This window comes from Nitrosomonas sp. H1_AOB3 (genome assembly GCF_015709435.1).
Classification (GTDB): domain Bacteria; phylum Pseudomonadota; class Gammaproteobacteria; order Burkholderiales; family Nitrosomonadaceae; genus Nitrosomonas; species Nitrosomonas europaea.
The window spans coordinates 2,187,816-2,841,742 of record NZ_CP054389.1 but is presented as its reverse complement, the minus strand read 5'-3'; the positions used below and the strand labels follow the sequence as shown (position 1 = coordinate 2,841,742).

The window sequence follows — 653,927 nt, the reverse complement described above, 5'->3', positions numbered from 1 at the left end:
CCTTATGAGATGAGAAATTATCCGCGATGATGATATCGCCTGGCTTAAGGGTGGGAGCCAACTGCGTCTCAATGTAAGTTTTAAACGCTTCGCCCATCATGGTGCTATCCAGACACCAGGGCGCGATTAAACCATCTGCTCGTAACCCAGCAATAAATGTCATGGTTTGTCAGTGACCGCCAGGTGTATGGCCAAAACATCGTGCACTGCTTTTGGCATGTCCGTATTGCCGAATCATATTTGTCGTTGCGCCTGATTTCATCCAGGAACACAAGCTTCGAAGGATCACAGTGCTTCTGCCATGCCCGCCAAAGCATCCTGGCTTCTTTTATTTCTTCACGATCTCGCCCGCTGGCGAATACTGTTTTTTTATAGCGCCAGCCCTCTGCGTGGATAAAACGCCCCACAGTCGTGTCATGAACCTCTATGCCACATTCCTGGCACAAATGAGCATTTGCTCTTCTGCTTCACTCCAGTCGCCATGTTCGCTCACCATCTGTTCGATGAACGTGGCTTCTTTCTCCAGTACCGAGCGACGCCATCCCCCGGTCGGGGGCGGCTCATAACTGTCCTGGTCTTACCAATCTTTTACTATTCCAGTTGCTGTGCTCTGTGCAATATCCAACTTTCTGCCTGCTGCACGCGCAGACAAGCCACTTTCAACCGCCTTGATCAGGCGTTTCCTCAGATCATTCGATATGGGATTTGGGCATAGGTCACCTCCTGATAGCAGGATCAACTATATCTCACCCTTTGAGGGTCCTTTATAGACTCTATTTAAATGCAGAATGCTCTAGCCGAGCCCATTGCCCAACAATAATTGCCGCTGTTCAATGCCTTTGCCGAACACATGGAAGCCTTGCACCATGACAATAACAGTTGATGCCATCGCCATGGGTCTAAATCCTGGTGTGCTCAATGCATTACAAAGCAAATTCATCCGAATCCCCCAAGTGCAACAAGCGCGAATTTATGGTTCGTGTGCCAAAGGTACTATCGGCCTGGTTCAGATATAGATATTACTTTATTTGGCTCCGCACTGACTCCACAACACCTGCTGACACTGGAGAATCACCTGGATGATCTGCTTTTACCTTACCAGATCGATTTTTGCCACTTTGATCCCTGCAAAACCCGGTATTAATTGATCATATTCAGCACGTAGGTATCATCATTTATACGCGCTGATAAATAGCGTTGCCAACGGTCTCGCGTATAATTTCGCAAACCATCTCGTCAATTAATCCACGGTATTCTTCTCAACATTCATGCATATTCATATTCTTGGCATTTGCGGCACTTTTATGGGCGGTCTGGCAGTATTGGCACGTGCAGCCGGCCACACCGTCACCGGCTGTGACGCCAATGTCTATCCACCGATGAGCACGCAGCTTCGCGATCAGCAAATCGAGCTGATCGAAGGTTATGATGCTGATCAGATCAAACTGAAACCGGATCTGTTCGTCATCGGTAATGTCGTCTCGCGCGGTAATCCGCTGATGGAAGCGATTCTCGATGCCCACCTGTCCTACCTGTCCGGCCCGCAATGGCTGGCACAGCACCTGCTGCACAACCGGTGGGTATTGGCAGTTGCGGGCACGCACGGCAAAACCACCACCAGTTCGATGCTTGCCTGGATACTGGAATACGCCGGGCTCTCTCCCGGATTTCTGATCGGTGGTGTTCCGGAGAATTTCGGTCTGTCTGCCCGTCTGGGGATCATCGAAGCAGAGCAGACACTTTCTCCTTTCTTTGTCATCGAAGCAGATGAATACGATACTGCTTTTTTTGACAAGCGCTCCAAGTTCATACACTACCAACCAAGAACAGTGGTACTCAACAATCTCGAATACGATCATGCAGATATTTTCCCCGATCTGGCTGCGATCGAACGTCAGTTTCATCATCTTGTCCGCATCGTTCCCCGCAATGGGCTGCTCATCGTCAACGGGCAGGATATTGCGTTACAGCGGGTATTAAGCCAAGGCTGCTGGACGCCGGTAGAACAATTTGGCGTGAACGATGGCTGGCAGATCCTCCTGGAGCAGAATGAAAGTCTGTCAGTCCGTTTTCAGAAAGTGTCGCAAGGCATACTGCATTGGGAACTGCTGGGAGAACATAATCGCATGAATGCCCTGGCTGCCCTGGCTGCAGCCCGGCATGCCGGCGTACCGGCGCAACTCGGGATCGAAGCCTTATCCCGCTTCAGGAACGTGAAACGACGCATGGAACTGCGCGGTATCATTAACGACATTCATGTTTACGATGACTTCGCGCACCACCCCACCGCCATCCGCACAACACTGGCCGGATTGCGCGCCAAAGTTGGGCCGGCACGTATCATTGCTGTACTGGAACCACGTTCCAACACTATGAAACTCGGTATCTGGCAAAATGCTCTCGCGGCCAGTCTGAATCAGGCAGACCAGATTTTCTGCTATGCCTGTCAGATTGGCTGGGATGTGGACTCAGCCCTTGTATCTCTCAATAATAGAGCTGAAATTCATAATGACCTGACCACCATGATCAGCGCCATTACAGCCACCGTGCACCCCGGAGATCATATCCTGATCATGAGCAATGGCAGCTTCAACGGTCTATACGACAAATTACTCGATAAGCTTCGCACCTGATCAATCTATCTTTTGAATGGGCTGTCACCAACACCCGCAAAAAAACCGAGGTCAAGCTTTGCATGAAAATCATGCGGCGTTGTAGGTTGGGAGCCACACAAGAGCATCGGGAAAGAAAAAAAGTGGGGGAAATCACTGCGCAGTACTGGGGAACGGGAAGCGAAACGGGAGGCAAGCATTATCTTTCTCCTGATGAAAAGGGCTTGCTGTTCAAACCGCATACCGGATTCCAGGATTCGGAGCCCAGCCTTTCGGCTTTTCGGTACGGTTGGTATGAGGAACCCGGTTGTCCCTGTCGCCACCGTCTTTCCTGAGCTCATCGCCCGCGACAAGATGGAAGCTCGACAGGAGCAAAACGCCGCAGCAAAGCACGATAGCACGACTGACCATGCTTCTTAGTGCCGGGACGCACGAGTTTGATCGAACAGAAATTTGGCCAGATTGATCTATTCAGCGATTCCCTATAGAATTTCGCTCGGGTGTTAGCTGCATGTCGCAGCGGGACAGGTTCATGCGTTGGTCGGGCCGCCACGCGGAGTTCTTATGACCACGCACCGCCACACCTCGCGGCAGGATCTGCCGCGCGCGCATCTATTAGCCGAACGCGCCTTCGCCACCCTTGAACGCTTCCTGCACATTGAGGCTGCGAGCGGCATCGTGCTGTTACTCACTGCGGCCGCCGCACTTATCTGGGCCAATTCATCTTATGCGCATAGCTACAATACACTTTGGTACCTGCCGCTGTCCATCAGCATTGGGGATTGGACATTCTCTCAACCCCTGCACTTCTGGATCAACGATGCCCTGATGACGATCTTCTTCCTGGTCGTCGGCATGGAAATCCGCCGCGAAATCCACGAAGGGGCGTTGAGCGATCTGCGACAAGCCAGCCTGCCAGTCATGGCCGCATTGGGCGGTGTGGCCGTACCAGCGCTGATCTACCTGGGCCTGAACACCGATCCAGTACGTCAACACGGATGGGCCGTACCAACAGCCACGGACATTGCCTTCGCCATCGGGGTGCTGGCGCTGCTCGGTCGGACTATCCCAACCAATGTGCGAGTGTTCCTGCTGGCACTGGCAATCATCGACGACATCATCGCCGTGCTCATCATTGCGCTGTTCTACTCCAACGGACTTGATTACCACGGCTTCCTCATCGCGAGCCTGGGTATTGCACTAGTGCTTGGCTTCCAACAGATAGGCATTGGCTCGGCCTATGCCTATCTGCTGCCTGGCACGATTACCTGGATCGGCCTCCTGATGACCGGCGCACACCCGACGCTATCCGGCGTCGTGCTAGGCATGTTGACACCAGTGGTACCACTGCGCACTCGCGAAAACCCACTCGACATGGTGACGCACGCTACCGAGAAGCTGCGCGAGCATGGCAATCGCACTGCACACAACGCGCACCATTTGGCCATACCACTAAAGCAACTTCGGCTAGCTCAACGCGAACTGCTGCCGCCGGTGGTGCGAGTGCAGATGGCATTGCACCCATGGGTAGCCTTTGGCATCATGCCCCTATTCGCCCTCGCTAATGCCGGCGTCAGCCTGGACGGCATCGACCTGTCCGCCACTGACCCGCAACGGATCATGGTCGGCATCACGCTGGCATTGGTGGCAGGCAAACCTCTGGGCGTAATCGGGGTGAGCTGGATGATGGTTCGGTTAGGCCTGTGCCGCCTGCCAACCGGTATGACTTGGGGAGGCATATGCCTGATCGGCCTGCTGGCTGGCATCGGCTTCACCATGTCCACCTTCATCGCCATGCTTGCATTCAACGACGAAACCCTGCTGGGCGCTGCCAAACTTGGCGTACTGCTGGGATCGCTGATCGCCGCCGTACTGGGAATTACCTGGGGCATGATTTACCGGCGCACCAGCAAGGTCTCGTGAATCGATCCAACATACTGACCTGATCAAGCCGCAAGGGAGCGGATCGCATGGGATGTACCTCCATCAAACCCGGCCACACAGCGCGACCGGATGGAGGCAGTCTCAAGAAAGCCAGAGCTCTTGCTCAGAGACGTTCTGCTGGGGATGCAAAACGCCCTCCTCATGCAGCGGAATAGGCGGAAGCTGTGCCAGACGGCGATAACCGCCGCACATCGGAGCATCAAGACAGCGAGGCATCCAGCGCTGTTTCGAAGGCAGATGCATTGCCCCTCAGAACGTGATCCAGATTTCCGAATACATTACTAAGCTCCTGACGGTAGGCGACCTTTGTCTTCAAATCCGCACCGACGATCACAGCGTTCAGGAATGACGCGGCAACATCAGCCGTCTTCGGATCGTTCTGGAGCTTTACATGGCTGCGAATGACAACTTCCAGAAGATCTGATTTGGAAGACGCCGACAGCTTCTCACTCGGAATGATGTCTTGCAGCATCGCCCCCAGTACCTTGGTGGCTTCCTTGGAGATGTAGTGGCGATCGAAATGATCAGCACAACGGGTTTCCTTGGGGATTTCGGAATCATCCACGCGCACGCACTGCTCAGCCCAATCTGTGGCAACGCTGACCAAACGGTAGAGAAGATAGTGAAAAGGTGTCGGCCACTCTTGATAGCTTTCCTCATCCGGCGGCAAATTCATCTGCTTGAGGATCTTTTCGGCGAAGTGCCCGAAGTAGTGCAGCCACATATGGTCTTGCAGCCCCTGGTGGATACCTTCATGGACCATGATCTCAAAGAGTGTGATGCCTGAATTGATCGGGCAACGAAACCGCCCGTTCTCCGCGTAGGAACCCAACGGCTTGTTAAGTTTCTCGGCCAAATCGCTGTCTTCATCCAATCGGCGGCGCACGGACTCGCCGACGGCAGCATCCAGGCCATTTTTCACCGCCTTCGCTGCATCGGCAAAGAAGAAGCGAAGCAGCCGATTATTTTCCGGCAGGTACAGACGGCTTCCTACATCTAGGTTCTGATTGTTTTTCAGCTCGACGTAGAGCCGGCTTCCCGTGGCGTCCAGCAGTGCGTCGATGTAATGCGCAATGAAATCCGAGCGTATCGCTTCGTCCGCTTCCAGCAACTTGAGGCAGAAATGTGGGTGCGCCTGCGCCAGGTGAACGGTCAACTCAGGTGAGGTGACGAGGTTCAACAGGATCTCCCGGGCTTCCAGGCTGGCCTTGTCACACTTTGCACACCTGGATTTCAATCCATGCAACAAGCGGCGCCATTGCTTGCACCAGAATGAAGGGGGCTTGGGCGCTTCCCCGCGCAGTAGCGCGGCCAGTTCGTCCTGGGAATTGCCCCAGCGTTCGATCCAGCGTACCAGCCAGGACTGTTGCCGGGTCAGGGAAATGAGTGTGGGCAGTTGGGGTTCGACCAGCAGCACCAACTCGTCGTAGCGTCTGGTGAGGTGCAGGTTTTCGATCAACTCGCGAAAGACATGGACTCGGCCTCGGGCCAGTGTCGGAAAGCGTGTTCGCCAAAAGAAGTAGAGTGCCACCGAAAGCAGCAGCAGATACACCGCGCTGGAACTGTCGAGCCCCCATTTCCAAGGCCCCAGGCTGTAGTACAGTCCAAGTTGCTCCAAAGCCGGAGCGAACACCAGGTAGTGGACAAGAAGAAACACCGATCCGCCCACGGCCCAATCCACCCAAGTCGTGCAGAAGCGAAGCCGGAGTCGGTTAGTGGGAGAAATGAGCGCCCACACGGCGGCGATGACGCCTAAGATGGTGAGCAAGCTAGTAGTGTCAATTTGGGTAGGCGATGTCATAAGCGATTCGTACTTGCATCTGTTCTTTTACTGACAAGATTACATGCGTTATCCTCAAGTTTGTAAGAAATTGCCTGGGTAAAATGACGTGGTTTAATGAAACCAGGCACACGGTATCCCGCAGTTCAATGGCCTTGTCTTGAGGTTGTGCCGCATCGACTGCGGACTTGGTGAGCTTGATCTTCTCCATGATGACTCCTCGGAAAGCACTGGCACATGCTTAACTCTCATAAGCGATTGATAAACCTGATGTATCTAGCCTTTTCGTGGTCCAGCGAATTGCGGTATTGGAGTCATCGTGAGACAAAAAAACACCCCACTGAAACTCCAGCGGGGTGTAAAGGCTTCGTCACAAAATCGTTACTGCATGGGCTTTGACTTTGCCCGAAGCAAGAAGAGAGAAATACTCATTACTACAGAGAAAAACACACTACGATTACAACGACTTCCCCATCAACCATCTACTTCAAAATAATAACCAGGTAGCTTTAGAATCCGATTCCGAGATAACCGCCAACGGTAAACCCGTTGACATTCACTCCATCAATCTTACCGCCTGCCAGCTGATATCTGGCATCGGCCCCAACATAAATTGCTTTCCAGATGTTGTAATCAGCACCCACCCCGAACATGACACCCGGCTGCAGCACCGTAATGGATTCAGACGGCGGGCTGATGACATGCAAAGCCAGTCCGGCCGGGATGATCCATGGTCTGAACCGGTTTCCTTCCAGAAACTTGATTTTTGGTGCTGCGGTGAGCGTAAACTGGCTGACTGTCACTTTACGCGGATTAAGCGCCCCGCCTGCCAGCTGAGTTGGATTATTAGCCAGTGCTGCATTCCCCGAAACACTATTGCTGAACTGTTTGTATTCAAACATCAGCTCGGCAAACACACTGGTCCCCGGCAGAAAACCCCACACATCATTGGTCAGATTGAAATCAAAACCAGCGCCGATATACCAGGCATCTTTTCCGGCCTGATCCTGCGCTCCGACAGGAGCAACATCACTCTGGATGGAAACGCCATTACGAGTATGGTTGCTATGTGCAAAACCACCCCGGAAAAACACCATGTGCTTGCCGCTCTCCCCTGCACTTTTTTGCGCCCCGACAGAAGCAACCGATTGCTCGTTTTCCCGGATTTTCTGTTCATTTCTTACAGTATCCGTCTTGACCCTGTCCAACTCACCCCGGATAGACTGCAGTTGCTCTTCCAACAATTTGATTTGTGCTTCCAGAGCCTGTGTCGATGTACTGTCAGCAAGTACCTGAGGTGCGCTCAACAATGTTGAAATACTCAGCATGCCGGCTGTAACACTTAAAACTGCACGCTTTCCGATAACATAACGATTCACTCGTTTCTCCTTTTTTTATGTGCTTGGATATGTTGTATGGCAAATACTAAATAGTTAACGATCCGGATACTTTGATCTAAGTCAAAACAAAGCTGTTTTCCGTCATTCCTTTCGATAAATGCCAGCCGGGATCGTTACCTTCCCGTTTAACTCACGCTTTTCACCATTCAGGAAATCCGGATCAGGCTGAAACGCCACTCCCCTCACGGTCGTTTTGCTAATAAATCCAGCCAAACAGGGCATAAATGTTGCAGGCACTGGTACATTTACCAATGGATGTTAGATAATTACCAGCACAATCATCCTGACCCACATCAAGAAAACCTGCTTTCCACTTGCTGCCCGGAGACATTATTTCGGCCATGATTCGTACACTCTATTCCGATACGCCTTTTCCCCCGCTGGAACAGGCACTGATCGAACCCAATGGTCTGCTGGCTGCGGGCGGAGATCTGTCACCGGAACGCCTGATCTCCGCTTACCGCCAGGGAATCTTTCCCTGGTTCAATCCAGGGGAAATCATCCTGTGGTGGAGTCCAGATCCAAGAATGGTACTGTTTCCCCGAGAATTAAAAATTTCACGTTCACTGCACAAAACCCTGAAGAAGAATGACTACCAGATCCGCACGGACAGCGCCTTCACCGAAGTCATGCAAGACTGTGCCGCGCCGCGTGAGGACCAGGCAGGTACATGGATACACGAGGAAATGATCGCGGCTTACACCGCGCTGCATCAGATGGGGGTGGCACACTCGGTCGAAACCTGGATAGAGGGCGAACTGGCCGGTGGACTATACGGCGTAGCCATTGGCAGGGCTTTTTTTGGAGAATCGATGTTTTCCCGAGCGACCGATGCATCCAAGATTGCACTGGTTCATCTGGCCAGACAACTGGAAAATTGGGGCTATGGCCTGATCGACTGCCAGATGAAAACTGCACATTTGATGTCGATGGGTGCACGGGAAATCCCAAGATCACAATTCTCCAAACGGCTGAATCAACTGACCGCTCTACCCGGCCAAAACAGAAAATGGCATTTCGACTTTACCTATCCCGGGCGATCGGAGCAGTGACTATGGATTTCCAGATCACCAGACGTTATCCCTGCAGCTATCTGCCGGGGGAGCTCGCTCGCTCGCGTATCGTGATCACTGACGATACTCTGTCGGACAGCAATACCTATGCCCAACTGATTCGGCAGGGCTATCGCCGCAGTGGTAGCCTTATCTACCGTCCGGACTGCGATTACTGTCACGCCTGTATTCCGGTGCGCATCCCGGTGGAGCTGTTTGATCCCAATCGCACCCAGCGCAGAATATGGAAACGACATCAGCACTTGCAGATCGCCTGGCATCCCCTGCATTTCGATCCTGTACACTTTGATCTCTACCAGCGCTACCAGAAATCCCGTCACACAAATGGCAGCATGGATCAGGACGATGAAAACGGACGCAAACAGTACCGTGATTTTCTGCTGAAAAGTACAGTGGATTCCTTTCTGGTAACATTTCACGAAAATGAACAGCTGCGCATGGTCAGCATCATCGACCGGCTGCCGGATGGACTGTCACCGGTTTATACCTTCTTCGAGCCGGATGTACCCGGATCGAGTTACGGCACCTTCAACATCCTGTGGCAGACAGCTCAATGCCGTGCTGACCGGCTGCCTTACCTTTATCTCGGCTACTGGATTGCAAACAGCCGGAAAATGCACTACAAAGCCAATTTCCAGCCGCTGCAGTATCTGATCGACAACCAGTGGCAATACCGCACAACGAACCGATAAATATGATGTACAACCTGCTGCGCCCGCTACTGTTTCTGCTTGACCCCGAAACTGCTCACACCCTTACACTGGATACACTCAACCTGCTGAAGAGAGCCGGGTTGCTGCCCGATCGCACCATCGACTGCACCCCTGTTCGCGTCATGGGGCTGGATTTTCCCAATCCAGTCGGGCTGGCAGCCGGCCTCGACAAGAATGGGACCTGCATCAGCGCACTGGCCTCTCTGGGATTTGGCTTTATCGAAGTGGGAACCATCACCCCGCGCCCGCAGGTCGGTAATCCCCGGCCACGACTGTTTCGCATTCCACAGGCTGAAGCAATCATCAATCGGATGGGATTCAATAACGTTGGTGTGGATAAGCTGATAGAAAATGTCCAGCAATCCGGCTACCGCGGCATACTGGGTATCAATATCGGTAAAAATGCGGATACCCCTCTGCAGAATGCAGTCGATGATTACCTGATCTGTTTACGCAAGGTGTACCTGCATGCCAGTTACGTCACTGTCAATATTTCCTCTCCCAATACCCAGCAGCTCAGACAACTGCAAAATGAAACCGAGCTGGAACATTTACTGGGCGCACTTAAGGCGGAACAAACCCGTCTGAGTGATCTCCACGGTCGCTACACGCCATTAGCCATCAAGATTGCCCCTGATCTGGAATCCGAACAAATTACCGTAATTGCATCGCTGTTAATGAAACACCGCATGGATGCGGTGATTGCGACCAACACCACCACTGCAAGAGAGGGTGTCGAACATTTGCCACGCGGCAATGAAAAAGGTGGGTTGAGTGGCGCACCATTAACGGAACGCAGTACCACAGTCATCCGTCAGCTTGCCAACCATCTCCAGCATGCCATTCCCATCATCGGAGCGGGTGGCATCATGTCAGCCCGGGATGCGCAACTCAAAATCGAAGCAGGCGCCAGTCTGGTACAGATTTATTCCGGGCTGATTTATCGCGGCCCGGATCTGGTTACAGAAACCGTCTCACTGCTTTGCTCCCGCACTACCCATGCTGGATAAAAATTCACTGACCGAACAGATCGACGCCGTGCTGCCGCAAACCCAATGCGGGCAGTGCGGATTCGATGGATGTAAACCCTATGCGACAGCCATTGTTGAAGGCCATGCGGATATCGACCAGTGTCCACCCGGCGGTGACGCTGGTGTGGCTCAAATTGCAGCGATCCTGAATATTGCCCCGAAGCCACTGAACACGACTTATGGCCATCCCAAACCGCCTGCCATCGCCGTCATCGATGAATCTCAATGTATCGGCTGCACATTCTGCCTGCGCGCCTGCCCGGTGGATGCCATCATTGGCGCAGCCAAACATATGCATACCGTTCTGACCGAGTTATGTACCGGTTGCGAACGTTGTATCGCCCCATGCCCGATGGATTGCATCAGCATGGTATCCGTACCCGCCCCGGCCACACCCGAAATCCGGCAACAGATCGCGGACGGTGCACGGGAGCGATATCACTTGAGACTGCTCAGGCTGGCACGCCAGCAGCAACGTACCAGGAAACCAGAGCAGAACAAGCTGAAAGAAGCCCCAATCCCCACGGTACAACAAGCAACCGATACGAAACAGGCAGCCATCCAGGCCGCCATGGAACGTGCACGAGCTGCACTTGCCCGCTCAAACATCCCCAACAAGGACTGAATGAACACGACCAAACGCCGGGAGATATTCACCCGATTCAGGGCAGCCAATCCCCGTCCGACAACCGAACTCGAATACCAGACACCGTTTCAATTACTGATTGCCGTCATTCTCTCGGCACAAGCCACTGATAAAAGTGTCAATCTGGCCACACGAAAACTGTTCCCGATTGCGGACACCCCCGAAAAAATCCTGCAATTGGGAGAAACTGGCCTCAGCCCGTTCATTCAGCGCATCGGGCTATTTCGCACCAAAACCAGGAATATTCTTGCCACCTGCCAGTTGTTGATCGAACAACACAACAGTGAAGTCCCGCGCACTCGCACGGAACTGGAAAAGCTGCCGGGGGTCGGCCGGAAAACCGCCAGCGTGATTCTGAATACCGCCTTTGGCGAACCCACCATTGCAGTAGATACGCATATTTTCCGCGTAGCCAACCGTATCGGTATCGCACCAGGTAAAAATGTCCTGGAAGTGGAACGCAAACTGCTCAAGGTGGTACCGAATGAATTCCGTCACGATGCCCACCACTGGCTGATCCTGCACGGGCGTTACATCTGCAAAGCCAGAAAACCCTTATGTCGCCAGTGCCTGATCATGGATTTATGCGAATTCAAGGAAAAAAATCTGGAAGAAACTGCATCCTCACTCGATATGAAACAGTTGACATGAAGCGTGATGCTCTCATCCATTCTCTGCAAACCCGCATACCGGATCTACTGGCAATTTATGCTTTCGGCAGCCGTATTCAGGGTACAGCCAGATCGGATAGCGATCTGGATCTGGCCGTACTGGTAGCGGGCTATGCTGATCCGTTGATTCTGTTCGAAGTCGCGAACGAACTGGCCGATGTGGCAGGCTATGCGGTTGATCTGCTCGACCTGCGAGCTGCCTCCACTGTGATGCAATACCAGATCATTACCACCGGGGAACGCTGGTGGACACTGGATATGCAGGCAGCCTTATTTGAGGCATCCATCCTGAGTGAGAAAACTGCTCTCGATGAAGCACGTGCCGGGTTACTGACCGACATTCGACAAAGAGGAACAGTTTATGGCCGATGATGTACTGATCAACAAGGCAGCAACGATTGAACGCTGTGTAACGCGGGCGCGTGAGGAATACGCCGCCAATCCGGCAGGTTTTGCCACCGACTACACTCGCCAGGATGCAGCCATCCTCAACATTCAGCGAGCCTGCGAAGCAGCGTTGGACATGGGCCAACATTTGATTCGCCGTGAAAAACTGGGAATTCCACAAAGTACCCGCGATGTATTTTCCTTACTGGCACGCGGTGGCTGGATCAATATTGAACTGGCTGACAGCCTCAAACGCATGGTGAGCTTTCGGAATATCGCTGTGCATGATTACATTGCCCTGCAACTACCTATTACCGTAAGAATCATAGAAAAGCATCTGGATGAATTTTTACAGTACAGCCAGACTCTGTTGCTGCATGACGCGGCGTTAGACGAAAAACTAAGTTGACTTATATCCCACAAGGTGGGGCAGCCTCACTGTCCTGATACGGCAGAAGCAAAGATGAAGGAAGTTCTATTGACGACACCAGGCTGGTACGGGTGAGAGGTTTTGTCGTAACGTGCCATAATTTTGTCGACATACTTTACAGTTTCAGGATAAGGCGGAATACCGCGGTATTTCTCAACGGCACCCTCACCCGCATTGTAGGCGGCAGCCACCAGTGCCACATCTCCCTTGAAGAAAGCGAGCAGCCATCTCAGATAAGCCATTCCCCCTCTGATATTCTCTTCCGGATCAAAAACATCCCTGACCTGAAATCTTTCAGCAGTCGCAGGAATAAGCTGCATCAACCCCTGTGCATTCTTGGAAGAAACAGCCTGTGTGTTGAAACCAGATTCAACCGCAATGACTGCAAGTACAAGACCCGGATCAATCTCGTATTGCGGAGCCAGTTTTTCCACGAGCGCAGAAATGGATTGATCGATATAGTATTTACCAGGCGTAATGTTTGTCCGAACGTAAATATTTCTGCTCAGACAATTTGGTAGCTGTGTTTTCCGTTTATCCGATACAGGCATGAACTGCAATAATTTTTGTGCATCTGCATGATTTCTGGCAGCAGCCATCTCGAACAATCTGGCAGCAATCCCATCATTACGCTCGACACCACGCCCGTTGGCATACATCCATCCCAGTGCATACTGCCCTTCGGCCGAACCCCGCCGAGCCGCCTGACAATAAAGTTCCACTGCTTTTTCCCTGTCCTGCAGCACGCCTTCACCATGCTCATACTGTCGAGCCTGTGCCACCAGCACGTCAGCCCCCCTCTTAACACCAACGGAACGCGACTGAGCATTCCCCCCACCGTAAACAACAGCAGTATGTAACGCCAGAAAACTCAGTACAGTCCACTGCCATTTGAGGGGGATATGCATATTTTTCTTTTGTCCGTAATAGTTAAAGTATTGTTTTATTGATAACTAATGGAGCAACAATCATGCCAGAACACTGAAATATTCCGGCTTTAGTGATAACCGCTTGCTTACGGACAGAAATTTTTCAAACACTTCCCGGCAAATTCACCAAGACAAACTGATCTTACAAACAATGTAAAAAATTCCGACAAATATGGATCTGACGATACAACACTATTATCAGCAAACCGCCTCACAAAACCTCTATTCATTCTCAGGCTGCGTACGATGCACGCGCACTCTGCCGATATTATGCTTATTGACCGAAACAATCTCAAAAACCAGATCATCAACTGTAATCTGTTCCCCCGCTGCAGGAATATAGCCGAACTGCCAGAGCAGATAACCGCCGAGCGTGGAATAACGTTCAGCTTCATCCACCAGATCATGCTCCAGCAGGTTGGATGCCTTGCGAATACTGATCCATCCATCCATCAGCCAGGTGCCGTCAGCATGTTGCTCCGCCATTACTTTTTCTTCACCCGCATCCAGAAATTCGCCGGCAATCGCCTCCAGAATATCCGCTGGGGTAACGATTCCCTCGACTGATCCATATTCATCCACGATCACTGCCAACTGTAACGGCTGGTTACGCAGCTGTTCCATCAGTTTGATCACCGGAACCCGTTCAAGCACCACGATCGGATGGCGCAATGATCTTTCCAGATTGATCTTTCCTTCTTCCAGCATGTCACGCAGTAAATCTTTGGCAAATGCAGCGCCCACAAACTCATCCACGTTACCGTGTGACAACAGAAAACGCGAGTGGCCGCTATCGATTATTTTTGCCCTGATCATCTCACTGGTATCTCCCAGATCCAGCCAGTCGATATCAGTGCGTGGTGTCATGATGGACATGGCAGGACGCCCGGCCAGCGTCAGCACGCCTTCAATCATTTCTTTTTCTTCCCGGGCAAACAGGTCATTTTCGGCCACCTGTTGTGCGATCACTTCCGATGTCTCCCCCAGCCCGACTTCACCACCACGCCCGCCGAGCAACCGCAATACGGCTTCAGCAGTACGATCACGCAGATCCCCGGTTGTAATGAGCTTTTCCTTGTTATGCCTGGCAATCTGATTGAATGATTCGATCAGGATGGAGAAACTGATTGCGGCATAGAGATATCCTTTTGGCACATGAAAGTTGAAACCTTCGATCACAAGCGAAAAGCCGATCATCATCAGGAAACCCAAACAGAGAATCACAACGGTAGGATGCCTGGAAATGAAAGCCATCAGCGGTCCGGAAGAAATCATCATGACAACGACTGCAATAATTACGGCAATCATCATCACCGAGAGATGCTCCACCATCCCCACCGCAGTAATCATACTGTCAAGTGAAAAAACCGCATCCAGCACGATGATCTGTACGATAACCTGCCAGAAAACTGCATGTACGCTTTTACCTTCTTTTTGTCTATCCTGCCCCTCCAGTCGCTCGTGCAGCTCCATCGTTCCCTTGAAAAGCAGGAATATACCCCCGAACAGAAGGATGAGATTTCGCCAGGACAGCTCGACATCGAACAGTGTCAGCAACGGTGTGGTCAGCGTTATGACCCAGGAAATAGAAGCAAGCAAGATAAGGCGCATGATCAGCGCCAGAGAAAGACCAACGATGCGCGCTTTTCCGCGCTGATGTGGCGGCAGTTTATCTGCCAGGATTGCAATAAATACCAGGTTATCGATCCCCAGTACGATTTCCAGAATAACCAGCGTTGCCAGCCCCGCCCATGCAGCGGGATCGACCACCCATTCAAAAAACACTTTTTCTGATACCTGAGAGAAATTGAAAGACTGTAATCAAGAATCTGAAATATCCAAATCCAGACAAAAAGAAATTACACCGTGGGCAAGTACAAATTATCAATATAGTACAAGTTTTTTCAGACAAGCAAACACTGAAAAACAGGATGAAGGATCTTGGAGACAGTTTAACCCTCCTCCCCTAACTACATGGCGGCGCAGCGATCCAGAAATCTCTTAATTGGCTTGCGAAGTTCCCTTTCGCACAAAACTATATGTAAGGGTGCTCCAGTGACCTCCAGAAATATGACTGGGCAAAAACCTACCGCAAAAAACGCACTGTCTCCAAAAACAGACAAATAATACTCAATAAATACAAACGATTATCAATATTTGTGGTTTTTACCACAGATTACACGACAATTTTCCCCACAAAAATACAGAAAAAATTTCAACCCATTGATTAATCTAAATTATTAATTCTGGCATGAATTGTGCTTTTGCTAAATAACATTTTAATAGAATAGTTTACTGTTTTTATCGAGCCAGCTATTTTCGGGCAATACCTAGTCAGTCCAGAAAAATAACTTATGAGGAATACCACTCATGCAAATTGCGAATCATCTTCAATCAGGGACCGCAGCAAAAAATATCCAGCCAGTGCACATTCCATTCAACTCTTATCAACCCGATTCCACCTCATCTGACGATACCAACTCGGAATCTCTCCGCTCTCGAAAATACCGGATCTCCAGACACCCGGACAACAATCCGAATCACGCAACTGAAACAGACTGCCTTCTGCAACGAAATGGCTACAGCATTCACTTGGTCAATTCACTCAAGCAGCGCATCAAGGCCAGCACGCTCATCAAGCGAATGTATGCCTCGCGTGGCTACAACACCGAAAGCACATCCGTTTTTTCGCATAATCCAAATGAATTTACGTTTCTGGCAACAATTGGAGATATCACTGCTGGAACAGTCACGCTGAGAACGGATTCCGAGACAGGGTTGCTGGCAGACAAACTTTATTACGCGGAGATTGATCATTTTAGAAAAAAAGGAGGAAGGGTATGCGAGATATCAAAATTCGCAATAAACCCGGAATTCAGCTCAAAAGAGATGACAGCATCACTTTTTCAAATTATGTATGTCTTTGCTTGCCATATTAACCAAACAACAGATTTTTTTTGCGAGGTTAATCCACGCCATGCGATTCCACAGAAACGCATGTTCGGATTCAGACAAATCGGAGAAGCGAAAACCTGCTCCCGCGTCAATGCGCCTGCGGTATTGCTACACTTGAATGCGCAATATATCGAAGAGCAAATTGCCGGTATTGAGAAGCACGCTGACCAAAGTAGAAGAAGCTTATATCCCTATTTTTTCTCCCCACACAAGGAAAAAAAGATCATTCAATTTATTGAGGCCAGTAAAACAACCTTCGCTTCCGATGAGGATAAAAACAATTCTCTTACCGGCACTCAAAAATATCTTCAGTCTGTAAATCACTGATAGCACTCCATCAACCAGATAGATTAGGAAATTAATTGTCTACTTAACAGATATCTGAAACTTGACACACAGGGAAGCCATCATCGAGAAAGCAGTTTAATTTTCAAAGAAGTGGCTCAAATGAGATTAACATGCTGGTTGCAATATCAAAAAACCCTGCTTAAGCAGGGTTTTTTGTACATATTGAGGTAATAAAAAACTATCTGGTTTTAGATTCTTCGACGATACGCAGCACCAAAGCCCAAGAGCCCCAAACTCATTAAAGCGAGAGAAGTTGGTTCTGGCACCACATTGGTATCACCCTTAAGCTGACCAGTCGAGGTAGCAGCCCACACGCCAGTATTGTTACCTATTTCTTCGAATATAGCAGAAGAAGATGTACTCAGATCCCATACAAGCGCACCATCATTAAAATAGTTGGTATCGAAGTATTCTGCAGCAGGGCCGCCCTGAACAGATAGCCTAAGAGCCAAACTACCCGATAGATACTGATTACCAGCACCACCTGTAGCGGCAAAATCAATATCATCCACCTTCAAACTTAAAAACAAGGCACCATCTGTTGCGTATGTTGCATAATCAACAAGAGAAGTTGACGCCGGGCTAAAGTTAGGATTGTGGTCAACATAAAGGTTAATAACAGCATCATCAAATGTAAAAGACCCCGCTCCATCCGCCTTTAATCCAGAAAACCCAAAAGTAACCTCACAACTAGGGCAAAATTCTCCTACAAGACCCCCAAGGACGCTACCTGGATTAGTCTCCACACCATTCCATGCAGTAAATTCTCCATATATGGCAAGCTCGTCTCCAGCCACAACGTTTGCTGGATTTATAAATTGAGAAGCGGAGTTCTGGAAATATTGGCCGTATGAGAAACGTCCCGTAAAGTCTTGATCAATCCCCGTTGCATCTGTATCCCAAATAACACCCATAACGTTAACCACACCCGCTTGCGCAGTTCCTGTCATAGCGGCCCCCAAAACAGCAGCTGCCATTATTTTTTTAAAGCTATTCATGTTAACTCCTCTAAATTCTTAAGAAATCCGACCGATATCTTTCAGGCATTTGCCTGCTTATATATATGCAATATTTATGCCATTCTTTAGAATTAAATTCAACCCATTGATTTATAATCAATCTGTATCCATTGCATCAAAACAAAAAAATCATTTTGCCACATATGTAAAATTTACCGACATATCAGATATAACGGCCAGGAGAAATAATCATAGATGGATCGAGCGAGCGCTTGATTTTTCGAACAGTCTGCCAGTATGACGAGTTATTCTCTGACAACCAGCTCATCGCCTGTATGCCAACTCGGTAGGGCAAGAATCCATATTCCTTTCCCTTTTCCATCAGTTCCCAATAGCAGCTTTCTGCCTTTCTACGCTCCGGCTCAGAATTCAAGTCAAACAATATGGGTACAGTACTATCAAAACACCTTGCTGAAAGGCTGGTTAAAGTCATTAGCGGCTCCAGCCTGTATTTCGCCATGATGTCATAGACCATTTGTACGTAGGAAACTACGGACGCTTGTTTCATTGGAATCAGCGGTGCATACCAGATCAACCCACAACCATCGCGTGCGGGATCCAGCATGGCATCTTGTTGGGGTTTACCTTTAAGCCAATAACAAAGTGGTAATGCTGTCTGATTCGGGTAGCCTGATATTAGTTGAAGTGAACGTTCAAGCATTTCCAATTTGCAAGTCAATCTGGAACGTAAAGTATTTGGCAAGAATTTCCCTAATCTAGTTAGAATCTGAATACGCTCATCAGTCACAAATAAAAGCCTATCTGCCACAGGGGATAACATCAGCTTTAATTCCTGTTTAACAGCATTTACTACCCTTTTTGAACCATACAGTGTTCCAAGACCCATCCAAGGCAACACCATATTTTTTTGCATCAATTCTTGCAAGATTTCAAGAGAGATAGCTTCTCCGGGTACCACCCTCTCTCGCGGATAGGTAGTTGTCATAGCCAATACACGGTGAGCATTCATTAAATTGATTCCTCCAACTACGCCAGGGTAGCGCGCGATCACATCCCGGACACGGGAAACAAGATTTCCCAATTTCTCTGGTTGCTTCAGACCGAATAAAAAAGACTGCACTACTTCTGGGCGCCTTGCCAAAGCTATAGTCATCTGGGTTACAACTCCGACGCTCCCTTGAGAAAATATTCCATCAATATAAGGACCAACGCCCCATTTAAAGGAGCGATCCAGTTGTTCTCCTCCCAGATCTGTTAGGGCAGATCTATAAAAGCTACCATCCGGCAACACAGCATGTATTGCCATTACCGCTCCAAAATGATCCGTATAAGGAGTAATGCCATAACCGCGTTCCAGTGCATTGCCCAATATGCTTGCAGCTTTTCCAGCACCTGTTGTTGGTGTCATATAAGGGTATTCACCCTGATCAAGGAAATCTGCAAGCTGTCCTTGAGTAACACCTGGTTCGACTGTTACCACACCTGTTTCTGCATCAAAATCAATAATCCGATTTAATTCGGAGAGATCAAGGATTACACAATTATCAACAGGTGGTAGGGCTGTCCCGTACCCCCAATTGTGGCCCGTACTTATAGGGTAAAGTGGAACTTGATGCTTCACAGCAGTTTTTATAATTGGTGCAATATCCTCAGGTTTAAGTAGCTTTAGAACACCGGAAAGTCTCCGATTTTCCCCTGTAGTACAACGCCCGTAATTCAACTCAGCAAGCTTGCCATTCAAAACTCGATCCTGACCAATCAATATTGCCCACTCTTCAAACGCGCAGTTTAAATTCATAATTTGTTAAATATCAAAAAAACAAAGCCGATAACATCTTTAGTTTCATGATTTGATAATTCGATCAAGTCTTCTGGCCCAGTAAAAACATCTATCTTAAATCTATCCAAAATATTATGACAACTGATAAGAATACACTCGCTCAAAATGAGTAAATCTAAAAAACAAGCAAAAATTTCCTTAGTTTTAGTTGTTTATCAAAACATTTTCAATGTTACAGCCATGTTTGCACAAAAGACTACTCACCTAGGAACAGCCTTCAAGCAATATTTTAAAATCGTACCCGCTCTTACTAAAGAGCTGAAACACGAGGCTCACTATATCCGCCACTCTGTCTATTGTGAGGATCTGGGGTATGAACCAACGCAACCAGACAAGTTTGAGCTGGATGAGTATGACGCATACGCATTACATCTATTAATTCACAGTATTAAACAAAATACATTTATCGGGTGTGTCCGCATCATTACCCCACCTACGGACGATCCAAACTGGCTTTTACCCTTTGAGAAAGCTTGCGGGAATACGCTTAATCGCTCGATTATCGATCCAGAAAAACTACCCAGGAAACAAATTGCGGAAGTTTCCCGCCTTGCAGTCCTTTCATCATTTCGCCGAAGAAAAGGGGAAGCAAACAGTCCGATTAATCTTTCCGAAAATGATTTAGATCCTGCTCTAACCCCACGTTTTCCTTATATCCCGCTTGGGCTTTATTACGGAACTGTCGAGTTGGCACATCTATACAATATTAAAGTACTTTTTCTGCTAACCGAGGAGCGATTGGCCACCCACTTTAATAAACTGGGTATTCAAATTAAATTTATTGGCTCTCCCGTTAATCATCGCGGACTTCGTTTTCCATCAATGGTTGATGTTAATAAAACTATCGATAATATACGGCCTCTCTTTCGCCCACTTTATCGGGCTATCGCAGAAGATATCCAAGCCGGGCTGGAAGAGAAAAGCCAGCAGGATGCAGGTACACCTCAATCGTAGCTGTTGAGAACAAATCGGCTGCACCATTAATCCGGCGCATTGCCGGATATAAAACCCTTTACCTTAACCACGATCTCCAATCCCACTTTTTTCAAAACGCCCCTTCTTTCTGATCCGGTCAACCCGGTATCTGTCATGTAATAAGAGTGTCATAAGCAATTGAAATAATGCCTCCCGTTTCAACTGATTTATTCCAGTCAACGGATTTCCAAAAAGGGAGGCAGGTAACAATGATAAAAAGATTCAACGTAACAATATGTGGCTTGGGATTGATTCTCGTTACATCCCATTTCTCTCCAGCCGGTGCACAAGAATTAGATCTGTATGTAGATACAGTTACCAAACAGGTTTATACGGAACCTGGTGAAAACAGGGTCAAAATGGGTACTTTCCAGCAGGTACAGAAAGATTCAGGCCAAACCGTCGCACAAAACAATGAACCCCCAGCTGAAAAGCCCAAGGAAGAAAAAAAATGGTACGACAAAATCGGTATTCGAGGCTATACACAATTCCGCTATAGCAGCACCGTGAGCGGAGATAAGGATGCCGTATCCTACTGGCCTGACAAGTCGGTAGGTGAGGATAGCTCTTTTCTGATCAGACGGGCACGCCTGGTTATTTTCGGCGATATCAACGATCATCTCTCTTTATATATACAGCCCGACTTCGCCAGTACTCCGTCCGGCTCCAGTACAGGCCATTTCGCCCAATTAAGGGATGCCTACGCCGATATTTACTTCGATAAGAACAAGGAATTTCGTGTCAGGATCGGGCAATCAAAAATCCCTTACAGTTTCGAGAATCTGCAATCCAGCCAGAATCGCCTTGCACTTGATCGTAATGATGCAATGAACAGTTGCTGCCGGGATGAGCGTGACATCGGTGCATTCTTCTACTGGGCCCCGGCTCATATACGTGACCGATTCAAAGAAGTCATGGCGAAAAATCTGAAAGGATCCGGTGATTATGGCATGTTCGCCTTTGGTATCTACAATGGACAGGGTGCCAACCGCCTCGAAGGAAATAATGGTGTGCACATGGTCACCCGCTTCACCTACCCGCATCAATTCAGCAACGGCCAAATTCTTGAAGCAGGTGTACAGGCTTTACATGGGCGCTTCGTTCCATCAACCGGCCCTGCAGGCGGAATTACTCCGATCATGGATGCACCGGAGAAAGGATTCAAAGATGAGCGTGTCGGGGTACATGCTGTACTTTATCCGCAACCCTTCGGGCTGCAGGCAGAATGGAACTGGGGGCGGGGGCCTCAGTTAAATGACGGCCAGACGATGCTCACTGAATCCTCGCTCAACGGCGGTTATGTTCTGGCAACCTACAAAATCGATGGGTTACGCTGGGGGACGCTGTTCCCGTTCGTTAAATGGCAACACTTCAAGGGCGGTCAGAAATTCGAGCGCAACACTCCCAAAAATCACGTTAATGATTGGGAATTTGGACTGGAATGGCAGGTTATGAAGGAAATTGAGCTTACAGCGGTTTATCACATGATGAATCGTACCAATCTGGCGAGTGCTCCTTACGAACGATACAAGGCTGATGTCCTGAGATTCCAGCTACAGTGGAATTACTGATACTCTTGAAATAAGCTACTGATCATTCAGACACCACTCGAGCATAACTGCAGTATCAGGTATTAATTTACTGATTACTGCGGGGTTGCTCGGAATCGCACCTGAAATTATTTTGATAGTGTCCTGTTCAATCAATCTCGAAAGTTGCGAAACTGCAGCGGCAGTTCGGTAATACTGCCCTTCACCAATTGAATGACTTCCTGCAGGACATCACGCTTGGCACCAGTCACCCGCACCACCTCACCCTGAATACTCGCCTGGACTTTAAGTTTACTGTCCTTGACCAGTTTGATGATCTTTTTAGCAAGATCACTTTCCACCCCGGTTTTAACCGTTACCTTCTGCTTCACCTTATTGCCACTGATTTTTTCGGTCTGACCCTTTTCCAGGCAGCGAACATCAATCTCGCGTTTAGTAAATTTAGTCATCAGAATATCCATGACCTGGCCAAGTTTGAATTCATCATCAGCGTAAAGATAAAGTTCATAATCAGTTTGTTCGGCACGGGCATCCGAGCCCTTGAAATCAAATCGAGTGGAAACTTCCTTGTTCAATTGATCAACCGCATTGCGAATTTCCTGTTTATCCACTTCAGAGACGATATCGAATGAAGGCATGATTTCTCCTGATCAGATGTAGAATCGAATGCGGTCATTATAAGCCCTGTAACCTGCTTCGGTAACACTCAGAAATTTGATGAAGCGGACAAGCCCTGATTGATCGCCTCTGCCCACCTTTAACTCCATTTGCATAAACAGGCGGGAAAAACCCATGTTTTCCTGCCGGCAGCATACTCTGGATGGTTTACAATCCTGCTCATTGTTTCGTTAGGGAAGATTATGCAGAAAAAGGTCTATCTCATTGCCGGTGCCCGACCTAATTTCATGAAAATTGCACCCATCGTCCGTGCTTTGCAGCAACAGGACAGGCTGATCTATAAAATAGTCCACACCGGTCAGCATTATGATCGGAAAATGAATGATGTTTTCTTCGAGGAACTGGGGATTCCGCAGCCGGACATTTTCATGGCGGCTGGAGGGGGCAGTCATTCGCAGCAGACTGCCAAAATCATGGTTGCCTTCGAAGAATACTGTCAAACGGAACCACCAGATGCGGTACTGGTCGTGGGCGATGTCAACTCAACGCTGGCCTGTTCCATCGTGGCCAAGAAACTGCATATCCCGGTTGCCCATGTTGAAGCGGGGCTACGCAGTGGCGATATGTGCATGCCGGAAGAAATCAACCGCCTGGTGACAGACAGTATCACCGACTGGTTTTTCGTAACTGAACCGAGTGGACAACAGCATCTGCTGCAGGAAGGCAAGCTGGCATCAGCCATTCACTACGTCGGTCATGTCATGGTAGACAACCTGCTTTATCAGGTAGAACAGCTTGCGCGAGCAGATACCTCCGACTTTGAAACCAGTCAGCTCAAAACCTCGCTGAATAATCAACCGTATGGTGTAGTCACACTGCACCGGCCAAGCAACGTGGATAATCCTGAAGCTTTGGAACGTATCAGCCTGGCACTGAAACAGATTGCCAAACGCCTGCCACTTGTTTTCCCGGCTCACCCGCGCACGCAGAACAACCTGAAGAAATTCAATATCGATCTTGGGCCAAATATCATCCTGATGGGCCCGCAGGCTTATATGCCATTTCTTCATCTGTGGAAAGATGCCACGCTCGTTCTGACCGACAGCGGTGGTCTGCAGGAAGAAACCACTGCCTTGGGAGTTCCCTGCGTCACCATCCGGGAAAATACCGAACGACCAGTCACAGTGGAGGAAGGCACGAACACACTGGCAGGCACCCGCCCTGAACGAATACTGGCTGCAGTCGATGATATTCTGGGAGGACGCGGTAAGCAAGGACGCCGGCCGCATTTATGGGATGGCAACGCTGCACGCCGCATCGTGGAGATACTGATCAGAGAACTGCATCCCTGAAATCTGGCGAAAGACTGCCATTTTCCCTGTGATCAAACCAATGTACACATGAAACACACGCTCATTCCTGTCATTCTCTCCGGTGGCTCGGGTACACGCCTATGGCCACTCTCACGCCAGCAGTACCCAAAACAGTTACTGCCATTGGTCAACCGGTATTCCCTGCTGCAGGAAACCGTACGTCGCCTGGATGGGCTGGAAGATATTGCTGTCCAGCCTTCCATCATTGTCAGCAATGAAGAATATCGTTTTGTAATTGCAGAGCAACTACGAGTTTTGGGCAAAACCGGCAAGATCATTCTCGAACCTTACGGACGCAACACCGCTCCTGCCCTGACGATAGCTGCACTGGCTGCCATGCAGGACAGTGATGATCCGGTTCTGCTGGTCATGCCATCCGACCATGTCATAACGGATATTTCAGCTTTTCAGGCAATCATTCACAAAGGAATGACACTCGCTGAAAGTGGCATGCTGGTCACTTTCGGCATCACACCGAACGCTCCGGAAACCGGCTACGGCTATATCCAGTACGGTACGGCACTGCATGAACCGGGCACTTTCCGGATTGCCCGTTTTGTCGAGAAACCGGATCTGGCCACTGCACAAAATTATCTGGAAGAAGGCTCCTACCTGTGGAATAGCGGCATGTTCATGATGCGTGCATCGATCTGGCTTACCGCCATTGACACCTGCCGCCGGGATATTCTGGAAGCCTGTCGCGCTGCCTGGCAGTCAGGCTCGATCGATGGTGATTTTCACCGTATCGACAAGACCGCGTTTGCCGCTTGTCCGAGTGATTCGATCGATTATGCAGTCATGGAAACGCTTTCCGCACGCCCGGACATGCTGCCGCCGGGCGCCATCATCCCGCTTTCTGCCGGATGGTCGGATATTGGCGCATGGGATGCGTTGTGGCGCACGTTACAGAAGGATGAATCAGGCAACGTGGTGCGCGGCGATGTGCTGCTGCACGCATGTCACGACACTCTGGCGTTTTCCGAGCATCGGCTGGTTGCCTGTATCGGAGTGGAAAATGTAGTGATCGTGGAAACATCCGATGCAGTTCTGGTAGCACATCAGGACAAAACACAGGAAGTCAAACACATCGTCGACATACTGAAACAACGGAATCGCCCGGAAATCCGCTCACACCGCAAAATATACCGTCCATGGGGCTGGTACGATTCAGTCGACAGAGGTGAGCGTTTTCAGGTCAAACGGATTGTCGTCAACCCCGGCGCAGCGCTGTCATTGCAAATGCACCACCACCGCGCCGAGCACTGGATCGTAGTACGGGGAACGGCACAGGTTACCCGGGCAGACAAAACCTTTCTGGTCAGCGAAAACGAATCCACCTTCATCCCGCTGGGAACGCCACATCGGCTGGAAAACCCGGGGCGTGTGCCACTGGAAATGATTGAAGTTCAGTCCGGTTCCTATCTGGGAGAGGATGATATCGTCCGGTTCGAGGATAAATACGGCAGAAAGGAAAATTAGCCAGAAGATCGTTTCTTAAACCAAAGCTCAGAACTGCATCCGGGAAATTACCCCTGTAGTCAAGTATAATGCGGGTTTTCAAGATTTTATTCCAAGGAGGAAAACATGCCGATCTATGAGTATGCCTGCCATGCATGTGGATTGGAGAAAGAGCATCTGCAGAAAATGAGTGATGCCCCGATCGCAAATTGCCCTGCCTGCGGTAGCAGTGATTATGTCAAGAAGGTATCCGCTGCGGGTTTCCAGCTGAAGGGGACCGGCTGGTATGTAACAGATTTCAGAAATAAAAATACCCGATCCGATTCGAAACCCAAAGAAGAATCCGGCAAGGAGGCGGCCGACACTGATAAAGCAGCTGCAACCACGACGACTGACAGCACGACTGCGACCGCGACGACAGCATCGACATCAACCACTGCTCCCACTGTTTCCTCTGTGGATTAGTACAAACATGCCCTGGCAGCATTTTTACAGGGCGAAATAACCGAACAATCGACTTTCTCATTCAATCAACATCAACGTCACTTATGCGTACTGACTATTGCGGCGCCATCAACACACGCCATCTGGATAAAACGATTACATTATGCGGCTGGGTACATCGCCGGCGTGATCACGGTGGAGTCATTTTTATCGATCTGCGTGACCGTGAGGGGATTGTCCAGATCGTTTGTGATCCTGATAATGTTGCCGCCTTCCAGATTGCAGAAAAAATCCGCAGCGAGTTCGTGCTCGCAATCACCGGCACAGTACGCCACCGCCCGGAAGGAACGGTCAATCACGGAATTCTCAGTGGAGAAATAGAGGTGCTGGTCAACGCCATCGAAATTCTGAATCCTTCGCTCACTCCTCCTTTCCAGATGGATGATGACAATCTGAGCGAGGCAATACGACTGGAATATCGCTATCTGGACTTACGCCGTCCGGTGATGCAGCGCAACATTCGTCTGCGACACCAGGTCACCATGGCAGTACGCATTTTTCTCGATCAGCATGGCTTCATCGATGTAGAAACGCCGATGCTGACCAAATCCACTCCGGAAGGTGCGCGTGATTACCTGGTACCTTCACGCGTCAATGCCGGTCATTTCTTTGCGCTGCCGCAATCTCCGCAATTATTCAAACAACTGCTGATGGTATCCGGTTTCGACCGGTACTATCAGATTACCCGCTGTTTCCGGGACGAAGATTTGCGTGCCGACCGCCAACCGGAATTTACTCAGATCGACATCGAAACCTCTTTTCTCCCGGAAAACGAAATCATGGGCATGATGGAGGACATGATCCGCCGTCTGTTCGCAAGTGTGCTCGATATCAGCCTGCCCGATCCCTTCCCCCGGCTCAGCTATGCTGATGCCATGTTCCTTTACGGATCGGATAAACCTGATTTACGTGTACCACTAGTTCTGACGGAACTGACCGATCTGATGCAGGACGTACCTTTCCAGGTATTCCGCGACGCTGCGCAGAAAGCAGGAGGACGGGTGGCTGCTCTGCGTGTTCCTGGTGGTGGAGAACTGTCTCGCAAGGAAATCGACGAATACACCCAGTTTGTTGGCATTTACGGAGCAAAGGGTCTGGCCTATATCAAGATCAATGACCTGACCAAGGGAATAGAAGGTTTGCAATCCCCCATTCTGAAATTCCTGCCTGAATCTGTCGTACAGTCGATACTCGAGCGCACCCAGGCACAAAATGGCGATCTGGTATTCTTCGGTGCCGACAAAGCCAAAGTCGTCAATGATGCACTGGGCGCATTACGGGTCAAGATCGGGCATGAACGCAATCTGGCCACAGACTCCTGGCAACCTTTATGGGTTGTGGATTTTCCGATGTTCGAATGGGATGAAGAAGAAAAACGCTGGCAGGCCCTGCACCATCCCTTTACCTCTCCCAGTCAGGGACATGAGGATTTTCTGACGAGCGATCCTGGCAAAGCGCTTTCCAGAGCGTATGACATGGTTCTGAATGGTATGGAAATCGGTGGCGGTTCGATTCGTATTCACCGGCAGGATATACAAAGCAAGGTGTTTCAGGCACTGAACATATCGGATGATGAAGCAAAACTGAAATTTGGCTTTCTACTAGATGCGCTGCAATACGGTGCGCCACCACACGGAGGCATCGCTTTTGGCCTCGACCGTATCGTTGCCATGATGACCGGAGCAGACTCCATTCGCGATGTAATTGCCTTCCCCAAGACACAACGTGCTCAATGTCTACTGACACAAGCACCCGGCGCAGTCGAGGAAAAACAGTTGCGAGAGCTGCATATCCGGCTACGCCGGACCGAAAACACGAACAATTGACCGGATTGTCTGTTGCAACGCTATAAATTGCCCGTATCCGTTCTGGTGGTGATCTACACGGCCGATCTCCAGGTGCTGCTGCTGGAACGTGCCGACCACCCCGGTTACTGGCAGTCTGTTACAGGCAGTCAGGATCCCGGGGAAACACTGCTGCAGACGGCAGTCCGTGAGGTTAGAGAAGAAACCGGTCTGAATACCGACGATTACGTGCTATCTGACTGGCAAATACAAAACCGCTACGAAATCTTTGAGGAATGGAACTGGCGCTACCCGCCGGGCACTACTCACAACACCGAACATGTGTTTGGTTTGGAATTACCCAAAACGATACCGGCCGTAGTCTCATCCCGTGAGCATCTCGGGTATGTCTGGCTGCCATGGCGGGAAGCAGCAGAAAAAGTATTTTCCTCCAGCAATGCATGCGCTATTCGTATGCTCGCAAGTAAACGAAAATCAGAAAATTCCCGATAAGCGGGAAACAAGACAAAATATAGAAAAGATATGACTGAAGCCGGAATGGTGGTGACAGATACCAGAACCTGCCTGTTGTCTTCTGGTAGGCGCGATTGGACTCGAACCAACGACCCCCACCATGTCAAGGTGGTGCTCTAACCAGCTGAGCTACGCGCCTGAAGAAGACGGAATTCTAACCGAAACGACGATCCGCTTCAAATTTATTCATGAGTCCTCGTCATCTACGATAATCCCGGGCGTTTTCCGGTATTTCCCTGTTAAAATACGCCACGATTTCAATAGAATGAAACATTATGAGTTGTCTGTTCGTAATCAGTGCACCCTCCGGTGCCGGTAAAACCAGTGTGATCCGTACTCTGCTGCAGACGGATATCAATCTGACTCTCTCGATTTCCTATACCACGCGTCCACCCAGACGAGACGAAAAAAATGGTCATGATTATTTTTTCGTTGATCATGCAACGTTCAAAGACATGCAGGCACGTGGCGAGTTTCTGGAAAGCGCCGAGGTGCACGGCAATCTCTACGGCACATCGCGCAAATGGATAGAAGAAACCATGGCAGCAGAACAGGATGTTTTGCTGGAAATAGACTGTCAGGGTGCACAGCAGGTACGCACGCTCTATCCGCAAGCAGCCTCCATTTTTATTCTGCCTCCATCCATGGAAGCATTGAAACAGCGTCTGGAACAACGCGGTCAGGATGAAAATAAAGTCATCGAACGCCGGCTGGCTGCTGCTCGCAGTGAAATCAGCCATGTGAACAGATTCGATTACGTGGTGGTCAATCACGAACTGGAAACAGCAGCACGAGATGTTGCCTCCATCGTTCAGGCTGAACGATTGAAAACGATACGTCAGCTCGTCAGGCAGCGTTCCCTGATTGCTGAATTCTCCTGATTTTTTACAGATTTTTATTACAAATTCTTACTGGAGTTACCCTGTATGGCACGTATTACGGTAGAAGATTGTCTGGAAGTAATCCCGAATCGTTTCGACATGACCCTGGCAGCCACTGTGCGGGCAAGGCAAGTCTCAGTCGGTTCCACACCGATGATCGATTCCGAGCGCGATAAACCGATCGTCATCGCTTTGCGCGAACTGGCACAAAAGAAATACGGCGAAGAAATACTCAATACACTTCGCTGATCAGACAGTGCACCATCCTGATGCGGGTATCGCCCTACCCGCATCATCCTTCCAACCATCATACCCAAACCGGTAAAACCGGCCTTTTTCAGTTTTCTACATCCGTTTACAAGTGCTTTTCGCACCATAATTTACAACCAGAGCTGCGCAGCTTCTTGTATTAGCTCAATGTAACAACAGATTTATGTCGCGTTGCGCATCGATACTACCGACATCGGCCGCTCGGGTACACGAAAACCTCTGTCAAGAAAAAACTTTTCTGTGCCCTGAAACGGGGTGGCATACACCGGCACACCGCGACACTTCTCAATAATCATAGCTAACAGGGCAGAACCTATTCCTCGCTGCTGATATGTCGGCCGAACGACAAGCTCTCCCACAAAGGTTGAAAACGCACCGTCTGTGAACGCACTGATATATCCGACAAGCAGCCCGTCAGAATCTCGGCAATAGGCAATCATCGGATAAGCTGACAGCGACCTTTCAATGACTGTAGCATCATAATCCCCTTCCGTACCCCAGCCTGCAGAGGCCATTAGGTTTGCAAGCTCCCCGGCTGCAATATTTTTATCAGCAAACATTTCGAAACTGGACATATCAATCTCCTGTGTGAATCTACTAAATTTTTTCCACGACAATTGCGTATCGGCCCTTATCTCTTCCCCCATCCGGCAAATTCATATATTCGCCAATTACCATACGACAAGATAATCGCTGGAGGAACGTCTCTGTTTCTTGTGGCGTATTGGAATCATAATAAAATTCCTCTCCATACATGAAATCTGTAAATTCCGGGTGAGCAGATCCACCAACAGTCAACATAAACCTGCCTCCTGACGGAAGTCCGCGTACCACCTTACTTACGATGAGTTCATGTTCTGTACGCCGAATATGGAAAAGCGAATCCCAGAGCAGAGCGCCGTGATACCCTTCTACTGGTTCATACGACTCTATCGAAGACAGAACCCATTGCTCGTGCGGAAGCTTCTGGCGGGCAAGCCGCAGCATCTCCTCTGACTGATCTACTCCGAGAACACAACGCCCTCTGGAAACGATATATTCAGCCATCGGACGGCCGGTGCCGCACCCCAGATCCAGAATCGTTGAGCCTATGGGTACAACCGAAAGAACCGCATCGAGATATTCGCGCTCGTATCCAAAGAACCCGTTACGAGCGACATTCCATAAATGCGCAATCTTGTTGTATGAATTACGGTTCATAAGAAATCTAACCGACAGATTGGCAAGATACTGACTCAAGATAAGGCGCACCGTTCTTATTTCATCAGGTAATGTAATTGCCATTACGAGAAACAGCATCGACCTGAATGAACAATTAGCCTTCGTCCCATTGAGCCAGATGCAGCAGAACGCCCGATGGATCCCAGACATAAGTAACCAATGCACCATAAGATTCCCGCTTCGGCGGAGCCACACGGACAGAAGGAAAACGGCCAGATTCTATGAGCCCCGTAATGTCAGTAAAACAATTGGCCGCATCCTGCACCGATATGTGAAACATGCTGTTTTCAGCCCATTCTTTTACATAGTAACGCTGCAGGTAAAATCTTGACTCTGCAAGGTTGAACAGCGCCAGATTGTCATCTGACCATTCCAACTCACAACCCAATGCCGAGTAAAAATTCCTGGATAACACAAAATCCTGAGATGGAATAAAGGGACGAAGATCACTTGCGTGAAGGTTAATCACCGAATTCTCCCGCACAAGAACCTGATGTTTGAATAAACCATGCCGCGAATTGGCATTACCTGAGTAAATGCCGGGGCTCATTCTTGAGAGCCTTTATCAGCAAATCAGCGACAGCCCCACCAGAAGCCGGATTCTGCCCAGTGATAAGTCTGTTATCTTCAACGGCAAAGGAGACCCACGGCTCATCAGCTTTTTTATAGATAGCGCCACGCGCAAGTAACTCTGTTTCAGTCAGAAAAGGCACAAATTTATCCAGCTCAGCAAGTTTTTCTTCCTCATTGGAAAAACCGGTTAGTTCCTTGCCTTTCACCAGCAGGCTGCCATTCGAAAGCTTTATGTTCAGCAGGCCGGCTGCGCCATGACAAACTGAAGAGACAATCCCTCCATTTTCGTAGATCTTCCGGCTGATAGATTGCAATTCTTCATTGTCGGGAAAATCCCAGATAACACCATGGCCACCAGCATAGTAGATTGCAATATAGTCATCTGGATTGACTTCACTTGCCTTCATAGTCTTGCCAAGGCGATTCATGAATTCCTTCTTCTGGTACCACTCCCAGTCAATTGGCTCAGCCATTGCCAGGCTGTGCGGATCAATCGGTGTATAGCCGCCTTGAGGGCTGACATAGTCGACTTCATACCCGGCTGCTTCGACTTTCCTGACAAAATGAACAGCCTCTCCCAGCCACAAACCTGTGGCACGATCCATCTCCGGATATTTTTCAACACTGGTTAAGACAACAAGTATCTTCTTACTCATAACGTTTCTCCATGATTAAGACGGATTACAGGTTTCACTGAAATACGAGAACGGCTAACGATTAAGCTAACAAGCAGCGTTGAGCTCATTGTGAAGGGATCAGCCATCACTGCCTCACTCACCCTTGCATTCCATCCGCAAAACACAGTGTGCGGGCCATATGAGACTTAATCAGAGGTTCCTTAAGTTCAGCGGATAAGCAAAAGTGCCACACGGGTTCGGTGTCATGTCTGATCCCTGGGAACACGATCTCCTTCTGCTATATATGCCCAACGAGCTGCAGATGTTTTCCACGCGCTTTGTATTATGGTTATAGATATATTCCCCTGGTTTCATGATAAACGCCACCTAAAAACTGCGGATATCTGAAAGTGTAAAATCGTAGTACGTAAAGAAAAACAGAAGATGTCAGTCGGCCAACCCGTCACCTGAATCCTATTGCAAAACGGCGCTATAATCAGGGTTTTCGTTGTAAATACAAAATATGACCACGATAGTATCAGTCCGACGCGGACGACAGGTAGCATTGGGCGGTGATGGCCAGGTAACACTCGGCGCTGTCGTCGCCAAGGCCAGCGCACGCAAAGTACGCAGGCTTTATCACGACAAGGTGCTGGCTGGATTTGCGGGCGGCACGGCGGATGCCTTCACACTGTTTGAGCGCTTCGAAGCCAAACTGGAAAAACATCAGGGACATCTCATGCGATCCGCGGTTGAACTTGCCAAAGACTGGCGCACCGATCGTATCCTGCGCCGTCTGGAAGCCATGCTGGTGGTAGCCGATCATGAAGCCACGCTGATCATCACGGGCGCAGGAGATGTGATCGAGCCGGAACAGGGAATTGCAGCCATCGGTAGCGGTGGAGCCTATGCTCAGGCGGCGGCACGTGCCCTGCTGGAAAATACCGATCTGAACCCCAAGGAGATCGTTACCAAGGCGCTTACGATCGCCGGGGATATCTGCATCTATACCAATCAGGTGCATGTCATCGAACAGCTCGATTAAACAGAAATCATTCCATATCAGGAAAACCCCATCATGTCGTATATGACCCCGCAGGAAATTGTCCACGAACTGGACAAACACATCATCGGACAGGACACAGCCAAACGCGCTGTCGCAATCGCACTGAGAAACCGCTGGCGCCGGCAGCAAGTGGATGAGCCTCTGCGCCATGAAATCACTCCCAAGAATATTCTGATGATCGGCCCGACGGGCGTGGGCAAGACTGAAATCGCCAGGCGACTGGCCAGGCTGGCCAATGCTCCCTTCATCAAGATCGAGGCAACCAAATTTACCGAAGTAGGCTATGTCGGACGGGATGTCGATTCCATTATCCGTGATCTGGTGGAATCGGCCATCAAGCAGGCACGCGAGCGTGAAATCAGAAAAAATCAACCACTGGCTGAAGACCGTGCAGAGGAACGGATACTCGACGCATTGCTGCCACCTGCCCGCGACCTGGGTTTTGAGGCCAGCCCCAGCGAAGAAAGCAACGCGACCCGCCAGAAGTTCCGCAAAAAATTACGTGAGGGTGAACTGGACGACAAGGAAATCGAAATCGAAGTCGCCATGGCACAAACCAGCATGGAAATTTTCGCCCCTCCTGGAATGGAAGAGCTGACTTCCCAGATTCAGGGTATGTTCCAGAACATGGGTTCTGGTAAAAGAAAGATGCGCAAGCTGCGTATCCGTGAAGCCAGAAAACTGTTGACCGAAGAAGAAGCCGCCCGCCTGGTCAACGATGAAGAATTGAAGCTGGGTGCGGTGCAGAATGTCGAACAAAATGGCATCGTGTTTCTCGATGAAATCGACAAAATCACCAGCCGTTCAGAAGTCTCTGGCTCCGATGTTTCCCGCCAGGGCGTTCAGCGGGATTTGCTGCCACTGGTGGAAGGAACAACAATATCTACAAAATACGGCATGATCCGCACTGATCATATCCTGTTCATCGCCAGTGGCGCTTTTCACCTGGCCAAGCCGTCGGATCTGATTCCCGAACTGCAAGGCCGCTTTCCCATCCGAGTGGAGCTGGAAAGTCTCAGTGCCGAAGATTTCAAACAGATACTCACCAACACGGATGCCTGCCTCATCCGCCAATATCAGGCATTACTGAAAACAGAGGGTATCGAACTGAATTTTTCAGAAGATGCCATCGGACGGCTGGCTGAAATTGCCTTCTCAGTCAATGAAAGAACCGAGAATATCGGTGCCAGAAGGCTGCACACCGTGATGGAAAAATTGCTGGAAGACATTTCATTCAATGCCACCCGCTACAGCGGAAGCACGCATGTCATCGATGCTGTGTATGTCGACGAACGCCTTGGCAAGCTTTCACAAAGCGAAGATCTGGCTCGCTACGTGCTGTAACCGCATCTGAATGAGAAATGTCGTCGTTCTCAGTGGCGCAAGAACCGCGATCGGTGATTACGGCGGCGCGCTGAAGGATCTGGCGCCTGCCACGCTGGCAGCCATAGCGATCAGGGAAGCAATCACTCGCGCCAGTGTCGATTCTGACAAGATTGGGCACCTCGTCGCCGGGCACGTTATCCCCACTGAAGCGCAGGATATGTATCTGGCGCGCGTGGCGGCGCTGGAAGCCGGCCTGCCGCAGAGTGTAGCGGCGCTTACCCTGAATCGTGTTTGCGGCAGTGGATTGCAGGCCATCATTTCAGCTGCGCAGGCCGTGATGCTGGGAGATACGGAAGTGGCTATCGCTGCTGGAGCCGAGTCGATGAGTCGAGGAGGATATCTTCTTCCCGCACTGCGCTGGGGACAACGTATGCAAGACAGTACCGCAGTCGATATGATGGTGGGCGCACTGACCGATCCGTTTGACCGGGTACACATGGGAATCACTGCAGAAAACATTGCTGAAAGATGGAGCATTACCCGCGAGCAGCAGGATCGATTCGCACTGGAAAGTCATCGGCGCGCCATTCACGCTGTTCACAACGGCTATTTCCGCGAGCAGATCGTACCGGTTGAAGTTTCCACCCGCGAAGGTGTAGCGATGTTCGATACAGACCAGCACCCGCGCGACAACATCAGTATGGAAACGCTGGGTAAACTGCGCCCTGTTTTCCGGGAAGACGGCACAGTCACGGCCGGTAACGCATCCGGCATCAATGATGGTGCTGCCGCACTGGTGCTGATGGAGGAACGCGCAGCCGAACGGAATCATCATCAACCGATGGCACGTCTGGTCGCTTATGGCCACGCCGGAGTCAATCCGCGCTACATGGGAATCGGCCCCGTGCCCGCAGTCAAACAGGCACTGAACCGGGCCAGGCTCGATCTGGCTGAGATGGATGTCATCGAATCCAATGAGGCGTTTGCTGTCCAGGCGTATGCAGTCGCCCGGGAACTGAATTTCGACCCGGACAAAGTCAATCCAAACGGGGGCGCCGTGGCACTGGGGCATCCCATTGGTGCATCCGGTTGTATACTGACAATCAAAGCCATTTACGAGCTGCAGCGTATAAACGGCCGCTATGCACTGGTCACTTTGTGCATCGGTGGCGGACAGGGAATCGCCGCAATTTTTGAAAAACTCTGATCCGGCTGCCTACCCTATGGAGAACAGATATGTCCACACTGACCCGATCCCCTGCCTGGCTGGCTCTGAGTGCACATCAGACGGAAATTGCCAACCGCCCTCTGCGCACGCTGTTTGATGAAGATCCGCAACGATTCGACAAATTCTCACTGCAATTCAAAGATCTGCTGCTCGACTACAGCAAGCAACCTGTCGATGCAACGACCATCCGTCTTCTGCTGGCACTGGCGGAACAGCAAAAGCTGGTAGACTGGCTTGGCCGCATGGCTAATGGTGAAAAAATCAATTTCACCGAGAGCCGGGCGGCACTGCACATTGCCTTGCGTGCCAATTCACCGGTTTTCATGGATGGCGTGGATGTCACTCAGGAGGTCAGACGGGTATTGCGGCAAATCGAACAGTTTGTCCAGAAAATCCACAACCAGTCGCACCGGGGTTACTCCGGCCTGCCGATTACCGATGTCGTCAATATCGGGATAGGAGGCTCTGATCTGGGGCCGGTCATGGTGACCGAAGCACTCAAGCCGTACCACTTGCCGCAGCTCCGGACTCATTTCGTTTCCAACCTCGACGGCGCTCATCTTTCTGACACGCTGCAGCACATCAATCCTGCCACCACTCTGTTCGTCATCGCTTCCAAAACATTCACTACCCAGGAAACCCTGGCCAATGCCCATTCCGCCCGGAAATGGTTTCTGGCAGGAGGAGGCAGTAAACAGGATATTGCAGCACACTTCGTCGCCGTTTCTACCAACCGTGAGGCAGTCAGCCAGTTCGGGATCGATCCGGACAATATGTTTGAATTCTGGGATTGGGTAGGCGGGCGCTATTCGTTATGGTCAGCCATCGGCCTGCCGATTGCGCTGGCAGTGGGAATGGAACATTTCCACTCACTGCTGGCTGGTGCGCAAGCAATGGATGATCATTTTCTGACTGCTCCCTTCGAGCAGAATCTGCCAGTCATATTGGGCCTGATTGGTATCTGGCAGATCAATTTCTTTCATATCACCAGCCAGGCCATCCTGCCTTACGATCAGTCCATGCATCGTTTTCCGGCTTATCTGCAACAACTGGAGATGGAAAGCAACGGCAAGCGTGTCACCCGGAACGGAGAAGCTGTCGATTACAGTACAGGCATAATCATCTGGGGCGAGCCCGGCACCAATGGCCAGCATGCCTTTTATCAACTGCTGCATCAGGGTACACAAAAGTTCACTGCCGATTTTCTGGCACCGTGCCGCTGCCATCACCCGTTATCCGAGCATCATCCCATGCTGCTGGCGAATTTTTTCGCACAAACCGAAGCACTCATGCGCGGAAAAACTGAACAGGAAGTCCGGTCCGAGCTGGCAAACCAGAATTTATCCGCTGATCTTGTGGAACACCTGCTTCCTCACCGTGTTTTCCCGGGCAACCACGCCACGACCTCGATCCTGTTCAAAAAACTCGATCCGGCAACGCTGGGTATGCTGATCGCACTGTACGAACACAAAGTATTTGTACAAAGTGTCATCTGGGAAATCAATCCGTTCGATCAGTGGGGAGTAGAGCTCGGCAAACAACTGGCCGGCAAGATTCTGGCTGAATTGGCCCTGGATAAACCGGTAACCGGACACGATGCGTCCACCAACGGCCTGATCAATTTTTACAGAGCACAGCAATAAAGAAACGGGACCAATCTGAAAACCATGTCTTCATCTCCTTCCCGCAAAAATCCACGGGTGTTGTTTGTCACTTCCGAAGTATTTCCGTTATGCAAAACCGGAGGGCTGGGTGATGTCAGTGCCGCATTACCTGCCGCGCTGCGTGAACTGAAGGCAGATGTACGCTTACTCGTACCCGGCTACCCGTCAGTACTATCCGGGCTCAAATACAAACGTAAGCTGGCAGAATTCGATCTCCTGCCGCACTTCCCTCCAACCACATTATTTTCCTCCCGGTTACAGATCAATGAATCCGTCAGTCTGCCCTTATATGTGATCCACTGCCCGGAACTCTATCAGCGACCAGGCGGCATCTATCTGGATGACGACGGGCAGGACTGGCCGGATAACGCACAACGCTTCGGCCTGCTGTCAAAAATGGGTGCACTCCTCGCCAGTGATGCCAGCCCGCTCTCCTGGATACCGGATATCATCCATTGCAATGACTGGCAAAGCGGGCTCACACCTGCTTATCTCCACTACCACTCCGGGAAGAAAGCAGCCAGCCTGATGACACTGCACAACCTTGCTTTTCAGGGCTGCTTTCCACCCGATGAAGTAGCCAGGCTGGGATTGCCACCCGAAAGCTTCAGCGTGCATGGCGTCGAATACTACGGCAATCTATCGTTCCTCAAGGCGGGAATCTACTATGCAACCCGGATTACTACGGTCAGCCCTACTTACGCCCGGGAAATCCAGCATGAGCCGCTGGGATTCGGTTTACAGGGATTACTGGCCGAACGCAGCAACGCCATCACCGGAATCATCAACGGGATCGATAACACCGTCTGGAATCCGGCAACCGATCCGCACATCGTAAAAAAATATTCAAGCCGCAACCTGGCAGCAAAAAAAATTAACAAGCTCGCTCTGCAACGGGAGATGGGGCTGGAAGAAAACGAAACGATTCCGCTGTTTGCCGGAATCAGCCGTCTCAGTTACCAGAAAGGCTACGATATTCTGTTGCAGGTCGCACCCATGCTGGCAGATCTCCCTGCTCAACTGGTATTGCTGGGAAAGGGAGATCAATCTCTGGAAAAACAACTCGTTATGCTTGCACAAACCAACCCTGCCAGAATTGCCGTCCGCATCGACTACGACGAAGCGCTCTCGCATCGGATCAATGCCAGTGCGGACTGCTTTCTGATGCCTTCCCGCTTTGAACCGTGCGGATTGAACCAGATGTACAGCCAGCGCTACGGTACTCCGCCCATCGTCCATACAACCGGCGGACTGATCGATACAGTGACTGATCTGGCCCCTGATACTCCAGCCGGCGAATCTGCAAGCGGATTCCATTTTCACGAAATGACCGCAGATGCATTCATGAACGGAATCGGACGGGCAATTGATGCCTATTACAACACTAGGTTATGGAAAACCCTGCAGCACAATGGCATGCGCAAGGATTTCAGCTGGCGATCCAGTGCTTTGGCATATCTGTCCATTTACTCGCTATTGATGCAGCGATAAGTATTTTCCAGGCAACCGGAACTCTGACTGCAACCCAAGAGCCGGCACAAGGTGTCCATAAAATTTACTTTATGGTATAAAGCATTAGCTACATTCCCTGAAAGTATATTGTCATATACTCCATGCAATTATCATCCAAGTATGGAGAAAAGGCCGAGTGTAGCCACCTATCATCAGAAACGGTCATTCATCATTCAGGAGACTACAAGAGATGGACTTTAAATCCGGGATCAAATATGGTGTTACGATAACAGGGATCATTTTAGGACTGTCAATAACACCCGCCCAGGCTGGTGTAGCTGGCTCGATGGTACTGGACATAACTGGTGGTTGTTTTTCCTATAGCACCAGTGGTGTGACAGATTGTGGAATAAGCGAAGGCTCACTAGATGCTGTCGGAGCTAAAGAATATGCCACCGGGTCTTTTACATTTAACAACACCCTTTCCGGGATCAGTAACCCGGCAACCTATGCTTATCAAGCGTCCGTTTCCTTGCGTGCAGTGGATCCCAACAATATAGCTGCTCCATTTAACGATACACGATCACAAACATTTGCCACGCTGGCTGATTTAACATCTGATCCGTTATGGAAAACAGCCAGCGATTTCGTAAACGCGGTACTGGCCAATACAAAGGGTTCCTTCACAGCAACAATACCAACGCCACCAGGAACAACGGTTGAAGCTTCATGGAATTACACACTGAGCAATCTTACGCTTGGCCCCGGATCTACACCCGCCTATGCTACCGGCACATTCGAAGCCTGGTCCGGAGATGACTTAAACGGGATCTCGCAACTTTTATTCGGACAAAATCTTCCCGCCATACCCGTCAATTTTTCACTCAAAGTAGCGCTCAGTGCGATACCAGAGCCAGCAACGATTGCGTTGATCGGTCTGGGGATTTTAGGGATGGGCGCAGCACAAAGGCGCAAAACCCCTGCAGCCTTGCCTGCCTGAATCACAAACTGGACAGGTATATAAAAAGGAATTTATCGTAATGGCTTTTCAGTGCAAAGTGACTTGGCCTGAAAAGCCATACTAACCCCCAGCTGCTTAAAATCAGGATTGCTCTGATGGCAGCGATGCCGGACGGTTTAGTATTGCCTCGATCGCCCGCAGATATTTATCGATCACGATCCGCTCATCAAATTCTCGCTCCATCTTTTCTCTGCCGTGCAATCCCATAGCTGTACGCTCAATATAAGATAACGCAACTATTCTGGAAATTTTATCAGCAAGATCAGTAGCATCCCGCGGTCTGCACAAATAACCATTGATACTGTCATCGACGACATCATGGCAACCGACAGCATCCGCTGCTACGATGGGACGCGCCATCGCTGCTGCTTCGAGCAGAGTACGGGGAATACCCTCCCGATAGGAAGGCAAGACAACACAATCAGCCAGCGCAATTTCTTCCGCCACGTTATCACTCACTCCCAGATAGCGAATGACTCCCTCTGCTATCCATTCATCCATCTGCTGGCGTGAAATGGCTGTCGGGTTTTGTACATCCAGAAAACCCAGCAGGCAAAATTCCGCATTCACCCCCTGTTTTTTCAGAATACGCGCTGCCTCAACAAATTCACCCACCCCCTTATCCCACAACATGCGCGCAATCAGCAGAAAGCGTAAAGGGGTCTTATCGGGCAGAGGTACGGGTACAAAACGGTTGAGATCGATACCTGAACCCGGCAAGCGATCAGTAACTACATCCGATACCAGATTTTTTGAAACAAACAGGGCTCTGTCCACATTATTCTGAAAAAATACCTTTGCTGAGCGTGATAAAGCCACACGATACAATCTTTGTACCAGACGGGTCAGCCACCCTTCCTGGATAAATACCGCCCCCAGCCCGGCAATGTTGTTGATTACCGGTACACCCAGCAAATGAGCTGCCAGTGAACCATAAATATTCGGTTTGACCGTATACCCCAGATAGACTGCCGGTTTTTCTTTACGCAACAGTTGCAGAAAACGCCAGAAAAGCAGTAGATCCCGCCCTGGGTGCGTCCCCTTATTATCCATCGATAGCGGTACATAGCGGCAGCCCAACTCCGCCAATCGTGGCGCATACTCATCCGGCGGCGCAATTGCCACCACCTCATATCCCGCAGCGGCCAAACCACGAATCAGATTCGCACGAAAATTCACCAGATTCCATGCAGCATTGAGTGCGATGATGACTTTTTTATCCAAGCTACAATTTATTTTGCCAGACAAGATGATAATTTTCGACCATGCGCTCCAGACTGAAATGATCTTCCACCCGCTGCCGCACAGCAGTACAGCGCACCTGCCAGGCCGCCTCATCATGCATGGCTACATACGCCTGCAACAGAGCATCAGCAAGCATTCCCGGATTTCTGGCTGGGACTACCCAACCGGTCTCACCAACAATCAGAGCAGCATCACCTACATTCGTCGTTACTACTGGTGTTCCACAGGCCATGGCTTCAGCTACTACATTGGGAAATGCTTCACTGGAACTGGATAGCACATGCACATCCAGCGCATTCATCACATCAGGTATATCCATGCGCTGCCCCAATAGCTTCACTTCACCAGCCAGATCCAGCTCTGTCAGCCAGGCCATCAACTGCGCATTATTCTGATCCAGGCCACGGCCAGCCAACACACAGCAAAAATCCACGCCACGGTACTTAACAATCGCCAATGCATCCAGCAGATTTTTATGGTCTTTCAGTGGATCAAACCGCCCTACCATACCGATCAGCCAGCGGCTACCTGTATTCCATTCTGTACGCAACCGTACACGCGCATCTTCATCGACACGAAAACGAACCAGATCGTAACCATTGGGAATCACTCGTAATTTTTCTGCTGCATAACCCAGCTCACGATGTGCTTCCAGGGCTTTCTGCGCGCAGCAGATGATGGCTGAAGGCAGGCAGGAACTGATACGAGCACATAATCTGGCGACCCAAATTGTAGAACGTCTGGATTGCCCAGCATGCAGCGTGGTATGGTGGATTCCCCAAAACACTTGTTTTACTCCAGCCAGACGGGCAATCACTCCACCAACCAGATCAGCGTGATACATCCACGTCTGCACTGCTTGCGGACGAATCTGACGCAGCAATCGCCACAGTCGCCACAGGCCACCTAACGTGACCCTGCCCCGTGGCATGCTCAGACAAGATACCTGCACCCCGGCCTCACGCAACAAAGCACCATATTTACCCTCATCCATCAATGAAATGACATAATGTTCTGCTGCTTTATCACTGCTGCACAAACGGTACAGAACCGCCTCCGCACCGCCGTCGTTGAGGCCAGAGATAACGTGAAAAATGCCACTCATCTGATACCCTGCCTCAATACCAACATTAAACTCTTGTAAAATAGGATTGATAGTATTAATAATAAAATCGGAAAAACAGAGGCGACAAAATTAGATGGGTTTGCATAAAAAATAGAAATAAAACTAATTTTTACAGCAGCATAAGCCAGAAAGACACAACGCAATGAATCAGATTCTATGGTGCTGAAAAAAACCTGCAGTAATTTTATAAATCCGCCAAATACTATACTTGTTATAAAAACTCCGGGAACATGTATCTGCATAAGCCCCAATGTTATCAAATCAACGGGAATCGTCCCGGTTACACCATAATCTCCTTTCTTTGCACCTGAGATAACCAGGGTATTAATCTGTTCCACACCTTCCATCAAACCGGTAGTCCAGGAAGAAGGAAGTAGATACAGTGGTGAATACAGTAAATCAGTAAAACCTCGATATAAATAATCCCCTCGTTCCAACTGAGAAAAAAATCCCACGAAAGGGAAAGAAATTTCTTTCACCACGTAGTATGAAAAGTTATCAGCTCCCTTTATTTCAAAGACATTGCTGATGATATATAGCAAATATAAAGTAGCCAGACTGCCGACCATTCCGCCAATCACAACTGTCTTGGCTGAAAAGTGCTTAAGGTAAATAAAAGCCAGTAAAAACACACACAAATAAATAACGAAGCCAGCCCTGCCAGACCACGAATACAAGACATAAACTGAAAATAGAAATGCCAGCCAGAATCCTGCAAAATTGAAAAATGTTTTATTGCCATCTCTTCTGACAGCCCAAAAAATATAGGATGAAAAAAGAGTCAGGTGGCCAAAAGGCTGCAAGAAACTCCAAGGATTATTTATCTCAAAAATTCCCGACCTGATAGCCCTGGAATATTCAAGATAAGAAAAAAAACCTCCAAAAGCACTGACATACAAATATCTCAATACAAAAGCGGTAATAAGCATAAACCATGCAATAAATACCAGCTCTTTGTAACTAAGAAAAAAAACCCGTGATGATATCCTGGCAGTAAGAGAAGCAACCGGCCTTAAAATGTTCCATCCTAGAAATATGCCGAAAATAGAAAATAAAACAGATAAGTTATAGAGTACCCAGTAGTCTTTATCAGAAGTTATCCTTTCCGCTCCAAGAAAATCAGTCCCGGATATGGCAGCATGTACGACAGTAACCCACCCCAGCCCATATACCAAGCCTGTTGCCAATAACGACCAAGACACCAGTGGCGGATATTCCTTTCTCTGTGCACACATAACAGCCAATGCCAGTGAAACAAAAAAAATCAGAATACCTGCAACACTTGTTATAACAATCATTCGACAGTAGAAAATTATTAAGACTGATTTCAGTTAAGCCAATGTAATCTTTAAATGCTATCTTGGCATCAACAGTCTTAAATATGCATTAATCGCATTCTCAACATTAAAAAACATTGCGCGCTCTATACTGTTAACCACATCCAGTACTTGCAGGTTTTCTGATAATGCTTCTGCCAGTGCCTCCACATCTCCTACCGGAACCAGCTTCCCCCACTTCCCCCCCTCCAGAATCTCATCCGGTCCACTCGGGCAATCAGTACTCACTACAGCAGCGCCACAAGCCATTGCCTGAATCAGTACATTTGGCAACCCCTCCCATCTGGAAGACAGCACAAACAACCGCACACGGCTCATCCATGCGAAAGGGTTATCAGCAAACCCCGGAAGCTGGACGCTATCCTGTACTCCAAGGGACGCTACCAGCTGTTCCAGCTCCGCACGCAACTCTCCTTCTCCCAGGATTACAAGACGGCAGTCACGCACAGTACGTACTTGGGCAAAAGCATGGATCAGAGTAGAAAAATCTTTTTGTGGTGTAAGCCTTCCTACGCCCAGAATAACAGGGGGTTTACCCTCTCCCAGCCAAGGATGTTCCAGCGGCATCCTGGATTTTTCGATCAATTCTGGTGTTACCACCGGGTTGAAAATTACAGATATCCGATCACGCGGCAGGTTGATGGCATTTGCCAGATCATCCGCTACACCTCCGGATACTGCCGTCACCCCATCTGTTTTACGATAGGCCCATCGCATCATGTGTAACACCACACGCGAACGCAAATTTTTTGAAGAGCTGCCGGATAATGAAACATTGTTACGTTCGCTCACTACCAGACGGACAGGCACTCCAGCCAGCATTCTCGCCACGACAGCAATCACATTGGCATGATTGAGCGCGGATAGCATCGCTTGAGGTCGCTCCCGACGCAGGTATCGTACCAAGCCAGGCAAACTGGTCAGTACCCGATTGGATTGCAAATCCACGATACACACGCCGGGTGAAACTTCAGAAAGATAAGGACCCTCAGCACGGACCAGAACCAGATCCACCTTCAACCCTCGATCGGCAAAACCATTGGCCAGTGTAGCCATAGCCCGCTCAGCACCACCACCACGCAGAGATGGAAGGTATATGGCGATATGCATCAGCTCCTCTCTACCGAAGACACGATCAGATCATCCACCATGAAATCTTCAGGATGGAAACTTCCCTCTACCCACGTCATGTCATTTCTCCAGTAACCGGGACAGGATAGATAACCGTGAGATGCAAATGCATAACTCATCTCTACAACCAACGGGCTACCATCAGAAAAAATAAAGTCCAGAACAAGAGATTGCGATCTGGTTTTTTTTGCCAGATCAAATGTCATCCTGATACAAGCTTCGGGAATCAATTCCGGGTCATACAGAATTTTTCCACTTCCGGATGCTCTGAAATCCCCTTCACGTACCATCCTTTTGATACCAAATGCCCTTTTTCCTATGGCTATTACACGAATATCGGAATCGTTATCAGGAACAAAATCCTGGAAATAGGCATAATTTCTTTGAACTGGCAAACGTTCAAGGGTAGGGTTCTTAATCAGTGCACGAAAGATCCCTCTGGAGATATTGAAAAAAGAAATAAAAGTCTTGTCTCTTTTAAACTGCCACCAGCGCTCACTCAGGGCATTCCAGCGTGAAACCGGTGGAAAACCGGTTGAAAAAGCTTTATTAATAAGCCTTTCTGCTTTGTTTATATCGTTCACCAGAAAAACATTGCTGCTTCCAGCCCCCCCTCTCAATTTAAAAACCTTTGGATATTCCGTTTTCCTGGCCCACTCCAGCGCCCTGGCTCGATCAAGAAAAACATAACTCTTAACCATGGGAACCCCTAAAGCTTCCATCAGGTATTTCTGTGCTACCTTGTCGTCAAAATGCCAACAGGTTTCAGAATTCGGGAAAACCCGGATTCCCATCGACTCCACAGCTTTGATCAAACCGCGTGCGATCAACATGTCTTCGGCATAGGTCTGGTTCCAGTTCCACATCAGAAACGAACAATCACCCAGTTCTTCAATGATATCGGACGAATGACAATCAACTGTTTTGTAGGGAATATTCTTTTGTTGGCAATACTCGATCCAACGGTCACTGAAACTTCCCGGGCGTGCATGTATAGCTATTTTTCCTTTCATACCAAATCTCCAGGGCTAGAAAGTATCTGCAGCATACTTTTTGTAAAAAAACAAACCCCACACAGCCATCATTATCCGTGCTCCTACCAGCATAATCATCGCGCCATAAATTCCAAAAACTGGAACAATACCCAGCCCTATTAAAAAAAAGAGAACAGACACCCATACAGAAATCAATCGGACATACCTGTCTTTCCCAGCCAGTACCAATCCGTTATGATGAAACGATAAAGTCATGAAATAAGCTAAAATCCCGCAGCTCATGAGCTTAATATAATAAGCAATGCCAGTACCCTTATCAGCAAACAAAATTGTTGTAATAAAATCAGAAAAAATAAAACAAAGGATCATGAGTAATAAACCCATAAGCAGCATCAGTTTATGAAACTTCGGAATCACATTTCTATTTCTGGCCAAATAGGGAAAAAATGCATTCGAAACTATCATCCCGGCAGAATTGAATACATCGATTACTTTTGACGCCGCACTGAAAAAGCCGACTGCTGTCGGTCCTGCAAAAACTCCTAAGAGAAAAAAAGCAGAGTTGTTATACAAATTGGGTGCCAGCTGAGAAATAAAAATATCCCATCCTTCTCTGTACACATCTTTTATTTTTTTCAGAGAGGGGATTTTGTACGAAACTTTATACTGGCTGGATATCCAGAAAGCAGAAAAAATTGCACATCCAGCCATCGCCGCGGCATTTAATGCCGGAACCAAATAATAATCTGACTCATCCTTGATAAGGATAAACATACCAGACAACATCAACAGTTTCGATGTGATGCTAATAATGGCACTCTGCCGCATTCGCTCTATGCCTCGAAAAAACCAGAGGGGAAACAAAGCCTGTGCAAAGATAAAAATAAACGAAAATACGTACAGCCAAAAATGCTGATAAAAATCGCTTACGAACAACACCATCGGGAAATAGACCAGCGCACTTGCCACAATAAGTAACATCGTAGCCGTGATAGTTTCGCTGTAAATAACAGCGATCTCTTCAGGATTATCACGATTTTGCGCAATTTTTCTAACTGCCGTTATCGTGAAACCATATTGCATCACTGCAGAAAAATACAAAGCAAAAGACAATGCATAGTTGACCAGCCCGAAACCCTCTATGCCCAACACACGCACCAGATATGGCAGGGTTATTAATGGCACCAGATAATCCAGGCCTCGCACTATTGCAAGTGATACCAGGTTATCCAGCAACCTGCGTCGATCGTTATTTTTTCTGGAAATATCAGCCAACGCAGCACATAAAAATTCTACTGGTCAAAAAAATTGGGGAGTGTCAAATTATTTATACGTCTTTGTAGTTTTTGAATCCCAAGTACGGTATTACAGCCTCAGATCCACCCCCTGCGGGTCAAGCACATACTTGAGGTCATACAGAACGGCATCGGGTTTACCCAGTGCGCGAATGGCAGAAGCACCCATGTCTTTGAATTGGTGATGTGCCACAGCCAGAATGATGGCATCATAACTGTCGGGCTTGGGAGTTCCGATTGGTGTAATGCCATATTCGTGCTGTGCTTCCTGGAGGGATACCCAGGGATCGTATACATCTACTACACAATTGTAGTCCTTGAGTTCAGCCACAATGTCCACGATGCGGGTGTTGCGCAGATCCGGGCAGTTCTCCTTGAAAGCGAGGCCCATGACCAGTACCCGGGCACCTTCCACCTGAATACGTTTTTTGGTCATGGCCTTGACCAGCTGGGCAACGACGTAAGTCCCCATGCTGTCATTCAGCCGCCGACCGGCAAGGATGATTTCCGGGTGATAGCCGATCGCCTGGGCTTTATGAGTCAGGTAATACGGATCAACCCCGATGCAATGGCCACCCACCAGACCGGGGCGGAACGGCAGGAAATTCCATTTGCTGCCTGCTGCCTTGAGTACGGCTTCGGTATCAATTCCCATCTTGTTGAAAATCAACGCCAGTTCGTTAATGAGGGCAATGTTCAGATCACGCTGGGTGTTTTCAATCACTTTGGCAGCTTCAGCCACCTTGATGCTTTCCGCTTTATGCGTGCCGACGGTAATGATTTCGTTATACAACCCGTCCACCAGATCAGCGACTTCCGGAGTGGAACCGGATGTCACTTTCCTGATGGTGGTGACGCGGTGCTCCTTGTCACCAGGATTAATACGCTCCGGACTGTAGCCACAGTAAAAGTCCTGGTTGAATTTCAGGCCGGATACACGTTCCAGTACCGGCACACAATCTTCCTCGGTACAGCCGGGGTAAACCGTGGATTCATAGATGACAATGTCACCTTTCTTCAATACCTTGCCAACCGTTTCAGAAGCTTTGATAAGTGGAGTGAGATCAGGACGTTTGTGTTCGTCAATCGGTGTGGGAACAGTAACAATATAGCAATTGCAGTCACGCAGATCATCGATGTTCGTAGTGTACGTCAGGTACTTTGCTGCTGCCAGCTCCTCCCGGGTGGTTTCCAGCGTAAAGTCGTTTCCGTTTTTGAGTTCATCAATGCGGCGCTGATTAATATCGAACCCGACCACAGAGCGCTTGCGGCCAAATTCGACAGCCAGTGGAAGGCCCACATAGCCAAGCCCGACAACGGCAAGCCTGATGTCCTGAAATTGCATTTCGTCTCCTACAGATTGAAGTAATTGCGATACCACGTCACAAAGTTGGCTATCCCTTGCTCAACCGGAGTAGCAGGTTTGTAATCAAATTGTTCGACGAGATCGGAAACATCGGCATAAGTATCCGGTACATCCCCGGGCTGCAAAGGCAGCATTTCCATCTCGGCTTTTTTGCCAAGCGCTTTTTCCAGTGCAGCAATGTAATCCATCAGCTCCACCGGGCTGTTGTTACCTATGTTATAGACACGCCAGGGGGCCAGGCTGGTGCCGGCATCCGGGTTTGCTCCACTCCAGGCTGGATTGGATCGAGCGGGCTGATCCAGCACACGAATGACCCCTTCCACAATGTCATCGACATAAGTGAAATCTCTGCGATGTTTGCCATAGTTGAAGACTGGAATTTTCTCTCCGGCCAGCATCGCTCTGGTAAATTTGAACAACGCCATATCCGGGCGTCCCCAGGGGCCATAGACAGTGAAAAAGCGCAAGCCGGTAGTCGGCAGATTATATAAATGGCTGTAGGTATGTGCCATCAGCTCGTTCGATTTCTTGCTGGCTGCATAGAGACTGAGTGGATGATCGATGTTGTGATGTACCGAGAATGGCATCATCGTGTTGGCACCATAGACACTGGAGCTGCTGGCATACACCAGGTGCTCGACATCGTTATGGCGGCAACCTTCGAGAATATGAGCAAAACCAACGATGTTGCTGTCGATATAGGCAAGCGGGTTTTCAATGGAATAGCGCACCCCGGCCTGGGCTGCCAGATTCACCACCCGTTGCGGCTTGTAAGTTTCAAAACAGGTTTTGATACCTTCACGATCCGCCAGATCCAGGCGCAAATGAGTGTAATCGGGGTGATCAGCAAATCGGGCAAGGCGATCTTCCTTTAATTTGGGATCATAATAATCGTTATGGTTATCGATACCGATAACGGTGTCACCACGCTCAAGCAGCCGCAGCGCCAGTGTAGATCCAATAAAGCCGGCTGAACCGGTAATAAGTACTTTCAATCAATCACTCCCAAACAAAATCATTGGGACAAAACTCGCCGGTAAAATCAACCGAAACCTCGGCCTTCCGGCCAATAGCAACAGCGCTGATACCGGATATTACCGCTATGTCCCAAATGCTACCAAATGCAGTCCACGGGCATATAAAGTCAAGATTACTGCCGGATTCGCTGCATTCAACCAAAGGATAAAACAATAAAGCAGGCTCTTCTCAAGGCTATGCAAATCCATCAAAGGATGGTAAAACATATCATAATATTTTCAATGGCATAGCAATTACACCGTCATACCTGCTTTGTATTTCTGATACTATAATGCATACTTGACATGGTCGGAGAAAGATCCTGCTAAATTTTATAGTTTCGACTTAACATGGGAAATCAGGGTTGTTCCGCAATATATTAATTGTTTGTGTAGGTAATATATGTAGAAGCCCTATGGCAGAAGCGGTTCTAAAACATACACTGGTGCAAGCGGGAAAAACGGATCATTTCGTCAGTTCTGCCGGTTTAGGCGCATTGATAGACTATGAAGCTGATCCTACAGCCTGCCGACTGATGGCCGAAAAAGGACTCGATATTTCCACCCATCGCGCCCGGCAATTGACTGACGACATGATACGCAGGGCCGATCTCATATTGGTCATGGAAACATGGCAAAAAGCTGCGATAGAAGCACGTACACCCAGTGCAAAAGGAAAAGTATTCCGCCTCGGAGAATGGGAAAAAATCGATATCAGCGACCCGTACCGGAAAGACTCATCAGAATTCATACGCTCGCTGATACTCATTGAACAAGGCGCAGCACAGTGGGCAACGAAATTATGAAAGCTTGCCATTTATCTGAAATGCGTACCTGACCCCGTAAATACTTTGACTCCCAGAGTTGATGTGCACCTTAACCAAGGCCAGCAGACCCCTCCAAGTATGATCATCGCATTTACCAGATTCGGTCTTATTCTGCTGGTATTTTGCCAGCTTGCAGCCTGTACCATAATACCGGGCCAGCATATGAGCCCGTTCTCGCGTCAATCCAGTGTGGAAATGCCAACACGAGAAAATGACGAAGCCATTCTGGAAAAGCTCAACATTCAGACGATCAATGCTGAACTGATCATCGAGCTCGAGAAAAATTACAAAAACTTCAGCCTCGCCCCTGATAACGTTGCCAATCACTACTTCGATTATCGTATCGGCTCCAGCGCCATCAAGGGTACTCCCATGAAAAATGAGCCCTATACCCAATACCGGGTGGGGCCGAGAGATATTCTCAATATCACTGTCTGGGATCATCCTGAACTCACCATCCCAGCCGGAGAATTCCGCTCTGCCGAGGCTGCCGGAAATGTCGTCGGTGAAGATGGCACATTTTTCTATCCTTATGTCGGCATCGTGCAGGCTGCCGGGCGAACAGTCGAGGACATTCGCGAGGAACTGACCAGGAGACTTTCAAAATACATCGAATTTGTACAACTCGATGTGCGGGTAGCGTCCTACCGCAGCCAGCGGGTCTACGTAGTAGGCGAAGTTGCTCAACCTGGCGTTCAACTGGTCAGAGATATTCCCCTGACGGTACTGGAGGCCATCAACAATGCCGGTGGCGTAAACTCTGACGCGGATTTGCGCAATATCATCCTGACCCGGGATGACAAAACCTACAGTATCAACCTGCTTAGCCTGTATGAAGGGGGAGATGTTACCCAAAATGTTCTCCTCCGGCACGGCGATGTACTGAATGTGCCTGACAGCTCACTGAACAAAGTTTTCGTACTGGGAGAAACCAATCATTTCGTTGCTGGCGGTGCTATCGGCCGGTCACGCAGTCTGGTAATGAATAAGGCACGCATGACACTGACTGAAGCACTCAGTGAAGCCGGTGGCTTTGATCAGGAAACCTCCGATCCTGCCAGAATCTTCGTCTTCCGCGGAGGACTGGGTAAACCGGAAATCTATCATCTGAACGCAAAATCACCTGATGCCCTGCTTCTGGCTGACCGTTTCCCACTGCAACCCCGTGATGTCATCTATGTCGACCGGGCCGAAGGAATACGCTGGAACCAGATCATCGGACAAATTCAACCGACGATCAATCTGTTGAATGCATTCGATGGTGCACTGAGAGTTCAACCATTTCTGAGACGTTAGCACCAGTATCATTTCATCTTGTATCACTACACCGCTGTCAGGCCGACAGCATAAAGACATACAAAATTGAGGCATGGCTGTAACTGCACCACTGCTTCAACAAGAAGCTACCCTCCCCGAATCCTATAACTTATTTGTCATCTGATATGCCATCCGACTCATCGAGAAACCTTATGGAGCCCGTAACCAGCCAGGCCAATGACGAAATTGATCTGGGTGAATTGCTGGATGTACTGGCCGATAACAAAAAGCTGATTCTTGTCATCACATTCATCACCTGCCTTATCGGTGCTGCCATATCGTTTCTGAGCCGTCCGATCTATAAAGCAGACAGCTTGTTACAGATCAAGGAAAACAGCCAATCCATGGTGCAACAACTGGATTCGCTGTCAAATTTCTTCGAGACCAAAACTCCGGTACAAACCGAAATTGAGCTGATCAAATCCAGAATGATCTTAGGGAAAACGATCAGAAATCTGCACCTCGACATTGTTGCAATGCCTAAATTTTTCCCTCTTATAGGAAATGCAGTAGCCAGATGGCTTCAACGGTTCAATGGCAGCGACGTCCTGTCCAGCCCGCCATTTGGGTTATCGCATTATGCATGGGGGGGTGAAGCCATTCAGGTGGATACACTCGAAGTGCCTGAAAGCTGGAAAAATGAAGAAATCATTTTACAGGCGATCAATGAAAGCCAGTTCAAACTCATCTATCAGGACGAAGTCTTTCTTGAAGGTGAAGTCGGCAAGCTGGCTGTCAAGCAGCCGGAAGGCTATCTGCAGCCCGTCAAAATTTTTGTCACTTATCTGCAATCTCGCCCGGATACCATGTTCACTCTGACACGTCGCTCCAAAGGTGAAGCAATTCGGCGATTGAAGGAAGCTCTTTCCATTACAGAAATTGGCAAGGGTACCGGTATCCTTGAATTAGCCATTGAATCAGACGATCGGAAAGAAGCCGTTCGTATCGTCAATGAAATTGCCAACACCTATCTTCAGCAGAATGTCGAGCAGAAATCGGCAGAATCCCAGAAAACACTCGAATTCCTGGAGAAACAATTACCAGCACTCAAAGAACAATTGGAAACGGCCACCAGTGCACTAAACGATTACAGAATCCGCAAGGGCTCGATCAATCTTGACCTCGAAACGCAGAACATACTGACGGGAACAGTCGAACTGAATACTCAGGTTACGCTCCTGCAGCAAAAGCGGGATGAATTACGTCAGAAATTCACGGAATCTCATCCTAATGTCATTGCAATCGACAAGCAGATCAGCAGACTGCAGGCACAGATCAATGCTTTTGATAAGAAAATCGGAGGGTTACCAGAAACCCAGCAAATCATTCTGAGACTGTCACGAGATGTGGAAGTCAATGCTGAACTTTACACCACGCTGCTGAATCATGCCCAGACCATACGTGTTGCTAAAGCGGGCACAGTAGGTAATGTAAGAATCATTGATTACGCCATGCTGCCTGATCTTCCAATCAAACCCAGAAAAGTTCTGATCATGGGTGTTGCATTGATGGCAGGGCTTATGATGGGAATAATAATTACTTTTATTCGCAAATCACTCAGTTATGGTATAAAAGATCCCGGCATAATCGAAAAATCTTTAGGTATACCAGTTTATGCAACGGTCCAGTACAGCAAATATCAGAAACTAATCGAAAAGAAACTAAAAAGTGAACCAATATCGGGCAATCACCCTCCACTTTTATTGGCACTGGAAAACAAAGAAGATCTTGCGATGGAAAGTCTGCGCAGTTTGCGTACCACCCTGCACTTTGCGTTTCTGGAGGCACACAACAATATCGTCATGATTACCGGACCGAGCCCAGGGATCGGCAAAACGTTTGTTTCAGCGAATCTGGCCGTCACAATGGCAGATGCCGGCAAAAAGGTATTACTGATAGATGGAGATTTACGCCGGGGTAATATTCATAAACACATGCGCCTGAGCAGAGAAAATGGTCTCTCCGAACTGATCAGCCGATCAATCGATCTGAACGATGCGATCAAATCGATTCCACTGGCAGCTATCGATTTTATTCCGACCGGTAAAGTCCCGCCCAATCCGTCGGAATTATTGCTGCATGAACGCTTTGGTCAATTGTTGGAGACTGTCAGTAATCAATATGATCTGGTCATCATTGATTCGCCACCCATCCTGGCTGCCACCGATGCCGCCATCATCGGCCGTCTGGCCAGTGTCACCCTAATGGCAGTCAGAGCCGGAACTCACCCCCTACGGGAACTTGAACAGAGTGTAAAGAAACTTGTACAGGCGGGCGTGAATCTGAAAGGAGTGATATTCAATGGCATCCCTGAAACCTTGTCACGCCACAGATATGGTCAGTATGTATACCAGTACGATTACCGGAGTAAAAAACGATGAATGAACTCACCTCTACATTTTTCAGTATTTCTACAGACATAAGCCAACCAGTCAGGCCTGATCTTTCAGAACAAATTACTCTATTTACCATCAGTACAATACTGGCCGGCCTTATCATCCGGCTGGCAATTTCTCTGGCACATACTTACGGCATTCTGGATCGCCCGGGGCAGCACAAACAGCACAAGCACCTCACACCATTCGTAGGAGGGACCGGAATCTTCGCTGCCCTGCTCATCGCCCTCTGTTTTTTAATCGGCTATTATCCGGAACAATCAGTGAAGTGGCTGGGACTGGGGATCAGTTCCGCTATTATCTTTATCATGGGTTTTGCCGATGACATCCTTCAACTTCATTACAAAACACGTCTGATCGTACAAACTGTCGCCGTCCTGATCATGAATCTGGTAAGCGGGGTTGTATTGACTGATCTTGGTAGTATTTTCCCTGGCGGAATTCTGGCACTGGGAATTTTCGCCATACCTTTCACGCTCTTTGCCACTATTGGAGGCATCAACGCACTGAACATGATCGATGGAATAGATGGATTATCCGGTTCCTTAACATTAATGAGCCTGATACTACTCGGTTCAGCAGCGCTGATTGCCGACAATCAGCCCAACCTCATCATCATCATTGCGCTCACCGGTGGTACCATGGGATTTCTGTTTTTCAATCTCCGCTACAGGCTGCAACCCCGAGCAAGAGTATTTCTTGGTGATAACGGCAGTATGCTGTTGGGATTCGTGATTACCTGGCTTTTGATAGATCTTTCTCAAGGCAGCAATCGTGCCATGACACCCGTCACTGCTCTCTGGCTGTTCTCGGTCCCCCTGATGGATACCATTAGTATCATGCTGCGCCGAATCTGGCAGCACAAGTCACCATTTGAACCGGATCATAATCATTTACACCATATCCTTCTCAATGCTGGCTATCGTGTCAGCGATGTCATATTTGCCATTGTCTCAATACATTTGCTGTTTGGTCTGATCGGGCTCACCGGCCTGTATCTGGGAGTCAATGAGCTCACAATGCTCACGGGTTTTCTGCTGTTTTTTTCCGGGTATTTCTACCTGTCTCTCCATCCCTGGTACTTTATTACGGCCTTGCGCCAATTTCATACACTTTGGGGACTTACCCCGACACAAAGTCATGGTTTCTTCCTGGGCAGCTATACTCCCAAGGAAGCGGAAAACCTGGTCCGTATGCTTTCACAGGAACTGAGGCCCAGCATGGACTCACTGGTACATGTAATCAAAAATAAAGCCCCGTCATCAAGCGACGAAGACCAATACGCCGTCGTCGTCAATATACGTTTACTGGATGCAGATGTCAGAACAATAAAAGATAAAATCGAGAATTTCGTAATTTCAGCTCAGAAGCGCATAAACGAACGCTGCGGCATCCAGTTGCGTCCTTTTGTAGAACATAACCCGCGGAATGACAGAAGGATACAGAATCAAAGCAATCCTTCAGGAAATAAACGTGTGGCAGATCGGCGCAAACCCAACCAGAAACTGCTGGTATTTGAAGCAATGTTTGATCAGACTTCGATATCTAAGCGGAATTATCATCAGGAATCGGTAGAACCACCAATCAACCACAGTAATTCCTAAAGTTCCAATCTTCTTGATTCAGTCAGTACGGAAACAATCACAAAAAGGGATATTTTTTGTTTCCTTACAGACACAGAGCCAGACTGGACTGGTTTCTCTGACGACAAATACTACAGGATTCATCCCGGTCCCCCGGTGAGCACCATCACAAAATGGCTGTGACTGGCTGAGTCCACATCGGCACCAGTAATACCGTTTATTGGCTTCCAATTGAACCCGGATCGGAAATCTGGATTTCGTCCCGGATTCATCCACGGTTCGACTCCGACTGACGAGTTACGGGTGGTACTGTCAGTCAAACAGATTCAACGCTGTCTCACTACCCGCAGCAATATTACGCACTGCCATGTTGGACTGGATATCGGCCAATCGCTGCCGGCTTCTTTTCACACCGTTCTCGCTTAACGGCACCCTGTTGTCATCAACCAGAATACCGTTCAGTGTCGATGAAAAAAGTCTGGCAATATGCGCCATCTGGTCAAATACTCTTTCACCATTTGCGACTCTGGGAACATCCAGCAGAAAAGTGATGCCGTGGGTAGTCAGTGTTCGCATGTTGGCAGGCAAAAATGGGGCCGACTCAAAATTGCCCAGTGAAAACATTACCTCATTAGTTTCACTGTCACGATATTTGAACACACCGTCGGATTCCAGCCGGAAGCCGGAAGCTTCTGCCAGCGCGCGAATCTTGGTCCCGACAAAGGCACCACCATCCTTGCTGATGATATTGATCCCCATGATCACATCGACATCGGCACAGAATTTATCCAGATCAATTGCTCTGGCATGTGCTTCTGAAATATCGGGACATTCGACTTCCGCCTGAACCTGTGCGGAAAAATCTTCAGCCATATCACGAAATCTCGACAGATTGATTTCAGTGACCGGTCCGGAACGATCCGCAAGCTGCAAACATCCTTTTAACTGGATATAAGTATTCCTGGGGCTGAGCGTATCGAGCGAGATTTCCTCCCACGACTGCCCTTCTTGCAGACCGAACCAGCGTACTGGCTTGCCGTAGTCAAACTTCTGCTGCAGCAGATCAATCAGCTTCTCGTGGGGGATGGGTGAACTGGCGCGGATATCAGCAATGTAATTGATCATGCTGTCGATACCGGCCGTTTTCCTCTGCACACCAGGCTCTTTTGCTGGCTGATCATCCGCGATTTGCCGATCAACCGGGGTATTGGCAGAACCCACAGCAGCATCCGGTATTGATGGCGCTTCATCACCAAATTGCGGCTCGATCCGCCCACTGCCGAACACTGGTTTACGCTCATCATTCAGCAGAACATCATCGTGCTCGTGCCTGAATACATTCTGGACCTTGCGATGATAGCGTGCCAGCTGAATTCTGTTGAATATGACGACACCGACAATAATGACTGCACCGATAATAACCAGACTGATCTGCAAATCACTCATAAACTGTTATCCCCCTTTGGCACGATTATAATCGTTCTGCACGCACTCAAGTAGTTCATCAACGAATATCAGACACTTGCGGGCAAATCCCCGGCGGCCATGATTTTACCGATATCCACCGTCACCACCCGGGAAACTCCCTGCTCGCGCATGGTTACACCGATCAACTGCTGCGCCATCTGCATGGTAATTTTGTTGTGGCTGATGAAAAGAAACTGAGTCTCTCCGGACATACGCTTGACAAGCTCACAAAAACGTACCGAATTACTGTCATCCAGCGGCGCATCCACCTCGTCCAGCAGACAGAACGGTGCAGGATTCAGCCGGAACAATGAAAATACCAGCGCCAGTGCCGTCAATGCTTTTTCCCCGCCAGAAAGCAGATGGATGGAACTATTCCGCTTACCCGGCGGATGAGCATTCAATTGCACACCTGCATCCAGAATATCCTCACCACTCAACACCAGCTCCGCAACCCCTCCACCAAAAATGGAAGCAAATAACCCGGCAAGATTCTGATTGACCTGATCGAATGTTTCCTGCAAACGCTCCCGGGTTTCACGGTCGATCTGACGAATGGCCTGCTCCAGTGTCGTAATGGCTTCACGTAAATCATGAAATTGTTCTTCGAGATGAATCCGGCGTGATTTCAATGCCTCCAGCTCCTGTAACGCTGCCAGGTTGACCGGCCCGAGAGCAGTGACCTCCCCGGTAAGCCGGTTGATACGTGTTTGCAGTTTTGCTGGCGATTCATTGACGAACTGCGGCACCATTTCCAGCATAGTTTCACCTGATTCCGCCAGCTTGTCTGCAAACCGGGCTTCGGTCATTTCCGCTTCCTGCTCACGGAGCCGCGCCTGACCAACCGCCTCACCACATTCTTGCAGCCGTTGTTCAGCATACATCCGGGCCTGTTCCATTTCCCGCAATGTATCGTCCATATTTTCCAGCTCGTGCCGAACTGCCATCAGCGCCTGTTCATGCTGATCGCGCTGTATCTGCCAATGTACTGTATCTGCCGTCAGTGTCGATTCATCCAGATCAGCGCGAGCGTGCTGCAACTTTTGCATGTTTTCAGTCAGGACGACGCTGTTCCGGGTAATCATACCGATACGCCGTTCACAATCGATGACTCGGTTCTGACAATCCTGCTCACCGAAAGCCATTTCATGTAACCTGTCCGATAAACGCTGCACCAGTGATCGCTGTGATGCCAGTGCCTGCCCGGATGTCTGGCAGGCAGATTCTGCCTGATTTACCTGAGCTTCCAGCTCTACTCTTTCCGCCTCACACACAACGAGCTCTGTTTCCGCCTGCTGTTTCTGTGATGATTCTTCTTCGATCTGCACTGCCAGATCAGCCAGTTCGATTTCAAGTTGAGCCTGCTGTTGCGCCACACGCTCGATTTGCTGTGTCAACCGTACGATCTGTATTTGCCGGTCGTGCTGCTGCGTTCTGATTTCTTCGATCACCTTACGAAGTTGTACGATATCCGCCGCGATCTGCCGATCATCCTGCTCCACCGCAGCCAGCGCCTGCTGCCGGGATAAAACAGACTGCCCGATTTGTTCGCATTCTTCCCTGATTTGAGCAATTTCGCGCTGACGCTGCAAGATACCATGCACTGCAGAATCAGGCGCAAAGTAGCTTACTCCGCAACTGGTTATACTGTGTCCTTCCGCTGTTACCAGCATCTCTCCGCTGGTAAGCAGCGATCTGTCAGCCAGCGCAGCTGTCAGGCTGTCGGTGACGAATACACCGTGCAGCCAGTTTCCCAGCACGGCCTGCACCGCCGGGCTGCGGCAACTCAGTAATGTACTGAGTGGCTTCCATGTTCGTTGATCCGTGTCATTGCTCACTGGTCGATCCGGCACGAGTTCGCACACGGCCCATTTTGCCGATGGCCGCTGTGCTTCCCACTCCAGCATCTGTTCCAACCGGTCCACGGTAACTGCCTGGATACGCTCGCGCAGCACGGCTTCCAGCGCCGTTTCCCAGCCTGATTCAATCGAAATCTGCTGCCACAGCCTCGGCAACAGATTCAACTGAAGTCTGGCCATCCACGCATTCAACTCCTGGTTATCTTCGATCTGATCCTGCAAGCGTTGCAGAACATCACACCGGGCATTTGCCCGAGCCATATCCCGCTCGAGCGACTGAATGATTTGCAGGATCGCGTCACGTTCCTGCTGTACGGTATACGCCTGCGTTTCCAGTGTGCTGAATGAATGCTGCTTCTGCTCCAGCATGGCAGCAAACTCCGCAGATTCCATCTGCAACTCATCCAGTTGCACCGGATCGATCTCCGGCTGGCTCGACTGCTCTTCCAGCAGGCGTTCGCGACGCGCCATCAGCTGATGCAACGTTTTTTCGGCATACGCCTGCTGGTTTTGCAGCAATTTCTCATTCTGTCTGGCCAGCGCCAGCTTTTCCCGCAACCCGATCAACCGCACCTGGTCCACTTGCGCAGCCGATTCCATTTGCGGCAGCTTCCCGGCTTCCACGATATGTTCCTCTTTGCAGGACAAGTGACAATTTTTCGCCTGCTCCAGTTTATCCTGCCAGGACGTCAGGTTTTCGTTGACTTCATTCAGTTGCTGCTCGTGGTTCTGCAGTTGCAGTTCAGCTTCAGCAAGCTGACGATCGAGCTGCTCTCTGTTTGCACGAATATGCCGGATGTTTTGTTCGATACGCGCAATTTCACCATTGGCAGCATACAACGCTCCCTGAATCTGATGCTGACGATCATTCACCACCCGGTGGTACAGGCGCAACTCATCCAGCTTTTCGCCTGTTTCTTGCATACCGGATCGGATGGTTTCCATTTCCTGCACCAAGCGTTCAACCTCTACCTGTGCCTGGTGTCGTGATTCGGCGGCCTGCTGCTTATGCAACGTCCAGAGTGTATGTTGCGCGGCAGTCAACTGCCTATGCAAATCCTGATAACGGACCGCACATTCCGCCTGTGCTTCAAGATGCTGCTGCTGTTTGTCCAGCTCTTCGAGAATATCGTCCACACGCTGCAGGTTGCCACGTGCATCAGCCAGGCGCAGCCCGGTTTCATGGCGCTTTTCGTGGTATCGGGTAATGCCGGCCGCTTCTTCGAGAAAAATGCGCAGCTCCTGCGGCCTGGCCTCGATAATGCGGGAAATCATCCCCTGTTCGATGATGGCGTAACCGCGCCCGCTGACACCCGTTCCCAGGAACATGTCGGTGATATCCCGCCGGCGCACATGAATATTATTGATGTAATAGGATGATTCCCCATCGCGCTGAATCACGCGCCTGATGGCTATTTCACTGTAGGATTTCCACTGGCCCGCCGCTTTGCCCGAGCTGTTATCGAATACCAGTTCGACACTGGCCCGGCCGATCGGCTTGCGCGTGGCGGATCCGTTGAAAATCACATCCTGCAGTGACTCTCCCCGTAATGCTGAGGCGCGTGATTCCCCCAGCACCCAGCGTACCGCATCGATGACATTGGATTTGCCGCAACCATTCGGCCCAACGATTCCGACCAGATTCCCCGGTACAGGCACCACCGCAGGATCGACGAATGTTTTGAAACCGGCCAGTTTGATTTCGGTCAGACGCAATTTGGAAGGTAACAGGTTATAATTTTGAGCTAACTGGTTATTCTAAATGATTTAGAAAAACCAGGAACTGAAAGAACCAAGGAAACCATGACCACACAGCCTTCAAAACAACTGGAAACCTTCGAAAATCCCGTCCAGACACGTGATTACCGGATTCACATGGAAATACCGGAATTTACCTGCCTCTGCCCCAAAACTGGACAGCCGGATTTTGCACGACTGACGCTGGATTATATTCCCGACAAAAAATGTATCGAACTCAAGAGTCTCAAGCTCTACATCTGGTCATACCGTGATGAAGGCGCTTTCCACGAAGCAGTGACCAACCGGATTCTGGATGATCTGGTGGCCGCCATGAAACCCCGTTTTATCCGGCTGACTTCGAAATTCTATGTGCGCGGGGGTATTTTCACCAATGTCGTCGCGGAACATCGTAAGAAAGGATGGCAGCCCCAGCCACCAGTATTACTCGAAGCATTTGAACAGCAATTCAATACCCACGGCTGATCATTCTTTTCCACAAAACCCGCTAACTTTTTCTGGAAAACTACCATGGACCAGTATCGCGAAGAACATGATGCAATAGGCACAGTACAGGTGCCTGCCAGCGCCCTTTGGGGTGCGCAGACACAGCGATCGCTCAACAACTTCAATATCTCGGGCGAACGCATGCCGTCAGCTCTGATCCACGCACTGGCGCTGGTCAAACGCGCCGCTGCCAGTATCAATCATGATCTGGGATTACTGGACGAGAACATCGCCCGGGCAATCATCACCGCTGCCGATGAAGTGCTGGCAGGAGAACACGCCGGCGAATTTCCGTTGGTAGTTTGGCAAACCGGTTCCGGCACACAAACCAATATGAACATGAACGAGGTGCTGGCCAACCGCGCTTCGGAAATTCTGGGCGGTACACGGGGCAAAGGTCGCAAGGTGCACCCTAACGACCATGTCAACAAAGGACAATCTTCCAATGACGTTTTTCCCACTGCCATGCACATTGCTGCCGTGGAAGCCATCCGCAACCGGTTGATTCCGGCACTGGAAGCACTACGTAAAACATTATCTTCCAAATCGGCAGCATTTTCGGATATCGTCAAGATCGGCCGCACACATTTGCAGGATGCCACCCCGCTTACACTGGGGCAGGAATTTTCAGGCTATGTTTCACAGCTCGATCATGGCCTGGCTCATCTCGAATCTGCGCTGCCGCATCTGCTCGAACTGGCGCTGGGGGGGACAGCCGTAGGTACCGGTCTCAACACCCATCCGGAATTTGCACGCCGTGTCGCGGCAGAAATTGCACGCCTCAGCGGCTATCCTTTTATAACAGCTGCCAATAAATTTGAGGCACTGGCCGCGCATGATGCACTGGTCCATGCGCATGGGGTGCTGAAAACACTGGCAGCTATACTGATCAAAATTGCCAATGACGTCCGCTGGCTGGCATCCGGCCCGCGTTGCGGTATTGGTGAAATCCTTATCCCGGAGAACGAACCCGGCAGTTCGATCATGCCCGGAAAAGTCAATCCTACCCAATCGGAAGCAGTTGTCATGCTTGCCTGTCAGGTCATGGGCAATGATGTTGCAATCAATCTGGGAGGCGCCATGGGAAATTTCGAACTCAATACCATGAAACCACTGATCATTCACAATTTTTTACAAAGTACACGTTTGCTCGCAGATGGTGCAGAAAGCTTCAACACCCATTGCGCAGCCGGTATTACGGCCAATACAGTACGAATCAAGCAGCATTTACAGGAGTCTCTGATGCTGGTAACCGCGCTCAACCCTCACATTGGTTACGACAAAGCAGCAGAAATAGCCAAAAAAGCCCATCATGAAATGCTGACATTAAAAGAAGCCGCAATCAGGCTGGGTTATGTCACCGCAGAACAATTCGATGTATGGGTTGACCCACAAAAAATGACAAAGGTGTGAAAAAGAAGAATTGCTTAAGAAGGAGGAAGAGGAAAACTTACTGAGAGTTACTGAGCCCGTACGGATAAGGCAGCAATTTTAACAAAATCGGCTTCCCAAAAAACAAGGCAACCTGGACCCAACGGGACCCAGATTGCCTGAATATGGTACAAGGGGTAAATATTAGTATTTGCCGCCGATTCCACCGAACCAGATTATAGCTCCGATTACAATAAAAGCCGCTGTACTAACCAAAATTACTTTCCATGCTCCACTATTTTTTTCGATTTCTCTCTGGGTTGTCGCTGCATCACTGTATCCCATGCTTTATCCTCCTAATATAGTTAAACTCTTTATCCTGCCTCGGATAAACTCCCATTCGCGCGGGAAACGGACGGTGACTTTTTAGTCCAAGTACCCGGCATTACTCACTTTATGTACCTTCTTACCTCTACAAACCCATAAAGCTGAAGATGATTCTAACCCAGATTTTTTTACAATGGAAGTAACTATTTTAGTAACAACACGACCTAACCGGGCCTGAGGATTGTGCTCCACGTACATGGCTATCATGCAGGAAGAACTCAACAGACAAACCCGCATCGATCAGGATGAGGCCAGCCGATTGATATGGTTGGCCCAATCCAGAGCATCGAGCTCTGCTTTTACCAGATCAGGCTGATCAAGAAATTCGAGTTCCGCCATGGCTTTCTCGACCTGTTCTGCATTTCCTTTTTCTCTGGCTTCGATCAGCCGCAGCTTACAACCAAGCCGACCTTCACGATGCACCAGGGCACGAATCACTTCATCCGGCATTTCCAGCTTATCCACGATCTGCTGAATTTCCATACTAAACAGCGTGTCCAGCAAAGACATTATCCCGGTCATGAAAGCTCGATCCTGGTAATTTTTGTCATGCGGGCGATCAATGGTTGCAATCAGTTCCATCAGTCTTCCACGGATAGCTGCGGTTTGCATCAGCGCATTGGCCTCGTTCAGTTCTCCGGAAGGATCCGCAGCATACAGCAGTAACTGAACCCACCTTTTCAAAGGCCGGTAACCCATCGCGATGATAGCCTGCCGTATGGAACCGATTTTCTGCGGCAATGCTGCCGCTACCGAATTGACCATCCGCAAAAGACTGTAACTCAAACCCGGTTCATGCTTGAGCAGCTGTTCTATTTCCTCGATCTCCGCATCGCGCATCACCAGCGACAGCAATCGCAGAAGAGATAATCTTCCGGATTCGATCTTGCCACCGGAAACAATTACCGGCCTGGCAAAAAAATAACCTTGAAACATCTCGAACCCCAAGTCCATGCACATTCTGGCACGTTCTGGGCTATCCACTTTCTCTGCCAGCGGGATGACCGGCCATGCTCTCAGTTTCTGGATCAAGTCGCTGATTTCATTATCAGTCAGCGCCAGCACATCAACCTTGACCACATTGATGATCGGAAGCAATGGTCCGATTCTGTCATCAATCCGGATCACATCATCCAGCGCAAGCTGGTATCCCATCTGTTTCAGCTCGATACAACGCTGCACTACTTCAGGTGTGGCAGAAATCGTTTCCAGCAGTTCCAGCACCACATGTTTACTGGGCAGCAACAAAACTGCATCATCCAGAAGCAGCTCATGGTTGACGTTGATGAATCCGCGCAGATTACCCAGCACCTGCTGAATCCCGAGGTGACCGTACACATTCACCACTACATTGGCAGAAGCACGGAAACCATCCGAAACATTTGCCTGATTATCCTCTGTTGTCCGGAACAGGAGCTCATAGGCAACCAGATTCTGATTACGATCCAGAATCGGCTGCTTGCCCAGAAAAATATTCTCCATTAAATGTCACTCATTAACAGGTGTAATCATTACGCGGCTCTTACCGGATTGCTTAGCCTGATAAAGTGCCTCATCCGCACGTTTGAGCAAAGACTTCTGACCTTCGCGAAACTGCCGGGAAACAACGCCCCCGCTAAAGGTCACCGGAACGGAATTACCCTCCATATCCGATAATACTTTCCTGGAAAAGTTATTCTGCAGACGCTGCATCACCCAGACTGCCGATTCCAGCGTGGTATCCGGCAGCAGTACGACAAATTCTTCGCCGCCATAACGAGCGACCACATCACTTGGCCGTAATGATTTCTTTGCAACCGTCACAAAATGAACCAGAACATCATCACCAAACTGATGACCATAGGTATCATTGATCTGCTTGAAGTCATCCAAATCAAGCATAACCGCACACAGTGTGTTCTCGTTTCGGTCAGCACGCGCCGCCTCTCGCACATAAACAGCATCCAGGCCACGCCGATTGAATGCGCCAGTCATGGGATCGTAATGTATCAGCTCCCGCAGTTGCTCCAGCTCCAGTTTGAGTGATTCGATCTGCTTTTCTGCAAGCCGTACCTGTTCCTGCGCACTATATACCTCATTGCTGTAACGCAGATTCCGGGTTTCTCCCAGCACGGTATCCAGAATATTGATAATCTCGTTTACATCACTGGTCTCCCGGATACGACGCGCGTACTGCTCGACCTGTTGACCGTACTCATCTGCACCGGCCACCGGATTCCGGCCTTTTACCGTCCCCCTCGCCCTCTTCTTACTGGCAGTCGAAGATTTGACCAGCTGTAATATCTTTTTGTCATCTGAAATCTGCATGATTATCCTCCTGAAACTTCACTGCAATCGTCGTAATCACCCGGAAATATCCGGAAGGCTGCCTGGGGAGCACCATTGTGAGCCTGGAAGAACATCATCCCGAAGCATGCATTCTGCATCAGCAAGACTAGCAGAATCTATTCAAAGCAAAAGAAGGAATTAGGGGAAAACCACGCCGGTTATCCAGCCATGCTGCAGGCCAGACATTCATGGCTACCAGCAGGACAAGAGCAGGAACCGGTTGTACTGAAATTGCCAGATCAGGGTATGTTCACACTAACAAAACACTATTGTCACGACATCATTTGATACACACCGCCCGCACCTGATGAATGTCGGTAATTCCCTGCAACACTTTTTCTATCCCGTCCTGTTTCAGGGTACGCATACCGTCATGCAATGCGGTTACCAGCATTTCAGCAACACGTGCGTGTTCCTGTATATTTTTCTTGAGTGCGTCAGTGGCAGTCAGCAATTCATGCAAACCCACCCGGCCGGCATAGCCCGTTTGTGTACAGTGCTCACAACCAACTGGCTCATACAGGGTAATCTGCCCGTTTTCATCGCCATACTGCTGAACCCAGCGAGATTCGATTTCACGGCAGGCTGCATCAGGATCGGCCTTGAAGCTCCCGATATTCTTCAGTTCTTCACAATACTCTACCAGCAGCGCGCGAATTTCCTCCCGACTGGCCACGTGAGGTTTTTTACATTTGCACAGTCGCTTGGCCAGACGTTGCGCCAGAATCCCGAGCAACGCATCAGCAAAATTGAACGGATCCATGCCCATATCCAGCAAACGGATGATGGATTCGGGTGCACTGTTGGTGTGCAGGGTTGCGAAAACCAGATGTCCGGTAAGCGAAGCCTCGATGCCGATACTGGTTGTTTCCTTGTCACGCATTTCACCCACCATGATGATATCGGGGTCTGCCCGCAGAAAGGATTTCATGATCGTGGCGAATGTCAGGCCGGCTTTCGGGTTGATCTGCACCTGACGCAACCCTTTCTGCGTAATTTCAACCGGATCCTCCGCCGTCCAGATCTTGGTTTCCGGCCGGTTCAGATATTTGAGAATGAAATGCAGCGTCGTCGTTTTACCGGAACCCGTCGGGCCGCAGACGAAGAACAGCCCGTAAGGCTTACTGATGATCGATTTCAGCCGTTCCAGGTTGAAGGAGGTAAATCCCATTTTCTCCAGTGGAATCGGCTCACCAGCCGCCAGAATACGCATCACTACGTCTTCCACACCGCCAGCCGAAGGAATCGTCGCGACCCGAAGCTCGATATCAAGAGGCGCAAACTTGCGAAACTTGATCTTGCCATCCTGCGGTTTACGCTTTTCTGAAATATCGAGATCACACATGATCTTGATACGGGTCACCAGCGGATTGCGATAACTGGCAGGAATTTCGATATAGGGCATCAGTGAACCATCCTTGCGGAAGCGAATACTGGTTTTCCCCTTACCCGGCAAGGGTTCGACATGAATATCCGAAGCACCTGTTTTATAGGCATCCATGATGATGCGGTTGACCAGTTTGACCAGTTCGTTATCCGCCGCAGCGGAAGCTTCATCCGTATCAGTCTCTCTGGTTTCTTCCCCGCCATCGCCCTCACCCAGATTGGAAAGCATTTCATCGATGCTGCCACCCAGATTCTCGGTTTCATTACCGCCATAAAACAGATCCAGCATGGCCTGAAATTCACGCCGGGTACAAACTGCGTAGATGATCTTACGCTTTGGAAAAATCTGGTTGACGATACGTAATGCTCTGATACGTTCGGGATCCAGGGTTAGCACCATCAACCCTTCAGTTCCATCATCAATCGGCAGCCAACTGTTGCTCTCGACAAATTCACGTTTGAGATTCTTGAGCAGGTCCATCGGCTTGATCCGATCCGGCCGGTATCGTTCATATCTCACGCCAAAGAAGACAGCCAGTGCCTCGCCCACCTGCGTCACACTGATGCCGAATTCATCGATCAGCACATCTTCCAGATCGCGGCCTGTTTCACGCGCCTGCCTGGTTGCCAGCTCAAACTCACTGGCACTGATCAAGGCATTGACGATCAACTGATCATAACGGGTTCTGCCCAGTAACTGCTGCATCTGGCGCTGCCTGATGGCGACTGCCAACGCCTGGCAGATTTCACTCAATTCATCCACAACCCTTTGCGAGAAAGGTTCATCGGCCTTGTTGTTGATGAGCTGCACCACACCCAGCAGATCGTTATCACCGGCATTCAGAATCGGTACCACAAGCATCTGTTTGGTCCGGTAGCCGGTCCGCTTGTCCACTTCCTGCAAGAAACGCAGATATTCACTCTGTTCCCTGAGCTCACACCGATCATAAACATCTCTGAAATTGACGGCTTGTTTGTGCAGCCCCACAAAGCCGGCAATACTGTGTTCGTTGATGGGCAGTTTCAGATTCTGCCAGGAATCCAGTCCGGTTTTAACACGTGACGTAAGACTGGTTTTATCGTCACCGAGGGTATAGACCGTCAGGCGATCCGCGTTGAAAATCTCGCAGATATCCCGGCTCGTTTCGAATATGATTTCATCAACATTTCCCGCCGCCTGAATCCTGTCAATCACAGATTGCAAACGCCCGGCAGAATCCGACGGAATCCCATTGCCTGGGATGATGCCGGAACCGGCTTCAGAAGCCAGAGATATGCTCATATTCACTCTATCCTAGAATTCAAATATCTGATTACTCATCAATCTGCGCAGATCAAAACGGCTGATTCTGGCAAGAATTTCCTGCATGGTCAGCTCTGCTTCCCCCTGACGCAGATGGGTAATGTATATTTCGGCATCATGCTGCAGTTTATTCAGTTCATCTGCGAGCAAGGCAGGATAGAAATGTCCGGAACGCCTCGCGATGTCATGTTTGACATCACTGAAGGCAGATTCGATGATCAGATAGCGTAGGTTGGTAATCCGGTTGATAGCTTCCCATAATCCATCATTGGCAGTGGTATCACCGGTAAATACCAGACTGGCCTGACCGGAATCAAGCTGAAAGCCCACAGCCGGAACAGCATGGCAAGCCGGCAGCGGTGTAATTCTGCGCGAACCCAGCACTATAGTCTCACCCACCGCAAATGGCTGGTAACGCATATAGGGGCGGACGGCATCAGGGATACGGGAAAAATCCGGCCAGACATGCCAGTTGAAAATGTGCTTCTGCAGACATTCCAATGTTGCAGGCAGAGCATGCACGATCAGCGGACGATCACGCAGACTGCCAGTCGTGTCGACCAGAAAAGGAATGAATGCAATATGATCCAGGTGGGAATGCGTGACGAATACATGATCGATTTTCAGCAGATCATCCAACGCGAGCGTGCCGACTCCGGTGCCGGCATCGATCAGAATATCCTCGTCCAGCAGCATTGCGGTGGTATGAGAATTACTCCCTATTCCACCGCCACAGCCCAATACTTTTAATTTCAAATTGATGAACCCTCCACCCCGGATTTAACGGCAACCGCCGGCAGATCATTTGCTTTAACAGATGGAGGATTACGATGGATTTCCTGCTATTTGAGCAACAAAACCGGAACAGTCGAAAGCTGGATCAGTTTGCTGGCAACCGAGCCAAGCAACAAACCCTTGACCGCACCCAATCCGCGCGGACCGATAACGACCTGGTCACACTGTATTTCCTCGGCAAATTGCAGGATCATGGTCACCACTTCCCCCACGACGATATGGTGCCGGTAGGCAACCCCCTTTTCTTCCAGATAGCCGCGAGCCTGCTGCAGATTTCTAAGACCTTCCTCGCGGTAATAATCACCAATCTCTTCCTTGCTGACAAACATGGAAACATTACCGGTCAGCGGCATCCGCACGTTCAGCAGGTGAATCTCCGGTTTTTCACGATACCAGTCGAGCCTTTTCACAAACTCCTCGATCGCCCGTCCGGAAGCTTCAGAACCATCGACCGGCAGTAACATTTTTAACATAAGGCACCTCTCTTTCACGTGTGTTTCATCACAGACTATGTTTTAGCGGGATCAACCCGTTGCCTCACTGCGCATCCAACTGCACAGTTTCCAGGTTCAATCTTTCCCCAGTAAATCCATGGATGCCCGCGCTTTTTTTTGTATCCGGGCTGTCAGCCATTTTCCGGTCCCGATCACCAGCAGCGAACAGGCTGCCGGCACCAGCCATTGCAGGTAGGCAGCCTGTGTTGCAACCCATTCCTGACTGATCGTATCACCTGTGAGCAAATCACCGGCAATCCAGCCGAGCAAACCGGCACCGATAACGACGATGACAGGAAAACGCTCGATCCATTTCATCACCAGCTTGCTGCCCCAGACGATGATGGGAACACTGAACAGCAGGCCGAATATCACCAGCGCAAGACTGTCCCTGGCTGCACCGGCAATTCCCATGACATTATCCAGACTCATCACCGTATCGGCGATGATGATGATCCTGATCACGCCCGGTAGAGTGGTCGCTCCCCCTTTCACAACCGGCCCGCTTTCACTAGCGGGCTCCGGCAACAGCAGTTTAACGCCGATCCACAACAACAACAAACCACCGGTAATTTTCAAATAAGGCAACGCCAACAGCTGAAGTGCAAAAAAGACCAGCAGGATTCGTATCCCGATCGCCCCTGCCGTTCCCCAGAATATTCCCTGATTACGCTTATTCTCCGGCAGATTCCGGCATGCCAGCGCAATCACCACGGCATTGTCTGCACCCAGAGCGATATCGATGGCAATGATCTGAAAAACGGCAATCCAGAACTGTGGATCGGTCACATCCATATTTTCTACTCCCGTCGCTCGGAAATAAATGCAAATACCTCATCCTGCCGGCGCAAGGTATCCCGGTAACCCAAATCGATCAGTGCCTGGCAAAAAGGAGCCTCAAACAATACATAACTGAGCATGGCAGAACCCTTCGGACCCATTGCCCCGGCAGCACGAAAAAAGTAGCGGATCGGACGCGGCAAACTGTTGGCATACGCTTGTGTCAGTTCATCGATCCTTTCGCTGGGTGTAATCACCATGCAGTCCACCATGCGCAGCGCAGGACCGTTTCCTGCTTGCATCCCCGGAATCAGGCTCAATGTCTGGTTGATACGCTGCAAACGCTCGAGATCGACATCCAGACTGTCGACGAAAATACTGTTCATCACATGCCCGGCAATCTGCGCCAGCGGCGGATATCCGGTTACCTTGGTACGTTCGCAATCAGTCTCCTTTTTCTCGTTCACACCAATCACCAGCAAGCGGTCTGCGCCGAGATGCAATGCGGGGCTGAGCGGCGCAAGCTGCCGCATGGAGCCATCACCAAAATACTCACGATTGACCCGGATTGCCGGAAAAATGAACGGAATCGAAGCAGATGCCACCAGATGCTGGATACCAATGCGCGAAGGAACACCAATGCGTTGCGCACGCTTCCAGGGAATGACGCTGGGACTGGCCTGATAAAAAGTAACCGACTGCCCGGACGCATACCCCCAGGCCGTTATGCCGAGCGCGTGCAGCGCCCCTGCATGAATACTCCTGCGTATCCCTCTGAAGGGCAAATGACAGGCCAATAGCTGCCTGAGTGGTGTATTATCCAGCAGCGAAACGGGTTTACCCGCCATTCTGCTCGACACGATCGAGCCAAAATAACGCAGCGCATTATGCAGTACCCCGATCAGATCAGAACGATAGATCTGGCCAGTATGCAGATTGCCCCATACTGCTTCCAGCCGTTTGATTCCGGTAGAAAAATGGGTTGCAGCCATGGCGAGACCAGCAGCATTGATTGCTCCGGCGGAAGTCCCACAGACAACCGGAAAAGGACTGCGAGCGTGCGGGGGCAGCATTTCGGCAATTGCCCGCAGCACACCTATCTGATAAGCGGCCCGTGCACCGCCCCCGGTCAAAACCAGGCCCAGTCTCGACGGTTGGGAACCCTGTGAAGCCATTTCGTCCACAGGCAATTTACCTTATCCCGGTTTTTACCAGCATCAATCCTTCTGCTCCTGTTTTATCTTTTCAAGTTTCTGTCCAGCAGACAACACACGCAGTACGAAATTCCTGCAAACTACCTGGCCTGATCACTGCCGATTACATCGGCATCGCGCTACCCGCGCGACTATACAGTATTCTCACCTCTGCGAGCCCATTTTCATTCGACTGGCAGCATCAGACCTGGTTAACAGCAATCATCCAGCCAAACTACCGGATACAATCCTGACATACCACAGTGCTAAAATGCCATTACACAACCATAGTCTGTGCTTCCTTTATAACAAACCTGTACAACATACCATGACACATACCGGGCTTTTTCCCCCAGTCGAACCTCATGATCACGGCATGCTTCCGCTGGATGACACTCACACCATGTACTGGGAACAATCAGGCAATCAGAACGGCATCCCCGTCTTATTCCTGCACGGCGGGCCGGGGGCGGGTGCCACACTTGCCCATCGGCGTTTCTTTGATCCTACCCGTTACCGGATCGTCATTTTCGATCAGCGTGGCGCCGGACGTTCGCTACCGCTGGGTGAAACCAGAGACAACACTACTCCGCTGCTCATCGAAGATATCGAAACCTTGCGGCAGCACCTCGGTATCGAACAATGGCTGATCTTTGGCGGCTCCTGGGGCAGCACACTGGCACTTGCCTATGGCGAAGCTCATCCTGATCGCTGTCTGGGATTCATCCTGCGCGGCATCTTTCTTTGTCGGCCCGGTGAAATCAACTGGTTCCTGTACGGCTTGCGCAATTTTTTTCCCGAAGTCTGGCGCGAATTTGTCGCACGACTCTCACCGATCGAACAATGCGACATTCTTTCTTCTTACTACCGTTTACTGATGGATCCCGATCCCGCTGTTCACATGCCAGCAGCGAAAGCGTGGGGGCGCTACGAAGGAAGTTGCTCAACCCTGCTGCCCAATCCTGACACAGTCGATTATTTCACCAGTGACACAGTTGCGCTCGGCTTGGCAAAGATAGAAGCCCATTACTTCAGAAATAATATCTTTCTGCCGGAAAACAGCCTGCTCGAAAATGTACATAAGATCCACCATCTGCCTGGTATCATCGTACAAGGGCGTTACGATGCCGTTTGTCCGATCGTCAGCGCACATGATCTGCACCTGGCCTGGCCGCAGGCCGACTATATCGTAGTCAATGACGCCGGCCATTCGGCCTGGGAACCCGGCATCCTGATCGAACTCGTCAAGGCCACCGAGAAACTCAAACTGATACTGTAAATCAGGCCACGCTTCAGATCCTGTTTCGATACCGGCTTCATTCCAGTCGGGACAGATCGATCAGCCCGGCAAGCTGCTGCACGTCGAGCTGTTCCTGAAACGGCAGAACACCCAGCAACGGGCAGTCGAGCCATTCAGTCAGTGTCTGCAGATTTGCCGCCGGTTGCAGCATTTCCGGGTCGATGGTGTTCGCTACCCAACCCGCCAGTTTCAATCCGGCTGATTCAACCGCACGGGCTGTCAGCAATGCATGATTGAGACAACCCAGCCGCATACCCACCACCAGAATTACCGGCAACCCCAGCACTCTGGCGAGATCGCTGGTGTCGTAGTGGTCATTCGACGTACCTGATGATGACAGCGGCACCCGAAAACCTCCGATACCTTCGACTATCGTTACCTCTGCTGCCGCCTGCAGCTGTTCACAGGCCTGCCGAATCACCCCCAGGTCGATAACGATGCCTGCCTGTCGAGCAGCGATATGCGGCGCAACCGGTTCCACAAAGGCATAGGGATTGATCAGTGATTGCGGCATGCTGACATTGCTGGCTTTCTTCAGATTTTCCACATCCTGCCATTGCCCGTTTTCACAGCCTGCCGCCACTGGTTTCATTCCGATCACCGTATGGCCTTCAGCCGAGAAAGCGTGCAGCAGGGCACAGCCCACTACAGTTTTACCGATTCCGGTATCGGTGCCGGTGACAAACAATCCGGCGGGTGCCATTATGGCTCCAGACCAAGCTTGCGCCGTGTCTCCGGCTTCAACTGAACCTGGCGCGATTCCGGTTTCCAGGCATGGCCATACACCACTTCATACGTGGCCGGCAGCCTTCCATCCTGACGCAGCGCCTCATACCGCTCGATTACTTGCTGCCATGCCGCTTTGCCGGTCAATCCGCGCCTGCGCCCTTGTGTCACGTTGCGAGCACCGATTGCCTTGAGATCCTGCATCACCCCCCTGACATCCTCATAAGTCAGCGTGATGTATTCCATATCCATGACTGGTAATGAAAAGCCACAATTCACCAGCATGTCACCGATATCGTGCATATCCGTAAACCGATTGACGTGGCTAAACGAATCCGCTGACTTGAAAGCCTGCCGCAATTCCTTCAATGTATCTGGTCCGAATGTGCTGAACATCAGCAGGCCGCCGTTCTCCAGCACACGATAGGCTTCCGCGAATGTCTGCCTGAGATCATTACACCACTGGATCGCCAGATTGGACCAGATCATCCCGATACTGGCTTCGCCCAGAGGTAACTGTTCGATATCCGCACAAATATAATCTCTGGGCCAGTGGCGCCTGAATGGCAGCCAGCGCTGCCATCCTGGTATTTGCTCCGAGATCGCCATGCGCGCACAGCGATGCATCGTCAGCGCAATATCCATCGGCATGATTTCTGCCGCAGGATAGCGTTCGATCAGCTTGCGCGTGCCATAACCGGTTCCGCTGCCCGCATCGAGTATTCTGGCGGGAACATATTTGATGTATTCCAGACGGGACAGCATGCGGTCACATATTTCCCGCTGCAACACAGCAGACTGGTCATAACCGGCTGCCGCCTGTTCGAACGATCGACGCAGCATACGCTTGTCGAGTACATGATCATAATGCATCGAAACAACTCACGAATTGCTCAGGAAAAGAAAGAAACGGCGCATGGCCGCAATGGGGAAACAGCACCAGCCGCGCCCGGGGTAAATGTTGCTGCATCCAGTCTGCTGCGCCGGCCGGGGTGATAACATCGTTCCGGCCGTGGATCAGCAGTACAGGCTGACTGACCTGATTCAATTCAGCCCTCAAATCACTGGTCTGCAAAATTTTCAATCCTGCCTGAAGTGTTGCCGGCGTTGGCGGCTGGCCACGCAGAATACTCTTACGCAACCATGCCAGTACCCGGGCTTGATCCTCACTGCCGCTGACTTGCAGAGTCAGAAAACGGTTGAGCGTCTGGGTATAATCGCGCGCCAGATTTTCCATGAACAGCGTCAGGGTGGAATCTTCCATTCCCCATGGCCAGTCCGCGCGCCTGACAAAACAGGGGGTACTGGCAACCAGTACCAGTTGCTGGACACGTTCCGGCGCCTGCAATGCCAGCCTGATCGCTACCTGACCGCCGAGCGACCAGCCACACACGCTATAACGACCGGGCAAACGGTCCGCAATCACTTCGGTCATCTGATCCAGTGAATCCAGCGCACAATCACGGCTGGCACCATGCCCGGGCAGATCGACCTGATGCAGCCGGAAACGCTGCGATAACGATTCCACCACGCCATCCCATACACCGCTGTGCATGGCCCAGCCATGCAACATCACCAGATCAGGACCATTTCCAGTCGTCTCGATATGTATCGAGGCCATGTCAACACTGGGCCAGATCACGCAAAGCTGCACCCAATCGATCGACATCCGCCTCAGTATGCACAGCAGACAAACTGATGCGTAATCGTGCCATGCCTTGTGGTACGGTCGGCGGACGAATAGCTGGCACCCAGATACCACGCTCACGCAACGCCAGATCCAGCCGAACGGCTTCCTGACTTTCGCCCACCAGCAATGGCTGTATCGGGGTTTCAGACAGCAGCAATGGCCAGGGAAGGGAGTGCAACCTCTGCCGCAATCGCTCGATCAGCAAAGCAAGTCGTTCCCGCCGCCAACTCTCCTGACTGATCAGTTGCAGGCTGGTCAGTAAGGTGTGCGCCAGCAAAGGTGGTGCTGCCGTAGTATAGCCATAGGTGCGGCCATGCTGGATGAGTGTTTCAACGACAGGTGCTTGTGCCGCTACGAAAGCACCGGATACCCCCGCCGCCTTGCCCAACGTTGCCATGTAAATCAGATGGGGTGTATCCCGTTCTATTCTTTGCGAATGATACAGACTGCCCTTACCCCGTTCCCCGAGCACACCGAATCCATGCGCATCATCCAGCAGCAGCCAGGCATCAAAGCGCTGACACAATGTCAGCAGCTCGGCAACCGGTGCCATATCACCATCCATACTGAATACCGCATCGGTGACGACCAGCCGGCGCCGGGCTTTCGTCGTTTCCAGCTGCCGTGCCAGGGTATCGAGATCGAGATGCGGGTAACGAATGAAACGAGCACGAGAAAGCAAAGCAGCATCATTGAGTGAAGCATGATTGAGGCGATCTGCAAAGATCGCATCTCCCCGGCCTGCCAGCGCAGTCACCACTGCCATATTGGCCATGTATCCGGTGGAAAACAGCAAGGTGCGCGGTAGCCCGACAAATGCCGCCAGCGCTTCCTCCAGTTCATGATGTGCACGAAAATGACCGCTGATCAGGTGAGAAGCGCCCGAGCCGACGCCATAACACCGCGCACCTTCCGCTGCAGCTTCGATCAAGGCCGGGTGATTGGCCAACCCCAGATAATCGTTACTGCAAAAAGCCAGAAAATCCCTGCCATCGATAGTGACATGTGGAGATTGTGGCCCTTCCAGCACCGGACGCGAACGGTACAGCCCCTCCTGCTGACGCTCCCGTAACGCTTCGCTCAGATCCGCCAGCATCCGACTACCCTGCACACCGACTACAATGCATGCAGCCCCAGTTTTTCAAACAACGCCAGATCTTTTTCCGTATCCGGGTTACCCGTCGTCAGCAGTTTATCGCCGTAGAAGATGGAATTGGCACCCGCCAGAAAACACAGTGCCTGGATGGCTTCCGGCATTTGCCGGCGACCGGCGGAAAGTCTGACCATCGCTTTGGGCATGGTAATACGCGCTGCCGCAATGGTACGGACGAATTCGAATGGATCGAGCTCAGGCGTGCCGTACAAGGGTGTACCCTCTACCTGAACCAGATAATTGATCGGCACCGATTCAGGATAAGGATCGAGATTGGCCAGTTGTGCAATCAATCCTGCCCGGGCCATGCGAGATTCCCCCAGGCCGACGATACCGCCACAACACACGTTGATATTGGCGCCACGCACCTCCTCCAGCGTATCCAGCCGATCCTGATAGTCACGCGTGGTAATGATTTCACCGTAAAACTCGGGGGCAGTATCGAGATTGTGATTGTAGTAATCCAGTCCAGCCTGTTTGAGCTGAGTGGCCTGGCCCGGCTTGAGGATACCCAGTGTGGCACAAGTCTCCATCCCCAATGCCTTGACTGCACTGATGACTTCGGTCATGTACTCGATATCGCGCTGCTTCGGTCCGCGCCATGCCGCCCCCATACAGAAACGGGTAGCACCACTTTCCTTGGCCTGAGTGGCTGCCGCCACGACTTCCTCACACGACAGAATCGCCTGATTCTCCACCCCGGTATGGTAACGCGCCGCCTGCGGACAATAGGCACAATCCTCTGAACATCCACCAGTTTTTACGGAAATCAGCGTGGACAGTTGCACGGCATTAGCATCGTGATACTGGCGATGCACCGTCTGCGCCTGAAAAATCAGATCAGAAAATGGCAGATCCAGCAGCGATTCGATCGCTGCGATCGACCAGCGCAATGATGACCCCTGTACTGCCGAATCAGAGTTGGGATGTGCACATTCGCACTGTTTCTCAGAAATCAAACCGGTTGCGGATTCCATGATCATTCTCGGCGAGAGCCTGCTCCAAGTTATAATGAATAGTGCGAAATCATTACGGATAACACCCGAATTGTCAATTTCTTCCTCTTTAATATTAAACAGGCGATTAAATATTGCGCAACTGTTCAGCCATAAACACTGTGTATTGTGCCAGGCACCCAATCATCAGGATATTTGCAATGCCTGCCTGCAGGATCTTCCCGGATTGCCACCCGTGCACTGTCCGTCCTGCCTGTTACCAATGACTTCACCGGAAATTTGTGGCACCTGCCTGCGCAATCCGCCGGCCTGGAGCCATGTTCGAGCCGCTTTGCGCTACACTTTTCCGGTAGATGCTCTGGTGCAGGCATTGAAATATCGCTCCGATCTGCCACTGGCACCGATACTGGCCAGCTTGCTGCTGGGCAGATTCCAAGATGATCCTCTGCCTGATTACCTCATCCCGGTGCCACTCCACCCGGCCAGACTGCGAGAAAGAGGATTCAACCAGGCACTCGAAATCAGCCGTCATCTATGCAGACAAACAGGAGTCGAGTTGCTGTCCGTCGCCTGTACACGCATCCGCAGCACACCCTCGCAAACTGAGCTGCCGTGGAAAAACCGTCCACAGAATGTTCGCAATGCCTTTACCTGCAACCGGAATTTTTCCGGAAAACGGGTCGCCATCGTGGATGATGTCATGACCAGCGGCGCCACCCTGAATGAACTGGCTAAGGTCATACGCCGCCACGGAGCAACCGATGTCCGCGCCTGGGTGATCGCTAGAGCATTTCCGGGTGCCCCGGCCGCAAGAAGAGCAACCGATCTCCCTGGGAACGACGAAACCAGGCGACCGATCAAGCCTTAAAATCAATCCCGTATGCTCCAGATCATTCTCCACCAGCCGGAAATTCCCCCCAATACCGGCAACATCATCCGTCTGTGCGCCAACACCGGCGCACAACTGCATCTGATCCGGCCACTGGGGTTCGATCTGAGTGACCGACAACTGCGGCGCGCCGGGCTGGATTACCATGAATGGGCCCGCCTCACCGTGCATGAAGATCTGGCATCCTGCCTGAAACTCATGGATGGATGTCGCATCTTTGCTGTCACCACCCGTGCAACTCATCACCATGGCAAGGTGGCTTATACAGGCAATGATGTGTTCCTGTTCGGCTCCGAAACGCGCGGATTACCCGCCGAAGTGCTGGAAAACTTCCCGCAGGATCAGCGCATCCGCATTCCCATGCTTTCCGCCTCCCGCAGCCTGAATCTCTCCAATGCGGCAGCAGTCATCATTTATGAAGCCTGGCGGCAAATCGGTTTCGAGGGTGGCATCTAACTGACAACCCGCCAGTCACTGCCACCCGCTCATCATAAATCCGCCGTCAAATCTGTTCTGCTGCGAGACTGATTCTCCCCGGAAATACGATGGTGATACCCCGCGGATGAAATGATCTCGTGCTATGCTATGAATAGCTGTGCAGTAGTTGTGGTCTTTCAGGCATTCGCATATGAACCACAGCTGTCCACGCCGGCCGGTTACAGGTAGTGCTATCGGTAACCGCTTTCAAGAAGGAGGATCGCAATGACTTCATACTTATCTGAAGAAGCAGGCCCCGACCTGACACAAGGTATTTCCCTCTCGGATTTTGGCAATCAGCCGCTGCTGCGCGGGCATGTAGGAGACGAACCAGTCATTCTTGCCCGCATAGGTGATGAAATAACGGCCGTGGGCGCAACCTGCACACACTATGGTGCTCCTCTGACAGAGGGATTGATCGTCGGCGAAACGGTACGCTGTCCCTGGCACCATGCCTGTTTCTCGCTACGCAGCGGTGAAGCCCTCGGTGCCCCCGCATTCGATCCCTTACCGTGCTGGCAGGTTGAGCGTGATGGAGATCGGATCATGGTGCGGGATAAAATCACGCCAAAACCCAGATCCATACCCGTCACGGCAGCAAACCAGCCGGCTAATGTCGTCATCATCGGTGGCGGTGCTGCGGGTTTTGCTTGTGCAGAAATGTTACGCCGGCGCGGCTATCAGGGACAACTCACCATGCTGAGCGAAGATTCCGATGCGCCCTGCGACCGCCCCAATCTGTCAAAAGATTATCTTGCCGGTAATGCACCGGAAGAATGGATTCCCCTGAAATCTGATGATTTCTATGTGCGCAACCGTATCGACCTTCAGCTTCACACGACGGTCACAAAGATCAATACCACCGGACACACTGTCACGACTGCTGATGGCCGCATCTTCCCGTTTGATCGCCTGCTGCTGGCAACCGGCGCCGAACCGGTACGGTTACCGATTCCGGGGGCAGATCAAAGTCATGTCTTCACCCTGCGTACATTGGCCGACAGCCGCGCCATCATCGAACGGGCAAAGCATGCCAAAGCCGCGGTTATACTGGGATCCGGATTCATCGGTCTGGAAGCGGCTGCAGCCTTGCGTGCACGGGAACTGGATGTGCACGTGGTTTCGCTGGACAAACACCCGCTGGAAAAAATACTTGGCTCTGAACCGGGTGATTTCGTTCGCAATCTCCATGAACAGCATGGTGTACAGTTCCACATGGATACCTCTCTTGCTCGTATCGAGCCACACAAGGTCGTACTGAGCAACGGCAGCGAACTGATGGCCGATCTTGTCATCATCGGAGTCGGTGTCAGACCATGTATATCGCTAGCGGAAGAAGCTGGTATCACCGTCGATAACGGTATCCTGGTGAATGAGTACCTCGAAACCAGCATACCCAGCATCTTTGCAGCAGGCGATGTCGCACGCTGGCGTGATGAAGCCAGTGGCAAAACACAACGAATCGAACACTGGGTACTTGCCGAACGGCATGGACAGGTAGCGGCAGAAAACATACTCGGAACACGTACTGCTTTTCGGGATATCCCTTTCTTCTGGAGTGCCCATTACGATATTTCGATCCGTTACGTCGGCTATGCAGGACCATGGGATACACTTGAAATCGAAGGTGATATGGCTGCGTATGACTGCCTGATCAGTTACAAAACAGGAGGTAAAACAGTCGCCGTTGCAGCTATCGGGCGCGACAAACAGGCGCTCGAATACCGGGCCTTGATTGCCCAGCAACAACACTGATCTGCCAGGCTAGATATTGCCCTGGTGTTGGAATCAGAATTAACTCATTTCGGACCATCAACTACGGAGAAATTTAATCATGAGCAAACCATTCAAATACAGCCGCCTTTCCAAAGATGACGCAGCACTGTTACTGGTAGACCACCAGGCAGGTCTGATCTCATTAGTCCAGGACTTTGGACCGAGCGAGTTCAAGAACAACGTTCTGGCTGTCGGTGCATGTGGCAAGTATTTCAAATTACCCACTATCCTTACTACCAGCTTCGAAGAAGGTCCGAACGGGCCACTCGTACCAGAGCTGAAAGAAATGTTCCCGAACGCTCCCTACATTGCCCGGCCCGGCAATATTAACGCCTGGGATAATGAAGATTTCGTCAATGCGGTGAAGAACACCGGACGTAAGCAACTTATCATCGCCGGCGTCGTTACCGAAGTCTGTGTAGCTTTTCCAGCCCTGTCAGCATTGGAGCAGGGTTATGAAGTATTCGTCATTACCGACGCTTCGGGTACTTTCAACGAAGTAACCCGCCATACTGCCTGGTTACGGATGCAGGCAGCCGGTGTACAGTTGATCAACTGGTTTGCCATGGCCTGTGAACTGCATCGTGACTGGCGTAACGATATCGAAGGACTTGGGGAGCTCTTTTCCAACCACATTCCCAACTACCGGAACCTCATGACGAGTTACTTCACGATTACAGGTAAGAAATAACTGTTTTCAACAAACACTCCCCGGTTGACTGGGAAATGAATCCGCCCTTTTACACCATCGGGCACTCTACCCGCACGCTGGAAGAGTTCATCGGCTTACTGCATGCAGCAGAAGTGGAACAGGTTGTGGATGTACGTACCGTTCCGCGGTCACGAACCAATCCACAATACAACCTGGAGATATTTCCCGACAGCCTGGCTGCGTTCCAAATCAGTTACGAGCATATCCCGCAGCTGGGTGGCTTACGCGCCAGATCCAAAACGGTACCGTCCGATGTAAATGGTTTCTGGGAAAATCAGAGCTTCCACAATTTTGCTGATTACGCACTGAGTGATACTTTTCACGAGGGTCTTGCCAAACTGATCGCCCTGGGACGAAAACGCAGATGTGCAATCATGTGTTCCGAGGCTGTCTGGTGGCGCTGCCATCGTCGCATCATTTCTGATTACCTGCTGATGCACGGTGAAACCGTTTTTCACCTGATGGGGCACGACAGAATAGAAATCGCCCGTTTAACGGAAAGTGCCTGCCCCCAACCGTCAGGTGCAGTGACCTATCCATCACGCAATTCCCTGGTTAACTAAGACTTTTTCTGTCAACAAGTCAGACAATCATCCGGACTGATTCTGAAGCCGGCACCTTCATTCATTCTGTTCACAGAAAAACATCATCATCCCTTCACCGCAAAGCGAAGGAAGTCGGTAAGCTGTCTCGATTCATTGATCTCGTTGTGGGGTACCAGCAGATACTTCCACGGCTTGCCACCGACGCTCACCGTGAAGTCCGAAGCATGCCTGCACCATTGCACGGCGGCAGCTACCTTGGCTTCCACCTCTCCCGTTTTCAGATCATCCCGCTTCTTGGTCTCGGCCATCAGAATGACCGACTCCGTTTCGACTACGAAATCAGGGATGTATTCCGGCTGCTCGGTGCCGAGCTTGTAGTAAATCTGGAACTGCCCTTTCGCGGGCTTGAACCACTTGTCAGCATCGCGTTCGAGGATGACGATGAAGCGCCGCTCCGTATCCGAATCGAACTTCTGCAGCGGGTACAGACACTTGGTGAATCCGCCGAACAGCATCGTCTTGATGCGCCCCACGTCTTCCACTGTTTCTCGGAAATGGCGCGGAGCCTGACCTGCACCTCGAAGTCCGTAGCTTCCTCAAAGAAGTGCGCCATCATCTGCGAATGGATTTCTTTGGCAATGGTCTTGCGCTGCCCGTCCAGCACATTGAGCGCATCGGCTTCCGAGAGATAGCTGTTCAAGTGCTGCACCATCTGTACCCATCCTCCTCTTTTTTCACAGATTCAAATTCAGTAATGATAAAGGGGGCTATATCAAGCCCCCTTCTTTCTTACAAAACACTGTATCAGGAATTCAATTTAATGCAGATCGAATATTGTTGCTAAGATTTTCGTTCAGGATGCGCGGTGTGACGAAGATCAGCAACTCACGTTTGTCATCCCGTTTCGCAGTGTTCTTGAACAGATTCCCCAGTACGGGTATGTCTCCCAGAAGTGGTACCTGATTACGATCCTGCTTTTCGACCTGTTCGAAAATACCGCCGATGACGACTGTGCCACCATTTTCCACCAGCACTTCGGTAACGATCTGCTTGGTGTCGATCGCCGGTCCGGCGGGTGTATTTTCTCCCCGGGTATCCTGATTGACCTGCAGTTTCATGATGATGTTGTCATCAGGGGTGATTTGCGGTGTCACTTTGAGGCCAAGCACGGCCTTTTTGAACTGGATCTGCGGCCGTGTCACGCTGATGGTCTGGAACGGAATTTCAGTACCCTGTTCGATACTTGCCTCCACGCGATTGGCTGTCACCAGGCGCGGGCTGGCAATCACCCGACCCTTGCTGTCCGACTCCAGTGCGGAGAGTTCGAGATTGATCAGTGTGCCGTTGTTGATCTTGATCAGGCTCAGGCCCAGTGCGGCTGGTCCACCCGCAACACCGGCCAGTGCAGCTGCCGGCAGATTGACGTTGAGATTATCCCCGCCAGAAGGGGATACTGTACCGGCAGCCAGTCCGCTGGAGTTGCCCAGATTGCCGGAAATCCCCAGCCGCCGCCCGTTGGTCTCGCTGCCGATCCGGGTGGCGTTCTGTACCCCGAAACGAGCTCCCAGATTACGGCTGAATGTATCGGTTGCTTCGACGATCCGGGTTTCGATCATGACCTGCCGTACCTGGGTATCGAGGTTGGCGACGTGTCTTGCCACTTCTGCCAGCCGCGTGGGAATATCGGTAACGGTCAGCGTATTGCTGATGTCATCCACTTCCACCGAACCGCGCTGGCTCAGGATGCCTTTGAGCGGAATCGAGCTGGCGGTTCTGTAATTCAGTTTGAAAGCCTCAGTTTGCAGTACTTCCAGCTCGGTGATCTGCTGGTTCTGTTCCAGTTGCAGCTTTTCACGAGCGGCCATTTCTTCCCGTGGCGCAATGAAAATCACATTGCCTGCCCTGCGTTTATCGAGATCATTCGTTTGCAGTACGATATCCAGCGCCTGATCCCAGGGAACATCCCTCAACCGTAAAGTCAGATTACCTTTGACGGAGTCACTGGCGATGATATTCAGGTCAGTAAAGTCTGCAATCACCTGCAGAATCGAACGAATCTCGACATCCTGGAAATTGAGTGAGAGTTTTTCACCGGTATAGCCCCCATCGATCAGTTTCTTGTGAATGGGTATGTCTTCGGCTTCAGCCATCGGTCTGATTTCCACTACAAAACTGGTACCGGTTTGCCAGGAAGTATGTTCCCAGCGCCCTTTCGGCTCGATGATCATCTGCACGTTGCCATCCCGGGCAACTGTTTCGACTGACTGCACTGGTGTGGCAAAATCCAGTACATTCAACCGCCGTTCGAGATTAGGAGGCAGATAGGCTTTCATGAATTCAACCAGCAATCTGCTGCCGTGACTATGGACATTGACCACTGCACCCGGCTGCGAAAGTTCTACTTCCACCCTGCCTTCACCCTGGGTACCCCGGTGAAAGTCGATATCGCGCAAACTCATCGTTTCACTTCTAGCCGGACTGGAAGTCGAAACAGACGGACGGGCGGGAGTTCCGCCAGAGACTTCATTGCTCCTGAGCGATATCAATAAATGATTGCCTTCGACATCGGTTTCATAGGCCGCCGTGTTTGACAGATTCATCACCAGACGAATGCGGCCCTCGGCAGGTACGACATCGATATTTTTGATGACACCCCGGCCGGAAATTCTGCCGGACTTTCCCAGTACGCTGTCCATCTGCTCCAGATCGAAATAAAGGCGATCAGGATCATTCAGCAGCACTCCGGCAGGTGGCACTTCAACCGGTTTATCCAGAGTCACCCTGACAACCGTCCTGCCATCCGTTTGTGACGAGACATCCACTGCACGCAGTGTATTGACTGATGCGGTTGCAGTCTGAACATAGCCCCATGCAAGCAGCAAAATACAGGCTGGCAGGCATTGCCAGATCCGGTGAATAACCCCGATGACGCGATTCTCGTACTCTTTGTTTCCCGTTATCCAGTTCATTGCTTCTGCTCCTGAGTTTGCAGCATGAGTACACTGGCCCGTTCGCTCCATTCGTCCCCGCTATCCCGTGTAATCTCTCTCAATTTGATCTCCACTTCGGAAACGCCTGTAATCAGGCCGAAATTCTGGCCCAGATAATTACCGGTCCTGACGCGGTGAACCGAGTTATCCGGCGCTCTGACCAGACCAAACACATTATTTCCGCGCCGCAGCGAACCCACCATGACGAGGTTCTCCAGCGGAAAACTCTCCAGGGCTTCCTTCGGTCGCTTCAGATCAGGTTCCAGTTCGTTGCGATCCGGTTTCCCCGGCTTGTTTTTGCGATTGCTGAAGGGATCAGGGATGTCAAACGCCTGATAAACGAAATGCTCCAGCGGCCTGATTTCAGGCAGGGGATCCACTTTTCCCTTCAATCCAGCGCCTGATTCCCTGACAAAAGACTCCAGATCTTCATAACCTTCCTGGCTGCATGCGCCCACCAATGACAACATCATTACAGCTATCCACCAGCTGAACCGGCTGCTCATGACGCCCCCTTGGGATTCTTCTGTTTATCTTTCTCCGACATTTCTCTTTTATGTGCTGCGATTTCCTCATCGTCGAGGTAACGAAAGGTTTTCGCCGTCGCATTGAATATCAGCTGATGATCTTTCCCGGGAGTGATCTCGATATTGTGCAGCGTGACGATACGCGGCAACTGAGCCACATCGCTGGCAAAAGCACCAATATCGTGATAATTGCCCGTTACTCTGACGGTAACCGGCAGTTCGGCATAGAACTCCCGCACCGTCTCCCTGGCATCAGGTTTGAACAGCTCGAACTGCAACCCCCGTCCCAGCCCGGCCCGGTTGATATCCACCAGCAGCGCATCCAGTTCAGATTTGTTGGGCAATTGCTTGAGCAAGGTGCCCAGCGTTTGCTGCACTTCTGCCAGTTGCTGGCGCAGAACATCGAGATTGACTGCACTGGTCTTTTTGGCAAGAAAAGTACTTCTGAGTGTATTTTCTTCTTCCCGCACCTGCTCCAGCGTCGTCCACTGTTCTTCCCAGTCCAGAAAATAACCGGCCACCATCAGGGTCGCCAGCAACAGTGCAAGCGCACCCGCCTTAATTACAGCCGGCCAGTTTCCCGGCTCATTGGGATTGACATGACGCAACTCTTCCAACAGGTTCATGGTTGTCCCGCCGCTGCGGTAATTTTTGATGTCATTTCCTCTCCTCCGGTATGACTGCCTTCTTCCGGTAACTCGGTCAACCTGACATTCAGATCAAATTCACTGAGCCTGATACCATTTGCGGTAGCCGCCTTGATTTCGATCAGCAATGGCGATTCCATCCAGGATGAAGCATCCAGATTGCGCATCAGTGTTGATACCCAGGCATTGGACTGGGCATAGCCGGCAAGACGGAGATGCTCGTTCGTCTGTTTGAAGCTCTTCAGATAAACGCCTTCCGGTACTCGCCTGGCTACCTCGTCCAGCATATGCACCACTTTGGCACGATTGCCTTGCAGTGATTCGACGATCCCTTTGCGTGCCAGCATTTCCTGAATTTTTTCCCTGATCGATCTGATCTCGGCAATCTGCCGGTCGAGCACGGCGATCTCATCCTTCAGATACTGATTGCGCCCGTTCTGATAATCGATTTTATCCAGCACCATTTCATGTACTCCCCAGATAATCAGCATACCCAGTACCACAGTGAGGCCCGCCAATACGGCAAACTGCTGCTGACGCGCTTTACGTTTGAGTTCACGGTGTGGAAGCAGATTGATGCGTATCATGACGGGTCAAATCCTCTCATGGCCAGGCCGCAGGCCGTCAACAGAACGGGAGCATCCATTTTCAGTTGTCTCGGTGCGATCCGGCCGGACAGTTCCATATCAGCAAATGGATTGATGATCTGGGTAATCACTTTGGTACGTTCAGAGATGATCTCTTCCAGGCCGGGGATAGCTGCGCACCCTCCTGACAGAAAAATGTAGTCCACCTGGGTATACTGGGTAGAAGTAAAAAAGAACTGAAGTGCCCGGGACACTTCCAGTGCCACCGTTTCACAAAAGGGTTGCAACACATCATTCCGGTAATTTTCCGGCAATGTTCCGTTGCGCTTGGCAATCTCGGCTTCTTCGGGGGAAAGATTGAACTGGTTCTGGATTTCCTGTGTCAGCTGATCTCCACCAAAAGACAGATCACGCATATAAACGGATTCGCCGTTCAACAGCACATTGACCCGGGTAACGCTCGCACCAATGTCTATCAGTGCAATCACTTTGTCCTTGCCATCATCCGGCAGTTGCTGTCTGATCGCTCTGGCAGATACGGCCTGCGCAGCAAACTGCTCGACATCCATCACCATCACTTTCAGTCCGGCAGATACTGCCGTTGCCACCCGATCTTCCACCTTATCCTTGCGGGCGGCTGCCAGCAGTACTTCCACTTCTTCCGGATGACCGGGAACCGGCCCGATCACCTGAAAATCGAGATTGACCTCATCCAGCGCAAATGGCACATACTGATTGGCTTCTGTTTCAACCTGAAATTCCAGATCATCCTCACGCAAACCGGCGGGAACGTTGATTTTCTTGGTAATGACAGAAGTCAGCGGCAATGCCATGACAATTTTTTTCTGCCGTGCCCCCATCCGTTTCACAGCACGCCGGAGACATTCGCTTACCTGTTCGATCTGGTTGATTCCGCCATCCTGTAGTGCATCCACCGGCATGGGCTCGATCACATAACGCTCCAGGCGGTATGAATGAGGCAACCTGCCTTTCCTGGAAAGTTCCACCACCTTGATCGACGAGGCGCTGATATCCACCCCCAGCATGCGAGCGGTGCCTGCCAGCAGGCTGAAGTCGATATCAAACTTGATATCGAGATGTTTTTTCAGGATGGATGGACTCAAGGCCATGTCTGCTCTCACTTGCATAACGTGTTGACCGGAATATTTTCATCCGGACGGGGTACTGCAACTGAGGCCGATTCTGACAGCTTAGTGAATGAGTTAATTCATGCAATAACGATTGATATACCCTTTATAATTTCGTTCTGGATCATCTTCACCCTACACGACACATACACTGCCTCTGAATGTTATTCCGCTGGTTTTACCGTTTTTTCCTGGTTGCTCTGGCCACTGGTTTGCTTGCCGCATTGCTGGTGGTGTTTGCTGCCCTGGTTACGCTGCCCTCTCTGCCCAGTCTTGAAACACTGACTGATTACCGTCCCAAAATCCCGCTGAGAATTTACAGTGCCGACAATTTGCTGATTGGTGAATTCGGTGAGGAACGCAGGGATTTCGTCAAAATCGAGGAAGTGCCCAAATCACTCAAACAAGCGATTCTGGCAGCCGAGGACGATCGTTTTTATCAGCATTACGGGGTGGATTACATTGGTGTTTTACGTGCCATCTATTCCAATTTCAAGGCGGGCGGCGCGCATCAGGGGGCAAGCACCATTACCATGCAGGTGGCACGCAATTTCTTTCTGACCAAGGAAAAAACGCTTACCAGAAAATTCAGTGAAGCCTTGCTGGCTTTCAAAATCGAGCACAGTTTAGAGAAAGATCAGATCCTCGAGCTGTATATCAATCAGATTTATCTCGGACAGCGCAGTTACGGCTTTTCTTCCGCAGCACAATCTTATTTCGGTAAACAGCTCACCGACATCAATCTGGCGGAAGCAGCCATGCTGGCCGGACTTCCCAAGGCTCCTTCCCGGTTCAATCCGATCGTTAACCTGGAACGGGCAAAAACCCGGCAGCAGTATGTGCTGAAACGGATGCACGAACTCGGATATATCTCTGCTGAACAGTTTGCACGGGCAAAAGAGACTGCGATTGCCATTCATCGCCGGGTGAAAGTCTTCGCCATGCCTGCTGATTACGTCGCAGAAATGGTGCGGCAGATCGTTTACGACCGCTACCGTGAAGAAGCCTACACTCGCGGAATCAAGGTCTATACCACGCTGAGAAAAACGGATCAGGAAGCAGCCTACCGGGCGTTGCGCAAAGGCGTCATGGAGTATGACGCCCGGCATGGTTACCGCGGCCCGGAAGCATTCCTGAAACTGCCAAAAGATCTCAAGGACCGCGAAGCATTGCAGGACATCATGCAGGATATCGGCAACAGCGATGACATCCTGGCAGCAGTCGTTCTGTCTACTACGCCCGGTACCGTCGAAGCCTTCCGCAAAAATGGCGAAACCATCCGGATCACAGGGGATGGTCTGAAAGCAGCTCACCGATTTCTCAGTAACGATCCCAAAATCGGCGAGAAGCGGATACGCCCTGGTGCGTTGATCCGGGTAAAGAAAACGGAAAAAGGTAGCTGGCAGATCGTTCAGCTGCCAGAAATCGAAGCTGCACTGGTTGCCATGGACCCGAACAATGGCGCCATTCGTGCACTGGTAGGCGGGTTTGACTACCACCTCAACAAATTCAATCATGCCACGCAAGCCTGGCGCCAGCCGGGATCGAGCTTCAAACCGTTCGTTTATTCTGCCGCACTTGAAAAAGGCTTTACCCCGGCTACGATCATCAATGACGCACCGTTGTATCTGGGGCCGGAGCAAACTGGCGGCAAAGCCTGGGAACCCAGGAATTATGATGGCAAGTTCAGCGGCCCGATCAGAATGCGCACCGCACTGACACATTCCAAAAACCTGGCATCGGTCCGTATTCTTCAGGCGATTGGCCCGGCTTACGCGCAGGATTACGCCACCCGTTTCGGTTTCGATAAGAAACACCACCCGGCAGTCCTTCCCATGGCACTCGGTGCCGGCTCGGCCACACCGATGCAGATGGCCATCGGCTATGCCACTTTTGCCAATGGGGGCTACCATATTCATCCCTATTTCATTGAGCGGATCGAGGATGAACACGGAAACATCATCGAACAGGCCCGCTTTGCCACTGCCGGCCGAAATGCCAAACAGGTCATCGACCCGCGCAATGCATTTCTGATGACCAGCATGATGCAGGATGTCGTCCAGAGAGGAACCGCTGCCCGGGCCAGAGCGCTCAAACGTAATGATATTGCAGGAAAAACGGGGACGACCAGTAACGCGGTCGATGCCTGGTTCTGCGGTTATCAGAAAGATCTGGTGGCGGTTACCTGGATGGGATTCGATGAACCCAGATCCATGGGAAACAGAGAAACCGGAGGGCAGGCCGCTTTACCCATCTGGATCGACTACATGGCCACGGCACTCAAATCGATACCGGTTGCAAAAACTTCATCTCCCAAAGGCATCATCGTAGCGAAAATCAATCCTGAGACAGGCATGAGAGATATATTCGGAACACTCAATGAATACTTCTTTCAGGAGCAGCTTCCGCCTGAAATGGATTACTCTTTCCAAGATCCCGAGTTCACTGATCAGACGGAAAATCCGATGTTTTGAATCAGGATCCGTTTTTCAGGAACCGGATCTGCATAAACGCGGGTTGTGAAGAAGATCGACGATACCCGTTCCGCATCAGCAATCACTTCTTCACCTATGTCAGCAGGGAACGGGTGAAATAGGTACCAGTCTATCCGATCATTTTTTCGGCTCTGCTGAAACATCCTGGCCCGGTTTCAGCCCGTTCAACTGTTCGATCAGTGCCCGTCTTTCGTTTTCTGTTTCCTGATAGCGCATGTAGAGTTCATCCAGCTCGTCCGTATAGCGATGGACCCTTTCAGCACGTTCCTTGCGCTGTCTGGCTGTATCTTCATACTTGGGCGCTTCGCCATTGATAATGATGTCACTCCCGATCGGCAGTGCCTGCTCAACCTGCGTGATTTCGTGACGTCGCAGTTCCTGCAGCATTTGAAACCGCTGAAACAGGATCTGCTGTTCCTGTTGCTGCTGCATGATGGCCGCCTCCAGCTCGAAAATCTGTTTTTCATTACCCGCCACCGCCGGTACAGACATTGAAACCAGCAACAAACAGAAAAACAGCAGTTTCATACAGTTTTCCTCCCGAACGATCCAGGCCGAAATCTTACAAGAATCAGATATGAATGGCCCGCTTATCCACGCCCAATGCAGCTTCATGCAGTGATTCGGAAAGTGAGGGGTGGGCGTGTACGATACGCGCCAGATCTTCACTACTGGCGGAAAATTCCATGGCAACTACGGCTTCTGCAATCATCTCGGAAACATAAGGGCCCACCATGTGTACGCCCAGGATACGATCACTTTCTGCATCCGCCAGAATTTTGACGAACCCGGTCGTTTCTCCCAGCGCACGGGCGCGCCCATTGGCCATGAACGGGAACTGTCCCACTTTGTAGGCAACTCCTTCTGCTTTCAGCATTTGTTCGGTTTTGCCCACCCAGGCAATCTCCGGCGCGGTATAGATCACCCATGGCATCATTCCAAGATCCACATGGGCAGATGAATCAGTTGCTCCCTGCCGGCCTGATGCTATCCGTTCGGCAACGGCAACACCTTCCTCGGAAGCCTTGTGTGCCAGCATCGGCCCTCTTACGACATCTCCAATTGCGTATACATTCTGCAGACTGGTTTGGCAGAATTCATCCACGCTGATATATCCGCGCTCATCGAGCTTCAATCCCGCTGCTTCAGCCCCCAGACCGGAAGTATTAGGAACTCGTCCCACGGCTACGATGAGTTTATCCACCTTCAGGTTCTGTGCATTCTTGTCACGATCGACGTAGTCGATCTCCACACCGTTTTCACTTGCTCGGGTCGATTTGATCTCGACTCCGGTATGAATGGTGAGTCCTGTCTCGCGTGTCAATGCTTTATAGGCCTCTTTGGCCACCTGTTCATCCGCTGCCGGCAAAAAATCAGCCTGGGCTTCCAGCAGGGTCACTTCCGCACCCAGCCTGCGCCAGACGCTTCCCAATTCCAGGCCGATCACCCCCGCGCCGATGATGGCGAGTTTCCCGGGAGTCTGTTGCAAAGCCAGGGCGCCCGCATTGTCGAGCACGTTGTTCCCGTCGACCGGTGCCACTTTCAGAGTACGGGGCGTAGAACCTGTCGCGATGATGACATGCCTGGCATGTACCGACTGCTCTTTTCCATCGGCACTCACCTGGATTTCCCAGCTGTCATCACCGCCATCACGTGCTTGATCACGCTTTTGCAACGTTCCGCGACCATGCAAGGCAGTCACTTTATTTTTCTTGAACAGCATGCCGATGCCGCTGGTAAAGGCTTTGACGATCTTGTTCTTGCGAGCGATCATGGCCGGGACATCTATCGATAGTCCATCCACCTTGATGCCGTGTTCGGCAAATTTATGTCCGGCCCGTTCGAAATTCTCGGAAGATTCGAGCAATGCCTTGGAAGGAATACAGCCGACATTCAGACAGGTGCCACCCAGACTGGGTTTGCCCTGCTCATTTTTCCAGTCATCGATACATACGGTGTTGAGCCCGAGCTGCGCACAGCGGATAGCCGCCACATAGCCACCAGGGCCTGCACCGATGACTGCCACATCGAATAAATTATCCATATCAATTAAGGGTAAAAATAACTTGTTGTAAAATTAAACACTTACAAAAATACGCTGATACCGGCCGGATCGATTTTACTGATCTCGTCTGCTGCCTGGAGGAATCGTTCCATTTCATGCAACTGCGCCATGGAATGAATCATGTGTTGTCCGCGCATGCATTCCACTCTGGCCATACTGGCAGCAGAAAATTCCCAGTGCAGAGATCCCAGCAGTTCATCTGCCGCATCAGCATCATTGCATACCAGCACCATATCACAGCCCGCCTGCAGAGCCTGCTCTGCCCGACGAGTGATGCTGCCATAATTCCTGGCAGCCTGCATACCCAGGTCATCACTGAAAATACAGCCTTCGAAACCCAGATCGTGCCGCAGAATGCACTGCAGCCATCTGCCGGAAAAACCTGCCGAATGTTGGTCGATGGCCGGATAAATGACATGCGCTGCCATAATGCCGGAAAGTCCCGCGTCGATCATCCGGCGGAAAGGAATCAGATCTTCCTTCTCAATATCGGTGTAGCTGCGTGTATCAATGGCGGTTTCAACATGAGTATCCGCTTGAATCGCACCGTGACCGGGAAAATGTTTACCAACTGCTGCCATTCCCGCTGATTGCAAACCATTCATCAGGGCGCAAGCCAGATCGGCAACGACCTGCGGCTCTCGGTGAAAAGCACGATCACCGATTACGCAGCTCTGTCCGTAATCGAGATCGAGCACGGGTGTAAAGCTCAGATCGACACCACAGGCTTTGAGCTCTGCAGCCAGCACATAACCAGCCTGGCTCGCCAGGTGATGCGCCCGATCCGGGTTCCTGTCGTGGATTTCTCCCAGCACACGCATTGGGGGCAAACGAGCGAAACCATCCCGAAAACGCTGCACCCTGCCGCCTTCCTGATCGACTGCAATGAGCAGAGACGGGTATCGCAGCGCATGAATCTCCGCTGTCAGTCCGGCCAGCTGGGCCGGAGATGCGTAGTTCCGTGCAAACAGGATAACGCCTCCCACCAGGGGATGACTTAGTCGGACACGATCCGTTTCAGTCAGTTCTGTGCCCGCTATATCGAGCATCAGCGGGCCGAGGGACATCTCTATTTTTCCAGTACGACAAAGGCGCTTACCATGGTCAGCTCATCACTGATGGAAAGATGATGGCGAGTGATACCACGCTGTCCTATCCATTCAGCCAGCTCCTGCTGAAACTCAAAATAGGGCTTTCCCTGCGAATCATGCTGAACAGCCATATTTCCGAACATGACCGGGGCACGCAAGCCTGTGCCCGTTGCTTTGGAGAATGCTTCCTTGGCAGCGAAGCGCTTTGCCAGGAACAGTGCGGGTTTGATGTGCTCCAGGTAATCCGGCCATTCAGAATCTGCCAGCACACGTCTGGCAAATTGTTCACCGTAACGCTCCAGCGAGCCGGCAATCCGGGCAGGATCGACCAGGTCGGTCCCGATGCCGTATATCATGCACGCGCCTGCTGGAGCAGGGCTTTCATTTCGCGAACTGCTTCAGCAAAACCGACGAACAATGCCCGGGCAACGATGGCATGACCGATATTCAACTCGGATAGCTCCGGTATGGTGGCGATCTGTACAGTATTCTCGTAATGCAGCCCATGCCCGGCGTTGACCTGCAATCCCCGGCCAAAAGCATAGGCTGCCATGGTACGAATTGTTTCCAGCTCGACCTGCTGCATTTCGGGTGTTGCAGCATCCGCATAACGGCCAGTATGCAGTTCAATTACGGGAGCACCTGCCTCGACTGCGGCATCGATTTGACCGGCCTGCGCATCGACGAACAGTGAAACGCGGATTCCCGCTTCTGCCAGGCGCTTGCACGCCACACTCACCTGCTGGAAATGGCGAATGACATCCAGCCCGCCTTCCGTCGTCAGTTCTTCACGTCGCTCTGGCACCAGGCAGATATCGTGCGGTTTGATCCGGCAGGCAAAAGCAATCATTTCTTCTGTTACGGCACTTTCCAGATTCATTCTGGTTTTAAGCCGATCACGCAGAATTACGACATCATTTTCCTGTATATGACGACGATCTTCGCGCAAATGCAGCGTAATCGCATCTGCACCAGCCACCTCGGCAACCAGTGCGGCTTCGACCGGGCTGGGATAAGTCGTGCCGCGTGCCTGGCGCACCGTTGCCACATGGTCGATATTGACACCCAGAGCTATCATGATTATTCAGTTTTCCCGCTTGTTTCCAATGAGTGATTTCTAAAACTTTCCCTTTTACTCATAACCCAGACTCTTTAGTGCAGTGATATCATCCGCCCAGCCGGATTTCACTTTGACCCATACTTCCAGATAGACTTTGCTGCCGAACAGCATTTCCATATCCTTGCGCGCCTGTGTAGCCATATCCTTCAGTTTCTTCCCCTGCTTGCCAATGATGATAGCCTTCTGGTTTTCCCTTTCCACCAGGATACAGGCATGGATGCGTCGCAAATTACCCTCCACGGTAAACTGCTCTATCACCACGCTGACCGAATAAGGTACTTCTTCTCCGATCTGCCTGAACACTTTTTCACGCAGCAGTTCTGCTGCCAGAAACCGCTCACTGCGATCGGTGATCTCATCTTCGGCAAATAAAAAGGGATTTTCCGGCAAATGCTGACGAATTGCTTCGATCAGGGCAGATAACTGTCTGTTCTGCAAAGCACTGACCGGAACGATAGCAGAAAACTCGAACACATCTGCCATTTTTTGCATGAACGGAAGCAACTGCAATTTATCCGGCAGCAAATCAATTTTGTTGATCACCAGGACCACGGGCAGATTCCGCGGCAGTTGTTCCAGAACCTGTTCGTCCTCCCGGCCAAATCGACCTGCTTCAACCACGAATACAACGACATCCACATCCTGCATGCTTTGCAGAACGACCCGATTCATTACCTGATTGAGCTGGCTGCGATGGCGCGTCTGGAAACCGGGCGTATCCACAAAAATAAACTGCGACTGTGCATCGGTCAATATCCCGTGAATGCGATGGCGAGTAGTTTGCGCTTTTCTGGAAGTAATACTGATCTTCTGTTTGATCAGATGATTCAACAGTGTTGATTTACCGACATTGGGCCGTCCCACGATGGATATATAACCAGTTTTGTAACCGGGTGCGTTCATGGCCAATGTCTTTTTCAGGTAAATTCAGGTAAAAACTGAGATTGATCGAGAAAATATAGCTTGTTACTTATGAAGTGATGTCGACTCAATGCCTTACGATGGCAAGTTCGTAGGCTTGGCGTGCAGCTTCCTGTTCGGCCCGGCGGCGGCTGGTTCCCTCACCTCTCGTGCGAATGCCGAATCCGGGAATGACACATTCCACATGAAAAACCTGTGCGTGTGGATCACCCTGTGCCAACAGCACGCTGTACTCAGGCAGAGCGATTTTACGACTCTGCAGATATTCCTGCAGCAGGGTTTTGGAATCCTTGCCGGAAGTATCCGGATCCAACTGCCTGATCAGGGGTTCATACAATGCAACAATGACCTGCTCCACCACTGCAAACCCGCTTTCGAGATAAATCGCGCCAATGATGGCTTCCACTGCATTTGCCAGAATCGAAGGTCGATGATGCCCACCACTTTTACGCTCACCCTCGCCGAGTAAAATCAGCTCTCCGATACCCAGGGCGGATGCCAGTCGATGCAATGCCTGCTGATTGACGAAATTGGCACGTAATCGGGTCAGGTCTCCTTCCGGCAATGATGGAAAACGTTTGAACAGCAATGTTGATACTGCACAGTTCAGCACACTGTCACCGAGAAATTCAAAACGTTCATTGTTCGGAAAACCGAGACTGCGATGAGTAAGTGCTTCCCGGAGTAAATCGGGCTGTTTGAAGGTATAACCCAGTTTCTGCAAAAAAACTGCGTAATCTCGCCCTTTCAGCGTTTTTGTCTGTTTGTTTTTCGTATTGTGTGCAATAGGCCGGGAACTGGTCATCGATCACTGGCCGCATCGAAGTCGATCAGTAAAGAAAGGTTTGCAAACAGAGGTTTCGTAACTGTGTAGTTGATATCCAGCACGAGTTGCCCATCCTGCTTTCTAATGACGATATCATTTCCGTTTACGGATTTTATGGCATCCACGGCAGCGCGCTTGTTAAACGCCTGGCGAATTTCATGGACACCGGCATTATGCAACTCGGAATCACTGGCAATTGTCACCAGTGCCCGCTTGATTGCAGCAAACTCGATGTAAACAGGAACAAGTCTCATCCCCAGGATCGCCACCAGGATAATGATTACCGACCATGTCAGCAGACCCGGCAAACTCACTCCCTGCTGCCTTCTGTTCATCGAGGAATAAATCGGATTCATAGATACCTCCGCGACATACTGAAGATTCAAATCATTATTTGATCAACGTGCCTATTCTGCTCAGATCATTAAAATTCCACCAGATCAGGAAGGCTTTACCGACGATATGATTTTCCGGCACGAACCCCCAGTAACGGCTGTCACTGCTGCCATCACGATTATCACCCAGAGTAAAATAATTCCCTTCGGGGACCTTGCAGGAAAAACCTGTCCGGTCAAAGGTGCAATTCTCCCGATTAGGGAAGTGGTGAATAGCAGATAGCTGAATATCCGGCATATCTTCATTGATCAGGATGTCATGTTCGCTGCCATCCATATTCTCTTTGAACCGTTGAGTATAAATGTATGCCGGACCATCGATATATTTATAGTCCCCCCCCTGCTCCAGCTGAACGGGAACATCATTGATACTCAACTGTTTATTCCGGTAGGTAACCATATCTCCGGGCACACCGATCACTCGCTTGATGTAGTCGATAGAGGGATCCTCGGGAAAACGAAATACCATGACCTCGCCACGCTGGGGTTCATTCATATCAATGATTTTCAGGTTTGCTACCGGCAGTCTGATCCCGTAGGTGTATTTATTGACCAGTATAAAATCCCCGATCAGCAAAGTTGGAATCATCGAACCGGAAGGAATTTTGAAAGGTTCTACCAGAAACGATCTCAGGCTGAATACAATCAGGATGATCGGAAAAAAGCTTTTAGGATATTCGACCCACCATGGCTCTTCGGTATTTCCGGAAACACGTTTGTGCCTCAGCACAAAATAATCAAGCAGCCAGATCCCGCCCGTTACTACTAATAAAATAAGCAACACCAAAGGAAAGTTCATAATACCCCATGACCTAGAAATATACCGATCAACACCTTACTCATCCCGTTTGCCGGCACTTTTACTTGTTACTTGCCATCCACCTGCAGGATGGCAAGAAACGCTGCCTGGGGAATTTCAACATTACCGACTCGTTTCATACGCTTTTTCCCCGCTTTCTGCTTTTCCAGCAGCTTGCGTTTACGTGTAATGTCTCCACCGTAGCACTTCGCCAATACATTCTTGCGCAATGCCTTGACATTCTCACGCGCCACAATGTGAGCACCTATTGCCGCCTGTACCGCAATGTCAAACATTTGTCGCGGGATGAGTTCACGCATTTTCTGTGCCAATTCCCGCCCGCGGTGCTGGCTGCTGGCACGATGCACAATCAGAGACAAAGCATCCACCCGGTCGCTATTGATCAATATGTCGAGCTTAACCAGATCTGCCGCTCTGAATTCCTTGAATTCATAATCAAGTGAAGCATAACCGCGGCTTACAGATTTCAATCTGTCAAAGAAATCCATAACTACCTCGTTCAAAGGCATTTCATAGACCAGCATTACCTGCCTGCCCATGTATTGCATGTTTTTCTGGATACCACGTTTGCCGGTACATAATGTCATCACTGTGCCAACGTATTCTTCTGGAACCAGAATCGTCGCAGTAATAATCGGTTCCCTGATCTCTTCTATGCTGGACAGGTCGGGCAGTCTGGATGGATTCTCGATTTCCGTGATTTTGCCATCACGCAGAACAACCTGATAAACCACCGTGGGCGCAGTGGTAATGAGATCCATGTCATATTCCCGCTCCAGCCGTTCCTGCACAATATCCAGATGCAGTAACCCCAGGAACCCGCAACGAAACCCGAAACCCAGCGCCTGGGAAGTTTCCGGCTCAAAATGCAGAGAAGCATCGTTCAACTGCAGTTTTTCCAGTGCCGCACGCAATGCATCATATTGATTGGATTCGACCGGGTATAACCCGGCAAAAACCTGCGGCTTGATTTCCTTGAACCCGGCCAGGGGCTCACCGGCGGGGCGATCAGCAAGTGTCACCGTATCTCCCACTTTGGCAGATTTCAAATCCTTGATTCCTGAAATAATAAAACCTACCTCGCCAGCACTCAGAGATTCATGGCTTACCGCTTTCGGTTGGAAAACGCCCACTTCTTCACATAAATAATTTGCTTTGCTGGACATCAACAAAATCTTGTTGCCCGGTCTCAGTACACCATCCACGACTCGAACCAGCATCACGACACCCACATAGCTGTCAAACCAGGAATCTATGATCAGCGCCTTGAGTGGTGCATCGACATCTCCCTCAGGCGGCGGAATCTGCGCCACAATCATTTCCAGGACCTGATCCACTCCCTCACCGGTCTTTGCACTGATACGCAAAGCACCTTTGGCTTCAATTCCGATGATATCTTCCACTTCGGCTATCACCCTGTCAGGATCCGCGGCAGGTAAGTCGATCTTGTTGAGCACCGGGATCACCTCGACACCTTGCTCAATCGCGGTATAACAGTTTGCCACCGTCTGCGCTTCAACACCCTGAGAGGCATCAACAACCAGCAAAGCGCCTTCACAAGCAGAGAGTGAGCGGGATACTTCATAAGAAAAGTCAACGTGGCCCGGGGTATCAATTAGATTCAGCAGATAATTTTTACCGTCCTTGGCCTGATAGTGTAACGCTGCAGTTTGTGCCTTTATCGTAATACCGCGCTCACGCTCCAAATCCATCGAATCAAGTACCTGATCCTCCATTTCCCGGTCGGAAAGACCACCACAAAACTGGATGATGCGATCGGCAAGTGTGGATTTGCCATGATCGATATGCGCGATGATGGAAAAATTACGAATATGCTGTATCAAAAGAAATCACCGCTCGGGAGAAAAATCGACAAAAGCTAGAGACAAAAGGAGCGATTGTATACAAATCGACAGAGGGAAGATAGATTCGGCTGATTTCGCCAAAATAGCCTGACAGCCAAGTATACCCGTGATGATCACGGAAGCAGCGAGAGTCTGTTAAATGCGTCAGCCTATCAACGATTGCTCTACCTCGATTTCTTATACCAAGCAGAATAGGAAAATATGAAAGCCGCGTCTTCCGGAATGGAAAATCCGACCTGTTCAACGAATCAGCCGTGAGATGAAATTAGGAGAGGTAAGCGCCAATTACATCTGAATCAAGGAAATAGTGACACAGCTCCTTATCCTCGTTGACAGCAAAAAGAACAGGAACACGATCATTGTACAATCGGGTCAAATGTTCATTCCCGTCAATATTGATTACTTCCAGCTCAAACCAGGATTTTTTTTGTAATACCCGCAGGGAAGCAATCATCTCTTCACACAGATGACAACCTTCCCTTCCATATACGACCAATTTCCTGGGTTCTACCTGATTATTCATTGCACCAGCAGCAAATCTTACCCATTTATCTTTATAGTAATAAAGGTCGTAATATCTCCCCTTTTTATCAGCAGAGCGATATTCCGACCTTTTTTGGCATCATCCAATAGTTTATTGAACTGCTGGATAGATTTTATATCCTGGTTATTGAACCCCAGAATGACATCTCCGGGACGAATGCCTGCACTGCTGGCAATTCCGTCATAGACCTCTTCGACCAGCAGACCGCTATCAATTCCAAGCTCATTCTTCTGGCTTGCAGAAAGTTCTCTCAGAGCAAGCCCTAACCTGCTGGTGGCATCTCCTGATTTACTTTGTTTCTGGACAGTAGTGCTGCTGTCATCTCCAGGCATTTCCCCTACTGTAACAGTCAGTTTCTTGACTGAGCCATTACGCCATACTTCAACAGATACCCTGGCATCCGGTTTCGTATTTCCGACTATGCGGGGTAAATCACTTGAAGTATCGATACCTTTACCATCGAATCTCAGAATCACATCCCTTATCTTGATGCCTGCCTTGTCAGCCGGCCCGTCTTTCTCCACAGAAACAACCAGCGCGCCACGTGACTTATCCAGATTGAAAGATTCCGCCAGCTCATCTGTCATTTCCTGGATCATGACACCGATTTTTCCTCGCGAGACTTTGCCGTAAGCCTTGAGCTGACTGGTAATTTCCATTGCCACATCGATCGGAATAGCAAAAGAAAGCCCCATAAAGCCACCCGTACGGCTGTAAATCTGGGAGTTAATCCCTACGACTTCTCCTTTCATATTGAACAGTGGCCCACCAGAGTTGCCTGGATTGATTGCCACGTCAGTCTGAATAAAAGGAACATAATTTTCCTGGGCAAGCGATCGCCCTTTCGCACTCACGATCCCTGCTGTAACTGTATTCTCAAAACCAAAAGGGGCACCAATGGCGATCACCCATTCGCCAACTTTAAGCTGATCAGGGCTACCCTGGGTGACTACCGGCAAATCATCCGCATCAATTTTTAACAGAGCTATATCTGTTTTTCGATCGGTCCCTATCACTTTCGCACCAAACTCACGCTTATCGGTCAGTCTGACCGTGATTTCATTGGCTGATTCGACTACATGTGCATTGGTCAGAATATAACCATCCTTACTGATGATGAAACCTGAGCCCAGTGAACGGGATTCATATTTTCTCGGGCCGGAAAAAGGTTGCATATGCCGGCGAAAAAACTCGTAAAAAGGAGAATCTTCGGGGATGTTGGGAATTCCCGGAAAGAAATGGTTCGCATCTATCTGCTGCGTTTGTACGGTACTAATATTGACAACTGCTTGCCCATGCTTTTCCACCAGGTCAGTAAAATCCGGTAAATCCTTCGCATGCAATGAGGCAGACAACATAAACGCTGCTACCAAAAGACAAATCGCAAAAATACCCTTGCGCCATATATCCGCAACTGTAACCGTATTTATCAAAAACCTGGATCCTATACCTGAATGGAAATTATTCCGGGAGATTATGTCAGCCATGCAATCACCAGTTAAGAGATAGTGTTTATTTTCTTATATAGTTGGGCCGGTGCGCTATTCAGCAGATGCAGCAGACTGTTCCCCGACTACCTCAGCAGGGGAAGACATTCCGGTGGTTGGATAACGAACTGATCTTTCATAGGTAAGATCCCTGTAAATCAGAGGATCATTATTGTAGTGGGTGTTTACAGGCATAGAAGGAGATGAATACGCAGATACCGGCTGAAAAGTCATTAATGAACGAGACCCTCCGACAGGCACAGTCTTTCCGTTATTTTTTTCAGCCACATATATTTCTTTAAGTGTCGTTTCATGCTGTTCCATTGATTGAGATATCAGCCATCCAATCGATAATGCAGCAACCGAAGCGGCAACCGACAGACCCAGCAGCTTTTGTTTACGATTTTGGTGGGTTTTGTGTGGATAAGGTGATAATAAAAGTGGCTCATCAGCCAGTTGATTTCTGACCTGTTCCGATATATCTATATTAACGGCCGACTGACGCAACGAATCACCGATTGCATGATAAATTTTCCAGTCAGAAAACAAATCGTTGTCGGTTTTGACTGCGTTAATAATCTTGGCAGCATGAGTGCCATCAAGTTCACCATCCATCAACTCAGAAACTTTATTTCTCACAATTTCACCTCTTGTCACCATCTTTTACTTTTATCAGTACCCAATAAAGGCCTTAATTTGTCGGCCACAGCTTCACGTGCCCTGAATATCCGGGACCGCACCGTACCAATAGGACAATTCATGATATCAGCAATCTCTTCATAACTAAGCCCTTCGATTTCCCTGAGAATAATCGCCGTGCGCAACTCCTCGGGCAGAGCTTCAAGCGCCTGATTTACGGTTTGGGCAACCTGTTTGCCCATAAGTTCACTTTCCGGAGTGTTTACTTCCCGAAGCTGATCAGCTCCTTCAAAATTTTCCGCCTCCTCGGTACCGAACCCATTTACAGTTGCAGGAAGCTTACGACCTTGTGATACCAGAAAATTCTTGGCCGTATTGACCCCGATCCGATATAACCAGGTATAAAAGGCACTATCACCGCGAAAAGAAGGTAATGCCCGGTAGGCCTTGATAAAAGTCTCTTGAGTAATATCCTCCACTTCAGCAGGATCACGGATGAATCGCGATAATAAACGCGCCAGTCGTCTCTGATACTTGATAACCAGCAGGTCAAACGCACGCTTGTCACCTCGTTGTACCTGTTCTACCAACTGCTGATCGATTTCACGATCACTCATCTCTCAGATTCCCGGGATAAGGAAGATATAAGCGGGCTTTATTTAACAATTTGCAACCTTCTGTCTCAATCACAAACAACCATTCATCATTAATTCAGCAACGCAGCATATTGTTGAAACACAATAAAACACCTCGCTGCAAGCAGCTGGGTATTAACTGCGCCTTCCAAGCCCGCTGGCTTTCAGCCAGCCTTCGCGCCCCAAGGGGCGGGGAATTGAACCCGCAGAGATTAAACCGAGTCATGAGAATCTGCATCTTCAACCACCCCGGGCTCGATACGCTCTACTTTCAACAAATGCAAACGACGGCTGTCCGCTCTCGTGACAGTGAAATTGAAACCCTCAATAGTAATGGATTCTCCATTTTTAGGAAGCCGGCCAAATTTATTGATAACGAGACCGCCAATCGTATCAAATTCCTTGTCACTGAACGTTGCGCCTAATGTCTCATTGAAGCTGGATATTTCTGTAATTGCCCTGACACGATAGTGACCATCCGTATCTGCAACAATGTAAGCATCATCTTCATCAAAATCAAATTCGTCCTCAATATCTCCGACAATCTGTTCCAGGACATCTTCGATCGTGACGAGCCCGGCTACGCCACCATACTCATCAACGACGATAGCAATATGGCTACGGTTACTGCGAAAATCTTTAAGCAGAATATTCAATTTCTTGGACTCGGGTATATAGATCACCGGGCGCAGCATATCCCTGATATTGAATTCTTCCCTGCTCGCGTAATAACGTAATAAATCCTTTGCCAGCAATACACCGATAATCTGATCTTTGCTGCCATCCGTAACCGGGAAACGCGAATGAGCAGTCTCCATTACAAATGGAATAAACCCTTCCGGTTTCTCACTGATATCAATGGTGTCCATTTGCGAACGAGGGATCATGACATCACGTACCTGCATTTCAGAAACCTGCATCACTCCCTCAATCATAGCCAATGCATCTGCATCAAGCAGGTTGCGCTCATAAGCAGAATGCAACAGAGCCAGCAATTGCTCACGATCTTCCGGTTTGCGCGAAAGTAATGTACTGATATGCTCAAACCAACCGATTTTAGGGGAGGTTTCGTTCATGAAATGTATATAACATCGGGAATAAAAAAGACTGTCTCACGCGTGCTTATATCATCTCAATGTTGAATGACATAAGGATCGGGGTAACCGAGTCTGGTGATAATCTCTGTTTCGAGTGATTCCATCACCACTGCATCTTCATCGCGGATGTGATCATAGCCCTGCAAATGCAAAATACCATGGATAGTAAGGTGAGCATAATGAGCAGTCAGATCTTTGCCTTGCTGCTGTGCCTCGTTGCAAATCACTGGCGCACACAACACAATATCACCCAAAAGCGGAACATCGTCGTCATACACAAACGTCAACACATTGGTTGCCGAACTTTTGCCACGAAAGTCGCGATTGAGTATTTCACCTTCCTGCCTGTCAACAATACGAATAACCACCTCTGCAGGTTTACTTAGTGCTGCTTTAACCCACTTACGAAACAATCGTCTATTCGGAATATCCGTCTTATCAGCCACGTACTGCACTGTCAGTACAAGTTCCTGCTCATGATCTGGCAACTCAACCGGATTCTTTGTCAGGGGCATATTTCTCGTAGGCATCTACTATACGTTGAACCAACGGATGACGGACTACATCTTCCGTCCTGAAGCGGGTAAATGCGATCCCGTTTACATTCTTTAATACTCGTTCTGCCTCAACCAGACCGCTTTTCTGATGCTTAGGCAGATCTATCTGCGTTATATCTCCGGTGATAACGGCTTTAGAGCCAAAACCGATACGTGTCAGAAACATCTTCATCTGTTCAGCCGTTGTATTTTGTGCTTCATCCAGAATGATGAATGACTGATTAAGAGTACGGCCACGCATGAAAGCCAATGGCGCAATCTCGATGATCCCTCTTTCAAAATGCTTGCTGACTTTTTCAAATCCCATCAAATCATACAAGGCATCATAAAGCGGTCTTAAGTAGGGGTCCACTTTCTGCACCATATCTCCCGGCAAAAACCCCAGCCTTTCTCCAGCTTCCACAGCTGGACGCACCAAAATAACACGACTGACCAGTTCACGCTCCAGCGCATCCACTGCACAGGCAACGGCAAGATAAGTCTTACCGGTACCTGCCGGGCCAATACCAAAAGTAATATCATGTTTCTTGATCTGAAAAAGGTAATCAGTCTGCCGGGCAGTACGGCCCTGAATATTGCCGCGACGGGTAACAAGCTGCAAGGAAGTTGCATTGGAACCGGCAATAGCCCTATCCGAGTCCCCAAGAGGAGGTGAAGGATTATTTCGAATTTCAATCAGGCCCAGCTGTATTTGTTCCACACTGAGGTGATGGTACGAATCATCATAAAATTTTTTTAGCGCCTGAATTGCCAGATGAGTATGTTCTACAGAGCCATAAAGCTTAAAATGCCCCCCTCTGCGTGAAATCATCACATTGAAAGCATACTCAACCTGTTTGAGGTTTTCATCCAGTGCGCCACAAAGGTTGGCCAGGCGTTCATTGTCCGTGGGAGAGAACGTCAGTTCAACCGGCTTGGATTTTGTTGCCGTATCAAGTGTCATTGTCGTGCTTGGACTTTGGCAGTAATCAGATAAAACCGCAAGCCAATGGCAACACTATGATCATTGCATATCAGAAATTTCACCACGCAATGTATGAGAGGAAACTGCTGTTATTCTGATATCAATAAAACTTCCTGTCAGCCCTGCATGCCCGGCAAAATTGACTACCCGATTATTGTCTGTCCTGCCACAAAATTCGCCAGGATCTTTTCTCGACGGACCTTCTACCAAAATACGCTGGACAGTGTCGACCATGCCCTGACTGATTGCTTGTGCATTAAGCTGAATTTTTTCCTGCAAACGATACAGTCTTGTCAATTTTATCTGATGTGACGTGTTATCCGGCAAATCAGCAGCCGGTGTTCCTGGACGCGGACTGTAAATAAAACTGAAAGATTCATCGAAATGTACATCATCAATCAGTTTCATCGTTGCTTCGAAATCATCCTCTGTTTCTCCAGGAAATCCGATAATGAAATCGGATGATATTGATATATCCGGACGAACGAGACGCAATTTGCGAACAATGGATTTGTACTCAACGGTAGTATAACCGCGCTTCATTGCAGCTAATATTCTATCTGATCCGGATTGCACGGGCAGATGTACATGACCAACCAGCTTCGGTAAGCGTTGATATGCTTCAATCAATCGAGCTGTAAATTCCCTCGGATGAGAGGTGGTATATCGGATGCGTTCTATACCGGGAATTTCATGAATATAGTCCAGTAGTGTAGCAAAATCGGCAATCTCACCATTGATCATTTTGCCTAAGTAGGCGTTTACATTCTGTCCGAGCAGCGTAACCTCTTTGACGCCCTGTATTGCAAGTCCTGCTACCTCGGTAAGAACATCATCCAGCGGTCTCGAAACTTCTTCTCCCCGGGTATAAGGCACGACACAGAAACTGCAGTATTTACTGCACCCTTCCATAATCGATACAAAAGCAGTGGCTCCTTCTGTACGTGCAGGCGGCAAGCGATCAAACTTCTCTATCTCAGGAAAGCTGATATCTACCTGGGGACGACCTGTACGCCTGCGAGCATCGATCAGATCAGGCAATCTGTGCAATGTTTGAGGCCCAAATACCAAATCCACAAACGGAGCACGTTTGACTATCTCAGGACCTTCCTGACTGGCTACGCACCCACCCACACCAATCAGAAGATCAGGTTTGCTGTTCTTAAGATGCCGTACGCGTCCCAAGTCATGAAAAACTTTTTCCTGTGCTTTTTCACGAACCGAACAGGTATTAAACAGGATCAGATCGGCTTCTTCAGGTGTTTCGGTCAACTCCATACCCTTTTCAGACAACAGGATATCAGCCATTTTGGCCGAATCATACTCGTTCATCTGGCAGCCGAACGTCCTAATATAAAGTTTGCTGCCCATCGTACCTCTTGTCAGAATTCAAATTAACCAATCCACCTGTACACATTTGTTTAACTGAAAACTACGAATCTGCTGATAAAAAAGCAAGCTACAATCCGGAAGCCAATCTGACCTCAAAAGACTGCAACTTGCTGTTTGATGTATCTTCGATACTCAACAACTACATACTCAAAACTTACTCATCGTTGTTATCGTCTTCGTCGTCGCTGTTGTCACTGGAGGAAGCGGATTCGCTGTCGCTGCTGTCGTCAGCTTCTTCGGTTTCTTCATCTTCGTCCTCATCAGCTTCTTCATCATCCCCATCATCTTCCGGTTTCAATACCAGCTTGCCTTGAGCAATACTTGCATTCAAATCCGTCATCGGAACTTCTTCATGCACCAGATTCTGATGACAATCTATACAGGTCGCCCCTTCTGTTTCCATCTTTTTATGTTCAGCCTGAGCGCTCTCTCCAGGAGGTGCCGGCTTCTTATGACAGGTGCGGCAGGTGATGCTGTCCCATTTCTTGAGATTCATTCTCGCATCATGAGCCATCTCCAGTCTTCTTTCATTAAACTTCTCCAGGGTGGAGTAGTCGTTGACCAGCTCCAGATACAGTTCTCTGGCACCATCTATCGCGTGTGTCGCTACCGCAAGATGGAAATTCTCTATTCCCTGAGGAATATGACAGTCCTTGCATCCCGGGTTAACACCCAGCGCACCATAGTGAGTGGATTGCTTCAACTCGGCTTGCGGATAAGTCATGGAATGACAGCTGGTGCAGAATTCTTCGGTCGATAATGCCGCTTCTCCACCAAAGACAACAGCCACCAAGACTATACCCAGCAGTGCTCCTGTCAACAGAGTACCAATCGATCCTTTTTGCAGTCTGGTCATCACTATTTTCCTTTTTTGGCGGGTTTGGCACTGGCCTGGAATTCATCATGGAATTTGAATTTCGGCTCTCCTTCAAATACGCCTTCCAGTTTGTAATGTTCATGCATGGCTTTGACTTCCTTGACCATTTCATCAAACTTGAAGGTGTATTTCGCATCCACTTCCGGTGTAAACGGGGTGTAAGGCGCTTTGGCTCCTTTCCACGGTGAACCTTCGTAGTTCAGATGGCACGCACTGCAGCGTTCTTCAAAGTGAAAGTCCTGGCCTTTCTTTGCCAGATCTTTGCGAGGCGTTTTCTTGCCCGATTTCTCAAAGGCCTGTCCGCTCTTACGATGATCTCCCCGGAAGTTACGTCCAGGTCCATGGCAGGATTCACAGCCTACACCCGTCAGCATCGGTTTGGGCGATTCGATCGTATAGCCCCCTTTCTGACCAAATCCATCCACGTGACAACCTACGCAGTCTTTGTCCTGGGTGTAGTCCTTGGCCGGATCCAGTTTGGCTTTCTGTTTGGCTTCTTTCTTGACATTGGGCTTGAGCGATTCCATCGCTTTGGCATGCGCTGTGTCTTTCCACGATTGCGCCTGGGCTTTGTGACAGGAACTGCATTTCTTGCGGCCTTCAAACGGGGCGTCTGCTGCCAGACTTTGTCCACTCGTCAGTGTGAACAAAGCTGCAGCAACCAGCCCGCAGGCTATCATTATTTTCATGGTCTCTCCTCTCATTGATGTTTGAACACGGGTTACATTTCGTTTTCCCAGTTCGTCATTGTACCTGATCGACCGAAACGGTTGAATCCGTCGTTTCATTAGAGTCTTTTCCCGACTGCAAAGTATTGTGCGCCGGTGCTTTTGCTGTCAGATGATATACCCAGTATCCGCCTTGCTGGTAGATCAGTCGCGGTGAGGTGCGTTCCACCGGCGATGGCTGGCTGGTAAACGGCAGCAGTTTCGCCAGCAGGGTGTCATAGCTTGCTTCGTCGATCAGGAAGAAAGCACGGATGAGTTCGTCCGACAGTGATTGCAGGGTGTAGGTGTAGTAACCGCGGGTACGCATTTCGGTCTTCAGGTGGCTGATCATGCCATGCAGGTTGCCGGTCATGCGGTAGTGCTTGTAGGCAATGCCGAATTTGTCCGGGTACATCAGGCCGAGTTTGTACAGGTCGCTGACGTGTACGATGAGGTAGGTGTCCCGCGTGCCGGCAAGTTGTCGCAGGTCGTCCAGTCCGTTTGCCGGCGGATTCACCAGGCTTTGTGCAAAGCGCATGAACAATTCCTGTTCCTGTGGGTCAGCCGGGGTGCCAGCCTGCTGGTTTTCATACGCGCGAATGGCTTGTTCATGGGGCTGCCATTCCAGCGGGATGATCAGGGGTTCGTGTAACGGGGTATGAAACAGTACATCCCGTCCGGTGAGCAGGGCCAGTTGGCGTGAGGTGTCCCACCAGCCCAGCAGCAGGGCATCACGGGAGGCGTGTTTGTCGATCGCAGCTGCAAGAGCACTCAGTTCGGATGCTTTCTGGTCCAGTGCCAGGAGGGGTTCTCTCGTCTGGTTCTTCCAGTTGAGCAGTACTTGCGGTTGATTTGCGCGCTGGCCAAACCAGGCTTGTGCAACCGGTTGTTCAGTACCTTCGACATGGATGTCGTACTGGCTGATAGTGAGATCAGGCCAGGTGTCCAGTTCCAGTTCGGGAAATTCACTGACATTGCCAGTGGTTACCTGTTGATAACGATACGGCGCTGTGTCCGGAGTCAGTACCAGCCAGGTATACCAGGTCAGTAAAACCAAACCTCCCGTCACCAGTAATATCCCCAGTGACGGGAGGAGTCGGCCGGACCAGCGTGTCTGTGCACGCCGGTCGGTTGTCAGTGCGGTCAAGCTCGGGTCTGCTTACGCTTGCGCCAGCCGATCAGAGCAAGGGCTCCTGCCAGCAACATACCACCACCCAGGCCTCCCAGGGAGATTTTCTCTCCGGTTCCCTTGAGGTCGAGCAGACTGGTCTGCTTGCCTTCCAGTTTGTTTACACGGGCCTGCAGGGCTGACAGTTCCTGCATTTTGGTGTATTCGTCCTGGATTTCAACATAGGCACGGTTCATCGGACCCCAGCCTTCAGTGTAGGTCCAGCCACCCGGATTGACGTGAGCCAGTCCAACGTGCATCTTGGCCAGGTTGTTTTCTGCCATTTCCAGAACTTTCAGTTCGAGTGAGGCAGGGTTGTTGCCTTTCGACCAGAACAGCTGGGTGAAGATACCAAATCCAGGTTTCTCCGGTTCCGGCGGATTCGGACGGTTGGTCTTCTGTCCGGTCAGGGTGCCGTCTTCATACATTTTGTGTACGATTGCGTTCGCTTCCTGGTATTTGGCCAGCCCTTCCAGGGTGCCTTTGTCCATCAGATCCAGGTAGGAGCGGGCAAACCGTTCCGAGTGACACTGGGTGCAGGTCAGTACCCAGGAGTCCAGACGGGCTTCCGACCAGTCGCTGGTGATATTCTCTGCAATGCCCGGAACGAACGGGTAGTTCGCCCAGCGAGTCTTGCGGGTGATGTTGTGGGTGTATTCTCCTTCGTATTCCATGTGGCAGGCTGCACAGGTCGGTGCATTCTGTCCACCTTTGGAGAAGGCGTCCTTGAGACGGACTTCCCAGTTCCATTTGTCACGGTTCATTTCGGCAAGTTTGCCATGCTTGGACATGGTGTACGCTTCCCAGTTGTTGTGATCCACCCCGCTGTGGCAGGTGGCACAGGCTTCCGGTTTGCGCGATTCCGCCGCCGAGAATTCATGACGGGTATGACAGTTGTCACATTTGTTCTGGTTGGTGTGACACATGGTGCAACCTTCGGCAACTTCACGTTGCGGCATCGCTGCCCAGACAGTGGTCTCGATGTTGGCTGTGTAGTCCAGTGCGTGGGAGGGGCGTCCGGCAGGCCATTGTCCGTTCGGCCAGACCATGGTGTCCCGTTCCGATTCACGTTCGGCAAATTCTCTTAAGTGACAGGTTCCGCAAGTGTCCGCCGTCGGCATGCGGATGTCCTTGGTATGATCCGCTTTGTCTTTTTTGTTGACGTCAACGTGACAGTCGATACAGCCTACTTCCTTGAGGGTTTCTTTTTCCCCAAGCTTGCCCATCGAGCGCAGGTTGTTTTCAACTTCTTCCAGCTTCCCTTTCTTGTAATACAGGGGATCGTCCGACTTGAGGTTGCGAATCTTGTCAAGATTGGCGTGGGTGCTGCGCTTCCAGGCTCTTACCCATACCGGGGTCTCGTCCGAGTGGCATTCCACGCAGTCTTTGCGTTCCGCAACTTCTTTGGGAGATACCGGTGGTTTGTAAAAAGTATTGGGATCCATGTATATACTGATCGCTATCGGCTCCCAGTAATCTCCCATCGTCCCTTTCCCCGCTCCATGCGCCGGGTCCTTGTAACGCTTGACCAGCGCTTCATACGTCTCTTTCGGGGTCGCCTTACCTCGATCCAGCTTCAACGCATCATACGTCTCGTCCGGTACCGTCGATATGTCCGCATGAACCACCCCGCACATCATCAACCCCGCACAGAGCAATAAACCCCTCATCCACTCCCCTATTCTCATCTCTCTCCTCCGTAAATATGCGGGTCAGAATCAACCCATTGCTTTAACTGCACCGGAAAGACGGCTTTTATGCCTCGATGCCTTATTTTTGTGAATTATCCCTTTGCTTGCGATTGAGTCGATAACACTCACCGCTTTTCTGAACACGACTTCTGCTACATTCTTGTCACCCGCCGCTACTGCTTTTCGGACACCTTTAATCGCGGTACGCAGCTTGGATCGCAATCCAAAGTTCCGCTCACGCCGTGTGGCGGTTTGTCTTACCCGCTTTTTAGCTTGTGCCGTATTTGCCATATTTCTCTAGTTCTCCGTTAAAAATTTATATGCTGCTCATCAATATTTCGAACCGCGCGATTTTACTTTCATTTCGTGCTTAATGCAAAAATCGATAATACGGCCTTGCCGGCTGCTCCCCGATCAACCCGCTTCACCAGGGAGATTACACACGTTGAATCAAATACAAACTGCTTTGATTCCGTACAGTTAACCTTCAAATCGGTGTTTGCATCGCTGGCTTCTTTTGCTGAATGATACAATTGTGAACCAACCAAAGCACTAATCCAGCCGAACGGGAGCAGCATGGCCACGATCGAATCAATTTTGCACGAAAACCGGATATTCCCCCCTGCCAGTGAATTTGTCAGGAACGCCAATCTATCCGGAAGGGAAGCCTATGAAACTCTGCGCCAGGAAGCCGAGCATGACTATACCGGCTTCTGGGCGAAACTCGCACAACAGTACATTGCCTGGCACAAACCTTTCACACGGGTTCTCAATGACGCCAACCCACCCTTTTATAAATGGTTCGACGATGGCGAACTGAATATCTCGTGGAATTGTCTGGATCGACACCTGGCAACCCAGGCTGACAAAACTGCCATTATTTTTGAATCTGATGAAGGAGAAGTGAATCATTGCAGTTACCGTGAATTACACCGCCAGGTCTGTCATTTTGCCAATGGACTGAAATCACTTGGAATCCACCAAGGTGACCGTGTCGTCATCTATATGCCCATGCGGATTGAAGCTGTAGTTGCGATGCAGGCATGTGCACGCATTGGTGCCATCCATTCGGTAGTGTTCGGCGGTTTTTCAGCAAAAAGTGTATACGAGCGCATCATCGATGCCGGTGCATCCGCTGTAATCACTGCAGATGAACAGATCCGCGGAGGCAGGTACCATCCACTGAAAGCAACCGTAGACGAAGCACTGGCGATGGGTGACACAGCCACGGTCCACAGTGTCATCGTTTTCCGGCACACCGGTACCGGGATTACCTGGCAGCCGGAACGAGACCACTGGTGGCATGATCTCATTGCCGGACAACCGGATGAATGCGAGCCAGCATGGATCAATGCTGAACACCCCCTGTTTACACTGTATACCTCGGGCTCTACCGGGAAACCGAAAGGCGTGCAGCATTCCTCGGCCGGTTATCTGCTCGGGGCAGTGACCAGCATGCAGTGGGTATTCGACTATCATGCAGACGATGTATTCTGGTGTACTGCGGATGTAGGCTGGGTTACCGGACACAGCTATGTCGCCTATGGCCCGCTTGCCATCGGTGCAACTCAGGTGATTTTTGAAGGAACTCCGACTCATCCGCATGCCGGGCGATTCTGGGAAATCATCCAGAAACACAGGATCACGACTTTTTATACTGCCCCCACTGCCATCCGCTCACTGATCAAACTGGGATCCGATCTGCCCGCAAAATATGATCTTTCTTCATTGCGCCTGCTTGGATCAGTAGGCGAGCCGATCAACCCGGAAGCATGGATGTGGTATTACACGGTCGTCGGCCAGTCACGCTGCCCGGTGGTCGATACCTGGTGGCAAACCGAAACCGGTTGTCACATGATCGCTCCTGCTCCCGGTGCCATATCGACCAAACCCGGTTCCTGCACTCTCCCGCTACCCGGTATCGATGCCGCAGTGGTAGATGAAACCGGCCACCCGGTGGAACAGGGAAAAGGTGGATTTCTGGTGATCAAGCGTCCCTTCCCTTCGATGTTACGCACCTTGTGGAATGATCCTGAACGATTCAGAAAAACTTACTTTCCAACAGATATTGCCGGTGGTCGTTACTATCTTGCCGGCGATTCGGCGCATCGGGATCAGGATGGCTACTTCTGGATCATGGGACGGGTTGACGACGTTCTGAATGTCTCCGGCCATCGTCTGGGTACCATGGAAATCGAATCTGCACTGGTGGCGCATCCTCTGGTTGCCGAAGCAGCTGTTGTAGGGAAACCGCACGAGATCAAGGGAGAAGTGGTCGTGGCCTTTGTCACACTGAGAGAAAAACTGCCTGATGACCAACGGGCTGCTGAAATTGCTGCAACTTTACGTGAATGGGTTGCCAGCGAGATTGGTGCAATTGCTCGCCCCGAAGAAATCCGGTTTGGTGAAAACCTGCCCAAAACGCGTTCCGGCAAAATTATGCGACGCCTCCTGCGCGCCCTGGCAAGAGGTGAGACCATTACTCAAGATGTCTCAACACTGGAAAATCCGGTGATCCTCGAACAACTCAGCCAGACGGTATGACCGAAACCTGCCAGCTCATGGAACAACTTCCTGCCATCATCGACTACCCGAACGGGATCAGCGTCATCGATGCCCGCTACCACCGCCCCGGGCGTGCAGCCATTCACCTGATCACGGAAGGAGATAAAGCTGCTCTGGTAGATACCGGTACCCGTTTCTCGGTTCCGGGCACCATGGCGGCACTGGCACATAAACAGATCACTCCCGAACAGATCGACTACATTTTTCTTACCCATATCCATCTCGACCATGCCGGTGGCGCCAGCGAATTCATGAAATGGCTGCCCAATGCCAGGCTGGTGGTACATCCACGTGGCGCATCGCACATGGCTAACCCCATCAAGCTGATCGCCGGTGTCATGGCCGTGTATGGTGAATCCGAGTTCCGGCGGATCTATGGTGAGATTCATCCGATCGCGGCTGAACGTATCATCGAAGCGCCCGATAATACACTTGTCGAACTGAACGGCCGGCCACTGCGGCTACTGGACACACCGGGGCATGCACGACATCACTACTGCATACACGATGCACGCAGCAAATCCATCTTCACTGGTGATACCTTCGGCGTCTCCTATCGTGAATTCGATATGGACGGGCTGGAATTCGTTTTTCCGACAACGTCACCCGTGCAGTTCGACCCTGAAGCTGCTCATGCTTCCATCGACCGGCTCATGGCATTGCACCCCGAGCAGGCATTTCTCACACATTACGGGCGCATTCGCAATCTTTCGTACCATGCATCGCAGATGCATGCACTCATCGATGCTTTCGTCAGCATCGTACAGCAAGCTGCAAAAATTCAGGACCGGCAGCCCATCATCACAAAAGCGCTGCAGGATCTGCTCCTGGAGCGACTTGCTGCCCATCGGTGTACCCTCACCCGGGATGCCGTCCTCTCACTATTGCAGACCGACATCAAGCTCAATGCACAGGGGCTTGAGATCTGGCTGGAGCAGACCATCAGGTAATCAATCCAGGCAGCAAGCTCAAGCTAAACACCCTCGCAGACTATCATTCGTTGCTGCCTGCATCATCAGGAGGCAATCTTCCTTCATCAGACATAGTACGGATGACGGTCACGCACACATCCGAAGGCATGTTACGGCAATGGGCTGAAATGATTGACGACGATGTGTCCACCGGAAATCACAAGATCAGGATACTCCAGCCGCTTCAGCTGCTGCTCGGGGTTGCCGCGAATTGCGATCAGATCAGCCGGAGCACCGGATTGTATCGTCCCCAGCATAGGAATACCCAGATATCGGCCAGCTTTGGCTGTTGCAGCCCCTAATGCATCCAATAGTTTCATCTTCCCCAAGTGCATCAGATACATCAGCTCTTGCGCATCGATCCCCCAGGGAATATCGGGATGGGCAATTTCCGTACCGTACAGTAATTCACCGCCAAGTTCTGTCCAGACCATTGTATTGTGTGCAATCCCGCTGCATTTCGAGAGCGTATCGAGCGTACCGATGATCGTGACATTCTGTGCTCTGGCCTGTTTCAGCAACGGCTCAGGAATCGGGTTACAAGGCATGTGCGCCCATTCATCGACCCCCGCATTCAATGCCACCTGTACGCCCGATGGCTCCGCCACATGGGCCGATACCTTACGCTGATGCCGGTGTGCTTCATCGACAACAGCCTTGACAATGGGCTCCGGCAACATGGGCCATGCCGACTGGTCATGTGGAGCAACATGGGCATGATGGCGAGCACCGGCTGGTGCGGTATGCGCAGCATCATGGTGCGCGTGATCATGGTGTGAAGACCAGGGGGCACCTGCTTCGCTGCCGGGTTCGAGCGCAATCTTGATGATCACTGCACCCTCACCAACCAGATGACGCACGGCTTCCCGCGCTTCTGCTTCGCTGGCAACGGGAATCGCCAGATCCCGGGCACCCATGGTAACGATCGGGTACCCGTGCGGTGCGGTGATGATCCGGCCGGAAGTGAGCACACGTAAACTGCCCTCTCCCCCATAAGGCGGATGAACAGGCCCGCCCACATCCCGCAGGGTAGTCACCCCATGCCTCAGCACGATATCTGCCGGTACTTTCTGGAAGGCCAAATGGGCATGTAATTCGATAAACCCCGGCAATAAGGTTGCCTCACCCAGATCAATGTCAGCGGATGCATCCCCCGTCCTGAATGAATGACGCGGCCCGACTCTCGCAATACGCCCGTCTTTCACCAGTACCGATAGACCACTGCGCATTTCGTTTCCGTCGAAAACCCGCGCAGCATGCAGCAATAAAGACGAAGGTCCGGTTTTTCCAGTTTCCTGTGCATAAACCTGCGCAGAGAAACACAGTCCCGTTATCACCGCGACACAGAAACAGCACATATGCCGCATGCGATTGGAAAGAGTATCAGTAAAGTTTTGTATCCTCATTTTCTATCCTTGGTTGATAACAAGTATTTTTCAACAGTCATAGGGGTCAATAAGGCCCGCCAGTACCGCAAGCGCAGCCACCAGAAAAAAATTTCCCCATACCGACTCGACCATCTCCTCCCGGTTTTGCCGGGTGCGATAACAACACCCCTGGAACAGGCCGATTGATCCGGAGGCTGAATCCGGATCGATCACAGTGAAATAAGGGCTGTGGAGAACGGTACTGATCTGCTGGTGCGCATATTTGCACCAGGATGTTTCATCAGGCAGTAAACGTGCCAGAGATAACATCGCAAGCGATGCAATCACCACTGCGGAAGGATCTTTGACATCTTCTGTCTGATCCGGACGATTGCGCGGCAAATTCCCCTTGTGCACATCACGCCAATACGTACAGGCAGCCCTGGCCTGACTCAAATAAGGTTCTCCCCATTGGGCCGCCGCTCTGCTTAACCCCAGCATGGCCCAGGCCTGGCCGCGTGACCAGACTCCTGCCCGGTCTTTCACCTGAAATTCATGGCCATCGAAACTGGCTTCTGCATGAAATGCTCCCTTGTCTCCCCGGCATGCAGCCAGCAGCGTTTCTGCATGGCACTGTGCAATGCGGTGATACTGTTTTTCCCGGCTGAAGCAAAGCAGTTGAATCAGGGAAGCAAAATTATCCACGGAAATCGCGCAGCTTCCCGTGGCCAATCCTCCCATCGCCGTTCCTAAAGGGATGCAATTCAACCGGGGATCAAAACTGTGCGCCAGCGCAGCAATGGATGAGTGAGTCAACTCGCGCGCCGGTGCATTCTGCAGCCAGATTTCTCCAAGCGCAGCGCCGTACCAGAAAATCAGGCTGCGATATCCGGAGTCCGCAGTTAGTTTCCGGAACAGCCGCTGGCTGATCTCGCCAGCCTTTTGCCGGTCTCCGGCCGATCCAGTCATCTTTGCCCGCAACCACCAGCATGCCGCCCAGAAACCGCCCATCCAGGATCCTCCCGGAGAAACAGACCAATCGCTGTTTTCCCCGGAAGAATAAAGCGGGAAATTCTGCCCGCAAAGCACATCCATCATTTCCATGCGGCGAAACATCTGCTCCAGCGTATTCACGATTTCATCGGTGCTTAAAAGCCGATCTTCCACAATAAGTACTGGGGATGTCATTGCTTCCTCAGAAAACCAGATTGAAATTGACCAGAAAAATGCTGGCATCACTTTTACTCGGGTAAATACTTTTCATCGCACTGCCACCAAAGGCATGCGCAAAATAAAGTTGTGACGTGAGATATTTGTTAAAACCGTGCGTGAGGGTAACATCGATCAGTTGCCCTATCTCCCTGTGCCCATGTGTGGTACTGCCGGAATAACCAAAGGCACCTGACTTAAGCGATGCACCAAGCCCGGTATAAAGCAGATCGTTCACGTTAGCCAGAGACAACTGATGCAGATTGACGTTGATCTGTGTTTTCCCGGTGGGGAAGGCGATGAATTCAAAAAAGATATCCTGAATATTCATCTGATTGTAAAACGGAAATTTGGCATACAAACGCCCGCTGGGTACGGCCGAAAAGAATGTCTGATGTCGGCCGTCATGCGCATTACCATCACCGGAACTGCGGTAATACACAGCGCGTACCCAGGGCTTAAATGGCAGCTTGTGCCATTGATAACCCACTTCTGCATCGAAGGCCCAGGCCCGGTGCGATAAATTGGTCCAGCTGCCAAACTGGTATGCTCCCATCAATAAAGCATCAAAACTGCCGGAACCCAACGGCTGCAGCGACAACAGATGGACACCAATGGTATGAATATTCAGTTTTTCATCGCTCAACTGCGGCCTTGCTGACAATGGACGATTATCGGTCACCTGCGATACACGTTGATCATCGTAATTCAGGTAATACAGACGGCCTTCGATTCCCGGTAGTACAGCATCTTTTTTGCTGGTCAGCGCCGCATACAATATGCTGATATCGCTGATTTGCTTCTGACCCTGAACGGTAAGATTGCCCTGCACTGGATGTACCCCACTGACCGTGGCATTGAATCCCGGCCCGTCATACACCACCGAAAATCCGTCGAAAGCACGCCCGACATAAATTGCGTTGAATCCGCCAACCAGCCGTTCCGCAATCCGCTTTTTTTTAAGTGCATCGAATTTCTCGACACCCGAGCGGTATTCCATCCCGTCGGCCAGTTCAAAACGGCCAATTTTTACAGCTACCCCCGGTAACCCCAGTTTATTGAACTTGAAATTCAGATAACCCTGCTTCAGAAAAACATTACTCGCACCAGTAGTACGATTCGCCAGAAAGTAACCTGCACCCAGCCCCAATGCACCTCCCGAGGGTAGAGCCGCATCATCCGGCAATCCGTAGAGGCCACTATATTGGCCCTGCACAAGGCCATCCGCATAATCGCTGGAGAACATCAAACCCAACCGGGAACGCACCACCCACAAATCGTAGCTGTTGTTGACTGCTGATGCCGGGCGAAAGTAATTCCAGTTTTCATAACTGCCAAGAAACTCGCCATTGATACGCAGATACTGATTTATCTGTCCCGGCGGCTGCCCGGCACGAGTAGCAGCAATACTGCTCACGAACAAACATACCGCCGGAAAACAGTAAAAAAACAGGATTCTCAGAACGGTATTCGGCAACGATGCGCCAAACAGCAAACGGTCTGACTGCTTCTGGAAAATCACCCGGTTTAGTAACATGATCCTGCTCAAATCATTTTTGGTATAACTGACTTCTCAATTTCAAAATACACATCATGATGGAACGTATTACATCCCGGGATGGCACGCCCATTGCCTGCTGGCGGCAAGGCAGCGGGCCACCCCTGCTGCTGGTACATGGCACCACCGGTGACCACTCCACCTGGGGATCGGTACTTGCCGGTCTGCAACAGCATCACACCGTGTGGACCCTCGACCGGCGCGGTCGTGGTCACAGCGGAGATGCTGCCAACTATTCGCTGGAGCATGAAAGCGAAGATATCGCTGCCGTCATCGATGCCATCGGCAGCAGCGTCAACCTGCTCGGTCATTCTTTTGGCGGGCTTTGTGCGCTGGAAGCTTCACTTCTGACTGCAAACATCGACAAGGTTGTTTTATATGAACCGGCCATTTCATTGGCTGGCAGCGACTGGTCGGCAACATTTGAAGCTCGCATGCAGGCTTTGCTGGAGAAAAATGCGCGTGAAGAAACACTGCTGCTGTTTTTTCGTGATCTGCTGAACACCCCCAATCCGGAGCTGGTTGCACTACAAGCCGGATCAAACTGGGCGATACGGCTTGCTGCCGCCCACACCATCCTGCGGGAACTGCAAGGTATCGATCGTTATCAATTCGCACCACAACGATTCCAGACCCTGAAATCCCCGGTACTCCTGCTGGTGGGTGGGAATAGCCACCCGCGCCGCTTCATGACCGCAGAAAGACTGCAACAGGGCTTGCCTGATTGTCGTGTTGGTATTATTGCCGGTCAGCAACACAGTGCCATGCGAACCGCACCCGATCTGTTTGTTCACCATGTCCTCGAATTTCTCCAAAGTGCAGATTAACCCGGGCTATCGGCTTTTCGTACTCAAACCGATACATGCGAGCGACGCTTGCGCACTGCGGTCAACCGCAATGTCATGATGCAGGCCAGGCACAACACACCGGTCAACAGACTCCACGCAAACGATACGCTGCCGGTTTGACTGAACAACTGTCCATAAAGCGGTGGACCCAGCGCAAACCCGGAGAAGAATGCAAAAGAAACATAGCCGGAAGTTTCGGTCACCCGCCCGAATGCAGAATCTCTGATCAGCATACTCATTGCAATCGCATTGGTTGCAACTGCAGACATACCCATTCCGATCGCCCCGGCCCACAGGTACCCGTGGCTGCCAGGCCCAGCCTGCATCGTCAGCATGATCGCGCCAGCAGCAATGGCAATCAGCGCAAACAGCAAATGGGATTCATCACTGAACTTATCGCCCAGCGGCGTCAATATGATTCGCGACAGCATTCCGGTAATGCCGAATACAGCGATCAGCGTACCTGCCTGTGCAAGCGGCATCTCCTGTAATGTGGCAAAAGTCGGCAGAAATGTCACAAATGCGGACAAGGCCAGACCAACACTGAACTGGATCGCCATCAGCCACGACAGCAACATATTCGGGCGCGTAAAAATCAGTTGCCTATTTTTCCTGACGTGCTGTGCGGGCGTCACAAGCCATGCCGCAAGGCTGAACAGCACAGCGACCGGCACGATAACACCAAACGCGATACGCCAGCCGTATTGGAATGCAATGGCAGGTAATACCAATCCGGCGAAAAGCGCAGCCAGCTGGACACCGGACTGTTTCAATCCCACTATCCATGCCCTTTGTTCCGGCCGGATCTGGTGTGCAATCAGCAAATTGGTCGCCGGATTTGCCAGTGCCTGTGCGATACCGCAAATGGCTGTTGCCATGATCAGGCTGAAAAATGCTTGTGTTATTGCAATCAGTGCAAAAGCGGCAGCAACAGCACAAAAAAGAACGATCAATGCAGCACGTACACCGATGTAATCGACAATTGCGCCAGCTCGAAGCGACAGGATGGCCGCCAGACCAAATGAGCTCATGATCAGATAGCCAATGGCAACCGGTTCGAAACCGAGATCGCGGCTGAGTAACGGCCCCAGCGTACTGGTGGTATACAAAACAAGCATCGGTAGTGTCATGGCGAACACCAGGACTGCTTGCAACAAAACATCGGTCAGCGCGGATCGCGGTAATTGCCTGTAATCGACCGACATGAAATATCCTCTGGAAAGTGTTCGATTTCGTGAAAGATCAGAACTCAATCAAACGGATAAACCGTGTGATGTTCATAATGACTGATCAGGCGGCGCCCCACCGAGCTGATCAGTGATTCATCATTGCCATCCAGAATGCGGGAAGTCCGTGCAATGCGATGAATACCGTAAAATGGTGTCAAGTCACTCAGCCCTTCTGCACCATACAGCTGCATTGCACTATCAGAAGCAATGCATAAAGCCCTTGAAGCGGCCATTTTGGCAACGTTGATCGCGATTTCATCAGGGCACTGGGCATCAACGCCGCGCGCAGCGATGCGAACAAGCTCACGTGCACCGGCAATCGCCTGATAGGTGTTGAAGAAATGCTGGCGTACAAGCTGTTTTTCTACCAGAAGCCCGAGTTTTCCCCGGGTTGAATGAACACGCCCGCCCATCAAATCCATACACCGCCGGGCAAGGCCAATCCAGTTCATCGCGCGCAGCAGCCGGCCAAGGCCAAGCCGTTTGTTCATCAGCTCCAGACCGCCACCACACACCCCTATCAAATAATGTTCGGGAACTTGTACATCAGCCAGGGAAACTTCTCCCTGGCCGCAGGCATGTCCCATCATCATCAGTTGGCGCTCGACTCTGAAACCCGGCGTGTCGGCAGGTACTATGATCATCGACAAGGCATGATCGAGGGCCGTTTCTTTGCCGGCTGTCCGCGCGAGAATTGTCATGAACGTGGCACGATCCGCATTGGAAATAAACCATTTCCTGCCATTGACATGCCAGCGACCATTGGACAGATGCGCCGTGGTTGTGATCAGTCCTGGAATCGAACCGCTCTGGCCAGGCTCGGTCATGCCATAGCAGGGTAATGCCTCCCCGTTTGCCATCGGTTGCAGAAACTGCTGCCGGATGATTGCGTTTCCGAATCGCGACAACATATGCGCATCGAGGGCGGTATGACTGGCAAAGATCGCCTGGGAAAATTCTGTGCGTCCCTCCTGTTCCGCAACCAGCAAATAATCTTCCAGAGAGGCAATTTTTCCACCATGCGATAGCGGATAGAACAAACCGTACAAACCGGCCTGTCTGGCTTCAAGTGCCAGATCGGATTGCAACTGCAACGCCTGTGCACCCGGCCGGGAAAGTTGCGGCTCGTTCGGAATGATGATCTCGTCGACAAATTCCCTGACTTTCTGCGCCAATACCCTGGCTGTTTCTCTGTGACCACTGCTGAATGCCGGTAACATCAGTGCATCCTTGCTGAAAAATCCACTCTACTGACCACCGCAGCATTACTCTTGAATTGCGTATTTTCCAGTTCGGCAATCAACTGCTTTTTATCGACTTTTCCTGCCGGACTGAGCGGCAGTTGTCTCAAATAGCGCAAATACTCGGGTAGTTTGTTTTGCTCCAGACCGCGATCGAGCAAAAAACGGGCAAATTGCGCCAGCGATGGCCGCTCGGCACCTTCGCTCATCACTAGGCACAGGCAGACACGGTGTCCCAGATCTTCATCCTCTACCGGGATGCAGGCTGCGCTGACGACAGCGGGATGGGATGCGGCAATATCTTCAATCTGCGCCGGGCTGATGTTGATACCACCACGAATGATGATTTCCTTTTTCCTGCCGGTCAGTACCAGATTACCCTGTTCATCGATAAATCCGAGATCTCCGGTATACACCCAACCCTCGGCATCGCGGTACAACGCATCCAGCTCGGGATTATTGACATATTGCATAGGCGTGATGGGGCCGCGCGCAGCAATTTCACCAGTTTGGCCCTGCGCCAGTTCATTCTTCCGATCATCGACAATTCTGATCGAGCATACCTCGGGATTAGGACGGCCAGTTGTATACAGAACGGTAGTCATATTATCGTCCAGCATCGTATGGCAATTCACGCCGTCAGCTGAACCATACAGATTGATGAAACTGCACCCGAATGCACCACAGCAACGCAGGATCGAGGTTTCATCGATTTTTGCACCGCCACTGACGATTGCAACCAGGCTGGAAATATCGGTCTGCGCCAGGTCCGGATCAGCTGCAATGCGCTGAAACATGGTCGGAACACCAAAAACATGCGTTGGTCTGAGTTGCCCAATCGCCCGAATCGTTGCCACAACATCAAACCGCGGCAACATAATCAGGGTTCCCCCCAGCCAGGACAACACACCGAATGTCGCTGACGAGCCGAAAGCCGTTCCCAGTGGCACCAGATAAAGCGCACGGAAATCTTTGTCCCGCGTGTGAATATGCTGCAGAAAACGTCCACGCCCGCCCGCCAGTGCGTTATGGGAATAAGCAATCCATTTGGGATCTGCTTCAGTTCCGGAAGAAATCAGGAAACGTGCGGGTGAATCAGGATCGACATCAGGCAGTTCTTCGGTAGCAATCGGCCGGGATTGAAACAGATCGTTCAGCGTGTGCCAGCCTGTTCGTGCCACACCATCCACCACCAGTATCCGCAGCGACAGTAACGCAGGCCGCAGTGATTCGATCAGTTCACATAAATCCTGTTGCAGGAACAAGGGTTCAACCACGATTACACGCGCATCACATCGCTGCAATAGCGATTGAATGTCAAGGCGTCCGCGCCCTGGCGGGAAAGGTGCAACGATGGCACCCAATGCTGCCGCAGCCAGATCAATTGCGCAGTGATGCGCGCTATTGGCCAGCTGATAAGCAATGACATCGCCGGCAACCACCCCCAGATGCCGTAAACTGTTCGCCAGACAGGTAACTTTGTGCAGCAACTGCCGATAGGTTAGGGTGTGGTCCAGCGTGACCACAGCCGGTTTTTCAGGATTTTTCCGCGCATGCTCACAAAACAGGTCAAATAAGGATTTATCAGGATAAATCCCATCATTTGTCCACTGTTGGCGAACCTCGGCAGGAACCAGATCGATAATGCCGGCGTGATTCATTGAAACCTCCAGGGTGAAGTGACTCTGGTATACGAACCGATCTCAAGATACGGTTTCAGACGGGGATCACCATGCAGGTCATTAAGATCTTCGATAACGATGGCTGCCGGTACAGCAGCCTGCTGCAGAACAACCAGCCATTCTGCAGCAGTCTTGCCCAGAAAGGATCTACCCAGCCGTTGCCATAATTCACTCTTATCTCCAGCAGACAAATCCAATGTCTGCATCAGCCGTAGTAATGTGTCATCATCGAGACATTCGATCGCAATTTTTCCCTTTCCCGTCTCGAAAACCCGATTGAGCACACTTTGCGCGGGCGGAACACAGTCGAAGAAATCGTGCCGGTTCTGAAAATCATCACTACACAACAATATTGCCGCACCCAGCAGCGAGGAAGTCACCTTAGCCCCTGCACAATTCAATTGGCGATTGAGCAAGGCAGCAGTAATGCCTTGCGCCGCAATGACTCCACCGAGCACATCCAGCGCCGTGAACAATGTTCCACCCTGTGTGCCGCAAGTTCGGGAAATTTTCTGTGCAACGCCGGAATACGCCTGCACCATGAAATCTGTTCCCGGCAGCGACGGGGATCGTAATGATATTTCCCCGCCATCGGTAAACCAGCCAGATGCGTGTGCATAAATCAGGGCAGGATTTACACGACTCAGATCAGCGTAATCGAGATCCAGCTCAAGCGCCTTGCCAGGTGCCCAATTGTGCAGGAACACATCGGCATGTCTTGCCATTTCAGTGATTTCCTCCTGCCCGCAGGGAGATTTGATATCAATTTCACGGATGACCTTGAGCCGATTCAATGCATCAAACCGTACCGAGCATCCTTCTGATACCGGCGGCATCCCGCGCAACGGATCTCCCCCGGGAGGTTCGATACGAATCACCCGGGCACCGAGCAGTGCCAGCAAATGCCCGGCCAGCGGCCCCTGAATACGCCGACAGGATTCGATTACAGTAAGTCCGCTCAGCGGCAGTAAACCACTGGCGGATGTTAACGGCAATTCTGGTTGAGGTACCGCACAATCGAATACCCACGGTCCTTTCAGCCAGTTTGATTTGAAATGTTCGTCATCCATCCTTTCATCAAGCGTGCGGACACGACATATCGCCATACCGGCATCCGCGCAAAGCCTGGAAATATCTGCATATCCCAGCTTCGATACCGCACGGGTAAGTTCACCCGGAATGGGTGCGATGGCTTTTGCGTAGCGCAGCAGAAAAGCGGTCCAGCCCTTGCCAGCCAGCGTTCTGCTGATATCCAGTTGCGTCCAGAACCTTAGCCAGGGATCCGGATTGAGGGTTTCGAGTTCGAAAACGATGCCATCCGCTGATATGAATGGAGGGGCCGGGGAATGATCGGCATCAGCGGATGACAGATTTTCCGATGAGGATGTGCTCGTTGCATCGGCAATGTATTGCGAAGTACTGAGCAAGGCTGCAGCCGCCATGGAAATATGGCTATCTGAAACAGCCAGGCCACGTAAATTACCGAGTGCTACGGCCATGCCACCTTGCAATGCCAGCGCAGTCGTAACGGTTGAAACATACTGAAGTCCGAACGGCTGAATTGCCCCGGTTGAACGCCCATGCACCGACATCAAACCACAGGCCGCCTGCATCATGCTTTCGGTGATGGCGCCCGGTTGATCGCAATCACTCCACCCGGTTATGACACAATTAACGAGCCTGGCCTGCGGTGCCCTGAAAACAAAAGAGAATGTCCCCTGATCAGCGTAATCATCAGCCTCGACCACTTTCAACCCCAGCCGGCCGGACTGGTAATTCAGGGAAAATCCCACTGCGGCAAAAGGAGACGGGGGCGTTCTGAAAGGCCCCGAAACCGTACAATCTTTCAGTGATTTGATCATGATCATCACTCTGGTGCTCAACAGCAAACAGATAAGTTCAACCTCCCGCTACCGCAGGCAGAATCGTCAACACATCACCATCACGCAGGCTGGTTGCCAGACCATCCTGGAAGCGGATGTCGTTATCATTGACGTATATATTGATGAAGCGATGGGCATTGCCATTGGCAACAAGTTTTTCCTTGATTCCAGGATATTGCTGATCCATGTGATCGATGATTTCGGAAACTCTGCTGCCTTCCATATCAATGTGTTTCTGTTGATGGGTGAGTGGCCTCAATATGGTTGGAATAATGACTGTGATGGACATAAGCGCAATACCCTTTCAGTAAATGGTTTTGTAACGAGGAGGCTGTTTTAAGAGGAGTAACGTAGCCATACCCCTGAAAAACCGTGCAATCCAGCATGTAACGTTCTCATTCGACGCGTAATCAAAAAAGTAAAAATTTTTTGAACGATACGTACCATCGATCCGGAGCGATCAACTGAGGTTTTCAGGTTTAAAGACGGTGTTGATCAAGCCACCATCATCTGGAATTCCAGTTCAGGCTGATATTGCCGGACGATCTGCACCCTTTCTTCGATCACCATCTGATCAACGATGCGGAAACTGCGGATTTCTTCCTTATGCGGAGAACAGGTTGGAATAATGACGTAATGGGCCTGCGGCTCGGCAGCCAGCTCAACGTCACTACGGCTCGGGTATGCCTCGCTGCCAGTATGGGAATGATAAATAACAACCGGCTCTTCATGACGTGCACTCATTTCTTTCCAGACCTGCAACTGCTGCTGGGGATCAAACATAAAAAAATTCTCTGACTGTGCGACATTACGCATTGGAATCAGGCGTAGAGGCAGATTGGAGCCAGCAAGACCGGCAATAATGCCGCAGGTTTCAATGGGGTGATCTTTTAATGACTGTGTAATCATGGCACTGATCAGCTTGGTATGAATCGTCAGCATAATTTTTGTCTCCCGCTTAGTTTGTTGGTCGTTGTTACCGCTTTCCCTGTAACCTGGAGAAATTCGATTTGACTGGTTGAAACTAGCTCTGTGATCCGTTGCTAATAGATCGGCAGCGATTGGTCGACTTCCCTGATCCACGCGAGAATCCCGCCATCCAGGCTTTTGACGTTGGTGAAACCTTGCTTCTGCATTTCGAGCAGCACATCACGTGAACGCATCCCCATCTTGCAGTGCAACACGATGAAATCCTCCTTGTTCATCGCGGCCAGAACCTCTTCTGACATGATGCGGCTCTTGGGAATATGTTTTGCGCCTTCAATGTGCACGATGTCCCACTCTTCGATTCCACGAACGTCGATAAGCTGGACATCCGTACCGTTCTCTTTAATTGCTTTCAGTTCACGTGCGCTGATTACCGGAATCGTATCCGCGTAAGTAGCTGAAACAGGATTGACGCTGCAAAACCTCTGGTAATCGATCAGCCCATCGATCGCAGTCCTGTTCGGAGCACGATGCAATGGGATGAAGCGGTAACTCATTTCCAGCGCATCGTAAACAGCCAATCGTCCGAGCATGGTCTCACCAATGCCGGTGATGAGCTTGATGGCCTCGGTTGCCATCATTGCCCCGATGGAAGCACACAAAATCCCCAGTACGCCTCCTTCGGCACACGAGGGCGCCATTTCAGGCGGTGGTGGTTCAGGGTATAAATCCCGATAATTCAGGCCCTTTCCGCCTGGAGCGTTTTCCCAGAATACGGAAACCTGGCCTTCGAACCGGAAAATGGATCCCCACACATAGGGTTTATCAGCCAGCACACAGGCATCGTTCACCAGATAGCGTGTTGCAAAATTATCGGTGCCATCGACTATCAGGTCATACCCCGATATAACCGCATGTGCATTGACTACCTCAAGCCGTTCACGATGAAGATTAACCTTGACGTACGGATTCAATTCATTAATTGCATCACATGCACTTTCCGATTTTGGCCGACCGATATCGGATTGTCCGTGAATGATTTGGCGCTGCAGATTGGATTCATCGACGACATCAAAATCAATAATCCCGATCGTACCCACACCCGCAGCAGCCAGGTATAACAACACTGGAGAACCCAGTCCTCCCGCTCCAATCACCAGCACTTTACTGCTTTTGAGCCGACGCTGACCTATGAGACCTACTTCAGGAATCAGCAGATGGCGGCTGTAACGTGAAATCTCATCCTTACTCAGTTCTGCTGCGGGATTAACTAACGGTGGCAAACGCATATAAACTCCCTGTTGTTTATTCCACGTGTTTGTTCCGATTATTCGTATCACTGGTCACCCTTTTGATAAACGAAGGGAAATAGCTCACGCTTTTAATTTGTATTCCGATTACATAAAAAATCAGTATTCGCAAAATTTAAACTAAAAAATCGGAATTGAGAATGTGACAAATTGTCGCGCGTCAATTTGTCGCAGGCATGATCTGCCTGAACAGAAATGTAGCCAACAGACAGGAAATGCAGAATTTTTTCCTGATGACCGGAAGCGTATTTGAACGAGAACAGGGGGGTAAAACTGATTGAGGCTGTGTCTGGATACTCCGGATGTCTGACTCCACTTTTTCAGATATCTCCCGGATCTTATCCAGTTGAAACGAAGGATAAAATTTATTGGAGGCGCTTACCTGCCCGGCCTGTGCTGATCAGATTCAGGCATAACACAATCAGCTTTCTCCAGAAAACCGGAGTGACCAAGCCTGACAGTTTCTCCTGTCTGGAATTGAGGGGGAGTTCGCTGCGTCATGACATGGTAATGGCCATCATCCGCCAGCAAGCCGATTTTGAAATAAACCGGCTCCACGATATTCTTGTGAGGTGGAAAATATCCACTGCTTCCGGCCACCGCCACATCAGCATAAAATAATTTTTCTCCATGCTGACCATACGGTATGGCTGCCATCCCCGGAATAAACGTATCGACACGACCAGGATCGCCATAATATGGCTGCATCACGAATTCGATACGATCAACAATTCCACAACGGCCTGGTGCAAGTAACTGCGGTGGAATAAATGCTGCTGCCGCATCTGTGCTTCTGGTACGGCGATAGGGAGGTTTTTTCAACTCGCTGTTATCCTGCCCGGCTTCTGTAGAAGAAAGTACGGCTGCCGGCCTGGATTTTCTTCGATCCCTGATTTCCTGATACCCGGCGAATGTATCCGCGCCAATTGCCTCTGCAACCTGCCGGGCATCCGAAACCGGAATATGTCCGGCTATGCCTGTTCCAGTCAGCAATAGCAAAAGCATTGCCTTTTTACAAAAAATGCGTGCCATGTAGCCAGACATACAGACTCCAGAATGATCAGAGATGTAATGCAGCAGTATATCGGCGCTGATTCCCGCTATCTGAAGCTTCCCCGGAAATTGATGTAAAGCAGTTTTCAACCTGCCGGTCAATCTTCCTTACGCAACTGCGGGAACAGAATCACATCACGAATGCTGGGGGAATCAGTCAGCAACATCACCAGTCGATCGATCCCGATTCCTTCTCCCGCGGTTGGCGGCAGCCCATATTCCAATGCCTGAATATAATCAGCATCATAGTGCATGGCTTCCAGATCACCAGCCTCTTTCGCTCTGGCCTGCTCAAGGAAGCGGTTGGCCTGATCTTCAGGGTCATTCAACTCGGAAAACCCGTTCGCAATTTCCCGCCCGGCGATATAAAGCTCGAAACGATCGGTAATTTCCGGATTGGCATCGTTACAACGTGCCAGCGGAGAAACCTCAGCCGGATAATCAACGATAAATACCGGCTCAAACAGCAGATGTTCGGTCGTTTCATCGAAAAGAGCCAGTTGCAGCCCGCCAATTCCACTATCGGGGTTTACAGTAACCCCTTTTGCCTGTAATGCTTTAGTAAGAAAATCCCGATCATTGAGCTGTGCATCAGAATATTCGGGATGATATTTCAGGATCGCCTGCGCAATGGTCAGCCGGGCGAAAGGTTGTGCCAAGTCCATTTCGCGCTGCTGATAAACGATGCGGGTCGTTCCCGATACTTTCAACGCGACTTCACGCAGCATGGATTCCGTCAGATCCATCAGATAATTGTGATCCTGATAAGCTTCATAAAACTCCAGCATGGTAAATTCAGGGTTGTGGCGGGTAGATATCCCTTCATTCCTGAAATTCCGGTTGATTTCAAAAACCTTTTCCATACCACCCACCACCAGCCGCTTCAGGTAAAGTTCCGGGGCAATGCGCAGATACAGGGACATATCCAGCGCATTATGATGAGTTACAAAAGGACGCGCAGTGGCACCGCCGGGAATGGAATGCATCATCGGTGTTTCAACTTCGAGATAATCCCGATCGACGAGGAACTCACGGATCGCCTGAATGATCTTCGAACGAATCGCAAACACCCTGCGTGTATCTTCATTCGTGATCAGATCGAGATACCGGCGCCGGTATTTCTGTTCCTGATCGGCCAGCCCGTGGAATTTTTCCGGTAAGGGCCGCAAAGATTTGGTCAGAAGATGAAGCTGTGTCACTCGTAACGACAATTCATCCGTCCTGGTTTTGAACAAAACCCCTTCCGCCCCGAGAATGTCACCCAGATCATAATGTCTGAATGCTTCATGAGCGGTTTCACCAGTATGATCATTAGAGATATAGAGCTGTATCCGCCCGCTCATATCCTGAATCGTTGCAAAACTCGCCTTCCCCATTACGCGCTTGAACAACATGCGTCCGGCAACTTTTACCGTTACCTGGCTGCTTTCCAGCTCCTCTCTGGAGCAGCTGTCATATTTTTCGTGCAGGATACGAGCCAGGTTATCCCGGCGATAATCGTTCGGGAACGCATTGCCGGTCTGGCGCAATGCAGTCAGTTTCGAACGACGTTCTGCAATGAGGTTGTTTTCATCCTGGGAAATACCGGATATCTCTTCCTGGGTCATGTCTATTCCACGTTTCTCGTAATTTTTATTGGTATAAAATTTTTTGTTATTGTATTGGGCAGCAGGCTATCTTTGAGTCGCTGCCGCCTGCCCGATCAACGTGTATTATATAGTCACTTTGACCAACCCATTCTAACGGGCCAACGAAAAACCATCTGGTGGAAGGTCTGTGGCGTATGTAACAGGGCCCTCCGCCCAAGTGCACGTTCCCGCTTCATGTACAGCCAGCCGTTCTATCGCATCGATCATCATCTCATTGAAATCAACTGAAAAATATTTGTGAATACACCTTCATCCCCAGCTCATTTCATCCGCAACATCATCGAGGAAGACAACCGTACCGGTAAATGGAATGGACGGGTGGAAACACGTTTTCCGCCCGAACCGAACGGTTATCTGCATATCGGTCATGCAAAGAGCATTTGCCTGAATTTTGGACTTGCCCTTGAATATGGCGGCGTCTGCCATCTGCGATTCGATGATACAAACCCTGAAAAAGAAGCCCAGGAATATGTCGATGCCATTATCGAATCAGTCCGCTGGCTGGGTTTCGACTGGAAGAAACATCTTTATTACGCTTCTGATTACTTTGATCAGTTATATGAATTTGCAGAATATCTGATCACACAGGGTAAAGCATACGTGGACAGCCTGCCGGCTGACGAAATCCGCAGATTGCGCGGAACCCTGACTGAGGCAGGTACCAACAGTCCTTATCGTGACCGCTCTGCAGAAGAAAATCTCGATTTGTTCCGCCGTATGCGCGCAGGAGAATTCCCGGACGGAGTGCATGTGTTACGTGCCAGAATCGATATGGCTTCACCCAATATCAATCTGCGCGACCCGGTCATTTATCGTATCCGCCATATCCACCACCAGCGCACAGGTGACAAATGGTGCATCTACCCGATGTACGATTACACCCATTGCATTTCCGATGCGCTGGAACGTATTACCCACTCACTCTGTACGCTGGAGTTCGAAGATCATCGACCGCTGTACGACTGGGTACTGGATCAGCTGGCAGAAAAAATTCCCTGCCATCCGCAGCAAATAGAATTTGCACGGCTGAACCTGACCTACAGCGTGATGAGCAAACGCAAGCTGATCGATCTGGTAGAAAACAAACTGGTAGATGGCTGGAACGATCCACGTATGAATACACTGGCTGGTTTGCGTCGCCGTGGTTATACACCGGAATCGATCCGCCTGTTCGCGGAACGCATTGGCATCAGCAAGGCGGATTCCTGGATCGATATGACTATCCTGGAAGATTGCCTGCGTGAAGATCTCAATGAGCGCGCCCTGCGCCGCATTGCCGTGCTCGATCCGGTATCGCTGATCATCGATAATTTCCCGGATGGCCATGAAGAAACCTGCTACGCACCCAATCATCCCCAGAAACCCGAGCTTGGCACACGCGAGCTGCGCCTGACGAAACAACTTTATATCGATCGTGAAGATTTCATGGAGATACCGAACAAAGGCTTTTTCCGCCTGGCTCCTGGGACAGAAGTACGGCTACGATATGCGTTTATCATAAAGTGCACCCATGTCGTCAAGGATGATCAGGGGAAAATCCTGGAAATCCACTGTGTTTATGATCCGGACACCAAAAGTGGCACTGCCGGAGCTGAAACCCGCAAGGTGCGCGGCAATATTCACTGGTTGTCGGCCACGTATGCCAAGGCTGTTGAAATCAGGTTGTATGACCGCCTGTTCATCGACTCACACCCCGATACAGAAGGCAAGGATTTCAAAATTTCGCTGAATCCGAATTCCAAAGAAGTCATTACCGGGTATGTCGAACCTTCGTTATGCGAAGCACAGCCGGAACAGCGATTCCAGTTCGAGCGCCACGGCTATTTCGTGGCAGATCTGGCAGATACCGGACCGGGGAAACCGATATTCAACCGTACTGTATCCCTGCGTAATACCTGGAAAAAATGACAAAAAAATCAATTACAAATGGATGATCAGCAGCAGAATAAAGCACATCAGCATATTAGTGATATTTTTATATATCTCCTGAAAATGGCTTTACTTCTCCCACAGCCTGATTATTTTCTTGTTATACTCGACTCCTGTTTTAACAACACGAATTGAAAATATGTCCTTAAAACACATTGTCATTCTGTTGCTCGGCACTGGCATGGTGGTGGGATGCAGTTCTGTCCCGAAAGATTCAAATCAGGAAAAAGTTTCACGTCATTGGCATAAACCCGCGTTTGTTACTCCCGATAAAACAACGGAAAACAATCCGTATTCGTACTTCGTGCGAGATCGTCTGTACAGCCAATATGAGGAGTGGCGTGGTGTTCGCTATCGACTGGGTGGGTCGGATCATTCAGGAATAGATTGTTCAGCATTTGTCAAAATTATCTATGAAGCAGAGTTCGGCCTCTCATTACCCAGAACTGCACTTTCGCAGGCAAACCTTGGCAGTGAAATCAACCAGAACAAACTGATGCCGGGCGATCTGGTATTTTTCAAAACAGGCAGATATTCACAGCACGTGGGAATTTATCTCGACAGCAGACAATTCCTCCACGTCTCGACCCGTAAAGGCGTGACCATATCCCAACTGGATAATACTTACTGGAAATCCAGATACTGGAAGGCCGTCAGGATCTAAAACCGGGTACGGTCGTCAGCAGTCAGAATCGGGCTTCATATCAGGTTCCATGCTGGCGCCGTTCCAAATGAGCTCTGTTGACAATCGATGCACTGATTTCCTCTATGGACACATCGGTTGTGTTGATAGAAGGAATGTCGAACTGTCTGTATAGTTCGTTCTGCCACTGCAGTTCGCGCTGGCATTCTGCAAACGAAGCATAATGACTGCCAGGATAACGTTCCTCGCGTATGGATTGGAGCCGTGAGGTGTTCAGGGTCAATCCAAACAGTTTTTTACGGAGAGGCTGCAATAATGGCGGAAGCTGTATCGCGCCCATGTCTTCCGGTGTAAACGGATAATTGGCGGCAAGCACCCCGTACTGCAAAGCCAGATAGACACACACCGGGGTTTTACCCGTGCGTGAGATGCCCACCACTATCACATCGGCATCCGCAAGTATTTTGGCATTGGCGCCGTCGTCACTGTTGAGCGCATACTGAATCGCGGCGATGCGGCGAAAATAGGAGGCATCCTGTCTGAGAACGTGAGAGCGTCCGGGTATACGTGCAGGGGGTTGTTGCAACACCGCTTCCAGCGTGCCCAGACAAGTCTCGAAAAAGTCGAAAAGAACGCAATCTGCCCGCCGGATGGAAGCAAGCATGACCGGGTCAAGTAATGTACTGAATACCAGTGCAGGCTGCCCTTCCTGCTCTGCAATGGTATTGATCTGTTCAATGACCGCCTGTGCCTTGGCGGCACTATCCAGAAAAGAAGCATAATGCTTCTTCCACTCTATTCCATCGAATTGGGTCAGCAGACTGTGGCCAAGGGTTTCAGCAGTGATACCCGTACGATCGGACAAGAAAAAAACGCTCCGTTGCAACATTACTGCTTCTCACCAGCAAGGTACAACCAGGTATCCACTACCGTATCCTGGTTGAGTGACAGGCTGCTGATTCTCTGTTCAACCAGCCATCGGGCAAAATCCGGATAATCGGAAGGTGCCTGGCCACAGATACCGATGTATTTCCCTTGCCGGTGGCAGGCGTCGATCGCCATTTTCAACAGTCGCTTGACGGCCGGATTACGTTCATCGAACAAATGAGCAACCAGCCCCGAATCACGATCCAGCCCGAGCGTCAGTTGAGTCATATCATTCGATCCGATCGAAAACCCGTCGAAGTATTCAAGGAATTCCTCAGCCAGTACAGCATTGGAAGGAATCTCACACATCATGATCAGGCGCAGCCCGTTGCTTCCGCGCTTCAACCCGTTAGCTGCCAGCAATTCTGTAATTTGCTGTGCTTCTTCCAGCGTGCGACAAAAGGGAATCATCACTTCGACATTGGCAAACCCCATATCATCACGTACCTTGCGCAAAGCCCGGCATTCCAGTTCAAAACAGGCACGGAAAGAATCAGCAAGATAACGCGAGGCACCTCGAAACCCGATCATCGGGTTTTCTTCATGGGGCTCGAAACGATCTCCGGCAATCAGATTGGCATATTCATTGGATTTGAAATCGGACAAACGCACGATCACAGGGTGCGGATGAAAAGCCGCCGCCAGCGTAGCAATCCCCTCCACCAGTTTCTCAACATAAAAAGACACCGGATCGGGGTAACCAGCCATTCGCTTCCAGATCGATGCCTGCAGATCGTCGGGCAACGTATCGAATTCCAGCAGTGCCCTGGGATGAATACCGATAGCGTTATTGATGATGAATTCCAGACGCGCCAGCCCTACCCCTTGATTGGGCAAACGCGAAAACGCAAATGCCTGTGCCGGATTTCCAATATTCAGCATCATCCTGACCGGCAACTCGGGCAGTGTGCCGATCTCTGAACTCATACGCTGGAAAGGAAGCAACCCTTCATAAACGAAACCGGTATCCCCTTCGGCGCAGGAGACGGTCACCGCATGGCCATTACTGATTTTCGCGGTTGCCTGCTCACACCCGACCACCGCAGGAATGCCCAGCTCCCGTGCAATGATCGCCGCATGACAGGTACGCCCACCGCGATTGGTCACGATCGCTGCAGCACGTTTCATGATCGGTTCCCAGTCGGGGTCCGTCATATCCGTTACCAGAACGTCACCCGGCTGAACTTCCGACATCTGCCCGGCATTAAGAATGACCCGTGCTCTGCCCTGTCCGATCTTCTGGCCGATGGCACGTCCTTGTACCAGCACCTGCCCGCGTTCATCCAGGCGAAACTGCTCGATCGATTGTTCAGCACGGCTTTTCACTGTTTCAGGGCGCGCCTGGACAATATAAATCTGCCCATCGATTCCATCGAGCGCCCACTCGATATCCATCGGGCGGTTATAGTGCCGTTCGATGATCACCGCCTGCCGCGCCAGTGATTCAATCTGTTCGTCTGACAGGCTGAAACGCTGACTCCGATCGGGTGGTACCGGCCGGATTTCGGTCGCCTGCCCCGTCTGCCCATCGCTGTAAATCATCTCGATAACCTTGGTTCCCGACCGGCGTGATAGGATCGCAGGCAACCTCGCTTCAAGATTAGGTTTATAAACGATGAATTCATCCGGATTGACTATTCCCTGTACGACAGTTTCACCCAGACCATAGGCGGAAGTAACGAACACCACTTCCCGAAAACCGGATTCGGTATCGAGCGTAAACATTACACCACTGGCTCCCCGGTCGCTGCGTACCATCTTTTGTACGCCTGCAGACAAAAATACCTGATCATGGTGAAATCCGTGATGAACCCGGTAAGCAATGGCCCGATCGTTATAAAGAGAGGCAAATACTTCTCTGATGGCAGAGATCAGGTTTTCGAGTCCATGCACGTTCAGCAATGTCTCCTGCTGACCAGCGAAGGATGCATCTGCCAGATCCTCGGCCGTTGCTGATGAGCGCACGGCGAAAGACACCTCTTCTCCCATATCGGAAACCAGCTTTTGATAAGCTCCAGCCACTGCTTTCAGCAAATTATCCGGCAACGGGGCAGCAAGCAGCCAGGAACGGATCGATTTACCCGTATCAGCCAGTGCTGTCACATCACCCACATCCAGACCCGATAATTTCTGACTGATACGATCACCCAGACCATCGATTTCGAGAAATTCCCGATAAGCACGCGTCGTCGTGGCAAATCCACCCGGTACTTTCACACCGGCTCGGGCAAGATTTCCGATCATCTCTCCCAGTGAGGCATTTTTACCGCCCACGCTTGCGATATCATTCATACCCACCTGATTCAACCATAGAATATAGTCAGGATGATCCGTCATAACTTACTCTCCTCCATTGAAGAACAGGGTCGACACCACATCACCCGCATCTCTTCCCTGTTTTATTTATTGTCAAAGAAATACACAGACCCCGGGTCGCTACCCGTCTGTGGATCGAACCAGTATCGCAGCCGCCACACGTCTGCCTTCCGATGACAGGATATTGTAGGTTCTGCAAGTAGCCTGTGTATCCATCACCTCGAACCCGATATCACGAGAAAGTATCATTCTCATCAGCGAAGCATCGGGAAACTGCAATGATGTCCCCGTCCCGAGCAAAATGATCTCCGGCTGCATGGCCAGCAACGCATCAAAATGTTCCATACCCAATTGGCTGATACTGCTTGCCTGCCAGTGCTCGATGATCCGGTTCGGCAACACGATCATATTATCTGTGTACCGCACCTGATTGACGGCAACATAACCCTCTCCATAGCCGGAAAACACATTCAAACCGGAAGAATCCGAAAGATGCAGCTTCATGGAAACTCCTCATCACAAAATAGTCAGTTTTGATCAAAACCGGGTAATCCGGGCAGTTTGGCCGGCCATTTTCACCCGAACGAAGACTAGCGTAACATGGTATGCTTTTTTCGTATCGAACATCTCGTGACCCCCATGCAACCCATCAAGAAATCCAGCAAACTCGATAATGTCTGCTACGACATACGCGGCCCGGTTCTCGATCGCGCCAGACAAATGGAGGATGAAGGCCAGCGTGTTATCAAGCTCAACATCGGCAATCCTGCTTCCTTCGGGTTCGAGGCGCCGGACGAGATTCTGCAGGATGTCATCCGCAATCTTTCTGCTGCATCCGGTTATTGCGATTCCAAAGGGTTGTTTGCTGCCCGCAAAGCCATCATGCACTACACGCAGGAAAAAAATATCGCCAACGTGCAGATGGATGACATTTATATCGGGAATGGCGTATCGGAACTGATCATGCTGGCCACGCAGGCGCTGCTGGAAAATGGTGATGAAATACTGGTTCCCTCGCCGGATTACCCGCTGTGGACGGCAGCCATCTCGCTTGCCGGCGGAGTTGCACGTCATTACACCTGTGACGAACAATCCAGCTGGCTGCCCGATCCGGAAAACATAAAAGCCCAGATCAGCAGCAGAACCCGGGCCATCGTAATCATCAACCCCAACAACCCGACCGGTGCGCTGTATCCGGATGATCTGTTGCGCGAAATCATTGAAATTGCCCGGCGTAACAATCTGATCATTTTTGCGGATGAAATCTACGACAAAATTCTTTACGACTCTGCCAGCCACACTTCGGTTGCCTCGCTGGCTGATGATGTTTTATTCGTTACATTCAACGGTTTATCCAAGAATTACCGTGCAGCCGGCTTTCGCTCCGGCTGGGCCGTCGTTTCCGGTAACAAGACTCATGCACGGGATTACATTACCGGGCTCAACATGCTGGCATCGATGCGCCTGTGCGCCAATGTTCCGGCACAATTCGGCATCCAGACTGCATTAGGCGGTTATCAGAGCATACATGATCTCACCATGCCTACCGGCCGGCTGAAACGGCAGCGTGATCTGGCCTGGAAACTGCTGACCGACATCCCGGGCGTGACCTGCTTCAAACCGCAGAGTGCACTGTACCTGTTCCCACGACTCGATCCCGACTACTATCCAGTTAAAGATGATGAACAGTTTGCACTGGATCTGCTGCTGGAAGAGAAGGTGCTGGTGGTACAGGGAACCGGGTTCAACTGGTCGCAACCCGATCATTTCCGGATCGTGTTTCTACCCAACAGTGATGATTTGACAGAAGCAATCGGCCGGATCGCGAAGTTTCTCGACCGTTATCGCACCCGCCACGGCAGTTGATCCTGTCACCTGCAAACATGGGTAACTGAACGGGCAACCGACTTGCCCCGCTTTATTCCGTATATAATCCGCAGTTTACTTTCATCGATGTACACACAAATTCTGTTATGAAGCCAATTTATGTAGGACTGCTCGGTGTCGGCACCGTTGGCGGCGGCACTTATACCGTTCTGAAACGCAACCAGCAGGAAATCACTCGCAGAACCGGTCGCAATATCGTCATCCGCATGATTGCCGATCTGGATCAGGAAAAAGTGCGTCGTCTGACAGCGGGTGATGATGTCATCGTGACCTCCGATGCGCTTGAAGTTGCCCGACACCCTGAAATCGATATCGTCATCGAACTGATGGGGGGACAAACCATTGCCAAGCAAGCGATTCTTGAAGCCATCGCTCACGGCAAGCATGTCATTACCGCCAACAAGGCACTGCTGGCAATCCATGGCAATGAAATCTTCGCGGCAGCACAACAGCGCAATGTCATCGTTGCGTTCGAAGCTGCCGTGGCAGGTGGCATTCCCATCATCAAGGCCTTGCGTGAAGGTCTGGCAGCCAACCATATCGAATGGATCGCCGGCATCATCAACGGAACCAGCAATTTCATTCTGTCTGAAATGCGTTCCAAAGGACTGGATTTCACTACCGTTCTGGCTGAAGCACAGCAACTGGGCTATGCCGAAGCCGATCCGACCTATGACATCGAAGGCATCGATGCAGCGCATAAAATTACCATCATGTCTGCCCTTGCCTTCGGTATCCCGGTCCGGTTCGATCAAACCTACATCGAGGGAATTACGAAACTGGCCAATGACGATATCCGCTATGCTGAAGAACTGGGGTATCGCATCAAGCTGCTGGGTATCACCAGACGCACCGCCAACGGGATCGAGCTGCGTGTCCATCCGGCACTGATCCCGGTCAAACGGCTAATCGCCAACGTTGAAGGCGTGATGAATGCGATCATCGTCAAGGGAGATGCTGTCGGACCGACACTGTACTACGGTGCCGGAGCCGGAGCAGAACCTACTGCCAGTGCAGTCATTGCTGATCTGGTCGATGTGACCCGTCTGCTCACTTCCGGCCCGGAACACCGGGTACCGGTGCTGGCATTCCTGCCGGAACTGCTGTCCGATACTCCCATTGTGCCGATGGAAGCAGTCGAAACGGCTTATTATCTGCGGCTCCAGGTTCTGGATAAACCCGGTGTGCTGGCTGACATCACCCGTATCCTGGCAGACAACCATATCTCCATCAACGCCATGATCCAGAAAGAACATGCAGACAAGGAGGACAAGGTCAACATCATCATGCTGCTGCACAAAACACGGGAAAAGAACGTCAACACCGCCATTGAAAAAATTCAGAACCTCCCGGCCATGACTGATAAAATCATCCGGATCCGGCTTGAAGAGCTCGGCAGTTAAGCTACACGGGCTTTTCAGGTTCGTTTTACCCGGGCCTGATCCATTCCCTGCATTTTCACGGAATTGACACACTTCCACCGGGACATACCCGATATTCGTATCCCGCTTATCACAGGCTAATATGCGTTATCTTTCGACTCGCGGCGGCATGTCGCCCAGAACATTTACTGAAATACTGTTGACCGGCCTGGCACCCGATGGCGGGCTGGCCATGCCGGAAGCCTATCCGGAAATCAGCCCGGCAACGCTTGAATCCTGGCGACCACTCGACTACCCGTCACTTGCGTTCGAAATTCTGTCGCGTTTCATGGATGACATCCCTGCCGACGACTTGCGCACACTGATCGCACGCACTTATACCCCTGAGGTATTTGGCAGTAAAGACATTACACCCGTCCAGATGCTCGAACCCGGTCTGCATCTGCTGCACCTGTCCAATGGACCCACGCTGGCATTCAAGGATATTGCCATGCAGTTCATGGGTAACCTGTTCGAATACGTTCTGGCAAAAAATAACGATGAACTGAATATTCTGGGTGCAACGTCCGGCGATACCGGCTCCAGTGCGGAATATGCCATGCGCGGGAAACAGGGGATCCGCGTATTCATGCTGTCACCCTACGGCAAAATGAGTGCTTTTCAGACAGCACAGATGTTTTCACTCCAGGATGAAAACATCTTCAACATTGCGATCGAAGGGGTATTCGACGACTGCCAGGATATCGTCAAAACAGTCAGTAACGATCAGGCGTTCAAACAGCAATATCGGATCGGCGCTGTCAATTCGATCAACTGGGCCCGCATTGCCGCACAGGTGGTTTACTACTTCAAGGCCTATTTTGCAGTCACCCGTTCCAGCGGCGAGGTGGTTTCGTTTTCCGTCCCTTCCGGCAACTTCGGCAACATTTTTGCCGGCCATGTCGCCCGTATGATGGGTCTGCCAATTCGGAAACTGATTCTGGCAACCAATGAAAACGATGTACTGGATGAATTTTTCCGCACCGGTTTGTACCGTCCGCGCTCAACGGCTGAAACCAGGCAAACCAGCAGCCCCTCGATGGATATTTCCAAGGCATCGAATTTCGAGCGATTCATCTTCGATCTGACCGGCCGGGATGCTGAACGAGTCAAAGAACTCTGGAAATCGGTCGATCAGGGAGGATCATTCGATCTCTCCGGTACCGATTTGTGGGCAAAAATCAGAGATTTTGGCATTACATCAGGGACCAGCTGCCACGCTGAACGCATCAATACCATTCGCGAGATATACCGCAAATTCAACGTCCTGATCGACACACACACTGCAGATGGGCTGAAAACAGGGATGGCATTGCGCGAACCTGGCATTCCACTGATCTGCCTGGAAACGGCACTACCCGTCAAATTTGCGGACAGCATCCGGGAAGCGGTCGGATTTGAACCGGAACAGCCGGCCGGGTACGATAATCTGGAAAGTCTGCCCCAACGTTTTGAACGCATGGCGGCAGATGCCGCACAGGTCAAACAGTTCATGGCCAGCCGGATCGATTCATCAGACAAAATAAACAAGTCATAAAAAACCGGGGGAAATCCTGATATATTGAACCTTTTCCCTGAGCAACATCGCCCAAATACCGTTTTCCCTCCCCGATTCGGGTGTTTTTCTCACTAAATCGCAACAAACGGAGAAAGGAGTGCACCATGCTGTTTTCGATTAGCCGTTATGATCCGGACAAGGATGAAAAGCCGTACATGCAGGATTATGACGTTGAGCTCGAGCCTACGGATAAAATGCTTCTGGATGCGCTGATACGCATCAAAACCATTGATGACAGTCTCAGCCTGAGGCGCTCCTGCCGGGAAGGTGTCTGCGGTTCCGACGCCATGAATATCAACGGTAGAAATGGACTTGCCTGCATCACGCCGCTGGCCGGCCTGCGTGAACCGGTGGAGATCCGTCCTTTACCGGGGTTACCGATCATCCGGGACCTGATTGTCGATATGAGCCAGTTTTTCAAACAGTATCACTCGATCAAACCCTATCTGGTCAACAATGATCCACCGCCGGAGACAGAGCGATTACAATCCCCGGAGGAGCGCGCCCGGCTGGATGGACTCTATGAGTGTATTCTGTGTGCCTGCTGTACAACTTCCTGCCCTTCATTCTGGTGGAATCCCGATAAATTTGTTGGCCCGGCCGGATTACTGCAAGCCTATCGCTTTCTGGCCGACAGCCGGGATCAGGCCACCTCGGAACGACTGGATGATCTGGAAGATCCCTACCGTTTATTCCGTTGTCACTCCATCATGAACTGTGTCGATGCCTGCCCCAAGGGATTAAATCCCACTGCCGCAATAGAAAGCATAAAAATCATGATGCTGAATAAAACGGTATGAATCATCAGGCCCGCATGCGCTGGCGTTGTCGTCGCGGCATGCTGGAACTGGACATCGTCCTGCAACGTTTCATAGACAATCATTATGAACAGCTGGATGAACACCAGCTTGAGCTGTTTGAAATGCTACTGTCGCTTTCCGATCACGACCTGTGGAACATAATTATTGGCAACACTAAAGAGCCCGATAATCAGTTTCAACCTGTATTGAAACTTTTACAGGAAAATTGACCCGAAATTCGGGCATCTGCAGAAACAATTTAAATTACAGGATAAATGGAGAAAACTATGCCCCCACAAAACGTAGCCACTTTGTCACCGGGTAAAGGCAAACAAGAGATTGAACTGCCCATTGTGTCCGGTAATGAAGGCCCGGATGTCGTCGATATTCGTTCGCTGTATGCCCAGAGCGGCATGTTTACCTACGACCCCGGTTTTGTGTCGACGGCCAGCTGCAAATCGGCTATTACGTTCATCGACGGTGACAAAGGTGTTCTGTTGTACCGTGGCTATCCGATCGAGCAACTGGCCACCCGCTGTGATTTCATGGAAGTCAGTTATCTTCTGCTGAATGGCGAGCTGCCGACACCCGACCAGAAAGCGAAATTTGTCGACAACATCAAAAACCACACGATGCTGCACGAGCAGCTGATCAAGTTTCTCAGCGGATTCCGCCGTGATGCGCACCCCATGGCAGTCATGGTCGGCGTAGTAGGCGCATTGTCTGCCTTTTATCATGACGCCATGGACGTCTCTGACGCACAACATCGCGAACAGTCTGCATTCCGCCTGATTGCCAAGCTGCCGACGATCACGGCCATTGCCTATAAATACAATATTGGCCAGCCGTTCATCTATCCGCACAACGATCTGGGATTCACGGAAAATTTCCTGCACATGATGTTTGCCACACCGGCCGAGCAATATACCCCCAATCCGGTCATCGTCAGGGCACTGGATCGCATCCTGATTCTGCATGCAGACCATGAACAGAATGCCTCCACTTCGACTGTCCGCCTGGCCGGTTCGAGCGGAGCCAACCCGTTTGCCTGTATCTCAGCCGGAATTACCTGCTTATGGGGTCCGGCACATGGGGGCGCGAATGAAGCCTGCCTCAACATGCTTGAACAAATCGGAGATGTTTCACGTATCAACGAATACATTGCGCGAGCCAAAGACAAGAACGATCCTTTCCGGCTGATGGGCTTTGGCCACCGGGTCTACAAAAATTTTGATCCGCGCGCCACATTGATGCGTGAAACCTGCCATGAGGTCCTGGATGAACTGGGGTTACATAACGACCGGTTGTTCAAGCTGGCGCTAGAGCTGGAAAAAATCGCGTTGGAGGATGACTACTTCATTACCAAGAAGCTTTACCCCAATGTCGATTTCTATTCGGGCATCGTACAACGCGCACTGGGTATTCCGACGTCGATGTTCACCGCCATTTTTGCCACAGCCCGCACCGTTGGCTGGGTTGCTCAGTGGAACGAAATGATTTCCGATCCGGAACAAAAAATAGGCCGGCCACGTCAACTGTACGTGGGCGCACCTCGCAGAGATGTGCCATGACGACCGCAACCCTGCCAGGTAAAGACCAGACTTGCAAACGAGTCTGCTGCGGCTGACGGGAATCGGAACGGTCGAGGTCATGCACGCCCATCGCCTGTTCTCTCCCCCAGTACTCCAGAAAAAATGTTGCAGTGACTTCACAGGCTCCAGGTGGTTATCGTGACAAAACAACTTTTAGAAGATTCGAAACTGTTCGGCAACAATGCGGCATTCATCGAAATGCTCTACGAACGCTATCTGGAAGATCCATTTGCGGTATCGGATCAATGGCGCCAGTATTTTGATTCACTGCAGCCGACAGAAACCATCTCTGTACGAGACATCCCCCATACTCCTGTCGTTGAGTCACTGGTACGATCTGCCACCCTGCACAAACCACCTCTGTCCGGGACTCCATCAAAACAGGCGATTGAACAACCGTCTGATACTGAAACACAGGAACGCAAGCAGGTTGCTGTTCTGCAATTGATCAACGCCTACCGGTTCCTGGGGGTACGCAGAGCCAACCTCGATCCGCTCGATCTGCAGCAGAAACAGGATATTCTCGAACTCGATCCGGGATTTCACGGGCTTACCGACACTGACATGGATAAGGTGTTCAATACCGGCTCCCTGGTCGGTCCCGAGCACGCCACTCTGCAGGAGATTCTGCACCGTCTGCAGCAAACCTACTGCGGCAGCATTGGTGCCGAGTACATGTATATTGCAGACACCAAACAGAAACGCTGGATACAGAACCGGCTGGAATCCATCAACGCCCAGCCCGGTTTTACGCCAGAGTACAAACGTCATATTCTCGAGCGATTAACTGCTGCAGAAGGACTGGAAAAATATCTGCACAATCGTTATGTCGGCCAGAAACGCTTTTCCGGAGAAGGTAATGAAAGCCTCATTCCAATGCTGGACAAGCTGCTGCAACACGCCGGGACATCCGGTGTACAGGAAATCGTCATGGGAATGGCTCATCGCGGCCGCCTGAATGTACTGGTCAACACGTTGGGAAAAATGCCTTCCGAGCTGTTTCAGGAATTTGAAGGCAAGCACCCACAAGCGCTGACTTCAGGGGATGTCAAATATCACCAGGGATTTTCTTCTGCAGTCATGACTTCGGGCGGCATCATGCGTCTGGCGCTTGCATTCAATCCGTCACACCTCGAGATCGTCAACCCGGTAGTGGAAGGTTCGGTACGCGCTCGTCAGCACCGCTTCGGCGACAAAAACGGAGATCATGTCATCCCGGTGCTGATTCATGGTGATGCTGCCTTTGCCGGACAGGGTGTCGTGATGGAAACGCTGAATCTGTCACAAACACGCGGTTATGGCACGGGTGGAACGATTCATATCATCATCAACAACCAGATTGGTTTCACCACATCGGATCCGCGCGACAGCCGCTCCACGTTATATTGCACCGATGTCGTCAAGATGATCGACGCACCGGTTTTCCATGTCAACGGAGACGATCCTGAGACAGTAGTACTGGCTACAGAAATCGCATTTGATTTTCGTATGCAGTTCCATAGAGATGTCGTGATCGATCTGGTCTGTTTCCGCAAGCAGGGGCATAACGAGCAGGATGAGCCGATGGTGACCCAGCCTTCCATGTACCGCGTCATCCACCAGCATCCAGGCACCCGTAAACTATATGCCGATGGGCTCATCCGCCAGGGTGTAGTCGATGAGGCCGAAGTGGAGCGCATGGTGCAGTCCTATCAGGACGCCATGGATGAAGGACGTAACCCCAATACGACTATCTGCTATGACTACAAATCTCCCAATGCGGCCAACTGGGCACCCTTTCAGGCTTCTGAGAAATGGAATCAGCCGGTAGCAACCGGAGTGCCGGTTGAAGATCTGAAATATCTGTCGGAACGCCTGACTACCATTCCAGCCACATTCAAGTTGCAACCCAGGGTTGAAAAAATTATCCAGGATCGCCGGAAAATGGGGGAAGGCAGCTTACCGCTGGATTGGGGAATGGCTGAGAACCTCGCCTACGCTGCTCTGCTGAAAGAAGGTTACCCCGTTCGTATTTCCGGGCAGGATTGCGGGCGTGGCACTTTTTTTCATCGTCATGCCGTCCTGCACGACCAGAATCGTGAGCAGGATCAGTGGGAAGATGGAACGTATATCCCTTTGCGCCATATCACACCCAGGCAGCCTGATTTTGTCGTCATAGACTCGATACTGTCAGAAGAAGCCGTACTAGGTTTCGAATACGGTTATGCCACCGCCCAGCCAAATGAGCTCGTCATCTGGGAGGCACAATTTGGCGATTTTGCCAACGGCGCTCAAGTAGTCATCGATCAGTTCATTGCTTCCGGGGAAGCCAAGTGGGGGCGCCTGTGCGGACTGGTTCTGCTGCTGCCGCACGGTTATGAAGGCCAGGGTCCGGAACATTCATCGGCCCGTCTGGAGCGATATCTGCAGCTATGCGCCGAATACAACATTCAGGTATGTGTTCCTTCCACTCCAGCACAGATATTCCATCTTCTGCGGCGTCAGATCATCCGGCCGATACGTAAACCGCTGATCGTCATGTCACCCAAAAGCATGCTGCGCCACAAGGAAGCAGTTTCATCTCTGGAAGAACTGGCAAATGGTCGTTTCCATCCCATCCTCCCTGAAACGGAAGCATTCGAAATCGAGAAGGTAAAACGGTTGATCGTCTGCAGCGGAAAAATATACTACGAGCTGACAGCCTATCGGCGCGAACACCATATCACCAATATGGCAATCATCAGGCTGGAACAGCTTTACCCGTTTCCTCACGAAGATTTTCAGGCAGAAATCAACCGGTACGACCATGCTACGGAAGTCCTCTGGTGTCAGGAAGAGCCAGGCAACCAGGGTGCATGGCACCGTATCCAGCACTATCTGTTGCGACATATGCGGCCTGATCAGATACTCGGGTACGCACTTCGCCCCTCATCTGCTTCCCCCTCAGTCGGTTATCTGGCGATGGACAGATTCAGACAGAAAGAATTGATCGAGGCAGCGTTCCGCGACACAATCTGACAAAATCATGGAGAGTTCATCATGCTGATCGAAGTCAAAGTCCCCGCATTATCAGAATCGGTAGCGGAAGCCACATTGATCAACTGGCATAAACAGCCAGGCGAGTATGTTGAACGGGGTGAGAACCTGATCGACATCGAAACTGATAAGGTCGTACTGGAACTCCCTGCTCCGCAGTCCGGAATCCTGGCTGAAATTATCCGGAACGATGGCGCTACCGTCACCAGTGGAGAAATCATTGCCCGTATCGATACCGCTGCCAAAGAGACAAAAACTGCAGCACAGCAGCCTGCTCCGATTGATTCCGGACACCTGGAAATCACAGAATCTACGGTAGCATCCATGCATCCGGCTCAGCCGCTCATGCCGTCAGCCAAAAAAGCTGCCGAGGAAAATGGTCTTACCATGGAAGAAATTGCAGCCATTCACGGTACAGGCCGTGGCGGACGCATCACCCGGCAGGATGTGCTGGCCCATGTCAGAAACAAAAACAGTGCCGTTACCGATCAGCAGTCTGATTCCCGCACCGATCAATCTGCTGCTGGTATACCCCAGGCAGACACTTCCCCGATACCAGTCGATCAGACAGAAAAACCAGATCGGCTGGAAAAACGCGTACCCATGACGCGTTTACGCATGCGCATTGCTGAACGGCTGGTACAGTCCCAATCTACAGCAGCCATTCTGACTACGTTCAACGAAGTCAACATGCAAGCAATCATGGATTTGCGCGCCCGTTACAAGGACAGCTTTGAGAAAGAACATGGCATCAAACTCGGTTTTACTTCATTTTTTGTCAAAGCTGTGGTTGCCGCCCTCAAGAAATTTCCTATCATCAACGCATCGGTAGATGGAAATGACATCATCTATCACGACTATTACGATATCGGCATAGCAGTGGCCAGTCCACGTGGTCTGGTCGTGCCGATCATCCGTGATGCCGATAAGCTCACCTTCGCCGGGATCGAAAAACAGATTGCTGATCTGGCCAGACGGGCACAGGAGGGGAAACTCACACTGGAAGAACTGACAGGAGGTACGTTCTCCATTACCAATGGAGGCGTATTTGGATCGATGCTCTCGACACCGATCATCAACCCGCCCCAAAGCGCAATTCTTGGCATTCATGCCACCAAGCAACGCCCGATCGTCGAGAATGGGCAGATTGTAATCCGGCCGATCAACTATCTGGCACTTTCCTATGATCACCGCATCATCGACGGGCGCGAAGCTGTCCTGTCGCTGGTCGCGATCAAGGAAGCACTGGAATATCCGGTCAGCCCGTTATTCGAGGGTTGAGAACCGACAGGAATGGAAGAATCGAAAAGGATGAAAGGATATAACTCGGCAACGACTGGTAAGAAAGATCATTCACAGACTCTGCTCAGAGCCATTTACTCACCCTGCACTACCTGCTGATCAGGTGACCTTCAATGCTGTAAATGTAAAACAGCCTGAGCAGAAGACGCGATCTCTCGTACTTTTATTTCAATTTCAGTGAGTGTTTTTTCCCTGTTTTGCTGGGCCAGATCTGCTTGCGCTCGTAGACGATAGGCATGTCGCGGTTGATTTGTGCTGCAGAAGGCTTCACCGTTACATCCACACCCTGACCACATGATTCGGGTAGTGGATTGGCAGTCAGGTTACGCGTGATCTTCAATGGAGCAGGGCCATTATCTATGTTGCTGTCAAAAATTGTTCCCAGGTCATTATGCGTCCACAGTTCTACTACACCCTCTGTTTGCAATCCGCCTGGACCTGTGATCTGGCAGATGTCAACAATAGACACCTGAAAAGTTACACTTTTTGCACAAGAGCCGGGTACGATGTTCACTGCATTTAACCGGAAGGGGACATAAGCCACCATTCCTTCCGGCATCCCCGGGCCACCGGCTGCCCAGAACCCAACCACGTTTCCTGCAGCACCTTGCTTGGGTTGTATATGATCAAAGGCTGCCCGGCTCAGCAAAGGGCGAACGTTGTCACCCCAGTTTGATACGAAATCGGTCAGTGGACTGCCTTGAGGCTGGCCATCAACCAGAACGGTCGAATCAGCACCATCGGGAAATACGACAGATGTTCCAATTATAGGATTGGTTCCACAAGGATGCCCGATCACCACATTATTCGTGACTCTGACTCCCTCACCAACCGTACCGGTCTCGAAACGGGTATGCGCTGATACCTCCAGCCCCGTTCCCAACAGCACGGCTACTGTCAATGAAAATAATGACCATTCCAGTTTAATTTTTTTCATGCAATCTACCCCTTTGTTCTGTTTATACGCATAAAGCAAGACGAAACTCATCTGCAGCCATACCGGCATCCATCTCATCCTTTCAGTCATCCATAAATGATGAAAATGGCAACCTCGCTGCGACCATTTATTCCTCTTAAAAATGGCTGGCAGCCGGAAAACATTATCTGATCCGCATAAGTAAATAACAATGCGACAAATTGTCGCGCCCGTTGCAAAGATGAGCGCTCACGGTCGTGGCAGGACACGCTAACCACATGACAAATAGATGAAATTCGTTTACAGCAGGAGGGATTGCTCTGCGGCAGTCACCACGCAAATGCGACAATTTGTCGCACTTGCGAAATGGCTGCCATTCCGGGAATCTGCGACTGCGGACAGCCGCGTAAAAGTGGAAAAAGAAATGAACGAAATCGCAGACTGATCGATCCGGACTGTCTCCATCGATCAGGGGAAGGTGGGTATTGTTTTTCTAACCGGTAAGATTACTGAATGATAATCGCTGCACATGATTGCCGGACTCCATGGCTAGTTTACTGCTTTAGCCAATAGTCGTCCTGACCGGCATATCAGGTCGGATATCAATTCGAGGTTCCGGCCGCTTCCCACTGTTCGGGAGTATAAGTTTTCATTGATAGGGCATGAATTTCCTCACGCATCCGCTCGCCAAGTGCCTGGTAAACCAGTTGATGCTGCCCGACGATACTTTTTCCCTGAAACGACTCACTGACGATCACAGCACTGAAATGATGACCGTCATCTCCCTCTACCCTGATCCAGGTGCAGGGTAAAGTGGCTTTAATCGAATGCTCGATTGATTCTGCAGTAACCATGTCTTCTCCTTTATTTCTCAGATATAAAAATAAACTTGCTCATGAGCGGATTTTGTAACCGCTTTTCAGCATCCACAATGCCCATCCCGAAATAGCTGCGAGACAGCACGATACAACAATCATGCTGATATAAGGTGAGATGTCGGAAACACCAAAGAAACCATAGCGGAAACCATCGATCATGTAAAAAAAGGGATTCAGATGAGATAAAAACTGCCATACCGGTGGCAGAGAATGGATGGAATAGAACACCCCGGAAAGGAATGTCAGCGGGAGGATAATAAAATTCTGGAATGCTGCCAGTTGATCGAACTTATCCGATATGATCCCGGCAATGACACCCATCACCCCCAGCAGAGCACTGCCAAGCAATGCAAACAGCACGACCCAGAACAGTGATTGCAGTGGCAGCGGATAAAACCAGGCAGCGACCGCATAGACACCCAGGCCGACCATCAATCCGCGTAATGTGGAAGCACTGACATAGGCCAGAAAAATTTCCAGATAAGAAAGTGGCGACAGCAGAATGAATACCAGATTTCCGGTTATTTTCGACTGGATCAGGCTGGAAGATGAATTGGCGAAAGCATTCTGCAAGACGGCCATTATCACCAGCCCGGGAATCAGGAAAACGGTATAGGGAATACTGCCATACACTTCTACCCGTGCCGCAAGAACATGCGAGAAAATCAGCAGATAAAGCAGGCTGGATAATACTGGCGCGAGAATCGTCTGGAGACTGACTTTCCAGAAACGTAACAGCTCCTTGTGAAACAGGGTATAAAAACCGGTCATGATATCCCCGCTGCGTCCGTTTCCATAATCTTCATGAATACAGTCTCCAAATCAGGCTGGAGTAACCGCATATCGAGCACCTCGATTCCGGATTGGCGCAATACCGACAATATTTTCTCGATCTCGGTGTAATTCTTTATTTTCAGGTTGTGCAGGCAGCCGTCATGCCCGCCTGGCCACGTACCCAGCCCGGATGGCAGTGTGTCGGTGGATAAACGCAACTCCAGCGTATAGTCCCGGGTACTGCGTACGAGATTATGCATACTGTCGAGCGCTGCGATTCTGCCCTGCTTGAGCACTGCCACACGGTTACACAAAGCTTCGGCTTCTTCCAGATAATGCGTGGTCAGCACGACCGTATGACCTTCGAAATTGAGCTGCCGGATGAACTGCCACAAACTCTGGCGCAAATCCACATCCACCCCCGCCGTAGGTTCGTCAAGAATGATCACCGGCGGTTTATGCACCAGAGCCTGCGCGATCAGCAAACGTCGTTTCATACCGCCTGACAGCGCACGTACATTCGTATGTGCCTTATCAGCGAGATCGAGATGCTGCAAAATTTCATCGATCCAGGCATCGTTGCGCCTGATTCCGAAATAGCCAGACTGGATGACCAGCATCTCACGCACCGTGAAAAAGGGGTCGTACACCAGCTCCTGCGGAACCACCCCCAGCCTTTTCCGGGCTTCACGATATCCGGACAGCACATCGTACCCCATTACTCTGGCAGATCCCTGGCTTGCCCGGGTCAGACCCGCCAGAATACTGATCAGCGTGGTTTTACCGGCTCCGTTGGGCCCCAGCAACGCGAAGAATTCCCCCGGTTGAACGACCAGATCGATATTATCCAGTGCAACCAGCTTACCGTAGCGTTTGCTCAGTTGCCGTACCTCGATCGCCGGGGTCATCTGGTAATGGAAAACATCAGCGTATTACTGAAATAAAAGCAGGGAAATGGCAGAATCCGTCAGATCAGACGGATTCTGCCGGTTTATCAGTTGGAATCAGGCTGCCTACATCATACAGTTCTATGAGGTCAGCCAGATTTGACGGCAGATTGATGAATTCGATTCTCCGGTCGTATGTCTGTGCGGCACGCATCCACTCAAGCAGCATGCTGACAGCCGAGGAATCCACCCAGGTAACCCCCGCCAGGTCGATCAGCATATCATCTGCTTTGATCGCTGCATCACCTGTGCGGATCACCTCAACTACGTTGTCATAAGTTACCGGGCCACCGACAAAGAGACGGTTTCCCTCCAGGCGAATACGTGCATCCGTTCCGGCCACACTACTTTCCCCGCATCGATGCATTCTTCTCTGCAAGCGCCGTGATCAACCCATCCACGCCACCATCTCTGACCTGGCTGTTGAAGGTACCCCGATAATTGGTAACCAGGCTGACTCCGGCAACCGTCACATCATATACTTTCCAAGTGCTATCGCTCTTTTCCATGGCATAGTCGATCGGCACGGGCTGTTTCCCGCTACCCTGAATCACCAGCGTCTTGACTGTTGCTTTGGTATCCTGCGAACCGACATTTGTCGGACTGACCTTGATGACTTCATCGCGGTAAGTGGTCAGTGAATTGGAGTAGGTTCGTACCAGCAGTGTACGAAACTCCTTCACCAGGGATTTCTTTTGCTCCGGACCGGCCAGAGACCAGTTCTTACCCATCGCCAGCTGGGTCATACGCGTGAAGTTGAAATGGGGCAATATCTTTTCCCGGATGAGACTTAATACCTTGTCCTGATTGCCCGCTCTGATTCCGTCGTCCTGTTTCAGCACGGCGACTACCTCATCGACCGTATTTCTGATCAGCGCATCCGGTGAGCTGTTCTGCGCCGACACAGGCAATACAACAGCGAGTAATGCCAATAAAAGAACGTTACCAATGCGTATTTTCATGTTTTATCACCTATTTCAAATTTCCGGATCCGAATTCTTTTTCTCTGAGGCCTTATCGAACAGGAATCGCCCGATCATCTCCTCAAGCACAATAGCCGAGTTGGTTTTCATGATCTTTTCACCATCCTTGAGCATCTCCTCATCACCTCCCGGTAACAGTCCGATATATTGTTCGCCCAGCAATCCCGACGTCAGAATGCTGGCAAAAGTATCTTTCGGAAACTGATAACGCGTATCCACTTTCATGGTGACTACTGCATCATATGTCTGCACACTGAACTGTATATCCGTCACACGCCCCACCACTACACCTGCACTCTTTACCGGTGCTCTGACCTTCAAACCACCAATGTTCTCGAAATTCCCCACCAGTACATAACTTCCTTCCGGCTGAAAATCGGTCAGATTACCCACTTTCAATCCAAGAACCAGCAGTGCGCCAATACCCGCCATGACGAACAGACCCACCCAGAAATCCATCATGGTACGTTGCATCAGCTTACTCCTCTGAACATGAATGCAGTCAAAACGAAATCCAGCCCCAGAATCGCGAGCGAAGAGGTTACCACCGTACGGGTGGTCGCCCCCGATACCCCTTCAGCCGTCGGCGGCGCATCAAACCCTTCAAATACAGCAATCGCCGTTACGACCACCCCGAAGAAACAACTTTTGATGACACCGTTCACAATGTCATAACGAAAATCAACCGAATTCTGCATCTGTGACCAGAAAGATCCTTCATCTACGCCAATGAAAACCACTGTCACCAGATATCCGCCAAACACGCCCATAACTGAAAACATCGCCGCCAGCAACGGCATGGAAAAGACGCCTCCCCAGAATCTGGGTGCAACGATACGTGCGATCGGATCCACCGCCATCATTCCCATGGCAGCCAGTTGTTCAGTTGCTTTCATCAAACCAATTTCGGCCGTCATGGCTGAACCAGCACGGCTGGCAAACAGCAATGCCGCAATGACGGGGCCCAGCTCTCGCACGAGAGATAACGCCACCAGCGTTCCTACGGCTGATTCAGAACCGAATTTCTGTAATGTTTCGTACCCTTGCAGACCCAGCACCATACCGACGAACAATCCGGATACCAGAATGATAATCAGTGACAGAACACCGGCGAAATATATTTCGCGTGTAATCAAGTGGAAACGCAGAAAACTAGGTAGGGATTTCAACAGTACCAGCAATACGAAACGGGTTGCACATCCCAATCGCCAGATACTGTCGGCCACTCTGTGCCCGATCGATTCAATAATGGTCCTGATACGTTTAGCCAAACTGATCATTCCTATCATTCATGCCGTCAGTGTCCGGTCACCTCTCCATGACGCCTATGCCCAGATCCTGCGAATAAGCTTGTGCCTGGTAATGAAATGGCACCGGGCCATCTGTTTCACCATGGATGAACTGATGGACGAACGGTACTTTCGATTCGCGCACTTCGTCAGGCGTTCCATGAGCAGCAATCACGCCATCTGCCAGGAAATAAATGTAATCGACTATCCGTAATGATTCCTGAACATCGTGCGTCACCAGAATGGAAGTCATGCCAAGCGTATCCGTCAGACGACGGATCAAACCGCCGATCACACTCAATGAAATCGGATCCAGTCCGGTAAACGGTTCATCAAACATCATCAGCATGGGATCGAGTGCGATAGAGCGTGCCAGCGCCACACGTCGTGCCATCCCTCCGGAAAGCTGTGCCGGCATCAGATGATATGCGCCGCGCAAACCCACCGCATGCAGTTTCATCAGTACCAGATCCCGAATCATCGACTCAGGCAGATTCGTGTGTTCACGCATTTGAAAGGCAACGTTATCGAATACCGACAAATCCGTAAACAGAGCACCAAACTGGAACAACATGCCCATTTTGCGCCGCAGCCTGAATAATTCATTCCGGCCAAGTTCATGTACGACCTGTCCCGCTACGGTGACGGAACCTGCCGAAGGCCTGACTTCACCGCCGATCAGGCGCAGCAGTGTGGTTTTCCCTGATCCGCTGCCGCCCATGATGGCAATCACCTGCCCCCGCGACATGCGCATATCGACCCCTTTCAGGATCGGCCGGAGACCGTAGGAAAAATTGACTTTACTGAACTCGATCAACGCATCGTCAGCCATCAGCCGATTCGCCTCCCGCCTTCCAAAATTTCAGTGGCATGCGTAATATCCCTGGTTTTGTGTCTTGTCGCCGCTATTGGCTGTACAGACCATTCAATCTGAATAATTCCGACTGGATTCAAAGTTATGCATTTTACCAGAGCACTCCGGATACAGCTCATCCCATCATTCTTTTTCGGGGCGATTTATCCCCTTGCAGTTCTGCTGATTCTTCTGCATGCCCGGTCCGGTCTGGCCGAGACCATCTATCGCTCTACAGACTCTCATGGCCGCACGCTTTATTCAGATATACCCACACCAGCAGCCAAACCCTTGCAGCCAGCCACTCCACCGGCCCGCAGCAAATATCGGATTACCCGGGTCATCGATGGCGACACCATCGTACTCGAGAACAACAAGCGGGTAAGGTTGCTGGGTATAAATGCACCTGAAACCGGAAATCGGTATCACCCGGGTGAACCGGGCGGGGCAGATGCAAAAAAGTGGCTGCAAGGAAAATTACAGGGGCGCAGCGTATATCTGGAACATGACCGGCAAACACATGATCACTATAAAAGAATGCTGGCTCACTTGTATCTTCCGGATGGAGAACATATCAATCTTTCCCTGGTGGAGAAGGGATTGGCCATAGCCAACCTGATCCCGCCCAACCTGCTCCATGCCAATACGCTCATCAGGGGACAACAACGGGCAGAAACCAGGAAACTCGGAATCTGGTCAATGCAACACTATCAGCCGCGCCCGCTGATCAAATTGACCGAGAAGCCATTCGGCTGGCAGCGCTACCGGGTAAAGGCCAAAGCACTCAAACGAAATCACCGATTCAGCCGGCTCATTATCAGTGACAACCTCGATCTGTCTTTTGCCAACCGGGATCTGGCCTTGTTCCCTCCGCTTGAAACCTATTTAAACAGACCACTTGAAGTACGTGGCTGGGTATCACGCCGGAAAAACCATTTTTCAATACGTATCCAGCACCCAAGTGCGTTGATCCTGTATTGATCGATTGTCGGTTGTTTAGAAGTCGTTGTAACGTGACCGCTTGCGCCGTTGAATACGCGGAATGACCAGCCCCAGAAACAAACCGGCAAACAGCACCAGTGCCCCGGCATAAAACCATTCGCGTTCAATCTGTCCGCTGAGCGCATGATTCTCCTGTTCAAGTTCACCGAGTTTCATCTTCAGATCAGCTACCTGTTGCCGCATTTCCTGATTTTCACCATTCAATTGCACTGCGTTGGCAGACAATTGCCTGATTTTGGACAATTCGGCTTCCAGTCGTTTATTGTCTTTCTCAAGGGTTTCTGCCTGCTTCTTCTGCATCCCCAATTCATGTCTGACGAGATCAGCCTGTGCACGAATGCTATCCGGCCGGCTGTCCGATCCGGAAAAATCACTGCTCAATTTTTCAAGCAATTCACGCGCCGCGGGTTCAGCCATCAAATATCGGGACAGCACCCAACCTTCTGTACCTCCGGTAGTCCTGACTCTGGAATATCCCTTGTTCTGGTCACGCTCCAATACTTCCAGCGCCACACCACTTTTCAGCATCCTTACGATCGCATGCTGCTGACTGGGACCAGTTCGCATCAACACTTCCACCTGGTCACTGGCGTAACTTTTTTCTGCCCGGGCGGTCAATGGCACCCCCCATAAGAAAACAAAAAACATGGATGCAGCAAGAAAATAAGTAATTTTGTTCATTTGCGGTAGTGGTATCCGGCTCCAGAAACAAGGTTATACCATCGATATTGACGTAAGTCCGAAATGCCGGATTCTCATATCGACTGAAAACACTACTTGTTCTCGAACCCGGATATGAAATATTTGATCAGCAGAACCATGAAGAAAGGGAAAGCGCTCAGTGCTGTAACCAGATAATGTTCGTAGGTAAACTGATCACCTTCATCCATAATGATGTAAGTAAAGAAAATACTGACAGGAAAAATAGCTGTAATAGACTGGAGTAACACAAACAGATTTTTCATCATATCGTTTCACACCATCTTCTTGTTGATTGCCACGGGAAATCGCATTCACTACAATAGAATATCATAGAAATTCAGATCACCTGCCGGGACGACTATTCTCAGAACTCCATGAAATGACCGGATCATCACAAATTCTGCTCGTTCTGACCAACTTCCCGAATGACACAAGCGCCAGGGAGCTGGCAGAAATGCTGGTTGACCGCCGGCTGGCTGCCTGCATCAACATTCTGCAGGGGTGTACTTCTGTTTATCGGTGGCAGGGCCTGACTGAAACAGCCAGTGAAGTTCCGGTGCTGATCAAAACCACCCGGCAGCGTTATGAAGCAGTGGAACAGGCAATCAAATCACTGCACCCCTATGAACTCCCCGAGATTATTGCTGTCCCTGTCGATAACGGATTGTCTGCTTATTTACAGTGGATTGCTCACGAAACAACCGAAACAGATACTTAACCGAGATAGCCAATGCGCTGGATAAAAACCATTTTACTGTTACTGTGCCTGGTAAGCACTCACACCATGGCCGAAGAAGGTTCATCAGGGGGATTGATGAGTATTCTGCAACGGCTCGGTGTCGGTTCCGAACAGACCGAGCAGGAACTGCTGCCACCGGATGAAGCTTTCAAGCTGTCGCTCGAGGTTCGGGATGATCGCACACTGATTGCTCGCCTGACACCCGCCAAAGACTACTACCTCTATCGGGATAAAATCAACTTCGAATCGAAAAGTGCAGGTATCCATGTCGACCAGGTAGCCCTCCCGCCGGGTAAAATGAAGCAGGACCCCGCCTTTGGTCAGACGGAAGTTTACTACCAGCCCCTGGAAGCCATTATTTCGCTACGTCGGGATGCATCTGCACCGGAGCAACTTTCCCTGTCTGCCACTTACCAGGGCTGCAACGAGCCTATCGGTGTGTGCTATGCACCGATCAACAAGGTAAATGACATTCTGCTGCCGGCTGTCAAAGCTGCAATCGACACGGTTGCCGGCACGATCAGTGGAAATGCTCAGGCAGCCGGAGCTACCACCGATGCTACAGCCGAATTGTTTCAGACAGATAATGCACCATTGTTTGAAACGGAATCCTACAAAATAGAGCGCTTGTTCGCCAGTGGCAATTTCTGGCTGATTCTGAGCGGGTTCTTTGGTATTGGCTTGCTGCTCGCCTTTACTCCCTGCGTATTTCCCATGTTTCCGATTCTGTCCGGAATCATCGCCAGTAAAGGGCAGCAAATGTCGAAACTGCGCGGGTTCATGCTGGCGCTGGCTTATGTACTGGGCATGGCGATCACTTATGCCATCGCCGGCGCAGCAGCGGGTCTGTCTGGCACCATGCTGTCTGCTGCACTGCAAAATGCCTGGGTACTGGGAACATTTGCGCTGATCTTCGTGGCGCTGGCTTTCTCGATGTTTGGTTTCTACGAACTGCGGATGCCATCTTTTATACAAAACAAGCTGGTCGAAGAAACAGGTCATTTCAAGGGAGGCCAGCTTACCGGTGTATTTGGAATGGGAGCATTGTCTGCTCTGATCGTCAGTCCCTGTGTCGCTGCCCCGCTGGCTGGTGCACTGATTTATATCAGCCAGACGCGCGATGTCGTACTGGGCGGTTCCGCACTGTTCATCATGGCACTGGGAATGGGTATGCCATTGCTGCTGTTGGGCGTCTCGGCCGGCGCATTATTGCCCAGATCCGGTGCCTGGATGAAAGCTGTCCAGCAGTTTTTCGGCGTCCTGCTGCTGGCCGTAGCAATCTGGCTGGTCTCGCCCGTCATCACGGAAGTTGTGCACATGCTGCTTTGGGCGGCACTGCTGATCATTTCGGCAATCTACCTGCATGCACTCGATCCACTGCCCGGCCATGCATCAGGTTTCAACAAATTTCTCAAGGGAATCGGTGTCATCGCGCTGCTGGTAGGTGTTGCCTTGCTCATTGGCGTACTTTCCGGAAGTCGGGATATTCTGCAACCTCTATCCAAACTCAGCCTGGCTGCTGCCACACCTTCCGGTCAGCTTGCCGAACCCTCTGTAAACACAAATGAATCTCTGCCATTCAAGCGGGTTAAAACGACTGCCGAGCTGGATGAACTCATTCGACAGTCGAAGGGACGTTATGTCATGATCGACTTTTATGCAGACTGGTGTATTTCCTGCAAAGAAATGGAGCGCTTTACCTTCACTGACCCGCAGGTTCAGGCACGCTTGAAAAATGTCGAACTGGTGCAGATCAATGTCACAGACGGCACGCCGGATGATGCTGCTTTACTCAAACGTTTCAAGCTCTTTGGCCCGCCCGGAATTCTGTTTTTTGACCGGCAGGGAGTTGAGATTCCAAACATCAAAATCATTGGCTACCTCGATAAAAGAGACTTCATCACGGTACTGGACGCAATCCTGCTCTGATTACCGGTCTGCCAGTGTAGAAAACTCCTTCCGGTACCGGTATATCTGATATAAACCCGGTTTCCGCATTTCACATAAACTTTCTTTCAGAATTCTCTATGTCCAAGCCTAACAGGTTCTCGTTCTACGTCATCGTTGCAATTCTTTCACTGGCTGCTGGTTTCGCTTACAAATCCAGAGAAATGGGCATCACAGTCTCCCTGTCGAGTGCTGACAGAAAGGCCGGAGCTGATAAATTCTTCGATGCAACCTTGTCCGCTCTGGATGGCACCCCTCAAGCTCTGTCACAATGGCGGGGAAAAATCGTCATCGCCAATTTCTGGGCAACCTGGTGTCTGCCTTGCCGCGATGAAATTCCGGAATTGATCGATACCTATACGGCATACCATCAGAAAGATCTGGTCATTCTCGGTATCGCCATAGACGATACCGATAAAGTAGCCGCGTTCAGTAAGGAATTCAATATCAACTACCCTGTGCTGGTCGGGGAATTCGATGCCTTTTCACTTGCAGAAGCCATGGGCAACCTGCAGGGTGCTCTGCCTTTTACCGTCACGATCGACCGCAGCGGCATGATCGTCGATACCCACTTGGGAAGAATCAAGAAAAAACAGATCGAAGAAATTATCAAACCAATGCTGCAATAAACCTGCAAAACCCGTTAACCACTACTCATGGTCTGATACGTCTTGGCACTCTGCATGATTGCCTAGGAATACAACATTACCTTTCCATTCCTGCATCTCGCGTAGTATTGCGTTATGTCGCTCCTTCTCTCTGATCTTCCAGCACGTCTCGCTAAAATACGTTGACTCATGCGCGTCCACTCATGCGAAAAAACTTTGCCTCAAAACCCGAGATCAGGCATTTTTAGTGCACGCTATTTTTACCATCGTGTTTTGCGCAAGACTGATCACAACCGGCTTCACATCCCAGTCCCATGCGACCCAGCCCACCACAACTGCCGGCAAGAGGCTGACGTCCGCCGATGACCCCGATCGCCATGGCGATAAGCGCAAGCCCCATTACCAGGAAGGTTGCAATAAAAATCTGAGTAAAATCGGATGCACGCTCCGCCGGGAAATGACTGCTCGTATATCCTTTGATAACACCTTCCTGGTTGACAATGAAGAGAACCGCGATGCCTTGATCTTCAGCAATAGTCAGGCCACGCTCGTGCCCGAGCACCAACAATGCCGTTGCCCATGCATCTGCAACCATGCAACTTTCCGCCAGTACGGTAACCGAAGACGCTCCATTTTCCACCGGCCAGCCGGTAGTGGGATCGATAAGGTGGCTGTAACGACGGCCTTCAATTTCGAAGAAATTTTGATAATCTCCTGAAGTTGCCAACCCTGTATCCTGCAAGGACAGTATCTTATATGGAGCGGAACGACCATATTGGTGATGTGGTTTCTCGATTCCGATTTGCCAGGGAGTATTCTGCGCATTGGTACCACGTGCTCGAATCTCACCGCCGATTTCGACCAGGTAATGTTCAATGCCCCGTGCATCGAATATTTCCGCTACCCGGTCGACCGCATATCCTTTGGCAATAGCAGATAAATCTATATAGATATCAGAGTGTAGCTTGCGGATAGCATGCGTTTCTCGATCGAGCACGAGCTTATCCTGACCGATTGCCGGAAGTACCGCAGCAATTTCACTTTTATCAGGAATTCGTTCGGAATGGAACTCGGGCCCGAACCCCCAGAGATTTACCGCCGGTCCGACCGTAATATCGAAAGCTTTTTCACTCCGCGCACCTATCTCCAGCGCCGCTTCAAGTACGGTAAATAATGAGTCGGAAACCGGGATCCAATCAGATGTAGTTGCTCGATTCAAGCGTGAAAGTTCCGATTCGGGATCGTAGGTAGACATAGCCCGGTTAATTTCGTCGAGAACCGACTCTATCTGTTTTTGTGCTGTATCAGGTGTAAAACCACCCTCCGGATGACGGTATTTCACACTGTACTTCGTCCCCATGGTATAGCCATGCACGTGTGACTGGGTAAGAGAAGAAGCAAAAAAAATCCGTCCAAGCAGTGCCATCATAATCAGGAAAGCTGCAATGATGATCATAATCGACCGGGGAGACATGGATAGTGAAGCTTTCATCATAATGATTGTCATCCTCCAAAGTCGTCGAACAATATATTTTCCTGTTCGACACCCAGACCAATCAGCATATCGATAACTGCCTTACTCATCATGGGCGGGCCACACAGATAATATTCGCAATCCTCCGGAGCGGGGTGATCTTTCAAATAGTTATCGAACAATACCTGATGGATGAAACCAGTATACCCCTGCCAGTTATCCTCAGGCAATGCATCAGACAAAGCAACGTACCACTTAAAATTGTCATATTCCTTCGATAGCCTGTCAAAATCCTCGACATAGAACATTTCATTCCTGGAGCGAGCACCATACCAGAAGGAAATTTTGCGCCGGGATTTGAGCCGGCATAACTGATCGAGAATATGGGAGCGCAGGGGTGCCATGCCTGCACCACCACCAATGAAAATCATTTCATTTTCGGTATCGCGCGCGAAAAAATCGCCGAATGGCCCCGTGACCGTAACCGAATCGTCAGGCTTGAGCGAAAAAATATAGGATGAAGCCTGGCCTGGTGGTACATCTTCACGCTGAGGTGGAGGCGTTGCAATGCGTACATTCAACATGATGATGCCCCGCTCTTCGGGATAATTGGCCATCGAATAGGCGCGCATGACAGGTTCCTGTGTTTTCGAAACATAGCGCCAAAAATCATAATGATCCCAATCTTTGCGGAAACGTTCTTCTATATCGAAATCCTTGAATGCACTAACATAGGGCGGACACTCGATCTGGATATAACCGCCGGCACGAAAATCGAACTGTTCACTTTCGGGAAGCTCCAGTACCAGCTCTTTGATAAACGTAGCGACGTTATGATTGGAACGGACCTTACAAGACCATTTTCTTACCCCAAATGCCTCATCGGGTACAACGATCTTCATGTCCTGTTTGACGGAAACCTGGCAGGACAAACGGTAGCCGGCCCGCGCGTCATGTTTGTTGATGTGGGAAGTCTCGGTGGGCAGAATATCTCCGCCACCTTCGAATACCTTGACACGACATTGACCACATGTACCGCTTCCACCACAGGGAGAGCTGACAAAAATACCAGCAGTGGCCAGCGTACCGAGCAGCTTCCCTCCGGTCAATGCTTCGATAGTGCGCTCATCATTCACATTGATTGTGACACGACCATGCGTTACCAATTTGGCACGCGCACCAAGGATGACAAATACCAGGACGATAATTATCGCAGTAAAGAAAAAAACACCGAGAAAGATTTCCAGCATACGCGATTTCGGATTAGGGCCTGTAACGTAATCGCGACAAATAGCCTGGAAATAAAGTATTCAACATACAATGACGAAGCATGTCGGATAGATGAGTCGCAAATATCGCGTCTGCTATGCCATGAAAACAGGGAGGGGATATAACGATTTTATTCACAAATGTTAAAGCCGAATGCCGGAGAAGGCCATGAATCCCATAGCCATCAATCCCGCACTGATAAAAGTAATGCCCAGTCCCTGCAAGCCGTCTGGCACATCCGAATATTTGAGTCTTTCACGTACACCAGCCAGCGCAACAATTGCCAACGCCCAACCAAAACCGGAGCCGAGGCCATATACAAGGCTCTCAGTAAAATTATAGTCACGTTCCACCATGAACAATGAACCACCCAGAATGGCGCAATTCACGGCAATCAGTGGCAGATAGATGCCCAATGCACTGTGCAGAGCCGGCATGAAACGATCCAGAAACATTTCCAGAATCTGTACTATCGCGGCGATAACCCCAAGATAACTGACGAGCCCGAGGAAAGTTAAATCAATCTCCGCCAGACCTGCCCAGACCAGAGCACCGTCACGAAGCAGATACTGATAAACCAGATTATTGATGGGAACCGTCAATGTCTGGACGACGATCACGGCAATTCCCATGCCGAACGCCACCTCTATTTTTTTGGAAATGGCCAGAAAAGTGCACATGCCAAGAAAAAAAGTAAGCGCAAGATTCTCGACGAAAACTGCGGTAATAAATAAACCGGTCAGACTGTTCATCTTATGATCTCAGTAGGACTATGGGTCTGCTGGATGCGGAACTCGGGTTGCTCGACTTGATTCGTTTTCCAGGAACGTACCCCCCAGATGATCAATCCGATCAGAAAGAAAGCGCTGGGCGGCAATAATAACAATCCATTGGGTTCATACCAACCACCATCCCGAATGAGTGGCAGAATCGTAACTCCCAGCAGGGAGCCCGAACCGAACAGTTCACGTATTATCCCGACTATCAGCAAAATCGCGCTGTACCCGAGACCATTACCCAATCCATCAAGGAAACTCGGCCAAGGCGGATTTTTCATGGCAAATGCCTCTGCCCGCCCCATGACGATACAATTGGTAACGATCAGACTGACGAATACCGAGAGCTCCCGACTGACCTCATAAGCAAATGCCCGCAGGAACTGGTCAACCACGATCACCAGCGAGGCGGCAATCGTCATTTGTATGATAATACGAATATTCGTAGGGATGTAATGACGAATCAGACTGATCAGCATGCTGGAACAGGCTACGACCAGCGTCAAAGCAATACACATAGTCAAAGCTGTAGATACTTTGCTGGTAACCGCCAGCGCTGAACAGATCCCCAGTACTTGCAGTGTAATCGGATTTTCGTTAACAACGGGTGTAAATAAAATTTTGCGGACGGATTGTGCCATCATTCAACTCCTTTCTTCACGTAAACGAAGCAGGAAAGGGCCAAAACCATTCTCTCCAAACCAGAATTTCAATAAATTATCGACGCCTCGCGTAGTCATGGTCGCACCGGATAAACCATCCACTTTATGCTGGCTGTCAGGTGTAGCGCTTCCAACTGACCCTCTGATCAATTCGATACGCGGTTGCCAAGCTTCGTCAAAAATGACTTTACCTTCCCACGAGGTAAGCCAGCGCGGATTGTCCACTTCTCCTCCTAATCCCGGTGTTTCCGCATGCTGATAAAACCGGAGCCCTTTGACTGTGCGCAAATCCCCTTCCAAGGCAATAAAACCGTAAAGCGTAGACCATAATCCGTGGCCGTATATGGGCAGGATCAATGTTTCCAGTTTTCCAGCTTCGTTATGAATTAGATAAACTGGCAGATATTTAGGTTTCCGCTGGATCTGCGCGATATCCTCTTCACGAGTCAGCGCAGTGGATTGAGTCTCATCCTTCGCCGCTTTGGTAATATCGAATCGTTCCGTGTCCTGATCATCCACGAAGTTGCCACTCGCAAGCTCAACCATACGCACGTCGAACAGACGATAAGCGCTCTCGATAGATAATCCCGATGCAGTCAGACCGGCAAGCTCCACCAGCACACGTTGACGTTCCTTAACTTGATTGGCTATCTGTATCGGCCTGAGCGTCACTGCAGCACTGGTCACGAACAGGGAGCAAACCAGACACACGGCCAGCGCTACACCCACCGTTCTCCGGGCACTATGCTGAACGGGAGCTGAATTCGGCTCAGCCATGACGACGCAGCCTCCGACGAATATTAAGCTGGATGACAACATAATCGATCAGCGGTGCAAATACATTGGCAAATAAGATAGCCAGCATAATCCCTTCCGGAAAAGCCGGATTCACCACCCGAATCAAGACCGTCATAAAACCGATCAATAAACCGAACACCCAGCGCCCGGCGTTGGTCATGGCAGCAGAAACCGGATCAGTCGCCATGAATACCATACCGAAAGCGAAACCACCCAGCACCAGATGCCAGTGCCAGGGCATGGCCATCATCGGATTATCGCTTTCTAATATATTAAACAAAAAACTGGTTGCCACCATCCCAAAGAACACACCAAAAATGATACGCCAGGATGCGACCTTGGTATAAATCAGAAATATTGCACCCAGCAGACAAGCCAGCGTCGAAGTTTCTCCCAGGGAACCAGGCATCAAACCGATGAAGGCATTCCACCAGGTGTAGCCACCTGCCGTCACCGCTTCCATACCGCCAATCGCACCCAATCCCAATGGTGTCGCACTCGTGTAACCGTCAACCGCTACCCAGACCAGATCACCCGAAATATCCGCAGGGTAGGCAAAATAGAGAAACGCGCGCCCCACCAATGCAGGATTGAGAAAATTCTTACCGGTTCCGCCAAAAACTTCCTTGCCGATCACCACTCCGAAACTGATTCCCAGTGCAACCATCCACAGCGGCATATTAGGTGGCAAGGTCAATGCGAACAACATGGAAGTAACCAGGAATCCTTCATTTACCTCATGTTTACGTACCAACGCGAACAACACTTCCCAGAATCCACCTACCGCCAGTGTCGTCAGGTAAATAGGCAGGAAATACAGTAAACCATGTATTGTGCTGGCCAGGACACTGCCGGGATCGAATCCGACATTCAGTGTCAGCAGCAGATTGTTACGCCAGTTCTGGCCGATCTCTCCCAGTTCCTGCAGCGCAAGATTCGCCTGATAACCAGTGTTATACCAACTCCATAGAATACAGGGCAGCAATGCGATGACCACATAACTCATCAGGCGCTTAAGATCAATCGCATCGCGCACATGCGGTGCAGAGCGGGTCGAGTCGTCTGGCGTATATAAAAAAGTATCCACCATTTCATATAAGGCGTAATATTTTTCGAATCTTCCGCCTCGATCGAAATGTGGTTTTATATTATTAAACAGACGACGCATGGAGTGCTTATCCTTCTTTCTCGATTTGTCGTAAATTCTCTCGCAGGATTACACCATAGTCATGCTTACCCACACATATGAATGAACATAACGCCAGATCTTCTTCATCCAGTTCGAGACAACCCAGCTTTTGCGCCATATCGGTATCCATCACCAGCAACGCGCGTAAGAGTTGTGCAGGCAATATATCGAGTGGCATGACTTCTTCAAAAGTGTCGATCGGAATCATGGCACGCGGGCTGCCTTGCTGGCTGGCCGTAAATTCGAACTTTCTCCTTTTGCGAAAGAAACTGGAAAACAGTACATTCAACTTGGAATATTTATTTCCCCCGGGGTTAAGCCAACCCAGGAATTCCCGCTCACTCTTCTCTCCAATTACAGTGACCTGCAAATGATGCCGCCCCAGAAAAGCCAGTTCATCCACCGCCTTGCGACCGGACCAGACTGAACCGGAAATAACACGCTTATCCATCGATTCAACCAGTTCACCAGCCAATAACTCCTCTAGTGAAGCTCCCAACCGGGTACGTAACAGACGCGGCTTCTTGACCCCGGGCCCGCCAAGCGCCACGATACGCTCAATCCAGAGGCGCCCGGTTACGAACAGCTTACCGATGGCAATTACCTCCTGATAATTCAGATACCAGACTGTTTTATATGCACTGACTGGCTGAAGAAAATGGATATGCGTACCGGGAAGACCGGCAGGGTGCGGCCCGGCAAACCGGGCTTGCTGCAATTGTGGCAAATCTTCAGGTAACGATAATTTCGCCTGGGGACTCTGACAGACCCATAATGGCCCATCAGTCAAACGCGACAGAATTCTCAGACCATGATTAAAGGATTCCATCTCTGCCGTGATAATAGGTACGGGATCCGCAGCCAGGGGATTGCTGTCTATAGCGGTAATGAAAATTGCGGCGGGCCGTGTGGCAGGATCAGGCACCTTACTATAGGGACGAGTACGTAATGCCATCCACAAGCCGGAGATCAGCAGATTCTCTTTGACCTGCTCATCTGTCAGATTGGATAGTTCATCCGGAGCATATTTGATGAAAGTCTCTTCATCCTCCTGTTCATCCAGTTGAAGGACAACCGATAACAGTATGCGCCTTGTCCCCCGGTTAATTGCCACGATTCGCCCGGCACCGGGAGCAGTGAATACGACACCAGGCAGTTTTTTATATTCGAATAAGGGTTGCCCAAGCCTGACCCTGTCACCTTCTGCTACCTTCATGGTCGGTTTGAGATCGATGTAATCCACTCCCGTCACAGCGATATGGCGTACTGCAGTCGCAGCATATACACACTGCTCCGGCTCGCCACTGATAGGCAGATCCAATCCCTTGTTTAGTTTGATAAACATGATCGAAGAAAAGAGATCTTTGTTCGTCCTGTGTTTTTATCCAACGTGGTCCCCGCAGAACTGTAACAATCCAGAATTGAATCGGCTCACTCAATCATTAATATACCTGTACCGCTTCAGGCGTAACGATAATCCTCCGTCATGACAAACGCTGAGGGAGTGAAGCCATCCGAGATGGAACTGACAGGACGCACAGGATAACCATCACACCTACCGGTATTTTCTGGATTGCCACACCACTCACGCGACTAGCAACGACCAGGGTGGCCAGGGACAACGATTGCGATAATTTCTCTACTCGCCATTACTGATTCGATGCGTGGTATTTCATTTCAGATCTGCCTGTCTGCACAGGCAGATCTGTACAAGCAGATAAACAGACTAAACTGAAAATGGTTTAGTGACGTAATCATTCCTGGCATCTCGCCAGATACATGGAATATTCCATGCATCATATTAGCTTAATAACCACCCCTTTTAATGACGCGGGAAGATTTTTCCTGTCAAATTTCCCGCGTATCGTAAATGTAGCGTTCAAGCTGATTAATGACGAACTGGTGCTGCGAAATAGCATCCTTCACTAAATCCCCTATTGAAAGCAGACCGATAACCTTGCCATCATCCAGAACAGGTAAATGCCGGACACGCATTTCTGTTATCAGGGCCATGCAATCCTCATTGGTATTGTTCAGATCGACGTAAGCCACCTGACGGGTCATGATTTCCTTCACCTGTGTATCCTTCACCGGCTTATCCAGCAGATACGATTTTCTGGAAAAATCACGCTCTGTAAGAATACCGACGAGTTTCTCATCTTTCATGACCAGCAATGCACCGATATTATCGGCTGCCATTTTCTGCATGGCGTTAAATACTGAATCATCCGGACCAATGGCAACTACAGTATGCCCCTTTTCCTGTAGCAAATGTTTGACAGTTTTCATGGTGATTTCCTTTCTTGTTAACAAATCAGTTTGCTCAACTATGGTAGCGCTTTACCGGCGCAAAGCAAACCAGGACGCTACAGATAGCTTTATGAAACTAAACAACCACCGGCTTTAGCCGGTGGTTGTTTAGTTTGGTCTCATTATTGAAAAATCAAATTTGCCGTCCCGGCATTTGAGGTATGCCCGGATGGGTGTTCAGCGCTTACGTCGGCGGGGAGGTGGCGCAGAAAAACTGCTCAGTAAATCACCCAACATCTGCAACCCATCATCAAACTCGTCAAACCCATCATTCACCTGATAGTGCTTAATAAAGGTCGCGAGCTGTTTGGCATCCTGGAAAGCGATGAGATCAATATCAGCTTGCCGCAGATCCATTTCCAGCCGCGTGATTTCAGCATCCATTGCCTTGTCAACATGAGTCGGCCTGATCTTTTGTGTATAAGGCACCAGCTTCCAGTAGGGCATCAATAACGACGCAAGCTCCGCCTTGAGTTCCGCCAGTTGCTCACGCAGTACCTGAATGTAATGTTCAATACGTTCATCAGGCAGGTTGGTGAGGTAATTGGTATCAATCTGTTCGATTTCGAGCTGGATATTCAGCAGCTCAAGCAAATCGCTCCGATCATAAGCCTGGTTGACGCGCTGCATCAGGGTGGTTTTCTCATCCGCCGTCAGATCGGTGCTTGCGCGATCAGGATGCAGGCTACTGGCCAGTTTGCGATAAATTTCACGCACGGACTGGCTGATTTCTTTTTTTGCTGCCGCACGTTTCTCCTCAGCGGCCGCCTGTTTGGCTGATTTACGGCGGCGTGAGCCTGATCCGGCTTTATTTTTGGCTTCTTCTTCCTGCCGTTGGCGCATGGCTTTTGCCAGCATTTCCTCCATGCTGACATCTGCATTGTCATCGTCCAGACGCACACCAAACAGCTCTTCAACCATGTCCTGCGAGATTGCCTTATCAATCTCAGCCTGGTCGTCATAACTGAGATCGCTATATTTGTCATACAGCGCCACGATTTCCTCATCGCGCTGCTCAAGCAACAACTCATGCGCCAGGTTGAGAATGATGTCGCACAACTTTGCGCGCTGTTGCTTGCCACGAATGACATTGCTCTGATGAAATTGCGTGTCAAGCAGATGCAGCATGGCGATGCGTTTTTCGCGCAGTTGTGCAAACAGGGGCATCAATTCGCTGCCCACGCGCTGACCGTAGCGTTCGCTATAAGTGTGCCACTCCACAACCTGAGCTCGTTGCTCGTCAATTTGCCGGATCAGGCGCTGGAAAGTTGCCTGTTGCTTGGTTTGTGGTTTTGCGTGCGTCAGAACATCAGTAATGGTGAGTTCACTGCTATTGACGGGATCGGATAGTGATTCTTGCCGAGGGCTACGAGACATAGCGTAAATTCCAGAATGTGAAAAACAGAAAAACTCGCAGTTACAATCGTATTCATCTATTTACCAGCATTTTCCTGAAAAATAAATCAACCTTTTTTAGGAAATGCTGTTTCTTCTTCGTTCAAGTGCACTGCGAATGCTCTCCAGCGCCTGCCTGATCCGGTGTCGGGGCGCACCGATGTTCATACGCATGAAACCGCTGCCTTCCTTGCCAAACGAGATGCCGGGGTTCATACCGATCCCCGCCTCGAAAATGAAAAAATGTTTGAGTTCATCATCGCTCATGCCAAGCCTGCGGCAATCCAACCACAGCAGATAGGTACCCTGTGAAGAGATCAGGCTGATTTGCGGCAGATATTCAGCCAGATATTGTCGTACCATTTCCCGCGTATCCGCGAGATAGGTCATCAGCGCTTCCAGCCATTCACCTCCGGCACGGTAAGCTGCTTCAAACGCCACTACGCTGAACGGATTGGCGGCACTGACGTGCATCATTTCCAGCCGGTCACGAATAGCTGCCCGATACGCCGGATCGGGAACAATCAAAGCAGATAAATTAAGTCCGGGGATGTTGAACGTTTTACTTGGTGCCACAGCAGTAATAATTGATTCTGGAGAACCGGCCAGGCTGGCGAGGATATGATGCTTGTTACCGGGGTAAATCAGGTCAGCGTGAATTTCGTCAGATACGATGATGAGTCGATGTTGTCTGGCAATATCCAGCAACCTCTCCAGTTCCGACATACTCCACACCCGGCCAACCGGATTATGTGGTGAACAGAACAGCAGCATGCGCGCAGAAACCGCCTGCTGTGAAAGATCAGCAAAATCCATCCGATAGCTTCCTTCCACCAGTTGCAATGCACTGGTCAGAAGTTTTCTACCTGTCTTTTTGATCACCGAGAAGAACGGATAATATACCGGCGGCTGAACGATGACAGATTCATCTGGCCCACTCAGCGCAAGAATTACCGTGCTCAGTGAAGGGACTACCCCGGGACAAAGGACGATCCACTCCCGCTCTACTTTCCAGCCATGACGCAATTTCAGCCAGTTGATCAACGCTTCATACAGACTGTCAGGAAAAAGCGTATAGCCGTAAACCGGGTGGGCAGCGCGTGCGACCAGTGCTTCAGTCACTGCTGCCGGAGCAGCAAAATCCATATCCGCCACCCACAACGGCATGACATCCGGATGACCGAACGTTGCCTGACGGCCGTCATATTTCGTACTGCATGTCCCGGTACGATCGATTTCGCGGTCGAAATCGACGCTCAAACAACTCTCTCCCAGATTGTCACTTCCGACAAGGTATGTTGAAATTTATGCCGGGTTTCACGAATCACGAAAGGCACTTCACATGGCGCTCCAATCAGCCGGAAATGTTTACCCAGTATTTCTTTCAAGCCGTCCAGCGTAGTAAAATTTTCACCATCCCGTTTGAAACCGCCAATCCAGTGTTCCCGTTTGGTATGTTCTTCCAGCCATGTATAAGGCGATGCAATCAGCAGCATCCCCCCCGGATTCAGCCGCTCATGCACCATGGTCAGGAATTTGGCAGGTTCATACAAACGGTCGATCAGGTTGACTGCCAGAATCAGATCGTAACCTGTCAGTATCGGTTTGAGATTACAGGCATCCCCCTGGAAAAACTCGACCTTGTGCCTGACACTCTCCAGATTCAGTCCGGCAAGTGTACGTTCCCGGTAGGAAACCAGCTCTCCCTCATCCACGAGGGTATAACGCAGGATGCCATGTTCCGCCAGTGCCACGCCCTGGTTGATGAAACGCGCAGAAAAATCGACACCGGTGACATGATCGAAATGTCGTGCCAGTTCGAACGTTGCACGCCCGGAAGCACACCCCAGATCGAGCGCCCTGCGTGCCGGACGGCCGCTCATCGCAGCAATGGCCAACTCGGCCAGTGCCACCGAGAAATTGGGCACCCCGAAATAGGTATCACCATAGTGAAATTCGGCATACTCCGACAACAGTTTGTCAGTTTCATAATGTGAACTGTGGTGGGTGGCAGGCATATCGGAAATCACATAACGGAATCCGGCATGCTGAAAAAAATGCCTGCGGAAAGCGTAGCGTGACACCCAGATGGATTCATTGCCGCACGCGACCCACGATCCTCCTTTGAGGAGATTGTGCCGATCGTCAAAAGTGGGGGTCGTAAAATCATCGTACAACGGATGCACTTCAAAACCGGTAAAAGGATAGGTGGGTGTTTCCGTCCACTGCCAGACGTTACCCACGATGTCGAAAAATTCACCCTGCTGAAATTCATCCACCGGACAACTGGAAGCATAGTGATCGAGATGAATGTTACCTTTTGCCGGTTCCGTATGCGGTACCTCGGTCAGCCCTGCGACATCATACAAACGGTACCACTCGTCTTCGGTCAGCAAACGCACCGGCTGCCCGGTTGTTTTCTGCTTCCAGTTACAGAATGCCTTGGCCTCATGGTAATTGACTTCCACCGGCCAGTTCCAGGGCATGGGTACTTCCTCTGTCATCAGGCGCAAGCGCCACTGGTCACCTTCCCGTATCCAGAAAGTCGGACACGCAGCCCCACTGAACTGCCGCCACGCCAGCCCTTCTTCTTCCCAGTAATCATTCGTTTCGTACCCTCGTGCTTCCACGAAACCAAGAAATTCCTGATTGCTTACCAGATAACGGCTGGCCTGGAAGGCAGAAAGCTCAGCCTCATGGTGACCATATTCGTTATCCCATCCGTAAACAGGATCTGCCTTGTCTTTACCCAGAACCACTTTCCCCGCCGGAACCAGGATCATCTCGTTCTCCGGTGCATTTCCGCTGTTACGACAGGGTTGCCAGGCGGGATGAGACTGTACATATTTGAGTTTATGCTGGCGGATCAATACGGAAGAAGTTTCAAGATGGATACGTTCGTGTTCCACACCCATCACGATCGCCCACCACGGACTTTCCCATGAAATGGGCAAAGTCAGCGGCAAGGAGCTGATCAGCGCATCCACCTTGTCACGCATGGCGCGGCGGTAAGCCATCACCTCCTCAACCGTCGGCCAGTCATAGTGAGCTGTATTCAGATCATCCCAACTCATTTCATCCACACCCACCGCAAATATGGATTCCAGCCTCGGGTTGATACGCTCTGCCAGTACTCCGGCCAACACCAGTTTGTTGACAAAAAAAGTAGCGGTATGTCCCAGATAAAAAATCAGGGGATGACGCAATGAAATCGGCCTGTCGTAATAGGCCTCGTCACCGCGCAAAGTCTCGAACAGCTGCTCGTACTTGTCCAGGGTAGTGTGAAAATAGGCCCGCAACTCTGTACGTTTGGCTTCGATATCTTCGCCATTCAACCATGGCGTCCTTTGGAAAAGTTCAGGTTTGGAAGACATAAAACGACTCAAGACAATAATCTTGCTGTATTTGGAAAGGGCCGATTATACCGCCACTCACCGACTGGATCATTCTGTTAGACAAAACACATTATGCGGAACAAGATATTTTTGATTACAAAATCAAATCCTGCAGCCAGCTTGAAATTTCACGGTTACATCATATAGTAGGGGCATTCCAACCTATTTTATTTTCAGGAGATGATATGCGGTTTGACAAATTCACCACCAAGTTTCAACAGGCACTCGCCGATGCGCAAAGCATGGCGCTGGGTCAGGATCATCCCTATATCGAACCGCAGCATCTGCTGCTCGCCCTGATGCAGCAGGATGACGGCAGCATCACTTCTCTGCTGCAGCGCGCCGGTGTGAATGCCCAACCATTGCGCCAAGCACTGACGCAAAGCCTCAAACTTCTGCCTAAAGTGGAAGGTACGGGCGGAGAAATCAATGTTTCCCGCGATCTGGCCAATCTGCTCAATCTGACGGACAAGGAAGCGCAGAAAAGAGGAGATCAGTACATCGCCTCGGAAATGTTCCTGCTGGCAGCGCTGGAAGACAAAGGAGAAACCGGACGATTGCTGAAACAATATGGAGCGACACGTGCTGCGCTGGAACAGGCGGTCGATTCCGTGCGTGGCGGAGAAAAGGTGACCGATGCCGAAGCAGAAGGCAGTCGTGAAGCATTGAAGAAATACACATTGGATCTGACTGAGCGTGCTCGGTCAGGCAAGCTCGATCCCGTGATCGGACGCGATGATGAAATCCGGCGCACGATTCAGGTGCTGCAGCGGCGCACCAAAAATAACCCGGTCCTGATTGGCGAGCCCGGGGTCGGGAAAACGGCAATCGTGGAAGGATTGGCACAGCGCATCGTCAACGGGGAAGTACCTGAAACACTGAAAAACAAGCGGGTGCTGTCACTGGATATGGCAGCGCTGCTGGCAGGTGCCAAATACCGCGGAGAATTCGAGGAACGATTGAAAGCCGTGCTGAAAGAATTGGCGCAGGATGAAGGCCGCACCATCGTGTTCATCGATGAACTGCATACGATGGTGGGAGCCGGCAAGGCGGAAGGTGCCATGGATGCGGGCAACATGCTCAAACCGGCGCTGGCACGCGGAGAACTGCACTGCGTAGGCGCAACCACACTGGATGAATATCGCAAATATGTTGAAAAGGACGCCGCACTGGAACGCCGTTTCCAGAAAGTGCTGGTGGATGAGCCCGGCGTTGAAGCAACGATTGCCATTCTGCGCGGTCTGCAGGAGAAATATGAATTGCACCACGGCGTGGAAATCACCGATCCGGCTATCGTGGCAGCAGCCGAACTCTCCCATCGCTATATCACTGACCGCTTTCTGCCGGACAAAGCCATCGATCTGATTGACGAAGCTGCAGCACGCATTCGCATGGAGCAGGATTCCAAACCGGAAGTCATGGATAAGCTCGACCGGCGTCTGATCCAGCTGAAAATCGAACGTGAGGCTGTCAGGAAAGAAAAGGATGATGCTTCTAAAAAACGCCTGGCATTGCTTGAAGAAGAAATCAGCAAACTGGAACGGGAATATGCTGATCTGGATGAAATACTGAAAGCAGAGAAGTCCCGTGCAAAAGGCTCACAGGAAATCAAGGAAGAACTGGATAAACTACGCCGTGAAGAGGAAGCTGCCCGACGCAAGGGAGATCTGCAGAGAGCTTCTGAATTACTGTATGGCCGTATTCCGCAATTGGAAGCACAGCTTGCCGAACAGCTCCATCACGCCGAATCGGCCGAGGAAGCTGTACAACCAAAGTTATTCCGTACCCAGGTAGGTGCCGAAGAAATCGCCGAAGTCGTTTCGCGTGCAACCGGCATTCCGGTTTCCAAGATGATGCAGGGTGAGCGTGAGAAATTGCTGTTCATGGAAGACAAGTTGCATGAACGTGTCATCGGCCAGGATGAAGCCGTCCGCCTGGTTTCCGATGCAATCCGCCGCTCACGCTCCGGGCTTGCTGATCCCAATCGCCCGTATGGGTCTTTCCTGTTTCTGGGGCCGACCGGGGTGGGCAAGACCGAGCTGTGCAAAGCACTGGCAGGATTTCTGTTCGATTCCGAGGAACACCTGATCCGGGTAGATATGTCCGAATTCATGGAGAAACATTCGGTCGCACGCCTGATCGGTGCGCCACCGGGATATGTCGGCTATGAGGAGGGCGGTTATCTGACTGAACAGGTGCGGCGCAAACCCTATTCCGTCATTTTGCTCGATGAAGTGGAAAAAGCGCATCCGGATGTATTCAATGTCCTGCTGCAGGTGCTGGATGACGGACGGATGACGGATGGTCAGGGCCGTACCGTGGATTTCAAGAATACGGTTATCGTCATGACTTCCAACCTGGGTTCACAAATGATCCAGCAAATGAGCGGAGACGATTACCAGGTCATCAAACTGGCAGTGATGGGAGAGGTTAAAACCTATTTCCGGCCTGAATTCATCAATCGTATCGACGAAGTAGTCGTTTTCCATGCACTGGGTGAAGCGCATATCAAATCGATTGCCCGGATTCAGCTGAGCAACCTGGGCAAAAGACTGGCACAAATGGAAATGAAACTGGTAGTTTCAGAACCGGCACTGACCAAACTGGCCGAAGTCGGGTTCGATCCGGTATTCGGTGCACGGCCGCTGAAACGAGCCATTCAGGCTCAGATCGAAAATCCGTTGGCGAAAGAGCTGCTGGAAGGCCATTTTTCTGCCGGAGATACTATTCTGGTGGAATACAGTAACGGCCACATGCAATTTACCGCACAACGTTAAACTGCCTCATGACCCATCGCTGAAGTTGGATGAAGGCAGGTGGTTTCGGGTAGAATAACGATCATTGTTTTCAGATGGATAATATGCCATGTTCACAGGTAGCCTGGTAGCTATCGTTACACCCATGCTCGAAGACGGGGCGCTGGATCTCGACAGATTCTGCGCCCTGATCGACTTTCATATCGAACAGAAAACGGATGGTATCGTCGTGGTTGGTACCACAGGCGAATCTCCTACCGTGGATTTCGATGAACACCATCTGCTGATCCGCACGGCTGTCACCCACGCAGCCGGACGCATTCCGGTCATTGCCGGCACAGGCGCCAATTCGACGCGCGAAGCAATCGAGCTGACGGTATTTTCGAAGAATGCCGGCGCAGACGCCTGCTTATCCGTAGCCCCCTATTACAACAAACCCACCCAGGAAGGGTTGTACCAACACTTCAAAGCAATTGCCGAAGCAGTCGATATCCCGATGATTCTGTACAACGTACCGGGACGAACCGTAGTAGATATCAGCAACGACACTGCGTTGCGGCTGGCGCAGATTCCCGGTATCGTCGGTATCAAAGATGCCACTGGCAACATTGCGCGGGGATGTGATTTATTGCAGCGTGTGCCCGATAATTTCGCGGTCTACAGCGGAGATGATGCTACTGCACTGGCACTGCTGCTACTCGGCGGTCATGGCACTATCTCGGTAACAGCCAATGTCGCACCCCGGCTGATGCACGAGATGTGCACCGCTGCCTTTGCCGGTGACTTGGCCCGGGCACGGGAAATCAATACCCGGCTGTTCAGGCTGCATATTGATCTGTTCGTCGAAGCCAATCCGATTCCGGTCAAATGGGCCGTCGCAAGGATGGGATTGATCAACGATAGTCTGCGCCTGCCATTGACAGCTTTATCCAGTCAATATCACGAACTAATCAGAAAAGCCATGCTCCAGGCTGGCATCACGGTTTAAAGGTTTACCATGCGCAACAAGCATCTGGCAACGCTTCTGATTGCAAATATCATACTTGCGGCTCTTATTCCGGGTTGCAGTCTGTTGCCCGAAAACAAAAAGATTGATTACAAGTCGGCTGGCAAACTTCCGCCGCTTGAAGTTCCGCCAGATCTGACCAGCCCTGAAACAAACGACCGGTTTGCCGTACCGGATGTAGATGCATCCGGCAGTGCAACATTCTCAACCTACAGCAACGCACGTAATGGGCAATTGAGAGATCGATCAGGATCACCCGTACTCTCTGCCACCGCGGCACAGGATGGAATTCATATCGAACGATCCGGCACACAACGCTGGCTGGTCATACCCCGTGAACCTGCTACAGTATGGCCTGTTATCAAGGAATTCTGGCAAGACATGGGGTTTCTGCTCAAAATGGAAGCACCTGATGTGGGAATCATGGAAACCGACTGGGCGGAAAATCGCGCCAAGATTCCTCAGGATATTATCCGAAGCGCACTATCAACTTTCCTGGATGGCCTTTATTCCACCGCTGAGCGCGATAAGTTCCGCACTCGCCTGGAACAGGAGCAACCTGGTATAACCGAGGTTTATATCAGCCACCGCGGCATGATCGAGGTACTGGCAGATCGCAACACCAATCGTACCATCTGGCAACCACGCAAATCCGACCCTGAGCTGGAAGCGGAAATGCTCAGCCGCCTGATGCAACGCTTTGGTGTGGATGAGGAACGTGCAACTGCCGAAGTTGCTGCCAGCAGCACAGTCGAGGAACGTGCCTTCCTGGACAAGACCCGTAAAGGCGTATTGATCATAAAGGAGCCGTTTGATCGCGCATGGCGACGGGTGGGCAATGAGCTCGACCGGATCGGCTTTACCGTAGAAGACCGGGATCGCTCGAGTGGAATCTATTTTGTCCGATATATCAGCCCTGATGAAGAAACTCGCAGAGCGGCTGAAGGTAAAGGTTTACTCTCCAAGCTGGCTTTCTGGTCAAGTGATACTGATGATAATAATAAGGATGCTTCAGCGGAGAAATACCAGATCAAAATAAGCGAGGTTGGGTTGAACAGTGAAGTCAGCGTGCTCAATGCGAATGGTGTTGCGGAAGGTTCAGAAACTGCTCAACGCATACTTGACTTGTTGCGCGAACAACTCAAGTAAGTATTCAGAACAGTACGTGCATACCGCCTCCCTGAAGATATGGGCAATCTGGCGGCTCATCTGTATATAACTCAACCCAGTTTCTACGTCGAGCTATACTCCTCAAACAATGCTGCGACTGGTTCATCCATAATAAAAAAACCGCCTGAAAGGCGGTTTTATTTTGAAGCTGTATAGTTTAGTGCCCTTCCGGGATACCAGTTTCACCTTCTTTCAAACACTTGCCATTTCCGTCAATACCGTGCGGACATTCAATTTTTTGACCGGATATGATTTTCTCGTAATTCTCTCTTTCAGTTTCTGGAAGAGCCTGCGACGGACGTCCACATGCTACCAGCAGAAATGCGGTGGCGATAACAGCTGCGTAAGCAAATTTCATTATAAAAGTTCCTTTAAAAAATTTCATAAAATCTTGCTGCGGCCGGCAGTATATAACAAAAATATCTCTCGGCTCAAGCTCGGGGAAGCAATCTTAATTTGATTCACGTCGGAAAAATAAAACCAGCATCCAGTACACTGAGACATCTCCTGACGCAGGATCGGATAAATATGCAGAATGAATCTGTCGGTGCACATCGAGAAAGGCTATTGCCGCGCAAAATCACGCAATCGGAACCCCAGCATCCACAGGCACGCAAAATAGCCAATCCCTCCCAGTATTACTACCAGCCCCAGTTTTATCGCACGCTCGGTCGCCGTCAGCACAAACCATTCAGCACTATTTCCGGTTGCCAGCCACAATCCGGCACCCATTACGATCAATGCAACCAGAATCTTGAATATGAAAATTCCCCAGCCAGGCAAGGGTTGATAAATTCCCTGCGAACGCAACTTGGAGTAAAGTACCCCTGCATTGAGACAAGCGCCCAGGCTGATGGCCAGTGCCAGACCGGCATGTTTCAGGGGAATTATGAATGCGAGATTCATGAGTTGAGTCGCCGCCAGCGTCAGAATTGCAACCTTGACCGGAGTTTTGATGTTCTGCCGGGCGTAAAAGCCTGGTGCCAGCACTTTCACCAGTATCAACCCAAGCAACCCGACACTGTAGGCAATCAGTGCTTCACGGGTCATCCACACGTCTTCCACGGTAAAAGCACCATAATAAAACAGCGTCGTAATGAGAGGAGTGGCCAACAATGCCAGGGCTACAGCAGCTGGCAGTGTCAGCAGAAAAGTCAGACGCAATCCCCAATCCAGCAGACGTGAAAATTCCTCTGTACTGTTCTGCGTATAGTGGCGTGACAGTGACGGCAGAATTACGGTACCCAGCGCCACCCCCAGCATACCTGCCGGAAATTCCATCAGCCGGTCAGCATAGTACAGCCAGGAAACACTGCCAGTGATCAGCAGTGATGCAAAAATAGTATTGATCAGCAGACTGATCTGCCCGATCGAAACTCCGAATACTGCTGGCCCCATGAGCTTGAGTACACGCCATGCCCCGCTGTCACGGAATCCAAAACGTAAACGCGGCATTCTTTTCAGGCGCAATAGAAAAGGTATCTGAAAAGCCAGCTGCAACATACCGCCAATGAATACAGCCCAGGCCAGTGCAAGAACAGGCGGATCCATCAATGGTGCCAGCCATAATGCACAACCGATAAAGGAGAGATTCAGTAAAACCGGAGTCAGGGCAGGCACTGAGAAATGGCTGTAAGTATTCAATATTCCACCCGCAAGCGCCACCAATGAAATGAAAAAAATATAAGGGAAAGTGATTCGAAGCAGCGCGATGGTCAGTTCGAATTTATCCGGCACACCGGCAAAACCCGGCGCGCTGATATAAATAATCAATGGTGCTGCCAGGATACCCACCAGTGTAACGATGAATAATGCGCTACCCAGTAAGGTTGCCACGTGATCGATGAGCTCCCGGGTCTGTTCCTCCGTACGGTTGTTTTTATACTCCGCCAGAACAGGAACGAATGCCTGGGAAAAAGCACCTTCCGCGAACAGGCGCCTCAACAGGTTTGGAATACGGAATGCTACGAAAAAGGCGTCGGTCGCTACCCCTGCACCAAATATCCTTGCAATGATCAGATCTCGTACAAAACCAAGGATACGTGAAACCAGTGTCATACTGCTGACAGTGGCCAGTGCTTTGAGCAGATTCAATTGTCAGAATATTTTCGGGATGGGTAATGCTGACAAGCCTGGGGATTCTCAGGAAATGACCCCCATCGGCCGGAAAGAGTTAATTATGGCCGATTATCCTGGATTTCAGGATCAAGCACCAGAATTTGCTGATATCGTGCGTGAGGTATATTTACAACGTCCTGTCAGTTTTCCGGGAAATTGGAGCAAAGCACCCGGCAGTCATTTATGAGCCAGGTGCTTGTTATCGGGAATAAATCAGTGAAAACAAAACAGAATAGATATTATTCAACATCAGATCACACACAGTTCTCCAGCTCCAGCTTCTTGTGCTGCCCTGGCTTCCTGTGCCACCCGTTTGGTTTTACCGGCGCGTGAAGGAACATGGCAAAGTCCGCAGACATGATTGGATTGAATATCCAGGCTGTGCACCAGAAAATTACCGGTACATTTGACACAGGATGTGACGGATAACACTTTGCTCTCTACGAAACGCACCAGCGTCCAGGCACGAGTGAAGCTCAGGATACGCTGCAGGCGATTGGCTTCGATATGTTCCAGATACAGTTGATAGCTCTTGATAATCGCATCGATATCGCGCACTTTCGTGTATCGGGTAATGTAGTTGTAGATATTGATGAACAATGATGAATGCATATTAGGCTGCCATCCTGTAAACCAGTCCTCCGAATAGGGAAGCATACCTTTGGGAGGAGAAGCACCTTTGACTTCCTTATACAGCTTCACAAGTCGTTCCCGGCTGAGCGTGGTGGATGCTTCGAGCACTTGCAGTCTTGCACCCAGACGAACCAGTTCCGTAGCAAGCTGAATCTGTTTACCTTCGGATAAAATACTTTTCCCTTTCATGATTTTTCCTCCTTTATGCGGGAACTCAGGAAATTTTCTCAGCAGGCAGACCTGCCATGAGTATTGCGGCGTGGGATTGTGTCAGTGCACGATCCTGTTTATGACTGGTAAGTATTTCTGCAATCAGGCTGTCATCAAAACGGAACCGGCACAACAACATGTTGGATCCGGCCATTTTGAGCAACTGACTATTGGTCAGTTTGACCAGGATATCGGCTATATCCTCATCGATACCCAAACGGTACATGGCAGCAATCCTGTCTTCACGCAGCATTTGTTGAGCCAGCAGCAAATAACTGAGATTGACTTCCCTGATTTCATCCAGAATCTGATTTGTCCCCATTTCCACTGCTCCTTTTGATATGTACAAATTGAACCGGGTTACTCCAAAAATGATGTGTGCATTTTTAACCCGGGAGCAGATACCGTAAAGCAGGCTACCACTATATCTTCAGTAGGAATTTGACTGGAAAGCTTGTAGGAATTTTTCCTACAGACCGGAAGGGGATGTTTCCAGCTGCTATTGCAACATCGATGCATACGACATATATATATCGGGCATATCAGTGAAAAGTCTGCCACACTGGGAATCCGGGAAAATATTCAATCCTCCCTGTCTGCTGAAGGCCATTCATCATGCCAGAAACGGCGATTGAGCCTTCTCCACGTATCAGCTGTGATATTACCGCTGACAAAGCGTAACAGTACTGCACCGTCATGATCACTGCGGTACAAGCGGCTGCCGTGCTCAAGATACCGTTCGACTATTTCTGCATGCGGATGCCCGAACCGGCTGCGATACCCCACTGTAAAGATGGCATGATCAGGATCAACCTGTCGCACGAATACCTCTGATGACGATGATCGGCTGCCATGATGCGGCACGATCAGCACACTGGACGCAAGCTCACGAGCATAACGTTGCAACAAATCTTCTTCCGTTACCCGACCGATGTCTCCCGGCAGCAATACACTGCCATGCGAGGTTGTCACTTTGAGTACACAACTTGATTCATTGGTTTTACGTTTACGAATCAAAGTATCTGGTTTGACCGGGTGCAGGATTTCGAAATAAACTCCGTCCCACCACCACGCATCGCCTGCAAGACAATGGCGATTATCGGGAACAGCCTGACGAATCGGATGATTATCTTCAATTGAAGTCAGCAGTACATCTGTCTTTATTCTCTTCAGTACCGACAATGCCCCACCGCTATGATCCGAGTCGACATGGGAGACAATCATCATATCGAGCGCCTGTACGCCCTCCCCTCGCAAAAACGGCAGAACCACATACTTCCCGCTGTCATTTTCACCATACCCCGGCCCGGTATCGTAAAGCAAAGTATGGTTGCGGGTACGTACCACCACTGATAACCCCTGCCCCACATCCAGCACTGTCAGCCAGAGTTCTCCCTCGGCCGGTTTTTCTGGGGAAATCAGAAATAATGGTACCCCTGCCAGGATTCCCAGCCAGCGTGCAGGAAAACCCGCTGATACACCCAGCCCCGGCCCACCTGGCAGTAACAACCATACCACGCCGAGAGTGGCCGCAATCACAGCCCACAAAGGCGGCGCCTGCTGCTGCCATGTTGCCAAAGGAAGCTCTCCCAGCCATTGCAACACCGCCATCGTAATCTGAAGAACGGGATGAGCAATCAGCAACAGGAATTCCAGCCCCGGGATAGTCGCCAGCAGTGTCAGCGGTACGATGATGAAGGTAATCACTGGAATCGCCACAGCATTGGCGATGGGCGATATCAGTGAAATCTGCTGAAACAGAATCAATAGCAGCGGAAACAAACCGAGCGTAATAGCCCACTGGATACGCATCCAGCCAGCTACCACCCCCGGCCGACCAATCCGGCCTGATATAACCAGACAAATCAGCGCAACCGCCGCAAAAGACAGCCAGAAACCCGGCGCAATCACCGACCAGGGATCCAGCACCACAACCAGTAACAACACCCATCCCAACACTGGCAACGTGCGCACACGCTGATTTCTCCAGAATGCCACCACGATAATCGCCATCATGAACAGTGCGCGCCTCACAGGCACAGCAAAACCAGCCAGCAGCGCATAGCCGATTGCGACAATCAACCCGCATACCAGCGCAAACTTGCGGGCAGGCAGCCATAATGCCAGACCAGCATATCGCCAGGCCCGGTACGCCAGTAGAAATACCATCCCGGCCAGCAACGTAATGTGCGAACCGGAAATCGCCATGAGGTGGCTAGTACCGGTACGGGTAAAAGTTTCCCACTGTTCCGATGGAATAGCCTGCTGATCACCCACTGTCAGTGCAATCAGCACCCCTGCATACGGATAACCTGCCAGATAATGTTGAAACTGACTGCGAATTTCATCCCGTTTGCGCTCGAACAAATAAACCGGATGAATCTCCTGAACCTCGAGCCGTTTGTTGCTCCCCCCTGCCCGCACATATCCTGTTGCACGCACATTCCGTTCAAGCAACCGGGCTTCATAATCCGGAACATGCGGATTGGCACTGCCATGCGGACGCTTCAACCGGACAGTCAACTGCCAGCGTTCACCTGCCGTGATTCGAGGCAAATTTCCTTCGTCACGCCTGCCATCGCGATACCAGGAAAGCTGAACATGGGCTGGCACCGCAGCATCTGGCGTCAACACTCGCTCGACCTCGAACCGGAAACGCATACTTTGCCGGGTAAGTTGCGGCATTTCCGTAACCACCCCGATCACCGTAATATCCTGCCCTTCCCAAGCAGAAGGAAGATCATCCGCCAGCCTGACCTGCGCCCATAACGCTGCCCAGAAAAAACCGGCACCCAGCATGACAGCAAGCAAAAGACCTCTACCTGCCAGTATAGAAAAGCGAGTCTGAAATCGAAGAAGAACCAGCACCCCCAACGCTACTGGTATCAGCCCGATTGCCCAATAAAATTCCGGCAGAACCGACTGCTGTTGCAACCAGAGCGCGCCGAATACAAATGCAAGACTGTAAATCCCGATTAACACTGATTCACCGTCAGAAATCCCCTGAGAAACTATAGATCCGACTATACAATGTTTCAGAAATCAGCCGGGTTGGGAAATGGGGACAATGGGGTACTGCTGGCAACGCTCGAGTGAACGACCATCCTGAGTTGCCCAACGGACACGATTCTTCCGGTACGGGGCAATCAGCTCGATTCCCTGGGCTGTCAACTTACTGATCAAGCGGATAATTGCCGCAGGCACGATCCTCCATAATTCATCAGGGCCATCCCACGTAATGGTCTCAGCAAGCGTCGCTTCACAAGGGTAACTTCATGTGGCGAAGCAGAAGCTGTGCGCACGGTAAGTGGAAGACAGCAACATCTGCAATAACCATGAGCTTCGTATCTTTGTCTCGCTTAATCTTCCTGATTTTGGAGCTCTTTTTTATCACCGTGAAGGTACCGTCGATAAAGTATTCCGTGAAATCGATTCCACCTTACTCCTCCAGATCTCTCACATCTTGCATAGTTCGCCTGCTTTCAACCAGCGGCTGAACATTCGGAAACAGGTCGAGGGAGAGGCCAGAGTCATTGAGGTGCCAATCAGCAGCAGCGATTAAGCCTGCCTTTGCTACCATAACGTGCTTCCAGACGCTCACGAAAGAATTCTTCTTGCGACATGATCGTCTGTTCAGGATGTGCACTTCTCATGTGCTCGACATAAACTCTATATTCCGGCACACCTACCATCAGGCGAAAACTTTGCGAAAACCGTTGCCAGACGTGCTTTATTTGATTATTGATCATTGCAATTCCTCCCGATTATTTCTCAATAGATGCATAAGCAGGTAACAGTTCGAACGGTGCTTCCCGAGTCGTCGGATGATGAATAATGCGTGCCTGCAGAATAGTTCGAATACCGAACATCAGTATGCTGATGAGCACCGCCATGAACAATGCTGTCAGTGTAACGTTGATATAATCATTAAATATAACCTGTTGCATTTGCCCGATCGACTTGGCAGGTGCCAGCACGATATCTTGTGTCACTGCCTCCTGATATTTTTCCGCATGGGCGAGAAAACCGATACGCGGATTATCATGAAATATTTTTTGCCAGGCGGCAGTCAGCGTACAAATGCAAACCCATACTGCCGGAATCACTGTAATCCAGGCAAAGCGATCGAGCTTCATCCTGAACAGCACACACGTGCACAGGATCAGTGCGATACCGGCAAGCATCTGGTTGGCGATTCCGAACAGCGGCCACAGGGTATTGATACCCCCCAATGGATCGATCACGCCCTGATACAGAAAATACCCCCAGCCGGATACACAGATACCCGTAGCTATCAGGCTTGCTGTCAGCGAATCAGTCCGTTTCATCGCCGGAATGAATGAACCGAGCAGATCCTGCAACATAAAACGCCCGGCACGCGTCCCGGCATCAACCGCCGTCAGAATAAATAATGCTTCAAATAAAATAGCAAAGTGATACCAGAACGCCATCATCGCAGTATCACCGATCACTCCCGACAAAATCTGCGCCATACCCACCGCCAGCGTTGGCGCACCGCCCGTTCGCGAGATGATGCTGTGTTCACCGACGTTCTGTGTAGTTTGTGTGATCATTTCCGGAGTGATATGGAACCCCCACTGGGAAATCGTTTGTACAGCCGATTCCACCGTAGTGCCGATGATCGCCGCCGGACTATTCATGGCAAAATAAATACCGGGCTCAAGTGCTGCTGCGGCAACCAGCGCCATGATCGCGACAAACGATTCCATCAACATTGCGCCGTAACCAATGAAACGTGCATCAGTTTCATTCTGGATCATTTTGGGTGTAGTGCCGGATGCGATCAACGAATGGAAACCGGAAACCGCACCACAGGCTACTGTCACGAACAGGAACGGAAACAGATCACCCGACCAGACCGGGCCTGAACCATCAATGAATTGTGTCAGCGCAGGCATTTTCAATTCCGGTGAAAGAATAATGACACCGATTGCCAAACCAACGATTGTGCCAATTTTAAGAAAAGTCGACAGATAATCGCGTGGCGCCAGCAATAACCATACTGGTAATACTGAAGCAACAAAGCCATAGCCGATCAATACCCAGGTCAGTTGTTCGCCGGTTGCCGAGAATACCGCTGCCCATGCGGGATCTTCCTGAACGTACTGGCCGGCTACGATCGACAGAATCAGCAACGTAAATCCGATCAGCGATATCTCAGCAATCGCACACGGCCGGAAATAACGCGAATAAATCCCCATGAACATTGCGATAGGGATCGTCGCTGCAACGGTGAATGTCCCCCATGGTGATTCAGCCAATGCCTTGACGACAATCAGCGACAATACGGCAAGTAAAATCAGCATGATGAAGAACGCACCGAACAATGCGATCATACCGGGAACATGCCCCAGTTCGGATTTGATCAGATCACCGAGTGACCGGGCATTACGCCTCATCGATATGAACAGTACGATGAAATCCTGCACTGCACCGGCGAATACGACTCCAGCAAGCAGCCACAACATACTCGGCAAATACCCCATTTGTGCTGCCAAAATCGGCCCAACCAGTGGCCCGGCTCCGGCAATCGCAGCAAAATGATGCCCGAACAATACATATTTATTGGTTGGAACATGATCCAGTCCATCATTGTGCTTATATGCTGGAGTCATACGCGTTGTATCCAGCTTCAATACCCGATTGGCAATGAACTGACTATAGAAACGAAAGGCGATCAAATACACACACACTGCCGCAATAATAATCCAGATTGCACTAATCGATTCACCCCGGTTAAGGGCAATGACACCGAAAGCTGCCGCACCCAGCAGGGAAAACAGTGACCAACCTACCCACTTGCTTAACTGATTCATGACTACCTCTGATAAAAAACCCGACGCTCATTAAATTTCTGAAAACTTTATATGCAGATTCACAACACTATCAATCAATGTAAAGTTTTGACTTCTTTACCGCGCAAATCCAGCAGCATATTTCGCAACATACCAGCCACCCGCTTCGGTATCGACAATAACATTTGCCTGTCATATTGCTCTTCCCACATCTGATTTTATATTTCTTGCTACTGAAGAAACTTTTCTTTTCCTCTAAAGATAACGCTGTTGATAGTGAACCTTCAAAAATTTTCGTACTGGATTCATCAGTAACGAGCCTCTCGCCTAAATCAAGTGTGCTGCAACATTCAGCATTTAAGGAGTATAAGAATCGACACAGGGATATGAATTAAAAGACTAACCCGATCAAGATGTCATCAATACGATTCATCGAATTATGCGGGGTAAGCAGATATGTTGATACAGACTGGCGGGTATCCATGCAACTGTAATGACCCAGTATTTTTTGCTCAGTATTATTCCCCAAGGATGTACGCGAACAGTACGAGCACGAGATCAAGAAGTTGCAGGAAGCCTATGGCGAGGTGAGGCAATACTGGAATCACGCGCCCGAAAAAGCTGGATACCTTGCTGGGTAATTCTCCCATTTTTAACGGTTGTTAGAAGTAGAGGCTAAGCGGCCAATGCCATTTTTTGAATGGGTGTGATGCCGCCTAAGGCCATATTTGGCCGTTCGTGATTGTAAGTCCAGAGCCAGCGCGTGGCGAAGTCCTGGACATTCGCAACCGAATCGAACAAATGATGTGCGAGCCAGTCATAGCGCACTGTACGGTTATAGCGTTCGATATATGCGTTCTGCTGCGGCTTGCCGGGCTGAATAAATTGCAATTTAATGTGGCGCTTTTCAGCCCAGCTCATCAGCAACGAACTGGCGTATTCCGGGCCATTGTCACAGCGAATTATTTTGGGCTTTCCACGCCACTCCATAATTTGTTCAAGCGAGCGAATCACCCGTAATGCGGGCAGTGAGAAGTCGACGTCAATACAGAAGCCTTCGCGATTGTAGTCGTCGATGACATTGAACAATCGGATGCTGCGACCGTCGACCAACTGGTCATGCATAAAGTCCATAGACCAGATTTCATTGGGCGCGTACGGCACCGCCAAGGGCTCAGGCTGCTCACGTACCAAGCGTTTGCGAGGCTTAATGCGCAATGTTCAGCTCCAGTTCTCGGTAAATACGATATATCCGCTTGTGGTTCCATTTAAAACCTTTGACGTTACGCAGGTACAAATAGCACAGGCCGAATCCCCAGTTCCGTTGGTCGTGTGTCAACCGAAGCAGCCAGTCGGCAATTTGCTGATTGGTACTGCTTAACTTGGCCTGATAGCGATAGCATTTCTCACTGATGCCAAACGCATCGCAGGCCAGGCGAATACTGGCTGCGTACTGCTTGACCGTCCGTTGTGCCATCTCACGGCGGTGAGATGGCTTCACCACTTTTTTTCAATGGCTTCCTTCAGGATTTCGGCCTTGAGTCGTTCCTCTGCGTACATCTTCTTCAAGCGAGCGTTCTCCGCTTCCAGCTCCTTCATCCGTGACATCAAGCCCGCATCCATCCCGCCGTATTTGGCACGCCATTTATAAAACGTAGCACTGCTCATGTCGTGCTCTCGGCACAGCTCCGGCACTGGCGTACCAGCTTCGGCCTGCTTGAGGATGGCAATAATTTCACTATCGGTAAAGCGCGAGATCTTCATGCAAAATTCCCTAAATACTGTTGTTAGAAAATTCTACCTTTAAGACCGTTCTTTTTTCGGGAGGATTACCGCTGCGCAAGAATAAAAGCTGATCAACCGAGTGCAACAGGGCTTAAGAAAAGGAGGAATCCCGAGTGTCAGCCAGCTGTGCTGCTAGGTGTTTAGTCCCACTTTGTGATGGTGTATTGTATGATTTGCTACCGACACAGGAGGAATTATGGGACAGATATTACACGGGAGCGCCCGCACGACAGCGGCGGTGCGTCGAGCGATACAACATAGTCAAGAGAGCCTGATCACACTGGCAGAGCGCTACGCCATCAACCCCAAGACGGTGGCGAAATGGAAGAAACGCAACTTTACGCATGATGCCAGGATGGGTCCGAAAGAACCGCGTTCCACGGTTCTGACACTAGAACAGGAAGCCGCTTGTGTAGCCTTTCGCAAACACACGCTGCTGCCGTTGGATGACTGCCTTTACGCCTTGCAAAGCAGCATTCCCACCCTGACCCGATCATCACTGCATCGCCTGTTCCAGCGCCACAACATCAGCCGCTTACCGGAGGTGGAAGGCGAGAAACCTGCCAGAAAAAGTTCGCCCAATATCCCATCGGCTATTTCCATATCGACATTGCCGAAGTACGGACAGAAGAAGGCAAACTGTATCTATTCGTCGCCATCGACCGAACCAGCAAGTTCGCTTATGCTGAATTACTGCCCAAGTACGGCAAGATGGAAGCAGCGCAGTTCCTGCGCAATCTCATCGCCGCCGTACCCTATAAAATCCATACTATCCTCACAGACAACGGCATCCAGTTCACCCACCGCAAAACAGACAGGCATGCTTTCTTGCATATCTTCGACCGTGTCTGCCTGGAAAATGGTACGGAACATCGCCTGACCCAGCCAAATCACCCCTGGACCAATGGTCAAGTCGAACGCATGAACCGCACCCTCAAGGAAGCAACCGTCAAACGCTATCATTATGAAAATCATCAACAGTTGCGAGAGCATCTTTACAGCTTCCTGAATGCCTACAACTTCGCCAGGCGACTCAAAACCTTACGAGGACTCACACCTTACGAATACATCATCAAATGCTGGCAAAACGAACCTGAACGTTTTATCATCAATCCATACCATCACAAAGTGGGACTAAACAGCTAGGGCCTGTTAACACTAATTAGGTGATCTACAATCAGAGCGAAATGGATGAAGAATCGGAAAACTGAATCCAACTTGTCAAAGCGAGAGAAGATTCTTCTGAATCTCTTCAGGCGACGAAACAGCCGTTCCACCTCATTACGCTTTTTGTACATTTCAACGTTGTACTCCCAGGGCGACACACGATTTGCTTTTGGCGGCACCACTGGAATCATCCCCAGATCAAGTACCAACTGTCGGGTTTCATCCCCTTCGTACGCTTTATCCATGATCACGTGAGTGTCAGAGAATCCCTTATTCTCCAGGGTTTTCAGCAATTTTCGCCCTTCTGGCGCATCACCGGCCTGGCCGGGGGATAACGAAAACACTACCGCGGTTCTGGCATCTGCCGCGACCAGATGAATTTTGGTAGTCCAGCCCCCTCGTGATTGACCGATAGCTTGAACACCGTTTTTTTTAGTGCACCAGTACCATCAGGATGGACTTTGACTATCGTACTATCCAGCGACATGTGATCCACTTCCAGCTGTATCAGCTTGTTTTGCTGGAGTGCGAGGAAAACCCGATCCAGGACGCCATTCTTGGCCCAACGGTTGGCGCGCGTGTAAATGCTGTGCCAATTGCCGAATTTCACAGGCAGACCACGCCACTTACAGCCGTGCTCTGCAACATACAAAATCGCGTTGAGCACTTCCAAATTCGAGAGTGTGACGTTACCCCGTTGTATCGGCAGTAGATTTTCAATAAGCTTGAATTGCAATGCAGATATTTCCATTCGGTAATTCTAACAAAAATAGTGTTAACATGTCCTAGTTTGATGTGCTTCGGTGTATAACCCTCTATTATCGCCGCCCCATCAAGGCACTACCGTCAGTAGCGAGCCGGTCTGATCAGCGCTGAGCGACCGATCTGTGCCGCATATTGGGGAAGCGTCACTCCGAAATAGAAGTCGGCCATAGTAACCTGATCTCTACTTTTGGAACCCGTTATAAATGGGGGATTACACTTGATCTGCCGGTATGGCACGCTTGGACGTGTCAGGAAGCCCTCTCTACGCTCAGACAACAGTTTGGTGTTCGGTCAGGCCTACACCCGGCTGGATAAGGAGTTACGGGCTGAAGTAGGAGTTCATCACACAGTACTACCCACAGCAGAACAGAATGGTGAAGTGGATAACTGGACATTGAAGGCGCAATATGTGTACGAATACCACTTCGAAAGTGCAGCACATCAGTCGAGTAATTGGTAACTAGAATCTGCCTTTACAACAACACCCGACATCCTCACCAAACGTTGGGTACAAAGGCACTCATTGGGGTATTACACTAAGGCAAATCGACATTTACGGATTTCCAACATCTATAATTTTTGCTTTACTGAAAGAGGTTTAACATTTTCAGTGAGGAATGTATGAAACGCTATGAATTGAACAGGGAGCAATGGCGTCGAATAGAGCCGTTTATACCGGGTAAAATTGGGGATCGTGGCCGACATGGCGCGGATAATCTATTGTTTATAAATGGTGTTTTATGGGTTTTACGCTCTGGTGCGCACTGGCATGACCTGCCGGAGCGGTATGGCAAATGGAAAACTGCTCACAAACGCTTTACGCGGTGGGCACAGGCCGGTATTTGGGAAAAGATATTCGATGTTTTGACCGAAGACCCGGACAATCAATATATTATGATCGACAGCACGATCGTGCGCGCTCATCAGCAGGCCGCCTGCGGAAAAGGGGGGCGCGGCGTGAGGCTTTGGGGCGTTCCCGAGGCGGTCTGAGTACCAAAATCCATATGTGCGTCGATGCCTCTGGCCGACCCTTACGTTTTATACTGACGGGTGGACAGTGCAACGATTGCACGCAAGCTCTTGATCTGATCAGCGGGTTCAGGCCTTCGCATGTTCTGGCGGATAAAGGCTACGACAGCGATAATATTCTCGACGCCATTGCCTCCATGAAGGCCGTGCCTGTCATTCCACCACGATCAAACCGCAAAATACGAAGAACGTATGATCGCGAAATCTATAAATGTAGAAATATCATTGAGCGCACATTCAACAAACTCAAGCATTGGCGCAGACTTTCAACCAGATATGACCGTAAAGCTATTTACTTCTCCGCCTTCATACATCTGGCTGCAGCAACTTTATGGCTTTAAATGTCGATTCGACCTAGAGTACAAGATTTATCGGACAATTTTTGATCAGGAGTGCTGGCTGCCCGATAAATCATAATAATCAGAAAAAAGCAGTTTCTATAAATGCTGAATTTGATCAGTCTGCTTTCGTTCCGGTCAAAACGGCCCCCTCTTGAACACTTACTTGATCACCCAGTTGTTTAAGTATTCCAGCTCCTATACCTTTTACGTTAGCCAGTTCTTCCACCGACTTGAACATCCCATATTTGTTTCGATATTCAATTATTGCTTTTGCTTTAACCGGACCTAACCCTTTTATCGATTCAAGATCAGCCTGACTTGCTGTATTGATATCTACCCCAGCTAATACTGACAAATTAAATCCAAAAAATATAACAAGAATCAGAAAAATCTTTTTCATTTCAAAATCCCCTCAAAAATTTAAAAATAAAACTTCCCGATTTCTCAACTTGAGCCTTTTTGGCCAGATGTAATACACGCTAACCAGAAAACTGGCATCGGCATTTTTTCTACTGACTTTAGCCTGACGTATAAAAATTATCGGTAAGAGAGAATTATAAAATGAGAAAGAAGTAGGCAAAAAAATTCACCCCGCAAACTGGAAAGAATGATTTGAGGCGAATAATATCCGTATGATCAGTAATCATTCGAACACCAATAACCGGAAGGGTCTATTTTGCCTGCGATACAACCACAACTGCGACCGCTTTATTGATGGGCAGATATATGCACGAGAGTCAGTTACGGCTAACTGATACGATCTTCACTGTCAGTAAACTACCTCTCAAAATGGTTCTTGGTATCTGCTTGATCCTGATAACTTCTGGTAAGTAAGAGGAGACATTGCTCAGGTTCAAGAAGTTTTGCAACACTGACTTCTTAGTACTACAGTCGTAGATAATGATGAGAGAATATAGCCTGAATCAACGATGAGGTGGGTTTGGGTATGATGTCACAACTACATGATTGGGCGAAGGAGCTGGAGGTAGTGCACGAGCGGCTTGGGAGTTTATTCAAGCGCAGCGAGCCACGCCAACGCAGTCTTGCGTACCTGAAGGGCCTGTTGAGCACGGTAGAGCGCAAGAACGGCTGGCAACTGGCCGAATGGATGGGCGAGACAACACCCGATGGGGTGCAACATTTGCTGGAACGCGCACAGTGGGATGCTGATGCGGCGCGTGACGTGCTGCGCGATTACGTTGTCGAGCAGGTGGGTGATCCAGACGGCGTGCTGATCGTTGATGAGACAGGTTTTGTCAAGAAAGGAACCCACTCGGTTGGTGTGCAGCGCCAGTACAGCGGTACGGCCGGGCGTATCGAGAACAGCCAGATCGGCGTGTTTTGTGCTATGCCGGCGCGGGTGGCAGTGCTTTCATCGACCGTGAACTTTATATTCCGCGCCAGTGGACGGATGATCGTTCACGCTGCGAGGCTGCAGGCATTGCACAGGAGGTGGAATTTGCGACCAAACCCCAGCTGGCACGCAAGATGATCGAGCGAGCGCTGGATGTGGGCGTGCCCTGTGGGTGGATCACAGGCGATGAGGTTTACGGTAGAGACCGGCATCTGCGGGTATGGCTGGAGTCACGCGAGCAGGCCTTCGTACTGGCTGTAGCCGGGTGAACCGCTGTGGTGGCAGGGGCCACAGCACGTGAAAGCCGAGGAGATTGCACAAGCGCTACCAGCACGTGCATGGCGTCATCTGTCGGCAGGCGCTGGAGCCAAAGGTGAACGTCTGTACGACTGGGCGCTGGTACCGCTGTGGCGGCTGCAATTGACACAGAAGGAGCGTCGCTTCGGACACTATCTGCTGGTGCGGCGCAGTCTGGATGAGCATCAGGAGTTGGCCTATTATGTGGTGCATACCAGGCGCTCGCAGGCTCAGCTCAAGCGTTTGGTGCAGATCGCTGGCAGACGTTGGGAGATTGAGATCGGCTTTGAGGCCACCAAAGGCGAGTGCGGACTTGATCATTACGAGGTGCGCCGCTGGCAGGGCTGGTATCGCCACATCACACTGGCGCTACTGGCCCATGCGGTGCTGGTGGCCCTGCGGGTGCGGGAGAAAAAAACACACACCCGGCCTGATTGCCCTGAGCGTGCTCGAGTTGCGTAAGCTGTTATCGCATCTGCTGTGGCACACCAGCCAGGCTATCGAACATGTGCTGCACTGGTCCGTGTGGCGTAGAAAACATCAACACAGAGCCCGACAAGCTCACTACCAACGCAGAGGGTTCTCTCCTCCCGAATAAAATATATACGGCTGTAGTATTAGAACCTGTTTACGATCTTTTAAGTAGTAATGCCAGGAAAGCCAGATGAATGAACTGCAGACTGGTGTTGAGCTTACGCTCGCAGTTTTTCCATAATCTTCTGCTCTTCTCCAGCCAGGCGAAACTACGCTCGACGATCCAGCGTTTGGGCATAACTTTGAAGGTATGCAGTTCACTGCGCCTGGCAATCTGCACCGTGACAGCTTCGCCCAGAATTTCTCGCACGCCTTCAGCGAATGGTTCTCCAGTATAGCCACTATCGCACAGCAAACTTTGTACTTGCCCCAAGCCCAGCCTGCAGCGCTCCAGAGCTTGCAATGCACCTTTACGGTCAGTCACTTCCGCCGTCGTCACCGCAATAGCATGCGGCAAACCCTGGGTATCGACAGCGATATGGCGCTTGATACCCGATACCTTCTTGCCAGCGTCATAACCTTTCTGGTCGGCCGTGTCTGTGTTTTCACGCTCTGCGCGTCCATGATCAAGAGCGCGCTGCAAACGTTGCGCCCTGTTTCTCTCGGACCGCGCCAACCTGATTTTTTGAGTGCCCGCTCCAATACGCTCACGCCGTACTGGTCGGGCTCACTCCACTTGCTCCAATAAGCATATACACTCTGCCACTTGGGAAACTCTCCGGGTAGGAATCTCCATTGGCAACCAGTGCGCAGCAGGTACAGCACCGCGCAGAACACCTCGTACAGATCCACCTTCGTGGGCTTGGTCCTGCGTCGTACGCTGCGCAATAGCAGCTCTATCTCGGCAAACTTCTCTCTACTGATATCGCTGGCATACTCGATTCTTTTCATCCATGCATTATCAGGGATAACAAAAAGATCGTAAACAGGTTCTTAAGCATCTAATACTAGCTTAGTAAGTATCTCAACCTTCTATCCGAAATTTTTTAGGCCTGTCTAAGCGCGATGAAATAGCCCAAAGCAGCAACAGTATCTGTTAGCCAGCCATATCAATACCAAGGAAACACTAAGCCACAACTAACGTAACAACAAACAGATATATAACCGGGGCACCATATAGTCAGAGAAAGATATACAAGTGCAACAGGATCCCATATATCCCTCCTATTTTTGGTCTATCAGAAAGAAAAATACGGTAGCAACATGTATGGGGAATTATCCTCAAGGATTTTGTTTCTTTTTGAAGAAGAAGATGCCGGCACCTGCTGCAAGGGCTAATGCTCCGAGGATATACAGCATATCAGGCTTACCTCCAGTGCCTACAGCAAATGGAAAACGGGAAATATGCTCGGTACCATTATCTCTGATCGTCACCAGTCCCACGAACTTCCCTTCCGCAGGAAAATCGTGTTCAAAAGTTACCGATCCATTCATATATACCTTCGGTGGTGAATGAAAAACAGTAAGCTCATCAAGATTTCCTTCTGAACCCGGTTCAGCTCCTGTATCACGAATAATCCGCACTTCTGTCGTCATCGTACGTAACGCTTCATCTATGTAGTCCAGCGCTACAATTGTCCGGCCAATATTCGGTATGTCTTCACAGAATTCTTTTTCCTGTGTGCTTTCAGGCTGATAACCCGTAAAGTGCATGGTATAAGGACCAATGGTCAGCTTACACATATCTTCCGCCAATGATAACCCACCATGTGCTTGCACCGGATTGAACAGACCATTCCCAGCAGTACCCCTCCAAGCCACTTGATACTTGTCATTGTCCACCCTTTTACCATTTAACCATCCTCCTCTCCTTGATTTTCTTGTTGTGAATCACATCGCTGACGCAGGATGATCCAGTTTAATCATCCTGAGATTTGAACCAGCTTCTCAATCGACCAGATTGCACCAGTTTATACATCAACCAGCCCAAAACAGTATTGCGACTGCCGGACCTGCCCGGTACGTACCAGCTTGCCATAATCAACCATTTCAACCCGAAGCTGGTAATAATAATTCAGTGGGGAACACCTTCTGCGGTCACCATTACCGAATATAACCCCTTGTCCAGTTTACCTATTCCATTGATGACACCATCAGGGTGATAATCGGCTTTTACCTGAACAATTGCTTCCCTCCCTTTTCTTCACCCCTGAATACTTTCATGCTCACTGGCATGTTGCGTAAGGCTGGATCAATCAGATCTACCACGGTGTAAGTATCTCCCGCCGCCGGAATCTCTGTACAATAATGCCCCGCCTGATCATATTGGGGCTGATAGGTATTCAAGTGCACCATATTCTCGCCTACCTGACGCACACAGTTATCTTCTTCCAAAGATACACGACCATGTCCCCTGGCTGTACTTGTGGAACACAGGATTACAAAACAAATGCTGTAACAATCAAGCACAGGGATTGCTTCAACACGACACCCCCAGTACTTTTTACAACACCTTCATGCTTTTCAGCAAACTCTCTCTTCTCATTTTACAATCCCTTTCAATTCAGTATCCGCAATACTAAATTCGACAGGCTAATTGATGCTTCGTTCAAAACCAAGACTGTGTAATAAAACCGGTACACCTCTGCCTTACGACAGTGATGTACCGGTATCTTTCAACTGATACTCAGTACTCAGTACTGTTTATCAGAGTTTGGTGAAGACAGGAATCACCGGACCAGCAATACTGTTGATATGGCGATTACCTTCTGCATCCCAAGACATCAATAATCCACCAAAACGGCTTTCCGGGTCACCCAGCAACGCCATCAGACGTTGGATTTCCCACAATGCATCTTTGGCTTCCATTTTCAGTTCCTTGGTCTGACCGGGTTGAATTGCGCTTTCATCGTCGAAATTCAAACCGACAGCGATCAGTTCACGAGGATACTGAGGATCCAAGTATTTACGGCCGGTAGAGTTGATGAAACGTATGCCTGCCGTGGTGAACTCACCAAATGTGACAGGTATGTCGCCATTATTGGTTACTTCCATGGTGACACGCAGTGCACGTCCCGGTACGTCATAGTTAGCATCTGTAATGACAATCGATACTGGGTTGGGTGCTACTGGTAATGCTGCCACTTTGGATTGACCTGCCCGGATAGGTACCGTGTAGGGATGTTTATTTTCCGTATAACGGTATCCACCCCATACCAGCGCCAGCGTCAGAATGGCAAGTACCAGGGTGATTTTTTGTCCATCGGATCCATCAACAGATCATCACCGTAGGCCAGCAATACACGACTACGTGGCAGGAACATCGGCCGTGCTGTAAAACACCAATCCAGAAAATACCGATGGACATCCAGACAACGTGCCAGAATATACCGTTCGATAAGTTGAAGGTTTCTGAATCAATTGTCTCACCCGTCAATAATTTCAGTGGGTTGGTAAAATCATCCCAGCTTCCGGTAATGTTCATCCATGCACTGGCCCAGCAATCGGACCTGCATCTTTGACGTTCAGCATGGCATGCATGTGATGACGTCCCGGAATACGTGCACGCAGATTGACTTCAAACTCATAGTCACGGCCAATTTGCAGAGGACCTGAAATGAACCATGGATGGCCATTGATCTTGGTACTCAAACGTACAAATACCGGGCTTGGGCTTCCTACGTTAAAGAAGGAAAATCAGGGCTTGCAGCTGCACGTGGCCAATCCTCAGCCAAGTGGAACTTACCGGTGATTTTTGCGTTCTCATTAACTTTGGTTACCTCAGGACCCCACTTGATGTCATACCATTGAACTGTACGCATCCGAAGGAATGGCTCTCGGATCGCTCCCCATGAGCTGCTACCGTCGAGACATCCAATGTTACTGTCATGGCTAATGCGGCTACTGCATAAGCAACACCGTAAAGCCCCATCACTCCCCGTTTATAAAGGTTTTGATACCCATTTTATTTGATCCCTCTGAAAGCCTTCTTCACCGAATGCGGTAACATCATTGCGATGTACGATACGACCTCTTTACCTTTAACGTAGAAAAGGCTGTACAGTAAACTTTTCCAAGATACCACCATACGGTGAACATCAACATTGATACGAACGCAGAGAAGAATGCTGCAATAACTGTGGTATGACCACCAAAGGTACGCAGTGAACCTTGCTCAATATGACGAACATACTCGGGTGTACCTGTACGAACATACATATGGCCCATGTAGTCAGCCATCGACAACAGTGTTCCTTCTACAACGATTGGCAGATGCGTTGGACCAAAGATCGGCCAGTTACCCGGATAGAACAGCAGACCGAAGAATCCGCCTCCAACCAGAGCCGTCACCAGCCAGTTGCGTGTCAGATACAGCGTGAAGTCCAGCATCAGCGCACCCGGAAGCATAATGCCCGGTGTTACGAAGTTGATGGGGTAGTGTGACCACCAGTAGAATCCCCAGTAACGTGTCAGCCACTCACCAATCAGCAGACACACCACACACAACGTTGCACCAAACGGTTGGCGGTAGTTGACCCACAAGTAATACATGATTGCCGAACAGTAGGTGATCCCCACGATTGGCGTTACAACCGGCCACCATTGACGATCTTTCCAGTCCATCCAGAAATCCCAGTCACCTGCCAGCAGCATGAAGTGCATATGGTAGGTACCTACCAGCAAAACAATCAGAATTGGAAAATAAACCGCGTCAATCAGACGTGACATATGGACCGCTTCTGGCGGCATCTTAGCCGCTTTCAGAATTTCTTCCGTTCTAAATATACTCACCCTGCCCTCCTTCTTATAATTTAAAAGTAACATACGATTCCTCTTTTCCTCTAAGGTACCGCACTCTGGTTCTGACTGACCGGGCGCTACTTTCAGCACCCGGCCAGACTTCCTCTTTAATGTACCCCAAGCGCAACTTCTGCCCGGAGTACATACCAGATTAAGCTACAACCCGGTTGTTCAGGATTTCTTTGCTCTGGTTATTCCAAATCACGTCAGTCAGATTGGAGTAACGGGTAATGATCTGAGCTGCAACACCACCTGGAACAGACCTGCCCAACCCAGCACTACAAATCCCCAGTGCAGCGGTGCGCTAAACAACTCTTCCATGAACCAGAAAGCATGACCCCATTCGTTCAGACCAACATTAGGCAGAATCATCAGCGGGCCTGCAATTGCCATTACCAGCGGGAAGGAAATTCCACGGCTGAACAGTGGCAGACGGGTCATTGCATACAGGTAGGTTGCAACACACACACACGATGTACATCGGGAATGATCCGTAGAACACTACTACGTGGCTTGGCGTGAAACTGGTGTCACGAATAATCACCGGTGCCGGGAAGCATCTTGCTCCGTGAAGAAGCTACCGCCCCAGTAAACACCAAAATGTATACACCCAGCCACATCATGTAGTAGAAGTAGCGTTTGACTTCCAGTTTCGGATCCGGGTTGTCCAGCTGCTCTTTCGTATCACGGGTTTTCATAATCCAACCCGGTAACCAGCGCAAACAGCGGCATAATCGCCATGTGTACACGCCACAGCCCCATCCACACACGATCAAACTCTGGCTCCATCGAGTCCATTCCGTGTGAATAAGCAAAGTAACGCTGATACCATACCCAGAAAATCGCCACCAGAAGCATGGTAATCATGCCAAATTTGTAAAATTTGGAGTCATACCACAGTGACATGTCATAGCCTCTCGACGAGACTGATGAGGCACTGCTCGTTCCTAACGTAGTTGCCATCTCTTTATCCTCCTATTCACCACATTTTGTTAAAACCAGTGATGAAAACTAAACTTTTCATCACTCACTATCGCAAAGAAACCACAATAACATCATGGTCTCCGCTTGATTTTCGACTCCGTATTTCTCGTTTTGTTCCGGCAAAGCTCCAATACCTCCGCCAGATACATCTGAAAGGCTAGTCACCTTGACCTTTTTAGTCAAGCCCTTTTTTATCCAAACAACCAGCAGCATCAGTAGAATATCAAAAAATCAATCAGTTAAAATAATCAACCCATCCCACAACCATCACAAAAATTACTCACATCCCTCAAGAGAAATTAACCATAACATTAAAATGGTTAATTGTTTTCCAATATATTGTTATTGTTGATAATTTAAACTTACTGAGAAATACAGAAAAATTGATGCTTGTGTACAAATTTCCATTCTCCAGCCCTAATGTTGCAGACTGATAATCTAATTCCAGATTTTATAAACAAGCAGATTACGCAGGCCGTTATGAGCTTGCGCAGTGGTAATGTGGTTGCTTTTCCAACTGAAACCGTTTATGGACTTGGCGCTGACATTTCTCAGCCTCAAGCAATCCAAAAAATATTTGAAATCAAGGGTAGGCCTTCCAGCCATCCGCTCATCGTTCATTTTGCCAATTTATCCGAACTCGAATTCTGGGCTGAAAATATACCTGCAACTGCATGGATACTGGCCCAACATTTCTGGCCCGGTCCATTAACGTTAATTTTGACAAAAAGCAACCATATTCCCCTTAGCGTTACAGGGGGACAAGAAACCGTAGGATTGCGCATTCCCCGACATCCCATTGCCCTGAAGCTGCTTGAACAGCTTGGCAGTTGCAAAGCACTTGCCGCACCATCTGCCAATCGCTTTGGGTTTGTCAGCCCCACAATCGCTGATCATGTAAAGAATGCATTTAATGACAAAATTGAAGTAATTCTTGATGGCGGCCCTTGTGAAGTAGGTCTGGAAAGTACTATCGTCAGTTGTATTGACAAAGATGTCACGATATTGCGCCCTGGCGGTATCTCAGTTTTATCCATTGAAAACTTACTGCAACAGAAAGTCTCAGTTAAATCACAAAACAAAATACGTACACCCGGGTCTTTATCATCACATTACGCGACAGCAACCCCTCTTGAAATCTGCCAAAGTAGCGAATCCCTCTTCTCCCGCTCTTTCGACCTTCTGCAACAAGGGATACGTACAGCTGTAATCATTCGCAGCATACACCTGATCCCCATGTTGAATTCGGACGATAAATTCCACTATATTCTTATGCCCAACGACCCGGTAGCATTTGGTAAGGATTTATACGCTACATTGCGTAAACTCGATGATGCGAATTTCGAGCGGATTCTGGTTGAAGCACCGCCTGATGATTTAGAATGGCTGGCTGTTGCTGATCGGTTAAGTCGGGCCAGCTATTCATTCACAAGTAAATAACTTCAATAAAAAACTATGGCTCTTTCTGCAGTTCTTTTTGATGTAGACGGTACGCTCGCGGATACCGAACGAGATGGACACCGAATTGCTTTCAATCAAGCTTTCAATGAATTTCAACTGGATTGGGAGTGGGACGTAGACCTGTATGGCGTTTTACTTCAAATTACGGGTGGCAAGGAACGCATCCGTTTCTATATAGAAAATTATGCACCTTCTTTACTTAGTAAAAATAATCTTGATGAATGGATTGCACAGATTCATAAAACCAAAACCAACTATTTTCTGAATCTGCTGAAAGAAGGGAAGATACCACTACGGCCAGGCATCAAACGGTTGTTGGACGAGTTACGAAAAAACAATATAAAAATTGCAATCGCCACTACAACAACCTATGAAAATGTAAGCACTTTACTTCAGTGCACACTGGGAGACAGCGCTCTCGAGTGGTTTGATGTAATCGGCGCAGGAGATATCGTTTCAAAAAAGAAGCCCGCACCAGATATTTATGAATGGGTACTTAACCAACTTAATCTTCCTGCTGAAGCTTGTATCGCTATTGAAGATTCAGAAAACGGACTGAAATCGGCTACGGCAGCCGGCATAAAAACAATCATCACTGTCAGCGAATATACTCGGGAGCAAAATTTCAGTTATGCAGCCCTTGTTTTAGAGGATTTAGAAAGTACAAACCATACCCATCAAATAGCAGCACAATCATTTGATAAGCCGTTAAGTGTGCAAACACTATCTGATCTCCTGAATTAAGGCCCCGGCGAATCCAGTAGAGCAGAAAACAACCAATAGTTATCTGGTAGGCAAATAGCCAAGCGGATCTACCGGTTTGCCTTTTTCTCGTATCTCAAAATGCAGCTTTACCACTCCACCATCGGTATTGCCCATCTCAGCAATCTTTTGTCCTTTAGACACACTGTCACCTTCATGTACAAAGATCTTGCTATTGTGGCCATAAGCACTCAGATAACTATCATTATGTTTAATAATGATTAAATTACCATATCCGCGCAAACCACTCCCACTATAGACAACAGTACCTGAGGCTGATGCCAGGACAGCCTGTTTAAGTTGGCCACCTATTCCCACACCTTTAGATTTCTCAGAAAACTGGCTAATAATTTGACCACTTGTCGGCCATCCCCAGTTGATACTGCTATTGTTCGTTCTTACATTCGCTGACTGATCAGATTTATTTTTGGATGGCTCCTTGATACTACCGACTTGATAAGGTTCGGAATCAACTTGAGCAGCGCCGGATTGATTATTCAGTTGATCACGCGCTGTATCGGAATAAGGCAGTAAAACTCCTTTTGGCTCTGTTTTGAAAGATTCAGTCGTTTCATAGTTACTCCTATCAGATAAGGTGCCAGGCTGATAACCGGCGACACCGACATCTCCCGGTTGAGAAATTGAGAAAAGTGTGGGCTGCGAAGAAAGATCTTCCTGATCAGGAATCTGTCCTTGTCCTGCAAGGGTCCGTAAATAAAGCTTCTGACCAACTCGCAGCTCTCTCGGATCTGCAATATCGTTCATTTCAGCCAGTTGATTGACATCTAAACCATTTTTCAGAGCAATACCATACAAAGTATCGCCACTTTGCACAACATAGACCTCTTTTCTCTCATAATCCTTTACATTATCTCCAGATATCCCCGAATAACTGCCTGGCAACCGCTCAACAACTGGTGCCGGATCCGGTTTTGAAACACAGGCGCCCAAGGATAAGGTAAGAAGAAAAAAAGAAAATAGACGCATGAACATTGAGTATTTGGCTCAATACCACGAATATGATCGGGTAAAGCCCTTGTAAAAATTATCCGGATGCTAAAAGAAACCGGTGATAAGCTTTTATTCTTTGAAGACCCTTGCTATCTATTGATAGTTCCGGGAAGTATCGGTACAAACATCACCTCATCCAGGATAGTTTCAACAAAACCTTCGGTCGTGTGATCGATCACACAAAGATATTGCTTCCTGTTTCCCTTTGGGAATACCATTCTGCCACCCATAGCCAATTGTTCCAGAAGTGTCTCCGGTATTTCCGGTATAACTGCTGTCATCATAATTCCATCGAACGGCCCTGCTTCCGGTAAGCCCCGCATACCATCAGCATGCTTCAGATGAATATTGAGAATACCCAATTCACGTAATCGAATACGTGTACGTGTCAACAAAGGACCTATCCGCTCAATCGAATAGACTTCACTTGCTATTTTTGCCAGAACTGCAGTCTGATAACCACACCCTGTACCAATTTCCAGGATTTTTCTAAGTGAATTACTGCCACCATTTCGCAGCAATTCAGTCATACGGCCGACAATCCAGGGACTGGAGATGGTTTGTCCGTAATTGATCGGTAACGCAACATCTTCATATGCCCGAGATGCCAAGGCTGCCTCAACAAAAAGATGGCGCGGGATAAAACCCATTGCTGCCAATACCACTTCATCTTTAATACCCTGTTCCCGCAAGCGTTCGACCATACGAACCCGCGTCCGCAGCGATGTCATGCCGATACCAGAATGGCGTACACTCACGTACCAATTCTCCTATTTCTACCTAACACTAATGAAATAACGAGAGCGAACAACCTCAACAAACCTCGACTTCATTACCAGCGAATAAACTTGTCAGTTAGCGCCGGGGGATTACTAAAGTGTAAGCCAGTTCTTGACATAACCAATCTGGTCGTAACGTGTCAGATCTATTTGTAGTGGTGTTATTGATACCCGGTTATTTTGAAGAGCAAAGAAATCAGTTCCCTCACCTGCATCCTGGGCTGCACCTGCGGCACCCACCCAATATACTGTCTCTCCTCGAGGAGTTTGATATTTAATCACAGATTCCGCTTTATGACGACGACCTAACCGCGTAACTTCCACTCCCTGCAACTCATCGTACGGCACATCCGGGACATTCACATTGAGCAGAATCGGAATATGGAATCTGTTTTCTGTGAACCGCTTGACAAGATCAACAACGATCCTGGCTGCTGTTGGAAAATTGCCGCGCGACATACTCACCAGGGATACAGCAATTGAAGGCAATCCTAACAGAAAGCCCTCGGTTGCAGCTGCTACAGTCCCTGAATAAACCGTATCATCCCCCATATTAGCGCCATCGTTGATCCCTGAGATCACCATATCCGGCAATTCATCCAGCATGCCGGTTACAGCGAGATGGACACAATCTGTCGGTGTACCATTTACGTAATAAAAACCATTATGTGACTTATGCAAGCTGAGCGGGCGATCCAGCGTAAGCGAATTGCTTGCCCCGCTACGATCACGCTCTGGCGCAACAACCGTCACATCTGCAATCTCAAGGAGCACTTTTGCGAGATTGGCAATACCTGGCGCAAAATACCCATCATCATTACTGAGCAAAATGCGCATTCAAATACATCCCCGAAAGTTGAGTAATGTGGCCAACTACCGTGAAAGCCCACCTTAAAACGATTAAATCGTTTATGGTAAGAATAAATACACAGTCGCCAAAGATTAGAGATAATTAAATTCTTTCCAGATTTAATCTAAAACTTGAAAGACAAATGACTTTTTAAAAACTGGTCGGGGCGAGAGGATTTGAACCTCCGACCACTTGCACCCCATGCAAGTACGCTACCAGGCTGCGCTACGCCCCGTTTCTTTTACTTTGATTATAACAAAACTGCACCAGGCAATTACCAGCCTTGTACCAATAATACTCATGCCTCACTTACCTGAAGAAACAATATGACTTGCTCAATTTCTCTTTTTAATCCGGCCAGACTGAAATCTGAACCGGACTGACAAGATTGACTACCTACTACATTATTTTTAACCTGATTCTGCAACCCTAATACCAGGTGATTGCGTGCTCCGTTTATGGTAAAACCATAGTCGTACAATAACTCACGTATCCGTCTGATGAGTATTACCTCCTGGTGCTGATAGTAACGCCGGTTTCCATGACGCCTGATTGATCTCAGTTGGGTAAACTCCTGCTCCCAGTAACGCAAAACATGTGGCTTAACGCCACATAATTCACTCACCTCTCCGATTGTGAAATATCTCTTTACCGGTATGGGAGGCAATACATTAATTTGTGCCTGATTCTCCACGATAGTTGGCTTCCACCATAGATTTAAGCTTCTGGCTTGCGTGAAAAGTAACCACTCTTCGTGCCGAAATCGGAATTTCCTCACCAGTTTTGGGATTCCGCCCCGGACGTTGTGGCTTTGTTCTCAGCTGAAAATTACCAAAACCTGAAAGCTTTACACCATCACCATTCTGAAGTGCTGCCCGCATTTCCTCGTAAAAACACTCTACAATCTCTTTTGCTTCACGCTTATTCAATCCGATATTCTCGAATAACAAGTCAGTAAGCTCTGCTTTGGTTAAAGCCATAATCCACCCTTAAGATAGAAAATAGAGTAATTGCCCTGAACCAACACTAATTAGCTACGTAGCGTTGCACCAAATTTTCGTTCAAGAATACCGACCAACTGACTGACTGCCCGATCGATTTCCTGATCTGTAAGGGTTTTTTCGCTATCTTGCAATAAAATACGGAAAGCAAGACTCTTTTTCCCTTGCACTAATTTTTCACCACTATATAAATCAAATAAAGATATCTCACTAATGCTGCGGTCTTTTTCCAGATGCATTGTCTCCAGCAAACTGGCTACACTTACATCACTTTCCACGACAACCGCAATGTCGCGCCTTACCGGTGGAAATTTCGAAAGCGGATACATGGCTGGCAATAACTCAGCAGCCAACGCTTCCGTTCGTAATTCAAACAGTATGGCAGATTGAGATAAATGATACTTGCTCTGCCAACGAGGATGAAGTTCTCCTATCCAACCAACCGGCTTCTTGTCTATCAAGATTCTGGCTGATTTACCCGGGTGTAACGCCGGATGTAGCGCAAGCTCAAAATAAACGCTTCTCGGCCAGAATAAAGACTCAATGTCCATTTTTACATCATAAAAATCGATATCCCGATCCGGCACACCCCATTGCTCCGGATATGCACTTCCTGAGCAAAGAGCCGCCAGATTTTCTACCTCTTTTTCCTCATCGCCCTCTTTACTGAAACACGAGCCTAACTCAAAAATTCTGACTCTGCTTTGCTTGCGGTTCAGATTGAATTGCAGATTATCGATCAATCCGCCAAAAAGACTGCTGCGCATTACATCCATATGACTGGCAATTGGATTCTTTAATCTGATTGGTATGTCATTTCCAGAAAAATCTGCTTCCCATTGAATATCGACAAACGTGTAATTTATAACTTCCTGATAATCTTTCGCAGTCAGAATCTGACGCAATCGTTTAACTGGTGATACACCCGTTTCTGGTTCTGCCAGCATATGCACCGGTGCTTTGGGCAACCGGGCAGGAATCAGATCATACCCGTGCACCCGCGCAATTTCTTCAATGAAATCTTCTTCGATCACCAGGTCAAAGCGCGCTGCAGGTGGCACGACATAAAACATCTCACCCACCATAGTGTAACTAAATTGCAAGCGTTGAAAATACTCCGATATCAGTTCAACACTGAAATCTACTCCCAGAATCTTTGCAATGCGTTTTTGACGCACCCTGACTGCCTCTCGCCGCGGTAGATCACTCCCGATTTCTGTAACCGGCCCCGCTTTACCTCCGCATATACTCAGAATCAGTGCCGTAGCTCGTTCGAGCACACTACGTGTCATGGAGAAATCCACACCTCGCTCGAATCGATGTGCAGAATCCGAGGTAAAACCCAACTTAAACGACTTTCCGCTGATCACAACGGGTGAAAAGAAAGCACTTTCAAGAAAAACATCTGTTGTAGTATTTGTCACCCCACTTTCACTGCCGCCCATGATACCGGCCAACGCCAATGGTTTACTGCTGTCAGCTATAACCAACATATCTCTCTGTAAAGTTAGCCTCTCGCCATTCAGTAGCAGCAAGTGCTCATTCTCACCAGCAAAACGTACACAAATCTCCTGGTTTACCTGATTAAGATCAAAGGCATGCATTGGCTGGCCTGTTTCCAGCATAGCATAGTTGATAATATCAACCACCGGATTAATCATGCGCAAGCCGGCACGCTCCAGACGCTGACTCATCCATAGAGGAATGGCAGTATCTGTTGCTACACCCTTGATGACCCGGCCACAGTAAAGTGGACAGGATTCAGGTTCCTCTACCCGGATTTGTAATACATCTTCAATTACCGGATTAACAAATACAATTTCCGGCAAATCAAGCTCGCTAGCGGTAATTGCAGCAACCTCACGCGCAATACCAAACATACCCAAGCAGTCGGCCCGGTTAGGTGTCAGCTTCAAAGTAAAAATACAATCATCAAGCGAGTAGTATTTTCTGAAATCTACTCCCACAGGCGTATCACCCGGAAGCTCAAGTAACCCATCGGCATCACTTGCCAATCCGAGTTCCTTGGCAGAGCACAACATACCTAAGGATTCTACACCGCGTATTTTACCCTGCCGTATATCCAACTCAGGCAGCCGGGCTCCCACCAGAGCGCACACGGTTTTCATACCTTCTTTTACGTTTTGTGCTCCGCAAACGATTTGCAAAAACCCGTCTGACTGAGTTCCCACATCAACCTTGCATACATTAAGCCGGTCAGCATTAGCATGCTTTTGAACAGAAACTACTTGTACAACGACTACCTTATCGAAAAACGGGGCAACAGGAGCTACGCTCTCCACCTCCAATCCTGCCATCGTTAATTTGTGCGCCAACTCCTCATCAGAATACTGGAGATCAACCAACTTTCGAAGCCAGTTCCCGGAAAATTTCATAACTGCAAGTTTCGTGTATTAATTAAACTGTTTCAGAAAACGCAGATCGTTTTCGAAGAACAAACGCAAATCATTAACGCCGTAACGCAACATGGCCAAGCGTTCGACGCCCAGACCAAAAGCGAACCCGATATGTTCTTCACTATCCAGACCAACATGATTCATGACATTCGGATGCACCATACCGCACCCGAGTACTTCTAACCAGCCAGTTTCACCACAAACCCGACAACCCTTGCCATTACACATTACACATGCAATATCCATTTCAGCAGAAGGTTCTGTAAACGGAAAAAAAGAAGGGCGGAATCTGACTGACAAATTATCTTTCTCAAAGAAATTCCTCATAAACTCCACCAATACACCTTTCAACGCGGAGAAACTGACATTCTCATCTATCCACAATCCTTCAACCTGATGAAACATTGGCGTATGTGTTACATCGGAGTCACAACGATACACCCGCCCAGGTGCAATAATTTTTATGGGTGGCCGATGGTTCTGCATGTAATGAATCTGCACTGGCGATGTATGTGTTCGTAACAATTTTCCACCATCAACATAGAAGGTATCGTGCATAGCACGTGCAGGATGATTCTCAGCAATATTTAACGCGGTAAAATTATAGAAGTCAGTTTCGATTTCGGGGCCAGTTGCAACACTAAAACCAATCGAGTGAAACAATGATTCGATGCGTATCAAAGTTCGTGTGACGGGGTGCACCCCTCCCATTCCCAACCCACGCCCCGGCAAGGATACATCCAGACTCTCCTCGGCCAGACGAGCCGACATATTTTTTTCCTGAATAAGGTTTCGACGTTCAATCAAAGCATCTTCCAACAGTTTCTTTGCCTGATTGATTCGCTCTCCCATTACCGGTCGTTCTTCAGGAGTCAGTTCCCTCAACCCCTTTAGCAGAATAGTAATCTCACCTGTTTTTCCCAGGTATTGCGCCTTGATCTGCTCTAGATCAACGATACTTTCGGCATTATCGAACAATTTTATTGCAGCATTGACCAAGTCTTCCAGATTACCCATAGCAATGGAATGATTCATTCATAAAAAAGGGAGGTCGAGCCAATAATTGCTGACCTCCCTTGGTAAACTTGTACACCAACTACTTTTTAATTTGCCAACCCGGCTTTTACCTGGTTAGTTATTTTCTCAAAGGCAACTTTATCAAATACAGCCAAATCAGCCAGTATTTTCCTGTCAAGACTAATACCTGCCTTTCTGATACCGTTCATAAATGTACTGTAAGTCATTCCCAACTCACGTGCTGCTGCGTTGATACGCGCAATCCATAAAGTCCGAAACTGTCGTTTTCTTTGACGACGATCACGATATGCATATTGTCCAGCCTTCATTACAGCCTGTTTTGCAATACGGTATACATTTTTTCGTCTACCGCGATACCCCTTCGCCAGCTTAAGAATCTTTTTATGGCGGGCCTTTGCCGTTACACCACGCTTTACTCTTGGCATTATCTATCTCCTCAGGCGTAAGGCAACATCACACGTACAGATACCATGTCACTTGCATGAACAGCAGCCACACCTCTTAACTGCCGCTTATTTTTGGTTGTTTTCTTGGTAAGAATATGGCGCTTGAAGGCTTGTGAACGTTTTATACTTCCCCCCGCCCTTACTTTAAAGCGCTTAGCAGCACTCTTTTTCGTTTTCATCTTAGGCATAAATTTTTCCTCTTTTAATATGAATCAAGGTGTTTCAGATCAGAAAACTTTTGGGACCCTGATATCACTCGTAATAAACAAACAACATTGCAAACAATCTTGTACCAAAACAATAAAAACACTGCTACTGAGTTATAGCCTCACTTTTTGCATCAGTTTCAGACTGTTTAGCAGATTTACCTACCTTAACTTCTTTCTTTTTGGGAGATAAAACCATTACCATTTGCCTCCCCTCTAATTTTGGGAATTGTTCCACCACAGCATGGTCAGCAAGGTCCCCCCGCACTCTTTCCAGCAATCTGACACCAAATTCCTGATGTGCCATCTCCCTGCCCCGAAAACGGAGTGTAATCTTTACTTTGTCGCCATCATTTAAGAAATGAATCAGATTTCGTAGCTTGATACCGTAGTCACCCTCATCTGTATTGGGTCTAAACTTGATCTCTTTGACTTGTATTTGTTTTTGTCTCAGCTTGGCATCATGCTTTTTTTTGCTTTCCTGATAAAGATATTTACCGTAATCCATCAGTCTGCAAACTGGCGGCTCCGCTCCGGGTGCTATCTCCACGAGATCTACACCCGCTTCCTCAGCCATTTCTTTTGCTTCAGCTATCGACACAATCCCAGCCTGCTCACCATCAATACCAATTAACCTGATCTGTGATGCCGAGATCTCGTCATTAACCTTTACAGTCTTTTCTTGAGCTATGGTACCCTCCTCCGCAAATTCATTAAAATCAATTACTATAATCTTTTAGCTATTTCTTCCTGAGCACGAACAACGAAACTTTCAACAGACATCGCTCCGTAATCCTGACCTGCTCGCCCTCGTACGGTAACTGTCCTGTTTTCCATTTCCTTATCCCCGACTACCATCAAATAAGGAATTTTCTGCATGCTATGCTCGCGAATTTTATAGCTTATTTTCTCATTTCTCAAGTCTGAGCTGGCACGTATACCACTTTGCTTGAGTTCATCTGTAATCAACTGAGCATATTCAGCTTGATTTCTTGAAATATTCAGTATGATAACTTGCTCTGGAGAAAGCCATAAAGGTAGAGCACCTGCGTGATGCTCAATGAGAATACCGATGAAACGCTCCATAGATCCCAGAATGGCTCTATGCAACATTACAGGGATCTTTCTTGTATTGTCTTCTGCAATATACCCTGCACCAAGCCTTGCTGGCATAGAAAAATCCAGTTGCAAAGTGCCACATTGCCACTTGCGTCCAAGACTATCCTTCAATGTAAATTCGATCTTTGGGCCGTAAAAAGCTCCTTCGCCTGGTTGTACCTCCCAATTCAACTCTTTCTGATTCAAAGCGGTTGCCAGAGCAGTCTCGGCTTTATCCCATTGATCTTCCGTTCCGACTCTTTTGAGTGGACGTGTTGAAAGCTTTATCAGCGTTTCACTGAAACCGAAATTTATATACACCTGATTCAGCAGATCTATAAATTTTGTTACTTCTCCCAGAATCTGATCCTCTGTACAAAAAATATGAGCATCATCTTGTGTGAATGAACGGACACGCATAAGACCATGTAAAGCTCCAGATGCTTCATTCCGATGACAAGAACCAAACTCTGCCAGTCGAAGTGGCAAATCACGGTAACTTCTCAATCCATGATTGAACACCTGAACATGACCCGGACAATTCATCGGTTTAATAGCATAATGTCGATTCTCTGATTCCGTGATAAACATATTTTCACGAAAATTTTCCCAGTGACCAGAGCTCTCCCACAAAGATCTATCCAACACTTGAGGAGTACGAATTTCCACATACCCGTTCCCGGCAAGAGTCTGGCGCATATATTGTTCAATCTGCTGCCAGACAACCCATCCCTTAGGATGCCAATAAACCATTCCAGGAGCCTCTTCTTGTGTATGAAAAAGATCCAGCTGCTTACCAAGTTTGCGGTGATCACGTTTCTCGGCTTCCTCCAGACACCGCAGATAATTATTCTGCTCTTCATTACTTACCCACGCTGTTCCATATATCCTTTGCAGCATCTCATTTTTGGAGTCTCCACGCCAATAAGCGCCCGCTATCTTCATCAGCTTAAAGACTTTGATTTTTGATGTATAGGGCACATGCGGCCCACGACATAAATCCGTGAAATCACCTTGTGAATACAAGGAAACAGGCTCGTTATCTGGAATCGATTCAATTATCTGAGCTTTATAGTGTTCTCCAATATCTTTAAAAAAATTAATTGCCCTGGATCGATCCCATACTTTTCGCTCAATTTTCAATGCTCTCTTGCTAATCTCTTGCATTCTTTTTTCTATAGCTACCAGATCTTCAGGTGTAAATGGCCGCTCATAAGAAAAATCATAATAAAATCCATTCTCGATGACTGGCCCGATAGTAACTTGTGTTCCCGGAAATAATTCCTTAACAGCATGTGCCAATAGATGCGCACAAGAATGACGAATGATCTCCAGACCCTCAGAATCCTTATCTGTTATCAGCACCAAATCGCTGTCTGTCTCTATCTGTTCTGACAGATCCACCAGCTTGCCGTTTAACTTGCCAGCCAGTGCAGCACGTGCTAATCCTGGGCTGATAGATTCAGCAACCTCCCTCACAGTTACGGAATTATCAAACACCCTGTCTGTACCATCCGGCAAACGAACAACTGTCACTTATTTACCCCACAACTTGAACAAATCTTAAACAAACATAGATATACGGAAGCTGGTTATAGATTTAAACAGCAAAATACTCAATCTAACCTTACATACTCATGTGCCGGTCGCTATAAATCAGTATATCGACCAGTAGCAGCTATGATTTGCTTACAAATAACCTAAATACTATTTACGGAATTGGTTACCCCAAATTGAATTTTTTACTAGCCGCCATACTAATATAAAACCCGCGAAGCCTAAAAATAGAACCTCCGCGGGTCTCAGTGTACATCAAGCAAGCAATAGCTACTACATTGCAACTTACTTACTCATCGTTGTTATCGTCTTCGTCGTCGCTGTTGTCACTGGAGGAAGCGGATTCGCTGTCGCTGCTGTCGTCAGCTTCTTCGGTTTCTTCATCTTCGTCCTCATCAGCTTCTTCATCATCCCCATCATCTTCCGGTTTCAATACCAGCTTGCCTTGAGCAATACTTGCATTCAAATCCGTCATCGGAACTTCTTCATGCACCAGATTCTGATGACAATCTATACAGGTCGCCCCTTCTGTTTCCATCTTTTTATGTTCAGCCTGAGCGCTCTCTCCAGGAGGTGCCGGCTTCTTATGACAGGTGCGGCAGGTGATACTGTCCCATTTCTTGAGATTCATTCTCGCATCATGAGCCATCTCCAGTCTTCTTTCATTAAACTTCTCCAGGGTGGAGTAGTCGTTGACCAGCTCCAGATACAGTTCTCTGGCACCATCTATCGCGTGTGTCGCTACCGCAAGATGGAAATTCTCTATTCCCTGAGGAATATGACAGTCCTTGCATCCCGGGTTAACACCCAGCGCACCATAGTGAGTGGATTGCTTCAACTCGGCTTGCGGATAAGTCATGGAATGACAGCTGGTGCAGAATTCTTCGGTCGATAATGCCGCTTCTCCACCAAAGACAACAGCCACCAAGACTATACCCAGCAGTGCTCCTGTCAACAGAGTACCAATCGATCCTTTTTGCAGTCTGGTCATCACTATTTTCCTTTTTTGGCGGGTTTGGCACTGGCCTGGAATTCATCATGGAATTTGAATTTCGGCTCTCCTTCAAATACGCCTTCCAGTTTGTAATGTTCATGCATGGCTTTGACTTCCTTGACCATTTCATCAAACTTGAAGGTGTATTTCGCATCCACTTCCGGTGTAAACGGGGTGTAAGGCGCTTTGGCTCCTTTCCACGGTGAACCTTCGTAGTTCAGATGGCACGCACTGCAGCGTTCTTCAAAGTGAAAGTCCTGGCCTTTCTTTGCCAGATCTTTGCGAGGCGTTTTCTTGCCCGATTTCTCAAAGGCCTGTCCGCTCTTACGATGATCTCCCCGGAAGTTACGTCCAGGTCCATGGCAGGATTCACAGCCTACACCCGTCAGCATCGGTTTGGGCGATTCGATCGTATAGCCCCCTTTCTGACCAAATCCATCCACGTGACAACCTACGCAGTCTTTGTCCTGGGTGTAGTCCTTGGCCGGATCCAGTTTGGCTTTCTGTTTGGCTTCTTTCTTGACATTGGGCTTGAGCGATTCCATCGCTTTGGCATGCGCTGTGTCTTTCCACGATTGCGCCTGGGCTTTGTGACAGGAACTGCATTTCTTGCGGCCTTCAAACGGGGCGTCTGCTGCCAGACTTTGTCCACTCGTCAGTGTGAACAAAGCTGCAGCAACCAGCCCGCAGGCTATCATTATTTTCATGGTCTCTCCTCTCATTGATGTTTGAACACGGGTTACATTTCGTTTTCCCAGTTCGTCATTGTACCTGATCGACCGAAACGGTTGAATCCGTCGTTTCATTAGAGTCTTTTCCCGACTGCAAAGTATTGTGCGCCGGTGCTTTTGCTGTCAGATGATATACCCAGTATCCGCCTTGCTGGTAGATCAGTCGCGGTGAGGTGCGTTCCACCGGCGATGGCTGGCTGGTAAACGGCAGCAGTTTCGCCAGCAGGGTGTCATAGCTTGCTTCGTCGATCAGGAAGAAAGCACGGATGAGTTCGTCCGACAGTGATTGCAGGGTGTAGGTGTAGTAACCGCGGGTACGCATTTCGGTCTTCAGGTGGCTGATCATGCCATGCAGGTTGCCGGTCATGCGGTAGTGCTTGTAGGCAATGCCGAATTTGTCCGGGTACATCAGGCCGAGTTTGTACAGGTCGCTGACGTGTACGATGAGGTAGGTGTCCCGCGTGCCGGCAAGTTGTCGCAGGTCGTCCAGTCCGTTTGCCGGCGGATTCACCAGGCTTTGTGCAAAGCGCATGAACAATTCCTGTTCCTGTGGGTCAGCCGGGGTGCCAGCCTGCTGGTTTTCATACGCGCGAATGGCTTGTTCATGGGGCTGCCATTCCAGCGGGATGATCAGGGGTTCGTGTAACGGGGTATGAAACAGTACATCCCGTCCGGTGAGCAGGGCCAGTTGGCGTGAGGTGTCCCACCAGCCCAGCAGCAGGGCATCACGGGAGGCGTGTTTGTCGATCGCAGCTGCAAGAGCACTCAGTTCGGATGCTTTCTGGTCCAGTGCCAGGAGGGGTTCTCTCGTCTGGTTCTTCCAGTTGAGCAGTACTTGCGGTTGATTTGCGCGCTGGCCAAACCAGGCTTGTGCAACCGGTTGTTCAGTACCTTCGACATGGATGTCGTACTGGCTGATAGTGAGATCAGGCCAGGTGTCCAGTTCCAGTTCGGGAAATTCACTGACATTGCCAGTGGTTACCTGTTGATAACGATACGGCGCTGTGTCCGGAGTCAGTACCAGCCAGGTATACCAGGTCAGTAAAACCAAACCTCCCGTCACCAGTAATATCCCCAGTGACGGGAGGAGTCGGCCGGACCAGCGTGTCTGTGCACGCCGGTCGGTTGTCAGTGCGGTCAAGCTCGGGTCTGCTTACGCTTGCGCCAGCCGATCAGAGCAAGGGCTCCTGCCAGCAACATACCACCACCCAGGCCTCCCAGGGAGATTTTCTCTCCGGTTCCCTTGAGGTCGAGCAGACTGGTCTGCTTGCCTTCCAGTTTGTTTACACGGGCCTGCAGGGCTGACAGTTCCTGCATTTTGGTGTATTCGTCCTGGATTTCAACATAGGCACGGTTCATCGGACCCCAGCCTTCAGTGTAGGTCCAGCCACCCGGATTGACGTGAGCCAGTCCAACGTGCATCTTGGCCAGGTTGTTTTCTGCCATTTCCAGAACTTTCAGTTCGAGTGAGGCAGGGTTGTTGCCTTTCGACCAGAACAGCTGGGTGAAGATACCAAATCCAGGTTTCTCCGGTTCCGGCGGATTCGGACGGTTGGTCTTCTGTCCGGTCAGGGTGCCGTCTTCATACATTTTGTGTACGATTGCGTTCGCTTCCTGGTATTTGGCCAGCCCTTCCAGGGTGCCTTTGTCCATCAGATCCAGGTAGGAGCGGGCAAACCGTTCCGAGTGACACTGGGTGCAGGTCAGTACCCAGGAGTCCAGACGGGCTTCCGACCAGTCGCTGGTGATATTCTCTGCAATGCCCGGAACGAACGGGTAGTTCGCCCAGCGAGTCTTGCGGGTGATGTTGTGGGTGTATTCTCCTTCGTATTCCATGTGGCAGGCTGCACAGGTCGGTGCATTCTGTCCACCTTTGGAGAAGGCGTCCTTGAGACGGACTTCCCAGTTCCATTTGTCACGGTTCATTTCGGCAAGTTTGCCATGCTTGGACATGGTGTACGCTTCCCAGTTGTTGTGATCCACCCCGCTGTGGCAGGTGGCACAGGCTTCCGGTTTGCGCGATTCTGCCGCCGAGAATTCATGACGGGTATGACAGTTGTCACATTTGTTCTGGTTGGTGTGACACATGGTGCAGCCTTCGGCAACTTCACGTTGCGGCATCGCCGCCCAGACAGTGGTCTCGATGTTGGCGGTGTAGTCCAGTGCGTGGGAGGGGCGTCCGGCAGGCCATTGGTCGTTCGGCCAGACCATGGTGTCCCGTTCCGATTCACGTTCGGCAAATTCTCTTAAGTGACAAGTTCCGCAGGTGTCCGCCGTCGGCATGCGGATGTCTTTGGTGTGATCTACCTTGTCTTTTTTGTTGATGTCAGCGTGACAGTCAATACAGCCTACTTCCTTGAGGGTTTCTTTTTCACCAAGCTTGCCCATCGAGCGCAGGTTGTTTTCAACTTCTTCCAGCTTCCCTTTCTTGTAATACAGCGGGTCATCCGATTTGAGATTGCGGATCTTGTCAAGATTGGCGTGGGTGCTGCGCTTCCAGGCTCTTACCCATACCGGGGTCTCGTCCGAGTGACATTCCACACAGTCTTTGCGTTCCGCAACTTCTTTGGGTGATACCGGTGGTTTATAAAAAGTATTGGGATCCATGTATATACTGATCGCTATCGGCTCCCAGTAATCTCCCATCGTCCCTTTCCCCGCTCCATGCGCCGGGTCCTTGTAACGCTTGACCAGCGCTTCATACGTCTCTTTCGGGGTCGCCTTACCTCGATCCAGCTTCAACGCATCATACGTCTCGTCCGGTACCGTCGATATGTCCGCATGAACCACCCCGCACATCATCAACCCCGCACAGAGCAATAACCCCCTCATCCACTCCCCTATTCTCATCTCTCTCCTCCGTAATCTACCTGTTCGTCGGCTTTTACCAGATACAAAACAATAACCGGTTACCCGATCCCTCTCAGGTAACCAGCTTTATCTACTCCTAATCACTTACTACTCATCTTCTCAAGACTACTTCCTCAGCAGGGCTAAGTCAAGATTTTAAAATTACGTATAAAGCAAAAACTTTACCCGTCTTTATTAATGATCAGCCGAAATCACCGGACAAAAAGCAGCAATTTCAGCATCAGATGATTAGTGTTATGCCTGAAGCAAGGTAAAATTACCAGATATGTTTTTTCGGTCGATGAGATGAATAAATCACGTGTAGTTGTTGGTATGTCCGGCGGAGTAGATTCATCCGTTGCCGCTTTGTTACTCAAGCAGCAAGGTTACGATGTAACAGGGCTCTTCATGAAAAACTGGGAAGAAGATGACACTGATGAATACTGCTCTTCTCGTCAGGATTTTCTTGACGCCGCCTCTGTAGCAGACATTCTTGACATACCACTGGAAGTGGTAAATTTTTCAGCTGAATACCGGGAACGAGTTTTCAATCTGTTTCTGGATGAATATCAGGCGGGGCGCACACCCAATCCGGATGTGCTGTGTAATAGCGAGATCAAGTTCAGAGCATTTCTCGATCATGCACTCAATCTGGGCGCCGATTGGATTGCAACTGGCCATTATGCACAGGTGCATGAAACAGATGGCTTGTTTCAGTTACTTAAGGGTGAAGATGGCAACAAGGACCAGAGTTATTTTCTCTACCGTCTGAATCAGCAACAGCTGTCACACACAATTTTTCCCATTGGCCATCTCTACAAGCGAGAGGTTCGCAAAATCGCGCGTGAACATCGGTTACCCAATTCCACCAAAAAGGACAGCACTGGAATTTGTTTCATTGGTGAACGTCCTTTTCGTGAATTTCTCAACCGATATCTACCTGCCAATCCAGGTGAAATCCATACCCTGGATGACCAAGTCGTGGGAGAACATCAGGGAGTAATGTACTACACCATCGGGCAAAGGCAGGGACTGGGGATTGGTGGCACCCGCCAGGGCAGTGAACAGCCGTGGTTTGTATCAGGAAAGGATATTAAAAAAAATGTGTTATACGTAGTACAAGGACACGACCACCCTGCACTACTGCGTTCTTCGCTGACTGCCGCGGATCTTTCCTGGATCAGCGGTACCTCTCCTCATCAGAACTGGGTTTATGCAGCTAAAATCCGTTATCGTCAAACAGATGCACCCTGCGCAATTACCCACTTTGAACATGACTCCTGTCAGATTGGTTTTGCAGCGCCACAATGGGGAATCACACCCGGACAATCGGTAGTAGTCTACGAAAGCAAGGTTTGTCTGGGTGGCGGCGTAATTATCGGCAGCAATGACTAATATCAGGTAATCGTCAGATGTTCGATATTCGTCTCTGCACTGATTTTCCGGGCTTCTGATCCGTGCAATTTGATTTGCAGCCTCAATTCATTCATGGAATCAGCATTACGAAGTGCATCTTCATAGGAAATCGTGCCATTCTCATAGAGTTCAAACAGCGCCATATCAAAAGTTTGCATCCCCAGTTCACTTGATTTTTTCATGATTTCCTTGATTTCATGCACATTTCCCTTGAATATCAGATCAGAAATCAGTGGAGAATTGAGCATTACTTCGATTGCCGCAGCACGCCCGCTGCCTGATTTTTTGGGAATCAGCCTTTGCGCGACCAATGCCCGCATATTCAGTGACAGGTCCATCAGCAACTGAGCACGCCGTTCTTCCGGGAAGAAATTAATAATGCGATCAAGCGCCTGATTGGCGCTGTTTGCATGCAGGGTACCCATACACAAATGCCCGGTCTCAGCAAAAGCAATGGCGTGCTCCATTGTTTCTCGATCCCGGATTTCACCAATCAGAATGACATCGGGCGCCTGCCGCAATGTATTCTTCAATGCAGCTTCCCACGATTCCGTATCAACTCCGACTTCCCGCTGGGTAACGACACAATTGATATGTTCATGTACAAATTCAACCGGATCTTCAATAGTGATGATATGGCCATGGCTATTCTGGTTGCGATGGCCAATCAGTGCCGCCATCGAGGTGGATTTTCCCGAGCCGGTTCCACCGACAAAAATCACCAGACCACGTTTGCTCATGACGACTTCTTTCAGAACCTGCGGCAGCCCAAGATCATCGAAATTTGGAATCTTCGTGGTGATCGTCCGCAAAACGATTCCTGTTCGTTGCTGTTGTACGAAAGTATTGACGCGAAAACGGCCGATTCCTTCTGGATGAATTGCAAAATTACATTCCTTGCTGGACTCGAACTCCACCGCCTGTTTATCGTTCATGATGGCACGCGCCAGCGCTGCAGTATGGGCAGAAGAAAGTGGCTGCTGTGTGACAGGTGTCATTTTGCCGTCTATCTTCATTGCCGGAGGATAACCGGCCGTAATGAACAAATCTGAAGCCTTTTTACTAAGCATCAGCCGCAGTAAATCGTGCATAAATTTGAGTGCCTGTTCTTTTTCCATAATAAATTCTGTCCGCTCAACCACGGAAATTATCTTTGTTCATAGCTTTGGTACGCGCTTCTGCCGCTGAAATGACGCCACGCTTCACCAGATCTGTCAGATTCTGATCGAGTGTTTGCATCCCGACTCCCTGACCAGTCTGGATAGCCGAATACATCTGCGCTACTTTTCCTTCCCGGATAAGGTTACGGATAGCCGGTGTACCGATCATGATTTCATGAGCAGCCACCCGACCCTTACCATCCTTTGTTTTCAGCAGTGCCTGAGAAATAACGGCACGCAGTGATTCGGACAGCATCGCACGCACCATTTCCTTCTCCTCCGCCGGAAACACGTCAATAATCCTGTCGATGGTCTTGGCAGCCGAACTGGTATGCAGCGTACCAAAAACCAGATGACCGGTTTCCGCCGCAGTCATGGCCAGACGAATTGTCTCCAGATCCCGCATTTCGCCCACCAGAATGATGTCCGGATCTTCCCTCAAAGCCGCACGCAGAGCATTGCTGAAACTGTGTGTATCTCGCCCGACCTCCCGCTGATTGATCAGACATTTCTTGCTTTCGTGTACAAATTCGATCGGATCCTCCAAAGTCAGTATGTGGCCATACTGGTTCTCATTGATGTCATTGATCATGGCTGCAAGCGTGGTGGATTTACCGGATCCGGTCGGTCCCGTAACAAGCACCACACCGCGTGGTTGTTGCGCAATTTCAGCAAATATTTTTGGCGCCTTCAGTTCTTCGAGTGTCAGCACTCTGGACGGAATGGTACGCAGCACCGAAGCTGCTCCCCGCTGAGTATTGAAAGCGTTGACACGAAAACGTGCCAGATCGGGGATAGCAAACGAAAAATCGCACTCCAGATGTTCTTCATAATGCTTGCGCTGACTATCGTTCATAATGTCATACACCATGTCATGCACGTCTTTGTGCTCCAGCGCAGGGAGATTGATGCGCCGGATTTCCCCGTGCACCCGGATCATAGGCGGCATACCGGCAGACAAATGAAGGTCGGAAGCGTTATTCTTGACCACAAATGAGAGTAACTCTACTATATTCATCCGGTGTGTTCCTTTTACCACGTTGAACGTTGATCGGTTGATACCGGCTGCTGGTAATGTTTTCTGACCCCAGACAGTCGGCTGATCTAACTAGAACGGAAAAAACAGGCCGGGATTAAATATATTTCCGGAATACCGGTAAATTTTCTGGCAGTAATACCGGATCACCCGTTTCTTCAATTTCACTTATCCAACCATGACCACAATCGCCTCACGCCTGCAGAATGTCAAAAACCGTATCATTGAAGCCGCAAAAAAAGCGGGGCGTGATCCGGAAAGCGTTCAGCTGCTGGCAGCCAGCAAAACCAATACGCCGGATAAACTGCGTGAAGCCTGGGAAGCAGGGCAAACCGTATTCGGTGAAAATTACCTGCAGGAAGGTCTGGTCAAAATCCGCGCACTGTCAGACCTGCCAATCGAATGGCATTTCATCGGTCCGATTCAAAGCAACAAAACCAAACTGATTGCCGAGAATTTTTCCTGGGTACACGGAATCGATCGGGAAAAAATCGCAACCCGCCTTTCAGCAGCACGGCCGGAATCGTTACCACCGCTGCAAGTCTGTGTGCAGGTAAATGTAAGTGGAGAAATCACCAAGAGTGGAGTGGATCCGGAAAAAGCTGCGGAATTGGCCGCCTTCGTCAGCGAGCAGCCACGCCTTCAGTTACGCGGAATCATGGCGGTTCCGGAACTCACTGCCGTAACCGCACTGCAACGTGAACAGTTTCAGATGATGCGGGAAGTTTACGAACAATTGCAGCAGCAAGGTTTCAATCTGGATACGTTGTCAATGGGAATGTCGGAAGATCTGGAAAATGCCATCGCAGAAGGCGCCACGATGGTAAGAATAGGCACCGCGATTTTTGGTCCGCGGCGTTACGCTATCCCTGAGGAACTCGGTTCGCGCCAGTAGTCAGAAACTGGTATTTCTCCATCAGTTGCTCGCGATTCTCAACCCTGTCCGGATCACCCACGATGCAACTGACCGGACAAACTTCCACGCATTGTGGCGTATTGTAATGTCCCACACACTCTGTACACAGATCCGGGTCGATTTCGTAAATTTCCTCACCCTGTGAAATTGCCCGGTTAGGACATTCGGGTTCACACACGTCACAATTGATACACTCATCGGTAATAATCAGCGCCATTTCTTTCACTCTCCAGTATTCATTTTTTTCGCTTTTCATAAAGCCGTTCAGCTACGAGCGGGTGCACAAACTTGCTTGCGTCCCCGCCGAGACGTGCGATTTCACGCACGATAGTGGCTGAAATAAACATATATTGCTCCGATGGCGTCAGAAAAATGGTTTCCACATCAGGATACAAACTGCGATTCATCCCGGCCAGCTGAAACTCGTACTCGAAATCGGATACTGCCCGCAAACCGCGCACAATGACATGCGCCTGCTGCTGCCGGGTAAATTCCATCAGCAGACCGGAAAATCCCGTTACTTCAACGTTGGCATATCCGGCCAGAACTGCTCTGGCCATTTCCACTCGCTCTTCCAGTGAAAAACAGGGAGATTTTCCGCTGTTGGCAGCAACCGCGACAACTACCTGATCAAATAATCTCGACGCACGCTGGATCAGATCTTCATGTCCCCGTGTAATCGGATCAAAAGTACCAGGGTAAATAACTTTATCCATCAGAATTAAGATTCAACAAACAGTAATGAACATGACTTGCCCGGCCCTGTTTCCAGATCGACCAGGTATCATCTGGCAGCAGCTTGTCGCTGCTTTCAACATAAACCACACCCTCTTCCTCCAACTTTGCTGGCAATAATGGCAATACTTCAGCCAGCAACCCGGATTTAAACGGAGGATCAACAAAAATGACATCATAGCGCTCTGAATCAGCAGTAAGAAACATCCGGGCATCAACGTGCTCAAGCTTTACCTGTGAAGCGCCCAGCTTCTCGATCGAGCAGTGGAGATTGCGAACAGCTTTCATGTTCTGCTCGATCATGGTCACCTGTTTCGCGCCTCGCGAAGCAGCTTCAAATCCCAGTGCACCACTGCCGGCAAACAGATCCAGGCAGATTTTTCCTGTCAGATCCTGCCCCAGCCAGTTGAACAATGTTTCCCGAACACGATCAGGTGTCGGCCGGAGCAGCTCATCATCGGCAAACTGAATCAACCTGCTGCGCCACTGGCCACCAATAATACGGATTCTGTCTGCCTTCACTATGCAAAAGCGTTAGTCTGCCGCACCCACGACTACCGTTACCATACCGGTCGGATCAATCCGGCGTTTAAATGCGTCCCTGATCTGCGCGACAGTCACCTTTTCCACCGCCTTGACATAATCTTCCAGATAAATCAGTGGCAAATCATAAAAACCGATAACCCCAAGATATCCGAGAATTTTCTGATTACTGTCGATACGCAAAGGAAACCCTCCCACGATATTCTGCCTGGCAGCCTGCAACTCTTCTTCGGTCGGTCCCTGTTCAACAAAATCCCTGAGCGTTTTCTGTGTCAACTGCAAGGCCTGTTCCGCCTGTTCCTTTTTTGTCTGCAAACCGATTTCAAATGGCCCTTTTTCCTGGTATGGCGCAAACGTACTGTAAACACTATATGCCAGCCCGCGCGTTTCACGAATTTCATTCATCAATCGGGAAACGAACCCACCCCCTCCCAGAATGTAATTACCCACCAGTAGAGGAAAATAATCAGGATCCTTACGACTCAACCCGGGGTAGGCAATCTGGATATGACTTTGCGTGGCCGGATGAGCAATCTTCTGGATGATCGGAACAGGGTTTTCAACAGGTGGCAAAGTTTTATACGTTTTCCCAGTCGGAAGATTTCTGGTCAGCATCTCTGCGATACGGGCAGCTTCATCCCGTTTGATATCCCCTATCATTGCAATGATTGCATTGCCAGCTGTGTAATGCGCACGGTAAAAATCAACCAGATCCTGTCGCCGCAACGCTGCAAGCGCATCCGGTTCTCCCGACTCACGCAAACCATAAGGATGCTTGCCATACAGCAATTTCATCAGTGTCCGGTCAGCAATGACCTCTGGTTTGGTATCCGCTTCCTTGAGGGCTGCGATAATACGAGCACGTTCCCGTTCCAGAATCTTTTCAAGAAATTCAGGGCGTTGAACGATCTGCGCCAAAACATCCAGCGCACGCACGCGCTCCTGCTGATGGCTCAATGTCCGCAGTGACAGTCCTGCCCGATCCAGATCAAATGTTCCACCCAGCCTCGCTCCGACATCCGCCAGTGTCTCGGCAATCTGATCTTCTGACAGACCACCTGCCCCCATACTCATCAGCCGTTGCACCAGTCCGGCGCGGCCGGAAGTTTCTGCCGTATCGGTACTGCTGCCTGCCGGAAATTCAATACTGAGATCGAGTATTGGCAAATCATGATTCTCGACGAAATAGACCTGCGCCCCGTTGGCTGTCTGCCAGTGCTGAATCGGCAAGAACGCCAGCGCCCACTGCGCATATAACCCCACCCAGAACATGATCAAAAACTGTAGAAATCGCATATACCCTCTTACCGTAAATTAAGCATCCAATGCATGAAACATTGTATGCCAATGCAGGATAAATCAAAGATCCCTTAACAATCAAACTGCCAGATTCATCGAAAAAGGTTTACGATAAGCAAACCAGATTGATACCAGCTGAAAGGAGAACACAATGACTACCCCATATGTTCAACCTTACCTGTTTTTCGGCGGTCGCTGTGAAGAGGCACTCGAATTCTACCGTACCACCCTCGGCGCACAGGTGGATATGCTCATGCGCCACAAAGAAAGCCCGGAGTCGCCACCGCCCGGAATGCTTGCACCCGGCTTTGAAAACAAAATCATGCACGCCTCTTTTCACATCGGTGCCACCACGCTGATGGCTTCCGACGGATGCGGAGAAGACAGTCATTTCGATGGCTTCTCACTTTCTCTGACTGTACCGACGGAGGCTGAGGCCGATCGCACATTTGCCGCTCTCGCCGAGGGCGGTCAGGTACGTATGCCACTCACGAAGACTTTCTGGTCATCACGTTTTGGTATGCTTACCGACCGCTTCGGTATCAGCTGGATGATCACTGTCCAGGAATGACGGTTTTATTTCAGGCACCCAAAATACGCCATGCTGTCCATCAAGCCAGCCGCTGAAGACCTTGCTGCCCGCCAGCCTGTATGGGAAGCACTGTCAGACATGTTCCTCGATACGGATACCTCTCTCTCACGGCAGTGGCGTGCCGATCAGCTTGCCAGATCACCTTACTCGATCGATCAGCTCGAGTTCATCCTCATAAACGAGGTATACCCGATATGCAAATACAACCTCCTGTCAGTGGCAGGTGAGTGGGCCGGGTTCGATCCAGAGTGGCTGAAGGAAAAAATCCTTCGTCACCTGGGTTCCCGGTTCCGGTTCTTGCATACGCTGAACCTGGGGTGCTTCACCGTGCATGCTTCAGTTGAATGGCATGCGACCAGGCATGCCATCCTCGCGGCTCGCAGTATTGGCACAAAGAATACAACCTGACACCCTTCACTCAACCAGATGCACATCTGTCAGGTACTGAAATTCATTTTGTGTATCCGATATCCATCTATGCCGTAAACAAATAAACCACCCAAAACGCAGAACTAAACAAAGATTTCACTTCGTTTTATTACCCGTTGAATCAAGCCTGGTGTTAAATATTAAGGAAGTTTTATGAAAAACATCGTAGCGCTACTAACCGTTTTTATCTTGTTTATGACTCAGTCAGCCAGCGCCGAGCTATACGATCCAGACGAAGTCCAGGTATATATCGTTCCAATGATTGACTTTCCCGAACCAGCCGCAGCACAGTTATCGAAAATTCTGTCTGATGATATGAAAATATGGGTAAAAAGCAGTGTCCGGCTGGGCGATTTAGAAGCTGCTACCTTACCCGGAACAAGACAACTGTCTGGAGACAGCGTCATTGAAAAATCTTATCCAATAGTCACAAGATTACCAGGATCATCTAAAAACACTGTTTATGTTCTTCTTACAACAAGGGATATCAACTCGGAAACCGGTGCTTTCCGATTTCAATTCTCAATGCATCACTCGGAAATGAGGGTTTCAGTTGTATCAATGGCCAGAATGATTGAATTTGCAGACGGTAAACCGGTAGTTAATCACCTTGTACTTAACAGGCTTTATAAGATGTGCAAGCGTGCAATTGGTGAGCAGTATTTTGGATGGAAACGGTCAACCGATATAAACGACATTATGTATTCACCGATAATGGGAATGCCTGATTTAGACAGAATAGGGATACACCATAAGGAAAACGATGATGAGAATGAAGTAGAACCAGTTGATAAAAACAGGATATCAATATAATAAATATAAATATTTACTGGCAAAAACAGAGTTGAATGAACAAATACAAATGGCCGACAGAACCAATCCTGCTGGCACATTGAGAAAGACGCTGGGAAACAGTAGTTCAGCACATTAACTGCGCTTATCAACGCAGGATTACGCCAGGCGAAAACCCAAGTACAGTTTGCTGAATAAAATAGGGGCTTTCGCCTGTTTTCGGGGGGGTCTATTCAAACAGAATAGCCTCTACCCTGGCCAGGACTTCATCAAGAATATGCTGCGGTACACTTTCCTTGAAACGCACATTCCGCACTTGCCAATCCAAAGACTTCAACTGGTGGCAATGTACCGCACCTTGAGTGTCAGTTCCTGCTCCCATCAAGGTGACCACAGTCCCGTAGGTACGGGCAGCAGCGGCAGCACCCTGAGAAATCGGGCAGATCATTGCCAGTCCTCGCTGGTTAAAAAGCTTACCGCTTAAAATAAGGCCAAAGTGAGGGCCTTTTATCTCCCGGCCGGAGGATGGATCAAAATCAAGATGTACGATGTCGCCACGGTTCGGCAGGTATGTCATCAGCTGTCTTCCAGTCCGACGGGAGACATTTCATCCCAGCCTTCAACACGCGGCAATCCCTTCGGCATTTCCGCCATCAGGTCAGCCAGCTTGTAACGCGGTCGGGCCGGTGCTTCGACGGTCATCTTCTTCCCGTGAAGATGAAGCTCAACCTGAGAACCTTCACTCAGCCCGTTCTGTTCGATAAAAGACTTGGGCACTGTCATGACAAGCGAACCACCGGCCTTGCGTAAAGTTTGAAGCATAGCAACCTCCTGTTTATCATAAAGTCCTATTTTAGTATAACTTAATGTTTTATTAAAGTAGGATTATTCAGTGTAATAGGAAAGAGATTACTATTCACCACGATCAGAAACTCCTCAAGGAACCTCTGATCAAGTTCTCCATGAGCCGCATTGCAGGCAAAATCGTGATGATCACAAGAAGCACGTATTCTACGATACCGAGGAGTGCGACACAGTGAGCGCATGATTTTGCCGCAACCCTTTGGGGCACTGGTTTTACAGACGAACTGCAGCGTTGAGTTCGTTGTGAAGGGGCCAACCATTCACTGCCTCACTCGCCTTGCATTTCATCCGCAAAACGCAGTGTGCAGCCATGTGGGACTTGATCAGAGGTTCTTTAAGGATTATCCAGACTGAAAACCTGTTTCTCATCGTCGTATGAAAAAATCTCTGCGTAGCGCCCCAGGGCAATAATGGTACGCAAGGTCTGCACGGCCGCAGCAGGCGGCATATAGTCCTCCAGTTCATCTGCGAACCGGCTCCACGGCGCCTGGTGTACTGGCCGTTCATCGAGTACCCGTCGGATATGAGCTGCCAGCGCAACATAGGTCAGCAGATGGCGGGCAAAGAGGTGCTTGCGCCGGTCAGTATCGAAATCGGCAAACTGTCGTCCTTCCGTGGTCAGCCTGATATCGCCCCCTGCCACTTCGGCAAAGCGCAGCATCTGCAGCGTCTCGGCTACTGGAAATAACTCATCGATCTCCATATGCAAAGACGAGGCAATCACAGGAAGATCTGCTTCCCCATTGTAAGGAGCGGCTGCTACCGCTTCGAGCAGGCCGGACAATGAATTCGAGGATACATGAGGCAGAATTGTCCCGATACCCGTTCCTGGAAAATATTCTGTTCGTCTACCAGCGGGAACCGAAGCTGACCGGGTTGTCATTTCTACATAGATACGCTCGACCAGATCGCGGAATGCCGGATCGAGACGCGCGCGCGGGTGCGGCAGTTCAACTTTGATCTCATTGAGAATACGGCCAGGATTACTGCCGAAAATAAGAATACGATCGCACATCAGCACAGCTTCCTCAATATTGTGCGTGACAAGGATCACCCCCTTGATGGGAAGCTGGCCTTCTGACCAGAGATCGAGAAAGTCAGTACGCAGCGTCTCCGCCGTCAACACATCGAGTGCCGAGAACGGCTCATCCATGAGCAGGATATTGGGATGAACAACCAATGCGCGTGCAAAACCCACACGCTGGCGCATGCCACCCGATAATTCACGCGGATAGGCTGATTCGAAGCCATCGAGCCCGATCAGATCGATCGCCTCGATTGCGCGCCGGTGTAACTCGCCGGTTGAAAGTCCCAGTGCTTCCAGACCCAGTTGCACGTTCTCCAGCACGGTCAACCAGGGAAACAGAGCAAACCCCTGAAATACCATGGCAATACCCGGTGGTGGCGCTGTTACTTCATTACCGTGATAAATAACGGAGCCGGTCGATGGCGGCGTAAGCCCGGCAATCGACCTCAACAATGTGGATTTACCCGAACCCGAACGACCCAGCAAACCGATGATTTCGCCTTCACCCAGCGTGAAATCGATTCCATCGAGCACGAGTAACTCGCTGCCATCCGGTTTGCGAAATGACTTGCGAACACCACGGATATCCAGCAATGGGGAAATGTCGATGTGAATCTCCTTTCAGCCCAGGCGGAATTTGCGTTCGGCCAGTATATAGAGCGGGCGCCAGAACAGACGATTGATAAGGACAACGAACGCACTCATGACCGCAATCCCGAGAACGATACGATGAAAATCGCCGGCTGCAGTCGCCTCTGCGATATAGGCACCGAGGCCATTCGCCTTCAGGGTAGTGTCTCCCCAGTTGGCAAGTTCCGCGACGATGCTGGCATTCCATGATCCACCGGAAGCAGTGACAGCACCTGTCATGTAAAAGGGAAATACCGCTGGTAACGCGATACGCCGCCACCACAACCAGCCCCGGACGCCAAGATTAATCCCGATATCCCGCAGCTCACCCGGAATGGTCGATGCGCCTGCAATGACGTTAAACAGGATATACCACTGCGTACCAAGAATCATCAATGGGCTTAGCCAGATATCCGGATCGAGCCGCAACACCACTATCCCCGACACTGCCAGCGGAAACAACAGATTGGCAGGAAATGCCGCCATAAACTGGGTGACCGGCTGGATGATACGCGCAGCCTCCGGATGCAATCCGATCCAGACCCCGACTGGTACCCAAATGACACTGGCGACCGCAATCAGGACAAAGACTCGCACCATGGTCACACAACCCAAAAAAACAGTCGTTCCGACCTCATCCGGTGTTACACCCTGCAAGACAAAAACTGTAATTTTCCACATGCTAAAAGCACAAATAACAGCAATTGCACCGTACCATAGCCAGTCGAGCCACGAAATCACGCCCGACCCCATAGTGTTCCGGGCAGTCCGGGCCAGTTCCCGAGAAGCTCCATCATTCCCTGCCCGATAAGTCCATCGCCACATCCTGACCAGTGGCACAACAGCCATTGCCACCCAGCGTGACCGGCGCAGCGCCATCAACACCCAGGAACGCGGCGAATTTCTATCTGCTTCCTGTTCGAAGCGAAAGCGATCCACCCAGGCCACAAGCGGTCTGAACAGAAGCTGGTCGTAAATCAGAATCACGATGAGCATGACTGCGATCGCCCGGCCGACCGCCCCAAGATCACGCTGGTCAATAGCCAGCGCGATATATGAACCAATGCCCGGCAGTGTGACAACCGTGTTCCCCACGCTGATTGCTTCAGAAGCAACGACGAAAAACCAGCCGGCCGACATCGACATCATCATATTCCACACGAGTGCCGGCATCGCAAAAGGTACTTCAAGCTTCCAGAAGCGCATCCATGGACTGAGCCGGAAAGAACGTGATACTTCGACAAGTTCAGTCGGAACTGTGCGCAGCGACTGGTAGAAACTGAACGCCATGTTCCAGGCCTGACTGGTAAAAATGGCAAAGATGGCAGCCAGCTCGGCACCCAGCATTTTTCCAGGAGCAAACGACATGAAAAAAACCACCGTAACCGAAATAAAGCCAAGTACCGGTACAGACTGGAGGATATCGAGCAGCGGGATAAGAACCTGCCCGGCACGCCGGCTCTTGGCAGCCCAAGTGGCATAGGTGAACGTAAAAATCAGCGACAGTATCATCGCTGCAAGCATCCTGAGCGACGTACGTAGCGCATATTCCGGCAAAACTGATGATTCGAGGCTGATGACAGCCCCTCCCGACCCGGCCAGAGGCTGCATGAGATCGCGGCTTGTCTGGGCGAGAAAAACCACCATGCCAAGCACCAGAAGTGCAGCAACGAGATCCCAGAATATCGCTGAAAAACGATGAGATAATCTGGCTGACTCGTGCTGTGTCTTCATTTTCACCCTCTCACGACTGCTACTCCGGTATATTCCGTTTACACTGAATGACAACAGGGTAACACCCCGGACCAGCCTCACCGGTTGATTATTACGGGAACAGTTTTAACAACTGATGCAGTGAGATATACGTGGACTGACGAACTGAGGCAGGAGTGTTCCGAGCTGTTATGGGCTGATACCAGAGATCAGAATCCGGTTTCAGGATGGTCCGCCATACTTCCAGGAACCTGTTCCGGCCTGCCTGCGTGTATTCGCCACACAACAGGCAAGCCGGTTTGAAACAGAACACATACCTGTTGGTATATGCCGGGATAACGCTAAAACATCATACTGGCAGAAAACGCAATCATTCTTGGAACGCCTAAACTATCAGAAGCCAGCCAGTAATTTTTGCCCGTTATATTAGTGGCATTCAGACGTACTACCAGTGATTTATTAAACATTCGAGTCATATATCTCGCTCCAAGGTCATATAGGGTGTAGCCGGGCATTTTGTCAGTATTGGCTGCATCAGCATACCTCTCTCCAGTATAGTAAATACCACCGGTCAGGCTAAACCCTGGGATCCATGGCAGCGCATATTCTGCGTAAATTTTGCCCATTCTGGATGCAGCATTGACTGGTTTTTTACCTTCGAGAGCAGGGTTATTGGATTTTTCTACACCGATATCCATCAAGGTACCGCCCCCCATGATGGTTAGGTTATCTGTAATCTTTCCGGTTAGAACCAACTCTACTCCATTATGTACTTGCAAACCATCTTGGACATAAGTTGGGATTGGCGTAGCAAGATCTGAATATCCATTGGCTTTTTCGATCCGGAATAGTGCAGTGCTCAACAAAAAATTTGGGTTGATATCATACTTCATACCGATTTCATACTGTTTACTGACTAACGGAGGTAGTATTTCTCCACGATTGGTATAAGTACCACCCACTACAGCGCCAGATTCAAGAGATTCCATATAAGTAGTGTAAGTAGTCAGCGCAACAACTGGTTTATAGATTAGTGAAACTGTTGGAGTAAGCTTGGATTTTTCATACTCACCTGCACCCGTATAATGAGCAGCAGTTCTTTTGCCTATTATAGTTGCATAGTTGAGCCCAAGCATTGCTGATCATTGATCATTGATCATTGATCATTGATCATTGATCATTGAAAGTAATTGTGTCACCTATTTGGATATTGTTCTGTTGATTATCTAACTGAGGAAGCCGGGGGGCTGTTCTAAAAATACCCCAATCCGGTTCCGGTACATGCTTGAGTGCGCTTAGTGGAAGGCTATCTGTACTTTCATAGTACGCAGTATTATCAGCACGCGCATAAAATCTATAGAAATTAGATGAGTAACATATGTCTATAAACTCAGATGTATAGGACGTTATTAAATAGCGTATCCATCACATCGGATTATTCAGGGGCCTGAATCATCATTGCAAAGCCCTGTAGAAACGAATGAATTATTTGTACCGGAAAGAAACAGAATCCAGCAATCAATCCAATACTGATTGTGGAATAACGACCAGGCAACTCAACCAGGCGATACTGGCTTTAATCAATAGATGACCGGAATCGGATCGAGGCTTCGCCACAGGTACCAGGTGGCGACTGATCGCCAGGGTTGCCAGCTTTCAGCTATGGTCCGAATCGCCTGTTTGGCGATCGGTTGACTGGCGTTGTAATGCAGGCTGACAGCGCGCTGCAGACCAATGTCATCCAGCGGCAGGACATCCGGGCGATGTAGATGAAAAATCAGGAACATTTCTGCCGTCCACCGGCCAATGCCTTTTACCTCGACAAGTTTGCGGATCAGGGTTTCATCATCCAGATCGTGCCAGTTGACCGTTACCAGCATTCCTTCCAGAAAATGGCGCGATAAATCCCGCAAATAATCGACTTTCCGCGCCGATAGCCCGCATGTCCTCAATAAATCGACTTCTGTCGCAATCAATGCTTCCGGTGTGATTTCCGGAATCAAAGTCGTTACCTTCTGCCAGACACTGGCCGCCGCCTTGACGGATATCTGCTGTCCGACGATCGCACGCGCCAGTGTGGCGAAAGCATTTCCCCGTTCTTCAGGCATCGAATTGCTGTAACACTGAATGATCCGGTGCATCACCGGATCACGCGCCGATAAATCATTGACAGCCTGTTCCCAAAATACCAAAGCCATATTGATCAGAGGTTCCTAAAATATTTTCAGGTTTATACCACGCCCTGTCCCGATCCCGAAACCAGCCCTCTTTATCGAGCTGTTTTATTCGAAAAGATTATCTGCAAATCCCATTAAGTCATTGTTACAACAATATAAAAATTCTTTCTTGCTCAATCATGCAAATTTTTATTGAGTAAAGTGGGTTAAAGTGGTGAAATATGCATAATTGTGGGTGTTAGTGGGGTAAATATGATTCAATCATCAAACAGGCACCTCCATTGAAATCAAAAGGGACGAAATGTTTCGTGGCTCCACCCAGTTAAGTCTCGATAGCAAGGGAAGACTTGCGATTCCCGCGAAATATCGTGATGAATTGTTTGCCAGTTGTGAAGGCAATATCGTCGTGACTGCTGATCCTTCCCGATGCCTGTTGATTTACCCTCAGCCCGTCTGGGAGCCGATTGAAAAAAAATTGAACAGCTTTCCCAGCCTCAGCCCGCAGATTCGAAGTTTGCAAAGACTCATCATCGGTAATGCCAGTGACGTTGAAATGGACAGTTCCGGCCGTATTCTGATCAGCGCCCCTCTGAGACAGTTTGCCGGTTTGCAGAAAGAAGTCGTGCTCGCGGGGCAGGGTGAGAAATTTGAACTCTGGGATATGGCGAAATGGGATCTGGAAATCGATACAGCAACGACCTACAAGGACGGAGATATTCCTCCCGAGCTGGAAGGATTCTCGCTGTAGTGCGCCGATAGTGCCGTGCATGTACCCGTTTTGCTGGAAGAAGCCGCAGATGCACTGAATATCAGAGCTGATGGTATTTATGTAGATGCAACCTTCGGCAGAGGTGGTCATAGCCGCCTGATTCTGTCCAGATTGGGAGAATCAGGACGATTGATTGCATTCGATAAGGATCCGGCGGCCATTTCCGCAGCCCGATCCATTCGGGATGAAAGGTTTCAGGCAGTACACGGCAGTTATGCACAAATACGCACAGCACTGGAGTCGCTGGGTGTAAGCCGGGTTAACGGCATCCTGCTGGATCTGGGCGTGTCATCGATCCAGCTGGATGAGGCTTCACGCGGATTCAGCTTCCGCCATGATGGCCCGCTGGATATGCGCATGGACTCCAGCCGGGGAAAAACAGCAGCGGAGTGGCTGGCCACTGTGACAGAAACAGAATTGAAGGAGGTGATCAGAACCTATGGCGAAGAACGGTATGCTGGACAGATTGCAGGCGCAATTGTTATGGCACAGACACGCCAGCCCATTGTTACCACGTTTCAGCTTGCCGAGATCGTGGCAGCGGTCGTGCGCAAGTTCGGCCACCGGGACGGTCGGCAGCATCCGGCGACGCGCACCTTCCAGGCGATACGGATTCATCTCAATCAGGAACTTGAAGAATTATCGGTGACACTGCCGCAATGCGTGGAACTGCTGAATGCAAACGGCCGGCTGGTAGTAATCAGCTTTCATTCACTGGAAGATCGTATCGTCAAGCGTTTCATGCGCATGCAGGCAGGCACGGACACTTTGCCGCGAAAACTGCCTGTACGGGATGAGGAGAGTCGCATGCACAGCAGACAGACATTGCAGATCATTGGTAAAAAAATTCGCCCCGGCGAGAATGAAGTGGCTGCCAATCCGCGAGCGCGCAGTGCTGTCATGCGGGTGGCAGAGAAGCTGGAAACCGGCAGCAAGGTGGATCGATGATCAAACTGAACATTTTCCTGTTTATGGTGCTGGTTATTTGTGGTCTGGGCATCGTAACCGCCCGGTACGAATCACGCAAACTGTTCATGGAACAGGAAGAAGCTCAGCAATTGACTGAACAACTGGAAACCGAATGGAACCAACTGCGGCTGGAACAAACCACGTTGGCCATGCCTGCGCGTGTGGAAAAGATCGCGCGAAAAGAACTCGGCATGACTATGCCCCCGCCTGCCGCTGGAAATATTCTGGCGATTCATCCCGATCATTCGTCAGGTGCGACTGAATGAAAATCCTGTTCAATCCCTCTCGCAAATCCGCTGCTGTGGATCTTCCAGAATGGCGCTCTCGCCTCATACAAGGATTTTTGCTGATATCCCTGATCATACTGGTTGCCCGGGCTGTTTATTTACAAGCACTGAACAAGGATTTTCTGCAGCAGCAGGGACAGTCGCGCCATCTCCGGGTCATTGAACAAAATTCCCAGCGCGGCAGCATCAAAGACCGCAATGGTGAAATCCTTGCCATCAGCGCGCCCGTCAAATCCGTATGGGTCGATCCCCAAAGAGTGAGTGCCACATCGGAACAGATCGGGCAGCTGGCCGATCTGCTGGATATGAATAAGGCCACTGTTCAGGAACGTCTCAGCAGCGATAAGCGATTTGTGTATCTGAAACGGCAACTGCCACCGGAAAGAGCAAATAAGATCGCTGAACTCAACATCAAGGGTTTGTACCTCAAGCACGAGTTTTATCGTTACTATCCATCACGCGAGCTGGCTGCCCATATTCTGGGTTTTACCGATGTAGACGGACGCGGACAGGAAGGTGTAGAACTGGCATGGCAGGATGTGCTCACGGGTGAAGACGGCAAACGGCGTGTCATCAAGGATCGGATCGGGCGTGTCGTGGAAGACGTCGGACAGATCCGATCTCCCAAATCCGGCCAGGATGTGGTGCTGTCGATCGACAGCAAGATACAGTATCTCGCTTACCGGGAACTGGCGCGTGCAGTAAAAGAGCAGCACGCCAAAGCCGGCAGTATCGTGGCCCTGGATGTCAAAACAGGTGAAGTGCTGGCAATGGCCAATTACCCGGCTTTCAACCCCAACCAGCGCGCGAGCATGAATAACGAAGTCATCCGCAATCGTGTGCTGGTCGATACTTTCGAGCCAGGTTCGACATTGAAGCCTTTTGCCATCGCCGTGGCGCTGGAAACGGGTCGCGTCAAGGCAAACACACTGATGGAAACCTCCGGCGGAATGATGAGAATAGGTAGAGCCGTCATTCGCGATGTGCGTGACAAGGGCAATCTGACTGTCTCCCAGGTCATTCAGACCTCGAGTAACGTGGGTGCAGCAAAAATTGCCCTGTTACTGCCACCCAAAACATTCTGGGAAATGCTCAACCGTTCCGGTTTCGGCACTGAAACCGGTATTGGCTTTCCCGGAGAAGCAAGCGGCCAGTTACGCGCATATAATAAATGGCGCCCGATCGAACAAGCCACCATGTCCTACGGGCATGGTATTTCAGTCAGCCTGATGCAACTGGTACGGGCTTATACATTGTTTGCCACGGATGGAGAACTGAAACCCATCACACTGCTGAAACGCGATACGCCGGCTGTCGGCCAGAAAGTCATTTCACGTGAAACCGCACAATCCGTACGTAAAATGCTGGAACTTGCGGTGCAACCGGAAGGCACCGGCAGCGGTGCACGCATCAACGGTTACCGTGTGGCGGGAAAAACCGGTACCGCGCACAAACGTCTGGAAAAACGGAAAGGGTACGCCAGCGATCGCTATATTTCTTCGTTCGTCGGCTTTGCACCAGCATCCGATCCGCGTGTCATCATGGCAATCATGATCGATGAGCCTTCCAGCGGGCGTTATTATGGTGGCACGGTAGCGGCACCGGCATTCAGCCGGGTAATGGAAGGTACATTGCGGATACTGAATGTGCCATTTGATGATTCACTTGGCAATCTGGTGACGTCCCCCGTTCCCGCCGGATTGGAAGACAAAGGATGATGAGCACCTCGTCGGATTCGAGATCAGATGAAGGTCATGCAGCCTGGCTGCTGAATCAGCTGGATGTCAAAGTACGACATTTGGTGGCAGATAGCCGGAAACTCAAGCCGGGTGATACTTTCCTGGCGTGTGCCGGTGAACGTCATGATGCGCGCAACGATATTCCGCAGGCCATTGCACGAGGTGTCAACGCGATCATCTGGGAAAAGCAGGGATTTTCCTGGAAACCCGAGTGGAAGATACCCAATCTGGGTGTGGCCGGGCTGCGTCACGAAGCCGGGAAAATCGCCAGTGAAGCGTACGGTCATCCTTCCAGACATTTATGGCTGGTTGGAATCACCGGCACCAATGGCAAAACCACCTGCAGTCAATGGTATGCGCAAGCCATGGCTGCTCTGGGGAAAAAAACTGCCGTAATCGGAACGCTCGGGCATGGATTCCCGGGCGCATTATACCCTTCCGAACACACGACTCCCGATGCCGTTTATCTGCAGCAGCTGATGGCTGAATATCTGCATCAAGGAGCATCCTCACTGGTGATAGAAGCTTCCTCACATGGTCTTTCTCAAGACAGACTGATCGGATCAGAATTTGCTGTCGCCGTACTGACCAATCTGACGCGCGACCATCTGGACTATCACGACAGTATGGATGCCTATGCTGCTGCCAAGGCAAAACTGTTCTTCTGGGAAGGTTTGCAATACGCCGTCCTCAATCTGGATGAAGTACTGGGTGTAGAGCTGTCGCAACAACTGGCCGGAAAAGATCTGTCGATCATTGGTTATGGTTTCAAGCAACCTCGCCAAACTGCACAAACAACTGGTAATCAGAAAATACTCTACGGCAGCAATCTGCAATTCACCACACAGCAGATCGGCTTCGATGTCGAATTCTGCAACCGGTACGCCAGCCTGCAGTGCAATGTGACTGGCCGCTACAATGCCTATAATCTGCTGGCTGTTCTGGCCGCCCTGCTCGCCAGCAATATCGATCTCGATGATGCAATCACCGCGTTACGACAGGTTCAGCCGATTCCCGGAAGAATGGAAAAACTGGGAGGAGGCAATCAACCCGTCGTCATTGTCGATTATGCGCATACTCCCGATGCGCTGAACGAAGTGTTGACCGGTTTGCGCGAAACACTGGCCGGCACCCGCATCAAAAAACGAATTCGGAAAAATCAGGCAAAACTGATCTGTGTCATCGGTTGCGGCGGAGACAGAGATCGTGGCAAGCGCCCGCTGATCGGAGAAATTGCCTCACGCCTGGCCGATGAAGTCATTATCACCAGCGATAATCCGCGTAATGAAAACCCTGCAGACATCATCAGCGAAGTCATGCTCGGTGCCAGTGGCAAACACTGCACATCCGAAGTGGATCGCACAGCCGCTATTTACCGGGCCATTCACGGTGCACGCAAAGACGATATCGTACTGATCGCCGGCAAGGGTGCAGAAACCAGCCAGGAAATACAGGGAAAGAAATATCCGTATGACGATCGCGAAGTAGTACGGCAAGTATTGCATGACCTGGCCGGCCCGGAATTACAGGTGCAAGGATGATGAGCACACAGGAAGCTGCATTGGCCCTGCACGCAGACTGGTCTGGTGACAACGCCGTATTCACCGGAGTCAGCACCGACAGCCGTACCCTGAAACCGGGTGATCTCTTCATTGCACTGTCCGGTGAGCAGTTTGACGGCCATCGTTTCATTTCCGCAGCCATCGGAAACGGTGCCGTTGCAGCCATGGTTTCGGCTGACACAGCTATCCTCCCGACTCAACCTGATTTTGGCTGGATCAAAGTGAAGGATACCCGGCTGGGCCTTGGACAACTGGCGGCATCCTGGCGTCGGCGCTTCACCCTTCCATTGGTAGCCGTGACAGGCAGTAATGGCAAAACCACCGTCAAGGAAATGATTGCAGCCATTTTCAGATGTGAATTCGGATTGGAGAACGTTCTTGCGACAACCGGCAATCTGAATAACGACATCGGTGTACCGCAGATGCTGTTGCAACTCGATTCCCGTCATGTTGGCGCAGTCATCGAAATGGGGATGAACCACGCGGGTGAAATCGCCTGGCTGAGCCGGCTTGCTGCACCTACGGTTGCCGTGATCACCAATGCAGGCACGGCTCATATCGAACATCTGGGGACCACCGAAGCCGTCGCCCGTGCCAAAGGAGAAATCTTCGAGGGGCTGGAAGAACAGGGAGTTGCCATCATCAATGCGGATGACCCCCATGCCCGGCTTTGGCGGCAGCTTGCCGGAAACAGGCCGGTTGTGGATTTCAGCATGAATGGCACTGCCGCAGTCAGCGCACGCCAGCCGGCACATCCGTCAGGCGATCGATGGCTGCTGCAATTGCCTGATGACACAGTCGAAATAACGCTACAGGTGCCAGGTCGTCATAATGTTTACAACGCGCTGGCAGCGGCGGCAGCCGCCACGGCTGCTGGTATCAGCACAAGCTCGATTGCTGAGGGTTTGCACAGTTTCAGGGGTGTCCCCGGGCGTTTGCAGAAAAAAACCGGGTTGAACCGGTCAGTTCTGATCGATGACACCTATAACGCCAATCCGGATTCCATGCAGGCTGCACTGAATGTCCTGGCAGAAATGCCCGGCAAAAAAATTCTGATCATGGGCGATATGGGTGAACTTGGTGCTGATACGGCAACGTTCCATCACAGAATCGGTCAACAGGCCGCAAGCGCAGGTGTAGATATATTGCTGGCACTGGGAGAATCGAGCCGGCAGGCTGTTGCAGGGTTTGGCCGAGGGGCACAGCATTTTGCCGATCTGGACACGTTGCTGGAAAAAGCGAAAAGCTGTCTGGACGAACATGTTTTCATCCTGGTCAAGGGATCGCGTTTCATGCAAATGGAACGCGTGATAGAACAATTGCAGGCGTAAACGTATTTCGAAATGAAAGGCAATGAATAGCCGGACAAAAACAGTTTTCCGGATTCGCAACCGGACATTACAACGGAAACCATAGAATGCTGCTGGCACTTTCTCAATGGATTGCAGAAGATATCCGCGCTTTCAATGTATTCAGTTACATTACGCTGCGTACCATGCTGGCGGCACTGACTGCGTTGAGCATTTCGTTTCTGATTGGCCCGGCCATGATACGCAGCCTGACCGCACGTAAAGTCGGCCAGTCCGTGCGCAATGACGGCCCTCAGTCTCACCTGATCAAAGCAGGCACACCGACGATGGGCGGCACACTGATCCTGACAGCCGTGATCGTGACCACACTTTTATGGGCGGACCTGAGCAATCGCTACATCTGGGTGGTATCACTGACGACACTGGGATTCGGCGCAATCGGCTGGGTAGATGATTATCGCAAGGTAATACAGCGCAATTCCAAAGGACTTTCAGCTTCATCCAAATTTTTCTGGCAATCGATCATTGCCTTGCTGGTCGCAGTGTATCTTGCCATGACAGCCGATCTTCCCCAGCACACCGAAATGATCGTTCCATTCTTCAAGGAAGTGGCCATTCCGCTGGGAACATTCCTGTTTATCGTGCTGACCTATCTGGTGATCGTTGGTACCAGCAATGCCGTCAACCTGACAGATGGGCTGGATGGTCTGGCCATCATGCCTACCGTCATGATCAGTGGTGCTCTGGCCATCTTCGCCTACGTTGCCGGCCATGCCGTGTTTGCCAAATATCTCGGTATTCCACACATTCCCAATGCGGGTGAACTCGCGGTATTCTGCGGCGCGCTGACAGGAGCAGGTCTGGCATTTTTATGGTTCAACACCTACCCGGCGGAAGTATTCATGGGCGATGTTGGCGCTCTGGCATTAGGCGCAGCACTGGGGGTGATCACCGTCATTGTCCGGCAGGAAATCGTACTGGTCATCATGGGAGGCGTATTCGTCATGGAAGCACTGTCAGTCATGATTCAGGTGGCTTCCTTCAAATTGTTTGGTCAGCGCGTTTTTCGCATGGCACCCCTGCATCATCATTATGAACTCAAAGGATGGAAGGAAAATCAGGTCGTGGTGAGGTTCTGGATCATTACCCTCATTCTGGTATTGATCGGCTTATCGACTCTGAAATTGCGATGAACTATACCGGCAAAAAAATACTGGTTCTGGGTATGGGGAAAACCGGGATTTCCATGGTCAAGTGGCTTTCCCGGCTCGGTGCACAGCTGTCAGTGGCTGATACACGCACCAGCCCGCCCAATCTCGAACTGATAAACCGGATCGTGCCGGATGAGGCCATATTCTGCGGCCCGTTGAAGGAAGAATTGTTCCAGGGGATCGATGCAATTGCCATCAGTCCGGGTGTGGCAGTAGCCGAACCACTGGTACAGGCAGCATTGCAGCAGGGTGTGCCCGTAATCGGTGATATCGAGCTGTTTGCCGTTGCACTCGATCAGTACGCACCACCGGGTACAAAAATTCTTGCGATCACCGGTTCCAATGGGAAAACCACGGTCACCAGCATGGTCGGTGAAATGGTAAAAAATGCCGGATGGGATGTGGAGGTAGCAGGCAATATCGGCCCGGCAGCGCTGGATGCACTGATGCAACGGATGGATGCAAATAAATGGCCCCATTTGTGGGCGCTGGAACTTTCCAGCTTTCAACTGGAGACCACCAGCAGCCTGCGGCCGGATGCAGCAACGGTATTGAACCTGAGCGAAGATCATCTGGACCGGTACGACAGTATCGAAGAATATGCCGCCGCAAAAGCACGGATATTTTCCCGCCCGCATAATAATGGTTGCGTGCAGATACTCAATCGTGATGATGCCAGGGTGTATGCCATGGCGGATAAAAACAGTAAACAGGTGACTTTTGGTCTATCCGCACCCGTGTCGGACGAAGAATTTGGTTTGCTCCCCGGCGGATCGGATGTATGGCTGGCACAAGGCAGTACCCATTTGCTGAAAACCAGTGAGCTTGCCGTCGCGGGACTGCATAACGCCGCCAATGCGCTGGCTGCACTGGCGTTGTGCCGGGCGGTTGATCTGCCTTTCGAGCCGTTGTTGCATGCTTTGCGTACTTTCAGGGGATTGCCGCACCGTATGCAGAAAGTTGCCGAGTTCAATGGCGTAACGTTTTACGACGATTCTAAAAGCACCAACATAGGTTCAGCTGTTGCCGCACTGAACGGGTTTCGCAAAAACGTGATTCTGATTGCAGGTGGAGATGGCAAAGGGCAGGATTTTTCCCCTCTGGAACAGCCAGTCAGCAAGCATGTGCGCAGTGTCGTACTGCTGGGAAGGGATGCAGACAAAGTTGCACAGGCCATCCAGGCCAGCAATGTACCGATACACCGGGTAACCACCATGGATGAGGCGGTACAGGTAAGCTTTCTGCTGGCAGAGCACGGAGATGTCGTTCTGCTCTCTCCCGCTTGTGCCAGTCTCGATATGTTCAACAATTACATTCACCGCGCTGAGGTTTTCACGGCTGCCGTCCGCCTGATCGAGCGCAAGTTCGTACTGACAGCACAGACATGTCATTAAACCCATGATGAGTCCATCCACTTCCGCTCCGCACAATCAGCCCATTCAGCCCGAACTGGATGTGCTGCTGGTTTCAACCGTGCTGCTTTTACTAGGGCTGGGGCTGGTCATGGTGTACTCCGCCTCGATTGCAATCGCCGAAGCGAAATTTGGTGAAGGAAGCAGTTACTATTTTCTTGCCCGGCAGGCTTCATACATACTGGCGGGAATAGCTGTCGGAATCGGTTGCTTCCGGATACCGCTGCGCTGGTGGCAGGCTTATTCTCACTATCTGCTGGGATTGGGCATCCTGCTACTGCTTGTGGTCCTGATTCCGGGAATCAGCCATGAGATCAATGGCAGCCGTCGCTGGATCCCTCTGGGAATCACCAGCTTCCAGCCTTCCGAACTGATGAAGCTGATCATTCTGATTTTTACAGCAGATTATGTCGTACGCAAAGCGGCTTTCAAGGATCATTTTTTCAAGGGTTTCCTGCCTATCCTCGCATTGCTGACCATCGTCTCCCTGTTATTACTGATGGAACCGGATCTGGGCGCCACAGTCGTTATCGCGGCCATCGTCCTGTCCATCATGTTCATGAACGGAATGAGCCTGAAAATGTTTTTCGGATTGATATGCCTGGTACCGGTACTGCTGGCGCTGCTGATCATCATCGAGCCTTACCGCATGGATCGTATCAATGCTATTTTTGATCCGTGGAACGATCCCTTCGATAAGGGTTATCAGCTCACGCATGCATTGATCGCGTTCGGACTTGGTGAATGGTGGGGAGTCGGTCTGGGAAGCAGTGTGGAAAAATTGAATTATCTGCCTGAAGCACATACCGATTTCATGTTTGCCGTACTGGCCGAAGAACTTGGTTTTGCAGGGGTCGTCACCGTGATTTCACTGTTTTTCTTTTTGCTGGTGCGTATTTTCAAAGTCGGCCGCACAGCAGCCAGACTGGGAGATCAATTCGGTTCACTGGTTGCACAGGGTATCGGTGTCTGGCTGGGTTTACAGGCTTTCATCAACATGGGCGTCAATATGGGATTACTCCCCACCAAGGGGCTGACATTGCCCTTCATGAGCTATGGCGGCAGCAGTATCGTCATCAACAGTATCGCCATCGCCATACTGCTGCGAATCGACTGGGAAAACAGACTGAAACGCAGAGGATTGAACGCATGAGAGAAGACAGCTCTGATCAGCAATATGCACCGCACATGGAGTTCATACCTTGTCTCGCACGATCATGATCATGGCAGGCGGGACCGGAGGGCATGTATTTCCAGGGCTGGCAGTCGCTCGTTCCATGCAGGCGAACGGCTGGCGAATCGTCTGGCTGGGTACCCGTAACGGTATGGAAGCCGCACTGGTGCCACAGCACGGTTTTTCCATCGAATTGATCAATTTTTCCGGGTTGCGCGGCAAAAAACTGAGCAGCTATCTGTTACTGCCATGGAAGCTGGCACAAGCCTGCTGGCAAAGTTTCCGGATATTGCGCCGTCAGCAACCGCAGGTGGTATTGGGGATGGGGGGCTACCCGGCACTGCCCGGAGGAATCATGGCCGTTTTACTTGGAAAACCTCTGCTGATTCACGAGCAAAACAGAATCGCCGGCCTGACCAACAAGATACTGGCAAAAATTGCCGATCGTATCCTGCTGGCATTCCCGGGTGCCCTCACAAGCCCGGAAAATAAAACCCGGGTTACCGGCAACCCGGTACGCACAGAAATCGCCCGACTCCCGTCACCAGAAACACGCTATGCACACCGGACGGGCAATTTGCACATCCTGGTGGTTGGTGGCAGCCTCGGCGCACAAGTTCTGAACACCGTGCTGCCGCAGGCTCTGAGTATGATTCCTGAAGATCGGCGACCATACGTGACTCACCAGTCCGGGAAAGCTCACCTCGACGCTCTGCAGCAGGCTTACGCCGACCATGGCGTCACAGGAAATCTGGTGGCATTCATCGAGAATATGGCTGCACATTATCAGGATTGCGACCTGGTGATCTGCCGTGCCGGTGCCCTGACCATTTCTGAACTGGCAGCCGCAGGTGTTGCCAGTATTCTGATACCGTATCCTTACGCGGTGGATGATCACCAGACAGCCAATGCCCGGTTTTTGAGCGACTACCAGGCGGCTGTTTTATGGCCGCAATCAGAGTTGACAGCCACTTCACTTGCACAATGGCTGATGACCTGTTCACGCGCACAATTACAGTCCATGGCAACCCGTGCACGTGCACTGGCCATGCCTGAGGCTGCACAAACGGTGGCTGAAGCCTGTCAGCAATTATCGGGACAAACCAATGAAGCATAAAATCAGACATATCCATTTCGTAGGAATCGGCGGCTCCGGTATGGGCGGCATCGCCGAAGTACTGATCAACCTGGGTTTCCAGATCAGCGGTTCAGATATGCACAGCAATTCCACCACCAGGCGCCTGCAGTGCCTGGGTGCTGTCATTCATCACACCCATGCAGCCGAAAATATTCAATCTGCTGATGCCGTCGTTATCTCGACCGCTATCCATTCTGATAACCCGGAGGTGATTGCAGCACGCGAACGGCGTATCCCTGTAGTACCTCGCGCCATGATGCTGGCAGAGCTGTTGCGCCTGCGCCGCGGTATTGCCATCGCCGGCACTCATGGCAAAACCACCACCACGAGTCTGGTTGCCAGTATCCTGGCGGAAGCAGGCCAGGATCCGACATTTGTCATTGGTGGCAAGCTCAAGACGGTCGACAGTCATGCCAGATTGGGCAAGGGTGAATTCATCGTGGTCGAGGCGGATGAATCCGATGCTTCATTCCTCTACCTGCAGCCGGTTCTGACGGTGGTAACCAATATCGATGCCGATCACATGAGCACCTACGAGCATGATTTCAACCGGCTCAAACAGACCTTTGTCGAATTTATCGAACACCTGCCCTTTTACGGTATGGCAGTACTGTGCGTGGACGATCCCCACGTGCGTGAAATCATTTCCATGATTACCCGGCCAGTAACCACGTATGGCATCGCATCGGAAGATGCGCAGATATGCGCCACCAACATCCGGCACGATCGCTGCAGAATGCATTTTCTCGCCCATATTGGAGTCAATGGCTCACCGCGAACATTGGAAGTCACACTCAACCTCCCGGGTAAACATAATGTCCTGAATGCACTGGCAGCCATCGCTGTCAGTAACGAGCTGGGCGTGCCGGATGAAGCAATCGTAAAAGCATTGGCCACCTTTGGCGGAGTAGACAGGCGGTTTCAGCAATATGGCGAGATCCCCTTGCCGGATCGGGGATCTTTCGCCCTGATCGACGATTACGGACATCATCCTGCAGAAATTGCCGCCACGATGGCAGCTGCCCGCAATGCTTTTCCCGGCCGACGTCTGGTTCTGGCATTTCAGCCACACCGCTACAGCCGCACCCGGGATTTATTCGAGGATTTCGTCCGGGTATTATCCGGTGCTGATGTATTGCTGCTGACCGAAGTTTATCCTGCCGGTGAAGAGCCTATCATTGCGGCTGACAGCAAATCTCTGGCACGAGCAATCAGAGTGCAGGGAAAGATCGAGCCTATTTATATCGAGCAGATCGATGAATTGAAAGCAACCATTCATACCATTGCACAAGATGGAGATGTAATACTCATCATGGGAGCCGGATCCATCGGAAAATCCGCTCCTGATCTGGCAGAACCGGCGATGAAACTGACATTGATAACAGGCTGATCAGGAAAGCATGCAGACAGAAATTCAACTGCCAATCATGGATACCCCAGATCTGCAATCCCGCACATCCGGTATCGACACACGCCTGCTGCGGGGTGAGCTGCGTCAGCATGAACCCATGAAACGGCATGTTTCCTGGCGTGCCGGCGGGCATGCCGCCTGTTTCTACCAGCCGGCCGATCTGGAAGATCTGGCCCTGTTTTTACGCCACTGGCCGAAAGATGAGCCGGTTGTCATGATCGGACTGGGCAGCAATCTGCTGGTCCGGGATGGTGGATTGCCCGGGGTAGTCATTACATTGCATGCAAAACTCAATGATCTGTCATTGGTCGAGCAGAACGAAAGCGGTGGTCTGATTTATGCCGGAGCGGGCGTCCCCTGTGCCAAACTGGCCAGATTTGCTGCCTCACATAACCTGACAGGTGCAGAATTTCTGGCAGGCATTCCCGGCACCGTTGGTGGTGCACTGGCAATGAACGCTGGTTGTTACGGCGCTGAAACCTGGGATCGGGTAGAGCGCGTCACAACGATCGATCGCAGCGGGATTGTGCGCGAACGTACACCGGAGGACTACCAGGTTGGTTATCGTCATGTCGAGTTGCAGAGAACGCCCTCGTCCGACACACCCGATGTCTGGTTTACCGGCGGCTGGTTCCGACTTCGTCCAGGTAAAATGGAAAGTTCGCGTCAGGCTGTCAGAACGCTGCTGACTGCACGCATCAAGACTCAACCCCTGGGGTTTCCCAGTGCAGGATCGGTTTTCCGGAATCCGCCAGGAGATCATGCTGCCAGGTTGATCGAACAGTGTGGTCTGAAAGGTTTCCGTATCGGTGACGCAATGGTTTCCACGTTACATGCCAATTTCATCGTCAACTGCGGTCACGCCACTGCTTCTGAAATCGAGGCAATCATCGATACCGTGCAAAATGCTGTTCACCAGGCTACCGGAATCAGACTGATCACCGAAGTTCGCATCATCGGACAGCGCGGAGGAAGTACACAGTGAACACCCGTGACGTTGGAAAAGTAGCCGTATTGCTGGGAGGACGTTCCGCTGAACGTGAAATCTCGCTGAGAAGCGGTCAAGCCGTTCTGGCAGCATTGCAGCGGAGCAGGGTGAATGCCCATGCATTCGATCCGGCCGGGCAACCTCTGGAAAACCTTCTGCAGCAAGGTTTCGATCGAGTATTTATCGCATTGCATGGCCGTTACGGAGAAGACGGTTCGGTTCAGGGTGCACTGGAACTGATGGAACTGCCTTATACCGGCAGTGGAATACTCGCCAGTGCACTGGCAATGGATAAGTGGCGCACAAAAATGATCTGGCAGGCAGCGGGTATCAATACGCCTGATTACGTCATGCTCGATGCCAGCAGCCGTTTCCGGGATGTGGCAGACAGGCTGGGATTGCCGCTGATCATCAAACCCGCCCGGGAGGGTTCGACCCTCGGATTGAACAAAGTGGACAATGAACAGGATTTTCGATCCGCTTATCAGGCAGCTGCAGAATACGATTCACTGGTACTGGCCGAACAGTTCATCCAGGGAATCGAACTGACTGCCGCCATTCTGGATGATATGCCCCTTCCCCTGGTGCGCATCGATGTGGCAGAAGGATTGTATGACTACCAGGCCAAGTATTTTTCCGAGAACACACGCTATACCTGCCCCAGCGGGTTATCGGCAGCGTTAACCACCCGTATCCAGGAACAGGCCTTGTATGCTCACCGGATATTGGGATGTACCGGATGGAGCAGAGTGGATCTGATTCTGGATGAAAATGAACAACCTTTTTTCCTTGAAACCAATACTTCGCCAGGAATGACCGACCACAGTCTCGTGCCAATGGCGGCAAAGGCGGCAGGCATTTCCTTCGATGAACTCGTTGTTCAGATTCTGGAGCTGAGCTGTGAGCATTGAAAAGGATCTGATTGTCATGTTTCACACCCTGCTATCCGCAGAGAACCATTCATCCGGATTCCGGGCAATCGGGCAACTGTAAACGTATGTGGAACGATCATCAATCCCTGAACTTTCTGGCAAATATCCTGTTGACGGGTGTTCTGCTGGCTACGATCTATGTAGTAGGAACCAGAATATTGGCATTGCCGTTTTTTTCATTGAGGGAAGTCCGGGTGGAAGCCATGGATAAGAATCGGACGGGTAATGTCAGTCTGGTACATATCACCCGTGATCAGATCGAACAAGTCGTACGCAATTCGGCAAACGGTAATTTCATCATGATCGATCTGAAAACATTGCAGAACGCTTTTATGGAATTGCCATGGGTCAGATCGGTTAAAATTCTGCGTGAATGGCCGCCTGCATTGAACATATTATTGGAAGAGCATAAGCCACTTGCATACTGGGAAGAAACGGCCCTGGTCAATACAAATGGAGAAATATTTCACGCAATAATGGATAATGTGCGTCTTCCGGTGTTTGCTGGTCCCGATAACAGCAGTCGTTTGATTACTCAACAATATCGCATCTTCAATAAATTACTGCAGCCAACCGGACAAACTGCCATAGAGATCGTGCTGACTCCACGGCATGCCTGGCATGTTCGATTGAACACGGGAACCTGGCTCAAGCTGGGAAGAGAGCAGATCGAACAGCGTTTGAAACGTTATGTAGCGGTGCGTACACAATATAATGAAAGTCTGGATCGGTACGGAAGTTCCGCTTATGTGGATCTGCGCTATGCCAGCGGGTTTGCAATACGCATACCCTGATATTGCATTGAATCTCAGGGCAGACAAACACTATGACTATGAAATCGGGGGGATTTTCAAATGAGTAAAGTCAAGGAAGGCAAAGATCTGATTGTCGGTCTTGATATCGGCACATCGAAAATCGTGGCCATTGTCGCTGAAATGAAGCCCGAAGGTGGATTCGAGATCATCGGTCTGGGCAGCCACCTCTCACGTGGCCTGAAAAAGGGTGTGGTCGTCAACATCGAAGCGACCGTCAATGCCATTCAGCGTGCCCTCGAGGAAGTCGAGCTCATGGCGGGCTGTCGGATCAGTGAAGTGTATGCCGGGATCGCCGGTAACCATATCCGCGGTTTCAACTCACATGGCATGGTGGCGATCAAGGACAAGGAAGTCACTCAGGCAGATGTCGAGAAAGTGATGGAAACTGCCAAGGCGGTGAATATTCCGGCCGATCAGCAGATCCTGCATATCCTGAACCAGGAATTCATTATCGATGGCCAGGAAGACGTGCGCGAACCTGTCGGAATGAGCGGTATCCGGCTGGAAGTCAAAGTGCATATCGTAACCGGAGCAGTATCCGCTGCCCAGAATATCGCCAAATGCATCCATCGCTGCGGACTGGATGTACGGGATCTGGTGCTCCAGCCACTGGCCTCGGCCAAAGCAGTGCTTTCCGAAGATGAAAAGGATCTGGGTGTATGTCTGGTCGATATCGGCGGAGGAACCACCGATATCGCTGTTTTTACGGATGGTGCAATCAGACATACTGCGGTGATCCCGGTGGCAGGTGACCAGATCACCAATGACATCGCCATGGCGCTGCGCACCCCCACGAAAGATGCGGAGGATATCAAGTGTCGTTATGGCATTGCCTTACGCACGCTGGCTGATATCCGCGAAATGGTCGAGGTTCCGGATGTTGGAAATCGCGGTGCCCGCCCGTTGTCGCGGCAAACCCTGGCTGAAGTCATCGAACCACGCGTGGAAGAGCTCTACCTGCTGATTCAGGCAGAACTGAGACGCAGTGGTTTCGAACAGCTGCTCTCGTCAGGGATCGTCATCACCGGCGGCAGCAGTTCCATGCTGGGAATGGTCGAGCTGGGGGAAGAGATTTTTCACATGCCTGTGCGTCTGGGATTGCCGGTCTATAACGGCAGCCTGGAGGAAGTGGTACGGACACCGAGATACTCAACTGCCATCGGTCTGGTGATGGTCGGCATGGAAGATCGTCTCCATCACCATCAGGCAAAACTGAAAAGCAGCTCTACCAGGCAGATTCTGGCAAAAATGAAAGGATGGTTTCAGGAAAATTTTTAAATCGGGTTTTAATGAAGTTTTATCTGCGGAATATTGTTTGAAAACTCACCATGCAATAGGAGAAACATAATGTTTGAGATCACGAATACCGAACCACTTGAAGCCGTCATCAAAGTCATAGGTATTGGCGGATGTGGCGGAAACGCCGTGGATCATATGATTCGCAATGAAGTAAAAGGTGTCGAATTCATTTGCATGAACACCGATGCGCAGGCACTCCAGGGAAATCGTGCACAGACCCTGTTGCAGTTGGGTACCAGTGTTACCCGCGGACTGGGAGCAGGCGCCAATCCGGATATTGGCAAGGAAGCCGCTCTGGAAGATCGGGATCATATTGCTGAAATCGTCCAGGGCGCTGATATGTTATTCATTACCGCCGGGATGGGGGGAGGTACGGGTACGGGTGCTGCTCCGGTCGTGGCCCAGATTGCCAAGGAAATGGGTATCCTGACCGTTGCCGTTGTCAGCAAACCATTCTCTTTCGAGGGTAAACGCCTGAAAGCAGCACAAGCTGGAATGGAAGCACTGGCAGAACATGTCGATTCACTGATTGTCATCCCGAATGACAAACTGATGAAAGTGCTGGGCAATGATATCAGCATGCTGGACGCCTTCAAGGCAGCAAACGACGTACTGTATGGTGCCGTAGCAGGTATCGCGGAAGTCATCAATTGTCCGGGGCTGGTAAACGTGGATTTTGCTGACGTCAAAACGGTCATGTCTGAAATGGGCATGGCCATGATGGGCTCTGCAGCCGCCAGCGGTGTCGATCGTTCACGTATGGCTGCGGAAGAAGCCGTTGCAAGCCCGCTGCTCGAAGAAATCACGCTGACAGGCGCACGGGGTGTACTGGTAAACATCACCGCCAGCTCAGCCATGAAAATGCGTGAAGTACAGGAAGTGATGGACATCGTGAAAAAAATGACGGCTGAAGACGCAACTGTCATCGTCGGTACAGTCATCGATGAAAATATGGGTGACAGTCTGCGTGTAACACTGGTCGCAACGGGGCTTGGCAATATCAATCAACAATCCCAGAGACCCATGACCGTTATCCATACCCGAACAGGTACCGATGACAGAATTTCCTCTCACCAGGTGGATGAACCTGCAGTCATGAGAACAGGAAGAAGGAGCAATGCTGCGGTCACAGCCATGCAGCAGGCTGGCATGGATCCGATGGATATTCCTGCTTTCCTCAGAAGACAGGCTGACTAAGATCTATCCGCTGAAAATCATTCCGCTCCGGATAATTTGCATCTCTGCATTTTAACGTCATACAAAAACCGCCCTTTCAAGGGCGGTTTCTGCAGCATCTCCCCAAAATGCGGGTGATATCACCAGTTTATTTGCTTTATCTGTACGCTGGTTCAATTCGTTCACGGATACAGTCGTTCGTGGATTTCTTTCAGTTTATCGAGCTCCAGAACTGCTTCAAATGGAAAACCGGAACGATCCCGCCCTTTTTCTGTAATCAGCAGTTTTTCCAGGTAACGATAAAATTCCACATATCCCCACAATAACTCTATCTGACCGGCAACTCTCGGATAATCCCTGTCAAGAATCGATTCCCGGTCACCCAGATAAGTGGCGAATTCTTTTATGGTGCGTTTCAGCGTCATGAAATTTACTCCAGCCCGACTTCGACAAAATAATCATTCTGCAATATCGACCTGAATTTATGACGGGTTTAATTGTTTTCAGTTGAATGCTCCTGTATTTCAGCTGACTTTGTTTCTCAACCTTCCATTTTCATCAAACTGTAATAATTGATTTCTAGAATGACTCGTCCCCACATATCCGGATTGCTACCCAGACGATCAGAATGCCTATCCCGAACAACACCGATCATTCACCCGGAAGTCTACGTCGCAGCTATAAACGATACCTCAAAGAACGAATAATAGAATTGCTGCTGTTCCTGGCCGCTTTTCTTTCCGTTTTCATTACTTTTGCCATCATTTACCTGCTGATTTCAGAATCACTGGTATTTTTTGAGCATGTTTCTGTATGGGATTTTCTAACAGACACACAATGGACACCATTGTTTGACGACGCCCATTACGGAATACTTCCGCTTGTTTCAGGAACAGCCATCAGCTCGCTGGTTGCACTCGTCATAGCGCTTCCCTTTGGTACGATCATTGCCATCTATCTTTCGGAGTTTGCACCCTTCACGGTGAGAGAGATAGCCAAACCATTCCTTGAATTGCTTGGAGGCATTCCGACAGTCGTCTATGGATATTTTGCGTTACTGTTCGTCACCCCCCTGCTGCAGACCATTCTTCCAGATCTGCCTGGTTTCAGTCTGCTGTCTGCAGGGCTGGTGATGGGAATCATGATCATTCCCTACGTCAGCTCGATGACAGAAGATGCCATGCGTTCTGTACCAATGCACTTGCGGGAGGGGTCGTACGCCATCGGTGCCACACGATTCCAAACGGCAATCAAAGTAGTGATGCCCGCCTCTTTGTCCGGTATTGCAGCCGCCTATATTCTCGGCATTTCCCGTGCTGTCGGAGAAACCATGGTAGTTGCAATTGCAGCAGGCATGCAGCCCAATCTGGTATGGAACCCGATGGAACCGGCAGCAACCATTACCACCTATATCGTCCAGGTCAGCCTGGGAGATTTGCCGCATGGCAGTGTCGGGTACCAGACGATCTTTGCTGCGGGACTGACACTCCTCCTGCTGACCCTGGTTTTCAATATCCTGGGGCATTTACTGCGCAAGCGATACCGTGAGGTTTACTGATACCCATGCTACCTATGAATCACCCTGACAATCTGAATGAAATACGTACCATCATTGCTTATCACAAGCGCTGGGACTTACTGGCGCTGGTAGCAGGTATTACCGCACTGATGATCGCGATTCTGACGTTCATCGCACTGTTCGGGAGTATGGTCATCGACGGAATGCCACGCCTGACCTGGGAATTTTTCACTTCCTTTCCCTCTCGCAAACCGGAAGCAGCCGGGATTCTCTCCGCATGGGTCGGCACGACATTGATCATGCTGGTGACAGCGGCAGCGGCCGTTCCTCTCGGTGTGGCGGCCGGTGTTTATCTTGAAGAATACGCACCGAAAAACCTCATCACCGAAATCATCGAAATCAATGTCACCAATCTGGCGGGCGTACCCTCCATTATTTATGGTCTGCTGGCACTGGGGCTGTTCGTCTATCAACTCGGACTGGGCCAGAGTATCCTCTCAGCCGGGCTGACACTGGCGCTGCTGATTCTGCCAATCGTCATCGTTGCAACCCGTGAAGCGATCAGATCCATTCCCGTTTCCATCCGTGAAGGGGCTTATGCCCTGGGGGCAACCAAATGGCAAACAGTATCAGATCATGTCCTGCCTTATTCCGCAGCCGGTATTCTGACGGGAGTCATTATCGGACTGGCGCGTGCGATTGGAGAAACAGCACCAATCATCACGATCGGTGCACTGACATTCATTGCTTTTCTGCCTCCATCCCCCATTCAGGATCAGTTCCCGTTCGTATCGTTCCAATGGCTGATGGAGCCATTTACAGTTATGCCAATTCAGATGTTCAACTGGATATCGAGACCGCAAGAAGCCTTTCAGCATAATGCAGCGGCTGCCGGCCTGGTACTGGTCGTCATGACGTTACTGATGAACGGACTCGCCATTTATCTGCGCTATCGTCTGCGTAAAAATATCAAGTGGTAAATCAAAATCATGCAAATATTCAAACCTGCCAGCGGCCACACTCATTCTACTGTCCAGAAATCAGTGGTCAATAAACTGAACTTCTATTACGGGGGTTATCAGGCACTTAAAAATATCGATATGATGGTCTATGAAAAACAGGTAACTGCCCTGATCGGGCCGTCAGGCTGCGGTAAATCGACCTTCCTCCGATGTTTCAACCGCATGCATGATCTGTATCCGCGTAACCATTACGAGGGAGAGATCATCCTCCACCCGGATAATGCAAACATTCTCTCACCCGAAGTGGATCCGATCGAAGTCAGGATGCGGATTAGTATGGTATTTCAAAAACCCAATCCCTTTCCCAAGTCAATTTTTGAGAATGTGGCCTATGGCCTCAGGATACGAGGTGTCAAACGCCGTTCCATTCTCGAGGAACGGGTAGAAAATGCACTGCGTAATGCTGCATTATGGGAAGAAGTCAAAGATCGGCTTGGAGATCTTGCCTTCAATCTCTCGGGTGGCCAGCAGCAACGACTGTGTATCGCCCGTGCTCTGGCGACGGATCCTGAAATCCTTTTATTCGATGAACCCACCTCTGCGCTGGATCCAATCGCAACCGCAAGTATCGAAGAACTGATCTCGGATCTCAGGAACAAGGTTACGATCCTGATCGTGACCCACAATATGCAACAGGCTGCCAGGGTATCGGACTACACCGCCTATATGTATATGGGTGAGCTGATCGAATTTGGCGCTACCGACACCATCTTCATCAAACCAAAAAACAAACAGACTGAAGATTACATTACCGGCCGATTCGGCTAAGGTAATTCCTGCCTTTTACACCATCATATTTATTCCAAGCCGGTCATACGGTGTGATACGCGACATTGTTACCTATAGCCCCGGCTCTGAATGATCTCTTTTATGGACCATTCAGAGCTTGCAGCGCTTCACGATAATTCTGATATCAACTCGCGGACGACTAAAACCAAGGTAACTCACGCATACGCTTTTCTCAGGACATAAGGCAGAATACCGCCATGGTAATAATAGTCGACCTCGATAGCAGTATCGATGCGGCAACGCAGCCTGATTTCCCGGCGGGAGCCGTCCTGCCCGTGAATGATCAGTGTCACTTCCTGCTGTGGCTGAATATTGCCCAGATCAGGAAGCTCGAATGTCTCATTGCCCTGAATACCCAGTGAACTGACGCTATCACCCTCCTTGAACTGCAGAGGCAACACACCCATGCCGACCAGATTGCTGCGATGGATACGTTCGTAACTCTCTGCGACAACTGCTTTGACGCCCAGCAGTTGCGTGCCTTTAGCAGCCCAGTCACGACTTGATCCGGTACCGTATTCCTTGCCGGCGAATACGATCACAGATGTTCCATCTTCGATATACCGCATGGCTGCATCGAAGATACTCATTTGCCTGCCATTGGGATCATCCTTGCTGCGATACAGCGTAACACCTCCCTCGCTGCCGGGTATCATCAGATTTCTGATACGCACATTGGCAAAAGTACCACGCATCATGACATGGTGATTGCCCCGGCGTGAGCCGTAACTGTTGAAATCCATCCGGGCAACGCCATGTGCCAGCAGATATTGTCCTGCCGGTGAAGATTCCTTGATGGCTCCCGCCGGGCTGATATGGTCAGTAGTCACCGAGTCACCAAAAATCGCCAGCGCACGCGCACCATGAATGGCATCCGGTGTTCTGGTTCGGTCGATCTCCAGAGAAAAATCCTCGAAAAACGGTGGCTCGGCAATATAGGTGGAATCCGGCCAGTCATACAGCCTGCCTGTCACCGCAGTAATGCCATTCCAGAGCGGGTGGTCCCGGGTGAAATCACTGTACAAGCGGCGGAAAGTTTCTGCCTGGGTCGCAAATTTCATCATCGATTCGATTTCGGCACTGTCCGGCCAGATATCCTGCAACCACACGGGCTTGCCATCCTTACCCTCTCCCAGCGGCTCACGGGTAAGATCTTTCAGCACCGTTCCAGCAATTGCATAGGCCACCACAAGCGGCGGAGAAGCCAGAAAATTGGCACGAATGCTGGGATGAACGCGTGCCTCAAAATTACGGTTTCCTGACAGCACAGCCGCACATACCAGATCATCCTTTACAATGGTTTCTTCAATGACTTCCAGCAGAGGCCCGGAATTTCCGATACAGGTGGTGCAGCCGTAACCGGCCAGACTGAAACCAAGCTGCTCCAGATAGGGCAGTAAACCGGCAGCACCGAGATATTCCGTAACGACACGGGAACCGGGTGCCAATGAAGTCTTGATATGTTTCCTGACTGACAGACCTTTCTCCACCGCCTTCTTAGCCAGTAAACCTGCCGCAATCAGTACACTCGGATTGGATGTGTTGGTACAGGAAGTGATCGCGGCAATCAATATATCGCCATGATGCAACTTAATCGGTCGTGCCGGCGATACAGGGACAGCAGTCTGCTGTGTGGGATGATTATTGACCATTTCAACCGCATTGCGCGCACTGCCCGGTGGTAACGTCAACTCGCTCTGACTGGTGTCAGGGGCGATGCAAAGCTTGGATTCCACGTGACGGCTGTCGCGGGTGGAATAAGTATCATCCAACACTTCTGCCGGTTTGCCATAACCATTTTCCTTGACAGATTTGCTGAAAAGTTCAGTAAAGCTGTATTTCAGATCTTTGAGTGCTATCCGGTCCTGCGGGCGCTTCGGCCCGGCCAGAGAAGGCACGATCGTATTCAGATCGAGCGTCAGCTCCTGGCTGTAGTCGATCTCTCCCGGGTGCGGCATGCCGAATAATTCTTGTACCTTAAAATAGCGCTCAAACGCATCGATTTCTTCATCAGTACGGCCGGTATGACGGAAGTAGGTCAGTGTTACATCATCCACTGGAAAAAAACCCATAGTGGCGCCGTACTCGGGTGCCATGTTGGCAATCGTGGCACGATCCGGCAAACTGAGCGAAGCAGCACCCTCACCAAAAAACTCGACAAATTTGCCCACGACATTGGCCCGGCGTAGCATTTCCGTTACTGTCAGCACCAGATCGGTTGCAGTGACTCCTTCCCGCAGCCGCCCGGTCAGATTGACACCCACCACATCCGGTGTCAGAAAATAGACCGGTTGTCCCAGCATACCGGCTTCGGCCTCGATCCCTCCTACTCCCCAGCCCACCACACCGATACTGTTGATCATCGTGGTATGCGAGTCGGTTCCTACCAGTGTATCCGGGTACATCAGTCCATCCTTCTGATGCACGCCGCGCGCGAGATATTCCAGATTGACCTGATGCACGATACCGATTCCCGGTGGCACCACGCCAAATGTATCGAATGCCTGCATCCCCCATTTGATGAACTGGTAGCGTTCCTGATTGCGCTGGAATTCCACTTCCATATTGCGTGCCAGTGCCTGGCTGTCACCGTAGTAATCCACCTGAATCGAATGGTCGACTACCAGGTCAACCGGCACCAGTGGTTCGATCAATTCAGGATTTTTTCCCAATCTCCTGGCTGCACTGCGCATTGCGGCCAGATCAACCAGCAGCGGCACGCCGGTAAAATCCTGCAGTACGATGCGCGCCACCACAAACGGAATTTCCTGGGTACGTTCTGCTCTCGGCTGCCAACCGGCAAGCTGCCTGACATGAGTTTCGGTGATCTTTTTTTCATCATAATTTCGCAATATCGATTCCAGCACAATACGAATTGAAACCGGCAGGCGCGAAATTGCTCCCAAACCAGCCGCACCCAGCGCAGGCAGTGAATAAAACTGAACGGTTTTACCGCTGGCAAGTGATAGCGTGCTTAAACTGTTGAATAAATTATGGGCCATGTTGATTCCTCGAATAAAAGACTTTGAGCATTTTGTGTTTATGCAGTAACCGATTGAGTTTATCATTCAGCATAGACTGCGGCCAGATACTTGACCTGATGCCAGTGGTTACAGGATTTTTTGCATTTCTAAACGGGAAAATGATGAATATTGAACAATTAAACAAAAATTACAAAATTGGGGAACAGGTAGTTTTTGCAGAGGGTGAAGGAGGTTTGCCCTTTATTCATGTCAGGAATGACAAAGCCAGCGCGCTGATCTCGGTTTATGCCGGGCAGGTACTTGCATACCGGCCTCAGAGTATTCAGGACGATCTTCTGTTCCTGAGCAAGCGCGCCTATTATCAGGCGGGCAAGGCAATCAAGGGAGGCGTGCCAATCTGCTGGCCGTGGTTCGGTCCGGACCCGGAAGGCAGAGGGCGTCCCGCACATGGCTTCATGCGTAACCGCATGTGGGATATCGTCGAAGTATCCGCAACACCGGAAGGCAATACTCGCATCGTACTGGGATCGACAGATACCGAAGAAACACAATCCATCTGGTCCCGCTCATTCGTACTGCGGCTGGAAATCACTATCGGCGATACGCTCAATCTTGAACTGGTAACCCGCAATTCCGGTTCACAGGCGTGCACCGTCACCCAGGCTTTTCATACCTATTTCAGCGTGGGAGATATTCGCCAGACCCATGTATCCGGTCTGGAAAATACCCGCTATATCGACAAAGTGGACGATAACCTGGAAAAAAACCAAACTGGATCGGTGACTATCGATGCGGAAGTGGATCGAATCTACCAGTCGGTTGGCAGCAATCTCGTCATTCATGATACTGCCCGCAAGCGCCGTATCCACATTACTTCCAAAGGTAACCGAACAGCAGTAGTATGGAACCCCTGGGCAAAAATTTCGGCTGAAATGGCAGATCTGGAAGACGATGATTACCTGCGTTTCATTTGTGTGGAGACCACCAACGCTGCAACAGACCGGGTACATATCCAGCCCGGCAGCGAATTCCGGCTGATTGCCAATTACCGGATCGAGCAGGATTGACAGAATATTTCTAAATTTCTCGAAAAGGAAAATGATAGCCATGAAACTTCATATCATTACCTGCAGTACCCGCCCCGGGCGTATTGGCCCTTATGTCACAAAATGGTTTAGCGAGGTCGCCGTACAACACGGCAAATTTGAAGTCGTGCCAGTCGATCTGGCCGAATTCAATCTGCCGGTATACGACGAGCCGGAACATCCCATACGCCAGCACTATCAACATGCGCATACAAAAAACTGGGCAGCCAGCGTCAGCGCAGCAGACGCTTACGTATTCGTTACGCCGGAATATAATTTTGGCCCGCCGCCTTCGCTGCTCAATGCGCTCAACTATGTCTACAAAGAGTGGAATTACAAACCTGCCGGGATAGTAAGTTACGGTGGAGTATCAGGTGGATTACGCTCGGCACAGATTCTGAAGCAGACCCTGACCACCCTGAAAATCATGCCTATGATGGAAGCTGTGGCTATTCAGAATGTTTCCACACTCATCGGTGAACACAAACAGTTTATGCCCAGTGAACATCACACCAGCTCTGCAGTAACGATGCTGAATGAACTGTATAAATGGGCACAGGCACTCAAAACACTGCGATAGTGATCTACGTCAAGTTGCAGCTAACAACTCGTGTTACTTATTCAGATTAAACGCAAAGTCGACAAGGCACCCCGGCTGACTGCCAAAAAATTGTACTTTTTACCATTAGCTGAGTTTTCCCGTCAGACGGCTCACATCGCGTCGATAATGATGCGGCAAAAATACGGAACAAAGAATCGCTACACCATCCCATGACATAAACGGTTCCTGCTCCGGCTGGGTTTATCAGCCATCACCCTTGATCAGGGTTCCCACTCCTTCGTCCGTCAGTATTTCGAGCAGGAGGGCATGCTGTACTCGCCCATCGATGATATGGCAGGATTTGACGCCATTCTTGACCGCATCCAGCGCAGATTTTATTTTGGGTAGCATGCCACCGGAAATCGTGCCATCTGCAAATAGTTCATCCACCCGACCGGCAGTCAAACCGGTGAGCAGGTTACCATTCTTATCCAGCACACCAGGTGTGTTGGTCATCAGAATCAATTTTTCGGCTTTGAGCGTTTCTGCCAGACAGCCTGCTACAAGATCAGCATTGATATTGTAGGATTCTCCATCTTCGCCAACACCGATGGGTGCGATCACGGGAATGAAATCGCGGGTATCGAGCAATGCGATTAGTGAAGGGTCGATATACTCGATTTCACCGACCTGGCCAATGTTGATCCATTCCCCGGCTTTTTCCTTATCCTGGATCAGCATTCTTTTGGCGCGAATGAACATTCCGTCTTTTCCGGTCAACCCTACTGCCTGTCCACCGTGGCGGTTGATGAGATTGACGATCTCCTTGTTAATGAGGCCGCCAAGTACCATTTCGACGATGTCCATAGTTTCGGCATCTGTAACCCTCATACCTTGTATGAATACGCCTTCCTTACCGACCCGTTTCAGCATGTGATCAATTTGCGGGCCACCGCCGTGGATGATGACCGGGTTCATTCCAACCAGTTTCAGCAATACCACATCTCTGGCAAAACCCTGCTTGAGCGCTTCCTCAGTCATGGCATTGCCGCCATATTTGATGACAATGGTTTTATCGTGAAAACGCCGGATATAGGGTAATGCTTCAGCCAGGATGTTGACTTTTTCGTTTATGGCAGAGGGAGACGGCATGTCTGAGAAATTAAAAAAATTGAAGAAAAATTGTCAGATTACATTCATAAAATCAGGCAGCACAGCCGAGACTGGAGGTAATTCAGCTGCCCGCCCGCTGGAAAGACTCGAGTTGTAGCAGTGCCGGTAAATTCAGCATGCGCCAAAGTCTGTCCTGACGGTCTTTGTATATGCCGGCCACGACAGGTCGTTTGTCCTCATGATCTGACTGGGGAACAAACTCCATCAGATTCCGGATACCGAGAACACTGCCTGCCAGCATGGCATAACTTACACCCAGGCGAGGGATGGTCAGAAAGACCCGGGTTTTTGCGCTGATGCAGGTGGATGTGTTGTCAAGATAATGGCTCAGGTCACACAAACCGTAAACATTACCACGCACATTGATGACACCGAGGAACCATGGCTGTGTCAGAAAAACCGGGGTTATTTTGGGTACCGGCAATATTTCACTGATGTTACTCATTGGTATCAGCCACCGGTCTTCACTAATGGTGATTCCCAGTACCGGAATGGTGGCTGAAGTTTCCTGAACCCTTTTATTGATTTGCTCAGTGAGTGATGACTGGCGTTCCGACATGGCATTAATTGTCATTGAAATCAGTTCAGTCCGGCAATCTTTTGCAATAACTCGGCAGCTACGACCGGCTTGGTAATATAATCCCGCGCACCTTGTCGCAATCCCCAGATTTTATCGGTTTGCTGATCTTTGGTTGTGCAGAGAATGACAGGGATATGGCGAGTTGCGCCATCTCGGGCAAGTATACGTGTTGCCTGATAACCATTGATTCCAGGCATGACCACATCCATCAGCACCAAATCCGGCCAGATTTCCCTGGCTTTGATGACACCCTCCTCACCACTCTCGGCCACTCCCACCTGATAGCCACTCCTGATCAATATATTGGAAATAATATGGCGATCTGTCGGCGAATCATCGACTACCAATATCGTCCTGACTGTCATACGTGATTCTCTATAAAAAGCTTCATTTTCACCTGCACAATATGCGGTATTCTGTGAAATACCTGAAACAGCTTAAATTCAGTGAAAGTAACAGATTCATATTCTAAAGTTTAGTCTCCAGACAATAAAGGATGACGGTTAGTAATCAGTACAGATTGATCCGGTGTTAGACTACGCACTTTATGTTTGCAGGATTACTCTGCTGCGAGCCTCGTGTTGCGGAAAACCCCGATATTGGTATATCACTGTTTCTTTCAGGCAAATAAATAAAGTCTATTGTACGTTTAAATCATTATGCAAAATACTTTCATCAAGCTGATATTGGGAGTACAAATTTTATTCCTTCTAACGGGCTGTGTGCCGATGGTATTGACAGGTGTGGGAGTCGGTGCGGGAACCGGAGCATTAATGGTTGAAGACCGCCGCAGCAGCGGGATGTATATTGAAGATGAGAGGATCGAGCTCAAAACCAGCCGCAGAATCGGTGAACGCCTTGGTGACAAAGTACACGTGAATGTCACCAGTTTTAACCGTAACGTTTTGCTGACAGGTGAAGCCCCTGATGAATCTACCAGGAAAGAAGTGGAAAAGCTGGCTATGAGTGTGGAAAACGTACTGAATGTTTCCAACGAAATCATCGTTGCACCGAAGAGTTCATTGGCTTCACGCAGCAATGACACGCTGATTACTTCCAAGGTTAAAGCTCGTTTTATCAATAACCGGGTATTCCAGGTCAATCACATCAAAGTCGTTACTGAGAATGGCGTGGTGTACTTGCTGGGATTGGTAAAACGTAATGAAGGCGAAAAGGCTACACACATTGCCAGTACCACGGAAAGCGTGACAAAAGTTGTAAAAGTATTTGAGTATCTGGATTAAACAATACCTTTTTGATCTTTCCGAGCCGTCCTCGGCATCAGTAAATGCTGCCTGCGGAGTTTATCAAATCACTACAGAATCTGATTCCTTCCGATCGACTCTATTTCGATCCGGTGGATTGTTACGCTTACGCCTACGATAACAGCAGGAAGTTTTTTCCTCCCGAGTGTGTCATATTTCCTCTGACGACTGGTGAAGCCGCAAGAACTGTCCAGTTATGTAACCAGTTCAAAATACCTCTGACACCACGCGGACGAGGCACCGGTACGGCTGGCGGCAGCTTGGCCGAGCAAGGCGGAGCTACGCTCTCACTGGAACGGATGGCACAAATCATCTCGATCGACCCCCCCAACCGGGTACTCGTCACCGAGCCCGGTGTTTTAAACGAAACCATTCAAGCTGCTGCCAAACCTCATGGCTTTTTTTGGCCACCCGACCCTTCCAGTGCGGCATTCTCAACTATTGGCGGGAATCTTGCCACCAGCGCAGGAGGACCACATGCGGTCAAATATGGAACAACCCGCGATCATGTGCTTGGATTGACCGCAGTAACAGGGAAAGGGGACATTATTAAAACCGGGTGCTATACCACCAAAGGTGTCGTTGGCTATGATCTGACCCGTTTGCTGATTGGTTCAGAAGGTACGCTTGCTGTCATAACGGAAATGACACTTAAGCTGACTCCGCTACCTGCTGCCAAAAGTGGACTTGTTGCGCATTATCAGAATGCTGACAGTTGTGCGTCAGCAATCGTATCTATCATGAAAGAGCCACAAGGACCGAGTGCTCTTGAGTTCTTGGATTCGGGCTCACTTAATCTCATTCGTGCCAGAAATCCTGAGTTATTACCAAGCGACTCTCAGGCCATGCTGATGATCGAGGTCGATGGTACAGAACATGAAATCCCGGAAACAACAGCAAAACTTTTAGCTGCTTGCAAGAACTCCGGGTTATTGAAAGCAGTATCCGTTCAGAATACGGCAGATTTATGGAAGGTCAGGAAAACATTGTCGCCCTTGCTGCGGGATATTGCACCCAAGAAAATCAACGAGGATATCGTAGTTCCAGTCGATAAAATTCCCCGGTTATTGGCCGGATTATCCGCACTATGCAAGCAATATCAGATTGCCAACGTAAATTTCGGACATGCTGGAAATGGGAATATTCACGTTAACCTGCTCATCGACCCGGACAACCCCAGCGAAAGTGAACGTGCATATAAATGCCTGGATCAGATATTTGATCTGGTCATCAGCCTCAATGGCACACTCTCGGGTGAGCACGGTATAGGCTCCGAAAAGCGCCCCTATATTGGTAAGGAACTCAATGACGCTACTCTGACTTTGATGAAGCAGATCAAACTGACTTTTGATCCTAATAATATTCTGAATCCTGGAAAGCTGTTTCCCTGATCATCCTATCAAAAGCGACCCCAGTATTACTCTCTCTGGAGCCGCTTATATGTCAATCCAGATTTCTCTGTATCAGAAATAAAAGTAGTGATCTACCAGCAATGCTGTAAACAGCAGCGCGAGATAAGCTATAGAGTAACGGAAAGCTTCTCTGGCAATCTGGTCAGTGTAATGCAGGTAGATTCTGATTGCGTAATAGAAAAATATCGCATCAAGAATCAACACACTCCCCAAATAGATCAGACCGCTCATCTGAGTAAGATAGGGTAGTACGGTTACTACACAAAGAATAATTGTATAAAGTAATACATGCAGACGCGTAAACTCATCACCATGAGTCACTGGAAGCATCGGCATACCAATTTTTGCATAATCTGTTTTGCGATAAAGGGCCAATGCCCAGAAATGTGGTGGTGTCCATGCGAAAATAATGAGAAACAGCAATAGAGCATCTGCAGAAATTTCTCCTGTAACTGCTGCCCACCCCAGTACTGGTGGCATTGCACCAGATGCACCTCCGATTACAATATTTTGAGGTGTAAGAGGTTTAAGTATCACAGTGTATATGATCGCATAACCGACAAAAGTACCGAGAGTCAGCCACATTGTTAACGGATTGACCCATTGGTGAAGCATGAACAGACCAAAGCCACCAATCAATACAAGAAAGAAAAGTGTTTCAGGAACACTTACCTTTCCTTGAGGCAAAGGCCTTCCCTTCGTGCGAGCCATGATTGCATCGAACTTGTATTCAACCAGGCAGTTAAGGGCAGCTGCTGCACCAGCAACAAGCGAGATTCCAACTGTTCCAAAGATTAGTTTATCTAAAGGTACTGCACCAGGAACTGATAAAAACATACCAATCACGGCAGTAAATACAATGAGTGAAACAACGCGTGGCTTAGTAAGTCGATAAAACTGCTGAACACGTGCCGTTGCCTGTTGCCAGGCTAATGAACTTGTAGTCATTACTTACTCCTCACAATCTTTTCTAATGACAGGCAAGTCTGCCTGTTTTTATATTACGTTTTAGATAAAGCCAGATCCAACCTGATTTTCGTCACTTTGCTCACCTGTTAATGTTCCAGATGAGAAAGTTTCAGTAATCTTTTCAAATCACCGACCATCTTCCGCGGATCTGCATTCCTGGGATATCTCATCATTAAGTTACCCATAGGATCAACAACATAAATATGATCTTCCCGCTTGTTCTCAGCAGGAAACTCTTTCAATAAATCCTTACCATTCGCCAATACCAATCTAGTTCCTTTGAATTTATCGATTGTCTCCTGATCAGGTCTAATATCGTCATTAATTAACCACACTCGCTGAACCTTGTCCTTGTCGACATGCTGTGCGAGACGAACCTGTCTGAGCGTATAAAGCTTTTCCTGGCAATATTCTTCACATTTTCCGGAGTCAATGATTAATAAATTCCAGGTACCTTTCAACTGCCGTATACGAAAAATTGTATTATCCGTCAGATTTGTTGCTTCTCCCTGTAATGGCCTGACTTCAAGCAACTCACCATAATTGACAGTATGATCCGGCCGGAAATTAGATCGGTGTAAAAAAGACGAAATGACAATTGGAGATAATATCACCAGCATCATCAGGATTAGCTTCAGCCGGCTACGCGATACTTTTTCGTTTGACATTTAACACGATGTAAATAATCAAAGTCATGACAGCCAGTGAGAACCACTGAAAAGCATAACCTATGTTTTTTGAAGATCCGGAATCAGGCTTTTCCCATTGCCTTATCAAACCATCACCCTGTGTCTCATTCTGCTGTAATAGCAGAAAAGGCTGAAAAGTAAGTTCGGTCAGATTCTGATAGCTATCCAGGCTAAAACTTTGCCAGACTTTACCAGTAAATTGTTTATCCGATAGTGACAACGTCCTGATTGACGGCGATACAACAACTCCTGTCAGGTAAACCAGTCCATCCGGAGTATAGATATCTGGTAAAAGTGATCGATCGTTACCTCCAGAAACCCAGCCCCTATTAACCAACACATAAGTTGTACTGTTCACTTGACGTAGTGGTGTAAGCACGTGGTAGCCAACAACCCCTTGATGTGTTTTGTTATCAAGAAATATGGTATGTTCAGCTTCGAAATACCCGTGAACTTCTACCCGGCGATATAAATAATCATCCAGTTTTATTAGTGGCTCAGGAACTGTAACTGGTGGTTGCTGAGCATAACGTTCCAGGAGGGCAAAACTGGCCTCTTTTTCTTCCGCTCTGGATAATTGCCAGAATCCTAACTTTAAAAAAAGTGCAATCGCTAAAATAGTAACTGCTGTTGACCATAACGCCGGTTTAAATTGCTGTTTGAACATCAGCACAGATTAATAACTATACATGTTTCAGAGGCCCACCTTCTGTAAAGAGCTGGGCCTCTGTCTCCAATAACAATTAAGTTTATAGCCTAGCTGATTTACTTTTACCCTGGTTACACCAAATAGACAAAAATAAACAATCCCAACCAGACAACATCCACGAAGTGCCAGTACCATGCTACCCCTTCAAACCCGAAATGGTGTTCCGGTTTAAAATGGCCTGACAGACATCTGAAGAAAATTGCAATCAACATGATTGTACCAACTGTCACGTGAAACCCGTGAAAACCAGTCAGCATGAAGAAAGTCGATCCGTATGCACCACTGGTCATTTTTAGATTGAGATCTGAATAAGCATGGGCATACTCATATATCTGAAAGCCAAGAAATGTTACTCCCAGTGCTATCGTTGCAAACAACCACAGTTTTAAAGCACCACGATCATTTTTTTTCAGCGCCCAATGTGCCAGAGTAATTGTCACTCCAGAGGTCAGAAGCAACATAGTGTTAATTGCTGGAATTCCCCATGCCCCCATTGGAGTAAATTTCTCATCAAATCCAGGACCTGCTGTCGGCCAGTCTGCAGAAAAACCCGACCAAAGCAATTCCTGATCAGCTCCAGCTAACCAAGGTACTGAAAGCACACGCATATAAAACAAAGCACCAAAAAATGATGCAAAAAACATAACCTCAGAAAAAATAAACCAACCCATACTCCATCTAAAAGATTTATCTTCCTGGGCTTTATACTTACCTGCTTCACTCTCAAGTGAAACTTCACGAAACCAGCCATAAATCAGAAAGGCCAAAATAACCAGCCCAGTGATCAGCATGCCATAGCCAAGTGGCAGTTTGTTCATCGTAAACGCCGCCCCAAACCCCATAAAAAACAGGGCAGTAGAGCCTATAATTGGCCACTTGGATGGGGAAGGCACATAATAACCCGTTCCTTGACTCATTTAATCTTCCTCCTCGTTATTAACTTAACCTGTTACAAGCTTGACTACTGACAAAATACTTAAAATAAAAATAACGCCACCAACCAGACCACCAATTATTATTTGAACAGGTTTAATCTTGGCTGCATCGTGTTCCAGATCGCTCTTTTTTCTAATACCAATAAATGAAAATAAAACTGCTTCAGCCACCTGATACATAGATGCTTTTTCCATATCAGAATTTTGTAAAGCTGATGTTACCTTTTCATTTTCTTTTCCCATTTGCAACTTAATCAGTTTTTTACGTTGAAAAAAGTATATGAAATCGTAGCGGTGTGAATATCACCAGGTATTTCCGGATCTATTAAGAATCTGACAGGCAACTGCTTAACTTCTTTGCCTTGTAACTCTTGTTTTGAAAAACAAAAGCACTCTATTTTCTTCAGATATCTCTCCAGGTTTTTAGGACTGTAACTGGGAATTGCCTGTCCAACCTGCACCTCTTCAGACTCATTACTAATCTCATACATAACTTCCGTAAGCTTACCCGGATGCAAATGGATACTGGCTTGTAATGACTTAAACTTCCAAGGAAGTCCGCGTACATTTGCGTCTAGCAGCAGGCTGATTGATCTTGTGTTATCTACTTCGGTATGTTTCGTCAGTGTATCTGGACGCTCCAGCTCGTATATACCAGTTACTTCACAGAATTTTTTATACAGCGGTACAAGTGCGTAACCAAAACCAAACATAACCACGCTAAAAACAAGTAACTTTTTTAGTATATCTACGTTGGTTTTGGCTACATCTTGTTTCATTGCTGTTTAAATATGACTGTTAGGATATAAACGGCTATCACCATGATAACCAGAATCAATGCAGTTCTTAACTTTCTGCGTTTTAACTCTGCATCCTCATCTTGAGACATTGAATTTCATCCTGTTTATTTAACGACAGGCGGTGTTTCAAAGCTATGATAAGGAGCTGGCGAAGGCAGGTGTGTCCACTCAAGAGTGGTTGCACCTTCCCATGTTTTATCCGCAGCCTTTTCCCCACCCCGTACACACTTAATCACAATGTATACAAACAGAAGCTGAGTCAACCCGAACCCAAATGCACCAATACTTGAAATCATGTTGAAATCAGCAAACTGCAGTGCGTAATCTGGAATTCTGCGAGGCATACCAGCCAAACCGAGGAAATGCTGTACAAAGAACGCCACGTTGAAGAAAACCATTGACAACCAGAAATGCCATTTACCTAATGACTCGTCATACATATGACCGGTCCATTTTGGCAACCAGTAGTAGGCACCGGCAAACAATGCAAACAATGCTCCCGAGACCAGTACATAATGGAAATGGGCGATAACGTAGTATGTATCCTGCACCTGAATATCTACTGGCACAATTGCGCACACAACACCACTAAAACCACCAATGACAAACAAGAAGATGAACCCGATTGAAAACAGCATCGGAACTTCAAATGTCATTGAACCTCGCCACATGGTTGCAGTCCAGTTAAACACTTTCACTCCTGTCGGAACAGCGATCAGCATGGTTGCATACATGAAGAACAGCTGACCTGCTACAGGCATACCAGCTGTAAACATGTGGTGTGCCCATACGAAACATGACAGCAAAGCAATCGAGGCTGTTGCATAGACCATTGATGAATAACCGAACAAGGGCTTACGTGAGAAAGTTGGAATGATCTCTGAAACGACACCAAATGCTGGAAGAATCATGATGTAAACTTCTGGATGTCCAAAGAACCAGAAGATATGCTGGAACATCACAGGATCACCACCGCCAGCAGCATTAAAGAAACTTGTACCAAAATTACGATCGGTCAGTACCATCGTCACCGCACCAGCAAGCACGGGCATTACCAGCACAAGGAGATATGCAGTAATCAGCCATGTCCATACAAACATTGGCATCTTCATCAATGTCATGCCTGGTGCACGCATATTCAATATGGTTGTAATGATATTGATTGAACCCATAATTGACGACATTCCCAGGATATGGACTGCAAACAACATCATATCTGTACCCATACCACCCTGTGTTGAAAGAGGGGGATAGAATGTCCAGCCACCTGCTGCGGCACCACCCGGTACAAAAAATGAAGTAATCAGCAACAATGCTGCGACGGGTAACAACCAGAAACTCCAGTTATTCAGGCGGGCAAATGCCATATCCGGAGCCCCGATCATTAATGGCACCTGCCAGTTTGCAAACCCTACCCATGCCGGCATGACAGCACCAAACACCATGATCAATCCATGCAGTGTAGTAAATGAATTAAACACTTCCGGTTCAAGTATCTGAATACCAGGCATAAAGAGCTCAGCCCTGATACCCATTGCCAGAAAACCACCCACAAACAACATAACAAGACTAAAACACAAATAAAGCGTCCCAATATCCTTGTGATTGGTTGTGGTCAACCAGCGCATTATACCGGTCGGATGGTCATGTCCATGACCATGCACGTCTTGTATTACTGCCATTATTTTCTCCTCTAATCTAACGTAATCTAAATCTCAACCAGCAATCGGAATAAATCAGTTCTTACCTGAGCTCTGCTCAACAAGAGCTGTATTAACAACCCCGGCAGATGCACTCTTTTGCATCTCTGCAACCCATTGGGTATATTTTTCTTGCTCCATGACTTCAACAACTATTGGCATGAAACCATGCTCTTTACCACACAGCTCAGCACACTGACCACGATATACCCCAGGTTTTTCAACCTTGAACCATGCATCACGAATATATCCGGGTATGGCATCCTGCTTTACACCGAGAGCGGGTACCCACCAGGCGTGAATCACATCATTTGCCGTCATAAGAATTCTAATTTTTTTCCCGGTCGGAACCACTACACGATTGTTTACTTCCAGTAAATAATCCTGCCCTTTGGTTGCCTCGTTACGAATCTGATCCTGAGGTGTAGATAACTGACTGTAGAAACTGATTCCCTCACCCTCACCCTGGATATAGTCATAGCCCCACATCCATTGATAGCCCGTAGCTTTGATGGTGACATCCGCCTCACTCGTATCCTTCATTTCGATTACAGTTTTGGTAGCGGGCCATGACATTGCAACCAGAATCAATATTGGAATAGTCGTCCATATAAACTCAATAGCCGTACTATGATGAAAATTAGCTGCTTTATAACCTACTGATTTACGATGTTTAATAATGGAATAACCCATTACGCCAAAAACACCTATAAAAATTACCAGACAGATCCATAACGCCATCATATGCTGATCATAGATTTGTTGCGCAATAGGTGTCTGCGGCTCAGGCAAGTTGTACTTACTTGACATTGCCATGCCCGAATATAAACCAAGAACTGTAAAACCTGATAGTGCCGCCATCAACTTACTACCACTCATATCTTACCCCCCCACATTAATTACTAAATCAATATCTACATTCCATCTGTGACCATAGAATGTTTTCTACACTTATCCTTCGCCCTTACCGGCTTTTATTTGATCTTTCACCCGAGCATAAATAGATATAAAAACCGGGTGGCAGTTTTTCGGGGAATCTTAGCATTCGAATGCTACCAGCACAAGGAGGAAAATCATGATTCTTATAGAAAAATTACCACGCTGCTGCCATGGGAATTAATTACTTTTTCACATCGTGGAAAATTTTTTGTGCCGGCAATTTCTGCATACCACGCCCGCTCGGGTGGATTTAGCTTGCCCTTGGATATTGCACACAAACCCATAAAAACTATTTCCATATCATGGTTATTGGTTTGTGTATTTGGTTCGAACCAAATTGCAACTTTAACGTTCTCAAGGTAGTCTAGTTTGTCCTGTTTCTTAAATTTCAGAAGGAAATAAAAAACATGCAATTTAACCCCAAATATGCAACTCCTGTATCAAACACCGTTAATTCGGGCGTACGCAACAAAGTATTGAAAAATACTTACCTGATGCTTAGTTTAACCATGATTCCGACTATAGTCGGGTCAGTCATTGGCACCGGTACCAATTTCTCATTCCTGGCACAATCCCCAATTGTGGGTTCACTCGTAATGCTGGCGGTAATGATAGGTTTAATGTTTGCCGTCAGCGCTACACGCAACAGTATGTGGGGAATCATTCTGCTTTTCCTGTTTACCTTTGTTGCCGGCTGGTGGTTAGGTCCCTTGCTTCAGTACGCACTCCATTTCAAAAATGGCTCACAACTGATTGGCCTGGCTGCTGCAGGAACAGGTATCATTTTTTTCACGCTTGCCGGTATAGCCACAACCACACGTAAAGACTTTAGTTTTCTTGGCAATTTTTTGCTGGCTGGGATAATTCTGGTAATTTTGGCTTCTCTGGTCAATTTGTTCCTGGCCATTCCGGTAATTTCACTGGCAATTTCTGCCGTAGCAGTATTGGTTTTCTCCGGATTCATCCTGTTTGATGTGAACCGTATCGTAAATGGCGGTGAAACCAATTACGTCATGGCAACATTGGGTATTTATCTCAGCCTGTATAATTTGTTCATCAGCCTGATACAGTTGCTGCTGGCCTTTTTAGGTGAAAAAGACTGAAGTTGACCACCTGGATGGGAAATTGAATACACCCTCATCACCAACAACAATTGAATTACCCATCGAGGGAATGACATGCGCTGCATGCGCTGCCCGGATCGAGAAAAATCTCAACAAACTGCCGGGCGTGCATGCAGCTGTCAATTTTGCCAATGAGAAAGCCCTCATAAAGTTCGATCACGATTCCACCCACCCTGAAGAGCTGGTTCAATCCATCGAAAAGGCAGGATTCCAGGTCCCGGAACAGACCGTACAGCTGCAAATCAGCGGCATGACTTGTGCCGCATGCGCAAATCGTATCGAAACTGTCCTGAATGAAATACCCGGAGTCAGAGCCATATTGAATCCGGCTGCAGAAATTGCTTATATCAGCTTCAATCCCGCCATTACTTCGGTCGAGCAACTGGTTTCTGCTGTAGAAAAGGCAGGTTATGGCGCTAATCAGATCAGTGATGACAATTACGTTAAAGAACAATCCCGCAATCAAGCTGCCTACCGGAAAGAACTCCATATATTCTGGATCTCTGCCGCCCTGACTGTACCCTTCATGCTGGAAATGATCATGATGCTGACGGGTAATCACAACAACCTGCTCCCTTACTGGCTGCAATGGCTGCTTGCAACGCTGATTCAGTTTTGGCCCGGCAGGCGTTTCTATATCAGCGCCTGGCGCACACTGCGTGGTGGAGGAGCCAATATGGATGTACTCATCGCACTGGGTACCAGCATGGCCTATCTCTTCAGCACCGCCGTCATCATTTTGCAACTGGACCAGCATGTTTACTTTGAGGCCAGCGCGATGATCATCACGCTCGTGCTTCTGGGCAAGCTGATGGAAACCAGAGCAAAAAGAAAAACTTCAGCAGCCATTGAAACACTCATCAAACTTCAGCCCAAAACGGCCAGAGTCGAACGTGATGGGGAAATTATCGAGATCGATATCAATAGCCTTAAGAATGAGGATATTTTTCTTGTCCGCTCGGGCGAAAGCCTGCCCGCCGATGGCATCGTCATTGAAGGATCTTCCAGCATAAACGAAGCCATGTTGACAGGTGAAAGCCAGCCGGTTACCAAGCAGGTGGGCGCAAAGGTTTATGCCGCTACCCAGAATCAGCATGGTTTACTCAAATGCCGTGTAACGGGTGTCGGTAAAAATACCCAGCTTGCAGCCATCATTCGTCTGGTTGAGATTGCACAGGGCTCTAAAGCACCTATCCAGCGTATGGCAGATACTGTCTCTGGTATTTTTGTACCAATTGTAATTGGTATCAGCATTCTGACATTGGGACTAACCTGGTGGCTTACAGGCCATTTCGTCATAGCACTCATCAATGCAGTAGCAGTACTGGTTATTGCTTGCCCTTGCGCACTGGGTCTGGCCACTCCTACTGCAATCATGGTTGGCACAGGAAGAGGAGCACAGGAAGGAATTCTGGTAAAAAACGCGACCGCACTGGAACTCGCAGAAAAAATCCAGATGCTTGTTGTAGATAAAACAGGGACGCTGACCGAAGGCCATCCATCAGTCACAGATATTATCGTGGCCGATGAGGTGAATGAGCACGATTTATTACAGATTGCAGCTTCACTGGAACAAGGCTCTGAACACCCCCTGGCAAAGGCGGTATCGCAATATGCTTCTTCATCAAAAATCAGACTACTGGCGATAACCAATTTTACCTCTGTGACCGGCAGCGGAATCAAAGCGGATATCGACAATGCATCTTACATTCTTGGTTCACCCAAATTTTTGGCAGAAAAAGGCGCTGTGCTCGATCAGCAGCGTATCACTGCACTCCAGACAGAAGGTAAAACCGTCGTGGGTGTCGCTATCCAAATTAATGAATCAGTCCGGGTAATCGGCTATCTTGCCATTGCGGATTCACTACGCGAAACTTCCATAAAAGCAATTCAGCGTATCCAGGATATGGGCATTGAAGTCATGATGCTGACAGGTGACAACCCGACTACGGCTGCCGCCATCGCAAAAGAGGCGGGAATAAAAATTTTTCATGCAGAAGTTTCGCCTCAGAATAAAGCAGCCGAAATCGGAAAAATCAAGGCAGATGGTCAGTTTGTCGGAATGGTAGGAGATGGGATCAATGATGCACCTGCACTGGCAGCTGCGAATGTAAGTTTTGCGATTGGTGCTGGGTCAGATATAGCAATTGAAGCCGCTGACATTACATTGATGCGCAATGATTTGATGAGTGTTGCGGATGCCATCTCACTATCGCGCAGCACACTGCACAAAATCCGGCAGAATCTGTTTTTTGCATTCTTTTATAATATTTTAGGTATTCCACTGGCAGCAGCAGGTATGCTAAGCCCCGTAATTGCAGGTGCCGCAATGGCAATGAGTTCGGTATCAGTCATTACCAATTCATTACTGTTGAAACGCTGGCGTGCAGGCGTTTAATACACTCTTCTCTTTTTTACAAGGAATTTTTATGCCGACGACCATTGTTCATATCAAAGGAATGTCCTGCGGAGGTTGTGTCAGCAGCATCAAGACCGTATTGGGAAAAATACCAGGAGTCAACAGTGTCGAAGTATCTCTCAATGATGGGCAGGCAGTGATTCAACACGATGAGTCTCTCAAAGAGGAAGTTGTCAACCAGGCAATAGAAGGTGCCGGGTTCGAGGTAGTCAAACAGTAAATTCCCTTACAGGTATTTATTGACCTCCCTGTACCCCGTTGCATGCAGCGGAGGTGCTGCAATATTCTGCTTATAAATAGTTCTCTGTCCGTCTCAAGCATGAACGATACGGGCCAAATCCTGTATCATCGCGCTTTTAACCAAATCCGCTGGCATGAAAATCGTCTTTCTGGACTTTGAAAAAGGTATTGAAGAATTTGAGGCAAAAATAGAGCAGTTACGCTTTGCCCAGGATAATTCCGCGCTGGATATCTCAGCCGAAATTGCCCGTCTGCAGACAAAAAGCCTGGGGTTGACCAAAAGTGTCTATGCAAAACTCACACCCTGGCAGATTTCACAAGTGGCACGTCATCCGCAACGCCCATATACACTTGATTACATACAACATCTGTTTACGGACTTCGAGGAGCTGCATGGTGACAGAAATTTTGCAGATGATCAGGCTATCGTAGGCGGATTGGCACGATTCAACGGGCAGACCGTCATGATTATCGGGCACCAGAAAGGCCGGGATACTAAGGAAAAAATTCACCGTAATTTTGGTATGCCCAAACCCGAGGGATATCGAAAAGCACTCCGGCTGATGCGTTTGGCTGAAAAATTCTCAATCCCGCTGATCACGTTTATTGACACTCCAGGTGCTTACCCAGGAATAGATGCCGAAGAACGCGGGCAATCGGAGGCTATCGGCAAAAATCTGTATGTCATGGCGGGACTGAGAATCCCCATTATCTGCGTTATCATCGGTGAAGGCGGGTCGGGAGGTGCATTGGCAATTGCCGTAGGTGATACCAGTCTAATGTTGCAATATTCGACCTATTCAGTCATCTCACCCGAGGGATGTGCTTCCATTTTATGGAAAAGCGCAGATAAAGCATCCGATGCAGCCGAGATACTGGGTATCACCGCAGATCGGCTCAAAGAAATGGGTTTGATCGATAGCATCATTCCAGAACCCATTGGTGGTGCGCACCGCGACTACCCGGTAGTAATGCAGTCTGTCAAACAGACCTTACAGGAATCACTGCGAAAACTGCAGGATATTCCTTTGGAGACATTGCTGCAGAAACGCCTTGATCGGCTGTTGGGATATGGCAGATTCAAAATCAATCAGCCCGACTGATATAACCGACTGCTTCTTCCACAATCTGCGCGCACAAGTCCGGCCTGGTGATCGCCTTACAGTTGCCCTCAGTGGCGGCGTGGATTCAGTAGTATTACTCCACCTGCTCACAACGTTTTCAGAATCAATGCAGCTGGAGGTATCAGCAGTCCACGTCGAACATGGCATCAGTACATACTCGGGTGAATGGAGTGCTTTTTGCCAGTCGCTTTGTGACAGCCTCGCCATACCGCTATCCATACACCGTTTAAAGATCCGCAGACGGCCACAGGAAAGTCTGGAAGCCATTGCCAGAGAAGCTCGCTATCAGATCTTCAAGCATATCCAGGCAGACTATGTCATGCTGGCCCAGCATCAGGATGATCAGGTCGAGACGCTGATACTGCAACTGCTGCGGGGTGCCGGCGTCAAGGGGCTTAGTGCTATGCCAACAGTCAGATTACTTGAACCGGGCAAAACAATCAGGCTATTCAGGCCTTTACTCAATATTCCGCGCTCGGAAATTCTGAATTATGCCAGGTTGCATGGTTTGTCATGGGTTACCGACGAAAGCAACCTGGATACATCCTATGATCGTAATTTTTTACGACACCAGATTCTACCTTTACTGGAACAGCGCTCCCCCGCTTACCGCAAGACACTGTTCCGATCCACCCAACACCTTGGTGAAGCCGCTCATTTACTGGATGAGCTGGCGGAAATCGATGCTGAAAATACGCTGGTTACCAACAGATTAAGCCTGCAAGGGTTGCGCGAACTCCAGCCTGCCCGTGCCAGAAATTTACTGCGTTATCTGCTGGCACAGCGCTTGATTCGATTACCAAATTCAACAAAACTCGAAGAAATTCTGCGTCAGTTGAATAACATCCAGCCCGACAACCACTTCCGGTTTATAGTGGATACCCTCGAAATTCGCTGCCACCGCGGGTTGATCGAATTTTTGCCTGCTGATTCATTGCCGGAACCAATCGCACCCGTAGTCTGGCAAGGTGAACAGCATCTGGTTATAGAATCATTGCAAGGCGTGCTCAAGTTTACACGGCAAAACAATATGGGAATCGATCCAGCCAGGTTGAACGGGCAGATCGTGACGATCCGATCGAGATCCGGGGGAGAACGATTTCAGCCGGATTGTAAACGCCCCCGCCGCAGCCTGAAGAAAATTCTGCAGGAAGCTGCGCTTGCTCCATGGGTGCGCAATACTTTGCCACTACTGTTCTGCGAAGATCAGCTCGTCTGGGTAGCCGGAATCGGTATCGACTGTAACTTCCAGATCTCGGAAGGAAGCACCGGACTGGTTGTAGCCTGGCACCCCAGCCAGATCAACCAGGTCTCGACTCACTGATATGGCAACGACCCCGATGATTGGTAGTACCAGCTTTATAGGAGGAACAGAACGTATGCCAGATCGGGCGACCCCAATAAAAATTCTGCTCTTTGGCAAGAACGGTCAGGTTGGCTGGGAGCTGCAGCGCAGTCTGGCTCCGCTAGGGGAGTTGATTGCTCCGGACAAACAGGACTTGCGCTATTGCGGTGATCTGGCAGACCTGGCAGGGATTACTCATACACTGCAAACCATCCGTCCTGACATCATTGTCAATGCAGCAGCATATACCGCAGTTGACCAGGCAGAAAGTGAACCGGAGCTGGCCTTTCGTATCAATGCCGAGGCACCCGAATTACTGGCGCAGCAGGCTGAACAAATTGGAGCCTGGTTGATTCATTACTCTACCGATTACGTATTCAACGGCAGTGGTAATTGTCCCTGGCAGGAAACAGACCTTACTTCACCTATCAATATTTATGGCCTGAGTAAATTACGGGGAGAAGAACAGATCCGAAAATCAAACTGCAAATATATGATCCTGCGTACCAGTTGGGTCTATGCCGCTCGCGGAAAGAATTTCATCAAAACTATTTTGCGACTTGCCCGGGAAAAAGAACAACTGACGATCATCGATGATCAGATCGGGGCGCCTACCGGAGCAGAACTACTGGCTGATATAACAGCTCAGGCCATTCCACAACTATTGGAATACCCTGATAAATCAGGCGTTTATCATGTTGCTGCCAGCGAGGAAGTCTCCTGGTACAGCTATGCCCGGTTTTTACTGGACTTTGCCCGTGAACACGATATTCCGATCAAGGTCCACCCGGATGCAGTCATCCCGGTTCACAGCGAAGCTTTTGTCACGGCAGCCAGGCGTCCCTTGAACTCACGTCTGAATACAGAGAAATTCTGTAATACGTTCCAGCTTTGTCTTCCTCACTGGCAAACCGGAGTAACTCGGGTGCTCGAAGAAATTTACCTGTGAAATGCGTGCTGATATAACGTTATCGCATAAACCATGTGAATCTGGTTTCAGACAGGAAATCTGTTGCCACCCGGCCGATCCGCCTGGCAAAGCGCTCTGCAATCCCCTGCTGGACGGTAAAATCGACGATACGTTCAGCCTGAATGACTTCACGAGCAACATAATCCGCATTACCCAATGCATCCGCCAAGCCAAGCTCCACACTTTTAGCTCCCGTCCACACCATACCGCTGAAAACTTCAGGATTGTCTTTCAAGCGATCCCCTCTGCCGTCCTGAACCACCTGAATAAACTGCTGATGGATTTCAGCCAGTATTTTCTTTGCATGCTCTCTTTGTGCCGGATCGGAGGGTGAAAAAGGATCGAGAAATCCCTTGTTTTCCCCTGCTGTCAGGAGACGACGTTCCACACCCAGTTTTTCAAGCGTACCGGTAAATCCGAATCCATCCATCAGCACACCGATCGATCCCATGACACTGGCCTTATCCACAAAGATTTTATCTGCTGCAACAGCAACATAATAGCCACCCGAAGCACAGATATCCTCGACTACGGCGTATAAGGGAATATCTGGATACCGGATACGCAGCCGACGAATTTCATCATTGATGGAGCCTGCCTGAACCGGGCTCCCTCCGGGACTGTTAATCCGCAATATCACTCCAGCTGTATTCCGGTCTTCAAATGCTTTTTTCAGCCCGTTATTGATATTTTCTGCATTATTCAAACCATCTGGGGCGATCTCGCCGCGTAAATCAACCAATGCAGTATGCTTTCCAGTCCCTCCTGCCACTTCAGTATCCAGCCAGCCCAATCCCCAGAAAAGCAGCACAAACAAGTAGGAGAACATCAGCAAACGAAAAAAAATACCCCAGTTACGAGCTTTTCTCTGTTCTTTCAGAGAAGTGAACACTAACTCCCGCAGCGTTTCATGTTCCCATTTTTCCTTATTGATATTTTCTGTATCAGCCATGAATATCGATCATCCTTTCCCTGTTAGTTCATTGAACTGTTTCATCACGGGTTTCTGAAACATAAATCTCCACTCTGCGATTTTTGGCACGGCCTGCAGCAGTATTATTCGAAGCAACCGGTTGATACGAACCGCGGCCGTCGATCTGGATTCGCTGGAAAGGCACACCGCGACTGGCCAGATATTCGCGCGTACTGGCTGCACGATTAACCGATAACGGATTATTGACGGCATCACTACCGGTACTGTCGGTATGTCCGACAATCGTTACCCTAGTACCTGGATTATTCAGCAAACTGGTTGCAAAGCTGTCGAGAATTGGACGGAAATCGGGCTTTATTTGTGCACTTCCCGTGTCAAAAGAAATATCGCTGGGAATATTCAGCATCAGCTGGTTATCCGGTGTTTGTGATACCACTACGCCGGTACCGGCAGTGGCATTCTCCATCTGTATCTTTTGTTCCTCCATTTTTTTCGACCACAGGTAACCGGCCCCGGCCCCTAACGCGGCACCGGCACCAGCGCCAATCGCAGCTCCTTTACCGCCCCCGGCCAATGCACCGATTGCTGCACCTGTTCCCGCACCAATCAGTGCACCTGTTCCTGCACCTTTCTGGGTACCACTCATATCGGCACACCCGGAAATAATGAACCCCGCTACCAATGTTGTTATGACTCTGGTTTTATACATAAACTCACCTTTTATGTTGACAGAATATCAGGGAATACTGTAGCAGAAGAAACCGAGAAAAAGCCAATAATCATCTTTTCTCTCGAACTGCTGGCCAAAAAAGTTTTGTTGGCCATCGTCAATCGCCGCTGCGCCTTGGAAATTCGATCGTCTGCTATTTTTGAAAATTCTGGCTATCAACCCGAACATCTACCGATTGGCTTTGAATCCAGCCAGACAGATCATCCCTGGTCTGTACACGCAGCCAGTTGCCGCTGTACGCAGTAGCAGTCAAGGGAGTATCTTTTTCCAGTGAACCGATTACCCTGGAATGATCGGTCGGGTCCGCCCGCAGACTGATGGTTCGGGTAACAAGCAATGGAATCGAAATACGAAAAATCAGTGTGGCATCCTGAGATTCCAGCGCTTTTCTGGCCGGGTTGGCTATCGCATCAATCAGCTCACCGGATTGCGCAGCATGATTCATTGCACCGCTGTAATCCTTTTGTCTGTAGGCAACCATCGCCGCATCCAGTAAACGCTGTGCCAAAAGTTGGAAAACAGCATCTGATTCATCAAATACCGCCTGTCTGGCTGCATTGATGGCAATTTCCACTTCGGCTATTTTCGAGGCAGCTTCCGGCTGTGTGGCCAAACGGTGCAATTTGTTCTTGGTACGACTGATCTCACTTGTAGTTTCCTGCAAAACCTGTGCCTGATCCTGCTCTCGAGCATTCAGGTTGCGAATGAGCTCATCCTTTTCTGCGAGTTTCTGTTTCAGCGCTATGATTTCATCCCGGCATGTTCTTTGGCATGGCAATTTTTCCGGAATCGGGATAACCTCGATATTTCTTGTTTTTCCTGCGTTCGTTGCTTTAAGGCCGGCAGATTGTTTCGGTACCATGGATCTGGATTGTTGGGTTGTGCACCCCCCCAGACTTACTCCCGAGAATATCAGGACTAACATGATCAGAGACGGTTTATCCGGGAGATGACAAAATCCTGACATCTTTACTTGATCTCTTAAAATAGGTTTTCTGCAAAAACGCGAGCGAGCCCAAGCTCCCTGAATCGACTGTCTGCAATTAAACTTTATTTTTAGCGCAAAAACAGGAAATATTTCCAGTGGCCGCTGCCATCATCCTTCTGATTCTTGACAATTACAACTCGAAATGCATAACCGGGTAATTCGCTGGATATTGCTTCAGCTTGTTACAGCACTGCTGATTATCAGTGCTGTAACCATCATACTGGGTGAAATCGTAACAGGATCAGCCCCCACTGCTGTAGAAACTTTGCTGCCGGACTTCCCGGTAGAAACGGTTCAGATCCCTGTCAACGATGAGTATGCCGTACATGGCTGGCTGGCGCACGGAATGAGCGGACATGGCGCAGTTCTGCTCGTACATTCCATGCGCAGCAACCGCCTTGAAATGCTTGGCCGTGCGAGATTTCTCAATAACCAGGGCTACCACGTGCTGATGATCGATTTACAAGCGCATGGAGAAACACCTGGAGACCGCATTACCTTCGGTGCGCGTGAATCAGCCGATGTCGCAGCCGCAGTCGGCTATCTCCGGAGTACTTTTCCACATGATCGCATCGCTGCCATTGGCGCAACGCTTGGTGCCGCCGCAATAGTACTGGCCAATCCTCCGCTCAAACTCGATGCCATGATACTTGAATCTCTACATCCCACCTTTGCTGAAGCAGTTGCAAACAGACTTAAACTGCATCTGGGGAATACAGGAGAATATCTGCAGTTTCTGCTGCTCCCTTATTTCTCCTTCCTTCTCGATTTATTGGTCAATCAACTGAATCCTGTCGATCGGATCGGTAATATTGCCATTCCCGTCCTATTTATCGCAGGCACGCTCGACAGACATACGACTCAATCTGAAGTAAAACGGTTGTATGATGCAGCACTACCTCCCAAGGAACTCTGGATTGTCGAAGGTGCCGGTCACTACAATATGCATACCTTTGCAGGAAAAAGTTACGAAATGCAGATCGCTGATTTTCTGTCGACCTACCTGCAAAGACAATAATCATCGATTCCGTTTCATCAACCCGTCAGGAAAAACCATGTCTGTTTATCATCACATTCTGCTTGCCGTGGATTTCTCGTCTGAGGATAGTCAAGTAGTGCAGAAAGTCAGAAATCTGGCATCACAAATCGGGGCAAGACTCAGCCTCATCCATGTGCTGGACAATATCCCCATGCCTGATACACCTTACGGCACGGCCATTCCCCTGGATACGGAAACGACCTATGATGCTATGCTAGATGTAGAAAAGCAGAAATTGAGCCAGATAGGCAACACATTAGGCATCGATCCTGCTCACCGCTGGCTGGTGTGGGGAGAACCCAGAGAGGAAATCATTCGTATTGCCGAACAGGAAAATGTTGATTTGATCGTGGTCGGATCACATGGCAGGCACGGGCTCGCATTGCTGCTGGGCTCCACGGCCAACAGTGTACTGCATTACGCAAAATGTGACGTTCTTGCAGTCCGTCTGCGGGACGATTAAGCAGGCCATCACTCGGCGATCTGCTATTTTGCCTTGACAAAAATCCTGATTGATAACTATTCTTGTTGAAGCTATACAGTCCCGGTCAGGCAATGTTTTCAAGACAGAATATAGCGTTTCCTGAACTTTCCCTCCTCGTCTTCACTGGCAGGATTCGAATGTCGCTTGTTCAACCCCGGAGTTAAAATTATGTCCCGTTCTTTCATTTTTTCCGGTCATGTTGGCCGCTGGTGCAGCAGTTTTCTGCTCATTGGTTTTTTGTTTGCAGTCCCGATATCATCACAGGCGGAAGAAATTGTCGTTTATTCGTCAAGAATCGAGCAACTGATCAAACCTTTATTTGACGTCTTCACCAAAGAAACCGGCATCACTGTCAAATTCACCACGGACAAGGAAGGTGCATTACTGACCCGCCTGCTCGCAGAAGGTAAAAGAACACCTGCTGATGTACTCATCACGACGGATGCGGGAAACTTATGGGAAGCTGCTCGCAACGGGTTGCTGAAACCGGTTACTTCTCCTGTTCTGCAAGCCAACATTCCTGAAAATTTGCGAGATCCGCAAGGGCAATGGTTTGGATTGACAGTTCGCGCCCGTACCATTGTCTACAATACCCGGAAAGTCAAACCTGAAGAATTGTCCACCTATGCAGATCTGGCTGATCCGAAATGGAAGCATCGGTTATGTCTGCGCACTTCCAAAAAAGTGTATAACCAGTCGCTGGTCGCGATGATGATTGCAGAGCTGGGCGAGACTGAAACTGAACGCATCGTCAAAGGATGGGTAGATAATCTCGCAACCGACCCAGTTGCAGATGATACGCTTGCACTGGAATTTGTCGCAGCAGGACGCTGTGACGTGACTTTGGTCAATACCTATTACTACGGCCGGTTGATGCGTGAAAATCCGACACTCCCCCTGGCAATTTTCTGGCCAAATCAGGCCACGACTGGCGTACATGTCAATGTTTCCGGTGCGGGTGTTATCCAGTACAGCAAACATGGAGCTGCTGCCGTGCGGTTACTGGAATTCCTTTCTTCCGAACAGGCACAAAAACTGTTTGTTGAACTCAATATGGAATATCCCGCCAATCCAAAAGTTGAATATGGTGAGCTGCTCAATAGTTGGGGCAGTTTCAGGGGAGATCCGAGAAGTATCGTGCAGGCGGGTGAATTACAAGCCGATGCAGTCCGGCTGATGGATCGTGCAGGATACCGCTAGAGTGCGATTCATTTGAAAAACGATTTTTCTTCCGTCAATCCGGCTGCAATATCTGACATCCAGCAGCATTCCAGTTGCGAAGCCGGATATGGAATTCGACGCGCCTGGCGCGTCTTTCCATTTCTGGTGGCCGGTGTGGTGCTTGTACCGGTATGCGTGGTATTTGCCTCATTTCTCTCGCCGGATGATGAGATCTGGCAACATCTGATCTCTACCACGCTACCGAGTCTGCTGACGAACACCCTATGGCTTTCACTGGGGGTCATAGTGGGAACCTCTCTCCTGGGAGTCAGTCTCGCCTGGTTTACTTCGGTTTACAGGTTTCCCGGGTATCGTTTTTTTTCCTGGGCATTATTCCTGCCACTGGCAATTCCTGCCTATGTAATCGCCTTTGTAGCGCTGGGTACGTTTGACTATACCGGGCCGGTACAAACCAGTTTGCGTCATTGGTTCAACTCTGATCTGCTCTGGTTTCCCGATATACGTAGCGGGCCGGGTGTGGCAATCGTAATGACACTCGCTTTTTACCCCTATGTCTATTTGCTCTCACGCGATGCCTTTCTGACACAGGGAAAACGTTTGCTGGAAGTTGCCCAATCTCTGGGCTTCACTCGTCAGCAAGGTTTTTTCAGAGTAGTACTGCCGATGGCACGTCCCTGGATCGTTGCCGGCATCATGCTGGCTCTGATGGAAACGCTGGCTGATTTTGGTACAGTCTCCATTTTCAACTACGATACATTCACCACCGCGATTTATAAAACCTGGTTCGGCATGTTTTCCCTGTCAACTGCTTCGCAGCTTGCTTCACTGCTTATTCTGATCGTACTTGTCATCATCATGACAGAACAACGGTTCCGCCTGCGGATGCGTTTTTCTGAAAGCAGGAAAAGTGCACGGGTTGAACGTATTCCGCTCACCGGCTGGCAGGCAATGGCAGTAACCGGTTTTGCCGGTACAGTACTGTTTTTTGCTTTTGCATTACCCGTTATACAGTTGAGTATATGGGCCATGGATGCGCTGACCATCGGCCTGGATCAGCGTTATCTCGAGTTCGCCTGGCATTCTATTCTGCTTTCGGTACTGGCTGCCTTGATAACCTGTCTGGTAGCGGCCATGCTGGCATATGCCGCACGCCTCCATTCAGATGGTTATACGCGTTTTGCCATTCGTCTCGCCACAGTTGGCTATGCTTTACCGGGTGCAGTACTGGCAGTGGGAATATTCATTCCGATGGCGTGGCTGGATAATCTGCTGAGTGACTGGATCGAAAATATTTCCGGGGTTGAAACCGGATTACTGATCCAGGGAACGCTCACGGTCATGCTGGTTGCGTATATGACCCGTTTTCTCGCAGTCAGTTACTTTCCTCTGGAAAGCGCGCTGCAGCGCGTAACACGCAGCATCGACGAGGCTGCCGCCGGTTTTGGTGTTACCGGCTGGTCAATGTTGAGAATGATCTATTTTCCAATGTTGAAAAGCAGCCTGTTTACGGCAGCAACACTGGTATTCGTGGATGTCATGAAGGAAATGCCCATTACGCTGATGACCCGGCCTTTCGACTGGGATACCCTGGCGGTGCGCATTTTCTCATTAACCTCTGAAGGACAATGGGATCAGGCGGCATTGCCTGCATTGACACTGATTCTGACCGGACTGATTCCAATCATTCTTCTGATACGCCATTCCGAAACCTGACTCAAAAATGAGTACATTGCTGGAACTTGACAGAATCAGCCACGCCTATGGCGCACAGGTTATCGTGAATGAACTGTCATTCGAGCTGGAAAAAGGCGAGATCGGTTGCCTGCTTGGTCCAAGCGGTTGCGGCAAAACGACTGTTTTGCGCTGTATCGCCGGGTTCGAGCCGATTGTATCCGGTGAAATACGGTTGAATGAAATTTCTGTCAGCCGTGCCGGATTCGTTCTGCCACCCGAGCAACGGCGGGTAGGTATGGTATTTCAGGAATATGCGCTGTTCCCGCACCTGACTGTAACCGCCAATGTCGGGTTTGGTCTGCACCGCAGCACCAAAGCAGAACGGGCTCATCGGGTTGCCGAATTGCTGCAGATCACCGGTTTGATGGAAGTAGCCAATCGTTACCCGCATGAATTATCTGGCGGTCAGCAGCAGCGTGTGGCATTGGTGCGGGCACTGGCCCCCTATCCTGACCTGATATTGCTGGATGAACCGTTCTCCAATCTCGATGTAAGTTTGCGTGAGTACCTGGGCCAGGAAATACGCGAGCTGCTCAAGAAACTGAACATTACTGCGATTCTGGTTACGCACGACCAAGCGGAGGCTTTTGCCGTTGCAGACAAAATAGGTGTGATGCATGCTGGAAAAATGATGCAGTGGGGCAACGCACATGCGCTCTACCATTGTCCCGAAAATCGTTTCATCGCGGATTTCATCGGGCAGGGCACACTGATTCCTGGAAAAGTCACACACTCCGATAAAGTGGAAACCGAGTTGGGTACCCTGGCCGGAAACATTTATCACCCGGGCCATTCATCCCGTGAAATTGCGGGCAGCCAAGTGGATGTACTGATACGCCCTGATGATGTTATTCATGATAACGATAGTTCGCTGCGGGCTGTCGTAGTACACAAAGCGTTCCGCGGTGCACAATTTCTTTATACGTTACGCCTTGCCAGCGGACAGAGTGTGCTGTCACTGATTTCCAGCCACTACGATCATGCCATTGGTGAGAAAATTGGCATCAGGCCACAAACTGACCATATTGTGGTATTTGACCGGGTTAACAGTCAGTAACGAAATTTCAGTGAGGAAAAACATGCTGCTTACCACGACCCCTGTCATAGAAGGCAAACGCATCACACATTATTACGGCATCGTCGCCGGCGAAGCTGTCCTGGGTGCGAATGTCTTGAAAGATCTTTTTGCGGGCATTCGTGATTTTGTCGGCGGACGTTCAGGAACTTATGAAAAAGAACTGCAGCATGCCCGTGAAATCGCCCTGGAAGAGCTACAGGAGAATGCTCACAGGCTGGGTGCCAATGCAGTAATCGGAATCGATATCGATTATGAAGTGCTTGGCAAGGAAAATGGCATGCTGATGGTGTCAGTAAGTGGAACAGCTGTTTTTGTCGAGTAATCGAATCGATACACCCATACTGTTACCGGTCAGCCGAATAGGATGATCTGGCAGTATGGATCGCTCTAGCCAACTCAAAAACAGACATGGCGTAGAAGGTACTGCGGTTATAGCGCGTGATCACATAAAAATTTTTGAATCCCAACCATAACTGACGCTTGCCCTGGCTGTTCAATTCCAGCAAGGCAGAGAGGGTATCATCTGCAACAGGATCAAGTGGAGTGATACCGGCCTGGCGCAGTTTCCAGACGGAATGTAACGGTTCGATATCTGTGTCCAGGAATTCCTGCAGATTCTGTGATCCGGCTCGTGCGCGAATAGCAACCGGTTTGCCCGCCTCCCATCCGTATTCCTTCAGATAATTGCCTATACTGCCTATTGCATCGACGGCACTCCTGGAAAGATCGATCTTTCCATCATTGTTGAAGTCGACTGCGTAGCGCCGGTAGCTTCCGGGCATAAACTGAGGGACACCAATTGCGCCGGCGTAAGAGCCTTTGATGTCCAGCAAACCAAATTTCTGTTCCCTGGCCAGCAATAAATAGTTTTCCAGCTCTTCCCGAAAATAATCTGCTCTTCTGGGAAAATCAAAGGCGAGTGTCGTCAGTGCATCCATGACGCGATAATTTCCGGTCGATGAACCATAGGAAGTCTCAATACCGATAATCGCCACGATGATTTCTTCAGGTACGCCGTAAATTTTCCTTGCACGCTCCAGATCAGCGGCATATTTGTTCCAGAAATCGACTCCGCCTTTGATACGCTGCATGTTGACGAATCGCTTCCGATATTCATCCCAGGAAATTGCTGAAGCCGGGGTGGAAATCAGTTTGAGAATCTCCGGCCGGAAATTCGTTTGAATAAAAGCATCTTCCAGTTCATGCGCATCATATCCATGACGGCTCACCATATCTGTTACAAAACTTCTGATTTCCAGACGCAAACCAGAAACAGGTTGTTCCGCCATGCACGAAGTATGATGTATGACCAAAGATGTCAAAATAAATAAAGTCAGGCGGTTACGAGAATGCCCAAAAGTGTTGTGCTTGATAGGATTCGTTACAGCAGGTCGCAGAAACATCGGATAAACCCGGCAGAAATCCTGCTTAATCCATAGAATAAGCCTGTACAGATACCTTAAGATATTAGGGCATCTACTTTGATCGAACAGAGAAAAGTATTTCATTGATGGAAGCCTGAAATCAGATAGTTGTATTAATTTAAGTATCCGATAATAAAGAATAAATCAGTAATCTACCGTATTACTATGTCAGTTTCAAAATCAGCTTTTACTGATATTCCGGGACATCTTTGATAAAGATCCGTAGAATCTCCAAAAAATATTGCCGGATTTATTGATTCAAACGTTATTGTAAGTATAATAAATAAAATAGGTCTTCTCGTTTTGTCTCATGGTCGTGGTAAAGGCGGTATTGTTGGAAATAAAGGCAACAGTGCTGTGTAGTTTACTTTAATCACCCGCCTGATCTTTCAGTAGTATACAAACATAGAATCATTCCCGTGTTTAGGTTGCCTCCAGCAGCTCATCTAAGCAGGTGGTTCGAATTCTGTTAATGGCCCCAGGTGCGATAGGTTTTGGCTGTCACCAGGCGTCCATTTTGCTCCAACAAACATTAAAAGAGGATTTCATGAGCCAACACATTCATTATGTTACGGATGCAAGTTTTGAATCAGAAGTGTTGCAATGTCCTGTCCCGGTACTTGTTGATTACTGGGCAGAATGGTGTGGGCCATGCAGGATGATTGCACCTCTTCTGGATGAGATTGCCAGTGAGTATGGTGACCGCCTCAAGATAGCCAAACTCAACATAGATGAAAACCAGTCGACTCCTCAGAAGTACGGTATTCGCGGAATTCCCACCCTGATGATATTCAAGAATGGAAATATCGAGGCGACCAAGGTTGGAGCTTTATCAAAATCACAGTTGACAGCATTTGTCGACAGTCATTTATAAGAAATTCTCTGGATCTAAACACTGATATAAGCCGAATGAATCACAAACAATCTTCGTTCGGCTCATTCTGTTTTGTCAGGACGCGTTATAACATGTTACCAGTCGCGATCTTCGTTATCCCGACATCGTGTAAATCAGCAGTCATTTTATAAATCGCATAGCCCGTCCTGAAACACCCTCTTCATTTACCCGCACTTTTTTTGATCTTCAAGAGTCACTTTCATGCGTTTATCCGACTTAAAAAGCATTCATGTTTCCGAATTGGTAAAAATGGCCGTCGCCAACGATATCGAGGGTGCCAACCGAATGCGCAAGCAGGATCTGGTTTTTGCACTCCTGAAGAATCAGGCACGTAAAGGCGAAAGTATATTCGGAGAGGGCACACTGGAAATTCTGCAAGATGGTTTCGGGTTTTTACGTTCCCCCGATACCTCCTATCTTGCCGGTCCGGATGATATCTATATTTCTCCCAGCCAGATCCGGCGATTCAACCTGCATACTGGTGATTCAGTAGACGGTGAAATACGCCCTCCCAAGGAAGGAGAGCGTTATTTTGCCCTGGTCAAGATAGATAAGGTCAATAATGAACCACCTGAAAATTCCAAGCGCAAGATACTGTTTGAAAATCTGACACCTCTTTTTCCGACCGAACGCCTGACACTGGAACGAGACATCAAATCTGAAGAAAACATTACCGGCCGAATCATTGATTTGATCGCGCCTATCGGCAAAGGTCAGCGCGGGTTGCTGGTCGCCAGCCCAAAATCCGGAAAAACGGTGATGCTTCAGCATATTGCACATTCCATTGCGGCCAACCACCCGGATGTCGTATTAATGGTGCTGCTGATCGATGAACGCCCGGAGGAAGTAACAGAAATGGTACGTTCCGTGAAAGGGGAAGTCATATCGTCTACTTTCGACGAGTCGGCTGCTCGCCACGTTCAGGTAGCAGACATGGTCATTGAAAAGGCAAAACGACTGGTGGAACACAAAAAAGATGTCGTCATTCTGCTCGATTCGATTACTCGCCTTGCTCGTGCCTATAACACGATCGTACCCGCATCGGGCAAGGTACTGACCGGCGGTGTGGATGCCAATGCCCTGCAACGCCCCAAGCGCTTCTTTGGTGCTGCCCGTAATATTGAGGAAGGAGGATCACTTACCATCATCGCCACCGCTCTGGTAGATACCGGTTCGCGCATGGATGATGTGATCTACGAAGAATTCAAGGGAACCGGCAACATGGAAATTCATCTCGATCGTCGCATGGCAGAAAAACGTATTTATCCTGCCATCAATGTGAACCGATCGGGAACCCGTCGTGAAGAACTGCTGATCCCCTCCGAAATTCTGCAAAAAATATGGATTCTTCGTAAATTGCTTTATCCAATGGATGAAATGGATGCAATGTCATTTCTGCTGGATAAAATCAAGGCTACAAAAAATAATGCTGACTTTTTCGATTCCATGCGGCGTGTGTAATGATGGAAAGCATATCGTAGCCTCCGACCAAACCGTTTAATTTGGCCAACACAGAGTCGGGTTGCAGCCACACATATCTTAAGTGATAATAGCTGCCCTTTTATTTAGTATTTAGCTTTGGAGATAAGGACATCAAATGAAGGAAGGTATTCATCCGGAGTATCACGAGATCACCGTAACATGCAGTTGCGGCAATGAGTTCAAAACCCGCTCCGTTTTGAGCAAACCTCTGCATATCGAAGTATGCTCATCCTGTCATCCGTTTTATACAGGTAAACAGAAAATTGTGGATACCGCAGGAAGGGTGGAGAAATTCAACCAAAAATATGGCAGACATCTCCAGAAACAAGCCCAGACTTAATTCTGTCACAGCAGGCACTTATTATGCCTGTGAATCCTTTCAGTACGTCCCGGGCACAACAACACGATGTAATGATTTCCATCGTCGCGGGTTCAGGGGGGAGCAGAAGAGTTTCCGTATACACTCATCCAGCCCCCATCATCTTGCAAACCTTACGTAGCAATCCAGCAAGTCCGTGATGACCAGATGCCGAGAATCCGGGACTGTTTTCTTACTGGTTTAATCAACTATTCCGCTCAAGCATATCCTTGATGCAGTTTTCCAGTCGGGGCAAATGATGTGCCACTACTGCGGCAACGGTTTTTGCATCGATATCGCCAAGGTAGTTATGCACCAGAATTGCTGTTTGAGTTCGACAGGCAACAATTGTGTCGCTTCCGACAATGTCTGCAGATTTCGTAATGCCGCATCATAAAGAATATCATCTTGCGTTATATCGCCTCGCGCCTCAATACACCGCACTTTGGCAATCGTATCCAGAATATGGCGAGCATAAGGTTGCCAGGATTTACTCACAAATCTATTGCTTCGCTTAACACCTGCTGGCGAATATGCCGGTTCAACTCATGTTCCAGTATCACCTCCACTTTGCGATCCAGCAGCTTCGACAACGCTTCAGCAAGCAGTAAGCGCTGAGCGAACAAATCATAGCCATGTGGGAAATCTACCAGAAAATCCACATCGCTTTTCGGCAGCTCCTCGCCCCGTGCCACGGAACCAAATACCCCGATCCAGCAGGCACCATACCGGCGTGCTGTCTCGGTGATTACTGTTTTCCGTTGGTAAAGCTGCTCAAGTAACATATTGTTTCTTATATAGTGTAGTCACAAGATATCAGCCCAGAGGGCGATACATCTAATTTGCACGACAGCAAGGAAAGAAGAGGTGTTTTTGGCGTATCTTGTAGCGATGCCACGCCATCTTTTGAGATGAAGAAAAGCATTTTCGACGAGATGCCTCAGCTTATACAGTTATTTATCGTAAGGTCTTTGTATTTTTCGATTCTTTTTTGGCGGGATAACAGCTTCCATTCCCTGTTTTTCCGCCTGTTCAACAATGGCATTACTGTCATAGCCACGATCTGCCAGCAGATGATCTGCATCAATCCCTTCGATCAGGCGGCCAGCCTGCGTGCAATCAGCAGTGGTACCTTGTGTAACAAGGATTCTGACCGGCATACCATGCGCATCCACGGCCAGATGTATCTTGGTGTTGAGCCCCCTTTGTCCGATTCATATCCTGATTACCTCCTCTGGCTCCACTGGCGTGTGGATGAACTTTACAGTGACTGGCATCCATTATCAGCCATTCATAATCTGGATCATCAATCAGGATTTCCATCAATTTTTCCCAGATACCTTTGTCACGCCAGCGAATGAAACGGCGATGAGTATTGCTCCAACCCCCGTAGTCCGGCGGTAAATCCCTCCATGGGGCTCCTGTCCGTATAATCCAGAAAACAGCATTGATAAACTGACGATTATCTGTGGCTACCCCTCCCCATGCCCCTTCTCGGCCTGGTAAATGCCCCTCAAGTAGCGACCATATCCTATCTGAAATATCATGCCTGCGATGTGAATGTGTCATGCGAGTCCCTTTAATTTCTTAAAAGGATCTCATATTTCTTATCTCATGACTACACTATCTAGGTGTTTAGTCCCACTTTGTGATGGTGTATTGTATGATTTGCTACCGACACAGGAGGAATTATGGGACAGATATTACACGGGAGCGCCCGCACGACAGCGGCGGTGCGTCGAGCGATACAACATAGTCAAGAGAGCCTGATCACATTGGCAGAGCGCTACGCCATCAACCCCAAGACGGTGGCGAAATGGAAGAAACGCAACTTTACGCATGATGCCAGGATGGGTCCGAAAGAACCGCGTTCCACGGTTCTGACACTAGAACAGGAAGCCGCTTGTGTAGCCTTTCGCAAACACACGCTGCTGCCGTTGGATGACTGCCTTTACGCCTTGCAAAGCAGCATTCCCACCCTGACCCGATCATCACTGCATCGCCTGTTCCAGCGCCACAACATCAGCCGCTTACCGGAGGTGGAAGGCGAGAAACCTGCCAGAAAAAAGTTCGCCCAATATCCCATCGGCTATTTCCATATCGACATTGCCGAAGTACGGACAGAAGAAGGCAAACTGTATCTATTCGTCGCCATCGACCGAACCAGCAAGTTCGCTTATGCTGAATTACTGCCCAAGTACGGCAAGATGGAAGCAGCGCAGTTCCTGCGCAATCTCATCGCCGCCGTACCCTATAAAATCCATACTATCCTCACAGACAACGGCATCCAGTTCACCCACCGCAAAACAGACAGGCATGCTTTCTTGCATATCTTCGACCGTGTCTGCCTGGAAAATGGTACGGAACATCGCCTGACCCAGCCAAATCACCCCTGGACCAATGGTCAAGTCGAACGCATGAACCGCACCCTCAAGGAAGCAACCGTCAAACGCTATCATTATGAAAATCATCAACAGTTGCGAGAGCATCTTTACAGCTTCCTGAATGCCTACAACTTCGCCAGGCGACTCAAAACCTTACGAGGACTCACACCTTACGAATACATCATCAAATGCTGGCAAAACGAACCTGAACGTTTTATCATCAATCCATACCATCACAAAGTGGGACTAAACATCTAGGAGCCTCTGAAAAACGTTATAGCTTTTCTCGTTTAGTTAGACACATAGCCGGAGTTGGCGAAGTAGTTGCGGCATTCCTGGGGCCGGATGGTTTCAATGATGCGCCCGATGGCGGTCCAGAGAGCATCAAAGGATCGTTCGGCGGCTTTACGCAGGAGGGTTTTGATTTTGGAGAAGACCTGTTCAATGGGGTTGAGGTCGGGAGAATAAGGTGGCAGATAAAGGATTTCTGCACCTTTGTCCTTGATCATGTCCCGGACGCCGGTAACCTTGTGGCTGCTCAGGTTGTCGCAGATGACGATATCACCTGGCTTGAGTGCAGGGCAAAGCTGGGTTTCCACATAAGCCAGGAAAGCTGCGCCGTTCATGGGAGCATCCAGACACCACGGCGCAAGCAGACCATCAAGATGCAGTCCGGCAACGAAAGTCATGGTTTTCCAGTGACCGCCGGGAGCATGGTCATAGCATCGCTCTCCCACAGGGCAGCGGCCATGCCGCCTCGTCATGTCTGTGCTTGCTCCCGTTTCATCAAGAAAGATCAGGCGCGCGCAGTCGCAGGTCTTTTGCCAGTCCTGCCAGACGAGCTTTGCCGCTGCCACGTCAGCACGTTCTTGTTCGCTGGCCCGCAGTGTTTTTTTTATAACTGTATCCCAGCGAGCGGATAAACCGATCAACCGAGGAAACGTGAACACGAACCCCCAAAACCTCTTCAATCCAATCGCGTAACTGCGCAAGCGTTATGCCCTTGTCCTCCAGAAGCTTGCCTCTGACCTCAGCAGTATGGGCTTCCAGCGCATGACGCCGATAGCCCCCGATCCTGCGCGGGGAAACGCTCCCTTCCTGTTTCCACAGGCAGGTTATCTTCGATACAAATGACGGGCTGACTGAATATTTATCAGCAACAGCCCTGATACTCAGACCTTTGTCCGTGTCCGCTACAACTCGGCGGCGCAAATCCTCTGAATAAGCTTTCGGCATCTCTCACCTCCATCCCTATCCTCTCTTATTTTAACTCACAGGGGAATCCCCACGATTCCAACTAGAAGAAAAACGCTCTAGTGAGGCAGTCAGTTCAAGGTAAAAGCCGGCGACGTAAGCAAAGCGCAGCGAACAGCCATGAGATTGGCCCGCAGGGCAAAGCGCTAGAGCGGTTTTGGTACAAATATAAACAAATCGCTACTTTTTCATGTAGAAAAATGGGTGCTACTGAGAAAGTAGGTGTAAACACTTGATATAAAAATGCTCTAGCGCCGAGTAAAAAGTGGAGTTTATGCATTTTGAGTCGACTTCTAACGCAAAAATGGCAACACAGGTAGTTTCTCAGAAACTCCCTTATGTTTTATATATTCCAAGCTGTTCAGTTCTGCCTTGCACTGCATCCCTTGATTAAGACCTTGAACAGGTTCTCAGGAATGTATCAACACCCGATATGGCTGGCAAACGTCTAACTCAAGACAAATATATTACAAAATAGTAAATTTTGTGGTGTATGGTCAAGTCGGAAACGAGTAAGTTTCCAGCACGGATACGCAGGCGGGAATACCGTTTATTAACGGTACGTGACATAAATGATAGACGATTATCAACCAGGAATCCTGAAGCAGGTCTCATTTATCGTCGGGTCGGGATTGTGAATATAACTGCCGGTGCTTTACGCAGCAGAAGTATTGGCCACGTTCAACGATGCTTTCACTTTTTGGTAAATGCACATCACAATAGGCACAACGGACCATATCCTCGATTACTTTCCGGGTGGTATCAGGTGACTTTCTCTGTATTTTCCGGAATTGCTTAAAAAACCAAAAAACCAGGAAAACCAGCGTGATCAGTAGTATCCACTTGATTACCATATCCCTCCGCTTGCTGCATTTACCCGGAAAGAATCTGCGAAATGCGTCATATCATGACACACAGCACAGTGCTATTTATTTTCATATTCCACTACGCGAAAAAACAGCTCATTCTTGCGTATCATTCCCAGCTCACTCCTCGCAAGCTCCTCGATCGCATCGAACCCTTTTTTCAGATTATTGACTTCCGCTTCCAGAACAGTATTCCTGTTCTGAAGGCGCTGGTTGGCCTCCTGCAATGCAGCAATCTGTTCATGCATTTCCAGGATTGCCAGCCAGCTTCCCTTGCCGAACCACAACGGGTATTGCGCCAGCCCGATCAGGAGAACCAGCAGTCCGGCTACGGTTTTCATGGCTTCAACTGGTAGAATGCCGATCTTCCGGCATATTGCGCCATCTCGCCCAGATCTTCCTCGATACGCAACAATTGGTTGTACTTGGCCAGTCGATCCGAACGCGAGAGTGAACCTGTTTTGATCTGCAAGGCATTGGTGGCAACTGCTATGTCAGCAATGGTCGTATCCTCAGTTTCGCCGGAACGATGGGAAACTATGGCGGTATAGCCCGCACACTTTGCCATTTCGATTGCGTTCAGTGTCTCGGTAAGTGTACCAATCTGATTGATCTTGATCAGAATGGAATTGGCAATATTGCGACTGATACCCTCTTTAAGAATTCGGGTATTGGTGACAAACACATCATCACCAACCAGCTGAACTGTTTTACCCAGCCTTTCCGTCAACAGTCCCCAGCCCTCCCAATCTTGTTCACTCATGCCATCTTCGATACTGATGATCGGATATTTCTCCACCCAGGTGGCAAGATAATCTACAAACTGAGCCGAGGTAAGACTGAGTCCGTCTACATCGAGATGATATTTTCCCTCCCGGAAAAATTCGGAACTGGCGCAATCCACTCCGATCGCCACCTCGGAGCCGGGTTGATAACCTGCTTCATCTATGGCCTGCACGATCAGAGCCAGTGCCTCTTCGTTGCGAGCAAAGCTGGGAGCAAACCCGCCTTCATCACCCACTGTCGTGGGCAGATTTCTTTTGTTGAGCAACGTTCTGAGTGTGCTGAATACCTCTGCGCCACAACGCACGGCCTCACGCAGGTTTGGCAAGCCCAGCGGTATAATCATGAATTCCTGCATATCCAGACGGTTGTTTGCGTGCACGCCGCCATTAACCAGATTCATCATCGGTACAGGCAACCACTTGGCATTGATTCCTCCCAGATAGCGATAAAGGGGGAGACCGGATTCTTCTGCTGCTGCTTTGGCCACTGCAAGCGAAACGGCGAGTATGGCATTGGCACCCAATCTGGATTTGTTTTCACTGCCGTCAAGCTCGATCAGGGTCTTATCAATGAAACACTGCTCCATGGCATCCAGCCCCATGATCGTTTCAGAAATTTCACCATTGACGCTTTCAACTGCCTTCAATACCCCTTTTCCATAGTAGCGCTGTGCATCTCCATCGCGCAGCTCAACGGCTTCGCGTGTGCCGACAGATGCGCCAGATGGCACTGAAGCGCGCCCAAGCACGCCCGATTCCAGCAATACATCGGCTTCTATGGTTGGGTTACCACGAGAGTCGATAATTTCACGGGCGATTACATCTACGATTGCACTCATGCTGCTTTCCTTGTGTTATTTGGGGTGATGGAAAAAAAACTGTAAAACCTGCTGACTGACCGTACTGCTGCTCTATGATCACTTCACTTATCAGATACTTTTATTATGTACGCTTCACAGTTATCGAAAATTTCACAAAATAGCGAAATAACTGTGTTTATTTAACTCATCCTGCTTTTACCAGAGATGGGCTGTCTCATTCGATCGAGGAATAAAGCTGATCGGTTGATACTGACCCTCTGCCAGAAACGATATGGTGCACCTAAGAAACCTCTGAAAAACTACCTGCGTTGCCATTTCTGCGTTAAAAATAGGCTTAAAATGCTCATTTATTACGTATAAACTCCGCTTTTTCGCAGATTTTTGCCTTGAACTGACTGCCTCGTCGACGTCTTTCATAGGTTTCCTAAACATCTGCATAAAAACCATTCCTTTCGACAATCAGTTCGAGCTGTCTGTTGTAACACTTTCCTGTACATTGCGACTGTGCAACTTTGTACGATCGGACTGACCGGCAAAGCTGATAGCGGCCTGTATGTAGCTTTTGAAGAGAGGATGACCATTTCGGGGAGTGGAGGTAAACTCCGGATGGAATTGGCAAGCGACGAACCACGGATGTTCAGATTGAGGCAGCTCAATCATCTCACAGAGATCACCTTCAGCAGATAAACCGCTTATATGCATACCGGCCTGTTCCAGTTGAGGAATAAACTCGGCGTTGACTTCATAACGGTGCCGGTGGCGCTCGATGACCTTGTCCGCCCCATAGATTTTGTGTGCCAGGGTATGTGGTTTCAGCAAGCACTCCTGCCCTCCCAGCCGCATGGTCCCTCCCAGATCCGTCTGAGCGGAGCGTTTCTCGACACGACCGCAGCGATCACGCCATTCAGTAATCAGCCCCAAAACCGGGTAAGGTGTATCCGGATCGAATTCCGTGCTGTGCGCGTTTTCAAGTTGCAGACGATTACGGGAAAATTCAATGACTGCGAGTTGCATTCCCAGGCATATACCGAGATAAGGGATGCGATGGCTACGGGCATAGCTGATTGCCATGATTTTACCTTCCACCCCACGTTTGCCAAATCCCCCGGGTACCAGAATGGCATCCATGTTTATCAGGCAGCCAGTTCCATGCTGCTCGATATTTTCTGAATCGATATAGTGGATATTGATTTTGCAGCATGTGTGAATACCGGCATGGATCAATGCCTCTGACAGCGATTTGTAAGATTCCGTCAGATCGACGTATTTCCCTACCAGCGCGATGGAAACTTCATGTTCGGGGTGTTCGAGCGCGTGAACCAGTTTTTTCCAGACTGTCAGATTGGCCGGCCTGGCCAGGATATCCAGCCTGTGGCACACGATTTCATCCAGCATTTGTTCATGTAACAACGCCGGGATTTTGTAGATATTGTCTACATCGATCGCAGAAATGACAGATTCTTCACGAACGTTGGTAAATAATGCGATCTTTCGCCGCTCTTCCAACGGAAGCGGACGATCGGAACGACAAAGCAGTACATCCGGCTGAATACCGATTTCACGAAGTTCCTTGACCGAATGTTGAGTAGGTTTGGTTTTCAGCTCGCCAGCCGAGCTGATGTAAGGCAACAGTGTCAAATGGATGAAACAGGTATCATGATGAGGAAGCTGGACTGACATTTGCCGGATTGCTTCCAGAAACGGCAAGGATTCGATATCACCCACCGTACCGCCGATTTCCACGATTGCAACTTGTGCATCGGAAACGCCATTACGGATGAACAGCTTGATTTCATCAGTAATATGCGGAATCACCTGTACAGTTCCCCCCAGATAATCCCCGCGACGCTCCTTGCGAATTACACTTTCATAAATCTGCCCGGTGGTGAAATTGTTTTGCCGGGTCATTTTGGTGCTGATGAAACGCTCATAATGACCCAGATCCAGGTCAGTTTCAGCACCATCGTCTGTTACGAACACTTCACCATGCTGAAACGGATTCATGGTCCCCGGATCGACATTGATATAAGGATCCAGTTTGAGTATGGTTACCCTGATGCCACGTGTTTCCAACAATGCTGCCAGAGAGGCCGCAGCAATCCCCTTACCCAGGGAAGATACTACGCCGCCAGTCACAAAGACAAATTTAGTCATGGGGGGCTATATTAACGTAATTGATATATCGAAACAATGTAGACACCGGCGTACTGGCAAAGAATGATCGCTTAGTGGCAGGTCAAGTTGTCTGCCGGCATAGAACGGATTAAACTAGAAAATTGAAGTGACTGTTGGGTTATCCACCCATCGATAAACTTATCCGGTCTGATTGGTTATTTTATGGAAGCGCGGTATCCGGCGAAACGACGCCCTAAATATCTGAATCTGCTGAAAATCAGGCAACCTCTCCCTGCTATCGTTTCCATCCTGCATCGCATCAGCGGTGTGCTACTTTTTCTTCCAGGAATCCCGTTATTCCTCTACGGGCTGCAAATACTGCTGCAATCCCCTGAAACCTTCGCCAGCCTGCAGTCCAATCTGGCCCATCCGTTATGTAAACTGTTTTTGCTGCTGGCAACATGGTTTTTTATACATCATCTGCTTGCCGGTATCCGTCATTTAATGCTCGACCTGCATTACGGCATGCAATTGGAGCAGGCTCGCCTGAGCAGCAAACTGGTACTGGTTTTCGGCGCAATTTTAACAGCACTGACAGGAATATGGTTATGGTAAAACCGGTTCATCGTGTCGTAACCGGAGCGCATTACGGTCTGAAAGACTGGTTGGTGCAGCGTATCACTGCTGTTCTGATGGCAGCCTATACCGGGTTGCTGATCATACTCATAACAGTTTATCAACCGGAAAGCCATGAAGAGTTCAAAGCATTATTCTCCATTCAGTGGATGAAAATTGCTTCGTTACTTTTTTTTGCCAGTTTATGCTGGCATGCTTGGGTAGGTGTACGTAATGTCCTGATGGATTATGTCCATCCGATGCCTGTCCGCCTGACACTGCAAATAACATGTATCGTTGCATTACTGGGTTACCTGATATGGTTCCTGGATATTCTGTGGGGCTGACGTGAAAGTTAAGCAAAGGAAATTTGATGTAGTCATCGTCGGTGCAGGCGGGGCAGGTATGCGTGCTGCACTGCAGTTGTCCGAAGCCGGGTTCAAGGTTGCCGTTCTATCCAAAGTATTTCCCACCCGCTCACATACCGTAGCGGCACAGGGAGGGATTGCAGCCTCGCTGGGTAATGTAACCGAAGATGACTGGCGCTGGCATATGTATGATACCGTCAAGGGTTCGGACTACCTTGGCGATCAGGATGCAATCGAATTCATGTGCCGCCATGCTGCTGAAGTCGTGTATGAACTGGAGCATTTCGGCATGCCATTCGACCGGCTGGAAAACGGCAAGATTTATCAACGTCCGTTTGGCGGGCAATCCCTGAATTTTGGCGGAGAGCAGGCCAGTCGTTCCTGCGCTGTCGCCGATCGTACTGGCCATGCGATGCTGCATACCCTGTATCAGCGTAATGTCAGTGCCAATACCCAGTTTTTTGTGGAATGGCTGGGACTCGACCTGATTCGTGATCATGAAGGTGAAGTACTGGGGATCACCGCCCTGGAAATGGAAACCGGTGAAATCATGATTCTGCAGGCGCGTGCAACACTATTGGCAACAGGCGGTGCCGGTCGTATTTTTGAAGCGAGTACCAACGCTTTCATCAATACGGGCGATGGCCTGGGTATGGTTGCGCGTGCAGGTATTCCGCTGGAAGACATGGAATTCTGGCAGTTTCATCCGACAGGCGTGTATGGTGCTGGCATACTCATCAGCGAAGCAGTGCGGGGAGAAGGAGGTTATCTGGTAAATGCTGAAGGCGAACGTTTCATGGAACGTTATGCACCCCATGCCAGAGATCTCGCCAGCCGTGATGTCGTCTCCCGTGCCTTGATCACGGAGATCAGGCAAGGGCGGGGATGCGGACCGAAAGAAGATCACCTGCTGCTGAAGCTGGATCATCTGAGTGCAGAAACGATTACGTCGAAACTGCCCGGCATCCGGGAAATCGCGCTCAAGTTTGCGCATGTCGATCCCCTCGTAGATCCCATTCCGGTTGTCCCGACTGCCCATTACATGATGGGTGGCATTCCTGCCAATTATCACGGGCAGGTGGTCGCGCCTTATAAGACCAGTCCCGACGAAGTCGTACCGGGGCTTTACGCCGTTGGAGAATGCGCCTGTGTCTCTGTGCATGGCGCCAATCGCCTTGGCACAAATTCACTGCTGGATATCGTCGTATTCGGACGTGCTGCCGGTAACCAGATCATCGAGGATCTGACCAGAAACAATCACCACAAACCACTGCCACCGGATGCAGCCGAACAGACGCTGACACGGCTTGACCGCCTGGAAACCCAGAAGGATGGAGAAAATGTTGCTGCAACCAGCGAAGCTTTACGTAAAACCATGCAGACACATTGCGGCGTCTTCCGCTTTCCGGATGTGCTGAAAGAAGGGGTGGAAAAAATTGGCGAAGTTGCTGAACGGGTCAGGCATACTGAAATTTGCGACAAAAGCAGAGTATTCAATACCGCTAGAGTCGAAGCGCTGGAACTGGACAATCTGATTGAAGTGGCAATCGCCACCATGATTGCAGCAGAAGCACGCCATGAAAGCCGGGGGGCACATACTCGCGACGATTTTCCCGAACGGGACGATCAGAAATGGCTCAGGCATTCCCTGTTTTTCAGCAAAGACCAGCGCCTGGATTACAAGCCCGTACGTCTGAAACCACTGACCGTGGAATCATTCCCTCCCAAAGCGAGAACCTATTGAGCAATCCGGTATCTGGCGCAGCTCTTGGATTTATCCATCGATGAAACGAAACTCTGATTTCTTATAAAACTTTATTTTTAAATGAAACTAACGGAAAACATGTCATTCCCTGTCCGATTGAAACAATCCTGCCTGGCAGGTGTTACCGCTTTATTTTTTCTGCTGCAAATCCCGTTCGCTCATGCTGATGCCGACAAGGATGCAGATTTTCTCAAGGCTGCTTTGACGGGGGATACCTCGGGAGTAGAGAACATGCTGAATGAAGGGATCCAAACGGATCTGCAGTCCCCTGAAGGTTTTACTGCTTTATCGGTAGCAGCACAAACCGGCCACAAGGAAGTCGTCAAGCTGCTGCTGAATCGAAAAGCTACCGTCGATCTGGCGAATGTCCAGGGGGGGACGCCTTTGCTGCTGGCCAGTAAAAACGGCCATCAGGAAATTGTCGATTTGCTGCTGGCAAAGGGAGCAAATCCGAACCTGCAGGATAAAAATGGACTGGCACCCCTCATGCTAGCTGCGGCTAAAGGTAATACCGGTATAGTCAGGTCATTGCTTGAACATCAGGCCCAGCCGGATCTGCAGAACAATGCCAAGGCCACAGCCTTACACATGGCAGCAACGAACGACTATGCTGATATCATCGATATGCTGCTGGCAAAAGGTGCCAGCGTCGATCTGCAGGATGCCAATGGTGCTTCTGCACTGATTCTGGCATCCCTGTCCGGCCATTTGTCGATCGTCCGGAAATTACTGGCACATGGCGCTCAGCCGGATCTGAAAGCCACCAACGATTTTACCGCACTGATTCTGTCAGCACAGAATGGCCAGAATCCGGTTATCGAAGTACTGCTGGAAAAAGGGGTTCACATCGATTTTCAAAACAAGGATGGGATGACTGCGCTCATGTCAGCGGTATTGAACGAAAATATCGATACAGTCAAATTGCTGCTGGAAAAAGGGGCTGACACCAAGCTCAAAAATACTAGTGGTAAAACCGCGCTGGATATTGCCAAGCTTCCTGCCATCATTGAATTACTCAAAGCCGCAAAAAGTTGAATTTGCAACTTTCCCGGAATCGAAAAGAAACCTGCTCCGGTTTCCGGGATCAGGTGAAATACCGGGAAATGACAAAATAAAAGCATCACCTACACTGGCGCCGCTGTCGAAACATTCAGCAAATCGTTTTCACAGTGGCGTGATTCTTTTTTCCGCGCGTAAAATGAAAAATATGGCGACATTCTATGCACCAGCCATTATTTTGAAGCTGAAGATGTACACATGAGTTTTGCCGATAAACCCATGGCGAAGAAAGTCGCCAGTAATCCCCTTCCTCCCAGAACCAGCCGATTATTGCGTGAAGCGGTTTCCCTGGTTCTGAGCGGAATAGCGCTGTATCTTGCACTGATTCTGATCAGCTTCGATCGTACCGATCCAGGCTGGTCGCATAGTGGAACGTTACGGCAGGTCAGCAATGCGGGAGGTAGTGCAGGAGCGTGGCTGGCAGATCTGATGCTGTATTTTTTCGGCATCTCAGCATGGTGGTGGGTCGTATTTTTCTTTGCAACCGTTTGGTGGGGCTATCGCCGCATCGATATTGCCAGCGTATTCGACCCGCGTGTACTCATGCTGTCTTTTACCGGGTTTATCACTTTGCTGGTGGCCAGCAGCGGAATCGAAGCACTGCGTTTTCATACACTGCGCATCTCACTTCCGCTTGCACCCGGTGGCCTGCTGGGTGAGATACTCAGCAAACAACTCTCCTCTCTGCTCGGTTTTACCGGCGCAACACTGGCCATGGTCATTATTTTCGCCATCGGATTCAGCTTGTTCTCCGGATTATCCTGGGTACGTCTGTCTGAAAAAATCGGGGGGGGCATCGAGGAAATCTGTTTCGCTGTCAGGGATATATGCATGGGGTGGCTGAATCGTCGCAATGGCACAATACCATCCTCTGAACGGGAAGTTCGTATTGAAGAAATCGGAAAGCAACCTTTTCCACTGGTTCCGCTGCATATCGAAATGCCCGAAACCACCCCTCCCAGATCCACGCGCAGCAACAGAGAAAAACAGACACCACAGTTTTCCAATTCGCCTGACGGGATTATTCCCCCTCTTCATTTGCTGGATGAACCGCAGAATAATGTCGAAATGTTGTCCAGCGATACACTGGAATTTACTTCCCGGCTGATCGAACGCAAACTGCTGGAATTTGGAGTGGAAGTGAAGGTCGTGGCAGCCTATCCCGGGCCTGTCATCACCCGTTATGAAATCGAGCCCGCGGTTGGCGTCAAAGGTAATCAGATCGTCAACCTGGTCAGGGATCTGGCCCGTGCTTTGACAGTCGCCAGTATCCGTGTAGTGGAAACGATACCGGGTAAAACGGTAATGGGGCTGGAAATTCCCAATCCGAATCGCCAGACTGTTCGCCTGCATGAAATTCTTGCATCCGGAGTGTATGCGAATCATCCCTCTCCCCTGACAATCGCGCTCGGCAAGGATATCAGCGGCCGCCCCGTAGTATCCGATCTTGCCAAAATGCCGCATGCCCTGGTTGCCGGCACGACCGGTTCCGGTAAGTCCGTGGCAATCAACGCCATCATTCTGAGCCTGGTCTACAAAGCATCTCCAGATAATGTTCGCCTGATTCTGATCGATCCGAAAATGCTGGAATTATCGGTCTATGATGGCATTCCCCATTTACTGACCCCCGTCGTCACCGACATGCGCGATGCCGCCAGTGCCCTCAACTGGTGCGTAGCGGAAATGGAGCGACGCTACAAGCTGATGTCGGCACTGGGTGTACGCAATCTGGCTGGCTATAATCAGAAAGTACGCGAAGCGGCAAAAAATGAAGAGCCCTTGACCAACCCGCTCAATCCGGTGCCCGGCTCTCCTGAATTGCTGGAGGAAATGCCGCTGATTGTAGTAGTGATCGATGAACTGGCCGATCTGATGATGATCGTGGGCAAGAAAGTCGAGAAACTGATTGCACGGCTTGCCCAGAAAGCGCGGGCTGCCGGTATTCATCTGCTGCTTGCCACACAACGTCCGTCGGTGGATGTGATTACCGGGCTGATCAAAGCCAATATTCCGACACGGATCGCCTTCCAGGTTTCCAGCAAGATCGATTCACGTACAATTCTCGATCAGATGGGTGCGGAAGCCCTGCTTGGTCAGGGTGACATGCTGTATCTCCCGCCTGGCAGCGGCTATCCCCAGCGTGTACATGGTGCATTCGTGGCGGATCACGAAGTTCATAAAGTGGTGGAATATCTCAAACAGCATGGTGAAGCACATTACATCGAGGAAATACTTCAGGCGGGTGAAGAAGGCGCCCTGTCTGATGAAAATGGTGGTGAATCCGGCAAACCTGCTGGCGGAGAATCAGATCCACTCTATGATGAAGCAGTCAGCATTGTGATCAAATCCCGCCGTGCCTCGATTTCGCTGGTACAGCGCCAGTTACGTATCGGCTATAACCGCGCTGCCCGGCTGATCGAAGAAATGGAACGCGCCGGTCTCGTTTCCAGTATGCAAAGCAATGGCAACCGGGAAGTATTGACTCCCGACCGGAACGAATGAACCGTATCCGGCTTTATGCCGCTCGTACCCGATCAATCAACTCAATCAGATAATTCATCATGACCCGTTTACTGTTCGTTCTCGTGTTGTCAGTCTGCCTGTTACCTGTACCGGTCAAGGCAAGTGCCGTTAAAAGTCTTAAAACCTTTGTCAATAAGGCACTGACTTTCCAGGCCAATTTTTCCCAAACGTTGCTGGATAAGAACTTCCAGGTCGTCAGAAAAGCCAGTGGCAGCATGATGTTCGAACGCCCTGGCAAATTCCGCTGGACATACGATCAGCCTTATCAACAGCTGATCGTCGGCGATGGTAAACAGGTATGGTTTTATGATCAGGATCTTGCCCAGGTCACGGTACATCGGCTCGATCAGGCTTTGGGCAGCACTCCGGCAGCGCTGCTCGCAGGGGGCAATACCATTGAACGCGACTTTAACCTGCAGGAAATCGACGTACAGGGAGAAACAGAATGGCTGGAAGCGATTCCCAAGAATCAGGAAAACTCGTTTGAGCTGATCCGGCTGGGATTTTCAAAAACAGGCATTTTACGTGAGATGGTTTTGCGCGACAGCTTCGATCAGGTAACGTGGCTGATTTTTTCCGAAATCGAACAAAACCCGACACTCACACCCGATCTGTTCCAGTTTACGCCACCGGAAGGAGTGGATGTGATTCGTGACTGATTCTCCTCATACGATCCGGAATCCGGCTGCTCCGCTGGCAGAACGTTTACGCCCGCGGACGCTGGATGATGTCGTCGGCCAATCTCACCTGCTGGGCCCGGGCAAACCTTTACGGCTGGCCTTCGAGTCCGGCAAACCCCATTCCATGATTCTCTGGGGGCCGCCGGGCAGTGGCAAGACCACACTGGCACGGCTCATGGCACATGCATTCGATGCCGAATTCATCGCTATTTCCGCCGTATTGTCGGGCGTGAAGGATATCCGGGAAGCAATCGAGCGTGCCCAGATTACACTGCAGCGCACGGGCAGGGCGACACTGCTGTTCGTAGATGAAGTCCACCGTTTCAACAAGGCACAACAGGATGCCTTTCTGCCTCATGTGGAACAGGGATTGATCACCTTTATTGGCGCCACTACCGAAAATCCTTCATTTGAAGTCAACGGTGCGCTGCTGTCCCGCGCTCAGGTATATGCACTGAAAGCCCTGACTGATCAGGAGCTGCATCAGTTGTTCGAGCGTGCCCGCAACATTGCGATGCCGGATTTGGAATTTGAAAATACTGCCATTGAATTACTGATCGGATTTGCAGACGGAGATGCACGTCGCCTGCTGAATCTGCTGGAACAGGTGCAAAATGCTGCCGAAACCGAAGAAATCATAAAGATCGATGCCGATTATTTGAGCAGAGTGCTGGCACGTAACGTGCGCCGGTTTGACAAAGGTGGCGATGCCTTTTATGACCAGATTTCAGCTCTGCACAAATCCATTCGCGGCTCTTCTCCCGATGCAGCTCTTTACTGGCTGTGCCGCATGCTCGATGGCGGCGCCGACCCACGTTACATTGGCAGAAGACTGGTTCGCACCGCTACTGAGGATATCGGGCTGGCCGATCCACGTGCACTGACACTCGCGCTGAATGCCTGTGAGGTATTTGAACGGCTGGGCAGCCCTGAAGGCGAACTGGCACTGGCCCAAGCTACGCTTTATCTGGCCTGCGCACCGAAAAGCAATGCTGCCTATGTTGCCTACAAACAGGCACGAGCCTTCATAAAGGAAGATATCTCCCGTCCGGTCCCTATCCATCTGCGCAATGCACCCACCAGACTGATGCGCGAAATGGGGCATGGTGCCGCTTATCGTTACGCGCATGACGAATCGGAATCCTACGCTGCCGGGGAAAATTATTTTCCGGATAACATCCTTGCCGTTCAGTTCTACCGACCTACCACCCACGGCCTGGAAGCCAAAATAGGGGAGAAACTTGCCTATTTACGCTCACTTGACGAGAAAACAGGAAAAAAACGGAACTGACACAACAGTATTTCCAGAAGATCTGTAGTAAACCTATTTGTTCAATCCCTGATGATGGTGAGAGTGAAAATATGACGTGCCTCTTTTCATAAATTATAAAATAGCTCCATTTTTTGATCAGCTTGACCACAAATGATTTTTAGCTCATGGCAATTTATTCTTGTTTTTTTGCCGTTTTCTTTTTTCGTCTATTTCTGGCTTAATTACAAGCGCTTGGTTATTGCCGGAAAAGTCTGGTTAGTTGTTGCGAGCCTGTTTTTCTATGCTTATTGGAATATTAAGTATTTACCTTTAATTCTGGTATCGATTTTTCTAAATTTTGCGATCGGGACAGGTCTTGCTCAAGCGCATGAGCAATCTCTACATCGGGAGCAAAAAATACGCCATAGGATCAATAGGAAAGTTGTGCTTGCTACGGGAATAACTGCCAACCTCCTATTACTTGGGTATTACAAATATACTGATTTCTTGCTTGGTAACGTTAATTTAATTTTTGGAACAGATTTAGAGCTGCCACAAATCACTCTTCCTTTAGCGATTAGCTTCTTTACATTTACGCAAATTGTTTATTTGGTAGATAGTTATAAAGGTGAGACAGCCGAGTATGATTTGCTGAATTACTCACTATTTGTAACCTTTTTCCCACATCTTATCGCCGGGCCAATTGTCCATCACCGGCAAATCATGCCGCAATTTTCTTCACAGTGGACTTTAATACGTAGATATTCGAATATTTTGAAAGGTTTATTCATTTTTTCAATTGGACTTTTCAAAAAGGTTGTTATTGCAGATAGCTTTGCTATCTGGGCGACTGCAGGGTTTGATGGTGGTCAGCCACTCGATTTTTTTACTGCATGGGCAACGAGCTTATCCTACACTTTCCAGCTTTATTTTGATTTTAGCGGGTATTGTGACATGGCGATTGGCGCCTCGTTACTATTCAATATATGGCTGCCGATAAACTTTAATTCTCCTTATAAAGCCTTAGATATACAGGATTTCTGGCGACGTTGGCATATTACACTCAGTAATTTTCTTCGAGATTATCTATATATTCCTTTGGGTGGAAATCGATGCGGGAAATATCGCACTTATCTTAATATTTTCATTACATTCGTTCTGGGAGGTTTATGGCACGGTGCGACCTGGATGTTTGTAATATGGGGTGCTATGCATGGTTGTGCTCTTGTTATTCATCGATTCTGGAAACTACTTAAATATCCATTACATTCCGCTCTGGCGTGGATTTTGACTTTTACATTTGTAAATGTTGCTTGGGTATTTTTTCGTGCCAAGACTTTAGATGATGCATTTCGTGTACTGCGTGGAATGGTTGATTTTTCTTCCGTGTTAGGCCATACCGCAGTTGTAATTCCAGTAGCAGACTTGGCTTGGGGAGGTTGGTTATCTGACATTTTATTGAAGTTTATGCCCGCAAGCTTTATCGGACAATTTCCCATTTATCTGGCAATCTTCGCCACATTCATGCTGATTCCTCAAAAGAATTCGGTGGAAATGGTGAGCGAAACCATTGGAATGAGGGAGCTTGCTTTTAGTATTGTTCTTTCTGTAACAGCGATGTACTTCATGCTGGCCGCGACTAGCTCGGTATTTCTTTACTTCAATTTTTGATTGTACGGATCGTGAAACGTAATACATTTATTTTTTTGTCTGTAGTTTTATTAAGTCTTCTGGCTGTTCCCGCAACCAACATTTTTACTGCCCCAAGTCGCGAAACCATCAAATGGGGAGAGAAATCCTTCCTGTATAACATGGATTTCATATCAAGATGGGCAGCACTACTTCTTTATCCGGTTGGTATAAGTACAGATTCAAATCAAGTAATAATTGGTCGCGATGATTGGCTTTTCTTGGGAGATCTATATGAAGAAACTCGAACAATAGATCGCCGTCCTCCATCTGCAGCAGACTATGTTTCCGGTCAGGAAATCGGAAGCGCTATAGAATCTTGGAACAGATATCTTTCGAGTAAAGGGGTAAAACTTTTTAGAATTATGATCGGCCCCAATAAAGGGACTATTTATCCTGAGAATTTGCCAATTTGGGCCAAGCCATCCATACCTAATGCTACTGATGCCTTACTTGTCGGAGCAAATACAATTCATTATGTTGACTTTAGAAGTATTTTATTGAAGAGCAAAGCAAGCCACTCCGTGGCTTTATATTATAAGACGGATACACACTGGAATGCTTTGGGGGCAGGAATTGCTTTTCAGGCCTTTGCGCAGCAGGTGGGTAAGGTTGTTCCAGAGATTCAATGGCCGCCACAAAAAATCTATAAACTCAATCGAGTTGATTCTCGTGTTGGAGGCGATTTGGCAAATTTTCTCAGGCTTACAACTTATCTTCCTGATTTAGAGCCTGTAACTTACATATCAAGTTTAGCAGTGGAAACTACGCAATTGGACTATGACACTGGGTTTATACTTCGACAAGGAGGAAACCCCCAAGTTAATGCCCCAAATAAGCCGCTTCTGGTTCAATCTTGTGGTGCTCTTAATCAGAAAAAGGTACTTTGGCTAAGAGATTCTTTTGGTACTGTAATGTCGCCTTTTATGGCTGCAACATTTAGTGAAGTACTTCAATTGCATTGGGCTGAAGCGATGAAGCCGGGTGGAAAGTTTGTCCAGTTAGTCGAGGAATGGGAGCCAGACTATGTTTTTTTTACAGTGGTTGAACGTGCCTCAAGAAGTCCGTGGTTTGCCTCGTACCCTCCTCCAGTTCTTGTTCCGTTAGGAAGTAAATTTAAACCAATTCAGACTACGACAGCTGTTGGATTAAATCATTTATTACAGGGTACAACGACTAATGAGTTCCAGATTATTGGAAATGACCCTTTCTTTGATTTTACGGTATCAGAAATAATTAAGCCTAAAGAGGTAGATTATCTCAGTATTAGTTTGAGCTGTGCTGATGGGTCACAATCAGTGCCCTTACAGCTTTTCTGGCTGGTTGATAAGCAACCTTATTTTGATGAGGAACATAGTGCAAGGTTTTTATTTCGGACTGGAGAAAATTTAATTGATCTTCACACACTGCCAAAATGGGATTCTGCCAAGTCCATCACCAGAGTTCGAGTTGATATTGATACTCAGGACTCTTGTGTTCATTTTAAACTGGGCAACCCGATTTTTGGGGTGGAATGAGTTAATGATCAAAGGGGATGTGACACCTACTGAAGCATACCATCCACCAAATGTAATACCCGATCTGCACGGCTGGCCAGTTGAGTATCGTGGGTAACGATTACCAGCCCCGCATTGGCCTCGTGATTGAGTTCCAGCATGAGATCGAATACCGCTTCGGCAGTATGCCGGTCGAGATTACCGGTCGGCTCGTCGGCTAGTACACAGGCTGGCCGGGTCACCAGTGCGCGCGCAACCGCAGCCCGCTGACGTTCACCTCCGGATAATTCACCGGGAGTATGCGTAAGCCGGTGCCCCAGGCCCACCCGTTGCAGCATGGCAGCTGCCTGTTCCATTGCGGCTTTTTTATTCATACGGCGAATGAACAGCGGCATAGCAACATTTTCCTGGGCACTGAATTCAGGCAACAAATGATGAAACTGGTAGACGAAACCCAATGCATGATTGCGCAATGAGCCACGCTCCGCTTCACTAATGGTGGACAACTCCCTGTCCAGCAGCGTAACTTCCCCGCGCGTCGGCTTATCCAGTCCCCCCAGCACATGCAGCAATGTACTCTTGCCCGAACCGGAAGCACCGACAATCGCGACCATTTCACCTTCATTCACTTGCAGATCGATACCGTGCAGCACCGGAACTTCGAGATTACCCTGGAAATAACTCTTATACAGATCCCGACAGGCAATGATGATTTTACTCATAGCGTAATGCCTCGGCCGGATTGACTTTCGACGCACGGTAGCTGGGATAGAGTGTGGCCAGCAATGTCAGAATCAGAGACACGACCGCAACCGTCACAATATCGGCCAATTGCGGATCGGAAGGAATCTTGCTGATGTAGTAAACCTCCTGCGACAAAAACTGGGTACTGAGCAGATGCTCGATGAATGCAATGACATCACCGACGTTATAGGCCAGCAGCACACCGCCCAGCAACCCCAGCAGCGTCCCCAGTATGCCGATCAATGCCCCCTGTATGATAAAAATTTTCATGATGCTGCCGGAACTTGCCCCCAGCGTGCGCAAAATCGCGATATCCGACTGTTTATCGGTCACTGCCATCACCAGTGTGGAAACGATGTTGAATGCTGCAACCGCGATGATCAATGCAAGAATCAGCGAAAGCATGCGTTTCTCGATCTGGATAGCCCGAAAATAATTAGCGTGCTGCTGTGTCCAGTCGGTGAAATACAGGTCAGCAGGCAATACCCTGGCCAGATCCTGGATCACCTGCGGTGCTTCGAACATATCGTGCAATTTGAGCCGGATGCCGGAAACCTGATTGGGCGCCATGCGGTAAAGTTTTTGTGCATCTGCCAGATGGATCAACGCCAGCCCGGAGTCGTATTCAAAGTGCCCGACATCGAAAATACCCGTGACCGTAAATTGCTTCAGACGGGGCAGTATTCCGGCCGGTGTAATCTGTCCCTGCGGGGAAATCAACACGATTTTGTTGCCTGGAAATGCATTCAGATTGCGTGCTAGTTCCTGGCCGATGACGATACCGAATTCTCCCGGTGCGAGTCGATCCAGACTCCCCTCCACCATTTTTCCAGCAAAATCAGCTACTCTGTTTTCATCTGCCGGCAAAATACCCCGCACCATTACCCCGCGCACCATATTGTCGTGTGAAAGCATCCCCTGGGCATCGATGTAAGGAGCAGCTGCCGCAATCTGCGGATTCTGGATGGCCGCTTCCCTGATCTGCTCCCAATCGTACAGACTCCCCTGATAACTGCTGATCTGTGCATGTGAAGCCACACCGAGAATGCGTGCACGCACTTCCTTGTGGAAACCGTTCATGACCGACATGACCGTAATCAGCGCCGTCATGCCCAACGTCATCCCCAGCAACGAAATCAGCGAAATAAAGGAAATAAAATGATTGCGACGCTTGGCGCGCGTGTAACGCAACCCGATCAGGAACTCATAGCTGGCCACGAAAAAACATCTCCCCGGAATAGAGCAAAGGATGGAGTATGCCACATCTTCCGGACTGGTTTATGCCATTGACCGGAGCAGATATGCCTGATACATATCTGCCGTTATCTGGGTTCTGGTACGTTGCTGATAATCAGCTGCGACTGCCCCGACGTCGTGACCATAGCAGCATCACACTGCCTAACCCGATCAGCAGACTGCTGACGGGCTCGGGAATAGCTCTGGCTCCAGGATCTCCAGATGCTCCTGCTCCTTCTCCTGCTTCTTCATAATCCCGGCCACCGACTTCTTCAGCGGGAATCGGCGGCTGGAAGGGATCATTCAGTTCTTTACCGGGAGGAGCATCAAAATATTCCGGCGGAATTCCCTTATCGGGTGGATTGCCTGCAGGACCGGCCGCCTTATCATTATCAGGATCATCTCCATCGGGCTTACCGCCGCGATCTGGATCACTTTTATCTTCGTCAGCACGGGTCTCTTCCCGATCCGGGTTTGCACCAGTATTCATGCCAGGAGAATTGTCAGCAGGGTCTTTATCAGTATTGTCATCTTTACCTCTCGCGCCATTACCGCCCCCACCACCTCCTCCACCAAGACCGCCTATACTATTACCCCTTGCACCGTTTCCATTTCCATCCGCATACGAACGACCGGTATTTCCTGGAGTTGAACCTGCCGGACGGTTAACAGTACCGCTGCCCGAGCCGGTATGAATAGGATTATTGCCGTTGCGACCATGACTGCCTGTAATCTTTTCACTGTCTCCAGCGCTATGGGTAGCATTACCGTAACCACCCTCGCCGGATTGATCTTCATATTCGTAGACGGAATCTTCACTGGTAAAAAGGATGCTATCGCCATCGACAGAAAAATCACCAATGCCGCCATGGATGCCGGCAATTTTTACACTGTCTTCAACACTCGACATATTCCTGCCGTGACCACCAGTGATGACGCTGCCCGCAGAACCAGCGCGGGTATGAACCCGGCCGTCATCGACAACTCGATTCTCCATGAACATTTTCTGTCCGAGGACCAGTGCGGCAGTCAGAAACATTCCTGCATACACTATTCTGGTTGTCGTTTTCTTCATGTCAGAGCTTCCGTAAAAATATAATGAGCGAAGATAAACACGAATGGAGCATTTTCGTGTCAATGTCGTGCCTGGATTTACCTTTGCTGCCATCTCGGCAATATGGAAAAGCCATTAACTCCCCATTAGTTAAGCAACTCTTATGCCACTACCTATATCCATATGATTTGTAACGAATAACAATCAGACGATATCTATCAATACAGGCATTCTGTAAAAGAAGCTGACAATGATTCAGGCAGATTCAAATTGCTGATTTGAAACAATTGGCGCCGATATATGCGTTATGTGATAAGCGTGACTGAAACAAGCCGCCGCAAGATTAGTTTCCTCAATCAATGTTTGCAGCTCGGCTAAACACATCTGAATGTCAGATATTTAATTGCGGCATGATCTGGGTATTTTCGGTAGATAGTCCCAAACCAATTTCTGAAGAACCCAGAGTACAAACAGGCGAAACCAGATGAATCAGCCTGAATACAGGTTTATAGATAGTGTAAAAAAATCAGAAATCCAGAAATCTGGAAGGTAACTTCATTGATAATGCAAAATTTATCCGAATAGATAATTTTATAAAATCTCAACGGTGGTTATCATAGACTGGTCTTTATCTGTCGACAGGACAATACCCAAACCGCTTCGTATTATTCTGAGAGGAGTGGGGCAGGTATTCTTTTGCTGTAATGCAGTAACCGGCCTGATTTTTTTAATGGCCCTGTATATTGGAGGAGTGACTGCCGGGCTGGCTGCAACTGCAGGTGTCTTCAGCAGTACGATTGCTGCTCATTTGCTCGGATTTCCGGAAAAGGATATTGATGCGGGGCTGTATGGTTTCAACGGAACGCTGGTAGGCCCCTGCCTGTTTCTGTTCCTGGAAAACTCCCCTCAGCTCTGGTTATATGTCGTACTTGCCTCGATATTGTCAACTATCGTACTGGCAGCATTGATGAGAATCCTGCAACCCTGCGACATTCCTGCCTCAACTGCGCCATTCATCCTGACCTGCTGGATGTTCATGGCAGCAGTGTATGCTTTTGACAGCTTTTCACGGGGACCACTTTTGCCGACAGCTGGTATTCCGGTAGAAGCTGCGAATATTTCCATGATACCGGTAGAAATAGGGTATATGGCTGCTGCCAAAGGAATCAGTGAAGTCATGTTTGCGGACAGTGTTGTCGTGGGCATCCTGTTTCTGGCCGGTATCGCCATCCATTCGTTGCGGGGCGCAGCTATGGCATTGGCTGGTGCTATTGTCGGTATCGTGATACCCGTTCTTCTGGGCATGGACAAAAGTCTTATTGAAATGGGACTATATGCGTTCAATCCTGTACTGGCTATGATGGCAGTAGGGTGGGCGTTTCTCAAACCTTCCGGCAGAAGTATGGGACTGGCTTTTCTGGCAGGTATTTTTACGGTCATATGTCAGGCCGGCCTGACTGGTTTTCTGACACCACTCGGCCTGCCTGTACTTACTTTTCCTTTCGTACTGGTAATGTGGGTATTTCTGCTCGCTGCAAGCAGATCAAAATATTGGGAATATCTCAATCAGGGAAAGTGAGGAGTTACACTTCAGAAATAATCCGGCTGAGCCTGTAACTCCCTTTACTAGGACCTGTTAACACTAATTAGGTGATCTACAATCAGAGCGAAATGGATGAAGAATCGGAAAACTGAATCCAACTTGTCAAAGCGAGAGAAGATTCTTCTGAATCTCTTCAGGCGACGAAACAGCCGTTCCACCTCATTACGCTTTTTGTACATTTCAACGTTGTACTCCCAGGGCGACACACGATTTGCTTTTGGCGGCACCACTGGAATCATCCCCAGATCAAGTACCAACTGTCGGGTTTCATCCCCTTCGTACGCTTTATCCATGATCACGTGAGTGTCAGAGAATCCCTTATTCTCCAGGGTTTTCAGCAATTTTCGCCCTTCTGGCGCATCACCGGCCTGGCCGGGGGATAACGAAAACACTACCGCGGTTCTGGCATCTGCCGCGACCAGATGAATTTTGGTAGTCCAGCCCCTCGTGATTGACCGATAGCTTGAACACCGTTTTTTTTAGTGCACCAGTACCATCAGGATGGACTTTGACTATCGTACTATCCAGCGACATGTGATCCACTTCCAGCTGTATCAGCTTGTTTTGCTGGAGTGCGAGGAAAACCCGATCCAGGACGCCATTCTTGGCCCAACGGTTGGCGCGCGTGTAAATGCTGTGCCAATTGCCGAATTTCACAGGCAGACCACGCCACTTACAGCCGTGCTCTGCAACATACAAAATCGCGTTGAGCACTTCCAAATTCGAGAGTGTGACGTTACCCCGTTGTATCGGCAGTAGATTTTCAATAAGCTTGAATTGCAATGCAGATATTTCCATTCGGTAATTTTAATACAAATAGTGTTAACAGGCCCTAGGTCGAATCGACATTTAAAGCCATAAAGTTGCTGCAGCCAGATGTATGAAGGCGGAGAAGTAAATAACTTTACGGTCATATCTGGTTGAAAGTCTGCGCCAATGCTTGAGTTTGTTGAATGTGCGCTCAATGATATTTCTACATTTATAGATTTCGCGATCATACGTTCTTCGTATTTTGCGGTTTGATCGTGGTGGAATGACAGGCACGGCCTTCATGGAGGCAATGGCGTCGAGAATATTATCGCTGTCGTAGCCTTTATCCGCCAGAACATGCGAAGGCCTGAACCCGCTGATCAGATCAAGAGCTTGCGTGCAATCGTTGCACTGTCCACCCGTCAGTATAAAACGTAAGGGTCGGCCAGAGGCATCGACGCACATATGGATTTTGGTACTCAGACCGCCTCGGGAACGCCCCAAAGCCTCACGCCGCGCCCCCCTTTTCCGCAGGCGGCCTGCTGATGAGCGCGCACGATCGTGCTGTCGATCATAATATATTGATTGTCCGGGTCTTCGGTCAAAACATCGAATATCTTTTCCCAAATACCGGCCTGTGCCCACCGCGTAAAGCGTTTGTGAGCAGTTTTCCATTTGCCATACCGCTCCGGCAGGTCATGCCAGTGCGCACCAGAGCGTAAAACCCATAAAACACCATTTATAAACAATAGATTATCCGCGCCATGTCGGCCACGATCCCCAATTTTACCCGGTATAAACGGCTCTATTCGACGCCATTGCTCCCTGTTCAATTCATAGCGTTTCATACATTCCTCACTGAAAATGTTAAACCTCTTTCAGTAAAGCAAAAATTATAGATGTTGGAAATCCGTAAATGTCGATTTGCCTTAGTGGTGTGCGACCGGCAAGGGTTGATTGGCCGGGAATTGTTTGCGATAGATGGTGTGAAGTTACCTTCCAACGCCAGTAAGGCCAAGAGTGGCACACGTGCAGACTACCAGCGCCAGGCTGAAAAGATGGAAAAGGCCGCGAAGCAGATGCTGGCACGTCACCGGGAGACAGATATGACCCCTGTGGATGAGCGTCAGGCCCAACGAGAAGCCTGCATGCTGGAACGATTCAAAAGGAAGCGAAACAACTCAAAGACTGGCTGGCGGCTAACCCGGAAGATCGCAAGGGGCCAAAGGGGGGTGTACGCCAATCCAACCTCACTGACAATGAATCGGCCAAAATGGCTACGGGCAAGGGTGTCATCCAGGGATACACAGGCGTAGCGGCGGTGGATGAGAAACACCAGATCATTCTGGATGCGCAGGCTCATGGCACCGGTTCAGAACAAGAATTGCTTGTTCCAGTGACCCAGGCCATCAAGCCACAAATGAGCAATCAAACTATTGTTACTGCCGACGCTGGCTATCATTCTGAAAACGGCCTCAAGATGCTGGCAGCAGAGGGCATCGACACCTACATTCCCGATAACGGCTACCGCAAGCGTGACGAACGCTACCATGGGCAAGAGGCACATAAGACCAAGCCCGATCCACTCTGGGATAAGCGTGGACAACCTTCGATCTCGAAACGGTTTGGTCCAGGTGACTTCCAGCTCGCCGAGGATGGCTCGCACTGTCTCTGCCCGGCTGGCAAACGACTCTATTCGAACGGTTCGAACTGCACCTTCAACGGCTATGCAGCGATGAAGTTTCGAGGTGCCGAGCGGGATTGCCTGCCTTGCACCCTCCGGACTCAGTGTTTACGTACACCGGAGAAAACCAAGACCCGGCAGGTTGCATTTTTCCAAGGCAAACGCGACGGCTATGAAACCCATACTGACCGGATGAAGCGGAAGATCGACTCTGATCAGGGCCGACAGATGATCACCCGCCGCTTCGCGACGGTCGAACCAGTATTCGGTAACCTCCGCAATAACAAACGCCTTGATCGATTTACCCTGCGGGGTCGGAACAAAGTAGACGGACAATGGAAACTATACTGTCTTGTTCACAACATTGAGAAGCTTGCCCATTATGGGGTGGGCCAATGAAAACAGTGGATCAAAGACAAACACGCTGTGCAAATACCTGCGCGCATCAGGCCAAGTATAAACAATACGTTGGCACTATGAATATAGTTCTGAAAAACCCAATTTCCTGCTTGTCAAAGTATTTCAAAAATTTAAAGCTTGGATAACGCCTGAAAAACGAGTTTTTCTACATCCTCGTTAGGTGTTCAGAGAGTGTCAGTCGTTCCTCCAGAATGGGTTACGAACGAGGCGTCTTGGCGGAAGACCCGAAGGAAAGTCGTGGCTCGTGCGCGCGATCTCGTCGAGGGCCGAATAGGGGTAATTGTTTGCGCCCGTGAGATGAGCAAACTGGCCTTCTGGCTTCGAGAACAGAACGATCCGAGTTTTGCCACTTTTCGGGGAATCGATTCTGAGTCAGATACGCTTCCTGCCGGGCCGGAGCGGCAGTACTGGTCTGAATCTGCTCTGCGCGAAGAGGATGAAAAGATACGTGTTGCTGAAGATCTCTGGCGTACAGTGGCAATGGAAGCAGCCCGGGCACTTATGGAAAAATATCGAGCCAGTGCAGATGAACACACCTAACAAGCGAATCAAGTTCGCAAGCACTGCTTGCCCGACTCACAATGTGCTATGCACCTTGTTCGTGGCTCATTCGCGGCATTAGTATTACAGCCGTATATATTTTATTCGGGAGGAGAGAACCCTCTGCGTTGGTAGTGAGCTTGTCGGGCTCTGTGTTGATGTTTTCTACGCCACACGGACCAGTGCAGCACATGTTCGATAGCCTGGCTGGTGTGCCACAGCAGATGCGATAACAGCTTACGCAACTCGAGCACGCTCAGGGCAATCAGGCCGGGTGTGTGTTTTTTTCTCCCGCACCCGCAGGGCCACCAGCACCGCATGGGCCAGTAGCGCCAGTGTGATGTGGCGATACCAGCCCTGCCAGCGGCGCACCTCGTAATGATCAAGTCCGCACTCGCCTTTGGTGGCCTCAAAGCCGATCTCAATCTCCCAACGTCTGCCAGCGATCTGCACCAAACGCTTGAGCTGAGCCTGCGAGCGCCTGGCATGCACCACATAATAGGCCAACTCCTGATGCTCATCCAGGCTGCGCCGCACCAGCAGATAGTGTCCGAAGCGACGTTCCTTCTGTGTCAATTGCAGTCGCCACAGCGGTACCAGCGCCCAGTCGTACAGACGTTCACCTTTGGCTCCAGCGCCTGCCGACAGATGACGCCATGCACGTGCTGGTAGCGCTTGTGCAATCTCCTCGGCTTTCACGTGCTGTGGCCCCTGCCACCACAGCGGTTCACTCCTGGCTACAGCCAGTACGAAGGCCTGCTCGCGTGACTCCAGCCATACCCGCAGATGCCGGTCTCTACCGTAAACCTCATCGCCTGTGATCCACCCACAGGGCACGCCCACATCCAGCGCTCGCTCGATCATCTTGCGTGCCAGCTGGGGTTTGGTCGCAAATTCCACCTCCTGTGCAATGCCTGCAGCCTCGCAGCGTGAACGATCATCCGTCCACTGGCGCGGAATATAAAGTTCACGGTCGATGAAAGCACTGCCACCGGCGCCGGCATAGCACAAAAACACGCCGATCTGGCTGTTCTCGATACGCCCAGCCGTACCGCTGTACTGGCGCTGCACACCAACCGAGTGGGTTCCTTTCTTGACAAAACCTGTCTCATCAACGATCAGCACGCCGTCTGGATCACCCACCTGCTCGACAACGTAATCGCGCAGCACGTCACGCGCCGCATCAGCATCCCACTGTGCGCGTTCCAGCAAATGTTGCACCCCATCGGGTGTTGTCTCGCCCATCCATTCGGCCAGTTGCCAGCCGTTCTTGCGCTCTACCGTGCTCAACAGGCCCTTCAGGTACGCAAGACTGCGTTGGCGTGGCTCGCTGCGCTTGAATAAACTCCCAAGCCGCTCGTGCACTACCTCCAGCTCCTTCGCCCAATCATGTAGTTGTGACATCATACCCAAACCCACCTCATGTTTAGTCCCACTTTGTGATGGTATGGATTGATGATAAAACGTTCAGGTTCGTTTTGCCAGCATTTGATGATGTATTCGTAAGGTGTGAGTCCTCGTAAGGTTTTGAGTCGCCTGGCGAAGTTGTAGGCATTCAGGAAGCTGTAAAGATGCTCTCGCAACTGTTGATGATTTTCATAATGATAGCGTTTGACGGTTGCTTCCTTGAGGGTGCGGTTCATGCGTTCGACTTGACCATTGGTCCAGGGGTGATTTGGCTGGGTCAGGCGATGTTCCGTACCATTTTCCAGGCAGACACGGTCGAAGATATGCAAGAAAGCATGCCTGTCTGTTTTGCGGTGGGTGAACTGGATGCCGTTGTCTGTGAGGATAGTATGGATTTTATAGGGTACGGCGGCGATGAGATTGCGCAGGAACTGCGCTGCTTCCATCTTGCCGTACTTGGGCAGTAATTCAGCATAAGCGAACTTGCTGGTTCGGTCGATGGCGACGAATAGATACAGTTTGCCTTCTTCTGTCCGTACTTCGGCAATGTCGATATGGAAATAGCCGATGGGATATTGGGCGAACTTTTTCTGGCAGGTTTCTCGCCTTCCACCTCCGGTAAGCGGCTGATGTTGTGGCGCTGGAACAGGCGATGCAGTGATGATCGGGTCAGGGTGGGAATGCTGCTTTGCAAGGCGTAAAGGCAGTCATCCAACGGCAGCAGCGTGTGTTTGCGAAAGGCTACACAAGCGGCTTCCTGTTCTAGTGTCAGAACCGTGGAACGCGGTTCTTTCGGACCCATCCTGGCATCATGCGTAAAGTTGCGTTTCTTCCATTTCGCCACCGTCTTGGGGTTGATGGCGTAGCGCTCTGCCAGTGTGATCAGGCTCTCTTGACTATGTTGTATCGCTCGACGCACCGCCGCTGTCGTGCGGGCGCTCCCGTGTAATATCTGTCCCATAATTCCTCCTGTGTCGGTAGCAAATCATACAATACACCATCACAAAGTGGGACTAAACAATTAGAACCTGTTTACGATCTTTTGAGCAGTAATGCCAGGAAGGCCAGATGAATGAACTGTAAGCTGGTGTTGAGCTTACGCTCGCAGTTTTTCCATAATCTTCTGCTCTTCTCCAGCCAGGCGAAACTACGCTCGACGATCCAGCGTTTGGGCATAACTTTGAAGGTATGCAGTTCACTGCGCCTGGCAATCTGCACCGTGACAGCTTCGCCCAGAATTTCTCGCACGCCTTCAGCGAATGGTTCTCCAGTATAGCCACTATCGCACAGCAAACTTTGTACTTGCCCCAAGCCCAGCCTGCAGCGCTCCAGAGCTTGCAATGCACCTTTACGGTCAGTCACTTCCGCCGTCGTCACCGCAATAGCATGCGGCAAACCACGGTATCGACAGCGATATGGCGCTTGATACCCGATACCTTCTTGCCAGCGTCATAACCTTTCTGGTCGGCCGTGTCTGTGTTTTTCACGCTCTGCGCGTCCATGATCAAGAGCGCGCTGCAAACGTTGCGCCCTGTTTCTCTCGGACCGCGCCAACCTGATTTTTTGAGTGCCCGCTCCAATACGCTCACGCCGTACTGGTCGGGCTCACTCCACTTGCTCCAATAAGCATATACACTCTGCCACTTGGGAAACTCTCCGGGTAGGAATCTCCATTGGCAACCAGTGCGCAGCAGGTACAGCACCGCGCAGAACACCTCGTACAGATCCACCTTCGTGGGCTTGGTCCTGCGTCGTACGCTGCGCAATAGCAGCTCTATCTCGGCAAACTTCTCTCTACTGATATCGCTGGCATACTCGATTCTTTTCATCCATGCATTATCAGGGATAACAAAAAGATCGTAAACAGGTTCTTAGACATTACGAATGGAACGCGACACAATCTCCGAGATTGGCATTGATGGCGAAGGTCGGCTTTACGTTGCGCCTGAAACAAAGGCATTTCCGTACATCTATCGTGAAGCTATGGAAATTCATTGGGATGAAACAGGTCATTATCTTTTCGCGCCGCCCCCGCCGCGCGCGCAACTAGCAACGCCTGTTTGGTGGTTCCAAAGAATACTTTCTGCCGCGAAAGAGCAAAGCTGTGAATTATGCTTTTCGTCAAATACAAAATGGAACAATGTTCCAGCCGAACTACAAAGTAAAATTGTTACTTTTCTGGAGAGTGCAAATGTCTAACCCCGCGCTCAAGTTCGCGCCCTTTGGGCGCTGGGACGCACCTTCGGCGCACCCCTTAGCTTTACGTTATGCCTAAATATTCACACGCCATCTACTACGACACACACGGGGATCAACAGAAAGTCTTGTACACCGGCCTTCTTCCGAGAAAAGTAGTAGAGCACATATAGCGAAGCTCAGATAGATTGATTATAATTTACAGATGACTTATCCCATTTCATTTCGCCGCAAAGTTTTATCAGTTCGAGAGAAGGAAGGACTCACCATTGTGCAAACGGCAGCCCGTTTTTGTGTAGGAATTGCCAGCGTGACACGCTGGATAAAAAATCCTGTTCCTCAGGAGACCCGTAACAAACCGGCAACGAAGATCGACATGGCTGCGCTGGCTCGTGATGTACGGGAATTTCCAGACGCCTATCAGGCCGAACGGGCTCGTCGACTGGGTGTGAGCGAAAAAGGTATCGGCCACGCACTAAGGCGTATGAACATCAGCTATAAAAAAAACACTGCAGCATCCCAAAGCGGACGAAGACGAACGGCGCATCTTCCAGGAGACGATTAAAGCGTATCAAGCTCAAAACCGTGTCATCGTCTATATTGATGAAAGTGGTTTTGCTCACGATATGCCACGAACACACGGGTACGCGCCCATTGGCAAGCGATGTCATGGAGTGTGTGATTGGCACGCAAGAGGCCGTGTCAATGTCATCGGCGCATTAATCGATAAATGTCTGCTGACGGTGGGATTGTTCGAAAGCAATATCGATGCAGATACTTTTTTCGGCTGGACGATACACGATCTGTTGCCAAAACTCCCGCCAGCGTCAGTCGTGGTCATGGATAACGCGACCTTTCACAAGAGGCTGGATATTCAAAATGCAATCACACAAGCCGGACATACGCTTGAATATCTGCCAGTGTATTCACCTGACCTTAATCCTATTGAGCACAAATGGGCTCAAACCAAAGCAATCAGAAAACAACAAAACAAAACCGTCGAGCAACTCTTTAAAATCGAATCATTTTATGTGACGTAGGCTATACAGCAAGTCCATGCGAAGCGCACGGAGATATAACCCTGCAGTCGAGCGAATCTGCACGAAAAGCCGCGCAGGCCGATTAGCTTCACGTTAAACACCGATATGCGTCTTTGGTCACTTCACCCCAAATATCTCGATCCTCAAGGTCTTGTCGCCTTGTGGCGTGAATCACTGCTTGCAAAAGCAGTTCTTCGCGGAGAAACCCGTGGTTACACAAATCATCCGCAACTGGAACGATTCAAAGCGCACCCTCAGCCCCACTTCGCAATCAATTTCTATCTCGCAGCAATTCATGCAGAAGCCACGGAGCGCGGCTATACTTTTGATTCATCCAAAATCGGGCCGGTTTGCTCAGTGCAACTCATATTAGTCAATAGCGGACAACTTTCACATGAATGGAACCACTTGCAGCACAAACTGGCTACTCGCAGCCCAATCGTGCATGCCCGTTGGAGTAATCTTGCCTTACCGATCTGCCATCCATTGTTCCATCCGCAGCCAGGGCCTGTCGCTTCATGGGAGCGAGTGTAGGGTGGCGCCTAACTTTCGGCGTTAGGGCCCATGACCAGGCCTCTCGACCGCCTCATTGATTTGACAAAAAGACAGCGCTCTCAATTTACCCAAGGTAGCAAGGCGGATAGCGCACCTGTATGCCGCTTCTTAAATGCAATCACAGATCGGGTTGTTGCAGCACCCATTCGTGCAGTGATACGTAGTCGGTTTTTCCGGTAGCGAGCAGCGGTAGCTTGTCGATGTACAGGATGCTCTTCGGTATTCCCAGTTCTCCCAGGCCATTCTGGTTGAAATAAGCAACGATTTCGCTGCGGTCCGCCGGTTGGCGGGTTGTGATCAGAACGAGCTGTTCGCCTTTTCTGGCATCGGGAATCTGAATGACAGCATGGCTGTAGTCTGGCCACAGCTGATGGATCGATTCTTCTATGGCCGGCAGTGAAATCATTTCCCCGCCTATTTTGGCAAACCGCTTGGCGCGCCCTTTGATGAAAACGTAGCCTTCTTCGTTGATTTCAACAATGTCGCCAGTATCATGCCAGCCCTCGACAGGGGGTATGACCATCCCGGGGTTGGCTGCCAGATAGTAGCCCAGCATTACATTCGGGCCGGATACCAGTAGTTTGCCCCCTTGCGTGATTCCCGGAACAGGTTCCAGTTTGCTGGAAATGCCGGGTAGCAGGCGGCCGACTGATCCGGGATGGTTGTGCATGGGGGTGTTCAAACTGAGGATCGGAGCAGTTTCAGTTGTGCCATAACCTTCGAAGATGCGCACACCAAAATTCTCCGACCACAGTCTGCGTGTGCTTTCCCGCAATTTTTCGGCGCCGGCAAATGCGTAACGAACGCTGTAAAAATCGTAGGCGTTGGCATGGCGTGCATAACCGGCGAGGAAAGTATCAGTACCGAACAGCAAGGTTGCATTGGTGTCGTAGATCAGTTCGGGAATGACGCGGTAATGCAGGGGAGACGGGTACAGAAAGACCCGCATACCGGACAGTACCGGCAGCAGCATGCCGCCTGTCAATCCAAAGGAATGGAAGAGGGGCAGTGCATTGAATACCAGGTCAGTCGGGCCGAAATCGATCCGGGCGGATACCTGGAAACGATTGGCCTGCAGGTTGGTATGGCTGAGCACCACGCCTTTGGGTACGTCTTCCGATCCGGAAGTAAACAGGACGACTGCCGGTGCATCCGGATTACGCCGGGAATGGGTATAGCGATAACTGATTCCCGGCAGCAGGCTTGCTACCAGCCCTGCCAGTTTGTGCCACCAGTGCACCTGATGTTTCAGATCTTCCAGATAGATCAGTGTAATCTGCTGTGCTTTCAGACTGTCGGCCAGTCCGGTCAGTTTGGCGGCTTCGATGAATCTGCGTGCAGTGATGATGGTCCGGATCTGTGCTACCTGGCAGGCTGTCATGAGATTTCTGGGGCTGACCGAAAAATTCAGGAGGGCAGGTACACGTCCGAAAGCCTGCAAGGCAAAAAAACTGATCACGCTGTTCACCATGTTGGGCAGCATGATTCCCACGTTTTCCTGCGTGTGGGTATGGCGGCGCAGAACAATACCCAGGATGAAGCTGCGTGTGATCAGTTGAGAATAATTCAGTGGATTGCGTTCGACATCTTCCGCGATGGCGTGCTTTCTGCCGTGTGTGGCCGCAGCATCGAGCAGTGACTGAAACAGAGTTTGCCGCAGGACATTGCTCTGAAAAATCGTTGTGGTCATGATGTCGTACAGTTTCAGGCCGGCAGCGCGGCGACGGCGTTTGCCACGGATCGAATCCGGCAGATCGAAGCTTTCCGGCGGCATGACGGTTACGGTGATCCGCGGGAACCAGTGTATCCTCACCTTCCCTTTCAGTCTGGAGAAGAGCGTGTGTTGCGGGCCTGAAAGGCTTACCGGCAACAGTTTTGCTCCGGCCTTATCCGCGATCATGGCCGGGCCTTCGTAGATTTTCATGAGTGACCCGGTCAATGTCAGCCGGCCTTCAGGGAAAATCACCACCCTGTCACCGTTTCTGACGCGATCGATCAGCAGACGGGTGGACAGAGGATTGGTCGGGTCAAGCGCAATGGTATCCGCCAGAAACAGGAAGGGCCGCACCCACCATTTGCGGGCAATACTGGTGTTGATGGCGAAGCACAGGCGTTCGGGGAAGCATACGCTCAGCAGTGCGGCATCCAGGAATGACAGGTGATTGGCGACGATCAGCACTTTTTCTCCTGCCTGCCGATAATGTTCCAGCCCTTTGATTTTCAGGCGATAGAACGTATGGAATCCCCACTGCAGAATGGATCTGGCCAGTTCATACGGCAACAGTCCCGCGATATACACTGCAACCAGGCCATTTAACAGAGCGAGGGTGAGAAAAACTTCGGAAACGGTGAAATCCAATGCCAGCATTACGCTGATACCCGCTGCGGAAACCACCATGAACAGGGCATTCATGATGTTGTTGGCGGCAATGGCGCGCGAACGGTGGGAAGGTTTCGTATAGTTTTGCACGATGGCATAGAGCGGCACGATGTAGAGGCCGCCGCAGATCGAGATGGCCAGCAGATCCAGCAAAATGCGCCAGTGGGCGAATGATTCCAGGAAATTCAGCACGCCGATGAGCGCCCCCCCTGCTGCAGGGTCGAGTGACGTACTGGCAAAATACAGATCGACGGTGAAGATAGTCATGCCCAGTACGCCTAAAGGAACATAAGTTGCAGCCACTTCACCCTTGAGCAGTTTGTCGCACAGCAGCGCACCAATACCGATTCCCACCGAAAAGAGCGTCAGGAACAGCGTAACCACCTGTTCATTTCCACCGATGATCTCTTTGGCGAAGGTGGGAAATTGCGACAGAAATGTGGCGCCAAACAGCCAGAACCACGATACCCCGAGAATGGCGTGAAACACCGTGATGTTCTCACGTGCCTGATGGACGATGGCGCGTGTTTCTTCAAGCACATGCCAGTTCACGATCGTATCTGCCGCCGCTGGGCGGACCGGGGGAATGAACAGACTGGATAGCCAGCCGGCCAGCGCTATTCCGATCGTTATGCCGGATACGATCACCCCTCCCTGCTCGGCCAGAATGAGCAACCCGCCTATGATCGTCCCCAGCAGAATGGCAATGAATGTTCCGGCACTGACCAGTGCATTGCCGCCGATCAGCTCATCTTCACGCAACTGGTCCGGCAGGATGCTGTATTTCAATGGCCCGAAGAAAGCGGACTGGGCGCCCATCAGAAACAGAATCATCATGAGCAGTATGACGCTATCCAGATAAAACCCCGCCGCCGCGCCTCCCATCAGAATGATTTCGACGAATTTGACGTGGCGGATCAGCCGTGCCTTATCCCATTTATCCGCCAGTTGGCCGGCAGTAGCGGAAAAGATGAAAAACGGCAGGATGAAAATACCGGCCGCCAGCGTGACCATGATCTGCGGGCTCAGGCCCGCGTTGTCCATGGTGGTGTAGGTAATCAGAATGACCAGCGCATTCTTGAAAACATTGTCATTGAATGCACCCAGAAACTGGGTAACGAAAAAGGGTAAAAAGCGTCTGCTCGAAAGCAGCTTCCATTGACTTGGGTGCATAACGAACCTTCCCGGATAGCGATATTCTGATTATAGGGAACTCCTTCCGGAAACCCTAGCATCATGACAAAATTCTGTCTGCTGTTGACAACAGCATTTCACAACAGGTACCATTGTTCCATCCTGTCAGACACAATATATTGTGTTATAGGGTATCCAGCAGTGTTCAGCCATTTCCTTTCCAGCTACTTGATTTTCGACCATTTTTCGATCAGCAGTACCGTCAGATCGCACAGGAGAATTTGACCATGCAGCTTGCCACAGACCTTCCTTCCTCTTCCTCCGCCCACCAGAAAAATTTTCTGGAAGAGATGACCGATTTGCCGGCAACCCGGCAGAATTATTCCCAGTATAAGATCATTCGCCGCAATGGTGCCGTGGTGGCATTTGAGCCGGGCAAGATTTCCATCGCGCTGACCAAGGCGTTCATTGCCGTAAGAGGCGGGCAGAGTGCTGCTTCTTCCAGCATGCGTGAGATCGTGGCGCAACTGACCGGAGAAGTCGTGCATGCTCTGACTCGCCGCCGGCCGGAAGGTGGTACGTTTCACATCGAGGATATTCAGGATCAGGTCGAGCTGGCACTGATGCGCTCGGGTGACCATGATATCGCTCGTGCGTATGTGCTGTACCGGGAAGAGCGGGCGCGTGAACGGGCCAGGCAGCAATCAGCCCAGCCGGCTTCCGTTCAGGTGGCTGTGTTGCACGTCGTGGAAAACGGGCAAAGGATTCCGCTCGATCCGGCTCGGCTGATGGCTCGTATCGAATCAGCCTGCCAGAATCTGGGGAATACGGTCGATGCCGGGCTGATCGTCAAATCGATGCTCAAGGATTTGTACGATGGTGTGCCTGCCGAGGAAGTCAGAAAATCTGCCATCCTGTCTGCCCGTGCGCTGATCGAGAAAGAGCCGGCTTACAGTTTTGTGACAGCACGGCTTTTGCTGGATAACATCCGTTATGAAGTCCTGGGTGAAGAAGTTGCCCATGAGGCCATGCAATCGCGTTATGCCGAATATTTCCCGGAGTTTGTCCGGAAAGGGATCGAGGCCGGGTTGCTGGATGAACGTTTGGGACAGTTTGACCTGGCACGGTTATCAGAAGCGCTGGCTGCTGATCGTGATCTGCAGTTTGGTTACCTTGGCCTGCAGACCTTGTATGACCGCTATTTCTTGCATGTTTCCGAACGGCGTATCGAACTGCCGCAAATATTCTTCATGCGTGTTGCCATGGGATTGGCGCTGAACGAAATCGATCGTGAGGCCCGCGCCATCGAGTTTTATCACCTGCTGTCCAAGTTCGATTTCATGAGCTCGACACCCACCCTGTTCAATTCGGGTACACGGCGCTCGCAATTGTCCTCATGCTATCTGAGCACTGTGCCAGACAGTCTCGATGGTATCTATGAAGCCATCAAGGAAAACGCGCTGCTATCGAAGTTTGCGGGCGGACTGGGTAACGATTGGACGCCGGTCAGAGCAATGGGCGCACGTATCAAGGGAACCAATGGCAAGTCGCAAGGGGTGGTGCCTTTTCTCAAAGTGGTATCGGATACAGCAGTGGCAGTCAATCAGGGCGGCAAGCGCAAGGGAGCGGTTTGTGCCTATCTGGAAACCTGGCATCTCGATATCGAGGAATTTCTGGAATTGCGTAAAAACACCGGGGATGACCGGAGGCGAACGCATGACATGAATACTGCCGTCTGGGTGCCGGATCTGTTCATGAAGCGTATGCAGGAAGATCAGGAATGGACGCTGTTTTCACCTTCCGATACGCCGGATCTGCATGACAAATTCGGCAGAGCATTTGAAGAAGCCTATATCGCCTATGAAGAGCAGGCGGCACAAGGCAGGCTGACCCTGTTCAAGCGTATCCCGGCCCGGCAATTGTGGCGCAAGATGCTGACCATGCTGTTTGAAACCGGGCATCCGTGGATTACGTTCAAGGATCCCTGCAATATACGTTCACCGCAGAATCATGTCGGCGTCGTGCACAGCTCCAATTTGTGTACTGAGATTACGCTGAATACCAGCGAAAAGGAAATTGCCGTATGCAATCTGGGGTCGGTCAACCTGCTGGCTCATATCGTCGATGGCAAACTGGATCAGGCCAGGCTCAAACAGACGGTTACGACAGCGATGCGCATGCTGGATAATGTGATCGACATCAATTTTTACGCGGTGGCAAAAGCGCGCAATGCCAATTTCCGGCATCGCCCGGTCGGGCTGGGGATCATGGGTTTCCAGGATTGTCTGCATAAGCTGGGCATTTCCTATGCCTCCCCGGAAGCAGTCGAATTTGCCGACAGGTCGATGGAAGCAGTTGCATACCATACCTACTGGGCTTCCACTGAACTGGCTGAAGAGCGTGGCACCTATGCCACTTACCGGGGTAGTTTGTGGGATCGTGGCATTCTGCCGCAGGATACGCTGGAGTTGTTGCGTGAGGAGCGCGGCGGCCATGTGGAAATCGATACCTCATCCACGCAGGACTGGGATGCTCTGCGTGACCGGATCAGACAGTACGGCATGCGTAATTCCAACTGCCTGGCGATTGCACCGACTGCGACGATCTCCAACATCATCGGTGTTTCCGCCAGTATCGAACCCACTTATCAGAATCTGTATGTCAAATCCAATCTTTCCGGAGAGTTTACGGTCGTCAACCAGTGGCTGGTAAATGATCTGAAAAAGCAGGATTTGTGGGATGAAGTCATGATCGCCGATCTCAAGCATTACGATGGAGCGGTCAGCAAGATTGACCGGGTGCCGGAGAATTTGCGCAACCTGTACGCTACGGCGTTCGAAGTTGATCCTCGATGGCTGGTCGAAGCAGCATCCAGAAGGCAGAAATGGATCGACCAGGCGCAATCGCTCAATCTTTACATGGCAGGTGCTTCCGGCAAAAAAATGGATGAGCTGTACCGGCTTGCCTGGTTGCGCGGACTCAAGACGACCTATTATCTGCGCGCGCTGGGGGCAACCACTGCCGAAAAATCGACGGTTCATACCGGTACCTTGAATGCAGTTCCCGCGCAGCACGAAGCGCATGCGGGCAATCTGGCTCATTCAGCCCCGCAGCAGTGTGCAATCGACAATCCGGAATGTGAAGCATGCCAGTAAGTATCGAACAATCCACCACCAGAACCCAAGGAGCAACATCATGCTGACTTTTGAAGATGAAGTATTTCAGCCGGGCAATATCCTGGCAGGCACGAGCGCACAAGCAGGGATGGCCAACAAAATGATTGCTGAGCGGCAGGTGCCGGACGAGGAAATACCGGCAGAGGATCATCGTCGGGTATCCGTGGAAGACAAGCGCATCATCAACTGCAAGGCGGATGTCAATCAGCTGGTGCCGTTCAAGTACAAATGGGCGTGGGAAAAATATTTATCTGCCTGTGCCAATCACTGGATGCCGCAGGAAATCAACATGACGCGGGATATCGCTCTCTGGAAAGATCCCAATGGGTTGACCGAGGATGAACGCCGTATCGTCAAACGCAACCTCGGCTTTTTCGTCACGGCCGATTCACTGGCAGCCAACAATATCGTGCTGGGGACCTATCGGCACATTACCAACCCTGAATGCCGCCAGTATTTGTTGCGACAGGCGTTCGAGGAAGCCATCCACACGCACGCCTATCAGTACATCGTCGAATCAATCGGCCTGGATGAAGGTGAAATTTTTAATGCCTATCATGAAATCGGGTCGATACGTGACAAAGATGAGTTCCTGATTCCTTTTATCGACACACTCACCGATCCTTCATTCCGGACAGGCACACTGGAAACCGACCAGCAATTGCTGAAAAGCCTGATCGTGTTTGCCTGCATCATGGAAGGGCTGTTTTTCTATGTCGGTTTTGTACAGATTCTGGCACTCGGCCGGCAGAACAAGATGACCGGGGCGGCCGAGCAATACCAGTACATCCTGCGTGATGAATCCATGCATTGCAACTTCGGCATCGATGTCATCAACCAGATAAAACTTGAAAACCCGCATCTGTGGACCCGGGAATTCCGCGAGGAAATCAGTACCCTGATGCGCAAGGCAGTCGAGCTGGAATATCGTTATGCGGAAGACACCATGCCGCGCGGCGTGCTCGGTTTGAATGCGCCGATGTTCAAGGAATATCTGCGTTTCATTATCAATCGTCGCAGCCATCAGATCGGCCTCGATCCATTGTTCCCCGAAGCGGGTAACCCTTTCCCATGGATGTCGGAAATGATCGATCTGAAGAAAGAAAAGAATTTCTTTGAAACGCGTGTGATCGAGTATCAGACGGGAGGCGTATTGAGCTGGGATTGAGGGAGCCTCTGATCAGGTGTCGCGGCCGCCACGGGCTTTTACCTGCAGAGCGACACGAGCGTATCTTCCTTGAAGATGGGTAACTGATGTCCATCGACTTTGCCACCCTCGAGGTTCTGCGCATTCACCATCCGGCATGGCGGTTGCTGCGTTCCGACCATGCTCCGCTGGTGGCGAGTTTTCTCCACCGGGTTTTCGTGGTGCCCAATGTACGAGTCATGGCGGCCTCGGATTTGTCCGAGGCGCTGGAAGATGAGTTGTATGCCCTGCGGCTGCAAATGGGTGAGAAAGGTGAAACCGCTTTTCCTAAGCCAGCGTTGGATTATCTGAACGATTGGGCTGCGCCGGACAAGGGTTGGCTGCGTAAGTTCTACCGCCCCGGTACGGACGAGGCGCAGTTCGATTTAACTCCGGCCACCGAGAAAGCTATCGCCTGGCTGGCGCAACTCTCCGAGCGGCAATTCGTTGGTACCGAGTCACGCCTGCTCATGCTGTTTGACCTTCTCAAACAGATGAGCGAGGGCAGCGAGGCGGACCCGGCCAGGCGCATTGCCGAGCTGCACAAGAAACGTGACGATATCGATGCAGAGATTGCACGTGTACTGTCTGGCGATTGCCGTTGCTGGATGACACGGCATTAAAGGACCGTTTCCAGCAGTTCATGCAGGGGGCGCGCGAACTGCTTACCGACTTCCGCGAGGTAGAGCACAATTTCCGCCAGCTCGACCGGCGTGTACGCGAGCGTATTGCACTTTGGGAAGGCAGCAAAGGCACACTGCTCGAGGACATCATGGGCGAGCGCGATGCGATTGCTGATTCTGATCAGGGGAAGAGTTTCCGGGCCTTCTGGGATTTCCTGCTTTCGAGTCGCCGTCAGGAAGAACTGACCGAATCGCTTGATCGTGTGCTGGCTCTGCCCGCCGTGAACGACCTGCAGCCAGATAGCCGGATGCGCCGCGTGCACTATGACTGGATGGAGGCTGGCGAGCACACTCAACGCACAATCGCTGCCTTGTCGCAGCAGCTGCGACGCTTTCTCGACGACCAAGCCTGGCTGGAAAACCGGCGCATCATGGACATCCTGCATGGCATCGAAAGCAAGGCGCTTGCCCTGCGCGAGTCACCGCCAATAGGCAATGTCATCGAAATGGCTGAGGCGCAAGCCGACATCGAGCTGGCGATGGAACGCCCCTTGTTCACGCCGGTGGTGAAGCCGGTCATTGCCGATCTGGCATTACAAGCAGGCGAAGAGGACATTGATGCGCAAGCGCTGTTTGATCAGGTGGTGGTAGACAAGACCCACCTGATCCGGCACATCCGCCACGCTTTGCAGGACAAAGCGCAGGTCACGTTGAGTGAGCTGGTGACAGCCCGGCCGTTACAACACGGTTTGGCGGAATTGGTGGTCTACCTGCAACTGGGCAGTGAAGCCTTCAGTACCGTGGTGGATGAGAACACTGTTGAATCCATCTGTTGGCAGGTATCGGCAACCGATGGACAGGAAGTCGTCCGAAGCGCGCGACTGCCGCGTGTGATCTTCATGCACTGAGCACAACAGCCTGGAGTAAGGAATGGAAGAGCGACTTTCAAGTGCCGAAGAATCGCATATTGCTGCACCTGCTGCTGATTTGTCAGTGTTGCTGATTAACTTGCTCAAGAGCGTACTGTACCGTGACGACGATGAACGCCAGTGGGCGGCGCTACTGAATCTGCAAGCGCGGGTGCGTGACTATGTGGCGGTACTGAATCTGGATCTGGTACTCGATGAGGCAGAAGGTTATGCCTTTCTCAAAAGTCGGCCGGAGCCGGCGGATGATGATCCCGCACCTCGTTTGCCGCGTCTGGTGGCACGTCGGCCGTTGTCTTATCCCGTAAGTTTGCTGCTGGCGCTACTGCGCAAGAAACTGGCTGAGTTCGATGCTGGCGGTAGCGATACCCGACTGGTGCTCAGCCGCGATGATATCGTGGAACTGGCGCGAGTCTTTCTGCCTGATGGACCGAATGAAGCAAAGTTGATCGACCAGATTGAGGGTACGATCAACAAGGTGGTGGAGCTGGGGTTTCTGCATAAGCTCAAGCCGGCCGGCAGTACTGCGGCAGGCCCGTTTAGTTACGAGGTACGGCGCATTCTGAAGACTTTTGTCGATGCACAATGGCTGGCCGAATTCGATGCGAGACTGGCCACATACCAGTTACAACTGGCGGGTGTTAAGCATGCCAGGGAGGAATCAGGCAATGAATGATATGCAAACCCTGGGCCTGAACTTCTGCGCTGACGATACATTGTCGGGTTTTCGCCTGACACGGCTGGAAGTCTTCAACTGGGGTACTTTCGACAGCCGGGTGTGGACGCTGCAATTAGATGGCAAGAACGGTCTGCTTACAGGCGACATTGGCTCAGGTAAATCTACCCTGGTCGATGCCATTACCACCTTACTGGTGCCCGCCAACCGTATTGCCTACAACAAGGCTGCGGGCGCGGACACCAAGGAACGGACACTGCGATCCTACGTGCTTGGCCATTATAAATCCGAGCGGAACGAAGTCACGGGAGCGGCCAGACCGGTAAGTTTGCGTGACCAGAATAGTTATTCGGTGATTCTGGGTATATTCCATAACGCTGGTTACGACCAGACCGTATCGCTGGCCCAGGTTTTCTGGATGAAGGAAGCACAGGGGCAACCGGCACGCTTCTTTTTGGGTGCTGAACGCGGGTTGTCGATCGTCTCGGATTTTGCCAGCTTCGGCTCAGATATCAATCAGTTGAAGAAGCGGTTGCGGACACTGGGCGCGGAGATGCATGACACGTTTCCGCCTTATGCGGCATGGTTCCGCCGCCGCTTTGGCATCGAGAACGATCAGGCGCTGGAGCTGTTTCATCAGACGGTGTCGATGAAGTCGGTAGGCAACCTGACCGATTTCGTGCGCAGCCATATGCTGGAACCTTTCGAGGTAGCACCACGTATTCAGGCATTGATTGGGCATTTTGACGATCTCAACCGGGCTCATCAGACCGTGCTGAAAGCCCGGCAGCAGGTTGAATTACTGACCCCTTTGGTTGCCGATTGCAGTCGCCATAGCGCCCTGATGACTGAAGTCGAAGGTTTGCGCAGGTGCAGGGAAAGCCTTCGAGCTCATTTCGCCGGTTTGAAGTTGGGCCTAATCGACAAGCGGCTGGGTTTGCTGGCCGAAGAGCTGGAGCGCTTGGATGCTCAGGTACAACGGTTCGACGCCGTTTGTGAGGAACAGAGTTATCAGATCGATGAGCTGAAACAGGCCATCAATGACAACGGTGGTAACCGTCTGGAACGCCTTGCCACAGAAATCCGCAAAAAAGAACAGCTTCGCGATACACGCAAGGCCAAGGCCGGGCGCTACGCAGAGTTGGCCACGGTGTTGGGCGAGTCAGCGGCGGTGGATGTTGCCAGCTTTGCTGCACAGCGGGGCAAGTATCAAATATGGCGTGAGGAAACGCGCAATCGTGATAGTGAGCTGGAGAATCAGAAGTCTGAATACGAATTCATGTTTCGTCAGGGCAGGCTGGAACACGAGCAGCAAAGCGTAGAAATCGACAGTCTCAAGCGCCGCCGCAGCAATATCGACGATCAGCAGATCCAGATACGTGCCGCGATGTGCACTGCACTGGGTTTGAACGTGGATGATATGTCGTTCGCCGGTGAGTTGATCCAGGTTCGCGATGATGAGCGTGATTGGGAAGGTGCGGCCGAACGCCTGTTGCGCGGCTTCGGCCTGGCCTTGCTGGTGCCCGATGCACATTACAAGGCCGTGGCAGAGTGGGTAGACAGCGCCCATCTGCGTGGTCGCCTGGTGTACTTTCATGTGAGGGCGCGCCGGACCAACGATTTGCCGGACCTTCACCGCGATTCACTGGTCCGCAAGCTGGCGATCAAGCCTGATTCTCCGAACTATGACTAGTTGAGCGTACGTTTCGACGTGGCCTGCTGCGCCACGCAAGAGCAGTTCCGCCGGGAGACACGTGCTATCACCCACGCAGGCCAGATCAAGGATCCCAGTGGTCGGCACGAAAAGGATGATCGTCACCGTATCGATGATCGCAGCCGCTATGTGCTGGGTTGGAGCAACAGTGCCAAGATCGCCGCGCTGGAGGTCAAACGTCGCCAGCTGGAAACACGGCTGGCTGAGGTTGCCAGCCAGATTGGGGACATTCAGAAGGAGCGCGATGGGCTCGCGAATCGTCTCGATGCATTGACGCGCCTCGAAGAATTCACCTCTTTCGATGAATTAGATTGGGCCAGCATCACCACCGAAATCGCGCAACTTACTGACGAGAGGATCCGGCTGGAGTCGGCGTCGGATGTCCTCAAGCAGTTGAACGAAAGCCTTCGCACACTGCAAAAGACACACAAGGAAACGAGTGAAAAACTGCAGGATGTGCGTGACAGGCGTGCCAGGGAGGAGCAAAAGCATTCAGATGCGCGGGAACTCCGCCAGCAAACAGAAGCATTGCTGGCTGGCGTTGTCGTGGATGAGGCATTGGCAGAGAAGCTGGAAGCCATGCGTGCCGAGGCGCTTGGCGAACATCAACTGACCGTGGAGTCCTGCGACAACCGTGAGCAGGATGTGCGCGCCTGGTTGCAGCACAAGATTGATGGTGTGGATGACAAAATCCGCAATCTGGCAGCCAGAATCATAAAAGCCATGGTCTCCTTCAAAGAGACATACAAGCTGGAAACTGCCGAGATGGATGCCAGCCTCGAAGCCGCCTTCGAGTACGAGAACCTGCTGGCGCAGTTGAATCGGGATGACTTGCCGCGTTTCGTCACCCGCTTCAAGGAACTGCTGAACGTCAACACTATCAACGAGATCGCCAACTTCAGCGCCCAACTGGCGCGCGAACGCGAAACCATCAGGGAACGCATTGCGCACATCAACAAATCGCTGGGAGGGATCGATTACAACCAGGGACGCTACATTGTGCTGGAATCTCAGCCCAGCCCGGATGCGGAGATCAGAGACTTTCAGATGGAGCTGCGCGCGTGTACCGCAGGCGCTGTAACTGGCTCGGAGGATGCCCAGTATTCCGAGACGAAGTTTCTGCAGGTCAAAGCCATCATTGACCGCTTTCGTGGACGTGAAGGATTGTCGGAGCAGGATCGTCGCTGGACTGCCAAGGTCACTGATGTGCGTAACTGGTTTCTTTTCGCTGCCAGTGAGCGTTGGCGCGAGGACAATAGTGAGCACGAGCACTATTCTGATTCTGGCGGCAAGTCGGGCGGGCAGAAAGAAAAGCTGGCCTACACCATCCTGGCTGCCAGTTTGGCGTATCAGTTCGGGCTGGAATGGGGTGCGGTACGCTCGCGCTCTTTTCGCTTCGTTGTGATCGACGAGGCATTTGGCCGCGGGTCTGATGAGTCAGCACAGTATGGGTTGAAGCTGTTCCGGCAACTCAATCTGCAATTGCTTATTGTGACGCCGCTGCAAAAGATCCACATCATCGAACCTTTTGTTTCCAGCGTTGGCTTCGTACACAACGAAGGAGGCAGGGCTTCCAAACTACGTAACCTTTCCATCGAAGAATATCGAACCCAAAAAGCTGCCCTGATTCAGCCATCCGCAGAAAGTGGGAATCACTAGAGCATTTCTCGTTTAGTTAGACACATAGCCGGAGTTAGCGAAGTAGTTGCGGCATTCCTGGGGCTGGATGGTTTCAATGATGCGCCCGATGGCGGCCCAGAGAGCATCAAAGGATCGTTCGGCGGCTTTACGCAGGAGGGTTTTGATTTTGGAGAAGACCTGCTCAATGGGGTTGAGGTCGGGAGAATAAGGCGGCAGATAAAGGATTTCTGCGCCTTTGTCCTTGATCATCTCCCGGACGCCGGCAACCTTGTGGCTGCTCAGGTTGTCGCAGATGACGATATCACCTGGCTTGAGTGCAGGGCAAAGCTGGGTTTCCACATAAGCCAGGAAAGCTGCGCCGTTCATGGGAGCATCCAGACACCACGGCGCAAGCAGACCATCAAGATGCAGTCCGGCAACGAAAGTCATGGTTTTCCAGTGACCGCCGGGAGCATGGTCATAGCATCGCTCTCCCACAGGGCAGCGGCCATGCCGCCTCGTCATGTCTGTGCTTACTCCCGTTTCATCGAGAAAGATCAGGCGCGCGCAGTCGCAGGTCTTTTGCCAGTCCTGTTAGACGAGCCTTGCCGCTGCCACGTCAGCACGTTCTTGTTCGCTGGCCCGCAGTGTTTTTTTTATAACTGTATCCCAGCGAGCGGATAAACCGGTCAACCGAGGAAACGTGAACACGAACCCCCAAAGCCTCTTCAATCCAATCGCGCAACTGCGCAAGCGTTATGCCCTTGTCCTCCAGAAGCTTGCCTCTGACTTCAGCAGCATGGGCTTCCAGCGCATGACGCCGATAGCCCCCGATCCTACGCGGGGAAACGCTCCCTTCCTGTTTCCACAGGCAGGTTATCTTCGATACAAATGACGGGCTGACTGAATATTTATCGGCCACAGCCCTGATACTCAGACCCTTGTCCGTGTCCGCCACAACCCGGCGGCGCAAATCCTCAGAATAAGCTTTCGGCATCTCTCACCTCCACCCCTATCCTCTCTTATTTTAACTCACAGGAGAATCCCCACGATTCCAACTAGAAGAAAAACGCTCTAATGTGGACTACGCCCAGGGACCTGAAGAGACAGCTGGAAAGATTCTGGGAGCGAGCCGAACTGCTCCGCGAAGCAGTCAACAGTCAATTGTTATTTCCCTTGAAACTGACGATCAAGGGTCCTGGTTCAGCCGATATTACTGACCGTTTCGAGGTCGTGCGCGCTTGGGTATCGGAACTGGTCGCAGGCTTTCCTTTCCGTATCGAATGGCAAGAGGTACGTCACCGCGTACAAGGAATGCAGCGTTTACCTGTCAGTGCCTGGATTGATTCGCGAGATGACGCTATTCGCTGGATTGGAAAGCGGCGAGATTGGGAACGGTTTTCAGCCATGCTGGAGGTAACCCGACGCGAACACCCTGCGCTTTTACCCTGGTTCAATAAGCGTCCATTCCAGGCCCTTGGGCTGGCGGAAGAATGGCCAAAGCTATTGTCTGTAGTGGAATGGCTTAAGGTGCATCCACGTCCTGGTATTTATCTGCGCCAGGTTGATATACCCGGTGTTCATAGCAAATTCCTTGAATCACATCGCTCAGTATTAGCTGAGTTGCTTGATTTGAGTTTGCCCGCTGACTGTGTTGATTTGACAAAAACCGGGATGAGTCGATTTTCTGTTCGATATGGTTTTCTGGAGAAACCGGTACGCATTCGTTTTCGGATTCTGGATTCGGACATCCAGGTGTTGCAGGGTATCTCTTACCCGGATATCACGTTGGATGCTGATAGCTTTAGTCATTTGAAGCTGGATGTTCGAAGGGTGTTCATCACGGAGAATGAAACCAATTTTCTGGCTTTCCCGCATGTTCCCGATTCAATCATTGTTTTTGGATCAGGATATGGTTGGGAGGCTCTGGCTAAGGTACATTGGCTTCTTGAGCGATGCGAAGTCTACTACTGGGGGGATATCGATACTCACGGCTTTGCCATCCTGGATCAGCTGCGAAAGTACTTTCCTCACGTCACATCACTATTGATGGATCGAGCCACCTTGCATGCCTATTCTAAACTGTGGGGTGTCGAGGATAAGCCGCAGCGTATCGATCTACACAGGCTTACCCGGGAAGAACATGATTTGTATAACGATCTGCGGGATAATCGTATCCGCGAAAGCCTGCGCTTAGAGCAAGAACATATTGGTTTCGATTGGGTACGTGCCAGGCTTGACTCGCTGCATTAAGGAATCAGAACACTCAAGTAGTTATAGGCACAAGCGATCACTGGTAAACCAGTGAGTTGATGCGTCGTGTTCTGCACAAAGCGAAAGATTATGCGTCGCCACGGTACGTGGCTATGTGTCGTTCTTGATCGTGAGTTATTGATTCAATTTGTAGCAAATGAAAAATTATCTGTCGTCCGGCAGTTTTATCAATCGATTGCCGATCGATAAAATCATGTAGAATAACAACGGGCCGGCTGGTTCACTTTAAAATTAAAAATACAGGTGACCAGCCTTTTTTATTTTCAGAAAATCAATTATGCGAGCGAACCGTTCATTTTATTCAGGATGAAGACAAAATCGAATACCTCACTAGTATTGATTGCCGCAGTAGTATTGGCTTCTCTCTCTGTTACGGTGCAAGCCGGCAGAACTTTAGAAAAAAATATAAGTATCACTGTACTGGATACGAGACAGTATCAGGTACCACCACACAAGCAGCAGGATGATCTATGGATGCGCGTACGAGCCGGATTTTCCCTGGCGAACATTCAAAGCCAGGAAGTACGGCAGCACGAAAGCAATTTCAGTAAAAATCAGCGATTCATAGATCATATTGTTGGACGTAGTCAGCGTTATCTGTTTTACATCATTGAAGAAGTGGAACGTCGGCGCATGCCGGCTGAGATTGCGCTGCTGCCGATCATCGAGAGCGAGTTTGATCCGGATGCTTACTCTCACAGGCATGCTGCGGGGTTGTGGCAGTTTGTTCCCTCGACGGCAAAAGCGTTCGGGCTGGAGCAGAACTGGTGGCATGACGAACGGCGCGATATCATCGCGGCTACCCAGGCGGCGCTGGATTATCTGCAGATGCTCTACAAAATGTTTGGAAACTGGAAGCTGGCACTGGCTGCTTACAACTGGGGACAGGGATCACTGAAGAAAGTGATCGACGAAGGTCATGGAGGTAATAAATCTGTCAACTACCAGGAAATCGGGCTTCCGGCTGAAACCAGAAACTATATTTCCAAGCTGATCGCCATCAGAAATATCATTGCCAATCCTCGCCGCTATGGCATCAAGCTGAAGCCCATTCCAAACCGGCCTTATTTCGAACAGATCACGATCACCCAGCAGATCGATGTACAACTGGCCGCTCGGCTTGCCGGAATTTCAGAAAGCGAATTCAATGCGTTGAATCCGGCCTATCACAGACCCCTCATCAAGGCCGAAGATTCTCCACGGACACTGTTGCTGCCCGTTACCAAAGTCAAAACTTTCGTGGACAACCTCGAAAATTATGACAAGTCACTGGTGTCGTGGCGGATTTACCAGATTGAGCAAACGGAAACCTTGCGCGACTTATCCAGCCGGTATCGTATCCCGGTTGCCCGGCTGGCTGAGATCAATGGCATTTCTGAACGTGCTACTCTGAAAAAAGGCCAGATATTGCTGGTGCCACGTGACGGCAGCAGTGCAAGAGAAATGACCTATCTTGCACACTATCAGCTCACACAACCGGCACGACCGGCTACGAGGCGCTCTCAATCATCGGAAGAACGCATCGTTTATACCGTCAAAAAGGGTGATACGCTCCACGCTATCGCCAAACGCTACGGTATCGATATCAAAACGATCCGTTTATGGAACAAGGGAAGTGATCAGCTTTCCATCGGGCAAAAGCTTACACTCAAGCTGACATCACCCGCCTTCAGCAGCCCTTATTCTTCCTGAACGATTAGCAGCATCTGGCCGGAAAATACATAATCACCCTGTCTGCAGCTGATCTGTTTCACGATCCCGTTGACCGGCGCACTCAGGGTGATTTCCATTTTCATGGATTCGATGATGATGACCGGATCTCCGGCATTGACCGGTTGTCTGGTTTCGATCAGCAGTTTCCATACGGTACCGGTCACATCTGAACTGATGGCGTATGCTCCGTCGGGTAAATCAGGTGCATTTTGCATACCGGGTTTATCAAGCACACCTTCACCTTCATCGCTGATACTGTTTTCTTCCTGTACGTTCCCGATCTTCCAGCGCTCGCGTTCAGCTTCAAAAGCCTTTTGCTGACGGGTTTTGAATGCTTGAATACTGTCTGCATGCTGACGCAGGAATGCATGATAGTTGCGCAGACTGAAAACGGTATCTTCGGTATGAAGTGTAAAACGCCCGGTGATAAAGTCGTGGCGTAACTCAAGCAGCTCCTGTTCAGAAACAGGATAAAACCTGATCTGGTCAAAAAAGCGCAGCAGCCAGGGTTTACCGGCGGTAAAGTCCCGGGTCTGACGGTAACGATTCCACATCTGCACTGTTCTTCCGACAAACTGATATCCTCCGGGACCTTCCATACCATAAATACAGAGATAGGCTCCTCCTATTCCGACTGCATTTTCGGGTGTCCAGGTGCGTGCCGGGTTGTATTTGGTGGTGACCAGCCGATGGCGCGGATCGATCGGCGTGGCAACCGGGGCGCCCAGGTAGACATCTCCCAGCCCCATGACCAGATAGCTGGCATCGAAAACGATACGTTTGACCTCATCGATATTGTCCAGCCCGTTGATACGCCGGATGAATTCGATGTTGCTCGGGCACCAGGGTGCATCCGGCCGGACTGACTGCATATATTTTTCGATGGCAAGTTTTGTGGCAGCGTCATCCCAGGAAAGGGGTAAATGCACGATACGCGAAGGCATTTTCATATCGTCGCTTGCCGGTAAATCCTTCTCGGCGGTAATGAGTTTATTCAGGAGATGATCACGATCCAGAAGCCGCGAATCGAAATGTATCTGCAAAGAGCGAATGCCCGGTGTCATGTCGAGAATTCCGGGCAGATCGCCTTTCTCAACACAGTGCTGCAGCCAGGCCATCAGGGCATGTGCGCGAAAATGCAGTGCGATATCGAGTACCGCTTCGCCATACTCGATCAGCAGATATTTATCCCCGGATTGTCGGTAAATCACCTGTACCTGCCCGTTATTTGCCGGAATCCGATGCAGTACAGGATGACCTGGCTCAACCGGGAAGGCAGAAATATCGGGTGGTACGCGAGTGAAGGAATCCGGCTGCTGGATCATCTTGTCTTGTTGCTTTTCCAGCTTTAGCGCCTGTTCCGCTGTAAGCGGGTGAAAACGCACGCTGTCACCGGGTTTGAGCTGCCCGGTTTTCCACAACTCCGCTTGCACAATTACGGCGGGACAGACAAATCCTCCCAGACTGGGGCCATCCGGCCCCAGGATAATGGGCATATCACCGGTAAAATCGATCGCACCGACTGCATAGGGGTTGTCATGGATGTTGGAGGGGTGCAGGCCGGCTTCACCTCCATCCTTGCGTGCCCATTGTGGTTTGGGGCCGATCAAACGTATACCGGTACGACTGGAATTGTGGTGCACCTTCCAGTCGGTGGTAAAGAATTCATCGATGTCAGCCTCGGTAAAGAAATCCGGTGCACCATGCGGACCATACAGGACTCCGATTTCCCACCGGCTGGTGTAATGGGGAATATTTTCGGGGAGCAGTGCTTTTGGCTCAGCATCTTCTGTAGGCAGGATATGTAGCACATCCCCGGTGCACAGCGCCCGTCCGGCATGCCCGCCGAACTGCCCCAGTGTAAAAGTGGAGCGGCTGCCCAAATAATCCGGTACCTGAATCCCACCCTTGATGGCCAGGCAGGATCGGCTGCCAAACTGACGGATTTTACCGAATCGTAACAGCGAACCTGCTTTGATGAAGTGAGATCGCCACTGTTCCAGGGGGGCACCATCCAGCCAGACATCAATGGGTGCTCCACATACTGCAATCAGACTGTTGCAGTTGAATCTCAACGTTGGCCCGGCCAGAGTGATCTCCAGTCCCGCCGAATCATCGGGGTTTCCAACCAGATGATTGGCCAGACGAAAAGCCAAACTGTCCATCGGACCGGATGGAGGTACTCCTACGTTCCAATAGCCTGTTCTGCCCGGGTAATCTTGCACTGTCGTCTGTACACCGGCGTTGAGTACATCCAGGGTATGCGGCTGGTAGTGAAACCCGGAAAGGAATTGGGTGCTGACCTGCCCGCTGCGGAATACCGTTCCGGATAATACCTGCCTGAGATAATCCAGATTGGTTTCAATGCCGTAGAGCGTGGTTTTGTCTAATGCAGCGATCAAACGGTCGATGGCCTGATCACGATTGCTGGCGTGAACGATGATTTTGGCGAGCATTGGGTCATAGAAGGCCGATACTTCACAACCTGCATCTACCCAGGTTTCAATCCGTGCAGTTTCCGGAAATTCGACAGCGCTCAGCAAACCACTGGCCGGCTGAAAATTCTTGGCTGGATTTTCCGCATACACACGAGCCTGTATGGAAGCTCCCTGCGGTTGAATGGTAAATGATTCCAGTGGCGGTAAAGCATCGGCACCCAGCAGCACCATCCATTCGACCAGATCAATGTCGGTCACCATCTCGGTAACACCGTGTTCCACTTGCAGGCGAGTATTGACTTCCAGAAAATAAAACCGATCGACCGAGGGGTCGTAGACATATTCCACTGTGCCGGCAGATCGGTATTGAACTGATTCTCCCAGGCGTATGGCTGTTTCCTGTAACGCGTTACGGGTTGCTGGCGACAGACCCGGTGCTGGTGTTTCCTCGATCACTTTCTGGTTGCGCCGCTGCATGGAACAATCACGTTCTCCCAATGCAATCACTTTTCCACGGCCGTCGCCGAAAATCTGTACTTCGATATGGCGAGCCTGGTCGATGTATTTTTCCAGGAACAAGCCGGCATTACTGAAATTACTTTGTGCCAGATTTTTGACAGACTCATAGGCATCAATCAACTCTTGCTGGTTGCGGCACAAGCGCATACCGATCCCCCCCCCTCCTGCCGTACTTTTGAGCATGACTGGGTAACCGATCCGGTGTGCTTCCTCGCAGGCGGTTTCGAGGTATTCCAATAATCCGGTACCCGGCAGCATCGGCGCGTCGAGTTGCTGTGCGAGCGCACGGGCGGTATGTTTCAGGCCGAAAGTACGTATCTGTTCAGGAGTGGGGCCCAGAAAACAAATCCCTTCTGCGGCACATTGCTCGGCAAATGAAGCATTTTCACTGAGGAATCCGTACCCCGGGTGGATTGCCTGAGCACCGGTGCGGTGTGCAACTTCCAGTATTTTATCGGCACGCAAATAACTTTCGCTGGCAAGTCCATCGCCGATACAAATACTGTCATCAGCATCCAGCACATGCCGTGATAGCGCGTCAGCTTTCGTAAAAACAGCCACACTCCCGATGCCCATCCGATGCAAAGTACGGATAACACGGCAGGCAATGGCGCCCCGATTGGCGATCAGAACTTTTGTAAACATAAATTCCCCTTACTGTGCTACCTGATCAAGCAGGCCATATTGTGATACATGCTGACTGTGCCAGCGGAAACGAATACAGATTTTTTAAAGTCGATGAAAAATACAGATCTTCGCTGCCCGTAGAGGGTGGGCCGTGGGCGGAGAATACAGGAAACGTGGTGTAAAGCCGGAAATAGAAGCAGGTAAGCAGATAGTACATATAACGAATCTCCAGGAGTCAGGAAATGACAGAAATCAATAATGCATTGGCATTATGTAACCTCCCGGGCTTTTATCCCTCCGTGGAGCTTCGTATGACGAAGCCTCAAGCTCTCGGACCAGTCACTTTCCCTGGGAAAGCCGGAACCCTAGCCTGAAGTAATTTCAATCAGCCACCAGTACAGTCGATGCCGATGATGTCGGTGCTGCTGGCCGTAATCAAAACATATGTGCCATTTTATAGGCAGCTGATCTTTTCTGAAACAATAATATTTTCTTGTCTTTCAAAAATTCCGGTGTATATAATTACCACCATGTTTTATCTGTGATGGTTGAAGCTAGGCCATGTCTCTAGGCAGATAAGGCATCAGAAGCACAGTCGTTTCACGAAACTAGGGTTCCGGCTTTCCCAGGGAAAGTGACTGGTCCGAGAGTTTCGGGCCCTGCCAGCAGGGTTCCACGGAGGGATAAAAGCCCGGGAGGTTATGTTCAATACATTAACTACCGGGAGCCAGAGTGGAAAAACTATCGCGTGTGTGCGCTGCAGTTCAGAATCCAGATTTTCCTCATGTTTTTCCTTTTTCATCGATAGCCGGTTGCCATTTGCCTGTTGGCATTCGGTTACATATCCATTTTTCCAGTAGCAGCACTTTCGAGCTGATATCTCTTGCTGTCAGGTATTGTTTTCCGGCAGCAGATTCCATTGCCTCCTGTTGGCATATAGCGCCCTTAATTTTCAAGGAGGAACCAGTATGCCGGTAGACGAAAAGAAAGGTCCTTTTTCTGCGATCAATAACAGATCGGCTGGTGAAGCCGAAGCAGGGGGCGAGATCATTCACGAAACAGGCCAGCTTCGTCGCAGCATGAGCGTATGGAACTGTTTCACGCTGGGGTTCTCGGTCGTGTCACCGGTAGTAGGGTTATACGCTATTTTCGGAGTCCAGAATCTGGTGACGGGAGGGGGGTGGATTGCCGCACTCATCTTGAGTTTGTTCATGCAACTCATGGTAGCAACCGTCTATGCCGAGCTTTCCTCACAATTTCCCATTGCAGGCGGGGCTTATAAATGGTCCCGGCATCTGATCGGGCCCAGAACAGGGCAGTATGCCGGGGCCATTTATGTCAGTTCGACGATCGCCATGCTGACTACGACTGCGTATACGGGTGGAATGTGGCTTTCCGCGGTGATTGTGGGAGGAGATATACAGGGAGCCTCGGCAGTCCTGTGGGGAGTTGTATTCCTGTTGATTTGCACCACAGTCAACATAGTAAATCAGAAAGTTTACAAGGTAATCAATCTGCTGGGTGTTAGTGCCGAAGTCTTGGGTTCGATATGTGTGGCACTGGTCCTGTTTTTCTTCTTTCGAATCTATCCGGTTTCGGAGTTATTTCAACATCTGGGAACGGGACTTGCACCCACCAGCCTGACTGCCTTCCTGGCAGCATTGGCCATCGCAGGCTGGGCATTCATCGGTTTTGATTCCTGCTCGACTATTGCTGAGGAAGCACACAATCCCGAAAGAATGATTCCACGTGCAATCTTCTTGTCTCTGCTGGCAGTAGGTAGTGTAGTGCTCTTCAATTCCTCTGCCCTAACGTTGTCGATCAGTCACGATACGCTGGTCGAGGCCAGCGCTACATCCGACCCTATCTCGCCGATCATTACCAGCACGATCGGAGCCTGGGCCGCAAAACCGTTTCTGGTGATTGTCATGACAGCCTTTCTTTCCTGCGGATCCTCAGTGGTCAATTACGTTTCACGCATCGTTTTTTCGATGGCGCGTGAAGGTAATTTGCCCGCTTTCTTTTCACAGGTAACAAGAAAAACGCAACTGCCGCGCAATGCAATCGGCGGGACCGTGCTCATGGCAGGTCTCGGGTTGCTTTTCGGACTGAATGACGGGGCCGTTGCAACCATTATCGCTTTCGGTACCGGTGGCCTGTACGCCATGTTTTCCATGACCACGGGCGTTGGTCTATACGCACGCCTGATGGGGCGGTGGAATCCTGCATTGGGCGCGTTCAGGCTGGGAAGATGGGGGTTGGTGATCAACACCGTGGCTTTTGTCTGGGCATTATTCGAACTGATCAATATCGGCTGGCCGCGGGAATATGTGGCAGCCCCCGGAGCGCCATGGTGGCAGCTCTGGGCGGTACCTCTGGTGCTGGGCACCATACTGGCTCTGACGACGCTGCACGTGCAGATGGGCCACAAGCGTCGGATGAAGAGGGCTCTGAGCGGTACTGTTGCGGACGATCTGCAGAAGTAGATTGGCAGAAACTCTGTTTACAGCGGTTGGCTTGTACGGTTATCAACTGAAGTCCAATGATGATGAGGAGGTAAAACATGAATCAGGTAACGACCTATCTTTGGGAAACACATCTCCCCGGTGGCAGCCACTGGTCTGGTGTCGTGCGCCGGGGAACGACCTTGCGCCTGACAGATGTATCAGGCGAGGCCAACGCCGCAGTGTTATTTTACAACCTGGAAGAGAAGCTGGAGCGTTACAACATGGCTGATACGCTCAAGACCCAACATACTTTCTGTTTAACCAAGGGGCACGCCTGCCATTCCGATATGGGACGGATTTTCTGCTGTATCACCGAAGATACTGCCGGTTGGCACGATACCGTATGTGGCCTGAGCGATGCTGAGCTGATACAGCAGAAATACGGTACGGGCCGGTATCAGGAGCTTCGTAATGATATGTACCGTAACGGGCTCGACGGGATGCTGGTCGAGTTGGGGAAATGGGGCCTGGGCAGACGTGACGTGGTTTCCAACATCAATTTTTTCAGCAAAGTGACTGCCGATTCTTCCGGGGAGCTGCAGTTTCATGTCAGTCACAGCAAAGCGGGTGACCACGTGGATCTGGCGTTTGCAATGGATACACTGGTGGTGCTGTCCGCTGCACCACATCCGCTCGATCCGGCAGCAACCTATCGTCCCGGTGCAGTTAACCTGGCAGTGTTTCCGTCGACACCTGCAGTGACAGGAGCCTGTGCACATATCGCGGAGAATGCACGTGGTTTGGAAAATACCCGACGTCTTTATGCTTATGGAGGTGCTAAATGAGCGCACAAAACCTGGTTGAAAGTACACTGAATCCTGATCATGCAGTCATAAACGAGATCTGTGACGCAGGCGAACCCTGGGTCAAGGAAATAAAGAAGGGGCAGATATTTCGTATCGTCGATCTCGAAGGTAATCAGGCGGTGGATACGCTGTTTTACAACGCACATGATGCAACGGAACGTTACAGTGCCACTGATACGGTACGTCGACAGCACAGTCTGTATCTGACGACCGGCAGCAAACTGTATTCCAATTTCGGCAATGTCATGCTCGTCATCACGGCGGATACCTGCGGGCGGCATGATACGGTGGGCGGCGCTTGTGCAGCAGAAAGCAATACTACGCGCTATGCCCTCGATAAATATCCGATGCACAGTTGCCGGGACAGCTTTCTATATGCCCTGGCACATGACCCGGTGTGTGAGCGGCTCGGCATGAGCAAGCGAGATGTTCCAGCCAACATCAATTTCTTCATGAATGTCCCGGTAACAGAAGCAGGCAAGCTGGAATTTGCAGATGGGGTATCAGCCCCGGGCAAATATGTGGAAATGCGGGCTGAGATGGATGTGGTGGTACTGATTTCGAATTGCCCGCAGCTGAATAATCCGTGCAATGCCTATAACCCTACGCCTGTTCGCTTACTGGTCTGGAATTGATCACCCGTATATCGAACACAGGTATTTCTGAATTTGAACGTAACGCTGGACATGGAGATAACGATGTCTGAAAAAACGTTGGATACGAACAAGATAGCTGCGCCCACCATCGATGTGCTCGTTCCGGGAATACAAACCACCATACAGGACTATCCGGGAAGACGGGGTTACTGGAATATCGGTGTACCACCCTCGGGACCGATGGACAATCTGGCGTTCAGACTGGCCAATCGTCTGGCAGGTAATGAAGAAGGGCAGGCTGCGATCGAGATCACTTTTGCCGGGCCAACCTTGCGCATCAACTGTGACACTGTCATCGCGGTGACAGGTGCGCCTGTTGAGGTAAATCTGAACGGGAAACCACTGGCTCAGTGGAAATCGCACAAGGTTGCAGCAGGCGCACTACTCGCGTTCGGTGATGTACTGGATCAGGGCAGCCGGGCTTATCTGGCGATTCAAGGCGGCATCCAGATTCCGGACTACCTCGGCAGCAAGGCTACGTTCATGCTGGGTCAATTCGGCGGGCATGAAGGCCGCATACTGCAAACAGGCGATGTACTGAATATCGTCGCAGATAATCATGGCAGTTATGTAGCGCGTGAATTACCGCAGGCATCCATTCCGCACTATACCCATCACTGGGAAATTGCCGTACTGTACGGCCCGCATGGCGCGCCGGACTTTTTTACGGAAGAAGGTGTCGCTGATTTCTTTGCTGCCGATTGGACGGTACACCATAATTCCGACCGTACCGGGGTGCGTCTGATTGGCCCGAAACCCAAATGGGCACGTACTGATGGCGGCGAAGCTGGATTGCATCCTTCTAACGTTCACGATGTTGCCTACTCTATTGGCGCAGTGGATTTCACCGGGGATCTGCCGGTGATACTCGGTCCGGATGGTCCCAGTCTGGGGGGCTTTGTCTGCCTGGTAACGCTTGTTCATGCTGAACTGTGGAAAATGGGACAACTGCGCCCGGGTGACCGTATCACTTTCCGTCGGATATCGGCTGGCGAAGCTGCAACACTGGAAGCAGTTCAAGATGCGCTCATCAGTGACTTGCGTTTGCCAGAGGCAGCATCGGTATCGACCAGCGCGAAAGTGGCAGCAACTACTGACAGCCCGATTTTGCACACTATTCCTGAGAGCAGCGGGCAAGTGCAGGTGGTTTACCGGCAAGGCGGGGACAGAAATTTGCTGGTGGAATACGGGCCGATGATGCTTGATTTCAACCTGCGCTTCCGTGTCCATGTTTTGATGGAATGGTTGCAGCAGGCTGTAGAAAGTGGTGATCTGCCGGGAATTATAGATTTGACTCCCGGCATTCGCTCACTGCATATCCGTTTCGACGCAAAATTATTGCCACGTAAACGGTTGCTGGATACGCTGATCACTGCAGAAAAACAGTTGCCTGCCATCGAAAATGTGGAGGTGCCGACACGTATCGTTCATCTGCCGCTATCCTGGAACGATTCATCCGTCCAGCTGGCGATGAAGAAATACATGCAATCGGTGCGCAAGGATGCGCCCTGGAATCCGGATAACATCGAGTTTATCCGCCGTATCAACGGACTGGACAGCATCGATGAGGTCAGGCGTATTGTTTTCGATGCCAGCTATCTGGTCATGGGACTGGGGGATGTCTATCTGGGTGCGCCACTTGGCACCCCGGTCGATCCGCGCCATCGTCTGGTAACCACCAAGTACAATCCGGCGCGCACCTGGACACCGGAAAATGCGGTGGGTATCGGCGGCGCTTATATGTGCGTGTATGGTATGGAAAGCCCCGGGGGTTATCAGTTAGTCGGGCGTACTGTACAGATGTGGAACACGCATGTTCAGACAAAAGATTTCAGGGAAGGCAAACCCTGGCTCCTGCGTTTCTTTGACCAGGTAAGATTCTATCCCGTGACTGAAGCTGAACTGGCCGAGATGCGCAAAGATTTTCCGAGCGGAAAATTCACGTTGCGTATCGAGGAAGATCATTTCAGTCTGAAACAGTACAACGATTTTCTGAAGGAGAATGCTGCCTCCATTGACACATTCAGAACGAAGCAGAAGGCCGCTTACATCGCCGAACGCGAACGCTGGAAAGCAGAAGGTCAGGAAAATTACACCACCAGTGAAATTCTGGAAGATGGTTCTACTCCGGCTGATATTACTATCCCGGCAGGAGCGCATGCTGTACACACGCATGTAACCGGCATCGTGTGGAAATTGCTGGTAAGTGAAGGACAGCGTGTGAATGTCGGTGATGATCTGGCCGTACTGGAATCGATGAAAATGGAATTTACCATTAGTGCACCTGTCAGCGGAGTATTGCGGCGTGTACTTTGTAAGGCCGGAAGTAAAGTCTCTGCCAGGCAGGTTCTTTTCGTGATCGAGGGGGGGTGAAATCATTACTACCCGTGATTATGAGAATCAGCTGGGTACTCTGGAAAAAGTCCATAATGCCGGTGTCAATGTATGCTGCGGGGTATCGCCGGAGTGGAGGAATCCCGGCGGACTCGCGCTGGCTTAGTGGAACCAGTTTTAATAAAAGCTCAATATTGCCTTTGTTCCTTTGCCGGCAACCGATTCGAAATTAAGTTTCCAGCCAAAGTGGGTACAGATACGCATGATCAGATCAATGCCAATTCCTCCTGGTATGTATTGCCCAGACTTAGCCATTTGGGTATAGATCCTGCTTATCTCCACTGGGGACATACCGTACCCTGGATCATCAATCGTAATTGTTCCAGGGTGTTCTGAATAAATACGGATAACACCACGGTCACAGTTCTCGATTGCATTGCGCACCAGGTTATCAATTGCGACACGAACGATATGAAGTGGTCAACGACTGGTATTGGAGATTCGATTTCCACAGCTAGAAGCAGGTCTTTTCCCCGACAAAGATATTCGTGATCCGCCACAATGGCCGGTATTTCTGCCCGGACGTCAATGTTTTCATTATTGTTGATGAGCGTATCCGGAGCACGTGCAAGCGCGAGAAGAATTTCCACCAGATCTTCCATCTGACTGATGATGCGCCTGGACCGAAGCAGATGAGGCTTAATGGCTGACGTGGTATCGGGGTGATCTAATACTACTTCGGTCACTCCGGACATGGCTGCAATAGGTGTGCGCAACTCATGACTGGCTGTGTTGATGAAATTACGTTCACGCTCGACATATTCCTGGATTCGATCGGTAAAACGGTTAATGGCGTCAGCGATAATATAGGTTTCATAAGCATCCTTATCGCCAATAGGAATCTTTGGTCCTTCGCCATCAGGGCTGAGGTTCGATATTTCATCTGCCATGCGTGTCAATGGCCGCAGCAGCCGATCGACGCTATAGAAAGAAAGCAGAGTAAGAACTGTAATCAGCAATACGGTAGAGACGACAATGGCAAAAGCAATCATGAGTTCCCTGTTCTCAAGATCGGTGATATCAAGTGCCAATATTTTGCGCCCTTCCGGGCCATCTTCTATCAATATCGCAAACTCACTACCATCAATTCTGACCTCGTCATGCATACCGGCTGGCAATGCCTGGAATTGCGGTGGTATGGACGAGTCTCGATGCTCGTCATACCAGTGGAACCGATCAAGGCCCGACCAATCATATTCTGGATCCTGGGCAATTTTCCGCTTGATATAGGCCATCTCACTCTCCAGCATCGACTCCCATATCAGCTCTTCGATATACTCGTTGACTAAGTACCCATGTAGCGAAACCGTCAGCGACAGCACGACCGTATAGCTGACCAGGCTGATAACGATCAGTCTTCTCAGGCGCGAACGATTAATCATGGACCAAGCTCTGGATCGACAATCCGATAGCCAACCTTGGGAACAGTTTGCACGAACTTCAATGGATAATCACCGTCGATGCTTTTGCGTAACTCGTAGATGTGTGTACGTAAAAGGTCTCTATCGGGTCGATCCTCACCCCAGAGTAGACTTTCCAGGCGATCCTTCGTTACCACGTTCGGGCTCTCCCTCATCAAGACCTGTAATAATTTCCGAGAACCGTTGCGAAGGTGGATGGTACTACCATCTCGTATCACCTTCTGTGATGTGAGATAGTAGACAAGGGAGCCTACTTGTAAGATCTTTGCACGCCCTATCCTTCTCATATGCAAAGCTAGATAGTGTAGTCATGAGATAAGAAATATGAGATTCTTTTAAGAAATTAAAGGGGCTCGCATGACACATTCACATCGCAGGCATGATATTTCAGATAGGATATGGTCGCTACTTGAGGGGCATTTACCAGGCCGAGAAGGGGCATGGGGAGGGGTAGCCACAGATAATCGTCAGTTTATCAATGCTGTTTTCTGGATTATACGGACAGGAGCCCCATGGAGGGATTTACCGCCGGACTACGGGGGTTGGAGCAATACTCATCGCCGTTTCATTCGCTGGCGTGACAAAGGTATCTGGGAAAAATTGCTGGAAATCCTGATTGATGATCCAGATTATGAATGGCTGATAATGGATGCCAGTCACTGTAAAGTTCATCCACACGCCAGTGGAGCCAGAGGAGGTAATCAGGATATGAATCGGACAAAAGGGGGCTCAACACCAAGATACATCTGGCCGTGGATGCGCATGGTATGCCGGTCAGAATCCTTGTTACACAAGGTACCACTGCTGATTGCACGCAGGCTGGCCGCCTGATCGAAGGGATTGATGCAGATCATCTGCTGGCAGATCGTGGCTATGACAGTAATGCCATTGTTGAACAGGCGGAAAAACAGGGAATGGAAGCTGTTATCCCGCCAAAAAAGAATCGAAAAATACAAAGACCTTACGATAAATAACTGTATAAGCTGAGGCATCTCGTCGAAAATGCTTTTCTTCATCTCAAAAGATGGCGTGGCATCGCTACAAGATACGCCAAAAACACCTCTTCTTTCCTTGCTGTCGTGCAAATTAGATGTATCGCCCTCTGGGCTGATATCTTGTGACTACACTATATAGTGGCTATCTCGGCTGGCTCATCATCGGCACGACAGATGGTCTCTGTCGATTCGGTGGCTTCCGATTGCCTCAGCAGACTGAATATCAGCGAGATCAGGGAGAGACCTGGCCGTTTCTCTGTCTGATGTCGGAACCTGAAACCATGCTCGCAGACACGATTGGGATCAATCATGTCATTGATAATGAAACCCAGGCTATTACGGGGCGCGCTGCGGAAGATGAAGTGCTGGATATTGGTGAACTTCCGCAGATGGCGTAACAAAGGTTGCTTGTCGGCGATCCAGTTCGACACGAACACCAAGTCGCAATCGCTGAAATCGTACTTGCTGCCATCGACACAAATCACACGGGCCAGATCGACGCCAACGGCCTGGCGGAATTTGTGCTCGTCGTACAGCTTGCGCAGAAATCCACCTTGGTTGCAACCAAAATCCAGCAGGATTTTGTCTGTAAGGCTAACGTCAAAGGTCTGCGAGGCAACTCGCTCCCAGAACTCGCCATGCTCGTCCTCCATCGACTGGTCACCAACATCGGGTTCAGTCCACCACTGTTCAATCATTTTCATGAGTTACGTCTCCTTTGGCAGTTTTTGTGTACTTACCTGCTCTACTGAAATCCGAATCAAGGGACCGACTTTGATTGAATCCACCATGCTATTCGCACCCCGAGATGAATGTGGAAGCAGAGCGGTGCCGGTTTCATTCAGATCGTAATCGAGTAAACACCAGCGCCCGACTCATAAGCGGTAAGACAGCGTTAGTAAAAATGTGCGCGGCGGATTGGGGATTAGGGTGTAGTTGTAGACACCGCTCGCGCCGCTGTAGTAGTACTTGGTGTCGAACAGATTGTTGACGTTAAACTGGGCGCGCCAGTTACCAGTGTCGTAGTAGGCGGTGGTATCCATGCGTACGTAGGCACCCAGTTTGTGGGAATTCGGCAGAGTTGCCTGGCGCGATGAGGCAGCATAGATGCCACCGCCCACACCGAGGCCTTGCAGAACACCACCGGGTTCGTAGGTCGTCCACAGATTGCCGCTGTGCCGAGGTACATCGGGCAGCTTATCGCCGACCGGGAAGAAGCCATCCGCTTTCACTTCGGCGTGGGTATAGGCATAGCTGGCAATTACCTTCCAGCGCCGTGTCAACTCACCATTGACATCGAGTTCGAAGCCGTGGCTGGATTGACTTCCCGCAAGAATGCTTCGTTGAGGGTCGTTCGGATCGCTGGTCAGAACGTTACTGCGGGTTAGCTTATAGGCTGCTAGCGTAGCGTTCAGTCGTCGTTCGAAAAAGTTAAATTTGACACCGATTTCTTTCTGAGTACCAACTTCAGCGTCAAACACGCTGGCATCGATGCTGCGTGTAATATTCGGGGAGTGCGACCGACCCACACGGGTGAACAACGCAGCTGTCGGATTTAACTCCCACACCGCACCGACCTGCCAAGACAGCGTCATCTGGTTCGCGCTATTCGTATAACCGCTGCTCTCGGCTTCGTTATGGAAACGATCCAGTCGAAGACCGGCTAACAGCTTCACCGCAGATGTCAGTGTCAATAGGTCCTGTGCATAAATTCCAATATCGTCTCCCCGGCCCTCATTATAACCTTCACCCAGAATGATGGGCTCGTGATGAGCAGGGCGCATGCCAGGATCAAACAGGTCGAGGACAAAACCCGTTTGGTCGGTATTATTAAACCCGTTTGTGACATTTCTGTATTCCGTGCCGAACAGCAAATTGTGTTCAAATCCCCAGGTATGGGCCTGTCCGCGCAACTCAGCTTGTACGGTGTGTCCGCGAGACCACTCATGGCCATTGCTGTAGTTCGTGAAGTGTAGCTTATTGTCGCCGGTGTACAGGTAATTGTCAGGAAAGGACTGGGTCGAATCTTGAGTGGCTCTGTGGTACTGTGCGGCGATCCGAAGATTCCAGGCTTGGCTCAGCTGGTGATGGAGGATAGCGGTACCCACGTAAGTCTCGTTGAGTCCGTAATCGCCTGGAAGGCCAGGGTGGTCCCCATTGCGCAGCCCGAAGTAACGGGTACGGGAGAGGTGACGGTAGTTCGTCAGATTAGGTAGGCCGAAGTCGAATAGATCCTGCTCGAGGCGATTGTATTCCGTTAGTAACGTGACGCTGGTTCTTTCTCCTTGCCAGGATATTGCCGGGGCCAGGGAATATGATTCGAATCCGCCACCATCACGAAAGGTGCGGTTGTTCTCATACGCACCGTTCAATCTTACGGAAAAACCTTTACCCAAGACGCGGTTGATGTCAAAGGTCGGTCGCCATTGTTGGTAATTCCCCCACAGCAGATTGATTGCACCATAATTGTAGTAAAGTGGTCGTTTTGAAACTGTGTTAACCTGGCCACCTAGCGAACCAATACCGCCGTAGATCGCGCCAGACGGCCCCTTCATCACCTCAATTTGTTCGATGTTCTGCACATCGCGGGTAACCAGGTTGCCGTTGTATTGGAATCCATCGCGACTGCTGCTGTGGGTAGTGAAGCCGCGTATATTGAAAAACATTCCGCGATTCCCACCATAGCTGGCTTCGGCTCGCACACCGCTGACATTTTCGAGCAATTGGTTAGGCTGGGTCACAGCGCGATCGCGCAACACTTCATGTGGTACCACCTGGATTGAAGCGGGGATATCGCTCAGGGGCAGATCCGTCCTAATGAGGCTGTCAGCACGGTTGGTGGTGTAGCCTCTCGTTTCTGGATAAACAGAGGTACTCCTGACTGCCACCGCCGGCAACTGCGTGACAGGCCCTGTTGATACTGCTGTTTCTACATCACGAGCAGCCTGCCCTTCCTCTATCCTCACATCTCGCTTCTTTTTCACTACGCGGTCTTCTTCAGCCCCAAACAGTGGATTGCTTAGAGCTATTCCTAATAGAATCCACAGTAGGGTGATAGAGGATTCTTTCACTCTTTTTTTCTCCTAATCATGAGCTGTATGCTCAATATGGAGAAGTTATACAGAACAGAAGCAGGATTTGGAACGTGACATAATGTCGCACAAGACTCAATCCGAGCCATCGCAAGCTGATTTTGTCAATTTGGCCGATGTATCAGCCAGAAAAGCTTACGGGATTGAACAAGGTCACTATCACCAGACGATACAGTCATGTTGGGTTTCGTATGATCATATTCCCCGTAGAAGCAGGGCATTTTTCCGAGCGAGGGATCTGATGCGTGGGAAATGGGAAGAATTCAGTTTGGATATGCTCATCACACTGGCGATACGCGCGGATAACGTCTTCAACGAGCAGAAGATTACCCACCGCGGAGCCGACGGCGCACGTGGAAATGCGCCACGTTGGTTTAGTGCTGGTTTGAAACTGAAATTTTGATCAGCTTAAGCGTACTAGATCATTTCTCGTTTAGTTAGACACATAGCCGGAGTTAGCGAAGTAGTTGCGGCATTCCTGGGGCCGGATGGTTTCAATAATGCGCCCGATGGCGGCCCAGAGAGCATCAAAGGATCGTTCGGCGGCTTTACGCAGGAGGGTTTTGATTTTGGAGAAGACCTGTTCAATGGGGTTGAGGTCGGGAGAATAAGGTGGCAGATAAAGGATTTCTGCACCTTTGTCCTTGATCATGTCCCGGACGCCGGTAACCTTGTGGCTGCTCAGGTTGTCGCAGATGACGATATCACCTGGCTTGAGTGCAGGGCAAAGCTGGGTTTCCACATAAGCCAGGAAAGCTGCGCCGTTCATGGGAGCATCCAGACACCACGGCGCAAGCAGACCATCAAGATGCAGTCCGGCAACGAAAGTCATGGTTTTCCAGTGACCGCCGGGAGCATGGTCATAGCATCGCTCTCCCACAGGGCAGCGGCCATGCCGCCTCGTCATGTCTGTGCTTGCTCCCGTTTCATCAAGAAAGATCAGGCGCGCGCAGTCGCAGGTCTTTTGCCAGTCCTGCCAGACGAGCTTTGCCGCTGCCACGTCAGCACGTTCTTGTTCGCTGGCCCGCAGTGTTTTTTTTATAACTGTATCCCAGCGAGCGGATAAACCGATCAACCGAGGAAACGTGAACACGAACCCCCAAAACCTCTTCAATCCAATCGCGTAACTGCGCAAGCGTTATGCCCTTGTCCTCCAGAAGCTTGCCTCTGACCTCAGCAGTATGGGCTTCCAGCGCATGACGCCGATAGCCCCCGATCCTGCGCGGGGAAACGCTCCCTTCCTGTTTCCACAGGCAGGTTATCTTCGATACAAATGACGGGCTGACTGAATATTTATCAGCCACAGCCCTGATACTCAGACCCTTGTCCGTGTCCGCTACAACTCGGCGGCGCAAATCCTCAGAATAAGCTTTCGGCATCTCTCACCTCCATCCCTATCCTCTCTTATTTTAACCCACAGGGGAATCCCCTCGATTCCAACTAGAAGAAAAACGCTCTAATCGTTATGTGCCGCTCTTCGGTACATACTTGACGTTTAACAAACCTTCAAAGTCATTATCCTGAGTCCAAAGCGTGGCACCGTACTTATGCGCAGTGGCAAATATGATGCTGTTCGCTAATGGCAACTTATACAGAACGCCAAACTTTGCAGCGTCCATTGCCAGCTCAGAATCCAGCGGCACCACTCGCCCTTGCTCCATGTGAGCCACCACAATCAAAGCGGCCTCCTCGCCACGTTGGCGTAACACATTTTTGAAAACTTCCGTTATGGTGATGCCTGGCACCAGCAACTGCGAGATTTGCTCAACAGGCCCTGCAAATACCGGCGCATTTGCATCACCCGCAAAATAGGACAACCAGGCGGAAGAATCAACTACATTCATACCTCATACCCGATCTTCGTCTCTGGTAACGGTAGTATCAATACCCTTGAGAAAACCTCTCATCTCCTTCATGGGTTTGAGGGGAATCAATTCAATTCGCCCCTGATAGGACATAACCTGGATTTTCTGCCCCGACACAATACCCATTGATTCGCGAATTTCTTTCGGTATTACAATCTGGTACTTCGGTGAAACGGTAACCGCTGTCATAGCCAAGCCTCCATCGATCTCAATATAGTATTACGATACATCTATCGATCAAGGATGGTCAAGCGCGACAGGATGCGGCGAGGTACGAGCCATATCGCTCGGATTATTCTCCAGCCATTGCCGGAAATGATTCGATCGCATTACCCCGATTTTCGGGATAAACCCTGCGCGACCTATCTGTGAAAACTGGAACAAGGCCATTCTTATATCCATACTTCACCGGAGCGGCAATCCAACACTGCCGTAGCGATGAAGGAAATTCACCTTGTCGGTATTGTTACTGGATTGCTTCACACCTGACGGCATTCGTAAGGACGAGAAAAGTAAGAGGTGCCTCATCTTGGGCACCCCGATCAATGAATATCAAGCATCTTACGATCTCACTTCGCTACCCGGCATCTTTGAGCCACTTTCAGCAAGGCATCTTGACCAGTCATGTCGGTGATAATGCACAATATGTATAAATATTACAAAGGAAGTAAATATGCAAACTGTAACAGTTAATGAAGCCAGGCAGAGGTTGTTGGAAATCATCGAGGCAGCCCGGCGCGAGCCTGTCATCATCCAGCGCCAGAAACGGGACGTGGCAGTGATGATGTCGATGGACGAATACGAACGACTGGTCAATCTAAACGTGGCTGAGTTTCAGCGCTTCAGCGATCGTGTCGGCGCCAAGGCGCAGGAAGCCGGTATGACAGAAGAGGTACTGCAAGAATTGCTAAGGAACGTCTGATAAAACCCTCCATGAGCCGCATTGCAGGCAAAATCATGATGGTCGCAAGGAGCACGACATAGCGAGCACATGATTTTGTCACAACCCTTTGTGGGGCACTGGACTGTAGCGTTGAGCTCGTTGTGAAGGGGCCAAAACCATTCATTGCCTCACTCGCCTTGTATTCCATCCGCAAAACACAGTGTGCAGCCCTGTGGGATTTGATCAGAGATTCCTTAGCCCCGACGCCACCAGGCCAGGATCACCACCACAACAGGTGCCAGAATGGTCAGCCACGATACTACGTCCCAGATACCGTCACCGATGAGGGCGGAAACCAGGCCGATCAGGACTGCCACGCTTAATAGTGTCGGTATGAAAAACACTTCTCGAACCGATTGTCGGTGCTTTGTATACATCGTGCGCGATTCCAGCCGATTCGTCATGTCATCTATCCTTATTCTCATTGATATAGACCATCGCGTTGTTCGGTGCTGTATGGTCGTCATCGAGAGGCAGTACAGCATCGTCCGCTTTGGAAACCGATGCTGCCGTCGTCTTGGGTTTGCGCAACCAGAGATACAGACCGCTGGCCAACACGACGATGGCGATGAGGTCGAGCACTGCCCACAGAATTTTCAGCGGCAGGCCGCCGTAGTCACCAAAGTGCAATGGTTGTGACAAAAACAATGTCTTCACATACCAGGGCATATCGCGTGAATCGGTCAGCTCACCGTTGCTGGCATCGACCAGCGCCGGCTTCAGCAGCCGCGATGTGATCGGCGTGTTGCCCCTCAGGAAAAAGGTATAGTGATGCGGGCTGGAAAACATCGTACCCGGAAAAGCGATCAGTCGTACCTCCATGTCCGGCGCCACCGCGCGAGCAGCACGCAGCGATGCTTCAAGATGTGCAGACTGTGTGACGGGTGGCAGATCTTTAAAGGGTGCGGTCATTTCAGCCATCTGGTCCATTTGCCACAGGCTCAGGATAATGCGGTCCAGCGTGTTGATGGAGCCGGTCAGACCCACTACTGTCAGCCAGACCACGGTCACGATACCCAGCAGATTATGTATATCCAGCCATTTGATTCGTGCACTGCGCTGCATGCGCAGCACGCCGAATTTCAGCCGCTGCATGAACGGATAGTACAGCACGACGCCCGATACAATGGCCACCACCATCAGCACGCCCATGAAGCCCAGAAACAGTGTGCCGGGCAGATCGGCAAACATGTCTACATGCAGCCTGAGCATCACATACATGAAGCCTTCATTGGTCTTGGGCTCGTCCAGCACTTTGGCAGTACGGGAATCGATCACCACTGAATTACTTTCCTCCGGCGGGGCATCGACCCGACTGGCCATCGATACAAAGGTCAGATCCGGATGCTCCTCCTGATCCCAGAACATGAAGCGGATGACTTCGCCAGGACGGCGTGCGAGCGCCACCTGTGCGATACGATCCATACTGGCATCCGGCGTGCCCTTGGGCATGGGCGGTGCTTCCACCACCCCGCTAAGATGCTCGATTTCTTCATGAAAAATCAGCGGCAGACCGGTCAGACACAACAGCAGCATGAACAAGGTGCAAACAATACTGCTCCATTTGTGAATCCAGGCCCAGGACTGTAATGACATCAGTATCTCCTTACAGATCGATGGAAGCAGAGAAATTTATGGTACGCGGCGTACCGATGAAGAGATAGCCTGCCGTGGCCGCACCGAAGTAATCCTTGTCCAACAGGTTTTCGACATTCAAGCGGAACATAACCGGCCTGGAGACGATACGCGCAGCGTAGCGCACGCCTGCATCGACGCGCACCCAATCCGGAATCTTCAGGGTGTTGGTCGCATCGACGAAAGTCTTGGCGGTGTAGACCATTCTGCCTGTCAGCGTTAGCCCCGGCAGGAAGCCAACATCCCACTCTGCTCCCAGATTGGCCTGCCATTCGGGTACCCCGATGGCTTTATTGCCCTTCAGCATTGCCGACACCGATTTGGACAACACCGCATCTATATAGCTGGCGCCACCCAATACGCGGACACCGCGCACAACTTCGCCGGCAATGGTTGCCTCCACACCGCGATTGCGCTGTTCACCAAATACGCCGAATGTCGTGCCGGATATACCCGCGCTGGGCCGGGTCAATTCGAACAGGCTGAGCGTGGTCATGAAATTGCCCTGATCGAACTTGACACCGATTTCCTTTTGCTTGGATTTATACGGGGACAGAATCTCTCCCGGATTAGTGATCGCCGCACTGATCGGCGCGGTATCGCCTTTCGACAACCCCTCGATATAGCTCGCATACAGCGACAGTGACGGGCGCAGTTTGAACACGATACCAACGACAGGCGTTATTGCACTCTTGTCGTAGCGCGGGCCACTGGCAACACCGGTAGCGAAGTTGTAGCTTTGCCCCTCGACCTTCTGGTAACGCAGGCCAAATGATGCTAACAGCCTCTCATTCAGGAATGACATCGTATCGGCCAGCACCACACTGGTCAGCTGGGTATCGAGGTAGGGACGTGTCGGGTTATTGATACCCGCAATGGAGGGGGTCGAAAACAATTGACCGGTATACAAGTTGGAAATACCGGGAGGAAGGCCGGTATAAAAGCCCAGCTCTTGCGACTGATCAAGCCAGGTAAAGCCGAGTGCAGTACTATGGCTGACAGGCCCGGTAGCAAATACGCTGCGCACGCCTGCTTCCAGTGACTGGGTGCGGACAGGCATACGCTGCCAGCCTCCGGCGTAGGAATAGTCACCCGCTGTATTCAGAAGGACCGGATTGGCAGCGATGGCGCCCCAGTTAAGTTTACGCATGCCGTAGCTCGCGTATGCGGTAACAGCCTGGCTGATGTCATACTCCGCTTTGAACAGCCACGAGATATTACGCCCATCGGTCCAGCCGAAACCGGGATAAGCCGTGGTGTTGTCCGGCACACGCGGAACCGCTGTCAACCCGGGACTCAGCTGAAACTGACGTACCACGTTATTGATGCGTTCCTGCTGCCACAACAGATCGAGAGAAGCCCGCAGTGAACGCTGACGAAAATCCAGTCCCAGCGATCCCAGGCTCTGATAGGTGGACTGACCATCGATCGTCGTGTTGCCACCGCGATGCATGACATTCAGGCGTGCACCGAATACGTTGTCCGGCCCGAAACGACCACCGATATCGGCGTGGCCACCAAACAGGGAATTTGAAGTGATGCCGGCCGTAATTCTCATCAAGGGGGCATCACCAGCACGCTTGGGCACCAGATTGATGACTCCACCCACACTGCTGCCAGGCGCCATACCAAACAATGCGGCAGATGGACCCTTGATCACTTCCACCCGTTCTATCGACTCCAGCGGTGCCCGCCAGTAAGGTGTCAGGCCAAACAGCCCGTTCAGCGCGAAATCTGCACTGGAAACCGCAAAACCGCGCATCGTGAGGTCTTCGTTGATGTTGGAGCGAGCACTGCTCATACGTACCGATGGATCCATCGCCGCAATATCTGCCACCGAGCGTGCCTGGTTATTCTCGATCACTTGCGCCGAGTAACTGGTAACGCTGAAAGGGGTATCCATCACTGCGGTATTACCAAGCACACCCATACGTGCACCACTGCCTACCTGGCCACCCTTGTAAAGCGGGGGTGCCTCATCAATAGCGGCTCGGTGGCCTGCCACCGTTACCGTTGGCAGCACGGTCCCGCTTGTCGTTATCGTGGCAGCGGTCGCCGGACGTATCACGTAACCGCTATCAAGGGTGGCGACTGCCTCCAGTCCGGTTCCCGCCAACAGTGCTTTTAGCCCGTCCGGTACGCTATAGCTGCCTGACAGGCCGGAACTGTGCTTATCCGCAGTCAGTGCGCCGTCAATGGAGAGTGTAATGCCAGCATCCGCCGCAAAATGGTTCAACGCCTGATCCAGCGTGCCGGCCGGGATATCGTAGCGGAGGCTTGCTTGTGGTTGAACGGGTGCTGTCGTACTTTGCGCCCGCACCGGTACAAATGCTGCTGCCATCGACAGGCAAGCCAGCAGCATGATTTGGCGCAATAGAGCTGAAGCCGGGTGCGAACAACAGATACCCGTGACACACGGGTTGACAGGAAGATCGGTGTTTCTCGTTGGCATAGATTTTTCCCTTCAGTGGCAGGTTATCCTGGCTGTTTGCCAGGGTCTTACCTGTATTCCGAACGAGATGGGAAAAGTGCTACGGTTAACGCGAAATTTTTTTCGTGGGATGGTTGGACGATCGTTTTATTTCATCGGATGGGGTCCGATAGTGATCCACCAGCGCGTGACTGTCTGCACCTGTACCGGCAGTGCCTGGGCAAGCAGGCGCAGACTCTGGTCGGTATCATCCAGTGAATAAACACCGGAGACGATCAGATCCCTGACGGCCGGGTCACAACGCAACACACCGCTGCGGTAGCGGCCCAGCTCGGCCAGGAAATCTTCCAGCCGCATGCGTTCAGCCACCAGCAGACCGCGCGTCCAGACAGTTGCACTGATTTGCAGTGCCTCAGGTGCTTCGACTTTGGTGTGATCGAAACACGTCTGCTGACCGGCATCAAGCCGTACGACATCGCCCGGATTCATTCCGGCCGGACGGATAGCGACTGCGCCATCCTGTACTGCCACCTGGATTTGCTCACCCGATTCACGCACATTGAAGCGTGTACCCAGCGCCTGCACGCTGCCCCGGGTGGTTTGCACCAGAAACGGGCGGCCGGCACTATCCGGCGCCGTGACGATAAAAATCTCACCCGTGCGCAACAGCAATTGACGTGCCTGCGCGCTGTAGCACACATCAATGGCAGTGGCACTGCCGAGCGTCACCTGCGTGCCGTCGGCAAGTTCGACATGACGCCGCTCGCCATAGCCGGTGTGGTCATCAGCCATCATCATCTGCCATTGCGCTGTTTGCCGCAATCCATAGCCCACGATACCCGCGCCTGCCAGCAGTCCCGCCATACCAAGCACCGTACGACGCGCTTTACATCGCCTGGCATCAGCACTGCGCAGCACTTCAGCGGCGGGCGAAGCCAGTGTTTGCAGTTGTTCATCGGTACGTTGCACCTGCGCCCAGGCGCGGGCATGTGCCGGATCAGCCGCCAGCCAGCTCTGCCAGCGCATACGATCTCTATCGGTAGCCTCCCCCGACCAGAAGATGACCTGCCATTGCAGTGCCTGCTGCAGGACAGCAACTGCAGGTGCGGCATCAGGCTCGAGCTGAGCTGCACGGGGTAACGAAGATGTATTGCTGTCGCTCATGCACGTGTCAATGTCATGGAGCGGTGCCAGTCGGTGAATTCAAGACACAATGGCAAGCCTGCGCGGCGCGCAGCATATACTTGCGCACTGTCGCGACAGAAATACCCCGGCGCTGCGCAATGTCAGAATAGGTCAATCCGTCGAGCCGCGACAGCAGGAACACTTCACGCACCCGAGATGGAAGGCTGCCCAGCGCAGTATCGAGCAACAACAGCACTTGCAGCGCCAGCACACGCTCCTCAGCCGAGGGCGCAAGATTTTCCGGCAGTTGCGCCAGCGCTGCCAGATAAGCCTCTTCGATGGCACGACGACGGTACAGATCCACCACCAGACCCTTGGCGATCTGAGTAAGGAAAGCGCGCGATTGCTCGGCATTGGGCATGCGGCCCGAAACCAGAACGCGCACGAAGGTGTCATGCGCCAGATCGGATGCATCAACAGCACTGCTCAGTCTGCGGCGCAGCCAAACCTGCAGCCAGTCGTGGTGATTGCAATACAGGGTCTCAATGTCCGTGGACACGGTAGCACCAGACACCAGACATGAATCGGTAGGAATGCTGTTATCCAACATGACAAACAACAAGAATGAGAATGCTTATTATTTTATCAGGCTGATAAAAACGAATCTACTCGTGGTTTTGTACGTAGGAAAAATATATTCAGGAAATAAAACAGGTGGAGTTCTTTCAGGCGTTTAGAGCATTTCTCGTTTAGTTAGATGCATAGCCGGAGTTAGCGAAGTAGTTACGGCATTCCTGGGGCTGGATGGTCTCAATGATGCGTCCGATGGCGGCCCAGAGAGCATCAAAGGATCGTTCGGCGGCTTTACGCAGAAGGATTTTGATTTTGGAGAAGACCTGTTCAATGGGGTTGAGATCGGGAGAATAAGGTGGCAGATAAAGGATTTCTGCACCTTTGTCCTTGATCATGTCCCGGACGCCGGCAACCTTGTGGCTGCTCAGGTTGTCGCAGATGACGATATCACCTGGCTTGAGTGCAGGGCAGAGCTGGGTTTCCACATAAGCCAGGAAAGCTGCGCCGTTCATGGGAGCATCCAGACACCACGGCGCAAGCAGACCGTCAAGATGCAGTCCGGCAACGAAAGTCATGGTTTTCCAGTGACCGCCGGGAGCATGGTCATAGCATCGCTCTCCCACAGGGCAGCGGCCATGCCGCCTCGTCATGTCTGTGCTTGCTCCTGTTTCATCAAGAAAGATCAGGCGCGCGCAGTCGCGGGTCTTTTGCCAGTCCTGTCAGACGAGCCTTGCCACTGCCACGTCAGCACGTTCTTGTTCGCTGGCCCGCAGTGTTTTTTTTATAACTGTATCCCAGCGAGCGGATAAACCGGTCAACCGAGGAAACGTGAACACGAACCCCCAAAGCCTCTTCAATCCAATCGCGTAACTGCGCAAGCGTTATGCCCTTGTCCTCCAGAAGCTTACCCCTGACCTCAGCAGCATGGGCTTCCAGCGCATGACACCGATAGCCCCCGATCCTGCGCGAGGAAACGCTCCCTTCCTGTTTCCACAGGCAGGTTATCTTCGATACAAATGACGGGCTGACTGAATATTTATCAGCAACAGCCCTGATACTCAGACCTTTGTCCGTGTCCGCTACAACTCGGCGGCGCAAATCCTCTGAATAAGCTTTCGGCATCTCTCACCTCCATCCCTATCCTCTCTTATTTTAACTCACAGGGGAATACCCTCGATTCCAACTAGAAGAAAAACGCTCTAGTTGCATTCATTCATATCCGGATGCATTTAGTTCTGACATTTGCTGGATTGGAAAATATAGCGAAGCTCAGATAGATTGATTATAATTTACAGATGACTTATCCCATTTCATTTCGCCGCAAAGTTTTATCTGTTCGAGAGAAGGAAGGACTCACCATAGTGCAAACGGCAGCCCGTTTTTGTGTAGGAATTGCCAGCGTGACACGCTGGATAAAAAATCCTGTTCCTCAGGAGACCCGTAACAAACCGGCAACGAAGATCGACATGGCTGCGCTGGCTCGTGATGTACGGGAATTTCCAGACGCCTATCAGGCCGAACGGGCTCGTCGACTGGGTGTGAGCGAAAAAGGTATCGGCCACGCACTAAGGCGTATGAACATCAGCTATAAAAACACTGCAGCATCCCAAAGCGGACGAAGACGAACGGCGCATCTTCCGGGGAGACGATTAAAGCGTATCAAGCTCAAAACCGTGTCATCGTCTATATTGATGAAAGTGGTTTTGCTCACGATATGCCACGAACACACGGGTACGCGCCCATTGGCAAGCGATGTCATGGGTGTGTGATTGGCACGCAAGAGGCCGTGTCAATGTCATCGGCGCATTAATCGATAAATGTCTGCTGACGGTGGGATTGTTCGAAAGCAATATCGATGCAGATACTTTTTTCGGCTGGACGATACACGATCTGTTGCCAAAACTCCCGCCAGCGTCAGTCGTGGTCATGGATAACGCGACCTTTCACAAGAGGCTGGATATTCAAAATGCAATCACACAAGCCGGACATACGCTTGAATATCTGCCAGTGTATTCACCTGACCTTAATCCTATTGAGCACAAATGGGCTCAAACCAAAGCAATCAGAAAACAACAAAACCAAACCGTCGAGCAACTCTTTAAAATCGAATCATTTTATGTGACGTAGGCTATATTGAGAGCCTGCCGATCTCATCCCACAATGTCTGCCTGGTACGCCTGGCAGCCTTCCGCAGTATGGCTTTGAATTTGGAAAATAGCTTCTCGACGAAATTGAAGTCAGGGGAATGAAGCGGCAGATCGCAGATCATTGCTCCCTCTGCTCATCGTTCTCGCCCTGCCTCATGCCAGGCTTTTTGCACCGGCGAGAGCAGGTATTCCGCCACTGTGCGGCCGCCCAGCAGAATTTCTGCTGTGGCCTGCATACCTACGCTCAACGGGTATTTCATACCGTCCATTTCCAGAGAGTTTACAGCGAGCGCCACCAGCGCCTTGTAGCGCAGCGGACGTTGCCTGTCGCCCGCCAAACCCTTGTCGCGGGCTTCCTCCTCACTCTGGGCATCAGCACTGACATGCTCGACCAGACCATGCCCCATGCCGTACTTCTGAAAGGTATAAGCTGCGAACTTGAGCTTGACCGGTTGTCCCGGTCGAACAAAGCCGATATCTTCATTGGAAATCCACACCTCAGCCTTGAGCTTCTCATCACGCGGCACCAGACTCGCCAGCACGGTGCCAGGCTGCACCACGGTACCTGCCGTATGGGTGGCCAGATCTTTAATCACACCATTATAAGGGGCCTTAAGTTCCAGGAGCTCACGCCGATGCTGCTGCTTCTCCAGTTCCTTGGTCAGTTTGTCGAGCTGTGACTGCACCTCGCTACGTTCGGCATGCAACTGGCGCAGATAGTCTGCTTCGATCTGGCGCAATTTCCTGTGGGACTGCTCAATACTGGCTTGAGCAGAAGCGATCAGATGGATTTGGGTAGCCAGCTCCTGTTCCTTCTCGATACGCTCGCGCCGTTTGTCACTACCCATCAAAGCCCCGGCAAAGCCATCCTTGACAAGTCGCTCGTAAGCCTTGTCCTGTCCGCGATAATGCGGCAATACAGCTTCGAGTCGCTCTCTTTGCTGGCGTGCAGCTGCCCGTTCCTGTTGTGCTTTGACCAGACGACTGCGCTCTTCGGCCAGAGCCGCAGCCAGAGCATCGCGGTTGGCTTGGTATTGAGCGCTGGTTTCCCGCATGAGTACCACTGGAGCCTGAACATCCAGCTGGAAAGGCTTGCCGGCAAGTTCCGCATCGATACGGACAAGTTGAAGCTGTTTGCGCATGTGCTCAGCTGTGATGGCCTCCAGATCAGCGTTGGTGATGAGAGCATCCATACGCATCAAAACCTGTCCGGCACGCACCGCCTCGCCTTCATGCACCAGGATTTCCTTGACGATACCAGCCTCCGAAGGCTGCACGATTTTGAGATAATTGGCCGGCACCAGCTTGCCGTCCGCGACGGCTACGATATCCAGACGCCCGACAAGCGCCCAGATGAGCAGGAAAACGAGTAGGGCAAAAAGCGCCCACAACACGCGCCGTCCCTGTGGATGAGGTGCAGTTTGCTGCAAGCGGATGAGCGGCGGATGAAATGCCTGATAGTCAGTGCTGGTATGCTGCACAAAGAATTTCAGTAAAGACATGCAGAAGAATTCTCCTGAGTTTTATAGATGTGCCAAGTACGGCTTATAAGCTTTCGGCTAACCACAGGCACCGGACGAGGCACCCGAAAGCTTCGCCCGATTTTCACGCGATCAGCAGGATCAATCTCTTACCATGACAGCTTGTCGACACCTTCCTTGATACCACTGAAAGTCTTGAACCGAGTGCCGCTACCACCAGCCAGTGAGATAGTATCGACACCACCTCGCGCACTGTGCGTACCGCCCTGCACCCAGCCGGCCAATCCGGCGAGATCAACCCCCTGGTTCGCATGACTCCAGGCAGGTGCACTCTGGCGTTCTGCATCGAGCCGATTCAAGGCACGAGTCATCTCCGCCCAGTGGTGCTCGACATCATGGTTTGCCCGGCCATGGCCGATTTCCTCAGAAAACTGCTGCCACTCACCCCATTGTTCGAACCACCGGCGATCCAGAGCAGGTATTGCCGAATAGGCAGACTTGGCATCAGTCTTGAATCCATCAAGGAATCGGCCCAGTAGATCGTCACGAGGTTCAGATTCCTGCCGGCGACCAGAGGGATTCGAAGATGTGCCGGAACCATCATTGAAATTGGAGCCATATCCGGACAGCGGTATATCCGAACCGTTACCCACTTCTTCATTACTCATCTGCACGGTGGGTACAACAGTCTTGTTGCCGAAGCTGATTTTGAAGACATCCGCAGCAGTTGAGTATGCGCCATGGCCATCACTGGCCATCACCTTGACATCTATGGTGGCTGTCGTACCGGCCGGTGCCATGCCACTGAAAGTCTGCGTCCCTGTATCGAATTCGAGCCAGGAAGGCAGCGCTTTACCGTTGGATAATATCGCCGTGTAGGTAAGCGCATCGTTGCGGTCGGGATCGATGAAGCTGCCTGCCGGCACCCGCCAGGTAAAAGCCTTGCCCCTCGCCAGTTGCACATCCTGCAGAGGACGTTTCAATTGGGGTACATCGTTGATACCCTGCACACTGACCAGCAACTCACCACCCGCCCGGTTCGTGCCATCACTGGCCAGATAAGCAAACCGATCCAGCACTGTTTCACCCGCACCCAACCCCTGTACTCTAGATGAAAAATCATCGAGTACGTAAGCGTAACTGCCATTGGGCAACAAGGTAAATATGCCGTATTCGCCCCATCGGATACCTGGATCTGCCACCTTCAACACGCTGCCTTCCGGATCACGGTCATTGGTCAGCACATTGCCCCAGGCCAGCAGCTTGCGATCCTCGATCACACTGGCCGCATCGGGTGCGGTGACCGGTGCCTGATTGCCGCCGCCGGAAACGATATCGAGCACGAAGGTCTGGCTGACTGCTGCACCGGCGAGATCGGTCGCCGTGACTTGCACGGCATAGTTTCCGGCGATCGTCGGCGTGCCGCTGAAGGTACCGGTGGCGGCATCGAACATGAGCCACCCGGGCAACACGCTACCGTCAGACAAGGTGGCCGAGTAGGCCAGCACATCCCCCGCATCGACATCGATGAAGGCCGTGCCGGGCAGTTGCCAGCTCAGCGCCGTGTCCGTGCGTCCGCTCTGGTTCGTCAGTAACGTGCCGATCTCGGGAGCGTCGTTGACGTTGGCCACCTCCACGTTGAAGAGCTGGCTTGCCTGTGCGCCAGCCAAGTCAGATGCGGTCAAGCGCACGGAGACACTTCCCACATCACCATTGGCCGGAGTACCGCTGAAGGTACGCGTCACGGCGTTAAAGTACAACCACGCAGGCAACGCCGAGCCATCAGACAGAGTGGCTGAGAGTGTCAGTGTGTCACCTGCATCCACATCGCGGAAGGTATCTTCCGGTACGGTAAAGATAAATGATGCATCTTCAGTGGCCTGCTGGTCGGCCAGCGCAACAGCTGCTTCCGGGGCATCGTTAGTGTTCTGCACGGTGAGATGGAAACTGTGGAATACCGAAGCACCCAAACTGTCCATACCCTGGATGACAACATCGAATTCGCCTACATCATGATTGAGCGGTGTGCCGTACAAGGTGCGCGTGGCTGCGTCGTATTGCAGCCAACCCGGTAGAGTCGCGTAACCCAATATCGTCACCCGAGTCATAATATCGCTGTCATCAGCATCGACGAACAAGTCGTCAGGCAGCATCAAGCTGAAGGAGGCATCTTCCAGTGCTACCTGATTCCCGATGGGATTAGCCACCTCCGGCACCCGATTCAGGAATTCTCGCAGGGTGACCGCCGTGCCATTGGCAAACTCAAAGGTATCGATCACCGTACCACCGCCCGTACCGTCCGGAGCATAATTGCTCACACGCACCACGTCACCGCCGGTGCTGTAATGAATCAACAGATCGCCACCCTCCATTTCGATGTACACATCCTCGCGGACGATACCTGCGCCAAAGGTCAGCACATTCCCGATACCCGCCTCCACCCCGTCCTCAATGATATCTTCGCCATCACCCAGATTGACCACATAAGCATCGCGCCCGGAGCCACCACGCAAAACATCGTTACCCAGACCGCCGGTGAGCACATCCTCACCATCGCCGGAGGCCATGACATCGTCTCCGTCGTAACCGTACAGGCGGTCGCCGACGTTGGTGCCGGCAAGTGCATTACCCGAGTTGTCGCCTTCGACCACGAAAGCCCAGGACACGAGCGTGGCGTAATCTACCGCCGTACCGTCAGCGAACTCGAAGCGCTCGACGGCATGGTTGCCGAGCACATCCTCCGGATTGAAACCAGTCAGACGTACCACATCGCCATCATTTCCATAGGAAATGAGCAGCACATGGCTGCCGTTGCCGTCCGCCTCGAAGCGCAGGTTGTTACGCAGCACGTTGGGGTCAATGCCGAGGCCAAAGCGCAGCACATTGCCCGCATCCTGCTCGGCCACATCGTTGATGGTGACGATGCCGTCGCCCAACTTGACGACATAGGTATCGTTGCCGGCTTCGCCCGCCAGCCAATCGTCGCCGGGAGTGGCTTCAATCAGGTCATTGCCCTCATCACCCCAGATGCGATCGGTCAATGCCGTACCCTTGAGGACATCGCCTTCATCCGTGCCGACGATATCGAAACCGCGTGCGAGTAATTCCTCGTAACCGATTTCATCGCCCTCAATGCCAAAGCGGAAACGCTCCACGGCACGCGATCTCAGCGGATCCTCCGGATCGAAGCCCGAAAGACGCACGCGGTTGCCGGTGTTGTAGAGGTCTAGGATCAGGAAGCCTTCGCTGTCGTAGGACAGGTGCACGTCATCGAGCGTCGTGCCTTCAGGCAGTACCAGTGTGTTGGGCGCGTCACCCTCCTCATTATCGATGATGGTGTCTGTATCACTATCAGCATTGATGAGATAGAGATCACCGCCCGCGCCGCCACTCATCGTATCGTCGGACTCACGACCCTCGATCCAGTCGGCCAGCGCCGTACCGGTCAATACGTCATTCTCAGGGGTGCCGATGATACGCACACCTCGTGCCAGCAAATCATCAAAGGAGAGATAAACACCCCCCCAAGGCAGGCTGATTTCAGCCACTGGCGCCTGCATACCCGATGCGCGCGGATCAAAACCGGCAAAGCGGATCACATCGCCTTCCTCGGTCAAGCGCAGCAGCAAGTCGTGTCCATCAAACTCCAGGTGCAGGTCGTCGGCACTGATTTCGCCAGTGATCTCGATATGGTTCGTATCCTGTTCGCGCCAGGTTTCAGCAATGAGTGTCTCAGTGGGGCGGCTGCCCCATTCCTTGTGGACGCGGTAGGTATCGGAGCCCACACCACCCACCAGGCGATCCGCACCGCCTTGACCATTGAGTGTGTCATCGCCATCTCCGCCGATCAGGGTGTCGGCAAATGACGTGCCATCAAGCCAACCGCCTTCGTTACCGGCCATTTCGGTCTTGCCCGTGGGTTCGATATTCTCGGCCACGATCTCGGTACCGTCGGCAAAGCGAATGATGTCCACTGAACGGGTCTGCGTTGCCCGGCCCGGCTCATAACCGCGCAGGATCACTTTATCACCGGGATGGTCTGCAAATTCTATTATCAGATCGCCATTCTGCTCCGAGTAACGCAGATCTTCCTGTCGAATCCCGGGGCCGAAACTGAGGATATTAGGAGCATCATCAACGAGCGCGCCGCCGTAACTGCCATCACCCCAAGCCGGTAATCGCTCCTGCGTGGCATAGACTGACGGGACTGATGGCTCATTCCAGCTGAGCACGCGATGATCATCGTCGATGATCGTCACACCATCTCCAGCCTGGTAGAGATAAGTATCCCCGTCCCATTCGCCAAAGAGGGTATCGTGCCCGGTACCGCCGGAAAGCGTATCCACCCCCCATCCGCCATAAAGGAAGTCATCACCTGCGCCACCGTCGAGCACATCGTCACCCTCGCCACCGTGGATCAGGTCATTGCCATCACCTCCCAAGATAGTGTCATCCCTGGACAGGCCCAGCACGATGTCGTTGCCCGCGCCCGCATCCAGCGAGTCGTCGGCGTTTGTGCCGTAGAGTACATCATTGCCATCGGTTGGGGTGTTGTTGGCAAGATTCGCCGAGGCAAACAGGTCACCGCTCTGAGCATAAGCCACTACTTCCAGGCCGCCTGCCGGCGCTACCGTACTGGTCAGTTCGAAATCCGCACCATCGAAGACAAGTGGTATCTCAGTCGTTGCAGACAGCAAGGCAGCTGTGTTGGCCTGCAGCCAGCCGGCCAAGTCGAAGATGTGCGCTCTGCCATCGGCAGCGATGAACTGGATGTGCTCCAGATCGCCCGGCAAGTTGTCGACGTGTGCACCGTCAAGGGTAATCAATCCACCCGCACCGCCATCAATAAGCAGCGTCACGTAACCCTCGCGATCCAGTGTTGCCGAAAGCATGACCGGCGTAACGGATGCCCCGAAGGAGAGCGTATCCATTCCATCTCCCGCCCGGAATATGTCATGGCCGTCGCCGTAGTTGAAAACGACGACATCATCACCGTCGCCGGTTTCGATCCAATCATCCCCGGTTTCGCCGGCGATCAGATCATCACCCGAGCCGGTATGAATGCTGTCGTTACCCGTACCGGCGGAGATGCGGTTGTTACCCGCGGCAAGATAAACGTAATCATCATTGCCGCGCGCCTGTACCGTCACTGGCTGACCGGTGTAGTCATAGATGTCATCGTCTGCCTGGCTGCCCAGAATCGTCGTGGGATCATCCTGGTTACGGTACTGCCGCCCCATTATGCCGCCATCGGCACGGCTGATCACATCAGCCAATGTCCACTCGATACCATCATCGAAATGGAAACGCTGGATTGCGCCACGTCCGAGATCGTCCTCATTCTCACTACGCACGATCAGGGCATCATTGCCGCCAATACCGATAACCAGATTGGTATAACCCACATCACCCGGCCGGCTGCTCCAGCTCTCGTCACCCAATTGCACCGACACATCTTCCGGCCGGATACCCGGCGCGAACACCACGGTGTCATTGGCTACCGCGAGACTCGCGCCCAAGGCATTATCCAGATCCATCCCCGGCGCCATAATATAGGTGTTGTTGCCCGCATCGCCATACAGCCAGTCCCGATCGGCGCCGCCATCCAACACATCATCACCACTTTCGCCGTAGAGATCATCCTGCCCCGCACCACCTGTGAGTACATCGTTGCCTTCGCGACCGTAGAGAGTGCTGTCCTTCTCCGTGCCCGTCAGCACATCGTTTCCGGGTGAACCATGGAGAATCTCCGCGCCTTCGCTCACGTTGAGCCTGGCCAGTACATCATTCACATTCAAATGCGCACCATTGGCAAACTCGAAGTGGTCGATGCGCCGCCAGTTACCCAGCCACCCCTTAATGCGTATCGCATCACCTGATGCACTGACGGTGGCAATCAGATCTCTGTCATCACGACTAAAGGCGACATCGTTCTGGCCGATACCCGGCTTGAATACGACGCGCCCGTAACTGACCTCAATAACGTCCTGCCCATCACCGATGCCAAAGCGGTAGGTATCGTAACCACCCAAATCCTGAAAATAATCATCACCTGCACCACCGTCGAGAGTGTCGTCCTGGTAGCTACCGACGATGGCATCGTCCCCGGCAGTCGTCGCCAGTGCCCGCGAGGCCAGTTCGGTGCGATCCCATACCATGCCATCGACGAAGCGTAATTGCTCGATACCTCGCTCGGTTGACCAGGTTTCTGCCTGGCCGCGCACGATCAGGCGGCTGCCATCGGGAAGGGTGATGGCCATATCTCCTTGCCGCGTCCAGCGCACGGTGACATCTTCCGGGTTGATACCCACGTCCAGCTCCACCACGTCCTCGCCAACAGAATAATCCTCGATAATCACATCCTGGCCGCCACCGAGGCCAAAGCGGTAGGTGTCGGAGCCCGCTCCGCCTTCCAGTATGTCATCACCTGCACCACCAATGATCAGATCATCGCGCCCCGAGAAGCCACGTAACTCATCGTTACCGGCCTCACCCAGCAACACGCGCGACTTGATCGCTTCCGCATCCCACAGCGTGCCGTCGGCAAAGACGATCTCTTCCACCGCGTAGCGATTACTTTCGTTGAAATGGTTCTTGACAGTGAGCGTCTCGCTGGTATCGCGAATGGTGATCTTCAAGTCGTCGCTGATCTGCCAGCCGTTCACAGTGCGTACTCGCTCCAGCCGCACATCGGAGGGTGTCACGCCCGTCTTGAACTCGATGCGGTCGACTTCACCCTGTTGCCAGGAATCTTCGATGATGAGGTCGTGGCTGTCGCCTCGGCCAAAGCGGTAGATATCGCCCTCGCCGTTCCCATCGTAGATCTGATTGCCCCGGCTAATGGCACCTCCGCCACGCAGTACATCATTGCCCGCACTACCGTCCAGGATGTCCCGGCCAGCACCGCCCAACAGCACGTCATTGCCGCCCTGGCCGCTCAGAACATCATCTGCACGTGAACCGATGATGGTTTCCGCCTCCTCACTGCCGGCGAACAGGATCGCTTGTACGTCGACAACGCCGAGCACCGTGCCGTCGGCAAAGGCAATGCGCTCGATCAGGTAAGAGCCATTCTCCCCATTCCACGCTTCATCAAAATACTGCTTGAGCGTCACCTGATCGCTGCTGCCGTGAACCGCCAGCACCAGATCATTGCCGCTGCGGATGAACTTCACGTCAGCAGGCGCCACACCTTCCTTGAAGCGCAGCGTGTCACTGTTGCCGGCGGTGGTATCGCCATCAATCACCGTGTCCTGGCCGTCACCGCGGCCGAAGAGGTAGGTGTCGTTGCCGTTGGCGGAAATCTGTGGCGTGGTGTTGCGTTCTTGCCGCCACTGGCCGTTATCATTGACCCAGTTCCAGCCTGTACTACCGATCAGGAGGTCATTGCCCGCACCGCCGTCGATAATATCGTTACCGCCGTTACCGATCAGCGTGTCGTTACCCACCTGGCCGGTGATTGTGTCGCTTACACTGGAGCCGTGGATGATGTCGTCGTTCTCGGTGGTCGCGGCAACAGTGGCGTGCAGCGCATCGTCGTGGCTCCACACCGCGCCATCGTCGAACACGTACTGGCCGACGCCGTTTTGCCCCCACCAGTAGCCGCTGCGCGGCACGGACAGCATCTCCCCGGTATCGATGATGGTGAAGATGAGGTTGTCAGCGTAGTCGGCGGTAACCCGGATATCCGTTGGACTCAGGCCCAAGAGGCGCACGGTGTCGCGTTGCACGCCGTTTTCTGCATAGTCGCTAATAGTGTCATGGCCGTAGCCTCGCCCAAAGACGTAGGTGTCGGCGCCGGCTTCGCCATAAAGCATATCGTTGCCCGCGCCACCGGAAATCAGATCATCGTCGTTACCACCGTAGATGCGGTCGTCACCCCCCTGGCCGAACAGGCGGTCGGCGCCGGCGTAGCCATAGAGGCGGTCGTTGCCTTCGTCTGCCAGCACGATGTCGGCTTTGTCGGTGAGCCCGATGTTATCGTCGTCCGCAGTGAGTCGGCGCACCTTGAATTCGTTAAGCAGCACCGTGATGCCTGCCGTCTGCGGCAGAGTGTCGATCGCCTGGTCGAAATCCGCCAGCCCGTTCCAGTTGGTGCCGGAGAGGAAACCGTTGGCGTAGCGGTCGAGATCGAGCAGGTCGGCCAGATAGTTCTCCGGGTCGGCAGCTTTCTTGTCCGCCTGCATCTGGTTGAGTTGTGTGGCGTCCAGTCGCAGGCCGCTGTCATCGATGATGAGTTCGATCTGGTCGAGATAGGGCTTGAGACGCGTCTGCATCACTAGGCTGGCGTAGACGCTCTCCTTCAGGCTGTCGTAGGCCTGCTGTAGCAGGTCGAGTTGTGCCTGGGAAAAATTCATACGCAGGGTGGGCAAGGCTTCAACTGCCGTTGCACCAGGCTTTTTTGAACCTGCCACCACGGAAAAACCCCAGTTAGCGCTGTCGGTCTGGCTCTTTTGCGAGGGCAGATTGAAGAAATACTGGCCGTTGAAGGCCTCCAATACGTGCAGCTTGCGGCTCCACTCGTCGATGAGAGCGCGGTAGTATTCGGAGAGGTAGAGGCTGCCCGCGTCGGTCATCAGTGCTGCGCCGGATGTGATAGTGCCGCCAGCCACGGTGACAATGTTACTGGAGCGGCTGACATTGCCGAAGGCTTCGTATTCGATACGGTATTGGCCTTGGGCACGTTCTTCGAGGCTTGCCGCCATGCCGGAGGTGTCGGCCCAGGCGGTGAGCAGTTGATCGAGCAGCGCCTTCTGCCCGGTGCGTGTCCCGGCGGACTGGAACTGGGCAAGCAGGCTGGCAACATTGCCGGACTGAGCGGCGGCCTGTTGCAGTTCGCGCACGTTACCGGTACCGCTCATGTTGGGAAGAACCTTGAGGGCTTCCTGCACTTCGATCTGCTCGGCGAATTTCGTATTGAAAGTGTCGGTAGCAAGTTTGAATTCGCCCATCGCCGACGTGCTGCCGTCGGCGCGCGTAAAGCTGCCTTCACGGGAAAGCATGTTGCCGTTACTGAGGCGCTGGTTCTTGAGGGTATTGGCGAGGTTGAGCGAAACAATGCCTGCTTCAGCCAGGGTGATGAATTCGCCGCCTTGGGAAACGCCATCTTGCGACACATCACGCCAGAGTTTCAACTCTGTGAAAGCGGGGTCGGAAGCATCGAGGATACCGTCGCCGTTGGCGTCGAGTGAAGCCAAGGCAGCAAAGCCGTTAGGGGCCAGGGTGCCGTTGGGCAGTGGGGTGAAGTCGCCGAACAGTTCGGCGCCAGTGTCGATCACACCGTCGGCGTTTCTGTCCCAGACCAGCAGCGCATCGTTTTTGCCCACCCAGCCGGTTCTGGTCAATACGCCGTCACCGTCATGATCGAAGTAAACATTCGAGGCAAGACCAACAGTTTCGAGACCGTCGCCATCCAGGTCGAGAATAATGGGGTCGCGGGGGGGTTGCCAGTTTTTAGCACGATCAAACAAATCACGCAGCGTGAGATTCAGCCACTGGGTATATGGGTTCCAAACTATGGTTTCAAATAAATCCCTCAAAAAATTGTCAGGGAATATATTTGGTGAGGCCAGAGCTTGGATACCAGCTTCGGTAAATGCCTTAAATGCCCAGTTTGCGCACTGAGAGCCATATGGCAGGTAGTACGGTGGAGGATTTTCAGTCGACTTTTGTATGTAATCCATCAGCCTCCCGTACGAATCGACATCCAGAGATATTTTTCCTGTTGTTCGGTTATATTCATGGTTTGTGTCGTCATAAATTTTCCCGTCCCCAGTGAAGGTACCTGGTTGACGAGGAGCAAATCCGTATCCTCTCTCGATGCCATCTGGACCAGTCACAATGATAAATGTATGTGGAATCCCATCTTTTCCACCAATATCTACTCGCATTTCAATACTGTACATTTTTATCTCTCCAGTTTAATGGTGACAAAAGGCTTTCCCTGCTTAAAGAACGACCTTAATTCGTCTTCTTTTGTGAATAAAAAATGTTCGACTTCAATTGACATTTTGTCAGTTGCGTAGAAGACCTTAATTACTTCTTCAGAAATTTGACGCAGAATGTTATTGTCATTTACGCTATATGTTGAAATTGCAAGCCCCTTCTTGGCCGGACTAACAAAAAGAAGCTTTCGCTCTCGACAGTCTTTAAGTGACGAGCATGCTCCGCCAGTAGTCAATACCTTTTCAATCCTTTCTGCCAAAAGCAGTCGTTCTTTTTCATACGCCCTATTTTCTCCGGAGTTTGCCATTGGGATATATTGAATCATTAAAAGAAAAGCGAAAATGGTTATAGACGCATATCTGCGTAAATTGGATATGTAATTGCATAATTTCATGCGGACATCCTCCACACCTCCTCATTCGCATATCCACCTCCCCGCCAGTGCTGACTTCCATACATGCCCGCCAGCACGTTGCCGGTACCACCCATGTTGGGAAGTTGTTTGAGCAGCTCGGGAACCTCGATCTGCTCGGCGAATTTCGTATTGAAAGTGTCGGTAGCAAGTTTGAATTCGCCCATCGCCGACGTGCTGCCGTCGGCACGCGTAAAGCTGCCTTCACGGGAAAGCATGTTGCCGTTACTGAGGCGCTGGTTCTTGAGGGTATTGGCGAGGTTGAGCGAAACAATGCCTGCTTCAGCCAGGGTGATGAATTCGCCGCCTTGGGAAACGCCATCTTGCGACACATCACGCCAGAGTTTCAACTCTGTGAAAGCGGGGTCGGAAGCATCGAGGATACCGTCGCCGTTGGCGTCGAGTAAAGCCAAGGCAGCAAAGCCGTTAGGGGCCAGGGTGCCGTTGGGCAGTGGGGTGAAGTCGCCGAACAGTTCGGCGCCAGTGTCGATCACACCGTCGGCGTTTCTGTCCCAGACCAGCAGCGCATCGTTTTTGCCCACCCAGCCGGTTCTGGTCAATACGCCGTCACCGTCATGATCGAAGTAAACATTCGAGGCAAGACCAACAGTTTCGAGACCGTCGCCATCCAGGTCGAGAATAATGGGGTCGCGGGGCCAAACCCAGGATTTGGCACGATCCCAGAATTTTTTGAGGTTATCAAAAAGTGAGTCGTTATTCGGAGTGCGCTTTTCGATCTCATTGTCATTTATATAGATATCCCGTAGCTGGTCGAGTATTTTTTGCTGCTCAGAAGAAGCTGGATCGGACCATTGATACCAACCGAGATCTGGTGCAGGGGGTGCACCGTACCACTTGCCGTCCTGAGGGTTATACGTATAACCATAAATATTATTAATAGCCACCAAGTTCTCCAGACGTAAACAGCGCTCCAATACCGACGACTTTTTCACCAATCAGAGCGTTGATACCACTTGCTGCAACAAACTTTTTCAGAACACCACTTAAACTGGGCATTTTTTATCCTTTCATGAGAAAAACAATGGTTGCAATCAGTGCCAATAACTCAATCAGCCCAAGCATGGCAGTTGCAAATGGATATTTCGTTGTGATTAGCGAATAGCGTCCCCAAGTTATTAACCTTATTGAAATAGCACCTACCTTGAAACAAATAACATTGAGTAGAAAATCAAAAACAATATCAAACACTGTTACTCCCTTCTAATAAGTATCCTTGCAAATTGCGCGGATTTTCCCCGTTATTTTTTCTTGCAATCCTTTCAGGGCTTGGTTGATGCTGAAAACTATCTGATAGGTCTGAGTGAAGTATTCGGTGCTCACATCGCCACCCTCCACAGTTCCCTATTCGCGCCGCCGATGCCGTTCCGCCAGCACCGGCTTCGCACATTCCCGCTGGCACACTGTCGGCATGGTCGCCCCGGCTCTTTTGCGAGGGCAGGTTGAAGAAATACTGGCCGTTGAAGGCCTCCAATACGTGCAGCTTGCGACTCCACTCGTCGATGAGTGGTGCGATAGTGTTCGGAAAGAGGTAGAGGCCGCCCGCGCCGGATGTGATAGTGCCGCCAGCCACGGTGGCAATGTTGCTGGAGCGGCTGATATTGCCGAAGGCTTCGTATTCGATACGGTATTGGCCTTGGGCACGTTCTTCAAGGCTTGCCGCCATGCCGGAGGTGTCGGCCCAGGCGGTGAGCAGTTGATCGAGCAGCGCCTTCTGCCCGGTACGTGTCCCGGCGGACTGGAACTAGGCAAGCAGGCTGGCAACATTGCCGGACTGGGCAGCGGCCTGTTGCAGTTCGCGCACATTGCCTGTACTGCCCAAGCTAGACAAGATATTGAATTCTGCCTGTACATCATTTTGCAGAATGCTCACTGCGATTCCCTCAGAAATTAAAAATTACTTAGAGCCAAATCGGCTTCCCGGACAAAAACTTTCATCTATGCTGAAACAGGCTCCATTCATCCATCACATCTCTTCTTCATCAAACTCATCTGCACGGTCTACTACCCCATATTTACTACTTCATCTACCTGCAAGCCCTTGGGCACCTGATGGGTGACGAAAACCATCGTCACCTTGCCTTTCAAACGGTTGATGGTCTGAGCGAAATGTTCGGCAGTCTGTTGATCCAGGTTGGAAATCGCCTCGTCGAAAATCAGTACCTTGGGCCGCTTCAAGAGCGCACGGGCAATCGCGATGCGCTGGCGTTGTCCGCCGGATAGCCCAGTACCGCGCTCACCGATTTCGGTTTGATAACCTTGCGGCAGTTTTTCGATCACCTCATGGATTTCTGCCACACGACAGGCGGCGATCACATCTTCGAAGCTGGCGTGCGGGTGGGCCATGACCAGGTTGTCATACACTGTGCCGGAGAACAGCACCGTCTCCTGTGGCACCACGCCGAAGGTGGCGCGCAGCTCATTGGCGGCGAGTTGGCGGATATCGCGCCCGTCCAGCATGATTTGCCCTTCCTGCGGCCAGTAGAAACCCTGCATGAGTTTAGCCAACGTGCTCTTCCCACAGCCGGAGGGGCCCATCAACACGGTAAGCTTACCGGTAGGGATAGTGAGATTCAGATTGCGATAAAGCCAGGGATGCTGCTCTGAATAGCGGAAACCCATATCCCGAATGACGATCTGTCCGGCACCACCAGCGGCACGCTGTGGCGTGAGGGTGAAAGGCTCCTGCGGCATGTCGAGGATGTCACCCAGCCGCTCAACAGAAACGCTGGCCTGCTGGAATTCCTGCCACAAGCCCACCAGCCGCATTACGGGTTGACTCATGCGACTGGCGAACATCTGAAAAGCAACCAGCATACCCACCGTCATACCGGTGTTCTGCATTACCAGCCAGGCGCCAATGATCAGAATGGACAGAGTCATCATCTGCTCCAGCCCGCTGGCCACCACGTTGTAAGTATTGCCGACCTGCCGGGCGGAGAAACTCGCCGCGAGGTACTGAGCCAGGTAGGTGCCGTAGCGCTTATCCACATCCGATTCCAGTTGCAGGGACTTGACTGTGGCCATGCCGGCGAGATATTCGGTAAGAAAAGCCTGATTCCGGGCACCGAGCAGGAACTGCTTGTCCAGCCGCGCGCGGAAGATGGGTACCATGACGAGGCTGACGATGACGATCAGTACCAGGATGCCCAGTGCGATCAGCGTAAGCTGCCAACTGTAGATGAACATTACGGCAAGAAAAATGAACAGGAAAGGTAGATCCAGCACCAGGCTCACCGCTGCGCCGGAGATAAATTCACGTAATTGTTCCACCCCGTGCAGACGGGCGACCAAAGTGCCGGTGGGCCGTTGCTCGAAATACGGCAGCGGCAGTCGCAACAAATGACGCAGTACCTTCTCGCCCAGCACTGCGTCGATACGGCTGCCGGTGTGCAGTACCAAATACTGACGCAGCCAGCTCATACCACTGGTAAAGAACATGAACACCACCAATGCCACACCCAACACAACGAGAGTGCTCTCTGAATGGTGGGCAATGACCTTGTCGATGATAACCTGGGTAAATAATGGTGTAGCCAGCCCCACGAGCTGAATGGCAAGACTGGCGAGCAATACATCGCGCCAGATATTCTTGTGGCGCAGCAGTTCAGGAATGAACCAGGAAAAACCAAAAGGTTTTTGCACAGATGCGGCTTCAGCAGCTTTACCAACAGTTTCTGTCATGGGTGGCTCAGTTTCAGTTACCAGCAACATGAACGGCAGGCACCGGGTACAGGCAATTTCTGCTGAAAGGGGTTCAGGACTGGTCTGGCCGGGGCGTACCCAAGCCAGCTTATAGTCGCCGTGTTTAACGACCAGCGCCGGGGAAAGTGTGGAATTTGTATCGCCCGAAGCAATTTCGGGAACAGTGCAGGAATTGGTGGATGGTAAATCGGTTCTCTCTTCCGGCAGGAATACCACCGCGGGAACCGGCAGATTCGACCAGTCGTTCTCCGGCCAGTCGGCCAGACCGGCTTTGAGGCCCAGAGCTTCCAGTGCCTCAATCAGGGAAGGGATATCAAATGGTGGTGCAAAGCGCTGTAACACCAGCGCGGCATCGAAAGGTCGGCGGTAAAAGCTGGCCAGGCTGCCCAGCAGCCACAGAGCCGAGGGTGTATCGAGCTGTCCCGGTGAACGGGCAGCCGTGTCCTGCTGTGCTCTCTGCATATCTCTTATTCTTATATGTCATCGTATGACGACAAATGCGTCATTGCGCCAAAGAACATACAGTATGTCAAGAGCAACCCCCGCGACAAAATGTCGCACCAGCATACCGTCGCTTGAGCATCAGCGTCCGGATCCAGGACAAGTGATGAATCGAAAAATTACGTGTACCTGTCAACTACCCTTCCGCTTCTTCGATCAGAAGCCCTTGGACGAGATATCGTCTTAACCCTTACCGCTTCTCATCAGGTTCGTTCGGCTGAAAGTAATCTGTGCCGATGACCATGCTATCTGATTACGGTCTATTGAAGATAGACAGCTTGATGGAACTTATAACGTGCATTTCGTAGAATTTACAGCCGAATACCAGCTGAGAGTAGTATCAGCTTGAATAAATAGTTAGCCTGTACGCTCACGCAGATGAACGATATTACCTTCCGGATCACAGACATTGCGCACTCGTAAACCAGGCCCGGGCCATAATGGCCCCCACACCTTGCCACCACATTCTTCGGCAATACGCTCTGCTGTGGCCAGGCTCTCAACAGTGAAGAACGGTTTGATTGCCTGTTCCTCGCGTGGCACGGGTGGTACGGCAATAGTGATCTGCTCGGCGAACTGCGGTGGAATTGCGTGAATGATCAGCTGAACATCTGGTGATTGCAGCACCCTGTGTTCACTGTCTGCATGCAGCACTTTCGCCCCCAGCACTTGCTCGTAGAAGGATGAAACTTTATCCAGCTGCTTTGCGTAAATCAGCACACCTGTACGAGCGGAGCCAGACATTCGATTCTCCGGATATGTCAGTTAATAAATAACCCGTGCGGCCTGTTGCTTGAAGTCAGACGATCGAGTCAGTAACCGAGAAAAAATCCCTGGCTTTTGTCCCGACATACCAGGTCAATCCTTTGTTGGCAGAGAAGCCAATGATTACACCAACGCCGAACGGGATAGCTTTTTCTGCGGCTTTTTTTGTGAAGGTTATTCCAACTTTCTTGAATAGCTCTCTTAGCGTTTGAAGAGATGCATCTTGGAGATATTGTTGCATCATTTTTACTGATGCTTTTTTGCCAGATTCTTTCCCGCCCACTCTGGTCATCTCACTGATTGCACCAAGCCCCGCAATCATCAAACAAAGGCGTTTTTCCTCTTCGATGGTAATGTCACGGCCGTAAATCGTTGCAATGGCCATTGTCATTTCAATTTGATACTTCATGGAAAGAGCCGTATTGGCTGTTGCGCCGCCAAATGCAGCCAGAACAGTGCCCAGCCCGGGGATTGCCCCTGTAAGAGCGGTCGTTCCGCCCACAAAGGCAGTATAGTAGGAGTAGTTCGATATGATCTTATCGGCAGCATAAGCGTTGATCTCGTCTTCCGAACGATCACTCCCATACCGGGTTACATATTTATCCTTGAGTTGCAGAGCCTCTTTTCTGATAACAGCAGGCTCCGCGAGAACCAGCTCAATTGCTTTCAGAAGGATTGGTTTGTCACCAACCGTAATGACTTCTGACATGTCACCTCCTTGTGTTTTTGCTGCTGCCTAATGCCGCGCTCTGCGGCCAATGGGGAACGCAGGGGGAAATTTGTCCGACAGCGGCGCGTGTTATATGCCTTTCTCATCAACAACTCACAAATACTGCCTTGAACTGATCAGACGTTTTCATTTGTCAGCGGTGCGGTAAAGCAATCTTCATCCGGAAAACCTGAGGCTTTGAACAGATTCCCAGAACTGATTCAGGCAAGGCCTGTCGGAACCACAGGCAGTGTATATATTTTGATGAGTTCCGATGCGAAAGTTTCTGAACAATCGAATGCAGATGGCATCAGTCAACAGCCGTTCAGATTGCCTGGATTATCATCAAAATAAATGGACTGGATCGATCAAGTACACAAAAGACAAACGGATGAGACATAAACCACAAATAACAAAAATGCGTTGGTTGGGTGTAGCAGTAACGTTATTAGTCTTATACGCTTCGTCGGCCTGGGCCTTTAGTATCGATGATGTCGCAAAACAGGCCCAACTACTAGCCAGCGAAAGTTATGAAACACCGGAAACCAACTTGCCCTCCATTTTCCGCGATATGAAGTATGCGGATTATCAACAGATTCAATTCAATCACGATAAAGCTTACTGGAACAATCTGAAGACCCCATTCAAGCTTGAGTTTTACCACCAGGGCATGTATTTCGATACACCTGTCAAAATCAATGAAGTCACTGCTACATCGGTACATCAAATCAAATACAGCCCTGATTATTTCAATTTTGGCAACGTCCAGCATGACAAAGACACAGTGAAAGATCTTGGTTTTGCCGGCTTCAAAGTGCTCTATCCAATCAATAGCAAAAATAAAAACGACGAAATTCTCAGTATGCTCGGCGCCAGCTATTTCCGCATGATTGGCGCAGGCCAGGTTTATGGTCTTTCCGCACGCGGCCTGGCTATCGATACTGCTCTGCCTTCCGGCGAAGAGTTTCCCCGGTTCCGGGAATTCTGGATCGAACGGCCTAAACCCGCTGACAGGCACCTGATAATTTATGCACTACTGGACTCGCCACACGCGACGGGCGCTTACCGCTTTGTCATCATGCCGAACCGCGACATCACCGTTAACATCCAGTCGAAAATCTATCTGCGCGACAAGGTCGGCAAGCTGGGCATTGCGCCACTGACGAGCATGTTCCTGTTTGGCTCCAACCAGCCTTCCCCGATGATGAACTTCCGTCCTGAGTTACATGATTCCAACGGCCTTTCTATTCACGCCGGTAACGGAGAGTGGCTCTGGCGCCCGCTGAACAATCCCAAGCATCTGGCTATCAGCAGTTTTTCCACAGAAAACCCGCAGGGGTTTGGCCTGCTGCAGCGTGGCCGTCAATTCTCACGTTTTGAAGATCTGGATGATCGTTACGATTTGCGACCGAGCGCATGGATCACTCCGAAAGGGAAATGGGGCAAAGGCAGCGTCGAGCTGATAGAAATTCCGACCAACGACGAAACCAACGACAACATCGTTGCTTTCTGGACACCGGATCAACTGCCGGAGGCGGGTAAAGAAATAAACTTCAAATACACCCTCACCTTCAGCAAGGATGAAGACAAACTGCATGCACCGGATAACGCATATGTCATACAGACGCTTCGCTCAACGGGCGATGTAAAACAATCGAATCTGATTCGCCTGCCTGACGGCACGATTGCCTTCATCGTCGATTTCACTGGCAGGAAAATGAAGAAATTGCCGCAGGATACGCCTGTTGCAGCGCAGGCCAGTATCGATGACAACGGTACGATCGTCGAAAGCAGCGTACGTTACAACCCGATTATCAAAGGCTGGCGCCTGACACTGCGCGTAAAAGTGAAAGATGTAGAGAAAATCACTGAGATGCGTGCTGCACTGGTCAATGGTGACCAGATACTGAGTGAAACCTGGAGCTATCAGTTGCCCGCTGATGAATAAGATCACCGAATATATTGATGCGCTACCGCTGACTGCTGCTGAGAAAGCAACGCTGCCGGCAACGGATATCCGCACCCTTCACGAGATGCTGGATCCTGAGCATCGCAACTATGCGCGTGAGGATGATTCGCCACTGGGATCTGTGAAAGCACGGCTTGAGCAAAGCTGGCCTGATTCTCTGGTCAACAGACAATTGACTGAAGACGATGAAGCGCGTACGCAGCTGGAGACAATGCCCAAAGCGACACGCTCATCCATGTCACCGGATCCATGGCACACCAATCTGATTGGCCGATTCTGGGATCATATGCGCGGACGCAATATCACACCGCGCCATGTGTCGCAACTGACGAAGGAAGAGCAGGCTCATGAACAAGAATGGTGCACTGTCGGCACCATTCGCCGCTACATCCTGCTGCTGCTGACATTTTCGCAGACTGCACTTGCCACCTGGTATATGAAAACCATCCTTCCTTATCAGGGCTGGGCGCTGATCAATCCGATCGACATGATTGGCCAGGATGTGTGGGTATCGTTTATGCAGCTGCTGCCTTATATACTGCAAAGCGGCATTTTAATCCTGTTTGCCATTCTCTTCTGCTGGATATCCGCCGGTTTCTGGACGGCGCTGATGGGTTTTCTGCAACTGCTGATCGGTAAAGACAAATACAGTATTTCCGCATCGATAGCGGAAGATACGCCAATCCATCCCGGGCACCGTACGGCGTTGATCATGCCTATCTGCAATGAGGACGTGGATCGTGTATTCGCCGGATTACGGGCGACCTGGGAATCACTAAAGGCGACAAATCAGCAGCAACACTTCGATATCTATATTCTGAGCGACAGCTATGACCCTGATATCTGCGTTGCAGAACAAAAAGCATGGATAGAACTGATTGCAGAGGTACAGGATAAAGGCCAGATATTCTATCGTCGTCGCGGCCGCCGCGTAAAACGCAAGAGCGGCAATATTGACGATTTCTGCCGCCGCTGGGGCAGCCAGTACAGTTACATGGTAGTGCTGGATGCGGATTCGGTGATGTCAGGAGAGTGTCTGACCAGTCTGGTGCGCTTGATGGAGGCCAACCCCAATGCTGGCATCATTCAATCGTGGCCGAGAGCCTCAGGCATGAATACCTTCTACGCACGCTGCCAGCAGTTTGCGACCCGTGTTTACGGGCCCCTGTTTACTGCCGGCCTGCATTTCTGGCAATTGGGAGAATCACACTACTGGGGCCACAACGCCATCATCCGTGTGCAACCATTCATTGAACACTGTACGCTGGCGCTTCTGCCGGGTGAAGGCACTTTTGCGGGCTCCATTCTCTCTCACGACTTCGTGGAAGCCGCATTGATGCGCCGTGCGGGATGGGGAGTATGGATTGCTTACGATCTGCCGGGTTCTTATGAAGAACTGCCACCGAACCTGCTGGACGAGCTTAAACGCGATCGCCGCTGGTGTCACGGCAACCTGATGAACTTCCGCCTGTTCCTGGTGAAAGGCCTGCATCCGGTACATCGCGCAGTATTCCTCACCGGCGTCATGTCTTATCTTTCCGCACCACTGTGGTTTATGTTTCTTGCACTTTCCACCGCACTGCAGATAGTACATACGCTCACAGAACCGCATTACTTCCTGCAACCGCACCAGCTGTTTCCGGTGTGGCCGCAGTGGCAACCGGAGCTGGCGATCGCGCTGCTGGCCTCGACCATGGTGCTGCTGTTTCTGCCCAAGCTGCTAAGTATTTTGCTCATCTGGTGCAAAGGAACAAAGGAGTATGGCGGATTCATTCGCGTTACGATCTCCCTGCTGCTGGAAGTGATTTTCTCAGTGCTGCTGGCGCCGGTGCGCATGCTGTTCCATACGGTATTCGTAGTCAGCGCCTTTCTTGGCTGGGAGGTGACATGGAAATCGCCACAACGCGACGATGACTCCACCACGTGGCGTGAAGCCTTTATGCGCCATGGTTCTCAACTGCTGCTGGGGCTGGTTTGGGCAATAGGGATGGCGTGGCTCGATTTGCGCTTTCTGTTCTGGCTGGCGCCTATCGTCTTCTCGCTGATTCTGTCACCGTTCGTATCAATCTTTTCCAGTCGTGCATCTATTGGCTTGCGTGCCAAACGCTGGAAGCTACTCCTGATCCCGGAAGAATATTCACCGCCCAAGGTATTGGTGGATACAGACAATTATCTGATGGTGAATCGCAACCGCACACTGAACGATGGTTTTATGCACGCCGTGTTTCATCCCTCATTCAATGCGCTGGCAACGGCAACAGCCACCGCTCGCCACCGCAAGAGCAAAGTGCTTGAAATTGCCCGCGATCATCAAATTGAGCAGGCACTAAATGAGCTCCCTGACAAACTCAACCGCGATTGCCGTCTGACACTGTTGAGTGACCCGGTTATCATGTCACGCCTGCATTACCGCGTATGGGCAACGCCGGAGAAATACCCCTCATGGGTAAATTACTATCAGCAACTAACACTCAATCCGTCGGCACTGAAACAACACAAGCCAAATATTAAGGAGAAGGCTGGCTATACGGAATCAACCGCTCAAATCGATGCGGCTCTCCCCGGGACACCCTGATGTAGCGCTAACTGGCAGCCCTGCGACTGTAGAGAACGGGGTTGACGCAACATCAGCAGCAATCACTGACAGGTTTATCCGTTATGTCCACCCTGCCACATGGGAGCTGTTTTGATCCCGATGCATCCAATGACGATACCCCTTTCTCATTCCCTCCATACTGCCCTCCCTGAGAATTAAACCTGCCACTAACAGTTTGAGCAACAGAATCCTTTGGGGTGTGGTTCAGCACCCCATAGCGGATCGCAATTTAACAAAAAACTTTGGCTCATCATCATTTTTTTATCATTAAATGATGAAATCAATCAAACTAAATTACTATTAATATCATACGGTTATGATATTAATAGTAATTTAGCATATAAAAATATTGAACGATAAAAGATATTTGTACACTTTCTTTATAAGAAAATAAGAATGGTTTTCGATTACAGCATAATTACTTTTTAAAGATGACATAAGTCTGATTTACTGGATCCGGGTTACATAAAGATCTTATTTTTTGCTAAATGGAGATTTCTCTATGCCCTACAAAAAGAACGAAGATCTATTCGAAAACGTTATTCATGTTCTGCCTTCTCATGCACAAGATATTTATCGCGCTGCATTCAAGACAGTGTGCCAGATACACAATCAGATGCGTCCAGCTGTAGTTTTTAAGTTTAATTCTTAATTATCTTTGCATATGGAGGGTATATGAAACATACCTGCTCAACCAATGATCTGGGATGTTTAAAGTTCAATAAAAGAAGAGAAATCATGGGCTGGAATACGGTTGAAAGAAACTGGAAGGAACTAAAAGGCAAACTTAAAGAAACATGGGGCGATATGACTGATGATGAGCTGAATGTCATTGCAGGCAAACGTGAGCGACTGGTGGGAAAAATCCAAACCAAATATGAAGTTGCAAAGGAAGACGCGGAAAGACAGGTTAACGCTTTTGCTCATGATTGCGATAGCTGCTAAGAATCTGTTTTAGAAAATGATAATCGAACCATCGTGCAGAAATGATGATTCGACTTAAAGAGCAGATCGGTACTTATGAAACAACAATAAGTATCGGGGCTGCACAGGTGAGCCGGCATCTCATCTGTCTTACAAAGGTAGTAAATAGAACTTTTTTAACTTATTAAATTAACAGGAGTTAATTATGAAAAACTGAACATTTTATCGACATCAGCTGTTACCTCTTTATTGCCACAACTGCATTTACAGATGTGCAACTCTGTCTCCAACAGTACAGAAACAGCATTTGAAGTGGATCAACCGGGGCGTTAACTCAATCAAAGAAAGGTTAATCGTAGCGTCTTATAAACATACGAGGATATTCAAAATGAAAGCTCATATCTCAAAGGTAAAACTTTCTATTTTAGTGCCGGCAGCTTTGTTATCCGGATTCTTCCTGATAGGAAATACTGCGGCAACAGCCGACTCTTCTTCAGACAGCAATCGCGCAAACAGTGAGAAATACGAAAAGAAAAAAGATACCCAAAAATATGATCAGCGAAATGATTCGGATGAAGGCAGAAGAGGTATAGAAGATACCGTGATACCTGAGGCTGATAGCAATTCAACTGATCAGCAAAATCACAATCTTCGCAATCCGTCAGAACAGTCCCCCGCAGAAATTATGCCGGACAGAAACTAATCTACATCAAAATCTTATTTAACAAAAAGAGGAAGGTTATGAAAAAAATATTATCAATCTTATCGAGTACTTTCATTCTGTCTTTATTTATGCTCAATTCAGCCAACGCGCAGATAGAGAATGTTCATCTGCAAGAAGCAATCAGGCAAACAGAAGCTGTGGTTCTGGCAGTAGATGTAATGACCATGACACAACTGGCGCAGGAAGCAGAAAGGTATGCCGTTGAAGTTAAATCAACACATCCTGAAAACAAGCATCTTCAGGAAGGATTGAAACACCTGAATGACGTCATAAAAGAATCTCGGGCTGGCGAACCTGCCGCAGCCAGAAAAGCAGCTATTGTCGCGTTGAGTAAATTTAATCAAATTGAGAGTAAATAAATATAGCTCAGGGCTTGGAATGACAGAACGAAATCATGTCATTCCAGGCCCTGCAGTTCTCAAATCACTGATAAATTTGTCCACTATGTTTTAGCCACCCTCCCACGTGGGAGCCGTTTGGATCCCGATGCGTCCAATGCACAACCCCTCCTTTTTCATTCCATTCATACTGCCCTGAGAATTGAATAGCATCTCCCTTTTTGAGGGAACCTATTCTCGGTGCAATATCAATATTGTGCGAAATCAAAAGCGTTTGGCCGGAACGCAGGGAAATAATGAATTTTTGATGCCTGCTGCCAACATTGTCATCCGGGAGCAATTTTGTGACAACACCCTCCCCGGAGACTTGCAGATTACTCTTACGATTTGAGAAAGCATCAGCAATCGTTGCATCCGTATCACCCCGGCTCTCCGAGAAAGTCGGGTGCTGGAGTCTGTCGGGTATTGAGGTGTAGGGATTGCCGAGATACGAATAGCCGGCAACTATTGCCACCGCAAGAAATATGAGTTTCTTCATATCGTACCTTCTAATTCATGAGTGAAACCACGCCGCGAAGCGAAGGCAAATAGGTCGGCTGGATGCACTTGCTGGATTTATTTACCGGCTGCCTCTGCACACATCACCTTCTTCCGCAGTAAGCCACCCCGAAAGCTGCTCAATACGGTGGTTAACCAATGCAGCCTGCTCCAAACAACTGCACATTGGATAGATCGAACCGTATTCCTCGCGCTTGTTATCAGCGGGATAAATAGCTTCCATCTCCGCATCCCGGAATGCCAACCATGCGCGTTGTGCCTTGCGTAGCCTGGCCGTGAAATTGGCATCGTCTTTATGCTGCTCCAGGAGCTGCTGATAGATGGCATTGAGCTTTTTGTCCGCTTCCCGATACGCCCCACACGCATCATCATTGAGATCAGCTTGAATCTGTGCATTCGCGACCGCACACAAAAGCGCACAAATAAAAAAGACAACGGATCGAATATTCATTTTATTGAAGTTCAACGTGTAGCTTGAGGGACGCTCGAAACGAATCGTTATGCGTCAACCCCACCCCTTATTTGCTTCGTCGAATTGACTGAAGCCACTTTTCGGCGATCCGGCGCACAAACTGCTCTGCCTCGGTCGGGGTCATAGGATCAGTGCTATTCAGCTCCCGGGGAATCCCATGCCTTGCCCAGTCGCCGGTAACTGCTGGATTATGAACAGCATCCTTGAAACGATTGAACTGCTCTTCATTAATCCCAATCTCGTCATGAAATGCTGATCTGTTGTTGTGGTGTCCTTCGGCAAATTCGTAGATCTTGTACAACGTTTCACCAGATGGATTCTCAATGCACAACAGCTCAATTACTTTCGCAGCCTTTGGATCGAGAAAAGCAGGCTCAAGAAGAACCCGCTGGCGCTCCAGTGTGGCTTGATATTCGAGTTCATTGTGTTCTTCGTGCCACTTGGATAACTCGTCGGAAGAGAGTTCTTTTGGCGGAGAGATCGTTATGGCTCCAGTGCCGCAGGTATTCTTCATTACACATGAGGCCCCCTCTAGAAACACATGGCGGCGCGGTGGCGTAGTAGCATAGTCAATCACTGATCCAAGCGCAAATTCCGGATCAATATTCGCAGGACCCTTGAATGCTGCTCTTACGTCCTTCGCTATCTCAAACGCATCTGCTGCCGTCGCACAGGCATCAATGGTTGGAGACGATAACGCTGGACATTCATTTTCCTGTATCAGATCGAAACCTAGTCCCTTGAGAAGATCAGCTAGATTCCTTTGCTCCAGACTTGTTTTTTGAACTTCAATTGCCCATTTCATCACAGCGCTCCCCGTCTAGTTGCAGAGGCCCTTGTCGCATAACGTAATATATAAGACATTTTGTCCAATAACTTTGTATATAACATCGTTTCTGGAATATAGCCTACGCCACATCGCCGCCACCGGTAGGCAAGCAGGCTCTCCGACATGGACAACTGGCTTTGCCAAGCGTTAATAATCTCCATAAACCATAGCGTCAGACAAATGGGCGCTGGTCTGGAGTGTTACCGATGCGGGTTCGGCTTCGTTGTTATGATTGAACGCTTCTTGCAATACCGCCTGCATCAGCTGTTCGGCGTGGGCCTGATTTTGGGTGATTTGGGCTTCCAGTTGATCGCAGAGAGCCAACAGTTTTTCAACTTTGGTGACGATAGCTTTTTGTTCTTGAAATGGTGGAAGCTGCGTTAATAGCGGATAAACTCTCTTTCCACTTATTACGGGCTGTGCACCGTTGAATGACGATTTACCTAAATCCATCTGCTTAAGGTGTAACGCTAAATAGTTGATTTCAATGTTATGCTTACTGAAGTAAACCCTGAAACAGTTATCAGTTATCCATGCAAATACAGGCGTTAAGTGAACAGCACCACAGTAAGCTCCTACACGACCAATCGTAACAGCAACCTCACTCGTGTTATATGCATTATGGTACCCATTAATACCGTTACCACCGAATACAGGAATTCCCCCCTCTTTCATTTCAGCGGATGTAAGGCCATCCCCTGAGCTAATGTTTATTAAATCTCCCAACCGACACCACCCCCACCCTTGCGGAAGCTCAAACGGTTTTTCCCCATCTGTGATTGGTAGCAGCGATTTCTGCGCTTTGATTTTCTTATCTTTGATCAGTTGTTCTTTTTCAGCGGCGATGCGTTTGAGCAGTTCGCTGGCTGGTTCGATATCGGGGTTTTGCGCGCGCCAGTCGGCAGTGAGTTTGCCTTCAATAGCTTCCTGCAAAATCTGTTGGCGCAATTTTTTCAGCAGGGTTTGTTGATGAGTGAGTTCAGATTTGAGTTCATTTTCTTCAATGATTATTGACTTGAACCGTTTAACAATCTCACGTTGCCTCTCAATAGAGGGCAAAGGAATTTCAATATCCTGAATTTTCTTAATCGATAATGCCACATTGGCAGCACCACTCATCAGTGGCACCAAAACCTGATCTTTCAACTGAGATAGATACAAATGAAGAAACTGAATATTCAGCCTGTTGTCGTCTTTGCTGGTTAGCGCAACCAGGATTGAACCAAGCGCAAATTTTCCTTCCTGGTAGTGAACATTTTTCAGGCTGGCATGACCGTGCCCTGTTGAAGACACAAGAGGAATACAAACGGCTTTGGCATCAAACTGATATGTGTTGCAGCTTTTTCGTTCAGCTCCGGTGGTTACTAATGGATAATCGCCAGGCTCTGCCTTAGCCAATCCTGTAGAGCCTTTCTCGAACTCACACAGTTCTTTCAGCTTAATTACTTCCACTACTCAGCTCCTTGCGCAACTGCTCCAGCAACTGATCACCCTTGGCGAAGGACTGATGCAGCAGGTCGAGCAGTTCGATGCTGCTGTATTGCTGTTCTTCTTCGGCACGGTGCGGGTTTTTGATGTCGAGGTTGTAGCCATTGGCTTTGATCGTGTCGATATTCACCTGCCAGGCCTGCTCGTTGACCTCTCGGTTCGCCCACCAGCTTTTCAGGATGTCGAACTCGGCCAGTTGAATGGGTTTGGTTTTGGAGTACGCCTTGTAGCCTTCCGGCAGTTTGTGCTCGTAATACCAGATGTTTTTGGTGGGTTCACCTTTGGTAAAGAACAGCAGGTTGGTAGCCACCGAGGCATAGGGCTGAAACACGGAGTTGGGCAGACGCACGATGGTGTGCAGGTTGCAGTCTTCCAGCAGTTTCTGACGAATGCGTTGTTTCACGCCGTCGCCGGTGAGTGAACCATCGGGCAGCACAATGGCAGCACGGCCACCCTCTTTGAGCAGGTGAATCATCAGAATCAAAAACAGATCGGCTGATTCTCTGGTGCGGTAAGTTTGCGGAAAGTTGTTTTCGTTGTTGTTGGATACCACGCCGCCAAAGGGTGGATTGGCGAGGATGACATCCACCCGGTCTTTGCGGGTGTATTCGCTCAGGGGGCGTTGCAGGGAATCGCCGAACTGAATATTGGGCGTGACAATATCGTGCAGGATCAGGTTACTGTTGGCCAGCATATAGGGCAGCGGCTTGTATTCCCAGCCACACACATTCTGACCAATGGCTTCTCGCTCGGCCACAGTATTGGCAGTGGCTTTGAGGTGTTCGATCACCGCTGTTAAAAAACCACCGGTGCCACAGGCGGGATCGAGCACGGTTTCACCATGTTCAGGGTTGATCATGTCGGTCATAAACCGGGTGACGGCGCGCGGGGTGTAGAACTCGCCCAGCGTGCCCGCGCTTTGCAGCTCGCTCAGAAAAGTTTCATAAATCTGGCCAAACAGGTGCAGATCTTTGCTGTTGTTGAAGTCGATTTCATTCAGTTTGTTGATGACCTGGCGCAAGTGAATGCCGGACTTCATGTAGTTGTAGTTGTTGGCAAATACTTCATGCACCAGCACTGCTCGACGATTAGCAGTGGAAAGATCGAGATTGGATAACACGGAAAACAGTTTGCGATCGACAAATTGCAACAGTTCGTCGCCGGTCATACCTTCGTCATCACCGGCCCATTCATCCCAGTGCAGTCCGGCGGGAATGGGCGAATGGTAGTGATCGTCCATCAGCTCCAGCTCTTTGTCCTTATCGCTGAAAATTTTCAGAAACAGCATCCAGCCCAGTTGCAGAATGCGCAGCTCGTCGCTGCCGGTGCCGGTATCCTGCCGCATGATGTTGCGAGCGGATTTAACGATGCCTGATACGTTTGTCATTACATTACTGCTCTTTTTTGTTTGCTACGCCCTTTGATACAGCGCTTGTTCCAGTTGAGTCAAGGCTTGCAAGTAGTATTGCTTGCCGCCAAAAAATTTGATGATCTCGGTCGGGGTGCCAAACTGGTCAAAGGGATTGACCTTGAGCACCTTGATGTCTTCGATATTTTCTATGCCCTCATCGGCGTATTTGTCCAGCAGGGCTTCCAGCACTCTGCGCGCCTGCTCGCCATATTGAGTGAAGACATCGCGCTTTCTCACTTGCTTTGCACGTTCGGCACGGGTGAGCGGTGGCTGATCGAAGGCGGTATGGCAGATCAAATCGAAGATGTCCATTTCCTTGCCAATGGCTTCTTTGAGGTTTTCCAGCACAATGCCCTGTTCGGTCAACTCGTCGATAATGGCCTGTTTTTTGTCAGCACTGTGCCATTTGGTGAGAAAGTCGTTCAGTGATTGATACTGCTCGCGTACCATCTGCCGGGTGTAGTCTTTCAGGCTGCCGGTGATCAGTTTGCCATTGCCATCCATGTACTGGATACGTTCGTTGAGAATCGCCACATTGACGCCGTTGACGTAGTACTTGGCGTATGGCTGGCTGATGATATTGCCCCCAGTGATGATTTCAGGTACTTCAGGGTGTGGATCGAAAATAATTTCTTCACCGGTTTCATCGGTAATGGATTCGTCATCAGCGAGTTCCTCTTCCGGGCTTTCAAACTCGTCATCTTCGCCCAGCTCTTTTACGCGTACCGGATCACCATCGAAATCCGGATCAGCAAACAAATCGGTGACATTGCGAAAATCGATGATGGTGAAAAAGGTTTTGCCGAATGCTTCGTTGATGCGAGTACCACGCCCGATGATTTGTTTGAACTCGGTCATGGAACCAATGTTGCTGTCGAGTACGATCAGCTTGCAGGTTTGGGCATCGACACCGGTGGTCATCAGCTTGGAGGTGGTGGCAATCACCGGATAACGCTCTTCCGGGTTGATAAAGTTGTCCAGTTCTCGCTTGCCTTCGTCGTTGTCGCCCGTGATCTGCATGACATACTTGGGGTTCTGCGCCATCAGGTCGCTGTTGGCGTTGGCCAGTGCGGCTCGCATGCGCTGAGCATGGTCGATATCGACGCAGAACACGATGGCTTTGTCGAAGCGGTTGGTCTTGGTCAGGTACTCGGTGATCTTGTTGGCCACGGCTTCGGTGCGCTCGTCGATAACCAGGCTCTTGTCGTAATCCTTACGATTGTAGATGCGATCATCCACCAGTTGGCCGCTCTTGTCGGTTTTGCCTGCCTCCGGTCGCCAACCTTCCAGATCGACATTCAGGCCGACCCGAAGCACCTTGTAGGGGGCAAGAAAGCCGTCCTGTATACCCTGTTTGAGCGAGTAGGTATAAATGGGGTCGCCGAAGTATTCGGTACTGGAAACCGTTTCCGTTTCCTTGGGTGTGGCGGTAAGGCCAATGTGGGTGGCAGTTTTAAAATAATCCAGAATCTCACGCCAGGCACTGTCTTCCGAGGCGCTGCCACGGTGGCACTCGTCGATGACGATCAGATCGAAGAAGTCCGGGCTGAATTCGCGGTAGGCGTCCTTGTCTTCATCGTAGTTGGTCAGCCCTTGATACAGCGCCAGATAGATTTCGTAGGATTTGTCTATTTTCTTGTGTCTGATGACCGTCATCTTGTCTTTGAAATGGCGGAAGTCGCCACGACGTGTCTGGTCGATCAGTGCATTGCGATCCGCCAGAAACAGGATGCGTTTTTTGGCACCCGCTTTCCACAAGCGGTGAATGATCTGAAAGGCAGTATAGGTTTTGCCGGTGCCGGTAGCCATTGTCAGCAAGATGCGCTGCTGGCCGTTGGCAATCGCTTCTACCGTGCGGTTGATGGCGATTTGCTGGTAATAGCGCGGGCTGCGGCTGGTGCCGTCAAAGAAGTAATCCTGAGCGCTGATACGTTCAGCCTCGGGCGTGATGATACCTTTGTAGCGCTTGTAGCGTTCCCAGAGCTGATCCGGGGTGGGGAATTGATGCAGCGGGATTTCACGCTCGATATTGCCGACAGATGCGGTGCGGTCATGCTCAAAAAAACCATCCCCATTGCTGCTGAACACGGTAGGAATATCGAGGATTGTGGCGTAATCCAGCCCCTGCTGAATGCCAGCCATCACCGAATGGGTGTTATCTTTGGCCTCGATAATCGCAACCGGAATATTCGGTTTGTAGTACAGAATGTAATCCGCTCGCTTGCATTTGCCGCGTACTGATAGATTGCCCTTTACATAAATGCGACCGTCGGTAAAGCCAACTTCTTCACGGACTTGTTTCTGCATATCCCACCCTGCCTGCTCCAGCGCAGGCGTGATGAACCTGCTACAGATATCACGTTCTGACAGATCTTTTTTGCTTGTCATCAGCTGGACGGAGTCCTTTGGTTTTTGTGGTATAGATTTATAACGCGAGAATTAGGCAACATCAGCGGCAAGTGGTATTGCCCAGAGCATCTTTGTGGCACCTTACCGTATTTCCGTGGTTGTCACGATAAGTCGTATTGCCGAGGGAGTCTGTCCGGCTGCGAATAGTGTTGCCGTCGCTGTCACGATAAGTTGTATTACCCAGCGAATCTGTACGACTGCGCATGGTATTGCCGTGATCGTCCCGGTAAGTGGTATTCCCCAAAGAGTCCGTTCGACTGCGAACCGTATTGCCTTGATCATCTCGCCAAGTCGTGTTCCCCAGGGAATCCGTCCGGCCACGAACTGTATTGCCATTGCTGTCTCGGCACGTTGTGTTCTGCAAAGAATCTGTGCGACACCGTGTTTGCGCAAAGCTATCGAATGGTACAACGACAAGAACAATAAATGACAACAGAATTACTTTGAACATGAGTCTCCCTGATTGTCCTGTGTAGTGGAGCATTGCTCGTCATAGCTGACTAATGTAAAGCCGTGGCTTTATCGCACAGCATCCCGCGATGGAAGGAAATGAGGTTGAGCGTCGTTAGGTTGGGCTGCCTAGAATTCATAGGTAATGATGTTACTGGTTTCCGAGATCATTTTATTGGCAAAAAGAATGTTAATGATTCGGTCGATGTCGCTTTGTGCAATATTCTTCTGAAACATTGATGAAATGTGTTGCGATAGAGTCGCTCGCTTGCGAGGCCGCGACTTCTTTTCAGATTTACTTAGAAGTTCAAAAACACGCTTGTAATTAGGCTCTTCAGTAGTAGCAGCCTTTGGTTCAAGTTCAAGCAGGCTGTTGATGCGTTTGCACTTTAATCCATTTTTATTTAGATGCCGCAACAAGGGATCGAAACCCTTGTCTTTGGATAAGACAATACAGTGGAAGTCTGGAGATTTTTCAATCACACGTCCGAGCTGACAAGCAATATAGAAATCCAGAGCATTACTGCCATTTCCATCAACACGTTGCCACTCCACTCGATCTCCAAGTTTCTGAGCACTTGCAACAAGATCAATGGGAACACTTTTTTGGCTTGCACCAACAAAAATCGTAACGTGAAAGTTGCTTTCAAGGTGGCTCAAATCGACTTGCTGAACATTCTCGAAATCGACAAGCAATAATTTGTGGCTCAATTCAACCTCGTAGCAGAAATCAAGATGCCCAACGATTAAGGTTATGCATTTTCTAACTCGAGACTCATTCGATAAATCTTGAGTTGAATATCAGGATTGGTTTCTGTCGCATATCTCAGGCTGTCGTCTATTTCCGCCGCAACAATAGCTCCTCTAATCTCTCGACCAGGAAACTCTCTCTTTGCTAGCCCTAGATACATTGAAATTTGGCCAAATACCCTAAAATCCGCGCGGCCAGATTTTAGCTCCACGATTAACAATTCTCTGTTCTGCGTATTTTCTAGGAGCACATCGATCTTTTTCCCAGATATAACGTACTCAATACCAAGGTTCGCCTCACCATAGATTCTATAGCCGGGGAATAGATCTGAAATCTGTGCACACAGGGTTTTTTGAAGATCTTTCTCATATGAAAAATTAACTGTTGCAACTGTCGTCTCAATGGCGACTGACTCATGAACTTCCTGAACCACATCACCGACCCTATGATTTACAAAAAATTCTGAATAGCGAGCTATTGCGGCCCTAAATCTACTGTGTTGCTGGTATCCGAACTCAGAGAAGCGACCAGCTTGGCTATAGTCATGCGCAATCTGACTAAGGGTGGCTTGATCAGTAATGGCGTATATATCTGTCACACGACCGGTTTCGGTTGAGTAATGCTGCGAAATCTGAAGTATGGCGGATGGGTAGCTCGAGGCTGCTCCAACAGCCGAATAACCGCGCGCGATCAACCACGCCCTGAATAATTCTTCCATTCTATGGGTTCACTCGAATTACATAATGGTAGTAGTAACGGCGATAACGAAGTACAGCGCGGTTGGCATCTCGTTGGCCACATTATTAGATTCGGTCAGTTTAAAAACTGTCTGACCAGATACGAGAGAGAATAAGGCGTAAACATTACCATTCAAACTCTGAAAAGAGCCTGGTTTCATGGGTTACTTGTTTAGCCCTACGGCTTCCCCCTAAAACGAAAAAGGTGTGGCGTAGTTACTGCAGAATATATCCGCGATTGAATATCAGGGTGCGGTCTTGGTAACGATGATGGAAAATGGACGATAGACCAATATCAGCGGGAAAGTATTGTTTCAATCGTTGAGCAACACATCCAGCTGTATCATTCAAAATCGAGATTAAGGCATTTGTATCCAGCAGGTACCGCATCAGTTGAACAGATCATCCAGTTCAGGATGTTCCTGAAGCACATCCTGTTCCTCAGATGTCTGTTTAAAATCTGCATCGATTGGTGCTGATAAAGCATCCAGCCACGCCCAATCAGTTGGAATCGATTCCAGTATGATTGCAGTACCATACCGCCTGATTCGAACCTCATCGCCATCGATGCGATATTTTTTTGGCAGGCGGATTGCTTGAGATCGTCCTGTCCAGCAAATTTTAGCTGTTTCCATCACTCCCTCACATCTTGATATGTATCACAAAGATATATAGCAAAACCTTCCCGAAAGCAAAAGGTAACCACCTGAATAGCAACCAACGGTAAAGTGACGATTATTCGTCAGTCGTTCTGTTCCGTTTCTTCGACCAAAAATCCGTCTGCCTGCCTACTCCAAAGTTGGGTATAGGCACCATTGGCAGCCAGCAGTTGAGCATGGCTGCCATCTTCGATGATGCGTCCACGGTTGAATACCAGGATGCGATCCAGATGTGCGATAGTGGAAAGGCGGTGAGCAACCACGATCACGGTTTTGTTCTTCATCAGCGCAGACAGGCTGTTCTGGATGGCCTGTTCGGTAATCGAATCCAGACTGGAAGTGGCTTCGTCCATGATCAGGATGGGCGCATTTTTAGCGATGACGCGAGCAATGGAGATACGCTGCCGCTGGCCGCCGGAGAGTTTCACGCCACGTTCGCCCACCAGTGATTCGTACTGATTGGGCATGCGTTCGATAAATTCATGTGCATCGGCACCGCGTGCAGCCAGTTCGATCTCCTCCCGGGTAGCACCGGGACGGCCATAGCGGATATTTTCCAGCAGGGTGCGATGAAACAGTCCAGGGTCCTGCGGGATCAGGCTGATCTGTTCATGTAGAGACTGCTGGGTGACTTCCCGGATATCCTGACCATCGATCAGAATACTGCCCTGCTGAGGGTCGTACAGCCGCAAAATCAGGTTGAGCAGTGTCGATTTTCCTGAGCCGGAATAGCCCACCAGCCCTACCCGCTGCCCGCCCTCGATACGTAAATCGAGATTTTCGAATACCGGATTGTCAGGAGAATAACCGAAGGTGACACCGCGCAGCTCGATACAGCCGCGGGTAATGTGCAATGGTTGCGCGCCGGGGCGATCGACGATTTCATGTTCGCGCACGATGATACCCACCCCGTTGGCAATATTGCCGATGTATTCGAACAGATCGATGAAACGGCGGCTGATGTTACGCACTTCTCCGATGATCAGCAGCGAGAGACTGATGCTCATCACAAAATCGGCCACGGAGATCTGGTCCTGCTGCCACAACCATAAGGCAAACAGCAGTGTGCCCACCTTGAGTGTCGACGCCAGCAGGAACTGGAACCAAAGTATTTTCTCATTCGACCAGAGCCAGCGCCGTGAAGCGGCAATCTCGTTGTTCAGGAAACTTTCCAGGTAGCCGCGTTCGAAACCCAGCATGGCGAACAACCGCACGCTGGCAAGGTTGGTCACGGCATCCACCACTTTGCCGACTGTAATGCTGCGCGCCTCGGCCGATTTATGCGCCAGCGGCCGGCAGCGCCGCGCCAGCCAGTAGGAAATACTCAGGTAGAGTAATGCCCATACCAGCGTAAACAGCGACAGGGGAATGCTGGCGTACCACAGCAGGATGATCGAGACGGTCAGTGTGACGACAATGGGTAGGAAATCGAACACCAGTGTCCATAATGTCATGTTGACGCTGGTCGAGGTTTCCGAGATGCGGCTGGCCAGCGCACCAGCGAAGTTGTTGCTGAGAAAACGATGCGAATGGTGCTGCAGGTAGGCGTACAGCTCGCTCGTCACCTGCGCCCGTAATCGCGGTGCAATGACAATGCGGCAGGAGGCACCGGCACGGCTGAATATCACTTCACCGAGGTTGAGCAGCAGATAAAGCCCAAGCGGAAAAGCGACTGCCGAAAAAATCTGTTCTCGTACCGTCAGGGAATCAGTAACACCACCCACGATCTGGCCAATGGCATACGGCGTGAGAATGCTGCTGGCAGATGAACCGATTTCCAGTACCACGACCAGCACACACCAGCCGTAATAATGCCGGAAGAAATGCAGCAGAAAGGCAAAAGGCTCGCTCGGCAATGCCGGCGCGTGCGCGGGATGATGAGATTCGTCCATCAGAAATGACGGGAAAAGAATATTTGTGCCGAATGTTTGTATCTTACGGCTACCGGCTTTGCAACCGGATAAATCCAATACTGGCCGCAATTATCGCGGCCGGATCGGCCATTACGTGCTCGGGTCTGGTATGGGAAATCCAGACCAAACCATATTGATTTCAGAGAACTGCGTATCCCGTCTGGTTTCAGAACGGAATATCGTCTTCCATATCGTCAAAACCTGTATTCGATTTGGCAGGCGGGGTACTTTGACTTTGGTAATCATGATCCCGGTCGGCCGGAGGATCATAGCTGCCGCCTCCCGAACGGCCTCCCAGCATTTGCATGCGATCCGCGACGATTTCGGTGGTATAGCGCTCCACGTTGGATTTATCGGTCCATTTGCGTGTTTGCAAGCGGCCTTCGATATAAATCTGCGAGCCTTTTTTCAGGTACTCCCCGGCAATTTCAGCCTGTTTGCCAAACATGACCACCCGATGCCACTCGGTACGTTCCTGCTTCTCGCCCCCTTTGTCTTTCCAGGTATCGGTGGTAGCGATATTCAGGTTCGCCATGGCGTCGCCGCTGGGCATGTAACGAATTTCAGGATCACGGCCAAGATTGCCAATCAACATGACTTTGTTCAGTGATGCCATCTATATATTTCCTTCCAGTAACTGAACCACTTTTTCTTCATCAAACCCCTTGAGGTCAACCTTCAGGTAAGCCACCTGCTCGTTGGCCAGCACGAGGGCCTCATAAACGCCGGGTAATGCTGCCAGTTCGCGTGACAGGCCATTGGCTTCATCGGAATCCATTTTTCTGACCTGATACATTCTGGAACGAACCGCGGCCGGTGCCTGCATGGTGACGGCCAGCACCAGCCAGAGAATCAGCAATCCGCTGCACATTGCCGCCAGGGCATAAAAGCCGAAATGCTGAAACAGATATCCACCCAGGCCGGCGCCGACGAAAGCACCCAGAAATTGTGTGCTGCTGTAAATGCCGATAGCCGTTCCTTTGGCACCGACCGGCGCAATTTTCGAAATCAGTGAAGGTAGACTGGCTTCGAGCAGATTGAACGCTGCGAAGAACAGCAGTAACGCAAACACCAGCCCCCAGAATGATGCGTTAAAGATTGCCAGTAAAATTTGTGCCAGCAGCAGCAATGCAATGGCCGCAATGAAAACCCGTTTCAGCTGGGCTTTTTTCTCGGCATAGATGATAGCAGGCACAATCAGCAGTATGGAACCGACCATTACCGGAAAATAGACCTTCCAGTGATCAGCAGCAGCCAGACCTGTTTCCCGCAATGACAACGGTATGCTGAGCCAAAGGGCCATCAGCACCGCATGCAGGGCAAAAATACCATAGTTCAATCGCAGTAGTTGTACATCGCGAATGACGCTGCTGAAGCGGGCGGCAGTCACCTCGGTATCCGAGTGAAAACGGCTGACGACCGGATCTGGCACTATCTTGTGCACCACCCCTATCGCGATTATGGCCAGACATCCGGTGATCACAAAGATACCAGGCACACCGACCCATTGATCCAGCAGAGGAGCGATGACCAGCGACAACGCGAAAACCATACCGATGCTCATACCGATCATTGCCATCGCCTTGGTACGGTGTTCTTCTCGCGTCAGATCAGCTGCCAGTGCCATGACAGCAGCCGAAATGGCACCCGCACCCTGGATGATGCGCCCCAGAATCACCCAGTAAATGTCGGTTGCGCCCGCTGCGACAAAACTGCCCAGTGCGAACAGCACCAATCCGAGATAAATGACCGGTTTACGCCCGATGCGGTCAGACAGCCAGCCGAATGGAATCTGCAGGATCGCCTGCGTCAGCCCGTAAGCGCCCAACGCAATACCGATCAGCGTGTAATTGTCTCCTCCCGGCAATTCCTTGGCGAAAAAAGTAAAGACCGGCAGGATGATGAACAGACCGAACATGCGGAGTGCATATACGCCCGCCAGACTGGCGGAAGCTCGTATTTCCACTCGGGACATTTTTTCGGGGAGTTTGGTTGCTGTATTAGGCGCTGGTGAAACAGACATGAAGCGTAATTGTGATAAAACCGGGAAGTTGGGTATATTATCAGGTTGACTCATTCTTAGATAGCTAATGGAACTCATCAGAATCCGTGGTGCACGGACACATAATCTCAAAAATATCGACCTTGATCTGCCGCGCAACCAGCTGATCGTAATTACCGGGTTGTCCGGCTCCGGAAAATCTTCGCTGGCTTTCGATACGCTCTATGCAGAGGGCCAGCGGCGCTACGTCGAATCACTTTCCGCCTATGCCAGACAGTTTCTGCAGCTGATGGAAAAACCGGATGTCGATCTGATCGAAGGGCTGTCGCCAGCCATCGCCATCGAGCAGAAAGCCACTTCGCACAATCCGCGTTCCACCGTGGGAACTGTCACTGAAATACACGATTATCTGCGTCTGCTGTTCGCCCGCGTGGGGGAACCGCATTGCCCGGAGCATGGTATCGGGCTGGCAGCGCAGAGTGTTTCACAAATGGTCGATCAGGTTTTGCAATTACCGACAGACACCCGCCTGATGATACTCGCGCCGGTGGTAACCGGACGCAAGGGTGAACAGGCGGAATTGTTCGATGAGCTGCGTGCACAGGGTTTCGTGCGCGTCCGGCTGGACGGGGAAGTGTACGATATCGATGCACTGCCAAAATTACAGAAAACCAAAAAACATACGATCGAAGTGGTCGTCGATCGCCTCAAAATTTCCCCGGAAATCAAACAGCGACTGGCGGAATCATTTGAAACCGCATTGCGCCATGCCGAGGGCAGGGCACTGGCGGTGGAAATGGACAGTGGCAAGGAATACCTGTTTTCAGCCAGATTCAGTTGCCCGGTGTGCAGTTATGCCTTGTCCGAACTCGAACCACGTCTGTTTTCCTTCAATAATCCCGCTGGCGCCTGCCCCAAGTGTGATGGTCTGGGTCAGATCACCTTTTTCGATCCGGCACGGGTGGTGGCCTTTCCGTACCTGTCGCTCGCTGCAGGCGCCATTCGGAGCTGGGATAAGCGTAATCAGTTCTACTTCCAGATGTTGCAGGCGGTGGCAAATCACTATCACTTCGATCTGGAAATTCCGTTCGAGCAGTTGAGCAAGGAGGTGCAACAGGCCGTTCTGTATGGTTCCGGCAAGGAAAAAATCACTTTTACTTATCTCAACGAACAAGGTCGCGCCCATCAGCAGGTTCATCCCTTCGAAGGTATCATTCCCGGCCTGGAACGCCGTTATCGGGAAACCGAATCACAAACCGTACGTGAGGAACTGGCCAAATTCATCAATGCGCGTGAATGTCCCGAATGCGGAGGGACACGCTTGTGCCGTGAAGCCCGGCACGTTACGGTCAATGGCGAAACGATTTTTGCCATCAGTGCCTGGCCGCTGCGGCAGGCAAAACAGTTTTTCGATGGCATGGAACTGACAGGCCACAAACAATCCATTGCAGAACGTATCATCCGGGAGATTTCCAGCCGCTTGCAATTTCTCAATAATGTCGGGCTCGACTACCTTTCGCTTGATCGGTCCGCCGATACGCTTTCCGGTGGTGAAGCGCAGCGTATCCGCCTCGCCAGCCAAATTGGCTCCGGGCTGACCGGTGTCATGTATGTGCTGGATGAACCTTCGATCGGATTACATCAGCGCGATAATGAACGCTTGCTGGATACCCTCAGGCATCTGCGTGATCTTGGTAACAGCGTCATCGTAGTGGAGCACGACCAAGATGCCATCCTGCTGGCGGATCATGTAGTCGACATGGGTATTGGAGCGGGTGAGCATGGCGGCTGTGTGGTGGCAGAAGGTACACCAACGGCCATTCAGGCAAATTCTGCATCACTGACCGGACAATACCTTTCCGGCAAACGCTCCATTGCCATTCCATCCACTCGCACCCCGCCCAATCCGGAAAGGATGTTGACGATCCGTGGGGCAGCCGGCAACAATCTCAAGCAGGTACAGCTCAATTTACCGGTCGGCTTACTGATTTGCGTAACTGGTGTTTCAGGTTCAGGAAAATCCACCTTGATCAACGATACGCTGTATCGTGTCGTGGCACGCCATTTGTATGGCAGCCATACTGATCCGGCTGCTTACCAGGAAATCGACGGGCTGGGGTTTTTCGACAAAGTCATCGACATCAACCAAAGCCCGATCGGACGCACTCCGCGTTCCAATCCCGCGACTTACACCGGCCTGTTCACACCCGTACGTGAATTGTTTGCCGGCGTGCCACAAGCCAGAGAGCGCGGCTATTCACCCGGCAGATTTTCGTTCAACGTCAAGGGAGGGCGCTGCGAAGCCTGTCAGGGAGATGGTGTCATCAAGGTGGAAATGCATTTTCTGCCGGATATTTATGTTGCCTGCGATGTTTGCCACGGGCAGCGTTACAACCGGGAGACGCTGGAAATCCAGTACAAGGGCAAAAACATTCACGAAATTCTGCAGATGACCGTCGAAAATGCCCATGCATTTTTTGAAGCTGTGCCGACCATCGCACGCAAACTGCAAACCTTGCTGGATGTGGGGCTGGGATATATCACGCTGGGGCAGTCTGCCACGACACTATCCGGTGGCGAGGCTCAGCGCGTCAAACTGTCTCTGGAGTTATCCAAGCGCGATACCGGCCGCACACTCTATATTCTCGATGAACCCACTACCGGCCTGCATTTCCAGGATATCGACCTGTTGCTCAAAGTCCTGCATCGCCTGCGCGATAACGGTAATACTGTGGTCATCATCGAACATAATCTGGATGTGATCAAAACCGCCGACTGGATCATCGATCTGGGTCCGGAAGGAGGGGCAGGGGGGGGCAGAATCATTGCCGAAGGGACGCCGGAAACGGTAGCGTCGATCCCCGGCAGTTTTACCGGGCATTTTCTCCAGCCATTACTCTCCACCACGCTGACGGGGTAAATTATATGAATCCACGTGAATTGCTGCTCGACAGTTTCCGTGCTGCTATCGATGCAGCTGATCCGCAAAAGATTGTCCCCGCTCATCTGCCTGAACCACCTCCGGGGAACACACTGGTCATCGGTGCAGGCAAAGCAGCCGCAGCCATGGCGCGCGCAGTCGAAGCACACTGGCCGGCTGGCAATCATCTGGAAGGTATCGTAGTCACACCTTATCGCCATGGACTGGCGACCAACAGCATCATGGTAATCGAAGCCAGCCATCCCATCCCTGATACCCGGAGTGAAATGGCTTCCCGTGCCATTCTGGAATCGGTACGCATGCTCAAACCGGATGATCTGTTGCTGGGGCTGTTCAGTGGCGGCGGATCGAGCCTGTTGTCCGCGCCCGTTCCCGGGATAACACTGGAGGAACTGAAATCCATCACTCATCAACTCTTGCTGTGTGGCGCTTCGATCCAGGAAATCAACATCGTGCGCAAGCATTTATCCACGGTGCTGGGAGGGAAACTGGCGGCCGCCAGCCGAGCACCAGTGCGCTGCCTGATCATTTCGGATGTCACGGACAATGACCCGAGCTCTATCACCTCCGGACCCTGCGCGCCAGATCCTTCCACCTGGCAGGATGTACTGACGCTGATCGAGCGCTATGCGATCACCGTTTCTCCGCAGGTTATCGAGGTTTTACAGGAAAACAGCCGCAAAAGCAGCAATGGAGGAGAGGGTGAAACACCCAAGCCGGGCGATCCGGTGTTCAGAAATGTGAAAAACCGGATCATTGCAACCGCCCGGCAATCACTCGCCGCTGCGGCACAATTTTTCCAGGCGCAGGGTATCACCCCGCTCATTCTGGGTGATACCGTCACTGGTGAAGCACGGGAAGTCGCAAAAATACATGCCGCCATTGCACGCGAAATACGTCATTACAACAATCCGTACCGGCCGCCTGTCGCACTGATTTCCGGCGGAGAAACAACCGTTACGGTAAAAGGTGCCGGCAAGGGCGGACGCAATGCCGAATTTCTGTTATCACTCGCCATTGCACTCGGCGGGCTGGAAGAGGTATACGCACTGGCCTGCGATACAGATGGTATAGACGGCAGTGAAACCAATGCCGGTGCAGTGATGACACCGGATACGCTGAGCCGGGCACGGCAAGCCGGCATCGATCCGGCGGCTTTACTCGGTGACAACGATGCCTATACTTTTTTTGAGAAGCTGGGCGATCTGGTTGTCACCGGCCCGACCTATACCAATGTAAATGATTACCGGGTGATCCTGATAGTATGATTCATCATGTGAGCAAGCAGTCCGGTTTCAGGCGCGTTCCTGCAGCCAGCCGGCCACTTCCACCGCAAAATACGTCAGAATGGCATCTGCACCGGCACGTTTACACGCCAGCAATGCCTCGGTAACACAGGCTTTTTCATCCAGCCACCCGTTCATGGCAGCCGCTTTCAGCATGGCATATTCACCACTCACCTGGTAGACGAAGGTAGGAACGCCCAGCTCATCCTTGACCCTGCGCACGATATCGAGGTAAGGCATGCCGGGTTTGACCATGATCATATCCGCACCTTCCTGAATATCCAGCCCCGCTTCCCAGAGGGCTTCATCCGAATTGGCCGGGTCCATCTGGTAGGTGTATTTATTACCAGTCCCCAGCGTAGCAGACGAGCCGACTGCATCCCGGAACGGGCCATAAAAACTGGAAGCATATTTGGCTGAGTAGGCCAGTATCCGGGTATGGATAAACTGGTCACGATCCAGTACGGCACGAATGGCGGCTACCCGCCCGTCCATCATATCGGAAGGCGCCACGACATCTGCACCCGCCTGGGCATGTGACAATGCCTGCCGTTCCAGTACACTGACCGTTTCATCATTCAGCACATAGCCGTTTGCGTCGATCAGACCATCCTGACCGTGGCTGGTATAGGGATCGAGCGCCACATCGGTGATCACCCCCAGTTCGGGAAAACGTTTCTTCAATTCCTTCACCGTGCGAGGCACCAGGCCATCGGGGTTATAGGCTTCATCGGCAGTCAGATTTTTCAGGGAAGCATCGATCACCGGGAAAATTGCCAGGGCAGGGATTCCCAGACGCAAACATTTTTCGGCCTGGAGCAGGAGCAGATCAATACTTTGCCGGACAACCCCGGGCATCGACGCCACTTTCTCTTCGCGATTACTGCCATCCAGTACGAATACCGGATAAATCAGATCATCTGGCCGCAGATGATTTTCCCGGACCAGACGGCGGGAGAAATCATCCCGGCGGTTACGGCGCATTCTTTTTTGTGGAAACTGGCTGAAAAAGGTCATGTTTTATTTATCAAAATAAAAAAATTGATACATCGTGGAACTAAATTCATTTAGTCCATTCTTATAGACAGGTGGTTGGTAATTACCACCTCTCGCCTTCCCTCCCTGAGGCGAGGCCTTACAAGCAAGGCGATTCTCCCCGGCTCAATCCCCTTTAGCCGGGGTTTTTTTTTGCTCGCTGATTTCACCGTTCTCCTGCTGTACGCTGGCATGGCCAGCATCGAACCAGTTTTGCAACAACTGCGAAGCTTCTTCCACGCCCGCGGCTTTCAGGCTGGAAAAAGTCTGGACGGTACAGTGAGGGTAATTGGCAGTCAGAAACTGCCTGACTTCGTTCAATGCCACCAGTGCTCTGCTTCTGCTCAGTTTGTCCGCTTTAGTCAACAATACATGAACCGGTTTTTTCGTCTGCCTGAACCAGTCCAGCATCTGCAGATCAAGCTTTGTCAACGGATGGCGTATATCCATGATGAGTATCATACCGTACAATGATTGCCGGGTTTGCAGATAGGAACTCAGCAAATGCGACCAATGCTGTCGGATAGCCAGCGGTACTTGTGCGTAACCGTATCCTGGCAGATCGACCATGAAGCGTTCCGCGCCCAACTGAAAGAAATTGATGTGCTGTGTTCGGCCAGGCGTTTTACTGACGAAGGCAAATCGTTCTCTTCCCACCAGTGTATTGATTGCGCTCGATTTTCCGGCATTGGAACGTCCGGCAAAAGCAACTTCAACTCCGGCCGTCTGCGGCAAATCCTGCAAACGGTTGACTGTCGTATAAAATTCAGCATGTCTGAAAAGCGGGTGTGTCATGATGCATCGTCCTGATATTTAACGGGTTGCCGGTATCTCTGCTTGCGCCCCGGCGATAATGACCAGCCCCTCCAGTACCAGATCATCGACAATCTGGTGAGGGATATGTATATGAGGAGCCAGCAACGCCGCGCCACCACCCGTCAGGATGGTTTCTACAACCATTTGTTTTCCCGTGTATTCGGAAAGCTGGTCATACATTCGCTCCACTGCGCCGGTCAGTGCCTGAATCATCCCGCTATACAGGGCGTTTCCGGTATTGATCGGGAAATTCTGGAAACTACCGGATAGTGGCATGGAAAATATTCCGGCACGATCTGCCAATGCCTGTCTCATGGTATCCGGGCCAGGCACAATGACGCCGCCCAGAAATTCACCCGAGGCAGACAAAGCATCGACCGTCATGGCAGTGCCCACATCCACGACCAGACATGCCTGTTGTAACCGGTGCCATGCAGCAATCAGTGCTACCCAGCGGTCGCAGCCCAATTGCGCCGGGTTGCTGTAACGGCTGATGACACCACACTGACGGGCACTGGCTGTGGCCCACTCCAGGTGTACATGCCATGGCGCCAGCAATGCCGTCAAATCATCTGCCGCCTGTAATCCTGCCACATTGGCAATCAGAATGGAGGCAGGTGCTGGCAACGCAGTCCAGTTTTGTTTCAGCATCCTGCGTTCGCTTTGTAATGTCTTGCCATGCGCCAGCCACTGTCGACCGTCATGTAATCCCCATTTGATGGCGGTATTACCCGAATCAACCGCCAGCAGCAAAGAAGATGTATTCAACCCGCAAACCTTAATTGAATGGGCTGGAATGTTCTGCCAAATCGCGCAGAGAGATTTCTCCGCTTCTCAACTGTACGACACCTGTCGAAGTATCGACCAGTAAAGCACCATCCGCTGCAACACCGATTGCCACCCCATCTCTGACAGAATCATCTGCGAAGCTGACCTGCACCATTTTGTCCTGATAGGCATGGTAACGTGTCCATTCCTCTACGAAAGGCTCAAAGCCATGTCGTTCAAATGTATCGAGCACCCTGGCCAGCTCTTTCAGTAAAACCGCCAGTAACTGATTCCTGTCCGGCATTTGCCCGGTGATACTGGTGATATCGGTTACCTTCTGATCGATCCGGGCTTTTGTAACGCCGGAAAGCCTGAGATTCAATCCAACACCAATAACCACGGTTCCCAGACTCAACATATCTCCGTGCAATTCGATCAGCACGCCTGCCAGCTTGGCGTGGGAACCGGATAACACATCATTCGGCCACTTCAGCGCAATGTCACGAATACCGAGCGATGTCAGTGCGCGGACAATGGCCACACCTACTGCCAGACTTAGCCCGGAAAGAGTATTTACCGGACATTGTGACGGCCACAACACAGAGAAAGTCAGGCTGTCTCCCAGGCCTGATGACCATGAACGTCCACGGCGTCCGCGTCCTTGTGTCTGTAATTCCGTGACCAGCACCTGCTTGATTCTGTTGGCGGAAATGCCCTGCTCAACCGCACGCTGCAGCAGTAATGAATTGGTCGATTCGACCGCTTCCACAATTTCTATCTGTATGGAATCCGCGTATTCAGCAAGATGCTGGTGTATTTGTTCGCTATCCAGCCATTGAACCGGATTCAACCAGCGATATCCCCGACCAGGAATTTTATGTATGGTCAGGCCGTAACTTTCCAGATCCCGCAGCGTGTTGGATATACTGGAACGAGAAACTTTCAGCGCCTGGCCCAAAGTTGTACCGGAGTGGTAATTGCCATCGCTCAGCATTCTCAGGATGGCAAACGTAAGCTGCCTCATATCGAATTTCCGGTTGGATTCATGGGTACTTCTGATTTATCCAGCTCCAACAATCCTGCTTATTTCCGCCTGGTATGCCCTATAACAAAAAAAGCGGATAACTCCGCTTTTAGCTGGCTGATGTGCCTTTGATAAAGCTTACCAAAGGCACATCCGTTTGATAATTTAGTGCGATTTATGTTCGGATGCACGCAAGTGCTCGATAGCTTCTTGCGCATGTTTGGTAGCAACACCGACATGGCCTTCCTCACCATGCTTGATAGCATCTTCCAGATGTTTGATTCCATGACCGACATGCGTATTACCACCTGCTTCACTGGCAGCCTTGGCATGTGTCAGACTTTCTTTTGCATGTTCCAGTAACTGGTCAGTATGGCCTTCTTTACCATGTGCCACAGCTTCCTCGGCATGCTTCACTGCCTCGTCCACGTGAGCAGTATGTCCGCTCGCATACACCTGCATGCTCAAAAACAGTGCGGTAACAGAGGCTGCAATCACTTTTATCAGGGTTGTTTTCATAATAGCTTCTCCTCTTATATTAGTTGCTCAAGATGTATGAATTTCCTGTAACAACACGGCGAATACGCAGGGAAAAAGCCAACTGATATCACACCCTGCCAGACTTTCCGTAAAATTCATACAATCGTTCTTATATCACAGATCATTGCCAACAGATAGTATTGCTCTGATGTCAATGATCAGATACCACGCAATAACTCATTGATACCTGTTTTAGAGCGGGTTTTGGCATCGACCTGTTTCACAATCACCGCACAATACAGGCTGTAGCGGCCATTTTCAGCCGGCAGATTTCCGGAAACCACCACCGACCCGGGAGGGATACGACCATAAGTGATTTCACCGGTGTCGCGGTTGTAAATCTTGGTACTCTGGCCAATGTAAACCCCCATTGAAATCACCGAATTCTCGCCAACGACGACACCTTCGACAATTTCGGAACGGGCACCGATAAAACAGTTGTCTTCAATAATCGTAGGACTTGCCTGCACCGGTTCCAGCACCCCGCCGATACCGACGCCACCGGAAAGATGAACATTTTTGCCGATTTGTGCACAGGAGCCCACAGTTGCCCAGGTATCCACCATGGTACCTTCATCCACATAAGCCCCGATGTTCACATAGGATGGCATCAGTACCACATTACTCGCGATGAACGAACCCTTGCGAACAGCGGCTGGCGGAACCACGCGGAACCCGCCATCACGAAAGTCGCGTGAGCTGTAATCTGCGAACTTGGATGGAATCTTGTCGAAATAGTTGGAAAATCCACCCTTGATGAAACTGTTGTCTTCCATGCGAAAAGACAGCAGGACTGCTTTTTTGATCCACTGATGAACGACCCATTCACCATTGATTTTTTCAGCCACCCGCAGCTTGCCGGTATCAAGCATATTGATAACCTGGGCAACCGATTCCTTCAGGTTGGCTTCGACATTCCGGGGGGTAATTTCAGCGCGCCTTTCAAAGGCATTTTCGATGACAGCCTGTAATTGCTCCATGTGACTCCTAAAAAAATAATCAGATCAGAATTTTCTGGCAATGTCCCTGATTCGCTCCATTGCTTCCATGCATTCCACCACGGGTGCAACCAGTGCGATCCGCACGAAATCTTCACCAGGATCCATACCGTGCGCCTCTCGTGCCAGATAGCTGCCGGGCAACACGGTCACATTTCCTTCACGATACAAACGCCTGGAAAACTCGATACCACTGACAGGTGTTCTCAGCCATAAGTAAAACCCCGCATCCGGCATACTGACAGGCAGAGTGTCCCCCAGTATGCGCATGGCGCCAGTAAATTTCTCATAGTACAGCTTGCGGTTTTCAGCCACATGCTGCTCATCACTCCAGGCAACGGTACTTGCTGCCTGCACAGCCGGATTCATGGCACTACCATGATAGGTGCGATAAAGCAGAAATTTCCTGAGAATGGTCGCATCTCCCGCTACAAAACCGGAGCGCATTCCCGGTACATTCGAACGCTTGGATAAACTGCTGAACACGACCAGACGGGGAAATCCGCTACGCCCGAGTTTTTCGGCCGCCTCCAGCGCACCCAGTGGGGGATGGCCCTCATCGAAATAGATTTCTGAATAACATTCGTCTGCAGCAATCACAAATCCATAACGATCGGACAAATCGAACAGATGCTTCCATTCATCCAGAGTCAACACTTTGCCGGTAGGATTATTAGGGGAACAAATGTACACCAGTTGTGTGCGTTCCCACACCGTATCGGGTAACTGTGCAGTATCTGCCGAAAAATTGTTTTCCGGCAGCTGGTTGAGAAAATAGGGCGTTGCCCCCGCTAGCAATGCAGCCCCTTCATAGATTTGATAAAAGGGATTCTGGCAAACTACCGCTGGCTGAATAGCTTTGTGATCGGTATCGATAACCGCCTGGGCAAATGAAAATAACGCTTCCCGGCTGCCATTGACCGGAATGACCTCGGTATCAGGATCGATGGCAGACAAGTGATAGCGCTGCGCGAGCCAGGTTGCGATGCTGGCTCTCAACTCGCCAGCCCCGAGTACTGTGGGATAATGTGCCAGCCCTTCGAGGCTGTTGATCAGCTCCTGCCTGATAAATTCAGGGGTGCTGTGCCTTGGCTCACCAATATGCAAACCGATAGGAGTCGGCAGGGAATCCCTTGGCACGAGATCCTCAAACAACTTGGTGAGTTTCTGAAACGGATATAACTGAAGATTTTCCAGTGAAGGATTCATACTTTCTCAAGATTGCCCACAAGAACTATGCTTGCGGAAGGTACGCTTCCAGGAAGGCAGTAAAAATGGTAAGCGTTAATTATAAAGGGCACAGGGAACCTTGACCAAACAAAAAAAATTACTGCCGGTAGCCAGCCTGCTGCTGGGTGCTGCCATCTGGGGAGTAGCCTGGTATCCCTACCGCTTACTGGAACAGGCAGGTATGCGTGGTGAATTGTCTACCACACTGGCTTATTCCATTGCGCTGCTGATTGGCCTGATTCTGTTTCGAAGACAGCTCCGGATTTCCGAAATACTTAACCCTGCCGCCGGTATTTTGTTCTGGATCAGCCTCAGTGCGGGTTGGACCGGCATCGCCTATGTACTCGGAATCATCCACGGAGAAGTCATGCGGGTACTGCTTCTGTTCTATCTGGCACCGCTATGGACTATCCTGTTTTCACGTATCCTGCTCCAGGAGCGGCTGAGCAGGCAGGGTTACGCGATCATTCTGTTATCCCTTGCAGGTGCTCTGCTTCTGCTCTGGCAACCGGGAAGTAAATTACCACTACTCGCCTCTTATGGTGACTGGATGGGGTTATCCGGCGGACTTGCCTTTGCACTGACCAATGTCCTGATTCGCAAGGACCAGCAGCACGGCATTCAGCTAAAGTTGCTGGCCGTTCTCTCCGGCACTGCCTTGACCGGATTTGCCGCAACATTGCTGATGGAAAGTATTTCCGATATAACTCATTTGCATACCCACGCATGGCTGATACTGGCAGGTATAGGCGGACTGGTGTTTTTTCTTTGCATATTGCTGCAATACGGAATGACTCATATACCAGCCAACCAGGCTATTGTGATCATGCTGTTCGAACTGGTGGCCGCAGCCATCGCTGCTTATTTTCTGACGAATGAATACCTGACAGGAAGAGACTGGGCTGGCGGACTCATGATTGCCTCCGCCAGCCTGTTTTCTGCGCGAGTCAACCGAGATTGAGCAGCAATTGCTGCCCAAGACATTTGTTTATTTCACATTGGTGCATCTCTGAGGATTACTTTAGCAATGACCGCATTTGCCCGTGCATTCCAGTGTCCATCGTAGGGACCGACACGCATTTCCAGGCCGGTCAAATCTGAATATTGTTTCAGATCCCGAAATGGATGAACCACCGTAATGCCCGCTGCGATCGCCTGTCTGTACACTGACTCAAGTGCGGGATCGATGAATTCATCGTCGCGATCCAGGTGATCAAGCCGTGGATCGATTACAACACCCACTTTTATCGAACTGAAACTCGAGAGTTCCCGGAAAAACCGTTCGATGACTTCGTCCTCTACCGACGAAAGAGATGTGCTGGAAGATTTACCAGCTATTGTAACTATACTTGTTTCTACGTTTGGCAAGGCAGGCCGACTGATGCTTTCGATCAATGCCTTGGGTGACAGACGGAGTACACCGACAAAGTATTGCAGTAACGCGGAGCGTGCGAGAATATCTCGTAACGGATCACGAGGGGGTTTCTTTTTACGAAGAAGTTCGCCGTCGATATCCAGACAGACATCCGTATAGGCAGCGTGCTCGCAGAGGCTTTGGCGGACATCTGCGCGCTCGACAACGATCCAGAACTTCCTGATGTCCAGCTTATCGTATGCAAATCTGACCCGTTCGAGATAGTCGAAAAGGCTGCTGCCGGGAATCCCCAGTGAGAAAACAGGAGCGCCATTACGTTTATTTTCGAGCTGCATTGCCAAACGATCCGATGGAGTGAGCATAGATTGCTCGACCAGACTGTCTCCGATCAGTGCAACCGCGTTGGAGGATAGTGAAAAAGGACGATCAGGAATGAACCCAAACTCGTTCGAACGTTGCTGTTGTGGATTAAGAAAGGCCCATCCGGTAGCGCTCTGGAATTCGAAATTTGGCGGATAGGTACTTATAAGCGGATCGATGTATTGGCCCATTCGAGTGGCGGTTGGAGTGGGCAGGATACGTAGGACCAGTTCTATGGCGATTAGCGAAGCCAGGGAACCGAGTATCAAGAGCAGAATTTTGCGCAACATTAGAAGTTGAAGTAGATGAATGGACTCGTACTGGTACGCAGCTCGTTTATAGTTATAAGTGCCGTTATCATGGTAACGGCTGCACCGGTACTGAACCAGGCGACTGAATGAGATTGCATACAGATCCTAAGGTGTCGATCAAACAGATTGTTTGAATTCATTGGTAATACTGCAACCAGACTCCATGTCAGAATCAACCAGAGACCACGAGACGTGTCGAGCCCGGCATTGAACAAAATCTTCGGGAAAGAGTCGGTGTCCACAATCGAGAACATGGCTGACAGTATGGTGCTGGCCGACGTAAAGTCAACAGCGCGAAAGAATACCCAAGCCACGATGACGGCAAGCATCGTAATCAGCCAGGCTACCAGTACAGTTGCGGTACGGGGCAGAAGGCGGGCAAGATATCGTGTGAACACGTTACCAACACTATGGTGTGCCACCAGATAAAGTCCGTGCAGACCTCCCCAGACCACGAACGTCCAACTGGCACCATGCCAAAGACCACCGAGCAGCATGGTCACCATAAGATTGATGACGCGCCGCAAGTTTCCGTGGCGATTACCGCCGAGTGGAATATACAGATAGTCGCGCAAAAAAGCTGACAGGGTCATGTGCCAGCGACGCCAGAATTCGGAGATGTTAGTGGCGCGATAGGGCGAGGCAAAATTGAAGGGCAACCGGACTCCGAAGATCATAGACAAACCTACGGCCATATCAGAATAACCTGAGAAGTCAAAATAGAGTTGCAGCGTATAGGCAACTGCCCCTATCCAGGCTTCGAACGCGGTTGGCGAGTAACCGGCTGCCGTAGCGTCAAATACCGCATTAGCATAAGGAGCAATACCATCTGCCAGCACGATTTTCTTGATCAGACCCAATGCGAATAATCCGAGTCCCGCAGCTATCTTTGCTATTTGAGGCCGATAGATCTCCGGATCAGCAAACTGAGGCATCATCTGTGCATGATGCAGAACTGGCCCGGCGATCAAGTGCGGAAAGTAGGTAACGAACAACAGATAGTGGATAAACCGGTACTCGCGCGTCCCTTTGGTAAAGGTATCAACCAGAAACGCGATCTGCGTGAAGGTGAAGAACGAGATTCCGATGGGCAGGATTACCTCGACTACCGGCAAGTTCAGGACAGTAACCGTTCGCAGCGTATCGAGCAGAAAATTTGCGTACTTGAACCAGGATAGTAGGCCAAGATTAAAGATCAGGCCAAAAATCAGTGCGATGCGCGCTGATTTTTCACCGGGGCCGCCGGCCCGGTCACGCAATCTGCCTATAATAACCCCGAATCCGTAGTTAGCAATAATCGAAACGAGCAGCAGTACAACATATTCCGGCATCCAGTAGCCGTAGAAGTATACCGAAGCGAGCCCGAGCCAAGCCGCCGCCACGCGAGGAGCACGGCCGAGCAAAAAGAAGCCCATTGCAACAATCGGCAAATATAGGAAGGAAAATAAGGCAGATGTGAAAAGCACTGGAAAGAATAAAAAAATAAAAGGCAGAAAATTTAATTAGCTGCCCAAAGGATTCTTCACAAAAATCTATTAAAAACGGACTGATAACTTAGTTCTTCTTCAGGAGAGAACAAAATATACACTCAAGCTGCATTATGTGTGCAAGTCGTTTCTTGCATCCTGCGTTTAAGTTTGACAGGTTGCCAGTCTAAGAACCTGTTTACGATCTTTTTGTTATCCCTGATAATGCATGGATGAAAAGAATCGAGTATGCCAGCGATATCAGTAGAGAGAAGTTTGCCGAGATAGAGCTGCTATTGCGCAGCGTACGACGCAGGACCAAGCCCACGAAGGTGGATCTGTACGAGGTGTTCTGCGCGGTGCTGTACCTGCTGCGCACTGGTTGCCAATGGAGATTCCTACCCGGAGAGTTTCCCAAGTGGCAGAGTGTATATGCTTATTGGAGCAAGTGGAGTGAGCCCGACCAGTACGGCGTGAGCGTATTGGAGCGGGCACTCAAAAAATCAGGTTGGCGCGGTCCGAGAGAAACAGGGGCGCAACGTTTGCAGCGCGCTCTTGATCATGGACGCGCAGAGCGTGAAAAACACAGACACGGCCGACCAGAAAGGTTATGACGCTGGCAAGAAGGTATCGGGTATCAAGCGCCATATCGCTGTCGATACCCAGGGTTTGCCGCATGCTATTGCGGTGACGACGGCGGAAGTGACTGACCGTAAAGGTGCATTGCAAGCTCTGGAGCGCTGCAGGCTGGGCTTGGGGCAAGTACAAAGTTTGCTGTGCGATAGTGGCTATACTGGAGAACCATTCGCTGAAGGCGTGCGAGAAATTCTGGGCGAAGCTGTCACGGTGCAGATTGCCAGGCGCAGTGAACTGCATACCTTCAAAGTTATGCCCAAACGCTGGATCGTCGAGCGTAGTTTCGCCTGGCTGGAGAAGAGCAGAAGATTATGGAAAAACTGCGAGCGTAAGCTCAACACCAGTCTGCAGTTCATTCATCTGGCTTTCCTGGCATTACTACTTAAAAGATCGTAAACAGGTTCTAAGAAAGATTCCGTGTATATTCGACCGTATTCATTGGGCTGGACTAATCGAGCGCAGCGCCTTAAACTTCTGTCGAAGCTATCATTCTGAGTCAATTACATAAAAGGAAACGGCAATGTCACTGATTAACACTACTGTTAAACCGTTCAAAGCAACTGCATATCACAATGGCGATTTTGTCGAAATCACGGATAAAACCTTGAAGGGCAAATGGTCGGTCATCGTTTTCTACCCGGCTGATTTCACCTTTGTCTGCCCGACCGAGCTTGAAGATCTGGCGGACAACTATGATGAATTCCAGAAGATCGGGGTTGAAGTCTACGGTGTTTCAACAGATACACATTTCACGCACAAAGCTTGGCATGATACTTCCAGCGTGGTTCGTAAGGTTCGTTATCCACTGGTAGGCGATCCAACCAGAGAACTGTCCCGCAACTTTGATGTGCTCATTGAAGATGCAGGTCTGGCGCTGCGCGGCAGTTTCATTATCAACCCGGAAGGCGAGATCAAGGCATTTGAGGTTCAGGACAACAATATTGGCCGTAATGCTGCTGAACTGTTGCGTAAAGTCAAGGCTGCGCAATACGTCTCAATGCATGAGGGTGAAGTTTGTCCGGCCAAATGGACAGAAGGTGCTGCCACACTGAAACCGTCAATCGACCTGGTTGGCAAGATTTAAGATTCCTGCCCCATTCTGTCTGTCGATATTGGCCGGTGATATTTCTTCTTTGCGGGAAATATCCCGGCCGGTTTTATTTTATCGGCTACCTTCACCACGACCGGTAACCACTGGTTTGCTTTTTCTTCTCCCCATTGTGAAGCCATGTATCAAAAATTCAACAAGCCAGTAAACGCTGCCCTGCATCTGATTCTGGTCTTGAGCATTACTGCCTGTGCCAGCCAGAACAAATTTTTTGATACGCTCGATTACAATAAAGACTGGGAAACGATTCAATCCAACCTTCCTGCTTATCCTCAACCGGAAAACCTGCTGGAGTTCGATTCTGGTCCTGCTACCAGTCTGCGCTATTTCATCGATGCCAAATCCATCAGTGTCGATGAAAAACGTGTGATCCGGTACAGCATAGTGATCCAGTCGCAGCAGGGCGCAAACAATGTTTCGTACGAGGGGCTGCGTTGCGAAACACGTGAGAGAAAACGCTATGCGACCGGTAACAACGATATCCGCAGTTGGGTGCGTGCCAATACCTCTGAATGGCAGCCACTGGAAGCAGTCGCTCAGTTACGAGCTCAGCGAGAGCTGGCAAAATACTACTTCTGCCCGCGCGGACTGGTCGTAGGCTCTCCCGCAGAGGCTGTTCGCGCGCTCAAAGCTGGTGTGCACCCGATGGTGATTCGTTAATCATCATCTCCAGCTTCACTTGCTGGTCGGGTTGTCAGATTGTTCTTCAGTCATTTTCTGCAGGATCGTCAGAAGCTCGATCGGCAGCGGAAAAACAATCGTGGAGCTTTTCTCACCTGCAATTTCGGTGAGTGTTTGCAGATAGCGCAGTTGCAGTGCTTGAGGCTGATTTGCAAGGACTTGTGAGGCTTCGAGTAAATGATGTGATGCCTGTAATTCGCCTTCCGCATGAATGACTTTGGCACGGCGTTCACGCTCAGCTTCAGCCTGTCTGGCAATTGCCCGTACCATCGTTTCGTTGAGATCGACGTGCTTGAGCTCAACATTCGATACCTTGATTCCCCACGCCTCAGTCTGCTCATCCAGAATCAACTGAATATCGGAATTGAGCTTATCCCGGCTGGCCAGCATTTCATCCAGCTCGTGCTGCCCCAGTACAGAACGCAAGGTCGTTTGTGCCAACTGGCTGGTCGCCATGTTGTAGTCTTCAACCTGGATAATAGCTTTTTGTGGATCAACCACACGAAAATACAGCACGGCATTGACCTTGACTGAAACATTATCGCGCGAGATGACATCCTGAGCAGGCACATCCATCACGATAATGCGCAGATCAACTCGCACCATGGTTTGAACGGCAGGGATCACAATGACCAGACCTGGCCCTTTGACCCGCCAGAAACGTCCCAGCATAAATACGACACCCCGTTCATATTCTTTCAGCACCTTGAGTGAACTGGCGAGGAAAAAGATGGAAAAGGTCAGAATAAGCGTAATGACAGATACGGTATCAGTGTACATATCAATTCTCCGTTGCATTCATCGTATGATCGGGTTGGCATGGCTCCACTTCCAGCAGCAGGCCCCGCATAGCTGTAACTTTGATCCGCTGCCCGGGTGACAATGGCGTATTGGTACGGGCACGCCATCGTTCCCCATGAACCCGCACCCAACCTTCCTGATCAAAACTTTCCAGTACTTCACCCGTACTATGAACGAGTTCTTCACTACCTGAGACTACCGGTTTTTTTCTGGATTTGAGCACCATACCGAACACCAGCATGAAAAATCCGGCCGACATCAGCGTAAACGTGGCGATCAACGGGATCGAAATACCGTAATCAGGCACTTCTGTGTCGATCAGCATGATCGATCCGATGACAAAAGCTGCAATGCCGCCGATACCCAGCGCACCTACACCCGGTAGCAAAGCCTCTGCCAGCATAAAGGTAATCCCGAGCAGAATCAGTGCCAGACCGGCATAGTTGATCGGCAAAACCTGAAAGGCAAACAAAGCCAGTAACAGACTGATGGCTCCAACTACACCGGCTACAATCGTTCCGGGTGTAGTAAATTCCAGAACCAGACCATAGAAACCAATCAGCATCAGGATGTAGGCAATATTAGGGTCGGCGACCACTGCCAGCAGGCGAGTGCGCCAATCCTGCTCGATGCGCTCCAGTGCCAGAGACCGGGTAGATAATTTGACTTTTTCTCCGGACAAATCGACTGTACGTCCGTCTATCCTGGCCAGCAGATCACTCACATCATCTGCCACCAGATCAATGACATTTTTATCGAGTGCTTCGGCAGCTGTCAGACTCACCCCCTCACGCACGGCCTGCTCTGCCCAATCCGCATTACGTCCGCGCATCTGGGCAAGCCCGCGGATATAAGCGACAGCATCATTGATAACTTTTACTGTCATGGCATCCTGCCTGTCGGATTTATCGGGCTGCTCACCCTTAGGCTGGCTGTCAGGTACTTCCGGCTGTGAGGCCAACGTATTCATCTTTACCGGTGTGGCGGCGCCCAGATTGGTAGCAGGCGCCATTGCTGCAATATGGCTGGCATACAGAATATAGGTTCCGGCACTGGCAGCACGTGCACCACCAGGCGCAACGAAGCTTACCACCGGTACCGGAGAAGCGATGATTTCCTGAATGATTTTGCGCATCGATACATCCAGACCACCCGGTGTATCGATCTGAAGAATAATTACTTGCGCTCGCCGTTCGGCTGCTCTGGACAGCCCGCGCTGAATGTAATCCTGCATGGCTGGGCCGATTGCCCCATTGACATCCAGCCAGACAGCAATATTGCCGGTATCACTCTTTGCAGTACTGACAGTATCAGGAGATTGTGCGAACAGTATGCCTATCCATAGCAGACATACCAGCAGCAAACCGTATTGTGTCTGGTAAAACCTGGCGGATTTACGGACACACATACGCATATTCTTATTCCGGCAGCCAGCGCCGCCGAACGGAATCGCGATTCAGGGCAAGCCATTGCAGCGCAATGATGGCACTGGCAGAGTTGATCCGGCCAGTACTCAACAGTCTGATGGCTTCATTCAGAGGCATGACATGCACCTTGATATCTTCATCTTCTCCATGATTGCCATAAACGGCACCGGCTTCAATCATTTGCATATCGACCCGGCCGCAGAACAGAACGATTCGCTCAGTAGTACCACCGGGGCTGACCAGATAATCGTACAGCGGAATCAGACTACCGATTTGGCAATTTGCTTCCTCTATCGATTCTCTTGCAACCACCTGTTCGGGTGTTTCATTGGCCTCGATCACCCCCGCCACGATTTCCAGCAGCCAGGGACCGCCGGGTGCAGATATTGCGCCGGCACGAAACTGTTCTATCAGCAATACTTCATCCGTTTGCGGATCATAAGGCAATACTGCTGCCGCATGTCCCCGTTCAAACAACTCGCGTGTGATCGGTCGTCCCCATTCACCATTGAATTTACGATGGCGTAAACGGTACCGTTCCAGGCGGAAAAAACCCTGAAAACAAACGGTCTTTTCCAGTACGTCGAAATCCATTTACAGAGTCCGGGTGGTGTACTGCCTGCAACCTGGTGCCATTCCCGATTGCGGACAGATAAAATACGATTCGAATTGGAATTAGTCCGGGCGTGCTGATCGATCAAGTTGCCAATCGTGGTGAACAAATGGATGAAAACTGCAAATCTGTCACGCCCCCCGGGATGACTGATCACCATGACACGCCCGTTATCCTCAGTGCTTCAGGTCTTCTGCCTGCTGAATACCAGCCAGCAACCAGCCGGAATCAGATGCTGCCAGATCTTTTTCAACGTGCCAGATTTCATCGAAGGGCTCCGGCTGTGCATTGGGAGTATCTCTCAGCTCACCGGTAAAACGGACGCTGGCAATCGCGTGATTACCCTGATTCGTCACATCCAGCAAGGCCGCATCAACAAAAATCACATCGGTCTGCTGCGCCATGTTTCCACGCTCAGCAACCTGTTTACTGATTTCGGCAAACAGATCAGGTGTGGTATAGGCGCGGATTTCTTCCAGATCTCCAGCATCATGAGCTAACTGCAAAGCGATGAATGAACGTTTGGCCTGTTTGAGGAATGATTCAACATCGAAATCAGCGGGAATATCAGGCGCATCAGTGCTGGTGGACTGCCTGTCATAACTGGAACCCGTACCACCTGCCGGTGCCGATGTATCCCGATTCGGGAATGGAACACCTCCCATCCCTCCTGCTCCTGCACCGGAATACTGCATTGGCCGCTGGGTTTGTCTGCCGCCGGCAGATCCACGCATCATGCGTATGATGAAGAATATGGCGGCAGCTATGCCAACCAGTACCAGAATATCCATCATGTTGATCCCGTCAAAAGCGCCGCCCATGAGCAGAGATGCCAGCAATCCTCCTGCAGCCAGTCCGGCCAGAGGGCCGAGCCACTTGCTGCCACCCGCAGCAGGAGCAGCCTGTGAAGCGGGTGATGCCGCCTTTCCAGATTGCGGAGCTTGGGGAGCAGCCTGCTGCTGCCGGTTGAGATTGATTGACTGGCGCTGTTTTCCGACACTGCCGCCACCTCCCATACGCCGAGCTTCGACATCAAGTGCTGTCAGACCAAAGGCAAACAGGGCTATGGCCAGAAATGTTAATATCCGCATTATGACTACCTCCAAGAATCAAAAACACAATTTAAGGGCCGAGTATAGCATCAACCCGAATGGCACTGGACAATCCACCGGGTGGAAAAGTTCATGATTGCAAGCATGACGGGTTACGCAGCAGTCTCTCGGGAAATTCCGCAAGGATCACTGGCTTTGGAACTGCGTTCAGTCAATAATCGCTATCTTGACCTGCAATTTAGACTACCTGATGAGCTCCGTGCACTTGAATCCGAAATGCGCGATTTTCTCGGTAGTGGACTGACGCGGGGAAAAGTTGATTGTCGCCTGATTTTTTCATCTTATTCAAACAGTTACCGTCAACAGCGACTGGACCGTGATCTGTTGAAAGACTTGCAGATCATGAGCGATGAAATCAAGTCTATTTTTCCTGCTGCAGGCGATTTTTCCGTTGCTGAAATTCTGCGCTGGCCTGGCGTACTCGATAGTGACCATATTTCGATCGATGACTTGCGTACCCCGTGTATGGCACTGTTACAAACTGCTCTACAGGAACTCGTCTCCGCCCGGAAGCGCGAGGGAGAAAAGCTGCAGAACCTGTTGTTGGAACGTGTACAACGAATGCGTCAACTGGTATTGGATCTGTTGCCGGGGTTGCCTGCTATTCTGGCCAGTTTTCAGGAAAGATTACTGAACAGTTTGAAAGCAGCCGGGCTCGATGAAAAGGATGAACGTATCCGGCAGGAATTCACCCTGTTTGCCAACAGAGTCGATGTAGACGAGGAGCTGTCACGCCTGCAGGGACACCTGAACGAATTCGAACATATTCTGCTTGCCGGAGGTGTCGTCGGCAAACGGCTCGATTTTCTGACACAGGAACTCAATCGGGAAGCCAATACGCTGGCCTCCAAGTCAGTGGCGAGAGAAGTCACGCGAATAGCGGTGGAAATGAAAGTGCTGATCGAGCAATTGCGCGAGCAGATCCAGAATATTGAATAATTCAGAAACCTGACGATTGCCAATCCCCTTGGGAACCTCTGAAAAACGTCAGCGAGGCAGTTAGTTCAAGACAAAAATCGGCGAGAAATCGGAGTTTATACATGATAAAGAGCATTTCGAGCTGACTTTTAACACAGAAAGGCAACACAGGTAGTTTTTCAGAGGCTCCCTAGAATTTTGCCAGTATGCCGTCAAGCTGCTCCAGACTGGCATAATGAATAACGACATTGCCAGTCCCTTTTTTCCCGGGTTTGATAATGACATTGGCACCCAGCCGGGCAGAGATATCTTCCTGAAGACGTAACAGATCCCGATCCGGGAATGACCGTTTTTTTACGGAAGGCATCTCATTCATTCGCTTGAGCAGATTTTCGGTTTCACGTACGGATAACTGCTTTTGTATGATCAGGTGCGCGACTTCCAGCTGCTTGCCGGCATCCAGCACAAGCAGGGCACGTCCGTGCCCCATATCGATTTTTCCCTGCATGATCAGGTCCTGCACGGGCGCAGCCAGATTGAGCAGGCGCAGCAGATTTGAAATTGCACTGCGGGAATATCCCAGCGCCTGCCCGGCAGTCTGATGAGTCATGCCGAATTCCTCGATCAACCGTTGTATTCCCAGTGCAGCTTCCAGCGGGTTGAGATCTTCGCGCTGGATATTCTCGATCAGAGACAGAGCCAGCGCGGATTCATCCGGCACCTCGCGCACGATTGCCGGAATCTGTTCCAATCCTGCAATTTGTGCGGCACGCCAGCGGCGTTCCCCGGCAATGATTTCATAGCCGCCCATCATAAGGGGACGCACCAGTATCGGCTGCATGATTCCCTGCGCCTTGATCGATTCAGCCAGATCATGCAAAGAGGCTTCATCCATTCTGGTTCGAGGCTGGTATTTACCGGATTGCAACAAACCCACATCGAGATTCTGCAGGGAATCCGTTTCCGGAGGATTGCCTGCTAATAATGCATCCAACCCTCTTCCCAATCCTTTTGGTTTTACCATGGTCACTGTATCAAATCATTAACATCGATGGATTCCTGATCGGATTATCGATCAGTTGGCGGTTGCCAGAATTTCATTGGCCAGCTCAAGATAAGCCTGGGCCCCCCGAGATTGTTTGTCATGATAGAGCACCGGCAAACCAAAACCAGGCGCCTCGGCCAGCCGAATATTGCGTGGGATGATCGTCCGATATACCTTGTCGCCAAAATGCTGCTTCAATTGATCGGATACTTGCTGTGCCAGCAGGTTGCGCGGATCAAACATGGTTCGCAGCAGACCTTCTATTCTGATCGCAGGATTGAAGCCCGTTCTCACTCTTTTGATGGTGTTGACCAGGTCACTCAGCCCCTCCAGCGCATAATACTCGCATTGCATGGGGATGATAACGGCATGCGCCGCACACAACCCGTTCAGTGTCAGCAAATTCAGTGCAGGAGGGCAGTCGATCAGAATGAAATCATAGTCTGCCTGAATCACCTGCAGGGCCTTCTTCAGGCGGGATTCACGCTGCTCCAGCGCCACCATTTCCACTTCTGCGCCAGCCAGTTCCTGATTGGCCGGAAGCAAATCGTATTTCCCCGGTTTCGTTGATAAGCGAACTTCGGCTGCTACCTGTTCACCCAGTAGAATCTGATAAACGGTACGATCCAGCAGGCGTTTGTCCACGCCACTTCCCATAGTCGTATTACCCTGCGGATCCAGATCGACGAGCAGTACCCGTTTGTCAATACTTGCCAGGCTGGATGCCAGATTGATGCTGGTAGTCGTTTTGCCCACCCCTCCCTTCTGATTGGCTATGGCAAATATTCTGGTCATCAGGTTACGTTTCTGTATTTTCGGTGGACTTGCGGGAGGATTTTATATATGCCATCCGACAATCCTCATCCGGGCTGATATCGGATCACAACCAAATGCCGCTTAGCTTTCAGCCCGGGTACGGTGACGGCAACAATCTTCTCAACGACAAATTCCGGGGATAACTGCATCAGCTCCATATCCGGAAATTCCCCCTTCATGGCGATGAAGCGACAGTGATCGGCATTGCTCTCACTCAGGTGTTTCGACAGGCTCATGAAGCGTTCGAGACTGGAAAATGCGCGTGAAACAACGGTATCCACTTTGTTTTCCAGCTTTATTTTTTCCACTCGTCCCTGTTTGACCGAGATATTTGGCAACTCCAGTTCGAGCACGGCTTGCAACAGAAAAGCAGCTTTTTTCTGATTACTTTCCACCAGGGTTACCTGCCATTCGGGACGTGCCAGCGCCACCGGGATACCGGGAAAGCCGGCACCGCTGCCGACATCGACGATACCTGGCCCGCTGACATGCGGCAAAATGACCAGGCTGTCCAGCATGTGACGGGTAATCATCGATTCGGGGTTTCTGACCGAAGTCAGATTATGTGTACTGTTCCATTTCGCGATAAGCTCGATATAGCGCAACAACCTGCTGCACAAATGCCCTGTGTCCGCGGACAATTCCGGAATTGCTTCCAGACCGTCATGCAACTGTTTTTCCAGATTCATGCATTTCTTCCCGTTTGACTGCCTGGCGTGCCATGCCACGCTTCAGATGTACCAGCAGTAAGGATATGGCTGCTGGTGTAATGCCGGAAATCCGTGCTGCCTGGCCTATCGTTTCCGGCTGATGCTGATTGAGTTTCTGCGTTACTTCGTTGGAAAGCCCCCGTACAGCACGGTAATCCATATCTTTTGGCAGAATCATGGCTCCATGCTGCGCATGGCGAACGACTTCCTGCTTCTGCCGTTCTATGTAACCTTCGTATTTGACATCGATTTCCACTTGCTGAGCAACCTGGCTGTCAATCACGGACTGGCCCTTATCGGATAGTGATACCAGTTCTGCATAACCGATTTCGGGGCGCCGCAACAGATCATACAGCGAATATGAACGATCGTCGGCTGGCTGATCCGGTGTTTGTAATTTACTCAAGGTGCCGGGAGAAATCCAGGTATTACGCAGTCTCGTTTTCTCTGTTTCTATGGCTTCACGCTTGGCGGCAAAAGCCTGCCAACGTTCTTCGCTTACAAGGCCCAACCGATAACCGGTTTCGGTCAACCGCATGTCAGCATTATCTTCTCGTAATTGCAAACGAAATTCCGCTCGGCTGGTAAACATCCGGTAAGGCTCCGTGACGCCACGGGTAACCAGATCATCAACCAGCACACCAATATAAGCCTCGTCACGACTCGGACACCAGGGTTCCTGCTCCTTTATTTTGAGGCTGGCATTCAATCCGGCAAGCAAGCCCTGGGCAGCGGCTTCCTCGTAACCGGTGGTGCCATTGATCTGACCTGCAAAAAACAACCCATCGATCACTTTGGTTTCGAGAGATTTTTTGAGCGTACGCGGATCGAAATAATCATATTCGATTGCATAGCCCGGTCGGGTGATATGTGCATTTTCCAGCCCTGCGATGGAGCGAACCAGCTCGACCTGCACATCGAAAGGAAGACTGGTCGAAATTCCATTCGGATAAATTTCGCTGGTTTCCAATCCTTCCGGTTCCAGGAAAATCGTATGCGCATCTCTCTCAGAGAAACGCACTACCTTATCTTCGATCGACGGACAGTAACGCGGTCCGATACCTTCTATTTTCCCGGTATATAGCGGAGAACGATCCAGCCCTGTCCGAATGATTTCGTGCGTCCTTTCATTGGTGCGAGTCATCCAGCATGATATCTGCCGGGGATGCTGCGTGATATTACCCAGGAACGAAAAGACCGGCACCGGCTCATCTCCCGGCTGTTCGCGCAATATCCGGAAATCAATGGTGCGTGCATCAATACGTGGCGGTGTACCGGTTTTGAGCCTTCCGACCGACAGATTCATTTCACGCAGACGATGAGCAAGCTTGATCGATGCGGGATCACCCGCTCGCCCGGCCTGAAAATTCTGATGACCGACATGCGCCACGCCACCCAGAAATGTACCCACCGTCAACACCACGGCGCGCGCAGAAAAAGTCATGCCGAGATGCGTGACGACACCCGTAATTTTGTCACCATTCAGCAGCAAATCATCGACCGTTGACTGCAATATCAGTAAATTGGATTGGGCTTCCAATCGCTTGCGAATAGCCTGACGATACAGCACACGATCGGCCTGTGCACGGGTTGCACGTACAGCCGGACCTTTGCTTGAATTGAGTATCCGGAACTGGATACCGGCTTCATCAGTTGCCGCAGCCATAGCACCACCCAGCGCATCGATTTCTTTAACCAGATGACCTTTGCCGATTCCTCCGATCGATGGATTGCACGACATTTGTCCCAAGGTATCCAGATTTTGTGTCAGGAGCAGTGTTTTCTGGCCCATACGTGCAGCAGCAAGAGCGGCTTCTGTTCCAGCATGCCCGCCACCCACGACGATGATGTCAAAGTCTTTCGAGAAATGCATAAATATCAGACTGCTGATTTAACAGCACGACCTGGACAAACACAGGCGATCGGGTTGAAGAAAATTTTGCTTGAAAACCGAAAGTATTTTATATGAATTTGATCAGACTGGCACAAATACCCCGGTGAACGAATACAGCAACGCCATAAATCCTGTCTGACAGTGATTACAAAATCATGGCATTACCAGAAGACAGCTTCTGCTGAAAGATGTTTCACGTGAAACATCTCCCAAGCGAAGGCAGAGGATTCATCAGGTCGTTTGACCTTTGGTGTTATAGAGCGGAGGGCGTCCTGCAGCACTATGCAGGGCGTTCAATGTTCGACGTGTATATTGCAGCCAGCTGGAAGTAATGACTGCATTGGTTTGATTGAGCTGTTTTGCCAGATCAGCGAGGCCAAGCAGCTCTTCCCAGTCGCGAGCAACTGTCGATTCTTCATCGCTGCCAGATACCCAGGCATTCATTCCCTGCGTACCTTCAGGCAAACCGGCAGCATTCAGAAAGCGGTTGCGGCGCATATCCAGCCGTGCAAACTGGTCAATCAGCCGATCCTTGTCAGCAACCAGCAAAGCCAGATCATCCAGATTTCCTGCAGCGAGCAGGTTTCGCTCATGCTCGAGAAGCTCAAGAAACAAACGAATATTGTCCAGTTCAAGCTGGAGAATATATTCCAGTGAATCCTGATCCCGGGTGTTCGTCTGTATGTTGTTCATTCTGGATCTATCGTTTGTTTTGAATCAATTCTTTCACTGTTTCCAGCAGGCGATCTGCAACCACTTCCGGATTGACCTTGAAACGGCCCTCACTGATTGCCTGTTTGATTTCAGCCACCTTTGCAGTATTCATCGTTTCACTGCTCGCATCCAGCGACTGGATGCTCATTGAAAGTGAGCTGATATGGACGTTATTGCTTTCGCCAACTGCACCCGGTTTAGCGCTGTTTGCTCTGTCCATTTTTTTCTGCGAACCACCGGCAACGGTCTCTGTGCGTCCCGGGGGTATCTGATTTATTTTCACGATCGAATTTCCTTCTAAAATGAACATCCGTGTATAGTACGCTCGTCTAACGGCCGCTGATCGCAAAACTTTAATTAATACCGGAATATTTTTCCAGCGTTTCTGCTGACACCGTATTCAACCAGGCGACGGGTTTACAGGTAAACGGCCTGATCATCGTCGACTTTAATACTGAAAACCGCGATACGTCACCCCATCCTTCTATCCTGATTGATGTCACCGGTTGTTATTGCACTACAATAGCGCCTGTTACCGTTTGAATTTCATTCTAGCCATGATGTCTTTCGATCCCGTCATACTCTGGACAGATGCACTGATTTATCTGCTGTTGGCGGCAGGTATTGCTTTCGGTATTTATGCCAGACGACATGTGTATGTGCTGGCATCGTGGCGCAAGGTTACACATAGCGCCAGTGGAATGTCGGCACTGACCATCCTGCTATGTTTCATTCTGATCGGATTGCTCGATACGGTTCATTTTCGCCCGGTTCTGGAACAATCCGTGCGTAGTAGTGATGGAAAACAGCTATACAGTGCAGAAGTACTGAGTCTGCTCGATCTGCTGACTGCGCCGCTGCGTTTGCAAACGGAAAAAACCTATTCCGCGCCGCTGTCGGCTCATCTCTACGCGAAAGAAACGATCACAACGCCTGACGGAAATCAGATCAGAGACTTTGCCCGTCTGGTGCATGGTGGCGCACATTTGCAATACCCGGAAACGGAGCTGGTAGAAGATATTTTATGGCGATCCGCTTCCGGCGCTGGCGCGGGATTGCTGATCTGGATCGGGCTGGTCGCCGGTTTGGGCGGTGTAAAAGCACGACAATACCGGATTTCGTTTGTTCGTATGCAAACCGCGATATGGCGTGGCGCAACTGAAATACCCTGGCGTGCCATCCTGATGACATTCGCGATCATTCTGGCTGCCTGTGGTGCAATCGTGGCACTGGCGATGCACTATCATGTGCTGGGAACAGACAAGGTCGGCCAGGATGTATTGTATTTGTCCCTCAAAAGTATTCGAACCGGCCTTGTCATCGGAACGATGACAACACTGATCATGCTGCCGTTCGCCCTGCTGCTGGGAATTGCCGCAGGCTACTTTCGCGGCTGGATCGATGATGTCATCCAGTATATTTACACCACGCTCAGCTCCATCCCCAGTGTATTGCTGATTGCCGCAGCGGTACTGATGATGCAGGTCTATATCGAAACGCATGCCGACATGCTCGATACTGCTGCCGCACGTGCCGATCTGCGCCTGCTGTTTCTTTGCATCATCTTGGGCATTACCAGCTGGACGGGATTGTGCAGGCTGCTGCGCGGAGAAACCCTGAAGCTGCGCGAGATGGAATATATTCAGGCAGCACATGCATTCGGCGTGTCCCACTGGCGTATTCTTACCCGTCATATTTTGCCGAACGTCGTTCATATCGTCCTGATTACCACCGTCATGGATTTCAGCAGCCTGGTGCTGGCCGAGGCAGTACTTTCCTATGTGGGTGTGGGAGTGGATCCCTCGACCATCAGTTTTGGAACGATGATCAATGCTTCCAGACTGGAAATGGCGCGTGAGCCCATGGTCTGGTGGACATTGTTTGCCGCCTTCACCTTCATGTTTGCCCTGGTGCTGAGCGCCAATCTTTTTTCTGATGCAGTACAGAACGCATTCGACCCGCGCAACCGGACATTAGCTGGCGATCCAAACGGATTGCTCAACAATCAGACTGAAGAACAGGCCATGGCAGAAACGACCGGAACATTGCCTTCAGACAAGAACACCTCCCGTACATGACAGCGCTACTCGAAGTAACGGATCTCCGGGTGCTGCTGCATACCGGCCGGCAACCGGTACGCGCTGTGGACGGGCTGTCACTTGCCATCCATCCGGGCGAAACATTCGCGCTGCTGGGGGAATCCGGCAGCGGAAAATCCATCACGGCTCTTTCGATCATGCGCTTGCTGCCTGATACTGGAGAAATCGTGCATGGCAGTGTCCGGTTGAATGGAGATGAACTGCTGACCCTGCCGGAATCCGCCATGCGTAAAGTACGCGGTAATCGTATCGGCATGATTTTTCAGGAACCGATGCTCAGCCTGAATCCGGTAATGACCACCGGTGCACAGATCAGAGAAGTTTTACTGCAGCACTCCGGTTTACGTGGTGCGGCGTTACAGATACGCATTCTGGAACTTATGCGGCAGGTAGGTATTCCTGATCCCGCCCGACGCATGGCAGAGTTTCCGTTCCAATTCTCAGGTGGCATGAAACAGCGTGTCATGATCGCGATGGCGCTGGCAGGCAAACCGGAACTCCTCATCGCAGATGAACCTACGACTGCACTGGATGTAACGATTCAGGCCCAGGTACTTGATCTCATGCGTGGCTTGCAGCAGCAGGAGAACATGGCTGTTCTTCTGATCACCCATGATCTGGGCGTAGTGGCAGAAATGGCGCATCGCGTTGCTGTGATGTACGCAGGCCAAATCATTGAAATAGCAGATCAAGAACGTTTTTTCCAGTCACCGGCACATCCTTATTCACACAAGCTGTTTGCGGCACTGCCGACAAGAAAGAAACGCGATCAGGGACTGATTGTCATCCCGGGGAATGTTCCGGCTCTTTCAAAAGTATTTACCGGTTGCCGTTTTGCTGATCGCTGTGACCGGGCATGGGAAAAATGTCATCAGATCATTCCACCGTGGGTGGAAACCGCACCGCAGCATCATGTCCGCTGCCATCTTTATTCGGACGATTCCAGGGAACGGTCGCCTCAATCCCGGCTTCAATCGTTATCCGGGACAGCACGATCCGCACTGGATGATCTTCCGCTCAGCAGCCATACCTCTGATTCGACTCAGAGCAAACCACTTTTACGTGTAGATGATCTGAAAATACATTTCCCGGTGCATAAAGGATTATTCAAACGGGTAGCAGGCCATGTCAAAGCGGTCGATGGCGTATCACTGCAAATTGACGGCGGCAGAACGCTGGCACTGGTGGGAGAATCCGGTTGTGGCAAAACCACGGTAGGCAAAGGAATCATGCAGCTCATCCCGGTGACATCGGGCAGTGTTCGCCTGCAAGATAAGGAATTACGCGATCTGGATCGTAAACAACTGCTGCAAAAACGCTCTGCATTCCAGATCATTTTTCAGGATCCTTATTCGTCGCTCAATCCGCGCATGCGTATCGTCGAAATCATCGAAGAAGGAATACGGGCGCTTGGCCGGAATTCGGATAAAATCGCCGCCAGTGAAAAAAATCAGCACGATGTCGATACCTTGCTAATGCAGGTAGGTTTACCGGCAGAAGCCAAATGGCGCTACCCGCATGAGTTTTCCGGCGGCCAGCGCCAGCGGATTGCTATCGCACGTGCACTGGCGGTTGATCCACAACTGTTGATCTGCGACGAACCGACCAGTGCGCTGGATGTTTCGGTACAGGCACAGATACTCAATCTGCTGAAAACACTGCAACAGGAGCGCAGACTTGCCTATTTGCTGATCACCCATAATATAGCCGTCGTGGATTATCTGGCGGATGAAGTCGCGGTCATGTATCTGGGGAGAATCGTGGAAAGCGGGCGTACTGAAGAAGTGCTGGATGATCCCAAACATCCGTATACTCAGGCATTGTTGTCCGCAGTACCGACCTATGAACCCGGAAGCCAGCGTGAGGTCATCCGGTTACAGGGAGAGCCTCCTTCACCCGCCAATGTGCCGCCAGGTTGTCATTTTCATCCGCGCTGTCCGCACGTCATGCCAATCTGCCGGGAAGTTTATCCGGCTGTCAGCCGGTTCAGCGCCAGCCACACTACTTATTGTCATCTTTATCATTCAGTTTCTCAGGAGCCTCAGGATCTTCAATGACGATCGACCATGAAGTGAAGCGTCGTCGGACGTTTGCCATTATTTCTCACCCGGATGCCGGTAAAACCACACTCACGGAAAAACTGCTGCTGTTTGCCGGTGCCATTCATATCGCAGGGAGTGTCAAAGCACGTAAAGCCAGCCGTCATGCCACTTCCGACTGGATGGAAATTGAAAAGCAGCGCGGTATTTCCGTTGCCAGCTCGGTCATGCAAATGGAGTACCGCGATTGTGTGATCAATTTGCTGGATACCCCCGGCCACCAGGATTTTTCCGAAGATACTTACCGGGTACTGACCGCCGTCGATGCCGCGCTCATGGTCATCGATGCAGCCAACGGTGTGGAATCACAAACCTTGCGCCTGCTGCAGGTATGCCGTGCCCGCAATACCCCGATCATTACCTTCGTCAATAAACTGGATCGGGAAGTACGCGAGCCACTCGATCTGATCGACGAAATCGAACGTACACTCGGCATGGACGTAATTCCGTTCACCTGGCCGGTCGGTTCGGGCAAGCGTTTTCATGGCGTATATGATCTGCGCCACAAACTGATGCGTGTCTTTCGCGCCGGCATGGATCGTGTCGAACAGGAAGAGACAGCCATCATTACCAATCTGGAAGATCCGGCAATTTCAGAACGTTTCGGTGCAAATCTTGAACAGGCTCGCCAGGAAATCGAGCTGATTACCGGCGCAGCACCGGCATTCGATCAGACAGCATTTCTTGCCGGGCAGCAGACACCAGTATTTTTCGGCTCTGCCATCAATAATTTCGGCGTACAGGAAGTGCTCGATACACTGGTTGAACTGGCACCACCGCCAGGATCACGCAAAGCCATCCAGCGCGAAATTCAGCCCGCCGAAAAGAAATTTTCCGGCGTGGTTTTCAAGATTCAGGCCAATATGAACCCCGCCCACCGGGATCGCATTGCTTTCGTGCGGATTTGCTCAGGTGAATTCAGGCGAGGAATGAATCTCAAGGTGGTTCGCAGCGGCAAGGATGTGCGTACCAGCACGGTCGTTTCCTTTCTTTCACAACGACGTGAACTGCTGGAAACAGCCTACGCAGGCGATATCATCGGCATCCCCAACCACGGAACACTGCAACTGGCCGATACCCTGACCGAAGGAGATCACCTGCAATTTACCGGACTGCCCTTTTTTGCACCGGAGATTTTTCAAACGGTCGAAATCGCTGATCCGTTACGCAGCAAGCAGCTCAAACTGGGGTTGGCGCAGTTAGGTGAGGAAGGTGCCATACAGGTATTTCGCCCACACATCGGCAGCATGCTGCTGCTGGGTGCGGTCGGTGTATTGCAGTTTGAAGTCGTCACCCACCGTCTCAAACATGAATACGGTGTCGAGGCACGCATTGCTCCGGCCAAATATCAACTGGCACGATGGGTGACTGCCGAAACGCCTCAGGAACTGCAGCGTTTCATCGATGCCAATGCCCACCGTATCGCCTACGATGCGGTGAATGCGCCTACTTTTCTGGCTTCATTTTCCGCCGAAATCAGCGTAGCCGAAGAAAACTGGCCGGGCATTCGCTTCCATAAAATGCGCGAACATGCCGGCCTGATGTTTCAGACAGCCGGCTGATTTACAGGCAACTGGCTGTATTCGGGAACGACAAGCTCATCACAAAAGTTTTGAAGCTGGTAGAGATAAAACGATGGTGGGATTAAATCCTGAATACTTGAACGTTAACAATACCAGCCGCATCACATAATGCTTGATCGAGTGTGGCGAGTGGTAATTCAAAACGCTGGGCCAATTCCAGATAAGCAGCATCGTACAGTGTCAATCCGCATCGATCAGCCAAATGCAAAGTAGTGCGCCAGGCTTGATGATCTGTTTCGGTATCTACTATAACTGCTAGAGCAGCCAAATCAACCAGCGAAGCATCACGAAATGCTGCGTCAATTCTGTTTCGCCGAATTGCCATTTGGAGCGCATTACCTACTTCCAGACGCCAGAGCGATGGAACGATTGCACTCGTTTCCATCACTTGACGCAACACAGCATCGGCCTGTTGAGAATGTTCATCCTCAAACAACCAAGCTAATGTCATTGAACTATCCAGAACAAGACTCAAGGTCTACCCTCATTAATCAAATCCTTGATTTTAATATTTCCGAGTGTAATACCTCTTCTGCGTGCTGTAATATTAACGGCTGCCTGGCGTGCTTTAGTACGATCAAATTGTTCCTGGGCTGGAACCAAACGCGCCACCGCTTTACCATGCCGTGTAATAACGACTTCCTCGCCACTTTCAATCCAGTCCAGCAGCGTACCAAATTTATTCTTGGCTTCAAATGCTCCGATCTCTTTCATATAAAATTTCCTCAAAAAACAGACTAGCCTGCACCTAGACTAAATCATATTGTAAAATATTTTTAATCTCAAAATATGTGTTCTTCCTTTCTGACTTAGCAGCTATAGAAGCATTACCCTGGTAAAGGTGAGCTGCGCCCACAATGACGTAGGTTGAAAAAAGTGGAGTCCAACGTTTCGTAAAATGTGAGGAACGGAGGACAAGGATGGAACGACTACCGAAAGGGATCTACACGCCGGAATTTCGGGCGGAAGCGGTGAAGCTGGTGGAAGCGGAAGGGCTGTCGGTGGATGCGGCAGCGAAGCACTTGTTGGTGCCAAAGAGCAGTCTTGGCAATTGGGTGAGGGCATCGGGTACAGGCAGCCTGGCGAAGGTTGGGCAAGGTCAGCGGGTGCCGACGGAAACGGAAATTGAACTGGCGCGACTGCGCAAGGAATTGGCGGAAGTGAAACCGGAGCGTGATCTGCTAAAAAAATGTGCGGCGTATTTCGCGAAGGAGTCGCGGTGAGATACGCCCGGATCGAACAGTTGCGACAGCACCACGCGGTGGCGGCGATGTGTCGGATTCTGGACGTTTCGGAAAGCGGCTATCACGCTTGGCGCCAACGTCCGCCGTCAGCTCGTCAGCTCGTCAGCTCGTCAGCTCGTCAGCTCGTCAGCAAGAGAACCTCCGGCTGGAAACCGAGGTCAAGGCCGCGCATCAGCGGACGCGTGAAACCTACGGTCCCCGGCGCCTGCGGTCCGACCTGGCCGATCACGGCATCCAGACGAGCCTCTATCGCATCAAGCGGATACGCAGGAAACTCGGGCTGCGCTGCAAGCAGAAGCGGAAATTCAAGGCGACGACGGATTCGAGGCATGCTCTGCCACTGGCGCCCAATCTTCTCGATCGGCAATTCACCGTGGCGGCCCCCGATCGCGCCTGGGTCAGCGATATCACCTACGTCACCACCGACGAGGGCTGGCTCTATCTTGCCGGCATCAAGGATTTGTTCAACGGCGAACTGGTCGGCTACGCCATGTCCGAGCGGATGACCACGAGCCTGGTATCGCAAGCGCTCTTTCGCGCCGTCGCCGCCAAGCGGCCAGCAAGGGGGCTGATCCATCATTCAGATCGTGGCAGCCAGTACTGCGCCCACGCTTATCGAAAGCAACTGCAACAATTCGGCATGCAAGCTTCCATGAGCCGCAAGGGCAATTGTTGGGACAACGCGCCGATGGAGAGTTTCTGGGGTTCCCTGAAAAACGAGTTGGTGCATCACAGGCGCTTTACTACGCGCACACAAGCCCGGCAGGAAATCACCGAGTACATTGAAATCTTCTACAACCGAATTCGTAAGCAGGCGAGACTGGGATATCTGTCGCCGGCACAATTCACCCAGAAATACCATGCAAAACAGATAGCCGCTTAACCCGTTGGACTCTACGGTTGACGACCTACGTCATCGATAAATGACTCTTTGTCTTCATAGTCCAGTACAGCACGGCTGCGCAAACGGCCTTTCTCATCCCAGGGGCCGCCTGCTTCAAGGCGGGTACCATAGTTACTCCAGGAACCAATGCGACCTTCGATATTAAATACAGTGTCCGCCAATCCGCGCTTACGTACAACATTGACTGCACCGGCTGGGTTACCCACACCTTCCAGCAAGCCTTGAGCACCGCGCAGCACTTCAACCCGGTCCAAGTAGATAGAGCTGGCGGCGAAGGGGTTTCCCCAAAAGCTACCTCGCTGCAGTGGAACGCCATCATACTGGATGGTGTTGGTAATGAAACCACGTGAATATATGTCACTGCCACCCCCTGGCCGTGCGAACAAGGTAATTCCGGGAGTGTTTTCAAGCACTTTATCCAAGGTATCTAGTCTCAGATCATCTATTTTCTGACGAGTAATAACAGTTACCGATTGAGGGATATCTTTCAGCGATTGTTCACTCCCGAATAGGGTCACGTTTCGGGTGGCATAACTACCAGTACCTTCGGTTGTGGTGCCCAGTGTGTCGGCAGAAACTGTAATTGGGGGTAATACCGTGCTTCCCCCAGCTGCCACCCGGCGCAGCGAGTAACCACCACCCGGCTGGGGAGCAGCTTCGATACCGCTGCCGGCCAGCAACCGACTCAACGCAGAGGCAATACTGTAATTGCCGGATAATCCTTTGGATTGCCGGCCATCAAGTAGCGCAGCATCATAGTAAAGATTGACGCCGGCGGTATGCGCGAAATGATCCAGCGCTGCATCCAGCGGGCCGGCTGGCACATTAAAGGTGTGGATTTCGTCGGCAGCCGGCGGTGCCGCGGCCATCTCGACCGCAGCAGCGTGCAACAGCGGTACCGTTATGCTGACAAGCAAGCTCAACAGGATGCCCTGCAGGGTAATAGTCAGCAGCTTGTGCTGCAAACGGGAAAACAGTTGGATGAATCGGTTCCGATATTCCATACCGGAAAAAGGTAAACGGCTCAGGGTCATTTTTCAGTCTCGACAAGGTAAGTTATTAATGGTCTTCCTACCTGTTAAGCCGAACGAGGATCAAAACCCCTTCATTTTTCTGAAAATTTTTTTGCAGCCTTTTTTTCTTCCCTGTTTTTCCCGTCAGTGAAAATCTCGTGGTCCTACTGAAACCCAAAATCGGGTACGGTAAGTCACACTGATCGGCTGAATCTGTGTGAGGAATTGCAGTGTCCGATCGGTTTCCTTCACATGAAAAAGGCCGGACAAACGCAGATCGGCTACTCCTGGATCGCAGGTGATGTAACCGGGCCGGTAACGCGACAGCTCGCTCAGCAAATCCTGCAGACGGATGTTCCTGCCGGCGATGACACCTTTTTGCCAGCTGTCCGCTTCAAAGCCCTGCAAATCCGCCGGTAAGGTATCCTCCTCGACCAGCCAGCGACTCTCGCCGGGTTGCACGATGACAGGAAAACCACCATTCACCGGATGCAGTTCCACAGCGCCTTCCTGCACACTGATACGAGCACGATCCCTTTCCAGGCGGACCACGAAACGCGTACCCAGCGCCTGTATCCGGCCGAAGGGCGTATGTACCCAGAATGGACGTTTCATCGCAATACCGGTATCAACCCCGGTCGTAATGAAAATTTCCCCGCGCCACAGTACAACGAGACGGCGGAGCCCGGCCAGGTCGGTACTGACGGCACTGTCAGTGTTGAGTACGATGACGCTGCCATCGTCCAGCTGCAGTGTTTTCTGCTCACCGGTAGCCGTGCTGGCATCGGCCAGCAGGCGCTGCCACGGCGTATTTTCACGTATCACCCAGCCCGTACTCAGAGCGACGCCGGCCAGTGACAGCAGCTTGATAACATTGCGGCGGCTCAAGCCGCTATGTTCACGGTGACGTTGTGCGATTTGTAGTGTGTCATGCGCCAGCTTGGGGGATAGTTCGCCCAGATCAGCGTGAAAACCTTTCAAAGAGTGGATGCGCTGCCAGGCAAGACGATGCAAAGGATTAGCCTGCAGCCAGTACTCAAATGCCTGTTGCTGTGCAACAGTAGGCGTGTTGTAGTCGAGCCGGACTGCCCAGGAGATGGCAGCATCAACGACAGATTCGGGGAGCCGATCAGCGCTGTGATGCGATGCTTCCGTTGCTTGCGCAGTACCTTCCTGTGAAGAAACCTCGTTGGTCATGGTTCGAAACGCAGCGTGTAGCAACTGCGCAGCGCTTTGGTGATGTAGCGTTCCACTGTGGAGAGTGATACCCCCAGGTGCTCGGCAATTTGCGGGCAGGTCAGCCCGTCGAGCTGGGCCAGCAGGAAGGCGGTGCGTACCCGGGGTTTGAGCGAATCGAGCAACCTGTCGATCTCGATCAATGCCTCCAGAAAGATCAGCCGCGTCTCGGGTGCAGGCGCTTCAGGCTCCGGCAATGATGCCAGTGTTTCCAGCCAGGCCCGCTCCAGCTCACGCCGACGCCAGTGATCGATGACCAGACCATGCGCAATGGTAGAAAGATAAGCGCGCGGCTCATTCAGATGCACAGGCTGTTGCCGGGTAAGTATGCGCATGAACGTATCTTGCGCAATATCCGCAGCATCGCAGGCATTGCCCAGTTTGTGGCGCAACCAGTTATACAGCCAGCCGTGATGGTCGATATACAGAATTGGATTTGGTGTGCTGCAAGGTCAGTGGCCGGCACAGCGCTCCCCTCGTCATTGGTCAGGCACATATGCGGACACAAAAATAAAATGAGAACGATTCTTATTTTATAGGGTAAGGTACCCGCCTTGCAAGACTGGTCTGATAGATGACCAGATAACAGAAATGGCATTTCTTCAGCCAGGCAAGTCGTAATGATCCGATGTAGTTTGTGGTAATACAGGGTTACCTGCCATCCTTGTTTTCGCCTGATCAGGCGTAACAATCAATACATCTTTATCTTTTTTCTATTTGGATTTCCCTCCAGAATCATCCGATTAGCAACCTAAATCTTCGTTTGTTTGCCATATCACTTTCCAGGGGAGTGCGGATAATTCCGGTTCATCGAGAGGAATCCGCCATGGCAGACGATAACGATCTTGAACGTACCGAACCCGCGTCGCCCAGACGCCTGGAAAAAGCCAGAGAAGAAGGGCAGGTAGCGCGTTCGCAGGAATTGACCACATTTACCCTGCTGATCGCGGCTTCCAGCAGCTTGTGGGTGATCGGTTCGATCATCATTCAGAAGTTGTCTGCCGTATTAGAAGGCGGCCTGCGAATGGAACAGGAGGTTGCCTTCAATCCGGCGTTGTTGCTGCCCAGGCTGTTTCAACTGGCGCTCGACGGACTATTGGCCATTGCGCCTCTGCTGGGATGGCTGGTGATCATAGCACTGGTGGCTCCCATGCTGCTCAGCGGGTGGCTTTTCAGCTCCAAAGCACTGTTTCCGGATTTGAAACGCCTCAATCCGGTGAATGGACTCAAAAGAATATTTTCATCGCGCGGATTGATCGAGCTAGTCAAGGCCATCGCCAAGGTGATGGTCATTGGTGGTGTTGCTGCCGGGATTATCTGGAGTCACAAACAGGATGTACTCGATCTGGTTGGCATGCCGCTGGATACCAGCCTGATCAGCATGAGCAGATTGATCGGCCTGACTTTTATACTGATCGTCGGTGCCATGTTGCTGATCGTCGTCATCGATGTGCCTTTCCAGATATGGAATCACGCACGCCAGTTGCGCATGTCCCGGGAAGATCTGCGCAAGGAAGCCAAGGAAGATGAGGGTGATCCGCAAGTCAAGGGGCGCATCCGCAATATGCAGCGTCAAATAGCACGCCGCCGCATGATGGCGGAAGTCCCCAAAGCGGATGTCGTGGTCACCAACCCGACACACTATGCCGTCGCTTTGAAATATCAGGATCGCTCGATGCGTGCGCCGAAAGTAGTGGCAAAAGGAACACAACTGATCGCGGCCCGCATCCGTGAGCTGGCAGATGAACACCATATTCCGGTGCTCGAAGTGCCGCCGCTGGCGCGGGCACTGTATCACCATGTGGAACTGGATACCGAGATTCCTGAAACGCTCTATACCGCAGTGGCCCATGTGCTGGCCTATATTTTTCAGTTGAAACGGTATCAGACGACGGGTGGTATTGCTCCGCAGCTGTCATCGGAAATAGCGGTACCGGAAGAAATGGACCATGCCTGAAAGGCATTTATCTGACCCATACACAGTTATCAGAATCTGGATGCTGAATGAATAATATTCTGTCTTTATCTACCCTGGTGCGGGGTGGTCAACTGCAGAGTCTTGCAGGGCCGATGCTGATCATCATGATCCTGGCGATGATGGTTCTGCCACTGCCGCCCTTCGTGCTGGATGTGCTGTTTACTTTCAATATCGCACTGGCGGTGATCGTACTGCTGGTGAGCCTCTATTCGCGCAATGCACTCGAATTTGCTGTCTTTCCTACTGTTCTGCTGATCACGACCCTGTTGCGGCTTTCGCTGAACGTAGCGTCGACCCGGGTAGTACTGATGCATGGCCATACCGGCCCGGATGCTGCCGGTAAAGTCATCGAGGCATTCGGTCATTTTCTGGTGGGCGGTAACTATACGGTGGGTCTGGTGGTATTCATCATTCTGGTGGTGATCAATTTCGTCGTCATCACCAAGGGTGCCGGACGTATCGCTGAAGTCAGCGCCCGTTTCACACTGGATGCCATCCCGGGAAAACAGATGGCGATCGATGCTGATCTCAATGCCGGCCTGATCCGGGAAGATGAAGCACGCAAGCGGCGTGAGCAGGTTGCGCAGGAAGCCGATTTCTACGGTTCGATGGATGGCGCCAGCAAGTTCGTGCGCGGCGATGCGATCGCAGGCATTCTGATCATGCTGATTACCATTATCGGCGGGCTGGCCGTGGGTGTGCTGCAACATGATCTGAGTTTTGGCGATGCCGCCAAAAACTACACGCTGTTGACCATTGGTGACGGACTGGTGGCCCAGATTCCTGCGCTGATCATTTCCACAGCAGCCGGTCTGGTGGTCAGCCGGGTCAGCACCGATGAAGATCTCAGCCAGCAATTCGTGAGTCAGTTACTCAGCAAGCCACAAGTGCTGTGGCTGACGGCGGGTATCCTCGGCTCACTGGGACTGGTTCCGGGCATGCCGCACTTCGTTTTTCTGCTGCTGGCCGGAATGATTGGCACACTTGCCTATTACGTCACCCATCGTCCCGCTTCGCCTGCTGAAAAATCGGAAGAACCCGAGGTTGTTTCCAGCGAAGGGCAGGATGCCAGTTGGGAGGATGTGGTTCAGGTCGATACACTCGGACTGGAAGTCGGCTATCGTCTGATTCCGTTGGTCGACAAACAGCGTCAGGGTGATTTGCTCAAACGCATCAACGGCATACGCAAGAAATTTGCTCAGGAAATCGGCTTTCTTCCACCGGTGGTCCATATCCGGGATAACCTGGAACTACGCCCCAATGGCTACCGCATCACCATGAAAGGCTCGGTCATCGGCCAGGGAGAATCCTATAACGGTATGCATCTGGCAATCAATCCCGGCCAGGTCACCATGGCATTGCCAGGCAACAATACCGAAGATCCGGCATTCGGACTGCCCGCAGTCTGGATCGAGACAGAACAGCGAGAACTGGCCCAAACCAGCGGCTATACCGTAGTCGATGCCAGCACGGTCGTCACCACTCACCTGAATCACCTGATACGCATGCATGCTTCTGAACTGCTCGGGCGGGAAGAATTGCAGAAGCTGCTCGATCATCTGGGTCAGCGTTCGCCCAAACTGGCGGAAGATCTGATTCCCAAGCTGCTGCCGCTGGCAACGGTGCAGAAGATCCTGCAGCACCTGCTGGAAGAGGGGGTGAATATCCGTGACATGCGCACCATCATCGACACCCTGACCGAACATGCAGGGCGCACCCAGGATATCAGCGAACTGCTCGCACTGGTCAGAGTCGCGCTGGGGCGTGCCATCGTGGAGCAGTGTTTCCCGTCCGGCGCAGAAATGCAGGTCATGAGCCTGCACCCCGAACTGGAAACCATTCTGCTGCAGGTAGTGCAATCCGACCCTGTGGCGGACGGTGGGATCGAGCCCGGCCTGGCCGATACGCTGACACGTGAAGCCGGCAATGCAGTCAAGCGCCTGGAACAGATCGGGCTACCGGTCGTGCTGGTGGTACCGGATGCGATTCGCCTGCTGCTGTCCCGCTTCCTGCGCCGATCATTGCCTCAGTTACGGGTTCTGGCCCATTCCGAAATACCGGATACCAGAAAAATCAAATTCATATCGATCATTGGGGGTAACAAAAAATGAAAGTAAGAAAATTTTTGGCTGCCACCTCCCATGAGGTGTTACGCAAGGTCAAGGACGAATTGGGCCCGGATGCGGTCATTCTGTCGAACAAGCAGGTACCGGGCGGGATCGAAATCATGGCGCTGGCGGGCAAGGATATTTCCAGCCTCACCAGCGACACACCACCCGAAGCAACTTCACCGGCTGTCAAAACGGCTGCTGCACCCCGGCAAAAGCCTGCTCCCGAAAAAAAGCAGGCACCGCCTGTTCAGAAGCAACCCGCAGTGGCAGATATTCAGAGCGCGAATATCCTCCAGGAAATCCATGCCATGCGGCAGTTGCTGGAAGAACAATTGATCACCATGGGATGGAGCAATTTTTCGCAACGCGATCCCGGCGGGATGAAGGTGCTGCGCACGTTGCTGAGTGCGGGTTTCAGTCCGTTACTGTCGCGCCATTTGCTGGAGAAACTGCCGGCTGATCGCGACTTTGAACAAAGCCTGAAAAAAACCATTGCCTTGCTCACACTCAATTTACGTACCACAGCCGGTGACGAAATCATCGAACAAGGCGGGATTTATGCACTGATCGGTCCAACCGGTGTCGGTAAAACCACGACGACGGCAAAACTGGCTGCACGTGCCGTCATCCGCCACGGTGCCGACAAGGTGGCACTGCTGACCACCGACAGTTACCGTATCGGGGGGCACGAGCAGTTGCGTATTTACGGCAAGCTGCTGGGCATATCGGTACGCAGCATCAAGGATATCGACGATCTGCAGTTGATGCTGCACGAATTGCGCGGCAAACACATGGTACTGATCGATACCGTCGGGATGAGCCAGCGGGATCAGATGCTCGCCGAACAGATCACCATGCTGAGCCAGTGCGGAACGGAAGTAAAACACCTGCTGCTGCTCAACGCGACCAGCAGCGGAGATACGCTGGATGAAGTCATTTCCGCCTACCAGCAACACGGTATTCATGGCTGCATCATTACCAAGGTGGATGAAGCAGCCAGTCTGGGCATTGCGCTGGATGCGGTGATCCGGCGCAAACTGGTGCTGCATTACGTGACCAACGGCCAGAAGGTTCCGGAAGATCTGCACGAAGCCAATTCCCGTTACCTGTTGCATCGTATTTTCAAACCCTCGGCGGAAAACTCACCTTTTTCGCTGCAGGATCCGGAATTTGCAATGCTCATGGCGGGCAATTACGCCGATCAGTCAGTCACCAGACAGCAAACACGCGTCGAGGCAAGCCATGATCAGTCATAAAAAAGATCAGGCAGCCGGCCTGCGCGAGCTGACTGCGCTGGAACCCAACGCCGGGGTGCGTGTGTTTGCCGTGGTCGGTGGACGAACGGGGGTAGGCAAAACCAGTTCGGTCATCAATCTGGCTGTCGCACTGGCAAAAACGGGTAAACGCGTGCTGATTCTGGATGAAAACCCGCGCCACAAGGATGTCAATGCCAATCTCGGCCTCAGCGCGCGTTACGATCTGCTGCACGTCATCAATCAGGACAAAACACTTGAACAGGTGATGACACAAGGGCCGGAAGATGTGCTGGTATTGACGGCGATGCGCGGAATCCATTCGCTGGCGAAACTTTCGTCTGCTGATCAGGAACGGCTTATTCAATGCTTCAGCGAACTGTCCCAGACGGTGGATGTCGTGCTGATCGATACCGCGATCGGGCGAACCAGCCGGGTCGTCCCGCTGAGCCTGGCTTCCCAGCAGGTACTGATCGTGCTCTCCGCTTCCGGCAAGGCCATCACAGATGCGTACGCCCTGATCAAGCTCATCAGTCAGGAATATGCCCGACGGGATTTTCTGGTGCTGGTCAACAAAGTGGAATCAGAAAGCATGGGGCGCGATATTTTCGAGAACATTGCCGGTGTTGCTCAAAAGCACCTGGCAGTCAAGCTGGAGTGGATGGGATGCATTCTATTCGATGAAAAACTGCAACGCTCGACCCGACTTTGCCAGCCGGTAGTGGAAATTTTCCCGACATCCGAATCGGCCGCAGGTTACCGGCAGCTGGCTGAAAAGCTGATGCGGTGTGCCGGGCCCTGGACAGATAACGACGGGGTGGAGAATTTCATGCGCAGACTGATTCGTACCAGTCATCTTGATACAGCGGATTTTACGGTGTGAATGTGAGAGAACCTATGTATACCGAAACAGGGATCGTCGACAAAGACCAGTTCATTACGGAATTTACGCCACTGGTCAAACGGATTGCCCATCACATGATGGCCAGACTGCCAGCCAGCGTTCAGGTCGATGATCTGATCCAGGCGGGGATGATCGGCCTGCTCGATGCCATCAACCGTTATGAAGGTTCTTATGGTCGCCAGTTTGAAAGCTACGCTGCCCAGCGTATTCGTGGCTCGATTCTGGATGAATTGAGAGAAGCAGACTGGCTGCCGCGCAGCCTGCGCAGAAAAATGCGCCAGATAGAAACTGCCATGCGGGCTCTGGAACAGCGCCTTGGCTACCCGCCCAGTGAACAGGAAATCGCCAATGAACTGAATCTGCCGCTGGTCGAATATCAGGAAATGCTGCAGGAGGCGGGTGGCGGACAACTGATCTATTACGAGGATTTTCAGGAAGACGAAGAAGATCATTTTCTCGATCGTCTACGCGGCGACCAAAGTAACGAGCCGCTGGATCGGCTGCTGGAGAAGAATCTGCGGGAACTGCTGGTGGCCGCAATCGAGAAACTGCCTGCCAAGGAAAAACTGGTCATGGGGATGTATTACGAGCAGGAAATGAATCTGCGCGAAATCGGTAAAGTACTGGGAGTCAGTGAATCACGTGTCTGCCAGTTGCATACTCAGGCCATTTCCCGTTTACGCACCCGTTTGCGGGACAAGTAATCATCGTTCTGATCAAAACCTTTTGAGCAAGCCAAGCAATGCAACGCCAGAGAATACGGCACCCGCATAGAAAGTGAACGATGCTCCGAGCTGATCCCACAGCAGGCCGGCTACTGCACTGGCAATCAGCATGGCAATACCACTCACCAGATTGAAGAATCCGAAAGCGGTACCCCGAAGATCAGCAGGGGCCGCATCGGCCACCATCGTCGCCAGCAGGCCTTGCGTCATGCCCATGTGAGCGCCCCACAACGCAACGCCAGCGAGTACCGTTATCCAGTGATCATCCAGTGCCAGAATCAGATCGGCGGCGATCAGTACCACCAGGCCCAGTGCCAGCAGCAGCTTGTGATTCATTCGATCGGACAGCTTGCCGAAAGGATAGGCCGATGCTGAGTACACGACATTCATCACCACCATCACCAATGGCACCAGCGCCACGGCAATTCCACTCTGCTGGGCCCGCAGTACCAGGAATGCTTCACTGAATCGGGCCAATGTAAAAACGGCTCCCACGCCGACCACCCACCAGTATGCGCTACTCAATCGCTTGAGGTTTTCCGGGCGAATCGGATTGATACGTTTTTCGCCGACATGGCGATCAGGTTCATGCACACCAAACAGCAGCAGTGCAACCGCGAGCAGCCCCGGAACAACGGCCACCCAGAATACCGCTCGAAAATCATCGGCCCATAACAGCATCAGACCAACGGCCAGCAGTGGCCCCAGGAAAGCGCCCACCGTATCCAGTGACTGCCGAAGACCAAACGCTGCGCCACGTATTTCAGGCGGTGCAATATCGGCCACCAGGGCATCACGCGGCGCACCACGCACGCCCTTGCCGATCCGATCCAGCAGACGTGCTGTCAGCACAACGCCGATACCCGGCGCAATGGCAAAAAGCGGTTTGGTCAACGCACCCAAAGCGTAGCCGAATACCGCCAGACCCTTACGTTTACCGAACCAGTCACTCAACACGCCTGAAAAAACCTTGACGATCAGTGCTGTCGATTCAGCCAGACCTTCGATCAGGCCAACGACAAAGGCGCTTGCACCCAAAGTGCCTACCATGAACAACGGCAACAGGCTGTGGATCATCTCTGAGGAAATATCCATCAGCATACTCACGCAGCCGAGCACCCAAATACCGGCCGGGATTTTTGTCCGTTGATTGTTTTCTGTTGTCATGTTGGATTAAAAAGAAAATCGGATCCGATTCAGAACCCGAGCTTTGATCCGGCGCCGAGCAATGTCGCAACACCCAGTAAGGCAAAGACCGCGGCAGCAATCGAGTGAACGAGTTTCATCGGAATTCTGGTCGCCAATTTTTCACCGGCAAAAACGACCGGGATATCGGCAATCAGCATGCCGAGCGTCGTACCCATCACGACCATGAATGGAGTTCCGTAGTGAGCCGCCATTGTAATCGTCGCAATCTGAGTCTTGTCACCTGTTTCAGCAAGAAAAAAAGTGATCAGCGTAGCACCGAAAATACCGAATTTCCCGGCGATCCAGGTTTCTTCCTGTTCGATCTTGTCCGGAATCATCGTCCAGATTGCCATGCCGATAAACGAAAGACCCAGAATCCAGCGCAGGATTTCGGGGCTGACAGCACCTGTGATCCAGGCACCGAGAAGACCAGCAAGACCATGATTGATGAGCGTTGCAACCAGAATACCCAGGATGATGGGAATCGGTTTTTTGAAGCGGGCAGCAAGAATGAAGGCGAGGAGCTGAGTTTTATCGCCGATCTCAGCAAGGGCAACGACTCCGGTCGAAACGAGGAAGGATTCCATCAATGTTCTCCGGCCGGTTTACAGACGATTGACCACGACGCCTCCCCGGCCAAATCGGAGGCATTGTGGTCAAAGGTCTTGCCAGGCTTAGAACCGCTTACGCCATGACCTGCCGGCCAAGTATGTTGACGTAAGCCTCCTCGAAACGAAGAGCGGCTACTCCCCAATGACCGGCAAATTGTAACAGGTAGCCTGCTTCGAATCATGTTGCCGTTGCTGTAATCTCTAAACTTGAACTGGAAAAGGTAGTGACTTCAGGAACATTTGTAGCTACTGGTACAGTGGCGACAACAGGCAGGTAGTGGTGTAGAACCTGCTTCTCTGTGATATTCGCTCAAAAGATCATTGAAGCACAGAATAGGCATTTGCTCAGGCTGTTGATCTTGAAAAACCTCGTGCAGTGATCATCCACTTATTCATCCCCTATCTTCTTCAGGCAACACCTTGCGACTGTGATCCATTGCATCATTGAATCCATCCGGTACCGGCTTGAATGGTTTGCCGGGTGAACGATGACTGCTCTGGAACTGGCGCAGGGACTGCACGTCGATTTCACCAATCACGCAGTAGTCAGTGATACCACCTTTGACCCGAAGCACATCACGTTTCCAACTATCCTTGTAGGGTGCACGGATACGGCTGTCGCCATATTGCCGGTCGTTGCACTGGATGATGTAGGCGTGGATGTCCAATGCGGCGGACTCCACCAACGCATTGAAGGTTTCGGTATCGGGGTTCCATTCCGGCACGAACAGCACATCTACCTTGCCACGCAGATCAGCGCGATAACGGATATTGGTCAGCTCGCTGCAAATCAGTATGGCGAAGCGCAAGTCGCCGTGCTGAATGATGGGAGGTGCTTTCCACGCCTTGTTCGGCTTCATTTCCAACCCGGCCAGGCGCTGTAGCTCCTGCTCTTCATGCAATGCGGGCCGCTGCTTGTCCTGCCGATAAATCATCAGCGAGGGAAACCCTAAACCATCATGTGACAAGGCTGCCCATATTTGATTGCGTACTCGTGCCTTGCTGGCATGCAGGTATTCGATGCCAGTGATCAGCGAAATTCCACGACCTTGCAACTTGCGAGCAATACGGACAAACCAGTGCGCAGGCAGCGCCAACTCCGGCAGGATCAGATAACAACTTTCCCTTGGTTGAGCTATTACACCATCCAGCAATCGACATAGTCGTACATATCGGTCAGCATCCGGGTCAGGCATTCGCATCACAGATGCGATCCAACTCTCCATTTGCGTTTTCCAACTGGAAACGACAATGCCGCACTTGCGTGGAGCGGCACCGTCTGGTATCTGCAATATGTTATTTTTATCGAAGAGAGGCGCTTTTTCTCCTAACTCAAAACCCCGCACTGCCACCACCACATCCTGCATGGTGCGCTGCTCAGCCTTAGCGTAGGCATGACGATTCAGAATGAATAGTTCTGGCAAGTTGTAAGGGCGAGTAGCGAATAGCAAACCATTTGGCAGATACTTGAAGCCGATCCATTTGGCAAGCGTCCAAGCACCATTGATTACATTGTCCGGTAGCAGTTCGGCAGCTCTATCACAGTTGAGCACGGTCTTTTTAGCGGGAATACCATGCTGGGCCACCATTTCCTTCGGCAGCCCCATGAAGCGGAAAGGCATATGTGCAAGATCAAATGAGAATAGACGGGCCTGCTGTGTTTGAAAGTCTTTGGCGGACAACGGCCAGGACAGAAAAACATCAAGATCGACGGCCGGATGACAGTCGGCCATGTAAGTTTGCCACGCCTGCTTGCCTTCTTTGGATAAGCGGGGCGGGAATGCAGCCGTGATGCTCTCGCGGATACTGGTGAAAAGCTGCCCTTTCCAACGCCTCAGCATCTCCGTATCATCCGGCTTCTCTTCACCTTCTGGCCACGCCTTGATAACGATGTCGCATTGTTCCTGCACCCGTTTACAGAGCCCTTCCAGAGTTTTAATGATCCGATGCAGATCGGCAAAGTCTTCACAGACAGTCGCCAAGCGAATGACTCGCGGCAGATAGACAGCCAGATCGAAAAACTGTGGTAATACCAGCACATGCTGAATGAAGGCGCGAAAAAAAGCACGACGATGTTCTACCCACGCTTTGGGCAACAGATCACGCTCATAGGCTTCGAAGTCACGCAGCTTGATGGCGAAACCCGCCCGGCGCATGGTCAGCGCATCCGCCTTGCGCAGATTGTCAGCTATCTCACCGTCATTTTGTGTTGCAGCCAGCAGGTCAGTTCCCACATGCGTGGCTGACCGAGGCAGCCGTGGCATGGCTCGCCATTCGCTGGCACGCTCGTGAATCTGGTGGGCAATGGCATCCACCAAGGTCTTCCCCGGTTCACCTGCCAGAATGAATACCTTGTTTTTGCCATTAGCGAAGTGAACCTGGCTCTTCCCCTCACCTTCGCTGAGGTACGCGGGCTTAAAGCAAATCTGCTTTTGTTTCCGATCCACCCAGCCCAGTTTTTTGTCGGCACGGGCAAACAACCATTCCCATAGCTCCACCGTCGAACAAAAGCCTGCTCCATTCTCCATGACCAGCAGAATGTCATCGACATAGCGCCCGTAATAGATCGGCGCAACTTGCTGTTCAACGAAGCGATCCAGCTCGATCAGTGCAATGTTGGCAACGATAGCTGATGCGGGTAGGCCAACAGGCAAGCCTTTCTTCAAGGGTGTTGCCGCTGCCCACGCTTGCAAGGCACGAATGAACAAACGATGCAGCTTGGCATGCTCTTCTATCAGCTCCAGCCCCAGCACATCGGTGATGAAAGCTGGGTTCAGCATAAAGCCGGGATTCAGTTCGTGATAGAAAGAGCGGACATCTGCTGTCAATGCCACGATCTTTTTATCAACATCCAGCGCGATACGCATGGCAACGATCCCGTTATCGCGCCAATCACGAAAAGGCTTGAGATAAGGTTTGAACGAGCCGAGTGACAACGTGTTGATGCCTTTGTCATCTTGTTTGAGGCGCAAGCGGTTGCCATAGGCGCATCCGCTTAACTTAGCATCAAACAGGTGGCCAACTTCGAGCATCCACAGCGTGGATAGAACATGAAAGTCCAGACTGCATTGGGCCATCACCCGAAATTTGGCCTTTGGTTTTTCGGGCATTTTCTTATCCGCCAAGGTTTTGACTGCGTGCTCCCATTCCTCGGTAGGTGATGAAAAAATCAGGCCACTGCCATGGTTTTTTTTATGTTTTTTCCAACAATCCACATCAACGGACTTGGGTACCAATATCCAAGTGCCGACAAACTCGGGTGATGTAACCCATGATTCATCATCGCCATTAATCTTTTCCAGCAGTGTAGAAAGATTGGCATACAGGTCTTCTTCGTATTTTGCAATTGCATCCAGAGAAGCATGGGACGAGTAATACAGATCGACTTTTGCTTTGCGATAGGCAAGGCCAAGGCTCTGAAGGTTGGTCATGAGTTTTACTCTCCACTCGCGTTTTACAAGGACATCGGCACGCGCGACAGATCCAGTTCGCCCCTGAAGGCCCGCTGGCTTAGCGCGCCGTAGAGTGCTTCGAGGTCGGCAAGGCTTTGCTGATAGCGGGATTTGAGGGTTTCGACTTTTTCTACGATGGTGGAAAACTGCTTTTGAAGATCAATCGGCGGTTGCGGAACAAGTAGACCAGTGACATCCTGCTGATTAACACTGGCCTGATTCACAGCCTTCTTTGCCTTGCTGTTGATCTGAGACTTTAAATATGGAGTCCTCCAGAAGTACATCAAAAATACGGGAAGCATTGCTTCATGATTTAGACGAAAGCGCATCATGTTCGACTCGTAAACCATGGGCTCCGCAATGGCTGGAACCACACCGATCTTTCCCAGGTACTCGATGCTATTAACTCGGTTTACAAGAACGTCGAATGGCCGAATCTCGAATTTCAACAACTCTGCATCTGTAACCTCAACGCGCTTGAGTTCTTCTATATTCTGAACAATTCCATCGTAGAAGGAGTCAATTCGGATAATTTTCATCCCAGATCCATAGGATGATTGGGGCTTGTACAGACCGTTATTCGGCTGCTCACTCATATAAATGACCAACGGATTGATTGGCCACCCCTTTTCGTTCCGCGCTGGATCGCCAAACATCTCCAGAAACACGCTCTTGAGCAGGTCGTCGAGGTGTTGCAGGTGTTGTTTGCGCTGGACGATCAGCCCTTCCACTTTACCGAGCAGATGGGCAATACGGATTTGGTCATTGAGGGGCGGAAGGGAAATCTCAAGATCATCAAGGTGTTCGTTCCTAAGGTTATTAATATTTGCACCTTGGACGGCCTTTTCAATTGATGATCGGTAATATCTTGTTTTGAAAAAATGCTTCAAGTAATCCGAGTGAAGTCCATTCTTTGGGCGAACAACTTTACAGAATGCACCGAAAGAACCAGAAAACGACTCTGGAAAATGTGCATTCTTGCCAATTGCCTTCTTGCTTCCACTTGACGCCGCCAGCAATAAGTCGCCGGCTCTGATGAATTGCTCAGACTTAATTTTGTCTGCGGCGATGTAGATCAAAGAGGAACTATCCAAGCCATCGTCTGTGATGTTATTCGCTTTAAGCAATGGTACAGAATTTTCAAAAGGGGTATCCGCAATTTCATCAGGCTTGTAAGCAATCCCTCTGACTTGGGTGATGTAAGGTTTTAGTTTGACTGAAGGAGTCATCCCACCATCCCCTTCAGTTCCAGCAACTCGCGCACAATGCCGCTTTGCACCTTGGCCAGTTCCGCCTCATCCACATCACCTACCTCGGCTTGTATCAGCCGATCCAGAATCACACCCGGCGCGTCGTAGTGCACTTCCTCGAATACATCTTCCTTGTAGCGCGAGAGTGAGAGGTCGTAGTTGTTTTTCTCGTCGGCAATCTCGCTGCGCGGCACCATGAAGCACTTGGCAGTGCGGTCAGTGTCGGTCGCCGCGTCGCGGGCGTGGTACTTGGCAATGATGTCTTGCAGGTCGCCACAGCCTTCCTGCTTTGTGCGCTTGTCATCTAGCGAGTAGCCATCGGCGGCCATTTCGTAGAACCAGACATGCTCGGTGGCGGGCTTGGCAACCTTGTCCTTCGCCCCCCAGACCTTGGTGAACAGCAGAATGGCGGTGCTGACCCCGGCATAGGGTTTGAACACCCCGCTGGGCAGGGTGATGACGGCCTTGAGGTCGCAGCGCTCCACCAGCAGTTGACGCAGCGTCCTGAATGCCCCGCCGGAGCCGAACAACACGCCCTGCGGCACGATCACGCAGGTGGTGCCACCCTTCTTGAGCAGGCGATAGATGTTCTCGACAAACAGTAGTTCGGTCTTGGTGGTAGAGAGCTGTAGGTTTTCATTGATGTCGCCCTTGTCGATGCTGCCAGTAAAGGGTGGGTTGGCCAGCACGATGTCGTATTCGGCTTCTTCGTTGTAGCTCTTGCTCAGGGTGTCCTGATAGTCGATGTGCGGCTCGTCGATGCCGTGCATCATCAGGTTCATCAGCCCCAGGCGCACCATGGTGGCGTCGATGTCGTAGCCGTACAGGCTTTCCTGCAGGATGGTCTGGGCCTTTTCGGTCAGTGTGGCGGCAACCGAGGTGCGGACAAAGCCGTCTTCATCGGGCTCAAGGTTCTTGGTGCCTGCATTGATGGCCAGCTGGGTGATGATGTACTGGTAGGCACCCAGCAGGAAACCGCCCGTGCCGCAGGCAGGGTCGGCGATCCTATGACCCAGTTGGGGCTGTACCAGTTCGGCCATCAGCTTGATGATGTGGCGCGGGGTACGGAACTGGCCATTCTTGCCAGCGGTGGCGATTTCGGCCAGTAGCATTTCATAGACATCGCCCTGGATGTCCTGGAAGGCTTGGCCGTTTTCCCGTGAGTCCTTCTCCATCACCTCGAAGATCTCGTCGATGGTCTTCACCGCCTCCACCAGCAACGCTGGCTTGGGGATGATGAACACGGCGTTTTTCATGTGGTGGGTGAAATTGGATTCGGCACCGTTCAGGTCTTTCAGGAAGGGGAATACCTTGCCTTGCACATGCTGCAGCATCTCTTCGGCTTGCATGCGCTTGAACTCGCTCCAGCGCAGCATGCGTTTATTGCTGGGGCGCTGTTCCGCCACAGGCCAGTTGCGCTCCTCGGGAGGAATCCAGGTGCCTTCAAACTTGGAGGTGTATTTTTCACCCGTCCATTCGGCATCGGCCTGTCTCTTCTGATCAAGTTCATCCAGCCGTTTCATGAACAGCAGGTAGGTGATCTGCTCGATGGCGGTGAGCGGGTTGCTGATGCCGCCGCTCCAGAACTTGTTCCAGAGTTGGTCGATCTTGCTTTTGAGTTCGGGGTTGTTCTGTAGCATGGTTAATTTCAGCCCAACTGCTTGAGGCTTCTGTCGGCAAGCAGCAATTTCATTTGGTGAATAGCGGTCTGGTTGAGGATTCTTAGCCGCTCGACCTGCGGCAGCCCCTGATGGATAAAGTGGGCATTCAAGGTTTCCAGGTTGGCAAGGCAAACCAGCTGCGAAACATTGGCTTCGTCTCGAATATTGCCTTTGTTATTGGAGTTTTCTTCGCGCCACTGTTTGGCCGTTTTCCCGAACAATGCCATGTTCAGCAAGTCTGCCTCGCTGGCATAAATCAAGCTAATCTGACTTTGCGTCAGCGCAGGCGGGATCAGGTTTGTCTGAATGGCATCTGTGTGAATGCGGTAGTTGATCTTGGTAAGGTTGCGGCGAATGTCCCAGCCGAGTTGCTGTTGTTCAGCTTCCTTGAGGCGTTGAAATTCCTTGATGAGGTAAATTTTGAATTCAGCGCTGATCCACATGCCAAACTCAAAAGCAATATCTTTATGGGCATAGGTGCCCCCGTAACGACCGGCCTTGGCCACCAACCCAATGGCATGGGTCCTGGCGACCCATTCCTTGACGCTGATTTTGTAGCTGTTCAGGCCAGCCTGGCTTCTAATTGTGGCGAATTCGCCATAATTAAAATTCGGGTTGTGCACCTGCTCCCAAATGCCCAGAAACTCAACGGTGTTGCGGTTGCGAAGCCAGTCAGAGATAAAAAAGTCGCCGTCTTTGGCGCGAAGCATGTCGGTCAGGGAAATGAAATCCATGGCATTTTCCGAGTAGACCGTTACTGCTATGCCTTTTACATCCATTTTTGGCATAGTTTGTCCTTTTTAATCGAGATCATTTTGCAGGCTCAGACTCAATCATGATGCCACCAGCCCTTCGGTCAGCTGCAGGATTTCGTTGATTTCGGCCGGGCTGAATACGCCACGGATGCCTTGCGGGTGAATGACCGTAAAGGGAGCGTTGATCAAGTCTCTCTTCTCCACCTTCTCGCGCTCGATGATGAAGTTCTTCAACAGGTTGAGGAACTCCATCTGGCGGCTGGACAAGGTGGTGTGGGCACGAATGAACTGGCCGAAGGCGGCGCTGACTTCATCCGGGAAGCTTTGCAACACTTCGATGCCGAGAATGTGGCGGATAAACTGGATAAAACGTGCTTTACGGTTTTTGTAAACTTGGCGCAGCAAGTCTTCGGTGATGTGCGGGTGTTCTTCATGCAGCAGTTCGGCCAGTTCATCGGATTCCTGGCTGTTCACCGCCTTGCCGTTCTTGATCTTCTGCAGCACCGGGTTGTGCTCCGTCAATTCAGTAATCAGCGCCTCGACCATTTCGCGGTAACGGCTGATGCTGACAGCTTCGTGCTGCGGGCCGAATTCCACCCATTCCTTCTTGTGCAGCTCATCGGCCAAATCCAGGTGGGTTTGCCCCTGGCCTGTGGATTGTTCCCGAAATTTCATCAAAGGTCCGAGCTTGGCCACCAACTCATCAAAGGCCTCTTCGTCGGCTTTGGCCCAGTAGTGGCTGGTTTGCGCCGCGCGGATCAGGGCTTCTTCCTGCTTCACGAAGCTGACCGAGAGCGGTAGTTCGCTGATCTGCTCGACGATACCTTCCTTGATCGTTTCGGCTTGTTCTTTGTCTTCATTGAGCACAGCCAGCGAATATTCGAGCAGGTCGCGCTCAAAACGCATGGCCTTGAAGTCGGCCTCGGAAACAGTGCGGAACAGCAGCTTGATTTCAGCGCGCAAGAATTCCAGTCGGTCATGGCTGAGGCTGATCCAGAAGTTGTCATCGTCCAGCCGCGCCAGAGCAGCGGCGGCTTCCTTGATCACGACCGACTCTTTGGGCAGCGCGGCAATCTGCAGGCGGAGCTTGGCAATTTCACGACTGGCAATGTCGGCATGGCCGCTGTCGTTGGCCTTCTCGATCTTGTCGAGGCGCAGGCCCACCAGCCGCACCGGGAGCGGCAACTGCGGTTTGAGTTCTTTGCCTTTAGGGTTGAGCTTGAAGTATTCGAAGTTGTCCCAGCAGTCGAGGATCAGGAACACCTCCTTTTCAAGGCACCAAGGCTTAGGTTTGCTGGTTTCCAGCAGGCGCGTGCCGCGCCCGACCATCTGCCAGAACTTGGTGTAGGAGTAGACCGGCTTGGCGAACACGAGGTTGACGATTTCGCGCACGTCGATGCCGGTATCGAGCATATCCACGCTGATGGCGATGCGTGGCATATCGTTGTTGGTGAACTGATCGAGCAGACCACCCTTGCCGTAAACGCGCGGGTCGTCCGATACCAGCACCTTGGCCAGTTCACCATGGTATTGCGGATAAAGCTTGTCGAAGATTTCCTCGATGCGCCGGGCATGTGCCTTGGTGGCACAAAAGAAGATGGTCTTGCCCGGCAGCACGCCGTTGGCATCCTTGATGGCTTCTTCCATGAACTCGCGGACGATCAGGGTGTTGGTGCCATTGTTGATCACCTGCCTTTCAAGCTGGGTACCCTCGAAGTTGATGTCTTCAACCTCCTTGCCTTGCAGGATTAGCTTTTTCTGATCTTCCAGCGAAATGGTGCGTTTGCTGATGCCCTCCATCTGGAATTTGGTTTGAATCTTCATGACCTGAAAATTGCAGAGGTAGGGCGGCACGTTGTTCACGGCCTCTTCATAGGTGTAGGCAAACGTGGGAATGCCGTCTTCGCAGTGAAAGAGCTGGAAGGTGTTGTGGTCGATGATGTCGGTCGGCGTCGCCGTCAGACCGAGGGTTATGGTTTTGAAGTAATCGAGGATTTCGCCGTAGGTGTTGTAGATGGAACGATGGCTTTCGTCCACGACGATAAAGTCGAAGAAGTGTGGCGACAGGTGCTGCGCATCATCCCGGATGATATTGAGCATCGTCGGGTAGGTCGCCACATAGATGCGGCGATCCATGGCAATGAGTTTTTCGCCCACGTTGGGCCAGCGAGGCTCGTTGGGCAGGTGTTCCTTGAACGTGGCCAAGGCCTGCTCGCGCAGGGCAATGCGGTCAACCAGGAACAGCACCTTCTCGGCATGGCCTGCACGCATCAGTGCATCGACCATGGCAATGCAGGTGCGGGTTTTGCCGGTACCAGTGGCCATCACCAGCAGGAAGTCACGTTTTTTCTGCTCGATACCTTCGAGCACTGAACGAATCGCACGGATCTGGTAGTCCCGGCCGGCTATCGAGGTGTTGATGAACTCCTGCGTCAGCGGCTTTCGGTTGCGGCGAATGTAGGCAAAACGCTCCAGATCGTCGCGCGTGGGGAAACCGACGACCTTGCGGGGCGGTGCATTCTCCAGATCCCAGAAATAGAGTTCGTGGCCGTTGGTATAGAAGCAGAATGGCAGTTCACTGCCCAGTTGCTTCTGGATGTTGTAGCAGTACTGCTTGGCTTGCTCGCGGCCAAGCGCGGCATCTCGGAGGGTTTTTTTGGCCTCGATCACGGCCAGTGGCTTACCGTCTCTGCCCAGCAAGACATAATCGCTGAACTGATGGCCCTGGTATGGGGTGCGTGGTTCGGCTATACCCGCTGGCAACGCAGTGAGGATGTCGAATTCTTCGATAACCTGAGTCGGGTCTTTGACGTTCCAGCCTGATAACGCGAGTTGCTGGTCGATCAGGTCGGCTCGTGTTTGGGCTTCAGTCTCGCTCATCAATGACGAGCCTCTTCGTCGGTAGCAGATGTGCTGCGCTTTGCTATAGCTCGGCTATCACCAATAAGGCATACATTGTCCGATAGCCTGTATGATTCAATGTCTTGGCTTAGGCGTGGCAGATAAGGTAAATTTTGAGCCAAGTTAGGCCAAGTGATAACGTGTGCCACTGCGCACTCCCTTTTGTTGCAATTTGCCATTCTTAACCAGTTGCTCAACCGCACGACGCATACCTCACCCTTATGATGAAGTCATTGTTATTGTAACAAGACATCCATTTCTCTTTGATTCGTCCCGCAGTTTTATTCTCATTCACGATATGTCGAGCACCGAACATACTGCCACCAGCAATCTTGCTTTAAACAGGATAATAGGTAATTAAATTTGAACTCGTTCGATATCAAGGAAGCAACGACCTTTTTAGCATATCTTTCTTGGTTTTTAATCGCTGAATACGGCTGCTTTATCTCCTCCTGCGCCTGCGCTACTCTGTCACTTGCTTGCAAACGTCAGTACAGTAACGCGGTACTCAACGATACCAAGGTAATGCTCATGGGCCGGCTGGTAGCATGACATTTGGAAACCAGCGTGGTCTATATTGAACAATCGGCTTGCGGTACCAAAAGGCAATGCAGATCGTCAGAATTATTATCCGTACTCAGTTCATGTCAGAGGTTTCCAATGCTCACACATCCCGTACAGACACGATCGCGGCTGGCACACACCGTGTTCGCGCTTCTCAATCCCATACCCTTTGGGTTCTTCGTCGCGGCACTGATCTTCGATGCGATCTATGCATGTAACGCCAACGTGTTTTGGGTCAAGTCGGCTGCCTGGCTCAATGTGATCGGGCTGATCTTTGCAATCATTCCCCGCCTGATCAATTTGGTTCACGTCTGGATGCCCGCCAGGCGGAGTTCTCGTGTCGAGAAGCTGGACTTCTGGCTCAATCTTGTCGCCATCATCACAGCTATCGTGAACGCCTTTGTCCACACCCGGGATGCTTATGGCGTTATGCCCGAAGGGGTCTGGCTTTCCGCGGTGACGGTGGCCTTGATCGCCATCGGTTTGATCGTCAGCGCGCTGCAACAAGCCACAACACGGGGAGGCCGCCATGAATAAAACATACATAGCCCAGGCATGTGCGGTGGCACTGATGATGGTGCTGGCCGGCTGTGAAAAGGCAACCTATGAGCCTGCGCAGCAATCGGGTGCGAATCCTCCACTGCCCAAGGCACAGAAGTTCTTCATTCCACCCATCCAGACTCCGGATAGAACGGGGTGGGCGGAAGGTGAAAAGCCAACCGTCGCGGATGGGTTGGCGATCGAGAAGATCGCCTCTGGCCTGATGCACCCCCGGCAACTTCTGACCTTGCCCAATGGCGATGTGCTGGTGGTCGAAGCCAACAGCCCAGGCACCGTGCCTATCACCTCGCCCAAGCAGATGATCGCGAGCATCGTCAAAGATCGCTCTGGTAAGGGTGGCAAAGGCGGCAACCGCATCACACTGCTGCGCAAGGCGGCCGGCCAGAGCGGTAAATGGGAAAAGTACGTCTTCATCGAGAATCTGCATTCCCCATTCGGCGTGCAATTGATCGGCGATACGCTATATGTCGCGAATACCGGCAACATCATGAAGTATCGTTACACGCCAGGCGAGACACGCATGTCCGACCCCGGCGTGGAGTTTACGGACTTGCCCAGTACCGTTAACCATCACTGGACGAAGGCACTGCTGGCCAGCCCCGATGGCAAGAAGCTCTACGTCGGGGTCGGTTCCAACAGCAACGTAGCTGAAAACGGCCTGGATATCGAATACCGACGTGCAACCGTGCTCGAAGTCGATGTGCAATCGGCGGCCAGCCGCATCTATGCGTCTGGCATCCGAAACCCCACGGGATTGGGTTGGGAGCCAACGACCGGCAAGCTCTGGGCAATCGTTAATGAGCGTGACGAAATCGGCGCAGACCTGGTACCCGACTACCTCACCTCCGTCCAGGAAGGCGGGTTCTATGGCTGGCCGTACAGCTACTACGGACAGCATGTGGATCAGCGCGTGCAGCCGCAGCGTCCGGATCTCGTGGCCAGGGCCATCCGCCCGGACTACGCCCTGGGTTCGCACGTGGCACCGCTGGGACTGTGGTTCTATCAGGGCCGCAATCTACCGGAGAAATACCATGGTGGAGCCTTCATAGGCCAGCATGGAAGCTGGAACCGTACCCCATTGAGCGGATATGACGTTGTCTTTGTGCGCTTCAAGGATGGCAAGCCCGAGGGGGTGCCGGAACCGGTCGTCACCGGCTTTACATCGGTTGATCAAAAGACCTTGAAGGGCGCACCGGTGGGCCTGGCCGAAGATGCTGAAGGTGCTTTGCTCATCGCGGATGATGTGGGCAATACCATCTGGCGTGTCACGGCGCACGGCACCGACACACCCGCACCGCGTTGAGACGATACCGTGCGCTTTGCCAAGCCTTTCTGCGTGACTTCACGTATGGGAGTTTTGGCCTTGCTTCTTCTATTTCCGAGCATAGCTGCGGCCCAGGAGATGCCCACCACGACGCTTGCACCCGTCGTAGTACAAGCGACTCGATTGGGAGCATCGATAGCTGATACACCGGCGTCTGTCGATGTGATTGACGGACGCCAGCTCCGCGCGCGCCAGCCGGGTATCAACCTGTCCGAAGGACTTGTCAGCGTGCCAGGGCTGCAGCTACAGAATCGTCAGAATTACGCGCAAGACCTGCAGTTGTCGATTCGCGGCTTCGGTGCCCGCTCCAGCTTTGGCGTGCGCGGGGTACGCCTTTACGTAGACGGAATTCCCGGGACCATGCCGGACGGCCAAGGACAGACGTCTAACATCGATATTGCATCAGCGGATCGCGTGGAGGTGCTGCGCGGCCCATTCTCGGCGCTGTATGGGAACTCCTCCGGCGGCGTGGTGCAGGTATTTACCGAAGAAGGTTCAAGGCCGCCGCAATGGGTTGCCGATATATCAGCTGGCAGCTATGGAACCAGACGTTATGGATTGCGCGCCTCCGGCGCCACCGAAAGCGCTCTGGGCCTGATCGACTATAACGTGAGCGCCAGCCACTTCACCACCGGGGGATACCGGGACCACAGTGCTGCACGCAAGAACCTCGGCAACGTAAAGCTTGGGGTGCAACTCGATGATGCAAGCCGGTTGACGATCGTCGCCAATGGCGTAGACCTGACTGCGCAGGATCCGCTGGGGCTGACCCGTTCACAGTTCGAATCAAATCCCCGGACCGCAGCCATACAGGCCAGGACTTTCAATACGCGCAAGATGGTCCAGCAAACACAGGGGGGATTGGTCTATGAGCGGGATATCGACGCGAACCATTCGCTGCGCGCCATGCTGTACTATGGCCAGCGCAATACCGTACAGTACCAGGCGATTCCGGTAGCTGTGCAACAACCACCCGGCAGTGCCGGCGGGATGATAGATCTCGCGCGCAGCTATGGTGGTGCGGATCTGCGCTGGACGTCTCGACTGTCGGTGGCCGATCGACCACTGACACTCATCGCTGGCCTGTCGTACGACAGTATGGTTGAGCAGAGAAAGGGATACGAAAACTATACGGGAAGCTCTGGCGCGCCGACATTGGGTGAGCGGGGAAACTTGCGGCGCAATGAAACCAACCGTGTCTATAACCTGGACCCGTACCTGCAGATGTCATTGCAAGCCTCTCCCCAATGGGCGGTGGATGCGGGCTTGCGCTACAGCACAGTATCTTTTGATTCCAGCGACCACTATATCGTCCCAGGCAACCCGGACGACAGCGGCGGCCTGCGCTATCGCAAGGCATTGCCCATTGCTGCGCTGCGCTACACGCCGGCGAAAAACACCATGCTTTACGCATCGTATGGCCGAGGATTCGAGACTCCGACTCTCAATGAATTGTCATACCGGCCAGATGCACAGCCGGGGATGAATTTCGGCCTCGATCCCGCCCTGAGCGACAACTTCGAGTTGGGTGCCAAGAAAGAAGTTGCCGGTGGATTGCTAACCGTAGCGATCTTTCGCAGCGATACGCAGGACGAGATCGTACCTGCCACCAGCCTGGGCGGGCGCACATCGTATCGCAATGCCGGCCGAACACGGCGCGATGGCGTAGAGCTGGGATGGAGCGCGCGATTCGCTGGCGATGCCCGTGTCCAGTTTTCCTATTCGTGGCTCGACGCCCGCTATCGGGAATCTGTATCCGACGCCATTCGCGCAGGCCATCGGATTCCAGGCACAGCCCGCCAAGCCGCTTACGCCACGGTGGCCTGGGAGCCGAGAGAAGGCTGGCAAGCCGGCATCGAGGGCAGGTACCTTGGAAGCGTTGCCATCAATGATGCTAACTCCGACGCCACACCTGCGTATTTCGTCGCGGCACTCAGCGCAGGCTATCTCTGGCATGCGGGGCCGTGGCAGGGACGGGTATACGCCCGAGCAGACAATCTCTTTGATCGGCGGTATGCGGGCTCGATCATCGTGAACGAAGGAAACGGGCGGTATTTCGAGCCTGCACCTGGCCGAAACTGGAGCGCTGGCATAGGGGCTACCTACACGTTTTGAAAGGAGCAAGCCGACGTTATCAAAACGCCTTGAAGGCAAAGTTGCCATCGTTACAGATGCCACGCGGTATTGGTCGAGTCCTCACTGTTGTGTGCCAAGCATTTGCGCTACAGTAAGGATTTCAAACAGAAAAAAACCCAACCTTCATCGGTTGGGTTTTTTGGTATTGGTGGAGGCGGCGGGAATTGAACCCGCGTCCGCAAGTCCTCTACAGACAGTTCTACATACTTAGCCATGTTGTTTGATTTAACCTGGCATCCGCCAACCGGCAGGCTGATGACAGGCGAGTTACCTATTTTTTAGCGCTCTGCAAAGTAACCCTGCAAAACGCGATCCTCGTTAATGACTCCACTGTCTGTTGCCAGACCCGGCGTTGAGGCCCACCGGTGTGGAGTTTAGCCGGATTAAGCGGCTAAAGCGTAGTTTTCGTCGTTTGCGACTATTTTTTTTCAGCTGTTTTACGAGGGTACTGAACCTCGGTATGCCCTGCGCTGCTTTGCAACCCACGTCGAAACCGGATCGCCCCCTAATAATAAATTCTTGTCGTTTAAGAGCTGGTATTAATGAGAAAGTTCAACCGGGGGGGTGGATTGTAACAGATTAAATGTGATGCAGCAGATCACGCGGGTGATCGATCAGTTCAGCAGCACCCCACGTCTCCGGTGGCGCACAATTGCCAAGATAGCCGTAGAGTGCCACGATGGGTTTCACCCCGGCAGCGAGGCTGGCCTGTACATCACGAATATCGTCACCCAGATAAATACAATGATCAGGGGCTGTGCTTATCTGTCGGCAGGCGGCAAGTAACGGTTCAGGATGCGGTTTGCTATAGGGGGTATCGTCCCCGCTGATGATACAGGCTGCACGATGGTGTAAACCCAGCAGATGCATCAGTGGTCGGGTGAATTTTGCAGGCTTATTGGTGACGATTCCCCATGGAATGGCCCGGCTATCCAGTTGTTCGAGCAGTTCGGTGATTCCCGGAAACAGGCAAGTATCCTGGCATAACTGCTCGGTATAAAACGAAAGAAATTCCTCTCGCATAGCCTGATATTCAGGGTCGCCCGGTTTCAGGTCAAAACCGAGACTTAGTAACCCGCGTGCTCCGGCAGAAGCTTCGGTACGGATCAGTTCGATCGGCAGAGGAGGCTGATTGCGGGCAGTACGTTGCCGGTTGAGTGCGCGACCGAGATCCGGTGCGGTATCCGCAATGGTGCCGTCGAAATCAAATAAAACGGCTTTGATCATCCGTCATTAAGTACATTGGCCCTGGATCAGGCCCGGAACGCCATGATGTAATTGACACTGGTATCTGCTTCTAGTGCATAAACCTTTGTAATCGGATTGTAGGTCATACCGACGATTCCGGATTCCATGAGTCCGGCACTGCGAGCCATGTGTGCCAATTCAGAAGGCTTGATGAACTTTGCATATTCGTGCGTTCCCCGTGGCAGCAGCCGAAGGATGTATTCAGCGCCGATGATGGCATAGAGATAGGATTTTGGATTACGGTTCAGCGTCGAAAAAAATACCCATCCACCACTTTTCACAAGGCGAGCACAAGATTGAATCACACTGGCAGGATCAGGCACGTGCTCCAGCATTTCCATACAGGTAACGACGTCGTAGTAGCGGGGGCGTTCCGTTGCAAGTGCTTCCACGGTTATTTTACGGTAATCAACCTGGTTGCCGCTTTCCAGCAGGTGTAATTTCGCTACTTTCAACGCCTTGTCGCTCAGGTCGATTCCTGTCACGCTGGCACCACGTGCTGCCATGGATTCTGACAATATTCCGCCACCACAGCCAACATCGATGACTGTTTTCTCACTTAGCCCGCCAATAATTTCATCGATATAGTTCAGCCGGAGCGGATTGATTTCATGTAACGGTTTGAATTCACTGTTTGGATCCCACCAGTGGTGTGCCAGTTGGCTGAATTTTTCCAGCTCCATTGGATCTGCATTGATACCATCATTATCCATACGATTACTTACCTGAAAATTAACCGGAAAAATGCTTTTGCCAATAAACCATACGCTTGGGTGATTCGTGGCTTGATCCCAGTATAACAAGTTCCCGATCGGGATCTCTTTCAATACTAAAAAGCCCTGCACACCGGCAGGGCTTTTTAGCGATCCAAACGAATATGAATCAAATTTTAGTTAACGGTTTCTCTCGTACCGGCAACTTCAATTTCCACACGACGATCCGGCGCCAGACAATCGATCAAAGCTCTGGTTGCCTTGGTTCCATGGCAGGAATCACCCGTAACCGGGTTGGCTTCACCTTTACCATCCGTGAAGATACGATCAGAGCCGATTCCTTTGGAAACCAGATAGCTCTTGACTGCTTCCGCGCGTTTTATGGACAGGTTTTTGTTATAAGCTTCCGAACCGATACGGTCGGTATAACCTACAGCAATGATCAAGTCGTAATTCACGCCTTCCAGGTTAGCAGCAAAATCATCCAGTGCCTGTTTGCCGGCTGGTTTCAGGACGGCCTTGTCAAAATCGAACAAGGCATCAGCAGAAAAAGATACTTTCTCAGGTTCGGTAACAACAGGAACTACCGGTGGTGGTGCCTCAACCACTTGTTCAGGTTGTTTGACCAGATCAGGATCGCACTCATAGATGGCTTTGGCAGGTGTCCAGTAGCCGGTACGCCAGCACAGGCCAGTCGAATTTCTCGCTACGACACCACGATCATCCACAGCGTAAGCCTCAGCTTTGTCCACCGCACTCAAACCCTGTCTTTCTTCCTCATGTGTATTGGCCATTACGGCTCCGGATGCCAGCAATCCGGGCAAAATAACGGCTCCCATCAGGTATTTCCTGGCTAATATCATTTTTTTCATGCTGTTGTCCTTATCCTCAGGTATAAAAATACTGTGTCAATCACCACACTCACTCTTTTTATACGACCACTCGCACTGTCACGATCCTCCCGCTCATCGCAATCAGCATAACTGCTCGCATACTACCGGCGTCGATTATGATTTGATCCTTTTACCTTTGTCAAACCGAAGTGTATCTTCTGCACAACACTGTATCAAAGCAAATGACTCAGAATGGACTAAACTGCGGAAAGTATTAATACAGTAAATTTCATGACCTTATTCATGACCCTATGATAGCCGCGAGATTGAGGGAGCAGCCCTTTTATCGGAAAAATCTGCCGGGACGAGTAATATAATAAGGTGCGGATCTGATAATGTTTATTGATGTGACCTCGAACAGCCCTTATCCAGTCATTGAAGCCAATAGGTTAAGCCGTCATTTTGGTGATCGTGTCGCCGTCCATGATGTAAACCTGAAATTGCACTGTGGTGACATTCTCGGGTTTCTGGGGCCAAATGGCGCCGGCAAAAGTACCACCATGCGAATGCTGACCGGCAATCTGGCACCGAGCAGTGGAAGCGTGCACATTTGCGGAACCAATCTGCTGGATGATCCGCTGGAAGCAAAACACCATATTGGTTATCTGCCTGAAATTCCGCCACTCTACAAGGAACTGACGGTAGATGAGTATTTACGCTTTGCCGCCCGGCTGCATGGTCTTGCCAAAACATCGCTGCAAATTGCCCTGGATGAAGTAAAACAGCAGTGTGAACTGAATGATGTGGGAAAACGACTGATTGGCGTTCTGTCGAAAGGTTATCAGCAGCGCGTTGCAATTGCGCAGGCGATCATCCACCGGCCGCAACTGATCATCCTGGATGAACCCACAGTCGGCCTCGATCCCAATCAGATCCAGAAAGTGCGCGCACTGATTTGTGAACTCGGCAAGACTCACGCCATCATTCTTTCCTCGCACATCCTTTCAGAAGTGGAAAGTGTATGCAATCGCGTGCAAATCATGCATCAGAGCAAACTGGTGCTGGATGACAGTCTGGATAACCTGAAACGGCAAAACATGAATCTGGAAAACATATTCATCCAACTCACTGCCGGAAATACACCCACCGGGGAGTCAGTGCAATGATGATGCTTACCATTGCCGGCAAGGAGTTGAAACTGCTGTTCGCGTCATCACTGGTATGGATCTTTCTGGCGGGAATGCAACTGGTACTGGCCTGGGTATTTCTGGGACGGCTGAACACTTTTCTCGAAATACAACCCCAACTGGCACAACTGGCCAACCCGCCAGGTGTTACTGAAGTGATCATCTCACCCGTTTTTTCCGTAGCCTCTATCGTACTGCTGGCCGTCACACCCGTGCTGAGCATGCGCCTGTTTGCGGAAGAGCGCCGCAACCATACACTGGCCATGCTGATTTCTGCACCGGTTTCCACATCAGCCATCGTACTGGGCAAATTCATGGCACTGATGATTTTCTTCTGCCTGATACCCCTGCTGATCGTAACACTGGCCATTTCATTACTGACCGGGGGAACGCTGGATTTTGGCCTGCTGGGGAGTAATGTGATCGGATTGATCCTGCTGGCAGGCTGTTTTGCTGCACTGGGGCTGTATATTTCCAGCCTCACATCCCACCCGACCGTTGCAGCACTGGGTTGCCTGGGCGTGCTGCTGTGCCTGTGGGTAATGGATATCGTGGCAATCGAGTCGGAAAGCGCCGCGCATCACTTTTCCCTGTTCAGACATTTCGAAAGTTTCAATATCGGCCTGATCGACTCGTTCAGCCTCGTCTTTTTTCTCCTGTTCACCATTACCTTTCTGGTATTGACCATCCGTCATCTGGAAGGTGAACGACTGAATGGCTGAACTTTCCTTCCAACCGGTTTTTTATGGCACGCTTCAATAAAAAGTTATGGTTACGATCCCGCTGGCAGAACGGTATATTCACCGCCCTGTTTCTGATACTGGTAGGGACACTGGGCTATCTGGCGCAGGAATTCCGCATACAGTGGGATATCAGCCAGAACAACCGCAACAGCCTGAGCCAGGCCAGTATCGATCTGCTACAAACACTCGATGATCCTCTGCATGTCACGGTTTATGCAACGCAGCAAGATCTGCAGCTGGGAGATATTCGCGGAATCATCAGCAACTTCATCAGTATATATCAGCGAATCAAGCCCGACCTGACCCTGAATTTCATCGATCCGGTAGAGCAACCACAACAAGCACAAAGTGCAGGAGTCAGGCTCAATGGTGAAATCGTCATCAGTTATAAACAGCGCAAGGAGCGCCTTACCTCTATCAACGAACAGGCATTTTCAAACGCACTGGTGCGGCTGGCACGCACTGAAAAAAAACAACTGTTGATATTGTCCGGCCATGGTGAGCGGAAAATGGATGGTATCACCCAGCGGGATCTGGGAAATTTCGGTAAAAAACTGCAGGAAACCGGCTTCGAAAGCACACTATTCAGCCTTACCGATCCACCTGAGATTCCGGATACCGGCGTACTGGTCATCACCTCCCCGCAAATCGAATTGCTGGAAGGGGAAGTGAAAAAGATTCTGGATTACCTTGCCCGCGGCGGGAATCTGCTGTGGCTGGTAGATATCGGTTCATTGAACGGATTACTGCCTCTGGCCGAGAAACTGGGAATCGTATTTACCCCCGGCGTCATTGTCGATCCTCAGGCAAACCGGCTGAGAGTACCTACCACTTTCGCACTGGCAACACGCTACGGCGCACATGCCGTAACGGAAAACTTTGACTACATCACAGTATTTCCTTTTGCGCGCCAGCTCATCCTGGAGGAAGGTACCGACTGGCACCGTACCATCCTGGCGGAAGCTGCGCCTGAAGGCTGGGTGGAAACCGGCTCAACCGATTCGTCGGAAGGTGAAATCACCTTTGATGAGGAAAACGACGTTTCAGGCCCGATAAGTGTTGCCGTGGCATTGAGCCGGGTGGTGGAAGATCGCGAACAGCGGATCATCGTGGCGGGCAGCGGGCATTTTCTGGCCAATGGCTATCTCGGTAATGGTGGCAATCTGGATCTGGGCATGAACATGATCAACTGGCTCGCCGGTGATGAAGCATTTATCCCGATTCAGCCACGTGCCACCCTCGACAGCCAGCTGGCGCTGAGCGAACTGCAATTGACCCTGATCGTCACCGGCTTCCTTATCATCCTGCCGCTGGTGTTTCTTATCAGCGGAATTTCTATTAACTGGTACCGCAAGCGCAGATGACGTGCGATCCGGTCTCTGCCGCTCATTGCTGGCTCCTGCCCGATCATGCCGGAATTACCTGAGGTCGAAATCACCCGGCGCGGAATCGACACCCATCTGGCCGGCAGGGTCATCACGCAGATCAGCATTCGCAATCCCGTTCTGCGCTGGCCGGTATCTCCCGAGTTGATTGCCCTGTTACCCGGACAGCGGATCAATGCAATCGCCCGGCGAGCCAAATATCTGCTGTTTGCCTGCAGCAGAGGAACGCTCATCATGCACCTGGGCATGTCCGGCAATTTGCGTGTGCTGCCTGAATCGACTCCACCACAATTGCACGATCATTTCGATCTGCAAGTGGACAATGGAATGATGCTGCGTTTTCGTGATCCGCGGCGGTTTGGCGCCATCCTGTGGTGGGATGGCGATATTCGTCAGCATCCGCTATTACAGAAACTGGGTCCCGAACCTTTGAACGATGATTTCGATGGACAGTTTCTGTATACAAAAACACGAGGACGCAACGCCAGTATCAAGGAAGTGCTCATGAACCAGCACATCGTGGTCGGTATAGGCAATATTTACGCCAATGAAGCTTTGTTTCACGCCGGGATTTCCCCTCTGGCCGCGGCTGGCAGTCTGAATACCATGCAATGCGAACGGTTGGTTGATGCTGTCAAGGCGACTCTGCTGCGTGCAATCAAGGCTGGAGGAAGCAGTCTGCGTGACTTCACTGATTGTGAAGGCAGTCCGGGCTATTTTCAGCAGCAGTATTGGGTGTACGGGCGAGCAGGCCAGTCATGCCGACACTGTGGAACGTCAGTGAGTAAAACCCGGCAAGGCCAGCGGTCCACTTTCTTTTGTGCACAGTGTCAGCACTAAAAAATCAGTCAGCTTCAATCAAACTCCATGCTGCTGCAGCCAGGTGTCCAGCAGCTGGCGCAATGCTTCGATCGGACGATAACCTGTAGTAATCAGATAGCGATCTGTTCCGCTTTCAACCACAAGCGCCGGAAATCCACTTATTCCCCATTGTGCCACACGCTGAAAACCTGCCAGTGTCCGCTGTTTCGCCTCATCAGATTGAAATACCGGGGTAAATCGTGATTCCGGTATGCCCAGATCTACTGCAAGTTTTTTCAAAATGGCAAGTTGCGCAACATCTTCCTGCCCGACATAAAAAGCACGCTGTATCGCGGCAAAAAAAGGAAATACCTTTTCCGGTTCGATCAGTGAAACACTGACGACACCCCGGCAGGCAGGTTCGGTGTCGTAAATGAAACCTTCCGGCAAAGCATTTTCAAATGTAAAAGGCTGGCCAGTAGTGGTATGTACCGAATGCCAGTGATGCAGGATTTGTGCTCTTTTTTCCGGTAAAAACGGCGTGTTCGTTCCCGGCCGCAATCCACCCGGCATTATCTTCACCGTTAAAAATGCTGAATATTCCTGCCGGATGTTCTCGATTACCGGTGCAAACCCCCAGCACCATGAACACATGGGGTCGGCTATATACCACAGAACCGGTTTTTCCATGGCCATTAGCCAAGAATGTCAGGCTGCGCTGCGGGATGCCCGTTTACGTTCGTGTTCCAGCAGGAAACGTTTACGGATGCGAATGCTTTTCGGCGTAATTTCAACCAGCTCGTCATCTGCGATGAATTCGATGGCTGATTCCAGCGTCAACTGAATCGGCGGTGTCAGCACCACTGCCTCGTCATGGCCGGATGCCCGGATATTGGTCAGTTGCTTGCCCTTGATCGGGTTAACAACCAGATCATTCTCACGGCTGTGGATACCAATGACCATGCCTTCATACAATGGCTCTCCGGGGCTGACGAACATACGTCCGCGTTCCTGCAGCTTCCACAGCGCGTAGGCCACCGCCTCGCCCATTTCTGCTGAAATCAGCACCCCGTTTTTGCGTGAGGCCATATCCGGCCGCATTGGTGCATATTCATCAAAAACATGACTCATGATGCCGGTACCACGCGTCAGCGTCATAAATTCCGACTGGAATCCGATCAGGCCGCGTGCGGGAATACGGTAATCCAACCTGACCCGACCGCGCCCGTCAGTCACCATATCCAGCAGGTCACCACGGCGTGTTCCCAGCGCTTCCATTACCGCGCCCTGATTGGCTTCATCGATATCGACGGTCAGGACCTCGAACGGTTCACACTTTTCACCATCAATTTCACGGATCACCACCTTGGGACGGGACACCGCCAGTTCATAACCTTCCCGGCGCATGTTTTCGAGCAGAATCGTCAAATGCAATTCGCCGCGGCCGGAAACGAGAAACGAGTCGGTTTCACCGGTTTCTTCCAGCCGCAACGCAACATTGGTCAGCAGCTCCTTTTCAAGACGTTCACGCAACTGGCGGCTGGTAACGAATTTACCTTCCTTACCTGCAAAAGGCGAGGTGTTGACCTGAAAATTCATCGAAAGCGTCGGTTCATCGACTACCGGCATCGGCAATGCCTCCGGATGATCGATATCCGCTAGGGTCGTTCCAATACCGAGTTCATCGATACCGCTGATCAGCACAATGTCACCGGCCGCGGCTTCGCTCAGCTGGATCCGATCCAGCCCGCGAAATCCGGATACCTGATTGACACGTGCTTTTTTCGGTGCCCGCTCACCTGTCAGCACCATGACTTCCTGCCCCGGCTTCAGGCGACCACGATTGATCCTTCCAATACCGAGACGTCCGACGAAACTCGAATAATCGAGCGCACTGATCTGCAGCTGCAGCGGCTGGTCGGGATCACCCACCGGCGCCGGAACATGTTTGAGTATCATGTCGAACAGCGGGCGCATGTCGCTGCCAGGCTGATTGGCATCCAGCGTGGCATAGCCGTTGAGTGCAGAAGCATAAACCACCGGAAAATCGAGCTGCTCCTCAGTAGCATTCAATTTATCGAACAGATCGAACGTCTGGTTCACAACCCAGTCCGGCCGTGCGCCAGGACGATCGATTTTGTTGACGACCACGATCGGACGCAAACCGGAAGCCAGTGCTTTACGGGTCACGAACCGGGTTTGCGGCATGGGACCCTCAACAGCATCCACCAGCAACAGCACGCCATCCACCATCGACAGTACGCGCTCGACCTCTCCACCGAAATCGGCATGGCCCGGCGTATCCACGATATTGATATGTACGCCCGCGTAGTCGATTGCACAATTCTTGGAAAAAATCGTGATTCCGCGTTCGCGCTCGATATCATCCGAATCCATCACTCGTTCAGCAACAGTCTGGTGAGCGGCGAAGGTGCCGGCCTGGTGCAGCAGCTTATCCACCATCGTGGTCTTGCCATGGTCCACATGGGCGATAATGGCGATATTACGGAGCAGGCGTGTCATAATTGAAAGTTCCTCGGCAGTCGGTCTGGACGATTCCAGACAAACTGTGAATTATATCAGTGATCGAGCTGCCCGATTGACCGGGGTCTCATCTGTTTGCGGCAGAATTCATTCAAAACCCGGAAAAACATGTTCACAGGAATTATCGAAGCAGTTGGCAATATCCGACACGTCCATCCGGAAAAGGATGCGGTACGTATCTATATCGATCCCGGTAAACTGGATCTGGCGGATGTCGCCATTGGCGACAGTATTGCTGTCAATGGCGCCTGCCTGACTGTCACTGCATTTGAAGAGGGATGCTTTACCGTCGATGTCTCCGGTGAAACCCTGAGTTGCACACATGGGCTGGATATTCCCGGCAATCCGGTCAATCTGGAAAAAGCGCTGCGGTTCTCCGACCGGCTGGATGGTCATCTGGTCAGCGGCCATGTGGAAGGGATCGGCGAGGTCGTGGAATTCACGCAGACGGGTGACCGCTGCCTGCTGGCAATCGAATTGCCTACGCAACTGCTCAAATACGTCATCCCCAAAGGTTCGATCACGGTCGATGGTGTCAGCCTCACTGTGAATCAAATAGAGGCCGGACGGGTTGAAATCAACCTGATCCCCCATACATTGGCCAATACGACTTTCGGGCAGTTTAACCCTGGCAGGAAAGTGAATCTGGAAACCGATATGATAGCGAAATACGTGGCACGTTTACTCGATCAGGCCCAAGGCAGACAACCATGACGATTTCCTCGACTGAAGAAATTCTGGCAGATTTCAGAAATGGAAAAATGGTTATTCTGATCGATGAGGAAGATCGCGAGAATGAAGGTGATCTGGTGCTGGCTGCCGACTTTGTCACACCCGAAGCGATCAACTTCATGGCTCGATATGGCAGAGGACTGATCTGCCTGACATTGACGGAAGAACGCTGTCATCAGCTCAAACTGCCTATGATGGTGGCAGACAACCATTCACCACTTGGCACCAATTTCACCGTCTCCATCGAGGCGGCAACGGGTGTGACGACCGGTATTTCCGCCGCCGACCGAGCCCGCACCGTTCAGGCAGCCGTCAAAACCGATGCCAGACCGGAAGACTTGGTTCAACCGGGTCATATTTTCCCGCTCAAGGCACAGAAAGGGGGTGTACTGGCGCGTGCCGGCCATACCGAGGCAGGCTGTGATCTGGGACGTCTGGCAGGTTTGACTGAAGCTGCGGTGATCTGCGAGATTTTGAAAGAAAATGGCGAAATGGCACGATTGCCGGATTTGATCGAATTTGCCGGCAAACACACTCTCAAGATCGGGACGATTGCTGATCTCATCCATCATCGCAATCTCACGGAAAGTCTGGTATCACGTTTTGCCGAGCGTCCCCTGCACACTGCCCACGGCGAATTCAGGCTGATTGCCTACCATGATAAGATTGCCGGTGTAACTCATATCGCGCTGGTAAAAGGCACATGGAATACCGGTGAGGAAGTACTGGTGCGAGTGCACGAACCTCTGTCGGTGATCGATCTGCTGGAAGCCGATGATCACAGCCACTCCTGGAGCATTCATGACGCCATGGCGGTCATTGCACAAGCCGGGAAAGGAGTGGTCGTGCTGCTGCACCGCAAGAATGATGCCAGTGTGCTGACCGACCGGATTTTGCGAGCCAGGCCGCGGCAACCGGACAAACCCGTGCCGGATCTGCGCCAGCATGGTATCGGCGCGCAGATTCTCAAGGACCTCGGAGTCAGTAAAATGCGCCTGCTGGCCACTCCCCGCCGTATGCCCAGCATGACCGGTTTCAGTCTGGAAGTTGCCGGGTATCTGGAACCGGGAAACCGTATTCGCAAGTAAAACCGTTTTTTCTATCAGTAGTCGATAAGCCGATCCCAACAAGGAGGTACACGTTATGTCCTATTATGACAATATCCTGGAAATAGATTCAAACCTCGACGGAAACGGGTTGTGCATTGGTATTGTCATGAGCCGTTTCAATATCGACGTGAGCGAAGGATTGCTCGGAGCCTGCACGGCAGAGCTCACCAGACTGGGTGTACAGGAAGCGGACATCGTTCTGACAACCGTACCCGGCGCACTGGAAATTCCGGTTGCCTTGCAGAAGCTGGCTGAATCGGATCGGTTTGATGCCCTGATCGCCCTGGGTGCGGTAATCCGTGGCGAAACCTATCATTTCGAAGTGGTAGCCAATGAATCGGCACGGGGACTGGCGGCCGTCGGACGGGAATACAACATTCCAATCGCAAACGGTATTCTCACGACCGATGATGAAGATCAGGCGACTGCCCGCATGGCTGAAAAGGGGGGGGAGACAGCGCGTGTCGCGGTAGAAATGGCCAACCTGGTGCTGACCCTCGATGAAATGGATCAATCTGCTCCCACATGATGTCAACCGAAACCGTTCCCCCCGTAAAACGGGTACAAGGCCACAAAGGCTACAAAAACCGTCGTCGTCTGTCACGTGAACTTGCCTTGCAGGGGATCTACCAATGGCAAGTCACCGGAGGTAACGCTCGGGACATTGGTATGCAACTGCAGCAAGTCAGCTTTTTCAGCAAGGCAGATGGCCCCTATTTCTCCGATTTGCTGCAGGGTGTCCTGGAACACGCTGCCGACCTGCAAACGCAGATCCAGCCGCATCTCGATCGACAAATGGCTGAGCTCAGTCCGGTGGAATGTTCGATTCTCCTGATTGGTACCTATGAAATGGTTTACCGCCCTGAAATTCCCTGTCGTGCCATCATCAACGAAGCCATCGAACTGGCCAAAAGCTATGGCGGAACGGATGGACACAAATACGTCAATGGCGTGCTGGATAAACTGGCCACCCGGTTACGTGCCATCGAACTCCAGCACCCGCCTGCGCGAAATAAAGATTCCGGTTAAATTATCAGGCAGTCCACCGGCGCCGAACCCGTCGACAGTCTTCCTGCCGTACTTACGATAAGCGGCCATGAACTCAGAGTTTGATGTAATCGATCGCTACTTTACCCGTCCCAGGCGTAATGCCTTGCTTGGGCCGGGTGACGATGCCGCGCTGATTGCCTGCAAACCGGGAATGGATTGGGCGATATCGGTCGATACTCTGGTTGCAGGGCGACATTTTTTTCCCGATGTCGATCCTGCCACGCTGGGGCATAAAGTGCTGGCTGTCAATCTTTCCGATATGGCCGCCATGGGTGCCACACCATGCTGGGCAACCCTCTCCCTGACTTTGACCGAAACACTCGCGCAGGATGATATCTGGCTAAAGGCTTTTTCCAGCGGATTTTTTGCACTGGCCGACCAGTACCAGGTCGAACTGATCGGGGGAGATACGACAGGTGGTCCGCTCAATATCAGCGTACAGATCATCGGTGAAGTCGAACGGGGAAAAGCCCTCCGGCGCAGTGGTGCCCAACCGGGAGATGATATCTGGGTATCCGGTCATCTGGGTGACGCCGCTCTGGCGCTGCAATCCCTGCAACAGCACGTGACACTGACAGCGCAGGAAGCCGCACCTTGTCTGGCTGCATTACATACCCCCATGCCTCGCGTCGCCCTTGGAAAAGCACTGGTAAATGTAGCGCATAGTGCCATTGATATTTCGGATGGTCTGCTGGCTGATCTGGGCCATATTCTGGATCGCTCCGGTGTTGCAGCCACGATTGATTTTGACCACATCCCTCGCTCCCCGGCATTGAAAAATAAACTACAGCCGGAAAACACCGTCACAAATACCATCTGTCAATTAGCCATTGACTGTTTACTGGCAGGCGGTGATGATTATGAGCTGTGTTTCACCGTACCGGAAAGCAAGCGCGATGCTGTCATACAACTGGCACAGGAATCCGGTATCCTGCTTTCCCGCATTGGAAAAATCATACCGGGAAAAGGATTGACTGTTCTCGGTACTGACAGTAACCCGCTAATCTTTAAGAATAAAGGCTATGATCACTTCTCTGCCCGATAATTATTCGCCACAACGTCAAATTCCGATCAAACCGGATATCACTTTCGTACATGTCCGGCTCGCACATTTCATTGCCATGGGCGCCGGTATCGGCCTGATCCGCTACATGCCGGGTACCGCTGGCACTATTGCCGCCTTTCCGTTTTACCGTTTTCTCGATTCAATCATCGAGCCGGTATCGCTGCTGCTGATCATCGATGTTTTTTTCATCATGGGCATCTGGGCATGCGCAGTCACCGGTCGAGCCCTCAATTCACCTGATCATTCCGGCATGGTATGGGATGAAATCGTCGCTTTCATGCTGGTACTGTTTTTCACACCGGATCACTGGACCTGGCAGCTCGCTGCTTTTTTCCTGTTCCGGTTTTTTGATATCGTCAAACCCGCACCCATCGGTTATCTGGATGCCAGACTCAAAGGTGGGCTGGGTGTCATGCTGGATGATTTGCTGGCTGCGTTCTACACGCTGCTTTGCCTCGCTGGCTGGAAATCGATGGTTCTGTTTGAAAGCTACTTTTGAGTACTTACCCAACCGTTCCGGATGACGAAACTCTACTGGAACTTGCTCGGCGAGCCGGAAAGTTACTCGAACAAAACGGATTGAAGCTGGTTTCAGCAGAGTCCTGCACCGGTGGCTGGATCGGGCAGATCATCACCGCCATTCCTGGCAGCTCCGCCTGGTATGACCGTGGCTTCATTACCTACAGCAACTCATCCAAACAACAAATGCTGCATGTACAACCATCCACTCTCACACAATCTGGTGCCGTCTCCGAACAGACAGCCCGGGAAATGGCGCTGGGCGCACTTACTCTGAGCCAGGCACAGGTAGCCGTATCCGTGACCGGCATCGCTGGCCCTGCCGGCGGTTCTGCAGAAAAGCCGGTCGGCACTGTATGTTTCGCCTGGATGCTTGAAAGTGCCTCTGCGACATCGGCAAACAGTAAAATCTGCCGGTTCAGCGGCAATCGCGAAGCTATTCGGCGACAATCCGTCGCCATAGCACTGCAAGGCATGCTCGAATTGCTGGAAAATACTACACCGCTGAATCTTGCCTGACAAAAGCCGGATAAAATATTGCCTGCGGCCATAGTTGGACAGGTAATTGTTCGTGTTACGGATTAATCAGTAATTATCGACGAGTCGATTTAGTACAGTGACAGGAAGGTAGAAACTGGAGATTATTTATGTAACCCCATTTCAGAAAATGGGGTTACGGAGCAGCGGATTGTTTTTATCAGAAATTAAGCTTGATACTGGCCTGATAAAAATTATTGGATACATCACTCTTCACGTCGAATCCACCTGCAAAACGTAAAGCGAGATTTTTCGGCAGACCAAATTCGATGTAAGGACCTACCCAGTTATACACAACGCCTTCCAGGCTGCTGTCTATACGGTTTTTAGCCGCCCAAAGGTGTTCCCAGTGAATTCCGACAGAATTGATCGGTAATGTCTTGCCAAGACCAAACAAGGCGGGTTTTACCCCGACATTGATCCAGTTATGCAAAAAATCCCTGGCACGCGGACCGCGTGTTGCCATGTAGTAAGCAACGTAGAGATTCGCTGCAAAATAATCGTTATCATAATTAACGACCAGATTAGGTACAACCCCTTCCCCAGCACGAATATCTTCACCGACAACCTCAGAAGATAACAGCGAGCCGTTCAGCATCCCGATATTGGGATTGATGCTCAACGTATTGTCAAGAAATCTGAAATTCAGACCAATACCAAACTCTGTCCAGAGCCCCTGTCCGCCCACATTGTTACCACCTGATACCACGCTGCTTTTCCCGAAATTAGGATTGGTCCACAACCACGAGTAGAACGTGAAATCGATATTGTCAGCAACTTCATAACCTGCATCTAAGATAGTCTGGAAGCCAAAAAAAGCATCCTGCTTCAGAACTATCCCTCCATGAAACTTATGTTTATCGAATCCGTGGCTATCACCATGCCCTTCACTTTCTGATCGCCCTTCAAGCTCGGCAACCTTCGCCTCCAAGGCTTCTACTTTCTGCTTGAGCTCCCTGTCTTCCTCGGCAGATACACTTGTTGCAGCACATGCTAGACCCAAAAACACCAGACCTGCTATCTGCTTTTTCATTGATGAGTACCTTTCTCAATATAAAATTGAAATTATTGTTTTTCCAGGTCAGACAACGTCACCTCCCCCTGACCAGAAAAAACGATTAACGATATAACTGACCGCAAAATGGCTACCCGTGAACTAATAAACTAATGAACTGTCTGAGTAGTCAGACTGGTAGTTGACTAAATTTTTTCTTTTCGCTCCACTTTATAGAGCGAAATTTTTTATAACTGATTTAAAAAAACGGGTCAAGGTTTTTCTGCTGGAAATTTAGAGAACTTCTGATCAAATACCACATAGTCGCACATTGTGTTTTGCAAACGGAATGCAAGGCAAGTGAGACAGTGAATGGTTGGCCCCTTCACAATGAGCTCGATGCTGCAGCCTGTCTGCAAACTCTGTTAGAATCACCAGCGAAGCCGGTCAGACAGTCGCTGCCTGGTAACAGGGAGAGGAAAGTCCGGGCTCCACAGAGCAGGATGCCGGTTAACGGCCGGCCGCCGTGAGGTGAGGAACAGGGCCACAGAGACGAGCGTATTAAGTTACGGTGAAACGCGGTAACCTCCATCCGGAGCAAGATCAAATAGGCAGATGATGACGCTGCTCGCCGAGTCTGCGGGTAGATCGCTCGAGCACACAGGTAACTGTGTGCCTAGAGGAATGACTGTCCACGACAGAACCCGGCTTATCGGCCGGCTTCCCCTATGAACAATCTCAACAACAGGTTCAAGCAGATACAAAAAAGGGGCAGATTACTCTGCCCCTTTTTACAACCGTTCGATTATCTGATCGTTACCGATTAGAAATCGTGACGTACACCTACCGAGTAAACATTACGGTCAGCATCGCCTGCGCCAAGAGCCGCAGCATTTCTGTCCTTCACCCAAACACGCTGGTAACCACCAAACAAACTGGAGCGGCGGCTCAGGTTGTGGATCACACCAATGGTAATATTTTCAACGTTACGTTTTGCATAGGTTCCGAATGGTTCAGAAGCATCACCTGTCTTTTTCGCTACCGCCATACCACCTTGTGCAACCAGTGTGGTATTGCCAATAGTATAGTCAGCACCTGCTATCCACAGACTACCATTACCGTTCGGGTTCATAGCGGAGTTACACTGACCACGACCACCATCCAGACTATAAGGTCCAACAGCGTTACCGAATGCTGCAGCACTAGTACAACTTGCTGCTCCACCAAATGGATTGGCATCGATCACATATTCATACTGGCCACGCAGGCGAAAATCTCCTACGCTGAAAACTGCACCACCCCGCCAGATTTGCTCATCTTTCACACCCCACGATTTTTGGAATTTGCTGGCGTTATCCCGGGAGTAAGCACCAAACACATCTACGCCAACTGTATCAAACTGACCGCTGTACTTGGCAGCAACCTGGAAATCCCATTCACCATTTTCACCACCTGCATAGGTTTGTGAACCTGCTGCTCCCAACGCTTCAACAATAGTAGGAGAAGTAATTCCAGCTAACGCTAAATCACGCGCTGCACCAAGCGCAGGATCATTTTTATCGGCATCACCCGGCATCAGCAAACCGGCTACCGAGAAACCTTCCACTACTGGCGAATCAAAACGGATAGCGCTGTTGACAAAACCAGCGTCGCCTGAACCATAGCCATTACTGGATGAGGTCATCAAGCCACCACTACCATTCGCATGCAAACTGGTGTAGGCAAATGGATCAATAGAATGACCACCCGCAAAATCTTTGAGTACGGACTGAACGCGACCAAATTTCAGTTCACCCCATTGATCACCACCCAGACCAACCCATTGTTCACGGGCAAGGCGTCTATCATCTCCACCGGGATTGAGTGAGTACTCGATACGGCCAATGGCACGTAACCCTGCACCCAGATCTTCAGCAATCTGCAGACCCCAGCGGGATTGCAGCGCATCATCCGCTACAGCGGTTTGTGCATTGAACCCGTCGATATCGACAGTTGCGTATTCAGCCTGCAAGCGACCGAAAATGGTGACATGCGTACCTTCCGCTGAAGCTGCCAGCGGAGCTGCCAATGCGCCGGCCACTGCCAGTGCCATCAGTCTTTTATTCATTTGAAACTCTCCTTAAAGAAAAACAACCTGGGTCAATAAAGATAGATCGTAATACCGTGCTTCCCACATTTTTCACTACTTCTGTTCCAACCTGACTGAAAGTGTTGCGTGCTTCCTGCCTTTCGGTCAGAAGGGTTGAATGGATTGTGCCCAAGCAGAATCTGTTGTGCAACATTAAACAAGCTTTTTACGCTCTTACAGCCAAATTATGTTGCGTTATTGCAACACCCTGGCAATATCCGTAAAAATTCTTTCAACTTGCTGCATAACTCGTGGAACAAATCAGTCAGGTATAACAAAGGACACTGAATCGTTACCCGCCACACTTTGTTTGTGGTTCGCAGCTAAAGGCCTAGCAGCGTGACGATGGTACGGATAAACCCGTGGAAATCTGCTGGTATGGCGCTGAATGGTGATAATGTGAAAGCCGAAGTTTTATACGGGTCTCTCCACGCAACACGCTCCTGGCTGCCGATGTCAACTGCAGGGCGATGCGTTCTCCGCCAGCACGATCCTCACCGGCGACAAGATAGTCCAGCGCCAGCAGATGCCTGAAAACGATACGCCACCCTTCGGTACTCAATTCATGGCCGATGCCAAAAGTGCTGATGCAATCGTGCCCCCATTGCCTGACACGATCTGTTCGTTTTCCGGACAGGATATCGATCAGATATTCCATGCCAAAGCACTGGCCCGTCCGATAGACGCAGGACAACGCTTTCTGGGCAGCGATCGTGACATCCTGAACGGGTATCGTTTCCAGGCAGGCATCACAATTGCCGCACGGCAGACTACCGGTTGGTTCACCGAAATAGTCGAGTAGCGGCTTTCTGCGGCAAACCGTCGTTTCACACAGCGCCAGCAGCGCATCCAGTCGGGCGGCCGCTGCTTGTCTGATCGGGACAGGCAACCGTTCTGTGCCGGATTCGGTCTGGGACCGCAGCCGGATGATGTCGCCGGGCCCGTAAACCATCCAGGCACTGGCCGGCAGACCATCACGCCCGGCACGGCCGGTTTCCTGATAATAGCTTTCGATACTTTTAGGTAAATCCAGATGTGCGACAAAACGTATGTCCGATTTGTCGATACCCAGCCCGAATGCGGAAGTGGCAACCATCACGATACCATGTCCCTGCAAAAATTTTTTCTGGTGCCGGGTGCGAATGGAGGTTTCCATACCGGCATGGTAGGCAAGTGCCGGTATGTGATTGCTATTGAGCCAGGCAGCTGTTTCCTCGACTTTTCTGCGGGATTGACAATAAACGATACCAGCCTCTCCAGCATGTTGGCTGCGGATGAAGTTCAACAACTGTATCCGGCTATTGGATCGGGCCGTAATACGGTAGCAAAGGTTGGGGCGATCGAAACTACTGATAAAGGAGCGGGCCTGGTGTAAATCGAGACAACGCAGGATATCCGCACGAGTTCTGGCATCGGCACTGGCGGTCAGGGCAATGCGCGGTATTTGCGGAAATTTCTCCGGCAGAATCGACAATTTGCCGTATTCCGGCCGGAAATCATGCCCCCACTGAGAAACACAATGCGCTTCATCAATGGCAAACAGGGCGATGGGGATGCGCTGCAGCAGCGCACGGAACCGAACGGTCAACAGTCTTTCCGGTGCAACGTAGACCAGATCATACTCTCCCGCCAGCATCCTCCGTTCGACAGCCGCCGCCGCTTCAGGTGTCAGCGCTGAATTGAGATACACTGCCCGCACCCCCTGCCGGCACAGTACGGCCACCTGATTCTCCATCAGCGCAATCAGTGGCGAAATGACAATAGCCGTACCCTTTCTCAATAATGCAGGAATCTGGTAGCACAATGATTTGCCACCGCCGGTCGGCATCAGTACCAGGCAGCTATCTCCATTCACCACATGAGTAATGATTTCGGCCTGCTGGCCGCGAAATTCGCTGTAACCGAAAATTTCCCTGAGCAGTGTCTGGGCGTGCGAGATCATTTCTCGCTCATGAAACGCTCCAGATCACGCCGGGCACGTTTGGTGGGTCTGCCTTTACCGGCGTAATGCGGCGGGGTCGGCTGCGATTTAAGGTTTTCTGCCACGGCCTCACGCGCCTGCCGGCTTTCTTCCGTTTCCTGATAAAGCAGGCGAGCTTCAGTGGCGGATCTGCGCTGGTTGGACAACGCCAGCACTTTTACCAAGTAGTGATAAGGCCCGATACGAATAGCAAGCAGGTCACCCGTATTCAGAATCCTGGAAGGCTTGGCTCGCATCCCATTGACCTGTACCTGCCCGCGTTCGACCGCATCGGCAGCCTGTGAACGCGTTTTGTAAAAGCGGGCGGCAAACAGCCATTTGTCGATACGGAATTTCTCGTCTGCAGACTGTGCACTCTTTTCGGTCATAAGCGAGCAGAAAAGGTTATTAAACGAATCAGCGAATTGCTTTTGTCGAGCAGGGTTGGCTGGATTCTCCCTGCCGGGCAGCAGGATTGTCAAGAAAGGGCGGAAAAATCGATGGAGTAAACCACCTTGACGATCATACCAAGCGAGATGCACCAGGCCAGAATGGCAAAACCGTATTGCAGCTTCGCTTCATCGAAACGATGGGCATATCGTCTGCCCGTCAGCGTGCCGATGACCGTTCCCACAGTAAAAGGCAGGGCAAGCGGCCAGTTCATGAAGCCCATGGATGTGGCCGAAACGACCCCGGTGATAGAAATCAGTGTAGTGATGGCAAGTGCAGTTGCCGTCAGAGATTGCATGGGCAGATTCGATACCTTCCTGAGTGCAGGAATGGTAATGAACCCGCCTCCCACCCCGAGCAGGCCGGACAGAAAACCGGTTGCCACTCCGGAAAACAGCAACCCTTTGGCACAGGGTATGGTCCATATCAGACGGCCACTTTCCAGACTGAGCTGACAGGGCGGGTAAACAGCTTCTTCCGGCGGTGCCGGCTGCGCGGATCGCCTGCCATGGCGGTACATATAGCCGGCTGCAAAAGCCAGCACAGCGGAAAACACTACTGTCAGCAGTGAATCTGGCAGTTGCCGGGCAATCCAGATCCCGGCTGGTGCGACCAGCATACCGGTACTCGCGATAAGAGCGGCTGCCCGGTAACGGACGATTCCCTGCATGAAGGCGTTACAGGTGGCAACAGCTGCCGATACAGCGATCGACAGCAGGGCAACCGGTGCAGCTTCCGCAATGGTCGTATGCAGGCTGAAAACCAGTAGCGGGACGGCAATGATGGCGCCGCCTGAACCGGTCAGCCCCAGCACGAGCCCGGTAAAAACACCGGGCAATATCGCCAGCCACTGGATTTCCATGAAAAATTACTTGGTTTCAGTGGAGCGCGTCAGCCACTCACGCCCTTTCAGCATACCTTCCCAGTACAGCCACGGGAAAAGTTTGACTTTGAACCACCAGTAGAGCTTTCTGGCAACAGCCGGGTTGAGCGGAAATGTCGGCAGCAGTTTTCCACCGAAACCAAATTCGGCCAGCACCACTTTGCCATTTTCAACCGTAAGCGGGCAGGCACCGTATCCATCGTAAACAGCATGGAATTCCCGACCATCTTTCGCTGCCAGCAGGTTCTCAGCGACAATGACAATCTGTTTTCTGACGGCCGCTGCCGTTTTCGTATTAGGAGAAGAACAAGCATCACCCAAAGAGAAAATATTAGCGAAACGGGTATGTTGCAACGTTTTTGGGTTAACTTCACAGTAACCACTGGCATCTGCCAACGGACTATCACGCAGGAAATCCGGTGCTGCCTGGGGTGGTGTGACATGCAGCATATCGAAGGGTTTATCCACGCGCGTAACTTCCCCCGCTTCATTCTTGATTTCGAAGGTAGCAATTTTTTCCGGGCCGTTGACCTTGACCAGATTGGAATTGAATACCAAATCGGCATGGTATTTACGGACATATTCCATCAGCGGCGGAACGAAATCGGCCACGCCAAACAGTACCGCCCCGGCCGAATCGAATTCGACCTCGATTTTGTCCAGAACACCCTGGCGCTGCCAGTAATCACAAGACAAGTACATTGCTTTCTGCGGTGCCCCGGCACATTTGATCGGCATGGGGGGTTGTGTAAACAGCGCCTTGCCACCTTTGAGCTGTTGTGTCAGTGACCAGGTGTACGGTGCCAGATCGAATAGGTAGTTGGAGGTGACACCGTTCTTGCCGAGCGTTTCCTGAATACCTTCTATTTTTTCCCAGGCGAGACGAATACCGGGACATACGATCAGCTGCTGATAGCCGATGGTGCGGCCATCGGCCAGATGAACCAGATTGTCATTCGGGGAAAATCCGGATACTTCCGCCTTGATCCACTCAGCGCCGTGCGGAATGACATCGGCCGTATTGCGAACGGTTTGATCCACCGCATAAGCACCGCCACCGACCAGTGTCCAGGCAGGTTGATAGTAATGTTTGTCATTCGGTTCGATGATGGCGATACGCAGGGATGAACGCCGGCGCAGCAGGCTGGCAGTGACCCCCAGGCCGGCTGAGCCGCCTCCCACCACCACGATGTCGAAAGCATTATCCCAGTTGCAGGCTGGTGTAACAGGGATCGATTTGCCTGCCGCTTCATCGCGGGAAGACGCAGCCGACACTGCGGCGGCACCGGCTGCCTCACTCTCTGCTTCGGTGACAGCTGCTGCCTCATGTTCCCAGTCACAAGCTGCAGAAATGGTTTCAGCAGGCGTGGTGGTTGTACCCACGTCACGACTGTACAACGCGCGAGCGCGATTGCCCGAATTGCAGAAAGCCAGCACCGGCCCGGGCAGGGTTGCCATCAACTGGTGAAAGGCAGAGCATTTTTCATCTGAAACCTGGCCGATTTCAACCGGTAAGTAAGCAAATTGCAATCCCGCGGCTTTTGCTGCCTCTTCCAGCTCCGTGCTGCCGGGCTGATGTTCTCCTCCTTCTCCATCGGGGCGATTACAAATGATGGATTTGTAACCGGCTGCAGCGATTGCTGCTACATCGTCCACACTGATCTGGCCTGAGATCGCTATTTTTTCATCCAGCTTTTTCCAGTTTGTTTCAGAAGCTACGCTCATGGTACTTTCTCCTTGTTTAGAGATGAAATTTCTGAGGCTGCCAGTAACAACATACTGGCTGCATGATAGCAGGCAGCATATTCAGGATTCGAACCCCGGACGGAGCCGAACCGTTTACTGTCTGCCGTTGTGAGTGACGTCATCCGGAGAATGATGATGCTCATTCTGACAGTACACACTGAACAGCGTATTCATGATTTGTACCGCTTCCGGACTGGCGAGGCTGTAATAAATATATTTTCCCTGGCGTTCGGTAGAAACGAGTTTTTCATCACGCAATACAGTGAGCTGCTGTGACAGGGTGGGCTGCCGAATGCCAAGTGTCTGTTCCAGTTCGCCGACATTTTTTTTTCCTTGTATCAGTTGACACAGGATCAGCAGCCGGTCTTCATTGGCCAGTATCTTCAGCATGGAGCAGGCTTTGGCTGCGGAAGCCTTTTTTTCCACCATGACCGAGAAATCCGGCTGCGTATATTGGTCCGTCATTTTCTTTCAATATTTCCCGGTTGTCGATAGTTTACATTCGAATCTGACTGACGGTGTTTTTCCAGCCGATCGAAAATGAACATGCCCAGCAGCATGGCGACCATGAATACGATACCTCCAGTATGACCCGATGCTGCCAGAACCAACCCTGGACCAGGACAGATGCCAACCAGCCCCCATCCCATACCGAACAACAGACTGCCCAGGATCAGGCGAAGATCGACGGTGCGGGTTCCGGGCAGATGAACCGGTGTGGACAGCAGCGTTCGGCCGCGCCGTTTTGCTGCTCTGAAGGCAAAAAACCCGATACTTATCGCACCCAGCATGACAAACATCAGCGAGGGGTCCCATAGCCCGGCGACATCCAGAAAAGACAGCACTTTTGCAGGATCGGTCATGCCGGACAGTATCAGGCCCAGACCAAACACCAGGCCGGAAAGTAATGCGGTGAACGGTATGAGCATGTTTTCCCTTTCTCAGTGAATGTGTTTTCAACTCAGGGAGTGGCGAACGACGTAAACCACCATCATCCCCATGATCATGAACAAAACTGTCGCTACCATCGAGCGCGGTGAAAGCCGCGACAGACCGCAGACACCGTGGCCGCTGGTACAGCCGGAACCATAACGGGTTCCTATCCCGACCGCCAGCCCGGCTAACGCAAGTACAGTATGGCTGGTTTCAATGTGAACCGGCGGTAATTCTCCCAGCCACTGCCATAGCCACGGGGCGAGCAATAATCCGCTGACGAAGGCAGCTCGCCATGCGAAATCTCCTCTACGTAATTCGACCAGTCCGCCGATGATCCCGGATATTCCCGCGATTCGCCCTGTGATGAGCAGCAGCAGAGCCGTTGCCAGGCCAATGATCATGCCACCGGTGAATGCGCTGGCAGGGGTAAATGATTGCCAGTCGATCATAAATGTTCTCCTTGACAGATAAAATTATACTAATACATTATATTTATAAACAATATAATTTTTTATATAGTATAATGTACGAATATAAATAATTCAAGGAGCCGATGATGCAACCCAATATCCAAGCATTCTTTGATCCAGTTACGTGGACGGTCAGCTATGTTGTATTCGACAAGCCAGGTGGGCACTGCGCCATTATCGATCCGGTGCTCGACTACGACCCCAAGTCCGGAAGAACCAAGCATCATTCTGCCGATGTGCTGATCAAATTTGTACATTCGAAAGAACTGACAGTAGACTGGATTCTCGAAACTCATGCCCATGCCGACCATCTTTCCTCTGCTCATTATCTTCAGCAGGAGCTGGGTGGAAAAGTCGCTATTGGCAGCCGGATTTCAGGCGTGCAGCAGGTATTCAAGAAACTGTTCAACATGGGGCCGGATTTCCAGCCGGATGGCTCACAGTTCGATCATCTGTTCGACGATGGGGATACCTTTGAAGTAGGTGAGCTGAAAGGCAGGGCCATTTTTGTGCCTGGACATACACCGGCTGATATGGCCTACCAGTTCGGGGATGCGATTTTTATCGGCGATACGATGTTCATGCCGGATGTGGGAACGGCCCGTGCTGATTTCCCTGGCGGGGATGCCCGGCAGCTTTATCGTTCCATTCGTAAACTGCTGGATCAGTATCCGCCGGAAACGAGGCTGTTCATGTGTCACGACTATCCGCCCGGCGATCGCCCGATACAGTGGGAGAGTACAGTTGCTGAACAACGAGCACACAACATTCATGTGCACGATGGTATCAACGAGGACGGATTCGTTGCGATGCGCACCGCGCGTGATGCTACTCTGGAAATGCCGGTGCTGATCCTGCCATCTGTTCAGGTCAACGTGCGGGCGGGACAAATGCCGCCCGCCGAAGATAACGGTAGGGTGTATCTGAAAATACCGATCAACGTGTTGTAAACCAGTTTATACAACCCCCCGGCCAGTTTCAGGGTCGGGAGAACCATGGTTACCAGTAGCGAACATTGCCGGTATCGATATGAATGAAATTCGACTTCGGATAATAGCCAACTCCGCCGGCATGCATCGACATTGCTGCCCGGCGCAAAACATGGAGCGGGACACCGGGCAGGCGGATGTCGATTGCCTTGCCCTGCATGTGCAGACTGTTCTTGGCTACCCCATGACTTTGTACCGAGAGAGCAGCATTGGTGGCCGGTGAGCGATATCCCGAAACTACTTGAAATTCCTTTGAATTTCCAGTCTTGTGATGCAAGTGCTGCATCAGATCGAGTAATCTCGGATCGATCCGGTGAATATCGCCGGATCGATGATCACGTAACACTTTTTCAATCATTCGCAGCGCTTCGGGGATGTATTTTCCCCGCTCCCAATAGGCGGTTCTGACTCGCTCGCCTGTATGCAGATTCAGCAAAGACACTCGTTTTTCATAAACACGGGAATAAGCCGCATTGGCTGCCGGCATGGCAAGCAGTGCGCAGGCACCCAGACCGGCCTGCAGCAGCCGGCGGCGGGTGGCACCCTGTTCAGTGAGCATTTCCAGATTATCAGTAATGATAAGTTTGGACATTGTTATCCTCCATGGTCGTGCCAGATTTAAAAAGATTGTGACAGGTGCGGCTCCGGCTGCAACCAGCGGGCATAAGCCAGTGCCCGTTTGTCGCGCCCGTAGACATCAGCTGAAAAGTGGACTTCGCCCTGCCCGTCATTCCAGGCGGTCAGATACAACAAATAAACAGGAATCGGTTCAGGTAAATGCACGGTTTGTGTCTTACCGCTATCGATTTTCTCCAGAATATTGGCTTTTTCAAAAGATGGCCCCAGTACGAATTCCGCCAGTTGCATCGGTTTTTCCAGACGGATACAGCCTGAACTGAAGGTACGGATATCCCTCTGGAACAGCGATTTCGAAGGGGTATCGTGGAGATAGATGCTGAAAGGATTGGGAAACATGAACTTGATCGTGCCAAGCGCATTCCTTTTACCGGGATCCTGCCGCAGAACATAGGGAAACGACCGGCTGAACGCGTGCCAGTCAATGGCATCGGGATCCAGCTCAAGTTCGTAATGATAATCGGAAAACACTCGAATCCCTTCGGAAGCGAAATAATCCGGATTGTGTTTCTGTTTTGGCAACAAATCCTTACTGGCGATACTTGCGGGTACGTTCCAGTACGGGTTGAGAACCAGGTGCGAAATCCGGCTGTTGAAACTTGGTGTTGAGCGATAATCACGCCCGACCACGATACGCATGTTCAGCACGCGCACATTATTCCGGATTGCCGCCAGATTGAACCCGGCGATGTTGACCAGGATGTAACGATTACTGAATTCCCTGGGTAGCCAGCGCAGCCGTTCAAGTGTAATGCGCAGCTGCTGAATATGTTCGACCGCTGTCATGTTCATGGCTCGTCGGGTATTTTTACCGACGACACCATCGGTATTCAGTCCATACTGATACTGAAAGGCTTTGATCGCTGTTTCCAGCTGGTCATCGTACAGCTCGCTGTCGTCACTGGCGATGTCATATTCCGGCTTTTCAAAAACAGAGTACGCTTCCCTGATACGCTGACGGATCAACGGGATGGCCGCGTGTCTGGTTCGGGGATGAATCGAGGGAATATCATCCGGTATTCGCGTCCATACCGTACCGGCAGCAACCAGAATACGCAACCTGACCAGCAACCGTTTGAGCGTGTGATATTGCGGCATATTGGGTGGCAAGCTCGCCAGCACCTGTTCCAGTTGTTCTGCTGAATCCACGGAAGCAATACTTTGCTGCAGGAAATTCACCGGGTCGAGCCGTCGCTGTGGAACGTACCAGTCGGGATCAGCCAAGGTAGCCGTCAGCCGGCCATTGGACAAGTCATGTACCAGCGCCAGCAGGGACCGGGTCGTACCCAGTTCGAGCGGAAGAGAAACCTGATCGGGAGATTCCGCACGCCACCGGCGTAACGTTTCGATATGGTAATCACTGCTTGCCAAGCCCTCTTCATCGGCTCGTCCGATAAAGGTCAGTGCTGTATCCAGTAACACACCAGAATCTTCTTTCAGAGCCCAGACCGGCTGATAGTCGCGTTGTGCGTAAAAATGCCGCAGCTTTATCAGTTCCGCTTCATTCACTCCCTCCCAGGCGTTTTTTGCCAGCTGCTCACGTATTGCATCTGCACTGACCGCTACAGGCCGGTTTTCCGCAGCAGCAGACAGAACAGTGAGTGCAAAACAGAAAAAGACCAGATACTGTGCAATAGCCAAATAGTTGAGTCGAAACTCGCTAACGCCTTGATCAAACGATAAGAAAGCTTTCCTGGATTTCTGGTGTAAAGGGGTCATCAATCGGATGGATTTTTCTCCGGATCCGGAGAAATTTTTAAAGATTTTTCGTGAAGCTACTTTTTAACATACCTTGCCCGAATTCATAAAGCAGAAACAGAGGGTGAATCCGAAAACCATCAACTGATAATGAGATTAATAATTGTATTTAAAACGATTCTAATATGGCAAAACAGATAGTATGCAATAAGACAACCTTCTGCAGAAAACTTCATTATACTACTCATTCGGCAGGTAAGCGGAGCCTGCACCCACTCAAAGATAAAACCGTTTGCTTTTCAGTCACAATTAACTGTTTGTTTTTCCTCCAGATTTTTCCGTGTTTTCCGAAATATTTTTCGGCATTCAGGCTCATTTCATCTATACGTCATGCAGAAAATAGAAACTTTCTGGCATTTCTGTCTCAAGCATTTCAGGCAGGAATTGAACGGACAGCAATTCAATACCTGGATCAAGCCGCTCAAGCTGGAAGTCTGTCCGGATGAGAAAAACACGCTGATCCTGATTGCACCCAACCGTTTCGTGCTGCAGTGGATCAAGGATAATTTCGTTACCCGTATCGACGAAATGGCGCAGGATCATTTCAACGAAAGAATCAGCTTCAGGCTGGAATTGCGGGAACCAGCCGAAAGCGAAGCTCAGACAGTCAGGACCTCAGCGCAGAAAAACAGAGAGGACAAAAAACCGGCAGCGGAAAAAACACAAGGTGTCACAAGCAGAAAAACCAACCCCAGTCAGCTCAACGCCAGTTTTACCTTTGATGCGTTCGTTACCGGTAAAGCCAATCAACTGGCGCGTGCAGGTGCCATTCAGGTGGCAGAACGGCCAGGTATCGCCTACAACCCTCTGTTCATTTACGGTGGCGTCGGGCTGGGTAAAACTCATCTGATGCAGGCGATTGGCAATTATGTGCTGGAGCTGGATGCAGGTGCCAAAATCCGTTACGTCCATGCCGAAAAATACGTATCAGACGTGGTCAGTGCCTATCAGCATAAATCGTTCGACAAATTCAAACTTTACTATCACTCGCTCGATCTGCTGCTGGTGGATGATGTCCAGTTTTTCAGCGGTAAAAACCGGACACAGGAAGAATTCTTTTACGCTTTCAACGCACTGATCGAAGCCCACAAGCAGGTGATCATTACTTCGGATTGTTACCCAAAGGAGATCTCCGGACTGGAAGAACGGCTGGTATCGAGATTCGGCTGGGGGTTGACCGTAGCAATCGAACCTCCTGAACTGGAAATGCGCGTGGCCATTCTGCTGAAAAAAGCACTCGCTGAAAAAATTGAGCTGGACGAAAATACTGCCTTTTTTATCGCCAAGTATATCCGTTCCAACGTACGCGAACTGGAAGGTGCGCTGAAGCGGGTTCTGGCATTTTCGCGCTTTACCGGTCATTCGATTTCTCTCGATCTGGCCAAAGAGGCGTTAAAAGATCTGCTGGCAATCCAGAACCGGCAAATTTCGATTGAAAACATTCAAAAAACCGTAGCGGATTACTACAAAATCAAAGTGGCCGACATGTATTCGAAGAAACGTGTCCGGACCATCGTCCGTCCCCGGCAAGTAGCAATGGCAATTGCCAAGGAACTGACACAACTGAGTCTGCCGGATATCGGTGAAGCCTTTGGTGGAAGAGATCACACCACCGTACTGCACGCCCACCGGAAAATTATCGAATTACGTACTTCCGACCCCGGAATAAACCGGGATTTCAACGCATTGATGCACATCCTGCGTGGATGACACCCTACTGTAAAAAAACTGAATGATTTGTGGATAACCTGAATAAAATTCCGACTGAAAAATTTCATCCACAATTCATCCACAGGCCATACCGAAACCATACAAGACTAATCATTAATGTAACTATATAATACATAAGATATTTTTTTACTTGTTCCGATTTATATCGCTGATTAACTATTATTTAATCTTTTAATTAAATGAAATTAACAATAACCGACCGGGATCTGCTGTTCAAACCGCTGCAGACAGTCAGCGGCATTGTGGAACGCAGGCATACCCTGCCGATACTCTCGAATACCCTGATCGAAATCAGGAACGGACAATTGACACTGGTCACTACCGATCTGGAGATAGAAGCCGAAGCAACTTCCAATATTCCTGAACTGGAAAACCAGGGTGCCTTGCAGACAACCGTTTCTGTCAGAAAACTGCAGGACATATTGCGCGCACTGCCATCGGGCGCAGCTATCGAACTGACCCGGTCAGAAAACCGCTTACAGATCGTTTCCGGAAAAAGCCGCTTCAGTCTGCAACTGCTTCCGGCAGAAGACTTTCCAAGGATGATCCGCGACAGTGAGCCTTGCAGTGCGACATACACATTGGCGCAGCGAGTTCTCAAAAAACATCTGCAACGGGTGGCACATGCCATGGCGCAGCAGGATTTGCGTTATTACCTGAACGGACTGCTGTTACTGATCGAGGACAATAAATTGACGCTGGTGGCTACCGACACTCACAGGCTGGGGATAACCTCGATCGATCTGGACGGAAATTTCGAAAAATCCGAAACCATCGTTCCGCGTAAGACGGTACTGGAACTGATCAGACAACTGGAAGACAGCGATAAACCGGTCATCGTCGAGATCTACCCGAAGAAGGTATGCTTTCGTTTTTCGGATGCTGTGCTGGTCTCAAAGGTGATTTCAGGAAAATTTCTCGATTTCAGACGCGCAATTCCGCAAACCAGCGTATTTCAGTTTGACGTCAACCGGCTTGATTTCCTCCATGCACTCCAGCGTACCGCGATCATTTCCAGCAGCAACGATCTGTTTCGCAATGTCCATCTGAACATTACCAACGGAAAACTGAACATTTCAGCCAAAAACAAGGAGCAGGAGGAAGCACAGGAAGAAATAGACATCGTTTATTCGAATGAGACGATCGACACCAGTTTCAACATCGTTTACCTGATGGAAGTGCTAAACAACCTGGACAGCGAACAGATCAGGTGTTCGTTTGAGAGCATGCAAAGCGCCATTCTGATCACATTGCCGGATGACGAGCAGTTCAAGCATGTTTTGATGCCGATGCGTGAATAATTCACATTTAGCTGCCTTACCGGAATTACGAGAGAGAAAACTGCAAGCATGAACACAAATCAACCCGAATCTGCCAAAAAAACTGATAACAGCCATCGCGACTACAACTCGGACAGCATCAAAATTCTGAAAGGGCTGGATGCCGTACGCAAACGCCCCGGAATGTACATCGGTGATACCAGCGATGGTACCGGTCTGCATCACATGGTATTCGAGGTAGTCGACAATGCCATTGATGAAGCCCTGGCCGGCTATTGCGATGATATCTCTGTCATCATTCACGCTGACAATTCTGTCAGCATCCATGACAACGGTCGTGGTATTCCTACTGACATCAAACAGGATGATGAACTGAAACGTTCAGCAGCTGAAATCGTCATGACAGAGTTGCACGCAGGCGGAAAGTTTGATGACAATTCCTACAAGGTATCCGGCGGGTTGCACGGTGTGGGAGTTTCTGTGGTAAATGCTCTGTCCGAATGGCTGCGCCTGACCATTCGCCGCAACGGCAATGTTTACCAGATGGAGTTCCGGGAAGGTGTTGCCGTTGCTCCCCTGAAAGTGACCGGCCAGACTGAAAAACACGGGACCGAAGTCCATTTTCTCGCCAGCCAGTTAGTCTTTGGCGATATTACCTATCATTACGATATTTTTGCCAAGCGGTTGCGTGAGCTCTCCTTTCTCAACCATGGCATCAAGATCAGGCTGGCCGACCAGCGCGATGACCGGGAAGAAGTTTTTGCCTTCACCGGAGGTATCCGCAATTTCGTCGAATACATCAACCGCAGCAAAACCGTGCTGCATCCCAGCATTTTCTATGCCAAAGGTCTGAAAGACAATATTACCGTCGAAATTGCAATGCAGTGGAATGACAGTTATGCCGAACAGGTGCTGTGCTTCACCAACAACATTCCACAAAAGGATGGCGGTACTCATCTGACCGGGCTGCGTGCGGCCATGACACGGACACTCAATAATTACATCGAAAAAAATGAACTGGCCAAAAAGGCCAAGGTTGATACGACTGGCGATGATATGCGTGAAGGAATAACCTGCGTTCTGTCAGTCAAGCTGTTCGAACCCAAGTTTTCTTCCCAGACCAAGGAAAAACTGGTGTCATCGGAAGTACGCCCGGCAGTCGAGGAAATCGTCGTGCAGAAGCTTTCAGATTTCCTGCTGGAAAATCCAAACGAAGCCAAAACGATCTGCAACAAGATCATCGAAGCCGCCAGAGCACGGGAAGCCGCCAGAAAAGCTCGTGAGCTGACTCGCAGAAAAGGTGTACTGGACAGCATGGGTTTGCCTGGAAAGCTGGCAGACTGTCAGGAAAAAGACCCTAAATTATGTGAGCTCTATCTGGTGGAGGGTGATTCTGCCGGTGGTTCCGCCAAGCAGGGACGTGATCGAAAATTCCAGGCCATCATGCCACTCAAGGGAAAAATACTTAACGTTGAAAAATCCCGTTTCGACAAACTGATTTCTTCTCAGGAGATCGTGTCGCTGATAACGGCACTGGGAACCGGTATCGGCAAGGATGAATACAATCCAGACAAACTGCGCTATCACCGTATCATCATCATGACTGACGCCGACGTGGACGGGTCACATATTCGCACCTTGCTGCTGACCTTTTTCTATCGGCAGATGCCTGAGCTGATCGAACGCGGGCATATTTATATCGCACAGCCTCCTCTGTACAAAATCAAGCATGGCAAACAGGAGCGTTATCTGAAAGATGATTACGAACTCAAGCATTACATACTCGGCCTGGCTTTGGTGGGTGCAGAACTGCATACCGGGGCGAATAATCCGCCGATCACCGGTGAAGCGCTGGCCAGAATTGCAGATGAATATCTTCTGGCGGAAACGGTGATTGAACGGATGAGCCGCCTGATCGATCGTACGGTCATGTATGCGCTGCTCAAACAGCCGGATATCGACCTGAGCTCTGAAACCAGTGCCAGGGACAGTGCTGCCAGACTGGCCATTTTGCTGGATGATGTCGAAATTCTTGCCGAGTACGACGAGAATTTTGAGCGCTATCGCCTCAAGATCATTCGTAAACAACATGGCAATCTGCGTACCAGTTATCTGGACGATGATTTTCTGCAAAGTGGTGACTTCGCCAGAATCAGGCAGGCTGCGCAGATATTGCATGGCCTGATTGGAGAAGGAGCAAAAGTCAAGCGAGGTGAGCAGGAAATATCTGTTCGAGAATTCAAGGAAGCGCTGGAATGGCTGCTGGAAGAAACGAAAAAAGGCATTACCATTCAGCGTTACAAGGGGCTGGGTGAAATGAATCCGGAGCAGTTGTGGGAAACTACCATGGATCCGGGCAATCGCCGTCTGTTGCGTGCGCAGATCGAGGACAGTATCCTGACCGATGAAATTTTTACTACCCTGATGGGGGATGTAGTCGAGCCTCGCCGGGCATTCATCGAAAGCAATGCCCTGCGTGCAAGGAATATCGATATTTAGGCAGTTTACCGGGGGGATTGTCATGTCAATAAAGCCTGATGGAACAGTGAACCGGCCAGAGGAAAACATTCACCTGCTTCAGCTGCATGATTCACCTGTCATGCGCTGGCTGTACCTGAGTATAGGCATGACAGCCCTGTTTATGGGCATACTGGGCATATTTCTGCCGGTATTACCGACGACCCCTTTCATTTTACTGGCGGCCGGTTGTTTTGCACGCAGCTCCGAGCGTTTTCATAGCTATTTACTCAACCATCGTATTGCCGGTCCGATCATCCGGGAATGGTGTGAGTACCGCAGCGTAGCGCGCCACGTCAAGCGCTGGGCGTATCTGGTGATGGCGCTGTCTTTCGGGAGCTCGATTTTGATCGTTTCTTCCTGGTGGTTGAAAGGTATGCTGGCCTTGCTGGCCATGATTTTGTTTACGTTTATCTGGCGGCTGCCTGTACGGGATCAGAGCAGGTAAATCGTTCATATATGACGTTATAAACCGTTGTTTCCAGGTTTTTCTCACCAATGGAAAAAGTTCGCCTGTCCAAACTGATGTCCGCCCGGGGGATATGTTCACGCAGGGAAGCAGATGTTTACATCGAGCAGGGCTCAGTATATGTGGATGGTCAGCCGGTTCGTGAACTGGGGACGAAGATTTATCCCTGGCAGGAAATCGTGCTCGATCGAGCAGCCCAGATCAGACAGAATCAGCAGGTGACGATTTTACTGAACAAACCGGTCGGTTATGTATCCGGCCAGCCCGAACCTGGCTACAAATCCGCTATCAGTCTTGTCAATAATGATTCCCACTTTCATCAGGATCGTTCGTCTTTGAGGTTTGTACCACAGCACCTCAAAAATATCGCACCGGCCGGCCGGCTGGATATCGACTCACAAGGATTGTTGGTGTTTACCCAGGATGGTCGCATTGCCAAACAATTGATCGGAGAATATTCGCAAATCGAAAAGGAATACCTAGTGCGGGTAAGCGGTAATTTGACACGGGAGGGATTGGCGTTGCTCAACCACGGCTTGCAGCTCGATGGCCAGGCATTGAAACCCGCCAGGGTAAGCCGCTTAAACCAGGATCAGTTGCGTTTTATTTTACAGGAAGGAAAAAAGCGGCAGATCCGGCGGATGTGCGAACTGGTCGGATTGAATGTGACCGGACTGAAACGCGTGCGGATTGGTCAAATCAGACTGGCTGATCTGCCGGAAGGCAAATGGCGTTATCTCGGAAAGAATGAATCATTTTGAGGATACGGGAACCTGGTCCAACCCCATATCAATCGAAACAATTATTACCGGAGCCATTATTCTTGACAAAATCGGAAGGGTCTCTATAATCACCCGTCTGTCGAGAGGCGAATCCGGTTTGGTCTGGTATCGTTTGCGGGAATAGCTCAGTTGGTAGAGCGCAACCTTGCCAAGGTTGAGGTCGCGAGTTCGAGACTCGTTTCCCGCTCCAGTTTTATGCTGTATCCTCCGACGTTTTCAGTCCACGTCAAATTTTCATGCTTTGGCGCCGCAGAGCAGGTGGCGTCATCCAAACAGTTCACGGCGGGGTGGCAGAGTGGTTATGCAGCGGCCTGCAAAGCCGTCTACGCCGGTTCGATTCCGACCCCCGCCTCCATATTGACAGTTTCAACTTCGTAATTGCCCGGGTGGTGAAATTGGTAGACACAAGGGACTTAAAATCCCTCGGACATTAACGTCCGTGCCGGTTCGATTCCGGCCCCGGGCACCAGGGCTTCAGGCAATGCCCGGGTTTTACCGTTTCTGACCCTCGTTGAATGGATCTCATGCAACGCAGCATGTCTGATACCAGAAGGCTGGCACAAACAACACTCTTTGAAGTCAAAGCGGCGTCACACGGATAACACACACTCCCGGTGTGTAGCAGAATTTATCGAGATTCTGATAGAATTGTAAGTTTCTTTCAGAAAGTGTCACTCAAGGAATATCATCATGACTTATGTAGTAACTGAAAGTTGTATTAAATGTAAATACACTGATTGCGTAGACGTATGTCCCGTGGATTGCTTCCGTGAAGGCCCCAATTTTTTGGTGATCGATCCGGATGAGTGCATCGACTGCACGTTGTGTGTGGCAGAATGCCCGGTGGAAGCCATTTATGCAGAGGATGATGTCCCCGAAGATCAGCGTCAGTTCATTGCACTCAATGCAGAATTGTCAAAAATCTGGGATCCAATCATCGAGAAAAAAGATGCACTGCCGGATGCAGATGAATGGGCCTCCGTTACAGACAAACTGGATAAATTGGAACGCTGACCAGACTCACTGTTGCCAAAATAAGATCAAGGAGACGCCAATAATGAAAACTTCAATTACACAGGTTGTTTTTCTGATTTTGTTTTGCGTATTGCCACAAACCACTATGGCACAGCGTAATATGCCACAGAGCTACCCGGTCGCAGCGAGTGAGAAGCTGGTCAACGGTATTGCCAACGCTGTAACCGGTGTTATCGAACTTCCTAAAACCGTGATTCTTACCAGCCGGCGCGACGGGCCTGCTTACGGGCTGACAGTCGGCCTCGTGACCGGCATCATGCATACGATTGGCCGTACCGTGTTCGGTGTGCTGGATGCCGCAACCTTCTTTATTCCTACCCAACCGACTGTTCGTCCACCTTATATCTGGCAGGATTTCGATAAAGAAACTACCTACGGGTAAATCGACTGTTACCTGCCGGTTTCTCAGTTTTTCAGTAACGTCATCAGTTTTTTGATTTTTTTGACGCGTTCGCCAACATCCGGTATTTGCAGCCGGACGCTCAGGCGGTCAGGCCCTGACAGGCTGTATTCCTTGCTGCTCTGAATGAGCTGAATGATTTTTATGGCTTCGATCGGGGGTTCTGGTACAAATTGCAACTGAATGTTGTCTGGTCCGGCATCGATACGGGTAATGCCCAGCTGCCTGGCTTCGATGCGCAGCCGATGACTGTCCAGTAACGCGCGGGCAGGATCAGGTAACAGACCAAAGCGGTCGATCAGCTCCTGGTGAATCTCGTCCAGTTCTGTTTCATCACTGCAACCCGCCATGCGTTTGTACAGAATCAATCGCTCATGGATATCGCCACAGTAACTTTCTGGCAATAGCGCCGGTACATGCAATCTGATTTCTGTGGAAACTCCCAGGGGTTGCTGCATATCCGGTTCATGACCGGCTTTCAGTGATTTGATTGCTGCGTCCAGCAGTGAACTGTAAAGGCTGAACCCTACTTCCTGCATTTCGCCACTTTGTGAGTCACCTAATACCGCGCCCGCACCGCGAATTTCCAGATCGTGCATGGCCAGATAAAACCCGGAGCCGAGCTCTTCCATCGCCTGAATAGCCTCCAGACGCCTGGTTGCCTGCGTGGTCAGTGCTGCTTTTTCCGGTGGTGTCAGCAGATAGGCATACGCCTGGTGGTGCGAACGGCCGACTCTGCCGCGCAACTGGTGTAACTGTGCCAGCCCGAACTTATCGGCACGATGGATGATGATGGTGTTGGCAGTGGGAACGTCTATCCCTGTTTCAATGATGGTCGTACACAGCAGCAGATTGAAACGCTGCTGGTAGAAATCACGCATGACATGTTCCAGTTCACTTTCCCGCATTTGCCCGTGCGCAATGTTTATTCTTGCTTCCGGCAGCAGCGTGGTCAATCTGGTATACATGTTCTGAATGGTGCTGACTTCATTGTAAAGAAAATAGATCTGCCCGCCGCGTTTCAGTTCACGCAGACAGGCTTCGCGGATGATTCCTTCCGAGTAAGGGTGTACGAATGTCCGGATCGCCAGGCGTCGCTGGGGTGCAGTGGCAATCACCGAAAAATCTCTGAGGCCTTCGAGTGACATCGCCAGCGTGCGCGGGATGGGTGTTGCGGTCAGCGTCAGTACATCCACTTCGGCACGCAGTTTTTTGAGCTGTTCTTTCTGACGCACTCCGAAACGATGTTCTTCATCGATGATGACCAGTCCCAGGTTTTTGAATTTGACCTTATCCTGAATCAGTTTGTGTGTACCGATGATGATGTCAGTTGTCCCCTGCGCCAGACTTTGCAGCGCTTCGGCCTGTTCCCGGGCTGAACGGAAACGTGAAAGCTCGGCAATTTTTACCGGCCATTGATCAGCAATCAGCCCGAAACGATCAGAGAAATTCTGATAATGCTGTTCTGCCAGCAGTGTGGTGGGAACCAGTACGGCTACCTGCTTGCCATCGGTGACTGTAACAAAAGCTGCCCGCAGGGCAACTTCTGTTTTGCCGAAGCCGACATCACCACAAATCAGCCGATCCATCGGTTTGCCGGACACCATATCCTGAATGACTGCATTGATGGCAGTGGCTTGGTCTGGTGTTTCCTCGAAACCGAAACCATCGGCAAAAGCATTGTAATCATGCTGGTTGAACCGGAATATATGGCCTTTGCGCGCAGCGCGCTGCGCATACAGGTTCAACAGTTCAGCGGCAGTATCGCGTACCTGCTGCATCGCTTTGCGCTTGGCCTTTTCCCATTGGCCACTTCCGAGTTTGTGCAGCGGGGCTGCTTCCGGTGCGGCGCCACTGTAACGGCTGATGAGATGAAGCTGTGTGACCGGCACATACAGCTTATCTCCCCCCTGATATTCCAGAGCGAGAAATTCACTGGACTGGCCTGAATCACTCTCACCCATATCCATGTTGACCAGCCCGAGATAACGCCCGATACCGTGCTGTTCATGTACCACCGGACTGCCGGGTTTGATTTCGGACAGATCACGCAAAATGGAATCGGCCGAAACAGTCTTGCGTGCATCACGTGTACGCTGTCCGCGTACATGCGTGGCATACAGCTCGTTTTCGGTAACCAGCGCCAGGTTTTCAGCAGCAAGGATAAAACCGCTGTGCAGGGAAGCCACACTGAGCATGCAAGAGGCAGTGTCTGACTGAAATGCAGCAAAATCCTCGCAGAGTTTCAGTTTCAGGCCATATTCGCGCAGGTATTCCGCCATCAGCTCGCGTCGCCCCATACTTTCTGCCAGTAGTAAAACCCGTCCGCCCTTTTGCGTAAATGTATGGACAAAAGCGGTCAGCTGCTCGATCGGGTTGGAAGCGCGACGATCCACGCGTACAGGTGGAAGGGAACGAGCAAAAGGCTCATCCGTCTTTACCTGTTGCCCGGTATGCATTTCTATTCGTTTGTATGATTTGAGGTAGCCGTAAAACTGATCTTCCGGCAGAAACAGATCCATCGGAGGAAGCAAAGGCCGATCCGGATCATTGCGCATCAACTGATAGCGTGAACGGGTATCCTGCCAGAAATTTTCGATGGCTGGTGTGATCTCCCCGTGCAGACACACTGTGGAATGCTGCGCCAGGTAATCGAACAGCGTGGCCGTCTGTTCGAAAAAAAGCGGCAGATAATATTCGATTCCGGCGGGAATATTGCCCTTGCTGATTTCCTGGTAAAGCCTGCAGCGTGTGGGATCACCCTCGAATTTTTCCCGAAATCCGGTGCGGAATCGGCTGCGCCCGTTATCGTCGAGTGGAAATTCCCGCGCCGGCAGCAGCCGGATCTCCTTGACCGGATAGATACTGCGCTGCGTATCGACATCAAAAGTGCGTATCGATTCGATTTCATCGTCGAACAGATCGATACGATAAGGCAGCGGGCTGCCCATCGGGAACAGGTCGATCAGTCCCCCGCGGATGCTGTATTCCCCCGGTGAAAGCACCTGCGATACATGAGAATAGCCCGCCAGTGACATCTGACTGCGAAATGACTGCAGATCCAGCGTGCTGCCCTGGTTGACGAAGAATGAATGTGCCGCCAGAAATTCTCGCGGCGGCATCCGGTACAACGCGGTCGTAACTGGAATGATCAGGACATCGCAGGCGTTGTGTGCAATCTGGTAAAAAGTAGCCAGACGTTCCGAAATCAAATCCTGGTGAGGTGAAAAAATATCGTAAGGCAGCGTTTCCCAGTCCGGCAACAGGCTCACGCGCAAATCGGGCGCGAAAAAGGGAATTTCTTCGAGTAATCTTTGTGCATCCAGTGCACTGGCTGTGATGACCGCCAGTAACTGCCCGGCCGGATTTTGGTTTGCCAGCCATGCCAGGGCACAGGCATCACTGGAACCTTCCAGACCGGTGTAACGCGGCAGCGATTCCGAAGAAAGTGGATTGAGTTTGGATGACATGATTTTGCGAACAGAATGTTAATTGTTCAGAAATAAGACAGATATGATGCCGTGAAAAGTGCACCCGCCAGGCCGATAATGATGGCTATCGTTCCCAGGAAGCATCGCCTGGCCAATACGTTGTTACCAGTGAAAAAGATCAGTCCCAGCTTGAAAAACAGATTGGCAATGACCCCGAGTGTGATAGCGGTAACCACTTCTACGATTTCCAGCTTGCCCAGCCCATGCAAACGCAGGCTGCTCAGCGTGATCGCATCCACGTTGGTCAGTCCGGAAATGATCGCCACGGCGTACAACCCGCTGCTGCCGGCAATGTCCGACAGCCACCCGCTGAGGAACAGCACCGCTGCATAAAGCAGGCCAAATCCCATGGCAGTAGTCAGCTCCGCCGGATTTTTCGTATCCGGCATGGGAATGATCTGCTGCTGGCTGAATTCACGCCACCAGAACAGCGAAGTGATCAATCCCAGAAAAAGCCCGCCTCCCAGAACCGGCAGGAGATAAGGAAAAATCACAGGTGAAATTACTTCGGTAATCAAAGCAAGCCGGACCAGTACGACCAGATTGGCCAGTAAAATCACGACAACAGCCAGATTGGTGATATCAGGTCTATCCCCGTTGCGGCGTGTAAATACCAGCGTGGTGGCAGTGCTGGAAACCAGTCCACCCAGTACACCCAGCAGTACTGCACCGTAACGCTGGCCGATGAAACGCAGTGCAATGTAGCCCACCAGGCTGACTCCCGAGATCAGCACGATCATCAGCCAGATCTGATGAGGATTGAATGCATCGAAAGGACCATAATTCCTGTCGGGCAGAATCGGCAGGATGATAAAGCTGAGTACCGCAAACTGCAGTATTGAAATCAGATCCTTGCGAGTCAGATTTTGTGTGATTCCCTGCAGTTCGGTTTTGAAATAAAGCAGGATGGTTGTGATGATCGCCAGCATGACAGCCAGCGTTGATTCTTCATACCACACCATCGCGCCCAGCCCGTAGCAGATCAGTACTGCGGTTACCGTGGTGGTGCCCGGATCTTCCGGCAAATCCCGTTTATCCCGATAAGAGGCAATCACCATGATTCCGACCAGTAATAAGCCACTGATCAGCAACCAGGGAGTTTGTGCCTTGTGGGATAGCATCGCGGTCAGCGTACCAAACATGGCGACCAGCGCAAAAGTACGCAATCCTGCTTTGGCAGCCGGGCTGCGTTCGCGCTCCAGGCCGATCAGCAACCCGATTGCCAGGCTGGTGGCAAATTGAGCCAGATAGCCCCGCTCCTGTTCAAGAAGAAACAGATCATCCATAGTGTGCCTGGCCGGATTCAAACCAGTGTTCCAATAATAATTGCATGCGGGTGCTTCCGTTGTATTCGTTTATCTGCACCCGGTAGACGGCATCGATCTCGGTGGGCAGCCGCTCGGTATGAAAAAACAGAATGCCATCGTACACCTGTGCAGCACCGGTTTTCCGCAGTTTCAATTTCAGATGTTTTTCCCCGACGATACGCTGATTTTCGACCCGGAAACAGCCATTGAAACTTGGTTCGGGGAATCCCTGCCCCCAGACCTGATTCGTCAGATACTGTGCCAGCTCCAGAGTCAGGTCTGTTTCTGCCAGCTCACCATCGGTTTCGATCACCTGTATCAGATCTGCAGGGGTCAGCAGTGATTGCGCTACCTGCTCGAATGCAGTACGAAACTGTTCGAAATGCCGTTCGTACACAGTCAGACCGGCAGCCATGGCATGGCCGCCAAATTTGACGATCAATCCCGGGTAACGTTTTGCGACCAGATCCAGTGCATCACGCAGATGCAGACCGGGAATCGATCTGCCTGAGCCCTTGATTTCGCCGTCGTTGCCTTGCGCAAAAACGATGGCTGGCCGGTGCAGTCTGTCCTTGACACGCGAAGCAATCAGGCCGATGACTCCCTGATGCCAGGCCGGATCGTACAGACACAGGCTGTATACAGATTGTTTCCCGTTATCTGCCGGCGTATCGGACTGGTTCAGGAGATCGATCACGTCATCCAGTTTGTCCATGGCTTCATCTCGCATGCCTGATTCGATTTCACGTCGTTGGCGGTTCAGTTCATCCAGCTCGCTGGCCAGACGCAGGGCATGGGATTCATCCTCGGTCAGCAGACATTCGATTCCCAGTGACATATCATCCAGTCGCCCGGCAGCATTCAATCTGGGCGCAAGAATAAATCCCAGTTCATACGTGGTGATGCGGCTGAAATCCCGCCCGGCAGCATTGAATAAGGCATGAATGCCGGCGCAGCAATAGCCGTTACGGATACGCTGCAACCCCTGCTGCACCAGGATACGGTTGGTTCCTTCCAGCCTGACTACATCGGCGACGGTACCCAATGCGACCAGATCGAGCAGACTGGCGAGATTGGGTTCTTTGCCGGTTGCTGTGAAAGCGCTTCGTTCACGTAATTCCGCTCGTAACGCCAGCATGACATAAAAGATCACGCCGACTCCGGCAATATGTTTATCGGGAAAACTGCATCCTGGCTGGTTGGGATTGACGATGACGGCTGCATCTGGCAGCCGGTCGCCCGGCAAATGATGATCGGTGATGAATACCTGCATTCCCAGCCGGTTGGCTTCCTCTACGCCTTCCACACTGGCGATACCATTATCTACCGTGATCAGAATATCGGGAGGAGGAACCTGATCTGCTGCCAGGCGCACGATTTCCGGCGTCAATCCATAGCCGTATTCAAAACGGTTAGGTACGAGGTATTCCACCATGGCACCAAACTGGCGTAGCGCGCGCAGGGCAACGGCACAGGCAGTGGCACCGTCGGTGTCGTAATCAGCGATGACGAGCAAACGTTTTTTCGCGGCAATGGCATCAGCCAGTAACACGGCGATCCGTTGGATATTCTTTAATTGCTCGAACGATGCCATACGGGCAAATGTCGTTTCGAGTTGTTCAGGATGATTTATTCCGCGCGCTGCAAAAATGCGTGCAAGTACGGACGGAAAACCATGTGCACTGAGTATTTCGTATGCGTGAGCAGGAAATTCGCGGATGGTAATGTTGGCCATAGTGCCAGCATTTTATCACCAGGCTGTAACTGGCCGTAGCTGCGGGGAAAACGAGGGAGAAAAAACAGGAGTATTTCGCTGCGGTAACGCAACTATCGGGTTACCGCAATACTCCTGCTGCTTGCCAAATTTGTATCTGTTATTTACTTGGGCGCGACTACACCGGATTCACCGGTTGCTTTGGCGGCACGTAACACAGGATAAAATTGTGTGAAGACCATGTCTGTCTTCGCATTTTCCTTGTGGCAGGTAGCACATTCAGCTGTGGGCAGATTTTTGGCTGCAGCAACCAGCGGCGTGTCAGGAACATAGAAAATATAAAAAGCCCAGTTGCCAGGCTCGTTTGCAAAGCGTTGTGAATCCTTGACCGATGCCTCGAGCCCGATATAGTCACCCATGAAGTAGCCGTTTCCGCTGCCTGGGCCTTTACGGTCGCCGACGCTGACCAGTTCTTTTACAGTTACCGTCCCATTCCTGAATTCACCGGTTTTTTTCCAGTGAGCATAGCTTTCCGGGTCGACATAGACTGTTCTGATTTCGGTGAAGGGTGCTTTGCCATCGTTCAATTCGTTAGGTGTTACCTGGGTACCGACCATCACCCATTCACGGTAATTTTTCGGCAGCAGCAGTTCTCCCTTGTCGTTAAACTCTGCCACACCTGCTGCCAGCAGGCTGCCGGACATGACTGCTGAAAGAATCAGGCTGCTCAAACCGCCTGTCAGTTGTTTCCTGAAGTTCATAAAGGTCTCCTTTTGGTTGATTGAAGCATTATTGTTATATCGTGGTCGGGGAGATAGTTACCCGACTGATGGTGCAGCGCAGCTTACGTCAGGTTTGTCGTAAACAGGCTTGCCAGTGCAGCGCCCGGATCCGGTGCCCGCATGAAAGTTTCCCCGATCAGAAAAGCGTAAATATGGCGGGATAGCATCATTTCCACATCGGCAGGGGTACGGATACCGCTTTCGGTGACGACGATGCGTTCGGATGGTATGCGTCTGACCAATTGAACGGTGGTATCCAGCGTAGTCTCGAAAGTTCGCAGGTTGCGGTTGTTGATCCCGATGAGCGGAGTAGTCAATTGCAGTGCGAGATCGAGCTCATCTGCATCGTGTACTTCTACCAGTATGGCCATTCCCAGTGCTTGTGCCGTGGCTTCCAGCGTACGCATCCGTTCAAGTGCGCTGTCGCCCTGATTGACGGAGACATCCTGTTGGAAAACCGGTGAAAGAAATGCCGCAACGATCAGCAATATGCAATCGGCTTCCATCGCGCGTGCTTCGTAGACCTGATATTCGTCCAGTATGAAATCCTTGCGCAATACCGGTAAATCACAAGCAGCACGTGCTTGCCGCAAGAAATCGGCACTGCCCATGAAAAACTGTTCATCTGTCAGGACTGACAGGCAGGCAGCACCATTTCGGGCATAACTGGCCGCAATTTCTGCCGGGATGAAATCTTGCGGAATCAGATTTTTCCCGGATGAGTTTTCCGCATGCCCTGATCCCTGCGGATTGGGTGCTTCTGATCGCCCGCGTAATACACCCTTGCTTGGGCTGGCCCGTTTGATCTCTGCAATTACAGCGGCACGATGCTGACTGATCCGGCCGCGTATCGCCTGGAGAAAATCACGCGGAGCAGGCATTTCTTCTGCCTGCTTACGGATTCCTTCCAGGGATTTTCGTGCCCGGGCGGCCGCGACCTCCTGTTTTTTCACGGCAAGGATGCGATCGAGAATGTCTGACATATTAAGCACTTACCTGATTGGAGAATTCAACCAATGCCTGCATTTTCTGTTTTGCAGCACCGCTGGCCAGCATGTCGCGGGCCGTTTCAACCCCGCGAGCCCAGGAATCTGCTTTTCCGGCGACATAAATTGCTGCGCCCGCATTGAGCAGAACAATGTCTCTGGCGGGCCCCGGGCGGTTATCCAGCACGGACAGAAGCATTGCCTGAGCATCTTCCGTGCTGTTCACCTGCAGAGAGGTAAGGGCGGCGCGTTCCAGCCCGAAATCTTCCGGCTGCACGCTGTATTCCCGCACTTCACCCGCGTTGAGCTCTGCGATTTTGGTTGGACCGGACAGGGTGATTTCGTCCAGTCCGTCGCTACCATGCACGATCATGGCGTGCCGGCTTCCCAGCCGCAGCAGTACCTGCGCCAGTACACCGGTCAGATCGGCATGGTATACACCGAGTAACTGGTTGCTGGCGCCGGCAGGATTGGTCAGTGGTCCCAGGATGTTGAAGACCGTGCGCACGCCCAGCTCCCGCCGAACGGGGGCGGCATGTTTCATGGCATGATGAAAATTGGGGGCAAACATAAAACCGATACCCACTTCGGTAATGGAGCGGGCAATCTGGTCTGGTGTCTGGTCGAGATTGATACCAATGGCTTCCAGCACGTCTGCGCTGCCAACCTTGCCTGACACGGAACGCCCGCCATGTTTGGCTACTTGTGCGCCCGCAGCGGCGGCCACGAAAGCGGAAGTAGTTGAAATATTGAAAGTATTGCATCCATCCCCGCCGGTCCCGCACGTATCGACCAGATGGCTCGCATCAGGCACTTCAATACGCACTGCCAGCTCACGCATGACCTGAGCGGCTGCACTGATTTCACCGATGCTCTCGCGCTTTATGCGCAACCCGGTGACCAGAGCGGCCGTCATGACCGGCGATACATTGCCCGACATGATTGCACGCATCAGCTCAATCATTTCCTCATAAGGAATTTCATGCTGCTCGAGAATTCGAGCGAGGATTGCCTGCGGATTCACACTTCACACATTGAAGAATGCTTTTGAACAGCGTTGCCGTGAAGGAAATTATCAAGCAACAGGTGGCCATGTTCACTCAATACCGATTCAGGATGGAATTGCACACCCTCGATCGGTAGTGCGCGATGTCGTACGCCCATGATCTCGCCATCTTCGGTCCAGGCAGAGATTTCAAGGCAATCAGGTATACTTGACCGTTCAATGACGAGTGAATGATAGCGGGTTGCCACGAAGGGATCGGGCATTCCCTGAAAAACGCCTTTACCATCGTGAAAAACCAGTGATGTTTTCCCGTGCATGACTTTTCCGGCGCGTACGATCCGCCCCCCAAAAGCCTGGCCGATACTCTGGTGACCGAGGCACACACCCAGTATGGGAATTTTTCCACTGAACCGGTTGATCAGCTCCACGGAAATACCTGCTTCATCCGGGGTACACGGGCCCGGTGAAATGACGACACTGGCAGGATTCAACTGCTGAACTGCCTCCAGTGTAATTTCATCATTTCGAACGACCATGACTTCTTCACCCAGTTCACCCAGATATTGCACCAGGTTATAGGTAAAGGAATCGTAATTATCAATCATCAGCAACATGGGAGGTAAAATCGTTGTTTGGCGCCCAGGAAAAACAGCCAGAGAAAAATATGAAAAAACAGCCTGAGTCTTTCTACCCAAGTATTGTCACCCAGGTTGCATGAAAGGTAAACCTGCACTATGAAAATTTCTACAGATGCTGTATCTCCCGAGCAGACACGCCGGAAGACCGGATCCGGATATAAACCAAAATCATTTCTGGCTTTGATCCTGATCGGATTTTCAATTGTCGGCCTGCCGCTGATTGGTGCGCTGGTATACAGTGCGGTACGTATCGACCAGTTATCCGAACAAAGCCGGCACAACGTTTACCAGGCGACACAGATTACCAATGGTACCAGCGTCATCATCGGTGAAATCATGGCGATGCAACGCAGTGTACAACATGCACTGGTACTGGATGATGCTTCCCTGCTGGAAGGCTATTTTCTCGCACACACCAAATTCGAAAACATTACCAATCACCTTTCCGTTATTTCCCTTTACCCGGAGCAACGGCTGCCGCTGGAAAAACTGCGTTTGCTCGAAACCAGTCTTTTTAAGGAGATATTGAATCTGAATGAGTACCCGCAGGAGCTGCAGTACCTGCTCGAGCGTTTTGCCGGGTTGCTTACACTTGCCCAGGAATTTTCAACCAACAGCTTCCGGATGATCGGGGAAAACGTGGGCAGTATGAGTGAAATTGCCACACAGACCCGTTCGCTGGTCGAATGGGAATTGCTGATTCTGGTTCCGCTGGTTATTTTTCTCGCGCTGGCTTTTTCCGTATTCATTGCTCGTCCCATCCGTCAGATCGATGAAGCAATTGCGCAAATGGGCCGAGGCAGGCTTTCCCGTCCCATTCAAGTCAACGGGCCACAAAACCTGGTTTATATTGGTGAGCGTCTGGATTGGCTGCGACAGCGCCTGCTCAAGCTGGAAGACCAGAAAATGCAGTTTTTTCGTCATATTTCACATGAACTGAAAACACCCCTGACTGCCATTCGCGAAGGTGCCGATCTGCTGGCCGAAGGGATTACGGGTAATCTCAACCGTAAACAGCAACTCATCGCCGGGATTCTTCATACCAGCAGCATGCAATTGCAGAAACGCATCGAAGATCTGCTGAATTTCAGTGCCCTGCAGGCTGAGATCATCACGCTCGTCAAACAGTCCGTCAAGCTGGAAAAAATAATAAATAGCGCGATACAGGCACAAAATCTTTCCATTCTGAGTAAAAACCTTAAAATCAGCCTGAATTGCCCGGAATTGTCTCTGGAATGTGACAAACAGAAACTGGATATCATTCTCGATAATCTACTTTCCAATGCTGTCAAATTCTCCCCGGTTGGCGGCCTTATTGAAATAACGGCTTCATATCATGAAAACAGGGCGCAGATCGATATGACAGATTCCGGCCCGGGCGTTGATGATAGTGATGGCAGCCGGATATTCGAGCCGTTTTACCAGGGGCACAACACACCCGAGAGCCATGTCAGGGGCACCGGTCTGGGCCTGGCCATCGCAAAAGAGTATGCCATCGCCCATGGGGGAAATATCGAACTCATCCGGAATACCGGAAAACGCGGCGCCCATTTTCGACTGACTTTGCCCATCAACAGTTCTGAATCCACAACATGACATATACTTTTAAATTATTGACAGGACTGACATTATCCGTAATGTTGACAGGATGTATGCATACGCCTGTCCAGCCTGTGGATGAGCCATCCGAGCAAGCGGAGATACGAATCATCCAGGAATCAGGGAGTGATCTGAGCGAGTTGATGCACTATTACGATTCGCTGCAGAACAAGTCCAGAGTAGAGCTTTGGGAAGAATACAAATATGCGAACAGCCACTATCGGGAGAGCACCGATATGCAACAACGGCTTAAACTGCTGATATTACTGCTATTGCCGAATACCAGTTTTCAGAGTAATCGTGTCGCGCTGAATCTCGTGGAAGATCTTCCGGAACAGGCTGAAACCACTCCGGATACAACAGCCTTCAAAAACTTGCTGGTATTATTACTCAAGCGGCAGCGAGCTGCGAATTTACAAATACAAAATCTGTCCGAAAAATTACGGTCAGCAGAGACTGAAGTGAAAACGCTAAAAAATAAGATCAATGCAATCAAAATTATAGAAAAAGACCTGATGCGTAACAATACACCCTGATCAACAAGTCAAATGATACAAGACAAGAAAATTCTTCTGGTGGATGATGACAGGGATTTGCTTGAACTGCTTTCCATCCGTCTGACGGCAGCCGGGTATGAAACCACGCTTGCAGACAGTACTGAGGCAGCAATCAATTATCTCGACATTTCCCGTCCCCATCTCGTTATCAGTGACATGCAAATGGGCGGTCTCGATGGCATGGCGCTGTTCGAGTACATCCATCGCAACATTCCGACACTGCCGGTCATCATTTTGACTGCTTACGGTACTATCCCGGATGCCGTGGCAGCGACGCAACGCGGGATTTTTGGCTATCTCACCAAGCCTTACGATCCTAAAATTCTGCTTGGTCAGGTTGAACGCGCCCTCAATCTCGCCCCTGCCGTTGAAACGCTTTCCAGCACGACACCCGTTTCCTCATGGCGCAAGACCATCGTTACCCGGAGCGCGGTCATGGAAGATCTGCTTGCAAAAGTAGGCCGAGTGGCGCAAGGGGATGCCAGTGTGCTGCTGTCCGGTGAAAGCGGTGTTGGCAAGGAATTGCTTGCCCGTGCCATTCATCAGGCTTCCCGACGTTGTGACCAGCCGTTCGTTACCATCAATTGCGCGGCCATTCCGGAACAACTGCTGGAATCCGAGCTGTTTGGCCATGCCAAAGGTGCATTTACCGGTGCTGTGCGGGATCATAAGGGATTATTCCAGCTGGCTGATGGTGGCAGTCTGTTTCTGGATGAGATCGGTGACATGCCTCTGCTGTTACAGGCAAAACTGTTGCATGCGCTGCAGGAAAGAGTCATCCGGCCTGTTGGTTCCACCCAGAGTATTCCAATCAATGTGCGCATCATCTCCGCTACGCACCGGGATCTGAAATCGGAAATCCAGGCGGGAAATTTTCGTGAAGATCTGTATTACCGGCTTTTCGTGGTGGGGCTGACGATTCCCTCACTTGCCCAGCGCAGTGAAGATATTCCCCTGCTGGCCAATCATTTTCTGCGTGTATTTGCCGAGAAACATCAGAAAGATATCAATGTATTTTCCCCGGAAGCGATCAGCTTTCTGCTGGCATCCTCCTGGCCGGGTAATATTCGGCAGCTCATGAATGTCGTCGAACAAAGTGTCGTCATGAGTGCGGTGCCGCTCATCTCCGGTGAGCTTGTCCGTGATGCCATGCACAAGGATGAAGAGCAGATGACGTCATTCGATGAAGCCCGCAGACAGTTTGAAAGAGATTATCTGGTCAAGATACTGAAAATTACTGCCGGAAATGTGACTCAGGCAGCCAAGCTGGCCAAACGCAATCGCACGGAGTTTTATAAATTGTTGCAGCGGCACCAGCTTGATTTCACACTCTATAAATCGTTACAGGAAAAGGTCTGATTTTCTGTTTTATTTCGCTAATGGTGGGAATTTCGCGATGATTTCAGTGATCATGCCTTCCCGCATCACTTTCAGAGGCAGCCAGGTACCCGGTGCCTGACGCTTGACCGCATCGATGACATCGCGGCTTTCCTTGAGTGTACTGCCAGCCATTTCGAGAATCACGTCCCCGGCCTGTAATCCGGCAGATTCGGCAATACTCTGTTGTTCGACCTGCAGTACGTGAGCGCCTGTGGTTTTCTTGCTGAATTCAAAACCGATCCCGAGACGTTGTTGCAAAGGGGAGCCCGATTCCGGTGTAAACGGAGCCAAGCCGAATACCGCATCTGCATAGCGGTCGGTCAGTAGTTTACAGGGCCGATTCGTATCCCATGGCAGCAGGGAAACTATTTTTTTCACACCCATGTTTTTCAACTGATGTGGCACACCAAATCCTTTCAGGATATGTCCGGATCCCATGATCCCCACTATCAGCGGTTTCTTGTGTTTGTCGTAACTGCTCAGCACGGCATGAATTTCCTGTGCCATTGCCCGATCCCATAACTGCTGACTGACGACAAACCGCAGAAAATCCGGGTCGTAATGGTTCGGCTTCTGATTTTTTTCGGCCGTTTTCTGAGGGGCGCGGCCGTGTTGCATATAAATCGGCAGTAGAAATTCCAGGTATTCCGGTGCAGGCGGGGCTGGCCGGGTGACGCCTTCTCTGTCTTTTTCCGGTACGCCGTCAAATCCTTTGGCGGTGACAGCCCGTCTCAGGTGAATATCGATGTTGAGTGCACGCATCGGGATGCGATTCATCCGTGCGAAATGAAACAGAGGCAGATATAGACCCGCATCGGTACTCCAGACCGACTGCCATTCGGATCGGGATAAAAATTCTGATTCCGTCAGCTCACCTGCCACCCATTGATCCAGAATTTTCTGTACCCGTCGTGGAAACATCTCGAAGCCGATCACCATATCCGGGCGGGCAGCATACAAGGTAGCCAGCATCTGCAACTGCCAGCGATGATGCTCGGGGTTGATATGGGTTTCGCCCAATAACACGACTGATTTATCTTTTACTGACGCCATCACGCTGGAGAGCGTCGTTTCTCCCTTGCCAGGGATTACCCAGCTTGCGGCCGGGACACATGCGTTCCGGGTAGTTTGCTCACTTGCAGAAACGGCTTTTTTTCCTGATCCGGTTTGGGCAGAAACATCAGAGACATTCATCATTCCCCCCAGCAACAGCAAACCGCTTATGGCAAGCCGCCAGTCAGACTTGAAATCGATCATTGTCATCTTTCTTTATTAGGAATTTGTAAAAACGAGTGATGGAAAACGTTGCGTTGAATCGATCAATCGACCCATTTACGGGCATTTCTGAACATTTTCATCCAGGGAGAATCTTCCGGCCAATCGTCAGGATGCCACGAATGCTGTACGGTACGGAAAACTCTTTCCGGGTGTGGCATCAGGATCGTCACCCGGCCATCGGCTGAAGTCATACCGGTAATGCCTGCGGGTGAACCGTTCGGATTCAGCGGGTAGGTTTCGGTAAGCATGCCCCGATTATCGACAAACTGCAACGCAACATAGGGGTGTGCCGCAAGCAGTTGCTCGGCATCCCGGAATACCGCAAGCCCTTCACCATGGGCAACGGTCACCGGCAAGCGGCTGCCTGCCATGCCATCAAAAAACAACGAAGGGCTGGTTCCAATTCTGACCATGACAAAACGTGCTTCAAACTGCTCGGAGCGGTTACGTCCAAAACGGGGCCAGTGAGCCGTTCCCGGAATGATCGCCTGCAGGTGGCTCATCATCTGGCAACCATTGCATACGCCTAAAGCAAAGGTATCTGTGCGCGCAAAAAAGGTTGCAAACTCATCTCGTGCCCGTGCATTGAACAAAATCGACTGAGCCCATCCCCGGCCTGCACCAAGCACATCGCCATAAGAGAATCCCCCTCCGGCAATCAATCCTTTATATTCGGCCAGCTTCACCCGCCCGGATAAAATATCGCTCATGTGCACGTCCACCGCATCGAATCCGGCGCGGTCGAAAGCGGCTGCCATTTCCACATGACCGTTCACACCCTGTTCACGCAGAATCGCGACTGCAGGACGGCTGGCAAGTATAGCTGGTGCCGTAACAACGGATTCGGTAAGTGAAAATGTCAGTTGTGCATGCAGCCCCGGATCATCCATATTCAGAATCTGATCGAACTCCTGCTGTGCACACTCGGGATGATCGCGCAATTTTTGCATCCGGAAGCTCGTTTCCGACCAGATACGCTGCAACGCCACACACTTTTCCTGGAATACGATTCCGCCATCAACCATCAACGTGATGTCATCCTGCCGGTTCGGACTGCCGATCGTATGGCTGATGTGCCCCAGCCCCGCATCCGCCAGAATGGCCATCACTGCGTCATGATGTCGAGATTCAATCTGGATGACAGCACCGAGTTCCTCATTGAACAAGATTGACAGCACTTGCTCATCCCGGTCATCAGTTGGCTCAGCGCTCAACGAAATCAGCGAATCGAGCGTAATGGTGACACCGCAATGTCCGGCAAAGGCCATTTCGCATAACGTGACGAACAGGCCGCCATCGGAGCGATCATGGTAAGCCAGCAGCAATCCGCTGCCATTGAGTGTTTGAATCGCATCAAAAAAAGCATTGAGTTTTTCCGGGCTTTCCAGATCGGGCGCATCGTCGCCCGACTGGGCATAAACCTGAGCCAGTGCTGAACCGCCGAGACGGTTTTTGCCATTGCCGAGATCGATCAGAATCAGCTTCGTTTCGCCTTTATCCGTACGCAGTTGCGGCGTGAGCGTCTTACGCACATCGGATATTTTGGCAAATGCTGAAATAATCAGGGAGAGCGGTGCAACGACTTCTTTGGGTTGATCATCGTGCCAGGCAGTTTTCATCGATAATGAATCCTTGCCTACCGGGATGCTGGTTCCCAGTGCGGGGCACAATTCCATCGCTACGGCATGCACGGCGTCATACAGTGCGACATCCTCGCCCGGATGTCCCGCTGCGGCCATCCAGTTGGCGGATAGCCGGACAGTTCCCAGGCCGGCAATTGCAGCCGCAGCCAGATTGGTAACTGCTTCTCCTACCGCCATGCGAGCTGAACTGGCCGCATCGATCACAGCCAGCGGCGTGCGTTCACCCAGCGCGAATGCCTCACCCGAATACGTCTGGAAGCCCATGGTGGTAACCGCGACATCGGCCACCGGCACCTGCCACGGGCCGACCATCTGGTCTCGTGCGGTCTGGCCACCTACGCTGCGATCACCGATCGTAATCAGGAAGGATTTGTTTGCCACGGTCGGCAGGCGCAGAACACGATGGGCCGCTTCTTGCAGCCGCATACCGGTTTTATCCAGTGGAGCAGGGGCAGAGTGGATGCGTTTGACATCACGCACCATTTTGGGCGGTTTGCCTAACAATACGGGCAGGGGCATATCGGCCGGATGAGTGGATGAACGTTCATCCGTCACGATCAGCTGGAGCTCTGCCAGTGCTTCGCCGACCACAGCGAACGGGCAGCGCTCACGTTCGCAGATGGCCTGGAACAGGGAAAGAGATTCCGGCCGGATAGCGAGTACATAACGTTCCTGTGCTTCATTACACCAGATCTGCATGGGTGACATTCCGGGTTCGTCGGAAGGAACTGCGCGCAGGTCAAACCGCCCCCCCCGCCCGGCATCGTGTACCAGCTCGGGCAGGGCGTTGGAAAGCCCGCCGGCGCCGACGTCGTGAATGGCCAGAATCGGATTGGGTTGCCCGCTGCGCGCCAGTTGCCAGCAACGATCGATCACCTCCTGTGCACGACGTTGTATTTCTGCATTGCCTCGCTGCACCGAGTTGAAATCGAGCGCTTCTTCATTCGTACCGGCATCCATGCTGGAAGCGGCACCACCGCCCAGCCCGATGGCCATGCCCGGCCCTCCCAGATGAATCAACAGCGTGCCTTCCGGGAAAGGTTCTTTTGCAGTATGCAACGCGGAAATCTGGCCGATACCCCCAGCCAGCATGATGGGTTTGTGGTAGCCGCGCATCCGGCCGTTGATTTCCACTTCATAAGTACGAAAATAGCCTGCCAGATTCGGGCGGCCGAATTCATTGTTGAAAGCTGCACCGCCAATCGGTGCGGTCAGCATGATGTCGAGTGCGGATGCAATGTGCCCCGGTTTGCCGTAAAAGTCGGTTTCCCAGGGCTGTATGGCTTCAGGAATCCGCAAGTTGGAGACGCTGAATCCGGTCAGTCCTGCCTTGGGTTTTGCGCCGGATCCGGTTGCACCTTCATCGCGGATTTCACCCCCCACACCAGTGGCCGCACCTGGAAAAGGGGAGATCGCCGTCGGGTGGTTATGTGTTTCCACTTTGACCAGCCAATGCGTCAACTCCGGTGCGTAGCCATATTGATCATTTTTTCCGGGGTAAAACCGCTCGATGATTTCCCCTTCCAGAATTGCGGCATTATCCGAATAGGCAACGATCGTGTGCTGGGGATGGCTTTGATGGGTATGCCGAATCATGCCAAACAGCGAATGCGGTTGTTGTACGCCATCGATTATCCAGTCGGCATTGAAAATCTTGTGCCGGCAATGTTCCGAATTGGCTTGCGCAAACATCATTAGTTCGACATCGGTGGGGTTGCGCTGGATACGAGTGAAATAATCCAGCAGGTAATCGATTTCATCCGAAGACAATGCGAGCCCCATTTCCCGGTTGGCTTGCAGCAGTGCATCGATTCCCCGATTCGTCAGATCGATTTCACCCAATATTCCCGGTTCTGCATGATGAAACAGAAGGGTGGCTTCAGCCAGCGAGTGCAGCACTACCTCGGTCATGCGGTCATGAAGACACACCTCGATTTGTAACAGCTGCTCCGGCAATGGTGCTGTCTGGTAGCGAAGTTCGAAGGAAATGCCGCGTTCCAGCCGTTCGATTTCGTTCAAACCGCAGCAATGGGCAATATCGGTCGCTTTGGAAGACCAGGGGGAAATCGTGCCGAGGCGTGGTACCACCAGTAACAGCTTGCTGTCCGGACAGGACTGTGCCTCTGCTTCATCGACATCGAGCAACTGCCGCAGCCGGTCAGTTTCTTCCTGCGTCAAATCACGCTGAACCTGGCAGAAATAGCGGTAATTGGCAGTAATGCCGGAAATTTGCGGTACGATTGCCTGAATTGAATGGAGCAGGCGTTCCAGACGAAAGGGGGAAAGCGCATTGCGCCCGCAAAATTGCAGCATCGGAATTTACCAGTCAATTGAATAAAAAACATGATTTTACACGAGTACACCTGTCACCAGATTATTGCCAGATGAATACCAGGCCCATCTACACCACTGCCGAAATCCGCAAAATAGAATCACTTGTACTATCCGTGCCCCATTCGCCGCCCCTGATGGAAAAAGCCGGGCTGGCGGCTGCAAAGGTCGCTCATACCCGATTGCTGACGGATGACAAGCAACGGATATTGATTCTGGCCGGGCCGGGCAATAACGGAGGTGATGCGCTGGTGGCCGCTCGCCATCTGCGGGAATGGGGAAGACAGGTCACACTGGTACTCACCGGTGAGGCTGAACGATTACCACAGGATGCCAGGCAAGCACTGGAACAGTGGCAATCGGCTGGCGGAACGGTAATTCCGGAGCTTCCGCCTGACGGTCAATGGGATGCGGTGATCGACGGCCTGTTCGGAATCGGCCTGAACGAAACACGTCTGCTGGCAGAAAGCTACCGGCAGCTCATTCGGCAGATCAACCAGCTCAATCTGCCGGTGCTTGCGCTTGATATTCCCAGCGGCCTGCTCAGTGATTCCGGCCGGGTGCCGGATGTGGCAGTCAAAGCAGCTATCACGACCACCTTCATCGCACTCAAACCAGGTCTGCTGACACATGACGGCTGTGATTACTGTGGCGAAATCGTGGTGTGTGATCTGGAACTGGATGTTGCTGCGCTGATTCCGCCACAAAACTGGCTGCTCGACAGAGCAGGCATTGTTCAGAGATTGCCTTCCCCAAGGCGAGCCAACAGTCACAAGGGTACTTATGGCAGACTCGGGATTCTGGGCGGTGCCACTGGCATGATCGGCGCAGCTCTGCTGGCCGGGCGGGCTGCACTCAAGTTGGGGGCGGGGCGGGTTTATCTGGGGCTGCTGGCACAGGAAGATGTCCCGGTGGTGGATCCGGTTCAGCCCGAGCTGATGCTGCGTTCGCCCTCCGATTTTTTCAACCCGGATTTTCTGGAGGGGCTGGTCATCGGCCCCGGCCTCGGTAGTGAAATCGCTGCCTGCATTTGTCTGGAACGGGCATTGCAAACCTGCCTGCCTCTGGTGCTGGATGCCGATGCACTCAATCTGATTGCGCAGCATACGGAATTGAGCAGCACACTCCAGGCGCGCAAAGCACCAGCCATCCTTACCCCGCATCCGGCAGAAGCAGCTCGCCTGCTGAATACAAGCGTAACTGAAATCCAGCGAAACCGGCTGGAGGCAGCCAGAAATCTCGCTCGGGAGTTCAATTGTGCTGTCGTCCTGAAAGGAGCCGGGAGTATCTGTGTTTTTCCGAATGGCCACTGCCATTTCAATACCAGCGGCAATCCCGGGTTGAGCAGTGCTGGTACTGGCGATGTTCTCTCGGGTTTTCTGGGTGCGCTGCTGGTACAGGGGCTGCTCCCGGAAAACGCACTGCTGCTGGCCGTTTATCTGCATGGTGCAGCAGCAGATGTACTGCTGAAACAACAGAACGGGCCGTTGGGCATGGTGGCGTCAGAGATCATCCCTGCTGCCCGTAACCTGCTGAATCGCTGGATTGAGGAGGAAAATCCCGGCTGGTGATGTAGCTGGTGGAGAAAATAACGCAGAATTTTCTCTGCAGATTGATCATGAAAAATACGCTTTTTTCTTTGCTTTAACTGTGGCGCTTATATCTTATTCTTTCTACCCTTAATTCTAATAGTTCTGTTGGTTTTATTTATTGTGAAATATTTCACAAACAAATCAGGGCTCATTTATCCCCAATGACACAAAAAGAGCGAGATAGCTTTGTTTATTGGCAAGAGATTACGCGTAATCAATTCAGCACTGTGAGTAATCTTATTCTTACGCTTGCCACTGGCCTTTTAGCTTTTTACTCTACTTTTTTGTTCGAGCATAAGTTTTTGTCTACTTACTCCTTCTGGCTAGCCGTAGTCGGGCTATTTCTACTTTTAGGGTCGGTTTTTTTTGCATTGTGGTGCGCAATCAATCGATTGCTTGATTTTCGGATGACTACTCAGATTGTTCGTCGTCGTGAGAAAGGTGAAATAGATCTAGTAGAGTTGCGCAAAAGGTCTAGGCTTTTGGGTAAATTTACTTGGAGGTTGTTCTGGTTTCAGACTACTTCATTTTGGTTGGGAGCTTGTTGTGGTGTATTAGCAGTTGTTATTCAAATTTAGACTTGCGAAAAATGAAATCTGCCACAAGAATTTTGATTATCTCTATCTGTACGCTTTTTGTGGGTCTTTTACTCTATCCACCTTGGGTAGATAGTTATTCTAGAGAATTTCTTGGTTTCTATTTTATAACTGGAGAAGATATAGATAGTATCTACCGTGCGCAGATTGATTACGCGAAGTTAATAATTATTATGCTGTGTGTAAGCTTTGGGATCTCAGCTATCTATTTTGTTGTAACTGCAAGTATTTTTAGTGGAATTATTGCACTCACAAAAAGAATTCTTAGATTTTTTGCATCAATTTGGATTTGGCTAGGAAAAAACTGGCTGTGGTTTGTATTAGCTGTTGCACTTATCAAGGCTTTTGCTCATATTCCGATTTCTACTGCTCCGATTGCACAAAACACTTTGGCACGTTTAGAGTTATCCAAAACGTATGAGGAAGATATTCCAGTTCGCTTTGGATCACTCAAAATTAATCATGAAAATGTACTTTTGTACAATAATCACTCGTTGGCTCCTGAAATTCGGGGCGATAGAAGCCTTAGTGTAGTTAGCACTTATATTCTCGGGAATAGTGATGTTGTTCTTATTCAAAATAATGGAGGTAGTGCCTGTCCTGCTTTGTTTCATTTTGTGACGGTATCAAATAGCGGAGTGAAAGCAACTTCAGAATTTGGGACATGTACTGATCTTATTGATGTAAAGCAAAAAGGTAGCTCCATCTTTGTAACTATGCCAGGATTTAGGGGACCTTTTGAGCCTTTATATGATGCACTAAAGGCTGCAGAAGAAAAGCACATATATCTTTATAAAGCAGGCGTTATTACTAAAAAATAATTAGTAAGAGCTATCAATGGGCAGATAATTCAGTCTGCTGGATTGGGATTTTTCACAATACCCACATATCAGGCACATGGCCGGGTGCCAGCAGCCAGCAGCAGATGTTCGATCAATGGTGATAGTGATAGCTGATCGGGATCTACCAGCAATACTAGGCATGGCTCGCCATTTTTATTTCGGGCAGCGAGTTCACCGATCCAGTCCAGCTCGATCAGTACATTCAGTACTCATCAGTTTCAATACATCTGTCTGCAACGCTTGCGTCAGCTGCACACGTGTGAGGCTGCATGCTATATTCATGCGTGCTTGTATCCGTGCCCGCAGTACATCGGTTGTCAGTTGAAACTCCCATCTAGGTTTGTAAAATCTGAAATCCGGGTATAAATCCGTATTCAACCTGTATCATGAAGCGATGTTATATGATTTTAAAAATTTCAGGATTATCACTTTGTCATCATATCGCTATTGAAAAACAGGAGGGTTACCATGAAACACGAGGCAAACAAGAGAGCTGGCCGGATTGATTTTGCAGGTTGGGCAAAACGAGGCATGCTGATCGGGATGGCGGCGATTGTCACTTCGTATTCTCTGCCATTGCTGGCAGAGGACATCGGTAGTGTATCGACCCGGTTCAAGTTTTTGGGAGCCAATGACAAAATCGTGGTGGAGGCCTTTGATGATCCGGAAGTGGCCGGCGCAACATGTTATCTGAGCCGGGCAAAAACCGGCGGGATAAGTGGTACGGTGGGGGTGGCTGAAGATAAATCGGATGCTTCCATCGCTTGCCGCCAGACGGGGCCGATCGTGCTTTCGGAGAAGATAAAAAACGGTAAATCGGATGGTGATGAGGTATTCAAGAAAAGCACTTCACTACTGTTCAAAACCCTGCAGGTGGTGCGTTTTTATGATGCCAAACGCAACGTTCTGATTTATCTCACCTACAGTGACCGCGTCATTGAGGGTTCACCACAAAACAGTATTTCGGTGATTCCGGTCATGCCCTGGCATTGAAATTCAACAAAGCCGTTCAGGGCTGGCAGCATGGCTACCGCAAGCTGCATGCCCTGTTTCCGGTTTTTCAGGCGACCAGTACTTCCAGGGGAGATGCATAGGACAGCCCGAAGGCTTCCGCCACTGCCGGATGTGTTACCTGCCCGCGATGGGTGTTGAGGCCGTTCATCAGTGCCTGGTTATTCCGCAAGGCAGCCAGTCCATTGTCTGCCAGCGTGGCAACATAACTGGCGGTCTGATTGTTCAGTGCAAAAGTACTGGTGCGCGGCACTGCGCCCGGCATATTGGCAACGCAGTAATGCAACACGCCATCGATTTCAAAAATGGGATTGCTGTGTGTGGTGGGGCGAGTCGTTTCTACGCACCCTCCCTGATCGACCGCTACATCAACGATCACTGAACCTGTACGCATTTGTGGCAACATTTCTCGCGTCACCAGCCAGGGTGAACGTCCGCCGGGAATCAAAATCGCGCCGATGACAAGATCGGCCTCATAAACGGCCTGGCGTACATTGACCGTATCGCAGTAGCGGGTTTGCAGTCGTCCGGAAAAGCGGTCATCCAGCGCTTTCAGGCGATCATGATTGATATCCAGTGCCGTCACCATCGCACCCATACCGGCGGCGACAGTTGCAGCATTGGTACCCACCACTCCCGCGCCGAGAATGACCACGTTGGCGGGGGCGACTCCCGGCACGCCGCCCATCAGAACACCCCGGCCACCTTGTGTTTTCAGCAGATAGGTTGCACCAATCTGTACGGCCATGCGTCCCGCTACTTCGCTCATGGGTGTTAGCAGCGGTAATGCACCTGATGCAGTCTGCACGGTTTCGTAGGCGATCGCACTGACGCCAGTGGCGAGCAGTTTTTCAGTCAAAGTTCTGTTGGAAGCCAGATGCAGATAGGTGAACAGCAGCAGATCTTTCCGTAAGTACTGATATTCCGGTTCAGTGGGCTCTTTTACCTTGATCACCAGTTCTGCTGCCCAGGCATCCCCGGCATGGGTAACGATTTCCGCCCCGGCAGCACGATAATCCTGATCGGAAATCACACTGCCTGCTCCCGCCCCGGTTTCGACCAGAACCCGGTGCCCGCGTCCGACCAGTGTATGCACACTGCCTGGAGTCAGTCCGACCCGATACTCATCCGCTTTCGTTTCTTTGGGTAATCCGATAATCATTTACGCCCCGAACCTTTCATGCCATTCTGATTGTTAAAATTGCAAATGCTGCGATCTATGATGCTCATGCCAGCTCCACCAGTACCGGCGCATGATCTGACGGCCGTTCCAGTTTTCTGGGCAGCTTGTCTACGTGCCAGATGGTGCAGTGATCCGCCATTTCATGACTCAGCAAAATATGATCGATGCGTAATCCCCGGTTGCGGCGGAAAGCCATCATACGATAATCCCACCAGGTATAGATTTTTTCCGGCTGTTCGAACAGGTGGAAACTGTCAATGAATCCGGTATCCAGCAATCCGCGAAAAGCCTGCCGCTCCGGTTCACTGCACAGCACCTGTCCTCGCCAGGCTTCTGGATCGTAGACATCACGATCTTCCGGAGCAATATTGAAATCTCCCAACAATGCCACTTTGTCGTAGCATGCCCGCTGCTGCTGCAGAAAGCGATTCAATTGCGACAACCACTCCAGTTTATAAATGTATTTTTCCGAATCCACATGCTCGCCATTCGGCACGTAAGCACAAATAACGCGTAAATCTCCGTAAGTTGCTGCAATCAGCCTTTTCTGCATATCATCGAAACCGGGCAACGCTGTACAAATATCTTCCCCCGTTTCTTTGCTCAGCAACGCTACGCCGTTGTATGTTTTCTGCCCGATATAGATCGAGCGATAGCCTGCTTGTGCAATGGCATCCGCCGGGAAAAATTCATCCTGAAGCTTGGTTTCCTGCAAGCACAATATATCCGGCTGGTTGAGATTCAGCCAGTCGATCACCTGTTGTAATCGAACCTTGAGTGAGTTGACGTTCCACGTGGCAATTTTCATGAACTGTTCTGATAGCAGGAAGAGTTTATTTTTCAGCGGTTACGCAGGTAACCGGGCTGAAAATACTATCACCAATTCTTGCAAATGCATCGCATGATGTTTTGTCGTGATGATTAAGTCAGGGCAGATAGCGGCTATAATGATGGCCCTTGTCAATGGAGAGAGAAAAATGAACAAAATGATCGGATTGTTGGTGGTTTCTGCGGTAATCGGATTGGCGGGCTGTGCGAAAACGGATACTTACACACCAGCGGCTGACGCCAGCGGCGAAGATATTTTTTATGCGAACTGTACCAAATGCCATAAACCGGAAACAGATGGCAAGGTGATGATTCTCAGTTCCAAGATGACTACCAAAGAAGCCATCATCGAGAAGGTTAATAAAGGGGGCATGACAATGAGTTCCTTCCCCAATATTACCGGTGAACCGGCACAACGTCTGGCTGAATTCATTCTGGCAAACAGTAAAACCAAATAATTTCCAGAAGAGAATCCGATAACGAAATTACTGATTCCATTTTCTGCTGAGGGTGGAATCAGTCCAGTCGTTCAGTTGTCATGCGCTGAGGAATACTTACCGGCCACTTCAGTTGTTCCCGGACGACTTCGGCAAAAGCTTCGGCATTGCCGGGTTCACCATGAACAATGAAAGTTTTTAAAGGGGGACGGCTGAATCCTTTCAGCCAGTCCAGCAAATCCTGCTGATCGGCATGGGCGGAGAGTCCGCCGACGGTATGGATCGACGCCCGCACGGGAATCTGTTCCCCGAAAATGCGGACACTTTTGTTGCCATCCACCAGTCTGCGCCCCAACGTCCCGGCTGCCTGAAAGCCGGTAAACAAAATACTGCATTCAGGTCTGGGCAGGTTATATTTCAGATGATATTTGATGCGTCCGGCATCACACATCCCGCTGGCGGAAATAATGATTGCACCGGATCGGGTGTGATTGAGCCGGATCGAATCCTCGACTTCCTGCACAAAATGGATGCGCAGGTTTTCATTATGCTGGCGGTGCCATTGGATGGTGTCAATGGTTTCTTTGTCGAGCAGTTCACTGTGATTGAGTGTGATTTCCGTAGCGGCCAGCGCCATGGGCGAATCCACATAGACATCCATAGCATTCAGGCATCCCTGGCGTTGCAGATCGGCCAGCAGAAATAACAGATCCTGAGTACGGCCGACGGTAAAGGCTGGCACGATGATATTGCCGTGTTTTTGCAGAAATGTCCGGCAGATGATTTCAACCAGTTCATCCCGGGTATCCTGCATGCTGCGGTGGCGGCGGTTACCGTAAGTGGATTCGACCAGCAGATAATCGGCTTCTTCGATAAGTGTCGGATCACGTACGATCGGATGGCCTGGCTGCCCCAAATCGCCCGAAAATACGATTTTCTTTCGTTGCGAACCGGATTTCAGCCAGACTTCGATGATGGCTGAGCCGATGATGTGTCCTGCATCACGATACCGGCAGCGTACTGAGGAATGCGGCTGACAGGTCTCATCGTAATCGATCCCCCGTATTTGTCTGAGAAATGCTTCAGCCTGGGTAACCGTATACAGTGGTGTATTTTTATGACCCGACGGACGTTTGTTACGCAAAGCCGTTTTTGTATACCATTCAGCTTCTTTTTCCTGAATGTGTGCACTGTCTTTCAAAATGATGGCAAGCAGGTCTGCAGTCGCCCGGGTCATGTAGACAGGCCCTCTGAAACCCAGTACGGCGAGGCGTGGCAACAGTCCGGAATGATCCACATGGGCGTGGGTCAGCAAAACGAAATCGATCGTTTCCGGATTGAAATTGATCGCAGTATGATTTTTGTGATCTGCATCCCGTCCACCCTGGAACATGCCGCAGTCCACCAGAAAACGTACTTCTGCCGTTTCAACCAGGTAGCATGACCCGGTGACTTCTCCTGCACCGCCTAGAAAAGTGATCTGCATGGATGTTTATATCTCGTTGAGAATGTTCAGAATAGCCTGGGCCATGAACTCCATTTCTTCTTCGTTGATGATGTACGGCGGCATGATGTAGACCGAATTTCCCATCGGGCGTATCAGGAGTTGGTGTTCCAGCCCCATTTGCGCAAACCTGTTTGTGAAATCCGGTCTGGGGTTGTCTACCTCAAACGCCCAGATCATACCGCAGTTACGAAAATGCCTGACGTTTGGATGTGTCCGGACGGACTGTAAACACTGATTGAGAAACTCGGTTTTGTGGCGATTCGTTTCAATTACATTGTCTTGTTCAATGATATCAAGCGTGGCTAGAGCAGCGCGGCAGGCCAGCGCATTACCCGAGTGCGAGTGTGAATGGAGAAAAGCCTGACTGGTTTGATCGCTGTAAAAGGCGCGATAAATCGTGTCATTGGTCAGGACGACTGACAGTGGCAGATATCCTCCGCTCAACCCTTTGGCAAGACACATGATGTCTGGCGTGATTGCTGCCTGTTCACATGCAAACAGGGTACCTGTTCGGCCAAACCCTACTGCAATTTCATCCGTGATCAGATGAATCCGGTAGGTATCACAGATTTCCCGGGCTTTTTGCAGATAGACCGGGTGGTACATTCCCATCCCGGCCGCTCCCTGCACCAGTGGCTCCAGAATCAGTGCCGCTGTGCTGGCATGGTGTTGCGTGAGGTAACTTTCCAGCGCGGCAGCAGCCTTCAATGCATGTGCTTCCGGGGTTTCTCCAGCTTCGGCAAAGCGCCAGTCAGGTGTGAGTACCGGATGTGCAGGGCGTAACAGCGGGGCATACACCTGTCTGAAAATGGGCACATCTGTGACCGATAAAGCACCCAGTGTTTCCCCGTGATAGCCGTTTTGCAGGTTGATGAATTGAGTTTTTTCGGGGAAGCCGCTTTGCTGCCAGTAATGGAAACTCATTTTGAGTGCGATTTCATTGGCCGATGCACCATCACTGGCGTAGAAGCAATGGCTCAGACTGCCCGGGGTGATCGTACTCAACCGTTCCGACAGCTCGACGACCGGCTCATGCGTTAATCCGGCCAGCATGGTGTGCTCCAGCCTGCCGAGCTGATCGATGATGGCTGCATTGATGCGCGGATTGCAATGTCCGAACAGATTGACCCACCAGGAACTGATGGTATCCAGATAGCGCTTACCGTCTGCATCGTACAACCACACACCTTCCCCTCTGGTAATCAGTACAGGAGGAAATTCTTCATGATGTTTCATCTGGGTGCAGGGGTGCCAGACGACACGGTGACTGCGCATAGCTGATTTTTTATCGTTCACGGGCTTGAAATTCCTTATGATAGTCTCTATTATTAGCACTCGTTGCTGTTGAGTGCTAATAATCTGTCTGGATGGATAGTGCTCGATAAGCGCTGAAACTACTGAATCAAAAAATCAGATTTCTTATCGTTTTCGTTAATCATTGTAGGAGAAAAGGACTATGAATATCCGCCCTTTGCATGATCGTGTAATTGTCAAGCGATTGGAGGAAGAACGCAAGACAGCATCCGGCATCGTCATTCCTGATACCGCGGCGGAAAAACCGGATCAGGGTGAGATTATTGCCGTTGGCAAAGGAAAAACGGGTGAAGATGGCAAGATCCGTGCGCTGGAAGTCAAAGTCGGCGACAGGGTGCTTTTTGGAAAGTATGCCGGCCAGGCCGTAAAAATCAAAGGTGAAGAGTTCCTGGTGATGCGTGAAGAAGACATCATGGGTGTGATTGAAGGTTAATGGATTGTTGAATAATCAACTGAAATCAGGAGAAAAGATATGGCAGCTAAAGAAGTAAGATTTGGTGATTCAGCGCGCCAGGCTGTGATCAGTGGCGTAAACGTTCTGGCAGATGCAGTTAAAGTGACCTTGGGCCCTAAAGGCCGTAACGTCGTGCTGGAACGCTCGTATGGCGCCCCGACCATTACCAAGGATGGTGTATCGGTGGCCAAAGAGATCGAACTGAAAGACAAGTTCGAAAACATGGGTGCGCAAATGGTCAAGGAAGTCGCCAGCAAAACCTCGGATACTGCGGGTGATGGTACGACGACCGCGACGGTACTGGCACAATCCATCGTCAAAGAAGGTATGCGTTACGTTGCAGCGGGAATGAACCCGATGGATCTGAAGCGCGGCATTGAAAAGGCAGTGACCGGTGCAGTAGAAGAATTGAAAAAACTATCCAAACCTTGCTCCACCAGCAAAGAAATTGCTCAGGTTGGCAGTATTTCCGCCAACTCTGATACGGAAATCGGCAGAATCATCGCTGAAGCAATGGATAAAGTTGGTAAGGAAGGTGTCATTACCGTTGAAGATGGTTCCGGCCTGGAAAATGAGCTGGATGTGGTGGAAGGAATGCAGTTCGACCGTGGTTATCTCTCTCCTTACTTCGTCAGTAGTGCAGACAAACAGATTGCGGCACTTGAAAGCCCTTTTGTGCTGTTGCACGACAAAAAAATCTCTAATATCCGTGATCTTCTGCCGGTACTGGAACAAGTGGCAAAAGCCGGCAAACCTTTGCTGATCATTGCTGAGGATGTCGATGGCGAAGCGCTGGCCACACTGGTGGTCAACAACATTCGCGGTATTCTCAAAACCTGTGCAGTCAAGGCACCTGGTTTCGGTGATCGCCGCAAAGCCATGCTGGAAGATATCGCGATCCTGACCGGCGGTACCGTCATTGCTGAAGAAGTTGGTTTGTCTCTGGAAAAAACCAGACTGGAAGATCTGGGCCAGGCCAAACGTATTGAAGTCGGCAAGGAAAATACCACCATTATTGATGGTGCAGGTGATGTCAAAACCATTGAAGCGCGCGTTGCACAGATTCGCAAGCAGATTGAAGAAGCAAGCAGTGATTATGATCGTGAGAAGCTTCAGGAACGTGTGGCCAAGCTGGCGGGTGGTGTAGCTCTGATCAAAGTGGGCGCTGCTACTGAAGTAGAGATGAAAGAGAAAAAAGCTCGCGTTGAAGATGCCTTGCACGCGACACGTGCGGCTGTTGAAGAAGGTATCGTTCCGGGAGGCGGAGTTGCGTTGCTGCGTACAATCAATGCTGTCAGCAAGATCAAGGGTGACAACCATGATCAGGATTCCGGTATCAAAATTGTTCTGCGTGCAATGGAGGAGCCATTGCGCCAGATCGTGACCAACTGCGGTGACGAGGCTTCTGTAGTCGTTAACAAGGTCAAGGAAGGTCAAGGCACTTTTGGGTACAATGCAGCAACAGGTGAGTATGGTGATCTCGTTGCCATGGGTGTTCTGGATCCGACCAAAGTAACCCGTTCCGCTTTGCAGAATGCTGCATCGGTTGCCGGGCTGATTCTGACGACGGATGCCATGGTTGCCGAGCTTCCGAAAGAAGATTCACCTGGAGCAGGCGCAGGTATGGGCGGTATGGGTGGCATGGGCGGCATGGACATGTAATCGGCCCAAACCAGTCGGTCTATCTGTTTTAGTCATAAGCCACAACGGATCGGTATGTAAAACACCGGACGTTGTGGTTTTTGATTTTTTATCGGTTGCACTGGAATAACTATATTGAATATTTTGAAAACTTGTCTGGATGACCGGAATATGCTGGCAGACCGGGTTATCCTGGTTACGGGCGCAGGGCAGGGTATCGGGCGTGCTGCTGCTCTGGCTTATGCAGAACAGGGTGCCACGGTCATTTTACATGGCCGTAAAACCGAGAAACTTGAGCAGGTTTATGATGAAATCGAAGCGCTTGGCAGAGCTTCGGCAATCATTTTGCCATTCGATTACGAGCAGGCTACTGAAGCCGGCATTACGGAGCTGGTTGAAGCAATTGCTTCTCAGCTTGGCAGACTGGATGGTATTTTGCACAATGCCGCCTGGACTTACGGCCCGATGCCGCTTGCGTTTCATACCTCAGCGCATTGGCAGACCATCATACAAGTCAATCTTCTGATACCTGCCATGCTGACGCGTGCTTGTTTTCCGTTGCTCAATGCTTCTCCTGATGCCAGTGTGATCATGACGGGAGATACTCATGGCCAGACTCCGGCAGCTTACTGGGGTGCTTTTGCAGTGGCCAAAGCAGGAGTGGAGGTGCTGGTTAAAATTCAGGCTGAGGAGTGGGAAATTTATCCAAATTTGCGCATTAACACGTTGATTCCCGGTGCCGTAGATACACCACAGCGTACCAAAACCCATCCAGGCAGCAATAATCGTATATTGCCCAAACCAACAGATCTGATGGAAACGTATCTCTTTCTGATGGGGCCGAACAGCGCTGGGATAACCGGCAAAACGTTTGACTGTCAGAAAGAACAGAGCGCATGATGGGCAGGAAATCTGTGATGTCCGTTGGAAGAGGGTATAATCGCAAAGGGTTGTGGTGTGATCGGCCGTACGATAGCCGTTACGGCTGTAAAAGCAGTAATTGAGCAATAATCGGCCCCTGGTTTGTGGGGTTATGGATCTGCTGTCTTTTGAATGACCCGGCACGCGAAAGTGGCGGAATTGGTAGACGCACCAGATTTAGGTTCTGGCGCCGATGAGGTGTGGGGGTTCGAGTCCCCCCTTTCGCACCATGAAAATGATCCGGCCAAACGTGAGGCGTGCGGCATGATCATACCGCTTGTTTAATTGATGTTACTTATCAGTTCAGGAAAATAGATGCAGACACAAGGGGAAGCCTCCAATCCACTGGAGCGCAATATTGAACTTTCTGTTTCGCGGGAAAAGGTTGAAGCTGAAGTAGGTGTGCGACTGAAGCGTTTGGCTCCCAAAGTCAAGGTTCAGGGGTTCCGTCCGGGCAAGGTTCCATTGAAAATCGTAGCCCAGCAATATGGTCACCAGGTTGAGCATGAAGTTCTGGGAGAACTGCTGCAGCAGCAATTTAACGATGCTGTTAACCAGGAAAATTACCGTGTTGCAGGTATTCCAGGTTTTGAATCGAGAAATTCCGACGTAAACGGTGCAACAAGCTATGAGTTTCGTGCAACCTTTGAAATCTACCCTGATATTGAACTGGGCGATTTAAGCTCGATTACGGTAAACAAACCTGTTCTGCAAATCGGAGATGCAGAAATCCAGAAAACACTGGATATTCTGCGTAAACAGCGAGCAACTTATGAGCCGACAGATGATCCGGCACAAACAGGTGATCGGGTCACAATTGATTACCGAGGGGTTCTCGATGGAGAAGGATTCCCCGGCGGTCAGGCTGATGACTATAGTGTCATCCTTGGAAACGGTCATCTTCTGGAGGATTTCGAGTCTTCCATTCTGGGCATGACTGCGGGGCAGGAAAAAACGTTTGATATGACTTTTCCTGCGGATTATCCGGGGAAGGACGTCGCCGGGAAAAAGGTAAGCTTTACCATCAGGCTCAATAAGCTTGAAGCTCCAAAGCTACCGGAGGTGGATGGTGAATTTGCCAAATCTTTGGGGGTTGCGGAGGGTGATATCGACAAAATGCGATCGGAAATCAAAGCCAATCTTCAGCGTGAAATCAGTCAGCGCATTCGTACAAAACTCAAAGAGCAGGTCATGCAGTCCTTGCTGGATAAGGTTTTGATACAGGTTCCCAGGGTTCTGATTCGGCAGGAAGCCGATCGGTTGGCAGAAGAAATGCAAAATTCACGTGCAGCACGCGGCTTTCGTAAAGATCAGAGTTTATCAGGAGATGTATTTCTGGAAAAAGCTGAGCGACGTGTCAGACTGGGCCTCATTTTATCCAAGCTGATTGATACGCATGAATTAAGTGTCAAACCTGAGCAGGTCAGAAGTTTTATCGAGGAGTATGCTCAGGGCTATGAAAATCCTGAGCAGGTCATCAAATGGCATTACGCATCACCGGAACGGCTCAAGGAAATTGAACCTCTTATACTGGAAGATAATGCCGTATCATGGTTATTGGATAAAGCCAAAATCATTGATCAAAGTGTTACCTTCGACGAATTGATGGGTTATTCACATGCAACCAATGTTTGATCGAGAGAGAAACGGATTGGATACTACAGGATTAGGCCTGATCCCCATGGTCATCGAGACCAGTGGCCGGGGGGAACGTGCCTATGATATTTATTCGAGACTGCTCAGGGAAAGAATCATTTTTCTGGTGGGACCGGTCACAGAAACTTCTGCCAATCTGGTAATTGCACAGCTTCTGTTTTTAGAATCTGAAAATTCTGAGAAAGATATTTTCCTGTATATCAACTCTCCTGGTGGTCTCGTCACGGCAGGCTTGGCTGTGTATGACACCATACAGTTCATCAAGCCGGATGTCAGTACGCTTTGTGTAGGTCAGGCGGCTAGCATGGGCGCTTTTCTGCTGACTGCGGGCGCTAAAGGCAAACGCTATTGCCTGCCTAACTCGCGTGTCATGATTCACCAGCCGCTGGGTGGATTTCAGGGACAGGCATCCGATATAGAAATACATGCCAAGGAAATTCTGGCGTTGAAAAGCCGTTTGAATGAAATTATGGCCAAACATACCGGTCAAACGGTCAAAGCGATTGAGAGAGATACTGACCGTGACAATTTTCTCGGTGCAGAGGCTGCAGTAAAGTATGGCTTGGTAGATGCAGTATTGACCAGCAGAGAAGTGAAACAGGAGTAAAACCAAGTTGCCCTTGCTGAATAATGGGGCGAATTCGTTCGATGATTGCGGGGTGGAATGATGTCCGAGAAAACAAACGACGAGAAACTTTTGTATTGTTCCTTTTGTGGAAAGAGTCAGCGAGAAGTCAGGAAACTGATTGCCGGGCCTTCCGTGTTCATTTGTGATGAGTGTATCGATCTTTGTAACGATATCATTCGTGAGGAAATTCAGGTCGATGAAACTGCCAAGCTGGCTAAAACCAGTTTGCCAACCCCGCATGAAATCCGCGAAACGCTGGATCAATATGTCATTGGACAGGAATCTGCAAAAAAAATACTTTCCGTTGCGGTCTACAATCATTACAAACGGTTAAAAAATCTGTCAAAGGTCAACAACGGTGACGATGTTGAGCTTTCCAAGAGCAACATATTGCTGATCGGGCCGACCGGATCCGGCAAGACTTTGCTGGCACAGACACTGGCAAGGTTACTGGATGTTCCGTTTGTCATCGCTGATGCAACCACACTGACAGAAGCCGGATATGTCGGTGAAGATGTTGAAAACATTATTCAGAAGCTGCTGCAAAAATGTAACCACGATGTGGAAAAAGCTCAGCGTGGAATTGTATACATCGATGAGATAGACAAAATTTCACGCAAATCGGATAACCCGTCGATAACCCGGGATGTTTCGGGGGAAGGTGTACAGCAAGCGCTGCTTAAACTGATTGAAGGAACAACTGCCTTGGTACCTCCCCAGGGTGGACGCAAACATCCCAATCAGGAGTTTATCCAGATCGACACCACCAATATTCTCTTCATTTGTGGTGGTGCATTTGACGGTATCGATAAAATCATACGGGGACGTTCTGAAAAAAGTGGTATCGGTTTTGGCGCAGATGTCATCAATCAGAATGATCGCAAAGAACTAAACAAAATCCTGAAAGATATCGAGCCTGAGGATCTGATCAAATATGGCCTGATTCCAGAGTTTGTCGGGCGCCTGCCGGTGGTGGCAACATTAAGTGAATTGAACGAAGCTGCTTTGATTCAGATTCTGGTCGAACCGAAGAATGCACTGATCAAACAGTATAACAAGCTGTTCAGCATGGAAGGCGGGGTTGAGCTGGAATTTCGCGAACAGGCGCTTGTTGCAATCGCCAGAAAAGCGCTTTCCCGTAAAACCGGAGCGCGGGGATTGCGTTCAATACTTGAGGAGACGCTGCTGGATATCATGTATGACCTGCCTTCGATCGAGAATGTCTCTAAAGTGGTCATTGAGAGTGGATCTAATCACGATGAACTTCAGCCTATCGTAATCTATGCAGAAAAACCCAAGCTGGCCAGGAGTTCGAAATAAGCACTAATTCTTTGTTGAGATTTAATTTTTTAACACGTGGTAAATACACTTGGTTTTTCAAAATGTCACCATACTTCGTCGATCCATGTTCCCTGTAAGGAGTAAATGACATGACATCAGATATTATCGACGCTGGAGAATCAAGCGAGCTGGATCTACCTTTGCTTCCGCTGCGTGATGTAGTCGTTTTTCCTCACATGGTGATCCCGCTGTTTGTGGGGCGTCCGAAATCTATCAAAGCTCTGGAAGTCGCTACTGAAGCGGGGACGAACATTCTGCTGGTCGCACAAAAATCAGCGGCCAAAGATGATCCAGCCCCTCAGGATCTTTACAGGGTTTGCTGTGTTTCGAGCATTCTGCAAATGCTGAAATTGCCTGATGGTACAGTCAAAGTACTGGTAGAAGGAAATTATCGGGCAAAAATTGAATCATTCAGTGATTCTGAAACCTCTTTTTCGGGAAAGACTATTCAGGTCAGGATCGAGGAAACGGACACCCCGGAAATCGAGGCATTACGGCGCGCACTTCTTTCTCAATTTGACCAGTATGTCAAATTGAACAAAAAAATTCCTTCGGAAATTCTCGCTTCTTTGACTGGTATTGACGAAGCTGGGCGTTTGGCTGATACGATTGCGGCCTATCTTCCATTAAGGCTGGAACAAAAGCAGGAAATTCTGGAAATTTTTGACGTTCAGCCACGCTTGGAACGATTGCTTGGCCTGCTGGAAGCTGAGCTGGATATTCTCCAAGTGGAAAAACGCATTCGCGGCAGAGTGAAGCGCCAGATGGAAAAAAGTCAGCGTGACTATTATCTGAATGAGCAGGTGAAAGCTATCCAGAAAGAGCTGGGAGAAGGGGAAGATGGCGCCGATCTTGAAGAAATCGAAAGAAAAATAAAAACAGCTTCTCTTCCCAAAGAAGCACTTGCCAAGGCTGAATCAGAGCTGAAAAAACTGCGGCTGATGTCTCCTATGTCAGCAGAAGCAACCGTTGTGCGAAATTATATCGATACATTGGTTGCTTTGCCTTGGAAGCAAAAGACCAAAATCAGTAAAGAATTGAAACAGGCTGAATCAATCCTCGATGAAGATCATTATGGTTTGGAAAGAGTCAAGGAAAGAATCGTCGAGTATCTGGCAGTACAACAGCGAGTTGCCAAATCCAAAGCGCCCATCCTTTGTCTTGTCGGTCCGCCCGGGGTTGGTAAAACTTCATTGGGCCGATCCATTGCTCACGCCACGAATCGCAAATTTATCCGTATGTCTCTGGGAGGAATGCGGGATGAAGCTGAAATTCGAGGACATCGTCGGACTTACATTGGCTCCATGCCTGGAAAAATTTTGCAGAGCATGACGAAAGTCGGTGTCAAAAATCCGTTGTTTCTGCTGGATGAAGTTGACAAGATGGGAATGGACTTCCGGGGTGATCCTTCATCAGCTTTGCTGGAGGTACTTGATCCGGAGCAAAACAGCACGTTTGTGGACCATTACATCGAAGTGGAATACGATCTGTCGGATGTTATGTTCGTTGCGACTGCGAATACACTCAATATTCCTCCTGCACTGCTGGATCGTATGGAAGTCATTCGACTTTCAGGTTATACCGAAGATGAAAAACTGAATATCGCAAAACGTTATCTTCTGCCAAAACAGATGAAGGATCATGGTTTGAACGAAGATGAACTGTCCGTTTCTGAATCCGCACTGCGTGACATTGTTCGCTACTACACCCGGGAAGCGGGAGTACGTTCGATGGAAAGAGAAGTATCCAAGATCTGCCGAAAAGTCGTTAAAACATTGCTGGTTAAGAAGAGCAAGGAAAAGATAATCATTAATTCGCGCAACCTTAGTAAATATCTTGGTGTGCGTCGTTACACCTACGGTATGGCTGATGAAAAGAATCAAGTCGGTCAGGTTACAGGTTTGGCGTGGACAGAAGTAGGTGGAGAACTGCTGAGGATCGAAGCGGTAGTGTTACCCGGTAAAGGGAAAACGATTACAACCGGTAAATTGGGTGAAGTCATGCAGGAATCCATCCAGGCGGCGTTGTCTGTGGTCAGAAGCCGTTCAAGAATTCTGGGGATATCAGATGATTTCTACCTGAAAAATGATATTCACATTCACCTGCCTGAAGGTGCCACACCCAAGGATGGGCCAAGTGCCGGTATTGGTATCTGTCTGGCAATGGTATCAGCGCTGGCTGGTATACCCGTTCGTGCATCTGTTGCGATGACTGGGGAAATCACGCTTAGAGGAGAGATTCTTCCAATCGGCGGACTCAAAGAGAAACTCCTGGCGGCTCATCGTGGCGGGATAAGTACTGTGCTGATTCCTGAAGATAATATGAAAGATTTGAGTGAAATTCCCGGAAACATAAAAAGTAAACTGAACATCAAGCCGGTAAAATGGATTGATCAGGTACTGGAGATTGCATTGGAATATAAACCTGAAATGCTGCCATCGGATATTTCGAGCCAGGTGATTTCGTCTGCATCTGAAGAGAGAGTGACAAGTGCTCCTTCAATCAAGCACTGATCATTGATCGTTCAAAAACTGCAGGGTACTTCGGAATTTCTCGAAGTGCCCTGTTCTTTTTAGCAGATCAGCAAGTTCAGGTTTTATATTTCGCAGCCAGATAGTAAATTTCACCATCACTTGATAGAATTCCAGCTTCAATCCTTAAAGAATCTTTGAGAAAGTACTGATTGGTTCACTCGATAATCGCAGTGAAACGGTGGTCTTTTGTTTTGAATACCGGTAAATGATGCCGTATTTTCCTGATGATTCTGGTTGCTGGTACAAATCGGTAATAACAATACAAAGACGGATACCGGATTCCAGAGGACCAAAGGATAATATTTTTTCATTCACATTTATTAGGAATCATAATGACCACAGAAAGCTTTCGTCCCGAAAAAAAAATAACCACATTCTATCCACCCCAACGCACCTTAATGGGGCCGGGACCTTCTGATACCCACCCGCGAGTGCTATCTGCCATGGCACGGCCAACGCTGGGCCACCTTGACCCGGTTTTCACCGAGATGATGGAAGAGTTGAAAGGGTTGTTGCGATATGTATTCCAGACGACCAATTTAATGACTTTCCCGGTTTCAGGGCCGGGTTCGGTCGGTATGGAAATGTGTTTCGTCAATATGATCGTGCCCGGAGACAAGGTTGTCGTGTGCAGAAATGGCGTCTTTGGGGGGAGGATGATTGAAAATGTTGAGCGCTGTGGCGGGATTCCACTGGTGGTGGAGGATAAATGGGGCGATCCGGTCGACCCGCAAAAAGTGGAAGACATGCTGAAAAAGAATCCGGACGCCAAAATTGTCGCATTCGTACATGCTGAAACATCCACAGGTGTTCAGTCAGATGCACACACAATTGCTCAGATTGCAAGAAAGCATGATTGTCTCACGATTATGGATACGGTTACATCACTGGGCGGAACGCCTGTGTATATGGATGCATGGGATATCGATGCCATTTATTCCGGCAGCCAGAAGTGTTTATCCTGTCCACCTGGATTATCTCCGGTCAGTTTCTCAGAGAGAGTGGTGGATCTGGTCAGGAATCGCACTGAAAAAGTACACAGCTGGTTTATGGATATCAGTTTACTGCTTGGTTATTGGGGAGCTTCCCGTACGTATCATCATACGGCACCCACCAACTCTCTGTATGGGTTGCATGAATCGTTGGTGATATTGTACGAAGAAGGGCTGGAACGCTCCTGGGCAAGGCATCGTCGCAATCATGAAGCACTGAAGGCCGGGCTAAAAACACTGGGAATCGAATATGTCGTGGTTGAACCATATCGCTTGCCGCAACTGAATTCTGTATATGTTCCGGCGGGCGTGGATGAAAAAGAGGTACGCCGCAGGCTCCTGGATAGCTACAATCTTGAAATTGGTGCCGGATTGGGTGATTTTGCAGGAAAAATCTGGCGTTTCGGGTTGATGGGTAATTCCAGCAGACTTGAAAACGTCATATTTTGCCTGGATGCACTGGAACATGTGCTGATCGATATGGGCGTGAAAGTTGATAGAGGTATGGCATCATCTGCTGCACATCAGTACTACGCTGCCAACCCTGTTTTAGTATAGTTCACCTGTATCCAAACCTGACTTGAGCAGTGAATTTCCTTTTCTTGGATTTGGAGGAAATTTGCTGCTCCAGAAACAGGGAGTTTTTCCAATCCCGGTTAGAAAGCATCGTAAGTATTGTTTCCCACTACAAACATTTTTTGACAGTTTTGAGTCATTTCTGATACCTGCACGCTGTTCTCTATTTTGGTTTTGTTAGCTTTCAACAGCTGCCATCCATATTTCTGGCCGTCTTGCCGGCAACACGAACAATTCTATTCACTGTCCGATCCACCTGATTTTCCAAATTTCTTTCAATACCGGTAATCCAAAACATGCCTATAACCAGATTGGAGCCATGTGCGCTCGGTTTAACGATCGATCCTGATTCTCTGGAGTTTCCGGATACATCTGCTCTGATCGATCAGCCACTTGACTGGATAGGCCAGGAACGTGCCAGGCAGGCAACTTATTTTGGTCTGGAAATGGAACACCCGGACTATAACCTGTTTGTACTGGGTGAAACCGGCAGTGGCAGATCTTCCCTGTTGCGGCAAGCAATGGCAGAAGTGGCCGCCCGCAAGCCAGCACCGCGTGATTTATGCTACATGTATAACTTTGATGTTCCGGAACGGCCACTGGCATTGCATTTACCGGCAGGTAAGGGCAGTTGGTTGCGGCAGCAGCTTGCCCAATCCGTGAGCCATTTACTGCAGGAAATACCGGAGCGCCTGAGTGAGGATGATTTCAAGGTAGAAACGAGTCATATCGAAAAGCGTTTTAAACTGGAAGAAACCCGCTATTTTGAAGAACTCAATACTTTTGCGGAATCATTGTGTTTCGCACTACGGCGTGAGTCAGGGCGCCTGGTGTTTACACTTCTGGATGAATCCGGAAAACCGCTGACCGAAGAAGAAATCCTGGCATTGCCGAAAGATCGGAGAGCTGCTCTCGATCAGGATGAGCAAGTGCTGCGCAGCGAAATTGCATCTTATCTTCAAAAGATTCGTGTTCTGGAGCAAAGCCGGGATAAGGAGCTTGCCGCATTGTGCCGGGGTTGGATCGAGCCGCTGCTGGGTCAGGTATTGAATGTCGTGCTGGAAGGATTGGATCAATCCTTTTCTGATCATGCTCGATTGAAAAATCACCTGGATAACATCAAACACGACATTCTCGAAAATCTGGATCTATTCCAGTTGACTGATCTCAGCGAAGAAAAGAACCCGGAAGATCTGAAACAACTATTTGAGCGCTACCGAATCAATGTGGTAGTGGATAACCGGGATTTACTCAGCGCACCGGTCGTAATCGACGAGAATCCTTCATTCAAATCACTGATTGGCAGCATCGGGTATCAGTCTGTTGAAGGTGTGCTGGTTACAGATTTCACTCGTATCCGTGCAGGCAGTTTGTTGAGAGCACATGGTGGTTTCCTGATGTTACATCTGGATGATCTGCTGGTCGATGCTTTCTTGTGGGAAAAATTTTGTCGCTTGCTGCGTAATCACCTGTTGCAAATCGAAGAACCCTGGGCTGTCAATGTGTCAGCACCTGTCGTGCCAATCGAACCGGAAGCTGTAAAAGTTGATGTCAGGATCGTTCTGATCGGCTCGCGCGAGCAGTATTATGCAATACAGGAAGAAAACCCGGAGCTGGCACGGCGATTTCGGGTGAAAGTCGATTTTGCGGCTGCGTTTACAGCCAGCATACAAGCTTATCGTGCTCTGTCCGTTTTCATCGCTCATATCTGCCAGCAATCGTGCCTGCCGCATTTTTCGCGGGAAGCGGTGGCTTCTGTGCTGAGAACCTGTCATAGAGCTGCTGAAGATCAGAAGCGATTAAGTGCAAACTTCAGCCATACAGAAATGCTGGTTGTGGAAAGTGCCCGGCAGTGCAAAACGCGTGGGAATCTCGTTGTTGAGGCCAGGGATGTTACAACAGCCCGGCGGGCGCGAACACTGCGGCACAATTATCCGGATCAGTGTGCGCAGGAAGCCATTGCCGACGGGGATGTGGTGATTACTGTGCATGATGAAAGAATCGGACAGATCAATGGTTTGAGTCTGATCGAAATGGGCGATCACAGTTTTGGCATCCCAAGTCGTATCACAGCACATACCTTTGCAGGAGAAGATGGTTTGCTCAATATCGAGCGTGAAGTCGGTATGTCCGGTCCGATCCACGACAAGGGCGTGTTCATTCTGCAGAGTTTTCTGTCCGCTCTGTTTCATCATAATGCACCACTCGCATTCAATGCTTCCATTGTATTTGAGCAGGAATATTACGGGGTAGAGGGTGATTCCGCTTCCTGTGCAGAGTTGTATGCGTTGCTGTCAGCGTTGTCGGGGTTACCGTTTCGGCAGGGTATCGCTGTTACTGGGGCAATCAATCAATATGGTGAAATGCTTCCGATAGGGGGCATTAACGAAAAAATTGAAGGTTTTTTCAGGGTTTGTGCAACAGCTGGGCTTGATGGTACACAAGGGGTGCTGATTCCGGACCGCAATTGTCGCCACCTCATGCTGGATGATGAGGTGGTTGATGCTGTATCCAAAGGCGTATTCCACATTTACGCGATCAGTCATATGCGCGAAGGTCTGGAATTGCTGTCAGGTTTACCCGCAGGTATCAGTGCCGGCACCGATTTGCAGGAAATTATCAATTATCCGCAGGATACGGTTTTAGGGTATGCACAAAAAACATTGCGTGTTTATCGCATGGCCTGCCAGCAACCGTCACAGCGGACAAAGACGCTGCATAAACGGTTAGGTGAGCATATCGACAAGTAATTTTTGCAGTATATCGCTGCTATGATGAAAAATGATTCAGTGTTTCCAGTCTTTCTCGAATGAAAGAGGAAAAATCAGAGCAGCGCATTGATTTCCAGCAGATCATCCTCATCCAGGTCACCGACTTCAGCCTTCAGCCGAAGTCGGGCCATCAGGTAATCATAATAGGCTTGGGCAAGATCTCTGCGTGCCGAAAAATACTGCTGTTGCGCGTTGAGCACATCTATTTCCATGCGGACGCCGACCTCCTGACCTAGCATGGTTGAATCCAGCTGGCTGCGGCTGGATGTCAAAGCCTGTTTCAATGCTTTGATCTGAGCGATACCATTGGTCACATTGAGATAATTCTGGCGAACCTGCAATGCGATTGTACGCTGCACGTTTTCCAGATCCTTGCGCGCTTTATCCCGGTTGGCCAAAGATTCCCTGACACGGGACTGCACCGATAATCCCTGAAAAATAGGAACGGTCAGTTGCAATCCTACCGATTTACTGACGAGATCGATCCCTCGTCCGGTAAAAGTACCGCCGACACCGCTCTGATCGTTATATTGTGCAACCAGATCAAGCGTTGGATAGTGACCTGCTCTGGCACGATCGATGGTCTGTTCGGAAATCTCGTAAGCGATACGCTGTACTTTTAACTGGAAGTTTCTTTCTTCCGCCAGCTGGACCCATTCGTCCATCCCGTCATGAGGTAGAGTAAGCGGATCGGCAATAATCCTGTCCAGGCTGGCATCCTGCAGATCACTAGGCAGTCGATTGATAAGAACCTGTAGCGCGCGCTGACTGATTTCCAGTTTGTTTCTGGCAGCAATTTCCTGGGATAAGGTCAAATCATAACGTGCTTCGGCTTCGTGGGTATCGACGATGGTGGAGACACCCACCTCAAAGTTCCGTCTGGCCTGTTCCAGTTGTTCATGAATCGCTTTTTTCTGGGACTCGACGACTTCAAGATCAACTTTTGCCTTGAGTACATCGAAATAAGCTTGTGCAACTCGTAAAATCAAATCCTGAGCAGCAATGACAAATTGTGCATCAGCCTGAGCCACTTCGTTTTTTGATTGCTGGTAAATGATGAAATTCTCGAAACGAATGATTGGCTGGGTGAGCGCTACAGTAAATCCCCGGTTTTTGATCTCCCTGGTCGGTGCTCCGCCGGTATCAATATACTGGTTCTGGGCAGTACCCGTCACACGGAGATCGGGCAGCAGACCTGCTCTTCCCTGAGGCAACCGTTCCTGTGCAGCTATATAGGCTGCCCGGGCTGAACCGTATTGCGCATCCTCTTCCAGTGCCTCGCGGTAAATTTGTATCAGATCGGCTGCCTGTAACTGTTCACAAAAATACAGGCACAGGCATAACAGAAAAGCAAAACCTCGCAAACTTTTCATCATCTTCGTATTTTTGTGATTTGATGGCCGTCACCGGGGTAATCAAGCAATTAACAGATGAGATTTCAAAAGTGAAAGCTCTCACGCTGAAGCGCATTTCTGAAGGGTGCGGTACAAGTCTCGAACAGGCATGTCGAACTGTAATTACCGGGCGAGGTACAGGTTATCAGCGTCGCCTCCATGACGGGTTCTTCACCAATGATGGCAAACAATCGACCTCCCGGTGCCAGATTTTGCTGAAATGCCTCTGGTAAAACGGGGGTGGAGGCAGTCAGAACGATGACGTCATAAGGTCCGTGACCGGGCCATCCACGAGCGGCATCTCCCAGCTCAAGGGTGACATTGGTAATGTCGTGCGTCTGCAGATTGATGTGCGCCATGGTATGAAGTTCGGGCACGATTTCTACACTGAAGACATGAGCCCCGAGTTTGGACAGCAATGCAGTCATGTAACCTGTTCCGGTGCCAACCTCAAGGATTTTGTCAGTTTTTCTGATATGCAGTTCCTGCAGAATCCGTGCTTCCATTTTGGGTGTTAACATAACGGCACCATGCTCCAGCGGGATCTCCATATCCACGAATGCCATGAAACGATAAGCGGCAGGTACGAATTCTTCACGTTTGACCTGATACAGCAAATCGAGAATGTCCTGATTCAGTACATTCCAGGTTCTGATCTGTTGTTCTACCATGTTGAAGCGGGTTTGTTCGAGGTTCACCATAAATCTTATAACTCTGTTATCGATGAAAGAATCGGGCTTGCAATTATTCCATATTTACTTTAGCTTGGCAGCTGTGGCTAGGGGTCCGCATTTGCAGTTTTCTGCAAATGCCGGTGAGAGAGTCCCTTAATACCTGATGCGGATAACGCCGCCGGAGGGAAGCCAGGAGTCACTCTCCTGCTCCTTGCGGCACTTTGAGGAGCATAGCATGAAAACGCCCGTTTCTAAGCTGGAAAAATTCACCAATGACAATGCCCGGGTAGATATGGCAGCAGTACAGCCATTGCCCAATTCACGCAAGATTTATATTCAGGGTTCGCGTGCCGATATCCAGGTGCCAATGCGCGAAATCACCCAATCTGACACTGCTACCGGACGGGGAGCAGAAAAAAACCCGCCAATCTATGTCTATGATACTTCCGGCCCCTATACTGATCCTGACACTCGCATAGATATACGCCATGGCTTGCCTCCTTTGCGCGAAAAATGGATTGATGAACGCGGGGATACCGAAATTCTCACCGGACTGTCCTCGAGTTACAGTCTGAAAAGGCTGCAGGATCCCGCTCTGACGAAGATGCGCTTCAATCTGATGCGTCCGGTTCGGCATGCCAGGAATGGCGCCAATGTCACCCAGATGCACTATGCCAGACGCGGCATCATCACGCCGGAGATGGAATTTATCGCACTCCGGGAAAATCAGCGCAGAGAGCGTGTTGCTGATCTGGCAAGTAATGAGTTGTTGAACCGGCAGCATCCCGGACAGAGTTTCGGTGCAATAATTCAGGAGTGGATCACGCCAGAATTCGTTCGTGATGAAGTAGCATGCGGACGTGCCATCATTCCCGCCAATATCAATCACCCGGAAACGGAGCCAATGATCATCGGTCGCAATTTTCTGGTCAAGATCAATGCCAATATCGGTAATTCCGCGCTGGGTTCCAGCATTCAGGATGAGGTGGAGAAAATGACCTGGGCGATCCGCTGGGGAGGGGATACGGTCATGGATCTGTCCACCGGAAAAAATATTCATGAGACACGCGAGTGGATTATTCGCAACAGTCCGGTTCCGATTGGAACCGTGCCCATTTATCAGGCACTGGAAAAAGTGGATGGCAAAGCGGAAGAGCTGACTTGGGAAATTTTTCGCGATACGTTGATCGAGCAGGCAGAACAGGGAGTGGATTACTTTACGATTCATGCCGGAGTGCGCCTGCCTTTCATTCCGATGACAGCCAAGCGGATGACCGGTATCGTTTCGCGTGGTGGCTCCATCATGGCCAAATGGTGCCTGGCGCACCATCAGGAAAGCTTCCTGTATACACATTTTGAAGATATCTGCGAAATCATGAAGGCCTATGATGTCAGCTTTTCTCTGGGTGATGGATTACGCCCCGGTTCGATTTACGACGCTAACGATGAAGCACAGTTTGCCGAGCTGAAAACATTGGGTGAATTAACCGAAATTGCCTGGAAGCATGATGTGCAGGTGATGATTGAAGGGCCCGGTCATGTGCCTATGCACCTGATCCGGGAAAATATGGATCTGCAGCTCAAATATTGTCACGAGGCACCTTTTTATACCTTGGGGCCGCTCACGACCGATATTGCTCCCGGTTACGACCACATTACCTCGGCAATCGGTGCTGCCATGATTGGCTGGTATGGCACGGCCATGCTGTGTTACGTCACGCCTAAAGAGCATCTTGGTTTGCCGGACAAGGATGATGTCAAGGATGGAATCATTACCTATAAAATCGCCGCACATGCCGCCGATCTGGCCAAAGGCCATCCTGGTGCGCAAGTTCGGGATAACGCGCTCTCCAAGGCGCGCTTCGAGTTTCGTTGGAATGATCAGTTCAATCTGAGCCTCGATCCTGACAAAGCCAGGGAATTTCACGATGAAACATTGCCGCAGGAAGGTGCCAAACTCGCCCATTTCTGCTCGATGTGCGGGCCTAATTTCTGTTCGATGAAAATTACCCAGGATGTGCGTGACTATGCTGCGCAACAGGGAATCTCCGAGACTGTAGCGTTACAGGAAGGTATGGCCAGGAAAGCAAATGAATTCATTGAGAAGGGTGGGGAGCTTTACAGCAAACAATGATCATTTTCCACAGTTTCATTTGCTTGAACCCTGTTCACTAGACAACGATGGATTGGCTGATTCTCCTCAAAGCGCTGCTGCTTGGTATTGTCGAAGGATTGACCGAGTTTTTACCAATTTCATCTACCGGTCACTTGATACTGGCTGGAGATTTACTCAATTTCAATGATGACAAAGCCAAAGTTTTTACTGTGGCTATACAACTGGGTGCAATTCTCGCCGTTTGCTGGGAATATCGGGAGCGCCTGGTAAACATCATCCGAAATCTGGGTGCCCGGCAGGCGAATCGTTTCGTAATGAACCTGTTTATTGCTTTTTTACCGGCAGCAATATTGGGTTTGCTGTTTATCAAAACGATAAAACACTATCTGTTTCACCCGATGCCGGTTGCCATTGCATTGGTTACCGGCGGAATTCTGATCCTGTGGGCAGAGCGACGGGAACACAGGATAGAGGCTGAAACAGTGGACGATATGAGCTGGAAACAGGCACTGCAGGTGGGTTGTGCACAATGCTTGGCGCTGATCCCCGGCACTTCCCGGTCGGGTGCGACGATTATCGGTGGGCTGCTTTTTGGTCTGTCACGCAAGGCAGCGGCAGAATTTTCTTTTTTTCTGGCAATTCCGGTTATGTTTGCTGCAACTTTTTACGATGTCTACAAACACCGGGAATTTTTGTATATCGATGATCTGGGGATGTTTGCAACGGGGTCTGTTGCTGCTTTTATCAGTGCGCTGATAGCGATACGTGGGTTCATACGCTATATCAGTCATCACGATTTCACCCTGTTTGCCTGGTACCGGATCGGTTTTGGTCTGATCGTATTGCTTACCGCTTATTCCGGTCTGGTTGACTGGTCTGTCGACTGATCAGCTCTGAATCCATGGTAATCCGGCAGCTTTCCAGCCGGATTGTTGTCCGCGATGACCGCTTTCATCCTTATCGCCTTCAAAACCTTCCAGAATGTTGTAGCAGTCAGTAAAACCATTCTGACTCATAAGGGCCGCCGCCTGACTGGATCGACTACCACTGCGGCAGATGAACAGCAGCACCGCATCATCTGCAATCTGACTGGTGAGCTGATCCAGAAAGCCGGAATTGGGTTGCATTCCCGGGTAAGTCAGCAACTCCACTTCGATTGCTTTGGGAACACGTCCTACCCAATCCAGTTCGGCACGACACCGCACATCCACGATTTTGGCTTCCGGAAGGGCTTGTAGGACAGCATGTGCTTCAGACGGTAGCAGTGCGCCTTTGTAGGGTACTCCCATATCCTCTGCCCGTTCCCGGGCAGTTTCCAGAATTTGATCGATATCCTTCATATTTCAACGAAATCCTTATCTATAAAAACAAACCAGACTACCGTTTCTTACGCCAGACAGGATATTTATCAGAGCCCTGACTCACACTCTCTCTGCTTTCTGAATGATGACATCTTCCAGCGGAACATCCTGATGTCCGGCATGACGACCGGTTTTTACTTTTTTGATCGTGTCGATCACTTCCTTGCCTTCGACAACTCTGCCGAACACACAATAACCAAAACCCTGTGGCGTCATATTGGTGTGATTCAAAAAGTGGTTGTTGGCAACGTTGATGAAAAATTGTGCCGTGGCAGAATGTACATCGGAAGTACGTGCCATGGCGATGGTGTAGGCTTCATTACCGGAACCCAGTGCAGCCTCATTCTGAATGGGTGCCAGAGTCGATTTTTCTTTCATTCCGGACGAATAGCCGCCGCCTTGGATCATAAAACCGTCGATTACGCGGTGAAACAGGGTATTTTCGTAATGTCCGCTATCGACATAACGCAAAAAATTTTCGACAGTGATCGGTGTTTTGTCGCTGTCGAGTTCCAAAGTAATGACGCCATGATTAGTATGTATTTTGACCATTCTGGTTTTTTCCTGAGTTTATGGATTTTCGGGGTTGATTGCAGCCGGGAGCAGTTTGATACTTTCGATGATGATCATTTTCCGAGGGACATCACTGCTAAAAGGCCCGTTTGCGCCGGTTGGTGAACTGGCAATGTTACTGACCACATCCATGCCGCTGGTGACTTTGCCGAAGACAGTGTAGCCATATCCTTGCAGGGTGGGGGCGGTATAGTCAAGAAAATGATTGTTTGCAACATTGATAAAAAATTGTGATGAAGCAGAATGCGGATCTTGGGTGCGCGCCATCGCAATGGTGCCAATGGTGTTCTTAAGCCCGTTGGCGGCTTCATTTTCAACTGGCTGCCGGGTCGGTTTCTGGGTGTAATTCTGATCGAATCCTCCCCCCTGAACCATGAAACCGGCAATGACACGATGAAAAATCGTGCCGGTATAGTAGTCATCCTTGACGTAATTCAGAAAATTTTCGACTGTTTTAGGCGACTGATCGGGATACAGTTCCACCTGTATTGCACCGAGATTGGTTTTGATTTCGACCTTTGGATTGGCCGCAAAAGCCGAGGTTGCCGATATCATCAGACACAGAATAAAGAAAAGACCGGTGGAGGTGATCGATTTCATCGGGCGGGCAGTCTGTCGCTCAAAGAGGAAGGTTTTCATTATGTTATACTCGCACGGTTTTGCCCTTGTTTTTCTCGGGGCGGGTTGTTGTTGAAGGACAAGCCCCTGATTTTACCAACAAAATAAACACCTCTACAATCCAACCTTCTCTTTCGTACATTCTTCCGATGCTTAAAATTTACGATACGCTTACCCGTTCCAGGCGTGAATTTATCCCTCTTACGCCCGGTGAAGTCAGAATGTATGTGTGTGGCATGACTGTCTATGATTATTGTCACCTGGGGCATGCTCGTGTACTCGTTGTGTTTGACAGCGTTGTTCGCTGGTTGCAAACACTCGGTTACAAGGTAATTTATGTACGCAATATTACCGATGTCGATGACAAGATTATCCGCCGGGCATTGGAAAATCATGAACCTTTCAACGCGCTGACTGCCCGTTACATTCAGGCAATGGAAGAAGATGCAATGGCCCTTGGCGTAATCAGCCCTTCTTTCGAGCCGCGTGCAACCGAGTATGTTGACAGCATGATTGCAATGATCGAATCCTTGTTGAACAGGGGGCTGGCCTACGTAGCCAGTAATGGAGATGTGTTTTACGATGTGCGGCGTTTTCCTGGTTATGGCAAGCTTTCCGGGAAATCACTCGATGATCTGCGTGCTGGTGAGCGTGTGGAAATCGATACCAATAAGCGAGATCCACTGGATTTTGTGTTATGGAAAGCCGCTAAACCCGATGAACCCAGTTGGGATTCACCGTGGGGCAAGGGGCGTCCGGGCTGGCATATCGAATGTTCAGCCATGAGCGAACATTATCTGGGCGATCAGTTTGACATCCATGGAGGTGGGCAGGATCTGCAATTCCCGCATCACGAAAATGAAATTGCCCAGAGTGAAGGTGTACATGGTCATTCCCATGTGAATTACTGGATGCACAATGGTTTTGTGCGGGTGGACAATGAAAAAATGTCCAAATCACTGGGTAATTTTTTCACTGTGCGAGAAGTGCTGACTCGCTACCAGCCTGAAGTGGTTCGTTTTTTCATTGTACGTGCGCACTATCGCAGCCCGCTCAACTATTCGGATGCCCACCTCAACGATGCCAGAAGTGCGTTGGAACGCCTTTACACCGTGTTGAAGAATCATGCACCATCCCAGGATTCTGAGGTAGCCACTGCTGTGATCGACTGGGAAAATAATGTTTATGCCCGACGTTTCATGTCAGCAATGAATGATGATTTCAATACTCCGGAAGCGGTTGCCGTGCTGTTCGATCTGGCAAGCGAAGCAAACCGGACGGGTGATTCGCATTACGCCAGCTTGCTCAAGGCTTTGGGCGGAGTACTGGGCCTGTTACAGCAACCACCGCAGCAATATCTGCAATACCCTGCTCATCTGCAGGATGGCCAGTATTCCGTGGAAGAGATTGAGAATATGATCCAGCAGCGTTTGCAGGCACGCAAAGAAAGGAATTTTGCGCAGGCAGACACACTGCGCCAGCAACTGGCGGAAGCTGGCATCATTCTGGAAGATAGTCCGCAAGGAACGACCTGGCGGCGAGAGTGATGCTGTGTTGCATCAAGCTATTCGCCAGATATAAAGCACAGTACTACTGAAATCATCCAGCCGGATACACCGGTCAGGTTTGATACCCGGAACTGTAAAGGTATTACTGATAAAAAGACTGCCGAGGCGCATTTCGCGGCGTGCTTTCTCCCATAACCGGGGCATTGGTACAGGAGAAAGGTAAGCATAAACCACATCGTATCCGGACAGATCATGTTGCCAGATACTTTCCCATTTAAACTGGCAATCCTGTTTGGACAACAAGGCTCTCAGCTTACTGATCCAGCAGGGCAGTACGGCAGTTTCAATCCCGTGGTAACTGCCATGGGGTAACATCCGTGCCAGTTTGCATACCAGCCCGCCACAACCTGAACCCAGATCGATCAGTTTGAACTGGCAATCCTGCGGCAATAGCCTGGCCAGTGCGTCAACCGCTTCTCCGCTGGACAGAAAAAGCGGTACCCGGGTGCGATGTATTCTGCCGAAAACCAGCAGCAGCGTGATAAAACCAGCCAGATACCAGTAAGCAGGTAAATTGAGTACCAGGGTCGCCGATAGCAACGCCGGAAAAAAAAGCAAATGGATGGCTGTCCACCAGACCGGCATGTGAAGCAGGTAGTAACTTGCCAGTGCAGCAATCAACCCCTGCAACCAGACCGCATGTAACAGTGTGATCGGCCACGGCAGAGTCGTTCCCAGCAGGTACGTGGCCAGAATGCTGCCTGGCAGCACCACAAGAGTTTTTTTCAGCAGCGATTCCGAAGAGCTATGCTGGCAAGTTTCAGTGGAATACAGCATTGCGTTTACTGGATGATCTGGGAATCGACTTCTTCTTTACTGTGGATATCCACTTCACCCAGACTTTCACGGGTAATGGCATCCTCGGCTTTCTTGTTCATGACGATAATGCTGATCCGGCGGTTGAAGGGACTGAATGGATCCGCTTTATCGAACATCACTGCGGAAGACAACCCGACCACGCGCAACATCTTTTCCGGACTCATTCCGCCGGCAATCAGTTCACGCCGGGAAGCATTGGCACGATCTGCCGACAACTCCCAGTTGCTGTAACTTTTTTCACCAGTGGGATAAGGAGTGGCATCAGTATGCCCGGAAAGGCTGATTTTATTGCCGACATCATTCAGCATCTTGCCGATTTCATGCAGGATCATTTTGGTGTAAGACTGGAGTTCCGCTCTGCCCATGGAAAACATGGGACGGTTCTTTTCATCGACGATCTGGATACGCAGACCTTCCGAAGTAATGTCGAGCAGTAACTGGCTCTTGAATTTGTTGAGTGCCGGATTGCTGTTGATTGTATCTTCAATTCTGGCTTTGAGTTTTTCCAGTTGTTCGAGCTCGAAGCGATCCTGAAGTGCCTGCAGCGCATCCATGTCGATGGATCGCTTCAGATCATCGAAATCCGATCGCTTCATCTGGCCGATTTTTTTGCTGATATCATCTCCGCCACCTTTCACCACACTGGTGCTGTCGCCGCTGCCATCTCCTCCAAGCAATGCGACTTTCAGCGGTGTCTTGAAATATTCGGCAATACCTTCCTTATCACCTTGTGTCGTTGAGCCCAGCAGCCACATCAACAGAAAGAAAGCCATCATGGCCGTTACGAAGTCAGCATAGGCAATTTTCCAGGCGCCGCCATGATGCTGTCCCGCTATCTTCTTGATGCGTTTGATGATGATGGGTTTTTGTGAAATATCCTCAGCCATTTACGACCTCGTCAGAAAATACACTAGGAGTAAGCGGCATCATTTAGCCTTGCTTTGTTTGATGTGTTTTTCGAGCTCGGCGAAAGAAGGTCGCTCGGTAGAGAACAGTACTTTTCTGCCGAATTCGACTGCCAGCGCAGGTGCATAGCCATTGAGATTAGCCAGCAGGGTAACCTTGACGCACTCCAGCAATTTGCCGGATTCATGCAATCGCTGTTCCAGCCGATTTGCCAGTGGGCCGATAAAACCGTAGGCAAGCAAAATACCCAGAAATGTTCCAACCAGTGCCGCAGCAATCAGTTTACCCAACTCGGCTGGTGGAATTCCTACTGATTCCATGGTATGCACCACGCCCATCACCGCTGCCACGATTCCGAAAGCCGGGAGTGCATCCCCCATCTTGCTGATGACATGTACGGGCACCTCACCTTCCTGATGATGCGTTTCGATTTCACCATCCATCAGATTCTCGATTTCCAGCGGATTGAGATTGCCGCCCACCATCAGCCGTAAATAATCGGTGATGAATTCGGTGGCATGATGATCTGACAGGATTTTGGGGTATTTTCCGAACAACGGACTTTTACCGGGATCATCCACATCTGCTTCAATCGACATCAGCCCTTCCTTGCGGATTTTGCCGAGGATTTCATAAAGCAGCGTCATCAATTCCATATAAACGGACTTGGTATAGTTCGCATCCCTGAAAATATAAGGGAGTGCTTTGAAAGTGGCCTTGATTGCCTTGCCGGAGTTGCCGACAAAAAAAGCACCCACTGCGGCTCCCGCAATCATGATCAGTTCGACCGGCTGAAAAAGCGAACCCAGATGGCCACCTGCCATGGCAAATCCGCCAAACACCGAAACGATTACGACAACATATCCGATAGCTACCAGCATGACTGAAAAATCCCTTATAAATTTTCAGATTTTATCGGCTGCTGGCGGGCTGACTTTAGCTCGATCGTCCTGCCTGTCGATTGTGAAGCTTGTGTTGAATACTGGAGACAAAACGACTTTGTCTCAGGTGGAAACCAAGTGGCCAAACCAGATCAGCCATTACCCGTTCGGGTCAACAGTAGTGTAGAGTTACCTTATGAATGACGCATTGCACATCGGATTGCCTCCCTTCCTTGTACAGGCGAATAACGAGCCGCGCGTACTGGCTGCACCGGAAGCGCGCATGGGTTATGTACTTGAACTGGTGCGTGCCAACATTGCTGCGGATGGTGGGCCCTTTGCCGCCGCAGTGTTTGAACGCGACAGCGGTCTGCTGATCGCAGCCGGCACCAACCGGGTGGTGCCGGGCCGCTGTTCCGCCGCCCATGCAGAGATCCTCGCGTTATCGCTGGCGCAGGCAAAACTGGATACCCATGATCTGAGTGCCGATGGTCTGCCTGCCTGCGAACTGGTGACCAGCGCCGAGCCCTGCGTGATGTGCTTTGGTGCGGTGATCTGGTCCGGGGTACGCAGTCTGGTCTGTGCCGCACGCAGTGATGACGTCGAGGCAATAGGTTTCGATGAAGGCCCTCGGCCGGAAAACTGGATGGGTGGACTGGAAGCGCGCGGTATTACGGTTACGACCGGCTTGCTGCGAGATGCTGCCTGTGCACTGCTGCGTGAGTACAATGCCTGTAACGGCGTGATTTACAATGCACATTGCGGGGTGCACAAATGAAGATGTGGTACCCTCGGTCTGGAAAATATCATGGATAAGCTTATTGAAGAGGCAGTGGGATAAATTGTTGCACCTGCGCACGAGCAGTTTCAGTCAACTATCCTTCCATGTTCAGTACTCACTACCGGACATATCGATACCCGCGACTTCGCCATTCCTTACAGAGCACCACTGACTGCTGACCGTGACCTGAATTACTTCGATTTCTGTCATACATTGCTTGCAGCGACAGGAAAAATACGGAAAACTGTCGACCACGACAGTTAAAAGTTTTTCATGAAAAACAGGGAGATTCTGGTCTATGAGCGGTGAAACGTTTGATCTCGACAAGCAGCAGTTGATGGAACGCGAATTTGCTCAAATGGAAAGTAAACTGCCTGGTGCGGTTTATTCGATCCGTCAGAAAGTGGCTTTGACCTGTCGCATCCTGTTCGATAACGGCCATGATTCCGGTCTGGCCGGGCAGATTACCGCGCGCGGAGAAACGCCGGGCACGTTCCTGACGCAACGGCTGGGGTTTGGGTTTGATGAAATCAGCGCAGGGAATTTGTTGCTGGTCGATGAAGATTTGCAGGTGCTGGAAGGGGATGGTATGCCTAATCCTGCAAATCGCTTTCATTCTTGGGTTTATCGTGCACGTCCCGATGTGCACTGCATTATTCATACCCATGCACTGCATACGGCAGCGCTCAGCATGCTGGAAGAGCCGCTCGTTATTTCGCATATGGATAATTGTGTGTTGTATGACGATGTGGCTTTTTTGCCTAACTGGCCGGGGGTACCGGTGGGTAATGAAGAAGGTGAGCTGATAGCAGGTGCACTGGGTAATAAACGTGCGCTGTTGCTGGCTCATCACGGGCTGCTGGTCGCCTGCAGCAGCATTGAGGAAGCCTGTCTGATTGCGCTTGCATTTGAACGTACTGCACGCATGCAGTTACTCGCAAGTGCAGCCGGCAGGATTCAGCCGATCGAGCCGGTACTCGCGCGGGAAGCGCATGACTGGATTTTGCGTATGTCGCGCAGTGCGAGCGCCTTTGCCTATTACGCCAGGCGTACTCTGAAACAGTGTTCCGACTGTTTGCTGGAGTAATGATCCTCACATCACTTACTCAGCGGTTTGCCATCTGGTTTACGCTGGTGGCGTTATTGCCGATTGCACTGGTTGGCTATGGCTTGCTGCATATTTTTGAGGGTGAAATCCGCAAATCGGCCATTCAGCAGGTTTCATCGATTGCTGACAAAAAGGTCGAGCAGATTGATTCCTATCTGCGCGAGCGGATACTGGATGCAACTTTCATCCAGACAAGTGATACGACTCGCCAGGCAATAGATGAATTTTCACAGACATTCAGCCAGTCTGGTGTCGATTCTGAAACTTACCGTGCGCTGGATGCACGTCACCAGGCGCATTACGAACGCTACCTTGAAGGTACGGGTTACTACGACCTGTTCCTGATATCCCCAGATGGCTGGATTGTTTTTTCTGTCAGCCATGAATCTGATTTTGCTACCAGTCTGCTGACGGGCCCCTACCGGGATAGCGGGCTGGGACAGGTATTTCGCCAGACAAAGGAGACGCATCAGAGCAGTTTGTCCAGCTTTGAATACTATCCGCCATCGCATGGTGCGATCGCTGCATTTGTAGCCGTACCTATCATGATCGAGGGAAATTTCCACGGAGTACTGGCACTGCAGATCTACAGCGAACATATATTCGATGTGTTGACCAACAATGTAGGGTTGGGTGAAAGTGGCGAGACGGTTGTTACCTACATGGAAAACAAGCATTTGGCCCGGGTGATGGCCCCCTTGCGGGAAGATCCTGATGCTGCCTTGAAACGCACTATATCGCTGGACGAGCCACAGTTTTCACTGGCGATCAGAAACAGTTTGAGTGGAGAACACGGCGGAGGAGTAGTCACTGATTTCCACGGTAACCCGGTGATTGCAGCATGGCGATATTTGCCACGCGTGGATTGGGGGATGGTGGTGCAGATCGATACTGAAGAAGCATTTGCTTCAGTGATGCAGATGCGTGTCATGGGCCTAGCGGTGCTTGGCCTGACTTTTCTGATGGCGATTCTGGGGGCGCTGTTGTTCAACCGGCGGGTGGTGACGCCTCTCAAAAACCTCAATGAATGCGCGCAGGCGATTAATGCCGGGAATCTTCAGCATCACATCCCTGATGAAGGGTGGGACGAAATCGGACAGCTGGCCAGTGCTTTCAATATGATGACCGAGCGTCTGGGTATCAGTTACCGGCATCTGGAGGCGCGTGTGGCCGAGCGTACCGCCAGACTGGAACAGCTCAATGCCGAATTGGCGATCAAGGAAGAGGAAACCCGTTCGGTTGTTGAGCACATGGTGGACTGCGTGGTGACGACTGATGAGCGGGGGGTGATGCTCTCTGTGAATCCGGTCATGGAAAAGCTGTTCGGCTATACCGTGGAGGAAGCAATCGGACAGAATGTGGCAATTCTGGTACCGGAACCGGATCGCGATATGCATGAATACTATATGCAGCGATACTGTCATACCGGATATGGTCAGCAATACGTGGGCCGTCCGCAACAACCGGGTGGACATCATGTCGGGCTGGGGCGCGAAGTCGAAGGGGTACACAAGGATGGAACGCTTCTGCCGGTATATCTTGCAGTCAGCGAGTATTTCGTGGGTGATAAGCGGCATTTCACCGGAATTATGCGTGATATGCGCGAACATGTGAAAATCAGGCAGGATCTGGAACAGGCACGGCGTGATGCGGAACTGGCCAATCAGGCCAAATCCGCTTTTCTTGCCGCTATGAGCCATGAGATTCGTACGCCGATGAACGGTGTGATCGGCATGATCGATGTATTGAGCCAGACCAGTTTGAGCAGTTACCAGAAGGAAATGACCGATCTCATTCGGGAATCTGCTTTTGTGTTGCTCGAGATCATCGAAGATATTCTTGATTTTTCCAAGATCGAGGCCGGCAGGCTGGAAATTGAACAGAGGCCCATGTCTCTGGAGAAAGTGATAGAGCGTGCATGCGGGACGCTGACTCATATGGCTGCCAGCAAAGAGGTCGAGCTGATTCTGTTTGTAGATCCGGCTCTGCCGAAAAGTGTGTCGGGTGATGCATTACGCTTGCGACAGATATTGATCAACCTGATCAACAATGCCATCAAGTTTTCCGGTGGTATGTCACGACCGGGGCGCGTCACCGTAAAAGCTGTACCGGCAGATAGGGCTGATGGCAATACCGTGACTGTTTTGTTTCAGGTTATTGATAATGGTATCGGTATGGATGATGCTACCCGTGAACGCTTGTTCACGCCCTTTTCCCAGGGAGATACATCCACTACCAGACGCTTTGGCGGAACCGGCCTGGGTTTGACTATCTGCCGCCGGCTGGTTGAGCTGATGAAAGGCGATATTACTGTAGAGAGCCAGCCTGGCGAGGGTTCAACGTTTAAGGCGCGTATTCCATTCAGGATGATTCAGGGGGGGGCAATTCAGCAGGATGAGCCTGATGAAGTGGATCTCTCGGGATTGTCATGCATGGTGATGGGGAGTGAAGATGGATTGAGTTCCCAGCTGGCAACCTATCTGAAATACGCTGGTGCTGCAGTTGAACGTATAGCCGATTTGTCTGCCACACGTGAACGAATCGGACAGCTTCCGGCCGGTCAGTGGTTGCTGGTGGCGGATGCGAGTGACGGAGCGTTTCCCGTGGACGAATTACGTGCTGCATTTGGCGATCGACCTGACGCAAGTGTGGGCAGCCAACTCCAGTTTGTGATCGTCAGGCGGGGACGGCGTCATCGTGGCCGCATGGAAGAGGAAGGCGTTGTGACGCTTGATGGAAATGTGCTGTATCGCCGAATCTTTCTCCATGCAGTAGCGGTTGCGGCTGGCCGGGCGAAGCTGGAGGAAGATCAGACTGCTGCTGTGGAAGTTGTCAGTAAAGTAGTGCCTTTGTCACGGGAGGAGGCATTGCAGCAGGGCAGACTGATCCTGGTTGCTGAAGATAACGAGATCAACCAGAAAGTCATTCGTCAGCAGCTTACTTTGCTGGGGTTTGCTGCAGATATCGTCATCAACGGGCGTGAAGCATTGCAGAGTTGGAAAAATGGAGAGTATGCGCTGATACTGACTGATCTGCATATGCCGGAAATGGATGGATACCAGTTGACGCAATCGATTCGTTCCGAAAAAACTGGTCATTATCAAATTCCGATCATTGCGCTGACAGCAAATGCACTCAAGGGTGAGGCGGAAAAATGTCGTGCACTGGGAATGGATGATTATCTGAGTAAACCGGTGCAACTGGAGCAACTCAAGTCGGTACTGGAAAAATGGTTGCCAAGGTCGAAACAGGCGGAACGACAGGAAGAAAGAATCCTGCAACCTTCTGCCACGACTGGAAAAGTGGTGGTGGATATCGATGTACTCAAATCCCTGGTCGGGAGTGATCAGGCAGTCATCAACGAATTTCTGCAGGATTTTCTCCATGATACCCGCAAGATTGCCGAGCAATTGCATAGTGCGGTAACGGGTGACCAGGCAGATAAGGCGAAGTTTGTTGCACACAAGCTTAAATCTTCAGCGCGTTCGATTGGGGCACTGGCTTTGGGTGAGTGGTGTGCACAAATGGAGACGGCTGCGAAGGAAGGTGATGTGGAAAAACTGGTGGAGCTATTGCCAGGTTTTGAACAGGAGCTGACTCAAGTGGAGAGCTATATCAAAAAAGTATTGGCGCAGCCTGATATTGAGGCACAAAAGGATGAAATATGAAAATTCATGAATACCAGGCTAAAGCGATTCTCAGCCGTTACGGGGTGAGTGTGCCAGCCGGGATTGCCTGTTTCAGCGTGGAGGAAGCGGTATTGGCTGCCGAGAAGCTGGGTGGAGATAAATGGGTGGTCAAAGCACAGATTTATGCTGGCGGACGCGGTAAGGGCGGAGGGGTGAAGCTGGCAAAATCCATTGCGGAAGTCCGGCAGTTTGCTGAAGCCATGCTGTTTGCTCCGCTGGTAACGCACCAGACTGGCCCGCAAGGCCGGATCGTACACCGACTGTATATCGAACAGGGAGTCGACATCAGCCATGAGTATTACCTGGCACTGGTGGTAGATCGTACTTCACAGTGTGTGAGTTTGATCGCGAGTGATGCCGGGGGGATGGATATCGAACAGGTTGCAGCGGGTTCGCCGGAAAAAATACATAAAATTCAGGTCGATCCGCTTGCGGGATTGAATCTTCGGGATACTGAGAGAATCGTGCGTGAGATCAATTTGCCCGAATCGTGTCAGTCGGCTGCGATAACCATGCTGGATATCCTGTATCGGGCATTCGATGAAAATGATGCTTCGTTGCTCGAAATCAATCCGCTGATTGTCACGCCGGATGACCGTCTGATTGCACTGGATGCCAAAATGAATTTCGATGACAATGCCCTGTTTCGTCATCCTGAAATCGTTGCCTTGCGGGATCCGGATGAAGATGATCCGCTCGAGGCAGAAGCGTCGCAGCACGGGCTTTCTTATATTCCACTGGATGGCGATATTGCCTGTCTGGTCAACGGAGCCGGTCTGGCAATGGCCACCATGGACATCATTAAACTCTATGGCGGTAATCCAGCTAATTTTCTGGATGTGGGAGGGGGAGCAACCGTAGAGAAAGTGACCGAAGCATTCAAGCTGATGCTGAGAAACCCCGGTTTGCAGGCAATACTGGTCAATATTTTTGGCGGGATTATGCGTTGTGATGTGATTGCTGAAGGGGTGGTATCGGCAGCACGTGAGGTGAAACTGACTGTTCCATTGATTGTTCGACTGGAGGGGACCAACGTGGAGCTGGGAAAAAAGATTCTGGCAGATTCGGGATTAACGATCATTTCTGCCGGCAACATGGCTGATGCTGCCAGAAAAGCGGTTGATGCAGCTGCCCGACATTGTGCTGAAGCTGCAACCGGAGGAGTGTGATTATGGCAATTCTGATCGATCGTCATACACGCGTCATGACCCAGGGAATTACCGGTAAAACCGGACAGTTCCATACCCGCCAGTGTCGTGAGTATGCCTATGGCAGAGATTGTTTCGTGGCGGGAGTCAATCCCAAAAAGGCAGGAGAGGAGCTTGAGAGTATTCCGGTATTTGCAACGGTGGAAGAGGCAAAGCAGAAGACAGGTGCTACCGTATCAGTGATTTATGTACCTCCTGCTTATGCGTCTGCAGCAATCGATGAAGCGGTGGAAGCAGGACTGGATCTGGTGGTTTGTATTACTGAAGGTATTCCTGTTCGGGATATGTTGAGGACACGAGCCCGTATGCGTGGAAAAAAAACATTGTTGATCGGGCCCAATTGCCCGGGGATCATAACACCGGATGAATTGAAGATCGGTATCATGCCAGGCGTCATCCATCAGCAGGGCAGAATCGGAGTGGTCTCAAGATCAGGCACGTTGACTTATGAGGCAGTAGCCCAACTGAGTGAGCTGGGATTGGGGCAGTCTACCTGCATCGGTATCGGCGGTGATCCTATTAATGGCCTCAAACATATCGATGTCCTGAAGTTGTTCAATGAGGATGGTGAGACGGATGCAGTGCTGATGGTGGGTGAAATTGGTGGTACTGATGAAGAAGAATGCGCTCGCTGGGTCAAGGAGCACATGAAGAAGCCGGTGGTTGGTTTCATTGCTGGAGTAACAGCGCCTCCCGGTAAACGGATGGGGCATGCCGGTGCAATTATTGCTGGCGGCAAAGGGGCAGCACAGGAAAAAATCGAGGTGATGGAGGCATGTGGGATTCGTGTGACACGTAACCCGGCCGAAATGGGCAAGTTGCTGAAATCAGTGATATAGCGAGAGGTAAACAGAGTAAATGAAAAAGGAGCAAGAAATGCTGCGAGTTAATGTCGTCATGATAACGGTTGCTTTGCTGGCAGGTTGTACGATGGCTAAACGCCCGTTGCCTGGTCCCGCGCAACCGGCTCCGGATCCTGTCGTTCAGCAAAGACCAGCTGGTCCATTGCCTCCCAGTACACGGCCAGCCTACAACCTTGCCGGTTATCCCAAAGCAGCTCAGGAGGGGTATGTAGACGGCTGTGAGACAGCAAAACAGTCAGCTTACGGATTCAAGGATAAAAAGCGTTATGCTGCCGATACGCAGTATCAGATGGGCTGGAATGATGGGTTTTCCATCTGTCGCGGTAAACGCCAACAAAACTAAACTGCTTTGCCGGCTGTCATGAAAAGTTTTCTGAAAGTAGCGTGGTTATTGTGGGGTGTGTTGATTTTCCCGGCTTACGCCGTTGATCTGCCGGATACGGTCAGACAGGCGCTGAAAAAGGCAGGTATTCCCGAATCGGCCGTTGGTGTTTATGTGAGAGAAGTTGGCGCTGACCGGCCGCTGGTATCGGTCAATGCAGATGTCCCGATGAATCCGGCATCTGTCATGAAGATCGTAACGACGTATGCTGGGTTGGAAATGCTCGGGCCATCCTATACATGGCGCACTGAGATCTATGCAAACGGTAATCTGGAAAATGGCAGATTGCAAGGTGACTTGATTATCAAAGGGTATGGCGATCCTAGTCTCAATCTGGAAAATTTCTGGCTGTTACTGCGCCAGATTCGTCAGACCGGGTTGCGGGACATCAGCGGCGACTTGGTGCTGGATTACAGCTACTATGATCTCCCAGCAGAGGATCCAGGCGCTTTTGATGGTAAACGCTATAAAACTTATAACGTTGCTCCGGAAGCGTTGCTGGTGAATTATCGTACTTCGACGTTACATCTGTTTCCCGAACCACAGTATGGCAGAGTTCGAGTGACAGCTGATCCGGATGGCCAATTGCTGAATGTACAAAACCATCTCAGATTGACTCAGAAAAAATGTGGTGCTGGTGGAGTACGTGTGAATATTCGTGATGATGTTCCGCAACAAGGACATGTAACGGTAGCACTTGAAGGTGATTATTCGGCTCATTGCGGCCCGACTGTGTATTACCTGAGTTTACACGAGAGCACCGCGTATATTCATCAACTGTTTACTGGGTTGTGGAAACAACTGGGCGGTACATTCAGTGGCAGGGTACGACGTGGGATGGTACCAAAAACATTGCACCCAATCAGTGTTTATCAATCCCCGCCATTGGCTGAAGTTATTCGTGGCATAAATAAATTCAGTAATAACGTAGCAGCAAAACAATTGTTTTTGTCGCTGGGGGAAGCTCAATCAAAGGGTAACGGACTTGTTTCGCCAGATCTTGCTCGTGCCGGAATACGGCAGTGGCTGTTGTCAAAAAGCATGAGTTTTCCGGAGCTGGTGCTGGAAAATGGTTCGGGATTATCGCGTAAAGAGCGTATCAGTACTCGTCACTTGAATGATTTGCTGAATGCAGCTTATTTTGCACCAACGATGCCGGAGTTCATGGCTTCCCTGGCAGTAGTCGGAGTGGATGGTACGACTCGGAAACGTCTGAAGAAATCTGCTGTCGCCAGAAAAGCACATATCAAAACAGGTACTTTGAAAGATGTTTCAGCGATTGCCGGGTATGTGCTAAACCACAAAAGAAGGCGCTATGCAGTGGCATTTACGGTGAATCATCCGAAATCGGGTGAAGCAAGAGCAGCTATGGATGCGCTTCTGGAGTGGCTATATATAAAAATCTGAAGACGAAAACGGGAGCAAAATACTGAAATTACCAGGAAAGGGATTCGACAGCAATGTAATATCTGTCCCATAATTCCTCCTGTGTTGATAGTGAGTCATATACTAAACCATCACACAGCAGGACTAAACAGCTAATCACTACAGGAAACAAGATACAAGGTTCTTATGTCGGTAACGCAGCTGCGGGAAAAAGATTATGTATAGTTAAATCAGATGATTATAGATTTTTCTGGGCTGTAATAAAAAAATCTGTACAAAATTGCTTGACTCAGTTGGTTTGTTCTATATAATGCGCATCTCTATCGCGATGACACACAAGTCAAAGCAAAGTTCTTTAAAAACAAATAACCAATAAGTGTGGACGCTTGGCAATATAAATTGCAAAGCTCAGGTAAATCTGAGTAAAAAAGTTACAAACGTCTGCATTATTATCCGTAAAAAGATAAAAGCAAGATGGGAAAGAGATAAAACTGAAGAGTTTGATCCTGGCTCAGATTGAACGCTGGCGGCATGCTTTACACATGCAAGTCGAACGGCAGCGGGGGCTTCGGCCTGCCGGCGAGTGGCGAACGGGTGAGTAATACATCGGAACGTGTCCTTAAGTGGGGAATAACGCATCGAAAGATGTGCTAATACCGCATATCTCTGAGGAGAAAAGCAGGGGATCGAAAGACCTTGCGCTAAAGGAGCGGCCGATGTCTGATTAGCTAGTTGGTGGGGTAAAGGCTTACCAAGGCAACGATCAGTAGTTGGTCTGAGAGGACGGCCAACCACACTGGGACTGAGACACGGCCCAGACTCCTACGGGAGGCAGCAGTGGGGAATTTTGGACAATGGGCGAAAGCCTGATCCAGCCATGCCGCGTGAGTGAAGAAGGCCTTCGGGTTGTAAAGCTCTTTTAGTCGGAAAGAAAGAGTCGCAATGAATAATTGTGATTTATGACGGTACCGACAGAAAAAGCACCGGCTAACTACGTGCCAGCAGCCGCGGTAATACGTAGGGTGCGAGCGTTAATCGGAATTACTGGGCGTAAAGGGTGCGCAGGCGGTTTTGCAAGTCAGATGTGAAAGCCCCGGGCTTAACCTGGGAATTGCGTTTGAAACTACAAGGCTAGAGTGCAGCAGAGGGGAGTGGAATTCCATGTGTAGCAGTGAAATGCGTAGAGATGTGGAAGAACACCGATGGCGAAGGCAGCTCCCTGGGTTGACACTGACGCTCATGCACGAAAGCGTGGGGAGCAAACAGGATTAGATACCCTGGTAGTCCACGCCCTAAACGATGTCAACTGGTTGTCGGATCTAATTAAGGATTTGGTAACGTAGCTAACGCGTGAAGTTGACCGCCTGGGGAGTACGGTCGCAAGATTAAAACTCAAAGGAATTGACGGGGACCCGCACAAGCGGTGGATTATGTGGATTAATTCGATGCAACGCGAAAAACCTTACCTACCCTTGACATGCTTGGAATCTAATGGAGACATAAGAGTGCCCGAAAGGGAGCCAAGACACAGGTGCTGCATGGCTGTCGTCAGCTCGTGTCGTGAGATGTTGGGTTAAGTCCCGCAACGAGCGCAACCCTTGTCACTAATTGCTATCATTTTTAATGAGCACTTTAGTGAGACTGCCGGTGACAAACCGGAGGAAGGTGGGGATGACGTCAAGTCCTCATGGCCCTTATGGGTAGGGCTTCACACGTAATACAATGGCGTGTACAGAGGGTTGCCAACCCGCGAGGGGGAGCCAATCTCAGAAAGCACGTCGTAGTCCGGATCGGAGTCTGCAACTCGACTCCGTGAAGTCGGAATCGCTAGTAATCGCGGATCAGCATGTCGCGGTGAATACGTTCCCGGGTCTTGTACACACCGCCCGTCACACCATGGGAGTGGTTTTCACCAGAAGCAGGTAGCTTAACCGCAAGGAGGGCGCTTGCCACGGTGGGGGTCATGACTGGGGTGAAGTCGTAACAAGGTAGCCGTAGGGGAACCTGCGGCTGGATCACCTCCTTTCATAAATTATTGTCAAGTGTTCACACTTATTGGTTGTTTGTAATAAACAAGCATGAATTTGGGTTTAAGGGTGTAGGAAGTACTTGGACTCGAAAGGGTCTGTAGCTCAGTTGGTTAGAGCACACGCTTGATAAGCGTGGGGTCGGTGGTTCAAATCCACCCAGACCCACCACGAGGGGGTGTAGCTCAGCTGGGAGAGCACCTGCTTTGCAAGCAGGGGGTCATCGGTTCGATCCCGTTCACCTCCACCAATTAAACTGGTTAGACTCAAAAAATAAATTCAGCTTTTTGTTCTTTAAAAATAAAAATTGGGTAAGATTGTGTTTTATAAAGCATAATCTAAATCTATAGTATTGATAAATATAACAAGTTTTTATTTTTGTTATTAAGTTTTCAAGATTATAGGATCAAGTGAACAAGTGCATGTGGTGGATGCCTTGGCGATTACAGGCGATGAAGGACGTGGAAGCCTGCGAAAAGCTTCGGGGAGCTGGCAAACAAGCTTTGATCCGGAGATGTCCGAATGGGAAAACCCACCCGTAAGGGTAATCACTCCTGAATATATAGGGAGATGATGGCTAACCTGGAGAACTGAAACATCTAAGTAACCAGAGGAAAAGAAATCAACAGAGATTCCCAGAGTAGTGGCGAGCGAAATGGGATCAGCCTGCAGTTAATAATATTTAGACTAACCGAATTATCTGGAAAGTTAAACCGTAGCGGGTGATAGTCCCGTAGGTGAAAGCCTAAATATGGAACTAAGATTGCAATAAGTAGGGCGGGGCACGTGTAATCCTGTCTGAATATAGGGGGACCATCCTCTAAGGCTAAATACTCGTAATCGACCGATAGTGAACCAGTACCGTGAGGGAAAGGCGAAAAGAACCCCGGGAGGGGAGTGAAATAGATCCTGAAACCGCATGCATACAAACAGTGGGAGCCTTGAAAGAGGTGACTGCGTACCTTTTGTATAATGGGTCAGCGACTTACATTCAGTAGCGAGCTTAACCGATAGGGGAGGCGTAGTGAAAACGAGTCTTAATAGGGCGATAAGTTGCTGGGTGTAGACCCGAAACCAGATGATCTACTCATGGCCAGGATGAAAGGAGGGTAATGCCTCGTGGAGGTCCGAACCCACTAATGTTGAAAAATTAGGGGATGAGCTGTGGGTAGGGGTGAAAGGCTAAACAAATCTGGAAATAGCTGGTTCTCTCCGAAAACTATTTAGGTAGTGCCTCATATATCACCTTTGGGGGTAGAGCACTGTTATGGCTAGGGGATCGTCAAGATTTACCAAACCATTGCAAACTCCGAATACCAAAGAGTGCAAGTATGGGAGACAGACATCGGGTGCTAACGTTCGGTGTCGAAAGGGAAACAACCCAGACCTTCAGCTAAGGTCCCAAAGATACAGTTAAGTGGTAAACGAAGTGGGAAGGCATAGACAGTCAGGAAGTTGGCTTAGAAGCAGCCATCCTTTAAAGAAAGCGTAATAGCTCACTGATCGAGTCGTCCTGCGCGGAAGATGTAACGGGGCTAAACTGTACACCGAAGCTAAGGATTTGCAATTTATTGCAAGTGGTAGGAGAGCGTTCCGTAAGCCTGCGAAGGTAACTTGTGAAGGTTACTGGAGGTATCGGAAGTGCGAATGCTGACATGAGTAGCGATAAAGGAAGTGAAAAGCTTCCTCGCCGAAAACCCAAGGTTTCCTGTGCAACGTTCATCGGCGCAGGGTTAGTCGGTCCCTAAGGTGAGGTAGAAATACGTAGCTGATGGGAAACTGGTTAATATTCCAGTACCTTTATTTAATGCGATGTGGGGACGAAGAAGGCTAGCTTAGCCGGGTGTTGGATGTCCCGGTTGAAACAGGTAGACATGCTATTTAGGCAAATCCGGATAGCTTAGTCGAGATGTGATAACGAAACCTCTTTCGGGAGGCCAAGTAAGTAATGCCATGCTTCCAGGAAAAGCCGCTAAGCTTCAGTTAAATAAGACCGTACCGTAAACCGACACAGGTGGGTGGGATGAGAATTCTAAGGCGCTTGAGAGAACTCAGGAGAAGGAACTCGGCAAATTGACACCGTAACTTCGGGAGAAGGTGTGCCTCTGGTATGTGTAGTGCTATACGCATGAAGCAGAATGAGGTTGCAAAGAAATGGTGGCTGCGACTGTTTAATAAAAACACAGCACTCTGCAAACACGAAAGTGGACGTATAGGGTGTGACGCCTGCCCGGTGCCGGAAGGTTAAGTGATGGGGTGCAAGCTCTTGATCGAAGCCCCGGTAAACGGCGGCCGTAACTATAACGGTCCTAAGGTAGCGAAATTCCTTGTCGGGTAAGTTCCGACCTGCACGAATGGCGTAACGATGGCCACACTGTCTCCTCCTGAGACTCAGCGAAGTTGAAATGTTTGTGAAGATGCAATCTACCCGCGGCTAGACGGAAAGACCCCGTGCACCTTTACTGTAGCTTTACATTGGATTTTGATTATTCTTGTGTAGGATAGGTGGGAGGCTGTGATATATGCTCGCCAGAGTGTATGGAGCCAACCTTGAAATACCACCCTGGAATGATCGGAGTTCTAACCCAGATCCATTATCTGGATCGGGGACCGTGTATGGTAGGCAGTTTGACTGGGGCGGTCTCCTCCCAAAGAGTAACGGAGGAGTGCGAAGGTACGCTAGGTACGGTCGGAAATCGTGCTGATAGTGCAATGGCATAAGCGTGCTTAACTGCGAGACTGACAAGTCGAGCAGATGCGAAAGCAGGTCATAGTGATCCGGTGGTTCTGTATGGAAGGGCCATCGCTCAACGGATAAAAGGTACGCCGGGGATAACAGGCTGATTCCTCCCAAGAGTTCATATCGACGGGGGAGTTTGGCACCTCGATGTCGGCTCATCACATCCTGGGGCTGTAGTCGGTCCCAAGGGTATGGCTGTTCGCCATTTAAAGTGGTACGTGAGCTGGGTTTAAAACGTCGTGAGACAGTTTGGTCCCTATCTGCCGTGGGCGTTGGAAATTTGAGTGGGGCTGCTCCTAGTACGAGAGGACCGGAGTGGACGCACCTCTGGTGTACCGGTTATGACGCCAGTCGTATCGCCGGGTAGCTAAGTGCGGAAGAGATAACCGCTGAAAGCATCTAAGCGGGAAACTTGCCACAAGATTAGATTTCCCGGGAATTTAATTCCCCTAAAGGTTCGTTGAAGACTACAACGTTGATAGGTCGAATGTGTAAGCGTAGTAATACGTTAAGCTAATCGATACTAATTGACCGTGAGGCTTGATCCTATAATCTTGAAAATTGAATCAATGTATTGGCGAATTTAATATTTTGCCTAATGCCCAATTTTACCGTTTTTGCTTGGCGGCCATAGCGCTTTGGACCCACCTTTTCCCATCCCGAACAGAGAAGTGAAACGAAGCAGCGCCGATGATAGTGTGTTTCCACATGTGAAAGTAGGTCACCGCCAGGCTTCCTCTTATGTTAGTGTTTGTTTTTATCTGTGGTATTTCTTCCTTAATTTTCGTTTATGTAAAGTTAGGTGTTTTGTAAACACAATCTAACTTTTACCATTAAGGCTTCATGTACTTGTCCTTTATTCTATTGATTTTTTGAGTATTACCCTTCCCTTTTTCTCCTGCTATACATTTTATATATTATTTGATCTGTAAAAAATGCACCTGACACTGCCGTCAGATCATTTGATTTGATTCTCGCTTTTAAGCTATACAGATTGTTTTAATTTATAATTAAAAATTTTCTTATACTACATTCAGTTAGTGACAGCTATTGACTAGTCAGTGAAGTAGGCATTCTTCCTCGGCCATAGCAATATCGAATAATCAAAGCTTTGCGGCCTTCTGGTATTATTTTCCTTAGTTATTATCAGCCGTAATGTGAGCTGATATAGTTCACCTGTTAGGCTGATTCCGCCATTTTTCCTCTTGTAATGCCAGATAAGCAACCGGCTCCCCCAATAGAACTGTTAACCCGCTTTGTTACCCGGAGCGGATCTCACTGGTTAACTCTGATATCTATTCTGATCGCTGGCGGTTTATTTGCATTAGCTATTACATTGGTTCCTCTGGTGGTCGGCCAGCTGTTTACCCAAATACTGCCAGGAGGTAACCGGCAGCTAATGCAATCCCTTCCGCTGATACTGATGATTCTTCTGCTGGCAGCCATTTTTGCTGACTGGGTTGTCTATTATGTGCTTGAACGCTTACTAGGCAGGGCCATACTCGATATACGTACGGAGCTGTTCAAAAAATTACTGGCATTGCCTCCGGCCTGTTCTGATTTTCCAGCGGAGACAATCTCCTTGTACTTCTTTCAAAGCATTGAAAAGTTGGGCCACAATGTCTGTTTATTGGGAGTCTGCTTATCTCGGGATTTGCTGACTGCGGCCGGGTTGCTGGGCGTAATGGCCTGGCTGAATCCGGAGATGTCATTGCTGGTTTTGGCAATGCTGGCAACAATATTTTTTATCGGGCAGATATTTCGTGCGAACGCTCGCCAGCAGGATATGCTGGGTCAGAAACAGTATGAAGTATCCAGGGGTCTGTCCAAAGCACTGCGACTTAACCGAATAATTCACCTGGATAAAGGTTATGAGCAGGAGATCAGGCATACTCGAAATAGTTTCGAGCAACTCCAATCCTTTTCGCAAAAGCAATTCAGACAAACAAAATTGATGGAATTGCTCGTGTATGTTCTTCTGATAGGGGTACTGACAGCCTTTCTTTACTATTTATTACAACAACTCGCTTCGAATCAATTGACAGCAGGTGATGCTGCTGCATTTTTTATGGCGGGTGCAATGCTGATTTTCCCGTTACAACGACTTTTCAGCATCAACTTGTTATTGAAACAATGCAGTGAAGCATTACAAGTGATCTTCCCACTGCTGGATCAGGATTCCAGAATAGTCGAGGAAAATCCTTATACTACTCAGTTTGGACGTGGCAAAGGGAAATTACGATTTGAAGGAGTCAGTTTCCGGGGAGGGGCGACGGAATGCCAGTTACCTCACTTCAATCTTGAAATAGCATCCGGACAAAAAATTGCATTGATAAACCGGGATGCTAATATCAACCGGCTGTTTGCAGATCTCGTCTGTGGTTTCGTGCAACCATCAACAGGCAGAATTCTGCTCGATGATAATGACACCAAACGGATAAACCCTGCTGAATTATGCAGCTACATTGCCTGGATTGCAGCAGATGAGGATTTATTGGGCGATACGGTTGCCATCAATATTGCTTATGGCAGTGCCTGTTGTAGCAGGGAAATAGCAATTACGACAGCCGCTCACGCCAGCCAGGCGATGGAATTTATCCGCAAGCTGCCGCAAGGATTGCAGACAAAAATCAATCAACCTGCCCTGACATTTTCAGATGATCAGCGGCAGCGTATTCTTATCGCACGAGCATTGCTAAAAAATCCAAGTATCATCATCCTTGACGAAACCACTGCCTGTTTCAATACCGATAATACCGCCTTGCTGCAGGCGTTACAGGTATTGCTCAATAATCGTACTGTCCTGATTCTTTCATCGCGACCAGTAATGCTCAATCTTGCCGGGCAGCAGTTTGATCCGGAAAAACCTGCCCTGATATCTGCATGTCATTCAGACGGATGCACGGTTCGGTGAGTTTATGCTACTGTTCCGGATTCATTGCATTGTGATAATGGGTATAACGGTGACTGTTACCATATCGAATGATGACCGCTGTTACTATACTTTGATCGGTAACCCAAAGGGTATTTTTCATGAAGTTTCTTTTTGATCTTTTTCCGGTAATCCTGTTTTTCATTACGTATAAAGTCTACGGCATTTATAACGCGACAGCGGTTGCAATCATTGCCACATTCGTACAAATTGGCTGGGTGTGGTTGCGCCATCGCAAGGTTGACAATATGTTGTGGGTGAGCCTTGCCATCATTGTCGTTTTTGGAGGAGCAACACTGATTTTTCAGGATGAAACTTTTATCAAATGGAAACCGACTGTGCTTTATTGGCTGTTTGCCGCAGTTCTATTTCTGGCAAATCAGATTTTCGGAAAAAATCTGATCCGGGCCATGATGAAAGATCAAATCAGGTTGCCCGAGCCGGTATGGCCTCGGCTAAACGCCAGTTGGGCAGTATTTTTTAGTGTGATGGGGGTCATCAATCTTTATGTGGCCTACAACTATTCGACGGATACCTGGGTGAATTTCAAGTTGTTTGGTTTTATGGGGCTCATGTTTGCTTTCGTTATCCTGCAGGCAATATTGCTGGGGAAGTACGTGGAAAAAAGTGATGATCAGGAAATCTGATTTGCCCGGTTACTCCACTGTCAACTGAATGACTCCACGGACAGCCGGTACAATCCATTTTCCAGCGGATGCACCTGATTCTTTCGCCGGCAGACTGATCCGCTGGCAGCTCGAATGCGGGCGACATTCTCTGCCATGGCAGGGTACCAGAGATCCCTATGCAATATGGGTGTCAGAGGTCATGCTGCAACAAACGCAGGTAAACTCGGTTATCCCGTATTACCAGCGATTCATGGCCAGTTTTCCGGATGTTGCTTCACTGGCCGGCGTGCCGGTGGGAGATGTGCTCACGTTATGGAGCGGTTTGGGTTATTACTCGCGCGCACGTAACTTGCACCGGGCGGCATGCGTCATCATGGAACAGTATAGTGGTGTGTTTCCACAGGATGCAGCCACACTTCAGCGATTACCTGGAATCGGCCGTTCTACTGCGGCAGCCATTGCCGCTTTTGCGTTTGGTGAGCGCGGTACGATTCTTGACGGGAATGTCAAACGTATTCTGGCGCGTTACTTCGGGATCAGCGGCTACCCAGGCGAAAAATCGGTTGAAGAACGGCTGTGGCAACTGGCGGAAAGCCTGTTGCCTGCTGAGGAGAGCAACCACCAAATCGTGGCATCTTATACACAAGCACTAATGGATTTAGGTGCGCTGGTCTGTGCGCGCAACCGGCCGCGTTGCCAATATTGCCCGCTGCAGGCCGATTGTATTGCCTGTCAGAATGATCTGACAGCTGATTTGCCTGTGCCTAAACCCAGGAAAACGCTTCCTGTCAGAGAAACTGTGCATTTGATTCTCTTGGATCAGGAACGGATCCTGCTGAAAAAACGGCCAGCTTCCGGTATCTGGGGGGGATTGTGGTGTTTTCCAGAAATGTCTGTCGATCAGGACAGTATTGATTACTGTGAAAAGAATTTACATGTGCGGGTGACAAAACTTGCCAGGCTTCCTCATTTGCAGCATACTTTCACACATTTTAAATTGATCATTCAGCCGCACTTGTTGCAATCAATAATGCACCAGCCGGTATGTGAAGAAAAATGTGAGGAAAACAGTTACCTTTGGTTGACAATCGAACAAGCCATGCAGCAAGCCATACCTGTTCCTGTGAGAAAACTGCTGTCAATGGCCTACCCTTACTTCCACCCACATTCATGAATAACGCAGCACTCCGGCACTGGAAACAGCAGCAACGTGCACGCTTGCGCGAATTGCGCCAGCAGGTTCCGGTAACACAACGCATGCTCTGGAGCGATGCGATTACTGCCGTACTGACACAAGGGTTTCCTTTCCTGGAAAATCAGCGGATCGGGTTTTACTGGCCGCATCAGGGAGAATATGATCCGATTCCGGCCATGACATTCTTGAGAACACGCGGTGCTACTCTTGCTCTGCCGGAAGTCACCAGTAAAGATGAGCCACTCAGATTCGTCGAATGGTGGCCGGAAGCGCCTATGAAAAAGGATATTTATGGGATACCGTTTCCCGATAATACCCGTGGAATCACTGTCGACAGTATCATCATTCCATTGCTCGGCTTTGATGAACAGGGTTACCGGCTTGGCTACGGCAGCGGTTACTTCGACCGGACACTTGCTGCGATGAGCCCACGTCCGCTAGCGATTGGTGTGGCATTTGAAATACTCCGTCTGCCAACGATTCATCCGCAGCAACATGATATTCCAATGGATTATATCGTGACGGAACAGTCCATTCTGCATCGGACAGATACTGGCCTTGTGCCGCTGACAGCACCGATAGTGCAGTCACAAGCGGTTTGATCAGGGAATTTTAGTGGTTTCACCTGACGGAATTGATTCAGAGAAAATCAGCTCTCGGTTTATGCGTCACTTCCCCAGCGCGGCAGCAGAGTATGTGTTACACCAAGCTGATCGAGTATACGTGCGACGATAAAATCGACGATGTCCTGAATGCTTTCAGGCAAATGGTAAAAACCGGGGTTGGCAGGTAGTATCACTGCTCCACTGCGTGCGAGCTTCAGCATATTTTCCAGATGAATGGCGGAAAAAGGTGTTTCCCGGGCAACGATGATGAGTTTGCGTTGCTCCTTCAGCATTACATCGGCTGCACGTTCTATCAATTTCTGTCCTAAGCCGGCTGCCACGGCCGATAATGTACCCATGGTACAGGGACAGATTACCATTGCATCGGCCGGGTTGGAGCCGGAAGCAACCGGCGCAAACCATTCTTCCCGGCCAAAAACCTTGAGCAGTCCCGGCTCGACATTGAAATAGCTATTCAGGAAAGCCTCCGTTTCTTTGGGACGAGGAGACAATGTCAGAGCCATCTCCTGTTGCGCCACGATTTGTGCGGCTTGCGAATAGAGTAAATAAACCCGATGGCCCTGCTTCAGCAGTATTTCCAGCAGGCGAATACCGTATGGCATGCCGGATGCCCCAGTCAGGGCGACGGTAATGGTTTTCTGTTCGCTCATGTTTCCTAAAGAACTGGCTGGAAATAGTCCTTTGCTTTATTCGTTATGAGAGTCATCGAAGTGTTCCGCGGTATTGCCGGCCATTTCCGATTCATGTCGGCGGATAAACTCCTGGGTACTGTCGATTCCCCGCAACTGCAAAATGTAATTCCGGACTGCAGCTTCTACCAGTACCGCCAGATTACGACCGGCAGCAACCGGAATGATGACCTTACGTATGCCGACATTCAGAATGATTTCGTTGAGGTTGCTCAGCGGCAGCCGTTCATAAGCGTTGATACTGCTGCCGACGGTTTTTTCAAGGTGTACGATCAGCTTCATATTTTTACGTCGGCGGACCGCCGTTTCTCCGAATATGGTGCGAATGTTCAGCATGCCCAGTCCACGTACTTCAAGAAAATCACGCAGTAGTGGCGGACACTGGCCTTCGAGGGTTTCCGGACCGATACGGTGTAATTCGACGACATCATCTGCAACCAGTCCATGGCCGCGGCTGATGAGTTCCAGTGCCAGTTCGCTTTTACCGACGCCGCTTTCACCGGTAATCATGACGCCCATGCCGAGTACATCCAGCAGTACGCCATGCCGGGTGATGGCAGGTGCCAGCATTCTTGCGAGATAGGATTGTAATCTCCAGATGATTTCAAGGCTGGCAGTCGCTGATTGGATCAGTGGAACGGATTGTTCATTCACAAACTGCCTGATGACATTCGGGATCGGCGCATCATCCGCCACGATCAGGCAGGCAAGCTGGCTTTTGGCAAGTTGGTTCAGCCGTTTTTTCAGGGAAACATCATCAAGCTGATCGAGATAGTTGACGGATGTCTGATTTAGCACCTGTATCCAGTTGGGATGAACGAAGTTGAGATGGCCAATCAGCTCCTGTGTCGAACTGTTGATTTGATGGTTCTCAAGCTGTCTGTCGATGGCAGCAGATGGCTCACCCCATTGCAGATTTAATTTTTCCTGATTTTCTTCAAACAGTTGCGTGATGCTAACTTGGGACATGTTCGGGCACCCAGTCAGAGATGAGCTGATGGATTTCTTTGGCATCCCGGCCGTGAAGCAGTTTCTCGCGGAAATTTTTATTACTGAACATTTGTGCCAGTTCGCTCAGTATCAGCAAATGCTGGTCTGTCGCTTTTTCCGGGACCAGCAAAATACAGGCGATACTGACCGGCAGGCCGTCCGGAGCATCGAAAGGTATGGCTTCCTTCATTCTGACCAGTGCTGCAGCAGCTTCGCGCAACCCTTTGATGCGGCCATGGGGAATGGCTACTCCCTGGCCAAGCCCGGTCGACCCGAGTTTCTCACGTGCGAACAAACTGTCAAACACTTGGCTGCGTGCGATGTGCAGGGTATTTTCAAACAACAGACCAACCTGCTCAAATACACGTTTCTTGCTGGTCGCGTCCAGATCAATAATGATATTGGATTCCGGCAATAATTGAGCAATGAGATTCATGGGGACTCAGACCACTTTAGAAAATCGGGCAGTGTAACCTTTTTGTCGGAAACGGGGCTGTCTGCTTGTGTTGTTTTCTCAGGTGCCCGGGCCTGTTGCAGCAGTTCTGCAGATCGGATGTGTCAGACAGCACGATTCTGGTGACTGTTGGGCAGGCGTTGCCCCGTTTTATTCTTCCAGCATTATTGCTGTCGTTTTTTGCAAAGATACGGAGAAAGATGGCCTTACTCGGATTGTTCAAATTCCTGATCTTTCAATCCACCTTGATTATCACGTCGATCAATATTTTTTTCCTTATATTTAAGGATCTGGCGATCAAGCTTATCTACCAGGTTATCAATCGAGGCATACATATCGAGACCATCCGCTTCAACAAAAATTTCCTTGCCACGCAGATTGACTGTAGCTTCGGCTTTTTGTTTGAGTTTATCTACGGAAAGGATCACGTTGATATCGATGATATTGTCAAAATGACGTGTAATCCTCTCAATTTTGGACAAAACATAGTCGCGCATGGCAGGTGTAATTTCTACATGATTGCCGGTGAGATTCAAATTCATTCTTTCTCCTTATATGAGGGGATCGTGTGCAAAGATACTCTAGGGAAGCTCAAAAGCAACCCCCAGCCAGGCAGTGATGAAATCAGGCAGAAAAATGCATTTACCGAATGTAAACCGGGTTTTCTCGCCTTGTCTCGCTTTTCCTAGCCGTTGCTTACTATTTTTAGAACTTCCCTAGAGCGTTTTGCGTAAATTAGTCGGGGGAATATGCATGAACTCCCGATATTTTGCAACCGTACGGCGAGCAATAACGATACCCTGCTGCGCCAACATCTGCGAAATCTGATTGTCATTGAGCGGTTTTCTGCGATCTTCATCCTGAATCAGCCGTTTGATCAATCCACGGATGGCGATGGCTGAATGTGATTCCCCTGCTTCAGCGGGGATATGGCTGCCAAAAAAGTACTTGAGTTCAAAAATGCCGTGAGGCGTCCACATGTATTTCTGGGTCGTGACACGCGAGATGGTCGATTCATGCAGTCCAAGCGTCGCGGCGATTTCGCGCATGACCAGGGGGCGTACGGCAGTTTCACCTTGTTCCAGGAAAGCTTGCTGACAATCGACGATCGCCTGACTGACCCGAAGTATGGTATCCATTCGTTGATCGAGATTCCTGACCAGCCAGCGTGCTTCTTTCAACTGACCCATCAGCATCCGGGTTGCTTCAGTGCGATGGTGTTTCAAAATACCGGCATACAAGCTGTTGATGCGCACGCGCGGAACCGAATCCGAGTTGAGCCGTACTCCCCAGCCACTGTCTGATTTGGTCACGATTACGTCTGGGATGACATGCCGTGCCGTTGTCGCATTGAAATCATCACCGGGTCGGGGGTTGAGTCGAGTAATCAGCTGGTAGATCGATTGCAGGCAGGCCTCGTTACAGTCAAGCACTTTTTTGAGTAATTGGAAATTTTTAGCGGCAAAACTTTCCAGATGCTCGTTTACCAGCTTGAGCGCTTTATCTCGCAGTGGCGTATTGTCCGGTAATGCCGCAAGTTGTAAGGACAGACATTCCTGCAGATTGCGCGCGCCTACACCGGACGGATCCAGTTGCTGAATGTAATCCAGGGCTGATTCCAGATCTGCGGTACTGATTCCCAGTTCGGGCGGCAGCAATCCGGCAAGCTCGTCCAGATCCTGAGCCAGGTATCCATCATCATTGAGGCTGTCCACCAACAGTTCGGCGATTTTCTTGCTGCGCTCACAGTATTGCCCCAGACTGATTTGTGAGAGCAGGTGTTCCCGCAGACTGACAGGTTTGCTGATCAAGCGGGAGAAATCCTGGTCATGATCTTCATCACTACCATTGCCCCGCCCACGTGTATCGAAAAAAAGTTCCTGATCGGGGTACAACGGGTCATCCGGCCAGTCATTCTGGATATCCGTATTTTTCCCGATTTCCGGGATTTCATCGCTTTCTGCTGCAGCAGGCAAATTCGGAGGTGATAGTGAAATATCCTGTCCTTCGGTTTCAAATTCATCCCGATCGATCCCTTCATCCAGCTCGAGCAGGGGATTTTCCTGTACGAGACGAGTGATTTCCTGATTGAGCTCAAGCGTAGACAATTGCAGCAACCGGATGGATTGCTGCAATTGCGGTGTCAGCGTAAGTCCGGTGTTGAGCTTGAGTTGCAGGGTTGGTTTCATGTCTTGTCAGAGCCTGAAATTTTCGCCCAGATATACTTCCCTGACACGTTCATCTGTGATGATTTCTGCAGGGGCTCCATTGGCCAGTACAGTTCCTCCACTGATGATATAGGCCCGGTCACAGATTTTGAGGGTTTCCCGGACATTGTGATCCGTTATCAGTACACCGATGCCGCGAGATTTGAGAAAGCCGATGACTCTTTGGATATCCATGACAGCGATCGGATCCACCCCTGCAAAAGGCTCATCCAGCAGGATGAAGCGCGGCCGGGATGCCAGCGCTCGTGCGATTTCCACACGTCGCCGTTCGCCACCCGATAAGCTCATGCCCGAACTTTCGCGTAGATGGCTGATATGCAGATCGTGCAGCAACTCATCCAGATACCGCTGAATTTCATCTTTTTGAAGCTGCTGCAACTCCAGTACCGCGAGAACGTTTTCTTCGACCGAGAGCCGGCGGAAAACAGAGGCTTCCTGGGGAAGATAACTCAGCCCCAGGCGGGCACGTTGATGGATCGGCAATCGGCTCAGATTGTGCTCATCCAGAAAGATTTCTCCCCCATTCAATGGAACCAGTCCGACTACCATGTAAAAGCAGGTTGTTTTTCCGGCACCGTTAGGGCCGAGCAGACCAACAACCTCACCGCTGCGCACAGAAAAAGATACATCAGTTACTACCGTACGCGACTGATAACTTTTTTTCAGATTTTCGGCTCGTAATTCACTCATACATTATCCGCATCTGACGTATTCTCCGGTGATTTCACTTCCCTGTTTCAGTATCGGATTGTTTTGCTTTCGGCTGAATCACGGCACGTACCCTGTGATCGGAGTTCTTGTCGTTTTCCGATTGTTGCCGGCCAGATACCTGGAAAAAATCACTTGCTATATCGTAGGAAATATAATCCCCTTCCACTTCATCGGCTCCGCGTTTCAGGCGTGCGCTTCCGAACAGTTCAATTTTGTCGGTTTTGTCATCATATTCTGCGCGTTTGCTCCACGCTTCGACATATTCATTGATGCCATCACGTTTCTGGCGGTAACTGACCAGATCACCATACGCCGTGGCATATCGGTAACCGGCAGCATCTTCCTTCATGATCACTTTATCTGCCCGGAGGACAAGTGTGCCCTGTGTCAGGACGACATTGCCGGTAAATATACTGGTACGAAACTCTCCTTTGCGTTTGTAATCCTCGACCGTGGCGTGATCAGCTTCCAGATGAATCGGTTTGTCTCGATCGGCACGTTCAGCCAAGACGATACTTGAGAAAAATATGAGAAATAAGCCGAGGAAGCTTGAAAAGATGGCTCTATTCGGCCATGCCATGTTGAACAGCCCAAAATATCTATGTGCTGCTTGTAAATTATATTTTTTCATCTGGTTTGTTCTGTACTGATCCAGGAAATTAACATCTGTACGGGTGAGGCTGGGAATTAACGGGTAGTGCGCGGCGTACGATCATCATGTGCAGTGACCCGCGATTGCAGCAGAATTTCACCAGTCTGGTTGTTCATGAATAACCCGATGGCGTTGATGACGCTATTCATTCTAGTGACAGTGACGGGCTGGTCGGTTTTGGCGATATCCGTATCCGGGATCAGATGCAAAAAATCGGTCAGCATCGTTACTTTATCTTTATCCTTGTCTTCACCTCTGATGATGGCAACATTCCTGGTCAGAAAAATATCATTATCTCCCCCGGCCAGCTCGGCCCAACCGGAAGTTACTCTGAGCAGAGGTTTATCCGGTTCAATGCTGATAAGACCGATATGTTCCAGTTGTGTGATATCTCCTGCCGGATAGTGAGTCAGCTTGTCAGCTGAAAAAAAACGGTTGACCTTCAGTTCGTGATTGATCTGTATCCCATCAAGATTCTCGATGATGTAGTCTATTTCCTGCTGTGTGCCGCTATCCTGTTGTGAATCCGGACGCTGGAGATTTTTATCCAGCCACAGAGTAAGCAAAAGTAAAACGGTTAGCCACACAGATGGTTTCAGGAATAATGAGCGTGTCATGTTAAAACACCTGCCGCACAAGGTTTGCTACGAACATACACTGTTTTTCCGGTTACTTCCGATTGAGCAATACGGCCGAGAAGAGGCAACACACTGTTAACAGACTGCTTTTCAAAATTATAACAGAACCCTGTTAGCGTAATGGTTATGGTATCCGAAACTGGAAATCTCTGTTTTACGGCAGATCGGCAGAATTTTGTTCTTACAAATTTGCACTTTCTGCTTGAATAAGTATCTCAATGTGATTATGGTCATAGTTCACGATAAATAAAGCTGAATTGAAAATGCAAGCAAACGCAATCGATTTCGAAAATTACGAATTACTGCAGGATGACGTATGTGCCCGGCGGATTGTGGCAGCGAAACAGAAACTGGAAAAGCGTGCCATCATACTGGCGCACCACTATCAGCGTGCGGATGTTTACTGTCATGCCGATCTGACCGGGGATTCGCTCAAACTTTCGTACCTTGCAGCCAGGACTGATGCCGAGTTCCTGGTATTTTGCGGGGTGCATTTCATGGCAGAGGTAGCGGATATTCTTTCCAGCTCTGAACAGACTGTCATATTGCCCGATCTTTCTGCCGGCTGCTCCATGGCGGATATGGCTAATCTTACCAAGGTGGAGCGAGTCTGGCGTGAGCTGGCAGAAGTGCTCGATCCGGACGAGCGAGTCACTCCCGTGACCTATATCAATTCCAGTGCTGATCTGAAGGCTTTTTGCGGGCAGCATGACGGGATCGTCTGTACCTCCAGCAATGCGGTGAAGATTTTGCAATGGGCATTTGCCCGGCGTGAAAAAGTGTTATTTTTTCCGGATCAGCATCTGGGACGCTGGAGTGGATACAAGATGGGGTTGTCGCCGGATGAAATGCCGGTATGGGATTTCGACGAGCCCATGGGAGGATTGACGCCGGAACAGATCGAGAAAGCCAGAATCCTGTTGTGGAAAGGACACTGTTCGGTGCATCAGATGTTTCAGCCACAGCATATTCTTCGTTTTCGTAATCAATACCCTGATGGGCTGGTCATTTCCCACCCGGAATGCAGCTTTGAAGTATGTAAGGCATCCGATTACGTCGGTTCGACCGAGTACATCATCAACACTATTCGGGCTGCCAAAAGCGGTACCCACTGGCTGGTCGGGACGGAGCTGAATTTGGTTGGGCGTATTGCCGAGGAATTCAAGGCAGAAGGAAAAATTATCCAGTTTATGTCGCCGATGGTATGCATGTGCTCGACCATGGCACGGATCGACCCGCAACATCTGGCCTGGTCGCTTGAAAATCTGGCGGAAGGTCGTGTGATCAACCAGATCAGGGTGCCGGAGCCGCAAGCTAGCCTGGCAAAGTTGGCACTGGAAAAAATGCTCGAAGTCTCAAAATAATGTCGATATCCAGAGTACCGGCTGATTTCGACAGATCGATTTCTCCACCTGAAAACAGGGAGGAGCATGAGACCGGTCGAACATTGCATATAGCCACTTACAATATCCACAAGGGATTATCATTTTTCAACCAGCGTTTGATTTTGCACGAATTACGTGATCAATTGCATGGTCTGGATGTGGATGTCGTTTTTTTGCAGGAGGTGGTCGGAGAACACGCACTGCATGCGACCCGTTTCCGGGACTGGCCAAGAAATACCCAGTATGAATTTCTGGCAGATTCGATGTGGTCGGATTTCGCTTATGGCAAGAATGCAATTTATGGTCATGGTCACCACGGTAATGCCATTCTCAGCCGTTTTCCCATTGTGAACTGGGAAAACGAGGATATTTCGGCACACCGTTTTGAAAGTCGTGGATTGCTGCATTGTGAGCTGGCCATTCCCGGCTGGAAGGACACACTGCACTGCATTTGTGTACATCTGGGATTATTCAGGCGCGGCCGGAGCCAGCAACTGGAGGCAATAGAAAAGCGTATCCGGCAACTGGTATCTCCTGATGCACCACTGGTGGTCGCAGGGGATTTCAATGACTGGCGCGGGGTGGCAAACCCGCTTCTGGCCAGCCGCCTGAATCTGGTTGAAGTGTTCCAGCATACGCACGGTAAAGCAGCACGCAGTTTCCCTTCTGTTTTGCCGTTGTTGCGCCTGGATCGGATTTATATTCGTGGTTTTCAGGTGAAGAATGCCCAAATTTTGCATAATCGCCCCTGGTCACATATCTCCGATCATGCCGTATTGTCGGCTAATATCATGCGTACATGAGTTGGCCCGATTTTGTCGAAGGTAATCAGATAACGTTATTACACTCCGGTACGGAGTATTTTCCGGCACTGGAATCGGCCATTGATTCCGCCAGGCAGGAAATCCACCTCGAAACCTACATTTTTCAGTATGACGCAACCGGTGCCCGTATTGCCGCCGCACTCAAGCGGGCAGCGCAGCGCGGAGTAGCCGTCCACCTGCTGATCGATGGATTCGGTTCTCTCGGACTGTCCAGAATAATGATTCAGGAGATGCTTGCGGCGGGTGTGCAGGTGCTGATCTACCGGCAGGAATTTTTTTCATTCCGGCTCAAACGTTACCGCCTGCGCCGCATGCATCGCAAACTGGCAGTAATGGATGCCAGCGTGGCGTTTGTAGGGGGAATCAACATCATTGACGATTGCTCTGAGTCTGATGCCTCATTTCCCCGCTTTGATTATGCTGTCCAGATTACAGGACCGCTGTTGGCAGAAATTCATGCTGCAGCAAGACATCTGTGGATGCTGGTTGCATGGGTGTATTTCAAAAAACGCTGGACAAACCGCTCACCCGTCATAGCCAGCCGTCTGCCGGCAGGTTGTCAGCGTGCATCGCTGGTTATCAGGGATAATCTGCGTAACCGGCACAGTATCGAGCGTTGCTATCTCAGGTCGATTGCGGTCGCGCGCAGGGAGATCATTCTTGCCAATGCCTATTTTCTTCCCGGCAAGCATTTCCGGCAGGCTCTTGCCCGGGCAGCACAGCGAGGTGTTTCAGTCATACTTCTGCTGCAGGGAAAATCGGAATACCGCTTGCAGCATTACGCCATGCACGCGCTCTATGGCCACTTGCTGGACGCCGGTATCAGTATTTACGAATACCGGCATGGGTATCTGCACGCTAAGGTGGCCGTTATTGACAGTGCCTGGTCTACTGTCGGCTCTTCCAATATCGACCCGTTCAGTCTGTTACTGGCGCGTGAGGCCAACGTCGTTATCAGTGATCAGGTATTTGCGGCGGAATTGCGGAGCAGTCTGCAACAGGCATTGGAGGAGTCTTACCCGGTATCGCTGCATTCCTGGAAAAGCCGCTCGCGAATCAAGCGTTCGCTGAACTGGATGTGTTACTACTTCGTACGTATCCTGCAGGGGTTATTGGGATATCGACGTGAATAACCGACAGAATGCAGTGTTGTCGTGTACCGCGTACCACGTACCACGTACCACGTATATGTGCCGGTATGGTTGTTTGCTTTTTACTTACCGGACTTTCCGAGGTTTCATCAGAATCTGGTTCGTCACCAAGTGTATAATTTGCTGTTCATAGGAATTGCATCCAGGCATGATCCGTAAATTTCTGCACCGTATTTTTTCCTTCGGCTCTACTGAATCTGTTGTTGCTGATCCGGCATTCCGAATTATCAGCTGTGAACAGCATGGTATTCCACGCAATCGTATCAGCTCGGGCTCGCTGAAAGTTGCTCTGGCTTTGCAGCAGGCAGGTTATTCCGCTTATGTCGTGGGAGGTGCCGTGCGTGATCTGCTGCTGGGATTGAAACCCAAGGATTATGATGTTGCCACCAATGCCACACCCGAAGAGGTGCGCGCCGTCTTCCGCCACTCACGTATCATCGGTCGCCGTTTTCGTCTGGTACATGTCGTCAGCAAAGGTGAAATCGTCGAAGTATCCACTTTTCGCGGCAAGATGGCGGATGATCTGGTCGAGACGGAAGACGTGCAAGCCAATACGGATGCAACCGGGCGACTGCTGCACGACAATGTTTTTGGCAGCCAGGAAGAAGATGTGAGACGTCGTGATTTCACCATCAATGCCCTGTTCTATGATCCGGTCACAGAGGAGATTCTCGACTATCTCGACGGCTTCGAGGATGTGATGGCAAAGCGGCTGCGCATCATTGGTGAGCCTGAACAGCGTTATCGGGAAGATCCGGTGCGAATGCTGCGGGCGGTGCGTCTGTCTGCCAAACTCGGTATCCAGATAGATGACAGGACTGCCGCACCGATTGGTGATCTGGCGCCGCTGTTGTTGAATGTTCCGCCGGCACGCCTGTTTGATGAGATGCTGAAATTGCTGTTTTCCGGCCATGCTCTGGCAGCCGTGATAGATTTGCGTGCCCGTGGCCTGCATCACGGATTGCTGCCGATGCTGGATGTGATTCTGGAGCAACCTCTGGGTGAACGGTTCATTTCGCTGGTGCTGAAAAATACCGATGAGCGGGTACGGCAGGATAAACCGGTTTCACCAGGATTTTTGTTCGCCGCGTTGCTGTGGCATGAAGTACTGGCGGTATGGGATACTCATCTGAAGGCCAGTGAAAAAATGATCCCTGCGTTACACCGGGCGATGGGAGATGTGCTGGCGACTCAGCGCAGCCGGCTGGCCATTCCGCGCAGGCATGACGGTATCATTTATGATATCTGGTCGATGCAGCCGAGATTTCAGGCACGTTCAGGGCGCAAGCCGTTTCGGCTGCTGGAGCATCCACATTTTCCGGCTGCCTATGATTTTATGCTGCTGCGTTGTAAAAGCGGGGAGGTCGACCAGGAATTGGGGCAGTGGTGGCAGACATTCAAAAATACCGATAACGCTGCCCGCGAAGCGATGTTGCTGCAGGAGGCCCCGGCCAAACGTCGCAGAAAACGCCATCGCAGCAGTAAACCGGCAGGCGAAAAGATCGAATCCTCCAATCAGGAAATTTCATGATACTTCCCTTGCATTCGGAACCCGTCAGCCAAGTTTTCATCGCGTTGGGCAGTAACCTCGAAAATCCCCTGTCCCAGGTCAGGCGCGGAATGATGCTGCTGGCCGGGCTGGAACACTCTCGTCTGGTAAAACGTTCTTCACTTTATCGCACAGCACCGGTCGGGCACATTGATCAGCCTGACTTCATCAATGCCGTGGTGCAGATGGAAACAAGTCTGACACCCCATCACCTGCTCGATGCACTGCTGGAAATCGAGCGTGCTTGCGGTCGTGTGCGTACTTTCCCCAATGCCCCGCGTATCCTCGATCTCGATATTCTGTTATTCGAGAACTTGCAACACAATGATACAAAACTTGTTCTGCCGCACCCGCGTATGCATGAACGGGCCTTTGTGTTGCAGCCTCTGCTGGAAATCGTGGCTGATTGCGTGATTCCGGGGAGAGGTTCGGCCGTTGCGTGTCTTGCTGCATGTGCAGAGCAACCATTGGAGAGTATTGCATCATCATGAACCTGGAGCGCTGTCGCTATATCGTCGTTGAAGGGCCCATTGGTGCGGGTAAAACCAGCCTTGCCCGTAATATGGCAACCCGGCTGAACTATTCGCTCATGCTGGAGCAGCCGGAAGCCAATCCGTTTCTGGAAAAATTTTATGGGGATATGTCACGACATACCTTGTCCACACAATTGTTTTTCCTGATTCAGCGTATGCAGCAATTACAGTCGATGGAACGGGAGAACGGTTTTTCGCGCTCGGTCATAAGCGATTTTCTGTTTGAAAAAGACCGGTTGTTTGCAGATGTCACGCTCAGTGAGCCTGAGCATGGACTTTACCGGCAGATTCGCGAGCACATGCCTCTGAATGCACCCAGACCTGATCTGGTGATCTATCTGCAGGCGGCACCCGAAATTCTGATCAGACGTATCAGACAACGTGGTAACGCGCTGGAACAGCGTATATCGGAAGATTATTTGAGACGGTTGACGGAGCGATATATGCGATTCTTTTATGAATATGATCAGACGCCGGTCATGATCGTGAACAGCGAGCATATCGATCTGGCACACAACCTTGCCGATCTCGATATGCTGCTGGCACGTATCGACCAGATGCGCAGCGCGCGTGAGTATTTCAACGTCGGAGCCAGTTAGATGGATCAGTCAGCTGCGAAACGGATGACGATTACAACGCTGCAGAATGCTTGCGAGCAGGGAGAGAAAATAGCGGTACTGACCTGCTATGACGCAACGTTTGCTGCGGTATTGGAAGAGGCGGGGGTCGATATTCTGCTGGTGGGAGATTCGCTCGGGAATGTGGTGCAGGGGAAATCCAGCACCTTGCCGGTTACATTGGATGAGATGATCTATCACGTCCGGTGCGTGGAACGCGGTACCCACAGGGCATTTATCATGGCCGATATGCCTTTTGGCACGTTCCAGGTGTCTCCGCAGGAGGCGTTCGAGAATGCTGTCCGGCTGATGGCTGCCGGCGCACAGATGGTCAAGATCGAGGGAGGGCAGCATATGGCCGAAACCGTAGAGTTTTTATCCTGCCGCGGAATTCCGGTCTGTGCCCATATCGGATTGATGCCTCAGTTTGTTCACCAGTTGGGCGGTTACAGGGTTCAGGGGAAAACACCGAATGATGCCAGACAATTGCGTGAAGATGCACTCCTGTTACAAGAGGCAGGAGCAGCCATGCTGCTGATGGAACTGATTCCGGCTGTATTGGGTGAGGAAATTACCCGGTTGCTTTCCATTCCCACCATCGGTATTGGTGCTGGTGCAGCGTGTTCCGGGCAGGTGCTGGTGTTGCACGACATGTTGGGTATCAGCTCTGGTACTTTGCCGCGTTTCGTCAGAAATTTCATGATGAGCGCAGACAGTATTCAAACCGCTGTCAGCAATTATGTCGAGGCAGTCAAGCTTGGGGCATTTCCCGCACATGAACATACGTTCTGATAGGTCAGGAACAGGCCGTTTCCATGGAAATCATTACTGATATTGCGCCGTTGCGTGCACGGTTGAGGCATGAAGCTTCAGTGGCTTTAGTGCCGACCATGGGTAATCTGCACGCCGGACATCTGTCTCTGGTCAGGATTGCACAGAAACATGCCAGTTGTTCGGTTGTCAGTATTTTCGTCAATCGTCTGCAATTTGCTCCGCATGAAGACTTTGACCGCTATCCCCGCACCTGGTCGGATGACTGCCAGTTGCTGGAGGAGCAGGGTGCGGATATCGTATTTATGCCGGATGAAAAAACGCTCTATCCTGTTCCGCAGGAATTTCAACTGCTGCTCCCGCCCGTGGCGGATACCCTGGAAGGAGCTTGCCGGCCGGGTTTTTTCCGTGGAGTGATGACGGTCGTGTTGAAGCTGTTCAATATCGTGCAGCCCCATGTGGCTGTGTTTGGTGAAAAAGACTATCAGCAGTTGCAGGTTGTTCGCAGAATGGTTGATCAACTGAACTTACCGGTAGAGATCATTGCAGGTGAAACAGTGCGGGCTGGGGATGGCCTGGCGCTCAGTTCCCGCAATAATTACCTCGATGCTGCCCGGCGGCAGGAGGCAGGCGAATTGGCACACCACCTGAAACAGATCAGAGACAGCATCGCTTCAGGTGAACGGGACTTTCCGCTGCTGGAACAACTTGCCGCCGAAAAATTGAGCAAGCGTGGCTGGGTGGTCGATTATGTTGCGGTGCGTCAGCAACATACGCTGCTGCCAGTGGCAGCAAGCGATTCCAGCCTCGTTATACTGGGCGCAGCATGGCTGAATCAGACGCGACTGATCGATAATTTCCTGCTGACGTTGCCATAATCACACTGCCATGGCGCAAGGATTGCTTAGTTGCATTTACAACCATACCATCTTGCCCATTTCCAGGGAATGAGTCAGTAGCGGGTGATAGGGGTAGATACGCAGATAGTATTGTTGTCTGCCACACAACTCCGGTACATGGTTCAGTTCGAACTGATGTTCGTGCGATCCGAGGGGGCCGGTACATTCCAGTCGAAAGTGCTTGAATTGACTGAGTCTGGTTTTGTTATATTGTCGGGAGAGCAGCAGTTCCACGACTACATCCTCAGGCTGCAAACCGTTTAATTTTACTGCGAGCTTGAAATGCATGGTGCTGCCAAATTCGAGCTGCTTGCCGGGTGTATCAAGTCGCCGTACGCTTACACCCTCCCATGCTGCATTGATTCGTGCTTTCCAGGCGGCAATGCTTCTGGCAATTGCAAAATTATCCTGACTGTAGCCAGTACCTTGCCGGCTGGCAGGCGCGTAAAACTTCTGAACATACTCTCCCACCATTCGCCCGGTTCCATAACGCGGTAACAGTGAAACCATTGAATTTTTGGCCATTCTGACCCAATCAGCCGAGTAGCCGAACTTACTGTGGTCGTAGTAAAGCGGAATGACCTGGTCCTGCAAAATTTCGTAGAAGGCTCGGCTTTCTTCGGCATCACGTAATGAATCTTCCATGTTCTCGGAGACGGGTTTGATTCCCCAGCCATTTTTGCCATCGTAGCCTTCTCCCCACCAGCCGTCGAGTATGCTCAGATTGAGTGTGCCATTGATTCCGGCTTTCATGCCTGATGTCCCGCTGGCTTCCAGCGGGTAGATGGGATTGTTGAGCCAGACATCAACGCCCGATACCAGTCGCCGGGCAAGACGCAGATCATATCCTTCCACCAGCAGGATACGTCCCCTGAATTCCGGCATGTCTGCAACCTGATGAATATGACGAATCAGAGCCTGACCCGGCAGATCGGCCGGATGGGCCTTGCCGGCAAAAATAAGCAGAACCGGTCTGGCTGCATCGAGCAGCAGTTTGCGCAACCAGTCGAGATCCTGGAACAGCAATGTTGCCCGTTTATAGGTGGCAAAACGGCGCGCAAAACCGAGTGTCAATATATTCGGATTGATCGGGTCGACAAATCTGAGCAACCGTTCGAGATGAGCTTCAGAGCCATGATTGCGTAAATTCTGCTCGGTCAGGCGCGCACGAATACCGTAAAACATCTGTGATTTCAGACTCTGCCGCACACTCCAGAAGATATGATCGGGAATATCATGGATGCGTGACCAGAATTCGGGGGCATGTTGCTTGCTGCGCCATTGGGAGCCAAGTCGACGATCAAACAGATCAGTCCACTCCTGTGCCAGAAATGTCGGTACATGGACGCCATTGGTAACGTAATCAATCGGATTTTCTTCAGACTCGATCTGCGGCCACATATCGCGGCAGATATTGGCGGAAACATCCCGGTGGATTCTGCTGACGCCATTGTGCATACGTGACATGCGGATTGCCAACGCAGTCATATTGAAATCATGATTGCCTGGAGTATGGCCAAGCGCCATGAACTCTTCCCGGGAAATTTTCAGCTCGTGATAAAAATCCTCGAAATAACGGTGCATCATGTCTTCCGGGAAATGGTCGTGGCCTGCCGGGACAGCTGTATGAGTGGTAAAGATGGTATTGACCGCGACGGCTTCCGTTGCACTGGCGAAATCCAGTCCCTGTCGTACGAGTTCGAGTGCACGTGTCAGCATCATAAAGGCGGCATGGCCTTCATTACTGTGCCAGATTGTCGGTTTGATACCCATTGCTCTCAATGCAGCCACACCACCCACACCGAGGATGATTTCCTGCTCGATGCGCATGGTTTTATTGCCACCGTAAAGCTGGTGTGTGATCAGGCGGTCATATTCGGAGTTATCCGGCAAGTCGGTATCAAGCAGATATAAACTGACATGTCCGATTTGAGCCCGCCATACTTTGACGGTGACGACCCGGCCAGGAAAACGAACCGATATCCGAACCTCTGAGCCATCGTCATGCAATGCCGGTTTTACCGGCAGATCCTCGAAATCTGAATCACAGAAAACAGGTTGCTGATTGCCCTGGCCATCGATGGTCTGAAAAAAATAGCCTTGCCGATAAAGCAATCCTACTGCTACAAAAGGCAGGCACAGGTCACTTGCTGCTTTGCAATGATCGCCTGCCAGAATACCGAGACCACCGGAATAAACCGGCAGACTCTCATGAAAACCGAACTCGAAACAGAAATAAGCAACCTGATCGCGTGCTTCGATTCCATTGATGGCCTGGTAGCGGGAAGGCTCTGAATGATAAGAATCATAAGCAGACAGAACGCTGTTGTAATGACTGAGGAAAGTCAGATCTTCTGCTGCCTGGAGTAGCAATGATTCGTCCACTCGCCTGAGAAAAGCTTTGGGGCTGTGCCCGACAGCTTCCCACAGTTGCGGGTCGAGTCGGGAAAACAGCGCGCGGGTGGCGCGATCCCAACTGTACCAGAGATTATTCGACAGCTCCTCCAGTCGAGACAAACGTGCAGGTATCTTGGGGCTGACGGTCAGTGTAAATGCGGTGCGTTGAGTCATTCATTGGGCTCCCGTTACAGATCAATACAGATTTTTTCAGATATTGAATAAATGCTGGCGATAGTATTTGAGTTCTTCTATTGAATCGTAGATATCGGCCAGAGCTTCGTGCTTGCCCTGTTTATTGAATCCCTGGGTGATTTCAGGCTTCCAGCGCTTTGCCAGTTCTTTGAGTGTGCTGACATCGAGATTGCGGTAATGAAAATAGCTTTCCAGTTTGGGCATGGATCTCGCCAGGAAACGCCTGTCCTGACAGATGGAATTACCACACATGGGTGAAGTGCCAGCCGGGACGTGAAGTTCCAGGAATGCCAGCATGCGTGATTCCACTTCCGCTTCACTCAGGATCGAGGTTTTGACTTTGTCGATCAGACCGGATTTACCGTGAGTGGACTGATTCCATTTGTCCATTCCATTGAGAATGTCGTCCGGCTGATGAACGACCAGTACCGGTGCTTCCGCCAGAGTATTGAGCTGTGCATCTGTGACGACCAGTGCAACTTCGATGATGCGATCTGTACCTGGATTCAGACCGGTCATTTCCATGTCTATCCAGATCAGGTTGTTACTGTCTTGTGCCATAATTCAAATGTCAGTTGCGTGAATTTTCAGGGTTGGATTGTGTCACACGCAAGTATACTCGCCGTAACCGGGCTGTTTTCCTCTGTTTTCCGGTAAAGAGGTGCAAAGGGTACGAATTTCAGTCGTATGATATTTCAGGAACTTAATTTTTCAGACAGTTTTATGCACACTTTTACCCTTGTTTTTATTCTTGCATTGATATTGACCACGCTGGCTCAATGGTGGCTTGCTGCCCGACACATACGTCATATAACGGCACACCGCAATCAGGTTCCGGATGCATTTGTCTCGCAGATCGATTTAGCTGCTCACCAGAAAGCGGCAGATTATACTTGTGCCAAGGCACGCTTGAGTTTCCCGGGAATTCTGCTCCACGCCGGTTTGTTGCTGGTACTTACGCTGGGTGGTGGACTGGAGTGGCTGTCCGGTTTCTGGCACACCTGGTTCAGTGATTCGCTGTGGCATGGGATGGTGCTCATTTTCAGCGTAGTGGCCCTGTCGAGTATAGTGGAAGTCCCCTTCAGTTATTACCGCACATTTGTAATCGAGCAGCAGTACGGATTCAACAAGATGACTCGAACCATGTTTTTTGCTGATCTTGTCAGAAAATATGTGCTGGGCACATTGCTGGGAGCGCCACTGTTGCTGAGTGTCCTGTGGTTGATGGAGAAAGCCGGGGACAACTGGTGGTTTTATACTTGGCTGATCTGGATAAGTTTCAATCTGTTTCTGCTGGCAGTTTACCCTAACTGGATTGCACCGCTGTTCAACAAGTTCTCACCGCTGGAGAACGATTCACTCAAAACGCGTATTGAAAATCTGCTGCAGAAGTGTGGTTTCGAATCCAGCGGATTGTTCGTCATGGATGGTTCCCGCCGCAGCAGTCACGGAAATGCCTATTTTACGGGTTTTGGCAAAACCAAACGCATCGTGTTCTTCGATACGTTGCTGAATCGTCTGGAGGCTGAGGAAATCGAAGCAGTATTGGCACATGAACTGGGCCATTTCAAGCGTCATCATGTAATCAAGCGGATCGTGCTGTCATTTGCAGTCAGCCTGCTGTTTCTGTGGGTGCTGGGTTATCTGATGCAGCAGCCATGGTTTTATCAGGGGCTGGGTGTTCAGGTGACTGCGGTACCTTCGACTGCCATGGCGCTGCTGCTGTTTTTCCTGGTGATGCCGGTATTTACCTTTCTGCTGCATCCACTGTCCAGTATCTATTCACGCAAACATGAGTTCGAAGCAGATGAATACGCAGCCGAACAGGCTTCTGCTGCAGACATGATTCGGGCACTGGTTAAACTGTATCAGGACAACGCTGCCACGCTGACCCCCGATCCGCTGCATTCGGCTTTTTATGATTCCCACCCGCCAGCGGCAATCCGGGTTGCTCATCTCAAGAAATTGATTACGACAGGAGCCGAGGTATGACCAATGTATGTGACCTGACCGATCGGAAATGCAAGCCGTGTGAAGGAGGGATTCCCCCATTGGAGAAGGAAGAAGCTGAAAAGCTGCTGAAACAGTTGGAACAGGGCTGGCAATTGGCAGATAACAAGATCAGCCGGACCTTTTCCTTCAAGAACTATTATCAGACCATGGCTTTTGTAAACGCGATTGCCTGGGTTTCTCATCGCGAGGACCATCATCCCGATATGATGGTTGGCTATGATCGGTGTCGTGTCGAATACATGACACATGCCATCGGTGGACTGTCAGAAAATGACTTCATCTGTGCAGCGAAGGTCGACATATTGTTTAAATCTTGAGTGTTGGTGCTGACAGGAAGAAAACCGGTACATCTCTGACCGGCAAAGTGGTCGCAGCTTACGGGCGCCATTTTGAGGTTGAGGTCGCTGGTGGCACTATTTATTCCTGTGTCGTACGCGGGAAGAAAAAAGGGGTGGTGTGTGGTGATGAAGTTGAAATTCTTCCTGCGACTGGTGACCAGGGAATTATTGAAACTACCTTGCCGCGCACCAGCCTTTTTTATCGCAGCGAAATCTTTCGTGAAAAACTGATCGCAGCCAATGCCACGCAGTTGGTCTTTGTGCTGGCGGTTGTTCCCAGTTGTAATCTGGAGCTGCTCGATCGCTGCCTGGTCGCGGCTGAAAGTCAGGGAATCAGGCCACTCATCCTGTTGAATAAGATTGATCTGATTGGTCAGGATGAACAAAGGCAGGCTGTTGCACATCATCTGATGTTTTATCGGGAGCTGGGGTATCCCGTACTGGAGATCAGTGCGAAAATCTCTGTTCAGCCACTTATTCCGCTGTTGAGCGGGCAGACCAGTCTCCTGGCGGGGCAATCCGGTGTGGGCAAATCGACGTTACTCAATGCACTTGTTCCACGGGCACAGCAGGCTACTGCAGAAATTTCCGATGCATTGGACAGCGGGCGGCACACGACGACCCACGTTCGCCTTTTTCATTTCGATGCTGACAGCAGCATCATCGATTCCCCCGGTTTTCAGGAATTCGGCCTGCAGCAACTGGATGAAGAGTCACTGGCTCGGGGATTCATCGAATTCCGCCCTTTTCTGGGGCAGTGTAAATTCCGCGATTGCCGGCATATTGCAGAGCCAGGTTGCAAATTATTGCAAGCAGCTCAGGAAGGGATGCTTAATTCACAACGGATAGCCTGCTACCACAAACTGGTAAAAGGTTTGAAGAAATCCCATCCTTGGATGGAAACAAGCAAAAGAGTCTGATCGGATATCAGTGAATGTAAAAAACCGGCAGGGAAAATGTCTTCTTTCCTTTTGCTGCCGGGTTTGCATTTCCATTATTCCAGGCCGACCAATTCCACATCGAATACCAGTGCTGAATTGGGAGGGATGACCCGCCCGGCTCCTTGTGAGCCATACGCCATGGAAGAGGGAATGATCAGAGTGCGTTTGCCACCTACCTTCATACCCATAACACCCTGATCCCACCCTTTGATAACCCGCCCGGCTCCGAGCAGGAATGAAAAATGACTTCCACGATCGTAAGAACTGTCGAATTTTCTGCCTTTGTGGCCTTCGGCAGCAGCATCATACAGCCAGCCTGTATAGTGCACCTTGGCGGTTTTGCCAATATCCGCCTCTTCACCTGTCCCAACCTGGGTATCTATTTTTTCCAGTGTAGTGACATCAGCGGCGTTTGTGTGGTGTGACGTTGCCTGTTCTTCGGCAGCCTGGGCACTCATGGATAGAAATAGCCATCCCGAAAGTGCGAGACTCAGTAATTTCTTTACGTTGATCATTATTACCCCTGAAAAATATCGTTCATAGTCTGGTTAATCCAGTAAGGCGAGACGGGTGAAATTTGTCTGCCCGTTGGCGCTGTACCGGACAACGGAAATGATAAAGCAATTTTCTCCGGTCAAGGGTGCTTTGGAAACAGGATTATGCGAAGGTTCCGGTTTTGCATTGTTCGATGAGGGGTAAAAGATTCTCTGCGGAAACAGGAGGGCTGAACAGAAATCCTTGAACGTGATGGCAATTTGCTTTCTGCAGAAAATCCAGTTGTGTGCGTGACTGAACATTGCCTGCACGTATTTGCATGCCAAGATTCCGGGCTAGTGTGACGATGGCTGTGATGATCACAGAAGTATCAGATTGGCTGGCAATATCCTGAACAAGTGGCTGGCCGATCTTGATAGTGTCGACAGGCAGGCGCCGCAGATAATTGAGCGATGAATAACCGGTGCCAAAGTTGTCCATTACGACCCTGATTCCCATTTCTTTTAATTTATTCAATATCCTGATACTTCCATCGATATCCTGCATCAGTACGGATTCGCTGATCTCCAGCTCCAGCCTGGCAGGGTCGAGTCCCGTTATCTGTAATGTTTCGGCAACATGCTTGATTAACTGAAGCTGATCCAGTTCTATGGCAGAGATATTGACTGTAACGAAAGCAGGTCCATGATTGCTGTCCTGCCAGCATTTAGCCTGCCTGCAGGCTTCATGTAATACCCGTTTGCCGATTTTGATAATGGAGCCGGATTCGGTTGCCAGGGAAACAAATTTATCCGGTGAAAGTAATCCCAGCTCGGGGTGTTGCCACCGAACCAGTGCCTCGGCGCCGACAATACTGTCGGTTTTGAGATCGATTACCGGCTGGTAATGCAGAATAAACTCCTTATCATCGATGGCGTGTTGTAATGATTGCTCGATTCTGGCTTTTTGCGATAAGGCTTCTCCCATTTCTCCGATATAGAATTTGTAAGTATTGGGCCAGGATCTTTTAGTGGAAAACAGTGCATTTTCGGCATTGGCGAGCAGTACTTCGATTTCCCGGCCATCACGCGGATAGAGGCTGATTCCTATATTCAGGGTGATATAAAATTCGAGGTGGTTGATGATGAAAGGAGTCGTGGCGAGTTTCAGCAACTGACTGGCAAAGGTTTGTGCCTGGTCGGCGCTGGTCAGGCCGGTTTTGAGAAAAACGAAATTACCCCCTTCAATGCGTGCCAGGATACCGGTCTTGTTGGAATAGATGGATAACCGGCTGGCCAGCTGTTGTATCAGGTTATTGCTGATACTGTAACCATATTTACTGTTGATGCGTGATAAGCGATTGACGTCAATGAAATAAACTGCAGCGATCATGCCATCGTTCGCATCATTGTCCGGCAGCAGCGATGCTGCTTTTTCCTGAAAGAGATTGTGTTTGGGCAGACCGGTCAATTCATCATAATAGGTCATGCGGTAGATATGACTGTCGGCCTGGCGCTTTCTGCGTTTCAGATCGAGGTATTCAAGTTCGCGATCGATCGCCAGCATGAGCTGTGTCGAGTGCCCTTTTGTTACACAATCGTTTGCTCCGTTACGCAACAGGGGAAGTACCACCTGTTCATCCGTTACCGAGGTGTACAGAATAAAAGGGATTGTTTGATGACAGGCTTTCAGCAGATCCAGTAGCTGCATGGCATCCAATCCGGTCATCGAGTGTTCGGTAATGACAGCATCCCAGCTTGATATATCCAGTGCCGACTGAACATCAGACAGGCTGTTTACATGCTGGTAAGTGAGTTGCACTCCATTACGGCCGAAATCGGCAGATAACCGTTCTACATCAGCTTTGGCGTGACCGGCAATCAGAAGTCTCAGTTTTCCGTATGGCATTTCAGATTTTTCCTGGTGTGATATCTTTGGGTATCGACTACCCCGGAAAAAACTTTATTTTGCGGCAGAAACAGGAAGGAAAGCAGGGCTTACATGATGATTAGGCAGCTGTATGACGCAATTTTGCCAATCGGCCCAGTTCGAAGTGTGTGAAAGCCAAGGCAGTCAGAGTGGGGGCGAAAAAATTTAAGAAGGGTACGAATTGAAACAGACCTGTTAGCAAACCCAGGCTCCAGCGTGCCGGCCGGTCTGTGGAAAACAGTTTATCCAGCTCGGTGCTGTTGGCATGTTCGGAAAGTGCATCATAGAAGAACAGCCGCTGATTCAGATAGGCAGCAGCCAGCAAGGGGGCAAGCAGACCGATTCCGGTGAACCACAGAGGAATGGTTACTATCCAGAGGGTGAAAAAAATTACTATTGCTGAGATTACATTGCGCAGGCTGCCGGTGATTGTTCCGCCCTGCATTCTGGCCAGATCGGGGTAGTAGCGTTTCGCTACAAAATTGACCAGGGCCGGCATGGTGACCAGTGCGGTGATCACCAGACTCGTGGTGATTGCCAATGTCACAAAAATGATTACGTTGATGATGCTTTCCACGCTATCGGCAATGACTTGCAGACGTGAAGATTCCAGCCAGTTTTGAAGTGTGTCTGCCGGGATGATGGTCAATACCCAACCGGACAACGGCGTCCAGAGGAGCATGCCGATCAGCCACCAGAAAATGGCCGATACCAGCATCGGCCAGCTCCACAGCCATAGCATGCGCGGGTTGAAAAGATTAGCCGACGCGCGTGAAAGCGCACTAAACAATCCAGACATCAAAATATCTCCCCGGATCAGTTATCAGGAAATTTGTGATTCAAAGTAAAAATGTACGCCATCGTTTCTGGTCAGGAAGATGCAGGTATCTTTCTGTTTTCGCCAGTAATATCCGTGCATCCATGTTCTTTTTCAGAGCGCGTATACTGGATGGTTTATGAAACCTTTGTCAGAGGACGTGGCCTAAGTGACAATACGGCGAGGGATTCCAAAATAAATGTACCACGGATATGAGGAGTAATGAGTGAAAAGGCTGAACTGGTTTCATCTGTCTCTGATTCTGGCCGGAATGATAGCAAGTGGTGTTTCCTGGAGCTACAGCCACGGGCATTCACATGGATATCACAATCGCTCTCATGGTCATTATTCAGGCAAACGAAATTTTTCCCTGGGTGTGGGCCTGACAAGTACTTTCGGATCTTACGGCTATTACAATTACCCCGGCAGTAATGTCGGGATTTACGGAAGCTTCGGTTACGGACGGCCGTATCCTTATTACCGCCGACCTTATTATCGGCCTTACGGTTATGGTTATCCGGCCAGCCGTTTTTACTGGCCCGCCTATCCTCCTACTGTTTATTATCCTCCAGTCGTGGTCGTACCGCCTGATCCGCCGGTTTATATTCAACAGCAACCTGCCCGACTGGTACCTCCCCCTCCCGAATCGGCTGTTACGAATTACTGGTACTATTGTGAAAATCCGGCCGGTTATTATCCGGAAGAAGTAGAACGCTGTCCGGGTGGCTGGGTAAAAATACCCCCCCGACCCGCTCAATAATGCAGGAGTATGTAATGCGCCATTTTTCCAGATTGATTGTGCTTTCAGCAACAGTATCGCTTGTAGCGTGTGTGAATATTCCGCTTGGGCCGAGCGTTATGGTGCTTCCCGGCGTTGGTAAAAGTTTCGATCAGTTCCGTGGCGATGATTATTTATGTCGCCAGTTTGCCAATCAGCAGACCAATTATGAAACGCCCAAGAATTCAGCAGTTTCCAGTGGTATGGAAAGTGCCGCCCTGGGTGCTGCTCTGGGTGCTGCAGCCGGTGCCGCCTTGGGCGGTGGGCGCGGGGCGGCTGTTGGCGCAGGGACGGGATTACTGGGAGGAGGATTGGCGGGTAGTGGTACTGCACAATCTTCGAGCTCCATCAGTCAGGAACGTTATGATATTGCCTATATTCAGTGTATGTATGCCAATGGCCATCGTGTGCCGGTTTCTGCCGGATTGATCGAAGGGTCGGGCGGTAATATGGGCCAGGGGGTGACTTCCAGTCCGTCTTCTTCTTCGGGCAGATCTATCCCGCCCCCACCTCCGGGCCATCCTCCTCCGCCCCCTCTTTACTGAGGCATGACGCCTGCAAACCCTTGAATATAATTACGTTGATTTAATGTGTTAAAATCAAGCTGCGGGTTTCCTGGAAAAGGTCGGAGTCTACTTGGCTTCGAATGGTGACAGGAAGTTTTCGCTTCAGAGAATGTCGTTTTAATTATTTTTAGTCAAGGAGAAAAACGTGGCATCAAAAGCTATTTTTTATCATGCGGGTTGTCCTGTATGTGTATCTGCTGAACAGGCCGTCGCCAACGCTATTGATCCTTCAAAATATACGGTCGAAATTGTTCATCTGGGCACGGATAAAGCACGTATTGCTGAAGCAGAGAAAGCAGGTGTGAAATCGGTTCCGGCACTCGTCATCGACGGTGCTGCATTCCATATCAATTTCGGTGCCGGTATCGACGATCTGAAATAACAAGAAAATAGTTTACTTTGCAAGCGGCTGCGTTACGTTATTGCTTGCATCTTGAAGGGGCCTTAAAAAGAAAAGGCCCCTTTTTGGTTTTTAGGCCTGGTTATACCGAGCGTTCCAACACGGCGGCAAAAAAGCTGTCGGTATTGTGGTAAAGCGGTGAAAGTTGTAAAAACTTCCCGGTATCAGGCAGGTGGATTTTTTGTTGTGCAAGCAGCTCATCGCAATGGAGAATGGAGAATTGCGGATGATCTGCCAGAAAACGCTCGACAATCTGCTGATTTTCTTCCGGTAACAGGCTGCAGGTGGCGTAAACCAGACGGCCTCCCGGTTTGAGCAGATTGGCTGCTGCCGTGAGAATGGCCATTTGCTTCTTTTGCAACTCATCGATACTTTCCGGGCTTTGTCGCCATTTCAAATCAGGGTTGCGGCGCAAAGTGCCAAGTCCGCTGCATGGTGCATCGACCATTACCCGGTCAATTTTTCCTGCCAGCCGTTTCAGTTTGGAATCTCGTTCACTGTCGATGCGCTGCGGATGGATATTGGATAATCCTGAGCGTTTGAGACGTGGTTTGAGATTGTTGAGTCGTTTTTCAGAAACATCAAAAGCATACAAGCGGCCGCGAGAATGCATCAGCGCACCAAGCAGCAATGTCTTGCCGCCTGCACCTGCACAAAAATCCACTACCATTTCACCTCGTTTGGGCGCGAGCAGAAACCCCAGAAGCTGACTGCCTTCGTCCTGTACTTCAATTTTTCCGGAGAGGAACAACGTATTCCGGTTGATTGCCGGTTTCCCGGTAATACGAATCCCGACGGGAGAAAAAGGGGTGGGCTGTGCTTCAATTCCCTGTTGTTCCAATGCAGCTAATATTTCTTCACGTTTGGCAAGCAGGCTGTTGACACGTATATCCAGTGGAGCTGGCTGCTGCAGCGTCTGACCAAGGCGCAAAATTTCTTCATCCGAGTGGTATTTCTGCAGTTTTTCCACCAGCCATTCCGGGAACTCTGCCCGGATGGAGAGTGGCTGTTCTTCCAGTTTGACTGCCTTGATTTGCTGGATCCATTTGATTTCTGTTTCCCGAATGAGCGGAGCCAGTTCCCGCAGATTCATGCCCTGAAATCTGGTCAGATAAGCCAATACCAGTTCACGGGCAGTTGCTTTCCCTGCCAGTTTTTCCAGAAAGAAACGGCGCCGTAGTATCCCGAATACGGCTTCCGCAATGATGCCCCGGTCATTTTGTCCCAGTTGGTGATGATCCTGAAAGAATTGCCGTAGCAGTATATCTGCCGGGGCTGGCAGAGGCAGTATCTTGCGCACGGCGGCAATCAGCAGATCCAGTCGTTCGGGTGTCAGTCGCATAAGTTTGGAGGGGTCACCGGGAAGAATTTACCAGCGGTGAATAGTTGATTTTTGTGACGATCTGATCGACTTCCAGTCCGTGTTTTTCGGTAGAAATAATGCGTACCGGCAGCAGGTGATGATCCGCTGCGAGCCAGATTTTCTTTTTGAATGGATCATTCTGTTCTCGCTGCTTTGTAAGTACGATCGTGGCAAGTTTGCCTATTGGTGTATCCAGCATTTCCCGGGTAACGGTGTAACGGGTTGTTTGCAGAGTGCGATAATCGGTCTCATGCACAACCAGTATCTGCCTGGGAGGGGCAGTGAACACGAAGTGATAGGCCAGGCTTAATTCATCGAGTGTTCCACTCGGCAGGTTTTCCGTCATCTCCTGGCCTTTGCGGCGATAAATGATGTGCTGCCTGCTCCAGTCGAATTCAACTTCACGTGCCGGTTTTTCACCACGCTGATCTGTAAACCGCAATGGTCTCATTCCCATGTGCGGAATGATCGTACCCTCGCTGTGGCGATGAATACTGCCACGCTTGATCAATTTTAGAATGCCGCTGGCTGAAGCTTCGCTATCGATGGTGTAGTGTTGGATATCATTTTCCTGCCGCACGCGCAGTATTTCGTGTGCTTTGCCTTGCCCGATACTGCCATTGAGGGCATATTCGATATCAATGCGTTCAGGTAAATTTTCTGCCTGGGCGACCACGCCCACCAAGAAAAACAGAGCGATGGATAACAGCAGTTTCATGGCTCGATCCCGGGTGAATATAAAACCTCCTGACTGTCACTGGTTATCGCGATTTCGACACGGTTTTCCACCAGAGTCAATTGCCCTTGCAGAAACCAGCGCACGGCCTGCGGGTAAATACGATGTTCCTGAGCGAGTACTCTCGCGGCAAGCGTTGCCGGGGTATCATCAGTCAACACCGGTATGGCAGCCTGGGCGATAATGGGGCCGTGATCCAGTTGCGATGTAACGAAATGAACCGTGCAGCCGTGGATTTTGACCCCTTCCTGCAGTGCGCGTGTATGCGTATCAAGCCCGGAAAATGCCGGCAACAGGGAAGGGTGGATGTTGACCAGCCTGCCCTGGTAATGATCTACAAATGCTTCCGACAGAATACGCATGAAACCGGCCAGGACGACCAGATCAGGTTGATAGGTATCGATGGTTTCTGCCAGCGCGGCATCAAACGCTTTCCGGTCTGGAAACGTACGATGATCGATTACCTGAGTCGGGATACCACGGGTCTGAGCAAACATCAATCCTTCTGCCGCTGGATTATTACTGATCACCGCGGCGATCGGCAATCCGGCTTCCAGTATTGCCTGCATGTTACTGCCGCGACCGGAAATAAGGATGACTACTGATTTCATGGCGCCTTCTTTCAGGCAATGACGATGGGGGGTGTTTCGGATTGACGAGGTCTGATTTCGCCGATCTGCCATACGGTTTCGCCCGCGTTGTGCAAAATTTCGATGGCAGTTTGAGCGTGTTCCGGAGCAACGACCACGACCATGCCGATGCCGCAATTGAAAACACGCAGCATTTCTTCCTTGGCCACGTTGCCATGTTGTTGCAACCAGTCGAACAGGGGAGGGCGCACCCAGGTGCTGCTGTCGATATGGGCCATGACGTCGTCGGGCAGAACACGCGGAATGTTTTCCAGTAATCCGCCACCGGTAATATGCGCCAATCCCTTGACGGGCAATTCTGCCATCAACGTCAGCAGGGATTTCACATAAATACGGGTCGGTGTCAGAAGCGCATCGATAAGACTGGTTTCACCAAGACGAGTGTCGGATTGCACTGTATTCAGATCAAGAATTTTACGAATCAGTGAGAACCCGTTGGAATGCGGACCGCTCGAGGCGATTCCCAGTACGATATCGTTCTCTCTGATGCCGGAACCATCGATGATCCGATCTTTTTCCACCACGCCGACAGCAAAGCCTGCAAGATCATATTCTCCTTCGGGGTACATACCAGGCATCTCTGCCGTTTCACCTCCAATCAGCGCACAACCGGCATCTTCACAGCCGCGTGCAATTCCCTGAACCACTTGGGTGGCGATTTCCACATCCAGTTTGCCACAGGCGAAATAGTCCAGAAAAAACAGTGGCTCAGCACCCTGTACCAGAATATCGTTCACACTCATCGCAACCAGATCGATACCAATGGTTGCATGCCGCGCATACTGGAAAGCCAACTTGAGTTTGGTGCCTACGCCATCCGTGCCCGATACCAGCACCGGCTGCCGGTATTTTCCAGGTACTTCGAATAATGCCCCGAATCCGCCGATACCCCCCAGTGCCTCCGGACGCATGGTGCGCCGTGCAAATGGTTTGATCCTTTCCACCAGACGATTTCCGGCATCGATATCAACACCGGATGAACGGTAGGAAATCGGGTTTTTATCAGGGTTTGCAGGGTTGGACGCAGTCAAGTTGAGTTCTCACAGTGTTAAGGCTAGAGTGCAGCTTTTGAGGCATGATTTTACCGTAAATGAACGACAAATATTCCCCGGATTCCCGTCTCTTCTGGTACCTGACAGTCATTGGTGTGGTCAGTGCGCTGATCTATCTGCTCAGTCCCATTCTGACTCCTTTTTTATTGGCGGCCGTCATTGCCTATATCTGTAATCCGTTGGTTACCTGGCTCGAAGCCAGAAAAATTCCCAGAACCCTGAGCACGATCTTCGTGATGCTCATGACCATGGGAATATTTATCGCCATGGCGCTGATTCTGTTTCCATTGTTCGAAAAAGAAGTTTCACGGCTGGTCGAGAGAATCCCGTCTTTTCTCGATCTGGTGAAGAGCCAGTTTATTCCCTGGCTGGAAGATAATTTTAATGTCGAGCTTCAGATCGATATTGCCTCGCTCAAACAGATGCTGACAGAGCACTGGAAAAGTGCCGGGGGCGTGGCTGCGCAAATGCTGCCTTCGCTGAAAAGCGGTGGCCTGATCCTCCTCACGTTCCTGATGAATCTGGTGCTGGTGCCGGTTGTATTGTTTTACTTGTTGCGCGACTGGAATAACCTGATCAGGCAAATGGGTGAGCTGATTCCACCTGTCTGGCAAAAACAGGTATTTACCCTGGCCAAGGAAACCGATGATGTACTGGCTGAATTCATGCGTGGGGAAACAGCGGTCATCACCATCATGAGCATCTACTACGTAACGGGGTTATGGCTGGTCAAACTGGAATTTGCCTTGCCGATCGGACTGATGTCCGGGATTCTGGTATTCGTACCCTATCTGGGAACCATTACCGGGCTTGCACTGGCAACCTTTGCAGCCATCACACAATTTCAGGAATGGAGTAGCGTAATCGCAGTCTGGGTAGTGGTAGGATCAGGACAACTGCTGGAAAGCATGCTGATTACCCCCCGGTTGGTGGGAGAACGTATCGGTCTGCATCCGGTAGCGGTGATTTTTGCATTACTCGCTTTTGGTCAACTGTTTGGCTTTATCGGGATTTTGCTGGCACTGCCGATCAGCGCAATTTTGCTCGTCCTGCTCCGGCATCTGCACACACAATATATGGAAACGATGAGGGAATGATGATATAGCCTACGTCACATAAAATGATTTGATTTTAAAGAGTTGCTCGACGGTTTTGTTTTGTTGTTTTCTGATTGCTTTGGTTTGAGCCCATTTGTGCTCAATAGGATTAAGGTCAGGTGAATACACTGGCAGATATTCAAGCGTATGTCCGGCTTGTGTGATTGCATTTTGAATATCCAGCCTCTTGTGAAAGGTCGCGTTATCCATGACCACGACTGACGCTGGCGGGAGTTTTGGCAACAGATCGTGTATCGTCCAGCCGAAAAAAGTATCTGCATCGATATTGCTTTCGAACAATCCCACCGTCAGCAGACATTTATCGATTAATGCGCCGATGACATTGACACGGCCTCTTGCGTGCCAATCACACACTCCATGACATCGCTTGCCAATGGGCGCGTACCCGTGTGTTCGTGGCATATCGTGAGCAAAACCACTTTCATCAATATAGACGATGACACGGTTTTGAGCTTGATACGCTTTAATCGTCTCCTGGAAGATGCGCCGTTCGTCTTCGTCCGCTTTGGGATGCTGCAGTGTTTTTTTTATAGCTGATGTTCATACGCCTTAGTGCGTGGCCGATACCTTTTTCGCTCACACCCAGTCGACGAGCCCGTTCGGCCTGATAGGCGTCTGGAAATTCCCGTACATCACGAGCCAGCGCAGCCATGTCGATCTTCGTTGCCGGTTTGTTACGGGTCTCCTGAGGAACAGGATTTTTTATCCAGCGTGTCACGCTGGCAATTCCTACACAAAAACGGGCTGCCGTTTGCACTATGGTGAGTCCTTCCTTCTCTCGAACAGATAAAACTTTGCGGCGAAATGAAATGGGATAAGTCATCTGTAAATTATAATCAATCTATCTGAGCTTCGCTATAGATGTGTATAGAGCCTGTTGTTGTGGTTTTTTAGGCATGTTTTATTTCATTATTAACTGATTTTCAGTTTTGTTGCAGACCAACCGGGTAGGAATTCTTCTTGGTGCTCCAGCTCCAGCAGCGATTTCATACACCAAGTTGTTCAAGAACTGTTTTCGCTTCGATCAAGTCGAGGTTGTCGACGCATTCGTTGAATCTGGAGTACACAGCATTTAAGATGCGTTTGGCATCATCCGCTTTATTGAGTTTTCTCCAAAGCTTAGCTAGGCTCGTGGCGGCTCGAAGTTCAAGCATTGTTGCATGCTGATCCTGCGCAATCTTTAAGGCTTCACACAAACACTCTTCTGCTTCCTGGACTGATTCGCCGGACTGTTCCTGCAGCAGTTCGCCTTTCAGTCGAAACAATTCCGCTTGCCAGAATAATGCTCCCCCAGTGACAGCAAGCTTCTGCGCTTCCTCAATGGCAGCCAGGCCTTCGTCAATTCTATTTCTACGCAAATAAACTTCCGCCAGCAACGCCAAGGTACAAGTGTCGTGGATACGCGCTCCTGTGGCCCGGGTGGCGGAAAGCCCGTCAATTAACTTGGCGATACCTTCCTCTTGCTCGGTGTCGGCCAACGCCCAGCCTTGCGAGGCGGTCGCCCACGCCAACCCCAATTCAAATGAGTATTGTGTTGAAATTGCGATCGCTTCATTGGTGATTTCCAGCGTTTTCTCCGCATTGTGGGCACCGGAATAGATCCAGGCAAGGAAAATGAGAGTAAAAACACGAGTGAATGGGTGCTCCAACTCTCTCGCCATGCCCATCGTCTCCAGCGCCAGCGTTTCAGCTTGATCGACTTCACCCAATATCCATAATGTCCTGGCCAGCAGAATCCGCGCGGTTATTCCGGAATCCTGGCCGTAGAAGAAGATCCGTGAGCGCTGTTGATTCGAATCATCCAGGGATTTTGCGGCGAACAGATGGGTTCTGGTTTCATCAAACCGGCCAAGGTAGAAATAGGTCGCACCCAAAGCATGGTGAGCTTCAATCAGTAGCTCCGGGCTTTGCTCGCGGTGAGCCAGCGCAAGGAGATCTTCGGCCAGGCCGCGCGCATTGGCGAGTTGCCCTCTGACCAGATGAAAGACCCATAATCCCCGAATGGCTCGGAACTGATGTACGAAACTGCTGTGCTCCTGTAACAAATCCTTCGCTCTTCGATAATTGTGTTCCATTTCATCGGATGCATAGCCTTTGACGGACAGCAACGGGACGCCGCGTGCAATCAGGAGCTCCAACTCCAGGGCATTTCGCTTCGGGCCTTGCGGCAGCTCCTTTAGCAACTCGAGCGCCCGATTAAAATGGGCGAGCGCTTCAATACTGGCTGATCGTTCCACATCGCAACGAGCCGCACGATGGTAATACTCAACGGCCGGACTGGCTAATCCGGCCTGTTCATAGTGATAGGCCAGGAGCTCCGGTTCCATGCTTACCCGTTCGGAGAACTGGCTCTCCAGAGCTTTGGCAATGCGGGCATGAAGTGCTCGCCGGAGTTTCCTGGGCAGCATGCTGTAGGCAGCTTCCTGGACCAGTGCATGCTTGAAGTAGTATGTCGCAAGAGGGATTTCACCCTCTTGCAGAACGAGCCCAGAAGCGACGAACAGATCAAGTGCATCCTTCAACTCGCTGTCCGGCACTTCAACAGTGGCCTGCAGCAGCTCGTAGGTGAATTCACGTCCTATTGCTGCACCGGCCTGGACAATTTCCCTGGCTGGTCCTAACCGATCCACCCGTTCCATGAGCAAGGCTTGCAGACTGTCCGGAATGGGCAATTTCTTTACTGGACCCTGCAAAGTAAATGAATCGTTTTCCTCAGTCAGCAGCCCTGATCCAAGCACATTTTCCGTCAACGTCTCGATATAGAGAGGTATGCCATCAGCCTTGGCCAGAATTGCCTGCTGTACTTCGGGTGGAAGCACTTTTCCTCCTGCCATCGTCGTAATGAGCTCAGCACTATGCCGGCGTGGAAGCCGACAGAGTGTCAGAGACGTCACGTAACTATATTCCGCCCATACCGGCTTGAAGCCGGGTCGAGATGTGATTAGCAGCAACATGCGCATATGCCGGATATGGCCAATGATTCGTGTTATGAGTTCCAGCGTAGTCGGATCAAGCCAATGGGCATCTTCCACAATGAACAACAGGGGGCAATGACCAGCCAGCTTTTGCAGATGTTGCACGAGCGCTTCCAGCGTCATGTCCTTGCGTTTTTCGGATGACACATTGAGCGGCGGGTAGCGATGATCTCCCCGGATCAAGAGCAGATCGGCCAGCAATGAAACTGTCTTCGGATCATCAATCCCGCTTTCGGCGGCCATGGCATCGAGCTTGTTCAGTTGTGTCTCGGCGCTGTCCTGATTTGCGAATCCTGCTGCCTGTCGCAAAAAATTGATCGCCGGATAGAGCGCTGTATTAATGTGGTACGGTGAACATTGAAATTGAATTACCTGGTGTCGTTCATCTGCAAGGTGGTCACGCAAGCTACAGGCGATTCTCGATTTTCCGATACCGGCTTCACCGCTTAGGAGCAAGACCTGTCCTTCGCCGCCGACGGCCTCGCGCCAGCGGCCCAACAGGAGTGAAATTTCCTGTTCTCTGCCTACGAATTTGGTTAACTGGCCGGATCGATAGGATTCAAATCGGCTGGCTGATGGCTTGATACTCAGAACTTGCCAGGCGTGGACAGGTGTATCGAATCCTTTCAGCGAGGAAGCACCAAGATCCGAGAACTCGAATTCATTTCCGACAAGCCGTTTTGTCGCCAGATCGATGATCAATTGACCGGGTTTAGCCAGTGCCTGGAGGCGGGCGGCGAGATTCGGCGTTTCACCGAACACTGACCGTTCCTTGGCAGTGTCCTGCCCCATTAGTTCACCGACTACGACTTGACCGGTAGCGATCCCGATTCGGGCAGCAATACTAAGCTGTGGATGGGGATTGTTCAGATTAAATACCTTCACTGTATCCAGAATAGCGAGGCCGGCATGTACGGCTCGTTCCGCATCATTTTCGTGAGCATGAGGGTACCCAAAATAAGCCAGTATCCCATCTCCCATATATTTTGCGACATAGCCATTGAGTCGGCCAATCGCCTGGCTGCAGGCAACTAAAAATTGCCGGATCACATCCTGAAGGTCTTCAGGGTCCAGTCGGCAGGATAGTGCTGTCGAATCCACAAGATCGCAAAACATCACTGTTAACTGGCGACGTTCTGCCTGATTTCGTTCGAGAGGGAATGATTGTTCTTCCGGAATAACGCCAGCGAGTATAGATCCCGGGCCTGGACTTGCAGTGTTCTGTGACAATTGCGCGATTGCACGCAAGAGTATTTTCCGATGCCCCAGTAAGACACCCAGCGCCTCCAGATCGTCTTCATTCAGCTCGGGCAGGACATCCCAAGTGATCGCATTGTGCTCAAACGACTCGTGATATACACTGAGATCAAGGCTATCCAGCCATGCTGATACACGATCATTCATCATGGCAACGCCGATGGTGAGTATCCGGCTGGCCTGTTATGCATAGCGTTAAGCGCAGAGAGTTATTCATTGCGGATCGTAATTCTTCAATTGATAACAGACCTATGATGAATAATGTTTCCATGAGAACGATTTCTAAAGGGTCTTTGACTCGAAAAATGGAACGCTGGCTATTAGGTATGGTAATGATGATCATCGCCTATCTGATCGAGAGGGTTGTATTACGTTCGATCAAGCGCAGTGGAAAATTTTCGGCGCGGAACAACTCTGCATCGTAAAACTGTTTTTATCTTTAACGTCCTCGCAGCAGATCGATAACCAGGCCAAGGGTCAGCAGACCTGCAACAGCCCCGAATGTTACTGGTACCCACTCGGCAACAGCCGTAGACATGGTCGTGAGTCCGCTGGCCAGGACACTTGCCGCAGCAGTCAGACCGAGTGCCAGCCGTCGTCCCGTGTGACGCACAATGTCCTCCAGCGAAGTGGCCTTGAAGTTCACCACGGGCTTTGGACCGCCAGGGCGGGCGCCGACGAGGTTTTCGACTGCCTCGATTACGCGCAAGGCCCGTACTTTCAATTTCTGCGATTGATACACGAATGTTTTTGGATTGAGCGCGGCACCCATGCGTTTGACCATCAAACGCATCAAGTACTTGCCTGCCACGTCGTAAGGATCGAGCGTCGGATCAAGCTCAGCAGTCGCCAGCTGTACCTGCGCAAGTGCTTTGGTGGCAAGCGTGAGCGAAGCCGGCAGCGGCACCCCGTGTCGTAACGAGACGGTGCTCATTTCTTGCAGAAGCGGCCCGATCTGCATCTCGGCAAGCGAGGCGGCTCGATATTTTGCCATCACCTCCCCGATCTCGCTTTGGAATTGAGCCACATCGAAATCGTTGCTATTGACAGCGTTCGTCATCATCAATGTGACATCGGTGAGAAACCCGGCATCTTCCTGCCACAGAGCCATCAGCATTAACAAAAGATGCTCGCGAAGATCGGCTCCTACCGCGCCAACCATTCCGAAATCGAGAAAATAAATGCAGTCCTTCCACCACATCAGGTTGCCTGGGTGAGGGTCGGCATGGAAGAAACCATCGACGATGATCTGTTTGTAGTAGCTCTCCAACAGTTGGCGAGCGGCCTGGATACGCTCTGGACCGGCTGGCGCCTGCTTGATCGGAATGCCCTGGATTTCTTCCATCACCAGTAATCGGGATGTGGACAGATCCGAGTGTACGCTGGGTACGGCAAGGCGATCATAGCTTGCGAGTACTCCCCGCATCCGTTCGATGTTGTCAGCCTCCTGGCGAAAGTCGAGTTCACGATGAAGCGAGGTGGAAAGGTGTTTGAATACCGCTTCCATATCGATCACCTGATTGAGCGCAGGACGTTTCCCGACTTTTTCCGCAAACATTTCGAGCAGAGCGAGATCCTGTTCGATATCAGCACGAGCAGTGGGTCGCTGAACCTTGACTACGACCCGATCACCGGTTTCGAGTACCGCACGATGAACCTGAGCGATTGTGCCGGCGGCGAGGGGCTTTGGGTCAAATGACTTGAATACATCCTCCCACGGGACTCCCAATTCCTGTTCAGAGACTCGGACAACCTCGCTCTCAGTCATTGGCGGCACGCGAGACTGCAACAGTACAAGCTCTTCGATGTATTCGATTGGAAGGAGATCTGGACGGGTTGATAACACTTGCCCGAGTTTCGAGAATATCGGGCCCAGCTCTTCCAGGGCGCCACGTAAGCGCCTGGCCTGCTGGCGGCGGATGGATATATCTGGGTCGGATTGGCTGAACAGCTCTGTGAGCCCATGTTTTGCCATCACGGCCGCGATATGCGTAGCGCGTGCTACCAGTCGAGGCTTAAAAGACGGGATTTCATCATTAGACAGGGAAGCTCGCATCGAGTGCGGTGCACGCTCATCGGTAGAGTGCGCAGCATTTACAATAATTACAGTACAGTGAGCATTGTGACTGATGCGGTTCGGTATGTTACCGAGCAAAAATTCTTTTCGACCTGCCATGCCAAGATTGCCAACCACCAGGACATCGATTGCTTCCTGCTCAGCAGCATGGACGATCGCCAATGCTGGATCAGCATTAATGACGACCAAGGCATGGCCACGTTCTCCGGCAACCTGCCGCGCAAAGTGTGCCAGGTCATTGTTGGCAGCCATAGCACTCGTTTGTTCGGATTCACCGAATTCTGTGGCGGATGGATATTTCGGTACTATTACCTGTACTATGAATAGCTCTGCGTCGTAGCGGTCCGCTAGTCCGGCAGCCCACTGAACAGTCTGGTCGGCGGTTTCGGAGCGATCAGTGCCTACCATCACGCGCCGTATGACACTACCCTCCAGAGGATTTTTCATAAACGTAATGAACCGTTAGTAAGGTGGTACCGTTATCAAGATCAATTATTGTAGCTGTATAAGACTGTCGTGGTCTAATTTCTTCTGGATCCACTCGATCATCAATAATCAGTAAAAATCCTTTTGAATCAGTCTATTGATCATAGACCGACCGCTCGAACCACGAAAAATACCATATAGAGCCAAGATTGCCCTTCCCATAGATCAGGAGTCAATACCTTGCCATTGGTTGTGGCACCTACATTCGGCAGCGTCAGCGATCGCGCGCAGTTCATTGGCCCATTGGGAAAAGCTGCGCTCCAGATCTCTGGTCGGCATCTTGGTGAAGATGTAGTAGAAGAGAAAGTTCTCCAACTGCATCACGAAATGGTCGAACAGCGGCTTTTCCTTCCCTTTCTCCAATGGCTTGGTGATTTTTTTCCATTCATCCTTGAGCTGGGTGAATTGCGCTTGCCCCACCTGCGTGAACAGCAGATTCTTCAGCAAATCCATCGGGTTGAGGCCGACGCCGCGCTCGTTGATCGTCTCGAAGATTTTTAGGGCGCTGCTCACGTCCGTGGAAATCTGGATGAATACTACGTCGTTCGCCAGGTAGCCCCAATATTTCTTCAGCTTGGCCGGGCTGTCGTAGTTGTCCTTCAGGTATCGGTACAGCGTGCCGTAGGCATTGACCAGGTTTTCCAGCGACCCGAAGCTGGCGATGCTCGATGACTGAATGCCTACGCGCACAGCCTGCGGGTCGGCGTCGAGTTCCACCAGCTTGGTGATGACTTCGCCCGCGTTCTCGTAGCGCGGCTCCAGCTTCAGGCTGATCCGCGTTTCCCCATCGTTGTCCGTGTAGCTGGTCGAGATCAAGCCACTGACGGCTTGCTGCTGCGGCTCACCCTGAAACAGATGCTTGAGAGCGCACAGCAACAGGAAGAACGTAGTCAGGCGCTGCTGGCCATCTATGACTTCATAATGGTTTTTCTGATCAATCGGCGACACCAGCACGGTACCGATGAAGTATTCTCGCGTCATTCCCGCATTGATCTGCTCGTCGATGTCTTCGAGTCTGTCTCGTTATGCGTGGGACGCAGCCTCAGTCGAGGTGCTGGTTGAAAATCGCGTATTGCGTGAGATCAAACGCCGGATCAAGCTCCATCGCTCTGGCACGTAGTAGCTGATGATCGCCACGGGCGCGCCAGCGCTCCCATGTCTGATCGTTGTCTTGAATCCTCTTGATGTGGTTTCTGAATCGCCCCGGGTTTTGAGGAGGCTCCAACTTTTGAGAGAATGGAGCCATGAATAAACAAAACAAGCAAAACAAGTTTTCCCCTGAAGTCCGTGAACGATCTGTTCGTCTGGTACAGGAACATCGAGGCGAATATCCATCGCTATGGGCGGCGGTTGAATCAATTGCACCCAAGATTGGCTGTGTGCCCTCCACGTTGCTGGAATGGGTTAAACGTAGCGAAATTAACAATGGCGCACGCGAAGGTCTGACAAGCAGTGAACGTGATCGCCTCAAGGCGTTGGAGCGTGAGAACAGGGAACTGCGCCGAGCCAATGAGATATTGAAAACAGCCAGTGCTTTTTTCGCCCAGGCGGAGCTCGACCGCGTTCTGAAGAAGTAAACGCTTACATTGATCAGTATCGGAGTATCTATGGGGTCGAGCCAGTCTGCAAGGTGTTGCAGGTTGCCCCTTCAGCGTACTGGCGCCATGCTGCCCGCCAGCGCTATCCACAATTACGCAGTGCGCGGGCTCGCAGAGATGAGTTGTTGATGGCTGATATCGGGCGTGTCTGGCAGGCCAATATGCAAGTCTATGGTGCACGCAAGATCTGGTATCAATTGCAACGTGAAGGTGTGACTGTGGCGCGTTGTACGGTTGAACGTCTGATGCGCCAGCTGGGTTTACAAGGTGCCCGACGGGGCAAAATCATTCGCACCACTGTTGTCCGGCAGAACGCGACTTGCCCGCGCGATCTCGTCAACCGGATGTTTCATGCCAATCGGCCCAATCAGCTGTGGGTCTCGGACTTCACCTATGTATAGCGAAGCTCATATAAATTGATTATAATTTATAGATGACTTATCCCATTTCATTTCGCCGCAAAGTTTTATCTGTTCGAGAGAAGGAAGGACTCACCATAGCGCAAACGGCGGCTCGTTTTTGTGTGGGGATTGCCAGCGTAACACGTTGGGTAAAAAATCCCGTTCCTAAAGAGAGCCGTAACAAACCGGCAACGAAGATCGACATGGCTGCGCTAGCCCATGATGTACGGGAATTTCCAGACGCCTATCAGGCCGAACGAGCTCGTCGACTGGGTGTAAGCGAAAAAGGTATCGGTCACGCACTGCGGCGTATGCACATCAGCTATAAAAAAAACACTGCAGCACCCCAAAGCGGACGAAGACAAACGGCACACCTTCCAGGAAGCGATTAAGGCGTATCAAGCTCAAAACCGCGTTATCGTCTATATTGACGAAAGTGGTTTTGCTCACGATATGCCACGAACACATGGGTATGCACCCATTGGTAAACGGTGTCACGGCAAGTGTAATTGGCACGCGAGAGGCCGTATCAATGTCATCGGTGCATTGATAGGCAAATGTCTTCTGACGGTGGGATTATTCAAAAATAATATCGATGCAGATACTTTTTTAGGCTGGACGATACACGATCTGTTGCCAAAACTCCCACCTGCATCGATTGTGGTCATGGATAACGCAACTTTCCATAAAAGACAGGATATTCAAAATGTAATCACACGAGGCGGGCACACGCTTGAATATCTGCCAGAGTATTCACCTGACCTTAATCCCATTGAGCACAAATGGGCACAAACCAAAGCAGTCAGAAAACAACAAAACCAAACCGTTGAGCAACTCTTTAAGATCGAATCATTTTATGTGACGTAGGCTATATCAACCTGGCAGGGCTGGTTGTACGTGGCTTTTGTTATCGATGTATTTGCCCGCCGCATCGTTGGCTGGCGTGTCAGCAGCACCATGAGTACGGATTTTGTGCTTGATGCGCTGGAGCAGGCTTTGTATGATCGCCGTCCTGCTGATACCCTGATTCATCATTCCGACAGAGGATCGCAATACGTGTCGATCCGTTATACCGAACGTCTGGCACAAGCCGGTATTGAACCGTCTGTCGGCAGTCGCGGTGACAGTTACGATAATGCGCTGGCTGAAACGATCAATGGCCTGTACAAGGCTGAACTGATACACAGGAGAGCTCCCTGGAAAACCAGGGCTGCTGTGGAGCTGGCAACTTTGGAATGGGTTGCCTGGTATAACCATCAACGCCTGCTTGGATCTATCGGGTATATTCCTCCAGCTCAGGCTGAAGAAAACTACCGACAAACCCAGGATAATAAGACATTGATGGATATTTTACTTTAACCAAATAGCCTCCTCGATTGTCGGGACGGTTCAGTTCCACGGTTTGTTCCAGTTCTCCAGTCCTTTCTGAGCCAAGCGGTCTTCGTTCAGGCTGTAACTTGGCATAGCTCCCCATACTCAGGAAATTACCAAACCCTACCAGAGAACGAAAAGCAGAACAGGCATGGGTTATCCTCTATCTAAAAACGGATTTGCTGTTTACGCCGCACACCGGACTCCAAGTGCTGTAACCTCGGCATCGGGCTCAAGATCATGCGGAATGGAGAACTCGATCATGATATCGGAGACTCTTGCCATAGCACGCTCTCCACCTACCATAACAAGCACCATTGATGATGTAATAAATATCGTTTATTGATTGCTAATTTTACATAAATCAATAATTTAAAAGAACAATCCTACTCCCACTCTATTGTAAACAAGACATTTTTATCTTTTATATTCAATGGCTTATTTTCCTGCTAATTGGTAATACCATGAAAAATACCATGCTCAGAAAAGGCTTAACAATATTTTGAAAAATTGCCTACTGAGCGCTGCCGCACAGCTCCATAGGCCGCTTTCCTGGCTTTGCTTCCAGATGTATGCTCTTCTGCTCCTGCAGCTAATGGATCACCGCAAACAGGTTACTCGCCTGGGGATTCCCTTTCGACCCGAGCATCCGTATGAGACTCATGCTCGATTATTATTATTATAGAAGCCCCCATGAATAAATCGCTCATCATTTTCGGCATCGTCAACATAACCTCGGACAGTTTCTCCGATGGAGGCCGGTATCTGGCGCCAGACGCAGCCATTGCGCAGGCGCGTAAGCTGATGGCCGAGGGGGCAGATGTGATCGACCTCGGTCCGGCATCCAGCAATCCCGACGCCGCGCCTGTTTCGTCCGACACAGAAATCGCGCGTATCGCGCCGGTGCTGGACGCGCTCAAGGCAGATGGCATTCCCGTCTCGCTCGACAGTTATCAACCCGCGACGCAAGCCTATGCCTTGTCGCGTGGTGTGGCCTATCTCAATGATATTCGCGGTTTTCCAGACGCTGCGTTCTATCCGCAATTGGCGAAATCATCTGCCAAACTCGTCGTTATGCATTCGGTGCAAGACGGGCAGGCAGATCGGCGCGAGGCACCCGCTGGCGACATCATGGATCACATTGCGGCGTTCTTTGACGCGCGCATCGCGGCGCTGACGGGTGCCGGTATCAAACGCAACCGCCTTGTCCTTGATCCCGGCATGGGGTTTTTTCTGGGGGCTGCTCCCGAAACCTCGCTCTCGGTGCTGGCGCGGTTCGATGAATTGCGGCTGCGCTTCGATTTGCCGGTGCTTCTGTCTGTTTCGCGCAAATCCTTTCTGCGCGCGCTCACAGGCCGTGGTCCGGGGGATGTCGGGGCCGCGACACTCGCTGCAGAGCTTGCCGCCGCCGCAGGTGGAGCTGACTTCATCCGCACACACGAGCCGCGCCCCTTGCGCGACGGGCTGGCGGTATTGGCGGCGCTGAAAGAAACCGCAAGAATTCGTTAACTGCACATTCGGGATATTTCTCTATATTCGCGGTTCAGCAGGCATGTCCCCTTTGAGGGCGACCCGACGACAGGATAATCGACCTTATGGTGCGCAAATATTTCGGCACAGACGGTATTCGTGGCAAAGCCAACGAAGGCGCGATGACGGCGGAAACCGCCTTGCGCGTCGGCATGGCGGCTGGCCGTGTCTTTCGTCGCGGTGACCACCGCCATCGTGTCGTGATCGGCAAGGATACGCGCCTGTCGGGCTATATGCTTGAACCCGCGCTCACAGCCGGTTTCACCTCGATGGGCATGGACGTATTCCTTTTTGGCCCGCTGCCGACAACGTATAGGAAGAATAAACGCCCTTTTCACCCAAGTCCAACAGCTTTGGACCGCAGTTGACTCTTTCGACACCCCTGCGATGCAACCCAATCCGGCTGACGGGGAGCCAGCAACGCTGAAAATTTACCCTCCTCTTTCCCACTAGCGGCTCCTTTTCCGACAACCAGCACGGCGGATCCCTGCCGCGGCGCTGTGAACGCAGCATTTTGATTGGTATCGTTGGCCTTCAGGCTCGTCAGTCAAACAGACCCAGGAGCAGCTCAGCCGGTGGCGCCCGGCTTTCGGGTAACGCCCTGGTCCCGCTGGTTTCGGCTTTGTGCTTCAGGTGATCAAGGATCTGCTTGATCACTATAGGGTCTTCAATGCAGGCGATGACTTTCATGGCGCCGCCGCAGCCGCTGCAGGTCTCGATGTCGATATTGAAAACACGCTTGAGCCGTTGCGCCCATGTCATCGACGCTCGCCGTTGTGCTGGTGTTGCCGGTTCATCAGCCACCCTGACCTTGTTGCCCCTGCCCCGTTTTGCCGGCGTGACCAACGCCCGGTGCCGACTGTTGGGTGCGAACACCCCGTGGAAGCGGGTTAGGTTGACTCTGGGCTTCGGTACCAGGGCGGCCAGCCTTGCAATGAAATCCAATGGTTCGAAAATGACGTGCGTGGTGCCGTCCCGGTACGGCGTCTTGAGCTGGTAGCGCACGTTGCCGCCTCGTGTTAACGACAGCCGCTTCTCGGATACCGCCGGGCGGCTGATGTACCGGCACAGCCGTTCGAGCTTCTTGCGTTCATCGGCCCTGGCCGCCACGCCGGCGTGCAGGCTGGACCCGGCTACCTTGCCAATCCCGTCACCGAACGGATCACCACTGGTCGGCAGAGTTTGCAAAGTGAACACCTTTCGCCCCGCCTGTGAACCGACAGCGATACGGTAAGTGATCGAGTGCCCCAGCAGGGGTGTCATCGGGTCGTCATCCACCGCATCCGAGGCCAGATAGCTGTTTTCGACATCCCGTTCCAGCAGGCCTTGCCGTTCCAGATAGCGACCCACCCGGTGGGCGATGGTGTGCGTCAGCTGGGTGAGCTCTGGGCTGGTCGGCGCCTTGACCCAGCGGAAACGCGCTGAGCCGTGGGATTGCTCGACATACACACCGTCGAGAAACAGCATGTGGAAGTGAACATTCAGATTGAGCGCCGATCCAAAACGCTGGATCAGGGTGACCGCGCCCGTCTTGGCCACTTGGTGGGTATGGCCCGCTTTCTTGACCAGGTGCGTGGCAATGACGCGGTAAACGATGCCCAGCACCCACCCCATGATCTCGGGCCGGCTGGCAAACAGGAAACGCAGCTGAAACGGGAAGCTCAACACCCACTGACGCATGGGTTGTTCAGGCAGTACTTCATCAACCAGCAAGGCGGCACTTTCGGCCATCCGCCGCGCCCCACAGCTCGGGCAGAAACCGCGACGCTTACAGCTGAAAGCGACCAGGTGCTCGGCGTGGCAAGACTCGCAGCGAACCCGTAGAAAGCCATGCTCCAGCCGCCCGCATTGGAGAAATTCTTCAAATTCCCGTTGCACATAGCCCGGCAATTCCTTTCCCTGCTCTGCCATAAGCGCAGCGAATGCCGGGTAATACTCGTCAACGATCTGATAGAGAAGGGTTTGCTCGGGTCGGTGGCTCTGGTAACGACCAGTATCCCGATCCCGGCTGGCCGTCCTGGCCGCCACATGAGGCATGTTCCGCGTCCTTGCAATACTGTGTTTACATACAGTCTATCGCTTAGCGGAAAGTTCTTTTACCCTCAGCCGAAATGCCTGCCGTTGCTAGACATTGCCAGCCAGTGCCCGTCACTCCCACTCGATTGTAAACAAGCACACAAAACCCTTTAGTGACAACAATTTGCAAGAACTATCAGGCTCAGTGCCATGAAAAATACCATGACCAGATCATGAGGTTGAACACGGCTTGCGCCGGCAGCGTTCACGCTCCTGGTCGGCGATCTCGCCCGGCTGCAATGCTAGCTCAGCATCGGTCATGCGCTCCAGCACGTCGCGTAGGCGGATGGTGCAAGGAATGGGCGGCAGCTCGAACTCATAGCCGCCGGCGATCATTTCGGCCGCAATCTCCTCGGTGATGAAAAACGGCTCGTCGTCTTGGTTCGGCTTCTTCATGCCCTTTCCTCCTGGCGCTCATCCTGGCCGACAGCGGCCAGGGCATCGGCTTCCGTCAATGCGTCCTCCACGAACGCGCCGTGCTGCTTCGCTTCGGCCTGGCTGACCTCGGCCCATATCCGTTTCACCTGGGCCGCACTGTACCCGGCCAGCTCGGCGGTCTTGTTGATGCTGTAGCCGGACTTGCGCAGCGCGACAACTTGGGCGCGGCGCTTCGGATCAGCACGGCGGCCCTTGTACCGCCCGGCCTGGCGGGCCAACTCAATGCCTTGGCGCTGGCGTTCGCGCCTGTCCTCGTAGTCGTCGCGGGCCATCTGCAAGGCCAGGCGAAAAAGCATGATCTGCACGGCTTCCAGCACGATCTTGGCGACGCCCTGGGCCTCGGCCGCCAGGTCGGATAGATCGACCACGCCAGGGACGGCCAGGCGTGCGCCTTTGGCCTGTATCGAGGCCACCAGGCGCTCGGCCTCGGGCAAAGGTAGGCGGCTGATGCGGTCGATCTTCTCGGCAATGACCACCTCGCCGGGCTGTAGGTCGCCGATCATGCGCAGCAGCTCAGGCCGGTCGGCGCGTGCGCCGGATGCCTTCTCACGGTAGATGCCGGCGACGTAGTAGCCGGCGGCCTTCGCGGCCGTAGTGATCGCCTCTTGGCGTTCCAAGTCCTGCGCGTCGGTGCTGACGCGCAGATAGACCCGCGCCACCATCGGCGCGGCTACTGGCTTCGTCCTGCGCATACTTGCGGGCTCCTTTGGGCATACTCAAATGCACCCATCTTAAACTGGCAGGCCAATTTATCACATATCGATCTAAATGCGCCTAGCTCATTTTTACAGCTTAAATGAGCTATTGAGCACACTCCATATTTCGACTATTATTGAAACATGGAAACGATAAATGCTGTAGCCGCCCTGGCGGCCATCGCTCAAGAATCGCGCCTCGCGGTGTTCCGGCTTCTCGTCCAGGCCGGCCCCGCCGGCATGGCCGCCGGAAAAATCAGCGAAGCGGCCGGCATCCCGCCGTCTTCGCTATCCTTCCACCTGAAAGAGCTGGCACACGCCGGCATGGTCACGTCGCGGCAAGAAGGCCGATTTGTGATCTACGAGGCGAACTTTTCGACGGCCACTAACCTGGTGGCCTTTCTCACGGAAAACTGCTGCGGCGGCCAGGTGTGCAACCTGTCTTGCACCACGGAAGCCGGGAAGGTGTTGGCATGAGACTTCGCCATCTTTCCGACCCCGATTCTTTGCCCGCTTTGGACAAATCCTTTGCCATCGAGCGCCCGGCGCTCGGGCTGGCACCCGACGCCCCGCCGGTGCGTATCCTGCTGCTGTATGGCTCGCTGCGCGCCCGCTCGTTCTCACGGCTGGCCGTCGAGGAAGCGGCCCGGCTGCTGCAATTCTTTGGCGCAGAAACACGCATCTTCGACCCGTCCGATTTGCCGTTGCCCGATCAAGTGCAAAGCGACGATCACCCGGCCGTCAAGGAGCTGCGCGCCCTGTCCGAGTGGTCAGAGGGACAAGTCTGGTGCAGCCCGGAACGCCACGGTCAGATTACCAGTGTCATGAAGGCGCAGATTGACCATCTGCCGCTTGAAATGGCCGGCATCCGGCCGACCCAAGGCCGCACCCTGGCCGTGATGCAGGTATCCGGCGGCTCGCAGAGCTTCAACGCCGTGAACACCTTGCGTCTGCTCGGCCGCTGGATGCGAATGTTCACCATTCCGAACCAGTCGAGTATCGCCAAAGCGTTCCAAGAGTTCGACGCGGCGGGCCGCATGAAGCCCTCGCCGTACTACGACCGAATAGCCGATGTGATGGAAGAACTGGTGCGCTTCACGGCGCTGGTACGGCCGCACCGTGAAGCACTGACAGACCGCTATTCCGAACGGAAAGCGGCCGGCCACGTCATCGACGAGGCCACCGATCTTTCATCCATCGCCATTGCTCCCCAGCCACTACCAGAAAGCGAAACATCATGACCGAAAGAATCTATAACGTCCTCATCCTCTGCACCGGCAATTCGGCGCGCAGCATCATGGCCGAAGCTCTCATCAACACGATGGGGCAAGGGCGCTTCCGCGCCTACAGCGCCGGCAGTCACCCAACCGGCAAGGTCAATCCCTTCGCCGTCGAAAAGGTGGAGTCGGTGAATTACCCGACCGAGAATCTGCGCAGCAAGAGCTGGGACGAGTACGCCACGCCCGACGCACCGAAGATGGACTTCATCATCACCGTCTGCGACAACGCCGCCGGCGAAATGTGTCCGGTGTGGCCTGGTCAGCCGATCTCGGCGCATTGGGGATTTGAAGACCCGGCCGCCGTCGAAGGCACTGACGCCGAGAAGCGCCGGGCCTTCGAACAAACCTTCCGGCACATGATGAACCGCGTCCGCCTGTTCGTGAATCTGCCTCTCAAAATGCTTGACCAGACGGCCATCAAGCGCGAGCTGGCGAACATCGGCAAGACCGAGCAGGAAGCATGAGCGCCGGCGCACAGGCCATCGCCGCGAAGCCGCGCCAGGCCCCGATGAGCGGCTTCGAGCGTTACCTGACGCTGTGGGTGGCCCTGTGCATCGTCGCCGGTGTTGCGCTCGGCCAGGGCCTTCCTGACGTGTTCCAGGCCATAGGCCGCATGGAAGTGGCCCAGGTCAATTTGCCGGTGGGCCTGCTGATTTGGGTAATGATCGTCCCGATGCTGGTCAAGATCGACTTCGGGGCGCTGCACCAGGTCAAAGAGCATTGGCGCGGCATCGGCGTCACGCTGTTCGTGAATTGGGCCGTCAAGCCATTCTCGATGGCCCTGCTGGGGTGGCTGTTCATCCGACAAGTGTTCGCTCCGTTCCTGCCGGCCGATCAACTGGACAGCTACATCGCGGGCTTGATCTTGCTGGCCGCCGCGCCCTGCACGGCAATGGTGTTCGTGTGGAGCCGCCTTACCAACGGCGACCCGCTTTTCACGCTCTCGCAAGTGGCTCTGAACGACGCCATCATGATCGTGGCCTTCGCGCCCATCGTCGGCCTGCTGCTGGGCATGTCCTCGATCTCGGTGCCTTGGGACACGCTGCTGATTTCGGTCGTGCTCTACATCATCGTGCCGGTGATCCTGGCGCAGCTCTTGCGGCGGCATCTGCTCAAGCAAGGACAGGCCGCCTTTGAACGGGCCATGCAGAAGATCGGGCCGTGGTCGATGGCCGCGCTGCTGCTGACGTTGGTTCTACTGTTCGCCTTCCAGGGCGAGGCCATCATCCGGCAGCCGTTAGTGATCGCCATGCTAGCCGTGCCGATCTTGATTCAAGTGTTCTTCAATTCCGGGTTAGCCTACTGGCTGAACAAGCGGGCGGGGGAAAAGCACTCTGTCGCCTGTCCTTCGGCCCTGATCGGTGCCAGCAACTTCTTCGAGCTGGCCGTGGCGGCCGCCATCAGCTTGTTCGGTCTGCACTCCGGCGCTGCATTGGCAACCGTGGTCGGCGTCCTGGTCGAAGTGCCGGTGATGCTGCTGGTCGTGCGCGTGGTGAATCGCTCGAAGAGCTGGTACGAACGAGGTTGAACATGAGTAGGAAAAAACTGAGGAAATGATTGCAGATTGCCGCGCCGGCCGCTTCCTGGCGCATTCGATCACTGACCTGGAACACCTAGTATCCATGCTTGCTGAGGTCGCCCGATGACAGACCCAAAGAACCTAGAGAACAGGCTGCATGAGAAGGCCGACCCGGCCCGCGCCGTTTCCACTGGTCGGGTGCGCTACACACTGGCCGAACTACTGGCCGACGCGGAAGCATCCGGGGCTTACCCGCTGCCGCCGGAGGAACGCGAATGGATGGATGCGCCGTCTGTGGGTCGGGAATGGCCAAACAGTGAAGATTGAAAAAGGCGGCCAGTTCGAGTGGCCGCCCTTTCGTCATTAGCTGCACGCTTGGCGCAAGGCGTTCATTGCTTCTTGAAAATCAGCCTGTGTCGCCCGGCCCGTTTCAGCTTGGTAGTACACCACCATAAAAGCATTAGCGACGGCTTCGGCCAATGGCCCAAGGCTCCGCGCTTCCGCTTGGTTGATGTACTCCAAAGAAGAAAGAATAGCCGCTGCTTGATGCACTGCTTGCCCTGGTTCGATAATATGTTGTGTTGTCATAATTCACCTCTCCAGTAGGTGTTGATTGAAAGTGCCGGGCTGGTTGTGGCCAGCCCGGTGCGCCTACAGGTACAGCCCCGCCGCCTCCGCGAATGCTGACCGCTCATTCCTGCCGCCATTAACCTCAATACTTATCGGCTTAGTTTCGCTCTCTCTCATAGGGTCTGGCCGTGATACAAAAGCGGCTGTTTCTGTCTCTGCATCGACCTCGGTCGATTGATCACCCAGCGGCGAAATAAATACCTGGCTGACTTCTTCCCTTGGCGCTTCATCCAGGGCCGCCAATGCGGCCATGTATGTTGATGTCGTCATCGTGCTAACTCCTGACTTCGTTACTATCTGGGCCAGAATCGGCGCCCAAGCTATTGCCCTCGAACTGGCCAGATTGGCTTGCTTCTTTCGGCTCCATGCTTTCGCGTATCGAAGCAGCCAGTTTTCCGCCTGTGGTTTCGCTCACTCGCTCCTGGAATCCCTGCTTCACTTGAGAGCCGACACCCTTGGCTAACTCGGAGGCCGTGCCTGTGGCCAGCTTCGCGGCCTTGGCAAAGCCGCCACCGCTTGAGCTACTGCCGCTGTCACCAAAGCCAGCCGCTTGGGCGAATGGGCTACTGCCAGCAGTACCCGCTTCACCACCACCGTTTCCGCCACTGCTGACAACTGACCCCATGCTGGACATGTCACCGCCGGTTTCCATACTCGCTGATGCTTTCTGAAAAGCCGCTTGGAGTGCACTTGCACCTCCGGCTGCACCGGCTGCGGCACCCATAACCGCTTTACCTGCCAGGGCAGCGCCGCCAGTTGCCATACTGGCCGCCGTCACCGCCGCCCCAACTGCCGCACCCGCACCGAAGTTTCCAATTCCACCGGCTGCGCCAATACCACCACCAGACACAAGACCAGAAATCATCGGCGGAACTTTGTTGACCAAGAAAAGCAAGATGACCGATATAACCAACATCACGGCCAGTTCCTGGGATGCCATGTTCTCGCTGATTTGCGTGTAGTAGTGATTGATGAACTCTTTGCCAATCGCAACCAGAAGCACCATTGCCATAAGCTGTGCGGCCAGGCCCAGCACGGTCTTGTAGTAATTGATCGCCATGTCGGAAGTCCAACGACTTCCACCAAAGCCAAGGAAGAACACACCGGCATACAACAGAATCCAGGCTGATGCGAGCAACAGCAACAGGTTGACCGCAATCAACGCCAGGACAAACAAAACAGCCAGGGCCATTAGCTCCATGACCAGAGCAGTTGCCATCTGCCGCCATCCCAGCTCCGAGGTGGCCTGTACTGTGCGGTTGTATAACTCGAAACCAAGATCAAGGATGCTGGAGGGCCCAAGATTGCTATTGGAAAGTCCCCCCGCCTGCGCGCCCAGAGTTTGCAATGACTGAACAATCGTACCGGCGATATTCATGCCCTGGTTCGCATTCGTCAGCAACCACCAGAAAAAGCCGGTGAAGATCGTGAAGCGAACGAACTCCGCGAAGAACTCGCCAATGTCGGCCTTGCGCAAAGCCATCATGCCGAATGTCCAGACCATCGAAATCACAACCAGCGTCCAGAACAAACGCGATGCAGCGGACTCAATAGCTGGCCCCCATGTTGCGGCAGCATCATGAAAACGCTTGAGCACATCATTCATAACACCGCTGCTACTTAGCTCCTGCGCCATTGCAGGTTCAGCCAGCACCATTGTGGCGACCATCATCAAGCCACCTAGAGCAATTTTCTTTCTCATGGCGACCACCTCAATAATCATCTTTAGGGCTGGGCTTGAACTCCCACTGACGCATCTGCTTGGCCTTCTGGAATGCTCTGCATTCCTCGGTAAAGGCCTCTCGGTTCGCTTCGCTGCGCATTTCATTCAGTGCTGCCTGGAACGCATCGGGGGCACACGTCGCCGCATTTGGTTCGGGCATCCTTTCCTGTTCACATCCAGCCAACAACAGCAACGTAGCCGCGGTAGTAAAAAAGATTTTTTTCATCTCACCGCCTCCCTAGTAGTTGTCTGCCGGACTCGGGCGAAACGTCCAGGTACGCATTTGCTCGGCCCTGGCATCACCTCGCGCCTCGGCATCGAGTTCTGCTGCAATCCGGGCTGCCTCCGCGTTGTGTTGGGCGGTCAACATGGTGCGAATCTGCAAGAGCTGATTGGCCTGCTGGCTGGCGAGCTGGTTGGCGTAGCCGATGGCCTGTAGCTGGCCAGTTGCACCCTGGGCCGCGCCTTGCAGCCGCTCCAGGGTACGGGCGTCATCCTTCAAAGCCTTTTGCTGGTCGGCAACGGTCTGGAACAGGGCATCGTTGGCCTTCTTTTGCGACTCTGACGCCAGGCGGCGGTTCTCTTCCATCGCTGCCTTTTCGGCCGGCGTGCATCCGCCGCTGCCGTTGAAGCATGGCGAGCTGCGGTAATAGGCCACGTCCTGAAACTTGGCCAGGTAACGATCCAGGCTGCCTAGCTGGTTCTCGTAATAGGCCAGCGTGTTTTGCGCGGCAATCAGCCGGTTGATCGTAGTCTGCGCCTGATCCCAGATATACGCGGCTGGGGCCATCGTGTTCTGGAGCTGATTTTCGTACTGCTGCAACTGGGTCTGGTACTGCTCAATCTGCTTGAGCGTCTGCGCCACCGACTCGATGGCCGTCATGATGTTCTGGGCCAGGTTGCCGCCGTCGATGACGGGGATACCAGCTTGCACAGGGGCGGTGGTAGTGGTGATAAAGCCGGTTGCGAGTGCAACGGCTAGAGCGGTTTTTTTAGCCGCTAAAATTTTGGACTTCATGGTCGTACTCCGTCGATGAAAAGAAGGCATTGCCTTGACCAAGCGTTGTGCTTGTTCTCGGCAACGTTTCATCGAAGAGCTACGCCACTAGCTGATCGGTATTGCCCTTGGCGCTGAGGCCCGGACTTACAAACGTAAAACTACTCTGTTTTTTTATCGCTTTCGGACAAGCCAACTTCCCGGCCAATCTCTTCAAGCTCTAGCGGCTGTACTGCCGCCGTCAGTATTTCGCGTATTTCCGCGTCGGTGCTCCTATCGTTGAGCGCTGCTCGAACTTTCAACGCACGGTGCACCTCGGCGGGTAAATTCCTGATAAGCACATTTGCCATATCAATACCCTTTTGGTGTACCCGACAACCATGCTATCAAAGATATTAAAAATAGCAAGACCTATACTCTTGCAACCGGCGGTAGCCGATCAGCCCCGCAGGGCAGGATTCCCGTTGAGTGCCCCCGGCGCGAATAAGGGACAGTGAAGATAGATAACCGGCTTGCCGGTTAGCTAACTTCACCCATCCTGCCCGCATTTCACCCACTATTGAAAATCTAGCGCATATCGAACGTAAAGCGTTTTATCGTCAAACAAACACCGATTCTTGGCAACATAACCGTAATCGTCACCAAATCGGCCTGCAATCGACATAGTCGCTTCAAAATCGCTGCTCAATCGGCTTTAAATCGGAACCTAAAATGCCAACAATCGACACAAACCATTCGCCCCGATGGGGCGAGTTGGACGCCAAAAAAGAAGGGCATAACCCGCCCCTCAAGTGTCAATGAACACAAGAAATTTGCCTCCCCTCCCGTCATACCACTAAGGCGACGTATTGATACTTGAGGGGCAACCTTTCCTGATGTTGACACCTTCACGCAGGTTACTGGTTATGGGCGTCCAACACACACGGCTCATTCCTGCTTGGTAATAATAAGAATAATAATCTTCTTATTATTCTTACCGAACGAATGGGCACTGCTTAGCCATTTCACGTTTCGAGCCAAGGTTTCAGTACAGATAACTACAAGTGCACACAGCGGCCCTCCAGCACCGTTAGACGCAGATTCTGCTTCAGCTCATGGAATAAGGGACTCCGGGTTGTTTTCCCCTCTCACAAGGCGTTTCAGCGGCCACTGAAGCCGCCTTCTCTTCTTGGCGTTAAACCATCGGCCTATGGCCGATTGATAAAGCCCGCCAGGGCTTTATTGGCAAGGTCAGAACGCGCCCTCAAGGCGCGAGCTGCACCGCGCATGATGGATTATCTTTAGATAATCTTGGATGGATTTCCCAAACTGCCCGCAAAGCAGCGCACCGTCTGGGTTTTCCAAATTGGGACGGGGAACGTTACGACGGCAGAAGGGGAGCGTTACGACGGTAACAAGGGAACGTTACGACGGTAAACGGGTGCAGTTGCCGTGGGGCCAGGCCTCTTGATCTCCCATTTTCCCTTGGCGTATTCGTTCACTACCCAACCCACGGCGGCAAGTTCGGCCAGTGCCTTCCGGGCAGTCTGACGGCGTTTTTTCATAGCTTCGGCATTGGCTTCATCTGGCCAGACATAGCCGCAAAGCGTGTCCAGTTCCACGCGCCCGGATTTGCCGGGGTCGATCCAGCCGCATAGCCGTTGGTGCATCAGCCGTGCCGGATCAGTCTGTAGCACCCGCACTTCCGCCATGTCGATACGGGCATATGGACGATGCCCCAGGATCGCTTCGGCAATACGCGGATTCAGGGCAACCCATAGCCTGCCGTCCGTCTCGTCAAAAGCATGACTCATCAGGTGGAACGCGGCTTGCCGCCGTCCCTTCGTCACAAGGATGGTGACGTTCGACATGCGCAGCAGGCTGGCTTTGAGCGCCTTGATGTTGTCGCCGCTATCCGTCATGCCCGTTTCTGAGAGCAGTTTGGTCAGGCTCTCACGAACCACCAAGCCGTCTTGCTCAATGGCTTCGAAACGGGGTTCAAGGAATAGCCGTAGCTGTCGCCCCGTCTCACTGGTCGGTTCCGGGGTTAGCAAGATGCCGTTCGGGCCGCCAAGGGCCACGATGCCTTGCAAAAGACGCATATCATCGGCCCCGAGAGGTTCGAATCCGACGAAACGCATGGATTCGTCCTCGCCAAAGGTGTAGGTCACGTCCAGCTTGCAGCGTTTGCGATCGCCACGCTTGAGGCTGCGGAACAGGCCAGGTGCCAAACAGTGCGCGGGATCATGTCGGACGTGGGTCAGGTCATGCTTAGGCTTCTTCACGCTGTCTCCTTTTCACCTTGCACTGCCGCTCCAGTACAGCAGGCTTCAACACGCCGCCGTCGTGCCGTCTAAACCAGAGTTCTTGAAAAGGTGCGCCATAGTTGGCCTTGCTGACGCCAAAGCGGACAAAATACCCACGCTGACAATCATCGACCCCCAGTATCTCGGCCTCGCCTTGCGTCATGCCGGATAGGTACGATTGCCAACGGATGTTATCAACCAGTACGGACGATCCACGACTGGCCTGCTGTTGATCGCCCGACCCCATCATGGCTGCGCTTTTACTCGCGTGGTGCAGAAACACAATGGAGCAGCCTGTATCAGCGGCTATGGCCTCCATGTGCCCAACAACCTGCGCCATCGGCCCGCTAGCGTTCTCCTCCTCAATGTGGAAGCGCCGCAAAGTGTCCAAGATCATCAAGCGACGACCTTCAGCGGCTCGTTTGAGAGCATCGAACCAGCTAGCAGCCATGATGTTTGGGCATTTACCGATCAAGGGTTCAATGAGCAAACCATCAGCCACGGCTTGCCGTTCCGCTGCGCTGAGGTGTGCCCCAAGGGCGTGCAGACGATGGTGAATAGCGGCCGGTGGATCTTCAGCAGGCAGATAGACCACTTGCCCGGTGGGAAACTCGCCTATTTCAAGTAAATCAGGCCCGCCTGCAATCTGTGCAGCCAATTGAAGGGCCAACATGGATTTACCAGCCCCACCAGGCGACACAAGAGCACCAACAGTGCCAGCAACCATATTAGGCAGAACATAATCAATGGGTGGCGGCAATTCCGTGAAAGCCGCCATAAGATCAAGAGCCATATAACTAGCCCTCTATAGGGCCAGGTCGCGCAGCTTGATCACCCGATGATTTACGTGCCTCAATCCACTCTTCGACCTCTGACAAATCCCAGGCGACATTTCTACTGGTTAACGCGATACGGCGTGGAAAATCCCCTCGCTGCTCCAGGTTATAAATTGTTCGTGTCGAAAGCGGGATCATCTCCAGGAGCTTCTTCCTGTTGATGAGGGTCTTTATATTTTGCATGGGTCAATACCTCTCAAATGAATAGTTGCTATTCATCGAGTAGCTGCGCGAAGCAGCTAATCGGTAATTGACCTGCCCGATGCCAATGGCGGCCTTATTTATAAATTCACGGCATCAACTTCAATGCTATCAAAGATAGCAAAAACATCAACCCTTACTGCCTCCCGAAGTCCACTCATCAATCATATCGGCCCAATCCTGCAACATCGCCGCCCGCTGCTCGCGGTACTCAGCCTTGTTGTAGACAGCCCTCACGCCCTTCTGCTCGTGCGCCAGGCACTTCTCGATCCAGTCGGTGTTGTAGCCGGCCTCATGCAACAGCGTGCTGGCTGTGCGCCGCAAATCATGCGGTCCGAACTTGGTAAGTGACTTCCCATCTTTCTGCGCCGCCTTGTAAGTCAGCGTCAGCACCTGGTTAAGTGTGGCAGCGCTCATCGGCGCATCCGAGTCGTACCGTGATGGCAAAACGAAGTCGGAACCACCGGCAAAGGTTTTCATGGCAATGAAAATATCCAGAGCCTGCTGGGACAGAAATACCAGGTGCGGGTTACGGCGTTTCATCCGCTCCTTTGGAATCGTCCACAACGCTTCGCTGAAATTGATCTCGCTCCAGGTCGCATTGGTCAGCTCGCTCTTGCGCACCATCGTCAGCAATAACAGCTTGGCCGCCGCACGGTTTGTTGGGCTTGTGCCCACTCGCTCCATGTACTGGTACATCAGCCCAATTTCTTCTGGCGTCAACGCTCGGTCACGTGGCTCGAATCGAGCGATGCTTGTTGGGCGCACCAGTTCTGCCGGGTTTTCGACCTTCTGCCCACGCTCGATGGCCCAGCGAAATACCTGCAACACGATTTCACGCACATGAACGGCGGTGGCCGGTGCGCCTCGCTCAACAATGGCATCAGCCAGCGCCCGCAAGTCTTCGTGGGTGATCTCCACCAGCTTCTGATTGCTGAATTTCGGCTTCAGCTCACGCTCATAAACCGAGCGGCGCATATCGCGGGTGGAGTCGGCCATCTGGTAGCCACGCAGCCACTTCTCCGCCCAGGCACCGAACGTCTCTGCATCTTTCACCCGCGCCTTGTCTCGGGCTTTCTCCTTGGCCGGCGACTTGCCCGCCGCAACCATCTTCTTGGCGTCACCCAACAGCTCGCGGGCTTCGGCCAGGGTGATGCCACCGACACCATAACGCCCAAAGGTGATGGTCTCCTGCCGACCGTTGATTGAGTAGTTGTAACGGAACGAGATGGAGCCGGCTGGAGTCACTGCCACATAGAGACCTTCCCGGTCATTCACTTTGTAGAGTTTGTCCCTGGGCTTGAGATTGCGCAGCTTGGTATCGGTCAGCATGTACCTTGTCCTTCTTCGTCTCCGATACCATGCTGAAAAAATCTCGAATTTATCGTATTTTTTCTTACGAAACAGTAACTTATAGAATATTAATACCATGAACACACAAAAGAACGCAGCATGGTATCGGCATCAATCATGGCATCGCCAAACCATAATACCAGCTTTAATGCCATGCTCAAACGGTGCTTGGCGCTTCCTCCCGTTGCCAGATCGTGCCAAACACAAACAAAAAAAAGCCCGCAATTACGCGGGCTTAGCGGCATTTCATGCCATCAGGTGCCTGGCTGTGCCAGACGCGGAATCATTCCCACTCGATCGTTGCCGGGGGTTTGCCTGATATATCATAGACCACACGGTTGATACCGCGGATTTCATTGATGATGCGATTTGAGATTCTGGAGAGGAGGGTGTAGGGCAGTTCTGCCCAGTGTGCGGTCATGAAATCTTCGGTCTGAACAGCGCGTAAGGCGACTACATATTCATAACTGCGATTGTCTCCCATGACGCCAACTGATTTTATCGGCAGGAAAACGGCAAATGCCTGAGAGGTTTTTTCGTACCAGCCGGCATTTCTCAGTTCTTCGATGAAAATGGCATCAGCCTGACGCAGTAACTCGGTGTATTCATATTTGACTTCTCCCAGAATACGGACACCCAGTCCCGGGCCGGGGAATGGATGGCGGAACACCAGATCATGCGGCAATCCCAGTGCCAGGCCAAGTTCACGTACTTCATCCTTGAACAGTTCGCGCAGTGGCTCCAGCAGTTTGAGGTGAAGTGTTTCCGGTAAACCGCCCACGTTATGGTGGGATTTGATAACGCCTGCTTTCTTGGTGTGGCTGCCAGCGGATTCAATGACATCAGGATAGATGGTGCCCTGTGCCAGCCATTTTGCATTTTCGATCTTTTCCGCTTCCTGCTGGAAGATTTCCACGAACTCACGGCCGATGGTACGGCGTTTCTGTTCAGGGTCGGTGATTCCTTTCAGTTGTTCCAGAAACTGCCTGCCGGCATCGATGTAAATGACATTGACCGCAAGGTTCCGGCTGAAGGTTTCCATGATCTGCTTGGCTTCGTTCAGGCGAAGCAGGCCGTTGTCCACGAATACGCATACCAGTTGATCGCCAATGGCACGATGAATGAGTGCAGCGGCTACGGATGAATCCACCCCTCCAGATAGCCCCAGGACGACTTTATCATTCCCGACACGGGCACGAATCCGGCCAATGGCTTCTTCCACATAATCAGGCATGTTCCAGTCATAGTCTGCGCCGCAGATATCATGCACGAAGTGATCGAGAATTGCCTTGCCCTGTCGTGTGTGGGTGACTTCAGGGTGAAACTGTACTCCGTAAAAGTTGCGCGTTTCATCCGCCATGGCAGCGAAGGGAGTCGCTGCATTGGAGGCAATGGCAGTGAAACCCGGTGGCAGTTTGTTGACACGGTCGCCATGGCTCATCCAGACGTCAAGAGCCGGTTTGCCATCGGAGTTAATGCGGTCCTGTATGCCATGGAACAGCTTGCACGGCGCAGTCAGCAGCTCTGCGTAACCGAATTCACGCGTCTGTGCATCTTCCACTTCTCCACCGAGCTGAGCTGCCATGGCTTGCATTCCATAACAAATACCGAGGACGGGAACCCCCAGCTCGAACACGATTTGCGGCACACGTGGCGCATCCTCAGTGAAAGTCGAAGCTGGCCCGCCGGAGAGAATAATACCGATAGGTGCAAATTCCCGGATGAATTGCGGGCTGACATCAAAGGGATGGAGTTCACAGTAAACATTGGTCTCGCGAATGCGCCGGGCAATCAGCCGGGTGTATTGCGAGCCAAAATCCAGGATGAGAATGGCTGAATGCATATCAGAAAAACTTATTCGACGTGATAGTTTGGAGCTTCTTTGGTGATCTGGACATCATGCACATGAGATTCACGGATTCCGGAGGATGTGATTTCGATGAATTCAGCTTTGGTATGCATGTCGCTGATGGTGCGGCATCCCAGATAACCCATGCTGGATCGGACACCTCCGGTCAGCTGGTGAATGACATTGGCGAGATAGCCTTTATAAGGGACGCGTCCTTCCACACCTTCCGGTACCAGTTTATCTGCCTCATGGCGTTCGGCTTCCTGGAAATAGCGGTCGCTCGATCCTTGTTGCATGGCGGATAAAGAGCCCATGCCCCGATAGCTTTTATAGGATCTTCCCTTGAGCAGCTCGATTTCACCTGGAGATTCTTCGGTTCCGGCGAGCAAGCCTCCCAGCATGACTGAACTTGCGCCTGCAGCCAGTGCCTTGGCAATATCACCGGAATAGCGGATACCCCCATCGGCGATGAGGGGTACACCTGTGCCCAGCAGCGCAGTAGCGACATTATCGATGGCTGAAATTTGTGGCACACCGACACCCGCGACGACGCGAGTGGTACAGATCGAGCCCGGGCCGATCCCGACTTTTACGGCATCTGCGCCGTGATCTACCAGTGCCTTTGCTGCCGCAGCAGTGGCTACATTGCCAGCGATTACCTGAATTTCAGGGAATTTTTTCTTGACCCAGCGCACACGATCCAGCACACCCTGTGAATGTCCATGTGCCGTATCCACGACGATTACATCTGCGCCGGCTTCCACCAGGGCAGCAGCGCGTTCATCGCTGCCTTCTCCCACGCCAATGGCAGCACCTACGTACAAACGTTCCTGATTATCCTTACTGGCATAGGGATGTTCGGTGGTTCGGGTGATGTCCTTGACAGTGATCATTCCGCGCAATTCGAAGTTTTCACTGACGATCAGCGCTTTTTCAAGCCTGTGTTTGTGCAGCAGGGCCAGTGCATCTTCTTTTGAAACGCCTTCCCGAACAGTAACCAGGTGTTTCTTCGGCGTCATGATATTTTTGACCGGTTGATCGAGGTTGGTTTCAAAACGCAGATCGCGGTTGGTAACGATGCCGACAACCTTTTTGCTTTTTACTACGGGCAGTCCGGATATGTTGTGCTGCCTGATCAGTTCCAGAACCTTGCGAACGGTCATGTCCGGAGAGACGATGATCGGATCGGTAACGACACCGCTTTCAAAGCGTTTTACCTGGGCAACTTGTGCGGCCTGAGCCTTGATAGGCATGTTTTTGTGGATGATGCCGATCCCGCCTTCCTGTGCAATGGCAATGGCAAGCCGCGCTTCGGTAACGGTATCCATTGCCGCGGAAACGATCGGTATCTTTATGCGGAGCGTGCGGGTCAGTTGTGTAGCCAGATCGACATCTTTGGGTAAGACCTCGGAATAAGCGGGAACCAGGAGAATATCGTCGAAGGTGAGTGCTTTTTGTATTAATCTCATGCGATCAATCCCTTACAAAACCCTATTATACCGAACCTTTTTGTATTTTCTGATTTGGCTTGGCACGTTTTGATGAAGCGCGTGGATAAAGACAGCTGCCAGATTCTGGATTATTAACGCATACGCCAGGTGGTGTAGGTTGTTTCCCGATCAAAATCATCCCAGATATAGGTTGGTTTGATGATAGGCGTGGTGGGTACTACAAAGGTAACGATATCAACTGCACCACTCAGTGTCCGGCCGACTGTATGGACGAGCCCGACGAAGAAACCTGCTGTCACGCCATAGATGGTTCCTTTTTTATGGCTGGTAATCATCATGTTCTTGGGAATTTCGGCAACGCCGGTAATGACATTAGCCACACCGGTAGCCAGTTTTTCTCCCGCTTTCTCGGGGTAGGTATCAGCCTGAGCATTGAAGGAAAGTGAGAGGCACAGAATTGCCGGTGCCAGAAGTGAGATGGAAGTACGTTTCATTGTGTTTTTCCTCGCTAGAAATTGTAAATCGCTTGGTTGAAAGGATTACTGGCGCAGACTGATAATGGGCCATCCACTTTTTTTCGCATATTCATGGAGTGTGGCATCAGGATCGACTGCAACAGGATGAGTTACTCTTTTGAGTAGCGGTAGATCATTGAGTGAATCACTATAAAACCAGCTCTGCAGGAAAGAAAGCCAAGTGAGATTGTGCGCATCCAGCCATTGCTCCAGCCGGGTTATTTTACCTGCCTGGAACGAGGGTATGCCGGTTACGCGGCCGGTAAATTCACCATTTTTCTGTTCCGGTTCAGTGGCAATCAGGTGATCGATACCCAGCATGCGGGCAATGGGTGCGGTTACAAAACTGTTGGTGGCAGTAATGATGATGCACAAATCTTTTTCGGCCTGATGTCTTGCAATCAACTCACGTGCGCCTGGAGCGATCAAGGGTGCGATTTTTCGTTCGATGAAATCGCTGCGCCATGTGTTTAACTGTTCACGAGGATGGCGGGATAGAGGTTTGAGCTGAAAATCCAGGAATTCGTGGATATCGAGTGTGCCCGCTTTATATTGTTCATAAAATTCGATGTTGCGGGCTTCATAGACTTCCCGATCCAGAACTTGTTGTTCAATGAGAAATTGGGCCCATTGAAAATCGCTGTCACCAGCCAGAAGCGTGTTATCCAGGTCAAATAATGCCAGTTTCATGATACTGAACTTTGATATTGGAAAATATGGATGCGATAAAGCCGGGTAAATTCAGACAAGAAGTACGTTTCAGGGTTGTTTCATGCCATTGTGATCTGCTGAAGTCGATAATCACCCGCAAGTTGGTACGTGATTATAGCAGCTCGCGCAACAAGGGAAGGGTGATGGGACGTTGCCTGGTCAGCGAAAGCTGATCCAGTGCGTGGACAAACCTGATGAGGGAAGATAAATTCCGCTGTTCATATTTCAGTAAATAATGGCAAATTTCCAGCGGCAGCTCAAACCCGCAACGGATTGCGTAATCTTGCATGACCTCGATTTTTTTTTCATCCGTCAATTCATGCACCTGGTATACCAGCCCCCAACCCAGGCGGGTAGTCAGATCCTGGCGTAAATCCAGTTGGGCAGGTGGTTTGGTGCCACTGGCCAGAAATATGCCATGTTTGCTGTCACGCAAGTGATTGTAAAGATTGAACAACCTGATCTGGGCCGCATCATCCAATCGTTCGACATTATCAATCACTATACAGTCTGTACCGGGATTGAAGTTTGGCTCATCCTGATTGCAGTCGATGTAGCGTGAGTTGCATTGCTGTTCTGAAAAAGCATCCGCCACTGCCTGCAACAAATGGCTTTTACCACTACCCGTTTTCCCCCACAGATAATAAAAACGATCCTGCTGATTGCCCGCAACCAGATTTCTCAATGTATAAAGTACCTCTTCATTCCCTGAGGGAATAAAGTTATCCAGCGATGGCGGGCCAATTTCAGTGATATCGAGAAGCTGTTGTCTCATCAATGGACTCTGGAGTTTTTCTCTACAGGGGCGTTAAAAAGACTAATGTGTAGATGATTGAGTAAAAAGGTTTCTGTGTTTATGGTATGTACTTATGAGGATAGACAAATAAAAAGAATACTTATATAGTGTAGTCACAAGATATCAGCCCAGAGGGCGATACATCTAATTTGCACGACAGCAAGGAAAGAAGAGGTGTTTTTGGCGTATCTTGTAGCGATGCCACGCCATCTTTTGAGATGAAGAAAAGCATTTTCGACGAGATGCCTCAGCTTATACAGTTATTTATCGTAAGGTCTTTGTATTTTTCGATTCTTTTTTGGCGGGATAACAGCTTCCATTCCCTGTTTTTCCGCCTGTTCAACAATGGCATTACTGTCATAGCCACGATCTGCCAGCAGATGATCTGCATCAATCCCTTCGATCAGGCGGCCAGCCTGCGTGCAATCAGCAGTGGTACCTTGTGTAACAAGGATTCTGACCGGCATACCATGCGCATCCACGGCCAGATGTATCTTGGTGTTGAGCCCCCTTTTGTCCGATTCATATCCTGATTACCTCCTCTGGCTCCACTGGCGTGTGGATGAACTTTACAGTGACTGGCATCCATTATCAGCCATTCATAATCTGGATCATCAATCAGGATTTCCAGCAATTTTTCCCAGATACCTTTGTCACGCCAGCGAATGAAACGGCGATGAGTATTGCTCCAACCCCCGTAGTCCGGCGGTAAATCCCTCCATGGGGCTCCTGTCCGTATAATCCAGAAAACAGCATTGATAAACTGACGATTATCTGTGGCTACCCCTCCCCATGCCCCTTCTCGGCCTGGTAAATGCCCCTCAAGTAGCGACCATATCCTATCTGAAATATCATGCCTGCGATGTGAATGTGTCATGCGAGTCCCTTTAATTTCTTAAAAGGATCTCATATTTCTTATCTCATGACTACACTATCTAGTAGTTAGAAGGAGTTATTTCAAAGATTTTAAGATTTTTTTTCTGATTTTTCCCGCAATATGCTTAGATATACCAATTAGCCCCCAAAAAGATCTGAGGTTATAGGCAACTAATCCAAGACGCTCACGCCGGTGGCTCATCCAATCTTTCTTGTAAGCATCATCTCCGGTGAGATAGTCAACTTCATGTACCTTGTCCACGTCAATTGCATGTTGCATCAGGTGTGCAGTCAGAATTGTCCCCGGTGACAAATGAGCAAATTTTTCGTCATACGCCAATTTATAAATTGCTGCTCGACCTTGATTTACTATCCAGAGCTGCGCCGCAATTGGTTCTTCGTCATAGTATGCGATTCCCAGTCTTAGCCAGCCTTTGGCTGCACAGAGACTGATTAAAGAAGGCATGAATTCGGGGTAGGGTTCCGGTATTTTCCAGCTTGCACTGTAATTTTTTTTCCAGACGTCGATCGCGGTGAAAAGCTTGTCGTGAGTTGTGATGATTTCTAATTTTCCTCGCCCCCCAGCCAGAAATTTTTTCTTGCGCCGCTCCAGTGTGTTTCTTACCCGGGAGGAAAGCCCCTGTAAGTAATCCGAAAAGGAGCGATTGTTTACAGGCAAATACCAATTACCCCAACAAAAGAATCGATCGGTTTTAAAACCGATTTTCTTTAAAGCTTGCTCGTGAAGATCAAAACCTGAATGGGATGGATCCATAATGTCAAAGCGCAGTACATCAGCTTGAGTATCCGATAAAATTTTTCTTAAGCAACCAGTTAAACTTTCAATTGTCAGGTTGGAAGAAATTAAGGGTTGGTAAAGCGAAGAATAAAAACAGGTAAAACTATTGATTTGCCTGGGACTGAATTTTCCATTTTTTTGTAATAACACTGGCCAGATACCTTGTATAACGCCCATTGTTTCAGAGGTGAAAATATAAATTTCTTTTGTTTGACGAATAACTGTAGTCTCTAACAGAAGAAACCAGTCTTTGGATAAATCAAAGCTGCTTTTTTCATTTGAATCGAAAAGCTTTTGGCAGCTGGCAGGTAAGTCATTAATACTTCCATATTTCCTAATTTGCTGTTCCATGGGGTAATCGATTCAGGAATGATTTTTTGATTTATGTTTCTTGGTAGCTATAGCAGGGCATAAAAAAGCTGCCGCTGGTGTAACAGAAAATGGAGGTTATAGATACTATAGAAAACGGCATAAACTACATTATCCTAAATAACCTTCCAATCGATCTTGAAAATGGTTTTAGTCCCGCAGCTTCCGTCTTTTGTATCTGCGTTTATGGCAGTGTATGCCCGTTATATGGGTTATGTTGCCCAATATAAAGTTCTCTTTGAGGGTGACAATAATTAGTATTTTCACGCCAGTCATATGGTGATAGCAGTCACTAATCAGAAATCTAAGATCGTGTTATCGACAAAGGTTATCGTGTAGTGTCAGGATTGACGGTGTGATGATCTGGTATCATAGCCAGAAGCGCGGCATTTCTATTGATTAGAAAACTATTCATCAGTGCAGTATCATTGAGCCAGCAATCGGTCATATAAAACGAAGGTAAGGTTTCTGCGATACTGGTTCAAGGACATGCTGAGACGCTCTCAATACTGTCATCTATCTGTTTTTTTTGCGTCCCGATGCGATGGGACGGCAATTCAGAGAACTTACGAGTCCGGCTATCCTTGGGAACCCACATGCACCATTCCATCATAGGTTATTTATAGACTAAAGATATTACTGGCATGGATAATCAGTAAATTTAGTATATTAGGCCTATTTGCCTGTATATTTTTGTAATTGGAATCTGATTGTGTGGTAAAGATCGTAGGCTCGTGCGTATAAAGCTGTCCGAAATATCATGACGTGACTAATATGTCTTTGCCCGGTTGCCCAGGCAAGCTGATCTTGTGTCGCGTTTGTATAAAACTCTACAGAGTTGTGTTGGTTTTCTCGAAATATATACTGAAGGGTATCCCTCAAATGCAAACGGCCTGGCGCAAACCTTGCCAGATTTTCATCATAAGTGGTTTTAAGCATAATTTTAATACTATTATTAAATATTATCAGTCTTGAGGCAATCAGCTTCTGATCTACTCGATATTCAGATATTTCAGCTTGTCCGGTGGCCGCAAAGGTTGTCATTACTTCTGAATAGAAGTTACTTTGCTTATTTTTAATATTAACAGCTGTCCCCGTATATCCTTTCCATCCATTTGATTCCAGTTCGCCATAGTGAACTACAGCATCGTGCATTAAATGTGGATCAACTAGAATCTGTAAAACTGGTAATCCGAGTTCATTTTCTATACGCCGTTGATAGCGGCGCATATTTTGAACTATTCCTTTTGAACGTGTTTCCCAGTAACGTTCAAATGAGTTCTTTAAATTAATATTTATAGTTAAGGCATGAGGAACAATACGAAGGCAAAAATCTTTATTGAAAGGAAAAGATGGACAAAATTCAGGATCCATATTTAATAATTCAATAAGCCAGGCAAATGGAGATAAACTGGAAAAGAGTCCGCGTAAAATATCTGCATTCTCTACGAGTATCGGTATGGCAGGTGCTTGAGAAGGGATAAATTGTGTCCATATTCCTCGTCCCCGATAACGGAGAATAAGCAAACCATCTATGTTCCCAACAGAACGATGGATACATAGATGTTCTGTCCCATTGCCAAAATGTTTGAGTAAAGCATTGACAAACCTACTGTCCGAAAATGGATGACTATTATATAGACGAGCGTTTAAATCATCCCATATTCCACTCCAACTCCCTAACTGATTCGTAAGTGGAAGTATTTCCCAGTTCATTGATTTAACTCCATTGCAAGCTGGCGAATGGTATCAACCATCCATTCAATATCCTCTGGAAGTAAATCCTGATGACAGGGCAGCTGCAACAATCTGGAACGATAGCTGCTTGATACCGGACAATCTGACAGCGCCATATCTTCCCACCGTAATATGGGAATACCTGCCAATCTCAACATATGAAAAATTATTCCTTGGGAATCTGCAAGAACAGGAAAAGCATATGGCACAACACCTTCCGGTAAATGAGAAAATAGTGGGTGGATTTCCTGAATAGACTGTATACCGAACAGCCATTGCTGATAATTTTTCCGTCTCTGATAGATAATACGAGCATGATCCGAGAATTTTGTCAGATAGAACGACGATCGCAGGCCGGATATCTGAATTTTATCAGGCAAAATGTTTTGTAATCCAGGATGACTCTCCAGACTCAAATTATTTTTATTTTTATCAGAGATCTTGTGTGCTTCTGCTAATAGTGAGGCTGCATTTACCGATAGCGGGGTCATATATTCAAATATTCTTTCCGCTTTTTTTTGAAGTAATACAAAAAAAGATTTTGCCTCCCTTAACCACGATTGATGGCAAATCTGGGAACTCTTTCCTTTATTATTATCGAGCAAGAAAGCGCCATCCTTTGCAGGAAGAAATTTCCATACACTGGCAATTGCGTAATTGCCCGAAGTTCCAAGAGGTTGGCCCAAATACTGGCTATAGATAGCATGAGCACAATCTTCTATAAGAGTAATATTACGAAGCTTGCAAAATAGCTTGGTTTCTGTAACTGCATTAGGAAAACCAAAGTAATGTGTAAGGATCATAACTGCAGGACGTCTATCCTTATTTTCAAGTATGGAGGAAAGTCTGGAAAAATCCGGACGTAAATCATCAAGCACCTGATAAAAATAGATATCTGCACCTAAAAATAAAGCAGGTTCAACCATACTACGGCAGTGGAATGAAGGTAGCAGAACTATACTTCCTTTTTTAACATTGGCGCGCTGCATTGCTTCTATTAGTGCATAGCGTCCTTGTATAAAAAATTCACCATTTGAAATAAAAGCAGAATAATTATGAGTGGATGCTCTGTATTTCAAATATTTAAAAGATAGTGAAGCTGATGTGGCTACTCTAACCTTTGGATAGTCAGAGCTGCGAGCAAGAAAAGGTTGGAAAGTAACAGACATCATTTTTTATACAGTCGATCTTAAATAATTTATTTTCGCCAAATAATTCGTTTGTTAGTCAAATTTGGCTTTTGTTTTGGGTCTTGGAAAGCTAAAGCGGGTTTGGTCGTAAAAGTCTGAGTAACTTAAGATACAGACTATCACGGCGATAGTTGAATAGAAGTTCAATTTCCTTGAGGTATAAAAAATTCCTGGCCTACCATTAAATTTGCCAAGTGGTATTTCAAGAAATTCCAGAAAGACTCGATACTGCTATATGCAGTTCTCATTAACAAATTCATTTTTCCATGATGTACCCGAGTGCTTGTCAAATCAATGTTGATCAATCCATTGTAACTATCTAGCCATTGAAGTGGTTTATTGTATGAGGATAGCCCCTGGTAATAAGCTTGCAGTATGATTTTTGAGCATAAACCTTACCATGTTCTTTCAAAAGGCCAAACATGATATTTTTGCCGTAAGTACCACCCCCTCATGCGATGTGCTCCAGAGTATGTTTATCAATTTTTACCGCATTTGCAGAGATTAGTTACAAATCTAGACCGAAGCTCCAGTCAATTCAGCGATGGTAATAGCCATAAAATCCAGTGCAAGACAGTGTATAAATTGCCTGAATCTGGTTTTACTGGTTTTAGAATATTTATTACTTGTTTTTACTAACTATCTCAAAAGACTATCACATCTTAATCAGTGTCTTTTCGCTTCTTATATTCACTCATATTATCCGGCATCAACTTTCCTACCAGCTTCAGCCCCGCCAGACTGAATATCCCTGCCATTGTCAGGTACAGGCCAACGAGTGATGTACCACCGGCATCAGTCAGTGCTTGTGCGATGATCGGAGCGAGTGCTCCGCCCAGAATGCCTCCTGCATTAAACGCAACGGATACACCTGTGTAGCGTATTCGTGGGGGGAAAAGCGATGGCAGCCATACACCAAGAGGGCCGTATACAAAGCCCATGATGAACAGCGCAAGCGAGAGCATTCCCCAGACCAGCCATAGCGATCCTGCTCCCAGAGCTGGGCCAAATATCAACCCCAGACCAATCGTTGCAGCGCAGCCCCAGCTCAGTACCTGATTGGCACTGACCTTGTCGGCACGTATTCCTGCAATGATGATCCCGGCAGCGAGAAATGCTATGGCAGCGAGCTGGGTGATGAGAAACTGTTTGCGATCGTATCCCAGTGTGGTGGTGCCATGGGCGAGTGCAAACGCGGTTGAAAGGTAAAAAATGGCGAAGCAGGCTACCACCGTAAAAGTTCCGGCAAATGTGATGAGTGCGTGCTTGCGTATCAATTCCCAGAAGGGGACCGAAACAGGAGGATTTTGTGCCAGTGCCTGGGTAAATTCCGGTGTTTCATTGATCTTCAGGCGTACCCACAGGCCAAGTACAATCAGGATACTGCTGGCGAGGAAGGGGATTCTCCATCCCCATGCTGCAAAATCTGCGTCACTCAACTGCAGGCCGATCAGCAGAAACAGCCCGTTTGCTGCAAGGAATCCAATCGGAGCGCCCAACTGAGGCACCATTCCGAACCGGCCACGCCATCCCGGAGGAGCATTTTCAACAGCCAGCAACGCTGCGCCTCCCCATTCGCCGCCCAGACCCAGTCCCTGGCCAAAACGCAGAATGCACAATAACAGCGGGGCTATCCAGCCAGCTGTCGAATAGGTGGGCAGGAACGCAATCAGCAGGGTCGATATCCCCATCAGCAATAATGAGGCAACCAACGTCGATTTTCTGCCGATTCGGTCTCCGAAGTGACCAAACAAAACTGCACCGCAAGGACGCGCAATGAAGGCGAGGCTGAAGCTCAGGAATGACAGCATCAATTGTGCAGATGGAGATTCTGCAGGAAAGAACAACGGCCCGAATACCAGTGCTGCCGCGGTGGCGTAGATATAAAAATCATAAAATTCGATGGTGGTTCCAACCAGACTGGCCACAAGGATACGGCGGTGCTGGCGAAAAGGACTGACCATAATCAGTTTTCCTTCAAGGCTTTCGGATGACCAGGCTGATCCTGGACTTACGGAACGCGAAAGTAATGAGGATCAGGAGGTTTGTCAAATTGAATACAGAAACAGCCTGGAACAGAAAGGAGTTCCAGAGCCCGGCAGATTCTCTTTCTGGAGAAATAACGGGTTATCAGGCCAATGCATCTTTGATCTGATTGAAAGGCTTGTTGTGCAGGAAATTGCGTATGTTATCTGCCAGCAGATTGAGCATGCGTTGTCGGGATTCCACACTGGCCCAGGCAGAGTGGGGTGTGATGATGAGATTCGGATGAGGGTAATCCAGCAGTGGATTACCACTGACTGGCGGTTCTTCTTTCAGGACATCGATGGCTGCACCGGCAATATGTTTTGAGTAAAGGCTTTTCAGCAGATCGGTTTCATCGATCAGGCCACTGCGGGCGGTATTGATCAGGTATGCCGAAGGCTTCATCAGGTTCAGCTCCCGGCTGCTGATCAGGTGGCGGGTATCTTCCGACAAAGGGCAGTGCAGGGTAATGAAATCCGCCTGACGGATGACCTCATCGAATGCTGTTCGTCCAGGCCGGATGGTTGAAGCGGATTTGTGTTCGGCAATCAGCAATTTCATCCCGAATACTTGGGCAATGTTTGCCACCGCATTGCCCAGTTCTCCGTATCCGACAATACCGAGTGTTTTGCCGGCCAGTTCTGTGACTCCGAAATCAAGCGGACAGAAATAGGAACTCGCCTGCCAGCCACCTCGTTTTATCAGTTGCTGATACTCCACGAAACGGCAGGCAAAGTTCAGCATGAACATGAAAACATGCTGAGCGACGGAGCCGGTGGCATAGTTGCGCACATTGCATACCGGAATGTTGCGCTCGGCAGCCGCGATCAGATCGACGTTGTTATAACCGGTTGCCGCCACACATATCAGTTTCAGCTTGTTTGCAGCATCCAGGGCTGAACGGTCCAGCAGCGTTTTATTGCTGACAACGATTTCTGCTTCCCTGATTCGTTCTGCTACCTGCTCCCGGGAAGTGTTGTCATGATAAACCCAGGGGGATACGACTTGCTCCAGTACCGTTCTATCGATATCACCGCGGGTAACAGAACCGAAATCGAGAAAAACCGTAAGCATGATTGTCTGATAGATGGAATTGGAAAGGGTATTCCAAAAGAATGTAGTGAAAGCGCAAGGTATTGTCAAACGGGCCGACTGGCACGGCTTGGAATGTATTTCGTGAGTATCTGCAAACGGACAGGCATCACAGAGGTATCACAGAAGGATGTTGCAGAAACAAAAAAGCCGATACAGTTTCCGGTATCGGCCCGCATTCAAACTTAAACGTCAGGTCATTTGAGCGTCAGGATCCAGTCTGCCAGTGCTTTGGCATCTGCATCGCTCACGTTGACGTTTGGCGGCATTGGAATCTGTCCCCATACACCGCTGCTGCCGCCTTTGATTTTACCTGCCAGATATGTGGCTGCATCGTCTTTATCAGCATATTTGGCTGCGATGTCTTTAAGTGCAGGGCCAACGACTTTTGTTTCGACCTGATGGCAGGCGATACAGTTGTTCTTTTTGGCCAAATCAGCATCTGCCTGAGCATAACCGGCTACTAATAATGCTGAAGCAGCAAATGTACCTAACCAAGCTGTTTTCATCATATTTTTCCTTTTATGAATGATTAAGGGAGTGCCATTCTACCGTGAAGCTTACACATTTGCAGTAGTTCATTCAGCGAGTGGATCTCCGGAAGACAACGCCTGCCCTCACACACCCGGGCACTGATTTTTCCATCTGGGGTAGAGCGCATTTTAAGACTGTCGGGTAATTCGGAAAGTTCCAGAGGCAAGGCGATCACTATTTTGTCAAGCGAATAAGGAAGCAGTGCTTTCAGCCAAATTTGCAGTTCTGGCCGGTTACCATGAAGAATTACTGTTTTTGTCGGCTCGAGGAATTCCTCCAGCGTGATCAGCAGACTGCAATGCGAGCTGGCATGCAGTGACAATCCGCTGGAAAAAACATTCAGCGTGCGTTCGGCTGCTTCAAGATAACGCTGTTCATTCAACAGATGGCCCAGTCGTTGCAAAGTAGTGGCGGCAATGCCATTTCCGGCTGGAATTGCGCCATCATGGCCCGTTTTGGGTCGATGGATGAGTGTTTCGTGGTCATGGCTGGTAAAAAAGAATCCGCCGGATGTTTTGTCCTCAAACCGGGTAAGCAGTACATCGGCCAGGGTAATGGCAAAATCGAGATCCGTCTGCCGGAAATCGGCCTGCAGCAGTGTCAGCAGGCTGTCCAGCAGGAATGCATGATCGTCGAGATAAGCATTCAGATGTGCTTTATCGTCTTTGAAAGTTGCCAGCAGGCGGTCATCCTGCCACAGTCTGCTACGGATGAAATCCAGCGCCCGCACGGCTGAACTAATCCATTCCTCGCGCTCGAAAATCTGTCCTGCGCGTGTCATGCCCTTGATCATCAGCGCATTCCAGCTCGTCAGGATTTTTTCGTCACGCCCCGGGCGAATACGCTGTTCGCGTTCGTTCAGCAATTTTCTGCGGGCACTGTCGATGAGTTGCTGTGCAGCTTCCTGGCTGATTTGATGGCGTGCTGCAACTGTCTCGATCGATTCCGTGACTGCAAGATGCCAGTGGTGATTCTCGAAGTTGGGTGAGCGGTCGAGGCCATAATAAGCCGCTGTCACCCGATATTCTTCCGGTGTCAGAATTGCCGAAACCGCCTGACGATCCCAGACGTAGAATTTTCCTTCTTCGTGCTCAGAGTCAGCATCGAGCGAGGAAAAATAGCCACCTTCCCCGTCTATCCCGGATTGCATTTCCCGTATGACCCAGGCAGCCGTTTCCTCGACTACCTGTTTGAACAGTGGATTGCCGGTCACAAGCCAGGTTTCCGCGTAGAGGGGCAGCATCAGTGCGTTGTCGTACAGCATTTTCTCGAAATGCGGAATCTGCCAGGAATGATCGGTGCTGTAACGGCAGAATCCTCCCCCCAGTTGGTCGTACAAGCCGCCTTGTGCCATTTTTTCCAGCGTGTGGGTCACGACATGCAGTGCCCGCGTGTCATTGTCGGTGACATAACGCCGCAGGCAAAATTGTAACTCTGCCGGATGGAGAAATTTGGGTGCATCTCCGAAACCGCCGTCGGTTTCATCGAACAGGCGATTCAATTGCTCCCAGGCACGGTCGATTGGTTGCCGGGAAAGTGCGGAAGCACGGGTATCCGGTGCCGGGAGCGATTGAGCCAGCAATTTCAGCAATACCGCATTCTGCTTCTCGATATCGGTTTTACGCGTGCGATAGAGCTCGGCTACTTTTGGCAGCAGTTCCAGAAACCCTGGCATACCGTAGCGCGCCTCTTTCGGAAAGTAAGTCCCGCCAAAAAAAGGTTTTTGCTCGGGCGTCAGGAACATGGTCAGCGGCCATCCTCCTGAACGATGGTTCAATGTGTAATGCGCGCTCTGATAAATCTGGTCGATATCAGGGCGTTCTTCACGGTCGACCTTGATGTTGACGAAATGTTCGTTCATGGCCGTGGCGACCTGAGCATCCTCGAATGATTCATGTGCCATCACATGGCACCAGTGACACGCGGAATAGCCAATGGAGAGCAGTATCGGCTTATCCAGCATCCGTGCAATTTCCAATGCCTCTTCTCCCCACGGGTACCAGTCCACGGGGTTTTCCGCATGTTGCAGCAGATAGGGGCTGGTTTCTCCGGCAAGATGATTAGGCATTGGATTTTTGCTGAAAATAGATTAATCGGTGACTGCACCACGGCTGGCAGTGGATACCAGTCTGGCGTATTTCGCCAGTACGCCGCGTGTGTAGCGTGGTGCAGGTGGATGCCAGGCTGCCCGGCGGCGTTCCAGCTCGGCTTCAGGAACATTCAGTTGCAGCAGGCGACGGTGTGCATCGATCGTAATCGAATCTCCCTCTTGTACCAGGGCGATCGTTCCGCCGGCGAATGCTTCCGGTGCCACATGGCCCACCACCATTCCGTAGGTACCACCGGAGAAACGCCCATCGGTAATCAACCCGACCGAATCACCCAGCCCTTCACCGATCAGTGCTGAAGTGGGAGAAAGCATTTCGCGCATGCCGGGTCCGCCCTGTGGGCCTTCGTAGCGGATGACCACCACATCACCTGGCTGGATTTTGCGTTCAAGAATGGCAGCCATGCAGGTTTCTTCGGAATCGAACACTCTGGCGGGGCCGGTGATGCTGGGATTTTTGATGCCGGAAATCTTGGCAACCGCACCTTCTGGTGAAAGATTACCTTTCAGGATCGCCAGGTGCCCCTGTTCATATACCGGATTGTCCCAGGGTTGGATCACATCCTGATCGGCACGTGGCTGTTCGGGAATGTTTTTCAGCACTTCCGCGATGGTTTGTCCGCTGATGGTCAGACAGTCGCCGTGCAGCAGGTCGTGTACCAGCAACATTTTCATCACTTGCGGAATACCGCCCGCTTTGTGCAGATCCGTGGCTACATAGCGTCCGGAAGGTTTCAGATCGCACAGTACCGGTACGCGTGCACGAATGGCTTCGAAATCATCGATGCTGAATTCCACTTCGGCTGCATGGGCGATGGCCAGCAGGTGCAGCACGGCATTGGTCGAACCTCCCACCGCCATGACGACAGATACCGCATTTTCGATGGATTTGCGGGTGATCAGGCTGCGCGGCAGAATCTGCTTTTTGACCGCGTCCACCAGTACTTCGGCGGAGCGTATGGCGCTGATCCGTTTTTCCTCATCTTCCGCAGCCATGGTGGAAGAGTAAGGCAGGCTCATTCCCATTGCCTCGATGGCAGATGACATGGTGTTGGCTGTGTACATACCACCGCACGAACCGGCGCCGGGACAGGCATGGCGTTCGACTTCCAGCAGCTCATGATCGTCTATTTTGTGCGCGGTATGCTGTCCGACGGCTTCGAAAGCGCTTACGATGGTCAGATCACGGCCCTGGTAATGGCCAGGTTTGATGGTACCGCCATAGACGAAGATGGACGGTACGTTCAGTCTGGCCAGCGCGATCATGGCGCCTGGCATGTTTTTATCGCAACCACCGATGGCGATGACGCCATCCATACTTTCCGCCTGTACGCAGGTTTCGATCGAATCGGCGATCACTTCGCGCGAAACCAGAGAATACTTCATGCCTTCGGTACCCATGGAGATCCCGTCGGATACGGTGATGGTGCCAAACATCTGCGGCATGGCACCGGCGGTTTTCAGCGCATGTTCGGCGCATTTGGCAAGGGTATCCAGCCCCATGTTGCAGGGTGTGATGGTGGAAAAACCGTTGGCAACCCCGACGATAGGTTTATCGAAGTCTCCGTCACCGAAACCGACTGCGCGTAACATGGCGCGGTTGGGGGTGCGTTGTGCACCTTGGGTAATGGTCTGGCTGCGTCGATTATCTGGCATATTGTTTCCTCATGGACAGGTGAATGAATTACGGGCCCGATAAGGGGATGATCGCGGGTGATGTCTGCTGCGATCAGTGGGCATTGCCGTATAATGAATATTTTACCGTAAGTCAGGCTGCTGCCCATGCTCGTTCACCCACAATTCGATCCGGTTGCAATTTCCATCGGTCCGCTTGCTGTTCGCTGGTACGGATTGATGTACCTGCTCGGATTTTCACTGTTCATTCTATTGGGGCGTTATCGCATCCGACAACAGCCCAATGGCGTGTTTACCCGGGAAATGCTGGATGATGCATTGTTCTACGGAGTGCTGGGTGTGATTCTGGGTGGGCGTCTGGGTCATGTCCTGTTTTATGAACCGGGTTACTATCTGCAGCATCCGCTGGAGATATTGGCCATCTGGCAAGGTGGCATGTCCTTCCACGGCGGGTTTCTCGGTGTTGCCATCGCCATGCTGTGTCTGGCGCGCAAGTACCAGCTTTCATGGCTGGCCGTCACGGATTTCATCGCACCGTTGGTGCCGCTTGGATTGGGAGCGGGACGTATCGGAAATTTCATCAATGGTGAATTGTGGGGGCGCCCCACCGATGTGCCGTGGGGGATGATTTTTCCGTATGCGGATAATTTGCCGCGCCATCCCTCACAACTTTACGAGTTCGCATTGGAAGGACTGGTGCTTTTCGCGCTGATCTGGCTTTATTCTGCCAAGCCAAGGCCGCTGGGTGCCGTTACCGGAATGTTCATGATCGGCTATGGTGCATTCCGCTCGTTCTGTGAGTTTTTCCGTGAGCCGGATGACGGTTTTCTCGGCATCATGACGCTGGGTATCAGTATGGGGCAGTGGTTGTCCCTGCCGATGATTGCAGCCGGTATCGCGCTTTTATACTGGGCATACCGATATGACGGCAAACCGGAAAAAGCGGCCCGGAAACTGCCGCGCGAGCGTAAAAATCGGGATTGACCGGCAAATCGATCGGGATATGGCCATGCCCTCTGATTTGGCGGCCGGGAATAATTCCCGGTATCGGCTTGTTACCACGGCAGCAGGTGATACCCTTCTACAGCTTACTGGCAGCTTTACGCTCACCTCACTTGATCGATCATTTCCCACAGTAACAAAAGAACTGGCAAAACTGGCCAGCCAATCTGACGCCAGTAGCCTGCACTGGGATCTGACTGATGTCAGCCAACTGGATTATGCGGGAGCAGTCATGTTGTGGCGGATATGGGGTGAACAACGGCCTGCACATCTGCTGTTGCGACCCGAGCAGGAGAGAATGTTTTTGCGGCTGGAAAAGTCGGTATCGTTACCCGAGCAGCCACGACGCATATTGTTTTTGCCCATCTCTATGTTGGGAAAACAGTTGCTCCGCTTTCTCGACCATTTGACCGGCATGATCACCCTGTCCGGGCAGATCGTGCTGGATCTTTTTTTTCTGATGACCCATCCAGGCAGAATTCCGGCGCGGGAAATTTCTGCAAACCTGTATCGTACCGGTGCGCAGGCCCTTGGTATTACTGCTGTCGTGGGATTTCTGATCGGTATCGTCCTAAGCTATCTTACTTCAGAGCAGCTGCATATGTTCGGGGCGGATATCTACATCGTCAATATTCTCGGGATGAGCATCATCCGGGAACTGGGCCCGATGCTCGCCGCCATACTGGTTGCCGGTCGTTCCGGTTCTGCCATGACAGCACAATTGGGTGTCATGCGTGTTACTGAGGAACTGGATGCGCTGACGGTGATGGGCATTCCCCACAGCATGAGGCTGGTGCTGCCCAAAATCATCGGACTGGGCATTGCCTTGCCGCTGATCGTACTCTGGACCAGTGCAATCGCGTTGCTGGGCGGGCTGGTGGCGGCAGAACTACAGATCGGGTTGAGTATTCACTATGCGCTGACTGCTTTGCCTGATACCGTGCCGATTGCCAATTTATGGCTCGGTCTGGGTAAAGGGATGGTTTGCGGTATGACGATTGCCCTGATCGCCTGTCATTTCGGGTTGCGCATCAAACCCAATACCGAAAGCCTGGGAGAAGGTACTACCAATTCCGTGGTGACTTCGATAACCGCCGTCATTCTGATCGACGCTATCTTTGCCGTGGCGTTTTCCAATATCGGTATCAGGATAGCGAGCTGATGGCAACCATCGATCCGGTTATCGAGATCACCGGGCTGACTACCCGCTTTGGCAGCCACATCATCCATGAAAATATCGATCTGACGGTATACAAGGGAGAAATTCTGGCGCTGGTCGGCGGCTCCGGCAGCGGCAAAACCACTTTGTTGCGCCAGATGCTCGGGCTGGTCACGCCTGCACAGGGCAGTGTCAGGATATTAGGGGCGAGACGATATGATTGCGGCCGTGAGGAACAGAGAAAACTGCGTACTCGTTCCGGTGTGCTGTTTCAGCAGGGTGCACTGTTCAGCGCGTTGACGGTTTTCGAAAACGTGGCGTTGCCATTGCGGGAAATGCGTACGTTGTGTGAGGGCACGATACGCGAACTGGTCATGCTGAAACTCGGTATGGTCGGTGTCGAGGTACAACATGCCCGGAAAATGCCGGCGGAGCTATCGGGCGGGATGGTCAAGCGGGTTGCGCTGGCACGTGCCCTGGCGCTGGATCCGGAGCTGCTGTTTCTGGATGAACCCACCGCCGGACTCGATCCTGCACTGAGCGAGGGTTTTGTCGACCTGGTACGCTCATTGCGTGAGGAGCTGGCGCTGACGGTCATCATGGTTACGCATGATCTGGATACCCTGGTTGCGATTTCCGATCGCGTGGCTGTACTGGCCGACCGGCGTATCGTTGCACTGGGGCCGATACCGGAAATCATCACCATCGATCATCCGTTCATCACGGCCTTTTTTGGAGGGATGCGCGGCCGTAATGCATTGCGTGCTCTGCAGCAACACTGATTTATTTGTCGCCCTGCTATTTCATTCGAATTTCAAACCAAGGAAACACAATGTCCAACAGTACCCTGACACTTGCCCAGATGTTGATTGCACGTCGTTCGTTGACACCTGACGATGATGGTTGCCAGAAAATGATCATGCATCGGCTGGCAGGGCTTGGGTTCAAAAGCGAATCCATGGACTACGGTGAAGTGGAAAATCTGTGGACGAGAAAAGGTTCCGACGCACCGCTGGTATGTTTTGCCGGGCATACTGATGTCGTGCCGACCGGGCCGGTTGCACAATGGGATAGCGATCCTTTTACGCCGGTGGTTCGGGATGGCTTTCTCTACGGGCGCGGTGCGGCGGACATGAAAACCTCCTTGGCGGCCTTCGTTACTGCGATCGAGGAGTTTATTGAGCTGCATCCTGACCACAAAGGCTCGATTGCGCTGCTGATCACCTCGGATGAAGAAGGGCCGGCAGTGGATGGTACGGTAAAAGTCGTGGAAGCACTGCAGACGCGCGGGGAAATGATCGATTATTGTATCGTGGGCGAGCCCACCTGCACCAACCAGTTGGGCGATACCATCAAAAACGGCCGACGCGGTAGTCTGTCAGGTAATCTGACTATCAGAGGCATCCAGGGGCATATTGCGTATCCCCATCTGGCCAGAAATCCTATCCATACGGCCGCACCGGCCATTGCCGAGCTTGCGCAAACCGTGTGGGACAATGGTAACGAGTATTTCCCCGCCACCACCTGGCACATTTCCAACATTCATGGCGGTACCGGCGCAACCAACGTCATTCCCGGCGAAATCAACCTGCTGTTCAATTTCCGTTTCTCCACCGCCAGCACGGTCGATTCACTCAAAGCACGGGTACATGAAATTCTCGATCGGCACGGACTGGATTATGAACTGATCTGGGAACTCTCCGGTAAACCTTACCTTACCCCGAGAGGAACCCTGGCCGACGCAGTCAGTGCGGCCATTCGCGAGGTAACGGGTATCGAGCCGGAACTTTCCACCACCGGTGGCACTTCCGATGGCCGTTTCATCGCTGATATATGTCAGCAGGTGGTGGAATTCGGGCCGCGCAACGCAACCATCCACAAAATCAATGAATCTGTGGAAGTTGCGGATATCGAACGCCTGGCCCGAATTTACCGTTTGACGCTGGAAAACCTGCTGCTTTGATAAGAGATGTGTTGATTGCCTGAAGTGAAGACAGAAAATCAGGATTTATTTGTATTTTTTCCACGCAGCAGCTCAACCAGTTTTTCGCTCAGTTGAAACCTGGCGGTATTTTTCCCGGTTTCGCCGGTCTGGCTGATCAATCCGTAAGAAGTCAGCGAATCCAGCAACGGCAGCAGATCACTGTGATCCTCCAGGAAATAGGCGATACAGGGACCTCTGCGATGGAACCCCCAGCGCTCCCACCCCCAGCCTTTTTTCAGCACATAAAATTCCCGGTGAAATTTGAAATCGGGATTTTCCACATCCTGCTTCATTTCGTTGAGCAGGCGTTCATGTGTCTGCCACAACTGATCGAACAAATTGATAGTGCCTGCATCGACCGTTTTTTGTGTCTTGTTTTCACTCGGCTTTATGAAATAACTGGCGAGATAAATCGTAAGCGCACCCGCCAGAAATCCTGCCACCAAACTCAAAATATCCATTTCTCCTCCATCAATGTAATTTTGATCAGTTATTTTCAGGCTGAGCAGTATAACAAGTAAAGCGGGTGTATCTGGAGCTGTTACAGGCTTTTACATGGTGAGGAACCTCTGTTTGAAGCCGGACGCAAGGTCAGTGTGATCAATCCATTGGTGATCAAACGCTATGCACAAATGAAATTGCGGCGTGTTCTCTCTCTAGAGATACAAGGATGCGATAAGGTACGAACCGCATCGCTCGGATTATTCTCCAGCCATTGCTGGAAATGATTCGATCGCATTACCCCGAATTGATGGTTCCCACGCTCCGCGTGGGAACCATCAATTGTGTTAAAAATCAACAGTTGCTGAAACCAAGAAAACCCGGGGATCACTCAAGGTAAGTTGACCGAAAGCATTCGCATCCCAGTAGTTTTTACCGAGTACATTATTAATATTTGCACGCAGGGTGATGAGTTTGCCATTGGATCGTTCAAACATATATCGGGCGCCCATATCCAATCGTGTCCAGTCAGGGATTTTTTGAGTGTTGCCCGCATTGAGATACATGGGGCCATTGTGAGTGACTCGACCGAACAAGGTAAATCCTGTGAAGAAAGGTGTATCCCATTCCACACCGAGCACTAGCCGCCATTTGGGAACGGCAGGTCCTCGATTGCCATCGTTGATGCCATTCTGTGTTCTAGTCAATTCAGAATCGATATAGGCCGCACCCCCTAGCAGGCGTACACCTCTGATTACTTCACCAAAGACGTTGAAATCCACCCCGCGGTGACGTTGTTCACCATGGACGCCAAAGACATTAGTGGCAGGGTCGATAATGCCGCTAGGCTGGGCAACCTGATAAAGTGCCAAAGTAGTGGCAATGCGACCGAAGTCTATCTTGGTACCAACTTCGTATTGCTGGGTTACGAAGGGTGCGAAAACTTCCCCGGCATTGACCGCTGTCAACGGTGCGGTAGGACCTTGTTGCAAGCCTTGTATATAGTTCGCATATAGTGACACCTGCTGCCAGGGTTTGACCACCAGACCAACCATTGGCGTTATCTTGTCTTCTTTATAACTGGAAGTGATAGCACCGGTATTCCTGTTAAAGCCAGTGGAGTCAATTTTCTGCAAGCGTGCACCCAGGGTCAGCTGTACTCGTTCATCGAGGATCGATAGCGTATCAGCCAGCGCTATACTGGATAGCGTCAAATCCTGCATTTTCCGAGCATTGTCTGGGCCCGGTTGTAAAGATGAATCTGGTTTGGGCCCGAATGTTGGATGGTAGATGTTCGATGTCGGATAAGCTAAGGGCGCGGGCACACTAATTCGTCTCCATTCTCTGTCGAGAGTCGTATAAACTAGAGTCGTTTGATATTTCACCACACCCGTCGTGAAGTGCCCTTGCAGCCCAGTTTCCAGCGTCCATGCATACATCTTGTCAGCTGATAGGCCAACGCCACTGGAACCGGCCATCAGATTCCCTGGCGCATCGATAATGGTTCGATTGGTCAAGATATAGCGCGTGCTGCGCTCGCTGCCGCCCACAGCAACAAATCCAGTTAAATAGCTGGTCAAATCATATTCTCCACGAAACGTACCGTAAAGCACCTCGGGATTGCTGAAATCATAAGGGCCATCGTAATTGTTACGAGTACCAGGTGCTTTGGGAATTGGCACGCCCGCAGCAACTGTCGTGTAGTCGCGGATGCCTTGCAAATTCTGATACTGATAGCCAAAGTCTGTAGATAAACGCAGGCGCTTACCCCGATAATCAAGACCAATTGCTGCTAAGGCAGATTCCCGTGATTGATAATTGATAGGAGTATTACCATTTCGATATACGCCATTGAGGCGCACACCGAATTGTTTGTCTGAGCCATAGCGTCGGCCGATATCGACATGCCCGCCGAACTGGGAATCGGAAATATAGCTAGCAGTGAACTGGATTAGCGGCTGGTTGCCCGCCCGCTTGGGGATCATATTGATTACGCCGCCCACGCTACCATTCGGAGTGACACCATTAAGCAGAGCATTCGGACCCTTAAGTATTTCGACACGTTCGATGGATTCAGCCATCATGGAATTGAAAAAGGAGGGAGTGACACCTGCCATGCCATTGAACAGTAGATCCGTATTCCCGACATAAAAGCCGCGGATGCTGAAATCATCCGCCCCTGTGGACGTGGATCCATTTGCATGAGCGGTTGGATCATTATTCAGGATATCAGCGACATGATGCACCTGCTGATTCTGTATTAATTCCGCCGTGTAGCTCGTTTGATTGAATGGTGTGTCCATGATGTCTCGATTGCCTAAAATTCCGAGTCGCCCCCCTCTTGCCACCTGTCCCCCCACATAGGGTTGGGGCAGACCTCCCGTCTGTCCGCTATCGGCAGCCACCGTGATCTCCGGTAGTATTGTTGCGTTTCCTTCTGCTGCACTTGCTTTCGACAGTTTATGCAAGCTGTATTTTCCATTGGTATCTCGTACTGCATACAGGTTACTTCCGGCCAGTAATCGATCCAGCCCTTCCTGGAGTGTATAGCTGCCCTGTAATCCCGTACTTTGCAGGCCAGCAGTCGTATCCGGCGAGAAGGTAAGCAGGATGCCCGCTTCACGGCCAAAATGGTTAAGCACTGTTTCCAGCGAACTGGCAGCGATGTGATAGGTTTTGCGGGAAGGGGTAACAGCGGGAACGTTCCGGGCGGGTGTTTCGGCAGCCTGAACGCTATCAGGCGGCAGAAGGATCGTAAGGGTGGTCAATGTATGGCAGATAATACTTGCCCATACAATGCCCGGGAAATGCTTTTCACAGAAAACATAGAAATGATTATGCGGATGATTCATGTTCCGATTCCTGTCGGGTTAAATGAAGCGAGTTAAAAAAGAGGTACTCGTTTCCTATGTCCCGCGAGAATCGAAAAAAGACCACTTAACAGAAAAATTTTTTCAGGCAGATGGAGGTATCTGAGGTAACTTACGATGCAGGCCTTACTGTTACCCAATAGCGCGTGAAATATTGAATTTTTACGGGCAGGGTGGTTTGCAGCGCATCCAGAATATCCTCCGGGTCGGTGAGGGGATAGGTGCCGGAAACGCGCAGATCGGCTACGGCCGGATCCCAGTTGAGTTTGCCGGGACGATGGCGATCCAGTTCAGCCAGAAAATCGGCCAGCCGCATACTGCTGGCGATGATCATGCCATGACTCCACGCGGTGCTCGTATCATCGGCCGGGCGTATTTCATGAATGCCCTGATTGCTGAAATCGACTTGCTCGCCAGCCTGCACGACATGCCGGTAGTTGATATCCTGGCGCAGCCGGATTTCGACTGCTCCCTCAAATACGCTCAGGCGATTCGATGTTGTCTGCTGATGAATGGTGAAGCGAGTGCCAAGCGGACGCAGCTCGCTTTGAGCGGTTTCAACGATGAAAGGACGCGCAATTGATGCACTGTCCTGATTTGTGGTAACCAGAATTTCACCACGTACCAATTGCAGTCGGCGTTCATTTGCCGTGAACCGGATATTGATGGCGGTATCGGTATTGAGAACGACGCGGCTGCCATCAGCAAGTGTGATGTTGCGCCGTTGACCGATATGAGTGCGTTCATCGGCTGTCCATGCCCGCCAGGGAATTTTTTCATTAGCCCACCAGCCGGTACTACCAGCGAACAATATGACGACCAGTGTCTTGATGATCTGGCGACGCTTAAGGGAACGACGTGGCGTCAAAACAGCTTTGGCAACAGCTGAACCAAGCGGTGAAGTCAGCCCGTTGAAGCGGGTATTGACTGTCTCGATATGTTGCCAGGCAAGTTTGTGATCGGGATGTGCCGCCAGCCATCGCTGAAATGCTTCATGGGTGGCTTCGTCGTGATCAGTCGCTTGTAGTTCGACTAACCATTCCACTGCGCACTGGGCAATCTGCGGTGAAATATCAGCTACATTCCGAGTGACGGCTGGCTGAATACCGGGAGCCTCTGCCTTGTTTTCAGAATGGTGATCAGCCTCGTTATCGAGATGCATTCAATCGATTACCAGTGCAAAGTAGCATTGTGCACCGGCTTTGATCAGATAGCGTTTAACGGTCGTAATCGAAATATTCAATTCAGCCGCAATCTCGGCATGACTCATGCCATCCAACTGAGCATATAAAAAAGCACGTTTGACCGGTAGTGGTAAACGATTCAGCAGATGATCGATTTCCAGGAGTGTTTCCAGCAGAATGGCGCATTCTTCGGCTGAAAGAACTGAAGCCTCGGGATGCTGTACAAGCATCTCAAAATAGGCTTGCTCGATCTGCTTACGTCGCCAGTGATTCGCCAGAACCCGTTGTGCGACCGTAGTCAGAAAAGCGCGTGGTTCCTGAATGAGAATTGGCTCTTCCCGTGTGAGCAGGCGCATAAAGGTATCGTGCGCGAGATCAGCCGCCTGATGAGAACACCCGAGTTTTTTGCGTAACCAACCATGGAGCCAGCCGTGATGGTCCTGATACAGCTCGGTAATCGAGTCAGAATGGATGGGATTAACGCTCAAAGCAGGCTCCAGCAAGTATTTCATTGATCATCAAAGTAAACCCATCGATATGACGAAAGGCTATACTCCAAGCATCACGGGTATCCAGAGTATCCATCAGAGAATCTGTACAAAGATTCGATAATGATTCTCATTATATATGGTCGGATAGTAGTTTCAATGTAATCTTGCTGGTTTGGGAAACCCGTACTTGTCTACAACATAGCAGTCATCCCGGTTCTGGTTCGTAGCCCTAAGGAACCTCTGAAAAACTACCTGCGTTGCCATTTCTGCGTTAAAAATCGGCTTAAAATGCTCATTTATTACGTATAAACTCCGCTTCTTCGCAGATTTTTGCCTTGAACTGACTGCCTCGTCGACGTTTTTCAGAGATTCCCTAAAGACCAAAATATCGGGCAAGAAGCCAAGATCATCATAAGCGCTGCAAGCGAAAAATCCATGAACCGGCCCTTTGCCAGCAGTAACGCCGCGAGCACGCTACACAGCAAAACAGCAATGACCATGTTGTGCGGAGCTACTACTCCGCGATTTTGTCAAGCGCTGGCACTCGTCAAGGCTTCACTACCAGGTTGTTATGTACTCTGGTGACACCCTTGACAGTACGTGCCAGCTCGCCTGCACGGTTTTTTTCTGCTTGTGATTTGGTAAATCCGGACAGTTGCACTTCACCACCTTCTATGGTTTTGACGTTGATATTGGCTGCTGAAGTGCCGGGATCATTCGCCAACTTGGCTTTAACCTCTGTCGTGATAATCGAGCCATCTACATATTCACCCACGGACTCCTGGTGCCGTGCGACTGAACAGCTGGAAACCATTACCATGGAAGCGCTGGCGATGACCACGATTGCAATTACACGAGATATCATCATGATATTTCTCCTTTATAAAAGTGTATGGTTTGAGTCAGGTAGTTTATGCAACATACATTTAGAAAAATATCGCACTTTTCAATGATAGTCACCTGGCATTTTATATTTTCTGTGTCAAGCTAC

The 653,927-nt window shown here is 50.7% G+C and carries 578 protein-coding genes, 8 tRNA genes, 3 rRNA genes, 2 other RNA genes, 20 pseudogenes, 4 riboswitches and 1 other annotated feature (1 of these 616 only partly in view); of the genes and pseudogenes, 261 read left to right on the top strand and 350 right to left on the bottom strand.

The genetic code is table 11. The features are described from left to right. The first annotated feature begins 1,268 nt into the window (after window positions 1-1,268). Entirely contained in the window at window positions 1,269-2,633 is a 1,365-nt protein-coding gene (gene mpl / locus HRU73_RS13320; protein WP_287398953.1) for a UDP-N-acetylmuramate:L-alanyl-gamma-D-glutamyl-meso-diaminopimelate ligase, read from the top strand. A 543-nt stretch (window positions 2,634-3,176) separates the two neighbouring features. After that, window positions 3,177-4,535: a Na+/H+ antiporter NhaA gene (nhaA, locus tag HRU73_RS13315; protein ID WP_287398952.1), complete on the top strand. Its 1,359-nt coding sequence runs from the start codon at window positions 3,177-3,179 to the stop codon at window positions 4,533-4,535. 220 nt (window positions 4,536-4,755) lie between these two features. On the opposite strand, the gene HRU73_RS13310 is transcribed toward nhaA, so the two are convergent. The 3 genes from HRU73_RS13310 to HRU73_RS13300 form a co-directional block, all read right to left on the bottom strand. After that, entirely contained in the window at window positions 4,756-6,324 is a 1,569-nt protein-coding gene (locus HRU73_RS13310; RefSeq protein WP_287398951.1) for a hypothetical protein, read from the bottom strand. A 10-nt stretch (window positions 6,325-6,334) separates the two neighbouring features. Further along, complete coding sequence (locus HRU73_RS13305; protein ID WP_287398950.1) at window positions 6,335-6,547, bottom strand: hypothetical protein; 213 nt, start codon at window positions 6,545-6,547, stop codon at window positions 6,335-6,337. Window positions 6,548-6,845: 298 nt separating this feature from the next. Beyond that, window positions 6,846-7,715 (bottom strand): putative outer membrane beta-barrel protein, encoded by an 870-nt coding sequence (locus HRU73_RS13300; protein ID WP_287398949.1) that lies wholly within the window; start codon window positions 7,713-7,715, stop codon window positions 6,846-6,848. Window positions 7,716-8,077: 362 nt separating this feature from the next. On the opposite strand from HRU73_RS13300, the gene aat reads away from it, so the two are divergent. From aat to hepT, 7 genes are read left to right on the top strand one after another with little or no spacing between them, the layout of a single operon-like run. After that, complete coding sequence (gene aat / locus HRU73_RS13295; RefSeq protein ID WP_287398948.1) at window positions 8,078-8,788, top strand: leucyl/phenylalanyl-tRNA--protein transferase; 711 nt, start codon at window positions 8,078-8,080, stop codon at window positions 8,786-8,788. Window positions 8,789-8,790: 2 nt separating this feature from the next. Next, window positions 8,791-9,501 carry an arginyltransferase gene (locus HRU73_RS13290; RefSeq protein ID WP_287398947.1) on the top strand — a complete coding sequence of 237 codons (711 nt, stop codon included), beginning with the start codon at window positions 8,791-8,793 and terminating at the stop codon, window positions 9,499-9,501. A 2-nt stretch (window positions 9,502-9,503) separates the two neighbouring features. Next, entirely contained in the window at window positions 9,504-10,532 is a 1,029-nt protein-coding gene (locus tag HRU73_RS13285) for a quinone-dependent dihydroorotate dehydrogenase (protein WP_287398946.1), read from the top strand. Continuing rightward, entirely contained in the window at window positions 10,522-11,178 is a 657-nt protein-coding gene (locus tag HRU73_RS13280; RefSeq protein ID WP_287398945.1) for an RnfABCDGE type electron transport complex subunit B, read from the top strand. The genes HRU73_RS13285 and HRU73_RS13280 overlap by 11 nt, the downstream gene beginning before the upstream one ends. Then, window positions 11,179-11,850: an endonuclease III gene (nth, locus tag HRU73_RS13275; RefSeq protein WP_287398944.1), complete on the top strand. Its 672-nt coding sequence runs from the start codon at window positions 11,179-11,181 to the stop codon at window positions 11,848-11,850. It begins immediately after the preceding gene. After that, the gene (gene mntA, locus HRU73_RS13270; RefSeq protein WP_287398943.1) at window positions 11,847-12,242 is read left to right on the top strand and encodes a type VII toxin-antitoxin system MntA family adenylyltransferase antitoxin; all 396 of its coding nucleotides are present in this window, start codon (window positions 11,847-11,849) and stop codon (window positions 12,240-12,242) included. The genes nth and mntA overlap by 4 nt, the downstream gene beginning before the upstream one ends. Further along, the gene (hepT, locus tag HRU73_RS13265) at window positions 12,232-12,666 is read left to right on the top strand and encodes a type VII toxin-antitoxin system HepT family RNase toxin (protein WP_287398942.1); all 435 of its coding nucleotides are present in this window, start codon (window positions 12,232-12,234) and stop codon (window positions 12,664-12,666) included. The genes mntA and hepT overlap by 11 nt, the downstream gene beginning before the upstream one ends. A gap of 26 nt (window positions 12,667-12,692) precedes the next feature. Here the strand turns inward: hepT and HRU73_RS13260 are convergent, their stop codons facing one another. Together HRU73_RS13260 and HRU73_RS13255 are read right to left on the bottom strand one after the other, a co-directional pair. Continuing rightward, window positions 12,693-13,595 carry a lytic transglycosylase domain-containing protein gene (locus HRU73_RS13260; protein WP_287398941.1) on the bottom strand — a complete coding sequence of 301 codons (903 nt, stop codon included), beginning with the start codon at window positions 13,593-13,595 and terminating at the stop codon, window positions 12,693-12,695. A 243-nt stretch (window positions 13,596-13,838) separates the two neighbouring features. Then, on the bottom strand, window positions 13,839-15,401 hold the full coding sequence (locus HRU73_RS13255; RefSeq protein ID WP_287398940.1) for a TerC family protein: 1,563 nt from the start codon (window positions 15,399-15,401) through the stop codon (window positions 13,839-13,841). Between the two features lie 585 nt (window positions 15,402-15,986). Between HRU73_RS13255 and HRU73_RS13250 the strand changes: the two genes are divergently transcribed. After that, complete coding sequence (locus tag HRU73_RS13250) at window positions 15,987-16,898, top strand: N-acyl amino acid synthase FeeM domain-containing protein (protein WP_287398939.1); 912 nt, start codon at window positions 15,987-15,989, stop codon at window positions 16,896-16,898. A gap of 209 nt (window positions 16,899-17,107) precedes the next feature. Here HRU73_RS13250 and HRU73_RS13245 read toward each other — a convergent pair whose 3' ends face one another. Then, window positions 17,108-17,917, bottom strand: a complete 810-nt coding sequence (locus HRU73_RS13245) for a PEP-CTERM sorting domain-containing protein (RefSeq protein ID WP_287398938.1) — start codon at window positions 17,915-17,917, stop codon at window positions 17,108-17,110. A gap of 184 nt (window positions 17,918-18,101) precedes the next feature. Continuing rightward, complete coding sequence (locus HRU73_RS13240; protein WP_287398937.1) at window positions 18,102-19,640, bottom strand: FAD-binding protein; 1,539 nt, start codon at window positions 19,638-19,640, stop codon at window positions 18,102-18,104. Between the two features lie 204 nt (window positions 19,641-19,844). Here HRU73_RS13240 and HRU73_RS13235 point away from each other — a divergent pair, with 204 nt between their 5' ends. Beyond that, window positions 19,845-20,693, top strand: coding sequence for a PEP-CTERM/exosortase system-associated acyltransferase (locus HRU73_RS13235; protein WP_287398936.1), 849 nt, complete (start codon window positions 19,845-19,847; stop codon window positions 20,691-20,693). 230 nt (window positions 20,694-20,923) lie between these two features. Next, a complete protein-coding gene (locus tag HRU73_RS13230) occupies window positions 20,924-22,285 on the top strand; it encodes a porin (protein WP_287398935.1) in 1,362 nt (453 codons plus the stop codon). A 131-nt stretch (window positions 22,286-22,416) separates the two neighbouring features. Here the strand turns inward: HRU73_RS13230 and HRU73_RS13225 are convergent, their stop codons facing one another. Next, on the bottom strand, window positions 22,417-22,902 hold the full coding sequence (locus HRU73_RS13225) for a YajQ family cyclic di-GMP-binding protein (protein WP_287398934.1): 486 nt from the start codon (window positions 22,900-22,902) through the stop codon (window positions 22,417-22,419). Window positions 22,903-23,124: 222 nt separating this feature from the next. On the opposite strand from HRU73_RS13225, the gene wecB reads away from it, so the two are divergent. The 5 genes from wecB to nudB all read left to right on the top strand — a co-directional run bounded on the left by wecB (window position 23,125) and on the right by nudB (window position 28,514). Beyond that, complete coding sequence (gene wecB, locus HRU73_RS13220) at window positions 23,125-24,234, top strand: non-hydrolyzing UDP-N-acetylglucosamine 2-epimerase (protein ID WP_287398933.1); 1,110 nt, start codon at window positions 23,125-23,127, stop codon at window positions 24,232-24,234. 48 nt (window positions 24,235-24,282) lie between these two features. Continuing rightward, window positions 24,283-25,734, top strand: coding sequence for a mannose-1-phosphate guanylyltransferase/mannose-6-phosphate isomerase (locus HRU73_RS13215; RefSeq protein WP_287398932.1), 1,452 nt, complete (start codon window positions 24,283-24,285; stop codon window positions 25,732-25,734). Between the two features lie 105 nt (window positions 25,735-25,839). After that, on the top strand, window positions 25,840-26,178 hold the full coding sequence (locus HRU73_RS13210; protein ID WP_011112742.1) for an FmdB family zinc ribbon protein: 339 nt from the start codon (window positions 25,840-25,842) through the stop codon (window positions 26,176-26,178). Window positions 26,179-26,261: 83 nt separating this feature from the next. After that, window positions 26,262-28,043, top strand: a complete 1,782-nt coding sequence (aspS, locus tag HRU73_RS13205; RefSeq protein WP_011112743.1) for an aspartate--tRNA ligase — start codon at window positions 26,262-26,264, stop codon at window positions 28,041-28,043. Between the two features lie 12 nt (window positions 28,044-28,055). Beyond that, window positions 28,056-28,514 (top strand): dihydroneopterin triphosphate diphosphatase, encoded by a 459-nt coding sequence (gene nudB / locus HRU73_RS13200; RefSeq protein ID WP_011112744.1) that lies wholly within the window; start codon window positions 28,056-28,058, stop codon window positions 28,512-28,514. A gap of 83 nt (window positions 28,515-28,597) precedes the next feature. Here the strand turns inward: nudB and HRU73_RS13195 are convergent. Next, window positions 28,598-28,674 (bottom strand) — tRNA-Val (locus HRU73_RS13195). 136 nt (window positions 28,675-28,810) lie between these two features. On the opposite strand from HRU73_RS13195, the gene gmk reads away from it, so the two are divergent. Continuing rightward, on the top strand, window positions 28,811-29,416 hold the full coding sequence (gene gmk / locus HRU73_RS13190; RefSeq protein ID WP_276818526.1) for a guanylate kinase: 606 nt from the start codon (window positions 28,811-28,813) through the stop codon (window positions 29,414-29,416). A 45-nt stretch (window positions 29,417-29,461) separates the two neighbouring features. Beyond that, on the top strand, window positions 29,462-29,665 hold the full coding sequence (rpoZ, locus tag HRU73_RS13185) for a DNA-directed RNA polymerase subunit omega (RefSeq protein WP_011112746.1): 204 nt from the start codon (window positions 29,462-29,464) through the stop codon (window positions 29,663-29,665). Window positions 29,666-29,847: 182 nt separating this feature from the next. Here rpoZ and HRU73_RS13180 read toward each other — a convergent pair whose 3' ends face one another. From HRU73_RS13180 to HRU73_RS13165, 4 genes are read right to left on the bottom strand one after another with little or no spacing between them, the layout of a single operon-like run. Further along, entirely contained in the window at window positions 29,848-30,261 is a 414-nt protein-coding gene (locus tag HRU73_RS13180) for a GNAT family N-acetyltransferase (protein ID WP_287398931.1), read from the bottom strand. A gap of 22 nt (window positions 30,262-30,283) precedes the next feature. Continuing rightward, on the bottom strand, window positions 30,284-30,970 hold the full coding sequence (locus HRU73_RS13175) for a class I SAM-dependent methyltransferase (RefSeq protein ID WP_287398930.1): 687 nt from the start codon (window positions 30,968-30,970) through the stop codon (window positions 30,284-30,286). Window positions 30,971-31,001: 31 nt separating this feature from the next. After that, window positions 31,002-31,457 (bottom strand): VOC family protein, encoded by a 456-nt coding sequence (locus tag HRU73_RS13170; RefSeq protein ID WP_287398929.1) that lies wholly within the window; start codon window positions 31,455-31,457, stop codon window positions 31,002-31,004. Then, window positions 31,432-32,136, bottom strand: coding sequence for a type 1 glutamine amidotransferase domain-containing protein (locus HRU73_RS13165; RefSeq protein WP_287398928.1), 705 nt, complete (start codon window positions 32,134-32,136; stop codon window positions 31,432-31,434). The genes HRU73_RS13170 and HRU73_RS13165 overlap by 26 nt, the downstream gene beginning before the upstream one ends. 484 nt (window positions 32,137-32,620) lie before the next feature. Here HRU73_RS13165 and hslV point away from each other — a divergent pair, with 484 nt between their 5' ends. The 6 genes from hslV to HRU73_RS13135 all read left to right on the top strand — a co-directional run bounded on the left by hslV (window position 32,621) and on the right by HRU73_RS13135 (window position 39,833). Further along, window positions 32,621-33,142 (top strand): ATP-dependent protease subunit HslV, encoded by a 522-nt coding sequence (gene hslV, locus HRU73_RS13160; protein WP_287398927.1) that lies wholly within the window; start codon window positions 32,621-32,623, stop codon window positions 33,140-33,142. A 33-nt stretch (window positions 33,143-33,175) separates the two neighbouring features. Beyond that, window positions 33,176-34,507: an ATP-dependent protease ATPase subunit HslU gene (hslU, locus tag HRU73_RS13155; protein ID WP_281871316.1), complete on the top strand. Its 1,332-nt coding sequence runs from the start codon at window positions 33,176-33,178 to the stop codon at window positions 34,505-34,507. Window positions 34,508-34,517: 10 nt separating this feature from the next. After that, the gene (locus tag HRU73_RS13150; RefSeq protein ID WP_287398926.1) at window positions 34,518-35,696 is read left to right on the top strand and encodes an acetyl-CoA C-acyltransferase family protein; all 1,179 of its coding nucleotides are present in this window, start codon (window positions 34,518-34,520) and stop codon (window positions 35,694-35,696) included. A 29-nt stretch (window positions 35,697-35,725) separates the two neighbouring features. Next, entirely contained in the window at window positions 35,726-37,360 is a 1,635-nt protein-coding gene (pgi, locus tag HRU73_RS13145; protein ID WP_011112754.1) for a glucose-6-phosphate isomerase, read from the top strand. A 24-nt stretch (window positions 37,361-37,384) separates the two neighbouring features. Beyond that, window positions 37,385-38,872 carry a glycogen synthase GlgA gene (gene glgA / locus HRU73_RS13140; protein ID WP_011112755.1) on the top strand — a complete coding sequence of 496 codons (1,488 nt, stop codon included), beginning with the start codon at window positions 37,385-37,387 and terminating at the stop codon, window positions 38,870-38,872. A 211-nt stretch (window positions 38,873-39,083) separates the two neighbouring features. After that, window positions 39,084-39,833, top strand: coding sequence for a PEP-CTERM sorting domain-containing protein (locus tag HRU73_RS13135; protein WP_287398925.1), 750 nt, complete (start codon window positions 39,084-39,086; stop codon window positions 39,831-39,833). 102 nt (window positions 39,834-39,935) lie between these two features. On the opposite strand, the gene HRU73_RS13130 is transcribed toward HRU73_RS13135, so the two are convergent. The 8 genes from HRU73_RS13130 to HRU73_RS13095 form a co-directional block, all read right to left on the bottom strand. Continuing rightward, entirely contained in the window at window positions 39,936-41,078 is a 1,143-nt protein-coding gene (locus HRU73_RS13130; protein ID WP_287398924.1) for a glycosyltransferase family 4 protein, read from the bottom strand. 1 nt (window position 41,079) lies between these two features. After that, complete coding sequence (locus tag HRU73_RS13125) at window positions 41,080-42,204, bottom strand: glycosyltransferase family 4 protein (RefSeq protein WP_287398923.1); 1,125 nt, start codon at window positions 42,202-42,204, stop codon at window positions 41,080-41,082. Then, a complete protein-coding gene (locus HRU73_RS13120) occupies window positions 42,201-43,523 on the bottom strand; it encodes a hypothetical protein (protein WP_287398922.1) in 1,323 nt (440 codons plus the stop codon). The genes HRU73_RS13125 and HRU73_RS13120 overlap by 4 nt, the downstream gene beginning before the upstream one ends. Before the next feature lie 57 nt (window positions 43,524-43,580). Then, the gene (locus HRU73_RS13115; protein WP_287398921.1) at window positions 43,581-44,672 is read right to left on the bottom strand and encodes a glycosyltransferase; all 1,092 of its coding nucleotides are present in this window, start codon (window positions 44,670-44,672) and stop codon (window positions 43,581-43,583) included. Next, on the bottom strand, window positions 44,672-45,706 hold the full coding sequence (locus HRU73_RS13110; protein ID WP_287398920.1) for an ATP-grasp domain-containing protein: 1,035 nt from the start codon (window positions 45,704-45,706) through the stop codon (window positions 44,672-44,674). Before HRU73_RS13110 ends, HRU73_RS13115 begins: the two co-directional genes overlap by 1 nt. A 15-nt stretch (window positions 45,707-45,721) precedes the next feature. Next, window positions 45,722-46,924 (bottom strand): oligosaccharide flippase family protein, encoded by a 1,203-nt coding sequence (locus HRU73_RS13105; protein ID WP_287400086.1) that lies wholly within the window; start codon window positions 46,922-46,924, stop codon window positions 45,722-45,724. Between the two features lie 129 nt (window positions 46,925-47,053). Next, the gene (gene tviB, locus HRU73_RS13100; RefSeq protein WP_287398919.1) at window positions 47,054-48,328 is read right to left on the bottom strand and encodes a Vi polysaccharide biosynthesis UDP-N-acetylglucosamine C-6 dehydrogenase TviB; all 1,275 of its coding nucleotides are present in this window, start codon (window positions 48,326-48,328) and stop codon (window positions 47,054-47,056) included. Window positions 48,329-48,336: 8 nt separating this feature from the next. Next, window positions 48,337-49,344, bottom strand: coding sequence for an NAD-dependent epimerase (locus HRU73_RS13095; protein ID WP_011112764.1), 1,008 nt, complete (start codon window positions 49,342-49,344; stop codon window positions 48,337-48,339). Between the two features lie 386 nt (window positions 49,345-49,730). Here HRU73_RS13095 and HRU73_RS13090 point away from each other — a divergent pair, with 386 nt between their 5' ends. The 4 genes from HRU73_RS13090 (at window position 49,731) to HRU73_RS13075 (ending at window position 55,509) form a co-directional block, all read left to right on the top strand. Next, entirely contained in the window at window positions 49,731-50,171 is a 441-nt protein-coding gene (locus HRU73_RS13090) for a low molecular weight protein-tyrosine-phosphatase (protein WP_041356860.1), read from the top strand. A gap of 99 nt (window positions 50,172-50,270) precedes the next feature. Continuing rightward, complete coding sequence (locus HRU73_RS13085; protein WP_011112766.1) at window positions 50,271-51,488, top strand: polysaccharide export protein; 1,218 nt, start codon at window positions 50,271-50,273, stop codon at window positions 51,486-51,488. Window positions 51,489-51,661: 173 nt separating this feature from the next. Further along, window positions 51,662-53,890 (top strand): polysaccharide biosynthesis tyrosine autokinase, encoded by a 2,229-nt coding sequence (locus HRU73_RS13080; RefSeq protein WP_041356861.1) that lies wholly within the window; start codon window positions 51,662-51,664, stop codon window positions 53,888-53,890. Then, on the top strand, window positions 53,887-55,509 hold the full coding sequence (locus HRU73_RS13075; protein ID WP_287398918.1) for an MraY family glycosyltransferase: 1,623 nt from the start codon (window positions 53,887-53,889) through the stop codon (window positions 55,507-55,509). The genes HRU73_RS13080 and HRU73_RS13075 overlap by 4 nt, the downstream gene beginning before the upstream one ends. An 18-nt stretch (window positions 55,510-55,527) precedes the next feature. Here HRU73_RS13075 and HRU73_RS13070 read toward each other — a convergent pair whose 3' ends face one another. From HRU73_RS13070 to smc, 3 genes are all read right to left on the bottom strand, one after another. Further along, window positions 55,528-55,764 (bottom strand): CDGSH iron-sulfur domain-containing protein, encoded by a 237-nt coding sequence (locus HRU73_RS13070; RefSeq protein WP_287398917.1) that lies wholly within the window; start codon window positions 55,762-55,764, stop codon window positions 55,528-55,530. Between the two features lie 36 nt (window positions 55,765-55,800). Next, window positions 55,801-56,934 (bottom strand): cell division protein ZipA, encoded by a 1,134-nt coding sequence (locus HRU73_RS13065; RefSeq protein WP_287398916.1) that lies wholly within the window; start codon window positions 56,932-56,934, stop codon window positions 55,801-55,803. Between the two features lie 68 nt (window positions 56,935-57,002). After that, a complete protein-coding gene (gene smc, locus HRU73_RS13060; RefSeq protein ID WP_287398915.1) occupies window positions 57,003-60,530 on the bottom strand; it encodes a chromosome segregation protein SMC in 3,528 nt (1,175 codons plus the stop codon). Between the two features lie 87 nt (window positions 60,531-60,617). On the opposite strand from smc, the gene queF reads away from it, so the two are divergent. Together queF and fumC are read left to right on the top strand one after the other, a co-directional pair. Next, window positions 60,618-61,037, top strand: coding sequence for a preQ(1) synthase (queF, locus tag HRU73_RS13055; RefSeq protein WP_287398914.1), 420 nt, complete (start codon window positions 60,618-60,620; stop codon window positions 61,035-61,037). Window positions 61,038-61,082: 45 nt separating this feature from the next. Beyond that, entirely contained in the window at window positions 61,083-62,471 is a 1,389-nt protein-coding gene (gene fumC / locus HRU73_RS13050) for a class II fumarate hydratase (RefSeq protein WP_276679676.1), read from the top strand. Between the two features lie 585 nt (window positions 62,472-63,056). Here fumC and HRU73_RS13045 read toward each other — a convergent pair. The 7 genes from HRU73_RS13045 to HRU73_RS13015 all read right to left on the bottom strand — a co-directional run bounded on the left by HRU73_RS13045 (window position 63,057) and on the right by HRU73_RS13015 (window position 71,077). Beyond that, a complete protein-coding gene (locus HRU73_RS13045; protein WP_287398913.1) occupies window positions 63,057-64,298 on the bottom strand; it encodes an EAL and HDOD domain-containing protein in 1,242 nt (413 codons plus the stop codon). 6 nt (window positions 64,299-64,304) lie between these two features. Then, window positions 64,305-65,123, bottom strand: a complete 819-nt coding sequence (locus HRU73_RS13040; RefSeq protein WP_276818751.1) for a GGDEF domain-containing protein — start codon at window positions 65,121-65,123, stop codon at window positions 64,305-64,307. 301 nt (window positions 65,124-65,424) lie between these two features. Beyond that, window positions 65,425-67,812 (bottom strand): GspE/PulE family protein, encoded by a 2,388-nt coding sequence (locus HRU73_RS13035; RefSeq protein ID WP_287398912.1) that lies wholly within the window; start codon window positions 67,810-67,812, stop codon window positions 65,425-65,427. Window positions 67,813-67,824: 12 nt separating this feature from the next. After that, a complete protein-coding gene (locus HRU73_RS13030; RefSeq protein WP_011112775.1) occupies window positions 67,825-68,589 on the bottom strand; it encodes a 3',5'-cyclic-nucleotide phosphodiesterase in 765 nt (254 codons plus the stop codon). 86 nt (window positions 68,590-68,675) lie between these two features. Next, complete coding sequence (locus HRU73_RS13025; protein ID WP_011112776.1) at window positions 68,676-69,101, bottom strand: universal stress protein; 426 nt, start codon at window positions 69,099-69,101, stop codon at window positions 68,676-68,678. A 96-nt stretch (window positions 69,102-69,197) separates the two neighbouring features. Further along, the gene (locus HRU73_RS13020; RefSeq protein ID WP_287398911.1) at window positions 69,198-69,917 is read right to left on the bottom strand and encodes a TerC family protein; all 720 of its coding nucleotides are present in this window, start codon (window positions 69,915-69,917) and stop codon (window positions 69,198-69,200) included. Window positions 69,918-69,922: 5 nt separating this feature from the next. Continuing rightward, window positions 69,923-71,077: a patatin-like phospholipase family protein gene (locus HRU73_RS13015; protein ID WP_276677945.1), complete on the bottom strand. Its 1,155-nt coding sequence runs from the start codon at window positions 71,075-71,077 to the stop codon at window positions 69,923-69,925. Window positions 71,078-71,423: 346 nt separating this feature from the next. Between HRU73_RS13015 and pip the strand changes: the two genes are divergently transcribed. Next, the gene (gene pip, locus HRU73_RS13010; RefSeq protein WP_287398910.1) at window positions 71,424-72,374 is read left to right on the top strand and encodes a prolyl aminopeptidase; all 951 of its coding nucleotides are present in this window, start codon (window positions 71,424-71,426) and stop codon (window positions 72,372-72,374) included. 37 nt (window positions 72,375-72,411) lie between these two features. Here the strand turns inward: pip and bioD are convergent, their stop codons facing one another. The 5 genes from bioD to bioB are packed head-to-tail and all read right to left on the bottom strand — an operon-like array spanning window position 72,412 to window position 76,941. Further along, on the bottom strand, window positions 72,412-73,098 hold the full coding sequence (gene bioD, locus HRU73_RS13005; protein ID WP_287398909.1) for a dethiobiotin synthase: 687 nt from the start codon (window positions 73,096-73,098) through the stop codon (window positions 72,412-72,414). Beyond that, on the bottom strand, window positions 73,098-73,994 hold the full coding sequence (gene bioC, locus HRU73_RS13000) for a malonyl-ACP O-methyltransferase BioC (RefSeq protein ID WP_011112781.1): 897 nt from the start codon (window positions 73,992-73,994) through the stop codon (window positions 73,098-73,100). The genes bioD and bioC overlap by 1 nt, the downstream gene beginning before the upstream one ends. Then, window positions 73,984-74,742 (bottom strand): pimeloyl-ACP methyl ester esterase BioH, encoded by a 759-nt coding sequence (bioH, locus tag HRU73_RS12995; RefSeq protein WP_041356863.1) that lies wholly within the window; start codon window positions 74,740-74,742, stop codon window positions 73,984-73,986. Before bioH ends, bioC begins: the two co-directional genes overlap by 11 nt. A gap of 1 nt (window position 74,743) precedes the next feature. Next, window positions 74,744-75,907 carry an 8-amino-7-oxononanoate synthase gene (gene bioF, locus HRU73_RS12990; RefSeq protein ID WP_287398908.1) on the bottom strand — a complete coding sequence of 388 codons (1,164 nt, stop codon included), beginning with the start codon at window positions 75,905-75,907 and terminating at the stop codon, window positions 74,744-74,746. Window positions 75,908-75,927: 20 nt separating this feature from the next. Continuing rightward, window positions 75,928-76,941 (bottom strand): biotin synthase BioB, encoded by a 1,014-nt coding sequence (bioB, locus tag HRU73_RS12985; protein ID WP_287398907.1) that lies wholly within the window; start codon window positions 76,939-76,941, stop codon window positions 75,928-75,930. 214 nt (window positions 76,942-77,155) lie between these two features. Between bioB and HRU73_RS12980 the strand changes: the two genes are divergently transcribed. The 5 genes from HRU73_RS12980 to HRU73_RS12960 all read left to right on the top strand — a co-directional run bounded on the left by HRU73_RS12980 (window position 77,156) and on the right by HRU73_RS12960 (window position 81,337). Beyond that, a complete protein-coding gene (locus HRU73_RS12980) occupies window positions 77,156-77,788 on the top strand; it encodes a ComF family protein (RefSeq protein ID WP_353765140.1) in 633 nt (210 codons plus the stop codon). A gap of 12 nt (window positions 77,789-77,800) precedes the next feature. After that, a complete protein-coding gene (gene trmL, locus HRU73_RS12975) occupies window positions 77,801-78,265 on the top strand; it encodes a tRNA (uridine(34)/cytosine(34)/5-carboxymethylaminomethyluridine(34)-2'-O)-methyltransferase TrmL (RefSeq protein ID WP_011112786.1) in 465 nt (154 codons plus the stop codon). A gap of 246 nt (window positions 78,266-78,511) precedes the next feature. Next, window positions 78,512-80,041: an FAD-dependent oxidoreductase gene (locus tag HRU73_RS12970; protein WP_287398905.1), complete on the top strand. Its 1,530-nt coding sequence runs from the start codon at window positions 78,512-78,514 to the stop codon at window positions 80,039-80,041. Window positions 80,042-80,120: 79 nt separating this feature from the next. Then, the gene (ycaC, locus tag HRU73_RS12965; protein WP_011112788.1) at window positions 80,121-80,753 is read left to right on the top strand and encodes an isochorismate family cysteine hydrolase YcaC; all 633 of its coding nucleotides are present in this window, start codon (window positions 80,121-80,123) and stop codon (window positions 80,751-80,753) included. Window positions 80,754-80,788: 35 nt separating this feature from the next. After that, window positions 80,789-81,337, top strand: coding sequence for a DUF488 domain-containing protein (locus HRU73_RS12960; RefSeq protein ID WP_287398904.1), 549 nt, complete (start codon window positions 80,789-80,791; stop codon window positions 81,335-81,337). Window positions 81,338-81,423: 86 nt separating this feature from the next. On the opposite strand, the gene HRU73_RS12955 is transcribed toward HRU73_RS12960, so the two are convergent. The 6 genes from HRU73_RS12955 to HRU73_RS12930 form a co-directional block, all read right to left on the bottom strand. Next, window positions 81,424-81,861: a hypothetical protein gene (locus HRU73_RS12955; protein ID WP_287398903.1), complete on the bottom strand. Its 438-nt coding sequence runs from the start codon at window positions 81,859-81,861 to the stop codon at window positions 81,424-81,426. Window positions 81,862-82,131: 270 nt separating this feature from the next. Beyond that, the gene (locus HRU73_RS12950; protein ID WP_287398902.1) at window positions 82,132-84,288 is read right to left on the bottom strand and encodes a type IV pilus secretin PilQ; all 2,157 of its coding nucleotides are present in this window, start codon (window positions 84,286-84,288) and stop codon (window positions 82,132-82,134) included. Then, window positions 84,285-84,815 (bottom strand): pilus assembly protein PilP, encoded by a 531-nt coding sequence (locus tag HRU73_RS12945; protein WP_011112797.1) that lies wholly within the window; start codon window positions 84,813-84,815, stop codon window positions 84,285-84,287. Before HRU73_RS12945 ends, HRU73_RS12950 begins: the two co-directional genes overlap by 4 nt. Next, window positions 84,812-85,462: a type IV pilus inner membrane component PilO gene (locus HRU73_RS12940; protein ID WP_287398901.1), complete on the bottom strand. Its 651-nt coding sequence runs from the start codon at window positions 85,460-85,462 to the stop codon at window positions 84,812-84,814. Before HRU73_RS12940 ends, HRU73_RS12945 begins: the two co-directional genes overlap by 4 nt. Next, entirely contained in the window at window positions 85,459-86,070 is a 612-nt protein-coding gene (locus tag HRU73_RS12935) for a PilN domain-containing protein (RefSeq protein ID WP_287398900.1), read from the bottom strand. Before HRU73_RS12935 ends, HRU73_RS12940 begins: the two co-directional genes overlap by 4 nt. Further along, window positions 86,067-87,200, bottom strand: coding sequence for a pilus assembly protein PilM (locus tag HRU73_RS12930; RefSeq protein ID WP_287398899.1), 1,134 nt, complete (start codon window positions 87,198-87,200; stop codon window positions 86,067-86,069). Before HRU73_RS12930 ends, HRU73_RS12935 begins: the two co-directional genes overlap by 4 nt. Before the next feature lie 179 nt (window positions 87,201-87,379). Here HRU73_RS12930 and HRU73_RS12925 point away from each other — a divergent pair, with 179 nt between their 5' ends. Next, complete coding sequence (locus tag HRU73_RS12925; RefSeq protein WP_287398898.1) at window positions 87,380-89,692, top strand: penicillin-binding protein 1A; 2,313 nt, start codon at window positions 87,380-87,382, stop codon at window positions 89,690-89,692. Between the two features lie 138 nt (window positions 89,693-89,830). On the opposite strand, the gene HRU73_RS12920 is transcribed toward HRU73_RS12925, so the two are convergent. From HRU73_RS12920 to HRU73_RS12805, 24 genes are all read right to left on the bottom strand, one after another. Next, window positions 89,831-90,241 carry a hypothetical protein gene (locus HRU73_RS12920; protein WP_287398897.1) on the bottom strand — a complete coding sequence of 137 codons (411 nt, stop codon included), beginning with the start codon at window positions 90,239-90,241 and terminating at the stop codon, window positions 89,831-89,833. Between the two features lie 43 nt (window positions 90,242-90,284). Then, entirely contained in the window at window positions 90,285-91,757 is a 1,473-nt protein-coding gene (gene lpdA, locus HRU73_RS12915) for a dihydrolipoyl dehydrogenase (protein ID WP_287398896.1), read from the bottom strand. A 41-nt stretch (window positions 91,758-91,798) separates the two neighbouring features. Beyond that, a complete protein-coding gene (gene nagZ / locus HRU73_RS12910; RefSeq protein ID WP_287398895.1) occupies window positions 91,799-92,845 on the bottom strand; it encodes a beta-N-acetylhexosaminidase in 1,047 nt (348 codons plus the stop codon). Window positions 92,846-92,847: 2 nt separating this feature from the next. After that, window positions 92,848-93,225 carry a holo-ACP synthase gene (acpS, locus tag HRU73_RS12905; protein WP_287398894.1) on the bottom strand — a complete coding sequence of 126 codons (378 nt, stop codon included), beginning with the start codon at window positions 93,223-93,225 and terminating at the stop codon, window positions 92,848-92,850. After that, entirely contained in the window at window positions 93,222-93,947 is a 726-nt protein-coding gene (pdxJ, locus tag HRU73_RS12900) for a pyridoxine 5'-phosphate synthase (RefSeq protein ID WP_287398893.1), read from the bottom strand. Before pdxJ ends, acpS begins: the two co-directional genes overlap by 4 nt. 54 nt (window positions 93,948-94,001) lie before the next feature. Further along, the gene (gene era / locus HRU73_RS12895; RefSeq protein WP_287398892.1) at window positions 94,002-94,892 is read right to left on the bottom strand and encodes a GTPase Era; all 891 of its coding nucleotides are present in this window, start codon (window positions 94,890-94,892) and stop codon (window positions 94,002-94,004) included. 85 nt (window positions 94,893-94,977) lie between these two features. Continuing rightward, window positions 94,978-95,715 carry a ribonuclease III gene (gene rnc, locus HRU73_RS12890; protein WP_011112808.1) on the bottom strand — a complete coding sequence of 246 codons (738 nt, stop codon included), beginning with the start codon at window positions 95,713-95,715 and terminating at the stop codon, window positions 94,978-94,980. Then, window positions 95,712-96,092 carry a DUF4845 domain-containing protein gene (locus HRU73_RS12885; RefSeq protein WP_287398891.1) on the bottom strand — a complete coding sequence of 127 codons (381 nt, stop codon included), beginning with the start codon at window positions 96,090-96,092 and terminating at the stop codon, window positions 95,712-95,714. Before HRU73_RS12885 ends, rnc begins: the two co-directional genes overlap by 4 nt. 34 nt (window positions 96,093-96,126) lie before the next feature. After that, complete coding sequence (lepB, locus tag HRU73_RS12880; protein ID WP_011112810.1) at window positions 96,127-96,930, bottom strand: signal peptidase I; 804 nt, start codon at window positions 96,928-96,930, stop codon at window positions 96,127-96,129. A gap of 68 nt (window positions 96,931-96,998) precedes the next feature. Further along, window positions 96,999-98,795, bottom strand: a complete 1,797-nt coding sequence (lepA, locus tag HRU73_RS12875; protein ID WP_276678155.1) for a translation elongation factor 4 — start codon at window positions 98,793-98,795, stop codon at window positions 96,999-97,001. 286 nt (window positions 98,796-99,081) lie between these two features. After that, window positions 99,082-99,339 carry a glutaredoxin family protein gene (locus HRU73_RS12870; protein ID WP_011112812.1) on the bottom strand — a complete coding sequence of 86 codons (258 nt, stop codon included), beginning with the start codon at window positions 99,337-99,339 and terminating at the stop codon, window positions 99,082-99,084. A 17-nt stretch (window positions 99,340-99,356) separates the two neighbouring features. Continuing rightward, on the bottom strand, window positions 99,357-100,718 hold the full coding sequence (locus HRU73_RS12865) for a DegQ family serine endoprotease (protein WP_050731318.1): 1,362 nt from the start codon (window positions 100,716-100,718) through the stop codon (window positions 99,357-99,359). Between the two features lie 183 nt (window positions 100,719-100,901). Next, window positions 100,902-101,486 carry a sigma-E factor negative regulatory protein gene (locus HRU73_RS12860; RefSeq protein ID WP_287398890.1) on the bottom strand — a complete coding sequence of 195 codons (585 nt, stop codon included), beginning with the start codon at window positions 101,484-101,486 and terminating at the stop codon, window positions 100,902-100,904. A gap of 14 nt (window positions 101,487-101,500) precedes the next feature. Then, window positions 101,501-102,103, bottom strand: coding sequence for an RNA polymerase sigma factor RpoE (gene rpoE / locus HRU73_RS12855; protein ID WP_011112815.1), 603 nt, complete (start codon window positions 102,101-102,103; stop codon window positions 101,501-101,503). Window positions 102,104-102,333: 230 nt separating this feature from the next. Continuing rightward, the gene (locus HRU73_RS12850) at window positions 102,334-103,197 is read right to left on the bottom strand and encodes a CorC family transporter (protein WP_011112816.1); all 864 of its coding nucleotides are present in this window, start codon (window positions 103,195-103,197) and stop codon (window positions 102,334-102,336) included. Between the two features lie 56 nt (window positions 103,198-103,253). Next, window positions 103,254-103,733: an rRNA maturation RNase YbeY gene (gene ybeY, locus HRU73_RS12845; RefSeq protein WP_276678158.1), complete on the bottom strand. Its 480-nt coding sequence runs from the start codon at window positions 103,731-103,733 to the stop codon at window positions 103,254-103,256. Further along, complete coding sequence (locus HRU73_RS12840; protein ID WP_287398889.1) at window positions 103,708-104,718, bottom strand: PhoH family protein; 1,011 nt, start codon at window positions 104,716-104,718, stop codon at window positions 103,708-103,710. Before HRU73_RS12840 ends, ybeY begins: the two co-directional genes overlap by 26 nt. A 60-nt stretch (window positions 104,719-104,778) precedes the next feature. Beyond that, window positions 104,779-106,110 (bottom strand): tRNA (N6-isopentenyl adenosine(37)-C2)-methylthiotransferase MiaB, encoded by a 1,332-nt coding sequence (miaB, locus tag HRU73_RS12835; protein ID WP_276678161.1) that lies wholly within the window; start codon window positions 106,108-106,110, stop codon window positions 104,779-104,781. A 175-nt stretch (window positions 106,111-106,285) separates the two neighbouring features. Then, window positions 106,286-106,987, bottom strand: a complete 702-nt coding sequence (locus tag HRU73_RS12830; protein ID WP_276818590.1) for a NapC/NirT family cytochrome c — start codon at window positions 106,985-106,987, stop codon at window positions 106,286-106,288. 2 nt (window positions 106,988-106,989) lie between these two features. Further along, entirely contained in the window at window positions 106,990-107,697 is a 708-nt protein-coding gene (gene cycA, locus HRU73_RS12825; RefSeq protein WP_011111569.1) for a cytochrome c-550 CycA, read from the bottom strand. A gap of 55 nt (window positions 107,698-107,752) precedes the next feature. Further along, the gene (gene haoB / locus HRU73_RS12820; protein ID WP_287398410.1) at window positions 107,753-108,862 is read right to left on the bottom strand and encodes a hydroxylamine oxidation protein HaoB; all 1,110 of its coding nucleotides are present in this window, start codon (window positions 108,860-108,862) and stop codon (window positions 107,753-107,755) included. Continuing rightward, entirely contained in the window at window positions 108,859-110,571 is a 1,713-nt protein-coding gene (locus HRU73_RS12815) for a hydroxylamine oxidoreductase (protein WP_011111571.1), read from the bottom strand. The genes haoB (HRU73_RS12820) and HRU73_RS12815 overlap by 4 nt, the downstream gene beginning before the upstream one ends. A 30-nt stretch (window positions 110,572-110,601) precedes the next feature. After that, window positions 110,602-110,865 (bottom strand): 30S ribosomal protein S20, encoded by a 264-nt coding sequence (gene rpsT, locus HRU73_RS12810; protein ID WP_276817924.1) that lies wholly within the window; start codon window positions 110,863-110,865, stop codon window positions 110,602-110,604. A 68-nt stretch (window positions 110,866-110,933) separates the two neighbouring features. After that, a complete protein-coding gene (locus tag HRU73_RS12805) occupies window positions 110,934-111,158 on the bottom strand; it encodes a hypothetical protein (protein ID WP_143023682.1) in 225 nt (74 codons plus the stop codon). Between HRU73_RS12805 and acs the strand changes: the two genes are divergently transcribed. Next, on the top strand, window positions 111,151-113,118 hold the full coding sequence (acs, locus tag HRU73_RS12800) for an acetate--CoA ligase (protein WP_281871564.1): 1,968 nt from the start codon (window positions 111,151-111,153) through the stop codon (window positions 113,116-113,118). The genes HRU73_RS12805 and acs overlap by 8 nt on opposite strands. Beyond that, window positions 113,115-114,089: an MBL fold metallo-hydrolase gene (locus tag HRU73_RS12795; protein WP_287398888.1), complete on the top strand. Its 975-nt coding sequence runs from the start codon at window positions 113,115-113,117 to the stop codon at window positions 114,087-114,089. Before acs ends, HRU73_RS12795 begins: the two co-directional genes overlap by 4 nt. A 131-nt stretch (window positions 114,090-114,220) precedes the next feature. Here HRU73_RS12795 and HRU73_RS12790 read toward each other — a convergent pair whose 3' ends face one another. The 3 genes from HRU73_RS12790 to HRU73_RS12780 are packed head-to-tail and all read right to left on the bottom strand — an operon-like array spanning window position 114,221 to window position 118,223. Beyond that, window positions 114,221-115,516: an amidohydrolase family protein gene (locus HRU73_RS12790; RefSeq protein WP_287398887.1), complete on the bottom strand. Its 1,296-nt coding sequence runs from the start codon at window positions 115,514-115,516 to the stop codon at window positions 114,221-114,223. A gap of 30 nt (window positions 115,517-115,546) precedes the next feature. Further along, window positions 115,547-116,665 carry a glucuronyl hydrolase gene (locus HRU73_RS12785; protein WP_287398886.1) on the bottom strand — a complete coding sequence of 373 codons (1,119 nt, stop codon included), beginning with the start codon at window positions 116,663-116,665 and terminating at the stop codon, window positions 115,547-115,549. 7 nt (window positions 116,666-116,672) lie between these two features. Beyond that, complete coding sequence (locus HRU73_RS12780; protein WP_287398885.1) at window positions 116,673-118,223, bottom strand: alginate export family protein; 1,551 nt, start codon at window positions 118,221-118,223, stop codon at window positions 116,673-116,675. Window positions 118,224-118,279: 56 nt separating this feature from the next. Between HRU73_RS12780 and HRU73_RS12775 the strand changes: the two genes are divergently transcribed. Beyond that, entirely contained in the window at window positions 118,280-119,071 is a 792-nt protein-coding gene (locus tag HRU73_RS12775; RefSeq protein WP_281871559.1) for an alpha/beta fold hydrolase, read from the top strand. Between the two features lie 23 nt (window positions 119,072-119,094). On the opposite strand, the gene HRU73_RS12770 is transcribed toward HRU73_RS12775, so the two are convergent. The 9 genes from HRU73_RS12770 to lysS all read right to left on the bottom strand — a co-directional run bounded on the left by HRU73_RS12770 (window position 119,095) and on the right by lysS (window position 130,024). After that, a complete protein-coding gene (locus tag HRU73_RS12770; RefSeq protein WP_281871558.1) occupies window positions 119,095-120,297 on the bottom strand; it encodes an MFS transporter in 1,203 nt (400 codons plus the stop codon). 44 nt (window positions 120,298-120,341) lie between these two features. Further along, window positions 120,342-121,541 carry an acyl-CoA dehydrogenase family protein gene (locus HRU73_RS12765; RefSeq protein ID WP_281871557.1) on the bottom strand — a complete coding sequence of 400 codons (1,200 nt, stop codon included), beginning with the start codon at window positions 121,539-121,541 and terminating at the stop codon, window positions 120,342-120,344. Beyond that, a complete protein-coding gene (locus HRU73_RS12760; RefSeq protein WP_287398884.1) occupies window positions 121,541-123,223 on the bottom strand; it encodes a class I adenylate-forming enzyme family protein in 1,683 nt (560 codons plus the stop codon). Before HRU73_RS12760 ends, HRU73_RS12765 begins: the two co-directional genes overlap by 1 nt. Beyond that, on the bottom strand, window positions 123,220-125,106 hold the full coding sequence (locus HRU73_RS12755; protein WP_011112830.1) for a CoA transferase: 1,887 nt from the start codon (window positions 125,104-125,106) through the stop codon (window positions 123,220-123,222). The genes HRU73_RS12760 and HRU73_RS12755 overlap by 4 nt, the downstream gene beginning before the upstream one ends. Window positions 125,107-125,143: 37 nt before the next feature. After that, window positions 125,144-125,416 carry a MoaD family protein gene (locus tag HRU73_RS12750; protein ID WP_011112831.1) on the bottom strand — a complete coding sequence of 91 codons (273 nt, stop codon included), beginning with the start codon at window positions 125,414-125,416 and terminating at the stop codon, window positions 125,144-125,146. A 206-nt stretch (window positions 125,417-125,622) separates the two neighbouring features. Then, window positions 125,623-126,069, bottom strand: a complete 447-nt coding sequence (locus tag HRU73_RS12745) for a M67 family metallopeptidase (RefSeq protein WP_011112832.1) — start codon at window positions 126,067-126,069, stop codon at window positions 125,623-125,625. A 101-nt stretch (window positions 126,070-126,170) separates the two neighbouring features. Further along, a complete protein-coding gene (gene moeB, locus HRU73_RS12740) occupies window positions 126,171-127,343 on the bottom strand; it encodes a molybdopterin-synthase adenylyltransferase MoeB (protein ID WP_011112833.1) in 1,173 nt (390 codons plus the stop codon). Window positions 127,344-127,742: 399 nt separating this feature from the next. Next, complete coding sequence (locus tag HRU73_RS12735) at window positions 127,743-128,408, bottom strand: hypothetical protein (RefSeq protein ID WP_287398883.1); 666 nt, start codon at window positions 128,406-128,408, stop codon at window positions 127,743-127,745. Window positions 128,409-128,515: 107 nt separating this feature from the next. Further along, window positions 128,516-130,024: a lysine--tRNA ligase gene (lysS, locus tag HRU73_RS12730; RefSeq protein WP_011112835.1), complete on the bottom strand. Its 1,509-nt coding sequence runs from the start codon at window positions 130,022-130,024 to the stop codon at window positions 128,516-128,518. A gap of 279 nt (window positions 130,025-130,303) precedes the next feature. On the opposite strand from lysS, the gene HRU73_RS12725 reads away from it, so the two are divergent. After that, the gene (locus HRU73_RS12725; RefSeq protein WP_281871555.1) at window positions 130,304-131,974 is read left to right on the top strand and encodes a glutamine--tRNA ligase/YqeY domain fusion protein; all 1,671 of its coding nucleotides are present in this window, start codon (window positions 130,304-130,306) and stop codon (window positions 131,972-131,974) included. A gap of 160 nt (window positions 131,975-132,134) precedes the next feature. Beyond that, a complete protein-coding gene (locus HRU73_RS12720; RefSeq protein ID WP_011112837.1) occupies window positions 132,135-132,659 on the top strand; it encodes an NlpC/P60 family protein in 525 nt (174 codons plus the stop codon). A gap of 40 nt (window positions 132,660-132,699) precedes the next feature. Here the strand turns inward: HRU73_RS12720 and HRU73_RS12715 are convergent, their stop codons facing one another. From HRU73_RS12715 to HRU73_RS12705, 3 genes are all read right to left on the bottom strand, one after another. Next, window positions 132,700-133,527, bottom strand: a complete 828-nt coding sequence (locus tag HRU73_RS12715) for a pyruvate, water dikinase regulatory protein (RefSeq protein ID WP_287398882.1) — start codon at window positions 133,525-133,527, stop codon at window positions 132,700-132,702. Then, on the bottom strand, window positions 133,527-135,902 hold the full coding sequence (ppsA, locus tag HRU73_RS12710; protein WP_287398881.1) for a phosphoenolpyruvate synthase: 2,376 nt from the start codon (window positions 135,900-135,902) through the stop codon (window positions 133,527-133,529). Before ppsA ends, HRU73_RS12715 begins: the two co-directional genes overlap by 1 nt. A 99-nt stretch (window positions 135,903-136,001) precedes the next feature. Continuing rightward, window positions 136,002-136,385 carry an Mth938-like domain-containing protein gene (locus HRU73_RS12705; RefSeq protein WP_011112840.1) on the bottom strand — a complete coding sequence of 128 codons (384 nt, stop codon included), beginning with the start codon at window positions 136,383-136,385 and terminating at the stop codon, window positions 136,002-136,004. A gap of 135 nt (window positions 136,386-136,520) precedes the next feature. Here HRU73_RS12705 and HRU73_RS12700 point away from each other — a divergent pair, with 135 nt between their 5' ends. The 8 genes from HRU73_RS12700 to odhB all read left to right on the top strand — a co-directional run bounded on the left by HRU73_RS12700 (window position 136,521) and on the right by odhB (window position 147,435). After that, window positions 136,521-137,747: a pyridoxal phosphate-dependent aminotransferase gene (locus HRU73_RS12700; protein WP_287400085.1), complete on the top strand. Its 1,227-nt coding sequence runs from the start codon at window positions 136,521-136,523 to the stop codon at window positions 137,745-137,747. Between the two features lie 107 nt (window positions 137,748-137,854). Then, window positions 137,855-139,171, top strand: a complete 1,317-nt coding sequence (locus tag HRU73_RS12695; protein WP_287398880.1) for a homoserine dehydrogenase — start codon at window positions 137,855-137,857, stop codon at window positions 139,169-139,171. 121 nt (window positions 139,172-139,292) lie between these two features. Then, window positions 139,293-140,726, top strand: coding sequence for a threonine synthase (thrC, locus tag HRU73_RS12690; protein ID WP_287398879.1), 1,434 nt, complete (start codon window positions 139,293-139,295; stop codon window positions 140,724-140,726). Between the two features lie 125 nt (window positions 140,727-140,851). Then, window positions 140,852-141,547 (top strand): succinate dehydrogenase iron-sulfur subunit, encoded by a 696-nt coding sequence (locus HRU73_RS12685; protein ID WP_011112844.1) that lies wholly within the window; start codon window positions 140,852-140,854, stop codon window positions 141,545-141,547. Next, window positions 141,544-141,777 (top strand): FAD assembly factor SdhE, encoded by a 234-nt coding sequence (locus tag HRU73_RS12680; protein ID WP_287398878.1) that lies wholly within the window; start codon window positions 141,544-141,546, stop codon window positions 141,775-141,777. Before HRU73_RS12685 ends, HRU73_RS12680 begins: the two co-directional genes overlap by 4 nt. A 57-nt stretch (window positions 141,778-141,834) precedes the next feature. Beyond that, entirely contained in the window at window positions 141,835-143,118 is a 1,284-nt protein-coding gene (gltA, locus tag HRU73_RS12675) for a citrate synthase (RefSeq protein WP_011112846.1), read from the top strand. A gap of 159 nt (window positions 143,119-143,277) precedes the next feature. Further along, window positions 143,278-146,136 carry a 2-oxoglutarate dehydrogenase E1 component gene (locus HRU73_RS12670; RefSeq protein WP_287398877.1) on the top strand — a complete coding sequence of 953 codons (2,859 nt, stop codon included), beginning with the start codon at window positions 143,278-143,280 and terminating at the stop codon, window positions 146,134-146,136. A 21-nt stretch (window positions 146,137-146,157) separates the two neighbouring features. After that, on the top strand, window positions 146,158-147,435 hold the full coding sequence (odhB, locus tag HRU73_RS12665) for a 2-oxoglutarate dehydrogenase complex dihydrolipoyllysine-residue succinyltransferase (protein WP_287398876.1): 1,278 nt from the start codon (window positions 146,158-146,160) through the stop codon (window positions 147,433-147,435). 184 nt (window positions 147,436-147,619) lie between these two features. Here odhB and HRU73_RS12660 read toward each other — a convergent pair whose 3' ends face one another. Further along, window positions 147,620-148,393 (bottom strand): hypothetical protein, encoded by a 774-nt coding sequence (locus HRU73_RS12660; RefSeq protein ID WP_143023683.1) that lies wholly within the window; start codon window positions 148,391-148,393, stop codon window positions 147,620-147,622. A 268-nt stretch (window positions 148,394-148,661) separates the two neighbouring features. Here HRU73_RS12660 and HRU73_RS12655 point away from each other — a divergent pair, with 268 nt between their 5' ends. Continuing rightward, complete coding sequence (locus HRU73_RS12655) at window positions 148,662-148,817, top strand: hypothetical protein (protein ID WP_276679070.1); 156 nt, start codon at window positions 148,662-148,664, stop codon at window positions 148,815-148,817. A gap of 157 nt (window positions 148,818-148,974) precedes the next feature. Here HRU73_RS12655 and HRU73_RS12650 read toward each other — a convergent pair whose 3' ends face one another. The 8 genes from HRU73_RS12650 to HRU73_RS12615 all read right to left on the bottom strand — a co-directional run bounded on the left by HRU73_RS12650 (window position 148,975) and on the right by HRU73_RS12615 (window position 154,075). Continuing rightward, a complete protein-coding gene (locus tag HRU73_RS12650) occupies window positions 148,975-149,226 on the bottom strand; it encodes a BolA family protein (protein ID WP_287398875.1) in 252 nt (83 codons plus the stop codon). Window positions 149,227-149,265: 39 nt separating this feature from the next. Beyond that, window positions 149,266-150,021 (bottom strand): ABC transporter permease, encoded by a 756-nt coding sequence (locus tag HRU73_RS12645; RefSeq protein WP_011112851.1) that lies wholly within the window; start codon window positions 150,019-150,021, stop codon window positions 149,266-149,268. Further along, window positions 150,018-150,932 carry an ABC transporter ATP-binding protein gene (locus tag HRU73_RS12640; RefSeq protein WP_287398874.1) on the bottom strand — a complete coding sequence of 305 codons (915 nt, stop codon included), beginning with the start codon at window positions 150,930-150,932 and terminating at the stop codon, window positions 150,018-150,020. Before HRU73_RS12640 ends, HRU73_RS12645 begins: the two co-directional genes overlap by 4 nt. A 64-nt stretch (window positions 150,933-150,996) precedes the next feature. After that, window positions 150,997-151,314, bottom strand: coding sequence for an STAS domain-containing protein (locus HRU73_RS12635; RefSeq protein WP_287398873.1), 318 nt, complete (start codon window positions 151,312-151,314; stop codon window positions 150,997-150,999). Between the two features lies 1 nt (window position 151,315). After that, the gene (locus HRU73_RS12630) at window positions 151,316-151,933 is read right to left on the bottom strand and encodes an MlaC/ttg2D family ABC transporter substrate-binding protein (RefSeq protein ID WP_011112854.1); all 618 of its coding nucleotides are present in this window, start codon (window positions 151,931-151,933) and stop codon (window positions 151,316-151,318) included. A 15-nt stretch (window positions 151,934-151,948) separates the two neighbouring features. Continuing rightward, window positions 151,949-152,428, bottom strand: coding sequence for an outer membrane lipid asymmetry maintenance protein MlaD (gene mlaD, locus HRU73_RS12625; protein ID WP_011112855.1), 480 nt, complete (start codon window positions 152,426-152,428; stop codon window positions 151,949-151,951). After that, window positions 152,428-153,243 carry a lipid asymmetry maintenance ABC transporter permease subunit MlaE gene (mlaE, locus tag HRU73_RS12620; protein ID WP_011112856.1) on the bottom strand — a complete coding sequence of 272 codons (816 nt, stop codon included), beginning with the start codon at window positions 153,241-153,243 and terminating at the stop codon, window positions 152,428-152,430. Before mlaE ends, mlaD begins: the two co-directional genes overlap by 1 nt. 19 nt (window positions 153,244-153,262) lie before the next feature. Further along, the gene (locus HRU73_RS12615; RefSeq protein ID WP_011112857.1) at window positions 153,263-154,075 is read right to left on the bottom strand and encodes an ABC transporter ATP-binding protein; all 813 of its coding nucleotides are present in this window, start codon (window positions 154,073-154,075) and stop codon (window positions 153,263-153,265) included. Between the two features lie 126 nt (window positions 154,076-154,201). Here HRU73_RS12615 and HRU73_RS12610 point away from each other — a divergent pair, with 126 nt between their 5' ends. Further along, entirely contained in the window at window positions 154,202-155,077 is an 876-nt protein-coding gene (locus HRU73_RS12610; RefSeq protein WP_287398872.1) for a thermonuclease family protein, read from the top strand. A gap of 15 nt (window positions 155,078-155,092) precedes the next feature. On the opposite strand, the gene HRU73_RS12605 is transcribed toward HRU73_RS12610, so the two are convergent. Together HRU73_RS12605 and HRU73_RS12600 are read right to left on the bottom strand one after the other, a co-directional pair. After that, window positions 155,093-155,779, bottom strand: a complete 687-nt coding sequence (locus tag HRU73_RS12605; protein ID WP_287398871.1) for a TIGR04211 family SH3 domain-containing protein — start codon at window positions 155,777-155,779, stop codon at window positions 155,093-155,095. Between the two features lie 92 nt (window positions 155,780-155,871). Next, complete coding sequence (locus tag HRU73_RS12600; protein WP_011112860.1) at window positions 155,872-156,066, bottom strand: hypothetical protein; 195 nt, start codon at window positions 156,064-156,066, stop codon at window positions 155,872-155,874. Between the two features lie 113 nt (window positions 156,067-156,179). On the opposite strand from HRU73_RS12600, the gene cutA reads away from it, so the two are divergent. From cutA to HRU73_RS12585, 3 genes are all read left to right on the top strand, one after another. After that, entirely contained in the window at window positions 156,180-156,518 is a 339-nt protein-coding gene (cutA, locus tag HRU73_RS12595) for a divalent-cation tolerance protein CutA (RefSeq protein ID WP_011112861.1), read from the top strand. Window positions 156,519-156,530: 12 nt separating this feature from the next. Further along, window positions 156,531-158,468, top strand: coding sequence for a protein-disulfide reductase DsbD (dsbD, locus tag HRU73_RS12590; RefSeq protein ID WP_287398870.1), 1,938 nt, complete (start codon window positions 156,531-156,533; stop codon window positions 158,466-158,468). A gap of 98 nt (window positions 158,469-158,566) precedes the next feature. Further along, a complete protein-coding gene (locus tag HRU73_RS12585; RefSeq protein WP_011112863.1) occupies window positions 158,567-159,115 on the top strand; it encodes a TlpA family protein disulfide reductase in 549 nt (182 codons plus the stop codon). Between the two features lie 223 nt (window positions 159,116-159,338). Here the strand turns inward: HRU73_RS12585 and HRU73_RS12580 are convergent, their stop codons facing one another. The 11 genes from HRU73_RS12580 to ovoA all read right to left on the bottom strand — a co-directional run bounded on the left by HRU73_RS12580 (window position 159,339) and on the right by ovoA (window position 172,341). After that, window positions 159,339-160,589, bottom strand: coding sequence for an FAD:protein FMN transferase (locus HRU73_RS12580; RefSeq protein WP_287398869.1), 1,251 nt, complete (start codon window positions 160,587-160,589; stop codon window positions 159,339-159,341). Between the two features lie 8 nt (window positions 160,590-160,597). Continuing rightward, window positions 160,598-161,818, bottom strand: coding sequence for an NADH:ubiquinone reductase (Na(+)-transporting) subunit F (gene nqrF, locus HRU73_RS12575; RefSeq protein ID WP_287398868.1), 1,221 nt, complete (start codon window positions 161,816-161,818; stop codon window positions 160,598-160,600). 162 nt (window positions 161,819-161,980) lie between these two features. Further along, the gene (gene nqrE / locus HRU73_RS12570) at window positions 161,981-162,589 is read right to left on the bottom strand and encodes an NADH:ubiquinone reductase (Na(+)-transporting) subunit E (RefSeq protein WP_281870955.1); all 609 of its coding nucleotides are present in this window, start codon (window positions 162,587-162,589) and stop codon (window positions 161,981-161,983) included. Then, window positions 162,586-163,257 (bottom strand): NADH:ubiquinone reductase (Na(+)-transporting) subunit D, encoded by a 672-nt coding sequence (locus HRU73_RS12565; RefSeq protein WP_287398867.1) that lies wholly within the window; start codon window positions 163,255-163,257, stop codon window positions 162,586-162,588. Before HRU73_RS12565 ends, nqrE begins: the two co-directional genes overlap by 4 nt. Continuing rightward, entirely contained in the window at window positions 163,258-164,052 is a 795-nt protein-coding gene (locus HRU73_RS12560; protein WP_276818781.1) for a Na(+)-translocating NADH-quinone reductase subunit C, read from the bottom strand. Next, window positions 164,045-165,241 (bottom strand): NADH:ubiquinone reductase (Na(+)-transporting) subunit B, encoded by a 1,197-nt coding sequence (locus tag HRU73_RS12555; protein WP_287398866.1) that lies wholly within the window; start codon window positions 165,239-165,241, stop codon window positions 164,045-164,047. Before HRU73_RS12555 ends, HRU73_RS12560 begins: the two co-directional genes overlap by 8 nt. A gap of 7 nt (window positions 165,242-165,248) precedes the next feature. Continuing rightward, window positions 165,249-166,607, bottom strand: a complete 1,359-nt coding sequence (locus tag HRU73_RS12550) for a Na(+)-translocating NADH-quinone reductase subunit A (protein WP_276818782.1) — start codon at window positions 166,605-166,607, stop codon at window positions 165,249-165,251. A gap of 503 nt (window positions 166,608-167,110) precedes the next feature. Further along, the gene (locus tag HRU73_RS12545; protein WP_011112871.1) at window positions 167,111-167,551 is read right to left on the bottom strand and encodes a CBS domain-containing protein; all 441 of its coding nucleotides are present in this window, start codon (window positions 167,549-167,551) and stop codon (window positions 167,111-167,113) included. Window positions 167,552-167,749: 198 nt separating this feature from the next. Continuing rightward, window positions 167,750-168,949, bottom strand: a complete 1,200-nt coding sequence (locus HRU73_RS12540) for a J domain-containing protein (RefSeq protein ID WP_276677652.1) — start codon at window positions 168,947-168,949, stop codon at window positions 167,750-167,752. A 96-nt stretch (window positions 168,950-169,045) separates the two neighbouring features. Then, the gene (locus tag HRU73_RS12535; RefSeq protein WP_276818783.1) at window positions 169,046-170,227 is read right to left on the bottom strand and encodes a pyridoxal phosphate-dependent aminotransferase; all 1,182 of its coding nucleotides are present in this window, start codon (window positions 170,225-170,227) and stop codon (window positions 169,046-169,048) included. After that, on the bottom strand, window positions 170,224-172,341 hold the full coding sequence (ovoA, locus tag HRU73_RS12530) for a 5-histidylcysteine sulfoxide synthase (protein ID WP_011112874.1): 2,118 nt from the start codon (window positions 172,339-172,341) through the stop codon (window positions 170,224-170,226). Before ovoA ends, HRU73_RS12535 begins: the two co-directional genes overlap by 4 nt. 206 nt (window positions 172,342-172,547) lie before the next feature. Here ovoA and clpB point away from each other — a divergent pair, with 206 nt between their 5' ends. From clpB to bamC, 3 genes are all read left to right on the top strand, one after another. Further along, window positions 172,548-175,139 carry an ATP-dependent chaperone ClpB gene (gene clpB, locus HRU73_RS12525; protein WP_011112875.1) on the top strand — a complete coding sequence of 864 codons (2,592 nt, stop codon included), beginning with the start codon at window positions 172,548-172,550 and terminating at the stop codon, window positions 175,137-175,139. Window positions 175,140-175,227: 88 nt separating this feature from the next. Further along, window positions 175,228-176,106: a 4-hydroxy-tetrahydrodipicolinate synthase gene (dapA, locus tag HRU73_RS12520; RefSeq protein ID WP_011112876.1), complete on the top strand. Its 879-nt coding sequence runs from the start codon at window positions 175,228-175,230 to the stop codon at window positions 176,104-176,106. Between the two features lie 9 nt (window positions 176,107-176,115). Next, window positions 176,116-177,273, top strand: a complete 1,158-nt coding sequence (gene bamC / locus HRU73_RS12515) for an NlpB/DapX family lipoprotein (RefSeq protein WP_011112877.1) — start codon at window positions 176,116-176,118, stop codon at window positions 177,271-177,273. 178 nt (window positions 177,274-177,451) lie between these two features. Here bamC and HRU73_RS12510 read toward each other — a convergent pair whose 3' ends face one another. Together HRU73_RS12510 and murJ are read right to left on the bottom strand one after the other, a co-directional pair. After that, complete coding sequence (locus tag HRU73_RS12510; RefSeq protein WP_041356870.1) at window positions 177,452-177,652, bottom strand: hypothetical protein; 201 nt, start codon at window positions 177,650-177,652, stop codon at window positions 177,452-177,454. A 206-nt stretch (window positions 177,653-177,858) separates the two neighbouring features. Continuing rightward, window positions 177,859-179,388: a murein biosynthesis integral membrane protein MurJ gene (gene murJ / locus HRU73_RS12505; protein ID WP_011112878.1), complete on the bottom strand. Its 1,530-nt coding sequence runs from the start codon at window positions 179,386-179,388 to the stop codon at window positions 177,859-177,861. Window positions 179,389-179,407: 19 nt separating this feature from the next. Between murJ and HRU73_RS12500 the strand changes: the two genes are divergently transcribed. Beyond that, on the top strand, window positions 179,408-179,599 hold the full coding sequence (locus tag HRU73_RS12500; RefSeq protein WP_041356871.1) for a hypothetical protein: 192 nt from the start codon (window positions 179,408-179,410) through the stop codon (window positions 179,597-179,599). A gap of 62 nt (window positions 179,600-179,661) precedes the next feature. Here the strand turns inward: HRU73_RS12500 and flhC are convergent, their stop codons facing one another. From flhC to HRU73_RS12480, 4 genes are all read right to left on the bottom strand, one after another. Then, a complete protein-coding gene (flhC, locus tag HRU73_RS12495) occupies window positions 179,662-180,234 on the bottom strand; it encodes a flagellar transcriptional regulator FlhC (RefSeq protein WP_011112879.1) in 573 nt (190 codons plus the stop codon). Window positions 180,235-180,259: 25 nt separating this feature from the next. Next, complete coding sequence (gene flhD, locus HRU73_RS12490; protein ID WP_011112880.1) at window positions 180,260-180,577, bottom strand: flagellar transcriptional regulator FlhD; 318 nt, start codon at window positions 180,575-180,577, stop codon at window positions 180,260-180,262. Between the two features lie 260 nt (window positions 180,578-180,837). Then, entirely contained in the window at window positions 180,838-183,237 is a 2,400-nt protein-coding gene (locus HRU73_RS12485; protein ID WP_287398865.1) for a DNA internalization-related competence protein ComEC/Rec2, read from the bottom strand. Window positions 183,238-183,297: 60 nt separating this feature from the next. Further along, window positions 183,298-183,459 (bottom strand): hypothetical protein, encoded by a 162-nt coding sequence (locus tag HRU73_RS12480; protein WP_287398864.1) that lies wholly within the window; start codon window positions 183,457-183,459, stop codon window positions 183,298-183,300. Between the two features lie 103 nt (window positions 183,460-183,562). On the opposite strand from HRU73_RS12480, the gene HRU73_RS12475 reads away from it, so the two are divergent. Continuing rightward, window positions 183,563-183,817: a hypothetical protein gene (locus HRU73_RS12475; protein ID WP_287398863.1), complete on the top strand. Its 255-nt coding sequence runs from the start codon at window positions 183,563-183,565 to the stop codon at window positions 183,815-183,817. Here HRU73_RS12475 and HRU73_RS12470 read toward each other — a convergent pair. The 3 genes and pseudogenes from HRU73_RS12470 to HRU73_RS12460 all read right to left on the bottom strand — a co-directional run bounded on the left by HRU73_RS12470 (window position 183,801) and on the right by HRU73_RS12460 (window position 187,835). After that, entirely contained in the window at window positions 183,801-184,004 is a 204-nt protein-coding gene (locus tag HRU73_RS12470) for a YbdD/YjiX family protein (RefSeq protein WP_281870942.1), read from the bottom strand. The two genes, HRU73_RS12475 and HRU73_RS12470, sit on opposite strands and share 17 nt — an antisense overlap. 15 nt (window positions 184,005-184,019) lie before the next feature. Then, the gene (locus HRU73_RS12465) at window positions 184,020-186,092 is read right to left on the bottom strand and encodes a carbon starvation CstA family protein (protein ID WP_287398862.1); all 2,073 of its coding nucleotides are present in this window, start codon (window positions 186,090-186,092) and stop codon (window positions 184,020-184,022) included. 654 nt (window positions 186,093-186,746) lie between these two features. Next, window positions 186,747-187,835 (bottom strand): annotated as a pseudogene (locus HRU73_RS12460) (IS3 family transposase). A gap of 217 nt (window positions 187,836-188,052) precedes the next feature. On the opposite strand from HRU73_RS12460, the pseudogene HRU73_RS12455 reads away from it, so the two are divergent. After that, window positions 188,053-189,002: pseudogene (locus HRU73_RS12455) on the top strand (IS481 family transposase). Here the strand turns inward: HRU73_RS12455 and HRU73_RS12450 are convergent. Next, window positions 188,999-189,774 (bottom strand): IS5 family transposase gene (locus tag HRU73_RS12450; RefSeq protein ID WP_287398861.1). Its coding sequence is split into 2 segments (ribosomal slippage): window positions 188,999-189,459 and window positions 189,459-189,774, totalling 777 coding nucleotides; the frame shifts between segments, so codons are not numbered across the junction. The pseudogene HRU73_RS12455 and the gene HRU73_RS12450 sit on opposite strands and share 4 nt — an antisense overlap. A 201-nt stretch (window positions 189,775-189,975) precedes the next feature. Between HRU73_RS12450 and HRU73_RS12445 the strand changes: the two genes are divergently transcribed. Then, the gene (locus HRU73_RS12445) at window positions 189,976-190,248 is read left to right on the top strand and encodes a hypothetical protein (protein ID WP_287398860.1); all 273 of its coding nucleotides are present in this window, start codon (window positions 189,976-189,978) and stop codon (window positions 190,246-190,248) included. A gap of 161 nt (window positions 190,249-190,409) precedes the next feature. Continuing rightward, a protein-coding gene (locus tag HRU73_RS13490) for an IS5-like element ISNeu3 family transposase (RefSeq protein ID WP_144039593.1) occupies window positions 190,410-191,158 on the top strand; the annotation gives its coding sequence in 2 pieces (ribosomal slippage) (window positions 190,410-190,740 and window positions 190,740-191,158; 750 coding nt in all). Window positions 191,159-191,273: 115 nt separating this feature from the next. Here the strand turns inward: HRU73_RS13490 and HRU73_RS12430 are convergent. Then, window positions 191,274-191,558 (bottom strand): ComEA family DNA-binding protein, encoded by a 285-nt coding sequence (locus HRU73_RS12430; protein WP_287398859.1) that lies wholly within the window; start codon window positions 191,556-191,558, stop codon window positions 191,274-191,276. Between the two features lie 546 nt (window positions 191,559-192,104). On the opposite strand from HRU73_RS12430, the pseudogene HRU73_RS13485 reads away from it, so the two are divergent. Then, window positions 192,105-192,781 (top strand): annotated as a pseudogene (locus HRU73_RS13485) (IS701 family transposase). Between the two features lie 28 nt (window positions 192,782-192,809). Then, window positions 192,810-193,271, top strand: coding sequence for a transposase (locus HRU73_RS13480; RefSeq protein WP_353765051.1), 462 nt, complete (start codon window positions 192,810-192,812; stop codon window positions 193,269-193,271). A 166-nt stretch (window positions 193,272-193,437) separates the two neighbouring features. Here HRU73_RS13480 and HRU73_RS12420 read toward each other — a convergent pair. The 7 genes and pseudogenes from HRU73_RS12420 to HRU73_RS12385 all read right to left on the bottom strand — a co-directional run bounded on the left by HRU73_RS12420 (window position 193,438) and on the right by HRU73_RS12385 (window position 199,280). Further along, window positions 193,438-194,234, bottom strand: a protein-coding gene (locus HRU73_RS12420; protein ID WP_287398858.1) for an IS5 family transposase whose coding sequence is annotated in 2 segments (ribosomal slippage) — window positions 193,438-193,889 and window positions 193,889-194,234 — 798 coding nt in all. Because the reading frame shifts where the segments join, the coding sequence is not laid out codon by codon here. 330 nt (window positions 194,235-194,564) lie between these two features. Next, window positions 194,565-195,125, bottom strand: coding sequence for an LPXTG cell wall anchor domain-containing protein (locus HRU73_RS12415; RefSeq protein WP_287398857.1), 561 nt, complete (start codon window positions 195,123-195,125; stop codon window positions 194,565-194,567). A gap of 330 nt (window positions 195,126-195,455) precedes the next feature. Beyond that, on the bottom strand, window positions 195,456-195,659 hold the full coding sequence (locus tag HRU73_RS12410) for a hypothetical protein (RefSeq protein WP_287398856.1): 204 nt from the start codon (window positions 195,657-195,659) through the stop codon (window positions 195,456-195,458). Window positions 195,660-195,989: 330 nt separating this feature from the next. Continuing rightward, window positions 195,990-197,104 (bottom strand): annotated as a pseudogene (locus tag HRU73_RS13565) (methane monooxygenase/ammonia monooxygenase subunit B). Between the two features lie 187 nt (window positions 197,105-197,291). Beyond that, window positions 197,292-198,074: a methane monooxygenase/ammonia monooxygenase subunit A gene (locus tag HRU73_RS12395; RefSeq protein WP_287398855.1), complete on the bottom strand. Its 783-nt coding sequence runs from the start codon at window positions 198,072-198,074 to the stop codon at window positions 197,292-197,294. A 160-nt stretch (window positions 198,075-198,234) separates the two neighbouring features. Continuing rightward, a pseudogene (locus HRU73_RS12390) lies at window positions 198,235-199,046 on the bottom strand (methane monooxygenase/ammonia monooxygenase subunit C). Between the two features lie 60 nt (window positions 199,047-199,106). Then, window positions 199,107-199,280: a hypothetical protein gene (locus tag HRU73_RS12385; RefSeq protein ID WP_158297462.1), complete on the bottom strand. Its 174-nt coding sequence runs from the start codon at window positions 199,278-199,280 to the stop codon at window positions 199,107-199,109. A 207-nt stretch (window positions 199,281-199,487) separates the two neighbouring features. On the opposite strand from HRU73_RS12385, the gene HRU73_RS12380 reads away from it, so the two are divergent. Together HRU73_RS12380 and HRU73_RS12375 are read left to right on the top strand one after the other, a co-directional pair. Further along, window positions 199,488-200,507, top strand: coding sequence for an L-threonylcarbamoyladenylate synthase (locus HRU73_RS12380; RefSeq protein ID WP_011111555.1), 1,020 nt, complete (start codon window positions 199,488-199,490; stop codon window positions 200,505-200,507). A gap of 15 nt (window positions 200,508-200,522) precedes the next feature. Beyond that, window positions 200,523-201,272: an HAD family hydrolase gene (locus tag HRU73_RS12375; RefSeq protein WP_287398854.1), complete on the top strand. Its 750-nt coding sequence runs from the start codon at window positions 200,523-200,525 to the stop codon at window positions 201,270-201,272. A gap of 39 nt (window positions 201,273-201,311) precedes the next feature. On the opposite strand, the gene HRU73_RS12370 is transcribed toward HRU73_RS12375, so the two are convergent. The 16 genes from HRU73_RS12370 to HRU73_RS12295 form a co-directional block, all read right to left on the bottom strand. Further along, on the bottom strand, window positions 201,312-202,283 hold the full coding sequence (locus tag HRU73_RS12370; RefSeq protein ID WP_287398853.1) for a peptidoglycan DD-metalloendopeptidase family protein: 972 nt from the start codon (window positions 202,281-202,283) through the stop codon (window positions 201,312-201,314). Window positions 202,284-202,390: 107 nt separating this feature from the next. Continuing rightward, complete coding sequence (locus tag HRU73_RS12365; protein ID WP_276679642.1) at window positions 202,391-203,059, bottom strand: protein-L-isoaspartate(D-aspartate) O-methyltransferase; 669 nt, start codon at window positions 203,057-203,059, stop codon at window positions 202,391-202,393. Between the two features lie 114 nt (window positions 203,060-203,173). Next, a complete protein-coding gene (gene surE / locus HRU73_RS12360; RefSeq protein WP_011111559.1) occupies window positions 203,174-203,917 on the bottom strand; it encodes a 5'/3'-nucleotidase SurE in 744 nt (247 codons plus the stop codon). 171 nt (window positions 203,918-204,088) lie between these two features. Further along, window positions 204,089-204,165: transfer RNA gene (locus HRU73_RS12355), tRNA-Pro, on the bottom strand. A 63-nt stretch (window positions 204,166-204,228) separates the two neighbouring features. Next, the gene (locus HRU73_RS12350) at window positions 204,229-204,624 is read right to left on the bottom strand and encodes a MerR family transcriptional regulator (protein WP_502709296.1); all 396 of its coding nucleotides are present in this window, start codon (window positions 204,622-204,624) and stop codon (window positions 204,229-204,231) included. Beyond that, window positions 204,602-204,910, bottom strand: a complete 309-nt coding sequence (locus HRU73_RS12345) for an integration host factor subunit alpha (RefSeq protein ID WP_011111561.1) — start codon at window positions 204,908-204,910, stop codon at window positions 204,602-204,604. The genes HRU73_RS12350 and HRU73_RS12345 overlap by 23 nt, the downstream gene beginning before the upstream one ends. Window positions 204,911-204,960: 50 nt before the next feature. Beyond that, a complete protein-coding gene (gene pheT / locus HRU73_RS12340) occupies window positions 204,961-207,327 on the bottom strand; it encodes a phenylalanine--tRNA ligase subunit beta (protein ID WP_287398852.1) in 2,367 nt (788 codons plus the stop codon). A gap of 18 nt (window positions 207,328-207,345) precedes the next feature. Continuing rightward, a complete protein-coding gene (gene pheS / locus HRU73_RS12335; RefSeq protein ID WP_281871486.1) occupies window positions 207,346-208,365 on the bottom strand; it encodes a phenylalanine--tRNA ligase subunit alpha in 1,020 nt (339 codons plus the stop codon). An 86-nt stretch (window positions 208,366-208,451) separates the two neighbouring features. After that, complete coding sequence (rplT, locus tag HRU73_RS12330) at window positions 208,452-208,811, bottom strand: 50S ribosomal protein L20 (RefSeq protein ID WP_011111564.1); 360 nt, start codon at window positions 208,809-208,811, stop codon at window positions 208,452-208,454. Between the two features lie 11 nt (window positions 208,812-208,822). Continuing rightward, on the bottom strand, window positions 208,823-209,020 hold the full coding sequence (rpmI, locus tag HRU73_RS12325; protein ID WP_011111565.1) for a 50S ribosomal protein L35: 198 nt from the start codon (window positions 209,018-209,020) through the stop codon (window positions 208,823-208,825). Window positions 209,021-209,144: 124 nt separating this feature from the next. After that, a complete protein-coding gene (gene infC, locus HRU73_RS12320) occupies window positions 209,145-209,729 on the bottom strand; it encodes a translation initiation factor IF-3 (RefSeq protein WP_074671359.1) in 585 nt (194 codons plus the stop codon). 35 nt (window positions 209,730-209,764) lie between these two features. Beyond that, window positions 209,765-211,672: a threonine--tRNA ligase gene (thrS, locus tag HRU73_RS12315; protein ID WP_011111567.1), complete on the bottom strand. Its 1,908-nt coding sequence runs from the start codon at window positions 211,670-211,672 to the stop codon at window positions 209,765-209,767. A gap of 310 nt (window positions 211,673-211,982) precedes the next feature. Beyond that, window positions 211,983-212,684 carry a NapC/NirT family cytochrome c gene (locus tag HRU73_RS12310; protein WP_276818590.1) on the bottom strand — a complete coding sequence of 234 codons (702 nt, stop codon included), beginning with the start codon at window positions 212,682-212,684 and terminating at the stop codon, window positions 211,983-211,985. 2 nt (window positions 212,685-212,686) lie between these two features. Further along, entirely contained in the window at window positions 212,687-213,394 is a 708-nt protein-coding gene (gene cycA / locus HRU73_RS12305) for a cytochrome c-550 CycA (protein ID WP_011111569.1), read from the bottom strand. A 55-nt stretch (window positions 213,395-213,449) separates the two neighbouring features. Then, window positions 213,450-214,559: a hydroxylamine oxidation protein HaoB gene (gene haoB, locus HRU73_RS12300; protein ID WP_287398410.1), complete on the bottom strand. Its 1,110-nt coding sequence runs from the start codon at window positions 214,557-214,559 to the stop codon at window positions 213,450-213,452. Continuing rightward, window positions 214,556-216,268: a multiheme c-type cytochrome gene (locus HRU73_RS12295; protein WP_287398411.1), complete on the bottom strand. Its 1,713-nt coding sequence runs from the start codon at window positions 216,266-216,268 to the stop codon at window positions 214,556-214,558. The genes haoB (HRU73_RS12300) and HRU73_RS12295 overlap by 4 nt, the downstream gene beginning before the upstream one ends. Window positions 216,269-216,574: 306 nt before the next feature. Between HRU73_RS12295 and mnmA the strand changes: the two genes are divergently transcribed. Continuing rightward, window positions 216,575-217,663 carry a tRNA 2-thiouridine(34) synthase MnmA gene (gene mnmA, locus HRU73_RS12290; RefSeq protein WP_287398851.1) on the top strand — a complete coding sequence of 363 codons (1,089 nt, stop codon included), beginning with the start codon at window positions 216,575-216,577 and terminating at the stop codon, window positions 217,661-217,663. Between the two features lie 2 nt (window positions 217,664-217,665). Here the strand turns inward: mnmA and HRU73_RS12285 are convergent, their stop codons facing one another. Next, window positions 217,666-218,802: a PilT/PilU family type 4a pilus ATPase gene (locus HRU73_RS12285; RefSeq protein ID WP_287398850.1), complete on the bottom strand. Its 1,137-nt coding sequence runs from the start codon at window positions 218,800-218,802 to the stop codon at window positions 217,666-217,668. Between the two features lie 16 nt (window positions 218,803-218,818). Then, the gene (locus tag HRU73_RS12280) at window positions 218,819-219,862 is read right to left on the bottom strand and encodes a type IV pilus twitching motility protein PilT (protein WP_276679084.1); all 1,044 of its coding nucleotides are present in this window, start codon (window positions 219,860-219,862) and stop codon (window positions 218,819-218,821) included. Window positions 219,863-220,058: 196 nt separating this feature from the next. Here HRU73_RS12280 and HRU73_RS12275 point away from each other — a divergent pair, with 196 nt between their 5' ends. After that, window positions 220,059-220,775 (top strand): YggS family pyridoxal phosphate-dependent enzyme, encoded by a 717-nt coding sequence (locus HRU73_RS12275; RefSeq protein ID WP_011111575.1) that lies wholly within the window; start codon window positions 220,059-220,061, stop codon window positions 220,773-220,775. Here the strand turns inward: HRU73_RS12275 and HRU73_RS12270 are convergent. From HRU73_RS12270 to HRU73_RS12255, 4 genes are read right to left on the bottom strand one after another with little or no spacing between them, the layout of a single operon-like run. Then, a complete protein-coding gene (locus HRU73_RS12270; protein WP_276679088.1) occupies window positions 220,744-221,013 on the bottom strand; it encodes a YfhL family 4Fe-4S dicluster ferredoxin in 270 nt (89 codons plus the stop codon). The genes HRU73_RS12275 and HRU73_RS12270 overlap by 32 nt on opposite strands. Before the next feature lie 19 nt (window positions 221,014-221,032). Continuing rightward, window positions 221,033-221,512: a pantetheine-phosphate adenylyltransferase gene (coaD, locus tag HRU73_RS12265; RefSeq protein WP_287398849.1), complete on the bottom strand. Its 480-nt coding sequence runs from the start codon at window positions 221,510-221,512 to the stop codon at window positions 221,033-221,035. Continuing rightward, entirely contained in the window at window positions 221,505-222,056 is a 552-nt protein-coding gene (rsmD, locus tag HRU73_RS12260) for a 16S rRNA (guanine(966)-N(2))-methyltransferase RsmD (protein WP_287400081.1), read from the bottom strand. Before rsmD ends, coaD begins: the two co-directional genes overlap by 8 nt. 9 nt (window positions 222,057-222,065) lie before the next feature. After that, the gene (locus HRU73_RS12255; RefSeq protein WP_287398848.1) at window positions 222,066-223,370 is read right to left on the bottom strand and encodes a M16 family metallopeptidase; all 1,305 of its coding nucleotides are present in this window, start codon (window positions 223,368-223,370) and stop codon (window positions 222,066-222,068) included. 154 nt (window positions 223,371-223,524) lie between these two features. Here HRU73_RS12255 and HRU73_RS12250 point away from each other — a divergent pair, with 154 nt between their 5' ends. The 3 genes from HRU73_RS12250 (at window position 223,525) to HRU73_RS12240 (ending at window position 225,207) form a co-directional block, all read left to right on the top strand. Next, the gene (locus tag HRU73_RS12250; protein WP_011111580.1) at window positions 223,525-223,944 is read left to right on the top strand and encodes a VOC family protein; all 420 of its coding nucleotides are present in this window, start codon (window positions 223,525-223,527) and stop codon (window positions 223,942-223,944) included. A gap of 30 nt (window positions 223,945-223,974) precedes the next feature. Next, on the top strand, window positions 223,975-224,373 hold the full coding sequence (locus HRU73_RS12245) for a DUF7079 family protein (protein ID WP_011111581.1): 399 nt from the start codon (window positions 223,975-223,977) through the stop codon (window positions 224,371-224,373). 174 nt (window positions 224,374-224,547) lie between these two features. Continuing rightward, complete coding sequence (locus HRU73_RS12240) at window positions 224,548-225,207, top strand: hypothetical protein (protein ID WP_281871511.1); 660 nt, start codon at window positions 224,548-224,550, stop codon at window positions 225,205-225,207. A 208-nt stretch (window positions 225,208-225,415) separates the two neighbouring features. Here HRU73_RS12240 and HRU73_RS12235 read toward each other — a convergent pair whose 3' ends face one another. From HRU73_RS12235 to HRU73_RS12210, 6 genes are all read right to left on the bottom strand, one after another. After that, window positions 225,416-225,763, bottom strand: a complete 348-nt coding sequence (locus HRU73_RS12235; RefSeq protein ID WP_011111583.1) for a type II toxin-antitoxin system PemK/MazF family toxin — start codon at window positions 225,761-225,763, stop codon at window positions 225,416-225,418. After that, entirely contained in the window at window positions 225,763-226,008 is a 246-nt protein-coding gene (locus HRU73_RS12230; RefSeq protein WP_276679087.1) for an AbrB/MazE/SpoVT family DNA-binding domain-containing protein, read from the bottom strand. Before HRU73_RS12230 ends, HRU73_RS12235 begins: the two co-directional genes overlap by 1 nt. Before the next feature lie 376 nt (window positions 226,009-226,384). After that, window positions 226,385-227,671 (bottom strand): ABC transporter ATP-binding protein, encoded by a 1,287-nt coding sequence (locus HRU73_RS12225; protein ID WP_281871510.1) that lies wholly within the window; start codon window positions 227,669-227,671, stop codon window positions 226,385-226,387. Between the two features lie 27 nt (window positions 227,672-227,698). Continuing rightward, entirely contained in the window at window positions 227,699-229,441 is a 1,743-nt protein-coding gene (locus HRU73_RS12220) for an ABC transporter permease (RefSeq protein WP_281871509.1), read from the bottom strand. Window positions 229,442-229,761: 320 nt separating this feature from the next. Next, complete coding sequence (locus HRU73_RS12215; protein ID WP_287398847.1) at window positions 229,762-230,556, bottom strand: TonB-dependent receptor; 795 nt, start codon at window positions 230,554-230,556, stop codon at window positions 229,762-229,764. A gap of 444 nt (window positions 230,557-231,000) precedes the next feature. Further along, complete coding sequence (locus HRU73_RS12210) at window positions 231,001-231,618, bottom strand: DNA-3-methyladenine glycosylase family protein (protein WP_287398846.1); 618 nt, start codon at window positions 231,616-231,618, stop codon at window positions 231,001-231,003. 280 nt (window positions 231,619-231,898) lie between these two features. Here HRU73_RS12210 and mraZ point away from each other — a divergent pair, with 280 nt between their 5' ends. The 16 genes from mraZ (at window position 231,899) to ftsZ (ending at window position 249,810) form a co-directional block, all read left to right on the top strand. Further along, window positions 231,899-232,345, top strand: coding sequence for a division/cell wall cluster transcriptional repressor MraZ (gene mraZ / locus HRU73_RS12205; protein WP_287398845.1), 447 nt, complete (start codon window positions 231,899-231,901; stop codon window positions 232,343-232,345). 15 nt (window positions 232,346-232,360) lie between these two features. Beyond that, window positions 232,361-233,314 carry a 16S rRNA (cytosine(1402)-N(4))-methyltransferase RsmH gene (gene rsmH / locus HRU73_RS12200; protein WP_281871507.1) on the top strand — a complete coding sequence of 318 codons (954 nt, stop codon included), beginning with the start codon at window positions 232,361-232,363 and terminating at the stop codon, window positions 233,312-233,314. Beyond that, window positions 233,311-233,601, top strand: a complete 291-nt coding sequence (gene ftsL, locus HRU73_RS12195; RefSeq protein WP_011111593.1) for a cell division protein FtsL — start codon at window positions 233,311-233,313, stop codon at window positions 233,599-233,601. Before rsmH ends, ftsL begins: the two co-directional genes overlap by 4 nt. After that, window positions 233,598-235,340, top strand: coding sequence for a peptidoglycan D,D-transpeptidase FtsI family protein (locus HRU73_RS12190; protein WP_287398844.1), 1,743 nt, complete (start codon window positions 233,598-233,600; stop codon window positions 235,338-235,340). The genes ftsL and HRU73_RS12190 overlap by 4 nt, the downstream gene beginning before the upstream one ends. Further along, on the top strand, window positions 235,337-236,902 hold the full coding sequence (locus HRU73_RS12185) for a UDP-N-acetylmuramoyl-L-alanyl-D-glutamate--2,6-diaminopimelate ligase (protein WP_287398843.1): 1,566 nt from the start codon (window positions 235,337-235,339) through the stop codon (window positions 236,900-236,902). Before HRU73_RS12190 ends, HRU73_RS12185 begins: the two co-directional genes overlap by 4 nt. Then, complete coding sequence (locus HRU73_RS12180; RefSeq protein ID WP_287398842.1) at window positions 236,899-238,254, top strand: UDP-N-acetylmuramoyl-tripeptide--D-alanyl-D-alanine ligase; 1,356 nt, start codon at window positions 236,899-236,901, stop codon at window positions 238,252-238,254. Before HRU73_RS12185 ends, HRU73_RS12180 begins: the two co-directional genes overlap by 4 nt. An 86-nt stretch (window positions 238,255-238,340) precedes the next feature. After that, entirely contained in the window at window positions 238,341-239,426 is a 1,086-nt protein-coding gene (gene mraY, locus HRU73_RS12175; RefSeq protein ID WP_276677874.1) for a phospho-N-acetylmuramoyl-pentapeptide-transferase, read from the top strand. Continuing rightward, window positions 239,423-240,838: a UDP-N-acetylmuramoyl-L-alanine--D-glutamate ligase gene (gene murD, locus HRU73_RS12170; RefSeq protein ID WP_276677876.1), complete on the top strand. Its 1,416-nt coding sequence runs from the start codon at window positions 239,423-239,425 to the stop codon at window positions 240,836-240,838. Before mraY ends, murD begins: the two co-directional genes overlap by 4 nt. 4 nt (window positions 240,839-240,842) lie before the next feature. Next, a complete protein-coding gene (ftsW, locus tag HRU73_RS12165; protein WP_011111599.1) occupies window positions 240,843-242,009 on the top strand; it encodes a putative lipid II flippase FtsW in 1,167 nt (388 codons plus the stop codon). A gap of 64 nt (window positions 242,010-242,073) precedes the next feature. After that, window positions 242,074-243,147 (top strand): undecaprenyldiphospho-muramoylpentapeptide beta-N-acetylglucosaminyltransferase, encoded by a 1,074-nt coding sequence (gene murG, locus HRU73_RS12160; RefSeq protein ID WP_287400080.1) that lies wholly within the window; start codon window positions 242,074-242,076, stop codon window positions 243,145-243,147. Continuing rightward, window positions 243,137-244,558, top strand: a complete 1,422-nt coding sequence (gene murC / locus HRU73_RS12155) for a UDP-N-acetylmuramate--L-alanine ligase (protein ID WP_287398841.1) — start codon at window positions 243,137-243,139, stop codon at window positions 244,556-244,558. Before murG ends, murC begins: the two co-directional genes overlap by 11 nt. 10 nt (window positions 244,559-244,568) lie before the next feature. Further along, window positions 244,569-245,564 carry a UDP-N-acetylmuramate dehydrogenase gene (gene murB / locus HRU73_RS12150; RefSeq protein WP_287398840.1) on the top strand — a complete coding sequence of 332 codons (996 nt, stop codon included), beginning with the start codon at window positions 244,569-244,571 and terminating at the stop codon, window positions 245,562-245,564. Continuing rightward, on the top strand, window positions 245,561-246,478 hold the full coding sequence (locus HRU73_RS12145) for a D-alanine--D-alanine ligase (RefSeq protein WP_287398839.1): 918 nt from the start codon (window positions 245,561-245,563) through the stop codon (window positions 246,476-246,478). The genes murB and HRU73_RS12145 overlap by 4 nt, the downstream gene beginning before the upstream one ends. Before the next feature lie 86 nt (window positions 246,479-246,564). Continuing rightward, complete coding sequence (locus HRU73_RS12140) at window positions 246,565-247,293, top strand: cell division protein FtsQ/DivIB (RefSeq protein WP_074671157.1); 729 nt, start codon at window positions 246,565-246,567, stop codon at window positions 247,291-247,293. Window positions 247,294-247,353: 60 nt separating this feature from the next. Next, on the top strand, window positions 247,354-248,592 hold the full coding sequence (gene ftsA / locus HRU73_RS12135; RefSeq protein ID WP_011111605.1) for a cell division protein FtsA: 1,239 nt from the start codon (window positions 247,354-247,356) through the stop codon (window positions 248,590-248,592). Window positions 248,593-248,661: 69 nt separating this feature from the next. Next, window positions 248,662-249,810: a cell division protein FtsZ gene (gene ftsZ / locus HRU73_RS12130; protein ID WP_011111606.1), complete on the top strand. Its 1,149-nt coding sequence runs from the start codon at window positions 248,662-248,664 to the stop codon at window positions 249,808-249,810. Window positions 249,811-249,971: 161 nt separating this feature from the next. Here ftsZ and HRU73_RS12125 read toward each other — a convergent pair whose 3' ends face one another. Then, window positions 249,972-250,214 (bottom strand): hypothetical protein, encoded by a 243-nt coding sequence (locus HRU73_RS12125; RefSeq protein ID WP_011111607.1) that lies wholly within the window; start codon window positions 250,212-250,214, stop codon window positions 249,972-249,974. A gap of 203 nt (window positions 250,215-250,417) precedes the next feature. Here HRU73_RS12125 and pstC point away from each other — a divergent pair, with 203 nt between their 5' ends. Genes pstC through pstB form a run of 3 tightly spaced genes read left to right on the top strand, consistent with a single transcriptional unit; the run spans window position 250,418 to window position 253,098 of the window. Beyond that, on the top strand, window positions 250,418-251,347 hold the full coding sequence (gene pstC, locus HRU73_RS12120) for a phosphate ABC transporter permease subunit PstC (protein ID WP_287398838.1): 930 nt from the start codon (window positions 250,418-250,420) through the stop codon (window positions 251,345-251,347). A gap of 14 nt (window positions 251,348-251,361) precedes the next feature. Beyond that, window positions 251,362-252,288: a phosphate ABC transporter permease PstA gene (pstA, locus tag HRU73_RS12115; RefSeq protein ID WP_287398837.1), complete on the top strand. Its 927-nt coding sequence runs from the start codon at window positions 251,362-251,364 to the stop codon at window positions 252,286-252,288. A 9-nt stretch (window positions 252,289-252,297) separates the two neighbouring features. Beyond that, entirely contained in the window at window positions 252,298-253,098 is an 801-nt protein-coding gene (pstB, locus tag HRU73_RS12110) for a phosphate ABC transporter ATP-binding protein PstB (RefSeq protein WP_011111610.1), read from the top strand. Window positions 253,099-253,274: 176 nt separating this feature from the next. Here the strand turns inward: pstB and HRU73_RS12105 are convergent, their stop codons facing one another. Then, on the bottom strand, window positions 253,275-256,121 hold the full coding sequence (locus HRU73_RS12105) for an aconitate hydratase (RefSeq protein WP_287398836.1): 2,847 nt from the start codon (window positions 256,119-256,121) through the stop codon (window positions 253,275-253,277). 215 nt (window positions 256,122-256,336) lie between these two features. Here HRU73_RS12105 and HRU73_RS12100 point away from each other — a divergent pair, with 215 nt between their 5' ends. Together HRU73_RS12100 and HRU73_RS12095 are read left to right on the top strand one after the other, a co-directional pair. Then, complete coding sequence (locus HRU73_RS12100; RefSeq protein WP_287398835.1) at window positions 256,337-257,170, top strand: D-hexose-6-phosphate mutarotase; 834 nt, start codon at window positions 256,337-256,339, stop codon at window positions 257,168-257,170. 40 nt (window positions 257,171-257,210) lie between these two features. Further along, window positions 257,211-257,768, top strand: a complete 558-nt coding sequence (locus HRU73_RS12095) for an NADPH-dependent FMN reductase (protein ID WP_287398834.1) — start codon at window positions 257,211-257,213, stop codon at window positions 257,766-257,768. 225 nt (window positions 257,769-257,993) lie between these two features. Here the strand turns inward: HRU73_RS12095 and argB are convergent, their stop codons facing one another. From argB to HRU73_RS12080, 3 genes are all read right to left on the bottom strand, one after another. Further along, window positions 257,994-258,881 (bottom strand): acetylglutamate kinase, encoded by an 888-nt coding sequence (gene argB / locus HRU73_RS12090; RefSeq protein ID WP_287398833.1) that lies wholly within the window; start codon window positions 258,879-258,881, stop codon window positions 257,994-257,996. Between the two features lie 82 nt (window positions 258,882-258,963). Further along, entirely contained in the window at window positions 258,964-259,476 is a 513-nt protein-coding gene (locus tag HRU73_RS12085; protein ID WP_287398832.1) for a chemotaxis protein CheW, read from the bottom strand. Window positions 259,477-259,481: 5 nt separating this feature from the next. Next, entirely contained in the window at window positions 259,482-259,847 is a 366-nt protein-coding gene (locus HRU73_RS12080) for a response regulator (protein ID WP_287398831.1), read from the bottom strand. Between the two features lie 294 nt (window positions 259,848-260,141). Between HRU73_RS12080 and HRU73_RS12075 the strand changes: the two genes are divergently transcribed. Both HRU73_RS12075 and HRU73_RS12070 read left to right on the top strand, forming a co-directional pair. Next, the gene (locus HRU73_RS12075) at window positions 260,142-260,726 is read left to right on the top strand and encodes a BON domain-containing protein (protein ID WP_276677895.1); all 585 of its coding nucleotides are present in this window, start codon (window positions 260,142-260,144) and stop codon (window positions 260,724-260,726) included. Window positions 260,727-260,770: 44 nt separating this feature from the next. After that, the gene (locus HRU73_RS12070; RefSeq protein WP_287398830.1) at window positions 260,771-262,138 is read left to right on the top strand and encodes an FAD-binding oxidoreductase; all 1,368 of its coding nucleotides are present in this window, start codon (window positions 260,771-260,773) and stop codon (window positions 262,136-262,138) included. A 72-nt stretch (window positions 262,139-262,210) separates the two neighbouring features. Here HRU73_RS12070 and cyoE read toward each other — a convergent pair whose 3' ends face one another. The 8 genes from cyoE to coxB all read right to left on the bottom strand — a co-directional run bounded on the left by cyoE (window position 262,211) and on the right by coxB (window position 268,840). Then, a complete protein-coding gene (gene cyoE / locus HRU73_RS12065) occupies window positions 262,211-263,107 on the bottom strand; it encodes a heme o synthase (RefSeq protein ID WP_011111619.1) in 897 nt (298 codons plus the stop codon). A 107-nt stretch (window positions 263,108-263,214) separates the two neighbouring features. After that, a complete protein-coding gene (locus tag HRU73_RS12060; protein ID WP_287398829.1) occupies window positions 263,215-263,751 on the bottom strand; it encodes an SCO family protein in 537 nt (178 codons plus the stop codon). A 19-nt stretch (window positions 263,752-263,770) separates the two neighbouring features. Next, window positions 263,771-264,484 carry an SURF1 family protein gene (locus HRU73_RS12055; protein ID WP_276679850.1) on the bottom strand — a complete coding sequence of 238 codons (714 nt, stop codon included), beginning with the start codon at window positions 264,482-264,484 and terminating at the stop codon, window positions 263,771-263,773. Window positions 264,485-264,597: 113 nt separating this feature from the next. Continuing rightward, window positions 264,598-265,443, bottom strand: coding sequence for a cytochrome c oxidase subunit 3 (locus HRU73_RS12050; protein WP_011111622.1), 846 nt, complete (start codon window positions 265,441-265,443; stop codon window positions 264,598-264,600). A gap of 24 nt (window positions 265,444-265,467) precedes the next feature. Continuing rightward, a complete protein-coding gene (locus HRU73_RS12045; RefSeq protein WP_041356621.1) occupies window positions 265,468-265,704 on the bottom strand; it encodes a DUF2970 domain-containing protein in 237 nt (78 codons plus the stop codon). An 11-nt stretch (window positions 265,705-265,715) separates the two neighbouring features. Continuing rightward, entirely contained in the window at window positions 265,716-266,240 is a 525-nt protein-coding gene (locus HRU73_RS12040; protein WP_276679853.1) for a cytochrome c oxidase assembly protein, read from the bottom strand. A gap of 125 nt (window positions 266,241-266,365) precedes the next feature. Then, complete coding sequence (gene ctaD, locus HRU73_RS12035; protein ID WP_011111625.1) at window positions 266,366-267,943, bottom strand: cytochrome c oxidase subunit I; 1,578 nt, start codon at window positions 267,941-267,943, stop codon at window positions 266,366-266,368. Window positions 267,944-267,997: 54 nt separating this feature from the next. Further along, complete coding sequence (coxB, locus tag HRU73_RS12030; RefSeq protein WP_011111626.1) at window positions 267,998-268,840, bottom strand: cytochrome c oxidase subunit II; 843 nt, start codon at window positions 268,838-268,840, stop codon at window positions 267,998-268,000. A 467-nt stretch (window positions 268,841-269,307) separates the two neighbouring features. Between coxB and HRU73_RS12025 the strand changes: the two genes are divergently transcribed. The 6 genes from HRU73_RS12025 (at window position 269,308) to rfbD (ending at window position 276,101) form a co-directional block, all read left to right on the top strand. Beyond that, window positions 269,308-270,003: a Bax inhibitor-1/YccA family protein gene (locus HRU73_RS12025; RefSeq protein ID WP_287398828.1), complete on the top strand. Its 696-nt coding sequence runs from the start codon at window positions 269,308-269,310 to the stop codon at window positions 270,001-270,003. Window positions 270,004-270,025: 22 nt separating this feature from the next. Continuing rightward, a complete protein-coding gene (locus HRU73_RS12020) occupies window positions 270,026-272,422 on the top strand; it encodes a heavy metal translocating P-type ATPase (protein ID WP_287398827.1) in 2,397 nt (798 codons plus the stop codon). Between the two features lie 31 nt (window positions 272,423-272,453). Further along, window positions 272,454-272,663 carry a heavy-metal-associated domain-containing protein gene (locus HRU73_RS12015; protein WP_276679860.1) on the top strand — a complete coding sequence of 70 codons (210 nt, stop codon included), beginning with the start codon at window positions 272,454-272,456 and terminating at the stop codon, window positions 272,661-272,663. 154 nt (window positions 272,664-272,817) lie between these two features. Next, complete coding sequence (locus HRU73_RS12010; RefSeq protein ID WP_281870923.1) at window positions 272,818-273,786, top strand: acetyl-CoA carboxylase carboxyltransferase subunit alpha; 969 nt, start codon at window positions 272,818-272,820, stop codon at window positions 273,784-273,786. Continuing rightward, complete coding sequence (gene tilS, locus HRU73_RS12005; RefSeq protein WP_287398826.1) at window positions 273,755-275,131, top strand: tRNA lysidine(34) synthetase TilS; 1,377 nt, start codon at window positions 273,755-273,757, stop codon at window positions 275,129-275,131. Before HRU73_RS12010 ends, tilS begins: the two co-directional genes overlap by 32 nt. A 55-nt stretch (window positions 275,132-275,186) precedes the next feature. Continuing rightward, window positions 275,187-276,101, top strand: coding sequence for a dTDP-4-dehydrorhamnose reductase (rfbD, locus tag HRU73_RS12000; protein ID WP_276679866.1), 915 nt, complete (start codon window positions 275,187-275,189; stop codon window positions 276,099-276,101). Between the two features lie 19 nt (window positions 276,102-276,120). On the opposite strand, the gene HRU73_RS11995 is transcribed toward rfbD, so the two are convergent. The 3 genes from HRU73_RS11995 to HRU73_RS11985 form a co-directional block, all read right to left on the bottom strand. Further along, window positions 276,121-277,074, bottom strand: coding sequence for a S49 family peptidase (locus HRU73_RS11995; protein ID WP_287398825.1), 954 nt, complete (start codon window positions 277,072-277,074; stop codon window positions 276,121-276,123). Window positions 277,075-277,102: 28 nt separating this feature from the next. Then, window positions 277,103-277,765: a YiaD family glycine zipper/OmpA-like lipoprotein gene (locus tag HRU73_RS11990; protein WP_011111634.1), complete on the bottom strand. Its 663-nt coding sequence runs from the start codon at window positions 277,763-277,765 to the stop codon at window positions 277,103-277,105. Between the two features lie 154 nt (window positions 277,766-277,919). Continuing rightward, complete coding sequence (locus HRU73_RS11985; RefSeq protein WP_234988986.1) at window positions 277,920-278,648, bottom strand: SH3 domain-containing protein; 729 nt, start codon at window positions 278,646-278,648, stop codon at window positions 277,920-277,922. 268 nt (window positions 278,649-278,916) lie between these two features. Between HRU73_RS11985 and HRU73_RS11980 the strand changes: the two genes are divergently transcribed. The 6 genes from HRU73_RS11980 to HRU73_RS11955 all read left to right on the top strand — a co-directional run bounded on the left by HRU73_RS11980 (window position 278,917) and on the right by HRU73_RS11955 (window position 284,613). Next, window positions 278,917-279,792, top strand: coding sequence for an alpha/beta hydrolase (locus HRU73_RS11980; RefSeq protein ID WP_287398824.1), 876 nt, complete (start codon window positions 278,917-278,919; stop codon window positions 279,790-279,792). 37 nt (window positions 279,793-279,829) lie between these two features. Further along, window positions 279,830-280,276 (top strand): universal stress protein, encoded by a 447-nt coding sequence (locus HRU73_RS11975; RefSeq protein WP_011111637.1) that lies wholly within the window; start codon window positions 279,830-279,832, stop codon window positions 280,274-280,276. Window positions 280,277-280,465: 189 nt separating this feature from the next. Continuing rightward, window positions 280,466-281,497: an extracellular solute-binding protein gene (locus HRU73_RS11970; protein ID WP_287398823.1), complete on the top strand. Its 1,032-nt coding sequence runs from the start codon at window positions 280,466-280,468 to the stop codon at window positions 281,495-281,497. A 135-nt stretch (window positions 281,498-281,632) separates the two neighbouring features. Then, window positions 281,633-283,192: an ABC transporter permease gene (locus tag HRU73_RS11965; RefSeq protein WP_276680042.1), complete on the top strand. Its 1,560-nt coding sequence runs from the start codon at window positions 281,633-281,635 to the stop codon at window positions 283,190-283,192. Window positions 283,193-283,199: 7 nt separating this feature from the next. Next, the gene (locus HRU73_RS11960) at window positions 283,200-284,270 is read left to right on the top strand and encodes an ABC transporter ATP-binding protein (RefSeq protein ID WP_287398822.1); all 1,071 of its coding nucleotides are present in this window, start codon (window positions 283,200-283,202) and stop codon (window positions 284,268-284,270) included. Window positions 284,271-284,292: 22 nt separating this feature from the next. Further along, complete coding sequence (locus HRU73_RS11955) at window positions 284,293-284,613, top strand: heavy metal-binding domain-containing protein (protein WP_011111641.1); 321 nt, start codon at window positions 284,293-284,295, stop codon at window positions 284,611-284,613. A gap of 22 nt (window positions 284,614-284,635) precedes the next feature. Here the strand turns inward: HRU73_RS11955 and mltB are convergent, their stop codons facing one another. After that, window positions 284,636-285,580 carry a lytic murein transglycosylase B gene (gene mltB / locus HRU73_RS11950; RefSeq protein WP_287398821.1) on the bottom strand — a complete coding sequence of 315 codons (945 nt, stop codon included), beginning with the start codon at window positions 285,578-285,580 and terminating at the stop codon, window positions 284,636-284,638. Window positions 285,581-286,262: 682 nt separating this feature from the next. Between mltB and trxA the strand changes: the two genes are divergently transcribed. From trxA to rpmE, 3 genes are all read left to right on the top strand, one after another. Further along, on the top strand, window positions 286,263-286,589 hold the full coding sequence (gene trxA / locus HRU73_RS11945) for a thioredoxin TrxA (RefSeq protein ID WP_011111643.1): 327 nt from the start codon (window positions 286,263-286,265) through the stop codon (window positions 286,587-286,589). Between the two features lie 222 nt (window positions 286,590-286,811). Further along, the gene (rho, locus tag HRU73_RS11940) at window positions 286,812-288,071 is read left to right on the top strand and encodes a transcription termination factor Rho (protein WP_074723843.1); all 1,260 of its coding nucleotides are present in this window, start codon (window positions 286,812-286,814) and stop codon (window positions 288,069-288,071) included. 136 nt (window positions 288,072-288,207) lie between these two features. Beyond that, on the top strand, window positions 288,208-288,432 hold the full coding sequence (gene rpmE / locus HRU73_RS11935) for a 50S ribosomal protein L31 (RefSeq protein WP_011111645.1): 225 nt from the start codon (window positions 288,208-288,210) through the stop codon (window positions 288,430-288,432). A 285-nt stretch (window positions 288,433-288,717) separates the two neighbouring features. Here the strand turns inward: rpmE and HRU73_RS11930 are convergent, their stop codons facing one another. The 3 genes and pseudogenes from HRU73_RS11930 to HRU73_RS11920 form a co-directional block, all read right to left on the bottom strand. Continuing rightward, on the bottom strand, window positions 288,718-288,948 hold the full coding sequence (locus HRU73_RS11930; protein WP_281870917.1) for a ribonuclease HepT family protein: 231 nt from the start codon (window positions 288,946-288,948) through the stop codon (window positions 288,718-288,720). Then, a complete protein-coding gene (locus tag HRU73_RS11925; protein ID WP_281870916.1) occupies window positions 288,945-289,235 on the bottom strand; it encodes a nucleotidyltransferase family protein in 291 nt (96 codons plus the stop codon). Before HRU73_RS11925 ends, HRU73_RS11930 begins: the two co-directional genes overlap by 4 nt. 21 nt (window positions 289,236-289,256) lie before the next feature. Then, window positions 289,257-290,019, bottom strand: a pseudogene (locus HRU73_RS11920) (IS5 family transposase). Window positions 290,020-290,141: 122 nt separating this feature from the next. Between HRU73_RS11920 and HRU73_RS11915 the strand changes: the two are divergent. Next, window positions 290,142-291,092 (top strand): IS481-like element ISNe2 family transposase, encoded by a 951-nt coding sequence (locus HRU73_RS11915; RefSeq protein ID WP_287398820.1) that lies wholly within the window; start codon window positions 290,142-290,144, stop codon window positions 291,090-291,092. Window positions 291,093-291,124: 32 nt separating this feature from the next. On the opposite strand, the gene HRU73_RS11910 is transcribed toward HRU73_RS11915, so the two are convergent. From HRU73_RS11910 to pyrG, 6 genes are all read right to left on the bottom strand, one after another. Further along, the gene (locus HRU73_RS11910; protein ID WP_287398819.1) at window positions 291,125-291,691 is read right to left on the bottom strand and encodes an IS630 family transposase; all 567 of its coding nucleotides are present in this window, start codon (window positions 291,689-291,691) and stop codon (window positions 291,125-291,127) included. A gap of 1 nt (window position 291,692) precedes the next feature. Beyond that, complete coding sequence (locus HRU73_RS11905) at window positions 291,693-292,070, bottom strand: winged helix-turn-helix domain-containing protein (protein WP_287398788.1); 378 nt, start codon at window positions 292,068-292,070, stop codon at window positions 291,693-291,695. 629 nt (window positions 292,071-292,699) lie between these two features. Beyond that, on the bottom strand, window positions 292,700-292,942 hold the full coding sequence (locus HRU73_RS11900) for a PP0621 family protein (RefSeq protein ID WP_281871774.1): 243 nt from the start codon (window positions 292,940-292,942) through the stop codon (window positions 292,700-292,702). 71 nt (window positions 292,943-293,013) lie between these two features. After that, window positions 293,014-293,295 (bottom strand): cell division protein FtsB, encoded by a 282-nt coding sequence (ftsB, locus tag HRU73_RS11895; RefSeq protein WP_276679588.1) that lies wholly within the window; start codon window positions 293,293-293,295, stop codon window positions 293,014-293,016. Then, window positions 293,292-294,578: a phosphopyruvate hydratase gene (gene eno, locus HRU73_RS11890; protein WP_287398818.1), complete on the bottom strand. Its 1,287-nt coding sequence runs from the start codon at window positions 294,576-294,578 to the stop codon at window positions 293,292-293,294. Before eno ends, ftsB begins: the two co-directional genes overlap by 4 nt. Before the next feature lie 441 nt (window positions 294,579-295,019). Then, the gene (gene pyrG / locus HRU73_RS11885) at window positions 295,020-296,714 is read right to left on the bottom strand and encodes a CTP synthase (RefSeq protein ID WP_287398817.1); all 1,695 of its coding nucleotides are present in this window, start codon (window positions 296,712-296,714) and stop codon (window positions 295,020-295,022) included. Between the two features lie 183 nt (window positions 296,715-296,897). On the opposite strand from pyrG, the gene sdhC reads away from it, so the two are divergent. The 9 genes from sdhC (at window position 296,898) to HRU73_RS11840 (ending at window position 308,143) form a co-directional block, all read left to right on the top strand. Further along, window positions 296,898-297,290 carry a succinate dehydrogenase, cytochrome b556 subunit gene (gene sdhC, locus HRU73_RS11880; RefSeq protein WP_281871772.1) on the top strand — a complete coding sequence of 131 codons (393 nt, stop codon included), beginning with the start codon at window positions 296,898-296,900 and terminating at the stop codon, window positions 297,288-297,290. Beyond that, the gene (sdhD, locus tag HRU73_RS11875; RefSeq protein ID WP_281871771.1) at window positions 297,284-297,637 is read left to right on the top strand and encodes a succinate dehydrogenase, hydrophobic membrane anchor protein; all 354 of its coding nucleotides are present in this window, start codon (window positions 297,284-297,286) and stop codon (window positions 297,635-297,637) included. The genes sdhC and sdhD overlap by 7 nt, the downstream gene beginning before the upstream one ends. Window position 297,638: 1 nt before the next feature. After that, entirely contained in the window at window positions 297,639-299,402 is a 1,764-nt protein-coding gene (gene sdhA / locus HRU73_RS11870) for a succinate dehydrogenase flavoprotein subunit (protein WP_276679581.1), read from the top strand. Between the two features lie 99 nt (window positions 299,403-299,501). Then, the gene (locus tag HRU73_RS11865; protein ID WP_234989069.1) at window positions 299,502-300,458 is read left to right on the top strand and encodes an ankyrin repeat domain-containing protein; all 957 of its coding nucleotides are present in this window, start codon (window positions 299,502-299,504) and stop codon (window positions 300,456-300,458) included. Window positions 300,459-300,680: 222 nt separating this feature from the next. Then, window positions 300,681-302,984, top strand: a complete 2,304-nt coding sequence (locus tag HRU73_RS11860; protein ID WP_287398816.1) for a DNA translocase FtsK — start codon at window positions 300,681-300,683, stop codon at window positions 302,982-302,984. A gap of 59 nt (window positions 302,985-303,043) precedes the next feature. Continuing rightward, the gene (gene lolA / locus HRU73_RS11855; protein ID WP_287398815.1) at window positions 303,044-303,664 is read left to right on the top strand and encodes an outer membrane lipoprotein periplasmic chaperone LolA; all 621 of its coding nucleotides are present in this window, start codon (window positions 303,044-303,046) and stop codon (window positions 303,662-303,664) included. Further along, complete coding sequence (locus tag HRU73_RS11850; protein ID WP_287398814.1) at window positions 303,657-304,976, top strand: replication-associated recombination protein A; 1,320 nt, start codon at window positions 303,657-303,659, stop codon at window positions 304,974-304,976. Before lolA ends, HRU73_RS11850 begins: the two co-directional genes overlap by 8 nt. A gap of 132 nt (window positions 304,977-305,108) precedes the next feature. Continuing rightward, window positions 305,109-306,608, top strand: coding sequence for an MBOAT family O-acyltransferase (locus HRU73_RS11845; RefSeq protein ID WP_011111659.1), 1,500 nt, complete (start codon window positions 305,109-305,111; stop codon window positions 306,606-306,608). Window positions 306,609-306,619: 11 nt separating this feature from the next. Next, on the top strand, window positions 306,620-308,143 hold the full coding sequence (locus HRU73_RS11840) for an alginate O-acetyltransferase AlgX-related protein (protein ID WP_143023765.1): 1,524 nt from the start codon (window positions 306,620-306,622) through the stop codon (window positions 308,141-308,143). 26 nt (window positions 308,144-308,169) lie between these two features. Here HRU73_RS11840 and lolD read toward each other — a convergent pair whose 3' ends face one another. The 3 genes from lolD to HRU73_RS11825 all read right to left on the bottom strand — a co-directional run bounded on the left by lolD (window position 308,170) and on the right by HRU73_RS11825 (window position 311,177). Beyond that, complete coding sequence (gene lolD / locus HRU73_RS11835; protein WP_011111661.1) at window positions 308,170-308,844, bottom strand: lipoprotein-releasing ABC transporter ATP-binding protein LolD; 675 nt, start codon at window positions 308,842-308,844, stop codon at window positions 308,170-308,172. After that, window positions 308,837-310,084, bottom strand: coding sequence for a lipoprotein-releasing ABC transporter permease subunit (locus HRU73_RS11830; protein ID WP_287398813.1), 1,248 nt, complete (start codon window positions 310,082-310,084; stop codon window positions 308,837-308,839). Before HRU73_RS11830 ends, lolD begins: the two co-directional genes overlap by 8 nt. Before the next feature lie 133 nt (window positions 310,085-310,217). After that, window positions 310,218-311,177 (bottom strand): PEP-CTERM sorting domain-containing protein, encoded by a 960-nt coding sequence (locus HRU73_RS11825; RefSeq protein ID WP_287398812.1) that lies wholly within the window; start codon window positions 311,175-311,177, stop codon window positions 310,218-310,220. A 586-nt stretch (window positions 311,178-311,763) separates the two neighbouring features. On the opposite strand from HRU73_RS11825, the gene yut reads away from it, so the two are divergent. Further along, window positions 311,764-312,735: an urea transporter gene (gene yut, locus HRU73_RS11820; RefSeq protein ID WP_011111664.1), complete on the top strand. Its 972-nt coding sequence runs from the start codon at window positions 311,764-311,766 to the stop codon at window positions 312,733-312,735. A gap of 47 nt (window positions 312,736-312,782) precedes the next feature. On the opposite strand, the pseudogene HRU73_RS11815 reads toward yut, so the two are convergent. Continuing rightward, window positions 312,783-313,557, bottom strand: a pseudogene (locus HRU73_RS11815) (IS5 family transposase). Window positions 313,558-313,608: 51 nt separating this feature from the next. Further along, window positions 313,609-314,357 (bottom strand): annotated as a pseudogene (locus HRU73_RS11810) (IS5 family transposase). An 81-nt stretch (window positions 314,358-314,438) separates the two neighbouring features. On the opposite strand from HRU73_RS11810, the pseudogene HRU73_RS11800 reads away from it, so the two are divergent. Beyond that, window positions 314,439-315,592 (top strand): annotated as a pseudogene (locus tag HRU73_RS11800) (transposase); the annotation flags it as partial. Window positions 315,593-315,850: 258 nt separating this feature from the next. Further along, a complete protein-coding gene (locus HRU73_RS11795; RefSeq protein WP_281871762.1) occupies window positions 315,851-316,153 on the top strand; it encodes a hypothetical protein in 303 nt (100 codons plus the stop codon). A gap of 101 nt (window positions 316,154-316,254) precedes the next feature. Here the strand turns inward: HRU73_RS11795 and HRU73_RS11790 are convergent. From HRU73_RS11790 to HRU73_RS11780, 3 genes and pseudogenes are all read right to left on the bottom strand, one after another. After that, window positions 316,255-317,560 (bottom strand): annotated as a pseudogene (locus HRU73_RS11790) (IS701 family transposase). Then, a pseudogene (locus HRU73_RS11785) lies at window positions 317,557-318,521 on the bottom strand (IS481-like element ISNe2 family transposase). The pseudogenes HRU73_RS11790 and HRU73_RS11785 overlap by 4 nt, the downstream one beginning before the upstream one ends. A 71-nt stretch (window positions 318,522-318,592) precedes the next feature. After that, window positions 318,593-319,389 (bottom strand): IS5 family transposase gene (locus tag HRU73_RS11780; protein ID WP_287398808.1). Its coding sequence is split into 2 segments (ribosomal slippage): window positions 318,593-318,960 and window positions 318,960-319,389, totalling 798 coding nucleotides; the frame shifts between segments, so codons are not numbered across the junction. A gap of 55 nt (window positions 319,390-319,444) precedes the next feature. On the opposite strand from HRU73_RS11780, the gene HRU73_RS11775 reads away from it, so the two are divergent. The 4 genes from HRU73_RS11775 to HRU73_RS11760 all read left to right on the top strand — a co-directional run bounded on the left by HRU73_RS11775 (window position 319,445) and on the right by HRU73_RS11760 (window position 321,330). Then, window positions 319,445-319,759 (top strand): hypothetical protein, encoded by a 315-nt coding sequence (locus HRU73_RS11775; RefSeq protein ID WP_287398807.1) that lies wholly within the window; start codon window positions 319,445-319,447, stop codon window positions 319,757-319,759. Between the two features lie 202 nt (window positions 319,760-319,961). Then, complete coding sequence (locus tag HRU73_RS11770; protein WP_281871569.1) at window positions 319,962-320,321, top strand: IS630 transposase-related protein; 360 nt, start codon at window positions 319,962-319,964, stop codon at window positions 320,319-320,321. After that, a complete protein-coding gene (locus tag HRU73_RS11765) occupies window positions 320,254-320,796 on the top strand; it encodes an IS630 family transposase (protein ID WP_353765125.1) in 543 nt (180 codons plus the stop codon). Before HRU73_RS11770 ends, HRU73_RS11765 begins: the two co-directional genes overlap by 68 nt. A 105-nt stretch (window positions 320,797-320,901) precedes the next feature. Next, window positions 320,902-321,330 carry a pyrimidine dimer DNA glycosylase/endonuclease V gene (locus HRU73_RS11760; RefSeq protein WP_287398806.1) on the top strand — a complete coding sequence of 143 codons (429 nt, stop codon included), beginning with the start codon at window positions 320,902-320,904 and terminating at the stop codon, window positions 321,328-321,330. A gap of 139 nt (window positions 321,331-321,469) precedes the next feature. Here HRU73_RS11760 and HRU73_RS11755 read toward each other — a convergent pair whose 3' ends face one another. Further along, window positions 321,470-324,904: an acyl-[ACP]--phospholipid O-acyltransferase gene (locus tag HRU73_RS11755; protein ID WP_287398805.1), complete on the bottom strand. Its 3,435-nt coding sequence runs from the start codon at window positions 324,902-324,904 to the stop codon at window positions 321,470-321,472. Between the two features lie 248 nt (window positions 324,905-325,152). Here HRU73_RS11755 and HRU73_RS11750 point away from each other — a divergent pair, with 248 nt between their 5' ends. The 6 genes and pseudogenes from HRU73_RS11750 (at window position 325,153) to HRU73_RS11720 (ending at window position 334,825) form a co-directional block, all read left to right on the top strand. Further along, window positions 325,153-328,020 (top strand): ribonucleoside-diphosphate reductase subunit alpha, encoded by a 2,868-nt coding sequence (locus HRU73_RS11750; RefSeq protein ID WP_287398804.1) that lies wholly within the window; start codon window positions 325,153-325,155, stop codon window positions 328,018-328,020. 40 nt (window positions 328,021-328,060) lie between these two features. Then, window positions 328,061-329,209: a ribonucleotide-diphosphate reductase subunit beta gene (locus HRU73_RS11745; protein WP_287398803.1), complete on the top strand. Its 1,149-nt coding sequence runs from the start codon at window positions 328,061-328,063 to the stop codon at window positions 329,207-329,209. A gap of 86 nt (window positions 329,210-329,295) precedes the next feature. Then, a pseudogene (locus HRU73_RS13475) lies at window positions 329,296-330,758 on the top strand (DUF3375 domain-containing protein). Between the two features lie 22 nt (window positions 330,759-330,780). Beyond that, window positions 330,781-331,452 (top strand): DUF4194 domain-containing protein, encoded by a 672-nt coding sequence (locus HRU73_RS11730; RefSeq protein WP_287398800.1) that lies wholly within the window; start codon window positions 330,781-330,783, stop codon window positions 331,450-331,452. Next, window positions 331,445-333,145, top strand: coding sequence for an ATP-binding protein (locus tag HRU73_RS11725; RefSeq protein ID WP_287398799.1), 1,701 nt, complete (start codon window positions 331,445-331,447; stop codon window positions 333,143-333,145). Before HRU73_RS11730 ends, HRU73_RS11725 begins: the two co-directional genes overlap by 8 nt. Further along, window positions 333,146-334,825, top strand: coding sequence for an ATP-binding protein (locus HRU73_RS11720; protein ID WP_287398798.1), 1,680 nt, complete (start codon window positions 333,146-333,148; stop codon window positions 334,823-334,825). A 12-nt stretch (window positions 334,826-334,837) separates the two neighbouring features. Here HRU73_RS11720 and HRU73_RS11715 read toward each other — a convergent pair. Continuing rightward, window positions 334,838-335,783: pseudogene (locus tag HRU73_RS11715) on the bottom strand (IS630 family transposase). 80 nt (window positions 335,784-335,863) lie between these two features. Here HRU73_RS11715 and HRU73_RS11710 point away from each other — a divergent pair. Beyond that, on the top strand, window positions 335,864-337,039 hold the full coding sequence (locus tag HRU73_RS11710; protein WP_287398797.1) for a DUF3322 domain-containing protein: 1,176 nt from the start codon (window positions 335,864-335,866) through the stop codon (window positions 337,037-337,039). 495 nt (window positions 337,040-337,534) lie between these two features. After that, complete coding sequence (locus HRU73_RS11705) at window positions 337,535-338,752, top strand: transglycosylase SLT domain-containing protein (RefSeq protein WP_287398796.1); 1,218 nt, start codon at window positions 337,535-337,537, stop codon at window positions 338,750-338,752. On the opposite strand, the gene uca is transcribed toward HRU73_RS11705, so the two are convergent. Both uca and HRU73_RS11695 read right to left on the bottom strand, forming a co-directional pair. Further along, entirely contained in the window at window positions 338,740-342,375 is a 3,636-nt protein-coding gene (uca, locus tag HRU73_RS11700) for an urea carboxylase (protein WP_287398795.1), read from the bottom strand. The two genes, HRU73_RS11705 and uca, sit on opposite strands and share 13 nt — an antisense overlap. A gap of 258 nt (window positions 342,376-342,633) precedes the next feature. Continuing rightward, window positions 342,634-342,737: riboswitch (guanidine-I (ykkC/yxkD leader) on the bottom strand. Between the two features lie 217 nt (window positions 342,738-342,954). Next, window positions 342,955-343,057: riboswitch (guanidine-I (ykkC/yxkD leader) on the top strand. Window positions 343,058-343,139: 82 nt separating this feature from the next. Continuing rightward, window positions 343,140-343,277: a hypothetical protein gene (locus HRU73_RS11695; RefSeq protein ID WP_276677988.1), complete on the bottom strand. Its 138-nt coding sequence runs from the start codon at window positions 343,275-343,277 to the stop codon at window positions 343,140-343,142. Window positions 343,278-343,325: 48 nt separating this feature from the next. Between HRU73_RS11695 and HRU73_RS11690 the strand changes: the two genes are divergently transcribed. The 4 genes from HRU73_RS11690 (at window position 343,326) to HRU73_RS11675 (ending at window position 348,699) form a co-directional block, all read left to right on the top strand. Beyond that, complete coding sequence (locus HRU73_RS11690) at window positions 343,326-344,843, top strand: APC family permease (RefSeq protein WP_287398794.1); 1,518 nt, start codon at window positions 343,326-343,328, stop codon at window positions 344,841-344,843. A gap of 77 nt (window positions 344,844-344,920) precedes the next feature. After that, a complete protein-coding gene (locus HRU73_RS11685) occupies window positions 344,921-345,649 on the top strand; it encodes an urea amidolyase associated protein UAAP1 (RefSeq protein ID WP_287398793.1) in 729 nt (242 codons plus the stop codon). Further along, the gene (locus HRU73_RS11680; protein ID WP_276818512.1) at window positions 345,646-346,305 is read left to right on the top strand and encodes an urea amidolyase associated protein UAAP2; all 660 of its coding nucleotides are present in this window, start codon (window positions 345,646-345,648) and stop codon (window positions 346,303-346,305) included. The genes HRU73_RS11685 and HRU73_RS11680 overlap by 4 nt, the downstream gene beginning before the upstream one ends. Window positions 346,306-346,368: 63 nt before the next feature. Then, window positions 346,369-348,699 (top strand): 5-oxoprolinase/urea amidolyase family protein, encoded by a 2,331-nt coding sequence (locus HRU73_RS11675; RefSeq protein WP_353765050.1) that lies wholly within the window; start codon window positions 346,369-346,371, stop codon window positions 348,697-348,699. Window positions 348,700-348,837: 138 nt separating this feature from the next. Here HRU73_RS11675 and HRU73_RS13470 read toward each other — a convergent pair whose 3' ends face one another. Genes HRU73_RS13470 through HRU73_RS13465 form a run of 3 tightly spaced genes read right to left on the bottom strand, consistent with a single transcriptional unit; the run spans window position 348,838 to window position 350,428 of the window. Then, window positions 348,838-349,104, bottom strand: coding sequence for an ATP-binding protein (locus HRU73_RS13470; RefSeq protein ID WP_353765049.1), 267 nt, complete (start codon window positions 349,102-349,104; stop codon window positions 348,838-348,840). Then, a complete protein-coding gene (locus tag HRU73_RS11665) occupies window positions 348,993-350,102 on the bottom strand; it encodes a sensor histidine kinase (protein WP_281871744.1) in 1,110 nt (369 codons plus the stop codon). The genes HRU73_RS13470 and HRU73_RS11665 overlap by 112 nt, the downstream gene beginning before the upstream one ends. Continuing rightward, complete coding sequence (locus HRU73_RS13465) at window positions 350,099-350,428, bottom strand: winged helix-turn-helix domain-containing protein (RefSeq protein WP_353765048.1); 330 nt, start codon at window positions 350,426-350,428, stop codon at window positions 350,099-350,101. The genes HRU73_RS11665 and HRU73_RS13465 overlap by 4 nt, the downstream gene beginning before the upstream one ends. A 70-nt stretch (window positions 350,429-350,498) precedes the next feature. On the opposite strand from HRU73_RS13465, the pseudogene HRU73_RS11660 reads away from it, so the two are divergent. Further along, window positions 350,499-351,262: pseudogene (locus HRU73_RS11660) on the top strand (IS5 family transposase). A 5-nt stretch (window positions 351,263-351,267) separates the two neighbouring features. Here the strand turns inward: HRU73_RS11660 and HRU73_RS11655 are convergent. Both HRU73_RS11655 and HRU73_RS11650 read right to left on the bottom strand, forming a co-directional pair. Further along, on the bottom strand, window positions 351,268-351,840 hold the full coding sequence (locus HRU73_RS11655; protein ID WP_287398792.1) for a class I SAM-dependent methyltransferase: 573 nt from the start codon (window positions 351,838-351,840) through the stop codon (window positions 351,268-351,270). A 171-nt stretch (window positions 351,841-352,011) separates the two neighbouring features. Continuing rightward, window positions 352,012-354,207, bottom strand: coding sequence for a TonB-dependent siderophore receptor (locus HRU73_RS11650; protein WP_287398791.1), 2,196 nt, complete (start codon window positions 354,205-354,207; stop codon window positions 352,012-352,014). 262 nt (window positions 354,208-354,469) lie between these two features. Between HRU73_RS11650 and HRU73_RS11645 the strand changes: the two genes are divergently transcribed. Further along, on the top strand, window positions 354,470-354,631 hold the full coding sequence (locus HRU73_RS11645; protein ID WP_287398790.1) for a hypothetical protein: 162 nt from the start codon (window positions 354,470-354,472) through the stop codon (window positions 354,629-354,631). Between the two features lie 30 nt (window positions 354,632-354,661). Here the strand turns inward: HRU73_RS11645 and HRU73_RS11640 are convergent, their stop codons facing one another. The 4 genes from HRU73_RS11640 to HRU73_RS11625 all read right to left on the bottom strand — a co-directional run bounded on the left by HRU73_RS11640 (window position 354,662) and on the right by HRU73_RS11625 (window position 356,282). Beyond that, window positions 354,662-355,228, bottom strand: coding sequence for an IS630 family transposase (locus tag HRU73_RS11640; protein ID WP_287398789.1), 567 nt, complete (start codon window positions 355,226-355,228; stop codon window positions 354,662-354,664). A gap of 1 nt (window position 355,229) precedes the next feature. After that, the gene (locus HRU73_RS11635) at window positions 355,230-355,607 is read right to left on the bottom strand and encodes a winged helix-turn-helix domain-containing protein (RefSeq protein ID WP_287398788.1); all 378 of its coding nucleotides are present in this window, start codon (window positions 355,605-355,607) and stop codon (window positions 355,230-355,232) included. Window positions 355,608-355,691: 84 nt separating this feature from the next. Then, window positions 355,692-356,072 (bottom strand): type II toxin-antitoxin system VapC family toxin, encoded by a 381-nt coding sequence (locus HRU73_RS11630; protein WP_287398787.1) that lies wholly within the window; start codon window positions 356,070-356,072, stop codon window positions 355,692-355,694. Window positions 356,073-356,075: 3 nt separating this feature from the next. Beyond that, on the bottom strand, window positions 356,076-356,282 hold the full coding sequence (locus HRU73_RS11625; protein ID WP_041356877.1) for an AbrB/MazE/SpoVT family DNA-binding domain-containing protein: 207 nt from the start codon (window positions 356,280-356,282) through the stop codon (window positions 356,076-356,078). Window positions 356,283-356,766: 484 nt separating this feature from the next. Between HRU73_RS11625 and HRU73_RS11620 the strand changes: the two genes are divergently transcribed. Beyond that, complete coding sequence (locus tag HRU73_RS11620) at window positions 356,767-357,015, top strand: type II toxin-antitoxin system Phd/YefM family antitoxin (protein ID WP_287398786.1); 249 nt, start codon at window positions 356,767-356,769, stop codon at window positions 357,013-357,015. Between the two features lie 215 nt (window positions 357,016-357,230). Here the strand turns inward: HRU73_RS11620 and HRU73_RS11615 are convergent, their stop codons facing one another. From HRU73_RS11615 to HRU73_RS13560, 6 genes and pseudogenes are all read right to left on the bottom strand, one after another. Continuing rightward, the gene (locus HRU73_RS11615; protein WP_041356880.1) at window positions 357,231-357,440 is read right to left on the bottom strand and encodes a hypothetical protein; all 210 of its coding nucleotides are present in this window, start codon (window positions 357,438-357,440) and stop codon (window positions 357,231-357,233) included. A gap of 1 nt (window position 357,441) precedes the next feature. Continuing rightward, window positions 357,442-358,632 (bottom strand): PepSY-associated TM helix domain-containing protein, encoded by a 1,191-nt coding sequence (locus HRU73_RS11610; RefSeq protein WP_287398785.1) that lies wholly within the window; start codon window positions 358,630-358,632, stop codon window positions 357,442-357,444. Between the two features lie 10 nt (window positions 358,633-358,642). Then, a complete protein-coding gene (locus tag HRU73_RS11605; RefSeq protein WP_287398784.1) occupies window positions 358,643-361,123 on the bottom strand; it encodes a TonB-dependent receptor in 2,481 nt (826 codons plus the stop codon). A 126-nt stretch (window positions 361,124-361,249) separates the two neighbouring features. After that, complete coding sequence (locus HRU73_RS11600) at window positions 361,250-362,266, bottom strand: FecR domain-containing protein (protein WP_287398783.1); 1,017 nt, start codon at window positions 362,264-362,266, stop codon at window positions 361,250-361,252. Window positions 362,267-362,279: 13 nt separating this feature from the next. Further along, window positions 362,280-362,786 (bottom strand): sigma-70 family RNA polymerase sigma factor, encoded by a 507-nt coding sequence (locus tag HRU73_RS11595; protein ID WP_502709295.1) that lies wholly within the window; start codon window positions 362,784-362,786, stop codon window positions 362,280-362,282. A gap of 190 nt (window positions 362,787-362,976) precedes the next feature. Then, a pseudogene (locus tag HRU73_RS13560) lies at window positions 362,977-363,922 on the bottom strand (IS630 family transposase). A 173-nt stretch (window positions 363,923-364,095) separates the two neighbouring features. Here HRU73_RS13560 and HRU73_RS11580 point away from each other — a divergent pair. Together HRU73_RS11580 and HRU73_RS11575 are read left to right on the top strand one after the other, a co-directional pair. Then, entirely contained in the window at window positions 364,096-364,569 is a 474-nt protein-coding gene (locus HRU73_RS11580) for an IS630 transposase-related protein (RefSeq protein WP_287398781.1), read from the top strand. Beyond that, window positions 364,562-364,927, top strand: a complete 366-nt coding sequence (locus HRU73_RS11575) for a transposase (protein WP_287398780.1) — start codon at window positions 364,562-364,564, stop codon at window positions 364,925-364,927. Before HRU73_RS11580 ends, HRU73_RS11575 begins: the two co-directional genes overlap by 8 nt. Window positions 364,928-365,081: 154 nt before the next feature. Here the strand turns inward: HRU73_RS11575 and HRU73_RS11570 are convergent, their stop codons facing one another. The 3 genes and pseudogenes from HRU73_RS11570 to HRU73_RS13555 all read right to left on the bottom strand — a co-directional run. Beyond that, window positions 365,082-366,449: an HlyD family type I secretion periplasmic adaptor subunit gene (locus HRU73_RS11570; protein WP_287398779.1), complete on the bottom strand. Its 1,368-nt coding sequence runs from the start codon at window positions 366,447-366,449 to the stop codon at window positions 365,082-365,084. A 128-nt stretch (window positions 366,450-366,577) separates the two neighbouring features. Then, entirely contained in the window at window positions 366,578-374,053 is a 7,476-nt protein-coding gene (locus HRU73_RS11565) for a calcium-binding protein (RefSeq protein WP_287398778.1), read from the bottom strand. A gap of 189 nt (window positions 374,054-374,242) precedes the next feature. Further along, a pseudogene (locus HRU73_RS13555) lies at window positions 374,243-375,844 on the bottom strand (calcium-binding protein); the annotation flags it as partial. Here HRU73_RS13555 and HRU73_RS11550 point away from each other — a divergent pair. Next, the gene (locus tag HRU73_RS11550) at window positions 375,788-375,958 is read left to right on the top strand and encodes a hypothetical protein (protein ID WP_276818166.1); all 171 of its coding nucleotides are present in this window, start codon (window positions 375,788-375,790) and stop codon (window positions 375,956-375,958) included. The pseudogene HRU73_RS13555 and the gene HRU73_RS11550 sit on opposite strands and share 57 nt — an antisense overlap. Window positions 375,959-376,110: 152 nt before the next feature. Here HRU73_RS11550 and HRU73_RS11545 read toward each other — a convergent pair whose 3' ends face one another. From HRU73_RS11545 to HRU73_RS11525, 5 genes are all read right to left on the bottom strand, one after another. Continuing rightward, window positions 376,111-376,254 carry a hypothetical protein gene (locus HRU73_RS11545; RefSeq protein WP_276818165.1) on the bottom strand — a complete coding sequence of 48 codons (144 nt, stop codon included), beginning with the start codon at window positions 376,252-376,254 and terminating at the stop codon, window positions 376,111-376,113. Window positions 376,255-376,335: 81 nt separating this feature from the next. Next, entirely contained in the window at window positions 376,336-376,767 is a 432-nt protein-coding gene (locus HRU73_RS11540) for a hypothetical protein (protein WP_276679561.1), read from the bottom strand. Continuing rightward, the gene (locus tag HRU73_RS11535; RefSeq protein WP_287398775.1) at window positions 376,764-377,690 is read right to left on the bottom strand and encodes an SPM autocatalytic domain-containing protein; all 927 of its coding nucleotides are present in this window, start codon (window positions 377,688-377,690) and stop codon (window positions 376,764-376,766) included. Before HRU73_RS11535 ends, HRU73_RS11540 begins: the two co-directional genes overlap by 4 nt. Beyond that, window positions 377,680-377,802 (bottom strand): hypothetical protein, encoded by a 123-nt coding sequence (locus tag HRU73_RS11530; protein WP_287398774.1) that lies wholly within the window; start codon window positions 377,800-377,802, stop codon window positions 377,680-377,682. Before HRU73_RS11530 ends, HRU73_RS11535 begins: the two co-directional genes overlap by 11 nt. 3 nt (window positions 377,803-377,805) lie before the next feature. Further along, a complete protein-coding gene (locus HRU73_RS11525; RefSeq protein WP_276818158.1) occupies window positions 377,806-377,994 on the bottom strand; it encodes a hypothetical protein in 189 nt (62 codons plus the stop codon). Between the two features lie 124 nt (window positions 377,995-378,118). Here HRU73_RS11525 and HRU73_RS11520 point away from each other — a divergent pair, with 124 nt between their 5' ends. Beyond that, on the top strand, window positions 378,119-378,697 hold the full coding sequence (locus tag HRU73_RS11520) for a hypothetical protein (protein ID WP_287398773.1): 579 nt from the start codon (window positions 378,119-378,121) through the stop codon (window positions 378,695-378,697). 110 nt (window positions 378,698-378,807) lie between these two features. On the opposite strand, the gene HRU73_RS11515 is transcribed toward HRU73_RS11520, so the two are convergent. The 3 genes from HRU73_RS11515 to HRU73_RS11505 all read right to left on the bottom strand — a co-directional run bounded on the left by HRU73_RS11515 (window position 378,808) and on the right by HRU73_RS11505 (window position 382,483). Beyond that, window positions 378,808-380,970 carry a peptidase domain-containing ABC transporter gene (locus tag HRU73_RS11515; protein ID WP_287398772.1) on the bottom strand — a complete coding sequence of 721 codons (2,163 nt, stop codon included), beginning with the start codon at window positions 380,968-380,970 and terminating at the stop codon, window positions 378,808-378,810. A 396-nt stretch (window positions 380,971-381,366) separates the two neighbouring features. Further along, window positions 381,367-381,753 (bottom strand): VOC family protein, encoded by a 387-nt coding sequence (locus HRU73_RS11510; RefSeq protein ID WP_287398771.1) that lies wholly within the window; start codon window positions 381,751-381,753, stop codon window positions 381,367-381,369. A 55-nt stretch (window positions 381,754-381,808) separates the two neighbouring features. Then, the gene (locus HRU73_RS11505) at window positions 381,809-382,483 is read right to left on the bottom strand and encodes an EcsC family protein (RefSeq protein ID WP_287398770.1); all 675 of its coding nucleotides are present in this window, start codon (window positions 382,481-382,483) and stop codon (window positions 381,809-381,811) included. A gap of 409 nt (window positions 382,484-382,892) precedes the next feature. On the opposite strand from HRU73_RS11505, the gene mdoG reads away from it, so the two are divergent. The 5 genes from mdoG to smbP all read left to right on the top strand — a co-directional run bounded on the left by mdoG (window position 382,893) and on the right by smbP (window position 389,055). Next, on the top strand, window positions 382,893-384,431 hold the full coding sequence (gene mdoG, locus HRU73_RS11500) for a glucans biosynthesis protein MdoG (RefSeq protein ID WP_353765139.1): 1,539 nt from the start codon (window positions 382,893-382,895) through the stop codon (window positions 384,429-384,431). Beyond that, entirely contained in the window at window positions 384,424-387,027 is a 2,604-nt protein-coding gene (mdoH, locus tag HRU73_RS11495; protein WP_287398768.1) for a glucans biosynthesis glucosyltransferase MdoH, read from the top strand. The genes mdoG and mdoH overlap by 8 nt, the downstream gene beginning before the upstream one ends. 696 nt (window positions 387,028-387,723) lie before the next feature. Beyond that, window positions 387,724-387,993 carry a CsbD family protein gene (locus tag HRU73_RS11490; RefSeq protein ID WP_353765047.1) on the top strand — a complete coding sequence of 90 codons (270 nt, stop codon included), beginning with the start codon at window positions 387,724-387,726 and terminating at the stop codon, window positions 387,991-387,993. Between the two features lie 367 nt (window positions 387,994-388,360). Further along, complete coding sequence (locus HRU73_RS11485; protein WP_287398767.1) at window positions 388,361-388,675, top strand: hypothetical protein; 315 nt, start codon at window positions 388,361-388,363, stop codon at window positions 388,673-388,675. A gap of 38 nt (window positions 388,676-388,713) precedes the next feature. Next, window positions 388,714-389,055, top strand: a complete 342-nt coding sequence (smbP, locus tag HRU73_RS11480) for a small metal-binding protein SmbP (protein WP_287398766.1) — start codon at window positions 388,714-388,716, stop codon at window positions 389,053-389,055. A 64-nt stretch (window positions 389,056-389,119) separates the two neighbouring features. Here the strand turns inward: smbP and HRU73_RS11475 are convergent, their stop codons facing one another. The 6 genes from HRU73_RS11475 to hsdR all read right to left on the bottom strand — a co-directional run bounded on the left by HRU73_RS11475 (window position 389,120) and on the right by hsdR (window position 396,180). After that, window positions 389,120-389,572 carry a DUF3465 domain-containing protein gene (locus HRU73_RS11475; protein ID WP_287398765.1) on the bottom strand — a complete coding sequence of 151 codons (453 nt, stop codon included), beginning with the start codon at window positions 389,570-389,572 and terminating at the stop codon, window positions 389,120-389,122. An 81-nt stretch (window positions 389,573-389,653) separates the two neighbouring features. Further along, window positions 389,654-390,058: a lysozyme inhibitor LprI family protein gene (locus tag HRU73_RS11470; protein ID WP_287398764.1), complete on the bottom strand. Its 405-nt coding sequence runs from the start codon at window positions 390,056-390,058 to the stop codon at window positions 389,654-389,656. 52 nt (window positions 390,059-390,110) lie between these two features. Further along, window positions 390,111-390,869 carry a hypothetical protein gene (locus HRU73_RS11465; protein WP_287398763.1) on the bottom strand — a complete coding sequence of 253 codons (759 nt, stop codon included), beginning with the start codon at window positions 390,867-390,869 and terminating at the stop codon, window positions 390,111-390,113. A 171-nt stretch (window positions 390,870-391,040) separates the two neighbouring features. Next, complete coding sequence (locus HRU73_RS11460; RefSeq protein ID WP_287398762.1) at window positions 391,041-392,345, bottom strand: restriction endonuclease subunit S; 1,305 nt, start codon at window positions 392,343-392,345, stop codon at window positions 391,041-391,043. After that, entirely contained in the window at window positions 392,332-393,768 is a 1,437-nt protein-coding gene (locus HRU73_RS11455) for a class I SAM-dependent DNA methyltransferase (RefSeq protein ID WP_287398761.1), read from the bottom strand. Before HRU73_RS11455 ends, HRU73_RS11460 begins: the two co-directional genes overlap by 14 nt. A gap of 24 nt (window positions 393,769-393,792) precedes the next feature. After that, the gene (gene hsdR / locus HRU73_RS11450; RefSeq protein WP_287398760.1) at window positions 393,793-396,180 is read right to left on the bottom strand and encodes an EcoAI/FtnUII family type I restriction enzme subunit R; all 2,388 of its coding nucleotides are present in this window, start codon (window positions 396,178-396,180) and stop codon (window positions 393,793-393,795) included. A 94-nt stretch (window positions 396,181-396,274) separates the two neighbouring features. On the opposite strand from hsdR, the gene HRU73_RS11445 reads away from it, so the two are divergent. Continuing rightward, window positions 396,275-396,631 carry a hypothetical protein gene (locus HRU73_RS11445; RefSeq protein ID WP_287398759.1) on the top strand — a complete coding sequence of 119 codons (357 nt, stop codon included), beginning with the start codon at window positions 396,275-396,277 and terminating at the stop codon, window positions 396,629-396,631. Between the two features lie 149 nt (window positions 396,632-396,780). Here the strand turns inward: HRU73_RS11445 and HRU73_RS11440 are convergent, their stop codons facing one another. From HRU73_RS11440 to HRU73_RS11415, 6 genes are all read right to left on the bottom strand, one after another. Further along, on the bottom strand, window positions 396,781-397,362 hold the full coding sequence (locus HRU73_RS11440) for a PIN domain-containing protein (protein WP_281871830.1): 582 nt from the start codon (window positions 397,360-397,362) through the stop codon (window positions 396,781-396,783). A 41-nt stretch (window positions 397,363-397,403) separates the two neighbouring features. Then, on the bottom strand, window positions 397,404-398,120 hold the full coding sequence (locus HRU73_RS11435) for an endonuclease NucS domain-containing protein (protein WP_281871829.1): 717 nt from the start codon (window positions 398,118-398,120) through the stop codon (window positions 397,404-397,406). A 408-nt stretch (window positions 398,121-398,528) separates the two neighbouring features. Next, window positions 398,529-398,774, bottom strand: coding sequence for an antitoxin (locus tag HRU73_RS11430; RefSeq protein WP_281871828.1), 246 nt, complete (start codon window positions 398,772-398,774; stop codon window positions 398,529-398,531). Between the two features lie 107 nt (window positions 398,775-398,881). After that, window positions 398,882-400,690 carry an ABC transporter ATP-binding protein gene (locus HRU73_RS11425; protein ID WP_287398758.1) on the bottom strand — a complete coding sequence of 603 codons (1,809 nt, stop codon included), beginning with the start codon at window positions 400,688-400,690 and terminating at the stop codon, window positions 398,882-398,884. Between the two features lie 187 nt (window positions 400,691-400,877). Then, on the bottom strand, window positions 400,878-401,327 hold the full coding sequence (gene ssb, locus HRU73_RS11420) for a single-stranded DNA-binding protein (protein ID WP_011112916.1): 450 nt from the start codon (window positions 401,325-401,327) through the stop codon (window positions 400,878-400,880). Beyond that, the gene (locus HRU73_RS11415; protein ID WP_281871290.1) at window positions 401,328-402,686 is read right to left on the bottom strand and encodes an MFS transporter; all 1,359 of its coding nucleotides are present in this window, start codon (window positions 402,684-402,686) and stop codon (window positions 401,328-401,330) included. It abuts the gene before it with no gap. Between the two features lie 115 nt (window positions 402,687-402,801). Here HRU73_RS11415 and uvrA point away from each other — a divergent pair, with 115 nt between their 5' ends. Together uvrA and HRU73_RS11405 are read left to right on the top strand one after the other, a co-directional pair. Further along, window positions 402,802-405,633 (top strand): excinuclease ABC subunit UvrA, encoded by a 2,832-nt coding sequence (uvrA, locus tag HRU73_RS11410; protein WP_287398757.1) that lies wholly within the window; start codon window positions 402,802-402,804, stop codon window positions 405,631-405,633. A gap of 5 nt (window positions 405,634-405,638) precedes the next feature. Continuing rightward, on the top strand, window positions 405,639-406,922 hold the full coding sequence (locus tag HRU73_RS11405) for a glycerate kinase type-2 family protein (protein ID WP_287398756.1): 1,284 nt from the start codon (window positions 405,639-405,641) through the stop codon (window positions 406,920-406,922). Between the two features lie 27 nt (window positions 406,923-406,949). On the opposite strand, the gene hemB is transcribed toward HRU73_RS11405, so the two are convergent. The 7 genes from hemB to dapC all read right to left on the bottom strand — a co-directional run bounded on the left by hemB (window position 406,950) and on the right by dapC (window position 413,330). Next, window positions 406,950-407,957 (bottom strand): porphobilinogen synthase, encoded by a 1,008-nt coding sequence (gene hemB / locus HRU73_RS11400; RefSeq protein ID WP_287398755.1) that lies wholly within the window; start codon window positions 407,955-407,957, stop codon window positions 406,950-406,952. A gap of 144 nt (window positions 407,958-408,101) precedes the next feature. Beyond that, window positions 408,102-408,770 carry a ribosome biogenesis GTP-binding protein YihA/YsxC gene (gene yihA, locus HRU73_RS11395; RefSeq protein WP_287398754.1) on the bottom strand — a complete coding sequence of 223 codons (669 nt, stop codon included), beginning with the start codon at window positions 408,768-408,770 and terminating at the stop codon, window positions 408,102-408,104. A gap of 18 nt (window positions 408,771-408,788) precedes the next feature. After that, entirely contained in the window at window positions 408,789-409,559 is a 771-nt protein-coding gene (locus HRU73_RS11390) for a type III pantothenate kinase (RefSeq protein ID WP_287398753.1), read from the bottom strand. Between the two features lie 10 nt (window positions 409,560-409,569). Then, window positions 409,570-410,583 (bottom strand): biotin--[acetyl-CoA-carboxylase] ligase, encoded by a 1,014-nt coding sequence (locus tag HRU73_RS11385; RefSeq protein WP_287398752.1) that lies wholly within the window; start codon window positions 410,581-410,583, stop codon window positions 409,570-409,572. A gap of 165 nt (window positions 410,584-410,748) precedes the next feature. Continuing rightward, window positions 410,749-411,102, bottom strand: a complete 354-nt coding sequence (locus HRU73_RS11380) for a metal-binding protein SmbP (RefSeq protein WP_011112924.1) — start codon at window positions 411,100-411,102, stop codon at window positions 410,749-410,751. Window positions 411,103-411,281: 179 nt separating this feature from the next. Next, the gene (dapD, locus tag HRU73_RS11375) at window positions 411,282-412,103 is read right to left on the bottom strand and encodes a 2,3,4,5-tetrahydropyridine-2,6-dicarboxylate N-succinyltransferase (protein WP_276679535.1); all 822 of its coding nucleotides are present in this window, start codon (window positions 412,101-412,103) and stop codon (window positions 411,282-411,284) included. A 24-nt stretch (window positions 412,104-412,127) separates the two neighbouring features. Then, complete coding sequence (gene dapC, locus HRU73_RS11370) at window positions 412,128-413,330, bottom strand: succinyldiaminopimelate transaminase (RefSeq protein WP_281871281.1); 1,203 nt, start codon at window positions 413,328-413,330, stop codon at window positions 412,128-412,130. Window positions 413,331-413,430: 100 nt separating this feature from the next. Between dapC and HRU73_RS11365 the strand changes: the two genes are divergently transcribed. Then, window positions 413,431-414,312 carry a DMT family transporter gene (locus HRU73_RS11365; protein WP_287398751.1) on the top strand — a complete coding sequence of 294 codons (882 nt, stop codon included), beginning with the start codon at window positions 413,431-413,433 and terminating at the stop codon, window positions 414,310-414,312. A gap of 32 nt (window positions 414,313-414,344) precedes the next feature. Here HRU73_RS11365 and HRU73_RS11360 read toward each other — a convergent pair whose 3' ends face one another. Together HRU73_RS11360 and HRU73_RS11355 are read right to left on the bottom strand one after the other, a co-directional pair. Further along, complete coding sequence (locus HRU73_RS11360; protein ID WP_276818688.1) at window positions 414,345-415,376, bottom strand: hypothetical protein; 1,032 nt, start codon at window positions 415,374-415,376, stop codon at window positions 414,345-414,347. Beyond that, window positions 415,376-416,812 carry an MBOAT family O-acyltransferase gene (locus HRU73_RS11355; RefSeq protein WP_287398750.1) on the bottom strand — a complete coding sequence of 479 codons (1,437 nt, stop codon included), beginning with the start codon at window positions 416,810-416,812 and terminating at the stop codon, window positions 415,376-415,378. Before HRU73_RS11355 ends, HRU73_RS11360 begins: the two co-directional genes overlap by 1 nt. A gap of 284 nt (window positions 416,813-417,096) precedes the next feature. Here HRU73_RS11355 and HRU73_RS11350 point away from each other — a divergent pair. Together HRU73_RS11350 and ahpC are read left to right on the top strand one after the other, a co-directional pair. Further along, window positions 417,097-417,895 (top strand): IS5 family transposase gene (locus HRU73_RS11350; protein ID WP_502709294.1). Its coding sequence is split into 2 segments (ribosomal slippage): window positions 417,097-417,369 and window positions 417,371-417,895, totalling 798 coding nucleotides; the frame shifts between segments, so codons are not numbered across the junction. A gap of 124 nt (window positions 417,896-418,019) precedes the next feature. Then, window positions 418,020-418,583 (top strand): alkyl hydroperoxide reductase subunit C, encoded by a 564-nt coding sequence (gene ahpC / locus HRU73_RS11345; protein ID WP_011112928.1) that lies wholly within the window; start codon window positions 418,020-418,022, stop codon window positions 418,581-418,583. On the opposite strand, the gene HRU73_RS11340 is transcribed toward ahpC, so the two are convergent. After that, window positions 418,580-418,729, bottom strand: coding sequence for a hypothetical protein (locus HRU73_RS11340; RefSeq protein WP_159445012.1), 150 nt, complete (start codon window positions 418,727-418,729; stop codon window positions 418,580-418,582). The genes ahpC and HRU73_RS11340 overlap by 4 nt on opposite strands. On the opposite strand from HRU73_RS11340, the gene HRU73_RS11335 reads away from it, so the two are divergent. Then, the gene (locus tag HRU73_RS11335) at window positions 418,728-419,267 is read left to right on the top strand and encodes a CNP1-like family protein (protein ID WP_287398748.1); all 540 of its coding nucleotides are present in this window, start codon (window positions 418,728-418,730) and stop codon (window positions 419,265-419,267) included. The two genes, HRU73_RS11340 and HRU73_RS11335, sit on opposite strands and share 2 nt — an antisense overlap. 15 nt (window positions 419,268-419,282) lie before the next feature. Here HRU73_RS11335 and HRU73_RS11330 read toward each other — a convergent pair whose 3' ends face one another. From HRU73_RS11330 to HRU73_RS11315, 4 genes are all read right to left on the bottom strand, one after another. After that, window positions 419,283-420,068, bottom strand: coding sequence for a slipin family protein (locus HRU73_RS11330; protein ID WP_011112930.1), 786 nt, complete (start codon window positions 420,066-420,068; stop codon window positions 419,283-419,285). A 1-nt stretch (window position 420,069) separates the two neighbouring features. Further along, window positions 420,070-421,503 carry an NfeD family protein gene (locus tag HRU73_RS11325; protein WP_287398747.1) on the bottom strand — a complete coding sequence of 478 codons (1,434 nt, stop codon included), beginning with the start codon at window positions 421,501-421,503 and terminating at the stop codon, window positions 420,070-420,072. Window positions 421,504-421,507: 4 nt separating this feature from the next. Then, window positions 421,508-422,110 carry an NUDIX domain-containing protein gene (locus HRU73_RS11320; protein ID WP_276818692.1) on the bottom strand — a complete coding sequence of 201 codons (603 nt, stop codon included), beginning with the start codon at window positions 422,108-422,110 and terminating at the stop codon, window positions 421,508-421,510. A 195-nt stretch (window positions 422,111-422,305) separates the two neighbouring features. After that, window positions 422,306-423,220: a Tim44 domain-containing protein gene (locus tag HRU73_RS11315; RefSeq protein ID WP_287398746.1), complete on the bottom strand. Its 915-nt coding sequence runs from the start codon at window positions 423,218-423,220 to the stop codon at window positions 422,306-422,308. Window positions 423,221-423,313: 93 nt separating this feature from the next. Between HRU73_RS11315 and HRU73_RS11310 the strand changes: the two genes are divergently transcribed. Beyond that, window positions 423,314-424,180, top strand: a complete 867-nt coding sequence (locus HRU73_RS11310; RefSeq protein WP_287398745.1) for a YicC/YloC family endoribonuclease — start codon at window positions 423,314-423,316, stop codon at window positions 424,178-424,180. 169 nt (window positions 424,181-424,349) lie between these two features. Here the strand turns inward: HRU73_RS11310 and HRU73_RS11305 are convergent, their stop codons facing one another. From HRU73_RS11305 to flgM, 6 genes are all read right to left on the bottom strand, one after another. Continuing rightward, window positions 424,350-425,183, bottom strand: coding sequence for a ParB/RepB/Spo0J family partition protein (locus HRU73_RS11305; protein ID WP_276678250.1), 834 nt, complete (start codon window positions 425,181-425,183; stop codon window positions 424,350-424,352). A gap of 51 nt (window positions 425,184-425,234) precedes the next feature. Beyond that, complete coding sequence (locus tag HRU73_RS11300; protein ID WP_011112936.1) at window positions 425,235-425,999, bottom strand: ParA family protein; 765 nt, start codon at window positions 425,997-425,999, stop codon at window positions 425,235-425,237. A gap of 65 nt (window positions 426,000-426,064) precedes the next feature. Next, window positions 426,065-426,709 carry a 16S rRNA (guanine(527)-N(7))-methyltransferase RsmG gene (gene rsmG / locus HRU73_RS11295; RefSeq protein WP_281871271.1) on the bottom strand — a complete coding sequence of 215 codons (645 nt, stop codon included), beginning with the start codon at window positions 426,707-426,709 and terminating at the stop codon, window positions 426,065-426,067. Next, on the bottom strand, window positions 426,684-428,603 hold the full coding sequence (gene mnmG / locus HRU73_RS11290) for a tRNA uridine-5-carboxymethylaminomethyl(34) synthesis enzyme MnmG (RefSeq protein ID WP_287398744.1): 1,920 nt from the start codon (window positions 428,601-428,603) through the stop codon (window positions 426,684-426,686). Before mnmG ends, rsmG begins: the two co-directional genes overlap by 26 nt. 252 nt (window positions 428,604-428,855) lie before the next feature. Continuing rightward, window positions 428,856-429,317, bottom strand: coding sequence for a flagella synthesis protein FlgN (locus HRU73_RS11285; protein ID WP_011112939.1), 462 nt, complete (start codon window positions 429,315-429,317; stop codon window positions 428,856-428,858). A gap of 7 nt (window positions 429,318-429,324) precedes the next feature. Then, window positions 429,325-429,621, bottom strand: coding sequence for a flagellar biosynthesis anti-sigma factor FlgM (flgM, locus tag HRU73_RS11280; RefSeq protein WP_143023781.1), 297 nt, complete (start codon window positions 429,619-429,621; stop codon window positions 429,325-429,327). A 277-nt stretch (window positions 429,622-429,898) separates the two neighbouring features. Here flgM and HRU73_RS11275 point away from each other — a divergent pair, with 277 nt between their 5' ends. Genes HRU73_RS11275 through HRU73_RS11265 form a run of 3 tightly spaced genes read left to right on the top strand, consistent with a single transcriptional unit; the run spans window position 429,899 to window position 435,098 of the window. Next, a complete protein-coding gene (locus tag HRU73_RS11275; RefSeq protein ID WP_287400075.1) occupies window positions 429,899-431,416 on the top strand; it encodes an ABC transporter permease in 1,518 nt (505 codons plus the stop codon). After that, a complete protein-coding gene (locus HRU73_RS11270; RefSeq protein ID WP_287398743.1) occupies window positions 431,413-433,494 on the top strand; it encodes a dipeptide ABC transporter ATP-binding protein in 2,082 nt (693 codons plus the stop codon). Before HRU73_RS11275 ends, HRU73_RS11270 begins: the two co-directional genes overlap by 4 nt. Then, window positions 433,491-435,098, top strand: coding sequence for a peptide chain release factor 3 (locus HRU73_RS11265; RefSeq protein WP_276818184.1), 1,608 nt, complete (start codon window positions 433,491-433,493; stop codon window positions 435,096-435,098). The genes HRU73_RS11270 and HRU73_RS11265 overlap by 4 nt, the downstream gene beginning before the upstream one ends. A gap of 82 nt (window positions 435,099-435,180) precedes the next feature. Here HRU73_RS11265 and HRU73_RS11260 read toward each other — a convergent pair whose 3' ends face one another. Together HRU73_RS11260 and HRU73_RS11255 are read right to left on the bottom strand one after the other, a co-directional pair. Then, window positions 435,181-435,594, bottom strand: coding sequence for a type II toxin-antitoxin system VapC family toxin (locus HRU73_RS11260; RefSeq protein WP_287398742.1), 414 nt, complete (start codon window positions 435,592-435,594; stop codon window positions 435,181-435,183). Beyond that, on the bottom strand, window positions 435,591-435,833 hold the full coding sequence (locus HRU73_RS11255; protein ID WP_287398741.1) for a type II toxin-antitoxin system Phd/YefM family antitoxin: 243 nt from the start codon (window positions 435,831-435,833) through the stop codon (window positions 435,591-435,593). The genes HRU73_RS11260 and HRU73_RS11255 overlap by 4 nt, the downstream gene beginning before the upstream one ends. A gap of 206 nt (window positions 435,834-436,039) precedes the next feature. On the opposite strand from HRU73_RS11255, the pseudogene HRU73_RS11250 reads away from it, so the two are divergent. Further along, a pseudogene (locus HRU73_RS11250) lies at window positions 436,040-437,246 on the top strand (IS3 family transposase). Window positions 437,247-437,257: 11 nt separating this feature from the next. Here HRU73_RS11250 and HRU73_RS11245 read toward each other — a convergent pair. From HRU73_RS11245 to HRU73_RS11235, 3 genes are all read right to left on the bottom strand, one after another. Beyond that, entirely contained in the window at window positions 437,258-438,301 is a 1,044-nt protein-coding gene (locus tag HRU73_RS11245; RefSeq protein WP_287398740.1) for a TonB-dependent siderophore receptor, read from the bottom strand. A 123-nt stretch (window positions 438,302-438,424) separates the two neighbouring features. Continuing rightward, window positions 438,425-439,477, bottom strand: a complete 1,053-nt coding sequence (locus HRU73_RS11240; protein ID WP_287398739.1) for a FecR domain-containing protein — start codon at window positions 439,475-439,477, stop codon at window positions 438,425-438,427. Further along, window positions 439,474-439,947, bottom strand: a complete 474-nt coding sequence (locus HRU73_RS11235; protein ID WP_287400074.1) for a sigma-70 family RNA polymerase sigma factor — start codon at window positions 439,945-439,947, stop codon at window positions 439,474-439,476. Before HRU73_RS11235 ends, HRU73_RS11240 begins: the two co-directional genes overlap by 4 nt. Before the next feature lie 395 nt (window positions 439,948-440,342). On the opposite strand from HRU73_RS11235, the gene flhB reads away from it, so the two are divergent. From flhB to HRU73_RS11210, 5 genes are read left to right on the top strand one after another with little or no spacing between them, the layout of a single operon-like run. Continuing rightward, a complete protein-coding gene (gene flhB, locus HRU73_RS11230; RefSeq protein ID WP_287398738.1) occupies window positions 440,343-441,473 on the top strand; it encodes a flagellar biosynthesis protein FlhB in 1,131 nt (376 codons plus the stop codon). Between the two features lie 47 nt (window positions 441,474-441,520). Then, window positions 441,521-443,605 carry a flagellar biosynthesis protein FlhA gene (gene flhA / locus HRU73_RS11225; protein WP_276818188.1) on the top strand — a complete coding sequence of 695 codons (2,085 nt, stop codon included), beginning with the start codon at window positions 441,521-441,523 and terminating at the stop codon, window positions 443,603-443,605. Continuing rightward, window positions 443,602-444,861, top strand: coding sequence for a flagellar biosynthesis GTPase FlhF (flhF, locus tag HRU73_RS11220; RefSeq protein WP_287398737.1), 1,260 nt, complete (start codon window positions 443,602-443,604; stop codon window positions 444,859-444,861). The genes flhA and flhF overlap by 4 nt, the downstream gene beginning before the upstream one ends. Beyond that, window positions 444,848-445,741: an AAA family ATPase gene (locus HRU73_RS11215; RefSeq protein WP_276679424.1), complete on the top strand. Its 894-nt coding sequence runs from the start codon at window positions 444,848-444,850 to the stop codon at window positions 445,739-445,741. The genes flhF and HRU73_RS11215 overlap by 14 nt, the downstream gene beginning before the upstream one ends. Window positions 445,742-445,755: 14 nt before the next feature. Further along, entirely contained in the window at window positions 445,756-446,466 is a 711-nt protein-coding gene (locus tag HRU73_RS11210) for an RNA polymerase sigma factor FliA (protein WP_276679423.1), read from the top strand. Window positions 446,467-446,478: 12 nt separating this feature from the next. On the opposite strand, the gene HRU73_RS11205 is transcribed toward HRU73_RS11210, so the two are convergent. From HRU73_RS11205 to HRU73_RS11175, 7 genes are all read right to left on the bottom strand, one after another. Next, complete coding sequence (locus HRU73_RS11205; RefSeq protein WP_287398736.1) at window positions 446,479-447,654, bottom strand: MFS transporter; 1,176 nt, start codon at window positions 447,652-447,654, stop codon at window positions 446,479-446,481. Window positions 447,655-447,683: 29 nt separating this feature from the next. Then, the gene (locus HRU73_RS11200; protein WP_287398735.1) at window positions 447,684-448,262 is read right to left on the bottom strand and encodes a TMEM165/GDT1 family protein; all 579 of its coding nucleotides are present in this window, start codon (window positions 448,260-448,262) and stop codon (window positions 447,684-447,686) included. A 4-nt stretch (window positions 448,263-448,266) separates the two neighbouring features. Next, window positions 448,267-448,439: riboswitch (yybP-ykoY riboswitch) on the bottom strand. A gap of 239 nt (window positions 448,440-448,678) precedes the next feature. Further along, window positions 448,679-451,717, bottom strand: a complete 3,039-nt coding sequence (locus HRU73_RS11195; RefSeq protein ID WP_287398734.1) for an RNA-directed DNA polymerase — start codon at window positions 451,715-451,717, stop codon at window positions 448,679-448,681. A gap of 23 nt (window positions 451,718-451,740) precedes the next feature. Further along, complete coding sequence (locus HRU73_RS11190) at window positions 451,741-452,967, bottom strand: restriction endonuclease subunit S (RefSeq protein ID WP_287398733.1); 1,227 nt, start codon at window positions 452,965-452,967, stop codon at window positions 451,741-451,743. Next, window positions 452,964-454,628, bottom strand: a complete 1,665-nt coding sequence (locus tag HRU73_RS11185) for a type I restriction-modification system subunit M (protein ID WP_287398732.1) — start codon at window positions 454,626-454,628, stop codon at window positions 452,964-452,966. The genes HRU73_RS11190 and HRU73_RS11185 overlap by 4 nt, the downstream gene beginning before the upstream one ends. A gap of 8 nt (window positions 454,629-454,636) precedes the next feature. Beyond that, window positions 454,637-455,437 carry a KilA-N domain-containing protein gene (locus tag HRU73_RS11180; RefSeq protein ID WP_287398731.1) on the bottom strand — a complete coding sequence of 267 codons (801 nt, stop codon included), beginning with the start codon at window positions 455,435-455,437 and terminating at the stop codon, window positions 454,637-454,639. Window positions 455,438-455,482: 45 nt separating this feature from the next. Further along, entirely contained in the window at window positions 455,483-458,284 is a 2,802-nt protein-coding gene (locus tag HRU73_RS11175; protein ID WP_287398730.1) for a type I restriction endonuclease subunit R, read from the bottom strand. A 681-nt stretch (window positions 458,285-458,965) separates the two neighbouring features. On the opposite strand from HRU73_RS11175, the gene HRU73_RS11170 reads away from it, so the two are divergent. From HRU73_RS11170 to HRU73_RS11160, 3 genes are read left to right on the top strand one after another with little or no spacing between them, the layout of a single operon-like run. Further along, a complete protein-coding gene (locus HRU73_RS11170; protein WP_287398729.1) occupies window positions 458,966-459,406 on the top strand; it encodes a DUF2231 domain-containing protein in 441 nt (146 codons plus the stop codon). Then, window positions 459,399-460,733, top strand: a complete 1,335-nt coding sequence (locus HRU73_RS11165) for a PQQ-dependent sugar dehydrogenase (protein ID WP_287398728.1) — start codon at window positions 459,399-459,401, stop codon at window positions 460,731-460,733. The genes HRU73_RS11170 and HRU73_RS11165 overlap by 8 nt, the downstream gene beginning before the upstream one ends. A gap of 45 nt (window positions 460,734-460,778) precedes the next feature. Beyond that, window positions 460,779-462,869 carry a TonB-dependent receptor domain-containing protein gene (locus HRU73_RS11160; RefSeq protein ID WP_353765137.1) on the top strand — a complete coding sequence of 697 codons (2,091 nt, stop codon included), beginning with the start codon at window positions 460,779-460,781 and terminating at the stop codon, window positions 462,867-462,869. A 167-nt stretch (window positions 462,870-463,036) separates the two neighbouring features. On the opposite strand, the gene ssrA is transcribed toward HRU73_RS11160, so the two are convergent. The 4 genes from ssrA to HRU73_RS11140 all read right to left on the bottom strand — a co-directional run bounded on the left by ssrA (window position 463,037) and on the right by HRU73_RS11140 (window position 465,723). Continuing rightward, window positions 463,037-463,396, bottom strand: a transfer-messenger RNA (tmRNA) gene (gene ssrA / locus HRU73_RS11155). 73 nt (window positions 463,397-463,469) lie between these two features. Further along, entirely contained in the window at window positions 463,470-464,117 is a 648-nt protein-coding gene (locus tag HRU73_RS11150; RefSeq protein ID WP_287398726.1) for an HAD family hydrolase, read from the bottom strand. Window positions 464,118-464,143: 26 nt separating this feature from the next. Further along, on the bottom strand, window positions 464,144-464,851 hold the full coding sequence (gene ubiG / locus HRU73_RS11145) for a bifunctional 2-polyprenyl-6-hydroxyphenol methylase/3-demethylubiquinol 3-O-methyltransferase UbiG (protein WP_011113000.1): 708 nt from the start codon (window positions 464,849-464,851) through the stop codon (window positions 464,144-464,146). 176 nt (window positions 464,852-465,027) lie between these two features. After that, complete coding sequence (locus tag HRU73_RS11140; RefSeq protein ID WP_011113001.1) at window positions 465,028-465,723, bottom strand: OmpA family protein; 696 nt, start codon at window positions 465,721-465,723, stop codon at window positions 465,028-465,030. 356 nt (window positions 465,724-466,079) lie between these two features. On the opposite strand from HRU73_RS11140, the gene HRU73_RS11135 reads away from it, so the two are divergent. From HRU73_RS11135 to mutM, 4 genes are read left to right on the top strand one after another with little or no spacing between them, the layout of a single operon-like run. Beyond that, window positions 466,080-466,850, top strand: coding sequence for an ABC transporter ATP-binding protein (locus HRU73_RS11135; protein ID WP_276818014.1), 771 nt, complete (start codon window positions 466,080-466,082; stop codon window positions 466,848-466,850). After that, a complete protein-coding gene (locus tag HRU73_RS11130; RefSeq protein ID WP_011113003.1) occupies window positions 466,847-467,593 on the top strand; it encodes an ABC transporter permease in 747 nt (248 codons plus the stop codon). The genes HRU73_RS11135 and HRU73_RS11130 overlap by 4 nt, the downstream gene beginning before the upstream one ends. Window positions 467,594-467,616: 23 nt before the next feature. Beyond that, the gene (locus HRU73_RS11125; RefSeq protein ID WP_276818013.1) at window positions 467,617-468,978 is read left to right on the top strand and encodes a GldG family protein; all 1,362 of its coding nucleotides are present in this window, start codon (window positions 467,617-467,619) and stop codon (window positions 468,976-468,978) included. Between the two features lie 45 nt (window positions 468,979-469,023). Next, the gene (gene mutM, locus HRU73_RS11120; protein ID WP_276818012.1) at window positions 469,024-469,839 is read left to right on the top strand and encodes a bifunctional DNA-formamidopyrimidine glycosylase/DNA-(apurinic or apyrimidinic site) lyase; all 816 of its coding nucleotides are present in this window, start codon (window positions 469,024-469,026) and stop codon (window positions 469,837-469,839) included. 18 nt (window positions 469,840-469,857) lie between these two features. Here mutM and HRU73_RS11115 read toward each other — a convergent pair whose 3' ends face one another. Beyond that, the gene (locus HRU73_RS11115) at window positions 469,858-470,454 is read right to left on the bottom strand and encodes a DsbA family protein (RefSeq protein ID WP_287400072.1); all 597 of its coding nucleotides are present in this window, start codon (window positions 470,452-470,454) and stop codon (window positions 469,858-469,860) included. A gap of 54 nt (window positions 470,455-470,508) precedes the next feature. Next, on the bottom strand, window positions 470,509-472,323 hold the full coding sequence (gene typA / locus HRU73_RS11110) for a translational GTPase TypA (RefSeq protein ID WP_276818010.1): 1,815 nt from the start codon (window positions 472,321-472,323) through the stop codon (window positions 470,509-470,511). Window positions 472,324-472,452: 129 nt separating this feature from the next. Between typA and HRU73_RS11105 the strand changes: the two genes are divergently transcribed. From HRU73_RS11105 to HRU73_RS11075, 7 genes are all read left to right on the top strand, one after another. Further along, complete coding sequence (locus HRU73_RS11105) at window positions 472,453-473,058, top strand: riboflavin synthase (RefSeq protein WP_287398725.1); 606 nt, start codon at window positions 472,453-472,455, stop codon at window positions 473,056-473,058. Next, complete coding sequence (gene ribBA / locus HRU73_RS11100; protein WP_276818008.1) at window positions 473,055-474,164, top strand: bifunctional 3,4-dihydroxy-2-butanone-4-phosphate synthase/GTP cyclohydrolase II; 1,110 nt, start codon at window positions 473,055-473,057, stop codon at window positions 474,162-474,164. Before HRU73_RS11105 ends, ribBA begins: the two co-directional genes overlap by 4 nt. Window positions 474,165-474,219: 55 nt before the next feature. Next, window positions 474,220-474,714: a 6,7-dimethyl-8-ribityllumazine synthase gene (gene ribH / locus HRU73_RS11095; protein ID WP_276677391.1), complete on the top strand. Its 495-nt coding sequence runs from the start codon at window positions 474,220-474,222 to the stop codon at window positions 474,712-474,714. Next, the gene (gene nusB, locus HRU73_RS11090; protein WP_276677392.1) at window positions 474,711-475,214 is read left to right on the top strand and encodes a transcription antitermination factor NusB; all 504 of its coding nucleotides are present in this window, start codon (window positions 474,711-474,713) and stop codon (window positions 475,212-475,214) included. The genes ribH and nusB overlap by 4 nt, the downstream gene beginning before the upstream one ends. Before the next feature lie 67 nt (window positions 475,215-475,281). Further along, entirely contained in the window at window positions 475,282-476,280 is a 999-nt protein-coding gene (gene thiL, locus HRU73_RS11085) for a thiamine-phosphate kinase (RefSeq protein ID WP_011113012.1), read from the top strand. Next, window positions 476,258-476,800 (top strand): phosphatidylglycerophosphatase A family protein, encoded by a 543-nt coding sequence (locus HRU73_RS11080; protein WP_011113013.1) that lies wholly within the window; start codon window positions 476,258-476,260, stop codon window positions 476,798-476,800. Before thiL ends, HRU73_RS11080 begins: the two co-directional genes overlap by 23 nt. Beyond that, window positions 476,797-477,339, top strand: a complete 543-nt coding sequence (locus HRU73_RS11075; RefSeq protein WP_011113014.1) for a CinA family protein — start codon at window positions 476,797-476,799, stop codon at window positions 477,337-477,339. Before HRU73_RS11080 ends, HRU73_RS11075 begins: the two co-directional genes overlap by 4 nt. Before the next feature lie 178 nt (window positions 477,340-477,517). On the opposite strand, the gene HRU73_RS11070 is transcribed toward HRU73_RS11075, so the two are convergent. Next, window positions 477,518-478,390, bottom strand: a complete 873-nt coding sequence (locus tag HRU73_RS11070; protein WP_287398724.1) for a DUF6733 family protein — start codon at window positions 478,388-478,390, stop codon at window positions 477,518-477,520. Between the two features lie 400 nt (window positions 478,391-478,790). Here HRU73_RS11070 and rnpB point away from each other — a divergent pair. After that, window positions 478,791-479,079, top strand: an RNA gene (rnpB, locus tag HRU73_RS11065) — RNase P RNA component class A. Between the two features lie 95 nt (window positions 479,080-479,174). Here rnpB and HRU73_RS11060 read toward each other — a convergent pair. From HRU73_RS11060 to HRU73_RS11025, 8 genes are all read right to left on the bottom strand, one after another. Continuing rightward, complete coding sequence (locus tag HRU73_RS11060) at window positions 479,175-480,458, bottom strand: porin (RefSeq protein WP_287398723.1); 1,284 nt, start codon at window positions 480,456-480,458, stop codon at window positions 479,175-479,177. 352 nt (window positions 480,459-480,810) lie between these two features. Beyond that, window positions 480,811-482,421 (bottom strand): DNA helicase RecQ, encoded by a 1,611-nt coding sequence (gene recQ, locus HRU73_RS11055; RefSeq protein WP_287398722.1) that lies wholly within the window; start codon window positions 482,419-482,421, stop codon window positions 480,811-480,813. Further along, on the bottom strand, window positions 482,418-482,828 hold the full coding sequence (locus HRU73_RS11050; RefSeq protein WP_011113018.1) for an RNA-binding S4 domain-containing protein: 411 nt from the start codon (window positions 482,826-482,828) through the stop codon (window positions 482,418-482,420). Before HRU73_RS11050 ends, recQ begins: the two co-directional genes overlap by 4 nt. Before the next feature lie 89 nt (window positions 482,829-482,917). Beyond that, window positions 482,918-483,751, bottom strand: a complete 834-nt coding sequence (locus tag HRU73_RS11045) for a sulfite exporter TauE/SafE family protein (protein WP_287398721.1) — start codon at window positions 483,749-483,751, stop codon at window positions 482,918-482,920. Between the two features lie 6 nt (window positions 483,752-483,757). Continuing rightward, on the bottom strand, window positions 483,758-485,497 hold the full coding sequence (locus tag HRU73_RS11040) for a bifunctional protein tyrosine phosphatase family protein/NAD(P)/FAD-dependent oxidoreductase (RefSeq protein ID WP_287398720.1): 1,740 nt from the start codon (window positions 485,495-485,497) through the stop codon (window positions 483,758-483,760). Between the two features lie 114 nt (window positions 485,498-485,611). Beyond that, window positions 485,612-485,983, bottom strand: coding sequence for an ArsR/SmtB family transcription factor (locus HRU73_RS11035; protein ID WP_011113021.1), 372 nt, complete (start codon window positions 485,981-485,983; stop codon window positions 485,612-485,614). Next, window positions 485,980-486,447, bottom strand: coding sequence for a YeeE/YedE family protein (locus tag HRU73_RS11030; protein ID WP_011113022.1), 468 nt, complete (start codon window positions 486,445-486,447; stop codon window positions 485,980-485,982). Before HRU73_RS11030 ends, HRU73_RS11035 begins: the two co-directional genes overlap by 4 nt. 27 nt (window positions 486,448-486,474) lie before the next feature. Beyond that, entirely contained in the window at window positions 486,475-486,903 is a 429-nt protein-coding gene (locus tag HRU73_RS11025) for a YeeE/YedE family protein (protein ID WP_011113023.1), read from the bottom strand. A gap of 107 nt (window positions 486,904-487,010) precedes the next feature. On the opposite strand from HRU73_RS11025, the gene HRU73_RS11020 reads away from it, so the two are divergent. Then, window positions 487,011-487,874: an MBL fold metallo-hydrolase gene (locus tag HRU73_RS11020; RefSeq protein ID WP_011113024.1), complete on the top strand. Its 864-nt coding sequence runs from the start codon at window positions 487,011-487,013 to the stop codon at window positions 487,872-487,874. A 49-nt stretch (window positions 487,875-487,923) separates the two neighbouring features. Here the strand turns inward: HRU73_RS11020 and mepK are convergent, their stop codons facing one another. Beyond that, window positions 487,924-488,505: a peptidoglycan L,D-endopeptidase MepK gene (gene mepK / locus HRU73_RS11015; RefSeq protein ID WP_011113025.1), complete on the bottom strand. Its 582-nt coding sequence runs from the start codon at window positions 488,503-488,505 to the stop codon at window positions 487,924-487,926. A gap of 26 nt (window positions 488,506-488,531) precedes the next feature. After that, window positions 488,532-490,190: a L,D-transpeptidase family protein gene (locus HRU73_RS11010; RefSeq protein WP_256335795.1), complete on the bottom strand. Its 1,659-nt coding sequence runs from the start codon at window positions 490,188-490,190 to the stop codon at window positions 488,532-488,534. 447 nt (window positions 490,191-490,637) lie between these two features. Between HRU73_RS11010 and dnaA the strand changes: the two genes are divergently transcribed. From dnaA to HRU73_RS10960, 10 genes are all read left to right on the top strand, one after another. Continuing rightward, on the top strand, window positions 490,638-492,017 hold the full coding sequence (dnaA, locus tag HRU73_RS11005) for a chromosomal replication initiator protein DnaA (RefSeq protein ID WP_011110653.1): 1,380 nt from the start codon (window positions 490,638-490,640) through the stop codon (window positions 492,015-492,017). Between the two features lie 200 nt (window positions 492,018-492,217). After that, a complete protein-coding gene (gene dnaN / locus HRU73_RS11000; protein WP_276818003.1) occupies window positions 492,218-493,339 on the top strand; it encodes a DNA polymerase III subunit beta in 1,122 nt (373 codons plus the stop codon). Window positions 493,340-493,387: 48 nt separating this feature from the next. Beyond that, window positions 493,388-495,817 (top strand): DNA topoisomerase (ATP-hydrolyzing) subunit B, encoded by a 2,430-nt coding sequence (gene gyrB / locus HRU73_RS10995; RefSeq protein ID WP_287398719.1) that lies wholly within the window; start codon window positions 493,388-493,390, stop codon window positions 495,815-495,817. A gap of 22 nt (window positions 495,818-495,839) precedes the next feature. Then, window positions 495,840-496,283 (top strand): YbaN family protein, encoded by a 444-nt coding sequence (locus HRU73_RS10990; RefSeq protein WP_287398718.1) that lies wholly within the window; start codon window positions 495,840-495,842, stop codon window positions 496,281-496,283. A 50-nt stretch (window positions 496,284-496,333) separates the two neighbouring features. Further along, on the top strand, window positions 496,334-497,065 hold the full coding sequence (locus tag HRU73_RS10985) for a pseudouridine synthase (RefSeq protein ID WP_011110657.1): 732 nt from the start codon (window positions 496,334-496,336) through the stop codon (window positions 497,063-497,065). Window positions 497,066-497,200: 135 nt separating this feature from the next. Further along, window positions 497,201-497,276, top strand: a tRNA-Gly gene (locus HRU73_RS10980). A 91-nt stretch (window positions 497,277-497,367) separates the two neighbouring features. Further along, window positions 497,368-497,441, top strand: a tRNA-Cys gene (locus HRU73_RS10975). 25 nt (window positions 497,442-497,466) lie between these two features. Continuing rightward, a tRNA-Leu gene (locus HRU73_RS10970) sits at window positions 497,467-497,555 on the top strand. Window positions 497,556-497,776: 221 nt separating this feature from the next. Then, window positions 497,777-498,100 (top strand): ferredoxin FdxA, encoded by a 324-nt coding sequence (gene fdxA / locus HRU73_RS10965; RefSeq protein WP_011110658.1) that lies wholly within the window; start codon window positions 497,777-497,779, stop codon window positions 498,098-498,100. A 43-nt stretch (window positions 498,101-498,143) separates the two neighbouring features. Next, window positions 498,144-498,503 (top strand): exosortase system-associated protein, TIGR04073 family, encoded by a 360-nt coding sequence (locus tag HRU73_RS10960; RefSeq protein WP_011110659.1) that lies wholly within the window; start codon window positions 498,144-498,146, stop codon window positions 498,501-498,503. Between the two features lie 23 nt (window positions 498,504-498,526). Here the strand turns inward: HRU73_RS10960 and mfd are convergent, their stop codons facing one another. From mfd to HRU73_RS10925, 7 genes are all read right to left on the bottom strand, one after another. Then, window positions 498,527-501,991: a transcription-repair coupling factor gene (gene mfd / locus HRU73_RS10955; RefSeq protein ID WP_287398717.1), complete on the bottom strand. Its 3,465-nt coding sequence runs from the start codon at window positions 501,989-501,991 to the stop codon at window positions 498,527-498,529. Window positions 501,992-502,017: 26 nt separating this feature from the next. Further along, window positions 502,018-503,298: an MgtC/SapB family protein gene (locus tag HRU73_RS10950; RefSeq protein WP_287398716.1), complete on the bottom strand. Its 1,281-nt coding sequence runs from the start codon at window positions 503,296-503,298 to the stop codon at window positions 502,018-502,020. Beyond that, a complete protein-coding gene (gene recJ, locus HRU73_RS10945; RefSeq protein WP_287398715.1) occupies window positions 503,291-505,054 on the bottom strand; it encodes a single-stranded-DNA-specific exonuclease RecJ in 1,764 nt (587 codons plus the stop codon). Before recJ ends, HRU73_RS10950 begins: the two co-directional genes overlap by 8 nt. Window positions 505,055-505,197: 143 nt before the next feature. After that, complete coding sequence (locus tag HRU73_RS10940) at window positions 505,198-505,794, bottom strand: cytochrome P460 family protein (RefSeq protein ID WP_287398714.1); 597 nt, start codon at window positions 505,792-505,794, stop codon at window positions 505,198-505,200. Between the two features lie 83 nt (window positions 505,795-505,877). Continuing rightward, window positions 505,878-506,798, bottom strand: a complete 921-nt coding sequence (locus tag HRU73_RS10935; RefSeq protein WP_287398713.1) for an indole-3-glycerol phosphate synthase TrpC — start codon at window positions 506,796-506,798, stop codon at window positions 505,878-505,880. A 1-nt stretch (window position 506,799) separates the two neighbouring features. Continuing rightward, window positions 506,800-507,825, bottom strand: coding sequence for an anthranilate phosphoribosyltransferase (trpD, locus tag HRU73_RS10930; RefSeq protein ID WP_276678122.1), 1,026 nt, complete (start codon window positions 507,823-507,825; stop codon window positions 506,800-506,802). After that, the gene (locus HRU73_RS10925) at window positions 507,822-508,421 is read right to left on the bottom strand and encodes an aminodeoxychorismate/anthranilate synthase component II (protein ID WP_287398712.1); all 600 of its coding nucleotides are present in this window, start codon (window positions 508,419-508,421) and stop codon (window positions 507,822-507,824) included. The genes trpD and HRU73_RS10925 overlap by 4 nt, the downstream gene beginning before the upstream one ends. Before the next feature lie 120 nt (window positions 508,422-508,541). Here HRU73_RS10925 and HRU73_RS10920 point away from each other — a divergent pair, with 120 nt between their 5' ends. From HRU73_RS10920 to HRU73_RS10910, 3 genes are read left to right on the top strand one after another with little or no spacing between them, the layout of a single operon-like run. Next, on the top strand, window positions 508,542-510,041 hold the full coding sequence (locus tag HRU73_RS10920) for a HAMP domain-containing sensor histidine kinase (protein ID WP_011110667.1): 1,500 nt from the start codon (window positions 508,542-508,544) through the stop codon (window positions 510,039-510,041). After that, on the top strand, window positions 510,038-510,580 hold the full coding sequence (locus tag HRU73_RS10915; RefSeq protein ID WP_011110668.1) for a hypothetical protein: 543 nt from the start codon (window positions 510,038-510,040) through the stop codon (window positions 510,578-510,580). Before HRU73_RS10920 ends, HRU73_RS10915 begins: the two co-directional genes overlap by 4 nt. Before the next feature lie 12 nt (window positions 510,581-510,592). After that, window positions 510,593-511,960: a sigma 54-interacting transcriptional regulator gene (locus tag HRU73_RS10910; protein WP_011110669.1), complete on the top strand. Its 1,368-nt coding sequence runs from the start codon at window positions 510,593-510,595 to the stop codon at window positions 511,958-511,960. Between the two features lie 9 nt (window positions 511,961-511,969). Here the strand turns inward: HRU73_RS10910 and HRU73_RS10905 are convergent, their stop codons facing one another. Next, entirely contained in the window at window positions 511,970-513,244 is a 1,275-nt protein-coding gene (locus HRU73_RS10905) for a ChaN family lipoprotein (protein ID WP_287398711.1), read from the bottom strand. A 56-nt stretch (window positions 513,245-513,300) separates the two neighbouring features. Next, entirely contained in the window at window positions 513,301-517,215 is a 3,915-nt protein-coding gene (gene purL / locus HRU73_RS10900; RefSeq protein WP_287398710.1) for a phosphoribosylformylglycinamidine synthase, read from the bottom strand. Window positions 517,216-517,286: 71 nt separating this feature from the next. On the opposite strand from purL, the gene HRU73_RS10895 reads away from it, so the two are divergent. The 3 genes from HRU73_RS10895 (at window position 517,287) to HRU73_RS10885 (ending at window position 521,256) form a co-directional block, all read left to right on the top strand. Continuing rightward, entirely contained in the window at window positions 517,287-518,804 is a 1,518-nt protein-coding gene (locus HRU73_RS10895; protein WP_287398709.1) for an NAD(P)H-hydrate dehydratase, read from the top strand. Window positions 518,805-519,414: 610 nt separating this feature from the next. Then, window positions 519,415-520,242: a hypothetical protein gene (locus tag HRU73_RS10890; protein ID WP_287398708.1), complete on the top strand. Its 828-nt coding sequence runs from the start codon at window positions 519,415-519,417 to the stop codon at window positions 520,240-520,242. 489 nt (window positions 520,243-520,731) lie between these two features. Beyond that, window positions 520,732-521,256, top strand: coding sequence for a CreA family protein (locus HRU73_RS10885; RefSeq protein WP_011110673.1), 525 nt, complete (start codon window positions 520,732-520,734; stop codon window positions 521,254-521,256). A gap of 67 nt (window positions 521,257-521,323) precedes the next feature. Here the strand turns inward: HRU73_RS10885 and ald are convergent, their stop codons facing one another. Together ald and xth are read right to left on the bottom strand one after the other, a co-directional pair. Beyond that, the gene (ald, locus tag HRU73_RS10880) at window positions 521,324-522,436 is read right to left on the bottom strand and encodes an alanine dehydrogenase (RefSeq protein ID WP_287398707.1); all 1,113 of its coding nucleotides are present in this window, start codon (window positions 522,434-522,436) and stop codon (window positions 521,324-521,326) included. 64 nt (window positions 522,437-522,500) lie between these two features. Continuing rightward, window positions 522,501-523,265, bottom strand: coding sequence for an exodeoxyribonuclease III (gene xth / locus HRU73_RS10875; protein WP_287398706.1), 765 nt, complete (start codon window positions 523,263-523,265; stop codon window positions 522,501-522,503). A gap of 169 nt (window positions 523,266-523,434) precedes the next feature. Between xth and HRU73_RS10870 the strand changes: the two genes are divergently transcribed. Then, complete coding sequence (locus HRU73_RS10870) at window positions 523,435-523,743, top strand: c-type cytochrome (protein WP_041356250.1); 309 nt, start codon at window positions 523,435-523,437, stop codon at window positions 523,741-523,743. A 58-nt stretch (window positions 523,744-523,801) separates the two neighbouring features. Here the strand turns inward: HRU73_RS10870 and HRU73_RS10865 are convergent, their stop codons facing one another. Both HRU73_RS10865 and bioA read right to left on the bottom strand, forming a co-directional pair. Continuing rightward, window positions 523,802-525,208 (bottom strand): MBL fold metallo-hydrolase RNA specificity domain-containing protein, encoded by a 1,407-nt coding sequence (locus HRU73_RS10865; protein WP_287398705.1) that lies wholly within the window; start codon window positions 525,206-525,208, stop codon window positions 523,802-523,804. A 6-nt stretch (window positions 525,209-525,214) separates the two neighbouring features. Continuing rightward, window positions 525,215-526,525, bottom strand: coding sequence for an adenosylmethionine--8-amino-7-oxononanoate transaminase (gene bioA / locus HRU73_RS10860; RefSeq protein WP_287398704.1), 1,311 nt, complete (start codon window positions 526,523-526,525; stop codon window positions 525,215-525,217). Window positions 526,526-526,685: 160 nt separating this feature from the next. On the opposite strand from bioA, the gene groES reads away from it, so the two are divergent. From groES to HRU73_RS10810, 10 genes are all read left to right on the top strand, one after another. Continuing rightward, window positions 526,686-526,976: a co-chaperone GroES gene (groES, locus tag HRU73_RS10855; protein ID WP_011110679.1), complete on the top strand. Its 291-nt coding sequence runs from the start codon at window positions 526,686-526,688 to the stop codon at window positions 526,974-526,976. A 39-nt stretch (window positions 526,977-527,015) separates the two neighbouring features. Next, window positions 527,016-528,659: a chaperonin GroEL gene (gene groL, locus HRU73_RS10850; RefSeq protein ID WP_011110680.1), complete on the top strand. Its 1,644-nt coding sequence runs from the start codon at window positions 527,016-527,018 to the stop codon at window positions 528,657-528,659. A 114-nt stretch (window positions 528,660-528,773) separates the two neighbouring features. Then, window positions 528,774-529,538 (top strand): SDR family oxidoreductase, encoded by a 765-nt coding sequence (locus HRU73_RS10845; protein ID WP_041356253.1) that lies wholly within the window; start codon window positions 528,774-528,776, stop codon window positions 529,536-529,538. Between the two features lie 165 nt (window positions 529,539-529,703). Continuing rightward, window positions 529,704-529,789, top strand: a tRNA-Leu gene (locus HRU73_RS10840). Between the two features lie 85 nt (window positions 529,790-529,874). Then, entirely contained in the window at window positions 529,875-531,194 is a 1,320-nt protein-coding gene (gene tig / locus HRU73_RS10835; RefSeq protein WP_287398703.1) for a trigger factor, read from the top strand. Continuing rightward, a complete protein-coding gene (gene clpP, locus HRU73_RS10830; protein ID WP_011110683.1) occupies window positions 531,178-531,822 on the top strand; it encodes an ATP-dependent Clp endopeptidase proteolytic subunit ClpP in 645 nt (214 codons plus the stop codon). Before tig ends, clpP begins: the two co-directional genes overlap by 17 nt. Window positions 531,823-531,882: 60 nt before the next feature. Continuing rightward, complete coding sequence (clpX, locus tag HRU73_RS10825; protein ID WP_011110684.1) at window positions 531,883-533,163, top strand: ATP-dependent Clp protease ATP-binding subunit ClpX; 1,281 nt, start codon at window positions 531,883-531,885, stop codon at window positions 533,161-533,163. Between the two features lie 110 nt (window positions 533,164-533,273). Continuing rightward, window positions 533,274-535,697 (top strand): endopeptidase La, encoded by a 2,424-nt coding sequence (lon, locus tag HRU73_RS10820; protein ID WP_287398702.1) that lies wholly within the window; start codon window positions 533,274-533,276, stop codon window positions 535,695-535,697. A 353-nt stretch (window positions 535,698-536,050) separates the two neighbouring features. Then, a complete protein-coding gene (locus HRU73_RS10815; protein ID WP_287398701.1) occupies window positions 536,051-537,268 on the top strand; it encodes a pyridoxal-phosphate-dependent aminotransferase family protein in 1,218 nt (405 codons plus the stop codon). 314 nt (window positions 537,269-537,582) lie between these two features. Continuing rightward, window positions 537,583-540,036, top strand: a complete 2,454-nt coding sequence (locus HRU73_RS10810; protein WP_287398700.1) for a Lon protease family protein — start codon at window positions 537,583-537,585, stop codon at window positions 540,034-540,036. Between the two features lie 74 nt (window positions 540,037-540,110). Here the strand turns inward: HRU73_RS10810 and HRU73_RS10805 are convergent, their stop codons facing one another. Together HRU73_RS10805 and HRU73_RS10800 are read right to left on the bottom strand one after the other, a co-directional pair. Continuing rightward, a complete protein-coding gene (locus tag HRU73_RS10805) occupies window positions 540,111-541,433 on the bottom strand; it encodes a TolC family outer membrane protein (protein ID WP_287398699.1) in 1,323 nt (440 codons plus the stop codon). A gap of 62 nt (window positions 541,434-541,495) precedes the next feature. Then, window positions 541,496-542,152, bottom strand: coding sequence for a protein-L-isoaspartate O-methyltransferase family protein (locus HRU73_RS10800; RefSeq protein ID WP_287398698.1), 657 nt, complete (start codon window positions 542,150-542,152; stop codon window positions 541,496-541,498). A gap of 69 nt (window positions 542,153-542,221) precedes the next feature. Further along, a riboswitch (TPP riboswitch) is annotated at window positions 542,222-542,329 on the top strand. Window positions 542,330-542,360: 31 nt separating this feature from the next. Here HRU73_RS10800 and thiC point away from each other — a divergent pair. Then, window positions 542,361-544,259: a phosphomethylpyrimidine synthase ThiC gene (thiC, locus tag HRU73_RS10795; protein WP_287398697.1), complete on the top strand. Its 1,899-nt coding sequence runs from the start codon at window positions 542,361-542,363 to the stop codon at window positions 544,257-544,259. 47 nt (window positions 544,260-544,306) lie between these two features. Beyond that, a complete protein-coding gene (locus HRU73_RS10790; protein ID WP_276678796.1) occupies window positions 544,307-545,128 on the top strand; it encodes an undecaprenyl-diphosphate phosphatase in 822 nt (273 codons plus the stop codon). On the opposite strand, the gene HRU73_RS10785 is transcribed toward HRU73_RS10790, so the two are convergent. The 3 genes from HRU73_RS10785 to HRU73_RS10775 form a co-directional block, all read right to left on the bottom strand. Further along, on the bottom strand, window positions 545,129-545,581 hold the full coding sequence (locus tag HRU73_RS10785; RefSeq protein ID WP_287398696.1) for a rhodanese-like domain-containing protein: 453 nt from the start codon (window positions 545,579-545,581) through the stop codon (window positions 545,129-545,131). An 81-nt stretch (window positions 545,582-545,662) separates the two neighbouring features. Further along, window positions 545,663-546,154 (bottom strand): peptidylprolyl isomerase, encoded by a 492-nt coding sequence (locus tag HRU73_RS10780; RefSeq protein WP_287398695.1) that lies wholly within the window; start codon window positions 546,152-546,154, stop codon window positions 545,663-545,665. 18 nt (window positions 546,155-546,172) lie between these two features. Beyond that, window positions 546,173-546,814, bottom strand: coding sequence for a peptidylprolyl isomerase (locus HRU73_RS10775; protein WP_287398694.1), 642 nt, complete (start codon window positions 546,812-546,814; stop codon window positions 546,173-546,175). A 128-nt stretch (window positions 546,815-546,942) separates the two neighbouring features. On the opposite strand from HRU73_RS10775, the gene cysS reads away from it, so the two are divergent. Beyond that, a complete protein-coding gene (gene cysS / locus HRU73_RS10770; protein ID WP_287398693.1) occupies window positions 546,943-548,340 on the top strand; it encodes a cysteine--tRNA ligase in 1,398 nt (465 codons plus the stop codon). A 12-nt stretch (window positions 548,341-548,352) separates the two neighbouring features. On the opposite strand, the gene HRU73_RS10765 is transcribed toward cysS, so the two are convergent. From HRU73_RS10765 to motA, 3 genes are read right to left on the bottom strand one after another with little or no spacing between them, the layout of a single operon-like run. Next, window positions 548,353-549,138 (bottom strand): class I SAM-dependent methyltransferase, encoded by a 786-nt coding sequence (locus HRU73_RS10765; RefSeq protein ID WP_287398692.1) that lies wholly within the window; start codon window positions 549,136-549,138, stop codon window positions 548,353-548,355. A gap of 5 nt (window positions 549,139-549,143) precedes the next feature. Continuing rightward, window positions 549,144-550,067, bottom strand: a complete 924-nt coding sequence (gene motB, locus HRU73_RS10760; protein ID WP_011110697.1) for a flagellar motor protein MotB — start codon at window positions 550,065-550,067, stop codon at window positions 549,144-549,146. Window positions 550,068-550,106: 39 nt separating this feature from the next. After that, window positions 550,107-550,967, bottom strand: a complete 861-nt coding sequence (motA, locus tag HRU73_RS10755; RefSeq protein WP_011110698.1) for a flagellar motor stator protein MotA — start codon at window positions 550,965-550,967, stop codon at window positions 550,107-550,109. A gap of 196 nt (window positions 550,968-551,163) precedes the next feature. Between motA and HRU73_RS10750 the strand changes: the two genes are divergently transcribed. The 16 genes from HRU73_RS10750 to HRU73_RS10675 all read left to right on the top strand — a co-directional run bounded on the left by HRU73_RS10750 (window position 551,164) and on the right by HRU73_RS10675 (window position 570,509). After that, window positions 551,164-551,745 carry a guanine deaminase gene (locus HRU73_RS10750; protein ID WP_287398691.1) on the top strand — a complete coding sequence of 194 codons (582 nt, stop codon included), beginning with the start codon at window positions 551,164-551,166 and terminating at the stop codon, window positions 551,743-551,745. Between the two features lie 301 nt (window positions 551,746-552,046). Beyond that, window positions 552,047-552,835 carry an aldolase gene (locus HRU73_RS10745; protein WP_276678784.1) on the top strand — a complete coding sequence of 263 codons (789 nt, stop codon included), beginning with the start codon at window positions 552,047-552,049 and terminating at the stop codon, window positions 552,833-552,835. After that, a complete protein-coding gene (locus HRU73_RS10740; RefSeq protein WP_287398690.1) occupies window positions 552,835-556,524 on the top strand; it encodes a PAS domain-containing hybrid sensor histidine kinase/response regulator family protein in 3,690 nt (1,229 codons plus the stop codon). Before HRU73_RS10745 ends, HRU73_RS10740 begins: the two co-directional genes overlap by 1 nt. Continuing rightward, window positions 556,521-557,714 carry an ADP-forming succinate--CoA ligase subunit beta gene (gene sucC, locus HRU73_RS10735; protein ID WP_287398689.1) on the top strand — a complete coding sequence of 398 codons (1,194 nt, stop codon included), beginning with the start codon at window positions 556,521-556,523 and terminating at the stop codon, window positions 557,712-557,714. The genes HRU73_RS10740 and sucC overlap by 4 nt, the downstream gene beginning before the upstream one ends. Window positions 557,715-557,716: 2 nt before the next feature. Beyond that, window positions 557,717-558,592 carry a succinate--CoA ligase subunit alpha gene (gene sucD / locus HRU73_RS10730; protein ID WP_287398688.1) on the top strand — a complete coding sequence of 292 codons (876 nt, stop codon included), beginning with the start codon at window positions 557,717-557,719 and terminating at the stop codon, window positions 558,590-558,592. A 37-nt stretch (window positions 558,593-558,629) separates the two neighbouring features. Continuing rightward, entirely contained in the window at window positions 558,630-558,959 is a 330-nt protein-coding gene (locus HRU73_RS10725) for a P-loop NTPase family protein (protein WP_287398687.1), read from the top strand. An 18-nt stretch (window positions 558,960-558,977) separates the two neighbouring features. Then, window positions 558,978-560,405: a D-alanyl-D-alanine carboxypeptidase/D-alanyl-D-alanine endopeptidase gene (dacB, locus tag HRU73_RS10720; protein WP_287398686.1), complete on the top strand. Its 1,428-nt coding sequence runs from the start codon at window positions 558,978-558,980 to the stop codon at window positions 560,403-560,405. A gap of 467 nt (window positions 560,406-560,872) precedes the next feature. Then, a 16S ribosomal RNA gene (locus tag HRU73_RS10715) occupies window positions 560,873-562,410 on the top strand. A 95-nt stretch (window positions 562,411-562,505) separates the two neighbouring features. Beyond that, window positions 562,506-562,582 (top strand) — tRNA-Ile (locus HRU73_RS10710). 3 nt (window positions 562,583-562,585) lie between these two features. Beyond that, window positions 562,586-562,661, top strand: a tRNA-Ala gene (locus tag HRU73_RS10705). A 154-nt stretch (window positions 562,662-562,815) separates the two neighbouring features. After that, window positions 562,816-565,699, top strand: a 23S ribosomal RNA gene (locus tag HRU73_RS10700). A gap of 72 nt (window positions 565,700-565,771) precedes the next feature. Continuing rightward, window positions 565,772-565,884, top strand: a 5S ribosomal RNA gene (rrf, locus tag HRU73_RS10695). The 16S, 23S and 5S rRNA genes sit together here with 2 tRNA genes alongside, the layout of an rRNA operon. Window positions 565,885-566,361: 477 nt before the next feature. Further along, entirely contained in the window at window positions 566,362-568,065 is a 1,704-nt protein-coding gene (locus tag HRU73_RS10690; protein ID WP_287398685.1) for an ATP-binding cassette domain-containing protein, read from the top strand. Between the two features lie 119 nt (window positions 568,066-568,184). Beyond that, window positions 568,185-568,730, top strand: a complete 546-nt coding sequence (locus HRU73_RS10685; RefSeq protein WP_287398684.1) for a septation protein A — start codon at window positions 568,185-568,187, stop codon at window positions 568,728-568,730. A gap of 28 nt (window positions 568,731-568,758) precedes the next feature. Next, window positions 568,759-569,886: an A/G-specific adenine glycosylase gene (mutY, locus tag HRU73_RS10680; RefSeq protein WP_287398683.1), complete on the top strand. Its 1,128-nt coding sequence runs from the start codon at window positions 568,759-568,761 to the stop codon at window positions 569,884-569,886. Then, complete coding sequence (locus HRU73_RS10675) at window positions 569,883-570,509, top strand: 5-formyltetrahydrofolate cyclo-ligase (RefSeq protein ID WP_287398682.1); 627 nt, start codon at window positions 569,883-569,885, stop codon at window positions 570,507-570,509. The genes mutY and HRU73_RS10675 overlap by 4 nt, the downstream gene beginning before the upstream one ends. A 59-nt stretch (window positions 570,510-570,568) precedes the next feature. Here HRU73_RS10675 and HRU73_RS10670 read toward each other — a convergent pair whose 3' ends face one another. The 8 genes from HRU73_RS10670 to lptC all read right to left on the bottom strand — a co-directional run bounded on the left by HRU73_RS10670 (window position 570,569) and on the right by lptC (window position 576,874). Beyond that, window positions 570,569-571,183, bottom strand: coding sequence for a flavin prenyltransferase UbiX (locus HRU73_RS10670; protein ID WP_287398681.1), 615 nt, complete (start codon window positions 571,181-571,183; stop codon window positions 570,569-570,571). A 36-nt stretch (window positions 571,184-571,219) separates the two neighbouring features. Further along, window positions 571,220-572,191 (bottom strand): HPr(Ser) kinase/phosphatase, encoded by a 972-nt coding sequence (gene hprK, locus HRU73_RS10665; protein ID WP_287398680.1) that lies wholly within the window; start codon window positions 572,189-572,191, stop codon window positions 571,220-571,222. Continuing rightward, window positions 572,178-572,648 carry a PTS sugar transporter subunit IIA gene (locus tag HRU73_RS10660; protein ID WP_287398679.1) on the bottom strand — a complete coding sequence of 157 codons (471 nt, stop codon included), beginning with the start codon at window positions 572,646-572,648 and terminating at the stop codon, window positions 572,178-572,180. The genes hprK and HRU73_RS10660 overlap by 14 nt, the downstream gene beginning before the upstream one ends. A 224-nt stretch (window positions 572,649-572,872) precedes the next feature. After that, entirely contained in the window at window positions 572,873-573,208 is a 336-nt protein-coding gene (gene hpf / locus HRU73_RS10655; protein ID WP_011110713.1) for a ribosome hibernation-promoting factor, HPF/YfiA family, read from the bottom strand. A 174-nt stretch (window positions 573,209-573,382) separates the two neighbouring features. Continuing rightward, entirely contained in the window at window positions 573,383-574,855 is a 1,473-nt protein-coding gene (locus HRU73_RS10650) for an RNA polymerase factor sigma-54 (RefSeq protein ID WP_287398678.1), read from the bottom strand. A gap of 6 nt (window positions 574,856-574,861) precedes the next feature. Beyond that, window positions 574,862-575,584 (bottom strand): LPS export ABC transporter ATP-binding protein, encoded by a 723-nt coding sequence (gene lptB, locus HRU73_RS10645; protein ID WP_287398677.1) that lies wholly within the window; start codon window positions 575,582-575,584, stop codon window positions 574,862-574,864. A gap of 34 nt (window positions 575,585-575,618) precedes the next feature. Then, a complete protein-coding gene (gene lptA / locus HRU73_RS10640) occupies window positions 575,619-576,185 on the bottom strand; it encodes a lipopolysaccharide transport periplasmic protein LptA (protein ID WP_287398676.1) in 567 nt (188 codons plus the stop codon). Between the two features lie 107 nt (window positions 576,186-576,292). Further along, window positions 576,293-576,874 carry an LPS export ABC transporter periplasmic protein LptC gene (gene lptC / locus HRU73_RS10635; protein ID WP_287398675.1) on the bottom strand — a complete coding sequence of 194 codons (582 nt, stop codon included), beginning with the start codon at window positions 576,872-576,874 and terminating at the stop codon, window positions 576,293-576,295. 284 nt (window positions 576,875-577,158) lie between these two features. Here lptC and nadA point away from each other — a divergent pair, with 284 nt between their 5' ends. The 8 genes from nadA to panC all read left to right on the top strand — a co-directional run bounded on the left by nadA (window position 577,159) and on the right by panC (window position 584,603). Beyond that, window positions 577,159-578,259 (top strand): quinolinate synthase NadA, encoded by a 1,101-nt coding sequence (gene nadA, locus HRU73_RS10630; protein WP_287398674.1) that lies wholly within the window; start codon window positions 577,159-577,161, stop codon window positions 578,257-578,259. Beyond that, the gene (locus tag HRU73_RS10625; protein WP_287398673.1) at window positions 578,259-579,083 is read left to right on the top strand and encodes an endonuclease/exonuclease/phosphatase family protein; all 825 of its coding nucleotides are present in this window, start codon (window positions 578,259-578,261) and stop codon (window positions 579,081-579,083) included. Before nadA ends, HRU73_RS10625 begins: the two co-directional genes overlap by 1 nt. Further along, complete coding sequence (clsB, locus tag HRU73_RS10620) at window positions 579,080-580,237, top strand: cardiolipin synthase ClsB (RefSeq protein ID WP_287398672.1); 1,158 nt, start codon at window positions 579,080-579,082, stop codon at window positions 580,235-580,237. The genes HRU73_RS10625 and clsB overlap by 4 nt, the downstream gene beginning before the upstream one ends. A 166-nt stretch (window positions 580,238-580,403) precedes the next feature. Then, the gene (gene pcnB / locus HRU73_RS10615) at window positions 580,404-581,786 is read left to right on the top strand and encodes a polynucleotide adenylyltransferase PcnB (protein WP_287398671.1); all 1,383 of its coding nucleotides are present in this window, start codon (window positions 580,404-580,406) and stop codon (window positions 581,784-581,786) included. Then, on the top strand, window positions 581,783-582,295 hold the full coding sequence (gene folK / locus HRU73_RS10610) for a 2-amino-4-hydroxy-6-hydroxymethyldihydropteridine diphosphokinase (protein ID WP_287398670.1): 513 nt from the start codon (window positions 581,783-581,785) through the stop codon (window positions 582,293-582,295). Before pcnB ends, folK begins: the two co-directional genes overlap by 4 nt. Next, on the top strand, window positions 582,292-582,936 hold the full coding sequence (locus tag HRU73_RS10605) for a deoxynucleoside kinase (protein ID WP_287398669.1): 645 nt from the start codon (window positions 582,292-582,294) through the stop codon (window positions 582,934-582,936). The genes folK and HRU73_RS10605 overlap by 4 nt, the downstream gene beginning before the upstream one ends. Continuing rightward, on the top strand, window positions 582,937-583,746 hold the full coding sequence (gene panB / locus HRU73_RS10600) for a 3-methyl-2-oxobutanoate hydroxymethyltransferase (RefSeq protein WP_287398668.1): 810 nt from the start codon (window positions 582,937-582,939) through the stop codon (window positions 583,744-583,746). A 23-nt stretch (window positions 583,747-583,769) separates the two neighbouring features. Continuing rightward, window positions 583,770-584,603, top strand: coding sequence for a pantoate--beta-alanine ligase (gene panC / locus HRU73_RS10595; RefSeq protein WP_287398667.1), 834 nt, complete (start codon window positions 583,770-583,772; stop codon window positions 584,601-584,603). Window positions 584,604-584,639: 36 nt separating this feature from the next. Here panC and glgP read toward each other — a convergent pair whose 3' ends face one another. Further along, the gene (gene glgP / locus HRU73_RS10590; protein ID WP_287398666.1) at window positions 584,640-587,195 is read right to left on the bottom strand and encodes an alpha-glucan family phosphorylase; all 2,556 of its coding nucleotides are present in this window, start codon (window positions 587,193-587,195) and stop codon (window positions 584,640-584,642) included. Window positions 587,196-587,231: 36 nt separating this feature from the next. Beyond that, window positions 587,232-587,777 carry an oligoribonuclease gene (gene orn / locus HRU73_RS10585; RefSeq protein WP_011110727.1) on the bottom strand — a complete coding sequence of 182 codons (546 nt, stop codon included), beginning with the start codon at window positions 587,775-587,777 and terminating at the stop codon, window positions 587,232-587,234. A gap of 162 nt (window positions 587,778-587,939) precedes the next feature. On the opposite strand from orn, the gene HRU73_RS10580 reads away from it, so the two are divergent. The 3 genes from HRU73_RS10580 to rsgA are packed head-to-tail and all read left to right on the top strand — an operon-like array spanning window position 587,940 to window position 590,487. After that, window positions 587,940-589,208, top strand: a complete 1,269-nt coding sequence (locus tag HRU73_RS10580; RefSeq protein WP_287398665.1) for a M48 family metallopeptidase — start codon at window positions 587,940-587,942, stop codon at window positions 589,206-589,208. Next, the gene (locus tag HRU73_RS10575; RefSeq protein ID WP_287398664.1) at window positions 589,205-589,546 is read left to right on the top strand and encodes a 4a-hydroxytetrahydrobiopterin dehydratase; all 342 of its coding nucleotides are present in this window, start codon (window positions 589,205-589,207) and stop codon (window positions 589,544-589,546) included. The genes HRU73_RS10580 and HRU73_RS10575 overlap by 4 nt, the downstream gene beginning before the upstream one ends. Further along, window positions 589,543-590,487, top strand: coding sequence for a ribosome small subunit-dependent GTPase A (rsgA, locus tag HRU73_RS10570; RefSeq protein ID WP_287398663.1), 945 nt, complete (start codon window positions 589,543-589,545; stop codon window positions 590,485-590,487). The genes HRU73_RS10575 and rsgA overlap by 4 nt, the downstream gene beginning before the upstream one ends. A gap of 74 nt (window positions 590,488-590,561) precedes the next feature. Here rsgA and HRU73_RS10565 read toward each other — a convergent pair whose 3' ends face one another. From HRU73_RS10565 to HRU73_RS10555, 3 genes are all read right to left on the bottom strand, one after another. Then, the gene (locus HRU73_RS10565; RefSeq protein WP_287398662.1) at window positions 590,562-591,023 is read right to left on the bottom strand and encodes an FKBP-type peptidyl-prolyl cis-trans isomerase; all 462 of its coding nucleotides are present in this window, start codon (window positions 591,021-591,023) and stop codon (window positions 590,562-590,564) included. Window positions 591,024-591,165: 142 nt separating this feature from the next. Further along, a complete protein-coding gene (locus tag HRU73_RS10560) occupies window positions 591,166-592,890 on the bottom strand; it encodes a GGDEF domain-containing response regulator (protein ID WP_287398661.1) in 1,725 nt (574 codons plus the stop codon). Between the two features lie 100 nt (window positions 592,891-592,990). Then, window positions 592,991-593,710 (bottom strand): EI24 domain-containing protein, encoded by a 720-nt coding sequence (locus HRU73_RS10555; RefSeq protein WP_287398660.1) that lies wholly within the window; start codon window positions 593,708-593,710, stop codon window positions 592,991-592,993. Between the two features lie 244 nt (window positions 593,711-593,954). On the opposite strand from HRU73_RS10555, the gene HRU73_RS10550 reads away from it, so the two are divergent. From HRU73_RS10550 to HRU73_RS10540, 3 genes are all read left to right on the top strand, one after another. Next, window positions 593,955-594,488, top strand: coding sequence for a hypothetical protein (locus HRU73_RS10550; RefSeq protein WP_287398659.1), 534 nt, complete (start codon window positions 593,955-593,957; stop codon window positions 594,486-594,488). 14 nt (window positions 594,489-594,502) lie between these two features. Beyond that, a complete protein-coding gene (locus HRU73_RS10545; RefSeq protein WP_287398658.1) occupies window positions 594,503-595,051 on the top strand; it encodes a glycine zipper family protein in 549 nt (182 codons plus the stop codon). A 166-nt stretch (window positions 595,052-595,217) separates the two neighbouring features. Then, window positions 595,218-595,454 carry a thioredoxin family protein gene (locus HRU73_RS10540; protein ID WP_011110736.1) on the top strand — a complete coding sequence of 79 codons (237 nt, stop codon included), beginning with the start codon at window positions 595,218-595,220 and terminating at the stop codon, window positions 595,452-595,454. A 100-nt stretch (window positions 595,455-595,554) separates the two neighbouring features. Here HRU73_RS10540 and HRU73_RS10535 read toward each other — a convergent pair whose 3' ends face one another. The 4 genes from HRU73_RS10535 to purM are packed head-to-tail and all read right to left on the bottom strand — an operon-like array spanning window position 595,555 to window position 599,252. Continuing rightward, on the bottom strand, window positions 595,555-596,814 hold the full coding sequence (locus HRU73_RS10535) for an RsmB/NOP family class I SAM-dependent RNA methyltransferase (protein ID WP_287398657.1): 1,260 nt from the start codon (window positions 596,812-596,814) through the stop codon (window positions 595,555-595,557). A 13-nt stretch (window positions 596,815-596,827) separates the two neighbouring features. After that, window positions 596,828-597,553 (bottom strand): DUF3108 domain-containing protein, encoded by a 726-nt coding sequence (locus tag HRU73_RS10530; RefSeq protein WP_287398656.1) that lies wholly within the window; start codon window positions 597,551-597,553, stop codon window positions 596,828-596,830. Next, window positions 597,550-598,182, bottom strand: coding sequence for a phosphoribosylglycinamide formyltransferase (gene purN / locus HRU73_RS10525; RefSeq protein WP_287398654.1), 633 nt, complete (start codon window positions 598,180-598,182; stop codon window positions 597,550-597,552). The genes HRU73_RS10530 and purN overlap by 4 nt, the downstream gene beginning before the upstream one ends. 11 nt (window positions 598,183-598,193) lie before the next feature. Then, complete coding sequence (gene purM, locus HRU73_RS10520) at window positions 598,194-599,252, bottom strand: phosphoribosylformylglycinamidine cyclo-ligase (RefSeq protein ID WP_287398653.1); 1,059 nt, start codon at window positions 599,250-599,252, stop codon at window positions 598,194-598,196. Between the two features lie 59 nt (window positions 599,253-599,311). Between purM and HRU73_RS10515 the strand changes: the two genes are divergently transcribed. Further along, the gene (locus HRU73_RS10515) at window positions 599,312-600,370 is read left to right on the top strand and encodes an AI-2E family transporter (protein ID WP_287398652.1); all 1,059 of its coding nucleotides are present in this window, start codon (window positions 599,312-599,314) and stop codon (window positions 600,368-600,370) included. Window positions 600,371-600,379: 9 nt separating this feature from the next. Here HRU73_RS10515 and HRU73_RS10510 read toward each other — a convergent pair whose 3' ends face one another. From HRU73_RS10510 to HRU73_RS10490, 5 genes are all read right to left on the bottom strand, one after another. Next, window positions 600,380-600,874 (bottom strand): transposase, encoded by a 495-nt coding sequence (locus tag HRU73_RS10510; protein ID WP_287400070.1) that lies wholly within the window; start codon window positions 600,872-600,874, stop codon window positions 600,380-600,382. Beyond that, window positions 600,855-601,214 (bottom strand): IS630 transposase-related protein, encoded by a 360-nt coding sequence (locus HRU73_RS10505; RefSeq protein WP_281871569.1) that lies wholly within the window; start codon window positions 601,212-601,214, stop codon window positions 600,855-600,857. The genes HRU73_RS10510 and HRU73_RS10505 overlap by 20 nt, the downstream gene beginning before the upstream one ends. 163 nt (window positions 601,215-601,377) lie before the next feature. Further along, entirely contained in the window at window positions 601,378-604,773 is a 3,396-nt protein-coding gene (locus HRU73_RS10500; RefSeq protein WP_287398651.1) for an ATP-binding protein, read from the bottom strand. Window positions 604,774-605,062: 289 nt separating this feature from the next. Beyond that, a complete protein-coding gene (locus tag HRU73_RS10495) occupies window positions 605,063-607,147 on the bottom strand; it encodes an AarF/UbiB family protein (protein WP_287398650.1) in 2,085 nt (694 codons plus the stop codon). A gap of 204 nt (window positions 607,148-607,351) precedes the next feature. After that, window positions 607,352-608,191 carry a DUF262 domain-containing protein gene (locus HRU73_RS10490; protein WP_287400067.1) on the bottom strand — a complete coding sequence of 280 codons (840 nt, stop codon included), beginning with the start codon at window positions 608,189-608,191 and terminating at the stop codon, window positions 607,352-607,354. Window positions 608,192-608,430: 239 nt separating this feature from the next. On the opposite strand from HRU73_RS10490, the pseudogene HRU73_RS10485 reads away from it, so the two are divergent. The 6 genes and pseudogenes from HRU73_RS10485 to HRU73_RS10460 all read left to right on the top strand — a co-directional run. Then, a pseudogene (locus HRU73_RS10485) lies at window positions 608,431-609,182 on the top strand (IS3 family transposase); the annotation flags it as partial. After that, window positions 608,718-608,834 (top strand) — a sequence feature (AL1L pseudoknot). (Overlaps the previous pseudogene by 117 nt.) Before the next feature lie 35 nt (window positions 609,183-609,217). After that, complete coding sequence (locus HRU73_RS10480) at window positions 609,218-609,577, top strand: IS630 transposase-related protein (protein ID WP_287398649.1); 360 nt, start codon at window positions 609,218-609,220, stop codon at window positions 609,575-609,577. After that, entirely contained in the window at window positions 609,510-610,052 is a 543-nt protein-coding gene (locus HRU73_RS10475; RefSeq protein WP_353765135.1) for an IS630 family transposase, read from the top strand. Before HRU73_RS10480 ends, HRU73_RS10475 begins: the two co-directional genes overlap by 68 nt. A 3-nt stretch (window positions 610,053-610,055) precedes the next feature. Next, window positions 610,056-610,544 (top strand): annotated as a pseudogene (locus HRU73_RS10470) (IS3 family transposase); the annotation flags it as partial. A 705-nt stretch (window positions 610,545-611,249) separates the two neighbouring features. Further along, window positions 611,250-612,065: a sulfonamide-resistant dihydropteroate synthase Sul2 gene (sul2, locus tag HRU73_RS10465; RefSeq protein WP_001043260.1), complete on the top strand. Its 816-nt coding sequence runs from the start codon at window positions 611,250-611,252 to the stop codon at window positions 612,063-612,065. An 86-nt stretch (window positions 612,066-612,151) separates the two neighbouring features. Beyond that, window positions 612,152-612,454 carry a phosphoglucosamine mutase gene (locus HRU73_RS10460; RefSeq protein WP_000251875.1) on the top strand — a complete coding sequence of 101 codons (303 nt, stop codon included), beginning with the start codon at window positions 612,152-612,154 and terminating at the stop codon, window positions 612,452-612,454. 175 nt (window positions 612,455-612,629) lie between these two features. Here the strand turns inward: HRU73_RS10460 and HRU73_RS10455 are convergent, their stop codons facing one another. The 3 genes from HRU73_RS10455 to HRU73_RS10445 all read right to left on the bottom strand — a co-directional run bounded on the left by HRU73_RS10455 (window position 612,630) and on the right by HRU73_RS10445 (window position 615,292). After that, window positions 612,630-614,123, bottom strand: coding sequence for an IS91-like element ISCR2 family transposase (locus tag HRU73_RS10455; protein ID WP_001120888.1), 1,494 nt, complete (start codon window positions 614,121-614,123; stop codon window positions 612,630-612,632). Window positions 614,124-614,333: 210 nt separating this feature from the next. Continuing rightward, on the bottom strand, window positions 614,334-614,558 hold the full coding sequence (locus tag HRU73_RS10450) for a hypothetical protein (RefSeq protein WP_000743213.1): 225 nt from the start codon (window positions 614,556-614,558) through the stop codon (window positions 614,334-614,336). Continuing rightward, a complete protein-coding gene (locus tag HRU73_RS10445; RefSeq protein ID WP_001366550.1) occupies window positions 614,555-615,292 on the bottom strand; it encodes a recombinase family protein in 738 nt (245 codons plus the stop codon). The genes HRU73_RS10450 and HRU73_RS10445 overlap by 4 nt, the downstream gene beginning before the upstream one ends. A gap of 147 nt (window positions 615,293-615,439) precedes the next feature. Between HRU73_RS10445 and HRU73_RS10440 the strand changes: the two genes are divergently transcribed. The 5 genes from HRU73_RS10440 (at window position 615,440) to HRU73_RS10420 (ending at window position 618,421) form a co-directional block, all read left to right on the top strand. Further along, window positions 615,440-615,772, top strand: coding sequence for an ArsR/SmtB family transcription factor (locus HRU73_RS10440; RefSeq protein WP_000447876.1), 333 nt, complete (start codon window positions 615,440-615,442; stop codon window positions 615,770-615,772). Continuing rightward, on the top strand, window positions 615,769-616,536 hold the full coding sequence (gene arsH / locus HRU73_RS10435) for an arsenical resistance protein ArsH (protein ID WP_001239389.1): 768 nt from the start codon (window positions 615,769-615,771) through the stop codon (window positions 616,534-616,536). Before HRU73_RS10440 ends, arsH begins: the two co-directional genes overlap by 4 nt. Further along, complete coding sequence (locus HRU73_RS10430) at window positions 616,533-617,039, top strand: arsenate reductase ArsC (protein WP_000140066.1); 507 nt, start codon at window positions 616,533-616,535, stop codon at window positions 617,037-617,039. Before arsH ends, HRU73_RS10430 begins: the two co-directional genes overlap by 4 nt. A gap of 44 nt (window positions 617,040-617,083) precedes the next feature. Further along, window positions 617,084-618,103, top strand: a complete 1,020-nt coding sequence (gene arsB / locus HRU73_RS10425) for an ACR3 family arsenite efflux transporter (protein ID WP_005015323.1) — start codon at window positions 617,084-617,086, stop codon at window positions 618,101-618,103. A gap of 114 nt (window positions 618,104-618,217) precedes the next feature. After that, window positions 618,218-618,421 (top strand): hypothetical protein, encoded by a 204-nt coding sequence (locus HRU73_RS10420; RefSeq protein ID WP_000131871.1) that lies wholly within the window; start codon window positions 618,218-618,220, stop codon window positions 618,419-618,421. A 36-nt stretch (window positions 618,422-618,457) separates the two neighbouring features. Here HRU73_RS10420 and HRU73_RS10415 read toward each other — a convergent pair whose 3' ends face one another. The 24 genes and pseudogenes from HRU73_RS10415 to ilvD form a co-directional block, all read right to left on the bottom strand. Then, a complete protein-coding gene (locus tag HRU73_RS10415; RefSeq protein WP_000211355.1) occupies window positions 618,458-618,682 on the bottom strand; it encodes a type I toxin-antitoxin system ptaRNA1 family toxin in 225 nt (74 codons plus the stop codon). Window positions 618,683-618,745: 63 nt separating this feature from the next. After that, a complete protein-coding gene (locus HRU73_RS10410; protein WP_000213809.1) occupies window positions 618,746-618,994 on the bottom strand; it encodes a hypothetical protein in 249 nt (82 codons plus the stop codon). 4 nt (window positions 618,995-618,998) lie between these two features. After that, entirely contained in the window at window positions 618,999-620,426 is a 1,428-nt protein-coding gene (trbL, locus tag HRU73_RS10405) for a P-type conjugative transfer protein TrbL (protein ID WP_001405816.1), read from the bottom strand. A gap of 10 nt (window positions 620,427-620,436) precedes the next feature. Then, window positions 620,437-620,673, bottom strand: a complete 237-nt coding sequence (gene trbK / locus HRU73_RS10400; protein ID WP_000718002.1) for an entry exclusion lipoprotein TrbK — start codon at window positions 620,671-620,673, stop codon at window positions 620,437-620,439. Between the two features lie 12 nt (window positions 620,674-620,685). Next, the gene (gene trbJ / locus HRU73_RS10395) at window positions 620,686-621,465 is read right to left on the bottom strand and encodes a P-type conjugative transfer protein TrbJ (protein WP_000836966.1); all 780 of its coding nucleotides are present in this window, start codon (window positions 621,463-621,465) and stop codon (window positions 620,686-620,688) included. A gap of 140 nt (window positions 621,466-621,605) precedes the next feature. Next, complete coding sequence (locus HRU73_RS10390; RefSeq protein ID WP_000024442.1) at window positions 621,606-621,794, bottom strand: FitA-like ribbon-helix-helix domain-containing protein; 189 nt, start codon at window positions 621,792-621,794, stop codon at window positions 621,606-621,608. 1,032 nt (window positions 621,795-622,826) lie between these two features. Continuing rightward, window positions 622,827-623,708 carry a replication protein C, IncQ-type gene (gene repC / locus HRU73_RS10385; RefSeq protein WP_000743064.1) on the bottom strand — a complete coding sequence of 294 codons (882 nt, stop codon included), beginning with the start codon at window positions 623,706-623,708 and terminating at the stop codon, window positions 622,827-622,829. Next, window positions 623,695-624,522, bottom strand: coding sequence for a helicase RepA family protein (locus HRU73_RS10380; protein ID WP_001162384.1), 828 nt, complete (start codon window positions 624,520-624,522; stop codon window positions 623,695-623,697). The genes repC and HRU73_RS10380 overlap by 14 nt, the downstream gene beginning before the upstream one ends. A gap of 4 nt (window positions 624,523-624,526) precedes the next feature. Then, a complete protein-coding gene (locus HRU73_RS10375; protein ID WP_001179606.1) occupies window positions 624,527-624,748 on the bottom strand; it encodes a helix-turn-helix transcriptional regulator in 222 nt (73 codons plus the stop codon). Window positions 624,749-624,895: 147 nt separating this feature from the next. Further along, window positions 624,896-626,098: a tyrosine-type recombinase/integrase gene (locus HRU73_RS10370; protein WP_000954590.1), complete on the bottom strand. Its 1,203-nt coding sequence runs from the start codon at window positions 626,096-626,098 to the stop codon at window positions 624,896-624,898. Between the two features lie 304 nt (window positions 626,099-626,402). Then, a complete protein-coding gene (guaA, locus tag HRU73_RS10365; protein ID WP_287398642.1) occupies window positions 626,403-627,962 on the bottom strand; it encodes a glutamine-hydrolyzing GMP synthase in 1,560 nt (519 codons plus the stop codon). 11 nt (window positions 627,963-627,973) lie between these two features. After that, window positions 627,974-629,437, bottom strand: a complete 1,464-nt coding sequence (gene guaB / locus HRU73_RS10360; RefSeq protein ID WP_276818698.1) for an IMP dehydrogenase — start codon at window positions 629,435-629,437, stop codon at window positions 627,974-627,976. 113 nt (window positions 629,438-629,550) lie between these two features. Further along, window positions 629,551-629,913: an exosortase system-associated protein, TIGR04073 family gene (locus HRU73_RS10355; protein WP_011110748.1), complete on the bottom strand. Its 363-nt coding sequence runs from the start codon at window positions 629,911-629,913 to the stop codon at window positions 629,551-629,553. Window positions 629,914-629,958: 45 nt separating this feature from the next. Then, window positions 629,959-630,624 (bottom strand): histidinol-phosphatase, encoded by a 666-nt coding sequence (locus HRU73_RS10350; protein ID WP_287398641.1) that lies wholly within the window; start codon window positions 630,622-630,624, stop codon window positions 629,959-629,961. Window positions 630,625-630,757: 133 nt separating this feature from the next. Then, on the bottom strand, window positions 630,758-631,420 hold the full coding sequence (gene hda / locus HRU73_RS10345) for a DnaA regulatory inactivator Hda (protein WP_287398640.1): 663 nt from the start codon (window positions 631,418-631,420) through the stop codon (window positions 630,758-630,760). Between the two features lie 134 nt (window positions 631,421-631,554). Next, window positions 631,555-632,318: pseudogene (locus HRU73_RS10340) on the bottom strand (IS5 family transposase). A gap of 75 nt (window positions 632,319-632,393) precedes the next feature. Next, a complete protein-coding gene (locus HRU73_RS10335) occupies window positions 632,394-633,467 on the bottom strand; it encodes a GNAT family N-acetyltransferase (protein WP_287398639.1) in 1,074 nt (357 codons plus the stop codon). A 693-nt stretch (window positions 633,468-634,160) separates the two neighbouring features. Next, entirely contained in the window at window positions 634,161-635,201 is a 1,041-nt protein-coding gene (locus tag HRU73_RS10330; protein ID WP_287398638.1) for a GNAT family N-acetyltransferase, read from the bottom strand. Next, window positions 635,198-636,394: a DegT/DnrJ/EryC1/StrS family aminotransferase gene (locus tag HRU73_RS10325; RefSeq protein ID WP_287398637.1), complete on the bottom strand. Its 1,197-nt coding sequence runs from the start codon at window positions 636,392-636,394 to the stop codon at window positions 635,198-635,200. The genes HRU73_RS10330 and HRU73_RS10325 overlap by 4 nt, the downstream gene beginning before the upstream one ends. A gap of 680 nt (window positions 636,395-637,074) precedes the next feature. Beyond that, window positions 637,075-638,376 (bottom strand): MFS transporter, encoded by a 1,302-nt coding sequence (locus HRU73_RS10320; RefSeq protein WP_287398636.1) that lies wholly within the window; start codon window positions 638,374-638,376, stop codon window positions 637,075-637,077. A gap of 166 nt (window positions 638,377-638,542) precedes the next feature. Continuing rightward, complete coding sequence (locus tag HRU73_RS10315) at window positions 638,543-639,511, bottom strand: 2-hydroxyacid dehydrogenase (RefSeq protein ID WP_287398635.1); 969 nt, start codon at window positions 639,509-639,511, stop codon at window positions 638,543-638,545. A 215-nt stretch (window positions 639,512-639,726) separates the two neighbouring features. Next, window positions 639,727-640,038: a c-type cytochrome gene (locus HRU73_RS10310; RefSeq protein ID WP_041356284.1), complete on the bottom strand. Its 312-nt coding sequence runs from the start codon at window positions 640,036-640,038 to the stop codon at window positions 639,727-639,729. A 23-nt stretch (window positions 640,039-640,061) separates the two neighbouring features. After that, window positions 640,062-642,131 carry a thioredoxin domain-containing protein gene (locus HRU73_RS10305; RefSeq protein ID WP_287398634.1) on the bottom strand — a complete coding sequence of 690 codons (2,070 nt, stop codon included), beginning with the start codon at window positions 642,129-642,131 and terminating at the stop codon, window positions 640,062-640,064. 21 nt (window positions 642,132-642,152) lie between these two features. Further along, window positions 642,153-643,826, bottom strand: coding sequence for a dihydroxy-acid dehydratase (gene ilvD / locus HRU73_RS10300; RefSeq protein WP_287398632.1), 1,674 nt, complete (start codon window positions 643,824-643,826; stop codon window positions 642,153-642,155). Between the two features lie 126 nt (window positions 643,827-643,952). On the opposite strand from ilvD, the gene lgt reads away from it, so the two are divergent. From lgt to dapE, 4 genes are read left to right on the top strand one after another with little or no spacing between them, the layout of a single operon-like run. Then, on the top strand, window positions 643,953-644,789 hold the full coding sequence (gene lgt, locus HRU73_RS10295; protein ID WP_011110757.1) for a prolipoprotein diacylglyceryl transferase: 837 nt from the start codon (window positions 643,953-643,955) through the stop codon (window positions 644,787-644,789). 25 nt (window positions 644,790-644,814) lie between these two features. Continuing rightward, on the top strand, window positions 644,815-645,969 hold the full coding sequence (locus HRU73_RS10290) for an MlaE family ABC transporter permease (RefSeq protein ID WP_050731292.1): 1,155 nt from the start codon (window positions 644,815-644,817) through the stop codon (window positions 645,967-645,969). Next, window positions 645,969-646,748 (top strand): ABC transporter ATP-binding protein, encoded by a 780-nt coding sequence (locus tag HRU73_RS10285; protein ID WP_287398631.1) that lies wholly within the window; start codon window positions 645,969-645,971, stop codon window positions 646,746-646,748. Before HRU73_RS10290 ends, HRU73_RS10285 begins: the two co-directional genes overlap by 1 nt. Window positions 646,749-646,798: 50 nt before the next feature. Next, entirely contained in the window at window positions 646,799-647,929 is a 1,131-nt protein-coding gene (gene dapE, locus HRU73_RS10280; RefSeq protein WP_287398630.1) for a succinyl-diaminopimelate desuccinylase, read from the top strand. Window positions 647,930-647,967: 38 nt separating this feature from the next. Here the strand turns inward: dapE and HRU73_RS10275 are convergent, their stop codons facing one another. From HRU73_RS10275 to HRU73_RS10250, 6 genes are all read right to left on the bottom strand, one after another. After that, entirely contained in the window at window positions 647,968-648,411 is a 444-nt protein-coding gene (locus HRU73_RS10275; protein WP_287398629.1) for a hypothetical protein, read from the bottom strand. A 327-nt stretch (window positions 648,412-648,738) separates the two neighbouring features. Continuing rightward, window positions 648,739-651,243, bottom strand: coding sequence for a TonB-dependent receptor (locus HRU73_RS10270; protein ID WP_287398627.1), 2,505 nt, complete (start codon window positions 651,241-651,243; stop codon window positions 648,739-648,741). 130 nt (window positions 651,244-651,373) lie between these two features. Continuing rightward, window positions 651,374-652,423 (bottom strand): FecR domain-containing protein, encoded by a 1,050-nt coding sequence (locus HRU73_RS10265; RefSeq protein WP_287398626.1) that lies wholly within the window; start codon window positions 652,421-652,423, stop codon window positions 651,374-651,376. Beyond that, window positions 652,424-652,933: a sigma-70 family RNA polymerase sigma factor gene (locus tag HRU73_RS10260; protein ID WP_041356291.1), complete on the bottom strand. Its 510-nt coding sequence runs from the start codon at window positions 652,931-652,933 to the stop codon at window positions 652,424-652,426. 550 nt (window positions 652,934-653,483) lie between these two features. Then, window positions 653,484-653,804, bottom strand: coding sequence for a BON domain-containing protein (locus HRU73_RS10255; protein ID WP_287398625.1), 321 nt, complete (start codon window positions 653,802-653,804; stop codon window positions 653,484-653,486). 114 nt (window positions 653,805-653,918) lie between these two features. Beyond that, window positions 653,919-653,927 carry the 3' portion of a DUF1328 family protein gene (locus tag HRU73_RS10250; protein ID WP_287398624.1) on the bottom strand. It continues 165 nt past the right edge of the window, so the window shows 9 of its 174 coding nt (coding positions 166-174); its start codon lies off the right edge, out of view; it ends in the stop codon at window positions 653,919-653,921.

Excerpts from the sequence above, each read along its gene's own strand:
- rpmE (WP_011111645.1), top strand. The coding sequence starts at position 288,208 with ATGAAGGAAGGTATTCATCCGGAGTATCACGAGATCACCGTAACATGC.
- HRU73_RS11955 (WP_011111641.1), top strand. The coding sequence starts at position 284,293 with ATGCTGCTTACCACGACCCCTGTCATAGAAGGCAAACGCATCACACAT.
- HRU73_RS10315 (WP_287398635.1), bottom strand. The coding sequence starts at position 639,511 with ATGCTTACGGTTTTTCTCGATTTCGGTTCTGTTACCCGCGGTGATATC.
- HRU73_RS11060 (WP_287398723.1), bottom strand. The coding sequence starts at position 480,458 with ATGAATAAAAGACTGATGGCACTGGCAGTGGCCGGCGCATTGGCAGCT.
- HRU73_RS12375 (WP_287398854.1), top strand. The coding sequence starts at position 200,523 with ATGGCTCTTTCTGCAGTTCTTTTTGATGTAGACGGTACGCTCGCGGAT.
- HRU73_RS10285 (WP_287398631.1), top strand. The coding sequence starts at position 645,969 with ATGGCAACCATCGATCCGGTTATCGAGATCACCGGGCTGACTACCCGC.
- HRU73_RS12655 (WP_276679070.1), top strand. The coding sequence starts at position 148,662 with ATGAAATTCGTTTACAGCAGGAGGGATTGCTCTGCGGCAGTCACCACG.
- HRU73_RS12565 (WP_287398867.1), bottom strand. The coding sequence starts at position 163,257 with ATGATGGCACAATCCGTCCGCAAAATTTTATTTACACCCGTTGTTAAC.
- HRU73_RS12920 (WP_287398897.1), bottom strand. The coding sequence starts at position 90,241 with ATGAAACTGCTGTTTTTCTGTTTGTTGCTGGTTTCAATGTCTGTACCG.
- dapE (WP_287398630.1), top strand. The coding sequence starts at position 646,799 with ATGTCCAACAGTACCCTGACACTTGCCCAGATGTTGATTGCACGTCGT.
- HRU73_RS13210 (WP_011112742.1), top strand. The coding sequence starts at position 25,840 with ATGCCGATCTATGAGTATGCCTGCCATGCATGTGGATTGGAGAAAGAG.
- HRU73_RS11255 (WP_287398741.1), bottom strand. The coding sequence starts at position 435,833 with ATGAAAGAGATCGGAGCATTTGAAGCCAAGAATAAATTTGGTACGCTG.
- HRU73_RS12540 (WP_276677652.1), bottom strand. The coding sequence starts at position 168,949 with ATGTCTCGTAGCCCTCGGCAAGAATCACTATCCGATCCCGTCAATAGC.
- HRU73_RS10390 (WP_000024442.1), bottom strand. The coding sequence starts at position 621,794 with ATGGCAAATGTGCTTATCAGGAATTTACCCGCCGAGGTGCACCGTGCG.
- HRU73_RS13245 (WP_287398938.1), bottom strand. The coding sequence starts at position 17,917 with ATGAATAGCTTTAAAAAAATAATGGCAGCTGCTGTTTTGGGGGCCGCT.
- HRU73_RS12750 (WP_011112831.1), bottom strand. The coding sequence starts at position 125,416 with ATGTCCATCACAGTCATTATTCCAACCATATTGAGGCCACTCACCCAT.
- HRU73_RS11775 (WP_287398807.1), top strand. The coding sequence starts at position 319,445 with ATGGAACGCGACACAATCTCCGAGATTGGCATTGATGGCGAAGGTCGG.
- nusB (WP_276677392.1), top strand. The coding sequence starts at position 474,711 with ATGATGTCAACCGAAACCGTTCCCCCCGTAAAACGGGTACAAGGCCAC.
- HRU73_RS12585 (WP_011112863.1), top strand. The coding sequence starts at position 158,567 with ATGTCCAAGCCTAACAGGTTCTCGTTCTACGTCATCGTTGCAATTCTT.
- dnaA (WP_011110653.1), top strand. The coding sequence starts at position 490,638 with ATGCAGAAAATAGAAACTTTCTGGCATTTCTGTCTCAAGCATTTCAGG.
- HRU73_RS13035 (WP_287398912.1), bottom strand. The coding sequence starts at position 67,812 with ATGAGCATATCTCTGGCTTCTGAAGCCGGTTCCGGCATCATCCCAGGC.
- HRU73_RS12615 (WP_011112857.1), bottom strand. The coding sequence starts at position 154,075 with ATGGCTGACGATGCGTTGATCGAGTTCAGTAAAGTCAATTTTTCCTAC.
- aspS (WP_011112743.1), top strand. The coding sequence starts at position 26,262 with ATGCGTACTGACTATTGCGGCGCCATCAACACACGCCATCTGGATAAA.
- HRU73_RS10740 (WP_287398690.1), top strand. The coding sequence starts at position 552,835 with ATGATCCTCACATCACTTACTCAGCGGTTTGCCATCTGGTTTACGCTG.
- moeB (WP_011112833.1), bottom strand. The coding sequence starts at position 127,343 with ATGCGTTTGCCACCGTTAGTTAATCCCGCAGCAGAACTGAGTAAGGAT.
- HRU73_RS11695 (WP_276677988.1), bottom strand. The coding sequence starts at position 343,277 with ATGGAATCTGCTGCCGGAAAACAATACCTGACAGCAAGAGATATCAGC.
- HRU73_RS10960 (WP_011110659.1), top strand. The coding sequence starts at position 498,144 with ATGAAAACTTCAATTACACAGGTTGTTTTTCTGATTTTGTTTTGCGTA.
- HRU73_RS11045 (WP_287398721.1), bottom strand. The coding sequence starts at position 483,751 with ATGGAAATCCAGTGGCTGGCGATATTGCCCGGTGTTTTTACCGGGCTC.
- HRU73_RS11975 (WP_011111637.1), top strand. The coding sequence starts at position 279,830 with ATGTCTGTTTATCATCACATTCTGCTTGCCGTGGATTTCTCGTCTGAG.
- HRU73_RS11180 (WP_287398731.1), bottom strand. The coding sequence starts at position 455,437 with ATGCCAAAAATGGATGTAAAAGGCATAGCAGTAACGGTCTACTCGGAA.
- HRU73_RS11860 (WP_287398816.1), top strand. The coding sequence starts at position 300,681 with ATGAGTTTTGCCGATAAACCCATGGCGAAGAAAGTCGCCAGTAATCCC.
- era (WP_287398892.1), bottom strand. The coding sequence starts at position 94,892 with ATGAACGCACCCGGTTACAAAACTGGTTATATATCCATCGTGGGACGG.
- HRU73_RS12580 (WP_287398869.1), bottom strand. The coding sequence starts at position 160,589 with ATGATGAAAGCTTCACTATCCATGTCTCCCCGGTCGATTATGATCATC.
- HRU73_RS12070 (WP_287398830.1), top strand. The coding sequence starts at position 260,771 with ATGCTGCCTGCGGAGTTTATCAAATCACTACAGAATCTGATTCCTTCC.
- HRU73_RS12645 (WP_011112851.1), bottom strand. The coding sequence starts at position 150,021 with ATGACCGGTTTTTATACCCTGTTTCACAAGGAGCTGTTACGTTTCTGG.
- HRU73_RS13225 (WP_287398934.1), bottom strand. The coding sequence starts at position 22,902 with ATGCCTTCATTCGATATCGTCTCTGAAGTGGATAAACAGGAAATTCGC.
- nagZ (WP_287398895.1), bottom strand. The coding sequence starts at position 92,845 with ATGTCCCTCGGCCCGCTGATGCTCGATATAGCGGGCACAGAACTGACT.
- HRU73_RS12600 (WP_011112860.1), bottom strand. The coding sequence starts at position 156,066 with ATGATGAAAAATCTGTTTGTGTTACTCCAGTCTATTACAGCTATTTTT.
- sdhD (WP_281871771.1), top strand. The coding sequence starts at position 297,284 with ATGGTAAAACCGGTTCATCGTGTCGTAACCGGAGCGCATTACGGTCTG.
- pdxJ (WP_287398893.1), bottom strand. The coding sequence starts at position 93,947 with ATGATAGCTCTGGGTGTCAATATCGACCATGTGGCAACGGTGCGCCAG.
- bamC (WP_011112877.1), top strand. The coding sequence starts at position 176,116 with ATGCGCAACAAGCATCTGGCAACGCTTCTGATTGCAAATATCATACTT.
- ctaD (WP_011111625.1), bottom strand. The coding sequence starts at position 267,943 with ATGGCAGTAATACAAGACGTGCATGGTCATGGACATGACCATCCGACC.
- HRU73_RS13235 (WP_287398936.1), top strand. The coding sequence starts at position 19,845 with ATGAGTAAATCTAAAAAACAAGCAAAAATTTCCTTAGTTTTAGTTGTT.
- queF (WP_287398914.1), top strand. The coding sequence starts at position 60,618 with ATGACCACACAGCCTTCAAAACAACTGGAAACCTTCGAAAATCCCGTC.
- trbK (WP_000718002.1), bottom strand. The coding sequence starts at position 620,673 with ATGAAAAAAATCTTTTTTACTACCGCGGCTACGTTGCTGTTGTTGGCT.
- HRU73_RS11285 (WP_011112939.1), bottom strand. The coding sequence starts at position 429,317 with ATGAACAACATACAGACGAACACCCGGGATCAGGATTCACTGGAATAT.
- flhB (WP_287398738.1), top strand. The coding sequence starts at position 440,343 with ATGGCAGACGATAACGATCTTGAACGTACCGAACCCGCGTCGCCCAGA.
- mnmA (WP_287398851.1), top strand. The coding sequence starts at position 216,575 with ATGAATAAATCACGTGTAGTTGTTGGTATGTCCGGCGGAGTAGATTCA.
- HRU73_RS11475 (WP_287398765.1), bottom strand. The coding sequence starts at position 389,572 with ATGAAGAAACTCATATTTCTTGCGGTGGCAATAGTTGCCGGCTATTCG.
- pgi (WP_011112754.1), top strand. The coding sequence starts at position 35,726 with ATGTCCACACTGACCCGATCCCCTGCCTGGCTGGCTCTGAGTGCACAT.
- HRU73_RS11770 (WP_281871569.1), top strand. The coding sequence starts at position 319,962 with ATGACTTATCCCATTTCATTTCGCCGCAAAGTTTTATCAGTTCGAGAG.
- rfbD (WP_276679866.1), top strand. The coding sequence starts at position 275,187 with ATGCCAGATCGGGCGACCCCAATAAAAATTCTGCTCTTTGGCAAGAAC.
- HRU73_RS12285 (WP_287398850.1), bottom strand. The coding sequence starts at position 218,802 with ATGGAAAAAGAACAGGCACTCAAATTTATGCACGATTTACTGCGGCTG.
- nth (WP_287398944.1), top strand. The coding sequence starts at position 11,179 with ATGAACACGACCAAACGCCGGGAGATATTCACCCGATTCAGGGCAGCC.
- guaA (WP_287398642.1), bottom strand. The coding sequence starts at position 627,962 with ATGCATTCAGCCATTCTCATCCTGGATTTTGGCTCGCAATACACCCGG.
- HRU73_RS11160 (WP_353765137.1), top strand. The coding sequence starts at position 460,779 with ATGGGAGTTTTGGCCTTGCTTCTTCTATTTCCGAGCATAGCTGCGGCC.
- trxA (WP_011111643.1), top strand. The coding sequence starts at position 286,263 with ATGAGCCAACACATTCATTATGTTACGGATGCAAGTTTTGAATCAGAA.
- HRU73_RS11970 (WP_287398823.1), top strand. The coding sequence starts at position 280,466 with ATGTCCCGTTCTTTCATTTTTTCCGGTCATGTTGGCCGCTGGTGCAGC.
- HRU73_RS11485 (WP_287398767.1), top strand. The coding sequence starts at position 388,361 with ATGAAAGCTCATATCTCAAAGGTAAAACTTTCTATTTTAGTGCCGGCA.
- hslV (WP_287398927.1), top strand. The coding sequence starts at position 32,621 with ATGACCACGATAGTATCAGTCCGACGCGGACGACAGGTAGCATTGGGC.
- acs (WP_281871564.1), top strand. The coding sequence starts at position 111,151 with ATGGCCACGATCGAATCAATTTTGCACGAAAACCGGATATTCCCCCCT.
- HRU73_RS10545 (WP_287398658.1), top strand. The coding sequence starts at position 594,503 with ATGCGCCATTTTTCCAGATTGATTGTGCTTTCAGCAACAGTATCGCTT.
- HRU73_RS10890 (WP_287398708.1), top strand. The coding sequence starts at position 519,415 with ATGAAATCTGCCACAAGAATTTTGATTATCTCTATCTGTACGCTTTTT.
- HRU73_RS11430 (WP_281871828.1), bottom strand. The coding sequence starts at position 398,774 with ATGGAAACAGCTAAAATTTGCTGGACAGGACGATCTCAAGCAATCCGC.
- HRU73_RS11625 (WP_041356877.1), bottom strand. The coding sequence starts at position 356,282 with ATGACAGCGGTTACCGTTTCACCGAAGTACCAGATTGTAATACCGAAA.
- HRU73_RS10885 (WP_011110673.1), top strand. The coding sequence starts at position 520,732 with ATGAAACACGAGGCAAACAAGAGAGCTGGCCGGATTGATTTTGCAGGT.
- ybeY (WP_276678158.1), bottom strand. The coding sequence starts at position 103,733 with ATGCCCCTGACAAAGAATCCGGTTGAGTTGCCAGATCATGAGCAGGAA.
- HRU73_RS12250 (WP_011111580.1), top strand. The coding sequence starts at position 223,525 with ATGACTACCCCATATGTTCAACCTTACCTGTTTTTCGGCGGTCGCTGT.
- rpmI (WP_011111565.1), bottom strand. The coding sequence starts at position 209,020 with ATGCCTAAGATGAAAACGAAAAAGAGTGCTGCTAAGCGCTTTAAAGTA.
- HRU73_RS12680 (WP_287398878.1), top strand. The coding sequence starts at position 141,544 with ATGAATCATCAGGCCCGCATGCGCTGGCGTTGTCGTCGCGGCATGCTG.
- HRU73_RS11335 (WP_287398748.1), top strand. The coding sequence starts at position 418,728 with ATGTATCAAAAATTCAACAAGCCAGTAAACGCTGCCCTGCATCTGATT.
- HRU73_RS10560 (WP_287398661.1), bottom strand. The coding sequence starts at position 592,890 with ATGCCATACGGAAAACTGAGACTTCTGATTGCCGGTCACGCCAAAGCT.
- HRU73_RS10780 (WP_287398695.1), bottom strand. The coding sequence starts at position 546,154 with ATGGTCAAAATACATACTAATCATGGCGTCATTACTTTGGAACTCGAC.
- HRU73_RS12830 (WP_276818590.1), bottom strand. The coding sequence starts at position 106,987 with ATGACCAGACTGCAAAAAGGATCGATTGGTACTCTGTTGACAGGAGCA.
- HRU73_RS10625 (WP_287398673.1), top strand. The coding sequence starts at position 578,259 with ATGTCGATATCCAGAGTACCGGCTGATTTCGACAGATCGATTTCTCCA.
- HRU73_RS13150 (WP_287398926.1), top strand. The coding sequence starts at position 34,518 with ATGAGAAATGTCGTCGTTCTCAGTGGCGCAAGAACCGCGATCGGTGAT.
- HRU73_RS11455 (WP_287398761.1), bottom strand. The coding sequence starts at position 393,768 with ATGACAAACGTATCAGGCATCGTTAAATCCGCTCGCAACATCATGCGG.
- HRU73_RS11530 (WP_287398774.1), bottom strand. The coding sequence starts at position 377,802 with ATGCCCAGTTTAAGTGGTGTTCTGAAAAAGTTTGTTGCAGCAAGTGGT.
- HRU73_RS12215 (WP_287398847.1), bottom strand. The coding sequence starts at position 230,556 with ATGCTTGGGCTCAACTATGCAACTATAATAGGCAAAAGAACTGCTGCT.
- HRU73_RS13135 (WP_287398925.1), top strand. The coding sequence starts at position 39,084 with ATGGACTTTAAATCCGGGATCAAATATGGTGTTACGATAACAGGGATC.
- pip (WP_287398910.1), top strand. The coding sequence starts at position 71,424 with ATGACACATACCGGGCTTTTTCCCCCAGTCGAACCTCATGATCACGGC.
- HRU73_RS11615 (WP_041356880.1), bottom strand. The coding sequence starts at position 357,440 with ATGACGAATCGGCTGGAATCGCGCACGATGTATACAAAGCACCGACAA.
- HRU73_RS10445 (WP_001366550.1), bottom strand. The coding sequence starts at position 615,292 with ATGCGCAGGACGAAGCCAGTAGCCGCGCCGATGGTGGCGCGGGTCTAT.
- HRU73_RS12470 (WP_281870942.1), bottom strand. The coding sequence starts at position 184,004 with ATGATCAATAATCAAATAAAGCACGTCTGGCAACGGTTTTCGCAAAGT.
- panC (WP_287398667.1), top strand. The coding sequence starts at position 583,770 with ATGGAAATCATTACTGATATTGCGCCGTTGCGTGCACGGTTGAGGCAT.
- rplT (WP_011111564.1), bottom strand. The coding sequence starts at position 208,811 with ATGCCAAGAGTAAAGCGTGGTGTAACGGCAAAGGCCCGCCATAAAAAG.
- HRU73_RS11040 (WP_287398720.1), bottom strand. The coding sequence starts at position 485,497 with ATGAGCGTAGCTTCTGAAACAAACTGGAAAAAGCTGGATGAAAAAATA.
- HRU73_RS11510 (WP_287398771.1), bottom strand. The coding sequence starts at position 381,753 with ATGTCTGGCTCCGCTCGTACAGGTGTGCTGATTTACGCAAAGCAGCTG.
- HRU73_RS12085 (WP_287398832.1), bottom strand. The coding sequence starts at position 259,476 with ATGACAATTAATGCCATGTCGGAACGCCAGTCATCACTCACTGAGCAA.
- HRU73_RS11205 (WP_287398736.1), bottom strand. The coding sequence starts at position 447,654 with ATGACAACAGAAAACAATCAACGGACAAAAATCCCGGCCGGTATTTGG.
- HRU73_RS12700 (WP_287400085.1), top strand. The coding sequence starts at position 136,521 with ATGCAACCCATCAAGAAATCCAGCAAACTCGATAATGTCTGCTACGAC.
- HRU73_RS10605 (WP_287398669.1), top strand. The coding sequence starts at position 582,292 with ATGAACCTGGAGCGCTGTCGCTATATCGTCGTTGAAGGGCCCATTGGT.
- HRU73_RS13165 (WP_287398928.1), bottom strand. The coding sequence starts at position 32,136 with ATGAGTAAGAAGATACTTGTTGTCTTAACCAGTGTTGAAAAATATCCG.
- recQ (WP_287398722.1), bottom strand. The coding sequence starts at position 482,421 with ATGATCTCGCACGCCCAGACACTGCTCAGGGAAATTTTCGGTTACAGC.
- clpB (WP_011112875.1), top strand. The coding sequence starts at position 172,548 with ATGCGGTTTGACAAATTCACCACCAAGTTTCAACAGGCACTCGCCGAT.
- motA (WP_011110698.1), bottom strand. The coding sequence starts at position 550,967 with ATGCTGGTAGCTATCGGATATGTTGTCGTAATCGTTTCGGTGTTTGGC.
- HRU73_RS10950 (WP_287398716.1), bottom strand. The coding sequence starts at position 503,298 with ATGGATGATCTGTTTCTTCTTGAACAGGAGCGGGGCTATCTGGCTCAA.
- HRU73_RS11655 (WP_287398792.1), bottom strand. The coding sequence starts at position 351,840 with ATGAAAATGATTGAACAGTGGTGGACTGAACCCGATGTTGGTGACCAG.
- HRU73_RS12275 (WP_011111575.1), top strand. The coding sequence starts at position 220,059 with ATGACCACAATCGCCTCACGCCTGCAGAATGTCAAAAACCGTATCATT.
- HRU73_RS11265 (WP_276818184.1), top strand. The coding sequence starts at position 433,491 with ATGACGATCGACCATGAAGTGAAGCGTCGTCGGACGTTTGCCATTATT.
- ald (WP_287398707.1), bottom strand. The coding sequence starts at position 522,436 with ATGATTATCGGATTACCCAAAGAAACGAAAGCGGATGAGTATCGGGTC.
- arsH (WP_001239389.1), top strand. The coding sequence starts at position 615,769 with ATGAGACTTCGCCATCTTTCCGACCCCGATTCTTTGCCCGCTTTGGAC.
- HRU73_RS13170 (WP_287398929.1), bottom strand. The coding sequence starts at position 31,457 with ATGAGCCCCGGCATTTACTCAGGTAATGCCAATTCGCGGCATGGTTTA.
- ftsZ (WP_011111606.1), top strand. The coding sequence starts at position 248,662 with ATGTTTGAGATCACGAATACCGAACCACTTGAAGCCGTCATCAAAGTC.
- uvrA (WP_287398757.1), top strand. The coding sequence starts at position 402,802 with ATGGAACTCATCAGAATCCGTGGTGCACGGACACATAATCTCAAAAAT.
- HRU73_RS10325 (WP_287398637.1), bottom strand. The coding sequence starts at position 636,394 with ATGATGTCTGTTACTTTCCAACCTTTTCTTGCTCGCAGCTCTGACTAT.
- HRU73_RS11580 (WP_287398781.1), top strand. The coding sequence starts at position 364,096 with ATGACTTATCCCATTTCATTTCGCCGCAAAGTTTTATCTGTTCGAGAG.
- HRU73_RS11515 (WP_287398772.1), bottom strand. The coding sequence starts at position 380,970 with ATGCAGAGAGCACAGCAGGACACGGCTGCCCGTTCACCGGGACAGCTC.
- HRU73_RS12555 (WP_287398866.1), bottom strand. The coding sequence starts at position 165,241 with ATGCGTCGTCTGTTTAATAATATAAAACCACATTTCGATCGAGGCGGA.
- ribH (WP_276677391.1), top strand. The coding sequence starts at position 474,220 with ATGTCCTATTATGACAATATCCTGGAAATAGATTCAAACCTCGACGGA.
- HRU73_RS11980 (WP_287398824.1), top strand. The coding sequence starts at position 278,917 with ATGCATAACCGGGTAATTCGCTGGATATTGCTTCAGCTTGTTACAGCA.
- sucD (WP_287398688.1), top strand. The coding sequence starts at position 557,717 with ATGGCAATTCTGATCGATCGTCATACACGCGTCATGACCCAGGGAATT.
- HRU73_RS10335 (WP_287398639.1), bottom strand. The coding sequence starts at position 633,467 with ATGGAACAGCAAATTAGGAAATATGGAAGTATTAATGACTTACCTGCC.
- HRU73_RS10320 (WP_287398636.1), bottom strand. The coding sequence starts at position 638,376 with ATGGTCAGTCCTTTTCGCCAGCACCGCCGTATCCTTGTGGCCAGTCTG.
- HRU73_RS11195 (WP_287398734.1), bottom strand. The coding sequence starts at position 451,717 with ATGACCAACCTTCAGAGCCTTGGCCTTGCCTATCGCAAAGCAAAAGTC.
- mdoH (WP_287398768.1), top strand. The coding sequence starts at position 384,424 with ATGAATAAGATCACCGAATATATTGATGCGCTACCGCTGACTGCTGCT.
- HRU73_RS10500 (WP_287398651.1), bottom strand. The coding sequence starts at position 604,773 with ATGATGAATGATCGTGTATCAGCATGGCTGGATAGCCTTGATCTCAGT.
- HRU73_RS11330 (WP_011112930.1), bottom strand. The coding sequence starts at position 420,068 with ATGTACACTGATACCGTATCTGTCATTACGCTTATTCTGACCTTTTCC.
- HRU73_RS11380 (WP_011112924.1), bottom strand. The coding sequence starts at position 411,102 with ATGAAAACAACCCTGATAAAAGTGATTGCAGCCTCTGTTACCGCACTG.
- HRU73_RS12240 (WP_281871511.1), top strand. The coding sequence starts at position 224,548 with ATGAAAAACATCGTAGCGCTACTAACCGTTTTTATCTTGTTTATGACT.
- HRU73_RS10870 (WP_041356250.1), top strand. The coding sequence starts at position 523,435 with ATGAACAAAATGATCGGATTGTTGGTGGTTTCTGCGGTAATCGGATTG.
- HRU73_RS11310 (WP_287398745.1), top strand. The coding sequence starts at position 423,314 with ATGATTGCAAGCATGACGGGTTACGCAGCAGTCTCTCGGGAAATTCCG.
- gmk (WP_276818526.1), top strand. The coding sequence starts at position 28,811 with ATGAGTTGTCTGTTCGTAATCAGTGCACCCTCCGGTGCCGGTAAAACC.
- HRU73_RS13085 (WP_011112766.1), top strand. The coding sequence starts at position 50,271 with ATGATCATCGCATTTACCAGATTCGGTCTTATTCTGCTGGTATTTTGC.
- mlaD (WP_011112855.1), bottom strand. The coding sequence starts at position 152,428 with ATGCAACGTACCATGATGGATTTCTGGGTGGGTCTGTTCGTCATGGCG.
- HRU73_RS10305 (WP_287398634.1), bottom strand. The coding sequence starts at position 642,131 with ATGCCTAATCATCTTGCCGGAGAAACCAGCCCCTATCTGCTGCAACAT.
- HRU73_RS10415 (WP_000211355.1), bottom strand. The coding sequence starts at position 618,682 with ATGACAACACAACATATTATCGAACCAGGGCAAGCAGTGCATCAAGCA.
- HRU73_RS10660 (WP_287398679.1), bottom strand. The coding sequence starts at position 572,648 with ATGAATCTCATTGCTCAATTATTGCCGGAATCCAATATCATTATTGAT.
- pstC (WP_287398838.1), top strand. The coding sequence starts at position 250,418 with ATGCCTATCCCGAACAACACCGATCATTCACCCGGAAGTCTACGTCGC.
- gyrB (WP_287398719.1), top strand. The coding sequence starts at position 493,388 with ATGAACACAAATCAACCCGAATCTGCCAAAAAAACTGATAACAGCCAT.
- uca (WP_287398795.1), bottom strand. The coding sequence starts at position 342,375 with ATGTTTACAAAAGTTCTGATCGCCAATCGGGGCGCCATTGCCTGCCGT.
- aat (WP_287398948.1), top strand. The coding sequence starts at position 8,078 with ATGATTCGTACACTCTATTCCGATACGCCTTTTCCCCCGCTGGAACAG.
- HRU73_RS12235 (WP_011111583.1), bottom strand. The coding sequence starts at position 225,763 with ATGACATACCTGCCGAACCGTGGCGACATCGTACATCTTGATTTTGAT.
- HRU73_RS11275 (WP_287400075.1), top strand. The coding sequence starts at position 429,899 with ATGTCTTTCGATCCCGTCATACTCTGGACAGATGCACTGATTTATCTG.
- murG (WP_287400080.1), top strand. The coding sequence starts at position 242,074 with ATGATCATGGCAGGCGGGACCGGAGGGCATGTATTTCCAGGGCTGGCA.
- HRU73_RS10375 (WP_001179606.1), bottom strand. The coding sequence starts at position 624,748 with ATGCAAAATATAAAGACCCTCATCAACAGGAAGAAGCTCCTGGAGATG.
- HRU73_RS12720 (WP_011112837.1), top strand. The coding sequence starts at position 132,135 with ATGTCCTTAAAACACATTGTCATTCTGTTGCTCGGCACTGGCATGGTG.
- HRU73_RS11540 (WP_276679561.1), bottom strand. The coding sequence starts at position 376,767 with ATGAAATTATGCAATTACATATCCAATTTACGCAGATATGCGTCTATA.
- HRU73_RS12015 (WP_276679860.1), top strand. The coding sequence starts at position 272,454 with ATGCCGACGACCATTGTTCATATCAAAGGAATGTCCTGCGGAGGTTGT.
- HRU73_RS10990 (WP_287398718.1), top strand. The coding sequence starts at position 495,840 with ATGTCAATAAAGCCTGATGGAACAGTGAACCGGCCAGAGGAAAACATT.
- HRU73_RS12605 (WP_287398871.1), bottom strand. The coding sequence starts at position 155,779 with ATGAACAAAATTACTTATTTTCTTGCTGCATCCATGTTTTTTGTTTTC.
- HRU73_RS11215 (WP_276679424.1), top strand. The coding sequence starts at position 444,848 with ATGATCAGTCATAAAAAAGATCAGGCAGCCGGCCTGCGCGAGCTGACT.
- HRU73_RS11710 (WP_287398797.1), top strand. The coding sequence starts at position 335,864 with ATGTGGACTACGCCCAGGGACCTGAAGAGACAGCTGGAAAGATTCTGG.
- fdxA (WP_011110658.1), top strand. The coding sequence starts at position 497,777 with ATGACTTATGTAGTAACTGAAAGTTGTATTAAATGTAAATACACTGAT.
- HRU73_RS12550 (WP_276818782.1), bottom strand. The coding sequence starts at position 166,607 with ATGTTTATCAAACTAAACAAGGGATTGGATCTGCCTATCAGTGGCGAG.
- odhB (WP_287398876.1), top strand. The coding sequence starts at position 146,158 with ATGCTGATCGAAGTCAAAGTCCCCGCATTATCAGAATCGGTAGCGGAA.
- dapA (WP_011112876.1), top strand. The coding sequence starts at position 175,228 with ATGTTCACAGGTAGCCTGGTAGCTATCGTTACACCCATGCTCGAAGAC.
- ftsA (WP_011111605.1), top strand. The coding sequence starts at position 247,354 with ATGAGTAAAGTCAAGGAAGGCAAAGATCTGATTGTCGGTCTTGATATC.
- trmL (WP_011112786.1), top strand. The coding sequence starts at position 77,801 with ATGCTCCAGATCATTCTCCACCAGCCGGAAATTCCCCCCAATACCGGC.
- HRU73_RS10255 (WP_287398625.1), bottom strand. The coding sequence starts at position 653,804 with ATGATGATATCTCGTGTAATTGCAATCGTGGTCATCGCCAGCGCTTCC.
- glgP (WP_287398666.1), bottom strand. The coding sequence starts at position 587,195 with ATGACTCAACGCACCGCATTTACACTGACCGTCAGCCCCAAGATACCT.
- HRU73_RS12055 (WP_276679850.1), bottom strand. The coding sequence starts at position 264,484 with ATGTTCAAACAGCAATTTAAACCGGCGTTATGGTCAACAGCAGTTACT.
- HRU73_RS12230 (WP_276679087.1), bottom strand. The coding sequence starts at position 226,008 with ATGCTTCAAACTTTACGCAAGGCCGGTGGTTCGCTTGTCATGACAGTG.
- HRU73_RS11745 (WP_287398803.1), top strand. The coding sequence starts at position 328,061 with ATGCTGACTTTTGAAGATGAAGTATTTCAGCCGGGCAATATCCTGGCA.
- clsB (WP_287398672.1), top strand. The coding sequence starts at position 579,080 with ATGAGTTGGCCCGATTTTGTCGAAGGTAATCAGATAACGTTATTACAC.
- HRU73_RS11135 (WP_276818014.1), top strand. The coding sequence starts at position 466,080 with ATGTTTATTGATGTGACCTCGAACAGCCCTTATCCAGTCATTGAAGCC.
- HRU73_RS11705 (WP_287398796.1), top strand. The coding sequence starts at position 337,535 with ATGCGCGTACGAGCCGGATTTTCCCTGGCGAACATTCAAAGCCAGGAA.
- HRU73_RS12715 (WP_287398882.1), bottom strand. The coding sequence starts at position 133,527 with ATGTTGCAACGGAGCGTTTTTTTCTTGTCCGATCGTACGGGTATCACT.
- rpoZ (WP_011112746.1), top strand. The coding sequence starts at position 29,462 with ATGGCACGTATTACGGTAGAAGATTGTCTGGAAGTAATCCCGAATCGT.
- HRU73_RS12640 (WP_287398874.1), bottom strand. The coding sequence starts at position 150,932 with ATGACCCCGGCGATCGAGGTACGGCAACTGAGCAAACGCTACGGTAAG.
- HRU73_RS12510 (WP_041356870.1), bottom strand. The coding sequence starts at position 177,652 with ATGAAATTTGCTTACGCAGCTGTTATCGCCACCGCATTTCTGCTGGTA.
- HRU73_RS10865 (WP_287398705.1), bottom strand. The coding sequence starts at position 525,208 with ATGCAGATCACTTTTCTAGGCGGTGCAGGAGAAGTCACCGGGTCATGC.
- HRU73_RS12935 (WP_287398900.1), bottom strand. The coding sequence starts at position 86,070 with ATGATACGCATCAATCTGCTTCCACACCGTGAACTCAAACGTAAAGCG.
- HRU73_RS12105 (WP_287398836.1), bottom strand. The coding sequence starts at position 256,121 with ATGGCCCATAATTTATTCAACAGTTTAAGCACGCTATCACTTGCCAGC.
- HRU73_RS12310 (WP_276818590.1), bottom strand. The coding sequence starts at position 212,684 with ATGACCAGACTGCAAAAAGGATCGATTGGTACTCTGTTGACAGGAGCA.
- HRU73_RS10765 (WP_287398692.1), bottom strand. The coding sequence starts at position 549,138 with ATGCTGTATTCCACTGAAACTTGCCAGCATAGCTCTTCGGAATCGCTG.
- ycaC (WP_011112788.1), top strand. The coding sequence starts at position 80,121 with ATGAGCAAACCATTCAAATACAGCCGCCTTTCCAAAGATGACGCAGCA.
- mutM (WP_276818012.1), top strand. The coding sequence starts at position 469,024 with ATGCCGGAATTACCTGAGGTCGAAATCACCCGGCGCGGAATCGACACC.
- HRU73_RS12125 (WP_011111607.1), bottom strand. The coding sequence starts at position 250,214 with ATGACGCTGAAACGCACCATAAAAGAATTCGCCACTTATCTGGGTGAC.
- HRU73_RS13125 (WP_287398923.1), bottom strand. The coding sequence starts at position 42,204 with ATGAGTGGCATTTTTCACGTTATCTCTGGCCTCAACGACGGCGGTGCG.
- HRU73_RS12270 (WP_276679088.1), bottom strand. The coding sequence starts at position 221,013 with ATGGCGCTGATTATTACCGATGAGTGTATCAATTGTGACGTGTGTGAA.
- dacB (WP_287398686.1), top strand. The coding sequence starts at position 558,978 with ATGAAAAGTTTTCTGAAAGTAGCGTGGTTATTGTGGGGTGTGTTGATT.
- HRU73_RS11690 (WP_287398794.1), top strand. The coding sequence starts at position 343,326 with ATGCCGGTAGACGAAAAGAAAGGTCCTTTTTCTGCGATCAATAACAGA.
- HRU73_RS11415 (WP_281871290.1), bottom strand. The coding sequence starts at position 402,686 with ATGTCCCGAGTGGAAATACGAGCTTCCGCCAGTCTGGCGGGCGTATAT.
- HRU73_RS13180 (WP_287398931.1), bottom strand. The coding sequence starts at position 30,261 with ATGTCCAGTTTCGAAATGTTTGCTGATAAAAATATTGCAGCCGGGGAG.
- HRU73_RS11185 (WP_287398732.1), bottom strand. The coding sequence starts at position 454,628 with ATGCTACAGAACAACCCCGAACTCAAAAGCAAGATCGACCAACTCTGG.
- HRU73_RS11355 (WP_287398750.1), bottom strand. The coding sequence starts at position 416,812 with ATGGGCTTCTTTTTGCTCGGCCGTGCTCCTCGCGTGGCGGCGGCTTGG.
- HRU73_RS11760 (WP_287398806.1), top strand. The coding sequence starts at position 320,902 with ATGCGTCTTTGGTCACTTCACCCCAAATATCTCGATCCTCAAGGTCTT.
- HRU73_RS13175 (WP_287398930.1), bottom strand. The coding sequence starts at position 30,970 with ATGGCAATTACATTACCTGATGAAATAAGAACGGTGCGCCTTATCTTG.
- HRU73_RS13290 (WP_287398947.1), top strand. The coding sequence starts at position 8,791 with ATGGATTTCCAGATCACCAGACGTTATCCCTGCAGCTATCTGCCGGGG.
- nhaA (WP_287398952.1), top strand. The coding sequence starts at position 3,177 with ATGACCACGCACCGCCACACCTCGCGGCAGGATCTGCCGCGCGCGCAT.
- HRU73_RS10800 (WP_287398698.1), bottom strand. The coding sequence starts at position 542,152 with ATGGTGAACCTCGAACAAACCCGCTTCAACATGGTAGAACAACAGATC.
- HRU73_RS12185 (WP_287398843.1), top strand. The coding sequence starts at position 235,337 with ATGATGAGCACCTCGTCGGATTCGAGATCAGATGAAGGTCATGCAGCC.
- HRU73_RS11020 (WP_011113024.1), top strand. The coding sequence starts at position 487,011 with ATGCAACCCAATATCCAAGCATTCTTTGATCCAGTTACGTGGACGGTC.
- hsdR (WP_287398760.1), bottom strand. The coding sequence starts at position 396,180 with ATGACAAGCAAAAAAGATCTGTCAGAACGTGATATCTGTAGCAGGTTC.
- HRU73_RS11545 (WP_276818165.1), bottom strand. The coding sequence starts at position 376,254 with ATGGCATCGAGAGAGGATACGGATTTGCTCCTCGTCAACCAGGTACCT.
- HRU73_RS11140 (WP_011113001.1), bottom strand. The coding sequence starts at position 465,723 with ATGAAAAAAATGATATTAGCCAGGAAATACCTGATGGGAGCCGTTATT.
- HRU73_RS10925 (WP_287398712.1), bottom strand. The coding sequence starts at position 508,421 with ATGTTGCTGATGATTGATAATTACGATTCCTTTACCTATAACCTGGTG.
- HRU73_RS13040 (WP_276818751.1), bottom strand. The coding sequence starts at position 65,123 with ATGCAGATTTCAGATGACAAAAAGATATTACAGCTGGTCAAATCTTCG.
- thiL (WP_011113012.1), top strand. The coding sequence starts at position 475,282 with ATGAACTCAGAGTTTGATGTAATCGATCGCTACTTTACCCGTCCCAGG.
- HRU73_RS11645 (WP_287398790.1), top strand. The coding sequence starts at position 354,470 with ATGCGTGGGAAATGGGAAGAATTCAGTTTGGATATGCTCATCACACTG.
- HRU73_RS11030 (WP_011113022.1), bottom strand. The coding sequence starts at position 486,447 with ATGCTCATACCGTTCACCGCATTACTTTCCGGCCTGGTGTTTGGTCTG.
- HRU73_RS10895 (WP_287398709.1), top strand. The coding sequence starts at position 517,287 with ATGAATACCAGGCCCATCTACACCACTGCCGAAATCCGCAAAATAGAA.
- rsmG (WP_281871271.1), bottom strand. The coding sequence starts at position 426,709 with ATGAATCTGGAAAAACAGTTGCATGACGGTCTGGAAGCAATTCCGGAA.
- HRU73_RS11150 (WP_287398726.1), bottom strand. The coding sequence starts at position 464,117 with ATGATCAAAGCCGTTTTATTTGATTTCGACGGCACCATTGCGGATACC.
- HRU73_RS10575 (WP_287398664.1), top strand. The coding sequence starts at position 589,205 with ATGACCAATGTATGTGACCTGACCGATCGGAAATGCAAGCCGTGTGAA.
- HRU73_RS12180 (WP_287398842.1), top strand. The coding sequence starts at position 236,899 with ATGATGAGCACACAGGAAGCTGCATTGGCCCTGCACGCAGACTGGTCT.
- HRU73_RS12870 (WP_011112812.1), bottom strand. The coding sequence starts at position 99,339 with ATGAATAATCAGGTAGAACCCAGGAAATTGGTCGTATATGGAAGGGAA.
- HRU73_RS12050 (WP_011111622.1), bottom strand. The coding sequence starts at position 265,443 with ATGAGTCAAGGAACGGGTTATTATGTGCCTTCCCCATCCAAGTGGCCA.
- bioF (WP_287398908.1), bottom strand. The coding sequence starts at position 75,907 with ATGCTGGCGGATCTGAGCGAAGCGTTACGGGAGCGTCAGCAGGAGGGG.
- lolD (WP_011111661.1), bottom strand. The coding sequence starts at position 308,844 with ATGAGTAAAATCATCATTGCCTGTCGGGATCTGTATAAGAGTTATTTC.
- HRU73_RS11550 (WP_276818166.1), top strand. The coding sequence starts at position 375,788 with ATGATCGAAGTAAACATTCGAGGCAAGACCAACAGTTTCGAGACCGTC.
- HRU73_RS13260 (WP_287398941.1), bottom strand. The coding sequence starts at position 13,595 with ATGCATATCCCCCTCAAATGGCAGTGGACTGTACTGAGTTTTCTGGCG.
- HRU73_RS10440 (WP_000447876.1), top strand. The coding sequence starts at position 615,440 with ATGGAAACGATAAATGCTGTAGCCGCCCTGGCGGCCATCGCTCAAGAA.
- xth (WP_287398706.1), bottom strand. The coding sequence starts at position 523,265 with ATGAAAATTGCCACGTGGAACGTCAACTCACTCAAGGTTCGATTACAA.
- lepB (WP_011112810.1), bottom strand. The coding sequence starts at position 96,930 with ATGAACTTTCCTTTGGTGTTGCTTATTTTATTAGTAGTAACGGGCGGG.
- HRU73_RS13465 (WP_353765048.1), bottom strand. The coding sequence starts at position 350,428 with ATGAGAAGGATAGGGCGTGCAAAGATCTTACAAGTAGGCTCCCTTGTC.
- HRU73_RS11665 (WP_281871744.1), bottom strand. The coding sequence starts at position 350,102 with ATGATTAATCGTTCGCGCCTGAGAAGACTGATCGTTATCAGCCTGGTC.
- HRU73_RS12945 (WP_011112797.1), bottom strand. The coding sequence starts at position 84,815 with ATGAGCAGCCGGTTCAGCTGGTGGATAGCTGTAATGATGTTGTCATTG.
- dsbD (WP_287398870.1), top strand. The coding sequence starts at position 156,531 with ATGCGCTGGATAAAAACCATTTTACTGTTACTGTGCCTGGTAAGCACT.
- HRU73_RS10350 (WP_287398641.1), bottom strand. The coding sequence starts at position 630,624 with ATGAAACTGGCATTATTTGACCTGGATAACACGCTTCTGGCTGGTGAC.
- flhC (WP_011112879.1), bottom strand. The coding sequence starts at position 180,234 with ATGAAAGGGAAAAGTATTTTATCCGAAGGTAAACAGATTCAGCTTGCT.
- HRU73_RS11325 (WP_287398747.1), bottom strand. The coding sequence starts at position 421,503 with ATGCGTATGTGTGTCCGTAAATCCGCCAGGTTTTACCAGACACAATAC.
- HRU73_RS12040 (WP_276679853.1), bottom strand. The coding sequence starts at position 266,240 with ATGAAACAAGATGTAGCCAAAACCAACGTAGATATACTAAAAAAGTTA.
- HRU73_RS11115 (WP_287400072.1), bottom strand. The coding sequence starts at position 470,454 with ATGTGTTCATGGTGCTGGGGGTTTGCACCGGTAATCGAGAACATCCGG.
- clpP (WP_011110683.1), top strand. The coding sequence starts at position 531,178 with ATGCAACCAATGTTTGATCGAGAGAGAAACGGATTGGATACTACAGGA.
- fumC (WP_276679676.1), top strand. The coding sequence starts at position 61,083 with ATGGACCAGTATCGCGAAGAACATGATGCAATAGGCACAGTACAGGTG.
- smbP (WP_287398766.1), top strand. The coding sequence starts at position 388,714 with ATGAAAAAAATATTATCAATCTTATCGAGTACTTTCATTCTGTCTTTA.
- HRU73_RS12190 (WP_287398844.1), top strand. The coding sequence starts at position 233,598 with ATGAAAATCCTGTTCAATCCCTCTCGCAAATCCGCTGCTGTGGATCTT.
- HRU73_RS11305 (WP_276678250.1), bottom strand. The coding sequence starts at position 425,183 with ATGGTAAAACCAAAAGGATTGGGAAGAGGGTTGGATGCATTATTAGCA.
- HRU73_RS10580 (WP_287398665.1), top strand. The coding sequence starts at position 587,940 with ATGCACACTTTTACCCTTGTTTTTATTCTTGCATTGATATTGACCACG.
- HRU73_RS10290 (WP_050731292.1), top strand. The coding sequence starts at position 644,815 with ATGCCCTCTGATTTGGCGGCCGGGAATAATTCCCGGTATCGGCTTGTT.
- coxB (WP_011111626.1), bottom strand. The coding sequence starts at position 268,840 with ATGAGTGGTAGTAAGTTGATGGCGGCACTATCAGGTTTTACAGTTCTT.
- HRU73_RS10495 (WP_287398650.1), bottom strand. The coding sequence starts at position 607,147 with ATGAAAAATCCTCTGGAGGGTAGTGTCATACGGCGCGTGATGGTAGGC.
- HRU73_RS10675 (WP_287398682.1), top strand. The coding sequence starts at position 569,883 with ATGAATAACGCAGCACTCCGGCACTGGAAACAGCAGCAACGTGCACGC.
- HRU73_RS12140 (WP_074671157.1), top strand. The coding sequence starts at position 246,565 with ATGTGGAACGATCATCAATCCCTGAACTTTCTGGCAAATATCCTGTTG.
- mepK (WP_011113025.1), bottom strand. The coding sequence starts at position 488,505 with ATGTCCAAACTTATCATTACTGATAATCTGGAAATGCTCACTGAACAG.
- HRU73_RS12840 (WP_287398889.1), bottom strand. The coding sequence starts at position 104,718 with ATGACACTTGATACGGCAACAAAATCCAAGCCGGTTGAACTGACGTTC.
- murC (WP_287398841.1), top strand. The coding sequence starts at position 243,137 with ATGAAGCATAAAATCAGACATATCCATTTCGTAGGAATCGGCGGCTCC.
- guaB (WP_276818698.1), bottom strand. The coding sequence starts at position 629,437 with ATGAGATTAATACAAAAAGCACTCACCTTCGACGATATTCTCCTGGTT.
- miaB (WP_276678161.1), bottom strand. The coding sequence starts at position 106,110 with ATGGGCAGCAAACTTTATATTAGGACGTTCGGCTGCCAGATGAACGAG.
- HRU73_RS10650 (WP_287398678.1), bottom strand. The coding sequence starts at position 574,855 with ATGAAACCAACCCTGCAACTCAAGCTCAACACCGGACTTACGCTGACA.
- HRU73_RS13075 (WP_287398918.1), top strand. The coding sequence starts at position 53,887 with ATGAATGAACTCACCTCTACATTTTTCAGTATTTCTACAGACATAAGC.
- eno (WP_287398818.1), bottom strand. The coding sequence starts at position 294,578 with ATGAGTGCAATCGTAGATGTAATCGCCCGTGAAATTATCGACTCTCGT.
- HRU73_RS13025 (WP_011112776.1), bottom strand. The coding sequence starts at position 69,101 with ATGTTAAAAATGTTACTGCCGGTCGATGGTTCTGAAGCTTCCGGACGG.
- HRU73_RS12780 (WP_287398885.1), bottom strand. The coding sequence starts at position 118,223 with ATGTTACTAAACCGGGTGATTTTCCAGAAGCAGTCAGACCGTTTGCTG.
- trbL (WP_001405816.1), bottom strand. The coding sequence starts at position 620,426 with ATGAGAAAGAAAATTGCTCTAGGTGGCTTGATGATGGTCGCCACAATG.
- HRU73_RS10745 (WP_276678784.1), top strand. The coding sequence starts at position 552,047 with ATGAGCGGTGAAACGTTTGATCTCGACAAGCAGCAGTTGATGGAACGC.
- HRU73_RS10270 (WP_287398627.1), bottom strand. The coding sequence starts at position 651,243 with ATGAATCATCCGCATAATCATTTCTATGTTTTCTGTGAAAAGCATTTC.
- ovoA (WP_011112874.1), bottom strand. The coding sequence starts at position 172,341 with ATGTCTTCCAAACCTGAACTTTTCCAAAGGACGCCATGGTTGAATGGC.
- HRU73_RS11465 (WP_287398763.1), bottom strand. The coding sequence starts at position 390,869 with ATGAAATGGGCAATTGAAGTTCAAAAAACAAGTCTGGAGCAAAGGAAT.
- sdhC (WP_281871772.1), top strand. The coding sequence starts at position 296,898 with ATGGAAGCGCGGTATCCGGCGAAACGACGCCCTAAATATCTGAATCTG.
- HRU73_RS10505 (WP_281871569.1), bottom strand. The coding sequence starts at position 601,214 with ATGACTTATCCCATTTCATTTCGCCGCAAAGTTTTATCTGTTCGAGAG.
- tviB (WP_287398919.1), bottom strand. The coding sequence starts at position 48,328 with ATGCAATTTCAGGACATCAGGCTTGCCGTTGTCGGGCTTGGCTATGTG.
- HRU73_RS10530 (WP_287398656.1), bottom strand. The coding sequence starts at position 597,553 with ATGAAACTGCTGTTATCCATCGCTCTGTTTTTCTTGGTGGGCGTGGTC.
- HRU73_RS11070 (WP_287398724.1), bottom strand. The coding sequence starts at position 478,390 with ATGAAAAAGCAGATAGCAGGTCTGGTGTTTTTGGGTCTAGCATGTGCT.
- HRU73_RS11025 (WP_011113023.1), bottom strand. The coding sequence starts at position 486,903 with ATGATCGACTGGCAATCATTTACCCCTGCCAGCGCATTCACCGGTGGC.
- HRU73_RS12765 (WP_281871557.1), bottom strand. The coding sequence starts at position 121,541 with ATGTTACCGGCATTCAGCAGTGGTCACAGAGAAACAGCCAGGGTATTG.
- HRU73_RS12385 (WP_158297462.1), bottom strand. The coding sequence starts at position 199,280 with ATGCTGCTGGTTGTTTGGATAAAAAAGGGCTTGACTAAAAAGGTCAAG.
- HRU73_RS13080 (WP_041356861.1), top strand. The coding sequence starts at position 51,662 with ATGGAGCCCGTAACCAGCCAGGCCAATGACGAAATTGATCTGGGTGAA.
- sul2 (WP_001043260.1), top strand. The coding sequence starts at position 611,250 with ATGAATAAATCGCTCATCATTTTCGGCATCGTCAACATAACCTCGGAC.
- HRU73_RS10915 (WP_011110668.1), top strand. The coding sequence starts at position 510,038 with ATGACATATACTTTTAAATTATTGACAGGACTGACATTATCCGTAATG.
- HRU73_RS11995 (WP_287398825.1), bottom strand. The coding sequence starts at position 277,074 with ATGGCTGATACAGAAAATATCAATAAGGAAAAATGGGAACATGAAACG.
- motB (WP_011110697.1), bottom strand. The coding sequence starts at position 550,067 with ATGGCTGAGGATATTTCACAAAAACCCATCATCATCAAACGCATCAAG.
- nqrF (WP_287398868.1), bottom strand. The coding sequence starts at position 161,818 with ATGCTGGAAATCTTTCTCGGTGTTTTTTTCTTTACTGCGATAATTATC.
- HRU73_RS12685 (WP_011112844.1), top strand. The coding sequence starts at position 140,852 with ATGCTGTTTTCGATTAGCCGTTATGATCCGGACAAGGATGAAAAGCCG.
- thrC (WP_287398879.1), top strand. The coding sequence starts at position 139,293 with ATGCGTTATCTTTCGACTCGCGGCGGCATGTCGCCCAGAACATTTACT.
- gltA (WP_011112846.1), top strand. The coding sequence starts at position 141,835 with ATGCCCCCACAAAACGTAGCCACTTTGTCACCGGGTAAAGGCAAACAA.
- rpoE (WP_011112815.1), bottom strand. The coding sequence starts at position 102,103 with ATGAGTGATCGTGAAATCGATCAGCAGTTGGTAGAACAGGTACAACGA.
- purL (WP_287398710.1), bottom strand. The coding sequence starts at position 517,215 with ATGCTGCAATTTTGCGGGCGCAATGCGCTTTCCCCCTTTCGTCTGGAA.
- HRU73_RS11685 (WP_287398793.1), top strand. The coding sequence starts at position 344,921 with ATGAATCAGGTAACGACCTATCTTTGGGAAACACATCTCCCCGGTGGC.
- HRU73_RS11755 (WP_287398805.1), bottom strand. The coding sequence starts at position 324,904 with ATGCACCCAAGTCAATGGAAGCTGCTTTCGAGCAGACGCTTTTTACCC.
- HRU73_RS11610 (WP_287398785.1), bottom strand. The coding sequence starts at position 358,632 with ATGTCATTACAGTCCTGGGCCTGGATTCACAAATGGAGCAGTATTGTT.
- HRU73_RS10555 (WP_287398660.1), bottom strand. The coding sequence starts at position 593,710 with ATGTCTGGATTGTTTAGTGCGCTTTCACGCGCGTCGGCTAATCTTTTC.
- groL (WP_011110680.1), top strand. The coding sequence starts at position 527,016 with ATGGCAGCTAAAGAAGTAAGATTTGGTGATTCAGCGCGCCAGGCTGTG.
- HRU73_RS12695 (WP_287398880.1), top strand. The coding sequence starts at position 137,855 with ATGAAGCCAATTTATGTAGGACTGCTCGGTGTCGGCACCGTTGGCGGC.
- lgt (WP_011110757.1), top strand. The coding sequence starts at position 643,953 with ATGCTCGTTCACCCACAATTCGATCCGGTTGCAATTTCCATCGGTCCG.
- HRU73_RS11845 (WP_011111659.1), top strand. The coding sequence starts at position 305,109 with ATGATTTTTAGCTCATGGCAATTTATTCTTGTTTTTTTGCCGTTTTCT.
- HRU73_RS12560 (WP_276818781.1), bottom strand. The coding sequence starts at position 164,052 with ATGGCTGAGCCGAATTCAGCTCCCGTTCAGCATAGTGCCCGGAGAACG.
- HRU73_RS12660 (WP_143023683.1), bottom strand. The coding sequence starts at position 148,393 with ATGAAAAAAATTAAACTGGAATGGTCATTATTTTCATTGACAGTAGCC.
- HRU73_RS11990 (WP_011111634.1), bottom strand. The coding sequence starts at position 277,765 with ATGTATAAAACCAGAGTCATAACAACATTGGTAGCGGGGTTCATTATT.
- HRU73_RS11565 (WP_287398778.1), bottom strand. The coding sequence starts at position 374,053 with ATGCTGTCCGTGCCGCGCAGCGGCTACTGGTGGGGGCAAAACGGCGTC.
- mltB (WP_287398821.1), bottom strand. The coding sequence starts at position 285,580 with ATGGCGGAACAACCTGTTTCTGGTTTGCGTCTGGAAATCAGAAGTTTT.
- HRU73_RS10935 (WP_287398713.1), bottom strand. The coding sequence starts at position 506,798 with ATGTCAGACATTCTCGATCGCATCCTTGCCGTGAAAAAACAGGAGGTC.
- HRU73_RS10805 (WP_287398699.1), bottom strand. The coding sequence starts at position 541,433 with ATGATGAAAAGTTTGCGAGGTTTTGCTTTTCTGTTATGCCTGTGCCTG.
- arsB (WP_005015323.1), top strand. The coding sequence starts at position 617,084 with ATGAGCGGCTTCGAGCGTTACCTGACGCTGTGGGTGGCCCTGTGCATC.
- HRU73_RS10450 (WP_000743213.1), bottom strand. The coding sequence starts at position 614,558 with ATGAAGAAGCCGAACCAAGACGACGAGCCGTTTTTCATCACCGAGGAG.
- HRU73_RS12940 (WP_287398901.1), bottom strand. The coding sequence starts at position 85,462 with ATGAACCTGTTGGAAGAGTTGCGTCATGTCAATCCCAATGAGCCGGGA.
- dapC (WP_281871281.1), bottom strand. The coding sequence starts at position 413,330 with ATGAATCCTTCACTGGAAAATCTTCAGTTATATCCGTTTCAGAAACTC.
- pyrG (WP_287398817.1), bottom strand. The coding sequence starts at position 296,714 with ATGACTAAATTTGTCTTTGTGACTGGCGGCGTAGTATCTTCCCTGGGT.
- ftsB (WP_276679588.1), bottom strand. The coding sequence starts at position 293,295 with ATGAAAACCGTAGCCGGACTGCTGGTTCTCCTGATCGGGCTGGCGCAA.
- HRU73_RS11960 (WP_287398822.1), top strand. The coding sequence starts at position 283,200 with ATGAGTACATTGCTGGAACTTGACAGAATCAGCCACGCCTATGGCGCA.
- HRU73_RS11385 (WP_287398752.1), bottom strand. The coding sequence starts at position 410,583 with ATGAGGCAGCTTACGTTTGCCATCCTGAGAATGCTGAGCGATGGCAAT.
- HRU73_RS10410 (WP_000213809.1), bottom strand. The coding sequence starts at position 618,994 with ATGACGACATCAACATACATGGCCGCATTGGCGGCCCTGGATGAAGCG.
- HRU73_RS11605 (WP_287398784.1), bottom strand. The coding sequence starts at position 361,123 with ATGCCAACGAGAAACACCGATCTTCCTGTCAACCCGTGTGTCACGGGT.
- lptA (WP_287398676.1), bottom strand. The coding sequence starts at position 576,185 with ATGGCATGGCCGAATAGAGCCATCTTTTCAAGCTTCCTCGGCTTATTT.
- HRU73_RS12500 (WP_041356871.1), top strand. The coding sequence starts at position 179,408 with ATGGGTAATGCTGACAAGCCTGGGGATTCTCAGGAAATGACCCCCATC.
- HRU73_RS10790 (WP_276678796.1), top strand. The coding sequence starts at position 544,307 with ATGGATTGGCTGATTCTCCTCAAAGCGCTGCTGCTTGGTATTGTCGAA.
- lolA (WP_287398815.1), top strand. The coding sequence starts at position 303,044 with ATGACCCGTTTACTGTTCGTTCTCGTGTTGTCAGTCTGCCTGTTACCT.
- HRU73_RS11360 (WP_276818688.1), bottom strand. The coding sequence starts at position 415,376 with ATGTTGCGCAAAATTCTGCTCTTGATACTCGGTTCCCTGGCTTCGCTA.
- HRU73_RS11905 (WP_287398788.1), bottom strand. The coding sequence starts at position 292,070 with ATGCCGAAAGCTTATTCAGAGGATTTGCGCCGCCGAGTTGTAGCGGAC.
- HRU73_RS12775 (WP_281871559.1), top strand. The coding sequence starts at position 118,280 with ATGATGGAACGTATTACATCCCGGGATGGCACGCCCATTGCCTGCTGG.
- HRU73_RS10920 (WP_011110667.1), top strand. The coding sequence starts at position 508,542 with ATGAAAATTTCTACAGATGCTGTATCTCCCGAGCAGACACGCCGGAAG.
- HRU73_RS11630 (WP_287398787.1), bottom strand. The coding sequence starts at position 356,072 with ATGAATGTAGTTGATTCTTCCGCCTGGTTGTCCTATTTTGCGGGTGAT.
- HRU73_RS11635 (WP_287398788.1), bottom strand. The coding sequence starts at position 355,607 with ATGCCGAAAGCTTATTCTGAGGATTTGCGCCGCCGAGTTGTAGCGGAC.
- HRU73_RS12280 (WP_276679084.1), bottom strand. The coding sequence starts at position 219,862 with ATGAATATAGTAGAGTTACTCTCATTTGTGGTCAAGAATAACGCTTCC.
- HRU73_RS11105 (WP_287398725.1), top strand. The coding sequence starts at position 472,453 with ATGTTCACAGGAATTATCGAAGCAGTTGGCAATATCCGACACGTCCAT.
- HRU73_RS11190 (WP_287398733.1), bottom strand. The coding sequence starts at position 452,967 with ATGACTCCTTCAGTCAAACTAAAACCTTACATCACCCAAGTCAGAGGG.
- HRU73_RS12865 (WP_050731318.1), bottom strand. The coding sequence starts at position 100,718 with ATGTTGTCTGCCTCATTGCATGCGAAGGATTTACCGGATTTTACTGAC.
- hpf (WP_011110713.1), bottom strand. The coding sequence starts at position 573,208 with ATGAATTTGAATCTCACCGGCAATCATGTAGAAATTACACCTGCCATG.
- HRU73_RS11570 (WP_287398779.1), bottom strand. The coding sequence starts at position 366,449 with ATGTCTTTACTGAAATTCTTTGTGCAGCATACCAGCACTGACTATCAG.
- HRU73_RS12465 (WP_287398862.1), bottom strand. The coding sequence starts at position 186,092 with ATGAATCAGTTAAGCAAGTGGGTAGGTTGGTCACTGTTTTCCCTGCTG.
- purN (WP_287398654.1), bottom strand. The coding sequence starts at position 598,182 with ATGAAATCAGTAGTCATCCTTATTTCCGGTCGCGGCAGTAACATGCAG.
- HRU73_RS12255 (WP_287398848.1), bottom strand. The coding sequence starts at position 223,370 with ATGCGATTTCTACAGTTTTTGATCATGTTCTGGGTGGGGTTATATGCG.
- HRU73_RS12960 (WP_287398904.1), top strand. The coding sequence starts at position 80,789 with ATGAATCCGCCCTTTTACACCATCGGGCACTCTACCCGCACGCTGGAA.
- HRU73_RS13065 (WP_287398916.1), bottom strand. The coding sequence starts at position 56,934 with ATGAGTGATTTGCAGATCAGTCTGGTTATTATCGGTGCAGTCATTATT.
- HRU73_RS10370 (WP_000954590.1), bottom strand. The coding sequence starts at position 626,098 with ATGCTGACCGATACCAAGCTGCGCAATCTCAAGCCCAGGGACAAACTC.
- HRU73_RS12220 (WP_281871509.1), bottom strand. The coding sequence starts at position 229,441 with ATGAAGACACAGCACGAGTCAGCCAGATTATCTCATCGTTTTTCAGCG.
- HRU73_RS10905 (WP_287398711.1), bottom strand. The coding sequence starts at position 513,244 with ATGACAATGATCGATTTCAAGTCTGACTGGCGGCTTGCCATAAGCGGT.
- HRU73_RS13045 (WP_287398913.1), bottom strand. The coding sequence starts at position 64,298 with ATGGAGAATATTTTTCTGGGCAAGCAGCCGATTCTGGATCGTAATCAG.
- HRU73_RS12850 (WP_011112816.1), bottom strand. The coding sequence starts at position 103,197 with ATGAACGAAACCTCCCCTAAAATCGGTTGGTTTGAGCATATCAGTACA.
- HRU73_RS12545 (WP_011112871.1), bottom strand. The coding sequence starts at position 167,551 with ATGAAAACTGTCAAACATTTGCTACAGGAAAAGGGGCATACTGTAGTT.
- pheT (WP_287398852.1), bottom strand. The coding sequence starts at position 207,327 with ATGAAATTTTCCGGGAACTGGCTTCGAAAGTTGGTTGATCTCCAGTAT.
- dnaN (WP_276818003.1), top strand. The coding sequence starts at position 492,218 with ATGAAATTAACAATAACCGACCGGGATCTGCTGTTCAAACCGCTGCAG.
- HRU73_RS12795 (WP_287398888.1), top strand. The coding sequence starts at position 113,115 with ATGACCGAAACCTGCCAGCTCATGGAACAACTTCCTGCCATCATCGAC.
- HRU73_RS10670 (WP_287398681.1), bottom strand. The coding sequence starts at position 571,183 with ATGAGCGAACAGAAAACCATTACCGTCGCCCTGACTGGGGCATCCGGC.
- lysS (WP_011112835.1), bottom strand. The coding sequence starts at position 130,024 with ATGACCCAGGAAGAGATATCCGGTATTTCCCAGGATGAAAACAACCTC.
- HRU73_RS11505 (WP_287398770.1), bottom strand. The coding sequence starts at position 382,483 with ATGTCAGAAGTCATTACGGTTGGTGACAAACCAATCCTTCTGAAAGCA.
- HRU73_RS12045 (WP_041356621.1), bottom strand. The coding sequence starts at position 265,704 with ATGGGAAAAGAAAATGAAAAGGTAACATCAGCTTTACAAAATTCTGAT.
- recJ (WP_287398715.1), bottom strand. The coding sequence starts at position 505,054 with ATGGCCAACATTACCATCCGCGAATTTCCTGCTCACGCATACGAAATA.
- HRU73_RS12770 (WP_281871558.1), bottom strand. The coding sequence starts at position 120,297 with ATGTCGGTCGATTACAGGCAATTACCGCGATCCGCGCTGACCGATGTT.
- ilvD (WP_287398632.1), bottom strand. The coding sequence starts at position 643,826 with ATGCCAGATAATCGACGCAGCCAGACCATTACCCAAGGTGCACAACGC.
- HRU73_RS12760 (WP_287398884.1), bottom strand. The coding sequence starts at position 123,223 with ATGAATCACGCCGGCATTATCGATCTGGTTCCTGCCGAGGTTCGCCAA.
- hemB (WP_287398755.1), bottom strand. The coding sequence starts at position 407,957 with ATGACCTTTTTCAGCCAGTTTCCACAAAAAAGAATGCGCCGTAACCGC.
- ubiG (WP_011113000.1), bottom strand. The coding sequence starts at position 464,851 with ATGGATAATGATGGTATCAATGCAGATCCAATGGAGCTGGAAAAATTC.
- HRU73_RS12815 (WP_011111571.1), bottom strand. The coding sequence starts at position 110,571 with ATGAGAATAGGGGAGTGGATGAGGGGTTTATTGCTCTGTGCGGGGTTG.
- HRU73_RS11900 (WP_281871774.1), bottom strand. The coding sequence starts at position 292,942 with ATGGTAATCAAGTGGATACTACTGATCACGCTGGTTTTCCTGGTTTTT.
- HRU73_RS11240 (WP_287398739.1), bottom strand. The coding sequence starts at position 439,477 with ATGACCAACGAGGTTTCTTCACAGGAAGGTACTGCGCAAGCAACGGAA.
- HRU73_RS12790 (WP_287398887.1), bottom strand. The coding sequence starts at position 115,516 with ATGAGGATACAAAACTTTACTGATACTCTTTCCAATCGCATGCGGCAT.
- HRU73_RS10690 (WP_287398685.1), top strand. The coding sequence starts at position 566,362 with ATGCCAGATAAGCAACCGGCTCCCCCAATAGAACTGTTAACCCGCTTT.
- HRU73_RS10750 (WP_287398691.1), top strand. The coding sequence starts at position 551,164 with ATGAATGACGCATTGCACATCGGATTGCCTCCCTTCCTTGTACAGGCG.
- HRU73_RS11865 (WP_234989069.1), top strand. The coding sequence starts at position 299,502 with ATGTCATTCCCTGTCCGATTGAAACAATCCTGCCTGGCAGGTGTTACC.
- HRU73_RS13230 (WP_287398935.1), top strand. The coding sequence starts at position 20,924 with ATGATAAAAAGATTCAACGTAACAATATGTGGCTTGGGATTGATTCTC.
- HRU73_RS12060 (WP_287398829.1), bottom strand. The coding sequence starts at position 263,751 with ATGATGCTGGTGATATTATCTCCAATTGTCATTTCGTCTTTTTTACAC.
- lpdA (WP_287398896.1), bottom strand. The coding sequence starts at position 91,757 with ATGGATAATTTATTCGATGTGGCAGTCATCGGTGCAGGCCCTGGTGGC.
- HRU73_RS11985 (WP_234988986.1), bottom strand. The coding sequence starts at position 278,648 with ATGGTACCGAAACAATCTGCCGGCCTTAAAGCAACGAACGCAGGAAAA.
- hda (WP_287398640.1), bottom strand. The coding sequence starts at position 631,420 with ATGAGACAACAGCTTCTCGATATCACTGAAATTGGCCCGCCATCGCTG.
- HRU73_RS10565 (WP_287398662.1), bottom strand. The coding sequence starts at position 591,023 with ATGATCAACGTAAAGAAATTACTGAGTCTCGCACTTTCGGGATGGCTA.
- HRU73_RS10725 (WP_287398687.1), top strand. The coding sequence starts at position 558,630 with ATGCTGCGAGTTAATGTCGTCATGATAACGGTTGCTTTGCTGGCAGGT.
- HRU73_RS11320 (WP_276818692.1), bottom strand. The coding sequence starts at position 422,110 with ATGGATTTCGACGTACTGGAAAAGACCGTTTGTTTTCAGGGTTTTTTC.
- HRU73_RS10380 (WP_001162384.1), bottom strand. The coding sequence starts at position 624,522 with ATGGCTCTTGATCTTATGGCGGCTTTCACGGAATTGCCGCCACCCATT.
- bioH (WP_041356863.1), bottom strand. The coding sequence starts at position 74,742 with ATGGCCTCGATACATATCGAGACGACTGGAAATGGTCCTGATCTGGTG.
- HRU73_RS10275 (WP_287398629.1), bottom strand. The coding sequence starts at position 648,411 with ATGGATATTTTGAGTTTGGTGGCAGGATTTCTGGCGGGTGCGCTTACG.
- nadA (WP_287398674.1), top strand. The coding sequence starts at position 577,159 with ATGCAAGCAAACGCAATCGATTTCGAAAATTACGAATTACTGCAGGAT.
- HRU73_RS12430 (WP_287398859.1), bottom strand. The coding sequence starts at position 191,558 with ATGAAAAAGATTTTTCTGATTCTTGTTATATTTTTTGGATTTAATTTG.
- HRU73_RS13215 (WP_287398932.1), top strand. The coding sequence starts at position 24,283 with ATGAAACACACGCTCATTCCTGTCATTCTCTCCGGTGGCTCGGGTACA.
- HRU73_RS10455 (WP_001120888.1), bottom strand. The coding sequence starts at position 614,123 with ATGCCTCATGTGGCGGCCAGGACGGCCAGCCGGGATCGGGATACTGGT.
- rnc (WP_011112808.1), bottom strand. The coding sequence starts at position 95,715 with ATGACCAGTTCCCGGCCTATTGCACACAATACGAAAAACAAACAGACA.
- HRU73_RS11175 (WP_287398730.1), bottom strand. The coding sequence starts at position 458,284 with ATGAGCGAGACTGAAGCCCAAACACGAGCCGACCTGATCGACCAGCAA.
- HRU73_RS12705 (WP_011112840.1), bottom strand. The coding sequence starts at position 136,385 with ATGAAGCTGCATCTTTCGGATTCTTCCGGTTTGAATGTGTTTTCCGGC.
- HRU73_RS11730 (WP_287398800.1), top strand. The coding sequence starts at position 330,781 with ATGGAAGAGCGACTTTCAAGTGCCGAAGAATCGCATATTGCTGCACCT.
- mntA (WP_287398943.1), top strand. The coding sequence starts at position 11,847 with ATGAAGCGTGATGCTCTCATCCATTCTCTGCAAACCCGCATACCGGAT.
- bioB (WP_287398907.1), bottom strand. The coding sequence starts at position 76,941 with ATGGAATCCGCAACCGGTTTGATTTCTGAGAAACAGTGCGAATGTGCA.
- argB (WP_287398833.1), bottom strand. The coding sequence starts at position 258,881 with ATGCCGTCTCCCTCTGCCATAAACGAAAAAGTCAACATCCTGGCTGAA.
- HRU73_RS11405 (WP_287398756.1), top strand. The coding sequence starts at position 405,639 with ATGAATCCACGTGAATTGCTGCTCGACAGTTTCCGTGCTGCTATCGAT.
- tilS (WP_287398826.1), top strand. The coding sequence starts at position 273,755 with ATGGCAGATTCAAAATCAATCAGCCCGACTGATATAACCGACTGCTTC.
- clpX (WP_011110684.1), top strand. The coding sequence starts at position 531,883 with ATGTCCGAGAAAACAAACGACGAGAAACTTTTGTATTGTTCCTTTTGT.
- HRU73_RS11125 (WP_276818013.1), top strand. The coding sequence starts at position 467,617 with ATGGCACGCTTCAATAAAAAGTTATGGTTACGATCCCGCTGGCAGAAC.
- mutY (WP_287398683.1), top strand. The coding sequence starts at position 568,759 with ATGACTCCACGGACAGCCGGTACAATCCATTTTCCAGCGGATGCACCT.
- mpl (WP_287398953.1), top strand. The coding sequence starts at position 1,269 with ATGCATATTCATATTCTTGGCATTTGCGGCACTTTTATGGGCGGTCTG.
- HRU73_RS11270 (WP_287398743.1), top strand. The coding sequence starts at position 431,413 with ATGACAGCGCTACTCGAAGTAACGGATCTCCGGGTGCTGCTGCATACC.
- HRU73_RS13305 (WP_287398950.1), bottom strand. The coding sequence starts at position 6,547 with ATGGAGAAGATCAAGCTCACCAAGTCCGCAGTCGATGCGGCACAACCT.
- HRU73_RS12080 (WP_287398831.1), bottom strand. The coding sequence starts at position 259,847 with ATGACAGTCAGGACGATATTGGTAGTCGATGATTCGCCGACAGATCGC.
- lon (WP_287398702.1), top strand. The coding sequence starts at position 533,274 with ATGACATCAGATATTATCGACGCTGGAGAATCAAGCGAGCTGGATCTA.
- HRU73_RS12755 (WP_011112830.1), bottom strand. The coding sequence starts at position 125,106 with ATGATCAAATCACTGAAAGATTGTACGGTTTCGGGGCCTTTCAGAACG.
- HRU73_RS12735 (WP_287398883.1), bottom strand. The coding sequence starts at position 128,408 with ATGTCTGGCTACATGGCACGCATTTTTTGTAAAAAGGCAATGCTTTTG.
- HRU73_RS12885 (WP_287398891.1), bottom strand. The coding sequence starts at position 96,092 with ATGAATCCGATTTATTCCTCGATGAACAGAAGGCAGCAGGGAGTGAGT.
- thiC (WP_287398697.1), top strand. The coding sequence starts at position 542,361 with ATGAAAACGCCCGTTTCTAAGCTGGAAAAATTCACCAATGACAATGCC.
- HRU73_RS10815 (WP_287398701.1), top strand. The coding sequence starts at position 536,051 with ATGACCACAGAAAGCTTTCGTCCCGAAAAAAAAATAACCACATTCTAT.
- HRU73_RS11680 (WP_276818512.1), top strand. The coding sequence starts at position 345,646 with ATGAGCGCACAAAACCTGGTTGAAAGTACACTGAATCCTGATCATGCA.
- rho (WP_074723843.1), top strand. The coding sequence starts at position 286,812 with ATGCGTTTATCCGACTTAAAAAGCATTCATGTTTCCGAATTGGTAAAA.
- trbJ (WP_000836966.1), bottom strand. The coding sequence starts at position 621,465 with ATGAAGTCCAAAATTTTAGCGGCTAAAAAAACCGCTCTAGCCGTTGCA.
- HRU73_RS11340 (WP_159445012.1), bottom strand. The coding sequence starts at position 418,729 with ATGGCTTCACAATGGGGAGAAGAAAAAGCAAACCAGTGGTTACCGGTC.
- HRU73_RS11620 (WP_287398786.1), top strand. The coding sequence starts at position 356,767 with ATGCAAACTGTAACAGTTAATGAAGCCAGGCAGAGGTTGTTGGAAATC.
- ribBA (WP_276818008.1), top strand. The coding sequence starts at position 473,055 with ATGACGATTTCCTCGACTGAAGAAATTCTGGCAGATTTCAGAAATGGA.
- cycA (WP_011111569.1), bottom strand. The coding sequence starts at position 213,394 with ATGAAAATAATGATAGCCTGCGGGCTGGTTGCTGCAGCTTTGTTCACA.
- HRU73_RS13020 (WP_287398911.1), bottom strand. The coding sequence starts at position 69,917 with ATGGATGTGACCGATCCACAGTTCTGGATTGCCGTTTTTCAGATCATT.
- wecB (WP_287398933.1), top strand. The coding sequence starts at position 23,125 with ATGCAGAAAAAGGTCTATCTCATTGCCGGTGCCCGACCTAATTTCATG.
- HRU73_RS11725 (WP_287398799.1), top strand. The coding sequence starts at position 331,445 with ATGAATGATATGCAAACCCTGGGCCTGAACTTCTGCGCTGACGATACA.
- yihA (WP_287398754.1), bottom strand. The coding sequence starts at position 408,770 with ATGACACACCCGCTTTTCAGACATGCTGAATTTTATACGACAGTCAAC.
- mraY (WP_276677874.1), top strand. The coding sequence starts at position 238,341 with ATGCTGCTGGCACTTTCTCAATGGATTGCAGAAGATATCCGCGCTTTC.
- acpS (WP_287398894.1), bottom strand. The coding sequence starts at position 93,225 with ATGATATACGGCATCGGGACCGACCTGGTCGATCCTGCCCGGATTGCC.
- hslU (WP_281871316.1), top strand. The coding sequence starts at position 33,176 with ATGTCGTATATGACCCCGCAGGAAATTGTCCACGAACTGGACAAACAC.
- glgA (WP_011112755.1), top strand. The coding sequence starts at position 37,385 with ATGTCTTCATCTCCTTCCCGCAAAAATCCACGGGTGTTGTTTGTCACT.
- cutA (WP_011112861.1), top strand. The coding sequence starts at position 156,180 with ATGACCGGATCATCACAAATTCTGCTCGTTCTGACCAACTTCCCGAAT.
- mraZ (WP_287398845.1), top strand. The coding sequence starts at position 231,899 with ATGTTTCGTGGCTCCACCCAGTTAAGTCTCGATAGCAAGGGAAGACTT.
- HRU73_RS11750 (WP_287398804.1), top strand. The coding sequence starts at position 325,153 with ATGCAGCTTGCCACAGACCTTCCTTCCTCTTCCTCCGCCCACCAGAAA.
- HRU73_RS13110 (WP_287398920.1), bottom strand. The coding sequence starts at position 45,706 with ATGAAAGGAAAAATAGCTATACATGCACGCCCGGGAAGTTTCAGTGAC.
- surE (WP_011111559.1), bottom strand. The coding sequence starts at position 203,917 with ATGCGCATTTTGCTCAGTAATGATGATGGGTATTTTGCGCCAGGTATT.
- HRU73_RS11080 (WP_011113013.1), top strand. The coding sequence starts at position 476,258 with ATGATCACTTCTCTGCCCGATAATTATTCGCCACAACGTCAAATTCCG.
- coaD (WP_287398849.1), bottom strand. The coding sequence starts at position 221,512 with ATGGATAAAGTTATTTACCCTGGTACTTTTGATCCGATTACACGGGGA.
- murB (WP_287398840.1), top strand. The coding sequence starts at position 244,569 with ATGCAGACAGAAATTCAACTGCCAATCATGGATACCCCAGATCTGCAA.
- groES (WP_011110679.1), top strand. The coding sequence starts at position 526,686 with ATGAATATCCGCCCTTTGCATGATCGTGTAATTGTCAAGCGATTGGAG.
- HRU73_RS13120 (WP_287398922.1), bottom strand. The coding sequence starts at position 43,523 with ATGATTGTTATAACAAGTGTTGCAGGTATTCTGATTTTTTTTGTTTCA.
- lptB (WP_287398677.1), bottom strand. The coding sequence starts at position 575,584 with ATGAGTGAATTACGAGCCGAAAATCTGAAAAAAAGTTATCAGTCGCGT.
- HRU73_RS12610 (WP_287398872.1), top strand. The coding sequence starts at position 154,202 with ATGCATTTTACCAGAGCACTCCGGATACAGCTCATCCCATCATTCTTT.
- HRU73_RS10775 (WP_287398694.1), bottom strand. The coding sequence starts at position 546,814 with ATGAAAACCTTCCTCTTTGAGCGACAGACTGCCCGCCCGATGAAATCG.
- nqrE (WP_281870955.1), bottom strand. The coding sequence starts at position 162,589 with ATGAACAGTCTGACCGGTTTATTTATTACCGCAGTTTTCGTCGAGAAT.
- HRU73_RS11245 (WP_287398740.1), bottom strand. The coding sequence starts at position 438,301 with ATGACCCTGAGCCGTTTACCTTTTTCCGGTATGGAATATCGGAACCGA.
- HRU73_RS10430 (WP_000140066.1), top strand. The coding sequence starts at position 616,533 with ATGACCGAAAGAATCTATAACGTCCTCATCCTCTGCACCGGCAATTCG.
- mlaE (WP_011112856.1), bottom strand. The coding sequence starts at position 153,243 with ATGATAGGAATGATCAGTTTGGCTAAACGTATCAGGACCATTATTGAA.
- HRU73_RS12295 (WP_287398411.1), bottom strand. The coding sequence starts at position 216,268 with ATGAGAATAGGGGAGTGGATGAGGGGGTTATTGCTCTGTGCGGGGTTG.
- flhA (WP_276818188.1), top strand. The coding sequence starts at position 441,521 with ATGAATAATATTCTGTCTTTATCTACCCTGGTGCGGGGTGGTCAACTG.
- HRU73_RS11130 (WP_011113003.1), top strand. The coding sequence starts at position 466,847 with ATGATGATGCTTACCATTGCCGGCAAGGAGTTGAAACTGCTGTTCGCG.
- lptC (WP_287398675.1), bottom strand. The coding sequence starts at position 576,874 with ATGACACGCTCATTATTCCTGAAACCATCTGTGTGGCTAACCGTTTTA.
- HRU73_RS12745 (WP_011112832.1), bottom strand. The coding sequence starts at position 126,069 with ATGCTGACGATTCATACCAAGCTGATCAGTGCCATGATTACACAGTCA.
- ppsA (WP_287398881.1), bottom strand. The coding sequence starts at position 135,902 with ATGACGGATCATCCTGACTATATTCTATGGTTGAATCAGGTGGGTATG.
- HRU73_RS11300 (WP_011112936.1), bottom strand. The coding sequence starts at position 425,999 with ATGACCAGAATATTTGCCATAGCCAATCAGAAGGGAGGGGTGGGCAAA.
- bioC (WP_011112781.1), bottom strand. The coding sequence starts at position 73,994 with ATGCATTATGATCATGTACTCGACAAGCGTATGCTGCGTCGATCGTTC.
- ahpC (WP_011112928.1), top strand. The coding sequence starts at position 418,020 with ATGTCACTGATTAACACTACTGTTAAACCGTTCAAAGCAACTGCATAT.
- HRU73_RS10985 (WP_011110657.1), top strand. The coding sequence starts at position 496,334 with ATGGAAAAAGTTCGCCTGTCCAAACTGATGTCCGCCCGGGGGATATGT.
- HRU73_RS11600 (WP_287398783.1), bottom strand. The coding sequence starts at position 362,266 with ATGAGCGACAGCAATACATCTTCGTTACCCCGTGCAGCTCAGCTCGAG.
- mnmG (WP_287398744.1), bottom strand. The coding sequence starts at position 428,603 with ATGCATTTCTCGAAAGACTTTGACATCATCGTCGTGGGTGGCGGGCAT.
- bioD (WP_287398909.1), bottom strand. The coding sequence starts at position 73,098 with ATGGCACCCGCCGGATTGTTTGTCACCGGCACCGATACCGGAATCGGT.
- HRU73_RS13285 (WP_287398946.1), top strand. The coding sequence starts at position 9,504 with ATGATGTACAACCTGCTGCGCCCGCTACTGTTTCTGCTTGACCCCGAA.
- flhF (WP_287398737.1), top strand. The coding sequence starts at position 443,602 with ATGAAAGTAAGAAAATTTTTGGCTGCCACCTCCCATGAGGTGTTACGC.
- HRU73_RS13250 (WP_287398939.1), top strand. The coding sequence starts at position 15,987 with ATGCAAATTGCGAATCATCTTCAATCAGGGACCGCAGCAAAAAATATC.
- HRU73_RS12930 (WP_287398899.1), bottom strand. The coding sequence starts at position 87,200 with ATGGCCTTGAGTCCATCCATCCTGAAAAAACATCTCGATATCAAGTTT.
- HRU73_RS10810 (WP_287398700.1), top strand. The coding sequence starts at position 537,583 with ATGCCTATAACCAGATTGGAGCCATGTGCGCTCGGTTTAACGATCGAT.
- dapD (WP_276679535.1), bottom strand. The coding sequence starts at position 412,103 with ATGGAGCAATTACAGGCTGTCATCGAAAATGCCTTTGAAAGGCGCGCT.
- HRU73_RS12210 (WP_287398846.1), bottom strand. The coding sequence starts at position 231,618 with ATGGCTTTGGTATTTTGGGAACAGGCTGTCAATGATTTATCGGCGCGT.
- HRU73_RS11210 (WP_276679423.1), top strand. The coding sequence starts at position 445,756 with ATGTATACCGAAACAGGGATCGTCGACAAAGACCAGTTCATTACGGAA.
- HRU73_RS12245 (WP_011111581.1), top strand. The coding sequence starts at position 223,975 with ATGCTGTCCATCAAGCCAGCCGCTGAAGACCTTGCTGCCCGCCAGCCT.
- HRU73_RS10265 (WP_287398626.1), bottom strand. The coding sequence starts at position 652,423 with ATGCATCTCGATAACGAGGCTGATCACCATTCTGAAAACAAGGCAGAG.
- tig (WP_287398703.1), top strand. The coding sequence starts at position 529,875 with ATGCAGACACAAGGGGAAGCCTCCAATCCACTGGAGCGCAATATTGAA.
- cycA (WP_011111569.1), bottom strand. The coding sequence starts at position 107,697 with ATGAAAATAATGATAGCCTGCGGGCTGGTTGCTGCAGCTTTGTTCACA.
- HRU73_RS10535 (WP_287398657.1), bottom strand. The coding sequence starts at position 596,814 with ATGCGACTGACACCCGAACGACTGGATCTGCTGATTGCCGCCGTGCGC.
- HRU73_RS12970 (WP_287398905.1), top strand. The coding sequence starts at position 78,512 with ATGACTTCATACTTATCTGAAGAAGCAGGCCCCGACCTGACACAAGGT.
- hepT (WP_287398942.1), top strand. The coding sequence starts at position 12,232 with ATGGCCGATGATGTACTGATCAACAAGGCAGCAACGATTGAACGCTGT.
- flhD (WP_011112880.1), bottom strand. The coding sequence starts at position 180,577 with ATGGGGACAAATCAGATTCTGGATGAAATCAGGGAAGTCAATCTCAGT.
- panB (WP_287398668.1), top strand. The coding sequence starts at position 582,937 with ATGGATCAGTCAGCTGCGAAACGGATGACGATTACAACGCTGCAGAAT.
- HRU73_RS10480 (WP_287398649.1), top strand. The coding sequence starts at position 609,218 with ATGACTTATCCCATTTCATTTCGCCGCAAAGTTTTATCTGTTCGAGAG.
- HRU73_RS13115 (WP_287398921.1), bottom strand. The coding sequence starts at position 44,672 with ATGCATATCGCCATATACCTTCCATCTCTGCGTGGTGGTGGTGCTGAG.
- HRU73_RS12075 (WP_276677895.1), top strand. The coding sequence starts at position 260,142 with ATGCAAAATACTTTCATCAAGCTGATATTGGGAGTACAAATTTTATTC.
- sucC (WP_287398689.1), top strand. The coding sequence starts at position 556,521 with ATGAAAATTCATGAATACCAGGCTAAAGCGATTCTCAGCCGTTACGGG.
- HRU73_RS13015 (WP_276677945.1), bottom strand. The coding sequence starts at position 71,077 with ATGGCTTCACAGGGTTCCCAACCGTCGAGACTGGGCCTGGTTTTGACC.
- HRU73_RS10910 (WP_011110669.1), top strand. The coding sequence starts at position 510,593 with ATGATACAAGACAAGAAAATTCTTCTGGTGGATGATGACAGGGATTTG.
- HRU73_RS11050 (WP_011113018.1), bottom strand. The coding sequence starts at position 482,828 with ATGACCGAAAAGAGTGCACAGTCTGCAGACGAGAAATTCCGTATCGAC.
- HRU73_RS12095 (WP_287398834.1), top strand. The coding sequence starts at position 257,211 with ATGAAACTTCATATCATTACCTGCAGTACCCGCCCCGGGCGTATTGGC.
- ftsL (WP_011111593.1), top strand. The coding sequence starts at position 233,311 with ATGATCAAACTGAACATTTTCCTGTTTATGGTGCTGGTTATTTGTGGT.
- pstA (WP_287398837.1), top strand. The coding sequence starts at position 251,362 with ATGAATCACCCTGACAATCTGAATGAAATACGTACCATCATTGCTTAT.
- HRU73_RS11170 (WP_287398729.1), top strand. The coding sequence starts at position 458,966 with ATGCTCACACATCCCGTACAGACACGATCGCGGCTGGCACACACCGTG.
- HRU73_RS10330 (WP_287398638.1), bottom strand. The coding sequence starts at position 635,201 with ATGAACTGGGAAATACTTCCACTTACGAATCAGTTAGGGAGTTGGAGT.
- murD (WP_276677876.1), top strand. The coding sequence starts at position 239,423 with ATGAACTATACCGGCAAAAAAATACTGGTTCTGGGTATGGGGAAAACC.
- HRU73_RS12380 (WP_011111555.1), top strand. The coding sequence starts at position 199,488 with ATGTTGCAGACTGATAATCTAATTCCAGATTTTATAAACAAGCAGATT.
- HRU73_RS10420 (WP_000131871.1), top strand. The coding sequence starts at position 618,218 with ATGACAGACCCAAAGAACCTAGAGAACAGGCTGCATGAGAAGGCCGAC.
- HRU73_RS12010 (WP_281870923.1), top strand. The coding sequence starts at position 272,818 with ATGAAAATCGTCTTTCTGGACTTTGAAAAAGGTATTGAAGAATTTGAG.
- HRU73_RS10310 (WP_041356284.1), bottom strand. The coding sequence starts at position 640,038 with ATGAAAACAGCTTGGTTAGGTACATTTGCTGCTTCAGCATTATTAGTA.
- HRU73_RS12370 (WP_287398853.1), bottom strand. The coding sequence starts at position 202,283 with ATGTTCATGCGTCTATTTTCTTTTTTTCTTCTTACCTTATCCTTGGGC.
- HRU73_RS11035 (WP_011113021.1), bottom strand. The coding sequence starts at position 485,983 with ATGACGGACCAATATACGCAGCCGGATTTCTCGGTCATGGTGGAAAAA.
- orn (WP_011110727.1), bottom strand. The coding sequence starts at position 587,777 with ATGGCACAAGACAGTAACAACCTGATCTGGATAGACATGGAAATGACC.
- HRU73_RS12925 (WP_287398898.1), top strand. The coding sequence starts at position 87,380 with ATGTTATTCCGCTGGTTTTACCGTTTTTTCCTGGTTGCTCTGGCCACT.
- HRU73_RS11425 (WP_287398758.1), bottom strand. The coding sequence starts at position 400,690 with ATGGACGAATCTCATCATCCCGCGCACGCGCCGGCATTGCCGAGCGAG.
- typA (WP_276818010.1), bottom strand. The coding sequence starts at position 472,323 with ATGACACGCCTGCTCCGTAATATCGCCATTATCGCCCATGTGGACCAT.
- HRU73_RS10515 (WP_287398652.1), top strand. The coding sequence starts at position 599,312 with ATGAACGACAAATATTCCCCGGATTCCCGTCTCTTCTGGTACCTGACA.
- HRU73_RS11200 (WP_287398735.1), bottom strand. The coding sequence starts at position 448,262 with ATGGAATCCTTCCTCGTTTCGACCGGAGTCGTTGCCCTTGCTGAGATC.
- HRU73_RS11675 (WP_353765050.1), top strand. The coding sequence starts at position 346,369 with ATGTCTGAAAAAACGTTGGATACGAACAAGATAGCTGCGCCCACCATC.
- HRU73_RS12650 (WP_287398875.1), bottom strand. The coding sequence starts at position 149,226 with ATGGTTACTGCAGAATCAATCGAGCATTCGATTAAAGCCACTTTACCC.
- cyoE (WP_011111619.1), bottom strand. The coding sequence starts at position 263,107 with ATGACTACAAGTTCATTAGCCTGGCAACAGGCAACGGCACGTGTTCAG.
- HRU73_RS11435 (WP_281871829.1), bottom strand. The coding sequence starts at position 398,120 with ATGGAAGAATTATTCAGGGCGTGGTTGATCGCGCGCGGTTATTCGGCT.
- rpsT (WP_276817924.1), bottom strand. The coding sequence starts at position 110,865 with ATGGCAAATACGGCACAAGCTAAAAAGCGGGTAAGACAAACCGCCACA.
- HRU73_RS10940 (WP_287398714.1), bottom strand. The coding sequence starts at position 505,794 with ATGAACTTCAGGAAACAACTGACAGGCGGTTTGAGCAGCCTGATTCTT.
- hprK (WP_287398680.1), bottom strand. The coding sequence starts at position 572,191 with ATGTCCCAAGTTAGCATCACGCAACTGTTTGAAGAAAATCAGGAAAAA.
- HRU73_RS12630 (WP_011112854.1), bottom strand. The coding sequence starts at position 151,933 with ATGAAAATACGCATTGGTAACGTTCTTTTATTGGCATTACTCGCTGTT.
- HRU73_RS12345 (WP_011111561.1), bottom strand. The coding sequence starts at position 204,910 with ATGGCTTTAACCAAAGCAGAGCTTACTGACTTGTTATTCGAGAATATC.
- HRU73_RS11915 (WP_287398820.1), top strand. The coding sequence starts at position 290,142 with ATGGGACAGATATTACACGGGAGCGCCCGCACGACAGCGGCGGTGCGT.
- HRU73_RS11165 (WP_287398728.1), top strand. The coding sequence starts at position 459,399 with ATGAATAAAACATACATAGCCCAGGCATGTGCGGTGGCACTGATGATG.
- HRU73_RS10685 (WP_287398684.1), top strand. The coding sequence starts at position 568,185 with ATGAAGTTTCTTTTTGATCTTTTTCCGGTAATCCTGTTTTTCATTACG.
- HRU73_RS12025 (WP_287398828.1), top strand. The coding sequence starts at position 269,308 with ATGCAATTTAACCCCAAATATGCAACTCCTGTATCAAACACCGTTAAT.
- HRU73_RS12785 (WP_287398886.1), bottom strand. The coding sequence starts at position 116,665 with ATGACATCCCCAGTACTTATTGTGGAAGATCGGCTTTTAAGCACCGAT.
- ssb (WP_011112916.1), bottom strand. The coding sequence starts at position 401,327 with ATGGCATCACTGAACAAAGTCATGTTGATTGGCAATCTTGGCCGTGAT.
- pheS (WP_281871486.1), bottom strand. The coding sequence starts at position 208,365 with ATGGGTAATCTGGAAGACTTGGTCAATGCTGCAATAAAATTGTTCGAT.
- HRU73_RS10355 (WP_011110748.1), bottom strand. The coding sequence starts at position 629,913 with ATGAAACGTACTTCCATCTCACTTCTGGCACCGGCAATTCTGTGCCTC.
- HRU73_RS11925 (WP_281870916.1), bottom strand. The coding sequence starts at position 289,235 with ATGTTACTTGAGCAGCTTTACCAACGGAAAACAGTAATCACCGAGACA.
- HRU73_RS11490 (WP_353765047.1), top strand. The coding sequence starts at position 387,724 with ATGAAACATACCTGCTCAACCAATGATCTGGGATGTTTAAAGTTCAAT.
- HRU73_RS13280 (WP_287398945.1), top strand. The coding sequence starts at position 10,522 with ATGCTGGATAAAAATTCACTGACCGAACAGATCGACGCCGTGCTGCCG.
- HRU73_RS11315 (WP_287398746.1), bottom strand. The coding sequence starts at position 423,220 with ATGCGGATATTAACATTTCTGGCCATAGCCCTGTTTGCCTTTGGTCTG.
- ftsW (WP_011111599.1), top strand. The coding sequence starts at position 240,843 with ATGATGAGTCCATCCACTTCCGCTCCGCACAATCAGCCCATTCAGCCC.
- HRU73_RS10785 (WP_287398696.1), bottom strand. The coding sequence starts at position 545,581 with ATGAAGGATATCGATCAAATTCTGGAAACTGCCCGGGAACGGGCAGAG.
- pcnB (WP_287398671.1), top strand. The coding sequence starts at position 580,404 with ATGATCCGTAAATTTCTGCACCGTATTTTTTCCTTCGGCTCTACTGAA.
- cysS (WP_287398693.1), top strand. The coding sequence starts at position 546,943 with ATGCTTAAAATTTACGATACGCTTACCCGTTCCAGGCGTGAATTTATC.
- pstB (WP_011111610.1), top strand. The coding sequence starts at position 252,298 with ATGCAAATATTCAAACCTGCCAGCGGCCACACTCATTCTACTGTCCAG.
- HRU73_RS12950 (WP_287398902.1), bottom strand. The coding sequence starts at position 84,288 with ATGAACTGGATAACGGGAAACAAAGAGTACGAGAATCGCGTCATCGGG.
- mfd (WP_287398717.1), bottom strand. The coding sequence starts at position 501,991 with ATGTCATCCAAACTCAATCCACTTTCTTCGGAATCGCTGCCGCGTTAC.
- folK (WP_287398670.1), top strand. The coding sequence starts at position 581,783 with ATGATACTTCCCTTGCATTCGGAACCCGTCAGCCAAGTTTTCATCGCG.
- HRU73_RS11825 (WP_287398812.1), bottom strand. The coding sequence starts at position 311,177 with ATGAAGAAAACGACAACCAGAATAGTGTATGCAGGAATGTTTCTGACT.
- HRU73_RS10460 (WP_000251875.1), top strand. The coding sequence starts at position 612,152 with ATGGTGCGCAAATATTTCGGCACAGACGGTATTCGTGGCAAAGCCAAC.